Origin of the sequence: Hymenobacter sp. PAMC 26628 (assembly GCF_001562275.1) — a bacterium.
Classification (GTDB): Bacteria; Bacteroidota; Bacteroidia; order Cytophagales; family Hymenobacteraceae; genus Hymenobacter.
This window is the reverse complement of sequence record NZ_CP014304.1, coordinates 1,991,982-2,902,106: the sequence shown is the minus strand read 5'-3', so window position 1 is coordinate 2,902,106 and position 910,125 is coordinate 1,991,982. Positions and strand designations below refer to the sequence as shown.

Here is a 910,125-nt window from a genome sequence, read left to right as displayed (position 1 = left end):
CTTGGTGTTGAAGCCCGCCAGTGACTTGGTTTGCACGCTCAGGGCGGTGAGCTGCGGCACGGCGCCGCCAAACAGGCGCTGGTCCACGTACAGGCCCAGCTCGGGGTTCGAGAGGTAGTTGTCCGTGATGGCGTCCTCGTTGTAGGGCGTCAGCGCGTTCCAGCGGTCCTTGCTGCCGATGGGGTTAATCACTTCGTTGGTGAGCGGCATGCCCAGGCGCGACACCTGCACGTAGGTGCCGCTGGCGCTGTTGTCGGCGCTAGCGCTCAGGGTTTGCATGGCCGGGCGGCTGGCCGAGGCCCACACCCCAATCACGTAGTCGGGGTCGAGGATGCTGCTGGCGGCCGTCACCGGCTTTTTGCCCTTCTGCAGCGTGGCCACCGGGATGCTCAGCGCAATGGAGTGGCAGTTTTTGCGGGCCAGGCCGTCGGTGGCGCCGGCGGGCCGCAGGTTGGCCAAGTCAAAAATGGCGCCCAGGTCGGCGAAGAACGGGTCGTCGGCCGGCCCGCAGAACACCTGCTCGCCGCCGTCGCCGGTGGCGGGGGTCACCGTGCTCTGGCGCAGGTCGGTGTAAGAAGGGACATTCAGGCCCACCGCCGAGTTGATGGAGCGGGGCCCGATGTTGTTGGGGGCCACCACGCCGTTGGTCACGATGGGCGAGAAGCTGGCGCCGCCGTCCGTGCTCTTCTCGCAGGTATAGGTGGTTTTGAGGTTCTGCTTGTTCAGCCGGATGTTGAAAAACGTGCTGGGGTCCTCGTTCATCCGCTTGAACGTGAAGCGGTAGGTAATGTCGTCGCCGGCCGTGGCGCCGTTGTTTTTCACGTGCACTTCGTAGCGCACGTTCTCGCCAAACGTCGAGTAATTAGGGCCCCCGTGGGGCAGCTCGAACGGGATGTAGTTGGCAATGACCACCACGCGGCTGGCGTCGTTGGGGTCTTTAAAGGCGTAGAGGTCGGTGTTGTCGGCCACCGGGTCGTCGGCGATGAGGGGCGCTTCGCGGTGGCTACTGGCTTCGAGGGGGGTGTGGGCCGTGCTCCACACCGAGAGCCCCACGGCCGCCGTCACTGCCACGGCGGGCAGCAGCAGGAACTTGGGTATAAATTTAGAATTCATCAGGTTCGGACGAGTCAAGGTTGAGAAAATGCGTTAGCGGCGGATGCGGTAGCCCTGCCACGGCGTCTGCACGTAAGGGAAGGCCACGCGGAAAGTGGTGTCGTTCTTCTCCACGCCCGTGGCGAAATTCAGGACCCCCTTCAGCTGGGGCGTCACCGGTGAGGCGCTGGTGGGCGTGTAGTCGTCGTACCACAGGCCAATGGCGGCCAGGGCCGCGCCGCTGACGGCTTGCAACTCAATCTTCACTACTTCGTCTTCCAGGCGGCGCCCGTTGGGGAAACCGTCCATGTTGGGGATGTTCTGGATGGCGGTGCTGCCATTAAAACGACTGTCGGTCAGGCCCAGCACGGCGGCGGCCAGCAGGCCCTGGTTGCTGAAGTCGGGCGAGTTGCGCGGGGTGGCGGGCACGGCCATGTTCAAGCGCAGCATGTCGCCGCCTGGGTTGCCGCTGGCGTTGGCGCTCAGCAGCAAGAAGTTGTTTACGAACGGCTTGCCCGGGGCCAGGGGGTTGCCGCCCTTGCCCGTGGCCAGCTGGTACGGGGGGAAGTTGGGCACACCCGTGTGGAAAATGGGCTTGATGTCCACCGAGCGCGGCTTGCCGGCCACCAGCAGGTAGTTGCCGTAAGCGGCGTCGGCCAGGGCCGTGCCGTTCAAGACCGGGTTGCCCTTCAGCGGGTAGAGGCCCGGCTTGGTATTGCCAAAATCAAAGCCCGCAAAGGAGGCCCCGCCCAACAGGGCCTGGCCTGCCAGCGACTTGGTTTGGATGCGCAGCGCTGCCAGGGCCGGCACGGCGCCGCCAAACAGGCGGTCATCCATGTACAGGCCCAGCTCGGGGTTGGAGAGGTAGTCGTCGGTGATGGCCGCCTCGGCGTAGGGCGTGGTGCGGTTCCAGGCGTCTTTGTTGCCGACGGGGTTGATGGCTTCGTTGGTGAGCGGCATGCCCAGGCGCGACACCTGCACGTAGTCGCCGGCGGTGGCGGTGGGGCCCCCGGCGGCGCTCAGCGTCCGCATCGAGGGGCGGCTGGCCGAGGCCCACACGCCAATCACGTAGTCGCCATCGAGGATGTTGGCGGCGGCCGAAACCGGCTTTTTGTCCTTCTGGAGCGTGGCAATTGGGATGCTCAGCGCGATGGAGTGTACGTTGTACTGGGCCAGCCCGTCGCGGGCTCCCTTGTTGATGCGCAGGCCGGCTAGGTCAAACACGGCCCCGAGGTCTACAAAGAATGGGTCGTCAGAAGAGCCGCAGAATACCTGCTCGCCACCGCCGCCAGTGGCTGTGGTCACGGCGCTTTGCCGCAGCGTGGTGTAGGAGGGTTGGTTCAAGCCCACGGCCGTGCTGATGGAACGTGGCCCAATGTTATAAGGCGGCACCACGCCGTTGGTAACGATTGCGGCAAAGGCCCCGCCGTTCACGCTTTTCTCGCAGGTGTAGGTGGTCTTCAGGTTTTGCTTGTTCAGGCGCACGTTGAAAAACGTGCTGGGGTCCTCGTTCATCCGCGTGAACGTGAAGCGGTAGGTAATGTCGTCGCCGGCGGTGGCGCCGTTATTTTTCACGTGCACCTCGTAGCGAATGTTCTCGCCAAACGTCGAGTAGTTGGGGCCCCCCTGCGGCAACTGAAACGGGATGTAGTCGGCAATCAGCACCACCCGGTCCTTATCGTTGGGGTCCACGAAGGCGTACACGTCGGTGTTGTCGGCCAGCGGGTCGTCGGCAATGAGTGGCGCTTCGCGGTGGCTGCTGGCTTCCAGGGGCGTGTGCCGCACGGTGCTCCACACGGAGAGCGCCGTAACGGCCCCGACCCCAACCAACCACTGGAGAGGTTTAGTAAAACTTTTCATAGGGAAACGAAGGGTGGAAAAAAGTGAGAAATTAGCAAACAGCAAAAAATTAACTTATTGTTTAACAATAAGTTAACGACAAATATGCTCATAGCTGGGCCGGCACTGGTTTTTGCCAGTGGGCGAAGCGCAAAGGGGTTTGGGTAGGAAAAACTGCCGGGTTGAGGCCGGCAACGGGATTGATTGCAACGAAACAGCAGCGGCGGCACCGGAAAACCGGCACTGGGGCCCCTGCCCAGGGAAGCGAGAAACCAAGCAAAACGGCAGTTGCCGTAGCTTAGCCTAGAGAACTAATAAAAGCCCGTGGCTCAATAGCATGCAATAAATAATATCCTCATGGGAAGATACGAGAATGGGCTCAGCTTGGACTTAGCAAAAGGAACTTTTTCTAAAAAAAATTATTGCCATTGCCGAATAAGTGCTTTTTCGCTGTTCTAAGCCCTTCCCCGGGGGCCCCACGCGGCAACCGGGCACAAAAAAACCGGCCCTAGCAGGCCGGTTTTTTCGCTGCGGGGCCCCAGGGCCCTGGGCAACTGTCAAAAGAACACGCTGGCGTTCAGCTTCAAGTTGAAGGGGGTACCAGGCGTAAATGTGCGGTCGATAACTGGGGCCATTTCGCCGCGTAGCTGGGTTTCAGTGGCGTACTGGGCCTCGTTCCAGTCCACGTTGAGCAGGTTTTGCACCGTGAGGCCGAACTGGTAGCGCGGCCGGGTGTAGGCCAGCACGGCATCGACCACGAAGTAGGGCAGGGCCCGCACGGTATTGTCCTCGTTGGCCGGGCGGCCGCCGAGGTAGCGGTAGCGCAAGCTGCCGCTCAGGCCATTGGCTTGCCGGTACGTAAGACCGGCGGTACTGGTGAGGATGGGCCCCAGCGGCACAAAGTTCTCGCCGGCCGGGGCGTCGAGCAAGCGGGCGTGGCTGTAGTTGCCGTCAAAATCCAGGAACAAACGGCTCGTGAGTTGGTAGCGGGCCGACAGGTCGAAGCCGAAGCGCTGGGTGGCCCCCACGCTCGTGGTGGTGCCCTCGTCGCCGGAGTACACCAGCTCGTCCTGCAAGTGCAGGTACCAAAAGGCCGCGTTCACCACCAGGTCCGGCAGCGGCTTGAAGGTGCTGCCCGCCTCGGCCCCCGTGGCGCGGGGCAGCGCCTGGGCGGGGTTGGTGCCGCGCACTACGCCCCGCGCGTCGTTGGAGTGGAAGCCCAGCCCCGAGCGCAGAAAGAGCTGCACGGCCGGCGAGGCCTGGTAGTAGAAATTGAGCTTTGGCGACACGCGGGCCGCTTTTACGCGCCCCCGCAACGGGCCGAACGCCCCGGTAGAATCGGCAATCTGCCCCCGGAAATCGAACACAAACAGGTCCGCCCGCACAGCGGCGTTCACGCTCAGGCGGTCGGTCAGCGCCAAGGTTTCGTCCAGGTAAGCATTCACGTTCTGCTCGTGCAGGCGGCCTAGGTCGACGGTGTCCGTGATTGTGCGCTGGGTAGCATGGCGCAGCCCCAGGCCCGAGTCGTCAATGCGGGTGCCCACGCCCAGGGTAGTGTGCAGGTTGCGGGCCCCGAGGCGGTTGTCGCGCTCGTAAGTGCCCGTGTAGCCGTAAAGGTTGCGGCCGGTGTCGGTCTGGTTGATTTCGTCGCCGCCCACTGGATGGTCCTTGTAGAACGTGAAGTTGGAGAACAGGCTGAAGTTGTAGCGGGTGTAGTACACTTGCTGGCGCAGCACCGCGTCGTGGGGCAGGGCAGTGGTCAGGATAGCGTAGGCGTTGGCGCGGTTGGTGCGGCCCCCCTCGCTGGGGTCGATGCTGCCGAAGCGCGAGATGAAGCCTTCGTTTACGGCCCGGGTAGGAATCTCGCCGCTGGCGTTCCAGTTCGAGGTGAAGTACGAGCCGAACAGCGTGAGCGACGTTTTGTCGGTGAGCTGGCCCGTGTACTTGCCCATGCCATTGAAGCGCTTGAACCGTTGGTTGTTCACGAACGGCGAAGCGCTATAATAGTACTCGCTGGCCACGTACGCATTTTCCGGCTTTTTGCTCAGCAAGTGGTGGCCGCCCAGCAGGTCGAGCATCACCAGGGCCCGGTAGGTATTGTAGGCGCCGGCCTCCACCTTCACTTGGTTGTGGGCGAGGCCGGTTTTGGTGAGGAACTCGCCCGCGCCGGCCGTGGCAAAATCGCCGAAGCGGGCCGTGTAGGGCCCCTTGTATACCTTCAGCGCTTCCACCGTTTCGGGGATGACAAAGTGAAAGTCGGCGTAGCCCTGGCCGTGGGCTTGGCTTACCATGTTCACGGGCAGCCCGTCCACGCTGATGGCGAAGTCGGTGCCGTGGTCGGCGTCGAAGCCGCGCAAGAAGATCTGCTCGGCCTTGCCGCCGCCCGCGTGCTGAGCGATGAACAGGCCCGGCACGAGACGCAGCAGGTCCTGGCCCGAGTTGACGGGCCGCAGCGTCTGGTCGATGTGGGTAATGGCGGCCAGGTTCTGGTTGAGGTCGCGCGGCTGGTTCACGGTTACCTCTGCTAGGCTCAGCGAAGCAGCCGCCAGCGCCACTGCCACGCCCCGCGTTTCGCCGGCCACCAGCGTTACCGGTTGGTTAGCGGCCCGGCAGCCCAGGGCCCCCACCCGCAAGTTATAAGTGCCGGCTGGCAGCCCCGCCAGACGGAATTGGCCCAGCGCATCGGTGGCCGTACCGCCGGGCTGGCCCACCAGGCCTACGCTGGCCCCCGCCAGCGGTTGCCCCGAAAGTGAATCGGTGACGGTGCCGCGCAACGCCGCTGGGCGCTGGGCGGCCACCGGGCCCGCCCACAGCAGCATCCATAGCAGTACCAGGGGCCCGCCGGCCGCAAAAAATTTCCGTAAATAACAAGGGAACATAATGCCGGAGAAATGACGCCGGCTGGGCGCAAACGGCCCGTAGGCAGCGTCGGATTGGAAAATAAATTAGCGGGGCCCCAGCCAGTTAGCCTGGTCCCGGTATCCCCGCGCGGGGGATTCCCAACTTATTTCCAACAAGGCGGCGGGTAGTCCAGGCGCTCGAAGCCGGCCGCCTCCGTCCCGGGGCCCCCAACGGCTACCCGCGCCGGATAGGCCCCCGGGGCCCGCTCGCCACCGGCCAGCGCTTCGCCCAGTGCGCAGTGGGCGTCGAGCCCTTTGAGCTGGGCCAGGAAGTGCAGGCCCGTGCCGTCGGGCCACTTCATTTTGGCGGCCGCCTGCTCGCCGTTGCAGCGCTCGAAGCAGTCGAGGCGCAAGTAGTTGTGCTGCTGGCAATCCAGGCTGTGCACATAGGGATGGGCCGCCGAAAAGCGCGGCACCTCCGGCCGGCTCGCCACCAGCCCCGCGCCCACCACCAGCAGGTAGTTGGCCAGAAGCAGAAAGGCGAGGAGGGAGCGGAGCACGGGGGTTTGGTTAAGTTATGAGTCGTTAATCGTCTGTCACGCTGACGCAGGAAGCATCTTTTCACGCTGGAACGGGCCGCCCAGCGGTGATGCGCAACAGTTATAAGCTGCTTCCTACGTCAGCATGACAGACGATTGATATAAACTTTCAAGTAAAAAATACCCGCTGCACCGTCCAAAACGCCGCCACCAGGCCGATGGCGGCCGACACCGGCACCACCACCCGGGCGTGGTACCAGGGCTTGCCGGCGGCCCAGCGCCCGATGAGGGCCCAGGCCAGCAAAATGACCGTTACCTGGCCCAGCTCCACGCCCACGTTGAAGGAAATGAGCGAGCCGAAGTAGGCGTTGCGCGGCAGCCCCAGCCCGGTGAGGGCGCTGGCAAAGCCCAGCCCGTGCACCAGCCCAAACCCAAACACCACCGCCAGCCGCCACGGATTCAGCCGGCGGCTGACGATGTTTTCGATGGCCACGAACAGGATGGACAGCGCGATGACCGGCTCCACAATGCTCGACGGCGGCCGCACGAAGCCGTACATGGCCAGCCCCAGCGTGATGGAGTGCGCCACCGTGAAGGCCGTGGCCTGCCAGAGCACCGGCCGCAGCCGCGGCTCCAGAATGTAGAGGCTGAGCACGAACAAGATGTGGTCGAGCCCGAGCGGCAAAATATGGGTGTAGCCCAGCTGCAAATACGTCCAGAACACCTCCGTGCGCGAGAGCTTGCTCAAGTCGGCGTCTATGACGTGGGCCGCGGCCGGCAGGGCCCCCAGCACCAGCAGCGGCACGGCGGCAACTAGCAGCAGCAGGCGGGTGGGCGGGCGGCGCATGGTGCGGGGCCCTAACGCTGGGCCAACAGTTTTTCGCCCTCGGCGCTTACCTCGGGGTTGAGGTAGGGCGCGGTTTTGAGGGATTTTTCGAGCAGTGTCTGGCCCTCAGCGGCCCGGCCGGTTTTTAGCAGGATGAGGCCGGCGCGGGCCAGTAGCACGGGGTTTTGGGAGCCGGTGCGGCGGGCCACCTGCATGTACTTGGCCGCCTCGGCGTAGGCCCCGCGCTTGTAGTACACCCAGGCCAGGGTTTCGTTCACGTCGATGTTGTCGGGCCGGCGCTTGTACTCAATCTGGGCGTGCGCCAGGGCCTTGTCCAACTCGTTGGTTTTGAGGTAGGCGTAGGCCAACTCGCGGTCGGCGTAGTGGCCCATGGCCTCGTTGTCGTTGGCCTGCTGGGCCGCGCTGGCCAGCATGTCGATGGATTCGCGGGCCATCTTATCGGCCTCGGCCGGCTGGTGGTTCTGGCGGTACAAGTCCACCAGCTCGTCGGTGAAAGCGTAGTCCTTCACCTCGGCCCGCGCCTGGCGGAACTGCTGGATGGCGGTGGCGTAGTCGTGGTGGGCGGCTGCTACCCGGCCCAGGCCGGCCAGGGCGTAGGCGTAGCCGGGCCGGTCGGCCAGGGCGTGCTGGTAGCAGGCCGCGGCGCGGGGCAGGTCACCGCTCACCTCGTACAAGTGGCCCAGCGCCACGCGGGTCCACTCGGTTTGCTCCAGGCCGTCGAGGCCCGCCTTCACGGCCATGTCCATCGCCTGGATGGCCCCGGGCACGTCGCCCCGAATCTCGCGCAGGTAGCTCACCCGGGCGTAGGCTCCCAGGTCGGGGCGCACCTGGTTCATGCGGTCGGCGGTTTTTATCGCCTCGTCGTAGCGGCCCAGCTCCACGTTGGCATCGGTCAGCAGGCCGTACACGAAGCCGCTGTTGGGGTTAATTTCCTGCGCCTGCTGGGCCAGCGCCAGGCCCTGCGAAAAGTGGTGCTGCGTAAGGCTGATGGACGCCTTGCAGGCCAGGGCCTCAAAGTTGTCGGGCTCGGCGGCCAGCACGTCGTCGAGCAGCTGCACGGCGGCGGCGTCGTAATAAGGATGGTCGCCGGTCACGCGGCCTTCTTGCATGTAGGCCTGGGCCAGCAGCAGGCGGCTTTTCTGGTCCTTGGGGTCTTGGCGCAGCTTGGCCAGCAGGCCCTGAATGGCGTTTTTCGTGTTCACCCACTCGCCGCCCAGCGCCAAGCTGCCGTGGCGCTCCCGCAGCTCGGGGGCGTGCAAATCGGGCTTTTTGAATACGTAGATGGCCGCTACGAGCGCGCCAAATACCAGCAGTAATACGGGGTAGAGGTATTTTCTCAAGGCGCAAAAAGTAAAGGGTGGGAGGCGAAGTAGCGGCTGGGGCCCCCGGGGACTCGGTGCGGTTGGGGCGCTGGGGCCCCGGGGCTAAAGCCATAAGGCTTCAAAAGGCTAGCAATGTACGGGGCAACTCCCTGATTGGCTTTGGGTTTTATCAGTATTTTTTTGTGCATTAAAACACGGGTTTTCAAGGTTGCCGGGGCGGGGTACAACAGCGATGCCCCGCCCCGGGGCCCTACTGCCGGTGCAAATAGGGCCCCAGGAGCGGGGCAGGGGTAGTGGGCTGGTGGGCGGCCTACATCTTGGTTTTCATCTTGCCCTTGCCCGCCATCTTGTTTTGCTTTTTCGCAGCGCGCTTGGCCTGCGCGTTGCTAGCAGATGGCGCGCCCTTGGTGAACACTTCGCCGGCCGATACCGCGCCGTCGGTGTTGCTGGGCACCGGGGCCGTGCCGCTAGGCACTGCGCTGGGCGCGGCGGTGCCGGTGCCGGTGCCGGGCGCGGTTTGGGCGGGGGTGGTTTGGGCGGTGGCTACCCCGAAGCTGCACAAGCCGGCAGCCAAAAGCGAGAGGAAGGTTTTCATGAAAAAGGCCGTTAAGATTGTTGGTGGCTCTTTTACCTGGAACGAGGCCGCAAGGTCATGCCCGCTGGGGCCCCAAGGGGCTCGCACCGCCAGCCGGAACTTCTCGGATGTGCACGCTGCCAGCGCCCTCCACCACGCTCACTTTCTGGCCACTACCGAGCCGTACGATTACGACCGCTAAGCCGCAGTATGTACCCACGTGCTCAGGGCCCGTGCTTCCCCATTATCGGGGCCCAGGAGCAAACGCGCATCCCAGCGTATGGTGCCCCGCACGAGAGCTGGCTATTTGGCGCCACCGATGCCGCTGAATTTAAGCCCCATGGCTGCAAGAAATGCGCCCGCTTGTTACGAGCCTCAACCTTTCGCCTCGCCAATTAGCAGCCACACCACGCCCTTCCGCCCTTCGGGTGTCACTGGCCTGAGCTGCGAGCAATGCGGGTACCTTGGGCATATCTTCTCGTGTAGGCTCGCAACAAGTTGCTTGACGAGGAGTAAGAGGCGTGTTTTCGCCATCAGTAGCTGAGCTTTCAGCCATTTTCCGCGGAATTCTTACAGCTAGCTGCTTGACCCCAATGCCCCATGCTTATTGATGCGCTCGTTCACAACGGTGGCCCATATAAGCTTCTGCGGATGCCCATTTCCAGGCCGCGCAACTCGGCTAAGCCCCGCAGGCGACCAATGGCGGAGTAGCCGGGATTCGTTTTTTTGTGCAGGTCATCAAGCAGCTGGTGGCCGTGGTCGGGGCGCATGGGGATGCTGACTTTTAGCCGGTCCATAATGGCTATCAACTCGCTCATCACGGCGTACATGTCCACATCGCCCTCCAGGTGGTTGGCTTCGTAGAAATTGCCTTCTTTATCGCGCTCCGTGCTGCGCAGGTGCACGAAATGAATGCGGTCGGCAAAAGAGGTTATAATCTGCCGCAGGTGGTTGTCGGGGCGCACGCCCAGCGAGCCGGTGCAAAAGCACAGCCCGTTGTGCAACGAGGGTACCGCGTCAACCAGCGCCTGCAGGTCGGTGGCCGTGCTCACGACCCGCGGCAGTCCCAGGATGGGGTACGGGGGGTCGTCGGGATGAATAGCCAGCTTGACGCCGACCTCCTCGGCCACCGGCACGATTCTCCGCAGCAAGTGAATCAAGTTGGCCCGCAGCTGGTCTGCGTCAATGTCTCGGTACGTGTCCAGGGCCTGCTGAAACTGTTCCAGTGTAAAGCTTGCCTCACTGCCCGGCAGCCCGGCAATGATGTTACGTTGCAATTGCCGTTTATCTGCCTCGCTCATCCCAGCGAAGCGGCGCTGCACGGCGGCCAGCTGCTCGGGAGAGTAGTCGTGCTCGGCACCCGGTCGCTGCAACAGCAGGGTGTCGAAAGCGACGAAGGCAGCCTGCTCAAAGCGCAGGGCCCGCGAGCCATCGGGCAGTCCGTATGCCAGGTCGGTTCGGGTCCAGTCGAGTACCGGCATGAAGTTGTACGTCACCGTCTGAATGCCGCAGGCCGCTAGGTTCCGCAGGCTTAGCTGGTAGTTTGCAATGAGTAGCTCAAAGCCGGGAGTCTGGGTTTTGATGGCTTCGTGCACGGGCACGCTTTCCACTACGCTCCACCGCAAGCCCGCTTGTTCAATCTCGGCTTTGCGCTGCACGATTTGCTGCAAGGGCCACACCTCCCCGTTCGGAATGTGGTGCAAGGCCGTAACGACCCCCGCGCAGCCGGCCTGCCGGATATCCGCGAGGGTTACGGGGTCGGAAGGCCCAAACCAGCGCATGGTTTGCTCCAGGCAGTAGGATTCTGTCGTTGCCATAGGTAAGTGCGGCCAAAACTAATGAAAAGGCCGAGCAGTAAAAAAGGACGTGCGCAAGAGGGTGGAAGAAAAGTGCAGTCTGAGCAAGAAGTGACTTAAGAAGTTGCGCGCGACTTGCGCTTTGTTTTATAGCCAGGCGGTATATCCCAGCCGTAGCTCCTGCGCATAAGCGGTCTAATCGGTAATTAGAGCCGTTTCGGAGTGAGTGTATGGGTTTTCAGGGTAGCTTGCGCTATGCAAGTCCATTCGGATGATTTGCGCCAGCGCGTAGCGGCCGCTTACGCAACTGGGCAATTTACGATTGGCCAGGTGGCCAGTCGCTTTGCCGTTTCTACCTCGTTCGTGGAAAAGCTGCTTCAACGCCAGCGCATCAGCGGCTCAGTGGCCGCCCTAACCCACCGCGGTGGCCCCAGGCCCCGCCTGCAAGCGGCTGACCGCCACCGCCTCGCGGCCTGCGTGGCGGCCCAGCCCGACGCGACGCTGGCCGAACTGCGCCAGCAACTGGTGGCCGCCGGCAGCCCCGCCGCGGGGCAGACCGTGCTGTGGCAGACGCTGCAAGCAATGGACTTACAGCATAAAAAAAGGGCCTGCACGCCGCCGAGCGCGGCACCGCGCGCGTGAGGGGCCTGCGCCGGGACCTTATCGAAGCCCTCCCGTACAAAGACGTGACCCGTTTCAAGTTCGTGGATGAGACGGGCGTGACCCTGGCCTACACCCGTCGTTACGGCCGCGCCCCGGGCGGGCGGCGGGTGGACGCGGCCGTGCCGCTGCACAAAGGGCCCAACGTGACGGTGGTGGCCGCCCGCTCGGCCTAGGGCATGGAGGCGGTTAGGGAACGGGACGGCGCCGTGAACACGGCCAGTTTCGCCGTGTCCCTGGAGCAGGTGCTTGGGCCGGGCTTGCAGCCGGGCGACGCGGTCGTCTTGGATAACTTGCGGGTCCACCAGGCGGCCGGCCTGGCAGAACCGGTGGCAGCCCGCGGCGCCCGGCTGCTGTACCTGCCGCCCTACTCACCGGATTTTACGCCTATTGAACGGGCCTTCAGCAAGCTCAAAACCCACCTGCGCACCGCGGCCGCCCGCACCCGCGAGGCCCTGGCAACCGCCTTGCAAGCGGTGCTGGCCTGGATAACGGCCGAGGATGCCCAAAACTGGTTTGACCACTGTGGTTGCCACGTACACTGACTGCGAATTCGCTCTAATAAGTCGCTTAACCAGCGATACAGACGATAATGTGGCAACCGCTCTGACAGGCAAAAGTCCGTGACGGCTTTGTTGGTGACCTGCTCATGCCGCTGCATCCGCCTTCTACAGATAGCCTAGCGGGTAGGTGCTTTTTCAACAGCAACTGCGTCTTTCTGGGCCCAGCCATAAATTGGTTAGCATAAGTTTCGCTCCCGTTGCTAGTAAGAAGGCCTAACTACTATTTGGACAGAAGTTAGGTAATTCGGATTTCTGCCTCAGCTGGTTAGTAATCGTCGCACCAAGCTGTTAACCCCCGGCTGAAGGCTTAATTACATCTTTGATTCGTGTAGGCATCCACGGAATCCTTAACCCTGCCCGTGCTTTGCAGCTGCTGTTTGTAGCTGTTGAAAGGGACCATAACCTCTCGCCAACGTTATTTGGTGGCCCATTGGTTGCGTATATTTATGAGTTATCATATATGATAGACTTATTGATTATTTATATTTAGCAGAAATAGCATGGGCATCCGCGCCGACTTCCGCCTGTTGGCGAACATCCTCGACCACGCACCGGCCCTCATTTGCGCCGTTGACCCGCACGGGCAGTTACAGCGCGTGAGCGGGGCTTGCCGGCACGTGCTGGGCCGGGAGTGCGACGAGTTGGTGGGCCAGCCCTTTGCCGACATCCTGCACTCCGAAGACCGTACCGCTGCCTTGGCTGCCTGCGCGCGGGCGCTGAAGCAGGAGGGCCCCGTGCATTTCGAAAGCCGCTGCCTGGGCCCGGCCGGAGAGGAAGTGGTCGTGGAATGGTCGGCCTCCTGGTCGCCGGCCGATGAGCGGCTGCTTTGCATGGGGCGCGACGTGACGCAGCAGCGCCAGGCGGCCCGCCACGCCCAGGAGCAAGAGGCGTATCACCGGGCCGTGACCGAGCACGGGTTCGATATGATGGGCGTGGTCAACGAGGAAGGCCGCTACCTCTACGTGGCCAGCTCCATTACACGGGCATTGGGCTACCAGCCCGAGGAGATGATAGGCCATAGCGCTTTCGATTTTATGCATCCCGATGACATGGCGGCGGCGAAGGCCAGCTGGGTTGAGCTGGGCAGCCAGCCACTTTTTACCGTCACCGACTTTCGCTTCCGCACAGCCAGCGGCGAGTGGCGCTGGATGGAATCCTCCATTAGCAACCAGCTGCTGAACCCCGAAATTCGGGCTTACACGGTGGTTTCGCGCGATGTGACGGAGCAGTACGAGGCAACCCGCCACGCTCACAAGCAACAAGAGTTCTACCGGGCCGTGGCCGAGCACGGCTTCGATATTATGGCGCTGCTGAGCGGCGAGGGAGTGTATACCTACGTGGGCGGCTCGGTGCAGAATACGCTGGGCTATTTGCCCGACCAACTATTGGGGCACAGCCCCTTCGAGTTCATTCATCCCGATGACGTGGCCGCGGCCGAGGCGGCCTGGGCTGAGCTGGGCACGCAGCCCGTCTTTGCCGTGCCAGATTGCCGGTTCCGCGCCGCTAATGGCGCGTGGCGCTGGATGGAAACCACCGTCGGCAACCAGCTACTCAACCCGGATATTCAAGCGTTTACGCTGTGCTCGCGCGATGTCACCGACAAGAAAAATCACGCCTTCGAGTTGGCTGCTAGTGAGCAGCGCTTTCGGCTGCTGTTTGAGCACAACCGCGACCCGGCCATTTTTCAGGATATCGACGGACGGGTGCTCGACGTGAACCCCGCTTACCTGGACTTGATGCAGCTGCCCAAGGAGCAGGTGTTACAGCAGCAGCAACTACCCGCAACGTTTTCCCGGCTTTCTGATGAGCAGTTTCAGGTGGCCTTGAGCGGGCAGGAGGCCGGGTACGAAGCCCGCATCACGCGGGAAGGCGTGGAGCGAGCGGTGGCCGTGACCAAGATTCCGCTGATGGTGGAAGACAAGATTGTGGGGGTGTACTCCACGGGCAAGGACATTACGGACATGGCCACCGCGCAGCGCCTCCTCCAGCAGCAGACTGCCCGGCTCCACCTGGTGCTGGAAAGCATCAATGATGCCTTTCTTTCGGTAGACCGGGACTGGAACCTGACCTACCTCAATAGCGAAGGCGAGCGCCTGCTCCGCCTGAAGCAGGCCGACACGCTGGACAAAAACATCTGGGAGCTGCTGGGCGATGAAGGCGGCAGCATCTCCCGTCAAAAATGCGAGGAAGCTCTCGATACTGGCAAAACAGTGCGGTTTGAAGCCTTCCACGAGCGCAAAATGCGCTGGCTCGAGTTGCGGGTTTACCCGTTTGCGGAGGGCGTCTCCGTCTTCTTCTCCGACATCACCAAGCGCGTGAAGTCTGACCGGCAGCTGAAATTGCTGGCCCTGGTGGCCAAGGGCACCGTCAACAGCGTCGTCATCACCGATGGGCAAGGACGCACCGAGTGGGTAAACGAGGCTTTCACCCGCGACACGGGCTACACCCTGGCCGAGATGCGGGGCAAAAAGCCGGGGGCCGTGCTGCAAGGCCCCGAAACCGACTTGGCCGCCATCCGGCGCTTTCAGGAGCGGCTGCCGCTGCACAAGCCGTTTCCGGTTACCATCCTCAATTACAAGAAGTCGGGGCAGAAACTGTGGTTTGCGATGGACGTGACCCCCATTTTCAACGATGCGGGCGAACTGGTGCAGTACATCGCTATTCAGCAGAACATCAACTTCCGCAAAGAGGTGGAAGCCAGCCAGGCCAAGATGACCGAGGAGCTATACCGGCACAACCGCGACCTGCAGCAGTTTGCCTACATCATTTCGCACAACCTGCGCGCGCCCCTGGCCAACGCCCTGGGCCTCGCCGCGCTCCTGCCCAAGCTAGACCGCCAAAACCCGGTGTTCGACGCCTCCCTGGCGCACCTGTGCGAAAGCCTGGGCCAAGCCGATAACGTGCTTCAGGACCTGAACCAGGTGCTCTCCCTCCGCGACCAGCAGCACGGGCAGCCGGACCGGGTGGCGCTGGCGGAGGTGTGCCGGCAGTCCGTTGTGGACCTGGAAGCGTCCGTGCAGCAATGCGGGGGCCGGGTGAGCGTCAACGTGCCCGATGACTTGGCCGTGCGCGGCAACCGGGCCTACGTCTACAGTATTTTTTACAATTTGCTGTCGAACTCCAGCAAGTACCGCGCCGAGCGGCGCCCGCTGCGGGTCGAAATCGCCTGCTTGCGCAACGAGGGGGGCGGGCTCAGCCTTAGCTTCACCGACAACGGCTCCGGGTTTGACCTAGTCAAGGCCGGGTCCGAGGTGTTTCAACTCTACAAGCGCTTTCACGTGAAGCCGCGGGGCCGGGGCATTGGTTTGTACCTGGTCAAAACCCACGTCGAGGCCATGGGTGGCCAGATTGAGGTCACGAGCGAGGTCGACGGTGGTACCCGCTTCCTGATTCAACTTGACTCCTTTTAAAGTATTTTTTAACTCGTCCCTTGCCTAATGCTGACCTATCTGATCGACGACGATCCCATCAGCTTGTTCTTGGCCGAGCAAGTGCTGCGTCAGGAAGGCGTTACCTCCCCCATCCGCCCGTTTGCCACGGCCGAAGAGGCGCTGCACTTTCTCTCGTCCCACCTGCCAACGGAGGTGCCGGCCGTCATTTTGCTCGACCTGAACATGCCGGTAATGAACGGATGGGAATTTCTAGAGGCCCTGCGGCCGTACGCGGCGGCGCTGGCCGGCCGCTGCCACATCTATATCCTGACGTCTTCCCTGGCGCTGGCCGACACGTCCCGGGCGAAAGATTTTGCCTTGGTGAGCGGCATTATCCACAAGCCCCTCAATGAGGACGGGGTTCAGGGCATCCGGCACGCCGCCGGGCAGCTGTGCCCCAGCCCCGAGTAAGGAAAAGGGCGGGCTACTGCAGCAGGTGTAGGACAAGTTCCCGAAGGAGGAACGGGAGCGAACCGGAGTTAACGCTTTCCGCTAAATTTACTAGCTGCTGCCCTGCTTTTAGCATATTGTGCTTCTATTAGATTGCTGATATTAGATTGCTGATATCCTTATGGACGCATTGAAACGTCACCACGTCAGGGTGTCTGGCACGGGGCCCCAGGCAATCGTATTTGTGCACGGTTTTGGCTGCGACCAGCACATGTGGCGGTTGGTAGCGCCAGCCTTTGAAGCGGCGTACCGTGTGGTGCTGCTCGACCTGGTAGGGGCCGGTAATTCTGACCTGGCGGCCTATGACCCGGCACGATACAGCACCCTGGCCGCGCACGCCGAAGACGTGCGCGAGGTACTTCAGGCGCTGGATTTGCACGCCGTAGTGTACGTGGGCCATTCGGTGAGTGCCATGATTGGCGTGCTGGCGGCTATTCAGGAGCCCGCACGGTTTGCCCGGCTCGTGCTCGTGGCGCCCTCGCCGCGCTACATCAATGAGGGTGACTATGTAGGCGGCTTCGAGCCGGCTGACATTGACGAACTGCTGGAAGCCATGGACAGCAACTACCTGGGCTGGTCGGCGGCGTTTGCGCCCGTCATCATGGCCCATCCCGACCAGCCGGAGCTGGCCGCCGAGCTGGCCAATAGCTTTTGCCGCACCGACCCGGCCATTGCCCGGCATTTCGCCGGGGTCACGTTCCGGGGCGACGAACGGGCCGACCTGCGCCGGGTGCGCACCCCGACCCTGATTTTGCAGAGCGCCCGTGACCTGATTGCGCCGCTGTCCGTGGGCACCTACCTGCACGAGCAGCTGGCCGGCAGCCAGTTAGTGGTCATGGATACCGCCGGCCACTGCCCGCACATGAGCGCGCCGCAGGCCACTATTGCAGCCATACGGACCTACCTCCAATCGCAGGGCCCCCTTCCCGCATGACGGCCGCTAACGGTGATAAGCCGGGCCTTGGCCTGAGCTCGACGCAGGAAAGCGCGTAGGAATTGTACGAGCAATCTCCGTGCGGCTATTGCTCCTGCCTGCCCGACGGCACGCTGGTGAAACTCAACCACACCCTGCTCCATTGGCCGGGGTACGCCCGCGAAGAGCTGGTAGCCCGCCGCCGCCTTTAACAGCTGCTGACCATAGGCGGAGCGCTGCGCCTTGAGATGCACGGCGAACCGCTGCTGCAAGGCCACGTGCGGGAGCTGAGCTACCAGCTGCGCCACCAGGATGGCACCACGCAGCCCCTGCTGCCGAATATTTTGACTACTACAATCACAAACGCCGACACTCCAGCACCGGTTATTTAAAACCTTATCTCTCTCATCAACAAAAACTTGCCAATATCACCTAATTTTCTCCTGCTTAACTAGACTATCCCAAGTCCCCCTTTCCGATCCTTAGCCCGTTCTCTATGAAACTTTATCAAGCGCTAACGGCCCTACTCTTCGCGGCTGGTGTAGCCGGCGGCGGGTGTAATTCCCGGCCCAACAGTGCCGAACACGAAAAAATGGGTCCATCGGCTACGCGAACGCCAGATGAGCATGACCGCTTTATTAACTCAAACAGCTTCTCAGGGGCAAGATTCGACCCTGCGTGCCCTGGCCCAGGGGGTGCTACGGGAGAAATGCTTCGGCTGCGCGGACGCCAGATGAGCATGACCGCCGTAAGAGCATCTTAGTTAATTCAAACAGCTGCTTAGAATCCCGTGGCCCCGAAACGCCAGTTCAGCGAGAGGTTGGCCACCCGCCCCTCGACCGGGGCCCACAGCTGGCGAAAAACCGGGTTGCCGTAGGGCGGCAGCACCACCCGTTCGTGGCGGGTTTGGCGGTAATCCAGCAGGTTTTCGCCGTTGAGCACCAGCGTCCACGGACCGATGCGATAGCGCAGCAAGGCCGCGAAAATAGGGTAGCCGGGCGTGGTCGAACCATCGGAGCGGTACTGCTGGCCGGTGTAGGATGCCTCCAGGCCCGCACCAAAGCTATCAGTCACTTCCACCGTGCCTACGGCGGCGAACTTGTGCCGCGCGGCCAGCTCAACGTGCGGGTTCACTGGGTCGTACGTGCGCCGGGCGTCGGTAAAAACATAGCCCAGGTATAGTTCCGTCTCGTCTAAACGCAGGCGCAGGTACGTTTCCAGGCCCTGGGCTACGACCGGCGCGGCGGCATTTTGCCAGCTCAGCGGGCCGCTACCGGGCAGGTAAGCCCCGCTGCCGGCCGAGCCATCGGGCAGTACGAGGGGGTGTTGCAGGCGCGTGTAGAAAAACGACTGGTTGAGGCTGATGATGAGCGGGGCGCCGTCGTCGTCAAACCCCGGAATGATGCGCTGGTAGTTCAGATCCCCGTTGAGGCCCTGCGAGGTCTCGGCCCGCAGGCCTAGCAAGGGCTGAATCTGCGGGTATTCGCGCTCGTCGAGGCTATTGACGTAGGGCACCGGCACCCGGTAGCCCAGGCCCCCATTTAGGCGGGCCGTGAAGGCAGTACTCAGCTTGTAAAGCAGGGCCAAGCGTGGCAGCGGAAAAGCGCCGTAGGCATTGTGGTGGTCCAGCCGAAACCCGGCCTGCACGTCCAGGCGCGGGCCGGGGTGCCAGTTATCCTGGGCAAACGCGCCGAGGGTGTAGTAGGCGTAGGGGCCCCGCAAGGGAGTCGCGCTGCCCACTGCCGGGCGCAACTGCTCGCCGTTGGCGTTCAGCCCCACCACGAGCGTATGCTGCTTGCCCAGCGGCTGCAGGTAGCTGGCCTCGGTGTAGTAGGCCATCTGGCCGGCCTGAAACGCCACGGTGTTGGTGCGCACATCGCGTGAAAAACTGGTAAAGGCGCCCTTCAGCGTTAGCCGGCCGGTGCCCACGCTGTCGTTGGTATATAAGGCGTCGAGGGTATGGCGCTGGCTGGCATTGGTAACGAAGTAGGCCGGGCCGCCGACCACGTCTGTTCTTCCCTGGAGCACGGTCTGGTCACCGCCGCGCCGCTCATCGAAGGTGCCGGTGTAGCCCACCGCTAGCTGGCTGTGCGGGGTGGGGTAGTAAAACAGCCGGGGGTGTACCGTCAGGCTGCGCACGCGCGGCACGTCTACGAAGCCGTCGCCGTCCACGTCTACGTCCTGCTGCCGGGTCAGGCCCCCAAAAAAGGAGTAGCCCCACCGGGGCCCACGCTGGGCGGCGAAGGCGGTCAGGTTGGTTTCCTTCAGGGTGCTCTGGTTGAGCGTGGCCGCGAACTGGGGGGTGCCCAGGGTCGGCGTTCGGCTCACCAGGTTCACCAGGCCCGCAATGGCCCCGCCCCCGTAGAGCGTGGAGTTGGAACCCTTGAGCAACTCCACCTGGCGCAGGTCGAGCGGCGGGATAGCCAGCAGGCCGAAGCTGCCGGCAAAGCCCCCGTAGAGTGGCAGCCCGTCGCGTAAAATCTGAGAATATTGCCCCTGTAGGCCCTGAATGCGCAGGTCGGCGTTGCCCGTGGTGGGCGAGGTGGGCTGCACCTGGGTGCCAGCCACGTCGCCCAGCAGGCTGGCGATGTTGCCGGGCTTGATGCCGCCTTCTTCCCGCATTTCTTCCTCGCCCAGCACCTCAATGCGCTCGGGCTGGTCCTCGATGCGGGAGTTGGTGCGGGTGGCGGTCACCACCACTTCCTCCATTTGAGCGGCACTGGGCGTTAGCTCCACCAGCACGGGCGATTCCGTTCGGGGCAGGGTCAGGGTTAAGGTTTGCGACGCATAGCCTAGGCTCGAAACCACCACCCGGTAGGGCCCCACCGCCAAACCGGGCAGTACGGCGAGGCCCGCCGCGTCGGTAGCGGAACCGAGATGATTCGCGGGCACCGTGACGGTTGCGCCGGGCACAGGGGTATGGGTATGGGCGTCGCGCACGAGCACGCGCAGCGGACTTTGGGCCACTGCCGCGCAGGCGTTGCCAAGCAGCAACGCCAATAAAACCAGTAATTTCATGAAGAGGAGGGACGCCTCGCGTCCGGGAGGGGTAAACAAACGGTACTACCGGCTAGGCCATGCCTGCCGCGCCGGCTTCGGGGGGTAGTACCTGGTTCACACGCGTATCACTCGCCAGCGCAGCCAGCGCCGGGCCAGCACCGGAACCGCGCTGGCTTCCCAAACCTGGCGCTGCGGGCGTTGATGCGCCCATTGCCGGCGGGTACCCGACCGACGGTAATCGCCCGCTGGGGCCTTTGATTGCGCCACCGGGGCCGCCACCAGAATTTTAGCCGGCCCCGCCACATATTCCTGAATCCCGCGGGCATAATAAGCTCGGGCATCCTCCGCATCGGTCTGGCATACGGTGTCGAGGTAGAAGATACCCAGCAGCAGCGTAAGTACTCGGAGCAGGGAACGGAGGGGCACAGTCAACGAATAATATACGGGGCAAAAATAGCCCTTTTAACTTCTAGAAAGGGTTTGCCTATCAGGCAGCGCCTTTCCAAAACCCCTCGATAACCAGAAACCGGGGGATACCCTAAATCAGCGAATCCAAACTCCGCCGGGCGTGGCTGGCGGGCCCCAGGCGCTGAAACTCAGTCGGGGTGAGGCCCGTCACTTGCCGGAATTGCCGCGAGAGGTGCGCCGGGCTGCTGTAGCCCAGCAGCTCGGCCACGCCGGCAATGGGCAGCTCGTCGTAGCCAATCAACTCCTTGGCGCGCTCCACCTTCTGGCGGATGATGAACTTCTCAATCGTCAGGCCTTCGGAAGCGGAGAACAAGTGGGAAAGGTAGTGGTAGTCCTTCCCCAGGTGCTCGACCAGATAATCGGAGTAGTTGAGCAGGCGCGGGCCGGGCGGGGGGTAGTGAATCAGGGCCACCAGCAAGGTTTTGATGCGGTCCACCAACTGGTCGCGGGGGTCTTCCAGCAACTCAAACCCCGCGTCGTGCAAGCGAGTACGGATGGCGGCCCAGTCGGGGGCCGCTCCGTCGGGCGTCGATACGTCGGCCTCGCCCAGCGCCACGCGGTGCACCTGCAGGCCCAGGGCCCCGAGGTCTTCGCCCACCACCCGGATGCACTGGGGGCAGACCATGTTCTTAATCAGCAGCCGGTGGGAGCCCGGCGGCGGCAGAACGTGGGCAATGCTGACGTCGGCTTTCATGGGATGCATCATTATTTCACCACCAAACTGCCGCGCAGCATGCCCATGCCGCAGGTGAACGGGAACGTGCCGGCCTGCTGGGGCAGCAGCTCCACCAGCGTCGTTTTAAAGGCCGGCAGGTCGCGGCGGATGCTGAAATCGGGCATCAACAACTCCTCTGAGCAGCTGTTTTCCTCGTCCCGGTAAAAGCTCAGTTGCACGGGCTTGCCACGTTCCACTTCAATGATGTCGGGCGAGTAACCGCCTTTCACGGTGATGTCTACTTCCTGCACCCCACTCGACGAGGAAACGGCGCTGGTTGTCTGGCGGGCTGAGAAGAAGAAATACCACAGCACAAAGGCCGCTAAACCCAGACCGACGATGGTGACGATGATTGCGGAGGTATCCATTTTGTTGAATTAAAAATTGAAAATCGGCCCACGAATAGAACGGCGCTAATGCGGGCAAACCGCTCATTTTTAACGTATCAATTTTGGTTTTTACTTGGTATAAAGCTCCTTAGGCGCAATGAGTTAGTGAGTACCGAGACGGAGCTGAGGGCCATGGCCCCGGCCGCCAGCATAGGAGAGAGGAGGACACCGAAGAAGGGGTAGAGCAGCCCGGCCGCGATGGGAATGCCCAGCGTGTTGTAGATGAAGGCGAAAAATAGGTTTTGCTTGATGGTGCGGATGGTTTGGCGGCTCAGTTCAATGGCCGTCACCACGCCATTCAGGTCGGAGCGCATGAGCGTGATGCCGGCCGCTTCCATCGCCACGTCCGTACCCGAGCCGACGGCCAGGCCGATGTCGGCTTGGGCCAGCGCGGGCGCGTCGTTAATACCGTCGCCGACCATGGCTACGATGCGGCCCTCGCCCTGCAGCTCCTTCACTTTGCCGGCCTTGTCGGCCGGTAGCACTTCGGCGAAGTAGCGCGTGATGCCCACCTGACCCGCCACCTGGGCGGCCGTCTGCGGGTTGTCACCCGTCATCATCACCACCTCAATACCCAGGGCTTGAAGCTTCTTGATGGCGGCGGCTGAGGTATCGCGCACTGTGTCAGCTACACCCACTAAACCCACGCCCTGCCCGGCCACGGCCACGTAGAGCACCGTTTTGGCCTGGCTCAGCAGCTGCTCGGCCTGTGCCTTCAGCTCGGGCGAAAGGGCAATGCCCTCGTCCGTGAGCAGGCGGCGGTTGCCGATGAGTACGCCTTGGCCGTCCACGGTAGCCGCCGCCCCTTTGCCCTCCACGGCCCGGAAGCCGGTTGCGGCCAAGCTGCCGCTTCCCTGGGCCTCGGCGTGGCGCACCACGGCCTCGGCCAGCGGGTGCTCGCTCTGCCGCTCTACGGCGGCCACCAACTGCAACAGGCGCGGGCCGTTCTGACCGGGGGCCACGAAGTCCGTCACGGCCGGCTCGCCGCGGGTGATGGTGCCGGTTTTGTCGAGCAGCACGGTGTTTACCTGGTAGGCTTTTTCCAGCGCTTCGGCGTTGCGAATTAAAACGCCGTGCTCCGCGCCTTTGCCAGTACTGACCATAATGGCCGTGGGCGTGGCCAGCCCCAACGCGCAGGGACAGGCAATGATGAGCACGGCCACGAAGTTGACCAAAGCCAGCGGCAGGCGCGTAGCCTCCGGGGCCAGGTCAAACCAGAGCACGAAGGTCAGAATGGAGATAATTACCACCGTGGGCACGAAGATGGCGCTGACTTTATCGGCCAGGCGCTGAATGGGGGCCCGGCTGCCCTGGGCGTCTTCCACCAGCTTCACAATCTGGGAAAGCATGGTGTCGGCACCAACTTTGGTTACCTCAAAACGGAAAGAGCCGGTTTTATTGAGCGTGGCCCCGAATACTAGGTCGCCGGTTTGCTTTTCCACGGGCAGGCTTTCGCCGGTGAGCATGGCTTCGTCGAGCGAGGAAGAGCCTTCGGTGATGCGGCCATCGGTGGCCACCTTTTCGCCGGGGCGCACTACCACAATGTCACCGAGCTGCACCCGCTCAATGGGCACATCCACTTCCGCGCCACCGGACCGCACCACACGGGCCGTTTTGGCCTGCAGGCCGATGAGGCTGCGCATGGCGGCCGAGGTCTGCGTTTTGGCGCGCAGCTCCATCACCTTGCCCAGCAAAATCAGGGCAATGATGGTAGCCGTAGTATCGTAGTACACCTCGGGCATCAGGCCCCGGCTGGTAAAAAAGCCGGGCACTACGGTTGCCGCCAGGCTATACAGAAAAGCCGCGCCGGTGCCCACGGCGATGAGCGTGTCCATGTTGGCCGACCGGTGTTTGAAGCCGTTCCAGGCCGATACGTAGAACTCCCGGCCGCTGTAGCCCAGCACGGGCAGCGTGAACAGCAGCAGCAGGTAGTTGAGCCACTGCACATTCACGCGCTGCATCATCGCGGGCCAGAGCATCAGCATACTCAGCGGCATGATGACCACGACCAGGCCCACTGCCACCCAGAAGCGGCGCTTGAGCTTCTGGTAAGCCAAGGCTTTCTGGCGGTCAATTTCGGCGCTGCGCTCGGCGGCGCTGGTATCGGGGACACGCTCCATTACCCCGTAGCCGGCGTTGACGACGGCTTCCTTTAAGGTGGCCGGGCTGGCTTGGCCGGGCACGTACTGCACGGTGGCTTTTTCAGTGGCGAAATTGACCAACGCGCTCTGCACGCCGGGGGCCCGGCTCAGCGACTTTTCCACGGCCGCCGCGCACGAGGCGCAGGTCATGCCTTCGATGTCGAGGGTTTCGATTTTGGTAGTTGGTTCCATAACAGCAGGTTACTACGTGGGTGCTGGGCACAGCTACTCAGAAGAGAAAGCCCACAACCACACTACAAAGGAACGGCGCTCCCCCAGCGAAGTTGGTACTGAATACGGCCGCAGAATTGCATAATTTGACGGGCGGCATCGCCGTTCGAGGCCAATTAGATTCCGGTTTGTTTACCGTTGCCCGCGCCTGCGAGCTTATAAAATCCGGCTTCGTACTTACACAATCCCGACAACGATTGGTGTTTGGTAATAGCCCACTACGCTTACAGAATGGCCCGAAACACTGGCTGGTGCCGTATTTCCCTTCGATTTATTGCCCCTGCCTGGTGGCAGGGCGCGAAACCCTTTGCCGGCTTTGCAGTTAACCAACCAGTCCAGCTCCTTACCGGGGATAAGCCTGTTTTCGCGGTTGCTCGGTGCCCGTTATGTTCCGTAGTCTGTTCCCCTTTCGCCGTTTGCTGGCGACGAGCTTCCTGCTCGTCTTCGCCAACGTGTTCGTGGGGCAGTGCTGGTGCGCTACGGTAAACCCGGTGGCGACGGTCCCGCATGTGGGGGCCCCAACGCACCACGAACCCGCCGAAAGGCCCGCGCATCCGGGCTGCCACGGTCATGGGGCCCAGGCGGAACACCACGGCAAGCATAAGGGGCATTCGTCGAATTCGGCCACCAGCCACGACTGCTGCAAGGACAAGTCGGCTTCTTTGCTTTCGTCGCTGACTTCGCCGGTGCAAAAGCAATTTCCTATACCCGCTCCGGCCTTGTTGCCGGCGGCCATTGGGTTTCATTTTCTGTCCCAGGCCGGCCAGTGGGACCGCACCCAGGCGGTTACGCTGGTGCCACCCCGGCAGTTAAAGCCCAAAATACCCGACATCCGCATTTTTATCCAGTCGCTGACTGTCTGATTCTTCCGACGCGCCAAGGCTCGCGCCGGCATAGCTACGCTATGTCCGGGGCGGGCCTTTTCGTTTGCTCGTTGGTGTGGCCTGGCCGCGCCTCTCCCTCTATTTTCCTGGTTTTGCCGGCCCGACAATGAAGTGTCGTTGTCAGGAATCTGGGCGCCGTCCCTGCGTGGGCCCCGTTGCCGCTGGCCGTACCCGCACTACGCCGCGTTGGCTGCTGCACTGGGCTTGGTGCTCGGGCAACAATGGTCGGCGTAGTCTTTACCGCCCAATGCCCGCGTGGCTGCGTTGAGGTCGGCCTCGATGCCCCGCCGTCCGGAATCTGGTGCTGCCTTCTCCCTAAAAATTACTCATGCCTCTCGACCATTCCCTCACGCCCGACAGTGGCCGCTGTGTGCTCTACATCAAGCACATGGTTTGCTCGCGCGGCATTCGCGTCGTGCGGCGTGAATTAGAAAGCCTGGGGTTACGGGTACTCGCCGTACGCCTGGGGGCGGCTACGGTGGCCGGCCCAACTCAGGAGCTGGACTGGGTGCGCATTCGGGCCGCGCTGGTGGCGGCCGGGTTTGCCCTGCTGGAAAACACGCAGCACGTGCTGGCCGCACAGGTAAAGCAGCTGGTAAACGAGTTGCTGCGCCGTCCCGATACGCTCCGGCACTGCGACGTCATTCCCACGCTGGCGCAGGAGGTGGGCGTAAGTGTGCGCCAGTTGCACAGCCTGTTTGCCCGGTTGCCCGGCCACGAGAGCCTGCTCAGTTACATTACGCATCAGCGGCTGACTTACGCGCAGGAGCTGCTGGGAGCTTCCCAGCTGGGCATCGGCCGCCTTGCCCGGCTACTGGGCTACGGCAGCCTGGCGCACTTCTCCGGGCAGTTTCGGCGGTTCGCGCACTGCGCCCCGTCATTTTACCGGCAGCTGCTGCTTTCCACCGCTGAAGCGGCCGCCCGACATCCAGATGCGCCAAATAGTGCAAGCCGACAGGCAAATAACGTAAAACCGGGTGGATAGGGGTCGGGTATACCAAAGGGCAATTACCAACCACTAACTACTTTTCCCATGCCTACCCAAAACCAATCCCTGCTCGATGCTCTCAACGCTTGCGTTGCCGCCTGCGAACATTGCGCCTCGGCCTGCTTGCAAGAAGCTGATGTGAAAATGATGGTTGGCTGCATCAGCCTCGACCGGGACTGCGCCGACATTTGTGCCCTCACGGCCCGCTTCGTGGCCCGCGGCTCAGCGCACGCCCAGCACCTGCTGCGGGAGTGCGCCGAAGTCTGCAAAGCCTGCGGCGACGAGTGCGAGAAGCACGGGGCCCACATGCAGCACTGTAGGGAATGCGCCGAGGCGTGCCGCCGTTGCGAAGAAGCCTGCCGCGCGGGCGTGGGTGCTTAGTCAAGGGGCGTGTGTACGCTTCCCCGTTCGGTAAGCCAGTAGTTAGCAGAGGCTAAGCGGCTTGTTTAAATTCGATGGGGGTCATAAAATTCAAGGCCTGGTGCGGCCGTTGGGTGTTGTAATCGAGCATCCACTCCTCGACGAGTTGGCGCACGTGGGCCAGCGAACGAAACAGGTGCGCATCAAGCAGCTCGCGGCGAAACGAGCCGTTGAAGCGCTCGATGTAGGCGTTTTGAGTCGGCTTGCCGGGCTGAATCCAGTGCAAGGCGATGCCCTGCGCCTCGCACCATTCGGTCAACCGGGCGCTGATAAACTCCGGCCCGTTGTCGGTGCGCAGCTGCGCCGGCCGGCCGTGGTACGCAACCAAGCGCGTCAGCACCTGCACCACGCGGGCGGCGGGCAAGGGAAAGTCGATTTCAACGCCCAGCAGTTCCCGGTTGTAATCGTCAAGCACGTTCAGGGTCCGAAACCGACGGCCGGCCGTCAGCACGTCACTGGTGAAGTCGAGCGACCAGCACACATTGGCTGCCCCGGGCACCGCCAACGGCTGCTTGACGCGGGCAGGCACCCGCTTTTTGAGGCGCCGGGGTAGGTTCAGGGCCAGGGCCCGATAAATGCGCAACGTGCGTTTGTGGTTGATGACCAAGCCGTTTTTGCGCAACCGGGGGTGCAGTTTCCAGAAGCCCCAGCCCGGGTGCCGCCCGGTTAATGCCCGAAGGGCGGCTTGGACGGGCTCGTCATGGCGCCCTTGTCCTACCGGGTGGTAGCTGCCACGGGAGAGCCCCACGAGCGCACACGCTCGCCGCTGGCTCCAGCCTTTACTCACTAAGCCCTGCGCTGCCTGGCGCCGCGCCGCAGGGCTGGCTACTTTTTTCGCAATATCTCCTTGATGGCCTGGTTCTCTAAGCTTAGGTCGGCAAACATTTGTTTGAGGCGCTTATTCTCGTCTTCCAAGTGCTTGAGCCGCGTCAGTTCGGCGACACTGGCCCCGGCGTACTTGCTCTTCCAGGTGTAAAACGTGGCCTCGCTCAGGCCGTGCTCGCGCACGATTTGCGCGACGGTCTGCCCACTGGCTTGTTGTGGCAGAATGGCCACCATCTGGGCTTCGCTGAATCTTCCTTTTTTCATCTCGCAGGTGTCAGGTAGTGAAAATACGCTTTTCTCTACTCACAACTGGCTCTCCATTTAGGGAAGCGTACAGCCAAGGCATCAGGCAATTGGCGGCTTTTTTCGCCGTTCGCTACGCCACCGTCCACGAGTGGCTGCGCGCCTGGCAGGGGCAAGGGCTGGCCGGCTTACTGGAGGGCAAACGGACCGGGCGGCCCCCCAAACTGCCTGCGGTCGCCTAAAAAAAGTAGTCACCTGGCTCGGCCAGGCCACCCAACAGTTGCGGGACTGGCTTGGCAAGGTCCGCCGCGCTTGTGGCATCAAGCTTTCCAGCAGCACCTGGCGCCGCCTGGCGCGGGCCGCCGGCTATTCCTGGAAACGGTGCCGACGCAGCCGGCGGCCCCAACGCGACCCGGAGGCCTTCGGGGCCTGCCAAGCCCACTGGCATGCCTTGCACCGCGCCGAGGCCGCTGGCGAAGCAGCCGTGGTGTATGTCGACGAATGCCGCTTCTCGCGCCAGGCCCCGGTGCCCTACGCCTGGCCGCGCCGCGGCCAGCCCCCGGTCGAACTGCCGGCCGTGCGCGGCCACGGCGGCCACTCGGTACTTGGGTTCTGGCAGGCCCATGCCCCGGACCAGCCGGGGCAAGCCTACGTACGCGAAGGGGCCATCACCGCCGACTTATTCGTCCTGGCCGTCAACAACTTTCTCGATGCCGTAGACCGCCCCACCGTGCTGGTGCTTGACAATGCCTCTATTCACAAGGCCCACCTCGTGCGGGCCTGCCACGCGCAGTGGGCTGCCCGGGGCCTGACACTCCTGTTTCTGCTCCCTTACAGTCCCGAACTAAACCGCATCGAACTGCTCTGGCACCGCTGCACGCATTACTGGGTCCGGCCCGAAGATTATCAGTCCAACCGCACGCTACTCCAACGAATTGAATACGTGCTCAAAAGAGTCGGGTCTGAGCATACGGTTACTTTTGCGTGACTACTTAGGTTTTAGTTGCCCGGCGCTTATCGGGCGCGGGCCGGCACGAAAACAATCGGGCAGTTGACGATGATGCCGGTGGCGTTGAGCCCGCCCAGCGAGGCGTTGCGCGGGCCGGTTGGGGCCCCGGCCGCCACGAAGCCATCGGCATAGAGCTCGATGATGTTGAGGGGGGCAATGACTTCGTGCTTGTCGGTTTTGACGAGCGTGCGGGCCCCTACGGCAATGGCCGCGTCGGTCCACATCACCGGGTGCACGTCCCAAAGCGGGCTGTGGGCAGCCGCGTCGCAGAACGCGCCGGGGGCGTCGGCGTCCTCGCAGCCGGCCTGCTCCTGAAAATATTGAGCGGGTCGCCTTCGCCCGCTACTGCTGAGCGCAGTCCCTGCCGGTTGGGGTTGGTGGCACCCATGGGGCCGTTAATCACCGGAATCAGCTCCTCGCGGGCCGAGCGGAACGATTTATCGTCGCCGGCATTAAGCGCGGCGTGCATGTTGGGGGCAAACGTGTTGTCTTCTAATGCCGCCAGGTCGTTAGATTAGAATGGACGCTGGGTGCACGGGCTGGGCCGCGGGGCACGTAGCTGACGCAGCGCAAAGGGCTACGAAGCGTTTTTACGCTAAATTGAGGACACTTTCGTGATAAAAGCAGCAGCAAACCGGTACCCGGCGGGTTTGAATAAGGCGCGGCACTTGGATGTGGGCGTAATGCTCGCTGTGAATTGCGAAGCCCCGGCAAAGCAAAATAGAATTCGGCTACTCCAAAAGCGAATTTTAAACTGAATTTTTAACCCACGCCACGCCAAGGGCATCTAATACGGCCGGTTAGTAACTACTTTCTTTTTGCGCGGGCGTTGCGGCCGGTTGCGCCTGCGGGCAGGCCACAAATTATGCAAGGTTCCCAGCCGAATTCTGTAAATCCCACCCCGGCCTGCCGCCGTATCTTTGCACGGGAAATTTATTCCGCTAACTCGCTGTTCTGCTGTCTTGAAACGCTTCCTCAGTCTGTTCCTACTTGTAAGCTACTTGCTAGCCAGCCCTGGGTTGGTGTACAGCATGCACTTCTGTGGGTCAACGGTGACCGGGGTTTCGATGGCCGTCCAGGAACATCCGTGCTGCTGCCCGCTGCCCAAAAAGCCCGCTGGCTGCTGCCACGACCAAAAGCTGAGCAGCACCCTCAAGGACGTGAAACTCACCACCGCGCAGCTCAAGCTGCCGGTGCTTGTAGCGGTGCCTGCGCCGCCCGCGCTGCGGCTAGCCTACCGTTTGCCTACTCCCACCTACCCGGCCGATGAGCCGGCTGCGCTGCTGTGGGCTACTACTGCCCCGCCGCCCACTTGCCCCGCCTACGTGCGGGGCCATGCCTTCCTGATTTAGCTTTTGGGTGTTGCCTGGTGCCCCCGGCCGTTTGGTCGTGGGGCTTTCGTGCGTGTAGTTTTTTGAGCAACTGGCTGCCGGCTGGTAACGCTTGAGAAAGCACGCAATGTTCCCGCTGGGATACCGCGTCTGCTAGCTGTTAATCAAATGATTGAACGACTTATTTCCTTCTCCCTGCGCAACCGGGGCGTGGTGCTGCTGCTGGCGACCGGGCTGCTGGTGTGGGGCATCTTCTCCATCCAGGCCAGCAAGATTGACGCGATTCCCGACCTGTCGGAAAACCAGGTGATTGTATTCACCGAGTGGGCGGGGCGCGGGCCGCAGATTATCGAGGACCAGGTGACTTACCCCCTCGTCACCAACCTGCAAGGGCTGGCCCAGGTGCGGGCTGTGCGGGCGGCCTCCATGTTCGGGATGAGCTTCGTGTACGTTATTTTCAACGACAATACCGATATCTACTGGGCCCGCGAACGGGTGCTCGAGCGCCTCAACTACGCTCAGCGCCTGCTGCCCGCCGGCCTCACGCCCACCCTGGGGCCCGACGGCACGGGCGTGGGCCACGTGCTCTGGTACACGCTGCACGCGCCCAAGCTGGACCTGGGTGAGCAGCGCGCCCTGCAGGACTGGTACGTGAAATTCGGTCTCCAGATTGTGCCCGGCGTGAGCGAGGTGGCCAGCTTCGGCGGCTTTCAGCCCGAGTACCAAGTGACGGTGGACCCCACCAAGCTCACCTATTATAACGTGAGCCTGCCGCAGGTGCTGGCCGCCGTGCGCAGCAACAACAACGAGGCCGGCGGCCGCAAATTCGAGCAGGGCGGCACCGGCTACATCATCAAAACCAGCGGCTACATCCAGGATGTGGCTACCCTCGAAAACGTGCCGGTGCTCACCCGCCCCAACGGCGTGCCGTTGCGCCTGCGCGACCTGGGCACGGTGCAGATGACGGGCGAGAGCCGCCTGGGCATCTTCGACCACAACGGGCAGGGCGAGGCCGTGGGGGGCATTGTGGTGATGCGCTACGGCGAGAATGCCGACGACGTGATAACCCGCGTGAAGGCCAAGATGACCGAAGTGGCCAAGGGCCTGCCGGCGGGCGTGTCGTTCGACATCGTGTACGACCGCAGCGGGCTCATCGAGGAATCGGTGGCCAACATCAAGCACACGCTGCTCGAAGAAATGGCCGTGGTATCGCTGGTCGTACTGGTGTTCCTCTTCCACTGGCGCAGCGCCCTTAGCATCCTGCTCCAGATTCCGATTACCATCGCCGCCAGCTTCATTCTGCTCAATGCCTTTGGCATCTCGTCCAACATCATGTCGCTGACCGGCATTGCCCTGGCCATCGGGGTGATTGTGGACAATGGCATCGTGATGGCGGAGAATGCCTACCGCAACCTGGCCCTGCACCAAGCGGCCGAAGAAGCAACTGGTTCAATTCAAGAGCCAAAACGCCGTCATGCTGAGCCTGTCGAAGCATCTCTCCCGCAGCACTAACCCAATCGGCCCAACGAAGCGGTAGAGATGCTTCGGCCGCGGCTCTGCCTTCGCTCAGCATGACGTTCTGATTGCCCTTCAATACCCAAAAACATGACTAACGACGAGCGCCTCGCCATCATCGAGAAATCCAGCCAGCAGGTGTCGCGGGGCATTTTCTTCTCCACGATTATCATCGTGGCCTCGTTTCTGCCAGTTTTTCTGCTCACCGGGCAGGAGGGCAAGCTGTTTCACCCGCTGGCCTATACCAAGTCCTTTATCCTGCTCATTGATGCCGTGCTGGCCGTAACGCTGGCCCCAGTGCTGCTGTCCTTTTTTATGAAGGGCAAGTTTAAAACCGAGGAGCAAAATCCCATAAACCGAGGCTTGGAACGGGTGTACGCGCCGCTCATCAACTGGTGCCTTACGTGGCGCAAAACCACTATTGCCATCAACCTGGCCCTGCTGGCCATCAGCATTCCGCTGCTGCTGAGTTTGGGCACCGAGTTCATGCCGCCGCTCGACGAGGGCTCGATTCTGTTCATGCCCATCACCCAGCCCGACGTGTCGAACACAGAGGTGAAGCGCATTTTGCAGGTGCAGGACAAAATCATCATGCAGGTGCCCGAGGTGAAGGGCGTGCTGGGCAAGGCCGGCCGGGCCAGCACCGCCACCGACAACGCCCCGCTGAGCATGATTGAAACCATCATCCAGCTCAAGCCCCGCGCCGAGTGGCGGGCGGGCATGACCAAGGCCAAACTGATTGAGGAGCTGAACGGCAAGCTGCAAATACCGGGGGTAGTAAACGGCTGGACCCAGCCCATCATCAACCGCATCAACATGCTCAGCACCGGCATTCGCACCGACGTGGGCGTGAAAGTGTATGGCCAGCAGCTCGATACGATTTACAACGTGTCGCAGCGGGTACGGGCGGCCCTGACCGGCGTGCCCGGCGTGCAGGACCTCTACGTGGACCCTATCACGGGCGGTAAGTACTTGCAAATCGACCTCAAGCGCGACCAGCTGGCCCGCTACGGCCTCACCGTGGACCAGGTGAACGAGGTGGTGGAAATGGCCATCGGTGGGGCCCCGGTGGCCAGCACTGTGGAGGGCCGGCGGCGTTTCGCCATCGGCGTGCGCCTGGCCGAAGACTACCGCAACAGCCTGCCCGCGCTGGGCCGCATCCCGATTCAGACCACCGCCTACGGGCCGGTGCCGCTCTCGGCCGTGGCCACCCTGCGTTTCGAAAACGGCCCGCCCATGATTAACTCCGAAAATGCTCAGTTGCGTGGCGCAGTGCTCTTTAACGTGCGGGGCCGCGACCTGGGCGGCACCGTGAGCGAGGCCATGAAAAAGGTGCAGGCAATGCAGGGCAAGCTGCCCGCCGGCTACTACCTGGAGTGGAGCGGGCAGTACGAAAACCTGATTAGCTCGCAGCGCACGCTGCTCTTTATTCTGCCCATCGTGCTGCTCGTGATTTTCGGCTGCCTGTACTTCGCCTTCCACTCGGTGCGCGAGGCGCTGCTGAGTCTGGTTACCATCCCGTTCGCGCTCATCGGCGGGGCCTACATGGTGTATTTCTACGGGGTGCATTTGTCGGTGGCGGTGGCCGTGGGCTTCATCGCCCTGTTCGGGCTGGCCGTGGAAACGGGCGTCATCATGGTCATCTACCTCAACGACGCCATGCAGCAGTTGGTGGCCGCCAAGGGCAACTCGAGCAACACTATTTCGAAACAGGACCTGCGCGACGCCGTGTTTCACGGTGCGGCCAAGCGCCTGCGTCCCAAGCTGATGACGGTTTCGGTGGCGCTGTTCGGGCTGGTGCCGGTGCTGTGGGCCACGGGTACGGGCTCCGACGTGATGCTGCCCATCGTGCTGCCCATGATTGGCGGCGTGTTCACGTCTTCGACCCACATTTTGCTGGTCACGCCGCTGATTTTCCTGATGACCAAGGAATACGAGTTGCGCAAGTTTGGCAAGCTCGACGTGCTGGCAGTAAAACATTAAGCGCTTAAAACGATGTCGTATTTGCTGAAAATACCTTTCCTGATAGGGCTGCTCGGGCTACTGGCCCTCCCGGCCCGTGCCCAGCAGCCTATGCTCCCGCTCGATTCCGTGCTGCGCAACGTGCGGCAGGCCAACCCCACCCTGCGCCAGTACGACGCCCGGGCCCGCGCCAAAGACGCCGCCGTGGCCGGGGCCAGCACCTGGGAGCCGCCCAAAATCAGCGCCGGCTACTGGATGACGCCCTACAACCAGCGGCCCATCAAGGAGATGAACAACGGCCAGGGCATGGGCATGCAGATGGTCTCGGTGGAGCAGATGCTGCCCAACCCGGCCAAGCAGCGGGCCAAACGGGACTACCTGGCCAGCCAGGCCGCCGTGGAGCAGGCCGACCAGGCCGCCAGCTTCAACGAGCTGCGAGCCCGGGCCCGCACGCTGTATTACGGCCGCGTGGTGCTGGAAAAGAAGCTGAAAGTGCTGGACGAGAGCGAGGCACTGCTCGACTTCCTGCTGAAAATTGCCCAGGCCCGCTACCCCTATAACCAGACCACGCTGGCTAGCATCTACCAGGTGCAGGCGCGCGTAGCCCAGCACGCCAACGACCACGCCCGGCTCTACGGCCAGCTGCGCCAGTACACCATCGGCCTGAACACCCTGATGGCCCGCGACCCCGAAGCCGAGTTCGCCGTGGACACGCTGCTGCCCAGCAGCTTTGCCGGCCCGTACCCCGACACCGCCGCCCTGGTCGGCCGCCGCTCCGACGTGCGCCGCCTCGACCGCAGCTTGGCCGTTGTCCGCCTCAGCCAGCAGGTGGAAGCCAGCCGCCGCCGCCCCGATTTCGGGGTGCGCTACGACCACATGAACGGCATTGGCAATACCCCTAATCAGTTCACCGTCATGGGCATGGTAACGCTGCCTTTCGCGCCGTGGTCGGCCCGCGAGTACAAGGCCAACACCGCCGCCCTCGGCTACGAGGCCCGCGCTGTGCAGCAGCAGCGCGCCAGCTTGCTCAACGACGCGGCCGGCCGCATCATCACCCTGCAATCGGACCTGCGCGTGCAGCGCGAGCAGCTGCTCAACTACGAGCAGGGCGTACTACCCGCCCTGCGCAAAACCTACCAGGTCACGCTACTGACCTATCAGCAGAACACCGCCCAACTGCCTGCCGTGGTCGAAGCCCTCGATGCCTGGCTGATGGCCCGGCTGCAATATCTCGATGCCCAGTACGAATTGATGACCCTCCACGTGCGCTATGACCAGGAACTTGAGCAATAGTCCCCGCCGCTATTTGCCCGCCCGGCTGCTGGCCCGGCTGCTGGCGCTAACGCTACTGGCCAGCTGCCACGGCCAGTCCCACGGCCCTGAGTCGCAGGCCCCCGCCCAGCCGGTGGCCAGCTCGGCGGCCATGCAGTACACCTGCCCCATGCACCCCCAGATTGTGCGCGACGCCCCCGGCCAGTGTCCCATCTGCGGCATGGACCTGGTGCCCAAAGTGATGAATAATGATGCCGCCGCTGCGGCTACTCCTGCCGACCTAAACCAAGTGAGCCAGGCCCCCAACGCGGCCGTGCTGGCGGCCGTGGCCACGGTGCGCCCCGTAGCCGAGGGCGCGGCGGCCGATACGCTCACTCTGCCGGGCGTGGTGGACTACGACCCGCGCCGCAGCCGGGCGGTAGCGGCGCGCTTCGGCGGGCGCATCGAGCGGCTGGCGGTACGCTTCAACTACCAGCCGGTGCGGCGGGGACAGAAGCTGCTCGAACTCTACAGCCCCGAGCTGGTGACCGCCGAGCAGGAGTTGATTTTTGTGCTGGAGAACGATGCCGACAACGCGCCGCTGGTGGGCGGTGCCCGCCAGAAACTGCGCCTGTTGGGCCTCACCGACCAGCAGTTGCGCGACCTGGCCCGCACCCGCCGGCCCAACTATCGGGTGGCCATTTTTAGCCCCTACAATGGCTACGTGGTGGAAACCTTGGCGGCTGCCGCATCAATTCCTGCCGCCGCCACCGGAGGTGTGAGCACCCCCCCCGAGCCGGGCATGAGTGCCGGCGCACCAAATGGGCCGGCGGGCAATTCGGCGGCCGGCCCAGCGCAGCCCCAGGCGCTAATCCTAACGGAAGGAGATTACGTGAGCACCGGCCAGACGCTGTTTCAGGTGGTGAATACCGACCAAGTGTGGGGTATTTTTCAGCCCACGTCGGCCGAGCTAGGCCGGCTGCGGCCCGGCCAGCAATTGCGCGTGGTGGCCGAAGGCACCGGCCTGCCGCCCCGTACGGCTCGCCTCGATTTGGTGGAGCCCGAGTTCCGTTCCGGGGCCAGTGTGGCGGCTGTGCGGGTGTACTTGCCCAATTCGCAGGGCCGGCTGCGGCGCGGCCAGCGCCTGACCGGGCAGCTGGTGCCCTCGGCTGCCACGGCCGGGGCCGGGAGCTTATGGCTGCCCCGCGCCGCCGTGGTGGACCTCGGTACCCGGCAGGTGACCTTCGTGCGGCGCGGTACCACGTTTGTGCCGGTGGCCGTGCAGGTCGGCCAGCGCACCGCCACCCAAGCGCAGGTGCTGCGCGGCCTCACCGGCTCCGAAGAAGTGGCTGTCAATGGCCAGTATCTCATCGATAGCGAAGGGTTCATTCAAACCTCAGCTAACACCGTCAACCCGCCCGTCCATGATTAAGCTACTCCAGAAAAAGCTTCGGCAAACCCGCTGGCGGCCGTGGCTGACGCTGCTGCTGGCCGGACTGCTGCTCAGTGCGGCGGCCTGTCAGCAGGCTGACCCTGACCAAACTGCCAAGTCAGTGGCTTACTATACTTGCCCGATGCACCCGCAAATCCATGTCGATGCGCCGGGAGACTGCCCTATCTGCCACATGCACCTGGTGGCGGTGCAGCCACCTGCCGCCCAAAAGCCGGCGTCGGCCTCAGCCGTATATACCTGCCCCATGCACCCGCAGGTGCGCGAAAAGCAGCCTGGCAGCTGCCCCATTTGCGGTATGGACCTGGTAAAAATGTCGAGCCGCCCGGCCATCAGCCAGCTGCCGGACACCAATTTAGCTACCAACGACCTCATCCTCAGTGCCCAGCAACTGGCACTGGGCAACATACAGGTCCAGACCCTGGGCGCTGGTCCAGCTTCCACCGTCGGCATTCTCCAAACCGATATGCCCGCGCCCCAGGCCGTGCTGACCGGCACCGTGACGGCCAATGCCCGGCGCACCGAAAGCATTAGCAGCCGGGTGGCGGGCCGGGTCGAGAAGCTCTACGTACGCCAGACCGGGCAGCAGCTGCGGCGGGGCGAGCCGCTGTTTGCGGTGTATAGCGAGGAGCTGCAAACCCTGCAGCGCGAGTACCTGCTGGCCTTGGCGCAGGACCTGCAGGTGGCCGAGCCTACCTACCGCTACTTTGCCGAAGCCACTGCTCAGAAGCTGCGGCTGCTCGGCGTGTCGGGGGCGCAGCTGCGGCAGTTGGCCCAAAGCGGCAAGCCCAGCTCCCTGGTAACTTACTATAGCCTCCGCTCGGGCACGGTGCAAACCCTTGGTGTCGTGCAGGGCCAGTACGTGGCCGAAGGTTTCTCCATTCTCACCCTCACGGACTTAAGTAGCGTGTGGGTGGAAGCGCAGCTCTACCCAGCCGAAGCCAACCGGTTGCCCCTCGGCCAGACGGTAGCCGTGCAGGTGGCGGGCCAGGCCAAGGCGGTGCGGGGCAAAGTCGTGTTTCTGAGCCCCGAACTGAGCGGCAGCAGCCAACTGACGCTGGCCCGCATCGAGGTGCCTAACCCCAACGGCCGCCTCCTGCCCGGTGCCCAGGCCAACGTGCTACTCGATGCCCTTCCAGTGGCCCCCGATACCCGCCCCGATGCTTTAGTTACTGCTGCTGCTGCTAAGAAGACGCTTCTTGTGCCACCAGCCGCTATTATTCACAACGGGACCATGAGCTACGTATGGAAGCAAACCGGCGAGCGGCAGTTTCGGCGGGTGCGGGTGCGCCTGGGCGAAGTCACCGCCATAGCGGTGCCGGTGCTCGTGGGCCTACAAGCCGGCGATACGGTGGTGACCACCGGGGCCTATCTGCTGGAAAGCGAGTTCACCTTGCGCCAGGGAGCCGACGACGACCACATGAGCGGCATGGCCATGTAGTGCCTCAACCAATTATTTCAACCCCGTTTCGGGCTGCGGCTCAGCCTTACTCTTTTTTCATTTTTCTCAATCCCATGAACAAGTTTCTCACCTACACCCTGGCCCTGGCCAGCCTCACCTTCGCCACCAGCTGCTCCGATAACAAGCGCATCAACGAAACCACCACGACTGCCCCCGCCACCACGGCAGCCGCTTCCGACAGCACTGCCGCCCCCGCTGGCATGGCTACCCAGTACACTTGCCCCATGCACCCCGAAGTAGTGGCCGACCAGCCCGGTAAATGCCCGAAGTGCGGCATGGATTTGGTGGTAAAAAAGTAGCCGCAGGGCCGAATTATACCAGTAGGGCGCGCGAATGGGCAAAACAGCCTGCTTGCGCTGTAGTGTACTATTCTACTGCCTTGCTGCTTAACTCAACTGTTTTCGGCCCCAACCAGCGCCCTGTTATGCACTGTTGGCGTTTCTGGCGAGTATGATACAGGCGAAGACAACGAGATGGAGCTGCTGCAAGGTGGTGCTGAGCCGTTCGTGGTCGCGGGCCAGCCGGCGAAAGCGGCTGCACCAGGCGAAGCTGCGTTCGACCGCCCAGCGCCGGGGCAGCGACACGAAGCCGGTCTGGTCTTCTGGTTTTTTAATGACTTGTAAGTCAATGTTGTGCACAGCAGCAGCATATTCCGTCTCTTCGCCCGTGTAGCCCTGGTCGACGTCAAAACTTGGCAGCAAAACCTGCACGTGAACCTGAACCTGCGCGACACGCAGGCCGGCCTCGACGAGAACAAGCAGGTGCGCCAGAACTCGGCCATCCGCAGCCGCCGGGCGGTCAGTTGAGGCCTCCAAAAAACGGTGTAGAAAAACGGCCCGGAAAACCTGCGTTTCCGAGCCGTTTGCGTGGGGTCGGTTCCCCTCCAAAATACGACCGTATATTGGATGGTCTATATTGTGTTCGCGGATAGCCTTTCGGTATCTGGACTAAATACTTTTAACCCTTCTACTCATGTCATTGATAGACCCCAAGGAGCTGATTGTCGCTAGTGCAACTTTTTTTAATGACTTCGATATGACCTACACTGAATCTTTCATGGGCCTTAAGCAGCATGCGAACTTCGGAATGGTCTCCTTCGACAACCGCGACTTCTTGCCAACCGGTCAGTCAATAGTCTGGACTGTACCAGGCGAAGCCATATCGCCTGAGGTAGTGTATATGTACATTCATGTACGAAATCTAATAGTTAATCTTGTTAGCAATGCTGAGTATATCAACAGCCAATTTCTTAAAATTAATAAAACTGTATTAGGTAAGACTGAAGAAGAATTGAATGTGCCAGGTGCCAAAGACTTTATGACTCTAAAAAATAATGTTGTGAGTTATGTAAAAAGGGACCAAGAGACAAATCATTTGCTTAGTCGAGCACTTCGTACTAGTCTAGAGTGCTTTGTGAGCTATCGTAATATATTTACTCACGGAAAATTACGTTTATTATGTGTCGCTCCAGAGGGTTTTGTGAATAGTAAAGTTGTATATCCTAACGAGTTAGGTAAAAGGCGCCTTACCCCTAAGCCTGGACGTCTTTCTACTTATGAGTGGTACATAACCTATTTAGATACATCGAAGGGATTAGTTTCCATAAAAATAACCAAAGAACTACTAGAAGATTACGGGAAAATATACGAAGAAACAATCGCGTTCCTTCACGCTTTCAATACCGTAAAACCTGTATTTGACCCAATAATTGCTTCGCTTAAGGAATACTACTTAGGACAAAAGCCTAGCTAAAAACAGTTAGATATGCGAGTCGCCATCTACGCTCGCGTGTCAACGAAGACCAAGGGCCAGGACACCGAGAACCAACTGCACCAGCTGCGGGCTTTCGCTGAGCAGCACGGCACCCTCTATAAAGTGTTTACCGACGAAGAGTCTGGGGGCAGCGCCGACCGCGCCGAGTTCAAGGCCCTGTTGCTCGAAGCCTACCAGAAGAAGTTCGACTTGGTGGTGTTCTGGCGCCTGGACCGCTTCAGCCGCGAGGGGGCCCTGGCCACGCTGAAGTACCTGAAGGAGCTGGCCAGCCACGGCGTGGCTTATAAATCCTTCACCGAGCCGTACCTCGATTCGCTGGGGCCCTTCGGCGACGTCATCGTCTCGATGCTGGCCACCATTGCTGCCCAGGACCTGATCAAGATTCGGGAGAACACCAAAGCAGCACTAGATAAGAAGCGGGCAGCCGGCGTGAAGCTTGGGGCCCCCACCAAGGGCCAGGAGGTAATCGACCAACTACATCGACTCAAGGCCGACGGGGCCTCGAATCAGGCCATCAGCCGGGCCCTGAAGATGTCGCCCAGCACCGTGGCCAAGTACCTGGTCGGCTAAAAACTGACACGGAAACTGACACGGAGATAATAAAAAAGGCCCTCACATTGCTGTGAGGGCCTTTTTTGTAGTCCGTAGGGGAATCGAACCCCTGTTGGTAGAATGAAAATCTACTGTCCTAACCCCTAGACGAACGGACCGTTTTTTGTTTTGGTGGTGCAAAGATACGGGCGTCATTTTGCTGGGCAAGGGGAGGGCGCAAAAAAAATGCTGGCTAAGACGTAACTGGCTTGTTTTTCAGACCGAAAAATTGCGAACTCGGGGGTGGGACGGGAGCGGAGTAGCCCCCGGGAGTTCGGTTTTGTAAAAGCTGGTGGCTGGGCGCCGGGCTTCCTGCTATCTTCGCCCCGCGTTTTACCAAGCCGCCGAAGGGGCGGCTTGCCACCTTTTTTTTTCTTGCTACCAATGGCAAAAATCAAAGTCGCCATCAACGGCTTCGGCCGCATCGGCCGCCTCACGTTTAAGGCCCTGTTGGGCCGCGACAACGTGGAAATCGTCGCTATCAACGACCTCACCGATAACAAAACCCTCGCCCACCTGCTCAAGTACGACTCGGTGCACGGCCGTTTCGACGGAACGGTGAGCTACGACGACAACAGCTTGACCGTGAACGGCCAGCACATTGTGGCCCTCGCCGAGCGCGACCCCAAGCTGTTGCCCTGGGGCAAAATGGGCGTGGACATCGTGCTTGAAAGCACGGGCCGCTTTGTGGACGAGGCCGGCGCAGGCCAGCACATCACGGCTGGCGCCAAGAAAGTGGTGATTTCGGCGCCTGCTACCGGAAACATCCCGACGGTGGTGCTTGGCGTGAACGAAGACACCCTGACCGGCAACGAAACCATTATCTCGAACGCTAGCTGCACGACCAACTGCTTGGCGCCCATGGCTAAGGTGCTGAACGACACGTTTGGCATCGAGAAGGGCTACATCACGACGGTACACGCTTACACCTCGGACCAGAACCTGCAGGACGCGCCTCACAAGGACCTGCGCCGCGCCCGCGCCGCTGCCTACAGCATCATCCCCACCAGCACTGGCGCCGCCAAAGCGGTGGGTTTGGTGCTGCCCGAGCTGAAAGGCAAACTGGATGGCTTGGCCATGCGCGTGCCCGTGCCGGACGGTTCGATGACCGACCTGACCGTGATTCTGAAGCGCGAGGTGACCAAGCAGGAAATCAACGACGCGCTGAAAGCCGCCGCGGAGGGCCCCCTGAAAGGCATCATCGAGTACGTGACCGACCCAATCGTAAGCATCGACATCGTGGGCAACCCGCACTCGTGCATCTTCGACTCGGAGCTGACCTCGGCCAACGGCACGCTGGCCAAGGTAATTGGCTGGTACGACAACGAAACCGGCTACTCGACCCGCACCGCGGACCTGATCCAGCAGCTGGGTGAGAAAATGAACGGCTAACGTTTCGCGCCGTAATAATTCGGGCCGCCCGCTTCCTTTGGGGAGGCGGGCGGTTTTTTTGTCGCGCGGGGCCCGGGGCCCCGCTTGGTTTGCTCGCATGTCCAACACCTGCTTTATTCTGAACCCCACCGCGGGGCCCAACCGCCGCCGCGACGTGCCCGCGCTCATCGCCCGGCACTTCGGGGGCGCTAACCCCGCCGCTGCGTACGTGGTGCGGCACACCGAGGGCCCCGGCCACGCCGTGGAGCTGGCCCGTGCCGCGGCTGCTGAAGGCTTTGCCGTAGTGGCGGCTGTGGGCGGCGATGGCACCGTGAACGAAGTGGGCCGTGGCTTGCTGGGCACGGCCGCCGCGCTGGGCATCGTGCCCCAGGGCTCGGGCAACGGCCTAGCGCGCCACTTAAAGGTGCCCCTGGGGTTGCCCGGGGCCCTGCGCCGGCTGGCCGCGCCCACCCTTAGCCGCATCGACGTGGGGCGCCTCAACGGGCACCCGTTTTTCTGCACGGCGGGGCTGGGCTTCGATGCGCACGTGGCCCAGCACTTCGCGCGGGCCGGCTCGCGGGGCCTGAGCACCTACCTGCGCGTGACGCTGCGCGAATACCGCCGCTACCGGCCCGTGCCCGTGGAAGTGGAGATGAACGGCCAGCGCCGGGCCACCGACTGCTACGTGCTGGCCTTCGCCAACGCCTCGCAGTACGGCAACGACGTGTTCATCGCGCCCCGCGCCGACCTGCGCGACGGCCTGCTCGACGTGTGCCTGATTGATGCCCTGCCCGTGGTGCGCGCCGTCCGCGTGAGCCTGGCCATGGCGCTGGGCAACCTGCCCGAAACCCGCGCCGCTGAATACTTCCACACCGCCCACGCGCACGTGCGCGCCGGGGCCCCGCTGGGCTTCCACGTCGATGGCGACTACCTGGGCCACGCCACCGAATTTGCCGTAGAGCTGCTGCCGCTGGCGCTGGCCGTGGCCGTGTAGGGCCCCCGGCGGCTCTTTGCAAGCGTTGATTATAAGTCCTTTGCCATGAAGAAAGACAACCGCGCCGGGGTGGTGTACTCCACCAACCCCGACTTCTCGTACCAGTCGGCCGACCTGAACGCGGCGGCTGCCACGCTGCCGCCCCAACAGCAGCAGCTGCGCGTGCAGCTCGACAAAAAGCAGCGCGGCGGCAAGCAGGTCACGCTCATCACCGGCTTTGTGGGCACCGACGATGACCTGCAGGCGCTGGCTAAGCTCCTAAAAACCAAGTGCGGCGGCGGCGGCAGTGCCAAAGACGGCGAAATTTTGGTGCAGGGCGACTTCCGCGAGAAAATCCTGGCCCTGCTGGTGCAAACTGGCTACAAAGCCAAGAAAATCGGTGGCTGATGCCCCGCCCACCGGCCCGCTGCCGGGGCCCCCAGTGCCGGCGCCGCTGGGGCCCCTAGGCGGCCGCCCGCGCCTGGCCGGGCGCGCCGAGCTGCTGCTGGCCTTGCTGCCCACCGCCACCGTGCTGCTTTTACTGTGGCTGCTGAAGCTGCTCAGCAACCAGCAGCTGCTGTTCGCCTCGCTGGCGTCCAGCGCGTTTCTGATTTACCTCGACCCCCGCCACCGCACCAACAGCGTACGTAACCTGGCCATCAGCCAGTTGGGGGCGGCGGCGCTGGGGCCCGCCTACGCAGCTGCGGCCGGGGCCCTGGTGCTCACCATCGGGCTGATGGTGACTGCCGACGCCATGCACCCGCCGGCGGTGGCCACGGCGCTCAACTTCGCGTTTCGGGCCGGCACGGGCGAGGGCAACTTGCTGCTGTTCGGGCCGGCCGTGGGCTTGGTGGCAGTGCTGGTGCTGCTGCAACGCGGCTCGGTGTGGCTGCTGGCGCGGGTAGCGCGGCCGGCTGCCGCGTAGCTGGCGCCTGGGCGGCCGCTGGCCATTCTCAAATTTTTACGCTGAAATCTCCCTTCCTATGCTCTCCGAAAACGCTAACCTGTTTGGCCAGGCCGAGGCCCACGTCATCAGCGCGGTGCAATGGCTGAAATTGGGCGTGGAGCTGGTGGGGGCCCTCATCATCGCGCTGGGCATTGCCGTGGCCGGGCGGCTGCTGGTGCGGGCGCTATGGGCGCGGCGCACGGCCGATTTTACAGCTATCCGGCTCACCCTCTCGCGCTACTTGGCCCTGGCGCTCGAATTCCAGCTCGGGGCCGACATCCTCTCCACATCCATTGCGCCAAGCTGGGACCAGATTGGCCGGCTCGGGGCCATTGCCGTCATCCGCACGGCCCTGAACTTCTTCCTGTCTAGGGAGATGGAGCAGGAGCGCCGCCAAACCAGCAAGGAGGACGACACCGTGGCCCGCGCCAAGGACCAGGCCTAGCTCGCTGGGGGCCCTTTCAGGGCCCTAAGTGCCAGCGGCCAGCCGCTGCCGGGCGCGGGCCACGTCTTCGGGCGTGTCGATGCCGAAGGCGTCCAATTCGGTTTCGGCGCAGCGGATGGCGTAGCCGGCTTCCAGCCAGCGCAGCTGCTCCAGGCTCTCGGCCGCTTCGAGGGCCGACACGGGCAGCTGGGTGAGACGGGCCAGCACGGCGGGCCGGTAGGCGTACAGGCCCAAGTGGCGCAGGTAGCGGTGGTGGGCCAGCCACTCGGCGGGCGCACGCCCGCGCTGGTAGGGGAGGGGGTGGCGGCTGAAGTACAGGGCCTCCTGGCGCTGGTTGAGCACTACTTTGGGCAAGTGCGGGCTGAACAATTCCTCGTCGCTGCGCACGGGCGTCACCAGCGTGGCGATGTCGGGCGCGGTGCGTTCATCAGCAAAAAAATCGACCAGCGCGTTGATTTGGGCTGGGTGAACGAACGGCTCGTCGCCCTGGATGTTGACGATGGCGCGCACCTCGGCCGGGCTACCCAATTGCTGGAACGCCTCGTAGAGGCGGTCGGTGCCGCTGGGGTGGTCGGGCCGCGTGAGCACGGCCTCGCCCCCGAAGCCGCGCACGTGGGCCAAAATCCGGGCGTCGTCGGTGGCCACCACCACGCGGTCGAGGCGTGCCTGCTGGGCCTGGCGCACCACGCGCTCGATCATGGTGACGCCTCCCAAATCGACCAAAGGCTTGCCGGGCAGGCGGGTGGAGGCGTAGCGGGCGGGAATCAGGCCGAGGACCATGCGGGGCGGGGAGAAGGGCGGGCGATAAGGGGACGGGTGGGCCAAAGAACGCACTTTTGGCCCGCGCTGGGGCCCCGGGGCCCCAGCCGGCGGGCGGGATAGGCGTATTCTTTCGTTATTTTGCCCACGCCGGCCAAGGCGCCGGCCCCCACGGCGGGGTTTGGCAAGACTTTCGCAACGCCGACTTTTTGTATGACTGGATTCTTTTTGCTGCTCGCAGCTACTTTGTACGGGCCCGGGGCCCCTAACCCCAGGCCGGCCTTGGCTCCGGCCGATTCTATTGGCGTGGAAATGCGCGGCGGCCAACGCTTTGTGCGCCACCGTGTAGGGGCTGGCGAAACCCTCTCCGCCCTTTCGCGCCGCTACCACGTGAGCGTGGCTCAGCTCGCCGCGGCCAACCCGCAGGTGGCCAACGGCCTGGGCATTGGGCAGGTGGTGTTGGTGCCGCGGCCGCTGGGGCCCGGCGATGCAACTGCCAGCGCGGCACTGGTGGCTGGCGCGGCCAAAACGGGGGGTACGGCCGCCGTGCCCGCGTCGGGCCGCTACACCGTGGCCCGGGGCGAAACGCTGTTTGCCATCGCCCGCCGCTTTCAACTTACGCCCGACGAGCTGATCAAGCTCAACAGCCTGCCCGCCAACGGCCGGGTGCGCGTGGGCCAGCAGCTGCTGCTGGGGGCCCCGGCCGTAGCCGCCGCCGCGCCCGCCCTGGCCGCGCCGCCCCTTAAAACGCCTGCGCCCACCGTGGCCCCCGTGCCCGACAAGCCCGCCCAGGTAGCTACCGTAACGCCCGCCACGCTAGCCGATAAGGAAGCGCCCAAAGAAATTGACCGCCCCACCGAGCGGGCCCCCACCCGGGCCAGCGAGTTGGCGGGCCGCGTAACGGACAGCGGCATGGCCGCCGGCATCGACAACAACGGCACCGACAAGTACTTGGCCCTGCATAAAACAGCCCCCGTCGGCACCATCATGCAGGTAAAAAACAGCATGAACGGGCAGTCGGTATACGTGCGTGTTATCGGCAAGCTGCCCGACACCGGCGAGAACAACAACATTCTGGTGCGCCTTTCGCCCCGGGCCGTGCAGAAGCTGGGCACTACCGACCAGCGCTTCCGTGTGGAAACCAGCTACGTTCCGTAGGGCCCCGGGGTGAGCAACCAAGCCTTTCCTGCGCAAGTATCCGGCGTCCTGGCTTCGGCCGATGAGTATGTGGCCGTGAACCTGCGGCTGTGGTGGCACTCGCCCGCCACCCGGCGCAACCATTGGCTACTAGGCGTGGCGCTGGCGCTGCTGGCCGTCAGCGTGGGGGGCCAGCTGCTGGGCCGGGCCCCCGACGGGGCCTTCGCGTGGTCGTCGCCGGTGCTGCTGGCCGTGGGCCTGGCCTACGGCGCGGCGCGGCCGCTGCTGGTGCGGCGCCTGCTGCGGCGCACTTATAATGGCAGCGAGGCCATGCACACGCCCATCGACTACGAGTTGACCGCTGCCGCGCTGTGCGGCCGTAGCGCGTTGGGGCACTTCGAAGTGCCGTGGGCCAGCCTGCGCCGCGCCGTGTGGGTGCGGCCCGATTGGCTGCTGCTGTACCCCACCGAGGCCGCCTGCTACTACCTCGACCTGCGCCGCCTGCCCGCCGCCACCCCGCCCACCGCCGTAGCCGCCCTGCTCACCCAGCACCAAGTGCCGCAGGCCGAAGCCTGAGCGGCCAGGGCCCCGGGCTGGGCGGCTGGCTTTTCGCCGACTACCCGGTGCACGGATCAGGAGGCCGATAGAGTGCCTTGGGGCCCTGCCGGCTTCCTGGTCCGTGCATCGGCGTGACTCATTATTCCTTTCTTTTCAATTACCCACCCCGCTGGGGCCCCTGCTTTGAAAAACCTGGCCCACTTGCGGCACCAACTCGATGCCCAATACGACCGTTACAACCGGCCGGAATTCATCCAGAACGATCCGATTCAGATCCCGCACCGCTTCACCCAGCGGCAGGACGTGGAAATCGCGGCCCTATTTGCCGCGCTGCTGGCCTGGGGGCAGCGGCCCACCATCATCAACAAGTGCAACGAGCTGCTGCGCCGCATGGACGACGCGCCGTACCAGTTCGTGACGCAGCACCACGACGAGGACCTGAAGAAGCTGCTCGGCTTCTGCCACCGCACGTTTTGCGACACCGACTTGCTGTACTTCGTGCACTTCCTGCGCGATTGGTACGGCCAGCACGACACGCTGGAAACGGCGTTTCTCATCGGAGCCACCCAGCGCGAGCGGCTGATGAACTTCCACAACCGCTTCTTCAGCCTGCCCGATGCGCCGGCCCGCACCCGCAAGCACGTAGCCACGCCGGCCCGCAAGTCGGCCTGCAAGCGCGTGAACATGTACCTGCGCTGGCTGGTTCGCCGCGACGACCGCGGCGTCGATTTCGGCCTCTGGACGCGCCTCTCGCCCGCCGACCTCATCATGCCCATCGACCTGCACGTCGAGCGCCAGGCCCGCCCCCTGGGCCTGCTCACCCGCAAGCTCGTGGACTGGGAAGCCGCCGAAGAACTCACCGCGAACCTGCGCGAATTGGACCCGCTGGACCCGGTGAAGTACGACTTTGCGCTGTTTGGGGCCGGGGTGGATAAATAGCTTTTGAGCAACCGAAATGGAAGAGCAATTCGAGTTGAAATTAAGTAATCGCACCAAGTCTGGCTGGTTGATTATTTTAGGAGCGTTTCTACTTACAGTGGCTATCGATTTCGTCGGTACAAATTTGATTCATGGCGATGAATGGCAGTTTTTGTGGTGCTTGGCCGTGGCGTTTGGGAGTGGTTATAGTGCGTTTCGATTGTTGAAAAAACGGATGGTATACCCAGCACTTGTTTCGGTAGAATCCGACCAATTGACAGTGCAAAATCTGGCTAATACGGAAGCGAATGCTGTTTTATTTACCAAAGTGGCATCTTACCGTTATATGGTAACAAAAGGTGTTCATTGGCTGATTTTTAAAATGTTTGATGGTACTAAGCTGAAAATTTCGGCCAACACCAATTTTGGCGAAATAGGAAATTTTACTGGGATGGTAAAGTCTTTAGAACAATCTGCTGCGCAGTTTCGAATGCAGAATTCTACAGCTATGCTACCGGATAGAAGCTTCTTTTAAAGTACTACATCAACCGTTTCTGTGCTCTCAGCATGTTCGTTACAACATCGTCGGCTAGACAAGGATGATGAGTCCCATCATGACCGGCCGACAATATTTGCGGCTATTCAAAACCGCTAGCTCGCGAAATCTTTCGCCCCGCCCTGCGGTTTATCTTCGTAGCTATATACCAACGCCTGCTTACTTGCTACTTCCCCAAAACTTCGAACACAAAATCGGTTTCGCCGCGCTGCGCCAGCGGCTCGAAGCCAACTGCTTATCGGCCCTGGGCCGCCAGTACGTGGCCAAGCTGGAGTTCCAGACCAAAGCCGAGCCGCTGCTGAAGCTGCTGCAACAAACCAACGAATTTGCCTTTTTGCTGCGTTCGGGCGCTGACTTTCCGGCCTCGCACTACTACGACCCGCAGGTACACTTCAAGCGGGCCGCTTTGCCCGGAGCCTTTCTGGACGTGCCCGCGTTTTTTGAGGTGAAGATGAGCCTGCGTACGATTCGGCAGGCGCTCACCTTCTTCACGCAGGCCCCCGAGGAGCAGTACCCCACGCTGCGCCTGCTGGGCATCGGCGTGCAGGTGGACCGCAACCTGATGGCCGCGCTCGACAAAGTGGTGGACGACGAGGGCTTGGTGCGCGACGATGCCTCGCCGCTGCTGCGCCAGTTGCGCCAGGAACTCATTGTGCGCCAGGGCCAGTTGCGCCGCCAGCTGGCGGGCATCCTGCGCCACGCCATCACCGAGGGTTGGGTGCCGGCTGGGGCCGAGCCGACGATTCGTGGTGGAAGATTGGTGCTGCCGGTGATTGCCGAGCACAAGCGCCGGGTGAAGGGCCTGATCCACGACGAGTCGGCCACGGGCCAGACGGTGTACATCGAGCCGGCCGCCGTATTCGAGCTGAACAACGACATCAAGGACCTCGAAAATGCTTACCAGCGCGAGCTGATCCGCATCCTCACGGCCCTCACCGACCAGTTGCGGCCCCACCTGCCCGACTTGCGCCGCGCTTATCAGTACCTGGGTTTGCTCGACTTTATCCGCGCCAAGGCCCGCCTGGCGGTGGAGCTGGACGGCCAGTTGCCGCGCCTCGACCCCAAGCCGCTGCTGCGCTGGAAGCGCGTGCGCCACCCGCTGCTCACCCTGGCCTACGCCGAGCACAAGCGCCTAACCGGCGAAGTGCGCGAGGTGGTGCCGCTCGACCTGGAACTGAACCACGAGCAGCGGATGCTGGTGATTTCGGGCCCCAACGCCGGTGGTAAGTCGGTGACCTTGAAGACGGTGGGCCTCGTGCAGTACATGCTGCAGCTGGGCCTGCTCATCCCGTGCGGCGATGAGTCGGAGGCCGGCGTGTTCGAGGACATCTTCCTCGACATCGGCGACGAGCAGAGCCTGGAAAATGACCTCTCGACGTACTCCTCGCACCTGTTGGCCATGAAGCAGTTCCTGCTACTGGCGGGCAAAAAGAGCCTCGTGCTGATTGACGAATTTGGCACCGGCACCGAGCCCAGCTTGGGCGGCGCCATTGCCGAGGCCGTGCTGGAGCAGTTCAGCCGGGCCCGCACTTTTGGCGTTATCACCACGCATTACACCAACCTCAAGAACTTCGCCGAGCGCACGCCGGGCTTCGTGAACGGGGCCATGCGTTACGACCCCGAGCGGCTCCAGCCCCTGTACCGCCTCGAAGTGGGCAAGCCGGGCTCCAGCTTCGCCATCGAAATTGCCCGCAAAATTGGCCTGCCCAAAGACCTGGTGGAGCGCGCTTCGCAGCTCGTGGGCAAGGATAAAATCCGGTACGACCAGCTGCTGGAGGGCCTGGAGCAGGAGAAAACCGAGCTGGAGCGCCACACTGCCGAGGCCGCCAAGCAGGAGCGCCGCCTCAAAAAGGCCGCCCAGGAATACGCCGACCTCAAGCAGCACATCGAGGACACGCGCCTCGAAACCCTGCGCGCCGCCAAACAGGAGGCCAAGGCCCTGCTGCGCGACACCAACCAGCAGATTGAGGCCACGATTGGCGAAATCCGCCGCGGCCAAGCCGACAAGGAAATCAACAAGCTGGCCCGCGAAAAGCTGGATACGTTTGTGCGGAAGGAGCTGCACATCGAGCCGCCCAAGGCCCGCGCCACCCGCGAGCTGGCCACCGCCGGCGGCCTGCAGCCCGGCGATAAAGTGGCCCTGCTGGGCCAGGACGGCTACGGCGAGCTGGTGGGCGTGAAGGGCAAAACCGCCGAGGTGATGTTTGGGGGCCTCAAAACGCTGGTGAAGGTGAGCCAGCTCGAGAAGCTGGGCCGCGCCGAAATCCGCGACCGGGAGCAGGCCGCCAAGGCCAAAACCTCGCGCCTGGGCGCCGGGGGCCCCAGTGGTAATGGCGTGAACATCACCGACCGCATGGCCGGCTTCAGCCCCACCCTCGACCTGCGCGGCGAGCGGGCCGAAGACGCCCTGACCAAAACCATGAGCTTCGTGGACGACGCCGTGATGCTGGGCATGCCGGAAGTGAAATTCGTGCACGGCCGCGGTAACGGCGTGCTCCGTCAAGTGGTGCGCGACTACCTGCGCTCCGTCAAAGCCGTGGCCAGCGTGGCCGACGAGCACGCCGACCGCGGCGGCGACGGCGTGACGCTGGCGGTGTTGAAGTAAATATTCGTATTCAAACTACTAGGTAGAATGGATAATAAATCTATAAGTGATATGCAGGCAATGAAAAATGCCAGTATGAATAAGAAAAGGATATGTATGTATTCTGGGTGTAATGAATTAGCTATTAAATCATATGTATTGCAAAAGAATGGTATTCTGAGACAAATATCAGAAGATAATCATTTGATAGAATTAAAAACAACTAGTCTTAATGAAGTAGAAAAGAAAGGCATGTTTGCGTTTAAAAAAATAGGTGTAAACGATGCGTATACTTTTAGTGGGTTTTGTGCCCGCCATGATAGTTTAATATTCAAACCCATAGAAGATGAAAATCTTGTGGATTTTTATAACCCTCTTCATCAATCTTTATTCGCTTATCGTGGTCTTTGTCAAGAAATAAGGAGGAAGGAAATATCTATAGAATGGATAGACGATGCTAGTATGAAATTGGATCCTTTTTCAAGAATTCAATTTATTTCATTGCAAGATGGATATAAACTAGGTGTGAAAAATTTAAGCTTTTTTAAATTACGAATAGAAAAAACAATTGAGACAGAAGATTTCGGCGAATTTATATTCAATACTATTGAAATGGATAAGATAGATTTGTGCGTATCAGTTCCTCTTAATATAGATGAAGAAGAAGACTCTAATCCGCTGAATCTATCATACGAAGAGTGGAAGGATAATTTAAAATTTCCTTTCTCAACATCCTTCATAAATATATTTCCATATAAACAGAAGTCATACTTTATAGGTGGTTATCATAAAGATTATCCTTGTAAATGGACCAAGAATAAAATTAATAAACTAAATTATCTAAAGAATAAGAAGTTAAGAAAAGAATTGAGTGACTTTATTGTTCTCAGATTAGAGTTTTGGGTTATGTCACCTGGTTTATTTAAGAAAATACCTCCGCGTGTAATGGAAAAGTATATGCAAACATTCTCTAAAAATATTATGAGTCATAAAGCAAAATTAAAAACAGATATCAATTTATTTGAAAGCATTTAAGAAATCAATTACTCGCTACAAAATGTTCACCTCCGGGTGTAGCTCGATGCCGAACTGGGCGCGGACGGACTGAATAATCTCCTCGGCCAGCAGGCGCAGCTCGTGGCCGGTGGCTTCGCCGTGATTTACCAGCACCAGGGCTTGGCGGTCGTGCACGCCGTGGGTGCCGCTGCCGGGGCCCCGGCGCAGGCCTTTCCAGCCGGCTTGCTCGATGAGCCAGCCGGCGGGCACTTTCACGCCGCCGGGAACGGGGTAGCCGGGGATGGCCGGGTGCTGGGCACGCAGTTCGTCGAACTTGCGCTGCGAGATTTCGGGGTTTTTGAAGAACGAGCCCGCGTTGCCGATTTCGGCCGGGTCGGGCAGCTTGGAGCGGCGGATGTGCACCACGGCGCGGCTCACGTCGTGCGGCGTTGGCTCGCCCTCGATGCCGAAGCTGGCTAGCGTTTCCTGGAGGGCCCCGTACTGCACGTTGGGGCGGGCTTGGCGGTGCAGGCGCAGCACCACGGCCGTGACCACGAACTGGTTTTTGAGCGGGCCCTTAAATACGCTTTCGCGGTAGCCAAAGCCGCACTCGGCCGCGCCAAACGTGCGCAGGGCCCCGGTAACTACTTCCACGGCTTCGAGCCGCTCGAAGGTGTCGCGCAGCTCGGCGCCGTAGGCCCCGATGTTTTGCAGCGGCGCGGCCCCCACGGTGCCGGGGATGAGCGAGAGGTTTTCGAGGCCGCTCAGCTGCTGGCCCAGCGCGTACTCGACCAGGCCGTGCCAGCTTTCGCCGGCCCCGGCGCGCACCAGGGCGGTGGTGGCGTCGTCGGCGTTTTCGGTGAGAATTTCCAGGCCCCTAATCTCATTTTTTAGCACCACGCCGGCAAAATCCTGCGTGAAGAGCAAGTTGGAGCCGCCGCCCAGAATGAGCTTTTCGGCGGCCTGTACCTCGGGCAGGGCCAGCAAGGCCCGCAACTCATCGGCGCTGCCGAAGCGGGCGAAGTAGCGGGCCCGCACGGCGAGGCCAAAGGTGTTGTAGGGGCGGAGGGAGACGTTTTCTTCGAGGTGCGGCATGGGGCGGCAAAGGTAGCGCCGGGGCCGGGGCCCTACTCGGGCAGGGTGGCCGTCACGTTGAAGCGGGTATCGGCGCGGATGGTGGTGTTCTGGCGTAGGGCCTGGGCCACGGTCACCGTGGTGAATAAGGTGTAGGAATTGCCCCGCAGGTACATGTCAAGCTTGGTGCCGGTCGGTTGCAGGGTGATGGCGGTTTGGCCGGCGGGCACGGCGTCGAGCTTGGCCAGCAGCGTTTTGTTGGTGCCCGCCGCGTCGGAGGCGATGGAAATGCTCACGCTCTTCAGGAAGTCGAAGTTTTGGGTGGACGGGCTGGTGGTGGTCAGCGTCAGCTGGTCGAGGGTGACGTCCTGCACGTAGTCCGACGAGGTTTTGTTGTTGGTATAGGTGCTCGACGAGGTAGAGGACACCGTGAGGCCTGGCAACATCACCACCGCGCCTGTGGCCGTGGCTGCCGCCGGTACCGTGAAGCTGCTGGAATCGCCAACGGTAAAATGCAGCAGGTTGAGCAGCTTCTTGCAGCCGCCAGCCCCAAGCGCCAAGGCCAACAAAACGATAAAAAGGGAAGATTTTTTAACTGTAATAAGATGGGGTTTCATAATAAAAAGAAGTAGGGTTAAGGACAGTGCCAAGCTACTAGCGCCGCCGCAAACTCACCACTACTTGGGGCCCCCTTCTTGAATTTTACCGCACCCGGTAGCCGCTCAGCGCATAAAACAGCAGGTACAGGTAGCACAGCGCGGGCACCGCAAAGGCTACCCGTAGCCCGCCGCCGTGCGTGGCGATGAAGCCCATAAGCGGCGGGATGAGGGCCCCGCCCACGATAGCCATAATCAAGTACGACGAGCCCTGCTTGGTGAAGGGCCCCAGCCCGGTGATGGCCAGCGGGAAAATTACCGGCCACATGATGGCGTTCATCAGCCCGCAGAGCACCACCAGCCACAGCGCCGTTTCGCCGCTGCTCAGGATGCTAGCTACCACCAGTGCCGCGCCGGCCGCGCACACTGCCACCAGCAGTGCCCGGTTGGGGAAGCGCAGCAGCAGCGGGATGCCCACCACCCGCCCCACCAGCGAGCCGAACCAGTACGACGACACCAGCACTGCGCCCACCGCTTTGGTGAAGCCGATGGACGTGTCGATGGCCGCCGGCGCTTGCCCAAATAGGGCCCCCGCCCAGCCCGTGGCCGTGTTCAGGCCGCGCACCAGGCTTTGGGTGAAGCCGGAGAGCTGCGCAATGCCCTGGCTCTCGCCGTACCGAATCAGCAGCGAGCCGAGCCCAACTTCCACGCCCACGTACACAAAAATGGCCCCGATGCCCAGCACGAGGTGCGGAAAATCGAGGGCCGACGTGCGCCCGGCGGCCACGGGCCGCGCCTCCAGGGCCTCTTCCTCGGGGATGCTCTCGATATCGGGCAGCTGCACGGCGAAGAAAAACACGCCGGCCAGCAGCACCAGAAACGCCGCCAGCCCCAGGTAGGGCCCCTTCACGAGCTGCGCCTCGCGGCCCAGGCGCTCGGCCAGGGGAAGGGCGGCCAGCTTGGCCTTCAGAGCCACCGAGCCGCCAAACAGCACCAGCCCACCCACCAGCGGCGAGAGGGCCCCGCCGAAGTTGTTAGCCACCCCTACCACGCTCACCCGGGCCGCCGCGCCGCGCGCGGGCCCCAGCACACTCACGTAGGGGTTGGCCGCCACTTGCAGCAGCGTGATGCCCGCGCCCAGCACGCCCAACGCCGTGAGGAACAGCCCAAACGTGCGCGAATTGGCCGCCGGCACAAAGAGCAGGGCCCCGGCTGCCATCACCAGCAGCCCCGCCACGATGCCGCGCTGATAGCCCAGCTTCTTCAGCACAAACCCGGCGGGCAGCGACATCAGAAAGTAGGCCCCGAAAAAGGCAAACTGCACGGCCGTGGACTGAAAATCGGTCAACTGGCAGACGTCCTTGAGGTAGGGCATCAGCACGTCGTTAAAGTTGGTGACGGCCCCGAACAGGAAGAATAAGCTCGTCATGAGCACCATGGGCCCGGCGTAGGAGCGGGCCGGCGCCGCAGCCGTCGAAGCCGCCGAAGCAGTAGTAACAGGAGTAGCCATACGGCGCGGAAGGTACAAAAAAGCCGGCCACGCGGGCCGGCTGGGGAATAACTGCGCTAGTATTACATTCTTTTAAATCAGGCTATCTACTGTAACGGCTTATAGTAGATTGTCCTAATACTAGGGTGTTGAATCGCGAAGTGGTTGTGTTATTAAGATTGTAAAGCTTTGTCTAAAAACTGTTTGTGTTGATCAACAGCAAACCACGTTGAGATATCTAACTCATCTGGATAATCTGCACTTTGTTTAACAGTATTCGTCGCAATGAGAAAGTGGAAATAAATCCTTTCTCCTAGTTTTAAATGTGGTACAATGGTTCTGAAGCCATAATCAATGAACTCAGTAAACGAGTAGGAGAGATTTAATTTGTTTTTAAATCTCTCCGGCATCCAGTCAGATATTTCTGCTCTAGCTCGCATGAGCTCACTGTCTTCAGTGCCAATATGTATTACATCAGTTGCATTCTCTATTTCAATTGCATCTAAAAATTCCCCGGTAGCACTGCCGAATGAAGTGTCTTTGGTTGGATTAATAAGTTTGCAATAAATATGCAGATTTTCAACTGCTTCGCTAATCTTTTCAATGTGGTATCTATAACCCCGCGAAGTTTCAATTTTCATTGTCTTATTATTCAACCATTCATTTTTAATTTCAAAGACTTGAAAATGTATTTTGTGCCCTAGTGTTTTTGTATAGCCACCCTCACGCATCACGGCGTCACTGTAATCACTTTCGACGCTGGTTTGAATGACACCAAGTTTAGTCTCAAAATCGTCCTTTAGAATAGGTGTCATAAACTGGTGGCAAAAATTGTGGGTATTATAATTGTCATGAGCTATTCCAACATAAAGTGAGATAGCAAGGTGAAGCGTAATAGTTACGGTTTAATCCGTACAATTTTTCCTTCCCGCATCACCACCACCTCGCTATTTTTCTGGCGCTTGAATTCTAGCATCCGTTCATAGGCGATTTTTAGGCCTGCCATGATTTTCTCTTGGCGTTCAAGTTGTTCTTCCCGATTCGTAGTCATAGCAATTTTTTATCGTTGGTACAAAGTGCCGTTCATTACTTAAAACTCAGAGCTGCAAGATAGCGGCCGGGGCAATTTCGGGCGGTTGGGGGCCCCAACGCATTCCTGCCCGACCTTTGCGGCCATGCACCTCACCGCCACCACCCAGTTTGGATTAGAAGAATTGCTCGCCGACGAGCTGTACGCCTTCGGGGCCGACATCACGCACGTGGGCAGCCGCGCCGTCGAATTCATTGGCGACCAGCGGCTTCTCTACGAAACCGTGCTCTGGAGCCGCCTCTCCATGCGCCTGCTGTGTCCGCTGGCCGGCTTCTACGCCCCCGACGAGCGGGCCCTGTACCGCGAGGTGGGCCGCGTGGATTGGAGCGAGTACATCGGCCCGGGCCAAACCTTCGCCATCACGGCGGTGGTCAACAAGTCCACGTTTGAGCACTCGCTGTTCGTGGCCCAGCTGATGAAGGACGCCATCGTGGACCAGTTCCGCGACCGCACCGGCCAGCGGCCCGACGTGGACACGCGCCACCCCGACATCCGCCTGCACCTGCGCATGCTGGAAAACGAGGTGATCATCAGCCGCGACGCCGCCGGCGACTCGCTGCACCGCCGCGGCTACCGCCAGGCCACCAACGACGCGCCCCTGAACGAGGTGCTGGCCGCCGGCTTGGTGCTGCTCGCCGGTTGGGACGGCAAACAGCCGCTCATCGACCCCATGTGCGGCTCGGCCACCATCCTCACCGAGGCGGGCCTCATCGCGCAGCGCATCGCCCCGGGCCTGTTCCACCAGGGCAAGTTCGGGTTTGAGAACTGGGCCGATTTCGACGCCGAGCTCTGGCAGCAGGTGCGCGCCGAAGCCGAAGCCCAGCACCTGGAAGAGCCCCAGGCCTACCTGGCCGGCTCCGACATCGACCCGAAAGTCATCGACCAGGCGGCCCAGAACATCACCGCCGCCGGCCTCGAAGACTGTATCCGCCTGTCGGTGCGCGACGTGAAGGACGCCGCCGCGCCCGCCAGCCAGGGCCCCGGCCTCGTCGTCACGAACCCGCCCTACGGCGAGCGAATCGGGGAAGAGGCTGAAATGGCCGCCTTCTACAAAACCATCGGCGACGCGCTGAAAACCAACTTCCAGGGCTACGAGGCGTACGTGCTGACCGGCAACCTGGACGCGGCCAAAACCATCGGGCTGAAGGCCACCCGGCGCATCCCGCTCTTCAACGGGCCGATTGACTGCCGGTTGCTGAAGTATGAGCTGTACCGGGGGAGCCGGCGGGCCCCGGCGAATCCGCAGCCGTAGCGCGGCCGCTGGGGCCCCGTTGGAACTTCGCGGGCCCCGCCGTTCCTTTATAGTAGGTTACCCTTGCCCCGTTATGCCCGATACCCTGACTGCCGCCGCCGACCTCCTCCCCGCCGCCCGCCGGGCCCTGAAACGCTACTACGGCTACGATAATTTCCGGCCCATGCAGGCCGACATCATCCAGAGTGTGCTGGCGGGGCAGGATACCGTGGTGCTGATGCCCACCGGCGGGGGCAAGTCGGTGTGCTTCCAGGTGCCGGCCGTGGTCAGCGAGGGTACCTGCGTGGTGGTGTCGCCGCTCATTGCGCTCATGAAGGACCAGGTGGAGGCCCTGAAAGGCAACGGCATCGCCGCGGCTTTCATCAACTCCAGCGTGGGCCAGACGGAGGCCAATGACATTGCCCGGGCAGCCGTCAGCGGGCACCTCAAGCTGCTGTACGTCAGCCCTGAGAAGCTGCTTTCGGACGGGTTTATGCAGTTTTTGGGGCGGGTGAACATCAGCCTGTTCGCCATCGACGAGGCGCACTGTATTTCGAGCTGGGGCCACGATTTCCGGCCCGAGTACACCAAGCTGGGGGCCCTGCGCACGCACTTCCCGAGCACGCCCATCGTGGCCCTGACGGCCACCGCCGACCGCCTCACGAAGCGCGACATCATCACCCAGCTCAACCTGCACGAGCCCAAGGTGTTCCTCTCCAGCTTCGATAGGCCCAACATCAACCTTATTGTGCGCCCGGGGCAGGACCGCGTGGGCTCGGTGGTGGACTACATCACGCGCCACCCGCAGGACCCCGGCATCATCTACTGCCTCTCGCGCAAAACCTGCGAAACCATTTCCCAGAAGCTTCAGCAGAAGGGCATCAAGGCGGCGCACTACCACGCCGGCCTCACGCCCAACCAGCGCAGCAAGGCCCAGGAGGCCTTTTTGCAGGACGACGTGCAGGTGATTGTGGCCACCATCGCCTTCGGCATGGGCATCGACAAGAGCAACGTGCGCTGGGTGATGCACTACAACCTGCCCAAAAACATCGAGGGCTACTACCAGGAGATTGGCCGCGCCGGGCGCGACGGGGCCCCCAGCACGGCCATCCTGTTCTACAGCTTCGCCGACGTGATGCAGATGCGCGAGATGGTGACCAAGGACGTGCCCGCGCGCCAGGCCCAGCTCAACACGGCCAAGCTCGAGCGCATGCAGCAGTTTGCCGAAGCCGCCAGCTGCCGCCGCAAAATCCTGCTTCACTACTTCTCTGAAACCCTGGGCGAGGACTGCGGCAACTGCGACATTTGCCGCAACCCGCCCACCACGTTCGACGGCACGCTGCTGGCCCAGAAGGCGCTGTCGGCGGTGGCGCGGGCCCGCGAGCGGCTCAGCGTCACGCTGCTCATCGACGTGCTGCGCGGCATGCGCAACCAGGCCGTCATCGGCGGGGGCTACGACCAGATCAAAACCTACGGCGCCGGTGCCGACCTGCCGTACCTCGATTGGTACAGCTACGTGCACCAGATGCTGAACGACGGCCTGTTCTACATCGCCTACGAAGAAGGCTACGCGCTGAAAATTACGCCCCGCGGCCACCAGGTGCTCAAAGGTGAGTTGCCTCTGCCGCTCAAGAAGTTCCAGCCTTCCGAGAAGGCCGAAAAGCCCAGCCGCGCCAGCAAAAAAGCTGCCGCCGAAACCGCCGCCACCGGCTCGCCCGAGGCGCGGCTGTTCGAGCACCTGCGCCAGCTCCGCAAGCAGCTGGCCGACGAGCAGGGCGTGCCGCCCTACGTGGTGTTCAGCGACGCCACCTTGCAGGAAATGGCCCAGGAGCAGCCCACCAGCCGCATGGCCATGCTGGCCGTGTCGGGCGTGGGCATGAAGAAATTCGAAACCTACGGCGAGGTGTTCATCCAGGCCATTGTGCAGCACGGGCCCCCGCGCAACGTGCCCGCCGGCGACGACGAGCTGGCTCTTGGGGCCCCCACAGCGCGCGCCAAGGCCGACAAGCCTGCCCCCAAGCCCACCAAAGCGCCCGCCGACCCCGCCGCCGTCAACGATTCGGAAGACGCCACGTTCCAGCTGCACCGCCAGGGCCTCAACCCTTTGCAGATTGCCGAGCAGCGCGGCTTAGCCGAGAGCACCGTGAAGGCCCACTTGGAGCGCGCCTACACCAAGGGCCTGGCCCTGCGCCTGGAAGAATTCGTGACCGATACCCAGCTGGCCGAAATCGCCGCCGCCCGCACCCAGCTTGGCGGGGCCCCGGCGCTGCGCGACTTGTTCGACCACCTGCGCGAGAAGTACGACTACTTCCAGCTGCGTTTGGCGGGCATCCGGCTGAGAAGATAGGGCCGCTGCTACCCCAGGAAGGCCAGTTGCTGCCCAGCGGCTGGCCTTTTTTTGTTTCCTGGGGCCCCAGCCGTCGGCCAGGGATTATCGCCGCTTAAGCACCTGGGGCCCTTGGGAGGCTTGCGCACTGCGGCCCAGCTTATCGATTGCCCGGCTGGGCGCAAAGTTATTTTTCGGGAAGTAAAAATTTAAGCTAACGGAATTAGTAACTTCGCTGCGGCGTTGCCAACTTTGTCAGCCCCGGCACTGCGCCCGGTGTCCTTTTCCGGCTGCACCCTTTCCCAATGATAAACACGAACTTAAAGTTTTGGCGGCGCGAGCTAGCCCTCACCCAGGCCCAAATTGCGGAGAAGCTGGGCATCAAACGCTCCCTGGTGGGTGCCTACGAAGAAGGCCGCGCCGAGCCGCGCATGGCCACGCTCGTGAACATGGCCCGCCTGTTCGGCATCTCGCTCGACCAGCTGGTAACCACCGACTTTAGCAAACGCAAAAATGCCAAAGCGGCCGCCACCATGCGCCAGCTGGAGCCTGCCCCGGCCGGTGGCGACGACGACGACCCCGAGCCACCGGCTGGCGGCCAGCTCCGCATCCTGGCCCTGACCGTGGACAAGGACCAGAACGAAAACATCGAGTTGGTGCCCCACAAAGCCGCCGCCGGCTACCTCAACGGCTACGCCGACCCCGAGTACCTGGGCGAGCTGCCCCGGTTCCGGCTGCCCATGCTGCCGGCCACGGGCAGCTACCGCGCCTTCGAAATTTCGGGCGATTCGATGCTGCCCCTGGTGAGCGGCACCGTGGTGGTGGGCCGCTACGTGGAGGAAATGGCCAACCTGAAGGACGGCACGCCTTGCGTGGTGGTGAGCCCGCGCGACGGCATTGTGTTCAAGCGCGTGTTCCGCAAAGCGCGGCCCGCCGGGGCTCTGGCCCTGCACTCCGACAACCCCCGCTACCAGCCCTACGACTTGCCCGGGGGCGAAGCGCTCGAAATATGGGAAGCCAAGTGCTACATCAGCAGCCACTTCCCCGCTGCTGAGCTTTCGCTCGAACGCCTGGCCAGCGTAGTGGCTGACCTGCAACAGCAAGTAGCCGAGCTGCGCAACGCCTAGCGGCCCCGGCTGGGCTAGCGGCCCGTTACCCAAAAAAGCCCCGGCAGTGCCGGGGCTTTTTACGTTTCTGCGCGGTTTGGATGAAGGGAAATTCGCCTATTTCCGGTCGTTGGCGCGGTTGAACAGCTCGGTTGTGTGGGCTGCGTGCTCGCGCAGCTTGGGCAAGGTTTCGGCCGCGTAGGCGCGCAGCTCCGGGGTGCTGGCCTTCTCGGCTGCTTCGCTGAAGCGTTGGATGGCGCGCTCGTGCAGCGCGCCCAAATCGCGGAGGTATTTTTTGTCGAAGCCCAGGTACTTGCGGTCGTCCACGTCGTCGTAGATTTTTCGGTCGTCGTGGCTCATCATCTTGGGCAGCGCCAAGCCCGTGCGGTCGGCAATGGCTTGCAGCTGGCTTTGCAGCTCGGTGTGGTCGGCGTCGGTTTGCTTGCCGAAGTCTTTCACTTCCAGCGCCGTTGCTTTTTGTGCAGCCAGCGCGCTCAGGGCCGAGGCCAGCAGGTTGTCGCTGGTAGCGGCCGTGGCAAATTCTGAGTCGTATTTAAGCTGCGCCTTGGTGAGTGACGGGTTGACGACGCCCGCCTTGATGCGCTTCTTATTGAGTTTGTTGGCTTCCTTGACCGGCTTGTCTTGGGCCAGGGCAGGGGCCCCGGCAGCGGTGCTGAGCAGGGCAGCCAGGGCGAATAACTGCAAACGGTGGGGCATGGCGTGGGGGAGGGAGGAGGCAAAAAAGGTAACGCCCCGGGGCCCTGCGCGAGGGGCCCCGGGGCGTTGCGGCTGTGCGTTAGAAATATTACTTGCTGCCCAGCAAGTAGCCAATCGAGGCTTGGAATACCGAGTTGCGGGCATTGCGCAGGTCTTGGTTCGAGCCGTTGTAGCCGTCCTTAGCAAAGTCGGTGAACGAGCCGTTGTAGCGCAAGTCAACCAGGAAGCCGTTGGATGCCTCGTAGCCCAGGCCCGCTGCGTAGCCGATTTCATTGCGGCGCACGTTGTCCAGGTTCTGGTTGGCGGCGGTATTGTACACCGTGCTGCCATTGACGGTGTAAGTGGTGTTGTCGCGCACGTTCAGCAGGTAGCTGTACTGGGGGCCCGCCTCGAAGAACAAGCCCGCAGCCCGTACTTTCAGCAGCACCGGCACGTCGATGTAGTTGTAGGTGCTGCTGCCAGTGTAGCGGTTGGTGTTGCCCAACACCGTAAACGTGTTGTCGCCGTATTTAAAGCCTTTCTGCGAGAACAATACTTCGGGCTGCAACGAGAGCACCTTGTCAATCAGGCCCACGTTCAGCATTGCGCCGCCCACGAAGCCGAACTTGTTTTTGTAGTTGTCCTGGTTGTTCAAATTGCCCGACAGGTTGGACAGGTTAGCGCCGGCTTTCAGGCCAAAGCGGATGCCTTGGGCTTGGGCCGACGACGCAAGGCCGACGCTGGCGACAGCTGCCAGCGCGAGTGCTAATTTTTTCATAAAACAGGGGGGGGGGAGGAATAAGGGGATAAGCTGGGAATAGCATCTGGGCCAGCTATACGTAAACGGCGCCGTGGCAGTTGATAGATTTTGTTGCTTTGCTGCTAAGCCTGCTCAATTCCAAGCTGAGTTGGGGCCCCACCAACTTCGCCCTTGGCTGCCGCGTATGCGGCCTAGTCCTTCACCCTATCCTGCCCGCTATGCTCCAGCACCTGCCCGCCGCCGACCGCCACCACGCCGCCCCGGCCCCGTGGCTGAGCAGCTACTTCCTGTTCTCATTCGCCGATTACCACGACCGCCACAACGTGCACTTTGGGCCCCTGCGGGTGTTCAACGACGACCACGTGGCCCCGCAAAACGGCTTTCCGCAGCACCCGCATTCGGAAATGGAAATTGTGACGCTGGTGCTCGACGGCGAGGTAACGCACGAAGACACGCTGGGCAACCGCACCGCCATTACGGCCGGCGAGGTGCAGCGCATGACCGCCGGCACCGGCGTGGCCCACTCCGAAATGAACCGCCAGGAAAAGCCGCTGCACCTCTACCAGCTGTGGTTTTTGCCGGCGCAGCGCGGCCTGGCCCCCAGCTACGAGCAGAAGGAGCTGAACTTTCTCAGCGGCAATAGCAACGAGCTGGTGCCACTCGTGACGGGCCAAAAGGTGCTCGAAGACGTAGTGTACATGAATTCTAACAGCACTGTGTACTGGGCCAACCTGGGCGCAGGCAAGGAAATTGACTTCAAAACCTTCCCCATTCGCCTGGTTTTCATCTACGTAAAAGAAGGCAGCCTCGTGGTGAACGGCGTGGCCCTGGGGCCCAACGACCAGGCCCGCATCGGCGACGAAAACGCCGTGCGCATCATAGCCGAAAAAGACGCCCAGTTCATTCTGATTGACCTGCCCGCCAGCGAGGCAAATTATTAGTTGCCCTTGCGTTGTTGGCCAGCATTTGCCCTGATTCGCTGATTTCTGGCCCCTCCGCTGCGCGCCCGCGGCGGCAGCGGAGGGGCCCCTGGGGCCCTACGCCGCCAGCTGGTGGCAATTTTTGTACAGCTTTCCGCTGCCGCAGGGGCAGGGCAAATTGGGGCCAAACTTGCCGGGGCCCCGTAGCTTCTGCAGCCATTGGCGCGGGCCGGCCGTAGGGCCCCGGCGGGCGCTGGGGCCCTGGTGGAAAAGCTCGGTGAGCAGGGCGTACAGCTCGGGGTGGTGGGCTTGTAGCTGGTCAGGCTTCTCGAAAAAGTATTCCGTGACGACGGCAAAAAACTCGGCCTCGTTGGTGCCCGCGTAGGGGTTGATTTCCGACTTGCCGGCCCGCAGGGCTTCCAATTCGCGGTGCACCACGGCCGCCCAGGGCCCCAACAAGTGGGCAGGCAGTGCCACTTGGGGCACGCCGTCAATTACCCCATCGGCCTCGTCGAGCAAGTGCGCAAACTCGTGGATGCCCACGTTTTGGCGGTCTTGTGGGTTGGCAAAGCCCTGAAGTAGCGCGGCCTTGGAGAGGCGCATGTAGTGCTGATTTTGGAAGGGCTGCACTGAGCCCAGCAGCGTGCCTTGCAGTGGCGGTACACCCTGGGCGGGGTCGGGGCCCAGCACCCAGGCGTCGGGCACTATCAGCACCTCGCCCAGGTGGGCGTACGTCCACTCCGGAAACCCAAACGTGGGGATGACGGCCGCCGCTGCCACCAGCAAGCGCGTTAGCTCATCTACCTCGGTTTGTACGCCGGTGATGCGCGCATCGGCCAGAAATAGCAGCACGCGCTGCTCAAAACGCTCTTTTTCGGCGTTACTCAGGGCCCTATAAAAGGCTGCGTGTTCGGCCAGTAGGGCCCGCCCCGTGGCCGAAAAGCCCGTAGCCAAGGCCGCGGCGCGGCGTCGGCCGTCGGCTGTAACATAGCGGTAAAACCCAAAGACCACGGCAGCCAGCACGGCCAAGCTTAAGAAGTACGACATGCCCGGTTGAACGCAGCTAGCCGGGTGGGGTTACCGACGCCCCGGCTAGGGCCCCGGCACCACAATCGTTTGATGCTACCCGCATTCCGTTGCCCATTGCGTGTACCTAACCGCGTAATCCGCAAATTAAATGTAGAAATCTCATTACTTAAACCACGATTTAGTGCTTGTCTTATATGAGTTAAATCGCCACTTTTCAGTGTCAAAATCAAACTCACTCTAATAATTAAAATTCTTTAAATCAGTATGATATACATTTTATTGCTAATTATTAATTATAATTTTAAGAATATGAAATGCTATAATAGTATTAACGCAATCGTATGCAAGCAGATACTTTTGTTGTCATCATTTCACTAATTCAAGCTAGCTTATGAAATCCGTTTTACTTGCGGTGCTCGTGGTGTTTGCGCTGGTACTGCGGCCCTTTGGCGCAGCCGCCCAAGCGCAAACAATCCAAGGAATAATTAAGGACAGCAAGGGCGAGGCCCTGCCGGGCGTTACGGTCCTCGTAAAGGGCACCACCAACGGCGCCAGCACGGGGGCCGACGGCCGCTTCACGCTGCAGGCCCCCGCCAACAGCGTACTGGTCATTAGCTCGGTTGGATTTACGCGCCAAGAAATTCCCGTGGCGGGCACCAATGGCAACGTGAACGTGACGCTCGCCGACAACGCGCAGGCCCTGAACGACGTCGTGGTCATCGGCTACGGCACGGCCCGCAAGAGCGACCTCACCGGCTCGGTGGCTTCCGTAAGCGGGGCCCAGCTGACGCAGGTGGCCACTTCTGACCCCGTGCAGGCCTTGCAAGGCCGCGTGGCGGGGGTAGACGTTACTTCCAACAGCGGCCAGCCCGGCTCCGGTACCCGCATCCGGATCCGTGGCGTGGGCACCATCAACAACGCCGACCCGCTGTACGTGGTGGACGGCATCCAGACGGGCGACATCAGCTTCTTGCTGCCCACCGACATTGAGTCGACGGAAATCCTGAAGGACGCTTCGGCCACGGCCATTTACGGCTCGCGGGGCGCCAACGGCGTGGTGCTCATCACCACCAAGCACGGCAAAGCCGGCAGAACGCAGTTCAACCTGTTCGGCTACACGGGCTTCCAGCAAATCCGTAAAAAGCTGGACCTGACCAATGCCCAGCAGTACGCTACGCTGGTGACCGAGGCGTACGCCAACGGCGGCGGTGTGGTGCCCTCCGACTACTCGGCCCTGCTGAACAGCGCGTTGCAAGGCAGCGTGCCCGGCTTCAACTACCAGGATTTTGTGACCCAGAAGGGCCTGATCACCAACTACTCGCTGTCGGCCTCGGGCGGCACTGAGCAGAACCGCTACCTCATCAGCGGCAACTACTTCCAGCAGGACGGTATCATCCAGGCAACGGGCCTGAAGAAGTACGTCATCCGTGTGAACGACGACGCCAAGCTAACTGAGCGGGTGAAAGTGGGCGTCTCGGCCACGTTCTCCAACGCCAACCAGACCGGTGCCGGCGACGGCCAGGGCGGTGCTTTCTACAGCACGGTGCTCCAGAACGCCATCCAGGCCAACCCCATCTCGTCGCCCTACAACGCCGACGGGACCTTCTCCTACAATAACATCACGAGCTTCACGCCCAACCTAGGCCGCTACCTCCAGGAGCAGACGTTTAACAAAACATACAGCACCAACCTGTTCACCAACGGCTACCTCGACGTGTCGCTGGCCAAGGACCTGACGTTCCGCTCCACGTTCGGCATCAACTATAACAACTACCACCCCAAGGTGTACCAGCCCCAGTACTACCTGGGTCCCAACGACCAACGCTCGCAGAGCGCCCTGGTTGAAACCCGCGGCGACAACGTCTCGTGGGTGTGGTCGAATTACGTGAACTACAACAAGGACTTGGGTAACAACAGCTCGTTTTCGGCCACGCTGGGCCAAGAAGCCCAGCGGGCCTACGGCAACAGTATTTCCATCACGGGCTACGATGTGCCCGCCGACGTGTCGTTGCAGTACATTTCGGCCTCCCGGGCCGCCAACTCAACGGTGCGCAGCGGCCAGTACGACAGCGGCTTGCTTTCGTACTTCGGCCGGGCCAACTATAACTTCCGCGACCGGTACTTGGTGACGGCCACCTTGCGCTTCGACCAGACGTCGCGCTTCCTGGGCTCGCAGCGCACGGGTACGTTTCCGTCCGTGGGCGTGGCCTGGAACCTGTCCAACGAGGAATTCATGAAGGGCATTACTGCAATTTCAGTGCTGAAGCTGCGCGGCAGCTACGGCGCCGTGGGTAACCAAAACGCGGCTCCCAACTACGGGTACGCCTCGGTGGCCACCAACAACCAGAACTACGTGTTCGGGCCCAATAAAGCCAAGAGCCCCGGCTTAGCCATTGCCACGCTGAACAACCCCGACCTGCGCTGGGAAACGGCCCTTACGACTGACTTCGGCATCGACGCGGCGTTCCTCGACAACAAGCTGACCTTCACCGGTGATTACTTCGAGCGGAAAACCGAGCACATGATTGCCCTGCTGCCGGTGCCCAACTTTGTGGGCCAGGCCCCCGCCAGCGCCAACGTGGCCTCGCTGCGCAACCGCGGCGTGGAACTGGCTTTGAACTACCGAAACGAGATTGGTAAGCTCCAATACAACTTTGGGGTGAACTTCACGAAGGTCAACAACTTAATCACCGACCTGGGCGGTGCCAACCCCATTGCCAGCGGCAACGTGCTCTCGCAAATCGGCAACACCACCCGCACGGACGTGGGTCACGAAATTGCTTATTTCTACGGCCTCCAGGCCGATGGCATTTTCCACTCGCAGGCCGAAGCCGACAGCTACTTGCAGCCCGGCGCCAAAGCTGGCGACGTGAAGTACCGCGACATCAACGGCGACGGGAAGATTGACGCCAACGACAACACCTACCTGGGCAGTGCCACGCCCCGCTTCAGCTACGGCGCATCGCTGAACCTGTCGTACAGCAACTTCGATTTCAAGGTTCTGCTCTATGGTGTGCAAGGCGCCGAAGCCATCAACGCAGCGGCCTTCAACTTGTCGAAGTCCAGCAACTTCGCTGGCCTGTGGAACAACTTCTACGCCGACCGCATGGACCGCTGGACGCCCACCAACACCGGCTCCGACCAGCCCCGCGTGACCTCGAACGACACCAACAACGGCGGTGGCTACAACGACAAGTTCAGCAGCCGCTACGTGGAAGACGCCAGCTACCTGCGCGCCCGCAACATGGAGCTAGGCTATTCGCTGCCCAAAGCCGTGCTCACCAAGTTCCAGATCAACGGCTTCCGGGTGTTTGCTTCGGTTGACAACGTGTTCACCATCACTAAGTACCGCGGCCTCGACCCCGAAATTTCCGCTACCGGCTACTACAACAACCCCCTGGCCTACGGCGTGGATTTTGGCAACTACCCCCAGCCCCGCACCTACCGCCTGGGCCTCAACGTGCAGTTCTAACCCAACGATATTATACAACCGCGCAATATGAAAACCGCCCACGCAGTTCGATTGCTGGCCTTTACGGCGCTGGCATCGCTTTCGCAAGGATGCCAGAAGTTCCTTGACAAAGAGCCCCTCGGGGCCACCACCCAGAGCAATCTGTTCAACGACCCCGTGAACGCCGTGCAGGCCGTGAACGCCATTTACGATGTGGCCTCCTGGGACCAGGGCCCCAAGTTTGGGGTGGGCGACTACGTGGGGCAGACCTACGAGTGGATGTTCGGGGACGTGATGAGCGACGACGCCGCGAAGGGCAGCACGCCCAGCGACTTCTCTGCCCTCATCGATCTGAAAAACTGGACCGTGAACCCCTCCAACGTGCCGGTTACTACGTTGTGGGTGCACAGCTTCACGGGCATTGCCCGAGCCAACACGGTGATTAACAACATCGACGGCGGCACCATCGACGCCACGTTGAAGGCACGCCTGAAGGGCGAGGCCCTGTTTCTGCGAGCGTACTTCTACTTCAACTTGGTGAAGACATTCGGCGGCATGCCGCTGTTTGAAAAAGCGGTGCTGCCCACCGAAGTCGCCAGCGTGACGCGCAGCAGCATTGCCGAAACCTACGCGTTTGTCGAGAAAGACCTGAAAGCCGCCGTGGCCCTGCTGCCCGAAAAAACCGGCTACGCCAGCGCCGACCTCGGCCGCGCCACCAAAGGCGCCGCCAACGGCTACCTGGCCCGCGCCATCATGTACCAGTTGGGTACCGACAACACCAACAAGCATACCTGGCAGGAAGTGTACGACCTGACCAGCACTGTCATCACCTCGGGCCAGTACAGCCTGCTGGCTAACTACGCTGCCATCCACCAAACGATTGGCGAAAACAGTAGCGAATCGGTGTTCGAAATTCAGTTTGCCACCTCTAACGACACGTACGGCCCTATCATGACGGGCACGACCAATAACGTGTTCCAGAACAACCGCGTGGCGACCAAGGTCTCGAGCGACCCTGCCAGTGCCAACGTGCCGGGTACCGGCTGGGGGTACGGCTTCAACAACCCCACCCAGAACTTGGTCAACGAGTTTGAGGCCAACGACCCGCGCCTGGAAGCTACCGTTTACAAGAACAACGACATCGTGCTCGGCTTGCGCGAAACCATTGATTTATCGCAGAACGATACGGGTTACCTGAGCCGGAAGGTGGCCATCCTGGTGCCCACTGCCAACCAGGCAGGGCCCCAGAACATCCGCAAGATGCGCTACGCCGACATTCTGCTGATGAAGGCCGAAGCCGCCGCCCAAACCAGCAAAAACGCCGAAGCCGTGGCCCTGGTGAACCAAGTGCGGGCCCGGGCGCGTACCTCTACCCGTCCGCCCGGCGCTACTGCGGTGGGCACGGCCGACAACTACGCACCCGCTAATACGCCCGCCGGCACCCTGCCCGACCTGACCGCCGGCCTCGCGGGCCAGCCCTTGCTGACCGCCATTTGGCACGAGCGCCGCGTAGAGTTGGCCGAGGAGTCGCTGCGCTTCTGGGACTTGATCCGCACGGGCCGCTACTTCGGGGTGCTGCCCAGCGCGGTGGCCGCCCGGGCCATGACGCACAGCATCACGACCGGGGTGGTGAACCCCATTCCGCTGTTGCCTATCGACCTCAACGATGCACAGGTGTGGAAGCTGCCCCAGAACCCCGGCTACAACTAAGCCAACCTGGTATAGCGCAAAAAAGGCGGCCCGCTACTCGGTTGAGTAGCGGGCCGCCTTTTTTGTGCTATACCAGCCGAATCTATTCTTGGGGCCCCGGCAAGTATTCCGCCAGTTTCTCCCGCAGCAGCGCCACCAGGGCCGCGTCTTGAAAAGGGTAGTTATCGGGGATGCGCAGGTTGACGAGGCGCTTGCCGGCCAGAGCCCCGGGAAACTTCTCGCGCAGCCGGTCGGCGTGGCGCTTTTCCATCACGAACACCACATCGGCCCAGCCCAGGTGGCCGGCCGTAACGCGCACCCGGGCCCCCGCCTCGGTGCCGGCCGAGCGGGCCAGGGCCCCCGGGTAGCCGTCGAAGAGCCGCTCGGCGGTCAGGCTGCGCCAGCGGTTCTGGCTGCAAATGAACAGGAGCTTGTCGATAATATTAAACGGTTGGTTAGCGCCGGATGCCCAGTCGTTTCAGCACGCTTTGGGCGGCGTGGTAGCCGCACATGCCGTGCACGCCCCCGCCCGGCGGCGTAGATGCCGAGCAGATGAAAAGGTCGGGGTTGGGCGTGCGGTAGGGGTCGAGCCGCGCCACCGGCCGGGTAAATAGCTGCGCCAAATTCACGGCACCGCCCGTGATGGCCCCGCCCACGTAGTTGGGGTTGTAGGCCTGCACGGCGTGCGTGTTCATGGTGTGCCGGGCCAGCACGAGGTCCTGGAAGCCCGGGGCAAAGCGCTCAATTTGGCGGTCGATGTGCGCACTCATGTCCTGGGTCGAGCCGGCGGGCACGTGGCAATAGGCCCAGCCGGTGTGCTGGCCCGCTGGGGCCCGGGTAGCGTCAAACAGGCTTTGCTGGCAGAGCAGCACGTAGGGGCTTGCGGCGTGGCGGCCTTGCCAAGCGTCTTTTTCGCCGCGGGCAATTTCCCCGATGGGGCCCCCCAGGTGCACCGTGGAGGCGCGCAGGCAGCGCGGGTCTTGCCACGGGATGGGGCCGCTCAAGGCGTAATCCACCTTGAAAATGCCAGGACCGTACCGGAAGCTTTCCAGCCGCCGCCGGTAGGCCGCCGGCAGGTGCAGCCGGGCAATGCGGGCCAGCTGGCCGGCATCGGTGTCGAACAAATACGTGCGGGCCGGGGGCAGGTCCTCGAACCGGAAAATAGGGGTAGCGAGCCGAATTTCGCCGCCCAAGCTTTGAAAGTAAGCCGCCAGGGCGTCGGTGAGGCTTTGCGCGCCGCCCCGGGGGAACGCCCAGTTCTCGGCGTGCCCCGTTACCAAAAACAGCAGGCCGATGGCGGCAGTAAACAGCTTATCGAACGGTAGCACGCTGTGAGCTGCGCACCCCGCAAATAAGGCCCGCGCCCGGGGCCCTTGGAAGAAATGCTTGGCAAAGAAGTTGGCCGGCAGCAGGGCTTTCAGACCGAAACGGGCCAGCAGCAACGGGCTGTGCGGCACGCCCAGCGGCTTCAGCACGTCGCGCAGCAGCTCGCCGGTGCGCCCCAAAAAAGGCTCGATCAGGGCCCGGTAAGCGTCCGCGTCAATGCCCAAGTTCTGAGCCGTTTCCGCGATGGATTTGGAGAGGATGACTGCCTCCTGCCCGTCCAGCGGGTGCGCCACCGAGGCGGGCGGCACCACCCATTCCAGGCCAAACTTCGCCAAAGGCAAGGTTTGGAAGTAGGGCGAGAGGTAGCCCAGCGGGTGCACCGCCGAGCCCAGGTCGTGCCGAAAACCGGGCAGGGTGATTTCCTGGGTGCGGGTGCCGGCGCTCAGCGAATCGGCCCCTTCCACGATGAGCACGCGCAGGCCGCGAGCAGCCAGCACGGTGCCCGCGCTCAGCCCGTTGGGCCCCGAGCCAATGATTACCGCGTCCCAGGGTTTGCTGCTCATGCGGCTTCGTTTGAAAGGGTTGTCAGTTTTGTTGTCGGTTGTTCGTTGTCGGTTGCCAGGGCCCGGGTGTGATTCTGGGGGTAGACAAACGGTCATGCAGAGCGCAGCGAAGCATCTTTCCCGCAGCAGTGAACCCAATCGATTGGATTACTTACGCGGTAAAGATGCTTCGCTGCGCTCTGCATGACGGCCTGATTGGCGCACTGACAACCGACAACGAACAACTAAGATTAGCGCACGATGGCCACCTTCACTTTTTTGCCTTTCACCTTGGCGTTCTGCATTTTGGCCAGCACCGCTTCGGCCTGGGCCTCGGGCACGGCCACGAAGCTGTAGTGCTCGTGCACCTCGATGCGGCCCACGGCCTCGCGCTCCAGGCCGCCCACGCTCACGAAGGCCCCCACGAGGTCGCCGGCGCTGATTTTTTCGCGCTTGCCGGCCGAAATGTGCAGCGATACCGTGCTGGGGCGCGGGGCCTTGGGCGCGGCGGCGGGCAGGGCGGGGGGCACCAGGCGGGCCCACTGCACGGTGGCCGCGGCGGGCCAGTTTTGCAGTTTGGCCTGCTCGGGGGGCGTCACGAGGAGGTGGGCAGTACCCACGGCCCCGGCGCGGGCCGTGCGCCCGGCCCGGTGCTGGAAGGTGTCGGCCTGCTCGGGGGCGTCGTACTGCACCACCGTGTCCAGCTCGTCCACGTCGAGGCCGCGGGCTGCTACGTCAGTGGCCACCAAGGCGGTAGCCGAGCCGTTGCGCAGCTTCATCAGGGCTTTGTCGCGCTCGGGCTGCATCATTTTGCCGTGCAGGGCCTCGACGGCCACGCCCCGGCCGCGCAAAAAGCGCGTCAGCTCCTCCACCCGGTCGCGGGTGTTGGCGAAAATGAGCGAGCGGCCCGCGCCGGGCTGGCTGATGACGTGGTACAGGGCGGCGGGCTTCTGGTCAGCGGCGCTTACCACATGGCCGCGCAGCACCAGGTTTTCGGGCAGGGTGGCGGCCCCGGCCGTGCCGGCCGCCCCGCCGCCGTCCACGTTCACCACCTTGGGCCGGGCCAGGTGCGAGCGCACGAGGGCCAGCACTTTGTCGGGCATGGTGGCCGAAAACAGCAGCGTCTGGCGGCGCTGGGGCAGGCGGCTCACAATGGTGGCCATTTCTTCCTGGAAGCCCAAGTCGAGCAGCTTGTCGGCCTCGTCCAACACCAATACCTTCAGTTGGTTAGGAATGAACGTGCGCTGCTCCAGGTGGTCAAGCAGGCGGCCGGGCGTGGCCACGATGACGTGGGGCAGCTGGTTTTCCATCGCCTTGCGCTCGTCGCGCATGGGGTGGCCGCCGTAGTAGGAGGCAATGCGCAGGTTGGGGGTGGTTTTGCCGAGCTGGCGCAGGGCGTCGCGCACTTGCAGGGCCAACTCGCGGGCGGGCACCAGCACAATCACCTGCACGGCGTTTTCGGCTGGGTCGAGGCGCTGGAGCAGGCCCAGGCCGTAGGCGGCGGTTTTGCCCGAGCCGGTGGGGGCCTGGCCGGCCACGTCGTGCCCGCCCAGCACGAAGGGCAGCACGGCGGCCTGCACGGGCGTAGGCGCGGCCCAGCCCAGCTCCACCAGGGCGGCTTGCAGGGCGGGGGTTAAGTCGAAATCGGTGAAAGCGGCGGCGCGGGGCGCGGCGGGTTGGGCAGGCGTATCAGAGGTTTGCACCGGGCAAAGGTACGGCCGGGGCTACGGCAACACCTCGAAGGCCAGGAACTGGTTGGTTTCGCGGGCGCTGAAGTTATTAGTCGACCACGACGACCAGCGTGCGGTGGCCGTTGGGCAGCGGGCCCCAAAGGCCAGCCCTTCGAGGTTGTCGGGGCGTGGGGCCCCCGGGTCGGCCACGAGGCGCTTGTGCACCGGCCGGTAGGGGCCCCGGCCGGGCGTGCTATCGAAGTGAAACAGCGGCCGCGCGGGCCACGTGCGGCAGAAGGCCCCGGTGATGTCCATCTCGTGCACAAACGGGTAGGGGTGCCGGGTCGCCCTCGCTGGTCCAGTACAGGCCGGCGGCGTGGTCGTAGCGAATGGCCTCGGGATCCACGCAGGAAGGGGGCGGGCGCCGTGGGCCCTCCCGGGGCGGGCTGTATAAAGTGCACGCCCGTCACGTCAAATCAATGGGGCGTCCTACCACAGAACGTCGTGCTGAGCCTGTCGAAGCATCTTCACTGCTTCAATAATCAATGATTACTGCTGTGGGCGAGATGCTTCGGCTGCGCTCAGCATGACGGCCTACTTTTTCTAAGCCAAAAATTCTAATCCAAAAGTCCTAATGGTCGTCTTCGTCGACATTGACCAGCCGGTAGCGCACCGCTGACTTTTTGGGCCGGATGGACAGACCCAGGCGCATGGCGTACACCTTGGTGAAGGCCGCGCCGAAGTAAAAGATCATGGCGCAGTAAAATACGAACAGCAGTACCAGCACCAGCCCTGCCGCCGGGCCGTACACGGGCCCCAGGTCCTGGCTTACGAGCAATTTGCCGAGCACGGTTTCGCCCAGGCTGATGAGCACGGCCGTGACCAAAGCCCCGCGCCGCACGGCCTGCCAAGGCACTTTGGCCAAACTCAAGGTGCGGAACGTGAGCCCGAACCACACGGCCAGGATGGTGAAGGCGGCCAGCGAATTCAGGCCCCGTACCACGTAGTATACCAGGGTGGTGTCGAAGTCGCGGATGCTGTCGGCAAACAAGCCCAGTGCCGCGTCGGTGCTGAAAGCGAGCACCGCCAGGGCCCCCGTGGCCAGCAGCACGCCGCCCGAGCGCAGCCGCTCGCGCAGGGCCACCGCCAACGGCGCGCTGTGGCGCCGGGGCCGAATTTGCCACAGTTGGTTCAGCGAGTGCTGGATGATGGTGAAGAGCGTGGTGGCGATGAACACGAGAAAAACGAAGCCCGCCCACGTCACGAGCCGGGTGCGGCGCGGGTCGGCCACGTTGCTGAGAATCTGCTCGATGAGGCCCGTGGCCGACCGCCCCAGCACGTTGCTGAGCTTGCCCAGCAGCATGGTGCGCACCAGCGACGAGGGGTAGAGGGCCCGCAGCAGCTGGATGAGGATGATGAGGATGGGCGGCAGGGCAAACGTGGTGAAGAACGCCGTGGCGGCCCCCAGGCGCAGGGGGTCGTTGGCGGCCAGCTCGCGGGCGGCGTGGCGCAGCAGCAGCGGCAGCTCGCGGTACCAGGGGCCCGGCCGGTGGACGGACAAAAAAGTGTGTGGCATGGGGCCCGGACGGCGAAAAAAGGGCTCCGCCCGTAAGCGTACGCGGGGCCCCGGCGAAGATACGCGCCGCCGGCCCGCCTTGGTTTCGTTAAAATTCAGCTTTGGATATGACCGTTGCTTCTTCCTCGCCTGCCCCGGTCCCACCGGAGGGCCCCGCGGCCCGGCCCAACTGGCTGCGCCGGGTGCTGCTCGACCCGCTGGTGAATCTACTGAAGGCGGGGCTCTCGCCCGGCCAGCTGGCCCTCACGGTGGGGCTGGGCGCGGCCCTGGGGGTGGCCCCCACGTTTGGCCTCACCACCCTTATTGCCACCGGCGTGGCCCTGCGCCTGCGCCTGAACGTGGCCGCCTTGCAACTTGTCTGCCACCTGCTTACGCCGGTGCAGCTGCTGCTGCTGCTGCCGTTTCTGCGCTACGGCGGCGAACTGCTGGGCCAGGGCAACATCATGGCACACTTCACGCTGGCGCAGCTTCAACGCCAGGTGCGCCACGAGCCAATGGCCCTGCTGCGCCTGCTGTGGCGGGCCGAGCTGGGGGCCCTGCTCATTTGGGCAGTGGCGGCGGTGCCGGTGGTGGCGCTGCTGTACTTTGGCTTGCGCCCGGTGTTCCGGCGGGTGGTGCGCAAGCATGAAGAATCGGAGGCGCTGGCAGCTACGCCGGTTGCTGAACAATAACGCACACTTGCGAGGCATCGAGCAGCGCAAATTCCAGCAGGCCCCACGGCTTCTGCGTCACGCGGTTGCCGTTGGGATGGAGCAGGCCCGGCGCGGCGCGCTGCACCTCGGCGAAAAGTGCGTGGATGTCATCGGTTTCGAGGCGAATTTGGGGCCGGTCGAGTGCGGCAAGGGTGGCGTTTTGCACCAGGTGAATTTCTACCGCGTCTTTTCCCAAGATGCAGAAAGGCTGCGGGCCGCCCAGTTCTTCGTAGCGCAACGCAAGGCCGAGCCCCCGCTCAAATAGCTCTCGGCCAACCGCCAAATCGGCGTAGAAGATGCTCGGGATGAGCTTGGTCAGTGCCATGGCGACGAAGAAAACGGTGAAAATACATGGGGCCCCGGGCCGCTCAGGCCGGCACCAATTGCCGGTCGCCGTGCGCGTGGGGCTCGGAGATTACCAAAAAATCCAGCGCTTCCGCCGCCTCATTTTGGATGCGGTGCGCCTGCCCAGGTTGCACGTGCACGCCTTCGCCGGGCCCCAGCACCAGCTGTTTGCCGGCCAGCTCAAAAGTAGCCGTACCGTTCAATATATAGAAAAACTGCTGGGCCACCGCGTGCCGGTGGCAAACCTCAGCCGTGCCCGGCGGCATCCGTTCCTGGATGACGCCGAGCTGAGGGGTTTGCACCAAGTGCCAGCCCGTGCAAGCGTCGCCCCACGGGTAGCTGGGGGCCGTGGCAATGGCTATTTTCATGGCGATTGGTGCGGGGGCCTGCTTAGCCCATCGTGTGGTACACGGCCTGCACGTCCTCGTCTTCCTCGAACTTCTCGATGAGCTTTTCTACTTCCTCGGCCTGCTCGTCGCTCAGGGCCACGGTGGTGTTGGGCACGCGCTGGAGGGTGGCGCTCATCACGTTCAGGCCCTTGGCTTCGAGGGCTTTCTGCATCTGGCCGAAGTCGGTGAAGGCGGTTTCGACCACCATGTAGGCGTGCTCGGCGCCGTGTTCGTCCTCCTCGTGGGTTTCGTACACGTCCTCGGCGCCCACGTCAATCAGGTCCAGCTCCAGCTCGTCGCGGTCGAGGCCGGCGGCGGCCAGCTTGAATACGCCCTTGCGGGTGAAGGTGTAGTCGGAGCTGCCCGCCGTGCCCAGGGCCCCGCTGTTGCGGTTGAAGTAGAGGCGCACGTTGCTCACGGTGCGGGTGGGGTTGTCGGTGGCGGTTTCCACCACGATGGCGATGCCGTGGGGTCCGTAGCCTTCGTACACAACCTCTTGGTAGTCTTTTTCTTCGCGGCTGCTGGCGCGCTTAATGGCGGCGTCCACGCGGTCCTTGGGCATGTTCACGCCCTTGCCGTTTTGGATGGCGGTGCGCAGGCGGGCGTTGCTGTCGGGGTTGGGGCCCCCTTCTTTCACGGCCATCACGATTTCCTTGCCGATGCGGGTGAAGTCTTTCGACATCCGGTCCCAGCGCTTCATTTTGCGGCCTTTCCGAAATTCAAATGCGCGTCCCATTCTATAGTAGCAGTTAACAGTTAACAATGAGCCGTTCGGGCCGAGGGTGGGAGTGGGGCTCCGAACGGGAGCGCAAGGTACACCGCCCGGGCGCGGGCCGACAAGCCCCGTTAGGGCCCCGGGCCACTACCGCCGCTTCGAAGCCGGCCGGGGCCCTGGCGCGACGTCGGCCACCAGCTCGTACACGCCCCGGTTGCCGGGCGGGTAGCCGGCAATGGCAATGGTGAGGCGGCGCGCCCGGGCGTCGTAGCGGTAAGTGCCGCGCTGCACATCGAAGCCTTGGGCATCGGTGAAGGCAAAGCGGATGCTGTCGCCGCGCACCGTGCACTGGCCGTGCTGCACAAAATCGCGGGCTCCGTTGGGCCCCATGATGCGCAGCCGCTTGTCGTAGGCCCCGGTCGGAAACAAGGTGAGGGTGCCGCCTACCCCGGCCACGTGGGTGGGTGGGTCGCCGTCGGTGTGGTCGTACACCGTGTAGGCTACGTAACGGTAGGTGGCGTAGAGGGCTGCCGGGGGCCGGGCCGGGCGCGTGGGCTGGGCCTGCCCGGCGCCAGGCCGCAGCAGGGCCCCCAGCAGCAGGGCCGCGCCCCAGCCGCGGGGCCCCCACGGCCTGCTCCTCAAAAACGCGCAGCCCAACCAAGTCTGGTTTCCCGTGGAAGGAGTGGCCCGGCCGGCACAAATACGCGGGTTGGTTTCCGGCGGCGTCAAGCAAAAAATGCGCGGTGGCGGGTAGCTATTCACGCCGGCAAGGTACGGGCCCCGCAGCCGCCCCAGACAGGACAGGGCCCATACCACGGCGGCGCTTAGCGGCGGCGCAGCAGCAGCCAGGCCGCCACGCCCAGCAGCACGCCCGCAGCCAGCGCGGCGGCCTGGCGGGGCAAGTGGTCGGGCACGGGCGGGGGCAGGTGCTCCACGCCGTTGCCGTCGGTGCGGGCGGCCTCGTGCACGTAGCGGCCGTGGGCAGGCACCGGGTAGTGGGCCGCCAGGTGGGCCAGCCCTTCCGCAGCCTGGGGCCCCGTGATGACCGGCCCGTGGCCGCAGCCAATTGCGGCCGGGCTCAGCGCCGCCAGCGCCTGCACCGAGCGCTCTGCCGCAACCCAGTCGTAATTGAAGGGCGCGCCGGCGCGGCTGATTTTGGGCCACCCCAGCAGCACCGCCGACACGGAATCGTGGACGGTGGTGGCGAAGGCGTCGGCGCCCAGCAGCGTGCGGTCGGCGTCGCGGAACAGCGCAATCTGGCCCGGGGCGTGGCCCGGCACGTGCAGCCAGCGCCAACCCAGCAGGAAGGGCACGGCGTCGCCGTCCAGCGGCAGCTCCTGCACCACGTCGCGCAGGTCGGGCAGCTGCGTCGGGAAAAACCGGCTCATGAACCCCAGCGAGCCGCCCACGGTGGGGTCGCGCGGCGGGTACAGGGCCTGGGCCGTCACGTAGGGCCGCTCCAGGGGGTGCACCAGCACTGGCACGTTCCAGCCAGTGGCCAGCTCCAGGGCCGAGCCCAGGTGGTCGAGGTGGCCGTGGGTGAGCACAATGGCCTGGGGCCCCACCCCGGGCCCGTACAGTTCGGCGGCGGCGGCGCGGATGGTTTTTTCACTGCCGGGCAAGCCGGTGTCCACTAGTACCCAGTCGCCGGGCGTGCCGGCGTCTACAAAATATACGTTTACAAAGCGCTGAATGCGCAGCTGGGTTACGCCGGCGGCTACCGTGTCCATGGCAAAGGGAGGAGGGATGAGTGGAGGAAGTGCTCAGGCATACGGCGAGCCCGCCAATCAGGGTTCGGCAGAAATGGCCGGGGACCAGCGGGGCGTGTGGGGCCCCAACCGTAGCATAGGGTAGGAATACGCCTCAGCTTTGCTAAAACGATTGAGCATTGCCCCTACTTGCCAGTGAAGCTGAACGTTGGAATGTGCCACGAAAACCCAGTTTTGTGCCGTAGGCCTCGGCAGAAGTTAGAAATCCTCATTACATTGCCAGTGCTAAACCGGCACAATGGTTTGCGGTAAATTAGCTGAACGATCTTAACTGCTTGATTACTTAGCAAAAGATTGGCCACCTTGTGTTTCCGCGTTGGCTTCGCAAAGTCTTTATAAATTCAACCCCACCCATTATTCAGGAGCAGCTTCATGGAAAAAAACACGTATGATGCCATCGTCATCGGATCGGGAATTTCGGGCGGTTGGGCAGCCAAGGAGCTAACCGAAAAAGGGCTAAAGACCATTATGCTCGAGCGCGGCGAAAACATCGAGCACATCAAGGACTACGTCAACGCCAACAAGGCGCCCTGGGAATTCCCGCACCGCGGCGGCAAAACCCAGAAGATGATTGCCGAGTACCCGGTGCTGGGCCGCGACTACACCCTGAACGAGGCCAACCTGAACTACTGGGTCAACGAGCAGGAAAGCCCCTACGTGGAGGTGAAGCCCTTCGACTGGTTCCGGGGCTACCACGTGGGCGGCCGCTCGCTGATGTGGGGCCGCCAATCATACCGCCTGAGCGACTACGACTTCTCGGCAAATGCAAACGATGGCATCGCCGTTGATTGGCCCATTCGCTACAAAGATTTGGCGTCCTGGTACTCGTACGTGGAGAAATTTGCCGGCATCAGCGGCAACCGCGATGGGCTGCCGCAACTACCCGACGGCGACTTCATGCCCCCCATGGACATGAACATTGTGGAGAAGGACGTGGCGGCCCGCATCAAAAAGAACTACGAGCACCGCCGCATGGTCATCGGCCGCACGGCCAACATTACGCGGCCGCACCACAACCGCACCAACTGCCAGTACCGCAACAAGTGCTGGCTGGGCTGCCCGTTTGGGGCTTACTTCAGCACGCAGTCGGCCACGCTGCCCGCCGCGGTTGCCACCGGCAACCTCACGCTGCGCCCGTTCTCCATCGTCACCAAGATTCTTTACGACAAGGACACCAAGCGCGCCAAAGGCGTGGAGGTGCTCGATGCCGAAACCAACCAGACCTACGAGTACTACGCTAAGGTCGTTTTCCTGAACGCCTCGGCGCTGAACTCGGCGTGGGTGCTGATGAACTCGGCCACCGACGTGTGGCCCGAGGGCCTGGGCAGCAGCAGCGGCGAGCTGGGCCACAACCTGATGGACCACCACTTCCGGGCGGGGGCCCACGGCGACGCCGACGGCTACGAAGACAAGTACGTGTACGGGCGGCGGGCCAACGGCATTTACGTGCCCCGCTACCGCAACCTGTTCGGCGACAAGCGCGACTACATCCGCGGGTTTGGCTACCAGGGCAGCGCCAGCCGTGAGGGCTGGAGCCGCGAAATTCCGGAAATGAACATCGGCGGCGAATTCAAGGACGCCCTCACCGAGCCAGGTAAGTGGACGATGGGCCTGACGGGCTTCGGCGAAACTTTGCCTTACCACGACAACCGCGCGTTCCTCGACAAAACCAAGAAGGACAAGTGGGGCCTGCCGGTGCTGGCCATCGACGCCCATACCCGCGAAAACGAGAAAAAGATGCGCGTCGACATGATGGCCGACGCGAAGGAGATGCTGGAAATGGCGGGCCTGAAAAACGTGAAAACCTACGACAACGGTTACGTGCTGGGCGGCGGCATCCACGAGATGGGTACGGCGCGCATGGGCCGCGACCCCAAAACGTCGGTGCTCAACCAGCACAACCAGGTGTGGGATGCGCCCAACGTGTACGTGACCGACGGCGCGGCCATGACTTCGGCGGCCTGCCAAAACCCCTCGCTGACTTACATGGCCCTCACGGCCCGCGCCGTGGACCACGCCGTGAGCGAACTCAAGAAACAAAACGTTTAAGCTCCGTTTTTATGGACCGCAGAAATGCAATTGCCCGCGTAGCCCTGTTGATGGGTGGCACCGTTATTGGTGCCGATATGTTTCTGAGCAGCTGCTCCTCGCCCGGCAAGCCGGCCGCGGAGGCCGGCGCCGGCGCTGGGGCCCCCTTGGCCAAAATGCCCGACCTGGATATGGACCAGATACGCCTGCTCGATGAGGTAGGCGACACCATTTTGCCCACCACCGCCGCTTCGCCGGGGGCCAAAGAGGCCCGCATCGGCCGCTTCATGAACGTGATGGTGCGTGACTGCTACACCGCCGCCGACCAGAAGATTTTCACGGAGGGCATTGTGAAGCTCAGCGAGGCGTGCAACAAGCAGTACAGCAAGGGCTTCCTGGCTTGCGACCCCGCCGAGCGCACCGCCCTGCTGGTGGCCTTGGACAAAGAGCAGAAGGAGTACGCCGCTGCCCACGCCGAGAAAGGGGCCCCCAGCCACTACTTCCGCATGATGAAGCAACTGACGTTGCTCGGCTACTTCACGTCCGAAGTGGGCGCCACCAAGGCCCTGCGCTACCTGCCCGTCCCTGGCCGCTACGACGGTAATGTGCCTTACAAAAAAGGCGACAAGGCCTGGGCCACGTCCTGATTCCGGCCCGGCCCACCGGGGCCCCATTACTTTTTGCCTTACCCTCTTTTCTGGCTTATGACCGCTACCATCCGCTTTAAGCTGTCGCTGATGATGTTCCTGGAGTTTTTCATCTGGGGGGCTTGGTTTGTGACGCTGGGGACTTACTTGCAGAGCAACCTGCATACCACAGGGGTTCAGGTAGGAGTGGCCGTGCTCACCCAATCCATAGGCGCGATTGTTGCGCCTTTCATTATCGGGTTAATTGCGGATCGTTTTTTTTCAGCCCAGAAGATACTGGGGGTGCTGCACTTGGCGGGGGCCGTGCTGCTGTGGCAAGCGGCCGCCGCTCCCGATTTCGGCGCTTTCTACCCCTATATCCTCATCTACATGATTTTGTACATGCCTACGTTGGCGTTGGTTAATTCCATCTCTTTCCGGCAGCTGCAGAATCCAGAGAAGGAATTCGCCTCCATCCGAGTATTGGGTACGCTCGGCTGGATCATTGCCGGCCTTACCATTGGCTGGCTACATTGGGAAAACAAGGACGTTAACGGCTTTACCTCGTTAGTTCTTACTTTTAAGATGGCGGCTGGCGCGTCGGCGTTGCTCGGGCTGTTTAGCTTTACACTGCCGGCCACACCTCCAATTAAGAAGGCAGGTCCGACCACCGTGGGCGACCTGCTGGGCCTGGACGCCATTCGGCTCCTGAAGAACCGTTCTTACTTGGTGTTTTTCCTGGCTTCGGTAGCCATTTGCGTGCCCCTGTCCTTTTATTACGGCTTCACCAACCCGTTCCTGAACGAAGTGGGCATGAAATCAGCTGCTGGCGTGCAAAGCCTGGGCCAGGTGTCGGAAGTGCTGTTCATGCTGCTGATTCCGGTGTTTTTTGTCCGACTGGGCGTGAAGAAAATGCTGGCCATCGGCATGTTGGCTTGGGTGATACGCTACGGGTTTTTTGCCTACGGCAACGGCGGGAGCAACTATTGGATGCTGATTGCGGGCATTGTGCTGCACGGAATCTGCTACGATTTCTTTTTCGTAACGGGCCAAATTTACACCGACAACTTAGCTGGCGAGCAATCGAAAAGCGCTGCTCAGGGCTTCATCACGCTGGCTACTTACGGCGTGGGTATGCTGATTGGCTCGTTACTGTCGGGCCAGATTGTGGACGCCCACCAAATCAGCGCCAGCTTACACGATTGGCGTACCATCTGGTTAATTCCGGCCGCCATCGCGGCGGGCGTGCTGGTAGTATTCCTTCTGTTATTTAAGGACCGCAACGCCCCCGTGACTGCCGAAGAAATCAGCTACGCCGAAGCTAACGCGCGCTTGGAAGTATAAGACTGAACCGTTGGCTAACAGCTGCTAGCTGTCAGTTTCCATTCGAAAGAAGGCTAACAGCTGCTAGCCAGCAAGCTAGTGGCCCAAGACGATACCGCATGAAATTACGATTAGGCATGATTGGCGGCGGGCAAGGGGCCTTCATTGGGGCCGTCCACCGCATCGCCGCTTCCCTCGACGGCTTATACGAGCTCACGGCCGGCGCTTTCAGCAGCGACGCGGCTAAATCGCAGGCCACCGGTGTGCTGCTGGGCCTGGCTCCCGACCGGGTGTACGGCTCGTACGAAGAGCTGATAACCCAGGAAAAGCAACGGCCCGCAGCCGAGCGCGTGCAGGTCATTTCCATCGTCACGCCCAACTACCTGCACTTCGCGCCGGCCAAAATGGCCTTGGAAAATGGCTTCGACGTCGTCCTCGACAAGCCGATGACGTTTTCGCTGGCCGAGGCCAAGCAGTTACAAGCCGTGGCCGAAGCCAGCGGCCGGCTGCTGTGCCTCACCCACACCTACACCGGCTACCCCATGGTAAAGGAGGCCCGGCAATTACTGGCCGCCGGCGCCCTGGGGCCCATCCGCAAAGCCTACGTAGAATACCCGCAAGGGTGGCTCAGCAGCTTTGAAGAGGGCGGCGCCAACAAACAAGCCGCTTGGCGCACCGACCCCGCCCGCAGCGGCGTGGCCGGGGCCATGGGCGACATCGGCACCCACGCCTTCAATCTGCTGGAATACGTGACGGGCCTGCAAGTGACGCGCCTGTGCGCCGACATCAATACGGTGGTGCCCGGCCGGCAGCTCGACGACGACGGCGCCGTACTGCTGAAGTTATCCAACGGCGCCAGCGCCGTGCTCACGGCCTCGCAAATTGCGGCTGGCGAGGAAAATAACGTCCGCATCCGCGTCTACGGTGATAAAGGGGGCCTGGAATGGCAGCAAGTAGACGCTAACACGCTGCAAGTGAAGTGGCTGGACCGGCCCACCGAAATCCGGCGCACCGGCACTGGCTACGTCGGCTCCTTTGCCCAGCACAATGCCCGCGTGCCGGCTGGCCACCCCGAAGGCTACCTGGAGGCCTTCGCCAACCTCTACCGCAACTTCGCCCTGAGCCTGCGAGCGCGTGACGCCGGCGAAACTGCCCCTCCCGAAGTCCTCGACTACCCGAGTATTGCCGACGGCGTACGCGGCATGGCATTCATTGAGAACGTCATTGCCTCGGGCCAGTCGGATAAAAAATGGACCGAATTCACCGTTTGACCTGCTTATGACTACCCTCCAGGGCCCCGCCATTTTCCTGGCCCAATTCATCGGCGACGAAGCCCCGTTCAACAGCCTGGAAGCCATCTGCGGCTGGGCCGCCGGCTTGGGCTACAAGGGCATCCAAATGCCCACGCTCGACGCACGCTTCATTGACTTGCAAAAGGCGGCCGAAAGCAAAACCTACGCCGACGAAATCAAGGGCATCGTGAACGCGGCGGGCCTGGAAATTACCGAGCTTTCTACGCACTTACAGGGCCAGTTGGTGGCCGTGAACCCGGCCTACGACAAGCTGTTCGACGGCTTCGCACCCGAAGCGTACCGCAATAACCCCGCCGCGCGGCAGCAGTGGGCTGTGCAGCAGGTGAAGTACGCCGCGCAGGCCTCGCAAAACCTGGGCCTCAAGGCGCACGCTACGTTCAGCGGGGCCCTGCTCTGGCCGATGGTATACCCCTGGCCTCAGCGCCCGGCCGGCTTGGTCGACGAAGGTTTCACTGAATTAGCCCGCCGCTGGACGCCCATTTTGGACGAGTTTGACCGCTGCGGCGTGGACCTGTGCTACGAGGTGCACGCCGGTGAGGACCTGCACGACGGCATCACCTACGAGATGTTCCTCGACAAAGTGCACCACCACCCGCGCGCTTGCCTGCTCTACGACCCCTCGCACTTCGTGCTGCAATGCCTCGATTACCTGGAGTACATCGACATCTACCACGAGCGGATTAAGATGTTCCACGTCAAGGACGCCGAGTTTAACCCAACCGGCCGCCAGGGCGTGTACGGCGGCTACCAGAGTTGGCTCGACCGGGCCGGCCGCTTTCGCTCGCTGGGCGACGGGCAGGTGGACTTTAAGGCCATTTTCAGCAAAATGGCCCAGTACGACTTCGCCGGCTGGGCCGTGCTGGAGTGGGAGTGCGCCCTCAAAAACTCGGAAGATGGGGCTCGTGAAGGGGCCCAATTCATCCGCGACCACATCATCCGGGTCACCGACAAGGCTTTTGACGACTTCGCCAATACCGCTACCGACCCGGAATTTAATAAAACCCTGTTAGGCCTGTAACTTCCTGCCTCCGATGAAAAAAATTGCCCTGCTGCTCAGCAGCTGCGCCCTGCTAGTCGCTTGCGAATCAGCGCCCAAAACCAGCGAAACTGCTGCCACTGAGCCAGCCGCCGGTAGCGGGGCCCCCACCGCCGTGCCGGCCACCGGCGACGCGCCCGGGGCCCCCGGTGCTGACCTGGCCAGTGCTATGCCAGGTGCTAAATTAATTGCGGCCTCCGACTGTACTGGCTGCCACAAGGAGCACGACAAAGTAGTGGGGCCGGCCTACGCTGCCATTGCTGAAAAGTACAAGCCCACCGAGGCCAACATTGCCATGCTGGCGAACAAAATAATTACGGGCGGCAAAGGCAATTGGGGCGAAATCCCGATGACGGCGCACCCCGGCCTACCGGTGGCTGACGCGCGGGAAATGACCAAGTATATTTTGAGCATAAAATAATTATTTGGTACAATTGCTGAATACTTGGCCGAAGGTCCGCGGCGTGTGGGGCTGGCCGAGCAATTAATTAATTGACCTGTATCCGCTATGGCTGCTCAACCAAACCGCCGCGCGGTAATCAAAAACATTGTTGCGGGCACGGCTTCCCTGGGTGCCGTGGGCGCGCTGGGGGCCTTTGCGCCGGCCGAAAACCTCGTGAACGACGCTGCTTTGAAAAACAACATCAACCACTCGGTTTGCCGCTGGTGCTACAACGATATATCGCTCGACCAACTATGTGCCGCCGCCAAAAGCATTGGCATCAAAGGTATTGATTTGGTGGGGCCCCAGGAATGGCCCACGCTAAAAAAATACGGCTTGGATTCGCCCATGTGCAACGGCGCGGAAATTAACCTGACCGATGGCTTCAACGACCCGAAGTTTCACGCGACGCTGCTGAAGAACTACTCGGCCATGATTCCCCTGGTGGCGAAAGCTGGGTACCGGAACCTGATTTGCTTCAGTGGCAGCCGGCGCGGCCTGGACGACGCGACCGGCATCACCAATTGCGTACAGGGCTTGCAACCGCTGATGGCCCTGGCCGAGAAGCACAACGTAGTGCTGGTGATGGAATTGCTGAACAGCAAAGTGAACCACCCCGATTACCAGTGCGACCATACAGCCTGGGGCGTGGCATTGGCCAAGAAGCTGGGCTCGGAGCACTTCAAGCTGCTTTACGACATCTACCACATGCAGATTGACGAGGGCGATGTCATCCGAACCCTCACCGATAACCACGCCTACATTGCGCACTACCACACTGGCGGTGTGCCTGGCCGCAACGAGATTGACGACACCCAAGAGCTATACTACCCGGCCATCATGCGCGCCATCAAGGCAACGGGTTTTAAAGGGTACGTGGCCCAGGAATTTATTCCGAAGCAACCCGATAAACTGGCGTCGCTTCGCAAGGCGGTGCAGCTGTGCGACATCTAGCGCAATTAATTAAATCCTTCCTTACTCCTCTCCAGGGCCCCATGACGCAACGCAGAGATTTTCTGAAACAGGCCGGCATCCTATCGGCCCTTTCCTTGGTGAACCCCGGGGCCCTGCTGGCGGCCCCGTCCACGCTGAAGGCAGGGTTGCAGCTGTACACGCTACGCGACTACATTGGCAAAGACGCGAAAGGCGTGCTGGCCAAGGTAGGCAAGGCGGGCTACAAGGAAGTGGAAACTTACGGCTACAGCCCGGAAACGCACTATTGGGGCTTAGCACCGAAAGAATTTAAGGCGGTACTGGCGGCCAATGGCCTCACCACGCCGAGCGGCCACTACGACATGGGCGCCTACCTGCGCGACGGCAACCAGGAGGTATTTAAAGCCTACATGGCGGCGGCCAATGCCTGTGGCCAGCAGTACATCGTGGTACCGTATTTGGACGCTGCGCTGCGCAAAACGACGGACGATTTTAAAATGATTTCCGAGAAATTGAATAAGGCTGGGGAGCTGTGCAAAGCGGCCGGCCTGCGCCTGGGCTACCACAACCACGACTTCGAATTTCAGCCCGTGAACGGAGTGGCGCTGTACGACGTGATGCTGAAGGAAACTGACGCGCGCCTGGTAGATTTTGAGATGGACATTTATTGGGTAGTACGCGCTGGCCGCGACCCCATTAAATTAATCGAAGCCAATCCCAAGCGCTTCCCGATGTGGCACATAAAGGACATGGAAAAGGCCCAGCCCGAACACAACACAGAAATTGGGTCGGGTACCATCGACTTCAAAAAGATTATTAAATACGCGAAAACGGCGGGCTTGCAACACCCTTTCATGGAGCAGGAATACTTCGCTATGGATGCTTACCAAAGCATTACCCAGAGCGCGGCGTACATGAAGAAAAACCTGCTTTCGTAGCTGGGTAACGCCTTGCCGGAGCCTTTTGTAATCAATTAAAATAAATAGCCGCATGAAAAACTACCTGGTCGCCACCGCATTATTGGTTGGCAGCGTGGGGGCCGCCGTGGCCCAAACGGCGCCGCCCGCTGGCAAACCCGAGGAGACGGAAGTGTACACCCCCGTGCCCCCCGTGGTGATGCCGGGCAAAACCAGCAGCGACGCACCTTCGGATGCGCTGGTGCTGTTTGACGGCAAAAACCTCGACCAATGGACTTCGACCGAAAACCCCGGCGCGGTGGCCCCCTGGGCGGTGAAGGGCGACGTGCTGACCGTGAGCAAAGGCACGGGCAACATCCAAACCAAGCGCAGCTTCGGTAATTACCAGCTGCACCTGGAGTGGCGTGTGCCGGCCAACATTACGGGAACGGGCCAAGCGCGCGGCAACAGCGGCCTGTTCCTGGCGTCGCTGGGCAAGGGCGACGAAGGCTACGAACTGCAGGTGCTGGACTCGTACAACAACAAAACCTACACCAACGGCATGGCCGGTAGCGTGTACAAGCAAATTGTGCCGCTGGCCAACCCGACCCGCAAGCCTGGCGAGTGGCAGACTTACGACATCATCTGGACGGCCCCCACGTTCGCGCCCGGCGGCACGGTAGCTACGCCGGCCCGCGTCACGGTGCTGTTCAACGGCGTGCTGGTGGAGAACAACGTGGCGCTGCTGGGCCCCACGCGCTACATCGGCAAGGCCAGCTACGGCGCGCCCCACGGCCCGGCGCCCATCAAACTCCAAGCGCACGGCGACAAGAGCGAGCCGCTTAGCTTTCGCAATATTTGGATTCGGGAATTGCCAGCCGTGGGCCAGTAATAAATAGGTTTCGCTCGAACTAATTAATAGTAGTAGGGGCCCCGGCGAAATTACCGCCGGGGCCCCTACTGCTATTAATTAGTTCGAAATACGGTTTTGCCTGTGGCTACACCAGGTTTTTCTTGATGTAAGAAATGCTTTTGGTCACGCTGTCAAAGGGCGAGCCGGGGGTGGTGTCTTGCTCTACGAAGAAGTATTGCAGGCCGGCTTCGTCGGCGTGGGCGAAGATCTTTTTGAAGTCAATACTGCCGTTGCCCACCTCGGTGAAGGCTTTTTGCGGCGTCCGGTCCATGTCCTTCACGTGCCAGAGTGGGAAGCGGCCGGGGTGCTGCTTGAATAGGGCGAGTGGATCATGGCCGGCCTTATTTACCCAATATAGGTCCAACTCCATCTTCACTAGCTTCTTATCGGTGCCGTTTAGCAGCAAATCGAAAGGAATCTTGCCATCTTGGGCCGCAAATTCAAAGTCGTGGTTGTGGTAGCAGAGCTGAATGCCGGCTTTTTTGCACCGCTCGCCGGCTTTGTTGAGTTGCTCGGCCACGTACTTGTAGTGGTCCAGGTTGCCCCGCTCGGCTTCGGAAAGGTAGGCGCACACCATGTACTTCACGCCGGCCGCCGCCGCGTCGTCCACTGCCCGGTCCCAGTCGTGCAGCATGGTGCCGGCCACCGGCGCGCCGTTCATTTGTTCTTCGCCCAACCGGTAGTGCGCGCTGGGCATGATGAGGCCGCTTTGCTTGAGCACGGCGGCAAAGGCCTGGGGCGTCATGCCGTAGAACATCTGGGTGCCGGTGTAGGTGGCGCCTTCCACTGAGTTGTAGCCGATTTTGGCCAACTGGGCCAGGGTGCCGGCGGGGTCCTTCGCCATGGCGTCGCGCACGGTGTAGAGCTGCAGGCCGATGTAGCGCTTGTTGTAGGCAAACACGGACGGCGACATTAATACCCCCGCAGAGAGCAGGGCGGCCGACGAGAGAAAGTTTCTGCGGGAAATCATGGGCGGGAAGGGGTTGGGTGGGGGAATACTTGCCGGCGGGTGAAAGCATAAAACGTGCGGCAAGATAGGGCTTCGTGCAAGTTCGGTACCTAAAAAGCCCAACAATTAGCAACAAGCGTTGGGAAATAAAATTAACGCCGGGGCCCCTGGGTTCGGTTGCCAGTTTCTGGCGCTGGATTGGTTAGATTCGATGAGCTTTTACGCCTTAATTAATTACTGCGGCACCCATGAAAAAAATGATTTTTGCGCCGCTCGGGGCTGCGTTGCTGTTGGGCGGGCCCCAAGGAGCCCCGGGGCTGGACGCCGCTGCTCAATAAGAAGCTGAGCCAGTGGCAAACCTGCCAGAGCTACCGGTACCAACTAGGCTATACGGGCAAGGTGCCTACCGATGCCCAGGGCCGCGTGGTGCCGCCCATCGGCTACGATAAAAACGAGGCCAACGTCTTCTCCGTCGTGATGCAGGGCGGTGAGCCCGTGCTGCGCATCAGCGGAGAAATCTACGGCTGCGTGTTCACCAAGCAGGATTTTGCGAATTACGACCTAAAATTGAAGGTGAAATGGGGCGCTAAAAAGTGGCCGCCCCGCCTCGACGAGCCCCTCGACAGCGGCGTGCTTTACACCAGCCAAGGAGAGTGCGGCGTGGACTACTGGCACAGCTGGATGCTGGGCCAGGAATTCCAGGTATCGGAGTGCCAAAAAGGCAACGCCATGGGCGACTATTGGTGCATTGCCAACTCGGCGGCCGACATCGCGGCGGCCCGCAACCGCACTCAAAACACGCTAAAGTTTAGCCCCGGCGCTGCCCCGGTGCCCATGGGCAACGGGGGGGCCTATTTCTGCCAGGCGGCCGCCAACTACGAATTGCCCAATGGCCAGTGGAACGAGCTGGAATTAATTAACGTGAACGGCCCAAGCGTGCACCTCGTGAACGGCCACGTGGTGCTGGCCGTGCGCAACTCGTCAGCCATCGTCAATGGCCAGCGCCAGCCGCTCACGCAAGGCAAAATTCAGCTGCAAAGCGAGGCCGCCGAGGTATTCTACAAGGCCATCCTGATCAAGCCCCTCGAAGCCATGCCCGCCCAGTACGCCCGCTACTTCGGCGGCCGCTGACGCGCGGGGCCCCGCGCCGGGGCTAGAATTTATCGTCGTTCACTTCCAGCCAGAAATTATCGGGGTCTTGCAAATATACTTGCTTGATGCCGTCGGGGCGGAGCGTGGTTATTTTCTCTTCGCCCTTCCAGGCGCCGTAGCGCACCTTGGTTTGGTCGAGGTGCGCCATGAAAGCGGGCAAGTCCTTTACCCGGTACGCCATGTGGGTATTGATGTCGTGGGCTTCGACCCGCGCCGCCCCCTGGATGATGTGCAGCTGGCTGTGGGGCCCCGTGCGGAACCACACGTGCTTGCCGTCCTTGAACGGCTCCGGGATTTCCTGCAGGTTCATCACATCACGGTAAAACGCCGTGCTTTTGCGCAGGTCGTACACGTACAGGGCCGTATGGTTCACGGCCACGGGCACTTCCTGGGCCCGGGCCGGGGCGGCGGCCAAGCCGAGCGCGCCACAGGCCAACTGGCCGCAAAATAATATCTTCCTGCTCGTGGTTAAAAAACGCATCGTCGTTGGGTTAGGCGGGTGGGTTTCGTTGTTAAGCTATTGGTTTTCAGGGCTACTTGTGTTGCTGATGAATGCTAGGCGTTTGCTGTCGGGCGACCACGACGGCGTGTTCATGGTGCCTTGGCCGCCATACAAGTAGGCAATTACTTTGGGCTCGCCGCCGGCCACGGGCACCATGCGCAGGTACACGTGCTTGTAGAACGGGTGGTCGCCGGGGCCCACTTCGTCCTTCAAAAACGATACAAAGGCCAGCCACTTGCCGTCCGGCGACATGTGCGGAAACCAGTCCTGGCACTCGCCGTTGGTGACAGCTTCCTGCTGGCTGCCGTCGGCCTTCATGCGCCAAATCTGCATGGTGCCGGTGCGGTTGGAATTGAAGTAAATATAGCGGCCGTCGGGCGTGTACTCGGGGCCATCGTCGAGGCCCGTGGCGGTAGTGAGGCGCACTTCCTTGCCGCCGCCCGCGGGAATGCGGTAAATGTCGAACTCGTTGTGGCGCTGCCCGGTGAAGAGCAGGTACCGGCCGTCGGGCGACCAGCCGTGCAGGTAGGAGGGGCCCCGGGGCGTCACTTGCCGGGGCGTGCCCCCGGTCGCGGCCACGGTGTAGGCAATCGAGCCGCCCAGCCGCTCCACCCCGCTACTCAGGCCCAGCATTTGGCCGTCGAAGGACAGCACGTGGTCGTTGTTGTTATTAATGACGGTGCCGGTGGGAATTGGCGCGGGTTGCCGCGCGGCGAGGTCGAAGTTGTACATGCGCCCTTCGCTGTTGTAAACCAGGCTTTTGCCGTCAGGCCGCCAGTTGGGGGCCTGGAGCGATTTGGGCGAAGTGTAAATAATCTCCCGGCCGCCAGTGGCCACGTCGAGCAGTTCGAGGCGGCTGCCCAGGTATTCCTGGTACTGCACCAGGCCGTCGTGGGCCGGCACCGCGATGCGCACGTCGCGGAAAACGCCCGTTTCGGTCACGTCCGCGTTGTGCGACCCCACAAATAGGCCCACGTACACGTCGTCGCCCAGGTCCACGTCGGTCACCTGTTGGGTTTCAAACGGCTGCCCAAACGCCGCGGCGCGCAGCGTGTAAGTGGTGCCCTTGCGTTCGAGCTGGATGATGTTGGCGTGGGTGACCTTGGCGCGGGTTTCTTCGGTGGGGGCCCCCGCCGTGCGGCGGTACTGCAGGGAGGTGAGCCCGTCGCCGTGCTCGACGGCGTTCACCTGGGGCGAGTTGCCGCCGAGGCTCTTGCGCACCATCCAGCCCACTTTGCGGTGCGGGTCCACGCCGTTCCAACCCACAAATTCGGCCCGGGCGTAGAGGATAAAATCGCCCTTAATTTTCTTGTAGGCGTAGTGCAATTCGTCGTGGTCCAACCAAATGTTGTAGCCCGCCCCGGAGATAATGTATTGCTGCGTGGCGGGCACGTAGGTGGCCACGCCGGGCCGCACGTTGGTGCCAATGTCCTGGCTACCTTCGAATATGCCCAGCGGCTGAGCCAGCGCCGCCACGCTCGGCAGCAGAAAACCTAAGGCGAGAATAGCCTTTCGCGCAAAATTTTTCATGGACAAAGGATGGAAAGGGTCGCGCCGAAAAAACGATTGCGTAATAATACATACTGCGCCCAGCCGTGGAGCCCTGGGCCCCGATAATGGCGGAAATGCGCCCCCGCAAAGCTGCTGCTTTATCGGCGGAATGCTAGAAAAAATGGCAGTGGCGCACTTCGTCTGTCTCTTGCTGGTTGAAGAAAAAAATATCCACTGGCCTTAGCCCCTGCGCCGCGCCGCCACAAGTGCCTGAAAACTCTCATTTGTTGATGCAAAACGAACGGGTGCCGCCGGTACGGACGAGTGAATGGCAGGAAATTTATAATTTGCGGGGCTTCCTACCGCCAAATGCCTCTGCCATGAACCGGCGCACCGCCCTCAAAAACTTTGCCCTCGTGGCCGGCGCTGCGGCGCTGCTGCCCGCCTGCTCGCACCCCCCGGCCGAGCTGCCGGCCTCTATCGCGCTGCGGCACCTGGCCGTGAACGCCCGCCAGGAAAAGACGCTGGCCGAGGTCTGCGAAACCATCCTGCCCAAAACCGACACGCCCGGCGCCAAAGACCTGGGCGTGCACCTGTACGTGCTGAAAATGCTGGACGACTGCGCCGGCCCGGACGAGCAACGGGTGTTTGAGGCCGGCCTGGGCCAGCTCGACGAGGCGGCCCAGCAGCGCCATGCGCAGCCGTTTCTGGGGTGTAGCCCCGCCCAGCGGCTGGCCCTGCTGCAAGGCATCGAGCAAGGGAAGGACTTTCCGGCCGACCTGGTGAGCTTTTATAAAACGGCCAAGCGGCTGACGGTTTCGGGCTACACCGGCAGTAAGTATTTCCTGACCCAACAGATTGTGTACGAGCTCGTGCCGAGCCGCTACAACGGTTATTTCCCCATCAAAGACGTCAACCTGTCCAAATCCCGCCATGGCCAATCTTAACATCGACAGCGTGAAGGCGCAGACCTACGACGCCATCGTCATCGGCTCGGGCATGGCGGGCGGTTGGGCAGCCAAGGAGCTGACCGGCAAAGGATTGAAGACGCTGGTGGTGGAGCGCGGCCGCGACGTGCAGCACCTGAAAGATTATCCCACCACCAATCTGATGCCTTGGGAATTTCCGCACGGCGGGGCCGTGCCTTTCGACGTGAAGGAGGCCAACCCGGTCGTCAGCCGCTGCTACGCCTTCCGCGAGGACGCCATGCACTTCTTCGTGAAGGACGCCGAGCACCCCTACGTGCAGGAAAAGCCGTTCGATTGGATTCGGGGCTACCAAGTGGGTGGCAAGTCGCTGATGTGGGCCCGGCAAACCCAGCGCTGGAGCGACTTTGACTTTGAGGGCCCCGCGCGCGACGGCTTCGCCGTGGATTGGCCCATTCGCTATAAGGATGTGGCCCCGTGGTACAGCTACGTGGAGAAGTTTGCCGGCATCAGCGGGCACGCCGACGGCCTGGCCGAGCTGCCCGACGGCGAGTTTTTGCCCGCCTACCCGCTAAACGCGGTGGAGGACTACTTCCGCCAGCAAGTGAAGCAGAAGTACCCTAGCCGCCACGTCATTAGCGCCCGTTGCGCGCACCTCTCCAAGCCCAACCCGGTGCACTTTGAGCAGGGCCGCGTGCAGTGCCAGAACCGGGTGCTGTGCCAGCGCGGCTGCCCGTTCGGCGGCTACTTCAGCAGCAACTCCACCACGCTGCCCTGGGCCCAGAAATCGGGCCTGCTCACGCTCAAGCCCAACCAGGTGGTGCAGAGCATTTTGTACGACGAGCAGAAGCAGCGCGCCACCGGCATCCGCGTGGTGGACACGCACACCAAGGCCACGACCGAGTATTACGCCCGCATCGTGTTCGTGAACGCCGGGGCCCTGAATACCAACTTGTTGCTGCTGAACTCGACTTCGCACCGCTTCCCGCAGGGGCTGGGCAACGACAACGGGCTGCTGGGCAAGTACGTCGCCTTCCACAACTACAGCGCCCACATCTCCGCCCAGTACGACGGCGCCCAGGACCTGACCACCGACGGCCGCAACCCGGCGGGCGGCGGCTACATCCCGCGCTTCCGCAACGTATTCAAGCAGGAAACCAACTTCCTGCGCGGCTACGCCGCCGGCCTGGGGGCCCACCGCGGCCTCGACCACACGGAGCACGCCATCGGCAACGGATTCAAGGACAGCATCCTGCACCCGAAGTTTGGGCCCTGGACCGTGGGCTCGCACATGATGGGCGAAACCATCCCGAAGGAAACCAACCACGTGCGCTTCGACCCCACCCGCAAGGACGAATGGGGCATGCCGCTGCTGAACATTTCGGTGGCCTACGACGACAACGACGCCAAAATGAAGCAGGACTATTTCGAGCAGCTGAGCGAAATGTTCACCCAGGCGGGCTTCACCAACATCAAAACCGAGGATTCGGGCCAGGCCCCGGGCCTCGACATCCACGAGATGGGCGGCGTGCGCATGGGCCGCGACCCCAAAACGTCGCTCCTCAACGAGTGGAACCAGCTGCACGCCTGCCCCAACGTGTTCGTGACCGACGGCGCCTGCATGACGTCGACCTCCACCCAAAACCCCTCGCTGACCTACATGGCCCTCACCGCCCGCGCCGTGGACTATGCGGTGAAGGCCGCGGCCCGCGGCGGCGTGGTGTAGGGCCCCGGCTGACTAGCCGCTTGAAGTGAGGGACGGAATAATAAATTTTATATATTTATTATTCCGTCCCTCACTTTCCGTTTGATAGCATGGCTCCCAACGCTTACCCCGCCCCGCCACCGCCCGCCACCGCCTTCCGGGGCCCCGTGGCCCAGGCCGACCGCCTCCAGAACCTCGACATGCTGCGCGGTGTGGCCCTGCTGGGGATTTTGATGATGAACATCCCGTATTTCGCGCTGCCCGAGCAGTTCGCCGAAGGCTTCCGGCGGGATGTGCACAGCGCCAATTTTTGGACGTACGCCGTCATCGAGGTGCTGTTTGAAGGCAAGATGCGGGCGCTGTTTTCGATGATTTTTGGGGCCGGCATCGTACTGTTTGCCCTGCGAAAGGAGCGGGCCGGCCTGCCCGTGGCGGGGCTGTTTTACCGGCGCATGGGCTGGCTGGTGCTGTTCGGGCTCCTCCACGCGCACCTGCTGCTGTGGGAGGGCGACATTCTGTACTTCTACGGCATTGGCGGCATGCTGGCCTTTTTGTTCCGCAAGCTCCCGGCGAAGTACCTGGCGCTGGGTGTGCCGCTGGTGGCGGTGCTGGGCTTTGCGGCCAGCACGTTGTTTTTCCAGCATGTGCGCGCCGTGCGGTTTGGCTACGTGGCCGCACAGGCGGCCCAGCGTCGGCACCAGCCCCTCACGGCCGCCCAAAAAGAACAAGTGGCCGAGTGGCAGACGATGGAAAAAGACCACCTGCCCAACCCCCGGCTGGTGGCCGAGCACAAGCGCCAGATGAAGTCGGGATATGCAAGCGTGGCCGGGCGCATCCGCCGCCCCACCTGGGACTCGCAAACGAAGTACTTGTTTTTCACCATCCCCGACGTGCTCACGCTGATGCTGCTCGGCATTGCCTTGTTCAAATGGGGCTTCTTTACGGGGCAATGGTCGCGGGCGCAGTACTGGCGCACGGCCGTCTGGGGCTACGCCGTGGGCCTGCCGCTGGTGCTGCTCAGCTTCTACCTGCAATACCAGCGCGGCACGGGGGCGGCGGCCCAAATTGCCTACATCGAAACGCACGCCGTCGCTTGGGCAGGCCTCATTTATCCGGTGCAGCGCGTTGCGCTGGTGCTGGCGCACAGCAGCGTGCTGCTACTGCTGCACCAAGCCGGGGCGTGGCTGGGCCTAACGCGCCGGCTGGCCGCCGTGGGCCAGATGGCCTTCACCAACTACATCATGCAAACGGTGTTTTGCACGCTGATTTTCTTCGGCTACGGCCTCAATTATTACGCCGACTTGCAGTACTACCAGCTCTATTTCGTGGTGGCCGGCATTTGGCTGGTGCAACTCATTATCAGTCCCATCTGGCTGAAATACTTCCTCTTCGGTCCGCTTGAGTGGCTCTGGCGCAGCCTCACGTACTGGCAAGTGCAGCCCATGCGGCGCGCCCCGGGCGCGGCTAGCGCGCCCGTGCCAGCGGCTGGGGCCCTTGCGGTCGAGCCGGCTATGTAGCCTTCTCCGGTACTACCGCTTTCTCCAGCACCACCAGCGCCAGCGGCTGGCGGGGGCGGCCGAAGCGCGTGGTGGCGGGGAAGGGCTCCGTGGCGCCGGTGCGCACGTAGCCGCGGCGCTCGTACCAGGCCAGTAGCTCGGCGCGGGCTGATACGACGGTGATTTTCAGGTGGGTGCAGCCTTGCTGGCGCGCCTGAGCTTCGGCGGCTTCGAGCGGGCGGCGGCCCAGGCCGTGCGCCTGCGCCGCGGGGGCCACGGCTAGCGTGCCGAGGTAGAGGCAAGGGCCCTGCGCCTGCAAGTACACGCCGCCCATGAGCTGCCCGCTGGGCCCCACGGCTAGCAAAAAACCGCCGCCCGGGGCCCCCAGTAGCTCGTGCAGCGCGGCCTCGTCAATGCGCGGGCCGTCGAGCAGGTGCGCTTCGGTGGTCCAGGCCTGGCGGGAGGCCTCGCCCCGGTAGGCGTTGTTGACTAAGGCGGCCAGCGCGGGCACGTCGGCGGCGGCGGCGGGGCGAAGGGTGGGAGTGGGCAGCACGGCGCAAAAGTAGCCGGCCGGCGCAACCCCCGGGGCCCCGGGGGCCGTTTAGCCCACAGCCACCGCCCCGACCTACGAGCCCCGACCTATGAGCCCCGACGAATCCCATGCCCTTCCGCCCGAAGCCTTCCGCCGCCAGGACGAAACCCCCGACGCGCAGTTTTACCAGGCCCCGCGCTTCGTCACGCACATCGACGACGGGGCCATTGCGGCCGTCACGCAGCTCTACCGCGAGTACTTTCCGGCCGGTGGGGCCCTGCTCGATTTGATGAGCAGCTGGGTGAGCCACCTGCCCGCCGACGTGCCCTACCGCCGCGTGGCGGGCCTGGGCATGAACGCCGCCGAGCTGCGCGCCAACCCCCGTCTGGCCGAGCGCGTGGTGCAGGACCTCAACCAGGTGCCCACGCTCGAATTCGCGGATAACGAGTTCGATGGCGCCGCCATTTGCGTGTCCATCGACTACCTCACCCAGCCCGTGGCGGTGCTGCGCGAGCTGGCCCGCGTGCTGCGGCCCGGGGCCCCGCTGGTCATCACCTTCTCCAACCGCTGCTTTCCGAGCAAGGCCATTGCCGCCTGGCACGCCCTCGACGACCGTGGCCACCTGGCGCTGGTGCGGCGCTTTTTGCTGGCCGCCGGCGGTTGGGATAATATCGAACTGCTCGACCGCAGCCCCCGCGTGGGCGACCCGCTGCTGGCGGTGGTGGCGCGAGCGGCGGGGGCCCCGGCGGCGTAGCGCGGCGGGCCTTTGGGGGCCCTACGCGCGGTGGGTACTGGTAAATAATTTGGAGAAATATCGTCGCAAACGATCCTCATCGAAACCGATAGGTAGGGCAAAAAACAGGCCTGTACCTTGCGCCAACAACGATTTCGTCCACCTTCATGCTTCGCAATTTATTCACGCTTCGCCGCCCGGCCTTACTGCTCGCGCTGCTGGCCGCTTGCCAAAGCCAACCCGCCCAGCAACAAGCCGCCGCTACCGATGCCGCCGCGCCCGCGGCGAAAGCTGACTCGGCCGGCAAAAAATACCTGGCCCAGCCGCTGGTGCGCGACATTTACACCGCCGATCCGTCGGCGCACGTCTTCAACAGCAAAATCTACATTTATCCTTCGCACGACATTGAGGCGGGCATCCCGGAGAACGACAACGGCGACCACTTCGCCATGCGCGACTACCACATCCTGTCGCTCGACAATGTGGGCGGCAAGGTGACCGACCACGGCGTGGCCCTCGATACCAAGGATATTTCGTGGACCGGCCGCCAGCTGTGGGCCCCGACGTGGCCTTCAAAAACGGCACTTATTACCTGTATTTCCCGCTGAAGGACAAGCAGAACGTGTTCCGCATCGGCGTGGCCACCAGCCCGTCGCCCACCAGACCGTTCAAGGCCGAGGCTACGCCCATCGCCGGCAGCTTCAGTATTGACCCCGCCGTGTTTGCCGACGCCGACGGCAAGACGTACATGTACTTCGGGGGCCTGTGGGGCGGGTAGCTCCAGCACTGGGCCACCGGCAAGTACAACGCCGCTGCGCCCGACAAAAAGCCCGACGGCAACGAGCCCGCCGTGGGGGCCCGGGTGGCCGCCCGCAGCCCCGATATGAAGCACTTTGCCGGCCCGGTACAGGAAATCACTATCCTCGACTCGCTCGGCAAGCCCCTGCTGGCCAGCGACGCCAAGCACCGCTTCTTCGAGGGCGGCTGGCTGCACAAGTACCAGGGCAAGTACTACTTCTCGTACTCGACCGGCGACACGCACCTGCTGGTGTACGCCGTGGGCACCTCGCCCTACGGTCCTTTTGCCTACAAAGGCGTGATTATGAAGCCCGTGGAGGGCTGGACGACGCACCACTCCATCGTGGCGCTCAAGGGCAAGTGGTACATCTTCTACCACGACACCCAGCTGAGCGGCAAAACCTGGCTGCGCAACGTGAAGGTGACCGAGCTGAAGCGCAATCCCGACGGCAGCATCGTCACCATCACCCCGTAGTAAGGTTATCAATAACTAACAGACGGTCATGCAGAGCGCAGCGAAGCATCTTTCCCGCGTAAGTAAATAATTGCTGGCGCGGGAAAGATGCTTCGCTGCGCTCTGCATGACCGTTTTTGGCGAGAACGCGCTGTCAACAACAGTTTGCGTTCAGGGCTCGCGCAAGCCGGCGTGGCTGGTTTGCACCAGGGCCCCTAATTCGAGTAAATCCTGCTTTGCGGCCTGCCAACCGTCGGCCGAAATAGCGCGGGTAGCGTCCTCCAGCACCACGGCTTCAAAGCCCTCGGCCAGCGCGTCTTTGGCGGTGAAGTACACGCAGTAATCGGCCGCCAAGCCGGCCACGTACACCCGCGTGACGCCGCGGCTGCGCAGGTAGGCCCCCAGGCCGGTGGTTTTGAGGTGGCCATTGTCGAAGAAGGCGCTGTACGAATCGATGTCCGGGTCGGTGCCTTTGCGGAAGATGGCCTCCACACGGTCCGTGTTCAGGGCGGCGTGCAAGTCGGCGCCGGGCGTGCCTTGTACGCAGTGGTCGGGCCACAACATTTGGGGGCGGCCCTGCCACTCGATTTCGGTGAAGGCCGCGTGGCCCGGGTGGGCCGTGGCGAAGCTGCGGTGCCCGGCCGGGTGCCAGTCCTGCGACGCCACCACCAACTCGAATTTGGGTTGCAAGGCGTTGAGCTGCGCGATGATGGCGTCGCCCTCGGGCACGGCCAGCGTGCCGCCGGGCACGAAATCGTTTTGCACGTCAATCAGCAGCAGGGCGTTCATGGGCGGGGGAGGGGCGAAAGGTTCGCGGCCCGAAAAGTAGGGCCCCGGCGCCAAAACCCGGCCGTGGGGCCCGTTGTTGGGGCCCCAACCGAGCGGAGCATCCGCTCCATCCTTTCCGTATGAACCTTTCCAACAACACCGTTCTGATTACTGGCGGCGCCTCCGGCATCGGTCTGGCCCTGGCCGTGCGCTTCTTGCACGCCGGTAGCACCGTCATCGTATGCGGCCGGCGGGCCGACAAATTAGCCGAAGCCCAGCGGCAATATCCCGGCCTGCACACCCGCGTGGCCGACGTGGCCGATGCCGCCGACCGCGCCGCCCTGGCCGCCTGGGCCACCGCCGAATTCCCGGCCCTCAACGTGCTGGTAAACAACGCCGGCATTCAGAACCGCCTGTCCCTCACCGATGAAACCGTGGCCTGGGAAACCCGGCGCCAGGAAATCGCCATCAACTTCGACGCGCCCATTCACCTGGCCACGCTGCTCGTGCCGCACCTGCGCCAGCAGCCCGGCGCGGCAGTTATCAACGTTACCTCGGGCCTGGCCTTCGCGCCGATGGCCATGATGCCGATTTACTGCGCTACCAAGGCGGCGCTGCACTCGCTCACCCTCACGCTGCGGCACGAGCTGGCGGCCGTGGGCGTGCAGGTGCTCGAAATCATCCCCCCGGCCGTGAACACCGACCTCGGGGGCCCCGGCCTGCACACCTTCGGCGAGCCCCTCGACGCCTTTGCCGATGCCGTGATGGCCCGCCTCGCCGCTGGCGAGCAGGAGGTGGGCCATGGCTCTTCGGAACAGTCGCGCCTGGCCTCGCGGTCCGAGTTGGACGCCGCCTTTCAGCGCATGAATAACCGGTAAACCCCGGGGCCCTAAAAAGCAGAAAAGGCCGCCTGGAATACTCCAGGCGGCCTTTTCTGCGTTGGGGCGCAAGAAAACTGCTTACGCTTTCCTAGCCACTTTGGCGTTGGCGAACTTCGTTTTCAGATACGCCAGGGCGAGCTTATGGGCATCGGCGGCGTCGTCCTGCTTGTACTTGGGGTTCGAGGGGTTAGCGAAGGCGTGGTCAGCGTCGTAGCTCTTGATGGTCACCTTCTTGCCGGCGGCGGCCATGTCCTTCTGGAACTGGGCCACCACCTCGGGGTTGATCCACTTGTCTTGGGTGGCGAAGATGCCCAACACGTCGGTGTTCAGCGACTTGAGGCGGGCGACGTTCTTCTCGGGCATGCCGTAGTACATCACGCAGCCCACCGTTTGGTTGCCGCCCAGCAGGGCTTCCTGCAAGCTCCAGCCGCCGCCGAAGCACCAGCCGATGGAGGCAAACGCGGCCTTGGGGCCCGCGTAGGCCTCGGCGCCCTTGAGGATGGCGGTGGCGCGCTCGGTTTTCACGGCGGCCATGTACTGGCCGGCTTCGGCCTGGGTGGTGGCTACTTTGCCGTCGTACAAATCCACGGCGATAACGTTGACGCCGGGCAGCTCCTGGGCGTACTGGGCGGCTTCCTTCTTGATGTAATCGTTTAGGCCCCAGTACTCGTGAATGACAAACAGGTATTTGTTGCTGGGCGTGGCGCTCTTGATTTCGAAGCCGTGGCCATCGGTGCCGTCCGAGGTTTTAAACGCAATGGTTTCGCCCGCGCCTTGGTAGGTGTAGGGCAAGGGCGTGTCGTGGCTGTTCACGAATTCTTCGCTGGAAGCCAGCATGGCGAAGGTTTCGGTCGCGGCCACGGGCTTGACGCAGCAGCTGGCCATGGGAGCCATCGGGGCGAGCTTTTGAGCTTTTTGGGCTGAGGCCGGGGTGGCCAGTAGGGCCAGGGCGGCCCCGGCGGCGAGGAAAAACTGTTTCATTGGTGTTGAATTGGATTTAGAATTATTTGGAGTGGCTCGTTAAGCGGAGTAGAACCCCAATTGTTTGGCTGTAATGCGGACTTTAGCTACGCTGACCTTCGGTTGTAGTCCGCGGCTTTCGCTTCGTCCTGCCAATTACCGTTAGGTACCGTGCAGCGACGCGGACTCGCAGAGTACGCGTTATGGCCCCTGGGTTTGGTAATTTAAAAACCGCGCTTACCTTTGCCCCGTCGCCGGCAACTGCTGGGGGCCCTAATTTGACCATGACCGCACAATTTTCCGCTCAAGCTTGGTGGTGGCCGCTCCGTACTTCCGGACCGGACAGCCAGTGCGCGCGGTAAAATCAGTGCTTGATTTTACTATATCTCACGAAGAGCCCGGCCGCCCAGCCGGGCTTTTTGCATATCCGGCCGGGGCCCCCGCTCACCCGCCTTTGCTTCCCCTCATGCCCGCCCAATCCCACCAGCTCCGCACCCGCCACCGCCGCCTGCTCGCCGATACCGTGACGCCGGTGGGCCTGTACCTGCGCCTGCGCGACCACTATTCCAACTGCCTGCTGCTGGAAAGCGCTGACTACCACGGCCAGCAAAACGCCTTCAGCTACCTCGTGTGCGAGCCGCTGGCCACCTTCGAGCTGCGCCGCGGCGGCGTGCTGCACCAAACGGGGCCCCACGGCCACGCCGCCACTGAGCAGGTGGCCGAGCCCCGCGAAGCCCTGGCCCGGCTGCACGCCTTCGCCGCCGGCTTCGTGCCCGACGCCGGGGCCCCCGCGTTCCCGTTCATCAGCACCGGCCTGTTCGGCTACCTGGGCTACGAGGCCGTGCAGGCCTTCGAGGACGTGACGCTGAACCCCGCCAAGGTGCCGGCCGGCGACATCCCGCCGATGCGCTACGGCGTGTACCGTTACGTCATCGCCTTCAACCACTTCCGCCAGGAGCTGCACATTTTCGAGCACACCGCTGACGGCGCCGAAGCGGCCCCCGACGGGCTCGACCGCCTCGAAAACCTGGTGCGCAACCCCGGCGTGCCGGCCTTCGATTTTGCCCTGCGCGGCGAGGAAAGCACTAACCAAACCGACGCCGAATTCCTGACCCGGCTGGCCCAGGGCCAGGGCCATTGCCACCGCGGCGACGTATTCCAGATTGTGCTGTCGCGCCGTTTCCAGCAGGGGTTTACCGGCGACGAGTTCAACGTGTACCGGGCGCTGCGCTCCATCAACCCCTCGCCGTACCTGTTCTATTTCGACTACGGCGACTACAAAATCTTCGGCTCGTCGCCCGAGGCGCAGCTGCGCGTGCAGGGCCCCGAGGCCAGCCTGTACCCCATTGCCGGCACCTACCGCCGCACGGGAGACGACGCCGCCGACACCGCCGCCGCCCAGCGCCTAGCCGCCGACCCCAAGGAAAACGCCGAGCACGTGATGCTCGTGGACCTGGCCCGCAACGACCTGGCCCGCCACGGCACCGACGTGCAGGTGCGCACGCTGCGCGAAATCCAGTTCTACTCGCACGTCATCCACCTCGTCAGCCACGTCACGGCCCAGCTGCTGCCCGGCACCGACACGCTGCAAGTGGTGGCCGACACCTTCCCGGCCGGCACGCTCTCCGGGGCCCCCAAGCACCGCGCCGTGCAGCTCATCGACGGCCTGGAGCCCACCGCCCGCGGCTACTACGGCGGGGCTCTGGGCCACCTCGGCTTCGACGGCAGCTTCAACCACGCCATCATGATCCGCTCCTTCCTCAGCCACGCCAACCAGCTCTACTTCCAGGCCGGCGCCGGCGTGGTGGCCGCCTCAGATATTAATTCTGAATTACAGGAAGTGCACCACAAACTGGGGGCCCTGCGCCAGGCGCTGAAGGCGGCGGCCGACGTGCGGTAATTGATTGAACGTCATGCTGAGCGCAGTGAAGCATCTCTCCCGCAGTAGTAAACCTGATTAGTTCAGCAGTAGAGATGCTTCACTGCGTTCAACATGACGGCCTTTATTACAAGCCTTGATTTTTTAGATTTCGACCGATAGTTAACATGAAAATCCTCGTTCTCGACAACTACGACTCCTTCACCTACAACCTCGTGCAGCTGCTGCGCGAGCTGGGCCACGGGGCCGATACCACCGTTATCCGCAACGACAAGCTGGCCCTCGAAGCCGTGGACGCCTACGACGCGCTGCTGCTCTCGCCGGGCCCTGGCCTGCCGGCGGAGGCGGGGCTGATGCCACGCATCATTGCCAAATACGCGCCCACCAAGCGCATCCTGGGCGTGTGCCTGGGCCACCAGGGTCTGGCCGAAAGCTTCGGCGCGGCCCTCTACAACCTGCCCGCTGTGGTGCACGGCGTGGCCACCGATGCCGACGTGAAAGTGGCCGACGAGAAGCTGTTCCGGGGCCTGCCGCCGCGGTTTCGGGTGGGGCGCTACCACTCGTGGGCCGTGCGTCCCGAAACCATGCCCGCCGAGCTGGAAGTAACCGCCCGCGACGCCGGCGGCGAGGTAATGGCCCTGCGCCACCGCCGCTACGACGTGCGCGGCGTGCAGTTCCACCCCGAAAGCATCCTCACCGAGCACGGCCCCGCCATGCTGCGCAATTGGCTGAGTTAAGGCCGTAGCGTGGACTCTGCGAGTCCGCGCGTTTGCACGGTGCCGACGCCAAGAAACCCCCCGCAATGACCACCACGCGCGGACTCACAGAGTCCACGCTACAATCCGCAGTTGTGAAACAGATTCTCACTAAACTATTTGACCAGCAGCCCCTGACGCAGGCCGAGGCCCACGCCGCTATGCACCAGTTGGGCGAGGGCGGGGCCAACCCGGCCGAAACGGCGGCCTTCCTGGCCGTGTACCGCATGCGGCCCATCACGGTGGCCGAGCTGGGTGGCTTCCGCCAGGCGCTGCTGGAGCTGTGCCGCGACCCCGAGCTGGGCACTCATGAGCTGGTGGACATTGTGGGCACCGGCGGCGACGGCAAAAACACGTTCAACATTTCCACGCTGGCCTGCTTCGTGGTGGCCGGGGCGGGGGTGCGGGTGGCCAAGCACGGCAACTTCGGCGTGTCGTCGGTCAGCGGCTCGTCGAACGTGCTGGCGCATTTCGGGGTCGATTTTGAGGACCGGCCCGGCCGGCTGCGGCGGCAATTGGACGAGGCTGGCATCTGCTTCCTGCACGCCCAAACCTACCACCCGGCCATGCGCCACGCCGGCCCGGTGCGCCGCGAGCTGGGCCTGCGCACGTTCTTCAACATCCTGGGGCCCCTGGTGAACCCGGCCCGGCCCAACGCGCAAGTACTGGGCGTGTTCAGCCTCGAATTGCAGCGCGTGTACCACTACCTGCTGCAACCCACCGGCACCCGCTACGCCGTAGTGCACGCCTTGGACGGCTACGACGAGCTTTCGCTCACCGACGTGGCTAAGGTCGTGACCGGCTACGAGGGCGAGCAGCTGCTGACGCCCGCCGGCCTGGGCCTGCACGCCGCCACCCTGGCCGACCTGGCCGGGGGCCCCACGGTGGCCGCCGCCGCCGCCGTGTTTGAGAACATCCTGGCTGGCCAGGCCACGTCCGTGCAGCGCGACGTGGTGACGGCCAACGCTGCCCTGGCCCTGCGCTGCGCCCGCCCCGGCCTGGCCTGGCCCGAGGCCCTGGCCCAAGCCCGCGAATCGCTTGACTCGGGGGCTGCCCGCGGTGCGTTCCAGCGGATGCTGGCGGCGCAATAGGCAACAACTTTCGGGCCCCGGGCTTGTCTTAGCCACTGATTCCGGTCAATAACCGTTTAATACGTTGCGAGCCCCGGTTCGCGTAAGCCATCCTTATATGAGTGCATCCACCCCCACCATCCTCGAGCGCATCGTGGCCCACAAGCGCCGCGAAGTGGCCGAGCGCCGCGAGTTGCGCCCGCTGAAGTTTCTTGAAACCAGCCTCTACACCCAGGCGCAGCCGCTTTCGCTGCGGCACTACTTGCAGCGCCCGGGCAGCAGCGGCCTCATCGCCGAGTTCAAGCGCAAGTCGCCTTCGCAGGGCTGGATCAACCGCTACGCGCCGGTGGAGCGCACCACGCTGGGCTACATGCAGGCCGGCGCGGCGGGCCTGTCGGTGCTGACGGATGGCGAGTTTTTCGGCGGCAGCAACGAGGACCTGACCACGGCCCGGCGCTTCAATTTTTGCCCCATTTTGCGCAAAGATTTTGTAGTGAACGAGTACCAGATCTACGAAGCCCGCAGCGTGGGGGCCGATGTGGTGCTGCTCATCGCCGCCGTGCTCGCGCCTGCCGAAATCCTGACGCTGGGCCGCCTCGCCAAAAGCCTGGGCCTGGAAGTGTTGCTCGAAGTACACGACGGCGACGAGCTAGCCCGCGCCCTGCACCCCGACGCCGTGGACCTGGTGGGCGTCAACAACCGCAACCTGCACGATTTCACCCTAAATTTAGAGACTTCGCTGGGCCTGGCCGACGCCATTCCGGCTGAGTTCGTGAAGGTATCCGAAAGCGGCATCAGCCAGGCGGCATCCATTATTCAGCTGCGTGGGGCAGGCTACCAGGGCTTTTTGCTCGGCGAAACTTTCATGCGCCACAGCCGGCCCGAGCGCGCCTGCGCTGCCCTGGTGCAGGAATTGGCCGCGTTGGCCGGGGCCCCTGCACCGGCATTAGTCTAACCCCTTATATATCAGGCCATGCAAAATCCTGCTGCTCCGCTGCCCACCGCGGCGCCGTTTCCCAAAGACTCGCCTTCACGCCTGTTGGTGAAGGTGTGCGGCATGCGCGAAGCGGCTAGCTTGGTAGCCGTGGCGGGCCTAGCGCCTGACTTTTTGGGGTTTATCTTTTCGCCAGCGTCGCCCCGCTACGTAGGCGACGTGCTCACGCCCGACTTGGTGCAGGGCCTGCCCGACCGCGTGCAGCGCGTGGGCGTTTTTGTGAACGAGTCCACCGCGCAGGTACTGGCCACGGCGTGCCGCTTCAGCCTACACTTTGCGCAGCTGCACGGCCAGGAAACCCCGGCCCAATGCGCCGAGTTGCAAGCGGCCGGCCTGCGGGTCATCAAGGCATTTGGAGTGGGGGAGGGTTTCGATTTTGGGGCCCTGGGGCCCTACGTGCCGCACTGCGATTACTTTCTCTTCGATGCCCAGGGCCCCGCGCCGGGCGGCAACGGCCAGGTGTTCGACTGGCGCGTGCTGGAGCAATACTCCTGGCCGGTGCCCTACCTGCTGGCCGGCGGCCTGCGGCCCGAGCACGCGGCCGTCGTCCGCAACCTGCAGCTGCCCGGCCTGGTGGGCATCGACCTGAACAGCGGCCTCGAAGTTGCCCCCGGTGTGAAAGACCCCGCCCGGGTGGCTGCGTTTCTGGAGGGGCTGGGCCGGCCGGAGGCCGCGTAGCGTTTTTGTGTAATTGTAACTAAATGAGCGGGTTGCCGCTTTCTCTGCCATGATTCCTTCTGCCATCACTTCTTACCAAACCCCCACGGCCCGCGGCTACTACGGCGAATTCGGCGGGGCCTTCGTGCCCGAAATGCTGTTTCCAAACGTGGAAGAGCTGCGCACGCAGTACGAGGAAATTCTGGCCTCCGACAGCTTTCGTACCGAGTACGAGCAACTGCTGCGCGACTACGTGGGCCGGCCCACGCCGCTGTTCGAAGCCCAGCGCCTGTCCGAGAAATACAACACCCGCGTCTTCCTCAAGCGCGAAGACTTGTGCCACACCGGGGCCCACAAAATCAACAACACCGTGGGCCAGATTTTGCTGGCCAAGCGCCTGGGCAAAACGCGCATCATCGCCGAAACCGGGGCTGGCCAGCACGGCGTGGCCACCGCCACCGTGTGCGCCCTGATGGGCCTGCCCTGCGTGGTGTACATGGGCTCGGTCGACATTGAACGCCAGGCCCCTAACGTGGCCCGCATGCGCCTGCTGGGGGCCGAAGTGCGCGCCGCCATCAGCGGCAGCCGCACCCTGAAAGACGCTACGAACGAGGCCATCCGCGACTGGATTGCCAACCCCATCGACACGCACTACATCATCGGCTCGGTGGTGGGGCCCCACCCGTACCCCGACCTGGTGGCGCGCCTGCAAGCCGTCATCAGCGAGGAGATGCGCAAGCAGCTGCTGGAAAAAACCGGTTCCGAACTGCCTGATTACGTGGTGGCTTGCGTGGGCGGCGGCTCCAACGCGGCCGGGGCGTTCTACCACTTCCTCGACGAGCCCAGCGTGCAGCTGGTGGCGGTGGAAGCGGCTGGCCACGGCATTCACTCGGGGCACTCGGCGGCCACGTCGGTGCTGGGTACGCCGGGCATCATCCACGGCAGCCGCACGCTGCTGATGCAGGACGCCGACGGCCAAATCACGGAGCCCTACTCGCTGAGCGCGGGCCTCGACTACCCCGGCATTGGGCCCCTGCACGCTTGGCTGGGCGCCAGCGGCCGCGCCCGTTTCATTGCCATCACCGACGATGAAGCCCTGGCCGGCGTGCGCGAGTGCGCCCGCCTCGAAGGCATCATCCCGGCCTTGGAAACGGCCCACGCCCTGGCCGCCCTCGGCCAGCTCGGCGCCGGCCCCAACGACGTAGTGGTGGTCAACCTCTCGGGCCGCGGCGACAAGGACCTTGACACGTACATGAAAAATTTCGACAAGTTGACCTAGCCCCGCTGCGCAGAGGGCCGCGAAGTTTGAAAGTTAAGTTTCGCAAAGGCTTGTCAACCAGTAGGGTCAGGAATAACACTTGTCGAACCCTAATTCTAAATTTAGCGAAACTTCGCGCGTCATGAACCGCATCCAAACCGCTTTTGAGCAGAAGCAAAACCTGCTCAACATTTACTTCACCGCCGGCTACCCGGCCCTCGCCGATACGTTGCCGCTGGCCCAGGCCCTGGTAGCCGCGGGGGCCGACATGCTGGAAATCGGGATGCCGTTTTCCGACCCGTTAGCCGACGGGCCCGTGATTCAGCACAGCAGTACGCTGGCCCTGGCCAACGGGATGAACATTAAGACGCTGTTTGGCCAGCTGGGGCCCCTGCGCGCCGCCCTGCCCGATACGCCGGTGCTGCTCATGGGCTACCTCAACCCGGTACTGCAATTTGGGATGGAGAACTTTTGCCGCGAGGCCGCCGCGGCGGGCGTCGACGGCGTGATTCTGCCCGACCTGCCGGTGGCCGAATACGAGGAAGAGTACGCCGAGACGTTTCGGCGCCATGGCCTGCGGCCGGTGTTCCTCGTTACGCCCCAAACCAGCGAAGCCCGCATCCGCCACCTCGACGGCATCAGCGAAGCGTTTCTGTACCTAGTGTCGGGCCCCGGCATCACCGGCAACGTCGGCCCGGCCGATACCACCGTGCAGGACGACTACTTCCGGCGCATCGAGGCCATGGGCCTGAAAACGCCGCGCCTCATCGGCTTCGGCATTGCCGACAAAGCGTCGTACCAGCGCGCCTGCCGCCACGCCGACGGTGCCATTATCGGCTCGGCCCTAATCAAGGCCCTCGAAGGGGCCCCGGATGCGCCGGCCGCGGCCGCGGCGTTTGTGGCCGGCATTAAGAATTAAGCTCCCAACCCACCCGTATGATTCTCCAACTCGAACCCCAGGCCTCTGTGCCCGCCCTGGCGGCGCACTTGGCCGAGCAGGGCTACAAAACCACCGACGTTACCACCCAGCACGCGCACTACCTCATTGCCATCGGCAAGCGCGAGGTGGACTTGCGTACCATCGGCCAGCTGCCGGGCGTGCGCGATGTGCACCAGGTATCGGACGACTACCAGCTGGTGAGCCGCAAGTGGCGCGTGCAGCCCACCGTCATCGACTTGGGCGACGGCGTGACCATTGGCGAGGGCAGCCTGGCGCTGTGCGCCGGTCCGTGCAGCATCGAGAGCGAGGCCCAGATGGAAAAGGTAATGGACCACCTGCTCGAAAACGGCGTGCGCCTGATGCGCGGCGGCGTGTTCAAGCCCCGGTCGTCGCCCTACGCGTTTCGTGGTTTAGGGATGGATGGTCTTCGATTATTCCATCAATTGGCCCGGGCCCGGGGCATCAAAATCGTGACCGAAGTGATGCAGGTGTCGCAAGTCGAGGAGATGCACGACTACGTGGACGTGTTTCAGGTGGGGGCCCGCAACACGCAGAACTACAACCTGCTCGACGCGTTGGGCGGCGTGGACAAGCCGGTGCTCATCAAGCGTGGTATTTCGGGCTCGATTGAAGAGCTGCTCTCGTCGGCCGAGTACGTGTTTTCGGGCGGCAACGAGAAGCTGATTCTCTGCGAGCGGGGCATCCGCACGTTCGAAACAGCTAGCCGCAACACCTTGGATTTGAACGCGGTGCCCATTCTGAAAGAAAAGACCCACCTGCCCGTGGTGGTCGACCCCAGCCACGGCATCGGCCTGCGCGACTACGTGCCCGCCATGGCCCTGGCCGCCGTGCTGGCCGGCGCCGACGGCATCCTTTATGAAGCCCACGAGACGCCCGAAACCGCCGCGTCCGATGGCCAGCAGACGCTGAACTTTGCCGAATCGGCCCGCTTGATCCGCAACCTGCGCCGGGTGTATGCCCTGCGCGGCGAGTTGGAATAGGGCCCCCTGGGGCCCAAAAAAAGTTTGATTAAGAAAATTGAATACTCTGAGATTGTTTCTATCTTCGTCCCAGTTATGAATTTCCAAACCGCGAAACACGTCCGCCTAATGATTAATTGCTTCAAGCGAGGTAAAATCGGTCTACGCGCGGTACTATTGGAATACGAAGTATGAACCTACTTCTTCCTGAAAAACCTACCAAAGCCCGATTCCGCCAGGAACTCGGGCTTTTTTTCGCCCCACCCACCAAGTGTTCAGCTATGTTAACGCAATCCCGCGCTCCCCGCTATTCTCCCCAGGACCAGCTGGTTTGGAAGGTATTGTTTGACCGCCAGACGGCCTTGCTGCACCGGCGCGCCGTGCCCGCGTTCAGCGCCGCCGTGGCCCAGCTTGGCCTGTGCCGTACTGCTATTCCCGATTTGCCCATGCTGAGCGCCCAAGTGTTCCAGCTCAGCGGCTGGCAACTGGTGCCGGTGGGGCAAGCGCTGAGCCCCGAGACGTTATTTAAGCTGTTGGCCGAGCGGCAGTTCCCAGTGATGACGCGCCTCCGGCCGATGCGGGACTTCGATTTCAGCCCCGAGCCCGACCTATTCCACGACCTGTTTGGGCACGTGCCCATGCTGCTCGACGCGCACTTTGCCGATTTCTTGCACACGCTGGGCCAAGCCGCCCAGGCCCTGTGCCCGGACGATGCAGTGGCCCGCCGCGAACTGTGGGCCCTTTACTTCTTCACGGCCGAATTTGGGTTGGTACTGCACAACGGCAAGCCGCACTTGTACGGCGCCGGGCTGCTATCGTCGGCTGGCGAAATCCACCACTGCGTGAACGAAGCCACGCCGCGTCCCGCCTTCAGCGTGGAAACGGTGCGGCACACGCCAGTGCTCGGCACCCGTTTCCAGGACCAGTACTTTGTGCTGCCCACCTGGGAAGAGCTGGCCGACTGCGCCGCTGAACTGGCCGGCGTGCTGATGCCCGTGCCGCACCGCAACGCTGCTTAGGGCCCCAGGTCAAAATCAACACAACTGCATTGAGCCGTCCCAAACCATGGTTTGGGACGGCTCAATGCATGAAATGGTGCGCAGGTTAAACGGCCAACCACGACTTTTGGAGCATCGTTTCACCAACCCCAACCCCTTAGCCATGAAGCGCTTCCTCCGTTTTGTAGCATCTAGGCACCTGTATGCCTTGGCTTGTTTGTTGTTGCCATTGCTGGCCCTGGCCGGTACTATTCATTCTAATTTGTTTATCGAGTCGGGCAAGCAATTTATTTTGGGCGGCGACCAACGCGGCGCGTTTAAAGTAGCTGCCAAAAACATCGGTACGGTACCCGTCGAAATCCGCGAGCGGCCCAAGGGTGGCGGCACGTTTGGCAAAGTCACCCTGAGCCCCAGCCAGTCGGGCGTGCTGCAGTTCGCGGCTGGCTCCACGGCTGTACTGCTGAACCCCAGCGCTACCACGGCCAACCTGAACCTCACCATCACCGGCGATACCAAATTGGGTATGACCTACGAGCCCGTACAAGCATACGGCAAGCCAGCGCCAAAGCAATAGTTACCGCGGAATGAAAGACTGTGCGGCCCCGTTTCCGCGCCGATAAGCCAGTATTTTGGGCATGGCGATGTTTTTTGGGGCAATCCATACGTCATCGCATCACCTAAGAGTTGGGCATGGGCGTGCAACAGCGCCGCTTTGTGGGAGCTGATTGATGGAAAATCTGCTACTCCCGTCCGGTTTCTACCTTGGCCCCTAACTCCGTGAGCAGGGCAAACAGACCAACGTAGGTGCGGTTGAGGTAGATGAAGTGAGCCGAGCCACGGGGCTCACGCTGCTGCCGCAGCTCGGGGTCAGCCATCAGGTCGTCGCCCAGCGCGTAGAGCGCGGCCATGTAAGCCGGGTCGCCGAAGTCGAACACCGGCTGGCGGAAGGGGCGGCCCACCAGCTCCAGCGAGGCGCGCAGTGTACGCAAGTATAGGGCCTGCATGGGGGCAGGGTCGCTGGCGCGCAGCACGTTGGCTTCGGTGAGCAGGGCGCGTAGGCGGGCTTCGTCGGCGAAAGTTTCGGGGGCCAGCAGGGCGGTGAATTGGTGGTATACGTCAGCGGGTACTTCCTTTACGCAGCCGAAGTCGAGCACGCCCAGCGTGCCGCCGTCCTCGGCACGCATTAAAAAATTGCCCGGGTGCGGATCGGCGTGCACTTGGCGCAATTCGTTAAGCTGGAACTGGTAAAAATCCCACAAGGCTTGGCCGAGTTGGTTGCGTACGGCCTGGCTGGGGCCTGTAGCCAGGAATTCCTTGAGGTGCTGGCCGGGCAGCCAGTCCATGGTGAGGATGCGCGGGCTCGACAGCTCGGGGTAGTAGCACGGGAATTGCAGGTGCGCCAGGTGCGCGCAGCGGGCCGCAATTTCCTGGCCGCGGCGCAGCTCCAAGGCATAGTCGGTTTCCTCGATTAGGCGCGCCTCTACCTCTTCCAGGTACGGGCGCACCTGGGTTTCGCTCAGGCCCATTACGCGCAAGGCGATGGGCTTCACCAGGTTGATATCGGACTTGATGCTGGCGGCCACACCGGGGTACTGCACTTTCACGGCCAGGTCGCGGCCTTCTTTGTGGGCAAAGTGCACTTGGCCAATACTGGCCGCCTGCCGCGCCGCCGGCTCAAATTCGTCGAACACCTGGAACGGTGACTGACCAAAAGCGTCGCGGAATGCTTTGATGACCAGGGGCCCCGAGAGGGGAGGCGTCTGGTACTGGGCCTGGGCAAACTGGTCTGAATAGGCCGTGGGCAGCATGTTTTTCTCCATTGCCAGCATCTGCGCCACTTTCAGCACGGAGCCCTTCATTTCGCTCAGGGCCCCGTACAGCTCGGCGGCGTTGGCGGTGTGCAAGTCTTCCATCGACGACGCAGCGCCGACGGCTTTCTTGGCGTAGTGCTTCACGTAGTTAGCTCCCACGTTCAGGCCGGTGCGGGCAAAACGGGCGGCGCGCGCCACCTTGGTAGTGGGCAACGAGGTAAGCGGTTGATCGGCAGACATTGATTTTATTAATTAATAATCGAAACAATAATTAAAAAGGCCAAAAGGCCGTCATGCTGAGCGTCGTCGAGGCATCTCTACTGCGCAAGTAAATAATTACTGCTATGGAGAGATGCTTCGACTGCGCTCAGCATGACGGCCTTTTAATTAACTATTCGCCAAATAATAAATGAGTCAATTAATTAGCGCCGCACCAGGAAACGCACGAAATCGAAGGCTGAATCCAGGGTGTTGCGACCCACGAGGTCGAAGCTGAGCGTGACTGCTTTTTCCACGGCGGCGTCGGTACGCTCGAAGTTCACGGTGTCGTCTTTAGCGAAAAAGCCGAGCACGAACAACACTTGCTGCCAGAAGAAACGCGGGTAGCCGTCCTGCACCAGTGGGCGGTTGGCGATTTCGCCGCTCACGCGCCCATCGGTCAGCAAATCGGCTACGAAGCGCTCGAAATCCTGGCGAAAATCGTCGAGCACGCGGGGCGAGAGGCCCGGCATGCGGTGCAGCGAGCGGCGCAGGCTCATGAGGGCGTAGGAACGGTTTTGCTTAAGAATTTCAAGCAGCGTGTAGTAGAACGCCAGTAGCTTCTCGCGGCTGCCGTAGCCCTCCCACACCGGCTCGCTGGCAGCAGCAGTGCGAGCTTGCTTGCCAAAGTCGGCCCATATTTCGCGGTCGATGGCCTCAAAATTGGGGTAGTGCTGGTAGAATTCCGCCTCGGAGCCGCCCAGTTGCTGGGTGAGCTTGAACACCGACGCGGGGGGGTGGCCCTCGTTGAGCACGAAGTCCAGATAGGCTTGTTTGATGCGGTCCTTTTCCATGGTGTAATAACCCGTTGGGGCCCCGAACGGTTCGGGTTTTTGGTAATTAACGCCAGCGCTACCCGGCTTCTTGGCGGGCTTTGCGCAGGGCTTCCACGGCGCGGTCACGGCCAAATTTGTGCTCCACAATGGGGGCGGGGTAGGCTGGGGTGTCCAGTTCAGGAATCCAGCGGCGCACGTACTCGCGGTGGGGGTCCACTTGCTCAATTTGGCTGGCGGGGCTGTACACCCGGAACCAGGGGGCCGAGACGGCCCCGGTGCCCGCCATCCACTGCCAGTTGCCGACGTTGTTGGCCAGCTCGTAGTCGAGCAGCTTGTCGGCGAAATATTTTTCGCCCCAACGCCAGTCGATGAACAACTGCTTAACCAGAAAGCCGGCTACGGTCATGCGCACGCGGTTGGGCAGGTAGCCCGTGGCGTTCAGCTCGCGCATGCCCGCGTCCACGAGCGGGTAGCCGGTGCGGCCCTCGCACCAGGCACTGAACTCGTCTTCGTGGTTGCGGTAAGGCACGGCCCGCATCTTGGGGTCGTAGGCTTCGGTGGCGGTATTGGGGTAGTGCCAGAGCAGCATCATAAAGAAGTCGCGCCAGCTGATTTCAGCCAGCAGCTTTGGGTTCAGTGCTTTGGCCTGGCGCATCGCCTGGCGCACGCTGACGGTGCCGAAGCGCAGCTGCACCGAAAGGCGCGTGGTGCCGTCTTGCAAGGCGGGCGTGTTGCGGGTTTTGTGGTATTGGCGCACCACGTCTTCGGCCGGCAGGTCGGCAGTGGGCACGTACTGCTCTTTGCGCTCGAAGCCCATGCTGGCCAGTGTGGGGCGCGGGCCGGCGGCCGGCGGCAAAGCGTGCAAGCGGGCTTGCGTAAAAGCCTCCCGCGAGCCGTAGGGCAACAGCATCTCGTCGGTGAGCCGGGCCAAGAAGGTTTTGTGGTAGGCCCCGAACACCTTGGGCACAGTGCCCGATTTGGTCATAATCTCGTCTTTGGCGAAGATTACCTGGTCTTTGTAAAGTTGGAAGTCCACGCCGTGGCGGCCTAGTAGGGCCCCCACTTCGGCGTCGCGCCGCGTGGCGTAGGGCTCGTAATCTTCGTTGGTGTACACGGTGGCCACGTCGAATTCCTGCACCAGCGCTTCCAGCACGGCGGCTGGCTTGCCATAGCGGGCCAGAAAGGTGCCCCCGGCCGCTTCGGTCTCCTGCGCCAGCCGCTCCACTTGGTCGAAGATGTAGGTAAGCCGGGCATCGGCCGGGTCAGGCAAATGGTCGAGAATGTCAGAATCGTAGATGAACAGCGGCACCACCGGCAGGCCGCTGGCCAGGGCCGCCGCCAGGCCCGCATTGTCGTGAATGCGCAAATCGCGCCGGTGCCAGAACAAGCAGATTTTCATGCAGTTATTTGTCGATTGTCAGTTGTTCGTTGCCAGTTGTCGGTTTTTCGTTGCAGCTCTCAGCAAAGCCACCAACAACTGACAACCAAAAACTGACAACTAAAAAGCTACTTCAGTTTGCCCATGCCGCCGTCCACGGCCAGCACTTGGCCGGTGACGAAGCTGCTGTGGTCGGACAGTAAAAACGAGGCGGTGTAGGCCAGGTCCTCGGGCTGGCCGATGCGCTGCAAGGGGTGGCGCTTGGCCCCGGCCTCGGCCTTTTCGGGCGTGCTAAGCAGGGGGGCGGCCAGCGGCGTGTTGGTGAGCGAGGGTGCGATGCAATTCACGCGCACATTGCTGGCCGCATACTCGGCCGCCAGGGCCCGGGTGAGGCCCTCCACGGCGGCCTTGGCGGTGGCGATGCTGGCGTGGAAGCTCATGCCCGTGTCGGCCGCCACGGTGCTGAACAGCACCACCGAGGCGCCGCCCTCCGCCTTTTTCAGGCGCTTCATGGTGGCTTGCAGCACGCGCACGGCCCCGAGTACGTTCAGGTCGAAATCGGCCTGAAAGTCTTCGGCCGGAATGCGCTCGAACGGACGCAGCTTGATGCTGCCGGGGCAGTACACCACGCCGTGCAGAGTATCGGGCAGGTGGTCGAAGGCCGTGCCCACGGGCTGGGTGGCGTCGTAGCTGAAGTAGTTGGTGTTCAGGGCAGCCAGCTCGGGCGACTCGTGGCGGGAAGCTGTGTGCACGTGGGCCCCCAGGCCACTGAGCAACTTGGCCGTGGCCAGGCCGATGCCGGAGGAGGCGCCGACGATGAGGAGGTGTTTCTGGTCGAAATTCATGCGGGGCTAACTGCTGAAATTGGGGAAGGTTTCGCAAAACCGGCTCGGCAACTTCCAGCGGTCAGTAATTCGGGGAGGCACTGCCCGCAACGGCGGCCCCGGTTCACTTCAGCAATTGCGCTATTTTCTCCCCTAGCGCTTTCCCCCGTAGGTTCTTCGCCACAATCTTGCCGTCGGGGTCCAATAAGAAGTTTTGCGGAATGGCCTGCACCCCGTACAGTACGGCCGCTTCGTTGTCAAAACCCTTTAAGCCCGATACTTGCGGCCAGGATAATCAGTCTTTTTCGATGGCCGCCACCCAGGCAGTCCGGCTTTTTTCCTGGTCGAGCGAAACCCCTAAGACGGTGAATTTTGGTTCTTAAACTGATTATACACGCCGGCGACGTTAGGATTTTCTCCGCGGCAGGGACCACACCACGAAGCCCAAAAATCTATCAGCACGTACCTGCCCCTCAGGTCGGATAATTTTAGAATTTTGCCGGTCGGGGTGCGTTGCGCAAATTCCGGCGCGACGGTGCCCAGCGCGGTCTTTTTTATGCGCTTCAGCAGGACAGCATACGCCTGGCCAGCCGGGCTGGCCCGCATTCTGGGCGAAATCGCCGCGTACAACGGTGCCACATCAGCGTATTCGGGCACCGAGCCTCCGAATTGCTGCAAGATATCGAAACCAATTGGAGCGTCCGGGTTGGTTTTAATAAAAGTGGTCAGCAACTGCCTCTGTTGCTGCGCAACTGCCTCGTAGCGGGCCATCACTTGCGCTTGGTACACTTCTTTGGTCGGGCCAGCCGAAGCAGGTAGATTGTAACTCTTTTCCAGTTGCTCAATTTGCCGCTGGCCCGGCCGCAAGGTCTGACGCAGCTTATCATAATCATTGTTGTAGGAGCCACCCGTCAACTGAGATTTGAATATAGAATCCGGGCTACTGAGGGTTGTAACGCCTGGTTCTAAATAAATTTCCAATCGGTCGGCTACCCGGCGAAGCATCTTCATGCCCTGGCCCGTGTGGTCGAGCACAAGCATTGCCCTCATTGGGTTGGCCACTACGCCGGTGAACTGAAATTGGCCGCCCCTTACAAGTGCCGAATCAGTTACATCGCCCGTAGCACTTGGATGAAATAAATACGCTTTAGCTTTAGTCGATGCAGCGCCGGGTTGGGCTACCTTACTATTCAGCGTATAAGCACCGCCCTGTGCAAAGACTGCGGCCGGGGCCAGAAACAGATTAATTAAAAGCGCTTTTTTAATGGGCGACAGGGCGTTGATTATTAAACCTTATTCGGATTGATTGGGGATTTTCACGGGTGGGTGCGCGAGATAGGCGCGGTGCGGACTGGTGACGCGCAGGTTGTGCAGGCCGCAGGCCACGACGATCACCGTATCGCGCACCCACTCGCCGCGTAGGCGCAAAGTATCCTGGGCCATGCGGAGGCGCTTACTGCCGCAGTGGGCGTACGCGATGACTACGCGCAAGGGGCTGATCAGCTGATTGTAAAGCTTTTGTGAAAACGTCCATTCGCGCTTCGGCGGTTTCTTGTGGGGCATCTCCACCAAGACCCCAACCGGCGTGTGGCCTGGCAGCCCCAGGTCCTGCCGTAGGACGCTACCAGCCGGTAGGTGGAGGGCGTACTCGTCAGCTAGTTTCTTGTCGTGCAGGCAGCCGGCTTCTGTGGCGTAGAGAAAATGCACGTACTGCGTGTCGTCGCATGAAGGTCATGTTTTTGAGGCGGTGCGCTTTTTTTAGCCCTGTATTCTTCTGCCTGCCCGTCGCGGTCGGCGTTGCGGGGAATGCCGCGCCCGACCCCGTCACAGGGAAAGACCTTCGCCGGGTGGGTCGCCAGGTGCTGGGCTGGTTCGGCCCCGTCACGCACGGGCAGCAGCCCGCGCCGGGCCAGCACGCGATTGAGCACGGCCAGCAAGCTGGTGGCCAAACGGCTAACGCGGGTCTGCGACACGCCAAAGCTGGCCGCCTGGTGCTGCTGTAACGCATTGCTTTTGGGATAGGTGAGCAGAAAAAACAGCGTGGTGTCCGTGCCCGCCAGCACCGCATTGGCGCGTTCCTGATGGGCGGGCCGCCGCCGCACGCCGTCCAGGGTGTGGTAGCGGTGGTAGCGCTCCCAGGCCGGGCCAAAATCGGTGAGCAGGTCGTCAAATTCGGCCACGTGCAGGCTGGTCAGGGCCAGAAACTGCGTAGGCCGCTCGCGTAGCGCGGAATAATTCAGGCCCCAATTTACGACCTCACCTCGCGGGGTATAATAACCATACTTTCCGCATTAGGTCTATTGTATAACAACGGTTCCAAAGGGCGAAGGTTCGGCTAGCCGAGTGGGCCCGCGGCCGGCCTGGAAGCGAAGATTCACTACCAGCGTCCAATAGAAAATTGAATAATTAGCATTGACCGGGCCCCGGCCGTAGCTTAGCCGCTGGCTAGTAAACCGCTGTTCCGTATGAAAATTACCAAGCTACTCGTCGCCAACCGGGGCGAAATCGCCATCCGTGTGCTGCGCGCCGCCACCGAGCTCAACATCCCCACGGTGGCCGTGTACACCCACGAAGACCGCTACTCGCAGCACCGCTACAAGGCCGACGAGGCCTACCAGATCGGCGGCGACGACGAGCCGCTGAAGCCCTACCTCGACATCGAAGGGCTGCTGCGGGTGGCCCAGGCCAACGGGGCCAACGCCATCCACCCCGGCTACGGCTTCCTGAGCGAAAACGCCACCCTGGCCCGCCGCTGCCGCGAGGAGGGCATCATCTTCGTGGGGCCCCGGCCCGAGGCCATGGAGGCCCTCGGCGATAAGGTGCGCGCCAAGGCCGTGGCCGTGGAGTGCCAGGTTCCCCAGATTGAGAGCAGCGAAAAAGAGCTGAACGACTTCGAAACCGCGAAGAGCGAGGCCCAGCGCATCGGCTACCCCGTGATGCTGAAGGCGGCCAGCGGCGGCGGTGGCCGCGGCATGCGCGTCATCCGCGACGACGAGCAGCTGGAGAAAGGCTTTTTTGAGGCCCGCAACGAGGCCCTGAACGCCTTCGGCGACGACACGGTGTTCCTGGAGAAGTTCGTGGAGCGGCCCAAGCACATCGAAGTGCAGCTCGTGGGCGACCAGCACGGCCACCTCGTGCACTTGTACGAGCGCGACTGCTCGGTGCAGCGCCGCTTCCAGAAAGTGGTGGAGGTGGCTCCCGCCCTCGACTTGCCCGAGCACCAGCGCCACCTCTTGTACGAGTACGCGCTGCGCATCGGGCGCGCCGTGGGCTACGACAACGTGGGCACGGTGGAGTTCCTGGTGAACCCCGAGCAGGACCGGATTTACTTCATCGAAGTAAACCCCCGCATTCAGGTGGAGCACACGGTGACCGAGATGATTACGGGCATCGACCTGATCAAAACCCAGCTCTTCATCGCCGCCGGCTACCCGCTCGAATCGCCCGAAATTGGGCTGGGCGAGGGCGTGGCGGTGCCGCGCATGGGCTGTGCCATCCAGTGCCGCGTGACCACCGAGGACCCGGCCAACGACTTCAAGCCCGACTACGGCACCATCGTGGCGTACCGCTCGGCGGGCGGCTTCGGCGTGCGCCTCGACGAGGGCTCGGTGTACCCGGGGGCCGTGGTGTCGCCGTTTTTCGACTCGCTGCTGGTGAAGGTGTCCACGCACTCGGCCACGCTGGCCGGGGCGGCCCTGAAGATGCTGCGCACGCTGGAAGAGTTCCGGGTGCGCGGGGTGCGCACCAACATTCAGTTTTTGCAAAACATCGTGGCCGACCCCGACTTCCAGGCCGGCCGCGCCACCGTCGATTTCATCAAGGACCACCCCGGCCTGTTCAAGTTTGAGACGCGCCTCGACCGGGCCACGCGCCTGCTGCACTTCATCGGCGACGTGGTGGTCAACGGCAACGCCGACGTGCCCGCCGCCGTGCGCGAGGCTCCGCGCCCCGCGCTGCGCCGTCCGCGCCTGCCGCACTTCGACGCCGACGCCACCCCCGCGCCCGGTACCAAGCAGAAGCTCGACGAACTGGGCCCCGAGAAATTCGCCGAATGGCTGCGCGCCGAGCCCCGGGTGCACTACACCGACACCACCCTGCGCGACGCCCACCAGAGCCTGCTGGCCACCCGCCTGCGCACCTACGACATGCTGAAAGTGGCCCGCGCCTACGCCCAGCGCCACCCCCAAACCTTCTCACTGGAGGTGTGGGGCGGCGCCACGTTTGACGTAGCCCTGCGCTTCCTGCACGAAGACCCGTGGGCCCGCCTGGCCCGCCTGCGCGAGGCCGTGCCCAACATCCTGCTGCAAATGCTGATCCGCGGGGCCAACGGCGTGGGCTACAAGGCCTACCCGGACAACCTGACCGAGAAATTCGTGCAGGTGGCGGCCGAAACGGGCGTGGACGTGTTCCGCATTTTCGACTCGCTGAACTGGATGAAAGGCATGGAATCGTGCATCAACTTCGTGCGCAAAACCGACCGCCTGGCCGAGGCCGCCATCTGCTACACCGGCGATATTATGGATCCGAAGCGGACCAAGTACTCGCTCGCTTACTACCTCAAGCTGGCCAAGCAGTTGGAAGATGCCGGGGCCCACATCCTCTGCATCAAGGACATGGCCGGGCTGCTGAAGCCCTACGCCGCCGGTGAGCTCATTGCCGGCCTGCGCGACACCGTGAAGCTGCCCATTCACCTGCACACCCACGACACCAGCAGCCTGCAAGCCGCCACCTACCTCAAGGCCGTGGAGGCGGGCGTGAACGTGATTGACGTGGCGCTGGGGGCCCTGTCGGGCCTCACCTCGCAGCCCAACTTCAACTCGGCGGTGGAAATGCTGCGCCACACGCCCCGCCACCGCGAGTTCGACCAAGCCTCGCTCAACGAGTTCAGTAACTACTGGGAGGCCGTGCGCGAGCACTATTACCCCTTCGAGTCCGGCCTGAAGGCGGGCACGTCGGAGGTGTTCCAGCACGAGATTCCGGGCGGGCAGTACTCCAACCTGCGGCCCCAGGCGGCGTCGCTGGGCTTGGCCGATAAGTTCGAGGAAGTGAAGCAGCGCTTTGCCGACGTGAACCAGATGTTTGGCGACATTGTGAAGGTGACGCCCAGCAGCAAAGTGGTGGGCGACATGGCCTTGTTCATGGTGAGCAACAACCTGAGCCCGGCCGACGTGATGGAAAAAGGGGAGACGCTGAGCTTCCCCGAATCGGTGCACGAGCTGTTCCGCGGCGACATTGGGCAGCCCGAGGGCGGCTGGCCCGCCCAGCTGCAAAAGCTGGTGCTGCGCAACGAAACGCCCTTTACCGACCGGCCCAACGACCACTTGGCGCCCATCGATTTTGACAAGGAGTGGGCCGCATTTCAGGAAACGCACCCCGGCGGCAAGTTCACCCACCTGCTCTCCAGCTTGCTCTATCCCAAGGTGTTCGAGGAATACTGGGCCCACCGCGAGCAATACGGCGACGTGAGCCGGGTGCCCACGCCGGTGTTTTTCTACGGCCTGGAGCTGGGCGAGGAAACCATCGTCGAAATTGCCCGCGGCAAGTCGGTGCTCGTGAGCGTGCAGTCCGTGGGGCCCGTGAACGAGGAGGGCTGCCGCACGCTGTTTTTCATCCTCAACGGCCAAACCCGCAACCTGGAAGTGCGCGACCGCGCCGTGGCCGTCACCAAAGTGAGCAACCCGAAGGCCGACAAAAACAACCCGCACCAGATTGCCGCGCCGCTGCAAGGCATGCTCAGCAAGGTGCTGGTGGAGGCCGGGGCGGCCGTGCCGCGCAACACGCCGCTGTTCGTCATCGAAGCCATGAAGATGGAAACCACCATCACCGCCCCCCACGACCTCACCGTAGCCAGCCTGGACTTGGCCGTGGGCACCCGCGTGGCCGCCGACGACCTGGTGCTGACGGTGGCGTAGCCGGCAGGCGTTAGGGCCCCGGGGCCCTAATGCCTGCCGGCATTAGTGCACGTAAATCATTTGTTGTCAACCTCATTTCGCTCATGCATTACCGTTTGCTGCTTCCGCTGCTGGCCGGGCCCGCGCTCGGCTTTGGGCAGTCCACGGGCACGGTGGGCAACAACTACACCGACGTGCTCGACAAGGGCAACAGCATCGTGGCGTTCAGCCCGCCCGACGACGGCGTGCAGGGCAGCCCGCTGCTGCTGCGTGCCTGGACGCCGGCCGCGGTGCTGCTGCGTGGCAACGCCGCGCCCAAACTGGTGCCGGTGAAGTACGACGTGGTGCACCAACAGCTACGGGTGCGCCGGGCCCAGGGCGACTCGGTGGTGGTGCCGCTCGGCCAGCTCCAAGAATTCACGCTGACGCCCGGCCCGGCCGCCCGGCGCTTCGTGCCCCTGGGCGCGTCCGGGGCCCCGGATGGCTTTGCCGAAGTGCTGACGCCCGGCCTCCACCTACAATTGCTGAAATATTGGGACAAAGCGGTGGAGCAGGCGCCGGCCTCTACTTCGAGCTACGCCGCCCCCGCTAGCGTCAGCGCCTACGCCGACCGCCCCAAGTACTACCTCCGGGGCCCCAACGGCCGCCTGGCCGAGGTGCGCCCCAAGCGTGCCAGCCTGCAAGAGGTGCTGGCTGCTTACCCCGCCGCCGAACAAGCCCTGAAAGCCCGCAAAGGCAGCCTCAGCACCGAAGCTGAGCTGTGCGCCACCGTGGCCGCCCTCGATCCGCTAGTGCCGTAGGGCCCCGGCGTGGTTGTTGAGCTTGTAAGCTGCTTTTTAAGCCTGATTACCAAGCCAATGCACCGATAATACTGTAGCGTAATCTACAAAGTCCGCGCTACAGCTACCACCTTAAAAACTGTTTTAATCATGCACAAAATACTCCGTGCCTGCGCGTTGCTTAGCCTCGCGCTGCCCGCCGCGGCTCAAACTAAGGAGAGTGTTTCGGGCACTACCGTGGCGCGGGTGCTGAATACACTGGCCGCCGACGATATGCAGGGGCGCGGCACCGGCCAGCCCGGCGGCGACGCCAAGGCCGCGCAGTTTCTGGCCGGCGAGTTTGCCCGCATCGGCTTGCAGCCGCTGCCGGGCCTGGCGGGCTTCGAGCAGGCCTTCACCGCCTACCAGAGCAAGCCCGGCCCGGTGAACGCCATCCTGAACGGCCGGCCGCTGGTGCCGGGCCAGGTGCTGGTCGTGTCGGGGCAGCCCGGCCTGACCTGGCTGAGCGAGGATGCGCAGCCCACTAAGGTGGTGGTGGTAGGACCGGAGACGTCCGAGCGGCGCAAAATGTATGAGCTGCTCAATCCCAAGGCCAACACGCTTGTGTTCGTCGATACGGCGCATACCAAGGCCTTCAACCAACTGGCCGGCCATATTGAGGGCGGCCTCATGAGCGCCGAGCGCCCCGGACCGTACTCGACGGTGTTTGTGCTGACTACGGCCCCGGCCACGTCCACCTACCGCATCAGCGCCAGCACCACGGTGCAGCCCGTGGCGCTGCGCAACCTCGTGGGGGTACTGCCCGGCCGCAACCCGAAGCGGGCCCAGGAGTTTGTGGTCTTTTCAGGCCATTACGACCACCTTGGCATCCTAAAGGCTGTGGCGGGCGACTCCATTGCCAACGGCGCCGACGACGATGCTAGCGGCACTACCGCCGTGGTGGCCCTGGCCGAATACTTTAAGCAGAAGAAAGACAACGCCCGGCCGCTGCTCTTCGTGGCGTTCGCGGCCGAGGAAAAGGGCGGTTTTGGCTCCCAGTATTTCTCGAAGCAGCTCGACCCGCAGCAAGTGGTGGCCATGTTCAACATCGAAATGATTGGCAAGGAGGCCAAGTTTGGTCCCAAAACAGCGTTCATCACCGGTTACGATAAGTCGAATTTTGGCCCGCTGTTACAGGAAAACCTGAAGGGCACCGAATTTAAGTTTGAGCCCGACCCGTACCCCGCGCAAAACCTGTTTTACCGCTCCGACAACGCCACGCTGGCCCGCCTAGGCGTGCCGGCCCACACCATCAGCACCGACCAGATTCCAACCGATAAGCTGTACCACAGCGTGGACGACGAGGTGAGTAGCCTGGACGTGAAGAACATGACGGCCGTGATTTCGGCCATTGCGCGCAGCGCCCGCGGCATCGTGGCGGGCACGCAAACCCCCACCCGCGTGGCCCCCGAGAAGTAACCGCGGGGCCCCAGCCGGTGCGGCGGGAACGGGCCGGGAGCCGGTTTGCGTTGCCGTGGTAGCTTTAGGCGCTTTCCTCCAATCTTTATTCCTGCGTAATGAAACAGTTGACGTTGCTGCTGCCGCTGCTGGGCCTGCCGCTGCTGGGCGCCGCCCAAACCGACGACCAGACGCGCTACATGACCAACGTGTTCAACAGCGGCTTTGGGCCCGTGGCCCGCTCGGGCTTCGAAGTGCAGGGCAGCCCGCTGCTGCTGGCCGCCTGGACGCCGGCCGAACTGCTACTGCCCGGCAACACCAAGCCGGTATCGGCCCGGGTAAAGTACGACGTGGTGCGCCAGGAACTGCGGGTGCTGCGCCCCGCTGGCGATTCGGTGGCCGTGTCGGCCGCGCAGGTGAAGTCGTTCACGCTGGCCGGCGGCGGGGCGCCCCGGCACTTCGTGCCTTTCAGCAGCCCCGGGGCCCCCAACGGCTTTGCCGAAGTGCTGAGCCCCGGCACCAACCTGCAGCTGCTGAAGTACTGGGACAAAATAGTGGAAAAATCGGCGGGCGGTGGCTCCGGCTACGCCAGCACCGCCGTGACGAGCACCTACGCCGACCACGCCCGCTACTACCTGCTGGCCCCCGGTGGCCGCTTAGCTGAGGTGCGCCCCAAGCGCGCCAGCCTGCAAGAGGCCCTGGCCGCCTATCCCGCCGCCCAGCAGGCCCTCAAGGCCCGCAAGGGCAATATCAACTCCGAAGCCGAGTTGCGCGACGCTGTGGCTGCCCTCGACGCTGTGGCGACCAAGGCGCCGTAGGACCCCGTCTGCTTAGAGCCAGTGGGGCCCTGAAAACAGAAGTTGTCATGCTAAACGTAGTGAAGCATCTCTATCGCGCAAGTAAATGAATTACTGCTGCGGGGGAGATGCTTCACTGCGTTCAGCATGACGACCTATTTAAGCCAAACCGCGGCCATTTAACAACTGCCTACTTTCGGTGTAAATACACCGCCTCCAGCCGGGCCAGCGAGGCCTGGTTGGCACCGAGCAGGCGCAGCGTGTCGCCGCTGATTTGGTAGGTGCGGGTTTGCGCCAGCGCCTTCAGGAACGCGGTTTCGGTGGGCAGGGCGGGGCAGGCCATGCGGGTGCTTAGCAGGGGCCCGAAGGTGAGCTGGCCGGGCCCCGGCGCCGTGTAGGGGCCCCGGAAGCGGTTGCAGGCCCCGTTACCTTCGGCCGCACTGTCGGCGCGCAGCAGCAAATACGGTTCGCCGTCGGTGGGCGGGGCCACGGGATGGCCAGCCAGGGTGCGCGGCACCCAGCGCGTGTTGCGCAGCGCCGCATCGGGCGCAGTGCGGGGGAGCGGCGCGGCAGCCTAGGGCTAGGCGGTTATGGCAGGCCCCCAGCAGCAGAACAGGGACCAGGATGAGCGTCATTAATCAGCGGGGAGAGCGCATGGCCGGGTCGGAAAGGTTAATGACTCACTTTTACGCAAAACCACGCTTTGCAGCGAAGAAGCACGCCGCCGCGCTACCGCCCCAGCCGCACGGCCACGCCAGCCCCGGCGGTGGCGGTGCCCGCGGCGGGGCCCCCCAGCACGCGGCCGGTATTCAGGTCGAGGCGCAGCAGGGGCTGGGGGCGCCAGTAGAGGCCGGCCGTGGCACCGGTGTTCCAGTCGGCGCGGCCGGCGGTGTAAGCTTCCACAAAAAAGCCGGCGCGGTTGCCCAGCGGCCCGTTCAGGGCCAGCGTGCCCAGGAACTGGCCGGCCTCCACGTCGGCCAGGGTGAGGCCCTGCTGGCCGAAGCCCAGGTTGGCCTCCAGGCCGAAGCGCGGGCCGAGCTGCTCGCTCACCAGCAGGCGGGCCGCCGGGGCCCAGTGGGTTTGCTTGAGGGTGGGGGCCCCAGTGCCGGGCACGGCGGTTTCGGCCAGCAGCGCCACTTGGGTGCGGGTGTCGTAGTTGGGCGAAAGCATCAGCTTGGTGCCCACCACCAGCGGGGCCCAGCCGCCGCGGGCCGCTGCTGTCAGGGGCGCGTCGTCGGTGGCCGCTGGGGCCCCGGGCGCCAGGCTTTGGTAGGGCTGGCTCACGCGCAACTCCATGCCGTTGAAAAAGCCGATGCGCAGCGTGGGGGCCACCAGCCAGTTGGCGGCGCCGGCGCGGGGCAGCTGGCGCAGGGCCCCGGCTTCGAGCTGGAACTGGCCAGCGCGCAGCACCTGGGCCGTGATGGTTTGGCCGGGCCGGTCGGCGCGCAGGTTGCGCACGAAGGGCGCGTCTAGGTTGGGGTTGTTTTCTTCCGGCGTGTTTTGGGCCAGGGCGGGGGCGGCGGCGCCCAGCAGGGCGGCCGCGGCCCACAGAGTGGTCGTGCGCATGGGCTGGTTAAGCCCGCCGGGGCCCTAAATGGTTCCGGGGCGGCAACCCGGCCCGGGCCCGCTACGTAGCCGCCCCAACCTTTTGACTGTTCTGCTCCCATGAAAATTAAATCCTGGTTATCCGCCTTTTTCCTCATGAGTTTACCCCTGGCCCCAGTGCTGGCCCAGCCCGTGCTGCCGCTCTACACCGGCAACATTCCCAACTCCATTCCGAGTAGCGCGCAGGAAAAATCGAACACCGAAGCCAATGGCAGCGTGCACGTTACCAGTGTAGTGCAGCCTTCGCTGACGGTGTACGTGCCGCCGGCGGGCACGGCCAACGGCACGTCCATCATCGTGTGTCCCGGCGGCGGCTACGGCTTCCTATCGATGACTAACGAGGGCACCGAAATCGCCCAGCGCTTCACCGGCATGGGCATCACGGTGTTCATCCTGAAATACCGCCTGCCCAACGACGCGCTTCAGCCCGATAAAAGCATTGCCCCGCTGCTCGACGCCCAGCAGGCCCTGCGCCTGGTGCGCGAAGTGGCCCCCAAGTACAACCTCAACCCCGAGCGCATCGGCCTGATGGGCTTCTCGGCCGGTGGCCACCTGGCGGCCACGGCCGGCACCCAGTTTGCCAAGCCCGTGGGCCCCAAGCCCGGCCCGGCGTCGGTGCGGCCCGCGTTTTTGATGCTGATTTACCCGGTCATCAGCTTCAGCGACAGCCTGGCTCACGGCGGCTCGCGCACCAACTTGCTGGGCCAAAACCCGGCGCCAGCGCAGCTGGTGCAGTACTCAGCCGACCGCCAGGTGACGGCCCAAACGCCTCCTACGTTCATCGTGCACGCCCAAGACGATAAAACGGTGAAAGTGCAAAATAGCTTGGCTTTTTACGAGGCCTGCGTACACCACGGCGTGCCCGCCGAAATGCACCTGTTTGCCAAGGGCGGCCACGGCTTTGGCCTGCACAACGGCACCACCACCGACGACTGGTCGGAGCGCCTGCGCGAGTGGCTGGCTGCCAATGGGTGGATGGCCCGCTAAACGCGGCCGCCCCTGCGGCTAAATTTCTGAGCAGAAACGGCGGTTCATCTGTTTTCTTTGCAGAGCTTTTTGCTGCCCGTGCCTATGCGCCTAGTTTTTTACGCAATACTTAGCGGCTTGGGGCTGGCCGGCTGTGAGCAGCACCTGTATCATAAGGAGGAACGCCGTTCGCTGTCGGTGCCTACCGCCGTGGGGTCCCCACCGGCCCCGGGTACGCTGCTGCCCGCTCCGGCGGCGGTGCCGGGCACCGCCTTCAGCGTCAACGGTAAAGTACACTACTTGGTGGCGCAGGCCCGGCCCGATTCGGCCCACCCGCTGACGGCACTGGCGTATTTCTCCGACGACGACCGGGCCCGGCAGCACCTGACGAAAGTGCACGGCTACGACGGGCGCTTCACCTTCACGCTGCGCGACGCGGCCGGGGCCCCGGTGTTTCGGCGCGAGCTGCGCAAGGCCGACTTTGCCAAGATGGGCGCGCCCGACGTGGTGGTGGAAAGCGCCGTGAACAAGCCCGTGTTTCTGGGCTACGCAGCGGCGCTGCGGGCGCTGGTGTTCACCGTTGATTTTGGGACCCCGGACAGCGACGTGGGCTTCCAGGTGGTGCTGCTGCTCGACCTCGGCGGCCAGGTGCTGCGCCTAAGCGAAGGCCGCGCCCTGAGCGGGGGCCCCGACGCCGACCCGGCCCTGGCCGGCAACGGCCGCGCCGTGCTTACGGCCACCGAAGTTTTGCGCCCCGGCCTGCCGCCCCTGCGCCTGGCCCGCCCCGGGGCCGACCTGGCCGGTGCCTTTTTCTTGACCGACACCACGGTGCTGGCCATTTACGACCCGGGCAAGAACCGCCCCGTGCGCCTGCCCGACGGCCTCGTGAACTACGAGCGCCGCGTGACGCCCCAGCAAGAGCAGGCGCCCAATGCGTTTGTGCTGCGCGTGCGCAATGGCCAAGCTGTCAGCAGCTTCCGGTATCGCGGCTACTACGAAGGCATGGGCTACAGCGTGCCCCACTTCCGCTTACCCGCGGCCCACGCCTGCTACCTGCTCGACGAAAAGCGCGGCCTGTACCTGGTGCCGCTGGCCCCCGGGGCCCCCGCTGTGCTGAAATTCGCCGAGATGCCCCAGTTCGTGCCCCCGCAAATAGCGCAGGAAGTGCGGTTTGAGTTACAAGGCGAAGACGCGCAATTCGCCTTTTACGCCGATACGCTCAACCCGCGCCGCGTGCGCTACCAGCGGCTGCAAGATTAGCTCGGGGCCCAACGCCAGCGCTGAAGCAAGTTTAGGCAAGACATTTAGTAATGTCAATATTTCTAGGCTACATTCGACCGGAAAAATAATTGCCTTGGCTAGCTACTCTACCCCGATTCACTACTTATGATACGGCCTATTTTTCCACTCGCTCAGCGTTGGGCATTCTGCGCCAGCGTGCTGCTGCTGATGCAGTGCAGCAAAGGCAAACCGAATGACCCCGCCCCCGTCGACCAATTGCCGCCGGCCACGCAGACCGGGGCCGGCACGTTCGGCTGCCTGGTCAACGGCCAAGTGTACATGCCCAAGGGCAACGTCGGTATGACCAACTTCGCGGTGCTCTACGAGCCGGGGCCCCAAGGGGCTAACCTCAACATCATTACCTACCGTCTTGACGGCCGCTATCAAGACCTGAACCTGTACTGTGGGCTGATTACGCTCCAAAAGCGGACGTTCATTATTGGTTTACCAGCCACCGAGGCCTCAGGGGTATATACTGGACCAGTTGGGGACTACCGCAACGAAAATGACCTAACCTACCGCCGCGGGCGAATCGTCCTCACCCGGGTGGACGAGCAGGCGGGCGTCCTAGCTGGCACGTTCGAATTCACCAGCGTCAATACCAAAGGGGACACGCTGAAGATCACGCAGGGCCGCTTCGACAGCAAATTGTAACCGTTCACTCTTGCTCACCTTCCTTTCCAATTTTGCGCATGAAAAAACACTACTTATTGCTCGCGTTGCTCTGGTTTAGCACCGCTTGGCACGCGTCCGCACAACAGCGAGTCGCGGCCGTGGCCCCGGCCCCCGTGGACTCCCTACGCCAGTACTTGGGCAACATGTTCGCCAACGTGGACAAAACGCAGGTGCCCGCCCCCTATCTGGAGGAATACGGCTACCGCTTCCTGCCCTTACGCCTCTTCAACGGGGCCCTGGTGGATTCCAACCGCACCACCCTGACGCTGTGGCGCCAGTTGTACGCCACCGTGGTGAGCGGCAACATCAACGGCCCGGACAACCTGCCCGTCCTCTCGGACCTCAACGCCCAAATCCGCACCCAAACGGCCGCTTCCAACGCCATCCCGCTTATCGTCCAGCGCCTCGACTACGCCACCCTGCGGTCCGATGCCATCCAGGCGGGCCTGTTGCGGGGCCAGAACGACCAATTGTTCGACGTGCCCGGCCGTCCGGCTTCGCCTTACCTGTTGAAGACCTTATTCGCCGCTGCCCCGGCCCGCAACGTGGCCTCGATGGGCACCGTGTCGTTTGTCTTCCCCCAAGCCCTGCACGTGCAAAGCGGCGGCGGGACTGTGCTGTCCCTTGCCATCGACTTCGGCGACGGCCGTGGCTACGTTACGGCCACCTGGGGACAGCCCATCGCGGCTACTTACACCGTCGCCGGCGTTAAGCGCGTCAAGATCAAGCTGGCTTATAGCGAGGTGTTTGCCCCCAGTCTGACCAAGAATGCTTCTACAGCCCGCCCATCGGCTGTGCCGGGCAGCCCCATCGCCAGTGTTAGCTAACCCAAGTTGCGGGCTAGTGAGGTCATAAAAAAGTCTGTTCGGCGTGAACAGACTAGGTTTGGGTCTCTGACCTCCCAATCCCCTGCTGACCATGCGCGAACAGACCGTTGCAATGTACTGCGTACTCGATGATTTAATCCGCTACACCCGCCCGGCCAGCACGCCCCCCCCGGCGACCAGCCGGCGCTTGACCGATGCGCAGGTACTGACCACGGCGCTGGTGGCCGCTCGCTTTTTTGGCGGTAACCTGGTGGTGGCCAAGCACTACCTGGAACAGCATTGGGGACAGAATCCGTTGGATAAGAGCGGTTTCACGCGCCGCCTGCATGCCCTTGCTGATACCCTGTACACCCTGTTTGCCACCGTAGGCGACGTGCTCAAGCAGTTGCACGACGAGGCGCGGTACGTGCTCGATTCCTTCCCCGTGGCCGTGTGCCACAATACCCGCATTCCGCGTTGTAAGCTCTTGAGGGGCAAGGCGTATCACGGCCGCTGCGCCAGTAAACGCAGTTGGTTTTATGGGCTCAAGGTGCAGGTGGTGGCCACCAGCGACGGCATCCCCGTCGAGTTTTACCTGCATGCCGGAGCCGAGTCGGAGCAAACCGGCCAGCGCGGGCTACCCCTTGACCTGCCCGCCGGCAGCGTGCTCTATACCGATGCCGGCTACACGGACTACGCGGCGGCGGATATGTTCAACGAAGCCAGCGGCAGCCAGCAGCAAACGGCCCGCCGCAAAAATAGCAAACGGCCGCATCGTCCGGCGCAAGTATTTCTGCTACAGTATTTTCGCAAAGGCATCGAAACGTGTTTTAGTCAGCTTACGGCCCGCTTTCCCAAGCAGATTCACGCCGTGACGGCTGCTGGGTTTGCCCTGAAAATTGCCCTCTTCATTTTTGCCCACACTTTAAGCCAAGCCGGCCTATAGCCTGCAACTTGAGTTAGCTACGAAAGCCAGTTCGACCTGCAATTGCTGGACCCCGCCGCCGACGCAGGAACGGCTTCGGTCACTCAGTCCGGGGCCGGCACGAGGGGCACTGCCGGTACGCAAGGGGCGGGCGGAACTGCCGGGTACGTATACCACGGCGGCACGGACTCATTATATTTCGCTCCCACCGCGAACCATTCGGGCGGCTGGGTCTACTTTGTGTACGGAGGCCTGAACCGCCGCTACCTCAGCAAACCCTTGATCGTGGCTGAAGGCTACGACGTTTCGCGCATCGCCCCAAATATACAATCGAACTATAGTGTCAGAGATTTTTTGAGAAATATATTTATATATAATAATAATGGAAGTCTTTTTAATTTTTTTACGGCGCTGGGCAATGATAACCCGGCCACGAACACCACGGCCTACGACCTCGTTTTCATTGACTACAACAACGGCACGGACGACATCCGGCGCAACGCAGCCCTCTTCGAGCAGGTTGTGCAGTACGTGAACGCCAACAAACAGGGCGGCACGGCCACCGGCCAGCGCAACGTGGTGCTGGGCATTTCCATGGGCGGCCTTGTGGCCCGCTACGGCTTGGCCGAAATGGAAAAAGCGCAACCCGGCAGTACCTATACCCGGCTGCTCGTCACCCAGGACAGCCCCCACCGCGGAGCCAACACCCCGTTGGGCCTCCAGGCCCTGGTGCGCCAGGCCGCCTCCACCTACCTAGGCGTGTACATCAGCTCGCTCAACTCCAGCGGCATCCTTCATTCAATAAACTTAGGCGATGTTTTTCCCGAGTTACAATAAGGCGACCTCCTGCTCGACGAGCCCGCCACGAAACAACTGCTACTGGTGCGCGCCACCGTGCAGCGCTACGCGCCCTTCGCTTGGGCCTCGACCTACGGGGTCGAATTTAATTCGTTCGTGGACGGTGATTACCGGGCCATGATTGCCCCGCCCGCCGGCGGTTTTCCGTACCGCTTCGTCGCGACCAGCCTCGGGTCCCAATGCGGCAAAGGCCCCCTGGCCCCGTACGACGAGCTGGTGCGCATCGAAGCTGGGGGCTACCTCAACTTGGTGATGGTAAGCACCAGTATCCACACCCAGGTGGTCGTAAACGCCCTGCCCAACCCTGGGCAAGTGCAGCGCCTGAGCGGCTTGCAGGTCTGGAACCAAGTGCGCGTGCTCTTATTTACCCGCAAGTTTTACCTTTCCAAGCTGGCCTACCAGTCCCCAGCGGCCAACCGCATTGCCTGGGACGGCTTGCCCGGCGGGGTGCAGTACGTCAACGGTCAGCTTTCCCTGACGCCGGGCACCAACAGCGGCACGAAGCTGTGGGGCATCGTCGGCTATTATAAAAACGTGGCTCTGGGCAACGCATTCTGCTTTGTGCCCTCGGCCAGCGCCCTGGACGTGCCCATGCTGGACAACAACACGGCGCGGGCCAGCTTCGTCAATGGGTACACGTCGAGCACCAGCCCGCCCCTGGCCGAGACGTATATCGCCGAAGTACCCCATTACGACCGAACAACGGGCACAACGGCGTACAACTCCCCCCATCCTTTTTTTACTGGGCGACAAAGTCAGTGGATTTACAACGAGATGGAACGGCCTTTCAACGGCAACACCAACCCTACCGCGTGCGACCCGAACCCGGAGTGCAACCCGGCGCCGCCGCGCTTCATCAACGGCCCCCAAAACGTGTGCGGCACCGCGACTTATTCCGCATCCGCCATTGCCGGGGCCGTCTACAACTGGACGACCTCGCCGGCCGGGGCCTTCTCGCCGGCCACCGGCTCCGGCCCCACCTTCACGACCACCGGGACGGGCCCCAACAGCGGCCAGGTGGCCGTGGCCGTCGTTAGCCCCTGCCCCAGCAACAGCTTTACCGCCGCCTTGGCCGTGGCCGTCTGCCAACAGTTCAGCGTGGCTATTACGTCGTTGGTCTACAACAGCAGTTGTGTTTCTAGCACGGGCAAGCCCAACTACGCGCTCTGGACCGCCGCCGCCACCGGCGGGAACGGCCCCACCACCTACGCCTGGTACGTAGACTACAGCGGCACGGGCAACAGCTTCACCGGACCGGTGAGTAACGGCACAACCTTCGGCACCTGCCTGAACGGCTACACGCGCATCGTGCAGGTCAAGGTCGTGGCCACCAACAACGGCCAGCAGGCCACGGCCCTCTACTATGCTCAACCCCAGACCATGATGGCCATGTACCCGAACCCGGCCGACAGCTACGTAGACGTGGCCAACGACGCGGCGATTCCCAGCAACGCAAATGCAGCCAACGTAATGCCGCAAGTGGCCGCAGCCTCCGCCGCCCCGGCCGGGACAGCCCCGATGCAAGTCGCGGTGTATAACGGACAGGGCCAAACCGTATTCACGGCCACCGACGTCACGGCTCCCTCGGTACGGTTGAACACCCAAAACTGGCCCGATGGATTGTACCAGGTGAACACGCAACGCGGGCTAACCGTCACGCGGCGACAGCTGAGTGTGCAGCACAACCATTAAGAGTCGCCACGAGAAGCTGAACGGCAAAACCCCGTCCAAATTTTGGACGGGGTTTTGCCGTTCAGCTTCTCGTCAACCAAGCCCCCACCGGAGCTGACTTATGAAAGGGCGCGGCTACGGTTAGCCAGCGGGCGGCGTGGGGGTATGTAGGGCGAAAACAGTTGCTGCGTCGTCTGACGCATCGCTTTAGCGGTGCCCACGCACTCGTGGAAGTTCTAATGTTATTGAGTCCTTCTGGAGCTTTGCCAACACCAGGACCCCTACACCGTCACGATTTCCTCGGTTTGGAAATAATAAATGAGGCCCCGCACCTGCTCATAGCCCAACTGCTCGAACAGCGTGGCGTAGTTGCGCAGGGCCTGGCGGTGGGCGTACTGCGGCGGGGGCAGCCGGAAATCGAGCAGCGTCACGCGGCGGCCCGTGCGGTCGAGCACCACCCGGTCGGGCCGGTAGGGGCGCACCTGCACGCCGCCGAGCAGGATTTCGCGCTCCGTTTCTACGCTCAGGTGTTCGGCGAAGTAGGGCGCCAGGCGCGGGTCGGCCACGATGCGGCCCAGGCGGGCGGCCAGCTCGTCGCGCTCCTTGGCGCTGATGATGCCCTCGGCCACCAGTTGCCCAGCCACGCGGGGCACGTCGGCCGCGGCGACGAGGCGGCGCAGGCCGTAGTGCAGCTTGCGGTTCCACTCGCTCAGGCGCTGCTGCTCGTCAAAATCGAACACCGTGGTGGCGTGGCGGCGCAGTTGCAGGCGCTCCTCCCAGGGCGCCGCCCCCAGGTTGGTGAGGGCGTAGGTGCGGGCGGCCGGCGCGGGGCCCCCGGGCAGCAGGGGGGCATCGCTGCCTTGGGATAACACAAACGCTACTTGCTCGTCCTGCCACTGGCCCAAGCCCTGCAAGTAGCCGTGCAGCAGGTCGGCCACGGTGCGGGCCGTGGCCAGGGGCCCCGTCGGCTCCTCGGTTTCCAGGGTGGCCTTGGCGGCTTTCTTGGCCTCGGGCCGCTTGCTGAGCACGTACAGCCGGTGGCGGGGCCGGGTGAAAGCCACGTACAGCGTATTTAGCCCTTCGAGGAAGGTTTTTTCGCGCTCTTCGGCGTACTGGCCGCCCAGCGCGGTTTGCTGCAAAGTGGCGTTTAGGCCCACCACGGCCACTTCGGGCAGGCCGGGCAGTGGCTTCTCGTCGGCCGCCAGGTGGCCCCAGAGTAAAGTGTTGCGGTGCGGCTCCAGGCTCCAGTCGGCAAAAGGCACGATGACCACGCCGTAGGCCAAACCCTTGGCCTTGTGCACGGTGGTGATGGTGATGGCCGCCCGCCCGCCCGGCGCGTTGATGCTCACGCGGCCCTTGCGCCCCTCCCAATCGGCCAGGAAGTTGCCCAGGTTGTTGCCGTGGCGCAGGCTGAATTCCAGCGTCAGGTCGAGGAAGCGAAACAGATAGTCGCTCTCGCCGTTGCGCCCCAGCAGGCCAAACAGGTCGATGAGCCGCTCGGCCAGCTCATACAGGCCCAGGTTGCCGGTTTCGTCCTCCTGCACGTCGTAGCCCAGAGCCCGCAGCTCGTCGAAAAACGGCTTGGCGTGCGCTTGGTTGGCAATGTCGGCCAGGTGGCGCACGCGGGCCGGCGTGGGGGCCTCCTGCCGCACCACTTTGTCGACGAGCAGCAGCGCCTCGGCCCGGGCCAAGGTATCGGCCGGCTGGTGCAGTACCCGGAAAATGCTAATGAGTAAATTCACCACCTCGGCAAATTCCAGCGCCAGCGAGTCGGCCGAAATGATGGCGTAGCCTCGCTCTTTCAGGAACTTGGCCATGATCTTGCTGGCTTGGCGCGTGCGGCACAGCACCGCCACGTCGGCCAGCGCGTAGCCGTTGGCCAGGGCCTGCTCCACCAGGGCCAGGGCCAGGTAGCAGGTGCTTTCCTCGTAGGTGAGCGTGGCGCCGGGGGCATGGCCGGGCAGCGGCGCGCCGGTGTGGGCCCCCGCCGCGGCGTCGTACTGCTGGGCGGGCGCGTCCTTCTGGGTAAATAATAATTCGACGTGCCCCGGCCGGCCGCTGGGGGCCCCAGCGGGCACCTGCTGCCCAAAGTACGCGTCATAAATGCCCTGCACCAGCGGCAAGTCGGCGTGGCGCGCGCTTACCGCGGCGAAAAAGGAATTATTAAACTCAATGATTTCGCGGGCCGAGCGGTAATTAATTTGCAGGGCTTCGGCCTTTAGCGCGGGTCCCACGGTTTCGTAGCGCAGGCGCAGCAGCTCGCGCATTTCGGGCTCGCGGGCACGCTCGGCTAGGGGCCCCGTGTTGCCCTGGTGCAGGCGCAGAATCTGCTCCATCTCGCCGCCGCGCCAGCGGTAGATGGATTGCTTGGCGTCGCCCACGGCCAGGCTGTCGAAGCCGTTGGCGAGCGTGTTTTCCACCAGCGGCAGCAGGTTGTTCCACTGCAAAACCGACGTGTCCTGGAATTCGTCAATTAATAAGTGCTCGTATTTCTCACCCAGCCGCTCGTACAAAAAAGGCACCGGCTCGGTGAGCACAATGGCGGCAATGCGGCGGTTGAATTCGGAAATTAATACCACGTTGCGCTCGCGGCTGATTTGCTCCACCAATTTATTTAATTCGCTCAGCAGCGAGGCGTGGAATAAATACGGCTGCATGGCCGTGAGCAAAATATAATTCGGCAAATAATTAGCCCGCAGCGTGTCGAGCGCCGCGACTAATTGGCGCAGCGGCTCCTTCACGGCGTCGACGCGGGCGCGGTCGGTGGCGGTTTTTATTTTGCCGCTGTACCACTTGTCCTCGGCCAGCGTGGCCTGCACGTAGCTGTTGGGGCCCGCGCCGGGGGCTAGCAGTTCGGTGCCTTTTTGCACGTAGCCAAAAATGCCGCGCTTGCCCTGGTAAAAGTCCCCCTCCAGGGCCCCGGCCTCGTCGAGCACGGCCACGGCGGCCTCCTGGGCCTGGGTGAAAGCGGCCTCGATTTCGAGCCGCCGGGCCCGCAATTCTTTGTCGATGCGCCGGAAATCAGCCAAATCCAGCTTGCCCAGCTCCGTCACGGCCTCCTGCACGGTTTCGTTGAACAGGGCGCGGCCAAAGGTGGCCAGCTCCTCGGGCAGGCGGCTCCAACTCTTGCCCTCGTCGGCGCGGCCCAGGGCGTAGTCGGCCAGCGTGGCCGAGAGCAGCCGGGTGTCGGCGTTGCGGTTCACCTTGTCGAGCAGGGCCGCCACGGCGCTTTGCAGCACGCTGTCGGTGTCGAGTTCCACCTCGAAGCTGGCCGGCAAATCCAACTCGCGGGTGAAGGCCGTGACGATGCGCTGCACAAAGGCATCGATGGTGCTCACCGCAAAATCGGCGTAGTGGTAGAGCACGAGCCGGAAAGTGGCCGCCGCCCGGCGCCGCACCGCGTCGGGCCCCAAGCCCAGGGCGGCGGCCACGTCGGTGAGCAGCGCGTCGGGCTTGCCGCCGGCTTCGGGGTAGGCGAAGCGGCGCAGGGCCCCCACAATGCGCTCCTTCATTTCGCCGGCCGCGTCGCGGGTGAAGGTGATGGCCAGCACACGCTTGAAGTACGCGGGGTCTTCGGAACTGAGGGCGAGGGTGAGGTATTCTTTGGTAAGCTGGTAGGTTTTGCCCGAGCCGGCCGAGGAAGAATAAATGCGGAAGGAGGGGGACGCTGCCGGTGTGCTCACTTAAAAATTATTTAAATTAATAAAAACGGTCATGCAGAGCGCAGCGAAGCAGCTCTACTGCTTAACTAATTATTTACTGCTGCGGGAGAGATGCTCCGCTGCCGCTCTGCATGACGTTCTGAATAATAACGGCCTAAATAAATTCCGAAACCGCAGCTATTAAAACTTTACGTCGGCGCTCAGTTGTACGGCCTCGAATTTGAATTCGGTGACGGCCGAGCGCTGGCCCAGGCCGACGTGGTTAAGGCCGTGCACGTAACGGGCCGTGAGGCTTAGGCGGGGCCCCAAGAAGTATTCGAGGCCCGCCGTAGCCCCAACGCTCCGCTCCTCGGTGTCGTGCGTAATGTCGGTGCTGGTGCCGCTAATCTGCTGGCTGGCTTGGATTAACAAATCGGCCTGGGGCCCCGCCAGCACCGCCAGGCGCCGCGAAACGCCGTACTTAAGCAGCAGCGGCAGCGACAAGTAGCGCAGCGTGTAGGTAGTGCCCGTAGCCGATACCCGGCCGCCGAGTTGCGAGAACAGGTACTCCTGCTGCACCGAAAAGCCCCGCTGCCCCACCGGTACCTGCAACGTAAAACCGGCCGCAACCCCGGGCCGCCAATTGGTTTCAACCGGCACAACTGGCGCCGGGAAGCCGCGGTTGAAATCGGTGTTCGACAGGTTCAGCCCCACCTTCGCCCCGAACCGGACCTTGGCCGGGCGGGCGTAGTAGGCGGACGGGTCGGGGGCGCGCTGGGCGGTGGCCGCCGACGCCTCACCGCCGAAAAAAGCAATTAGTAACAGGTGTTTCATGCTACAAAGAACGGCCGCACGCCGCCAGTGGGGCCCCTAAACGAACGGGCCGGCGCTATAAATAGCGCCGGCCCGTTCGTTATAAGTCAACCAATTTTTTCGCCGGGGCCCTAGGCCAGCAGCTGCGGCTTTTCCTGGTACACTTTCCAGAGGAACTCGCCGAAAATGGTGTTGGCCCAGGCAAACCAGGCGCGGGTAAATTTCTTGGGGTCGTCTTTGTGGAACGACTCGTGCATGTAGCCCGTGCCGGCGTGGGTGGCCTTGAGGCTTTGCACGCAGGCGCGGATTTCGGCGTCGTCGGTGCTGGTGAGGCCGCGGGTGGTGATGGCGATGGGCCAAATCATGTCCTGTCCCACGTGGGGGCCCCCGATGCCCTCGGCCGCGGTGCCCTTGAAGAAGAACGGGTTGGCGGTGGAGAGCAGGAACTTGCGCGTGTTCTGGTACACAGGGTCGGTGGCGGGTAGGGCCCCCAGGTAGGGCAGGGCCACGAGGCTGGGCACGTTGGCGTCGTCCATCAGCACCTGGCTGCCGAAGCCGTCCACTTCGTAAGCGTAAATCTTGCCGTGCTGGGGGTGGTCCACCACCGCGTGCTGGCGCAGGGCGGCTTCCACCTCGTCGGCCAAGGCCGCCAGCTCGCCGGCGGTTTTGGCGTCCTTGGCCAGGGCCGTCATCATCTCGGCGGCCTGTCGCAAGCTGGTGACGGCGAAGAAGTTGCTGGGCACCAGGAAGGAGTAGAGCGTGGCGTCGTCGCTGGGCCGAAACGCCGAGCAGATGAGCCCCACCGGCCGCACCGGGTAGCCGAAACCGGCCATGGGCTGGGTGTCGGTAGAGTTGGTGGTGTTGCGCTGGAAGTGGTAGGGCCCCAGGCCGTCTTTGCGCTGCTGGGCGCGGAAGGTTTGCAGCGTGGCCTGCACGGCCCGCTGCCACTGCGCATCGAAGGGCGCGGCGTCGTTGGTTTTTTTCCAGTAGTGGTAGGCCAGGCGGATAGGGTAGCAAAGCGAGTCGACTTCCCACTTGCGCTCGTGCACGCCCGGCTGCATGGCGGTTTTATCGGTTTTCCACTCCCCCACCTTGGTATCGTCGCCGTAAAATGCGTTGGCGTAAGGATCCTTTAAAATGCAGCGCGTCTGGCGGTTAATCACGCCGGCCACCAGCTGGCGCAGCTCGGCGTCGCGGCCGATGAGCTGCAAGTAGGGCCACACCTGGGCCGAGCTGTCGCGCAGCCACATGGCGTCGATGTCGCCGGTGATGACATAGGTATCGGGCCGGCCGTCGCGCACGGCGTAGGTCACGGTGGTGTCGAGCGTACTCGGGAAGCAGTTTTCAAACAGCCAGCCCAACTCCGGGTCCTTCACCTTCTTCTTAAATTCAGTGATGGCCGCTTCCACCGCCCGGCTCTTGAACCGGCGCTGGGCCGCCGCTGGCCGCACCACCGGAAACGCCGGGGCCCCCGCAGCAAAGGAATACTGCGTGAGAAAAGCGCCGCCGGTCAGCAGCGAGGAAGCTTGTAAAAAGGCTCTGCGGTTCATAAAATGGTATTGAATGTAGCGTGGACGCTGCGAGTCCGCGCGTTGGCGTCGTAGAACGGTAATCGTTGATTAACAACCGTTCACGCGCGCGGACTCGCAGCGTCCACGCTATAGCCGCTACTTGGCTTTAGAAAAAGAATACGGCGCGGCGTCGGGGGCGGTGCCGCGCTGCTTGTTGGGCGTGGCGCTCATGTCGAAGTCGAGCACGGCGCCTTTTAGTAGCTCTTCGTGGCTGAGCCAGGTCTTGTCGTAGGGCTTACCGTTCACGGTCAGCGCGTTCACGTAGCGGTTGGCGGCCGAGTTTTTGGGCGCGTTCAGCACAATGTCCTTGCCCGAGGGCAGGTGCAGGGTGGTTTTGGGGAAGAGCGGGGCCCCCAGCACGTACTGGTCGGTGGCGGGGCACACGGGGTAGAAGCCCATGGCCGAAAACACGTACCAGGCCGAGGTTTGGCCGTTGTCCTCGTCGCCGCAGTAGCCGTCGGGCGTGGGCAGGTAGAGGCGGTTCATTACTTCGCGCAGCCAGTACTGGGTTTTCCAGGGCTGGCCGGCGTAGTTATACAGGTAAATCATGTGCTGGATGGGCTGGTTGCCGTGGGCGTAGTTGCCCATGCCCGCAATCTGCATCTCCCTGATTTCGTGGATGGTGCCGCCGTAGTACGAATCGTCGAACACCGGCGGCAGGGTAAACACCGTGTCCAAGGTGGCCACGAACTTCTGCCGGCCGCCCATCAAGTCCACCAGGCCCTGGATGTCGTGAAACACCGACCAGGTGTAGTGCAAGCTGTTGCCCTCGGTGAAAGCGTCGCCCCATTTAAAGGGGCTGAAGGGCTTTTGGAAGGTGCCGTCCTGGTTTTTGCCGCGCATCAGGCCGCTTTCCTTGTCGAAGAGCTTGCGGTAGTTCTGGCTGCGCTGGGCGTACAGGGCAATTTCCTTCTTGGGCCGCTTCAGGGCCTTGGCCAGCTGGTAGATGGCGAAGTCGTCGTAAGCATACTCCAGCGTGCGGGCCGCGTTTTCCTTGATTTTCACGTCGTAGGGCACGTAGCCCAGCTTGTTGTAATAGGCCACGCCGCGGCGGCCCACCGCGTCCAGGGGCCCCTCGTTGTTGGCCCCGTGCACGAGGGCCTGGTAGAGCACGTCCATGTCTTGCCCGCGGATGCCTTTTAGGTAGGCGTCGGCCACCACCGAGGCCGAGTTGTTGCCCACCATCACGCTGCGCAGGCCCGGGCTGGCCCACTCGGGCAGCCAGCCGCTCTCGCGGAAATCGTTGGCCAGGCCCTGCTGAATCTCGGCGTTCACGTCGGGGTACAGCAGGTTCAGGAACGGGAACAGGGCCCGGAACGTGTCCCAAAACCCGGTGTCGGTGTACATATAGCCCGGCAGCGTCTGGCCGTTAAACGGGCTGTAGTGCACGGTTTTGCCCGCGGCATCCACCTCGTAGAGCTTGCGCGGAAACAGCAGCGCCCGGTACAGGCACGAGTAGAACGTGCGGCGCTGGTCGTCGGTGCCGCCCTCGGCCTCGATGCGGCCCAGGGCCTGGTTCCAGGCCGCGCGGCCTTCCTGGCGCACCGCTTCCAGGTCGTGGTCGCCAATCTCTTTCAGGTTCAACTCGGCCTGCTCGGCGCTGATGAACGAGGAGGCCACGCGGGCGTTCACCCGCTCGCCCTTGCGGGTTTTGAAGCCCACCACGGCCCCCGCGTGGCTGGCCTGGGCTTCCAAAGCCCCGGCGTCGAGGGCGTTGTCTTTGTAAATGGCCGTGTTGGCGAAGTCGTGGTCGAACTCCACCACGAAGTAGTTCTTGAAGTTCTGGGGCACGCCGCCGCTGTTGCGCGTGGTGTAGCCGATGACCTTGCGCTGCCCGGGCAGCACCTTCACGTAGGAGCCCTTGTCGAGGGCGTCAATTACGACGTAGGCGCTGTCAGTTTTCGGGAACGTGAAGCGGAAGCGGGCGGCGCGCTCGGTGGGCGCAATTTCCGTCGTCACGTCGAAGTCGGCCAGGTACACGCGGTAGTAGTTGGGCTCGGCCACCTCGGCCTTGTGCGAGTACCAGCTGGCGCGCGCGTTTTCCTCAAACACGCGCTTGCCGGTGGTGGGCATGAGGGCAAACTGGCCGTAGTCGTTCATCCACGGCGAAGGCTGGTGCGTCTGCTTGAAGCCGCGGAGCTTGTCGGCTGCGTACTGGTAGGCCCAGCCGTCGCCCATTTTGCCGGTCTGCGGCATCCAGAAGTTCATGCCCCAGGGCCGGCAGATGGCCGGGTACGTGTTGCCGTTCGACAGGCTCGGCTTCGAGTCAGTGCCGATGAGCGGGTTCACCCACTGGGCGGGGTCGGCGTTGGCGGCGGTGGGGCCCTGCGCCAGGGCGGGGGCGGCCGCCCACAGCAGGGCCGCCAGCGCGGGAAAGGGATTACGCATTCGGTACGGTAGGGGAAAGCAAGGGGCGCGGGGCCCCAAGGTTACAAAAAAAGAGCGCCGGGGCCCCAGGCCCCGGCGCTCAGGCACCCGGTTGGCTAGTAGCCCGGGTTCTGGGTTAGCTTGTTGTTGCGGCCAATCTCGGCCGATGGAATGCCCCACAGCAGGTATTTCTCCAGGAAGGCCGCGCCCGCTTCGCTCTTGAAGCCAATCACGTTCACAAATTTGTTGTTCACCACGTCGTAGGTCTGGCGGGTGCGCTGGATGTCGAAGTACGCCTTGGCCTCGTAGGCCAGTTCGTGGTAGCGCTCCTTCCACACGGCGGTGCGGAAGTCGGCCTGGTTCAGGCCGCTCAGCGCGGGTAGCTTGGCGCGGCTGCGGATGGCGTTAAGCTGCGCGTAGGCTTTGGCCGTGGGGGCCCCCGCTTCGTTGCTGGCCTCGGCGTAAATCAGCATCACTTCGGGCAGCCGCAGCAGCGTCCAGTTCTCGTCCGACGAGCCGTTGCCGAGCGCGCTCGACACCTGAAAGTACTTGTAGAGGGCGTGCACCTTGAAGTCCACAGTCTTCGTGGGGTCGCTGATAGATGGGTACTTCGAGAAGTAAAATTGCTGCTCCTGGGTGCGCAGGTCGCCGGCCTCGTAGCTGTTGAAAAACTCGTTGGTCGGGATGATGGCCCCGAACTCGTCGCTGTACTTCGAGATGCCCACGAAGTACGGGATGACCAGCGGGCTGATGGCGTTGCTGGCAATGCCGAAGGAGTACTGCGCCTGCAAGATGAACTCGCCCTGGTTTTTGTGGGCGTTGTCGTGCAAAAAGGCGTAGTCAGTGAACAACGAATAAGAGCCGGCGTCAATCACCTCGGCGGCCTTGGTGGCGGCCAGGGCGTAGTTGGCCTTGAGTTGCAGCGGGTAGCCGGCCGTGGTCAGGTACACGTTGGCCAGCAGCGACTTCACGGCTCCCGTCGAGATGCGCCCGTTTAGGTCCACAGCGGGCAGGCCGGCAGCCTCCGCAGTTTGCAGGTCGCTGATGATTAGCTTGTACACGTCGGCCTGGGGCGAGCGGGTCGGGTACAGGTCCGGGCTAGCGCCGTCGATGGGAGTGGTGAGCAGGGGCACGTCGCCGTAAAGGCGCACCAAGTTGTAGTACAAAAAGGCCCGCATGAAGTACGCCTGGCCCAGCAGGGACTTCTTCAGGGTTTCGTCCATCGAAATGTCCGGAATCCGGGCAATGGCCAGGTTAGCCGACCCGATGCCGTTGTAGGAGTTGTTCCAGACGTTGGAAAAGTACGGGTTGGCCGGGTCGATGGTCTGGTTGATGAGCTGGTTGTTGAACTGGCTCTGGCCCAGCGAAGTGGCGTGGCCGGGCAGCAGGTCCAGGCCCACCCAGATGCTTTCGCCGTAGCCCGTATCGCCGTTGAAGATGCGCAGGCTGTTGTACAGGCCGTCAACCGCGGCCTGGGCCTGGCTGGCCGTGGTGAAGTACGCGCCCTGGGAAATGGTCGAGCGGTTGTCTTCCACCAGGTAGTCCTTGCAGCCCGCCGCCGCCAGCAGCAGGCCCGCGCACAGGGCCGTTTGGGTGAGTGATTTAAAGTTCAGTGACATATCGGGAGCGCTGGAAGTTAGAAGGAAACGTTGAGCCCGGCCGTGAACACGTGGGCCTTGGGGTAGTCGAAGAACTGAATGCCCTGGGCGAAGGGGTTACCACGAGGCGTGCCTTGAGCGTAGGAGTTGTCGCCAAACGTGCTCGTTTCGGGGTCGTAACCTTTGTATTTGCTGGCCAGGAAGAAGTTTTGCGCCGACAGGTACACCCGCAGGCGGGAGAGCTTCAGCGACTCGGTGAGGGCGGTGGGGAAGTTGTAGCCCAGCACCAGGTTGCGGCCCCGGATGAAGGAGGCATCCTTCACTTTGTAGGAGTCAATACCCGTGTCGTAGCGCACGTACGACGGCCGCACCTGGGCGATGTAGGTATCCTGGTGCTCGGGCGTCCAAGCGTCGTTCAGGGCAATGCTGTAGCTGTTGGCCTGCCCGGTGCGGTCGAGGGCCGAGTGCTCGGTCAGGTTCATCACGCTGTTGCCGTAGGTGAACTGGATGTCCACCAGCAAGTCAAAACCCTTATAGCGCAGCGTGTTGCTGAAGGTGCCGAAGCCGGTCGGGATGTTCTTGCCCAGAATCACCCGGTCCTGGTCGTTGATCAGTCCGTCGTTGTTCTGGTCCTTAAACTTTAGGTCGCCTGGCAGGCGGCCGTACTTGAGGGCTTGGTCGGCCTCGGCCGTGCTCCAGGTGCCCAGCCGCTCCCGGCCGAAGAACGAGCCCACCGGCTGCCCCACGCGCAGCACGTTGGTTTCGTTGAGGAAGTTGGGGCCCGGGAAAATGTCGTCCCCGGCGTCGCCCAGTGCTAGCACGCGGTTCTGGAGGAAGGAGATGTTGAACGTGGTCGACCAGGTGAAGTCCGTGGTCTGCACGTTCACCGTGTTCAGGCTCAACTCCAAGCCTTGGTTGCGAATACTACCGATGTTTTTCGTGATGCTGGGGTAACCGCTCGACCGCGGCACGGGGGCGTTCAGCAGCAGGTCAGTGGTGGTGCGGCGGTACAGGTCAGCTTCGAAGGTGATGCGGTTCTGCAAAAAGCCCACGTTCAGACCCAAATCGTATTGCCCAGCCCGTTCCCATTGCAACCCCGGATTGCCCAGTGTGCCGATGGTTTGGCCCGATACTCGGGTGCTGTTGATAATGTAGGAGTTGCCACCCAGCCGAGGTTGGGACTGGTAGTTGTCAAAGTTGCTGTTGCCCGTTTGGCCGTAGCCGAAGCGCAGCTTCAAATCAGAGATCAGCGAGTTGTCGCGCAGAAACTCTTCCTGCGAAATCCGCCAAGCCAGGGCCGCTGATGGGAAGAAGCCGTACTTGTTGTTGTCGCCGAAACGCGACGAGCCGTCGCGCCGCCCGGTCACGGTCAGCAAGTAGCAGTCCTTGTAGCCGTAGTTGGCCCGGGCAAAAAACGAGAGAAACCGGTTGGAGTTAAAATTCGAGGTAGGAGGCTGGGGCGTGGCGCTTTGGCCCAAGTTGTAGTAGCCGTAGAAGTTGTCGGTCAGGTCTTGCGTCTCAGCGTAGTTGGCCAACTCCTGGAACCGCTGGGCGTCCACGCCCACCACTACGTTCAGTGAGTGGTCGGTACCAAACTGCTTGACGTAGGTCAAGTAGTTCTGCCACTGGATGCTGCTGTTGTTGTAGTTGCCGATGCTGGCCAGGTTACGGCCCCCGTTACGGAGTTGAATCAGGTTGGAGGCAAAGGACGGGTTAAGTTCCGAGCGGATGTTGGCGCCCAATACGGTACGGAAGTCCAGCCCCGGCAGGAAGTTGACGTTGGCGTACACGTTGCCCGAAAACACCTGGGCCCGGGTCCGTTCGTCGTCCTCGCGGGCAATGGCCACCGGGTTGTCGCCGCCTTCCATGTCGGGGTAGTCCTGGCGCTTGCCATACACACCGTTGGGGTACTGAATGGGCACGATGGGAATCATCTCAATTAGCATCCGCGGGATGTTGTTGCCCCCTGTGAAGTAGTTGCCGATGCGGTTTTCGATGTTGGTGTAGCTGAGGGTGGTCCCGATTTTCAGGTACTTCTTCACCTGGTTGTCCACCACCAAGCGGGCCGAGTAGCGCTTCTGGAAGGTATTGTCGATGATGCCGTTGGCGCCCACGTAGTTCAGAAACAGGCCGTAAGTCATCTGGTCGCTGCCGCCCGAAAACGACAGGTTGTGGCTTTGCGCCACGGCCGTCCGGGTAGTTTCGTTCTGCCAATCCACGTCGTAGAGCGGGTTGAGCTGGTCGTCGAACAAGCGCTTGGGGTCGTTGGGGTTGGCCAGGGCCCGCCGCTTGATGCGCGGGTCCTTGTTGGCGTATTTGCCGGCGGCCCAGCCCGCGGGGTCGTACTTCTGTACGTTCTGGTAGGCCAGGTCCTCGGTAGCTAAAAACTCGCGGGCGTTCAGCACGCTCTGCTTGCGCGCCAGCGTGTTAATGCTCGCGTAGGTATCGTAGCTGATCGTGCTGCCCTTGCGGCCGCGCTTGGTCGTAACCAGCACCACGCCGGCGCTGCCCTGGGCCCCGTAAATGGCCGTGGCCGACGCATCCTTGAGCACCTCAATGCTCTCGATGTCGTTGGGGTTGAGCGTGGTAATGCCCGCCGTCCAGAACACGCCGTCCACCACGTAGAGCGGGTCGTTGCCGGCCAGAATGGACGAGTAGCCCCGCACGCGAATCACTGGTGCGCTGCCCGGCTGCCCCGAGTTCAGCGATACGTCAACGCCCGCCACCTTGCCTTGCAGGCTCTGCGCGATGTTTACCACGGGGCGCTCCACTATCTCGCTGGCCTTCACGCTGCCCACGGCTCCGGTAATGTCAGAGCGCTTCTGGGTGCCGTAGCCCACCACCACCACTTCGTCCAACGCCTTGGTGTCCGTCACCAATTGGATGTTGAGCGTGGTGCGGCCCGCCAGGGTAATTTCCTGGGCCACATAGCCCACGGAGGAAACCACGAGCGTCTCGTTGCCGGTGGGCAGCGTCAGCGAAAACCGGCCGTTGGCGTCGGCGCTGACGCCCACTCCGGAGGACCCCTTCACCACGATGGTGGCCCCGGGCAACGGGCTGCCTTTCTCGTCGGTGACGGTTCCCTGCACCGTTACCGCGGCGAGGTGCAGGCCTAGCAATCGATTGCTATCCCGGGCCAGCGTGGGCAGCGGGGCCAAGGCCACCACGGGCCCCAGCAGCAGCAGTGGAATACCACGCCAGTTTTTAACGGATAAAAAAGTACGCATAGGAAAGGGGGTGTGGGTGGAAAAAATAGCCCGTGACAGGCAAATAGCAGAGAGGCAAAGAGTTGTATTATCTGAGTAGAGGGAAAGCGTAACAATCAGAAATTCGGTTAAACGTTTTAGCAAAAATCATGCGTAAACGTGCTGCCAAAGCTGTTGTGGACGAAAGAGGAATGGCGGCTGGGCTAATTCAGGGGCCCCAAGGGCGCGAACTGGAAGGAAAAAGACGGGTAAATGTTTTTCTAGCAGTGGGTTGAGCAGAAGTTTTTTAACTTAGACCGATGAATATATTTGCAATCGATTGTTTGCGTAGGCTGATTACCTAAGCGGAGAAACCCAGCCCATGCGTCATTACCTAGATCGGTACTTAGCAGTGGATTAATGTTATTTTGAGCAATGATACATGAAATTTACATAATATTTAAAAAAATGCTTAAACATTTTAGCAAAAACAACGACTTAAAATCGCACATTTGTGCCTGGCAGGCCCAGCCTGGGGCCCCTTGCCAATTCTTGCTCTTTATTTTCTACCCATCCTAAGCTCAACCATTCATGGCCCAGCGCTTTGCTTTCCTACCTACCCCCGCCGCTCCTTGGTTAAAGGCCGTGCTTGGCGCTTGCCTCGCTTTGGGCACGGCCCCCGCCCCGGCCCAAAGCCTCACTTCCTTCGTTGACCCGATGATCGGTACGGGTGGGCACGGCCACGTTTTCCTCGGGGCCAACGTACCGTTTGGAGCCGTGCAGCTGGGGCCCCAGAACATCATCAAGGGCTGGGACTGGTGCTCGGGCTACCATTACTCGGACAGCCTAATGGTCGGGTTTTCGCACACGCACCTCAGCGGCACGGGCGCCTCCGACCTGGGCGACGTGCTGATCATGCCCTACACGGGGCCCCTCAAGACCGACAAGGGCCAGCAGAAGGTGCCGCACCAAGGCTACCTCTCGCGCTACTCGCACAAAACCGAAACGGCCCGGCCCGGCTACTACGCCGTGACCCTGGCCGACTACGGCATCCGCGCCGAACTGACGGCTACCGCCCGGGTCGGCTTTCACCGCTACACGTTCCCGGCCGGGGGCAAGGAGGCGCACGTCATCATCGACCTCAAGGAGGGCATCGACGACAAGGCCACCGACACCTACATCGAGCAGGTGGACCCGCAAACCTTTGTGGGCTACCGCTTTTCCAAGGGCTGGGCCAAAGACCAACGGCTCTACTTTGCCATCAAAACCTCGGCGCCCATCTCGCAATTTGCCGTGTACAACGAGGCGCAGGCGCTGAAGGGCAAAAAAGGCCAGGGCGTGGCCATCAAGGGCGTGTTCAGCTTCGCGAAGGCTCCGGCCGCGTTGCAGCTGAAGGTGGGGATTTCGCCAGTTAGCTCGCAGAACGCGCTGGCCAACATCGCGGCTGAGGCCCCCGGTTGGGACTTTGCGCAGGTGCAAAAAGCGGCCGATGCGCAGTGGAGCAAGGAGCTGAATAAAATCGCCGTCGAGACGACCGACCCGGTGGCCAAGCGCATCTTCTACACGGCGATGTACCACGCCTGGTTCGCGCCGGCGCTGTTCAACGATGCCAACGGCGACTACCGGGGCACCGACAAAAAGGTGTACCCCAAGGCGGCCTTTGCCAACTATACTACGTTCTCACTCTGGGACACGTACCGCACGGAGCAGTCGCTGTTTACCCTGGCCCAGCCCGAACGGTTGGGTGACATGGCGCAGTCGATGCTGGCCATCGGCCGGCAGCAGGGCAAATTGCCCATCTGGCCTTTGATGGGCAGCGAAACCGACTGCATGGTGGGCTACAGCGCCGTGCCGGCCCTGGCCGAAGCCTACCTCAAGGGTACGCCGGGCATCGACGCCAACGAGATGCTGGCGCAGATGAAGGCCTCCAGTACCCGCGACGATATGGGCTCGCAGTACGTGAAGTCGCTGGGCTTCATTCCGGCCGATAAGGAGCCCGAGTCGGTGGCCAAGGCCCTGGAGTACGCCATCGACGACTGGAGCATTGCGCAGGTGGCCAAGAAGATGGGCCGCCTGGACGATTACAAAACATACAGCGCCCGGGCCCTGTACTACAAGAAATACTTCGACCCGCGCACCCGCTTCATGCGCGGCCTCACCACCGACGGCAAGTTCCAGCTGCCCTTCAATCCCATCCAGTCCATCCACCGCCAGAACAACTACACCGAGGGCAACGCCTGGCAGTACACTTGGCTGGTGCCCCACGACGTGCCGGGCCTCATCGGCCTGTTCGGCAGCGACGCGGCGTTTGTGCAGAAGCTCGACAGCTTGTTTGTGGTGCAGGGCAGCCTGGGCGAAAGCGCCTCGCCCGACATTTCGGGCCTGATTGGCATGTACGCCCACGGCAACGAGCCCAGCCACGCCACCACCTACCTTTACGCCTACGCCGGCCAGCAGTGGAAAACCGCCGAGAAGGTGCGCCAGGTGCTGCGCGAAATGTACAAGGACCAACCCGACGGTATCAGCGGCAACGAAGACTGCGGGCAGATGTCGGCCTGGTACATCATGTCGGCCCTTGGTTTTTATCCCGTCAGCCCCAGCAGCGGGGCCTATGTGCTGGGCAGCCCCCTCATGGACCGCGCCACCATCCGGCTGCCGCAGGGCAAAACGTTCGTCATCAACGCCAAAAACAATGGGCCCCAGAATCCGTACATCCAGTCGGTGGCCCTGAACGGCAAGCCGTATGCCAACAGCTACGTGCTGCACCGCGACATCGTGGCCGGCGGTACGCTGGAGCTGACGATGGGGCCCCGGCCGAACACGGCGTTCGGCGCCGCGGCGGCCAACCGGCCCCAGGAAATTTACCAATAGAAACTTACGAACAAAGGACGTGGCCGCCCGGGCCCCTGGGCGGCCTTTTTACTGCGCATTGAAAAAGAAACTCCTCATCCACGACATCGCCAGGCACCTCGACGTGTCCATCGCCACGGTGTCGCTTGTGCTCAACGGCAAGGCCAAGGAGAAGCGCATCAGCGACGGGCTGGCCGAAAAGGTGCTCCGGTACGTGGAGGAAGTGGGCTACAAGCCCAACCAGCTGGCCAAGAGCCTGCGCACGGGCAAAACGCACGTCATCGGGCTGGTCGTAGAAGACATTACCAACCCGTTCTTTACCGCCGTGGCCGGCCTTATCGAGCAAAAAGCGCTGGCGCGCGGCTACCACATCATTTATTGCAGCACCAACGACGACGCGGCCAAAACGCGCGACCTGCTCGCCGTGTTCCAGGCGCGGCACGTCGACGGTTACATCCTGGCCCTGCCCGCCGGGGTAGAGGAGGAGGTGCGCGCGCTCGTGCGCGGTGGCAAGCCCCTGGTGCTTTTCGACCGCCTGCTGCCCGGCCTGCTCACCAACGCCGTGGTGGTGGACGGCGCCAGCGGCATGTACGAGGCCACCCGCCACCTGCTGGGGCAGGGCTTCACCAACATTGCCCTGGTCACGGCCCGGGTGAGCCAGCTGCAAATGGCTGTCCGCCGGCAGGGTTACGCCCAGGCCCTGCGCGAGCGCGGCCTGCCCGAGCTGGTGCAGGAAATTACCTTCCCGCAAACACGGGGGCAGATCCTGCAGGAAATGGAGGCGTTCTTCGTCGCCCACCCGGCCTGCCACGCCGTCATCTTTGCCACCAACTACCTGGGCGTGTACGGCCTGGAAGCCCTCGGCCGCCTGGGCCGGCGCATCCCCGCCGAAATGGCCGTCGTTTCCTTCGACGACAACGACTTGTTCCGGCTTTATTCCCCGCCCATCACCGTGGTGGCGCAGCCCATGGAGGCCTTGGCCGAGGAAAGCATCAGCATTTTGCTGGCCGCCCTGGAGGACCCCGGTGCCGGGGCCCCCGGCCGCCTGGTGCAGCTCCAGCTCGCCCCGCAGCTGGTAGTGCGCGGCTCTTCCCTGCGCCCCGCCAGCTAATTTTTCCGCCCAAACGGGTTCCTAAACGAGAAGCTCCCCGGGGCCCCTGCCAACGCGGTAGGGGCCCGGGGAGCTTCTCGTTTGGAATAAAAGCGGCCGGTTAGGCCGGCACCACCGGGCGGCTGCCGCGCAGCCCGTACCACATGATGTACACGTAGCACACGATGGGCAGCAGCAAGGCCAAGCGCAGGCTGCTGTGGTCGGCGATGAAGCCAAACAGCAGCGGCACCAGCGCGCCGCCCACAATGGCGGTGCACAGCAGCCCCGAGCCTTCCTCGGTGAGGCGACCTAGGCCCACCAGCGCCAGCGTGAAGATAGTCGGGTACATTAAGGAGTTCATGAGGCCCACGGCCAGCAGGCTCCACATGGCCACCGGCCCGGTGGTGCTGATGGAAATCAGGATGAACACTACGGCAATAATAGCGTTGAAGGCTAGTAGCTTAGACGGGGAAAATTTGTTGAGTAGATACGCTCCAGCGAAGCGCCCGACCATCGCCGCCCCCCAATAAAAGGATACCATCATACCTGCGGCAGCTTCGGTGTTATCTATGCTGAAGCCAAATAATTTTTGTGCCTCCGAGATTACTAGCATGCTCCTAACATAAATGAGCAAGTCTGACATAACACTGCTTAGGCTGAGGTAGCTCACAATATGCGAGCCAATGGCCACCTCGGCGCCTACGTAAGCAAAAATGCCGACCACGCCGAACGCCAAGTGCCGGTAGCTCCAGGCCCCGCGGTGCTCGGCGGGGCTACCTGCCTCCTCGGCGGCCGCGTGCTCAATTACAGGCAAGTGCACCCGGCTCAGCAGCAGGCTGATAAGCAGCAGCACGCCGCCAATAACGAGGTAGGGCAGCTGCACGGCCCGCACATCAATCGTGGCGGCCGAAGTGGCCGTGTTCAGCTTGGGCAGGTGGCTCAAAATCAAGGCGCTGCCCAGTAGCGGGGCCAGCGTAGTGCCCAGCGAGTTGAAGGCTTGCGTAAGCGTGAGCCGCGCCGACGCCGACGCTGGGGGGCCCAGGATGGCCACGTAGGGGTTGGCCGCCACTTGCAGCAGCGTAATGCCCGAGGCCAGCACGAACAGGGCCCCCAGGAACAGCCCGTAGGCCCGCGCCGCCGCCGCCGGATAGAACAAAAACGCGCCCACCGCGGCCACCACGAAGCCCAGCAGCATCCCGCGCTTGTAGCCCACCCGCGCCACTACCTTGCCCGCCGGAATGCTCATCAGGAAATACGCCCCAAAAAAGCACAGGTTAATTAAGTTCGCCTGGGCGTACGAAAGCTGAAAAATTGCCTTTAGGTACGGAATCAGAATGTCGTTGAGGCAGGTAATGAAGCCCCACAAAAAGAACAGGGTTGTCACGGCACTCAGCGCCGACGTGTAGCGCGGCGCCGGGCCGGCCGCCGCATCGGCAGCTGGGCGGTTGAGAATAATGGGAGCAGGAGCAGCCATAGGAAACAGCGGGGTAGGGAGGGAGAAGAATGAAAAAATGCAATTGACACTATAAATACTGCCTCCTGGCAAGCAGCCCGCCTGGGCGCAACGCCTTAGACAATCGTTGGACTAAGGTAGAAGCCCGACGTCTCTCGTGCTAACCTCTGCGGGCTGTTGCCGCCGTCGCCCTAGCTCCAACATGGGATCCGTGCTGCCGATAAGCTGGAATCACAACGCATCACACAGCGAGCTGATGTAGCCAGCAGTACAGCAAATACTGCTCAAAAAGCAAAGGAAGGAATTTTATAATGCTTTTACGCTTTGTAATTACTAAAAATAAAAGGTTTGAGCAAGCCAGGTTTATCAACTTGGCTTCAGCACTAAAACAAACGATTTCGCTGTAAAAAGAAAGGCAGTAGCCACCCTTTTGCAAGTGCGTAAAAACCTAAACCGGGCCCCATGCTGGTACCAAGCAGCGGCAAGCCAGCGCAAAAAAAGAACCTCGGTCATCTTTCAGCATCCCGGAATAATCAACCCCGGCACTAACCAGCACGCGCTTGCCAGGCGGCGGCAAGCCCTTAAGAATATACAGCTGAAAGGAGTGGCTCAGCCTTTCAGCCAACCCAGCACTTCGGCGTCAACGCGCACCGGCCGGCCACTTTTGGGGTCGAGCAGCACCCACGTAGTTTCCGCTTCGCACAGCAGCGCATCGTCGGCCGCACGGGTGAGGTGGGTGTGGCGTACCGAGGTAGCCCCGCCGGTATTACCTACCCACGTAGTGGCGCGCAGCACGTCGCCAGCAAAAGCGGGCTGCCGGTAGCGGACGCGGTGTTCGCGCACCACCCAAACGTACGCCTCCTGTCGCTCGGGCGGGCAAATGGCCAGCCAGTGGGCCCCCGCCACGTCCTGTACCCAGCGCACGTATTCCACGTTATTGGCGTGGCCAAGGGCGTCGATGGCGGTTTCGGGCACCACAAATTCGTGGGCGAAGCGGAAGGCGGAGGCGTCGGGAAGGAGCGGGGCGGTCATGCAGGAGAGAAAAAGAACGAGCGCAAAGGTCGGGGGGCTAGAAAATTCCGGCGGGCTTGCGCAATTGAAAAGTATGCTTATCTTTGGCCCAACCTAAGACATCAAGCCACGGTGGCCCAAACGCTTAGCGAAACTCCACAACCCACCACCATGCCCACCGGAACGGTAAAATTCTTTAATGACACCAAAGGCTTTGGTTTCATCAAAAACGACGAAACTGGCGAAGACATCTTCGTTCACATCAGCGACCTCCAAGTTAGCTCGATCCGCGAAAACGACAAAGTGCAATACGAAGTAGCTCAGGGCAAAAAAGGCCCTAACGCTGTTAAAGTGTCGCTGGTTTAGTTTCCAGCTTTTGCTTTGTGATAAAAAAGCTCGCCGCCGGCGGGCTTTTTTTGTGCCCGTTGCCCCCAAGTTTTAAGGCCCCAGGCCAGTAGCGCGGCGGCTGGCCCGGGGCCCTAAAACTTACCTACCGCACGGGGTAGATGCGAGCGGCCCAGCCGCCGCCGCCACTCAACTTGATGCGGAGCTTATCCGTTGCTGACACCCGCACCACCTCTCGCCGGTAGTCGGTCGCGTCGCGGCCAGCGTTGAGGCCGTCGTGAAAAATTACGGCTTCGTAGGCCCCGGGGCCCAAAAATGAGCAGTCCAGGGTCAGCTCGCGGGGCTCCCAGTTGCCCAGGGCCCCGGCGTACCAGGTGTCGCCTTTGCGGCGGGCCACGTACTCGCCGACTTTGCCGTCCAGGGCCACGGTTTGGTCGAAAGTGGTGGGTGCCTGGGCAATGAAATCGGTGCTCTTGGGCTCCTTTTCGTAGGCGCTGGGGCTGTCGGCCAGCATCTGGAGGGGGCCTCAAACACCACGTACATCGCCAGCTGGTGGCAGCGCGTGCCCTGGCTCATGGGCAGGGAGTGGCTGGGGTGAAACTCGGCCTTAGTGGCGTTGCGCAGGGCCCCGGGGTGTAGTCCATCGGCCCGGCCACCATGCGGACGAACGGCAGCGTGGCATCGTAGCGCGGCACGTCGTCCTGGGGCGTCCACTTGCTGTTTTCCAGGCCTTTCACGCCCTCGTAGTTCACCACGTTGGGGTAAGTACGCATCGGGCCGTCGGGCTTGTGCATGCCGTGGAAATCGACCAGCAAGTGGTAGTCGGCCGCTTTTTTGGCCAGCGCGCACGACGAGACAATCATTTTCTGGTCGTCGCGGTCGAGGAAGTCAATCTTGAAGCCTTTCACGCCCATCGCGGCGTACTGCGCGTAGGCCCCTTCCATCTTCTCGCTGATTGCCCGCCAGTTGGCCCACAGAATAATGCCCACGTTTTTTTGCTTGCCGTAGGCCAGCAAGGCCCCCAAATCGACGGCTGGCGACACCTTCAAAATGTCGGTTTCGTCGGACCAGCCCTCGTCCAGAATCACGTATTCGAGCTTGTTGGCCGCGGCAAAGTCGATGTAGTACTTATTAAGTAGGCGTGTTGATGCCGGCCTGAAAATCGACGTGCGTGAGGTTCCAGTCGTTCCACCAGTCCCAGGCCACTTTGCCGGGCTTTGGTTTGGGCAATAAAGGCTTCTCGGCGCGGCACCACCAGCTGCATGTTGTGGAAGCCGCCCGCCTGCTCGGCCGCTGGGTACCGGGCAAAGTCGCCGCGCAAGCTGGGGCCCCTGGGGGCCCCGCTTTTCAGCAGCATGCCCGGGTAGTCTTCCACGTCGGATTCCACCAGCACCGCTTTCTTGCCATCGCCCAAGGCTACTAGCGCGGGCAAAAAGGCCAGCGTTTCACCCTTCACCTGCGCCATGTCTGCTAGCTTTAGCGGCGTGTATAGGCTCTCAAACGACGACATGTATAGGTCCGTCGGCACTTGTAGGTCGCGCACAAAGGGCAGCAGAGCCGGGGCCCCAGGCGCAAAGTTGAAGGCAGCTTCCTCGCTTTGCACCGTGAGGCGGCCCTTGCGCTGCGTAAAAAACCGGTACGCTACCCCATCGTCGTAGGCACGCACCACCAAGCCGTAACGACCTTTGAGATAGATAGTCAGCTGGTTGTAGCGGTCTACCACCTGACTCTTTCTGTATACCGGTGCCGCGATGGTCGTGTTGACAGCCGCCGTTTTGGCGCTTTCTACCGTAGTCCCCGGGCCGAGCACTTCGCCGCCCGCCAGTGCCAGGGACAGGGGAGAAGGCGCCAATACTGGGGTGGCCTCGTGCTGCACGGCCCAGGTAAGCACCGGGCCGGTTGCCACCGTCAGGTCGAGTTTGCCGTCCGGCGATTTTACGTGATACGTCCGGGGGCTTGGGCGTGAGCGGCCGGACCCCCGGCGAGCAAGCAGCCCAGAAAAAATAACGAATGCTTCATGGCGTAGGTGGAATTGGGAACTGCCGGCTCCGTAAAGGCAACCGGAACAGTGGCAAGGGCAAACAACTTACTCAATTGGCGCCGCTAGGCCCACTGGCCTGGCCCTAATGCCCAGAAAAAGCTAGCAATGCACCACTGTGCTGAGCCCCCGTGCTTAATAAAACATGGCTTGCCGGACATCTTGGACAATAATAATAGGCATTGCTGCAAATTTTGCGTATCTTTGCACCCGCATTTGAGAATGGCCTCATGTCCGCATCCGCCAGGAGTTGGCGTTAACGCGTTGGCCGCGTAGTTTTTCCGCTAGTTTTTTCCCGCCTGTTTGTCGAAGGTAGAAGGAGGGGAAACGTCGCTGTATCGGCTGTTTTCAGAGCGTAGTCTCTTTCCCCATTCTATTTCCAACTTATGGAACCCGAAAAAACCCAAGACAAAACTGCGGAGAAGATCGTAGTGAAATTTGAAGACCTGAACCTCTCGGCCGAGGTGCAGCGCGCCATCACCGAGATGGGCTATGAGGAAGCTTCGGCCATCCAGGCCGCCGCCATCCCCGTGCTACTCGCCGGCAAAGACGTTATCGGCCAGGCCCAAACAGGCACTGGCAAAACCGCCGCTTTCTCGATTCCCGCTATTGAGGGCGTGGATGGCGATTCGCGCGATGTGCAGGTGCTCGTGCTTTGCCCCACCCGCGAACTCGCGGTGCAGGTATCGGGCGAAATCCAGAAACTGGGCAAATACAAGCGCGGCCTGGCCGTGGTGCCGATTTACGGCGGCAGCAGCTACGACCGCCAGTTCCGGGCCCTGGAGCGCGGCGTGCAAATCGTCATCGGCACCCCCGGCCGCGTAATGGACCACATCGAGCGCGGCACGCTGAAGCTCGACAAGACCACAAAAATCATCCTCGACGAAGCCGACGAGATGCTCGACATGGGCTTCCGCGAGGACATCGAGTTCGTGTTAAGCAAGATGCCAGCTGACCGCCAGACGGTGTTCTTCTCGGCCACGATGAGTAAGCCCATCATGGAGTTGACCAAGAAATACCAGCGCGACCCGCAGGTAGTGAAGGTGAACCACCAGACGATGACGGTGACCAACATCGAGCAGAGCTACTTCGAGGTGCGGGGCCCCCAGAAAAAGGACGTGCTCACGCGCGTCCTCGACATGTACAACCTGAAATCAACCATCGTATTCGCTAACACGAAGCGCATGGTGGACGAGATTGTGGCCGACCTGCAAGCCAAAGGCTACTTTGCCGAAGGCCTGCACGGCGACATGGGCCAGCAGCAGCGCCAGAACACACTCGATAAATTCCGCAAAAACACGCTGGAAGTACTAGTGGCTACCGACGTAGCCGCCCGCGGCATTGATGTGGATAACGTGGAGGCCGTGTTCAACTACGACCTGCCCGCCGACGAAGAATACTACGTGCACCGCATCGGCCGCACGGGCCGTGCTGGCAAGTCGGGCAAGGCCTTCACCTTCGTGAGTGGCCGCGACATCTACAAGCTGCGCGACATCATGCGCTTCACCAAAGCCCAGATCAAACTGGAGCAAGTGCCGTCGTTTGCTGACGTGTCGGAAGTGAAAACCACGCTGTTCCTGAACCAGATCAAGGAGATTGTGGAGAAGGGCAACCTGGAGAAATACGTGGGCCGCGTGCAGCGCCTGCTCGATCAGAGCGAGGAAATGACCTCGCTAGACATCGCTGCCGCGCTGCTGAAGATGACCATGAAGGAAGACAAGCGGGCCGAGCAAAGCCTCGACGCCAGCCGTACAGCTGGGGTGGTGCGCACGGGCTTCACCCGCCTGTTCATCTCGATGGGCAAGAAAGACCGGATTCACCCCCGCGACATCGTGGACCTGATTTCGGAGAGCACCAACCTGCAAGGCGGCAAAGTGGGCGACATCGCCCTCTACGACAAGTTCAGCTTCGTAGAAGTACCCAGCGAGTTTGCCGACGAGATTGTGGGCCAACTGGGCCGCAGCAGCATCCAAGGCCAGCCAGTGAGCTTCAGCATCGCCACGCCCGTGCAGGACGCGGCGGCTAAGGAAGAGGGCAACACCCGGGGCCCCGGCAGCTTCGGCGGCGGCGAGCGCCGCGGCGGCTTTGGTGGTGGCGAGCGCCGCGAAGGTGGCTTCGGTGGCAACCGCGGCGGCAGCAGCTTCGGCGGCAACCGCGGTGGTGGCAGCTACGGCGAGCGCCGCGAAGGCGGTTCGGGCGGTGGCTACAAAGGCAACCGCGACGGCGGCAGCAGCTACGGCAACCGCGCTGGCACCGGCGACCGGCCTGCTTACGGTGACCGTCCGGCCTACGGCGACCGCCCCAAGCCCTACGGCAACCGCGCTGGTGCCGGCGACCGCCCAGCCTACGGCAGCAAGCCCTACGGTAACAAAGGCGGCGCCCGTGACAACGACGCCCGCCCGCCCCGCACCGAAAGTTTCGACGAGTAGGCAATCCAGAAGACCTTGGCGGCCCGTAGATTAGACGGGTTGGCTGAGGCCTCCTGCTGGTTCTTATTAGTGTGAAATATTAAGTAGAATTAATTATAGGCCAATAAAAAAGCCGCTCAATTGAGCGGCTTTTTTATTGGCCTATAATTAGCGTTGCTGCCTCTGCGGCATTAGACTATGTATATGTAATAGATCCTTCGTTATCGAAGGCAACAAGCAGCTTATTTTGACGAATCGCGCAACGACTTGATCTTGTCGTGGGCCTCGTTAATGCCCTGCGACTGCTTCTCAAGCACTGATTTTAGCGCGCTGGGCAAATCCTGGGCTTTCAGGGCCGTTGCGTAGGCTTTTTTGGCGTAGTCTTCGCCGCGCTCACACTCGGCCAGTACGGCGTGGTTATCCTTGCTGGTCAGGGCCGACTTCAGGTCAATCCAAGCGCGGTGCACAGTACTGGTGATGGACGAACCTTCGTCGGTTTTGGGGTGCAGATCCAGCTTGAACATCTGGTCCTCAATCTCGGTGATATAACCGGCGCGCTGCACGGCCAAGTGCTTGAAAGTGTCTTTCAGCGACGACTCTTCCACGTCGGTCATGGCGTCGGCGTAGCCTTTTTGGCCATCTTTCAGGGTTTCAACCAGTTCGTTGAGCAGGGCTTGGGTGGCTTTGGCTTCCATGGGGAAAGTAAATACTAGGGTGAGAAACTATGCCCTTATTTACTACCGGAGCCCGGGGAAGGTTACAGCCGACCTTTTATTGGAGTTGTTGGCAGGTGAAGGGCAAATTAATTAGTGCCCCAGGCCCACGCTATGGTCCCTCAAGCGTCCGCCACGGCCACCGGAGCTGCGGCAATATTGCCAAGTTTCGCCATGGCCAGTCCGGCCAGAAAGCCAGTTGTCCAGGCCGCTTGAAAATTAAATCCTCCCGTAATGCCGTCGATGTCTAGCACTTCGCCGGCGAAATAGAGGCCGGGTACGCAGCGGCTTTGCATGGTTTGCAAGTCAACGTCGGCCAAGGAGATGCCGCCGCAAGTCACGAATTCTTCTTTGTACGTGGTTTTACCGCGCACGGCCAGTGGAGTGCGCAACAGCAGCTCCAGCAAGCGGTTTTGGGATTTGGCGGGCAGGTCGCTCCAGCGCAGGTCCGGGCCGATACCGGCCTGCTCGGCCAAAGTGCGCCACAGGCGCTGGGGCAGGCCCAGCTGGGGGTTGGTGGTAATGCCCTTGCGGCCGTTTTCTTGCCGGAACTTGTGCAGCCAGGGCCGCAGCGTGTCCTCGGTGTGGTCGGGCAGCCAATTGATGAGGGCCGTGCCCGTGTAGTTTAGCTCGCTCAGGCGCCGGGCCCCCCAGGCCGAGAGTTTGAGCACGGCCGGGCCACTCACGCCCCAGTGCGTAACGAGCAGAGGCCCCTCGTAGTGCAGCTTTTCGCCGGCCAGCGTCACGCGGGCGCAGGGCACACTCACGCCGGGCAGCTCGCGCAGCGGCGATTCGGGCACGTTAAAAGTGAAAAGTGACGGCACGGGCTCGGCCACAGCGTGGCCCAGGGGGCGCAGCCAGTCGTATTGAGCGCTTTTGGGCTGGCCACCGGTGGCCACCAGCAGGCGCGCCACGGCCAGCGTGGGGCCCGGCCGGCCGGTGCCGGCCAGCTGCAACTGAAAGCCGCCGCCGGGCAACGGCGTGATTTCTTCCACGGCCGTATTGGTGAAAACCTGTACGCCGGCGCGGCGGGCGGCGTCTTCTAGGGCCCGGGCGATGGTTTCGCTGCTGTCGGTGGTGGGGAACATGCGGCCGTCGGCTTCGGCCTTGAGGGCTACGCCGCGCTGGGCAAACCAGGCCACGGTATCGGCCACCCCAAAGCGCTGGAACGCCGCCTTCAAGGCCTTGCCGCCGCGCGGGTAGTGGGCCACAAGCTGGGCAGCCGAGTCGCAGGCGTGCGTCACGTTGCAGCGGCCGCCGCCGGAGGCGCGCACTTTGCCCAGCAGCTTGCCAGTTTTTTCGAGCAGCAGCACGGGCTGGCCGGGGTTGGCCTCGGCGCAGGCAATGGCTCCGAAGAAACCGGCTGCCCCGCCGCCCAGCACGGCCACCACGGGGGCGTTGGAAGGAAAACTATTCACGCCGCAAATTTACGCACGGGCGCGGGGCCCCGTGCCTTAGCAGTAGGGTAGGGCTGCCAGCACGTCGTCGTGTTGAAACGTGTATGAAAGCATCTCGCGTACCAGGCTGCTGTCGATGGTTTTGCCAGTGGGGCCATTTTCGGGACGGAAGGTGGGGGGCACGAGGCCTAGGTAGTTGGCTGCGGCGGGATAAAAATCGCGCCGTAGCGGGTGCTCGGCGGCTGCTACGTTGAAGGTGTGGCCCCAAACTTGGTGCTCGATGATGGCGGCCAACACGCCCACCGCGTCGGTGAGGTGCAACAGGTTAACAGGGGCGTTGCCCTGGGCCAGTTCCTGGCGGCCGGCCAGAAACCGCCCCGGGGCCCGGCCCGGCCCAATGAGGCCCCCCAAGCGCACCACCGTACTGCGCCACTGCCCGTAGCGCGGCACGAAGTGGCCCTCGGCCCGCAGCACATCCGAAGCAGCGTCACGGTTGCTGTAGGCGTCGGCCTCGCGCATGAGCCGCGGCTCGTCGGGGTACACGCTGGTGGAGCTCACGAACAACACGTGGCCGATGCCGGCCGCCGCCACGGCCCGGTGCACAGGCCGCAGCAGGGCGGGGTAGCCCCCCGCGGCGGCGGTGCGGGGCGGCACGTTCAGCACGAGCACGTCGGCGGACCGCAGCAAGTCCGTCAGCCGGTCGTAATCGGCTGGGCCAAATTCGGCGCCGAGCTGCAACAGGTGTGGCTGCACGCCCATTTCGGTCAGCACTGGCAAGTGCGCGGGGGTAGTGGTAGTGCCCACCACGGGGTGCCCGGCGGCCAGCAAGTGCCGGGCTAAGGCTGTGCCCAGCCAGCCGCACCCCAGCAAAACCACGGTAGGCAACTTGGGCAAAGGGGTAGGAAAAGCCGGATTCATGGGCACAAGGTAATGGCGAAGCTCAACTATAAACAGCAAAACTGCGAAGGAAACCAGCAGTAATATATACTTCTGCTAATAAAACTTTTACTGTTGGGCCCCGGCCCGGGGCCCACCGTACCTTCGGCCGGTCAATCTCCCACCTCTTTCCCTGTGCATTTTATATGACCACGCCCTTTGCCCAACCCATGCTGCGCGACAACGCCTTAGCTGGTAAAACCATCATTGTGACCGGCGGCGGCACTGGCCTGGGCCGCGCCATGACCACGTATTTTCTGCAATTGGGGGCCCAGGTCACGATCACCAGCCGCAAGCTGGACGTGCTCGAAGCCACTGCCGCCGAGCTGCGCGCGCAAACTGGCGGCCGGGTGCTGGCCGTGGCCTGCGACGTGCGCAAGTACGACGAAGTGGAAGCCATGCTCGACGCCACTATGGCCGAATTTGGGGGCGTAGACGTGCTGCTGAACAATGCCGCTGGCAACTTTATCTCGCCTACCGAGCGGCTGAGCCACAAGGCGTTCGACGTGATTGTGGACATTGTACTGCGCGGCTCCTACAACTGCACCCTGGCCGTGGGCAAGCGCTGGATTGCCGATAAAAAGCCCGGCACTATTCTCAACATCGTCACCACCTACGCCTCGGTGGGCTCGGCGTTTGTGGTGCCCTCGGCCGCGGCTAAGGCCGGCGTGCTGGCCATGACCCGCTCGCTGGCCGTGGAGTGGGCCAAGTACGGCATCCGCAGCAACGCCATCGCGCCGGGGCCCTTCCCAACGGAGGGGGCCTGGAGCCGCCTCTTCCCCGAACCGCTGGCCAGCCAGCTTGATCCCGCCGCCAGCGTGCCCCTCAAACGCGTGGGCCAGCACCAGGAATTGGCCAACCTCGCGGCGTACCTCGTGTCTGATTTTTCGGCTTACGTCAACGGCGAAGTGGTGACCATCGACGGCGGCGAGTGGCTCAATGGCGCCGGCGAATTCAACAAGCTGGAGGTTCTCACGCCCGAAATGTGGGACCAAATCGAGAAAACCATGCGCCGCTAAAGCCATTGATTAAACGAACAGGGACTAATTTTTGGGGGTTCCGCCGCGCTTCATCTAACGCGAAGCGCGGCGGAACCCCCAAAAATTAGTCCCTGTTCGTTCTCAGCTGTTTAGCTGATAGTTAAAGCTTGTATCCTTGGTAATTCTTGGTGAATTCTTCGGCTGCAATAGGCTGGTTTACCACGAGGTTGTAAAACTCAAATTTCTCGAACAGGCCCCGGTCGTCGCGCACGTCTACCACGATAGGGAGGTAATTTTGGGGATCGATGCACAAGGTGACGCGGCGGCCGTAGCCGTTGGGTACTTGCAGCTGCTGTCCCTCGGTTAGTGCTGCGCCAGGGCTCAGGTTGTTGCGTTCCAAAACGCGGTACTCGCCGCAGCCGAACCGCTCGGCCACGGTGGCAATAGTTTCTTTTTTACCAACGCGGTAGGCCACGTAACGAAACTGCGGGAAATCCGACCGTAACACGTGGCATGAACGGCCCAGCACCACCGTGTCGCCGGTGTAGCGAAACGTACGGCTGTACGTAGGGTCTTGGCGCAGGGCCGTGGTGCGCAGCAGATCGGCAATGGTGCCAAAACCGGCTTGCAATACGGTGTGGTGCTGGCCCTTGCGCATCAGGGCCCCCAGCGGGTCAAGGCTAAGCGTGACGTACGGAAAACTGGCCGGATACACCCAGGCATCGCCGCTGTTTTGGCCCGTTACCCACAGTACTTCCACGTTCTTGTTGTCCTTTAAGTAAACCCGAAAGGGCTTGAACGACAGCTTCATGAGGCTGCTGGATGGCTTGACTTCCCGGCCGAGCCGCTCCTGGGCCTTGGCCGTGCAGCGCAAGTAGCGCAGGTTTTCGATGGCGCCAGTCATCCGTTCCACCAGTTGCCCGGTGGTAACGACTGGGGCAGGCCGGGCAGCCGTCAGCACGCCGCCCAGGGTCATTAACAAAACCGCTAAAAAAACAAAACGGCGGATAAGCAAAACAGTCATTAACAAAAATAAATAAAAATGGTCGCCGGGGCCCCGTCCTAATTCAGGCTGATGACGGGGAAGCGGGTAGCCACCGAGTCGAAAATAAACAACTCGTCAATTTCAATGCCACGGAAATAGCGGTACAGCGGAAACTGCTCCACGACGGTGCGCACCGCCGCCGCGTCGTCGCCGTTAATGGTAATCCAGCCTTGGCGGCGGTCGGCGCTGATGGCGTACGTTTCAATAACCTTCTCCGACAGCAGGCGATTAATTACTGCACGATGCCGCGGAATGAGCGCCAAGAAGTCATCCTCATAAGTCTCAGGCAGTAAAACGGTAACGACGAACGTGGGCATAGTAGACAGAGACAACCCCAAGGAAATACTAAGCTGGATGTAGGTGCACGAAACTACGAATGGCCTAATTCGGCTACGGCGGGCAGCGTAACATCGCCTCGGGCAGGCTCTGCGCCCGTGTCGGGCGCATCAGTTAGGTCACCTTCCTGGGCCTTTTCCCATTCCTGAAACTTAATAATTTCGCCCTGGAACTTGCCCACAAACCAACTCACCAAGCTTAGATCGTCAAGAAAACCGACGACGGGAATAAAGTCGGGAATTAAATCAATGGGCGACAACACGTATAATAGTACCGCCAAGCCCGACACGATGGTGGCGTTCGAAACCTGGCGATAATCGCCGTTGGCGTAGCGGCGCACCAGTCGCACCACCGTTAGGGCTACGTTAAGCAACTGCTTGAACTTGTTGTCCTTGCTTTCCTCGTTGGATAGCTTGGTAGCTACCTCGTTCAGGACGGTAACCACTTTGAACGGGCGCCCGAGGAGCTTGGTGGCCCGCTCGAGAAACAAGTTGAAAACGGCGTTTTTAGAAATACGAAGGCCTTTTTCGGCGAGGCTGGACATGGAGTGCGGTCGGTGAAGTACTAAGCCGGATACGCACAACCGCAGCCGGATGTTCCTAGGCCGGCACCGACGCGGGGGCCGCCCGTTCAAAGAGCGGCGTGGTGCCGCCCACCCAGTCCTTGTCTTTGTTAAAATCAACGCCAATCATGGCGCCGCGGCTCAGGCGGGCCAGGCCGGTGAGCAGGCGCGGGCGCGCATCATCGCGCTGCCACACGTACAATAAGCGAATTTCGCACTTTACCAGCCCATCAGGGGCCTGTACCACGGGAGCGTAAGTAACTTTGCGCTGCAATAAATAATGCGCCTTGTTAGGCAAGGCGTCGAGGTCGGCGGCGGTAAAATCCAGCTTCACCCCGGCCCCGGCAAACGAGTAGAGCGGCTTCAATACGTAGTTTTCCAAGTCAGCCGGGTACTCTGTCAAATCGCTCACGTAGTGGCTCGGCGGCACGAAGGGGCCCCTTAGCAGCGGCATGGTAAACTTGCTGATGCGGAAAAACCAGCTGGGATGGCCAACCCATTCCACGTCCACATCGTCAGTTAAATTAAACTCGGTTTTTAATTCTGGATAACGCGCCAATTCATCGAAAATAATTCGATTATAAATACGCTTAATCTGGATTTCGCGCCCATCTTTTTCGTAGAATAATTGTCGCCCTTTTTTGCGTATGTCGCCCAAATGCACCGCTTCGATACCCCACGCTTTTTTAGATAAGGCAAAGTCAATTCGGGTCTTTTGCAATGCAGGAAATAATTCTAACAGCACCACATTTTCGGCCGCTTCGTCGCCCAGAATTAATTGGCGCATTTGCGCGTGGTACGCTTCCGCATCGGATACGCCCAAAAACGGCGACACGCCATCGGCAACGGGGTAGTGCTGGCGGAAGATACTGGGCAACCAAGCCTGGAAAGCATATAGCGACGGAAATCCTTGTAGCTCAATCAATTGGGGTTCTAGCTCGCCCTGTGCGTCGCGGCACACAGCAAAATCAAATGTCAGGAATTCTGGCCGCTCGTCTTCGTTGGGTACGCGCTGGTGGGGCGGAATCGCGGCATCGGTGCGCGCCTTAAAATTGGGCTGCGCGATGACGTCGATCAGGTCCTCGCCGGCGGCAATCAATTTATCCCGCAGAACGGCAGGCACAAACACCGGTGTTTCGGCCACACGGAAATCCAACTGACCAGGCACTTGCCGGTTTATGTCGGCCATCATTTCCCGGTACGTATCCGGTGAAAACGCAGCGTTGAAAACCTGGCGATAAGCAGGGATCATAAGCGAGCAGTGCTGAAATAGATTGAACGGGTAATTAATTATTAACAGTTAATTAATCAGCAGCAAATAAATTAATCCGCCACGACCAGCTCGGGGGTGAGTTGGGCTACGGCCAAACGCAAAAACGTAGGCACTACAATTCCCTCGGTGAACTCGATGGTGGTAGGATCAGCAAGTAGGCGCACCATCTCGTCGTACTTGTCTTCGCCGTAAGCGGTGATAACCTGCTGCTTGCGCTCATCGGTGAGCATGTAGCGCAGCATGCCTTCGCCGTCGGCTTCGGGATGGAACTGGGTGCCGAGCACCTCGGGCGAAAAACGAATGGCCATTACGGCGCGGGCCAGCGCCACGTGGGGGCGTTCTTTTTCGAGGCACAGAATTTCGGCCCCTAGGGCCCCCAGCCGTTCCAGGTTGGGGTGCGTGAGCTGGTAGTCACGCGAGTCGACGGCGAAAAACGGCTCTGGCAACGCGTGTAGCACTGGGTCGGTGTGGCCGGCGGCGGTGAGGTGCACGGGCATTACCCCAAACGAGGTGGATTTGCGCTGGCTCAGCTCGCCCAACCCCAGGTGGCGGCTCACGAGCTGGAACGAGTGGCAAATCAGCAGCAGGTGCTTGCGGGGCCCCGGTGTTTGGTTGTGGGCAAATAGTTCGTCAATGAATTGGAAATAATTGCGTTCCCACGCTTCATCGGTATCCAGGGGGCTGCCGGGGCCCCCGGAAGAAATAAAAATGTCAAAATCGGCGAGGCGAGGTATTAAGCCTTGGCTGCGCACGTCGAAGGTTTCGGTGGCGAAACGAACTCCGTGGTCGGCCTCGGCGCGTCGGATAAGCTGGCGAATACAGCGCATGCCCTCGTTGGCCATGCCCATGTACATATCTAGAATAGCTAAACGAATGGTAGTCATAAAAACAAAAAAAATTTGGCAATCAAAATAACGCGCGAGGCGGAACAAATAGAAACGCCAACCAAGTGGCTGGCGTTCTGGTTTAGCAAAGAATAAAATTACAAGCCGTGGGTGGTTTCGGCCAGAATGTAGTCGACAACTTTGGTTAAGTCGCCGGTTTCGCGGAACACGGCCAGCTGGCGGTCGGCGCCAGTGCCCATCTCCAGCATCTTCAATACGTATTCTACCTCGTGGCGGCTGCCTAATTCGTCGAGCACGTCGTCCACAAAGTCGAGCAGCTCCAGAATTAGGGCCCGGGTGGGCACTTCCTGCTGCTTGCCGAAGTCAATCATGGTGCCGTCGATGCCGTAGCGGGCAGCGCGCCACTTGTTCTCCTTAATCAGGGCGCTGCGGTAGAGCCGGAAGTTGAGGTTTTGGCGCTTGAGCTTGTAAATTTTCGCCACCAGGGCCTGCATAATGGCGGCCACGGCGATGGTTTCGTCGGGGCGCATCATCATGTCGCAGATGCGGTACTCAATGGTATCGAAGAACGGGTGCAGGCGCAAATCCCACCAAATCTTTTTGCCGTTGTCGATGCAGCCGGTTTTAATCAGCAGCTGGATGAACTCGTCGTAGTCGCTGGCGCTCGTGAAATAGCTCGGAATACCGGTGCGCGGAAACCGCTCGAACACCTTGGTGCGGAATGACTTGTAGCCTGTTTCGCGCCCTTCCCAAAACGGCGAGTTGGTACTCAGCGCGAATAAGTGGGGCAGGAAGTAGCGCAGCGCGTTCATCATGTACACGCCGATGTCGCGGTTTTCGATGCCCACGTGCACGTGCATTCCAAACACAAGGTTGGAGCGGGCGGCCTCCTGCAATTCCTCCACAATTTTGTCGTAGCGGGCGTCGGGCGTAATGGGCTGGTCCTGCCAGCGCGAAAACGGGTGGGTGCCCGCCGCGCCAATGCGCAGCCCCACGTTGCCGGCCAGCTCGATGACCTGGCGGCGCAGGTGCAGCACCTCGGCGCGGGCCTCGTGGATGTTTTGGCAGATGTTGGTGCCGACCTCCACCACGGATTCGTGCATTTCGGCCTTCACTTGCTCAAGGAGCGTGATTTTGCCGTTCTCCACGATCTTGGACATGTGCGAGCGCAGCTCCCGCGTGTCGGGGTCGATGGTCTGGAATTCTTCCTCGATGCCGAGGGTAAACGTGGGCAGCGGCATGGCGGACTAAGTAAAAAGGAGGGAGGAAGAAAGTGCTAATACGGGGCCCCCGCCAGCACGGCCGGGGCCCTACAGGCAGCCTGGCTATTCAGCTTTCTTAGGTGCCGGTTTTTTAGCGGCGGGTTTCTTCGGCGCAGCCGGTTTGGGGGGGGCACCGGCTTTGGGAACCGCCGCAGGTTTGGGAGTTGCCGCAGCTTTGGGTGCCGCGGGATTCTTAGCGGCGGCCGGCTTTTTGGGCGTGGGGGCAGGGGCATCGGCCACCGTGAAGGTGGTGGGGGCCCCGGCGCGGCGCGGGTGCACGAAGGTGCCCCAGGTGAGGTTGTCCTGGCCGGGCTTCTGGGCCTGGGCCCGGGCAATGGCCATGTTGGCGGCGGCCTCCACTACCCACTCGAAGTTCTTCTCGCCCACCGAGTTGATGTCGGCGTCGGGGGCCGGGTTGCCGAAGTCGATGGCCAGCGGAATGCCGTCGCGCACGGCAAATTCCACGGTGTTGAAGTCGTAGCCCAGGCCTTCGTTTAGCTTCAGCACGTACTCCTTCATGGTGGCCAGCAGCTTCTCGCCGGCCTCGCCCGTCGTTTTCATCTCGGTGGCGTAGCGCAGGTGCGGCTCGTTGCGGGGCTCGTAGGGCATAATGAGCACCTCGGTGCCGCCAATGCAGTAGCAGCGGAAATAATCGGTGAAGTCCACCGATTCCTGGAACAGCATCACCAACTGGCCGGTCTCGGCGTAGGCCCGAAAAAAATCATCGGGCGAGTGCAGCTTGTACACGCTTTTCCAGCCGCCGCCCGAGTGGGGCTTCATGTAGGCCGGGAAGCCGATGTGGGCAAACGCCTTCTCCCAATCCATCATGTTCAGGTTGCGGAACGAGCCTTCGCTCGTGTCGCTGGGGCGCTCCTTGCTGGGCAGCAGCAGGGTTTTGGGCACCGGCACGCCCAAGCGCACGGCCAAGGCGTTGTTGAAGAATTTCTCGTCGGCCGACCACCAGAACGGGTTGTTGATCACCGCCGTGCCCATCAGGGCCGCATTCTTGAGGTAGGCGCGGTAAAACGGTACGTCTTGCGAAATGCGGTCGATGATGACGGCGTAGTCGGGGGCCACGTGCTGCTCCACCTCGTCGATTTTCACAAATTCGGCGCGGATGTCGGCCGGGGCCTTGGCGTTTACGCGGTCGATGAAGGCCTGCGGAAACGTGTTTTCCTGGCCAAAAAGGATGCCAATTTTTTTCATGGGAAGAAGCGTTTAATGGTATTGAGAGGAGGAGGAGCTAAAGCTAAATCGTGTTCAGGTACTGCGGAAACATTTCGCGCCACACTGGCCAGTCGTGGGCGCCGTAGGGGTTCACGTCGAGGCGGTACGGGATGCCTTTTTGGCCCAGCAAGGCGGCCATCTGGTAGTTGGATTCCTTACAAAAATCGTGTTCGGCCGTGCCCATGATGATGTTCATCCACTGGAAATGCTCGCTGTGGGCCCCGGGCATGAACTCGGGCGGGTTGTTGTAGTACACGTTCTCGTCGTGGTAGCCGCCGAGAAACTGGCGGATGTCAAACGCCGCGCCCATCGTGAAAAGGTGCGCCACCTGGTCGGGGTGCCGAAAGGCGAAGTTGAGCGCATGGTAGCCGCCAAAGCTGCACCCGGCCACCGCAATCTTGTCCACGTGGCACTCCTGCTGGAGCTGCGGCACCAACTCTTCGCAAAGGAACAGGTCGTAAAAAATATGGTTCTGCACCCGCACGGCGGGCTCTAAGTGCTTGGCGTACCACGAGTAGCGGTCGATGCTGTCGATGCAGTACAGCTTCACGCGGCCGGCTTCCACCAGCGGGCGGGCGGCCTCGATGAGGTTGAAGTCGCGGGCTTCGTAGTGGCGGCCGCCCGACGTCGGGAAAATAACCACGGGGTAACCCCAAGTGCCAAACACGAGCATGTCGATGTCCTGGCCCAGGTGGTGCGAATAAAAGCGGCGGTGCTGTTCGTGCAAAATCAGGGGGCGGGGGAAGAAGGGTGGAAGGGCGGGCCGGCCGGTGCGGTATGGCAAACTAGTAAGAAAATTATTGGCCGTAGAAATAAAGAGGGAAATAATGTGGTGACCGGGGCCCCGGGCCGCGGTCCCTGGCCGGGGTTTGTACGGCAAGTGCCGGGTCCGCCGTTACTTTGCTGCATGGTTGTGGTGAATGCAGACGCGGCGTTGCTGGCCGTGCGGCAGCGCGAAGAAGTGCTGGCGTCGAAGTTTTTGGGCCGCCCGGTGGCGGTGAGCGTGCTGCTGCCCCCCGGCCACGACGCGGCCTGCCCCGTGCCCTACCCCGTGCTGTACCTCAACGACGGCCAGGACCTGGAACGCCTGCACCTGCGCGCCACCCTGGCCGCGTTGTGGGCGCAGGGGGCCCTGGGGCCCTTCGTGGTGGTGGCCCCCCACGCCAACGAACAGCGCCTGCACGAGTACGGCATCGCCGGCCGGCCCGACTACAACGGCCGCGGCGGCCGCGCCGACGCCTACACCGCCTTTGTGCTGCGCGAGCTGCTGCCCTGGGCCCAGGCCCAGCACCGTGCCACCGACGACCCGGCCGAAGCCGTGTTTGCTGGGTTTTCGCTCGGTGGGCTGATGGCCTTCGACGCCGTGTGGCACCACCCCGAGGCGTTTGCGCGGGCGGGGGCCTTCTCGGGCTCGTTTTGGTGGCGCGAGCGGGCCCTGGGCGACGGCTACACGCCCGCCGACCGCCTTATGCACCAGCAGGTGCAGGCGCGGGCGGCGCATCCTGCCCACGCCTTCTGGCTGCAAACCGGCACGCTCGATGAGCGCAACGACCGCAACGAAAACGGCGTCATCGACGCCATCGAAGACTCCCTAGACCTGGTGGAGGCCCTGCGCACCCAGGGCCTCGACGTGGCCCGGCAGCTGCGCTACGTGCAGGTAGAGGGGGGGCACCACCACCCCGACACCTGGGGCCGGGTGCTGCCCGATTTCCTGGCCTGGGCCTTTGGGCCCCCCGCCGCGATGGCGGCGCTGCCGCTGCCGCTGCCCGTAGTACGCCTGCACCTCGACCCGCACCTGGCCCCCGCGCTGACCTTATCAGCGGCCGTAGCCGCGGTGCCGGCCAGCATCAACCTGGTGCCGCCGGCCCACCACGCCGCAGGGCCCCCGCCCGTTTTGTTCGCACCAACCCCCGCCGCCCCCATGCGCACCACCCGCCCCGAAGCCGGCGATTTCGCCCCGTTTTACGAAAACTACGTGGCCCTGGTGCCCGCCGGCCAAGACCCCCTGGCCACTCTGCATGCCCAAACTGCTGAGGTACAGGCTACGTTCGGGGCCCTCACCGATGCCCAGGCCCTCACCGCCTACGCTCCCGGCAAGTGGACGCCCAAACAGATGCTGCTGCACCTAGCCGACGCCGAGCGCGTATTTGCCTACCGGGCCCTGCGCTTTGCCCGCGCTGACGCTCAGCCCCTGGCCGGCTTCGATGAAAACGCCTACGCCGATACCGGCGAAGCCAACGCCCGCTCGACGAGCGACTTGCTGGCTGAATACGCCGCCGTGCGCGCCGCTACGCTGGCCCTTTTCGAGGGCTTAACGGACGCGCAGCTCGACCAGCGCGGCACCGCCAACGGGGCGGCCGTCACGGTGCGGGCCTTGCTGTTCATCTTGCCCGGCCACGAGCGCCACCACTTGCACGTATTCCGCGAGCGGTACGCGCCGGTGCTGCACCCGTAAATAAATTCCGAAGATTTTTTACCTTCGCCCCGCACAACACGCGGCACCCGGCCGCGTTTTCCACCCGCTTCCACCCCTAACCCTGCTTTTCAACTATGGCCAAGAGCACCGACGCCCGCAAAGAGAAAAAGAAAGAGCCCGCTAAAACCACCAAGGAAAAAAAAGCGGAGAAAGACGAGAAGAAGCGCCAAAAAGACATGCGCCAGGACTAATCCTGAACCACGGATTTATCGGATTGGCTGGATTCATCGAATTTTGAGGACGAATGCTTTGCTGCATACTTTCTTAGCCAACGCAAAAAAGCCCGCTAAAGCGGGCTTTTTTTGTTAAATAGAGCCGTCCAGCACGAATCGTCCCCGAAATCCGATGAATCCAGCCAACCCGATAAATCCGTGGTTCAGATGGTGTAGTAGGGCTCCTTCTCCTTGTCGTGGTAGCGTAGGTAACCGTGCAGCACCAGCTTGATCAACGTTTGGTAAGCGCGGCGCTTACCGAAATTCACCAGCTTCATAAACTGCGGCAGCGTGAGGCGTGGGTGGGTTTTGGCGTACTCAATGGCCGCTAACTCATGCCGGTCTAGGGGAATGCGCTCGAAGAGTGGTTCGGCAGCAGGGGCCTGGCGCTCGAGCACTTGCTCGGTGAGGCGGCTGGTTTGGACGCTTTGGTCGCGTACCCGCACGTAGCCGCGCCAATCGCCGGGGGCTACCTGGGCACGGTGGGGCTTGTTGAGGCTTTCGGGCACTGTCACCACCAGCACCGTGCGCCCGTCGGCCTCTACCTCGCGGAAGCGCAAGTCCGTCAGCGGCGGCTCCACGTGGTGCGTGGCGGCGTCGCGCAGCACAAACAATTCCTCTTCCGCGTCGCGCACGCCCACCACCCGGCCCGCATCGTCGACGCCCACCAGCACGTGGCCTCCGCGCGTGTTGGCCAGCGAAGCCAGCGTGCGCGAAATGCGGTGTACGTGCGTGGTTTTCTGCTTAAATTCCAGCGTTTCGCCCTCGCCGCGGGCAATCATTTCGGCTAAATTCATGCGGCCTTATACGCGGACCGAAAACAAAACGTGCCGCCCCGGCAAAACCGGAACGGCACGTAAAAATGCAAAATATCAGTGGCAGGGCCCCGCGCTGCCAGGCAAAAAGCCAACAGCTAGCGGCCACAAGCCAACAGCCTAGAAGGGCAGGTCGTTGTCGTCGTCGCTGGCGATGGGAGCCGCCGAAGGCTGGGCCCGCAAGGTCGGGTTTTGATTTTGAGCGGCGGGGCGCGGGGCAGCCTGCTGCTGGGGCTGGCCGCCATAGTTGGCCGCCCCGCCACCGCCTTGGGCGGCACTGGCTGGCTCAATGCGCCAAGCTTCCAGGTTGGTGAAGTACATCATCTGGCCGTTTTTGTTGTAGCCACGGCCGCGCAGGTTGAAGGCGATTTTCACCTCGTCGCCCACTTTGAATTGATCCACTAGGCTGGTTTTGTCCATCACCAGTTGGAACTTGATTTGCTCGGGGTACTGGCCGTCTTGTACTTCCAGTACAAACTCGCGCTTGCGGAATTTCTCGCTGATTTGCTGCTCGTCGAAAATCTCAATCAGGCGGCCGGTTACGTCGTAAGCCATAAAACTTGGTCTTTGGGTAGGGTTGAAACTAGAACACCAAACCTACGAAAAAAATCCGTGTTTTGCCCGATTTTGGCTGGAGCTGGGCCCCCGCAGTTGGCCCGCTACCTTTGCCACCGCCTGCCTTTTCATTTTATAAAAGCCTCCTTATGCTCGCCCTGGCCATCCACGGCGGCGCCGGCACCATTGCCCGCGCCGCCCTCACGCCTGCCGCCGAAACCCAGTACCGCGCCGCCCTGCAAGCGGCCCTGGCCACCGGCTACGCCGTGCTGGCCAATGAGGGCCCCGCCCTCGACGCCGTCGAGGCCGCCGTGCGCAGCCTCGAAGACTGCCCGCTCTTCAACGCCGGGCGCGGGGCCGTATTCACCCACGAAGGCCACCACGAGATGGACGCCGCCCTGGCCTGCGGCCGCACCGGTCGCGCTGGGGCTGTGGCCGGTGTGCGCCAGGTGCAAAACCCCATCCGCGCCGCCCGCCTCGTGATGGAAGCCACCGAGCACGTGCTGCTGGCCTATCCTGGCGCCGATGAACTGGCCTTGGAGCACGGCCTGCCCGTGCAGCCGCCCGCGTACTTCTTCACCCAGCAGCGCTACGACCAGCTCCGGGAGGCCATCGCCGCCGGCCGCATGCAGCTCGACCACGCCGCTGCGCCCGCCACCGACCCCAATTGGAAAAAAGGTACTGTGGGGGCCGTGGCCTGCGACGCCCGTGGCCACCTCGCCGCCGCCACCAGCACCGGCGGCATGACCAACAAGCGCTACGCCCGCATCGGCGATACGCCCCTGATTGGGGCGGGCACCTGGGCCGACGCCCGTTGTGCCATTAGCTGCACTGGGCACGGCGAGTACTTCATCCGGGCCGTGGCCGCCCACGACGTGGCCTGCCTGATGGAATACCGGGGCCTGACCTTGGCCGAAGCCACCCGCGTGGTAGTGCACGACAAGCTGGCCCCGGCCGGCGGCGAGGGTGGCCTCATCGCCGTTGACGCCTTGGGTAATTTAGCCTTGCCTTTTAATTCAGAGGGCATGTACCGCGCCAGCCGCAACGAACGGGGTGAAGAATTGGTGGCTATTTATTAAATCTTTAGCACGCAATTATTAAATAATAAATCCCGCAAAGGCATAATTGCCTTGCGGGATTTATTGTGTAGAAAAATGATTGATTACAGATAATTAAAGCAATTGGCTAGTCGTAGCTGTTCAATACGTTTTGCAAAATATGCGCAATTTCAACGTCGTGTGGCGGGGCAAATAATAAATTATGCTCGCCGGGAATTTCACTGATGTTGACGCCGCCTAACGCAAGGTTTTTCCAGCCCATGTAGCGGGCGTCGTGCATATAATAAAATGTCTCTTTTACGCTTAATAAATCAAGTTTTATATTTTGAGGTTTAATAACATAACGGCGGGCTGCCTGGTTGATCATGGCATCTACCTTGAGCGGCTGTTGGAAAAATAATTCGTGCTGCCTTGCCTTATCGTTGCGAAATCGGAGATAATATTTATCAAAGGTTGACTTAGCGGTAACAAGCCGGTGTTTAATAATACCGCGTGGGTTTTTACCTAACAAAATAACGTTGTGAAACACCATGCCAACGTTGTATTTAATGCGAAGTAAGCGCTTTTTCAAATTGCTTTTCGCATGATATTCCTCGCTGGCGTAAGTGTCAAAGGCAATAACCGCTTTGATTTTTTTCCCTGCTGCCGTTAGCTGCCGGGCCATTTCGTAGGCAATAATTCCTCCGAATGAATAACCGGCCAGGGCATAGGGCCCCACGGCGTCATTGGCCACGATGGCGGCCACGTAGTGCGCGGCTATTTCCTCGACTGTACCCAAAGGCTCGTCGATGCCATTGAGCCCCTTCGCCTGCAAGCCGTAAACAGGCTGCTCAGGGTCCATGTTTTTAGCCAAGGCATTAAATATCAATACGTTTAATCCAGCTCCGTGTACGATGTAGAGTGGAGTTTTGTTGCCGCCGGGCTTGATGGGTACCAACGAATCCCAGGTGATGAACTTGCTGTCCAGCTGTAGCATCGACGCAATTTTTTCCACCGTCGGGTGCTCGAACAGCGCCGCCAGGGGCAGGCGCTTACCGGTTTCCTGGGCCAGTTGCGCCATGGCTTGCACGGCAATCAATGAGTGCCCGCCCAAGTCAAAGAAGTCGTCGTAAACCCCTACTTTTTCCAGGCCCAGCAGTGGGGCCCAGATAGCGGCCACCATTTTCTCGACGTCGGTGCGCGGGCCGATGTAACCAATTTTGGCGGGTGTAGCTTCTGGGTTGCTGGTGCCAGTTGTGGGGGTGTCCGGGCCGGGGCCGGCCAGGCCCGCCAGGGCCAGGCGGTCAATCTTGCCGTTGGCAGTGAGCGGGAAAGCGGGCTGGATGGTAAACCGGGCCGGTACCATGTAAGCCGGCAATTGCTTGTGTAATACCTTCTTCCAGGCGTTGAGCCGAGTGTCCAAGTCGCTGGGTAGCCAGTTGTCGTCGGCGAGGACGTGGGCGTGCAGGTGGGCCTGGGGGGTGTTGGGGGCCCCCGCCACTACCACGGCGGCCTTGATGCCGTCGATGGTGGCCAGGGCGTGCTCTATTTCGCCCAATTCGATGCGGTAGCCCCGCAGCTTCACCTGTTGGTCCAGCCGGCCCAGGCACTGCAACTCACCGTTGGGCAGGAGCTTGCCCAAGTCGCCGGTGCGGTAGAGCAGGGCCCCGGGCGTGGCCCCGAACGGGTTGGCAATGAACCGTTCCCGCGTCAGCGCGCGCTTGTGCAGGTAGCCGTTGGTCACTCCGTCGCCTCCAATGAGGAGCTCGCCGACCGTCCCAGGTTTCACAGCGCGCAGGTTTTCGTCAACGACGTAGAACTGGGTGTTGGCAATGGGGTGGCCGATGGTGATGGATTCGGCCGGGGCAGTAATCTGTTTGACCGTCGACCAAATGGTTGTTTCAGTAGGGCCGTACAAATTCCACAGCGACTGGCACCGGGGCACCAGCTGGCGGGCCAACTCGGCTGGTAAGGCTTCGCCGCCGCACAGAGCCTTGAGGGGCAACTTGCGGGCCCAACCAGCGTCCAGCAGCATCTGCCAAGTGGCCGGGGTGGCCTGCATGGCGGTGATGTGAGCGGTTTCGAGCAATTGCAGCAGGAGGTGGCCGTCGCGGGCCTCGGCGGCCCCCGCCAACACCACCGTGGCGCCGGTAACGAGCGGTAGGAAGAGCTCCAGGCCGGCAATATCAAACGATATAGTAGTGACCGCTAATAGTTTATCCGACGCGTTGAGGCCTGGTGCCTGCTGCATGCTGCACAGGAAATTAACCACGTTGCGGTGCGTGACTTGCACGCCCTTGGGCTGGCCCGTCGAGCCCGACGTGTACAGCACGTAGGCCAGCTGGTCGCTCGCCACGGGCACCGCTGGGGCTTGATCGGGGCAATCGGCCATGGCAGCCAGGATTTCTTCTAACACAAGCACCTGTGCTGGGGCCCCGAAATCGTGGTGAAGACGGGCCGAGGCGATGAGTACCCGTGTCTGCGAATCGGCCAGCATGTAGGTGATGCGGTCCGGCGGGTACACTGGGTCGAGGGGCAGGTAAGCGGCCCCGCACTTCACGACGGCCAGCAGGGCCACCAGCAGGGCAGGCGAGCGGTCGGCCACCAGCGCCACGACGTCGCCCGACCGCACACCCTGCGCCAGTAGATAGTGGGCAAAACGGTTGGCTTGGCTATCAAGCTGCTGGTAAGAGACTTCATCGTTGCCAAACTGCACCGCGGTTTTGGCGGGCGTGGCCCGGGCCTGGGCGGCCACCAGTTGGTGCAGGGTTTGGGTGGCGGGGTAAGGTTGAGCTGTGGCGTTCAGCGCAGCGTAGGCCGGCGCCAGAGGCACGCGCAGGTCTTGGAGCTTGACGCCCGGGTTTTCGGCTATTTCACTGAGCAAATGCTCGAAGCGGGCCATAAATTGGGCGATGGTGTCCGGCTCAAACAAGGCCGCGTTATACGACCATTCCACAGTCATTGCCGTTTCCGAACCGCTGGCGTTGACGAACAGCTCGAAGTTTTCGTAGGCGCGCGGCAAGCTGGCGAGCTTGTAGGTGAGACCGTAGAAGGCCACCGCGTTGTCCAAACCCAGGTCGATGTTGAATACTACCGGCACCAGCGGTAGCCGGCCCCCGCCCCGGGCCACCGGCAGTTTTTTGAGCAGGCTGCCAAACGTCAGGTTTTGATGGTCGTAGGCGTCGAAAAGGGCCGTTTTGCGCTGTTTTAAGTAATCCACGAACCGCAGTTCGCCGGTGGGACGGCTGCGCAGTGGCAGCAAGTTCACGCAGTGGCCCACAAGGCGGGCCGCGCCGAGGGGGGCTTGCCCCGCCGCTGGCAGCCCCACCACTAGGTCGGTTTGGCCGGTGAGCTGGTGCAGTAATACCTCAAAACCAGCGAGTAGCGTGGTCACGAAGCTGCACCCGGCCTGCTGGCCCATCTTTTTGAGGGCCCCCAGCAGCTGAGGCGGTAGTGGGTAGTCTTGGCGGCGGCTGGCGTAAGTGCGGGTGGCGGGCCGGGGGAAATCCGTGGGCACGTCGAGCACCGGCACGGGGCCCCGGTACTGCTCCAGCCAAAACTGCTCAATGGGGTAGTACTCCGCGCTGTGGTAGAACGCAGCTTGCTCATCAGCGTAGGTGCTGAAAGCGGGTGGGGCGGGCAAAAACGGCAGCTGATGCTGGGCGTACGCCGAGTACAGCTGGCCCAAGTCCTGGAGGATCACGCCAATGGACCACCCGTCGCACACGATATGGTGCGCCGTGAGCGTGAGGCAGTGGTCGGTGGCAGCGCGTGCGGCCAGGCTTACCCGCAGCAGGGGCCCCTCGGTGAGGTTGAACACGTGTTCCACTTCCTGGCGCGCGTGCGCGGCCATCCACCGGCCCTGCTCGGCGGGCGCGTACGGGGTGAGGTCGTGGTAGGCGAGCGGCATCGGCTCGGGGGCCAGGATGCAGAGGTGCCGGCCGTCGGCGCTTAGTGTGGTGCGCAGGGCTTCGTGCTGCGCTACCAGCGCATCCAGGGCACTTTGCAGGGCTGCGCGGTCCAAGGGCCCGGCCAGGTGCAGGGCTACCGCTTCGTTGTAGGCCCGGTTGGCATCATCGCCACCTACCAAGCACGCGGCCCAGATTTCGGCCTGGGGCTCGGTCAGCGGCGCGAGCCGCAAGATTTCCGGTCCGGCAAAGGGGTCAAAATCAAGGACGTTGCTGGTATCGATTACTTCCATAAATGCGGGCGTATAATATGTGCTGTCCAGCGATTAATTGTAATAAATATAATAGCGGCTTCGGTGAAGATTTGATTAAAAGTACTCAGTAAAAAATAGTTATATAAATACTTACTCAATACACCCGCAACTACACTCAGGTCCTGGTGTTCGGGCACAGCTTGGCTAACTACGTAGCCTCCGCGGCAAAAACTCAAACGCTGGGCCCCAGCGCACGGCCAGTTCTAAGTCAGCACACCTTCGACTGCCGACGCATCCAAAAGCGCATCCCAACATTAAATATACTTAAGTATTTATTAATTTATTTAAACCTTCACATAATCTCCGGTGGAGCCGTTGGCCACGAACCACCCGGGGTTGCCGTTGCGGTCGCGGCCGAGGCGGGCCCCCGGCACCGGGGGCTGGTTGAGGGCCGGGGCGGGGCTGAGCGCTGCCGGCACTACGTGTCCCGCCACTGGGGCGGCCTGGAAGAACCCAGCTTCCAGCATTTCGCGCACGCCTGCCAGCAGCAGGTCGGCAATGAGGTCCACGTCGGCGTCGGTGTGGGCTTCCGTCATGAAGCACGGGAACCCATCCCAAATGTGCAGACCTTTTTCGCGCAATAGCGTGAACATAAGTTCACTGTAGGGGATTTCTTCGCGGAACTTGATTTTCCAGAGCGAGCCGAACTGGGCTACGAAGAAGGGCAGCTGCTGCTGCGCAAAGGACTGGTTCAGCAGGCCCGCCAGGCGCTCGGTTTTGGCTGTGAGGCCTTGCTGGAAAGCGGGGCCCTGGGCCTTCAGGTGCAGCAGCGAGGCCCGGGCCGCGGCCAGGGCCAGCGGGTGCCGCACGAAGGTGCCGGCGAAGTACGTCACCCCAATTTCGGGCACCGAGTCGTCGCCGAACTGCCAGGCTCCGCCGTCGAGGGCGTCCATGAGCGCACGCTTGCCGGCAATGACGCCGATGGGCAGCCCGCCGCCCACCACCTTGCCGTAGGTGGCCAGGTCGGCCTGGACGCCGAACAGGGCTTGGGCCCCACCGGGGTGCAGGCGGAACCCGGTGATGACTTCGTCGAAAATGAGCACCGTGCCCGCCGCCGCCGTCACGGTGCGCAGCTGGTGCAGGAACTCCACGGGCTGGAATTCGGGCCGGCGGCTCTGCACGGGTTCTACCAGCACGGCGGCCAGCTCGGACGCCCGCTCGGTGATGATGCGCAGGCTCTCGTCGGTGCCGTAGTCGAGGATGAGCATGTTTTGCACGGATTCCGGCATGATGCCCGCCGCGGCCGGGAACGACTTCAGGGCCTTGGTGCCACGCACCAGCACTTCGTCGACAATGCCGTGGTAAGAGCCCGAAAACGCCACAATTAGCGAGCGGCCCGTGACGGTGCGGGCAATGCGCATGCCCCCGAGCACGGCTTCCGAGCCGGTGCTGCACAGGGCCACGCGGTCGGTGCCGGTGAATTCGCACAGCAAGTCGCATACTTCGCCGGCCAGCGCGTGCTGGGGCCCCACCTCGTAGCCGCGCTCGATTTGCGCGTGCAACGCCTCGGCAATGAAGGGCGGCTGGTGGCCGAAGATGCACGAGCCGAACCCGTTCAGCACGTCGAGGTACTCGTTGCCGTCGAGGTCCCACAGCTTGCTGGCCTTCGAGCGGTCCACCACCAGCGGGTACACCAGCTCCTTGGTGAGGGGCCGGAAGCCCGATACCACGCGCGGATCGGCCATGCGCGAGCGGTGCTGCTGCGTGTAGGCCTTGCTGGCCTTGGTCTTCTGCGTGTAGCGCGCCGTCAAATCCCGCAGGAAGGCCTGCTGCCGTTCGGTGAGCTGGCTGGCGTGCTTTTCGATGCGCGGCGAGGCCCCAAAAGGCTTCTTGATTTCAACGGCTTCCTCGGCCGTGATTTGCGGCGCGGCGGCCGGGGCCCCTGCGGTGGGCGCACTGCCGTGCGCACTGGCCGGGGCGAGGGCCGGGGCCGCCAGAGCGGGCGCGGGCAGCGGGGCCAACGCCGTTGCGGGAGCGGCGCCTTGCAGCAGGGCCATCTGCTTGGCCAAAATTTGCAGCTGCTGGGCTATGAGGCCCAAGGCCGAATCGTTGCCTGGCCCGGCCAGCGGGGCAAAGGCCACCGGGGCCGGAGCCACCGGCACTGGCTGGGGAGCAGGCGCTTCGTACGCGGTGGGCGCGGGGGCCGGCGTAGGTGTCGCGGCCGTGGGCTGGTACGCCGCGGGGGGCAGGGCCTGGTCGAGGTAATCTGCCAGCTGGTTGGGAGTGGCGTAGTTTTCGTTAAGCTGCCGGAAAGTGATGGGCAGGCCGAATTGCTTTTTGAGGGCCAAGGCCAGCTGGGTAATCAGGAGCGAGTCGAAGCCAATTTCCAGAAACGTCAGGTCGGGCGATACGCCGGCCATTTCAATTCCCGAGGCATTTTCCAGCACTTCGCTTAGGGTGGTGAGTAGTACAGATTTTCGCATAGGAATAACTGGGGGCGTGAAAGGAACAGGGGCCCCGGCCGCCGAAGCCGCGGGCGGCGCGGGGGCAGGGGGCGGGAGAATGGAGGCGGGCACCGCCGCCGCGGGCGCCAGCCAGCAGGGCTTGCGGTCGAACGCATAAGTGGGGAGCAGCACGCGGCGCGGGCGCCGCTCGGCGTGCAAGGCGGCCCAGTCAGGGGCCACGCCACGGAGCCACAGCTGGCCCAGCGCCCCCAGCAGCGCGCGGTACTCGGGGTGGGGCCCCGGGCCTTTTTTCAGGCTGGCGAGTACGGTGGCGGGCCGGCCGGCCAGCTGCTGCTGGGCCAGGGCAGCTAGTACATGGCCGGGCCCTACTTCTAATAAAATGGGCTGCGATTCAGTAAGTAAGGTGTCAAGAGCGGGGGCAAACTGCACGGTTTGCCGCAGGTGGGCGGCCCAGTAGTCAGGGTCGGTGGCCTGGGCGTCGGTCAGCCAAGTGCCGCTCACGGTTGACACCACCGGCTTTTGGGGGTGGTGCAGTGACACGTTAGCCACGGCCTGCCGGAACGCGTCCACCGCGGGGTCCATCATGGCCGAGTGGAAGGCGTGGCTAGTAGCCAATGCCCGGTTCGGAACATCTTGGGCGTCAAGCGTTCGAGCAAAGGCCGCCACGTCTTCGGCGGGGCCCGCCACCACGGCCGCGGCCGGCCCGTTGACGGCGGCTACCGACAAGCCCGCGGGCAACAGGTCAGCGAGCTGGCCGGCCGCCAGCCGCACCGACAGCATGCTGCCCCCGGGCAACTCGCCCACCAGCCGGCCCCGGGTAGCTACCAGCGCCAGCGCGTCGACCAGCGAAAACACGCCGGCCAGGTGGGCGGCTACAAACTCGCCCACGCTGTGGCCGCAGTAGCCGGTTGGCACCACGCCCCAGCTGGCCCATAGCCGGGCTAGGGCGTATTCGGTCACGAACAGTGCAGGCTGGGCATAGCGGGTGTCGCGCAGGCGGGCGTCCGCAGCTGCATCGCCGGGCCCAGCAAACAGCACTGCGCGCAAGTCGGTGGGCAAATGGGGCCCCAGCAGGGAGGCGCATTCGTCCACCGCCGCGCGGTAGGCGGGTTCGTGGTCGTACAACTCGCGGCCCATGCCCACGTACTGCGCGCCTTGGCCCGGAAACAGGAAAAATAAGTCGCCTGGGGCCCCTGCCAGCGCACCAGCGGTGCCGGCGGCGGCTGGCGCTTGCAGCTGCGCCCGCAGCTCGGGCCCGTCGGCGGCGATGGCAAACCGGCGGTGCGCGAACGGGGCCCGGGTAGTGGGCAGCGTGAACGCTACGTCGGCCAGGGCCGGTGCGTCGGGGGCGTTCAGGGCGTCGGCTAAGCGCTGGGCGTAGGCCTCGCGGCTGGCGGCCGATTTGGCCGACCACACCACTAGTTCGGCCGGGCGCGCCGGGGCTGGGGCCCCGGGGGCACCAGCCGGGGCCCCCGCTTCTTCTACTATTACGTGCACGTTGGTGCCGCCCACGCCAAACGAGCTGACGCCCGCCCGCCGGGGCCCCCCGCCCGCGGGCCAGTCGGCCAACGCAGTATTTACAAAAAACGGACTGTTGACAAAGTCAATGAGCGGGTTGGGCGCGGCGTAGCCCAGCGAGGCCGGAATTTGCCGGTGGTGCAGGGCCAGGGCAGTTTTGATGAAGCCCGCCACGCCAGCGGCAGCCGTGAGGTGGCCCATGTTGCTTTTGATGGAGCCCAGGGCACAAAACTGCCGCTCGGCCTGCGCGCCAAACGCACTGAGCAAGCCCTCCATTTCGATGGGGTCGCCCACCGGGGTGGCCGTGCCGTGGGCCTCCACGTAGCTGAGGGTGGCCGGGGCCACGCCCGCGTCGGCCAGGGCCATGCGGATGGCACCGGCCTGCCCGTCGGCATTGGGGGCCGTGAAGCTGCCCTTGCCGCCGCCGTCGTTATTTACGCCAACGCCCTTGATGACGGCGTAAATCGTGTCGCCGTCGCGGCGGGCGGCGGCGGCGTCCTTCAGCACCACCACCCCGGCCCCGTCGCTAAACACTGTGCCCCGGGCGTCGGCGTCGAACGGGCGGCAGTGGCCATCGGCGCTCATCATGGAGCCTTCCTGGTACACGTGGCCGCTGCGCACCGGCGCCGTAATGCTGGCTCCGCCTGCCAGCGCTACCTCGCACTGCCCGCTGCGGATGCTTTGCACCGCTTGGGCAATGGCCAGCAGCGACGTGGAGCAGGCCGAATGCACGCTCACCGCCGGCCCCTTCAGGTCGAGCTGGTAGGCGGTGCGGGTGGCGATGTAGTCCTTCTCGTTGGCCAGCATCACCTGAAAGCTGCCCACCTGGCTGGCGGCTGGGTTGCCCAGCACATTATGTAGGAAGTACGTGTTGTGCCCGCAGCCGGCAAACACCCCCACGCGGCCGGCGTAATGCGCGGGCAGGTGGCCGGTTTGCTCCAGGGCTTCCCAAGCTATTTCCAGAAAGAGGCGCTGCTGCGGGTCCATGGCTTCGGCCAGCTTGGGCGTAAGGCCAAAAAAGCCGGCGTCGAACTGGTCGGCGCCCGCAATGATGCCGCGGGCCGGCACGTACAGCGGGTCGTTTTTAACGGCCGCTGGAATGCTGGCGTCCAACTCGTCGGGGCTGAAAAAGCTGGTAGTTTCCCGGCCCTCGCGCAGTACGTCCCACAGCGCGCCCACGGTGGGGGCCCCCGGAAAGCGCCCGGCTAGGCCTACTACAGCCACGTCACCCGTCGCTGCTTTGGGGCCCAAAATTGGGGCGGCCGGCCTGGGAGTGGTGGCCGGTGGGGCGAGGTAGCGCGCCGTTCCGCCCACGGTGGGGAACTGGTAGAGTTTGGTAATGGGCAGCCGGTGGGCGCAGCGGTGCTCCAGCAGCGCCACGGTTTTTTGCGCCAGCAGCGAGTTGCCGCCCAATTCGAAAAAATTATCGTCCAGGCCCACCCGGTCCAAGCCTAGCACTTCGGCCCAGACGCCGGCCACGGCTTTTTCGAGGGCCGTGCCGGCCCGGTGGTACACGGTGGCCAGGGCCGGCCGGTGCGTTGCGGGCGCGGGCAAAGCCCGCTTGTCTACTTTTCCGCTGGTGGTTTTGGGGAGGTCGTCGAGCCAGACGAAGGCCGCGGGCAGCATGTAGTCCGGCAGGGTTTTCCCCAAAATCTGGTATAACTCGGTCACGTCGGGGGGAGCGCTTCCGGCCACCAAGTAGGCCACCAGCCGCCGGGAGCCAGTGTCGGCATCGCGGGCCACCACCACGGCCTGCTTCACGCCGGGCACGGCATTGAGGGCGGCTTCCACTTCGCCCAACTCCACCCGGTGGCCCCTGATTTTTACCTGGTCGTCGCGGCGGCCCAAAAACTCCACGTTTCCGTCGGGCAGCCAGCGGGCCAAGTCACCGGTGCGGTAGAGGCGGGCCGGATCGCCCGTCGGCGCGTGCCACTGCACAAATTTTTCGTCGGTTAGCGTCGGTTGGTGCAAGTAACCGGCGGCAAGGCAGGCCCCGCTGATGCACAGCTCGCCCACCGCGCCGGCGGGCACCAGGGCCAGGGCTTCGTCGACGATGAACACGTCGACGTTGTCGATGGGCCGCCCGATGGTGGGCAGCGCGGGCCAGGCGGCGGGGTCACCGGTCAGGGCCAGCTCCGTCACCACGTGGCTCTCCGTGGGGCCGTACTGGTTGAACAGCACACAGCCCGGCAGGGCCGCGAAGAAAGCGGCGATTTGGGGCGTAATTTTTAATTGTTCGCCGGCCGTCATCACCTCGGCCAAACCGGCCGGAAACTGCTGGGTGTTAACAGCCACTTCTGCCAGGTATTGCAGGGCCACAAACGGCAGGAATAAACGATTAATGGCCTGCTGCGCGATGAACGCCAACAGCCGGGCAAAGTCCAGCCGCAGGTTGTCGGCCACCAGCACCAGCGTGCCGCCGGTGCTCAGGGTGGCCATTATTTCCTGAAACGACACATCGAAGCCCAGGGGCGCAAATTGCAGGGTGCGCGTGCCGGCGGTGGCGGCCGAGCGCCGTTGCTGCCACTGCAACAAGTTCACCAGCGGCCGGTGGCCCATGCACACGCCCTTGGGGGTGCCGGTCGAGCCGGAGGTGAACAGCACGTAGGCTAGCTCGCCGGCCGGTGAGGGGGGCCTACTGGACGGTGGGGCCCCTTCACCGGCCAACATGCGCAAGCCGAGCCCTGCGAAAAGTGTCGTTTCGGCCGCGGGGGCCAAGCATATTTCCAGGCGGGCACTGCCGACAAGCTGCTGCAGGCGCTGCTCCGGGTACGTGGGGTCGAGCGGCAAATAGGCCTTGCCCGCTTTTAGTATGGCCAACACGCCCACCACCATGTCCAGGCCGCGGGTGGTGCTGATGCCCACAAACTCGGCCGCGGGCGCGTGGTGCAGCACGGATTGACAGAGGCGGTCGGCCCGGTCGTTCAGTTGCTGATACGTGAGGGAATCGGCCCCGAAAACGACGGCCGTGCGGCCGGCGTGGGCGCTAGCAGCTTGCTCAAACAAGTGGTGCACCAGCCGCGGAGTATGCACCAACGCGCCCATTTTGGGGCTGTCAATATCAATAACGTCCATGCTCGATAAGCGCTGATTAAAGTAAAAACGACGAAAATATTCAGAAAAAATAATAATTTCGATATAAATAGGATTATAACATTAATTGCTAAGCTCTATGAGGACTGTTTAGCGCCTAAATATAGCCTTTATTTCTTTTTGTTTTCTATCGCAAGTACGTGGCCAATCGTTTGTGGATTACGCGCAAGCATTTGCACAAGCGCTGCACAAAGTCGGCACGGGCCCCGCGCTGGGGAGTAAGGGGGCGAAATGAAAATACGCCCCTTATTAAACCTTAACGCAATAATCCCCGACGCAAAACTACTAGTTCAGTCCTCCTTTACTGCCTGTTGAGGCGCTGTGCAATGAGGCCGTAGCAATGAAGGGACGGTGCATCAATGATAACTGTTACTAAAAATGACTTCAGCATTAGCCGTATGATGGCTGCTGGCAAGGCTTGAGGTTATATGATTTAAAAAAATAATATATAATAATTATAATTAAAATAAATCAAAGTAAAAATATTGGTAAACTGGGCCTCTTATCAGGAGACTTGACTGGGGTAGAATTTCCGCTCTTCCATGTGGTACACGTTGCCCTTGGCCAGCACGTGCATGGTGAGGTTTTCGATGGAGAGGGCCGTGCCTTTTTTGGCAGCGGCGGCGTTGTTGTGCACCACGTTGTGGCCGTCGAGGATGATAACGAGGTTGGAACCGATGGTCTCGACCACGTTGCCGCCGGTGATGAGCACGCCAGTATCTTCGCCCAGGCCGATGCCAATGAGCTTGGGGTAGAGGCTCACGGCCTCAATGAGGCGGCCGAAGCGGCCGCGTTTTACAAAGTGCGAATCGATGATGGCGGTGGGGAGCAAACCCAGGCCGGGGCCCATCTTCACGGCGCCCTTGAGCAGGGCGTCGGGCACGGAACCGCCCCGGATCATGTGCTGCGACATGGCCATGGCCCCAGCGCTGGTGCCGGCAATCACGAAGTGGGTTTCGGCGCGGTAGCGGCGCAGCATGGCGTCGAGGAAATCCGTTTCGCCAAACATTTCACGCAGGCGGCCTTGGTTGCCGCCCGAAAACATTACCACGTCGGCGGCCAGCAAGCGGTCGAGGTATTCAGGCTGGCGGGCGTCCTCCGGGGTGCGGATGTCCATGATGCCCACGTTGTGGCAGTTGAGCATGGCGAAGGAGGCCGTGTAGATGGGCCCCACTTCCTGCGGAATCATGGAGGCGGTGGTGATGACCTCGATGCGCGGGTCATCTTTGCCCGACTCGGACACGACGCGCTTGAGGATGCCCAGCTCAAAAAAATTCAGGTAGTACTTGCGGCGGGTGCGGGGGTTGGGGTAGGTGCCCTTGTCTTCGTTGCCGCCGATGGCGATGAGCTTTCCCAGGGGATGAGTGGTTTTCAACGGAAATCTAAAATCTAAACTGCGGGAAAATAAAACAACTGCGGGAAAATAAAACAACTGGGGCCGGGGCCCCCGGGTTGGGCGGGGCCCCGGCAAAGGTCGGGCCACGGCGGGGCTCGGCCGCCGTTGCGGGCGCGGGTCCGCCGCGGCTACCTATATATAAGGTATCATAAGGTATCGCCCGGCGGGCCCGCGCCCGCCTACGGCCCCTCGGCCAGGAGCGCGTCGAGGGTGGTGGTGGCCACGGCGTGGTAGTTGGGGCGGGCGGCGGCGTACAGCCGGCGGGCGCGGGCGGGGCCCCCAGCCGTGGCCAGCAGCGCCTGGTACAGGGGCACGATGAACTTGCGCCGCCCCACGCGGAGCAGGAATTTTTCCAGCGCCGCGTCGGCGGCGCCGTAGCCGGCCCGCACGGTGTGCGGCAACCAGGCGGCCAGAATTTCGGCGTTGCCCGACGCCGTGAAGTGGAAGGCGTCGTCGAGGGCCCCGAGGCTGCTCGCCACTAGGGTGGGCGGGAGGCCGCCCAGGAAGTGCACCCACTCGTGGCTGCTCCACCCGGCGGCGGCGGGGGCCAGGGCGGCCGGCGCGGCGCCGCCGGCGAGTTGGGCCAGGGCCCCGTCCACGGCGGCGAAGCGGGCGGCGGCCACGGGCACCGCCGCCGCGGGCAGGCCGGGGCCGTCGACCCAAGCGGCCAACTGTATCTCGGCTTCGAGGCCGGGCGTGGCGTCGAGCAGGGCGGTGCGCAAGTACGCAACGAAGGCGTCGGTGTCCATCGCCTGGAAGCTGAAGTGGGCGAAGTACTCCTTGATAAAAGCGTCGAGGCGGGGGCGGCCCACCCGCGCTTCGAGGGCCAGCAGCAGGGCACACCCTTTCTCGTAGGCGATGTCGGTGAGGCCGTCGTCGGGGTCGCGGCCGGCCAGGTGCAGGCGCAAGTGGGTGTCGGGACTGGTGGGGCCCAGCTCGGCAATGGTGTGGGCGAGTGCCGCGCGGCCCAGTACCTGGAGCATGTCGGCGTAGGGCCGGCCGTACAATTGTTCCATGATGCGGCGCTCGAAATACACTGTGAAGCCTTCGTTCAGCCAGAAATCATTCCATGTTCCATTTGTAACCAAGTTGCCGCTCCATGAGTGCGCCAGCTCGTGGGCCACCAGGCTCGTTAGGCTACGGTCGCCGGCCAAAATTGTGGGTGTTACAAATGTTAACCTCGGGTTTTCCATGCCCCCGAACGGAAAGCTGGGCGGCAGCACCAACAAATCGTAGCGCTCCCAGCTGTAGGGCCCGTAGAGGTGCTCGGCCGTGGCCACCATCCGCTCCAGGTCGGCAAACTCGTAGGTGGCTGTTGCCAGCGTGGCCGGCTCGGCGTACACGCCGGTGCGTTCGCTGAGCGGGGCGAAGGCGAGGTCGCCCACGGCCAGCGCCATCAGGTAGGCCGGGATGGGCTGGGCCATACGGAAGCAGTAGGTACCGCTGGGGTCGAGGCGCTGCGGGTTCTCGGCGCTCATCAGCGCCAGCAGGTGGGGCGGCACGCGCACGGTGGCCTCGTAGGTGAAGCGGATGCCGGGCGAGTCTTGGCACGGCAGCCAACTGCGCGCCAGGATGGCCTGCGACTGCGTGAAGAGGAACGGCTCGGTGCCGGCCGTTTGCCCCGGCGCCAGCCACTGCAAGGCCGCCGCGCCGGGCCCCGTGCGGTAGCGGGTGGTGATGGCCGCAGTGCCCGGCGGCAGGGCAATGCGCAGGGCCTGGCCGAGCACAGGGTCGTCGGGGCCCAGGCCCCACGCTAGGGCGGGCCCCTCGATATGGGTCCCCGCGGCCACGGCCTCAAAGGTCAGGCCGCGAGCGTCGAGCACCAGCACATCGGCTGCTCCGGCGGGCGCGGCCAAGTGCCAGGTGGCGGTGCCGGCTAGGGTGCGGGCGGTGAAGTCAACGGCGAGGTCGAGGGCTAGGTGGCGCACTCGGGCCGGGCCGGTGCCGGCGTGGCTATGGGGGTCGGGGGAGGACGGGGGCAAGGAGGCGGGAGGCATGGCGGCAGAAGGATAGCACCCGGGTCCCGGGGCTTCCCCGGCCAGGCCCCGCAAAAGTACACGGCCTGCCCAGCCATTTTGGCCCCAAACGTGCAAGGCTGCCCGGCATACCGTAACTTGCGCTGGCACGTGGTGGAGTGGGGACCCCGTAACCCCGCCGCGTGCCGGCCAGTACAACGGCCCATCTGTCGTTTTTCCCCGACGGGCCCCGCGCCTCGTCTTCCCGTTTCATGCCTTTCGTTCGCCGTTCCCTTTTTACATATTTTCTGGTGGTGCTGCTCGGCAGCTGGCTGGGCGCGGCGCTGCTGAGCGGCTGCGGCTCCGACAAGCCCGGGCAAACCGCTGGCACCACCGCGCCGGCCGCCGGCGTGAGCGGCCCCCAGCCGCTACTCGACAGCGCCTACGTGGCGCGGTCCCTGGGGGCCGTGCCCCAGTTCCGGGCCGAGCTGCCGTGGGCGAAGAAGTTCTACCGCGAGCGGCAGTACCGCCTGGGGTGGTTCAAAGACCACCAGCTGGTGCCGCAAGCCACGCAGTTGCTGCAAACCATCGCCAAAGCTGGCGCCGAGGGCCTGGACCCCCGCAAGTACCAGGTGAAAGACTTGGCTAAGTTGTTCAGTGCGTTGAAGGTAGCGCCCGATGAGGCCCACCGCGACGCGCTGGAACAAGAGATTGACGTGGCGTTATCGGGCACTTACTTCGTGTGGGCGTCCGATTTCTACCGCGGTGTGGCCAATCCGCACGACGCCAAGAACACGGCTTGGCAGGTGAAGCCCAACAAAATCAAGCTGCACAAAGCCCTGCTGACTTACCTTGGCGACCGCAAAAGCAAGTACGGCTACTACCAGTTTGCGCCCCTGCACCCCGAGTACAACAACCTGAAAAAAGCCCTGGCCGCCTACCGCACCCGCGAGGCCGCGGGGGGCTGGCCGGCGCTGCCCGCGGGCCTGGCCCTGCGCCCGGGGCAGTCCTCGCCGGCGGTATCGGCGTTGCGCCAGCGGCTGCTGGGGGCCCCGGCCGACACCGCTGCCCACGCCTCGCCGGTGTACGACAAGGCGCTGATGAACGCCGTGAAAGCCTTCCAGAATGACGCCGGCCTGCGGCCCGACGGCGTAGTGAGCGGGGCCACGCTGCGCGAGCTGAACGTGCCCATCGGCCAGCGCATCGACCAGGTTTTGCTGAACATGGAGCGTTGGCGCTGGCTCCCCAAAAAATTTGAGCCCGATTATTTACTGGTCAACATTCCGGAGTACCGGCTGCGCGTGGTAGAGAACGGCCAGGAGGCGCTGACCATGCGCGTCATCGTGGGCAAGACCCTTACGGCCACCCCGATTTTCAGCGACAAGATGGAGTACGTGGTGCTGGCCCCCTACTGGAACGTGCCCTTCAGCATCATCGACAAGGAGCTAAAAAATAAGCTGGCCGCTAACCCTGGGTACCTCGACCGCCTCAACATGGAGGTGGTGAAGGGCTACGGCCGCAAGGCCATTGTCATCGACCCCGCCACCATCGACTGGGCCAACGTGACGCAAGACAATTTTAAGTACACGGTGCGCCGCCGCCCGGGGCCCCAAAACGACTTGGGTAACGCTAAGTTCATCTTTCCCAACTCGAACGATGTGTACCTGCACGATACGCCCCACGGCGAGTTGTTTTCGCAGGTCAGCCGCAACTTTAGCCACGGCTGCGTGAGGGTAGAGGAGCCCATAAAACTTGCCGCGTACCTGCTGCGCGACAAGCCCGAGTGGGACGAGCAAACCATCCTCGACACCGTGGCCACCCACCGCGAGAAGTACATCACGCTCACCAAAAAGCTGCCCGTGTACCTCGTCTACCTCACGGCCTGGGCCGACGCCGACGGCCACGCCCACTTCCGCGACGACATCTACGGCCACGACAAAGCCCTGGCGCGGGAGTTGCTTGACAAACCCGCCGAGGCCGCCCCGGCGCGGGTCGCCACCCGCCCACAGCTAGCCAAAACGGCTGCCCTAGCCGTCAGCCCTAAGCGCGATTAGTGCCCGTGCAAAGCCGACAAAAAATTCGCATTGCCCAAAAAAGGCCCAGCTGCTTCGGCAAGCCGGGCCTTTTTTGTAGGCAATGAAATCCAGCCAACTAAGCACTAAGGGCCCCAGCGGAGCGTAAAGACATGTTTACACTTGTAATTATAAGTGTAAACATGTGAGATGATAGCCACTATTGTGTATAATTGTAAACTAAGGAAAGTGGGTAGACTCCGGACCAAGACAATGATTTATTTGTCGCACATTTGTAAATAAATCACAAGCTTTCATGGTCGACCGGATTCGGGCGCTGCTATTGGCCCGGCAGCTGAGCCCCACGCAATTTGCGGATGCCATTGGCGTGGCCCGGCCCATTGTGAGCCACATTTTATCGGGCCGTAACAAGCCCAGTCTCGAAGTAGTCCAAAAGGTGCTAGCCGCCTTCCCCGACCTTGCGATGCCCTGGCTGCTGAGCGGCATGGGCCCCATGCTGGCCACCGCCGCAGTGCCCGCCGCCCCCGAAATAGCCCCCGAAATAGCCCCCGAAACTGTTCCTGCAACGCCCCGCGTGCCCGCGCCGCGCCGCGCCGTTGCTCCCGCGCCGGTGGCTGCGGCGCCCGCTGTGCCAGAATCGGGGACCCAGGCACCCACGCTTCCCGCGCTAACAGCCGTGCCCGCTACGGCCCCTGCGCCTGCTGTCCATTCCCCCGGCGCTACCGACTTGGGGGCCCCAGCCCCCGCGCCAGTCAGTGCCCCGGCTGCGCTGCTGGCCGCCGCTCCGGCAGGGAGTACCCCCCCTGAACTGGCGCTGTTTGCTGAGCCAGGGAAGGCTATCCGGCGGATCGTCATCTTCTACCGCGACGGTACGTTTGCGGACTATCAGCCGGAGTAAGCAGCGGCTGTGCGGGGCTTTACAGTACCAATGCACTACGCAGTTTGGGCGCCAACCCGCGCAGTTCCCTGTGCGTACAACCTCATAAACAAGGAATAAAAATCTCTGCCGAAAATGCAATTTGTCAGTAGTTGCTGGGCTGCCGGTTAAGTGGTGAATAACCAGTCGTTTTGGGTTAGTATAAAACGATTCGCCCTTGCGCTGTGTCGTCCTGCACCAAGGGGTACTGCTAGGATGCTTAGCGGTATCGAATTAAGAATAAATGCGTTTCATAAATCGTTATGAATCAGTTTAAAATAAGATGCTAATAGAACTGTTAGGTGAGGAAAATTTCGCTGTCTTTGCCAACTGAATATAGCGTTTCCATTCTTGCCTTTTGGTTAATGGCTGAAAAACGGTTCTATTTTTTGTACCTGGAACCATGCTAAGCATTTTGTCTGAGAGGATAACTTTGAAAAAGTCATTTTTTGGCTTTTCGCTTGCAGCACTGCTGCTAAGCAAATGTGCCTTGGGGGCCTGGTTTTTTCGTGGTGCGGAGCCTCTGGTAGCCTTGCGGTGGCTACGGCAATGGAAGTAGAATTGCATTTGCTTAAGCCGTGAGCTACCGTGGCCCGCCGCCCCGGCAGACCGGGCCCTGTTGCCAAATGTTATCGGCTGGATAGGCGATTTTTCGTGCGGTACTTAGGGGCGCACGGCACGGCCCAGGTTGGCGGTTTGGTGCCCCTTGGCTACCTTCGTGCCATGAAATCGACCCGAGCCATTGCCTTGCTGGCCACCAGCGCAGTTCTGTTCCTGACCGCCTCCTGCTCCCAGGCCCCCGATGCGGAGAAAGACCCCAACGCCGACGCTACGTACAAGCGGGCCAACCGGGCCGAGATGTACCGCAAGGCCCAGGAGAGCGACGTGACCCGTAACTAAGCTGTCGGCACCAACTGCCCATTGTCCATAATCCAGCAATGAGTTGCGGAACTACGGGTAGCCTCCTCACTTTTTGAGCGCAAAAAAGCCCCCACCGATTTTAATCGGCGGGGGCTTTTTGTAGGTGGTAGCGTGCGGGCCCCGTTAGCTGGCCAGCACCGGCTGCGGGGCCGTGGCGAAGCTGGGTAGGGTGATGCCGGCCAATAGCTGCTGCTCCAGCAGGTCGGCCCAGGTGCGGAGGTACAGTACCACATCGTCGCGCTGGTTGTGGCGCAGCAGGTCGCGGCGCTCGAACGGGATGGCCCCCCGGATGGCCGGGTCGGCGAGGCGCTCGAGGTGGGTGAGGTCGGTGCGGGTGAAGCCTAGGGCCAGCATCTCGTCGATGGTGGTATCGATGGGCAGGCCGCTGGTGGGGCAGTAGTCGATGAGCTGGCGCTCCCAGTCACCGTAGCGCTGCATGGCCCGGGCGTGGATCTCGCCCTTGGTCAGCTTCGTGACGGTTTGGGCCAGGTGGCCGCAGTTGCAGCTGCCCATGTGCCCCCACTGGTAGGGGGCCTGGGTGGCGAGGCGCTGGGCCGTGCTGCGCAGGGCCTGAATAATGGGAAGCGAGGTAGTGGCCATAACGGGTGCGAATGACGTGGTGTTGGCCTGAAAAAGCAAAACGGGCCGGAAAAAGTTTTCCGGCCCGTTCAGGGAAATTAATATTTAGCCGCTGAGCCAGCGGCGGCCCGCCTTAGTACGAGCTGCGGCGCGAGCCACCGCCTTCGCGGCGGCCGCCGTCGCGCCCGCCGCTGCCGCCGGCCTGCACGCGCTGGCCACCGCTGCCGAAGCGGCGGTTGGTGTCGCCGCTGCCGCTGCCGGCCTCTGGTGCGGCCGCCCGGCCGCCGCCCGCGGGCCGGTTGCTGTTGGCCGACGACGACCGTTCGCCGCCGGACCGCTCGCCGCTGGGGCGGCCACCGCCGCCGTGGCTACCGCCGGAGCGGCCGCCGCCGCTGCTACCGTCGCGGCTGGGGCGCTGGGGCCGGCCCGCGGGGCCCTTGGGCCGGATGATGCGTTCGCGGCCGTTCAGCTCCACGGGGCGCACATGCGCCGTGGCAAAGGGGTGGTCGGTATTCAGGTCAATCTGGCGGTTGATGAGCTTCTGGATGTCCTGCAAGTAGGCGCGCTCCTCGTCTTCCACAAACGAAAACGCCGTGCCGAAGGCCCCGGCGCGGCCCGTGCGGCCGATGCGGTGCACGTAGGTTTCGGGCTCGTTGGGAATTTCGTAGTTGACGACGTGGGTCAACTCGTCCACGTCGATGCCGCGGGCGGCAATGTCGGTGGCCACCAGCACGCGGGTGCTGCCGGCCTTGAAGTTCGACAGGGCCCGCTGGCGGTGGTTCTGGCTCTTGTTACCGTGGATGGCCTCGGCCATAATCTCGTACTGGGCCAGGGCCTTCACTACTTTGTCGGCCCCGTGCTTGGTGCGGGTGAAGACGAGCACGCGGCGAATGTTCTTGTCGGTGAGCACATGGCGGAGCAGGGCCGGCTTGTTGTTGCCCTCCACCAGAAACACCGACTGCGTCACCGTTTCGGCGGTGCTGCTCACCGGCGTCACGGCTACGCGCACCGGGTTGGGGCGCAGGATGGTGCTGGCCAGCTCCTGGATTTGGCCCGGCATGGTGGCCGAGAAAAACAGCGTTTGGCGCTTGGTGGGCAGCTTGGGCAGGATGCGCTTGATGTCGTTAATGAAGCCCATGTCGAGCATGCGGTCGGCCTCGTCAAGCACAAAAATCTCCACTCCGCGCAGGTCCACGAAGCCCTGGTTCATGAGGTCGAGCAGGCGGCCGGGGGTGGCGATGAGCACCTCCACGCCGCGCTGCAGCTGCGCCACCTGCGGGTTTTGGCCCACGCCGCCGAAGATGACGGTGTGGCGAATCTGGCTCAAATGGCGGCCGTAGGCCCCGAACGATTCGTTGATTTGGATGGCCAGCTCGCGCGTCGGCGTCAGCACGAGGCAGCGGATGCGGCGGGGGGCCTGTTTTTCGAGCTGCGCCGAGCGGTGCAGCAGTTGCAGGATGGGCACGGTGAAGGCCGCGGTTTTGCCGGTGCCGGTCTGGGCCACGCCGAGTAAGTCGTGGCCTTCGAGCACCTGCGGGATGGCCTGCGCTTGAATAGGAGTGGGGGTGGTGTAGCCTTCCTCGGTCAGGGCCTTGAGGATGGGGTCTATCAGGTTTAATTCGCTAAACGTCATAAAGGGGGTTGGGTACGCGAAACTAGGTATCGGGTTGAGGGGCAGCGGCTCAGGGGGAGCCGCCGGCGGGGCCTGGCGGGGCAGCACAGGCGGGCATGGCCGCGCTGGAGGGCCAGGCGCGGGCGGGGGTGGCGGCTCGTCGGAGGCCGCCGCATTCCCTGAAACAGGAGAAGTTGGGGTGAGGTGCGCTTACTTGCGGAGGCAGCCGAGGCGCGGGGCTTTGCCCGGCACAGCCGGGCGGCGGGCTGCTCCGACGGCGGCCCTGGTTTCCACAAAGGTACAACACAGCTTCCCCCCATGCAGATTACCGACCGCAAGCGCGTCTTTAACGGCCACTACAAGATTGATGAGCTGGCCGTGCGGGCCCCCAACGGCCAGGAATTCACCCGCGAGCAATTCATCTTCGGCAACGCCGTGGCGGCGCTGGTTTTCGACACCCAGCGCCAGCTCTACGTGCTCACCCGGCAGTTTCGCTACGGCCCCGAGCGCGAGGTGCTCGAAATCGCGGCCGGCATGATTGACCACGACGACACGCCCGACGCCACCGTGCGCCGCGAAATACACGAGGAACTGGGCTACGAGGTCGATGCGCTCACCCCCATCGCCACCGTGTACTCCACGCCCGGCGCCAGCACCGAAACCATCGCCATCTACTACGCCGAGGTGAGCCGCCAGACGGGCCCCGGCGGCGGCGTGGCCGGCGAAAACGAAACCATCGAAATCGTCACTATGGACTGGGATGCCCTCCTCGCCGAGTCCTTCCAGGACGCTAAAACCTTGGTGGCCGTGCAGTGGGCCCGGCTGCGGCGGTAGCGCGCGCTACTGAGGGGCCCCTGGATAGTGGGCTGGATGCGCTGGTCTCGAACGGCCTACGGAATTGGAAAGTAGACAGCTTCCCCCAGTTTTGACCGGCCTACTTTTAAAGGAAGTTTACAGTGTATTTTTTAGCGCCATAAAAATGCAGTGAGTAGCTTGCCAATGTTTCATCTCTAAATCATTATTAAGAAAAATGAGAATTACGACGATTTTGCTGTCGAGCATCCTGTGCATGTCTGTGTTAAGTTGTTCGTCTAGTCCAGAAAGTACCAATACTGAGGCAAAGGAACCAAACACTAAAAACGCTTCAATACAGAACGTTTCAAATGAAGATACACCTGATAAGAAGATAGTCGGTTCCTGGAAATTGGACCTTTCGGCAGTCGAAGGCGGGAGTACCGTAAAATCTATTCAGAAATATGCCGCTGACAAAACCTTCCTCTTCATACTGGAAAGCTCTGTGGAAGGCGTAAAGGGTTCGACACAAACTGGCACATGGCGTGTCGAGGATAAGAAGATAATATTGAGTCCCATAGATGAATCAGGCAGGACAGAGACTGACGCAGGACATTACGATATCATCCAAATAGGCGAAAATTCCATGACTTTGAAGAATGGAAAAGACCTACTGGTGCTTATCAAGGTCGTATGAGCCGGGTCCACATCCACAGGGAGGTTAAACTGAATGCTCCTAACCAGCCCCCAGATTGGAACCTCTGCTTTCAATGGGTTACCTACGATTATGATGATGGGGAACCGTCTCAAAATGGGTATAGATTTATCTGGAGGCGGCCTGACGAAAGCCTCCAACCAGCCCGTGGCCAAGCGCGCATTCCATCGGGAGCCGACTTATTGAGCCTGCTAACCAAAGCAACTGATGCTGGATGGTTTATCAAAATTGAATAGCCTTTCCTGGTCTTTTCGTACTAATGGGGAATAAAATCACTCGAAGCCGGTGGGACTATTTTGCAGTTGCAAAATAATGGAGCCTTTTCCGGCTCAGGCCTACCGCTTTTGATGCACCTGGTTCGTATTCGCTACCGTCTGGGCCTGCTCGTCTCCCATTGTGTGTACCACTCAAGATAAGAGCAATTATTGCAGTTCAGGTTTAGAGTGACCAGCTAGATCGGGAAGCCGACAATGGCTTGTGAAATACTTGCTCGGCTTCAAGATTCCAAATTGAAAGCAACAGTTGCGCAAGCCCCAACCGAGGTAGGCTGGCAAAAACCGGCCGCTAACGCAAGAAGGGCCCGCCGCAACTCAAAGTGACGGCGGGCCCTCGGTTTTGGGCCATTGTAAAGTACCAGCCCGCCGGGGCCCTACTGCACCGGGGGCACTGTTATCGCGTGCTCGAACGTCAGGTAGAGTTTGGTGCCGCCCAGATTCACTAGACATCAGGCGTGTTCCAAAATAAGCTCGGCAGAAATGCCCAGTTTTTGGTGTAGCCGCTTGGCTAGGTCCAGGTTGATGGCGCGTTTGCCGTTCAGCACTTCGCTCAGGCGGCTGTTGGCCACGCCGAGCAGGGCCGCCAATTCTTGTTTCTTCAGGTGCCGCGCCACCATTTCCCGCTCCAGGATGCCCACCAGCGAGGTGGGCGCGACGGGGCGGTGGCCGTGGCTGTTCTCGTATTCGTTGGCGGCGTGGCCCAGGGCTTTGATTTCGTCCAGGCTGCCGGGCTCGTGGTCGATGAGGTATTCCAGCCGCGTCATTGCCGCTTGGTATTCCTTTTCGGTGTGCAGGGTGCGCGTCATGGAGCGTGTGCGTTAAGTTGCTGGTCTTGGCCTTACACCACTTTTACGTCGGGGATGCGGTCGTATTCGGCATGGGTGCCCAGGAAGCGGACGTACACTTGATAGGCGGGAAAAAAGATGCGGACGATGAGGCGGAAGCGGTTGCCCATGATGTTGAATACGTAGCGATTATTGCCCACGTAGCGGGCCGGTACCTCGGCGGCGGTTTGCCATTCAGCTGCTTCCGTCATCTCAAACCACTCCAATAATGCTTCGGCTACATCGGGATGCTGGGTATTGGCATAATCCCGCAGCACTTTCTTAGTCAGAATCTGCACAGGGGACAAGGAAAGGAAGTTGTTATTATACTAAGATAAGAAAAATTTCCGAATAGTGTAAAAACATTTACACTATTCGGAAATACGTTTTTAATTTTTCTGGTAACACTGGTTGCAGTAGCGCCTGCCTTCCAGCCCCAATTACCAGCCCGCCGGAGCCCTATTGCACCGGCGGCACCGTCACGAGGTACTCGAACGCCAGGTACAGCTTGGCATCGCCCACGCGCAGCTTCAGGTCCTGGGGCTCCACTTTGGGCAGGGGCAGCAGGCCCTGGGCCTGGTAGAGGTCGCGGCCGAAGAAGCGGCCGGGGGTGGGGGGCGGCACCAACTTGAACACTTCCTGGCCAGCCTTGTCGGTGGCCACGATGACGAGGTTGCCCAGGTTGGCGCTGCCGGGGCCCTTGCGGCGGATGGTGACCTGGAGCGTGCCGCCGGGGGGCAGGGCGGCCAGGCGGCGCTGGTAGGTGGTGTCGGCCCAGGTGTGCAGCCGGCGCAGCTCGTCGATTTCCGCCCGCATCTGGGCGTAGGGGCGGTAGGCGACGCGGGTGTAGGTGCCGTTCACGTCGGCTTCCTCGTCGGTGTTTTTGGTCACGTTTTGCACGGCCGGCGATTCGGCGTCGCGCTGCGGAAACATGTAGTGGCGCTTGTTGGTGATGAACTTGCTGGCATCGGGGGCCTGGGCGCGGGCGGCCCCGGCGGTGCCCAGCCCCAGGCCGGCAATGAATAATAGGCCGCGCAGGGACCGGGTGGTAGCGTTGTGCATTGGATAAAGATAAAATAGGGTAGAAGCCAGAGGTTATTCTCTGGTGGATAAAAAAGACCAAAATCAGCCCGTTTCAGCCCGTAAAGAAACAATCGCCGCCGCAAATCACCCAGCTGGGGCCCCGCATGGTCCTTGTTTTTTTACCAAAACGTAACCCGCCCGTAACCGCCGCGTCACATGGCCGGCCGAAATTTGAGGATAGGTATTATTCCTTTCCTTACATCGTTCGTGCCATGCATTTCCCGGCTTTGGTTTCGTGGGGGCGCCGCCTGGGGCGCTGGGTTTTATACGAGCTGTTTCAGCTGGCCCTGGGCGTGGCTTTTGGGCTGCGGCTGCTGGGCAGCCTGCGCTCGGCGCTGGGCGGCGGGGGGCGCACCAACGGGGCCCCCCGCTGGGCCGGCCCCGCCGTGCGGCCCCGCCGGCCCGAAGCCCGGCGGGGCCGCACGGCCTTTCCCCAGCCCGCCGCCGCATGAGCGAACCTGCTGCTATTTCATTTGAAGAAACCGGCCCCGCCGGACCGGGGCCCCAGCTGCCCAAGGCCGGCCGCGGCAAGCGCCGCCGCGTGCACGTGGCGGTGGTATCGGATATCCATTTGGGCACGTACGGCTGCCACGCCCGCGAGCTGCTGCGCTACCTCAAAAGCATCCGGCCGCAGGTGCTGGTGCTGAACGGCGACATCGTAGACATCTGGCAGTTCAGTAAGAATTACTGGCCGCCCGCCCACATGCGGGTGGTGCGCTACCTGGCCGGCCTGGCCGCCAAGGGCACCAAAATTTACTACCTCACCGGCAACCACGACGAGCTGCTGCGCAAGTTCGCGGGCCTCAAAATTGGGCAGTTTCATTTGGATAACAAGCTGGTGCTCGACTTGCCCCACGGCCGCACCTGGCTTTTCCACGGCGACGTGTTCGACGTGACCATGCGGCATTCGCGCTGGCTGGCCAAGCTCGGCGGGCAGGGCTACGACTTGCTGATTCTCATCAACCGGTTCGCCAATTTCCTGCTCGACAAGCTGGGGCGGCCCCGGGTGGCGCTGTCCAAGCTGGTGAAGGAGCGGGTGAAAACGGCCGTGGCCGCCGTCAACAACTTTGAGGAAACGGCGGCCGCCATTGCCGCCGACGAGGGCTACCGCTACGTGGCCTGCGGCCACATCCACCAGCCCGAAATCAAGGACATTGCCACCGCCCGGGGCCCCATCACCTACCTCAACTCCGGCGACTGGGTCGAGAACCTGACGGCCCTGGAGTACACCGCGGCCGCCGGCTGGGTGCTGTACCGCTACGCCGACGACCCCCGCATGCAGGGCCTGGCCGAGCCCGACGACGCCACCGACACCGCCGCCGACGCCCACCCCGCCCAGCTGCTGGAAGGGCTGCTGGCCGAATTCAAGATCAAATAACTTTGGGGCTTTGCTATTAACTTTTAGTCTTAGAACGTCATGCTGAGCGCAGCCGAAGCATCTCTCCCGCGCCACTAATTAAGATTACTGCCGCGGGAGAGATGCTTCGGCTGCGCTCAGCATGACGTTCTAAGAGTGAGGGCCCCAAAACCAAGCACCAGACACCAAAAAATGCGCATTCTTTACGCCATTCAGGGCACCGGCAACGGCCACCTGGCCCGGGCCCTCGATGTGGTGCCGCTGCTGCAAGCCCGCTGCGACCACCTGGATCTGTTAATCAGCGGCCCGCCGGCCGATTTGTCGCTGCCGTTCGACGTGCGCTACCGGGCCCAGGGCATGGGGTTTCTATTCGGTAAAAAGGGTGGCATCAACTTCGTGAAAACTTTCTGGCAGTTCAACTCGGCCAAGTTCCTGCGCGAGGTGCGCGCGCTGCCCGTGGAAAGCTACGACTTGGTCATCAGCGACTTCGAGCCCGTGGCCAGCTGGGCGTGCCGGCTGCGCGAGGTGCCCTGCGTGGCCCTCAGCCACCAGTGCGCCGTGCTGCACCCCGCCGCCCCGCGCCCCGAAGCTGAGGACCCCGCCGGCCGGGCCGTGCTGCGCCACTACGCCCCGAGCACGGCGCAGTACGGGTTCCACTTCCAGGAATACGCGCCGGGTATTGCCACGCCCGTCATCCGGCAGCAGGTGCGGGCCCTGGCGCCCACCAACGAGGGCCACTACACGGTGTACCTGCCCGCGTTTGAGGAAAAACTGCTCGTGGAGCGCCTGCGCTACCTGAGCCGGGACACGCGCTGGGAGGTGTTCAGCAAGCACAGCGCCGAGCCCGCCACCTACGGCAACGTGCGGGTGTGGCCGGTGAGCGGCGGGGCTTTCCTCGACAGCCTGGCGCGCGCGGCCGGGGTGCTGTGCGGGGCCGGCTTCGAGACGCCCGCCGAGGCCCTGTACCTGGGCAAAAAGCTGCTCGTGGTGCCCATGAAGCAGCAGTACGAGCAGCAATGCAACGCCGCCGCGCTTGCCCAAATGGATATACCCGTTATTAAGAACCTCAAAGACAAGCACCTGGCCGTGGTGGACGAGTGGTTGCACCAAGGCCGGGTGATTCCCGTTGATTACCCCGACCGCACGGCTGCCGTGCTCGACCAGCTGCTGGCCGAGCAGCGGCCGGGGCCCCGGCCCCCTGTTTCTTCGCCTACCGCTTCCGCCTCCGCGCCCCGCGCATGATTGACAATTCTTCTGCTTTGCCCGCGGCGTTCTTCCCGCCGTCGGGGCCCCCGGCGTTCACCCGCGCCGATTTTGGGCCCGATTTTCACTGGGGGGCCGCCGCGGCCGCCTACCAAACCGAGGGCGCCTGGCAGCTGCAAGGCAAGGGCCCCAGCATCTGGGACGATTTCACGCGGCGCAAGGGGGCCGTGCGGCGCGGCGAGCACGGGCGCGTGGCCACCGATTTCTACCACCGCCACGCCACCGACCTCGACCTGGCCCAGGCCATGGGGCTGACGGATTTCCGGTTCTCGGCGGCTTGGCCGCGCGTACTGCCCGCCGGCACGGGGGCCGTGAACCGGCGCGGCCTCGACTTCTACGACCGCCTCGTGGACGCCTGCCTGGAGCGCGACCTGCGCCCTTGGCTTACCGTCTACCACTGGGACCTGCCCAGCGCCCTGCAAGCCCAGGGCGGCTGGGCCAACCGCAGTGTGGTGGGCTGGCTGGCCGACTACGCTCAGGTGCTGGCCCGCCGTCTCGGCGACCGGGTGCAGCACTGGATGGTGCTCAACGAGCCGATGGTGTTCGTGGGGGCGGGGCACCTGCTGGGCGTGCACGCGCCGGGGCGGCGGCACCTGGGGGCGTTTCTGGCGGCGGCCCACCACGCCACGCTGGCCCAGGCCGAGGGCGGCCGGGCGCTGCGGGCCGCCCTGCCGGCCACGGCCCGCATCGGCACCACGTTTTCGTGCTCGTACCTCACGCCGCACCGCCCGGGCAACGCCCGCGACGAGGCCGCCACCCGCCGCGCCGACGCCCTGCTGAACCGCTTTTTCGTGGAGCCCGCCCTGGGCCTGGGCTACCCCGTGGCCGAGCTGCCCGCCCTGCGCTGGCTGCTCGAGCGCTACCACAAGCCCGGCGACGACCAGCGGCTTGTCTTCGATTTTGATTTCTGGGGCATCCAGAACTACACCCGCGAGGTGGTGAAGTTTTCGCCCTGGCTGCCGCTGCAATGGGCCACGCTGGTGCCCGCCAAGCAGCGCGGCGTGCCCCACACCGATATGGGCTGGGAGGTGTACCCGGAGAGTATTTACCAAATGTTAAAGCAATACAGCGCTTATTCAAATGCGCCACAATTGCTGATAACTGAAAGTGGGTCAGCGTTCCCAGATGTGAAAATAGGCGGTGGCGTGCCCGATGCCCAGCGCCGCGCCTATCTGCAAGCCGCCCTGGGCCAAGTGCTGCGCGCCCAGCGCGAGGGCATCGACGTGGCCGGCTACTTCGCCTGGACGCTCACCGACAACTTCGAGTGGGCCGAGGGCTACGGGCCCCGTTTCGGCCTGGTGCACGTCGACTACGAAACCCAGGCGCGCACCGTGAAGGACTCGGGCCTGTGGTACCGCGACTTCCTGCGCGGGGCCCCGGCCGGGGCCCCCGCTGCCACTGCGCTGCGGCAAGCCGCGGGCGGGGCGGCCGACTGATAGCCCCCTATTCAGATGGCCTCTAAGCACAAGCCGCGGCTGTTGGCTGGGGCCCCCGGTCATCCCCGCCGCGCTGTGGCTGGTTGCGTATGCCTTTAATTAGCGCTATTCTCTTCTCTCCTTAACACCCCATTCCATGAGTACTTCCCAAACCCTCTCCCTGTCGGTCGGCGATGGCACCACGATGCAGGCCTACGCGGCCCAGCCCGCGGCGGCCAACGGCGCGGTGCCCGGCATCATTCTGTTGCAGGAAGCCTTCGGTGTGAACCACCACATCCGCAGCGTGGCCGACCGGCTGGCGCAGGCCGGCTACGCCGTGGTGGCCCCCGAGCTGTTTCACCGCACGGCTGCGCCGGGCCTGGAAATTGCCTACAGCGACTTCCCCAGCGCCATGCCGCACTACTTCGCCATCAACAACGAGGGCCTGACGGCTGACTTGCAGGCGGCCCACGCCTGGCTCACCAGCCAGCCCGGCGTGGTGGCCGACAAAATTGGTAGCATCGGGTTTTGCCTGGGCGGGCGCGTGTCGTTTCTGGCCAACGCCGTGCTGCCGCTGGCGGCCGGCGTGTCGTACTACGGCGGCGGCACCGAGCAAATCAAGGACCGCGCCGCCGACCTGCACGCCCCGCACCTGTTCTTCTGGGGCGGGCTCGATGCGCACATCTCCAAGGAGAACATTGCGGAGGTTATCGAGGCAGTAGCTGCGGCCAAAAAGCCCTACGTCAATACCGTCATCTCCGACGCTGACCACGGGTTCCACTGCGACGAGCGCTCCAGCTACAACCCCGCCGCCGCTCACGAGGCCTGGGCCCTCACGCTGGCGTTTTTCGCCGACAAATTCAAGGCGACCAAGTAAGGAGCCGGCTGGTGTTTCAATGGCGCGTTTTTAAAAACGTTGCCGACAGAACGTTGCCGACAGAACACTCACAACAGAACGATTCCATAAGAACGTCATGCAGCGCGCAGCCGAAGCACCTCTCCCGCTGAGTAATTATTTACTCAGCGGGAGAGGTGCTTCGGCTGCGCGGACGCCAGATGAGCATGACGTTCTTATGTTTTAGCGCGAAGCCCGCGCCCGCTACAGGGGCCCCAGCAGGGGCTTGGCCGCGATGAACCGGTCAATGAGCCGCTCCGGGTGCTGCTCGTCGAACTCGGCGAAGCCCAGCACGAACGCCGGCTGGGGCTGCACAAACCGTAGGGCTTCGTTCACGGCGTCGCGGTAGGCGCGGAAGCGTTCGGGCTCGGCGGTGGCAGCGGCGGCTTCGGTGTCCCAGCGCAGGGCCCCGGGGCCCTTGCGCACCAGCAGCGGCAGCACAAACGGGATGTAGCGGCTGAACACCGGGTTGGCGGCGCTGGTCAGCCGCGCGTCGGGCCACACGTGGAAATCAGCAAACGAGGCCGGCGGGGCCACCACGTAGCGCGCCTGCTCCTCGGCCAGGGCCCCAAACAGCGCCGCCCGGCCCGGCTGGGCGTAGAGCTGCGCGAAGGCCGCGTACCACACCGTGACGCCGGCCGGGCGCACGAGCTGGTAGGGGTGGAAGGTGCTGCCGACGCCCACGCCGCCGTGGGGCCCCACCACCAGGTCGTAGAGTCGGCCGAACCGGGCCACGTCGGCCGCTTGGCGGTAGGGGTTGTCGGTGAGGCCGTAGAGGCCGAAGCAGGCGAAATCGGCAAGGGACGGCGGGGCGGCGGGGGCGGTTGGGTCGGACACGGCGGGGCAAAGGAAAAATGCACGGGGCCACGGCCCAGCGGGGGCCGCAAATTTCGGCGCTGGCCGGCTTTCCCCGCGCGGCCGGTGCTACATTTCGGACGCACAATTTGCATGATTCCCACCCCAACCATGAAAAAACTTCTGTTTCTGCCGTTTGCCGCCTTGCTCTGCGGCCAATTAACCGGCGCCCACGCCGCGCCCCGGCCTGCGGGCGCGCGCCCGGCTTACTTCGCCCTTAAAGTGTACCACCTCAAAACCAGCCGGCAGGAGGCGCTCGTCGACAGCTTCTTGCAGCACCAGTACCTGCCGGCGCTGCACGCGGCGGGCATTCCCGCCATTGGGGTGTTCAAGCCGGTGGGCAACGACACCGCCGCCGACCGGCGCGTGTACGTGTTCACGCCCTACGCCTCCGCGAAGCAGTGGGAGCAGGTAGACAAGGGCGTGGCACCTAAGCTGGTGGCGGCGGGCGGCGGCTACGAAAACGCGGCCTACACCAGCCCGGCCTACGGCCGCCAGGAAAACATTTTCATCAAAGCCTTCGACGAAATGCCCGGCCTGGGGGCCCCCCGCCTCGACGCGCCCAAGAGCGAGCGGGTGTATGAGCTGCGGAGCTACGAAGGCGCCAGCGAAAAAATCTTCGGCAGCAAGGTGCGGATGTTCAACGCCGGCGGCGAAATCAAGCTCTTCGACCGGCTCGGCTTCAACGGCATTTTCTACGGCCAAGTCCTGTTCGGGCCGAAAATGCCGAACCTGATGTACATGACCTCGTTCAAAAACATGCCCGACCGCGACGCGCACTGGAAAGCCTTCAGCGCCGACCCCGAGTGGAAGCGGCTGTCCGGCCTGCCCGAGTACCAAAACACCGTGTCGCACATGGACATCACGTTTTTGCGCCCGGTGAATTACTCGGATTTGTAAGTAACCAATTGGGGAGAACGTCATGCTTCGGCTGCGTGGACGCCAGATGAGCATGACGTTCTTAATTTTTCCGCCTTTCCCTTCCAGCCCTGCACTATGTCCGCTTCCCGTCGTGACTTCTTGAAAAACGCCGCGGCCCTGATAGGCGCCGCCGCCGTGGCACCGCAAGCATTAGTGGCCCGGGAGCTGCCGGCCAAGACTTTTTTTGAAATTTCTCTGGCCGAGTGGTCGTTTCACAAAGCGCTGTTCAGCAACAAAATCAGCAACCTCGACTTTCCGGTCATCGCCAAAAAGCAGTACGGTATCGGGGTGGTGGAGTACGTGAACCAGTTTTTCAAAGACAAGGCCGAGGACTCGAAATACCTAGCCGAGCTGCTGCTGCGCTGCCACGACAACGGGGTGAAAAACCACCTGATTATGATCGACGGCGAGGGCGACCTGGGGGCCCCCACCGAGGCCGAGCGCATCAAGGCGGTCGAAAACCACTACAAATGGGTGGATGCGGCCAAATACCTGGGCTGCCTCACCGTGCGGGTGAACGCCTTCGGTAAGGGCTCGGCCACGGAGGTGCAGAAAGCCGCCGCCGACGGCCTGGCCCGGCTGGCCGAGTACGCCCAAAAAGCGGGCATCAACGTGATAGTTGAAAACCACGGCAGCTACACTTCCAACGGCGAGTGGCTGCTGGCCACCATTCGGCAAGTGGGCAAGCCCAACGTGGGCATCCTGCCCGACTTTGGCAATTTCTGCATCCGGCGCGACACCGGCGACCTATACAAGGGCAAGTGCATCGAGGAGTACGACAAGTACAAGGCCGTGCGCGAGTGGATGCCGGTGGCCAAAGGCGTGAGCGCCAAAACCTTCGATTTTGACGCCAACGACAACTGCGTGGAAACCGACTACTACAAGATGTTCAAAATTATCAAAGACTCGGGTTTCCGCGGCTACGTGGGCATTGAGTACGAAGGCGAAGTCACCAGCGAAGAAGAAGGCGTGCGCAAAACCAAAGCCCTGCTGGAAAAGGTGTTAAAAACGCTGGGATAAGCGCGAAGCGGTGAGGATTTACCGCTTCGCCTGCTCCCGAATCCCCTTGAATTCCGAACCGGCGCGCCACTTTGGGAACGTGGTTTCGGCGGCCAGGCGCTGGCCCACGCGGAAGTAAAGCTGCGCGTCTTCGGCCACGCCGGCGAGGTCCCAGGCGGGGTCGAACTGGTCGGCGGGCTTGTGGTACATGCCGGTGGTGTAGGCTTGGCGCTTTTGGGCGATGTAGGCCTTGCCCTGGGCGCGGCTCTCGAAACCACCGCTGGCGTAGAGCGAGGGCACGCCCACGTGGGCAAAGCTGAAATGGTCGGAGCGGTAGAACATGCCGGTTTCGGGCGTCTGGTCGGGGAGGAGGTAGCGGCCCTGCTCCCGGGCGGCGGCGCGGGCGTAGTCTTCCAGCTCCGACTGCCCCGCGCCGATGACGGTGAGGTCCTTCATGCGGCCGTAGGGCCAGAGCATGTCCATGTTGAGGTCGGCGGCGGTTTTGGCCAGCGGGAACGGCGGGTGCTGGGCGTAGTAGGCTGAGCCCAGCAGGCCCTGCTCTTCGCCCGTCACAGCCAGGAACACGAGGCTACGCGCGGGCTTGGTGGGCGCTTTTTTAAAGGCTTGGGCGATGCTTAGCAGCGCGGCCAGGCCGGTGCCGTCGTCCACGGCCCCGTTGTAGATGGAGTCGCCGGCAATGGCCTTGCCCACGCCGAAGTGGTCCCAGTGGGCTGAATAGATGATGTATTCGCCGGCGTTGGTGGTGCCGGGCAGCACGGCCAGCACGTTTTTGGACGTCTGGCGGCGCAGCTTGTTGCGGAGGCTGGTGCTTAGGGTAAGGCCCAGGGCGCGGGGCCGGAAGCCGCGCTGGTTGGCGGCAGTATACAGCGCGTCGTAGTTCTGGCCGGCGGCCGTAAACAGGCGCTGGGCGGCGTCGAGCGTCAGCCAGCCTTCGAGGGCGCACTTGCTGGCGCCGCGGTCGGGCGTCTGGGGACGCAGCTTGGGCCCCAGGGCCCCGCTTTGCACTACGCTCCAGGGGTAAGCAGCGGGCTTGGTGTCGTGCACGATGAGCACGCCGGCGGCGCCGTGGCGGGCGGCTTCCTCATATTTGTAGGTCCAGCGGCCGTAGTAGGTCATGGCGCGGCCTTTGAAGAGGGTAGAATCCTGGCCCGCGTTGCCGGGATCGTTCACGAGCACCACCACGGTCTTGCCCTTCACGTCGAGGCCCGCGTAGTCGTCCCAGCCGTACTCGGGGGCCACCACGCCGTAACCGGCAAACACGAGCGGTGAGTTTTTGACCTCAACCACCGGCTGCTCGCGCTGGGTAAACAGCACGTAATCGGTCTTGTACTGTAAATTCAGGCTCTGGCCGGGGCGCCGAATTTGCATGGTAGGCGCCGCCATGGCGGTAATTTCCACCATCGGCACCGGCTGAAAATAACTGCCGTTGGGGCCCCCAGGCTGCAGCCCCAGTTCCTTGAACTGCGCTGCTAGGTAGGCGGTTATGCGCTCCTCGCCGGCCGTGAACGGCTTGCGGCCCAGCATCTCGTCGGCCGCCACCGTTTTCAGGTAGCCGCTAATGTCGGCCGCCGTGATGGCAGCGGGCGGAGCCGCCGGGGCGCCCGGAGCGGCTGCGGTAGGGGCCCCGGCGGCCGTGGCCTGGCCGGCCGCGTCGGGTTTGGATTGGCAGCCCGTGGCAAAAGCGAGGGCAAACAGCAGGGCCGGCAACGGCCGGGCGGCGAGAAGTTTCGAGGGCATCGGCGGGGTGCGGGGCCCCAGAAATGGGAGCCTCGGCGGGGTTAAGGTACTGGATGGCCGCGGTATCCCCGGAGTGGGGCCCCAGCTGGGCATTTAGTCCGGGTTTTCGTGGGCCAGCGCGCGCTCGATGCGCCGGTCGGGCACCAGCCACATCAGTGCCACGGCCACATAAATTGCGCCCGAAAGCCAGGGCAGCACAAAGCTGCTGGCAATCCCCACCAGGTAGAGCACCGGCGAGAGTTTGCCCTTCCAATCGTGCCCCACGGCCCGAGCCAGTGGCGCCGCCGGCCCGCCATTAACGGCAATGAGGCAGTTTTGCAGGATAAAGTACGCCACCGCCGAGCCGAGCAGTACACCGCCGTACACAGCCAGCGTGGCCGGCGCAAAGTGGTTTTCGCCCATCCAGCCCGTGGCAAACGGCGTGAGCGAGAGCCAAAACAGCAGGTGCAAATTGGCCCACAACACGCCGCCGCTCACCTGCCGGACGCCGCTGAGCAGGTGGTGGTGGTTGTTCCAATAAATGCCCACGTAAACGAAACTCAGCGCATAACTCAGAAACACGGGCAGCAACAGCCGCAGCGCTGCGAAGTCGGCCCCGTGCGGCACCTTCAGCTCCAACACCATGATGGTGAGGATAATGGCGAGTACGCCGTCGCTAAACGCTTCGAGGCGGCCTTTTTGCATAGCGGAAAAAAAGCGTGGCTGGGGCCCCTAATGTAGCAGCAGCGCACAAAAAAACGCCGCCCCGTTGCCAGGGCGGCGTTTTTTCAACATGATTAGCAAGGGATTCCTCGCCGGTCCAACCTTATGCTTTCGCCAGGTCGAAGCGGTCGGCGTCCATCACTTTGGCCCAGGCGGCTACGAAGTCGCGCACGAATTTCGGGCCGGCATTATTGGTGCCGTACACTTCGGAGATGGCGCGCAACTCCGAGTTCGAGCCGAAAATCAGGTCGACGCGGGTGCCGGTCCACTTCACCAAATTGGTTTTGCGGTCGCGGCCTTCGAACAGCTGGTCGGCCTCAGAAGTGGCTTTCCAAGTGGTGCCCATGTCGAGCAGGTTCACGAAGTAGTCGTTGGTGAGCGTGCCCGGCCGGTCAGTAAATACGCCATGGTTCGAGTGGTCGTAGTTGGTGTCCAGCACCCGCAGGCCGCCCACCAGCACCGTCATTTCGGGGGCCGAGAGGGTCAGGAGCTGCGCCCGGTCGATGAGCATCGCCTCGGGAGATGCTTCGTGGTTGGCGCGGAGGTAGTTGCGGAAACCATCGGCGTGCGGCTCCAGCGCCTCGAACGACTGCACGTCGGTTTGCTCATGCGTGGCGTCGGTGCGGCCGGGGTGGAAGGGCACCTGCACGTCGTAGCCACCTTCCTTGGCAGCCTGCTCGATGCCGGCGGCACCGCCCAGCACAATCAGGTCGGCCAGCGACACGCGCTTGCCGCCCGCTCGCGCGGCGTTGAACTCGGTCTGGATGCCGGTCAGCGTGTCGAGCACTTTGGCCAGCTCGGCCGGGTTGTTGGCATCCCAGTATTTCTGGGGCGCCAGGCGGAGGCGGGCGCCGTTGGCGCCGCCGCGCTTGTCAGAGCCGCGGAACGTGGAGGCCGAAGCCCAGGCCGTGCGGATAAGCTGCGCGCCTGTGAGGCCACAGGCCAACAGCCGGTCTTTCAGGGCGTTGATATCCTGCTCGTCAATCGGCGTGTAGTCGGCGGCGGGCAGCGGGTCTTGCCAAATGAGCACTTCGGCGGGCACCTCGGGGCCTACGTAACGCGACAGGGGGCCCATGTCGCGGTGCGTGAGCTTGAACCAAGCGCGGCTGAAGGCATCGGCAAACTCCTCGGGGTTTTCGTGGAAGCGGCGCGAAATTTTCTCGTAAATCGGGTCTTCGCGCAGGGCGATGTCCGACGTCAGCATAAACGGCTGGTGCGACTTGTTGGGGTCGTGGGCATCGGGAACCATGCCTGCGCCGGCATCGCCTTTGGGCTTCCACTGGTGGGCCCCGGCGGGGCTCTTGGTCAGCTCCCACTCAAAGCCAAACAGGTTGTTGAAGTAGCCGTCGCCCCATTTAGCCGGGGTGGCGGTCCAAGCGCCTTCGAGGCCGCTGGTGATGGTGTCGCCGGCGTTGCCGGTGCCGTACGTGTTCAGCCAGCCTTTGCCCTGCTGCTCGATGCCTGCCGCGGCGGGCTCGTGCGCAATGTATTGGGCGGGGTCGGCCGCGCCGTGGGTTTTGCCGAAGGTGTGGCCACCGGCAATCAGCGCCACCGTTTCCTCGTCGTTCATGGCCATGCGGCCGAAGGTTTCGCGGATGTCGCGGGCCGAGCCCAGCGGGTTGGGGTTGCCGTTGGGGCCCTCCGGGTTCACGTAAATCAGGCCCATCTGCACAGCCGCCAGCGGATTTTCGAGCTGCCGGTCGCCGGTGTAGCGCTTGTCGCCCAGCCACTCTTTTTCAGAGCCCCAGTAGATTTCATCCATCGGCTCCCACACGTCGGCGCGGCCTCCCGAGTAGCCGAACGGCTTCAGGCCCATCGACTCCAGGGCGCAGTTGCCGGCCAGAATCATAAGGTCGGCCCAGGAAATCTGCTCGCCGTATTTCTGCTTGATGGGCCACAGCAGCAGGCGGGCTTTGTCGAGGTTGGCGTTGTCGGGCCAGCTGTTGAGCGGTGCAAACCGCTGCATACCAGCGCCCGCGCCCCCACGGCCGTCGGTGATGCGGTAGGTGCCGGCGCTGTGCCAGGCCATGCGAATAAAGAACGGTCCGTAGTGGCCGTAGTCGGCTGGCCACCAGTCCTGCGAGGTGGTCATCAGCTCAAACAGGTCCTGCTTTACGGCATTGAGGTCAAGCTTCTTGAACTCCTCGGCGTAGTTAAAGTCTGCGCCCATGGGGTTGGCCTTGGGCGAGTGCTGGCGCAGGATGTTGAGGCGCAGCATGTTGGGCCACCAGTCGCGGTCGCGGGTGCCGCCGCCGGCCGTCTGTTGCGCCTGTCCCGCCAAAAAGGGGCATTTCGCCGCCGAGGGGTCGTTCATGAAATGCTCCGTGGTGTTGGAGGCAGGCGCGTGCTTGTTGTGTTCTTCAGCCATCATTAAAAAATTTGATTGAAATTCGAATCTCAGAGGTCTGTCTCTGTCATTTGTGCTGGTTTTCTGCACATTGTTGGTATTGCGTTTTTCGTCAACCACTGCGACCACCGGGGTTTTTGGCAGGGCCCAGAACAAGCCAGGTAGTTGCGAGCCATCGGCGACGGTGCATAATTTACTGGAAAAGCCACCCCAGCGTTGGTCACAACCGAACGAGGAAAACCCAGGCACCAGCCGGATTCTGCACCGCCTAGAAGGCCCTTGGCATCAGTCCCGCGTCTGCGCGCGGGCAGGGTGAGCAAAGCACCGGTAACTACCGCATAGGTTCGTAGGCCATGCCCGCGCCGTAACCGGCCGAATGGCCGTTTTGGGCTGCTGCCATAGCTGAAAAGGGAGGTTGGTGGTACATGATAACTACCACAAAGGACGCCCCAGGTTTGCAGAAGCAAAAATAACATTATGTTATGGCCGCATAGGCGGCAGCCTAATAGCTGCGCCCCGCCCGATGGGCCCCGAGGAATTTCTGCCCGGCGGCTTAAGCCTTACGCCCACGAAATGCGGGCCCGTCCCCGGTACCCGGTACAGATTTCGCGTGCCCCAGGGCCCCGGATGTATCAACTACAAACAGCGAGAAACTGCAAGCTATTTCCCGCGCGTCGTCCCGGGCCTACGTCCAGTTCACGAAGTCCGCCGCCGAGGGACGGGGCGCGAATTCGGGCGGGGGCGAAAAGGCAAACGCTTGGGGCGCGGCCGCCGGGGCTCCGTTGGCCGCGGTGCTCCGCCGCAGGGCGGTGTATAGTACCGCGGCCAACTCCTGCTTAAGCACTGGCGCGGCGGGTACGGGGCCCTGCGCCGCCCGCCGCGCCAGCACGTGCAAGGCGGCCAGCAGGGCGGGCGCATTGGGGTGCGCCGCGCCCGGTAGCTGGCTCGCCTGCCCCAACACGAGGTGAACAAGCGCCCGCACGTGCGCCTCGCCGTTGGGTGCCCAGGCGTCGGCCAGGTGCACTTGGTGCAGCCACACTTGCAAATACTCGGCTAATAATAAATCGTAGAAATGGGCCATAGAATATGTTTTTTTCAAGGTTTGGCTAATAATAATGTATAAGGGTAGCAGGCTAATTTACAAGATTACTGCCGCTGACGACTATATAGTAGGAAGGGCGGTAATAATTAGTTCAAGGGCTCAAATTACTCGACGAAAGGCGCGGTGCGCTCGCCCAAACGCCAAGCCTGTTTTTGAACCCCTTCCATTTGCTACTGGCTGACCACGGCCGCTAAGCCTTCGTTCGGGAAGACGGCGGCAGCGCGCAAAGGACACTATACGTATTAATTACCGGGAATTTAAGTATTTTTTGGGTTTCTGGGACCGTTGCTGGCGCGGCCCTTGCCGTAGGTACGATTATGGAAGACCTGCCGACCGAAGCTGCCCGCCGCCATGCCATTGCCTGGGCCACGTCCCTTGTGGCGGGCACGCCCCTGGCCCCGCAACCCTACGAAGCCGAACTGCTGGAGCGCTACGCCCGCGGCGAGCTGACGCTGAACCAAGTGCTAGCGCACCTCGACGTGCGCGTGCACCACGTGCTGTACCGCAGCCGGGCCGTGCACCCCTTTTCCGAAGCCCAGCTCCTGGACTTGCTGGAGCAGTCGCGGGCGTACAACGAGCAGCACGACCTGACGGGGTTGCTGTGCTACAGCCGCGACGGCCACTTTGTGCAGGTGCTGGAGGGCGAGGCGGCGGCCGTGCACGCGGTGTTTGCCCGCATCCAGCGCGACGGGCGCCACCAGCAGGTAAAGGTGCTCAGCGACGCGGCCGGCCCCGCCCGGATGTTTGGCGACTGGCGCATGGCCTTTGCCCGGGTTGAGGCGGCGGAATTTCACTGGCTGATTGGCTACCTGGAGGCGCACCGCCGGCACCTGGTGCTCCCGCAGGTGCCCATCAACGACCCGCACTTGGGGACCCTGCTGGCCGCTTTTGGGGCGCTGTGAGCAGCGCCGGCCCGAGTGGTCCTTAGGCGCTATTAATGCGGGCGGGCAGGAATGGCCTGGGCGCGAAAGAACTCGTCGGCGGTGCGGTTGAACTCGTCGGCGTGCTCGATGAGGGTGCCGTGGCCGCTGTTGGGTACCACCCAGAGCCGGGCGCGCGGCAAGTGGCGGTAAATGGCCACCGTGTGCTCCAGGGTAATTACGTCGCCGTCGCCGGCCACGATGAGCGCCGGGGCCCCAACCCGGCGCAGCGCCGCCAGCGGAATGTTGGGCTGGAATACGTCGAGCAAAAACACTTTCCAGTCGTTTTTTTGCGCCGGGGTGGTGCGCGCGCGGCCCTGGTTTTCGCGGTAGCTGCGCTGCTGCTGTAGCCAGAGGGCGGGCGTGAGGGCCGTGGAATCGGGCGCGAGGTTGGCCCCCGTGGCCACCAGGCGGCGCACCTTGGCCGGGTGGCGCAGGGCCAGCGCCAGGGCGCTGATGCCGCCGTCGCTCCAGCCGATGACGTTGGCCGAGTCAATGCGCAGGCTGGTGAGCAGGGCCGCGAAGTCGTCGGCCATCATCTCGAAGCTCAGCGAGTCGCCCGCGTCCACCGAGCGGCCGTGGGCGCGGCTGTCCACGGCAATCACCCGGTAGCGCCGGGCGAAGTAGGCGATGTTGTGCTGGAAGGAAGCGATGCTGCCGCCGTTGCCGTGCAGCAGCAGCAGGGGCGGGCCCGCGCCGTACGTTTCATAATACAGCTTAATGCCGCGCACGGTTTGGTAGTGGCCGGCGGCGGGGTTGTGGCCGTAGGGCACAGGCTGCCCCGCGGCCAGCAATCGGGCCAGGAACAAGAGCAAAACCAAAGCGCTGCGTTTCATGGGGCCGGGGCGCGGGCGTAGGGCCCCGCGCCGCCAAAGCTACGGGGCCGGCGCCGCGGGCCCGCCGGGGCCCCGGGGCGCAAAATGCGCTATGTTTGCCCGCTCCACTTTTTTACTTTTTGCGCCATGCTGTTCGCCATCCTGCTGCCCGGCATTTCAATGATGTTCCGGGGCCACTTCCTCAAAGGCCTCCTCTGCGGGGTGCTGCACGTCACGCTCATCGGCTGGATTCCGGCCGCCATCTGGGCCGTGGCGTCGTACAACCAGGACTTGGCCGAAAAGCGCCACCACGAAACGCTAGCCGCCCTGGCCCGGGGCCCCCGCTAGCCCGCCCGCAGAGCCGCGCCGCCAGCGGAATGTTGCGCCAGGGTGGTGCGCGCGGGTTCCAAGCCGCGGCTCTATTATATGCCGCCACTTGGGGTTCGGCAATGGCGACTAGCACGCGCAGTGCCACGGGCCGCACCCGCCTAGGCTTGCACGGCCGGCCCGCACCGGCCGTGGGCGGTGCAGGCGCGCAAGTCTTTGCTGCCGGCGTGGGCGGCCACGGCCAGCCGCTTAGGGAGCCGGTGGGGGGCAAGGTGCTGGCGCAAAACCTGGCGGGCCCGCGCCGAAACCAAGCGGGGCGCGTCCGCTTGGTGCCTCAGGGGTTGGCCACGGCGGCGGGGCCGGTGGCGGTGGAGCGCCACTTGATGACGTGGTACACCACCGGGGTTTGGCCCACGTTCTGGATGCTGTGCAGGCGGTTGGGGGCCTGAAAAATGGCCGAGCCGGGGCCCACGCGCTTCAATTCGCCGTTCACCAGGGCTATCACCGTGCCTTCCCGCACAATCATCAGTTCTTCCTCCGGGTGCTGGTGGGCCGGGTGCGCAAACTCGCTGGGCCGCAGGGTGGTGGCGTGAATTTCCAGGTTTTGCAGCGTTTCGGTGGGCGAATCGCAGAATTGCCGCTTCGCGCCCACTTTGGTGGGCGTCTCCTTAAATAGTGTTCCACTCGAAGGCTGAGGAAGGCAGCGTGCCGGCCGTTTTGTTGGCGTGCGCCACCATGGCCAGCGGGAGGCACATCGCCAAAACGGTGCCGCCAATCAGTTTCAATTCTCGGGTCGTCATGCTTATTGAAGGCTGAAGGAAAAAGAGAAATTAAATAACTCCAACGCTGACCCAGAACCGGCGGCGAACGGCCAAGTAAAATCGCAGGAGCCGCCCTCGCTGCGCGCGGTGGGAGCCCGCCGCGGATCGTGCTGGCAAGGTGCAGGAATCTGCTGGCCAACTGCCCGAACCGTCGGAAATGCGCCGCGGTGGGCCCGGCTTTCGCCCGGCAAGTTGGTGGCCTCGCGGTTGAATCCGTTGGGCTGCCGGGCACGAGGTAAGTGGTCGCGTCGGATGCCGCGCACGGTTTAGCAGTGGCCCACCGCGCGCCGGGCCGAAGGCTATGGGGCCCCGAAGTGCCCGGGGCCTTCGGGCGCCCTTCGCGTACCCAAGGCTTGGGTAAGCTTGCTTAAAACCCGCCGGCTCGTGGATGGAACCCAGTTTCTGCCCTTTATTGCGCCTGCTGGATGGGATTTTTAACTTCGCCATGAAACTGCTGCCGCTGCTTTTCGCCGTTTTGGGCCCCCTGGGCTTGTTGGGGCAGGCCGTGGCGCCGCCCGCGGGGGGCCCAGCCCAAGCCGCCGCCGGGCGGGCCGCGCGCATTGCCGCCGTATTTCCGGTGCTCGACAAGATTTATGCCGACTACGCGGCCCGGCAGCACCTGCCCGGCCTGGCCTACGGCCTGGTGGTGGACGGCCAACTGGTGCATACCGGGGCCGTGGGCTACGCCAACGTGGCCGCCCACACGCCCGCCGGGCCGCAGGCCGTGTTCCGTATTGCCAGCATGACCAAGAGCTTCGTGGCGCTGGCCGTGCTGCGCCTGCGCGACGCCTGCCGCCTACGCCTCGACGACCCCGCCGAAAAGTACCTGCCCGAGCTGAAAGCGCACCCGCCGCGGCTGGCCGGGGCCCCCGCCGACGCGCCACCCATCACCATCCGCCAATTGCTGAGCCACAGCGCCGGCCTGCCCGAAGACAACCCCTGGGGCGACCGCCAAATGGGCCGCCCCGACGCCGATTTGCGGGCATTGCTGACCCGGGGCGTGTCGGTGGCCAACGCGCCGGGCGTGGCCTACGAGTACAGCAACCTGGCGTTTGCGCTGCTGGGCCGCCTCGTGAGCACGGTGGCCGGCCAGCCGTTCCAGGCCTACATCACGGCCAACATTTTGCGGCCGCTGGGTATGGCGCACACCTACTGGGACTACCGCCAGGTGCCCGGGGCCCTGCTCGCCCACGGCTACCGCCGGGCGGGCGATGCCTGGCAGGACGAGCCGCTGCTGCCCAACGGCGAGTCGTTTGCGGCGCTGGGCGGGCTACTCACGTCGGTTGAGGATTTTGCGAAGTACCTGGCGTTTCAGGCGGCAGCCTGGCCGGCGCGCCCGGGGCCCGAAACCGGCCCCGTGCGGCGCAGCTCGGTGCGCGAGGCCCAGCAGGCCTGGACGCCGGCTGGCCTGAACGCGGCCTTCCGCTACCCCAGCGGCCGCGCCTGCCCCGTGGCCAACGGCTACGGCTACGGCCTGCGCGTGGCCCAGGACTGCAGTGGGCGCCGCTACGTGGGCCACAGCGGCGGGCTGCCCGGCTTCGGCTCGCACTGGTGGCTGCTGCCCGACTACGGCATCGCCGTGGTGGCCTTCGCCAACCAAACCTACGCCGTGCCCACTAGCGCCAACTACGGGGCCCTGGACACGCTGGTGGCGCTGGCCGGGCTGCGCCCGCGCCCGGTGGCCGCCTCGCCCATTTTGGCGCAGCGCAAAGCCGAGCTGGCCCACCTGCTGCCCGATTTTGGGTTCGACTCGGCCGCGGGCAACGCCGTCTTCGCCGAGAACTTCTTCCTGGACCAAGACGTGGCCACGCGCCGGCAGGCCGCGCAGGCGCTGGTGGCGCAGGCCGGAAAAATAACCGCGGTGGGGCCCCTGGTGCCGGAAAACCAGCTGCGCGGCCGCTTCCAGCTGGTGGGCGAGCACGGCACCATCGACGTATTTTTCACGCTCTCGCCCGAAAACCCGGCCCGCGTGCAGCAGCTCGACCTGACGCTGGCGGGCCAGTAGGGCCCCGGCCGCGCAGCCCCGGCCGGCCCGGCTTGTCTTTGGCCCGGCGGCGTTTAAAATAAATAGTTGTCAGTTGCTAATTGTCAGTCAGCAGACTTATTCCTAAAATTAGAAAAGAATAGAACGTCATGCAGCGCGCAGCGAAGCATCTTTCCCGCGTAACTAATTCCAATTACTGGCGCGGGAAAGATGCTTCGCTGCGCGCTGCATGACGGCCTTTTTGGCGCAGCAGCAACTAACACCTAACAACGAGCAACTAATAACTCTCCGCCCGCATGCTTAAACCCCTTCTCCTTGTGCTCGTTTGCCTGGCTGGCCCCGGGGCCCTGCACGCGCAGCCTACGCCCAAAAAGCCGCTCGACCACACCGTGTACGACCAGTGGCAAAGCGTGGCCCATCCGCGCATTAGCAACAACGGCAAGTACGTGCTCTTCGAGGTGAAGCCCCAGCAGGGCGACGGCACGCTGTACCTGAAAACGGCCGCCGGCCGGGCCCTGCGCCAGGTGAGCCGCGGCGATTCGGCCCTGTTCACGGCCGACGCCAAGTTCGCGGTGTTCGCCATCAAGCCGCGCTACCAGGACGTGCGGCAGGCCAAAATCAAGAAGAAAAAGCCCGACCAAATGCCCAAGGACTCGCTGGGCGTATTTGCCCTGGGCACGGGCCAGCTCACGAAGTACGCCGACGTGAAGTCGTTTCGGCTGGCCGAGGAGGCGTCGGTGCTGGCCTTTTTGGCCAGCAAGCCGGCGGTAAAGGACTCGCTGAAAAAAGCGCCGGCCGATACCGTTAAAAAAATCACCGACCGGCTGCTGCAAACCAACAAGGAAGGCGCCCAGCTGACGGTGCTGAACCTGCTGACGGGCCGCCGCCGCACCTTCGCGGCCGTGACCGATTACCAGGTGAGCAAGCCGGGCAACAAGGTGGCGTTTGCCGTGGCCGCGCCCAAGGGCAACCAGGACCCGGCCATCCAGTCGGGCCTGTTCGTGTACGACCTGGTCGCCGACCGCGTGCGCCGGCTGAGCGCGGGCAAGGGCGTGTACAAAAACCTGGCCTTCGACGAGGCGGGCCAGCAGCTGGCCTTCACGGCCGAAAAGCACCCCGAAAAAGCCCTGGTCAAGCCCTTCAGCTTGTACTATTCCGACTTCACCGGCGACAGCGCCCGGCTGGTGCTGGCCCCCGGCAGCGCGGGCCTGAAAACGGGCTGGTCGCCGAGCGGCTTCGGCAAGGTGCTGTTCAGCGACAACGGCGAGAAGCTGTTTTTCGGCACCGCGCCCGACCCCATTCCGCAGGACACGACGCTGGTGGACTTTGAAACGGCCAAGCTCGACGTGTGGAACTACAAGGACGACTACTTGCAGCCCATGCAGCTGAAAACGCTCAAGAAAGACTTGCAGCGCAACTACTTGGCCGTGGCCTACCCGCGGCAGGGCAACAAGTTTGTGCAGCTGGAGGACGAGTACCTGCGCGACTCGTTCACGGCCGAAAAGAACAACGCCGAGTACGTGCTGGCCGTGACCGACACCGCCAAGCGCGTGTCGATGCAGTGGGAGGGCACCACGCTCAAGCAGGCCTACCTGGTTTCGACGCGCACCGGCGAGCGGGTGGGCATCAACCCCAAGGCGGCCAAGAGCCGGTTCCAGCTCTCGCCGCTGGGCCGCTACGTGGTGTGGTACGACTACGCCAGCAAAAACTGGTTCTCGTTTGCCGTGGCCACCCGCAAAACCACCAACCTGACCGCCACCACCGGCGTGGCCATGGCCGACGAGGAGAACGACTCGCCCGATGACCCCCAGCCCTACGGCATCGCGGCCTGGGCCAAAGACGACGCCGCCCTGCTGGTGCACGACCGCTACGACCTCTGGAAAATCGACCCCCAAACCGGCGCGGCCACCAATTTCACGGGCGGCCTGGGGCGGCGCGGTAAGCTCATTTTCCGCTACCGCATGGCGGTGGAAAAGCAGAAATTTGTGGGGCCCAAGGACGAGCTGATGCTGCTGGTGCAGGACGAAACCACCAAGCAGTGGGGCTACTATAAAAAGAACCTGGCCGGCATCGGGGCCCCGGTGCGCCTGGCCCTGGGGCCCTACGGCTACGCGCCGCTGGTGCAGGCCAAAAACGCCGCCGTGTACATTTACACCAAGGCCAACGTGGCCCAGCCGGCCGACCTCTACGCCAGCCGCGACTTCCAAAAGGAAACCAAGCTGAGCAGCATCAACGCCCAGCAGAAGGACTACAACTGGTTCACGGCCGAGCTCACGCACTGGACCACGCCCAAGGGCTACGCCGCCACCGGCGTGCTCTACAAGCCCGAGAACTTCGACCCCGCCAAGCAGTACCCCATGGTGGTGTACTTCTACGAAAAGCTCTCGGACGGCCTGTACAAGTACACCGCGCCGGCGCCCACGCCCTCGCGGCTCGACATTGCCCTGTTTGCCAGCAACGGCTACCTTGTTTTCACGCCCGACATCAGCTACACCATCGGCGAGCCGGGGCCCTCGGCCGTCGAGTTCGTGAACTCGGGCGTGGAGGCCCTCAAGAAAAACAGCTGGGTCGACGGGGCCCACATCGGCCTCCAGGGCCAGAGCTGGGGCGGCTACCAGGTGGCCTACCTCATCACCCAAACCACCATGTACGCCGCCGCCTGGGCCGGGGCCCCGGTCGTGAACATGACCTCGGCCTACGGCGGCATCCGCTGGGAATCGGGCCAGAGCCGCCAGTTCCAGTACGAGCACACCCAGAGCCGCATCGGCGGCACGCTCTGGGAAAAGCCGGAGCTCTACCTCCGCAACTCGCCCCTGTTTGCCCTGCCCAAGGTGCAAACGCCGGTCGTCATCATGTCGAACGACGCCGACGGGGCCGTGCCGTGGTACCAGGGCATCGAAATGTTTACGGACCTGCGCCGCCTGGGCAAGCCCGTGTGGCTGCTGCAATACAACGGCGAGGCCCACAACTTGGTCAAGCGCGAAAACCGCAAGGATATTTCCGTGCGCGAGCTGCAATTCTTCGACCACTACCTCAAAGGGGCCCCCGCCCCCGTGTGGCTGGAGCGCGGCGTGCCCGCCGTTGAGAAAGGCCGCAATTGGGGACTGGAAGCCGCGACTAAGTAGCGCCCTTACGCCTTACCTCCCCGGCTACCTAGCCCTGCGCCTTCCAGCGCGGGGCTTTTTTTTGGTGAAGTTCGGCAGCGCCGGGGCAGCTACCGCGTTGGGCTGCCTGCGCTTGCCGCAGCCGGGCGGTGCGCGGCGCGAAGGGCTAGTGCTGCTCTATGTTCGGCCGGTAATGGCCGCAGGGCTTGGCAGAAAAGGGTGCCCACCGCCGCCCGCTGCCACCGTACATTGCCCCGCCGGGGGCCTTGCGCGCCGCCGGGCCCGTACTTATTCCTCCGCCTTCTCCGCCCCATGACCACGCCCGCCCCCTCCGAAGTCTTCGTGCACCACGTCTTGTTCTACACCCACGCCGCGGCCAGCGCCGCTGACCGCGCGCAACTCCTGGAAGGGTTGCAGCAGCTCCAGCGCATCCCCGGGATCCAGCTGGCGCACATCGGCACGCCCGCCGCCACCGACCGGACCGTCATTGACCGCACGTACACTTACTCGTGGCTGTGTCTCTTCGCCAGCGCCGCCGATGAGCTCCACTACCAGCAGCACCCGCTACACGACGACTTTCGGAGCCGGTACGCGCGCTATTGGGAGAAGGTCGTGATCTACGACGCGGTGGGGCCAACGTCCTGAAACCGGCATTTCCCCGCCGCATGGGAAGCTGGCCGGGTGCCGCTTTTGCGGCACCCGCAAGGTTAAAAAAAAGAGCCTTTTTCAACCTTGCGGGTGCTTATTCGCTATTCACCAACCGACAGGCCGTTTGGGTTCCACAAGGCGTACGCCTCAGGGCCCTATTAGCAAAAAGCGAAATGCCGGAGTGCCTCCAGGCCTCGACCCGGCAGGGGGTTGCACTGGCGCACGGAATGCCCGATTATGTAGCTGCGGAGCAGGAAGATACTAAAATAGCCGATGCAAAATCTGCTATTTTACAGTTCCACAATGCCCGGCAGGTACTGCTTCGGGAGCGGCTAGAAACGGTACTGCTTGGGCCGCATTTAGCACGACAACCCACATCCATTTGCAGCGTCAGCTGGCCGTGAACTACGATAACCGGGGCCCTAAAAAAAGGCAGCCTCCCGGGGATAAACGTCCGGTCGGCTGCCTTTTTTCTGCTGTCTTTTTATTGGGGTGTGCTGTCCAGAAACTGCTCCACTACCGTGCGGTACTTGGCGGGCTCCTCGAACCAGGGGAAGTGCCCGCTCTGCTCAAAAAACACAATCTTGGCCCCCGGAATCGCCTGTTGCAGGCGCCAAGCGGTAAGGGGCGCCACGTTCATGTCGTAGCGCCCGGTGAGCACCAGCGTGGGAAACGCGAAGCCGGCCAGCTTCGGCGTGAAATCGGCCTTGCCGGCATCGTCTCCCACGGCTTGCCCTACCGCCGGTTCCAGGCCCACGTTGTGGATGGGGCCCAGCTTCTTGAAGTACCGGTCGCGCTGCGCCGCCGAATAGAAGAGCAGGTTGAAGTGGGTGCGCATGCTGGCCTCGGCCGCCGCCTGGGTCACGACCGGCGGCTGCTTTTGCTGCTTCTCGGCGGCCATCGTCTCCGGAAACACCTCGTCGAACAGGTGCACGAGGGTGTTGAGGTTGCTGCCCGCCGCGTCCGAGAGGATGAGCTTGGCCACGTGCTGGGGGTAGGCGCTGGCGTAGGCAATGCTGAGCAGCCCCCCGTAGGAATCGCCCAGCAGCAGCACTTGCGGCAGGTTCAGTCCCTGGCGCAGGGCCTCCAGGTCGGCGACCTGCGCCGCCAGGGTCTGGGGCGCGCCCGCCTGCACGGGCTTCGACGCGCCCGTGCCCCGCTGGTCGTAAAAAATCACCCGGCGCTTCTGCGCCAGTTGCCGCCACACGTCTGTGGGCAGCAGGTAGGCATGCGACAGGCCGGGCCCGCCGTTCACGACCAGCAGCGGCAGCGCCGTGGTATTGGCCCCGAAAATCTCGTAGGCCAGCGCCACCGGCGCCGTGGAAATTTTGCCCGCCTGGTGGGGGAGGGCCTGCCCGGCGGCCAGCGCGGGCCCGGCCAGCAGCAGGGCGCGCACCGCCGCCCAGTAGCCGGCGCGCCAGCTCGTTCGAAACAACTTCATGGGCTACGCGGGGAGAGTTTGGGGGAAAGATGTGCAGGGGAGAAAGGTTCGCGCCAGCACGCCAGCCAGGTGCAGGCTCGTCGGGGCAAGGTAGGCAGGCGGCTCCAGAAAGGGCATGGGCGGGCCCCAAAAGCCACGGCAGCGGGCCGCAGCGCGGCTGCCTAAAAGGCACCGGTGGGCAAGCTGGCGGCGCCTCGGCGCAGCCGCAATCTCGGCCTTGCGTCGCCGGCGCACGTACCACCTTGCAGCCGTTCTAGTCCTTTCCCATGCCCAGCTCTCCCCTTGCCGAACTCGCCGCCGTCCTGGCCGCTACCCCGCCCGCCGAGGCGCTGCAACACGCCCTCGACCTGGTGGGCCCCCATTTGCGCGCCGACCGCTGCTTTCTTTACGTGCGCGACCCGGCTCAGGGCCGCGGTCGCATTGCCTTCGTCTGGCGGCTCGACGAGGCCGTACCCGACCCGCGCCACGACTGGCAGGACGACGCCGGCGACTTGCCCAAGCAGGACCCCTTGTTCCGCGCCGCGCTGGCCGCCCGGCCCTCCGTGTTCGTCGACGATGTGCACGCGGCGGGCCCCGAGGTACTCAACCAGGAATTTGAACGCACCACTTTCGGCCACCGGGCCCTGGTGCACGCCCACATTACCGACCACGGCCAGCTCTGGGGCATCTTGCAGCCCTGCGTGTTTGGCCACCCGCGCCACTGGACCGCCGCCGACCGCGACTACCTCGACGCCGCCGTGCCGCTTTTCCTACCCGTAGTGCAGGCCTACATGCGCGGGCTCGGGAAGATTTGAGGGCCCTCGGCGGGGGGGCTAAACGGCGGCGCTGCGGACCCTGGGCGCATTTGGTGCCATATTGCCGCGGCTCCGGTGCTAATCCCCGTCGCCCTATTCCTGCTCATGCGTAAAAGCTACTTTTTGCTGCTCCTGGCTCTTTTTTCGGTGGGGCCACCCCTGGATTCGCACGCGCAAGTCAAGGCCCTGCGCTTTGGCAAAGTCGTGGACGGCCGGGGCCACGTGTTCACCGACGCCGTCGTGCTCGTCCGCGCCGACCGCATCGTGGCCGTCGGCGCGGCCAAGGACGTGGCCATTCCCGCCGATGCCGAAGCCATCGACTTGCGGGCGTACACGGCCATCCCCGGCCTCATCGACGCGCACACGCACATGAGCTTCTACTGGGACCGGGCCCCGGGCACCACCCCCTGGGCGCAGCTGGGTACCCTGGGGCCGGCCGTGACGGTGTTCCTGGCCCAGGAAAACGCCCGCAAGGCCCTGGAAACGGGCGTGACCACCGTGCGCGACCTGGGCTCGTTCGACAACATAGACTTCGCCCTGCGCGAGCTCATCAACCGGGGCGCCGTCGTGGGCCCCCGCATGTTTGTGGCCGGCAACGGCCTGCACATCAGCAGCTCGCCCTATAAGGTGAGGCTGTGCCCGATGCCGGGCAGTGCGACGGCGTGGAGGCCGTGCAACGCGTGGCCCGCCAGCAAATCGCCGCTGGGGCCGACTGGATCAAGATGTACGGCTCCACCGGCAGCGACAAGGACGTGACCGGCTTCCAGACGTTCACCTACGCGGAGATGCAGGCCGCCGCCGACGTGGCCCATTTTGCCGGCAAACGCATTGCCATCCACTCCTACGGCCCCGACGGGGCCCGCGACGCGGTGCGGGCCGGCACCAACACCGTGGAGCACGCCATCGACATCGACGACGCGACCCTGGCCACCATGGCCAAAAAGGGCATCATCTACGTGCCCACCGTCGAGCACAACAAGTACTACATTGCCCACCGGGCCGAATTTGGCTACGATACCACCGTGGTCCGGGCGCTGAACGGCTACGTGGCGCAGAACTTCGCAACCCTGAAGCGCGCCGTCAAGGCCCGGGTAAAAATCGCCATGGGCTCCGATGCCGTCTTCACGGGCTTCGGGGAGAATACGCGTGAGCTGGCCTGGTTTGTCAAGGCCGGCATGACGCCCGCGCAGGCCCTGCAAACCGCCACCACCACCGGGGCCGAGATGCTGGGCCAGGAAAAAAACCTGGGCGCCATTGCCCCCGGCTACCTGGCCGACCTGGTGGCCGTAGAAGGCGACCCGCTCCGCGACATCAGCGCGGTGATAGACCACGTGAAATGGGTGATGAAAGCCGGCAAAGTCGGAGTCGACAAGACCCAAAACGCGGCCCCCGGCCTGCGCTGAACCCGGACGAAGGCCCGCGGGCCCGAGCGAAAAGAACTGCGGAAGACCAGTATCCGGCCGCCAGAGAAAATTTAAAAGAGCTGCCAACAGAGGTGTTGACAGCCAATTTGGCACCAATTGAAACCGGCCGGCAGCCGGGGCCAACCCAGCGGATTAGCCCCCGGTAAAAGGCAGGCTAGAGTTACCCTTGTTCTACGCTGCCGCTCCTTCGCACAGCCACTGACCGGCGCTGCTAGCATCAACCAGTAGCGGCGAAGTAAGCAGTAGAGTTGTTCCTGAATAAAAACCGCACAAAAAGAACGTCATGCGGCGCGCAGCGAAGTATCTTTTCCACGTAACCAATCCTGATTACTGGCGCAGAACGTCATGCAGCGCGCAGCAAAGCATGAGATTCTGCTTTTCTTTAATTTAAGAACAAGTCTAGTAAGTACAACGGTTGGGTTTGCCGCAATTCGCTCTCTGCTGATTCCCATGACGGATTCCACCTCATCCCTCGCCGCGGCCACCACGGCCGTTCGTGCCCACCTGTTGGAGCTTTTGGAGGGCCGCCAGGCTCACCTTTCCTTCGACGCCGCCGTTGAAGGCTTGCCCGCCGCGCTGCGGGGCGTGCAGCCCGCGCACGTGCCCTACAGCATCTGGCAGCTGGTCGACCACATCCGCACCGCGCAGTGGGACATCCTCGAGTTCTCCCGCGACGCGGCCCACCAGTCGCCGCCCTGGCCCGCCGGCTACTGGACCCTGGACGCTGCCCCCGCCACCGACGCCGCCTGGGACGGGGCCCTGGCCCAAATCGCCCGCTACCGCGCCGCGTTCGAGGCCTTGCTCCACGACCCCGCCCGCGACTTGTACGCGCCCCTGGCCCACGGCGACGGCCAAACGCTGCTGCGCGAAGCCCTGCTCATCGCCGACCACACGGCCTACCACGTGGGCCAAATCGTGCTGTTGCGCCGGCTGCTGGGGGCCCCGGCTGGCTAGGGGTGGGGCCCCTTCTGTGTCCTTCCGGGCCCCCGGGGCGGATAGCTCCTCATTATTGCTCCCCGCCAAAGCCTTTGCCGATGCCCCCTGCCGTGCCCGCCCCCTTCGACGTTGACGAACGCCTGCGCTGGGTCGAGCGCGTCGCCCGCCTCATGGACAGCCAGTTTCGGCTGCCCGGCACCCGTTTCCGCTTTGGCCTCGATCCACTGCTGGGCCTCATTCCCATCGTGGGCGACCTCTCCACTACCGCCGTCTCGGTCGCCTTGCTGCTGACTATGCTGCGCCACGGGGCCAGTGGTGCCGTCGTCGTGCGCATGGCCCTCAATATTTTAATCGATACCGTCGTCGGGGCCGTTCCCATTCTCGGCAACGTGTTCGACTTCGCCTACAAAAGCAACGAGCGCAACGTGGCCCTGCTGCGCCGCCACTACGCCGAGGGCCGGCACGCGGGCAGCGGCAAAGGCCTAGTAGCCTTGCTGCTGCTGGCCTTTCTGGCCGTCGCGGGCCTAGTGGCTTGGGGCAGCGTGGTGCTGATTGGGTGGGTGTGGCACTACTTTAGCGCCCACCCCATCCTAAGCACCTAGCCCCTAGCATGCGCGGCCGCCCGCAAAAAAGCCCGGTACGGTGCCAACCATCGCCAGGCTTTTCACTTGCTGCGCCCGCCGCGCTTACGCCGCCGCTTCAATTACGCAAACCGGGTTAGCGGCGTCCGGGGCCCCGCCCGGCATGGCCGCCCCCCAAACTCCCAAATCCGGCGCATTTCGTGGGGCTAAAAGTCTTCCACCACCTCGGCGTAGAGCATCATGGTTTGAATCTTGGCGTGTCCCAACACCTTCATTGGCATGGCCACCGGCAGCCCGCGCATCAGCGAGAGCACCGCGAACGAGTGCCGCATCGTGTGCATCCTCCCCAGCGCATGCTTGAGCAGTGGCCGCTTCACCACCTTGCCTTCCGCGGCGGTGGCTACTTCCACCAAGTACCGCAACCCTGCCAGCTGCGCAATGCGCTTTAGGTTGCGGTTCATCGCCTAATTCGACGTGGACGGCAGCAGTTACGCCCGCGTCCATTCGCTTTTAATTAGCCCCCTAGCCGCCAACACCGGTACGCGGCCGCTCACGTATAGCTGGCAAACCCTCCTTCTCCTGGTCTTGGTGCTCTCGCTATGAAGCGTACGGTTCAGCAATTTCCACCCGTGTATTTTGCTCTGGTGATGTCGACGGGTATTATTTCGCTGGCAGCGCAGGCCCAGCAGCTGGCCGGGCTGGCCACTGGCCTTTTCTACGTCAATCTGGTGGCCTACCCAGTGCTGCTGACGCTGTTGGTGTTGCGGCTGGTGCTTTTCCCCAAGGAATTCTGGGTGGCCCTGACCTCGCACAAAGAGGGCCCAACCTTTCTGGCTTTGGTGCCGGCCACGGCGCTGCTGGGCAGCCAGTTTGTGCAGCTGGCCAACAATCACTTTATGGGCAACATGCTGTGGCTGGCGGCACTAATCAATTGGCTACTAATTAGCTACTAGACTTGTTCCCAAATAGTATTTTTGGGAATGCTTGCCGTGAATACGATAGCCGATGACCGGCAAATGCGGGCCTTAACCGGGTTGGACAGGGCCGCGTTTTGTGCGCTGGCTGAGCCGTTTGCGGTCGGCTGTCAACAAGAAGCCGCGGCGCGCTTTACTGACCAGCGGCCCCGCAAGCGGAAAGCCGGCGGTGGGCGTAAAGGCGTGCTAGTCAGGTCGGAGCAAAAACTATTATTTGTCCTCTACTGCCTCAAAACGTATCCCGCCTTTGACGTGCTGGCCGCTACGTTTGGCCTGCCACGCTCCAAAGCTTGCGAACACGCGCTCCGCTTAGCCAAGGCCCTGGAACGTGCCCTGCGCACGCAAGGCGTGCTGCCGGCCCGCGCCATTGACTCGCTGGCCCAGGCCCAGGTGCAAGCGGTCTTTGCCGAGGTGCCCGTGCCGCTGCTCGATGCCCCCGAGCGCCCCCCACACCGGCCGCGCGCCGTCGTGGACCGGGCGGCCGGCTACTCGGGCAAAAAAAAGACTGCCCCGTAAAAAGGCGCTTGTCGCCGCCCCCGCCCGGTGTGTTCACTACCTGGGACCCACCACCTGCGGATCCACGCACGACGACCAACTGCTTAAAAACGAGTTCGCGGCCAACCGGGGCTTACGCGACCCCTTCGCCTTGCCGGCCGATTGGGGCTACCTGGGCCTGGTCACCGACTACGGCCTGCCGCCCCAAAGCCTGCCGCCCCAAAGCCTGCCGCCCCAAAGCCTGCCGCAGCGCAAGCCCCGGCACCGCAAAAAAACGCCCCGACGCGGCCCTGACCGATGCCCAACGAACCGAAAATGCGGCCCACGCCCGCCGCCGTGCCACGGGCGAACACGCCATCGGCGGGGCCAAACGCCTGGGCTGCGTGGCCCAAACCGGCCGCAATAAGTCCGCTGCATTTAACGACCGGCTCCTCGCCCTAGCTTGTGGAATCTGGAATTGGCATCTCAAAAAACGAAAAGAAGCTATTTAGGAACAAGTCTACTCAATACAATACCCCCGCAATGTCTTTACCACCCGGCCACCCTGTAGGTTTTTCCCTACTTGAACGTTCTTTCTCCTGAACGCCTCGTCTACCTTGGGACCGTTTTCTTGAACGATGCGGCCCCGGTGAATTCTACGGGGTTGCTTGCTGTCCGCCGCGCGGCGAGCCCCACACGGATGCGCCTTCGCTCGGCCCGCGGCGCCGCTAACGATCCGTTTTTTTTGGGGCGCGCTGCAGGGTTTGCCGGGCCCAACCTTTTGGGCGGCGTCCCGGTTGCGTAGGCGCTGTGGGCCAACGGATTGGCGGCGCCCAATGCACGCTTGACCGGGGCCGTCCAGGGGCCGGGTAGCTGTTTTCGTCGCCCGTCCGTCGTTCCCTCCCCTGCGCACCCATGGCCCTCCCCCGAAAATTCGCGGCACTGCACCGCGGCCTGCTGTCGAAAGAAACCAAAAAACGCGCCGAACGCGCCGTGTTAGGGGTCGCCATCGCCGGCTTTCTCGTCCACCTGGCCCTCATCGGCGCGGTGGAGGCGGGCCTGCTGGTGGTGCCCGCGCCCGCGGAGCTGCTCCGCAACCCCATCGCCGCCATTTACACGCCCTTTTCGTTCATCTTGGTGTACGAAGTGTACTTGCTGGTGTACTACCTGCCCCGGTCGCTCAGCACCTACGTGGGCAAGCAGTACGAAATCATTACCCTGATCCTGATCCGCCGCTCGTTTAAAGACCTGGCCGGCCTCTCGCTGACGGCCGACTGGTTCGCCAGCGCGCACGACCGGCAGTTCACCTACGACTTGGCGGCGTCCGCCCTCTTATTTTTCCTGATCTACGTGTTTTACCGGCAAGACCGGCCCCGACGCCCCGCGCCCCGCGTGCGCCCCGCGGGGGTGGCGCGGTTCGTGGCCGTCAAAAAAGCGCTGGCCACGGCGCTCGTGCCCGTGCTGCTGGCCCTGGCCGGCTACTCGTTTGCCCACTGGCTGGCCGGCGCGCTGCGCCCCGCCGCGGCCGCGCACGCCTCGTTCCAGGACATTAACAACGTCTTCTTTGAGCAGTTTTTCGCCGTGCTCATCGTCGCCGACGTCCTGCTGCTGCTGCTCTCGTTTTTTCACACCGACGCGTTCCACGCCGTCGTCCGCAACTCGGGCTTCGTCATTTCCACCATCCTGATCCGGCTGTCGTTTTCCGTGGGCGGGTTCCTCAACCCGGCGTTGGTCGTGGCGGCGGTGGTGTTCGGCCTGGTCATCCGCGTGGTCCACGACCGGTTCGAGCGCCACCTCGGGCCCACCGCCGCCCGTGTCCCCCCGCGGGGAGGCGCGCCCACGGGCTTCGCCGACGAAAGATGATGGGGATGGCCCCTGTCTGATTCCCACCGCATCTCGGCTCACATTTAAAAGCTCGTTTGCCTGAACCGCGGCGCCTGAACGCGAGGCTACTGCTCGGCTGGAGTTTACGAAGCATTCTTCGCGTGATGGCGTGTTGAGGCTTCTTTCCACGCGTTTTGTTTCTAAAAGATGTTATTTTTAACAACTTTTAGAAATGAACTACCTCGCCCTCCGTTCCCGCTTCGCCGCCCAGGGCCTGGTTTCCAGCCACGAGCTGCGCCTGGCCTTCCCCGATTTCGACAAGCGCCGGCTGGTCGAGTGGCAGGCCCGCGGCTACCTCCAGCGCGTCGTCAACCGCTGGTACCGCTTCACCGAAACGCCCCTCGACGAAGCCCTGCTCTGGTTCACCGCCAACCGCATCTACGCGCCCGCCTACCTCTCCCTCGAAACCGCCCTGTCCTACCACGGCCTCATCCCCGAAGGCGTGTATACGCTCACCTCCGTGAGCCCGCGCAAAACCCAGGAGTACCACACCCCCCTGGGCACCTTCCGCTACCAGCACCTGCTGCCGCGCCTCTACTTCGGCTACGAGGTGCTGCGCCCCGCCGGCAACCGCCCCGTGCTCATGGCCGACCTCGAGAAGGCCCTGCTCGACTACTGCTACCTGCACCCCGAGCTGCGCACTGCTGCCGACTTTGCCGCCCTGCGCCTCAACCCCGCCGTGCTGCACGCCCGGCTCAACCCCGCCCGCCTCGCCGCCTACCAGACCCTTTTCGCTCACCCGCGCCTCAACCGGCGCGTCGCGGCGCTGCTTTCCCTGCTCCCGGCCTATGCTTAGCCTCGCCCAAATTCAGGCCCAGTACCCGGCCGCCCTCCGGCCCTTCAGCCGCTTCATCCTGCGCGAATACCTCCAGCACAAGCTGCTTCAGCTCATCTATGACGGCCCCCTGGCCGACCGCTTCGTCTTCCTCGGCGGCACCTGCCTGCGCATCGTCCACGGCAACCAGCGCTTCTCCGAAGACCTCGACTTCGACAACACCGGCGTCACGGCCGCCGAGTTCGGCGAGCTGGCCGCCGTGGTCGTCCGCGGCCTGGAGCTGGAAGGCTACGAGGTTGAAATGCGGCTGGTGCTCAAAGACGCCTATCACTGCCACGTCCGCTTTCCCGAGCTGCTGTTCAACGAAGGCCTCAGCGGCTACCGCGAAGAGAAGATTCTCATCCAGCTCGACACCGAGCCCCAGCACTTCGCCTTCGCCCCAGTGCCCTACCTGCTCAATCGCTTCGACGTCTTCACCCAAATCCAGACCACGCCCCCCGACCTGCTCCTGGCCCAGAAGTGCTACGCCATCCTCAACCGCGTCCGCAACAAGGGCCGTGACTTTTACGACGCCGCCTTCCTGCTCGGCCGCCAAATCACCCCCAACTACGCCTATCTCGCCCAGAAGCGCGGCATCGAAGCCCCCGCCGACCTCAAGGCCCAGCTGCTCGCCCACTGCCAAACCCTCGACATGGCCGCCATGGCCGCCGACGTGCGTCCCTTCCTCTTCAACCCCCGCGAAGACCGCCTGGTCACCCTCTTCCCCCAGTACATTCAGCAAGTATTAAGCTGAAGCTTGCTACCCGCAAAAAATGGAACGAGCGGACCAGCGGGCCCGCTCGTTCCATTTCCACCCGACACCTCAAAATGCGGCCGGTCCTTAAAGCCCGGCCAGCCACCGGGGCCCCTCCGGGGCTAGTGCGCCCGCGCGTCAGCCGCCTTCAGCAGATAATCTCATAACCTCACTCGCGCGCATCGGCCCGGCTGCGTTCCCTGGTTTGCCGCTGACGCCCGCCCCAATAAGGGCGGCCCCAAGAAATGGCTACAACAAGCAAAGATTTGGCTACAGGTGCCGGCAACGGCCGGCCGACCTTTGCGCAGCAATCAAAAAGGACAGCCACCGGTTGACTGCCCTGATGGGGCAGGCAAAGGCACAACGCCTCCCGTTGGGGTTCTTCCGTTTCACAAGTCGTCGGTGCCCATGAAAACAGCGCAACCCCACCCCGTCGACACTCTCTCCGCCTTTCACCAGCTGATGGGGCTCCCCAAACCGGCGCACCCGCTCATCAGCCTCGTCCCGTTCGAAGAAATCCAGTACCCGGCGAAGGCCGCGCCCACCGCGCTGCGCAACAACTTTTATTCCATCGCCCTGAAGCGAAACTTCACTGGCAAGCTCCGCTACGGCCAGCAGGCCTACGATTTCGACGAAGGGGTGATGGTGTTCATGGCCCCCGGCCAGGTGTTGAGCTACGAAACGGAGGCCCCCCTGCGCCACGCGGGTTGGCTGCTGATGATTCACCCCGATTTCCTGTGGCATGCGCCGCTGGCCAAAAGCATCCGGCAGTACCCGTTTTTCAGCTACGCCGTCCACGAGGCGCTGCACCTCTCGGAAAAAGAAGAGCGCCAGATGACCGGCATCATGCAGCACATCGCCCAGGAGTACCACGCCAACCTGGACGCCTTCAGCCAGCGCGTGATCCTGGCCCAGCTGGAGCTGCTGCTCACCTATTCCGAGCGCTTCTACCAGCGGCAGTTCCTCACCCGCCGCATCGCCCACCACCGGCTGCTCGAACGGCTGGAAGACCTGTTGACGACCTACTTCGCCAGCGAAGCGCTGGCCCGGCAAGGCCCGCCCACCGTCCAGTACATCGCCGACCGGCTGCACGTGTCGCCCAATTACCTGAGCGTGCTGCTCAAAACCCTCACGGGCCAAAGCACCCAGCAGCACGTCCAGGCCAAGCTTATCGAACAGGCCAAGCAGCAGCTGTCCACCACGGAGCTGTCGGTCAGCGAAATCGCCTACGCCCTGGGCTTCGAGCATTCGCAGTCGTTCAGCAAGCTGTTCAAAACCAAAACGGCCCTTTCCCCTGGTGCCTTTCGCAACGCCTTCAATTAACGCCCCGTCCCCTGCGCATGAAACTCGAAGAAAAAGGCCCCATCCAACCCCCGCCCGTGCTCACCGGTCCGGGCCAGCAAACCGCCGCGGCCGTGCGGTCCTGGCCGGCCGTCATCGCCGCCACCCATTGGGATTTGTTCGACCGCGCCCGCGTCGACGGCGCCGATTTTTACGTCGGGGAAGCCGAGCTGGGCCACATCCACTTGAACGGGGAAGTGCACTTGGCCGCCACCCGCGCGCTCGGCGTCCCGCTGGTGCAGCAGGGCCTGGCCAGCCCGCTGCCCTACGGCGCGCAACGCGGCGATTGGGTTTCGTTCCGGATTCGCACCGACGCCGACGCTGCGCACGCCACTTGGCTGTTCCAGTTGAACTACGACCGCCTACGGGGCGTGCCCCTGGAGGCGCTGACCGCGCAACTGCAAGCCGGCCGCCGGCGGTAGCTGCGGAGGGCCCTGCCAATGGTGCCCTTCGCCCATTTTTCTCAACGCCACCAACTTTCCCACCTTATGCTTGTCATTACCGGAGCCAACGGCCAGTTAGGGGCCGCCATCATTGACCACCTCTTGCGCACCGTACCACCCGACCAGGTAGTTGCCAGCGTGCGCGACCCCGGCCAAGCCTCGGCCCTGGCCGCGCGGGGCGTGGCGGTGCGGGCGGGGGATTTTGCCCGGCCCGACACGTTGCGCACGGCCTTCGCGGGGGCCGACCAGGTCTTGATTGTCTCCGCCAATAAGCTCGGGGAAGAGGCCCGGCGGCTGCACCAGGCCGCCATCGGGGCCGCCCGCGCCGCCGGGGCCCGCCGCATTCTCTACACCAGCCACATGGGCGCGCGGCCCGACTCGTTTTTTGAGCCGGCCCTCAACCACGCCGCGAGCGAGGCCCTGCTGGCCGCGCAGGGCGTGGCCTACACCGCGCTGCGCCACGGCTTCTACGCTGAGAGCGCGCTGCACATGGTGGGGCGGGGCCTGCGGGAAGGCCTGCTGCGTACCCCCGAAGACGGCCCCGTGAGCTGGACCACCCGCGCCGACCTGGCCGAAGCCGACGCGCGGCTCTTAACCCAGCCCGGCCGCTTCGAAGGCCTCACCCCGCCGCTCACCGCCGCCGAAGCCGTGACGATGGCTGACCTGGCGGCGCTGGCTTCGGAAGTGACGGGGCGCGAGGTCAGGCACGAAACCATTACGGACGACGAATGGCTGCGGGCCCAGGTGGCGCACGGCGTGCCCGCGCCGGTGGCCGAGCTGCTGCTGGGCTCGTTTCGGGCTTCGCGGCGCGGCGACTTCGCGGCCGTGGACCCCACCCTGGAAACGCTGTTGGGCCGGCGCCCGCAAACGATGCGCGACGTCCTGGCCCGCGCCCTGAAGCCAACGGAAGCCTAAAGCAGTACGTGGGCAGGCCTGTGTAGGAAAAGGCAGCCTAGCCTTTCGTTCAAACCGAAACGAGCGGACCACCCGGCCCGCTCGTTTCATTTTCACCCTACCCCTTGTATGATTGTACTGCCCTATCTTGAGGGGAGCCGGAAAAGGAAACGGGGTCACCGCCTATCCCTAAATGCGGCGCTTTGGCGTCGACGTTGCGAGTGAGAGTTTGTGCCCCGTTTCCCGTTTTTGCCTGAAGACTGAACAGTATGGAGGGAGCCCGGCCCTGGCGCTGGTGGCATCCCGCATTTGTACAAGGAGAGTTGCGGTGAAAACCAGACCGGCTGGTTGCTTTCCACCTTTTTTACCCCGTGCCCATGCCCACTGTTCCTTCCCCCACCGCCCCGCTCAAGTACGTCGTGGGCATCGACATTGCCAAAGACACGTTCGTGGCCTGCTTCGGCCGCATCGAAGCCAGCCAGCAGCTGCGCTTCGGCCAAGAAGCCACGTTTGCCAACACGCTGGCCGGCTTCACGGCCCTGCTGGCCTGGTCGGCTCGGCAGCAAGTAGCCCCGGCCCCGCGCTGGTTCGTGGTCGAGGCCACGGGCGTCTATTACGAAGCGCTGGCCTATTTTCTGGCCGATAACGCGCAGGCCCTGAGCGTGCTGCTGCCCAACAAAGTCAAACACTTTGCCCAGCGCACCGAACTCAAGCGCAAGACCGACCAACTCGACGCCCGCCTGCTCTGCCGCCTGGGCCTGGAGCGGGCCTTGCCCGCCTGGCAGCCGCCCACGCCCGCCCTGCGCCAGCTGCGGGCCTTGGCCCGCGAGCGCCAACGCCTGAGCGACCAAGGCGGCCGGCTCAAAACCCGGTGCCACGCCTACCAGCACAGCTACCAACCCGACACCCGCACCCTGGAACGCCTGGCGGCTCAACAACAACGCATTGTCCAGCAACTAAAAGCCGTGGACCAGGACCTGGCCGCACTGCTCGAAGCCGAGCCGGAACTGGCCCGCAAGCTGGCCCACCTGACCAGCATTCCGGGCATCGGCCTGACCACGGCCATCGTCGCGGTGGCCGAAACCAACGGCTTTGTCCTGGTGGAAAACGAGCGCCAGCTCGCCTCCTACGCCGGGCTGGACGTGGTCCAGCGACAGCGTGGCCTCTCGGCGCTGGCCACGCGCATTTCCCGGCGAGGAAACGTGCGCCTGCGCACGGCCCTCTACTTGCCGGCCGTGAGCAGTCTACGCTACAATCCCCAGCAAAAAGCCTTCTACGCCCGCTTGCGGGCCCGTCAGCCCAGCGGCAAGCCCGGCGTGATTGCCGTCATGCGCAAGCTCTTGCTGCTCTGCTACTCGCTCTGGAAAAACGACCGGCCTTACGACCCCCAGTATCACCCGGCCCGTGCTGCTGTAAAAGAAGTAGCCCCGGCCACGTAAACGGGCCGAGGCTACACAGGATGAACCCGAAGGTCCTCCTTTAGGAGTTCCAAAGGTAAAAAACTTGTCCGATTTCTTGCTTTTTATCACAGTATCTCGCTAAGCATATGGCTACCACCAAAGACGCGCAGTTTTACCGCACGCGCAAAATGGCCACCTTCATTCCCGTGGTCGGCGTGCCGTTCCTGGCCGTACTATTCTGGCTCGGCGATGGTGGCAAGGGTGCCACGGCCGGCGCGGCCCCGGCAACCGCGGGCATCAACACTGACCTGCCCCAGGCGGGCACCTCGACCATTACGGCCAGCAAGCTGGAAGCCTACGCCGCCCCGGTCGATTCGCTGCGTAACCGCGACTTGGTCAGCGCCCGGCCGGATACCGGCCGGGCCGGCGGCCTGACGTCTGGCGTGGGCGCCAATAGCCAGCCCGGCAAGGTTCCGGCCGACCAGGCCGTGGTCGCCGCGCAGCAGCAGCTCGCCGCGGCTCAGGCCGCGCAACGAAGCAGCGGGCCGGTGGCCACCGGCGGCACCGCCTCCCTGAGCCCGGAACAGCAGATGGAGTTGATGCGCTCTCAGCACCAGCGCGAACTGGACGAAGCCCGCACCCAGGCGGCCCTCGAACGCATTAATGCCCAGGCCATGACTGGCAGTGGGGGAGGAGTGCCCGCCGCCCGACCGCTGGCAGCCGTGGCTGTCAAGAAGCAGCCCGCCACCCGCGCCCGGATGGTCGACGAGGATGCCGTGGTGTCGCGCCTGGGCTCCAACGGCTCGGGCCGCAAGCGCACGGCTTCGTTTCAGGGGTTAGCTTCTGAGGGCGCCGGCGCAGATGCTAACACGTTGCCAGCCGTTATCCATGAGTCGCAGGAAGTAGTTTCCGGCTCGCTGGTGAAGATGCGGCTCACCGAGTCGGCGGTTGTGAATGGCCACCAGCTGGCGGCCAACACCTTCATCTACGGCAAGTGCAGCCTGGCCGGCGAGCGGCTGAATATCAACATCGCAACCCTCAAATCGGGCAGCAGCATCTTCCCGGCCGCGCTGGAAGTGTACGATGTGGACGGGCTGGAAGGCCTGCACATTCCCGGCGCCATCACCCGCGACGCTTCCAAGCAAGCTGGGGCTGATGCCCTCGGCGCAGCCGATATGATGACCATGAGCGCCGACCCCGCTACGGCCGCCGCCGGCGTGGCCGTCAATGCGGTCAAGGGCCTCGGGCAGAAGAAAATTCGGCTCGTGAAGGTGCGCCTGAAAGCGGGCTACAACCTCATGCTCAAAGTTGACAAAGACCAATAATCCCACCCCCTATGAACCGTATTACCCTTTCCACCGGCGCACTATTGGTAAGCCTGCTCGGCGCCGCGCCCGCGCGGGCCCAGACCAGCGCCGCCCGGATGCTGAACTACTCAGAGGCCAACAAGCTACCAACTTATCCGCCCTACATCAGTGAGCAGAAAACCACCCACTTAGTCTTTCCATTTCCGGTCACCTACGTCGACCTGGGCAGCTCGGGCCTCGTCGCGGCCAAGGCCACCGGCGCCGAAAACATCGTGCGCGTGAAGGCGGCTGGCGCGGGCTTCCCCGAAACCAATATGACGGTACTAACCTCCGATGGCAAGCTGTACTCGTTCGTGGTCAACTACCAGCGCGACCCCAAAGTGCTGAGCCTGGACCTGGGCGCGGCGGGCGGCACAGCGGCCTCGGGCGAGGCCATTCTGTCGAACTCGCCCATCCCGCAGGGCAACCTCGATGCCTACTCCAAGCAGGCATTGGAGGCTAGCGGCACGGCCGCCAGCGAAAGCGCCAACCAGCTTAGCCTGCGGGCGGGCGCGGTGGGCTACCGGCAGGAAACGTTGTTCTTCCCCCTGCACCTAGCCAACCGCTCGAACGTTACCTACGATGTAGACTTCGTCAAATTCTACATCCAGGACAAGTAACTGGCCAAGCGCACCGCTGAGCAGGCCATCGAGATAACTCCCATCTACGTCTACAACGGGGCTCTGAAAAAGATTGAAGCCAAGGGCAAGCTGGAGCGGGTGTACATCTTTAAGAAATTCACTATTCCCGAGCAGAAGCAACTCATTGTGGAGCTGTACGAGAAGGGCGGCGGGCGCAACATCAAACTCAAGCTCGCCAACTCCGACTTGCTCAAAGCCCGTACCTTCAAGTAGCAGCTGGTGGCATGTAGGGGCTAGCCGGGCATATCCGCAGTTCATTTTGCACCTGGCAACTCCTAGCTTAGTACCTGCGTTCACAAAGTATACTTGTGAAAAATACCAAAATCTATCGTTATGCGCAAGCTCCTGTTTTTTGCCGCCGTTATTGCTTTTCTCTATTCCTCGTGGGGGCCTAGCTGGGGCCCCAGCTTAGCCATCTGGCTGCTGATTATCGGCGCATTTCTGCTGGTCGGCCCGACCGTGGCCAAGCTAAACAAGCCTGACCGTCGTCACTCGGACGATTACTAAGTCTGCGTCACTCATTGCTACAATTTCGGCCCCCGGCGCTTCGGCACGGGGGCTTTTTGTTGCTGCGCAGGTTCTTTCGAGACGTCGGGTAGCGTCGGTCCCGAATGCGCTTCTGCCTTCAGAACGGGACCAGCCACGAGCAGTACGACTGTTACCATGGGCAAAGCACGCAGTAGCCGCCCCAGGCGCTGAGCCAGGCGCGGCTCCTCCATTTTGACGGGCATCTGTTGCAGGATTTCTGCTCCACTACGCAGCGTAGTTAGGCGAGCCGGCTGCTCATCGCTGGGGTGCACGATGCCCCGCATGCCCTGCATTATCTGCCGCGCCAGCATAGTGTGCTTACCGCCAAGTAGATTCCACGCAATTGCTTCCTGAGCCTGCTGAACTTCTCGCATGGCTTCGACCCGCTGCAGGAAAGCTGGTACTACTACCGCATTTGGAGGCGTCAGCACCAAGCCCGGTAGCGGGGTCGTAATCTGGGCAAAAAAGGCTCTTAGCGGCTGCAGGTCCGTTTCAGCATTGCCCGTTGGCCGCAGAATGGCGTGGTCCCGCGCCTGATTGTACTGCTTCGGGTTTGACTGCGCTACCAGATTCACATCGTAGCCGGCACTTTCGCCAAGCACTTGAAAAGCTAGCCCTAGGGTGCGCCCATTGCCTTCCCGGAAGGGATGGGCATAGTTGTACTGGTCAAAATAGTAAGCCGCCCGCGCCACAAACTGCTCTTTATCCAGCCCCTTCAGGTAGCGCTCGGCGGCTAGCTGCTGGCCGATGGTATCCAGATGCTCCGGCAACTGCTGGTAGCTACCGAAGAACATGGTCTGCTGGCCTACGGCGTCGGCGTCGGCCGAACTCGATTTCGTGGTTTGGAATTGCCCCCAGCCGCGTAGCTGCCCGGCCCACGCGTACACATCCTGAAAAAGGTGTCGGTGCAGAGCCTGCAAGCCCTGCGCATTATACGGCTCGACTTCTACCCGACCCGTGAGCACCTCCAGCATGCGAAAGTGAAAGCAGTTGCCTTCAACCTCCGCCAGCTTATCTTCGTCCGTGATGTGGAGCCGGTTGCTAAGAATACCGGTGTAGGGGTCGGTAAAACCGTCAGTCATAAATGTATTCGCGGCCGGGCCGACGTAGAAAAGCAAAACGCCCAACCAGTTGGCCGAGCGCTGTTCTCTGGGAGTATGCGGCTAGCTAGTGAGAGAGTGACCGGGTTTTGGCCACTACGGGTACTGGCCGAGGCGGTGCTGCCGCGACGGTTTCGCGGGTCGGCACGGCAGCCTGGCTCTGGGACCGGTAGTAGCTATCCAGCTGCGCGTTAACTTCAGCCAAGCTTAACTCGCCCTCGATGTAGCGCTGGTTAAGCTGCTCCGCGAAAGGGCTCAGCTTGCGGTCCTGTGTGGCATTCAGCGCGGCGGCCCGGTCCGAAAGGGCCTGCCGCTGCTCGCGGGTAGCTTCCTTGGGGCCAAATTTCGCGGTGATGTCCATGGTATATCGCCTTAGTGGGTCTACTACTACAAACGAAAGTTACGGGAAAATGTGCCAAAGCAGGCTATTCGCCCAACTGAGCAGCTCGCATACCATCCGGCACCATTTGCCCTGATGGGGCAGCAAGAAGAAACCTTGCTGCCCCACCGATTCTGGCGGCCTAGGCCGCTAGCCGTAGCTGCATTTGCGTGCCGGGCGCGGCCAGCGTCTCCGCATCCGGCGCCAGTGGGGGCGATTGCGGGGCGCTTGCCTTGGCTTGGCGGGCGCGGTAGGCGGCCATTTCGGGGCCGGGCAGCCACTGCTTACCCGCACAGGCGCGGAGGTTGAATTCCTGCTAGAGAAATTCCTCGCGGAAAATCAGGTGCACAGTGCCTTTTTTGAAGGCCCGGATTTCGAAAAACCGGCTGTACACCGTGTGCACGCCGTTTGGGTTGGAATTCTGGTTGCCGTAGCGGTCCAGAGCCGTGTCGATGCCCACGCAGGTATCGTAATTCTCACCCGTTAGGTAGCACATCACCCGGTCGATGTCGGCGTAGTCGTCGCGCCGGCTCCAGTTCACGCAGAAGACTTTGCCCGAGAAGCCCTCTTCTACCGCGTAGGGGAGAATCACTTTGCGGTTCACCTTCCACTGCGAGTTGGTTACCCAGCCTTCCACGTGCAGGCGGTTGTCCTTGTGGTACTTGGTGAAGGTATCGAACACCGACTCCACGGCTTGCTCCATGATAGTTTCGCGGTTGTCGAGCACCAACGCTACCAGCTCGGCCACGGCCTCGTGGGTGAATTCCTGGTAGCCCTGTGCTTTGCTGAATGCCGCGAAGTTGCGGCGCACGTCGACCGTCATCAGCTTCTGAATGTTCACCTTGTCGAGTACCAGCCCCCAGATTTGCTGGTTCATCTCGTCGGCAAAGTTATTGTAGCTCGTGCGCAGGCTGCCACGCTCCAAGCTGGCCTCTGCCAACTTTAGCACGTCCTGGTAATCGTTGCGCAACAGGCTTTTGGCGTAGAACTTCATGCCCTCGCGGGCTTGCAGGTAGGCGGCGTACTGCGCCTTCAAGCCCTCGTATTCAGCGGCCATGTTGCCGATGACATCACGGGTGGCCACGGCGTTAGCGAAGAGGTTTTAGTCCAGCTCCGGCCCCCGGCGGCCCCGGCTGGTAAACTTGAAGGTGAGGCGGTCGGCCTTGGCCGGCTTGTGCAGGCGCACCAGGCTTACCCCTACATTGGTGGAGCGCTCAGCCTCGGCAAAAACGGCCCCCAGCGCTTCGCTCGTGCCGTGGTCCTCGATGAGGCGGGCCAGCAACTGCCGGGTTTCGGTGTAGGGGTTGGCCAGCGTTTCGGTGTTGAGCAGGCACACCACGTCGCCGCCGGCGGCTACTACGTCCCAGGCCTTGAGCAAATGCCGGTCGCCATTGGAGAAGGGCGGGTTCATCACGATTAAGTCGAAGAAATGGTCGCCCCGGTAATTCAGAAAGTCATTGGCGATGACCTTGTAGCCCTTGTCGTGCAGCACGGCGCGCAGCTCGGGGTCGGCTGAGGTGGTCGGGTCCAAATGGACAGGGAGCTAAGGTAGGTTAAAGCGCTAGTAGGTCAAATCTAGCCGGTTGTCGGGTACAACCGTTTGAGTTTGATGCGGGCCTTCTCGGTTGTAAACTGCCAGTTGGTGGGTGCCCCCAGTTGGTTGCGCGCTAGTTGCCAAGCGTAGCAGTGCGCTTCCAGCGTCGGCCGGTCGGGCACGCGCTGCGGCAGGCCGTGGGTGAGCAGGGCGGCAAACTCGATTTCAGCCATGTTGAGCCACGAGCCATGCTTGGGGGTGAACACAAATTCCACGCGCTGCAACAGGGCGTGCGCCCGTACCGGGTCAAAAATCTCGTAAAAAGCGGCGGGCTGGTGCGCCGACAAATTGTCGAGCACCAGCGTCACGCGCGTCGCTTGGGCGTAGTCCTCCTCCAGCAGGCGGGCTACCGCCCGGGCAAACGTGAGTCGGTCATGGCGGTCTTCGACCTGCACCCGGCGGCGACCGGCCAGCGGCTCGTGCAGCATATACACCTGGGCCACGCCCTGGCGGTGGTACTCGCAGTCGTAGCGGGTGCTGCCATCGGGCAGCGGGAGTGGCACGCGGCTTTCGCGTAGTAATTGCTTGGGCGACTCATCCAGGCACACGACTGGCTGGGCTGGGTCGTACGGGCGTTGGTAGACGTCAAGCACCCGTTCCATGGCGCAGACGAAGGCCGCGTTCTGAGCGGGTGGAATCACCCACATCTGTCGCTTCCAGGGCTGTAACGCATTTTTTTTAGTACCCGCCCCACCATCGCCGGGCTGGCCTCGGGCAGCACCTGCAGCGTGACCAGGTGAGCGGCCAACAAGCGCAATGTCCAGTGGGCGTACCCTTCGGGCGGGGTGGAGCAGGCCGCCGCGGCCAGGTGCGCCTCCACCTCCCCGGTGTACTTACTGGCCGGCCACTGCTGGCGGGGCTGCCCCAGCAGGGCGGCCTCCACGCCCGCCTCGCAGGCGCGTTGGCGCAGGCGCTCCAGGGTGCGCGTACTCACGCCGTAGGCTTGGCTAGTCTGGGTGTCGCTCCAGTTCAAGCCGTTTGTAGCTACGGCCAACAGGCACTGAGCCCGCACAAGCCGGGCGCTGGCCACGCGCCGCTGCTGCACGAGTTCCGTTAGCGAGGCCTGTTCTTCGGCCCTCAGCGCTAAGACATAATACTTCGCCATTTGTCAGGTCATTTTACCCGACAAGATACTAGATTTATCCTACTAGTGGAGTTCGATTTTGAGCGGGGTGCAGTAGCCCAGGGCCGAGTGCAGGCGCTGGGTGTTGTCGTAGTGGTCGAGGTATTCGGCTAGTTCGAGACGGGCTTCCTCCCGGTCGGCAAAGCAGGCCCCGCGGGGCAGCAGTTCGGTTTTGAGCGTGCTCCAGCCGCTCTCAGCCAAGGCGTTGTCGTAGGGATTGCCGGGCCGGCTCAGGCTGGCAATGGCCTGCGTGCGGTTCAGCAGCTGAGTAAAGGCGTCGCTGGTGTACTGGCTACCGCGGTCGGCGTGCACAAGCAGGCCCGGTGGGGGCTGGCAGACAGCTACGGCCCGGTTAAAAGTAGTCAAAATCAGGTCCGTGTGCAGCGACTCGCTCACGTGCCAGCCCACCACGCGCCGGGAAAAGGCATCGCGCCAGCAGGCCAGGTACGCCCACTGCCCCGTGGCCAGGGCCAGGTAGGTGATGTCGCCGACCCAGATTTGATTCGGGGCCGTGGCGGCGGGCCAGGTAGCTAGCTTGTTAGCAGCAGCTACGGCTTGCGGGTCGGCCTGGGTAGTGCGTGGGGGCCGCGTGCTGGTGCGAGTACTGAGCGCGCGTAAGCCGCTGGCGCTGAGCCAACCGCGCAGCCGCTGCCGGCCTACTTCATGGCCTTCGCGGCGCAGCTGGGCCCGTAGTCGGCGCTGACCGTAGCGGCCGGCGTGGGTGGTAAACACGCGCTGGGCCGCCACTTGCCAAGCAGGAAGCGCTTGCTCGGCCGCCGACGCGGGTGCCCGCTTGCACCGCGCGTGGTACCCGCTGGGACTAACGCCTAGCAGCTGGCACTGCTGCCGTACGGGCCAGCAATGGACATGTAAGGCAATGAAGGTGAAGCGTTTCATCGGCCCGTCGGTTGCGAAAAGATGGTCAGCGCTTTTTTTAAAATGTCGCGCTCCATTTCGGCGCGCGCCAGTTGGGCCCGCAACTGCTTGTTTTCTTGCTCCAGCGCTTCGCTACCCACTGGACGAACGGCTTGCGCGCGGGCCGCCCGCACCCACTTGCCCAACACGGCCTCGCTCATGCCCAACGCCTGGGCGACCCGCGCCGCCATCTGCCCATCTTGGTTCACGCGGCGGACCGCCTCGCTCCGAAACGCTGCATCATACTTGGTTCGTGGCCGTTTACCGGCTGATTTTTCTGCTTCCATGACAGGGGAAAGTTACTTTCTCCGTGTCCATTCCTACCCGACCACCTCAATAAGAAGGCCTAAAACACTCATTTGCTAACAATCAGGTTCGTCTGGCCCCGTAAAAGCCCCTAGCCAAGTACTGGCCAGGGGCTTTTACGAATCATTGAAACCGCCTACGCCAGCCGCCCGGCTAGGCCGGGGAACAGCCCCAGGGCGTTGTCGTGCGCTACCAGCGGCAGGTCGGCATCGGCGAAGCCCGACCAGTTTTCTACGTCATGGCGGGTGGGAGCAAAGGACCAGTCCGGCATGAACGGCAGGTCGAAGCCCATGAGCAGGCGCGCGGGCGGCACCAGCTGCGCCAGGGCGTAGAGCTGGGCCGGAGAAGTGGCGGCCGTCAGGTCGTAGTAGAACGAGGCGAAGCCGGCGCGCAGCTGCTCGGGCGTCAGCGGCACCTGCCCTTCGCCCGTGCCGAAGGCCTGGGTCAAGGTTTGCAGGCGGGTGAGCAGGAAGGGCAGCGTGCCGCCCGCGTGGGTCGTGATGATGTTGATGGCCGAGAATCTTTCCTTCGTGCCGGTCAGCACCAGGTTGGTCAGCATCCGGGTACTGTCAAACATGAACTCCAGCAGGGACGGGTTCAGGCCCAGGCTGAGCGGCTCGGAGGCCCGTGCGAAAGCCGGATGCGCGAAAAGGGTGGTGCCTCGCCGGTTCATTTCCTCGAACCAGGGGGTGTAGCGGGCATCGCCCAGGTACACGTCGTTGATGCTCGTTTCGGTCGAGACGCCGTCCAGGCCCAGCGTGTCGAGGGCGTAGCTCATCTCGGCCAGGGTGCCGTCGATGTCGCGGCCCGGCACCGTGGCCAGGGCCGTGAAGCGGGTCGGGTATTTCTGCACCACGGCGGCCAGCTGCTCGTTCACGCGGCGGGCAATGTCGCGGGCCGCGGCACCTTCGGCCTTGTTGGCGGCGTAGGGTAAGGTCAGCACCGTGGCGGCTACCTCGTTGGCGTCCATCATGGCCAGGGCCAGCTCCGCCGTCCATTTGGGCTGGTTCAGCCGCGGGGGGCCCGCGCCAATGTCGAAGGTGGCGTGCGAGTGCACGTCGATGATGCCGGTCAGCCGGCGGCCGGTCGCCGGGGGGGCCGGGGTAGCTTGGGTTTGGTCAGACATAAGAAGTTGATTATGTGGGGAAAATCAGGGTGGCGCGGACCCGGCGAGTCCGCGAACGGCGGGAAAAGGGGCACCACTCAGCAGGCGCGGACTCGTAGCGTCCGCACCAAGGCCTACTTCAGCTTGAGCAGGCGCTCGGCGTTGAGGTGGCCGATTTTGGCCTTGTCATCAAACGAAATCGGGGCTTGCTCCAGGAAGCTGCGGGCCGTGCCGTCGGGGAAATACCGGAAGGGATAATCCGAGGAAAACATGACCCGGTCGGCCCCCATCACGTTCAGCGCGCGCTGCAAGTAGGGCGTGACGAAGAGGCCGCTGCTGGTGAGGTAGAAGTTCTGGCGGAAATACTCGGCCACCGATTTTTTCCGGCCCGCCTGGGCCAGCCGGGCGCTCATGTCGTTGGCCCGGTCGAGGTAGAAGGTCACCATCTCACCCCAGTGCCCCAGGATGAACTGCAAACTGGGCAGCTCGTCGAACACGCCGGACAGAATCAGGCGCAACGCCCCGATGCCCGCGTCGAGGTGCCAGCCCCAACCGCTGCTGGCGAAGGCGATGCTCAGCTCGGGGTCGAAGCCGTCGTAGTAGAGGGCGCGCACCGGCTTGGGCGCGATTTGCGGGTGCAGGTAGATGGGCACGTCCAACTCGGCGGCCTTGGCCAGCAGGGGCCGAAAGTCGGGGTGGTCGAGGTACTTGTCGCCGGTGCGCCCGTTTATCAGGGCCCCCTTGAAGCCCAGCTCTTGCACGGCGCGCTCCAGCTCCCGCACGGCGGCGGCCGGGTCAGGCGTGGGCAGCGTGGCGAAGCCGGCGAAACGGTCGGGGTGGGCCTTGACGGCGGCGGCCAGGCGGTCGTTGGCCTGCCGGGCCAGCGCCACCGCCTGGGCGGGGGGTAGGCCCTGCGCCCCCGGCGACGACACCGAGAGCACCATCATGTCGAGCCCGATGAGGTCCATGTGCCGCAGCCGGCCCTCTCCCAGGTCGGCCAGCTTGTCTTTGAAGTCCTGCGGATAGCCCTTTAGCACGTCGTCCTGCTGCTCGGGCGGCAGGCTGGTGAGGGCGTCGGCCAGCTCAGGCGTCCAGAAATGTTCTTCTAAACCAATGATTTTCATGCTTGTGGAAAGAGGGTTAGGGTAAGATAGTCGGGTTAGGAGGTGGGCAGCAGGTAAAAACGCCCGTCATGCTGAGCGCAGTAAAGCATCCCTACCACATTACTAATCAAGGCCGTTGCAACGAAGCGGTGGAGATGCTTCACTGCGTTCCGCATGACGGTCTACTGGTACGACGCGCTTACATTATTTTCTTACCCCCGCTCACCTCCCTGCCCATGCGCCTCAGCATTCAACAGCTGGTCGAGGCGCATGGGCAGGGAGGTGAGCCGCTGGCCTGCGTGCTCGTGAGGGCCACGGCCAGGTCGGGGCCAGCCTCGCGGCGGCTCAGGTCGCCGGCGTAGCGCACCTGGCCCAGTACCTTGGCTGGGCCTTCGAGGCGGCGCAGCGTGGTGGCCGGGGCCAGGGGAGCGGAGGCGTTGCCCATAGTCGGTTGGTTAATAATGAGCAAGACCGTCCTGCTTCGACAGGCGGACGCCAGATGAGCATGACGTTCCTTTACATTCCTCTTACTCAAAAATAATCCTACTAGCCAATCATTTAGGCAGTAAAAAGGTTGCCTGCCGCCGCCCCGCCGCCTGCCGGGTAGCCACCTGCTGCTTGAGGTTCTCCAGGTCGGCGTGGGCGTAGTAGCGGCCGGCGCGCACTACGGCGCAGATGCGGTGCAGGTTCTGCACGTCGGCCAGCGGGTTGGCGTCGAGCAGCACGAGGTTGGCGTTTTTGCCCGGCTCCACGCTGCCCGTGTCGGCGGTGCGGTTCAGAAATTTGGCCCCGTTTAAGGTGGTCATTTGCAGCACGGTGAGCGGGGCCAGCCCGGCTTTTTGCAGCTCGTCAAACTCCTGGTGCAGTGAAAAGCCCGGCACCAGCCAGCCCCCGCCAAAGTCGCTCCCGGCCAGCATCGGCACGTGGGTTTCCTCGAAGAGCTTGGCCAGCCGCAATTGCAGGGCGTACAAGTTGCGGTAAGTGGCCTTGAAGGCCGGCGTCAGCTTTTGGGTGAAATCCTGGCCCACCTCGTGCCACTTCTTAGCCGTAACGGCCGGGATGTAGCGCTGGTTGGGGTCGTTGACGTACTCGGGGGCGTCGCCCAGCTCCATCGTTCGCAGGCGGATGAGGGTGGGCACCTGCCAGGTGCCGTCGGCCACGAGCTGCGCGGCGAGTTGCCGATCTTTCGCGTCGCTGTAGGTATCGATGGCGCGTTGCAGCCGGGCAAAGTCGGCCGGCGGGGTGGGCACGAGCGGGTTGATGATGATGCGCTCCAGCTTGTCGGCCAGTAGCTTATCGGCGAAGGGAATTTTCACCGGTGGGCCCTTCACCGGGGGTAGGCGGGCAATTTCCTGTTCCAGCCGGCCCTCTTCGGTGGAGCATGCCACCAGCAGGCCGTCGTTGGGGCCCAAGTGTTCGATGGACTTCATACCGCCCCGCGAGGCCTGCTGTACCGGCACGCCCTCGGGCAGGTGGCCCACAAAGGGCAGCCCCAGGCGCTTGGCCTCGGCCTGCGCCGTGAAGAACGTGGGCACGCTCACCGTCACTACTTTAATAAAATCGGCCCCCTCGGCTTTCTGCTTCCGCACTTCCTGCACTACCGCCTCGGGCGAGCCCGCGTTGAGCGGGTTCAGCACTTCGCCCGGCATGGCCAGCAGCTCGGGCGCGTCGGGGCCCAGGCGCAGCGTGCCGTTCCGCCGCTTTTCGAGCAGCTCGGGCGTGCCGTTCATCTGCCGGAAGCCGGTGATGCCGTTGGCCAAAAACAGCGCCAGGCTGCCCGGCACGTCGCGCGAGATGAGCGGATGGGCGTGCATTTCGAGGTAGCCCGGCACCACGAACTTGCCGCGCGCGTCAATCACCTTGGCCGCGCCCGCGCCCGCCGGGGGGGTAGGGCCGGTGGGCGTGAGGCTGATAATCTTGCCGCCGCCCAGCAGCACGCTCATGTTGGGGCTGAGGTGGCCGTCGTGGGTATCCACGACCGTGACGCCGGTGAGCAGGAGCTGCCCGCCCGTCACCGTGGGTGGGTCCACTATTCTGGTTTCGGCGTTTTGACTGCCGCAGCCGTTCAGCAGGGTGCCTATGCCCACGGCTAGCACTAGTTGGCAAAAGCGGTTACTAAGGAAATAACGCATTTTGGAAGGAGGGGTAGTCGGTTATTGAACGCTTGGATGCGTCGTGAAATCCTATTGGCGCCGTTCAGGCGGAGCGCTTAATACACACTAAACCCAGCGCAGCAGGCCATTACCGATTATTTATCTGCTTGAACGCCGCCTCCGCCTCCGCCCGCGAGGCCAGGCGGCCCTTTTCCGAAGAAGCGTAGCTCACTTCCAGCTCGCCGGCCGCCACGCGGGCCATCACGGCATCGGCGAAGGCATCGAGGGGCACCCCGTGGGTGTGCAGGCCGGGCCCGCCGAGGTCGGTATCCACGGCCGGGAGAACGATTTCGACCACCTGCACGCCCGTCGGCAACAGCTGCTGGCGCAGTGAAAGCGTGACCGAGTGCATGGCCGCCTTGGTGGCGCAGTAGATGGGCAGCCCCGCCACCGGCACGAAGGCCAGCCCCGAGGTCACGTTGACGATGGCCGCGCCGGGCTGCTGGCCCAGGTGCGGCGCGAGCAAGGCGCTCAGGTGCAGGGGCGCTTCGAGGTTGATGGCGATTTCCTGGCGGCGGCTGTCCCAGTCGGCGGCCAGGTCGGCGAAGGATACCCGGTTTTGCACGCCGGCGTTGTTCACCAGCACGTTGAGGCCCGGAAACTCGGCCATGACCCAGGCGGCCAGGGCCACGCGGTCGGCGGCCGTGGCCACGTCGGCCACGTGCGTGTGCAGGCCGGGGTGCTGCTGCGCGGCCTTGGCGAGCTTGTCGGCGCGGCGGCCCACGACGATGACCGTGCCGCCGGCCTGCTGGAAGCGCACGGCCAGGGCCAGCCCAATGCCCGACGCGCCCCCCGTGATGAGCACGGTGTTGTTGGAAAGATTCATGGAAAAAAAGAGGCTGGTTGCCTGCCTATCCGGCAGTGCTGATTGTACGGCCCGGCGCGCCGGGCGACTAGCCGCGGGCTGGTATATGCCAATTCATTTCTTGTAAAAATCAACCTATTCGCCCGCCCGCCGGCAAGCCACGGGCGAAAAGGACGTTTGCCGCTTGAAGGCGCTGGAAAATGCGCCCCGTCGGTGAAGCCCGGGCCGGCGGCGATTTCGGAGATAATCCAGCTGGTTTGCCGCAGCAACACCTTGGCCTCTTGCGTGAGGCGGTTGGCCCCGTACCACCGTCGCCGACCCAACCGCCACCGTGGCCGAAAACCGCTTGCTGGGCCAGCCTGCGCCCACCGCCCCGAACCAAGTCTGGGTCGGGAACAACATCACGTACTTGCCCCTGGTGGGCGGGCACTGGGGCTACGGGGCCACGTGGCGCGATGCCTGCTTGAGGCGCGTGGTGGGCTGGCACCTGGCCGCCCAGATGCCCACCGAGTTGGTGCTCCACGCCCTGGAACACGCCCTGACGCTACGCCAACCCGCGCCGGGCCTGATTGTCCACGCCGACCGGGGCAGCCAGTACACCAGCGCCGCTTGCCGCGCCCGCATCGCGCAAGCCGGGGCCGTGCCCAGCTTCAGCCGGCCGGGCAACCCCTACGACAACGCCCAGGCCGAGGCGGGCTGGAGCACGCTCAACACCGAATTGTTGCCGCCGGGCACCCCCTTTGCCTCCCCCGAAGAAGCCCGCCTGGAAGTGGCCCATTATTTCGACCCCTACTTCAACTTCGACCGCCGCCACTCCGCCTTGGATTACCGCTCGCCCCACCAATTTGAACGCGACCTGAAAATCAACCTACCTTAGCTCCGTGTCCACTGGCACCCGACCACCCCAGTTACAAGGCTATTTTGGAAAAATAATTTTCATCTTGCGGTTAGTAGAGTCCTCTACGCCCGTTATGAGGTGAGCATCATATTGTACTGTTTCCCTTGGTATTTCACGCGCAGTTACCAAATCTGTACGCGCTCAGATGCAGGGAGGTAAAGCTGCTGACCGGCTTGCACGCTAAATGCCTTATACCAATCGCTGCGGTTTCGAACTTCGGCCACGCGTTGCTGCCCTGGCGGATGGGGGTCACTAAGCAACTGTGCGCGCAAGGCCGACTCCCGGTACTTAACCCGCCATATCTGCGCCCAGCCGAGGTAGAAGCGCTGCTCGCCCGTAAAGCCATCTAGTAGGGGTGCCGCTTTGCCGCCCAGCGCCATCCTATAGGCTTGGTGGCCAACGGTGATGCCGGCCAGGTCGGCCATGTTCTCACCCAGGGTGAGCCCTCCCTGAATGTGTTGGCCTGTGATGGGCTCATAGGCATCGTACTGCTTAATAAGCTGGTCGGTGAGCACCGTAAAACGTGCTACGTCCGCTGGGGTCCACCAATCAGTAAGTTTGCCGGCAGGGTCGTACTTGCGGCCTTGGTCATCAAATAAATGGCTAATCTCATGGCCAATGAAGGCCCCGATGCCACCATAATTAACCGCCAAATCAGCCTTGGGGTCAAAATAGGGCGGCTGCAGAATGGCGGCCGGAATGGTGATAATATTTCTGACGGGGTCTTCCTCCGCATCAACCCGCATCGGTGTCATATCCCAATCGTCCCGGTTAGTGGGGGCAGTGAGTTTGCTAAGCTGATACTGAAACTCAAAGGCATAGGCACGCTGCACATTGCCGACCAAGTCGCCGCGCACAACCCGAAGGGTTGCATAGTTACGCCAATGGCTGGTGTAGCCAACCAGCGGTAGCATGGCGGCCAACTTCGCCCGCGCCTTCTCGCGCGTAGCGGGAGACATCCAAGCTATTGACTTCAGTCGTTCGCGCCAAGCGGCAACAACAGTGCGTATTATTCGGTCGGCCACAGCCTTGGTTTCGGGTGGGAAAAATTTCGCCACGTAGCGTTGGCCCACCGCATCCCGCATCTGCAGCGTCACGAGGTCAACGCCGCGTTCCCAGCGCGCCTGGTTTTGGAGAGTGCCAGTCAGGGCGGTCCCCCGGAACGCAAAGTGCGCGTCGACGAAGGGTTTGGAAAGGTAAGGCGCGTATTTATCGAGCAGGTGGAGAAGCAGATGGTCTTGGAGGACGGCCAGCGATGCCGCTGTCCAGGCCCGCGCCTCACCCGTAAACGCGCTGGGCTGCCCAACAATAAACATTGCTTGCTTGCTTAAGCCCAGCCCCGCGAGGTAGCTGGGCCAGTCGAATCCAGGAGCCTTGGCAACAAAATCTGCTGAAGTCCAGCGATTATACGACTTGTTCACGTCGCGGGAATCAACCCCGGTCCAGTGTACTTGGGCAATTTTCTGCTCAAATGCCAGGACTGCCTGCGCGCGCGTCGCGGCATTCGCCTGACCAGCCAGCTCCAGCAACCGCGTCAGATACGTGACGTAGGCGCTACGGGCTAGCACTAGCGCCGCATCATTCTTAAGGTAGTAATCACGACTGGGAAGCCCGAGGCCGCCTTGAAGCAAATGAAACACCTCCACTTGCGGCTGCTTATCGTCGGGTGAAACTGGTTGTTGTAGCGGGCCAGGCAGGTCGAAAATGGTTCTAATTCCTTGGCGCTGGAGTGCGGCAGTGGTAGCCGCCAGCGCCGATTTGTCCTTAGCAGCCGCAATCTGCTCCATCCATGGCTTAAGGGGGGCTAGCCCCTTGCGGTCGGTGGTGGCCTCATCCAGAAAGCTTGCGTAAAAATCACCCAATTGGGAGCCGGCGTGTGTTTCGGCATCCTCTAAAATGCTGCGGATACGGCTGAACGAGAGCTCTTGAAGCTTATTGAACATCCCGTAGCTACCGTGAGTAGCCGGAATCTCCGTATTCTTCTGCCAGGTGCCATTGGCAAAAGCATAGAAGTCGTCGCCGGGCTTCACACTTCTATCCATCCCGGATGTATCAAAGCCAAAACTGCCATAAGTTGGTGGAGTAGTGGGTGCTAGCAGCTTACTATTAGTCTGGTGCTGCCGACTGCTTGTTTTGCTACGAGCACTTTTATTCGTTCGCTTAGCATGAGCAACGGCCGATTTTTGCGCGGTCTTAGCCCGAAAAACACTATTACTGTAAGTTGTCCGGGAGCTTTTGAAGTAAGTGTTTTGTACACTTGGAGTTGATTTCAGTGGTACAGTTACTAAAAAAAACAGAAAAATGCTTTTCATATTTGTTTATTAGTTGGGCTGGCCGGGTAGAAATTGACACGGCGAAAGTAATGTTTCCTTGTCATGGAAGCAGAGAAATCAGCCGGCAAACGGCTTAGAACCAAGTATGATGCGGGCCTTCTGAGCCGAGGAGGTCCGCCGCGTCACCCAGGATGGGCAAGCGGCTAGGCGCGTCGCGCAGGCGCTGGGCACTCGGGCCCCGCAGCACCCTTTTTTTAAACATCCGTGTTCTTATGCTGGAAGTGAAAGTACAGGAAGTAAAAGACTTAAAGCAGTTTTTTAAACACGTGGGCGGCCCGCAGCCGCTGGAAGACGACCTGGATATTCGGCGAAAAGAGGCGGATGGTGAGGAACACTGCTTTCAGACTTTTCGGCACCGGATATATTTGATATCGGTGTACACGTCGGTGCATCTCAACCCGGTAGCCACGTCGTCGGTGCTTAATTTGGCGAAGCCCATCTTGTTCTTTAAGCTGCTTTATCAGATATTATCTGCCGGGGGCACGCCCCGTGGCGCAACCTGCTTCTACGTGGCGTTTACCGAAGCCTTCCTGGCCAAGTGCTCATTTCTGGCCGCCTTAATTGCTGATATGCCCTTTCTGCGGCTCGACCGGGCCACGCCCTTTGAGTTGGAGCCCGAAGAGACTGCGGTCTTGAAAAGCACTTTTGACCAACTGCTCGCCGAATACCAGGGCAGTAAACGCGGCCGTTTGGGCCTGATTAGCACGTACTTGCAATTATATCTTTTGCAGATACGGCGCATCTACGAGCGGCACCACTGCGGCACGCCGTCCCCGGCGAATGCGGGCACACCGAACGACTTGGCCATTGCCGGGGAATTCAAGCGGTTGCTGGATGCCTTCTTCAAGGCACCGGACACCGGCACCAACCGCAGCGTGGCTTTCTATGCCGATAAGCTCGCCCTTCACCCCAACTACCTGAACGCCGCCGTGAAGCGCGCGACCGGCAAAACTGCCCACGAGCTGCTGCACGAGCACCTTATCGCGCTAGCCAAAATGCTGCTCTCCCAAACCCGACTCACGGTCAAGGAAATCACCTACCGGCTTTCCTTTAGAGAGCCTGCCCATTTTGCGAATTTCTTCAAGCGGCACACCGCCACCACGCCGCGGCAGTTTCGCCAACTGGCCGATACCCGTGCTTAGCGTGCAAGTATTGCGTTGAAATTTGCAAGCATCCGTTTGGATGACTGCCGGAAATTTGTGGGACAACCCACTACCGTACTGTTCTCCGATGGAAACGCAAGTGAAACAGAGTGCCCAGCGTGAGGCGCAAATTCAGCAAACACTTAAAGACATCGCCAAGAGCGTCGGCTATCCGATGCGCTCACCTATTCTGGAAACCCCGGCCGATTACGACTTCGACTTTGAAAGCGTCTCGTTTCCGGCCTTGGATGGGGTGTCAATCGAAGCGTGGTTTATCCCCTGTGAAGGGTCACGTAAACTCCTCATCGTCAATCATCCGATGGGATTCAACCGCTACGGACTCGCGTCACATTTAGAGCCGTGAAAATCACTCTTTGCCGCGACGGGCAACGACTTCGAAGTGAAGTTCCTCCCGGACTATCAAATTCTGCACGATGCCGGATACAATGTGCTGACGTACGACCTGCGCAATTTTGGGCATAGCAATGTTGGCAATGGCCTGGGCAGTGCCGGCATCGTGAACGCTCGTGAGGTCATCGGTTCGCTGCTATATGTGAAGAGCCGGCCGGAATTGAGTGGAATGACGGTGGGCCTGTTCAGTCGCTGCCTGGGCTGCAATGCTACCCTATTCGCCATGCAACAGTACCCCGACTACTTCAAAGGGATGCGGTGCCTCGTAGGCGTGCAGCCGCTGTCGGTGCGGGCAACCTTGGAAAGAGACCTCGAAAGGCTTGGCATCCCGGAGCGTATCGATGAGCTAGACCACGAAATTAAGCTTATCACCAGTTTCAAGCTGGACGATTTATCGCCGGTTGAGGCGGCTAAGTTCATCCAGATTCCCACGTTCCTGTACCAAGTGCACGACGATTTAATGACGACCCCCAGCGACGTGCAAGCGATGTTCGACAACATTCCGGGCGATGCAAAAAAGCTGTTCTGGATTCAAGGGACGACCCGACGCTGGGACGGGTACACGTACTTCCAACGGGAGCCAGCGCAGATACTGGACTGGTTTGCCACCTATATGGGCTAGGCCGCGAAGAGCTGGCATGCCGTGGCCTGCGCCGCCGCTACCTAACTTACAACCAAGTTCATGCCCTACGTACAATATGGCAAACTACTGGACGCACCCGCCGCGAAGGTCTGGGCGCGGGTGCGTCCAGTAGTTTGCCATATTGTACGTAGGGGCATTCCGGGTTTTATCGCCTGCGAGTTGAAGGACGGGGCCCGGCCCGACCAAGTGGGCGCGGTACGGGTGCACTCGGCCCAGTACCGCGAAGCTGCGTCCTTCGCCGGCCAGCGGGTGCTGGTGGTGGGCGGCGGGAACTCCGGCGCGCAGGTACTAGCCGAAGTTTCGCGGGTGGCCCGCACCACGTGGGTCACGGAAAGAGCACCTCGCTTGCTGCCCGATGACGTGGATGGCCGCGTACTGTTACGCAGCGCTACCACGCGCAGGGGAGCGAAGCACCAGCCCCGCCGCCGTCATTGGGAAATGTGGTGATGGTAGACTCGGTGAAGGAGGCCCGCGACCGGGGCGTGCTGGGCAGCGTGCGGCCCTTTGCCGGGTTTACCCGCACGGGCGTGGTCTGGGCCGATGGGCACGAAGAAGCCGTGGACGCGGTAATCTGGTGCACGGGCTTCCGGCCGGCCCTCTCGTTGCTGGCGGGCCTGGGCGTAGTGCAGCCCGATGGCCGGGTAACCACGGCGGGCACCCGGGCGACGGCCCTGCCGGGCCTGTGGCTGGTGGGCTACGGCAGCTGGACGGGCTTTGCCTCCGCGACGCTGATTGGCTTGGGCCGCTCGGCGAAGGCTACTGTGCATGATATCCAAGCCTTCCTGGTCCCTGCCCAAGCTGGCCAAGCGTAAGCCTTATTTATGGGCTTGGCAGTTGCCGGGCTTAAGCTATAGACTTGTTCCCCAATAAGAAATCGAATGTTTTCCAAGCCGTATTTGGAGCCAGAAACGGTAGCTGCTCCAAGAACCTGAGGATACTGGCTTGGCCAAGCCAAATAGCCCACCCAGTTGCCCAAAGGGACGCAAATTTTCAGCCATTTCTTATTCGGGAACAAGTCTATTCTCCTACTAGTTAATTTAGAGCCTATCCGGAAAATAAGGAAGTTGTAGCCAGACGCGAGAATTTTGGGGTTACCACACCTTGCAAGCTTCCCGTTGCGTCCGACTACAACCGACTACAACCGACTACGAAGCTACGATTCACGCTGATTTTTTGCCCTCGCCAGCCGTGTGGTCCGCCGTCGAGCCGTTGCTGCCGGACGCCCCCAGTGGCCCTGGCCGGCGGGGCCGGCCCCGGGCCTGTGACCGCCAGATGTTTTTCGCCAGGTACTATGTTTTGGGTACGGGGATGCAGTGGAAAGCCTTGCCCCGGTGCCTGGGGGCGGCCGCCACCGTTCACGACCGGTTCCAGGAGTGGACGCTGGCCGGCGTGTTCAAGCAGCGCTGGACCAGCGGCTTGGTTCAGTTGCAAGCCGAAGGCCGCCTGGACTGGGACGGGCAGTGCCTCGACGCCTGCCAGACCAAGGCCCCGCTGGGCGGCGAGGCCGTCGGCCCCCACCCGACCGACCGGGGCAAGGGTGGCGTCAAGCGCCACGTGCTGGCCGAGGCCCAGGGCCTGCCCATCGGCGTGGCCGTCACCGGGGCCAACGCGCACGAAGTCACCCAGGTGCACGCCGTGCCCGACGCGATACCCGTGCTGCCGCCGCCGGCCGAAGGCGATTTTGCCCCCGGCTGCTGCGCCGACAAGGGCTACGCCGCCGAAGCCATCCGCCGCCTGCTCGCGCAATGGGGCTACCGGGTCCACCTCCTGGGCCGGGGCGAAGAAGCCGACAAATGCCGCCCGCCCGGCTACCGCGCCCGCCGCTGGGTCGTCGAACGCACCCGGGCCAGGTTCCACCGCTTCCGTCGCTTGCTCATCCGCTGGGAAAAGAAAGTGGCCAATTACGAAGCTTTCCTGCACCTGGCCTGCGCCAATACTGTCTGGCGACACTCCCTCTTATTTTTAGGATAGCCTCTAAGAGGCTATCCAAATAGGGGATTAACTTTGGCTAATGGCGACAGTTCAAGAATTCACGATTTCAGACACGCTTTGGGCGCGGTTAGCGCCCCTGCTGCCCGCGCATGTGGGCAAGGCCCACCCGCTGGGCTGCCATCGGCCGCGCATCCCGGACCGGGACGCGCGGAGCGCCATCTTCTTCGTTTTGCGCACGGGCTGCCAGTGGAAAGCGCTGGATGCAACCGGTTTGTGCCAAAGCAGTACCGCCCACAGCCGGTTCCAGCAGTGGGTGCAAGCCGGCGTATTTGCCCGCCGCTGGGACGAGGCCCTGGGCGACTACGACGAGCTGCTTGGGTTGAATTTTGCGTGGATGGCGCTCGACGGCTCGCTGCACAAAGCGCCGCTGGGCGGAAAAAAAAACCGGCCCCAACCCCACGGACCGCGGCAACGGCGGCGTCAAGCGCAGCCTGTTGACGGAGGCCCGGGGCATCCCGGTGGGGCTGGTGCTCGACGGGGCCAACCGCCACGACGGGAAGCTGGTGGAGAGCACCTGGGCCAGCGTGCCGCCCCAGGCCGAAGCGGCCCGGCAAGCCCACCGGGCAGCGGGCAGCAGGGGCTGTGCCTGGCTGCCGGCTACGCCTCGAAACAGGTGCGCGAACTGCTGGCCGGCTTGGGCTACACGGCCCACATCCGCCCGCGTGGGGAAGAAGTCCAGGCTAAAAAAGCCGGCCAGAAAGCCCGGCGCTGGGCCGTGGAGCGGACCCACTCCTGGCGCAACCGCTTCCGCCACCTGCTCACCCGCTGGGCCAAAAAGCCCGAAAACTACCTCGCCGTGCTCCGTTTTGCCTGCGCCCGAATAACGTGGTACAATTGCCTATTTGGATAGCCTCTTAGTCTACCGCCTTACCAGCGCAGCTCGGAAGACACTTCCGTAAAGGCATTCTGACCTTCCAGCTGCGCTTTCACCGCCTCGTAAGAGTCCGGCTTTAAGTCGGCTACAAACTGCTGAGCACCACTCAGCATGCGGATATATAGGCTGGGGTCGCTTTGCCGACTCAGCCGGCGCAGGGCATCGAGGTAACCTTCGCGGGCGTGAGTGGTGACAATAATGCGGCACTGGCCGGCACTGACTAGCTCGGCATTCATCATCAGCCGGGCCAGGCGGCCGTTGCCGTCATCAAACGGGTGCACCTCGCTGATAAGAAACATCATGAACATGGCCCGCGCCAATGGCTCGCTCAGGCTGCGGTAGAGCTTGAAGCCCTCGTGCAGGGTGCCGCGCACCAGGCCGGGGTCCACAAAGCTGGTCAGGCCGGCCTGATTGGCGTATTCTTTCCACTGACCGGGGCGCTTGTCGGGGCGGGCGCGCATCAGCTGGGCGTGCCGCCGCTGCAAAATGGCCAGCAGGTCCTCGGCCGACTGCGGGACCACGCGCATCTCAGCCCCGTTGCTGCACAGCTGGTAGGTGCTCAGCACGTCGTGCGAGTCGGCGTGCCGCCCGCCCACCAGCTGGCCGGTTTCTACGATGCGGTGCGCTTCGTCCACCTGAAACTCGGTGCCTTCGATGAAGTTGGAGAAGTAGGCTTCAAAGAATGCCACCGTGTAAAAGGGCGGCGCTACGGGCGCGGGGTCGGGCCGCCGTGGTAGCACGGCCGCGTGCAGCGCACTGAGCAGCGTGGTAAAAAGATCCACCCGGCCGGCATCGAAGGGTAGCCCCAGCGCGCGCGCGCGGGCCACGGGCGAAGTCAGGATTTTGCTGGATTGGGTACTGAGCAGCGCGCCGGCAATGCGTTGCAGCACCGCCAGCTCCGTGGGCCAGTCCAGGGCCGCCGCCACTTCGCGGGCCTGGTCGCGCAGGGCATTCAGGCCTTCTTCGCCCCGGATGCGCAGCACCATTTCCAAGCGCTCCTCCACGTTCTCCAGCGGTAATGCTTTGCTCACCCCGCCTTGGCGGACGCGGGCTGGTTGCAGGTTTTCCAGCAGGCCCCGGGCCTCCGACGCGAACAGCAGGCTACCATCCCCAAACGGCGCATCGCCCGGCAACGGGTCCGGCCCTTCCAGCAGATGCACTACTAGCCCCGGCAGGGTCACGTTGCGGGTGTACTTATACGTCAGAAATAGGTGCCCATCGGCCGTGGGCTGACCCTCCAGCTGCGAGCGGTGGCTGATGAGCGCACCCGGAAACAGGTGCTGTACCACCGGCAGCCAGTTCTTGCGAATCAGCATTTCCGGTGCAGTGGTTAAGTCTGCGGAGTAGATGCGGGAGGCTACCTCCCGCAGTTCCCCCCGCTGCCGGGCACCCCGAATCTGCCGGTTCAGCGCCGGGTCGGAAGTGCTGAATACCAACAGGGGCCAACGCACATTTTTTTCCATTAAGGCGTACTAAAAGGGCCTAATTGTTAAATTTATTTTATTAAGAGAGACTTTTTACGCTTTTCTTTAGATTAAGAACAGCCTAGCGCGCCTAATAGTTATCGAACACTCGTGGCAAAGAAGCCTTACGCCACGATGCCCAATTCAGCGTTCGCTATCCTTACCCCGATGCGCCTGTTTGCCCTGCTGTTTTCCTTGTACCTCACCTGCCTGCTTTGCGTCGACGACGTGCAAGTACGCGCGGAGCAGACACAAGCTACCGGCAGCGCCGCTTCGCACTCTAGCCGTATTATAGGCGACTAGTGCTCGCCGCTATGCCACTGCCACTGCTGCGCCGAGGCGGTGGTAACGCTCTTGGGAAATCGCTTTCCCCCCAGTGGGCCGCCGGGCTGCGTTATGCCCCGCTCGTGGTGGTCGCTCCGACAAGTGCTGCGCCTGGCCCGTGCGGTGCACCGCCGCAAAAATCTCTACGAGGCCCTGGCCCGCCGCATCCGGCAAGGCCTCGAAAAAAGGGCCGGCCAATGACCTCGACCGGGGGCCGCGCCCAGAGCACACCCATGGCAGCGTTGGCCAGCTCGACTACAAAATCAGGGCCCTGAAAGGTGATAATGGCCACGGGCGCCAACTCGAACACGCGCTGCACCTCAGCCTCGGCCCGGCTGACCCGCCCGTGAGCCTAGCAGTTGCGCCACGCCCGCTCGCCGGCCGTGAGCGTAAAGCCGGCGGTGGTGCTAAAGCTGACTAATAACCGGGAGCCGCTGCGCCGGGCACTCTAGTATACGCGCCTAGGTAGGGGGCCGTGAGCCAGGTGCCTGCTTCGCTGGTCTCGAATAAGCCAACTACTCCGCCGGCAGCACTAGCACTGGTATCGGGCTGTGCAGCAGCACGTGCGCCGTCACGCTGCGGTGAAACAGCTCGCCCAGGAAGCTGCGCGGCCGCGCCACCAGCACCACTGCATCAAACTCGCCAGTGGCGGCCACCTCCAGGATGCCGCCGGCCGGCGTGGCGTGGACCAGGCTGCGGGTGGGCAGTCCGCCACTCAGGTCGAGGACCAGCCCGGTGCGCTCAATGGCTTCGACGGCGGCGGCCGTGCCCGTGGTGGCTTCGTCCCGGTCGGCGCCCACGTGCAGGACGGTAAGCTCGGCGGGCAGGGCGTCGAAGAGGTGCCGCACCAGGCCCGTGTGGCCGCCCAGGCTGAAAGGCTCGGCATCGAGGGCCAGCAGCAGGCGGCGCGGCACGGTGGACGCGGCCCCCACGGGCACCACCAGCATGGGCTGCGGGGCGGTGCGCAGGATATTCAGCGCGGCGGTCGATACCAGCTCGTCGGCCATGCCGTCGGTGTTGCGGTGGCCCAGCACCACCAGCGCGGGCTGGTGGCGGGCCAGGGCGGCGGCTACCACTTCGGCTACCCGGCCGTGGCCTACTTCGGCCACGGTGGGGGCGGTTACGTCGCGGGTCAGGCTGGCCAGGGCCAGGTCTATCGCCTCCTGGCTCAGGTTATCGACCCGGCCGGTGAGGTATTCGGGGTCGAGCACCGCGTCGCGGCGCACGTGCAGCAGCACCAATTGCGCGCCAATGGCCCCGGCCAGCGCGTCGGCGTAGGCCAGAGCGTGGTCGGCGGGCTGGAAGAAATCGGTGAGCACGAGCAGCGAGAGCGCCATGAGCTGGGGTAGGGGAGGTGAAACCTGCCCGCAAAGAACCGGGCGCTGGCCGCCGCCGGGCCTGCCAAACGTCAGCTTCCCACCTGATTTTTATCATGGGGCCGGCCGGGCCGGGGCCGGAACCTTGCAGGCGTTTTTCTGAAGTTGCTAGTTGTTGATTTTCAATTTACTAAAGCCTATTAGCTCATGAACGTTATGGTCTTCAGCGCGCTGGCCTTTGAGCGGCCCTTTCTGGAACAGGCCAATGCCGGCCAGCACCAGGTGCAGTATTATGAGCAGCGCCTGACTGACCAGACCGTGCCGCTAGCGCAGGGTGCGCTGGCCGTCAGCGTGTTTGGGAGCGACGATTTGTCGGCCCCGGTGCTGGCGCAGCTCTGGGCGCACGGCGTGCGCTACGTGCTGGTGCGCGCCACCGGCACAGACAACGTGGACCTACCCGCCGCCCACCGCCTGGGCCTACGCGTGGCCAACGTGCCCGACTACTCGCCCCACGCCATTGCCGAGCACGCCGTGGCCCTGCTGCTGGCCCTGGCCCGCCACCTGCGCCGGGCCGACCAGCAGGTGCGGGCCAACGACTTTTGCCTCGACAAGCTCGTCGGCTTCGAACTGTGCGGTAAAACGGTGGGCATCGTGGGCGTGGGGCACATCGGGGCCGTACTGGCCGGCATCCTGCACGGCTTCGGCTGCCGGCTGCTGGGCGAAGACCTCCTTCCCAACAACGAGCTGCGCCAGCGCTACGGCCTCGAGTACGTGGACCTGCCCACCCTCTGCGCCCAGGCCGACATCATCAGCCTGCACACGCCACTCACCGCCCAAACCCGGCACCTGTTCGATGACCAGGTGCTGGGCAGGATGAAGCCCGGCGCGGTGCTCCTCAACACCGGCCGGGGCGGCGTGCTCGACACCGCCGCCGCCCTGCGCGCGCTGGCCAGCGGCCAGCTCGGCTACCTGGGCCTCGACGTGTACGAGGGCGAGGCGGGCCTGTTTTTCGCTGACCACACCCGCGACCCGCTGCGCGACGCCACGTTTGCGGAGCTGCTCACTTATGATAACGTGCTCCTTACCGCGCACCAGGGCTTTCTCACCCGCGAGGCCCTGGCCAGCATTGCCACCGCCGCCGTGGCTGCCTTCGACGCCTGGGGCCAGGCCCAGTCGGCCCCGCACGAATTGTAGCCTGCCCCACCTTTCTCATCTGCCTTTAGTCCCTGTGAACCCGTACCAACTAATTTACCAGAGCCAGGCGATGGGCGATTTCGGCGCGCCCGAGTTGGCCGCCCTATTGCACCGGGGCCGGACCCACAACCAGGCGCACAACATTTCGGGGGTGCTGTTGCACACGGCCGACGGGCGGTTTTTGCAGGTACTGGAAGGCCCTAAAACGGCCGTGCGGCACCTCTACTACCACGTTATCTTGTCTGATACGCGGCACTTTCACTGCCAGGTACTGGGCGAGGGGCCCTGTGCCGCCCGCAGCTTTGCCGGCTGGGCGATGGGCTGCCGCATGGCCCACCCCGACGACCTGCGCGCCCTGCTGGGCGAGGCCCCGCCCGACGGCCTGGGCCTGGCGCACCGGCCTTACCCCCGCCCCCAGCTGATGGCCCTGCTGGCAGCCTTTGTGGCCCAGGGGGCTGTCGAAACCGGCCCGGCCCATCCGCTGGACAGCCTCCCCACCCGCCACCTTTAGCCCGCTTCCCCCGTGGTTTTTCTCCCTGCTATCCGGCTCCTTGGCACCGGCGTGGGCCTGCTGCTGGCCGCGCAGTGCGGCTCGGCACCTACGGCATCGCGGCTACTACCTACGCAGCCATTGGTAACTGAAAATCAGAAGAATATGCCAGTGGACTCGCTCGTCCGGGCGTTACTGGATACGACTGTGGCCGGCAGCGCTCGCCGCCTGGATGCGCAGCTGGGCTTGCAGGCCGGGGCCGAGGTGCGGGCTTTTTACGGCGCTACCCCCGCGCCCGCCTGGCTGGCCGCTGGCCGCCCTGGAGGTGCTGGCCCAGGCCCCCGCGCACGGCCTGCGCCCGGCGGATTACGGTAGCGCCCGCCTGGGGGCCCTGCGCGACTCGCTTGCCCAGCCTGGCACGCCGGCCCAGCGTGCGCATCAGCTCGCCCGCTTCGACGTGTATCTCAGCGATGCGGGGCTGCGCTTCCTGCGCGACCTCAGCCGCGGGCGGCTGCGGCGCTACACCGCATCGGCGCGGGAGCGGCTGGCGGGACCGGCCGGACAGCCGGCGGCGCGGCTACGGGCGGGACTGGCGAGCCACGCGGTGGGCACCGCCCTGCTCGCTGGGCAGCCGACCAACCGCGAATATCGCCAGTTGCAGCAGGCGCTGGCCAGCTGGCTTAGGCTGCCCACGGTCCCGGATTCGGCGGTGCAGCACCAAGCCCGCTACGAGCAAGTGTCCGTCAACCTGGAGCGCTGGCGCTGGGAGGCGCTGCCCGCGGCCGACTCCGCCTACGTGCTGGTGAACCTGCCCGCTTGCGAGCTGCTGTTGGTCGCCCATGACTCGGTGCTGCGCCGCCACCGGGTGGTGGTGGGCAAGCCCGACACGCCCACGCCGACGCTCAGCAGCACCATCGACCACTTCACGCTGGCCCCCGACTGGCACGTGCCCCGCTCCATCGCGGTGAAGGAAATGTTGCCCCACCTCCAGCGCGACCCCGGCTACCTGGCCCGCAACAACTATGCCCTCTACGACGGCCGGGGCCGGCTACTCGACCCGAGCGGCATCAATTGGGCGCTTGTAAGCGCCCAGCATTTCGCTTACACCGTGCGGCAGTCGGCGGGCTGTGAGAACGCGCTGGGCAACATCGTATTCCGCTTCGCCAACCCCTACTCGGTGTACGTGCACGACACGCCCCTGCGCCAGGTTTTTGCCCAACCCTATCGGGCGCTGAGCCACGGCTGCATCCGCCTGGAGCAGCCCCTGGCGCTGGCCGCCTACCTGCTGCGGCGCGGCGGCCAGCCGGTGCAGCTGCCCAGCGAGGCCGAGTGCGCCCGCCAGCCCCGCCCCCGAGACGTGCCGCTGCGCCGGTCCATCGCGCTGTTTGTGCGCTACGCCACCTGCACGGCCGAGGGCGGCCACCTGCGCTTCCTGCCCGACCTCTACCAGCGCGACGAGGTAATCCGCCGGGGGTTGTTTGGCCCCAAGTCGTAGTCCGTGCCCTACGCGCCGGGCGCCTTTGTGACGGGTCACTGCGGCGGGTACCAGGGCATCTTTTGCTAAGCGTCATCCAGTCGGATAACTTTCATCATGGCGGTGGCACTGGCTAGGGCGTACTTTTACAAAAGACTACTGAGCCTCTTGGCTGCTCAAAACGGGCCCCGTCCGACTTAATCCTACAAGCGCTATTTGCTTGGCAGTAGCATAGCTATGGCCGCGCACTCCCCACAAAAAGCTCAAGTATACCCGCGGGACATCGTCGTTATTGGGGCTTCGGCGGGGGGTGTTTCTGCCTTGCTGCAACCGGTTAAAACCCTGCCCGCTGATTTTCCAGCCTCCATTTTGGTGGTGCTGCACGTGGCGCCCAATTCGCCTACTATGCTGCCGCAGCTGCTCGACTCCGTATCGATGCTGAAGGTCAAGCACCCGCAAGACGGAGAGCTTATTGAGGCAGGAGTTATGTACATAGCCCCGCCCGACCACGATTTGCTGCTGAACGGCAACCAGGTGCTGGTGACGCGTGGGCCGAAGGAAAATCGGTTCCGGCCATCCATCGACGCTTTGTTTCGCTCGGTCGCTTATGCCTATGGCCCGCACGTGATTGGCGTCGTGCTTACGGGCTACCTGAACGATGGTTCCGCGGGGCTCTGGTGGGTGCAACAGTTGGGGGGCTTGGTCATCGTGCAAGACCCGCGCGATGCCGAGCAGCCAACTATGCCCGCGCACGCGCTAACGGTTGTAGCAGCTGATTATATCGTGCCGCTAGCCCAACTGGGGCCCCTGCTAGTGTACCTGACTACGCCCGATGAATCCCTGTGACGCCCGGCAGCGCTCACTACAGAAGCCACTTGCTGAAGCAATTACTTGCCAGCGAGCTCAAGCTAAGCCTGCCAGGCGCACCTTGGCCGGGCAGCTAACGCGGTACTCCAGATAGCAGACATTCCGGGCGTTCATGCCGTGGATTAGTTAGAAAATCGCGTTAAATAAACCCCTTCTTAACTAAGTGCCTCAAGCCTAGCTACAACCTGCAAAAGTTTCTGGCCGATGCCCAGCCCGTCAGCACCCCGAGCTACAGCGGTGGCGATACTTAACAAAGCTCACCTCTTTCGGATGAGTTTTGTCATGAGAGGCGGGGGTAGGCGCATCTACTTTTGGGCGGCTTATTCTTCTTGCTCTTGATACTTTGCTCCCTTTAAATGGTCCCCACTACATTGTTTGCTCGGCTGCCGTGGGCCCCCGCTGCCCCACTTTTGAGGATAGCGCCTGCGCAAATTTACCAGCCGTGCTAGGGCCGGCACCAGAAGTGGTACCACCGCGCCAACTGGCAGCCCGCAGTACCGAAAAGGCCCGTAGCTGCGTCCTCCTGGAACTCCTTTGGTTGCTTTTAGTGGCCTTGCTGCCGGGCCCGGCGGCCCACGCGCAGGCCATGGCGGCCGCCGACGTGCCGCCGCTAGCCTTCGGGGCGATGTTTCAGCAGTACCCGCAGGCCCGGCAAGTGACGTGGCGCCGGTTTCATGACTGGTACCAGGCCAGCTACACCCAAAACCAGACCCGCCGGCTGGTGAGGTTCAGCATGGAGGGCGATGTGGAAGCCACGGGTCAGGATATGGCGCTCACCGCCCTGTCACTCTCTATAAAGCACACCCTGACTACGTACTACCCCACCCGCGCGTTCTGCCGCGCTATTGAGGTAACCAATGCCCGCACCGGGGGCCTCACCTACGAAATGGCCACCTGCGAAACTGCCCTCAGCCGCACCATCACGCTCACGGCCAACGGCCGGAAAATACCCCGCCCCCAGTAGCTATAGTGCCCCTTTTCATGAAGCGTTTTCTCGTGCGCTGGCGCGCCGCCGGCTGGGGCCTGCGGCTAAGCCGGGTACTGTAGCGGCCGGCCGGAGCCGAGTAGCGCCTCCTGGTGGGGCAACCTGACAAAGGTCAAGCAATAAGGCGATAATCGTCAGGACACTGCCAGCATGCGGGGCGGAAGTTTGTGGCCGGTTCACATCTTCCGTTTTTTCCTTTTCCCACGCCCATGCAAACCCTGGAAACCTTCGCCCCACCGACCGCTACCGAGCACCTGTCGGATGCCGACATTACGGCCGCCATCGAGCTGTTTTTTCTTACCAAAAAGGGGGTGCCCGCGCACCTGATTGACGTGGCCACCCACGAGGGCATTGTGAAGCTGACCGGCATCACCGACAACCTGCTGGCCAGCGAGCGGGCCGAGGAAATTGTCCTGGCCGTGCGCGGCGTGCGGGGGGTAGTCAACGAGTTACTCATCAGCACGCCCGATGTACCCAACGACGAGCTATACCACGCCGTGACCCAAGCCCTGAGCGCCGACCCCGCCACTACCGATTACAACGTGGCCTGCACCGTAGCCGACGGCGTGGTGGCACCCACCGGCGTGGTGCAGTCGTGGGCCGAGCAGCAGTTGGTGCTGCGCGTACTGCGGGGCGTGCACGGCGTGCGCCGCCTCGTCACCGACGAGTTGACTATTCGCTGGGGCGAAATCCAGAACTCGGATGCCGAAATCAGTATCCAAATCCGCGAGCTGCTGGCCTGGGATATTCGGGTGAATAGCGCCCTGGTCGAAGTGCGCACCAACGACCGGGTAGTACACCTGAGCGGCACCGTGGGCACCGCCGCCGAGCGGGCGCAGGTGGTAGCCGTGGCCTACCAGGCCGGGGCCAGCCGTGTCGATGCTCTGGACCTATTTGTGGCCTATTGGGCACTGAGTGCCGATATGCGGCGCGAAAAGTTCGCCCAGCGCAGCAATGAAGACATTGCCCAGGCCGTGCTCGCTACCTTCCGCTACGACCCGCGCGTGCTCTCGTATCAGCCAATAGTAGCGGTCCACAATGCCGTGGTGACGCTGACCGGCGAGGTGAGCAGCCTGCGTGCCAAGCAAAGCGCCGAGTACGACGCCCGCCACGTGGTGGGCGTCTGGAACGTGCATAATCTGCTGAAGGTGCGCACCCACTGGTTCACGCCCGATGTGGTGGTGCACCAGTCCATTCTGGATGCGCTGGCCCGTGACCCCTACGTGAGCTTTTTTGACTTTAACCTGCGCGTGACCAACGGCAAGGTGCACCTTTACGGGCAGGTCAACAGCCACTTCGAGCAGGCCCAGGCCTCAGAGGTCGTCGCTGGCGTGAACGGCGTGGCCGAGGTCGAGAACAACGTGCGCGTACTGGGCAGCACCGGCTTTGCCGGCTCGCCCGCCGCCTGGTATCCCGGCGCACTGCGGCCCGCCGCCCATCCGAATTCGGATTTTGCGCTGGCCGAGCGCATCCGCACGCTGTACTTCTGGTCGGCCAGCCTGCACAACCAGGCCATCGAAGTGCTGGTCGAAAACGGCCGCGCCACCCTCACCGGTACCGTCGATACCTGGCTCGACCGCGAGCAGGCGGCCTACGATGCCCACGAGGCCGGCGCGCAGGACGTGGACAACTGCCTGCTGATTGCTGCCTCCAAACTGCTTTAAACCAAGGCTATGCGCTCGCTCCCCCGCCCCGGCTCCATCGGCCCATCGCACACGGCGAGCTACTACGAGGCGGGCGCCGTGAGCCCGGCCACCCTGCGCATTACTCGGGAAGCCGACGCCACCATGACGCCCGATGGCTGGGAAGCGGACTATTCCGCACCGGACTTTGTGGACGAGACCCCAGTAGTTAGTCCGGTTTTTCCCCTCGCTGGGACGTTGCCCACCGAATAGGCTACGCTGAGCGCAACCCCCTGTTTTACTACTAGTTGTTATGAACTCCTCCATTCTCCTGCTGGCGAATCTGCCCGAGGCGGCGGCCCACACGGCACGGTACGCCGCTGCCTTAGGCCGCCCACTGGGCCTACGCCTGGTCCTGCTGCATTGCTACCTCTACCCGGTGCTGAGCGAGCCCGAACTGCTGACGGCGGCCACGGAAGAACTGGACCTCAACGAGGCCGAAACCATGACGGCGCTGCGGGCCCTGGCCCGCAGCCTGCCGGAGACAACTGAGGTGCTGGAAGCCAGCGGCATTGTGCTGGATGACGTGGCGGCGGCCATCCGCCGCTACCAGCCGCTACTGCTGGCCATGGGCCTAGGCCCCGACCAAGGCCTGCTCGATGAGCTGCTGCGTAGCCAGGTGCTGCCCGTGCTGCGGGATACGCACCGGCCGGTGCTGCTGGTACCCGCTGCTGCCACCGCCGCCGGTCCGCCGCGCCGCGTACTGGTGGCCGTCGACGGGGAGCCATTTACGCCCAACGCGGCGGGCCTGGCCGTGGCGCCGCTGCTGGCTTCCTGGGCGGCGGCTTACACGGTGGCCCACATTCTGCCTGGCCCCGGCGAGGCGGCGCGGTCGAGCCACCTGGCGCTAGCCGACGTGCAGGCCAGTGGCCTGCTACCGCCCGAGGCGCCGCTCCGGCTCTGTCAGGAAATCTATTCGTCGCCGGTGGCTGGCATTTTGCAGGCCCTGGCCGAGACCCAAGCCGATTTGCTGGTGCTCATCGCCCGGCCGCGCAGCTTTTTAGGCGGGTTGTTTCACCGCAGCGTCACGGCCGCCGTGCTGCGCCACTGCCAGGTGCCGGTGCTATTGGTGCCGGAGGTGGAATAGGGGGTAGGGCTCTGCTACCTGCTTAACTACCAATACATTCACCTCCCAATCCGCAAAGCTGCTTCAGGCCCTGGTTTCCAGCAATGGAAGCCGGGGCCTTTTTATTGGGCTTGTCCCCGGCTTCATTGGCAGCCTGACAAAAATCAGTTAATCAGAAAATTATCGTCAGGATATGGAAATGACCCGGCGCGGACCTTTATGCCCGGCTTTCTTCCCACCCCTAGCCGGACCGGGCGGCGTTGCCACGCGCTTTCGGGGCAAAAAACACATATTTTATGGATAAGGACTTGCAAGGAAAAACCGCCCTGGTTACCGGGGCCGCTTCGGGTATAGGCCGGGCCGTGGCGCTGCTCTACGGGCAGCACGGGGCCAAAGTCATGGTGTCGGACATCGACGAAGCGCAGGGCCAGCAGGTGGTGGCCAAGCTAACGGCCGCCGGGGCCGAGGCCCAGTTCTACAAGGCCGACGTGGGCGACCCCGCCCAGTGCCGCCAGCTGGTGCAAGCCACCGTGGCCGCCTTCGGCACCCTCGACGTGGCCTGCAACAACGCCGGCATCACCGGCGAGCTGAGCCTGACGGCCGACTACTCGCTCGAAGGCTGGCAAAAGATTATCAATGTGAACCTGAACAGCGTTTTCTTCTGCCTCAAATACGAGCTGGAAGTGATGCTGAAGCAGGGCGCTGGCTCGATTATCAACATGTCGTCCATCCTGGGGCAGGTGGGCACGCCCACGCTGGCGGGCTACGTCACGGCCAAGCACGGCGTCATCGGCCTCACCCAAACAGCCGCCCAGGAATACGCCGCCCAGGGCATCCGCATCAACGCGGTGGGGCCGGGCTACATCGATACGCCGCTGCTGGGCGCGTTTTCGGCCGAAACCAAGGCTGGGCTGGTGGCGCTACACCCCATTGGCCGCTTAGGCAAGTCGGAGGAAGTGGCCGAGCTGGTCATCTGGCTCAGTTCTGAAAAAGCCTCCTTCGTGACCGGGGCCTACTACCCCGTCGATGGCGGCTACCTGGCCAAATAAGCACCCCCATCCATTCTCAGCCCTTCCCTCTGATGAAAAAATCCGAATCCCAGTTGCAGGCGGCTCTGGCCGAAAGTATGCAAGCCAACCTGACCGGCCTCAGTGAAAAGCACGCCAAAAAGCTGCAAAAAACCGTGGCCAACGCCGCCAAAAAACTCGCTCGGAAGTTCGCTAAGCTGCTGGCCAAAGAGCACAAAGCCGGTAAAGCAACCGCTGCCAAAGCCGTTCAGCCCGTGCTCCGCAAAGCCGCTGCCCGCCGCGTAGGCAAGCACGCGCCCCGGCTGGCCACCCACAAAAAAGCGGAGGCCGTCAGCCGCTAGCCCGCGCGCTTTCCAATGACGGAACCTTCGCCCCCGGCCCGTGCGCTCCCCATCACCACGCTGTTTGTGGACATCGGGGGCGTGCTGCTCAGCAACGGCTGGGGCCTGGCCTCGCGCCAGTTGGCGGCCACTACTTTCGGCCTGGACGGTGCGGAAGTGGAACGGCGGCACCAGTTGGTTTTCAGCACCTACGAGCTGGGCCACCTCAGCCTGGCCGACTACCTGCGGCAGGTAGTATTCTACCGGTCCCGGTCGTTTAGCGCGGCGGCATTTCAGGAGTTTATGTTTGCCCAATCGCAGCCCTACCCCCCGATGTTGGCGCTGGTGCGGCAATTAAAGGCAAACTACCATCTCAAGATAGCCGTGGTCAGCAACGAGGCCCGCGAGTTGAATGCCCACCGGATTCACACGTTCGGGCTGGCCGACTTCGTGGATTTTTTCGTGTCCTCCTGCTTCGTCCACCTCAGCAAGCCCGACGTAGCCATCTTCCGCCTGGCGCTCGACCTGGCCCAAACGCCGGCCAAGCAAGTGCTGTACTTGGAAGACCAGCCGCTATTCGTAGGCGTGGCGGCTGGCCTGGGCATCCAGGGCATTTGCCACGAAAGCTACGCCTCGACCTGCGCCCAATTAGCCGCTTTTGGCTTGTCCGTTTAATCTTCCCTACCCCCGTATGCCCGCCGTAGTTGACCTTATTCTAGTCCTCAACGGCGGCTCGTCCAGCATCAAGTTTGCGGTGTACGGGCCGGGCGACGCGCCGACGCGCCAACTGCACGGCCACCTCGACCGCATTGGCCAGCCCGGCACCCGGCTCACGTTCAGCGAGGCGGCGGATACCAGCCCCACCACGTGCCCAGCCACCGCCGCCGACCCGGTGGCGGCGGCTAGCTTCCTAGTGGACTGGCTGGCCCGGCACGCGGTTTTTGCCCGCGTGGCGGCCGTGGGGCACCGGGTGGTGTATGGTGGTCCGACGCACCAGGCCCCCGAACTCATTACGCCGGCCTTGCTGACTGACTTGCAGCAGCTGACCGCCTACGACCCCGACCACCTGCCCGGCGAGCTAGCGCTTATGCTGGCCCTGCACGAGCGTTACCCCCAGCTACGGCAGGTGGCGTGCTTCGACACCGCCTTCCACCAGCATATGCCCCGCGTGGCGCAGCAGCTGCCGTTGCCTCGCCGCTTTGAAGCGCGGGGGCTGCGTCGCTATGGCTTCCACGGGCTTTCCTATGCCTACCTGCTCGAAGAGCTGGCCCGGCAGGCGGGGCCGGCGGCGTCACGGGGCAAGGTTATCCTGGCGCACCTGGGCAGTGGGGCCAGCCTGGCGGCCGTGCTGGATGGCCAGAGCCAGGACACGAGCATGGGCTTCACGCCCGCCGCCGGCCTGGTGATGGGCACCCGCCCTGGTGACCTTGACCCCGGCGTGGCCGCCTACCTTCTGCAAGTCGAGCAGCTTACGGCCAAGGAGTTCAACCACCTCATCAACCACGAATCGGGTTTGCTGGGCGTATCCGAAACCAGCGCTGACATGCAGGATTTGCTGGCCGCCCAGGCCACCGACGCACGGGCGGCCGAAGCCGTGGCACTCTTCTGCTACCAGGCCCGCAAGTGGGTCGGAGCCTATGCAGCCGTGCTCGGCGGATTGGATACACTGGTGTTTTCGGGCGGCATCGGCGCGCACGCGGCTGAGGTGCGCGCCCGCATCTGCGCCGGGCTGGCGTTTTTGGGCCTCGAACTCGACGCGGCGTACAATGCGACGCACGCGAGCGTGATTTCCAGTGCGGCCAGTCGGGTAGTGGTGCGCGTGATTCCGACCGACGAGGAGCGCCTGATTGCGCAGCTCGTGGCCGGGTACCTCACCCCCTAACTAGTAAATACTAAAATTCAGTACTTTATGGCTCCTGTTAGTTCACAAACGGCCCTGGTCACCGGGGCCACCGGCGGCATCGGCTACGAGCTGGCCAAGCTCTTCGCCCGCGATGGCATCAACCTGGTGCTGGTGGCCCGTCGCCAGGCGCAGCTCGATGAAATCAAAGCGGACTTCGAACGCCAGTACGGCATCCGGGTCACCTGCCTGGCGGCCGACCTGGGCGAAGCCGGCCAGGCGGCCGCCGTGTATCAGCAGTGCCAGGCCCAGGGCATCGCGCTGGATTACCTGGTCAATAACGCCGGTTTCGGCTCCTACAAAGACGTAGTGCAGGAAGACCTGGCGGCCTACGAAAGTATGCTGACCCTCAACGTGCTGGCTGTCACTCTACTTTCGGCCCTGGCGGCCCAGGATATGGTGCGCCGCCGGGCGGGCCGCATCCTGAACGTAGGCTCGACCTCCGCCTTTCAGCCGGTGCCGCACATGGCGGTCTACGGCGCGTCGAAGAGCTACGTGATGCACTTCACCGAGGCCCTGCACGCCGAACTGCAAGGCACCGGGGTGACGGCCACGGTGCTGAGCCCCGGCGTCACGGCCACCGGGTTCGTGGCGCGGGCGGGCATGGGCCAGTGGTCCCAGGCGCAGGGCAAGCTGCTGAGTGCCGCTACCGTAGCGAAATTAGGCTACCAGGCCATGCAGCAGGGCAAGCTAAACGTGGTAACGGGCTGGAAAAACAAGCTGCTTGCCCTGGGCATCAGCTTGGTGCCGTTTCGCGGGCTGAAACTGGCCATGTCAAGTCGCTTCATGCAAGAAAGCCACTAGTGCCCCCGCCAGCCTTAGCTGCCCCTTGCCGCAAGAATAAGAACCAGCATTTATACTTCAAAACCACCAAATTAAATGGAAGCTACCACCCTCACGCCCCCCATTGCCCGCCCCGCTACGAAGCCACTCGCGCCCGAAGTGGTGCAGCGCCTCGATGCCTACTGGCGGGCGGCCAACTACCTCTCGGTGGGCCAGATATACTTGTGCGACAACCCTTTGCTACGCGAGCCGCTCCAATTGGGGCACATCAAGAAGATGCTGCTGGGGCACTGGGGCACCACGCCGGGCCAGAACTTCATCTACACTCACCTCAACTGCATCATCAAGCGGCGCGATTTGAACATGATTTACCTCTCCGGGCCGGGGCACGGCGGGCCGGCGGTGGTGGCGGGCACCTACCTAGAGGGCACGTACAGCGAGGTGTACCCGGATATTAGCCAGGACGAAATCGGCCTGAAACGGCTGTTTACGCAGTTTTCGTACCCCGGCGGGATTTCCAGCCATGCCTCGCCCCAAACGCCGGGCTCCATCCACGAGGGCGGCGAATTGGGCTACTCGCTCAGCCACGCTTTTGGGGCGGTGTTCGATAACCCGGAGCTGATTGTGGCCTGCGTAATTGGCGACGGCGAGGCCGAAACCGGGCCCCTGGCCACCGCCTGGCACTCCAACAAGTTCCTCAACCCGGCCACCGACGGCGCGGTGCTGCCCATTCTGCACCTCAACGGCTACAAGATTTCCAACCCCACAGTGCTGGCCCGCATCACCCATGAGGAGCTGGACCAATTATTACGCGGCTACGGCTGGACGCCCTACTACGTGGAAGGCCACGAGCCGGAGCTGATGCACCAGGCCATGGCGGCGACACTGGAAGAGGTGGTCTGCGACATCCACCAGATTCAGCAGCAGGCCCGCGAGCACGGCGACCTCACCCGGCCGCGCTGGCCGCTGATTGTGCTGCGCTCGCCCAAGGGATGGACGGGCCCGAAAGAGGTTGATGGCCGGCCCAATGAGGGTACCTTCCGCGCCCACCAGGTGCCGCTGGCCGTGTCGGCCAGCGCGCCGCCCGAGCACCTGGCGCAGCTAGAAGCCTGGCTCAGAAGCTACAAGCCCGAAGAATTGTTTGATGAAGCCGGCCGCCTGCGCCCCGAGCTGGCCGAGCTGGCCCCGCACGGCGACCATCGCATGGGGGCCAATCCCAACGCCAACGGTGGCCTGCTGCTCCACGATTTGCACCTGCCCGACTACTGCGACTACGCCGTGGCTGTGCCCGCGCCGGGGGCCGTGGAGGCCAGTGATACGGGTACGGTAGGCAAGTTTCTGCGCGACGTGCTCAAGCTGAACGCCGCTCCGCGCAACTTCCGCATCTTCGGCCCCGACGAAACGCTGTCGAACAAGCTCGACGCCGTGTTTGAGGTGACCAACCGGCAGTGGGACGCGGCCGTGGAAGCCAACGACGAGTTTCTGGCCCTCGCCGGCGGGGTGATGGAAATGCTGAGCGAGCACCAGTGCGAAGGTTGGCTCGAAGGATATCTGCTGACCGGCCGCCACGGCTTGTTCAACAGCTACGAGGCGTTCGTGCACATCGTGGACTCGATGTTCAATCAGCACGCCAAGTGGCTGAAAATGACGCTTGAAATCCCCTGGCGGCGCAACATTGCCTCGCTGAATTACCTGCTGACTTCCACCGTATGGCGGCAGGACCACAACGGCTTCACGCACCAGGACCCCGGCTTTATCGACCACGTTATCAACAAGAAAGCCAGCATCGTGCGCGTGTATTTGCCGCCCGATGCCAACTGCCTGCTCTCGGTGATGGACCACTGCCTGCGCAGCCGCCACTACGTGAACGTCATCGTGGCCGGCAAACACCCCGCCCCGCAGTGGCTGAGTATGGACGCCGCCCGCACGCACTGCGCCGAAGGCATCGGCCTCTGGCCCTGGGCCAGCACCGACGCCGGCCAAGAGCCCGACGCCGTGCTCGCCTGCTGCGGCGACGTGCCCACGCTGGAAATCCTGGCCGCCGCCAGCATCCTGCGCGAGCACCTGCCCGAGTTAAAAATCCGGGTCGTGAACGTAGTCGATTTATTGAAGCTGGAGCGCCACACTGAGCACCCCCACGGCCTGCCCGACGCCGACTACGATGCCCTGTTTACCCGCGACAAGCCGGTGATTTTTGCCTTTCACGGCTACCCCTGGCTGGTGCACCGCCTCACCTACAACCGCGCCAACAACCAGCACATGCACGTGCGCGGCTACAAAGAGGAAGGCACCATCACCACGGCCTTCGACATGACGGTGCTCAACGACATGGACCGCTTTCACCTGGCCATGGATGTGCTCGACCGCGTGCCCCAGCTCGGCAACAAAGGCGCGTACCTCAAACAGCATCTCAAGGATAAGCTGGTGGAGCACCGCCAGTACATCACCACCCACGGCGAGGACATGCCCGAGGTGCGCAACTGGCAGTGGAAAGCATAACACCATGAATATAAATTCCTTAATCGCCACCGCCCAGGCGCTGGTAGCCCCCGGCAAGGGCCTGCTGGCGATGGACGAAAGCACCGGCACCTGCAACGCCCGCTTCGCCGCTCTCGGCATTCCCGAAACGGTGGAAGCCCGCCGCGCCTACCGCGAACTGTTGGTGACCACGCCGGGGTTGGGCGAGGGCATCAGCGGGGCCATTCTATTTGACGAAACCATCCGGCAGCGCACGGCGGTGGGCGTTCCCTTCGTGGAAATCTTGCAGCAGGCGGGCATCATGCCGGGCATCAAGGTGGATGTGGGCGCGCACGAGTTGGCCGGCTTTCCGGGCGAGCAGGTGACCGAAGGGCTCGACGACCTACGCGCCCGCCTGGCCGAATATGCCGGGCTAGGTGCCCGATTCGCCAAGTGGCGGGCGGTGCTGGCCATCGGCACCGACCGGCCCAGCCGGGCCTGCATAGAAGCTAATGCCCACGCGCTGGCCCGCTACGCCGCCCTGTGCCAGGCGGCTGGCCTGGTGCCCATCGTGGAGCCCGAAGTGCTGCTCACCGGCCCGCACTCGCTGGCCCAGTGCGCGGCCGTGACGGAGGACGTGCTGCACGAAGTATTTGCGCAGCTGCGCACCCAGGGCGTGGCCCTGGAAGGGATGCTTCTGAAGCCCAGCATGGTACTGGCCGGGAACGAGTGTCCCAAGCAGCCTACCACCTCGCACGTCGCCGACGCGACCCTGGCCTCTCTATTGCGCACGGTGCCGGCGGCCGTGCCGGGCGTGGCGTTTTTGTCGGGTGGGCAGTCGCCCGAGCAGGCCACGCGCCACCTGGCGGCCATGCACGAACGCCGTGGGCGGCTGCCGTGGGCGCTCACGTTTTCCTTTGGCCGGGCGCTGCACCAGCCGGCGCTGGAGGCCTGGGGCAGCCAGCCCGCCAACGTGGCCGCTGCCCAGCAAGCGCTGCTGAGCCGGGTGGCAAGCAACCGGGCGGCGGTGGGGGTAGGGGAGGCCGCAGCAGCCCACGCATGAGCAACGCCCGGAAGCTGTTGCTAATCAAACTCCTGCACACGGCAATCTGGGCCTTTTTTGTCACCGCCATTTTTTACATCCTGTACAGCGGCCTGGCCGACCGGCTAACCACCTATACCTGGGTCGCCATCGGCCTGGTAGTGGGGGAGGGCCTCGTGCTGGCGCGCTTCGACCGGCACTGCCCTTTGACGGTGCTGGCCCGGCAGTACTCCGATTCCAGGAAAGACAACTTCGATATTTTTCTGCCCAATGGCCTGGCGCGGCATAACAAACTGATTTTCACCTGGCTCTACGCCGTGGGCATTGGGCTGGTGGCCTACCGCCTGGCCACGTAAGCGGCGCTCGCCACCGACCCGCGCACGGGATAACTGCGCTTTTTTCTACCTCCTATTCTCGGCTCATCATGGAAATTACCAAAGGGAATGCCCAAACCGACCACGTGTTACGCGCGGCGTTGGCAGGCGCGGCCCCCGTGCCGATGGACCACAGCAAAATGGCCGGGCACGACCACGGGGCCATGATTACCGACTTCCTGCGCCGGTTCTGGGTGTGCCTGGCCCTGTTGGTGCCCCTCGTGGCCGGGTCGATGATGTTCCAGAATCTGGTGGGCTACCACTTCACTTCCCTCTACAGCACGCCGGTGCTGCTGGGGCTGGCGACAGTCATTTATGGCTACGGTGGCTGGCCGTTTCTCAGCGGCACGGCGGGGGAACTGCGCAGCCAGCAGCCGGGCATGATGACGCTGGTAACCGTGGCCATCAGCGTCGCCTACGGCTACAGTGTGGCCGTGGCCATGGGCTGGCTGCGGGGCATGGACCTGTTTCTGGAGCTGGCCACTCTCATTGATATTATGCTGCTGGGCCACTACCTGGAAATGAAATCGGTGGCCGGGGCCTCGCGCGCGCTGGAGCTGCTGGTGCAGCTGCTGCCTGCTGAGGCCCACAAAAATGATGGCGATAAAATCAGTGATGTAAAAGTCATGAGCCTGGCGGTCGGCGACGTAGTCTTGGTGCGGCCGGGCGAGCGGATTCCCACCGATGGCGAAGTGACTGAAGGCAGCAGTGCAGTCAACGAAAGTATGCTGACGGGCGAAAGCGTGCCGGTGCAAAAGTCGGCGGGCGGCAAGGTCATCGCCGGAGCGGTCAACGGCGAGGGCGCGCTCAGCGTCCGGGTCACGCACCAGGGCGCGGACAGCTACTTAAGCAAGGTGGTCAAGATGGTGGGTGAGGCCCAGGACACCAAGTCGCAAACCCAGACTCTGGCCGACCGCGCCGCCGGCTGGCTCACGGCCGTGTCGCTAGTGGGGGGCCTGGGCACGCTGGCCGTATGGCTGTGGTTGGGCAAGGGTGCGGCGTTTGCCATCGAGCGCATGATCACGGTGATGGTCACGGCCTGCCCCCACGCGCTGGGGGTAGCCATTCCGCTGGTGGTGGCCATTTCCACGGCCATTTCGGCTCGCAAGGGCCTGCTGATTTGCAACCGCACGGCCTTCGAGGAAGCTCGTAAAATCACGACCATGGTGTTCGACAAAACCGGCACGCTGACGGAAGGCGCGTTCGGCGTGACCCGCGTGCAGGTGCTGGCCCCAGGCCTCGACGAGGCCGGTCTGCTAGGCACGGCGGCCGCCCTGGAGCGGCAGTCGCAGCACCCCATTGCCCAGGGCATCGTGCGCGAAGCCCATAAGCGCGGCCTTTCCCTACCCCCAGTGCAGGACTTCAAGTCATTGACCGGCCAGGGGGTAGCTGCCGCGGTAGCTAGCCAGGCGGTGGTAGTAGCAAGCCCCGGCTACCTCCAGGAACAACACACTGCCCTACCCCCGGATGCCAGAGGCAACGCGGCCGAAACGGTGGTATTCGTGCTGCTCGATGGGAAGCTGGCCGGCTACGTAGCCCTGTCCGACCGCCTCCGCGCTGACTCGAAAGAGGCCGTGCAGCGCCTCAAGACCCAGGGCATCAAGGTGTAGCTACCGGCGACAACCAGCAAGTGGCCGATGCGGTGGCGAAAGAACTAGGCCTCGACGGGGCATACGCCCAGGTGCTGCCCGACCAGAAAGTGAAAATTATCCAGGACTTGCAGGCTCAGGGCCAGTTTGTAGCCATGACCGGCGATGGGGTGAACGACGCCCCGGCCCTGGCGCAGGCCAACGTAGGCGTCGCCGTGGGCTCGGGCACCGACATCGCGGCCGAAACCGCCGACATCATCCTCGTCAACAGCCGACCCACCGACATCACCAACCTCGTGGAGTTCGGCAAAGCCACTTATAGTAAGATGCGCCAGAACCTGTGGTGGGCCACGGGCTACAACGTCATCGCCCTGCCGCTGGCCGCCGGGGTGCTTTACCCGCACTTCGTGCTGAGCCCGGCCCTGGGCGCGGTGCTCATGAGCGCCAGCACCGTCATCGTGGCCCTGAACGCGCAGCTCTTGCGCCGGTCGCTGAAGTAACGAGCTATACGCCGAGCAACAAATCCAGTTGGGGCTGGCATTACCACTCGGTACGAAGCTAGCGCTGCTCGGGCGTGAGCCGAAGCAGGTGCTCCGGGTCTTGGGCCACTTGCTGGAGCAGCAGGCTGGGCGTCACCCCCGCAAACTGCCGGAAGTCCTTCGCCAGGTGCTGGTAGTCGCTGTAGCCGTGGTGCAGGGCCAGGCTCAGCCAGTCGATGGCCGAGTCGCTTTCCTTGTGCTTAATGGCCATCCAGAAGCGGCAGATGCGGGCAAAATATTTGGGCGTGACGCCCACCTGCTGCTCGAAGCGCCGCTCGAAAGCCCGCGGACTCAGGCAGGCCGTTGCGGCCAGCTGGCTAAGCTCAAAGCTGCCCGGCTGGGCCAGCAGCCGTTGCCCGATGTGGTCGAGCGGATGGTCTTCGCGCACCAGCTGCCGGGCCTTCTGCCAGAAAAACTGGTCCAGGATGCGCGGCAATTCGGCGTAGCTGGCGGTGTTAGCCAACTGTTCGGTCAGGGAGCGTATTTCACTGCCCCACACCGCCTCGGCGTCAATGGCCTGGTGCAGCAGCTCTGGCATCGGAATGCGCAGAAATTTGAACAAGGCCCCCGGCTGAAACCAGGCGTGCAGCAGCATAAAATCGTCGGGCACGCGGAAATTCTGCCGGTAGTCGGGCAGGCCAAAAATAGCGGCGCGGGCGCAGGTTTCCGTGGTGCCCAGCTCGGGGCATTCGGTTTGGAGGCGGCCGCGCAGAAAGAAAGAAAAACCTTCTTCGGGGCAGGCCGGATACGATTTGACGGGAATGGGCGCGTGCCGGTCGAACGTGAAATGAAACAGCTGGTACTGGCGAATGTAGGGCCGCAGGGCGGGGGCGGGCTGAATGAATTGGTAAATCATACGACGCAGGAGCAGATGGTTATCCGGCCGGGGCGACTACCAAGTTAATGGCGGCCCCACGATTTTCATGCCGTGGCTGACAAACAGGCCCGCCATCTGGTCCAGCGAGGGCTGGCCGATGGACTTCACCTTGCCCAGCGCCCGAAAAAAGTCCTCCATCTGGCTCGCCGGCGTGAAGAAAAACAGGTACTTGCTCTTGTCCGAAACTTGGGCCGGCGCGTGGGGCACGTTGCGCGGGATGAAGATGGTATCGCCCGCCGTGAGGCGGTGGCGCAAGTCGCCAACCTGAAACAAATGCTCACCTTCGATCACGATGAACACCTCGTCCTGGTCTGGATGGATGTGCAGCGGCGGCCCGCCTTTGTCGAAGCCCGTGTACTCGCCGATGGTCAGGGCCCCGTCGGTGTCCGAGGTCGATACTTTAAAATCGACCGGGCTCAGCCCCCCGAGGCGGATGTGCTCGTGGAATCGGCTGGCCCCGGCTTTCACCACGAAGCCCTGGGTGGTGCGGCGCAGGGGCCGGGCCTGCGCATTCAGGGCGAGGCTAGGTGTATGGTCCCGGAGGATAATGGTTTAGCTTTAGGGTCTGCTTTCAAAGCGTGTTTATGGGCAAAATACCACATGGCTGCGCCCGCACAACGCCGGCAACTCGGCTGCTTATCCAGCAAAGTACAGAAAGCTTACAAACGCTAGCTACACGCTTTGGCCTCGACCCCAAAACGGTGGCCAAGTGGCGTAGCCGGACGACGACGGAAGAGGCTGTGCGGGGGCCTAAACCCGCCTCCACCGTGCTCACGCCCGCCGAAGAAGCAGCCATCGTTCTATTTCGCCAACAGACGCTCTTGCCCCTGGATGATTGCCTCTATGCCCTACCAGAGGCCATTCCTGCGCTGAGTCGCTCGTCCCTGCACCGCTGTTTTCAACGGCACGGCATCAGCCGCTTGCCGCTGGACGAAGCGGGGACGCCAGGCAAAAAAGCGCTGTTCAAGGACTAGCCGCTGGGCTGTCTGCACCTGGATTGTGCCGAGGTCCAGACCGAAGAAGGCAAGCTTTATTTGTTTGTCGCCATTGACCGCACCGCTAAGTTGGCCTTTGCGGAGCTGCACCCGCAGGCCACGCAGGCGATTGCCGTCGACTTTCTACGGCAGGTCTTAACGCGGATTCCCTACCAGGTGCACAAGCTGCTAACCGACAATGGGGTTCAGTTCCGCCACTTACCTCATCACCTCCATGCAGGTCGCCATCCCGTCGGGCAGCTCTGTGACGCGTGGGGCATCGAGCAGCGCTTTACCAAACCAGCCCACCCCTGGACCAACGGCCAAGTGGAACGGATGAATCGCACCCTCAAAGAGGCCACCATTAAGCGCTTCCATTACGAAACAACTGCCCAGCTCAACACCCACTTGCAGGCCTTTTTACAAGCGTATAATTTTGCCAAACGCCTCAAGCGCCTGAAAGGGCTGACACCCTACGAATTTATATGCGCCGAATGGCGAAAAAATCCTACGCTCTTTCACCGAGACCCGGCCGACCTTACTCCGGGACCATACAGCTAGTACTAGCCAGCAAGCTAGCGGAAAGGAACTTACGGCGCTGCATAGAAAGTTGCCTAAAGGGTTAAAGAAGATGATGCTACAAACCTAGCGGGAGGCCACCGCCCGCTACTGGTATAAAATCGTCATTCTTGCTTTAGTGCGCTGGTGCGCAATCGCTGGTTCGCTCTAAAGCGAAGGTGCCCAGCCGCTGTAACAGCGGCTGGGCACCGGCGGCAAATGGCTGGTGGCGCGGCAAGCCGCTCCCTACAGGGCGTTCAACAGCTTCACAATTTGGCGCTTGCGCTTGGCTTGCAGGCGGCTCACTAGCTCGTGGCCTTTGCCTTCTACGTAGGTCAGGTCCTCGTCCGTGAGCTGGATGTAGGCTTGTTGCAGCTTGCCCTTGAGCTGGTTCCAGTCGCCGCGCAGGCGCAGGCGGTGGTCGACGCGCAGGTTGCGGAATTTGCGGCGGCGCTCGATGCCTTTCTGCGAGTACAGCAGGATTCCGGCGAGGGCTCCTACGCCAGCTCCGGCTAGGGTGGTGAGCAATACTTTACCAGTCTTGTTTTTGGGCGTGTCTTTGGTCATGGAGAGCAAGCTAAAAAGTGGGGAAGAGGCCGCCGGCCGGCTTTGGCGCTGAGCGGTTGAGGTTAACAAATGTTCCCTCACCGCTCACCGTGCTAGGACGTGTTCTCAATTTAGCCAGAGGATAATGGCGCGTAGTTGGACGAACGCAGCGTACGAATCGGCCAGTTTATCGTAGCGGGTGGCGATGCGTCGAAACTGTTTGAGGCGGTTGATGAGCCGCTCGACTTGGTTTCGGTCACGATAAGTGAGCGGGTCGAGGCGGGGCGGCTGCAAGCGGTTGGGTCGGGGCGGAATCACGGCCACCGCACCGGTTTCGGCTATTTGGGCCCGCAAGGCATCCGAATCGTAGGCCGTGTCGGCCAGCACCTGCCGGGCCGGGGCCAACAACGGGGCGAGCAGCTCGGCCGCCTGCGGGGCATCGCCGGCCTGGCCCGCCGTCAGGGCAAAGGCCAACAGGCCGCCGGCCCCGTCCCCGGCCACGTGCAGCTTGGTGGAAAAGCCGCCCCGGCTACGCCCGAGCGCCTGCGGGCCTTTTTTTACGGGCGCCGGCCGCGTGCTGGTGGGCCCGCACGGTGGTCGAATCGAGTTGCACCTGCCGCTGCCGCGGACTGGGCACCGCTTGGCCGGCGGCTTGCCGCGTGGCCAGGACCTGGGCCCACACGCCCCGGGTGCGCCAGCGGCTGAAGCGCACGAACACCCGGTGCCACTGCCCCAGGTGCGGCGGCAGGTCCCGCCAGGGCAGGCCCGTGCGGCCCACCCACAGCACGGCCTCGACAAAGCCCCGGTTGTCTTTGGCGACTACCCCGCGCCGGCCCGCCCGGCCGGGCAGCAAGGGCGCAAGCAGCGCCCAATGAACATCAGTGAGCAACGTGCGGTCGGCGTTCATCTTGAAAATAAGCCCAATACGCTTTTGGCCTCCCCCACGTTCTTGAGAACACGCCCTAGTCTGACAATAGTCAGTACAACCAATGATTTTCGTCATGGGTCGAATAGGGTACTTACCGGAACATTGCAGGATACTTGCTTTGCCAAAGCACTTGTAATCAACGGTATTATTTTAAAAAGGACGGGTTCTTGTTCCGCGTTCTGCGGTTTCCTACGGCGACAACTAGTCACTTTCACTTTTCATGGAGTATTACCTGGCGTCCGTTGCGGAAGTAGCCCACGTGCTGCGCACCACGCCGGCCGGTCTTGACGCCGCCACGGCCCGCCAGCGCCTAGCCGAATACGGCCCCAACCAACTGCCCGACCCCCAGCAAAAAGCCTGGTGGCAGCTGCTGCGCCAGTTCACCGACGTGATGATACTGGTATTACTGGCGGCGGCGGGCATCGCGGCCGTAGTGGGCGATGCCCAATCGACTTACGTCATTCTGGCCATCGTGGGGCTCAATGCCCTCATGGGCTTCGGGCAGGAATACCGGGCCGGCAAGGCCATGAGCGCCTTGCAACAGCTGGCGGTGCAGCCCGCCCAGGTGCTGCGAGGGGGCCAGCCCCGGACCGTGAACGCCACCGACCTAGTGCCCGGCGACACAGTGCTCCTCGAAGCCGGCGACGTCATTTCAGCCGACGTGCGCTTTCTCGAAGTCCACGCCCTCCAGGTCGATGAGTCGTCGCTCACCGGCGAGTCGGCCAACGTGGCGAAAAACACCGCCCCGCTGCCCGCCGGGGAGTACCCGCTCGGCGACCGCCTCAACCTCAGCTATAAGGGTACGTCCGTCACCAACGGCCGGGCCACCGCCTACGTAGTGGCCACCGGGCCCCAGACCGAGCTGGGTAAAATTGCCGCCCTCCTCCAAACCGCCGAAACACTGACGCCGCTGCAACAGCGGCTGGCCACGCTCAGCAAGGCGCTGTCGGCGGCGATACTCGTCATTTGCGTGCTATTTTTCGGCACGGGCTGGCTGCGAGGCGAGCCGCTGCTGCCCTGGCTGCTGGTGTCCGTTTCGCTGGCGGTGGCCGCCATTCCCGAGGCCCTGCCCGCGCTGGTCAGCATCACACTGGCGCTGGGAGCCCGGTGGCTAAGCCAAAACCACGCCCTGGTGCGCAAGCTGCCCGCCGTTGAAACGCTGGGCTCGGTCACCTACATCTGCACCGACAAAACGGGAACGCTGACGCTCAATAAGATGACCACGCAGCAAGTGTACGCTAACCCGGCGTTTACCTTACCCGCCCTGGGCGACGCCGACGCGCTGCTGACCGCCATGGCCCTTAATACCGACGCCAGCCACGGCCCCGATGACCAGTGGCTGGGCGACTCGACCGAAGTAGCCCTAGCCCGCTACGCCGCAGAAAAAGCCTACCCTCGCCCGGTCCTCGAAGCCCGGTTTCCGCGCCTGGCCGAACTGCCCTTCGACGCCGAACGCAAGTGCATGACTACCCTGCACCAAACCCCGCAGGGCATCCTCGTGCTCACCAAAGGCGCGCCCGGCGTGCTCTTTGCGCAGCTCGCCGCCGACCAGAAAGGCCAGCTGCCCGACCTCGAACAGCACGCCAATGCCCAGGCCGCGCTGGGCTTCCGCGTGCTGGCGTATGCTGCTAAGCTGCTGCCCGCCCTGCCCACGCAGCTCGACGCGGCCAGGCTCGAAACCGGCCTGGCTTGCATTGGCCTGGCTAGCCTTATCGACCCGCCCCGCCCCGAGGCCACTCAGGCGGTGGCCGAGTGCCGGGCCGCCGGCATTATTCCCGTGATGATAACCGGCGACCACGCCCTGACCGCCCAGGCCGTGGCCCGACAGCTGGGCATTCTGGCGGCGGCCGACGAGCTGGTGCTAACTGGTCCCGAGCTAGCCAAGCTCACCGAACCTGCTTTCGGGGCCTTGGTGGAAAAGGTGCGGGTGTACGCCCGCATGGACCCGGCCCAGAAGGTGCGCATCGTCCGCGCCCTGCAAGCCCGGCACCAGTGCGTGGCCATGACGGGCGACGGCGTGAACGACGCTCCGGCCCTGAAGCAGGCCGATATCGGCATCGCGATGGGCCGCAGCGGTACGGAGGTGGCCAAAGAAGCTGCCGATATGCTACTGCTCGACGACGACTTTGCCACCATTGTGCAAGCCGTGCAGCGAGGCCGCCGGGTGTACGACAACATCCTGAAATTCATTCGCTACATCCTCTCCGGGAGCGTGGGCGAAATCGGGGCCGTCTTCCTGGCCCCGTATCTGGGGTTGCCCCTGCCGGTGCTGGCCATCCAGATTCTGTGGATTAACCTCGTGACGGACGGCCTGAGCCTGGCGCTGGCCTACGAGCCGGCCGAAGCCAATAGTATGCGCCGCCCACCCCTCAACCCCCAGCAATCCATCTTCGCCGCTGGCCTGGGCTGGTTTATTCTGGGAGCAGGCCTGCTGCTTGGCAGCCTCACCTTAGGCCTGCAAGCCTGGGCCATGCGTAGCGGCCTGGCGCACTGGCAATCCATGGTTTTTACCATGCTGCTCTTCAGCCAGCTGGGCCTGGGGTTGGCCGTTCGCTCGCGCTGGGTTTCGCTGTTTAGCCTCGGGCTGCTGTCCAACAAGCCGTTGTTGGGAGCCTTGCTGCTCAGCGTGGGTCTCCAATTGCTGCTGCTCTACGTGCCCTTTTTCAACCATTTATTCCACACCCAGCCCCTTTCGTGGGGCGAAATGGGCATTACCGTGGCCGTGTCGAGCCTAGTGTTCTGGGCAGTAGAAGGCCAGAAACTCTTCAGCCGCTGGCGGGCCGTCCCGCTGCCGGTGCCCGCGTTGCAGTTCATGCCCGCCGCGCTGGCCTCAACTTAGCTGTTTTTTGGTGCTCACTCCCCATATTTTACTTGATTAATTATGCCGCTCAACCTCGTTGTCCTCACCGATTTCTCGCCCGCCGGGGCGCGGGCCTGCGCCTATGCCGCCGCGCTGGCCGCCCCGCTGGGGGCCGCCCTGCACCTGGTGCATGTGTTTTCGCCGGTGCCTATGACCCTGCACCTGGAAGAAGAAGTGCGCCCCATTATTACCCGTCATATCCAGGAAGCCGACCGCCTGCTCCGGCTAACGGTTCAGGCGCTGCCCATGCCGGCCACGGCCGAGGTTGTCGAGGCCGACTGGGAGGGGGCCGTGGCGCAGGTACTGGCGCACTACCAGCCTTTGCTGCTGCTGGCCGGCCTCAACGCCACCGATGGCTCCCTGGCAGAATGGCTGAGTAACGGCCCGCTCCCCCTGGCCCACCTCACGGGCTACCCCCTGCTGCTGGTACCCGAATACCTGCCCATCGCGCAGCTGCGCCCGCCCACCCAGCTGGTGCTGGCGGTGGAAGACCACCCCTTCCGACTCACGCCCCAAGGGCAGGCGCTGGCCCCGGTGCTGGCGAAGCTGCACTGCGCCGTGGTGCCCGTTACCGTGCTGCCCCCCGACCGCGCCCACAAGGGCGGCGCCGGCCTGCGGGCGGTGCAGCACTCTGGCCTGGCTAACAACCTGCTTTACTGTGAGCTGCACCGGGTGCTGGACAACCGGCCCGCCTCGGGCATCTGGCAGGCCACCGATGAGCTGGAAGCCGACATGGTGGCCCTGCTCGACCAGGGCCACGGCTGGGTCCACAAGCTGTTCAGCGGCAGCGTCATTGCCGACGTGCTGCGCTACTCGCAGATACCCGTGCTTTTGCTGCCACTGGCGGCTGATTAACGGGTTTATTCCGCTGCTAAATACGCGTGAGCCACACCACTAAAACGACTGCCAGAATACCGCCCAAACCACCCTCTTTTCCTCTCTCGCTATGTCCCTCACGTTCGTAATTTTCGCCAGCTTTTACCCCGAAGCTCGCCACGCGGTGGCCTACGCCGATGCGCTGGCCTACGCCGTGGGCGGACGGCTGGTGCTACTGCACATCAACCGCGCCTCGCTGTTTGACCCCTACGACCTGATAGCCGAGGGCTACCACCGCCAGGAGCTGAGCCGCCAATCTGACACGGCGACGCTGCTGGGCCAGCTGGCGGCCGGCCTGCACGCCCCCGCTACCGTGGAAGTCGCCACCGACCTGCTGCCCAGCGTAGCCTACGACCTGGTGGCGCGGTACCGCCCGGTGCTGTTCGTGCTCGGCCAGCCCGACCCTTCCCACTCCGCCCCCGCTAGCCTGGCCGAGGCGTGCGCCGAGCTGCTGCGTACCGGGGGCTACCCGCTGCTGGTGCTACCCCCGGCCAGCCCCACCGAGGCCGGGCAGCTGCCGCGCCGCATTCTACTAGCGGCCGACCGGGAAGAATTTGCGCTAACGCCGGCAGCCCAGGCGCTGGGGCCTCTGCTGACGCTACCCGGTACGCAGCACTTCGTGTCCCACATATCTAGTGGAGGAGAAGACGACGAAGGCTGTGCGCTGGCCATGCGCGCCGTGCAGGCCAGCGGCCTACTGACCGGGGCTGCCGCGCCCGAGTTGCGCGGCTACGAAAACCACAACTACGGCGCGGGCCTGCTAGCTGCCGTGGCCGACACTCAGGCCGACTTGGTAATAGTCATTGCCCGGCCGCGCAGCTACCTCGGCGACCTGTTTCACCACAGCGTAACAGCCCGCTTGTTGGACCATTGCCCCGTGCCGATACTCGTGTTGCCCACCGTCACCGAAGCGCCCGCTACCGACCCGACCGGCCGCACTGCCACCGCCGCCCAATACGCCAGCTTGGTGCTCAATGGGTTGAGTCCGGCTTCTTGAAGGAACCAGGCTTTTTGCTACCCTTCCATTTGCTCCCTTGCCTTTCCCCCTTTGGTCATGAAAAAGAAGCCTGCCCCCCTTGCCACCCCACCCGCTACCCCTGAGCTGGCTACCAAAGCCCACGAGGGCACGCCCGAGTACGGCGACTACGGCCACCCGCCCACCGCCCCCACGCCGCCCGCGCCCGACCACCGCGCCGACGGCGGCGATATCTACGACCTGAGCCACGAGCAAACCGCGCTGTAAGCCACCCCCTGAAAATGAACCGTCGCCACTTTTTACCAGTAGCCGCTACGGCAGCTGCTGGCACCGGCCTGCTGGGCTATTACGCCTGGGACCAGGCCGCCGCCCGCACGGCCCAGCGTCAGGCAGATGCGCCCGCTAGTCCGCTCTCCTCGGCCCAGCTGCCCGCCGATGCGCGCCGGATGTTATACCTGGCTTCGCTGGCGCCTAGCGGCCACAACACCCAGCCCTGGACGGTGCGCCTGCTGGGCCCCTACCACTGGATTATCGGCAACGACCCGCGCGGCTGGCTACCCGTGGTAGATTCTACTCAGCGCGAAACCATGCTCTCGCTGGGCGCTTTTGCTCAAAGCCTGGAATATGCCGCCGCCCACTTTGGCTACCAGTGCCGCTGGCAGATACTCGCCACCACCTGCCAGTCCCCTGAGGTGCTGGACGTCGTACTCGAACGCCGGCCCGGCCCGGCCTACCCCGACCTCACGGCGCTGCTGGGCCGGCGCACCCTGCGCACGGGTTTTTCGTCGGTACCCATCCGGCCCGCCGATGTGCAGCAGCTGACCAGCGAGGAAGCCGCGCACTGCCACTTCCTACCCCCTGCCTCCGAGCCGGGCACTTACCTCACGGCTGCCACGCTGGCCGCCAACCGGGACCAGACTGCCCATGACCCCGCCCAGCATGAACTGGCCCACTGGATGCGCTGGGGCAGCGCGGCCGTGCAGCGCCACCGCGACGGGCTCACCGCCAGCGGCATGGGCATCACAGGGCCGGCCGGCTGGCTGGTGCGGCACTTCTACGACAGCGCCCGCGTGCTCACGCCCGCTTTCCGGGCGCAGGGCCTGGCGATGGCGGCCGACCAACTGGCCACGCACGGCGGCTGGCTCGTGCTCACCAGCCCCGACGAGTCGGTGCCCGCGCTGCTGGAAACCGGCCGGCGCCTGGCACGCATCTGGCTGCGGGCTAGGGGGTTGAATATCGCTATTCACCCCATGACACAAGTGTTGGAGGAAGCGCCCGGCCCCGCCGGCTTGGGTCAGCGCCTGGGCTTGGGCGCGCCCGTGCAGTTCGTGCTGCGCCTGGGCTACGTCGAAAGCTACGCCGCGCCCGTGACCCCGCGCCGGCCGGTTGAGTGGTTTGTGCGGGCCTAGGGTGGGGGAGGAGTGCGGCTTGACAAACGTCATCTTTTCCAAAGATTATCGTCAGGATAAGGGCGGGAGGCACCGGTGAATTTTGCTGGCACCTTCCCGCTGGTTGCGGGCGGCGTCAAGCCCCTGAATTTCTCTTCCCTTCCAGTTAGCACCATGCAAACCCTCGAAACTTTCGAACAGACCATTGAGCACGTGGCCGATGCCGACATCACGGCCGCCATCGAGCTGTTCTTCCTGACCAAAAAAGGGGTGGCCGCGCACCTGATTGACGTGGTGACCCTCGAGGGCATCGTGCTGCTGACCGGCATTACCGATAACCTACTCTCGCGGGAGCGGGCCGAGGAAATTGCCCTGAACCTGCGCGGCGTGCGCGGGGTAGTCAATGAGCTGCTCATCAGCACGCCCGACGTGCCCGACGAGGAGCTGCAGCGTCTCGTAACGCAGGCCCTGGCCGACGACCCCGCCACCACTTACTACCCGGTGCAGGCCGCCGCCGCGGATGGGGTGCTTACCCTTACCGGCACCGTGCAAACGTGGGCCGAGAAAGAGCTGGTGCTGCGCGTGGGCCGGGGCGTGCGCGGGGTGCGCCGCCTGGTGTTCGACAACTTACTGGTGCAGTGGGGTAAAATTGAGAATTCGGACGAAGAAATCAGCACCCAAATCCGCGAGCTGCTGGCCTGGGACATTCGGGTGAACAGCGCCCTGGTCGAAGTGCGCACCACCGACCGCGTGGTGCACCTGAGCGGCACGGTGGGCACGGCGGCCGAAAAAACTCACGTAGAAGCCACGGCCTACCAGGCCGGCGCCACCCGCGTCGACGCCCGCGACTTGGAGGTAGCCTACTGGGCCCTAGGCCACGAGCTGCGGCGCGACAAGCTGGCCGCCCGCTCCGATGCCGACATTGCGCAGGCCGTGCGCGATGCCTTCCGCTACGACCCGCGGGTGCTATCATACTAGCCGCTGGTGGCGGTTCGCAACGGCGTGGTCACGCTGAGCGGCGCGGTATCCAACCTGCGCGCCAAGCAGGAGGCTGAGCGCGACGCCCGCCAAATCGTGGGCGTGTGGGACGTGCACAACCTGCTGAAAGTGCGCACCAATCGCTTTATTCCCGACCTGCACATCGGCCAGACCATCCGCGAGGCGCTGGCCCGCGACCCTTACGTGGGCCTGTGCGACTTCAGCGTGTATGTGCGCAACGGCAAGGCCCAGCTCTACGGGCAGGTGAGCAGCCACTTCGAGCAGATGCAGGCCGGCAACGTGGCCGCCAGCGTCAATGGCATGGCCGAGCTGGACAACTGGGTGAGCGTGCCCGGCAGCCCCGATTTTGAGGCTTACCAAACCTCCGCCCGGCCGCGCCCCAACCCCGACTTTGCCCTGGCCGCGCGCATCCGCAACCGCTATTTCTGGTCGGCTAGTCTGCACAACCAAAACATAGAAGTGCTGGTTGAAAAAGGCCGCGCCATCCTCACCGGCACCGTCGCTACCTGGCTCGACCGCGACACGGCTGGCTACGACGCCTACGACGCCGGGGCGCGCTTCGTGGACAACGACCTGCTCATCGATTTCGACCACGGGCTGTAGGCGGGTAGTCAGGTTGTGCTTCGGGCGGATAATCCGCCCGAAGAATCTATCGAAACACCATAAAAATATGAACGTGCTAGTCATCGGAGCCGCCGGCAAAACCGGGCGCGCAGTAGTGGAGCAAGCAGTGGCCGCGGGTCAACAGGTCACGGCCTTTGTGCGCCACGCAGCTGAATACCAAGGTCCTGCGAACGTGCGCGTCGTCGAAGGGGACGCGGCCAATAGCGCCGCAATGGACGCCGCCGTACTGGGCCAGGACGCGGTGCTGGACACGATTGGTGGCAAAACGCCCTACAAGGCCACGACCCTTGAATCGAGCGCCGCCCACACCATTATCGCGGCCATGCAGCGCCACGGGGTGCGCCGGCTCGTGGTCACGTCCATGCTGGGCGTGGGCGAGAGCTCGGCGAACGCGCCCATTTATGAGCGCTTGCTGGTCGCGACTTTTTTGCGCGGCGCCGACCAGGACAAAACGGCGATGGAAGACGCGGTCGAAACGAGCGGGCTGGACTGGGTGATTTTGCGTCCCGCCATTCTCACCGACGCCCCCGCCACGGGTCAGGTGCGGGTCTTTGAGGCCGAGACGGGGGAAAATGCCCATCAGATTACCCGCGCCGACCTGGCGGCCTTCATGGTGGCCCAGCTGACCACGGACGAGCACCTCCACCGAGCCGTCACCATCGCCAATAGCTAAGCCAACACTGGCTGTACGCTTTCTCGCAGCTGTATTCTTTGCCTCTCCGAAAGCTTTGCCAAAAAAGGCACTTCGCACAGGGTAAGCCGCTAGCAAACCACCCAAATTTTTATGGCCATTCAAACCATCAACTCCGCCACCAACCAGGTCGTCTGCTCATTTGAGGAAATGACGGACCCGGCTATCGATGCTGCCGTGGCCCAGGCGGCCACGGCCTTCGACGCCTGGAAAACAACCGCCTACCCCCACCGGGCCGCCCTGCTGCACCGGGTAGCCGACGGGCTGCGAGCGCAAAAACGGGCTTTGGCCACCCTCATCACTCTGGAAATGGGCAAGCTGCTGGCGCAGGCGGAAGGCGAAATCAGTCTGAGCGCTGATATTTTTGACTACTATGCCAGCCACGGGGCCGAGTTTCTGGCCGACGAAACACTGAGCCCCGCGTTTGGCTCAGCGGTGGTGCGGCCCAGCCCGGTGGGCGTGCTGCTAGGGGTCGAGCCCTGGAATTTTCCCTTTTACCAGGTGGCCCGCTTCGCCGCGCCTAACCTCATGATTGGCAACGTGGTGCTGGTGAAGCACGCTTCTAACGTGCCGCAGTGCGCCATTGCCATCGAGCGGATATTCCACGAAGCCGGCGGGGCGGCGGGCCTTTACACCAACCTGCTGCTGAGCGGGGCGCGGGCCTCGGCGCTGGTCGGCGACCCGCGCATCAAGGGCGTTTCGCTCACGGGCAGCGAGGCCGCCGGGGCCAGCGTGGCCGCCGAGGCCGGCAAAAACCTGAAAAAATCGGTGCTGGAGCTGGGCGGCAGCGACGCCTTTATCGTGCTCGAAGATGCCGATATTGACCAGGCGGTGCGCTGGGCCGTGGTGGGCCGCACCAACAACAACGGCGAGTGCTGCGTGGCCGCCAAGCGCTTCATCGTGGTGGAAGCGGTGGCCGACGAGTTCCTGCAAAAATTCAAAGTCCAGCTCGGCCAGCTGAAGGTGGGCGACCCCATGGACCCGGCCACCGAACTGGGACCGATGAGCAGCGAAGTCGCCGCCGCGCAGCTGGCCGAGCAGGTGCAGCGCGCCGTGCACGACGGCGCGCAGGTGCTGCTGGGCGGCCACCGGGTGGCCGGGCCGGGCGCCTTCATTGAGCCTACTATTCTGGGCGGGCTCACGTCGGCCATGCCCGTGTACTATGAAGAGCTGTTTGGGCCGGTGGCGGCTTTCTGCCGGGTGGCCGACGAGGCAGCGGCCATCGTACTGGCCAATGACTCACCGTTTGGGCTGGGCGGCTCGGTCTTCACCCAAGACGTGTCGCGCGGCCAGCGTGTGGCCGACCAGCTCGACACGGGCATGGTCTTCATCAACCACCCCACCTGGACGCAGGCCGACCTGCCGTTTGGCGGCACCAAGGGCTCAGGCTACGGCCGCGAGCTGGCGGCGCTTGGCATCGAGGAGTTTGTGAATAAAAAGCTCATCCGCGTGAGCGCCCTCACCGACCCGTTTTAGCCGGTGCGCCTACCCTCGCTGCTGGGGCTACTGCACTAACAATCAGCTTGCCGGCTAGCCATCTGGCTAGCCGGTTTTCCCGTTTTTCTTATGCACCACCGGATTTTATCCGAATCTGCCGCGCTCGTTCTGGACTACGATGTGGTGGACGATATCCTGCACGCCCGCTGGGGCCCCGCCCAAACCCTGGCCACCACCCAGGCCGGCTACGAGCAAATCCTGCTGGAACTGCCGCCCCTGCACTGCCACCGCCTGCTCGACGACCGCCGCGAATCGCACCTGATGTGGGACGAGCTGGCCACCTGGATGGCCACCGACTGGTACCCGCGCGCTCACCAGGCCGGGCTGCTGCGGCACGCCGTCGTGTTTGCGGAAGACTTCTTCGGCCACCTGGCCACCGAGCTCGTGCTGGCGCGGGTGCACGACGGCCAGCTGATGGGCTTCGACTCCGAGGCCGCCGCCCGCCAGATGCTGCTGGCCGCTTAGGCCAGCTTTTGCCGTTTTCGCCTACCCCCCTCATGCTGCTCGATACCAAGTTGCCCGCCCACTACATCTTCCGGGGCATCTGGCCCGATGTAGTGCGGGTACTGCTGATTTCCAGCTTCTTCCACTTTCTGAAGCTGGCCCTGGGGGCCTACCTGCCGCCCGTGCCGTTGCAGCTGCCCACCATTTTGGGCAGCCTGATTTCGCTGCTGCTGGCCTTCAAAACCAACCAATCCTACGAGCGCTGATGGGAAGCCCGCAAAATCTGGGGCGCCATCGTCAACGACTCGCGCACGCTGGTGCTCCAGGCCGCCGGCTTCGTGCCGGAAGAGGTGCTAGCCGCCCCGGCCGCGCCCCTGCGGGCGCTCGCCTACCGCCAGATAGCCTGGTGCTACTGCCTGGGCGAAACGCTGCGTGGCCTCGACCCCGCCGCTACGCTAGCCAGCTACCTACCTGAAAAAGAACTGCTTTATACCCACTCGCAAGCCAATAAGCCACTTGCCCTGCTAGCGCTGCACACCGCCCAGGTTAAAGAACTGTACCAGCGAGGCGCGCTCAATTCCTTCCAGCAAGTGCAGCTCGATGCCACGCTGGTGCGCCTCTGCGATGCCCTGGGCCAAGCCGAACGAATCAAAAGTACGGTGTTTCCGGCCAGCTACCGGCGACTGATACACTTCTTCATCTACCTCTTCTTACTTATCCTCTCGCTGGGCCTGGTCCAAACCATCGGCCTCTGGGAAATCCCGGTGCTGTTGACCACGGCATCCACCTTCTTTCTGCTGGAGCGCACCGCCCGCGAGCTGCAAGACCCCTTCCGCCACGCGCCCACCGACACGCCCGTCACGGCCCTGGCCCGCACCGTCGAAATCAACCTGCGGCAATTGTTGGGCGAGGTGCAGGTGCCCGCGCCGCTCGCGGCCGAAGCTTTCTATCTGATGTGAAGCGACGGACTACGCCGCCCGCTGCTTTTCTTTTTCTACCGCCCATGCCTACCAGTACCCTACCCGCCCCAAGCGCCTTGCCCGAAGCAATAGCTATTCCCGCGCCCGGCCTCACCACTGCCGCCGTGGCCGCCGCCCGCGCCGCGCACGGCCGCAACGTGCTGCCCGACAACGCTCCCACCGGCCTGCTGGCCACCCTGAAAGATGTCGTGACCGAGCCCATGTTTCTGTTGCTGCTCGTGGCCTGCGGGGTGTACGTAGCGCTGAGCGAGGGGGCGGAGGCCCTCACGCTGGGCGCAGCGCTACTGGTGGTGGCCGGCATTTCGGTGTACCAGGCGCGGCGCAGCGACGCGGCCCTCGGGGCCCTGCGCGACCTCACCCAGCCCCAGGCCCAGGTGCGGCGCAACGGGGCCCCAGCCACCGTGCCGGTCGCGGACCTGGTGGTGGGTGACACCGTGCGCGTGGCCGAAGGCAGCCGCCTGCCTGCCGATGGCATCGTAGCCGAGGCCAACGACTTTTCGGCCGACGAGGCCATCCTCACCGGCGAGGCCGTGCCGGTGGCCAAGACCGTGGGCGACGCCGTGTTTGGCGGCACCAGCACGGCCTCGGGCAGCGCCTGGCTCACGCTCACGGCCGTGGGTGGGCAAACCAAGCTGGGTTTGATTGGGCAGCGCATGGCGGCCATTGCCACCGAAAAAACGCCCTTGCAGCGCCAGGTGACGCAGTTTGTGGCCCGCATGGCCTGGGTGGGACTCGGGGCATTTGCGCTGGTGTGGGGGGTGAATTATGCCAAGTCGGGCGACTGGGTCACGGCCCTGCTCTTTGGCCTCACACTGGCCATGTCGATTTTGCCCGAGGAAATTCCGGTGGCGTTCAGCTCCTTCATGGCCCTGGGCGCGGCCCGGCTGAGCCGGCTGGGCGTGCTCACCAAGCAGCCCCAAACTGTGGAAAGCCTGGGCTCGGCCACCGTCATCTGCACCGACAAAACCGGCACCCTCACCGAGGAAGGTATGGTGGTCCGGCAGCTCTACGATGGGGCCACGGCCGCCCTCGTGGCCGTGCCCGGCCCGCTGTCGGCCACCGCTGCCCCGGTGCTGGCCTACGCCCGCTACGCCAGCGAAACCGAGCCCTTCGACCCCATGGAAAAGGCCATCGTGGCCGCCTTCGCGGCCGCCGACCAGGTCGCCGCGCCCGCTCCCATGCTGCACGAGTACCCCCTGGCCGGCACCCCGCCCATGATGACGCACGTGCGCCAGGTAGCCGGCCAGCCGCTCATTGCCGCTAAGGGCGCGGTCGAGCACGTGCTGGCTGTGTGCCGCCCTACCCCCCCAGTGGTTGCCGAAATCAGGCGCGTGGCGCAGGAATTATCCGCGCAGGGCTACCGGGTGCTGGGCGTGGCGCGCGGCACCCAGCCGGGCCCCGATTTCCCGGCCGCGCAGGACGATTTTGCCTGGGAATTTCTGGGCTTAATTGCCCTCGAAAACCCGCCCAAGGCCAACGCGGCGGCCGTCATCCGGGCCTTCACCGAGGCGGGCATTCAGGTGAAGATGATAACCGGCGACTTCCCCGAAACGGCCCAGGCCATTGCCCGCCAGGTGGGCCTGCCGGGGGCCGACACGCTGCTCACCGGCCAGCGGGTCATGGACTTGCCCGCCGCTGCGCTCCGGCAGCAGGTGGCCCGCACGGCGGTATTCGCCCGCATGTTTCCCGAGGCCAAGCTGAAAGTGGTGGAGGCATTGAAAGCCATCGGCGAGGTGGTGGCCATGACCGGCGACGGCGTGAACGACGGCCCCGCCCTTAAGGCCGCGCATATCGGCATAGCTATGGGCCGGCGCGGCACTGAAGTGGCCCGCCAGGCTGCCTCCCTGGTGCTCGTGGACGACGACCTGGGTGGCATGGTCACGGCCATCGCCCAGGGCCGACGCATCTACCAGAACTTCAAAAAAGCGGTGTTCTACGTCGTCTCCATCCACATCCCAATTGTGCTCACGGTGGCCGTGCCGCTGCTGGCCAATTGGAAGTGGGAGAACCTGTTTACGCCCGTGCACATCATTTTCCTGGAGCTGGTGATGGGGCCCACCTGCTCCATCGCTTTCGAAAACGAGCCCGCCGAGGCCGGTCAGATGCGCCAGCCCCCGCGCCCGCTCACCAGCACTTTTTTGGCCGGGGCCGAGCTGGGCCGCAGCCTGGCGCAGGGGCTGGGCATCGCGGCGGCCGTGCTGGGCGTGTACTACTACTTTATGCAGCAGGGCGAGGCCATGCCGGTGGTCCGCACACTAACCTTCGCCACGCTGGTGCTTAGCAACATCGGCCTCACGCTGGTCAACCGCTCGTTCACGCAGTCGATATTCCAGACCCTGCGCGTGCCCAATCGCCTGCTCTGGCTGATGCTCGGCCTCACGCTGGCCCTGCTGCTGGTCACGCAGTTCGTGCCGGCGGCGCAGCGGCTGTTTGGTTTTGCTCCCGTGCCGCTGGGGGCCCTGGGCTGGTGCGCGCTGGCCGCCCTGGTGGGGGTAGGGTGGGTGGAGGTGTATAAAGCCGTGCGCGCAAAGCTGGCCGGTAAGGGCTAGCCGAAGTGGTGACGCGGTTTGACGCGTCACGCATGAGCTGGCGCCGCGTAGCGCCCGGTTCATTCATAATGCAACGCATCAATTGGGTTCATGTTGGCCGCCTTGCGGGCCGGTTACCAGCCGAAAAACACCCTGATGGCCGGGCTGAACGAAAACGCTCACATTACCGACGATGGCGACACCGTAAGGGGCCAGTGCAGTACCTGGGCCGCCCGGTGGTGAAGGTATTCAACAGCAGCTACGCCGACCACCTCGAAAAAAAGGGTCAGCCTACCGGTACGCCCGACCGCATTTCGCTGCCCGCAACCGGCGACGAGGCCGCCACCAAGCGACAAGTGAGGGCCCTGGTCGAGGAAATGGGCTTCGACGCCGTGGACGACGGCACCCTGCACCAGTCGTGGCGCCAGCAGCCCGGCACCCCGTGCTACGGCGCCGGCTTCCCGGCCGACAAGCTGCGCGAGAACTTGGCCAGCCTGGGCACCGAGCGCACGGAGGCCCCGCACCAGCAATTCCTGGGCAACCACGCCGAGCAGGAAAAGCAAATGGCGTCCTAGAGCGTGAGGACATTTAGCGCAACCAATCCAAAGCTGCGGCTATATACCAGAACCCTAGGAAAGACCCGGCTGTTTTTTCGTAGCGGGTGGCCAGGCGGCGGTAGCGTTTCATTCGATTGAAGAACCGTTCGATTTTATTGCGGTCCTCATGCTGTTCTTCGTCAAAGGGGGCAGGGTCGGTGCGATTCGGTCGGTTCGGAATGACGACCTCAATATTGTTTTTGGCGCAATAGGCCCGGTTTTCGTCGCTATCGTAGCTCGTGTCGGCGATAACCTGGCCCGGCGAGAGGCCGTCGAGCAAGCCAATGGCCTGCGGGCAGCCGCCGGCTTGCCCACCCGTCGCCACGCGCCGTATGGCGTTGCCCAACGCATCGGTGCAGGCGTGGATTTTGGTGCTCATGCCGCCCCGGCTGCGGCCCAGGCACTCGGTTTCAGGGTCGCTTTTTTTTGGCCCGCCGCGTGTTGGTGGGCCCGCAGGATGGTCGAATCGAGCATGACCCAGTCCAGGTCCGGTTCTTTCAGCGCCTCAAACACGGCCTCCCACACGCCTTTTTGGGCCAGACGTCGGAAACGCCGGCAGACAGAATTGAACTTGCCGAAGCGTTCGGGCAAATCGGCCCACGGTGCGCCAGTACGCAAAATCCACAGCACTGCGTTGAAAAACCCCCGATTGTCCTGTGCTGTCACGCCCCGGTCTGTTTCCTTGCCCGACAGTAGGGGCGCAATGACCGCCCACTGCCGGTCCGTGACAGCATAGCGATGGGCAAATTTTTTCATCCTTTTCAGCAAAGATAAATGTCCTCACGCTCTAGGTCGTCAAGCTGAAATAGGTGCTGCTGTAGTGGCTTAGCCACTAGCTAGTAGAGTTTTAAACCAAAAGAGCCGCGGTAACTCCCGCGGCTCTTTTGGTTTGGGTGCTTGGCCGTGCTAACGGCCAAGCTCTACCGATTAATCGCCTGCTGCATCTGCGCGCTATAGCGCTCGCCCTGAATCGCTACTTGGCTGATGGCTTGCTCCAGCTGCCGCAAATCATCGGGCGTGAGCGCGACCTTGGCCGCGCCCACGTTTTCTTGCAGGCGGTCCAGCTTAGTGGTGCCGGGGATGGGCGCAATCCAAGGCTTTTGGGCCAGCAGCCAGGCCAGGGCAATCTGGGCCGGGGTGGCCTGCTTGCGCTCGGCCAGCTGCTTGATGAAGTCGAGCAGAGCCAGGTTGGCCTGGCGGGCTTCGGCCTCGAAGCAGGGTAGGGAGCTGCGAATGTCGCCGCTGCCAAAGGTCGAGTCGGCGGTGATGGCTCCGGTGAGGAAGCCCCGGCCCAGCGGGCTGAACGGCACAAAACCAATGCCGAGCGCCTTGAGCGTGGGCAACATGCTTTGCTCGGGCTCGCGCCACCACAGCGAGTACTCGCTTTGCAAAGCCGATACCGGTTGCACGGCGTGCGCCCGGCGAATGGCGTCCGGCCCGGCCCCCGAGAGGCCGAAGTATTTCACTTTGCCCTCTCGAATCAGGTCCCGCACCGCGCCGGCCACGTCCTCCATCGGCACGCTGGGGTCTACCCGGTGCTGGTAAAACAGGTCGATGCGGTCGGTGCCCAGGCGCCGGAGCGACTGCTCGGCCACCAGCCGGATGCGCGCCGGTCGGCTGTCGAGGCCCTGCGCCGGAGCGCCTTCCTTGAAGCCGAACTTGGTGGCGATGACCACCTGGTCGCGGACTGGGGCCAGGGCCGTACCCACCAGCCGCTCGTTGGCCTCGCCGTAGGCCTCGGCGGTGTCAAAAAAGGTGACGCCCAAATCTACGGCCGCCCGGATGAGCCGGGTGGCCTCGGCCACGTCGGTGGCCGGGCCGTAGCCGTGGCTCAGGCCCATGCAGCCCAGCCCCGGGGCCGATACTTCGAGGCCGGCGGGCCCCAGTTTGCGTTTTTTCACATTGGTTGTTCGTAAAGACCAGCACCCCGCCAAGGACAGGCCGAGGGCTGGTCTTTTACGAGGAGCAACGCAGATAAAGCTAGGGGCAGGGTAGAGGCATAAGACGACCTAAACTTGCCACATCAAAAAGGCCGCAATGGCTCATAGTCCAGCTCTTGCACGACAAAGTGCGCGTAGGGCTGGCGCTGCCCGTCGACCACGTAGCTGGCTTCGCAATCGGTGGGGATAAGCATGCCATGCCACCGCCGGTACTGCGCGTAGCTGCACACCCAGGGCACCCGCGTGGTTTCGTCAATATAGCGCTGGGTTTCGGACGTGGCTATTTCATCCTGCTCGTTGAAGCCCATGAGGCAAGCCACCGACTGCCCCCCTTGGCTGAACGTAAGCCGGGCGGAACGGTCGTCTACAGCCGTCCAGGCAACGCGCGAACTTGGCAGCAGGTTGGTAGGCAGCCAGGGGCTTTCGACCAGCCAGCGCAGTAACTCGCCCTCATCGTAGTGCGGCCCGCTGCCACTTACAACCTGCACGGCCCCGAGCAGCCGCACCAATAGGCTCCCGCGCCCGGCTACGTACTCATCGCGGACGCGGAACCAACGCGTGGTGCCCTGCCAAATGAAGCCCGCCGGGTCGGCCGTCACGTACTGCTGGCCTTCGATGGCTAGCCAGTCCTTTTTCAGGTCCGTTTTAAACTGGCCGCCGTGCCGCAGCCGCAGCCCACGCAAGTAGGGCTGCCCCTCGCGTAGTACGTGGCGAAAGTAACGCTGCACCGGTGCAGGCAGCCCGGCCAGCTGTGCTTCGTGGTACGTCTGGCCCGGCGCATCGGCGGCCTGGGCGAACAGCCAGGTTGCATCGCGGCGCAAGCGGCGGGCGGCCCGCTGCCGCAGGGGGTAGAGCAAGCCCAACGCCACCCCGCCGCCCGCCGTCGCTATCAGTGGCCAAGCTAATTTTTTATTCAACATGGTAGGCAGGTTAGGGGAATGGCAAGCAGTGAAATTAATTAAAAGCCACCGGCCTGGGCATGACAAAAGTCACGCAAGGAGAGGGCTGTTTGTCATGGGTTTGGCAAGGCAGCAGCCCGAATTTTGGCTTGCTTTTGATGGGACGCCCTATCTACTAGCACTTTTTACCCCTATTCCGGGACCTAATTTCCTTACCCCTTAAAACCATGAAAAAGACCCTCCTATTGGCCGCATTGGCTCTACTCACGTTCGGAGCCCAAGCCCAGATGCTGAAAGCCGCGCAGGTGCCCGCCGTCGTCAAGGCGACGTTTAAGGCCCAATATCCCACGGTAACCACCAACACTTGGGAAAAAGAACATGGCAACTACGAAGCCGCCTTCACGATGAAGGGTGCCACGATGTCGGCGCTGATAAACCCGGCCGGGGAACTGGTCGAAAAGGAAACCGACATGGCGGCCACTAGGCTGCCCGCGGCCGTGCGGGCCACGCTAGCCCGTGACTACAAAACCTACAAGGTGACGGAAGCCGCCACGATTGTTTCGGCCACCGGGGCGACCACTTACGAAGCTGAATTGTCGAAGGCCGGTAAAAAGCACGACGTGCTGTTTAATGAAAACGGTACGCTGGCCAAAAAATAGTGCTGCAATATCTTGTAGGAAGGGCCAGGCGTACCAACGTCCGGCCCTTTTTACTTTTTAGCGCAGAACCTTGCGCCTGACGATGAGGGCCGGCTGGAGACCAGTGCGAGAAGCTGGGTTAGGGGAGCCGGCAGGGAGCGCTGGCTGGTAATTACCTGGTCCACACTACCTGCCTTCGCCGGCAAGAACAACTTGCTTCTACCCACCCGCTACCTGCTCGGCCTTATCGGCACCCGCGCAAATCTCATAACAGTAAAGCCTGTTGGAAGCGTAACTTCTACTGAGGATAAGCCCGGTAAAACCAGCGCTTCAAGCCCTCGGCCGCCAGCACATAGCCGCTCACGATGCCCAGGATAGCCGCGTAGAGCGCCAGCGGCAGGGGCACAAAGCCAAATACCCGCCCCAGCGGCGTGGCCGGCAGCGCCAGCACCAGCCCGGCCACCAGGGCCGTGGCCGCCACCAACCCCCGGCCCGGCCGGCTGCGGTAGAAGGGCCGCCGGGTGCGCACCACCAGCACAATAACCGTGGCCGAGAGCACCGACTCCACGAACCAGCCCGTTTGAAACAGCGCCGCCGGGGCCCCGAAGCCCCAGCGCAGCAGCCCGAAGCTGAGGTAGTCGAATACCGAGCTGAGCAGCCCGAACGTGAGCATGAACCGGCGCAGGAAAGGCAAGTCCCAGCGGGTGGGATGGGCCAGGGCGGCGGGCTCCACGTTGTCGGCGGCGAGGGCCGTGGCTGGCAGGTCGGTTAGCAGGTTGGTGAGCAGAATCTGCACCGGCAGCAGGGGCAGGAAGGGCAAAAACAGCGAAGCCCCGGCCATGCTGAACATGTTGCCGAAGTTGGCGCTGGTAGCCATGAAAATGTATTTCAGGGTGTTGGTAAACGTGCGCCGGCCCTCGCGCACCCCGTCGAGGAGCACGTTCAAATCCTGCTTGAGCAGCACGATGTCGGCCGATTCCTTGGCCACGTTCACGGCCGACTCCACCGAGATGCCCACATCGGCCGCGTGGAGGGCGCTGGCGTCGTTGATGCCGTCGCCGAGGTAGCCCACCACGAAGCCGCGCCGCTTGAGGGCCAGCACAATACCTTCCTTTTGGTTGGGCTCGATTTCGGCGAAGACGTGGGCCGTGCTCACCTTGCTGCGCAGGGCCTCGGCGCTGAGCTCGCGCAGGGCCGCGCCCGTGAGCACCTCCGGCGTGTCGATGCCCACGGCTTTGGCCACCGCAGTAGCCACCAGCACGTTGTCGCCGGTTATCATCTTGAGCTGAGTACCCAGGCCCCGCAACTCGGCCAGCGTGGCCTGGATGCCCGCCTTGGGCGTGTCGGCCAGGCAGATAAAGCCCAGAAACGTCATCCCCACCTCGTCGGCCTTGGTGATGTCCCGCCGGCCGCCGGCGTCCTTCGTGGCCAGCCCCAGCGTGCGCAGGCCCTGGGCGCTCAGCGCCTCGTAGGTCTGCTGAATAGCGGCCCGGTAGTCGGCCAGCGGCGCGGGGGCAGGGCCGCCCGCATCCACCAGGGTGCAGACTTCCAGGATGTTTTGCAGCGCGCCCTTGGTCACGAGCAGGGGCTGGCCAGCCTCCTCGGTCAGGAGCGTGAGGCGCTTGCGTAGGAAATCGTAGGGAATCTCGTCCACGCGGGGGTAGGCCGCCACGTCATCGGGCACGGCCGACCCGATGGCCACGTCGATGGGGTTGCGGAAACCCTGCTGCAAGGTAGCATTGACCTTGGCCAGCCGCCCGGCCCGCGCCGAGGGCTGCCCGTGCACGTCGATAATGCGGTCGAGGCGCACGGTACCGTCGGTGAGGGTGCCGGTTTTGTCGGCGCACAGCACGTTCATGGTGCCGAAGTTCTCAATCGACGCGAGCCGTTTTACCAGCACTTGTTTTGCCGCCATGCGGCGGGCGCCCCGCGCCAGGTTGAGGCTGATGATGGCCGGCAGCAGCTGCGGCGTGAGGCCCACGGCAATGGCCAGCGAAAACAGCAGCGAGTTGAGCACTGGCTTGTGCAGCAGCACGTTGGCGGCAAAAATGAGCAGCACCAGCACCAGCGTCAGCTGCATGAGCAGGTAGCCGAAGCGGCGGATGCCCTGCTCGAAGTCGGTTTCGGGCGGGGCCGTGCGCAGGCGCGCCGCGATGCGGCCCAGCTCGGTGCCGGGGCCCGTGCGCACCACCACGGCCGTGCCGCTGCCGCTCACTACGTTGGCCCCCATAAACAGGGTATTGCGGCGCTGGGCCAGCAGGGTAGTCGCCGCCAGGGCCCCCGGCGCTTTATCGACCGGAAAGGTTTCGCCGGTGAGGGTGGCCTCGTTGATGAACAACTCGTTGGCCGTGAGCAGGTAGCAGTCGGCGGGCACTACGTCACCGGCGCGCAGGGCCAGCGCGTCGCCAGGCACCAGCTGTTCGTCGGGCAGCTCCTGGGCGGTGCCGTCGCGCCAAGTGGTAGTGCGGGCCACCAGCAGCACCAGCAGCTGCTTCATGGCCTGCGAAGCGCCCCGCTCCTGCCAAAAACCCAGCAGCCCCCCGGCCAGGATAATGACCAGGATAATGAGTGCATCTGGCGCGTCGTGCAGGAAAAACGACAGCCCCGCCGCCCCCATCAGCAGCCACGAAATGGGGCTGCTGAACTGCCGCAGGAACAGCCCCGCGTCCGTGGTTTCTTCCTTGACCTTCAGCAGGTTGGACCCCGAAAGCGTCCGGCGCGCCGCCGCCTCGGCCGTGGTGAGGCCGGTGGCCGTGGTGCGTAGCCGGGCCAGCACTTCGGCCGCGGGCAGGGCCCAGTAGGTGGCCAGCGCATCGGCCGTCGGGCCGGGGATAGGGAGGGGTTTCATGAGGGAACGGCTAGCTGCGCGCGAGTGGCCGCTGCGGGGGTACAATTAGCTGGTCCACTTCCAGCCGGCCAATATGCAGCCGGCGAATGGTACTCCGGTTCAGGCGCAGCTGCCCGCCGGCCAGGGTGCCCAATGGCCAGCGCCCCGACTGCCAGGGCTCCCAGCACCGCCGCGCTTATAGCCAGCTTATTGAGCTTTACCTGTTGAGGTAGTTGGCCGGCGGTTGCCAGCACGGCCGGAGGGGCAGGGGCTTGCATAAAAAGGGGTCAATGGGGCTAGCTGCCCGTGAAAAAGCAAGTGCGAAAGGCGTGTAAACCAGCGCGGGTCATCTCAGCGCTGCCACAGAATCCGGTGGTCTTCCAGCGGCACAGCGATGTCCTCGTATTGGGGTAAGAGGCGGGCCGTGAAATCACCGGCGGGCCGGGTAGTCGTCACCAGGGCTTGGTAGTGGTAAGTGCCCTCGGCGCTGCCAGCCGCGTCCGGCACCAGCGGAATGCGCAGGGCCACTGCGCCGGCAAGGCCATTGGCGTACAGCTCCACCAGCACTTGGTCGGGGGCAAGCGCGCCCAGCCTCACCGGCACGTGAAACAGGTAGCCGTTGGCGACGACTTCCGTTTTTGCTTCGCCAAAACCTAGTTTATCCCATTCAGCACCAATTTTTTGGCGCAAATCCACAATGGCCGCGCCGGCCGCGCCCTGGTTGGCGGCGCGCTGGGCGTAGCGGGTGGCAGCGGGTAGGTAGTAGCTTTCGGTGTACTCGCGTACGGTGCGGTTGGCTGAGAACTGGGGGGTAAGGGTGGCCATGCTCTGGCGCATCCGCTCGACCCAGCGGGCGGGGATGCCGCGGGCGTCGCGCTGGTAGAACTCGGGCACCACCTGGGTTTCGAGCAGGGTGTAGAGGGCGTCGGCCTCGGCGGCGTCCCAGGCGGGGTCGTCGCCGTGCTCCTGCTCGTCGCCCAGCGCCTAGCCCACGGCGGGGGTGTAGGCCTCGGCCCACCAGCCATCCAGCTCTGAGAGATTGAGGCCGCCGTTCACCAGCACCTTCATGCCGCTGGTGCCGCAGGCTTCCCAGGGGCGGCGGGGGGTGTTCAGCCACACATCTACGCCCTGCACCAGGTGCTCGGCCAGTAGCAGGTCGTAGTCGCTCAGAAATACCACGTGCTGGTACAGGTTGTGCTGCGCGATGAACTGCATCCACTGCTGAATCAGGGCCTTGCCGCCTTCGTCGAAGGGCGGGGCCTTGCCAGCCAGCACCAGTTGCACGGGCTGCGCGCGGTTGGTAAGCAGGCGGATGAACCGCTCGGGGTCGCGCAGCAATAAGTTGGGCCGCTTGTAGGCCACGAAGCGGCGGGCGAAGCCGATAGTTAACGTATTCTCATCAAAGACTTTGCTGGCAATATCGACCAGCCCGGGCGGGTAGCCCGCCACGGTGAATTGCCGGGCCAGCCGGGCGCGGGTATAGGCCACCAGCGCCTGACGGCAGCTGGTGCGCAGCTGCCACAGGTTTTCGTCCGCTACCTGGAGAATGTTTTCGGCCAGCGCATCGAGGCCGCCGCGCCACCGGTCCTTGCCGCAGGCGGTGGTCCAGAGGGCGTCGGCGGCTTCGGCGTCCCAGCTGGGCATGTGCACGCCGTTGGTGACTTGGCCCACGGGCACCTCCTCGGTAGGCCAGCGCGGAAACAGGGTTCCGAACAACTGCCGGCTCACCGCGCCGTGCAGGCGGCTCACGCCGTTCACGGCCCCGCCGCCCCGGATGGCCAGAAACGCCATGTTGAAGCTCTCGTTTGGGTTGCTGGGGCTTTGCCGGCCCAGGGCCATCAGCGCCTCAAACTCAATACCCAACTCCTGCCGGGCGTAGTCGCCCAGGAACTGGCCCATCAGCGCCGGGCTGAAGTGGTCGAAGCCCGCCGCCACGGCCGTGTGGGTGGTGAACAGGTTGCCGGGGCGCGTCACGGCCAGCGCGGCCTCGAAGGAAAGGCCAGTTTCCTGCCTCAGCGCGCGGGCCCGCTCCAGCACCACGAAGGCCGCGTGGCCCTCGTTGAGGTGGCACACGTCGGGCTGAATATGGAGGGCTTGCAGCAATTTCCAGCCGCCGATGCCGAGGATGATTTCCTGCTGAATGCGCAGCTCCATGCCCCCGCCGTACAGCTCGGCCGTGATGCCCCGGTGCACCGGCAGGTTGGCCGCGTCGTTGCTGTCGAGCAAATACAGCGTCACGCTGCCCACCCGCACCTGCCAGGTGCGCAGCCACACCGGGAAGCCCGAAAGGGTAATCGGTAGCCGCAGCCACTTGCCGTTGGGCAGCCGCAGCGGCGTGATGGGCAGCTGGCCGGGGTCATTATACGGAAACAGGGCCTGCTGGGCCCCCTGGCGGTCAATCTCCTGCCGGAAATAGCCCTGCTGATAGAGCAGGCCAACCGCCACCACGGGTACGCCCAGGTCGCTGGCCGCTTCGAGCTGGTCGCCCGCCACGTTGCCCAGCCCGCCCACATAAATCGGCAGCGCCTCGCTCAGCATGTACTCCATGCTGAAATACGCCACGCAGGTGAGCGGCGACGCCGGGTACTGGGCCTGAAACCACTTGGGGCCGGCGGCATCCTCTTGCTTATGGGCCAGCAGGCCGGCCATCTGGGCCTGAAAAGCCGGGTCGGCGAGGTGCTGCTCCAGGATTTCGCGCGAGGCCGTTTGCAGCACCACCCAGGGGTTGTGGGTGCGGTCCCACAGCTCCGCGTCGAGCTGCTGCCAGAGCGTGTCGGCGGCGTGGTTCCACGACCATTGCAGGTCCAGGGCCAGCTCCGTTAGCGTGTCGAGGCCGGCGATTTCGGCGGGCAGAAAGCCGTGGTAGCGGGTGTAGTTCAGGTCGTCGGTATTCATGCGGCCGGGGGCTTAGGAGGAGGGGTAGGAGAAGCCAGGGCGGTGTCCACCATTTCCTGGGCCTGCGCGAGAATTTTGGCGAGGTGTTCCTGCCCCAGAAAGCTCTCGGCGTAAATCTTATAGATGGCCTCCGTGCCCGAAGGCCGGGCGGCAAACCAGCCGTTTTGGGTCGTCACTTTCAGCCCGCCGATGGGCGCGTGGTTGCCGGGTGCCTCGGTCAGGATGGCGGTTATCGGCTCGCCGGCCAGGTCGGTGCCCGTTACCTGCTGGGCGGTCAGGGCGGCCAGCTGTTTTTGCTGCGCGGGCGTGGCCGGGGCTTCCACGCGGTCGGCCACTGGCTCGCCCAGCTCGCGGGTCAGGCGCTGGTAGAGTTCGCCAGGGTCCTGGCCCAGGCGGGCCGTGATTTCGGCGGCCAGCAGCGCGGGAATGAACCCGTCCTTGTCGGTGGTCCAGACCCGGCCGTTGCGCCGCAGAAAGCTGGCCCCGGCGCTTTCCTCGCCGGCAAAACCCACCGAGCCGGCGAGCAAGCCCTCGGCAAACCACTTGAAACCCACCGGCGTTTCGAACAGCGGCTGGCCCCGGCGGGCCGCCACCCGGTCGAGCAGTTGGGTGGTGACCACCGATTTGCCCACCGCCGCCGCGGGGCCCCATTCGGGCCGGTGCTGCGAGAGGTAGTCGGCGGCTACAGCCAGGTAGTGGTTGGGCGGCAGCAGGCCGTGGCCGGGCGTCACGATGCCGTGCCGGTCGTGGTCGGTATCGCAGGCAAAGGCGAGGTCGAAGTCGTCCTTGCGCCCCAGCAGCCCCTGCATGGCGTAGGCCGAGGATGGGTCCATCCGAATCTGCCCGTCCCAGTCCACGGGCACGAACCGAAAGGTGGGGTCCACCGCCGTATTCACCACCGTGAGGTTGAGCTTATAGAGCTCCGCAATAGGTTCCCAATAGTGCACCCCCGCCCCGCCCAGCGGGTCCACCCCGAGGCGCAGGTTGCTACTGCGGATGAGGTCCATATCCAGCACGTTGCCCAGGTCGGCCACATAGGTGTGGAGGTAGTCGTGCCGCCGCGTGGTGGCCGCCCGCCGGGCTTTTTCCAGGGTCACGCGCTTCACGTCGTGCAGGCCGTTAGTTAGCAATTCGTTGGCTTTGGCCTCAATCCACTGCGTGACGGCCGTGGCGGCCCCGCCGCCCTGGGGCGGGTTGTACTTGAAGCCGCCGTCGTGGGGCGGATTGTGCGAGGGCGTTATCACAATGCCATCGGCCCGGCCGCTTTTCCTGCCCTGATTATACCCCACGATGGCGTGCGAAATCACCGGCGTGGGCGTGTACTCGTCGGCGGCAGCCAGCATGACCGTCACCCCGTTGGCGGCCAGCACCTCCAGGGCGGTATCCAGCGCCGGCTCCGACAGGGCGTGGGTGTCCTTGCCCATAAACAGCGGCCCGTCAATGTGATGCGCCTGCCGGTACAGGCAAATGCTCTGGGTAATGGCCAGGATGTGGGCCTCATTAAACGAGCGGGTCAGCGACGAGCCCCGGTGGCCCGACGTGCCAAAAACCACCCGCTGGGCCGCCACGGCGGGGTCGGGCGCGTCGGTGTAGTAGGCCGCGACGAGTTGGGGCACGTTGACCAGGATTTCGGGCGGGGCCGGCCTGCCGGCCAAAGGACTGATTTTCATGAATGTGACAGGTGATTTTACCCGCATTCTACGGCTAGCGGGTGGCCCCAATGGCATCGGCCTGGGCCGCCGTCCGTTGCGCCGCCCGCACCAGGGCCAGGAATTCGGGCGCGTGCAGCGAAGCACCGCCAATCAGGCCGCCATCTATATCAGGTTTGCGGAAAAGCGCCGCCGCGTTCTGGGGCTTGACGCTCCCGCCGTACAGCAGCGAAATGCCCTGCGCGATGCGCATACTATAGTGGTCAGCAATATGTTGGCGCAAGGAGGCGTGCATGGCCTGGGCCTGCGCCGCCGAGGCCGCTACCCCCGTGCCGATGGCCCACAGCGGCTCGTAGGCAATGAGCAGGCGGCTAAAAGCCTCGACCGGTAAACAAAAAAGACTCTCGCTCAGCTGGTTTTTAACAAAGCCGAGGTAGTCGCCCCCGGCGCGCAGCTCAGCCGATTCGCCGCAACAAAAAATGGGGCGCAGGCCGCTGGCGAGGGAGCTGGTTACCTTGGCCGCCACTACCTCATTGGTTTCGCCGAAGTAGCGCCGCCGCTCGCTGTGCCCCACCACCACGTACGCTACCCCTGCGGAGTGCAGCATCGAAGCCGAAATCTCGCCCGTGTAGGCCCCCGCCGCCTCCGAGGCGCAATTTTGCGCCCCCACCCACACCCCGCTGCCGGGCGGCAGGTAGGCCCGCGCCGTGGTCAGGTACAGCGCGGGCGGGCACACCACCACCGTTACGTGCGGGGCCGCGTCCGCTGGCAGGCCCTGGGCGATGGCCGCCAGCAGGGCCGTGGCTTCCGGCAGCGTGGTGTTCATCTTCCAGTTGCCGGCAATTGATTTTCTTACGCATAACGCAGGGGTGCTAAGAAGCTGTTTGAGTTAATTTAGCTTGGTGAAACAAGCAGGGGAAAATGCCGCCCGGAAGCGGTACAGTTCGGATTTATCGGCGCGGGACTGGCAACAATTGGAGCCGTTGCTGGTGATGCGTCGCCGCGGCAAGTGGCCGCTGGTGGAGGTGGTGAACGCCATTTTGTACGTGCTCAAAAACGGGTGCGTGTGGCGGGATTTGCCGGGAGATTTACCGCCCTGGGGCACGGTGTACTGGTATTGTCATCCTCGACTCGCAGCGCGTGAAAAACGCGGCCACGGCCACGGGCCAGCCGGTGGGCTTCGACGCGGGCAAGCTCGTCAAGGGCCGCAAGCGTCTGGTGCTGACCGACACGCTGGGCAACCTCCTGGCCAACCGCGTGTTGCCCGCCAACGCGGCCGATGGCCCGGCCGCCATCGCCTTCTGGGACGAGGTGGCCGCCGCCCACGACTTGCTGGGCCAGGTGCAGGTCGTGTTCGTCGACAGCTCGTTTAACGGCGTTTTTCGCGAGCACCTGGCCCAGCGCTACGGCATCCGCGTCGAGAAACCGGCGCATGTGCTGGTGGAGAAAACGAATTTCTGCATGCATGCCTGGCGTTGGATTGTCGAGCGCACCTTTGCCTGGCTCAGCGCTAATCGTAGATTATCAACGGAATACGACCGAAGTTTACGCCATGCCAACGCCTGGATTTGCTTGGCCAATATCAGGCGGGTGCTCAAATTCTGCTAACTCAAACAGCTTCTGAGCCATGACGGCCGGGCCGTAAAAGCGCGGGCCAGGCGAACTTCACCTGGCCCGCGCCTGCCAATGGATTGGGTTACCGGGCTATGCCGACGCGAGTTCGCCTACGCCCAGGATTTCGCGGGCACGGGCCACCTCGGCGGCCTTGCCGTGGGCGATGAGCAGGTATTTGCCGGCCTTGATTTGCGTCTCGTAGTCGAGCACGCTGTTTTCGGGGATGCCGGTGCTGGCCAGCGCTCCGGCCAGCGCGCTGAGGGTGCCACCGGCCACGGCCCCTTCGAGGGCTAGCAGCAGCGCAGCTACTATCGGCCCGGCCAGTAGCACCGGCCCTACCCCCGGCACCAGGAAGAAGGCGGAACCAAACAACAGGCTCCAGATGCTGCCCCAAAACGCGCCGGTGCCGCCCCAGTTCAGCATCCGGTCGCCCATGTTGTAGTAGCCCACCACCTTTTCTTCGGTGTGCGAGCCCTGGCCCACGATGGAGAGCTGCTTGAGGGGGTAGCCGCTTACCTGCAGGTCTTCCACAGCCTGCTCGGCTTGCTCGTGCGTATCGTAGAGAATGGAAAGGACGGGTTCGTTCTTCATCAGAGAGGGGGGTATACTTGGTGAATGCTGCCCGCCCGGGCTGGCGGGCGCGGTGCGGGAGTAGCCAGACAAGATTACGCCCCCTCCGGAGCGGGTAGCATGACGGAAATCAGGCCCGGAGGTGACAATTCGCAGCTTCGGGTTATGTAGCTAACTGCCTGTTGTTTATGGCCCGCCGGTTGGCGGCTATAAGTAACCATCGGGCTCGAATTCGTGGTTGGCCACGAAGTTCAGCAGCACCTGCAAGAGCTCGGGGCGCACGCGGGGCTGCGGGGCGAATAACACGCGTTCGGCAGGAGCAGCGGCCGCCAGCAGCGCGTGCAGCTCCGTGGCGTTGGCTATGCGGAAGCCCATGTTCCAGTCGGCAAAGCTGCGCTCGGCGCAGGCCCCGGCCCCCAGCAAGCGGCAGCGGTGGTGGCGCGGGTCGGCCACGATGTGGTTGTAATATAAGGTCCGCACCACATCCTCCTCTCCCTCCAGAATCTGCAAAAACCGCCCATCGGGCGTGTGCAGCAGCAGGCCCGAAAGGTGATGCTCGCGGTTGAAAGCGCGGGCCTGGTGCAGCAGGGTGGTGAGCGCCGCCGTATCAAACGGCTGCCGCGCCTGGCTGAGGTAAAGAAGGTGGTAAAGGCCCATAACGGCAGCAGCGTGAAGTAGAGCCCACCCGAGGTAGCCGGGTAGTGTCCCGGCCAACGCAATGCTTAGCGGTAGGGAAGCTACGCCGATAAGTTGGGTATCAGCTAATAGTATCTGTAAAAAGTACCGGCCACCTGCCTAGCCCGCCGCCGGCTCCGCCGCGCCGGGCGGCGCGAGCTTGCTCAGTAGCTCCGCCACGATAAACTCGCCTTCGGGCAGGCCCTGCTGGCGCCACAGCTCCACGCCGCGCCGCACCAGCACGAAGGCCGGCAAATCGACGGGGGCAAAGCTGCGCACCACCACCGGGTAGCTGCCCTCGTCCACGGTCAGCACCCGGATGACGCTTCCCAGCCGCTGCTGCAAGGCCTGGAGTGCCGCCAGCGTGGCTGCCCGCACCGGCTGGGCCGTGCCCACGGGCGGCAGCAGCACCAGCAGCACCGTGGCTTCGGCGGCCGGGGAAGAATCAGGTAGGACGGTAGTTAAAGGCATAGTAGTCGGGCGGCTTGCAGCAGAGAAAGTACTTGGCGGTAAAACTACCGCTTTTCCGTACCCTCCGATATGACTATTCAGGCGCAAGTGGTTGATATGTATCATACTAATCGACCTAAGGTTAACCGTAGCTTTCGTTTAACCAGCTTCCTGCTACCGCCCTGGGTGAGCCGCTGAGTCGGCGGCCGCCCGGGCTTTTTGCTTGGCCTGCTTCTTAAAATAGCCGCGCAGCAGGAAGTTGTGCTGCAAGGCCGTCATGCTCTGGTCGAGCTTCTGAGTGCTCTGCTGCACGTTGCGTAGGCTCTGGCGCACCTGCCGGGCGGCGGCCGTGTCGGCCAGCAGCGTGTGGGCGGGGCCGCGGCCGGCCAGTAGCTGGTGCCGCAGGCTCCCCACAGTGGCGGCCAGTGTATCGGTGGTGCGGGCCAGCTGCCGGCCGGCGTGCCCCAGCTGGGTCGGCAATGCGTTATCGGTCAAGAGGTAACCCAGGGGCCCCCGGCCCTGGCGCACGCCCTGTGTGAGCTGCGCGGCATCGGTGGCGGCGTGGTGCAGCTGGGCGCTGGCGGCCACGATGTGGCCCAAGCTTTGTCGCACGTTGGCGGGCAATTGCTGGTCGTTCAGCAATTGCCAGAGGGTGCTGGTGTCAAGCTTGGTGGTCATCCGGCGCAGACTTTGGGTGATGACGACCAGGTTCTTATTCGAGATGTCGAGCGTGCCAAGCATGGCGTCGATACTGGCCGGGGTTTTGGTGCGCAGCACGTCGCCCGCCCGCACGGCCGGGGCGGGGGCAGTCTGGGCCGTGAGGTTGATAATGGTGTTGCCCACCAGCCCGTCGGTACCGATGGTGGCCACCGCGTTTTGGCGCACAAAGCCCTGGGCATCTTTGCTCAGGCTCATGGCCACGCGCACGGTGCTGTCGTTCAGCAAATCAATGGCCTTGACGCTGCCTACGTTGATGCCGCCCAGGCGTACGCTGTTGCCCGTAAGCAGGCCCGACACGTTGCGAAAATCGGCCTGCACCACCAGGTTGTGGCCAAACAGGCTCTGCTGGCGGCCCATCAGGTACAGCAGCGCCAGCAGGAATCCCACCCCCAGTACTGTAAATAAGCCGAGGCGCACTGCATTACCGGGGGAGTTTTGGGGCATGATGGGGGAGGCGAAAAGGTAATTCTATAGGGCTTTTTAGTGGCTAATCCTGGCTGGCAATCAGACAAAAAAGTCGTGTACTTTCGGGTCGGCATTTGCGCTCACTTCGGCGTAGGTGCCCTCGGCGTAGCAGCGGCCCTCGGCGAGCAGCGCCACGCGGTCGGCGGTGAGGCGCACGCAGGCCAGGTCGTGTGAAATGATGAGAGCGGAGGTGTTGTACTTGGATTGTACGGCCCGGATGAGGTGGTCAATTTCGCGGGCCGTGATGGGGTCGAGGCCGGTGGTGGGCTCGTCGTAGAGAATAATGGCGGGCCGCAGAATGAGCGTGCGGGCCAGTGCGATGCGCTTGCGCATGCCGCCCGAAAGGGCGGCGGGCAGCAGCTCGGCGGTATCGGCCAGGCCCACGTCGTCGAGGGCCTGCTTGACCAGGTCGGCTTCCTGGGCCGGGGTGTGGGCCAGCCACTGGCGGCGCAGCGGGAAAAGCAAGTTTTCGCGCACCGTCATGGAGTCGTAGAGGGCATTGCTCTGGAAGAGGAAGCCCAGCTTGGTGCGCAGCCGGTCGAGGCCGGCGTGGTCGAGGGCCCCCACGTCCTGGCCCAGCACCGTGATGGTGCCCGCATCGGGCCGCAGCAGCCCGATGATGCACTTGATGAGCACCGACTTGCCGGCACCCGACTTGCCCATTACCACCACGTTTTCGCCCCGGTTCAGCGTCAGCGAAAAGTCTTGCAGCACGTGGTTGTCACCAAACGCCAGGCTAACCCCGGCTACCGTCAGCGCAGCCCCGGGCCCGGCGAGTGGGGTAGCAACGGCGGCGGCTGGAGAAGGGGTAGACAGCATAAAAAATGCAATTATTTGCTTTGTAGTTAAATAAGTCCCAGCGCCGTGCTCACCAGCACCGCCACCAGGTCGAGCAGGAAAACCGCCAGCGAGCCGGCCACCACGGCCGAGTTGGCGGCGCGGCCCACACCGGCGGTGTCGTTGCTGGCGTAGTAGCCCTTGTAGCAGCTGATGAGGCCGATGGCAAAGCCGAAAAAGAAGGTTTTGACTACCGCCGGCAGCACCTGGCCGAAGGTGAGGCGGCCCACGATATGGTTAATAAATAGCGTCATCGTGGTCGAGCCCTGCATATTGACGCCCACGAAGGCCGCGAACAGCCCGATGGCATCGGAGAGCAGCGTGAGCACCGGCACCATGAGCGTAGTGGCCAACACCCGCGTGACGACCAGGTACTTAAACGGGTTGGTGCCCGACACGTCCATGGCGTCAATCTGCTCGGTCACGCGCATCGAGCTCAACTCGGCCCCGATGTTGGAGCCGACCTTGCCGGCCACCATCAGGCCCGTGATGATGGGGCTCAGCTCCTGAATGATGGTGAGGCCCACCATCACCGGAATCCACGACGCGGCCCCGAACTGCACCATCGTGGGCCGCAACCGCAGCGTGAGCACCAGCCCCATGATGAAGCCCGTGATGCCCACCAGCGGCAGCGACTGGTAGCCCACTACGTAGCACTGGTACAGAAACTCCTGCACCTCGTAGCGCGGCCGAAACCCCTCGCGGAAAAACCGCCCCGCAAACTGGGCGATGGTGCCGGTTTCGGCAAGCAGGGAGGTAACGGACACGGCAGGGGAGTAGGAGAGCACGCAAAAGTATCGGCCCCGGCTACCCGGCCGGCATGACGTTCCTTACCACAACCACCTGATTTTTATCAGGTTTTGCTGCCTCATTAAGGTCGACCTTTGTCTGGTACCCTGCCCTCGCCGCGCCCCGCCTGCCCATGCTGCCCGTTCCCTACACCCCCGTGCTCGCCAACCTGCTCTACACGCACTCGCGCGAGTTTGTGGGCATCTATGACGTGGCCCTCGGGTGGTTTACGCAGGTGAATCCTGCGGCGGTGCAACTACTGGGCTACGCCTCGGAGGCCGAGTTTCTGGCCGACCCCGACCACTCGCTGCGCTCCCCACCCTGGACCACCGACGAGTGGCGTACCCTCTGCGAACTGACCCAGCGTGAGGGCCACCACGAGCAGGAGGCCGCCATCCGGCGCCACACCGGCGAGCCGGTGCAGGCCTACCTGCGGCTCACCTATTTTGAGGCAGGGGGCCAGCACGCGCTGCTGGTGTGCATGGCTGCGCAGAGTCCCATCCAGCGGGCCGAGCGGGCGCTGGCCCACAGCGTGCGCCGCTTTGAGGCCGTGTTTACCAACGCCACCATCGGCATCATCGTCTGCGACCAGGCCGGTAGCATGGTGTCGGCCAACGGCTTGGCTGGCGAGCTGTTTGGCTACGCGCCGGCCGAGCTGCTGGGCCAGCGCATCGAGGTGCTGGTGCCCGATGCCGCTGGTTTCCACCACGAGCAGCTGCGCGCCTCCTTCAACCACGACCCGCAGGTGCGCAGCATGGGCGCGCACCGCGCCTTGGATGGCCAACGCCAGGACGGCTCGGTTTTTCCGGTCGAGGTGAGCCTGAGCTACTTCTACCTCGATGAGGAGCTCTACGTGGTGGCCTACATTCTGGATACGACGGTGAAGCACGCTGCTGAGCAGGAGCTGCTTACCCAGCAGCAGCACGTTACCCGCCTCAACGCCGACCTGGAGCAGAAAGTGGCCGACCGCACCCACGCCCTGCTCAACACCCTGGAGCAGCTCGAAAAGCGGGGCCAGGAGCTGGCCCAGGCCCTGGCCGCCGAGCAGGAGTTGGGCGAGCTCAAGTCGCGCTTCGTGAGCATGGCCTCGCACGAGTTTCGCACGCCCCTCACGGCGGTGCTCACCTCGGCCACGCTCATCGGCAAGTACCCCGGCGGCGACCAGCAGCCCCAGCGCGTGCGGCACCTCGACCGCATCCACACCTCCGTCAACCACCTGAATGCCATTCTGGAAGAGTTTCTGTCCGTGGGCCGCATTGAGGAGGGTAAGGTTGAAACTCACTCCGCCACCTTCGACCTGAATACGCTGCTCACCGAAACCCTGGCCGATGTGCAGAGCCTGCGCAAGCCCGGCCAAACCATCGTGCACCAAGTGGCCTGCCCCGACCCGTTTCGGCTCGACTCGTCGCTGCTGCGCAAGATTTTGGTGAATCTGCTCTCGAATGCCCTCAAGTATTCGGGCGAAAACTCGGTGGTCACGGTGCAGGCCGCTTGCCGTGATAACCAGCTAGTGGTCAGTGTGGCCGACCAGGGCGTGGGCATTTCGCCCGAAGACCAGGCCCACCTGTTCGAACGCTTTTTTCGGGCGCGCAACGTGAGCACCGTGCCCGGCACCGGGCTGGGGCTCTACATCATCGCCCGCTATCTGGAGCTGATGGGCGGCACGATTGATTTGCAAAGCACGCTGGGCCAGGGCACTACCGTCACCGTCACCATTCCCTATGAAAACGATTCTGCTGATTGAGGACGATGCGTTTATCCGCGAAAACACCGCCGAGCTGCTCACCCTGGCCGGCTACGCCGTGCAAGCCGCCGAAAACGGCAAGCTCGGGGTCGAACAAGCGCTGGCCGACAAGCCCGACCTAGTGGTCTGCGACATCATGATGCCGTTACTCGACGGCTACGGCGTGCTCCAGATTTTCAACCAGAACGCGCAGCTGGCGGGCGTGCCCTTCATCTTCCTGACGGCCAAAACCGAGCGCACCGACCAGCGCCGCGGCATGGAGCTGGGTGCCGACGACTACCTCACAAAGCCCTTCAGCGAGACGGAATTGCTGAGCGCCATCAGCGGCCGGCTGGCCCGGTTTCAGCACCTCAAGCCCGACTACGACCTGCGCACCGGCGGCCTGGGCGAGTTTCTGGACGATGCCCGCGCCGTGGGCCAGCTCGAAGGCCTTTCGGCCGACCGCCGCGCCCACGCCGTGCGCCGCAAGCAGGACATTTATAACGAGGGCGACGAGCCGGCGCGCGTCTACTTCGTGCAAGCCGGCCGGGTAAAAACCGTAAAAACCACTGACGGCGGCAAGGAGCTGATAACCGGCCTCTACGGCCCCGGCGAGTTTTTTGGCTACCTGGCCCTGCTGGAGCACACCACCCACGGCGACTCGGCCGTGGCCCTGGACGATGCGGAGCTGGTGTACATCCCGGCCGATGACTTTCGGCAATTATTGCTGCGCAATGCGGCCGTGGGCCAGCAGTTTATCCGCCTGCTAGCGGGCCGGGTGCGCGAGCGCGAGCAGCAGCTGCTGGCGATGGCCTATAACTCCATCCGCCGCCGCGTGGCCGACACCCTGCTGCACCTGCACGCCCAAACCAGCGCCGACCCCACCGCCAGCATCCAGCTCGCCCGCGACGACATGGCCGCCATGGTGGGCACGGCCCCCGAGTCGCTTATCCGCACCCTGAGCGAGTTCAACCAAAACGGTTTGATTGAGCTGACGCCTAAGAACATCCGGGTGTTGCAGCCCGAGAAGCTGCGCCGGGCGCATTGGTAGGTGGCTGGACCATTGGGACCACCTTATTCTAATTACCACTGTGTCGAATCTGTCAGGGCGGCCAATCTTTTCTCTATCAGATACTTCCGCTCATCACCCGACCCGTAGGGCAGGTGACAGTCAATGGCTTCCAGCATTTCTGGGTGCCGGAGCAGCTGCCCAACTTCAGTGGCAATATAGGCCCGCACCGCCTCAGAAGCGGTAGCAACCTCCGTGGCTAGTTCGGGGCGGTTGTCAACCAGGTACACGATGTCTTCCAAGGCATTGCTAAGGCGAATGTCCTGCATGCCCCGACTGCGCAAAGCCGCTAGCTTCGTGGCTACGAAGTAAACGGCAGGCATAATCTGAATAATCATCTTATCGGGCAGCTTGTAAGGGAGTGCGTGCGCGAAGCCTTCCGGGTACCAGGGATTCGAGAAGCCCAGAATATTATCCTCATTAAGGGGCATTATATCCACCACCAGACTGCCTACCCGCCAGCGGCAGATAACTTTTGCCGCCTGGTCATTGACAAAGCCCAAGGCACGCAGTTCTTCCTCCAGGTCATAATAGGCCATGCGTGGGACGACTTCGATGATGCAGTCCACATCATTCGTAAAGCGGGATTCGGGCGCTTTCGGAACGGTGTTGTACAAACCAGCGGTGCTGCCGCCCACGAATACCACCCGGCTCAGCACTGGCCCCAAGGCACGCGCTACCGCTTGCAAGGCCGCCAGATTTACTTGATTAGACATGATTCAAAAGGGTAATCTCACTGAGCATATCACTAGCTAGCCGACGCTCACGCGGGCGACCGACCCGCAAGGCATCGGTGAGGGCCAGCAACTCATAGAGTTGCGCATCTTCCCGGGCCGCCTGCGGTACCTTGGGGTAGAGCGGGGTGATGGCGGCTCCCCAAACCTCACCCTCGGCATCGGGCCAGACGTAGGCTTGTTCGGCCACAATCTGCGCTAGCAAGGGCGGCGCGCTATGGGCCGTGGGCAGGCCCCGGACCTGGGCACCTGGCTGGGTAGGAAATACCACCGGCAGGCCATAGAGGACAAATTCGGTAAAGGTGCGGCGGGCCACCCGGTGCCCGGTACTATCCAGCAGCCGAGCATACTGGCAGCGCTTAATGCCAAAGGATACTTCTGTCGGGCTCAGAAACAAGGAGCGAGCTAAATTCTTGCTGAGCCAGATAGAATCTTCTAGCAGCATAATCTTGAAGAGGATGACCACGTCTTGGGGCCGCATTCCGTTGTGATGGCGCATGAGCAGTTGGTTTTTTCAATTTACAATTTGCAAACTGAAAACCATTATAACAAGTTTCAGCCCTGGCAGGGTTGAGTGATTAAGCTCAACTTAATTAAAGCATCCTGTAAATTGTAGAAGAAGATGAGCACGAAATACCCCTTTTGGTATCGTACGGAAGAAGAAGATGAGAATGGAGGAAGAAGTTGGTAGGACTTACATTGCAAAACGGTAGAAGTACGTGAGCAGAGTTGCATCGAAGCAGTAAAAAACCGACATTGAATTGCCAATGGGTTTAGTAATAACTGCCTTGCCTATTCATCTCATGGCCTCACAAGCCAAGGACATTCCCAGCGCTTTTTTTTACTTCCGAGGTTAAGCCGGTGTAACGAGCTGAGAAGGACTCCGTCTTGTGGTTGGTCTGATTCATAATAAAGTAATTATTCTGCCCCGCGAGCTTAGCCGTCATAATAAAAGAAACCCGCAAGGATTGCGCCGTATAGGGCACGTTCTCGGCGAATTCACCCAAGTGTTTACGCACGACGTTGTTCATACTCTTTTCCGATAAGCGCTTGAGCGTGGGCCGGCCTGTGCCCGGTGTGCGGCCGCGTTGAATGGAGACGAAGACCGGTCCCTCTAGTCGACCGTCGAGTCGTTCGAGCCATTGTCGATAAGCGGTAATGGGGCAAAAAAGGGGGTTTTCTGCGTAGAAAAGGACTTTTGCTTCAGCAGCCCCGTTTTGGACGGTTTTGCTGCGGTTAATGCGAACCAGTAGGTGCTCATCGCCAAACATGAAATCTTCAATGTTAAGAGCCATGAGTTCCGACCGGCGACAAGCGCTGGCAAAGCCTATCAGCAAAATGGCCCGGTCGCGCAGGCCGGTGGCGGTGGCCAGGTCGAGTTGCGCAATGCAACGCTTGAGGTGCTCAACTGTAAAAGCGGGGACCTGCCGTAGGGTCTTGTCCGCTTTCTTCGCGATGGCGCGCAGCACCTTATTCAGCGCGGGGGTGCCAACGACTGACGGAAGCTGGCGCAAGTGGTGGCGTTGCTGGATGGCCGTTACGTGATGCCGAATGGTGGATAGCTTTTTTTGCTGGTCCGCGAGGTGCGTCAGGTAGCCCGTCAGGGTGGCCAAATCAGCGGGGTAAGGGGTGAAATGGTGCTGCTCACAAAATGCCTCGTAGCTGCGCAAATCAGCGCCATAGGCCCGCTGCGTGTTTGCGGAACGCGGGACCCCTAAGTCGCTGTACCGTTGGGCGGCCGCGCCTAGCGGGTTGCCTGAACCGCGCAACTCCGTTCGATAGGACCGCTGCGCATTAGCGGCACTCTGTCTCCCTAACTCTTGGTACCGTTGAGCCGCCGGGCCTAGCTGGTTGTCGGGCGCTTGGTGGAGGTGCGCGGGTGCCCCGGCTGGAGGTACTGCCTTGATGCCGGTTTTGGCGGGTCTGGTTGCGGACATACTTTTCATTCAAGGTTAAAACCAGCCCAATCAGGCCAAACGGCAGCAGGTGCTGAGCCGGAATGGCCCAAGAACCTTACGGTACACGTGTGTTCATCCGCGACTAGGAGCTTGGTCGAAGTTATCGCTTACGCAATGAAAGTAAGCTATTTCGGCCCCAGTTCCTCTGTCGCGAAGCGTACGGCTACATTACCGGTTCCCCCGCAACGGGTGGTTGGCGCGCTCGCAAGAGCCAAACTGCTGGGGCTCTTCCACCGCGTTGCCCGCTGAGCGCGCGTCGAATCGGCGCGAAACCACTCCGCCAGAGCTTGGCTATTGTCACGCGGGTAGCGAAGCCGTTCAAATCGTGCTTGGCCTGGCGTACCCGCCCCCCCCTATACTGGCCGTTCGTTCTCCGAAGCCCGTCCCCACTCTCGCCAGGCAACTGGTGCCGGCGGGCCAACCGGTTTTGTAGCGGTCAGTTCCCTAGCTGGCGCGCTCGCTGCCAATAATGAATTGGGTAGCATCGGGCAACCTCGGGTGGGCTCCGCTGCGGTTCGCACCCCGCTCATTGTCTGCTACAGCAAAACATTGACCATCAGAATAAAGGAATTCTTGTGGCAGTGCGTATCCAGTGAAATTTCCTGAATAACTTCCCATTGCTAATCAGTTCGGCTCGTTTCATCCCCATTGCTTGGATGGGGAGCAAGAAGTGCACGGGCGTATTTCTTCGCCCGGTCAACCGTTGGTGCTTATTCAGAAGCACAACGGTTGACCGCAGTTGCCGTCCTGAATAGCAGGAGTACGTGATTGTTACGATGCCACCCCAGCCGGTGCCAACACCAAGTTGCCCTCGGGGGAACTAACGACCTTCAGTCTTCTCGCTGCATGAAATTGTGTCACCCACTTGCTGAACACTTCCGTGGAACCCGTCAACATCGTTCAAGGCACCCGCTGCCTTTACCAAGAAAAAATCGTTCGTATCCAGAGCCACGTTGACTTTCAAACCGTGGTGGGAGAATATGAGGCCACTGGGGCAACGGTTGTTATGCCTGTCAAGGACTTGTATCCGCTCACGGCTTCTGCGGAAGCGCCGCACGACGTCTTCCTAAGCGTGCCCGCCGACGCTTATGCAGAAGCGCAACGCAGGCTCGAAATTATCCAGCCGCTTTTACACGTCGTTGCCTCGGCGGCTCTAGTAGCCCAAGTGGCCGAATCTCATGGGGTTGGCCGTTCAACCATCCGGCGTTGGTTGGGGCGCTACAAAAAGGGCGGCACCGTCGTAGCATTAGTGAATAAGGAACGCACGGGCGGACGCGGCGTTTCCCGGTTGGCACCCGCCGTGGAAGCGGTCCTCCAGCAAGTGATTCTAACCCATTACCCGACCTTGCAGGCAAAGGCTGCAGCACATGTTTTTGAGGAGTTGCAACGAAAATTCCACGGCTCCCCGCTACGGCTGCCGTCAGATAAAACGTTACGGGCCCGATTGAATCAAATGGACCTGCAAACCCAAGAAGCGAAACGCTTCGGGGCGCGGGCCGCGAAGGAGCGCTTTGCGCCAACGCGGCCCACTACCCTGCAAGCGAATTACCCGCTGGCGGTCGTGCAACTCGACCACGCCCTGCTGAACATCGTGCTGGTGCACGAAGAGACCCGCCAACAAATGTGCCGCCCCTGGTTAACCATTGCGACGGATGTATACTCCCGTATGGTCGTCGGTTTTTACCTCGCTTTTGAAGAGCCCGGCGCGGGGGGCACCGGCTTGTGCTTGGCTCATGCCATTCTGCCCAAGGAAACGTGGTTAAGCGAACGGGACGTAATCGGGGAGTGGCCCTGCTGGGGCCTGATGGAGGCCTTACATCTCGACAACGCCAAAGAATTTCACGGCACCATGCTGCAACGGGCCAGCGAACACTACGGCATCAAACTGCTGTATCGTCCCCCCAGACGCCCCGAATACGGTGGAAACGTCGAGCGCTTAATCAAAACCATTAAATTTCACGTGCGTCGCTTACCCGGGGCCTTGGTTATCCCCCCCGCGGGCGTCGCCGGCCGGTCATGCCCCAACGCGCGGTCTTCTCCCTGCCCGAGATGGAGCAATGGCTGGCCACATACTTCGTGAACGTCTACCACCACCGCACCCACAAAGCGTTGGGAATGAGTCCGTACGAACGGTACACCCAAGGCATTCTGGGAAGCCCCGGCAAGCCCGGCATTGGGCTTCGCCCCCGCCACCAAGATGGTAGGCAAATCTACCTGGACTTTATGCCAATGGAAGAGCGAACGATTCAGCGGGAGGGCGTGGTCATTAACCATTTTCACTATTATGCGCCAGAACTCAGGCCTTTCATCGGCAGCCGTAGCGACGGTCCTGGGAACCCGCCCCGGCGTTTCATTTTCAAACGGGACCCCCGCGACTTGCGGTCTATATATTTTCTGCACCCAACGACTCAAATATATCACCAAGTGCCCTTGGCCAAAATGGAGCGACCCGCGATTTCGCTGTGGGAGCAACGCGAAATCATACGGCAACTGTTAGCAATGAATCCGGAGCGCACTCGCCTCACGGAGGATGTGATTTTCAAAGGCTTGGATAGGCTAGAGGCCATTCAGCTAAAAGCTATCCGCACGACGGGAAAAGTAACCAAAGCGGCCCGCCGCTTGCTAGGCGGCGCTTCGAAAACCGTTCGTGCACTGGACGTACTGCCCGCACCAACGAATAACCCGGCTGCTGGTTTACCCGCCTTCCCGCCCGCGCCGGAGGAAACCTATGCGGTGGAAGTAGAGGACCCGGCTCCACTGGCGCTGTTCTTTTCCGATGTCACCCCTTTTGATGAGTTGGACAATGGAACATCTCACGCCTGACACGGCCAGTTTGCTCGACAAGTCAACCGATGAGCGCATTCAGGACCTTGCCAAAGAGAAATGGATTGGCCACACGCAAGCTCAAATAATTTTACAGCATTTGGCCCACCTGCATCATGGTCCGCCCGTGGACCAGGACGCCATGAACCTGCTCATCATCGGCGAGCCGGGGAGCGGAAAAACATCCGTTCTGCGGCACTATGCCAGTGCTCACAAGCCATCTGGTAATGGCTTCCCCGTCCTTTTCATAAAACTCGCCGATGGGCCCAAGGAAAGTGCGCTGTACGAAACCCTCTTGGATGTCCTGCACTCCTCTTATCCGCCCAGAGCGAGTGTGAAAGACAAGCGGTCTCAACTGCTTAGCGTATTGAAAACCAGTCAGGTGCAAATGATATTCATTGACGAAATCCACCATATGCTCCTGGGAAGCGCGATGCAGCAACGGAATTTTTTAGCCGGGCTGAAAACGTTGGTAAATGAGTTGAGTATCCCCCTGGTGTGTGCCGGGGTCGAGTCGGCCCACAATGCTATTTGCCTGGACGAACAGGTGGGGCGGCGATTTGAAGTTGCCCGCCTTCCGGGGTGGTCAATGGACCGGGACTACCTGCGGTTGTTGGCGAGCTTCGAGCGCATATTGGCCTTACGGAAACCGTCTAACTTGGTAGACCAGGCGTTGGCCTTCAAACTGTTGGAGCTGAGCAGAGGCAGCATTGGTCGCTTGGGGCGCATCCTAAAGCTAGCCGCCATTCACGCCGTGAAAACGGGCGTTGAATGCATTACCATAAAAGGCCTAAAGGACATGAACGCCTTTCCGCTGGCGGATGATGCACAGCAACGTAGCCATGTCAGATAGTCTCGTTCAGATAAACGGGGCAATCGGGTTGTGGCTACGGGACTATTTTTCCCAGGGTCAACCGGGCGAGCAGTGGCCTAAAACGGCTGGCGCCGCTTACCCGGGTGCGTTCATCTACCGGTGAAAGGGTCAGGCTTCAAGCAGCCTTGTTCGCACCTAGGTTGGCTTCTACCCGCCGAAGCAAGTCCGATGCCTCTACCTGCAAGGCGGCGGCCAGGCGAAAAATGGTGGTGAGCGAAGGCTGCTTGGTCCCCGTCTCCAATTGAGAGACGAAGGAGCGGTCCAAGCTTGCCTCATCCGCCAGCGCTTCCTGGGAGAGCCCAAGTTCCTTGCGCATCTGACTGATAACCAAGCCAAACGCTTTGATTGGTTCGCCGCTCATTGTGGCGGCAAGCTACTGGAGCCCAATAGGCCCTTGTTGTTGTCTATAGTCTACAAAAAAGGTGTAAATTGCCCTCCCAACCGAGTATAGGGTGAGATAACACACACCATCTTACCCTCTGTGCAAACCGAAACCCATCTTCTCGCTCACCTCGTCACTAAGGTGATAGGCATTTACGGCGGCCAAGCGCCTATTGAGATAGAAGTTTTTATTCGCCGGGGAACAGACGCCAAGGCCAGTGTTCACGAAGAACAGTTACCACCTGCTTCCCGCAAGGGCTTTCCTTACGTGCATCCCTTCCCCACCAACCTCAGCGAGGCCAATAAAGTAAGATTGGACAACCTAGCCTATTGGAGCACTGGCCGCAGGAGGTCAAAGAATTATCTCATCAATCAAGCACTGGGCCACTACTTGGTCCTATCCAAAGAATCCCAAAACTCCACGAGATGGCCTCGATAAAGCGGACACATATGGGACGCGGTTTGAAATTACATCACGGAGTGATTTGGCAATTGGTAGCTGATTTTAACTCTCCTCTCCCTTATGTATACAGACCAAGACAACGAAGAAGATGCCTTCATGAAGCTGACCACACCCCAGAAGGCCGCGATGAAAAAGGAGGGCACGGAGAAAAAGCATATGTTCACGTCCACGATAACGAGCGACAACAAGCGCCGCCTCACTAACTATCAGGCCAACAAGCCCGGCGGGGCACAGACCACCGATGTGTTAAATCAGGCCCTCAAACGCTTCTTTGACACCAACAAGCAGTATGCGGACGTAGACCCGGTAGACCCTGGTTGGGGATAAATCAAATTTAGCAGTCAGTGGAAGAGCACAGAAACACCCTTCAGCTCATGTGCCTCAACACAATCTGCGTAATATCCACCACTTCGGAATCGCGGTGGTTTTCACTCCAATTACCTTCGGCCTCTTTTAAGCACCCCACCGCCACGGCCGCGACCCTCGATAACTTCTGGCTGACGGGAGCCTCTCGCATCACGTCTTTCGAAGAAGGGACTTTTTTACAACGCCTGCAAGCTAATCAGTTGCCCGTTTCGACCCGCAGCTAGGAACTGACCAGAGCGCTATTGGTACTGAAGCGGGGACCGGACTGGGGCCTGCGCGCTAAGGGAGGCTGATTGGTCACCCCAAACATAACAATGGCTGGTGGGTGAGGTGGATAAAAAAAGAGGGGCATGCGTACTTCTTCGCTCTCAACAGGCAGCCCCGCGCCCATGCCCCCGCTAGGGCTAACTTTGCCCGAAACCGACAGTTGATTGCCGAACAAATCCTGCGAGAGGAGTTTCAACTGCTGCCCTAATTTACCGCTCGCCTGATGTCCCGATTGATAACGCTGGCAGCGCTGGGCCTGCTATCAAGCAGTTGCCTAGGTCCGCACTATCCGACGCCCCCGGTAACGGCGCAGTCACTCGCCAACCTTCCGCTGCACATAACCGCGTTTGAGTTGGTTGATTCTAGCCGGCACCGCCATATTCCCGTGGTCACTTACTCGGCGGCCCCAGCTGGCCAGCCACCACGGGAGCGTAAGCTGGCCTTGCTAAACCATGGCTACGGCGGGCAAAACACGGGCTACCAGTTCGTGGCCCGTAACTTGGTGGCGCATGGCTACTACGTGGTTAGCATCCAGCAAGACCTGCCCACCGATGAGCCGATGCCCCTAACGGGCGACATCTACCAATCCCGCTACCCCTTCTGGGAGCGGGGCGTTCAAACGATGCTCTTCACCTGCCAGGCCATCTACCGCCGTAATCCGGCGTTGAAGCGGGGGCACTTGCTGCTGGCGGGGCATTCAAATGGGGGCGATATGGTCATGCTCTTTGCCCAGGAACATCCCAAGCTGGTCGAAAAAATCATTTCGCTTGACAACCGACGGGTGCCCTTTCCGCGCCAGCGCTGGCCACGGGTGCTCTCGTTGCGCTCAAGCGACCAAGTGGCCGACCCCGGGGTAATCCCTATTCCCGAGGAGCAAGCAAGATTCGGCACGTTGGTTATTGCCCTACCCGCTACCATTCACAATGATATGTGGGACGGCGCAACCGAATTACAAAAGCAAGAGATGGGCAAGTGGATTTCTCAATTCCTAGAGCAGTAACCTGAATTTCAAAGCCCTTGACGTGCGGTATTTTCAGTTTTCTGAGAGAACCTCCAGTAACTGCTCATTCTGCACCGTCGGCACAATTCAATTAATGGTGCTATAAGGGGGCATCTAGATACGCTGCCTAGCAACCGAGCAGGTCGCCGGCTTTGAGCTCCACCTCAACGGTACCGTAGGTGCGCTCGTACTCATTGCCAACTGCATTTGCTAGCGGCGCCCGGCTGTGCCTAAGTGTACGCTTCCCCGTTTAGTAAGCCAGTAGTTAGTAGAGGTTGAGCCGCTTTGACTTCCTCCCATTTACTGGGCCGGTTGAAAGTAGAGCATCAGGCGTTCTGAAGCTCGACAGTAGTGGCGGCAGCCACTACCTCATCGGGCGTTAAATTCTGTAGCGAGCTGTGGGGCCGAAAGCCATTATATTCCTGGCGCCAGTGCTCGATTTTCTCCTGCGCATCGGTCAACGATAGAAACCAATGCACGTTCAAGCACTCGTCGCGGAAGCTGCCGTTAAACGATTCAATGTACGGATTATCTGTCGGTTTGCCAGGCCGGGAGAAATCGAGCGTGACGTGCTGGTCGTAGGCCCAACGGTCGAGCGCTTTGCTGATAAACTCACTGCCATTATCGACCTGAATGCGCTCAGGTACCACGCCCAACTGCTGGTGTAAGCGCTGCATTACGGCCACGACGTCTTCGCCTTTGAGCGACTGGCCGACGTGAATAGCCAGGCACTGGCGACTAAAATTATCGACTATCGTTAAGGCGCGGATTTTGCGGCCATCGAAGAGGTTATCGGCCACGAAGTCCATGCGCCAGCTCTGGTGCAGCCGACCCAGTCGCAGACGTTCTAGCCGGTGGGCAGCGGCGCGATTACGGCGCGGGCGCTTGCTACGTAAGTTTAAGCCCTCCAGGCAGTAAAGGCGGTGCACGCGCTTGTGATTGTCCGGCCAGCCCTCTCGGCGCAGCAGGATATAAAGGCGCTGACTGCCGTAGCGCACCCGCACTTGGGCTAGTTCGCGCAGGCGCTGGCGTAGGACCATATCATCCCGCCGGTGTGGCTGATAAGCGAAGCGGGCACGTTGTAAGCGGAGCACTCGGCAGGCTCGGCGAGCCGAGATGCGGTAGGCAATAAGGTGTTGAGCCGCGTGGCGACGCTGCACGGGCTTCAGAACGTTGTTTGAGCACATCCTGCAGCATCTGCTTGTCGAGGCTCAGGTCCGCCACGAGTTGTTTGAGATGCTGATTTTCTTCCTCCAACTGCTTGAGCCGCCGCAGTTCGGGCACGCCCAAACCACCGTACTTTTTCTTCCAGTTGTAGTAGGTGGCCTCGCTGATGCCCATCTTGCGGCACACCTCCGCGACGGTCACGCCCGTATCCGCTTGGCGCAGGGCAAACACGATTTGAGCCTCGGCAAACTTGGTTTTTTTCAGGGCATTGTCTGAGGTTTTAAGGTACGACAAGTGCCCGATTTCCGCTACTTTACAGCGGCCTAGTTTACTGGGAGGAGGTCACCACGCCAAAGCATATAGCGGGTAGAGTAGGCAGGAAATTGCCAGCCCTACCACCCAGCGCCGAGCTGGATGGGCCGCGCGCGGCGTTACGCAGGGTATTTTTATATTGTTTCATCCTCGTTGAATCGCTGGGATTGCTCTCTAGCGGCCAGTGGGGCAGCTTGCTGTTCGTAGAGGTGTACGAACTGACGCAAGCGGTCCAGCGCGGCCGGCGCAACGCTTACATGGTGAGCCCCGCCTGGGTATTCTGTCAGTGGTTCTGGTCCTAGTATTTGACGGGCGAGAGTATAGAGTTTTGGGCCAAATAATTTCGTTAGTAAAGCGGTGGTTTCGTGCGAAATATTTTCTTGAAAGAAAGCCCCTCCGTTGACAGAGACAGAGTTTGCGCACGCTGCCAAAAACACCAGTAAATCGGTGGGAGACTTGTCTAAAAATCCGAATACATAGTCGGCCACGTCGGGTTGAAAACCGGAGTTGGGCCATGTATACTTCAGAATGTCGCCGGCGAGACGAGGCATGGCTTTATAAAGCGGCTCGTTGCCGGCCTCCCGCAAAGCCCGCTGCAGTAGCGTCAGCGAATTCTGTTTTAAGACTTCTGTCCATTCCGCCTCGGAAAAAAGCTGCGGGCGTGCTCGGCCGCGGCCAGCTGTCGCGTCCATTTCGCTGCCGTATCGGTAGATGAGCTGTTTGTTCAGTTCAAAGGCGAGGTCAAACGACTCACAATCCTGCAGCAGCGACTGCATCAACTCCATGCGTCGGGCGGTCGTCGCCAAGGGTGCGAGTAGGCCAATTAGTACCCAACTGGCTTGCGTCGGTTCACTGGTGCCCATGATGCCGTGCCGGTTGGTGGGATTCAGCAAATCGCCGGCCTGGCCAATGGCGTGGGCTACGCTCCAGGCTTGGTCAATGGTCAAGTCGGGTATGCGGGACTCCAGCTTTTGCAGGAACGGAGTAACACCGAGGTAGGTAATCAGTGCGCGAGTCCGCGTGAGCTGCTCGGCGCCCGAGAGGGAAAGGAAGGCGGCGTATTCGCCGTCGGCGACATCGCTGCTGAGGACTGTGTAGGCGAAGTAGCGGGCAAAGTGCGTGGGGGAAGCCACGCACTGCTGCCGGGTCAGGTCTTCGCTGGTGAGCTGGCTATGGCCATTTTGCGGCGAATACCAAGTAGAAGCGAGCCGGTCGACGCGTGGAAATAGCGCCCCCAGCAAATGACGAGCAGCGGTCTGCTCCTCACTTGAAAACGACTCCACTGCCTGTTTAATCATCGTCTCCTCCTGTTTGCGCCGTTCGCTGGAGAGGCCGCCTGAATCCTCTCGAATGCTGCCGACCAGTTCTTTCTCGTGCCGGGCCACGAACGCATACAGCGCTGGGTAGAAAATACTCATGGCTTCCATGAGCAACAAATCGACGGGATTTACTTCGTTCTGCAGCAACGGTAGGCTGAACACAATGGCGTTTGCGTAGCGCACGGCCAGGCGCGGGGTACGCAGACGAGGCAGCACAGCATCGCGCAGGGTGATGCTGAGTCGCCGAGCCTCCTCTGTTGTTAGATTGGTGCTGGTGTCGGTCAGCACTTCGTTCACCCGCGCATAGCAGAAGTTCAGCAGGTCGTCCGGCCGGGCCAGGGGCAAACGCAACGGCACCTGAATAATCTTTTCGAGGAAGTTTTGCCCGGCTTGCAACGCGCCCGTGTCGGATTCCGCCTCCGCGCCGGCTTCAAACATTTCACCGATAGCCCGCGAGACCATCACGTCATCGAAGGCCAACAGGTAGGCTGTTTGCTTGAAGTCGGCCGTGAGCTTTACCAGCCGGAACACGGCCTGCACCTGCTTCTTTTCCAACCGGTCAATGTCATCGATGATGACGACCACGCGCCGGCCCGACTCGACAATAAGTTTCTCAATGCGGTCGCGTAACTCCTCGACATCCGGCAAAGCCCCTTTCAGCAGGGCCTCCACCCCTTTGCCTACGTCGGCCGATGCCGGGCCGAGCGACAGAGAAGGGATGAGCGGGACGAGGTAAGTTGTAAGGGCCTTTGCCGCTCGCTCACCACCTTTTTCTAGTTTTTGACCAATAGTGCGCGCCAACTCACTGAAGAAATTCAGCAGTAGTTGCGACTCATCGGGGAAGCGCCAGGGATTGAAGTTGAGCACGACCACCTGGTCGGCTGCTTCAGCAAGCGCTTGCCGAATGAAATTCAGAACCGTGCTCTTGCCTTCGCCCCATTTACCGTATAAGCCCACTACGATGCTATCAGGGCTTTTCCGAGCAACCAATGTTTCAGCAATGCGGATTGCAAACGGGGCTCGTTGAAAATCATCGTTATCAGTGCTGACAACCGGTCGGTCTGATGCACGAGTGTCGCGTGTGATAGTAGACAGCATGAAATAAAGGGTCCGTTTAGCGAGATTTTTTACTAGATTTTTCGATTTGATGCTGCATTTTCGTCAGCTCGGCAAAGATTTTTTCCTCTATGGTTTTTGCTTCCGGCGCATGTTCTTCCATGCGGCGCACATCGCCCTGTATCAAGGCAATTAATTCCTTATGCTTTGTGGCCTGCCTCCCAAAAAGCTGTTTAATGTCTTTATCGGTTGGGAAATGCCCCAATAGTTTGATCAATTTTCTAATCGACTTGATACGGCTAGCTGTAGTTCTACCCTTCTTCTTGGTGCGCACATTGGCACCTTCCGTTGCAACATTCAGTAAGTAGGACGACCACTCGATAAGGGCAGGCTGGCTACTTGTCGCGCTTGATGAGGTTTGGTCACCAAAGGATTTTTTTTGCAGCTTGCCGATGAATTGAACAAGGGCGTATTCTTGTTCGGACGTCAACTCAATGTCTACGAAAGGGGTATTCATGTGGTATTTAAATAAGTATTGCGCAACTTAACTCCGCTTTAATAAGCTGCGGCGTTATATCTTATCGGGGGCAGTCAGGGGAATTGCTGGAAATCTCAGTATGTTGCACGTCTAGCACTGGCGGCTACGGAGCCGGTATAACCGCCTTTCTTCGTTCTTCGCAACAGTCCAATTCAATGACCGCTACCCTCTATTGGCCACAACAGCCGCCGCAATCAGTCCCCGTTTACGGCTTGAGCTTTCCCGAATCAGCCGCCGGATTCGCGGGAGTACTTGAGCAGGTTCCGTCCTTGTTGGACTGTGCGCCGGGGCTGGTTGATGTCTTGTTCAGCAATCCTCGCTGCATAATTTACGCTGTTTTCGACAGCGAGGGGGAAATTAATGGTACGGCCATGGATGTGGCCGCCGCCGCGTCGGGGGTTCCGTTTGACCGGGACGACGAGGACGCGATTTTGCGGGGACCAATACTTGTGGTGTCGCGCTGAACGGCAGGCGATACTCGCTTCATTAACGAGGTTACGGGCGCAAACAACTGCACTAACGAGAGGTAAAAATGGTTTGCAAAACGTGTTGAAGCGTCAGACCAACAGAAACGAGCTATATGAAGCGTGCCCTCACGGCTGAACAGCGGAGTGTTATCATGTCCAGCGTTCGGAGCAAGGACACTAAACCCGAACTGCTTGTGCGCAAGTATCTGCATGGGCTTGGCCTTAGATACCGGTTGCATAACGCCAAACTACCGGGTAAGCCGGATTTATCGTTTCCGAAGTACCGCACCGCCATTTTTGTTCATGGTTGCTTTTGGCATCAGCACGGGTGCGGCAAAAACGTTACCCCGATGGACAATACAGATTATTGGGGTGCCAAGCTCCTGCGCAATATCAGCCGGGATGCTGAGGCAAAGCAGGCGCTGGAAAAGCTTGGGTGGCGGGTGCTTGTGGTTTGGGAGTGCGAGTTGAAAATTGCGGCGCGGGGCGCAACGCTGGCCCATCTAACGGCGAATATTTTGGGAAATGAATGTTGGATTAGTTGATGAGAAATTGTTCCACATCTTTGGAGCGGCGCTTGGTAGCTTGGCTCTTCAAGCTTACTGCCTCGGACAGTGCGGCTATGGCTTAGAGAATTATATGGCGTACAATTGACAGGGAGCGGGTTTACTTACTGGCTGCAAAATGAGGAGTTGTTTGACGATTGGTTGAGCTAATTCACAGCCAACTGGCTACGTCGTAGCGAGCCTGTGTCTTCCCACGCCAAACAATCCAGATTTTGCATGAGCAAACTGGCCGTGACGTACTCATCGCGGTTCAGAAACTCATTATACTGCGCCCAATGGCGCTGCCGCATCACCTCGACTGACTCAGCCAGCGTATCGTCGCTATTGAGAAAGTGAACCAGGGCGGTGTTTTCGCAGGTGATGAAAAGCTGCTGGTCCTGCTCATTTTCGGGCACTATTACTTTATCATCGTAGCCAACATAGGCGAAACAATTGGCTTCAATCAGCTTACCCTTCAATTCCACTGCCGAAGAGCAGCTCGTAGTGTAGAACAAGCTGGTGCCGAAATGATGTGCATTGTTTACGCTTACATATCCGTTTTGAGCAACAGTTGAAATCAGCGCACTTTTATTACCATGCGAGTACCCAACAAAAACAAATGGCTGTTGGTCGAAGGCGATAATAGCATCTACTACAGCATCGGAATGGCAATTTTCGCCAGTGATTAGTTGCAGATTTAAATCGGCACTACCAATTTCTTGGCTTAGATGCCCATATGATAACCGGCAGTTCTCGCCGATAATATCGTCAAGGTCGTCGGCAACGACAATAATATTCACCATTGCTTAATTACCTATACGCGACTTATCACGACTCAAAATATCAATAGCTGTACTGGTAATACTCTTAACCAATTTTTTAGCTACTTCATCGTCCTCAGTACGAATGGCACGCAGAATATCAAGCAGCGAGTAAGTTTTCCCTTCTTTACTCGTTATGAAAGGCTTCTTTTGGTCTTCCGCATTCTGACGTAACACCCACTCTTCTAGAGCACCATCAACCCGCATTGAAAGGTGGTCTTCTGCATCTTTAATTAATTTCAAAATGCTTTTAGCTGACTCATCGCGGCCGACCAAATACCAAGCGTGGCCGTTTATCAACTTCTGTAAATCGGTGCTTTTGGTAGACTCAAGGCTACCCGTCATCACAATAATGCAGACGAGCACGCTTTCCTCGATAATCTGGTCGAATACGTCGAAGCCAATTGCTTGGCCGTCAAACATAATATCAAGCACTACAATAATGCGTTCGGACAGGTGCGCTTTCACAAAGTCAACACCGTCTTTGGGTTCCTCGAATAGTTTGACCCGCTCCTCACCATAAGCCCTCTCAATAAAATCTATCAACGGATAATCCTCCTTATGCACATCGTCGTCAATAACCACGATATATGGTTTGTTAGCGGGTTTCATAAGCTATTTTTTAAGCGGTAACGATAAGCAAAAGCTAGCGCCCTTAGGAGCAAACACGCTCTTAACCAATTCAATCGTGCCATTCAGGGCAGTCATCCGCGATTTAGCAATGAAAAGGCCAAGACCAGCGCCTCCCTCTTCGGCAGTAGTGGTCTTGAACATTTCAAACATCTTACTGGCGATTTTTGGATCAACGCCTATGCCGTTGTCGGAGAAGATTATATGTAATTTATCTTCGTCAGCATAACTCTCGCATAAAATCCTCTTATCCTTTTCCTTTTTTAGCGCTTTAATAGAATTTGAAGCGAGGTTTTGGATTACATCTTCTAGAAACTTACGCTTTCCCGTGAGTTGAATATTATCCTTGATGTTTATTTCTGATTTAATTCCTTCGCGCTCAAATGTGAGCGAATAAGCTCCGCCCAGCACACCATCTAGCAGGTCTTTGACAAAAAATTCGCTGTCCTGTAAGTCAACTTGAGCGTAGCTTAACATGAAGTTCACTAGTGCGCTTACCTTTTCAGTCTGCTTATAAATAAGCTCAGCATAGTGCAGCACCTTTTTATCATAGGTAGGATTGGGATAGAATTCTATCATATATTCAGCGGCATGCTTGATGGGCGCAATCGTAAAGCGAATGCCGTGAGCCAACTCACTTGCAAAGTCCTGCATGGACATAAGGCTTAGGTACAAAGCCTCCTTGCGCTGAAATTCCTTTTCAGAATCCTCAGACACTTTCACCCCCTCATTGACCGTTGCGGTTACTAGCCGGGCCTTTTCAATGGTGGGGGCCAATACGGCCTTAAGTTCGGGCCGCGCGCGCACAATCTGGTTTAGAGTGCGTCCGATGTCTTTAACGTCAGCAGTAGCACGTCGCAGATTATTTTGCACCCGCTCCTTATTATCGGCACGTTTCGACAATCGATACTGACCAAATTCATCAAGTTGCTCAATAAGAAACTCCTTAAAAAGTCGGTACTCCTGATTATCTACAAAATCCTGGCGGTTAGTAGCATCATTGATATTCGGGTTATCGTCTTTAGTAATATGAACAATACCGATGAATTCTCGGGTGTTCAGCTTATTGAAAGCATCCGCGTAACGGCGTTTGTCCACTCCTAATATATCCCGGCGTTTATCCAACACTGTTTCGTATTCGGCAAAGGGCGTGCAAATGACGCCATCGCGGTATATTTTGAAGCCCTCGACGTAGTTTTCAGTGTTTTTATAAATGCTCTTAAATTGTTTCTGAGCCTCTACGTCAAAGTAGTAAAAGTCTATGGCAATCGGGCCAAAACTCTTAGCTTCCTCATACGTCACTTCGAATTCCTCAGTGTCTTTGTTGAAGTGCAATACGCCCTGTTTTTTTTGCTTCGTGTCGCAGGGAACAGCAGCGTGTTTCGTGGCTAGTTTTTCAACGGGCCTCGCTTTAATCAGCTGTTCGGGATAATCTAGCTCGGGCGCACTGAGCGAAATATTGAAATCGACACTAGTGACAGGCACTGGAGGCAGGATTCGTCCAAGCTGGTTATCGAGTCGGAGTAGCATATCCCGTTCCCATGCCTCGTGCAGCATAGTAATAGTTAGCTCCGTGCCGTGGCCTTTTTTAAATGTTTTATCGCGGTCGAGGAAAGCGTATTCGTTTTCTAGCTCAGTAAATAAAACGAGTTGCTCGTTTCCAGCAATTTCCTTTTCGTAATTTCCCCAGTTAATTATTACTGACAGAGATTGCGTATCCTCTTGACGACGCGTCTTAATACGTAGATGTTCTCCAAGCTTATCGGTAGCAAAACGGCCTACACCTTTTTCACCAATGTAGCGACGGTTGAATGGAGCTGGAGAAAACGCCGTTTTCCGTTTACTGGAAGTACCAACTACCAACCACTTGTCACGAATATCCGCTAAACTCATGCCCGTACCATCGTCCCGAATGACGATTCTGCTACGGGAACCTCGCTTCTGGGCGTGGAAAAACTCTACTTCCACCGTGGTAGCGTTGGCGTCGTAACAGTTCTTAACTAGCTCGTAAATAGCGGTGATACGGTCGGTAATGAGGCCGCGTCCAAGCAATTTAAAGGTGCTTGCGTCAAAACGCCATTTTAGTTTGCCGGCCATCTGTGTTCGCTGGGATTGGGTTAGCTAGGTGCTTCAAGATGCTCTGGGCTATAGCCTCTCCAAGCTTGGGTGGAACGGCGTTGCCAATGTGGCGGGCAAGGTTGGATATTATAGTAGGCTTGCCTTCCTCCACGAATTGGTAGCCTGTAGGAAAGGATTGAAGCAGGGCTGCCTCGCGTAGTGAAATAGCTCGGTTTTGCTTGGGGTGGCCGTAGCGGCCGTTGCTCAAGCCCATGCAGTGAGTGGTTAGCGTTGGAGCGGGGTCTTTCCAGCTCATACGGCCGTAGGCACTAGTAAACTTTTTACCTTCCTCTGTTTCGCGGCATTTGAGGTCGGCAGAAAGCTCCGCGGGCCAATCTGTCCAATTTCCGCCTTCCCGAGTTGCCTGAATGCGACGCATGTTGATGGGGCTTAAGCTACGGGCGCGGTGCAGGGGGTCATCCCTATCTGCCTGGCCAGCCTCAATGGGAGGCAGTTTCTCGATAGCATGAGCAACACTAACCAGCTCCTTGCCGACATGCGTTTTGGAAACAAGCTTGATTTTACCTCGTTTTGAGGCAAATAGAATCAAGCGGTACCGGCGCTGAGGCACCCCATAATTCGCTGCATTAACCACGAATTTAGACACGTAGTAGCCCAGCCCTTCTAGCTTATCAATGAAATCGTTTAGCACCTTACCCTTATCATAGCTGGCAAGTAGGGTGACATTTTCCATAGAAACGACCTCTGGTTCGACCTTTTCTATCAGCTTCCCAAACGAATATAGAAGCTTCCATTTCTCATCCTTATCCGGTCGGTCGCCGCGCATCCGCGAAAACGGCTGGCAGGGGGCGCAACCCACTAAAATTTTTACCGCGTCCTGCGGATATAGTGCTGCAACTTCCTCGGCCGTGACTTTAGTAATGTCTTGGTGAAGGAAGGTAGCCTTGTTGTTTTTTTCGTAAGCAAATTTGCAACTTTCGTCGAAATCAATGCCTGCCACCACACGCAGGCCAGCAGTATTAAATCCGTTGGTAAGTCCCCCGACGCCGCAGAAAACGTCAACCGCCACGGGTTGTTTTGTTTCTGCTAATAGAGGGGCCAAGGCATCAGGTTGGTCCATAATCAATTAGTTACTCAGCTTGTCACAAAGCATTCGTGTGAGCTGCTACGCGTCCAGCATTAGAGAACGCATGGTCAATGGTTGCACCGGACAAATATAAGGAAACCCTTGCCACGCACCTAACAGCAATATTTTACGCGCGTAGCTCGACCAAAATTGCACAAAATCAAGTTATGTCAATGAATCTTTAGTCCATGGCGTTACTGTAACGTCACTTCGATGAGAGCCAACACGCATTTCGTCAATGTAGTGATAATAGTTAGCTAAGCCTGTTGACAGCGGGGTACCTACTGCGTCTCGCCCCTGCCCTATGAACACTTGCAATCCTTGTTGCCAACCGTGTTTGTGTTGCAGCGTGTGCAGCAGCTCAGCAAGCTCGAATTCGTCGGCAGGCTGAAAGCCGGTTATTTCAACGTGGCGTCGGTGACCGACCGAAACAATCCGATATTGGTAAATATAATCTTCCATGATACTGTGATGCTAAAGCATAAATTAATTTCTGCTGATTGGCTTCTCAAGCGGGACTGATGATTATTCAACGTCACGCAGCCGCTCCGCCTCGTGTCTTCGCTCACCTTGTGCTCAAGCATCTTCGCAGAGCTTTGGGTGATAAGTAGGTTGCGGTGGCCCAGCATCGAACTAACAGTTTCGATGGGCACGCCGTTGGTAAGGATTATGGTATTGAAGCTGTTTAGGAAGTAGGCGGGCGGCCAATTCTACGTAGTAGAAGGACGGAAAAAGCCAGCCAATGAAAGGCAAGCCACGTGTGCAAGCAAGTTTCGAAGCGGACCAACAGGGCCTTGAAACTATCAAGCCAGGCGTTCAGCTGCTCAATGACGAGGCGACGGCGGTAAAGTTCGGGGTCGAGTAGCGGGGTATCGTCATCGGTCTGCCAGTCGGTCGCGCGGCAATTACGCGGGATGTTCACCTGGATGTCATGGCGGGCGCATGCCTGGCGCAAGCTGCTCACATCGAAGGCCTTATCAGCATTCAGAAACAACCCGTCCAGACCCAGGCCTGCCTCCTTAAGCCGGGCGCAGAGTTCGGCAAAGACCTCCGCCAACTGGAACGGGTCGTGGTGCTGCCCGGCCTGAGGCGTGGCCACGCCCAGCGGCTGGCCCTGGTTGTCAGCCACGAACAAGGCGTTGGTGGTGCGGGCCGCCTTGCGGCCCTGGTAGCCGACAGCCGTCCCGCCGTTCTTGGCGGGCGTATGGCGGCCGTCGAGTTGGGTGCCGGAGAGGTCGAGCAGGCGACGATGCAGGCGCAGTAGTGTGAGCCACAGCTTTTGCCAGGCTCCCTGTTTGCTCCAGGTATGGAAGTGGCAGTACACGCCCTGCCAACTTAGGGGTTCGCCGCTGAATAAGGCGGCCACCGGTAGCCAGCGCCATTGGCAGCCAGTTTTGAGTTTGTAGAGAATGGCTCCCACCACCTCGGCCGGTGCAACCCGGCGGCGGCGGCCGGTAGCAGGAAAAGGTAGGTGGGGCAAGAGCCAGGTCACGATAATAGCTTTGGGCAGGACTTCCATGGCAATGGGCAGGAGTGAGGTAGGTCGCACCCCAAATTTCTCCCCGCCGTGGGAGTTTTTTTGTTTACACCCTACTTCCTAAACAGCTTCATTAGCTAACGTGTAGCGGGCAATGTGGAGTGTCAAAGGCTTATTGATACTGCTGGGATTGCCCAAGGTCAGGTGTTCGGGAAACGGCGCGAAAATTGCCAAAACGCTCACCGCCGGGATGCTGCGCGTCGCCCTGGTTTTCGACACGAAGTTGGACAGCTGGTTAATATAGGGTTTGCGAATTTTGTCTCCGGGTTATGGCAGGCATATAACCCCTAAAAAACCAAGGGCAATGAGGCGCTGGCCTTCGAGGCCGAGGCCACTCTGACCTTGGCCTTGAAGGCCGCGGTAGAGAATGTAGTCCATGTATATTGTATATAAGGAGTGCCAACGCGAAAATGCAGAATATTGGTTAAAGTTACGTGCTAAGAACGGTCGTTCTAAGAACGTAACCTGCGTACTTTTGTACTGGAATTTATACCCATGCCCTCCTGCCGATGAATTATGTACTATACCTGCGGGCCTCGACCTTGCGCCAGGGCCAGAGCGGCCTCGGCCTCGAAGGCCAGCGCCTCATCGCCCACCGTTTCCTGCAGCCCGGCGACCGGATTGTGTCCGAATACATCGAGGTCGAGAGCGGACGCAAGAACAACCGGCCGGAGATGGCGAAAGCCATCGTGGAGACCCGGACCGCCGGGGCCACGCTACTCGTGGCCGAGATGTCGCGCCTGGCTCGCAGTGTCTACTTCACCTCGAAGCTGATGGAAGAGCGGGTCCGCTTCAAGGCCTGCGACATCCCCAACGCCGACGAATTCACCATCAACATCCTGGCCGCCGTGGCCCAGAAAGGGGCCAAGGATATTTCCGACTCCACCAAACGGGGCCTATCCGCTAAAAAGGCCCGGGGCTTTACGCTGGGCAAGCCCGAAAACTTTACCCCCGAATCGCGTGCCCTGGGCCGGGCGGTAGTGCAGCGCAACGCACAGGAGGCCGTACCCAACAAGCAGGCCCGCCGGCTGGCCACGTTGCTGCGCCGGGACGGGCTCACGTTGGAGGGGATTGCGGGCGAATTAAACGCGCACGGCTACCGCACGCGTCGGGGCAAAGAATTCCACAAGACCACAGTTCGGCGCTTGCTTCAGGGGACGGTCCCGTCAGAGCCAGCCGATGAAACGAAGCCGCATATTCACCCTGTCTGAAGGGGAGGCAGGGCATAAAAACTCATTCTAGTCGGATAGATGGCTCACCAATTTGGTTACCCGGGTATTGTATTTTACCGGTGCTATGCCGTACGCCATCAATCAATTTTAATTGCTCGGCGTCGGACGTAGCCTCGGTTAAATTTAAATTTTCTATCTGCCTGAAAAACTCAACTGCCTGATTGTAGTACGCTACCGCATGCTTCAACACCACATGAATTGATTCCGAAAGCCAAGCGATGCCCAATTCCAGTTCGAAAACAATCACCTCGTGACTGTCGCGGTACTGCGGGCGGCGCGTGAGGCGGTTCCATTGAACGTTTAACTTGACGGCGGCCAGCAGCAAGGCCGTCAATGCTTTGGAGGATGCCCGGGTTAGATTTTTTTGATAACACAAGACAAACTCCGGGCTGTCCAAGACGTTGAGCAAGTAAAAATGTCCGCCACCCCATTGAACGTGGGCGATGCTCAAGGGCCGGTATCGCCCATCCGGCAAGTGGGTCATCCGATTTGGCGCGCAGGCGTAGGGGAAAAGCGAGCGGCCCGGCCCCAAGTGACGGCCGGGATTATTGATTTCAAGGACGTTTACCAAGCAGCCACGTTGCTGCAAGTGCGTGCACGCTTGCTGAAATAACAGATTCGCGGGCAACGGGTCGGCTTCCCCTACCAGTGCGTAACCGGGTCGCGCCCACAAAGTGTCGACTACTTTCGGGTCCGCAAAAACGGGTGGACGCGATATCAAAAGCCGCGCGGCCCATGGAAAATCCTGGGTGACGGGAATATAAGCAGCCGGCAGCAACGGGTCGTGACCGCCGCGGCCGAACTGCCGAAAACCTTCCGGTACCCCCGCCGCTGGCAACGTCTTCGGGGTAGGCCTGCGCCCTTGCAACATGTCCCGAAACGCGGGGTGTGGCAGCGCAGAAAAAGGGCTCGCGTTCCTCGAGCCAGCCCCCAGCGGGTGGTACACTACCGCTTTAAACGAGTGCCAGGCCGGCGATGGAAGAAGCCGGCTAACCCAGAAATAATGCTGTTTGCCAACCGCAAAGGATACCCCCCAAGCACTCGCTTTGACGTTCCGGCCCAATTGTAAATAAACCTTGGCAAAAGCTTGTGCGATTTCGCGGTTGGCCTCGCACGCATGCCACGTGGTTGCGAGGTAGCGATGGGCCTGCTCAATGCTGGCACGGTACGGCGAATTAAACAAAAGTTCCGCTAAAACGATGGCTTCCTGCCCGCCCAGGGAGGCCGCTGCGACGCACAGGTGAGCGGTAAAAGCAGTGCTTGTGGAAGGTGCCGCAATGGGCCAACACAGGGCGTCGAGGGGTAACCGAGAAAACAGGAAGTTGCTCAATCCCCCGGCCCCTTGGTAACAGAAGGCGCGCAGTAATTCGAAGCACGGAACCAGTAGCTGCTCCTTATGCCCCTTTATAATAGCGTACCAAGCGTCGGGGCAAGCCGCCTGGAGAAACCCGGGGCGACTGTTTTCCAAAGGGAACAAGTCCGCCAAACGGCCCACATCGGGTGCTTGCTTTCCCAGCACCAACTGACGGCGCCCGGTATAGGTATCACTCCCTTCATCTAGCAGCTCGCCGCTCGCCGACCAGACCGTCCCGGGAACGAGCAGTGTCGCCAACTGCATCGGAATGGGTTGTTGAATGCGCTCCGCCTCATGGGTCGCGCGCGCCCCGTGCTGGAGTGGGCTAAAGTACACTAGGGCCTCGGGCTCGAGGTGGTTGGCTTGCTGTGCGCGGACAGGACCTACTTCTACTAACTGATACTGGGTGGTTGCGAGACCCGGCGAAACCGGGGACGGCAAACCTCCGAAGAACCCACTTCCAGCCATGTTAACGGTTCGCTATTCCTATTAGATTAATGAATGTATTGAAGTGACTAAATGTAAGGTATATTAGCAATTACTCGTGCTCATTTACTTCTACTCGTGCTCATCTTCTTCTACCTATGCTCATTTACTTCTACAATTTACACATCCCTAAATAATTGACACTAGTTTTCCAAACTTAGGTACCATAACTGTTCATTATCGGACCTAAGTTTTGCCTACCTTTGAGCTGCTCTTGCGACCCTCAGCTTTTGCCTCAACTTTTGTAAGTGCCCCAAAGAACATGGCTTCAACGGGAAAAAAGAACCTGCTGGCCGTGACCGGCGACCTGCCGGCTCTGGCGCTGGCCAACGACCTGGCCGGCCAGGTCGCGCCGAACGTCGGTCGTTACTTAACCTTGGGTCTTGAAGGCGCCGAGAATACTCGACTCGCGTACTCGGCCGACTTGCGGAGCTACGAGGCTTTCTGTGCCGCGCACGAGTTCACGCCCTGGCCGGCGGCCGTGGCTACGCTCGCCAGCTACGTCGCCCACCTAGCCGACATCCCCCGCAAGCTGGCCACCATCAACCGGCACCTGGCCGCCATCGAGAAAAACCACCAGTTGCGGGGGCTGCCCTCGGCCATCAGCGCGCCGGCGCTCGACGTGCTGCGCAAGGGCGTCGCGCGTGTGGTGGGCAAAAAGCAGAAGCAGGCCCCGGCGTTTTCGGTAGCCCACCTCAAAAAATGCATTGCCGAGCTTGACTTGAATAGGCCCGAGGGTGTACGCGCGCGCGCAATCCTTCTTAATAGGCTTCACGCTTAATAGGCTTCACGGGGGCCTTCCGCCGCTCCGAGTTGGTGGGCCTGAACCTGGAGCACGTCGAGCTGACCGATGCGGCCCTGGTGCTGAGCTTGCCCAAAAGCAAGACCAACCAGGCGGGAGAATTGGAGCAAAAAGCGGTTTTCTACGCTTCCAATCCGCTGTTTTGCCCCATTCGGGCTTACAAGGCGTGGGTGGAATTGCTGAGCGGCCGCACCGAAGGGCCAGTATTCGTCTCGCTCGCGCGGGGTAAGACTGGTGAGGCGGGCACCCCATCGCGCCGGCGGCTGTCGGACCGCCGTGTGAACTTGCTAGTGAAGGAGCATTTGGGAGCAAAGTACTCGGCCCACTCCCTACGCGCTTCCTTCATCACCACAGCCAAGCTCAACGGCCAGTCCAACGAGTTCATCAAAAACCAGACGAAGCAGAAAACCGACGCCATGATTAGCCGCTACTCGCGGCTCGATGACATCATTGCTTATAATGCGGCCCACTCGCTGGGTCTGTAACGTCAGCCAGGCTTCGGCAATTGATATTCTTTGAGTGAGCATTACTTGGCAAGGACTACAATCTGCCGAGTGTTTAGGTAGCAGCATGAGCGTGACGCATAACGTTTTTGACAATGAAAGAGCTACTAAATCCGCAGCATCCGCACGCCAAGTACCACGCTCAGCAACTACAAACGCTGCGCGAGCTTCCCGAGGCCCAGCGTGAAGAAACGGCGCGGCTTTTCCGCATAGGCAATGCGTCTTATCGCTACCACCAACTGGCAGCCGCAGCCAAACCCACGGAAACGGATTTTGAGGAATGGCTGGTGGGTTTGCCAGACGGGATGCGGCGGGCAATGCAACAGGAAGGATTCGAGCAGTGCCGTATCACCCAATCCTTCACGCGCTACGTCTTGGAAAAGCGTGACGTAGGCTACGATGATTTTCTAAAATCTATTCTGTCTCCCGCCGGCTGGGCTTATCAGCGGCAATTTGCTTAGTCACAAGAGGCCTTCTTATTTCACTTTAGTGCAAGCAGCCTCACTAGGAAAGAGCCACTTTCACAATTCATGATTGTTGCTGTGCTTGCTTCACTTTCTCGATTAGGAAGGTGAAAATTTCCTGCTCGATGTCAGCGGTTGTGTAAAATGTTTTATCCGCTTTCCAGCGAGGCTGCTCGCCCGGCCCAATGTCGAACGAGTAGGCTTTCTCCCTGATTGGTTGCTTAGGGCGCTGACTAGGAGGCATCTTGCCCAGGTTGAACGGAACGATACCTGGCAGGTACAGTGAGGTGGTCGGGTTAATCAGGAGAGAATTGGGTGGTAATTTCCCAATTCCATGGAAAAAGCCTCTTCCTCCAAACGGCCGCGCTATGATGCGGCCTTTCGGGCCGAAGCCCTGCGGCTGGCCAGCGAAAGCCGCTCGACGCTAGCAGTCGCGCCCTGAACCTCAACGCCAAATTGCTCTGTCAATGGCAAAAAGCGGCTCAGCAGCCCTTGCCCGCTGACCCGGCCGAGGCCGCTGAAGTGCGGGCCCTGCGCCTGGCCAACAAACGGCTGGCGCAGGAGCTGGAGATTTTAAAAAAAGCCATCGCTATCTTCTCGCATCCCCCGACCCCGTGAGCCAGTTGCAGTTTATTGACCAGCAACGCGTTCACTATTCGGTGCACCTGCTCTGCCAGGTCTTACACGTCGTGCCCAGCCGCTACTACGCTTGGTGCCAGCGCGCTGTGCCGAAAACGGAGCCAGCCTGGGAAACGGTGATGGTCGACGTGTTTGACGACCACCAGCGGCGCTACGGCACGCGCCGGCTGCAGGTCGAGCTGCGCGAATTGGGCCACCGCGTGGGCCGGCAGGCGCTGCGGACAGCCCTGCGCCGCCATGGACGTAAGGCCTTACAGCCCAAAGCTTTCACGCCCCGTACGACCGATTCGACCCATGGCAAGCGCTGCGCCCCCAATTTGCTGCTCGACCAGCCCAAGCCCAGCCAGGCCAATCGGGTGTGGGTCAGCGATATCACCTACCTGCCCCTGGCTAACGGCAACTGGGTTTACTGCTGCGCCTTCCAAGACGTGTGCACCAAGCAGGTCGTGGGCTGGCAGGTGCGGGCCGACATGCCCGAAGCCCTGGTGACCACGGCCTTGCAGCGGGCCCTGCTCGCGCAACGGCCCGCTCCCGGCCTCATCGTCCACTCCGACCGGGGCGGCCAATATGTAGGCAATGCCTACAAAACCCTCCTGCGCGATGCCAAGGCCCAACGCTCGCATAGCCGCCGCGGCGAGTGCTACGACAATGCCCAGGCCGAGAGTCTCTGGTCGCGCCTCAAAACCGAACTGCTCGAACTTCGCGAGTGGCCCGTTTTTAGGGACTTGGCCGATGCGCAAGCCAGCGTGGCCGCGTATTTTGACTACTACAATCACAAGCGCCGCCACTCCAGCATTGGCTATTTAAAGCCTTATCTCTTTCATCAACAACAACTTGCCAATATCACCTAATTCTCTCCTGCTCAACTAGACCACCTCAGTCTAGTAGCATTGGCACCCAGCGAATTAATTGTAGACGGCCAGTTTGCTTATACCCTAAACGACACGAGCGGACCACCCTGGCCCGCTCGTATCATTTCCGCCCTACACCTCAAAATGCGGCCGGTCCTTACATCTTTTCGGGAGTATTTAGGCAGCTGCATTCAAGAAGCCTCGTTCGTTACTGCGTGTCAAGAGTTCGGTCTTGAACGGTAAGCGCACCGGTTTGGATTTAAGAACCTATTGCTTTTGGTGGCATTTCCTTCGCTTCACTTCCAGTCTGAACCACCGGTTTCGGCTTGGATTTAGGCGGGGGCATTTTATCAAACATCAAGTGTTTTGCCCGGCCTGCATTCATTTCTAATTGCGTTATTTTTTGATGTTTGTCCCTTTTGAATTTAATAAATACCCCATACAACGCAAAGAGCTCCTTGTCCAAGTATTCGAGCGGTTCATCTTTAGTCTTGCTGTCGGCAAGCACAAGTTTTTGGTCTTTCACGAAGAGAGTGTACATGTATTCCAGTTCTGGGCTATAGTACGTGCCCGCGTACGCTTGCAGCAGCTTCGCGTGAGCGGCCGCGTCCAATACCACGGGGTTGATTTTTTGAAGTATTCGCTCGTTATCCGGCCAGGTTTGCACCACTTGTACCGAACCATCGGCCTGTTTGGTAAAAACAAATTTGCTATTAACCCCGACCCTTAAAGACGAGAAGGTATTTTTTTCAACATTCGCCAGCAGGTACTCCGCCACGGGTGACTTCCAGTAGAACTTGCCGTTTTTCAGGCTGTAGCTGAACCGCGCGCCATCGGCGGCATAATAGTCTCCGGTGAAGTCCTGAAACGCGGCCGCATTGGCCAGCTTGGCCTTACTGCTGTCCGCGAGGGCCTGGGCGACCGCTGGCTTCTTCACGCCCTTGTCCTTCAGCAACAGGTCAATCATTTCGTACGCCCGGGCCGACGGGTTGCCCTCGGCAAGGTTGCTGAACACAATGACCCCCATTTTCGCTTCGGGAAAAACCGACACAAATGTTCGGAACCCGGCGTCCGCGCCGCCGTGGGAGTACTGCTTCCAGCCACGGTACTCGTCCACATTAAGGCCCGAGGCGTAGGGAATCTGCTTGCCGTTGTTTAGCACGCCGTTGCGGGTGAGTTCGGCCAGCACCTGCGGGCTCCTAATTTTGGGGGCGTAAAAATTCATCACCCACTTGGCCATGTCCGGCACGTTGGTAAACAAACTGGTGGCCCCAGAATTGGCGTAGCTCAATACGGAATTCTTGTACGTGGTTTTGTTTACGGTTTGGTAGGAGTAAGCCCGATTCGGCACCATTTCCTCATGATCATCATGGATATGGGTGTGGCGCATTCCCAGGGGCTTGAAAATGGTCGAGTCCGCGAACTTTCGTAAGCTCTGGCCCGAGGCGCTTTTCACGATTTCGGACAGCATGGTGAAGCCGCTGTTGGAGTAGCTGTACTGTTCGCCGGGGGTGAAATCCAGTGCCTGCTGCCGGCTGAGGAGCTTGATGATGTGTTCTTGGGTTATCACATCGTCCGACCGCGTGCCGCTTAATTCCAGTAGCGTCCATTGGTCGCGCACGCCGCTGGTGTGGTTGAGCAGGTGGCGGATGGTAACTGTCTGCTTCAAATCCGGAAACCAGGGCAGGTACTTGCGCACGTCGTCGTTGAGGTTCAGCTTCCCTTCTTTCGCCAACAATAAAATGCAGTACGCCGTGAACTGCTTGGAGATCGAAGCCATGTGGTAGATGGTTTCGGGCGAGTTAGGAATGCTGTATTCGAGGTTGGCCGACCCGTACCCCTTCGAATAAATCAGCGAGTCATTTCGGACAATGCCAATGGTAAACCCCGGGCTGCTGGCAGCATTCCACTTGCTAAACAAATTGTCTATCTGCTTCTTGGTGGCTTCCGGCAGTGCCTGTGCTTGTATTTTATCCTGTGCTTGTGTGCTACAAGGAGAAACAACCAGCATCAGCAGCGCCACTGCCGTTTTAAGTAGAAAATTATTCATGCACTGCTAATTTTTGGAATGGTAGGGATTGCGCCGCAATATATATGAATTAAACTTTTCTTAGTAAAAGTAGTGCTTTGTAAAGCGGCACCTTCCCCAATCAATTAATTTACCAGTGAAGCTCCATTACGCTTATCGCGCACCAGTTGGAGAGTAAGCAACCATTCCCGCTTTCTCAGCTTTGGGTATCCTCGTGATTTCAACCACTAACTCAAGCACCGCACGGCACCACATCCCTACGTTTCATCAAGCAACGTAAAATCAAAAAAAACCATTTCAGCAGGATGTCACGAAACGAGCGGACCAGCTGGCCCGCTCGTTTCGTGACATCCTACACCTCAAAGTGCGGCCGGTCCTTAAACCCCGGCCAGTCCCCGCTCCAATGCACCCGCGCATCCGCCGCCTTCATCAGCTGCGCAAACTTGCTCAGCAGCAGCCCCGACCACGACACCTTGAGGTGGTCGGGTGAAGCAGGACAGAACTGGGCCTTACCTTTCTTTTCTGATGGCCACCCCTCCCAAACCGACCAAGCGGCGCACCTATGACGCGGCCTTTCGCGCCGAAGCCCTGCGTCTAGCCAGCGAAAGCCGCTCGACGCGGGCCGCCGCTCGGGCCTTGAATAGCAATCCCAAGCTGCGCTACCAGTGGCAGCAAGTCGCGCAAACACCGGTGGCGGCCGCCGCTGGGGCCAGCCTGGACCCGGCTACCGCCGCCGAATGGCGCCAGTGGCGGGCCCTGGCCCGACGGCAGGCGCAGGCGCTGGAAATTTTAAAAAAAGCCGTCGCCATCTCCTCCGTGACCAGCGACCCATGAGCCGCTACCGTTTCATCGACCGGCACCGCTCCAGCTACCCAGTGCGTCGCCTCTGTCAGGTGCTAAGCGCAGCGCCCAGCCGCTACTACGCGTGGCAGCAGCGCCAGCAGCGGACGGGCGAGCCGCAAGCGCCGGCATGGGAAAGCGCGCTGGACCAGCCGTTTGCCGTGCATAAAAAGCGCTACGGCACCCGTCGGTTACGGGTGGCTTTACGCCCGCAGGGCCACCGGGTGGGTCGCCGGGCCCTGTGCACAGCCATGCGCCGCCGGGGTCGCCGGGCCTTGCCGCCCAAGGCCTACACGCCCCGCACCACCGATTCCACGCCTGGGCTGCGCTGTGCGCCCAACCGCTTGCGCGACTAGCCGCCCATCGCACAAGCCAACCGCGTGTGGGTGAGCGACAGCACGTACTGGCCGCCGGCCAGTGGCACGTGGGCCTATTGGTGTGCTTTCCAGGACGTGGCCAGCAAGCAGGTCGTCGGCTGGCACGCGATGGCCACCAGGCCCGAAGAGCTGATTACCACGGCCTGGCAGCGGGCGCTGCTCGCCCAGCCGCCTGCTGCTGGCGTAATCGCCCATTCCGACCGCGGCGGCCAGTACTGCGGCAACGCCCACCGGGCCCTGCTACACCGGCATTAAGCGCTGCGCTCGCAGCGCCGCCGCGGCGCGTGCTACGATAATGCCCAGGCCGAAAACCGATTAAAGGTTTTGGGAGCCGCTGGTCCCGCTTTAAGACCGAGGAGCTGGAACGCCGCGAGTGGCCCGTGTTCACCGACCTGGCCGATGCCCAAGCCAGCGCGGCTACTTATATTGACTACTGCAATCACGAGCGCCTGCACGCCAGCCTCGATTATCAGTTCCCCTATCTCGCTCATCAACAGCTTCTTTCTTCAACTGCCCTAAACTGTCCCGCTTAATCGGACCACCTCATTTGTACCCGCCCAGCACCCCAATTACCACGTCGTCCGCTGTCGGCGCCACGGCCAACGAGGCCTTCAGTGTCTGGTCAACCAGCACCGGCCCGTTGAGCGGCAAGCTGCCCAGCGGCACCGCAACGGCCCCTTGCGCAATGGCACCCGTCTCGAAATTGATGGCCGCCGAGCCGAGCATCAGCTCGAAGTGCGTTGCGCCCTGCGGAGCGGCCACGTCGGTCAAGCCGTTAAGGCTGGACAAGCTGATGGTCAAGTCCGCGCCGGCCGCGTCCGTCGTGTACGAGCCGAAGAACACTTGGCTCAGCGAGGCCGAAGCGTTGAAGTCGAAGCCCACCAGCTCCAGGGCGTTGTCCTTGTCCATCACCCGGGCCCCGCGGTCGTTGGTCTCGTCCATCCCGATGATGGCGCGGGTCTTTTGCGTCAAGCGCGAAACCATCAACGAGTCGCTGGCCGTGCTGATGAGCGTGCGCAAGGCCGTGCGAATGAGCTTGCCCGCCGTGCCGGCGCGGCCAAACTCGCTGGCGTTTTCGCGGGTGCGGGCCAGGCTGGCCGCGCTGTTGAATGCCGCCTTGTTCGACGCCTGTTTCTGGCGGACCGTGCCGTTGCGGGCGAACACCAGGCCCCCCACGGTGCCCTGCAAGCCTAAAATACCATTTTGTGAAGCCATAACTGAAAAGAATAAAAGGGTGAAAAATAGGTTTGGCTGCTCTTGTGAGCGGCTCAGTTACCAGGAGCAGCCCGCCCCGTAACGCCGCTTGTTTTTATAGTCCAGCCCCCGCCACACCTTGGGCGGCACGGCCCCTACGGCCCCGCATTTCCACAGGCCGCGCCCCGCCGCCTGGGCTTGCGCTTGCTGCGCCGCCCGCCCGGCCACCGTGTGCGCGGGGTCGTAGGCCCACGCCCAGCCGCGTACCACCAGCAGCGAGTCCAGGGCCCCGGCCCCGCGGCCCCGGGCTCCCGCCGCCGGCAGGGTCAAGCTGCCCAGCGTGCGCCCGTACAGGTCCAGGCCGTGCCGCCGCAGCTGCACCGGCCGGCCCACCGGCAGCAAGGCCGCCACCGAGTCGGTAGCCTGCGCGCCGAACGCCTGGTCGTGCTCCGGCGCGTCCGCGCCCAGCAGCCGGACCCGGACCCGCTGCCCGCCCGCCACCACGTCGTAGGTGTCGGCGTCCACCACCCGCGCTACGCGGGCTGCTTCCGCCAGCGGCACCGGTTTTAGGGCCCCGCTGGCCCCGCCCAGGGCCGCCAACAAGGCCAGGCCGCTGCCCACTAAAAAGTGCTGTTTCGCGTTCATGGGCCGAACCTAGCGCGCCGTTTCGCCGGTTGTATCTTCGCTGACCACCTTGACCCCAATCGGCCCCGTTATGCCCCAGGTTTGCATCTACCCCAAGGACGCGGCCCGCCTCACCGGCACCCAGTACACTACCGGCAAGTGCCTGCTCCAGCGCATCCGCACCAAGCTCGGCAAGCCCGTGCGCGCCTACGTCTCGGTCGCCGAGTTCTGCGCCTTCACCGGCCTGCCCGTGGCCGAAGTCAGCGCCGCCCTGAACGGCCCAACGGGCGGGCCCGACCCGGCGCGTTAGCCCCCAGCAAAAGGTAGGCTAGAGCTAGGCTAGAGTTACCCTCGCCCTACGCTGCCGCTGCCTCGGTAGGCCCTAACTCGACATGGATTGAGCGCGGATTTTCGTGCCGTAGTCTCAAGCTTCGCTACCTGCTGCCCGAACCATCATGCGGTTTTTTTGCTGCTATTTACCCCCTATGCTAAATAATGAATAGCCGCACGCTTCTGCTGATTTTGTTGCTGTCCAGCTGCTTCCGGCCGCTGGTAGCCCAAACCCGAAAGCCGGATGACAAGGCCCTCATCATGGCCATGCGCACGGCCTCGAACGCGGCCATTGCCCGGCACGAGGTTGACGGCATCGCCCGGTATTGGCTGCCCGATTTCGTGCAGGTGGGGGGCAACGGCGGCTACAAAACCGGCAAAGACTCGGTCGTGGCCGGGTGGCAGAAAGCGTTCCGGCTGCATCCCGACGTGGTGTACGTGCGCAGCCCCCAACGCATTGCCGTGAACCCCAACGGCCTGCTGGCCTGGGAAACCGGGACCTGGGTCGGCTCCTGGAGCCAGGGCGGCTCCTTTAAGGGAGGCGGCAACTACTCGGCGATGTGGCGTAAAAAGGACAAGGAGTGGCAGTTGCAGGCCGAGCTCTACGTTACCTTACAGTAAGGGCCTGCGGCGCGATGGCTCAGGCCGCTGGGCTAGGAATATAGGAAGGCAGTACCTCGTCCGTCAGTGACGCCCAAAAAAAGGTCCGGCTTGGGCTATACCGAGGCCAGATCTTTTTCGTGTTCCTGCCCACCAGCGCCTACGCCACCGCCATTTCAATTATGCAAGCCGAGTTGGCCACTGCGCAGGTTCGTGCGCCGGCCCTACTCGCCGAGCCAGCTGGGCGCGTGCGGGGCCGGCTGTGGGGGCAGGGGCACGGTAACGGCGGCCTCGGCCGCCGACTCGGCCTGCATCTGGCCTTTATCTAGTCAGCGGCTGGCCGGCAGCGCGTCGTGGGCGGCCGCGGTGGCCGCGTCAGCGTAGTAGTTGAGCACCGTAATCACGTCGTAGAGGTAGGTGCCGGGCTTGGCCTTCACCCGCTGCTGCTTCTCGTTCCAGTCCGCCGGCTGGCACTTCTGGCCGCTGCTCAGGCGCAGGCGCTGCCCGTCCCAGCAAAAGGTGAGCTGAATGCGGGCCAGGCCCTTTTTACTTAGGCGCTCGGCGAGCAGCTGGCGGGTGACTTCCATAGGCCCGCAAGGTAGGTTGGGAGCCCATAAATCATGTATTTACGGGCTCCCAACTTATCATTCTATCGCGAACCAAGAATGCAGCCGCCAGCTCCTAAAATAGCCGCATCGCCAGTCAATGTTTGCAGCTCTTGGCTGCCTAACACACCCAAAGCACAATAATTTAAGCTGAGCGCTTCTGCAATCAGGTACATGGAAGCAATGAGGGCTCCTACGTCGCGCCAGATTAAGCTAAGCTCATGGGTGTATTTCGCACTGACCTTCTCTGGCCGGGCCGCGAACCAAATCAACGTACCAGAGCCAGCGTTCAGAACTTCCTGGCTGTAGGTTAGAAAAGCAGCTATGTTTTCTTCTGCTGCATCCAATTTGCACAAAGCATGAGCAATAGGATCGTATACACTAACTGACTCTTCGTGTACGTCAATTACGATCAGATCAATTGGGTATAGCCCGCCAGCCGAAGGAACATAGCGGTGCTGGCAAAAAAGGTTGTGCGGTCCCTGGTTAAGCGACAATGCCTTGGCACTGTACCATAGAAAAGCGGCTAGCTTCTCGTCTGGCACGTGTGCAAAACTGCGTCTGGAGGCCCGCGCAGCCAGCACCTTGAAAAAGGATTTATTTGCTTTGATCTCCGGCTTGGGTAAGTAATACTTGCCAGCTGTTTTGTAGAGGATGCTACTAGTAGGATAAATCTAGTATCTTGTCGGGTAAAATGACCTGACAAATGGCGAAGTATTATGTCTTAGCGCTGAGGGCCGAAGAACAGGCCTCGCTAACGGAACTCGTGCAGCAGCGGCGCGTGGCCAGCGCCCGGCTTGTGCGGGCTCAGTGCCTGTTGGCCGTAGCTACAAACGGCTTGAACTGGAGCGACACCCAGACTAGCCAAGCCTACGGCGTGAGTACGCGCACCCTGGAGCGCCTGCGCCAACGCGCCTGCGAGGCGGGCGTGGAGGCCGCCCTGCTGGGGCAGCCCCGCCAGCAGTGGCCGGCCAGTAAGTACACCGGGGAGGTGGAGGCGCACCTGGCCGCGGCGGCCTGCTCCACCCCGCCCGAAGGGTACGCCCACTGGACATTGCGCTTGTTGGCCGCTCACCTGGTCACGCTGCAGGTGCTGCCCGAGGCCAGCCCGGCGATGGTGGGGCGGGTACTAAAAAAAATGCGTTACAGCCCTGGAAGCGACAGATGTGGGTGATTCCACCCGCTCAGAACGCGGCCTTCGTCTGCGCCATGGAACGGGTGCTTGACGTCTACCAACGCCCGTACGACCCAGCCCAGCCAGTCGTGTGCCTGGATGAGTCGCCCAAGCAATTACTACGCGAAAGCCGCGTGCCACTCCCGCTGCCCGATGGCAGCACCCGCTACGACTGCGAGTACCACCGCCAGGGCGTGGCCCAGGTGTATATGCTGCACGAGCCGCTGGCCGGTCGCCGCCGGGTGCAGGTCGAAGACCGCCATGACCGACTCACGTTTGCCCGGGCGGTAGCCCGCCTGCTGGAGGAGGACTACGCCCAAGCGACGCGCGTGACGCTGGTGCTCGACAATTTGTCGGCGCACCAGCCCGCCGCTTTTTACGAGATTTTTGACCCGGTACGGGCGCACGCCCTGTTGCAGCGCGTGGAATTTGTGTTCACCCCCAAGCATGGCTCGTGGCTCAACATGGCTGAAATCGAGTTTGCCGCCCTGCTCACCCACGGCCTGCCGCAGCGCGTGCCCGACCGGCCGACGCTGGAAGCGCACTGCTACGCTTGGCAACTAGCGCGCAACCAACTGGGGGCACCCACCAACTGGCAGTTTACAACCGAGAAGGCCCGCATCAAACTCAAACGGTTGTACCCGACAACCGGCTAGATTTGACCTACTAGTAACTGGTTTGGGTATTACTCGCAGCCGTGGATCAGCCGGTAGTGAAAGAAGTCCCATAGAGTTCGTGCATGACGTTTCGGTACTTGTTGCACCCCCGGCAATTGCCGCAAGCATAGTCGGCTTTGTGGCAAGAGTGCGCCCAAAATAACAACTCCTCCGGAATTTGCGACGCTCTTACCAACTCAGCAGAGGTCATGGTGATGGCTGGCGCACTTATTTGCAAGTTGCCTTCTTGGTAGGAGAAAGCCTCGTTCATCAGCTCTATAAAGCGCGGCGTGCCGTCTTTGTGAAAGCCGTCGCTAGCGACTGTGCCAATCATAATTTCTGTGGCGCCCATCGTAATGGCTTTTGACGCACAGATTGTGAGTAGCAACTGATTGCGGTATGGCCACCACTCCGAAGCCGGCGCCTGTGGGTCTGGTGCTTTGCCCGATAGGTCCCCGGAGCCGATAGCCCCACAATCTACCTTCAGTAGTTCGTGCGTTATCTCGAGGTGCTTGGCAATCTGCTCAGCCGCCCGTACTTCTCCTTGATAGGGCAGCTGGCCGTAGTCGATGGTAAACGCCAGGTCTGGTCGTAGCCAGTAAGATAAGGCAATGGAATCAATGCCTCCCGACAGCAGTATGGCGCGCTTCATGGCAGCCAGTTGATGGTATAAACGGCCGTCGAGAAGTCATCGCGGATAATGCAGTCTGAACCCGCGAGCATTTTTAAGTTTTCAGGAACTTCGTTTTGCACGAAAGCCACGACCGGCTTGCCTTTGGCGCGCGCATAACCAACCTCGAATAGGGTTCCCGAGTCGAGGCCATCGACAATAGCAAAAACAACGTCGCAATCGTCCAGGGCTTTTAAATCCAGCGGAACCACCTCATCGGCCATCCCGTGCCCTACGTCGTGCAAGGGAGAGAAAACATCGTTGCCCGTCTGGCGTAACGCTTGCCGACTTTCATTGATTAGCCACCTCTCAGCCATCGTGAAAAAGGGGCCAGCCAGATAGATGTTTTTGCGGATATGGCCTGTCGTGGGTAATGGATTTAAGCCTAGAGCCTGAATATCTCCCGCGTTTTTGGGGATGGGTAGTGCCTGGGTTTGACAGTAGAAGGCCGTAGCTAATGAGGCGTTGTTGGCCGCTTCTGCCGGGCTGCTCTTCCGCTCGATCCAATAATGGGCAAAGACGGCGGAGAAGATGTCGCCTGAACCAATTGGCCAGACGCTGCTGGTTTGGTAAGCTGGCACGTGGGTCCGGCCACTGGCAGTAAAAACGGTGGCCCCCGCTGAACCTTGCTTAATGACCACCACTTCGACGCCATGGGCCAGTAAGTATTCGCCTATGTCATCAACGTGCTGAAGCTTCGTCAGCTGGCGGCCCTCCCAACTGTTCAAAATGAGAGCCAAATGCTTCGCCGTTGACCCGTTATGGTTGAATGGTAAGGGGTTGTTAGGCGACTGCGGGTCGTAGACCACGTAATCGCCGTGGACCACACTATCGCCCTCTAGTATCCCGTAAACCAAGATGTTTTCGTCCGTTATCCTAAGCGTAGGCTTGTGGGTAAAAAGCTTCTCAATGGAGGGGTAGATATTGGGCACGGCCAGTGGGTGGTTATACACGAAGCGCACGGTGGCGGTGATGGCCGTCGCCATCACCGCCACCCCCGATGCACCCGCTTTTGCTTCCAGCTCGCGCCGTTCGTCCTGGCCAATGAAGGTGTGGTATTGGATACCATCGGATAGCGCGGGACAGCGCTACTGCCGCCCGCAATCCTGAGCCGTATAGCTCGTTCCAGGCCGGCTCGTGGCAGATCTCCCGGTAAGTGCCTCCTACGATTGTGAGCATGAGGTGGGGGATTATTGATGGCGAATGTCAACGGTGCACTTGCCCGCGCTGATGCTTTTAACCACTGCTACATAGCTGAAGCCCTGGTTGATGCAATCAATGACGCTTACCACATCCGAGATAATGGTGCCACAAACCGCGCCGGCAGCAGTTTGAATCTCCAAGGCACTGCCCCGGGCAATTACCAGTAGTTCGTCGTTGACCAATAAAGTTGCGATAACAGCAGGGTTGGGAGAGTTCAGTGATTTGGTCAAGTAAATCAAGACGCAGGCATTTGCATCGCCACCGCCGCCACCGCCGCCACCGCCGCCACCGCCGCCACCGCCGCCACCACCACCGCCATCGTTGCCACTTCCGCTATAATTAGGACTGCTAAACATTGTACTTAGATTGAGATGTATTAAAACAGTCCCACCAGTTGGTGCCAGTGGGAGTGCTGCCTGGGAATTAGTGGGTGTTGAGGTACTGGCGCACCTTATCTGCCATCACGCCAACGGCTTTTACCGCTGCGCGAAGCTGGGCTTCGGTGCAGCCGAATTCCTTGCACCAATAGCGGACTTCGTAGTCCTCGTTGACATTTATCCGGCTTCTATCGGCGGGTCCCCGATTGGTGCGATCATCTGACATAAAAAATGGAAAGGAAGAAATGGTCGCGAAGTGCGTGTCGCAACCTCACACGTGTTGAGTACAGCGTTTTAGCGAGCGGTAGAAGAGTGCATAGTGAGACGCCCCAACGTCTCTAATAGTCCGAATGCGCAGACATAGGCTGACCACTAGCCAAAACGGCAGGGCATGAAATCCCAAGCGGCAGTTGCAGTTGGCGCGCAGTGGAGCGCACAGACTATCAATAGCTTATTATAGCCATGGAGTACAATGGGTGGGAAAGGATGTAGCAGCGGTCAGTGCCAGGGGTGACTGGCAGGCAGCAATATACTTGTTTCGTATATACGAGCATCTTTTTTTATGCACGGTCGCTAATAGTGCTGTACCAAATCTGTTGTTACACAGGATTTTATATTTATAGCATTCGGTTAAAAAACAATAAAAAAGCGCCCCTATCGGTACCGGTAGGGGCGCTTTTTTATTATGGAGTATTGCATTTAGTTATCCTTCACTTGCATGTCGATAATAGTTTTAAACTCCTCCGTAATATCATTGGAGTAGATAAGCTTGGCTATCTCCCTATTTGTTAAAAATATTATCTTAAATGCCTTGTTAGAATAGCGTATCATTTCATCCAAAGAGGTTCTCTTGAATGAACTTGCCGTAATAACAATACCTAAGTTGCAAAGGCCGGCAGCATGTTCCACCTTAGAGACAAACTGAATGATTTGATTTTTGTCAATAGGGCCTGCAGTATTTTTGCATTCAACTAAAATATATTGCTTAAATTTTGAAAAAAAGTTGTCTTGAATTTCGTTGCGAATCATTAAATCCACCTCATTCTGACTTCTATCTATAAACCTTTTAGTTATGTGTGGAAATCCAATTTGAGAAAATAGCAGAGATACGAAGTGCTCAAATTTTATTCCTTTTGCATAAGCGTCACTTTCGTTTTTTGCTTCTGCATACAAATCATTTAATGTCTTCTGTGTCAACGAAGGATTAGATTCATAATCTTGAACCGCTTTATCCGTCGTTGCAAGAATACGCTTTTTAAAGGTATCGAACGCTCCTTTTGGAATAACGTCAATCACGCGACCCGAAGCAAATATTTGTGCTACTTCACTTGAGAATTCAGGCAGGAAAGCACTCATAATAATGACTTTTGCAAACGGATTACTTTCTATAATCTGTTTGATAAAGTCGATGCCGTTTCGATTGAAATTATCCATTCGCAAATCGACAATGGCCACCGTGAAATAGAAGTTCTCTATTTGGTATTCGATGTCCTTTTCAGTGGACGCAGTAACAACCTTGAAGCTGGGGCGTTCTGTTTCGAAAGCTTTGGCTAGGTTTTTTGCGCCTATCGCTTCGTCGTCGATGACTAAGATGGAGTGTCGCATTTTAAGGGGAAATTTAACTTGACGGTTGTAGTAAAACCAGCTTCTTCGGTTAATTCAACCTTGCCGTTGATTTGCTTCATGACGTTTGCTACGTGAGCTAATCCTATCCCGCTACCACCTGTGGTAGTAAAGTAAGCTGTAAATACTTTTGGCTTATTCTCGGGAGGTATTCCAATGCCATTATCGCTAATCAGAATAGTTACCGAATTGTCATCGCAAGATAGTGTAATCTGAATCTTTTTGTCTTGGGTGTTGCGTAGAGCAATCTTAGAATTAATAACTATGTTATTAAGAGACTGCACAAGCCAATGGAAATTCTGGCTAATTACGGTCGATTTATCAAGCAAGTACACTACTTTGTAGTGTATGTTTTCGTATTTCAGGTCATGTCTGTGTAAAATACTTATCGAAGACATGAGCCGGACAATTTCAAAAGGCTCAATAACATTGGTGTCTTGCGGAAGACCAATGTTGGTAAACTCATCCAATGAATCTCTCAGCCGGTTGGCACATTCTCTTATGAGTAATATTTCATCCTCAGTGATGGTGTCAACACTTAATTGCGATACTACACCGTCCATGTTGTGGATGGCATTTTTAATGTCGTGACTCGCAAAAGCCGTGAGCAAGGTTGTGAAATTCTCTAATAAGGTTTTTATTAACTGTTTATCAATATTTTGCGTATAAAATAAATGCCTAGTATTTATCATCACACTCGCACAGACCGTCAATATAAAGCAACTACTGGGTTAACGCTTTCCGAATTCGAAAAACTTGCTGTTGCGTTCGAGTTATATTATACCCCTAAAAAGACCTTGTTGCACGCGGGCAAGAAGCCGGTGCTTACGGATAAAAAAGAGGCTTTATTTTTTATTCTGCACTATTTAAAAGCGTATCCAACTTTGTTAAATATGGGCGTTTATTTTAACATCTCTGAGTATGCGGTGAGTCAGTATTTGGAGCTACTTAAACCCTGTTTAAAAGCTGCTTTGCACCAAGTAATGCCGGCTAGTCAAGCAATTTTTGCCAATCAGCGGGCATTCGACGAGTATTTCGCGGGCATAGAAGACTTAGTGATTGATGTGACCGAAATACCAATTGAACGAGCTGCTAATCAAGAAATTCAACGAGAGCACTATAGCGGTAAAAAAAACTTCACACCCTAAAGTTTCTGCTACTTAGCACCCTAGACCGACAAATAAAATTAATCAGTAAGGGCTATAGCGGCAGGCAACAGGATTTTGCCATTTTAAAAGATATGCTAGCCGGTATTTGCTTAAAAAACTATACACTTCATGTTGACCTAGGCTTTCAGGGAATTAAGAATCTGGGCATAAGTGAACGCATTTTCATTCCGTTTAAGGCTAGCAAAAATAACCCGATTAACGCTTGGCAGCGAGCGATAAATCGCCTACTTGCTCGTGAACGGGTAGCCGTAGAAAATGCACTTGCGAAGATGAAATCCTTTTTTATCCTGCGCCAGGAGAACAGAATGAGAAAAAAAGTGAAATTGGAAGAGGTTTTTCAATTGTGTGCAGGCTTAGCTAATTTTAAAAGCCTTAACAACGCATTGATAATCAAACAATAAAAATTCTAATGATTTGTATTTTATATCGTTAGCTAATCTATTCTTCTCGATGGTTTCGCCAAGCCGCTGAATTTTTACACTCAGCTGAGCAATAGTAAGCGGTTTTTTAGTGGGGAGGGAAGGTTTTCGAGCCATTAATTCGCACGGTTATAATTACTGTGCTTGCGCAATTAGTTCTACCACGCTTGCGTAATCCAAATTTGCTACAACAAAGCTGGATTCGGAACCTTGATTTAACCGAATGTGTGTAGTGCCGTCTTCCCTGGTACGCACTTGCACAATGGCATTTGTATTTATCAGTCGTTTTCCATCTGAAGTAGGAACTTCGATAAAATTCTTCATGGTCTGGTCTATAAACGTGAAAAGTAGACGGATGCCCACGATATTGTTTATCATGGGCGTAGCTTCTCATTTAGTAACTAGAAAATAGCTAAGAGCTCCGGCAAGAAATTCTATTCCTTGCCGGAGCTCTTAGCTATTTTCTCAATAAGCTGCTCAATCATTTCAAAAGCTGTTTCGGTAGGTGATTCTTCCACGCGCTTTTTTAGTTCGGCGCTAGGCACGGGCGGAGCTTTTTGTTCTACAAACTTTTTGATAGTGAAGCCAGAACCGTGAATTTGAGCCAAGATGCCCACTACACAATTAATAAAAATATGCTTCGGTTCAGCTTTATTAGGCTCATATAGATGGCCCTTTAGATTATCAATCCTAGCCTTGAATTCAGGAGTATTAAAACTTATTGGCTTATGCTTATGCCCAAATTCATTTCTTATCTTTCTAATAATCTCTAAATCATGCAATGCCAGTTCGCTGATAAGGCCTAGGGCGAAGCACATTTTAATTCTTGCGGAGAAAGAGCCGAGTGGGCCATTGAACTCGAATAGTTGATCGAGCGACTTTTTAGAGCCTACTAATTTAATAGCAAGTAGATCACGAAGTTCTTCATCAAGAAAAGCTGCTGCCATTAAACAGCAGCCCCTATCTGATTCTTTATTCAGCTCGTCCCTAGTGCTGAATACAATAGTCATTTTATCTATTAATGCTTCTGATAGGGGCTTTTTCATAGAATTAATTTGATCGGCCTGCTTTCTCCTTAAGCAAATCGATGGTCTGGTCTTTAGCTGCTATCACGGTATCCTTCATGGCCAGCTGCTCGCGCAGTAGCTCTACTTCCTTCTTATAGCTCTCGACGCTGGCTTTGTATGTATCGCGTTCCTTCTCGCAGTCCGCGATGCTGTAGCTGATGACCCCATGGTTGGTCTGGATGAAGTTCCCCTGGCTGCCCTTTTGGCTTTGCCGATTTTTTTTCTGGGTTTGAGTGAGCGTACCTGGTGCTGGGGCCCCAGGTAGGAAAGGCTCGCCATCACCTGTGATCAGCCACGCCGAATTGACGGTCTCAAATCGGCGCATGATCTTCTCCAGATAGTCTGCTCCTGGCTTTGAGCCTCTATCAAGATAGTTGCGGGTATTAGTGTCTCCTGAGCCTATTGCTGCGCTGAATGCTCTAGCACTCATGCCGAGAGCTTCAATCAGAAATTTTAGTCTCTCATTAATATTGGTTTGCGCCATTTTGTGTTTACAAACTCATTTTTTAAGCACAATTATGATAGCTCAATAGAGCTTATACTTGTATGTTTGTACGACCACTGCGGCAAGTAACGAAGCCTGCCGCGAAGTCACGCAAACACGATGGAAGCTTCTGCTCCCTACGGCTTACCGGCGGATTGCCGGGACCTGGTGGTCCCCGTAGCCGCCTGGCTGGCCCGCACCGGCTTTCAGCAGGTAGAATGCGGCCCGGCCGGGGCCGCGGGCGCCACGGTAGAGGCCCGCTGGGCCGGGGCCGCTGGGCCGGGGCCGCTGGGCCGGGGCCGGGGGGCCGGGGCCGGGGGGCAGGTGTTTCAGCTGCTACTGCACGCCACGGCGGCCGAGGCCCGCTGCCACTTCTGGAGCCGCACCCAGGGTATGGCCTTCACCTGGATGCGGGTGAGCAGCCTAGCTCAGGTGCAGCAGCTGGCCAAAAACGCCTGGTTTCGGCAAGCGCTTCTTCTTGGACCGGGCCGCCCCGCGCGAGCTCGCGCTCGTCAGCACGCAGGCCACGGCCACGGGCGTGCTCCTGAACACCTACCGGCACGTGGGGGCCCTGCGCGCCTAAGGCGGTCGAGCTGCGTGGACAGTAGGTAGCCAGAACGTCCTTGCCCGCCCCTGCCTCAACGACTAGTTGGCCAAGAAGCCTATTTTACCCCGCAATGCTGGCCCCATTCCGCAAGAATCTTCCTCACCTTCTGACAACATGCCCTCACAACCCCTTTCTATCCGTCCCTTTATCGGAGCCAAAGACTTCGCCGTTTCGCGCCGTTTTTACCGCGCTTTCGGTTTCACCGAAGTGGTTCTTTCACCAGTTATGTCGTACTTCTCGCTACTGAGCGTAGGCTTTTACCTGCAGGATGCCTACGTGCAAGACTGGGTTGACAACACCATGCTGTTTTTGGAAGTTGCGGACGTGGAGCAGCATTGGGCGGAACTAGCGGCGCTGGACTTGCCCAGTAAGTACGAGGGCGTACGAATTATGCCTATTCGGCAGGAGGCCTGGGGCAAGGAGGGTTTCGTCATCGACCCCTCTGGCATCTTGTGGCACATCGGCGAGTTTAACAAAGGATAGTCGGCCAAATTCCGTTTGATGTACTCAGCGGTGCCGACTTGGTTCGGAAATTCTCGGGTGTCGCCGCTGTGCTTGCAGTCCCTTAAAAAAGGTACAGTGCTTCGATTCGGTCTTGTAAGTCGCGGTGCTGCTCAAGTCCACGTCCAGGTGTCGCGCCCTGGTTCCATGCGCTATTCCTTTGCCTTCTGCCTGAGTGTTCATTATTCTTGAGCGTTCACTATTTATGAACACTCAAGAATAATGAACACTTTAACTGTCCAGCGCGCCGCGACCAGTACCGTTGGCCGAGCCGCTTACGCGCTCGAGCATTTGATTGGGCAAGTGGTGCGCTTAGATTCCTGGAACGGGTGAATAGCTTCGAATTGGTAGTGCCCGATGGCCATCTTCAGCAGCGGGTGCAGCGGATAGGCCTCGTCGTCGTTGAGGAACGCCACCAAGTTGTCGAGCTTGGCTTCCGCCACGCCCGCGCCCCGGGCGGCGTGTAGATGGCCTTGCCCGCGCGGGGGCCGCTGCCGCCCTGGCGAATAACCACGGCATTGGCATCAAAACAAGTCGAATTAAAGGTTAGCTCCCCAACCTGGCCTCAAAATTACCCCCAAATAACGTCCTACCTTCAAAACAAGGCTGATTCAAGGGTAGCTGCTTTAAGGTTGGCTGCGACTTGGGCCCCAAAGGGCCGGCCCAACCTGTGCCGGCCGACCTCCTGCGTGGGGTACCCAAGTAAAAAGCCCGGCGTTGGCCGTTGCCAAGCCGAGCCTTTCCGTTTTGGGTGCGTGTTTACGCCACCGCTGCCTCAATTACGCAAACCGGGTTGGCCGCCGGGGCCCCACCCGGCGCCGCCGCGCCCCCAAACTCCCAAATCCGCCGCATCTCCTGGTGCTGAAAATCCTCCACTATCTTGGCGTAGAGCATCGTGGTTTGAATCTTGGCGTGGCCCAGCACCTTCTGCAGCACCGCCACCGGCAGCCCCCGCATCAGCGAGAGCACCGCGAACGTGTGCCGCGCCGTGTGCATGCTCACCAGCTCGTGCTTGGGCTGCTGCCGCTTCACCACCTTGCCTTCCTCAATGGTCACCACTTCCACCAGGTCCCGCAGCCCGGCCAGTTGCGCGATGCGCTTCAGGTTGCGGTTCATCACCTGGTTCGACGTCGCCGGCAGCAAGTGGGCCCGCGTCCCGTCGTACTTGTCCAGCAAAGCCGCCGCCGGGGGCGTGAGGTAAATGCTGACCGCCGTGCGCGTTTTGGTCTGCGTTAGCCGCAGGATGCGGCTGCCGTCCCAGGTTTGCACGTTGGCTTGGCTGAGCTCCGTCAAGTCCGAGTGCCGCAGCCCGGTGTAGCAGCAGAACAGGAACGCGTCCCGAGTCGCCACCAGTGCAGAGGGCAGCAGGGCTTTTTCCAGCAAAGCCAGTTCGGCGGCGCTCAGGTACACCTTCTCCACCTCGGCCCAGCGGATCTTCATCTCCCGTGCTTCTACGGCCACTGGCATGCGTCGGTCTTCGCGCACGTAGCGCAGAAAGGCCTTCAAGTGCTTCACCGTTTTGCACACCGTGTTCTGCCCCAGCTTCTTTTTTTCGCGCAGGTAGGCCAAAAACTTGTCGTGCAGGGCCAGGTCGTAATCGCTGAGCAGCAGCTGGCGCCTGAGCACCTTTTCAAACCCGTTCAGGTGGGTGAGGGTGGTGGCCACCGACACCAGCGACTGCGCCAGGTTGCCCCGCGCCTTCAGGGCCGCCTGGTAGTCAGCGTAAAGGTCCGTCAGCATAATTGGGGCCGGCTCCTCCGCTTTGGGCGCCGCCGCTGCCGGCGGAGCGAGTGCCGCTTTTAGCGCCTCAACCGTTACCGCCGCCCCCGCCGAACGCAACTGCCGGTACCGCGCCTGCATCCTTTCGGTCAGCATTTCCAGGTACTCGTTGGCCTCGGTCAAGCCCGGAAAGGGCTTCTTGAATTTGCCTTTCTCGGCGTTCCACTCGGTGCTAAGGCACTTTTCCCGGGTGGCCACGCGCAGCCGCAGCCCGTCGAAGTACGCCCGTAAATGGATGGGGCAGCGCCCCGCGGCATCCGGGCGGTCGGCCCGGCGGTCAAACTGAATGGTCAGCATAAAACGGTTGGTTTGGGGGGTGCAATTGGGAGCGCAATTGGGAGCCAAATCCAGCCAAATCGGGGTACAAATGCCAAATCGTCCAAAAGCAAAAAACCCCTAAAAACCGCTTCTGTTACCAGGGGAGCGACTTTTAGGGGTTTCCGTTACGAACGGTTGCGGTCTGGACGGGACTCGAACCCGCGACCTCCGCCGTGACAGGGCGGCATTCTAACCAACTGAACTACCAAACCGTTTACCGAACTGAAAAACCGTGTGTTTTTCCGTTTTGGTGATACAAAGGTAGGGTAAGAAAATGGGCGTTTGCAAGATGGGAGGCATTTTTTCTCCTTACGGCACCTGGTTTTGGAGCTTGTCTGTTGTTTTTCAGGCTCATTGTTTTTTGGTGGGCGCGCCAACGGCGGATGATTTACCTTTGCCAACCGCTTTTTTGGCGGAGTTGGATGGGCCCCGGGGCCGTCTGCCAACGTATCAACTCGCTTCTTCCACCAGCCGTGCCCGCAATGCTACTCGATTTTGAACAACCCATCGCTGCCCTTGAGGGCAAGCTCCAGGAAATGCAGCGTCTGGCCGCCGATAGCGACGTGGACGTGACCAATGCCGTGACGGCATTGGAGGCCAAAATCAAAAACCTCAAGAAAGAAACTTACGCTAACCTCACGCGTTGGCAGCGGGTGCAGCTCTCGCGCCACCCCGAGCGGCCCTACACCCTAGACTACATAGATGGGATGGCCCAGAAATTTGTGGAGCTGCACGGCGACCGCACTGTGGCCGACGACAAGGCCATGGTGGGCGGCTTCGGCGAAATAGATGGGCAGCCGGTGATGTTCATCGGGCAGCAAAAGGGCCACAATACCAAGCAGCGCCAGTTTCGCAACTTCGGCATGCCCAACCCCGAGGGCTACCGCAAGGCCCTGCGCCTGATGAAGCTGGCCGAAAAATTCAACGTGCCCATCGTGACGCTGATTGACACGCCCGGCGCCTTTCCGGGCCTGGAGGCCGAGGAGCGGGGGCAGGGCGAGGCCATTGCCCGCAACCTCAAGGAGATGTTCATGCTGAAGGTGCCGGTTATCTGCGTCATTATTGGCGAGGGGGCCAGCGGTGGGGCCCTGGGCATTGCCATCGGCGACCGGGTGCTGATGCTGGAAAACACCTGGTACTCGGTGATTTCACCCGAGTCGTGCAGCAGCATTTTGTGGCGCTCGTGGGACTACAAGGAGCAGGCCGCCGAGGCGCTCAAGCTCACGGCGACCGATATGCAGAAGGCCGGCTTGGTGGACGGCATCGTGAAGGAGCCGCTGGGTGGGGCCCACACCGACCCGGACGCCATGATTGCGACGCTGAAAAAGACGTTGCTCAAAACGATCAAGGAACTGGCCGCCGTGCCCGCGGCCGAGCGCATTTCGCAGCGCATCGACAAGTTTTCGGCCATGGGCGTGGTGGTGGAATAAATAATTGGCGAGTACCAAAAGGCCCGTTTGGGAGCAGTTGCGGCTTCCAAACGGGCTCTTTCGTTTCTTGCCGTGCGTTCCCACCCACTACTTCGCTTTTTACCATGCAGATTCACGCAGTTGATACCGGTTTGTTCAAGCTCGATGGCGGCGCCATGTTCGGGGTGGTGCCCAAGTCGATGTGGCAGAAAGTTTACCCCGCCGATGCCAACAACCTGTGCACCTGGGCCATGCGCTCGTTGCTTATCGAAGAAGGGAACCGCCTGACGCTCATCGACACGGGCCTGGGCGACAAGCAGGACGCGAAGTTTTTCAGCCGCGTCGATTACCAGCCTGCCGGCGTGCTCGACCAGTCGCTGGGGGCCTTGGGCTTTGCGCGGGCCGACATCACGGACGTGTTTCTAACGCATTTGCACTTCGACCACGTGGGCGGGGCGGTGGTGCGCCGGCCCGACGGGGCCCTGGCGCCGGCCTTCCCCAACGCCACGTACTGGAGCAACCAGGCGCATTGGGACTGGGCCACCCACCCCAACCCGCGCGAAAAAGCCAGCTTCCTGGCCGAAAACATCCTGCCGCTCCAGGAAAGCGGCCAGCTGCGCTTTATCGACCCCGCCACCGGGGTGCCCCCCGGGCTGCCGTTCCGCGAGCTGCTGTTTGCCGACGGGCACACCGAGAAATTGATGGTGCCCGTGGTGGAATACAAGGGGCGCACGCTGGCGTTTATGTCCGATTTGCTGCCCAGCGCGGCCCATTTGCCGCTGCCCTACGTAATGGGCTACGACATGCGCCCGCTGGTGACGCTGGCCGAAAAAGAAGCCGTGCTGGCCCGTGCCGCCGCCGAAAACTGGGTGCTGCTGCTCCAGCACGACCACCTCACCGAGGCCTGCACCGTGCAGGCCACCGACCGCGGCGTGGGCCTGGCCGAGCGCCTGCGGGTGGCCGATTTGGGGTAAGCAGGGCCCCCGTGCCGGCCCGCCGGGGCCCTGATTTTTACCGGTTTCTCTTTGCTTCGTTAGCGCCCGCCATGCCGTACCCCGCCGCCGCCGCTTCTCCAACCCCCGCGCTGGCCCTGGCCCTGTCGGGCGGCGGGGCGCGGGGAATTGCGCACCTGGGCGTACTGGCCGCCCTCGACGAGCTGGGCCTGCCGGTGGGGCGGCTGGCGGGCGTCAGCTCGGGGGGCATTGCGGGGGCGTTTTACGCGGCCGGCTTTCCGCCGCGCGAGATTTTGCGGCTGCTGCTCGGCACCAACGTGGCCCGGCTCACGCGGCCGGTGTTCAGCCGGCTGGGGCTGCTGGGGCTCGATGCGGTGGAAGCCCTGATGGCCAGCCATTTGGGGCCCCACGTGCAGTTCGAGGAGTTGCGGCTGCCCCTCACGCTGGTCGCCACCGACTTGATGGCGGGCGAGTCGGTCTACTTCAGCGCGGGGCCGCTGCTGCCGGCGCTGCTGGCCTCGTCGGCGGTGCCCATCGTGTACCGGGCCGTGGAGTACCAGGGCCGCCAGCTCGTGGATGGGGGCCTGCTCAACAATTTGCCCGTCGAGCCGCTGCTCTCCGGCGGGGCCCCGGTGGTGGGCGTGCACTGTAACCCCCTCAACCGGGCGGCCCACATTCCTACGCTGCGCCGGCTGGTGGAGCGCACGTTGCAGCTGGCCATCAACGCCAATACCAGCGCCCGCAAGGCCCAGTGCGCCCTGCTGCTCGAGCCGCCCGAGCTGCGCCACTACCGCCCGCTCGATTACCGCAAGGGCGCCGAGCTGTTTGAGGTGGGCCACCGCTACACCCTGGGCCGGGCGGCCGAGCTGCGCGCCCTGCTGGCCTGAGGGGGCCCGCGCTTTACCTTTGCGTTCCCACCCACCCCCTTGTTTTAGCCAATGCCCGCCCGCAAAACCTCTACCGTCTGGTTCTACATCGCCAAATTCGTGTTCTGGGTATCGGGCTGGAAACTGGGCCAGCTGGCCAACCCCGACATCAAGAAAAGCATGATGATTGCGGCGCCCCACACCAGCAACTGGGACCTGATTTACGCCCGCGCTGCGTTTTACCTGATGGACGTGGACGTGCGCTTCACCGTGAAAAAGGAGTGGACCGACCACTGGCTGCTCGGGGGACTGGTGCGCTCGGTGGGTGGCCTGGCCGTGGACCGCACCAAGAACAACAGCCTCGTGGAGGGCATGGCCGAGCTCTTCAACGCCCACGACGAGCTGGTGATTCTTATCACCCCCGAGGGCACCCGCAAGTACCAGCCGCGCTGGCGCAAAGGCTATTACTTCGCCGCTTCGGCCGCGCACGTGCCCATCCGGCTGGGCTATTTGGACTACAAAAACAAGGAAGCCGGCATTGGCCCGGCCGTGTACCCGAGCGGTGATTACGCCGCCGACGAGGAAAAAATCAAGGCCTTCTACCGCACCAAAACCGGCCGCTTCCCTGCCCAGGGCGTGCGCTGATTAATTCGGGGCCCCGCCGCTACCTTTAGCGCATGGAAAAGGCGCAAACGCTGCTCTGGATTGCGCTGGGCCTCGGGGCCTTCGTGTACCGCATGGTGCAGAAAATGCGCGCCACCGCCGCCCAGGAGTCCCGCGAGCGGCCCCGCACGCCAGCCGTGCCCGCCTTGCCCACCGCCTCGTTTCAGGAGCTGCTGAAGCAGATGCAGGCCCGCAACGCCGCTGACCCCGGGGCCCCCGCGGCTCCCGCCACCGGCCAGTTTCTGCCCGCGCCCGCCGGCCCAGCGGCCCGCCCCAGTACGCTGGGCAGCCGGCCCATGCCCGTAGCCCGCCCGCAGGAGCGCCACCCGCGCCGCCCGCTGCGCCGCCTCACCTCGCTGGAAGCGCCGGCCACGGCCCGGCCCCTCAGCCCGGCCACGCCCGTGGTGCAACGCGGGGCCAACCTGCCCCGCGCCGTGGTGACGGCCCAGCCCGATGCTACCTACCGGCCGTTTGCGCCCGCGCCGGCTGCCGAAAGCACTGGCACCGCCGTGCGCCGCCTCCTGGCTCAGCCCGCCAACGTGCGCGCGGCCTTCGTGCTCAGCGAAATTCTGAACCGGCGGATTTGGTGAACCGGGGCCCTAATTAGTCCTGCGTGAGGGCGTAGCTCACCAGGTTGGCGCCCATGCGCAGGGCCGCGTCGTGCACGGCGGGCGGGTCTTCGGGGTAGGTGCCCACGTCTTCCCAGCCGTTGCCCAGGTCGCACTCGAAGCTGTAGAAGCACACCAGACGGCCTTTGTACACGAGGCCAAAGCCCTGGGCGCGTTTGCCATCGTGCTCGTGCACCTTGGGCAGGCCGTGCGGAAACGGGTATTTCTGGTGGTAAATGGGGTGGGAGTAGGGCAGCTCCACGAATTCCAGTTCGGGAAAGACTTTCTTCATCTCGGGCCGGATGAACTTGTCGAGTCCGTAGTTGTCGTCGATGTGCAGGAAGCCGCCGCCGATGAGGTAGCGCCGCAGGTTCTGGGCCTCGGCGGCCGTAAAGCTCACGTTGCCGTGGCCCGTCATATGCACAAACGGGTAGTCGAGCAGCTCCGGCGAATCCAGCTCCACGGTGGCCTCGTCGGGCGCGATGTTGGTGTGCAGCGCCTGGTTGCAGAAGCTGATGAGGTTCGGCAGGCTGGTTTTGTTGGCGTACCAGTCGCCCCCGCCGCCGTAGTGCAGCTTGGCGATGCGGAAGCTGGGGGCCCCCGGCGCCGGCGCGGCGGCCGTGGCGGTGAGGAGCAGGGCAGCAGCGAGGAGCAGGTGTTTCAGCATAGTAGCGCAGGAAGGAAAGCGGGCCCGAATGGATTGCAAAGGCGGCACCGGGCCCGAAAGTTCGGGGAAATGGCCAGAATCGCTGGTGCAGGGCCCTGGGGTCCCGCGCCGCCGCGCGGCGGTATTTTGCGCCCGGGGTTTCTTCCCGCCCCGGCCAGCAGTGGACCCGACCAACGCCAACCTACTCTCCTTCTTGCAAAGCACGGGCACAATCGCGCCTCCGCAAGCTGTGGAAATCGCGGCGCACTTCACGCCCAGAACGCTGGAAAAGCACCAGTTTCTGCTGCAAGCCGGCCGCATCAGCGACGATTATCTTTTCCTCGACCACGGGCTGCTGCGGGCCTTTGTGCACGACCCGGACGGCAACGACGTCACGACCGGGTTTTACACTGGCGGGCAGGTTGTGTTCGAGGTGGCGTCGTTTTTTAACCGCCCGCCCGCCCGCGAGTCCATCCAGGCCCTGACCGATTGCGCGGGCTGGGGCCTGAGCTTCCAGCAGCTGAACGCCCTTTTTCACGCGCGCAGCGAGTTCCGGGAGTTTGGGCGGGGCGTGCTCGTGGGCGGCTTTGCGGCCCTCAAAGACCGGATGCTGGCCGCCATTACCGAGCCGGCTGCCGCCCGCTACGAGCACCTGATCCGCGCCCACCCCGAAATTGCGCAGCACGCGCCGCTCAAGCACATCGCCTCCTACCTGAGCACCACCGACACCTCGCTGAGCCGCATCCGCAAGGGCCCCGCCAAGAAATAACCAGGGCCCTTCTTTTCTTGCCATTTGGCAAGCGGGGGCCCCGGGCCGCCCGGTTCCTTTGCAGCGTCATTCTCCTACCCAACCGCTGCAATGGAAAACGTGCCTTCTCCCTCGGCGTGGCCTTTGGCCTGACTACCGGCCTCGCGGTCTGGCTGTTTTACCGGGCCACGCGCCGTTCCCAGCGGTCGTTGCTGGTGGTGCTGGCGTGGCTGCTGCTGCTGCAAGGCGCGGTGGCGCGCAGCGGCTTTTATGCCAACACCGCGGCCGGGCAGCCGCGGCTGGCCCTGCTGCTGGGGCCCCCGCTGCTGGCCATTGCCGGGCTGTTTGCCACCGCCGGCGGCCGGCGGTTCCTCGACGGGCTGCGCCTCGAAACGCTCACGCTGCTGCACGTGGTGCGCGTGCCCGTGGAGCTGGTGCTGCCGGGCCTGTTTCTGCACAAAGCCGTGCCGCAGCTGATGACGTTTGAGGGGCCCAACTGGGACGTGCTGGCGGGCCTGACGGCGCCCATTGTGTACTACCTCGCCTTCGTGGCCAAGCGCCTGGGGCCCCGGGGGCTTCTGGCGTGGAACGTCGTTTGCCTCGGCTCGCTCCTCAACATTGTGGTAACCGCCGTGCTGTCGGCACCTTCGCCCATCCAACGGTTTGCCTTCGAGCAGCCTAATGTGGCCATTCTGCACTTCCCGTTCGTGTTCCTGCCCGGGTGCGCGGTGCCCTTGGTGCTGCTGGCGCATTTGGCTACCATCCGGCAGTTGGTAGCGCCGAAGTCCCTGATTACCGCTGCTTTCTGAGCACCATCACCTGCCCGCCGCCGGCCGCCAGGTTCAGCTCCACCACGTCGCTGCGGCGCACCCGGCGGGTTTGCTTCACCAGGTGGTTGGGGTCGGTGGCCACGTCCGGCGCGTCGCCAAATAAAGTAGCCTCGTACTCGCCAGCGGGTAGGAAATCCAGCTTGAGGGCCAGGGTGCGGGCTTCGCTGCTGTTGATGGTGCCCACGTACCAGTCGGGGCCCCGGCGGCGGGCGAAGCAGGCGTACTGGCCCACGGCGGCTTGCGGCACGCGGGTTTCGTCCCACACCGTGGGCAGGGCCGTGATGAACTCGAAACCGGGCTGGTTTTCGTAGGCCGCGGGGTAGTCGCACACCAGGCCCAGCGGGCTTTCCAGCACCACGTACATGGCCAGCATGTGGCAGCGGGTGCCCACCATCAGGGGCCGGGTTTGCTGGGGCTTGAACTGGGCCAAGGGCACGGCCCGGAAGCCGCCGAGGTGGTAGTCGGTGGGCCCGGCCAGGCCCCGGGTGAAGGGCATGTTCAGGTCGTGGTCGGGCAGCATGGGCCCCGCCCACTTGTTGTTTTCGTAGTTGAGGGTGCCCTCGCGGGTGAACTCGTTGGGGTAGGTGCGGGCCAGGCCGGTGGGCTTGGCGGCCCCGTGGAACTGGATGTGCAGGTGGTGCTGGGCCGCCTTGCGCAGCATTTCCTCCTGCATGTTCACCATCTGCTGGTCGTCGCGGTCCATGAAATCGACCATCATGCCCTGCACGCCCCAGGCCTCAAACTGCGCCAGGGCCTTGTCGAGCTGCGCGTAGAACGGCTGCCAGTGCACCCACACGCGAATGCCCACGCCCTTGCTCTTGGCGTAGTCGCAAACCTGCTGCATGTCGAGGCTCGGCACCGGGCGCGTTACGTCGGAATGGGGCCCCGGGGCGTAGCTGATGCCGTCGTTCACGTACCAAGCCACACCGCCGTAGCCGATGACGCTGTGGTAGGCCAGCCCGTGGCGGGCGCAGAAGTCAATGTAGTACTTGTTGGTCTCAAAGTTCAGGCCCGGGCTGAAGGTGGTGTCGGGCACCACGTCGCCGTTCCACCAGTGAAAGGTGCTGAGGCCCGGCCGGAGCCAGCTAAAGTCCTGAATGGCCGGGGGCTCGTTGAGGCTGGCAACGATGTTCGATTCCAGCAGCGTTTCTACCCGGCGGCCCAGCAGCAGCACGCGCCACGGGCTGCGGTGCGGCAGCGCGGCCACGACCTTTACGTCGGTTTGGCCCGGCAGCGGCGAGAGGCGGCTCGTGAGTACGCCGTCGTGCTTGGCCAAATACAGGGTGGCGTAGTCGCGCACGGCCGCTTCGGTAATGGCCAGGTAGGCGCGGCCCGGCAGCTCGAACAGCGTCGGCAGGTCCATCAGCGTGTCTGCCTGGATTTTAGCCAGCGGCAGGCGGCTGTACAGGCCCTCGTGCGAGGTGGTGTAATTTTCCCGGAACAGCGTGAGCACCGTGGGGTTGCCGGCCAGGTTGAAGGTTGAGTTTTCCTCGGTGAGGACGTAGGACGCCCAGTTTTTCTGCGCCGGAAATTCGTAGCGGAACGCCAAGCCGTCGTCGAACGCCCGCACCACCACGTTCACTTGCCGCCGGGCCCCGGCTTTTTCTTGCAAGGCCAGCACCACCTGGCGGTAGTGGTTGCGCACCCGGCTGTTCTTGCCCACGGGCAGCGCGTAGGTTTCGTCGGTTTGGGAGGGCCTAGCGCTCAGCAGTTTGAGGCCCGCCGAAAAGGGCCCGCCTTCCTTGAATACCAAGCCCAGCGCCGATTCGGCCACGACCGGCTGGCCCGCCAGGCTGACTTGATACACCGGGGCCCGGGGCGTGAGGCGAAAGGTAAAAACCAGCTGCCCATCGGGCGATTTTAGCCGGACGGCGCGTTGCGCCTGGGCGGCCCCGCTGCACAGCAGCCAGCCAATTAAAAAGCTTGTTATCAGACGCATGGGCGGGATACGGGGACCGGGTGGCAGCACGGAGCCGGGGCACGGCCCCGGCGCGGCGCAGGCCGTTGCAGGCCCTAAGTTCGGCTTAAATTCCGGCGAATGGGGCGGTTAGATTTCCCGGGCGATGTGCGCCGTGAAAACCGCTGCCAGCGCCGCCGTTTCGGTGCGCAGCCGGGAGGCCCCCAGCGTCACGGGCCGAATGCCGCGGCCGAGCGCCAGCGCAATTTCCTCCGGGGTAAAGTCGCCTTCCGGCCCAATGAGCACGCAGCAGCCGGTGCCCGCGGCGGCCACCTGCGCCAGGGCCGTGCGCTCGCCTGCTTCCAGGTGCGCAATGAAGGTGGTGGCGGCCTCGGCGGCGGCCACAAAAGGCGCAAAATCCGTCAGTTCGTCAAGCTGCGGCAGCCACGCTTGGCCCGACTGCTTGAGGGCGCTGACGGCGATTTTTTCGAGGCGCTCCAGCTTCAGCTCGCGGCGCTCGGAGCGGGCGCAGCGCAGGAAGGAAATGCGGTCCACGCCCACCTCCACGGCCTTTTCGACGAACCACTCCAGGCGGTCGAGGTTTTTGGTGGGGGCCACGGCCACGTGGGTGAGGTAGGGGCGGGGCGGCACGGCTTCGTGGGCAGTGAGGCGCAGCTGGCAGCGCTTGGGGTTGGCGTCGGCCACCACCGCTTGGTAGCGGCCCCCGCGGCCGTCCACGAGGGCCACGGGGGCACCGGGGCCCAGGCGCAGCACGCGCACGGCGTGCTTGCTTTCTTCTTCGGAGAGGGTATAGGCCGGTTGGCCGGGGCGCAGGTCGGGGGCGTAGCAGGTCAGCATGGGGCGCAAAGGTCGGCCAAACCGGGGGCCCCGGCGCGCTATTTCAACGCCTCGTTCAGCACGGCGGCTAGGCGCAGGCCGGCTTGCTGGATGCGCCGCTGCACCTGAGGCCCGTGCTCGGGGTAGTAGCGGTAGTCGAAGCCAGTGGGGTTTTGGGCGGCTTCGGCGTAAATCTGCTCGCTGAGCTGGTACGATTCCCACAGCCACTGGGCCACGTCGTCGCGCTGCCATTGGCGCTGCTGGGCCTTGGGCACGTCGTCGTACTGCTGGCCCATTTCGGAGTAGCTCAGGCCCTGGTAATCCAGCAGGCCGCTGTCCCAGAGGCTGTGCAGGTTGGTTTCCTTGCCGTGGTAGGTCAGCTTGATGGCGTTGCCGCCCTTGTCTTCGAGGCGGCCGGCGTGCAGGGGCTGGTGCACGTCGCCCACGAGGTGGATGACGAACTTCAGGGCCACCGCCCGGTCGGCCTTGGGCTTGGACTTGTCCTTCAGGATGGCCAGGTTGTCGAGCAGCGCGCGGTAGGCGTTGGGGGTGGTTTGGGCCTTCAGGTCCTGCACGTACTGGTCGTGGCCGAGGCCAGCGGGGCTGTTCACGTAGTGCCACGCATTGGTGCCCTTGAACTCGGGCACGGACGGGTACAGGATTTCGTCGGCCCAGGTGCTCACCAGCGTCACGGTTTCGGTGCCCAGCAACTCGTGCACCGCGCGGCGCGCTTGGCTGGTAAGGTGGTGCTCGGCCAAACGGCCCACGGCGCGGTGGCCTTCCACGCCCCAGGCCCAAAGGCGGGCGGGTGCGAGGGTTAAAAGGAGAAGCGGTAGGAGACGAAAACGAATCATAAGAAGCGAAAAGCCCAAAATTAGCGCAGCCGGGGCCCCGGCGCACGCCCATAGACCGCGCCCGCGGCCAGGGGTTGCGCCACTCACGAAAAAGCCCCGGCTGCGCGGGCAGCCAGGGCTTTTTTTTGAGTGGCTAATAGCCAAGGATTTACACCGTCACCGCCGCCCGGGGGGCCCCAGCCAGAATTTCTTCCTTGGCAAAATCGGCGTACTTCTCGAAGTTGGCCACAAACTTGTCGGCCAGGGCGTTGGCGGTGCGGTCGTAGGCATCCTTATCGGCCCAGGTGCGGCGCGGGTCCAGGATTTCGCTCGGCACGCCGGGCACGGCCCCGGGCACCATCACCCCGAACACGGGGTGGGGGTTGAATTTTACCGTGTCGAGCTGGCCGGTGAGGGCGGCCGTGATCATGGCGCGGGTGTAGCCCAGCTTCATGCGGTGGCCAGTGCCGTAGGCGCCGCCAGTCCAGCCAGTGTTGATGAGCCACACGTTCACGTCGGGGTTTTCGTCCATTTTCTGGCCCAGCATCTCGGCGTACTTGGTGGGGTGCAGCGGCAGGAACACCGCCCCGAAGCAAGCCGAGAACGTGGTTTGCGGCTCGGTGATGCCCATTTCGGTGCCCGCCACCTTGGCCGTGTAGCCCGACATGAACAGGTACATGGCGTGGCTTTTGTCGAGCTTGCTGATGGGCGGCAGCACCCCGAAGGCGTCGGCGGTGAGGAAGAAAATGTTCTGCGGGGCCCCGGCCACGCCTGGCTCCACGGCGTTGGCAATGAAGTCGATGGGGTAGGCGGTGCGCGTGTTTTCGGTCACCGATTTGTTGGCGTAGTCCACGGTGTGGGTGCCGAGCACGAAGCGCGTGTTCTCCACGATGGCGCCGTAGCGGATGGCGTTCCAGATTTCGGGTTCCTTCTCGCGGCTCAAGTCAATGACTTTGGCGTAGCAGCCACCCTCGAAGTTGAACACCTCGCCCCCGGGCGTCCAGCCGTGCTCGTCGTCGCCGATGAGGCCGCGGTTGGGGTCGGCCGAGAGGGTGGTTTTTCCCGTGCCCGAAAGGCCGAAGAAGATGGCCGTGTCGCCCTGGGGCCCCACGTTGGCCGAGCAGTGCATGGGCAGCGTGGCGTGCGCGTGGGGCAGCAAGTAGTTCAGCACCCCAAAAATGCCCTTTTTCATCTCCCCGGCGTAGGCCGTGCCCCCGATCAGAATCATCTTCTTGGTGAAGTTGATGACGGCGAAGTTGGCCTGGCGGGTGCCGTCCACGGCTGGGTCGGCGAGGAAGCCCGGGGCGCAGATGATGCTAAAATTGGGCAGCCAGGCAGTGTCGGCGCCGGCCTCGGGGCGCAGGAACAGGTTGTAGCAGAACAGGTTGTGCCAGGCCAGCTCGTTCACCACGCGCAGCCGCAGCTGGTAGGAGGGGTGGGCCCCGGCGTAGGCGTCGCGCACGAACACTTCCTTGTCGGCCAGGTAAGCCACCATTTTCTGGTGCAGCTGGTCGAATTTTTCCGGCGCAAACGGGATGTTGATGTCGCCCCACCACACGCTGCTTTCCGTGCCGGCGTCCCGCACGATGAAGCGGTCCTTGGGCGAGCGGCCCGTGAACTGGCCGGTGTCGCACATCAGGGCCCCGGTGTCGGTGAGTTCGCCTTCGCCCCGGCGCAGGGCGTGGTCAACCAGCGCAGCGGGCGGCAGGTTGAGGTGTACGGCCCCGGTGGTGGCACCAAAGCCCAGGGGCTTCAGGCGGTCGGCGGTGGGCGAGGAGGTGGGCGTTGGCATAGGAACAACGAGAAAATGGGTGGGATGGAATGGATGCTGGAAGGCAGGCACAAAATGTTCCGGGCCTGGGGGCCTTAGGGGAAGTATTTCGGCGGAAGGGCCCTGGCGGCCGGCCGGCCGGAAATATAAGCGGATAGGAATAAAGTGCTTGTAAGCAAGTACTTTATAGATAAGGTCAATAGTTCTGACGGGCCGTTGCAGGGTACTTTTGGAACATGACAAAGGTAGCCGATGCCCTCGGCAGCGCACTGAAACAATTGGCAACATTACCAGGACAAATCATACCTTGTGCCGGAATTTCATCGGTTTGCGGTAAAAAATCACCCGTTTTATTCCCCGTCCGGCCATGCCTCAGGAAATTGCGCGCTACAACGGCATCTACGGCGACCGCCAAGCTGGCGTCAGCTACGATTACCTCCAGAGCCAGCTCATTGCCCCCCGCCAGCGCCTCACCGATTGGGGCCTGAAGCCGCACCTGCACGGCAATTTGTTCCAAGTATTTTTCCTCGAAGCCGGCCGCGCCGCTTTTGAGGCCCCCGCACGGGCGGCGCTCATCACGCCCTGCCTGGTGGTCATTCCGGCGGGCACGGTGCACGGCTTTACCTTTAGCCCGCAGGTGCGGGGGCGTACGCTCACGCTGGCCGAGGGCTTGCTCGACACCATTTTGCAAGCCACGCCCGACGTGCTGGTGGAGCTGAACGCGGTGCACGTGCTGGCCGAGTTCAGCGCCGAAGTGCCCTTTGCCGACCTGCTGGCCCTGGCCCAGCAAATCCACGCCGAAACCCACGCCGACCTGCCCGGTAAGCAGCTGGCCCTGAACGGTCTCTTCAAGCTGCTGTTCGTGAAGGTGTTCCGGCTGCTGCACCACAACCGCCGCAAGGCCGCCAGCCCGAACAGGGCCCTGCACTACTTCCGCGAGTTCCAGAAGGCCATTGCCCGGGCCGCGCCCTTTGAGAAGAAAATCGCCGACTTCGCCCAGGAGCTGAAGATTACGCCCGTGCACCTCAACCGCATTTGCCAGGCCGTGAAGGGGCGCACGGCCCTGCAAATTGTGCAGGCCCACACCCTGCGCCGGGCCCACAACTACCTGGTCTACACGTCGCTCTCGGTATCGGAAATCGCCTACGAGCTGCAATTCGTCGATCCCGGCTACTTCACCCGCTTTTTTCGCAAGCAAACCGGCCTCTCGCCGGGGGCCTACCGCGCCCGGGCCTACCAGGCCGCGGGGGGCCCGGCCGCCGTCCAGCCCTAGTGCCGGGGGCCCCGCGGCCCGACTGCCGAAACTTGCCTAGCTTTACCCATCCCGTACTGCCGGCCATTTGCGCCGGCCGGCCGCACGGCTTCTTTTCACTCCTACACCTACTCTATGCAACCTGCTGCTGCCCAGCGCGAGCAATCCATTCCGGCCTCCACCAGCCACCCCAAGGGGCTGTATCTGCTGTTTGCCACCGAAATGTGGGAGCGGTTCAGCTACTACGGCATGCGGGCCGTGCTGGTGCTGTTCCTCACCAAGGCCATGCTGATGGACAAGGCGTTTGCCTCGAAGTTCTACGGCGGCTACACCAGCTTGATTTACCTCACGCCGCTCATCGGCGGCTTCATCGCCGACCGCTACTGGGGCAACCGGCGCTCCATCCTAACCGGCGGGGCCCTGATGGCGCTGGGGCAGTTCACGCTCTTCGCGGCCGCCTCCAACTACGGCCCGGCCGCCACCCACGGCCTTAGCCACCAGTTATTGTACCTGGGCCTGGGCCTGATGATTCTGGGCAACGGCTTCTTCAAGCCCAACATTTCGTCGATGGTGGGCTCGCTCTACAGCGCCACCGACAAGCGCAAGGACGCGGCCTACACCATCTTCTACATGGGCATCAACCTGGGCTCGTTCTTCGGCAACACCGTCACCAGCCTGGTGGGCGACACCGGGCGCTCCGAGGATTTTCGCTGGGCGTTCCTGGCCTGTGGCATCGCCATGGTGCTGGGCACAATCTTCTTCCAGTGGGGCAAAACCCGCTACCTGCACACGCCCGAAGGCGAGCAGGTAGGCGAAACCCCGGTGAACTCCGGCGGCATCAAGGGCGTGTTTGCCCTGCTGCCGGTGCTGCTGGCGGTCATGATCGGCATCTTGTGGCTCGATTCGGCCAAGTTTGCCACCATCGCCCCGCTACTGGGCATCGCCGTGGTCGTTATTGCGTTCATGATTTTCAGCGATAAGTCGCTGAGCGGGGCCGACATCCAGGGTATCCTGGTCATTTTCATTGTGTCGTTCTTCGTGGTGTTTTTCTGGGCCGCATTCGAGCAAGCCCCGGCCTCGCTCACCTTCTTCGCTGATGAGCAGATGGACCGCCACCTCTTCGGCTACGAGCTGCCCGCCAGCCTGTTCCAAAACCTGAACGGCTTCTTCGTAGTGGCCGGGGCCCCCGTCATGGCCTTGCTCTGGACGGCCCTGGGCCGCCGCGGCGCCGAGCCGCCGTCCCCCGTCAAAATGGCGATGGGCCTGGCGCTGCTGGCCCTGGGCTACCTCGTGATGTGCTTCGGTGTGCACAACGTACAGCCGGGCGTGAAGGTGAGCATGTTCTTCCTGGTGGCCCTGTACTTCTTCCACTCCATCGGCGAGCTGTGTTTGTCGCCCATCGGCCTCTCGCTGGTCAACAAACTGGCCCCCGCCAAATTCAGCTCCCTGCTGATGGCCGTGTGGTTTCTGGCCAACGCGGCCGCCAACTACCTGGCCGGCTACATGAGCAGCCTCTACCCCGACCCCAAATCCACGAAGCCTGCCCCGGTGCTGCTCGGCTACCACATCGAAAACCTCTATGATTTCTTCCTGGTCTTCGTCGTATCGGCCGCCGTGGCCGCCGTGCTGCTGTTCGTCATCAGCGGCAAGCTGGCCAAAATGATGGACGCCCGCAACCACGCCCCCGCCGCCGTTTAGGGCCCCGGGCGTTACACACACGAAGCCCCCGCTGGCCTGGCCAGCGGGGGTTTTTCTTTACTTTCGGAGCAAATAATTATTCTCTAATGCCCCCTAAATTCCATCGTTGCTTACAGGTATTAGCAGGGCTCACCTTTCTGTTTTGTGGGTTGGGCATTATCAGCACAATAGTTAGCCTCAAGTATGAAACGGAAGCCAATAAGTGCATCTCAACAGTAGATGGCCGCGATTTATGCCAAGCTCTTCACTATAACTGGATATTATTAGGAGGAGCTTTTGCCTTCATTGTGGCGCTTTCGCTGCTGGAAATCAAAATCGCCAAACCAAAACATTAGCGGGGTTACTTGGTCAGCGTGCGTGTATCATAAGCTACCCAGGCCCACCAGCGGCGCGGGTGGAAGGAGTAGGGCCCTCAGCATCCCACCTGCGAAACCGCTAGACCATATCCCACAAAAAAAGCCCCGCCGGACAGCGTCCAGCGGGGCCTTTTTTGTGGGCTAAGCAAATCTAACGGAATCCGTTCCTATCCGTTAAATCCACTTAATCTGCGGTCTACATCATGCCGCCCATGCCACCCATACCGCCCATGCCGCCGTCGCTATGGCCACCGGCCGACTCCTTAGGCTCGGGCTCGTCCGAAATCACGGCTTCGGTCGTCAGCAGCAAGCCGGCAATCGAGGCAGCGTTTTCCAGCGCGAGGCGGGTTACTTTGGTCGGGTCGATGATGCCCGCGGCCACGAGGTTCTCGTAGCGGTCTTCGCGGGCGTTGTACCCGAAATCACCGCTGCCTTCGCGCACTTTCTGCACCACCACCGAACCTTCGCCGCCGGCGTTCTGCACAATGCAGCGCAGGGGGGCCTCCAGGGCGGTGCGGATGATGTTCACGCCGGTGCGCTCGTCGCTGTTGTGGGTGTCCACTGCGGCCAGGGCCTCAATGGCACGCACCAGGGCTACGCCGCCGCCGGGTACCACGCCTTCCTCAACGGCGGCGCGGGTGGCGTGCAGGGCATCGTCCACGCGGTCTTTCTTCTCCTTCATTTCCACTTCGGTGCTGGCGCCGATGTAGAGAATGGCCACGCCTCCCGACAGCTTGGCAAGGCGCTCCTGGAGCTTCTCCTTGTCGTAGTCCGACGTGGTGGTTTCCATCTGGGCTTTGATTTGGGCGATGCGGCCGCTGATGGCCTCTTTCTCCCCTTTGCCGTTCACGATGGTCGTGTTGTCCTTGTCGATGATGATTTTCTCAGCCGTGCCCAGGTATTCCAGGGTGGCGTTTTCGAGCTTGTAGCCCTGCTCTTCGCTGATGACGGTACCGCCCGTGAGGGTGGCAATGTCTTCCAGCATGGCCTTGCGGCGGTCGCCGAAGCCCGGAGCTTTCACGGCGGCAATTTTCAGCGAGCCGCGCAGCTTGTTCACTACGAGCGTGGCCAGGGCCTCACCGTCCACATCTTCCGAAATGATAACCAAAGGCTTACCAGTGCCGAGTACTTGCTCCAACACGGGCAGCAGCTCTTTCATGGTGCTCACTTTCTTGTCGTAAATGAGCACGTAAGGGGAGTCGAACTCCACTTCCATCTTCTCCGGGTTGGTCACGAAGTAAGGGGAGAGGTAGCCGCGGTCGAACTGCATGCCTTCCACCGTTTTCACTTCGGTTTCGGTGCCGCGGGCTTCTTCCACGGTTATCACGCCTTCCTTGCCCACTTTGTCCATGGCATCGGCAATCATCTTGCCGATTTCCGCGTCGTTGTTGGCCGAAATCGTGCCCACTTGGGCAATTTCCGAGTTGTTTTCAATCTTCTTCGACTGGGTCTTCAGGTTGGCTACCACGGCGATAACCGCCTTGTCGATGCCGCGCTTCAGGTCCATCGGGTTGGCCCCGGCGGCCACGTTCTTCGAGCCGGCCATGTAGATGGCCTGGGCCAACACGGTGGCCGTGGTGGTGCCGTCGCCGGCCTGGTCGGCCGTTTTCGAAGCCACTTCCTTCACGAGCTGGGCGCCCATGTTCTCGATGGGGTCGCGCAACTCAATTTCCTTGGCCACGGTCACGCCGTCCTTGGTAATGGTGGGGGCCCCAAATTTCTTGTCGATGATGACGTTGCGGCCTTTGGGCCCCAGGGTCACCTTCACGGCGTTGGCCAGTTTGTTCACGCCGGCCTGCAAGCGGGCGCGGCCTTCGGTATCGAATTGGATGTTCTTAGCCATGTTGAATGGTAAAACGGGTGGTTTAGTTAAAAGATGGGCAGCTGCGCGCTGGCTTACAACACCGCGAAGATGTCCGACTCGCGCATGATGAGCAGGTCTTCACCGTCGACAGTGATTTCCGTGCCAGCGTACTTGCCGTACAACACTTGGTCGCCCACAGCTACCTGAGGCTTGATGAGCGAGCCGCTATCGGCGGTTTTGCCTTCGCCTACGGCCACTACTTCGCCGCGCTGGGGTTTTTCCTTGGCCGTGTCGGGGATGATGATGCCGGATTTGGTTTTCTCCTCGGCGGCGGCGGCGCGGACGATGACGCGGTCAGCCAGCGGTTTCATGCTAAGTGCCATTCTGGGTTTGTTAAGGTTAAAAGGATGGGGAATCAGGATAAGCGGCACCCCGTCATTTCCCGTGCCAGGGCCCCAAACCCTGACAAAATGCGCCAATTTGGCCCCGCTACCTGGCAAAAATGGCAAAGCCCGGCCACAAAAAACGGCGGCCCCGCTTGTTGCGGAGCCGCCGGCAAGGCGGAGCTTAAGCAAGGCGCCAGGGCCCCACCACCATTTACTTGGCAGACTGGGGAGCCGGGGCGGACGCGGCCGGGGCCGTAGTGCCAGGGGTAGCGGCGCCCGACGGAGCCGGGGCGGGCAGCGACCGGGTAGCGGGCAGCTTGGTTTCGAGGGCGCGTTGCTGGTTCACGCTGCGGGCGGGGCCGGCAACGCCCTGGCCCAGCATGTGGGTGCCGAGCGAGAGCACCACCAGGGTTATGGCGAAGCCCCAGGTGAGTTTTTCGAGCAGGTCGCCGCTGCGCTTCACGCCAATCATGCTGGCCGCGCCACCGGCGCTGAACTGGCCAGACAGGCCGCCGCCCTTGGGGTTTTGAGCCAGCACCACCAGTGCCAGCAGGAAACACACGAATAGAATCAGGATCAGTAAGGCAGTGTACATCAGAAGAAAAGAAACAGAGCGCCGCTTAGCGGGCCGGGGGTTACAATTGTTGAATTTGGGCCGCAAAGTACGCCATTTTTTCCGGCTGCTTCACCATTAGCCGCTCGTAAATCTCGATGGCCCGGGCCGTTTTGCCCTGCCGCGCCAAGATTTGCGCCAGGCCTTCAGATGCCAGCTCGGTTTCGGGGCGGGTGCTGCGGGCGCTTAAGTCGGCTTGCGCGCCAGTAGCCGGTGGCAGCATGGCCGGGCGCGTAAGGCGCGGCTGCCGGCGCAAAAAGGTGTTGATGAGGTCGATGGACGAAGGGGCTTCCGGGAGGCGATGGACGGTCCAGTGGTCGAGCAGGAGCACGTCGGGGGCAAAAAACTCGCCCGTGGGTGGCAGCGCGGCGGTGGGCCCCGCGGCGGCCTGGTCGTCAGCCTCCCACGAATTCAGTAGCTGCACGGCAAAGCCCAGCCGGCTGCTGCCGCCCAGGCCGTAGCCCAGCTCCGCATCGCCGGTGAAATCGGCGGCCGTCAGCGGCCGCGCGCTGGCCACGGCCGGCAAAGCAGCCGCAGCTAGCGGGGCCAGAGCCAGCGTGGAGGCGGCCGCAGCCCATTCGTCTACCAAGCCCGGCAGCTCGTATACGGGCGCCGCCTCCGCGGGCTCCTCCAGCAAATCGAATTCTACCCGGGCCGCGCTGGCCGCTTCCGGCGGGTGGATGGGGGGCGCCACGGCTGGCAGCTCGGGCTCGTCGGGGCCCCCAGGTGGCAGCTTTAGGAGTAGTTCGGAAGCCAGCCCATCCGGTGCGCTTGTCAGTGCTTCAGCCGGTTCGGTGTCAGTTTCAGCTTGGGAAACATCAGCCACAGCGGTAGCTGCTGCCTCATCGGCAGGGAGTTGCGCTTCCTCAACTGCCGGAGCTGGGGCCCCATCGGGCTGCGCGTCTTCGCTCGAATCAGCTTCGTTCAACGCAACTTCCGGCGCTGGGGCCCTGGTTACTGCTTCTACAGCAGCTGCCTCCGGTGCGTGCTCCTCCAGGGCCAGCGCTTCCGTCGTTTGCTCCTCCAACCCCGACGTTCCTACGGCTGAAGCCTCTGGCACCGGAATTTCGGGCGCTGGGGTAACCGTCGGGCTGTCAACCGAATCCGCCGGTGCCGCTTCCGTTGCGGCCGCGGCTGTTTCGAGAGCGGCTTCGACATTTGATGCTGCCAGGGAAGCGGACGGGGCCCCGGCAACGACCGATGGCGCTGGGGACGCGGCTTTCAGAGGAGCCAGTTCCGGTTCGGCGGTGGGGGCCCCGGCGGGGACCACTTGCTCGATGAGGCGGCGCAACAGCTCGCGGTCGGCGGCATAGGTGGCGGCGCGGCGCAGGCGCTGGCCGGCCAGCATGGTGCCTTGGTCGTGGGCGGCTTTGGCCAGCAGCAGGTGAGCCGTCTGGCAGTATGGGAACGCCTGGGCCAGCTGCTCCAGCTCGCGCACCTCCGCCGGCGCAATGGCCGTGGGGTGGTCGAGAACGTGCAGAAGGGCGGCGCGGGTCATGCGTTTGTGGTTAGGGATTGTAAATTGTAAATTAACAAGCTGCGGCTTAAAAGCTATTTAGGAAGCCTAGAGGTTCAAAATTGACCATCATGCTGAGCTTGTCGAAGCATCCCTACTGCTTCGTTAGGACCGTTCAATGAAGCGGTAGAGATACTTCGACAAGCTCAGCATGACGACCTTCTAAACAGATCCATTTGGCGCTCAACTACCAGTTAGCCACCGATTTATTAAAGATATCGGTGATGACGTTGTTGGTGATTTTGCGCACCGCCGTTTGGTCGTTGTTCACGGCCGCCACGTCTTGGGTCGAGGGGAAATCGCCGAAGCTTTGAAATACTTGGTCGAAGCTCGCCTTTTCGTCCTTGCTGTTCACAAAGCGCACCTTCACCTGGATGGTGAGGCGGCTAGAGCCGGCCAGGTCCACGTTGTCTACTTTTTGGATGGCGGCGGGGGCGTAGTCGTAGGCCACAATGCTGCCGTCGAACTGGATGTCGCCGTCGCGCGGCACCAACTTCAGGCTGGTGTTGCGCTGGAAATAATCCTTCAAATCCTCCGTAAATCGCTGCGTCAAAAAAGCCGGCGCGTTGGGGGCCGTGGTCTGGATGGTTTGGATGGAAAACGTGCGGATGGCCGGGTCGATGTTGGTGCCGTTGAACGAGTACACCCCGCAGCCCGACAGGCTCAGCACCAGGCCAATGGCCATCAGTTGATACGTAACGGCTTGCCTAAACTTGCTCCAGGTCATATTGCTTGAGTTTGCGGTACAAGGTGCGCTCGGAAATGCCCAGGTCGTGGGCGGCGTACTTGCGCTTGTTGTGGTGCTTGCGCAGGGCCTTGAGGATCATCTCCTTCTCCTTAACGTCGAGTGAGAGGGTTTCTTCTTCGGTTTCGTGCGAAATGTCTTCCACCGGCTGCACCTCGTCGTCGTAGTCGTCGGCCTCGGCGTGTAAAACCGGGCTGGCCGGGGCCCCCAGGAAGTACTCGGCCGCCGGGGCTCCGTCGAACCCGTTGGCGGCCCCGGGGGCCCCCGGGGCAAACAGGTGGCTGTTCTGGCGCAGCAGCTCCTGGGTTTCGTGGGGGCGCTGGCCGGCAGCCAGTTCCAGCACCAGCTTCTTAAGGTCGGTCATGTCGCGGCGCATGTCGAACAGAATCTTGTACATCAGGTCGCGCTCCGAGTAGCCGCCGGGGCCCTCCGCCGCGCCGCCGGCGCCCAGCAGCATGGGCAGCTGGCTGGTTTGGGCGGTGGGCAGGTACTTGGCCAGCTGGCGGGCATCAAGCTCACGCTCCATTTCCAGCACCGAGATTTGCTCGGCGATGTTCTTGAGCTGGCGGATGTTGCCCGGAAACCGGAACCGCGTGAGCAGCTGCACCGCGTCGGGCGTCAGCGAAATCGGCTTCACCCGATGCTTTTCCGAAAAGTCGGCCGTGAACTTGCGGAACAGCAGGTAGATGTCCTCGCCCCGCTCGCGCAGCGGCGGCACCGTAATCGGCACCGTGCTCAGGCGGTAGTACAAGTCCTCGCGGAAGCGGCCGTTGCGCACGTTTTCCAGCAAGTTCAGGTTCGTGGCGGCCACCACGCGCACGTCGGTTTTCTGCACCTTGCTGCTGCCCACGCGGATGAACTCGCCGTTTTCGAGCACGCGCAGCAGGCGGGCCTGGGTGCCGAGCGGCATCTCCCCAATCTCGTCCAGGAAAATAGTGCCGCCGTTGGTCACCTCGAAGTAGCCCTTGCGCGCTTCGTTGGCCCCCGTAAACGAGCCCTTTTCGTGCCCAAACAGCTCCGAGTCAATCGTGCCTTCGGGGATGGCCCCGCAGTTGATGGCGATGAACTGCCCGTGCTTGCGCGGCGACAGCGCGTGGATGATCTTCGAAAACGACTCCTTGCCCGACCCGCTTTCGCCGGTGATGAGTACCGTCATGTCGGTAGGGGCCACCTGCGTGGCCACCTGAATGGCGTAGTTCAGCGCCGGCGCGTTGCCGATGATGCCGAACCGCTGCTTGATGGATTGGATTTCTTGTGAAGTCAAGGGTAGAAGATTTGGGGCCCTAGGCCGCTATTTGCAAACGTTCGCGCGGGGCCGGAATTTCGCGCCCCAGTTCTCGGGCAAAATCCATCCATTCCTGGATGATGACCACCGCGTTGGCCAAGGCCGCTTCCTGCGTGGCACCATCGGCCATACAACCGGGCAAATCCGGTACCTCCACAATGAAAGCTTGGTCTTCAGCGCTCCAGTACAATACGACCGGATAAAGGTGAGGGTCAAACATAGTCGATGGAAAGAGGGAAGAATTACAGAATGTCTAATTCAAATACCGAACGGTATTTCAACAAAATAGCACGTACTTGCTTGGCCTGGTAGGGCTTCACAACGTTGCCGTTTGCCGGCTGAATATTAATTAATTCGGGAATGCCCGCCCGGCCGAATACATGGTGGCTGCCGCGTATCCTTTATTCAAACTTCAGCGTTCCAAGCAATAAACAAAGCGCATTAAAATCTAAATCCTGGTCATGTTGGGCCGATAGCAATAACGCCAGAAACTTCTGCCGCCGGCTCATACTGCCTCGCCCAGTAGCGTGCTGGCGCTGCTGCTGTGCACCAACACATCCACGTAGTCGCCTTTCACGAAGTTTTGTCTTGGGAAGATGACGACTTGGTTCTGGCTGTTGCGGCCGCTGAGGTGCTCTTTCGAGCGTTTGGAGAAGTTCTCGACCAGTACCTTATGCACGCGGCCGATGCCGCGCTTGTTGCGCTCGGCGCTGTGAAGCTGCTGCAAATCAATGATTTCCTGGAGACGGCGCTTCTTGGTTTCGAGCGGAATGTCGTCGGCCAGCTTGCGGGCGGCGAGTGTGCCGGGGCGCTCCGAGTAAAAGAACTGGTAGGCCATGTCGTAGCGCACGAACTCCATCAGGCTCTTGGTATCCTCGTGCTCTTCCTCGGTTTCGGAGCAGAAGCCGGCAATCATGTCGGTGCTGATGGCGCAATCGTCGCCCAGGATTTCGCGGATTTTCCGCACCCGGTCCTCGTACCAGGGCCGGTCGTAGGTACGGTTCATCAGGCTGAGGACGCGTGAGTTGCCGCTTTGGGCGGGCAAGTGGATGTACTTGCAGATGTTCTCGTGGCGCGCCATCGTGTGCAGCACCTCGTCGGTAATGTCTTTGGGGTGGGAGGTGGAGAAGCGCACCCGCAACGCGGGGCTGAGCAAGGCCACGCTTTCGAGCAGCTGGGCGAAGTTCACGAACTCAGTGCCGTCGGCGCTGGTCCACTTATAGGAATCCACGTTCTGGCCCAACAGGGTCACTTCTTTGTAGCCGGCAGCCACCAAGTCGCTGGCTTCCTGGAGGATGCTGTGGGCATCGCGGCTGCGCTCGCGCCCGCGGGTGAAGGGCACCACGCAGAACGAGCACATGTTGTCGCAGCCGCGCATGATGCTGATGAAGGCCGAGACGCCGTTGGAGTTCAGGCGCACGGGCGTGATGTCGGCGTAGGTTTCCTCGCGGCTGAGCAGCACGTTCACGCCTTTTTGGCCGCCGTCGACCTGGCTGATGAGCTGGGGCAGGTCGCGGTAGGCGTCGGGGCCCACCACGAGGTCCACAATTTTTTCTTCCTCCAAGAACTTGCTTTTCAGGCGCTCGGCCATGCAGCCGAGCACGCCCACGAGCATCCCGGGCCGGCGCTTCTTGTGCGAGTTGATTTGCTTGAGGCGCATGCGCACCGTCTGCTCGGCCTTCTCGCGGATGGAGCAGGTGTTGAGCAGCACGAGGTCGGCGGTGGCCAGGTCCTCGGTTAGGTCAAAGCCCTCGTCGTAGAGGATGCTCGACACGATTTCGGAGTCCGAGAAGTTCATCTGGCAGCCGTAGCTCTCGATGTAGAGCGAGCGGGGGCGGCCCGTGCGGGTAGCGGCGCTCACGCGCACCTCGCCGCTGGGGGCGTGCTCGGCGGCCGCGGCTTTGTCTAAAAAATCGAGGGTCAGCAGGGGTTGGGACATGGGAAAGGCCGCTTTTCGGCGGGCCGCAAAGATACGGCTTCCCATTGGAAAATGACAGAATGGCAGGGGCTGCGCATTGCTTTACCCGGCCGCGACACTTGTCCCCAGCGCTTCCAGCAGGCCCTGGGCCTTGAGCAGGCACTCGGCGTACTCCTGCTCCGCGTCGGAATCGTAGGTGATGGCTGAGCCGACCTGGAAGCTGAGGTAGCCGGTGTCGGCGCGGTACTGGAGGCTGCGAATCACCACGTTAAAGTCGAAGTCGCCGCCGGGGCCCACCCAGCCGATGCTGCCGCTGTAGAGGCCGCGCCGGCTGCGCTCGTAGCCCTCGATGAGCTGCAGGGCGCGCACCTTGGGGGCTCCGGTCATAGAGCCCATCGGGAAGGTGGCGCGCAGGATTTCGGGCAATTCCACGCCTGGTCGCAGGGTGGCCTCCACGGTCGAAATCATCTGCCACACGTGGCGAAAGGGGTAAAGGCCAAAGAGTTCGGGCACGCGCACCGAGCCGGTTTCGGCCACGCGGGCCAAGTCGTTGCGCACCAGGTCCACGATCATCAAATTTTCGGCGCGTTCTTTTTCGTCGGCCAGCAAGGCTTGGCGCTGCTGCGCGTCGTCGGCCGGCGTGGAGCCCCGGCGGCGGGTGCCTTTGATGGGTTGGGAGAGGACGGTGGGGCCCCGGCGCGCCAAAAACCGCTCGGGCGACGCGCAGAGTAAGTAATGGTCGTGCCAGCGTAGGAAGCTCGCGAATGGTGCCGGCGAGGCCTCGTTGAGCCGCCAGAAAAGCGCCGTAGGGTTCAGCTGCACGTTTTCGGCGTAAAACTCCTGGCACAGGTTCAACTCGTACACCTCACCGTTGAGGATGTCTTCGCGCACGGCCGCCACGGCGCGCAGGTAATCAGCCTTGGGCAGGCGCGGACGCAGGACCGGTACCCGCGGCGGGGCCCCGGCCGGTAGCGCCGTGGCCAGAATTTCGGCCAGTATTCCTGCCCTAATGCCGTGAATCTCCACGGTTTCGGCCTGCCAAACGAGCCAGGTGGCGGGCGTGAAGAAGTGCAGCAGCGGCCACTCCAGGGCCGCGTGGTTTTCGCTGGACAACGCCTCAATCTCGTTTTTAAGGTCGTAGGTAAGGAAGCCGCAGCGCGGGGCCCCCGCCGCCGGCTGGGACAAATAATCTTCCAGCCCGGCCAACGAGCCCGGGGCCATCGGCGCCGCGTCGGCCACGGCCAGCAGCCGGCCGAAGGGCCCCCGAGGGTAAGCTAGCTGGTCGTTGTGCTCAAAATAGGCGCAGTGCCGAAACTGCGCCGCCCACTGCAAGGCCCGCCGCCGGAACTCATCGGGCTCGATGGACAGATTGGCTAGTGGAACGACAAGGAACTGACTCACAGTAATTTATCGAGAAGATATGTTCCTGAATTGGAAAAAAAGTAAAATGTTATGCAGCGCGCAGCGAAGCATTTTTGTCGCGTAACGCGTCCAGATTACTGGCGCTGAAAAGATGCTTTGCTGCGCGCTGCATGACGTCTTTTTTTGTGCGGCCTTGATTCAGGAATAAGTCCAGAAGCTACAACCCGCGCAGGGCCAGCTTGGCCTTGGCATCGGTGCTGTTTTTGTACTCGTGTGCGGGCGAGCGCAGGGCTTGCTCGAAGTACGCCTTGGCCTGGGGGCGTTGGCCGGCGGCGCGGGCCAAGTAGCCCAACTCCAGCGCGGCTTGGGGCCCGAAATAGTAGGTGTTTTCGCCCGCTTGGGTGGAAATGGCCAGGGTTTGGGCGTAGGCCAGGCGGGCCGAATCGGGGCGGCCCAGGCCTTGGTAGGCGCGGGCGTAGCGGTAGGGCCCCTCCAGCCGGTCGCGCAGGAGCGTAGCGGCCGTGGGCCGGAAGGCGCGCAGGGTGGCCAGCGCCAGCCGGTAGTAGCCGCCGTCGAGCTGCAAGCGGGCGCGGGTCAGGACGGGGCTGAGGTTCTGGGCGTTGTGGTAAAAGCGCTGGGCGTAGGCGTCTTCCTCCACCGTGGTGGGGCCCGCTAGGTTGATTTGCTGGCGGTAGCGCGCTACCGCCGCTGCCGGCTGCCCCCCCAGCCACGCCGCCAGGTAGAGCTTAAAGGCAGCGTCCTTGCGGTAATTTTGGCCCCGGTATTCGCGCAAGAATTGCAGGTTTTCGCGCTCCGAACCGGCATAATCGGCTTGGTAGAGCAGCAAATCGCCGGCCAGGTGGTGCAGGTAGGCGAAGGGCAGGTAGGCCGGGCCGGTGGGCCGGGTGCGGTAGGCGGCCAGGGCGGCGGCCGTCTGGTGCTGGCGCTTGAGCACGGCGGTGGCCACGTAGGCAAAGAGCAGGTTATCGGGCTGTTGGGCGGGCAACAGGGCCGCCAGGCGCAGGGCCTCGGCGGGCTGCTTGAAGTACGTTTCGCGGATGAGGGCCCGGAACAGCTGGCTCTCGGCCTGGAAGGCGTGGGGCTGGTCGGCGGCCTGGTTAAGGTTGGCGAGGCCGGCGTCCACGTCGCCGGGCAGGCCCAGCAGGCGCAGCAGCAAGTGGTAGCCCTGGGGCAGCGTGCCGATGGCGAACTGCCCCAGGCCCAACGTAGTGCGGGCGGGCACAAAGCCCGGGTACTGCCGCGCCAGGGCCTGCGCCTGCTGGTAGGCCCGGCGCAACTGCCAAGCCCCCTTCACTTCGTGCCCGAAGCCCACGTGCTCCAGCCCCAAATGCAGCCGGATCTCGGCCCGGGTGTAGTCGCGCCAGGGCCCCGCGGGGGCCTCGTCCAGGGCGTCGAGCCGGGCCTGCTGGCCGGGCACCAGCTGCGTGTAGCGGGCGGCGTCCTGGGTGGCCAGCAGCTCCACAAAGTCGGCGCAGTCGGCCACCAGCAGGGGGGCGGGGGCCCCGGGCGCGCGGGCCAGCTCGGGAGCCAGCAGCTGCCGGGCGGCGCCCAGGCGCAGCTTCAGCACCTCGGCGTAGGCGCGCTGGCTGCTGGGTGGCAGCTGGTTATCGGCCGCCGGTGCGGCCGTCGCTATAGGGGTGGGACCCGCCGCTTCGCCGGTGGTGGGGCCCTGCGGCGCCAAGGCCAGCGGTAGCCACAGGCCCAGCAGGGCCCCCCGCCACTGGGGAGCCGGCCAAAAAGTGCGGAGAATGTGCCTGCGGGGTAAACGGAACATGGAATGGCCAATCAACAAAAAAGGAACGGCGCGGGGCCGTTCCTTTTCCTTCTTTCTTCCGAGCGGGCCCCCCAGGGCCCGGTTCAGACAAACTAAACGTTGGCGGTAGCGCGGCCTTCCACGTCGGCCAGAATGCGGCCGCAGTGCTCGCACACGATGATTTTCTTGTGCGAAATGATGTCGGCTTGGCGCTGGGGCGGCACCGTGTTGAAGCAGCCGCCGCAGGCGTCGCGGCGCACCAGCACCACGGCCAAGCCGTTGCGCACGTTGCCGCGGATGCGGGTGTAGGCCGTCAGCAGGCGGGGCTCCACCGGGGCGGTGGCTTCCTCGCGCTGGGCCAGAATGCCGCGCTCTTCCTCTTCGTTTTCGGCGATGATGGTGTCCAGCTCGCCCTTTTTGGTGTCAAGGTCCTTGCGGCGCTCGTCGAGCTTGCTCTTGGTACCGGAGATTTCGGCGTTTTTCACGTCGATCTGGTACTGCGATTCCTTGATTTTCTTGTCTGAAATCTGGATTTCGAGGCGTTGCAGCTCCATTTCCTTGGCAATGGCTTCGAACTCGCGGTTGTTACGCACGTTCTGCTGCTGCTCGTCGTACTTCTTGATGAGCGTTTCGGCGTCTTTGCTGGCTTGTTTGCGGCTCTTGATGAAGTCGTTGAGTCCTTGGATGTCCTCGTCGAATTTCTTCACGCGCACTTCGTAGCCGGCAATCTCGTCTTCGAGGTCGCGCACTTCCTCGGGCAGGTCGCCGCGCACGCGCCGGATTTCATCCAGCTGGGAATCAAGGCGCTGCAAAGCGAGCAGGGCTTCCAGCTTGGTGGCTACGGGAACATCGGCGTGGGCCAGGGCGGCAGCTTTAGCAGTCATAGTGAACGGGATTCGTAGGAGTCTCAGCGAATAAGACCGCAAAAGTACGCCCAAAACCGGCCAGGAGCAAATCGCGGAACACCTCGCCCGTGAACTGCTCGCTCTCGAAATGGCCCACGTCGCAGAGCATGAGCCGTCCCTCGGCCCCAAAAAACTCGTGGTACTTCACGTCGCCGGTCACGTAGGCGTCGGCCCCCGCCGCCCGCGCCGCCCCGATGAGGAACGCGCCCGCCCCGCCGCACAGCGCCACGGTTTTTATCTCCCGCTCGAACGCCGTGAAGCGCACCACCGGCACGCGCAGCTGCTCCTTGAGCAGGGCCCGAAAGGCAGCCGGCGCCAGGGGCCCCGGTAGCTCGCCCACCAGGCCAGCGCCCACGTCCTGGTGCGTGTTTTCGAGTTTAACTACCTCGTAAGCAACTTCTTCGTAGGGGTGGGCCTGGCGCAGGGCCCCCAGCACGGCGGCCTGGCGGTGCAGCGGCAGCAGCACTTCGAGGCGGGTTTCGGGCACGGTTTCGGGACGGTTTTCCTGGCCGATGGCCGGCTGGGTGCCCGCGCCGGGCGTGAAGGTGCCCAGGCCATCGGCGCGGAAGCTGCACGCCGCGTACTGGCCCACCTGGCCCGCGCCGGCGGCGTACAGGGCCCCCAGCACGCGGCTGGCTAGGTCGGCGGCCTGGTCTTCGGGCCGGTTGGGCACGTAGGTGGTGAGGCGGGCCAGCCGGCCGTTCTGCGGGGCCAGGGTGCGGGGGTGCGTGAGGCCGAGCTTCTCGGCCAGCTTGTCGTTCACGCCGCCGCGCACGTTGTCGAGGTTGGTGTGGGCGGCGTAGATGGCCACGTCGTTTTTCAGCGCGGCCATGATGGTTTGCTCTACCTCGTTGGCCCCGGTGAGGCGCTGGAGGGGGCGGAAAATGACCGGGTGGTGGGCCACCACCACGTTGCAGCCGCGGCGCACGGCCTCGGCCACCACGGCGGGCGTGCAGTCGAGCGTGATGAGCACGCCCGTAATCTCAGCCTGCGGGTCGCCGCACTGCAGGCCGGCGTTGTCGTAGCTTTCCTGGTAGGCGAGGGGCGCGGCGGCTTCGAGCAGTTGGGCCAGGGCTTGAACGGTGGGCATCGAGGTCAGTTATCAGTTGGTAGTTAATCAGTTGTCGACTGCTTGGGGTTGGCTGGACTTAAGCACTCGCCCAGCGCCTCCACGTAGCGGGCCACGTTGGCAGCCAGGTCGCGGCGGTGGTACTGCATGAGGTAGCGCGGATGGTCGAGGACGATGATCTTCTCGAACAAGCCCAAATCGTCGTTCAACCGGTTGAAGAAGATGGCGTTGCGCTTGCCCAAGCTCACGGCCACGTCGGTGCGCAGGCCGAGGCCGGCCACCTGCTGGCGCAACGATAGCTGCATGTCGGGCCACAGGGACTTGGTGAGGGCGGGCGCGTCGTAATAGTTGTAGTTCAAGCCGTTGCGCAGCAATACTAGTGGATACACAGAGCCTAGGTAGAAGTGCTGGTAGAATGCTGCGGGGCCCCCGAGTGCCGCTACTACTTGGTACACAAACTGGCTAGAGATTTCGGGCCGCTGCCGGGGCAGGCCGTGGGCAATGCCGCAAAACTCGGCCAGGGCCCCCGGGTCGGTGAAGGCCACGCCGGTGCGGCCCATGCCCAGCCGGCCGGGGTTGATGCCCAGCACGGCCACCCGGGGCTGGTTGTCGGCGTAAAACTTGTGCGCAAACTGGCTGAGCAAATCGTACACCGCCGGCTCGCGGAACGGGCTCAGGGCCTCCACGCCGGCGGGCAACTCCGCAGGCAGGGGAAACGTGCGCAGGAAGTGCAGCAGGCGGCTAGCGAAAGTGGGCATGGGGCAAAATACGGGCGAAATCAGCGCAGCGGCAGCACCACGGCCACCGCGCCGGGGCCCAGGCGCACGCGGCTCAGCAGCGGGTACAGGGCCTGGCCGTGCCGGTGGTGGGTGGCGAATTGGAACCCGTCGAACAGCAGCAAAAAGCCACCTTGCAGGAGCAGCGACTGCCCGTAGCCACGCCAGCGGTTGGGGTTGTCGGTGGCGGGGTTGCGGCTCTTTTCCAGGAAGTACGCGCCGGTGGCCAAGTAGGCCACGTCGAGGCCGGCGTTGAAGAGGTAGAGGTTTTCGGTGCGCAGCTGGGCACGCACGGCGCCGGGGCGGTTGGTGGGGGCCCCGGGGGCGCGGGCCGCGCGGCGGGCGTCCAGCAAGCCGGCCCCGGCCAGCGCCAGGTTCACGGCGCCCCAACCGAGGTTCATTTGGTGGAAGTAGTGGGCCGAGCCGTCGGTTTGGCCCGTGGCAATGCCGCCGACCAGCAAGTTGCCCGCCGCCCAGCCGCCCAGCACGAGTAAGCCGCGCTGATCGAGGCGGCGGCGCTCGGCGTCAAACTCGTGCAGGGGCCCCGCCGGGGGCGGCAGGGCAGCGGGTCGCAGCGGGTCGGCGGCGGTTGTTTGGGCGGCGGCGGGCCGGGCGGCCAGGGGCCCCAGCAGGGCCAGTAAGTACAAGGGGAAACGCATGGTGAGGGCCCACGGTGGGCAAAGGCGCTGCAAGCAACCACGCGGCCGCCAATTTGTGCGGGCGGGCCGGCGGCGGCCGTACTTTTGCGGGCCGTTGCTTTGGCACATTGCCCCCGTATGCCCGCTGGATTCGCTTTTCTGTTGCTGCCGTTTTCCTGGCTCTACGCGGGCGTGCTGGCCGTTCGCAACTGGCTGTACGACCGGGGCTGGAAGCATTCGGCGGCCTTTGCCGTGCCGCTGGTGGGCGTGGGCAACCTGCGGGTGGGCGGCACTGGCAAAACGCCCCACGTCATCTGGCTACTCGAGGAGCTGTTGCGCCAGGGCCACCGCCCGGCCGTGCTCAGCCGCGGCTACGGCCGCCGCACCCGGGGGCCCCGCCTGGCCGGGCCCCTCGATTCGGCGGCCACGGTGGGCGACGAGCCGTGGCAGTACTTTGAGCAGTTTGGGCCCCGGGGCGTGCCCGTGGCCGTGGCCGAAGCCCGCCGCCTGGGCGTGGCGCTGCTGCTGCAAACGCACCCGGAAACCACCGTCGTCGTGCTCGACGATGCCTACCAGCACCGCGCCGTGCGCCCCGCCCTGAACGTGCTGCTCACTGAGTGGGCCCGCCCGTTCTACGCTGACCACGTGCTGCCCGCCGGCCGCCTGCGCGAAAGCCGCGCCGGGGCCCGCCGCGCCGACGTCATCATCGCCACCAAGTGCCCGCCCAGGGCCCCCGTGGCCGCCCGTGCCGCCGTGGCCCGGTGCATCGGGCGCTACGCCCGGCCCGGGGCCCCGGTGTTGTTTTCGAGCTACGAATACGGCCCGCCGCAGGCCCTGGCGGAAGCCGCTGGGCCGCCCGCACTGGGCGGTTCGGCGCTGCTGCTCACCGGCATTGCGCAGCCGGGGCCCCTGCGCCAGCACCTCGAAGGCCTGGGCTACGAAATAGCCTTCCACGCCAATTTTCCCGACCACCACGCCTTCGTGTCCGCCGACCTGGCAGCGCTGCGGGCGCACTGGCGGCCCGGCTGGCCTATTTTTACCACCACCAAGGACGCCGCCCGGCTGGCCGACCCCGCGCTGGCGGCCGCGCTGGCCGGCTTGCCCCTCTATACCATGGCGGTGCGGGCGGCGTTGGGGCCCCACGACGCGGCCTTGCTGCGTGCGCGGCTGCCCGCGCCGCCGGGGCCCCGCGCCGCCTGAAGCCCCGCGCCGTCACTCGTTTTTTCGCCCTGCCCGGCCTTGCGCCGCTTAGCTTTTGCCCGTTTGCGCTACTTCCTTTTCTTTCTGCATTTGCTGAGCCGCGGCCGGCGCGGCTGGCCCGCCGGGGCCCTGGTGCTGGCCGGGATGCTGCTGGGGGCCCCAGCGGCCCACGCTCAAGTCGTCGACGACTCGACCACGGTGCTGTACGGGCCCAAAACCACCCGCGTCATCTACGAAGCTGAGGTGCTGCACGACTCCACGGCCGGCACGCCCGTCGACACCAGCCTGGTGAAGCTGCCGCAAATTCGGTTTTGGATGCACGATTCCACGTTTCAGCAGGACTTGGGCACGGTGGGCTCGGCCTCGCGGCCGCTGCTCTACCAGCCCAACTACCAGCTGGGGGCCCGGCTGGGGCGCAACGTGTTCGACAAGTACGCCCGCGAAAGCAGCGACATTCCGTACTACGACAGCCGCTCGCCGTACTCGTTTTTCCGGATTTTGCAGTCCACCTCGGGCGAGCAGGTGTTTGAAATCAGCTACAGCCGCAGCCTGAAAAAGAACTTCAGCGTGGGGGCCGCCTACGAGCGCATCGCGTCGAATAAAATCCTCGGCACCACGTCGGGGGCCGTGGGTGGGGTGGGCCTGGTGGAGCACAGCAACCTGCTTTTTTTACCCGCTACCAGTCCGAAAACGGCCGCTACCGCCTGCTGGCCAACATAAGCACCAGCCGCCACCGCGCCGTGGAGCAGGGCGGCGTGTGGCCGCGCGACACGGAAACCAAAACCGATGCGGCGAACTACCCCGGCAACCTGTTCAACTACTCCAGTGAGCGAGTGTACCTCACGCAGGCCCAAAACACCGAGAACCGCGACCAGCTGCACGCCTTTCAGAGCTACCGGCTGCTGGGCCGGGGCCTGACGGCCTACCACGTGCTCGACTTTAAGCACCAGTACAACAACTATTCCGACGGGGCCATTCCGTACGATGCTAGCGGCAAGCTGCTATTTTACCCTGGCGTTGGCCTCGGCGCGGCCGATACTACTTACCGAACTCGTACCGTTACTCTCGACCGGGTTGATTATAAGCAAGTGGAGAACACTTTCGGGTTGCTAGGTCACACCAACGCGCTGGGTAACACCGCCGTGGAATACCGGGTGTATGGGCGGCTGCGCAACGCCTCACTGGTAGCATTTTCCGACAAGCCTTACATCATTCAACCCACCACGCCGAGCGGGATTCCCACGGCCGCTACCACGTTGCAGCAGGTGCAAAACCGTACCTACAACGAAGGATTCGTGGGGGGGACGGCCGCCTTCAACTACCGCACTGTCTACGCGGTGGAAGTGGCCGGCGAACTCAAATTCCCTAAGTTAAGCCTACTCACTGATAAGCCCCTGACGGCCATCCGAAACAGCGAATACTGGCTACGCGGCACGGTGCGCACGGGGCCCCTGTCGGGCGAGGTATTGCTTGCCTCGTACTCGCCCACGCTCACTCAGCGCGAGTTTAGTGGCAACCATTATAAGTGGAAAAACGTGGACGGCAACGGCGACTATGAGTTTAAAAACACGTCGACCCAGCAGTTTACGGGTCGGCTGCGGCAGGCGCTGCCGGGCTTCGCCGACCACCTGTTCGAGGCCAGCGTGTCGTTGGTGAACTTAGTCAATTACGTGTACTACGATACGACTGGGGTACCCAGGCAGCTCTCCACCACCAAGCAACTGCTCATTGGCTCGGCGCGGCACCGGGTGCGCTTCGGGCGGTTCGGGTTTGACAACCAAGGCACGTACACCAAAGGGGCGGGGAACGAAGGCGCTGGACTGCGCATTCCGGCCCTCGTCACCGAGTCGCGGGTGTACTACCAGAGCTACATTTTTGGCAAAGCCATGTTCACGCAAGTGGGCCTGGAGTTCTACTATCAATCCCGGTTTAAGGGCTACAATTACAGCCCCAGCACGCAGCAGTTCTACTTGCAGGACGATTTTACCATCCGCAACTACGGCGTGGCCAGCGCCTTCTTCGCGGCCGACATCAAAACGGTATCGGTATTTTTGAAAGTGCCGTACCTCAACCAAGGCATCGATGGGCACGCCGGCTATTTCGCCTCGCCGTTTTACCCCGCATACCCGCGCCGCCTCCAGTTTGGGCTGAACTGGAAGTTCTTTAATTAAATCGCTGATTAAACTGATTAACCGTGATTTCGCTAATTATAAATTCCTGCTGTCAGCGAATTAAACTAACGGTTAATCAATTAGAGTTAATCAACAAAAAAAATCAGCGAAATCACGGTTAATCAGTTTAATCAGCGATGAAGACAATATTAAAACTTAAGCTGAACACCGACCCGCGGTGGGTGGACATTGCCAGCAAAAACATTGAGGACATCCTCGTCGACCACGCCTGGTGCGAGCAGAAAGCCGCCAGCACTGGCATCAGCATGATCATCCACTACCCCGAAAAAACCCGGCTGGTGGACGAGCTGACGCTGCTCGTGGCCGAGGAGTGGGGCCACTTCGAGCGCGTGCTCGACGAGCTGCGCAAGCGCGGCTTCGCCCTGGGCCGCCCGCGCCGCGACGAGTACGTGGTGCAACTGCTGGCCCACGTGCGCAAGGGTGGGGCCCGCGAGCGCCAGCTCCTGGACCAGCTCCTCGTGTCGGCCCTCATCGAGGCGCGCAGCTGCGAGCGGTTCAAGCTACTCTGGAAGCACATTCCCGACCCTGACCTGAGCCAGTTCTACTACGAGCTAATGGTGTCGGAAGCCGGCCATTTCGTGAGCTACGTTGACCTGGCCAAAGAATACTGCGCCGACTACGACGTGGACGCCCGCTTGCAGGAACTGCTCAAGATTGAGGGCGACATCGTGACAAACCTGCCCGTGCGCAACGACCGCATGCATTAAGCGCCGGGTTTCGCCGAGTTTAAAAAGTAAGTCTCGCCAAGTAGTGCACGTACACTACTTGGCGAGACTTACTTTTTAAACTCGGCGAAACCCGGCGCGCCGACTATTCCGCGGCGGGCAGAATCGTGCCGCTCACCTCACCGAAGCCGATGCGCACGCCGTCGGCCTCGGCGTAGGCGCGCAGCGTTACGGTGTCGCCGTCGAGCAGGAAAGCGCGGGTGGTGCCGTCGGCCAGGGGCACGGGTTGGGTGCCACGGGCGGCGAGCTCCAGCAGCGAGCCAAAGGCGCCGGGGTCGGAAATGGTGCCCGAGGCGCACACGTCGCCCACTTCCAGGTTGCAGCCGTTGGAGGTGTGGTGGGCCAGCTGCTGGGCCATGCTCCAGTACAGGCCCTGGAAAGTGGGGCGGGCCAGCACCGTTTCGGGGCCCCCGGCGGGCGCCAGGGCGGCCTCTAGCTGAATGGCAAAGTGGTGGTCGCCCGTGGTTTGCAGGTAGGGCAGGGGCGTGGGCTCCTGCGCCGGCCCGGCGGTGCGGAAAGGCTCCAGCGCGTCGAGCGTGACCACCCAGGGCCCCAGGCTGCTGCCGAAGTTCTTGCCCAGAAAGGGCCCTAGCGGCGCGTATTCCCAGCTCTGCACGTCGCGGGCGCTCCAGTCGTTGAATAGGCACAGACCAAAAATGTGGCTCTCGGCCTGCTCAGCGGGTACGGGCGTGCCCAGGGTCGAAGCGGTGCCCACGATAAAGGCCATTTCCAACTCGAAATCGAGCTGCTGGCTGGGACCGAAAGTGGGCGCGTCGGCGCCGGGTGCCAGCACCTGGCCCTGGGGCCGCCGGATGGGTGTGCCGCTGGCCACAATGCTGCTGGCGCGGCCGTGGTAGGCCACCGGCAGGTGCCGCCAGTTGGGCAGCAAGGGGTTTTCGGGGCCCCGGAATAGGGTGCCCACGTTGACGGCGTGCGTCAGGCTGCTGTAAAAATCAGTGTAGTTGGCGGGCTTCACGGGGCGCAGCATCGCCACGTCGCGCTGGCGCACCAAGGCGGCGCGGGCGGCCTCGGGGTGGTCGCGCAGGTCGGCGTTGTCGTGGCGCAGCAGCTCGCTCACGCGCTGGCGCACGGCTCGCCACGCCGGCCGGCCCAGGCGCAAAAAGCCGTTCAGCGAGCGGCGGCGAAACACTCGCGGTTGGGCGGCGCCCAGTTCGGTGAGGTCGTCGAAAAAGCCGAAGGTGCTGAGCACGTACAAGTCCAGCACGTAGTCGCCGATGGCCACGGCCAGCCGGGGGCCCCGCTCGTCGGTTTCGAACACGCCGAACGGCAGGTTTTGGATGGGAAAATCGTGCTGGAACGGAATGTCAATCCAGGCACGCAGGCCGGGGGCGTTCAGGGCGGAAGCGGACATGCAAAGGGGGTAAGCCCCTACAAACGAATACCCCGAGTTCGGGTTGCGGAAGCCGCGCGCTTGGCGTGGCGTCTGCAACCCGAACTCGGGAGATTCGTTTGATAGATAGGGTTTTACTTGGCCTCTACGGACGTGATTTCGGGGACGGCTTTGCGCACGGAATCTTCGAGGCCGGCGCGCGTCATCGGCGACATAGGGCAGGCCCCGCAGGCCCCTTCCCATTCGAGTTGGAGCACGCCTTCAGCAGTGATGTTGGCCACGCGCACGTTGCCGCCGTCGGTGGCCAGGTAAGGGCGCAAATCGTCCAGGGCGGCTTCGATGCGGGGCAGCAGGGGATGGTCGAGGAGCATTTTCTTGGGGTTAAATCGGACTACCGCTGCATTTCTACAACGGTGGTTTTGGGTGCAATGTTATTGCGAATGCTTACTTGCCGGGCCACGGCTTCGGCCAGGTTGGCAAAGGCCTGGCCCACGGCCGACGTGGGGTCGAGCACGGCGGGGCGGCCCTGGTCGCCGTCCTCGCGGATGCTTTGCACCAGCGGCAGCTGGCCCAGCAGGGGCACGTCGTGCAGCTTGGCCAGGCGCTGGCCGCCGTTTTCGCCGAAGATAAAGTATTTATTGTTGGGTAGCTCGTCCGGCGTGAACCAAGCCATGTTTTCGACGATGCCCAGCACGGGCACGTTGATTTGGGGCTGGCGGAACATCTGGAGGCCCTTCTGGGCGTCGGCCAGGGCCACGCGCTGCGGCGTAGTCACGATGACGGCCCCGGTCACGGGCACCGACTGCACCAGCGTGAGGTGAATGTCGGAGGTGCCGGGCGGCAGATCGAGCAGCAGGTAGTCCAGCTCGCCCCACTCCACTTCCGTGATGAACTGCTTGAGCGCCGATGAGGCCATGGGGCCCCGCCACACGATGGCGCTTTCGGCCGGGGCCAGGAAGCCGATGCTCATGAGCTTCACGTCGTAGCGCTCGATGGGTTGGATGAGGTTCTTGCCGTTGGGGCCCTGGAACACGTGGGGCTTGGAATCTTCCACCCCGAACATCAGCGGCATGCTGGGGCCCGAAATGTCGGCGTCAATCAAGCCCACCTTGGCACCCGAGGCGGCCAGCGCCACCGCCAAGTTGGCCGTGACGGTGCTTTTGCCCACGCCGCCCTTGCCCGAGGCAATGGCGATGATGTTCTTCACGCCGGGCAGCAGCTCGTTGTTGTTGCGCAGCGTGGTCACGCGCGAGGTCATGGTAATCACCACGTTGGCGTCCTTGTCCACCATCGTGTGGATGGCCCGCTCGCAGGCGTCGTGGATGAGCTGCTTGAGGGGGCAGGCCGGCGTGGTCAGCACCACGGTAAAGGCTACGGTGAGGCCGTCAATGTGCACGTCCTCAATCATTTTGAGGGTCACCAGGTCCTGGCCCAGGTCGGGCTCCTCCACGTAGCTCAGGGCCTTAAAAACGGCTTCTTCGGTTATCGGCATCTTGGGTGCGGCGCCCGTTGGGGGCGCACTGCAAAGATAACCCGTGGGCGGGGCCGTGGGTTCGGCCCCGCCCGGTTAGTTACGCGCCCTGGGGCCCCGCCACCGGCACCTCAACCTGAGAGGCCAGCACGCCGGCCGGCACTTCCAGGGCCCCGGTGTGGAAGTTGATGAGGCCGTTGCGCTCGTCTTCGATGTTGGTGGCCTGGGTGTACACGTCGCCGGCGATGGAGCGCTGGCGCAGCTCGTGCTTGAAGGCGCGGATGCTGTTGGTGCGGGCCTCGGCGTCGGCGGGCCCCCCGTAGTCGGAGAAGCCGAAGCCGCCCCACTCGCTCACAATCAGTGGTTTCTGGCAGCGGTAGAAGAACGGGTCGCCCACCACGAGCGGGAAGGCGGCGGTGCCGTCGAGCTCGCCGCGCACGAGGCGGTCGAGCAGCTCCTGCCAGCGGCCCAGGTCGGGGGTGTAGAGGTGGGCCGTGAGCAGGTCGGACTGCAGGCGGCCGCGGTCGGAAATGTGGTGCCAGCCGTCGTTGTCGACCACCAAAAACTGCGGGTGGTTGATTTGCATGTAGTGGTACATGTCCACGATGTAGGCCCGGGTTTCGGGGTTCGTGGCGATGTCCTGGCAGCCCCAGTCTTCGTTGTAGAGGCTCCAGATGACCACCGAGGGGTGCGACTGCATCAGGGCCAGCATGCGCAGCAGCTCGGCGCGGTGGTTTTGGCGGCTGCGCGGCGTGGAACTGTGCGGGCTGGGCACCTCTACCCACAGCAGCAGGCCCAGCTCGTCGGCCAGGGCGTAGAGGCGCGGGTCGATGCCGGCAATGTGCACCCGCACCAGGTTGCAGCCCAGCTCCTGCATGGCGTAGAAGTGGCGGCGGATTTCCTCGTAGGTGGCCGTGCCGGGCTGGTACAGGATGCCGTCGAGGTACACCGGCACGTTGTTGAGGTACACGCGGCTGCCGCGGCTCTCAATTTTGCGCAGGCCAAAGTCCGTTTCAATCTGGGCCGCGTAGCCGTCCTGGTCGATGAGCTGGGCTACGAGGCGGTACAGGTTGGGGGCCCCGGGCTGCCACAGGCGGGCCCCGGGCAGCTCCAGCACCACGCGCTGCTCGCGCTGCCCGGCGGCGAGGCGCAGCGGGAAATCGGCGGTGGCCAGCGGGCCGGGCGCTTCGTCGGCGTTGCCAAACACCTGGAGGCGCAGCGTGTAGGGCCCCGGGTCCTGAATGCGCGTGCTGAGGTTGAAGCGCACGAGGTTGTCTTCGATGATGCTGTCGACGCCCACGCGCGAGCGCAGGCGGTTGCGCTCCACCATTTCCAGCCACACGCTGCGCACGGCCCCGGTCTGGGTTTGGTACCAGATGCCGCCGCGCTTGTACACGTGCGATTCCTGCTTGCCACGGGGCGTTTCGGCGTCCATCGTGTCGGCAATGCGCACCGTGAGGCGGTTCACGGGCTGAAGCAGGCCAGGCCGCAGCTCAAACGAGAACGAGGTGTACTCGCCGTAGTGCACGTCCTCGCCCTCGATGGTGCGCAGCAAGTGGCCGTTCAGCCACACGCGGGTTTCGTAGCCGCAGGCCCCAAAGGTGAGTTGAAACAGCGAGTGCTTGTCGGCGGTGTCGCGGGCGGGCAGGTTGAATTCGCGCTCGTACCAAGCCACTACCTGGTCTTGCCACACCGCGGGATGGGTTTGGTCCTTGGCGGCGGCCATGTGCTCTTCCACCGAGCCGGGCCAACTAGCAATGCCGTCGTAGGCGTGGCCCAGGGCCCAGTCGTCGTTCAATCCTACGTCTTGGTAGTCAACGGCGAAGCGCCATTCGCCGTCGAGGAGCAGGTAGTTGTTGTCGCGCACCACGGCGCGGGGTAGGGGGTTGGCCAGGTGCGGGTCGTGGCTCAGGGTTGAGAACCCGTAGTTGGGAACGAGGGGAAGCATGGATAAAAAATAAGGCTTAGCAATAAATTAGGACCGCAAGGTGGGCAGAAACCACGAAACGAACTAGGAAAAATTATAGTATATAGTAGTAAGAGTAGGATGGGGCCCCAGTCGATAAAGCCCTCAACAGCACGTCGTATTGCCTAAAGAAGCAGCTCCACCGCAATATTTACCCAATCAAATTAAATCAGTCAGCGGAAAAGCTGCTTCTTTCGTCAGTATGACGTGCTGTTTAAACTTCTAAAAATCCTCAATTACTTTGTAGTTGGTTGACTTATTTTTTTGGCTTTAGAAACGGGGAAGAGAAGCATCCCTGCGTCTCAGAACTGAACGATGGCCGAACAAGTCGTTCAATTCTGAGACGCAGGGATGCTTCTCTTCCCCGTTCCAACATTCCCAAACCGGCTAGGTTTTCTGCTTCTTCTTTTTGGCCGCCGGAAACAGCACGTTGTTGAGAATCAGGCGGTAGCCGGGCGAGTTGGGGTGCAGGGCCAGGTCGGTGGGCTCCTCGCCCACCAGGTGCTGGTAGTCCTCGGGGTCGTGGCCGCCGTAAAAGGTCCAGGTGCCCTTGCCCAGCGTGCCGTGCAGGTAGCGCACCTCGCCGTCCTGCTTGGTGTCGCCCATCACCACCACGTCGGACTTCACCAGGCTCTTGCGGAAGGCCGTGGTTTGGCCCATAAAGCCCTTGATAACCTTTTCGTGGTTTTGGGTGAGCATGGTGGGCACGGGGTCGTACTTGGCCGAAAAAGTGAAGAGCTGGAAGTAGTCGTTCTGCTCGCCCAGGCCCCGCTCGAAGGGCTCCATGTCGATGTTGGAATACTCGTACCGGTAGGGGTCGCGCACGAGCTGGAAGTTTTGAAAGGCCAGGCAGCGGTTGAAGTTGAGCTTGCTCTGGGCCTGCGGGTCGGCGGGGTCGCCGTCGTACATGCTCTCCACCATGTCCACGCCCAGGCCGGCCAGGGCAATGTCGTAGCTATCCGTGGCCGAGCACATGGCGAACAAAAAGCCGCCCCCAGCAATGAATTCCTGCATTTTCACGGCCACCGTGGCCTTCATCTGGCTCACCTTGCCGAAGTTGTTGCGCTTGGCGGCGGCCTCGGCGTCGCGCACCTGCTGCTGGTACCAGGGGTAGTTGCGGTAGGTGGCGTAAAACTTGCCGTACTGGCCCGTGAAGTCTTCGTGGTGCAGGTGCAGCCAGTCGTACTTGGGCAGCACGCCGCCCAGTATTTCGTCGTCGTAAATCTTGTCGTACGGAATCTCGGCGTATTCCAGCACCAGCGTCACGGCGTCGTCCCAGGGCTGCTTGCCTTTGGGCGTGTACACCGCAATTTTGGGCACCTTCTCCAGCTTCATCACGTCCATGTTGGCGTTGGCGTCGGCGATTTCGGCCAGGATGCCGCTGTACTGCGCCTCGCTGATGACTGAGTAGCTCACGCCGCGGGCGGCCAGCTCGGTTTCGGCCCCCGGCGTCACGTCGAAGGCAAACGAGCCGCCGCGGTAGTTCAGGAGCCAGTCCACGGGCACTTCGCGCTGCAACAGCCAGAAGGCCAGGCCGTAGGCCTTCAGGGCTTCCTTCTGGGTGTTGTCCATCGGGATGAGTACGTGGTTGGCGCGGGCCGCCAGGGGCCCCAGCAGGCCGGCCAGCAGCAGCCAAAACGAAAACAGAAAACGCGGGTGCCGCATAAGTTTTTTCGGAAAATGACGCACCCGCCCAACGAGGCGGCTGCAACGGTGGTTCAAGTTAGGCGCCGGCCGCCGAACTTTGGCGCGGCCCGGGGCCCCCCGCCGGGGCCCCAACGCCCGCCCCCGCCGCCATGAACCTGCTCGAAAACATCCGCGAAGCCTTCCGCTCCATCCGCAGCAACCTGCTGCGCACGGTGCTCACGGCCCTCATCGTCAGCATCGGCCTGTTTGCCCTGGTGGGCATCCTCACCAGCATCGACGCCATGAAGAACTCGCTGAACGCGACCTTCGCCAGCCTGGGCAGCAACTCGTTCGAAATCCGGGCCAAGGGCTACAACAACCGCTCGCGCCGCGGCGGCGTGTCGGGCAAGCAGTACCCGGCCCTCACGCTGCTCCAGGCCCGCCAGTACAAGGCCCAGCTGGGCGCCGAGGCCGAGGTGGGCGTGTCGGCTTTCATCTCCGGGGCCACCGAGATCAAGGCCAACGGCGAAAAGACCAACCCCAACATGCAGGTGGTGGCCGGCGACGAAAACTACCTGCGCATCCAGGGCTACAACCTGGCCCAGGGCCGCAGCTTCTCGCAGGGCGAGCTGACGCGCGGGGCCAACGTGGCCATTGTGGGCGACGAAATCCGCGAGAAGTTGTTTCCGCGCCAACCCCCGGTGGGGAAATACGTCACGGCCCTGGGCCGTCGCTTCCTCATCGTGGGCCTGCTGGCGCCCAGCGGCAGCACCATGGGCGGGGGCGGGGCCGACCGCATCGCCCTGCTGCCGCTCGAAACCGGCAACCAGCTGCCCCGCTCCGGGGCCCTCACCTACTCGTTGAAAACGGCCAGTACCCGCCCGGAGCTGTTGCCCTACTTGCTCGACCAAGCCACCGGCATCATGCGCAACGTGCGCCACGACCGCCTGGGCCAAGCCGATTCGTTCGAGATTGAAAGCAGCGACTCGCTGGCCAACAAGCTCGACGACCTCTCGGGAAAAATGCGGGTCGGGGGCGGCATCATCGCCTTTATTACGCTGCTCGGGGCCAGCATTGCCCTGATGAACATCATGCTGGTGTCCGTTACCGAGCGCACCCGCGAAATTGGGGTGCGCAAGGCCCTGGGGGCCACGGCCATCCAAATCCGGCAGCAGTTTCTTATCGAAGCCATCGTGATTTGCGTGCTCGGCGGGGCCCTGGGCATCGGGTTGGGCGTGATTGGGGGCAACGGCGTGGCGCTGCTCATCGGCAGCGGCTCGTTCTACGTGCCCTGGTTTTGGATGCTGGTGGGCCTGGTCATTTGCGTGAGCGTGGGCCTGCTCTCGGGCTCGTACCCGGCCGGCAAGGCCGCCGCGCTGGACCCCATCGAAAGCCTGCGCTACGAGTAAGGACCGCAGATTAAACGGATTTCAGCGGATGAAACGGATTTTTTGGGGTTCCGTCCGGGCGCTTTGCGGGCTTGGGATTTGGGCGGGGTCGGTACTGCTGGGGGCCCCGGCGCGGGCGCAGGCTGTGGCGGCTGGCCGGGCGCAGGTATACGCCGTGACCGCGGCCGACTTTAAGGTGCCGCAGGTGAAGCTGGCGGACGCCGCCGTAGCCCGGCGCATCAACCGGGCGCTGCTCCGGCTCATCGTCGGGGCCAACGCCGACGGCATCGATTTGCTGGCCACGCCCCAGCAGCAATTGCGCCAGGCCGACCGGGAAAGCCGGTACGACACCGACCAGAAGGTTTTGCGCCGCTACGGCCAGGGGTTCGTGGGCGCCGACTACAACGTGCTGCTGAACCAAAATTATCTGCTCTCCTTCGCGTTCCACCTGGAATACATGGGGGCGTACCCCTCGCAAGCGGACCAGCACGCCACCTTCGACCTGCGCACCGGCCGCGGCCTGCGCCTGGTCGACGTGGTGGCCGACCCGCCCGAACAGCTGCAGCGCCGGATGCAGGGCGCCATCAGCCGGCGCGTCGGCGAGCACCTGGGCCAAATTGCCGCCGACCCCGCCGACAAGGCAGAGGTGGCCGACTTAGCCGAGCGCTTCCACTGGAACGCGGCCACCCGGCAGGTCGTGTTCGAAATGGCCAGCCGCCCCGAGGCCGCGGCGGCCGTTGGCCTCAACGAGTTTGCCCTCACGCCCCGGGCGCTGCTGCTGTTCTACCGGTTCGAGCTGCCCCACGTCATCCAAAACTTCGAGCCCGACGACACCTACCGCTTTCCCTACGCGCGGGTGCATCCCCGGGGCCCGCTGGTGCCGCTGGCTGACGCGGCCGGGGCCCCAAAAAAGCCGTAGCCGCCGGTTGTTATACATTTGCGCAACTTCTCATTTGTGCAAATCCTCATGCTGGCCCCCGTCAACCTCCGCTTCGCCGAACTCATCCAAGAAGTTGGCCTGACCAAAAACGCCTTTGCGCAGTCGCTGGGCAAAACCGCCAGCGTAGTGCAGCACCTCATCGACGGGCGCAACAAGCCCGGCTACGACCTGTTATGCAAGGTTTTCGAGGTTTACCCAAATGTATCGAAGGACTGGCTGATGGAGGGCCAGGGCCCCATGCTGCTTACTGGGGTCCCCAGGGCCACCCCCGCCGCCACCGCGCCACCTGTGACGCCTGCACCGGCCGTAGCCCTGAAAAAGACTCCCGAGTCCCCCTCGCTCTTCGCCGCCCAAGTGGTCGAGGATGCCCCCGAAGCGCCCGCCGCTAGTGCGACGCAGCCGGCGGCTAGCTCGGTGGCGCCGCCAGCCGCGCCGCCGCTAGCAGCGGTTGAGGCTGCTCCGATAGTGGCAGCGCCGCCAGCAGTGGCGCTGCCGATATCCGCCCCACTCGTGGGGGCCCCGGCGCCGGCGCCAGCGCCCGCAGCCGACGTGGCCATTGGTGCCGCGCTCCAAACCCAGCACCTGTTGCACCAATTGGCGTTGGCCGAAATGCGTAACCAACACTTGCTAGAGCAGCAGCAGCTGCTGCGCCAAATGTTGGACATGGCCCAGGGGCGGTAATAGCGGTTTGGGCGGGCCCTTGGGTGCTTTAGGTTGGGGGCATTTGCACGGGGCCCAGGCCGGACGCGACGAATAACGTCTGGGGCCCTAAAAGGCGCCGCAGTGTTGGGTCGAAGATCGGGCGGTCCGCTTTCTAAAGCCCGGGGCGGCCGCGTATCTTTGCCGTCCCCCAACCCTAGCCTTCGTCTTATGAAATTCATCGTCTCGTCCTCCGCCCTGCTCAAGCAGCTGCAGAGCATCAACGGCGTGGTTACAAACAACCCCGTGGTGCCCATTCTCGAGAATTTCCTCTTCGAGATTGAAGCCGGCAAGCTCACCATTACGGCTTCCGATTTGGAAACCAGCATGATTACCGAGCTGCCCGTGGAGGCCCGCGACGGGGGCCGCATCGCCGCGCCCGCCCGCATCCTGCTCGATACGCTCAAGAACCTGCCCGACCAGCCCGTCACCTTCACCATCGACGAGGAAACCTACACCATCGAAATCGGCTCGGCCAACGGGCGCTACAAGCTGGCCGGCGAGAATGCCGCCGACTTCCCCCGCGTGCCGGTGGTGAAGGGCTCGGCCCCGGTCGAAATCCCGTCGTCGTCGCTGGCCCGGGCCATCAACAAAACCATCTTCGCGGTGAGCACCGACGAGCTGCGCCCCGCCATGACCGGTATTCTGGTGCAGCTGGCCGACGCGCAAATCACCTTCGTGGCCACCGACGGCCACCGCCTGCTGCGCTACCGCCGCCAGGACGTGGGCGCCGGCCAAACCGCCAACCTCATTATCCCGCGCAAGGCCTTCAACCTGCTCAAGGGCGTGCTGCCCTCCGAGGCGGCCCCGGTGCGCATTGAGTTCAACCAGAGCAACGCCTTTTTCTCGTTTAACCAGATGCGCCTCGTGTGCCGCTTGATCGACGAGCGCTACCCCGACTACGAGAACGTGATTCCGGTGAGCAACCCCAACAAGCTCACCATCAACCGCCAGGAGCTGCTGAACTCGGTGCGCCGCATCAGCATCTATTCCAACAAAACCACCCACCAGGTGCGCCTGCGCCTGGCCGGCTCCGAGCTGACGGTTTCGGCCGAAGACCTCGACTTCAGCAACGAGGCCAACGAGCGCCTGGCCTGCCAGTACGACGGCGAGGACATGGAAATCGGCTTCAACGCCCGCTTCCTGCAGGAAATGCTCTCCAACATCGACTCCGAGGAAATCACCCTGGAGCTGAGCACCCCCAACCGCGCCGGCCTGCTAATGCCCGCCGCCGCCGACGACAACGAGAGCATCCTGATGCTGGTGATGCCGGTGATGCTCAACAACTACGTTTAAATCACTGATTAATAATGATTAACCGTGATTTCGCTGATTAGCAACAGCCAGCGAAATCACGGTTAATCATTATTAATCAGTACCAATGGTTAAAATTATAAGTCAAAGATTAATCAGTGAAATCACGGTTAATCACGAATAATCAGTGATGAAAAAATCCGAAATCCGCTTCAGCATTGCCCTCGACGACCAGAAAGTGCCCGAAGCCATCAGCTGGTCGGCCACCGATGCGGGGCCCGATATTCACTTTGCCAAGGCCATCAACATTGCCTTGTGGGACCGCGAGCAGGTGGGCACGATGAAAATCGACCTCTGGACCAAGGACATGCCGACCGACGAAATGAAGCGCTTTTGCGTGGACAATATGGGCTCGATGGCCGAAAACATCGTGTCGGCCACCAACGACGTGGAGATGGCCAAGAAAATCCGGGCCCTCTGCAAGGAGCTGTCCGACTACCTCGACCAGCAGGAGCAGGGCCTGAGCTAGGGCCCCCAGTTGCAACAGGCCCACAAAAAAGCCCCGCTGGCAGTGCCAGCGGGGCTTTTTTGTGGGCCTGTTGCAACTGGGGCTAGCGGGCGTTGCGGCCCAGGTTGCCGGCGGGGCGGGTGGTGGCTTTGGGGTTGGCCGGGCCGATGGTGGCGTTGTTGGCGCGGGCCGGGGTGGGGTCCTGTACCGACTTGACGAGGGCCTGGGTGGCCGCTTGGCTGGCGGTGCTGGCGTAGTCGCGGTCGGCCTTGTTGTAGCGGCCGCGGGCATCGTAGTAGTTGGAGTACTGGTCGGTGCTGAGCACGGCTTTCAGCTCCTGGTCGCGCTCGTGCAGGATGCCGGTGCGCTGCTGGTCGAGGGCGGCCGTATTCTTGGCGTTGCGGCGCTCAGCGTCCTCTAGCTTGGTGGTTTTGTCGGCGTTGATGGCGCGCAGGCGCGCGGCCTGGTAGCCGTTAAGGTGCAGGTCGCGCACCATGTAGTCGCTCAGGCGCTCGGCGCGGTTGGTGGCTTCGGGGTTGAGGCGGGGGCTGGGCTGGGTTTTATCCTGCACGGCCACCGGCGGCAGGGCCACTTGCTGGGCCCAGGCGGCGGGGGCCGCCAGGGCCAACAGGCAGGCCAGGGCCCCGGAGGAAAGGCGGTTGTTCATGGTCGGGAGGGGGTTGTGGAAAACCAAAACGAACGCAAGGACCGCGCCGCGTCCGCGCGGCCCTTGCCCGTGGTTAACGGCAAACCCGCCCGCCCGGTTGGCTTAAAAAGTGTTTTGCCACATCATTGACTCCACCGGCCGGTCGGTGCGGTGGTTGTACTTGGCGCTGGGCTTGCGGTTGTAGAGGGTGGCCACTTCGCCCTGCACCAGGAAGTAGATGAGCTGCCCAATGGGCATGCCGGGGTACACACGCACGGGCACCGACACGCTGATTTCCAGCGTCCAGTGGTTGCAAAAGCCCACGTCGCCCTTGCCCGCTGTGGCGTGGATGTCGATGCCCAGGCGGCCCACGCTGCTCTTGCCCTCGAGGAAAGGCACGGTGGCGTGGGTTTCGGTATACTCGGCCGTCACGCCCAAGTATAGTTGGCCCGGCTGAAGCACGAAGCCCTCGGTGGCGTCCATCTCGAAGGTGTCGATTTCGTTGTGGCGGCGCGCGTCCAGCACCGCGTCGCGGTAGGTGGCCAGGTAGCGGCCCAGGTGCACGTCGTACGAATTGGTGCCGAGGCAGCTGCGGTCGAAGGGCTCGATGACGATGGTGCCTTTCTCAATTTCGGCAAGGATTTGCTGGTCGGTCAGGATCAAAACGGGGCAGGAAAAAAGGTGGGTGGACGGCGTAGGGCCCCGCCGCAGGATGGAATCAGAAGGTAAAAAGCGCGGCTACTCGTGGCCGGGCCGCTGGGGGCCCACGTCGCTGTCGGGCGCTTCGTCCTCGTCGTCATCGCCGTAGTGGTCGTCGCGCAGGGGCTTGGGGCGGGCGTCGCGCAGGCGGCTGAGCAGGCTGCGCCCCGGGGCGGGCGGGGCCACGTCGGGCTCGGGCTCGCCCTCCGGGGCTAAGTAGTCGATGCGGCGCTGGAGGCCCGGGATGACGTTGAGCACCAGGTGCAGCAGCAGCAGGAAGCTGCTCAGGCTGAGCAGAAACGTGAGGTAGTCGAGCCAGTTGTGGCGCGGAGCGGGGCCCTCGGGCTGGGGCGTAGCCACGGCCGAATCGTCGCCGGTGGCGGCCGGGGCCCCAGTGGTGGTTTCGGCGGTTTCGGCGGTAGGGGCGGCTCGGGCGTCGTCGTTGGTGGTGAGGGGAGCGGCCATGGGACCCTCGGCGTCGGGGGCCACGGCGGCTGCGTCGGCGGGGGCCCCGGCGGCGTTGAACTGGGCGTCGGCCTGCTTGATGAGGCGCTCTTCGGCCCGCACCAGGGCCACCCGCTCGTCGCGGGGCAGGCCGTGGATGAAGAACTCAAAGTTGCGGTCGCGCAGGATGCTGTTGAGCTGCTTGTTGAACTCGGCCAGCGACATAGGGCCGGTGCCGAAGCGGTTTTTGTAGTGCTCGGCGCTGGCGTTGTAGTTCTGGAACAGCTTCTTGAGCGCGGCGTTGTCGCCGAACTGGTCGAACTGCCGGCGGGCGGCGGCGGTGCGCAGCGTCACCGGGAACTTGCCGCGGGTGAAGGACTTGTCGTACACCGTTTCGAAGGTGCGGAAGTTCAACTCGTCCACCGTCTTGTCGAACAGCGCCTTGTTGGCCTGGGCGGGCGTCTGGGCCTGGGCCAGCGGAGCGAGCAGCAGGAGCAGCGCGAGGAATTTAATTTTCAGCATAAGCAAAGGGCAACGCGCAAGAATTCGTGGCGCAAAGTTCGCACACTTTAAATGGGAAAGGTTCGCAAACGCCGCCGGTAGGAAGCATTTGCGAACCTTTCTCGGGCGCGGGGCCCCGGACGGGGCCTCGTTTCGGCGGTGCGGCGCGCTACAAGCCGTGGGCTATTATCAGCGATTCGCGGCAGGCGCTAAGGTACTTGTCCACCAACTCTTCGGTGATGGCCGTGGAGATGAACAGGGCCTCGAACTGCGAGGGCGCCAGGTAGATGCCGCGCTCCAGCATGGCGTGGAAGTAGCGGCCGAAGGCGGGCAGGTCGCACTGCTTGGCGTCTTCGAGGTTGTGCACCGGGGCTGCCGTGAAGAACAGACTGAACATGGAGCCCACCCGGTTTACGGTGTAGTGGAGGCCTAATTCCTGAGCGATTTGGCGGGTGCCGTCGGCCAGGCGGGCGGTGGTGGCGTCGAGCTGGGCGTACAGTTCGGGGTTTTCGTGCAGGTGGCGCAACTGGGCCAGGCCGGCGGCGGTGGCCAGCGGGTTGCCCGAGAGCGTGCCGGCCTGGTACACCTTGCCGGCCGGGGCCACCTGGTTCATGATGTCGGCGCGGCCGCCGTAGGCCCCCACCGGCAGGCCCCCGCCGATGATTTTGCCCAGCGTCGTCAGGTCCGGCACGATGCCAAACAGCTCCTGGGCCCCGCCGGGCGCCAGGCGGAAGCCGGTCATCACTTCGTCAAAAATCAGTACGATGCCATGCGCGGTGCACAGGGCGCGCAGGGCCGGCAAATACCCTTCCTGCGGGGCCACCAGGCCCATGTTGCCCACCACGGGCTCCAGGATAATGGCGGCGATTTGGCCGGGGTTGGCGGCCACGGCGGCTTGCAGGGCGGGCAGGTCGTTGTAGGGCACCGTGAGGGTGTCCTGGGCCACGCCGGCCGTGACGCCGGCCGAGTCGGGCGTGCCCAGGGTGAGGGCCCCCGAGCCGGCCGCAATAAGGAAAGCGTCGGCGTGGCCGTGGTAGCAGCCCTCAAACTTGAGGATTTTGGCCCGCCCCGTGTAGCCCCGCGCCACCCGGATGGCCGACATGCAGGCCTCGGTGCCGGAGTTCACGAGCCGCACTTTTTCAATGCTGGGCACCATTTCGGTGATGAGCTGGGCCAGCTCGCTTTCGCGGCGCGTGGGGGCCCCAAAGCTGAGCGAGTGGGGCAGGGCGGCGCGCACGGCGTCGAGCACCACGGCCGGGGCGTGGCCCAAAATCATGGGGCCCCAGGAGTTGATAAAATCGACGTAGCGGTTGCCGTCCACGTCGGTGAGCCAGGCGCCGGCGGCGCTCTGCATGAACACCGGCGTGCCGCCCACCGAGCGGAAGGCCCGCACCGGCGAGTTGACGCCCCCCGGAATCAGGTCTTTGGCCTGGGCAAAAAGGGCGTCGGAAGTCGTTTGGTTTAGCATGGAATTCGGTTGGCAGTTTATTTAATAAGCCACGGGATGCCGTTTGGGTTCGAGGTTTCTACTTGCTTTAGGCGGTCATGCTGAGCCTGTCGAAGCATCTCTCCCGCAGCAGTAATGAGTTACTTAGCGGGAGAGATGCTTCGACAGGCTCAGCATGACTGCTTAATGACCGCGCGGTGCTACTTTACCACGTGCATCTCCAGGCCGTCGAGTTTGGTGATGGGCACCACTTGGTTGTCGCGGAAGCCGCTGGGGTAGGCGTAGCCCTGGAACACGGCCCCCGGGGCGGGCGCGTCGGTGGCCAGGCCGGGCTGAAACGCGGGGCCAAATTCGGCCAGCGCGTTGCCAAAAAACAGGAGCATGTCGAAGCCCTGGCCGGCGTAGGCGGTGGGCGGCAGGTGCTGGCGCTGCAAGTACAGCTGCCGGAAACGCCGGTAGCCCAGGGCCCCCTCGTCGATGTACTTGGGCTGCACGAAGTAAATGCCCGGCCCGTTGAGCTGGCTGGGGTCGAGGCGCGGGTTGTCGAGCCAGGCACCCGAGGCCAGCAGTGGCGGGCGGGTGGCGGCCGGCGCGGCGCGCTGCACACCCAGGAAATAGGGCCCCGCCTTGCGGTCGTCGGACGCCACCACGAGGTGGCCGGTGCCGGCCAGGTCGAGGCCGGCGCTGGCGGCGGCCAGGCTCTCGTCCACGTCGGGGTTGAAGCGGCGGCGGGCGCTGACCTTGCCGCCCAGGGCCTCAAACGTGGCTTGGTAGGCGTCGGCGAAAATGGTTTCGTCGTGGCTGTCTTCGTGCAGCAGCACGGCCGGGCGGCCAATGCCAAAGGCATCGGCGGCGAACTGCGCCGCCAGCCGGCCCTGGGTAGCTGCGCCGGGGCTGTTGAGGTAGTGCCAGGGGTTGTCGAGCACCAGGTCGCCGTCCTGCGAGAGCGGGTTCACGCACACAATCTGGTGGTCCTGGGCGTAGCGGGCCAGCAGCTTAGCGCCCGACTTGTACACCGGCCCAATCAGCAAATCCATACCGGCCAGCTCGGGCAGGGCCAGCACCTGCTTCAGCCCCAGGGTGTCGGCCCCCGTGTCGTAGGCAAAGAGCTGCACCGGGTGGCCGGCCCGCTGGAGCGAGTCCTGGGCCAGGCGCAGGCCGGCGTAGAGGTCGGTCACGAACTGGTTTTTGCGCTGCTTCTGCCAGCTCGGGTCGTCGAGCTCGAAGGGCAGCAGCACGGCCACGTTGTAGCTGGTTTTGCGGGCCGTGGCGCGGGCCACCACCCGGGGCCCCAGGGGCCCGGCGTAGCGGGCCGCGTCGAGGCCAAACTTGGCGACGAGCTCGTCGAGCTGGGGCCGGTCGGCCTCCGTGCCGAAGCCGTTGGGCACGGCCAGGCGGTCGGCGTAGGCGCGGGCCAGGGCGGCGTCGTCGGGGGTGCGGCGCAGCAGGCGCTGCCAGGTGCCGCGGTCGTTGAGGCGGGGCAGGTAGCTGGCCTTCAGCGCGTCGCGGGCAGGGCCGAAGTCGGCGGGTAGGGCCCCCAGCGTTTTCAGGGCCGTGTCGTAGTCGCCCTGCTCCAATGATACCTGGCCTTGCAGCAGCAGCGCCTCGTTGAGGTTAGGGTAGGCGGGGTACTCGGCGCGCAGCAGGTTGAGGAGCTGCTCGGCGTCGGCCCACTGCCGCAAGCGGGCATTGGCCACGGCGGTGAGGTAGGCCGCATCGGCGGCGTGCGCGAAGCGGGCCCCGGGCTGGGCCAGGGGTTCTAACTCAAGCAGCGCCGCGGCGTACTGGCCCTGGTCGAGCTGCACTTTGCCAGCCCGGTAGTGCGCGTCCGGGCTACCCGTCCGGCCGGCGGGCTTGGCAGTAGCAGGCTTAGCGGCGGTGGGCTTGGCAACGGTAGGTTTGGCCGCGGCACTAGCGCCGGCGGTGGGCTTGGCAGTGGCGGCGCTGCCGGTAGCAGGCTTAGCAACAGTAGAATTGCCGGCGGACGGTTTGGCAGCAGTGGAAGTGGCGGCAGTAGGCTTGGTAATAGCGGAAGTACCGGCGGTGGGCTTAGCTGCGGTGGAAGCACCGGGGACCAGCCTGGCCGTGGCCGCCGTGCCAACGGCCGTCTTGACCGCGGTTTTAGCGGCCGGCTTTGCCGCGCCAGCCTTTACAGTCGTTGCAGTCGTGGGCGTTTGGGCAGCCACGGCCAGCGGCAACAGGGCCCCCAGCAGCAGGCGTGGCAGCCGAAACCGGCGGGTAAAAGCAAAGGGCATGGGCAGCGCGGGGTGAGTGGGCCCACAAAAGTACGCAGGGCCCGGGGGCCGTTATTGCCGCAGGGTGCCGCAGGGGCCTCGTGAGGTTCCCGTTAACCCTTTGCCGCCGCCGCCGTGGCCTCCACAAAAATGCGCGTGAACTCGGGGTGCTTGGCCCGGATGGCGTGCTCCAGCCGGGCGGTGGCGGCCACGGTTTCCTCGGCCGACAGCTCGGGCCGGAAGCGCACGTCGAGGGCCAAAATGGCTTCCTGGGGCCCCAGGTACATTGAGAGCGGCGGGTGCAGGCGCGCCACCGCGGGCTCGGCGGCGGCCAGGGCGCGCAGGCTGGCCAGGGTGGCTGCGTCCACGCCCTCGCCCACCAGCAGGCCGCGGGTTTCCGTCAGCATGAACACGGCCATGCCAATCAGCAGCACCCCGATGGCCAGCGACGCGCTGCCGTCGAGGTACGGGTTGTTGAGCAAATGCCCGAAAAACACGCCCGCCAGCGCAATCAGCAGGCCCACGAGCGCGGCCAAGTCTTCGAGCAAAATGGCGTACACGGCCGGGTCGCGGCTGGCGCGCAGGGCCTGCCAGAAACCGGCGTCGCCGCGCGTTTTGTTGAACTCGCGGTAGGCCAGGGTGAAGGCCACGCCCTCGAACACCACGGCCAGGCCCAGCACCCAGTAGTTCCAGGTGGGGTCGGAGAGGGGCGCGGGCTTTTGGATGTGAATCCAGCCCTCGTAGAGCGAGATGCCGCCGCCCACCGCGAAGATGAGCACGGCCACGATCATCGTCCAGAAATACAGCTCCTTGCCGTGCCCAAACGGGTGCTCGTCGTCGGCCGGCCGAGCGCTGCGGGCCAGGCCCAGCAAAATCAGCAGCCCGTTGCCGCTGTCCACCAGCGAGTGGATGCTCTCGGAGAGCATGGCCGCGCTGCCGGTGAAAAACGCCGCCACAAACTTGGCCACGGCAATGGCCACGTTGGCCCCAATGGCCCCGTACACCACGGTTTTGGAGGAAGAGCTACCCGCCATAAAATGAAGATTGAATGAACGCCTGGTACGCGCGCCTGCTGCGGGGGTTGGGAGCCGGGTAGAGAAACCCCCATGAACTGTCATGCTGAGCGGAACGAAGTGGAGTCGAAGCATCTCCACTGCGGCAGTAAATAATTACTTGCGCAAGAGAGATGCTTCGGCTGCGCGGACGCCAGATGGGCATGATGTTCAACGGGTTTCTTTGGTACTCCTGGGGGCCCCGGGCAACGGAGAAGGGCGTCTCACGCAGCCGCTTAGAAAAGTTTCCTTGATACCCCTGGGGGCCCCGGGCCGTACTTTTGCCGGCATGGAGCCCACCTTGCCCTTCACCCGCACGCGGGTCACGCTGCTGTTTGTGCTGGCCGCTTCGGTGGGCCTGAGCCTGTTCCTGATTGCCGGGCGCGTCGTCGTCACGCACCAAATCCGGTTCCTGTTCCTGGCCTGGAACCTCTTCCTGGCCCTTATCCCGTACGCGCTGAGCACGCTGCTCGGGCTGGCCCAGGGGCCCCTGCGGGCGCGCCTGCTGCTGCCGGTGGGCGCGGCGTGGCTGCTGTTTTTCCCCAACGCGCCCTACCTCGTCACCGACCTCTTCCACCTCGACGAGCGCCCCGACGCCCCGCTCTGGTTCGACCTGGCTCTCATCCTCTCCTGCGCCTGGAACGGCCTGATGCTGGCCTACGCCTCGCTGGCCGACATGCAAACCCTAGTGCGCCTGCGCCTGGGGCCCCTGGCCGGCTGGGCCTTCGCCACGGTGGCGCTGCTGCTCAGCAGCTTCGGCATCTACCTGGGCCGCTACCTGCGCTACAATTCCTGGGACGTCCTGGCTAATCCGCTCACCCTCTTCTACGACATCCTCAACCGCCTCCTGCACCCCTTCGCCTACCCCCGCACCTGGGGCGTAACGATGGTATTCGGCGCATTCCTGCTGCTGGGCTACGGGACCGTGCGCGTGCTGGGCCGGGCCCAGGCAGAGTAGGGAAATCAGGCCAGTGAAGTAATAATTGGCCCAATTGGCAATGAATCCTGCGATAGTTTTTGCCTCACTTTACCCGAAAGATTGGTCAGAACGGCGTAGGTATTTATGGGTGCGTTCAGAACGAACACGGTCAACGTGTACTTCTTAAAGTTCTGCTGGTGCTGCAAATTTTTGTCGAACGTCAGTAATGCCTGAAACTCATCGGCTACCATAAGTTTTAGCAGTTCGCCGTTTTTAACACCGTTCCATCCCTTGTCACGCACTGTAAATACTTCGTGTCCGGGAAAATCCTGCTTCAGTCGCTTCGGCAGGTTCTCGTCAAGCAGCAGCTTCATACAATTGCGCGACGTTTGTAGAAGTCAGAAATTTATTAGCCGTTTCTAATACCGCCACCGCTTGCGCCTTGGCTACCGTTGGAAAGTCGTCTAAAAATTCGTCGAGCGAAACGCCAGCTTCCAGATGGTCAAACAGCGACCCTACCGGGACTCTAGTGCCGGCAAATACTGGCTGCCCGCCCAGTATGTCGTGGTCGGTAGTGATTAGGGTTTTGAGGTCCATATTCTAATACTTAGAAAAATTGCGTACTTAATTTTCTGATTTAACAATGAAATCATACGCATGTTCTGTGAAATAAATCGGAATATTTGCCCAAGCAAAATTATTCTGTTTGGCTATCAAATGAGTAGTTTGCATTAATTCCATAAAATGCACAATTATTAGCTGTTCACACCAGTCTCGCGCATTTTGTAAATTGTCGGTGTCAAGCGTAATGTTCTCAAAGGCATTTTGCAAGTCTTCGTAGCCAGTCAAAACAAATTCACTTTTCGTCATTGTTTCTTCTGTTACATCGCAAAGCCATTCCATATCGTTTAAATCAAGTCCTCCGTCCTTGTCAAACGCAAATCCATCTATGCTCCAAATATCTGTATTAATATCAAACTCAATCATTTCAAAATACATAGCTTTTATATTTATACTCTTAGACGTCGATTTGTAAAATTTTTCTATCCAAGCTGCTAATTCCTTGGCTTGAACATTCATTGATTTTTCCAGAATGGTATGAAAATCTGTTGATGGTATTATTTCTAACTCCGACTCAGCAACGCGAGATGCTTCATTAAAATGAAATTTTTCGAGTTCGTTATTTATTTGTTCTGCAAATTCGAAATTCATGTTTACTATTTTTTATTTCAAGTAGAAAACCTTATTCATTGTGCTATTTACAGTGAAAATGCCGTCGCTATCGATAGATGCTCTAAATAACCCAGAAACTTTTAATGTTCGAATATAAGGTAAGCTACTTAGAAAGGCATGGGCTATTGTTATTATTATCCAGCATACAACTGCATAGCGGTAATATTTGTAAGGATAGCCCGAGCCCTTCCTATACGTCGCCGCTGCTCCTACCTTCGCGGATATGCCCCAAATGACCTGGCCGCGCCTGCTCTCGCAGCGCCGCTTCCCCGACCAACAGCTGCCGCCCACCAGCGCGGCGCCCGTGCGCGGGGCCTTCGTGCAAGACTACGACCGGGTGGTGTTCTCGTCGGCCTTCCGGCGCTTGCAGCGCAAAACCCAGGTGATGCCACTGCCCGAAACCGACTTCGTGCACACCCGCCTCACGCACTCGCTCGAAACGGCCGTGGTGGGCCGCTCGCTGGGCCGCCTCGCCGCCCGCCACCTGCTGGAAGCCGACGGGCCCCTGGCCGCGCAGCTGCCCAACCTCGACCAGGACTGTGGCGACATTGTGGCCGCCGCCTGCCTGGCCCACGACATCGGCAACCCGCCCTTCGGCCACTCCGGCGAAGACGCCATCAGCAGCTACTTTGCCAGCGCCGCGGCCGCCCCGTACCTGGCCGGCTTGTCGGCCGCCGAAGTGGCCGATTTGCAGCACTTTGAGGGTAACGCGGCTGGCTTCCGCATCCTCACCCACACCTACGCGGCGCACAGCACCGGCACCGCCGGCCTGGGCCTCACCTACGCCACGCTGGGGGCCTTCACGAAGTACCCCAAGCCGAGCGAGGTGGCCGCCGGGGCCCTAATTGGCGGCGCGTCGGAGAAGAAATACGGCCATTTCCAGGCCGAAAATGCCCGGTTCCGCCACGTGGCCGCCGAGCTGGGTTTGCTGCCCAAAGACGCGGCGGCCGGCTTCTACCACCGCCACCCGCTGGCGTTTCTGGTGGAGGCCGCCGACGACCTCTGCTACCGCATCATCGACTTCGAGGACGGCCTCAAGCTGGGCCTCATCGCCCCGGAAACTGGCCTGCCGCTGCTCAAAGCCATGCTCGGCGACCCGGCCGGGCGCGTGGGCAGCGTGCAGTGGCACGACTGGCGCGAGGAGCTGGGCTACGTCCGGGCCCGCCTCATCGGCAAGCTGGTGGGGGAGGTGGCCACGATTTTTGCCCGCCACGCGCCCGCCATTTTGCGCGGCGAATACGACCAGCCGCTCATCAAGGAGCTGGGCTGCTGGCCAGATTTGCAGCAGGTGCAGCGCCTCAGCGTCGCGCGCCTCTACCGCAGCCGCCCGGTGCTCGAAATCGAGGCCGCCGGCTTCGAGGTGCTCGGGGGCCTGCTCGACGCGTTTCTCGCCGCCACCTTCGACGCTGGGGCCGGCCACCGCGCCCGCAAATTGCTCGACCTCGTGCCCGACCAGTTCCGCGCCGTGGGGCCCCAGGCCGGGGCCCCAGCCTACGAGAAAATCCTGCTCCTCACCGACTACGTGGCCGGCATGACCGACCAGAACGCGCTGAGCCTCTACAAAACCATCAAGGGCATTGAGCTGCCCAAGGGATTTTAGCAGGCCACCTTCCTTAATCAGAGTAGTGATAAAAAGGCCGTCATGCTTCGCTGCGCTCTGCATGACGGCCTTTTGTCTTTTTGGAACAAGCCTTATTACCAAAGTCCGCGCTACATCCGAGTTGATAATGAAGGAATTATGAGGGTGGCTGGCTCGCTGCTGGCATAACCCCGGGGTTTGTTCCGCCGTTACTAACGCCCGGTTTGTACCCTAATTCCCCGCAATGGCCGCTCCCCAATTCTTCTTTGCCACCGGCATCGAAAATAGCAACCCCACCATCCAAAACGGCAAAGTCCGCGTCGACGAGCTAGAAAAATGCGGCCACTACCAGCACTGGCAGAAGGATTTTGACTTGGTGCAGGAGCTGGGCATCGAGTTCCTACGCTACGGGCCCCCGCTGCACACTACTTGGCAGGGCCCCGGCAAGTACGATTGGTCGTTTGCCGATGCCACGTTCCAGGACCTGCACCGGCGCAACATTGTGCCCATCGTGGATTTGTGCCACTTCGGCGTACCCGACTGGCTGGGCAACTTTCAAAACCCCGATTTCCCCAAGCTGTTTGCCGACTACGCGAGGGCGTTTGCCACCCGTTTCCCGTGGGTGCAGCTCTACACGCCGGTGAACGAGATGTACGTCTGCGCCGAGTTTTCGGCCCTCTACGGCTGGTGGAACGAGCAGCTGGCCAGCGACAAAGCATTCGTCACGGCGCTCAAGTACATCGTGAAGGCCAATGTGCTGGCCATGCACGCCATTTCGGCGGTGCGGCCCGACGCGCTGTTTATCCAAAGCGAATCATCAGAGTATTTCCACGCCGAAAACCCGGCCGCCATCAAGCCCGCCGAGCTGCTGAACGCCAAGCGGTTCCTGTCGCTGGACCTAAACTACGGCCGCCGCGTGGACTCCGACATGTACGAGTACCTGCTCGACAACGGCATGACGCGCGACGAGTACCACTTCTTTCTGAAGAATAATCGCAAGCACCAGTGCATCATGGGCAACGATTATTACCAGACCAACGAACACCGCGTGCGCGCCGATGGCAGCACTACGGCGGCGGGCGAAATATTTGGCTACCACACCATTACAACGCAATACTACGACCGCTACCGCCTGCCCGTGATGCACACCGAAACCAACCTCTGGCAGGGCCCCAAGGGCGACGAGGCCGTGAACTGGCTCTGGAAGGAGTGGGCCAACGTGCTGCGCGTGCGCAACGACGGCGTGCCCGTGCTAGGTTTCACGTGGTATTCGCTCGTCGACCAAGTGGACTGGGACACGGCCCTGCGCGAAAACAACGGCACCGTGAACCCGCTGGGCCTCTTCGACTTGCAGCGCAACATCCGGCCCGTGGGGGAGGCCTACAAGAAGCTCATCAGCCAGTGGAAGCGGGTGCTGCCCGCCCAAAGCCTGGCCCTGCAGCTGCCCATCGTCATGCCCAACCAAAGCAACCAGGCCTGGGCCCAGCAAAAACAAGCCGATGCCCAAGCGGCCGAGAAAGACCCGGCCATCGCCGCCGGCGATTCCCCGCTGCAAGGTGCCCACTAATTCCGCCCCATCCCATGCGTTTTCAAGATAAAGTAGTGATTATCACGGGCGGGGCCAGCGGCATTGGCCTGGCCACTGCCAAGCGCCTGGCCTCCGAAGGGGCCCGCATCGTACTGGCTGATCTCAACCAGGCCAATCTCGACGCGGCCGTGCCCGAGGTGCACACCGCCGGGGCCCCCGACGTACTCGCCAGCCTCTGCAACGTGGCCGACGAAGCGCAGGTAATAGCCACCGTGCAGGCCACGCTGGCCAAATTCAGCCGCCTCGACGTGGTAGTGAACAACGCGGGTTTGATGCAATTTAAGGCCCTCGAAGAGCTGACCGGCGACGACTGGCTGCGGGTGCTGAGCGTGGATTTGCTGGGCGCGTTCTACTTCACTAAGCAAGCGTTTTTACACATGAAGCCCGGCGGCGCGGTCGTGAACGTGGCCAGCATCCACGCCATTGCCACCGAGGCACTGGTGGCGCCCTACGCGGCGGCCAAGGCGGCTGTGCTCTCGCTCACGCGCTCGTCGGCTATTGAAGGGGCCCCCAAGGGCCTGCGCATCAACGCCGTACTGCCCGGCGCCATCGACACGCCCATGCTCTGGAACAACCCGAACGTAAAAAGCGGCGTCGAAAAAATCAACCCCAGCGACGTGGGCAAGCCCGAAAACGTGGCCGCCGCCATCGCCTTCCTGGCTTCCGACGACGCCGAATTCGTGCAGGGCTCTGAACTGCTGGTTGACGGCGGCCGGCTCGACCATTTGTAGGGCCCCGGGGCCCTAATTATTCACCCAAACAAAAGCCGTTGCGAATAGCTCGCAGCGGCTTTTGTTTAAGCGTGTCTAAGTGTATTTAATTAATTAAATAATTAGTCTCTTCCTCGTGCAGCGCCACCATGTTGGCGAGCAGTTGCTCAATTAATTTACGGCCTTTCCAAACCGATTTTAGCTTGGCCCGAATCTGCTCGGCCGTTTGCACGAATTCTTGTTCTTCGGCGGTTTCGTGGCCTTCGAAGGCCATTAATTGTTCAACCATCGGCGCGGTCATTTCGGGGTGAAATTGCAAGCCCACAATGCCGTCGCCCCACACGAAGCCCTGCGTGGTGCACCCCGCCGACATGCCCACCCGCAGGGCCCCCGGCGGCACCGTAAAGGCGTCGAGGTGCCAGTGCAGCACGGCGGCTTTCTCGGGCCAGCCGCGCAGCAGTGGGTGCTCCAGTGATTTAGCTGAAAACCGCACCGTCCAAAACCCAATTTCCGGCTCGGCATTCGGCCGTACCTCGGCGCCGAGTGCCTGGGCTACTAACTGGGCCCCCAGGCAAATGGCCAGCGTAATTTTCCCCGCCCGCAGCACCTGCTGAATAAACGCCTTCTCGTCGCGCAACCACGGAAATTGGGCTTCGTCGTGCACGCTCATGGCGCCACCCAGGATTAACAATCCGTCAAAATCGGCCAGCGCCGGAAACACCGGACTGGGCTCGAACAAGCGCGTGTACGCCAGCGAATGGCCGTGCGCCGCCAGCCAATCGGCCGCGTGCCCAGGGCCTTCGTCGGGCAGGTGTTGGAGGCAATGCCAGCGCATTTTAGTTAGGAATTACAATTAACGGATTATTAAAGCACCTTCTCTGCATGGGTGAACATGATTAGAACTAGCGCGGCTATTGCTACACTGCAAAAGCCCATCAAGAAAAGAATCCAGAACGCAATACCCGTCAAGAGGAGCCTTTTGGTGCTAATAAATTTTCTGCGGCTGATTGCGCGATAAGCCCAAACACTCACAAGGAGATAGATTATTTCGAAAGTGTAAAACTCCCAGTAGCACAGTAGAAAACTTATTAATTCCATCGCTATCTATAAAGGAAAGTCGCTTCGGTAACCCGAAGCGACTTTCCTTTATAGATAGCGATTAGGTACAAAGCGCAAATCTACTCCCACTCAATCGTGGCCGGGGGCTTGCTGCTGATGTCGTACACCACGCGGTTGATGCCGCGTACCTGGTTGATAATCTTGTTGCTAACCTCGGCCAGGAACTCGTAGGGGAGGTGGGCCCAGTCGGCGGTCATGCCGTCTACGCTGGTTACGGCGCGCAGGGCCACCACGCGCTCGTAGGTGCGTTCGTCGCCCATCACGCCTACGCTTTGCACGGGCAGCAGCATCACGCCGGCCTGCCAAACCTTGTCATAGAGGCCGTGCTCTTTTAGCAGGTTAATAAATACGCCGTCGGCGCGCTGGAGCAAGTCCACCTTCTCGGGCGTGATGTCGCCGAGGATGCGGATGCCCAGGCCGGGGCCCGGGAAGGGGTGGCGGTTCAGGATTTCGCCGGGCAGGCCCAGCGTGGCGCCCACCTCGCGCACCTCGTCCTTGAAGAGCATGCGCAGCGGCTCCACAATCTTGAGGTTCATCTTCTCGGGTAGGCCGCCCACGTTATGGTGGCTTTTGATGGTGACGGCGGGGCCCTTCACCGATACCGACTCGATTACGTCGGGGTAAATAGTGCCCTGGGCCAGCCAGCGGGCCCCTTCCACCTTCTGCGCCTCGCGGTCGAACACCTCGATGAAGGTGCGGCCGATGGCCTTGCGCTTCTGCTCGGGGTCCGTGAGGCCGGCCAGGGCGGTGTAGAACTCGGCCCCGGCTTCCACGCCGGTCACGTTCAGGCCCAGGCCCTCGTAGGCCTTCAGCACCGAGGCAAACTCGTCCTGCCGCAGCAGGCCGTTGTCCACGAAAATGCCGTGCAGCCGGGGCCCGATGGCGCGGTGTAGCAGCAGTGCCGCCACGCTGCTGTCCACGCCGCCCGAGAGGCCCAGAATCACCTGGTCGTCGGGGCCGATGGTGCTTTGCAGCGCCGCCACGGCCGAGTCCACGAAGTGCTCGGGCGTCCAGCTCTGGGCGCAGCCGCAGATGTCGACGACGAAGTTTTTCACCAGCTGCTTGCCCTCGGTCGAGTGCGTCACTTCGGGGTGGAACTGGATGCCGTAGGTAGCCTGGCCCTCGATTTCGTAAGCCGCCACCTGTACATCGGGTGTGCCAGCAATGGCCAGGAAGCCTTGCGGGAGCGTTTTAATGGTATCGCCGTGCGACATCCAAACCTGCGAGCCGGGCGTGAGGCCATGCAGCAGCGGGTGGTGCTGGTTGAGGTGCGACAGGCGGGCGCGGCCATACTCGCGGATGGTGGCGGGCAGCACCTCGCCGCCGCCCTGCTGGGCTAGCAGCTGGGCCCCGTAGCACACGCCCAGCACCGGCACGTGGCCCAGCAGGTGGCGCAGGTCGGGGTTGGGGGCGTCGGCGTCGCGCACCGAGCAGGGCGAGCCGGATAGCACAACGCCCCGAATGTCATCGCTCAGGGCGAGGGTCGGGGCGTGGGTGTAGGGGTGAATTTCGCAGAAGACGTGCAGCTCGCGGATGCGCCGGGCAATGAGCTGGGTGTACTGCGAGCCAAAATCCAAAATGACGATACGTTCCATGCCGCAAAGGTAGGGCCGGGGCCCCCGCAGGCCCAATGCCCAAAAGAATCTTGCGCAGGCGCCATTTTTTTGCTTACCTTTGCAGCGGCAAGTCAGAACGACCAGCTCCTGCTGAACTCCCCCAGGACCGGAAGGTAGCAAGGGTAGGCGGTCGATGCGGTGCGATTTTGGCTTGCTTTTTTTTGTCCTTTCCCGTCGGCCCCGGCGCTGCTCCGTTTCGCTTTCTGGCGAAGCAGCGAGTAGCTTTGGGGCCGATTCTTTTTTACTTAGTTCGCCGCATGAAGTTCTTCCTTGACACCGCCAACATTGCCGAAATCCGCGAAGCCGTAGAGCTGGGCGTGCTCGACGGCGTGACCACCAACCCCTCGCTCATGGCCAAAGAAGGTGTGCGCGGCGTCGACAGCGTGCTGGGACACTACCGCCACATCTGCGAGCTGGTGGACGGCGACGTGTCGGCCGAAGTGATTGCCACCGACTACAACGGCATCATCCGCGAGGGCGAGGTGCTGGCCGACCTGCACCCCAACATCGTGGTGAAGGTTCCCATGATCCGCGACGGCGTGAAAGCCATCCGCTACTTCTCTGATAAGGGCATCAAAACCAACTGCACCCTGGTATTCTCGGCCGGGCAGGCCCTGTTGGCCGCCAAGGCCGGCGCTACCTACGTGTCGCCCTTCGTGGGCCGCCTCGACGACATTGGGGCCGACGGCCTCCAGCTCATCGAGCAGATTGTGCAGATTTACGGCAACTACGGCTACGAAACCCAGGTGCTGGCCGCCTCCGTGCGCCACGTGCCGCACCTCATCCAGTGCGCCGAAATTGGGGCCGATGTGGTTACCTGCCCGCTCAGCGTCATCCTGGGCCTGCTCAACCACCCCCTCACCGAAAAAGGCCTGGCCACCTTCCTGGCCGACCACGCCAAGGTGAATGCATAATTAAATGTGAAAATGTGGCGGATGTGGAAAAGTGAAAATGCGTTCGATTCAAGCTCGAATTAATAATTCTCACCATTTTTTACATCTCCGCATCCCGCACATTTTCACATTAATTAATATGTACATCATCAAAGTCAAGGGCAAAGCTAAAATTCCGGATTATATCCAGCTCCGCGACGAGCAGTTTGTGCTCATTGCCTATTTCCGGGCCGACCGGCCGCTGAAGGACTTGCACCGCTACGGCCTCGAAGGCAAGGAAACGGCGCTGGCCGCCGTCATTTCGGAGCTGGAGTTTGGCAAGCTTCGCCCGCTCACGATTTAACGCTGCGCGATGTCCGAATTAATCGTTGAGCTGCGCGACGCCACCGTGATGCAGGAAACGCAGGCGGTGTTGCAAGGCGTGTCGTTTACGTTGGAAAAGAGCGACTTCGCGTACCTGGTGGGCCGCACCGGCTCGGGCAAGTCGTCGCTGCTCAAAACCCTGTACGCCGACCTGCCGCTGCTGGTGGGCACCGGCACCGTGGCGGGCTTTGCGCTGCCGCGGCTGCCGGTGGGCAAGGTGCCGTACTTGCGCCGCCGCTTGGGCATCGTATTTCAGGATTTTCAGCTGCTGCCCGACCGCACGGTGGCCGAAAACCTGCTGTTCGTGCTCAACGCCACCGGCTGGCGCGGCAAGGCCCGCAAGCAGCAGCGCATCGCCGATGTGCTGGGCCGCGTGGGCCTGAGCAGTGCCGCCAATCGGATGCCGCACCGTCTTTCGGGCGGCGAGCAGCAGCGCGTAGTCATCGCCCGGGCCCTGCTGAACGAGCCCATGCTGCTGCTGGCCGACGAGCCCACCGGCAACCTCGACCCGGAAGTGGCCGACAGCATCATGCAATTATTCACGGAAATTAATTACGCCGGCACCGCCATTCTCATGGCCACGCACAATTTCCAGGTGATTGAGAAATACCCGCACCGCGTGCTCACGTGCCAGGATGGGGCCCTGCTGGACTCGGCCCGCAATTAATTAGCGCCCGCCATGCCCGGCCTGTCGGTACTCATTCCGGTGTACAACCGACCAGTGGCGGAACTAACGAATGCGCTGCTGGCGCAGGCGCCGCAGTGGCCGGGGCCCGTCGAAATTTATTTATTGGATGATGGCTCGGAAGGGAATTGTCGCTGCCAGAACCGGCCCCTGGGGGCCCTGCCCGGCGTGCGCTACCAGGAGCTGCCGCGCAACGTGGGCCGCGCCGCTGTGCGCAACCTCCTTGCCGCCGGGGCCCAACACGCGTGGCTGCTGCTGCTCGATAACACCGGCCAGCTGCCCGACGGCCAGTTCCTGGCCCGTTACGCCGCTGCCTTGGGCGCCGCCCCGGTGCTGGCCGGCGGCGTGTGCTACGCCCCGGGGCCCCCGGCCGACCCGGCGCTGCGCCTGCGCTGGCTGTACGGGCAGCAGCGCGAGGTGCGCCCGGTGGCGGCGCGTCAAGCCGCGCCGTATGGTCAGTTGCTGATAAACAATCTTTTGATTAGTAAAGAATTGCTACTTCGGTTTCCGTTGGATGAAAGCCTGCGCGGCTACGGCCACGAGGATACCCAGCTGGGATGGCAGCTGGCCGCCGCCGCCGTGCCCGTGCAGCACCTCGACAACCCCGTGCACCACGCGGGGCTGGAAACAGCCGCGGCGTTCCTTGAAAAATCGGAGCAGGCGGTGCGCAACCTGGCCCAGTTGCTGCGCGAACACCGCGTGGAATCCGGCGCCCAGCTGGTGCAAGTGGCCCAGCGGCTGCGCCGCGCTGGCCTAGCACCGGCGGCCCGGGTAGCCCTGAGCGCGGCGGCCCCGGCCCTGCGCCGCCACCTGCTGGGGCCCCGGCCCACCCTGGCGGCCCTCGATGCGCTGAAGCTGCTGTGGCTGCTGCGGGCGCTGGCCGCCTGAATGGGCCCCTGCCCGGCTACCTTTGCCCGCCCCGCTTACCCACCCATTTCGCGCTTGCTTCGTCCTTCTACCCCCATTCGCCTGCTCGACCTGGCCGCCGAGCACGCGGCCCTGCAACCGGCCCTTGATGCGGCCGTGCGCGAAGTGCTGGCCGAGGCGGCGTTCATCCAGGGGCCCGCCGTGGGGCAGTTTGCGGCCGAGCTGGGGGCCTACCTCGGCGGGGCCCACGTGGTGCCCTGCGCCAACGGCACCGATGCCCTCACGCTGGCTTTGCTGAGCCTAGATTTGCCGGCGGGGGCGGAGGTCATCGTGCCGGCCTTCACCTACGTGGCCACGCTGGAGGCCGCCGCGCTGCTGGGCCTGCGCCCCGTGCTGGCCGACGTGCGCCCCGACACGTTCAACCTCGACCCGGTGGCCGTGGCGGCGGCCCTCACCCCACGCACCGGGGCCATCATCGCCGTGCATTTATTTGGGCAATGCGCTGATTTGGAGGCGCTAGGGGCCCTGGCCGCCGCCCACGGCGTGGCCTTAATAGAAGACAATGCCCAGGCGCTGGGGGCCACGTTTCAATCCGCTAGCGGCGTTACGGCCCACGCCGGCACGGTGGGCGCGGTCGGCACCACGTCGTTTTTCCCGTCGAAAAACCTGGGGGCCCTCGGTGATGGCGGGGCCCTACTCACCCGCGACCCGGCCCGCGCCGCGTTGCTTCAGCAACTGGCCAACCACGGCCAAAGCCGGAAATACCACCACCAGCGCATCGGCCTCAACTCGCGCCTCGACACGCTGCAAGCCGCCCTGCTGCGCGTGAAGTTGCGCCAGCTACCAGCCAATACCGCCGCCCGCCAGGCCGCGGCCGCCCGCTACGATGGGGCCCTAGATGACATTTCGGGTTTAAAAATTCCGGTCCGCGACGCGCGCAGCAGCCACGTGTTTCATCAGTATACCGTGCAAGTGGAGGGCCCCGGCCGCCGCGACGCACTGCGTGAGCACTTGCACCAGTGCGGCGTGCCCACGTCGGTGTATTACCCGGTGCCGGCGCATCAGCAGCCCGCGTATGCGTACCTGGGCTACCGGACCGGCCAGTTTCCGGTGGCCGAGCGGCTGTGCGAAACGGTGCTTTCGCTGCCCATGCACCCGCTGCTGACGGTGGCGCAGGCGGCGTATGTGGGGGAGGCGATGGGTTACTTTTTCGCCGGTTGGGAATAAGCTGGCATGGAAATCAGCAAGCCTCCGTACACTTGGCGCAACATCATTTGCGCCGCTTTGTTGGGCGTTATCGCCGCCGGTTATTGGGTGTGGATAGCGCCGCTGAGTGCTGAAATCACAGCGGCCGAACTCCAAGGCAATAGGGGCGAAGCTGGGAGCATGTTTATCTGCTTGTTGGTGATGTTAGGGCTCTATACCCTGCTATTTTTCCTCGGAGCACTTTCATCGGCCCTGCAACGAGGCAGCAAGCCCATGCAAATGTGGCTGCTGCTGGGGCTTTTGCCAACCCTAGTACTGGGAGTGCTTACGGTGGTGGTGATGTGGCACCATGCGCACCGGGTAGTGTAGTGAAATGTAAAGACTTGCTACCGCCTTTACCTTGTTTTTTAACCCTGAGCCTTTGACCCCACTAGCCCCCATTCTTTTTGCTATTTGCGGCGTGGGCCACATCGGCCGCCGCCACGCGGCGCTGGTGGCCCGCCGCGCCGGGGCCCAGCTGGTGGCCCTGGTCGACGTAGACGCGGAGCTGCGCCCAGGCTTGGCCGCGGAGTTTCCCGGCGTGCCGTTTTTCGCGTCGCTCGACGAATACCTCGCCCGGGGCCCCCAGGCCGACGTGCTCACGGTGGCGACGCCCAACGGGTTGCACGCCCAGCAGGCGGTGACCGGCCTGCGCCACGGCCTGCACGTGGTGGTTGAAAAACCCTTGGCCCTGACCGCGGCCGATGCCCGCGCCATCCTGGACGCGGCCCAGCAAGCTGGCCGCCTGGTATTCGGCGTGATGCAAAACCGCTACTCGCCGCCCGCCGCCTGGCTCAAGGAGCTGGTGGACGCGGGCCGGCTGGGCGACGTGTACCTGGTGCAGCTCAGCTGCTTCTGGAACCGCGACGCCCGCTATTACCGGCCCGGCGGCTGGCGCGGCACCGGGGCCCTCGACGGCGGCCCGCTCTTCACCCAGTTCAGCCATTTCGTGGATTTGCTGTATTGGGTGTTCGGCGACGTGGCCAACCTGTCGGCCCGCTTCCGCAACTTCAACCACCAGGCCACCACCGAGTTCGAGGACAGCGGCCTCGTCACGTTCGACCTCGCGCGCGGCGGCAGCGGCACGCTCAGCTACAGCACCGCCGTGTGGGACCGCAACCTCGAAAGCGCCCTCACCGTGGTGGCCGCCCGCGGGGCCCTGAAAATCGGGGGCCAGTACCTCGACAAAATCGAGTACTGCCACGTGCAGGACTACGCCCGGCCCGCGCTGCCCCCCACCAATCCCGCCAACGACTACGGCCCCTACCAGGGCTCGGCCGCCAACCACGGCCACGTCATCGACGACGTGGTGGACACGCTGCAACGGGGCAGCGCCGCCACCAACGCCGCGGACGGCCTGAAAGTGGTGGAAATCATTGAGCGGATTTACGCGCTGCGGTAGTTTTAACTTACTTTTAGGTTTCCCCTCAAGTGACTTGCTTGCCATGAATACCATCAACAGCGACCCAGACATTCTGGGCGGTACGCCGGTTTTTAACGGCACGCGGGTACCCATTAAAAACCTGTTCGATTACTTAGAAACGGGGGAAACGATTGAGGCGTTTCTCGATGATTTTCCTTCCGTTGGCCGCGAGCAGGTGTTGAGCGTACTGGCTTTTTCGCAACAGATTCTCAACGCTTCGACGCAACTGATGCATGAAAATTCTGTTGGATGAATGCGTGACCCGCAAGCTCAAAAGCCGTTTGCCGCAACACGAAGTTTATACTGTATCCGAAATGCAGTGGAACGGACTTAAAAACGGCAACTTGATGCACGCCGCTATTGGGCAGGGATTTGAATTGCTGCTGACAATTGACAAGAACCTGGCGTTTCAGCAAAATATGAACCGGTACGCCATCATTGTCGCCGTCTTGAACGTCGAGAAAAGTAAGATTTCCTTTCTAGAAGAATTGCTGCCAGCTTTTTCCCGCTTACTCCCCACGTTTGTAAAAGGCACTGCTTATTTAATCGAGAAATAACACCGCCAATGAGGGCCCCCATATCTTTGGCTATGCTCCACCCGCACTTCGCCCGCACCTTCGCCCGCAGCTACCGGCCCTGCTGGCGCTTTGCCAATGGCTGGGCGTGCAGCAGTTGCACCTGTTCGGCTCGGTCGTCACCGACCAGTTGGACCCGGCGCGCAGCGACGTGGACGCGGTGGTGAGCTTCCCGCCCGGCCTCGACCTGCTGACCGCGGCCAACGCCTGCTCGACGTGTGGGACGCCCCGGAAGAACTCTTCGGCCGGCGCGTGGACTTGGTGACGCCGGAGTCGTTGCGCAACTCCATCTTCAAGCGGGAGCTGGACGAAACCAAATCATTGATTTATGACGCGGCGTATTTACAGATTGCTGTATGATGTGTGGCTGGCCGTGGGGCAAATCAATGCATTCGTCGCCAATACGCCCACCTTTGCGGCTAACTAACAGTAAAAAACCTTATAATTAATTAATATGGCACAGTCAGGACGCCCAAGAAAATGTGACCCGAAGGTTGACAATATTAGAAGTAACATTGCTTTAAATAAATACGATACTGCAAAGGAAACATTGCAAGAGTTCGGCATAGACGCAACAGACGGATATGGTAGGACGGCATTAATAAATGCTGTAATTGAAAATAAAGCCAATTTTATTTGTTGGCTAGTTGATAACGGGGCGAATATTAATCATCAAGATAGAATTGGTTATTCTGCCTTGCATTTTATAGGCCAAAATAAAATCGTTGACCTTGCAAAATACTTTCTTCAGAAAGGAGCAGACCCAAATCTCCAAGATATTCATGGTAATACCGCTTTATGGACAACAATACTCAATGCTAAATTTTCGACCGAGGGACATGAAATTATAGCATTGCTATTAAAATTCGGGTCCGATCCAAATAAAATAAACAATTACGGTAAGACTCCGAAATTTATATATGAAACTATTCGTGGTGCAGATATTTCTATGGTTGACACATCAGGTTAAGTAAGTAACAATGGGGCGCATAATATATATTTAGTGTTGTAGGAAGTATTGCCGTGCGTGGTAACTAATGTTTTAATCACGTTTTTTATAAAACCCAAAAAGCGCCGGAACCCACGGGCCCCGGCGCTTCTTCAGCTGCTACAGTTGCGGGCCCTGGGGGCCCTTACTTAGCTGGGGGCACCACGGGCGCGGCCGAATGCACAGCGGGGGCCACCACGTAGTCGTCGTACTTGCTCACGTCGGACTGCTTGAAGAGGCCCTGGCCGATGTTGCAGAGGGCGGATAGCTCGTCGTAGTGGGCGTTGAGGGCGATTTGGCGGGTTTGGGTGGTGGCGCTGCGGCCCGAGACGGCCAGCCGCTGGGCCTTAAGGGCGGCGAGGTATTGCTCATTGGCGGCGGCCAGGGCCTGGAGCTGCGCCGGGGTGAGGCCCTGGGCTTGGTAGTCGGCCACGTGGGCGGTGGCCCAGTCGAGGAGGTGGCCCATGTTCACGTAGAAATCGCCCTCGCTGGCGTTGTAGAGGCCGGCGCTGCCGAAGGCTTTGTAGGCGGGGCTACGGGCGTCGTGCACGATGGTGACCTGGCTCATCACCGTGGCCATGCCGCTTTCCACGGCCTGGCGCTGAGCGAGGGCGGCGGCGGTGAGGGCCTGCTTCTCAAAATCAAGCTGCGCGTCGCTGGGCAGTTGGGCCACCGCGTCGGTTTGGGCCCTGAAGGCGTCGATGCGCGCCTGGGCTACGCCGCGCGTGGCGAAAGCGGCCGCGTCGCGGTCTATAAAATCGGCCTTCGTGTGGCAGGTGAGAATCAGGTCGCCCTGCGACATAGAATAGTTGGCTACGGTTTGTATTTGTTTCATGCTATTAAATGGAACTAATGTGCCGAAAAGCCCGGCAAACACGACTAGAGTGGCCGGCCGCAGGGCAAGCTCCGCAATTAATCCGGCATTGCGGGCCAGCCGTTGGCGGTTCCGGCGGTGCGCAGCGCCCGCCACCGCCCGCGTAGGCGCCGCCCCGGTGCTCGTAGCGGCACCCGCTGAACCCGTAGGCCCGTTCGCTGCTTCCGTAGGAGCGCCCTCCACGCCGGTAGGCCCGCGCCGCTAACCCGTAGGTCCGGAAACCGTTCCCGTACACGCAGCAACAGCAATTATCTGGCCTACCGTTGCATTATTCTTGGCTACGCGGGCGTTGGGGCCCCCAGCCGATGCCTAAGCTCGCCGCCCGCGCAGTCGGCCCAGGGCTTTGGCCCACAGCGCGTTCACTTCCGGCGCGGCGCCGGTGAGCAGCAGGCCGGCCCCGTAGAGCGCCGTGAGCGTGCCGCCGCGCAGCAACAGCGCCAGCCAGATGCTGGGTGGTACCGGCAGCAGCCACGCCGCCAGCCCGGCCGCCGCCGCCAGGGCCCCGATGAGCGGAATGCGCCGGTCGAAGGGCTGGAGGCCGTAGGTGCGCCACACAAACCAGGTGCGCAATAGGTTGATGCCCACCAGCGCCAGGCAGTTGGACAGGGCCGCGCCGGCCAGGCCCAGGCGCGGGATGAGCAGCGCGTTCAACCCCACGATGGCCACGGCCAGGCCGGCGTTGAACACCAGATCAAAGCGGTAGCGAGGCGAGGTGAGCACGATGATGCCGTTGACGCCCGTGATGCCGTCGACCAGGCGGCCCCCCAGCAGCAGCAGCACGGCCGTGCTGCCGGCGGTGTAGGCGGGGCGGTGGATGAGGCCGTACACGAAGTCCAGGTTCAGGCCCAGGCCCAGGGCTAAGTAGCAGCCGAGCACGGTGTTGAGGCGGGTGGTGCGGGCGTAGAAATCGGCCATCTTTTCCAGCGCGCCTTCCTTCCAGTACTCGGCAATGAGCGGAAACGCCGTTTTGTAGAGGGCCCGGAACGGCAGCGTGAGAGCCGTGCTGATGTTAAAGGCAATGGCGTAGATGCCGGCCGCCGCCAGGCTGAGCTTGGCGCCCACCATCAGCGCGTCGATGGTGACCATGATGGTGCCCGAGAGGTTGCCCAGCAGCGCGAAGCCCCCGAAGGCCAGCAGCTCGCGCAGGGGCCGCACCCGCAGCACGGCCCGCGTGGGCCGCAGGTGCAGCTCGCCGATGGCCAGCAGGTAGGCCGCCAGCAGCACGTCCACCAGCGCGTAGCCGCCCACGTAGGCCAGCACGAAGCCGTCGAACGACAGCACCCCGCGCCAAAACAGCCCCGCCGCCCCTACGATGTACAGCCGCAGGAAAATCTCCTGCAGAAACGACGAAAACCCGGTGTGGAACAGCGACTTGAGGTAGGCGTCTTGCAGCGAGAGCAGCAGCACGGCCAGCGTGAGCAGGAGCACGGCCGGGTAGTTGGGCCCCAGCAGCGCCGCATCGGCCGAGAAGCGGCCCAGCACGAAGCTTTTGCCGGCCCACAGCGCCGCCGCCACCGCCGCGAAGCCCAGCAGCGGCACGCCCAGCAGCAGCGGCAAAAAGCCCGAGTGGCCCTTCGCCGGATCGCGGAAGTAGGGGAAGTAGCGCAGCGCCGTGCTGGCAAACCCGAAGGCCGCCAGCTGCGCCGCCAGCGTGGCCAGCGACACCAGCACTGAGGTGAGGCCGAGCTGCGCCGGCGTGAGCAAGCGCGTGAGCACCAGCGTGCTACTCATGAACCCAATGCCCAGGCCAATGTAAGAAATCAGGGTGTTGCGGAGGCCCTGGCGTTGAACAATGCCCAAGTGGAGAGGAGAAAAATAGAAATCCGGGGCCCTACGCCGCCGGAAACTGGGCCCAAATTTCGGTGCCCGTGAGGAATGCCGCGCCGCGCCCGCGCAGCCAGCCCATGATTTCGTGGAATTGCCGGGGCCCGTTGGTGGTGTTGGCCGGGTCGAAGTTCTGGTTGTGCCACAGCACCGACGCCACCCCGCCAAACTTTTCCACCTCGGCGAGCATGGGCACCAAGGCCGGCAAAACTTCGTCGGGCCCCAACTGCAAATAATTGGGGTGATGCAGCGTCGCGTCCATTACGTTCAGCGGAATTTCGAGAAACTCGTGCGCGGTACTGTTCCTGAAATCGAACGGATAGAAGGGGTGGCAGTAGGAATTTCGAAACCCGAAATGCTCGGCAAAGCCGAGTGTCGAGTCGAAAGCAATGTCTGCCTGGTCTACTATACTGGTGGTCAGGCGCGGCTCCCAGCGCAGGTAGTGGAAGCGGTTGCCACCTGCTTCTGCATCGAGTACCTCCTGCCGCTCAGTATCAAAATGAATAAAATTATCGGCCGTTCCGATGCTGGCGTGTAGGGCTACCGCGTGGCCTTGCTTCGCTAGTTTGGCCAGCCGTTGCCACAGCCGGGCCGTGAGCCGATAATCCGCGTTGGGCGTGCCATCGGCCCCGGGCCGGTGCGCGGGCAGCACGAAAAACGTGGACCGGGCCCCGTACTGCGCCGTGGCGGCGGCCACGGCTTCGAGGTTATCCCAGACGTCGGGCTGCGTCCAGTGCTGCCACAGCATCTGCCCAAAATCCATCAGCCGGCCGGCCCGGAGCGCCGCTTTGGCCGGGGTTTTCCAGGCGCTGCGCAGGTTGTCGAGGTCGTGGCTGACGAAGGCAGCGAATGGGGCCCCGGGGCCCCAGGTACGCGGGCGCAGCGGCCGGCCGGTGGCGTGCTCCACGGCCACGCGCAGCACGTCAAAATAATAATTCACCACCGGCAGCGCCACGAAGCCGTACCGCGCCTGCACGCTGGCCGCGTAGGGAAACCGCCCGTGCCGGTCGCGTTTGTTGGAGAAATATTCTTGCCAGCCGCTGAGTAGGTAAAATGCAGCTGAAACCACGTCGGCCGCGATGCGGGCCCGGCCCGGGGCCAGCTCCAGCAGCGGCCGTGCCCCGTCGTAAAAGAAAAACGGCACGCGCTGGCCCCGCCATTCGCGCCAGCTGGGCGCGGGCGGGCAGGGGTGGGCCCGGTCGAAAAAGCCTTCCGCCCTGTTGGCCACCGCCACCGCTGCCGGGCCCCCGGCGTAGCCAATGGCCCCTGCGGGCACCCGTTCATAAACCCGCCGGAAGTGGGCCAGCACGTATGCCAGCCGCACCTCGGCCGTGACCGGGGCCGTCGGCGGCAGGGCGGGGGGCGGGGCGGTATGCAAGGAAATTAGGGAAAAGAGCCGGCCGCGTTAGCGCACTACTTCCACCCAGCCTTTGTAGCGGTAACCGGTGGTGGGACGTTGCAACAAGACGTAGTATAAGCCCGGTGCGGCGTCGGCACCCCAATCGTTAGCGTAGTTGTTTGTGTGCAGCACGGCCTTGCCCCAGCGGGTGTAAACATCGAGTTGCCAACCTAGCCCAACCAAACCACTGATTTTGAACAAGTCGTTGCGTGCATCGGCGTTGGCGGTAATGATGTTAGGGATTATTAAGCATGATTGCACTGCCACTACGCGGGTCGCGCTGCGGTTGTCGCAGTTCGTGGATACGCGGAGGGTGTAGCTTCCGGCCTCCCGGACTTGTAAGTCCCGGTTCGAACTGCCGTCGGACCATTGGTAGCGTAGGCCCTGGCCCACCGGACCGCGCAGCAGCGCCGCCTCGCCTTCGCAAATGGTGGTATCGGCCCCCAACGTGAAAGATGGGCTGGCTAGTTCGGAACGCACAGTTCGGCGGGCCGCCGGGGTGGTGCAGCCCGCGCCGTACGTGAGCACGGCGGAATAAAGGCCGGGCGCGCTGACGAGCAGCGTGGGGGTGGTTGCGCCCGTGTTCCACAGCACGCCGGTGGCCCCCGCCCCGGCCGCGGTTAGCGTCGTGCTGCGGCCCGGGCATAGCAACGAATCCCCGGTGATGGCCACCGCCGGAACCGGCAATACTTGCACGGTGCGGCGGGCGCTGCTGCTGCACCCGCCGGTGAAGAAGGTCGTAACGGTGTAGGTACCGGGTTGCGTTACGTCCAGCGTGGGCGTGGTGGCCCCCGTGTTCCACTGGTAAGTTGCCGCGCCGGCAGTGGTGGCGTTCAGCAGTGTCTGGCCATTGGCACAAATCAGCGAGTCGCCGCTGATAACGATGCGGGGCGCAAGGCCGCCCGGTAGGCTAATGTATTCGCCCCGATAGGTAGCATTGGTGCGCACGAGCGAGGTAGCCGTAGTGGTGGTAACAGCGGCTTGCCAGTTCAATTCATTGCTTGTGCGCTCCGCCAAATGCTTGCAGTTGGGCCCGTCGTGTGGCCGGACGCGCACGGTGTAGGTAGCCCCAGCCCCGGTCGTGAACACGCCAGTGTAGGCGGCAGCGGCCCCCGCGCCGGGCGAAATTATGGGCGCGCTATTTACGACGTAGAGCTGCACCCCGCGGGTAGCCGAAGCGGTAGCCGTCGCAACTGCCGAGTCGCCGGTCGCCGTCACTAGTTTTGCCTGTGGCGCGGTGCTGCCGCCGACTTGGTAAGCGTAGGCGCTGTTGTCGCCAATGGGCGCGCCCGAGACCCGCCAGGTATCGCTGCCCGAAAAATTTATCAAGGAGCTGCTGGCTGGCGCACTGCCTTGGTCGAGGGCAGTATTGCCGTTGGTCTGGTCGAAGCGGTAGTAAGCAACGAGGTCGGCCGGGGCCAGTGGAAACTTGCGGCACATGTTGTCCCGGATATCGGTTTCGGTCCGGGACGTGCGCCACACACGCACTTCGTCGAGTTCGCCATTAAAGTATTGGTCGTTGTTGTAGAGGTAATTCCCCAGGGTAAGGGCCGTGGAATTTACTAAATTGGGGTTGCTGGCCGGATAGGATTTTGAATTCTCCAGAATCCCATCCACGTAGATTTTCCAGGTGTTGTCGCCGTACACGCCCGCCAAGTGGTGCCAGCGTCCGTCGTTCACGACGGCGGTGGAATACCCCGAGGTCATGTACTGTCCGGCCCCCACGCGGCCGTCAAAGCCGGCCTGGCCCCCGATTACGTAAAGAAAGAACCCCTTTTCTTCTGAGTTGGAGTTCAGGTACTTGCCCGTTACCCACATGTAGCTGGCACTGGTGGTTTTCACCCAGGCCTCGGCCGTTACCCGGTTAGTAATGCCCCGGCTGCTGGTGCCGGCGTTGATGTAGTTGGAGCCGCCCCGAAAGAAAAGGCTATTGCCCGGGCCCGTGATGGATTGGGCGCTTACGGGTGTGGCCGCCCAAACCGTAAGTAGAAAAACAAAAATCGATAGTAAACGTGTTTTCATAGAAGGTCGAAAATGCGGTGGAAATTAATCAGCGGCTCATAAAATTCAAGGCAAGTTAGCGGCCAAGGAGCCATTCATCGAGTACTTGCAAGCACAACGCTTGGCTGTGGCCCTCGTCCGAAGTGCCGATAGTGGCATTATAATAGGCCGCGCGGCGGTAGAGGTCGAACGGTTTGTGCTGCGCGTAGCGGCGTAGCAAGGCGGCCAACTCGGACAGGGTCCCGGCGCGGTCCACGAGGCCCTGGGCCGCGTAGCCGTAATAATCTTCTATCATGGCGTTCGAGCCAAGCCGGAAGTACAAGCTGGCCAAGTTTAAAAGCGTGGCCTCCAAGTGGGTAGAAGTGTCGGCGGCAACCAGCGCGTCCTGGCGGCCCAGGAAATCAAATATTTTTTCCTGGCGGGCGTCCGACCATTGCAGCGCCGGCAATTCGGCCTGGAGGGGGGCGTAGTCGCGGGTGTCCACCGGGTGGGGCCGCAGGGTGAAAGTGAGGCCCGGTAGCTCGGCAATGAGGTACACCAGCGCGTCGCGCAGCGCCGGCAGCGGGTCGTGGAGGTTGGTCGTCAGCCCGACGCGCCGCACGGCCGGGGCCCGGTTGCGCTGGCCCAAGAATTCATCGGCCTTGGGCATCCCCACCAGCGCCACTTGGCCCAGGATTGGCCCGCACTGGCGGTACTTGTCCAAGGCATCCTGCCCTTCGAGCAGGTTCAGGCCAAAGCCCAGCGGCGGGAAGTAGGTGCTGACGCTGGCGTGCTGCACGTAAACCGTGGGGATACCCTCGGCCCGGCAGGCCAGGAGCAGCGCCCGGGTGTCGTCGTTGTGGTCGTTGGCGAACACGACGGCCTTGGGCCGGTCGCGGCGCAGCGCCCGGCGGTACACTTCGTAGTAGCCGACGGCGTAGAAAATCAAATCAAAAAAACGCCGGGCCCGCCGGCCTTCCATTCGCGCAAGGCCCCACAGCACCAGCGGGTACTGCCCGTAATACAGCAGCTTGCGGCGCAGCGAAAGCCGGTTGACCAATCCGTTGTAGCGGCCAATTTGCTTGCCCTGGCCGGCCACGAGCACGGCATCGGGCCGGGCCTGCTGAATAAAATGCAGTGAATCGTAATTGTTGGGGCTCACCACGTACAGCCAGACTTTGCCGGGCAGGGCCTCCCGGTTGCGCACGGGCCGGAACACGTGCCCCACCAGCCGCAGGGCCGTGTACGCCAGCACGCGCGCCAGCCGTTTCAACGGGTTGGCCGGGGAAATGGTGGCCAGCACGGCCGGCGGAAAGTTGGCAAATAAAGGGGTGAAGCGCAGCTGCAAGATGTCGCGCAGGCGGGCCACCCGGCCGGGGGGCAGGGGCGGCATCACAGCAGCTCCCAGGTCAGGGGCGTGCCGGCGGCCAGGGCCTGCCGGGCCGGTTTGCCCAGCACCTGCTCGTAGTAGCGCGGGGGCAGGCCGTTGCCGGGGCGTACCACGCGCAGGTTTTCCTTGGTGAAAACCTCGCCCGCGGCCACGTCGCGGGCCACGTACAACGAGCGTTTGTAGAGGCGGCTGGGCTCTTCGGCCCGCTGAATGCCGTACTGAATCTGGCCCAGGGCCTGCCAGGCGCGGCGGGTTTCGGTCACCAGGCTCGCTACTTCCTCGGGCTCCAGCGAAAACGCGGCGTCCACCCCGCCGTCGGAGCGGCGCAGCGTCACGTGCTTTTCCACTACGCAGGCCCCCAGGGCCACGGCGGCCACGGCCGCGCCCACGCCCGCCGTGTGGTCGGAGAGGCCCACCAAGCACTCCGGGAACAGCTGCTGAAAATGGGGGAGGGTGCGCAGGTTGGTGTTTTCGGGCGATGCCGGGTACGTGCTGGTGCACTTAAGCAGCACCAAGTCCCGGCAGCCGGCTTCGCGGAGCACGGCCACGGCTTCGGCCACTTCGGCCAGGGTGCTGGCACCGGTGCTCATAATCACGGGCTTGCCGGTGGCAGCCACCCGGCGCAGGAGGGGCCAGTCAGTGTTTTCAAAGGAAGCAATTTTGTAGGCCGGTACTTCCAGCGTTTCCAAAAAATCCACCGCTGATTCGTCAAACGGGGAGCTGAATGCCAGCATTCCGTGCTGCTGGGCCCGTGCAAACAGCGGCTGGTGCCACTCCCAGGGCGTGTGGGCCTGCTGGTACAGCTCGTGCAATTCCCGCCCGAACCACAGCGACTTGGGGTCGTCGATGCGGTGGGCCCCGGGCAGCGTCATGGTGTCGGCCGTGTAAGTTTGGAGCTTAATGGCGTGGGCCCCGGCGGCGGCCACGGCGTCGACGATGGCAAGGCCGCGGCCGAGGTCCTGGTTGTGGTTGCCGGAAAGCTCGGCGATGATGAACGGCGGCTGGTTGGGGCCGAGGTGGTACGAACCGATTTGCATAGGAGGAAGAATGCCGGCGAATGAGCTGACCAACGGGTCCGCCTTCAAGCAATCCAAACAAAAGTAAGGGAGCCGGCCGGGGCGTCGGCCGCTGGGGCCTCCGCCGCAAACCCGGCGCGCTCAAAAGCCCGCACCGAAGCTGGGTTGGTGGCCCGCACGTGGCCCTGCACCCGGCGCAGCCCGGCAAAGTGCGCCTGCGCCGCTTCGGTGCCGGCAACCAGCAGCGGGGCCGATAGCCCACGCCCGCGCCATTCGGCCGCCAACTGGTAGCTTAAGGTGGCCACGGCCCCGTCCAACTGAAACCGAATGAGGCCTAACGGTGCCGCCGTGGCGCCGTCCTCAGCTAGCAGCAGCAGCGCATTGGGGTCGGCTAAGCGAGTTTGTAACCAGTCGGTGTGGGTGGCCGGTGAAATGGCCCCCTCGCTGAACGACTGCCGACGAACGGCAGCATCGTTGGCCCAGGCCAACAACAACGCTAAATCGGCGGTCTGAACGGGGCGCAGACGAAAACCAGGCAGCGGCAGTTGCAGCGCGGCGAACGCCTGCCGCAACCGCACCGGGGCGTTCCCGTCGAAGTACTGGTGCTGGGCTGCCCGGAGTTGATTGCTGATGCGAATCATGTCTGGGCTAGCCAGTACATTGGCTGCGCTGGGGTAGGGCAACGCTAAACCCGCGCCGCGCAGAAAGTGGTCGAGGTCGTGTTGATTATCAGCTGTTGGCAAAGTAAATAACAGGCCGCCGCCAACGGCGCAGTACTCGTAGCTGACGGTGCTGGGGGAAAGCACGGCGGCCCCGCAACGGCGCATCAACGCTGCTAGGCCGGCGGCCGGCAGGGCCCGGTGCAGCACCAGGCGGCCCTGGAGCGCCGCCCAGGCGCACAGGGCGTTCCAGCCCTGGTAGGCCGAACCAACGACCACGTGCAACTGCCCCATCGCTGCCGGCGGCAAGGCCAGCAAGTCGGCCGCCACCTGTTGGGTGCGACGGTGCGGGTCGGTGCCGCCCAGGCAGAGCAATACCATCGGCGAACCAGGCGCTTCATCTGCTGCCGTTGCGAGAGAAGTTGCTTGCGGCGCAAGCGCCTCCGATTGCCAGAAACCGGCCCGCAGCGGGGTAAATGCTGGCCCCGCCAACAGCCGGGCCCCCGGCTGGCGCAGTACGTAGCTGCTGCTGAAAACCCCGCCGGCGGGGTTCAGCACCGCATCCGCCGCGAAGGGAAAAGCGTGCAAATCGTCCAAGCAAACCAAGCGCCGCGCTTTAGATCGCACGGCCTGCTGGTAAGCAAAGTCAAAGCCGTAACCATCGAGTACCACCACATCGTCGGGCCGCAGGAAGTGCTGTCGCAACCATTCGGCCTCGGCCGTAAGCGGTTGCTCGGGCAATTCCTCTACCCGCAATTCCAACCCAGCTAGCAATTCTTGCAGTAAACCGATGGGCCCCCGAACGGCGTAAACCGTTTCAACAAATTGGCTGCGCAAAATATCAGCCAGCGCCAACAGCCGCACCACGTGGCCCAGCCCAATGGCCGGACTACCGTCGGCGCGTAACACCAGCCGGGGGCCCAGCCGGCCGGGGGCGCCGGCTGGTGTTACGGGCACGGCGGGGAGCAGCACGGTCATGGCTCAGATTTTCTTTTGTTCCACCGTTGCATTCAGTGCGACCAGTTCTGGATGGGTAGACAGTAGCTCGATTAGTGCCTCGCCGCTGAGCTGGCCCGCGGCGTGGTCGGCCAGTAGCACCCGAACCAAAGCAAAATCTTCGGGCGTATCCACGGTAAGGCGGTACCGGCTGGCATCGGCGGCCCGGGTAAGATGGGTCAGGTGCACGGTACCGGCGCGGTTCTGGTTGATATAGGGCGTCACGTGCTCCCGCTCGGCGGGCAGCGTGGCCCGTTGCGCGGCTTCGTCCAGTAGCTCCCGTGAAAAAATCTCGAAATCAAAGCCGCGCGGGTACGTGCGCCGCAGCACGTTCGACAAATAGAGCCGGGGGTCGGCGGCGGCCCGGTAGCGGGCCACCCCTTCCACAATCAGTTCTGGAGCGATGAAGGGGCAATCGCTGGTAACCCTCACCACGGCCTCTAGGTCGTTTTCCTGGGCGCAGAGCTGGAAGCGGCCGAGCACATCGTGTTCGTCGCCCCGCGTGACGGGCACGTCGTGGGATTTGCCGAAGGCCGCCAGTACGTCGTCGGTGGCGTTGGTGGTGGTGGCCAGCAGCACCGGCAGCCCGGTTTGGCGCAGGCGGCGCAGATGGCAGCCCAGCAGCGAGTCGCCGCCGGCCCGGAGCAGCACCTTGCCGGGCAGGCGGGTACTGGTCATCCGGGCCTGCGAAACAATGCCGATGCGCAAGGCCCGGCCCATTAAGCTCCTATTTTTTCCAGCAGGTACATGCAATCCGTGTTGCCCTTTTCGGCCGGGTTCACGTACGGGAAAAACTCCTGCTGCACCAAGCGCAACTGCCCTGGAAACTGCTCCTGAAACAAGCGGGCGTAGTCACCTTTCCAGGCGTAGCCCACGTTGTCGCGGTACTTAATGGTAGTGATGTCGGGGGTGTAATACTCAAAGCCCCAGATGTAGCGGCTGGAGGTGCGCATCATTTCGGCCATTACTTTCGGCAGGTCGTCGGGCGAGATGTGGATCAGCACGCCGTTGGTGCCCACCACATCAAAAAAGCCGTCCTTGAAAGGTAAGTCCAGACCGCTGCCCTGCACAATGTTCACGTGCCGGGTGTACTCCTTGGCTTTCTCGACGGCGTAGGGCTGAATTTCAACACCGTACAGGTGTTGGAATCCGTTTTCTTGCAGGCCCATCAGCTGCATACCGGTGTTGCAGCCAACTTCCAAGATGCGGGCGTCGCGGTCGAGATGGCCCAGAAACCGCTCGTTCATAGCCAGTTTAGTTTGCCCCCAGTTGTCGAGGTAAAATTGGTTCCAGTCCTCCAGGTGCCGCGAGTTGCGGTCGGTGTAGTGGCGGCCGAAGTCGCTGGTCCAGAAATGCTCTTGCTTGGTATTGGGGTTCGGGGTGGAGGTCATGAAAACGGAGGAATCAAAAGAAGAATTTTGCTTCAAAAGCAATTCGCAATAGTACGACGCGGCCGCCAGGGCCTTGGCCAGTACTCATCATTTACCAATCGAACCGGCCCATTTAAGCAAGTGGGAGAAGCCCAATAATCTAAAAAGCATGGTCGCCGCCCACGGCCCCGCTTTCGTTAAAATCAAAGTACCAAGAAGTTACGAAAGGGTTATCGGCTTGGATGGTGACCCACCCCGGATGCCCGCCCAAAAACTCCTTCAACTCGACGTCTTGGTTAACTTCAATGCGAAGCTGCCCGAAAGGCGGTAATAAGGCCGCCCGCTCCAGGGTCTGGTTGTCGGCTTCGCGGTAAAAGGACAGCTGCAAGTTGGCAGGTGTGGCGTACTCTTTCAAAGGCGACCCGTTGAGGATGACCACCACCGAATGGTCGCCGTCGAGTATGGGACTCCACTTGAATGTGCCAGGCTTGGTGAGTACTTTAGCGTTGGCAATCTGGGAGTTGAAGCATACATTGGTGGGCAGATTCATGGCTCGCCCCGTCCGGCCGATATTGAGGCCAAATTTAAGGCGAGTCGGAATCTGCTCTCGGTTGGGCCAGTGCTTGACGATATTTACGCCGCGCAACTGTTTGGCCTGCTCGGGCGTGAAGTGCTGGGCAATTACTTCATTGAAGCTCAAGGTGAAAAACTGGTCGGGGGTGGCGTGCAGGTCCAGATGGCGCCAATCGCGCACGGTGCCCACGCGCCGGCCGCCTTCGTCGTAAAATTCCAGGCTGATGCCGAAAGCCGAGGGCGAATAGATGGGGTAAAACACCAACTGGGTGTACTCGCCCTCGCCCATGAACAGGGGCGCAAACACGGCGCTGTCGTGGAACCGCTCGTCCGCATTGCCCCAGTAGGCCCCCGCATCCGTCACGGCCGACGAGTCGTAGTACGTGTGGGTGATGCTCAGGGCGTGGCGGTGCTGCTCGAAGTTGCCGGCTACAAAGCGCGGGAAAAACCCCCGAAACTGGTGGTGGAGCTTGATGGTGCCCTTGCCGCCCCGCAGCACGGCCCCGAGGTCGATATAGTCGCGCAGCTTCACGAAGCGGGTGGCGTAGGCCGGCACAGGGGGCAACACAAATTCGCCATGGTGGGCCCAGTCGTGCTCGTCAACAATGGTCCACTTAATCAGTGGATTGTCATAAGTATAAACGCCGTTAACGAATGCAAAAAATGGGGCATACTCCTCCGCCGAAAGGATGTCAAATCCGCATTCGGGAACGATTTTATCCTCGTTTTCCTGCAAGTCTTCGATGTCGTTGTACACCCGCCCCGTGGTGTGGACGCTGGCCATAAACTCGTCGCCGTAGTAATTGAGGACGAAAGCCGGGTAGGGATAAACCAAGTCGCGGGTGGCAAAAATCTCCAGCTCCAGCGAGCCCGTGAAATTAGCTCCTGTGCTGCCCAGCGCGGTTTCGGCCAACAGGTCGCCCACCCGCAAAGCAAACGCTTTGGGCTCGGTAATGAGCAGGCTTTTGCGTAGCAGGACGGGGCCCTCTTCGCCGCGCAGCGTCACTAGCATTTGCACTTCTGGGATGCGGCGCTTGAGGAGCCAGTAGCCCATGAACAGCACCCGGCTGGAGTAGTGCGCCGAATGCAGCACCGGAAAGATGGCGGAAGAACGGAACACGGGCCGCCGGGTCAAGCTCACCGTTTCGCCCGCCGCCATCGTCGATTCAAGGTGCTTGTGGTAGCTTTTCATGGGAGTAAGGCGGAAGGGTGGGGAGCAAAGGCTACGGCCGGGGCCCGGGTTTCACCACGAAACTGGGCGTGTGGGTATAAGACAGTTTTTGCAGCCGTAGGTTGTGGCGGGCCACTAGTTCGTCCACGGCACGGGTTTCGCCGGCTACGGTGCCGTAGTCATCAAAAATAAGCAAGCCGCTGGGAACCACCAGGTCGTAAAGCGTATCCAAGGCCACTTGGCTGGGCTTGTACACGTCCACGTCGATGTGCAACAAGGCAATGCGCAGCTCCGGGTGAGCCGCGGCGTAAGCCGGAATGGTGCTCACCACGTCGCCAGGCACCAGCTCCACGTTGCGCAGGCCTTTATGGGCCAGCACCGCTTGCACTTGTGCCACGCTCAGGCCCTGGCCGGCCACGTCGTCGTGGCGGGCGGCAAAGGCGTTGTCGGTTTCGTCTGCGTGCCGCGGAAACGCCCCAAAAATATCAAACCCGAGGATGCGCCGCGAATACGGGCTTTCCAGCAGTTCGCGAAAAGTAGCCCACCGCACGAGCGAGGTAGCCTTGAAAACGCCGCATTCGACCACTGCGCCCGGCAGGCCGGTTATCATTTTGTACAACTCGAAGTGGCCCATGGCCTTAGCCAGCCGGGTTACGTCGCTGGTAAGGTAGAAGCCGTTTTCGTAATGAATGGCCTGGTTAGAATCAAAATCATGGATGGTCATGCAGGCGAAAGGGAATTGTGTCGAAACAAAATAATCATTTAAAACCTGCTTCAGTATTGGTCTTTAATATTTTGCCGCTACTGTTTTGGCAGAAATTCTGCCACGCAGGCCACCACGTAGTCCTGCTCGTCGTCGGTCAGGGTGGGGTAGAGGGGCAGGCTCAGGCAGCGGGCGTAGTAGGCCTCGGCCTGCGGGAAGTCGCCCTTTTTCCAGCCCAGCCGCTCGTAATACGGCATGCGGTGGACCGGAATGTAGTGCACCTGGGCAAAGATTTGCCGGGCTTTGAGGAAGTCGTACAGCCCGCGTCGGTCGGCCACTTGCACTACGTAAAGGTGGTAGGCGTGGCCGGGGCGGCCGGGGGCCAGCACGTCTACGCCCGGCAGGGCGGCAAAGGCAGCGTCGTAGCGGGCGGCCAGCTGGCGGCGGCGGGCCAGGGCAGCGTCGGCACGGGCCAGCTGGCTGAGGCCCAGCGCGCAGTTGATGTCTGAAATGCGGTAGTTGTAGCCCAGCTCCTGCATTTCCATGTACCAGCCGCCCTCGCCGGGGTTCACAAACGAGGCCTCGTCGCGGGTGATGCCGTGGGTGCGCAGGCGCAGCAGGCGGTGGTAGAGGCGCTCGTCGTTGGTGGTGACCATGCCGCCCTCGCCGGTGGCAATGTGCTTGACGGGGTGGAAGCTGAAGATGGCCAAATCGGCCAGCTGCCCGCTGCCGCAGCGCCGTTCCCGACCTTCAGAATCAACAAAAAAGCCGCCCGGCGCGTGGCAGGCGTCCTCAATAAGCCAGAGGCTAAACTCGTCGGCCAGAGCCCGGGCCTGCTCCAAATCCGCGCCCAGCCCGGCAAAATCCACCGGAATCAAGCCCTGGAAATAGCCCTTCGGGTGGGCCCTCAGCAGGGCCCGCACCTGGGCCAAATCAATCAGGCCGGTGGCGGGGTCAATGTCGGCAAAGTGCACCTCGCCACCGCAGTACAGCACGCAGTTGGCCGAAGCCGCGAAGGTGAGGGGCGTGGTGATGACGCGCTGCCCAGGCCCCACGCCCAGGGCCAGCGCGCACAGGTGCAGCGCGGCCGTGCCGTTGCTCACGGCCACGGCGTATCGGGCCCCGATGTACTCTGCAAACCGGGCCTCGAATTCCGCCACCCGAGGGCCCTGGGTCAGGAAGTCGGCGCGTAGCGCGTCGGCCACGGCGGCCACGTCGGCATCGGTGATGTGCTGGCGGCCGTAGGGCAGGGGGTGGGCGGGGTAGAAAGCGGGGTCGGGCATGGGGCCCCAAAGGTAAAGGAAGGCGCGCTTTGGGGCCCCTAACCCCAGCACTTATGCCACAAAATCAGCGTCCACGTGCCGCCGGATTTCTTCCTGAATCTGGGCCGCGTCGAGCCACTCGTAGTTGTTGGCCGAGTCGTAGTGGAAGCCCAGCGGCACGCGCCGGCCGTGGAAGTGGGCCACAAACTTGTCCACGTCCCAGTTGGGCGTGTTGGGCAAAATCACGTAGTAGCGGGGCAGTTCCACCGTGCTTAGGGCGTCGGTTTCGGTAATCATTTCCTCGTGCAGCTTCTCGCCGGGGCGAATGCCCACGATGCGTTGCTCGCAGTCGGGCCCGATGGCGCGGGCCACTTCGGTGATCTTATAGGAAGGAATTTTCGGCACGAAAATCTCGCCGCCCCAGGCGTGCTCTAGTGCGTAGAGCACTAGGTCCACGCCTTCTTCGAGCGAGATGTTGAAGCGCGTCATGTCGGGGTGGGTGATGGGCAGCACGCCGGTGCGGCGCTCCTTTAAAAAAAAAGGCATCACCGACCCGCGCGAGCCAATCACGTTGCCGTAGCGCACCACCGAAAAGCGCAAATCGCGCGCGCCCTTCATGTTGTTGGCGGCCACAAACAGCTTATCGGAGCACAGTTTGGTGGCTCCGTACAGGTTGATGGGCGCGGCGGCTTTGTCGGTGCTCAGGGCTACCACGTCCTTCACGCCGCAGTCAAGGGCGGCATTAATCACGTTTTCGGCCCCGAAAATGTTGGTTTTGATGCACTCCATCGGGTTGTATTCAGCGGCGGGCACCTGCTTGAGGGCGGCGGCGTGAATCACAATGTCGATGCCCTCGCAGGCGCGTTGCAAGCGCTGCGGGTCGCGCACGTCGCCGATGAAGTAGCGGATGGCCGGGTACCGGGCCGGGCTGAATTCCTGGCTCATCTCGTACTGCTTCAGCTCGTCGCGCGAGAACACCACCAGCCGCTTCACCTGCGGGAATTTTGCGAAAACGGTGCGCACGAACTGCTTACCGAACGAGCCGGTGCCGCCCGTGACGAGGATGGACTTGTGGTTGAGGTCGAGGGCCATGAAAAGTGAAAGAGAGAAAGGGCAAAAGTACGCACCCGGGCCGGGCGGCGTAAATTTGCGGCATGGCCGAGCCCGTAAAACTCCTCATTTGGGACCTGGATGATACCTTCTGGCGGGGTACGCTCTCGGAGGGCCCCGTGGCGCCCATCGCCGAAAACCTGGCCCTGGTGCGCGCCACCGCCGCCCGGGGCCTGGTGCACACCGTCGTCAGCAAGAACGACCCCGCCGCCGCCGAAGCCGAATTGGAAGCCCTGGGCATCCGCGACTTGTTCGTGTTTCTGCGCATCGGCTGGCAGCCCAAGGGCCCGGTCATCAAGGAGTTGCTAGAGGCCATGCAGCTTAGGGCCCCCAACGCGCTTTTCCTCGACGACAACCCCGTGAACCTGCGCGAGGCCGCCTTCTACAACCCCGGCCTGCAAACCGCCGACCCCGCCGACCTGCCCGCCCTGGCCGGGGCCCTGCGGGCCAGCGGCAAGCCCGACCCCGGCTTTTCGCGCCTCAAGCAGTACCAGCTATTGGAGCGCCAGCAGCAGGCTCGCGCCCAGTATGAGGGCGACAACCTGGCTTTTCTGCGCGCCGCCGGTGTGCAAATAGAGTTCCGCGAGGGCCCCGAAGTAGTGCCCGATTTGGCCCGCATCGAGGAGCTCATCAACCGCTCCAACCAGCTCAATTTCACCAAGCAGCGCGTCACGACCGAAGAGCTAGCGGCCAGCTTCGCCGACCCGGCTCGCCGCTGGGGCACGGTGCGCGTGCGCGACCAGTTCGGCGACTACGGCTTGGTGGGCGTGTTTTGCCTGAACGTGGGCGAGAACCGGCTGGAGCAACTCGTGTTTTCGTGCCGGATTCTGCACCTCGGCGTTGAGCAGTTCACCTACGCCTGGCTGGATTTCCCGGCGCTGGAAGTGCAGGGCGAAGTGGCTACGGAATTAAACAATACCGACCGGCCCGACTGGCTGACGGTTGCCGCCGGGGCACCCGCCGCGCCGCCCGCGTCCGCCGCTGGGGCCCCCAAGCTGCGCGTGTTGCTGAAGGGGGGCTGCGACTTGGGCCAACTCACGCCCTTCCTACAAGCCTTCGACCTGAAAGTGACGGAAGAATTCAACTTTCTCAACGAGAACCAGATAACGGCGCATTTGGAGCACACCGTGCTGCTGCGCCAAACCCAGGAGCTGCCCGCTGCTGAGCAACAGCGCCTGGCCCGGCGTCTGCCGTTTCTGGGCGCTGACGCCTATGATACGGCCCTGTGGCGCGGTGACTACGACGTACTGGTGTTCAGTCCGCTGATGGACTATACTCAGGACCTGTACCGCGAACGGGCTACGGGCATCGCCGTGCCTTTCGGTGGCTACCGCGACCTGACGGCTGAGCCGCCGGGGGCCCTGGCGGCCCGCTACGCCCAGCGCAAGTTCCGGGGAATGGACGAAGCTTTTTTACGGCAGTTTGCGCAGGATTTTCATTTTGAGGGCCCCATTAGCCCCGCCGAGTTCCGCGAAAACCTGGCCTGGCTGCGCCAGCAGGTGCCGGCGCCCGTGCCCATTTTCTTCCTCAACGGCACCGAAATCGACGTGCCTAACTCGGGCGAGCCCGGGGCCCCCCAGCGCCACGTGGCGCTGAACGCCGTGTTGGATGATTTCGTGAGAACGGCTCCCAACTGCTTCGTGGTCGACGCCCGCCCCTTCATCAACCAGCGCGCCGACGTCACCAACAACCTGCGCCACTACCAGCCCCGCCACTACCGCACCCTGGCGCAGCACCTGGCCGCGGCCATCGGCGAGTGGCGGGGCCGGCAGCTAACGCACTCGGCCTGGGCCGATTGGCGCGCGCGCCTCTGGAACCGGGTGCCCGCCAAGCTGCGCGGCGCCGTGGCGCGGCTCACCTAGCCTAGCCGTGCGCCGGGGCCCCCACAATGGCGGCCAGCTGCCCTGTGAGGGCCCGGCGGGCGTAGCGGGCGTGGGCGGCGGCGGGCAGGTCCAGGTTGGGGTTGATGGCCCACTGGTGCAGCAGCGCGTCGAGGGTTTCCTGCATCAGGGCCGCGTCGGCATAGGGCAGGGCCTGGCCGGCGCCGCATTCTTGCAGCAAATTATCAGCGTCGGAGTCGGCGGGTCCCACGCACAGCACGGGCTTGTTGGCGGCCAGGTACTCAAAGATTTTGCCCGGCAAAATGCCCCGGTTGCGCGGTACGTCGGGAATGGCCATCAGCAGCACGGTGGCGCGCAGCAGCTCGGCCACCGATTCGGCGTGGGGCACAAACGGTTGGTATTCCGTGATGCTGCCCAGGCCAGCGGCGCTCACCTGGGCTCGGAGCGCGGCGCTCACTTGGCCCACGAAGCGCAGCTGCACGGGCACGGCGGGGTGGCGCGCCCGGGCCCCGGCTAGGGCCCCCAGCAAGCCGTCAATGTGGTACAACTCGGTGATGGTGCCGGTGTGGGTGATGCGAAAGCAGTCGGCTGGCGGGCGCGAGGACTGGCCAAAATCGGGCGCGTCGTAGCCGTTGGGTAACACGTGGATTTTGCCGTCCCCCAGCCCCGGCACCTTGGCGCGGAACAGGCGCTCGGTCTCGGGCGAGGTCACGAGCACGGCGTCGGCCTGCGTCAGCATCTGGCGCTCGTAGCGGGCGTCGAGCCAGGCGGCCAGGGGCGTGTGGTGCAGGTCCTTATAGTAGTAGATGTCCGTCCACGGGTCGCGCATATCGGCCAGCCAGCGCAGGCCGTGGCGCTTCTTTAGCTCCAGGCCGATGAGTTGGGTGGAGTGCGGCGGCGAGCTGGTGAGCACGGCGTCGAAGGTTTCGCCGGCGGCCAGCAGTCGTTCCACGGCTCGCAGCGCGTGCTTGTTCCAGCCCCGGCGCGGGTCCGGAATGAACAGGTTGCCGCGCACGAAGCGCAGGGCCTGCTGCACCAGCCCGGGCTTGCCCTCATTGGCAAAGCCGCCGTAGGGCACGGCGCGGCCCGTCAGCTTCTTATAGCTTTCGAACGGCTCGGACGTGGGCGTACGGATGACGCGCACACCGGGCGGTACGTCGGCGGCCAGGCTTTCGTCCAGCACGGGGTAGGTGGCCTGGGCGGCGTCCACGGTCACCACGGTGGCTTCCACGCCAAAATCGCCCAGGTATTTCACCCATTTCAGGCAGCGCTGCACGCCAGCTCCGCCCGAGGGCGGCCAGTAGTAGGTGAGGACGAGCAGGCGCAACGGGTGGGTTTGGGGCACGGGAACGGGGCTGAGCAGAACGGGCGAAGGTACGGCCCGGACCGTTTTTCGCCCGTTTGTGGTTACTTTTGAAGGTGATTTCCGGCCCAGTTTCCGCCCGGGGCCCCACCGCGGGCCCCGCGAAATCCCTCCCTCCGCCAACCCCATTGCTTCATGTTCGATAACCTCTCCACCAAGCTCGACCGGGCCATCAAAACCCTAAAGGGCCAGGGCAGCATCTCCGAAATCAACGTCGCGGCCACCATCAAGGAAATCCGCCGGGCCCTGGTCGATGCCGACGTCAACTACAAGGTTGCCAAAGACGTAACCGATAAAATCAAGGACGAGGCCATGGGCCGCGACGTGCTCACGGCCGTCTCGCCGGGCCAACTCATGGTCAAAATTGTGTACGATGAGCTGACCGCGCTTATGGGCGGCGAGAAGCAGGACATCGTCATCAAGGGCGACCCGGCCGTGGTGCTGCTCTCGGGACTGCAGGGCTCGGGCAAAACCACGTTTGCCGGCAAGTTGGCCAGCTTCATCAAGAAGCAGAACCGCACCGTGCTGCTGGTGGCCTGCGACGTATACCGCCCCGCCGCCATCGAGCAGCTGAAGGTGCTCGGCGAGCAAATTGGGGTGGAAGTGTACAGCGAAATCGACAACAAGAACCCGGTCGAGATTTCGCGCAACGCCATCGACTACGCCAAGAAAAACAACAAGAAGGTGGTCATCATCGACACCGCCGGCCGCCTGGCCGTCGATGAGCAGATGATGCGCGAGATTGAGGCTGTCAAAAGCGCCATCAACCCCAGCGAAACCCTGTTTGTGGTGGACGCCATGACTGGGCAGGACGCCGTGAACACCGCCAAAACCTTCAACGACCGCCTGAATTTCGATGGCGTGGTGCTCACCAAGCTCGACGGCGACAGCCGCGGCGGCGCGGCCCTCAGCATCCGGGCCGTGGTAGAAAAGCCCATCAAGTTCATCTCGACGGGCGAGAAGATGGAGGCGCTTGACCTTTTCTACCCCGACCGGATGGCTCAGCGCATCTTGGGCATGGGCGACGTGATTTCGCTCGTGGAGCGGGCCCAGCAGCAGTTCGACGAGGACGAGGCCAAGCGCATCAACGCCAAAATCCGCAAGAACCAGTTCAACTTCGACGACTTCCTCTCGCAGCTGGACCAGATCAAGAAGATGGGCAACATCAAGGACTTGATGGGAATGATTCCGGGCATGAGTAAGGCCATGAAGGACGTCGAAATCGACGACGACGCCTTCAAGCCCGTGGAGGCCATCATCAAGAGCATGACCAAGCAGGAGCGGGCCAACCCCGACCTCATTAACGGCTCGCGCAAGCGCCGCCTGGCCAAGGGCTCGGGGACTGACATTCAGCAGGTAAACGCCCTGATGAAGCAGTTTGAGGACATGCGCAAAATGATGCGCACCATGAACAAGATGAGCCAGACCAAGGGCGGCATGGCCCAGATGGCCAAAATGATGGGCGGCCTAAAAGGGGGCCCCGGCGGTATGATGCGCTAGCTCAACCGTAAACGGATTTGCAACAAAAACGAAACGGCCGGGAATTTTTTCCCGGCCGTTTCGTTATCCCATTGTGAAAGAATAGTTTTTTAAGGTGTTTTGGTTTAAAAAGGGACGGGGCCATGCCTCGTCCTTTTTTCATGCCCAACACCGAAGGAAGCGACCGGTGGCTTGGCTAGTGCACGATGCGCAACTCGTAGCCGGCCGGTGGGCCGGGCACGGCCCAGGCCCCTACGCGGCTGGGCCCGTAGCCCAGGTTCACCTTCACCCAGGCATCGCGGGTGGGCAGCAGTTCCATTATTTCGTGGCGGAGGCGGGCGAGGTCGTCGTGCAGGGCTTGGTGCTGCTGCTGGCGTTCGTCGGTGGCCTGGTCGTAGCTGCCGGTGGCGGGGCGCTGCTCAAATTCTTCAGCCGACTGGGCGCGGTTGGCGGCTTGGCGGGGCGCGTCGGCGCGGGCCAGGCGGGCTTTGCGCAGGGATTCTTCGGCTTGCAAGTAGGCCTTTACTTTCTCTTCGAGCGGTTCGAGGGCGGGGGCGAGGTAATCTAGGTTGGAAGCCATGGGGAGAGGAAATGAATGCTAAACATACGCCGCACCGGGCGTGGCCGTTGGCACAGTAGGCAGGGAGGGACACGTGTTTCGGGGCATGCTCAGGTAAGTGGGCAAGGCTGTCGGTATGCCCGGTCCAAGTATTGGCCCCTAACGGGGGACACTGATTTAAATCATAATAATGCAAATGCAAATAAAGCGTGGTGTTATACCCGGATGGGTTATAATAGATTTTATTTTATTGGGATAGAGGTTAAAAATATGGAAGTAATTATTTGTAACAAATACCAAATTAGTATTCTTAAGTGTAGGTTAATTACAACTATGCTAATTCAGTAATCAACAGCAGGTTGATTCGTGTATAAAATTAAAATAATGAAAATCAACAAAATGCATGATAGATTATAGACTATTTTATCTGTTCTAAGTTATTTTAGGGAATAGATAAGATGGATTTGCGCCTTTGGTGGAGGGCAACAATAGTTTATTGGTCGGGTATATTTATTTGTTTTCTGTGCGTTTACTTTGTGATAAGAAAGACGGTTTTACGGGATAAATAATATCATGCTAAAGTGCTACTATTAACGTAGCATTTTTGATTTTTTTTGTTGCGACAGGTCGCATATTTGGTCGTTTAAATTTGGTGCTTGATGGAACTACAACTACTCCACGAAACCCCTAACCTTGCTGTTTTTTTCGACCCGGCCAACCAGTGGTTGTTCGTGGACTGGCGCGGCGACCTAACCTTGGCCCTGGTGCAGGATAACTGCGTGGCGGTAGCGCAGTACCTGATGGACGCGCGCTACGCGCGCATCCTCAACAGCAACGTGGGCGTGACTAGTATGGCCCCCAACGTGCCGGCGTGGCTGGCCCGCGAGTTTCTGCCCTACCTGCGGCTGGTGGACGTGCAGCAGGTGGCTTGGGTGCACTCGCCCAACCTGCGCGTGAAGTGCTACACCGACACGGTCCTGCACGGCTCGGATGCCCCGTCGGTGCACGTGTTCGACGACCTGGAATCGGCTGTGACCTGGCTGCGCACCACGTACCGCCTGCCCGTCTTTTCGGTGGGGGCCATGGCGGCCTAAGCGCCAGCGGGCCCGGGCTTAGGCTTGCTGCGCTGGCACTTTTCGCCGCAGTACTTTACCTCGTCCCAGCAGTTGCGCCACTTTTTGCGGTATTCGAAGGGGCGGCCGCACGTGGCGCAGATTTTGGTGGGCAACTGGCCTTTGCGGAGCTTATCGGGGAGCATGAGCGGGGAATAATGGACGGGCGAGCAGGTGCAACGCGCGGCGGGGCCCCGAAGTTTTGGTTACTTTTCGGGCCTGATGACTACCCTCACCGCCCCCGACCTGCTGGGCCAGGCCCTGCTCGACTACCACGGCGGCCGCACCACGGCCGCCCTTACTGTGCATTGCAATGCGGCCGACGACGAGCCGCTGCCCGCCGCCTATTTCTTTCGCACCCTGCTGCAAATGCCCGCCCTGGAGCGCCGCGCCCTCGACGAGTGCCGCGGCCGGGTGCTCGATGTGGGCGCTGGCGCCGGCTGCCACGCCCTGGAGCTGCAAAGCCGCGGTTTCGAGGTGAAGGCCGTGGACGTGTCGGCTGGGGCCGTGCAGGTGATGGGGGCCCGCGGCGTGCGCGCCGCGGCCCGCCACGACCTGTTTGCCCCGCTGCCGGCCGGCGAGCGGCCCTACGACACCATTTTGCTGCTCATGAACGGCCTGGGGCTGGCCGGCACGCTCGACGGGCTCGACCGCTTCCTGGCCCACGCCCGCACGCTGCTGGCCCCCGATGGCCAGATCCTGGCCACATCGTCTGATGTGAGCTACCTCTACGAGGACGAAGACGGGGCTCTGGTGCTCAACCTGAACGGGCCTTACTATGGCGAAGTGGAGTACAGCTGGACGTATAAGAAGCAGACCGGCGAGCCGTTTCCATGGCTGTTTATCGACGCGGCGCTGCTAAACGACGCCGCTGCCACCGCTGGCTACCAGGCCGATTTTCTCGACGAAGAAGAAGATGGGCAGTACCTGGTGCGGCTCGTGCCCGTGGGTTTGGCCGAGGCCGCCAATCAAGCCATTTGAATCCTTGCCGCGCCCGCACTAGAGCCTGTGGGCTCTAGTGCGGGCGCAGTACTACCTCTTTATTGCCCCGCTATGCCCACTGAAAACCTCGCCGACAACGCCGCTACTTACCGCACCCGCTGGGCCGACATGGACCCCAACGGCCACATGCGCCACTCGGCTTACGCCGATTACGCCGCCGACCAGCGCGTGGCGGTGCTGGCCGGCTGGGGCTTCGACGTGGCCCGCTTCGCGCAGCTGCGCCTGGGGCCCATCCTGTTCCGCGAAGAAACCAAGTACCTGAAAGAAATCAGCATCGGCGAGGAAATTCGCGTCGACGGCCGGCTGGCCGCGGCCACGGCCGACGGCGGGCGTTGGACCATCGTGCACACCATTTACAAAGCCGACGGCCGGGTAGCCGCCACCGTAACCGTGGACGGCGCCTGGATTGACCTCGACCGCCGCAAGCTGGCCCTGCCGCCGCCCGAGCTGGCGGCAGCTTTCGCCGCCCTGCCGCCCTACGTAGCGCCGGGGCCCCACGCCAACTAGCGGCGGGCCGCGGCGGATGGGGCCGCTTTGAGGGCCTGGGTGATGCGGTCGATTTGCTGCTGGTGGTGCAACAGGTGGTCAACCAAGTGGTCGAGCACTTGGTAAATGCTGAGCCGGCCCGCGCGCGGGTGCGGGTAAATGGCGCGGTCGAGCAGGCGGCTGGGGTACTCGTTCAGCAACAGCTCGAGGCGGCGGCGCGTGGTGGCCCACTCGGCTTGGATGGCCGGCAGCGCGGGCACTGATGCTGCGTGGGTGAGCTCGGCCACCCCGCGCGGGGCCCGAAACCGCAGACCGGGCAAGCGCAAGAGCAAGTTCACCAGCAAGATCCGGGCCCGCGTAAACAGACTGGGCTTGGCCAGCTGCTCGGCGGCGAGCAATTTTTTCTGCACGTAGCCGGCAATGCTATTTTCAACCAGTAGCAGGTGGTGCACGACCTGCGTAGCGGCCCACTTCCCGGGGGCGGGGGGCCGGGTGGCGTCGGGGCCCAGGGCCTCGGTGGCGGCCAGCAGGCGCTGGGTGGCCCGCTCAAGTTGTTCAAATTTGAGGTGCAGGCGGTGGTTCATGAAGGGGGCGGGGCGCGGAGGGGACAGCCAGGGCCCCGGGTTCCGCAATTTTAGGGCCGCAACCGGTAGCTTTGGCCGCTGTGAGCCCCGTATTTTTTCGCCGTTTGCCGGCCGCCGCGGCGCGGGCGCTGGCGCACCCGTGGCCGTGGCCGCGGCGGTGCGCCGTGGTGCTGGCCCTCTACGCTGCCTACTTGCCGCTGAGCGGGGCCAACCGGTTGCCGTTCGACGCGGGCGAGTATTGGGGCTTGGCCGCTACTTTTTTCGGGCCGGGCCTGCGCTTTTCGCTGCTGCACTACGCTGTAATGCTGCGCGGCTACCTGGGGCCCCTGCTGCTAGTGCCAGTGCGGGCGCTGTGCTACGCCACGGGCTGGCCGGCCATTGCCGGGGCCCAGTTCATGGGGTTGGGCTGGGCCGTGCTGCTGTTTGGGGTGGCGGGGCCGGCGGTGTGGGCAGCGGCCACGGGCCGGGCGCTGCGCGGCGGGGCCTGGCTGCTGGCCGTGGCGCTGGGGTTCGCGTTTTGGCGCGGCCATTTCAATTATTCATTGCAAGACGCGCCCGCGCTAACGCTGCTGCTGCTGGCGCTGGCCGCCGGTGCCCGGCCCGGGTGGCGTTGGGCGGCGCTGAGCGGCGTGCTGCTGGCGGCGGCCCTCAACCTGCGGCCCGTGTACATAGCCTGCGCGCCGGGCACCGCGGGGTGGCTGTGGTGGCACGCCCGCGGCCTGGGCCGGGGCCCCGCGGCACGGCGCTGGGCCGCGGCGGTGGCCGGGGCCGCGCTGGTGCTGGCGCCCCAGGTGGCCATCAATTACCGCCATTTTAGGAAGCTGACGCCCCTGGTACTGGCCACCGACGACGGCCGCTTGCCCCTCTACCTCAAGCAGCTGAACTGGGGCACGGCTTTCCAGCGCTACGAATCGAGCCTCGACCCCGCGCACTACGGAGGCGTGGCATTTGCCGACGCCGCGGGGGCCCAGCAGCTGCGGGCGGTGCCGGGCGGCGCGTTTGGCAGCTACGGGCAGTACCTAGGGTTTGCCGCGCGCCACCCGCTGGCCGTGGCCGGCCGCTGTGCCCGCCATTTGTTCAACGGGCTCGATGTGTGGTACCCCACGCCCTACCCGACTCAGCTGCGCCCCCTGGGGCCCGGCCCCGGGCAGTTGCTGAACTACGCCGTGCTGGCCCTGGGGCTAGCGCACCTGTTGCGCCGCCGGGCCGGAGGCCCCGCGGGGCCCCGGGGCCTTGGGTCGGGCTGGGTGCTGCTGGCTCTGGGGTTCCCGGTGGTATTGGCGCTGCCCACGTTGGTAGAGTGCCGCTACCTGCTGCCGCTGCACCTGCTGCTACTCACAGCGGCGGCCGAGGCAGCCTGGTCACGGCGGTGGTGGGCCGCGCCCCGGTGGCGGCAGGCGCTGGCCCTGGCCGCGCTAGCCGCCGTGCTATGGGGCGGGTGGCGTTTGGCAGCGGCCACGGCCGCGCAATTGCAGGCCGGCGACGTGCCGACGTATTGATTGTTGCACGACATACCACGCCAGGGAAAATAGGGACTCCGGGGCAACAGGTTGCCCAACAGCAGAGAAAATCTTTTCCCATGAAGCGTCGCGCTTCGTCGTCATACGCGCGTGCGGCTACCCCGCGCAAAGGGCCCCGTTGGAATCTCCAACGGGGCCCTTTGCGCGGGGTAGCCGCACGAATCAAACCAGCACTCGGAGTGTGGCAGCCAGTGGCTATTTTATTGGCTGATGGTCACCTTTTGCCCTTGGCGCTGGCCGTCGGCTCCGACCAGCGTGAGCCGGTAGATGCCCTGGGCTGCGACCGAAGCCTGGTACGCAAGTCGGTTGAGGCCCGCTTGGACCTGCACTTGTTGCTGCTGCACCGTCCGGCCAAGCGCATCGGTTAGGGTGAGCGTAGCCATTTGCGCCGTGGGCATTGAGAACTCAACAGTGAAGGCCCCCGTGCTCGGGTTCGGATAAACGCTTAGCGCGGTGGCGGCAACGTCCGGGGTGGCAACGTCTATCAGGCCCGTCCGGCCTTTGGCTGCTGCTGTGCCACTGGCCACTGCGCGGCGCAGCGATGCAGCCGATATGGCTTGCTTGGCCAAGTTGGGGCCCTGGTAGCTCACAGCCAAGCCCTGGCCCCCGGCTCCCTGGAAGTAGGTGACGGTGATGGCGTGGGTGCCGGCTTTCAGGCCGATGGTGCCGGCGCGCTCGAGGTAGCCGTGCAGGCCGTCGTTGTCCACCACCAGCGCCGAGCCGATGAACAGCTGCGAGCCGTCGTCCGAGCCGGTGGTGAAGGTGTACTGGCCGTCGGTGGGCACCGTGACGTAGCCCGTGTACTGCATCGCGTAGCCCACGTCGCGCTGGCGCTGGCCCAGGTCAAAGGCCGTGGCCGTGCCGGCCTTTGCCGGGTTCAAAGAACCAAAAGCGGGGAGGGTATTCCAGTAGCCTTCGTAGTACTTGTAGTCCAGGCCGGAAGTGGTATTGGCCGGGTTTTCGGGTGTGCGTAGCCCACTGGCAGCGGCCGCCGTGGCTGAGCGGTACCACGCAGTAGCCGGTATGGCTTGCTTGGCCAAGTTGGGGCCCTGGTAGCTCACAGCCAAGCTCTGGCCGCCACCGTTTTGTAGGTAGGTAATGGTGATGGCGTGGGTGCCGGCCTGCAGGCCGATGGTGCCGGCGCGCTCGAGGTAGCCGTGCAGGCCGTCGTTGTCCACCACCAGCGCCGAGCCGATGAACAGCTGCGAGCCGTCGTCCGAGCCGGTGGTGAAGGTGTACTGGCCGTCGGTGGGCACCGTGACGTAGCCCGTGTACTGCATCGCGTAGCCCACGTCGCGCTGGCGGCCGTCCAAGTTAGGCAGGGCCACTACGCCATTGGCCACTGCACCCAAGGAGCCAAAACTGGGCAGCACGTTCCAGTAGCCTTCATAGTACTTATAGCTAAGGCCGGAGGTGGTATTGGCCGGGTTTTCCGGCACGCGCAGCCCGGCGGCGGGGGTTGGCGTGGTAGGGGTCGTCGTCCGTTGCAGCGATGCAGCCGGTATGGCTTGCTTGGCCAAGTTGGGGCCCTGGTAGCTCACAGCCAAGCCCTGGCCCCCGGCTCCCTGGAAGTAGGTGACGGTGATGGCGTGGGTGCCGGCTTTCAGGCCGATGGTGCCGGCGCGCTCGAGGTAGCCGTGCAGGCCGTCGTTGTCCACCACCAGCGCCGAGCCGATGAACAGCTGCGAGCCGTCGTCCGAGCCGGTGGTGAAGGTGTACTGGCCGTCGGTGGGCACCGTGACGTAGCCCGTGTACTGCATCGCGTAGCCCACGTCGCGCTGGCGCTGGCCCAGGTCAAAGGCCGTGGCCGTACCCGCTTTAGTAGGCGTTACGGTGGTGAAGTCCGGGAGCGTGCTCCAGTAGCCCTCCACGTACTTGTAGTCCAAACCGGCCGTGGTATTGGCCGGGTTTTCGGGCGTGCGCAGGCCGGCGGCCGAAGTCGTACCGCCCCGGCGTAGCACGGCGCTCGTGATGGGCTGCTTAGGTATGCCCGGCCCGAGGTAGCTTACTTCCAGCACTTGGCCAGCGGCCCCTTGGAAGTAGGTAATGGTGATGGCGTGGGTGCCAGCCTTCAGGCCGATGGTGCCCGATATCTCCCGTACTTCGTGCGGGCCGTCGTTGTCCACCACCAGCGTCGAGCCGATGTAGAGGCGGGAGCCATCGTCCGAGTTGGTAGAGAACGTGTACTGGCCGTCGGCGGGTACCGTAATGTAGCCCGTGTATTGCAGGGCATAGCCGTACTCGCGTTGCCGTACGCCCAGGTCGAAGGCGGTGGCAACGTTGGACTTGATGGCGGTGAGGCCGCTGAAATTCGGAAGCGAACCCCAGTTGCCCTCAAAGTATTGGTAGTTTAGGCCCGCATCGGTGTTATCCGGGTTTTCTGGCGTGCGCAGCGCTGATACCGTCGAGCCCAGGCAAGACGCAGTACCCACGGAAGTGTGCGACAGGCCGATAACGCGGTTGTCTCGGAGCAGGTTGGGGGTATTGACCAAGCTCGTGTTGCAGACCAGCGTGCCGTACGAACCGGAGTTCACGTATAGTGAATTGTCGCAATTAATGGCCGTGTTGTTCTGAAAAATAGAACCTAGCAGCGCCGGGATTTTCTCGTCTACATAGGTGCCGCCATTCTGCTGGAATACTAAGTAATTCAGGTAGCCTTCCGGGAAGTTGTCGTCCACAACGGCGGGCACGTTGGGGGAGTGCGCCGTCAAGGTGTTGTTGCGAACGTCCAGGTTAATCATCGAAGTGCCGAAGGTGTTGGTTTGCTGCGACTGCGTGGTGTGGGCCCCAATGAACACGCCGTTCGAGCCGTCGGTATCGGCCACGTTATTACCCGTAATCTGGTTGTTGTACATGGGGGTAAACATCTGGTAGCCGTTGCTGCCCTGGTAAGGCATAAAATCAATCGACCCACTGTTGGTGAGCGTATTGCCTACGACGGCGACTTGTAGCGTGGCGTTTTGGTAGAAGGTGATGCCGCGCCGGTTGCCCAGCAGCGTATTCCCCTTCACCAGCCAGTTGCGGGCCCCCCAGTTAAAAATGGCGTAGTGGCTGCCAGCGCTGGGCGTCACGTCCCAGGCCCGGTCCAGGGTGAGCTGGTTGCCGCTGTGGCCCGTGATGGTGCGCCACTGGCCCATGCCGTTGCCGCTGACGATGGCTACGACGGGCTGCTGTCGGAAGGTCCCCCAATTCTTGTTGTTGTCCTGCAACGTATTGCCTCCGGCCGCACTTACGGTGCCGGCGTCTTCGTCGATGCGGGCGCCGCCGCTGCCGCCGCCCTCGGCAATGATGGTTTCGCCGTCGTTGGAGTTTTGGGCCGGGCCATTGACGACGCTAAACTGGTTGCCGAGCAATGCAACGTTCTGGGCAAAGTCGAGAATCAGCACGTGGTTGGTCAGCGAGGTGGGGTAGCGGGCGCTGCCGTCGCGGTACACGTGGTTGTTTTCAAATACGCCTTCGTGGACGCTGCCCATGTTCAGGCCATACACGGCGTACGTAATATTGTTATTGGCCAGCACAAAGTTTTTGCAACCGCTCAGCTGGATCGGGCCGTGGTAGCCCGCTTTGTCGTCCACGCCCTGAGTAATGTCGGAGTTGGCAATGACCAGCTTGTTGGAGTTCCCCAACCACAGCCAGTCGCCGGTGTTCAAATCGAAGCGCACGCGTTGCATGAACACTTCCGTGCCCGAGCCTGTCATATTTTGGATGTACTGGCCCGAGTCATTCACGTTGATGATGGTCAGGTCGGCTAGGCCCCCTTGCTGGGTACCGTCCCAAATAACGCCCCACCGGTCGGGGCTTACGTTCCCGTAGCCGAATTTAATGACTGTCTGGTCTTTGCCAGCTCCGCGCAGTACCACGCGGTTGCGCATTAGTAAGCCCGCTCCGCCGTCATGGGCAAGTTTGTAGGTGCCAGCAGGCAAGTACACCACCCCACCACCGTCGGCGGCGGCCTGGTCCATGGCGGCTTGAATGGCCGGCTGGTCGTTTGCGCCGCCGTTACCCTTGGCCTTCTTGCCCAATCGGCCATCCGTCTGCACGTTGTACACGTTGGCGTAGAAATTGATTTTGCCGGCCCAGCCTACTCCCAGGTTGAAGTAGTCGGTGCCGCCGTCCACGGCTTTTATCGGTTGGTCCACGGCCGTTTCTCCACCGTAGCCGTTGCTAACCATCACTTGGTACGTGGTGCCCGACTGCAAAGAATTAGGCGCTGTAAAGCTCAACGTGTAAGCATCGCTCTGGCCGGCGTCGGCTGGGACGCTGGCCCCGCCAGCCCCCACGAAGCGAACCTGGGCCCCGCCTCCCAGAAACAGATTCCGGCCAAATAGGCGCAAATGCCCCCCGGCTGCCACCTCAGGCGAATCAAAATGCTGCCCGCGTGCTTGGTTGAGGTACACGCTCGGGCTCCGCTGGCCATTGTCTTCTACCCATACCTGGTATAAGTTTGGTGCTAGGTTAGCGGGCACCTGCCCCGTGGCCTGGCCGGCCATTTGGGTCATGACGGGCACGGCCACCGGGGTAGTTGAGCTGCCAGCCGTAAGAAAAATTTTTGCGCCGGCCCCGAAGCTGCCCTGAAGGCTGAACGCAGCGCCCGGCTGCGCTGTAGGGCTGGCGTTGAAGATAATAGTCTGGGCCAAAGCCATTGGCGAATAACCGCTGAATAGCATCAGCCAAAGCACAAAAAGAGAGGCGTGGTACTTCATGCAACTAAGTCAAGAGCAGAGAAAATCTGTATTAAAAGCAAAATGGACAGACGGGTCAGAAATTTCCATAATAGGATTATTCGATTCAAATCTCGAAATAGATTTTTTTATTAACTAAGTTTGAATTTTAAATTTATTGGTTATAGATAAGCTGAATTTCAAAAAATATTTATACTGTTTATAGTTAAAATCATGATATTAATTTTTCGCACACTGTGTTTGAAATGCGAAACTTACTGCTTATAAGGGCTTGATCAATAAACAAATGTATAATATAGTAATTGTTTATTATCGTTTGTATTTAACAGATTGGTTCTTAATATGCAGCTATTATAGAATTTCTGAATATGCAATCGTTTGATAAATTTCCACTATGCGCTAGAATAATTAATAGACTGGTGGTGCGCTGTGCATGCGAAATTCATTTTCTGCGGTAAAACGATTTTGCATTTTACTAATAAGTCTAAAATTTGTGTTATTGTGCCATTACGAGAGCACAGCAGCACTTTAGAAATGCCTCAAGCACTTTTAAGTAATGGCGAAGACGTACGTATGCCGCAATCCTATTCACTGCTTCGTTGGTGCGGTATTAGGCCTATACAATCGATGGGTTAGGCCAGCAGCCACATAAGAGCAACGTTTCTCTGCTAGCCTGCGCTTCCTTATGAACAAACTGCCTTGTCACGCGCCGTTGCCTTGCGCAGCGAGCTAGGGCAAACGAAAAACGGCCCCACTGGCATTTGCCAGCAGGGCCGTTCCGTTATTCTTTCGCTCGTAACCGAAGGCAGAAAGCTGAGCCCGTTGCTGGGCGTTGCTTACCTAGGCCTTGGCGTAGGTCACTTCTTTCACCGCCTTCACCACGCGGGCCACGTTGGGCAGCGAGGCTTCGATAAGGGTAGGGGCGTAGGGCAGGGGCACGTCGGCGCAGGTGATGCGCACCACGGGCGCGTCGAGGTGGTCGAAGGCGCGGCGCTGCACCACGTAGGCAATTTCGCCCGAGAGGCTGGCCAGGGGCCAGGCTTCTTCGACGACCACCAGGCGGTTGGTTTTCTTGACGGAGGCAATGACGGTGTCGTAGTCAATCGGCCGCACCGAGCGCAGGTCGATGACTTCGGCCTGTATGCCTTCCTTGGCCAGTTCGTCGGCCGCGGTGTGGGCTATTTTCATCATTTTGCCGAACGAAACCAACGTTACGTTGGTGCCTGGGCGGGTAACGTTGGCCTTGCCGATTTCCAGGATGTATTCTTCCTCCGGTACCTCACCTTTGTCGCCGTACATCAACTCCGACTCCATAAAAATCACCGGGTCAGGGTCGCGGATGGAGGCTTTCAGCAGGCCCTTGGCGTCGTAGGGGGTGCTGGGCACCACCACTTTGAGGCCGGGGCAGTTGGCGTACCAGTTCTCGAAGTTTTGCGAGTGCTGGCTGCTGAGCATGCCGGCGTTGCCGGTGGGGCCCCGGAAGACGATGGGGCACGAAAACTGCCCCCCGGACATGGAGTGCAACTTGGCAGCCGAGTTAATCACCTGGTCGATGGCCACCAGCGAAAAGTTGAAGGTCATAAACTCGATGATGGGCAGCAGCCCGTTCATGGCCGCGCCCACGCCGATGCCAGCAAAGCCCAGCTCGGCAATCGGCGTGTCGATAACGCGCCCGGCGCCGAACTCGTCGAGCATGCCCTGGCTCACCTTGTAAGCGCCGTTGTACTCGGCTACTTCTTCGCCCATGAGGAAAATGCGGGGGTCGCGGCGCATTTCCTCGTTCATGGCCTCGCGCAGGGCCTCCCGGAATTGTATCTGACGCATGAAATGCTGGCTTAAAAAACGGCTTGGAACTGTTTAGCAAAGCTACGACAGCGCTTGGGATGGGCAACTGGGCGGTTGCCAAGCTCCTACAAGGGAAACGTCACCCCGCCGGCTCGGCGCTAAAACTGCGGATGTTTTCTTCGGCGGCCACCCTAAAGTGTGAGGTCAATTATTGCCCGAGCCAATTGAGGATAACAAGGATATGCTAAAAAGCGAGGAAGCAAATAATGGTGTTGTCATAATCAGGTGGCCAGTTGCTGGCACTGCTTCATACGGCCGAAAAAGCGCTTTATTCTGTTGCGGTCGCGGTAATATTCTTCGTCTAGCGGAACCAGCTCGGTACGGTTGGGCCGGTTGGGAATGACGACAGCAATACCCTTTTCGGTGCAATAGGCCAAGTTGGCATCACTGTCATAGCTCGTGTCGGGAATAGCCATGCGCGTGTCTAGGTCCTGGAGTAAGCCCAACGCCTGCGGACAGAGGCTGGCTTGGCCGGCGGTGGCCACCAAGCGCCCGGCGTTGTTTAGTGCGGCGATGCAGGCGTGGATTTTGGTGCTCATCCCGCCCCGGGTACGGCCCAAGCACTCGCGCACAGGGATACTTTCTTTTTGGCCTATGGAGTGATAGTGGGGCCCCAGGACGGTCGAATCGAGCATGACCCAATCCAGTCCCAGCGTTTTTAAGGCCTCAAACACCGTTGCCCACACGTCGTTTTGGGCCGGCCGTTGGAAACGGCGGCAGACGGAACTGGGCTTGCCGAAGCGCTTGGGCAGGCAGGCCCACGCCGCTCCCCTGCGCAAGAGCTACCCACGACATTGAAAAATAGCCGATGGTTGCGGGCCGTCACGCCACGGACCGTGGCTTTGCCCTAGAGCAGCGGCGCAGCCAATACCACCGATGGCGCAAGCAGGAGGAAGCCAGCAGCAGCACCTGCCTAGCAGCTGGCACCAACCAGTTGGCCACTCGGTGATGTGCGGGCGCTAGGCTGAGGGGCGGGCTCCCAGTCCGGGCGAAGAGTGGCATCGGTTGCGGTAGACGAGCTTGGAAACGTTTGCGTTTATACATTTAAGCCCCCGAAGCCACTGCGCTGTCTAACCCGGGGCCCCGTAACTATGAAAAAAATTCTGTTTAATATCATGGCCTTGGCTGCCGTTGGCCAGGCCGCTGTGGCCCAGGTGCAACCTGCGAAAGCAAAATCTCAACCGCTATTCGACGGCAAAACCACCGCCGGCTGGCACACTTACCTGAAAACCACGGCCGAGCCGGCCTGGGAAGTGGTGGACGGGGCCCTGCAGCTGAACCCCAAAGCGCCCGGGCAGGGGGACCTGGTGACGGACGGTGAATACGAAAACTTCGAGCTGAACCTGGAGTGGAAGATATCTCCGACGGGCAACAGCGGCATCATCTTCGGAGTGCACGAGGACCCGGCCTTCCACGCCACCTACGAAACGGGCATCGAAATGCAGGTGCTCGACAACAAAGGCGCCGAAGACAACAAGAAAGCCAACCACTTAGCCGGCTCGCTCTACGACATGCAGGCCCCCGCCAAAGACGTGGCCAAACCCGCCGGCGAGTGGAACCGGGTGAAGCTGCGCAAGCAGAACGGCCACCTCACCTTCTTTCTGAATGCCGTGAAAATAGTGGACGTGCAAATGGGCAGCCCCGAGTGGAGAAACCTGCTGGAGAACAGCAAGTTTAAGACGTGGAAAAACTTTGGGGCCTACCCCAAGGGCCACATCGCCTTGCAAGACCACGGCCACGAGGTTGCCTTCCGGGCCATCACCATCGAGCAGCTTTAACGCGGCACGGCAGGTATGAGTAATTTTCAAATCAAGGAATCGCCCACCGTGTACGACGCGGTGGTAGTGGGCTCGGGGGCTGGGGGCGGCATGGCAGGCTACGTGCTGGCCCACGCCGGCCTGAAGGTGCTGATGCTGGAAGCTGGCCCGTTTTTCGACCCCGTTAAGGACGCGCAGCAGTTGAAGTTCTCCTACGAGTCGCCGCGCCGGGGCGCGTCCACCACCCGGCCCTTCGGCGAGTTTGACGCCGCATACGGCGGCTGGGAGCTGGAAGGCGAGCCGTACACGACCAAGGACAAAACCGAGTTCAACTGGTTCCGCTCGCGCATGCTGGGCGGCCGCACCAACCACTGGGGGCGCATTTCGCTGCGCATGGGGCCCCTGGACTTCAAAAGCCACCAGCTTGACGGCCTGACCGACGACTGGCCTATTACCTACGACGAGGTGAAGCCGTTCTACGACAAGGTGGATCGCCTGATTGGGGTGTACGGCACGGTAGAAGGGCTGCCCAACGAGCCCGACGGCATTTTCCTGCCGCCGCCCAAGCCCCGCCTCAACGAGCTGTTCATCAAGCAGGGCGCGGCCAAAGCGGGCGTGAAGGTGATACCGGGCCGGGGCTCGGTGCTGACGGAGGCCCTGCCCGGCAACAAGGACCGCGGCGCGTGCTTCTTTTGCGGGCAGTGTGGGCGCAGCTGCAAGGTGTACGGCGACTTTTCGTCCTCGTCGTGCCTGGTGATTCCGGCCATGAAAACCGGCAACCTCAAGGTCATCACCAACGCCATGGTGCGCGAGGTGCTGACCGGGGCCAACGGCCTGGCCACCGGCGTGTCGTACGTGGACAAAAACGACTTGCAGGAATACCAGGTAAAGGCTAAAATCGTCATTCTGGGAGCCAGCGCCGGCGAATCGGCGCGGCTGCTGCTCAACTCGAAATCCGTGAACCATCCCAACGGCCTGGCCAACAGCAGCGGGGTGGTGGGCAAGTACCTGCACGACTCGACCGGCGCCAGCCTGGGCGGCTTCCTGCCCCAGCTCATGGACCGCAAGCGCTACAACGAGGACGGGGTGGGCAGCGTGCACATCTACACGCCGTGGTGGCTGGACAACAAGAAGCTGGACTTTCCGCGCGGCTACCACATCGAGTACGGCGGCGGCATGCACATGCCGGCCTACGGCTTTGGCAAGGGCATCCAAAACCTGAACGGCCTGGTGCCCGGCCGCGACGGCAAATTGCAGGAAGCCGGCGGCTTCGGGGCCTCGCTGAAGGACGATTACCGCCGCTTCTATGGCACGCAGGTGGGCATGGCGGGCCGCGGCACGGCCATTGCGCGCGAGGACAACTACTGCGAAATTGACCCCGATGTGGTGGACAAATACGGCATTCCGGTCCTAAAATTCCATTACAAGTGGACCGACGCCGAGGTCAAGCAGGCCAAGCACATGCAGGAAACCTTCCAGTCCATCATGCACGAAATGGGGGGCATCATCACCTCCAAAATTCCGGGCGCCGACACGAACTACGGCCTGGAGGCCCCCGGCCGCATCATCCACGAAGTGGGCACGGTGCGCATGGGCGACGACCCCAAGAAGTCGGCCCTCAACAAGTGGTGCCAGGCCCACGACTGCCGCAACCTGTTCGTGGTGGACGCCTCGCCGTTTGTGCAGCAGGGCGACAAAAACGCCACCTGGACCATCCTGGCCCTGTCCATGCGCACCAGCGAGTACATTTTGGACCAGCGCCAGCGCGCCAGCCTGTAGCTTTTTCCCTCACTCCGATGAAAAGACGCGAATCCTTAAAGGCCATCGGCCTGGCCACCCTCGCCACCGGCCTGCTGCTGGACAGCGGCTGCCGCCCCGATACGGCCCAGGCCCCGCCGCCCGGGGCCCCCAAGCCGACCGATGCGGCCGCCGACGAAGCCGGCCGCCAGCCCTTCGAAATAGCCCGCGACCAAAAGCTGCACGCCGAAACGTTCTTCACCCCGCACGAAATGGCCACGATTACGGTCCTGGCGGACATCATCATTCCCAAGGACGCGAAGTCGGGGAGTGCGTCCGACGCCAAAGTGCCGGAATTTATCGAGTTCATCGCCAAGGACATTCCCGAGCACCAGCTACCCCTGCGCGGCGGGCTGCGCTGGCTGGACTTGCAGTGCGCCACGCGCTACGGCCAGCCGTTTGTGGGGTGTGCCGCGCCGCAGCAGCTGGAAATGGTGACCAAAATCGCCTACCCCAAGCGGGCCACCCGCGACCTGCTGCCGGGCGTGACGTTCTTCAACCGCATGCGCGACCTTACCGCCACGGGCTTCTTCACCAGCAAAATGGGCATGGCCGACATCGGCTACGTCGGCAACGCGCCCAACCGCTGGACCGGCGTGCCCGCCGATGTGCTGAAGCAGTACGGCATGGTGCCCGAAGCCTGACGCCGGCCGCTACGAGTGCCGCAGCGGCGGGCTTAAACTATTTAAGCGCGGTTTGAGCATGATGCGGCGCTGGTTTCGGCATCCATTGCACATGCCCTGAGCCCAGGCGGGCAGGTTAAAAAAACCAGCGGGCTGGCCCGTGCTTACACCAGAAAAAAGCTATAGCACGGGTGATGGGCCAGTGCAAAGTGGCCCGTGCCCGGGGCCCAGCGGGTCAGGCTCACGGCCGTTGCTCCGCTGGGGCCCTGGCGCCGCCTACTTCAGCGCCTCGCGGAAGGCCTCGCCCTGAACATAATCCTGGAATTCTAAATCCTCGACGGCTTGGGCGGCCAGGGTGTGGTCGGCGGCCACGGCCTGGTGCAGGCAGGTGGCCAGCTGGGCCTCGTCGTGGCGGCGGGCGGCCACCACGGCCAGGCCGTAGAGGGCCGCCGGGGCCCCGGGGCGCCGCGCCAGGGCCTGGCGGTACTGGGCCTCGGCGAGGTCGTAGCCGCCTTTTTGGACGTACACCAAGGCCGTGTTCAGGTCGTTTTGGTACGAGGGCCCCGCGAAGCGCAGCGTGCGCAGGGCCTCGTCGGGCTGCCCAATTTCAATTTCCAGGGCCCCCTTGTCGGAAATGATTTTGCGCAGCAGGGCCCGGTCGCCGCCCAGCTTGATGGCGTAGTCGTAGTTCTGGAGGGCTTCGAGGCGGTCGCCGGCGCGATGGTAGGCCGTGGCGGCGTGATAAAACAGTTCGGCCGTGGGGTTGCGGTGCGCGGCCAGGGTGAAGTTGGTGGCTGCCCGGCGCTGGTAGGCGCGGGCCACCTTGGGGTTTTCTTCCTTTTCGGAGCGCAGCAGCAGCACCACGCCCAGGTTGTGGTAGGCTTCCCAGCGGCCCTCGGCGGCACTGGCCACTTCGTAGATGCGCTGCTTTTCGGCCAGCAACGGCGTAAGGGTGGCCGAGTAACGCAGCTCCTCGGGCGTGAGGGCGTCAATCTCGGCCTGCTTGGCCACAATTTTCTTCGACAATAAATAAACCTCCGAGTTGTAGCGCGCCGGGGCCGTGAACGTGACGGCCACCGTGCCCACGCGCAACACCGGGTAGATGTACTGCTCTACATATTCAAAGGATTGCAGCCGGTGCAGGGCCTTTTCTTTGGCCACGTAGCCACCCTTGGTGTCGTTGATGATGGCGATAATCGAGTCCTGGTCGGCGGGCTTGAGGGCCGACTGCGTGACCTTGTTCAGGAACAAGTCCCAACGGCGGCGGTAGGCCAGGGTGTCGAATTTGATGTCGGCCACCTTGTTGAGGTACGAAAACCCCTCGACGCGCTTCTTGTAGTAGTAGAGCAGCATTTTGACGCGCTTGCTGGCCAGGGCCGGGTTGTGGGCGTCGAGCGAGTCGGGCGAGTGGCCGGCGGTGATGAGCACCCGCTGGGTGCGCTGGTTGGCGTCAATCAGGTCCTCCAGGGCCGCCACGTTGGTGCCCAAGAATGAGCGAATGAACCAAGCCCCGTCGTCGAAGAAAAATGGCAGAATGCGCGTGCCGCCAACCTGGTTGGAAATGCTCTCGGGCAGCAGAGCCAGGGCGGTATCTTCGCGCACCACGCGGCGGGCGGGGTCAGTAATGCCGCGGGCTAGGCGCACGTCGGCGGGGCCCCGCAACACCTGGCCGCCGCGCTTCAGCACGCGTACCTGGGGGCGGGCCAGCAGCTCGCCGGGGCTGCGGCCGGGCGTGTTGGGCAGGCTGAACGCCTTGTGGGCCACCAGCAGGCCCTTGTGCTCGTCGTCGTACACGTAGTCGCCCACCACGAACGAGACGCGGCCCAGCGTGTCGTCGCGCAGGCCGTGGTCGTAGCGGTAGCGCAGCAGCAGCTCGTAAGCCACACCCTTGTGCAGGTGAGCGGCGGGCACGCGGGCCGTTACTTCAAAGGGCACGGTTTCGCCCACGGCCGTGAGCGGGGCAGGCGTGGCCGTGGCCTGGCGGCCGGCCTCGGCGGCGCGCAGCACCTTGGGCAGCGGCGAGCAGCTCACCAGCAGGGCCCCAGCGGCCAGCAATGCGGCCGGACGGGGCCCCGAAATTAATTTTGAAAGAATACGCAACAGATTGTGGCTTTAGCGAGCGCCCTAAACGTACAAGAGCCCAAAAAGGTGGGGCCCGGGCGCGCAAAGCTACCCGGTTCGGTTGGGCCGGCCCCGTTTGCGTTGTATCTTAGCCCAGTCCGGAGCGCTTTTCAGCCCACACTTTCCGCCATGAAAACCCTCACCGATTACCTCGAAGCGCAGTCGTTTGGCTTGTGTTCGGCCGTGGGCCAGCGGTGGGGCTTCAGCACCCGCAGCATCCGGCTCTCGTTCGTCTACGTCTCGTTTTTCACGTTTGGCTCGCCCATTGTGCTCTACTTCGCAGGCGTATTTTGGATGAACGTGCGCCGCGCCTGGCGCCAGCAGCGCAGCACCGTGTGGGACCTCTAGGGCCCCAACGGGCGTAGCTTTGGGGCCTTTGCTGCCACTCCGCTCCCTTTTCGTGCATGTTTAAGCGCCTCAACCTGGGCCGCCTGCGGCTGGCCTTCGTGCTCACGCTCGTCAGCCTGAGCACGGGGTTGACTGGATTCCGCACCATTGAACACCTGGGCTGGGCCGATGCTTGGTACATGACCATCACCACCGTTTCCACGGTGGGCTATGGCGAGGTGCACCCGTTTTCGGAAGCGGGGCGCATTTTTGTGTCGTTTTACATCCTTTTCAACCTCGTGGTGGTGGCCTACCTGGTGTCGGTGTTCACCACGTTCCTGTTTGCCGGCGAGCTGCGCAACCTGTTTAAAATGTACCGGACCGACCAACAAATCCAGCGCTTCAGCGGGCACCTCATTCTCTGCGGCTTCGGGGCCAACGGCCGCCGCGCCTACCAGGAGCTGCGCGCCAACGGCGTGCGCGTGGTGGTGGTGGAGCAGGACGAGCAGCTGATGAAGGACATCAGCGACGGCAAAAGCGGCGAAGACTACGACGGTGACGGCCAACCGGGCGGCAGCATCATCACTGTGTTCGGCGATGCCACTACCGACGTGGTGCTGCAACAGGCCGGCGTGGCCCGCGCCTCAGCCCTGATTACGGCCCTGGCTAAAGACGCCGACAACGTGTTCGTGGCCCTCTCGGCCCGGGCCCTCAACCCGCGCCTCAAAATCATTGCCCGCGCCAAGCTCAAAACCTCCGAGAGCAAGCTGCTCTCGGCCGGGGCCGATGCCGTGGTGATGCCCGACGAAATCGGCGGCTCGCACATGGCCAAGCTGGTGGTGCGTCCCGAAGTCATTCGCTTCCTGGACCTTATTTCGGGCCTCACCGCCGACAAGCTGCGCCTAGAGGAGCTGAGCTACGAGCAGCTGCGCGAGGACATGCGTGGCCAGAGCATCCGCGAGCTCGACGTGCGTTCGCGCACCGGGGCCACCATCATCGGCCTGCGCCTGGCCGATGGCACGTTCACGGTGAGCCCGTCGGCCGACCACCGCCCGGCCCCCGGCGATGTGCTGCTGATGCTGGGCTCGGAGCAGCAGATTGAGAGCCTGGAGGTGAATTTTCGCCAGCTGGGGCTGTAGGGGCCCCATGGGCAGGGCATTCGCTTACCTGCCCATGAGCTGGGTTTCCCAGTACTGGAGCATGTCGCGCAGGGTCTGTTCGAAAGGAATAAGCGGCTGCCAGCCGCAATGGGCTTTAATTTTGGCGTTGCTGCCCACGATGACGGGGTTGTCGGCGGGCCGAATCAGCTGGTCGTTGCTCGTGTAGGGGTGGTCGATGCCTGCCAGCTGCATCAGGCTGGCCAGCACCTCTTCCAGCGAGCGGCCCTGGTTGCTGCAAATGTTGTACACCTCGCCCGTGGCGCCGCTGGCAATCAGCGTGGTGTAGGCCTTAACGACGTCGCGCACGTCGAGAAAATCCCGGATAATGCTCACGTTGCCCACTTCGATGGTGCTGGCCAGGCCTAGCTTGTACTGCACGATTTGCTTGGCAAACGAGGAGATAACAAAGTTGCCTTTTTGGTTGGGGCCGATGTGGTTGAACGAACGGGTCATCACGATGTCCACCCCAAAGCCCTGCACGTAAACCTTGCTCAATAGCTCTTGCGACACCCGGGCCACCGCGTACGGGCTGATGGGGTTAAAGGCCGATTCTTCGGTCAGGGGCAGGTTTTTGGCTTCCACCATGCCGTATTCTTCCGACGAGCCCACGGACAAAATGCGGCATTTCAGGCCCAGCAGGCGCACGCTCTCGGCCAGGTTTAGAAAGATGTTCGTGTTGTTTTGGAAGCTCTCGATGGGCTTGAGCCAGCTGTAGGAAACGCTGCTGTCGGAGGCCAAGTGGTAGATGTGATCGGGCCGGAACTGCTCCAGAATGCTTTGCAGTTCGGCTTGGTTGGTCAAGTCAATTTTCTTGACGCTGATGGTGAGGTTTTTGATGGAAAAGGCTTCGAAATACTGGCTCCGCGACAGCCCCAGAATGGTGAATTCGTCGGGAGAATCGGCCAAATGGTCCAGTAAGTATTTGCTAACAAATCCAGTAAAGCCAGTTATCAGTACTTTTTTCATCTTTTTCGGGGGGTGGGTCCGCCGGGGTTGGCGGGGCCGGCGGGAAGCCGGCACGTGCGGGGCGGGGGCCGCAAGGTAGCCAGCCGGGCTGCTCAGGGCCCCGGGGGGCGGGGCGCGCGGGGCGGCCAAATCTGCTTCCTTCGCGGCGCGGCGCGTTGCCGCCGGTGCTTATTTCGTTGTTTTTCTTTCATGCACATCGCCGTCACCACGCGCTTTCTGCTGCCCGGCAACCAGCTGGAGGGCCTGGGCCGCTACACGTTCGAAACGCTGCGCTGCCTGGTGCGCCAGCATCCGGAGTGCACGTTCCACTTCCTCTTCGACCGGCCCTACGACCCGCGCTACGTACTGGGGCCCAACGTGGTGCCCCACGTGCTGCTGCCCCCGGCGCGCCACCCCCTGCTGATGCTGGCCTGGTACGAGGGCGCGGTGGCCTGGTGGCTGCGGCGGCACCGCCCAGCGGCCTTGCTCTCGCCCGAGGCCTTCACGGTGCTGGGCACGCGCGTGCCCCGCGTGTTGGTGCTGCACGACCTGGCGTACCTGCACCGCCCCCACGACGTGGGCCGCCTCATGCAGCGCTACTACGCGTACTTCGTGCCGCGCTTTGCCCGCGCCGCCACGCAGCTGGTAGCCGTTTCGGAATCCACCCGGCGCGACGTGGCCGAACAGTTTGGGCTGCCGGCGGAACGCATTATGGTGGCCTACAACGCGCCAGCCGCGCATTTCCAGCCGCAGCCGCCGGCGCAGCAAGTGGCCGTGCGGGCGCAGTTCAGCGGGGGGCAGCCGTATTTTCTGTTCGTGGGGGCCCTGCAGCCGCGCAAAAACCTGGAGAATTTGCTGCGGGCGTTTGGCCTATTTAAGGCGGCGGCGGCAGGGGAGGGCCCCCAGGGCCCCGCGGCCACCGTGCAGCTGCTGGTGGTAGGCCGCGAGGCTTGGCTGGCCGGGCCCATTTTTGAGGCTTACCACCAGCTGCCGCCGGCCGTGCAGGGCGCCGTGCGCTTCACGGGCCGTGTGAGCGAGGAAGAGCTGACGGGCCTGTACGCGGCCGCGCTGGCTACGGTGTACGTGCCTTTCTTTGAGGGATTTGGCTTGCCCGTGGTGGAGGCTCAGGCCAGCGGTTGCCCGGTCATCACCTCCAACCTGTCGTCGCTGCCCGAGGTGGCGGGCGGCCCCGCCGGGGCCCTGCTCTGCGACCCGCACCAGCCGGCGGCCATTGCCGGGGCCCTGGCCCAGCTGAGCCACGACGAGCCGCTACGGCTGCGCTTGCGGGCCGCGGGCTTGGCCAACGCCGCCCGCTTTTCGTGGGCGCGCAGCGCCGAGGTGCTGTGGCAAGCCGTGCAAGCTGCCCTGGCAACTGGCCCGGCGTAGGGAGGGCCCCGGCTTATCTTCGCCGCCCATGCACATCCTTCAAGTTTGCTTTCGCGTTCCGTATCCCCCGCACGACGGCGGGGCCATTGCCATGTACGAAACGGTGCGCGGCCTGGCCGAGGCGGGCCACACCGTGACGGTGCTGGCCGTGAACACCCCCAAGCACCACCAGCCCGCCGATGCCCTAGCGCACCTGGGCCCCAACGTGCGCATGGTGGCGGTGGACGTCGACACGCGCCTCTCGCCGCTGAAGGCCCTGCGCAACCTGCTGTTCAGCGCGCAGCCCTACAACCTGGAGCGGTTCATCAGCCTGCCGCTGGCCGAAACCTTTAAAGACCTGCTGCTTACGCAGTCCGTCGACGTGGTGCATGTTGAGGGCACGTTCGTGGCTTGGTACGTGGCCGTGTTCGTGGCCCAGGAAATTGCGGCGGGCCGGCTGCCGGCCCGGGCGCAGCTGCCGCTGTTTGCGCTGCGGTCGCAGAACGTAGAGTACACCATTTGGGAGATGCTGGCCCACCGCACCGGCAACCCCGTGAAAAGGTGGTACTTGCGCAAGTTGGCGCGGCGGCTTCAGGCGTTTGAGCACTGGATGCTGCCGCACTTCGACGCCATCGTTGCCATCACGGAAGAAGACGCCGTGCGGTTCCGGCGCATGTGCGCCAGCGCGGCCGCGGCCCACGCAGCGCCCCGCCCCGCGCCCGTTGTGGCCGTGATGCCGGCCAGCTTCGACCTGCGCCGCCTGCGGCCCGCCACTACGGCCCCGGAGCCGCGCACGGTGTTTATGCTGGGCTCGCTCAACTGGCTGCCCAACCTGGAGGGCATCGACTGGTTTTTGCGCGAGGTGTGGCCCCAGGCCCACGCCGAGCTGCCCGGGCTGGCGCTGCACCTGGCCGGTTCGCATCCGCCCGAAGCCCTCACCAGCCGCCCCGCCGGCCAGGACAACGTATTTGTGCACGGCTTCGTGGAGTCGTCTACGGCCTTCATGGCCCAGTACGAGCTGATGCTGGTGCCGCTGCTGAGCGGCGGTGGCATGCGGGTGAAGGTGGTGGAAGGCCTGGCCGTGGGCAAGGCCATCCTGAGCACCAGCATCGGCGCCGAAGGCATTGCGGCCCGCGACGGCGAAAATATTCTGCTGCGCGACGGGGCGGCGGCTTGGTTGCAAGCACTGCGCGACTACTACCACGGCCGCCTGCCGCTGGCCGCCATTAGCCAGGCGGCGGCCCGCACGGCCCAGCAGGAATACGACACCCGCCAAGTAACGCAGCGCCTGGTGGAGCTGTACGAGGAACTGCTGGCGCTGCGGCCCCGCCCAGTGCCCGCCCACGCGCAGCCCTAGCCCCATGCGCCTGCTCGTGCTGCTTTCGCGCTTTCCGCACCCCCTCGACAAGGGGGACAAGCTGCGCGCCTACTACCAGCTGCGCTACCTGGCCGGGCAGGGCCACGAAATTTGCCTGCTCGCCCTGAGCGACGAGCCCGTGGGCGCCGGGGCCCTGGCCGCCGTGCGCCCGCTGTGCCGGGGCGGGCTGCACGTGTACCGGCTGCGGCTGCTGGCGCGCGGGCGCGGGCTGGCCGGGGCCCTGGCCACCGGCGGCCGGCCGTTGCAGGTGGGCTACTTTTACAACGCCGGGGCCCAGCGGCTGGTCGATGCGTTGGTGGCCGGGTTTCGGCCCGACCACATTTACTGCCAGCTCATTCGCATGGCCGAGTACCTGCGGGCCTACGCCGGCCAATGGCCCATGACGCTGGACTACATGGACGTGTTTTCGGCCGGCATGGCGCGGCGGGCGGCCACCGCGCCGGCCTGGCAGCAACCGGTGCTGGCGCTGGAGGCCCGCCGCCTGGCCGCCTACGAAACCGAGGCCTTTGCCTGGTTCGCCCACCACACCGTCATCAGCGACCAGGACCGGCAGCTGCTGGCGCACCCGCAGCGCGCGCGGGTGCACCTCGTGCCCAACGGCATTGCCCTCGACGTGTTCCGGCCCCAGCCGGGGGCCCCCAAAACCTACGACCTGTTGTTTTGCGGCAACATGGGCTACCACCCCAACGTGGACGCCGCCTGCTGGCTGGCCGAACACATCTTGCCGCTGGTGCAGCGCCACCACCCGGGCGCTCGGCTGCTGGTGGCCGGCACCACACCCGCCGCGCGGGTGCGGGCGCTGGCCCAGCGCCCGGGCGTGGCCGTGAGCGGCTGGCTGCCCGACATCCGCAGTGCCTACGCCCAGGCGCGGGTGTTTGTGGCCCCCATGCGGGTGGGCACGGGCCTCCAAAACAAGCTGCTGGAGGCCATGGCCATGGGCCTGCCCTGCGTGACTACACCATTAGCTAACAACGCTTTGAACGGTACGCCCGCCCTGCACCTGCTGGTGGCGGCCGATGCCGAGGGCCTCGCCGACGCCGTGGGGCAGCTACTGGCCGATTCCGCCGCCGCCGACCAATTGGGCGCGCGCGGCCTCACCTTTGTGCAGCAGCACTACGACTGGGCCGCCACCACGGCGCGCCTGGAGAACTTATTGCTTCTGAATTGTTAGCTACCATTGGCCCGGCGGCTCCCGGCGGGCCATCTTTTTGTGCGTATCTTTTTTAGCCCGCCAGCCGCCCCCGGGGCCCTGGCCTCTTCCCCGCGAACTGCCCGATTGACCATGTTAGACACCATTGAATCCGCCATTGAGGACCTGCGCGCCGGCAAAGTCGTTGTCGTAGTGGACGACGAGGACCGCGAAAACGAGGGCGACTTCATTTGTGCCGCCGAAGCCGCCACGCCCGAAATTATCAACTTCATGGCCACCCACGGCCGCGGCCTGGTCTGCGCGCCCCTCACCGAAGAGCGCTGCAACGAGCTGGGCCTCGAGCTGATGGTGGGCCGCAACACGGCCCTGCACGCCACGCCCTTCACCGTATCGGTGGACCTGCTGACCAACGGCGTGACCACCGGCATTTCGGCCTCCGACCGCAGCAAAACCATCCAGGCCCTGGTGGACCCCGCCACCAAGCCCGAAGACCTGGGCAAGCCCGGCCACATCTTCCCCCTCAAGGCCCGCCGCGAAGGCGTGCTGCGCCGCGCCGGCCACACCGAGGCGGCCGTGGACCTGGCCCGCCTAGCGGGCTTCGCGCCAGCCGGTGTGCTGGTCGAGATTTTGAAGGAAGACGGTGAGATGGCCCGCCTGCCCGACCTCGAAAAAGTGGCCAAGCAGTGGGACTTGAAGCTGATTTCGGTGCAGGACCTCATCAAGTACCGCCTGGCGCAGGAGAGCCTGATTCACCGCGAGATTTCGGTTCAACTACCCACCGCCTGGGGCGATTTTGACCTTTACGCCTACACCCAGCGCTCGAACGGGGCCCAGCACCTGGCCCTGGTCAAAGGCGACCTCAGCGACCCGGCGCCCATGCTGACGCGGGTGCACAGCTCGTGCATCACGGGCGACATTTTCGGCTCGTGCCGCTGCGACTGCGGGCCCCAGCTCCACCAGGCCATGCAGCAAATTGAGCGCGAGGGCCGCGGCGTGGTGGTGTACATGAACCAGGAAGGCCGCGGCATTGGCCTCATCAACAAGCTGAAAGCCTACAAGCTGCAGGAGCAGGGCCGCGACACGGTGCAGGCCAACGAGGACCTGGGCTTCAAGGGCGACGAGCGCGACTACGGCGTGGGCGCCGCCATCCTGCGCGACCTCGGCATCCGCCAGATGCGCCTGCTCACCAACAACCCCAAGAAGCGCACCGGCCTGGCCGGCTACGGCCTGGAAGTGGTGGAAACCGTGCCCATCGAAATCGCCTCCAACCCGCACAACGCCACCTACCTGGCCACCAAGCGCGACAAAATGGGCCATGACATCCTGCGCGACGCCGAGGCGGCGCTGGCCACCAGCGCCGGGGCCCCCGCGGCTTAAAAGCCGCACCGCTAAGCTTGTGTTCGGTAATACAGCTTCTAAGCCCCGGTAAGGGAATATTTCTCCAGCAAGACGGTGTTTGCCGCCCGCTGGTACCAGTCGTTGAATACCAGCTCTACTTCGTCCACTTCGAACGTGCCGATGAAGTGGTGCTGGTATTTTTCGATGTTGGCCAGCAGTGTTTTGGTGTCCAGTATTTTGCTTCGGAAGCGAATGACGGTGGAATGAGCCGTTTGGATGCTGTAGCGCTGGTCGATGGACTGCTGCAAGGCCGCGTGCTGGAAATAGGCGCGGGTGCGGTCGCGCAGTTCGGCCAGGCCGGGGCCGAGGGGAGTGCCCTGCACGATGATGCCGCCCGGCGAGGCCGTGAGGCCCGAAAACGTGACCCCGAACGGCCGCACGGGCCCCGCAATTTCGCGCACGGCCGCCCGGTACGCCGCGGCGTCAACCATGGGCAGCGCAAACCCGCGGTAGCAGGAAATGATGGATAGCACGGTGAGGTGCACGTCGGCGGCCGGGTAGTAGTACTGCCGGGGCTCGGTGCGGCGGAAATCGTCCAGAATTGTTTCGAGGGCGGCGGTGATGCGGGCCGGGAACCGCGCCAGCAGCGTGATGCCGCGGCGGTCGTCGTCCGGTGCGTCAAGCAGCGGGTCCAGCTCGGCCCGGCCCTGCGCCAGCTGGTGAACGGCCGCGGCGCGCATGGCGTCGTAGTGCGCTTGGAGGTTCATGAGGAGCGGCAGAAACGGTGCGTAGGCGGGGCCCCCGGGGCCCTGGAAATGCCGCAGAGCTGCCGCGCCCGGTGCCGGTGCTTTGCGCGACGGTCGGCAAAAAGCCCGCCGCTGCCGTAGAATGTGCGGCAGCGGCGGACTTTTTGCCGACCCAAAGCGACAATTATTTGCTTAGGAGCGGTAGAATCACGCATCAATTCCTCTTTCGGTCGCACCGATTCGACTAAAACACGAATTAATGCGGGTTTGAGTCGAACTGCTGCGGATTTAAGCCGAATCGATTCGTGCTTTGGTCGAATTGGTACGGGTTTTAACCGCATCGATGCGGCAATTGGTCGAACCTAAACTTTGGCTGGTTTGGGAATTCTGGCGGGGCCGTTGGTGGCGTAGCGGGCGGCCATCTTCTGCTCCAGGTCGCGCAGGCCGGGGGTGCGGCCGTTATCGTCCTGCACGTTTTTGTAGACGAGGCGAGCCACTTCCATCACGCCCGCGCCGGCCACCAGGCCCAGCTTGGCGAGCAAATCGGCGATGGCCTGGGCGGTGGTTTGCAGCTCGCTGGCCTCGTCGAAGGTGGCGAGCTGCGCGGGGTACTGCGCAATCACCTCGTCGGTGATGGAGCGGCTGAGCACCTGCGTGAAGCCGGTCAGCACCTGGCCGGCCTGCTGGGCGAAAGGAATGCTGTCGCGCCCCATGCCCTTCGAGGCCAGGCTCTTCTGGTCTTCCTTGGTGAGGTCGGGCTGGTAGGGCTGCAACAGCGCCAGGGCCGCCAGCAGGTGCTGGGCCACGTCGGCTTTTACTTTGGGGTCAATCGGACCGGGAACGGGTATCATGCAAAATAATAAAAAATGGAAAAGAATAGAACCGGCCGCGGCGGGCGTACCGGCCCGGCAAGATAGCGGCCCGGCCGGGCTTTTCTCAACTTCTCAGCCAGCAAGGGAAACGGCCCGGGGCGCAAATGGCGCGGGGCTTGGCCCCGTGCCGCGGTGCTGCGGGCCTCCGGCCCGCTTCCCGGAACGATGCCAGCGCCCGCCGTTCGCTAACGCCCACCGTTTAACGGTTGCGGGCCAGAGGCCCGCGGCACCGCGGCACGGGGCCGAGCCCCGCGCCAGGGCAGGCTACTCCTTGGTCGGCAAAGAGCCCTGCCCCAGCCACCGCGCCACGGGGTAGCGGTTGTGGGTGGGCTCGTAGTAGGCCGAGTGCTGGTACACCCATTCGAGCTGGGCGGGGCCGCTGGCGGCCAGCTGGGCGTCGGCCTGGCGGGCGGCTTCGAGCTGCTGGCGCAGGGCCGGGTCGCGGCGCAGCAGGTCGGCGGCGAGGTCCTCGAACACGTAGTCGGAGTAGTGCTCTTTCTGCTGCAAAATGCTGTCGAAGAAGCCCCAGGCGAAGAACGAGTCGGTGGCCCGGGGCTCCAGGGTTTCCACCAGGTAGCGGGCGGCGGGCTGGGCCACGCGGGCCACGTAGTCGCCGGCGCGGCAGGCCACGGGGCCCTGCACGGGGCGCAGCCGCACCTGGCTGTGCAGGTAGTGGCCCTCGTAGGCGCGGGGCACGGTCTGGAAATCCTCCACGTAGTACGTCTCGGCGGGCACGGTCACGTCCTGTGCCAGGCGCTCCAGCCGCACGCCGTTGCGGCGCAGGTTGTCCACCACCTCGCCCCAGGCCTGCGGGATGAGGTAGGCCGTGGGGGCCCCCGCGGTGGCCGTGGCATGGGCCGTGTTGGTGTAGGGCACGGGCCGGGTGTAGGGCCGGGCGCGGTCGTAGTACAGGCGCGGCTGGCCGCTGACTTCGCTGGGCCGGTGGCCGGCCTCGTAGCCGCGGAACTGCACGGTTTCGCTCGGCTTGTCGTCCAGGGCCCAGGCCAGGGGGAAGGTGGTTTGGGTGGCCTGCGCGGCCAGGGCCCCGGCGCGGGCGGCCAGCAGGGCAGGGGCCTGGCGCTGCACGGTTTCGAGCATCGTCAGCAGCAGGTCGTAGGTGGCCTGCACGCGGGGCCCGAAGGCCTTCAGCATGTGGGTTTCGGGCATGAAGCCGATGGTGTGGAACAGGGCCGCGTAGCCGGTGGAGTAGCGCGGGCTCTCCAAAAACGCCTGCATCCCGCTCTCCGGCGTTTCGCCGTTAAAGTCCACGTACGGCGTCATGGGCCACTTTTTCTGGTCCATGCCGTGGTACAGCGCGGGCAGCATTTCCTTTTGCAAGTAGGCCCCCAGGGCTGGCGCCAGCTTGCTGTGCTGGGTCGGGATGAGCGTCATCGTGTACTGGTAGTCGGCGCCGTTGGAGGTGTGCGTTTCCACAAATACCTCGGGCTGCCACTTCTGAAACAGCGCCGCAAACGAGCGGGCATTGCGCGAGTCCTGCTTCACGTAGTCGCGGTTCAGGTCGAAATTGCGGGCGTTGCCGCGGAAGCCGTAGCTGGCCGGGCCGTTCTGGTTGGCGCGGGTGGTACTGTTGCGGTTCAGGGCCCCGCCCACGTTGTAGATGGGCACGATGACGACCGTGACGCCCGCCAGCAGCTTGCCCAGCCGGGGCTGCTGCACCAGGTCGCGCGCCAGCATCATGCTCGCGTCGATGCCCTCGGGCTCGCCCGGGTGAATGCCGTTCTGGATGAACAGCACCGGCCGGTGCAGGGCCCGCAGGTGCACGGGGTCGGTGTCGCCGTCGGCCGACAGCACGACTTCGTGCAGCGGCAGGCCGCAGTCGGTGGGCCCCGCCTCGCGCAGGCTGATGTGGCCCGGGTAAGCGGCGGCCAGCTTTTGGTAGTAGGCCACGCACTCGGCGTGGGTGGCGGTGGTGTTGTGGGCCGGGTCGTTCTCAAAGGGGGTGCGCCAGGCGGGGGCGGGCGCGGGGGCTGAAGCGGAAGGAGTGGCGGTCATCAGCGCGGCGAAGAGGAAAGCGAACATGGCTGCAAATTCCACCAAAAAGCCGAACCGCGCCCGGGGCCCCCGCGTACCTGTGCCCAGTACCGTTGCTTTCCCCATGTCCGACTCGCCCCTCGCTTCCGCCGCCCCTCGTCCGCTCGTCCTCGTGTCCAACGACGACGGCATCACCGCCCCCGGCATCGGGCACTTGGTGCGCATCGTGCAGGCCCTGGGGGCCGAAGTGGTGGTGGTGGCGCCCGACTCGCCGCAGTCGGGCATGGGCCACGCCATCACCATCGGCCAGCCGCTGCGCCTGACGGAAAACCGCGTATTTGGGCCCGACGTGGCCGCCTACCAGTGCTCGGGCACGCCGGCCGACTGCGTAAAAATTGCCAAGCACCACGTGCTGAAGGACCGCACGCCCGACCTCGTGGTGTCGGGCATCAACCACGGCTCCAACGCCTCGGTGAACGTGCTGTACTCGGGCACCATGTCGGCGGCCATCGAGGCGGCCATCGAGGGGCTGCCGGCCATCGGCTTTTCGCTGTGCGAATACGGCGACGACGCCGACTTCTCGCACGTGGGGCCCTGGGTAACCCAGATTTGCCAGCACGCCCTGGCCCACGGCGTGCCCCCCGGCACGGCCCTGAACGTGAACATTCCCAAGAAGTCAGCCGGGCCCGTGGCCGGCCTGCGCCTGAGCCGCCAGGCCCGCGCCAAGTGGCAGGAAGAGTTCGACGAGCGCCACGACCCCTACCAGCGCCCGTATTTCTGGCTCATCGGCTCGTTCGTGAACCTCGACCCCGGCACCGACACCGACGAGTGGGCCCTGGCCCACCAGTACGTGTCCATTGTGCCCTGCCAGTTTGATTTAACGGCTTACCGCGGCCTGGAATTCCTCAGCCAGCAGTGGCAGCTGCCGCTGCCCGCCGTCGGCGCCGCCGTTGCGCCGCCGCAGCCCATCCCGGCCGAAGACTACGGCATTGCCGCGGACGAGCCGGGTGCCTGGGCGGCGGACTAAAGCTGCGGCCGGGGCCCCGGCGGCACCGCCCGCACGGTTTTGGGGCGGCCGGTGGCCCAGGCCGACTTGCGCACCACCACCGGCGCGGCCCGGGCCGCGCGGTGCACGCGGGCCCAGTGCCGGCCCGACGCCACCACGCCGAGCACCAGCGCCAGCGCCAAAAAAAGCACGTATTTCATAACCCGGAGGGCAAGGGCAGCAACCACAGTAGTAAGCTAGCACCCAGTGGGTGAAGCCGCCGTGAACTGCCGCGCCCGCAACCTAGTCCGCCGCCGGCCCAAACCCCAACACGAAGGCTGTGCCCTGGCCCAGCACCGACTCGGCCCGCAGCGTCGCCCCGTGGAAAGCGGCAATGGTTTGGGCAATGGGCAGGCCCAGGCCGTAGCCCTCCGGGGCCCCCGGGCCAGGCGCGGAAAACCGCCGGAACCGGTCGAATAAGTGGGGCAGGTGCTCGGCGGCAATGCCGGGGCCCTTGTCCTCCACCCGCAGGGCGTAGCCACCGGCCGGCGTGGGCCGCCCCACAATGCGGATGACGCCGCCCGCGTGGTTGTACTTGATGGCGTTGGCCAGCAGGTTGCGCAGCAGCGTGTGCAGCAGCGTGGCGTTGGCGCGGGGCAGCACGTGGTCGGGCTGGAGGTCAACGGTCAGCGAGAGGTCGCGCTGCTGGCGGCGGTCGTCGAGCTCCTCGGCCACGTCGCGCGCGGTTTGGCTCAGGCTCACTACTTCGTCGCGCAGGTACTGCTCGTTCTCGATGTTGGCGATGAGCAGCAGCGTGCGCACCGTGTTGCGCAGGCGGTAAAGCGTGCGCTGCGACTCCACTACCTGGCGGGCGTGCTGCTCGGGCAGGGTGTGGTCTTGCAGCATGTTTTCGAAGCGCGACTGCAAAATGCTCACCGGCGTGAGCAGCTCGTGGCTTACGTTGCTCATGAACTCGCGCTCCTTCTCGAAGGCCGACTGAATCTGGCGCATCAGCGCGTTCAGGCCGTCGTCGAGGCGCCGGAAATCGGTGGTGCCGGTGGCGATGGGCGCAAACGAAAACTCCGACGGCTGCCGGATGCCGCGCAGCTTGCGCACCGTCAGCTCGCGCAGGGGCCCCAGCAGGTAGTGGGCAAAGGCCACGTCGGAGAGCACCGTGAGCAGCGCCACGGCCACCAGCACCCACAGCGCGAGCTGCCGCAGCGTTTGGGTAAGCAGTTCCAACGTGCCCAGCGACGAGCCAATTTCGAGCCGAAACGCCCGCCCGCCCGGCCCACTCGCCGGCACGACGCAGCTCAGGATGCGGAAGTCCTCCACCTCGTTGTCCACCTGCCGCCGCTCCTCAAACACGCGCTCGGTGGGGGCCCCGGGGCCCCGCCGCAGCGGCGTGATGCTGATGTATTCCTGCTTGAGCAGGTTGTAGTCGGCGTAGGTTTCGCTGCGCTCGGCGCGCACAAAGGCGGCCAGACCGTCGCGCTGCACAAGGGCCAACACTTCCAGCTTCTTTTCGTGCAGGCGCTGGTCGGTGTGGGCCACCGCCACCCGCTGCACAATGGGCGTGATGAGCAGCACCCCCAGCAGCACCAGTAGCAGCTTCGACAGCGCATTGAACAGGGCCAGCTTGGTTTCTAAGCGCATTCGCTTCAATTAAAAATGACGAATTAAAAATTAAAAATTAGATGTTGCGGAGCAGTGAAAAACGCTTGCCTAATAAGCCGACCCTGACCGGAAGGTTACCCCGCAGGAAAGGATAGCCGCGCATTTTTAATTTTTAATTCATCATTTTTAATTCCCTTCCGAGGCCCGGTAGCCGATGCCGCGCACGGTTTCGAGGAAGTCGGCGGGGGCGAACTGGGCCAGCTTTTTGCGCACGTTTTTGATGTGCACGTCGATGTAGTTCGAGTCGGAATCGTCTTCCAACACGTTGCCCCACAGGTGCTCGCCAAGCTGCAAGCGCGTGAGCACCCGGCCGCGGTGCAGCAGCAAGTAGTGCAGCAGGTCGAACTCTTTTTTGGTGAGGGGCACCTCCTGGCCGCCCTGGCGCACAATGCGCGCCGTGGAGTCGAGGCTGAAGCCGTCGCCGAAGGTGATTTCCGAGCGCTTCAGCCCAAACTTGCGGCGCGTGATGGCCTGCATCCGGCTAGTCAACTCCAAGAGGGAAAAGGGCTTAGGTAGGTAATCGTCGGCCCCGAGGTCGAGGCCGCGGATGCGGTCGTCGAGGGCCCCGCGGGCGGTGAGCACGATGAACGACGCCTCCTGGCCCTCGCGGGGGCGGGCCTCGCGCAGCAAGTCGAGGCCGTCGCCATCGGGCAAGCCCAGGTCGAGCAGCACGAAATCGTAGCTGTTGACGAACAGCTTTTCCGACGCTTCGGAGTAGGTAAACGCCGAATCGACGAGGTACTGGGCCTGCCGCAGGAACTGCCGCATTTCCTGGTGGAGGCTTTTTTCGTCTTCGACAAGCAGAACGTGCATGGCTGGGGGGAAGGGGAGTGGAAGGAGAGCCGCAATGGCGACACAACATTCGGTACGTAATGGTTAGATAAAGATGAAGATTTGCTGTCGATTTGATGAAGAAATTTTTTAATGTGTGCAGCGGGGCTCCGGTGTCCCTTTCTTTGGGGCCCTATTATTAATCTCTCTTGTTTGCCATGAAGCCTTGGACGTTGCGCGCCGTGTGGGCGCTATTGGTGCTGTTGGTTGCGGGGCTGGGCGTGGCCGCCGTGCCCGCCGCGCCGCCCGCCCTCACCGTGTACGTGGTGCGCCACGCCGAAAAAGACCTCACCCCTGGCCTGCCCGACCCGCCCCTGACGGCCGCCGGCCAAGCCCGTGCCCAGGCCCTGGCGGGGGCCCTGCGCCGGGCGCACCCGGCGGCCCTGTTCACCACCAACACCCGGCGCACCCGCGCCACTTTGGCCCCGCTAGCTGCCGCCACCGGCCTGGCCCCGCGCCTCTACGACGCCAAGCAGCCGGGGGCCCTAGCCGATACGCTGCGCCGCGCCTATGCTGGCCGGGCCGTGGTGGTGGTGGGCCATTCCAACACGCTGCTGCCGCTGCTGGCCGCGCTGGGGGCCCCCGCGCCGGTAGCCGAAATCAGTGACGACGAGTACAGCTACCTGTTTGAGGTGCGCGTGCCGGCCCAGGGCCCCGCTACGGTGCGCGTGCGGCACTACGGCGCCCGCTGATTGCGAAAACGACGTTGGGCCATACTTTTGGCCGATTGACTGGCTTTTTACTGTTTAGATCGATGCGCTACTTCTCTGCTTTGTTCCTGGCCGGCCTGCTGGCCGGCGGCCCCACCGCCCGCGCCCAAACCGCGCCCGCGGGGCCCACAACCGACTCGCTCAACATCCGCCGCATTTTCGACGAGGCCCTGCTGCGCGGGCAGTGCTACGAAAACCTGCGCTACCTCACCGGCACCATCGGCGGGCGGCTCTCGGGCTCGCCCCAGGCCCAGTTGGCCGTGGAGTGGGGCCAGCGCACGATGGAAAAAGCGGGCTTCGACAAGGTGTACTTGCAGGAAGTGATGGTGCCGCACTGGGTGCGGGGCCCCAAGGAGCGCGGCGAAATCATTGGCAACAAAGGCAAGAGCGTGCCCGTGGCCGTGTGCGCCCTGGGCAACTCAGTGGGCACCAGCGGCAAACTGCGCGCCGGTGTAGTGGAGGTGCACAGCCTCGACGAGCTGAAAAAGCTGCCCGATGCCGCTGTAAAAGGCAAGTTCGTGTTCTTCAACCGGCCCTTCGACGACGCCCTCATCGAGCCTGGCCAGGCCTACGGCGCCGCCGGCGACCAGCGCCGCAGCGGCCCCGCCGAGGCCGGCCGCCGCGGGGCCGTGGGGGCCCTGGTGCGCTCCCTCACCAGCGCCCGCGACGACAACCCCCACACCGGCACCACCCGCTACGAAACCGGGGTGGCGCAGGTGCCTGGCGCGGCCCTCAGCACCCTGGCCGCCGACCGCCTCAGCCTGCTGCTAAAGGCCGACCCGAGCCTGAAATTTGAACTGGAAATGGGCTGCCTGATGCTGCCCGACGAGAAAAGCTACAACGTGGTGGGCGAAATCCGGGGCTCGAAATTCCCGCAGGAAATCATCACCGTCGGCGGCCACCTCGACTCGTGGGACCTCGCCCAGGGGGCCCACGACGACGGCACCGGCGTGACGCAGAGCATGGAGGCCCTGCGCCTGCTGCGCGCTGCCGGCCTCAAGCCCGAGCGCACCGTGCGCGCCGTGCTCTTCATGAACGAGGAGAACGGCACCCGCGGCGGCAACGAGTACGCCCGCCTGGCCCAGGTGAACAGGGAAACGCACCTGGCGGCCATCGAAAGCGACGGCGGCGGCTTCACGCCCCGCGGCTTTGCCGTGCAAGGCAACCCCGAGGCGCAGCGCAAAATCGCCGCCTGGGGGCCCTTGCTGCGCCCCTACCACGCCGCCGACATCGTGCCCGGCCACTCGGGCACCGACATCGAGCCCCTCGAGGCCGCCGTGCACCCCAAGGCCCTCATCGGCTACGATTGCGACTCGCAGCGCTACTTTGATCTGCACCACACCTCCGCCGACACGTTCGACAAGGTGAACAAGCGGGAGCTGGAGCTGGGCGCCGGCAGCATGGCCGCCCTTATTTATTTGCTGGCGAAATATTCGTTGTAGTAATGCGTAGGAAATACTATCAATTAACGGGTTTAATCATGAGAAAAAACATTTTATTGGTCCCATTAATTACTGCCACTTCGTTCATACTGGAAGGGTGCGAATCTGTTCCGAAAAAACTGATAACGGGATGGTGGAGTGTTGATAAAGTAATATTCGATAAAAGGAACATAATTCCTTGCTTCACTTTAAATATATTAGAGTTCAAACCTGATAATACTTGTTTGGTACCGTCAACTTTGCCAACGTATTGCTCCTCTTTAGAAGCTTTTGCTAAGTATGGTGATTGGAACTTTGACGAGGCGCATATGATTTTAGTTATAAACTCCAAAAATAAATTTTTTGATAAGAAATATCATATTAAATTTATAGATGATACTATTAGAAACATGCTTGTCATGAAGCTTATTTCTTCTACTGATACAATTATTTGCAGGAAAGGAATGTATTTTTATAATGCTCAAGAAATGAAGAAAATAATTAATTACAATAGATTTTAGTAAATCACATCAATTAATTTGGAATTAGAATAGAAAATATTTTGTCGAGCTTCGGTATAAAAAATGATGTCGTTGCGGCAATTGAGGGCCTTGTTTTGAGGCGTGCAATTGCTGGCTAGAACCGCTCTTGTCCAGTTTATTTTGCCCCTAGTGCTGCTCCATGTAGCGCTGGCCCAGCACGAGGTTGCCGCCGAAGAAGCGTGCGGCGACCAGCGCCGTGGTCAGCACCTGGGCGTTGTTCAGGCGGCGACGCGGGTCGGCCCGGCGCGCCCAACTGGGGCGGGTCAGCGTGAGCAAATCATCGAGAAAGCTGTACATGGCAACGGTCTGTTCGCGCATGGATGGCAGGACTTGAAGGGGGCGAATACTTCAAACCTAGCCTGTTCCAGTTCCTGCCGAACAGACTTTTTTTATGCCCCCCGCTACTCCGCAACTTGGGTTAATTAATACCATTCAGAGCATCGTGGGCGTGGACATCGACTGCTTCGCCTCGTACCCGGTGGTGGACGGCCAGGGCACCAACGGCGGCTACTGCGGCCTGGCCGTGAAGCCCATTGCCCCGAACATGCTCAAGAACTGCGCCCAGCACCCAGGCGTGCGCCTGCCCATATCGGGCATCGGCGGCATCGAGAACTGGCGCGACGCCGTGGAACACATCTTGTTGGGGGCCAGTTCGGTGCAGATTTGCACGGCGGCTATGCAGTTCGGCTTCGGCATTATCCGCGAGCTGCTGAGCGGGCTGGAAGAGTACATGGTGGAGAAAAATTTCCACACCATTTATGACTCTGTGGGCAAGGCCCTGCCCAACGTGCGCCACTGGGAAGACCTGAACATGAAGTACCAGGTGAAGGCCCACATCCACGAGGGAAAGTACATTGGCTGCCAGCTCTGCTACACGGCCTGCGAGGACGGGGCCCACCAGGCCATCCGGCTGCAACCCGGTAGTCGCGTGCCGGCCATCATCGAGGACAACTGCGTGGGGTGCAACATTTGCTCGCTGGTGTGCCCGGTGGAAAACTGCATCACGGTGGACCGCCGCGACGACGGCACCCAGCACCAGACCTGGAAGGAGCGCACCGCCGCGGGCACCATCCCCACCGAGTTCAACGACGAACGCGCCGGCGGCCGCCACCACTGGGTGCCCGCGCCCGCCGCCCTGGGCAAGGAGCGCCACAAAACGCTGCCCGGCACCGCGTGGGCCCTGGGGCCCCTGTAGTGCTTTCCGCTAAAAAAAAGGGGCCCCGCTGCTAGCAGCGGGGCCCCTTTTGGCATTTGCCCAAACGGTGTTAGTTGGGGTTCAAAATCGAGAACAGCTCGTCGAGCTTCGGCGTGAGGATGATGTCGGTGCGGCGGTTGAGGGCCTTGTTGGCGGGCGTGTCGTTGGCCGCTACGGGCAGGTTTTGGCCGCGGCCGGACGGTGTCACTTGGGCAGGGTCCATGCCGGCGGAGGTGAGCAAGCGCGTGATTTCGGTGGCGCGCAGCACGCTTAGGTCCCAGTTGTCCTTGGCGCCGTTCACCACGCCTTTGATGGGCACGTTGTCGGTGTGGCCTTCCACGAGCACGTTCACGTCCTTGTTGTCTCTCAGGGCGTTGGCGAGCTTAATTAGCGCGTCCTGGCCCTTGGGGTCTACTTTCGTCGAGCCCGATTTAAAGAGCAATTGCTCGGAAAGTGACACGTACACTTTGCCATTTTTCACATTCACTTGCAGGTCCTGGGCGTTGAAGCCGAGCAGGGCGTCGCTCACGCGCTGGCGCAGGGCCTTGGTGGCGGCGTCCTTCTCGTCGAGTACGCGCTGCAACTCGGCGATGCGGGCATTTTTGCCGGCCAGGTCCTGCTCGGTGGTACCGAGGGCCGAATTGAGCTGGTTCACCTGGTTGTTTTTATTGAGCAGGGTGCCGCGCAAGCTTTCCTCGCTGCGATTTTTCTCGGAGGCGAGGGCCGTTTTTTCGAGCTGTAACTGGTCGCGCGATTTGGTCAGGTCGCTGTTCTGCTGTTGCAAAGCCGCAATTTCTTTCTGGTTGCAGCCGGGCAAGGCCAGTGCGGCAACCACGAGCAGGGCGGGGGCGAAGGAACGCATCATGGGGTGTGGAGCGGGAAGGGTGAAGAAAAAACGGGGCCCGGCGGGCCGGCGTAGCGTTGGGCTTGAAACGGGCACGGCCGGCCAGGGTTACCTTTGGCCTTTCCGCTGTTGCCGTGCGCCGTTTCCTTTTCGTTGCTTGCCTGGGGGCCCTGGCCGGGGCCCCCGCCGCCCAGGCCCAATCGGCCGCGCCCGCGGCCCGCTACTGGGTAACCTTGGCCGATAAAAACGGAGTGGCCTTCGATCCCCGGGCCTACTTCTCGGCCCCGGCCCGGGCCCGCCGCGCCCGCCAGCACTTACCTGCGTTCGAGGAGTCGGACCGGCCTGTGCGCGCCGATTACGTGGCCTGCATCCGCGTCGCCGTGGACACCGTGACGCTCGTCAGCCGCTGGTTCAACGCCGTGGCCGTGCGCGCCACCCCGGCCCAGGCCGCCGCGCTGGGGGCCCTGCCGGGCGTACGCGCCGTGGCCGTGTGGCCGCAGCAATCGGCCCAGCCCGCGGCGGCTCGTCGTCGGATTTTTAGGGCCCCAGCGCCTCCAAAATCCGACGACGAGCCGCCCTACGTTTCGCCCGAAGACTACCTGTTGGCCCGTCGCCAAACCGCCGTGCTGGGGGCCCCCGCCTGGCAGCGCGCCGGCCTCGACGGCCGCGGGCTGCGCATTGCGCTGTTCGACGTAGGGTTCCGGGGGGTGGACGAGCACCCGGCGTTTGCGGCGCTGCGGGCGCGCCACGGCATTGTGGCCACCCACGATTTCCTGGCCAACCGCCCCGACGTGTACCGCGGCGGCAGCCACGGCACCGAGGTGCTGGGCTGCCTGGCCGGCCGCCTGCCTGGGGGCCCCAGCGCGGCCCTGGCCGCCGGGCCCGCCCTGGGCCTGGCCCCCGCCGCCGACTACCTGCTGGCCCGCACTGAGCGGGCGCTGCGCGAAACCCTGAGCGAGGAAGAAGCCTGGCTGGCCGCTGCCGAGTGGGCCGACCGCGCGGGTGCTGACATCATCAACTCTTCGCTGGCCTACACCGAGCAGCGCTACTTCCCCGAGGAAATGAACGGCCGCCGCAGCCTGGTGGGGCGCGCCGCCGCCCTGGCCGCCCACAAGGGCATGCTGGTGGTGTGCGCCGCCGGCAACGACGGCGACACCGACTGGGTGCGCATCGGCACGCCGGCCGACGCTGACTCGGTGCTGGCCGTGGGCGGGCTCGACCCCGATACGGGCCTGCACCTGGCCTTCAGCTCGGTGGGCCCCAGCGCCGACCGCCGGGTGAAGCCCGACGTGTCGGCCTTCGGCATTGTGCTGAGCACCACGCCCGGCGGCAACTACGAGCGGCTGGAAGGCACCTCGTTCGCGTCGCCGCTGGTGGCGGGTTTTGCGGCCTGCGCCTGGCAGCAGCAGCGCGGCCTCACGGCGGCCCAGCTCTACGGACGGCTGCGGGCGGCGGGCGACCTCTACCCGTACTTTGACTACGCCAACGGCTACGGCCTGCCCCGGGCGGCTTCTTTCCTGGAAAAAGGCCCCGCGCGCCCCGTGGGGCCCACCTTCGATTTTATGCCTAACGACTCGCTGGTGGCCGTGGTGCTGCGGCCCGCGGCGGCCACGCGCCCGGCCCAGGAGCTGCCCCTGGTGGCCGAGCTGCCCGACGCGCCGGGGCCCCCGCTACCCGGTGGCCCAGCGCCAAGCCCTGGCCCGGCGGCCGAGTTTCCACCTTACCTCTACTGGCACCTGGCTGACCGCCGCGGCGTGCTGCGCCGCTACGAAGTGCGCGCGGTGACGCAGCGCCTGGTGCTGCAAGTGCCGCGCCGGCTGCTACGCGGCGGCGACGCGCTACGGGTAGAATTCAAAGGCTACACGGCCACGTACTCGGAATGAGCCTACTACTTATGGAACGGCGCTTCCGCGAATTTTGGACGAACCCGGGGCCCGCCGCCCGCGCCCTGGCGGCGGGAGCCCTGCTGCTGCCGGGCGTGGCCCGTGCCCAGCAAGTGCTGCTGCGCGCCAACGTGGCCGACGACACCCTGCTGAACCGCACGGGCCCCAACCGCCGCTACTTCGGCCACCTCTACGCGGGGGCGGGGCTGGTGGCGGGCGCCGGGGCCCCCGATGCGCCGCTGCGCCACGGGCTGGCGTCGGCCGAGCTCCAGCTGGGGGGGCGGCTCAAGCGGCGCTTCACCCAAAACGTGGCCGTGGTGGCCGACCTGCGCTACGCCTACCTGCGCTACGGCTTCGACCAAACGGCCGCCAAAACCTTCCCCAGCGCCGGCCTGCACCGGTCCGAATTCCTGGGCCTGCACCAACTCCAGGCCGAGGGCGGGCTGCGCCTCAACGCCGGTCGCCGGGGCAACACCGTGGGCTCGTACCTCGACCTGCTGGCCTGGGGGGGCTGGGTGGCCGGCACCTCCCGTACGGCCGCCGACGACCCCGCCCCCGGGGGCCCCACCAGCACCACTACCACCGACACCGGCCTGCCTTACCTGCGCCGCTGGACTGGCGGAGCAGGGGCCCGCCTGGGCTTCGACCGCTATGCCCTGGTGGCCCGCCGCCGCTTCAGCGCCGCGCGCGGCCCCGGCAGCGCCCCTGGCGAAGGCCCCGACCTGCCGGCCTGGGTGCTGGGGTTCGAGATTGGGTTGTTTTGAGGCGCTACGGTGGCGGTTAGCGGCATCTTTTATGGGGGTTTTTTCGTATATTCAGAAACCATTATGGGGCGGCCCCGCCGATCCGGCATTACTTTTGAGTTACTTTCCAAGTATCATTATTTTATATGAAATCAATTCTCCGCTACTTCGTAACGGCGGCTTTGCTGCCCGCCGCTTTTTCATGTGCCACTACCGAGCGCGAAGCCGCTAACACCAACAAGGACCCCCGCACCACTTATATGCCGCCGGCCCCCGGGGCCCGCAACCGCCTCAACAGCCAAACCGTGCTGAACACGGTGCGCGCCACCCACGCGTTTTCCAACCCCAAAACCCGCGACAACTTCACGCTGCAACTGCGCGGCGCGCGCATCCTCACCGGCCAGGTGCACCTCATCGTAACCAGCTCCGCCGGTGATACCCTGCGCCACGAGGTGATGCCCGCCCGCGCCCTGCTCGACGGCCAGGCCGATGCTCGCCCCACCACCACCCGCGACCAGGAAATTGCCATTCTGCGTGGCATGAATACCTTCTTTTCCGCCAGCCACTTCTCGCAGCCCGCCGTGCCTACCCAAGAGCCCCAGCCCGCCGAAGTGGACGCGGCCGTGTGGCAGGCCTTGCGCGCCGACCCTACCGCCGTGGCCTTCGATTTCCCGGGCCCCGACGGCTCGGAACGCCGCCTGGCCTACGTGCGCAAAATGCGCAAAGCTGTGGTGTTGAGCCAGTAAAGGCCCTATTTGTTCCGGTTTTAATACGTTTACCTGCTTTTTTGCCCGATGAAATTCTTCCTGTCGTTTGTGGCCGTTCTGGTGGCCATCCTGCTGTTTGAGCGGTTCTTTCCCTCGGCAGCCCCCATCAATCCCGTGTTGCCCATAGGCCCGCAGGTGGAAGTAAGCGGCCACGGCGCCGACGTTCCGACGGGCCCCAGCGCCCCTGTGGGCCCGGGCCCGGCCGCGCCGGTAGCACCACCTCAGTAGCACAGTATTGTTGTTAAAAAGGCCGCCCTTGGGCGGCCTTTTTTGTGCGTTGGCCGGACGGGGGTGCGTTACTTTGCCGGGCCGAGGGCCCCGCGGGGCCCCAACGCCCCGTTGTTGCCGTGGCCCGCGCCGCAGCTTATTTTACCCGTATGTCCGACGCCATTCAGATCCAGATGCAGGCCCTCACCGAGCGGCTCCACCACCTCAACTACCAATACTACCAGCGCGATACGTCCGAAGTGTCGGACCAGGAGTTTGATCAGCTGCTGGCCGAATTGCAGGCGCTGGAAGTCGCGTACCCCGCGCTGGCCCTACCCAACTCGCCGACCCAGCGCGTGGGCGGCACCGTCACGAAGCAGTTTGCCACGTCCACACACCGCTTCCCTATGCTCAGCCTGGGCAACACGTATTCGGAAGACGACCTGCGCGAGTTCGACGAGCGGGTGCAGAAGGGCCTGGAAGGGGCCCCGTACCGCTACGTGTGCGAGCTGAAATTTGACGGCGTGGCCATGAGCCTGGCCTACCAAAACGGCGAGCTGCACCAGGGCGTGACGCGCGGCGACGGCACCCGCGGCGACGTGGTGACGGCCAACGTGCGCACCATTCGCACGCTGCCGCTGCACCTGCGCCCGGCCCCCGGCCAGCCCACCGACTTTGAGGTGCGCGGCGAAATATTCATGCCCCTGTCCGTGTTTGCCGAGCTGAACGCCGAGCGCGAGCAGAACGGCGAGGCCCTGCTGGCCAACCCCCGCAACGCCGCCAGCGGCACCCTCAAGCTGCAAGATTCGGCCCAAGTAGCGGCCCGCAAGCTGCGGTTTTTTGCCTACTCGCTGCTCACGCCGGGCCGCCACTTCGCCTCGCACAGCGAGGCGCTGGGGGCCCTGGCTGCCTACGGCCTGCCGGTATCGGACACGTGGCGGGTGTGTGCGTCATTAAATGAGGTACTGAATTTTATCCACCAGTGGGAGAAGCAGCGCTTTACCCTACCGGTGGCCACGGACGGTATCGTGATTAAGGTCGACGACCTGCGCCAGCAGGACCAGCTGGGCCTCACGGCCAAGAGCCCGCGCTGGGCCATTGCCTACAAGTACCCGGCCGAAGCGGCCCGCACCCAGTTGCGCGAGGTGCAGTACAACGTGGGCCGCACCGGCGCCGTGACGCCCGTGGCCCTGCTGGCCCCCGTACCCCTGGCCGGCACCGTCGTCAAGCGCGCCACGCTGCACAACGCCAACCAGATAGCCGCCCTCGACCTGCGCCTCGGCGACACGGTGCTGGTGGAGAAGGGCGGCGAAATCATCCCCAAAATCACCGGCGTGGTGCTCGACGCCCGGCCCGCTGGGGCCCTGCCCATCGTGTACCCCACCGCGTGCCCGGCCTGCGGCACGCCGCTGGTGCGGCCCGAGGGCGAGGCCCACTTCCGCTGCCCCAACGAGCGCGGCTGCCCGCCCCAGCTCAAGGCCCGGCTGGAGCACTACGTGAGCCGCAAGGCGCTGAACATCGACGGGTTGGGCGCCGAAACGGTGTGCCGCCTCTTCGATTTGGGATTAGTGAACACGCCCGCCGACATCTACGACCTGCCCGCGCGCCGCGCCGAGCTGGTGACGCTGGAGCGGCTGGGCGAGAAGTCCATCGACAACCTCATCGCCGGCATCGAGGCCAGCAAGCAAGTGCCATTTCCGCGGGTATTGTTCGGCCTGGGCATCCGCTACGTGGGCGAAACCGTGGCCCAGAAACTGGCCCAGCACTACCGCGACATCGACGCCCTAACCGCCGCCACGGCCGAAGAAATGGCCGCCGTGCCCGAAGTGGGCGGCGTGATTGCCGTGGCCGCCGCCGCTTGGCTGCAAGAGCCCCAAAACCGCGAATTGCTGGAGCGCCTGCGCCAAGCCGGCGTGCAGCTAGCCCTTACCGGCGAGGCCCCCGTGCCGGCATCCGCCCGCCTGGTGGGCCTCACGTTCGTGCTCTCGGGCGTGTTTGCCGAACACAGCCGCGACGAGCTGCAACACATTATCGTTTCGAACGGCGGCAAAATCACTGGCTCCATCTCCAAGAAGCTCAGCTACTTGGTGGCCGGTGAAAACATGGGCCCTGCTAAGCGCGAAAAAGCCACGGGCTTCAAAGTGCCCATCATCTCCGAAGCCGACCTAATGGCCCTGCTGCCCGCCGCCGGCGAAGCCGCAGAGGCCCCGGAAGTGCCAGCCGACGGGGCTCCGGGCGAGCTTTTTGGGTAGGGCGTTCCCATCAATGGCTGTTATGCCGCCGCTATCTATTGGTATGGTCTGCAATTTGTTTCGTAATAGGGCGATTCTGTACCCCTATTACTTATTTAATATATCAAATAACTGACCATCACGAATCCAGTACACCTTGAACCCATTGTATCCGTAATTTCCAATAGTATTTATCAAAAATAGATGTTGTATAAATACACAATTATTTGTTATTGCTAGTGTGTTTGGTTCGCCGACGTAAGCCCACGATTCATTATCAACAATAGAGAGGATGGGGTCTCCTTTGTTAACACCTATGTAAGATAACGTAAACTCATCGGTGATATAATTTTTAAGGCCTCTATATTCTTCTGGTTTAAAATATTTAAAATAACATCTATCATCACTAGTATAATTAATAGTTGGGTTATTGAAAGGTATTTCAGTGGGTATCTTACCATATAAATAGGTTGTTGCACTAATTTGCTGTTGGATAGCGTAGCTATGTGAGCCTCTAGCTATTGTGAGGTCACCATTAAGAATTTTTCTCGCTAAAAGCTCATGAACATCTACATCTTTTCCATCATCTCCTTTAACTTGAAATGGTATAATCATATCATTACCAGCCATACCTTCTATTGCTAAAAATTCTCCAGTTAAACTCGAATTGACAGTAATTTTTCTTTTAATTACTGGAATTTCAATTTCTGCCTTCCAATTCATTTTAGAAGCATCATGTGCTGAGCATAATTCTATCTTATGATTTTTGGCATAATTTTTAGCGGTTTTAGTGAATCCAGAGCTACAAATTAGGATGCCCTTTGATGCCCTTACATCTTTTATAACAGAATTGAATTCGCCAATTATTTTTATATCGGCTTTTTTTAAATGATCTTTCGCTTGGATGATAATTAATACCTCATGAGTAACAGCAACTTTATACTTTATTGAAATATCAATTTCTCTTTCTATACCGCTCTCAACACCCATAATTTTATCATTTAATCGGGTTTCAGCATAAGGTTCTAATTCTTTATATATTTTATATATAAGTTCTTCATAAGGCTTTCCCGTTTTCTGTGATTGTGCTTTATTCATGAATTCAGAGTTGGTTATTATTTGTATAATAATCTGAACGCAAATAGCGGCTTTACTTTTTGGGCCATAGCGTCCAGCTGCTACTTAGTGAAATCAGGCACGACTTCCACAAACATGGGGGAAGGCACGTCCACGTGCTGGCCGGTGGGCGTGAGCTTACCGGTCTGTTTATCAACTTGGTAGGTAAATACGTTGTTGGAATTCTGGTTGGCCACGAGCAGCACGCGGCCACTGGCGTCGAGGGCGAAGTTGCGGGGTGTTTTGCCCTGTGTGTCCACGTCTTGTATCGGCGCGAGCTGCCCATCGGCGGCAATGGCGAACACGGCGATGCTGTTGCGGCCCCGGTTGGAGGTGTACAAGAACTTACCGTTGGGCCCCACGTGCACGTCGGCCACGGAATTGTTCTCGGTGAAGCCGGTGGGTAACGTGGTCAGCGTTTGCAGTTCGCGAAAAGTGCCAGCGGCCGCGTCGTAGGCCAGGGCCGTCACCGTCGAGTTCAGCTCGTTGGCCAGGTAGGCGTAGCGGCCGTTGGGGTGGAAGGTGAGGTGGCGGGGCCCCGCGCCGGGCTTCGCCGCGAAGGCCGGAGTCGGCATGGCCTGCCAGGTGTGCTGTGCCGCGTCGAGGCGGTAGCCGTACACCTTATCGGTGCCCAGGTCGGCCGAAAAGGCGAAGCGGTTGGCCGGGTCGGGCAGCAGCGAGTGGGCGTGGGGCGTGGTCTGGTTGGCGTGGGGCCCCACGGGCGGCTGGTGCTGGTCGGTGGCGGTGGCGGCGGCTAGTTGGCCATCGGGTTGTACCGGTAGCATGGCCACGTTGCCGCCCGTAGCGCTGCCCATGTAGTTGGCCACCAAAGCGTTTTTGCCGGTGTGGTCGAGGCTGATGTAGCACGGCGACGCCCCCGTGGAGGGCTGCTGGCCGAGCAGCGTGAGGGCCCCCGTGCGCCCGTCGATGGCCAGCGTACTTACCCCACCGCTGTGGTCCTGGCCCTTGAAGCTGCCCGTTTCGCTCACCGCGTAGAGGTGGCGGTGGCCGGCGTCCATGGTAAGGTACGTGGGCTGGGCGCCGCCTTTGTAGGCGCTCACCGGCGCCAGGGCCCCCGTGGTGGGGTTGAGGCGGTAGAGGTAAATGGTGTTCTCCTGCTCCGAGGCCACGTTGGTGCCGATGTACACCAGCTCGTCGGCGCCGCTGCTGGCGGGGGCCGTGCGGGCGCAGCCCAGCAAGCCGGGGCCGGCGGCTAACGAGATGATGGCAAGGAAAAAGCGGTGGTGCGAAGCGAAAGCAGGAGCCATGAGCGAGTGGAATGAAGAACGGTAAAGGTGTAAAAAAACCGGCCAACGGGGCCGGTTTTTATTATCGCGCCTAACAAAATCGTGCTAAAAGCTCTGCACGATGCTGTTGTGCAGCGTGCGCGGGCTCCAGTAGCCGCTGGCGATGATGCGACGGATGGTGAAGAGGGGGTCCTGCTGGTCGCGCTTTTCGGCCAAGCTGAAGGCGGCCACAAAACCGCGCTGCTTCAGCTCGGGGAAGGCCTGCGTATTCCAGAGGCCGAAGGGGTAGGCGAAGTAATTTATTTTCTTGCCCGTAATTTCTTCCAGCGTTTTGGTGGGCTTGTCGATTTGCGTCACCCAGTCCTGGCCCTGGTATTTTTTCACGTTGTGGTGGTCCCAGGTGTGCGAGCCGATGACGTTGCCCTCGTCGGAGAGCTGCTTCACCTGCGCCTTGCTCATGTAGTGGGGGCGGCCCAGGCTCACGGTCATCACGAAGTACATGGCCTTGAAGCCGTACTGCGCCAGGGTGGGCCGGGCAACGGTGAACTGGTCCAGGTCCGTGTCGTCGAACGTGAGCATAATGGGCTTGGCCGGCAGCCGGGCCCCGGTGGTGAGGTAGGCGTAGAGCTGGTCGGGCGAGACGGTGTGGTAGCCCGAATCGGCCAGCATTTTGATGTGCGCTTTGAAGGCCGCCACCGGAACGATGTAGTCCTTAGCGCCTTTCGAGTCGCGGCCGGTCCAGTCCCGGATCTGGTGGTAGCACAGAATGGGCACCTGGGGCCGGGCGTAAATGGCGGCCGCGTCGGCGGCTTTGGCGGCCGGGATGGTGCCGGGCGCGGGGGCCGGGGCGGCGTTGGCCTCGTCGGTGGCGGTGGCAGCCGCGCCCGAAGTGGGGGCGTCGGCGGGGGCTTCGCCCGCGGCGTTGGTGGCGGCAATGGTGGCCGACTTGGCGGCCACGTTGGCCTCGCCGGTGGTGGCGGTTTTCGATTCGCAGGCCGAGGCCAGGGCCAGGGTAGCCAGTAGGAAGTAAGCGGAAGAATGCAAGGAACGGAAGCGCTGGGCGCGAAAGGCGTGTATTTTTGCCTGTAAAGCTACCTCATTTTTACCCTCCCATGGATATTTTGCACGGCACCGGCGTGGCGCTGGTCACGCCCTTTGCCGCGGACTTTTCAATTGATTACGCCGCTTGGCACCGCTTGCTCGACCACTGCCTCGAAGGCGGCGTGGAGTACCTCGTCATCAACGGCACCACCGGCGAGTCGCCCACCGTGACGGCCCCCGAGCGGGCCGAGCTGCTGCGCACGGCCAAGGCCCACGTGGCGGGCCGCGTGCCGATTATGTACGGCATCGGGGGCAACGACACGGCTGCCGTCGCCGAGCAGTTCCGCACCGTCGATTTGCAGGGCGTGTTTGCCGTGCTCTCGGCCAGCCCCGCCTACAACAAGCCCAGCCCGGCTGGCTTAGTAGCGCATTACCAGCACTTGGCCGATGCCAGCCCGGTGCCCCTGGTGCTCTACAATGTGCCCGGCCGCACCAGCTCCAACCTCAGCGCCGACACCACCCTGCGCCTGGCCCGCCACCACAACATCGTGGGCATCAAGGAGGCCAGCGGCAATTTGGAGCAATGCCTAGCCATCGGGGCCCTGAAGCCGGCGGGCTTTGCCCTGCTGAGCGGCGACGACATGATGACGCCCGCGCTCATTGCCACAGCCGGGGCCGTGGGTGCCATTTCGGTGATGGCCAACGCCTGGCCGCGCCGCTTTTCCGACATGACCCGCGCCGCCCTGGCCAGCGACTTTGCCCTGGCCCGCCGCCTGCTGTTCCAACTGCTGCCCCTCAACCCGCTGATGTACGAGGAGAGCAACCCCGTGGGCGTGAAGGCCGCCTTGGCCGCCCTGGGCGTGTGCGAGCCCACCGTGCGCCTGCCCCTCGTAGAAGCCACCCCCGGCCTGCAAGACCGCATCCAGAAGCTGCTGTAGAGGCAGTTATCTGATAACTGTTATCAGTGAGCAGTTAGGCCGTCATGATTATCTAGCGTCCGCGTAGTCGAGGCAGCTCTACCGCTGACTAAACTAATCGATTGAATTAGTGCCGCAGTAGAGATGCTTCAACTCCGCTTCGTTACGCTCAGCATGACGGCCTAACTGATAACTGTTATCTGATAACTGTCAACTGAATCCCAGTGCCGCTGCTCACTGGCCTCAACCTGGCCCAGGGCCTGGCCAGCGTTGGGCGCTGGTGGGTCCCAGCGGGGCGGGCAAAAGCGCCCTGCTGGCCACGCTGGCGGGCACGCTCACGGCCAACCCCGGGCGGGTGGTGCCCACCGGCTTGGCTGCCCGTTGGCGGGCCCCGACGCCGCAACCCATTCAACCACGCGGACTCGTGGCCTCTGCGTTACAAATTACCAGCCGCTGGCCAGCACATCGGCGATGTGCAGGCACTTGAGGGGCAACTTTTCCTTCTTGATGTAGGCTTCGAGGTGCATGAGGCAGCTCACGTCGGTGCTGATGATGTAGTCGGCGCCAGTGTCGAGGGCGTGCTCGACTTTCTGCTGGGCCATGGCCACCGAAATGGCCTGGAACTTGACGGCGAACGTGCCGCCGAAGCCGCAGCAGGTACTGGTTTCGGCCATTTCGCGGCGCGTGAGGCCCGTCACACCGTCGAGCAGCTGCCGGGGCCCCGGGCCGATGCCGCACTCCCGCAGCCCCGAGCACGAATCGTGGTAGGTGTAGGCGCCCGCCAGCTGGGCCCCCGGAATGGCCGTGACGCCCAGCACGTCCACCAAAAACTCGGTCAGCTCGTAGGCGCGGGCCTGCACGGGGCGGCAGGCGGCGGCCTCGGGCTGGCCGGCAAATAGCTCGGTGAAGCTGTTGCGCACCATGCCGATGCACGAGGCCGAGGGGCTGACCACGTAGCGGGGCCCCGGGGCGGCGGGCGCGGGCGTGAAATCTTCGATAAACTTGGCGGCCACGGCGCGAGCGGGGCCCAGGTGGCCGGCGTTGTAGGCAGGCTGGCCGCAGCAAGTCTGGGCCGGGTTGTAGTGCACCTGGCAGCCCACGGCCTCCAGGATTTTGACCATGCTCAGGGCCGTAGCCGGGTAGAGCTGGTCAACAAAACAGGGCACGAAAATATCGACAATGGGCGCAGGCGTGGGCATAAAGCAAAAGTAAGCGGGCCCGGCCAGCCGCCCATTCAGCGGGCCGTTACTTTGGTTAGCTCCAGGTAATAATACGTCCGGCCGGCGGGGCCCGCCTGGGGCGCGTTGCCGTAGTCGCGGTACGTGCCGCTGAAACGCACCGGCGCGTTGGCCACTTGCAAATCGGCGGGCAGCGTGCTGCACACCACGCCGATGTCCATCGAGTCGTAGGTGCCCGGCACGGCCCGGTAGATGACGTATTGCTGCACCGCAGTGTCGAATTGGACAGTGCCCTCGACGTCAGTTGCGGACTTCACGGATTGGGTTTGCGGGGCGCAGGTGCCATAGGGCCCCTGGGCGTCCTGGTCCTTTTTGCAGCCGCTGGCGGCCAGTAGCAAAGCGCTTAATAAGCAGTGAGCGGCGACGGTTCTCATGCGGCAAAAGTGAAGGTCCGGTGAGTAGAGCCGCGGCTAGCCGGCTTGGTTGCAATCATGCAACGCGCAGACCCGCAGCGCCCACGCCACTGCCAATGCTTCGGAAGAAAGACCGAATTAATGACCCCCAAACACCGCCGTGCTCAGCGCCTGCGCTTCTTGCAGGGCCCCCAGGTCTAACCCCAGCGGCTCGCCTTGCTCCGTCAAAAAGCCAATGAGGTGCTCCGTGGCCACGTTGCCTGTCAGGTCGTCGGCGGCCATGGGGCAGCCACCAAAGCCGCCCAGGGCCCCGTCGAAGCGGCGGCAGCCTGCCTGGTAGGCGGCGGCCACGTTGGCGCGCCAGGCGGTGGGCAGCGTGTGCAGGTGGGCCCCAAACTCGATGCCCGGGAAGGCCGGAATCAGCTCCGCGAACAGGGCCCCCACGGTGGCCGCCGTGCCCACGCCCACCGTGTCGGACGGCGCCACGATGCGCACGCCCAGCGCCGCCAGCTGCGCCGTGAAATCCACCACCAGCGCCGGGCTCCACGCGTCGCCGTAGGGGTTGCCGAAGCCCATCGACAGGTATACAACCAGCGTTTTGCCGGCCTGCGTGCACAACTCCTGCATCGCGGCCACGTCGGCCAGGGCCCCGGCGCGGGTTTGGTTGGTGTTGCGCTGCTGAAAGGTTTCCGACACCGAGAGCGGGAAGCCCAAGTAGTGGATTTCGGGGTGCTGGACGGCGGTTTCGGCCCCGCGGCGGTTGGCCACGATGGCCAGTAGCTTGGTTTTCGTGGCGCCCAAATCCAGCCCGGCCAGCACTTCGGCCGTGTCGCGCAGCTGCGGAATGGCCTTCGGCGAGACAAACGAGCCGAAGTCGAGCGTGTCGAAGCCCACGCGCAGCAGGGCGTTGAGGTAAGCGGTTTTGGTGGCGGTGGGGACGAAAGTTGGGAGGCCCTGCATGGCGTCGCGGGGGCATTCGATGAGCTTCATAAACGGCAAAGAAGAGCGGGTAGGTGGGGCCCCAAAGGTAGCGGCCCGCGGCCGGGGCCCCGGCGAACTTGCCCGGTGCGGGCGGCGTTGCGGGGGATGCTTTTTTGGACGAACTACCCCGCTGCCCGGCCCCGTCGCCAGTTGTTTTCCCGCCCCCTTTTCCTTCTTATTTGGCTGCCCGCGCTGCTGTTGGGCGCGTGCAGCAAGCAGCAAACTTTGCAGGCGCTGTTCCAGCAGCGCACCCCGCACGAGGCCTACGCCCACCGCTTGCGCCAGGCCGGCCTCGACCGGGGCCCCGCCGGCCGGGCCTGGCTGGCCGCCGCCGACCGCGCCCTGCGCGACTCGCTGGTGGTGGCGCTGCCCTTCACCGAAACCGGGTATTTCCTGCCCGGCCAGCCCGCGGCGGCCGGCTACCGCTTTGCTGTGCAGGCCGGCGAGCAGGTGCGCGTGCGCCTGGAGCTGGCCCCCGGCAGCACGGCCCGCGTGTTTGTCGATGCTTTTGAGGTGGGCCCCGGCGGGGCCCCCGCGCCGCTGGCCAGCGCCGACACCGCCGCCCTCGACTTCCGCTACCGCGCCGACGCCAGCGGCCAGCACCTGCTGCGCGTGCAGCCCGAGCTGCTGGCCGCCGGCCGCTACACCCTGCGCCTCACCCGCGAGCCCAGCCTGGGCACCTTCCCGGTGCGGGGCCGGGCCGACGCGGCCATCGGCAGCTTCTGGGGCGTGGCCCGCGACGGCGGGGCCCGCCGCCACGAGGGCATCGACATTTTTGCGCCCCGCGGCACGCCCGCCGTGGCCGCCGCGGCCGGCACCGTCACGCGCCTGGGCAATACCCGCCTGGGCGGCAATGTAGTGTGGCTGAGCGCCGACGGCACCGACGAGCACCTCTACTACGCCCACCTCGACCGCCAGCTGGTGACGCCCGGCCAGCACGTGCGCCCCGGCGATACCCTGGGCTTGGTGGGCAACACCGGCAACGCCCGCACCACGGCCCCGCACCTGCACTTTGGCATCTACCGCGCCGGCCGCGGCGCCGTCGATCCGCTCCCCTTTGTGCGCCGCGCCAGCCCTGCTGCTGCCCCGCCCACCGGCCCCGACCTGCGCGGCGCTTGGGTGCGCCTGCGCGCCGCCGGGCCCCTGGCCGCCACGGCCGGCGCCACAGCCAGGGGCCCGCGCCTGCCTGCCCAAACGCCGCTTTTGGTGCTGGGCCAGCAGGGGGGCCTGCTACGGGTGCGCACCGCCGCCGGCCGGCCGGGCTACGTGCCCGCCGCCGCCGTGCGCCCGGCCGAGGCCGCGCCACTGCGCCGCCTGCTGCTGCCCGGCGCCACCGAAGTAGCCGCACAGCCCGCCGCGGTGCCCGTGGCTGCCTGGCCGGCCCGCACCCCGGTGGCCGTGCTGGGGGAAGCGGACGGCTTTAGCCTGCTGCGGGGCCCCGCCGGGGCCCTGGGCTGGGCCCGGATTTGAGCAGTAGCAACCGGAAGAGGGCTAAGTCAGCCGACTTTATTGCCGTAAACTTGGGTTCAGTAATGGCCCTGGCGCATGGAATTCAAAGTGCTCGAAACACAGCAGTTCGAGGAGGTACTTCTGGTTATTTATAACTGGATGGAGTTTTCTCGCGAGGTGCCAACCCTTAATCTCTACGCTTACGGGCTAGATGGTGGGCGCTTATGGATAGCGGAAGAGCGGCATTCAGGAGATTTTTTTACTGGCTTTGTGGGAGGTCGTAAAATGATTCGGGTTTCTACTTGGGACTGCTTTCTCTGTACACTCGACCCCGCGACTGGAAAGATTGTTGGTTCCGAATTTGCCAAATAGCCTACTTTGTGGTTCCCTTATTAAACCGGGCAACCTCACCCAATAGCTTGCGTTTGGCTGCGAAGCGCGGTACTTTGCGCTCACCTTCTACTCCTTAACTCTCCCCCAAACCATGGCTGATTCCCCTTCCTGGGCCGACACGGCGGCATCGCTGCTGTCCAAACTTTCCGGCGGCGTCGAGCTGAACCTGGCCTTCGACCAAGTGGAGCTGCAAGTGCCCCACCCCAACGGCACGGCCGGCACCTACCGCCTCAACGGCTCGCTGCGCATCCGCACCAAGGGCGAGGCCGCTCCCGCTCCCCAGCCGGCCCCCACCTTGCGCATCGACCCGCCCGCGCCCAGCGGCCACCCCCAGCCCCTTGGCTAGTGGCCTCGAAGTAGAGGCCCAATTGGTCCTCACCTGGAATGGCCAGCCCCTGCAGCTGGCCGGCTCCGGTACGTACCTGATTTTGAACGTGCCCAGCCAGCAGGTGCTCGACGAGCTAACGGCGGGCCCCCCGCGCCCGCCCGGGGCCCCCAAGCCGCCCAAAGGCAGCGGCCCCGACCCCTTGCAGCAGCTCCACGACCTGGGCCGGCAACTGGGCTTGGTGCTCGACCTGCGGGTGGGGGGTAAAACATACGTCACCTTTGGCTTGCCTGACCGCAACGGTCCAAAAATTACGCTTAGCGCGGTGCTGGGGAAGTTGGGCTCATTTTTTCGCTAGCCCCGGCCGGGGTGAAACCAAAGGGCCCCAAATTGGTTTTACTGCTGACGCTGTGCCGTTTCGCTCGTCTCCGTTCATGAGGAATTCCGACAATACTTCCAACAACCAGGTGCGGGCCGGGGCCCCCGTTTCAGCGTTTGCCCGCATCGAGCGGCTGCCGCCGCTGCTCGTGGCCCTGTACCTGGGGCTGGTGGCCATCACCGTGATGTTTGCCATCCTGGCGGCGCTCTACATCAGCGCCCGCCTCGCCAATGGGGCCCCCACGAGCCCGCACCCGTTCCCGCGCTTTTTCTCCCTGAGCACCATCGTGCTGCTGGTGAGCAGCTACGTGGTGGCGCAGGCCCCGCGCCTCTACGCCCGCGACGATTTGGCCACCCTCGGCCGGTGCCTGCTGGCCACGCTGCTGCTGGGCAGCATTTTCACCGGCTTGCAGGTGCTGGGCTGGCGCGAGCTGCTGCCGTTCTTGCCGTTCAAGGGCGAGTCCAGCGGCACGTTTATCTACTTTATCTCGGCCCTGCACGTGGCCCACTTGCTCGGCGGCATGCTGTACCTGCTGTCGTTGGCGCTGCGCGTGCTGCACGCCGACCGCGACGCCGTGCGCCACCTCGTGTTCATCCGCAACCCCTACTACCGCCGCCAGCTGCGGGCCCTGTGCACCTACTGGCACTTCATCGACGTGCTATGGGTGGCGCTGTTCGGCATCTTCCTGATGTTTTACTAAGTTGGTTATACCTTGCTTTAAGTAACTGATTAGGAATTAATTGTCACAAAAAAAGCTTCCTGCCAGCAGGGAGCTTTTTTTGTGGCCGAAGTCAGGCGAGCAAGGCAGGCGCAAGTGCCGGCCGCAACCGTAAACCGGCATTGCCATTGCGGTGGCCGGCTGCGCTAAACTGTAAAAAAGGCGGTCCCATTGCGGAACCGCCTCTCTTGTAAGACGGAGTGGTACTCCGTTTCGGCACGACTAAGAACGGCGTGAGGGGCTTTAGAAAGTGACTTTGCCGATGGTGAATGTGGCCGGCGGCACGGCCATCGCGCCCAGGTTGGCGTACAGCACGTAGCTGTCGGCGCCGCTGCGGCGGGTGATGGTGGTGGGGCCTTGGCCCGTGGTGGCGAAGGTGCCCGAGAGCGTGGCCGAGGTTCAGTTATTGCTGCTGGTGAGGCGGTACACGCGGCTCTGGCTACCTGCCACCACTTGCAGCGTATTGTCGTCTTGGAGCAGCATGCCGTCGGCGCCCACCAAGTTGAGGCCGGTGGTGGCGACGGTGGTGAAGGTGGCCGGCGCGCTGATGGGCACCTTGAATAACGTGCCGTTGTCAGTTTTGGCCACTAGATAGGTATCCACTGCCCGCACCGGCATGAAACACGATGCCGTTTAGGCCAAACGCGCCCGTAGCACCCGCTAGCTGCGCGTTGTCCAGAAACACGGTGGCCACGCCCTGGGCGTCCACTTTGTAGATGACCGGCGCGAAGCTGTCCGTCACGTAGGCGTTCCCCTGGCCGTCCACGGCCACGTCGTTGGCGAAGTGGTTGGGCGAACTGCGCAGGGCGCCCAAGTCCACGTTGAAATTGACCGTGCCGTTGTCGCGGTTGAGGCTCACGAGTTTCGCCCGGTCGCGGGCCATGCTGTTGGACGAGGCGACCAGCACGCGGTTGCGGCTGTCGTCGAGGTTGAGGCCCACCGCCGATACGATGCCCGCGGTGCTGCCCTGGGCCAGCACCGTGCAAGTACCATCGTCCTTCACCCGCCCGATGTTGCCAGTGCTGAGGGAGCTGACCAGGAAGGCGCTGTTTTTGGCGTCGTACTGCACGCCCTCGGGGAAGAGGCCGGCGGCAGAAAACGTGACGGCGGCCGGCGCGAACGGGGCCGCGTCGTTGTCGTCTTTGGAGCAGGAAACCGCCAGCAGGCCGCCCAGCACAAGGGCAGTGGCACCTGCCGGCGGTTGGGGCCCCAAGCGGGAGCAAGCGTCGAAATAAACGTGAAGGATTGATGAGCTTAATGATGTGCCAACCCGAATACGTGCAACTTGTTTTGGTAGCCGTACAGAATTATGACTCTCGTGCCAGCTGGATCAGCCGGATCCAAAAAAGCCCCGCTGGAGCTGCCAGCGGGGCTTTTCAGTGAGCAGCAGCCCGAAGTCTGTAGTTCGCGTCGCTGCACGGTAGTCGGTAGGACGGAGCGAGCGATGCGGACTACGAAGGCCGCGCCACGGCCTATGAGTTTTCTCCGAATAAAGATCCGTCCAAAAAAAGAACGTCAGGCAGCGCGTAGCGAAGTACCTGTTCTGCGCTAGTAATCAGGATTGGTTACTTGGGAAAGATGCTTCGCTACGCGCTGCCTGACGTTCTTTTTCTAATTCAGGAACAAGTATGTTGGTTACTTGGCTTGGTTCAGGTCCAGCTTCCACAGGGCGTAGGGCTGGGTGCGGGTGCTTTTGCCGCCGTGGTACTTGTCCTGGGTCTGGATTTGCGAGGTGGTGAAGTACAGCGTGTTGTTGGGGCCGTAGCCGAACGTGTCGGGCCACGAGATTTCGGGGCCCTGGGCAATGGTGGAGACCTGGCCATTGGGCGTCACGCGGTGGATGCTGTTGTTCTCGATGCCCGAGGTGTAGAGGTTGCCGGCCGCGTCGCGGCCGTAGCCGTCGGAAGCGCTGGGTACGGCAAATTTCTCGACGTGTGTGGCCAATTGGGCCGGGCTTAGGGCGGCGTTGCGCAGGAACTCGGTGCCAATGCGGTACATGGTGCGGCCCATCAGCGCGGTGTAGTACAGCGTGTTGCCGTCGGCGCTCAGCTCGATGCCGTCGGCTTGGAAGTTGGGCCTTTTGCCGTCGGGCTCGCGCAGCACGTAGCCGTTCACGGCCAAGTCAAAGCCCGGCTCGGGGTGCACCGAGGGGTGGTTTTCGAGCACGCGGCGGGCCTTGCCGGTTTTCAAATCGAGCACCACCAGGGCCCCGGTGCCCGAGTCGGTGATGTAAGCAAAGTTGCGCTTGGTATCAAAACGCACGTCGTTGAGGTAGCTCTTCGATGGCGCCACGTTGTCGGGGAACAGGATGGTGCGCACGGGCTTGTTGGTGGCCAGGTCGAACTGCACCAGCTTGGCCCCGCCGGGCACCACGCCCGTGAACTTGGGCGAGGCCGGGTCGAGCACCCACAGCCGGTCCTGGTCGTCCACCACCACGCTCTGCACGCACACGAAACGCTCAGCGGGCGAGGCGGAGGCCTTGGGATCGGTCACGGCGGCATTCCAGGCGGCGTCGGGGTAGGGGCGCGGGGCCTGGCCGGGCACAATTTCGGCCACTGACTCGCGGTGCCCGTCTTCCCAAAGGGGGAAGTTGACGAAGATGCGGCCCTGGCGCGACACCGTGACGCCGGTCACGCGCTGGTCGGGAAACGCCGCCACTTGCACCGGCTTAATGCCTTGGCGAGTGGTTTCGATGGCTCCGAGGGGCCGGGTGCGGGCGGGGGGAACTTCTTGTTGGGCAAAGGCTGCGGTGGCGGGCAGGAGAGCCGCCAGCAATGCGGCGCGGGTAAGGGAGAAGGGCATGAGGAAGCGGAAAAAATAAGCGAATGTTCCATTTCAACGGCCCGCCGCGCGCGGCGTTGCCCCGCTGGGGCCCCAATCTCGGCTTTGCACCCAACTAAATAATTAGAATACAAGGCATTTAAAAGGGATTATTTTGCGCCTTTGCCCAAGCCGCCACGCGGGTTTCCGCTCGCCCTTGCCGGCGGTCATTTGCTGGGCCCCCGGCCGTATCTTTCCAGCACCTCTCACGCGGGCCGCACGGCCTGCTCCCTACCCATTTTAAGACCATGAACATGCTGCGCTGGCGCTGGTTACTCATTCTTGCTGGCTGGCTGGGGGCCCCAGCTGCCTGGGCGCAACCCGGCCCCAGCCCGGCCGACGGCGGGCGGGCCTGCGCCGCGGCGCGCTTGCGCACGGGCCTGGGCACGCTGGCGGTTACGGCCTCGGCGGGCCACCGCGCCCAACTGGCCCGCTACGACGTAACATACTACAAGCTCGACCTGGCCCTGGAGCCCACCTCGCGCGACGTGGCCGGCATGGCTTGGCTGCGCGTGCGCGTGGGGCCCCGGGCGCTCGACTCATTGGCCTTCGACCTGTACCAGGCGCCGGCCGGGGCCCCCGCCGGCGCGGCCACGCTGCGCATCGATTCGGTAGTGGTGAACGGCCGCCGGGCCCCGGCGGTGCGCCGCGCCGGCCCGGAGGCCACCGCCGCCCTGGCCGCACCCGCCCCGGCCGGGGCCCTGGCCGACGCCCGCATCTACTACCACGGCACGGCCCCGCACGACGCCGGCGGGGGTTCGGCCGCCATCGGCAACGGCCTCGACCGCGCCGACGCCGTGACTTACGCCGGGGCCCGGCACCCCTACCAGGTGCTGTGGTCGCTCTCGGAGCCGTTTGCGGCCCCCGAGTGGTTTCCGTGCAAGCCGGTGCTGACGGACAAGGCCGACTCGTCGGACGTGTGGGTGACGACCACGCTGCCCAACAAAGTGGGCTCGAACGGCGTGCTGGCCCGCACCGTGCCGCTGCCCGGCAACCGGGCGCGCTACGAGTGGAAATCGCGCCAACCCATTGCCTACTACCTCATTTCGGTGGCCGTGGCCCCGTACCTCGAATACGTGAACTACGCCAGCCCCGCCGGGGGGCCCCGCGTGCCCATCGTGAACTACGTGTACGACCAGGCGGCCCTCAACTTCTACCGCGCCGAAATCGACCGCACGCCGGGCTTTATCGAAAACTACGCCCGGCTGGTGGGGCCCTACCCGTTTGCCACCGAGAAGTACGGGCACAGCATGGCCCCCCTTGGCGGCGGCATGGAGCACCAAACGATGACCACCCAGGACGGCTTCGACTTCGTGCTGACGGCCCACGAGCTGTTCCACCAGTGGTTTGGCGACAACGTGACCTGCGCCAGCTGGGCCGATATCTGGCTCAACGAGGGCTTTGCGTCGTACGGCGAATACCTTTCCTACCAAGCCTTTGGCCAGCCCGCCGACCCCGCCAACTGGCTCAACCAGGCCCGGGGCTACGCCCTGCGCAACCCCGGCAGCGTGCTGGTGCCCGACACCACCGACGTGGCCCGCATCTTCAGCTACGACCTGAGCTACAAGAAGGGGGCCCTGGTCATTCATATGCTGCGCAACCTGCTGAACGACGACGCCAAGTTCTTCCGGGCCCTGCAAACCTACCAGCGGCGCTTTGCCGGCGGCACGGCCCGCACCGCCGATTTGCAGGCCGTGTTCGAGGCCGAGGCGGGGCGGCCACTGGGCTACTTTTTCCAGCAGTGGGTGCGGGGCCAGGGCTACCCCTCGCTGGCCGTGCGCTGGTACCAGCTGGGCAGCACCGCCACCGTGCGCACCCGCGAAACCGTGTCGCAGCCCGCCGCCACGCCGTTCTTCGACCTTGACGTGGACTACTTGCTCGTCTTCACCGACGGCACCTCGCAGCGCCTGCGCCGCCGCCTGTCGCAAGCCGACGACGCCTTCGACGTGCCCGTGGGCGCCCGCCAAGTGGTGAGCATCGCTGCCAATCCCGACGGGGCCCTGTTGCTGCTGGCCAATTCTAGTGGCACCGACGCTTCGTTGGTGTTGAGCGCCAGGGCCCCGGCCGGGCCCACGCTCGGCGCCTTCCCCAACCCGTGCCACGAGGTGCTGCACTTGCCCGCCCTGCCGGGCCCCGCCACGGCCGAGGTATTCGATGCCACCGGCCGCCGCGTGGCGGTGCAGGCCGTGCCGGCCACCGGGGCCCAGGTAGTCACCCAAGCCCTGGCGCCGGGCCTGTACCTGCTGCGCCTCACCGGTAGCAGCGGCGCAGTACTAGGCCAGGCACGCTTCGCCCGCGAGTAGGTTCGCCCGGGGCCCCAGTGAGTTACAAGGTTATGTACGCCAGGCGTTTTTCCCGCTCTTCGGGGGTCGGCAGTGGCGCGTCGAACACTGTGCGCAGCAAGTCCTCAAACGGCGTGGCGGGTGTAAAGTCGGGCCCCAACACGGGGTTGGTGGCCACGCGAATGAACAAGGGCTGGCCGTTGAGGCTCACTAAATCGAGCGTGACCAGGCCGTAGCGCTGGTTGCATTGCCCGCTGTCGGGGCAGTCGGTGGGCGGCGGCTTAAACAGCTGCTTAAAGGTGTGCTCGCGCAGGCTTTCGTGGCGGCGGGTGCACTCGTCGGCGCAGGCGCGGTGGTAGCCCAGGGCCACCATCTGCTCGCCCAAGTACTCGTAAAAGTGCCGGAAGTTGCCGGGCCCCCCGAAGTCCTCGTCGTCGTAAAACAGCATGGTGCCTTGGCGGCCTGCCTCGCGCAGCGGCTCGGCCCGCAAGCCGTGGCGCCGGCCGGCGCCGCCGCGGTGCAGGTGGTAGGCCTTGAAGTAGGGCCCCAACCAGTTGCGGTAGATGCGGCCATCTACCCACTGCGCGTGCCGGGCGGCCTGCGCGGCCGTGAGGGCAAACGGCTGCCACTCGCCGGTAGCGGCAGACGGGGCAGACGAAAACAAAGAGCGCAAGAAAGACCGCACGGACGGGTATAATATATAATATAAGAAGGTACAGTGGAGTGCAACCCCCAGCGTTTTCAAATAGTTTTAATATTTTTCTGGCTTTTGGGCGCCGCGGCGGGCATAAAAAAGCCAGCTTCCGGGCAGAAGCTGGCTTTTTTATGGGAAATAGCTTACTTCACGCGCGTCCAGGCTTGCGATTTTCCAATGAGCGAAAAGCCGATGTAGCCCTTCACCTCCATGGCATTGGCGTTCTCCATTTTCATGTAGCACGAATAGGTTTTGCCGGTTTCCGGGTCGTAAATCTTGCCGTCGTCCCACTTGTTATCGTCGTCGTATTTGAAGCCCTGCATGAACACCAAACCCAGGCGCGGGCGGCTGCGGAGCTTAGGGTCAGGGTTTTGTGAATCGGTCTTGGGCTTGCCCGTGGCCGGGTCGTTGGGGATGGTCAGGGTCACGATTTTGCCGCACAGCTTGTCGCCGCACTTGTAAATCTCAAACGTGGCTTTTTTCTCGGCGTTGGTCCACACGCCCAGCGGGCTCATGGTTTGGGCCGAGGCGAAGCGGCTGCCAGCCAGCGCCAGCACAACCAACAGGAAGAGCAGTTTTTTCATGGGTGGGGAAAGGAAAATTTGATGAAGTAGTAGTGAATTGTAAAAAGCCGGGGAAAAGGTAAGCCAAATACTTGGGCCCGCCGAATGCTGGCCTCCAGGCCCGCCAACGCAAGTTTGCAGCCAAAGTGAGTGGCCAGTGCCCAACCGAAAACTTTGTCCCACCCAGGCAAAATTAATGAGACTGAAAATCAGCCTGCCACCTCCCAAATTCGCCCTTTTCCGATAAAAAGGCCCCAATAATTTTGAACCTTACTTTAGGCTTCTAACTTTGACACCCAGTAGCGAGTGCTACGACCCCGCCCAAGCAACCCTAATGTGCTGGGCCGCGCAGGCGGGGCTATGTGGAACGTAAAGAAAGGAGGTACAAAATGTCTAGTAGTCCCAACCAAATCCTGCCAAGCCTGTCCAATGTCGTACGCATCACCGCCGTGCGCGCTTAGATAACAGCTATGCGGGGCCACGCTAACCTTTAGCGCGGACCTACGTTGGCCCAGGTCTTACTGTTAAAGACGCCGGAGCTGTACCCCAGCTGCGCCGTTTGGTAAGATTTGAAGGATTAGATGCCCGGTTTGCCACTCGTTGGCGAACCGGGCATCGCTTTTTTAGGGCCCCAGCAAAAGGCCGCGGGGGCGTTAGTCCAGCACCCGCCGCACCTGCAAAAACCGGGTTTCGTAGCCCGTGCCCTCGATGGCGCTGACCTTCACCCCCGACTCGCGCCGCGCCGAGGAAGCGTGCACGAAGCGCACCGGCACCGCGCCCGCCGCCGATACCACGATGCCCGCGTGGCCGGCCGTGGTGCTGCCCGGCGCCGTGCCGGCAAATACTACCAAGTCGCCGGGGCGCGCAGTGGCGCGGGGCACCGGCCGTCCCGCGCTGATGAGCAAAGCCGTGGCGTGGGGCACGTCTACGCCGAAGTGCCCGTACACGTACTGCACGAAGCCCGAGCAGTCGAAGCCCGTGGTGGGGCTCGTGCCGGCGTAGCGGTACGGGGCCCCCAGCTGCCGCAGGGCGAAGGCCACCACGCTGTTGGCCTGGCTTGTGGGGGCCCCGGCGGGAGGCACTGGTGCGGGCGCAACTGGGGCTACGGCCGGGGTGGGCCGCGCCGGAGCCCCAGGTTCGGGCCGGGCTAATAGCCCGACAATGGCCATGGCCAGCCCAATAAAAATCAACCAGATAATACGCATGGGCAAAAGGGGCGGGGCAGTTGGGGGCCCTGGCGGGCTAAACGCAGCCGGGGGTTGCTAGGTTGGTGGCGCGCCGGGGGGCTTACTTTGCGGTTTGGCTTTTTACCCCCTTTTCTTTTGATGATGCCCAATTTCTTCTGCCTGCTGGGTGGCCTGGCCGCCGGGGCCCTGCTGGCCGCGCCCGCCGGTGCCCGTCCGCTGGCCGCTGCGCCCACGCTGCGCTACACGCTGGCCATGCCCGCGCCCCAAACCCACTACTTTGAAGTGGGCGTGGCCCTGAGCGGCTTCGCCCAGGACTACACCGACGTGAAAATGCCGGTGTGGGCCCCGGGCTCGTACCTGGTGCGCGAATACGCCAAAAACGTGGAGGGCTTCCGGGCCACCGGCGCCAACGGCCAGGCGCTGGCGGTGGAGAAAATCGACAAGAACACCTGGCGCGTGCGCCACCCCAAGCAGGCCGATTTCAAGGTGGCGTACCGCGTGTACGCCTTCGAGCTGAGCGTGCGCACGAGCTTCCTCGACGCCGACCACGGCTACCTCAACGGCAGCAGCGTGTTCGTGTACCCGGCCCTGAATAAGGGCTTGGCGAGCACCGTGACGGTGCAGCCGGCCGCCGGCTGGGCCCAGGTGAGCACGGCCTTGCGCGCGGCCCCGGGCAGCGCCAAGTTCACCTACAAAGCCGCTAGCTACGACGAGCTGGCCGATTCGCCGATTGAGATTGGCAACCAGAAACTGCTGCAATTCACGGCCAACGGTACGGTGCACCAAGTGGCCATGTACGGCACCTACCAGGTGGACGAGAACCGCCTGCTGGCCGACATGCAAAAGATTTGCGAGGGCGCGCAGGCCGTGGTGGGCCAGAACCCCTTGGACCATTACCTCTTCATCGTGCATAACCTGGAGCGCGGCGGTGGGGGCCTGGAGCACCTGTACTCCACCACTTTGGAGGTGAGCCGCACGGCCTACAACACGGAGGCCGGCTACAAGGGCTTTCTGCGGCTGGCGGCCCACGAGTACTTCCACCTCTGGAACGTGAAGCGCATCCGGCCGGTGGCCCTGGGGCCCTTCGACTACGACAAGGAAAACTACACGCACATGCTGTGGGTGAGCGAAGGCATGACCGAGTACTTCGCCAACCTCATCAACGAGCGCACCGGCTACTACGACCAGCAAGGCTACCTCGACCACCTGGCCAGCACCATCGGCACCGTCGAAAACACGCCCGGCAACAAGGTCCAATCGGCGTCCGAGGCCAGCTTCGACGCCTGGATCAAGTACTACCGGCCCAACGAAAACTCGCCCAACACGGGCATCAGCTACTACGACAAGGGCGAAACCATCGGCCTGGTGCTCGACCTGATGATCATCAACGCCACCCAGGGCCAGAAGCACCTCGACGACGTTTTCCGGCTGCTTTACGACACGTACTACAAAAAGCTGGGCCGCGGCTTCACCGACCAGGAGTATCAGGACGCGGTGGCCACGGTGGCGGGCCGGCGCTTCGACGATTTCTTTAAGCAGAGCGTGTACGGCACCAAAACCGTGGACTACGCCACGGCTTTCGGCTACGCGGGCCTGGGCTTTAGCAGCGCGCCGGCCAACCCCAACGGCTCGGCGGGCGCCACGTTCTCGAACCGCACCGGCCGCCTGCTCGTCACGGGCGTGGAGCGCGACGGCGCGGCCTGGACCGACGGCCTGAACGTGAACGATGAGGTATTGCTCATCAACGGCACCGCGCCCGGCGAAGAGTCGGCCAAGGCCCTGCAAGGCGGGGCCGTGGGGGCCCCCCTCAAGCTGCAAGTGCGCCGCGACGGCCTCCCGCGCGAACTCACCCTGACCTACCGCACCGACCCCGACCAGCGCTTCAAAATCGAGCCGCTGCCCAGCCCCACCGCCACCCAGCAAAAGGTGCTGGCCAAGTGGTTGGGCAAGTAGCAAGCTGGATTACAAGCTTGAGATAAACGAAACAGGGCCCCGGCGCAATTGCGCCGGGGCCCTGTTTCGTTTATCTCAAGCTTGGTCAGCGGATGCGCGTCAGGGCTACTTCGCGGGGCGGGGCGATGACGAGGGGCACTTTTTCAACCTTTACTGAGGAAGTGTCGAGGCCGAAGTACTGGTCTTCGGAGGCGATGAACTGCTTGATGTAGAAGTAGGCCTGCATGACGAGCTTTTCCTGGGTGGGGAAGTCGTTTTCCACGCTCAGGAATTTCTCCAGCACCACGAAGCGGAAGTCGCCGGTGATGTGGCGCTGGCTCAGCGATTCGTAGCGGGAGGTGATGTCCACTTCCTTGTTGCGCACGAGGTCTTCCACCACCTTGCGGAAGTACAGGTTGATGCGCTGCTGCACCCGGAAGCCCAGGCGGAAGTTGATGCGGAACACGTCGTCGGGCGCAACTTCGGTCACCTTGTACTCCATCGTGTACGGCTCATCGGTCGTCTCCACGTGGATGAACCAGTAAATGTCGGCCCGCTTGGGGCGCTTCTGGAAGATGGAATAAATAATCTTCTGCTCGATTTCCGAGCTGCGCTCGGCCCCGGTCAGGAATACTAAGTGGGTGGAGTATTTTGGGATGCTCTCATCATCGCTCAGGCGCTTGAGGCCCTCCACATACGGCTCCAGTTTCACAAAGTCGGTGAGGCGGCGCTTGATGTAATAGGCCTTGAGCCACACGTACATCACGCCCATGAGCGTGGCCCCGATGGCCAGTGACACCCAGCCGCCGTGCGGAAACTTCACCAGGTTGGCCACCAAAAACGAGCCCTCGATGAGGCCGTATACCAGGGCAAATAGCACAATCATGGGCTTGGCCACGCGCTTCATCCGCAGCCACATGGTCAGCAGCACCGTCGTCATCAGCATGGTAAGGGTGATGGCCAGGCCGTAGGCGGCCTCCATGTTCGAGCTTTCGCGGAAGAAGAGCACCACCCCAATGCAGCCGATTAGTAACAGCCGGTTCATGCTGGGCACGAAGAGCTGGCCCTTTACATCGGTGGGGTAGTTGAGCTTCACCTTGGGCCACATGTTGAGGCGAATGGCCTCGGCCACGAGCGTGAACGAACCCGTGATGAGGGCCTGGGAAGCAATAATGGCCGCCACTGTGGCAATGCCGATGCCGATAAGCAGAAACCACGGCGGCATCAGCTCATAGAAAGGGTTGCGGCCGCCGAGTTGCTGGCCCTGGTGCGAAAGCAGCCAGGCCCCCTGGCCCAAATAGTTGAGCAGCAAGGTAGATTTTACAAACGTCCAGCTGATGCGGATGTTGCCCTTGCCGCAGTGGCCCAGGTCCGAGTACAATGCCTCGGCCCCGGTGGTGCACAAAAACACGGCCCCCAGCAGCCAAAACCCGCCGGGGTAATTCACCAGCAGGTCGTAGGCGTAGTAGGGGTTGATGGCCTTCAGGATGGCCGGGTCCTGCACAATCCAGCTGGCGCCGAGCACGCCCAGCATCGTGAACCACAAGAACATGATGGGCCCGAAAGCCTTGCCTACAATTTGGGTACCAAAGCTTTGCAAGAGAAACAGCCCCGCGATGATGCCGATGACGATGTACACAATCACGCTCTGCGTCAGGCCAGGGTACACTTGCTTGAGGCCCTCAATGGCCGAAGCCACCGAAATGGGCGGCGTAATCACGCCGTCGGCCAGTAGGGCCGAGCCCCCGATGATGGCCACCGCCGAGAGCCAGGCCCCGCGCCGGCGCACCAGCGCGTACAGTGAGAAAATGCCCCCCTCGCCGTTGTTGTCTGCGTTCAGCGTGAGCAGCACGTACTTGATGGTAGTTTGGAGCGTAAGCGTCCAGATAACGCACGAAATGCCGCCCAGCACCAGGCGCGGCTCGATCAGGGCCGGCACGATGGCCTTCATCACGTACAGCGGCGAGGTACCGATGTCGCCGTAGATGATGCCCAGCGCAATGAGCAGCCCCGCCCCGGAAATGGCGGTGTGCGAGTGTTTGGAGTCCATAAAAACGGGTAGAAGTCTCGGAATGCGAAGGATGTAAAGCGACAACCGTGGGCCTGGCCGGGGGCCCCGCCCGCGGTATTACGTTCGCAAGTATAAGTTGGACGCCGGCGGGAACGGTCCAAATCCGGGCCCGCCCCCCAGCTCCGGGGCCCCCGGCTCGGTTGCGGCCTCGGCTGCCTCAGTTGCAGCTGCTGCCGCCAGGGCCGCTGCGGCTTCGGCCGCCGCCCGGTCGTGGGCGTGGCCGATGCGGCGGTTCAGCTCGGCCGTGAGGCGCTGCCAGGGCGGCGTTTCGCCCGGCAGGGCAAAGTGGGCGGCCTCGCGGCCCAAGCGGAACAGCCGCAGGCGGTTGGTGCCGCGCTGCCCGTAGGCCAGCAGCAGCGCCGCCCCGGCCATGCCCGCCATGGCGGGCACGGTGCGCAGCCCATTTTGCAAATACACAATCATGACGCCGGCCAGCCCCAGGGCCCCCAGCAAGTACCACAGCAGCCAGCGCACGCGTAGCACGTCGGCCCGCTCCAGCTCGCGCAGGGCGTAGGCCTGGCCCCGCACGGTGAGGGCGGTGGCCGTCAGCACGAAGTGGCCATCGGCGCTGCGCAGCGTGGGGGCCCCGGCGGCGGGGTCGGGCGGCAGGGGCGGGGCCGCAAAAGCCGCTGCGGAGGGCTCCGCAGCGGCTTCGGGGTGAGGGCCGGCGATGGGCCCTCAGTTGTTCACTTTCAGCAGCTCCACGTCGAACACCAGGGCCGCGTCGGGGCCGATGTCGCGCCCGGCGCCGCGCTTGCCGTAGGCCAGGTCGGAGGGAATGTACAGGCGCCACTTCGAGCCCTCGGGCATCAATTGCAGGGCCTCGGTCCAGCCAGCAATCACGCCGTTTACGGGGAAGGTGGCGGGCTGGCCGCGCTGGTAGCTGCTGTCGAACACGGTGCCGTTGGGCAGCGTGCCGTGGTAGTGGGTCGTCACCGATGATTTCAGCGTCGGCTTCTTGCCGCTGCCCTCGGTGATGATTTCGTACTGCAAGCCGCTGGGCAGCGTGGTGACGCCGGCTTTCTGGGCGTTTTCGGCGAGGAAGGCTTCGCCTTCAGCTTTGTTGTTGGCCATGGTAGTGGGGTCTAAATCGTTGTCGTCGTCGTCTTCGCCGGGGGCCCCGCCGAGCTGCTCTTGCAATTGCTGCATGGCGGCCTGCATTTGCTCGGGGGTAAGCTGGCTGGGCAGGCCCTGCATCCCTTCCTTAAGGGCAGCGGCCAGGGTATCGAGGTCCAGCTCCAGCCCTTGCTGGGCAAAATTACGGGCCAGGTCGCGGCCGATGATGTAGCTCACCTGCTGCTGGTTGGTGTCAAGCGTCATGTAAAAGGGTGGTTGAGATAGGAGAAAAACCGGCCACAAAGGTCGGCACCACGCCGCGAACGGCCCACAAAAAAGCCCTGCCGCCGGGCAGGGCTATTCCCAGTACGGGCCGCCGCGCGAAAAGGCTGCCGCTTAACCGTAGTGGGCGGCGTCTTCGCCGTGCAGGCTGAAGTGTAGGTTGAGCGAGCGCAAGCGGGCGGCCAGCAGGCCAAAGCCGCCGAGCAGCAGCAGCGAAGAAATGGTGGTGGTCTTTTTCATAACAGCGCAGTTGATAAGGCAGTGGAGCAGTGAGGCAAAGGTACGACAGTCCAAACAATTTGTTATGCATGCAGCATAAGTTAAACGATTGCGTTGGCGCTATTGCCTAAAAATGGCCGGTCGGAAGCGAATGGCTGGACCTTGCCCCCGCCTCGCAAAGAAAAAAATTGGCCCGGGCCGCCGAGGCGACTGCCGGGGCCCCTGGTACTTTCAGGACTGCCGCTGCAACGACGACTCGCGTACGAACAGCTCGGGCTGGAGCACTACCTGGCGCTGGGCAAACGGCGCGTGCGGGGCCGCGGCCAGCTCCAGGAACAGGCGCACGGCTGCCTCGCCCATTTCCTCGCACCGCTGATCGACGGAGGTGAGCCGCGGCTCGGTGATGGCCGTGAAGCCCTCGTTGCTGAAGCCCGCCAGGGCAATGTCGCGCGGAATACTAATGCCCTGGGCTTTGAGCACTTGCAGGGCCCCCAGGATGGCCGAGTCGCCGGCCCCAAACACGCCGTCGACCGGGTTGGGCTGTGCCAGTAGGCGGCGCATGGCCGCGGCCCCGTCCTCGAGGGTCATGTCGGAGTAGTCGATCAGGGCCTCGTCGGCGGCGATGCCGAAGGCAGCCAGCGCGTCGAGGTAGCCCTGGCGGCGGCGGCGGTAGATGTTGAGGTGCTGGGGCCCCGCCAGGTGGGCCACGCGCCGGCAGCCCTGTTCCAGCAGGTGGCGCGTGGCTTGCAGGGCCCCCTCGTGGTCGTTGAGCACCACCGAGTTCACCTGCTCGCCGGCCGGAATCCGGTCAAAAAACACCAGGGGAATGCCCCGGCCCCGCACCTTGTCGAAGTGGTGGAACTCCTGGGTATTGCGCGCCAGCGACACCAACACGCCCGCCACTTGGGCGTTGAGCAGCGTCTCCACGTTGCGCCGCTCGAGCTGCACGTCCTCGTGCGACTGGCACACGATGACGCTGAACCCGGCCTTGGTGGCCGCCTGCTCGATGCCTTGAATAACCGAGGGGAAAAACTTGCCTTCGATGTAGGGCACCACCACGCCCAGCAGCTTGCTTTGGCCCCGGCGCAGGGCGGCGGCCAAGTGGTTGGGCTGGTAGTTGAGCTTTTTGGCCAGCTTCAGCACCCGCTGCTTGGTAGCGGCCCCAATGCTGTGGTGGTCGCTCAGGGCCCGCGATATCGTCGTCATCGACACCCCCAACTCGCGGGCCAGGTCGGCCATCGAAACCGCAGCGGGGGAAGTGGGAGACGTTTTCTTTTTGGGGAGGGCCATGCGTGGGGCGGTACCTGGGGGCGACAAAAAGGCCCGGCGCTGCCGCAAATCTAGCGCAATTTCAATGCAATATCGGCGCGCTGCCTACCGATGCTACGGCTCAGGTTATAGCTAAAGTACCTGCCAAATTGGGCTGATTTAACGAAATGCAGAACGGCATAACTATCGAATTCTTCACAAACGCTTGTGAATAGAATTGTGGAAGCTGCAAAACAAAAAATTATTCCTGTATAAATCTATTGATCAATAAATAATAATGGATTTTACCGCGCCCGACACGATAATATAAAAGTTGTTTAACAAATTTTAATACACACTTACACAATCGATTATGTTCCTCTCAGGCTATGAAAAAATTGTTGCTTGCTGCCTTGCTGTTGGTGGGCCGCGGGGCTGTGGCCCAAATGGCCCCGCTGGCTATTCCCATTCACGACCCGGTGCTGGCCCGGCAAAATGGCACGTACTACCTGTTCGGCACGGGCAACGGCATTACGGTGTGGTCGTCGAAGGACCGGCAGCACTGGACGGCCGAGGCGCCCGTGTTTGCGGCGCCGCCGGCGTGGGCAGTGCGGGCGGTGCTAGGCTTCAAAGGACACATTTGGGCCCCCGACATTTCGCTGGCCAACGGGCAGTACAGCTTGTTCTACTCCGTCTCCACGTTTGTCAAAAACCGCTCGGCCATCGGGCTGGCCACCAACAAAACGCTGGACCCGAAATCGCCCGATTTTAAGTGGGTGGACCACGGCGAGGTGGTCGCCTCGGTGCCCGGCCGCGACCTGTGGAACGCCATCGACCCCATCCTCGTGCGCGATGAACAAGGCACGCCGTGGCTGGCCTTCGGCTCGTTTTGGAACGGCATCAAGCTGGTGCAGCTGCGGCCCGACCTGGGCGGGCCGGCCGTGCCCGCGCAGTAGCGCACGCTGGCCCGCCGCCCCCGCGCCGCCACCCTGGCCGATTCGCTGCCCGGCGACGGAGCCATCGAGGGGCCGTTCGTGTTCCGGCACGGCGGCTACTACTACCTGTTTGCCTCGTTCGATTACTGCTGCCGGGGCCCTCAGAGCACCTACAAGATGGTGGTGGGCCGCGCCAAGGCCGTCACGGGCCCCTACCTCAACCAGGCCGGCACGCCCATGGAGCAGGGCGGCGGCACGCTCGTGCTGCAAGGCGACGCCAATTGGTTTGGGGTGGGCCACAACGCGGTGGTGAGCTTCGACAACGCCGATTACCTGGTGTTCCACGGCTACGACGGCCACGGTAACGGCCGTCCCAAGCTGCGCATCGAGCCCCTGGCCTGGGGCCCCGAGGGCTGGCTCACGGTGGCCCCAGCCGCTAAATAAGTCTAGTTATCAGTTGCTCGTTGTCAATTGTTGTAGAAGGCAGTTCGCGCTACAGCCCAACTGCCTTCTACAACAACTGATAACTGGCAACGAGCAACTGACAACTCCAGTCATCCTTCATAATCTCATGCAGAACAATACGTTAAGCAAATCTGCGCTGGCGTTGGCCGGGGCCCTGGTCCTGCTGCTGGCGGCCCCGGCGCAGGCCCAGGGCCCCGCCGCGGCGCCGGCCGCCGGCGGCAACCCCGTCATCAAAACCAAGTACACCGCCGACCCCGCCGCCATGGTGCAGGGCGGCACGGTGTACCTCTACACCGGCCACGACGAGGCCCCGAACGACCAGGAGCGCTACGTGATGCACGAGTGGCTGTGCTTCTCCTCGACCGACCTGGTGCAGTGGACCGAGCACCCGGTACCGCTGAAAGTCAGCGACTTTGCCTGGGCCAAGGACGACGCCTGGGCCTCGCAGGTGATTGCCCGCAACGGCAAGTTTTACTGGTACGCGGCCGTGGAACACGGCACCGTGCGCGGCAAAGCCATCGGGGTGGCGGTGGCCGACAACCCGGCGGGGCCCTTTAAGGATGCCCGCAGCTCGGCGCTGATTACCAACGACATGACGGAGAGCAAGATCATCTGGGACGACATCGACCCCACGGTCGTCATCGACGCCAAGGGCTAAGCCTACCTGTTTTGGGGCAACACTAATTGCCACTACGCCAAGCTCAAGGCCAACATGACGGAGCTCGACGGCCCCATTATGACCGTGACTGGGCTGCCGCGCTTCACGGAGGCGCCCTGGGTGCACCAGCACAACGGCTGGTACTACCTGAGCTACGCCACCGAATTCCCCGAAAAAATCGCCTACGCCATGAGCCGCAGCGTGGAGGGCCCCTGGCAGTACAAGGGCATTTTGAACGAGTTGGTCGGCAACAGCAACACCAACCACCAGGCCATCATCGACTTCAAGGGCAAGTCGTACTTCATCTACCACAACGGCGGCATGGACGTGCACGGCGGCAGCTTCCGCCGCTCGGTGTGCATCGATTACCTCAACTACAACGCCGACGGCCCCATCAAGCGCGTGCAAATGACGACCGAGGGCGCGCCGCCGGCCAAGTAAATTAGGGCCCCCGCATGGCCAGTGCAGAGACAGTGCAGAGCCAGTAATGAATAAGGCCGTCATGCCGAGCGCAGCGAAGCATCTTTTCCGCAGCAGTAACCATAATTAGTTACGCGGGAAAGATGCTTCGCTGCGCTCGGCATGACGGCCTTTTCTGGCCTTTTTAGGCATACAAGCACGCAGGCATATAAGTAATTGTAAGCCCGCTGTTTAGGCCCTAATTCGCTGAAAGCCGGAAGGCGGCCGGGGTGCGGCCGGTTTTGCTTTTGAACAGGCGGCTGAAGTACTGCGGGTACTCGAAGCCCAGCCGGAAGGCCGTTTCGTTGACGGTGAGCGAGGTGCTGAGCAGTAGCTGTTTGGCCCGCTCGATGAGGGCCTGGTGGATGTGCTGCTGCGTATTTTGGCCGGTGAGGGAGCGCAGCAAGTCGCTGAGGTAGGCCGGCGACACGTGCAGGGCGTTGGCGAAGTGCTGCACGGTGGGCAGCGCCTGCTCGCCGCCTTGGGTGAAATAGGCGGCCAGCAGCGCCTCGAAGCTGCTGAGCAGGTCGTGCTCGGCGGGCCGGCGCGTGAGGAACTGCCGGTGGTAGAAGCGGTTGGCGTAGTTAAGCAGCACGTCGAGCTGCGACACCAGCACGTCCTGGCTGAAGCCGTCGGTGGGCTGGTTGTACTCCAGCCGGATGCTGTGCAGTACGCCATCGATCATGGTTTCCTCGCGGGCCGAGAGGTGCAGCGCCTCGTGCACCTGGTAGGAAAAAAAGCCGTAGCCGGCAATTTTCTGGGCCAGCGGGTACTTGTGCAGCAGGTCGGGGTGAAACACCAGCATCCAGCCGCTGAGCTCCGACGTGTCCACGGCCTCGGTGGCCTCGCACACCTGGCCGGGCGCGTAAAACGCCAGCACGCCCTCGCTGAAATCGTAGGCGCGGTGGCCGTATTGCAGGCTGCCTTTCAGGTTTTTCTTCAGCGCGATGATGTAGAGCTGCCGAAACGCCGGCCCGGCCGGCGGCGCCGGGGCCCCGCGGTGCTGGGCCAGGTCGATGACGGTGAACAGCGGGTGCGCCGGGCTCGGAAACCCAAAGTGCTGGGTGAAATCCGATACCGTAGCCAGCTGGCGGAAGTCTTTGGCAGTGTGTTTCATAAGACGAATTTAGGGTTAAACGTGCCGCGCCAGAAAAGACGATATTTCCGCGTCCAGCTCCCCGTGAAAACGGGCCCGGTCGAAGCCCGGCGGGCCTTGCGAGGGCGGGAAATCGGGGCTGACCCGCGCCGTCGGAAATGGACTTAGGAAGGAAAAATGGCCGGCGTTGGCTACTACCCGGTGCGTGAGCCGGGCCGGGTTGGGCACCCCGTCTCGCACCAGCTGCGCGTATTCGGGGGGCGTGTGGGCGTCGTGCTCGGCCGAGAGCAGCAGGATGGGCGCTTGCACCTGGCGCAGGGCCCCCGGGTGACTGAACCACCCCGTGGCCGGCGCCAGCAGCACCAGGGCCCGCACGCGCCCATCGGCTACGGTAGCCACCGGCTCTGGGGCCCCGGCCGGCGACTCCCGGGGCCCCGTCATCGGCTGGCCGCCCGCCAGGGCGAGAGCCGCGTACCCGCCCATCGAGTGGCCGACAATTGCCACGGCGTTAGGCTTCAATACAGCTGCGAATTGCGGGTGGTGGAGCAACGCATCAGCGGCCAGTTGGAGGTGGTGGGGGCGGGCCACCAGGTTTTGGGCGGTGTACTCCCAGGTATTGTTGCCGCGGTGGTTGAAGGGGTGTTCCGGCAGGCCCACCACGAACCCGTGGCGGGCCAGGTAATGGGCCAGCGTGCGGTACACCAGCGGCGTACTGCCGCCGCCGTGCGACACCAGCACCAGCGGCCACGGGCCGGCTTTGGGCGGGGCCCTTAGCGCGACGTTCAGCTCGTAGGGCCCCAGGATTTCCGGCCGGCCCGGGGTGTTGCTGGGGTATAGCACCGTCAGTGGGAAGCTCAGGTTCATCGTCTTATCCTCGACGGCCAGCACGTCGTAGCCTACGTAATCGTTCATCTTGGCTGTTTTAACGGCAAGTACGCCCCGCGCAACGGCACTTCCCAGCCGGGCCGCCGCGCGGGGCCCTAAAACCCGGCCGGGTACGCGGCGCCGGCCGCGCTGCCCACCGGCATAATGGCGTCGAGGGCCCCCAGCTCGGCCGCGGTAAGTACGATGCTGGTGGCGTCGACATTGGCCTCCAGGTACTTGCGGCGCTTGGTGCCGGGGATGACTACTACGTCCTGCGCCAATACCCAGGCCAGGGCCAGTTGCGCGGCCGTCACGCCCTTGGCGGCGGCCAGCGTTTGCAGCTTCTCCACCAGGGCCAGGTTTTGGTAGAAATTTTCGCCCTGGTAGCGGGGGAAGAAGCGGCGCGAATCGTTGGCTTCGAAGTCGTCGGGGGTCTTGATTTCGCCCGACAAAAAGCCCCGGCCCAGCGGCGAGTAGGCCACGAAGCCGATGCCCAGGTCGCGCGTGGCCTGCACGATGCCTTCGTCCTCCACGCGGCGGTCGAAGAGCGAATATTCCGATTCGAGAGCCGAGATGGGGTGCACGGCGTGGGCCCGGCGCAGCACATCGGCCGGCACTTCGCTCAGGCCCAGGTAGCGCACCTTGCCCGCTTCCACGAGGCGGCCCATAGCGCCCACGGTTTCCTCGATGGGGGTGGCGGGGTCCACGCGGTGCAGGTAGTAGAGGTCCACGTAATCGGTGCCGAGGTTGCGCAGCGAGCGTTCGATGGACTTGCGCACGTACTCGGGGCGGCCGTTGTAGCCGCCGGTCCAGTTTTCGGCGTCGTCTACTTCAAAGCCAAACTTGGTGGCGATGGTGAACCGGTCGCGCCGGCCGGCGATGGCGCGGCCCACCAGGCGCTCGTTCGACATAGGGCCGTAGAGGTCGGCCGTGTCGAGCATGGTCACGCCTAGCTCCAGGGCCCGGTCGAGGGTGGCGAGGCTCTCGGCTTCGTCGGCCGCGCCGTACACGCTCATGCCGTTCACGCCGCCCGTCATGCCCATGCAGCCCAGGCCTTCGACGGATACTTGCAGTCCTTGGCTGCCCAAGGCTACTTGCTTGATGAGATTCATAATGCGTAGGATGTGATGCTTGATAAAGCGGGTTGCTCTACTATGCAAAGGTCTGGGCGCGTCCCGGTGCCCCGGCTACACAAACCGCGGTTTGTGGTATACAAAACGCCGCTCTGGGGCCCCCGTTGTGGGATTGCCGAGGTCCTTGGAGGCTAGTCTAATGGGTAACCCAGGCTGCGCTTTGCATGACGGCCTAAGCGGACCAACCCTTAGTGCCTATACAGCTAGGAGGTTGTCATTCCGACGAAGGAGGAATCTGGGTAAAGCCGGTGACAATCCTCAGATCCCTTCTTCGTCGGAATGACAACCTCCTATTCACGCTGGGGCCCTACTGCCAGCCCGCCACGGGGTGGCCGCCGAAGATGCCGCGGTTCACGGCCGGCCCGAAAATAGGGTAGGGGAAGGTGGGCTCGGGCGCGCTGGCCTCGGTTAGGGCCCCCAGCTGCGCGGGCGTGAGGCGTAGGTCGAGCGCGGCCACGTTGTCGGCCAGCTGCGCCGTTTGGCTGGCGCCGATGATGAGCGAACTTACGCCCGGCTGCGCCGCGGCCCAGGCCAGCGCCACCTGCGCCAGCGGCTGGCCGGCCTCGGCTGCCACCGTCCGCAGCGCATCGAGTACGGCCCAGTTGCGGTCGGTGAACTTGCTGTTGCCAAACGGGTTGGGGCCGGTGAGGCGGCCTTCGCCGGTGGCCCCGGCGCCATCGCGCTGGTACTTGCCGGCCAGAAAACCCGCCGCCAGTGGGCTCCACGGCACGATGCCCAGGCCCAGGGCGCGGGCGGCGGGCACGTACTCGCGCTCGATGGTGCGCTCCACGAGCGAATATTCGAGCTGCATGGCCACGGGGCCCGGCACGGCGTGCGTGGCGGCCAGCGTAGCCAGTTGGGTGGCGTACCAGGCGGGCATGTCGGAGAGGCCGAAGTAGCGGATTTTGCCGGCCCGCACCAGGTCGCCGAGGGTTTGCAGCACCTCGTCGGCGGGCGTCACCGCGTCCCAGGCGTGCAGGTAGTAAAGGTCCAGGTAGTCGGTTTTCAGCCGGCGCAGGCTGCCTTCCAGGGCCCTATAAATGTTTTTGCGGCCGTTGCCGCCGCCGTGGGGGTTGCCGGCCTGGTCGTTGAAGCCAAACTTGGTGGCCAGCACCAGCCGGTCGCGCAGGCCGCGCGCGGCCACGTAGCCGCCCAGCAGCTCCTCGCTGCGCCCGCCGGCGTACACGTCGGCGGTATCGATAAAATTGCCGCCGCCGTCGACGTACCCGTCAAAAATGGCCTGCGAAACGTCGTCGGCCGAGCCCCAGCGCTGGGTGCCAAACGTCATGGTGCCCAGGGCAAGCGGGCTGACTACCAGGCCAGAGCGGCCCAGGGTTCGGAAATTGGTAAGGGACATAAAACGCGGTTGGCAAAGGGTGGAGGAAGGGCCCCGGCCGCAGCCGCCGGGGCCCCGCAAAGGTGCGGGCGCAACCCGAGGAACCGGCTACACAAACCGCGGTTTATCGAATACAAAACGCGGCGGGCCCCCGTTGTTCAGCTTGCCCGACGAGCAAGCTGAACAACGGGGGCCCAACGGGCGCCTGGTTTGCGCAGGGGCGGCAATTTGCCGGTTGCTTTTACTCCGCCGTAAGCTCCAGCACGTGGCTGGTGAGGGCTTTGGCTTCGGGGTCGCTCACGAGCACGCCTACTTTCAGCAGGTAGTCGCCGGAGTAGGTCCGGCCGTTGGCGGGCAGCGCCGACTTTTGGCCGGGCATCAGGTTGATTTCGGTGAGGCGGTAGCGGCGGGCGGGGTCGAGGCCCTGGAGCTGCACGGGCAACACCGTTTCGTGGAAGCGCGTGCGCAAGTTGTAGCTGAACAGCACGGCTTTCTGCTGGTTGTCGCCCACGTACATCAGCGCGGCCTGGTTGCCCTCGTAGGGCGAGCGCAGCTTATACAGGTCGCCCTGGCCCACCACGGGCCCCAGGCGCCGGTTGTCCTTCACGGCCTGCTGGCTGAATTGCAGCTCGGCGGGCGTCATTTTGGCCACCTCAATGTCGTAGCCCAGCTTGCCCATCATGGCCACGTCGGTGCGGAACTTCAGGGTTTGCTGCTGGTTCCAGTTCGTGACGTGGCTGGCCAACGCGTTGGACGGGAAGAAGTTGAGGAAGCCCCACTGGATGTATACCCGCTCCAGGGCGTCGGTGTCGTCGCTGGGCCAAAACTCGGTAAAGTACTTCAGTCCGCCGTAGTCGGCCCGGGCCCCGCCGCCCGAGCACAGCATCATGGGCACGTGCGGGTACTTCTGGCGCACGCGCTCCAGCACGCGGTACAGGCCCCGCACGTAGTCCACGTATAGGTGCGACTGATCCTTGCCTAAGTACTGCGAGTACCCGTTGGTAATCATGCGGTTGCAGTCCCACTTGAGGTAGGCCGCGCCCTGGCCCAGCTGCGCGTCCACGATGCCGTACACGAAATCCTGCACCTTGGGATTGGCCAGGTCCAGCACCAGCTGGTTGCGGTAGTAGTCCTCGGGGCGGCCGGGCAGCTTCAGCACCCAGTCGGGGTGTTTCTCATAAAGCTCGCTCTTGGGGTTCACCATTTCGGGCTCGATCCAGATGCCGAACTTGATGCCTTCCTTGGCGGCGGTTTGCACCAGGTGGCCCACGCCGTGGGACAATTTGGTAGTGGTGGGCTGCCAGTCGCCGAGGCCCTGGCCGTCGTCTTTGCGCGGGTACTTGTTGCCAAACCAGCCGTCGTCGAGCAAAAACAAGTCCACGCCCAGCTTGGCCGCGTCGCCCATCAGGGCGTCCAGCTTGGGCTCGTCGAAGTTGAAAAACGTGGCCTCCCAGTTGTTGAGCAGCGTGAGGCGGGGCAGGGTGCCGTCGAGCACACCGCCCTGCTGGCGGGCCCAGCGGTGCAGGTTGCGCGCGGCCAGGCCCTTGCCCTGGGTGCTGTAGGTGAAGATGAACTCGGGCGTGACGAACGGCTGCCCGGCCGGCAGCGTGTACTCGGAGGCGTAGGGGTTAATGCCGGCCGACACGCGCAGGGCCTGCTCATTATCCAGCTCAAAGGCCAGGCGGAAATTGCCCGTCCAGGCCAGGGTGCCGGCCAGTACGTCGCCGGTGGTTTCGGTGGCCAGCCGGTCGAGCGAGAGGAAAAACGAGGGCGTCTGGTACATGCCGGCGCGGGTGCCGAGCTTGGTATCCAGCACTTTCACGCCGCTGGTGAGCTGGCTTTCTTGCTGCTGGCCCTCCTCGGCCCAGTCGCCGTGCAGCTGCGTCAGCCAGTAGTGCGGGGCCTCGAAGTGCAGCATGGCCGAGGCGTAGTTGGTGAGCACTACGGGTTTTTTCTCGCGGTGCACAATCTCGGTCCAGGTCTTGATGACGTCCTCGCGCTGGTAAGCCACGAAGTGCAGCTGCACCTCCACGGGGTACTTGGGGTCGCGCAGGCGCACGGTGGTCGTGGTGGCCTCGTCGCTGGTTTTGGCGGTTTCCACGCCCGCGAAGGCCAGGGCCAGGCCGGGGTTGCCGTCGGCATGCACCACGCGCAGGGCGGGCTCAAACAGGTTGTCGGTGCCGGCGGGCGGGTAGGCCTCGTGGCGCTGGGGCAGCGCCTGGTACTCGGCGGCCGCGGCCAGCCGGGGCCCCAGGTAGGTTTGGTAAAGCTTCTGGTTTTTGCCCACGGCCAGCACCAGGCTCACGTGCGCGGTTTCGACGACGATGGGCGGGGGGGCGTCCTGGGCCCGGGCGGCAAGGGGCATGGCGATTAGCAACCAGTAAAAAACGCGGCGAACTCTCATCAACGGGTAGTTAAACGAATAATTGGACGGGCCCCGGCGGGTTTACTTGCCCGCCTTGGGCCGGGAAATCCGGTAGAAACCCGCCCCGTGCCGCCGAATGTAAGGCGCAAAGCTGCCGCTCAGGGCCCCAGGGTGCGGCCGCTCCACAGGTCCTGCACGGTGCAGCCGGCGGGCAGGCCCAGCTCGGCTAGCGCCACGGGCACCTGCGCCGAGTCGGTGGGCGCGGGCCGAAACGGTCTTTTGGTGAACACTAGCGCCTGGAACGTGCCGCCGGTGTTCTGCCCCGCGGCGGCCTGGTCGAGCCCCACGGTGGCCGTGAAGCGCGCGTAGCCGGCCGGCACGTCGTATTCAATAATGGAGTTGGCGTGGGTGCCGATGCCGGCCGCGTAGGTTTTGCCGGCCACCCGCAGGGGCCCCCGCTCACGCTTTTATCCACCGTGGCCTGGCCCCAGCCGGCGGTGGCCGTGCGCCAGGGCAGCGTATTAAGGGCCAGGGTTTTGCCCGCGGCGTCAGTCAGTACAGGGTTCAACCAGTCGGCGTGGTCCCAGGCGGTGCCGTCGCCGCCGTCGCGCACGTTCAGGTAAAGCTTTTGGGCCCCGGTGATGTCCACGTCGAGCTTGGCCTGGGGCCCCTGGCGGTTGAGGAGCGGGCTGCTGGCCGCGGCTTCGGCGGCGGGGGCCAGGTCCTGGTCCTGGGCATTGAAGAGGGCCAGGAACTTGTCGCCGGTTTTGGGGTCGTCGGCCACCCAGCCCACCAGGTTGCCGCGCCGGAACAGCTGGCGGTTGTGGGTGCTCAGCTTGTTCACGGCCAGCACGCGCGGGTTGGTGAGGAGCGCCAGCGTGGCCGGCGTGTTGCTGGGCAGGTCGCCGCCGAACATCAGCGGCGAGCGGAAAATGCTCCACAGCGTCAGCAACGTGCGCTGCTCGTCCGTCGTGAAGCGGGTTTGGCGGTCGTCGCCGCGCTCGGCCCGGATGCCCAGGCGGCCCAGGGGCAGCATGTCGGCGTCGGACCAGGCCCCGGGCGTGATGTAGGGGGCCCCGCGGGCGCACACCGCGAAGTGCTCCTTGAGCTGCTCCCAGCTGTCCCAAAAGTCGCCCACGGTGCGCCACAAGTTGGCGTGTTGCTGGGCGTGCCGGGCGTCGGCAATCGGGGTTTCGCCGGGCGACATGCTGAACACGATTCGGCGGCCCGTGCGGTCGATGGCCTTGCGAATCAGCTCGATTTCGCCCGTGTGGTAGGGCTCCGAGAAGTCGTCGATTTTCACGAAATCCACGCCCCAGGCGGCGTACAGCTCAAACAGCGAGTTGTAGTATTCCTGGGCCCCGGGCCGGGTGGGCACCACTGTGTACACGTCGTGCAGCCAGGCAGCCTGGCCGTCGGTGCTGTAGATGTCGGCCGCCGTCAGCTTGGTGCCCTTGATGGGCAGCTTGCGCTGCACCGCAATAACGGGCACGCCGCGCATGAGGTGAATGCCGAATTTCAGGCCCCTGGCGTGCAGGTAATCGGCCAGCGGCTTGAAGCCTTTGCCGCCCGCCGCGGACGGAAACCGATTGGGCGCGGGCACGAAGCGGCCGTAGGCGTCAATGTTCCAGTCCGGGTCTTTCTCGTTGTAGCCGTGGGCCGTGTCGTTGCCCACGTACCACCGGATGTCCACCACCACGTACTCCTAGCCGCTGCTTTTCAGGTACTTGGCCATGTAGTCGGCGTTGGCCTTGGTTTCGGCCTCCGTCACGGTGGGGCCGTAGCAGTCCCAACTGTTCCAGCCCATGGGCGGCGTGGGGGCCCACTGGTGGAAGTCGGCTTTGGGGGCTGCCTTTTGGGCCAGCGCGGGGGCAGCGCTGCCCAGGGCCCAAACGCCGCCGAGCAAGAGGTTACGCAGTCGGTTCATTCGCTAAAAAAAAGGCGGCGGGCCGCGCCGTAGCGCAGCGGCCCGCCGCCGTGAAAGTATGCAGGCTCGTGCGGGGCCCTATTTCTTCTTGCCCCAAATGGCCGTGCCGTTGTTGTCGAGGCCGGTGAAAATGATGCTGGCTTTCTTGTTCTCCCAGTCGCGGCCCTTTTGCACGTACACCGGGGCGCTGGTGCCGTTGCCGAAGCGCAGCGTGAGCCAGGGCGCGGTGTAGGTCCAGGTGCCGGTGCTGGCGCCGCCAAACGTGCCGTCGGCGGCCAGCGTGAGGGCGGTGCTGTACTGGAAGTTGGGCGTGAGCTGCTCGTTGCCGTAGCCGGGAATGACGATGTAGTTGAGCGTGATTTGCTCCCAAGTGCCTGCTAAGTCGGCCGGGGCCACGGCGCTGTTGTCTTCGCCGGCGTAGCGCTCGGGCGAGACAACCGGCCAGCCCAAAGGCGTCCAGAAAATCTTGCGCACGTGCAGGTCCATGTAGTACGAGTCGATGCCCGGCCGGCCCTGGTGGGCCATGTAGTACCGCCCGTTGCCGTCGCTGAACACGCCGCAGTGGCCCGTGCCCTGCCAGCCGCTGTGGCCCTCAAACTGGTAAGGCGCCAGAATCATCGGCCCGTGGTCCTCCGCCAGGTTGAGGTCGCGGCCCCGGAAATCAAGGAAAGGACCGGTGGGCGAATCGGACCGGCCCACGCGCACGTTGTACTTGGTCTGGAGCCAATCGTAGGAAATAAACAAGTAATACTTGCCCTGTTCCTTGTTGTAGATAATTTCGGGGCCCTCGATGTTGCCGTTGATGGCCGTGCCGGTGAAGCCGCGCTGGGCAATGCGGGGGCCCCGGTCGCCGGTCACGGCGTTCAGGCCGGTGGCGGCGTCGAGTTTCACCACGTGGATGCCGTCGAAAGCCGAGCCGTAGTACAGGCGGTGCTGCCCTTGCTGGTCGATAATCACCGTGGGGTCGATGCCGTTGGTGATGCCGGCTGACGAGTTGTCGGTGGTCACCACCAGGCCCTTCTCCGTCCAGGGCCCCGTGGGCGAGCTGGCCGTGGCCAGGCCGATGGTGCTCAGCTTGAACACGTTGGACGCCAGCGAGTAGTACAGGCGGTATTCGCTGCCCACCTTCAGCACGTAGGGGCCCACAGCAGTTTGTTGGGCACGCCGCCGCGCTGCGTGATGTAGGCCACGCCCAGCGGCGGGAGGCCCTTGAGCGCCCAGCCCACGAACTCCCACTGCACCAGGTCCTTCGAGCGGCGTATCTGCAAGCCGGGCGTCAGCGCGGCGTCCGAAATGCCGTAGCCCACGTCGGTGCTGTACATATAGTAGTAGCCGTCGTCGTCCTTGATGACGGCCGGGTCGTGCACGTTGTAGGGCCCCCACTGCGCCGACGATCCCAGCGCCGCCACGTTGGCGTAGGTGTCGGTGATGTTGTTGATGTCGAACGCGGCTGGCGTGGGGGTGGGCACCGTGGGCGTGGGCAGCGCGGGCGTAGCGGCGGTTTCCTCCTTTTTGCAAGAAGACACGCCGAGCAGCAACCCAACCAGCAGGCCGCTCCAGCGCAGCGGAGTAGAAACGGGCTTCTCCATGGGAATTTTTCGGGTAGGAAAGGAAGGTGACGAAGCTATTTAGGGATTGGTGAGGCGTTGTATCAGCGCGTCAAGTATCACGTCATTAAAGCATTATACCATTAGCCCGTCATGCTGAGCGCAGCCGAAGCATCTCTACCGCTGACTAACCATTGATTACTGCTGCGGGAGAGATGCTTCGGCTGCGCTCAGAATGACGGGCTTTTTCCAATCAGCCATTACCAGCCGGGGCCCTATTTCTTGCCCGCCACCCGCAGCACCGTGAAGGAGTTGGGGGCCAGCGTATAGCTGAGCGTGGTTCCGCTCACGGCGAAGGTCGATTCCTGCGGGGCGAGCTTTTTGGGCTCTTTGAGGCTGTTCTGGGTTTGCAGGTCGGCGCTGGCCATGGTTTGGGCGCGGCCGGTTTTGCCCAAGCCCTTGGCGCCGGCCAGGTTGATTTTCACCGCGCGTGGGCTGGTCGAGTAGTTCACCAGCTTCACCACCACGTCGCCGGCCGCGGCGTCGGCCACGGCGCTGGCGAAGAGGTTATCGGTGCCGTTTTTGGCGCCGCCGGGCATGGTTACGGGCAGCACGTTGGTGCCCTTGTTGAGGGCGTACATCTTCTGCACGTAGTAGCTCGGCGAGCCGTATGCGTTCAGGTTGTCGAACCAAATCATGTCCGGCGTCCACTGCCAGGCGTCCACGTTGGCGAAGAGCGGGGCGTAGCTGGCCATGCCCACCACGTCGGCGTTGCGCTCCAGGCCGGTCATAAAGGCGGCCTCGGAAATGGCGCAATCCCAGGTGTTTTTGTTGTCGGGGCTGCCGATGGCGACGCTCTGGGCGGCGTACTCGCCGGCGAAGATTTTGGGCCCCGTGCGGGCGTACTTGTCGTAGCGGCCCACGTTCTGGCGGAACCAGTCGGCCTTGGCGTAGTAGTGCTCGTCTACGTACTCGGCCTTCAGCTCGCCCAGGCGCTTGCTGGCCTTGTCGAACAGCTCGCCGTCGGGTGCGGGGCCCGCGCTGCTCACGATTTTCATGTTGGGGTACTTGGCCTTCAAGGCTTTGGCAAACGGCTCGTAGCGCTCCAGGTACTGGGGGCCCCACTGCTCGTTGCCGATGCCGAGCATCTTCAGGTTGAAGGGCGTGGGGTGGCCCATGGCCGCGCGCTTGGCGCCCCAGGGGCTGCTGGCCGGGCCGTTGGCAAATTCCACCAGGTCCAGCGCGTCCTGAATAAACACGTCCAGCGACGGGTCGCCAGTGCCGGCCGCTGGGGCCCCGGTACCCTCGGCGTTGGGGCCGCCCTTGGTGCTGGCGGTGCCCATCGGGGCCAGTTCGCCCGAGTTGAACTGGCAGGCCATGCCCACGTTCAGAATCGGCAGCGGCTCGGCCCCAATGTCTTCCGACAGCTGGAAATACTCGTAGAAGCCCAGCCCGAACGACTGGTAGTAGTCGGGCGTCGAGCGGTGCTTGAACTCCATGTTCCAGCGGTTGACGAGCGGCGTGCGCGCGGCCACGTCGCCGATGGTTTCCTTCCACTGGTAGCGTTCCGACAGGGTGCGTCCCTCCACAATGCAGCCGCCGGGGAAGCGTAGGAAGCCGGGCTTCATGTCCTTGAGCAGCTGCACGAGGTCGGGGCGCAGGCCGTTTTCGCGCTTCATCCAAGTGTCTTTCGGGTAGAGCGAGGCCACATCGAGGTCCACGGTGCCGGTGCCGTTCAGCACCAGCTTCAGATGCGCTTTGTTGAGGGTGGCGCTGGGCTTCAGCACCACCGTGTAGCGCTGCCACTGGCCGGTGAAGCCCGTGACGGGCGCGGTGGCCAGCGGCTGGTTTTTCTCGCCCACAATCACCGCCGTGAGGCCCGTGATGCTGCCGGGGCCCCGCCGGGCGTAGAAGGAAAGCGTGTACTCGCCGCCCGCCTTCACGCCCATGCCGCGGAAGCCTTCGTTCTCGATGCCGGCCTCGCCGGGGGCCCCGGCGCGGGTGGTCAGGCGCACGTAGTGCGGGTTGGCGGCGCTCACGCCCTGCTCGTTGCGCACGGCGTAGGCGTCGAGGTTGGCCGCGCCCTGTATTGGCCCGCCAGCCGATGAGCGGGGCGTCAATTTCGAACGACTTGTTCTTCACCAGCTCGGGGTAGAGGCCCCCGTCGGCGGCGAAGTTGATGTCCTCGAAAAACAGGCCGTACATGTTCTTGTTGACGGCTGCGCCGGGCTTGTTCACCTGCACGGTGAGGGCCACGGGCGCGGCGGTTTGGGCCCCGGCGGGGCTCCCGGTGAGGGCCCCGAGCAGGGCCAGGGAAGGGGCAAGTACGGCGGTTTTAGCGGTGGGAATACGCATGGTAGGGAGGAATGTCAGGGTTCAGATGTGAGAAAAAAGGCTGTCATTCTCGTCTAGCGTCCGCAGTTAGCCCCGGAAGGCCACTTCGTTGTAGCGCAGCTCATTTTTAAACGTGCGCAGCTTGGTGTCCTCGTCGATAATCAAAAACTCGATGCCGGCCATCTCGGCAAAATCTTCCAGGTACTCCGCGGTCAGGTTTTGGCTGAAGCCGGTGTGGTGGGCGCCGCCGGCTAGTATCCAGGCGGCGAGGCCGGTTTTCATGTCGGGGTGCACCTTCCAGAGCACGCGGGCCACGGGCAGGTGGGGCAGGTCGTGCGCGGGCGCCACGGCCTCCACGGTGTTCACAATCATGCGGAAGCGGTTGCCCAGGTCGATGATCGTGGCGTTGAGGGCCGGGCCGGCGGGGCAGTTGAACACCAGGCGCACGGGGTCTTCCTTGCCGCCAATGCCCAGCGGGTGCACCTCGGCGCGCACCTGGCCCTCGGCGATGCTGGGGCAGATTTCGAGCATGTGCGAGCCCAGCACCAGGTTGTTTTCGGGCGCGAAGTGGTAGGTGTAGTCCTCCATAAACGAGTTGCCGCCGGGCAGGCCGGCGCCCATCACCTTCATGGCGCGCACCAGGGCCGAGGTTTTCCAATCGCCCTCGCCGCCGAAGCCGTAGCCGTCGGCCATCAGGCGCTGCGTGGCGATGCCGGGCAGCTGCTTCATGCCGTGCAGGTCCTCAAACGTGTCGGTGAAGCCCTTGGCGTTGCGCGCTTCCAAGAACTGGCGCATCCCGGCCTCGATGCGGGCGGCGTCGCGCAGGCTCGCGCGCTGGGGCCCCCCGGGCTTCAGGCCGTCGGCCAGCTCGTACTCCGTTTCGTAGGTCGCCACTAGCTCGTCCACCTGCGCCTCGGTCACGGCGTCTACCACCGCCACCAAATCGCCGATGCCGTAGGTGTTCACCTCGTAGCCGAACTTGATTTCGGCCTCCACTTTGTCGCCTTCCGTCACGGCCACGTAGCGCATGTTGTCGCCGAAGCGCACGAAGTGGGCCCCCTGCCAGTCGGCCCAGGCGCAGGCCACGCGGCTCCAGATGCTGAGGCGCTCGTGCACGTCGGCGCTCTGCCAGTGGCCCACAATCACCTTGCGGTTCAGGCGCATGCGGGTGCCGATGAAGCCAAACTCCCGGTCGCCGTGCGCCGATTGGTTGGTGTTCATGAAGTCCATATCGATGTCGGCCCACGGAATGTCGCGGTTGAACTGCGTGTGCAGGTGCGCCAGCGGCTTCTGCAATATTTTCAGGCCGTTGATCCACATTTTGGCCGGCGAGAAGGTGTGCATCCAGGCAATGAGGCCCACGCAGTTCTCCGTGGTGTTGGCCTCCTGCATCAGCTTGTAAATCTCGGCGGGGCCCGTCAGCACGGGCTTGTACACGATTTTGATGGGCAGCTGGGTGCCAAACTCCGCGGCAATTTGCTGCGAGTGCTGGGCGACTTGCTCCAGGGTTTCGGGCCCGTAGAGGTGCTGGCTCCCGGTGATGAACCAGGCTTCGTAGTGCGAAATGTCAACCATGAGTACTAAAAAACTAGGCGGTCATGCTGAGCGCAGCCGAAGCATCTCTACTGCTCAACTAATCAGAATTACTGCCGCAGTAGAGATGCTTCGGCTGCGCTCAGCATGACGTTCAATAAGGAAAAGTTAGGACTGCCCGTAGTAAGAATTCGCGCCGTGCTTGCGCTCGTAGTGCTTCTTAATCAGCGCGTCTTTGAGCCGCGGTACGCCGGGGCGCAGGGTGCTGCTGAGGTAGGCCATGCGGGCCACTTCCTCCAGCACCGCGCTGTTGTACACGGCTTTCTCCACGGTGGGGCCCCAGGTAAAGGGCGCGTGGTTGGCGAGCAGCACCATTTCCACCTCGTCGGGCGCAAGGCCGCGGCGGGTGAACTCATTCATGATTTGCCAGCCGGTTTCGTGCTCGTAGTCGCCGGCAATCATGTCGTCGGCCATGGGCGGGGCGCAGGGCACGTCGGCCGTGAGGTGGTCGGCGTGGGTGGTGCCCAGCACCGGAATGTCGAGCTGCGCCTGGGCCCACGCGGTGGCGTAGGTGCTGTGCGTGTGCACGATGCCCCCAATGTGCGCCCAGTGTTTGTAGAGCACGGCGTGGGTTTTGGTGTCCGACGACGGCCGCTTGGTGCCTTCCACAATGCGGTTGTCGAAGTCCACAATCACGATGTCCTCGGGCCGGAGCGCGACGTAGGGCACGCCGCTGGGCTTGATGGCGAACACGCGGTTTTCGCGGTCCACCACGCTGGCGTTGCCAAAAGTGAAGAGCACCAGCCCGAGGGCCGGCAGCTGCATGTTGGCGTCGTAGCAGGTCTGCTTCAGGGCTTGGTACTGGCTCATGCGGTGGTCACGGCTTGGGTTTCGGTTTCCGCCACGGGCGCGGCGGGGCCGGCCGTGGTGCTTTCCACGAAATGGCCCAGGGCCTGGTACTGGGCGTAGCGGGCGGCGTAGTCGGCCACGCGGGCGGGGTTGGGGGCGTAGGTTTCGGCAAAGCCGCTGCCCAGCGCCTTTTGGGCGGCCAGCACGTCGGGGTAAATACCGGCGGCCACGGCCGCGTACATGGCCGCGCCCAACGCCGGCGCCTGCTCCGAGACGGCAATTTTGATGGGCCGGTCGAGCACGTCGGCCAGCGTCTGCATCACGAAGGCCGACTTCTTGGCCACGCCACCGATGCCGATGACTTGCTTGATTGGAATGCCTTCCTGCTCAAACCGCTCCACAATCTGCTTCGAGCCGTAGCAAATGGCTTCCACCAGGGCCCTAAAAATCTGGGGCGCCGAGGTGCCCATCGTCAGGTTCGTCAGGGCCCCCTTCAAAGCTTGGTTAGCGTCGGGGGTACGACGGCCGTTCACCCAGTCCAGGGCCAGCACGCTGCTCTCGGCGGGGTCCACTTCGGCCGCGGCTTGGGTGAGGCGGCGCAGCAGGTTGTCGCTCAGCTCCTGGCGCAGGGCCCCCAGCTGGTCGGCGCTGAGCACCTTCGATTCCGTGAGGCCGGCCTGCAGCGGCCACTCCAGCATGTTGCGGAACCAGGCCAGCAGGTCGCCAAAGGCCGATTGGCCGGCTTCCAGGCCCAGCATGCCGGGGATGACCGAGCCGTCGACCTGCCCGCAGATGCCCTGCACGAGGTGGTCGCCCACTTCGGCGGTGGGGGCCACCACAATGTCGCAGGTGCTGGTGCCCATCACCTTTACCATGGAGTAGGACTCTATCTCGCCCGCCACGGCTCCGGCGTGGGCATCGAACGAGCCTACGGCTACTACGGTGTTGGTGGTCAGCCCCAAACGAGCGGCCCACTCTTCGGAAAGGTGGCCGGCTACTTCGTCGGCGGTGTACGTTTCCGTGAATAATCGATTGTGCAGTCCGGCCAGCTTCGGCTCCAGGAAATCGAGGAACTGCTGCGGGGGCAGGCCGCCCCAGCTCGCGTGCCACATGGCCTTGTGGCCCGCGGCGCAGCGGCTGCGCTTGAAGCTGGCCAGCTCGCCGCCGGTCAGCAGCAGCGTTACCCAGTCGCAGTGCTCCATCCAAGAGTGCGCGGCCTGGGCCACGGCGTCGTCTTCGCGCACGATGTGCATAATTTTCGCCCAGAACCACTCCGAGGAGTAGATGCCGCCTTCGAACTTGGTGTAGTCCTCGCCGCCCCAGGTGCGGGCTTTGTGGTTGATTTCAGCGGCTTCGGCCAGGGCGGTGTGGTCTTTCCAAAGCACAAACAGCGCGTTGGGGTTCTCGGCAAACTCGGGCAGCAGGCCCAGGGCCACGCCGTCGGCGTTCACGGGGCCCGGCGTCGAGCCAGTAGTGTCCACGGCCAGGCCCACCACTTCGGTAGGGTCGGCCACATGGGCCAGTACCTGCTTGATGGTGGTTTCCAGGCCCTCGATGTAGTCGAGCGGGTGCTGGCGGAAGCGGTTCTTGGTGGCGTTGCAGTAGGCGCCGCGCTGCCAGCGCGGGTAGTAGTGCACGGCCTGCGCGACTTCGGCGCCGGTGTGGGCATTTACCAGCAGGGCGCGCACCGAGTCGGTGCCGTAGTCGAGGCCAATGACGTAGGCCGGCGAGGCGGTTTGTTCTGGCACGAGGGTATTAATTATGAATTAAAAATTATGAATTATGAATTAAAAATTATGATTGTCCGGTTGAAAAAGAGCCATTCGACTATCGTTGCCGATCTACCTATTTTCAATTCACAATTCATAATTTTTAATTCATAATTATCCCTTATTTCCGCACCCCAAACGTGTAGGTGGTGGTGGTGTGGTAGGTTTCGCCCGGCTTCAATTCCGTAGTTGGGAACTTGGGCTGGTTGGGCGAGTCGGGGAAGTGCTGGGTTTCGAGGCAGAAGCCAGCGTGCTTGCCGTACACGGTGCCGTTGTGGCCCGTCAGGGTGCCGTCGAGGAAGTTGCCGGTGTAGAACTGCACGCCGGGCTGGTCGGTGCTCACTTCCAGGGTGCGGCCCGAGGCGGGGTCGTACACGGTGGCGGCGCTGTGCTGGCCGGTGGTTTTGTTTAGCACCCAGTTGTGGTCGTAGCCGCCGGGCACCTGCGCAATTCGCTCGCCGATGGCGTGGGGCGCGGTGAAGTCAAACGGCGTGCCCTTAACGGGGCGCAGCTCGCCGGTCGGAATCAGGGTGGCGTCGACCACGGTGTAGCGGTCGGCGGGCAGGGTTACCTCGTGGGCCAGCACGTCCTTGCTCTGGCCCAGGCTCAGGTTGAAGTAGGCGTGGTTGGTGAGGTTGAGCACCGTGGCCTTGTCGGTGGTGGCGGTGTAATCGAGGCGCAGGCCGTTGTCGTCGGTGAGGGTGTACACCACCGTCACGTCGAGGGCCCCGGGGTAGCCTTCCTCGCCGTCCTTGCTCAGGTACTTGAGCGTCAGGCTCTGGCCGTCGGTCGAGCGGGCGGGCGTGGCCGTCCAGATTTTCTGGTTGAAGCCCGACTTGCCGCCGTGCAGCGAGTTGGGGCCATTGTTGGTGGCCAAGGAGTACGTCTTGCCCCCCAAGGTGAATTTACCGCCCTTGATACGGTTGCCGTAGCGCCCAATCAGGGCCCCGAAGTAGGGGTTCGACTTCACGAAGGCGGGGCTCTGGTAGCCGCCTACTTCGTCGAAGCCCAGCACCACGTCGCCGGTTTTGCCGTTCTTGTCCGGCACCTGGATGCGGGTGATGGTACCGCCGTAGCTACTGATGGTCACCGTCATGCCGTGGGCGTTGGTGAGGGTGAACAGACGGGCTTCGGTGCCGTCGGTGGTTTTGCCGAAGGAAGCGGACGTGGGCATGGCAGCGGAAGGGGTGCGAACGGAATCGGTGGCGGCAGTGGGGGCCCCAGCAGTGTTTTGCTGGGCGGAAGGCTGCGAGTTGCAGGCGGCTAGCAGCAGCAAGCTGCCGAGGCTGCCCGCCCCGAGGCGACGGAAGTGGGTCATGGGAAACGGAAACGTGAAGGTGAGAAACCACGGCGGGTCCGCCGCAGAACCCAAAACAACGGCTTTTTTTCTATTAAACGGTGGGCTCCTTCGCCCGCACGCCACCAGTGCCAAGCCCGCAAAGGGCCCGCCCGGAGCACGGGCGGGCCCCTGCGGCCGGGTGGCTAGTAACCGGGGTTCTGCTTGACGCCCGGATCAATGTCGATGTCGTTCTGGGGAATCGGCATATACTTGGAAACGCCCAGCCGGAAGTTAGTAAAGTCGGAGTCGCGGGTAATCAGGTCATTGAGGCCGGCTTGGTTATCCAGCAGGCCCCAGCGGTTGATGTCGAACCAGCGCTGGCCCTCGCCAGCCAGCTCGCGGCCGCGCTCGGTGCGCATGTACAGGCGCAGGCTGGTTTGGTTGTAGTTGGCGGCGCTGATGGGGGCCAGGCCCATGCGCTGGCGCACCTGGTTCACGAGGGGCACGGCGGTGGCCGTTTGGCCCAGCTCGTTCAGGGCTTCGGCTTGCAGCAGCACGTCGGCGTAGCGAATCACGCGTAAGTTGATGCCCGAGGTGAAGTTTTCGGGCGTTGTGCGGGTGCGGTCGTTCAGGTTCAGGCCGTATTGCAGCTTGGGGTAGGGGGTACCGGTGTATACCCGGTCTTTGCTGTCAATCACGCCGTCGTCGTTGGTGTCGGCATACTTCACATCGCCAGCCGAGGCGTAGGGCTGGATGATCTTACCCGCGGTGTTTTTGTAGGCATTGACTTCGTCCTTCGACTGAAAAATGCCAGAAAACGGAATCAGAAAAACTCGCCCACGGGTTAGCCCACCGTCGTGCTCGTAATGCCGGCGCCGTCGGGCAGGGCTTGGCCGGCAATGGGCAGCGCCGTGACCCGGTTTTTTAAGGTCGTCAGCGTGAAGTCGGCCTCGTAGGTGAAGGCATTCTTTGTTTCGTGGTAGCCCAGGGCCAGTTCAAAGCCCCGGGTTTCGAGGTTGCCGGCGTTCTGCACCGGGTTACCGCCGAAGTTGCCCAAGTACACTGGCAGCACCAAGGGGGCCAGGGCATTGCGCGTTTCGGAGATGTAGTCGGCCGATAAGCTCAGGCGGTTGTCGAGGAAGGCCACGTCCAGGCCGACGTCCTTGGTGCGGCGCTCCTCCCATCGAATGTCGGGGCTGGGCAGGCGCAGCAGCGTCGAGCCGTTGACGATGGTCTGGTTCGTGCCCAGCACGTAGTTCACACTCTGGGCAATGGTGGGCGCGGTCAGGTAAGCGCCGTTGTAAGCCCCGGTTAGCTGCTCGTTGCCAATGATGCCAAAGCTGGCCCGCAGCTTCAGGTTGCTCACCGCCGGCAGGGCGTTTTTGAAAAACTCCTCTTCGCTGATGCGGTAGCCCAGCGAGGCCGCTCCGAAGTTAGCGTAGCGGTTTTGCGGCGTAAAGCGCGACGAGCCGTCGCGCCGGAAGCTGCCCGGCACCGGGTAGCGGTTCTTGTAATCGTAGGTGACTTGCGAGAAGTATGAGCGCCGGGTGATTTCGCTTTCGGTGCCCGTCACCACGCCCGTGGTTTGGCCGGAGCTAAGCTGGAAGTAATACTGCGGCACCGACGTGAACCCCTGGGTTTGGGCGCTGGTGTTGTGGTATTTAGTGTCCTGCTCCGAGTAGCCAATCAGCGCATTTACGTGATGTTCGCCGATGCTTTTGTTAAAGTTCAGCGTGTTCTCAGCCATCAAAAACACGTCGTAGCCTTGGAATTCACTCAGCGACGAGGCGTTGATGGGCGTATTTTGACGCAGGATACCGGCCTGTTGGGCGTCGGCGTTATTGTACGTGTGCCCATCGATGGCCAGGTTCAGGCGGTACGTCAGAAAATCGAAGATGGAGTAGTCAACGGTGAAGTTGCCGGCCAAGCGATTGTCCGACTGCGTGCGGCGCAGCAGCGACTGGGCCCCCACCGGGTTGGTAGCGAACGTGTTTTGCGTGGTGCTGCCGGTACCAAAGCCGCCCTGGTTGGGTTATACACCGGAATGCTGGGCAGGAACAGCAGCACGTCAATGAATGGGCCCCCCGTTGAGCAGCGTCGTGCCGAAGTGGGTCAGTTGCGCGTTTTCCTGGAAGCGGAAACGGCCCTTGGTCAGGCCCGATTTCAGGCGCAGGCTGTACCGCTTAAAATCGGGGCCCCGCACAATGCCTTCCTGGTGGAAGTACTCGCCGGAAACCAAGTAGTTGCTGGCATTTTTGCCTTCCCCTGAGCCGCCCGAGAGATTGAGGTTGTAGTCCTCCGTGCGGCCGGTGCGAAAAAACTCCTTTTGCCAGTCGGTGTCCGTGTTGGGGTCGAACTTACCGCCTGCGCCTTTTACGGCCCCGGCCAAGCTGTTCTGGCCAAGCTGTTCTGGCCACTGTTGAGTAGTCGAGGCCCGCATTACTGTAAGCCGTCACGGCCCGGTCGGCCCACTGGCTGGCGTTGGTCAAGTTGTAGCGCTTATAGAGCTGGTCGATGCCAGCGTAGGCGTTGATGCCGATGGTGGGGGCACCCCGGCCTTGCCGCGCTTGGTGGTTATCTGCACCACGCCGTTCGCCCCACGGGAGCCGTAGATAGCCGTCGACGAGGCATTTTTAGGATGTTGAGCGTGGCAATGTCGTTCGGGTTCAGGGCGCGGATGTTATCCGTCCAAAGCCCGTCAATCACGTACAGCGGCGATTTGTTGCTCAAGCCTGTGCTGCCCGACCCCCGAATGGCAATGACCGGCGTGTCGCCGGGCCCGCCCGAGCCCTGCGCCTGCACCCCGGCCACCCGGCCCTGGATGCCCTGCACCACCGTAGCCACGGGGGTTTTGGTGGCTTCCTTCACATCGAGGCTGCTCACGGCGCTGCTCACGTTCTGGCGGTCCTGGGCCAGGTAGCCCATCACCACGTCCGCCAGCGCATTGCTGTCGACCACCAGGGCGGCGTCTACCGTGGTGCGGCTGCCCACCACCACTTCCTGGCTGGCGTAGCCTACGTACGAAAACACCAGCGTGGCCCCATCCGGCACCTCCAGGGTGTAGCGGCCGTCGGCGTTGGTCTGGGTGCCGAGGCTGGGGCCTTTCACGATAACGTTGACGCCGGGCAGGCCACCGCCTTTTTCGTCCACCACGCGCCCGCTAATGGGCCCCGCGGCCCAGGTAGGGCCCCGCAGCTCATCCGGGGCAATGCGGTGGGCCAGTAGCGGCTGCAAGGGCAGCTCAGCGCAGCAGGCAAAGCCAGGCGCCACATTTTTGGTACGGACTTTCGGAGAGGTTGGGTAAGTAAGGAAAACATTTACGAATGCACAATCGATTGTGCATTTGTCTCAAAAAAACGCCACCAGATTGCCGTTGGCGCCGTGCAGGTGCCGCCGAAAAGGGACGAATTGGAAACAATAAGACAGTAAATAAGACAGTAATAGTTACTTTATCAGCAGCAGCAAAATGATATACGCCCATTTGATATACGCCCATTTCAAGCGCAAAAATTATCAACGAGGCGGTAAAAATCTGTAAAAAATGCATTTTTTCGATTAACAGCCACTATCAAGCGACGAAAAATATTTTTGTCATTTAGCTGATACATCTTTTTTGCATTAACGATTGTATAAGCTTCGCCGAACTTCAGCTTAAAATGATGCTGGCCAGCAAAGGCATTGATAAGGGGCATTATGCTCCGCTGGGGGAGGCGCCCGGCTTGGATTTGCTAGCAGTGGGGCCCGTCAGACCCAGTGAGGGCCTCTGCCAAAGACGTGCCGGGCGAGTAGTTGGCTTGTCCGCTGCCGTAGCGGCCCCAGCACTGGCTGGCAAATCAGCGCCGCTGTAGCAACGGACCTGGTTTACCGGCCAGTGCTGGGGCCCCACCCAGCCTTTCAGGGAAAACGTTGGGCGGGCAGCGATTGGGTAGTGCTACGTGGCTACCCGGCGGCGGCGCGTTACTTCTGCTTTTTCTTTAGCGCCTCGGCCACGGCTTGTTGCAGCAGGGGCTCCATTACGCGGTAGCCGGCCAGGGTGGGGTGCACGCCGTCGCGGGCCAGGCCCGGCTTCATGCCCATGTGGTCGTCGACCAGCGCCGCGTGGTAATCTAAGTACACGAAGTGGTGCTGCTGGGCGTAGGCCTTCATTTGTGCGTTGAGGGCCACTATTTTGGGCCCCGGGCCGAGCCCGGGCCGCCAGGGAAATTCGGCGGCGGGCATCACCGAGCACAGGATGACCCGCAGGCCGTGCGCGTGGGCCAGCTCGGCCATCGACGCAATGTTGTTCAGGGTGGCTTGGGGCTGGTAGGGCCCCGTATTTTCGGCGATGTCGTTGATGCCGGCCAAGATGGCCACCGCGGCGGGGCGCAGGTCCAGCACGTCTTGCCGGAAGCGCAGCAGCATCTGGGGCGAGGTTTGCCCGCTAATGCCGCGGCCCACGTACTCGTAGGGCTTGCCGGCGAAAAAGGTCGGGTCGGCCCCGGGCCACCCGTCGGTGATGGAGTTGCCCATCAGCACCACGCGCGGCGTGCCGGCTGTTGGCGCCGGCAGCTGCTGGTTGGCGGGGGCGTAGCGGGCCAGGTTGGCCCAGTCGGTGCGCAAGGGGGCGGGCGCCGGGGCGGGGCTGGGGCCCTGCTGGGCCAGGAGCGGCGTAGCCAGTAGGGTGAAGGCCAGCAGGTTGAGGGCCAGCGCAGGAAGCAAATGTTTATTCACAACGGCAGGTAGATTGAGGAGCGGATGGGAGAAATAGGTGGCACGGCCAATGCATGACGGGCAGCGGTGGCCGCGGGCGGGTTTGGTGGGAAATATAAGGCGCCGCTAGGGCACTTCTTCCACTTCCACGCGCCGGTTGCGGGCATCGGGCGATGGGTACAGGGGGCGCGCGTCGCCGTAGCCGGCGGTGGCGATGCGCTCGGCCGCGACGCCGGCCCGCACCAGGTAATCCTTCACGGCGGCGGCCCGCTGCTCCGACAGCACCTGGTTTTTGTTGGGTTCGCCCACGCGGTCGGTGTGGCCCAGCACGCGGACGCGCCGGGCCGGCTGCGCCTTCAGGCCGGTGGCCAGCTGGTCGAGCGCCGGGCGGGCCGCGGGCAGCAGCTTGGCCTTGCCCACTTGGAACAGCACCGTGGGCAGCACCACCGGCGCGGGCGGCGCCGGTACGGGCACCGTGGGCGCGGGGCGCAACGTGTCGGGCGGCGCTGGGGCGGGCAGGGCCGGCGTGGGCAGCGGGGCAACCGGCGGGGTGGGCGCGGGGGCCAGCGGCGCCGGGCCGGGCAGCGCGGCGGCCGCCGCCGGGGCCCCGGCCACGCCAACGGTGATGGGCACCACGGCGCTTTGCTCGGTGGGGTAGTAGCCCTGCTTTAGGTAAAAGGTGGTGGGTTTGCTGAGCCGGGTGCGGTACGTGTTGCCGGTGGCCAGGGGCTGCTGGAGGCCGGCGTCGGCAAACCACTGCACGTCGCGGCCCGACACGCGCACCGCGCTTAGGGCCCCGGCGCGCACCGTGGCCGCCGATTTCAGCTTGATGCGGTAGAACGTATAGGTGCCCGTATTGCAGTTGCCGATGGGCTCGTAGGTGGCGTGGCCGGTCAGCTTCTCCTCACTTTCGTCGTAGGTAAACGCGATGGTGCCGTAGCACCAGTAGCTGAGAAACGAGCGCCCGGTTTCGCTGAGCTTGCGCCCGTGCGCCAGCCGCATGCCGTTCCCGGTGGCTGCGCGCGCGCCGCGCATTTGGAACGTGACCGAGGCCCCGGGGTTGCCGCCTTCCTCCTGGTAGAGCACCCCAAACAGGCCGTCGCCCGCGCTTTTTTGCACCCGCAATTCCGTGGGCCAGTGCGCGCCCCGGCGGTGGGTGTCGGTTTCGACGCCCTGCCAGCTGCCGGCCAGGGATTGCGCGCGCAGGGGCCCCACCAGTACCCAAGCGCCGAGGCCAAACCAAAAGCTGCGTTTCATGGGCCTAAAATAAATACCAGCCGGCTTAGGACCCCGGAGCGCAGCGCCTGCTACCCCAGGTAAGCCATGTCGTCCGCGCTCAGCTGGATGCCGGCGGCGGCCAGGTTTTCGCGCAGGTGGGCCAGCGACGACGTGCCCGGAATGGGCAGCAGCAGGGGCGACTTGTGCAGCAGCCAGGCAATGTTGAGCTGGGCTTCGGTCACGCCGCGCTGCTTGGCCAGGGTGGCCAGCTTGTCGCCGGCCTTGGGCAGGCCGTGCACCAGCGAGAAGAACGGCACCAGCGGAATGCTGTGCTGCTCGCACAGGGCCAGTACTTCTTCGCCGCCGCGGGTTTCGCCGTGGGCCTCGCGCAGCGTGGTGCGCTGGGCGTAGCCGTACATGTTCTCCACGGTGGCAATTTCGCCCATTTTGAGGCCGGCGGCCAGCTCCTCGGGGCCCACGTTGCTCAGGCCCACGTGCTGGATTTTGCCTTCCTTTTGCAGCTCAAACATGGCGCCCAGCTGCTCAGCCAGCGGCACTCCGCCGTGGCCCATCAGGCGCAAATGCACCAGCTGCACTTGCTCTTGGCGCAGGGTGCGCAGGTTGTTTTCGATGCTGGTGCGCAGGTTGGCGGGCGTGTTGAAGGGCACCCAGCTGGCATCGGGCCGGCGGGTGGCGCCCACTTTGGTGCAAATCACCAAGTTCTGGGGGTAGGGGTGCAAGGCCTCCACAATCAGGCGGTTGGTTACGTCCTCGCCGTAGTAGTCGGCCGTGTCGATGAAGTTGACGCCGTGGGCCACGGCCGTTTTCAGGATTTCCAGCGCCTGGGGCCGGTCGGCCGGCTCGCCCCATATCTGGGGCCCCGTGAGGCGCATGGTGCCGTAGCCCAGGCGGTTCACGGTGAGGGGGTGGGCGGAGTTGGGGGCAATGATGAGCGTCATGGCAGGGGCCTGAAGTGAAAAAGTAGTGTGGCCCAAACAGACGTTTCCGGCGCAGGTTTGCTTTACGGGGCCCCTTTATTTGCGCGCCGCGCCGCTTTTCTGGTACGACTGGATGCTTTCGGCCACTTCCACCAGCGGCGCAATGTCGATTTCCCGCTCGTACGCCTCGAGGTAGCGCAGCAGCTGGCGGTGCGCGGCCAGGTCCACGTTCAGCGGGTGGCCGCCGCCCACCCCGTGGAACAGGAACACCAGCAGCGTGTGCGCCTGCTGCGCCTGCTTCACCAAGTCAATCAGGTGGCCGTTGATGCCGTAGCAGTCCACGTTGGTCAGGTCCACCTGACCGGGCGTTTGGAGGCCGGGCGCCACGCCGCGGGCGGCCACAAAATCGGGTTTCAGCTGGTCGTAGAAGTTCACGCCGCCAATCTGCCGGTCGCCGCAGGGATAGGCGAAGGTGCGGGCCGTTTTGCCATCGATGGCCTGGAGCAACGCGTTGGTGGCCCTGATTTCGGCCACGGCGCGGCTCACGGTGTACTTGCTCAGGTCGTTGTCGGGCGTCACGAAGCCGCGGCCCGGCAGGCTGCCGTCGCAGGGGTGGAACAGGGCGTGGTTGCCGAGCTCGTGCCCGCGCTGGGCCGCCCGCCGCCACTCGGGCAGCCGCTTGGCCACGGCCGGCGACGAGCCGATGAGGTAAAACGTGCTCCGCAGCTTCAGCGAGTCGAGGGCAGGAATGGCGTTGTCGAGGTCGGCGTCGATGGCGTCGTCGTAGGTCAGCACCACGGCGCAGGGCTTGCCGTGCTCAGGCATCGGGGGCGGGTTGGGCGGTGGCGGCGTGGCCTGCCAGCAGCAGGGCCGCCGCGGCCGGCAGCGACAGAATTCTGGGGAAGTGCATTCCCAAACTTAAGAAGGAGAGCGGGTCATTTGTGCGCAAGCTAGACTCGTTACGAAGTATAATGCGAAAATTGACCGGCTGCTGTAGAGACGCGACACTTCGCATCGCCTCGTTGAACGACGGTTAGACGGCGCGAACGCCGAGACGTGAAGTGTCGCGTCTCTATCCCATGCTCTCGCAAATTGCTTCGCGTCGGGTATGAGTCAACTCAAGCCCGCTGCGCAACCTGGTCGGGCGCGAGCCGCTGCTGCAAACGGCTCGGCGCAGCCCGGCAACTTTGCGTGGGTGCTCATAAACAGGGCCCCAGCGGATATGCGGCAGCTATTTCACTGGGGCCCCTAATGATTGGCCAACGGTCCTAGTTTCCCAGCCGGAAGTCCGATACGCTGTTCTGCGTCAGGCGGATGTCCTCGAAGTGGCTGGTAGCGCCCGTGTCGATGGGGCACTGCGCGCTCACGCCTGCCCACAGCTCGGCGGGGTAGTCGTTTTTGTAGAGGCGCACCAGCTGCCAGGTTTTCTGGTCGAGCGAGTAGTAGCTGCCCACGGTGCGCGTATCCGACGAGATTTTCAGATAGGCCGTGGGGCCCTGCACCACGTCGTGGTTGTTGTCGTCGGACGTGCCGATGGTGCGCACCGACACGATGCGGTGGCGGCCGCGCTCGTCCTGCTCGAAGCAGGGCTTGTGCCAGCGCCGGTCGTTCACGTAGAGGTACAGCACGCCGGCGTTGTAGAGCCCCTTGGCCGTGAAGCCGGGGGTCACCCTCGCCGCCAGCGTAAAGGGCTTGGTGTTATCGACTTTAGCCAGCAGGATGGGGGCTGTGTTGTTGGAAAGCTTGTTGTCGTTCGGGTCGCAGAAAAAGTCCTTTTTCGCGCCCACCCGAAACGCCGTCCGGCCCTGGGCATCGGTGGTGGCCAGGGTATCGGCCCCGTTCACGGCCTTGGTGAAGTGGATGCCCGCCAGCTGGATGTCGCAGGGCTTGCCGCTCACGCGGGCCGTATCCTGGGCGGCCGTAGAGCCGGGTGCGGGCGGGGCCCCCGGCGCAGCGGTGGCCGCCGCAGCGGGGGCTTAGTGGTCGGCGCAGCTCCCCAGCAGGAGCAGCCCCAGCAGGGCTGGGAACGTAGAAATATGTTGCTTCATAAGAAGTGCTGACGGGGAAATGGAGCGGGGGGCTTGGACACGGGCAAACGTAAGAACGAATCCCGCAGCGCCGGCAAATGCGCCGCCCGCCCCAAAAACCAGTTGGCCCGGGGCCCTGGGGCCCCAGGGCGCGTAGCGTTTCCCCAGCCGTGCGCCCAGTCCCCACGGGCCCTGCTGGTGTGCCTTCGGCGCAACTCGTGGTTGCCGCGCGGGAAAGCCGGGCTCTCCGCAGAACGACCCGGCGCGCTGGCGTGAGCTTACCGGCCCGGCATTGGCTTTTGGGCCACCAATCGCACGAGGCGCAGCGTTTCCTTGGTAAAATCGGCTGGGGCCAGCGGCTCTTCGTAGCGCACAATCTTCAACCCCGCCCCGCCGTATAGCTTGGGCAACTCGTTGGTATTGAAGAATACGCGGTAGTCGCCGTCCACGACTTGCAAGCGCTTGGTAGCATCCATGTGGAACGCCTCCAGCACCACCAGCCCGCCGGGCTTGAGGGCCCGGGCCACGCGGGGCGCGTAGTCGCGCCCGCCGGCGTAGCTCAGCACAATTAGGTCCCACTTATTGGTGCCCCACTCGTAGGTGGCCATGTCGTGCACTTCGGTGGCGAGCGGCACGCCCAGGGTGTGCGCCCGCTGCTGCGCAAACGCAAGCGCCTTTTCTGCCACGTCGACGCCCGTGACCTGCCACCCCAATTGGGCCAAATACAAAGCGTTGCGCCCCTCGCCCATGTCGGCGTCGAGGGCCGTGCCAGGGGCCAGCCCTTTCACCGCCTGCACCAGCAAGGCATTCGGCGCCGTGTTGAGGACCTTCGTGCGGGCCACCGAATCGGTGAGCAGGTAGTTCCAGCGCTGGCGGGTGCGTTCGGCCATCTGGCGGGCGTACGCTTCTTTCTGGGCCGGTGTGGCTTGGGCCGGCAGCACGGGCGGGGGCCCCAACCCCGGAATGGGCGGCAGGCTCCGCTGGCCGGTTGGCGCCTGCTGCTGGGCGTGCACCGGCGCGGGGGCAAGCAGACTGGCCCCCGCCAGCAAACAGGCCCCCAGCGTGGCAACGGACAGGGCGAACGACATAGCAAGCATGATTAAAAGTGAATAGATAATTACAAATTAATCATAGCTACTGAAATAATTATTGAAATAATATATATTAAAAATAGAATTAATTTAGTGGGCCCCACTGGCGCGAGTTTAGCGAAGCGTAACTCGTGCCTGTCCTTTGGGGGAGGCTGTGCCTCCCACAGGACGACCCCATAGCACGACCCCACAGGACGAGGCAGTAAGCGCGGCCGCCGCTTGCCGCCAGTGCAGTTCCGCCTTGCCGCTGGCGCGGCAGTGGAGGTACAACCTCCACGTCATGGTGAGGCACGAGTTACGGCTGCGCCTAAACTCGCGCCAGCGGTGCTTATTTCGGGGCATGAGTGAGAAGTACAAGATTCGGGATTCGCAGCATTTGTACTTCGTCAGCTTTGCTACGGTCAACTGGATTGACGTTTTCACCCGCCGGCTTTACAACGATATTTTCGTGGACAGCCTGCGGTACTGCCAGGAGCACAAAGGCTTGGAAATCTACGCGTGGTGCCTCATGACCAACCACGCCCATCTCATCGTCAGCACTGAAGCCGAGCACCTCTCCGGCATCCTGCGCGACCTGAAGCGGCACACGGCCAAAGCCGTGCTCCGCGCCATCGAGGACAAGCAGCAGGAAAGCCGCCGCAGCTGGGTGCTGTGGATGTTTGAGGGGGCCGGCCAGCGCAACGCCCACAACACGAAATACCAGTTCTGGCAGCACGACAGCCACCCCATCGAGTTGCACTCCATCGAGCTGCAACAGCAGCGGCTCCATTACCTGCACCAAAACCCCGTCGTGGCCGGCTTTGTGGATGCGCCGGAAGATTTTCTCTACAGTAGCGCCCGCAATTACGCCGGCCGCCCCGGCCTGGTCGAGGTACTGCTAATCGGCTAACCCTGCACCCTTAGCCCCAAATAGCTGGCGCGAGTTTAGCGACCAACGGGAGCGCAACTCGTGCCTTCCTTCCGGGGGAGGCTGTGCCTCCCACAGAACGAGCCGTTACCACATTGCCACCAGCACAGCCGCCCCCCACCACCAGCGCAGCAGTGGAAGCGCACCCCCACAGCACAGCTGGTCATGCGCCACAGCTGCACCTAAACGCGCACCAATCCAGGGGCCCCACCCCCGCGCCCCCGCCGCCGCTGCCGAAGCGGGCCGCGTCTTGCAGTAGTGCCCGGCTCAACTTAGGCTATAGTTGAGGCCGGGGCCGCTGCCGTGCCGCGCAATCAGGCCCCGGTCAACCAAAATGGCTAGTATTTTTTTGACTGTAGGAGCCGGAATGTCCAGCCGGCTGGCAATAACCCCGGACCGGCAGCCTGGATTATTTTCAATGAACAGTAGGATGGATTTTTCGCGGGGCTGCAGTTGGCTTTCCGCGCCTTCGGCCGTCAGCTTCTGCAACAATTGCTGCTGCACGTTGCCCAGGGCACTGAAAAAGAAAGTCAGCCACGACGAAATATTCTCGCCCGGTCGCTGCGACTGGCACCGCTGCAGTTCGCGGTAATACTCGGTTTTGCGGCTCTCTATCTCGTGCTCCAGGCTCACGTACTGAATCCAGACGTAGCCCTGCCGCAGCAAAAGCAAGGTGGCCAGCAACCGGCTAAGCCGCCCGTTGCCGTCCTGAAACGGATGAATGCTCAAAAACTCGTAGCAGAACAAGGCGCATTTCACCAGCGGGTGCGTGGCCGCGTCCTGCGCATACCAGGCCAGCAGTGCCCGCATGGCATCCTCGGTCGCGATGCCCGGCGCGGTGGTCGCAAACACCAGCCGCTTCGTGCCATCGGGCAGGCTGGCCTCCACGGAATTGGGATGCTGTTTGTAGTTGCCCCGGTGCAACTCGTCCTTGCGGCTGAACCGCAGCAATTGGCTATGCAGTCCTTTCAAGCTATTTTCAGTGATGTCAATGTCGGCGTAGGACTCGGTAATCAAGTCCAGTGCCTGAAAGTAGCCCACCACTTCCTGCGAATCCCGGTCCTCCAGCTTCATAATGTCGGTGTTGCGCAGCAGTACGTCCACTTCCGCGTCGCTCATCCGCGAGCCCTCAATGCGCGTCGAAGCCCCCACGCTCCGCACCGTGGCAATGGCCTTGAGTTGCTTGAGGCTCTGGCCTTCCCGTCGCTCAATGGCCGACCACGACGCATCAAACCTGTCCAGCTTGCTCACCGCCGCCAGTAATCCCCAATCCAGCGTCACCGCCACCGTGTGTACCTGCGTTTCCATGCCGCAAAAGTACGCGCCGCCCACCGCGCCAGATACGGTACGATACGATAGGAGCTAGTAGCGATACGATAGGCTCGCCCGCCCCACTGCCGCTGCCGAAGCGGGCCGCGTCGCGCCGCCGCGCCCGGCGGGCCCGCGTGGGCGGGGCCCCGTTACGCACAACACCCTGCCCTCCCGAGGTTGGGAAGGCAGGGTGTGGGGAATCAATTTTTTTCATAAAGAATTACAGCACTTTCAACAGTTTTATTCTGTCTAAATACTTTACCTGATAGTCAAGTAATTCATCGTAGGTCAATAGGTTTATATGTAAAGCTCCCATTTGTCGCATTCTTTTATTTAAGTTATATATGTTGCTGGCTTTATCCGCTGACCTTCCAATTAGTAGATTGTATTCAACCTTCGTTGGAATAAATCCAAAGACTTGGTTTAGTTTTTTTTGATACTCTTCACTTTCGATATAGTCTTTATAGTCATTTACCTGAAATATATAACTCATCAATGAGCTATAAGGGTCTGGATGAAATTTTGTCTTCTTAATAAATCTTTCATTAGGAAGCTTTACTTCTAATATACTTAGGTCTGTAAGGTGGCTAAAGTTTGGACTTAAAGAATAGTCAGGTTCGTAGAAATTCTTTTTGTTGTAATGAAGTTTGGCTTCATACCAGTGGTTATTATAATTGTCTCTCTTGATTAAAAATGAATTGTCATTGAAAATATTGTGGAATTCCTTTTCTTCTTTGTCCTTCTTGTCTAACCTTGTTGCCCTTTTTAATTCTTTGATGTACCTGTCTATGCCTAACTCAATTTGTTTTTCATTCAATATTAGCCAATCGTAATTTAACTTACGAGGAAAAGATTTGAAATTTTTTGTTAAAATATTGGTATCAACTTTCGACTTTCGGTCAGAAGAAAAATAGTAGCTATAGTCAATATTGCCCGAATTAAATTTAACACCAAGGTTGTCTAGCTCATCAAGAACTTGTTTGCGCCATGTTTTTGCAGAACTAATAAAGTGCTTTAGGTAAGTGCCAAAATTTTCAATAGTGGTATCTTCTAAAACATCTGAAAACTTGTATTTAGAATAAGCATCAGTATGGTCGCCTTGATCAATGATTAGGATAATGGGTATATTGTAAAAATTAAAATCGAGGTTAGAATATGTTCTCGAAGTGTCTCTCGTAATGCGCTGTAGAAAGTCTGTTGCCTTCTCCTTATCAATGTTATCTTCTGTTATTACCAAATCCAATGGCAAGTTATTTCTCACCACATTATTAGTTAAAAATTCTTCTGCTTTGTCGTAAGAATAGAAAAATAGTAAACTATCTTTCTCGCTCAAGGTTGAGAGATGGTTTCTTACTGCCTCTGTATAATAGTTGTTCTTAAGAATAAAAACGATATTCATTTCTTGCTGAGTCGTAGTTATAAGAACAAAAAAACGTACTACTTAATAATGTAGCACGTTTTTCAAAGTTAGTATAAAATTAATTGCTACATATTGCGCCGGTACTGCCCGCCGACTTCAAACAGCGCGTTCGTAATCTGGCCGAGCGAGCAGTACTTCACCGTTTCCATCAGCTCGGCGAAGAGGTTGCCGTTGGCCACGGCGATTTGCTGGAGCTGCTGGAGCCGCGCCGGGGCCTGGTCGGCGTGGCGCTGGTGCTGTTAATTAAAATGAATCTGTTGCCGGGAGACTTCCACAATTTGTTGCAAAACACCCAGTAGCGTATCCAATTCGTTGACGAGGTAACGCTTGTTGTCCAGGGTGACATCATTGTTTTCGTATTTGAGAAAGCGCCACTCAATTCCAGTAGTTGAACAGCCATATAAGGTAACGGGATGGTTGCCCTCCAAATCGTTGAATTTGCGGGCTGCAATCAATTGAGCCGAGCATTGGATGGTCCCTTGCTCAACGTCTTGCTTTTTGGCTTCGGTGATGCAAAAAATAGGAGCCGTTACGAAGTCCTGGATTCGGCTAAAGGAAAAGATGAAATCACACTCCCCGTTCAAACCCTGGCTGCCATCCACATCCAGGTTCATACCGGAATAAATTGAAAATTGGTTGGTATTCAAGCTGCTCAGCTCCATCAGAATCGGAGAAACCAACCGTTCCGAACGCGATTTTTCGCTGCTGAATCCCATTCCCATTCCTTTATCCAACGACTCGCGCAACCAAGCCGAAGGGGCGACAGGCACCACGTCCGGAAACAAGTTTTCGGAACCGTAACGGATGCCAAACCGAGCCACGATCTCCTTCGCTGAAAAATCACTGTAAGCCATATAATGGAAGTATTGAGGTACAAAAGGTACGTTACATATTGCGCCGGTACTGCCCGCCGACTTCAAACAGCGCATTGGTAATCTGGCCGAGCGAGCAGTATTTCACCGTTTCCATCAGCTCGGCGAAGAGGTTGCCGTTGGCCACGGCGATTTGCTGGAGCTGCTGGAGGCGCGCCGGGGCCTGGTCGGCGTTGCGCTGGTGCAGCAGGTGCAGCATGTCGATTTGGTACTGCTTTTCCTCCTCCGTGGCGCGGATGACTTCGGCCGGCACCACCGTGGGCGAGCCCTTCGACGAGAGGAAGGTATTCACCCCGATGATGGGGTACTCGCCGGTGTGCTTCAGCATCTCGTAGTGCATGCTTTCCTCCTGGATTTTGCCGCGCTGGTACATGGTTTCCATGGCCCCGAGCACGCCGCCGCGCTCCGTGATGCGGTCGAATTCGAGCAGCACCGCCTCTTCCACCAGCTCCGTCAGCTCCTCGATGATGAAGGAGCCTTGCAGCGGGTTTTCGTTTTTGGCCAGCCCCAGCTCGCGGTTGATGATGAGCTGAATAGCCATGGCCCGGCGCACCGATTCCTCGGTGGGCGTGGTGATGGCCTCGTCGTAGGCGTTGGTGTGCAACGAGTTGCAGTTGTCGTAGATGGCGTACAGGGCCTGCAGCGTGGTGCGGATGTCGTTGAAGTCGATTTCCTGGGCGTGCAGGCTGCGGCCCGACGTCTGGATGTGGTACTTCAGCATCTGGCTGCGGGCGTCGGCGCCGTACTTCAGCTTCATGGCCTTGGCCCAGATGCGGCGCGCCACCCGCCCAATCACGGCGTACTCCGGGTCGATGCCGTTGGAGAAGAAGAAGCTCAGGTTCGGCGCGAAGTCGTTCACGCTCATGCCCCGGCTCACGTAGTATTCCACGAACGTGAAGCCGTTGCTCAGCGTGAGGGCCAGTTGGGTGATGGGGTTGGCCCCCGCCTCGGCAATGTGGTAGCCGGAAATCGACACAGAGTAGAAATTCCGCACCTTCTCGGTGATGAAATACTCCTGCACGTCACCCATTAGGCGCAGGGCAAACTCGGTGCTGAAAATGCAGGTGTTCTGGGCCTGGTCTTCCTTCAGAATGTCGGCCTGCACGGTGCCGCGCACCTGCGTCAGCGTCCGGGCCTTGATGGCAGCGTACACGTCGGCGGGCAACACGTCCTCGCCCGTCACGCCGAGCAGGAGCAGGCCGAGGCCGTCGTTGCCGGCCGGCAGCTCGCCCTGGTAGCGGGGCCGGGGCTGGTTTTTGGCCGCGTAAATCTGGTCAACTTTGGCATCGACTTCAGCCGTCAGCTCGTGCTCTTTAATGTAAAGCTCGCACTGCTGGTCGATGGCCGCGTTCATGAAAAACGCCGCCAGCGTAGCCGCCGGGCCGTTTATCGTCATCGAAACCGACGTGCTGGGGTTGGCCAGGTTGAAGCCCGAGTAGAGCTTCTTGGCATCGTCGAGGCAGGCGATGCTCACGCCCGCGTTGCCGATTTTGCCGTAGATGTCGGGCCGCAAGTCCGGGTCTTCGCCGTAGAGTGTTACCGAGTCGAAGGCCGTGCTCAGGCGCTTGGCGGGCAGGCCCATGCTCACGTAGTGGAAGCGGCGGTTGGTGCGCTCGGGGCCCCCTTCGCCGGCAAACATGCGGGTCGGGTCCTCGCCCTCGCGCTTGAAGGGGAACACGCCGGCCGTGTAAGGGAATTCGCCGGGGAAGTTTTCCTGCATGGCCCAGCGCAGGCGGTCGCCCCACCCAGTATAGCGCGGCACCGACACTTTCGGAATCATGTTGCCCGAGAGCGACTTGGTGTGCGTCTGCACCCGAATTTCCTTGCCGCGCACCGAGTACACGTACTCTGGGTTGCGGTAGTTCTGCAAGGTATTTTCCCAGTTTTCCAGAATGGCTTGGCTGTCGGCATCGAGGCGCCGGAGCTGGGTTTGCTTGTTCTTGCCGAACTCCTCCACGGTGCCTTCCGGGCTCTTTTTCTCGGCGCGGTAGTGTTCTTCGAGTTTGGCAAACGCGCCGGCTACTTCGGCAATGTTGGCCTGCTCGCGCACGCGCTGGTCGTAGGCGCGGTTGCTTTCGGCAATCTCGGAGAGGTAGCGCGTGCGGTGCGGCGGGATGATGTAAATCTTCTCCGAATCCTCCACCGTGGTTTCCAGCTTCGAAGCGAAGGTGGCCCCGGTTTTGGCCTCCAGCATCTTCAGCACCGCCCGGTACAGCCGGTTCATGCCGGGGTCGTTGAACTGCGAGGCAATCGTGCCGAACACCGGCATCTGGTCGGTGGGCGTGTCCCAGAGGTTGTGGTTGCGCTGGTACTGCTTGCGCACGTCGCGCAGCGCATCCAGGGCCCCGCGCTTGTCGAACTTGTTCAGCGCAATGACGTCGGCGAAGTCGAGCATGTCGATTTTTTCCAGCTGCGTGGCCGCGCCGTACTCGGGCGTCATCACATACAGGCTGGCGTCGGAGTGCTCAATGATTTCCGTATCGGACTGCCCGATGCCGCTGGTTTCGAGGATAATCAGGTCGTAGTTAGCAGCCTTCACTACATCCACCGCATCCTGCACGTAGCGGCTCAAAGCCAGGTTGCTTTGGCGCGTGGCCAGGCTGCGCATGTACACCCGCGGCGAGTTGATGGCGTTCATCCGAATCCGGTCGCCGAGCAGGGCCCCGCCGGTCTTGCGCTTGCTGGGGTCGACGGAAATAATGGCGATAGTCTTGCCGGGGAAGTCCATCAAGAAGCGCCGCACCAACTCATCCACCAGCGACGACTTGCCCGCGCCGCCCGTGCCGGTGATGCCGAGAATGGGGGCTTTGGTTGTCAGTTGTTCGTTGTCAGTTGTCGGGTCGTTCAGAGAACCGTCTTGCTCACTGACAACCGACAACTGATAACCAGCAACTAACTGGCTACGAACCCGCTCGAATTCCTCGGGGAAGTTCTCGGCGGCCGAAATCAGCCGGCCGATGCTGCGGGCATCTTTCTCTTTGACATGGCCCGCTTCGCCGTTCAGGTGCTGGCCCGTTGGGAAATCCGCCTGCTCCAGTAGGTTGTTAATCATGCCTTGCAAACCCATCGCCCGGCCATCATCCGGCGAGTAGATGCGGGTGATGCCGTAGTCTTGCAAGTCCGCAATCTCCGTGGGCAGAATCACGCCGCCGCCGCCGCCAAAGATTTTGATGTGGCCCGCGCCGCGCTCTTTCAGCAGGTCGAATATGTACTTGAAGTACTCGTTGTGCCCGCCCTGGTAGCTGGTAATGGCAATGGCCTGGGCATCTTCCTGAATGGCGCAATCCACGATTTCCTGTGCCGAGCGGTTGTGCCCAAGGTGAATCACCTCCGCGCCGCTGCTCTGAATGATGCGGCGCATGATGTTGATGGCCGCGTCGTGCCCGTCGAACAAAGCGGCGGCGGTGACGATGCGGACGTGGTTTTTGGGCTTGTAGGGCGCGGTGGGAGCGGGGTGCATAAGAGAGGGGATAGACGGGGAATGACGCCGTTTTTGGCCGGCCGGGGCCCCAAAAACGGCGCGTTTTTTAGGCAACGAAGGTACGGAAAAGCCTCGGCGGGGGCGGCCCGGCGCGCTGGGGGCCCCTGCAAAACCAAAACAGCCGGGCCGCCCATTGGGCCACCCGGCTGGATTAGCAGATTTGAAACAGGGTTAAGCCACCGCCGTTTCCTTAGCGGCTTTGGCCTTTTTCACGTCCGGAATCAGGTTGTGCGGGTTGATGACGAACTTCCGGGCCACGCCCTTGTCGAACTCGGCGTATCCTTTGGGAGCGTCGTCGAGGCTGATGATTTCCACGTTCACCGCCTTGGCAATCTGCACTTTGTCGTACAAGATGGCCTGCATGAGCTGGCGGTTATAGCTCATCACCGGCGTTTGGCCGGTGTGGAAGGAGTGGCTCTTGGCCCAGCCCAGGCCGAAGCGGATGGACAGGTTGCCCGTTTTGGCGGCTTTATCCGTTGCGCCGGGGTCGTCGGTCACGTACAGGCCGGGGATGCCGATGGCGCCGCCCGCCCGGGTGATTTCCATGAGCGAGTTGAGCACCGCGGCGGGCACTTCGGTTTTGGCTTGCGCGCCGTGGCCGCTGGCCTCGAAACCCACGCAGTCGATGGCGCAGTCAATTTCGGGCACGCCTAGGATGTCCGCAATCTGGTCGGCCAGGTTGGCGTCCTCGTTCAGGTCCACCGTTTCGCAGCCGAAAGAGCGGGCGTGCGCCAGGCGCGCCTTGTTCATGTCGCCCACAATCACCACGGCCGCGCCCAGCAGCTGGGCCGAAGCGGCGGCGGCCAGGCCCACGGGGCCCGCGCCGGCCACGTACACCGTAGTGCCGGGGCCCACGCCGGCCTTCACAGCGCCGTGAAAACCGGTCGGAAAAATGTCGCTCAGCATGGTCAGGTCGCGGATTTTCTCCATCGCCTGGTCCTTATTCGGGAACTTGAGCAGGTTGAAATCGGCGTACGGCACCAGCACGTATTCTGCTTGGCCGCCTACCCAGCCGCCCATGTCCACGTAGCCGTAGGCGCCACCGGCGCGGCCCTCGTTCACGGTCAGGCAGATGCCGGTTTTCATCTCCTTGCAGGTGCGGCAGCGGCCGCAGGCCACGTTGAAGGGCACCGACACCAAATCCCCTTTTTTCAGGAACTCCACGTCTTCGCCGGTTTCCACCACTTCGCCCGTGATTTCGTGGCCCAACACCAGCCCCGCCGGGGCCGTGGTGCGGCCGCGCACCATGTGCTGGTCGGAGCCGCAGATGTTGGTGGACACTACTTTGAGGATGACCCCGTGGGTGATTTTCTTGCCCTTGGGATTTTTTAATTCCGGAAAATCAATGCTTTGCACCTCGACTTTGCCGGGGCCCAAATAAACGACGCCTCTGTTGGTGGCCATGTTGTTGGGAGTTGGGTGGGAAAGACTGCCGGGCGCTGGGCCCCACGACTAGCGGTCGGCCACGGCTACACGGCCGGCTTCGGCCACGGTGTGGTCGTTCTCGACCGAGTCGCCCGACACGCCGATGGCCCCGACGACTTTCCCGCTGCCATCCTTAATGGGCAGGCCGCCGGGGAAGGTGATGAGGCCCCCGTTGGAGACTTCGATGTTGAAAAGCGGGCCCCCGGGCTGCGACGCCTTGCCCAGGTCGCCGGTCGGCATGTCGAAGAAGCGGGCCGTTTTAGCTTTCTTGATGGCGATGTCGAGCGAACCGAGCCAGGCATCGTCCATGCGGGCGAAGGCCACGAGGTTGGCCCCGGCGTCAACCACGGCAATGTTCATTTTGACGCCCAGCTCGAGCGATTTTTGGTGCGCTGCTTGAATGGCGGCCTGCGCTTGTTCGAGGGTGATACCCATAAGGTTAGGAAAAAATAAGGTGGAGTGGAACGGACAGAAACAGCATCTGTCCGCTATCCTAACCGGTTTTTCGTGGCCCGGGTTGGCCCAGGGGCCCCTAAATGCGACAATGCCAAAATATTTTGCGACAATAGCACAGGGCCAGGGGCCCCACGCAAGCGCCGCCCGCGGCCAGCAAAAAGCCCCGGCGGGTTGGCCGGGGCGGTTTGGGTTGAGCGCGCGGGCCGCCAGGGCCCCGGCGCGGGCTACTTGCCGGCGAAGGCCTTGGCGTCGGCTTCCGTCACGGTGTCGTCGCTCATGATGACGAGGCGCTCGACTACGTTGCGCAGCTCGCGGATGTTGCCGCGCCAGTCCAGCCCTTGCAGGTATTTTAGGGCCCCGGCGTCAATTTTCTTGGCTTTGTTGCCGTAGTCGGCGGCGATGTCGGCCAGGAATTTCTGGATGAGGTCGGGAATGTCCTCGCGGCGGTCGTTGAGGGCCGGCACCTGAATGAGAATGACCGAGAGGCGGTGGTAGAGGTCTTCGCGGAAGTTGCGGTCGGCAATTTCCTGGAGCAGGTCCTTGTTGGTGGCGGCCAGCACGCGCACGTTCACCGAAATCTCTTTTTCGCCGCCCACGCGGGTGATTTTACTTTCCTGCAAGGCGCGCAGCACCTTGGCTTGGGCCGAGAGGCTCATGTCGCCGATTTCGTCGAGGAACAGCGTGCCGCCGTCGGCCTGCTCGAACTTGCCGATGCGCTGCTTCACGGCCGAGGTGAACGAGCCTTTCTCGTGGCCAAACAGCTCGCTCTCAATGAGCTCCGATGGGATGGCGGCGCAGTTCACCTCCACCATGGGGCCCTGGGCGCGGGGGCTGAGCTCGTGCAGCTGGCGGGCCACCATCTCCTTGCCCGCCCCGTTGGGCCCCGTGATGAGCACGCGGGCGTCGGTGGGCGCTACCTTCTCAATGGCCTTGCGCACGGCCCCCAGCGCCGCCGACGAGCCGATCATAGCCGAGCCTTTGGTGACGGAGAGCTTCTTTTTCAGGGTTTTAGTTTCCGTCACCAGCTTGGTGCGGTCCAGGGCGTTGCGCACCGTGATGAGGAGGCGGTTGAGGTCGGGCGGCTTGGGCAGGAAGTCGTAGGCACCTTTCTTGGTGGCTTCCACGGCGGTTTCGATGTTGCCGTGGGCCGACACCATGATGAAGGCCGTGTCGGGGGCCAGCGTCTGGGCGCGGCTGAGCACCTCCAGGCCGTCCATTTTAGGCATCTTGATGTCGCAGAGCACCAGGTCGTACTTGTGCTGGATGAGCAAGTCGAGGCCCGCGGGGCCGTCCTCGGCCTGGTCCACGGTGTAGCTTTCAAACTCCAAAATCTCCTTCAGCGTGTTGCGGATGGCTTTTTCGTCGTCGATGATGAGGATGCGCGGCATGGGCAGGCGGATGGCAGGAAAGGGTAAGCAGCAAGAACGAAGACTTACGCGCTTTGCATGCGGCGGGGTCTTAAGTTCCGCTTAAATAAAAAAACGGCCGCCCCCGCCGAAGCAGGAGCGGCCGCCAAAACTAGGCAATGCGCCGGTAAGCCGGGTTCTGTCCGGGGCCCGGGGGCCCCGTCTCCACCATTTATCTAGGCCAGTCCTCGCGGAAAGGCTCCATCGACCTACCCGCGGACCCGGGCGGGCCGCCCGTTGCCCGCCGGCCGAAGCCAGCGCGCGTGTCCGCTTATTTGGTCTTTCAACCCCTGAGGTTTACCCAGCCGGGTCGGTTACCCGCCCGCTGGTGCGCTCTTACCGCACCTTTTCACCCTTACCCTTGCGGGCGGTTATTTTCTGTGGCACTGGCTGTCCCGGCCCGATTGGCCGGTCCTTCCCGTTAGGAAGCAGGGTGCCCTGCGTTGCCCGGACTTTCCTCGCCGGGTTGCCCCGCCGCGGTGGAGTGGCGCACTGCTTGCGGCAAAGGTAGAATCAATCCGTACTCTCTTCGCCCCCTTCACTAGACGGATGGTATTGGGTTATCTTAATGCCTGCATTAATTTTTGCACAGAGCGCGAGTAATTCAACTGGCAAAAAATCTATTTGCACACCGACGTTGAACATGCGGGTTTCTATTCCAAAGTCAAACCACAAGCTGGGTTCCCTTGACTTTTCCATCAGGCCTTTGACTTTTTGAAGGTCATCTTGATGAACCGTTGCAAAGGCAATGACGTCGGTAATTTGTTGCTGAAAAAAATTGAAATCTGTTTCGCTAGCGGCAACTAAAAATCCAGAATCAGGAAATATTTTGTTGGTTCTCCCATTGGCTATTTCGCCTTGTCGCCAAATACGGTAAGGTTTAAAATGAAGCATCGCAACCGCGTCATCGATGTCAAAGTCCTTGGCTGAAAATCTAAGATCACACAGCATTAGAAATGACTTTTTACTTGGCGAATTAAACACCAGCAGCTACTTCAGCCGCACCAGCGTGGCGCCGTAGCCGAACTTCTCTTTGCGCGAGTCTTCGAAGAACTTGATGTCCTTGTTGCGGCTGAGCTGGCGGTGGATTTCCTTGCGGAGCGTGCCGTTGCCCATGCCGTGGATGAACACGATTTCGTGCATGTTGGTGGCCAGGGCCCGCACCAGGGCGTCCTCGAAGGCGTCGAGCTGGATGCGCAAGATGGCGGTGTTGCTCAGTTCCTCGGCGTTGTCGGGGCGCAGGGCTTCGAAGTGCAGGTCGAACTCGTGGGGCGGGGCCACCACGGGCGCGGCGGGCTTGGGGGCCGCGGCAGCCACAATGGCGGCCGGTTTGGCGGGCGCGTCGCCGGTGAGTTGGGCGCGCAGGGCCGCCGCGTCGATGCCGGCCGGGGCCTTGGCGGCTTCGGGCGCGGGCGTGGCGGGGGCCTCCTGGGCGAGCTGCTCGGGGGCGATGGCGGCGGCGGCTTTCTCGTCGAGCTGGAACAGGTACGCATCGGCGCCGATGACCGGGGCCGGGCGGCGGCTCGAGTAAAACGTGCTGGCCTTGAAGCCCTGGCGCTTGTTGATGAGCTCGTAGGCCGCGTCGCCGTTGTGGCGGTGGGGCAGGAACTGCACCACGGCGGCGGGCCAGGTCTCAAAGTCCTTCAGGTGCAGAAACGCCAGGGGCTTGGTGCTGGCTTTGGGGCCCAGCTGGCCGGCGGCCAGGGCCCGGTAGGGGCGGGCCGAGGTTTCCTCGCCGTAGGTGTACAGCACGTCGCCTTCGGTGTTGTTGATAAGCGTGACGCCCAGCAGCTCGGGCGACTGGTTCACCAAGGCCAGGAACAGGCCCTTGGCGGCCGGGGCCGCGCCGGCCGACGGCACCTTGCCGCCGGGGGCCTTGGCCGCGGCGGGGCCGCTGCTGGCCACGGCGGCCAGGGCCTCGGCCAGGGTGGGGGTGGCCTTGGCGGCGTTGGCCGCCGTGGGCTTGGGTACCTGGCTGCGGTCTTTCTTGCTGGCGTTGGCGTTGCGGCCGGGCTGCTGGCCGGGGCCGTAGGTGGGGGCGGCGCGGTTGAAGTTTTTGCTTTCGTCGGCGGCCACCACCACCACTTCGCGGCGCAGCACGGGAATGGTGAAATCGTTGTCGATGGCCACTTCCACCAGCTCGCTGTCGAGCAGGCGGGTTACGATGCCTTCTTCGGTGCCGGTAAGCAGGCGTACTCTATCTCCTACGTTCATAGTATTCGGGGCAGAAATTGGGAGCGGAGCGGCGGCGCTGGGGAAAGTCCGGGCGCGCCCCGCAAAGGGTTGAATCGGTAAAAATACGCGGCACGGGGGGCGAACGGGTTGCGCCCGGCCAGCCGGGGCCCCTAATTGGGCTAAACGGCTATACGCATAAATCGCCGCCAAGCGCCAGATACCGGGGCCATTACCGCGCGAAAAAGCATCGCTAAGCCTGCGTAAAGGGCAAATAAATCGTCGGCTAGTTCTGCAGAGCGCCTACCTTTGCATAAAGATGCAATCGTTACCAATAATGAAATTATTGCTTTTAGTCTTCTTAATTCAACATTCATGAAAATACTTCGACTCTTTGGAGGGTTACTACTGAGCTTGACGGTGCTAGCCACCCGGGCGCAAGTAGTCACGGTGCAGCCCACGTTCTTTACCGCTGACACGCCCGTTACCCTGACCTTCGACGCCACGCAGGGCAACGCTGGCCTGGCGGGCTTTACTGGGCCGGTGTACATCTGGACCGGGGCCGTAACCGACAAAAGCGTCAACCAGGGCGACTGGAAAGGGGGCCCCCGGGTTAACTTCAACCAGCCCGACCCGGCCGCGCTGATGACGGCGTTGGGTGGCGACAAGTACACCATCACCTTCACACCGCGGGCGTTCTACGGCCTAGCCGCCACCGACCAGCTCCTGAAGCTGGCCATGCTCTTCCGCAGCGGCGACGGCACAAAATCGGGGCGCGCCACCGGCGGGGCCGATATTTTCGTGGACGCGCAAGTGGCCGCCCTGGCCGTGCGCATCACGCAGCCGGTGCCCGCCACCGCCGGCAACCCGCAGTTTGTGGCCCTGAACCAGCAAGTGGCCGTGGCCGGCACGGCCTCGGCCGCCGCCACGCTCACGCTGTACCTCAACGGCACGCAGGTGGCCCAGCAGGCCAACGCCACGGCCCTGAGCGCCACCGTGACCATCACCCAAACCGGCGCCAACGTGCTGCGCCTGACGGCCACCGACGGCGGCCAAACCGTGGAAGACACCCAGACGCTGGTGGTGCGCCCGGCCGCGCCGGCCACAGCCGCGCTGCCCGCCGGGGCCCGCCCCGATGGCATCACCTATATCAACGGCGGCGCATCGGCCATCCTGAGCCTGAGCGCGCCGGGTAAGCAGTTCGTGTACGTGCTGGGCGAGTTCAACAACTGGCAGCCGACCACGGCGGGCTTCATGAACCAGACGGCCGACAACCTGAGCGCCACGCCTGCCACGGTGGCCGCCACTGGCCGCTGGTGGGTGCAAATTGACGGCCTCACACCGGGCCAGGAATACGCCTACCAGTTTCTGGTGGACGGGCAGCTGCGCGTGGCTGACCCGTACTGCGAGAAAATCCTGGACTCGAACGACGACCAGTACATTCCGGCCGCCACGTACCCCAGCCTGAAGGCCTACCCGACCGGCAAAACCACGGGCATCGTGTCGGTGCTGCAAAGCAACCAGGCCGCCTACGCGTGGCAAACCACCAACTTCCAGCGCCCCGCCCGCACCAATCTGGTAACCTACGAGCTGCTGGTGCGCGACTTCGTAGGGGCCCACAACTACCAAACCCTGCGCGACACGCTGGGCTACTTGCAGCGCCTGGGCGTGAATGCCATCGAGCTGATGCCCATCAACGAGTTCGACGGCAACGACAACTGGGGCTACAGCCCCGATTTTTACTTCGCCCCCGACAAATACTACGGCACCAAAACGGCCCTCAAGCAATTCATCGACGAGTGCCACCGCCGCGGCATTGCCGTGGTGCTCGACATGGTGCTGAACCACTCCACGGGCCAGAGCCCCATGTTCCAGCTCTACGCCAACGGCAACAACCCCGCCGCCAACAACCCGTGGTTCAACGTGACGGCCCCGCACCCCTACAGCGTGTACAACGACCTGAACCACGAGAGCCCCTACACCAGGTACTTCAGCAAGAAGGTAATGCAGTTCTGGCTCCAGGAATACCACGTCGACGGCTACCGCTTCGATTTAGCCAAGGGCTTTACCCAGAAAAACTCGGGCACCGACGTGGCCGCGTGGGGGCACTACGACCAGTCGCGCATCGACATCTGGAAAGACTACTACAACACGCTGGTAGCCACCGACCCCACCCTGTACCCCATTCTGGAGCATTTTGCCGACGACGACGAAGAAACCGTGCTCTCAAATACCGGCTTTATGCTGTGGGGCAACATGAACTACAGCTACACCGAGGCCACGATGGGCTACGTGAGTACCTCGGACCTGAGCCGCGGCTACTACAAAACCCGCGGCTTCAACAACCCGAACCTGGTGACCTACATGGAAAGCCACGACGAGGAGCGCCTGGCCTTTAAGAACGCGGCCTACGGCAAAGCCTCGGGCACGTACAGCACCAAGGATTTTGCGACCTCCATGGCCCGCATCGGCGAGGCGGCGGCGTTCTTCTTCACCGTGCCGGGGCCCAAGCTGGTGTGGCAGTTTGGCGAAGTTGGGTACGACTTTACTATCAACCGCTGCCCTGACGGCACGGTGACCAACGACTGCCGCACGGCCGGCAAGCCCATCCGCTGGGACTACGAGAACGTAGCCGAGCGCCGCAACCTGTTCAACGTGTACCGCAGCCTGATTGCGCTGAAGAAAACGCAGCCCGTGTTCGCCAACCCCACCGCTTATGACCAGCAGATGACCGGCGCCACCAAGCTCGTGCACCTTTCCGACGCCAACCTGAGCGTGACCGTGGTGGGCAACTTCGACGTGGTAACCCAGACCGTGGTGCCCGCTTTCCAGAGCGCCGGCACGTGGTACAACTACCTCACCGGCACCAGCCGCGCCGTGACGGACGTGAACGCGCCCCTGACGCTCCAGCCCGGCGAGTACGCCGTGTACACCTCGAAGCCCATCAATTCCAGCACCGGCACCGTACTTGCTGCCCGGCCCCAAACCACCGCCGCGTTCCGCCTAGCGGCCTTCCCGAGCCCCGCCGCTGGCGCAGCCACGCTGCACTACGAGCTGCCCGCCGCGGCGGCCGTCAGCCTTACCATCTGCAACGTGCTTGGCGCCGCGGTGGCTACCGTGCCCACCGCCGGCCGCCAGGCCGCGGGGCCCCACGACCTGGCCGTGCCCACCGCCAACCTGGCCAACGGCGTGTACCTGGTGCGCCTCCAAGCCGCTGGCCAGCAGCAAACTGCCCGCCTGCTGGTGCAGCACTAAACGTCGCGTTAGAAAACCAAGGAAATCATAGGAACGGTCATGCTGAGCGCAGCCGAAGCATCTCTCCCACAGCAGTAACCCTGATTAGTTGGGCAGCAGAGGTGCTTCGGCTGCGCTCAGCATGACCGTTGATAATTCGTTGTTCTGGACTTAACAATCATTCGGAACAGCACAAAAAAGGCGACCCGCAGGGGCCGCCTTTTTTGTGTGCGGGGCCCCGGGGCCCTAGTCTTTGGTGACGTGGTACTCCACCAGGTCGTCGATGGGGGAGCGGATGATTTTGCCCACCTCCATGCCGTGGCTGTTGGCCACCTGGGTAAGGGCGTCGCGGAAGTTGTAGGCCACCGAGCCAATGCAGTTGAACGTATAGTCCTGGAAGCGCGGGTAGTGGAGCACGATGTTCTGAAAGAACGCCTCGAAGCTTTGCAGCACGATTTCGCGGCAGTAGCTCACGTTGTTGTGGTCGTAGGTGAACTTGGCGAAGCTGGCCAGGAAGCGGTTGGGCAGCGGCTGGTTGTAAAGGCGGTCGAGGATGTCGTTGCGCTCGCCCAGCTGGTAGGCCTCGCGGAAGGCGCCCTGCAAGCCGTCGGGCAGCAGGCCGCGCAGGTAGTCGCGCATCAGGCGCTTGCCAATGAACGAGCCCGACCCTTCGTCGCCCAGAAAGTACCCGAGCGAATCCACGTTGTAAGTAATCTTCTTGCCGTCGTAGAGGCACGAGTTGGTGCCCGTGCCCAGGATGGCAGCGAAGCCGGGGCCCCGGCCCAGCAGGGCGCGGGCCGCCGCCAGCAGGTCCTCGGTCACCTCTACCGTGCGCACGTTCGGAAACAGCTGCCTGAGGGCGTTGCTGATGATGGCGGCCTTGGCCGGCGACGATACCCCGGCGCCGTAGAAGTGGATTTCGCGCACCTCGCCGCGGGGCAGCGTGTCGGGCAGGTTCTGGTCGAGCGAGCGCACGATGCCGGGCGTGTCGATGAAATCGGGGTTGTAGCCCTCCGTGTTGAAGTAGACGCGCTGGTTGGCGTCGTCGAGCTGGCACCAGCTGCACTTGGTAGAGCCGCCGTCGGCAATGAGAATCATGCGAGAAAATAAAAGTGTGGGACCGCGAAAGTAAGGAATTTGGGGCAAGCCGCCGCGGGCCCAGTTCGCTAGGGCCCCAACCACAAAAAAAGGCCGCTCGATGGAGCGGCCTTTTGTGCGGGAGTAAAACCAAACAGGAATTATTTGGTGATGGTGTATTTCTGGTTGGCAATGTCGAGCTTGATGGTGTAGGTACCAGCCGTGGTGACGGCGCTGCTACCGGGGCCCTATCTCTTATCTAAAGCATTTCAGAAGAAAGGCCCGATGAATTAAAAACGACTACTGGACGCTATACTTTGGCTTGGTTATATCGTTCAGATCCAGCATGATGGTATACTTGCCCGCGCCCGGGGATTGCAGGTTGTCGCCGTCTGGCGCCAAATAACCGTTCACTGGCTTGGCATTGCCCAGGTTCACACTCCAGGCGCCATTTGCGCGGAACTTGAATTGGTCATTCGTGAGGGTGGTGGTCACCGTCCACACTTTTTTGGCGGCGTCGTAGGTCATCGGCGTGTCCCCGTCCCAGCCCTTCGGCGTTGCCGCCCCAATGACTGCCCACGTGGTGGGGGTGGCCGACCACGTCATGTTGCTCAAATTAATCTGTACCAAATAAAAACCCGGGGCCACCGAAAAGCTACTGCCCGGCGAGGCCAAGCTGCCGGTAGCAGCCGTGCCAGCCGGCTGCGCCGCAATGGCGGCCGTGCCGGTGTTGCCGTACACGGTACCGTTGGCTGCCCGCGTGTTCGTCACTTTGAAGGTAGACGCCGAAGTACCGCCGAAGTAAACGTAGCCCTGGTACTGCCGGGGCTTACCGTCAATTTCTAACAACTTGGGGGCCATTGCCAGGTCGTTGCTCAAGCTGCTCGATATGTACAGCTCGGTTGAATACGGCGTCGCGTTGAGGGCCAGCGTCGGCGAGTACAGGGGCGCGACGTTGCTGGCGTAGGTAGCCTTCAGCCGCACTTCCACATCGGTTGCCGCTTCGGGCGCTAAGCCGAGGCTGATGAGGCTGCTGTTCAAGCTGGCAACGGTAAACGTTTTGGTGGGACCGCTCCCGGCATCGACGGACACGGGCGAAGCAAAGTTGTTGCCCTTTTTGTCGAACTGCAACGAATAGGTGAGGGCCGGGGAGTAAGCCGTTGATTCGGTGCCGCCCCAGGTGAACGTAATGGGCGACCACGTGTACGTCACCGCAGTTTGCGTACCGTTAACGCTTTTCAGCACCACGTTCGCGGTAGAAGCGGTCAGCGTGGCCGCGTTAGCGGGGGCAATAGTGGCCTGCGTCTCATCCTTTTTACAGGATGCCAAGCCAAGTAGTGCGATGGTCCCTAAACCAACTGCTTGGGTAAACCAGTTTTTCATGGAAGTAAATGTGTGGGAGTGGGAATGATAAAAAATGTTTCCCCGGCCCCGCCCGGGGCCCCAAAGAGGGCCGGGCGAAGGCCGGGAAAACTAAAAGCAATTAGTACCCGGGGTTCTGCACCAGGTTGGGGTTCACGCTCAGGTCCGACGACGGAATTGGGAACAGGTTGCGGGTGTCGGGCACACTAGTGCCAGCGGCCACACCCCCTTTCCAGGGCCAGAGGTAGGCCGCGGTGGTAAAGCGGCCGTAGCGGATGAGGTCGGTGCGGCGGGTGCCTTCCCAGTACAGCTCGCGCGAGCGCTCGTTCAGGATGAAATCCGTGGTGAGGGCGCTGGCGGTGATGTTGCCGGCTGTGGTGTTTCTGTAGGCCCGGCTGCGGATCAGGTTCACGTAGGTGAGGGCCTGGGGCAGGTTGGCGTTCGAGCGCACGGCAGCTTCGGCGTACATCAGGTACACGTCGGCCAAGCGGAACATGGGGTAATCGGTGTCCACAAACGTGGCATCGGCCCCGGCGGCTCCGGTCGAGCTGACGTTCTTGAACTTGATGGGCACGTAGCCGTTGTAAAAGTTCGTCTGCGAAATCACGTCCATCGTCTGGCCACCGGTCACGAACTTGCCGCGGGTGTCCGACGCCGTGTCCGTAAATTGCTGGTAGAGCTTGGGCGTGGTGCGGATGCCGCCCCAGCCCCCGCCGATGCCGTACTTCACCGGGTTCCAGTTGGTGTCGGCCGTGCCGGCCACCGCCGCGTGGGTCAGGAAGGTGGTGCCGCCGTAGCTCTGGGTGCGCTTGCCGTCGAACACAATTGGGAAGATGATTTCCGGCGACGTGTTGTTATCGATGAGGAAGTTGCGTGAGTAGGCCGTGGCCTTGCTCGTGGCCGTGGTTTGCAGCGAGTAGCCGCCGGTGTCAATCACCTTGGCGGCGTAGGTCAGGCAGTCGGCGTAGCGGGCCGTGCCCGTGTACACCTGGGCGTTCAGGTACATTTTGGCCAGCAGCGTCCAGGCGGCGGCTTTGTTGGCGCGGCCGTACTGGTTGGCGTTTTGGCTGGGGGCCAGCAAGTCGGCGTCAATGGCTTTCAGCTCCGACTCGAGGTAGGTGAAGAGCGCGGCGCGCGTGGTTTGCTTGGGCGGCGTGGTGCCCCCGATGGGGTCAGCTTCGGTAGCGAAGGGCGGGTTGCCGTACAGGTCCATGGCGTGGTAGTACGCCAGGGCCCGCAGGAAGCGCACCTCAGCCCGGTAGGCCTTGATGTCGGTCAGGTCGGCGCCGGTGATGCCGCGGGCGCTGAGCTTGTCGTCGGTGGCCTCGGCCAGGAAGCCGTTGCACACCGTGATTTCGTACAGGATGCGGCTGTACAGGCCCTGCACCAGTACGCCGCTCGACGTCCAATTCAGGTTGTGCCAGTCCTGTACCCCAGGGTCGCCCCACTGAATAACGGCCTCGTCGGTCGTCAGCTCCTGGGCGCTCCACAGCTGGCGCACATAGTCCGACGTGCCCTGGTCGATGCCCAGGATGTCGCCGGACGACGCGTCGGGGCCGCCGGGGCCCGTCACGGCAAAGCCGCTGTACGCCTTGGCGGCCACTGTGCGGTAGCCGGCCGCGTCCTTGAACACGGCGTCCGTGCTCAGGTCGTAGGTGGGGGTGCGGTCCAGGTCCTTGTTGCACGACGAGGCCACCAGCAGCAGCGACGAGGTGAAACCTAGGACGGCCGCGTTCCGAAAAATAATATTTTTCATATCGTACGGGGGTGGGAAATTAAATGCTCAGGTTCAGGCCAAACGTGTAGGTGCGGGGGCGCGGGTACACGTTGTTGTCCACGCCGTTCGGAATCTCGGGGTCGAGGCCGGTGTACTTCGTGGCCACGAACACGTTTTGCACAGCGGCGCTCAAGCGCAGGCTGCCTTTGCCGTTCAACACTTTACCGGCGTTGTAGCCGAGGGTTACGTTGTCCATACGCAAGAAAGAGGCGTTTTGGATGTAGTAATCTGACGAGTACCGGGCCTGGCTGGAGTTGAGGAAACCGGTATTGTTGGCGTCGCGCGTCACGTTGGCCACATAGGTGTTTTGGCCCACAATGCCCTGGTAGTTGCCCAAGTTAGCGTTTACGTTGTTGTACACGTAGTTGCCCAGGTTGGCACGCAGTGAGAAGGCCAGGCTGAGGCGGCTGTAGCTCAGGTTCGAACCGAAGCCGAGCAGCACTTTCGGGGCCGACTGCTGGAAGATGCGGCGGTCGTTGGAGTCGATTTTGCCGTCGCCGTTGGTGTCCACATACACGCCATCCACGGGCTTGCCGTTGGCGCCGTACGCTTGCTGGTACACGTAGAAGGCCGACGAGGGCGAGCCCACGCGGTAGTTGCCGATGTTGGTGCCCGTGCCGCCCGAAATGCCGGTGTTCTCAATGCCCTGGAAGTCGGCGGCCTGGGGCCCCAGCGAGAGGATGCGGTTCACGTTGTAGGTAGCGTTGGCGTTCACACTCCAGTTGATGCGCTCGCTCTGCACCACGTTGCCGTTCAGGTTCAGCTCAATGCCTTTGTTCTCCAGCGAGCCCACGTTCGATACCAGCCGGTTGGTGAAGTTCACCAAGCCCGGGATGGGGATAACGGCCAGCAAGTCGGTGGTTTTGCGGTAGTAAGCGTCGGCGCTCAGGGTGAGGCGGTTATCGAAGAAGCCAAAGTCCAGGCCGGCGTTGTAGGTGCTGGTTTGCTCCCACTTCAGGTTGCTGTTGTAGCCCAGGGGCGAGTAGGGGGTGTAGTACACGCCGCCGAGCTGGTACTGGGCCGAGGGCACGTTCTGCTGGAAGCGCTGGATGTAGGGGTAGTCGCTGCCGGCGGCGGCCACCACATCCTGCTGGCCGGTGATGCCGTAGCCCACGCGCAGCTTCAGGTCCGAGAAGGCTTTGCTATCCTTCAGGAAGCTCTCTTCCTTGAGGCGCCAGGCGAACGAGGCGGCTGGGAACAGGGCGTTGCGGTTGCTGGGCGAGAAGCGCGACGAGGCGTCGTTACGCAGCGTGCCGGTGAAGATGTAACGGTTATTGAGTGTCAGGTTGGCCCGGCCGTAGTACGAGAGGATGGTGTACTGGGTGCGGAACGGGTTGTTGGCGGCCAGCGTACGCACCGTGGTGGCGTCGCCTAGATAGTTGGCGTAGGCCGGGGCCGTCGTCACGAAGTCCTGGTACGAGTAGCCGGCCAGCAGCTCCAGGCGGCTGGTTTCGGTGAACTGCTTAGTATAATTCAGGTAGGCTTCGAGCAGCTTGTTGTTGCGCTGCTGCGAGTAGTAGTTGAACGAACCGCCGCGGGCCGTGGTGTTAGCAGGGTCGAGCGGGTTGTTGAAGTACGAGCCGGCCGAGCTGGCAGCCACCAGGTTGGTGCCGGTGGCGCGGGTCACGTCGTAGCCCAGGTTCACGTTGGCGTGCAGGTCGGGCAGGAAGTGCAGCTTATAGTCGAGCTGAATGTTGCCGATGCTGCGCTTCACGGTGCTGCGGTTGCGCTGGAGCATGAGCGTGGCCACCGGGTTGGTGGGCACGTTCTGCTGGGGCGTGCCGTTGCCTTGCAAGTATTGGAAGTAGTTGCTGTAAGTGGCGTTGTCGCTGAATACGTTCTGCGTCGGGTCGAAGGCCAGCGCCGAGCCGATGGCCCCGGCGTCGGCGAAGTTGTTGTCTATCCAGGTGCCTTTCACGTTCACGTTCACCCGCAGGTGGTTATCGAGCAGAACAGGGCTCAGGCTCAGCGAGCCCGAGTTGCGGATGAGGCTGTTGGTGATGAGGATGCCGCGTTGCTCCAGGTTGCCGATAGAGGCGCGAAAGGGCAGCTTGCCCACCGAGCCGGCCAGGCTCACGTTGTTGTCGTAGGTCATGGCCGTGCGGAAAATCTGCTTTTGCCAGTCGGTGTTGCCCGTACCGAGCAAAGCCACTTGCTGGGGCGCTACCGCCTGCACCGTGGCCCGGAACTCGTCGGCCGAAAGCACCGCTACCGAGTTATAGCGGGCCGCCAGCGACGTGTTGGACACCAGGTTGACGGTCAGCTTGTCGCCCGTGTTGCCTTTTTTGGTGGTGATGAGGATTACCCCGTTCGACGCCCGCGAGCCGTAGATGGCCGTCGCCGAGGCGTCTTTCAGCACCGTGTAGGTCTCGATGTCGTTGGGGTTGATGAGGCTCAGCGGGTTCGACACGCCGGCCACAGCGAAGTTGCCCGTGCCGTTGGGGGTGTCCACCGGTACGCCGTCAATCACGATGAGCGGGTTGTTGTTGGCGTTCAGCGACGAACCCCCGCGGATGCGGATGGTGGTGCCGGCGCCCGGGGCCCCGCCGTCGGTCGTGATCTGCACGCCGGCTACCTTGCCCTGAATCAGCTGCTCGGGGTTGGTAACTTGGCCTTGCACGAAGTCCTTAGCGTTCACTGTCGTAATGGCGCCGGTCACGTCCTGCTTGCGCTGGGTGCCGTAGCCAATCACCACGGCCTCGCCCAGCTCGGTGGCGTTCACGGAGAGAGCCGCACTGATCGTTACGTCCTGGCCAGCCACGATGGTCACCGGCCGGCGTACTTCGTTGTAACCCACGAAGGTGAGTACAATCGTTTGCGGGCCGGCCGGAATATTAGCGATGCGGAAGTTGCCGTCCACGTCGCTGGAAACGCCCAGCGACGTACCTGCCACCAGCACAGTAGCGCCGGGAATACCTGTGTTTTTCTCGTCGAGCACGCGCCCGCTCACCGAGCCGGTTTGTGCCTGGGCCTCAGCACTAAAGCCCAGCAGCGCAAATAAAAGCAAAACCCAGAGTTTTGCTAAGTAAGGTTGTTTCATGGAAACAGGAGTTGGTAAAAAAATGAAGAACTAGTGTTGAAGAAATAGTAGGCAAGCAGCGTTTTTGGGGTGACAAATTTACCTATTTTTCAGTAGTAAAGTGCGATATAGTACGCTTTATTGGTTTTATCCTATCGGTCATCGATGGTTTTTTAACCCTATGTCATCCAACCCAGGTTCCCAGTTATGCAAACGTTAGCAATAGGTGGCCGCTGGGGCCCCGGGAGCGGGGAGCGGCCACGGGTTTTGGTAATGCGGGGCGGTGCCTACCTTTGACGGCTCACTGCGTAAGTTCTTTGCTGCATGAAATCGTTGCTACTCTTCGCTTTGGGTTTGCTGCCCGTCGTTGGCGCGGCCCAGTCGTCGCCCCGCGCCCGGGCTGGCCGCGCCGCCACGGGCGAGGTGCAGCCCTACGTGAGCCGCGTGCGGCTGGCGGAGCCGGTGCTGGTTTTTTACCGGGCCCCGGGTGCCGGACAGGCCACCCAGCAGCTGGTGATGGACAAGCAGCAGCTGCCCCTGCTGCTCACCCTCACGCTGGAAGAGCTGGCCCAGCGCCGCGGCATCTTTGTCGATGGCCTTAGCAACCCGGCCCTGCCCGGCACCGACGCCCAGAAGTTCCGTCTCTCGGGCCCCAGCCTGCTGGCGGGCCCCGAGCGCCGCCCCGCCGGTGACGGCCGCAGCACCTACGCCCGCCTGAAGGTGCCCGCCCCCGGCGAGCTGTACGTGGTGCGCGAGCCAGCCGAAGAGTACCGCCACTTCGTAGTGGCCCCCGGCCAGGGCTACCGCATCGATTTTCAAACCAACGGCCTGCCGGGGATTGACTCGGTGCGGGCCATCTATACGCTGCGCAAAATTGACGCCTCGGAGCGCGGGGCCGGCGCCGGGGCTACCCTGCGCTAGCGCGGCGCGGCAAACCGTTTCACCATGTCCATCATCAGTTCTCCGCCGCCCGGGGCCCCGGTGGCCCACTGCGCCGTGCTGGGGGCCCGGGGCGCCGGCCATCCCGCCGCCAAGGGCCCCAGCACGGCCAGCCCCCAGGTGCAGGTGCTCGACACCGCGTTTTTCATGCCGCAGCTGGGCCGCCACCGGCGCGTGTGGCTGTACCTGCCCGCCGACTACGCGCGCCAGCCCCAGCGCCGCTACCCGGTGCTGTACCTGCACGACGGCCAAAACGTATTCGATGCCGCCACGGCCTTCGCCGGTGAGTGGGGCGTAGATGAAGCCCTGGACCGCCTCCGCGTCAGCGGCCAGGACCCCACCGGCTGCATCGTGGTGGCCGTGGACAACGGCAGCCGCTACCGGGGCGACGAGTACATTCCGTGGCACAATCCCAAAATCAAGACCGGGGGCCAGGGCGCGGCCTACGTCGATTTCCTGGCCCTCACCCTCAAGCCTTACATCGACGGCCACTACCGCACTCGCCCCGACGCGGCCCATACCGGCATCGCCGGCTCCAGCCTGGGGGGGCTCATTTCGGTGTACGCCGCCCTGCGCTACCCGGCCGTGTTCGGGCGCGTGGGGGCCTTCTCGCCCGCCTTTTGGGTTTGCAACGATTCGCTGCGGGCCTACGCGCGGCAGCACCCGCCGGCAGCCACTGCCAAGTTTTACCTAGTGGCCGGGGCCAAGGAAGACAGCTCGATGCTGCCCCTGATGGCGCAGTGGCGCGACGTGCTGCACGCCGCGGGCGTGCCTACCGCCCACGTGGCCTACCACGCCGCCCCCGACGGCGAGCACCGCGAATGGTTCTGGCAGCGCGAGTTCGCTGCCGCCTACGAATGGCTGTTCGACCGGCCACCGGCCCACCGCTAACGGTTAGGGCCCCACGCAAAGGAGCGCGCCACTGCTGGCGCGCTCCTTTGCGTGGGGCCCTAACCGTTAGCGGAAGGGTTGTTTTACTAACAGCTTGCGCACGGTTATTTGGTTGCCGCAGGCCAGGCGTACCAAATAGGCGCCGGCCGGCAGCGCGGCCCCAGTGCCCAGTGCCAGCACGTGCGGGCCGGCGGGTACTTGGGCGGCGTCGCTCAGCACACGCACTACCTGGCCGGTGAGGGTGAGCAACGTCGCGCGCACCAGGCTCGCCTGGGTCAGGCTGAACGCGAGGGCGAAAGTGCCCGCGGTGGGGTTGGGGTACAGCTGCACCGCGGCCGCCACCGTGGCGCTGGGCGCGGTAGCCAGCGCTTGGGCGGGCGCGAAGGTCACGTCGTCGAGGCTGCAATAGTTGCCGGCGTTGGCGTCGGTGCGCAGGCCGGTTTCGCACTGCCCATTCGTCACCACGATGCCGGGCACTTGGACTTGGACGGAGCCGGCGCTGGTGGGCACGGCCACGGTCTGCTCGGGGCCCCCAAAGCTGTTGGCGTAGAGTTGGCAGGAGTTTTGGCCGCCGCTGCTCGTTACCCAGCCGCTGAGGTTGTAGGTGCCGTTGGGTAAGTTACTGAGCAGTTGGTAGGTGCGCACCCGGTAGGCCGTGGTCTTGTAGTGCGTGAGGCGCAGCTGGCCGCCGTGCACGGTGCCTTCTTCGGTGAAATCGGCGTCCACGCCGGCCGTCGAGGCCGTGCTTCAGCCCAGGGGCGTGGCCGTGCCGCCGGTGAACTCAAACCCCGCGTTGTACACGAGGCCGGCCGCGGGCGGCACGTCGCGGAAGGCTTCGAGGGCCGCGACGGGGCCCGCCAGGACCCACGCCAGGGGCCCCAGCGCTACTAAACGAGTAAAAATTCTCATGGGAATTTGGGTAGGTTTGAGAAACAAAGGATTGCTTGATAATAGCACTTGGGGGAGGCCGTCATGCTGAGCGCAGTCGAAGCATCTCCTCCGCGGCAGTATTATTTACTCAGCGGGAGAGATGCTCCGGCTACGCTCGGCATGATGGCCTTGGTTATTCGGTGAGACTTCTCCCAACCTATTGCAGCGACACTGATTCCAGGTCCACCGTCAGCGGCGCGGGGCCGGCCGGGGCGGCGCCCAGCACCACTTGCAGCACGTCGGCGTCGGCCAGCTTTAGGGCCCCCGGGGCCCCGGGGGCAGTGTAGTCGAGCGGCAAAAAGCCCGGGTAGGGGCGTGGCACCAGCAGCAGCGGCGCCGGCCGGAACGCCGCTAGCGGTACGCGCACTTCCTGCCAATCGGGGCCACTCACGGGCACCTCGGCGGTGTAGGCCACGGCGTCGCGCGTGGCCAGGCTGAGGCGCAGGGCCCCCGCGCCCGCGCCGAGCCGCACCCGCACCACCACCGTGCGGAAGCCCGCCAGCTCGGCGGCCGGGCGGCTGGCCAGCCGCTCGCCCAAGTAGGCGCGCAGGGCCGCTACCGGGGCCCCGGCGGCCGGCGCGGGGTTTTTGGCCGAGGCGGGGCCCTGCACCAGGCGCAGCGCCAGGGCCCCGGCGGGCGTGGTCACGTAGTCGGTCCAGCCCTGGTTGTCCACGCCGTGGGCCTCCGTCAGGTCCTTGTCCGCCCCGGCGCTGAAGAGCGGCAGCGGGGCTCCGGCGGCTACTATGGGCACTTCCCAGTGCTCGGGATGGGCGTAGTCCCAGTCGCCGGGCTGGCCCGCAAAGGCCCCCGGAAACGTGAGGCGTTTCCCAGCGTGGCGCAATACCAGCCAGTACCGCACCAGGCCGGGGTACACCAGTGCGGCGGGCACGGTGGCGGCGTAGGTGGCGTAGGTGGTGGCCGTCATCGGCAGCGTTTGGGTGCGGCCGTAGTAGTGCTGGGCCACAAGCAGTACACTGTCCTGGGGCCCCACGCCGGTGAGGGTGGCTTCGAGGCGCAGCGGCTGGCCGGCCCCGGCCTGGGCCGGCGGCGTGTGCCGCACCTGGGGCCCCAGGTCGGTGGGGGCGGGGGCGGCGTACTCGCCCAGCTGGCCGGCGCCAAACGACGTTTGGGCCCCGTAGGCAGCGGTGTTTTGCCCCGCGGCGGCCACCAAGTACACGCCGGGGCGCACGGTGATGTGGCCCCCGGTGGCAGTGGTCTGGGCGGTGTTGCCTTCGTTAACGCCGCGCAAGGTGTAGTTCTCGCCCAGGCCGGGCAGGGCGAGCTGCAATGGCTGGTCGTTCCACAAAATCTGCGTTACGGGCTGCGCCAGCGAGGTTTTAGCAAACGGGTCGCGGATGGGCACGGCGTCGGGCAGCACCTCTAGCCGCCACACCCCCGGGGCCAGCCAATCGAGGAAATACGCCCCCAGGCCACCGTAGCGCACCACCGCCGACGAGCCCGTGCCCGCCACGTGCCGCAGCTGGGCCGGGGCCGCCGGCCGCGTGGCCGTACTATTGGTGTAGTAGAAGGCCTCGGGCGTGTTCATCTCGCTTAGCTGTTCGCGGTAGCTCACCCGGAACGTGTCGAACGTCGAGTCGGCCGGGTAGCCCTTGAAGGTTTTTCCCCGCTTCACGCGCCGGAACACCTGCCCCGCAATGAGCAGGCTAATAGCCTTGGCCGGCGTGTAGGCCAGGTTCAGGTAGTGGGTCTGGTACTCGGTGTTGGCGTAGGCCAGGGCCAGCGGGTCGTAGGCAAACATGGTGGCCCACTGCAAGCCCGCCGTGCGGAAGCTGCGGGCCATAAAAGGGTACATCACCGGCTGCACCACGTCGGCCGACTCAAACTCATACGCCATCTTGGCCTTGCTTTTAAAGCGCAGGTCGCCAGCGTACGGAATCGGGTAGCGGTCCACGTAGGGCAGGAAGTTGCCGCGCAGCGTGTGCCCGCCCACCAGCCCCTCGGGGTACCACTGAAACGTGAGCCCATCCACCTTGGCGTTCAGAATGGCGTTGTATACCTGCGGGCTCTCAGCAATGTTGTAGAACACCGGCTTGCGGCAGCCCGTCGCCCGGATGGCCCCGGCCATGCGGTCGGCAAAAGCCGTCACGGGGCCCTCGGGCTGGTGGTAGTGCGGCTCGTTGCACACCTCGAAGGCAATAATGCCCGGGTCTTGCCGGATCAGCTGCTTGGTGTAGGGGTTGCGGTGGTTGAGGAACTGCGTAAGGTAGCGCTCCTGCGCCGCCACCGCGCGTGGGTTGGTGTAGGCCTCGCCCTTGCCGTAAATGCTCGAAAAGCCCGTCCCGGTGTCCTTTTCCGGGTAGCCGTTGTTCCAATAGGCAATGGGAGTGAGGATGATTTTAATGCCGCGCCGTTCCAGCTGGTCCACCAGGTAGTCGAGCAGCCGCAGGTGGTCGTTTTCCTTGAGGTTGCCCAGCGTGTCGCTGATTTCCACGTCCCACACGTGGAGGCGGAACGCGTCCACGCCCAGCCGCGCCAGGTGGTACACGTCCTGCCGAATGGCCTGCTCCCGGTCCACGCCCAGCTTGCCCAGGGCCCGGTAGGAGTAGGCAAACGGCGCGGTGTAATTCACCCCAAACAGGGCCACTTCCTGCTTACCTTGCGTCCAGCGCAGCACCCCAGCCTTGTCCACGAATACGCCGCCGGTGTGCGCGTCTTGGCCCACAGCCAGTTGGGGAAGCAGTAGGCCCGCTAGGGCCCCCAGCAACAGAATAACAACCCGTGAAAACATGAAGAGCGCAATAAAGAGCCTGGCGTAACGGAGCCATTGGGGCTCTCTACTGCTGAAACGGATCGTAGACAGTCAGGGAAGGAATCGAGGCAAAATCAGCAACGTTCCGCGTGGCCAGCATCAAGTCAAACTCCAGGGCCGTAGCGGCAATCAGCGAGTCGCCTAAACTCATGCGCCGCTGTTGTCGCAGTTGTATTGCTGATTCAATGATGTTAGGTGTAACTGGCAGTAGCGTAATAATAGCAAAAAGCGAATTGAAATAAATTGCGTCTGCCGCTTCTAGTCGGTGAAAACCCAACGTTTCAACCTTGGAAATAAAAGAGGCAAAGTTCTGCCTACTTAATGCCAAGGGCCGCAAAAACTTATGCGTTTCTGCGGCCGAATAAATTAGCAGGTTGCTGTCAAGTAAGTAGGCAATTAGTCGCGGCCCGGCAGCGGGCGGTCTGCACGAATTTCCCGTTGCCACGCCGTTGGGTCGGGTATGCTCAGACCGCTGCCGCCCTTAGCGACGATGGCCAAGTGGTGCTGGCGCTCTTCCTCCGCCATAGTTGTCGCCGGTTTTTTCGAGACTGTACCATCAGTGGTTACCTATAAGCCCAATGCTGCGGCTACTCGCAGCAACTGGTGGTAATCGGCATCATCGGGGATGGTGAGGTGGTGCGGGGTCATGAAAGTAAGATAGGACTTGTTATCCAATCAATTTTTTGGCTGACAGTTCGCTCCACTATTTCAATTGCAGAATTCAACGTCAACCCGCCAACAGTGAAGGAACCAGAATTCTCTGCAAAGTCTTGTCTGGGCCATCGAATTAAATAAGACTCACCCTGCTCGTTTAAGTCAGGAGTATCGTCCGACATATCTAAACCTTCATCTTTTTCAATCTCGTAATACACGTCATAATTGATTCTGAAAATCATTACGGTTTTGCGCAATACGCCATCATAAAGCCAAAATCCACGCTTTACTTCTATTTCGATGAGCTGCGAATTTTGTGACATGGCTTTATCAAATTTGCTTACACCACCGAGAAATCAAACGTCTCTAAAAAAGCCGTGGTGAAATAACCTTCCTTGAACTGCTCGTTGTCCATCAGGGCGAGGTGGAAGGGGATGGTCGTTTTCACGCCTTCCACCACAAATTCGCTCAGGGCCCGCTTCATCTTCACGATGCACTCCTCGCGGGTTTGGGCCACGGTGATGAGCTTGGCAATCATCGAGTCGTAGTTGGGCGGAATTTGGTAGCCGGCGTACACGTGCGTGTCCACGCGCACGCCGTGTCCGCCGGGGATGTGCAGCGTGGTGATGCGGCCCGGGGCCGGCCGGAAGCCGTTGCGCGAGTCCTCGGCATTGATGCGGCACTCCATGGCGTGCATCTTGGGGTAATAGTTTTTGCCCGAAATCGGGATGCCCGCCGCCACCTTGATTTGTTCTTTGATGAGGTCGTAGTTGATGATTTCCTCCGTCACCGGGTGCTCCACCTGGATGCGGGTGTTCATCTCCATGAAGTAGAAATCCCGGTTTTTGTCCACCAGGAACTCAATTGTGCCCACGCCCTCGTAGCCGATGGCCGAGGCCCCGGCGATGGCCGCCGCGCCCATCCGCTCGCGCAAATCGTTGGTCATGAACGGGGAGGGGGCCTCCTCCACCAACTTCTGGTGGCGGCGCTGGATGGAGCAGTCGCGCTCCGAGAGGTGGCACACGTGGCCGAACTGGTCGCCCACGAGCTGCACCTCGATGTGGTGGGGCTCCACCACGTACTTCTCCAGGTACATGCCGTCGTTGCCAAACGCGGCCTTCGACTCGGTGCGGGCGTCGTCCCAGGCTTTCTGAAACTCGTCGTCGCCGTGGATGATGCGCATGCCGCGCCCGCCGCCGCCGGCCGTGGCCTTGAGGATGACGGGGTACTTGATTTTGGCCGCGATTTTCTTGCCCTGCTCCACCGAGTCGAGCAGGCCCACCGAGCCCGGAATGCACGGCACGCCGGCCTTGATCATCGTGGCCTTGGCCGTGGCCTTGTCGCCCATCTGGTTGATCATCTCGGGCGTGGCCCCGATGAACTTGATGCCGTTTTCCTGGCAAATGCGCGAGAATTCCGCGTTTTCACTCAAAAAGCCGTAGCCCGGGTGAATAGCGTCGGCGTTGGTGATTTCGGCTGCCGCAATCAAGTTTGGCATGCTCAAGTACGAGAGTGCCGAGGCCGGGGGCCCAATGCACACCGCCTCGTCGGCAAACTTCACGTGCAGGCTTTCCTTGTCAGCGGTCGAGTACACGGCCACCGTTTTGATGCCCATTTCCTTGCAGGTGCGGATGATGCGCAAGGCAATTTCGCCCCGGTTGGCAATGAGGATTTTCTTGAACATGGGTCGTTGGGAGATTCGGGTGGGGGTAAAAAACTGTCATCCTGCGCGCCGCGAAAAACCTTGGCGGAAGGAGCAATTTGCAGCATCAATTACCACAAGTCGCTTCAAAGCCCTCAGGTCCTTCGCGGCGCGCAGGATGACAAAAACTCGTGTAAGAACTACTCAATCAGAAACAGCGGCTGGTCGTACTCCACCGGGGTGGCGTTTTCCACCAGCGCCTTCACGATGCGGCCGCTCTGTTCGGCTTCAATCTCGTTGAACAGCTTCATGGCTTCGATGATGCAAATCACCTGGCCTTTTTCTACCATGTCGCCCACTTGTACGAAGGCCGGCGAATCGGGCCCGTTGCTGCGGTAGAACGTGCCGATCATGGGGGCTTTCAGGGCGATTTGGCTGGCGGCCTGGGCCGCTGGTGCCGCCGCTGGGGCCCCAGCGGCGGGGGCCACGGCAGCAGCCGGAGCCGGAGCCGGAGCCGGGGCGGCCGCGGGGGCTGGGGCGGCCACGCTAACCACCTGTTTGGTGCTGGGGTCACGCTGCACCGAAATCTTGAATTCGTCGGTTTCGATGTTCACTTTGTTCAGGCCTGACTTGGCGATGAAATCGAGCAGTTCCTGTAGTTCTTTGGCTTTCATAGGGGCGTCCTTTTTGGGCGATGGGTCTTTACTTGACTCTTTCGACATAGGAATAGGTGCGGGTATCGACCCGAATTTTAGTGTCCTGGTCAATGAACAGCGGCACCTGCACCCGGGCGCCGGTTTCCATAATGGCGGGCTTGAGCGTGTTGGTGGCCGTGTCGCCGCGTAGGCCGGGCTCGGTGTAGGTCACCATCAGCTCCACGGTGGTGGGCAGCTCAGCGGTGAGCGGCTGCTCGGTTTCGGCGTGCATGAGGATGGTCACGGCCTGGCCTTCCTTCATTAGGTCGGCGAAGGGCAGCATGGCCTCGGGCAGCACAATCTGCTCGAAGGTATCGGTGTCCATGAACGTGTAGCCGTAATCGTCCTTGAACAAGTACTGGTGCGGGCGCTGCTCCACGCGGGCCGTTTCCACTTTCACGCCGGCGTTGAAGGTGTTGTCAATCACGCGGCCGGTTTTGATGTTGCGCATTTTGGTGCGCACAAACGCGGGGCCCTTGCCGGGCTTGACGTGCTGGAATTCGGTGATGACGTGCAACTCCCCGTTGTAGTTGAGCACGAGCCCGTTGCGAAAATCGGCGGTACTGGCCATAAAAATTAAGCTGTTGGCTGATAGCGGCTGGCTATAAGCGGCGGTGTAGATGGAAAATCAATTTCTGAAAAGCAAAAACAAAGCTAACGGCCAGTGGCTGTTAGCTAACCGCTTTATAATCATAGGCCCACTTCAGGTACACTGAGCCCCAGGTGAAGCCCCCGCCAAAAGCGGCCAGGATGAGGTTGTCGCCGCGGCGCAGCTGGCTTTCGTAGTCAGCCAGGCACAGCGGAATGGTGCCGTTGGTGGTGTTGCCATAGCGCTGGATATTGAGCATCACCTTCTCGGGGCCTACGCCCATGCGGTGGGCCGTGGCGTCGATGATGCGTTTGTTGGCTTGGTGGGGCACCAGCCAGGCCACGTCGTCGTTGCCGAGGTGGTTGCGCTCCATCACCTGGGCGGCTACGTCGGCCATGCTTTTCACGGCAAACTTGAACACGGTGGCCCCTTCCTGGTAAATGTAGTGCTCGCGCCGCTCCACGGTTTCGTGCGTGGGCGGGCGGCGGCTGCCGCCCGCTTTCTGATGCAGGTAGGCCTCGCCGCTGCCATCGGTGCGCAGCACTTGGTCGAGCAGGCCGTAGCCCTCGGTGTTGGGTTCAAGCAGCACAGCCCCGGCCCCGTCGCCAAACAAGATGCAGTTGGCGCGGTCGGTGTAGTCGACAATGGACGACATCTTGTCGGCGCCCACCACAACCACTTTCTTGTAAGTACCGGCTTGGATGAACTGGGCCCCGGTGGCCAGCGCGAACAAAAAACTAGAGCAGGCCGCGTTCATGTCGTAGCTGAAGGCCTTGGTGATGCCCACCGCGTTGGAAATGATGTTGGCCGTGGCCGGGAACAGCACGTCGGGCGTGGTGGTGGCGCAAATCAGCAGCTCTATTTCGTCGGGGCGGGTACCAGTTTTTTCCAGCAGTTGCTGCACCGCCTTGGTCCCCAGCACCGAGGTGCCCTGGTCCTCGCCCTTCAAAATGCGTCGCTCCTTAATGCCCGTACGCGAGGTAATCCACTCGTCGGTGGTGTCCACCATTTTTTCGAGTTCCTGGTTAGTTAACACGTAATCGGGTACGTAGGAACCTATCCCGGTAATGGCAGCGGTAATCTTCATACGGGCAAAAGTAGGGGCGGGACGGGAGAAACGAGGGCTAAGGGCTAGGCCGGGGTGCCCAACGCGGCCCTAACCGGCTTATTACCAAAAAATCCGGCCGGGGCCGGATTTTTCAGCAGGGGGCCGTAGCCCCCGGTCAGGATTTAAAAGTAGCTTTAATTTGGTCGACAATACCGGAGGCGGCCATGTTGTAGCCCTGCACCAGCATGTTGCCGATAGCCGTGGGCGTACTGAGCCCGTGGCCGATGATGGCGTTGTCGTTGACGCCCAAGATGGGCGAGCCCCCAATGGCCTCGTAATTAAAGCGGTCGAAGAACGGGTCGTGCATGTTTTTCTCGGCTAGGATTTCATACACCGACTCGGCCATTTTCAGGAGGATATTGCCTGTAAAACCGTCGCAGACTACTACGTGAGCCTTGTCGTTGAACAGGTCACGGCCTTCGAGGTTGCCCACAAAATTGATGTGGGGGTTTATTTTCAGTAGCTGGTGAGCTGCTTGGGTGAGGGCCGTACCCTTGCCTTCTTCCTCGCCGAGGTTCATCAGGCCCACCCGGGGGTGGGCAACGCCCAGTACGTACTGGGCGTAAAGCGAGCCAAGCTCGCCAAACTGCTCCAGCATTTCGGGCTTGCACTCGGCGTTGGCCCCCACGTCGAGCAGGATGCCAAACTCGCCGTTGAGCTTGGGAACGAAGTTGGCGATGGCCGGCCGCAACACACCCGGCACTGTTTTCACCGTGAACATAGCGCCCACGAGCATGGCCCCCGTGCTACCGGCCGAGCAAAACGCTTCGACTTCGCCGCTGTGCAGCAGGCGGTAGCCCACGGCAATGCTGGAATCCTGCTTTTGCTGGTAGGCCTTGGTGGGGTGCTCGCCCATCTCGATGACCTGCGAGGCGGGCACGAATTCGAACGCGTCCGGCGCGAAACCGGTGGTGGGCAGCAAGTGCCGCACCGCGTCTTCCTGGCCAATTAGAACGATGGTGGCTTTGCCGGCGAGCCGTTCGGCGGCCAGCAGCGCCCCCGCGACGGCAGCCTGGGGGGCGAAATCGCCGCCCATGGCGTCCAGGGCAATTTTCATGAACAAGTAATTAGGAATTCAGCGGATAGGGTTCCCACAAAAAAGCATTCCGAACCGGCCCCCGTCCGGGGAGGGGGCCGGCCCGGAATGCCTCCGGTGCCGCGAAGTAACGACTTCGCGGGCTATTCCTCGTCGGTATCGGGCGCGGCCGCGGCGGCCACTTTGCTGAAGTTCTTGATGGCTACTTTGCCGTGCAGGTACAGGTCGCCGTCCACCACGTAGGCCTTGTGGCGCAGGTGCAGCTCGCCGGTGTTTGAGCACAGGGTCACGGCCTTAGGGGTCAGTTTGTGGTGGCTGCGGCGTTTGTCGCGAACGGAAGAGGAGGTGCGGCGCTTAGGATGGGCCATGAGTCAGGGAGCGTTGAAAGTGGAGATGTTGAATGAATGGCGCGGCCGACGGAGGCCGCATGGGGAACAAATTGATAACGCGCCGGCGCCAGCTGGCGGACTGACCTCCCCGGGCCAGCCTATGAAATCAACGGGTTTAGTTTAAGTTGCGGAGGGCGGCCCAGCGCGGGTCGGCCGGCTCGTCGTCATCAGAATCGTCCTGGTCGCGGCTGGTCGAAAAAATGTGTTTGGTGGGCGCGTCGGGGTATTCGTCGGGCTCGTTTTGGAAGCGCGGGTGCAGCCGTTTCATGGGCAGCGCCAGGCCAATGTAGTCGTAGAGGTGCTGGGCAAGGGGCAACACCTGGGTGTCGGGCGTAATCTGCAACACGTTGTCGTCCAGCTCTTTGTTTTCGTCGCCGAAGCGCACCAGCAGCGTCTCTTCGATGTCCAGCGGCTGGTCGTACTCGTCGAGGCTGCGGTCGCAGGCCAGTCCCACGGTGCCCGTGATGTGGAAGTTGAGCGTGAGCAGGCGCTCGGTGCGCGTAGCATCTACTTCGGCGTGCAGCTGGCCCTGCTCCACGAGCGGGGTTTCGAAGAGGGCGAAGAAATCGGGCCCCAGCTCGTAGTCAAAGCGAACCGTTTTGGGGCCCAGCTTCACCAGATTCAAGTCGTATTGGCTTTCTTTTTTCACGGGGGTACGCACTAGCAGGGTGCAAAAGTACGAAAATTCGGTGATTGGGCAAGCATGCGGCCTCATTTTGGGCCCCAACGCTTTGCCCGCAAGCGGCTTACCGGGCGCTGCGCGGCTCGGCTGCCGCTTGGCGCTGCCGCCAGATGTCGGCGGCCATAAACACGGCCGCTCGGAACGACGACGCATCGGCCCGGTACTGGCCGGCAATGCCGTAGGCCGTGCCGTGGTCGGGCGAGGTGCGCACCACGGGCAGGCCGGCCGTGAAATTGACGCCCCGCTCGAAGGCCAGTAGCTTGAACGGAATCAGGCCCTGGTCGTGGTAAAGCGACAGGGTGGCGTCGAACTGCCGGAACTGCCCGGTGCCGAAATAGCCATCGGCCGGGTAGGGCCCGAACACGAGGTGGCCGTCGTGCAAAAATTGCTTGAGCACGGGCTCCACTACGGCAGTTTCCTCGCCGCCAAGCAGGCCGTTTTCGCCGGCGTGGGGGTTGAGGCCCAGCACGGCCACGCGGGGCTTGTCGATGCCAAAATCGGTCTTCAACGACTTGAGCAGCAGCTGAATCTTCTTGCGCAGCAGGTCGGGCGTGAGGCGGGAGGGCACGTCGCGCAAGGCCACGTGGCCGGTGGCGGTGGCCACGCGCAGGCCCGATTCGTCGTCGGCCAGCAGCATCAGGCTCTCGGGGGCTCCAAAGTAGGCCGTCAGAAATTCAGTGTGGCCGGGGTAGCGGAAGTCGGGGCCCTGGGTGTTTTCCTTGCTGATGGGGGCCGTCACGAGGCCGTCGAGCAGGCCGGCCTTGAGGTCGCGGCTGGCGGCAAGCAGGCTCTCGCGGGCCGCTTGGCCGGTCGCGGCCGAGGGTTGGCCGGGGGCCAGGTGAAAGTCTTCGTCCCAGCAGGTCACGGCGTTCAGGCGGCCGGGGGCAATGTCGGCGGAGTCGCGCAACTGCCGGAAAGCCAGTGGCTCGGCGTCTTTGGGGACCGGGAATTCGTCGAACAGGGCCGTGGCCGTGCCGTAAACTACCGGGGTACACAACTTGAGAACCCGCTCGTCGAGGAGCGTTTTATAAATGACTTCGGGGCCGATACCGGCGAGGTCGCCCACGGAAAAACCGAGGCGGGGGAGGGTTTTAGGCATAACGTTTACAAGGTGTCATGCTGACGAAGGAAGCATCTTTTCACGCCAGCGGCAATAATTCTAGCCTGAGAAGATGCTTCCTTCGTCAGCATGACCAATCTTGGCAACTTAAGCTAGCTGCTTGGTTAAGAACTCATAAAGCAGGCGTACGCCGATGCCGGTGCCACCTTTGCCTCGGTAGTTGTCGGAGGCCGTTAGGAAGGCGGGGCCGGCAATGTCGAGGTGCAGCCAGGGGTAGCCCTCGGCGAAGCGCTCCAGGAACTTAGCGGCCGAAATGTGGCCGGCCTCGCCCTTGCCCAGGTTGCTGAGGTCGGCAATGTCGGACTTGATGTGGTCGGCGTACTCGTCCCAGAGCGGGAATTCGACCAGGCGCTCGTGCGTGCGGTGGCCGGCGGCGTGCAGCTGCTGCACCGTGGGGGCCCCAGCGGTACCCAGTACGGCGCTGCCCTCGGTACCAATGGCGCGCACGGCGGCCCCGGTGAGGGTGGCTAGGTCGATGACTAGCTCCGGGTCGTACTTCTTGGCGAAGCTGAGGGCGTCGGCCAGCAGCAGGCGGCCTTCGGCGTCGGTGTTTTTTACCTCTACCGTCAGGCCGCTGTGCATGGTGATGACGTCGCCGGGCACGAAAGCCAGGCCCCCGGGGCGGTTGTCGGTGGCGGGCACCAGGCCGATGACGTGCAGCGGCACCTGGTTTTTGGCCAGCGCGTAGAGCGTGCCGGCCACGGCCGCGCCGCCGGCCATATCGCACTTCATCAGGTCCATGCTATTGGGCGTGGGCTTGAGGCTGAGGCCCCCGGTGTCGAACACCACTCCCTTGCCCACCAGTACGTAGGGCTTAGCGTTCTGTGCGTTGGCTGGCTTCCACTCCAAAATGCTGAACGTGGGCGGCTCGGGCGAGCCCAGATTCACGGCTAACAGGCCGCCCATGCGCAGGGCCTCGATGCGGGCTAGGTCGAGGATATCGGTGGTGTAACCGGCCTCGTCACCTGCGGCGGCCATGCGCTCCGCGAATTGCTCGGCGTTGAGCTTGTTGACGGGCGCATTCACCAGGTCGCGGGCCAGGGCCACGCCTTGCAGCACGTGCGCCAGCGCGCGCACATCTGCCTCGGTGGCCGCATCTCCCACTAGCGTAATAGTGGTCAGCGCTGGCGCCTTGCGCGATTTCTCGTCGGTTTTGTAGCCTTCAAACTGGTAGGCCGTCAGGGCCAGGCCTTCGGCTAAAGCCAGGGCCCCAGCGGGTTCATCGGCGAGGTTCTGGATAAAAACCTCGGTTACTTTCTCCGTCTTTAGCAGGCCGTGGAGCTGGTGGCCGCTGCGGCGCAGGGCTTCCAGTACCTGGTCAGCGGTGGGCTTGTCGGCCAACACCACGTAGTAGTGTTGATGGCTAAAGTGGTTGAGGTGAACGGATTTCTGGTGATTAGCTAAAGCCGCTTCGACGTAGGCGCGGGCGGCGGCAGGCAGGTCGCCGGCTGCCGCCATGGGTAGCACAGTCGTGCCGTGGGACAGTAAAAAAACTTGAGTGGCCTGGGCTGGCGCTGTGGCCGCGTGGGCAAGTTGGGGAAGCATAAATTAGGGGGAGAAGGCAGGATCGGAGAGAACCACAAACTTAGCAAAAAGGCCCGCCGTGCGGTGCGCGGCGGGCCTTTTCAGGGCATTGGCGGCTAGGCCTGGGCGTCGAAAGCCGTCTGGATGGCCTGTACGCCTTGTAGCGCGTCCGCGCCGAGATGCACGTGCAGGGCCCGGCGCTCGTACTTCTGCAGGGCCTCCAGGTCGCCCTGTGCCTGGGCGTTTTCGAGGGTGCCGAAGGTGTAGGAGCGGCCCGGCAGCGGCAGGTCGGGGTTGTGGTCGGCGGTGAGCTGCAAGAACAGGCCGGTGTTGGGGCCCCCCTTGTGGTACTGGCCGGTGGAGTGCAGGAAGCGCGGCCCGTAGCCGAACGTGGTGGCCGTGTGCAGGCGCACCATCAGGCTGGTGCGCAGCTTGTCGAAGGCCGCGTTCAACGCTGGCGATTCGGTGAGGTAGGCTTGGATGGACACAAAATCACCCGCCTTGGCTTGCTTGAAGAAATTGGCAATCAAGTGCGCGGCGTCGGTTGCTTTCGGCACGCCGTAGTAGTCGAGGCCGCCGGCCGACAGCGCTTTTTCCTGCTCGGGCAAGTGGCCTTCTTCGGCCACTACTTTCATCAGGCGGTCGGTGGCCGTTTTGCTTTCCTGCACGTTGGGCTGGTCGAAGGGGTTGATGCGCAGCACGGCGCCCACCACCGAAATAGCCATTTCCCAACGGAAAAACTCCTGGCCCAGGTCCAGCGCATCCTTCAAGCGAATGGTGATTACTGGATGGCCAGCGTGAAGCAGAGCATCAAGTGCATGTTGATTAGAAAGGTCAGCGTCGCCCTCATAGCCCACGTACACAAACACCCGGTCGTGGCCGTACGTGTCCGGGGCCCCCACGGGCTCGCCAGCTACGGGCAAAATGCCCTTGCCGTGCTTGCCGGTGCTCTCGGCCGTGAGTTGCTCCAGCCACAGGCCCAGGTCGCTCAGCGAGGGGGGCGTGACGAGCGTCAGCTTGTCGCGGCCCTGCGTGGCCAGCACGCCTAAGGCCGTGCCCAGGGCTAGGCCGGGGTTTTGGTCCACAGGGCCGTAGGCACCGCAGGCGCGCATCATACGGATCGCGCGCTCCAGAATTTCGCCCACGTTCAGGCCGTACAGCGCGGCCGGCACCAAGCCGAAGTAGGTGAGGGCCGAGAAGCGGCCGCCCACCGAGTCAAAGTTGAGGAACACGTGGCGGTAGCCCAGGCCGTTGGCCGTGGCGATGAATTTCGAGCCCGGGTCGGTAATGGCCACGAAGTTCTCGCCGGCCTTGTCGCCTTTGATGGCTTTTACTTTGTCGTAGAAGTAGTCGCCGAAGGCCAGGGGCTCGGCCGTGGTGCCCGACTTGCTGGCCACAATGAACAGCGTGTCGGCCAGCGGCAGCGTCTCTTCGAAGTGGCGCACCGTGCCGGGGTCGGTGGTGTCGAGGATGGAAATGGGCAGGCCACCTTCGCCTTGCGGGAAGGATTTCTGGAACACGATGGGGGCCATCGAGCTACCGCCCATGCCCATCACGAGCACGTGCTTGAAGCCGGCGGCTTTCACTTCGTTCACGAAGGTTTCGAGGGCCGGCACGACCGACACCATCGTTTCGGCTACCCGTAGCCAGCCCGTGAAGTCGCGGATGCTCTGCTGGGCCTCCGCGTCGTCGGTCCACAGCGCAGCGTCCGTGTTCCAGAAGCCTTGGGTGAACTGGGCGGCGTTAAATTCTTGCAGCTTAGCGTCTACTGCGCCCTGGTGCTGGCCCAGTTGCAGGGTGGCGGAGGCGGTGGTTTCGGCTAGTGCGGCCACGCGCTTCTTGTCCAGCGAGTCCATCAGCTTGCCGAAGGGCTCGTTGAATTTCTTGGCGCCGTCCACTTCCAGCTCGTGGGCCAGGCCCTCCAGGTCGAGGCCCACGGTGGGCAGCGCCTTTAGCACGGCGGCCACCTGGTTGAGGTCGTCCTCGAGGCGCACGGCGGGCTGGCCCTTCTCGCGGAACAGGTTCAGGGTTTCCAGCGGAATGGTGTTCACGGTGTGGGGCCCAATGAGGCCGTCGACGTACTTGAGGTCGTCGTACTTCGGGTTTTTGTTGCCGGTGCTGGCCCACAACAGGCGCTGCGACTCGGCGCCCTTGGCCTTCAGCGCGTCCCAACGGGGCCCGGCGAAAATCTTCTTGTAGTCCTGATACGCCTGCTTAGCGCTGGCCACGGCCACCTGGCCCACCAGGGGCCCGGCAATTTGGGCCTGGTCGCCGCCGCCGGCCACCAGTTGATCCAGCTGCGGGTCAATCAGCACGTCGATGCGGCTGAGGAAGAAGCTGGCCACCGAGTCGATGCGCGCGATGGGCTGGCCGGCTTGCAGACGGTCTTCGAGGCCGGCGAGGAAGGCTTCGGCCACGGCCTTATAGCGCTCCACGCTGAAAATCAGCGTCACGTTCACGTTCACGCCTTCTGAAATCAGCTTGCGAATGGCGGGCAGGCCCTCCAGCGTGGCGGGCACTTTGATCATCACGTTGGGCCGGTCCACGGCCTTCCAGAAGCGCAGGCCCTCAGCAATGGTGCCGGCGGTGTCGTGCACCAGCTTGGGCGATACTTCGAGGCTCACGTAGCCGTCGCCGGCGTTGCCCGCGCCGTCGTACAGCGGGCGGAATAGGTCGCAGGCGGCCTGCACGTCGGCAATGGCCAGCGCTTCGTAGATGTCGTTGGTCGACTTGCCTTGCAGGGCCAGGGCCTTAATGGCGTTGTCGTAGTCGTCGCTGCCGCCGATGGCTTTCTCAAAAATGGCGGGGTTGGACGTGACGCCACGGAGCTGGTCGTCGGTGATGAGCTTCTGCAACTCGCCGTTGATGAGAATTTTGCGGCGGATGAAGTCGAGCCAGATGCTTTGGTCGAGGGGGCGGATGGCAACCAGTGGGTTCATATCGGAGGGGAATGAGCAGAGATGCGGGTGCGAAGGTGGGCTTTCTTTGCGAAACCACCGCCTTGTTTACGCAAGAAGCCGCGCAAGTGGGGGCCCCGCGCCCAAGTTTTGCTCGCCGGGGCCCCTAGCTTTGCGCCATTCGCTCCCCATTTTCGCCCGCCCTGCCCGGTGCAAGACTACTTGCTCTTCGTCGACACCGAAACCACCGGCCTGCCCGCCGGCTGGCGGCGGCCCTACGCCGACGACGCGGCCTGGCCCCACCTGGCCCAGCTGGCCTGGGTGGTGTACACCCGCGCCGGGGCCCTGGTGAAGGCCGAAAACTACTACCTGCGCGTGCCCGCCGGCACCATGCAGCCCACGGCCCAGGCCATCCACGGCCTCAGTACCGAGTTTCTGGCAGCCGAAGGGCAGGACCTAGGCCCCGTGCTTACCAGCCTGGCCGCCGACCTGGCGCAGTATAAGCCGCTGGTGGTGGGCCACTTCGTGCAACTCGATTTCCACATGCTGGGCGTGGGCTTCCACCGGGCGGGGCTGCCCAACCCGCTGCCGGGGCTGCCCACGTTTTGCACCATGCTGCCCACGGGGCCCCTGGCGCGCGCGCTGGGGCCCCCGCCCGGCCGCCAGCTGCTGCGCCTGAACGAGCTCTACGAACACTTGTTCCACGAGCCGCTGGACCGCCACCACGACGCCCAAACCGACGCCGAAGCCACGGCCGAGTGCTTTTTCGAGCTTTGGCGCACCGGCTACCTCACCGAGGCCAGCCTGGCCCAGCAGGTGCCGCTGGCCGAGCCCGTGGCCGCGGGGCCCTTCGCGTGGCTTGGGCCCCAGGGGCGGCGGTGGGCGGCCGGGGCATCGGGCGCGCTGGTGTTGCTCTTTCTTATTTGGCTATACTATTACTATGGATAATCGCCTCGCTTTTTTGCAAACCGTGCAGCCTTTTAGTGAGCTGCCCACCGAGGTGCTGGCCGGCGTGGCCGACCTGCTCCAGGCGGTGGAATACGCCAAGGAAACCCTGATTTATAAGCAGGACGTGACCAAGCTGCGCGGCGTGGACCTGCTGGTGGCCGGCAGCTACGAAACGTTTTTCTACGACAGCGAGCAGCACAAGCGCCTGCCCGAGGAGTACGGCCCGGGGGCCTGCTACGGCGGCATGTCCATTTTGTTGAATAAGAAGCGCTCCATCCGCACGGTGGTGGCGCGCAAAGGCACGCGGCTGTACTTCCTGCACCGGCGCGATTTTAGGGCCCTGTGCCTGGCCTACAAGGACTTCTTCCACTACTTCACCACCCGCTACGGCGAGCGGATGCTGAACGAGGAGTACGCCCACTTCATCCGCCCCACGTCCGCCCCGGAGGAAAACTTCATCGCCGCCGACCAGATTTATTCGCGCAAAATCGAAACCCTCGAAACCCGCGACCTGGTGGAGTGTACCGGCGACACGCCCATCTTCGAAGCGGCCCAGCGCATGGCCCGCGGCAAGGTGAGCTGCCTGTTTGTGCGCGACGCCGGGGGCCCCATCGTGGGCTACGTGACCGATATTGTGCTGCGTGACGCCGTAGTGGCCAAGTGCCTGGACGCCCGGCGCCCGGTGGCCGACATCCTGGCCACGCCCATCGTGTCCATCGCCAGCGACGCCTTCGTGCACGAGGCCATCCTGCTGATGTTCCAGACCAAAACGCGCTACCTGCTCATCGAGAAAGGCGGCGCGTTTGTGGGCTTCCTCAGCCGCAACAAGCTGCTGAGCGACCTGGCGCAGTCGCCGTTCATGTTCATCCAGGCCGTGAAGCTGGCGCAGTCGCCGCGCGAGCTGCGGCTGCGCTGGCGCAAGGTGCCCGAAATCGTGAACCAGCTGCTGAGCCGCGGCGTGAAGGCCGAATTGGTGAACCAAGTCATCACGACCGTGGCCGACACCATCGCCCTGAAAGTAATTGAGGGCGTGCTGGCCGAAATGGGCCCCGCGCCGGCCAAGTTCGTGTTCATGGTGCTCGGCAGCGAAGGGCGACAGGAGCAAACCCTGCTCACCGACCAGGACAACGCCATCGTGTACGAGGACAAGGCCAACGAGCAGCGCGAGCTGGTGCGCGAGTACTTCCTGCGCTTCGCCAGCACCGTGTCCGACCGCCTCGACCAGATCGGGCTGAGCCTATGCACAGGCGGCTTCATTGCCCAAAACCCGCGCTGGACGCACTCGCTCTCGCACTGGAAGCGCAACTACCACGAGTGGATCGACGACTCGAACCCGGAGGCGGCCATGCAGTTTTCGACGTTTTTCGACTGCCGCCTGCTCTACGGCGAGCCCGAAATCATGGACGAGCTGCGCGACTTCATCCGCACCGAGCTGGACCGGCCCTTGGACCGCTTCCTGCACTACATGGCCACCAACGCGTTGCAGTACGAGCCGCCGCTCACGTTTTTCCGCAACTTCCGCACCTTCACGCAGGGCGACCAAAAGGTGTTCGATCTGAAGAAAACCATGACGCCCATCGTGGATTTGGTGCGCGTGTACGCCCTGCGCCACCAGGTGTTCCAAACCAACACCGGGGCCCGCCTGGCCCAGCTGCGGGCGCGCGGCGTGTTCACCGAGAAGGAGTACCAGGAGCTGCTGCAAGCCTACTACTACCTGATGGGCATGCGCTTAAAAAAGCAGGCCCGCCAGCTCATCGACGACCTGATGCCCGCCACCAACTACCTAGACCCCAAGGAGCTAACCCAAGTAGAACAGGTGACGCTGAAAGAAATTTTCAAAGTCATCGCCGACTTTCAGGTGAAAATCAAGGTCAGCTTTACCAAGGCCTTGTAAAGGAAAGAAGCCGCCGTGGGGCCCCACGGCGGCTTCTCTTATTCAAGCCTAGTAGAACGTCATGCAGAGCGCAGCGAAGCCTCTTTGTCGCGCCAGTAATTAATTAGTTGCGTAGGAAAGGTGCTTCGCTGCGCTCTGCATGACGTTCTGGGCCCCTAGTGATTTGCCCGGGGCCCCGGGGCCCTAAAACTCCCGCTGAATCACCGGGGCTTCCTGGCCGAACAGCGACGACTCGCGCAGCATGAGCTGGGGCTTGAGCATGATGCGGGGGGGCGAGTAGTTGGGGGTGCGCTTGAGGATTTGCAGGAGCAGGTTCACGGCGGTTTCGCCCATTTGCTCGCCGCGCTGGTCCACGGCCGTCAGGCGCGGGTGCGTCATGGTGGTGAAGGGCTCGTTGCTGAAGCAGGCAATGGCGAAGTCCTTCGGCACGCGCAGGCCGTGGCTTTCGAGCACTTCCAGGGCCCCTACGGCGGGGAAGGCGTAGGCGGCAAACACGGCGTCGGGCCGGTCGGCCAGGCCCATGAGGTAGTCCATGCCGTCGCGGCCCGACTCCTGGTTCGAGCGCGGCAGCGAATACACCAGGCGCTCGTCGAAGGGCAGGCCGTGGGCCTCCAAGGCGGCCTGGTACCCCAGCAGGCGGTTGCGGCTAGTGTTGAGGTGCTGGGGCCCTGCGAAGTGGGCAATGCGTCGGCAGCCCTGCCGGATGAGGTGCGTCACGGCGTCGTAGGCCCCGAGGTGGTCGTCGAGCACCACGGCCGTGCTGCCGGGCAGGTCGGGCATGCGGTCGAAGAAAATGAGCGGTGTGCCCTGCTGCTGCACCTGCCGGAAGTGGTTGAGGTCCTGATCGGTGCCTTTTGATACCGACACGAGGATGCCTTCCACTTGCGAGGCCAGCAAAGCCTCCACGTTCTGGCGTTCGCGTCGGATGTCTTCGTTCGACTGGCACATCATCACGTTGAAGCCGGCGCGGCTGGCAATTTTCTCGATGCCGTTCATCACGGCCGGGAAAAAGTAGCCGTTGATGTGCGGCACAATTACGCCCACCGTGTTACTGCGCCCCTTGCGTAGAGCGGCGGCGAGGCTGTTGGGCAAGTAATTCAGCTCCTGGGCCAGCTGGCGCACGCGCGCCTTGGTGGCCTCGCTGATGCTGGGGTGGTCGCTGAGGCCGCGCGAAACGGTGGACGTGGACAAGCCCAACTGCGCGGCGAGTTCGGCGATGGATATCCGCTTGTTAGTGTTGGGCAAAGCTCAAGATCTAATGAATCCGACGGGAAGGACCGGGTAGGCCGGCGGGGGGTGCGCCCCCACCGGCCTGTACAGGGCCCCAAGGTAGGAATGAATGCGCGTTTCGCGGGCCCCGGGGCGCCGCCGCGGGGCCCCGGGGGCTACCTTTGCGGCTCCGCCGCGCCCTTCCGCCGCGCCGGGGCCCCGCATGCACTCCCCCGTCAAACCCAAGAAACACCTCGGCCAGCACTTCCTGGCCGATCCCAACATTGCCCGCCGCATCGTGGGGGCCCTGCGCCGGCCCGACGGCGTGCACCAAGTGCTCGAAATAGGCCCCGGTACGGGCGTGCTCACGCAATTTTTGCTGCAAGACCCGGCATTCACGACCAGCGTGGTGGAAATTGACCGCGAGTCGGTGGTGTACCTGGAGGCTACCTACCCGGCCCTGGCGCCGCGCATCTTCGCCACCGATTTCCTGAAGCAAGACATCGGCGCCCTGTTTCCGGGCCAGCCGCTGGCCATCATCGGCAACTTCCCTTACAACATCAGCAGCCAGATTTTTTTCCAGGTGCTGGCCCACCGGCAGCAGGTACGCGAGGTGGTGGGCATGATCCAAAAAGAAGTGGCCGAGCGCCTGGCCGAGCCGCCCGGCTCGAAAACCTACGGCATCCTGAGCGTGCTGCTGCAAGCGTTCTACACCATCGAGTACCTGTTCACGGTGCCGCCCCACGTGTTCATCCCGCCGCCCAAGGTCGAGTCGGCTGTGGTGCGCCTCACCCGCAACGCCACCGAGCACTTGGGCTGCGACGAAAAGCTGTTTTTCCGCGTCGTGAAGCAAGCCTTTTCCACCCGTCGCAAAACCTTGCGCAACGCCTTGAAGCCGCTGGGCTTGTCGGCCGAGGCGATGGCCGGGGAGATTTTCGACAAGCGCGCCGAGCAGCTGGGCGTGGCCGAGTTTGTGGGATTGACCAAGCTGGTGGAAGCGCACAATGCAATTTAAAGCCAGAATGAAAAGTGCAAAACCTATTAAAAACCTGGCTTGCCTATTTCTATTGCCGCTGCTTTTAACGGGCTGTTCTTGGGGTGACGAGTACGACACACATCAATTGACAGGACGTTATTATTTGAGCAAGATTGAGCCCAGCCTGGACGAATGGGACTTGTATTTTGACCAAGAAACACGCGGAAGCGGCTTGGGTGAATCTCTTTTAAAGCGTCCAATAGTGGAAGTCGGCTTCAACGAGAAATGCATCATTCTGCGGGTAGCAAGCGCGTCGCCTCAATTTTATATCGCACTCATGACCGATGCGGTAGATCAAGTAGAAGCCCAAGCTAATGTCAGGGGCCCTATGACTAAACATGAGTTCCAGAACTTTAAACAAGAAATAAACGGCGACACTTTACTCCAATTTAATCCCAGTTTAACAAAAAGCGGATGGTAAGTACCTGCCTGATAATCGATGAAATGCACCCCTCGCTGCTGCCGATGCTGGCCGGCATCGGCGTGGTGGCCGATTACCGGCCCGAACTCACTGCGGCCGAGGTGCCCGGGGCCCTGGCGGCCAAGCCCTACGATGGGCTGGTGGTGCGCAGCAAGCTGCGCGTAACGGCCGAACTGCTGGCCCGGGGGCCCCAGTTGCGCTACGTGGCCCGGGCCGGCGCGGGCGTCGATAATATTGACGAGGCGGCGATGGCAGCGGCGGGCGTGACGCTGCTCAACGCCCCTGAAGGCAACCGCGACGCGGTGGGCGAGTTTGCCACCGGGCTGCTGCTGGCGCTGTTTCGGCACGTGGTGCGGGCCGACGGCGAGGTGCGCCGCGGCGAATGGCGGCGCGAGGCCAACCGGGGCGAGGAAATTGGGGGCAAGACCATCGGCATGCTTGGCTACGGGCACATGGGCCGGGCGTTTGCGCGGCGGCTGGGGGCCTTTGGGTGCACCGTGCTGGCGCATGACCACGACCCGGCGGTGGCCGCCGACGCCCATGCCGCGCTGGTGCCGCTGGCCGAGCTGCAGGCCCGGGCCGATGTGTTCAGTCTGCACATTCCGTACTCGGCGGCAAACCACCATTTTGTGAACCACGCGTTGCTGGCCGGTTTCCAGCGGCCGCTGTGGCTGCTGAACACGGCCCGCGGCGAGGTGCTCGACCACGCCGCCTTGGTAGAAGGCTTGCAGGCCGGGCGCGTGTACGGAGCGGCGCTCGACGTGCTCGAAAACGAGCGGCTGGCCACCCTCACGCCCGCCCAGGCGGCGCGCTACGAATACCTGAAAAGCGCTGATAACGTGCTGCTCACGCCCCACATCGGGGGCTGGACGCACCAGAGCTACCAGCGCATCAACGAGGTGCTGGTGGGCAAGCTGGCAGCATTTTTAGCCGCCGCCCACGGCGGAGGTAAGGAGTAATTGGGTTTGTCGTATCTTTGCCCCGAACCTAATGCAGGGAGAACGGTTGGCCGCGCGCCAGCCGTTCTCCTTGCTTTTTAGCCAACCCGCAACCCTCCCCGTTATCCCATGGCCACCATCAATTATTATTCCCCCGAAGGCCTGCAAAAACTGAAAGACGAACTGCAGGACCTGAAAGTGAAGGGCCGCGCCAAGGCCGCCGAAGACCTGCGCGAGGCCCGCGACAAAGGCGACCTGAGCGAGAACGCCGAGTACGACGCCGCCAAGGACGCCCAGGGCCTGCTGGAACTGAAAATATCGAAGCTGGAGGAAGTCGTGGGCAACGCCCGCGAGCTGGACGAAACCAACATGGACCTCAGCAAAGTGCTCATCATGAGCAAGGTGAAACTGAAAAATACTAAGAACAACGCCGTGCTGAACTACACCCTCGTGGCGGAGGAAGAGGCCAACCTGGCCACCGGCAAAATCTCCGTAAAATCGCCCATCGGCAAGGGCCTGCTGGGCAAATCGGTGGGCGACGTGGCCGAAATCACGGTGCCGGCCGGCAAGCTACAATTCGAGGTGCTGGAAATCAGCCGGTAGGCTTTTCGTTGTCAGTTGTTCGTTGTCAGTTAGCAGGGTGGTGCCGGAAGGTGCCATCCTTTTTGCGTTCGGGGCCCCGCGCTGGCCCGCGCGGTTGTTATTTGCACAAGCAACGAATAACTGACAACCAACACCTAATAACTAACGCAATGCCTTCCATTTTCTCCCGCATCGTTTCGGGCGAGCTGCCCGCCTACAAAGTGGCCGAGGACGGCCAGCACCTGGCATTCCTCGACATCACGCCCCTGGTAGAAGGCCACACGCTGGTAATTCCCAAGCAGGAAATCGACTATATTTTTGACCTGACGCCCGACGCGTTGGCGGCCTTGCACATGTTTGCGCAGCGCGTGGCCAAGGGCGTGGCGGCGGCCGTGCCGTGCAAGCGCATCGGCGTGGCCGTCATTGGGTTGGAGGTGCCCCACGCGCACATTCACCTGATTCCGATGAACAAGGTGGCGGACATGAACTTCGCCAATCCTAAAATTTCGGTGGCCGCTGCCCGCATGGCCGAGCTGGCCGCCGCCATTGCCGCGAAAGTAGCCGGCGGCAGCGGCCTGGCCGAAGCCGAAGCGGCCCGGGCCCCCGCGGCCCCTGCCGACGACCCCACGGTGCAGCAGTTGCAAAAAATGTGCACCGGCCTGCGCTTCGTATCCGAGTCGGATGCGCCGCTGGAGCCCGTGAGCTACGCTGCCCCGGCCGGGACCTTAGCCCCCGCCGCGCTGCTGAAAGTGCTGGGCGAGCCGGCCGGTACTGAGTTGATTAACAAGGAATTGACTGATTTTCTGAGCCAGCATACCGCCGACAACGGCGTGCTGCACGACCCGGCCCAGGCCAACCGCTACAAGGCGTTGCAGTTTTTCCTGAAGCAAGAGCTGGACGGCACGCAGGTGTACTTGGTGGGGGAGGAGCCTCAAATTCGCGCTTATGCGTTGGGCCGCGACGCCAACGGCCGCCTGGCCGGCTTCAAGACGGTGCTCACGCAAACCTAGCGCAGAGGAATCGCTGCTAATTGATTGTGCCAGAACAGTGTAGAGGCACGTCTTTGCAGCCAAGGCTTGAGCGGTACTGGACTGGTCGTTCAACTCGGAAACGCAAGGATCAGTCTCTACACCGCGAGGGAGGCTGAAAATCCACCCGAATAGCCCTTAACAAATTCATCGTGCGAACCCTCTGCAAGATTATTTTAGCCGGGGCCCTGGCCACGCCCGCGGTGGCCCAAACCCCGGCCGTGCCCGCGCCGGTGGCAGCGTCTTTACAGAAAATCAGCGCCGCCGATTTCAAAGCGCACGTGCAGTACCTGGCCGACGACCGCCTGCGTGGCCGCCTGCCCGGCACGCCCGGCTACCAAATGGCTGTGGACTACACGACGGCGCAGTTCCAGAAAATGGGCGTGCGGCCGGCTGGCGAGAACGGGGGCTTCACCCAAAAAGTGCGGCTGCGGCGCGCCTTCGTCGAGCCGGGCGCAACGCTGAGTATCCAGGCCGCCGGGGGCCCTACAGCTCCGCTCGCCTACGGCACCGATTTCACGTTTTACCCCAACCCGGGCGCTCCGCAGGTGAAAGCGGACGCGGCGCTGGTATTCGCCGGCTACGGCATTTCGGCGCCGGAATTGGGCTACGACGACTACGCGGGCCTCGACGCCACAGGCAAAATCGTGGTGCTGACGCGCCAGCCCCTACGGCAGTTTGGCGACAACGAGCAGCAATATTTTGGCGACGTGCGCACCCTGCTCGAAACCGCCGCCCGCCACGGCGCCGTGGGCGTGCTGCTGGCCGCCGGCAAGGCCGGGGCCCCGCTGCCCAACGCCCCAAAGGGCGTGGTGAGCGTGCTGGGCCCCACGGGCCAGGTGGCGGTGTCGCGCAGCTACGCGCCGGGCTCGGTGCAGCTGGTGGGCTCCCTCAGCGCGGCGGCGCTGCAAAAGCTTTTTGCCGGCGCGGCGGCCGACACCACCCAGGCGCTGGCGGCGCTGCGCGCCGGCAAGCCCGCCTCGCAGGCGCTGCCGGGCCGCCTGAGCGCCGCCTACCGCAGCCGCTACCAAGACGTGGACAGCTACAACGTGGTGGGCAAAATTGAAGGCTCGGACGCCCGGCTGAAAAACGAGTACGTGGTGCACAGTGCCCACCTCGACCACCTGGGCGTGGGCCCCGCCGTCAACGGGGACTCGATTTATAACGGCGCCCACGACAACGCCACCGGCGTGGCCTCGGTGCTGGAGATTGCGCGGGCCTACAGCCGGCTCAAGCCCGCGCCCAAGCGCTCGGTTCTGTTCGTGCTGGTGACGGGTGAAGAAATGGGGCTGCTGGGCTCGTCTTATTTTGCCAAATTCCCAACGGTGCCCAAGGCCGCGCTGGTGGCCGACGTGAACACGGACATGCCCACCATCATCGCGCCGCTGCTCTCGGTGGTGCCGCTGGGGGCCCTGCATTCGTCGCTGCTGCAGCCTGTGGATGCGGCCGCCGCCTACCTGGGGCTGACGGTCGAAGCCGACCCCGAGCCGGCGCAGCACCGTTTCATCCGCAGCGACCAGTACAGCTTTGTGGTACAAGGCGTTCCGGCCCTGCACCTCAAGTACGGCAATAAGACGGCCGACGGTAAAAACAACCTCAGCGAGCAGGTGCAGAAATGGCGCGCCGTCACGTACCACAAGCCCCAGGACAACTTCGATGGAGGTACTTTCGACTGGGAAGCGGGCCGTAAATACGCGCAGCTCAACTTCCTCGTCGGCTACCAGGTGGCCCAGGCCGCCGCCCGCCCCACCTGGAACCAGGGCGACTTTTTCGGGGCCCGGTTTGGGAAATAGTTGCGCCGCGTGTCGGGCCCGTTGCAACGCTGTGGCCGGCCAATGGTCTATGAAAAGTCCGCGCATGGTGCGCGGGTTTTTCACGTCTTAACGCCCGTCAAAATGCTTCGCCTGCTACTACTCGGCTGCCTGTTGCTGCAAACCCTATCAGCCTGGGCCCTCAAGCCCTCGCCAACTTGGTGGGCCACGCCCGATACCCTGGGCCTGAAGTACCAAAGTATGACCCTGACCACGCCCGACCACGTGCGGCTGGCTGCGTGGCTGGTGGCGCCCGTGGCCGGGGCCCCCGACCAGCACACCACCATGGTGCTGGCCGGCAACGACTCGGGCAACATGGCGTCCTTCCTCTTCCAGGCGCGGGCGCTGGCGGCGGCGGGCTACCAGGTTTTGCTGTTCGACTACCGCGGGTTTGGCCACAGCCAAGCCTTTGCCATCGACCCAAACCGGCTGTACTACGAGGAATTTGCCACCGACTTGGGCGCCGCACTGGCCGAAGCCCGGCGGCGCGCCCCCCGCCAACGGGTGGGTATTATCAGCTTTTCGATGGGCACTTTGATTGCAGCTAAAGTAGCGGCGGCCCACCGCTGCGACTTCCTTGTCACCGACAGCTATGTGGCCAATCCGCAGGGCTTGGTGGCCTATTATCAGCGCGTGCGGCCCGAGCGGCCCGTGACACTCCCCGCCGAGGCCGCTTCATACAACCAAGTGGCCCCGCGGGTGAAGTGCCCGTGGCTGCTCATCGTGGGCACCACCGACCCTGTAACCACGTTGGCCGACTCAACTGCCACGGCGCAAGCGGCCCGCCAGGGCCAGCGGCGGCAGGTGTTTTCAGTGCCCTGTGGCCACCAAGGCGCCATGGAAGAAATGGCAAAAGCTGAGCCTGCTCAAGACTACGGCAATGCCTACGTGCGGGTGGTGAGCCGCTTTTTAGGCGGCAAAGTGCTGGCTGAGAAAGGATAAATGAATCGTATTGGTAATTAATTGGCCCGGCCGCTGTCCACCACTTTTTGCAGTTGGGCCTGGGCGGCGGGGGGCAGGGCGCTGAGTAAATCGAGGCCCGAGGCGGCCTCAACTTTATCGACGGAGGTGAGGTACTGCTTCCAGTCGGGGGCGATGCTGTTGTCGTTGGGCGTGTCGACGGCGAGGATGCGGGCCTGGCCGGCGGCGATGCGGCGGAGGTCGTCGGTGCCTTCGGGCAGAATCACCACTACTTTCCAGATGCGGGCGGGCACCGTCACGCGGCCCTGGTCGAGGGCGGTGGCGAAGCCGTTTTTGCCGGTGCCGCCGCGGCCGTAGCTGCCCATCAGCACGTAGGCTTCGAGGCCGCGCTGCACTTGGGCGCGGGTGTATTCTTCGAGGTGGGCCCAGGTTTGCTGGTTGTTCTGGGGGGCCTGGGGCACCATGTTGCTCATCAGGAAAGTGGCCGAATTGTCGTCGAGGGTAGCCGTGCGGTCGCCGCTGGGGCAGTTGTGGCCCTTGTCGAAGCCCGAGCCCGAATAGCTCTGGGGCGTTACCTGGAAGAACTGCCGGGGCAGGGCGGGGTCGGGGCGGAAGTCGTTCTGGCGCGGCGACTGGCCCAAATCGCCCCGGCCGACGTGCCAGCTCGTCCAGGTCGGAATGCCGCGCGTGGCGTTGTAGCCGCTCGTGAACTGCGGGCGCACCAGCAGGTAGTTGGTGGCGTTGGCCGGGTCGGAGGTGGCGCCGCTGGGGTTGCCCAGCAGCAGGTTGTCGCCGGGGTTGGTGGCCGGGCCGGGGGCCCCGGTGGGGCCCTGGGCGGTGGGCGCTGGCGTGGGGCGGGTGGGGGCCCCGGGCGCGGGCAGGGCGGTGCCCGTGCCGCCCACGGCCACGGCCACGGCGGGCCCGGTGGCGGTGGTCAGCACCACGTCGTCGAAGTTGAGGCGGGTTTTGGGCCCGCTGGTTTTGCGAATTTCCAGGCGCAACGGCTCGCTGGCGGCCCCGGCGAAGGTGTGGGGCACCAGCCGGGGCCCCTGGGTGGTGACCGGGGCCCCGGCCCGCTGCCAGTGGCCGCCGCCGTCGCGGCTCAGCCACAGCTCCCAGGTGCTGGGTCCGTCGGTGCCGTAGGCGGCGGCGCTGACGGTGATTTGGCGCACGCCGGCCGCCGCGTCGAACTGCATGGTGAGGCGGCCCAGCCCGCGCAGGCGCGCCGCGTGCTGGCCGTCCTTGTGGTCTTGCGCGGTGCTGCCGATGAGGCCGTCCTGGAAGTGCCAGGGCCCCGTAGCCAGCGCCTCGTCGGCCTCGGTGTAGGCGCCCTTGGTGCCGGCCTCGAAGGTTTCGGGGAAGGCGACGGCCGGCGTTTGGCGCAGGTCGGAAGGGGAGCGGCGGTCAGGGTTGGAGGAGCAGGCCAGCAGGGCCAGGGCCCCGAGCAGGAGGGAAGGACGCATGGCGGCGAAAATACGGCGCTGGTCGCGGCCGGAAGAAACGAGCAAAAATTGAGTGCTACTTACCTAGGAATAGTGGAATGATTTGGTGGAGTAGGAGTATAAAAAAGCTCAGTTCCTAGCAGAGCTTTTTTCTATTGGATAGAAATCGTCAAATTACTGGCGAACAACGCCTAATACTTTCAGGACGGTATAATGTGCGGAAGGATTGCCGAAGCTACCGCGGAAGGTGGTCTCGGTATGCAGCTTGATGCGTAAGTAATCACTGGGGCGAAAATCTACCCGGCCTTCGTGGAAATCCTCTAGCCAGCCAGTATCTGCCATTTTTGCTGTGATGGTGTGGCCTTTCAATACTAATTCCCACATAGATTCACCCATGAAGTCAGGCCGTTTTGCTTTGACGAGATATTCGCTCTCGCTATTTTGAGTTTCGGTAACAAGTAGGGCTTGCAGATTAGCAGTGTTGAAGTGGGGATTGAAGCGAGCATTGCCAGCAGATGAGCGGTATTCGATGTACTCTTTTTCGCGTAGCGAAGAAACTGCGCGTGTTAGTTCCTCTATGAACACAACAAGCTTATCAAGTGGAATTTGACCCGGCACCAATAGCGGATTGATGGAGGCCGCGGCTGCATCACCTTCGAGTGCGGTCTGAAGATTTTTTAATTCATCGGCACTATAAAGGCCAGGCTTGTCTTCCAGAAACTTGATAAAGCGTTGTAAGCCTTTGTTAAGGAAATGCCCAATTACTTTTCTCCAGTCGAAACTCTTAACGGCTTCTTCGGGAATGCCGCGCAGAAAGACTGCCAATTTGGCCCGTATAGAGCCAGTCTCGATGTCTTCCAGTACTAATTCAGCCCGAAGTTCTGGAGCGGCCGTTTGCGCCAATAAGCTGTCAAGCTTACCCAGTACGACCAGAAGATCAGCAATAGTTTTAAAGACCCTCTGGGGAAGCTGGCTCTGCTTTTCGAAGTCGAAATACAACTCAAACTCAGCTACTACTATATCCATTGGTTAGTGGTCGATTTGGTAGTGTTTGGAAGTATGTTCTATTCACTTAAGCCCCCGGCCGCAGGGGCGACTGGGCGGCTAGCGCATCCACGATTTGCATAGTTTCGACGCTGACGGTGCAGACGCGGGCCAGTAGGTCGGCCACGGCCTCGGCGTGGTCGGCGAAGCGGTATGTGTCGAAGTGGGCGCGGATGGTGGGGTCCTTGGGCGTGCGCTCCTTGTACTGGTCGAGCACCCATTCCAAGGCCGAGCGGTTGCCGAGGCGGTAGCGCCAGGCATCGGTCGGAATACCGCTGAGCAATACCTCCTCGTTGTAAAAAATAATGCCGGCCTCGGCGTCGGCTTTGAGGCGGGTTTTGGCCGCGCGCTCTGCGGGGGTGCGGGGGTGCGGGGGTGTACGTTCCTAAACCGGGTAAAAGCTGAATTTTCTCATAATTCAGGTGCAGGGCCAGAAGCTGCCGGCCCGCCGTGGCCCAGGCCCCAAAATCGGGATAGAAGGGCAGGCGCGGGAAGTCCTGCTTCAGGTTTTGGGCGTAGGCGGCGCGGTAGTGCGGGTCGTATAGCACGGCGTAGGCGTAGTGGAAAATGTCCTCCCCACTGATGCTCGCTGCGCCATAGTGCTTGCGGAATTGGGCCAGGCCCCAGGCCGTGATGTTGGGCTGTTTGTCGCCGTTTTTATTGTAGTAATGAACTGGGATACATTGGGTTTTCTCTAAACAATCGTAGCTCATCATTGAAACCGAAGCCAACGTTTGGAATGGCTTAGAGGAACCGATACCAGAAAACCCAATGTATGCTGGCCCAATTCCAAACATATTGAAGGCACCAATCCGGTCTATCAGTATTTCAGAATTGTGTAGAAAACTACTGACATAAGGACGGTACAAAGTCCGAATTTTCTGCTCCTCTACGTGAATCATTTTGTCGCCGCTAGCCAGTTTGGACTTTAGCGTTTCTGACCATTTAATTTCGGTGTCAAACTCCTTTGAGCCTGAAGTGTGTTCATGGTAAACCTTTGCAAATAGCTTGGCTTTCTCAGTAAGCTGTGCGTTATTAAAATCAACAACCCACTCATCCCGACCTGACATATAGCCTGGAGCAAATTGCTTAAACAAAGCATCTTCACCCGCCATGTTTTTAGTAGCCTTTGTTACTTTAGAAACAAGAGGTATAAGGTTCTTCCAATCGTTATCGGTTTGCCCAAGCCAGTTTCCTTTGGCGTCGGGCTTAATGCGGTCAAAATCGACGTTTTTGAATTTAGTTTCGTGGAGGAAGGTGAGCTTGTCAGTAGCTACCTCTATGGGCGGGCGGCTGGCATAATGAATGCGGGCTTGTTGCCCCTTGCGCTGGGGCTGTTTCACAAAAAAGGCAATAGCTACTCCAGCTTGGATGCCAAACACATTGTGCTTGGTACCTGACAATTTAGGATTGGCTCGCACATCGCCACCCAAATCAACGAGGTAGATGTCCGAAAACTCGTCGGCAACAACTTTGCGGAAACCTCTAAAATTGTCTTTGTGAATAAAGGAGCTGTTTGTGATAAAGCAAAGAATTCCTTTGTCTGCTAATCGGTCGGTAGCCCAGCGAATAAATCGCACATATGGGTCATATATCGCTGTCTTCTGAGACTTATTGACGCTGAGATAAGTGTCTTTTATACGTCTGTCTACGTCGGGATATTTTCGGTTTTTATTGTTGTCATTTTCGTTCTTTTGTTTGGCGTTGTAGGGCGGGTTGCCGATGATGACCGAGATTTCGCGCTCGTTCTGACGCTGGATGCGCTGGGCGTTTTCAAAGCCTAATCCGAAATTGAAACCGAGTTGATTGCGCCGCGTTTTCTGGAAGCCCACGTTGTCGAGCGTGTCCACGAAGCAGATGTTGTGGAACTCGGCGTAGGCCCCCATTTTCTGCTTGTAAGTGTACTCGATGTTGAGGTTGGCGATGTAGTAGGGCAGGATGGCCACCTCGTTGGCGTACAGCTCGTGCTGGTACTTGTGGGCAGGTTCTTCTTGGGTAGGTACTCCAGCAGCTCCGTGATGAATGTGCCCGTGCCGGTGGCCGGGTCGAGGATTTCCACGCCTTTGTCGCCAAGCGTCTTGCTGAAATGCTCGTAGGTCAGGTAGTCGGTGCTCTCAATCATGAAGCGCACCACCTCGTTGGGCGTGTACACGATGCCCAGGCGGTCGGCGCCCTTGGGGTTGTAGGCGCGGTAGAAGTTCTCGTACACCACCTTCAGAAACTTCTGCTTCTCTTTGTGGCTGGCAATGCCCGAGGCTTGGGCGTTGATGACGTCGAAAAACGGCCGGATGCGCTCCAGCGTGTCGCGCCGGGTGGGCCCCGTAAAGAAGGTGTTGATGACCTGCTCCAGCTCGTGGGCGATGTTGTTTTCGCGGTGGAACTGTGTCTCGTCGAATACCTTATTGAAGATGTCCTCCGTGAGGATGTGCTGAATCATCATCTCCCGCGCCTCGGGGGCCCCAAAGTCGGGGTTGATGCTGGCCTGGCCCAGCCCCACAAAATCAGCCAGCCGCGCCTTGAACGTGGGGTTGTCGCCTTCGGCCTTCTCAATGGCTTCGCGCAGGCTTTTGACCACCCCCGGCAGGTCGTGCCGAAACTGCTCGATGGCCCGCCGAAACGTGCGCACCTCGGGCCGTTCGTAGTGAAGAAACTGCGTGAGCAGACGGTCGGTGGCCGCGTCGTCGTCCAGGGCCACACGCCCGGCCTCGCTACCCGCCTGGATGAGCACCAGCGTGATGGAATCCTCGAACAGAATGTTATCCTGCGGGTAGCCCTTGGCAAACTTCTTCTGGATTTCCTCGTCCAGGTCGTCCTGGCTGTCCTTGCTTTCCCAGTAGCCCCAACTTAGGCGCAGGGCGTCCTTCACGGTGCCGTCGGGGTACACGGTGTTGCCCTTGGGGGCCCGGTAGTCCAGCTCCGGTATCAGCAGGAAGTCCTTCTGGCAGCAGTAGTCGTTGAGCAGGTTCTGAAACGCGCCGCGGATGGCCGTTTCCTTCGAGCTGCCGCCGTATTGGATAAGCTGAGCGATTTCGTTCTGGTAGCGTTGAACGGCTTGGCGGGACATGGATAAGAGCGGAAGGAGAAAAGGAATCGAAATAGGCGCGGTAAGGTAGCGCCGATTTAAGGGTAAGGAATGGCCCCCGCCCCGCAACTACGCCGCCCCGGCCGTTCCTTTGGGGCCCCACTAGCCCCCACCGCCCCGCCCATGAAACTCCGCTACCTGCTGCTGCCCCTGCTGGGGGCCCTGCCCGCCTGCCACTCCGCCGACAAGCCCGCCCGGGCCCCGGCTTCGGCCGACGTACGCTTTGAGGGGTTCAAAACCCGGTTTATTGCCAATTTATGGCGTGAAGACCCTGGTTTTGCCTCCAGCAAGGGCTACCACAAGTACGACTCGCTGCTGGTCATTCCCGACTCGCTGCAACGGCGGCGGGCGGCGGCGTTCGGCGAAAAGAACCTGAAGGCGCTGGCCGCGTTCCCGCTCGACAGCCTGGGGCCCGCCAACCAGATTGACCACCACCTGCTGGCCAACTACCTGCGCGCCAGCCGCTGGCAGGACGATACGCTGCGCAGCTGGCAGTGGAACCCGGCCGCCTACAACCTCGGCGCGGGCATCGGCGACTTGCTCAACGGCCGCTACTACCCGCTCGACCGCCGCCTGCGCAACATTTCCGACCAGCTGGCCCCGGCCCCGGCCTACTACGCCGCCGCCGAAAACAACCTGCGCCGCCCCACCCAGGAGCACACCCGCCTGGCCATCAAGCAGAACGAGGGCGGCCTCGCAGTACTGGGCCCCGCCCTCACCGACTCGGTGCGCGGCTCGGGCCTGAGCGCGCGGGAGAAAAAGGTGTTTGCCGACCGCCTAGCCACGGCGCGCCTGGCCATCCAGAGCTACCTGGCCTACCTGAAAACCGACGTGCTGGGGGCCCACCAGTTCCGCTCGTTCCGCATCGGCAAGGCCCTGTTCGACCGCAAGTTTGCCTACAATATTCAGTCGCGCTACTCGGCCACGGAGGTGTACCGGCAGGCGCTGGCCCACAAAACCGAGCTGCTGCACGACATGGGCCGCCGCGCCGCTCGCCTCTACCCCAAGTACCTGCCCGGCCAGCCCGCGCCCGCCGATACGCTCCAGCTCATCCGCGCCGTCGTCAACCAGCTCACGCTAAAGCATGCCCCGCGCAACGGCTTCGTGGCCGCCGTGAAGCAGCAGATTCCGACGCTGGTGGCCTTCGTCAACGCGCACCACTTGCTGACCCAGGACCCCAGCAAGCCGCTGGTGGTGCGCGAAACGCCGCTCTACATGCGCGGCAGCGGGGCGGGGGCCAGCGTGAGCGCCCCGGGGCCCTACGACAAGGGCGCCAACACCTATTACAACGTGGAGCCCATTCCGAGCACCTGGACGGCGGCCCAGGCCGAGAGCTACCTGCGCGAGTACAACGACTACACCCTGCAAATCCTCAACATCCACGAGGCCATTCCCGGGCACTACACCCAGCTCGTGTACGCCAACCGCTCGCCCTCGCTGGTGAAGAGCATCTTTGGCAACGGCGCCATGGTGGAGGGCTGGGCCGTGTACGCCGAGCGCATGATGCTGGAGCAGGGCTACGGCCAGAACAGCGACGAAATGTGGCTGCTCTGGGATAAGTGGAACCTGCGCGTGACGCTCAACACCGTCCTCGACCACGCCGTGCAGGTGGACAACATGGCCGAAAAAGACGCCGTGGCGCTGCTCGAGCGCGAGGGCTTCCAGGAGCAGGCCGAGGCCGAGGGCAAGTGGCTGCGCGCCACCCTCAGCCAGGTGCAGCTCAGCAGCTACTTCGCCGGCTACACCGAGATTTACGCCCTGCGGGAAGAGCTCAAGCAGCAGCGCGGCAAGGCGTTCGACCTCAAGAAGTTCCACGAGCAGTTTTTGAGCTACGGCAGCGCGCCGGTGCGCTACATCCGCGAACTTATGCTGCGCCAGTAGGGTATAGGGGGTGGCGCACCGCGGGGGCCCGCCGCCGCCGCGCCTTTAGCACCCCAAAACTCTTCGCAAACGCCCGGTCGCAGCCCTGCGGCCGGGCGTTTGCGTGCCGGGCCCCGGGCCCGTTCATCTTAACGAATCCACTTGTTTTTCCTGCTTTCTAAAATCCTGGACGCCGCCCTGCTGCCCACTGTGTGGCTGGCGGCCCTGTTGCTGGGGGCCCTGGTGGCGCGGCAGCCCCACCGGCAGCGGCAGTGGCTGCGCGCCGCCGCCCTGCTGGCCCTGGTGGGCACCAACCCGGGCCTGGCCAACGAGGCCCTGCGCGCCTGGGAGCGCCCCGCCGTGCCGCTGGCTGCCCTGCCGCCCCGCGCCGATGCGGCCGTGCTGCTCGGGGGCATCACCGACGAGGGCCGGCTGCCCGCCGACCGCGTGTACCTGCACGCCGGGGCCGACCGCCTCACCAACGCCCTGTGGCTGTACCGCGCCGGGCGGGTGCGGCGCATCATCGTGTCGGGCGGTTCGGGGGCGGTGGGGCCCCAGGCCAGCAGCGAGGCCCGCCACCTGGCCGCGCTGCTGCGCCTGGCCGCCGTGCCGACGGCCGATATCTGGCTGGAGGAGCGCAGCCGCAACACCCGCGAAAATGCCCAGTTCACCAAGCAGCTGCTGGCCCGCCACCCGGACGTGGACACCTTGGTGCTCGTCACGTCGGCGTTCCACATGCGCCGGGCCGAAGGTTGCTTTGCCAAAGCGGGGCTGCCCATCATTGCCTTCCCGGCCGGCTTCCAAGCCAGCAGCCGCGCTCTCACGCCCGATTACTGGCTGCTGCCCACCCCCGGGGCCCTGGAGCAGTGGAGCCTGCTGCTGCACGAAGTGGCCGGCTGGGCCGTGTACGAGGCCCGCGGCTGGTGCTAGCGTTGCTAACGTTAGCAATAAACATTAGTAATAAAGGCTGTCATGCTGAGCGCAGCCGAAGCACCTCTACTACTGAACTGATCCAATCTGTTGGAATGGTTACGCAGGAGAGATGCTTCGGCTGTGCTCAGCATGACAGCCTTGTATTTTGCTAACAACTGCTACATTTCCTCACTCCGTTTTAGCCCCAGCCGGCGCGGCGGCTTTGCCAATCCATACCGATTTCTGATTCACGAACTCGCGGATGCCCAGGCGCGAGAGCTCGCGGCCGTAGCCCGATTTTTTAATGCCGCCGAAGGGCAGCTCGGGCATCGACTTCACCAGGCTGTTCACGAACACGGCCCCGGCCTCAATTTGCCGGGCCAGGGCCTCGCCCGTGGCCAAGTCCTGCGTCCACACCGAAGCCCCCAGGCCGAAGCGCGAATCGTTGGCCAGGCGCACGGCATCGGCGGCATCTTTGGCTTCGAGCACGATGGCCACGGGCCCAAAAAACTCCTCGTGGTAGGCGCGCTGGCCGGGCCGCACGTGGGTGAGTACTGCCGGCCGGAACAGGGCGGTGCCGGGCCGCTCCTGGCCGCCGGCCAGGGCCAGGCGGGCCCCCTGGGCCACCGAGTCGGCCACTTGCTGGGCCAGCTCGTCGGCCAGGTCGGGGCGGGCCAGGGGGCCGTATTGGGTGTCTTCGGCCAGCGGGTCGCCGGTGCGCAGGGCCAGCAGGTGGGTGATGAGCTGGGCCACAAATTCCTTTAGTACCGGTTTCTCCACGATGAAGCGCTTGGCGGCGATGCAGCTCTGGCCGGCGTTGATCATGCGGGCCTGGGCGGCCGTTTTGGCGGCCAGGGCCAGGTCGGCGTCGGCCAGCACCACGAACGGGTCGGAGCCGCCCAGCTCCAGCACGGTTTTTTTGATGTGGCGGCCCGCGGCGGCGGCCACCGCGGCCCCGGCCGGCTCCGAGCCCGTCAGCGTCACGGCCCGCACCCGGTCGTCGGCAATCAGCGCCTCCACCAGGTCCGACCCAATGAGCAGCGTGCGGAAGCAGGCCGGCGGCAGGCCCGCGTCGTGGAATATTTTTTCCAGCGCCAGCGCGCACTGCGGCACGTTGGAGGCGTGCTTGAGCAGGCCCACGTTGCCGGCCATGAGGGCCGGGGCGGCGAAGCGCACCACCTGCCAAAACGGAAAGTTCCAGGGCATCACGGCCAGCACCACGCCCAGCGGCTGGTGGCTGACGTAGCTGCGCCCGGCGTCGGTGGCCACCGGCTCGTCGGCCAAAAAGGCCTCGGCGTGCTCGGCGTAGTAGTCGCAGCAGGTGGCGCACTTCAGGGCCTCGGCGCGGCCGTCGGCCACGGGCTTGCCCATTTCCAGGGCCATAAGGCGGGCCAGCTCGGGCGCGCGCTCGCGCAGCAGGGCCCCGGCGCGGCGCAGCACGGCGGCGCGGTGGGCAAAGGTGGTGGCGGGCCAGGTGGCGGCCGCGGCGTGGGCTTGGCCGAGGATGCGCACGGTTTTGGCCCACGAAAACGGGCGGAACCGCTTGAGTACGCGGCCAGTGTGGGGATTATAAGATTCGATGGGCATGGCGCAAAGAAAATAGGGCCCGGCAACAGACTGGGCCGTTAGCCGTTACAACCTCTTCGGGGCCATCCGGGTTGTCGGCTGGTCGCGGAAGGCCCAGCCAGGCCCCGGGCTTACTTTCGCACACCTAAATTTGCGGTTCGCCGCTTCGCAAGGTCACTTTTCTTCTACTCGTGTCCGATACCCTACCCATTTCCCTGCCCACCGCATCAGAGGAAGACCTCGTGCGCCGGCTCAAAGGCCGCGACGAATCGGCCCTGACGCTGTTTTACGACCGCTACGCGGCGGCCCTGTTCGGCGTCATCTCCCGCATCGTGAAAGACGACGACACGGCCGAAGACGTACTACAAGAGGCATTGGTTAAAATCTGGAACGCTTTCCCGGCCTACGACGCCGAGAAGGGCCGCCTGTTCACCTGGGTGCTGAACATCTGCCGAAATTTGGCCATCGACAAAATCCGCTCGCGCCAGCACCGCGTAGGTACTCGCACCCAGGGCCTCGACGACAGTCTGGCCGCCCAGCGAATGCCCGCCGCCGACAGCTTTCGGCCGGAACACATTGGACTGCAAGAAATTGTGCGAACCCTGGTGCCAGAACAGCGGCAAATAATTGACCTCCTTTACTTTGGTGGGTACACCCAAAGCGAAGTGGCCGAGGAACTGAAGCTGCCCCTGGGCACCGTCAAAACTCGGGCCCGCACGGCCATCAAACTCCTTGGTAAACTGATACGCTAACCTAGTCGTGGAAGATCCTCAAGCTTATATAGAATCCGGTATTCTGGAGCAATACGCCCTCGGCCTGCTCACGCCCGCTGAGCGCGCCGCCGTTGAAGCCGAAGCCGCCCGCCACCCCCTCGTGGCCCAAGAGCTGGCCGCCGACCAGCGCGCCCTCGAATACTACGCCCAAGCCCACTCCCGCGAATTGCCCGCCGCCATGCGCGACCGGGTGCTGAGCAAAGTCCTGGCCCAAATTGCCCCCGCCGAAACGGTGGCTCCCGCGGCCACTGCGCCGGCCAATGGGGCCCCGGGGCCCTCCGCCAGCCTGCGCGCCGATGTGGACGCCCTGGCCCGCCCGCAGCCCACCGCTGCTGAGCCGGGCGTGCGCCCGATAATCAGCGCTGCGGCGCCCGCTGCGCCGCGCCGGGGCCTGACCATCGCCGCCTCGGTGGCCCTGCTGCTGAGCCTGCTCGGCAACGCCTACCTCTACCAGCAATGGCAGGGGGCCGACAATGCCCTTGTGGCCTTGCAGGATACTCAGAACCGCGTGGCCGCCAACACTTTGGTAACGGAAAAGAAGCTTGGTGAAGTAAGTGCGCAGAACGCTGTGCTGCGCGACGCCGAGTTCCACTTCGTGGCCCTGGCCGGCACCCCCGATGCGCCCAAGGACCGCGCCCGGGTGCTGTTCAACGCCAAAACCCGCCGCGTGTACGTGGACGTGCAAAACCTGCCCGCTGCGCCCGCCGGCCGCCAGTACCAGCTTTGGGCCCTCAACAACGGCAAGCCCGTGGACGCGGGCGTGCTGACGCCCGCCGCCGCCGCTGGCGACCGCCTCGAACGCATGAAGGACATCGCCAGCGCCCAAGCCTTCGCCGTGACGCTGGAACCCCTGGGCGGCAGCGCCACGCCCACCATGCCCATTCAGGCCATGGGCACCATTTAGGGCCCCGGCCTTGCGTAATAAAACGGCTCCCGCGATAACTTCGCGGGAGCCGTTTTGCTGCGGTCCCAAACGAATGAGCGCCGGTCTTGTTTGACTGCGCAGAACGAGCGACAGCGGCCACTTCATCGTTTTTACCTTTTAGCCGCCATGCACGGGACCATCCTCCTCCTCCTGAAACGCTACGTTCAAACCCAGTACGACCACAGCACGTGGGTCAACCTGCTGGAGTTGGCTGGCCTCAGCGGCGCCAGCTTCGACCACAAAACCGTATACCCCGACGAAAACCTGTACGCGCTGGTGGCCCAAGCCGCCGCCGCCGCCGGCGTGTCGGCCGGCGAGCTGCACGAGCGGTTCGGCGAGTACCTGGTGCCCGACCTCATGTACATGTACCAAAAGCTGGTGGACCCCGCTTGGCGCACGCTGGACATGCTGGAGCACACCGAGTACACTATGCACCACCAGGTACGGCGCGAGCACGCCGAAAACGCACCGCCTGTGCTGTCCGTCAAGCGCTTGAGCAAAAACGAGGTGCAGATTGACTACGTGTCGGCCCGGCGCATGGGGGGGCTGGCGGTGGGCATTGTGCGCGGCCTGGCCGCGTACTACGACGAAGCCGACCGCATCGTCGTGACGCCCACCACCAGCGCCGACGGCCAGCAAGTCAGCATCTACGTGCGGCGCAACTAATTCTTCACCAATCGCTCGGAACCATGCTGCACGTAGGCCAAACCGCCCCCGATTTTACGCTTAACACCACCGACGGCACCCCGTTTCATCTGGCCGACCGCCGCGGGCGGCACCTCGTGCTGTACTTCTACCCGAAGGACGACACGCCCGGCTGCACGGCCGAGGCCTGCTCGTTCCGCGACCAGTACGAGGACTTCCAGGACCTGGGGGCCGACGTGGTGGGCATCAGCTCCGACAGCGAGGCCTCGCACCAGAAGTTTGCCCAGAAGCACCGCCTGCCGTTTCCGCTGCTGGCCGACGCCGGCGGGGCCGTGCGCAAGCTCTACGAAGTGCCCCGGGCCCTGCTGGGCCTGTTGCCCGGCCGCGTCACGTTTGTGATTGACAAAGAAGGCGTTATTCAGTACATCTTTAACTCTTTGAGTGGGGCCACCGACCACGTGCGCCATGCCAAAGACGTGCTGGCCAAGCTGCCGGCCTAGGGCCTTCGGTACTTACCGGCAAGCAACAGAACGTCACTGGCCGCCGGCCCGCCGCTTTTCCTCTTCCGCGCCGTCCGCGCGGCGGCTGGCGGCCGCTTGGCTGCGCCCCAGGCGGTAGCTGAACGTGAGGGCCGCGACCCGGGAATCCCGGCTTTGCGTGAAGGCATCCACGTAGTTGTCGTAGGTGGAAGTGGCGATGTTCCGGTTGGTGTACAGGACATCGGTGACGTTGAATTTGAGGGTGCCTTGGCCCTTCAGCAGGCTTTTTTGGGCCCCGATGGTCAGGTCGCCGTTGGCGCGGGAGGTGATGAAGCCGTAGACTTCGGGCGATTGGTAGGTGGCGCTCAGGTCGGCGCTCCAGCCGCGGCCCAGCGCGAGGGTGTGCGTGCTGCTCAGATTGACGGACGGCTGGGCCCGGTTGAGCGTCGTGCCGGCCAGTTCCCCCGTAAAACGGCTGTAGTAGAAGACGGCGCTGTTGTACACCGACCAGGCTTTGCCAAGCGTCAGCGGCACCGTCAGGGTGAGGGCGGCGTAGTGCTGGGGCCCCAGGTTGACGGGGCGGGCCAGCACGAAGCGGCTCGTGGCAGTGGCGGGCTGCACCACAATCAGGATGGGGTCTTGCGTGCGGCTGTAGCTCAGGCCGACGGTATATTTCTGCCGGAACGTGTGCGTCACTTCGGCGTTGTAGCTGGTTTGGGGGAGCAGGGCGGGGTTGCCCGAGCGGTAGGTGGTGGCGTTGAGGTAGATGCGAAAGGGGTTGAGCTGGTCGTAGCCGGGGCGGTCGAGGCGGCGGCTCAGCGCCAGCGTCAGCTCGTGCTGGGGCGAAAACGTGTACTTGAGCGAGGCACTGGGAAACAGTTGAACGTACTGGCGGTCAAAGCGCTGGTTGCCCACTGCCTGCACGCCCTGGGCAGTGGTCTGCTCGCCCCGCAGGCCCGCTTGCCAGGTGGCCCGGGCCCCGGTTTGCTGCCAGTTGAGGTAGGCCGCCCGGATGGTTTCGGTGTAGCGGAACTGGTTGGTTTGCACCGTATCCAGGGTGGTCAGCCCGTTGGTGGTCTGCTGAAACACGGCGTCGTTGCGGGACTGCACCCGGCTGATTTTGAGTCCCCCGGACAGAAGCCGGCGGCGGGCTAGGGGCTGCGTGTAGTCGAACTGACCCGTTAGCAAGGTGAGGCGGCCCGCTTGGTCGCTGGTTAGCACGGTGGGGGCCCCACGGCCAGCATCGGGCAGGGCCGACAGGCCTTGCTGCCGGCCGAGGCGGTACGCGGCGTAGTTGGCGTCGGCCGTCAGGGCGCGGCTGTTGCTGGAGTCCGCGAAGGCGTGCCGTAGGTTCAGGTTGGCGGCCAGGTTGGGGGTAGCTGCGTTGCGGTAAGAGCCCGATACCATCGCGCGGCTGGCGGTCCCGTTGGCGTCCAGCAGCGCCACCGCATTTGTTCCTTGGCCGGTGCTTTGGGCCGCCTGGCCGGTGAGGACCGCGCCCAGCGTGGTGCGGCGCGTGAAGGAGTAGTCCACCCCGGCTTTCCAGTTGTGGGCCAGGGTGCGGGTGGCGGTGTAATCTTCTTGGTCGCTGCCCGCGGTGGGCTGGCCTTGGTCGTAAAAAACCCGGTGGCTGGTTAGGCGCAGGTACGTGGTCCGGTCGGCATAGGTGTAAGCGCCATACGCATTGGTTTTTCCCCGCCGGTAATTCAGCGTCGCCCCCGCGGTCAGGCGCCCGTACACCCCGCGCCCATAGCCCAGGGTGGCGCTGCCGTTCGCGCCCTGGCGCTGGTCTTTCTTGAGGATGATGGCGATGACGCCGGCCGTGCCCTGGGCGTCGTAGCTGGCCGGCGGGTTGGTAATCAGCTCGATGCTTTTGAGCTGTTCGGCTGGCAGCGTGCGCAGGTAGTCGGCTAGCTCGGTGCCCGTCATGGGCTGGCGCTTGCCGTCGATGAGCACCAGTAGCCCCTGCCGGCCGCGCAGCGCCAGGTTGTCGCTGCCGTCCACGGTCACGCCGGGGGCCCGCGCGAGCACGTCGAGCGCCGTATTGCCAGCCGCCAGCAGCGAATTTTCCACATTAACGACGGTGCGGTCGGCAAGGTGCTCGAACAACGGTTTCTGGCCCACTACTACCACCTCCTGGAGGGCCGTGGCAGCACTGGTACGCAGGGCCACCGCGGGCAGCACCAGCCCCGCGGCGGGCAGCTCAAACGGGGCGCTCCAGTAGCGCTCGTAGCCGACCTGCGCCGCCGATGCCAGGTAGCGCCCCCCGGCCGGTGCCCGCAGCGCAAAGGCCCCCTTGGCATCGGTGAACTCCGACTTCACCACGGCGGAATCCGTCGCCCGGTGCAGGGTGATGGTGGCAAACTCCACGGGGGCCCCGGCGGGGTCGCGCACCGCGCCGGTGATGGGCGCCGCGCTTTGGCCAAAAGCCGGCAACGCGCCGGCCAGCCACCCGCACAGCAGTATACCCGCTCGCCACCGCCGGCGCGGGGGGAGAGTGAAAGCCGCCAGGCAAAGCACCTGGGCCGAAATGACCGGGCCGGGCCCCCGCTCACCGGGGCTGTGGGGGCCCCTGGCAGCTCCTAGCGGGCCTGGGCAAACGCTATTACAAGGGCGAAAAAAGGGGAGGGGGAAGCAGGAGCGCACGGCAGGCAGCGGGCTAGTGAAACGATGCCGCAAAACTCCCGCCGCCCCCGCGTTCCCCTGCCCCAGTGCATGCGTTGGCCTGCCCCAATCTATGATTTGGGGCGGCTCAGCTCGCTGGGTGCCTGGCCCACCACTTTCTTGAATACCCGGTTAAACGTTGAGCGTGAGTTGAATCCGCTTTCCAGGGCCACGCCCACCAGCGAGTAGTGCGCGAAGCGGGGGTCGGCGAGCAGGCGCTGGGCCTCCCGCACCCGGTACGCATTCACGAAGTCGTTGAAGTTCTGGCCGCAGCCGGAATTGATGACTTTGGACAGCAGCCCGGGCGTAATGCGTAGCCGCTTCGCCACCTCGGTCAGGGTCAGCTCGGGTTCGAGCCAGGGCTGCTCCTCGGCCATCAGCGCCAGCAGCTTATCGCGCCAGGCCAGCAGCTCCGGGGCCAGTTCCGGCGCCAGCCGCTCGGCCGCGGGCGCCGCTGGGGCCCCAGGGGGTTCGGCCACCAGGGCCGGGCTCAGCGCGGCCGTGGGTTCGGGCACAAGGGCCGGGCCGGGGTCGGTGCCGAAGCGCAGCGGGGTAGTGGCGGCGGCGTAGTTGGCTTGCAGGCCCACGGCAACCAGCCAATAAACCAGCAGGCCGCGCAGGAAAAAGTAATTCCAGGAAGCCGCGTCGCTCAGGCCAAATTTCCAGTCCACCAGCGTGAAAAGCTGGCTCAACACCAGGGCCAGCACCTGCACCAGCAGCAGCTGCCGCAGCCCGGCAAAGCGCAGGCGCTCGGTGTCCGAAAAGTTGTCCTGGAGGTAGCGGGTGTAGCGCCGGTAGTCGGCCAGCACCCGCCAGCAATAGGCTGGCAGCAGCACGTATTGCAAATAGCCGAGGTAGTGGCGGAGGGCTTCCACCGCGCCCAGCGCCGGCCCCTTGGTGCCCGCCTGGGGCAGGTGCTGGCCGCGCCCGCCGGATAGCCACAGCAGGTCGTAGCCCAGGGCCCCGGCCATCAGCCCGAGTTGCAGCAGGCCCGGCAGCAGGTGCCACCAGGCCCGGGGCCGCAGCCGGAATTCCTGGTTGGTGAGGCTCCGAAAATAGAGGTAGTAGGCCGGCCCCAAAAACAAGTTGAGCTGCCAGGGCACATAAAGCATTGCCGTCGCGTACCCCTTGGGGCCGTCGTACCAGCCGGCGTAACCCAGCATCTGTTGCGCGATGCTCAGCGTGGGCACCAACAGCAGCAAGGCCAGGAGCGCATCGGCCAGGGTGCGGCGCCGCAGGGCGCGCAGCAGCAGCCAGCCCGTGGCAATGAGGCCCGTTGCCACGGCGGGTAGGAGCAGCGAGCTGTGCGCACCGAAATTAAATAACATAGCTACTAGACTTGTTCTTAAACACGAAAAAGCGTGCGCATTATGGTGTGCCTTCTCCGGTCCTGCTGCGCCTGTCGAAGCACTTCGGCCGCTTCGTTGCCGGCGGTACTGGTCGCGGGCGTGGTAGCGATGCTTCGACAAGCTCCCGCATAACCACCTCTTTTATTCCTGGTCAATTCAAAAACAAGTCTACTTTATTTTGCTGAATGGGTGGCCGTGTGCCAAGCCGCTTGCCGCTGAGTTGAACACTGCGCGCTGGGGCCCCGGCGCCGCAGCCCGGGCCCCGCGCCTAGCCGCGCGTGCGTGGGCTGCGTATGCAAGCCATGCAATCCTTCGCGCACCTTTTCAATGGAATCGGCCTGCTGGCCGCCGCCCTGTCGGGCCTCACGTTTTTTCCGCAGGTGGTGCACACTTGGCAGAAGCGCTCGGCGCAGGGCCTCTCGGGCTCAATGCTGGCGGTGGGCGGGGCCAGCATGGCGCTGTGGCTGGCCTACGGGGCCTATACCCACAGCGTGCCCATCTTATTGGGCAACGGCTGCAACCTGTTTTTTACCCTGGTACTGGTGTTTTTTAAGTGGCGCTACCGGGCGGCTCCGCCCGTGGCCCCGGCCGTATCCGCAGCCTAGCGGCGGCTAGTGAAAGGTGCCGTTGTGCCCGTGGCCGTCGTCATCACCCTCGTGGTCATGGCCATGGCCGTCGTGGTGGTGATGGCCAGCGTTGGGCTTGCCGAAGTAGTTGAGCAGCGCGCCGCCGGCGTAAAATACCAGCCAGCACACGTACAGCCAACTGAAGCCCGCGGGCACGCGCCCCACAAACACCGCCAGGATGAAGTGGGCCCCGGCACTCATCAGCAGCCCGGTCACGGCCACGAACTGGAAGCTGTTGAGGGCAGAAGGGCGGTAAAGTTTGGAGAAGTCCATGGCGGGCACAAGCAAAAACGACCGGGTTTGTTTGGCGGCCCGGGGCCCCGGCGGGGGCTAGGCGTGCAAAAATAGGGCCCCCAGCGCCGCGCGCTGGCCGGGCGGCAACGCAACCGCGCCGGGGGCGTACACCCCGTAGATTCTCTTCATCCTAATCCGCCCTTTCGTATGATACTTGACAGCCTCTTTGGCAACGACGACCAGAAAGACCCGCAATCGGACCGCGACACGCCGCAGGACGAGCAGCAGCAGAAAGAAAAAGAGTACAAAGCCGACCAGAGCAACGGCAAGGAGATTAACGATGCCTCGGCCGCCCGCTACACCGGCGCCCATGGCTACACCCAGCGCTCGGGCCAGAAAGACCAGCTCGAAAACCTGCACATCGGCGGCTCGGAAAGCACGCCCCAGGGCGGCACCGAGCACGACGCGGCCAACGAGCAGCAGCAGGGCCCCGGCTTCGAAGTAGAGGGCAGCTACGAGCTTGACCACGACGTGCGCACCAAGGAGCAAAAGTTTGGCGAAAGCGCCCCCAGCGGCCCCGCCAGCACGCCCCAGGACATGTAATTCCCAATACTGAAGTAACACAAACGGCCTTTCCCACGCGGGAAAGGCCGTTTGTGTTACCCTAATCGTCGTGTTGAGCGCAGCTGTAGCATCTTCCCTGCTGCCTAAATTGATTACTGCTGCGGCAGAGATGCTTCGGCAAGCTCAGCATGACGTATTAGCGCATCTGAAACAATAAAAAACCGCCGCTACTCCGCCGCCGTGGGGCCCCCGAAGCGGCGGCCGAACAGGAAGAACACCGGCAGCCCCAGCGCTACCAGGCCCAAGCCGCGGCGCGAGTACTCGGCCGTGTCGGGGGCCACAAGCAGCACCACGCAGAAGGCCGCGGCCAGTACGATGTAGAGGAGCGGCACCACGGGGTAGCCCCAGGCGCGGTAGGGGCGGGGCGCGGCGGGCCGGGTGCGGCGCAGCACAAAAATGCCCACGATGGTGACCACGTAAAACAGAATCACGGCGAACATCACGTAGTTGAGCAGTTGGCCGTAGCTGCCGCTTAGGCACAGCAGGCTGGCCCACAGGCACTGGGCCCACAGCGCCCGGCTGGGCACCCCAGCGGGGTTGAGGCGGGCCAGGCCGGGAAAAAACAAGCCGTCCTTGGCCATGGCGAAGTAGGCCCGGGCCCCGCTCAGGATGATGCCGTTGTTGGCCCCGAACGTGCTGAGCATGATGAGGATGGCCATCACGTAGGCCCCCGGGGCCCCCAGCACCGACTCGGCCACGGCGGTGGCCACGCGGTCGTCCTTGGCGTACATGATGCCGCGCCCGGCCACGGTGGCCGCGTCGGGCGAGCCGGCCAGCGGCAGCACCAGCAGGTACACGATGTTCAGCAAGATGTAGAGCGCCGTGACGATGCCCGTGCCGATGACCATGCTGCGCACCAGCGTGCGCTCGGGGTTCTGGATTTCCTCGCCCGCGAAGCCGATGTTGTTCCACGAATCGGACGAAAACAGCGAGCCCGACATGGCCATGCCGATGGCGATGACCAGGGCCCCCGCGCCCAGCGGCAGGGCGGGGCCCCCGGTGGCGGGGTGGCGCGCGGCGGCCCACACGTCGTGGAAGTTGGCCTGCACGGCGGCGTGGTCGAGGCCCAGCGCCACCCCGAACACGATGAGCAGCGCCAGCGCCACCAGCTTGGTGCTGCCCAGCACGTTCTGGATGAGCTTGCCCGTGCGCACGCCCTGCGCGTTCAGGGCCGTGATGCCCACGATGAGGGCAATGGCCACCAGCTGCGCGCTGCTGACCGCCAGGGGCCCCACTTGAAACAATACGTTCGTCACGCTCGACCACGGCCAGAGCACGCCCAGGAACTTGGCGAAGGCCACGGCCACGGCGGCAATCACGCCGGTTTGGATGACGAGGAACAGCGTCCAGCCGTAGAGGAACGCCACCAGCCGCCCGAAGGCCTCGCGCAGGTACACGTACTGCCCGCCTACCTTGGGAAACATGGCCGCCAGCTCGCCGTAGCTCACGGCCCCGGCCGTGGTGATGAGGCCCGTGAGGAGCCAGACCACCAGCAGCCAGCCGGCGGTGCCCACCTGCCGGGCAATGTCGGCCGAAACGATGAAAATGCCCGAGCCAATCATGCTGCCCGTGACGAGCATGATGGCGTCGAACAGCGTGAGGGCCCGCTGGAAATGGGGCGGGGAAGGGGGCGTAGCGTCGGCCATAGAAAAACGGAAACGGAATTAAGCCCGCAAGCTACGCGCTGGCGGCGGCAAAGCCCGGGGCCCCAGCGCGGCACCGGGTACCAAAAGTGGGCCCCGGTGCCGCGCTGGCCGGCCGGAGGTTTTTTCGGGCTTTGCCAGCAAAGCCCGGGGGCCCGGCGCCGACAGAATGCGCTGGCGGATTTCCAATTACTTTCACCGCCGGGTTTTGGGTAATCCAAAGCTCCTCATCCACTTGCTGCTGGCTGCTTATGCTTCGCTGGACCAAAGCCCTGCTCGCCCTGTGTCTCGCCGTTGCGCTGACCTGGGGACTGAACACCAAGCACGGCGACTTGCCGCCGTTCGGGAAGCTGCTGAGCCCGTTCCGGGGGTTCTGGCAAAACGGCGAAACCGCCGATGCCCAACCCGGCCCGCAGACGCTGCGCCTGCCGGGCCTGCACCAGCCCGTGCAAGTGCGCTTCGACGACCAGCGGGTGCCGCACATTTTCGCCCAGAACGACCACGACCTGTACTACGCCCAGGGCTACTTCACGGCGCGGGACCGGCTCTGGCAGATGGACTTCATTGCCCATGTAGCGGGTGGGCGGCTCGCGGAAATTGTGGGGCCCGCCCGCCTGGAAACCGACCGGTTTTTCCGGCGCATGGGCTTGCCGTTCGGGGCCCGCAAGTCCTTGGATTCGGCCATGACCAACCCGGTAACGCGTCTCGTGCTGACGTCGTACTCCGACGGGGTGAATGCCTACATTAGCACGCTCACCCCGCAAACGCTGCCCTTCGAGTACAAGCTGCTCGACTACGCGCCCGAGCCCTGGGAGCCGCTGAAAAGCTGCCTGATTCTGAAGTACATGGCCTTCGACCTGAGCGGCCGCTCCGACGACCTGCGCATGAGCAACGCGCTGGCCCGGTACGGCCCGGCCGTCATCAAAGACTTGTTTCCCGATTACCCGGTGCAGGAAGAACCCATTGTGCCGGTGGGCACGCCGCTGGATTTTCAGCCGCTGCCGGTACCGGCCACGCCGCCGGGCTTCGCGGCGGCGCTGTCGGGCAAGGTGCCCCAGAACGAGCCGGACCCGGAGCTGGGCTCCAACAACTTCGCCGTGAGCGGGGCCAAATCGGCCACGGGCTTTCCGCTGCTGGCCAACGACCCGCACTTGCAGCTGGACCTGCCCAGCATCTGGTACCAGGTGCAGCTGGCCGCGCCCGGCGTGAACGTGTACGGGGTGAGCATTCCGGGCACGCCGACGGCCATCATTGGCTTCAACGAGCACGTGGCCTGGGGCGTCACCAACGTGGCCGCCGACGTGCTGGACTGGTACCAGCTTAAGTTCAAAGACAACACGCGGCGCGCGTACTGGCACGATGGCCGCTGGAAGCCGGTGCGCCGGGTGGTGGAGCGCATCAAGGTGCGCGGCCAGCCCGACCGGCTCGATACGGTGCTCTACACCCACCACGGCCCCATAGTCTATGATAAGCCGGAGAAGCCCTTCCTGGCCGGCCAAACGCCCATTGCCCACGCCATGCGCTGGACGGCCCACGACGCGGCCAACGAGTTCCAGACCTTCTACCGCCTCAACCGGGCCCGGACTTACCAGGACTACACCACGGCCCTGAGCACCTACGGCGCGCCCGCCCAGAACTTCATTTTTGCCAGCGATGCGCAGGACATTGCCCTCTGGCCCAACGGCCGCTTCCCGCTGAAGTGGCGCGACCAGGGCAAGTTCATCCTCGACGGCACCGACCCGGCCTATGACTGGCAGGGCTGGATTCCGGCCGCCCAGAACCCCCACGTGAAGAACCCGCCGCGCCAGTTTGTGGCCTCGGCCAACCAGTTTTCGACGGGCCCCGACTACCCGTATTACCTGAACTGGGACTACGGCAACGGCACCTACGACCGCTCGCACCGCCTCAACGAGCGGCTGGCCCGCATGACCCGGGCCACGCCCGACAGCCTGCGCATGCTCCAGAACGACAACCTCAACGTCACGGCCCGGCTCTTGCTGCCCCAGCTGCTGGCGCTGGCGGCGGGCCCCGCCAACGGCGACACGCTGGTGGCGGCCACCGCGCCCGAGGCCCGCGTGCTAGCCGAGCTGCGCCGCTGGAATTATATGTACGACGCCAACGCGCTGGCTCCCAGCGTGTACGATTTGTGGTTCGGCAACCTGGTGCAGCGGATTTGGGGCGACGACTTCGGGCTGCAAGCCACCGGCCTGGAGATGCGCTTCCCCGCCCGCGACCGCACCAAAACGCTGCTTTTGCACGAAGCAAACAGCCCCTGGGTGGATGACCGCCGCACGCCGCAGCGCGAAACGCTGCCGCAGCTGGTGCGCCGCAGCCTGCGCTTCGCCACTGACTCGCTCACCCGCAAGTACGGCCCCCTGGGCCCCAAGTGGGCCTGGAAAAACCAGAAGAGCACCGACATCCTGCACATGCTCCAGCTGCCCGGCTTCGGGCACCTGGACCTGGACTGCGGCGGCGGCGCGGGCATCGTGAACGCCACCACCGGGCGCACGGGGCCCTCGTGGCGCATGGTGGTGGCGCTGGGGCCCCAAGTGCGGGCCTACGGCGTGTTTCCGGGCGGCCAGAGCGGCAACCCCGGCTCGGCGGCCTACGACAATATGCTGGAAACCTGGCGCGTGGGCCAACTCAACGAGCTGGTGTTTCTGCGCTCGGCCGGCGAAGCGAACCCCCGCGTGCAGGCCACCTGGACCCTGGCAAACTAATTTTTCCCGGCCGTATGCGACTATTTCTCTCGATTTTCATCCTGGCTCTGCTGGCGCAGCTTTTCCTGCCCTGGTGGACGATTGCGCCGCTGTGCTTTGGGCTGGCGGCGGGCCTGGGGGCCCCGGGCGGCCGCGCGTTCGGGGCGGGCTTTGCCGGCATTGGCCTGGGCTGGCTGCTGGCCGCGGCCTGGCTGAACGTGCGCAGCGCCAGCATCCTGAGCCACCGGATGGCTCAGCTGCTCCCGCTGGGGGGCAGCGGCTGGGCGCTGGTGCTGGCCACGGCCCTGGTGGGCGGGCTGGTGGGCAGCGTGGCGGCGCTGGCCGGCGCTTGGGCGCGGCAGGCGGCGCGCAGCCCGGTTCCAGTTGCAGGCAGGTAAATGGGTTGTTAGTTGCTTGTTGTTAGTTGTCAGTTGTCAGTTGTTAGTCAATCGATTACTGACAACTAACAACAAGCAACTAACAACTTAAACGCCTCACCGCAGCCATCTTTGCAGGTGGGGTGCCGCTGCCCCGCTTTTGCCCGCCGCGTATGTCGTTTACCTGCTCACCGAAGCGCTTGGCCCGGCCCGCGCTGGGGGCCCTGTGGCTGCTGGCCGCGCCCGCCGGGGCCCAAACGCAGCCCGCGCCCCGCGCTGCCATCGCCCAGGTGCTGGCCACCCAAACCGCCGCCTGGAACCGCGGCGACATCCCCGGCTTCATGCAGGGCTACTGGCAGTCCGACTCGCTGGTGTTCATCGGCAAAAAGGGCCTCACCTATGGCTGGCGCCCCACGCTGGCCAACTACCAGAAAAGCTACCCCGACGCCGCCGCCATGGGCCGCCTCGGCTTCGGGGCCCTGCGCATCACCCCGCTGGGCCCCGACGCGGCCGAGGTCGTCGGCGCCTGGCACCTGGCCCGCCCCGCCGCCCTAGGCGACCTGGGCGGCCACTTCCTGCTGGTGTTCCGGTGCATCCAGGGCCGCTGGGTCATCGTGGCCGACCACACGTCGTAGCGGCGGGCGGCGGGGAGCGTTTTTGAAAAAAAAGCGCTTTCAAGCTCATCTGTGCAGTATTTATAGGCAACGGTGGGGTGGGTGGGCACGTTTAGGGGCCCGTACCCATTCCACTTTACTTCGCCGAAAGGCGAGCGCCTACCGCATCATGGAAGACAAGCAGAACATCAGCCGCCGCAAAGTTTTGGGCGGCTTGGGCGTGGGCCTGGCCACCGCCGCCCTGGGCCCCGTGCTGGCCGCCGACGCCACGCCGGCCCCGGCCGGAGCGCCCGCCGCGCCCTTGCAGGACCCGACCACCAAGTATCCCAAGCCCCCGTTCAAGGGGCAGTCGCAGCCTTGGCCCGGGCTGGCCAGCCAAATGGATCCGCGCCCCGACCATGGCGAAACCAGCTACAAAGGCTCGGGCCGCCTGAAGGGCCGCAAGGCCCTGATTACGGGCGGCGACTCGGGCATGGGCCGGGCCGCGGCCATCGCCTACGCCCGCGAGGGGGCCGACGTGGCCATCAACTACCTGCCCGCTGAGGAGCCCGATGCCAAAGAGGTCATCGCCCTCATCAAGGCGGCGGGTTGCAAGGCCGTGGCCATTCCGGGCGACTTACGCGACGAAGCTTTTTGCCAGCGGCTGGTGGCCGAGGCCGTGCGTCAGCTCGGCGGGCTCGACATCGTGGTGAGCAACGCGGGGCGGCAGCAAGCGCACGAATCGATTTTGGACATCTCCACCGAGCAGTTCGATTGGACGATGAAAACCAACATCTACGCGCCCTTCTGGATCATCAAGGCTGCCCTGCCGCACCTGCCGCCCGGGGCCGCCATCATCGCCACCACCTCGGAGCAGGCCTACGACCCCTCGGCCAATCTCTACGATTATGCCCAGACGAAGGCCGCGACCATGAACTTTGTGAAGTCGTTGGCCAAGCAGCTGGGCCCCAAGGGCATTCGTGTGAACGGCGTGGCCCCGGGGCCCATCTGGACGCCGCTGCAAGTGAGCGGCGGGGCCACCCCGGATAAAATCAAAACCTTCGGCGCCGACACGCCCCTGGGCCGGGCCGGGCAGCCCGCCGAGCTGGGCTCGATTTACGTGCAGCTGGCCGCCAGCGACGCCAGCTACGCCACGGGCCAGGTGTACGGCTCGGCCGGCGGCAAAGGGCAGCCGTAGCGGCCAGTAGCTTCCGGGAAGCCTGCCAGGGGGCGGGTGGTCGGCTGAAGACGTATTCAAGGCGTTTTCAGCCGCTCACCCGCCCCTTTCGTGCATTTTTGTAACTCCCCAAACGGCGCCTACTTCTCGGCGGCCAACCGCTTCAACCGTTCCAGGAGCTGGTCCAGGCCCTGCCGCGACAGGTAGCGGCCGTCGGCCACCACGGCGGCGATGCGCCGGGTGTTGGCGATGTCGGCCAGCGGGTTGGCGCAGCATATTAGCGGCTCCCCGCCCTTGCCTGTTGGGGCCCCCGTTACAGCGCGGGCACTTGCGCAGTTACTTTTCGGCAAAAGTCCTGAAACGCTTTTTCCACCTTGGCCTGGGTGGCGGGTGGGCGGAGCGGGGTGCCTCCCGTGGCGTGCTCCGGGCGGGAGTGCTGTAGCCAGGTCACGGCGGCGTCCGTGTCATCGAAGCTGGTAACGGCGGGCCCTGGCAGCCAGTTCAGCACCGTTTGCACCAGGAATCGGCCCTGGAGCGATGATGAGGTTACCCACGCGACATGCGTGATACCGGCTAAGGTTACGTGCGGCAAAAATTCGGTGGCCAGCCAAGCCGCCACGCTCCAGCTTACACCCGTTATCTGCGCGTTGCTGTTGAGCACCCGCGGGTACGGCCGGATCAAGAAGCAGTTAGCTACTTCCAGGCAGGCGGTTTGCACGTCCAGCAGCGTCAATTCGCCTTCCCAGTCCAGGAATAGCCACTCGTTCAGCGAATCGTAGTAAATCGAAACACAGACCGTTTTGCGCATTAAATGCAAACGCATAATATTATAAGAATAAATTAACTGAATACGCTACACCCGCTCCGCGCAAAGTATTTATATAACAGACTTGTTCCCGAATAAGAAATGGCTGAAAATTTGCGTCCCTTTGGGCAACTGGGTGGGCTATTTGGCTTGGCCAAGCCAGTATCCTCAGGTTCTTGGAGCAGCTACCGTTTCTGGCTCCAAATACGGCTTGGAAAACATCCTATTTCTTATTGGGGAACAAGTCTAACCTGTACAAGGTACTTGATAATAAACTAAATAACTAATTAGCAGATAAATACAATGAACTCGCTAGCATCGGCTGGGGCCTGCGATAAGTGGAGCCAATGGCCTATTTCTCAGCGGCTACCCGCTTCAACTGTTCCAGTAGCTGGTCCAAATCCTGCCGCGACAGGTAGCGGCCGTCGGCTACCACGGCGGCGATGCGCCGGGTGTTGGCAATGTCGGCCAGCGGGTTGGCGCTCAGCAGCACGAGGTCGGCGAGGCGGCCGGGTGCGACGCTGCCGAAGTCCTGGAGGCGGTTATAGAACCGGGCGGGGTTCAGGGTGGCCGTTTGCAGGGCCTCCAGGGGCGTGAAGCCGGCCGCCACGAAGCGCTGCAACTCCAGGTGCAGGCTGGGGCCCGGCAGCACGTCCACGCCGGCCGGCGCGTCGGTTCCGGCCAGGAAGCCCACCCCGGCCGCGTGCAGCTTGCGCACCAGGTAGAGCTCGTGGGTGACGAAGCGGGCGCGCACCGGCCGCGGCTCGGTATCCATGGTTTGCGCGATGCTGGCCTGGGCTTTGGGCCACCGCTGCGCCACCCAGCTGCGGCCGGCGTAGGCCAGGTCGGGGTCTTGCCGCCACGCGATGGAATCGACGAGCCACTGGCCCCGTTCCCAAAACAGGGTTGGGCACTGCCACACCTGGTGCGCCGCCAGCAGCCGCACGGCGGCGGCTTCGCGGGCGGCGTCGTAGGTGGCCAGGAAGCGGCCCGGCGACTTTTCGCCGCCCGCCACGTACTTAGCTTCGTCGGTCGAGCTGGCCTCAAAAATGCCGATTAAGTGCTCGAAGGTGCGCTGGCCGGCGGCCACGGCTTCGGTGGCACTCACGGCGTCGGGCACGTGCCCTTCGAAGGGCAGGCCCACGGCCTTGGCTTCGGCCGCAATGGCGAAATACGCCGCCCGGGGCACGTACGACTGGATTTTAATAAAATCGACGCCCCGCGCCTTGAGCATATCCACGGCCCGGCGGCCCTCCTCGGCGGTAGCCACGGGAATGGCCGCTTTGTAGGGCGACTTGGGCCCGTCGAGCATCGGCCCACTCACCACCAGCCGGGGCCCCAGCCGGCGGTGCGCCGCCACGGCCGCCCGGGCCTGGAGGATGGAATCCAGTTGGCTGCCCATGTCGCGGATGCCGGTGACGCCGTTGGCCAGCAGCAGCGGCAGAATCAGGTCGGTGCCAGCGGCGGCCGTCCCGTCGAAGTACACGTGGGTGTGCATGTCCCACAGCCCCGGGATGAGGTACTGCCCGCGCGCGTCCACCACCCGGCCCGCTTTCGGGTTGGCCTTGGCCGAGGGCCCCACCCGCACGATGCGCGAACCGCTGATAACCACCGTCATATCGGGCCGAATGGCGCCGGTGGCCACGTCAATTATTTTGGCGTGCACGATGGCGAGCTGCTGCGCCTGCGCCGCCGAAACGCTCAGGCAAAGGGTGAGAAACAAGTGCTGGAAAAGGCGCATCAACCAAGGGCAGGAGCAGGTGGAGGGAAGTAGTCGGCTAGCGAATGTAGTGTACATTTCGGGGCCCCGCTCATTGCGAAAAAGTGGCTGGACGCGGCCCCGCCCGAAGCGGCCAGCGACTGTTTATCTCTTATTCCCCGCCGCGGCGGCCGTTTCGACTAAAAGCATGGAAACCTACGTCATAGGAGATATTCACGGCGCGGTGCGGGCGCTGGACCAGGTGCTGGAGCGCAGCCCGTTTCGCCCGGGCATCGACCGCCTCGTGCAGCTCGGCGACGTGGCCGACGGCTGGCCCGACACCCCGGCCTGCGTCGAGCGGCTGCTGGGCATCCCCAACAGCATCTGGCTGCAAGGCAACCACGATTGGTGGGCGGTGGAGTGGCTGAGCACCCAGCTCCCGCTCGAATACGTGGAGCGGGACTGGTACCGGCAGGGCGGTCAGGCCACGTACGAGGCCTACCTGCAACTGCCTTCCGATGAGCGGTACCGGCACTTTCACCAGTTTTTCGGCGAGCAACTGCCGTATTTCGAGGACGAAGCCAACAACCTGTACGTGCACGCCGGCTACGACCCAACCCGGCCCATTGCCCACCAAGACCCGTTCGACCTCATCTGGACGCGCGACTTGTGGGACGGCAACCAGGCCGCCACGGGCTACCACGAATGCTTCATCGGCCACACCTCCACCTGGAACTACAAAAAAGTGCCCTGCCAAACCCACAACGTGTGGAACGTGGACCAGGGCGCCGCCTACAACGGGCGCCTAAGCATGCTCAATGTGCGCACCAAAGAATTTGTGCAAAGCGACCTGGTGCGGGAGCTGTACCCTGGCGTACAGGGCCGTTAGCTGTTGATCAGCTGGCAGTTGGCATAAAGTAGTAGCTTACGAGCTCGTGCGCTCGACGGGTACCAGCCCGCCTGCAATCAGCCCCCTTTCAGCGGCGTGGCGCATGGCGGTGGTGTAGTCGGGCACGAGGAGCATTTCCACGTTTTCGGCGTGCAGCTCGGCCACCAGCTGCGGGATGCGCACGGCCCGCTTGGGCACCTGCACGTCGCGGATGTACACGGCGCGGATGCGGCCGGGGTAGCGGCGCACCACCTCGCGGTAGATGCGGGCGTCTTCCTGGCCGCTGTCGCCGAGCAGCACGAAGGGCAGGTGGGGGTAGGCGCGCAGCACGTTCTCAATTTCGTGCAGCTTGTGGCCGAAGTGCGCCGCCGCGGCCAGGCCCTCGGCGGTGGCGGGCGCGGGGTTGCGCGGGCGCAGGCCCACGTCGCGTAGCAGCAGGGCCCCCTTCGGAATGCGGTGCAGGGTGAGGAACTCGTCGAGCGCGTCGTACAAATTCCAGGGGCTGCTGCTGATGTAGAAGAACGGGTTGTCGGGCCGCCCGGTGCAGCCCAGCTGCAGGGCCCGGTAGAACTCGCCCACGCCCGCAAAGGGCTGGTGCGAGAGGGCGTTGCGCAGCAGCACCGTGAACCCCATGCGCAGGAAATTGGTGGCCCCCGACTCAAACACCGTGTCGTCGAGGTCGGAAATCACCCCGAATTCGGCCCCGGCGGGCGGCACCAGCACCTCGGCCACGGCCTGCACGGGCCGGGCAGGCAGCGGCGGGCCGCCGGGCAGCTGGGCCAGGCGCACGGCCACCGGCTGCCACAGCAGGGCCCCGGGCGGCGGCTGGGGCGGGGGCTCCAGCACGAGGGTAAAGTAGCCCTCGTTGTCGGTCGTGACGGGCTGCGGGGCCCCGCCGGCGCGCTCGGCCACCAGCCCGGCCCCGGCAATTTCGTAGCTGAGGAAGCGCCGGGCCATGTTGCGGAAGTTGCGCCAGCGCGAATCGCCCGCCGTGGCGGGGGCCAGGCCGGGGTCGGTGAGCAAGCGGCCCTTCACGTAAAAGCGCTCGGCGGTGCCGTAGGTGCGGTAGGTGAGGAGCTGCAGCGGCCGCGCCCAGCCCAGGCGGGCCAGGCGGTGGTTGTCGAGGTGGAGCAGGCGGGAAAGCAGTTCGCGCAAAAAAGGCATAAGGGCAAACCTACAGCCGGGCGCGCCGGTGCGCCAAGCGCAGGCCGCTAATTTTTACAATTTCCAACGAACCGGGGCCCTATCTTCCGGCCGGATTTTTACCCGTTCCGCTTTTATGCCAACTAAATTGCGCCCCGCGGCTATGCTGGGCCTGTTGCTGCTAGGCGCTACTTCGGCCCGGGCCCAGGCCCCTTCCAACGCGCCCCGCCCCCCCCCCGCCGAAGCTGCCGCCTTGCCGCTCGCCCCGCTCTACGCCGCCGCCCACGACTCGCTGATGCGCGGCGTGGCGCAGGTTTACGCACAAGCGGAGGCTCGCGCCGGCTACTTCGCCGCATCGCACGGCTCATTTGGGGGGCTGCACCGGCGGGTGCGGACCTACGCCCGCGCTTCCGGGCCCCTGGTGAAGCGCGAAGTTGTGAAACACAAATTCGGCGTCGAGCTGCAAAAAGTGAGCTACTACGACGCCACCGGCCGCCAGGTGCTGGCCGAGCGCTACGAGGGGCGCCAACTCACCCGGTTGGAACTGTGGGAGTACCCGTCGCCGCGCACGCAACCCAGCCCGCCCGCCGCTAAGTGGCTGCTGGTGCGGGGCGACTACCTGCGGCACCAATTCATGTCGACGCCTACGCATTTCACCACCCATTACTACCATAACCTGCGCCCATCCGGCGAGGGGTTGTAGAACGGTGGGAAAAGGCTATGGTTCGCGCTCCGGCCAACGGTCCGGTAACCGCGTCAGGTTAGTAAGTAGGCGCTTTTGGGCCTCCAATAGGGTGCGTAGCGCGAAACGGTGGGGCCCGGTTGGCAATGAAAAATGTCGGTTGCTCATCCTGGGGCGGGTTTTTGCGTACACAAGGGCTCCATCTACTTTCCCACCCCATGCCCGCCGCCGCTGCGCCCACCGCCCGTCCTAAAACCCGCAAGAAGCACCTCGTGCCCACTGCCCACGAGCTCTACAAAGACCCCGCCCAGCAGGCCGCCCAAGCCGGGCTGCACTACGCCACCGACGCGGCGCCCGGCTACGCCCGCAAGGCTGGCCGGGGCGGTAAATTCAGCTACTACGACGCCCAGGGCCACAAAGTGACCGACGTCGCGGTGCTTGAGCGCATCGCCGGCTTCGTCATTCCGCCGGCCTGGACGGACGTGTGGGTGGCCCAGGACGCCCGGGCCCACTTGCAGGTGACGGGCCACGACACGGTGGGCCGCAAGCAGTACCGCTACCACCCGGCCTGGGACGAAATCCGCAGCCTGACCAAGTTTTCGCGCCTGCACGCCTTTGGTGAGAAGCTGCCCGCCCTGCGCCAGCAGCTCAAGCACGATTTGGCCCGCCCGGCGCTGAGCCGCGAGCAGGTGGTGGCCCTGGTAATTTCCCTCATCGACCAGTCGTTCATCCGGGTGGGCAACGAGGAGTATGCGAAGAAGAACAAGAGCTACGGCCTTACCACGCTGCACGACGAGCACGTGAGCTTCAAGGGCGACGCCGTGCGCTTTGCCTTCGTGGGCAAAAAGGGCGTGGCCCACGACGTGACGCTGCGCGACCGCCGCCTGGCCCGCCTGGTGCGCAAGTGCCAGGAAATCCCCGGCCAGCACCTGTTCCAGTACTACACCGCCGATGGCCACCGCCACGCCCTGGAGTCGGGCGACGTGAATGGCTACTTGCACGAGCACACTGGCCTGGCCCTCTCCGCCAAGGACTTCCGCACCTGGGGCGGAACCGTGAAAATGGTGGAATGCCTAGAAAACATGCTGACCGAAGAGCCCGACTTGGCCCCTGAAAAAGTAATCCGCAAGGCCGTGAAGGACGTGGCCAGCGGCCTGGGCAACACGCCCACCGTGTGCTCGAAGTACTACATCCATCCGCAGGTGGTTACGCTCTTTAAATCGGGCGAACTCATTGACTACCTGCGCACCCACGACGCTACCCCCGCGCCTCAGGATCCGCTTTCTCCTACTGAGCGCTTGGTGCTGAAAATGCTGGCCGCCACCGCGTAAGGCACGATTTGGGGCCCCGGGGGGCTTTACACTGGGGCAAAGGGGTAATCCTTTGCGGAATTAAAACCAGACAACCAGATTAAGGTGGTCAGCATAACCGTTTTGATAAACTCAAACGGTTCCATGAACCTGCTCTTATTCCTCGGCTGGGTGGCTGTAAGCGTGGGCGCCGCGGCGTGGCACCGTGAAGTAGCGCATTCCCCGGCCGGGTGCGGGCGGGCGGGCCGCGGGGTTGCCGTAAATGGCCAGGTGGGGGCCCCGCGTTGCCCGGGACCCCACTTCGGTTACCTCGAACACGTCGGCGCCTTCCAGTCCTTCCAACGTCACCACCTTGGTTTCGCGGGCGGAAAACGTGCGGGCCAGCAGCAGCGAATCGGGCCCCAGGGCGGGGGCGTACACGGCCACGGTGGTCGAGTCGGCGAAGCGGCGCACCACAAACCGCTCGGCCTGGGCCGTGCCGCCCACCGTGGGCCGGCGGCTGAGGCGGCGGTAGAGCACCGCCGCTACGTGGGGCAAATCGGCCCGCCGCTGCCGCAGGGCCCCGGCCAGGTAGGGGCCCTCCAGGGCGTAGGCCGCGGGTGGCAGCCGGTGCAGCGCCGAGTCGATGGCGGCGTCGGTCAGCTGGCCTTGCATGGCCGCGGCAGCTGCCTGGAACTGCCCGGCGGTGAGGGAAATCAGGCCGTGCTCGTCGAGGTAGTGGCCCTGCTGCAACAGGCCCTTTAGGTCGTAGTAAGTGGGCCGGAACGTGTTCCACTTTCGCATGGCGAAGCGCCGCGTGAACAGCCAGGGAAACACACCGTCGGCGGCGCGGTAGAACACCATGTCGCGGTCTTTGGGCACGGGTTGGTAAAAGAAGCGGCCGGTGGGGGCCCCGGGCGTGGGCACTTGGGCCCAGGTCCACTGCCCCGCGTGGCGGTCCCAGTCGCCCAGCCAAGCGTCGAGTAGGCGGGCGCGCAGCAGCGCGGCGGGATCGGGCCGGTGGCGCGGGTCGGCAAACAGGCGCTTGTAGAAGGCCTCGCTGCCCACCAGGGCGGTCGCGGTGGGTACGGCGTCGGTGGGCCGCGCGTCGGCGCTGAATTTTTCTTCCAACCAGACCAGCTGGCCGCGCAGCTTAGCGAGCGAATCGCCGGCCAGGGCCGGGTCGGCGGGCCGCGCGTAAAACAGCCGCGGGTTGGTGTGGGGCACGCCCACGGCCCGCGCCAGGGGCGGCACCGCCAGCGCGCCGTAGGGGTGGGTAGCCGATACGTTGTCGCGCAGGTACCAGGCGAGCGGCGAGTTTTTGAGCCACCCGCGCAGCGCCCGGCGCGGGTCTTTGTCCACGGTGCGCAGCACGTAGGGGCGGCCGTCGGCGGCCACCACACCCAGGCTGGTGCTGTTGAAGCCTCCGCCGAGCTTGACCCGGCGCAGGGCCCCGCCAGGCGCAGCGGTGGCCACGTCGAACACCGGGGCGGCCACGGGCGCGGCCCAGGTGCTGCGGTGGTGCTTCCCAAAAAATACCCGGTGCAGCACCCCGGGCCGCGCGTACTGCCGCCCGGCGGTGTAGCGCGCCGGGGCCCCAGCGGCGGTTTCGGCGGGGGCCCCCAGGCGGGCGTCGGACTGGAAGTATTGTGCCGGTGCGCACCCCGCGGCGGCCAGCAGGCAGGGCCCCCACCAGCGCAGCGCCTGCGCCGCGGCGCCGCGCGGCGATAAAAAAGAAAAACGGTGGGGCAGGGCGGGACGCGGCACGGCAACAAAAAAAACTGAACGCAGGCGGAGCCAGATGGTTGGCGGAGTAATATTAACGCAGGAGCGCGGCAGCCACGCGGTACGTCAGCCGCCGCCGGGGCCCCTCGGTGGCCAGCCGGGCGGGCCCCGGGCCGGGCACAATGGTCAGCCGCAAGCGGGCCACCCGGCCGGGCGCCGTGTGCACCTCAAACACATCGGCCCCGCCCCGCCCGCGCAGCGTGAGGGCCCGCGTCTCGGCGGGCGCAAACGTGCGGCGGTAGCGCGGCGGGGCCCCCGGCGCACCGGCCGCGTACACGGCCACGGCCACCGAATCGAAGTAGCGGCGCACCACAAACCGCTCGGCCTGGGCGGTGCCATCCACGGCCGGGCGGCGGGCCAGCGTGCGGTAGTAGGCGGCCGCGGCCGCGGGCAGGGCGGCGCGCCGCGCCTGCAACGCGGCCAGCGTGCGGGGCCCCTCCAGGGCAAACACGGCGGGCGGCAGGCGGTGCAGGGCGCGCACGAGCAGCGAGTCGGGCAGGGCGGCTTGCAGGGCGGCGGCGGCGCGGGCAAAATCGGCGGCGGTGGCCCGGGCCAGTACCCGCCGGTCGAGGAAGCGGCCCTGGCGCACCAGGCCGGGCACGCTGCCGTAGCGGGGCCCGAAGGTCTGGAACTTGGGCACCAGCCGGCTCACGGCCCAGGGCAGGGCCCCGTCGTCGAAGCGAAAGAACACCTGGTCGCGGTCTTTGGGCAGGGGCGCGAAGCGGGTGCCGCCCCCGGGCGCGGGGCGCGCCGCCCAGTTCCACTGCTTCTCGTGGCGGTCCCAGTCGCCGAGCCACACGTCGAGCAGGCGCGCGCGCAAAAAGGCGGGCCCGTCGGCGGTGGCGGTGGGGGCGGCGGCGCACTGGGCCAGCATGTCCGCGGTGTTGAGCACGTCGGCCGCCTCGCCGCCTGCTTTGGCTTCGAGCAGCGCCAAGTGGCCCCGGAGGCGGGCCAAGCTTTCGCCCAGCCTGGCTTCGTCGGGCCGCACGTACACGAGGCGGGGGGCGGTGTGGGCCACGCCCGCGGCCTGGGCCAGGGGCGGCACCACCAGCGCGGCGTAGGGGTTGGCGGCGCTGGTGGCGTCGCGCACGGCGTTCAGCAAAAACGTGCGGCGCAGCAGCGGCGGCAGCGTTTTGCGCGGGTCTTTGTCGAGGGCCCGCAGCGCGTACTCGCGGCCGCCGGGCCCTTGCAGGCTCAGGCTGATGGTTTGGAAGCCGCCACCGGCCTTGCGCGGCCGCAGCGGCCCACCGCCCGGGGCCCCGTGGGCGGGGTCGAGCACCGCCGCTGCCACCGGGGCGGCCCACACCCGGCGGTAGTGCCGCCCAAAAATGGCTTGGTAAAAACTGCCGTGCTGGGCGTAGCGGGAGTTAGCGGCCGCCCCGCGCACCGAGTCGGTGCCCGCGGGCAGAGGCAAGGCGGCCTGCGCGGGCGCCCGGGCGTCGGACGGGCCGTAGGGCTCGCGGGCGCAACCCGCGAGAGTCCCTGCTGCGCCCAGGGCCCCTGCCAAAGCGGCTAGATAAAAAGCGTAGCGAAGCAACAAGCGGCCGGAGGCGAGGGAGGCGTAAGCAGTGCACCCCGGCTCGGCGGCCGGCCCGGGGTCTACTGCTTACGCAAGCGCTTTAAAAAAGGCGGCCCTGCCGGGCCACAACCGCGCCCGGCCTTTGCAGTATAAGAGCCGGCGGATCGTTATTTTGCCCAGTTTGATCCGGCCTTGTTCAATTGTAATTGCTATGCGCCACGGGCTGAAGATTTTGGGGAGGGTGTTGGGCGGGGCGGCGCTGGGGCCGCTAGCACTGGTGGCGGGGCTGCTGCTGTCGGCGGCCAGCCACCGCGGGGCGGGTGCGGCCGGGGCCCCGGCTGCCCGCTGGGCCCCCGATTCGGCTACCGTGCAGGTGGCGGCCGGGCCCGAGTACGCCGCTGGGCCGCTGTGGCGGGCTTTGTGGGGCGCCCACCACCGGGCCTTGTGGGCCACGCCCGTGTCGGCGCCGGTGCTGTGGCTGGGGGCTGCCGGCCCGGGCGGCCTGCGCCCGTTGCGGGCCGGCGGCAGCTACCAAACCCATAGCTTGCGCTTGCGCGCCGCCGACGGCCGCGCATTTGTGCTGCGCTCCGTCGACAAAGACGCCCGGGTGGCGCTGCCCGCCGGCTGGGTGCGCCGCCTGCTGGGGCCCCTCATGCGCGACCAAACCAGCGCCGGCCACCCCTACGGCGCCTACGTGGCCGCCCGGCTGGCCCAGGCCGCTGGGGTGCTGCACACCAACCCGCGCCTGGTGTACCTGCCCGACGACCCCGCCTTGGGGCCCTTCCGCGCGGCCTACGGCCGGGCCCTGTACCTGCTGGAAGAGCGCCCCGCCGGCGACCAGCGCCGCGCCCCCACACTGGGGGCCTCGGCGCGGGTAGTGGGCTCGGCGGAGTTGCTGGCGGCGGTGGGCCAGGGGCCGGCCGCGCCGGCCACGGCCCAGGCTTTTTTGCGGGCCCGCCTGCTCGATATGTGGCTCGGCGACTGGAGCCGCCGTCCCGACCAGTGGCGCTGGGCCACGCTGCCCACCGCCGGGGCGGGCCCCGAGTTTCGGCCCATTCCGCGCGACCGCGACCAAGCGTTTTTTCAGATGGACGACGGCTTGTACCCGTGGCTCATCGGGAAGTGCCGCGCCCGCTACCAAAGCTTTGGGCCCCGCCTCACCGCGGCCAACGTGGCTGCCCTCGCCGTCACGGCCCGCCCACTCGATACGCTGCTGCTGCGCGGTTTGCCGGCCGCCGCCTTCCAGCAAGAAGCCGTGCGGCTACGCCAGCGCCTCACCGACGCGGCCATCGATTCGGCCCTGCAAGCCGTCCCGCCCGAAACCCGGGCCGTGGTAGCGGCTGGGCTGGGGCCCGCTTTGCGGGCCCGCCGCGCGCAGCTGCCCGCGGTGGCCGGGTGGTTTTACGAGGCGGTGAACGAGCGGAAGTGAGAACGCTGGGTGAGGTTTCCAGCGGACGAAATTAGGCCGTCATGCTGAGCGCAGCCGAAGCATCTCTACTGCGCAAGTAATCCAACCGATTGGGCCACTTGCGCGGGAGAGGTGCTTCGGCTGCGCTCAGCATGACGGCCTAATTGGCTCTGCAAAGCCAGGAAATTTGTATAATTCACAAGCAGCGTCATAAACTATCCGTCCGCAAATAGTCCGGCCAGTGGGTCGCGGCCGTCCACGGTGCCGGCGCTGGATAGCACCTGGAAGCGGGCAAACATCTCTTCGGCGTACCAATTTTCCTGGCGGGTGAGGCGCATGGCTTCGCGGTGGCGGGCGTCGTGGTAGGCGTACTGCTGCATGGCCGCGGCCGAGCGCCACACACTGAACGTGGCCTGGCGCACCACCGGCAATTCGCCCAGCCCGATGGCCAGGGCCACGCCGGGGGCCCCCGCCAGGGCCGCGCTGGTCGGAGCCACGTAGCGCCAGAAGCGGGGCGTTTTCCACCACCGGATGCTGGCGCGGGTGAGCACGGCCACGGGGGCCCCAACAGCCGGCGGGGTATCGGCCACGTAGTCAAACGGGGCGGCGCCGTCCCATAGCCCGTGCGCTTTGAGGGGCCCCAGGTGAGCCGTCCAGGTTTCGGCAGCGCGGGTTTGGTAAGCTTGCCAGAGCGGGTGCTGGGCGAAGAACGCAGTGGCCGCCGCGGCATCGTCCCACACGGCCATCAGGCCGTAGCGGCGCAGGTTGGGCAGGGCCCCGAAGCCGCCCGCCCCGCTGCCCAGCAGCTTGGCGAAGCGCAGGCCCGCCACGCGCCGCAGCTGCGGCGGGGCGGTGCCCATCTGGGCCAGGGCCCAACGGGCGTGGCCGGGCTGCAACGTGATGAGGGAAAGCGTGGTAAGGGGCAAAATGAAAGGAGTAAGCCGAAGGAAACCCGGCGGAAAAAAGGCACAAAAAAGGGCCGGAATTGCTTCCGGCCCTTCCTAAACAATCGGGGGCCCAGGAGTTCCGGGACCGCCGTTATTTTACCACCACTTGGGCGTGCTGGTTCACGTCGTCGTCTTTGCTGGCCTCGCCGGTTACCACGGCGCGGGCGTAGCCGAAAGCCTGGCTGAGCACGCTGCTGGGCGTATCCCAGTACTCACCCTGGGTGATGGTCACCTTCAGAATCATGATGTTCGGGTCGTCTTTGCCTTTCGGAAACCAAGCGCGCATGGGCTCGGTGTACAGCTCGGCGGCCTTGGCCGCGTCGCGGTAAGCATTGGCCGTGCCCGACACCGACACGTATACGTTGGCCGACGGGTCGGCGTAGCTCAGGTTCACTTTGCTGTCTTTGTTCAGCTCGTACACCTTGGCCGAGTGGGCGTCGGTGAGGAACAGGAGCGAGCCGTCGGCCTCGGGGCGGATAGTGGCCATGGGGCGGCTGTGCAGGTTGTTTTGCTCATCGAAGGTGGTGAGCATGGCCATGCGCACGTCCTTGATTTTATCAAACAGCTTGTTCAGGTCGTTGGTGACGGGCGTTTTCGTATCGGACATGGGAGGAAACGGTTAGGAGGGAAACCGGCCGGTGGGGCCGGGCTTCTCTGTACGGCCGGCGGCGGGCGGGGGTTGGGCCGGGGCCCGCGCGGGGCCCGTATCTTCCGCCCCCGATGAATTTTCTGGCCCACCTGTTCCTCGCCGGCCCGCCCCACGCCGCCGCCTACGCCGACCGCCTCGTGGGCCAGTTCGTGGCCGATGCCGTACCCGGCCGCCGGCTCGAAGCCTACGCCCACGCGCCCGGCGTGCAGGCCGGCATCCGCCAGCACCGGGCCATCGACGCCTTCACCGACCAGCACCCGGTGGTGCGGCGCGCCACGGCCCGCTTGCGCCTGGCCGGCCACGGCAAGTACGCGGGCGTGGTGAGCGACGTGTTTTTTGACCATTTCCTGGCCCGCGGCTTCGCCGTGTTTTCGGCCGAGCCACTGGCCGATTTCACCCGCCGTGTATACGCCCAGCTAGGGGCCCGGCAGGCCGAGTTTCCGGCCCGGGTGCAGCAGTTTTTTCCGCACCTGGTGCAACACGATTGGCTGGGCCACTACGCCGAAGTGGCGGGCGTGGCCCGGGCCCTGGCCGGCCTCAGCCGCCGCGCCGCGCCCGGCTCGGGCCTGGAGCGGGGCGGCGCCGAGCTGCTGGCCAACTACGCCGCCTACGAAGCCGACTTCCAGGCATTCTTTCCGGAATTACAGGCGTTTGCCGCGGCTGGCTACCCGGGGCCCTAGGGGCACCCAGCGGCCCGTAAAAAAAGGAGCGGCCCGCCATTGGCGAGCCGCTCCTTGCGCAGGGGTGGGGCCCCGGGCCCCGGGTGCAACTAGTGCTGGTGGCCGCCTTCGCCGTGCACGTGGCCGTGGGCCAGCTCCTCGGGGGTGGCGGGGCGCACGTCGGCCACTTTGCCGTCGAAATGCATCACCATGCCGGCCAGGGGGTGGTTGAAGTCCATCTGCACGGCCGTGTCGCCGATGCTGATTACTTTGGCCTGCATGTGGTTGCCTTCGTTGTCGGCCATGGGCAGGAAGTTGCCCTCTTGCAGCATTTCCTCGTCGAGCTTGCCGTCGATCATGAACACGTCCTTCGGGATTTCGACCAGCGCCTGCTCGTCGTACTCGCCGTAGGCCTGCTCGGGGGTGAGGCTGAACTGGAAGGTGTCGCCAGCGTTCTTGCCGTCGAGCTGGCGCTCAAACTCCTCGGGCAAGCCGCTCTGGCCATAGATGAAAACCATGGGCGCGTCGGCCTCGGCCGATTCAACAAGGACTTTTTCCTGGTTTTCGTCGGTCACGCTCAGGTCGTAGGTGATGGTGACGACTTGGTTGGGGGAGATGGCAGCCATGAAACTAGAAACTAAAGAGGGGGTGGGGGATGGGTACCGGGCAAAGGTAGGGGCGGGCCGGCACGTACTCCGTGCGCAGCGTGCCCGTGAACTGGGTTTTCGCCGCTGCTGCCCAGAAAACAAAAAGAAGATTCCCCCGCCTCAACTAGTGTGCGACGGGGGAATCAAGTTCGCTAAGCATGGGCTGCTTACGCGGGCATCGACTTCAGCTCACGGCTCCAGAAACGGTGGTAGCCAATGGCTTTGATGAACTCCTGGGCCAAGCCGGCCACCTTATTGTCGGCGCTGGTTATTACACCATCCGCCCCGAGAATGTCGGTGGCGCCGGGGTAGGAGGCTGCTTTCAGCAGGTCCACGCCCTCGGCCGAAGCCGCGATGGGTTTGCAGTGGCGGAAGGCCTCGTTTACAAAGCGCACGGCGTCGGCATCCTGGGTTAGTTTTTGCACGCTGCTCGCCCCACCGGCCACGTACACGGCATCAAACAGCACCGACGACGTGGCCTGGAACGTCCAGTTAATCAGAACTTCCTGCCCATCCGTGCCTTTCAGCTTGCCGAGGTGGGTGGCTACGATGGCCGTTTGTGCCCCTTCCGCCATCAAGGTCGTCATCAGCTCGCCAATAGCGCCCACGTCGGCCCCATCGGTGGCCAGAATGGCAATATGGCGGGTTTTGATACTGGTCTTGCCCGCATTGATGGGGCTGTTTACCGATATGCTCAGCGCCGCCGAGTTAGCGTCGTCCTGCTTGGCCGGGGCCGATTGGTAATAGGCTGCGTCACCGTCGGCTGGTACCGCCAGGTTGAGTTGTACACCCTCGGCCGAGGGCACTGCCATGCCCAGCCCTTCGGCTACGCGGCTAACCAAGTCGTGGTCTATCTGGGCCAGCTGCACAAGGGTACGGGCCTGCACTTCAACCTTCTGAACGTGGCTAAGCTCAAAGCGCAAAGCCTTCACGATGTGCATTTTCTCCGCGGCGGTTTGGCTGTTCCAAAACAACTTGGCCTGGCTGTAGTGGTCCACAAAGCTTTTGCTGCGCAGCCGGATTTTGTGGCCTTCCACCCGCTCATACGTCGAGGTGAAGCCGCCTTGGCTCTGCTTGGCCTGGCGGGGGTAGTTGTCGTTGAGCAGGTTAACCCCGTAAGCAACGTTGCCCTTGTTGATGGTCTGGCGCATGTGGCCGTCGCGCTGCCCGTTGTGGATGGGCGCCAGCGAGCGGTTAATCGGAATCTCGTGAAAGTTTGGACCGCCCAAGCGCTTGAGTTGCGTGTCGAGGTACGAAAACAACCGGCCTTGCAGCAGCGGATCGTTGGAGAAATCGATGCCCGGCACGATGTGGCTAAGGCAAAAAGCAACCTGCTCGGTTTCGGCGAAGTAGTTGTCTACGTTGCGGTTGAGCACCATTTTGCCCAGCTTGATGACGGGCACTAGCTCTTCCGGAATCAGCTTGGTCGAGTCGAGAATATCGAAGTCGAACTTGCGCTCGTCCTCTTCTTCTACTACCTGCACGCCCAACTCCCACTCGGGGTAGGCGCCGCCCTCGATGCTATTCCACAGGTCGCGGCGGTGGAAGTCCGGGTCTTTGCCCGAAATCTGCTGCGCCTCTTCCCAAGCCACCGAGTGCGTGCCGAGCGTTGGCTTCCAGTGAAATTTCACGAAGCGCGCTTTGCCCTCGGCGTTCACCAAGCGGAAGGCGTGAATGCCGAAGCCTTCCATCATGCGCAGACTGCGCGGCAGGCCCCGGTCCGACATCACCCACAGCAGCATGTGGGACGTTTCGGGGTTGGTCGAAATGAAGTCGTAAAACGTGTCGTGGGCCGACGCAGCCTGCGGAATCTCGTTGTGCGGTTCCGGCTTCACGGCATGAATGAAGTCGGGGAACTTGGTGGCATCCTGGATAAAAAACACCGGGATGTTGTTGCCCACCAAGTCAAAAATACCTTCTTCGGTGTAGAATTTTACAGCAAAGCCGCGCACGTCGCGCGCCATGTCGGAAGAGCCACGCGAGCCGGCTACGGTCGAAAAACGCGTGAAAACCGGCGTTACCGCGCCGGGCTGTAAGAAAGCCGCCCGGCTCAGGTTGGCGTTGTCGTCGTAGGCCTGGAAGTAGCCGTGGGCGGCCACGCCGCGGGCGTGCACCACGCGCTCGGGAATGCGCTCGTGGTCGAAGTGAGTAATTTTCTCGCGCAGGATGAAGTCTTCCAGCAGCGTGGGGCCCCGTTCGCCGGCCTTTAGCGAGTTCTGGTCGTCGTTGATGCGCAGGCCTTGGTTAGTAGTCAGAAATTCGCCGTAGCCGTCTTCACGGTTTTTTGCCAGCTCATCGGTTTTGGGGTTGCCAACTACGTCTTCGTGGGTTTGCTTGGCAAGTGGTTTATCGCTCATATAAGGTTGTGGTGGGTAGCGGTGAAGGGGAAAGGAGTGGTCCTGCCATGATTATACTCTACGGCGATACGGCAAGTGAGTGGGCACCTACCAGCGTATTTGCTTAAAATATTCTTAAAAAAATACACGTTGCCCTTGCTAACCCCAACCATAAAAATAGCAGGGCCCTGAATCACTAAGTGCTAGCAATAGGGCCCTCATTAGCTCAGCAATAAGGTTTGCAGCAGGGTTGGCCGAGCACCGCCCCGGATTCAAAAACTTTCCACAAAGGAGGACCGTATCGGCAACGTATTATTTAATACGGTTTTAATTCCCTTTCTCTTTGCTTCCCTGCCTAAATCAGTACGGTGCTGGGCCGCCGCCTCTTTGCTAGGCAGCGTTTTGCTGGCGAGTTGGGGCCCCAGCAGTAGGCCTCAGAACCGTGCGTACCGATGCCTCACACTTAATGAAGACCGAACCAATACCTTACCCACTCTTTTCGATGTCTAAACCAACCCGCAACTCGCTGGCGACCCTGCTGCTTAGCGGCGCGCTGCTGTCCGCCTGCCAGTCCAACCCACCCAAAACCCAGGACGCCGCCGTGAACCGGGAAGCCGTGGTAAAAACCGATTCGACGGCCCTGAAAACGGCTTCGGCCGACACCATGGGCGTGCCCGCCGGCTCGATTCCCACCGTCGGCAACCCGCAGCTGCTCTTCACGTTGCCAGATTCGCACAATACGCCCGACGGCCTCGCCCTGGGCCCCGGCGGCCGCCTCCTGCTCTCGGTGCCCAACCTGGCCGACAACAGCAAGCCCGCGGCCATTGTCGAGATTGTGGGCAACACCTACAAGCCTTTCGCCGCCAACCTGCCCGTGGAGCCCACCACCAAAAAAGCCGCGCCGATGGACCTGGCTTTCGGTCCCGATGGTAACGTGTACTACGCGGAAAACCAGTACGAAAACAGCAAGAAATACGCGTCACGCCTCATGCGCATCAACCTGAAAAATGGCAAGCCCGGCACTATTGAAACCGTGGTAGACAGCTTCGCGCTGGCCAACGGCGTGGTGTGGAAGGGCAATACCCTGTACGTGACCGACAGCCAGTGGGATATGCCCGGCAACACCAAGGGCAGCGCCATCATGCGCTTCACCCTCGACGAGCTGAAAAAGCCCGGTGGCCCGCTGCACCTCAAGCCCAAAACCAAGGACCCGCACGTACTGGCCATGTTCACGACCACCGTGAACGAAACCGGCGTGGACAACGGGGCCGACGGCATCGACTACGACAGCCAGGGCAACCTCTACACCGGCTCGTTCGGCGATGGCACCTTCTACAAGGTCAGCCTCAAGCCCGACGGCACCTTCGCCAAGCAGGAAGCCGTGGCCCTGACCGGCGACAAAATCACCTGCATCGACGGCTTCGTAATTGACCGCGCCACCGACAAAGCCTACGTGACCGGGGCCCGCCAAAACGCCATCTTCGTCATCAACCTGAAGGACAACAGCGTGAGCACGCTGGCCCAAAACCCCGACACTGACGGGACCGGCGGCAAACTCGACCAGCCCGCCGAGGTGCTGCTCAAAGGCAAGCGCCTGTACATCTCCAACTACGACAACCCGGTGAAACACTTCGTGAATGTGAAGTCGGACGCGCCGCACACGGAGTCCTTTATTGACTTAAAGTAGGGCCCCCAGCCAAAACAAAAAGGCCCGCTGCACTAAGTGCAGCGGGCCTTTTTTTGTATGTTTACTAACCTTTTAATCCTGCATTTCCCAGGCCGTGCGGTAGCCGCCGATGCTTTCGATGTAGGCCAGCAGGCGCTTGAAGAACGGGTTGGCGCTGAGCGTGCTGGAGTCGCCCACGAGCAGCAGCTTGCGGCGGGCGCGGGTCATGCCCACGTTCATGCGGCGCACGTCGCTCAGGAAGCCGATTTCGCCCTGCGAGTTGCTGCGCGTGAGGCTAATGGCGATGATGTCGCGCTCCTGGCCCTGGAACGAATCGACGGTGCCGATGCTCAGCATCCGGTGGGCCATGAGGCCGTTCAGCTCGTCGTTTTCCTCCACCGCGTCCTTTAAATAGTTAATTTGGGCGCGGTACGGAGCAATCACGCCGATGCTGAGCAGGTCCTCCTCGTGGTCGGCGGGGTCGTAGGGCTCCAGCAGCTGGGCCAGGCGCTTGAGCAGCAAGTCGGCCTCCTCGGGGTTGGCCGTGGAGCGGCTCTCGGGGATGGTGATTTCGGTGAAGCCGAAGCCGGCCGTGTCGAGGAATTCCACCGGCAGGTCGGGGGCGAAGCGCAGGTCGTAGTCCTCCAGGCCGGCGTGGCGCACGGTATTGTGGGCCGTCAGCTTGCCGTCGTAAAACTCGTCGGAGCTGAACTGCATGATTTGTTCGTGCATGCGGTACTGCACCGTCAGCATGCGGGCGGCATCGGGCTGGCGCTTGATGGCCTTTTCGAACAGCGTTTCGCGCAGGGCCCCGGCCTTTTCGCTCTTCACGGTGGGCGGCAGCTGGTGGTGGTCGCCGGCCAGCACCACGCGCTGGGCCTTGCTGATGGGAATCCAGCAGCCCGGCTCCAGGGCCTGGGCCGCCTCGTCGATGAACACCGTTTCGTAGGTGAGGTGGCGGATGTTGCGGTTGGAAGCGCCTACCAGCGTGCACGTTATCACCTGCACCTGCTCCAGCAAGTCCTCGGTGATGTAGCGCTCTAAGTCGTCGGCCTGCTGGTGCAGCATTTTGGCTTCCTCCTTCAGCATCCGGCGCTGCTGCATCTCCTCGTAGCCGAAGTTGCGCACGTACTTGCTGGCCGTTTCGCGGTACTGCTCGGCGGTTTGGCGCATGCTGCGCAGCTCGTTGTAGCTCTTGTGGGCCATCACCTGCGCATCAAGCGTGTGCTCGAGCAGCAGGTCCGACACCCGCGAGGGGTTGCCCATGCGGATGACATTGACACCGCGCTCGGCCAGCTTTTCGGTCAGCAAGTCTACCGCCGTGTTGCTGGGCGCGCAGACAAGCACCCGCCGCTCGCGCCGGATGGTTTCCAAAATGGCCTGCACCAGCGTGGTGGTTTTGCCCGTGCCGGGGGGGCCATGCACAATGGCCACGTCGTGGGCCGCCAGCACGTGGCGCACGGCCGCCTGCTGTGAGTCGTTGAGCGGGCTGGGGTAGAAAATGTCGTCGGGCTTTTCGGCGCGGAAGCGGGCGGGCTTGGCTCCGAGCAGGATGTCGCGCAGCTCGGCCAGGCGGTCGCCGTAGGCGCCCATCACCTTGCCCAGGGCGTAGTCCATCTCGCGGTAGCTCACCTCGTCAAAGGTGAGGTCGATGCCGAGCTTGTGGCCCTCGGTCACCCAGTCGGGCAGGTCTTCCTTGGTGGTGGCCAGCAGCAGCTTGTTGCGCCGCACGCTGGTAATCACGCCGTTCAGGGTGGGGCGGTCGGTAGCCGCGCGCCCGGGCACGTTGCCAAACAGCGAGGCGTTTTTGCCCACCTGAAACAAGTGCAGGCCCTGCTGCCCGGCGGGGCGCTCCAGCTCCAGCACCACCTTGCCGCCGAAGCCAATGTCTTCCTGGGTGATGGTGACCGGGTACCAGGTGAGGCCCCGCTGCTGGCGCTCCTGGATGCTGGCCTTGGCGTTTTTGAGCTTGAATTGCACCAGGTCTTCCTGCTGCTCCAGCTTCATCAGGGCCTGCACCTGGCGGAGCTCTTTCTCGATGGCGTAGGGGTCGGTGGGGGGGAGGGTAGTTTCGGTCAAAAGAAAGCGGATTGATTTCGTTGGGTGGTAACAACGAAAAGAGGAAATGAGTGGCGAGGATTTCTATCGGCCAGTTTCAACTAATGTTTTGAAGCGGGTTAGCAGAAACGCCAGTTTGGAAGGGTCGCCGGAACCGATGAACATTCCATTCTCAACCAGAATGCCATGCCAGTCATCATTTGAATTTTTTGTCAGTATAGGTGAAATAGAAATTTCTTCGGCTATTGTTCCCTCTAAATTTATTTCTACACTCCAACCTGGGTTACTGGTGGAAAAGATCTTAATTCCCTCACGAAATTCCCATTCGTCGTCGCACATACTGGAATACCAAGCATGTAGCCAATTTAAAATACTATCAAGTTGTTTCCTTGGATATATAATAGGCTCATGATGTGATTCATACGCCTCAATTAACGTAGTCAGAACATCTAATTCGTCAAATTCCGGGTCGCCGGGTTGGGCCAGAAATATGGCTTCCACGCGGGCCAATGCGGTGCGGTAATTGGCCGCGGTGCGTATGGGCTTGATAACCATAACTTATTCGCCTTTCGCCACGAACTGGCTCACGGCCTGGCTTACCAATTGGTTCAGGCTGATGCCGCGGCCCGTCGACACTAGCGCGGCTTTGCGGTGCAGTTCGGGCCCCAGGCGCACGTTGAAGCTGCCGGTAAAGGTTTTGTCGGGTGCTTTGCCCACGGCGGCGCACAGGGCCAGGTAGTCGTCCACGGCCTGCTCAAACTCGGGGCGGAGCTGCTTGGCAGCATCGGCCTCGAATGTAACTAAGTCGGCGATGGCCTCGATTTTACCGTGAAATACTTCATCGGCCGCGTTGTATTGCACCGAGCCCAAGTAGCCTTTGTAGAGGAGTCCGTTTTCCATGACTTTGTGAAACAAGTAATAATCAGCAGATTCCGAGCAGCGCGATAATTTCTTTCAGTTGGTATTCTTTGAGAATATTGTCAGGGTGCGGCTTGTGCAAGCTGATGGCAATTTGCGTAGTCGAATTAAAAAACTGCCGCCGGCTGCCCGCCGTTTTGCCTTTTGTTAGCGCCTCGAACCCGTAGGCGGTTAGCAGTTTTACCAATTCGTCCCAGGTAAAATCTTTGGGCTTAGCACAAATGCGGGCTTTGAGCTTGTCAAGCTGGGACATAACTGCTGTAACTGAAATTTAGTTGCTAAAGATACGCGCCAAGCACCGCAGTAGGCTTTTGGAATAAGAATTCCGCAACCCCGGGCCCGACCGGCCGCGTAAGCAGGGCCCCACCCAACGCCTTTCCCGATGCGCCACCTCCCGTCCATCCTATCCGCCGCCGCTTTGCTGTCGCTGGCCGCGTGCAGCACCGATTCCAAGCCCGACAAGCCGCAGAAGGTGGCCACGGCCGCGCCGCCCGCCGTGCCCACCTCCGAAAGCGCGAAAAGCCTGGTGTTGGTGGCTACGTCCGACACGATTTGGAACGGCGTGGCGGTGTCGGACGACGACCGGAAATTTGTGCTTTTCCCGCACAATGAGGGCGACCGGGGCACGCGCATCGGCGAGCTGCAGGCCGACGGCACGGTGCAGGCCTTTCCCAACCGCGCTTGGAACAGCTGGGGCCCCAAGGACCCCGCGGCAGCCAGCAAGTTTGTGCGGGCCAACTCGCTACGCTTCGGGCCCGACGGCAACCTGTGGATTGTGGACACGGGCACGCCCAAGTCGGACGCCGCGCCGGTGGCGCACGGCCCCAAGCTGCTGGCGTTCGACATCAAAACCAACCAGTTGCTGCACTCGATTCCGCTGGATAAGTACGTCAAAAAGAAGAGCTTCGTGGACGACCTGCGCTTCCACGGCGATATGATTTACGTGACTGATGCCGGGGCCCCGGGGCTAATTGTGCTCAACCAGAAAACCGGCCAGGGCCGTCGCTTGCTCGACGATGACACGACCACCACCGCCCGCCGCCCGATGCTGGGCGAGGGCAAGAAAATGGTGAAGCCCAACGGCGACGACGTGGCCCTGCACGCCGACCAGATGGAAGTGTCGCCCGATGGAAAATACTACTATTTCCAGAGTGCCGCGGGCCCCATGTACCGCGTCGAAACCCAGTACCTGGACGACCCGAATATCAAGTCGGCGGACTTGGCCAAGAAGGTGACGTACTTCTTCAACTCGCCCACCTGCGGCGGCACCACCATCGACGCCGCCGGGAACCTTTACGTGGCCGATGCCAACGAGAAGCGCATCCTGAAAGTGACGCCCGCCGGCCAAAGCAGCGTGCTGGTGCAGGACCCACGCCTCGTTTGGGCCGATGCCCTGTGGATTGACCACGCCGGCAACCTCTGGATTCCGGTGCCGCAAATGAACCGCACCGCCGGCTTCCAGAAGGGCGTGCAGACGGTGGCCTTCCCGGTGCAGCTTTTCAAAATGCCCATTGGGGCCAAGGCGTTTCGGGACTAGGAAGCAAGCCAAATAGAGGATTGTCATTCCGACGAAGGAAGAATCTGGGTCAAATAAGGCAAGGGCAGCCCTCAGATTCCTCCTTCGTCGGAATGACAACTCCTATTTAAACGGCTTCCAGGGCCCCGGGGCCCTACTGGAAAAAATCTTCCGGGTCGGTTTGCTGGAAGTACTTTTCCAGCTTGGCTAGGTCGCCGAAATAGGGCTGCACGCACGCCAGGAATTCGCGTACCGCCGCCGCGCTGTCGGCGTAGGCTAAAAAAGTGTCGCCGGTTTCATCGAATTCCAGGTGGTCGAGTAGCTCGGGCTGAAACTCTTCGACGATGGTTTCGAGGTGCTCGCGCCACGACGCGCCGCTCCCCACAAAGCCGAAGTCCTCGAACAGGTCGTGGTAGTCTTCGAGCTTGCCAGCGTGGGCCACGATGGCAAACTGGCGGGCAGGGTTGGCGGTCGTTTTGGCGGCGGCGACTTCAAAGGGAAACGTGCTGGTCATCAAAAAATAAGAGGGCGGGTGGAGCCCCACCGTCCGGGCGGGCGGGGCTATTTGGTCAGGGGCAGCAGCACCACGTCGTGGCCCGCCACTGGGGCCCGGAACGGCTTGGCGGCGGTGCCCTGGGTCTGGCCGGTGGCCAGGTTACGGATTTTGTAGCGGGTGCGGTCGGCGCTCGGGTTGCGCTTGGCCACTTCGTCGGGTGCGGGCTGCGTTTTCCAGTCGAAGGTAGCGGCCCGGGGCCCAAGCCATCAGGCCCTGGCCAAAGCCGCTTCCGGGCCCCCAAAAAAGCGGTTCTCCGGGGCCCAGGGCGGCATTTCATTTGAAAATACGGCCCCGCTTGCCGCTGTTCAGCCCGCCGGTGTAGCTTTAGGCCCCGCCGCCGGCCCTGTCCCACGCCTTCGCTCCATGTTCCCGGACCAGTTTTCGACCCCCTCCCTGCACACCGCGCACCGCCCCGACCTGGGCCAGCTTACCGGCCGCTGGCTGCGCTCGGTAACGGAGGCCGAGCTGCACGCCGACTACGGGGCCCTGCGCCAGGCCGCGCTGCACCACGGCTGTGGCCACTGGCTCATCGACGCGCGCCGCCGCACCAACCGCAGCCTCAACGGCCCCGAGTGAGTCACGACCGAGTTGTTGCCCGGGGTGCAGCGGGCACTGGGGGCCCCGCTGCACGTGTGCTTCCTGGTGCTGCCCGCCTACCTCCAGGGCTTACCGGCGGCCATGGCGGGCCCTGGGCCGGGCAGCCTCGTGCAGTTCGCCCGCTTCGTAGACGAGGGCGCAGCCAACGCCTGGCTGGCCGCGCGGGCGTGAGCCAAGAAGCTGGTTGGCTTGATTTTTTGGCTCTTGGAACGGGGGTGAAGACGCATCCTTGCGCCTGAGAATTGGACGATTTTTTGGACAAGTCGTTCCAATCGGAGCCGCAAGGAGGCGTCTCTGCGTCGTGCTGATCTTGATGCAAACCGCTGCTAAAGGCCGGGCCAGAAAACGGCGTACGGCCGCCCGGGCCGGGTGCGGAAGCCGGAAATTTAACGTGCACCGTAGGGCCGCGTTTGCGCCTTATACACTGAAATATAGGGGATAAGGCGAAAGAAATTGGCGCTTTTGCTCGCTTTTTCGCTGCAACTTGGGCCCAAACCGCGCCGTTTAGGGGCTTGCACGTGTAGCATTCGGGCGTAGGTTTTATGAAAAAGGAAGACATTGTTTTCAGCGACTGGCACCGCTGGGTGTTTGGCATGGCCCCGCCGTCGTTCACGGGAGAGGTGGCCCTCCGGGCGCTGGTGCTGTTCCTGGTCATGCTGGTAATCATCCGGCTGCTGGGCCGGCGCATGAAGGGCCAAATGTCGGTTAGCGAGCTGGCCGTGGTGCTGACCCTGGGGGCCATCATCGCGGGGCCCATGCAGATCCCGACCGCCGGGCTGCTGCCCAGCGTGGCGGTGCTGGTGGCGGTGCTCAGCATGCACCGCCTCAGCAACTGGCTGGCGTTCAAGTACCGGGCGGTGGAGCTGGCGCAGCAGGGCGACCTGGCCCTGCTGGTGCGCGACGGCTGCCTGGACCTGGCCGCGCTGCAACGCCAGGCCCTCTCGCAGGAGCAGTTGTTTGGCCAGCTGCGCAACAAAAACATTGTGCAGCTGGGCGAATTGCGCCGCGTGTACTTCGAATCCAACGGCCGCCTCAGCATCTACAAGCTGCCCGCGCCCCAGCCCGGCCTGAGCGTGCTGCCCCGCGCCGATGCGCCGCCGCCCGCCGCCGAAGGGCCCGCCCAGGGCCAGCGGGCCTGCGCCACCTGCGGCCACGTGCCCGCCCCCGCCGACCACGCCGGCACCCACTGCCTGCGCTGCGGCGCCGAAAACTGGGTGCCCGCCGTGCTCGCTTAAAGCCTGCCCGGGGCGGCCGCGCCCACGGCCGGCGCGTTGCGCGGGCGGGCCCCCGGCCGCTTGCGCAACGCGCCGGCCGCTTGTTGTTTAAACCGCATTTTTAGTTAGACCGAAATGCCGCCGCCTCCCCCGCCCCATATTACCGATTACCTGCGCATCCTGATGGGCGACGTGCCCTGGAGCTTTCTGCTGGAAGCAGCCATTCGCTTGGCGCTGATGTACTTGGTGCTGCTGGCGGGCCTGCGCCTGATGGGCAAGCGCATGGCCGGGCAGGTCAGCCGCACCGAACTGGCGGGGTTGGTGGCGCTGGCCGTCAGCATCGGCATTCCGCTGCTGTCGGCCGACCGGGGGCTGCTGGCCCCGGTGGTCATTGCGGCCGTGGTGGTGGTGGCCCACCGGCTCGTGACGCACTGGGCCGCCCGCCGCCCCACCGCCGAGTACCTGCTGCAAGGCACCGTAACCACGGTGGTGGCCGACGGGGTACTGCAATTGCCCACCATGGAGCAGGTGGTGCTGTCGCAGGAACGGCTGTTTGCTCAGCTGCGGGGCGAAAGCCTGGAGCACCTGGGCCAGGTGCGCCGCCTGTACATGGAAGCCAACGGCACGTTCAGCTTGGTCGAAGCCGACGAGCCCGCGCCCGGCTTGTCGCTGGTGCCGGGCTGGGACGAAGACTTCCGGGGGGCGCAGCCCTTGGCCCCGGACACGTTTGCCTGCCTACGGTGCGGGCAAACGGCGGCAGCGGCGCAAGCCCCCGCTACGGGTTGCCCGCACTGCGGGGCCCAGCAGTGGGAGCCCGCCGTAACGGTCTGCGAATAAGCTGGTCGTGCCGCACGGGGCCCCCGGCGCTGAGCGGACGGCAGTTAGGCCGGCACCACCGCCGGGCTTAAGCAACGGTTGAAGACATTAGCATACCGTGTTGGTAACCTGTTTGTTATTTTTTAGTATATGGGAGGAAAAATGCGGCCAACGCTACAACGTCGGCAGCTTAAACCCAACGCAAACCGGATGAACCAACCAGCAGCTGTAGAAATTTGGGGTGGGGTGGAATGCACGTGCCGGCGCGTCGGCGAGGCGTATTCCGACCAGCTCGTGCGTAATGGCCACCGCGACCGGCTCGACGATCTCGACCGCTTTGCTGCCCTGGGCCTGTGCACCCTGCGCTACCCCGTGCTCTGGGAAACGGTGGCCCCCGAGAGCCTCGACCGCCCCGACTGGCAGTGGCCCGACGAGCGGCTGGCGCGCTTGCAGGCGCTGGGCATCGCGCCCATTGTGGGCCTGGTGCACCACGGCAGCGGCCCCCGCTACACCGCCCTCGACCAGCCCACGTTTGCCCCCGGCCTGGCCCGCTACGCCCGCATGGTGGCCGAGCGCTACCCCTGGGTGCAGTACTATACCCCCGTGAACGAGCCCCTGACCACGGCCCGCTTCAGCGGCCTCTACGGGCTCTGGTTTCCGCACGGGCGGAGCGACGCCGCGTTTGTGCGCATTCTCATCAACGAGCTGCAAGCCACGCGCCTGGCCATGCTGGCCATCCGGGAAGTGAACCCCAGGGCCCAGCTCGTGCAAACCGAGGACCTGGGCCAGGCCCACGGCACCCCGGCGCTGGCGGCGCAGGTCGAGTTTGAAAACCACCGCCGCTGGCTGACGTTTGACGTGCTGGCCGGGGCCCTCACGCCGGCCCACCCGCTGTGGGACTACCTGCGCGGCCACGGCATTGCGGCGGCCGAATTGCAGGAATTCATCGACCACCCGCTGCCGCCCGACGTGCTGGGCCTCAACCACTACGTTACCAGCGAGCGGTACCTCGACGAGCGCCTGGACCTGTACCCCGGCCAGCCCGCCATCCGCGGCCTCCACCACCCGGCCTACGTCGATTTGCAGGCCCTGCGCGTGGCCGGCGTGGCCACGGCCGGCCCCGAAGCGCTGCTGCGCACGGCCTGGGAACGCTACGGCCGGCCCCTGGCCATCACCGAGGCGCACCTGGGCTGCACCCGCGAGGAGCAGCTGCGCTGGCTGTACCAGCTGTGGGAGGTGGCCGGCCGCCTGCGCGCGCACGGCGTCGACCTGCGCGCCCTCACCGTGTGGTCGCTGCTGGGGGCCTTCGACTGGGACAACCTGCTGACCCAGGACGGGGCCTCGTACGAGCCCGGCGTGTTCGACGTGCGTGGTGGGCAGCCCCGGCCCACGGCCCTGTACCCGCTGGTGCACAGCCTCATCCGGCGCGGCGACTACGCGCACCCCGTGCTGGACGGCCCCGGCTGGTGGGAACGCAACATCCGCTTCGACTGGCCGGTACAGGCCGCCTAACTCGTTTGCTGCTTAAGTGCCTGGCCTGAATTGGTTATGCATTAATTCGAGCGCAATAAGCTATTTATCAATAAGAAAGCAAAAGGCTCAATACTTATGGCTGATTCCCAACCCCTTCTCATCACCGGGGCCCACGGCACGTTGGGCCAGGCATTTCGGCGCGTGTGCCGCATCCGGGGCCTGCACGCGATGGCCCTCGACCGGGCCGCGCTGGACGTGGCCGACGCGGCGTCTGTGGAAAGCGCCGTGCGCCAGCACCGGCCCTGGGCCGTGGTGAACGCCGCCGGCTACGTCCGCGTCGACGAGGCCGAGGCCGACGACGCCCGCTGCTACCGCGAAAACACGGTGGGGCCCCGGCGGCTGGCCGCCGCCTGCGCCGCGCACGGCGCGCAGCTGCTCACCTTTTCCTCCGATTTGGTATTCGATGGCCAGCAGGCCGAACCCTACCGCGAAGGCGACCCCGCGCGCCCCCTGAACGTGTACGGCCACAGCAAGCTGCTGGCCGAGCAGGCCGTGCTGGCCCGCCTGCCCGCCGCGCTGGTGGTGCGCACCAGTGCTTTTTTCAGCGCCTGGGACGAGCACAACTTCGTGCACCACGCGCTGGCCGCTGCCCGCGCCGGCCGGCCCTTTGCAGCGGCCGACGACCTGGTCATGTCGCCCACTTACGTGCCCGACCTGGTCAACACGGCCCTGGACCTGCTGCTCGACGGGGCCCGCGGCCGGTGGCACCTCGCCAACCAGGGCCCCTGCACCTGGGCCGAGCTGGCCCGCCTGGCCCTGCGCACGGCTGGCCTCGACGAGGCGTGCGTGCAGCCGCGCCCCGCCGCCGCTTTCGGCTGGGCCGCCCAGCGCCCCCGCTACAGCGTGCTGGGCAGTGCGCACGGGGCCCTGTTGCCCAGCGTCGAGAGTGGCCTCCAGCGCCATTTGAAAGACGAGCGCCTGCTACAGTCGGCCAACCCGCCGGCTGTTTTGGTAGGGTAGCGGGGAAGGAGCGTACCGGCCGTTCAGTTGATTACATAACGGCACAACGACCGGTGCGCTTAGCGCCTGTCCAACTGGGCTGTCATGCCGTGCGCCGCCGCGGTCTCTCGCCCGCTTTGTGGTGGTGGCCGCTGTTTACTGCTACACGCGGGATGCCTCGGCTGCGCTCGGCATGACCGTTTCTCGGTTGCTTTTTCGGATAGCTTCTTAGCGCCGTCGCCGCCAAAAGAACAGGCCGACGCAGGCCAGCCCCAGCCCGAGGATGGTCCAGTCGCGCCACTGGCGGGCCTGTTGGGCGGCGTCGAGGTCGTCTTCGAGGGTGAGCTGGCGGGCCATGGCGCGCCGCTCGCGCTCCTGCACGTTCAGCTGGTGGTTTTGGATTTCGGCCAGGCGGTCGGACGTGAGGTTGCGGTCGTCGCGGCTGGTGATTTGCAGCGTGGCGGCCGTGTTTTGGGCCGCTTGGGCCGTTTGGTTGAGCACGGCCACGATTTGCTCGTCCTTGTTCACAATGCCTTGCAGGGCGTCCACCACGGCCTGCAAGTCTTTCTTCGACGGCTTATCGCTGAGGCCAAATAGGCTGTTGCGCTGGGCCCGGGCGGCGGCGTAGCGGCGCGTAAGTACCTGGCGCTCCGCCAGCAGGCGGGGCAAGGGCGAAGCAGCAGGCGGCGCCTGGGCGGCCAGCAGGGGCCCCAGCATGAAGGTGGAAAGTAAGCGAGCGGAAAAGGTCATTGGGTGGGAAAGCAGCCGGCAGCCCGAGGCCCCGGCGGCGGGGTAATAGGAATAGGTACGAGCAACAGTACGCACCGGCCACTTTTTCGTCCATAGCCTGCCCCGCGGCGCTACCTTTAAGGTATCTATCCGCCGCCCGTTTTGCCCAAATCTTACTACGCCCGCCTTGCCGCGCTGGCCACGGCCCCTGCCGCCACGCCCGCCGACCAACTGCCCAAGCTGCGCCAGCTCCTCGAACAAGTGCTGCGCGACGAGTGCCGCCGCCGCGAATCGCCCTTCGCCGACCTCAGCCAGGCCATCGGCCTCGTGGCCTACGACCACCGCCTGCCGCCGCTGCTGCGCCGCCAGCTCCAGAACCTGCGCCTCACCGCCAACCTGGTGCTGCACGAAAGCTACCCCGGCACCCCCGCTGAAGCCGCGGCCGGCTTTAGGGCCCTGGCCCAACTGGTGCAGCACCTCACCGGCGCGGTGTATGAGGGGCCGGTGCCAGCCGGCGGCTTGCAAGATGCTGAGGATGAGCAAGCGGTGAACCGCGGCGAAGCCCTCGCGGCGCAGCCCCTGGCCGCCGCGCCCGCCTGGCGGGTGCAGGTGCTGCACGCCGACCTGGCCACCGGGCAGCTCACCGCCGAAATGTGCGCGCCCGCCGACGGCTGCCCCGCGGGGCCCTTCGACGTGGACCTGCCCGCCGCCTACGAAAACCTGCTGCCCCTGGCCGCCGCCCTGCACCCCGTGCTGCACCTGGTGGGCCCCGTGGCCCAGCCCGACGGCCGCATCCGTCCGCGCCGGGTAGTGCTGGAGCCCGACTACCTGGTGAACGTGACCACCATCGCCGAGTGCGCCCAGGCCAGCGGCACCATCCCCGAATGGGCCCTGCTGAACGCCTTTTTGCCCGACGAAACCTCACGCCCGCTAGTAGTCGGCAACCTGGTGAACATGCTGCTGGACGAGGAGGTGAGCCACGCCGCCCGGCAAGACGAATGGGTGGCTGGTAATCAGTTATTAGTTGCTGGTTGTCAGTTGTCAGTAAATGCAGGCCAGGAAAATACTGGCAACCAGCAACCAGCAACCAGCAACGAACAACCAACAACTGCCAGCGAACAACTGCCAACTAGCCATCAGCAACTGACAACTGACAACGAACAACCAGCAACTGAATTCGACCTCGAAGGCTTCTTCAAGCGGCGGCTGTTTCGCTCGAACCCACTGACCATTAGCGCGCTGCCCGATTTCCAGACGCGTACTGGCGTGCCCGAGCTACTTGGCGACCTGCGCCGCCACTACCGCACGTTGCGCGCCAGCCGGGCCCAGGGCTTCATTGCCGGCAGCCGTACGGGCTACCAGCAGCAGCCGCTGTGCGTGGCCGACTGCTTCCTGGAACCGTCCTTTTTATCGGCTACCTACGGCTTGCAGGGGCGCCTCGACTTACTGCACGAAAGCCCCACCGGCTACGACATCATCGAGTTGAAAAGCTCGACCAAAGTGCCCCACGGCGAGCCCTGGAGCAACCACGCCGCCCAGGCCCAGCTCTACCGCCTGCTGCTGGAGTCGGTGTTTGGGGCCGACGGGGCCACCGCCGGCCGGGGCCGCACCAGCATCCTGTATTCCAACGCTGCCCCCGACCAGGCCCCCGTGCGCCGCGTGGACCAGGACGCCGAACTGGTGGACCGGCTGCTCTCGGCCCGCAACCAGCTCGTGGGCACCGAGCTGCTGCTGGCCCGCGCCGCGGGCCCCGGGGCCGTGGCCCAGCTGCTGGCCCCCGTGCTGCACCCCAACCTGGCCGCCCTGCCGCCCTTCGGCAAGGCCAAGGCCGAGAAAATGGCCCAGGCCTGGGCCGCCGCCGACCCCGTAGAGCGCGCCTACTGCCTGGAAATGACCCGCTTCGTGGCCCGCGAAATGCGCCTGACCCTGCTCGGCGACGACGCGCGCCCCGGCGACGCCGGCGGCCAGGCCGGCCTGTGGCGGCTGCCCGCCGCCCGCAAGCACCAGAACTTCAGCTTGCTCGACGGCCTCGAACTGCGCGAAGACCACAGCAACGCCCCCGACACCGCCCGCGGCGGCCTGGGGCCCCACCTCATCTTCCGCCGCCCGGCCGGGGGCCGCGAAGTCAACTTCCGGGCCGGCGACACGCTCATCCTCTACCCGCGCCGCAAGGCTGCGGGCGCAGATCCGTTGGCTGACAACTCGCCTTCGGATGAAAAATTCCCCGGCCCCCAGCCACTAGCTAATAGCCAGGCATTGAGCGTGCTTGACGCGCAGGTGGTGAAGGTGGTGCTGGCCGAAGACCTCACCGCCGACGGCCCGGTGGTGCTGAGCGTGCGCAACCGCCGGCTGGCCCCGCGCTACCTGGCCGGCCACTCGCACTGGGCCCTGGAGCCAGACACCTACGACACGTTTCGGCGCGAATGGGCGGGCCTCTCTTCCTTTCTGAACCTGGCCCCCGAACGCCGCCAGCGCCTGCTGGCCCGCCTCGGCCCGCGCCGGCCCGACGGCTGGGACGCCGCCGCGCCGCCCGCCACCGCCGCCCCCGAGGTGGTGGCCCGCGCCCTGGCCGCGCCCGACTGGTTTGTGCTCTGCGGACCGCCCGGCACGGGCAAGACGCGCGCCGTGCTCAAGGAGCTGGCCGTGCAGCTATACCAGGACGATAAGCAGGCGCTGCTGGCCGCCTACACTAACCGCGCAGTGGACGAGATTTGCGAGCAGCTGGTGGCGGCCGGGCTGCCGTTTATTCGGGTTGGCTCGCGGCTGGGCACGGCCCCGGCGTACCGGCCGTATTTGCTCGATAACATGATTCGGGACTGCCCCAGCCGGCAGACGGTGCGAGCGCGCCTCACGGGCTGCCCATTCTACGTGGGCACCGTGGCCAGCCTGCTGGGCAAGCCGGAGCTGTTCTTGCTCAAGCAGTTCGACCTGGCGGTGGTGGACGAGGCCAGCCAGGTGCTGGAGGGCCCCATGCTGGCGCTGCTGGCCAAGGTGCCCAAATTTGTGCTCATCGGCGACCACCGCCAGCTGCCCGCCGTGGTAGCCCAGGGCCCCGAAACCAGCGCCATTGCCCCGGAAGTGGCCGGCCTGCTCCGCGACGAGCTCGGCCTCACCAACCTGCGCAACTCCTACTTCGAGCGCCTGTTCCGCCGCGCCGAGGCCCACTGGCCCCACGCCCACGGCACCCTGGCCGACCAGTACCGCATGCACGCCGACCTGGCCGCGCTGGTGAACGACGACTTCTACGACGGCCAATTGCGTTGCCCGCTGCCCTGGCAGCACGCGCCCCTCAGCCGCCCCGGCTGGCCCGCGTCGGCCGACGCTTTCCTGGCGCGGGTGCGCAACGAGCGGCTGGTGTTCGTGCCCACCCGCCGCCAGCCCGAGGATTTGTCGATGAAGGAATCGGCGCAGGAAGCCGAGCTGGCCGCCCGCGCCGCCGCCGCTGTGGCCCAGGGCTACGGGGCCGATTTCAACGCCGAAACCACGCTGGGCATCATCGCCAGCTACCGTAACCAGGCGGCCCGCATCCGCGCCCGCCTGGCCCAACTGGCGGTCGAGCTGAACCTGCCCAACTTGCTGCACGTCAGCGTTGATACCGTGGAGCGCTACCAGGGCTCGCAGCGCGACGTCATCATTGTCAGCTTCTGCTGCCACCACGAGCACCAGCTGGAATTGATGGCCTCGCCCGACGAAACCGGTCAGGTGGACCGCAAGCTGAACGTAGCTGTGACGCGGGCCCGGCAGCAGCTCATTTTGCTGGGCAACGAAGAGGTGCTGCGTCGGGCCCCGCACCACGCCGCCCTGCTGGCCCGCATGGAAGCCGCCGCGGTGGCTGGCCAGTAGCTTGGACTCTGCGAGTCCGAGCGCGAGCACAGCGAGTAGGCGGTACTAAACGATTCCTTGCGCCATATGCTCGCTGCGCTCACGCTCGGACTACAAAGTCCAAGCTACAGGCCGAGTAACAGTCCTTGGTTAAACAGGTATAAAGCCTATTGAACAGCGCTGCCATTTTCGGTCGGCTGCGCAATGGCCGCTGCGCACGCCGCACCGATGGCTTGGTCTTGCTCAAAATTGCCCCCGGCGATGCCTACCCCGCCAATTACCGCATTTTGCCAGACCAACGGAAACCCGCCGGGCAGGCCCGAAATGGCCGGATTGGTCGCGAACGAGGCCTGCAAGGCCGGAAATTTCTGACCCAGCTCGCCCACCACGTGGCTGGGCAGGCGGAGCTGCGACGCGGTGACGGCTTTGAGCCGGCTGCTTTCCAAGGCGAAGTAGCTGCACCCTTCGTGTCGCACCAGGGCGCGCACGTGCCCCCCGGTGTCAACGACGGTGACGGTAATGGACAACTGCTGGCGCTGGGCTTCTTGCTGCGCGGCAAATAAAACGGCTTCAAGGAGGGCCTGGGTCATGGGGTGGGGGTTAGCGGGTGCCGGGGAAAAACTTTTCGTCTTCCAGGACGAATGTGTCGCGGGTGCGGGCGTAGCGCGAACCCGCCATGCGGCCGATGGCGCGCAGCTGCGTAAAATCAACCCGGAAGCGTTCATCGACCAGGGCGTCGTCGAGGTGCAGGAACACGATTTCGCCGATGACCAGGCGCGAGCGGCCCACCTCGACCACGTGCAGCGTCCGGCACTCGAAGGACACCGAGGCTTCGCCGATGCGTGGGGCCCCCACCACGGCGCTGGCTACCGGCGTCAGGCCCGCAAAGTCAAACTCTGACACGCCGGCCGCCAACGGCGCGGCCGTGCGCGCCATCTGCTCGGCGTAGTCCTCCGTGGCCATGTTGATGACGAATTCGCCCGTGCCGCCCTGGGCGGGCAGCTGCGCGTTGCGCAGCGTGTCTTTCCACGTGCCATCGGGCTTGGGGCCGGCCACGGCAAAGGATACCGCCATTGGGGCGTGGCCCACGATGTTGAAATACGAGAACGGGGCCGCGTTGAACACCCCCGCGGGCGAGACGGTGGACACGACGGCGATGGGCCGGGGAATGATGGCGCCGGTGAGCAGCTTATAGCGGGCTTCAATTGGCAATAGGTCGGCGGATAGCTGCATGAAGTGGGGAATGGGATTAGCGGATACAATAGTAAGCACTACTAACCAAATAGTAACCCGTGCTGACTACTTTTGGTTATGAAAGCACACGCCGACTTAACCCGCCAGATAACCGAAAAGAACCTGGCGGGCCACGTGCACCATTTCTCGCGGCTGCTGGCGCAGCTCAGCGAGCACCGCTGGGCCGCCGATGGCTACCCCGAGCTGCGCAGCGGCCACGTGCAGCTGCTGCGCAACCTCGACCCAGCCGGCACCCGGGCCACGGTGTTGGCGCAACGGGCCCAGGTAACCAAGCAAACGATGGGGCGCGTAGTGAAGGAGTTGGTCCGCACTGGCTACTTGGCCCTAGGGCCCGACGCGGCCGACAGCCGCGCCCAGCTCGTGCAGCTGACGCCCCGCGGAGCCACGTTTTTAGCGTACCTGGCCACCACGTTGGTGGACCTGGAGCACGCCTTCGGGCGGGTGCTGGGAATGCCCCGGTTGGCCGAGTTCCAGGCCGCCCTGCACGAGCTGACCGCCTTTGCCGAAGCCCGGCGGCAACAACTACCCTGACAGCTTCGGCCGGCCGTTGGCGAAACAGCTTGCTGGTTGGTTAAAGCGGTTTCGGAATCGGTGTACAGTTTCGTTCAACGGTGCGCCTCGCGGGCCCCCTTTGGGGCCGGCCCCAAAGGGGGCCCGCGAGGCGCATCGTAAGGTCAGAACTTAAAAGTGCGCCCTAGGTTGGAAGCCGCGCCCCGCGGCGGCTACGGCCGGCTGGCCAGGCCCGCGGCCGCCGCCGGGGCCCGCTGCGCAAACTTGCGAAATTGCTTGGCCGTGAGCACCGTTACCTCGTCGGCGCTGGCCAGCCACACTCGTTGCTGGGCATCGACTTGCACCAGCACGGGTGGGGCAGAGGTGGTGGCGCCGGGCAGAGCGGGCAGCGGCACCAGCAGGCGCTGGGGCGCTACTTCGTCGGTGGCCGGGGCGGCGGCAAGGGGCCCGGGGGCGGCGGCGGGCAGCAGCAGCAGGCCCATGGCCGTGGCGAACACGCGGCCCGCGCCGGGCACGCTGGCCACGCCGAACACCTCGTTGCCCGGCTGGCCGAGAAACTTGACGGTGGGCACTTCGGCTTCGCCGGCGGCCTGGGGGGCGGGGTTGAGCACACTGATGGCGTCGGACATGATGACCCACAGGGCCCCGGTGTTGTCGGGCAGCAGCTTCTCCACGAGGTTGTCGGGGATTTCGCGGTTGGCCACGCCTTCCTCGTTGTAGCGCGTCCACTCGGGGCCCTGCTTGCGGCTGAGGCCCACGTTGGTGCCCAGCCACACCGAGCCGTCGGCCGTGGCCGCGCCGGCGGTGATGGCCGGCGTGTTCAGCTCGGCCACGAAGGTGCCGCCCGGGGCCCGGCGGAACGCGCCGTAGCCGTCGGCCCCCGCCCACAGGGCCCCCTGCGCGTCCTGAAACAGCGTGGTGATGCGGGCCGTGGCCGCCGCCCCGGGGAGGGCCAGTGGGTGCGGGCGGAAGCCGGCCGGGCCCAGCCCCAGGCCCAGGGCCCCCTGCTGGGTGCCCAGCCACAGCACCGTATCGGCCGCGGCGGCGCACTGGATTACGTTGGGTGACTGGTACTTGCGCACGAACTGCGTGCCTTCGAGCCGAAACACGCTGCGCTGCGTGACGAGGTACGTGGCCCGGCCGGCGCGCAGCAGCGCCACGGGCGCCTCGTGGCCCGCCACGGCGTAGGGTGGCCGGGGGCGGGCCGCGGCCGCCCGCGGGGCCCCCGGCAGCAGCAGGCCCAGCAGGGCCCCCAGCAAAAGGTGGCGGCGAAGCAGGGGGCGGGACAGGGGCATGGGCGCTGAGAAAAATGGCAGCAGTCTAAAGCGGGGTGGTCCGGCAACAGAGAAAGTCGCCGGACCACCCCGCTTTAGGCCACCACCGAAAAATGGGTTTTGCAAAGATAAAAAAGGGCACTGGGCGGCGGGTTATGGTAATATTAAGTTAAGGGCTGGTACTTTTTTAATTAATAATGAAGGCTTGATGAACAGGTAACGCCGGCCTCACGGGGGGCGGGGACTTTTGCGGGCGGCAAACGCTTACTCATTCCCTCCACCTTTTTTCGGTTTTTATGAAGGTCAGATTTTTACTCGCTGGGGGCCTGCTGCTGGCCGCCGGGGCCCGGCACGAGGCCCGCGCGCAGGCGGCGTCCACCAACCAAAACGTCATCCTCTACATCGGCGACGGCTTCGGGCTGGCCCCCAAAACCGCTACCCGCATGGCCCTGGGCCAGGGGCGCGACGGCAAGCGGTTTGCCACCGACGCCGGCTTCCAGGTGCTGAACCTGGACAAGATGAAGTACAACGCCACCGCCACCACGCACTCGCTCAACTCGTGGATCACGGACTCGGCCCCGGGGGCCTCGGTGTACGCCTGCGGCAAGCCCGGCAAGCAAGACAACGAGGTGATTTCGCTGAATGCCTCCAGCGGCGCGGCCATCGAAACGATCCTAGAGGCGGCCAAGAAGCAGGGCTACGCGGTGGGCCTGGTGAGCACGGCCCGCATCACGCACGCCACGCCGGCCGCGTTTGCCAGCCACATCTGGTACCGCGACCTGGAGGATTACATTGCTGCCCAGTACATTGCCTCGACCCAGGCGCAGTACGAGGCCATCTATAATAGCAGCCCCACGGCCGCCTACCGCTACACCGCCACCCGCGACTGGGTGCTGCCCACCACCAAAGTGGGCGTGGAGTTGGATGTGGTGCTTGGCGGCGGCGCCCGCCACTTTTTGCCCCGCACCCGCGGCGCGGCCAGCCCCTACGAAGCCGTGGTGGACCGCACCGGGGCCCCCATCCTCAACGCGGCCGGCGCCCCCGTGACCCTCAAAGGCAACCGCGCCGACGACGTGGACCTGGTGAAGTACGCCGTGGAGCAGCGCAACTACCAGTACGTGAACAGCCGCGACGCCTTGCTGAACATCGACCTGGCGCAGTACGGCCCGGGCGGCAAGAAGCTGCTCGGCCTCTTCAACGCCTCGCACGTCAACTACGAGCAGGACCGCCAGACCAGCGCCGCCTGGGAGCCCTCGCTGGCTGACATGACGGCCTTGGCCATCAAGGTGTTGCAGGCCAAAAGCAACGGCAAGGGCTTCTTCCTGATGGTGGAAGCTGGCCGCATCGACCACCTGGAGCACTCCAACACGGGCGGCATTTCGGTGGTGGCCGGCTCGGGCACCACTAACCAGTACGTGGTGGACGCCGACCGGCCGGTGTACGCCGGCGGCGGCGACGCCGGCGTGACGGCCACGCCCACCACGGCGCGCACCGCCGACGTGTACGGGTCCGATTACATGATCAAGGAAGTGCTGGCCTTCGACTACGCCGTGGCCGAGGGCCGGGCCCTGATGGCCACGCCCACCAGCGGCAAAACCCTGATTTTTAGCACCTCCGACCACGAGTGCGGCGGCTTTGCCGTGACGGGCCTGCACGACGAGGACAACGCCAACAAGAATGGCACCAAAATCCGCACCTACGCCGGCCAGATCGGCAAGTCGGTGGCCGCCGAGGCCGGCTACGCCACCCCCACCAACCTGGTGCGCGGCGACGGCGGGGCCAACGGCTGGTTTCCCGACTACACGCTGGCCACCTTCCAGGGCAAAACCTACCCGCAGCCCACCTCGGCCACGGCCAAGCGCATCGTGGTGGCCTACGCCTCCAACCCGCTCACCAACGGCAACGGCGCCGCCCAAACCGGGGCGGTGGGCAACCACACGCCCCAGGACATTTGGGTGGCCGCGGAGGACAACACCAACACCCACGCCCAGCAAATCACCGGCCGCGGCCTGCTCGACAACACGGCCATCACGCCCATCCTGGCCGATTTCATGCAGCTCACGCTGTTCGCCACCACCCTCAGCACCCGCGGCAACACCACGGGGCCCCTGGCCACGTCTAGCGTGCAGCTGAGCCCGGTACCGTTTGCCGACCGCTTCCAGGTGGCCTTCAACCTGGCCACGGCCGGGGCCGTGACGGTGGAGTTGTTCAACGAAATCGGCCAGAAAGTGCAAACCGTGGTGACCGGCCAGTCCTACGGCCCCGGCGCCCACACCGTGGCCGTGGACGGCACCCGCCTGCGCACCGGCCTCTACGTGGCCGCCGTGACGGTGAACGGCCAGGTGGTGTCCCAGAAAACCATCAAGCTGTAACGCCGCGCCTCACCAGCGCCAGGTAGAAAAGAGGAGCGGCTTGCCGCTCCTCTTTTTTGCATTTTGGGGCCCCGGCGCACCGAAGAGTACAGGAGGGTTGGGCGGTAACCGCGGGGCTTCTTGCGGGCCGTTGGCTGGGGGCCCCGGCCGTTGGCCCGCGCTGGGTTTTACCGCCGGTTTACTATAGGAATGCGGCGCGGTGGACGGGTTAAATGGCTTCAACTCTTTGCCGATTTAGTTAATATAAACACGCCAATGGAAGAAATTGCCTTCACCATGCAGCTGCGGCCCGGGGTGGCCGCCGAGTACCAGCGCCGCCACGACGACCTCTGGCCCGAGCTGGCCGGGGCCCTGAGCGCGGCTGGCATCCGCGACTATTCCATCTTCCTGGACGCGGCCAGCGGGCGGCTGTTTGGGGTGCAAAAACGGGTGGCCGGCCATACCGCCGACGCTTTGCCGGGCTTGCCCGTAATGCGGCGCTGGTGGGCCCACATGGCCGATTTGATGGAAACCAACCCCGACCAGTCGCCGGTGGTGACGGTACTGGCGCGGGTGTTTCACCAGGACTGACCCGCGGCGGCCGGCGGGCCCGGGTTAGATTTCAATTCGGTGGGTTCCTAGCGCAACGGCGCGCTGTACCGCCAAGCCGCGCTGGCACCGCAGGGGCCTTGCCCTAGGGCCCCCAGGTAGCGTAGGCAAGGCCCCTGCGCCCTGCGGTGCCAGCGCGGCTTGGCGGTACAGCGCGCGCCCATCAGCTGGGGCCCGGGTTGGATTTAAGCCCGAATTTCTGGCAGTTTCCGGGCTTACTTGCGGGCATGAAGAAACCTTACCTGCTGGGGGGCCTGCTGGCCGCGGCGGCCGCCGGGCTGCTCGCCGCCGGGGCCCCGCCCGTGCCCGCGCTGGCCAAAGTGCGGCAGTACCGCCAGCGCCACGAGCGCGAATTGCTGGCCGATTTCACCCGGCTGCTGGCCATCCCGAACGTGGCGGCCGATTCGGCGGGGCTGCACCGCACGGCCGGCGCCATCGCCGAGCTGATGCGCCAGCGCGGCATCGGCGGCGTGCAGCTGCTGGGGGCGGCCACGCCGGGCGTGCCGCCGGCCGTGTTTGGGGAGGTGCGCGTGCCCGGGGCCACCCGCACGCTCATCTTTTATGCCCACTACGACGGCCAGCCCGTGAACCCCGCCCAGTGGGCCCCGGGCCTGAGCCCGTTCGGGCCCGTGCTGGCCACGGGGGCCCTCAGCGCCGGCGGCCAGGTGGTGCCGCTGCCGCCGGCGGGCACGCCGCTCAGCCCCGATTGGCGCCTCTACGCCCGCGGCAGTTCCGACGACAAGGGCGGGGTGATGGCCATCCTGGCCGCCTACCAGGCCCTGGCCGAAAGCGGCGTGCAGCCCACGGCCAACCTCAAGTTTTTCTTCGAGGGCGAGGAGGAGCGGGGCTCGCCGCACCTGGCCGAGCTGCTGGGCCGCCACAAGGCGCTGCTCGCGTCCGATTTGTGGATCATCTGCGACGGGCCGGTGCACCAGTCGGGACGCAAGCAGGTGGTGTACGGGGCCCGGGGCGACGTGAACGTGGCCCTGACCGTGTACGGGCCCACGCGCCCGCTGCACAGCGGCCACTACGGCAACTGGGCCCCCAACCCCGCCATGGCCCTGGCCCGGCTGCTGGGCTCGATGCAGGACAGCACGGGCCGCGTCACCATCGCCGGCTTCTACGACGACGTGGTGCCGCTGACCGCCGCCGAGCAGGAGGCCGTGCGCCAGATTCCGAACAACGACGCCGCCATCCGGCAGGGGCTGGGCTTTGCCCGGGCCGACGGCCGGGGGCAGTCATTGAGCGAGCTCATCAACCAGCCCTCGCTGAACATCAACGGGCTGCGCAGCGCCAACGTGGGGCCCCAGGCGGCCAACGTCATCCCCACCACCGCCGAGGCCGTGCTGGATTTGCGCCTCGTGCTGGGCAACGACTACCAGCGGCAGGTGGCCAAGGTCGTCCACCACATCGAGCGCCAGGGCTACTTCGTGACGCGCGCCGCGCCCACCGCTGCCGAGCGCGCCCAGCACCCGCGCCTGGCGCAGGTGACGCCCGCCGCCGGCTACAACGCCCAGCGCACGCCCCTGGACCTGCCCCTGGCCCGCCGCGTGGTGGCGGCCGTGCAAAGCACCGTGGCCGAGCCGGTGGTGCGCCTGCCCACCTCGGGCGGCAGCCTGCCGCTCTTCGCGTTCAAGGAAGCGCTGGGGGCCACCACCCTCACCGTGCCCATCGCCAACTACGACAACAACCAGCACGCCGAAAACGAAAACCTGCGCCTCGGCAACCTCTGGGACGGCATGGAAACCATGGCCGCCGTGATGACCATGCCGTAAGCAATGGATGTTTTTTAAGTAGGCCCACCCCCAAATAATTGATAGACGGATCGAGGCTGTTATTTATATGGGCCGTTACTTTAGCTGCGTATCTTTCGAGTAATGGAATTCTACTTCATAGACGCCCACTTAAAATGTAGTTTACGGTTTTTGCTGTGGGTTCTAACACTTATTGGTAGTGCCACGATGGCCCTACAACTGTGCGCGCAGTCCAATGGCCCCGCACCGCATAACTCAGCAGTACTGTTTGAGAATGCTGATGAAGTCGTTATTTACACCAAAGACAGCACAGACATTGCTCTCCGAAATATTGCTCAAGCACTGCGAGCGAAGGGATTCGTCATTGATACTATCATTCCATCATTGATTCACGCACAGGTCACGAAAGTTCCGAGCATCTATGGCTCGACAGAGGCATCAGACGCATCTGTGACTGCTTATTTACGGACCCGAGGCAGTGAAACGCTCATTTTCCTGCAAGGATATACTGTCAAGCAGTCGAAGCTTACTACTACCCGCAAAGTGAGCATGGAGTGCACTCAATACCATGGCCCACGCCGCGGGTATTTGAAAGCCTCCTTTCGGCAGTTGGAAGCTGTCGCTCTTTCCTACCCAAATGGAAGAGTAGTGTATCAGGTAGGTATGTGGGAAAATAGATTGCGATAAAATCCATTTTCTCACCGCCATATTTTATACATTGATCGTGCAGGTCCTAACGACGGCAATCCACATTTAGCATAACGAGCGCGCCCGCCGGGGCCCCTAGCCTATAGCCCGGGCGGCCTGGTTACGCTCCACGCCGGCCACGAGCAGGGCCCCCAGGGTGTAGGCCAGCACGTCGCCCCACTCGAACTGGCTGCCCAACACGAGCCGCGCCGCCGCCGAGTGCGCCAGGCCCAGGCGCGCCAGCAGGTGGGCGTATTGGGCCGCCTCGATGAGGTACGATAGGAGCAGCGCTGCCCACACGGCGGGCACGGTCGGCGCCGCCCAAAAGCTGCGTAGCAGGCAATAGAGCAGTACGGTGGCCAGCACATCGCCCCCGTAGGGCCGCAGCAGGGCATCGTGGGCGAAGGCGGCAATGCCGGCCTCGGCGCCGAATAACAGCGTGGCGAGCAGAAAATACCCGCGGCGGAAAGTAAGCACCTCAGCGGGTGGGGGCGCGGTGGGGGCCCACCGGGCACCGCGCGGTGGTGGGCTGGGGCAGCGCCGCGTCGGCCGCCGGGGCCCCATCGAGCGCGTGGATGCGGGCCCGGTACGCCGCCGGCAGCAGGGTGCTTTTAGCCCACTGGCTGACGGCCAGCTGCCGGGTGTGCCGGTACACGGCCAGGGCCGGGCGCACCGCCGCGCCGCGGCCCAGGTGCAGCAGCGCGCGCACGGCGGGCGGCACCACCAGGCCCTGCACGGCGCGCAGCAGCGGGTAGCGCAGGGGCCCCAGGTGGCGGCGGTACTGCCGGTACAGGTCGGCGGTGTAAGGGCTGGGCACGAGGTGCGCGGCCAGGTGCTGGGCGCGGGCGGCCTGCCAGTCGGCGTAGCCCGTGGGCAGCCCGGGGATGCCCATGCGCTGGCCCACGCGGCAAAACACGGCCACGATTTCCTCGCGCTCGGGGCCCGTGAGGGGCCGCTCCAGCACCTCGAAGGCCCCAATGGAGTAGGCGATGAGCAGGAATAGCACGTCGCGGTAGGCCCCGGCGGGGATGGGCCGGCCGCGCTTGGCCTCCACCGCCGCGTGGATGGCGGCCATGGCGTCGATGGCCCGCTCGGCCCCGGCGCGGTCGGCAAACACGATGCGGCGGGCGTAGTCCACCGTCGAAAACAAGCGGCCCAGCGGGTCGGCCGGCAGCCGCCCGGTGAAGTAGAGCCAGTCCACGGCCTTGTTGAGGGCAAACTCGGCCGCGGCCCCGGCGAAGATGAACAGCACCGTATCGGCCGTGCCCCAGATGCGGCGCACAATGGACCCGGGAGCCACAAAATAAGTCATAAATAGAAGAAGCAAAAGCGAAAAAATAGCATCAGCCGCGGCTCAACGGCCCGCGTTAAATACGTATTAAAAGAACTTTGAAATACAAAGTTAATCTCGTTCCATTCTTTACAAACCATTCAGCCGAAGATTTATATCCCGGGTAGGCACTGAGGGGCGTCTTTTTGGGTAGCCCGCACCGGCAAAGGAGTGGGGGGCCGCCGCCCGGGGGCCCCTGCGGGCAACCGGGGCCCCGTGGCCGCGAAATACTGCTAACTTTCCGCACCATTATCCACACCCGAAACCCATGCTCCGTCTCCTCGCCGCGTTTTTTTCCCTGCTGCTGTTGCTCACAACAAGCCCGCCCGCCGGGGCCCAAGCCAAAGCGGGGGCCCCCGTGCGGGTGGGTGTGGCGGGCCTCACGCACACCCACGTGCACGGGATTCTGGGCCGCGCCAAGCGGGGCGACATCGAAATTGTGGGTATTGCCGAGCCCAACCGGGCGCTGGCCGAGCGCTACGCCAAGCAGTACGGCCTGCCCATGTCGCTGGTTTACAGCTCGCTGGACGAGATGCTGAAGAAAACCAAGCCCGAGGCGGTTACGGCGTTCGGCAGCATCTACGAGCACCTGGCCGTGGTGCAGGCCTGCGCGCCGCGCGGCATCCACGTGATGGTGGAGAAGCCGCTGGCCGTGAGCGTCGACCACGCCCGCCAGATGGCGGCGCTGGCCACGAAGCACCACATCCACCTGCTCACCAACTACGAAACCACCTGGTACGCCTCCAACCGCCAAGCCTACCAGCTGGTGGACCAGGAAAAGGCCATTGGTGACATCCGCAAGGTGGTGGTGCACGACGGCCACCAGGGCCCCAAAGAAATTGGGGTGAACAAAGAATTTCTGGACTGGCTGACCGACCCGGTGCAAAACGGCGGCGGGGCCCTCGTCGATTTCGGCTGCTACGGCGCCGACCTGCTGACGTGGCTCATGCACGGCGCCCGGCCCCTGTCGGTCACGGCCGTGACGCGGCAGCTCAAGCCCGAGGTGTACCCCAAAGTAGACGACGACGCGACCATCCTGGTGAATTACCCCAGGGCCGAGGGCGTCATCCAGGCGTCGTGGAACTGGCCGTACGCGCGCAAGGACATGGAGATTTACGGCCAAACGGGCTCCGTTATGACCGTGGACGGCAGCCACATGCGCGTGCGGCTCAGCGAAAAACAGCCGGCCCAGGACCAGACCGCCCCCGCGCCCCCGGCGCCCTACGACGAGCCGTTTGCCTACCTGGCGGCCGTGGTGCGCGGCACCGCGCCGGAGGACGTGCTGTCCGCGCTGCCCACCAACCTGATCGTAGTGGAGATTCTGGAAGCCGCCAAGCAGTCGGCCAAAGAGGGCAAAACGGTGTACTTCTCGAAATAATTAGGGCCCCCGGGGCCCTAATTCAGCACCTTTTCGATGGCCACCGGCTTGCGCTTGTAGAAGAACAAAATCAGCAGTGGCAGCAGCGTCAGCTCGGCTACCACGCCGAAGAGCAGCGTAAGGCCGATGAGGAAGCCGACGTAGAACGTGCCGTCGAACGAGGAAAACAGCAGCGTGGAGAAGCCGCCGACCAGAATCAGCGACGTGACGATGACGGCCTTGCCGGCCAGCAGGTAGGTGTGGCGCACGGCCCGGAACACGGACGTTTCGTGGGCCAGGGTGAGGCGCAACTTGCTGATGAAGTGGATGGTATCGTCCACCGCGATGCCGAAGGCGATGGTGAAGATGATGCTCGTGCTCACCTTCATGCTCACGCCGGCCAGGCCCATCACGCCGGCCACGATGAGGATGGGCACCAGGTTGGGGATGAGCACGATGATGGTCATTTTGAATGACTTGAACAGCGCCAGCACGATGAGCGTGACCATGAGAATGTCGATGCTCATGCCGGTTATCATGTTGAGCGTCAGGTTCTCGTTGTTCTTGTCAATCAAATTGGACGAGCCCGTGAGCCGCGTGCGCAGCACCGTGGAATCAATGCGGGTGCGCAGGAACCGGCGCAGCCCGGCGTTCAGCGCATCGGCCCGGATGCTGCCCACGTCGGCCATGCGGCCGGTGAGGCGGCCGGCGCTGCCGTCGGGCAGCGCCAGGGCCCTAAACTCGGGCTTTTTGCGGAACAGGCGCAGCTTGCTTTGCAGGCCGCGCAGCTCGGCCGAATCGGCGGGGAGGCGGTACGCTTCCAGCCCGCCGCCGTGCAGGGCCTTGCGCACCGACTTGACGAGCGTGACGGGCGAGGCGGCGAAGCGCAGGCCGTAGGGCCCCCGCAGGTAGTCCTCGATGCGGGCGGTTTCGCGCAGCACCGCCAGGTCGTACACGGTGCGGCCGGGGGCCGGCTTCAGCTCCAGCTCGAAGGGCCGCACGCCAGCAAATTGCTTCTCAAAAAAGAAAAAATCCTGCCGCACGGGGTCGCTCTTCGACAAATCATCGAGCAGCATGGAGTTGATGTGCACCCGCGTGGCCAGCCCAATGGAAGCCGCCACCACCAGCCCGCTGACCGTGAAAATGAGCCGCCGCCGCGCCAGCACCTGCCGGAACAGGCGGCTCAGCACGCCGTCCCAGCTGTGGCCCTGGGTGCGCGCCACCCGCAGCTGCGGCTTCTTGAGGAGCGTGAGCAGCGCCGGCAACAGCGTGAAGCTGAGCACGAACGCCAGCAGCACGGCGATGCCCGTGAACAGCCCAAAGTTGTAGATGGGCCGGATGGAGCTGGTCATCAGCGTGAAAAAGCCCAGGCTAGTCGTCACGGCCGACAGCGCCGAACCGAACCCCGATTCCTTGATGGTAACGCGCAGGGCGTCTTTTTTGCTGGCCCCGTAGCCTAGCTCGGCCACGTAGCGGGTGATGATGTGCACCGTGTCGGAGGTGCCCACCACGAACATCATCACCGGCAGCAGGGCCGTCATCAGGTCGATGCGCACCCCGCAGGCCCCCATCACGCCCAGGCCCCACAAAATGGCCCCCAGCACCACCACCAGCGGCAGCGCCACGCCCCACCACGTGCGAAACGTGAACCACAGCAGCCCCGTCACGAGCAGCACCGAGAGGCTCATGAACACCACCAGCTCGCGCTGGAGCCGGTCGACGAACACCGACTGGGCCACGGCGCGGCCCGCCAGGTGGTAGCTGCTTTCGGGGAAGCCGTATTGCTTGAGGCCCCCGCGCAGCACGGCCAGCAGCGAGTCGCCGGGCGGCTTTTTGAGGTCGGGCGTGGTTTGGATGACCAGGGCCACGGCCCGGGCGTTGGGGCTGAACACGTTGCCCACCAGGCCCGGCGTGCGGTAAATCAGGGTGGAGTCGCGGGCCCGCTGGGCGGGGTCGGCGCGGTAGGCGGCCGGGCGCAGGTAGGGCAGGTTGAAGAAGCCCAGGCCCTCCACCACGGGGTTGGTGAGGGTGGTGGGGGAGGTGACGGCCACCACGTGCCGCTGCCCCCGGGCCAGGCGCGTGAGCGAATCGACGCGGCCCAGGAAATCGGCGTCGAACACCGTCCGGCCCTTGGGGGCCTCCAGGCCCAGCAGCAGGTAGTCGTTGTCGTTGCCGAAGCGCTGGGTGTAGCCCTGGTAGTAGTCCAGGTCGGGGTCGCCGGCGGGGTAGAAGTCGTTGAAATTGTAATTGAACCGCAGCTGGGCCACATAAAAGGCGCTGAGGGCGGAGAGCAGCCCCAGCACGAGCAGGGCGAAGTAAGCAGAACGGCGGAGGGACATAAACGGAAGGGGCGCAAAACCAGGTTTTGCGGAAAAAGCGGGGCCCCGGCCGGCCGCGCCACAGTGTCGGCCGCGTGTGCTATCTTGCGTAGCGGCGGGTCGAAAACGCCCGCTTTCGTCCTTTTGTTTCTCTCAACTCAATTCCTTCTCCTGCCATGAAAAATACCCTGCTCGCCCTCGCCCTGTTTGCCACCGGCGCCACTGCCTTCGCCCACACGGGCCCCGGCAAGCCCGCCGCCAAAAAAGACAACTGCCCCGCCATGGCCGCCGCCCAGTGCACCCGCGGCATGGCCACCGGCAATATGGCCGGCATGCCCGCCTGCTGCCGCGCCAAAATGGCCGCCGCCAAAACCGCCGGGGCCCCCGCCGCCACCAAGCCGATGGCCAAAACGATGTAAGGACTGGCTTGCCGGTTTAACAAAAAGGGCCGCTCCGGTAAGGAGCGGCCCTTTTTTATTTTCTACCTAAATGTCGCATCACGGGTTAGTACAGTTGGATCAAGGGCTAATCTATCGGCAAATAGAGACTTTAACTGTTTGGCTATTTCGGTTCGATTTACGGTGATTGGGTTACGCCGCGATTTTAAGTAGTGCTCCCGCGTCATCTTTTCTACCCATTCTCTCACTGTAGCTACTCGCCAGGTATTGCCAGTGTATTGGGCAACCATCGCCGCAATAACAGAAATTGTGAGCCCGGTGCAGCCGGCGGTGCTGCTGAAGAAAAACGAGGTGAATGAAGCGAGAAACATAATTATAAGCCCCATTACTACAGATTCTGAAGCACCGTGAATATCCAGTGTAATGCCTGTTCTGGCTTCTACTGAATTCAGGATTTTTCGGCGTTTATACCGGCTACCAGGTAGAATGTCCTTGAGGCGAGAAGCTGGTGTGATTGCCAAACCAGGGACGTGCGGCGCCAAGGCTTGGCGTAGCTTGTAAAATGCTTGTTGGGCGGTACAATCTGGCGCGTCGGTCAAATGAATTTTTGATACGGTAATGTCGCAGAATTCCCCGAATGTGGTCACGTGTTCTAACTCGCCCTGACTGAATTTAATACCAAGGGAGGTTTCTATCACTGGGATTAAATCCTCAATGTCTTCTGTGCAAGTGTTTTCAAGCCGGTCGATGTCCATCGGGGTTGAGTCTTTTGTGAGTTAATCAAAGATTAGGATTCCTGCGTGTAGTTACGGAGAATATTGGTCAAACTCGTCACGTGCACTAACAAGCAGCTTCGAGGTTTGAACTGTTGGCGGGGCCCGTAGGCGTTTTACCTTTGGTTTGTTATGCGCCAATACCAAGCCCTCCTCCGCCAAATCCTCGACCACGGCACCGCCAAAACCGACCGAACCGGCACGGGCACCAAGTCAATTTTTGGGCCCCAGATGCGGTTCGATTTGGCCGAGGGCTTCCCGCTCGTCACCACCAAAAAAGTGCATTTGAAGAGCATCATCTACGAATTGCTGTGGTTCTTGCAGGGCGACACCAACGTCGCCTACCTGCAGGCCAACGGGGTGAAAATTTGGGACGAGTGGGCCGACGCCGACGGCGAACTGGGCCCCGTGTACGGCCACCAGTGGCGCTCGTGGCCCGACGGCCGCGGCGGCCACATCGACCAGATCAGCCAGATCATCCAGCAGCTCCGCACCCAGCCCGACTCGCGCCGCATGGTGGTGAGCGCCTGGAACGTGGCCGACCTGCCGGCCATGAAGCTGCCCGCCTGCCACGCCCTGTTCCAGTTTTACGTGGCCGACGGCCGGCTCTCGTGCCAGCTCTACCAGCGCTCGGCCGACGTGTTCCTGGGCGTGCCGTTCAACATTGCCTCCTACGCGCTGCTCACGCTGATGGTGGCCCAAGTGACGGGCCTGCAGCCCGGCGAGTTCATCTGGACCGGCGGCGACACGCATTTGTACAGCAACCACCTGGAACAGGCCGAGTTGCAGCTCACCCGCGCGCCGCGCCCGCTGCCCCACATGCGCCTCAACCCGGCCGTGGCGGACATCTTCGGTTTCCAGTACGACGATTTTAAGCTGGAGAATTACGACCCATGGCCGGCCATCAAGGCCCCGGTGGCCGTATAACGGAGCGAATGAAAAACTGGATAATTGGGTTGCTGTTGGCGGGGAGCGGGCTACTGGCCGCCCGGCCCGCCCGCGCCCAAACCGGCGAGTACGCCGCCCCCGGCTTCCCGATGCTGCCGCAGCGCCGCGAGCCGCCGCCCGCGCCGGGGCCCCCCAAGCTGGCCTCGCCGGTGCTGCCCCGCTTCTGGCACGAGCCCGACCCGGAGCGGCAGTCGGCGGGCCGCAACAAGTTTTTTGACTTCGTGTCGGCGCAGGCCAAGTTCCCGGAGGGGGCCCGGCCCACGGCGGCCCAGCCCAACGCCCTGCTGCCCACCGGCCGCCTGCTGGTGAGCGTGCAGGTGCGGCCCGACGGCTCGGTGCGCCAGCCCCCGCGCGTGACCAAGCGCGAGCTGGCCCAGCCCGAAACCGCCTACACCCCCGCCGCCCTCCGCGCCCTCGACGCCGAGGCCCAGCGGGTGCTGGGGGCCCTGCGCTTCGTGCGCTCCAAGGCCGCGCAGGATTCGCTGCTCGTGCCCATCCGCTTCATCGCGGAGTAGCTTTGCTTGCAAAACTGTTCTGCTCAACAACATGACTTTTCTTGCGATAGCCGAAGCCGTTTTAAAAGATTCATCACCTCTAAACGCTCAACAGATATGGGATAAGGCATTGATTTCCGGTCTGGCTGCGCAAGTGAAAACAACAGGAAAAACGCCTTGGGCTACGCTCGGGGCCCAATTGTACGTTGACTTAAAAAACAACGCAGCCACTAAATTTTGCAAAGTTGGTAAAGGAAAATTTGCGCTTGCAGAAATGCAGCAGACAGTAGATACTTCGATTGTGGCTGCTGTATTACCTGAATCTATTAATATCGAAGCTGCAGGTAACCAGAAGAAAGTAGAAAAATTGTTACAATCGGTTAAACAAGAAGAATATTATTTAGAAAAACATTTGCACCCTTTTTTAGCTCACTTTGCTTTCTATAAATTGAAAGCATATGCAAAAACGCTAAATCATAGTAAATCGGCGAAAAGCAGTTATGGCGAATGGGTACATCCTGACATGGTTTCTTGTGCTTTTCCATTTCTTCAAGATGGGTGGCATAGCGAAGTTTCCAGCTTGAGTCGCTCCATTGGCAACGCTTCAATCCGGTTGTGTTCTTTTGAATTAAAACGCAAGCTTGATATGACTAATTTGCGCGAAGTGTTTTTTCAGGCAGTCTCGAACTCTTCATGGGCAAACGAAAGCTATTTGGTAGCAGCTAAAATATCTGATTCACAAGATTTTTTAAGCGAACTAAAGCGTTTGTCCTCTTCTTTCAACATCGGTGTTATTCGTCTCAATACCGAACATCCCGATAAAGCAGAAATAATACTTCCAGCTCGGTTTAAAGAAAATCTGGATTGGGATACTATGAATAAATTAGCAATGAATAAAGATTTTAAAGATTTTTTGTCGAGAGTTCAGAAGGATTTAAAAAGTAACGAAGTTTATAAAGAACAATATGATAAAGTGTTCTCACAATCAGAGTTATTGAAATCTATCGAAACAATTCAATTCGGTTGATTTTTGAATTGTGCATCAATATGATGCGATTTAAAAATTGTCAGATCAATCCGTTTCACCGCCCGCACCGCCGCCACATTGGCCGTGAAAACCGCGTCGGCCGCTAACAATTCTTCCGGTGGGAAAAGCCCTTCGCGGCACGCCAGGCCCTGCGCCTTGGCCGCCCGCAGTACCTGGGCCCGCCGCACGCCCGCCACGCAGCCGCTGGCCAGCGACGGCGTGAATAGGGCCCCGTCCTTCAGCCAGAAAATGGCCGCGGCGCCGGCTTCGGCCACGTGCCCGGCCGCGTCGCAGAGGATGATTTCGTCCCAGCCGCGCTGCTGGCGCTCGTGGGCGGCGCGCACGTAGAGCCACGCCTGGGGTCCCTTGCAGAAGCTGAGCGGCGAAAACAGCGAATGTGTTTCCTGGGCAAAACCGGCTTGCGCAATGGGCGCTTCGTCGGGCGCGAAGGGTTCGGCGGTGGCCAGCCACTCGGCGGTGGCGGTGGGCGGGGCGTAGCGGCCGCCGCCGGCGCGCCACAGCTGCAGGCGCAGGCGGGCGGCGGGCAGGCCGTTGGCGGCGGCCAGGGCCCCCAGGGTGGCGGCCAGGGCCCCGGGCGTGGCCAGGGTAGCTGGCAGCGTCAGGTACAGGGCGGTGGCGGCCTGCTGCATCCGGGCGAGGTGGTCGGCGGTGTAGCGCAGGCGGTTTTCGGCGAACACCAGGGTTTCAAAGAAGCCGTCGCCGAAGGCTAGGCCGCGGTTGGGCAGGGGCAGGGCAAAGGCATCGGCGGCCACCAACTGGCCGTTGTGAAGCAGGAACATAGCGGCGGCGGGTACGATGAAACGGGTGTGGTAGACGGTCGGTGGGGCCCCAGTGATGAGAAGCGGATGCGGCAAATGGCTTTCAGGGCCCCAGCGATTACCGGGCAGCCGGCGAAAAAGCCGGTAGCCCGGGCTATAGGCCACAAGTAAAGCCGGTTAGCCGGCCAGCGTGAATCGTCCCCCAAATCCGACCAATCCGAATAATCCGATAAATCCGTGGTTCAGACAAGCGCGAATTTCTTGCCCGGCAGGGCCCGCACCACGCCCCGAAACTCCAGGCCCAGCAGCAGCGCGGCCACGGCGTGGATGGCCAGCTGGGCCTTCCAGGCGAGGTCGTCCATCTGGGCCTCGCGGCCGGCGGCGGCGGAGAGTACGGCGATGAGCGCAAATTCGTCGGCCGTGAAATCGTCGGGCGAGTAGGCGGGGGCGGGCTTGAACTTGCCCGAGTGCAGGGCCGCGTCCCAATTCAGAATAACCTCCAGGTCGCGGGGCTCGGTGTAGATGGCGGCCTTGTTATTTTTAATCAGGGCGTTGCAGCCCTCGGAGGCCAGCGAGCCCAGGTTGCCGGGCACGGCCAGCACGTCGCGGTCGTAGCTCAGGGCTAGCTCGGCGGTGATGAGGGCCCCGCCCTTAATGGCCGCTTCCACCACCACGGTGCCGTCGGCGAGCCCGGCGATGATGCGGTTGCGCTGCGGAAAATTGTACCGGTCGGGCCCCGTGCCGAAGGGGAATTCGGTGAGCAGGCCGCCCACTTCGCGCATTTTTTCGGCCGTTTTGCGGTGCGCGGCGGGGTAGATGACGTCGAGGCCGGTGGCCATCACGCCCACCGTGGGCAGGCCTTCCTGCAAAGCCGCGCGGTGGGCCAGAATATCAATGCCGTAGGCTAAGCCGCTGACCACCAGCGGCCGGTGCGGCACCAGCCCCCGCACGATGCGCTCGGTTTGCTCGCGCCCGTACTCCGTGGATTGCCGGGTGCCGACGAGGGCCACGATTTTGAGCGCATTGAGGTCGGCGGGGCCCTGGTAGTAGAGGATGACCGGCGCGTCGGGGATGAGTTTGAGGCGGTGCGGGTAGCGCTTGCTAGTGTAAAATAGGATTTCGACGCCCTCTTTCTCTGCCTGCCGCAGGTCCTTTTCGGCGCGGCTGAGGGCCGTGGCGCGCTCGGGGCCCGTAAGGCTGGCCACCGCTTTGGGCCCCACGCCGGGAATGCGCCGCAGCTTGCCCGGCGGCATCAGCAGCACGTTTTTGGCCGAGCCACCGTAGCTCATCAGCTGCCGCGTAATCTGCGGGCCAATGCCGGGGATGAGCGTGAGGGCCAGTTCGTGGAATAAATCGTCAGTAATCGTTTGGGGCATCGATAGGGGATAGGTATAGATATAAAATATTGATAGAGGAGCGTAATTATCAGAACGTCATGCAGAGCGCAGCGAAGCATCTTTCCTGCGTAACTAATCCTGATTATTGGCGCGACAAAGATGCTTCACTGCGCTTTGCATGACGGCTTGGAGGCCAGCGCAGCAAAACGTTCTGGGGCCCAAATACTAACCGCCGCCCTACTCCGGCCGGGCCACGTCCAGCTCCTTCTTTAGGCTCACCAAAAAGGCCCGGACGCGCTCGATGGCCTGCACGGCGTCGATTTTATCCTTGAGCTGGGGGCCCTTCTGCTTGAGCATTTCGCGGGCCCCCGGGATGGTGTAGCCGCGCTCCTTGACAAGGTGGAAAATGGTGCGGAACGTGTCGATGTCCTGCGGCGTGTAGAGGCGGTTGCCCTTCTTGCTGCGGCGCGGTTTCAGCTCGTCGAACTCGGTTTCCCAGAAGCGCACCAGCGACTCGGCCACCTTGAACTGGGCGGCCACTTCGCCGATGGTAAAGTACTGTTTTTCGATGGTGCGCTCTTTATAGGGCATGGGGTTACCTTTGCGATTCAGCCGAAAAGTACCCAAAAATCCCCGTTCGGCCGTTTTTCTATGTCGCTCCCCACCGCCGCGCACGTCCGCCAGCAATTCCTCGATTTCTTCGCCTCCAAAGGCCACCACATCGTGCCCTCGGCCCCGCTCGTGGTGAAAGACGACCCCACGCTGCTGTTTATCAACAGCGGCATGGCCCCGTTCAAAGACTACTTCCTGGGCAACCGCCCCGCGCCCTTCAAGCGCATCGCCGACACCCAGAAGTGCCTGCGCGTCAGCGGTAAGCACAACGATTTGGAGGAGGTGGGCTATGACACCTACCACCACACGATGTTCGAAATGCTGGGCAACTGGTCGTTCGGCGATTACTTCAAGAAGGACGCCATTGCCTGGGCCTGGGAGCTGCTCACCGACGTATTCAAGCTCGAAAAAGACCGGCTCTACGTGACGTATTTCGAGGGCGATAAGGGCGACGGCCTGGGCCCCGACGCCGAAACGCAGGCCCTGTGGCGCCAGTACACCACCGACGACCGCATCCTGCCCGGCAACAAGAAGGACAACTTCTGGGAGATGGGCGACACGGGGCCCTGCGGCCCCTGCACCGAAATCCACGTGGACCTGCGCACCGCCGAGGAGCGCGCCCAAACGCCTGGCCACCAGCTCGTCAACGCCGACCACCCGCAGGTGGTGGAGGTGTGGAACAACGTGTTCATGGAGTTCCAGCGCCTGGCCGACAAGTCGCTCGTCAAGCTGCCGGCCCAGAGCGTGGACACCGGCATGGGCTTCGAGCGCCTGATGATGGCCGTGTCGGGCGTGCGCTCGAACTACGACACCGACGTGTTCCAGCCGCTCATCCAGTTCATTGCCAAGGAAGTAGGCATCGAGTACCACGGCACCTCGCCGGCCACGGTGAACGACCAGCCGGCCACCGAAAACGAGAAAACCGACATCGCCATCCGGGTGCTGGCCGACCACATCCGCGCCATCGCCTTCACCATCGCCGACGGCCAGCTGCCGAGCAACGTGAAGGCCGGCTACGTCATCCGCCGCATCCTGCGCCGGGCCGTGCGCTACGCCTTTTCGAGCTTGAACCAGAAGCAGCCCTTCCTCTACAAGCTCGTGCCCGTGCTGGCCGACCAGATGGCCGGCATTTTCCCCGAGCTGAAGGCCCAGCAGGCCTTCGTGACGCGGGTGATTGAGGAAGAGGAAATTGCGTTCCTGAAAACGCTGGAAACCGGCCTGCGCCGTCTGGACGCGCTGGAGGAAGCCGCCCGCCAGAACGGCGGCGTCATCGACGGCGCCACGGCCTTCGAGCTGAGCGACACATTCGGCTTCCCGCTGGATTTGACGGCCCTCATCGCCCGCGAAAAAGGGCTGACGGTGGACGAGGCCGGCTTCCAGCAAGCGCTGGCGCAGCAGAAAAACCGCAGCCGCAACGCCCAGGAAACCGAGCAGAGCGACTGGGTGACGGTGGCCGAAGCCGAGGGGCCCAACGTGTTCGTGGGCTACGACCAGGACGAGGCCACTGCCCGCCTGCTGCGCTACCGCAAAATTGACAAGAAGGGCAAGACGGAATACCAATTGGTGCTCGACCAAACGCCGTTCTACGCCGAAAGTGGCGGCCAGATTGGCGACACCGGCTACCTGGAAAGCGACGTGGACCGGCTGCGCGTGCTGGACACGAAGCGCGAGAACGACCTCATCATCCACACGGTGCTGGAGCTGCCGCAGGAGCTGACGGCCGAGTTCTGGGCCCGGCCCGACGCGGCGCGGCGCACGCTCGTGCGCAACAACCACACGGCTACGCACTTGCTGCAAGCCGCCCTGCGCCGCGTGCTCGGCGAGCACGTGCAGCAAAAAGGCTCGCTGGTGAACGACAAGCTGCTGCGCTTCGACTTCTCGCACTTCACGAAGGTGACCAACGGGCAGCTGCGCGAGATTGAGCAGCTGGTGAACGAGCAGATTCGGCGGCAAATCCCGCTCGATGAGCGCCGCAACGTGCCCATTGCCGAGGCCAAAACGCTGGGCGCCATGGCCTTGTTCGGCGAGAAGTACGGCGAGTTCGTGCGCGTCATCACCTTCGACAAAGACTATTCGGTGGAGTTGTGCGGTGGCCTGCACGTGGCCAACACGGGCAGCATCGGCTACTTCAAAATCGTGGCCGAAAGCGCCGTGGGGGCTGGCGTGCGCCGCCTCGAAGCCGTGACGGCCGGCCCCGCCGAAGTCTACGTGGACCAGCAGCTTGACCTGCTCGCCCAGGTGCGCGAGGCCCTCGGCAACCCCCAGCACTTGCTGACGTCGCTCGAAAAGCAAACCGAGGAAATTGGGGCCCTGCGCAAGCAAATGGAGCAGTTTGCCCAGCAAAGCATCAACCAGCAGAAAGACCAATTGGCCGGCCAGGTGAAGCCGCTGAACGGCGTGAACTTCCTCGCCGCCCAGGTGCAGGCCACCAGCGCCGAGGGCCTCAAAACCCTGGCCTTCAACCTGCGCCAGGCCGTGCCGAACCTCGTGCTGGTATTGGGCGCCGAAATCGACGGCAAGCCCCAGCTAGCCGTGATGCTCGACGACGAGCTGGCCAAAGCCGGTAAGCTCAACGCCACGGCGCTGGTGCGCGAACTGGCCAAGGAAATCCAGGGCGGCGGCGGCGGGCAGCCGTTCTTCGCCACGGCCGGCGGCAAAAACCTGGCGGGCCTGGGCGCGGCCATCGCCAAGGCCGAGGCTGCGGTTTCGACAGCACTATAGCTCGTTGGTAACTTAGACTGAAGAGAAAAGCGGCGGCTCTACCTGGTAGGGCCGCCGCTTTTCTCTTCAGCAAGAAATCGACCGCTATTTTGCGCTCCGTTGTCCTTCATTTCCTTTCCACAAGATTGTCTTTGCTTTGCATGCGTCGAATTTATAGCGCTTGTGTGGCGCTGAGCCTGCTAACGACTAAAGTGGCCATCGCGCAGCAGCTTATTCCGCCGCATAAGCAGGCGTTTCTAGATTCAACGCACCAGGTGCTGCTCAACGAAGTTGGTGCTCGCTACCGCCGCGAAACCGAATTTTCTGATAGCATAACGGCCACGGTAAGTACCTATTATCTGGCCACGGGCAAGCTGGCCAGCCGGCAAGCATTTGCCAATCTGCGGAAGGGAGTGCCCGATGGAATATCGGAACAGTGGTACCCCAACGGCCAACTCCGAATGCACGCAGATTACCGGCAGGGCCGGAGGACAGGGGAGTTACGCACTTATTATTCCACAGGTCAGCTGAAACGGCGCGAAGTGTATAATCTGAAAGACGACTTTACTTCTACCGGCGAATGCTTCGCTGAAAATGGCCAACTCGTTCCGTTTTACAAGTTCGAGCAGATGCCCGTGTACCCGGAGGGCGACGGTAGTGCCCGCGTAATAGTCAGGGCGGTGCAGCGTGGAATTAAGTATCCGCGGCTCGCGGCCAAAGACCACTGTGCCGGACAGGTCATCGTGGCGTTTAACGTGAATGCTTTGGGGGACGTGGCCGATATCCGCCTAGTGCAAAGCCTGTGTCCGCTGGCCGATGAAGCCGTGCTGGAATCGATACGGCGGCTGAAACGATTCAAACCCGGCTTGCAGGATGGAAATCCGGTGGCCATTGCCTTTACCATACCGGTCACCTTTTAACCTGGTTCTGATGGCGGCAATGCGGCGCGATTAGTTAAGCCCGCCCTCCCGCTCTGGGCGCTCCCAAGAAGCAGCCACTAGGCCACCTTATCGGGTTGGTGAAAAGGACGTTGGCGCTTACATTTGGTGCATTGGGGCCCCGGGCCGGGGCCCCAATGCCCTTTCTGTTGGCCGCACCCTACCCGGACCGTCCGATGCCTACTTTTCGCTTGTTGCTGCCGTTGCTAGTGGCCTGGGGGCTGGGGGGCGCGGCGCGTGCCCAAACCACGCCCGCCCCCGCGTTTCCGCAGACGACGGTGGCCTACCTGGATGCCGACGAGCGCCCACTGCCGGGCCCCGACAGCGCTGCCTACCGCGTCGAAACCCTGCGCACCGACAGTAGCAGCCGCGCCGTGGTGCGGCGCTACTACGCCACCGGGGCCCTGCAAGCCTACACGCCCTACCTCGACCTGGGCCGGGGCGTAGTGCACGGCACCCGCACCACGTGGTACGAAGACGGCCGCCCGTGCACCAAGGAGGAATACCTCGGAGGCCGCCGCCAGGGCGAGCTGCTGGCCTACTACCCCGACGGCACCCTGAAGCGGCGCGACCAGTTCGTGGCCGATCAAAACATGCTGGGGGCCTGCTACGGCCCCGACGGCCGCCCCGTGCCATATTTTCCCTACGAGCAGCCGCCGCTGTACCCGGGCGGGGCCCTGCTGCTGTACCACGACGTGACGCGGCGCGTGCGCCCCACCGCCACCGAAATGCACCGCTTTGATACGTCGGGCTCGCTGATGTGGGAAGGTGCCTTCGGGGGGGCGCGCCGCGAAACCCGGCCCGCCGTTGTACCGGGGGCCACCCGCTGGCCGGTGGGCCAAATCGACGTCGTGTTCACCATCACCGAGCAGGGCGAGGTGGCTGACCCGTACGTGGCCCGGTCGTCGGCCCCGTGGTTGAACGAGAAGGTGCTGGCCGCGGTGCGCGGCCTGACCAAACGGTTCCGCCCCGGGCAGCGCGACGGCCAAACGGTGCGCGCCACTTGCCAAGTGCCGGTGGTGTTCTACGTCAGGCCGGCTTCCAGCCCGGGAAGGCGGCTGTAAGGCCGGCCGGGGCCCCGTTGCGGCCCATTAGTAACCAAAAATCACACGCCCGGGGGCACGGCAGGGCTCCAGGCGATGCCCCCGGGCGTGTGATTTTTTGGTTACTAATGCGAATTACTTAAACTTCCTTCCGGTGCGTTGCGTACCTCAGCACTGCTACGCAGCATGTGCGCTGTAAATTTGCGCTTTGCTAACACGCTTACCAACGGGGAAATTCCCCATTTTTACCCAAATTTTTTTATGAAACACCTGTTATCTACAACAACTCTACTGGGCTTGGGCCTGCTGGCCGCGGCTCCACGCAGCCAGGCCCAATCGGCCGATAGAAAGTTTGGTATCAGCGGGTACGCCACCACGCTCCAGTACATGGGCGACATGGGCAATACCTACTTTAAAGCCAAGAACAACACGTACGGCGGCGGCCTCACCCTGAGCCGCTACATCAGCAAGGGCTTCGACATTAACCTGTCGGCCAACCAGTCCACGCTGCGCTTCCCGTCGCCGACGGGCGCGTTCGCCAACAACGGCACCCGTTTCTACGCCAACATCAGCACATACGGTCTGGGCTTCAAGTTCAAACTGCCCCTGAAAGACGAGGCAGTTATCCGGCCTTACTTTCTGATTCAGCCTGGTGTGGCCCGCGTCAACTCCGACCGGTACGCCTCGCCGACCGCTGCCGCCAACCACCTCGATTTCACTTCCTTTGACGCCCAAGGCGCCATCGGTTTGGATTTTCGTATTACGCCGGGCTTCAGCCTGTTTGCCCAGGCGGGCGAGCACATGCTCGTCACCGGCGACGACAAGCTCGACGGTTCGGCCAGCAACGCCACCGGATTTTATTACGACCACGACCGCTACCTGCAATTCTCGGCCGGCTTAACCGCCAACATCGGCAAGGCCAAGGACACCGACGGCGACGGCGTATCCGACCGCAAAGACAAGTGCCCTGATACGCCCGCCGGCGTGAAAGTGGACGTGAACGGCTGCCCGCTTGACACCGACGGTGACGGCGTGCCCGACTACCAAGACAAGTGCCCCGACGTGAAAGGCCTGGCTGCCCTGCAAGGTTGCCCCGATGCCGACGGTGACGGCGTGGCCGACAACGACGACAAGTGCCCCAACACCCCGGCCGGTACCAAAGTGGACGCCAGCGGCTGCCCGCTTGACACGGACGGCGACGGCGTGGCCGATTACCTCGACAAGTGCCCCAACACCCCCGCTGGGGTGAAAGTGGACGCTACCGGCTGCCCGGTGGACACGGACGGCGACGGCGTGCCCGACTACCAGGACAAGTGCCCCGACCGTGCCGGCCCCGCCAGCAACAAGGGCTGCCCCGAGATGAAGGCCGAAACCAAGAAGGTGCTCAACGAAGCCACGAAGTACATCAACTTCGACTTCAACAAGGCCACGCTGAAGCCCAGCTCGTTCCCCAAGCTGGAGCAGATGGTGCAGATCATGAACGAGTACCCCGACTACTCGCTCAGCATCGCGGGCCACACCGACAGCAAGGGCGACGACAACTACAACCTGCGCCTGAGCTACGAGCGCGCCGCCGCCGCCCGTAAGTACATGCTGAGCAAGGGCATTACCGCCGAGCGCATCGAGGCCCGTGGCTACGGCGAAACCAAGCCGATTGCGGACAACAAAACCGCCGCTGGCCAAGCCAAGAACCGCCGCGTGGACTTCGACCCCTACCTCACCGGCGAAACCAACGCCGCCGAGGCGAAGTACGGCGCCGCCCCAACCATCAGCGAGCTGAAAGCCGAAGGCAAGAAGCTGCCGGGCAAGAAAACGACTGGTACCGGCTCGCCCCGCAGCCGCAAGGCCCCAGTAAAGAAGGCCGCCGCCAAAAAGGCCCCGGTGAAGAAGTAAGGCCGCGGGGGCCCCGGCCCCGGCTACCTTGGTTAATGCAGCCCGCTCGTTTTGAGCGGGCTGCTTTTTTTTGGCCCTGCGCGTAACAAATGCTCCCGATGCTGTGTGAAAAAGCGGGGCCCCGGGGCCCCAAACCCGCGCCGGGGCCCCGCCCGAACAAAACCGGGGCCCGAATCGGTTTTAACTTGCGGGCGGGTTGCGGCGGCATTGGCCGCGGCCCGCTCATCAGCTGTATTATATGGACGACGCCCTGCTTGCCAAGTACCAGCCCGTGATTGGGCTGGAAGTACACGCCCAGCTGCTCACGCGCAGCAAAATGTATTCGTCCGACGAGAACGAGTACGGCGTGGCCCCCAACACCAACCTCTCGGTCATCACCCTCGGCCACCCCGGCACCCTGCCCAAGGTGAACCGCACGGCCGTGGACTTCGCCATGAAAATGGGCCTGGCCACCAACTGCCACATCCGGCGCGACAACCTGTTTGCCCGCAAAAACTACTTCTACCCCGACCTGCCCAAGGGCTACCAGATTACGCAGGACAAAACCCCGATTTGCTACGACGGCCACCTCGACGTGCGCGTGGGCGACGAAGTGAAGCGCATCGGCGTCACGCGCATTCATATGGAGGAGGACGCGGGCAAGAGCATGCACCTGGCCGGCGAAACCGAAACCCTCGTGGACCTGAACCGCGCCGGCGTGCCGCTGATTGAGATTGTGAGCGAACCCGACATCCGCACCGGCGAGGAAGCCTACGCCTACCTCACCGAAATCAAGAAGCTGGTGGAGTACCTGGGCATCTGCGACGGCAACATGGAAGAAGGCTCGCTGCGCTGCGACGCCAACATCTCGGTGATGCTGCACGGGGCCCCTGAGTTCGGCATGAAGGTGGAGGTGAAGAACATGAACTCCTTCCGCAACGTGCAGCGCGCCATCGCCTACGAGATTGAGCGCCAGATTGCCCTCGTGGAGGCCGGCGAGGAAGTGGCCAGCGAAACCCGCGGCTTCGACGCCGTGACCGGCACCACCAACGGCCAGCGCAGCAAGGAGACGTTGAACGACTACCGTTACTTCCCCGAGCCCGACCTGCCGCCGCTTGTCATCGACGACGCCTGGCTGCACCGCATCCAGGCCGAGCTGCCGGCGCTGCCGCAGCAGCTCTACGCCCGCTTCACCGGCGAGCTGGGGCTGAGCGACTACGACGCCTCGGTGCTGATCGACCAGAAGGAAGTGGCCCAGTACTTTGATGGCCTGGCCCGCCTCACGCCCAACGCCAAGGCCGCCGCCAACTGGGTGATGGGCCCCGTGAAGTCGTACCTCAACGAGCGGGCCCTGGCAATGGAAGACTTCCCGCTCGACCCCGCCCAGCTCGCCGGCATCATTGAACTGATTGATGCGGCCAAGATTAATTACTCGGTGGCCAGCAAGCAGTTATTTCCGTACTTGCTGGAGCACCCCACGGCCAACGCCACCGGCGCGGCCGAAGCTTTGGGCCTGCTGAGCAAAACCGACGGCGACGAGCTGGGGGCCCTGGTAGCGCAGGTGCTGGCCGCCAACCCGGCCAAAGTAGCCGAGTACCGGGCCGGCAAAAAGTCGCTCACCGGCATGTTCATGGGCGAGCTCATGAAGCTCACCGGCGGCAAGGCCGACCCCAAGCAGGCCAACCAGCTGCTGCGCGCCGCCCTAGAAGAATAGGTTTCTAGTTACCCGTCAGCGGCTAAGCCTGTACCGCCAAACTGTGCTTGGCCTTGCCCCAGGGCCCCCGAGGCAAGGCCAAGCTGGCGGCACGGGCCCTGCCGGAACCAACCCCAGCGGGGCCCCGTTGGCGTTTTTGCACCCGTTCAAATTCATGCGTTACCTAATGATCAAAACCACGTTGCTGGCCGCCGCCGTACTGGGCGGAGCCAATGCCTGCCAGCCCGCCTCGGCGGCAGCGGGCTACGAAATCACTGGCCAGTTGAAAAACGCCCCGGCCGGCACCGAGCTGCACCTGGCCGAGCTGCAATCGAACCAGTTTGTGGAGCGCGCCTCGGCCAAAACCGACGCAACGGGCAAGTTCACCTTCAAGGGCGCGGCCCCCACGGCGGGCTTGTACCAGTTGAAAATCAACGACGCCAACCAAGTGCTGCTGTTGCTCGACGATAAAACCCGCGTGGCCCTGGCCGGCGACGCCCAGCGCCTGCCCGCTACCTACACCGTGCAGGGCAGCCCCGACGCCGAGGTGCTGCGCGAGCTGACGCAGGTGATGGAAGGTACCAAAACGCAGATGGACGACCTCAAGGCCCGCTACACGGCAGCGGCTGGGGCTCGCAACACCGCCGCCACCCAAGCCATTGAGGCCGAGGCCGCCACGGTGCAGGAGCGCACGGCCGCCCGCGTGAAGGGCGTGCTGCGCCGCCACCCAGCGGCCGTGGCCACGGGCTTCGCGGTCGGTGCTTTCTTGAACCCCGAGGATAACTTCCAGTTTGCCGATTCCATTGCCGCTGTGCAGCGCAAGGCCAACCCCAACTCGCCCTTCACCAAGGAGCTGACGGCCCGGCTGGAGCCCATGCGCGCCACCGCCGCCGGCGCCAAGGCCCCCGACATCAACCTGCCCACACCTGAGGGCCCCAAGCTAGCTCTCAGTAGCCTGCGCGGCAAGTACGTGCTGGTTGACTTCTGGGCCAGCTGGTGCGGGCCCTGCCGCCAGGAAAATCCCAACGTGGTGAAGGCTTACAATACCTTCAAGGACAAGGGCAAAGGCTTTACGGTATTCTCCGTGTCGCTCGACCAGGAGAAAGGCCGCTGGACCAAGGCCATTGCCGCCGACGGCCTGCTCTGGCCCAACCACGTGTCGGACCTAGCCGGCTGGCAGAGCGTAGCCGGGGCCGCCTACGGCGTCGTGGCCATCCCGCAGTCGTTTCTGCTCGACCCCAACGGCGTCATCATCGCCAAAAACCTGCGCGGCCCCGCCCTGGAAGCCAAGCTGGCCGACGTGCTGAAGTAGCACCGCAGCTAAAATCAAAAAAGGCCCGTCTGCTACCAGACGGGCCTTTTTTATTTGAGCCGAGGGCCCAGGAGCCTGAAAGGCTACCTCAAAAACATGCGCTGCAGGCCCGGCCAGAGGCGCTTCTTCAGGCTGACGTCGTACTCCACCATCTCAATCTCGGCGGCGGCGAGGTAGGAGAGGTTTTGCCCGGCGAACTGCACAGGCTCGTAAATCTGGGTGTTGCGCACGGTCACGTCGAGCAGGTTGCGGCCGAAGGCCACGACCTGCGTAGCGGCCAGCTCGCGGCGCAGGCTGCTGAGTGCCACCGGCAGGTGCGACTCCACATTCACCAGCACCACGTCGGCCATCACCAGCCCCAGGGCTTGCAACATCTTGTTGAGGAACACGTTGCGGTGCAGCTTGTGGAACTGGTCGGGCGGCAGGCGCACCAGCAGCACCACGCCATCGGCCCGGCTGCCCAGCGTGGCGAAGGGCGTGAGCTGGGCCGGTGGCACCGCTGGCCCAGCGGGTAATGGGGCCCCGGCGGCCGGTGCCGGCCGCGGGTTTTCCACGTTCGCGGGCACCGACGTAGGCCCGGGTACGGGTGGTGCGGGCACGGCTGCTACCGGTACGGAAGGCGCGGAGGCCGCTGCTGCTGGCGGGGCCACGGGCGCAGTGGCGGCAGCAGGTTCCTCAGCAGAGGGGGGCGTTGCAATGGCCAATGCCGCGGCTACCGCGGCCCCGGGCAGCCGCGCCGGTGGCACCGGGACCACGGGCTTGGCGGGGGCGGTAGGTGCCGCCGGCGCGGCCAGGTTTTCGGACGCGATGCCCGGAGCTGCGGTGCCCGGCTCGGCCGGCACGTAGAGCGTGACGTCAGTGTAGAAATTCTGGAGAAAAGCCAGGGTTTCGGCGGACATGGGCGGGGGGTGTTAGGAGTTGTCAGTTACTGGTTGTCAGTAGTTAGTCAATAAGTTAACAGGCTTACTAAAGACTGATAACCAGCAACTCACAACTAAAAACTATTATAGTTCGAACAGGGCTTTGAGCTCCTGGGCTTCGGCGGGCTTCATGCGGCCGGCCAGCACCAGGCGCAACTGGCGGCGGCGCAGCGCCCCATCGAAGAAGGCAATTTCCTCGGGGGTTTCGGGCACGGCCTCGGGCACGTCGATGGGCCGGCCCGACTGGTCGACGGCCACGAAGGTGAAGAACGCCTCGTTGGTTTTGATCTTGGTGCCGTTGGGGATGTCTTCGGCCCACACGTCGATGTGCACCTCCATGCTGGAGGCGAAAGCCCGCGTGACCTGGGCCTGGAGCGTGACCACGTTGCCGAGCCGGATAGCGTCGCGGAACGAAACGTTGTCGACCGAGGCCGTGACCACGATGCGGTTGGAGTGCTTTTGGGCGGCGATGGCGGCGGCGATGTCCATCAGGTGCATCATGCGGCCGCCCATTAGGTTGTTGAGCGTGTTGGTATCGTTGGGCAGCACCAACTCGGTCATGATGACGAACGAGTCGGCGACGGGCTTTTGCTTGCGCATCAGGCGGCGGGGTAAAGGGCGGAGTGAAGCCGCAAATATCGGGCAGCCGCGCTGGGCGTTCCCGCCGGGGCCCGGCGGCGTGCCTTCACGGGGCTTGTACCAGCCCATAGGCTAAGCCCCAAAACACCCTCAGCCGGGGCCCCAGCCGGTGCTTTACTGCCAGCCGCCGGCCCCCAGCAAGGGCACGAAGCGGGCGGGGGCCAGGTCTTCGCGGGCGAAGGCGTCGGGGCCCTCGCGCACCACGCGCACCATGCGCTGTGCCTGCGCCGGGCCCACCGGAATGACGAGTTGCCCGCCCACGGCCAGCTGGCGCAGCAGGGCCGGCGGCAGCCCCGGGGCCCCGGCCGTGACGAGGATGCGGTCGAAAGGCGCGGCCTCGGGCCAGCCCAGCGAGCCATCGCCGCAGCGCAGCTGCGGGGTGGCGCCCCCGGGCGGTAGCAGGGCCCCCAGCCGCCGCTGGGTGGCGGCAAACAGCGTGGCGTTCAGCTCGATGCTGTGTACGTGGGGCGTGAGGCGCAGCAGCACGGCGCACTGGTAGCCCGAGCCGGTGCCCACCTCCAGCACCCGGTGGTGGGGCCCCAGGGCGAGCAGTTCCGACTGGTAGGCCACGGTGTAGGGCTGCGAGATGGTTTGGCCCTCGCCGATGGGAAAGGCCTTGTCGTGGTAGGCGTGGGCCTCGAAGGCGGGGGCAAAAAACAGGTGGCGCGGCACGGTCCCCAGCGCAGCTAGCACCCGCTCGTCGCGGATGCCGCGCCCGCGCAGGGTGGCCACCAGGGCCCGGCGCTGGCCGCGGTGGCGGTAGGTGTCGGGAGGGGCAGAAGCGGAATCAGGGGCGGGAAGCGGCACGGAAAAAACGCAAGAGAACCGGTGGCCCCGGCCGGGGCCGCGGCCGGCCGGTGGGCCCCGCTGGCGCTACCTTTGGGGCCCCGCGGGGCTTTGAGCCCGCAAAAATACATCCGTTACCCACTCTGTGCTTCTTCGCCGCCTTCAATACGCCAAGCTCGTGGCCGCCGATTTTTTGGCGGCGCTGCTGGCCTGGGCGGCGTTCTTCGGGCTGCGCAAGTACCTGCTGAACGAGCTGGTAGGCTACCGCTTCACGCAGGAGGCGGCCGCGGCGCTGGCGCTGGCTGCCCTGGCCATTGGCCTGGCCTGGACGGGCCTCTACGCCCTGGCCGGGCAGTACCGCAACGTGTTCCGTAAGTCGCGCTTAGCCGAGGTGCTGCGCCTGCTGCGGGTGTCGGCGCTGGGGGTGGGGGTGCTCTTTTTCGCGCTGCTGCTCGACGACGCGGGCGTGAGCAACTACCGCCTCTACTACCGCACGTTGGCGGCCTACTTTCTGCTGCATTTTTCATTTTCGGCCGTGCTGCGCGTGGCCGCCGTGCGCAGCGTGCAGCGGCTGGTGCGGCGGGGTGCCATTTATTTCCCCACGCTGCTGGTAGGAGGCAGCGCGCTGGTGCTCGATACGGCCCGCGACCTAGCCCGCACCGGCCGCTACCTGGGCCTGCGCGTGGAGGGCTTCGTGGCCCCCGAGGATGGGCCCGTGGACGAAGCCCTGGCCGCGGCGCTGCCCGCGCGTGGCACCTACGGCCAGCTGCCGGCCCTGGTGGGGGCCCTGCGCATCGAGGAAGTCATCATCGCCATCGAGCCCAGCGAGCACCGCCGCATTCAGGAAATTCTTAACCTACTGGAAGGCAGTCCAGTGCGCATTAGTATTTTGCCCGATTTGTACCAAATTTTACTCGGTTCGGTGAAGGTAAACCACTCGTTCGGCACGCCGCTCATCGAAATCAAGCACGATTTGCTGCCGCCCTGGCAGGCGCTCACCAAGCGCTTGTTCGACATTGTGGCGGCCCTGGTGTTCATGGCGTTGGCTTGGTGGGCGTATGCCTTCACGGCTTGCATGGTGTGGCTTTCGTCGCCGGGGCCCGTGTTTTACCGACAGGAGCGCATCGGCAAAAATGGCGTGCCGTTCGCCATCATCAAATTCCGCTCGATGTACCTCGGGGCTGAGCGCCTGGGGCCCGCGCTCAGCTCCGACCACGACCCGCGCGTGACGACCTGGGGCCGCTTCATGCGCCGGGTGCGCCTCGACGAGCTGCCCCAGTTCTGGAACGTGCTGCGCGGCGACATGAGCGTGGTGGGGCCCCGACCCGAGCGCCAGTTTTTCATCGACCAAATTGTGCGGGCCGCGCCCCATTACCGCCACCTGCACCGCGTGCGCCCCGGCCTCACCAGCCTCGGCCAGGTGAAGTACGGCTACGCCGAAACCGTGCCCCAAATGGTGGAACGCCTCAAGTACGACGTGCTCTACATCGAAAACATGAGCCTGGCCATGGACTTTCGGGTGATGCTCTACACGCTGAAAATCATCCTCGAAGGCCGGGGTAAATAACGCCTTGCCGATTGCGAGGACTAGAGGATAAAAAGCTATTTAATAAGCGTTTGCCTGCTAAGGCCAAACGAAGACTTGAATTAACTGTTACCCGGGCACGTTCCCTATCAAAAGCAACCATGTTTACCGGAATCATCGAAGCCCTGGGCACCGTCGTGGCCGTAGCCGCCGACGGCACCAACCGCCAGTTTACCGTGCAGTCGCCGTTTGCGGGCGAGTTGAAAATTGACCAAAGCGTGGCCCACGACGGCGTGTGCCTGACGGTGGTGGCCACCGACGAAGCCGCCGGCACCCACGTGGTCACGGCCATCGCCGAAACCCTGCGCGTGACCAATTTGGGCCAGTGGGCCCCGGGCCGCAAAATCAACCTGGAGCGCTGCCTGGCCGCCAACGGCCGCTTCGACGGCCACATCGTGCAGGGCCACGTCGACGCCACGGCCGAGTGCGTGGGCATTGAGGACCAAAACGGCTCCTGGATTTTCCGGTTCCGGCACGCCCCGGGCCCCGGCCGCGTCACCGTTGAGAAGGGCTCCATCTGCATCAACGGCACCAGCCTCACCTGCTTCGAGAGCACCGACGATACGTTCGCCGTGGCCATCATCCCGTACACCTACGAGAACACCGGTTTCCACCAGCTGCAAGTGGGCGAGGTGGTAAACCTGGAGTTCGACATTGTGGGTAAGTACGTGGCCAAGCTGCTGGGCCGCTAGCCCCGCGACACGCCGGCCCCAAGTGCCCGTAGGAGCCTAAAGATGGGCCTTTTGCGGGAAAATAACCGCGCAGGTGTGGCGGCGCAGGGTGCAACGGCCGCGGGCGCTGTACTGCGGGGCCCGTTCACCGAATCCACACGTGCGAATGGGCCACTTGATGGCACAGCAGGTATTTTTTTGTGCCCCCGGCGTGGCGCGGCGCGCCGGGGGCTGGTGGGCGGGGCCGCCGTGGGGGCCCTGCTGGGCCGCCCGGCGGCTGCCCAGCAGGGCCCCACGGCCGATTCGGCGGCGGTGGCCGCGGCGGTAGCGGCGGCGGGCCGCACCTACCGCGCCGCCTTGCACACCGGAACGGTGCTCTACGACGGGCCCGAGTACGTGGATTACACTACCCCCGGTACCCGGGGGCACCAGTTTTTTGGGGGCCCCGAGCCGCAGGCTGGCACGGTGCAGTACCGCAGCGGCGCGTTCAACGACGTGCTGCTGCGCTACGATTTGCTGCGCGACCAGCCCGTGCTGCTCTACCCCGGCGAGGGGGCAGCGGTGGCGCTGGTGGCGGGCAAGGTGGACGGCTTCACGCTGGGGGCCCACCGTTTCGTGCGCGTGGCGGGCGGCGATACGCTGGCCGCCGGGGCTCTGCCCGCGGGCTTCTACGAGCTGCTCGTGGACGGCCCCGTGCGCCTGCTGGCCCGCCACCACAAGCAGGTGCAGCGCGTCACCATCAGCCAAAACCTGGCCCAGGAATACCAGCAAACCGACCAGGTGTTTGCCCGCACGGCCACCGCCACCGCCTAGCTCACGAGCCTAAAAAAGCTGCTCGCCCTGCTGCCCGCCCACCAGGCCGAGGTGCAGCGCTACGCCCGCCAGCAGGGCCTTAAGTTTTCGGCCGCCGAGCGGGCCGCCTCCGCCGCGCGCGCTGCGCTACTACTATTCGCTGCGGTCGTAGCCGCGGTTCCGTCCGGTCCTTTCCTGCTTTATGAACAAACGCTACCCGTTTTTTTTGTGCTGCTGCCTGTGGCTGCTCGGCCCCGTGGCCTGGGCCCAGGCCACGGGGCCCCAGCCGGACCCGCCGGTGGTGAGCGGCGACTTCCGTGGCCTGCCCTTCGAGCAGTTCGCCCAGCGCATCGAAGCCCAAACGCCCTACCGCTTCTTTTTCAACCCCGCCACTACCGACACGGTGGTGGTGCGTCTGCAAGCCGACCGGCTGCCGCTGGTGGCCGCCCTCACGCAGGTGCTGGGGCGGGCGCGCCTGCACTTCGCCCTCGACGAGGCCACCCAGCGCGTGTTCGTGACGGCTGGCCCACCGCTGCAAACGCAGCTGCTAGCCGGCGACGCACCGGTCCTGCCAGTTGAGGAACCCGACGATGCCCCGGCCCGACGGGGCCCCCGCGCCCGGCGTGGCGGCGTACCTGTCGCTGCCCGGCCGCGCGTTTTGGTTCGACAACGCGCTGAGCCAGGCCGGAGGCCGGATGCAGTTTGAGGTGCCCAATTTCTACGGCGTGCGCAAGCTGGTGCTCCAAACCAACCCGCTGCGCGACAGCCTGTACCGCGTCGAGCTGCTGAGCCCGTTCACGGCCGGCGGTGGGGCCCCCGTGCCGGGGCTGCCGCCGCTGCCCGCCCGCTGGGCCCCGGGGCTGGCCGAGCGCCACCTGCAAGGGCAGGTGCGGCAGGTGTTTGAGGCGGCCGCGCCGCAGTTCCGGCCCGTGCCGGGCGACACGGTGGCGTTCTACGGCCGGCCCGACGAGCACTACCGGCTCGACGACTACACCCGCTTCCCCACGGTGGAGGAGGTCATGCGCGAGTACGTGCCCGGCGTGCTGGTGCGCAAGCGCAAGGACGGCTTCCACTTTCTGGTCGTCGACCGGCCCCACCACGCGGTGCTGCGCGAGAACCCGCTCACGCTCCTCGACGGCCTGCCCATCTTCGACATCAACCAGGTGATGGCCTTCGACCCGCTGAAAATCAAGGACCTCGACGTGATGGCCAGCCGCTACTTCCTGGGGCCCGCCGTGTACGACGGCGTGGTGAGCTACACCACCTACCAGGGCGACTTGGGCGGCTTCCCGCTCAACCCGCGCGCCCTGATCGAAGAGTACGAGGGCCTGCAAGTGCCGCGCGAGTTCTACGCCCCGCGCTACGACACCGAGGCCCAGCAGCGCAGCCGCTTGCCCGATTTGCGCAACCTGCTTTACTGGAACCCCGACGTGCGCCTGGCGGCCCGCCAGCCGCAGGAACTGAAGTTTTTCACCTCCGACCAAGCCGGCCGCTACCTGGTGGTGGTGCAGGCCCTGGCTCCCAACGGCCAAACCGGCAGCACCACCTTCACCTTCGAGGTGAAGCCCGCGCTCTAGCTTTAGCTCGGCAGTAACTTATTGCGGGCCATTGCGTTGCAAGAAAAATTCTTTTTTTACTTTTCCCCGCCCGCCATGTCCAGCAAACGCGAAGAAATCGAACCAACCCCCGGCGATAAGCGCTACATCCGGCGCAACAAAGACGGCGAAATCGACACGTCCGTCGATTTGAATCATTCGCTGTCGTGCGACGACAAGCACGACGCCAAAAAGACCAGCAAGCCCGGCCAGGGCGACCACGGCGACGGCCACACCGGCAGCCGCAAAAAGTAACACCGGGGGCCCCGCAGCATCAGTCGCGGGGCCCCCGGTGTTAGCAGTTATGCCAAAAGTAACTGTCAGCCATTCGTTGTCAGTGGTTAGTCAGAGCATTACTCTCTTGCTGACAACCGACAACGAATAACCGACAACTATAAACTCAGGCGCGCCCCAGGGATGCCCAGCGGCCCCGGGGCCCGGTATGCCGGCGGAAGAGTGCCGCGGCCCCCCAGCCCAGACCGGCGCCGATGAGGGCCCCGCCCAGCACGTCGGTGGGGAAGTGGGCCCCCAGGTAGATGCGGCTGTAGGAGAGGAGGATGGCCCACAGAAACACCCCCGTTTTCAGGGCCCGGTAGCGGCCGGCGGGCAGCGCGAGGAGCAGGAACACGGCCAGTGCAAAGCCGTTAGCCGCGTGCGACGACATGAAGCCGTACTGCCCGCCGCAGCCGTCGGGCAGGTACAGCTGGGCCTCCAGGGCGGGGTTGTGGCAAGGCCGCAGGCGGGCAAAAAACGGCTTGAAGAAGCGGCTCGTGATGCTGTCGGCCAGGGCCACGGCCGTCACCACCAGCGGCAGCAGCAGCAGGGCGCGCCGCCGAAAATGCCAGACCAGCCACCCGATGAGCAGGGCGTAAAACGGAAACCACACCAGGCGGTTCGAGGCGAAGGTCATCACCGCGTCGAGGGCGGGGCCCCGGGCGTGGTTCACGGCCAGCAGCAGCTGGTCGTCGAGGGAAGAGAGCGCCCTAAACATGGTCAATCCAATCGACGCCCTTGCGCAGCCAGGCCTGGGTGGTGGCCTCCGGGGTGCCGGGGGCGGGCGGGTGGGGCTGGTAGCTCCAGCCGGTGCGCGGGGGCAGGCTCATGAGAATGGACTCGGTGCGGCCCCCGGTTTCGAGGCCGAAGCGGGTGCCGCGGTCGAAGGCCAAATTAAATTCGGCGTAGCGGGCGCGGCGGATGGTTTGCCAGGCCTCTTCGGCGGGGCCGAAGGGGAGGGCGTAGTTTTCAGCCATGATTTCGGTGTAAAAAGGCCCAAACAGCTCGGCCACGTCCTTCATCAGTTGGAATAATTCCTCGGCCGTGCCGTCGGGGCCCACCGTGAGGCGGTCGAAGAAAATGCCGCCCACGCCGCGGGTTTCCTGGCGGTGGGGCAGGTAGAAGTAATCGTCGGCCCAGCGCGTGAAGCGCGGGTAGTACGCCGGGTTGTGCTGGTCGCACACCGCCTTGAGGCGCTGATGGAAGCGTTGGGCCTGGGCTTCGTCCACGTAAATGGGCGTCAAATCGATGCCGCCGCCGAACCAGGCCTCGCCGTTGCCAGCCTCGAAGTAGCGCACGTTCATGTGGACGATGGGCACGCGCGGGCTGCGCGGGTGCAGCACCAGGCTCACGCCGGTGGCGTAGAAGTGCGGGTCGGGCATGTGCAGTTGGCGGGCGGCGGCCTCGCTCATGGCGCCCCACACGGCCGAGAAGCCCACGCCGCCTTTTTCGAGGATGGCACCGTTTTCGAGCACTTTGCTGCGGCCGCCGCCGCCGCCGGGGCGCTCCCAGGCGTCGGTGCCGAAGCGGGCGGGCCCGGCGTCGGCGGCTTCGAGGTGGGCGCAGAGGCGGAGCTGGAAATCGGCCAGCCAGGCTTCAATTTCGGGGCGAACGGTGGGGGAGGTGGGCACGAGCAGGACCGGCGTGGGGCCGGGCGGGTGAAGGGGCAAAAAGTAGGGCCCCCAAAAGTACGGCCCCATCCGGTCCGGCCCCGCCGCCCGTACCTTTGGGGGGCCCACCCGCCCACCCCTGTATGCTGTCTCACCCCGCCCCGCTGGCCGTTGCCGCCGAGGACCTCACCCCCGCGATGCTGCGCCGCGCCTACGCCCTGATGCACACCGCTGCCGCCATGGCGGCGCTCTACGAAGACCAGAAAGCCGTGGCCGCCCGCTACGTGCACGCCACCGCGCGCGGCCACGAAGCCGTGCAGCTCGCCGCCGCGTTTCTGCTCTCGGAAACCGATTACGCCGCCCCGTACTACCGCGACGACGCCTTTCTGCTGGGCCTGGGCCTGCGGCCCTACGAGCTGATGCTTCAGCTGTTGGCCAAAGGCGACGACCCATTCAGCGGCGGGCGCACCTACTACGCGCACCCCTCGCTGCGGCGGCCGGGCGTGCCGGTCATGCCGCACCAAAGCTCGGCCACGGGCATGCAGGCCATTCCGGCCACCGGCATGGCCCACGCCCTGGCCTACCTGGAAGGGCAGGGCCTGCGCCCGGCCCCCGCCCTGGCCGACGCCGGGGGCCCCAACGGCGCCTGGCTGCAAGAGGCCCTGCGCCCGCTGCTGGGCACCCGCGCCGACCCCGACGAGGCCCCCGCACCGCTGCCGCCGCTGGTGCTGTGCTCCATCGGCGACGGGGCCATGACCGAGGGCGAGGTGAGCGAGGCCCTGCAAATGGCCGTGCTGCACCAGCTGCCCATCGTGTACCTGGTGCAGGACAACGACTGGGGCATCTCGGCGACCGGGCCGGAAATGCGGGCCATGGACGCCTACGAATTTGCCGCCGGCTTTCCCGGCCTGCACCGCGTGCGGGTAGACGGGGCCGACCTTATTTCCTCTTACAAAGGGCTAGCCGAGGCCTACGCCCACGTGCGCCAGCGCCGGGGCCCCGCCCTGGTGCACGCCAAGTGCCCGCTGCTGGGCCACCACACCAGCGGCGTGCGCCGCGAGTGGTACCGCGGCGACGACCTGGCCCAGCACCAAACCCAGGACCCGCTGCCCCGCCTGCACCGCCGCCTGCTGGCCGCCGGCGCCACCGAGGCCGAGCTGGCTGCCCTCGCCGCCCAGGCCCGGGTCACCGTGGCCGCCGACTGGGCCCTGGCCCTGGCCGCCCCCAACCCCGACCCGGCCACCTTCGCCGACCACGAGTTTGCCCCGCCCGCCGTGACCCAAGAGGCCGGCGAGCGGGCCCCCGCCGGCGCCGAAAAAGTGCTGATGGTGGACGCCGCCCTGCACGCCGTGGACGATATTCTGGCCGAGTTTCCCGAGGCCCTGTTTTACGGGCAGGACGTGGGCGGCGAGCTGGGCGGCGTGTTCCGCGAGGCCGCGCTGCTGGCTAAAAAGTACGGCGACAAGCGCGTCTTCAACACGCCCATTCAGGAGGCGTACATCGTGGGCAGCACGGCCGGCATGGCCGCCGTGGGGGCCCGGCCCATCGTCGAAATCCAGTTTGCCGACTACATCTGGCCTGCGCTGAACCAGCTGGTGGAGGAACTGTCGAAGTCGTGCTACCTAAGCATGGGCAAGTTCCCGGTGCCGGCGCTGATTCGGGTGCCCATCGGGGCCTACGGCGGCGGCGGTCCCTACCACTCGGGCTCCATCGAAAGCACGCTGCTCACCATCCGCGGCATCAAGGTGGTGTACCCCAGCAACGCGGCGGACATGAAAGGGCTGATGCGGGCAGCGTTTCTGGACCCGAACCCGGTCATCATGCTCGAGCACAAGGGGCTGTACTGGAGCAAGGTGCCGGGCACCGAGGAGGCCAAAACCCTGGAGCCCGCCGCCGGCTACGTCGTTCCGTTGGGCCAGGCCGCCGTGGCCCAGGCCGCCGACCCGGCGCACCTGCGCCGCGGCGACACGGCCCTGGTCATTGCCTACGGCATGGGCGTGCACTGGGCCCGCACGGCCAGCCGCGACTTCCCCGGCCGCGTCGAAATCCTCGACCTGCGCACCCTCAACCCGCTCGACTTTGCGGGGGTGCAGGCCGCCGTAGCTCGCCACGGCAAAGTGCTGGTCCTCACCGAAGAGCCGCTGATGAACTCTTTCGCCGAAAGCCTGGCCGGCCGCATCCAGCGCCACTGCTTCATGGCCCTCGACGCGCCCGTGTTCACCCTCGGGGCTGCCAACCTGCCCGCCATCCCCCTCAACGCCGAGCTGGAAAAGATGATGCTGCCCAGCGCCGCCAAAGTAGCCGAAGCGCTGGCCGAGCTGCTGGCGTTTTAGGTAGTTATCGGTGAGCGGTGGGGAGTGCGCCAAAAAGGCCGTCATGCCGAGCTTGTCGAAGCATCTCTACTGCGGCAGCATACCCAATCGATTGGATTACTTGCGCGGGAGAGATGCTTCGACAAGCTCGGCATGACGGCCTTTTTGGCGCACTCCCCACCGCTCACCGATAACTGTCAATTGCTCACCGTCAGCTGCTCACGGTGGCGGCCCGTCGGCGGGCCTCGCTTGGGGCGTAGCCGAAGTGGCGCGAGAAGCTGGTGGAGAAGTTGGCGGGGTTGCCGTAGCCTACCTGGTAGGCGGCTTCGGCCACGGTGGCCGCGCCGCTGGCCAGCAGGGCGTGGGCCCGGGTGAGGCGCACGAGGCGGATGAAGTCGCCGGGGGCCTGGCCGGTGAGGGCCTTGAGCTTGCGGTGCAGCTGGGTGCGGCTCAGGGCCAGCGTGCCAGCCAGCGTTTCCACGTCGAGGGTTTCGTCGTCGAGGGCCTGCTCCACGGCGTGCCGCACGCGCGCTAGAAACACTTCTTCCATCGTCGGCGGGTCGGGCGGGAGCGGGCTGGCCAGGCCGCGGCGGTACGCTTCCTGGAGCTGCTGGCGCCCGTGGATGAGGTTGCGCAGCTGGGCCAGCAATTCCTCGCGCTGGAAGGGCTTGGTGAGGTAGGCGTCGGCCCCGGTGTCGAGGCCCTGGAGCCGGCTGGGAAGGTCGGCCTTGGCCGTGAGCATGACGATGGGGATGTGGCTGGTGCGCTCGTCGTGCTTTAGGGCCCGGCACACACCGTAGCCGTCGAGGCGGGGCATCATAGCGTCGGTGAGCACGAGGTCGGGGAGGTGCTCGCGGGCCAGGGCCACGCCGGCTTCGCCGTTTTCGGCTTCGAGCAAGTGGTATTCGAGGGTCAATACGGCGCGCAGGTAGGCGCGCACGTCGGCGTTGTCTTCGATGAGCAGTACCAGCGGCGCTTCGGCGGGGAGGGCTGGGTCGGGGACCGGGGCCTCGGCTTCGGGCAAGGCGATGGCGGGCAACGCCGGCCCGGCCGGGGCCCCAACCCGGGCAAGTGGCACCGACTGGGCCTCGGCGGGCAGCAGCGGCAGGCGCACGGTGGCGGTGGTGCCGCGGCCCGGCGCGCTGGCCAGCGCGATGGTGCCGCCGTGCAGCTCCACCAACTCCTTGGTCAGGGCCAGGCCGATGCCGGTGCCTTCGTGCGCGCGGGTGTCGGAGGCATCGGCCTGGTAAAAGCGGTCGAACACGTGCGGCAAGTGTTCCGGGGCAATGCCGCGGCCGGTGTCGCGCACCGTCAGCTCCAGCCAGGCGGGGGTATCGGGGGGGCTGGCCACGCGCAGGCCCACCGCTACCGCGCCGGCGCTGGGCGTGAACTTGAAGGCGTTGGAAAGCAGGTTGACCAGGATTTTTTCCAGCTTATCGGCATCGAACACGGTGGGCAGCGCGGCCCGGTCGGCTTCGAACGAGTACCCGATGCCGCGCTGCTCGGCCAGCGACTCAAACGCGCCCACCAGCCCGCGCACGAAGGCCACCGCGTCGCCCGGGGCGAGGCACAGGGCATGCTGGCCGGCTTCGAGGCGGCTCAGGTCGAGCAGTTGGTTGATGAGGTGCAGCAGGCGCTGGGCATTGCGCTGCACCAGGGCGGCCTGCTGGCGGGTGGCCGGCTCGCGGGTGTCGGCCGCGATTTGGGCGGCGGGCCCCAGCATGAGCGTGAGCGGGGTGCGGAACTCGTGGGTGATGTTGGTGAAGAAGCGCGTCTTCTCCTGGTTCATCGCCCGGAGGCGGTCGGCCTGGCCGGTTATCTCGTCTTTCTGGGCGGCCAGCGCGTGGTTTTGCCGGCTGATTTCCTCGGTGCGGGCCTGCACGGTGGCTTCGAGGCGCTCGTTCTGGGCGCTGATGAGCCGGCGGCGCTCGGTTTCCTGGGCCAGGGCTTGGGCCGAAAGCCGCTCTACTTGCTGCAATTGCACCTCTAGGCTGCGGCGGGTGGCGGCAAACTCGCGGGCCAGGTACACCGACATGCACACTGGCAGCAGCAAAAAGCCGAATTGCATAGTGAGCGCATGAGCCAGCGAAGAGCCGGGAGGCCAGAGCTTAAACACGTCGTAGGTCGCCAACACCTGCACCAAGATGGTGGCCGCCACGCCCACCGCCACCAGCCCAATGCCCGGCTGCCGCCGCCGCAGGGCGCGGCCCAGCACCCGCAGCATGTCGGCCCACGGCAACACAAAAATGGCCAGCAACAACGGTTGCCGGGGCCACTCCTGGGCCTGGCTGGCGGGGTGCCAGAGCCACAAGCCCACCTGCACCGCGCGCAGCCCCAGCACCAGTGCCAGCCAGCGCCAGGGCAGGTAGCCCTCGCACACCGAGTAGAGGAAGGCCAGCAGCAAAGCGGTGTTGAGCAGGGTCGCGACCTCGAAGCCCAGCTGGAGCCCCATCAGCAAGGCCACGTCCATCTCCGTGGCGCGGAAATACACGAGCAGGCTGGTAGCCGTGAGCATGCCCGCGTAGAGGCTGAAGTAGAGGTTGGCCCGCCGGGGCCGGTAAAACAGGAACAAGAAGAAGTGCAGCAGCGCCAGCACGCCGGTTCCCGTGAGGTTTACCAGGTGCAGCGAGCGCAGGCGCATGACGCGCAGCTGCTTGGCCTGCAGGGGCCCGGCCGGGGCTACGCGCAGGGAAAAGCCGCCGTAAGGCGGCGGCCACGCCCCAAAGCGGGCGTAGCGCACGGCCAGTAGGTGCGGCCCCGCCGTGCGCAGCATAAACGGCAGCATGCGGTAGCGCGGCTCCAGGCCCCGCGTAGTCCGGGCCGTAGTGCCTACGGTGCCGAAGCTGCCCAGCCGCTGGCCGTCAAGGTATATTTCCGAAGCCCCCTGCTGCAACACGGCTAGGCCCAGCGCCTGGCCCAGCAGGGCCGGGTCGAGGGTGAAGCGCAGGCGGAAGCAGCCCGTGCCGCGCCAGCCGGGCGGCTCCTGGCCCACCAGGAAATCGGGGTTGGCCGGCCGCCAGTCCCGGTCGCTGGTGGCCGGGCTGGCCCAGCCCGGCGGCCGGCCCGGCCGGTAGCGCCAGCGCCCGGTATCGTCCAGGCGCTGCGTGGCGGCGGAGTTCACCTGCGCCGCCGTCAGGCGCAGCAGGGTGTCGGCCGCCGGGGCCCCCAGGGGCGGGGCCGCGCGGGCTGCCGGCCCTCCCAGCAGGCCGGTTCCGAAGAGCAAGACGAGGACAAGTAGGCGGTGGATTTTCATGGGCAACGGCCCCGCTGGGGCCCGGCGTGGGGAGTTGCACCAAGGAGCAGAGGGCCCCGGGATTATCCAAGTTACAAGCGGCAGAAGAATATTTAATGAAAATATATATAACAATTTAAAACAGGTTCGGCAGCGGGTAAATAAACTGGTTTTTCTGCCCCGAAAACCACAAATCCGGGCCGCGCAACTTCCCCAAACGCATTTGCAACCTGCGCAAATGCCGCCGCTCCGGGCGCACACGCTTTTGCCCTTTCCGCAAATGCCGCCCGGGGCGGGGCCCCCCTCCTTTGCAGTCGTTCAAATCGCCCACTTTTCCCGCCCCCACCGCCATGCAAGCCCGCCCGCCGCCCGGCCCCCGGCCCGTTTTTGCGCACTTTTCCCCACCCTCATATTTCCCCCAACCATGAAAACATACGCCTGCCGCTTGGCCCTTGGGCTGCTATTGCTCCTCGGTGCGCTGGCGGGCCCCGCCCGGGCCCAGGCCCCGGCGGCCCGCCCGGGCTACTGGAACGTCGAAACCAACCTTACGACCCGCGACTACACCGTCGTGCGCTTCTACGACGGCCACGACCGGCTCGTGTACGAAGAGCGGCTGGCGGGCCTCTGCCTCGACCTGGCCCGTCCCGGCCGCCGCCGCCGCCGCACCGCCCGCCAGCTCAACCACGTCTTGGCGGGCGTGCTGCGCGACCCCGCCGCCGCCGGGGCCCCCACGCTGCTGGCCCAGCAGCTCGGCCACGACCGCCGCCTGCAACGCCTGTACGCCAGCCGCTAAGCCCCTTGCCCCAACCCACTGCATTCGCCGCGCTTGTCCCCGTACGCTTCCATTTTTCTGCTTCAACCCCTCTTTCCAAAGCCATGAAAATTTTCCCGTTGCCCAACCCTGCTTCCTTGCCCGTTGCCGCCCGGTGGGGCCAGCGGCGCGCCGTGCTGCTGCTGAGCGCGCTGCTGGCCCTCCCGGGGGCCCGCGCCGCCCACGCTCAGGATACCCCGTGGCCGGGGTGTACCAGGCCCACGACCTGACCTACCGGGTCTGGGGCTGTAACCCCGCCCGCCGGCCCGGCCGGGTCGAGGTGATCGGGGCCAACGGCCGGGTCTTGTTCGAGCAGCTCACAGCTCGGCCACCAGCATCGGGGGGCTGCTCAACGTGAGCGACTTGCCGGACGGCCGCTACGCTTTTCTGGTGAGAATCGGCCGCGAGGAGCACCGTTTCGCCGTGCAGCTGCGCACCACCGAGCAGCGCCTGGCGGAGGTGAGCGGCGACCAAATGCCGGCCGGCCCGCGCCTACTCACCGCCGCCCGCCCCGCCCGCGCCGACCATTGACCAAGTGGGGGCCCCGTTCGGGCCCGGCCGCACGCCGGGCCCGAACGGGGGAAGCCCCAGCCGCCCAGGCCCGCCGCCCCGGCGCGGCAACCCCCACGTTTCTAACCACCTCTTCCAGTTGATTTTTTTATGAAAAACCTGCTTTTACTTTCCTCCATCCTGCCGTTGGCGGCGGGCATCGTGCTGGCCACGTCCTGCCAGAAAGACGTGACCGATACCCCCCCCGCCGCGGTGGCCCCCACCGCCGTGCTGGCCTGGAACCAGGCCGCCACCGTGGCTGTCACGCGCCTGACCAACCCGGCCACCGGCTTCTTTTTGCTGCCCCACCTCGAAGCGCGGGCGTACGCCATCGTGAACCTGGCCATGTACGACGCGCTGAACAACATTCAGCAAAAAAATGCCCCCTACGCTTTGCAGGGCCCCCTGGTGCCCACCGCCGCGCCCGACGCCGCGGTGGCTGCCGCCGCCCACGACGCCCTGGTGGTGCTGGTGCCCGACGAAAAAGCCTACGCCGATTCGCTCTACACGGCCACACTGGCGAAAATCGGCGACGGCACTGCCAAAACGCAGGGCGTGGCCCTGGGCCAGGCGGCGGCCAAGGCCGTGCTGGCCAAGCGGGCGAACGACGGCGCGGATGCCGCCCAAACGCCGTTCCCGATTGGCACCAACCCCGGCGACTACCAGTACACTCCCCCCTTCGACGGGCCCCCGTTCAACGGCTACTACGCCCTGGCGGGGTGGAAAGACGTGACGCCCTTCGTGCTGACGGCCGCCAACCAGTTTCGCCCCGGGCCCCCGCCGGCGCTGACGTCGGACGCCTACACCGCCGATTTTAACGAGGTGAAGGCGGTGGGCGGGGCCACCAGCGCCACCCGCACGGCCGACCAGGCCGCCAGCGCCCTGTTCTGGCTCGACAACTCGCCCCTGGCCTGGTTCCGCGTGGCCCGCGCCGCCCTGGCCACCAAGCCCGCCGATGCCTACGCCACCGTGCGGCTGCTGGCCCAGCTGCAAATGGCCGAAACCGATTCCTACATCGCCATGTGCGACGCCAAGTACGCCTACCGACGCTGGCGGCCCATCACGGCCGTGCGCCTGGCCGCCACCGACGGCAACCCCAACACCGCCCCCGACGCCGCCTGGCTGCCGCTGGCCTTCCCCAACCCGCCCGATGCCGACTACCCCTCGGGCCACGGCTCGGCGGGCGGGGCCGCCGCCGCCGTGCTGCAAAGCTTCTTCGGCACCGACGCCGTAGCGTTTGCCCTCACCAGCAACGCCGGCAAAACCCGCAGCTACACCGGCTTCGGCCAGGCGGCCGCCGAAAATTCCCTCTCGCGGATGTACGCCGGCTACCACTTCCGCACCTCCACGGCGCAGGGCCAAGCCATGGGCACCCAGGTAGGGGCCTTCGTGGTGGCCAACGCGCTGAAATAAAGCCGTTTTTCAGCGGTGCGTAGCCAAGGCCACGCGAATTTCAGGTCGTCTTTTGATCAATTTAATAAAGGTTTCTTAACTAAAAAACCGTTCAAAACAGCCCGTTATGCTGCGCTGCGCGCTGCACGACGGGCTGTTTTTATCTAATTCAGCAACAAGTCTATTTAATGAAAAGAAGCCCTGAATTCCAGCGGCGACAGGTTCGTTTTGGTTTTGAACAGCTTGCTGAACGAGGGCAAGTGCTCGAAACCCAGCCCGTACGCAATTTCGCTCACGGTTAGGGCAGTGGTCGATAATTTCTCCTTGGCCTTGGCTATCAGCTGCGCATGGATGTGCTGCTGGGTGTTTTGCCCCGTTACTACGCGCAGTAAGTTGCTTAAGTACTTGGGCGACAGGTGCAGGTGTTCGGCCACGTAGCGCACGGTGAGCAGCCCCTGTTCGGCCAAATCGGGGCGGTTGAAATACTCGTGCAGCAAGGTTTCCAGCAGTTCCAGCACCTCGTGGTTTGCTTTTTCACGGGTAATGAACTGCCGGTGATAAAACCGGTCTGCGTAATTTAATAAACTCTCCAGTTGCGAGATAATGATTTGCTTGCTAAACCGGTCAATGTTAGCGCTGTACTCCTGCTCGATTGCCAGCAGGATGGTGAGGATGGTCGCTTCTTCCTTGGCCGAAAGAAACAGGCCTTCGTAGAGCGAGTAATCCCAAAAATCGTAGCGCTCGATGGTTTTGGCCAGGGTCGTATTCCAGATAAAATCGGGGTGGATGTAGACCACCCACCCCGATTTTTTTACGGCTTCGCCTTTGTTGGCCACCGCCATGCTAAATACCTGGCTGGGCGCCATAAAAGACAGCACGCCTTCGTTGAAATCGAACGAATGCTGCCCGTATCTTGAGTAGACGTTATGCATTCGTTTAACCGAAATAGCATAAAAATCCAGCAGCATCGTCAGGGGCTCCTCGTCGTGCCAGGGCGGCACGGTGCCGATGTCGAGCACGCTGATAAGCGGATGTTGCGGTTTGGGCAACTTCATAAATTCGTGGAATTCGCTGATCGTTTTGAGGTGCTTCATGCCGGCTCGTCTTCTTTCCTTATTTCCAAGATAAGCTTGCCGCGCACGTGCCAAGTGGCGCTTTCGCGGTGGGCGGCCGCCACTTGCTCCAGCGGAAACACCTGGCTGACAAAAACGGTTACCTGGCCCGCTTCAATGAGCTGGGTAATTTCGGCTAGCCAATCCTGCCGGGGCTGGTTGGCCGAGAGCTCGCCGGTGGCGCGTTTCCGGGCCAGGGCGGCCAGCACTTCCTCGTTAAACGGGAAATCCAGGTTGACGCTGACGAGAACGCCGCCTTCCTTCAATACGGTCACCGCTTTCAGGCGCTCGGCGTTGTCGCGCTGGGGCGAGGCCTCCAGCACCACGTCCACGTCGTGCACCAGCTCTTCAAACCGCTGGCTGCGGTAGTCAAGCACTTCGTCGGCCCCCAACTGCTTGAGGTACTCCAGGTTGCCGGCCGACGCGAGGCCAATCACGTAGGCCCCTTTGGCTTTGGCAAACTGCACGGCGAAGCTGCCCACGCCCCCCGAAGCGCCTTGGATGAGCACGCGCTGGCCGGGCCGCAGCTTCCCGTGCTCGAAGAGGGCCGTCCAGGCCGTGAGGCCCGCCAGCGGCACCCCAGCCGCTTCGGTGAAGCGCATGTTCCGGGGCTTGGGGGCAAACTGGCTGGCTTTGGCAGCGCAATACTCCGCGTAGCTGCCGTCGCCGGGGAAATTGGGTTGCCCGTACACGGCGTCGCCTTTCTGAAAGCCGGTTACCGCGCTGCCGATTTCCTCGACTGTGCCGGCTGCGTCCCAGCCCGGGGTCATCGGCAGGGTGAGGAAGGAGCGCAGCGCCTCGTTGCCACCTTCCCGCACCACCCAGTCCACCGGGTTTACGCCGCTGGCGTACAGCTTAATTAAAATCTCGTCTGCCGCCGGCACCGGGCGCGCGACGTCTTCCAGTTGCAGGACCTCCGGGCCCCCAAAGGCGTGAATTCTGATTGCTTTCATAAGGAGTTTTTTCGTTTTGTTGACAACACAAAGGTCATCCCCGCCCGAAAGGCCGGCTTAACCAAAACGCCCTTTGTCTTAGCCAAAAAGACCGCGCGCCGGGGCCCTATCCGCTTACCCAGCCCCGCCACTGGGGCCCCAAAAGAATGCGCCACGGCGCACCGGCAGCACCCCGAAGCCCGCGGCGCCGCGGCCAACCGGGCGGTGCTTAAAACGGGTAGCCGATGCCCAGGTTGAAGGCCGGCTCGTGCTCGCTGTCCTTGTAGAAGCGCTTGATGGCCCAGCGCGCGTCGGCCGGGGCGCTGGGGTCGTACACCTTGGCGGCCACGTCGAGGCGCAGGATGAGGAAGGTGAAATCGAGGCGCACGCCCACGCCCGAGCCCACGGCAAACTGCTTCAGGAAGGAATTGAACGCGAACTGGGCCCCCGGCCGTTGGGGGTCAGCCGTCACGGTCCATGTGTTGCCGTAATCAGTGAATATGGCTCCCTTCACGAACGAGTACACCGGGAAGCGGTACTCGACGCTGCCTTCGAGCAGCAGCTCGCCGGGCTGCTCCGAGTTGTAGTCGCGCACCACGCTGCCATCGGGGTTCGTGGTGGTGGGCGAGAAGCCGCCGATGCCCAGGCGCCGCGGCTTCCAGGCGCGCACGCTGTTGCTGCCCCCGGCAAACAGGTACTTGTCGTAGGCCACGGTGTAGCGCCCGGCGGTGGGGGTGAGGGCATGCACCAGGCCCCCGTTGAAGCGGTACACCAGGAACGTGTTGGGCGAGAGCTTGTGGTAGCGGCGGTAGTCGGCCGTGATTTTGGCGAAGTTGTACACCGCCACCGCCGTGTCGTACCAGGCCGCGTGGCGGTAAAGGTCGCGGGTGAGGCCCCCCACCTCCACGAACAGGCGGAAGTAGCGCGCGTCGCGGGTTTCGTTGAAGTCGTTGGAGTTGAAGAGCGACGAGGCCGCCATGCTCGGCTCGTAGATGCGCCGAAACGACTGGTACAGCGGCGAGCCGTCGCGGATGCGCAGCGTGTCGAGCCGCTGCTGAAAATCCTGGCTGATGGACGTGGTGTTCACCACGTTCTGCACCACCGGCGAAATCACGAACTGGTGAAACGCCGAGCGCTGCCAGATGTAGTCGTAGGTCAGCTCCACGTTGGTGCGCGTGTACTCGGGCCGGCTCACGTAGGTGTCGGACAGCGAGAAGCGCGTGCGCGGGCTGTAGCGCGAGAAGTCGCGGCTGATGCGGAACGGCACCAGAAACTGGGGCAGCACCAGCGCCGCCGTGGCCCCAAACAAGGCTGTGTATTCGGGCCGGGCCGTGGCGCGGTTGTACTGGCCCTCGAAGCCCACGCGCGTGCTCAGCTCCAGCACCTCGGCCCCGCCGAAGGGGTTGCGCGTTTTGAAGCGCACGTTCACGAAGGGCCCCACGAGGTTGGCCACGTAGGTGCCGCCAAACTCGGTGCTTTCCTGGAACTTGGGGGCCGGCGTGGCCGTCACCACCGCGTCGAGCAGGCCGGTGGCCGTGCTGTCGGCCCCGGCGGCGCCCTCCACGTTGCGGTAGGTCACGGGGTTGAAGCGGAACATGTCGAGGTTGGCGAACTGGCGCTGCGTGAGCTGGGTGCGCGGCAGGCTGTAGAGCTGGCCCGGGCGCACGGCCACCTTGCCCGCCAGCAGCCGCGGGCTGTAGCGCTGCTGAAACGCGGCGAAGTGCACCGAGTCCACCACCGTCGTGTCGAGGCGGGGCCCCCGCTGGGGGCGGGCCCGCTGCCCAGTGCCGGCCCGGCGCAGGGTGTCGGCCACGGCCACGCGCAGCGAGCGGCCCACCCCGGCGTCGGTGATGACCGTGACTTGGCGCAGCGTGTACACGCGGTGGCTCAGGCCGGGGCCCGGGTTGGCGATGTTGGTGCGCAGGCGCACGGTGAAGGCCTGGTAGCTGGTGTCGGCCTCCAGGGTGATGTAGGCCTGGCGGAAATCGTAGTAGCCGTTGCTCTTGAGCAGCGTTTCGAGGCGGGTGCGCTCCTGGCCGATGGCGTCCTCGTTGTAGCGGTCGCCCACGTGCAGCAGGCTGGCGCCCTGGCCGCGCGCCACCACGGCCGCCACCCCCGAGTCGGGAATGCTGGCCGTGAGCTGACTCACCACGAACGGGGCCCCCTGGCGCACGCGGTAGCGCACCGTCACGCGGCGGTAGAGCTTGGCGCGGTCGGCTGAATCGGCGGCGGCGCGGCGGCCGGCCAGCAGCCGCAGCAGCAGGTTGTGGCGGTAGCGGGCCGTGTCGGTGGCCAGCACCCGGGCCCGGAAGTAGCCCTGGCTGCGCAGGTAGGTCGTCATCTGCTCCACCGAGCGGCGGGTGCTGGCCGAGTCGTAAATGACCGGGGCCTCGCCCAGGCGCATGATGGCGTTGCCCTTGTCGAGCACCAGCTGCTTGCGGTTGAGCTTGCGCTCGCGGCGGTTGAGTAACTGGCCCAGCTTGGCCGAGTCGTCGCCGGCAGCCAGGCGGCGCTTTTCAAAGTCCTGGCGGATGGCCGCCAGTTGCCGGCGGGTGCGCACCGAGTCGTAAAAGCGGTTTCCTAGCAGGTAGATGGCTAACTTGGGCAGCGGAAAGCGGGTGTTGGGCTTTTGCTGGGCCAAGGCCACGAGGCGGTCCTGGTCGGCGCGGTCGGCGCCCACCACCTCCATTTTGCTGAGCAGGCGCTGGCCGGGGCGCAGCAGCTTCAGCGGCGAGCACGCCGCCAGGGCGGCCGCGGCGGCCAGCAGCAGCGCTGCCCCGGCCCGCCAGGGCCCCCGGCCGCCAAGTTTCGTTACGAAGAACAATGATTTCAAAAGCCCAAGCCAAATACGTGCAGTCGCTGCACCAAAAAAAGTACCGCCAGCGCCACGGTGCCTTCCTCGTCGAGGGGGGCAAAAGCGTGCTGGAGCTGCTAAGTTCCGGGGTAGAAACCGAAACCGTGTTCTGCACCCCCGAATTTGCCGACCAAAACCGCGCCAAATTGGCCCCCGGCCCGCTCCCCGTGCTCGTCAGCGAAGCTGAATTGGCCCAGGTGAGCACCCTGGCCACCAACACCACGGCCCTGGCCGTGGCCCGCCGCCCGCCCGAGGCCCCGCTGCCGCCCACCCTGCCGCTGGGGGCCCTGGTGCTGGCCCTCGACGAAGTGCGCGACCCCGGCAACCTGGGCACGCTCATCCGGCTGGCCGACTGGTACGGCCTGCCGGGCCTGGTGCTCAGCGACACCTGCGCCGACCCCTGGGCCCCCAAAACCGTGGCCGCCACCATGGGCAGCTTCGCCCGGGTCCGCATCTGGCCGCGCCCGCTGGCCGCGTGGCTGGGGGCCCTGCCCGCCGGCACCGCCATCTACGGGGCCGACCTGCACGGCGCCAACGTGCACCGCGCCGCCCTGGCCCCGGCCGGCGTGCTCGTCATGGGCTCTGAGTCGCACGGCCTCACGCCGGCCGTGGCCGCCTGCCTCACCCAACGCCTGCACATCCCGCGGGGCCCCAGCGGCGGCGCCGAAAGCCTGAACGTGGCCGTGTCGGCCGCCATTTTGCTGGATAATTTTTTCCGGGGAGAATAGGGATCGGAAGACTGTACCTTGCCGCTAATTCACCCGAGACAGCTCATCGTGGTCTGGTAAATGCGCAAGTTTCATTTTGCTTAATCTCTTCTCAACCGGACCATCGTAAGCCTCAATATGGCCTCCCTCATCCAAGCTTGGCAGAATTTTTCTCCCTCTCATTTTCCACGCCTCCTTGCCGGTGACGAAGCACTGGATGCCGACGAAGAGCGGATAGCCAAACACCGTAATTACAAGGATTTTATTGAGTCCCTCGACTTTGGCAGCCAGTCGACTAAATTTCATTTGAATCTACTGCCACAGCCGTTTGTGGGTAATTTGTCTCAAGCTTCAATTTTTATTTTAATGCTGAATCCCGGATTTAGTCCGGGAGATTATTACGCTTTGGAAAAGGAGCCTGAGTATGCCGCCGCTATCGAGCGTAACCTAGCGCAGCAAAATGCAGCGGACTCATATCCTTTCTTCTTCTTGAATCCTCAATTTGCATGGACAGCCGGTGGGCAATGGTGGAGGTCAAAGTTTCGTGCTATCGCCGAAGAACTTGCGAGACGCACTAATATTCCCTTGCAGCAGGCGTTCCAGCGCATCAGCCGGCACGTTGCCTGCTTGGAAATGTATCCTTATCATTCGCAAGGCTTTAAAAAACCTGGATTCAAACTCAAATCAAAAGAGCTGATGTGCCAATACGTAAAAGACGTAATCGTTCCGCGGGCACAGTCAAAAGAAGCATTAATCATTGCAATGCGCCAGGCGAAGGCATGGGCGTTGCCAAAAGACTCAAAAAACATCATCTCCTTCGGTGCTGTGCAAGCGCGGGGTGCTCATCTGACGTTGAATGAACAAGGCGGAGGCCTTGCAATCGTTGAACGACTGCAAGGCCTCTCCTAAAAACTAATTCCCGAACAGGCGCAGGCCGAAGCTGACGACTTGCGTGTCGGGGCCCTGGCCGGCTTTGAAGAGCGGGTTCAGGTTGTACTTGGCGAACAGGGTGAGGTCGCCGTAGCCGATGGTGCCTTGCAGGCCGTACTGGAAGTCTTCGAGGTTGTAGCTGCTGTGGTCCTTGTCCTTGTAGGTGGTGCCGTCGGTGGTGTACTTAAGCTTGGTCCAGGAGCCGAGGCGGTAGCCCACGAAGCCCCCGGCGGCGAGGGCAAACGTGGGCCGGTAGTGGGCGTCGTGCAGCTTGAGCTGGAGCATGAGCGGCAGGTTCACGGTGGCGGTGGCCAGCTTGGTTTTGTCGTACTGGCGGGTGGGGTTGGTTTCGTTCACCACGCTGGTGATGTTGTTCTGGTTCACCCACTTGTTGTTGCCGTTCAGCATGTAGTTGTTGAAGGCAAACTCGGGGCCCAGTACCAAATACATCGGGCTGCGCTTGCCGCCCAGGCGCTGGGAATAGTCAAAGCCCAAGTTGACGTAGCGCGAGCCGCCGGGGCGCAGGTCCACAGCCGACTGGCCGGCGCCGGGGTGCTGGTTGGCCAGCGCGTTCAGGCCCAGGTCGAGTATAAAGTTGGCGTCGTGGTTGTTGTTGCGCTCGTAGTTCTTGGCGCGCGAGGAGTCGCGGTGGGCTTCGCGCTCGGCGCGGTTAGCGCCGGGCGTGGGGTTGATTTTTACGCTCCGGTTACCGTCGGCGTCGGTATCGACCTTGATTTTGAAGGCCTTGTTCAGGGCCACGTCCACGCGCTTGGCGTTGGGGTTTTGCTTGTGGGTAGTGATGCGGATCTGCTCGGGCAGGCGCTGGCCGGGGGTGTCCTTGTCGGGATAAAACTCCAGCGTCACCTGCTCGGTTTTGGCCGTTTTGGCCGCCGCTTCGGCCTGGGCAATGTAGCCGGCCAGGCGCACCGTGAGCGAGTCGAGGTGGTACTGGGGCAGCTCGCGCAACTGGGCCGCGTCGCGCACCAGCAGCGTGAGGGTGGCCTGGTTGGGCAGACGCACCACAATGGTGTCGGCGGGGGCCGGGGCCCCGGGCAGCCGGGCGGCGCGGGCAGTAGCAGGCGCGGCGGCGCAGGCAGCGGCGAAGAGGAGCAGGGTGAAGAAGGAGCGTTTCATGGCGTAGGATGGCAATAGCAAGGTTAGAGTCGAATGGTGCGGGATAGGGTGCGGCCGCCCAGGTTGGCTTGGAGCGTGAGGTTTTCGGGCAGGCCGGTGGCCTCGGCCAGGCTCACCCGCTCGCCCCGCACCACGTGGCGGGCTTGGCGGAGCAAGCCCCCCAACACGCGGCGGCCAACGGGCCGGTCGTCGTCATCAGAAAAGGTTTCGGCCGAGGCCACCGCCGCCACGGGGGCCGGGGCGGCGCTGCCGCGGTGCACTTCAACCTCAATCACCGCTGCTGCGCTGGCCGGCGCAGTTGCGGGGGTGGGGGCCACGGCCAGGGCCCCCGCGTCCGGGAGCTTGGCGCCGCGCGGCGCCGGGGCAAGCGCGTCCGGGGCCCCGGACCGCGCCGGCCCCGGTTGGGCCGCTACTGAAGTGGAATTCGCCGCCCGTTTGGTGGCCGATGAACCGCTAGATGCCAGCACCGCGGACCGGGTTGCCCGGCGTGAAAAATTATTTTTAGCAGCGGCCAACGCAGCCGTTTTCGTGGCCTGCACCCGGCCGGGGCCCGGTTGGCCCGTGGCCGCCCGCGCAACCCGTGGCGCGGTGGTCGCCGGTGCAGCCGCAGTAGCCAGGGCATCTTTGGGGCCCCCAGTAGCGGTGGCTACGGCGTTTTGCTTGCCGCTTTCGGTGGGGCGCAGGGGCACGGCTGCCGGGCGGGTGGCCGAGGCCGGGCGCGTGCCGGGGGCCCCGGAGCGGGCTACCAATGCGGTACCGAGGCGCAGGCCCGCGGCGTAGCGCCACAGCAGCCCGGCGCCGCCGGCTACCAGCAGCAGGGCCACCACTGCGGCCAGGGCCTGGGGCCACCAGGCGGTCGCGCGCCGCCGGTGCGGTAGGCGCAGGTGCTCGTCCTCCAGCCGCTCCCAGAGGTGGCGGCCGGGCGGGGTGGCGTGGGCGGCCAACCCGGCGCGGAAAAGCTCGTCGAGGCGAGCGTCATCGGCGGCGGGTGGGGCCCCGGCGGCATCGGCCGCGTCGGCCAGGCGGGCCCACAGCGCCGGGTCGGGCGGGGTGGCGTGCCCGTCGAGGCCGTCGCGGAATAAATCGTCAATATTTTCGGGAAGCATATAGCGGAATGTTAAAAAGCGGATTAGTAGGCCACGGCGGCGGCCTGGCCCACGCGGCGCTGCAACAGGGCCCGGGCCTTGCTGAGCTGCGACTTGCTGGTGCCCTCCGAAATGCCCAGGAGCTCGGCGATTTCCTGGTGGCCGTAGCCCTCCAGGGCGTAGAGGTTGAACACGGTGCGGTAGCCGGCGGGCAGCTCGGCCAGCAGGGCCAGCAGGTCGTCGGCCTGGAGTTGGGTGTCGGCCGTGGCGGGGGTGCTGGCCAGGTTTTCGGGCTGCGCGAAGTCGTCGAACGAGAGCGTGAGCGGCTCGCGGCGGCGCAGCTCCATCAGGGCCCGGTTCACCATGATGCGGCGCACCCAGCCCTCGAAGCTGCCCTCGCCGCGGTAAGTGGGCAGGGCCCTAAACATTTGGGCAAAGCCCAGCAGCAGGGCTTCTTCGGCGTCTTCGCGGCGGCGCAGGTAGCGGCGGCACACCGTCAGCATGAGGCCCGCCAGGCGCTCGTAGAGCAGGCGCTGGGCGCGGGGCTCGCCCCGCTGGCAGGCGGCAATCAGGTCAGCTTCGGTCACGGCAGAAAGGTAGAGAAGGGCAGCGGCAAGGGGGGGTGGGCGCGGTAGATGCGGAAAAGACGCCGGGGGTTGCCCAGCGAAAAAAATAATTTTTCGACCCCCAGGTTCGCTGGGTAGGGCCCGAAAACCAACGGACGTCCGACCCAAAGTCGGCTAAATATTAAAATATATGAATTTAATTTATAACTTACCCAATGTAATCAACCCCTGCCTTCGCCGGCGGGGCCCCGAGCGTCCTCGTTCTGGCCGCCCGGGGCCCCGCCTGGTCCTTATTTTTTTCGCCCGCGCCCATGGCCGATTCCCCGCAAAAGAAGCCGGAAAAAAAGCTGTTCGACCCGGCGAACCTGGCCCAAACCGTCATCGCCGTGCCGCTGCTCCAGCAGATAGCGGCCCAGCGCCCGGCTTCCCCCGGCCGCAAGCGCGGGGCCCCGCCCGCCGCGCCCCGGCCGCTGGCCGTCATCATCGACCTGAACCTGGAGTACCCGGGGGGCCGCGCCGAAGCGCTGAAGTGGGTGCTGGCCGCCCTCGACGACCTCGGGCCGCCCGCCGGCCCCGGGCAAGCGCCGGCCGGCCAGGCCGCCGGCCGGCACCCCAAGAACCAGTACAGCCAGCAATACCTGTTCGTGCGCCTCGACGCCGCCGTGATCGAGGCGCTGGTGGCCCGCGACCGGGACCGCAACAGCGGCGGGCCCCTGCAAACGGACACTACCCGCGTGGGGCCCAAGGCCATTTACCGCATCTGGCCCGACTTCCCCATCCGGGGCCTGCTCAATCGCTCGCTCTCGACGGTGAAGGGCGACGCGGCCCACGCCTCGTACGCGGCCTTCGGGGCCGGCATTGTGTGGGCCGTGCTCGACTCGGGCATCGACGGCGCGCACCCGCACTTCGCCACCTACCACAACCTCGACCTGCCGCTGCCGCTCCGGCACATTGACTTCACCGGCGACGGCGACGGCAGCGCGGACGCCGCCCTGCGCGACGGCAAGGGCCACGGCACCCACGTGGCGGGCATCATCGCCGGCGCGTGGCCCCCGGACGGGGCCCCGCTGCAGGCCTTCAACCGGCGGCGCGACGAGCAGGGCGAAATCGACTACGTGCCGGTGGACGCCAAGCGCATCACCGGCATCGCGCCCCAGTGCAAGCTCGTGAGCCTGAAGGTGATGGACGACCAGGGCGCGGGCGAGGCCAGCAACCTCATCGCCGCCATCGGCCTGATCCAGGAAATCAACGGCTACGGCCGCCGGCTGCTCATCCACGGCGCGAACCTGAGCGTGGGCTACGAATTCGACCCCGAGTGGTTTGCCTGCGGCCAAAGCCCGCTGTGCGTGGAGGTGAACCGCCTGGTGCGCTCGGGGGTGGCGGTGGTGGTGGCGGCCGGCAACACCGGCTACGGGGCCGAGCAAAGCCAGTTCAACGGCACCGTATCGGCGGGCATGGGCCTGACCATCAACGACCCCGGCAACGCCGACCTGGCCCTCACCGTGGGGTCCACGCACCGCGACATGCCCCACGTGTACGGCGTGTCGTACTTCTCCTCGAAGGGCCCCACCGGCGACGGCCGCGTCAAGCCCGACCTGGTGGCCCCGGGCGAAAAAATCCTGTCCTGCGCCGCCGGCACCGCCCTGGCGGAGATGCAAGCCAAGGGCCGCCCCTGCGACTACGTGGAGGACAGCGGCACGAGCATGGCGGCCCCCCACGTGTCGGGGGCCATCGCGGCCTTCCTGTCCATCCGGCGCGAGTTCGTGGGCGAGCCCGAGAAAGTGAAGGACCTGTTCACCGCCTCGGCCACCGACCTCAAGCGCGAGCGCCACTTCCAGGGCGCCGGCCTCGTGGACCTGATGCGGGCCATCCAATCCGTCTGACACCCCCACCACCCCTTGTTTTTCAGCTTTCAGCTTATGGAAACCGTGCAAGGCTTTGCCTTCTTCCCGATGGAATTCACCAAGGACGGGCTGGTGTTCGACCCGGCCCAGGTGCAGGCCCTGCTCGCCGGGCTCCGGGCGCAGCCGTTTACCGACCTGCTGGTGCTTGCGCACGGCTGGAACAACGACCTGGACGACGCCCGGTCGCTGTACGGCCGGCTGCTGGCCCAGCTCCGGCAGGCCCTCGACGCCCGCGCCGTGCCCGGCCTCGGCCCGCGCACTTTTGCCGTGGTGGGGGTGCTGTGGCCGTCGAAGAAGTTCGCCGACGCCGACGTGATTGCCAGCGGGGCCGCCGGGGCCAATTCGCCCATTACCACCGCGCTGCTGGCCACCGCCCTCGCCCGCCTCCGCGGCGCCTTCGACGCCCCCGACGCCGACCAGAAGCTGGACCAGGCCCAGGCCCTGCTGGCCCGGCTGGAAGACAGCCCCGCCGCCCAGGACGCCTTTGCCGAGCTGCTGCGGGCCCTGGTGCCCGGGGCCGAGGCCTCGCCCGACGTCGACGCGAGCGGCGCCTACCACGCGCTGCCGGGCCGCGACCTCATCGGCCACCTGGCCAAGCCGCTGCCGGCGGCGGTGCTGCCCCCGGGCCCCCGGGCGGGCGCGCCCGCTGCGGGCCACGTGGCGGGGCTGGGGCAGTTCTTCGGCGGCATCAAGGCCGGGGCCCTGAACCTGCTCAACTACACCACCTACTACCAGATGAAGGAGCGGGCCGGCCGGGTGGGCCGCGACGGCCTGCGTCCGGTGCTGCAAGCGGTGCGCCAGCAGCAGCCCGGCCTCAAGCTGCACCTGGCCGGCCACAGCTTCGGGGGGCGCGTGGTAACGGCCGCCGCCGCGGGCCCCGACGGCCAGCCCGTGCTCCCGGTCGATACGCTCACGCTGCTCCAGGCCGCTTTTTCGCACTACGGCTTCTCCGATAATTACGACGGCACCCACCCCGGCTTCTTCCGCTCGGTGCTGGCCCAGCGCGCCGTGCGGGGCCCCGTGCTCATCACCCATTCGGCCCACGACTCGGCCGTGGGCACCATGTACCCGCTGGCCTCGATGCTGGCCCACCAGGTGGCGTCGGGTTTGGGCGACGCGAACGACAAGTACGGCGGCATGGGCCGCAACGGGGCCCAGAAAACCCCCGAAGCCGCCGAGGGGCCCCTGCTGGGCGTGGGCGCGGGCTACGCCTTCGCGCCGGGCAAAGTGTTCAACCTCAACGCCGACGCCGTCATCCAGGAGCACTCCGACATCTGCCACCCCGAGGTAGCCTACGCCCTGCTCCAGGCCATTGCCACCACGTAGGGCCCCCGCCTGCCCCGAACCCCTCACTTTAACGCTGCGTGCCGATGACAGCCCGTACTTGTACTTGGTGGAAATGGCTGGCCGCCGTGCGGGCGGCCGGGGCAGCCGCGCTGCTGCTGGCCGCCAGTGCCGGCCCGGGGCGGGCGCAGCCCGCGGCCCGGCCGCGCATCCAGGCGGCGACGCCCGTTACCGGGCAGCTGCTCATCCGGGGACACGTGGCCGGCCAGGATGCCCGCGCCGTGGCGGGGGCCGCCGTGGTGCTCGTGGGCACGGCCCTGAGCACCACCACCAGCGCCAGCGGCGATTTCGCGCTGGCCGTGCCCGCGGCCGTGGTGGGCAAGCTGCCCGCCGACGCGCCCGTGCGCCTGCTGCTGACGTACCCGGGCTACGCGGCCCGCGGGGTGGAGCTGGCCCCGCGCCCGGTTGATTTGGTGGGCATCGCGCAGCTAACGGTGACGGTTGGGCCCGGGGCAGTGCAGGTAATGCGCACACCTACCAAGCGGCCCCCGCTCGCGGGGGTGATTCTGCCGTTCCCGCCGCCGCCGTCCCCGCCGCCGCCGTCCCCGCCGCCGCCGTCCCCGCCGCCGCCGTCCCCGCCGCCGCCGTCCCCGCCGCCGCCGTCCCCGCCGCCGCCGCCTCCTGCGCCACCTCCTGCGCCGCCGCCACCAACGTCTCCGGCGGCGGAAGTACTCCCAGTGCCTGCGTTTCCCTGGCCGCCGCCCCACCCGTCGGCGTTCTGCGTGCTGCCCGGACGGTTTACGGCGGGCGTGCGGCAGCTCAGCGGAATAGATGCCCGCCTGCGCCGGGCCCTGGCCAAGGCCCGGTTTCACGACCCGGCCTACTACAGCATTCCGGAGGGCTTTGCCATGGTGACGCGCATCGAGCAGCTCGACGGAAAAGACGACCCCTTGCCCGAGCCCAACCGCTGGGCCCCCGACGAAGTGGCCGGCAGCAGCCTGGCCGACTTCTTGAGCCACTTGGTGCGCGCCCACACCGGGCGGTTCCGGGTAGTGGTGTTTGCCGTGACGGCCCGCGCATTTGCCCCCGCCGCCGATACGGCCAGCAAGGCGCAAGCCATGGCGTGGCTCCGGTACGGCATGGCCTACCTGCCGGCCGCCCTCGGCCGCCTGCCCTGGACCGCCGACTCGCACTGCACGGCCCTGGTGTACGAATTTGAGAAACCAGAAAACCGCGCCGCCGCGCTGGTCGAAACCAGCCGGTTCAGCGGGCAGCAGCACCTGGCCAAGGCCGGCATCGTCCTCGTGCCTTGAGGCCATTGGCTCTTAACCCCTTCTCCTCATGTCCGATACCCTCCCCAAAACCCAGGCGCGGCGCCGGTTGGCCGCCCTCTGGTTCGGCATGGCCGCGTTGCCCACGCTGCTGCTCGGCTACAACACCTTACAGGGCCGTTTCGACGACCCAGCGGCCATTTGGCAGTGGTACAGCCCGTTTCTGTTTCCCACGCTGCTGCTCATCATCGGCACGCTGCGCGCGTCCGAAACCGCCGAGGCGCCGGCCGTTAGCAGCACCTTTTACTTCCGGGTGTGCTGGGGCTTGTCGTTTTTCTACGGCCTGTGCCTGTGGGGGGCCCTGGCGCTGGGCCTGCAAAACCAGGCCGACAGCACCCGCCAGCTGCTCGACAGCCTGAAGCTGGCGGGCCTCCTGCTCACCGCCGTTCAAAGCCTGGTGAGCCTGGTGAGCCTGGCGCTGGCCGGCTTCTTCGTGGCCGCGTCGCCCGCCGTGGCCCCGGTGCGCAAAGCAGCGTAGGAAAGTAGGGGTGATAGATGCGGAGAAGGCACGCCGGGTGGCCCGGGGCAGGGAAGATATTTCCTCCTTGGACAAGGCCCATTTTCTGGCCAAATTGACACAAATGCTCCCGGTGGTAGTCTATTATAGGATGAAAAGCGTATACTTAGTCGAGGGTTTACACGCAGCATTTTTGCGCCAAATGTGGCAGCGACCAAATTCGGCGCAACGGGCACAGTTAGGGCCACGCCCGCTACCAATGCAAGGTCTGCCGCTAGCAGGCGCGGTTCGAGCCGGCCGCCGCCGCCAAAGCGGGGCAGTATGAGCAAGTGGTCAAGCTATTGGGCGAGCGTAATTCGCAGCGTAGTATCGTGCGGGCCACCGGGGTAGCGCGCATGACGGTGGCCAAATTAGTAAAAAAAAGCCCAGACCAGCAGCCCACCATTGCCGCGGTTACGTCCGAAAAAAGCCCAGAAAAAGCGGTGGGAAGTCCTGGAACTGGATGAGATGTGGCCATTTGTAGGCCGCAAAAAGCGCAAAGTCTGGCTGTGGCTCGCCGTGGAGCGGGCCAGTCGCCGTATCGTCGCCTGGACCCCGGGCTGCCGGGGCGAAACCACCGCCCGCCGGCTCTGGCAGGCGCTGCCTACCCGCTGTCACCGGCATTGCTGGTACTTTACGGACGAGTGGAAAGCCTATGCCCAGGTGTTGCCCCGTTGGCAGCACCGACCCTGCCCCAAAGGCGAAGGCCAGACCAGTAGCGTGGAAGCCATCAACTGCTCCTTACGCCAGCGCGGCGGCGTACTCGTGCGCAAGTCCTGTTCGTTCAGCAAATGCCTAAAAATGCACACCGCCCGAATCAAGATTATCATCGATAATCATAATCGAAATATCATCCTTCAATAGACCATCGCCAAAAAACAGCCCCGGCAATTTTGCTGGGGCTGTTTAGGTAACCTGCGCGGACCCGTCGGGCGGGGCTAGCGGGGCGTGTTGCCCGTCGTCATTGCCGCGCCCGGGGTTGTCGTCGAAGCGCCCGGGATGGTCGCGCCCTTGGTAGTGGGGCTGCCCACTGGGGTGCTGCCCCGCCGCGCGCCGCGGGCGCCCGCGGCCGTGCCCGGGCTGCCGGTGGTGCTGGTGCCGCCCGTCGGCAGCCCCGTGGCGGTGCCGGTGGTCGACAGGCCCGTGGTGGAGGTGCCCACCGTGCCGAGTCCCGTGCCGGAAGTAGTACCCAGCACGCCCCCGGGCGTGGTGGGGGCGCTGGGGGTGGTGCCCACCACGGGGGCAATGGTGGTGCCCGCCGTAGGGGCCGCGGTGGCGCCCGGGGCCGTCATGCCCGGCATAGTTTGGGCCTGGGCGGCGGCGGCGGCGAAGAACAGGGCGGCAAAAACAAGTGACTTTTTCATGATGCGATGGGATGAAGGGGAGAGGAAACGGCCCGGAGGTAGCGGGCTGCGGCGGGTAGTCATACGGCCAGCGGGGGTGGCTTTGTTGTGGTCAGGGATGAAATGCGTCGCGTGCGGGGCGGGGCCCCGTGCCAAAAAAAGCCCGTGGCGGGCGCTGGGTGCGCATACGGCCCGCCGGGTGGACGAACCTTAACTTTTTTCTTTAGCCCCGCAGAAGCCGTTCGGCAGGTGCCCGCCCGGCGCGGGGCCCCGGCGCATAAAAAAAGCCCCGACGGGGCGGCCGGGGCTTCTCTAAAAGGCACAGTTTCCAAACGAATTCTCCCCTAATACTGCCCAATCGAAAGCAGCACCAGCGTGCAGGCCTCCTCGGTTTCGATGCCTTGCTTTTGCGCTAATTCTTCGAGTTCAGGGTTTTCGGTGCCGGGGTTGAAGAGGATGCGGCGGGGCTTGAGGCCCAGGATGTAATCATACCAGCCGGGCTGGTTTTGGGGCCCCACGTACAGCGTCACGGTGTCGATGCCAGTTTCTTGGGGGCGGTCGGTGTGGATGGGCAGGCCGCCGACGGCGCCCTTGCGGATGCCGACGGGCACCACCTCGTGGCCGTGGGTTTGGAGGGCGTGCACGGCGCGGTAGGCGTAGCGGTCGGGGTTATCGGTGGCTCCTAAAACGAGGGTTTTCATGCGAATCAGAATTTCGGGGAATAAAAACAGCGGCTGGGGCCCCGGGGGCTCGCCGCCCACAAAGTACGGGAAACCGTCCCTGGCCGGTTGGTTTGGCGCGGGCCGGGCACGTTACCTTTGCCCGCATGATGCACCCGCGCCGGGCCCCTTTGCTGGCCCCCTCGTTCCTGGCCGCCGATTTGGCCAACCTACAAGCCGAAACCGAACGCCTGGCCACCAGCGCCGCCGACTGGCTGCACTTCGACGTGATGGACGGCCGCTTCGTGCCCAACATCTCCTTCGGCCTGCCCGTGCTGCAAGCCGTGGCCCGCTACGCCCGGCAGCCCCTCGACGTGCATTTGATGATTGAGGACCCGCAAAACTACCTGGCCGCGTTCCGCGACGCGGGGGCCGCCGGCCTCACCGTGCACCACGAGGCCTGCCCGCACCTGCACCGCGTGGTGCAGCAAATCAAGCAGCTGGGCTGCCGCGCCGGGGTGGCCCTGAACCCGGCCACGCCCGTATCGGTGCTCGTGGACATTGCCGCCGACCTCGACGTGGTGCTGGTGATGTCCGTCAACCCCGGCTTCGGCGGGCAGGCATTCATCCCGCACACGCTGGCCAAAATTGCCGCCCTCAAGGAGCTGCTGCTCGACACCGGCTCCGACGCCCTGATTGAGGTGGACGGCGGCGTGAATGCCGACAACGCCGGGGCCCTGGTGCAAGCCGGCGCCGACGTGCTGGTGGCCGGCAACTTCGTTTTTTCGTCGCCCGGGGGCCCCGTGGCCACGCTGGCTGCCCTGCGCGCCCAGCTCGACGCGGCCGACGACGTCCCCGCTGGCCGCGGCCGGCAATAGCCGGGCCCCCGCGCCGTTAGTGCCCCACTGCTTCCTGCCCTGCTTTTCCGCCCGCCCTTGCCGCACCCTTACTTGCTTGTGTTTGTGAACTGCGGCGGCCGGCCGCTGCTGGCCGGGCTGGCGCTGGCCGCCGCGCTGCTGGGCCCCGGGGCCCCGGCCGCCCGCGCCCAAACGGCCCCCGCCGGGGCCCCAGCGCCGGGCACGCGGGTGCTCAGCGGCACGGTGCGCGACGCGGCCGGCCAGCCCCTGGAGCTGGCCACGGTGGGCGTGCTGGGCCAGGCCGGGGGCACGACCACCGCGGCCGACGGCACGTTTGCGCTCCCCATCCGGGCCACCGGAAGGGGCGAGGCCGCCGTGCTGGTAGTGCGCCGCCTGGGCTACCTGCCGCTGCGCCGGGCCCTGGTGCTGCCCGCCGACGCGGCCCGCCCGCTGGCCTTCGTGCTGCGCCCCGACCCGCAGGCGCTGGGCGACGTGACGGTGCGCGCCCGCCGCGACGCGGCCGACCCGCGCGAGGAGGTCAGCCTCACCCAAATCAACCCGCGCGACGTGAAAACGCTGCCCTCGGCGTTCGGCGATTTCAACATGATTTTGAAGACCCTCCCCGGCGTGGTGGGCAACAACGAGCTGAGCAGCACCTACAACGTGCGCGGCGGCAACTACGACGAGAACCTGGTGTACGTCAACGGCTTCGAGGTGTACCGGCCGTTCCTCGTCACGGCGGCGCAGCAGGAGGGGCTCAGCTTCATCAACCCCGACTTGGTGCGCAGCGTCGATTTCAGCGCCGGCGGCTGGCAGCCCAAGTACGGCGACAAGCTCTCGTCGGTGCTCGACGTGACCTACAAGGAGCCCGAGCAGTTTGCCGCCTCCGCCACCGGCAGCCTGGTGGGCGGTGCGGTGCACACCGAGGCGCGCTCCAAAAACGGCCGCGTGAGCTACCTGGCCGGCGTGCGCTACAAAAACGCCCGCTACGTACTCTCGTCTTTGCGCGAGGCGCAGGGCGGCTACAACCCCACGTTTTTCGACGGCCAGGCCTTCGTGAACATCGGGCTGGGGCCCCGGGGCGACGTGCAGCGCACCACCCTGGGCCTGCTGGGCGTGGTGGCCCACAACGACTACCGCTTCACGCCCGAAACCGGGCAGGCCACGTTCTCGACCAACCCCAACCAGGTCACGCGGGTGTTCATCGATTACCAGGGGCGCGAGCGGATGCAGTACGATACCTACCAGGGCGGCCTCAGCCTGAAGCACCGCTTCGCCCCCAACTGGCAGGGCGAGCTGCTGGGCTCGGCGTTGGTCTCGCGCGAGTTCGAGTACCGCGACGTGGAGGCGGCCTACCGGCTGGCCGACGTGAACCGCGACCCCACCTCGCCCGATTTCAACCAGGCCATCCGGCAGCGCGACATCGGGGCCCAGTACCAGCACGCGCGCAACTCGCTCACGGCCAAAGTATTCACCGCCGAGGCCCGCACCCGCTGGACGCCCGGCCTGCACCACACCGTGCGGGCGGGGGCCAAAATCGGCCGTGAGAAAATCAGCGACACCTTGGACGAGTACACCTTCGCCGACTCGGCCGATTACGTGCCCGACGCCCGCCGTACCCGCCTGCGCACCGACCTGACGCTGCAAAGCACCCGCGCTCAGGGCTACGTGCAGGACACCTGGCGGCCCGACAGCCTGCGCACGCTCACCTACGGCCTGCGCGCCCACTACTGGACCACCAACGGCCAGCTCGTGTGGAGCCCGCGCGTGCAGTACGCCCAAACCAGCGCCCGCCACCCGCGCCGCACCTACAAGGTGGGGCTGGGGGCCTACGCCCAGCCGCCCTTTTACCGCGAGCTGCGCAACCAGCAGGGCGTGCTCAACCCCGAGCTGCGGGCCCAGCGCTCGTACCACCTCATCGTGGGGCGCGAGGAAACCTACACCTGGGGCGGCCGCCCGTTCAAGCTCACCACCGAGGCCTACTATAAGTACCTCACCGACGTGGTGCCCTACGACGTGGACAACGTGCGCCTGCGCTACTTCGCCCAGAACAACGCCCGCGCCTACGCCGCTGGCTTCGACGCCCGCCTCAGCGGCGAGTTTGTGCGCGGGGCCGAGTCGTGGTTCAGCCTGGGCGTGCTCACGACCCGCGAAAACGTGGACGGCGACTCGGTGAACCGGGTGACGGGCACCACGGCCGCCGGGGCCCCCATCGTCACCCGCGAGGCCAAGGGCTACATCCGCCGGCCCCAGGATCAGCGCGTGACGCTGGGCATCTTCTTCCAGGACCACCTGCCCGACAACCCCTCGGTGCGCGGCTACGTGAACGCCGTGTTCGGCACCGGGCTGCCTTTCAGCCCGCCCAACCTGCCCGACCTGCGCGGCCTCAGCGTACTGGAGCGCAACTACCTGCGCGTCGATTTGGGCTTCTCGAAGGTCGTTTCCATGCGCAGCGGCCCGGCCCCGAGCCGCTACGCGCTGCAAAGCCTGTGGCTGGGCCTGGAAGTGCTCAACGTGCTGGGCGCCAACAACGTGTCGGGCTATAGCTACTTGCAGGACGTGAACGGCCGCACCTACGCCGTGCCCAACTTCCTCTCGCAGCGCCTGGTGAACCTGCGCGCCATCGCCCGTTTTTAGGGCCCCGGGGCCCCGGGGGCTCCTGGGCCCCGCGGGCTTGGCCCGGTAGCTACCGCCAAACTTGACGCCGGGCCCTAGCGCGCCAAACTGCGCCCCGCCCCGTGTGTTCGGTACCTGCGGCCGAATAACAAACCTGGCTTTGGTTAAAAGTTTGGTACAGAAGTTAAGTGAGCAGCCGTCAAACAGGGCAGCCACCCGATAAAATTGGTTCTTTGGTCGGAGAGTCAAATTTGGGCTTACTGCCTGCTTACTTTTAGCGCCTGCCTACTCCACGGCAAGTAAATGATAGACCAGGGCCATGGTGAAGCTCGCTCCTTTGCAACCGGAACACGTTGCGCATTTTTACACGTGGCTCCGCGACCCCGAAGTCATCGAGTATTCGCTCTCGGCTTTCCAACGCCTGAAGACCACGGAGCAGATTGACCAGTGGTTTGCGGCCACCTTGCAGCAGGCGAACACCCTGAACTTCGGTATCTATTGGGAGGACACCAACGCATTAATTGGCTATGCCGGCCTCTCGGGTATTTCCGCCACGAATCAATCGGGCGAATACTTCATCTTTATCGGCGAAAAAGCCTTGTGGGGTAAAGGCGTGGGTACGGCCGTAACGAAGCAAATCGTCCACCTCGGCTTCACCCGCCACCACCTCAATCGGATCATGCTCACGGTTTTCGAACCGAATACGGGCGGTTTGAAAGCCTACACGAAAGCGGGCTTTGTCGTGGAAGGGCGGCTACGACAGGCGGCTTGTCGGCACGGCGTGTTTCACGACAAACTGGTGATGTCCGTGTTAAAAGCAGAATGGCAGCCGCAAGGCGCAGCAGGTTATTAGCCCAGCCGAGACGTTAGTGGGAGGACGTTCTGCGCATTTAAGTGCGCTATTCGCCGACCGAGGGGGAGCTGTTCTACCTGCGGTTTTTGGACTACAATTTTAACCAAGACGAAATGCTGCATTCAGCGGGTAATCAGGGCTACTTGTTCAGTGAAAGCGCCGTTTTCCTGAACAACTATGTCATTCAGCTGGTACTGGGCTCATCGGCTGGAAAACAAGCCAATTTGGTACAGAAAATTTGTTCAGCAATCAAAGTACTATAAATCAGGACTTTACTCTAAAATCACCTTGTTAATCTGGGGGAATGAGGCTGCTGCTAAGCGCACCGATTAACCTTTGGACCAAACTTTTAACCAAGGCCAACCCCATTGCCAATTGAAAATGCCCGTTCAAAACCCGCTCTTCCCCGTCTTCCTCAAGCTTGAAAACCTGCGCGTGCTGCTGGTGGGCGGCGGCAACGTGGGCCTCGAAAAGCTTGCCGCCATCCTGCGCAGCAGCCCGGCCACGGCCGTTACGGTGGTCAGCCTCACGTTTTTACCGGCGCTGCGGGCCCTGACGGCGCGCTACCCGGCGGTGCGCTTGCACGTGGGGCCCTACGCCGATTCATTTCTGGAAGAAGCCGACATCGTATTTTGCGCCACCGACGACCCGGCTTTGCACCGGCGCATCGTGGCCGCCGCCCACGCCGCCCGGCTGCTGGTGAACGTGGCCGACACGCCGCCGCTCTGCGATTTCTACCTCTCGTCGGTGGTGCAGAAGGGGGCCCTGAAGGTGGCCGTGTCCACCAACGGGCAGTCGCCGACGGTGGCCAAGCGCCTGCGCGCCGTGCTGGAGCAGGCTCTGCCCGACGAGCTGGACGCGGTGCTGCAAAACATGCCCGCCATCCGCAAGCAGCTGGCCGGCGACTTCGCCGCCAAGGTGAAAGCCCTCGACGCCGTGACGGCCGGCCTGGCCGGGGGCCCCGGCTACGTGGCCCCCGCCACCCGGCGCTGGCGGGCGCTGGCCGTGGGCGCGGCGCTGGCCGCCGGGGCCCTGGCCGTGGCCCGCTGGGGCCCCCAGGCACCCGAAGATTCAGTTAAAAGTTGAAAGTTAAAGGTTAAGTCTTTGTTTACGTGGGCTTTTGCCTTTAATTCTCAACTTTTAACTTTAAGCTGGCATGGCGGATATAATTCCCGAGCTGTTCGTGGTGGGCGCGGGCCCCGGCGACCCGGAGTTGCTCACCCTGAAGGCCTACAAGGTGCTGCAAACGGCGGCCGTCGTGCTTTACGACAACCTCGCCAACCAGGACCTGCTGGCCCTTGCGCCCGTGGCCTGCGAGTGCATCTACGTCGGCAAAAAACCCTACGGCGAGTACACGCCCCAGGAAGTCATCCACGAGCTCATCCGCGAAAAAGCGCTGGCGCACGGCCGCGTGGTGCGGCTGAAGGGCGGCGACCCGTTCATCTTCGGGCGGGGGTTTGAGGAGATGCTGTTTGCCCGCAGCCACGGCATCGCGGCGCACTACGTGCCGGGCATTTCGAGCATGCAGGCCGTGGGCTTCGAGGACATCCCCCTCACGCACCGCGTGGTGAGCGAGGGCATCTGGATTCTGACGGGCACCAAAAAGGACGGCCAGCTCGCGGCCGACCTGCGCCTGGCCATGCAAAGCAACTCGACGCTGGTGATTTACATGGGCATGAAAAAGCTGCCCGCCATCGCCGCCACCTACGTGCAGGAGGGCCGGGGCCACACGCCCGCCGCCGTGGTGCAGCACGCCTCGCTGCCGCACCGCAAATTGGCCATCGGCCGCGTGCAGGACCTGCCGGCGCTGGTCGCGGCCCAGGAAATCACCTATCCGGCCATCATTTTCATTGGCGATGTGGTGGGCGTGGGCCGCGAAATACCGGGCCTGTAGCGTGGCTGTAGCGCGGACTTTGTAGTCCGCGGCGCTCGCTTCGTCCTGCCGATAATCGTCTAACGATTACCGTGCAGAGCCGCGGACTACAAAGTCTGCGCTACAGCGCCAAGGCCCGGCTAACCAGGGCCAGCGCCTCGGGCGAGAAGGGTAGTTGCAAGGCCAGGGCGTGGCCGCGGGCCGTCATTTTGGGCCAGGTTTTCTGCACGATTTCGATGACTTTCTCTTCGGGGTGCTGGGCGGCGAAGGGCAGGAAATAGTACTCCAAAAAAACCAGGCAAATCACGTCTTCGAGTAATTGCACGTCGGGGTCGTCCTTGAGGCGCAGCTTTTGCACCAGTTGCTGCACGCGGGCGATGGTTGCCGCGTCGTAGCCGACTTCGGCCAGGAGTTGGCCGGCCAGCTCGGCGTGGTACTTTTTGAGGGAGTTGCGCCACTGGTGGTAGCCGGGGCGGTCCATGGGAAAATCGTGGCGCGGGATGGCCCAGCGGCGGATGTGCTGGCAGCGGGCAGCCAGCTGCACGGCCTCGGGCGCGTCGGGGGCCACGCGGTTTAGGCAGGCGCTCATGCGGCTGGCGTAGAGCACTTCCTTGGGCCAGGCGCGGCCAGTGGCGTCGGCGTCCTGGTTGGGGTCGGCGGCGTTGGCCGCGTCGAAGGCGGCGAGGGCGGCGGCGAAGCGGGCGGGGTCGGAGAGGGGGCTCATGGGAAAAGGGGGCCTGGGGGCGCGGGTGCAAATTAGGGCCCCGGCGGCAGGCCCGTGCCAAACGACTGGTGGCGGCGGCAGCGTATTTTAGCGGGTTGTTACCCGATTTAATTTATTGATTTTCAAAAACTACCGCGGCCGGTGCGGCGAAGTTTTTTCAAGTTCCGGCGCGGGTATTAAACTTCTTGCGCTTTCAAGCGCTCCAAGCGGGCATTTTCCCTTTTAATGCCCCCGCATGACCCCGCGTTTTCTTGCCGCCGTCCTGGCCGCGGCTGCCCTGGTGAGCTGCCAAAAAGATGACCCCGGCGCCGTGGGCCCGGCCGTGGCCACGGCCCTGGGGCCGGGCCCGCACCTGGTGCTGGCGCCGGGGGCCGTGGTGCTCAACCCGACGGGGTTCGCGCCGCTGGCGGCGCAGGTTACGTTCACGTACCCGCTGGCCGCCGTGACCAAGCTGGTGGTGCACGGCCGGCACGGGGCCGATTCGGACGTGGTGCAGCAGTTCGACGACCGGGGCACGGCGCATACCGTGCCGGTGCTGGGCCTGTACGCCGACTACGCCAACCGCGTGGAGCTGCAGCAGCTCGACCCCGCCGGCCGGGTACTGGCCGATACCACGCTGACCATCGCCACGGGGCCCCTGCCGCCGGGCATGCCCACGAGCATCAGCGTAACGGAACGCTCGGGGGCCCCGCTGGGCGGCAACTTCACGCTGGTGAGCAACTTCAGCGCCTCCAACCCGCAGATTCCCCTGATCGTGGACAACTACGGCGACGTGCGCTGGCTGCTGAACTACGCGTCCAACACCGCCAACCCCGAGTTGCAGTCGCTCTCCTACGACTGCGGCATCAAGCGGCTGCGCAACGGCAACTTTTACTTCGGCGACCTGGGCTCCAGCAAGCTTTTCGAGGTGGACGCCTTCGGCGCGGTGGTGAACCGCTGGGACCTGCCGGGCTACGCCTTTCAGCACGAAGTGTACGAGAAGCCGGACGGCAACTTCCTGGTGTCGGTGAGCAAAACCGGCAGCACCCACCCCGGCGGCGGGCCCACGGTGGAGGACTACGTGGTGGAGGTGGACCGCCGCGCCAACCGCGTGGTGCACGAGTGGGACCTGAAGGAGTCGCTGGACGAAAACCGCACCGCCCTCGAAGCCGACCCGGTGGACTGGCTGCACATCAACGCCGTGCTCTACGACCCGTCCGACAACACGATTATCGTGTCGGGGCGCTTCCAGGGCGTGGTCAAGCTCAGCTACGCCAACCGCGTGCAGTGGCTGCTGGCCCCGCACAAGGGTTGGGGCACCAACCGGCGGGGCGAGGACCTGAACCAGTTTCTGCTGGCGCCCCTCGACGCGGCTGGCCGGCCCCAGGCCGACCCCGCCGTGGCGCTGGGCACCGCCGACGCCCCGGACTTCGAGTGGAACTGGTACCAGCACTCGGTGGCGCTCATGCCCAACGGTGACTTGCTGCTCTTCGACAACGGCACCAACCGCAACTTCGTGCGCGGGGCCCCCAGCCACTACAGCCGGGCCGTGGTGTACCGCCTGGCCCCGGGGGCCCGCACGGTGCAGCAAATCTGGGAGTACGGCAAGGAGCGCGGCGACGCCACGTACTCAGCCATCGTTTCGCGGGTGCAGTACCTGCCCGCCACCAACCACCTCATGTTCTGCCCCGGCTACAACGTGTCCAACGCCTTGGGCAATGGCGGCAAAATCATCGAAGTGGACTACGCTAGCCGGCAGGTGCTGCTGGAGATGGAAATGAGCGCCGCCAACAACTGGGCCTTCCACCGGGCCGAGCGCGCCGGCCTCTACCCGTAGCGGGGCCCTGCTTGCGTTACGCGGCTTCGCGGGCCGGGCGCTGCTCCCGGCGGTACTGCCAGTAGAAAAAGAACCCCCAGGCCAGGCTCACCAGGTGGATGAGCTGGTAGCCGGCCGAGCGAACCTGGTCCTCGTAGGCCAGCCCCGTGCCCGATTTGAGCATGATCAGCTCTGCGAGCGAAGGTGTGCAGCCGAGCAGCGTCAGCACTTTGAGCCAGCGCGGAAACGGCTGGTAAAGCACAATCAGCAACAGCGAGGGCAGCAAGAAATAGAAAGCCGAGGCAAAAATGTCGTTACCTACTTCCTGCCGCCGAAAATCTTTGGCTAGAGGCTGTTCTGTACTGAGGGTTAAATTTGGGGTATGGCGACAACGCGGTGTTACCCCAGTGATATTTCGGACGATGAATGGGCATTTGTGTGCCCCTACCTGTGCTTGATGCGTGAAGATGCGCCCCAACGGGAACACCCGTTGCGCGCCCTCTTTAATGGCTTGCGCTATCTGGCCCACACAGGTTGCCCCTGGCGTTACCTGCCCCACGACCTGCCGCCCTGGGCGGCCGTGTACCAGCAATGGGAGCGCTGGCGGGACGCCCGCGTATTCGAACGTATCGTACACGACTTGAATGAGTTGCAGCGAATGTTACTGGGCCGGGCAGCTACACCCACGGCCGTCATTTTTGACGGGCGCACGCTGCAAAGCACGCCTGAGAGTGGACACCGGGCGGGCTATGACGGAGCCAAACGGCGCAAGGGAAGTAAAGCGCACATCGCCGTGGATACGCTGGGCCACCTGCTGAGCGTGGTCGTCACCCCGGCTAATGAGCAGGAGCGGGCGCAGGTGGGCGAGCTATGTCGGCAGGTGCAGGAAGTGACGGGTCAAACGGTCGAGGTCAGCTTCGGCGACCAGGGGTATACGGGGGAGGACCCGGAGTACGAAGCGGCGGTGCATGACATTGACTTGCAAGTAATTATGAAACCAGAAGGGCAGACTGGTTTTGTATTATTGCCCCGCCGGTGGGTGGTCGAACGCAGCTTTGCCTGGTGCAGCCGCTTTCGGCGGCTGGCCCGCGACCACGAGCGCTTGAGTCAGACCTTACAGCAGCTTCATTTTGTCGTTTTTGCCTGTATTATGCTCGCCCGACACGCTTCAAGTACATAACAGGCTCTAGCCGTGCCGGTAGCAAGCAGGGCCGGTTAGGGGCCCCAACGGGGCCCGTTTTGGGCCGGGCGACGTTGCCTTCCGCCTCCCAGGGCCCGCGGCCCATGCGCGAAAGGCGTAACTTGCGCCTGCTTTGCGCTCATCGCGGGCACTAGTTATGCTTCACATCACCCTTCCCGATGGCTCGCCCCGCGAGCTGCCCGACCACGCCACCGGCTACGACCTGGCCGCTTCCATCTCCGAGGGCCTGGCCCGCAACGCTTTGGCCGTCACCGTGAATGGCGAAGTGCGCGACCTGCACCGCGCCCTGCCCGACAACGCCAGCGTGGCCATCCTCACCTGGAACGACGCCGCCGGCAAGGCCACCTATTGGCACTCCTCGGCCCACCTCATGGCCGAGGCCCTGGAGGCCCTATACCCCGGTGTGAAGCTGGCCATTGGCCCGGCCGTTGAAAATGGCTTTTACTACGACGTGGACCTCGGCGAGGGCCGCACCATCAGCAGCACCGATTTCCCCGAAATCGAGAAGAAGATGGTGGAGCTGGCCAAGGCCAAAAGCCAATACGTGCGCCGCGAAGTGCCCAAGGCCGAGGCCATCGCCTACTTCACCGAGAAGCAAGATCCCTACAAACTGGAGCTAATCGACGGGCTCGAAGACGGCCAGATTACGTTCTACACCCAGGGCAATTTCACCGACCTCTGCCGGGGCCCCCACATCCCCGACACCAGCACCATCAAGGCGGCCAAGCTGATGAACGTGGCCGGGGCCTATTGGCGCGGCGACGAAAAAAACAAGCAGCTTACGCGCCTCTACGGCATCACTTTTCCCAAGGCCAAGGAGCTCACCGAGTACCTCGAACGCCTCGAAGAAGCCAAGCGCCGCGACCACCGCAAGCTGGGCAAAGAGCTGAAGCTCTTCGCATTCTCGGAAAGGGTAGGAGCCGGCTTGCCGCTGTGGCTGCCCAAGGGCACGGCCCTGCGCGAGCGCCTCGAGCAGTTCCTGCGCAAGGCCCAGGTGAAGGCCGGCTACCAGCCGGTCGTCACGCCCCACATCGGGGCCAAGGAGTTGTACGTGACCAGCGGCCACTACGAAAAGTATGGCGCCGACTCGTTCCAGCCCATCCGCACGCCCAACCCCGGCGAGGAATTCTTTCTCAAGCCGATGAACTGCCCCCACCACTGCGAAATCTACAAAACCGAGCCCCGCAGCTACCGCGACCTGCCGGTACGCTACGCCGAGTTCGGCACCGTGTACCGCTACGAGCAGTCAGGCGAGTTGCACGGCCTGACGCGCGTGCGCGGCTTCACCCAGGACGACGCCCACATCTTTTGCCGTCCCGACCAAGTGAAGGACGAGTTTAAGAAGGTGATTGACTTGGTGTTGTACGTCTTCAAGGCCCTGGGCTTCGAAGACTATACCGCCCAAATCAGCCTGCGCGACCCCGAGAACAAAACCAAGTACATCGGCTCCGACGAGAACTGGGCCCTGGCCGAAAGCGCCATCCAGGAAGCTGCCGCCGAGAAAGGTCTCATCACCGTCACGGAGCTGGGCGAGGCGGCCTTCTACGGCCCCAAGCTCGACTTCATGGTGCGCGACGCGCTGGGCCGCCGCTGGCAGCTGGGCACCATTCAAGTAGACTACAACCTGCCCGAGCGCTTTGACCTGGAATACGTGGCGCCCGACAACACCAAGCAGCGCCCCGTGATGCTGCACCGGGCCCCCTTCGGCTCGCTGGAGCGCTTCGTGGCCGTGCTCATCGAGCACTGCGCCGGCAATTTCCCGCTCTGGCTCACCCCCGAGCAGTTCATCGTGCTGCCCATTTCCGACAAGTTCATCGACTACGCCCATGAGGTGAAAGCCCAGTTGGAAGCCGCCGACCTGCGCGGCACCGTGGACGCCCGCGACGAGCGCATCGGCCGCAAAATCCGCGACGCCGAATTGGCCAAAACGCCCTACCTGCTGGTGGTAGGGGAGAAGGAGGCCGAAGCCGGCGCCGTTGGCGTGCGCCGCCACGGCGAAGGCGACCTGGGGGCCATGTCAGTGGCCGAGTTCATTGCCAGTGTGCAAAGCCAGGTGGCCGCGGCCATCTAAAGCCACCCGCGCCAGTGTGCTGGTTATCACAAGCTAAGCCGCCGGGAGCCCGCTATTTGGGCCCCCGGCGGCTTTGTTTATGGAAAGATGTCCGCGATGGTTTGCCTTTACGAATAAAAATAACGATATTTGCCCCCTGATTGCCAGGGGTTACCCGGGCCTATCAGCCCTAGAATCTATTCTCAGCCACTTTTTTTCGCAGGAGGACCAAACCATAGCAACCCCGAATCGTCGGTACGTGCCCCGCCAGCAGGTGGAGGAGCCGTTCAAAATCAACCAGAAGATCCTGGCCCGCGAAGTCCGCTTAGTTGGCGACAACGTGCCTCAGGGTGTGTACACCACGGACCAGGCCCGCAAAATGGCCCAGGAGCAGAACCTCGACCTCGTTGAGATTTCGCCTACGGCCACGCCGCCCGTATGCCGCGTCATCGACTACTCGAAATTTAAGTACGAGCAGAAGAAGAAAACCCGTGAGCTCAAAGCCAAGCAGACCAAAGTTGTCCTCAAGGAAATTCGTTTCGGACCCAATACCGACGAACATGACTTTGCCTTTAAGGTAAAGCACGCCCAGGAGTTTTTGCGCGAAGGTGCAAAAATCAAGAGCTACGTGCACTTCGTCGGCCGGAGCATCGTGTTCAAGGAGCGGGGCGAAATCCTGCTGCTCAAGTTTGCCCAAGCCCTCGAAGACTTGGCCAAGGTAGAGCAGCTGCCTAAGCTCGAAGGCAAGCGCATGTTCCTTTACCTCGCGCCCAAAGCCGCTATCGTAGCCAAGCCCACGGCGAAACCCGCCGTTGCCGGCGATAAGCCGGATAAAAAGGCCCCCAAGCCAGCCGTTGCCCAAGAGGCTGCACCGCAGGAAGTCGAAGCTCCGGCCACCGCGGCGGCCGATACCGAATAGCATATCCGGTTGCGGATGGCTTCCCGGCCCACGGTCGGTCAGCAATCAACAAACAATCAACAACCACCCCAAACCCCAATACAATGCCGAAAGTAAAGACGAAATCCGGTGCTAAGAAGCGGTTCACGCTCACCGGCTCGGGCAAGGTGAAGCGGAAGCACGCCTACAAATCGCACATTCTGACCAAGAAGAGCACTAAGCGCAAGCGTAACCTCACCCAAGCCGGCCTCGTGAGCAGCGCCGACATGAACCGGGTGCAGCAGATGCTGAATATCTAATTTAACAGTCGAAGTGTTGTAAAATAAATCGCTGCTGTTCAGTATAATCAGCTCATAGAATTTGTCTGACAATAATTAACTAGTTAAGTTATTTAACAATTTAATTCTCCACCAGGCTTCCGGCCGCAATTTCAAGCCACTGCTGCTACGTAGTGACGCCGGCTGCCAAAAACAATCTAGGTTATGCCAAGAAGTGTCAACCATGTGGCCTCGCGCCACCGCCGCAAAAAAATTATGCGTTTGGCGAAAGGCTATTACGGCCGTCGCAAAAACGTGTGGACCGTTGCCAAAAACGCCGTCGAAAAAGGCCTTCTCTACGCCTACCGCGACCGCAAAGTAAAGAAGCGCGAATTCCGGGCCCTCTGGATTCAGCGTATCAACGCCGGTGCTCGTCAGCACGGCTTGTCTTATTCACAGCTGATGGGTGGCTTGAAAAAAGCTGGCATCGAACTGAACCGCAAAGTACTAGCTGACCTTGCTTTGAACCATCCCGTTGCCTTCGCAGGCATTGTGGAAAAAGCAAAGTAAAGCGCTGGTCCCATAGGATTTAGTTAAAGCTCACAAAAAGCGCCTGCTTCTTAATAGAAAGAAGCAGGCGCTTTTTGCGCTAAAAGCTACTTAGCAGCGCTGGCCGTTATTAGCGCCTGACTAGCTTGGTTCACCGATTACCACCAATACGAACAGGCTGACTAAGGTAGTAAGACTGGCGAATGCGGCCATACCTTTTTACCGTCTCGGATGCGTACGCCGTTTGCAGTACATTATCACATGACCAAGCCCGCGGGCAGATTATTCACCATGTTGTAAAGCAGTGTCACGTCTCGACGGCCAGCCAAAGGGGCTTCGGCGATTGTGGCATTTGGTCAAACTGCCAAGTTCCGTATTGTGTTGGTTTGCATTTAAAGGCGTTGGCACGCTGGCAATGCGCCGCGCGATGGCCATTACCCGATATGGTGCCGGGTGGCCGTTATCACTTATGTTGCTTGGCGAACGTAAAAAGTTGAGTCAGCTGTTGCGTTTTGTTTCCAATACTTACCTGTTTGGCAAGTAGCCTTGGCGCAGGATAGCGAACGCTGGCCATTAAGGTCAACAATATAGCGGGGATCTTAATTGTGATCAAGCAGTTGATCTTCCCAAGGCTACGTTTGCTGTGGGCTACTACGTTGGTAGCAAACTGTTGCATAATGGCGTTAGCAAAGGTGGGGAAATGCGTACATTTGCACCCTAAATCCCAATCTTATCTAGATGATAGATAGTTGCCTTAGCAATAAAAAAGCACTTGCGCAACTGAGTGCGCAAGTGCTTGACTTACAAGTAGCGGGAGGCGGGTACGATCCGCCGACCTCAGGGTTATGAATCCTGTGCTCTAACCAACTGAGCTACCCCGCCGGGGTTTGTGGGTGCAAAGGTAACGCAATAAATAGCGTCTGTGCAAGCTGCAAGCCCAAAAACAAGGTTTATTCTGCCCCGCTGGCCTTTGGCTACCGTGGCCCTCCGTTCTTAAATTAATTAAGTCCATGGCATTGCCTGATACCCAAGTTAAAACGCCGTTTGTGGTAGATTATCCCATTAATGCGTCGCCTAAAATACTGTTTCCGTACCTAGCCACGGCTGCGGGTCTGGCCCAGTGGTTTTGCGACGACGCGAACCACGTGGCGGGTGGGCGGTTGAACTTCGTGTGGGACCGCGAGAACCACTACGCCGAAGTGGGGCCCCAGCGCCTCAATCGCGCGGCTCGTTACGTTTTTTCGGGGCCCGAGCATGCCGCCGTTGCCGACCCTAGCTACGTGGAGTTTACGCTGCATTCTTCGGCAGTGACGGACGAGGTGTTTTTACACATCTTAGACTATTCCTCAGCCCAAGCCGCTGAGCAGCGCGAGCTCTGGGACGGGCTCGTGGCCAAGTTGCGCGAGCAAGTAGGGGGCTAGGGGGCCCCACGCACGATTTGACCACCTGCTCCGTTACTGGGGCGTGGCCGCGTTATTGTTTGGCCCTGCGCATGATCAAGAAACTAGACAAGTTAATTTTGAAGGCCTTTGCCGGGCCGTTTTTACTCACGTTCGCGGTGGTGCAGTTCATTCTGCTCACCCAAACGCTTCTAAAGTACCTCGACGATATTATCGGCAAAGACTTAGGCCTGCCGGTGATCGGCAAACTGCTGTTCTACTTGAGCGTGCTGATTGTGCCCACCTCGCTGCCGCTGGCCGTACTCCTCTCATCACTGATGACTTACGGCAGCATGGGCGAGCACCACGAGCTGACGGCTATTAAGGCCTCGGGTATTGCCCTCACGCGTATTCTGCGGCCGGTGCTGGTGGTGAGCGTGGGGCTGCTGCTGGCCTCGTTTTGGTTCAATAAAACGATAGTACCTAAGGCTAATCTTCAAGCGTACAGCCTGCTGTGGGATGTACGCCAGCAAAAATTGGCCCTTGACATCCGTGAAGGTGTATTCTACGGCGGTATCCCAGGCTACACCATCAAGGTGGACCACAAGACGGGCCCCAAAAAGGACCGCCTGCACGGGGTGATGATTTACGACCATACCCAGCGCAGCGGCAACGCCACTGTGATGCTGGCCGACTCAGGCCGCATGTTCACCCGTTTCAACGGGGCCTACCTGGGCCTGGAGCTTTTCCACGGCCACAATTATGTGGAGCAGCCCGACGCCCAGAACCGCGCCGGGGCCAGCTTCATCCGTCAGGGATTCGACCATAACGTGGTGACGTTCTCGCTGGCCTCGTTCGACCTCAACCGCACGAAAGTAGAGCTGTTCCAGACCAATCGGATGATGCTCACCATCCCACAGCTCCGCGCTGGCACCGATTCCATCCAGCGCAGCCTGGGCTTGGCGCGCCAACAGATGCCCCGCCAACTCGACGCTTACTATACCTACCTGCGTTTTGATACGCTGGGGGCGGCGGCCAGCCGCCGGGTAGCCCATTGGCAGGTACCAGCGAAGCGTTTGCCCAAGCTAACGGCTCCCATGGTGGAGCAGGCGGCCAACCGTGCCCGCAACCTGCGCGAGTCGTTCAAAGTCACCGCCGATAAGCTCGACAACCTGGCCCGCGACTCGGCTCAGTACCGGGTCGAGATTTATAACAAGTACGCCCAGTCGGTGGCCGTGCTGCTCATGTTCCTAATTGGGGCCCCGTTGGGCTCCATCATTAAGAAGGGTGGCTTGGGCGTGCCTATTCTGGTGTCCATTCTGTTCTTCATAGTTTACTACGTGCTCACCATCACGGGCACCAAATATGCCAAGGAGTTTGTGCTGCCCGTGGGCGTGGGGGTGTGGATGGCAAACCTGGTGCTGTTGCCCGTAGGGCTGTTTTTGCTCTTTCAGGCCTACAACGATTCGGGCTTGCTGGAAGTGGACTTTTGGCGGCGGTTGCCCCGGCGCCTGGGTCTGCCGGGCCTGCGCCCGCTAACGAAGCCTGAAGGTGAAGAATAGGGCCTCAGCCAACTTTTATTGCTGGTTAGTTAATTAAACGTCGTACCTTTGCGGAACCCCGAGATGCGGGGTGCATTTTTTCATTTTTTTAATCCAAGACGGGGCTTGGCCCTATCCGCCGATGAAACTGACCACCGAAGCAAAACAGGAGATTTTCGAAAAGAATAGCCTCCAACACGTTAAAACTGATACTGGCTCGGCCGAGGCTCAGATTGGCCTCTTCACCCACCGCATCAACCACCTGACGGAGCACCTGAAGGTCAACAAAAAAGACCACAGCACCCGTTTGGGCCTGCTGAAACTGGTCGGTAAGCGCCGCCGCATGCTGGACTACCTCCAGCACCGCGAAATCAACCGCTACCGCGCCATCATCAAAGAGCTGGGCATCCGCAAGTAAGCCCAATGCTTGAGAGTAGGGAGCCTTCCAGTGGAAGGTTCCCTACTCTTTTTTATGCCTGTTGCGAGAAGTGAGCCGGGAGCGATAAGCTGTGCTTTTGCGTTCAGTGTTTACAAAACGCCCCCACCCTGCGGTTCTCACTTCTCCTGTCCCTTATCCTCTCTTCTCCAACTGAATGCCCGCCCCTCACGCCATTACTAAAACCCTGGCCCTGCCCGACGGCCGCCAGATTTCCATTGAAACTGGCAAGCTGGCCAAGTTTGCCGATGGGGCCGTAGTGGTCCGTCTCGGCGATACCATGCTGCTGGCCACCGTAGTGTCGGCCCCCAGCCAGCGCGACGGCGTTGACTTCCTGCCCCTGTCGGTTGACTACCAAGAAAAATTCGGCTCGGCCGGCAAAATCCCCGGTTCTTTTCAGCGCCGCGAAGGCCGCCTGTCGGACTACGAAATCCTGATTTGCCGCCTCGTTGACCGCATCCTGCGGCCGATGTTCCCCAAGGACTACCACTACGAGGTACAGGTGATGATCACCCTCATCTCGGCTGATAAAGAGGTGCAGCCGGATGCGCTGGCGGCCCTGGCGGCCTCGGCCGCGCTCTCAATTTCGGACATTCCGTTTGCCGGCCCTATTTCGGAAGTGCGCGTGGCCCGCATCGATGGCCAGTTCCAGATCAATCCCAAAACCAGCGACCTTAAACGCGCCGACATGGACCTCATCGTGGGCGCGACCGCGGACTCGGTCGCCATGGTGGAAGGCGAGATGCACGAGGTGAGCGAAGAGGAAATGGTGGCTGCCATTGCTTTCGGGCACGAGGCCATAAAGGCCCAGGTGCAACTGCAAAACGACCTAGCAGAGGCCGTGGGTCGCACGCCCGAGTCGCAGCCCCGCGAGTACCCAAAATACGAGGAAAACGACGCGCTGAAGCAGCTTATCCACCAAGGCATTTACCAAGGTGCCTACGACGTTGCCCGGGGGGGCAATACCAGCAAGGCCGGCCGCAAGGAAGGCTTTACCGGGGTTAAGAAAGCGTTTTTAGACAAGCTTGTGGCTGAGCAGCCCGAGTTGGACATGAAAATGTTCAGCCGCTACTACTCGTCGGCCGAGAAGAAGGCCATCCGCGACATGATGGTGAAGGATCGGGTGCGCCTTGACGGCCGCCAGCTGACGGAAATCCGCCCCATCTGGTCGGAAATCAACTACCTGCCGGGAGCCCACGGTTCGGCCATCTTCACCCGCGGCGAAACTCAGAGCCTGACTACGGCCACGCTCGGTACCAAGCTCGATGAGCAGATTGTGGACCAGCCGCTGACCAAGGGCTACTCGAAGTTCATGCTACACTATAACTTCCCCGGTTTCTCGACCGGTGAAGTGAAGCCTAACCGTGGTGCCGGCCGCCGCGAAATTGGCCACGGTAACCTAGCCATGCGCAGCCTCAAGCAAGTGTTGCCCCCTGACGACGAAAACCCCTACACTATCCGCATCGTGTCGGATATTCTGGAGTCGAACGGCTCCAGCTCAATGGCCACGGTGTGCGCCGGCTCGCTGGCCCTGATGGACGCCGGTGTGAAAGTGCGCGCCGCCGTGGCGGGCATTGCCATGGGCCTCGTGCAGGACAAGGAGACCGGTGAATACGCCGTGCTTTCAGACATCTTGGGCGATGAGGACCACCTCGGCGACATGGACTTTAAAGTAACTGGCACCGAGAAAGGCATTTGCGCTTGCCAGATGGACATCAAAATCCAGGGGCTGAGCAACGAGATTCTGACGGCTGCCCTGCACCAAGCCCGCGAAGGCCGCCTGCACATCCTGCGCGAGATGGCCAAAACCATTGACGCGCCCGCTGCTGAGTTGAAGGCGCATACGCCCCGCTCGCACAAAATGCTGATTGACAAAGAGTTTATTGGTGCCATCATCGGGCCGGGCGGCAAGGTTATCCAACAAATCCAGAAGGACACCAACGCCACGGTCATCATCGAGGAGAAGGACGAGAAAGGCCACGTGAGCATTTACGCGGCCAACCAGACGGACATGCAGGGTGCCATCGACCGCATCCGGGCCATTGCGGCGCAGCCGGAAATCGGTGAAACCTACAAAGGCAAGGTACGCAGCATCCAACCTTATGGCGCGTTCGTGGAAATTATGCCCGGTAAGGACGGGTTGCTTCACATCTCGGAAGTGACGCACGAGCGCATCCAAAGCTTGGAAGGCTTGCTGGAAGTGGGCCAGGAAATTGACGTGAAACTGGTGGACATTGATAAGAAAACCGGCAAGTACCGCCTCTCGCGGAAGGTGCTGCTGCCGAAGCCCGAGGGCGCGGCCGTGGACAACGGCCAAGCGTAACACTACGGCCCGAACTTTCGTCAAAGAAAGCCTGTTGGTTTCCTTTGACTCTCGCTCTCGGCCTATCGTTAGCTGTTATTCTTTGTCAACTATTAACTCTAGTTATCGCCTTTACCTCTTTCCATGAGACAGTTAAAAATCAGCAAGCAGATTACCAACCGCGAAAGCCAGTCGCTGGATAAGTACCTCCAGGAGATTGGCCGGGTGGATTTGCTCACCCCCGACGAGGAGGTGACCCTGGCTCAGCGCATCCGCGACGGGGACCAGCAGGCGCTGGAAAAGCTTACCAAAGCCAACCTGCGCTTCGTAGTGTCGGTGGCAAAACAGTATCAGAATCAAGGGCTTAGCCTTGGTGACCTCATCAATGAGGGCAACCTGGGCCTGATCAAGGCAGCCAAGCGTTTCGACGAAACCCGCGGTTTTAAATTCATTTCGTACGCCGTGTGGTGGATTCGCCAATCCATTCTGCAGGCCTTGGCCGAGCAGAGCCGCATCGTTCGCCTGCCCCTGAATCGAGTGGGTTCGCTGAACAAAATCAGCAAGTCGTTCTCGGAGTTGGAGCAAAAGTTTGAACGCGAGCCCTCGCCTGAGGAAATCGCCGAAGTACTGGAACTGACCACCTCGGAAGTAGTGGACACACTCAAAATTTCGGGCCGCCACGTGTCGGTGGACGCGCCGTTTGTCCAAGGTGAAGAAAACCGCCTGCTCGACGTGCTCGAAAACGAGGACGAGGAGTCGCCCGATATGGCCCTGATGAACGACTCGCTTCGCAAAGAAGTGCAGCGGGCCCTGAGCACGCTCACCAAGCGCGAGGCTGATGTTATTACCCTGTACTTCGGGTTGAACGGCGAGGCCGCTCTGACGCTGGAAGAAATTGGCGAGAAATTCAACCTAACCCGCGAACGGGTACGCCAGATAAAGGAGAAGGCCATTCGTCGCCTACGCCACACCTCACGTTCGAAAGCACTGAAGCCTTATTTGGGTTAATTCTACCTAATTTTGCAATGCACAAAACCCCGGCTGTAAGGTTGGGGTTTTTTGCTAGCGGTGGGGCTACCGGCGCCGCTTTGTTCATTACCAGTTTCGGGGGCTCCATGCCCCGCGCTATGGCCCGAGGGGCCCTTTTTATAACATGTCTGAACACCACAAGTGCCTGATCATTGGTTCGGGCCCCGCGGGCTACACCGCAGCTATTTACGCGGCCCGGGCCAACATGGCCCCCGTCATGTATATGGGCCTGCAGCCCGGTGGGCAGCTTACCATCACGAATGACGTGGAGAATTTCCCTGGCTACCCCGACGGCGTGATGGGCCCCGAGATGATGGAGGACCTGAAGAAACAGGCCACCCGCTTCGGGACCGATATTCGCTACGGCATTGCTACCAAGGTGGATTTTTCGGGGCATCCGCACAAAATCACCATCGACGAAACGACGGAGCTGACGGCCGACGCCGTAATTATTGCCACGGGGGCCTCGGCTAAGTGGCTGGGTTTGCCGTCGGAAGCCAAGCTGAACGGCTCAGGCGTGTCGGCCTGTGCTGTGTGCGATGGTTTCTTCTACCGCGGCCAAGAAGTGGCCATTGTCGGAGCCGGCGACACGGCCGCAGAGGAAGCCACCTACCTGGCCAACCTGGCCAGCAAGGTGACCATGATTGTGCGCAAAAGCGAGATGAAAGCCTCAAAAATTATGCAAAAGCGTGTGCTCGACAACCCCAAGATTGAGGTGCTGTTTGACACGGCAACCGATGAGATTTTGGGCGAGCACGCCGTGGAAGGCGTGCGGGTGAAAAACCTGCTGACCCACGAAACCCGCGAAATTGCCCTCACGGGCTTCTTCGTTGCCATTGGGCACGAGCCGAATTCTAAGATTTTTCAGCCCTACCTGCACCACGATGAGCAAGGCTACCTGAAAACGCTGCCCGGCACGAGCAAAACCAACGTGGATGGCATATTTGCCTGCGGCGATGTGCAGGATTTTACCTACCGCCAAGCCGTGACGGCGGCCGGCACCGGGTGCATGGCTGCCCTCGACGCCGAGCGATACCTGGCAACTATGGGCCTGCATTAATTCTGGTTTTTGCTTTGCTTTCCTGCTTTTGCTGAGTTTTCATTTAAAATTTTTGCGCCCCGTAGCGCTGCTTGTGCTGTTGCTGGCTGGCCTGGGCACCGCTCCGGTAGGGGCCCAGGGCCGGCGGCCGGCGCACCCCAAAAACGAGCGTACGGGCCGGCAGTCGGAATTCTTCCGGGTGAAAACCCCGCGCATGAAGTATGTGCGGCCCGACACCACGACCATCATTAAAACCGAGGAAATACACGACGATAACTCCGACGCGGCCAAGTCGTTGCGCTTCAACCCGGCCAAGAAGCTGAGCATCGTGAGCGAGGACACCACTACGCTCAACGAGGGCGGGCAGGAGATTGTGGAAATGTCGGAGGAAGTGCTTATCGATTCGTCGTGGGTGAAAGTGGCGGGCTACTATTCCATCTGGGACACGCAAAGCATCAACCCCTACCACGTGGACGGCCGCCGCTTCCGCGACTCGGTGAACCTCAAGTTGACGGACGCCAGCCGCGAGCGGTTCAGCCAGATGCCGATGGCGGCGACGCCCATCACGTCGGGGTTTGGCTTCCGGGGCTACCGCTGGCACTTTGGGGTGGACCTGGACCTGGAGACTGGCGACTCGGTGAAGGCGGTGTTCGACGGCGTGGTGCGCATCAGCAAGTGGGACGGCTCGGGTTACGGCAATTACCTGTTGGTGCGCCACTACAATGGCCTCGAAACACTGTACGGCCACCTCAGCAAGGCTCTGGTGCCGGTGGGCACCTTCGTAAAGGCCGGCCAGCTCATTGCCTACGGCGGCAGCACGGGCCACAGCTCGGGCTCACACCTGCACTTTGAGGTACGCTACCAAGGCAACCCCATCAATCCCATTCAGCTCTACGATTTTCCCGAAAACAAGCTGCGCAAGGACAACTTCACCATCACCTCGGCGCTGTTCAATTACTACAGCCGGGCCTTGCACCGCGGCGGCGGTAGCCTCACGGGCGGCCGGCGCAGCAGCGGGGGTAGTAGCCGCCGCAGCGAGCCCCGGGCCGCCCGCGTGGTGGTTACGCACCGCGTACGCGCTGGCGATACGCTCTCGGAAGTAGCCGAAAAATACGGCGTCGGCCTGAGCACGTTGAAGCGCCTGAACCCAGGCGTCAAGAAGCTGCAACCCGGCAAGAAGCTGCGCATCAAGTAGGGCCCCGGCCGGCTGCCTACGGCAGGCAGGGCACTGCCGTTTTTGGTAGGGCTCGTTGATTTCCCCGTGCTGTATATGCGCTGCTCAATGGGCGTGTAATGGTAAGTACGGCAACCTTTAACTCCGCATTACCCATGACTAAACTGGATATCCTGGCCTTGGGGGCCCACCCGGACGACGTGGAAATGTCGTGCGCCGGCACGCTGCTGGCGGCCCGCGCCGCGGGCAAAACCGTTGGCGTGGTTGATTTCACCCGCGGCGAGCTGGGCACCCGCGGTAGCGTCGAAATTCGGGCCGCCGAAGCCGCCGCGGCCAGCCAAATCCTGGGCCTGAGCGTGCGCGAAAATTTAGGCTTGCCCGACGGCTTTTTTCGCAACGACCGGGAACACCAGCTGCCGCTCATTGCCGCGCTGCGCCGCTACCAGCCCGATGTGGTGCTTTGCAACGCCGTGGCCGACCGCCACCCCGACCACGGCAAGGGGGCCCAGCTGGCCATTGATGCGTGCTTCCTGAGCGGCCTGCGCATGATCGAAACGTTGGACGAGCACGGCCAGCCGCAGGCCCCCTGGCGGCCCCGCAAGGTGTACCACTACATCCAGGACCAGCCGCTGGTGCCGGCTTTCGTGGTGGACATCACGCCTTACTGGCCGGGCAAGTGGGCCGCCATCCACGCCTTCGGCAGCCAGTTCTTCAACCCCCACGCCGCCCCCGGGGCCCCCGCCACGTACCTGTCGGGCCAGCCGTTCGAGCGCTTCATGGAGGCGCGGGCCCGCGAGTTCGGCCACATCATCGGGGTGGAGTTCGGGGAGGGCTTCACCGCCGCCCGCCCGGTGGGCGTGCGCGAGGTAACAGAGCTGGTGTAGCTACAAAAGCACCAGTACTCTTTGTATAATTCCCCGTTCGGTAAGCCAGTAGAGGGTAAGCTTGCAGTTGACCCCACACTTTAGTCCGGCGCCAATATTACCTACGCGACCACGCAATTCTCGGTGTCCCCCCGGCTACTCCACAATCATGTTGCACACGTTGGTGCCGGTCCGGCCGTCGGCGCTCATGTAGGCCCAAAACAGGCCTTCGGTGCTGTGGGGCATGGCCACGTGGCCGCGCGCGTCGAGGGCGATGACGCCGCCCTTGCCGCCCGCCGGCGCCACTTTCTCGTGGATGACCCGGTGCGCGGCCGCCTCTACGCTTAGGCCCCGGTACTCCATCAGCGCGGCGATGTCGTGGGCCACCGCGTGGCGAATGAAAAACTCGCCGTGCCCGGTGCCCGACACGGCGCACACGTGGTTGGCGTAGGTGCCGGCCCCGATGATCGGCGAGTCGCCCACCCGGCCGTACTGCTTGTTCAGCATGCCGCCGGTGGACGTGCCGGCCGCTAGGTGCCCGGCCTGGTCGAGGGCCACAGCGCCCACGGTGCCGTATTTAGTGGGCGGGGCCGCGGGGTGGGCTGCGGCCGCTTGCAGGGCCTGAAACTGCTGCCAGCGCTCCTCCGTTCGAAACCACTCTGGCGGGGCCGTTTCCAGGCCCATTTCGGCGGCAAACTGGTCGGCGCCGGCGCCCGTGAGCAGCACGTGAGCCGAACGCTCGAGCACGGCCCGGGCGGCCGAAATTGGGTTGCGCACGGTGCGCACGCCCGCCACCGCGCCGGCCCGCAGTGTGGCGCCGTCCATCAGGGCCGCGTCCATCTCGTTCAGCCCGGCGTGCGAAAACACCGAGCCGCGCCCGGCGTTGAATAGGGGCGAGTCTTCGAGCAGGCGTAGACTGGTTTCTACCGCCGCTAGGCTGCTGCCGCCCCCGGCCAGCACCGCGAAGCCGGCCTGCGCGGCGGCCGCCAGCGTACGTCCGTAGGCAGCTTCCTGCGGAAACGGCGTGCCGGCCGGGTGTAGGCGGCCCGAGCCGCCGTGCAGGAGCAGCGTGAAATTGGCGGGAGGCATGGGAAGCATGACGTTACGATTTCAGGGCCCCCAGCACGCGTTTTATCAACTCGTTGGGGCTGCCGTTGTGCCAGCGCCACACAATCACCAGGTTGTGCTCGGGGTCGACCCAAATGGTGTTGGAGCCCGCGCCCAGGGCGGCGTAGCTGGTGGCCGGGGCATCGGGCCAGGCTTTCTTTTCGGTGTTGAGCCACCAGAGGTAGCCGTAGTCGGGCCCCACGGGGCCGCGCGTGGTGGCCTGCCGCACCCAATCAGACGATACGATTTGGCGGCCGCCCCAGCGGCCCTGGCGCAGCAGCAGGTAACCGAAGCGGGCCTCGTCGCGGGCGCTGATGCGCAGCCCGCCGCCCCAGCGCGTGCCGCCGCTCACCGAGGGCAGGGCTTGGCCGTTCACCGTGGCTACGGCGTTGGGGTAGGTCACCCACTGCCAGGAGGCCGACGCGCCGATGGGGTCCATCACTTCCTGCTTGAATACGGCTGGCAGCGGCTTTTGCCACAGGCGCAGCAGCGAGAGGGCGAAGCGGTTGATGCGCACGTCGTTGTATTCGAAGTACGTGCCCGGCGCCTGTAGCGCACGGGGCTTCCGCTCGCCCTTGCCAAAGGCTTCGGAGCCGATAAAATCGGCATTTTTGCCCCACAGCTCGCCTTCCCACTCGCTGGTTTGGCGGGCGTGGTGCTCCCAAGTGATGAGGCGGTTGTGCGGGGAATCGTAGCCGCCGTCGTGCACATACTGGGCCACGGGGTCGTGAATGTCTTTGATGAGGTCGCGGTCGAGGGTAATGCCCAGCAGGGTGGACAGCACGCTTTTGGCCACGCTGTAGGTGGGGTCGGCCCGCTCGGTGTCGCCCCATTCGGCCACAATGTAGCCGTGCCGGAGCACGAGGCCGTTGGTGGCGGCCCGGCTGGTGGGCATGGGCCCGAGCAGCTTGCCAAAAATCTCCTCCTGGGTGGAGAAGTTGGGCGTCATCTGGGTGGTTTCCTGGGTTTGGGCGAAGGCCACGGCCTCGGCCAGGCGGGCCCCGTCGAAGCCGGCGGCGGCCGGGGCCTGGTGCTGCCAGGCGTTGCCGGCCGCCGGGAAATAGGCGGCGGCGGCGCCGTTAGCGCCGGGTGCGGCCGGGCGGGTGCAGGCAACCGTTGCCGGCAAGGCCAGCCAGAAAAGTAGTTTTCGAAGCATAAGAAGCAGAAAAAACCCGGAGCCAGCAGTCAAAACTGCCATGCGGTCTGGGATTAAAAGTGCGGCCAAGTTAGTGCAGTGTGCTTGGCCACGCGGCCGCTGCTTTCTAAGCGGCTTGCGCATGATCGAAACGCTGGACGAGCACGGCCAGCCGCAGGCCCCCTGGCGGCCCCGCAAGGTGTACCACTACATCCAGGACCAGCCGCTGGTGCCGGCTTTCGTGGTGGACATCACGCCTTACTGGCCGGGCAAGTGGGCCGCCATCCACGCCTTCGGCAGCCAGTTCTTCAACCCCCACGCCGCCCCCGGGGCCCCCGCCACGTACCTGTCGGGCCAGCCGTTCGAGCGCTTCATGGAGGCGCGGGCCCGCGAGTTCGGCCACATCATCGGGGTGGAGTTCGGGGAGGGCTTCACCGCCGCCCGCCCGGTGGGCGTGCGCGAGGTGACAGAGCAATTTTAGAAACGTATAGTAGTACTGAACCCTTTCATAGCTTATTTAGCGTCTTCTTTTAACTCAATTTTTACTATGGAAACGACGGTCGAAAAACTTCAAATTGATCTAGAAAAGCTTTACCATTATTCTACGCCAAGCGGGTTCAATGGAATATTACAAAGCAAATCTTTATGGATGACTAATGTTCAGTATCAAAATGATATTGAAGAGTATAAATACGCAACAAAACTAGCTTTTGAGATAATTGGTGAAGATTACCCAGGTATTAATTACACAGGGCTTTTTATAGATCCTGAGATAGTACATATTTATACATTCTCTTTAACAGAACAGGATGATTTATTATCTCAATGGAGAGGATATAGCCCTAATGGTGGTTTTTCTTTTTCCTTTGATAAAGAATTGTTGGGAGGAATTATTGAAAATAATAACTTGGAGCTTGTTCAATGTATTTATGATAAAAATAAACAAAAGGAATATATTCGTTCTGAAGTAATACGTATGCAGCCTGCTCATTTTTTAGAATTGCAAGAAAAATCCGCTCGGGTATCACATGATAATAACACGGTCGAAGGCTATCAATATAATATGTTTATTCGTGGGTTGCGAGCACTGGGAGGAACTTTATCGTATCATGCAGCACGTCTCAAGCATCCAAAGTTTGCGGAAGAGAGAGAATGGAGGTTGATAAAAAAGCTTTCTGCATCCGATGTAGGTAATGTGAAATTGAGAGAAGGGAAAGATATACTTATTCCTTACATAAAAATCCCATTAGTAAATGAAAACGAACAACTTAAGTTCTCATCCATAGTAGTTGGTCCAGGGCCACGACAAGATTTAGCAAGGCAAGCATGCAAATTGCTTCCATGTAGTAATGTAACAGCTTCAGATATTCCTTATAGGAATTGGTAGAACTAAAAATCCCTACACAAAAAACCAGAGTTAAATAACACTCTTTCTTGGGTAGCCAACCCAACAAGGCTAGCCGTTAGGGCCCCCGCCAAATCTGGCGGGGGCCCTAATCATTTATACCAATTTCAAAACCCTGTCCGCGTTCCCGTAGGCCAGCTTTTCTAAGTCGATTGGGGCCATTTGCAGGCCGTCGAGGAAGGCTTTGCCGGGGGCGTTGGGGGCGAAGGGGTAGTCGATGGAAAACAGCACGCGGTCGATGCCGAAGGTGGCCAGGGCGGCTTCGAGCGGCGGGCGGGTGAAGATGCCGCTGGTGGTGAGGTACACTTGGTCGCGCAGGGTTTGGGACACGGTGCGCGGCAATTGAGTGATTTTGGGGGCCAGGATTTGGTCGCAGCGGGCCACCATCACGGGCAGCATTTCGCCCATGTGGCCGATGATGAGCTGCAGGCGGGGGTAGCGTTCCAGGGTGCCCGCAAGCACGAGGCGCAGCACGTGGATGGCCGTTTCGGCGTGCCAGCCGAAACCGGCGATGCTCAGGTTGAAGCCCAGCCCGTGGGGCAAATTGCTGTAGTACGCGTCGCGCACCGGGGCGGGTGGAATGCCGGGGTGCAGGTACAGCGGTACGCCCAGCGCCTCGGCCCGGGCCAGCAGCGGGGCAAACCGCGGGTCGTCGAGGAACAGGCCGTCGGTGGTGCCGTTCAGCAGGGCCCCCGCGAAACCGTGGGTTTCCACGGTGCGGGCCAGCTCGTCGGCGGCGGCTTCGGGGTTGGTGACGGGCAGGTGCGCGAAGCCGGCGAAGCGGTTGGGGTGCGCGGCAATGGCCTGCGCCAGGCGGTCGTTGTACTCGCGCGCGAAGGCGGGGCCCTCGGTAGGTGGTAACAGCTCGGCCCCGGGGCCCGCCACGGACAGCACCTGCACCATAACGCCCACCTCGTCCATCAGCCGGAGGCGTTCGGCCCCAATTTCGGCCAGCTGCGCCCGGTGCTGCTGCTCCGGCGAGTTGGGGGCATCCGACGGCGGCCAGCCAGCCTGCGCCCGCACGGCGGGCCGGATGCGCTCGACCATGTCGGGAAAGGAAAAATGCTCTTCGAGGGCAACGATGCGCATGGCCGGTAGGGGTTGGAAGACGAAAGGATTCGACGGTTCAACGGTTCGGTGGGGCAGTGGGTTGGGGAAACATTAGGGCCCCCGGCGGGCCGTGCTGGGGCCCCGGCTTCATCGAAGCCAACGGTTGGGCCGAGTACCTTTCGGCCTTCACTTTAATTCACGTCCCGCATGGAAAAACTCGTGTTGCTGCGCCACGGCGAAAGCGTCTGGAACCAGGAAAACCGCTTCACCGGCTGGACCGACGTGGACCTGACGGAAGCCGGCCGCCAACAGGCCGTGCACGCCGGCCACCTCCTGAAAGCCAACGGCTACGCCTTTGATCTGGGCTTCACGTCGGTGCTGAAGCGCGCCATCAAAACGCTCGACCTCGCGCTGGAGGAAATGGACCAGCTCTGGATTCCGGTGCAGAAGTCGTGGCGCCTGAACGAGCGGTTCTACGGGGCCCTGCAAGGCCTCAACAAGGCCGAAACCGCTACTCAGTACGGCGCCGACCAGGTGCAGCAGTGGCGCCGCGACCCCCACGCGCACCCGCCGGCCATCACCCCCGACGACCCGCGCTTCCCCGGCCACGACCTGCGCTACCAGCACCTCACCGACCGCGAGCTGCCCCTCACCGAGAACCTGACCGAGACCATGGCCCGCGTCATGCCGTTCTGGACCGAGAAAATAATGGGGGCCCTGCGCCGCAACCAGAAGGTGATTGTGTGCGCCCACGGCAACAGCCTGCGCGCCCTGGTGCAGTACATCGACCACCTTTCGGACGAGGAGGTAACGAACCTGGACATCCCCACCGGCGTGCCGCTCGTGTACGAGCTAGATGATAATTTAGACAGGATAAGACATTATTATTTGGAGTAAAGGGCAAAGCAAACGCCCCGGGCTGAATCAGCCCGGGGCGTTTGCTTTGGTGAGAGCCGCGGGCCGCGCTTACCGCACGCCCAGCCGGTTGCGCCGCCAGCCCGAGGCGGCTGGGGCCCCCGCGGCATCGGCGGCGGCCGGGGCCTGGGGCTGCTTTGTTTCGAGCAGCAGGGCCACCAGGGCGGCGGCTACCTGGGCGGTGGCCTCGTCGGGGGCGGGCGGCGTGAGGGCCCCGGCGGGGAAATGGTCGCGGATGAAGTTGGTGTCGAAGTGGCCGCTCACGAAGGCCGGGTGGCGCAGCACGTAGGCCCCAAAGGCCAGCGTGGTTTCGATGCCCGTAATCTGGTACTCCTCAATAGCGCGCAGCATGCGGGCAATGGCCTCGGCGCGGTCGGCCCCAAAGGTGACCAGCTTGGCAATCATCGGGTCGTAGTAAATCGGGATTTCCATGCCCTGTTCAAAGCCGTCGTCGACGCGCACGCCGGGGCCCTGGGGGCGCACGTAGGTGGTGAGGGTGCCGATGTCGGGCAGGAAGTTATTCTGCGGGTCTTCGGCGTACACGCGCAGCTCCAGGGCGTGGCCCTGGATGGTCAGGTCCTCCTGGCGGAAGGGCAGGGGCTGGCCCTCGGCGATGCGGATTTGCTCCTTCACCAGGTCCAGGCCCGTGATTTGCTCCGTCACGGGGTGCTCCACCTGGAGGCGGGTGTTCATCTCCAGGAAGTAAAACTTGTGGTTTTCGTCGAGTAGAAACTCCACCGTGCCGGCCCCCGTGTAGTTGCAGGCGCGGGCCACGTCCACGGCCGCGCGGCCCATTTGGGCGCGCAATTCGGGCGTGAGCACGGAGGAAGGCGCCTCCTCAATCACCTTCTGGTGGCGGCGCTGGATGCTGCACTCGCGCTCGAACAGGTGCACGATGTGGCCGTGCTCGTCGCCAAGCACCTGGATTTCGATGTGGCGCGGCGAACCGATGTATTTCTCAATGAACACCGCCCCGTCGCCGAACGCCGAGGTGGCCTCCGACACGGCCAACTGCATTTGTTCCACAAATTCGGCCGCGTGCGTCACGATGCGCATGCCCTTGCCGCCGCCGCCGGCCGAGGCCTTGATGAGGATGGGGAAGCCCACCTGCTCGGCAATGGCCTGGGCGGCGGGCACGTCGGTGATGGCCTCCTCGGTGCCCGGCACCAGCGGAATATCAAAGTCGGCCACGGCGGCCTTGGCGGCCAGCTTGCTGCCCATCAGCTCCATGGCCTCGGGCGAGGGCCCCACGAAGATGAGGCCCGCCGCGCGCACGGCACGGGCAAAGCCGGCGTTTTCCGAGAGGAAGCCGTAGCCGGGGTGGATGGCGTCGACGCCCAGCGCTAGGCAGATTTCAATAATTTTATCGCCGCGCAGGTAGCTGTCCTTGGAGGGTGGGGGGCCCACGCACACGGCCTCGTCGGCGTAGCGCACGTGCAGGGCCTGGCGGTCGGCTTCCGAGTAGATGGCGACCGTTTGGAGGCCCATTTCCTTGGCCGAGCGCAACACGCGCAGGGCAATTTCGCCGCGGTTGGCGACGAGCAGTTTGGTAATTTTTTTCATGCAGCGGGTGGGAGAACGGGCAGATTGGGCGCAAAGAAAGCGGCAAACCGCGCGGCCTCCGCAAACCTCGCTGGGCCGGGCGGGTTGTTAAGCCTAAATTATGTACATCCCGGGCCCGGGGGTATCTTTGTCATTGGCCTTATTATAAGACAACGTTTCAAGTTGGCCCGCTGGGTCTTCCCGTCCTTTACTCTCCATTTTACCACTCCGTTTCTTCCGTGGATATTTTTGACCGCATCGCCGCCAACCGGGGCCCGCTGGGCTCGCACTCGCATTACGCCCACGGGTACTTCACGTTTCCCAAGCTAGAGGGCGAAATTCAGCCCCGGATGCAGTTTCGCGGCAAGCAAGTGCTTACCTGGAGCCTGAACAACTACCTGGGCCTGGCCAACCACCCCGAAGTGCGGCAGGCCGACATCGACGGCGCCACCGCCTTCGGCATGGCCTACCCGATGGGGGCCCGCATCATGAGTGGCAACTCCAACCTGCACGAGCAGCTCGAAAACGAGCTGGCCGACTTCGTGCAGAAACCCGCCGCCCTGTTGCTCAACTTCGGCTACCAGGGCGTGGTGAGTATCATCGACGCGCTGGTGAGCCGCCACGACGCCATCGTGTACGACGCCGAGTCGCATGCCTGCATCATCGACGGCGTGCGCCTGCACCAGGGCAAGCGGTTCGTGTTTAACCACAACGATATGGCCAGCCTCGAGAAGCAGCTTGAGCGCGCCAAGCGCCTGACCGACGAAACCGGCGGCGGCATTCTGGTGATTACCGAGGGCATGTTCGGCATGTCGGGCAACTTGGGCAAGCTGCCCGAAATCGTGGCCCTGAAGGCCAAGTTCGACTTCCGCATCTTCGTCGACGACGCCCACGGCTTCGGCACGTTGGGGCCCACCGGGGCCGGCACGGCCGAGCATTTGGCCTGCGCCGAGGGCGTGGACGTAATCTTTTACACCTTCGCCAAGAGCATGGCCAGCATCGGCGCGTTCGTGTCGGGGCCCGAAACCGTTATTGAATATTTGCGATACAACATGCGCAGCCAGATTTTCGCCAAATCGCTGCCCATGCCCCTCGTAATAGGGGCCCTGAAGCGCCTGGAGCTGATTCGCGCCCACCCCGAGTACCGCGAAAACCTCTGGACCGTCGTGCGGGCCCTGCAAAGCGGCTTGCGCGAAAAAGGCTTCAACATCGGCACCACCGAATCGCCGGTGACGCCGGTGTTCCTGAACGGCGAAATCCCTGACGCAACGGCCCTTACCTTCGATTTGCGCGAGAATCACGGCATTTTTTGCTCCATTGTGGTGTACCCCGTGGTGCCCAAAGGCGTCATCATGCTGCGCCTTATCCCCACCGCCGTGCACACGCTGGCCGACGTAGAGGAAACCATCCGTGCCTTCGAAACCGTAGCCGCCAAGCTCGACAAGGGCCTGTATAGCAAAACTGCTCAGCCGGCTTAGTCAGCCGCTGCCCTGCGTTGCGCGCCGGCTACCTGAGGGGTGGCCGGCGCCTTTGTTTTAGCACTATGCCAAGATAAGCGGGCACGTGAGAATTCGCAGCATTGGCAGTTTTTCAACTAAAAACTGCTTTCCTGCGTACTGTGGGGACATTACAAAAATAAGGAAAAGTTGCTTGCATTTGAAATCCCTGTATATTAGGGCCGTCTAAATGCTTCAACCTTTTTCTTTTCCCCATCCCAACCCCCCAAACCTCCATGAACAACTTTGCTAAACTGAAAGACCTGGTACTCTCGCTGGAAGGCGATTTCGACAAGTTTTACGACAAGCACAACGCTGCCGCTGGCACCCGCGTCCGCAAGGGCATGCAGGAGTTGAAGACGATGGCCCAGGAGTTCCGCACCGAGGTGCAGAACATGAAGAACACCACCGAAGCCCCGGCCGCGGCACCCAAAGCCGCCACTAAAAAGGCTGCTCCGGCCGCCGCCAAGAAGGCTGCACCCGCTGCTGCCAAGAAAGCCGCGCCGGCCAAGAAGAAGTAAGTAAAGGGCCCCCGGGCCACAAAAAAGGCCCCGCCATCCGGCGGGGCCTTTTTTGTGCGGCCGAAAACGGGTATTACGTCAGCTCGACGAGGTAGTAGTTTTTCTTGCCGCGCTGCACCACCAAGTACTTGCCGTGCAGTAAGGGCAGCTCGGCCACCGAAGCGTCGGGCGAAGTGGCTTTCTGGCCGTTTAGGCTCAGGCCGTTGGCCTGGATGAGCTTGCGTACCTCACCGCGCGACGGGAAGATTTGCTGGCCGGTGGCTTCGCTCAGCAGCACGGCTACGTTTAGGGCCCCAGCTTCGGCGCGGGGCACGCGCAGGTGGGGCACGCCGGCAAACACGTCGCGCAGGGTAGCTTCGTCGAGGGCCCCCAGGTCGCCGCCGCCGAAGAGTACCTGCGAGGCGGCCAGCGCCGCTTCGTAGGCGGACTCGGAGTGCACGCGGATGGTGACGTCCTGGGCCAGGGCTTTTTGCAGCGTTTTGGCGCCGGGGTTTTGGGCGTGCTGGGCCTCCAGGGCCTCAATTTCGGCCTGGCCCAGCAGCGTGAACACGCGGATGAGGCGGGGCGCGTCGGCGTCGTCGGCCCGCAGGAAAAACTGGTAGAACTGGTAGGGCGAGGTCAGGGCCGGGTCGAGGAACACGGCCCCGCTTTCGGACTTGCCGTACTTGGTGCCGTCGGCCTTGGTGATGAGCTGGCCGGTGAGGGCGTAGGCCTTGGCCTCGGGGCCCCCGAGGCGGCGGATGAGCTCGGTACCGGTGGTGATGTTGCCCCACTGGTCGCTGCCGCCCATTTGCAGCGTGCAGTTCAGCGACTGGTACAAGTGAAAGAAATCGTAGCCCTGCAGCAGCTGGTAGCTGAACTCGGTGTAGCTGATGCCCTCGCTGCCCCCAGCAGTGGCACCGTCCTCGGGGCCCCCGATGCGGCGCTTCACCGAATCCTTGGCCATCATGTAGTTCACGGTGAGGTGCTTGCCCACGTCACGCAGAAAATCCAGGAAGCTGAACGCCTTGAACCAGTCGTAGTTGTTGACCACCAGGGCCCCGGTGGGCGAGTCGTTGAAGTCCAGGAACTTCTCCAGCTGGGCCCGGATGCCGGCCTGGTTGGCGCGCAGCGTGGCCTCGTCGAGCAGGTTGCGCTCGGCCGACTTGCCGCTGGGGTCGCCGATCATGCCGGTGGCGCCGCCCACCAGGGCCACGGGGCGGTGGCCGGCGCGCTGCAAGTGCATGAGCAGCATGATGCTGGCCAGGTTACCGATGTGCAGCGAAGCGGCCGTGGGGTCGAAGCCGATGTAGCCCGACACGGGCGCGGCGCCGGCCAGGTGCTCGGCGGTGCCGGGCATGGCGTCGTGCAGCATGCCGCGCCAGGTCAGTTCTTCAATTAGGTCCAATGGGTGAATGGGTGAATGGGTGAATGGGTGAATGGGTGAATGGAAACTTGGTACACCCGCAAAACGTGGCTCTAAAGGTACTAGGCGGCTTTACCTTTGCCAGCAGGGAATGAGCGGGCCGCCTGTTCATTCACCCATTCACTCCTTCGCCCGTTCACTCCTTGGTACAAGACGCCGACGCCATTTTCAAGCAGCTGCGGCAGCGGCAGTTCCAGCCCGTGTACTTTTTGCAGGGCGAGGAGCCGTACTACATCGACGTGGTGGCCGACCTGATCGAGAAAATGGCCCTGCCTGAAGCCGACCGCAGCTTCAACCAGGCCGTGATTTACGGCAAGGACGTGGACGTGGCCGGCGTGCTGGGCCAGGCCAAGCGCTTCCCCATGATGGCCGAGCGCACGGTCGTCATCGTGAAGGAAGCCCAAACCATCGCCGATTTGGAGCAGGAGCGGAGCTGGCCCTTCCTGGAAGCCTACCTCAAAAACCCGCTCGCCAGCACCGTGCTCGTGCTCTGCTACAAGCACAAAACCCTCGACAGCCGCAAGAAGCTTGGCAAGCTGCTGGCCAGCAAAGACGCCCCCGGCGCGGTGCTGATGACGAGCAAGAAGCTATATGACAGCCAGGTGCCGGCTTGGCTCACGGCCCACGTGCGGGGCCTGGGCCAGCAGATTACCGGGCAAGCCACGGCGCTGCTGGCCGAGTACATCGGGGCCGACCTGAGCCGGCTGGCCAACGAAATTGACAAGCTGGTGCTTAACCTCAAGCCCGGCCAGGCCATCGATGAGGAGCTGGTGCAGCGGCTGGTGGGCATCAGCAAGGAATACAACATTTTTGAGCTGCAAAAGGCCCTCGTACAGTGCGACGTGTTGAAGGCCAACCGCATCCTGGGCTACTTCGCCGCCAACCCCAAAGCCAACCCGCTCATTCCTAACCTCACGCTGCTCTTCGGTTTCTTCAGCAAGCTGCTGGTTCTGCACCAAGCGGGCCCCAACCCCCCGGATGGTGTGTTTAAAAGCCTGGGCATCGTCAACAGCTTCGCCCAGAAGGAGTACCAGCACGCCCTGAAAGCCTACCCCGCGGCGCGGGTGGTCGATATCATCCACCTCATCCGCCGGGCCGACGCCCAGAGCAAGGGCATCGAAAGCGGCAGCATGGACGAGGGCGAAATCCTGCGCGAGCTGGTATGGCTGATTTTGCACGCCGTGCCGGCCGGCGTGGTAAGTTAACGCGGGGCCCCCACGCCGGCCAGCAAAGCTTTGGATATACAAAAAGTGCCCCTGGATTATTTCCAGGGGCACTTTTGGGTTTTGCTGCGAACCGGTGGCCGTTACTCGTGCGTTAGCAGCAGCGACTGGCTGGCGCCGCTGCCGCCGTGCACGCGCACCAGGTAGGTTCCTACGGCCAGGGCGCGCAAATCCAGCGGGTGCTGGGCCCCTCCCGGCAGAGAATACGTGGCCACGACGCGCCCGGTTAGGTCAAGTACTTGCACTTGGTAGGAGCCGGCGGGCAGGTTGCTCAGGTCGAGGGTGGCCGTGGGGCCGGCTGGGTTGGGGTACAGGCCCGCGGTGCCGCCGGTCCCAAACGCCACGGTGCGCACCGGCGAGTAGCTGGTTTCCCCGTTGAAATCGACCTGGCGCAGGCGGTAGTAGAGGCGCTGGCCGGCCAACGCGTGGCGGGCAGCCCCCGCGTCCGAGAAGGTATAGTCGAAGGCCCGGCTGCTGTTGCCCTGGCCGCGCACGGTACCCACGGCTTCAAACGCGGTGCCGTTGGCGCTGCGCTCCACCACGAACCGGTCGTTGTTGTGTTCGCTGGCGGTGGTCCAGCGCAGCTGGGCGTCGAGGCGCACGGCCACGGCCGTGAAGCGGGACAGCGACACCGGTAGCGGCGTTTGAATGGTCACGTCCTCGGCTGTGCTGGAGTTGCTGCCGTAGTTGCTGCCGCCGGCCGTGCCCAGGCCTGCGTCGCTGGTGCCGGAGTAGTTCTGGCCGGGCTGGGCGGTGGCGTTGGTCGCGGAAGTGCGCAGCGGGTTGTCGTAGCTGGCCACGGCCGACGCCTGATATGCCACACCGTTCTGCGCCGACGCGTCGATGGTGGCCCGGAAAGTGATGGCAAGCGAAGCCCCGGCCGGGAGGACAAAGCCTGTGAACATGGGCTGGCTGACGCCATTGGCGGGCAGGCCGTAGCCGGTGGGCGTGGTGGTGCTGCCGTCGGGCAGGGTAAGCGTCGCGACGGGCGTATACGTGCCGTCGTACTTGAACAAGTTAGGGGCCATGCTGCCCAGGGCACTGACGCCGGTGGCCGTGCCGCCCGTGTTGGCGATGGTGAGCGTGTAGAGGGCCGGGTCTACCGGGCCCGTGCTGCCCTCGGCGCGCGTGACGCCGGGCGTGGAGGTGCTCAGCGCCACCGTGAGGGCTGGCAGGCAGGCCGCCGTGCCCGAGCCGCTGGCCGGGGCGTCGGTGGCAATATTCCCGGCAGTGCCAGCGGTAGCTCCGAAGGCCAGGGCCCCCGTAGTGGTGGTGCCGTTTGCCCCGCCGGCCGCCGACGAAGCCGCCGCCACTGCGCCGTTGGCGAATACGATGCCGCCGCCGCCGCCGCCGCCGGGCCCGTACGCCGCGCCAGGCTGAGCGCCGTTCGTATTGGCATTGCCGCCCTGGCCGCCGTGGGTCGTCACGGTGAGGTTTCCGAGGGTGCTGGTGTTAGCGGCCAGGACCAGTACCGCGCCGCCAGCCCCACCGCCGCCGCCGCCGTCGTTGGCGGCAGGACTGGCGTTGAGGCCGTTGGCTAGCACTTGGCCGGTGCCGGCCACGGCCCCCGTGCGCAGTAGCACAATGCCGCCGCCCGCCGCGCCACTGCTGGCCAGGCTACCGTCGTTGGCCGAACCTGCGCCGCCGCCACCGCCGAGGGCCAACCGGCCCGCAGAAGCGCCAAACGCAGCCCCGCCGATGCCCTGGGCGTTGTCGGTTATGTTGCCGGTGTAGCTGTAGCCGTAGCCCCCGAAACCGCCCTGGCCGCCGTTGGCGCCGCCGCCGCCGCCGGTGTTGCGCGAGTTGTCGGTTGGCGACTCGTCGGTGCCGCCGCCGCCGGCGTTGCCGGGGCCCCCACGGCCGTTGCTGCCGTTGCGGTAGCCTTCCTGGCCGGTATCAACCAGGGCCCCGCTGGGGCCGTCGTAGAGGTAGGCGGGCGTGCCGCCCGTGCCTTCGCCTTTGGCCCCGCCCGTGCCCGTGGTGGTGGCGCTGCTCAGCTGCCGAAAATCGGTGCTGCTGTAGGCCGTCGCACCCGCGCCCACGCCAGTGTACTGCTTGCCGCCGCCGCCGCGGAAGCCCCGGCCGGTCATGGTGAGGCGGGCGCCGGTGCCAAACGTAGTCGAACCGGCCACATCCAGGGCCAGCACGCCGCCGGCCGTGCCGTTCCAGGGGGCCCCGGCCACTGAGTCGGCCACGGCCAGGGCCGAGTACTGGGGCACGCGCACCACCTGGAAGCGCCGCTGCCCAGTGGGGTTGGCGGCGTCGTTGTAGTCGAGGTTATCGTAGGTGTTGGCCAGCACCCGGTCCAGCACGAGGGTGCCGCCGCCAGTGGCCACGGCATTGGTGGCCACGGCGTATTCGTAAAGGCCGGCCGTGAACTGGTCTTGGGTGCCGCTCAGGTTGCCGTTGCCGTTGCCGTTGCTGCTGCCGTAAGCGGCGGAGTTGTCGGTATTGAGACGCGCGCCTTGCATCTGCATCACCAGTACCAGGTCGCCGGCCGCGATGGGGGCGGTGCTTGCGCCCACGCCCGTCAGGGCTGGGCTCAGTTCGATGCTGGCTGCGTTGCCGCTCGTCGTCACGCGCTGGCCCGCGAAGTAGGTGTTGGGGGCGGAGGCGGCTCCCAGGCTGCCCACGCCGTCTTTGCCTGGCGTGGCGCACACGCTGGCCACATTGGCCAGCCCGCTGATGAGGGTCGTGATGGAAGCGACATTGTTGGGGCCCACCGGGTCGGGCTCGGTGGCCGTGTTAGCGGTAGTGCCCGTCACCGAGCCGCTCGCGGGGGCGGTAAAGCGGACCGTGTTCGTGGCCGGGGTGCCGCCCGCGGCCAGGTTGCTGGTGGCAAAGGTGACGAGGCCGGAGCCGATGTCGTACGCGCCGCCGTTGCCTACGACTACGCCGCTTAGGCCGGCTGGCAATTGCAGCGTCGGCACCACGTTGGTGGCCGGCAGCGGGCCCAGGTTAGATGTGGTGACAGTATACTGCACCTGCGCGCCGGGGAAGGCAGCCGTGGGGCCGCTGACGCTGTTGGCCACGTCGGCCCCCCGCACAACGACGGTGATGTTGGCCGGCGATGCCGTTTGGTCCAGCATATCGCCGGCCGTGTACGGTACCGTCACCACCCCCGCGAACGTGCCGCTGGGCGTAAACGTGACGGTGCCCTCCGGCGTCACCGAAAACGTGCCCTGGGCCAGTGCCAGCGAGCTTTGCACGCCCGGTGTGTTGAGGTCCAAATCGACGGTGCCCGACTTGTAAGTTGCGTAAGAAAATATGTCGTTGTTGAGCACGTTGATCGAAACGGGCTGGTTGTACGCGGTACCGGCCACGTCATCGCTCAAAAAAGGTAGCTGCTGAACGGCCAGCTTTCGGATTTCGTGCACGTTGGTATTGCCTCCCGTCGAGCCCGAAAAGCCCACCCGCAAATTGGCAGGGGGGGCGGGTACCACGAAGTTGCGCACGGCCGTTGCCAGGGCTCCCCCGTGCTGGATGCGGACCGTGATGCGGTAGGTGCCGTTGGTGGGCACCACGTCGATGTACACCCGGCGGTAGTCAAGCGAGCCCGCCAGAGCCCGGATTGTGGGCACGTCGAGGCTGAAAGGCAGCGTGGGGCTGCCGGCCAGGTAGGGGTAGTCGCTGGTACTACGGCCGTTGCCGGCCCCGCGGATGGCCACCGCGTCGGGCGTTAGGTCGGGGGTGTTGATACCGCCTACCCGGCCTTCGGTGGCGTTGGAGTAGTTGCCGAATTCATCGATGCCGATGCCGATGTAGCCGAACGGCACCCCGTTGCTGACGGGGGCGGTGGTTTTTTGGGCGTAGCCCAGCGAGCCGCCCGAAGCCCCCGGTGTAAATGACGCCGCCGATGTCTGGTCGGCGTCCACCAGAAAGACCGAAAACCCATCGGCTCCATCGCCACCGTAGGCAAAAAATTCGAACGAGATGCTAAAGCCTTGTGGGGCCGGGAACGAAGTCTGGTCAATCGCAAAGCCCGATTGATTGATAATTGCCGAAGTCAGGCGCAGGTAGCCTGCGCCGTTGGGGTCGCTGCCCGTGGCCGCCGTCAGCGTGGCGCTGCCGCCCAGCACGAAGCCCCCCGCCGTACTGTTTTGAAACGATTCTGCGCGCGGAAACTGGGCTTGGGCCTGGTAGGGCTGGCCCCACAGCAGGCCCAGGAGCAGGCAGCCTACAGGCCCAGTAACAGTTGGCAGCAGCCTTCTGGTGGTAAGGATTTTGGTCATATAGAAGGGGAAAGTATATTTAGAAAATTGCACTAAATCAACATATAATTTACTGAAATCATTAATTTGATCTAATTAATTGCAATATAACTGGTTTATTGAAAATTTGCCGTCGCGCATTCATTCCCTTAGATTAAATAATTAGTCACCCGGACGAGCGGCCTGGAATAGGCCGGCTCAATTTTCTGTTTTCGTGGGGCAATGAACCCGTCGGCCCCGCTGGGCTCATTGCCCCATGAAAATAAAAAAAACGCCGTCCGCACCGGACGGCGTTTGAGGGCCTGAAACCTGGTTTTACCACTGCAGCTGGCATTGGGCATGAGCCGCTTTTAGCCAATGCCCGTTCCCGACTGCTACGGCCAGGCTGATGAGCGCGACTTACGGCGCGGGGTGGGCAGGAGCTTTTGGCCCCGCCAGCAGCGCCAGCGGATAGGCAAACATGACTGGCAACGGCGACGAGAGCACGTCGAGCACCCGGTGGCCGGTAAGCGAGGCAATGGGTAGGCCTGCCCGCTGCCCCAGCCACAGCAGGCCCGCGCCGGCCACGTAGCCCACCGCATAGGCTACCACAGCGGCCACGGTGTAGCGGCCGTGCAGCAGCAGGTGCAGCAGGGCCACGTTCAGCATGGCGTAGAGCAGGCGGTAGCTAATGGCCACGGGCAGGCCGTGGGTAGTGATGCCGGGCACGGCCGCCGGGGCCCCACCGGGGTGCCAGAGGTGGCCCAAGGCGGCAAAAACCTCTGCTTCAAACAGGCCCAGGCCCAGCAGCAACGCCACTAGTGCGGCCACCAATAGGCGGCGGGGCCACAGCGAGCGGGCGGCACTAGCGGGCACCGTGCAGCACGGGCGCGGCCACAAAAGGGTCGGCGCCGCCGCGCCGCGCCCACAGCACCCACAGGGCCCCGATGGCCCCGTACACCACGAAGGTGAAGGTGTAGTGGTGGTTGAAATCGACGGAGTGGTACCAATAGGCATGGTTGAGGGCCAGCAGCGCTACCCGCCCCACGTTGAGGGCGTAGATGGCCAGGATGCCCGCCGGCACGAACCACAATTTGTGCCGCCAGGGCCCCGGAAACGCCACCACGAAGCCCGCAAACAACGCGTACATCAGCAGCCCGTTGCACGGGTCGCCAACGGATACGACCGGCTGGCCATTGAGCACTACCAGGATGGGGTTGGCCGGGGCGGTACCGGCGGCGAAGCCCATCCCCCGCAGCAGGGCCCCAGCGGTGGCCGCCAGGTTGGCCGAAAGCGCTTGGTCGAAACGGCCGTCGGGGCCCACTAAACCGTCGTAGCCTAGCGTCCACAAGGCGTAAAGGGCGGCAAATACCAGCAAAAAGCGCAGCGCAGGCCGGGCTGGCTGCGCACGGGAGGGTAGCGGAAGCTTCATAAGCGCGCAAGCATAAAAGGAAACAATGGCCGAAAGCACCAAGGCCCGGCGGGGCCTCACCACTCGTGGTGGGGCCCCGCCGGGCCCGTTTCAACGCGGTGCAGCTACTTGCGGCGGCGGCGCAGCATCCGCACGCCATAGGCCACGCCGCTGGCCAGCAGCAGCGAGGCGCCCCCGTCGAGGGGCACGGCCGTAGGCGGGGGAACGGGCGGGGGAACGGGCGGGGTAACGGGCGGGTCCATTGGGTCAGTAGGCGTGGGGCCGGTGGAACCCTGGGCCTGGGCTTGCATGGAAGCGCCGGCGGTCAGCGCCAGCACGGCGCCAACAGCGAAGGTGCGGAACGAAACGGTGAATAAGTTTTTCACAATCAGAAATAAAGCGAGTGGGGAAAAGGGTGGCTACGCGCCCGGGCCCCTGGAGGCCCGGGCGCGTGGCCAGCGGCAATTATTCGACGATGAGGCGCTTGCTCACCGTGCCTTCGGCCGTGAGCAGGCGCAGCGTGTACACGCCGCGGGCCACGCTGGGCAGCGCCAGTTGCGACGTGGCGCCAGCAGGCAGCGTGGCGCGAAGCACCGTCTGGCCCAAAGCATTTACCAAGGTGGCGTCGATGTTTTGACGGGACAAGGAAGCGGGCAGGCCCACCGACACCGTGCCACGGGCCGGGTTCGGGAAAACGTTCACTTGCTTGCTGAGGGCCGCGGGGGCCGTGGCCAGCACGGCCTGCGTGGTGAGCAGCAGGCTGAAGCGGCCGGTGGCCGAAGCGCCGGCCACCACCGCAAATGGGTAGCTGGGCTGCTGGGCCAGGTCGGTCACGCTGCCCGTGAGGGCGTCGCGCAGGAATGCCTTGGTGCCGGCGGGCAGGCGCAGCAGCTCGGCGGCGGCGAGGGAGTAGCTGCCGGCTTCGGCCTGCACCGACAGCGGCACCAGCACGTCGGCGGTGCCGAGGGCGGGGCGGGCGTCGATGGACAGCGGCTCGGCGCCGGCGGTGGCCAGGGCCATCGTGGCCCCGGCGGGGTTCAGCTTGTAGGCGTCGAGGGCGGCGTCGAAGCCGGCGGTGGCGGCGGCGTCAAAGTACACCACGGCCTCATCGGCGCGGCCGGCGGCGTTGCGCAGCGCCAGGCGCACGAGCGGGGCCGTGGTGGCGTTGCCGCGCTGGAAGGCGGGGCTGGCGTAGGTAGTCAGGCGGCCGCTGTTTTTGAAGGTGAGGGCCCCGGGCGTGCCGGCGGCGGCCACCCGCACGAAGAAGCCCTGGCCGGTGGCAATCTGGTCGGTGCCGCCGTTTACCCCCACGCCGTTCACGTAGCTGGCGTAGCCGCCGGCGTACTGGCCGGTCGATTTCACCACGTACACGGCGTTGTTCAGGCCCGCGGCGCCGTCGTTATAGGTCGTGGTCCAGCTAATGGGCGAGGGGTAGGGGTTACCCAGCAACTGCCAGCCCGACTCGGTTTGGCCGCCGCAGGTGAGGCCAGTGCGGGCCACGTCGCCGTTGTTGAGCGTGCCCACGAAGTCCACCGTTTCCGAGGCGGGAATGTTTACTACGTAGCCTTGGCCGGGCGTGAGGGCATCGGACAGGGCCCCGGGCGAGAAGAAGCCCTTGTCAAAATCCTGCGGCGTGGGGTTGCCGCTGGTGTTAATGCGGGTTTCATCGAAGCCGAACACCGTGGGGAAAGCCCGCACCTGGCTGGGAATAGGGGCTGAGTTGTACGCTGGGTTCACCACGGGCGTGAAGCCGCCGGTGGCCAGGTCGGCCACCGTGGAGCCCGTCACTGGTGCGGCGTAGTGGCGGTAGCCCGCGCCGCTGTTGATGCTACCATCAATGTAGCGCTGCACCGTGACGGGGCCCGTGACGGCGCCAGCGGCGTTCACCACGTGGGCCGAGTTGGCGGCGTTGGAGAGCAGCGTGAGCGACTGGCCGGTGGTGGTCAAGTCGCCGTTGAGCAGCAATACGCGCTGCACAGCGGCGGGGCCCGCCAGGCTGACGGGGGCCGTGCCCACGGTCAGGTTCTGGAAGGCCGAGGTGCCGGTGCCGCCGATGACCTGGGCGGCCGTGCCAGCCAGGGCAATGGTGCCGGAGCCCGTACCCGCCAGGGTGCCGCCGTTGTTGGTGAAGTTGCCGCCCACGGTCAGGGTCGAGCCGTCGTTGGACGTCAGCGAAGCGCCGCTGGCCAGCACCACGTAGCGGGCCGCTTGGCTGCCGCTCACGGCGGGCTGGTTGGGCGTGCCGCTGGGGATGGTCACGTCGTCCACGCTGGTGGGCACGCGGTTGGGCGTCCAGTTGGCGGCCGTGCCCCAGTCGGTGCTGGCCGAGCCGTTCCAGGTGAGGGCCGTGCCGACGGCGATGAAGGCCGTGAGGCCGCTCACGTTGCTGCCCAGGCCGATGCGGCCCGCCGAGGCCGTGGTGCCGGCGGTCAGGTCCACGGTGTAGAGGTTGTCGTAATTGGGGGACCCGGCCACGCCGCCGGGTGCCACGGCCAGGAAGGCCGCGTTGGTGGTGGTGCCGCGGGTGTTGAAGATGTCAAAATCGGCGCCGTCGGCGCTGGTGGGGCCCCCGGCGCCGCCCACGGCCACGAGGGTGCCGTTGTTGGGCGGGCTCTGGAGGTAGAGCTGGCCAGCCACGGCGTCGTAGTCGTAGAGGGCCGTGCTGTTGGCGGCGCTGCTGCTGTTGGTGTAGGCGGCGGCGCTTATCACGGTTCCGGCCGTTAAGTTGCCGTCCTGGAGGACGAGGGCCCCGTCGTTGGGGTTGAGGCGGTAGTTATTGCCGTTGGTGGCCACCACGCGGATGCGGTCCACGGTGGGGTTAAAGTCAAAGCCCACGCGGTCGGTGGCCGCGCCCAGGGCCAGTGGAATAGCTGCGCCCGCGGCCGTGAGGGCCCCCGTGGTTAGGTTCACGGCGTACACCGTGCCGGTGCCGGCCGCCGCGTTGTAGCCCAGCGCGTAGAGCTGGCCCGTGGCGGGGCGGAAGTCCACGCCCACCACGGCCTCACCGGCGGTGAGGCCGCCGCCGAAGTTCACGGCCGAGCGGATGGTGCCGGGGGCCCCCGAATCGAACGAAATCAAGTTGCCGCCGGCCACCGCGTACAACAACTGCCCCACCAGGGCGGGCTGGGTAGGCGCTGCAATGGCCACCGCAATGTCGCGAACGTCGAACGGCGTAAAGCTACTGGCCGGCGCGGTGTTGCCAAGCTTAATAGCTGCGCCGGTGGCTAGGTCCAGGGAGTAAAAATTGCTGCTCGATAAGCCGCTACCATTGGGGCTCGTTACCTCGGTTAGGTAGGCTTGGTTTGTGTTCGCATTGGCATTGTAGTACACGTCCACGCCCACCGCCGCCGGGTCGCCGAAAGGGTTGGTGCCGAGCTTTACCATCTGCCCGGTAGTTAGAGTGCCGTTGTTGGGCGGGGTTTGCAGCGAGAGTAAGCCGTTGTTGGCCACGCTGTTATCGGATAAGCCTGTGCCGTTGCCCGGCGCGTCGAGGGCGTAGAGGGCCGTGCTGGTGCTGCCGATGTACGAGTTGGTGTAGGCCACGGCCCCCACAATTGGGGTGGCGCTCAAAGCGGCGTAGTTCAGGTTGCCATCCTGCAAGACGATGGCCCCGTTGTTGGGGTCGAGGCGGTAGTTGGCTCCAGTGGTGCCGCCTTCTACCCGGATGCGGTCCACGGTGGGGTTGAAGTCGAAACCGATGCGCGTGACCCGGGTGCCCAGGTTCAGCGAGCTGGCCGTACCTACCGCCGTGGCCACCCCCGACAGAGGGTCGAGGGTGTAGAGCTGGGCGTTGCCAGTGGTTTGGCTGGCGTCGTAGCCCAGAGCGTACAGCACGCCGGTATTGGGGCGGTAGTCCATGCCCACCAAGACTTGGCCCACATTTACGCCGGTAATCAGCGTCGCTACCCGCTGCGGACTGCCGTATTGCATGGGCCCCCCGGTGGCCGGATCAATGCTGATGATGCCCTGCGCGCCCGCCGGGGCCCCCGCTTGAAACAGGGGGTTGCCCGACGCCACGTCATGGCTCAGCGTGCCCAGGCCGTAGATGGTGGGAGTTTGGGCGAGGGCGGGAGTGGCGGCCAGCAGGCCTAGTCCGAGGCCAAGGGTTGCCAGCCAGGGCCGACCCGAAAAACTGTGCGCCGGTGAAAACGGTACAAATGCTTTCATGAAAAAAAGTTTGGGTGGGGAAATTAACAACTGCCGCTACGGACAAAATCCTCTTTGATAAATCCTGGATGCAACTGTATCAAGGATTTCATTGAGCTAAAGGCGTACAACTGTACGAGGTGCAGCAATATACGGATCTGCTGTTAGGCAGCTATCCCTATCTTTTTCCCATTAAATTTTCATTAAAATAGATAATCCCACCCGGCACTGCGCAGGCTAGCTGGGGCCCTAATTTCTCCCCGCTTTGTACAACTTAGCGCCGTATAAAAATACTACCGCGTAGCAGATAATGGGCAGGTAGTAGGCATGGGCCACGCTGGTGTTGGCCACCGGGCCCATCACGAAGCGCGGAAAGAGCGCTGCTCCTACCACGCCCATCACGATAAACGACGAAGCTAATTGCTTGTGCCGGCCCAAATCCTTGAGTCCCAGGCTATAAATAATCGGGAACATGACGCTGAAGAAGAAGTTGAGCCCGATGAGGGCCCCAAACGATACCCAGCCCCAATGCTGCGCCACGATGAGGCACATGCCGATGTTGGCCGCCGCCGCGAAGGCCAGCAGGCGGTTGGGGGCAATGTACTGCATGAGGTAGGTGCCCAAGAAGCGCCCCAGCATCATGCCCACCAGGCTGAGGGAGAAGAAGTAGGCCGCTACGTCGTTGGCCAGGTGCGGCAGGCCGGGCACCAGGCCCACGGTGCGGCTCAGGAGCGTGCCCACCTGCCAAAAGCCATGAATTTCCGGCCCGGGCTTCAGGGCCATGTAGTCGGTGCCGTAGTTGATGAAAAACGCCCAGGTGCCGCCCTGCGCCGCCGTGTTGAAGAGCTGCGCTACGCAGGCCCACACGAAGTGCTTGTGCTGAAACAGGCTTTTGTCGGCCACCAGGTCGGTAGGCGTTTCGTTGGGGGCCCCCGGGCGCGTTTCGGGCGTGTGCTCGGCGTTGAGCGGGGGCACTTTTACGAAGGCAAACAACAGCCCGATGCTGCCCACCACCGCCCCGATGATGGTGTAGAGCACCTTTACCGAGGACAAGTCGCCGGCCGCGTGGGTGCCGCGCAGCACAAAGTAGCCGCCAATGAGGGGCCCCGATACTGCCCCGATGCCGTTGATGGCGTGCGAGAACGTGATGCGCCGGTCGGAGCTGGCCGGGTCGCCCAGGCCGTCCAGAAACGGGTGCGCTACGGCTTCGAGCGTGCCCAGGCCGCAGGCCAGCACAAACAGGGCCATGAGCAGCAGCGTGAACGAGGCCGCGTTGGCGGCCGGCACCATCAGGAAGGCCCCGGCGGCGTACAGGCCCAGGCCCAGGATGACGCCTTTCTGGTAGCCAAAGCGCTTCATGAACCAGCCCGCGGGCAGGCCCATCACGAAGTAGGCCCCAAATGTGGCGGCCTGCACGTAGGCCGAGTTGGCCTTGCTCACGTGCAGCACCTGCTGGAAGTGCTTGTTGAGAATATCGGCCATTGTGACGCCCAGGCCCCAGAGCATGAACAGCGACACGACGAAAATGAGCGTGACGATGTAGCGCCGCTCGGTGAACGGCGGCGGCGCCAGGGTAGGAGTAGCAGTAGGAAGCGCCATAGAAGCGGGAAAGGAAGCAAAAAATGGAATGAGGCCCCGGTGAAGCCCTGGGCCGGCGGAACAAGCCGCAACGTCCCAAATGGTTTTGGGGCCGCCCCGCGCCGGGGCCCCGCCCCCGGCCGGCCCCGCGCAACCGGCAGCAAAAAGCCCCGGCCCACTTAAGGGCCGAGGCTTCGGGAAGCAACGCTGGGCGGGGCCCCTGGGGCCCCCGGCTAGCCGATGGGCGCGAGCCGCTTTTCCAGCTGCGGGCGCAGGTGCTCGTGCTTGGTGGGCAGCATGAGGTGCGTGCCGAGCTCGGCCAGTGGCTCGTCCACGGTGAAGCCGGGGTTTTCGGTGGCAATTTCGAAGAGCACGCCGCCCGGCTCGCGGAAGTACACCGAGTGGAAGTAGTCGCGGTCAATCTGCGGGGTGGGCTGCAAGCCGCGGTCCAGCAGCTTCTTGCGGATGTAGAGCTCGGCCTCGTCGTCCTTCACCCGGAAGGCGATGTGGTGCACCGAGCCGCCGGCCGTGGCGCTGCGTGCCTCGCCGGGGGCCTCCACCAGGTCGATGAACGCAGCGCCCGGCACCGTGTCGGTCACGTAGCGGCTGCGGTTGACGTGCTTTTCCAGCAGCGTGTAGCCAAACACGTCGGTCAGGATTTCGGCCGTGGCCGCGGCGCTGGCCAGCGTAAGCGTGACGGTGTGGAAGCCGCGGGTGGCCACGTCGGCGCCCACTTCGGGCGTGGTCCAGGGCGTGCGCGCGTCGGGCGTTTTCGACGCAATCAGCTCGAATTTCAGGCCGTCGGGGTCGAGGAAGGTGAGGTATTTCTCGCCGAATTTTTCGCTCGGCTTGTTGTAGGTGATGCCGTTGGCCTCAAAGCGTTTCATCCAGAAATCGAAGCTGCCGGCCGGCACCGAGTAGCCAATTTCGGTGGCCTGGCCGGTGCCGCGCCGCCCGGGCGTGACGTGGTCCCAGGGAAAGAACGTGAGGATGGTGCCCGCCGAGCCGGTTTCGTCGCCGAAGTAGAAGTGGTAAGTGCCAGGGTCGTCGAAGTTGACGGTTTTCTTCAAGAAGCGCAGGCCCATTACCCGCGTGTAAAAGTCGTAGTTGCGCTGCGCGTTGCCAGCAATAGCTGTGACGTGGTGCAGGCCCAAAATGCGCGGTTCCATGAGGAGGGAATGTTGAAAGTGGAAGGTTGTTGGATAGGGAAACCCAGGCTGTTCGGGAAGTTTATTGAACGTCATGCAGAGCGCAGCGAAGCATCTTTTCTGCTGACTAAAGCAATTGATTACTGCTGCGGGAGAGATGCTTCGACAAGCGGACGCCAGATGAGCATGACGGCCTTTCTTAGTTTCGGTAATAACTCTAGTAGGATAAATCTAGTATCTTGTCGGGTAAAATGACCTGACAAATGGCGAAGTATTATGTCTTAGCGCTGAGGGCCGAAGAACAGGCCTCGCTAACGGAACTCGTGCAGCAGCGGCGCGTGGCCAGCGCCCGGCTTGTGCGGGCTCAGTGCCTGTTGGCCGTAGCTACAAACGGCTTGAACTGGAGCGACACCCAGACTAGCCAAGCCTACGGCGTGAGTACGCGCACCCTGGAGCGCCTGCGCCAACGCGCCTGCGAGGCGGGCGTGGAGGCCGCCCTGCTGGGGCAGCCCCGCCAGCAGTGGCCGGCCAGTAAGTACACCGGGGAGGTGGAGGCGCACCTGGCCGCGGCGGCCTGCTCCACCCCGCCCGAAGGGTACGCCCACTGGACATTGCGCTTGTTGGCCGCTCACCTGGTCACGCTGCAGGTGCTGCCCGAGGCCAGCCCGGCGATGGTGGGGCGGGTACTAAAAAAAATGCGTTACAGCCCTGGAAGCGACAGATGTGGGTGATTCCACCCGCTCAGAACGCGGCCTTCGTCTGCGCCATGGAACGGGTGCTTGACGTCTACCAACGCCCGTACGACCCAGCCCAGCCAGTCGTGTGCCTGGATGAGTCGCCCAAGCAATTACTACGCGAAAGCCGCGTGCCACTCCCGCTGCCCGATGGCAGCACCCGCTACGACTGCGAGTACCACCGCCAGGGCGTGGCCCAGGTGTATATGCTGCACGAGCCGCTGGCCGGTCGCCGCCGGGTGCAGGTCGAAGACCGCCATGACCGACTCACGTTTGCCCGGGCGGTAGCCCGCCTGCTGGAGGAGGACTACGCCCAAGCGACGCGCGTGACGCTGGTGCTCGACAATTTGTCGGCGCACCAGCCCGCCGCTTTTTACGAGATTTTTGACCCGGTACGGGCGCACGCCCTGTTGCAGCGCGTGGAATTTGTGTTCACCCCCAAGCATGGCTCGTGGCTCAACATGGCTGAAATCGAGTTTGCCGCCCTGCTCACCCACGGCCTGCCGCAGCGCGTGCCCGACCGGCCGACGCTGGAAGCGCACTGCTACGCTTGGCAACTAGCGCGCAACCAACTGGGGGCACCCACCAACTGGCAGTTTACAACCGAGAAGGCCCGCATCAAACTCAAACGGTTGTACCCGACAACCGGCTAGATTTGACCTACTAGTGGCCAAGCCAGCTACTACTTGAAAACAAGCTCGTTGGCCAGGTCGATTTCGGCTTGCGAAATGGTGTGGCCCAGGTTGGGGTAAATCTTCTCCGTGACCTGGGCCCCCAGGCGGCCGAGCAGCACCGTGGAGGCGCGCACCCGCTCGACGGGCACGTGGAAGTCGGGGTCGCTGGTGCCGATGAAAATGGGCGTGCCCGCGAAGTCGCCAGCGTAGTTTTCTGCCCGCACCCGGTCGCCTATCAAGCCCCCCGTGAAAGCAACCACGCCGCCGTAGCGCGCCGCGTGCCGGGCCACGTACTCGAGGGTGAGGCAGGCGCCCTGCGAAAAGCCCAGGAAGTAGAGGTTGGCCGGCGCAATGCCCGCGCCCGCGGCGGCGGCCACGGCGCGGCCCACAGCAGCCAGCGCATCCGACAGGCCGGGCTCGTTTTGGGCGGGCGGGGCCAGGAAGGAGTGGGGATACCAGGTGCCCTGGGTGGCCTGGGGGGCCAGCAGCGCAAAGCCCGGCACGTGCAAGTGAGAGGCCAGCGTGAGGATGTCGGCGGCGCTGGCGCCCCGGCCGTGCAGCATAATAAGGGCCTTGGCCGCCGTGGCCAGGGGCGCGCCGGCGGTACGAAACGGTTCTTGGTGCATAAAACGGGATGTTTTGAGCGGGGGCAATCCGGGCGCGGCGCCAGGGCCCCCGATAGTAATTGCCGCGGCAAAGTACGCGTCGGCTCCGACGCGGCGCCAGGGCCAGAGCCAGCAATTACAGATATGCATCCTGCGTTGGGGGCCGTCCACCGGGGCCCCGGGAGGGCTACTTTTCGGAGGCCGCGGCCAGCGGTTTTAGCTCGCCGAATACCGTCGGAATCAACTCGGCCACGGTGGGGTGGATGAAGACGTTGCGGCGCATGAAGGCGGCGGTTTGCCGGGCGTACATGGCCGTGACGATGCAGTGGATGGCCTCGTCGCCGCCCACGCCCACAATGCTGGCCCCCAAAATCTGGTCGGTTTCGGCGTGCACCAGCACTTTGATAAAGCCCTGGGTTTCGCCTTTTTCCACGGCCCGGCCCACCTTGGTCATAGGGCGCTTGCCCACCAGGGCGGGCGTACCGGCGGCGCGCACTTCGGCTTCCGTGAGGCCGACCTTGGCGAAGGGCGGGTCGACGTAGATGGCCGACGCGGGCAGCCGGTCGCTCACGCGGCGCGGGTCGTGGTCGAGTAGGTTGGCGGCCACAATTTCGAAGTCGTTGTAGGCCGTGTGCGTGAAGGCGCCGCGGCCGTTGCAGTCGCCCAGGGCCCAAATGCCGGGCACGGCCGTTTGCAGCTGCTCATCGACCGGAATGAAGCCGCGGGCGTCGGCGCGCAGGCCGGCTTTCTCCAGGCCCAGGTCGTCGGTGTTGGGCTGGCGGCCCATGGCCAGCAGCAGGTGCGAGCCCCGGGCCGGAGAGGCGTCGTTTTCGCAATTCACCTGCACCACGGGCTGCCCGTCTTCCTGGCCCAAGCTGATGCACTCGGCCCCGAGGCGCAGCGTAATGCCTTCATTGGCAAGGATGTCGTGCACGGCGGTGGCCACGTCCTCGTCGTCGTGCGGGAGCAGGCGCGGGTTGCGCTCCACGATGGTGACCTGCGCGCCCAGCCGCCGGAACAGCTGCCCAAATTCCAGCCCCACGGCCCCCGCGCCCACAATGATGAGGTGCGTCGGCAGTTCCTTCAGCGCCAAAATAGTGCTGCTGGTGAGGTGCGGCACCTGCCCGATGCCGGGCAGCGGCGGGCTGACCGGCCGGCCCCCCACGTTCAAAAAAATGTGTTTGGCCTCCAGCACGTCGTCGCCCACCTGCATGGCGGTGGCCGACGCAAACCGCGCGGTGCCCCGGAACACCGTGCAGCCGGGCAGGTGCGTCAGCCAGTTCTCGATTCCATCACGCGAGGCCGCCACAATGGCGTCTTTGCGGGCCTGCACCGGGCCCAGGTCCACGGCGAAGTCGCCCACCGGCGGCAGGCCGTAGGCCGCGGCCTGGCGCCGGGTGTGCGCAGCCTTGGCACTGGCAATGAGGGCCTTGGTGGGCGTGCACCCGGTATTGACGCAGGTGCCGCCGAAGTCCTGGCGCTCCACGAGGGCCACCGTCCAGCCCGCGGCCGTGAGCCGGCCAGCCAGCGACGGGCCCGCCTGGCCGGCCCCAATAATCAGCGCATCGAAGGAATGATTCATGAGCAACGTGCTTGGATGAGCAAGGACAACAGACGGCCCGCGGGTTCGGGCCGACGGGCTTCGCAAGGTAGAAAATTGCGCGCCGGGGCCCCAGCCGCGCCGGGGCCCCACAAAAAAGCCCACCCGGTTGTACCGGGCGGGCTTTTTCAACAAAAAACGAACGGGCTATTTGGCCAGCTTCGCTTGCAGGTTCTCGTTCAGCGCTTCCAGGAATTCCTCGGTGTAGAGGTAGTCGCGGCCGTGCTGCACCTTGTTGCCGTGGATGCAAACGGCGAGGTCCTTGGTCATTTTGCCGCTTTCCACGGTCTCCACGCACACGGCCTCCAGGGCTTTGCAGAAGTCGATGAGCTCCTGGTTGCCGTCCAGGATACCGCGGAACTCCAGGCCGCGCGTCCAGGCGAAGATGCTGGCAATGGGGTTCGTGGAGGTCGGTTTGCCGTGCTGGTGGTCGCGGAAGTGGCGCGTCACGGTGCCGTGGGCGGCCTCGGCCTCCATGGTTTTGCCGTCGGGCGTCACCAGCACCGAGGTCATCAGGCCCAGCGAGCCGAAGCCCTGGGCCACGGTGTCGCTCTGCACGTCGCCGTCGTAGTTTTTGCAGGCCCACACAAAGTTGCCGTGCCACTTCAGGGCCGAGGCCACCATGTCGTCGATCAGCCGGTGCTCGTAGGTGATGCCGGCGGCCTGGAACTTGGCGGTGTAGTCCTGCGCGTAAATCTCCTGGAAGATGTCCTTGAAGCGGCCGTCGTACTTCTTGAGAATCGTGTTTTTGGTGCTCAGGTACAGCGGCCAGCCCTTCATCAGGGCCTGGTTGAAGCAGGCGTGGGCAAAGCCCCGGATGCTCTCGTCGGTGTTGTACATGGCCAGGGCCACGCCGTCGCTCTTGAAGTTAAACACCTCGAACGACTGGGTTTCGCCGCCGTCTTCGGGCTCGAAGGTGATGGTGAGCTTGCCCTTGCCCTTGGTGAGGAAGTCGGTGGCGCGGTACTGGTCGCCGAAGGCGTGGCGGCCGATGCAGATGGGGGCCGTCCAGTTGGGCACCAGGCGGGGCACGTTGCCCATCACGATGGGCTCGCGGAACACGGTGCCGTCGAGGATGTTGCGGATGGTGCCGTTCGGCGACTTCCACATCTGCTTGAGGTTGAACTCCTTCACCCGGTCCTCGTCGGGCGTGATGGTGGCGCACTTGATGCCCACGCCGTACTGCTTGATGGCGTGGGCCGCGTCGATGGTCACCTGGTCATTGGTCTCGTCGCGGTACTCGATGCCCAGGTCGTAGTACTTGATGTCCAGGTCCAGGTACGGGGTAATGAGCTTGTCCTTAATGAATTTCCAGATGATGCGCGTCATCTCGTCGCCGTCAAGCTCGACGACGGGGTTGGCTACTTTAATTTTGGTCATTGCCTTGGGAATGGGGCTGTAGAGGTGGGAGAATGGGGCCCCAGACGGGCCCCGGCAGCGCGGGAAACCGCGCCGCTGGCAAGTGTCGGCTAGGTTCCCCGCGCCAATATTAACCAAGGTTCGGCGCCAACAAATAACCGCGGCCATCGGCTACTGCCCCACCAGGGGGCCCCAGAGCAGTTTTTAGAACAGCGTGCAGCGTGCGGAAGGTGCGTAAAACGGAGTAGTACTCCGTTCGGCGGTCGCACGGCAACGGAGTGCCACTCCGTTTTACAGCGCGAGGTTCACCAGCTCAAAAACTGCCCTACCGCCGCAGGTAGCCGCCCAAATCCGAGATGCTGGCGATGCCCAGGGCCCCGGCCTGCTGCTGGCGCATCAGCAGGCAGTAGGCGTTGTTGAAGCCCAGCGGGGCGCGCCACTCCAGCCCGTAGCGGCGCTGAAATTCGGCCTGCACGTACTGGAACACCGCCGCCGGCCGGCCGCCCAGCGAATCGAGGGCCCGGGGCGAGGGCTGGAGCAGCACTTGCAGGCCGGTGCCGGTGTACTCGGGGTAAAGGTCGATTTCGCCCCCGCGCAGCGCCTCGAAGCAGATGGTGGTGCCGCCCAGGCCGGTTTTGGTAGCCACCCCCAGGTCGGTGTTGCCGCGGATGAGGGCGGCGTACATCTCCACCAAAATGTACTGCTCGGCGAAAATCTTCGAGCCCAGGCGCACCACCGGGGCCCCGGGCGGCAGCGGGCGCGGCGTTTTCCAGAGGCCCTGGCGGCGCAGCCAGGCCAGGGCCACGGCCTGCGGCTCGCGGTGCAGAAAATCGACCTGGTAGTTCAGGTTCGTCATGGCCGAGTCGGAAAGCTGGCCGCTGAGCTGGTCGAGCACGGGGCCCAGCTCGGGGTGCGCGCGCAGCAGGGCGGGGCGCACCACGGGCGCGGCGAAGTAGGGCGGCAGGGCGTGGCGGTCGTCGCGCAGCACGCGCAGGCCGTAGGCCCGGATGCGCCCGTCGGTCGAGTAGCCGTCGATGACGTCCACGTTCGCGGCGCGGGCGGCCTCGTACACCAGCGCCGGGGCCAGCACCACGTTGGGCAGGCGCACCAGGCCGTAGGCGTGGGTGAGGCCCGGCAGGCAGTCGGCCCGCCCGATGAACTCCGGGCTGAAGCCCGCCCGCAGCCGGCCCGCGGCCTGGGGCAGCCAGTAGCCGGCGGCCAGCACCGGCAGGGCCAGCAGCAGGGCCCCGCCCACCGCCCGCAGCCGCCGCGCCGAAAGCTTCTCCAGGGCCCCCAGGCCGGCGTCGAAGGCCAGGGCCAGGGCAGCAGCCGGAATGGCGCCGGCCAAAATCATGGCCGGGTTGTTCAGGGCAATGCCGCCGAAGATGAACTCGCCCAGGCCGCCGGCCGCCACGTAGGCCGCCAGCGTGGCCACCCCCACGTTGATGACGGTGGCCGTGCGGATGCCGGCCATCAGCACGGGCAGGGCCAGGGGCAGTTCCACGCGCCGCAGAATCTGGCCATCGGTAAAGCCCAGGCCCCGGGCGGCCTCCACCACGGCCGGGGGCACGCCCTGCACCCCGGCCACCGTGTTGCGGATGATGGGCAGCAGCGAGTACAGCAGCAGCGCCAGGATGGCCGGAGCCGCCCCGATGCCCATCAGCGGAATCAGGAAGCCGAGCAGGGCGATGCTGGGCACGGTTTGGAGCACGCCGGCCGCGCCCAGCACTGCCGGGGCCCAGCGCGGCCGCCGCGTGAGCCACAGGCCCACGGGCACCCCCACGGCCACGCCCAGCAGCAGCGCCGCCGCCGTGAGGGCCACGTGCTGCAAGGTTTGCTGGCCCAGCTTGCCGGCTTGTTCGTGCCAGAAAGCGAAGAGTTCAGTGAGGGTGTGCATGGGCGGGGGTGGATGGGTGAATGGGGTTGTTTAAGGGACTGTCAGGCCGTCATGCTGAGCGCAGCCGAAGCATCTCTCCCGCTCACTACTCCTGATTACTGCTGCGGGAGAGATGCTTCGGCTGCGCTCAGCATGACGTTCAATTATTTCTCCCCACTCACCCACCGCCCAGCCGCTGCTGGAAGGCATCCAGAAACTGCCCCACGTGGTAGCCGTCGGCCAGGGCGTGGTGCACGTTCACGGCCACGGCCATGCGCAGGCCAGCGCCGTGCGCGTAGGCCTGGCCGAAGGAAAGCTTCGGGCAGCTGTCGGGGTGCTGGAAGCTGCGGGCGTGGGTGAGGCCCGTGAAGCGCGCCCACGGCACGGCCGAGCAGTGCAGCACGTCGGGCCGGCCGGTGCGCTCGGTCAGGTTGAGGCCGCGGGTGGCCTGCACGGCCGCAATTTCAAGCTGGGCCCCGGCCACGAAATCGGCCAGGCCCGGCTGCTGCTCGATGAAGGAAAAGCCGAACGTGTGGTCGGGCCGGCCGATGGTGGCCGAGGCGTGCACCCGGTCGTAGGCCACCACCTGGCCCGGCTCGATGCGGTGCCGAAACTCGGGCACCGCGTTGGCGGCCTCCACGGCGTGGTAGAGGTAGTAGAGGAAAAACGACACGCCGAGGCGCTTGGCTTCGGCGCGGGCGGCGGTGACGTCCACGTCGGCCACCAGCCCAAAAAACGGCTCGTCAAACCTCGAAAAGAACTCAAAATGCTCGCGGCGGGGCCAGGTGGCCAGGTCAATCGGCTGCTTCATGGGGCGCAAGTTCGGTACTTTTGGGCCCTGGCTGGCCCGTGGGGGCCGGTTTGCTTGCTCACGCTCCTGCTATATGCCCCGGCCCCAGCTCATTGCCTTCGATGCCGACGACACGCTCTGGCCCAACCAGCCGCACTTCGACCACGTGGAATCCCAGCTGGCGGCGATATTGGTCCGGTGCGGCGCGGCCGACGCCATCGGGGCCCAGCTCTACGCCGTGCAACGCGCCAACATGCACCTGTTCGGCTACGGCGCCAAGTCGTTGATGCTGACCATGATTGAAACGGCTATCCAGCTCACCGACGGGGCCGTGACGGGGCGCGAGATTCAGCAGCTGCTCGACCTTGGCAAGCGCCTGCTCGACTTTCCCATCGAGCCGCTGCCCGGCGTGCTAGAAGTATTGGGCGAGCTACGGCGGCGTGGCGAGCGGCTGATGGTGCTCACCAAGGGCGACTTGTTCGACCAGGAAAGCAAGCTGGCGCGCTCGGGCCTGGGCGATTTTTTCGACCACGTGGAGATTGTGAGCGAGAAGGACGAGGCCACCTACCGGCGCATTTTGGCGCGGCACGGCGTGGCCCCGGCCGATTTCCTGATGATTGGCAACTCCCTCAAGTCCGATATTCTGCCGGTGCTGGCCCTGGGGGCCCCCGCCATCCACGTGCCCTACCACACCACCTGGATCCACGAGGAAGTGCCCGCCGAGCGCCTGGCCGGCCTCAACTTCCACCGCGCCGAGGACCTAACGGACGTGCTGGCTTACTTGGCCTAGCTGTTTAGGAAGTCAAAAGAACGTCATGCTGAGCGCAGCCGAAGCATCTCTCCCGCAGCAGTAATCAGGATTTGTGAAGCAGTAGAGATGCTTCGACTCCGCTCCGCTGCGCTCAGCATGACCGTTTTAGCAATTTAACGGCCTTTTTAGCCGCAAAAGCCTGCTGCCCGCCGCCCGCCCGGGCTACCCCAAGGCCCGCCCGAAGGCGGCCAGCAGCTGCCCCAGCGTGAGGGGCTGCGGGGCCCCGGCGATGCCCAGGTGGCCAGTACCGGTGTCGCCGAGCAGCGCCACAGCGGCCTGCACGCTGGCGGTACCGGGCAGGGTAGGGGCCCCGGCGGGCGCCGCCTGGCCGTCATATTCCACGAAGGGTAGCACCTCGCCTAGTGTCGTCACGCGCATTTGCAGGGCCAGGCGCTCGGCCTGGAAGAAGCTGCGCACGAAGTCGTTGGCCGGATGGAATAGCAACTCGCGTGGGGGCCCCAGCTGCTGAATTTTGCCGTGGTTGAGCAGCATGATGCGGTCGGCCAGCTCGAAGGCCTCGGTTACGTCGTGGGTCACGAGCACCACGGTTTTGCGGCGCAGCTCGTCCAGCTCGCGGAAGTCGCGGCGCACGGCGGCGCGGGTGATGGGGTCGAGGGCCCCGAAGGGCTCGTCGAGCAGAATCACCGGCGGGTCGGCGGCCAGGGCCCGGGCCAGGCCCACGCGCTGCTGCTGCCCGCCCGAGAGCTGCGCCGGCAGCATGGCGGCAAACCGGGCGGCGGGCAGGTGCAGGCGCTCGAGCAGCGCGGTGGTGCGGGCGGCGGTTTCGGCGGGCGGGCGGCCCAGCAGGCCGGGCACCACGCCAACGTTCTGGGCCACGGTATAATGCGGCAGCAGCCCCACCTGCTGAATGACGTAGCCAATGCCGCGCCGCAGCGCCTCGGGGGCCTGCTGGCGCACGTCGCGCCCGTTGATTTCGATGGTGCCGCCGTCGGGCTCGATCAGGCGGTTGAGGGTTTTGAGGAGCGTGGTTTTGCCGCAGCCGCTGGGGCCCAGTAGCACCAGCGTTTCGCCCGCGGCCACCTCAAACGAAAGATCAACCACCACCACCTGGGCCCCGAAGCGCTTGGTGAGGTGCGAGACGCGGATGACGGGCAGGGACGGGATATCGGGCATGAGCAGGCGGCAAGATACGGCGGCCCGGTGGGGCCCCGGCCCGCATCGGCCGGGCTCATACCGCGCCACCCAAAAAAAGCCCCTGCCAGCGAGGGCAGGGGCGTAGCAAATGCGCAACCGGCTAGGTCGTTATTCTACCACCAGGCGCTGGGTACGGGTGGTGCCGCCGGCCGTGGCTTGCAGCAGGTAGAGGCCGGGGGCGAGGCCATCGAGCGCCACGGCGGGCCCGGCGGCAGTGCGCACCAGCCGGCCCTGCGCGTCAAATAACTGCACGGCGGCTTTACCGCTTAAGCCCCGCAGCAGCACTTGGCCGTGGGCGGGGTTGGGGGCCAGGTGCCAGCCGGCGGCGGCGCTGGCGGGCGCCGTGGCCAGGGCCGTGCCGGCGAACGGAATGTAAATGGGCAAAGGGTTGGCCACGGTGCCGTTGCCGAGCTGGCCGTAGTCGTTGCTGCCCCACGTCCAGAGCGTGCCGTCGGCGCGCAGGGCGGCGGTTTGGCTGCCGCCGGCCGCGGCGCTTTGCCAGCTGGCCCCGCCGATGACGGCTTCGGGCAAGCCGCTGGCCGCAGTGGTGCCGTTGCCAAGCTGCCCTTCGTAATTGTAGCCCCAGGCCCAGAGGGAGCCGTCGGCGCGCACCGCCAGCGAGAGCAAAGCGGCGGCGCTTGTGCTGCGCCAGTTGGCGTCGGGCCCCACTTGCACGGGCGCCAACTGGTCGCCGTAGAAGAAGCTCCCGAGTTGGTTGTAGTCGTTGTTGCCCCAGGCCCAGAGCGTGCCGTCGGCGCGCACGGCTAGGCTGTGGTACTGGCCCGCCGCTGCACTCTGCCAAGCGGCGGTGCCCACCTGCACGGGGACGCGTTGAGTAGTGGCGGTGCCATTGCCGAGTTGGCCATTGTCATTGTTGCCCCAGGCCCACAAGGTGCCGTCGGTGCGCAGAGCCAGGCTATGCAACGAGCCGGCCGCCACGCTCTGCCAGTTCGTGGCGGTGCCCACTTGCGTGGGAGTGGGCGCGGAGGCCGCCGTACCGTTGCCGAGTTGGCCGTCGAAGTTGGAGCCCCAGGCCCACAGGGTACCGTCGGCGCGCACGGCCACCGTGTGGAACTGGCCGGCAGCTACGCTTAGCCAGGCGGCGGTGCCCACTTGCACCGGGGCGCTCTGGCTGGTGGTAGTGCCCAGGCCCAGTTCATTGTCGAAGTTGGCGCCCCAGGCCCACAAGGTGCCGTTGGTGCGCAGGGCCAGCGTGTGGTGGTCGCCGGCTACTACGCGCTGCCAATCCGTGGCCGTGCCAATTTGGCCGGGGGTAGCGCGGTCCACGGTCGTGCCCAGGCCCAGTTCGCCGTTGTAGTTGTAGCCCCAGCTCCAGAGGGTGCCGTCGGCGCGCACGGCCGCCGTGTGGTAGTAGCCGGCGGCAACGCTGCGCCACGTGCTGGGCAGGGCCACCGGCGCCGGCGCGTAGTGGAGCTCCGCCCCGTTGCCGAGCCGGCCAGCGCCGTTGTTGCCCCAGGTCCAGAGGGTGCCGTCGGCGCGCAGGGCCACCGCGTGGGTGTAGCCGGCGGCCACGGCTTGCCACGCCGCGCCGCGGCCCACCTGCACGGGCAGCGGCTGGGCGGTGGTGTTGCCGGTGCCGAGCTGGCCGTAATAATTTTGGCCCCAGGCCCAGAGGGTGCCGTCCGTACGCACCGCGGTGGCGTAGTTCTGGCCCAAGGCCGCGCTTTGCCAGTTAGTGGCGGTGCCCACTTGCGTGGGCGCAACCACGGGCGTCCCGGGCGTGGTGCCGGTGCCGAGCTGGCCCGAGTAATTATTGCCCCAGGCCCAGAGGGTGCCGTCGGTGCGCACGGCCAGGATGTTGTTTGTGCCGGCGCTGGCCTGCTTCCACGTGGCCGTGCCCACCTGTACGGGGGCGAGCAAGTTGACGCTCGTGCCGTCGGTGTTGCTGCCCCAAGTCCAGAGGGTGCCGTCGGTGCGGATGGCCACCGCGAGCCGGTAGCCGGCCGCCACGCTCTGCCAAGTGGTGGCGGTGCCCACCTGCACCGGGGCGCTTTGGTCGGTGGTATTGCCAGTTCCCAACTGGCCGTTGGTATTGAGGCCCCAGGCCCAGAGGGTGCCGTCGGTGCGCACGGCCAGGACGTAAAACGAGCCCGCGCTGACGCTTTTCCAGTTCGTGTCGGAGCCCACCTGCACCGGGGCGGGCTGGTTGCCCAAGTTGTTCCGGCCGAGCTGGCCGTAGTAATCTTCGCCCCAGGCCCAGAGCGTGCCGTCGGGCTGGATGGAATAGGTGTTGTTGCTGCCAGCGGCGATGCGCTGGGCGTGGGCCGGGTCCCCCCAACGCAGCAGCAAAAACAAAAGCAAAGCGAGCAAAGCCCCCGGACGCGCGGAAAAAACAACCATAAAATCAACGTAATAGATGCGACAGAAATAGCAGTAAGAAGCGCCCCCGCGGCAAAGAGGGCCTACTTCGGGCATAAGATAAAGTAGTTCGGCGGCGCCCCAATGCCAGCTAATGCCCGCCGGGCCCCGAAGCGCTTGCGGAGGCGGGCAACGCGGCAGACGGACAAGGACGGGGGGCGGGCACCAAGAATCGAACGGCAGCGGCCAAAGTACGTTAACGGGGCCACACGCGGGGCCCCAGTCCGGGCCGCGCGGCTTTCACACTGCCATTTTCCTTCCTCCTTTCCCTTTCCTTATGCACCACCGCACCCTCGGCAAAACCGGCTTCTCTGTTTCTGAAATCAGCCTCGGCACCTGGCAGGTAGGCGGCAAGTGGGGCGAACCCTTTTCCGACGCCACCGCCGACGCCATCCTCGACGCCGCAGCCGATGCTGGTGTTAATTTCATCGACACGGCCGACGTGTACGGCGACGGGGCCAGCGAGGCCGCCGTGGGCCGGCTGGTGCGCCGCCGGTCCGAGCGCATTTTCGTGGCCACCAAGTGCGGCCGCCGCCTCCAGCCCCATACCAACGAAGCCTACCAGCCCGCCGCCCTGCGCGGCTTCGTGGAGGACAGCCTGCGCAACACCGGCCTCGACGCCCTCGACCTGGTGCAGCTGCACTGCCCGCCCACCGACGTGTTCTACCGCCCCGAAATCTTCGAGCTGTTCGATAAGCTGCGCGAAGAAGGCAAAGTGCAAAACCTGGGCGTGAGCGTGGAGCGGGTGGAGGAAGGCCTCAAGGCCCTGGAATACCCCAACGTGGCCACGCTGCAAGTCATCTTCAACCTGTTTCGCCAGCGCCCGGCCGAGCTGCTCTTTCCGGAAGCCAAGCGCCGCGACGTGGGCATCATCGTGCGGGTGCCGCTGGCCAGCGGCTTGCTCACGGGCAAGTTTGGGCCCCAGACCGAGTTTGCCCCCGACGACCACCGCCATTTCAACCGCGACGGCGCGGCCTTCGACAAGGGCGAAACCTTCGCCGGCGTGGACTACGCCACCGGCCTGGCCGCCGTGGAGGAGCTGAAGGCCGTGTTTCCCGGCGAGGGGGCCTTGGCCGCGGCGGCCTTGCGCTGGGTGCTGATGTTCGACGAAGTGAGCTGCGTGATTCCGGGGGCCTCGCGCCCCGCCCAGCTCGAAAGCAACCTGCGCGCCGCCGACCTGCCACCCCTGGAAATCGGCCAAATGGCCGCCGTGCGCGACGTGTACCAGCGCCGCATCCGGCCGCTGGTGCACCAGCTGTGGTAGGGCATTGGAATAATTATGAATTAAAAATTATGAATTAGAAATTAGGCGGTGGCCTAAAGTGGGGTGGTTCGGCGAATTTTTCCGTCGTCGGACCACGCTAGTGAGGTCTTAAAACCGCTATTTTTTAGTGCGAGTGATCCGACGAAGCCTTGCGGGCAATTCGCCGGACCACCTCATTTTAAACCACCGCTCAACTATGAATTAGAAATTAAAAGGGCAGGAGAACCTACTGCTGCGCTTTTAATTCATAATTTCTAATTCATAATTTTTAATTATTCCCGGCGTTGGCCTGGGGCCCGAAAAGGCCCGCCGGGGCCTTGCGCACCATTTTTGTCTACTTTTGATGCCTCCCGGGCCCCTCGCGGCCCCTTCACGCTACCATTTCCCGATGAAGCTATTTCCCCGGCTGGCGCTGGCCGCCACGCTCACGGCGGCGGCCCCGGCGGCCGCCCTGGCCCAGCAAACCCAGGTGTTTGCCAGCGACGAGCGGTTTTTCCAGGAAGGGCTCGAGCTGTTCGACCGCCAGCAGTACGGGGCCGCCCAGGTGGCCTTCCAGCAGTACCTGGACGTGGAGCCGCGCCGCACCGGCCGCCAGGAGCCCCTGGCCCGCGACCGCACCGCCGACGCCGAGTACTACTACGCCGTGAGCGGCCTCTACCTGCTGCACCCCGACGCCGAGGGCCTCGTGCTGGCCTTCGTGGCCGCCCACCCGGCCCACCCGCGCGCCGCGGTGGCCTACTTCGAGCTGGGCAAGTTCTACTTCGACCAGCAGAACTACCCGCAGGCCATTGCCTACTTCCAGAAGGTGGCCCCCGCCAACCTCAGCGATGGGCAGCGGGCCGAGTCCGATTTTAAGCTGGCCTACAGCCACTTCCAGCAGAAGGACTACGACCAGGCCCGTCTGCTGTTCGACCGCAGCAAGCAGGCCCAGGGGCCCTACCGCTACGCCAGCGCCTACTACGCCGGCTACCTCGGCTACCGCGCCGGGGCCTACGCCGCCGCCCGCGCCGACCTGGCCGTGGCCGAGCAAAACGACGATTACAAGCCCGTGGTGCCGGCCATCATGACGCAGATTTACTACAAGGAAGGCGACTACGACGGCCTGATTGCCTACGCCGCGCCCCGCCTGCGCCAAACCCCGCCGCCTCAGAACGCCAACGAAATCCAGCTGCTGGTGGGCGACGCCTACTACCAGAAAACGGACTACAAGCAGGCCGTGGGCTACTACGACCAGTACGCGGCCGCCCGCAAAAACAAGATTGAGCCGGCACTGCAATACAAAATCGGCTTCGCCAACTACAAAACCGGCGACTACAAAGGCGCCATCACCAACCTGCGCGCCGTGGCCGCCCACCGCGACACGCTGGGCCAGAACGCCGCCTACCACTTGGGCCTGAGCTACCTGCAAGCCGGCCAGAAGCCCCAGGCCGTCACGGCCTTCGAGGCCGCCCGCCAGGGCCCCGTGCAGAAGGACGTGGCCGAAAACGCCACCCTCAAGCTCGCCCAGGTGCAGGCCGAGCTGGGCAACCAGGCCGAAGTGGTGGCCGTGCTCCGGGACTTCCGCCGCAAGTTCCCGCGCTCGGCCAACCAGGCCACCGTGGACGACTTGCTGAGCAGCGGCTTTCTGGCCTCCACCGACTACGCTGCGGCCATCGACTACCTCGAAGGCCTCGACGACCGGGGCCCCAAACTGAACGCCACCTACCAGCGCGTGACCTACGCCCAGGCCGCCACGCTTTACAACGCCGGGCAGTACGACCCGGCGCTGGCACTGCTGGACAAGTCGCTCAAGTACCCGTCGGACGATGCGCTGCGGGCCGCCGCGCAGGTGCTGCGGGGCGAGGTTTACAGCGTGGGCCAGCGCTACCCCGAGGCCGCCACGGCCTACGCCGCTGCGGCCCGCACCGTGCGCCAGGGCGGCGTGTCGCCCGACGAAGTGGCCTTCGAGCAGCGCGCCCGCTACGGCCTCGGCTACGCCTACTATAATACGAAGCAGTACGCCCAGGCCCGGCCCCAGTTCCAGGCCTACCTGGCGGCCGACGACGCCAGCAAAACCCGCGACGCCAATTACTACGACGCCACCCTGCGCCTGGCCGACCTCAGCTACGTGGCCAAAAGCTACGCGCCCGCGCTGGCCGGCTACGACAAGGTGATTCAGGCCAACGCCTCCGACAAAGACTACGCCTACTACCAAAAGGGCGTGACGCTGGGCCAGATGGGCCGCCGCGCCGAGGCCGACCAAACCTTGGCCACGCTGCTGCGCACGAGCCCTAACTCGCGCTACGCCGAGCAGGCCGCCTTCCAGCAGGCGCAGCTGGCGTTTGAGGCCGGCGACTACCAGCCGGCGGTGGACGGCTTCACGAAGCTCATCACCGGCCGGCCCAGCAGCCCGCTCGTGCCCCAGGCCCTGCAAAAGCGCGGCGTGGCCTACGCCAACCTGCAAAAGCAGGACGCCGCCGTGGCCGATTTCCGCCGCGTGCTGACAGACTTCCCGCGCTCGGATGCCGCTAACCAGGCCATCTACAGCTTGCAGGAAAGCCTGGCCGCGCAGGGCAAAACGGAGGACTTCGATGGGGCCTTGGCCGCCTTTAAGGCCCAGAACCCCGACAGCAAGGCCACCGAAAGCGTGGAGCTGGAGGCGGCCAAGTCGCTGTACCTGGCCGAGAAGTACCCCCAGGCCATCCAGCGCCTGGAAGGCTTCCTCAAGCAGTACCCCGACAATGCCCTGGGCGCCAACGCCCGCTACTACCTGGCCGACTCGTACCTGAAAACCGGCAACAAGGCCGAGGCCCTGCCGCGCCTGCGCGCCGTGGTGACGGAGAACAAGAGCGAGTTCGTGAACCGGGCCCTGGGCCGCGCCGCCGACCTCGACCTCGAAACCCAGAACTACCCCGAGGCCATCGAGTACTACACCCGGCTGCGCACGGCCAGCACCAACCGCCGCGAGGTGGCCAACGCCACCCTGGGCCTGCTGAAGGCCGAGTACGAAAGCGCCGACTACCCCGCCACCCGCCGCGTGGCCGAGGAGCTGCGCACCCAGGCCGGGGCCCCCGCCAGCGCCACCAACGCCGCGCTGCTCTACCTGGGCAAGGCCAGCTACCGCACCGGGGCCCTCGACCAGGCTGCCACCGAGCTGGCCGCCACCGTGGCCGCCGCGCCGGGCGACGCGGTCGGGGCCGAGGCCAACTACCTGCTGGCCGACACCCAGTTCAAGCAAAAGCAGTACGACGAGGCCCTGAAAACGGCCCTGCGCAACAACAGCGACTTCGGCAACTTCGAGCTGTGGCAGGGCCGGGCCTTCCTGCTGGTGGCCGACGTGTACGCCGCCCAGGGCGACAACTTCCAGGCCCGCGGCACGCTCAATTCCATCATCGACAACAAATTCCCGGTGCCCGAAATCGTGGCCGGCGCCCGCGAAAAGCTAGCCGCCCTGGGCCCCGACGATGCCGCCGCCCCGATCAAAGCCACTCCCGCCCGGCCCACCAAAGCCGCGCCCGCCAAGCCCGCGCCGGCCCCCGCCAAGGGCGCTGCGACGGCCCCGCGCAGCCAGCCGACCGCGCCCCGCAGCGGCTTGGCGCCGGCCACGACCCCGGCCGCCGGGGCCCCCGCCGACACGTTGCGCCGCGCCGCGCCAGCCCCCGACAGCACCAAGTCAATTAAAAATTAAGAATTATAAATTAAAAACCAGGACCGTCACGCCAGCACTCACCCAGCAATTCTGCTCTGTGAAACTCCGTGAACTCTGTGCGAAACCGGCCGCTGGGGCCCTAAAAACGCAAATCGGGACCGCTCAATTTTTAATTTTTAATTCATCATTTTTAATTGAAAACTCTCTGCTTATCTCCTTACTAATGAAGTATATTATAACCCAGCATTCACGCCGCACAATAGGAGCGGGGCTGCTGCTGGCCGGGGCCCTGCCCGCTTTGGCCCAGGCCCAGCCCACTAAGCCCCGCAAGGGCGGCACCATTCAGGAGGCGGAGATTGAGATTGTGAAGGACCGCGTGAACGAGCTGGGCACGGCCCCCCGCAACTTCGACAAAATTGCGGTGCCTGCCTCGCCCAAAACCACGGCGGCCCCGGCCTACACTTTCCCCGATTTCCGGCTGCCGCCCGACCGCCTCGTTCCCTCGGTGCAGGTGCTCACCATCAAGCAGGAGGAGCTGGCGCCGCTCACCGGCAACTACCTCAAGGCGGGCATCGGCAACTACGGCACCTTCTACGGCCGGGCCTACCTGCACAGCGCCCGCAGCACCGACCACAGCTACGGCCTCGACCTCAAGCACATCAACTCGCTGACCGGGCCCATAGACGGCAAGAACTCGGGCGTGTCGCAAACCAGCGCCGCTCTAACCGGCGAGATTTACCGCGGCAACGCGGCCTTCGGCGGGGCCCTGGACGTGAGCCGCGAGCGGTACAACTTCTATGGCTATACCGGCCCGGCCACCTCGCCGGTGCCCCAGCCCACGCCCGATGTCGGCGACCTCAAGCAGGTGTTTACGCGCTTCGGGGCCCGGGCCTACGCCCGCAACCAGGCCCCCAGCGCCCCGCTGCAATACGAACTGGGCGTGGGCTACAAGTACTGGAACGACCACTTCTCGGCCTCTGAAAGTAACGTGCTGCTGAACGCCAAGCTGGGCTATGCCCTGAGCGAGACAAGCCGCTTCGTGCTGAACGGCGACGCCTCGTTCATCACCGATAAGGACTCGGCCACCCGCTCGCGCAACTTCGTGCAGGTGACGCCGGCCTACGAGGTGAAGCGCGACCGCCTGAACCTGGCCCTGGGCCTCACCCTGGGCTACTCCTCCGACCTGCTCAACGGCGTGAGCCGCGGGGCCGTGTACCCGGCCATCCGGGTGGGCTACGCCGTGGTGCCCGAGCAGTTCACCGTGTATGGGGGCCTGGGCGGGGCCATCCAGCGCGTGACGCGCAACGACATCACCGCCGAAAACCCCTGGCTGAACCGCAACGTGTACGTAGCCGACACCCGCCGGGGCCCCACCGTGTACGCGGGCTTCACCGCCGCCCCGGCGCGTGGCCTGGAGCTGAACGGCCGCCTGACCTTCAGCCGCGACAAGAACCTGTACTTCTACCTCAGCGACCCGTTGCACCAGGACAAGTTCAACCTGGTGTACGACGACGAGGGCACCACCAACGTAAACCTGCACGCCGAGGCGCTGTACGGCACGGGCGAAAAGTACCGCGTGGGGGCCCGGGCCGACTACAACCACTACGGCACCCGGGCGCTGGCCCAGCCCTACGGCCGGCCCGAGTTCCAGGCCACCGTGTTCGGCACCTACAACGTGTCGGACAAGCTGCTGCTGGGCGTCGAAACCTACTTCTACTCGGCCAGCTACAGCGTCAGCTACGTCAACCAGGTGCCCGATTTTTACCGCGCCACGTCGCCGATTTACGACCTCAACCTGCGCGCCGATTACCGCGTTACGTCAAATTTATCCATCTTTGCAATGGGTAATAACCTCGCCAACCGTCAATACCAGCGGTTTTACCGCTACCCCGTCAAGGGGATTAACATCATCGGCGGGGTGACTTACACGTTTTAAAGATTTAATTGTTGCTGGTTGAATTGTTGATTGTTAAGCGCTTACTTGCCGGGTTAATACCCCGCGCCGGGAAGCTCCATTGAACAGCCAACCCTTGCACCAGCCGCAATCCAACGCCACTCTCTATGCACCTCGCCGACCACATCCGCCCCCTGCTCCGCGACCACGACTGCGTGATTATTCCGGATTTTGGGGGACTGGTGGCCGATGCCGTACCGGCCCGGGTGCAGGCCAACCGCCATGCCGTGAGCCCGCCGGCCCGCCTGGTGGCCTTCAACCAAGCCCTGACCCGCAACGATGGCCTGCTCGTGGACGCCCTGGCCCAGCACCTGGGCGTGCCCGCCGCGCAGGCCCGGGAGGCCCTGCGCACCGCCGTGGCCGGCTTGCAGCACGACCTGGACGCCACCAGCCGCACCGAGCTGCCGGGCATCGGCGTGTTTCGCCGCGCCGCCGGCCGCGGCCTCTCGTTCGAGTACACCGGCACCGATACGCTGCTGCCGGCCGCCTACGGCTTGCCCGAGCTGGCGGCCCGGCCCGTGCGCGCCGCGGCCCGCACCGGGGCCCGCGCCCCGCAGGCGCTGCCCGCGCCGCGGCTGCACCCGGCCCGGCCCACCCGCCGCCGCGTATTCAGCTACGCGGCCATCGGCTTGGTGGCTGGGCTCTTGGTGTCGGCCAACTACTTGTTTGCCCTGCACAGCGGCTACATGCCCGTGGCCTGGCAGAGCCGCCTGCCACTGTGGGCCGATGCCCGCCCCGCCACGCCGGGGCCCCAGCAGGCCGGCCTGGCCCGCCAAACCTGGAACCCGGTGCCCGTAGCTACGGCTCCCGTGGCTACTGCACCCACTGAGGAGGACCCCAGCTTAATGGCCGAAGCCAATGAACTGGCCTCGACCCCTGCGAACCCAGTGCTGGCGCCCGCCGCAAAGACGGTGGCCAAGCCCGCGACCATTACCAAAACCGCCACGCCCGTGGCCAAGCCAACAGCAGCCATTGCCAAGCCGGCTGCGAGGGGAGCAACCAAAGCTGCCCCCGCCGCCGCAGTGTTCAGCCCCACAATTAATGCGCCTACGGGCCGTTATTACATCGTGGGCGGCAGCTTCCGCACGCTGGCGGCGGCGCAGGTGCAGCGGCAGGTGCTGGCCAAACTGGGCCACCGCTCGCGCGTGGTGCTGCCCCGGTTCAGCGGCCATAAAATCAAAGTTTCCATCGACGACTACGCCGACAAGCGGACGGCCGAGCGCGAGGCGCAGCGCATGCGCACCCAAACCCACCTGGGGAAAGACCTCTGGGTGCTGGCTAATTAAAGCTACTTCCTACGAATGTCCATTCTCCTGTTACAGGTTACCAACGCGGCGGTTTCGGCCGCCCCCGATTCCGTAAACGCAGCCGTGAATGCCGCCAACCAAGCCGGCGGTGGGCTCTCGCTCATCGATTTGATTCTGAAGGGCGGCTGGATCATGCTGCCCTTGTTCATTTTGCTGTTCGTTTCGGTCTACATCATCTTGGAGCGCTACCTCACCATCCGCAAGGCCGGGGGGCAGCCCGAGTCGTTCATGAACGGCATCCGGGCCCTAATGGTGAAGAGCGACGTCCAGGGCGCCAAGCTGCTGTGCGCCCAAAACCCCTCGCCGCTGGCCCGCATGGTCGAGAAAGGCCTGCGCCGCCTGGGCCTGCCGCTCACCGAAATCGAAGCCAGCGTGGAAAACGTGGGCAAGATTGAAATTGCCCGCCTCGAAAAGAACATCAACATCCTGGGCATCATTGCCGGCATTGCGCCCATGCTGGGCTTCGTAGGCACAATCATCGGCGTGATCAAGATTTTCTACGCCATCAACGCCACCGGTGACTTCGGCATCGCCCAGATTGCCGGGGGCCTCTACACCAAGATGGTAACCTCGGCCGCGGGCCTCATCGTGGGCATCATCGCCCACGCCGGCTACCACTGGCTTAGCATCCTGGTCGAGCGCATGGTGTTCCGCATGGAGAACTCAGCCATCGAGTTCATGGATATTTTGCAGGATAACTAATTTTAAATGTGGAAATTCAAGAATGTGAAAATGTGATGAATGGCAGTTGATTCTAGTTAGAAAAAGCGGCCATTCCGATTAGGGTATTTTTTCATTTCCACATCATCATTTTTCCACATTTACCTTGAACCTTTCCCGCCGCCATCGCCTGACCTCACACGTCGAAACGGGGTCGATGAACGACATCATGTTTTTCCTGATGCTGTTCTTCCTCATCGTTAGCACGATGGTGAACCCGAACGTTATCAAGCTGCTGCTGCCCAACGCCAAAAGCAGCAAGCAGGTGATGAAGCAGCCCATTACCGTGTCCGTAGATGCCGCGGGGGCCTACTTCGTCAACAAAAAGCCTGTGCAGCCCACCGAGTTGGAAACGGAGCTGACGGCCCTCATCGGCAAGAACAACCTCGACACGCCCACGGTGGTACTGCGCGTCGATGCCTCGCAAAACGTGCAGAAGCTGGTGGATATTCTTGAAATCGGGAACCGTTTGAAGATCAAAATGGTGATGGCCACCCAGGCCCAGCAGGCCGCTGGGAAATAGCTTGGCTTTAGCTGTTTGCTAACAGCTTTTAGCACTTAGCTTTCGTTTCAAGAACAGTAACCTTCTCGGTAAACCACAAAAGCTAACAGCTGACAGCTAGTAGCTAACAGCTCAAATGCAATGGCCCTCGACTATCCCGAACAGCACCGCCGCGAGGCTCTGATTGGTACCGTGGCCATCCACGTGGCCCTAGTCCTGTTTTGCCTGTTCACCGTATTTAGGGGCCCCAACCCGCCGCTCGACGAGATTGCCACGCCCGGCGGGGGCGGCGTTGAGCTGAACTACGGCGTGGACGCGGCTGGCAGCGGCGACGTGCAAACCACGGCCACCGCCAACGCCTCGCCCAACCGCCAGGACAGCCGCCCGCCCGCCGCCGCGCCCGAACCCCGGCCCGTAACGGCCGTGGCCCAAGCCACGCCCACGCCCCCGGCCGCCGAAAAAATCATCACCAGCGACGCCGAGGAGAGCCCCGTGACGGCCCCCGTGGTGGCCACGCCCGCGCCGCCTAAGGAGGAAGTGAAGGAAGTGCCCAAGCCGGCCCGTAAGGTGGCCGTTACGTTCTCGCCCAAGGGCACGGCCACGGGCGGCGGCAACGGTGTGAACGGCAGCAGCACCGCGCCCACCGGCAACAACAACGGCGACCGCCCCGGCACCGTGGGGGACCAAGGCGACCCGCGTGGCTCGCTGAACGCCAAGGCGCTGTACGGCGGCGGCGATGGTGACGGCGGCGGCTCGGGCGGCGGCAGTGGCCGGGGCCGTGGCAACGGCAGCGGCGACGGCCTGGAAATGAGCGGCTGGGCCGCGGCGGCGGTGCCCAAGGTGGCCGCCGTGGACGATAACTCGGGCATCGTGCGTTTCAAGATTAAGATTGACGAGAATGGGGAGGTGGAAGGCGTCACCAAGGTGTCGGGCAACGTGTCGCCGGCCCAGGAAAAGCTGTGCCGCGACGCCCTGCAAAACGCCAGCTTCCGGCGCACCAACAACGGCACCGGCGGGGCCACGGGCTTCTACACGTTCAAGATTTCAGTTCAATAAATAGCTGGGGCCCCGGGCGCAATTGCTTTGGCTGCTCGCCAGCCGCGCTGCCTGACGCCTTGGTAGTAACCCCCATGAACTACGACGAAACACTGACTTTTCTCTACGCACAACTGCCCATGTACCAGCGGGTAGGGGCGGCGGGCTTCAAGAAAGGCTTGGGTAACACCGAAGCCATAATGGCAGCCATGGGCCACCCGGAGCGGCGCTTCCGCAGCGTGCACGTGGCGGGCACCAACGGCAAGGGCAGCAGCTCGCACTTGGTGGCGGCGGTGCTGCAAAGCGCCGGCTACAAGGTGGGCCTCTACACCTCGCCGCACCTGCGCGCCTTCACCGAGCGGGTGCGCCTGAACGGGCAGGAGCTGTCTCCCGATTACCTGGTGGCCTGGGTGGAAAAGTGGCGCGGCCTGTTTGCTGATGTGCAGCCCTCGTTTTTTGAAATGTGTGTGGCCCTGGCCTTCTGCTACTTCGCCGACGAAGCCGTGGACGTGGCCATGGTGGAGGTGGGCCTGGGCGGCCGGCTCGATTCCACGAACGTCATCACGCCGCTCGTGTCGCTCATCACCAACATCAGCTACGACCACCAAGCGATGCTGGGCAACACACTGCCCGAAATTGCGGGCGAGAAAGCGGGCATCATCAAGCCCGGCGTGCCGGTGGTCGTCAGCCAAACGCAGCCCGAAGTAGCGGCCGTGTTCGCGGCCAAAGCCGCTGCCGAAGCCGCGCCCCTCACCTGGGCTGACCAGCGCTACCGGGCCCACCCGGTGCCTACCACGGAAGCCGACGCCCCCGCCGGCACCCAGCTGTTCGACGTGGAACGCGCCGGGGCCCCATTCCTGCTCGATGCCGCCGTGGGTCTGCTCGGCGACTACCAGGCCCTGAACCTGCCCGGCGTGCTAGCCGTGCTCGACGAGCTGCGGGCCCAGGGCTTTGTGCTGCCCGAGGCCGCCGTGCGCCGGGGCCTGCGCGACGTGGGGCCCCTCACTGGCCTGCGCGGGCGGTGGAGCATTCTGGGCCACGCGCCGCTGGCGGTGGCCGACACGGGCCACAACGAGGCCGGCCTGCGCCTGGTGATGCAGCAGCTGCTGCGCGTGCCGCACGAGCGGCTGCACCTAGTCATCGGCACGGTGAACGACAAGGACGTGGGGCCCGTGCTGGCGCTGTTGCCGCCCGACGCCACATATTATTTTTGCCAAGCCGACATCCCCCGGGCTCTGCCGGCCGATGAGCTGGCGGCCCGTGCCGCGGCCGTGGGGCTGGCCGGCCAAGCCTACGGTCCGGTGGCCGCCGCGGTAGCCGCCGCCCGCGCTGCCGCGGGCCCCGCCGATGTGGTGTTCATTGGCGGCAGCACCTTCGTAGTGGCGGAGGTGCCGGAACTGTACCACTAGCCAACTGAACAACTGTAGCGTGGACTTCAACCAAAGGTCAGCGAAGCTAAAGTCCACGCTACAGTTGTTCAGTTGGCTCTATAACTTTCATTCGTTCCTTCGCTTACTTCCCTGCTTTGCCCCGCGTCAAACTCCACCGCTTTGCTGATAACGCTACCCGCCCCGACGTCATAGAGCCGGGCAAGCCCGAATTCGAAACCCTGGGGGGCCGCTGGCGGGCCGATTTTTTCCATAACGACCACCCGCTGACCCTGGAAATGGGCTGCGGCAAGGGCGAGTACACGGTAGGCTTGGCGCAGCGCCATCCGCAGCGCAATTTCCTGGGCCTCGACATCAAGGGCGAGCGGCTGTGGTCGGGCAGCACGCGGGCCGCTGCCCTGGGCCTGGCCAACGTGGGCTTCGTGCGGGCCCGGGCCGAAGCCCTAACGGCGCAGTTCAGTACCGGCGAGCTGAGCGAAATCTGGATTACGTTTCCGGACCCGCGGCCGCGCGACCGCGACATCAAGCGCCGCCTCACTTCGCCGCGCTTCCTGAACCAGTACCACGAGCTGCTGGCCCCTGGGGCCCCACTGCACCTCAAAACCGACAACGACGGCCTGTTTGACTACACCTTGGAAATCCTAGCCGCCCGGCCGGGCGCGGCGGTGGACGTGCAAACCCGCGACTTGTACGCCGAAGAGGGCCCCGGCTTTGCCGAAGCCCAGGCCATCCAAACCAACTTTGAGGGCAAGTACCGGGCGGTGGGCGTGCCCATTAAGTACCTGCGGTTCCGGCTGAGCTAGGGCCCCGGGCGGTCTGGCCTGCGGCCCTAGCTCAGCCGGCTGCTCACCAGGTTTAAGATGTACGCTGCCACTGCTCGGACCCCGGGGCCCCAACGCCGGGGCCCCAACGCCGGCGCTCCGGCGCGCTGCTCACCAGCCGGAGCGCTGGCCAAAGCCACCCTACAAGTTTTGAAGGATGGCTTTGGCGTTGACTACGTGGTCGGTGGCGTCGGTAAGCGAATTGAACACGTAGCGCACGCGCCCTTCGCCGTCGAGCACGTAGGTGACGCGGCCCGGGAGCAGGCCCAACGCGGCGCGGGGCACGGCATACTTGCGGCGCAGCTGCCCGCCGTTGTCGCTGAGGAGCGGAAACGGCAGGTCGTACTTGGCCGTGAACTGGCGGTGCGAGCGTTCGGAATCCGAGCTGATGCCGATGACCTCCGCACCCAGCGCCGCAAAGTCCTCGTACTGGTCGCGGAACGAGCAGGCCTCTTTGGTGCAGCCCGACGAGCCGTCTTTGGGGTAGAAGTACAGCACCACGGGGTGGCCGCGGTGCTCGCTGAGCTTGAAGGTGGTGCCGGCGGTGGTCGGCAAGTCGAAGTCCGGCGCCAAGTCGCCCACGCGCAGGGCCCGGTCGAGGCCGTCGGCCAAAATCGGCCGCAGGTGCACGTTGAGCTGGGGCTGGTTGGGGCCCAGCGGCAGGGTAAGGTCTTCGCAGCCGCCGTAGCCCGCCACCAGGGTATTGGGGGTGCGGGCGGGCAGCTCTAATGTAAAGTTGCCCGCCGCGTCGGTGCTGACCACTTGGTTCGTGCCCTTTACCAGCAACGTGGCCCCCGGCAAGGGGTTGCCCTCGGGGTCGAACACCCGGCCGGCCAGGCGGTAGGTCTGGGCCTGGACCGGCGCGGGAGAGTACGCGTTTCCCTGCATGGCGAGCAAGGCGGCGGACGGGCGGGTTTTGACGGTTTGCGCCTGCCCGGCGAGGACGGTGCCAAGGACGAGGGCGAAAGTGAGCGAGTGGTTCATGGGGAGCGGAGAGTTGGGCCACCTACGCCCCCGGTGCCGCGGCCAGTTTGCCGCCCCGCCCGCCAGCTCGCCGAACGCCTACTTATTCCCCGCAAAATACTCGAATTACCGGGCGAAGGACGCTCCGCCTTCGGCCAGAAGTAGCGCCCTGCCGGGGGCCGGGGTGCGCAATTTGCCGGCGCAGCTTGGGGCCCCGGGCCCCAGCCGGGGCCCTATTCCACTTCCTCCAGGGCCTCAAAAATCTCTTCCAGGCCGGTGAAATCACGCAGGCCGGGCTTGAGCTCGTCGCCGCCTTGCAGCACCAGGCCGGCCGGGCGCACGCCGTTGAGCAGGCCGGGCAGGTCGGCGGCGGTGAAGTCGCCGCCCAGCCACAGCGGAAACTGCCGGGCCAGGGCCCCCAACTGCTCCTGCCAGCCCACGAGGTCGGCCCCGCTGGGCAGCGTAATCAACACGGCCCCGCCAGTGGGGGCGAAGTCGGCGCTGCGCAGGTCGTGGGCCAGGTCGGGGTCGATGAGGGCCTGGAGGGCGGTGAGCAGGTCGGTTTCGCGCAGCACCGGGAAGGGCAGGGGCTCGTGCAGGCCGGGAATGAAAAAAGGTGCTTCGTGCAGCAGCACCCGGTCGAGGCCGCAGGCGGCGGCCACGGCCACAAGCTGCGCGGGGTCGGCGTCGCCGAATTCACCGATGAGTTCCACACCGGCCACCCAGCCGGCCAGCTCCCGGGCCGTGGCGGGGTCGATGGCGCCGGGCAGCTCGGGGTCGAGGGTGAAGATGAGGCCGTCGGCGCCCATGCCGGCGCAGTAGCGCGCGTCGGATAAATTGTTGATGCCGCGGACGAGGACGGGGATGCGAAGGGCCATGGTTTGGATGTGGGGATGCGGAGGAATGTGGCACATGTGGGAAATGATGCCGGGGCAAAGGTCGCACGGACAAGTTTTCATTTGCCTACACCCTGCACATCTGCCGCATTTCCCCACATTCTTCACGTCGGCTGCACGCACTTACATTCTTCACATTCCCACATTCACCCACATTCTTCACATCTTACTATCCGCCGTACCTTTGCGTTTCGGACGGCAGCCAAACCATTCACCTTTCGGGTGCTGTTCAGAACCAAATGGAAAACAACCCCAAAGGCCGCGTTCTCGTGGCCATGAGCGGTGGCATCGACTCGTCGGTGGCCGCCGTGCTCCTGCACGAGCAGGGCTACGAAGTGGTCGGCATGACCATGAAAACCTGGGACTACGCCTCGGCGGGCGGGTCGAAAAAAGAAACCGGCTGCTGCTCGCTCGACAGCATCAACGACGCCCGGCAGATTGCCGTGGACCTGGGCTTCCCGCACTACATCATCGACATCCGCGACGAGTTCGGCGATTTTGTCATCAACAACTTCACCGACGAGTACCTGGCCGGGCGCACGCCCAACCCCTGCGTGCTTTGCAACACCCACATCAAGTGGGACGCGCTGCTGCGCCGGGCCGACCAGCTCGGTTGCCAGTTCATCGCCACCGGCCACTACGCCCAGGTGCGGCAAGATGCCGACACTGGTCGCTTCGTGGTGAGCAAAGGCCTCGACGACCACAAGGACCAGAGCTACGCGCTGTGGGGCGTGAGCCAGGCCAGCCTGAGCCGCACGCTGTTTCCGCTGGGCCAGATGCGCAAAACCGCGATTTACGACGAGGCCCGCCGCCGCGGCTTCACCGCCCTGGTAAACAAGCCCGAGAGCTACGAAATCTGCTTCATCCCCGACAACGACTACCGGGGCTTCCTGCGCCGGCGCGTGCCGGGCCTGGAGGCGCGCGTGGCCGGTGGCCGCTTCGTGGACAAAAACGGCGCCGAACTGGGCCGCCACGAGGGCTACCCGTTCTACACCATTGGGCAGCGCAAGGGGCTGGGCATCGCGCTGGGCTTCCCGGCCTACGTAACGGAAATCCGGCCCGATACCAACGAAGTGGTGCTGGGCAACTACGACGATTTGGCCAGCACGGCCACCGTGGTGGGCCAGCTCAACCCCGGCAAGTACGCCACCCTGGAGGGGCGCGGCCTGGTGCCGGCCGTGGTGAAAGTGCGCTACAACCACGACGGGGCCCCGGCGTTTTTGGAGGAAGTGGGCGGCAAAATCCACGTCTATTTTGAGGAGCCTGTGCACGCCGTCACCCCGGGCCAGGCGGCCGTGTTCTACGAAGGCGACGACGTGCTGGGCGGCGGCTGGATCGAGCGCCACGTTATTGGCGAGGCGCCCCTGCCGTTTGCCCGGATGGAAGTGCCGGTGGCGTAGGGCCCCCAGCGGGCTACTGGCGGGCATGCTTTAAGATGATGCCAGGATAAAATAAGATTATTGGCGGGTTGCGGAAGAATTCTACGGGTCTTCGGCGGCCCGCCAATAACTTGCCGGTTGTTCCCGTTTATTCGTTGTTCTGTTGCCTATTCTACCGATTGCTATGCGTTTACGCTACCCGCTCCTGAGCGCCGCCGGGGCCCTGCTGGCCCTGGCCGGGTGCCGCACCCAAGACTCGCCCGCGCCCGATTACGGCAACGCCTACTACCCCGTGGCCGTGGGCACCTACCGCGCCTACCAGGTGGTGGACACGACCTGGAACAACTACGTGCGCACGGTGGGCACGCCCTACCAGCTGCGCGAGGCCATCACGGGCACCTACGCCGATGCCGCCGGCCAGCTGGCCTACCGCGTGGAGCGCGCCCGCCGCGCCACCACCGCCGACGCCTGGGTGGCCGATAGCGTGTTTGCCCTGAGCGTGAGCACCAACGCCGTGGTGCTGAACCGCGGCAACAAGCGCACCGTGGAGGCCGTGTTCCCGGCGCGCACCGGCCGCATCTGGAACTTCAACGCCTTCAACAACAACTCGGCCGACACGGTGAGCGCCACTACCCGCAGCTACCGCCGCGTGGGGGCCCCCTACACCACGGCGGTGCTCGGCGGCACGGCCCGGGCCTACCCCACGACGGCCACCGCCGTGGACACGGCCCTGAACAATACCAACGTGTACGAAGACAACCTCTACTACCTGCGCACCTACCAGCAGGTGCTGGCCCAGGGCGTGGGGCCCGTGCTGCGGCGGCGGCGGCGCTTCGAGTACACCGGCGGCACGAGTGGCGCGCTGCCGGTGCCGGGCCAGGTATTTAAAGGCTACATCCACCGCGAGACGCTGATTGATGCTGGTAGCCTATAAGTTGCACTTTTGCTAAATTTATCTTTCTGCTTGATTCTGTGAAGTATATGCGTGTGTATTGGGTGCGGGCCCTGGCCCTGGTAGCGGCGGTGCTGATTGGTGAAACGGCCCCCGCCCGGGCCCAGGGCACGGTACGCCGCCACCTGGTGTACTTCCGCGACAAGGCCGGCACGCCCTACCGCGTGGACCAGCCCGAGGCCTTTTTGTCCGCCCGCGCCGTAGCGCGGCGGCAGCGTCAGGGCATTGCCGTGGCCGCCCGCGACCTGCCCGTGAGCCCCGCCTACCTGGCCCAGGTCCGGGCCGTGCCCGGGGCCCAAATCGTGTACCCCTCGCGCTGGCTGAACGCCGTGCTGGTGGCCTGCGACTCAGCAGTGCTGGCGCAAGTGCAGGCGCTGCCCGCCGTGCGCCAGGCCACCACCCTCAGCCGAGGGCCCCGCCCGGCGGCTCCGGTGTGGGCCCCCGCCCCGGCCCAAACCAGCCAGCAAACCTACGAGGTGGGCACCCGCCCCGACTACGGCCGCACCTTCGCCCAGGACCAGCTCATCGGGGCCGTGGCGATGCACGACGCCGGCTACAAGGGCGAGGGCATGCAGATTGCCGTGTTCGACGCGGGCTTTCCGGGGGTTAACGCGGCGGGGCCATTCCAGCCGCTCTTTGCCGAGCAGCGCGTGCTGGGCACCCGCAACTTTGTGGACGGTGGCCGGCAGGTGTACCTGCGCGGCAGCCACGGCACCAGCTGCTTGTCGCTGCTGGGCGCCGAGCAGGCCGGCGTGTTCGTGGGTACGGCGCCGCGCGCGTCCTACCACCTGTGCATTACGGAAGACACGGGCTCGGAGCGGCCGGTGGAGGAAGCCAACTGGCTGGCCGCCGCCGAGTACGCCGATTCAGCGGGCGTCGACGTCATCAGCTCGTCGCTGGGTTACACGTCCTTCGACCCGCCTGCTGAGTCCCACACCTACGCCGACCTCGACGGACGCACGGCCCTCGGGTCGCGGGCCGCGGCGCTGGCCGCCCGGGCGGGCATGCTCGTGGTAAGCGCCGCCGGCAACGAGGGCGCCAACGGCTGGCGCTACGTGGCAGTGCCGGCCGATGCTGACTCCATCATCTCGGTAGGGGCCGTCGACTCGCTGCGCCGCCACGCCAGCTTCAGCTCGTACGGGCCCACGGCCGACGGGCGCATCAAGCCCACGCTGGCGGCCATGGGCGTGGCCAGCGCCGTGGTGACGGCCAGCGGGGCCGTGGTGCGCGGCAACGGCACCTCCTATGCCTGCCCCGAGTTGGCCGGGCTGGCGGCGGGCCTCTGGCAGGCCCACCCGCGGCTCTCGGCCCAGCAAATCATCCTGGCCCTCACGCGCACGGCCTCGCAGAGCGGGGCCCCCGACAACGTGCTCGGCTACGGCATCCCCGATTTTGCGGCCGCCGATGCCTACGCCGCTACCTTGGTGCCGCCCGTGCCGCTGGGCCCCGTGCCCGCCCGCGTGCAGCTCTACCCCAACCCCACGCACACCGGCCAGCTGCTGCTGGTGCTGCCCAAAGAGATGCAGGACAAGGCGTTGGAGGTGCGCATTATCGACGCGCGCGGGGCCGTGGTGCGCCGCGTGGCCCTGGCGCCCGCCGGAACCCAGGAAGTGGCCCTCGACGCCGGGACCTTGGCCAAGGGCACGTACCTGTGCGAGGTGCGCGGCGGTGGCCAACAGCAAACCGTGCGCTTCGTGCAGCAGTAGCTGGGCAGGATGAACGGGAATAGGACTAAATAATAGTAACATAGTCCAATATCGTGGGCGCGGAGTGGTGCGTACTGTCGGCTTGCAGCACATTCCGCCCGCCCCATGCAAGATTACTTTCAGCATTTCCAGCGCCTGGCCCGGGCCGGTGCCTACGCCGGGCTGGCCCAGTGGCCGGTGCCCAAGCCGGAGTTTTTCAACTGGACCGCCGAGATTTTTGAAGGTTTGCACGTGGCCGCCCACCCCGGCAAGGCCGCCCTCGTGCTGGTGGGCGACGAGGCGGGGGCCCCGGCCCAAAGCTTTAGCTACGGCGAGCTGAGCGGCCGCGCCAACCGGCTGCTCAACCACTGGCGCGCCGGGGGCGTGGGCCCCGGCCAGGCCGTGCTGCTGATGGTGCCGGCGGTGGCCGAGCTGTGGCTCACGTACCTGGCCGGCATCAAGGGCGGGCTGGTGCTGGTGCCGGTGGCCACCCTCCTCACGGTGCCCGACCTGGTCTACCGCTTCGGCCACCTGCTGCCCGCCGTGGTGGTGGCCGACGCCGAGAACGCCGAAAAAATTGACCGCGCCGAGCAACTGCTGGGCCAGCGCATTGGACTGAAAATGCTGGTGGGCCCCGCGGTGCGGCCCGGCTGGGTGGGCTTCGGGGCCACCGACGACCAGCCCGCGGAGGCCGCCGCCGCCGCCACCCGCACCGACGACCCGCTGTTTATGTTCTTCACCTCGGGCACCACAGGCCTACCCAAGGTGGTGGTGCACACCCACTTCTCGTACCCGGTGGGCCACCTGAGCACGGCCGCCTGGATTGGCCTGCGGCCCGACGACGTGCACTGCAACGTGGCCCAGGCCGGGTGGGCTAAGTTTGCGTGGAGCAGCTTTTTTGCGCCCCTGAGCGTGGGGGCTACGCTGCTGGTGCACCGGCCGGCCGGCAAGTTTGCGGCCGGGGCCCTGCTGCGGGTGCTGGCCCAGCAGGGCGCCACCACGTTTTGCGCGCCGCCCACGGTGCTGCGCCTGCTGATTCTGGAAGACCTGACGCAGTACGCGTTCGGTTTCCGCGAGTGCGTGAGCGCGGGCGAACCGCTTAACCCCGAAGTCATCGATGCCTGGCAACGGGGCACTGGCGTGCTCCTGCGCGACGGCTACGGCCAAACCGAGAGTACCGCCATGGTCTACAACCTGCCCGGGAGTACGGTGCGGCTGGGCTCAATGGGCCTGCCCTCGTTCCTGTACGACGTGGTGGTGGCCAACGACGAAGGAGTGGAATTACCGGCGCTGGCCGAGGGCCACATCGCCGTGCGGATGCACCCCGAACGGCCCAACGGCATCTTCAAGGAGTATTTCGGCGAGCCCGAGCGGGCGGCCACCGTGTTTCGCCACGGCCTGTACTACACCGGCGACAAGGCCTACCGTGACGCCGACGGCTACGTGTGGTTCGTGGGCCGCGACGACGACGTCATCAAGTCCAGCGACTACCGCGTGGGGCCCTTCGAGGTGGAAAGCGCCCTCGTTGAGCACCCGGCCGTGGTGGAAGCCGCGGCCGTGGGCTCGCCGCACGCCATCAAGGGCTACGAAATCAAAGCATTTCTGCTTCTGCGCCCCGGCGTGGAGGGCTCGCCGGCCCTGGCGGCCGAGCTGTTCGCTTTTTGCCGCGAACACCTAGCCCCCTACAAAATGCCGCGCATCCTGGAGTTCGTGCCCGAGCTGCCCAAAACCACCAGCGGCAAAATCCGCCGCGTCGAGCTGCGCGCCCAGGAGGCGCAGCACCGCCGCCTGGGGGCCGCGCGCCTGCACGAGCACTTCTATGGCAAACTGGCCCCCGAAAGCAGTCCAAGCTAAGGCCGGCCAGGCGACGCCGGGGCCGGTAGCTGCGTCAATTTTATCGGTTCTAACCCCTTTTGGACATGATTCCTTACGAAACGCTCTTCGAAAACAACCGCCAGTGGATTGCGCAAAAAACCGCCGGTAACCCAGCTTATTTCGCGGAATTAGCCAAAGCGCAAACCCCGGATTACCTCTACATCGGCTGCAGCGACAGCCGGGTGACGGCCGAAGAACTCATGGGGGTGGGCCCCGGCGAAGTGTTTGTGCACCGCAACATCGCCAACCTGGTGAACAACATCGACTTCAACGTGATGTCCGTCATCGAATACGCGGTCAAGCAGTTGCGGGTGAAGCACATCATTGTGTGCGGGCACTACAACTGCGGCGGCGTGCAAGCGGCCATGGTGCCGGAAGACCTGGGCATCCTCAACCCGTGGCTGCGCAACATCCGCGACGTGCACCGGCAGCACGCCCCGGAGCTGAGCGCCATTGCCGACCCGCAGGAGCGCTACAACCGGCTGGTGGAGCTGAACGTGCGCGAACAGTGCGTCAACGTCATCAAAACCGCCGTGGTGCAGCTGGCTTACTTGGCCGACGGGTACCCGGTGGTGCACGGGTGGGTGTTCGACCTCCACACGGGGGCCCTCATCGATTTGAACATCGACTTTGACGGCATTTTGAAGGGCATCCGGGACGTTTACAACCTGGAGAACCCTTCGCCCGGGGCCCCACCTACTGCATAAACACGGGCCGGATCAGGTTCTCGAACGTGAAAATCTCGTCCCACTTGGCCTGGGTGAGCAGCTGGCGCTCGGTCACGGCAATGTCGTGTACCGACTTGCCGGTGGCCAGGGCCTCCTTGGCGATGCTGGCGCTGGCCTCGTAGCCCAGCACGGGGTTGAGCTGCGTGACGATGCCAATGCTGTTGTGGACCAGGGCCGCGGCGTGCGCGGCGTTGGCCGTGATGCCCACCACGCACTTCTCGCGCAGCGCGTCGCAGGCGTTGGTGAGGTAGGAAATGGCGGTGAACAGGGCGAAGGAAATGACCGGCTCCATCACGTTGAGCTGCAGCTGGCCCGCCTCGGCGGCCATCGTCACCGTGAGGTCGGCGCCGATGACGTAAAACGCCGTTTGGTTCACCACCTCGGGCACCACCGGGTTCACCTTGCCCGGCATGATGCTGGAGCCCGGCTGCAAGGCCGGCAGGTTAATCTCGTTGATGCCGCACCGGGGCCCCGAGCTGAGCAGGCGCAAGTCGTTGCAAATCTTGCTGAGCTTCACTGCCGTGCGCTTGAGCACGCCCGAGAGCTGCACGTAGGCCCCCGTGTCGTAGGTGGCCTCGATGAGGTCGCCGGCCAAGCTCAAATCCAGGCCTGTGACGGCGCGCAGGTGCTGCGTGACGAGGCCCGCGTAGCCGGGCGGCGTGTTCACGCCGGTGCCGATGGCGGTGGCCCCCATGTTGATTTCCGAGATGAGCCGGCGCGAGTCGTCGATGCGCAGCAGCTCCTCGCGCAGGTTGGTGGCGAAGGCGTGGAATTCGTCGCCCATGCTCATCGGCACGGCGTCTTGCAGCTGGGTGCGGCCCATTTTCAGCACGTTGTGGAACTCCGCGCCCTTGGCGGCGAAGGCCTCGGCCAGGGCCCCCAAGGCCTCGCGGTAGCCCACCAGCTTGTTGTTGAGGGCGATGCGGAAGGCGGTGGGGTAGGCGTCGTTGGTGCTCTGCGAGCAGTTCACGTGGTTGTTGGGGTGGCAGTACTGGTACGCGCCCTTGGCGTGGCCCAGCGCCTCCAGGGCCACGTTGGCAATCACCTCGTTGGCGTTCATGTTCACCGACGTGCCCGCCCCGCCCTGAATCATGTCGGTCAGAAACTGGTCGTCGAACTCGCCCGCCGCCACCCGGTCGCAGGCCGCCACAATAGCGTCGGCAGTGGCTGGGTCCAGCACGCCCAACTCCTTGTTGGCCAGCGCAGCGCCTTTTTTCACGTAGGCCAGCGCCTGCACGAACAGCGGCTCGGAGCGAATGGGAATGCCCGTGATGCGGAAGTTTTCCAGCGCCCGCAGCGTCTGGATGCCGTAGTACACGTCGTCGGAGAGGGCGCGCTCGCCCAGGAAATCATGCTCAATGCGGGAAGTGCTCATGCTAAAAGGGGAAGGGTAGGAGGAAAGATTACCGGTAGTACTCCTACGCAAAACCGCTCCCGGCTACCCAATTATTAGCTGGTTATTAGCTGGGCCGCGCGGCGGGTAGCGGGCCGTTGGGCCCCGGGGGCTTAATGAGGAGTGGCTAAGCCAATAGGGGCTTGTTTTACTAAAATAATTAGCCATTAATTTTTGCATTACTAATATTATTATGAAAATAATCTGCTAAATTAGCGTTCCCGCGCACGAAATTCGGGGCAATCTGGTTAGCAAACCGTACTACTAATTCTGCGCGTTATGCTGCAAATGATGATTACCAAGCGCATCGGGCGCCGCCAGTTTCACTTCACGGTGCAAGGCAGCAACTTCCACGAAACCGTGGCCGAGTACGACCGCTTGAGCTTCCCCGACGTGGCCGCCTGCGGCCTGTGCGGCTCCGACAACCTCGACCTGACGAGCCGCGTGGCCCAGGGCAAGTTCAAGTACACCTCGGTAAAGTGCTTAAGCTGCCGCGGCGACCTGACCTTCGGCAAGATGGAGCGCGACGACCAAACCGTGTTCCTGCGCAAGAAAGACAGCGGCGAACTGGACTGGCGCGCCTACGAAAAAGCGGAGAAATAGGGCCCCGCGGCCGGGGACCCTAGGGGTTTCCCTTGGGGCCCCGGCCGCGGGGCCGCGCCTACCATTGGGCAGCAATGGCCTCGGCCACCCGCTCGCCGTCCATGGCGGCGCTCACGATGCCGCCGGCGTAGCCCGCGCCCTCGCCGCACGGAAACAGGCCCTGCACCACCGGGTGCTGCAAGGTGTGCTGGTCGCGCGGGATGCGCACCGGGGCCGAGGTGCGGCTTTCCACGCCCACGATTTGGGCGGCGTTGGTGGCGTAGCCGGGTATTTTGCGGCCGAAGCTGGCGAAGCCCTGGCGCAGGCGCTCGGCCAGCTGGGGCCCCAGCACGTCGTCCATGCGCACCGCTACCAGGCCGGGCTGGTACGAAGTTTCGAGCAGCTGGGCGGAAGGTTTTTTCTTTAGGAAATCGCCGAGCAGTTGGGCGGGGGCCCGCTGGGTGCCGCCGGCCGCCTGGCAGGCGCGCTGCTCCAGCGCCTGCTGGAAGCGCAGGCCGGCCAGGGCCCCGTGCTGGGTTACGTCAAGGTCCTCCAGCTCCACGGCCGCCACGATGCCCGAGTTGGCGAAGCGCGAGTCGCGGCGGCTGGGGCTCATGCCGTTCACCACCACCTCGCCGGGGGCCGTGGCCGCGGGCACAATGAAGCCGCCCGGGCACATGCAAAACGAAAACACGCCCCGCTGGCGCCCCTGCACCTCGGTTTGCTGCACCAGGGCGTAGGAGGCGGCCGGCAGCAGCCCGCGCTCGGGCCGGCGGTACTGGGCGCGGTCAATCAGCTCCTGCGGGTGCTCCACGCGCACGCCCAGGGCAAACGGCTTGGCCTCGATGAGCACCCCGCGCTGGTGCAGCAGCTCGTAGATGTCGCGGGCCGAGTGGCCGGTGGCCAGCACCGTGGCGTCGGCGGTCAGGGCTGCGCCATCGGCCAGCACCACGCCGCGCAGCTGGTTGTTTTCCAAGATAAAATCCGTCACCCGGGCCCCAAAGCGCACCTCGCCGCCGGCTTCGGTAATGGCCTCGCGCAGGGCCCGCACTACGTCGGGCAGCTTGTTGGTACCGATGTGGGGGTGGGCATCGACCAGGATATCGGGCGTGGCGCCGTGCTGCACCAGGCGGCGCAGCACGCGGCCCACGTCGCCGCGCTTGGTGGCGCGGGTGTAGAGCTTGCCGTCGGAATACGTGCCCGCACCGCCCTCGCCGAAGCAGTAGTTCGAGTCGGAGTCCACGGTCTGCTCCTTGTTGATGGCCGCCAGGTCACGGCGGCGGGCGCGCACGTCCTTGCCGCGCTCCAGCACGATGGGCCGCAGGCCCAGCTCGATGCAGCGCAGGGCGGCAAACAGCCCCGCCGGCCCGGCCCCCACAATCAGCACCGTGCGCCGGGCGCCGGCCACGCCCGGGTACTGAAACCAGGGCCCGAACAACTCGCGCGGCGGGGCCCCGGTGTACACTTCGGCCCGCAGGCGCACCAGCGGCTGCCGGCCGCGCGCGTCGATGGAGCGGCGCAGCAGGTGCACGAAATCGGCCTCGCCGGGCCGCAGGCCGGCTTGGCGCAGAATAGCTTCGTAGCGGGCAAATTCATCAAAGGCCACCTCGGGCGGCAGCAATATTTCCAGTTCTTGTTTCACGGGGCGGGGCGGAAGGTGGTTATCCTTCTAACGGGTGAATGCAGGCGCAAAGGTCGGCACCCGCGGCGGAAGTTGGGGCCCCGGGCGCGGCCGGTTTCAAACCCGCGCCCGCGCCCGTACCTTGGGGCCCTATTCGTTCCACCTACTTTTTTGTTCGTTTTATGCAAACCCGTTTTTTCGCGCCGACCCTGGGGGCCCTGCTCTTCGTTGTGGCCGCCGCCCAGGCCCAGGACGCCAAGCCGCCGGAGGATAAGTCCAAGCGCCCCAGCCCGCCGGCCACCGCTACGGCCGTCGTGAACGGCACCACCGTCACCATCGACTACAGCCGCCCCTCACTGAAGGGCCGCAAGGCGTTCGGGGAGCTGGAGCCATACGGCAAGGTGTGGCGCACGGGCGCCAACGAGGCCACCACCTTCACGGTGGACAAGCCGGTGAAAATTGAGGGCAAAACGCTGCCCGCTGGCAAGTACGGCCTCTTCACCATTCCCACCGCCACCACCTGGACGGTCATTTTCAACAAAGTGCCCAACCAGTGGGGCGCCTTCAAGTACAAGGACGCCGACGACGCACTGCGCGTAACCGTGCCGGCCAAGAAGCTCGCTGCCCCGGTCGAGGTGTTTGACATCACGGTCGACAAAGCCGGCAAAGTGGCCATGAAGTGGGACACAACTGAGGTGGACTTCACCGTAAAATAGGGCCCCGGGCGTTCTTTTTGACGCAAGAAAAAAGCGCCGGCCCGCAGTGGGTCGGCGCTTTTTTTGGGACTTCGGCGAAGCTATTTCACGGTCACCGTGTCGGTCAGGAACAGGGTACCGTCGGTGGTGCGCGTGAATTGCACCAGATACTTGCCGGCCTGCTTGGCCGTGAAGTAGTACGAAAGGGCCCGGGGCGCGGCCGTTTCGCCGGTGCAGGCGCACTTGGCGTAGTAGCCCACCGGCCGCACAAACAGTGTGGTACTGCCCGTGCCCGCTGGCGTCTCCTGAAATTGCCGCAACTCGATGCAACTGGGCGTACCCAGGTCCACCATGGTCTTGATTTCGAACGGCACGCCCACCTTGGCCGTGCCAGTGGTAGGAGCCGTAACGACAGCGGCAAAAAACTCGGTTTCAGCGCAGGCGTCGTCGCTTTTTTTGCAGCCGGCCAGTTGCCCGGCCGCTGCCAAAGCGAGGAGGAATCGGGCCCTAAGGGTAAAATTTATTCGCATAACGAAAAACGAAGTAATAACTATATATAAAAAAATAGCCTGGTGACGTTTGCGCCGCTGCAAGGTTAACGCCCTGTGCACCCAAAACTGTTCTCCCCAGCCTGTGCCGGCACAGGCTGGGGAGAACAGTTTTGGGTGCCAAACAGTGACTGAGCTACCTGAACAGAATAAGGTAGTTTAGCATAATCTCTTAATTCACTGGGTAAGTAAAAACTCCCCGTAATTCTGGTGCGTGTCTTCGTTGGTTAATAGCACCCGCAAAGCATCTTTCTTGTAATCATAGCGCCCCGTAGGCAAGGTAGAATAATTAATCTGCTGCGCCCCGTGGGGAGGAAGTAAGGTCGTGTGATCATTGGCGATTAGCACGTAACGGGCCCCCGTGTAGCGCCTGATTTGAAACCGGTAACGCACTTTCATGGTGTCCGGGTTATGAAACACGATGGCTACCAGGTCCTGGGCGGGGCCGTACTTAGAAGGGACAACCAAGTGCAGGCGTGTTGTTGGGCTATGCCACCCGTCATCGGCACCGGCCTGGCGGGCGTCCAGGTCGGTTTTTGACTTGGCACACCCGCTGAGCAGCAGCCACCCAATTGTAATGGCAAACCGTACATTCATCGGCTATAAGAGAACAGAATATACCGGTCGCGGCTACAGTTTCAGCGTAGTCCTGATTCGTGCCGGATTAATTAGTGAGTAGAAAATCCCCGTAAAACTCCTGGGTGTCCGAGTTAGTGAGTACTACGTGAATAGCATCTTTCCCGTAAACGAATTGTCCAGTGGGCAAGGTAGAGTAATTAACTTGTTGGGTTTCGCTAGGTTTTAACAGCCGCGTTTGGGCATCAGCAATCTGCACGTAGGTTGCCCCAGTGTAGCGCCGTATCTGGAAATGGTACTGTGTTTTGCCCACGTCGGGGTTGCGAAAAATGACCGCCACCGAATCCTGCGATGGGCCGTATTTGGACGGTACAACCAGTTGGAGCCGGGTGGAGGGACTGGGGTACCAAGTCGGGTCTACCCTGTAAGGATTGTTATCGGTTGACGATTTTGAACAGGAAGCGAGGGCAAGCAGACCTAGCAATAATACGTATGAGGGTTTCATGAGGACTACAGACAATATTTGTGAATAGTGGATTAATAAAGCAGCACGGAGCGCCAACGCGTGGGTAGCAAAATCCGTGCAAACCGGCTAACGAAAAACAACCGTAAGGGTTTGGGCGGTGTGCTGGGGGAGCGAAAGCCGTGTATAGCAGAAGGTAAAGCGGGCGCGGTTTTAATTGGCAGCGCTCCACGAGTCTCAGCGTTTTATTTGTTTTGCTCTGGCAAATTTACTCGTTCGTTTCCGCCAGCGCGGTTTCCACCCAGCCTTTGCCCCAGTCTTCCAGCTCCTGGGTGCTCCAGAGGGCGGGGTAGAAAATGCGGCGCTGGAACTTGGGTGGCAGGTAGCTACGCCAGTTGGTGCCGCCGGTGGCGGCTACGTCGGTGGGGTCGCGCTGGAGGTAGCGCACCGCCGACTTGAAGTGCATCAGGGGCCAGTTCACGTTCACGCTCACGTCGAGCTGGCGCAGGGCCCGCACCAGGCGCGGGTGGCGCTGCTCGGCGGCGGGCAGGCGCTGCACCACGGCCCACACGTTGCGCTGCTCGTAGGCCTGGGCGTGGGCCACGAGCTGGGCCGTGTACTTGCGCTCGAACTCCACCAGCGTCAGGGCCTTGGCGCCGGTTTCTTCCACCGTGGCGCCGGCTTTCCAGTAGATGCAGCCGAAGAGTTGCTGGTGGTCGGGGCTTTGGCCCAAGGCCAGGCGCTGCTCCTCGTCGGTGAGGTTTTCGAGGGCCGTGCTGGCGATTTCGATCAGGCGGTACTGCACGCTCTGGAAGCCCGAGGCCGGCAGCAGGGCCATGCGGAACGCCAGGAACTGCGGCTTGTCCATGCCGTCCACCATCACGTCGAACGAGTCGATTAGGTTCTCAAAGTAGCGGTTGATGCGGCCCACGCGCAGCACCACTTCGCCCAGCGTGGGCGCGGCCAGGGCCCCCAGCTGCTCGTACTCGCAGAGGCAGAGCTTGAAGTACAGCTCCGTGATTTGGTGGTACATGATGAAGATGCGCTCGTCGGGCAGCTTCGTGAGCGGGCGCTGGAGCGAGAGCAGGGTGTCGAGCTCGATGTAGTCCCAGTAGTTGACGTAATCGGCGCGGTACAGGCCTTCGAGGTAGGCGGCCAGGTCCTGGCCGTCGGCGGCGTACTTGCTTTGCAAGCGGCGCAGCTGGGCCAGCACGGCGGGCGAAAATTCGTCGGAAGCAAGCGGGTCGGTGGCCATGGCAAGGGAGAAAGGGGCCCCAAAAATACCCCGCGCCCGGCGGCCGGCCGACCCGCCGTAGCCGCGCCGATTACATCCGGTATTTGCTATATATACGCGGAGCATCAAATGACCCGGTGCCCGTCCGGCCGCTGGGCCCTACTTTTGGCGTTGCTATGGCAGAGAAATCCAGTATTTTCGACATGATTGGGCCGGTGATGATCGGGCCCAGCTCGTCGCACACGGCCGGGGTCGTGCGCATCGCGCGGGCCGCCATCCGCATCCTGGGGGCCGTGCCCACCGAGGCGGTGGTCACGTTCTACAACTCGTTTGCCCGCACCTACGAGGGCCACGGCTCCGACCGCGCCATTGTGGCCGGGCTGCTGGGCTACCCGCCCGACGACGTGCGCATCCGCACGGCCTTCGACCACGCCGCCGAAGCCGGCCTGCACTACACGTTCCAGAGCGTGGGCAACGCCTCCACCATGCACCCCAACACCATCAAGCTCAACCTGCTCGACGGGGCCACCGGCCGCCGGGTGGAGGTGGTGGGCCAGAGCCGCGGGGGCGGCGTGGTCCGCATCGTGGAGGTCGACGGCTTCCCGGCCGACTTCTCCGGGGCCCTGCATACGCTCATCGTCGACGCCCGCGACGAGCCGGGCTCCATCGCCTTTATTGCGTCGGTGATTGCGCACGACGAGTGCAACATCGCCACCATGTTTGTGAGCCGCAAGGGCAAAAACGACGCCGCCCGCCAGTTCATCGAGATGGACAGCCCGGTGAAAGACCTGACCCTGGCCTACTTGCGGGCCTTGGGCTGGGTGCAGCACATCACTTATATCCCCACGCTGGAATAGCCAACGCGGGTGCTCCGCACTGTTTATATACTCTGCTGAATTACAAGTAGATAAGTTATTCAAGCATTCGTCCCGGTAATACGTTCTCCCTGGGTTTCGATTACCGGCCCGTTGCGGGTTATTCTCCACCGACCAGCTTTAGTACCGTTTGCAATGAAAACTACACATCCGCTCCCGGGGCCCCGTTGGGTACCGGGCCTACTGGCGCTGCTGGGCGTGGCGCTGCTGCCGGCCGGGCCGGCACGGGCCCAAACGCCCGTTGCCCCGCCGGCCTTGGGCACGGGAACCCCAGCCGCGCCGGTGCCCACCGGGCCCTGGACGCTGCAAGCCGCCGTGGACTACGCCCTGGCGCACAACCTGACCGTGCGCCTCAACCAGCTCCAGGCCCAGGGCAACGGCCAGGTGCTGCGCCAGAGCAAAGCCGCCCTGCTGCCGACCGTCAACCTGAATGCCACCCAAGGCTGGAACTACGGCACCTACGTGAACCCGGTGACCTCGCAGTTCCAAAACGCCACCACCCGCTCCAATAATTTCGCGGGGCAGGCACAGCTGGTGCTGTTCCAGGGGTTTCAGCTGCGCAACACCATCAAGCGCAACGGGCTCGACTACGAGGCCAGCCTGCAGGATACCGAAAAGTCCCGCAACGACCTAAGCCTCAACGTGGCCTCGCAATTTTTGCAGCTGGTGCTGGCCCAGGAGCTGGTGCTCGCCAACCAAACGCGCGTGGCCAGCGATCAGGCGCAGATTGACCGCGCCAATATCCTGCTCAAGGCCGGCAGCATTCCCGAAAGCACGCTGCTCGACAGCCGCTCGCAACTCGCCACCGACGAGCTGAACGTGATTACGGCCCAAAACCAGGCCGACCTGGCCCGCCTGGCCCTGCTGCAGCTGATGAACATCGACCCGGCCACGGCCCAAGGCTTTGCGATTGAAGTGCCCGCGCTGCCCGACCCCGATCAGGAGGCGCCCTACGTGGTGGACCTCAACCAAACGTTCCAGATTGCCGCCGGGAGCAAGCCCGAAATCCGGGCGGCCGACCTGCGCGTGCAAAGCGCCCGCCGCAGCACCGACATTGCCCGGGGGGGGTACTACCCCCGGCTTTTTCTCAGCGGCTCGCTGTCCACGGTCTTCTCCTCGTCGCAGTCGACGCGCATCTTCACGGGCGACTCCACCAGCACCCAATCGATTCCGGTGTTTCAAAATACGCCCCTTGGGCTTGTTCCTACGTCTTTTCAGGTAGTTACCGGCAAGCAGCCCAACTTCCAAACGCTGCCGACGCGCTTCTTCGATCAGTTGAACAACAACTACGGCAAGGCCATCCAGTTCGGCCTGCAAATTCCGGTGCTGAACGGCTTGCAGGTGCGCACGGGTGTGCAGCGGGCCCTCATCAACGAGCAGTCGGCCGCCGTGCGCGCCGAGCAGGCCCGCCTCACGCTGCGCCAGAGCATCGAGCAGGCCTACGCCGACGCCCGCGCCGCCCAGCTCCAATACGCCGCCGCCACGCGCCAGGTGGCGGCCCTCACGCTCACCCAGCGCAATTCGGAAATCCGCTTCAACAACGGCCTGCTCAACGGCACCGAATTCAACATTGCCAAAAACAACCTCACCTTCGCCGTTTCCAACCAGCTACAGGCCAAGTACACCTTCATCTTCCGCCGCAAGGTGCTCGACTTTTACCAAGGCAAGCCGCTCGCGTTGTGATATTTAACATTTGTCAATTAATATTTAGCAATGGCCAAGCCAGTGGCAGCGGTTGCGGATGTTAGGGGTTGAATGCGAAGTGTTAAATATCAAATGATAATTGTTAAATGAAAAATAACCGTTTACTCTACTCGTTGCTGGCCCTGGTGGTCGTGCTGATTGTGGGCTTCGCCGTAGCCAAAAAGCAGGGCTGGGTGGGCAAGCCTGTGGGCACCGAAGTGCTCGTGGAAAACGCCGGCCCGGCCAACATCACCGAAAAGGTGAGCGCCTCGGGCAAGGTGCAGCCCGAAACGGAGGTGAAAATCTCGCCCGACGTGTCGGGCGAAATCATTGCGCTGTACGTGCAGGAGGGCGATTCCGTAAAGAAGGGCCAGCTGCTGCTGCGCATTCGCCCCGACAACTACCAAGCCCAGGTGAACTTGCAAAGCGCCCAGGTGGGCACCCAGCGCGCCAACGTGGGCCAGGCCGACGCCCGCCTGCAACAGCTAATGGCCACCGCCAAGCAAACTGAGTTCACGTACCGCCGCAATGCCTCGCTCTACAAACAAAAGGTGATTTCGCAGTCAGATTACGAGGCCAGCCAGGCCGCCTACAACGCTTCGCAGGAGGAAATCAACTCCGCCCGCCAGTCCATCCGCGCCGCCCAAAGCACCGTTACGGCCGCCTCGGCCTCGCTGGAGGAAGCGCGCAAGAACCTGAACAAGACCACCATCTACGCCCCGGTGAGCGGCACGGTGAGCAAGCTGAACGTGAAGAAAGGCGAGCGGGTGGTGGGCACCACCCAGATGGCGGGCACCGAAATTATGCGCATCGCCAACCTCAACAACATGGAGGTGCGCGTGAGCGTGAACGAGAACGAGGTGACCAACGTGAACCTGGGCGACTCGGCCGAGGTGGAGGTGGACGCCTACGCCAGCCGCAACGAGAAGTTCCGCGGCATCGTCACCAACATCGCCAACACGGCCAAGGATGCGCTGACGGCCGAGGCCGTGACCGAATTTGAGGTGCGCATCCGGCTGCTGCCCGAGAGCTACCGCCACCTCGTGCGCGTGGTGAAGGGCCAGACCATCGTGCCCTTCCGCCCGGGCATGACGGCCTCGGTTGACGTCATCACCGAGCGCAAGCCCCACGTGCTCAGCGTGCCGCTATTCGCCGTGACGACCCGCTCCGATTCGGCCGTGGCCACGGCCGGGGGCCCCGGCGGCGGCGGCCCCCCCGGCATGGGCCGGGCCGGCGGCACCGCCACCCTGGTGGGCCCCAAAACCAGCACCGACAAGCCCGCCATCCAGGAAGTGGTGTTCGTGGTGAAGGACGGCCGGGCGGTGCTCACGCCGGTGAAAACGGGCATCACTGATTCCAAGAACATCGAAATTCTGGGCGGCGTAACCGCCGGTACGCCCGTCGTTACGGGGCCCTTCCGGGCCGTGGCCAAGGAGCTGAAGGACGGCGGCCGGGTGGTTATCAAAGACGCCAAAACCCTGAGCAAGGAAGCCCTGGCCGAGCCCAAGCCGTAAATAAGTTGGTTGTTCGTTTTTAGTTGTCCGTTGTCAGTTGGCCGTATGTAGTTGTCCGGCCCTGGCAGCTGGGGCCCCCGCAATACGAACAACTGCCAACTAAAAACGAACAACTAAAAAAGCCATCCTTCTTTCCCCACCCACCCCCGTTGGAAAAAATTGCCATGCTCGGCGGCGGCTCCTGGGCCACTGCCCTCACCAAAATTCTGAGCGAAAACGGCGCCCGTATCGACTGGTGGCTGCGCGCCAAAGACGACGTGCAGCACCTGCTGCGCACCCGCCACAACCCGCGCTACCTCTCGGCGGTGCAGTTCGACCTGAACCTGGTGTACCCCGCCACCGACTTGGCCGACGTGGTGGAGGAGGCCGACTGGGTGGTGCTGGCCGTGCCCGCCGCCTTCGTGCAGCCCGTGCTCGACAAACTCGACCGCGACGCGCTAAAGCACAAGCGGGTTGTGTCGGCCATCAAGGGCATGATTCCCGGCAAAAACCAGCTCGTGACCGACTACGTGGCTGAGCGCTTCCGGCTGCCGCGCACCCAGCTGGGCGTCATCGCGGGGCCCTGCCACGCCGAGGAAGTGGCCTTGGAAAAGCAGAGCTACCTCACCATCGGCTCGCCCGACGCGGCGCTGGCCCAGGGCTTCTGCGAGCTGCTGCGCAACCGCTACGTACGCGCCCACCCGGCCCTGGACCTCGACGGCATCGAGTACTGCGCCGTGATGAAAAACATCATTGCCCTCACCGGCGGCATCGCCCACGGCGTGGGCTACGGCGACAACTTCCTGGCCGTGCTGGTGAGCAACGCGGTGCAGGAAATCCGGCGCTTTCTGCAGGCCATCAGCCCCTTGCAGCGTGACCTCTCGGCCTCCGCCTACCTCGGCGACCTGCTGGTGACGGCCTACTCGCAGTTCTCGCGCAACCGCACCTTCGGCGGCATGGTGGGCCGCGGCTACTCCGTCAAGTCCGCGCAATTGGAGATGAACATGGTGGCCGAAGGCTACTACGCCGTCAAGTCCATCCACGAAATCAACCTCAAGCTCAAAGTCCACATGCCCATCACCACGGCCGCCTACCGCGTGCTCTACGAAAAGGTGTCGCCGCAAGTGGAAATGGAGCTGCTGAAGGAGCAGCTGCGGTGATGCGCCTTAATACCTTAAACATGCTACTGCTGGTCGCCTCGTGGCTGTTCAGTGTATTGGGTATTTATGCCAGTTTGATAACAGGGATGAATCCGTTTCTCGCCTTTGTGATTCTTTTTTTCTGGACTGCGCTAACGTGGACAGTTTACCGCTTAGCAGCCTTCACGGCGAAGCAAACACGCTGGCGTCAAGCTCTTCCAGGTTTATGGTTGGTCTTGAGTATTGTTTGCTTTCACTATGTTTTTGCCTTCTTCCAGCAGCAGTATAGTGGCGAGCACGGATTTCCGCGCCGGTATTATTCATCGGATGTGAAGGACTGACGCAGCTAAAGCACGTGAAACCATCCCTGCCATCCACCCGTTGTATTCACAATAACAAAAAAATAAGGGGCCGGGCCACTGGCCCAACCCCTTACCCAACTACCGGAGTAAGTAGGTGACGAGCAGCACGGCCAAGGCCTTCGCTACGCCACTTGCAAACCCCACCAGCACAGCTTTTCCAACTGCCTGTAGTAGCTTTGTCGCGTTGTCCCGTTTCATTGGTCTGAAGTAAGGGTTCCGCATAAACCCCCGCTTCTGAAACCCCGTCTGTTCTAGCAGCCGGGGTTTCCCTTTTTCAAGGGCTACCGTGGCCGGGGGACATACCAACGCGCTTGCGGCAAAGGTAGGCGCGGGCCCCCCGCCGGTGCAGCCGGTTTCCTCAAAAATTCATCATGTCCAACTGGCTCCCCCTGGCGCTGCTCACGGCTCTGTGCCTGGCCAGCTACAACTTTTTCCTCAAGCTAGCCGCCGAGCACCTGCCGCCGGCCGTGGGGGCCGTGGTACTGCAACTGGTGGCCGCGGCCCTGGGCGGCGCGTGGCTGCTGCGCCTCAAGCTGCAAGGGCAGCCGCTGCCCGTGAGCGGCAAGGGCCTGGGGCTGGCGGCGCTGGCCGGCCTGGGCGTGGGGCTGGCCGAAATCCTGGCGTTCGTGGTGTTCCGGCGCGGGGTGCCGGCCTCCGTGGGCACGCCCGTGATTGTGGGCGGCTCGGTGCTGTTCACGGCCGTGCTGGGGCTGGTGGCGCTGCGCGAGGGCCTGAGCTGGCCGCAGGCGGGCGGTTTGGTGCTGGTGGTGGCGGGCATTGCGCTGCTGGCGCGCGGGCACTGAGTTTTTAGTTGTCAGTTATTTGTTGTTCGTTGCCAGGGAATTGATTATGAATTGACTAGCAACTAACAACGAATAACTGACAACTACCTTAATCGAACAGCGGGTCGTGGCCGATGGGCTGGCCCGGGGCGGGCAGCGCGTAGATTTCGTCGACCCCGTCGTGGTAAGCGGGGCGGGCCGGCAGGGGCGGGCGGTAGGGGCCCTGGTAGTCGGGCGGCACCACCACGTAGCGGTAGCGCACGCCGGGCTGGGCGCTGGTGTCGAACTGCCAGCGGCGGCCGGGCGTGCGGTAGTGGGCCAGGAACAAAAAGTGCAGCGACGACTCGTTGACGCCCACCAGCACCCGGCCCGGCGGCTGGGTGGCCAGCCAATCAAACGCCCGCCAGATGGCCTCGATGTACTGGCGGTTGCCGTTCACCAAGAACTGCATGGTGTACGCCTGGTAGCCCACGAACAGCGCCATGCCCAGCCCCGCCAGCCGGGGGCCCCAGGGCCCCGGGTACGCCCGTAGCACCGCATCGACCACGAGCCCCACCAATACAAAGAAATACAGCGCTTTGTAGAGCAGCACCCGCTCGGGGGGCAGCACCCGCTGCACCATTAGCAAGGCGTAGGGCAAGAGCACAAACCACAGCGCCGGCAGGCCCAGGCGGCGCACCGCCGCCCGCAGGTCGGGCGCCAAGGCGGCCCGCCCCTCGGCCCGCAGCAGCCACCCAAAGGCCCCGAGCCCAGCCAGGAACGCCAGGGCCCCCACCGTGCGCTGCCCGGCCAGCGTGCCCTCCGTGAACCACGCGAAGGCTGGAAATGCCCGCACAAAATCTGCCCACGGCAGCGACGCTACGTAGCCGTTGGCCAGCAGCAGGCGCCAGCCCGAGAGCAGCAGCAGCGGCGCGTACAGCAGCGCCGCCCCGGCCACGGTGGCGGCGCCCACGGCCACCGCGTGCCCCAGCCGCGCCCAGTCGCGCCGCCCCAGAAACACCAGCCCCAGGTAGCTGCTGGCCGAGGCCACCACGTAGGCAAAGGAGGGCACCGTGTAGCAGCCCAAAATGCCGCTGGCCAGCAGCGCGGCCCATGCCACCCGCGGGGCCCCAGGCCGGGCCAGCAGCGCCACCAGCGCAAAAAAATGGACGCCCGCCAGCGTCATCAGCAGCCAGTAGCCGCGCCCGGCCACGGCATTGTACATGCTGAGCTGGAGCCACGCGAAGAGCGTGAGGGCCACCAGCGCCGCCCGAAACGTGCCAAACCGCACCAGCCCCGCAAACAGCGCCACCGTGCCCACCGTGGTCGTAATCAGTACCGGCAGCCGCAGCGTGAACCACACGTTGGGATTTACCTGGAAAAACAACCAGCTCAGCGTGTTGGGTAGCACGTGGTTGTTGGGGATGGGGTAGTAGCTGCTCACCGCCAGCAGCCCCTGGCGGATAAAAAAATCGTAGGTCGCTACTTCTTCCGAATGGTAAGATTTTGTGATTCCGAAGAAGAGGCGCGCCCCCAGGAGCAGCGCCAGGCTCAGCCCCGCCGCCCGGCGCTGGGCCGGTGGCAAGGCGGCGAGTACCCGCCACGCACCCGCCAGGGCTGCGCGGGTTTCGGTGCCCAGGGCCCCCAGTTGCTGCCGCCCGGCCCGGCCCGCCCCCGCCACGGCGGCGGCCAGCAATAGGGCCCCCGCCCCGGCCAAGGCGACGTGCTGGGCCAGCGCAAATTCGACTGCCGTTACCCGCACGGGCAGGTAGTCGTAAAACCCGTTGTGAAACGTGATGCGGCCCAGGGCCAGCACGTCGGCGTAGGTGGCTTGGTTGAGCACCAGGGCCGCATAGGCGGCGCACAGGGCCAGGGCGCCCAGCAGGAGCAGTGCAAAGAAACGGGCGTTGCCGGGTGCGGTGGAAGGAGTGGAGGCCAATGGCAAAGTCAACGTAAAAAACGAGCAGAAAAAACGTGCCGTCCCGCCCCCGGGCCCGCAAAGCCGGCTTTACTGCGTCGGCGGCAGGGCGTAAATAACGACGAGCGCGTCGTGGTACGCCGCCCGGTAGGGCAGGGCCGCGGCCCAGGCCGGGCGGGGGGTGGGGCCCTGGGGCCACACCAGGTAGGGGTAGCGCACGCCCGGGACGGGCCGGGGGTGCAGCAGGCGGGGGGCGCCGTTCAGCAGGGCATAGTGGTCAAACATGAGTTCGTGGTAGGGCGCGCCCACCACCGCGGGCCCCGGGGGCTGGGTCCGCAGCCAGCGGTAGGCGCGGGTCACGGCCCGGTCGTCGGCGCGGCTGGTGCGCAGCGTGGGCACCTGGTCGTAAATCTCCCACCCCCGAAACGCGAGCAAGCCCACCAGCAGCGCCAGTGGGGCCCACGCTGCCCAGCGGCCCCGCCATTGGGTGGCGGCCCAGTCGGCCCCCAGCGCGGCCAGCAGGTACAGAAAAAAGGTGGCGTACATCAGCGCCCGGGCGGGCACGAACACGCGCTGCACCAGGGCCAGTGCCACCGGCCCCACCAGCAGCGCCCAGCTGGCCCACGCCAGCCACCGGGCCCGGGCCGGCCATCGCGCCGGGCCCCCGCGCCACAAAGCTAGCGGCACCAGCGCCACCAGCGCCGCGCTCAGCAGCAGCCCCGCCCGTACCGGGCCCAGCAGCATGCCCGCGGTTTCGTATAGGATGGCGGGCCCCAGGGCCCAAAACGTGGCCAGCGGCTGTGCCACGACGTAGCGGTTGGCCAGTAACAGGCCCCAGCCCGACACGCACCCCACCGGCGCGTAAAGCACCGCCACGGTAGCCGCCACCGCTGCGCCGGCGGCCACGAGCTGCCCCCAAAACCGGTAGCGCCGGGCCGGCGGGCGGCCCAAGGCCGCCCCGGCCAGCACCGCCCCCAACACGACCAGTGGGGCGGCGAAGGTGGGGATGGTATAAAGCCCCGCCACGCTGCTGCCCACAAACACCGCCCACCCCAGCCGCCGGTAGCGGGGCCTGCTGGCCAGGCCCACCGCGGCAAAAAAAGCCAGCTGCACGCACCCCAGCTGCACGTAATACCCGCGGCCAGCGGCGGCGTAGATGATGGCCACTTTGGTGAAGCCGAACAAGGCCACGGCCAGCGTGGCAGTGCGGAAGTTGCGAAAATGCGTGAGCAGCGCGTAGCTCAGCGCCGTGCCGGCCAGGGCTGCCAGCAGCGATGGCAGCCGCATCACGAGCCGCGCCTGACCGGGCATTATCTGCTCCAGGGCCCAGGCCAGCAGGTTGTAGCCCACGTGGTTGTTGGGCATTGGGTAGAAGCTGGTAACGGCCACCACGCCCTCGTGCGCGAACGAATCGTAGGACGCAATTTCGTCGGGGCTGGGCGGGTCGAGCAGCAGCCACGCCCCCCAGGTCAGCCCCAGCCCCAGCAACAGGGCCCCGGCCCCGGCCCGCTCGGCGCCCGAGAGCCGGGCCACCGTGCGCCGCAGCGCGGCCCCAGCCCGGCGAGCTTCGTGGCCCAGGCGGCGCAGCTCGCGGCGGTAGGCGGCCTGCCGCAGCAGCGCCAGGGCCCCCAGCAGGGCGCCGCCCGCCAGCGCCCACCCGCCGGCGCGGTAGGCGGCGTAGCGGCCGGGCGTGAGGGCCAGTACCAAGCGGATGGGGCCGTCGGGCACCACCTCGTAGTACGGCACCTGGCTCAGCCGGGCCACGGCGGCGTAGGGCATGGCCCCATAAATGGCCATCAGCAAGGCGCTGGCCACCAGCAAGCACCCGGTGCCCAGAAGTATAAAAAAGCGCATGAGGCGAGAAGTGCTCAGTAAAAGGCCGCTACGCGCCGGGCAGGCCAGCCGGTAGGGCCCCCAGCCGCGCCAGCTCGGCCCACACCCGGTGCACAGGCAGGCCCATTACGTTGAAGTAAGAGCCTTCGAGGCGCGTTACGCCCACCATCCCCACCCAGTCCTGGGCCCCGTAGGCGCCAGCTTTGTCAAAGGGCTGGTAGTGGGCGATGTAGAACGCTATTTCGGCCGGGCTCAGGGGGCGGAAGTGCACCGTGGTCTGGTCCGAAAACACCACTTGCCGGCCGTCGCCGGCCCGCAGGCACACGCCCGTGAACACGTCGTGGGCCCGGCCTTGCAGGCGCGTGAGCATGGCGGTGGCCTCGGCCGCATCAGCGGGCTTGTTCAGCACGTCGTCCCCCAGGCACACGATGGTGTCGGCGGTAATCACCAGCTCGTCGGGGGCCAGGTCGGCGGCGTAAGCGGCGGCTTTGTGAGCGGCCAGGTACTCGGCTACCGCGGCCCGGCGCAGGTGGGGCGGAAAGTCCTCGTCCACGTCGCGCAGGCGGATTTCGTAGGCCAGGCCCAGGTCGGTCAGCAATTGGCGGCGGCGGGGCGAGTTGGAGGCTAAAATCAGTTTCACGGTGCGGGAGGCGGGGGCAAAGCCGGAGCAGGGCCCTGGAAATAGTGGTCGAACACGTTGCCGGCCTCCTCGTCGGCGATGCTGCTGAAGAGGAAGCCGGCCAGGGTTTTGGGGTAGAAGAAGGTGGACTTGGCCGGCATCACGGCCCCGGAGTGGCACACGGCCTCCACCTCGGCCATCGTCACCTCGTTCACGATCAGCGCGGCGCGGGCCTCGCCGCGGTCCACCCGCTGCAAGCACTCGGCGAAGCTGCGCACGTAGGCCACGCCCGGCCAGGCGCGCTGCGCGTCGGGGCCCCGCAGGCCCAGGGCTTTTTCCAACACGAAGAAGTGCAGTACCGTGAGGTCCAGGTTTTTTACTTCGTCGGTTGTGACCCAGTCGAGCAGCGCGTGCGCTTCCGGCCGCAGGCGGATTTTGTAGGCCTGCCCGCCCAAATACAGCCCAAAGGCCCAGCGCTTGCCGGCAATCACCTCGGGCAAGTCCGTGGCTTCCTCCAGCGGGAGCACCGTGAAGTAGGGCCCCAGGTGGGCCAGGAATTCGGCGTCGCTCAGCGCGCGGCCGCCGGGGCCCCCGGGCAGCTCCAGCAGCAGGCGGTGCGTGGGCAGGATGCGCAAGTCGTCGCTGGCCGCGTTGGTGAGGTACATGAGGTGGTAGTGCCAGGGCTCGCGGCCGGTGGCGGCGGGCCCGGCCTGCGCCTGGCGGGCGTGGCGGTGCGCTAAGGAGCCCTCGTAGCGGTGGTGGCCGTCGGCCAGAATCACCTCGCGCCCGGCCAGCACTTCCTGGAAGCGCCGAATCACGGCCGCGTCCTGCACCACGGCCAGCACGTCGCGGGCCCCCTGGTAGTCGTCCTCGGTTTGGTACAGGGGCGATTGCATGGCCTCGTCGAGGTAGGTTTCCAGCTTAAAGGCGTCGTCGCGGTACAGCCCGTGGGTGGCGCTGGTCTGGAACTCGGTGCGGGCCAGCAGGGCGGCGCGGTCGTGCACGCTGGCGGGCAGCGTGTTTTCGTGGCGCAGCACCACGCCCTCGGCCCAGTCGTAGGCCCGGATGTGGCACATGAAGCCCTTGCGGCAGTATTCGCGGGCGCTGCCCGGCAGCCGGAAGTATTGGTAATAGGCGTAGATGCCGGGCAGCGCGTCCTGCCGGAGTACGCCCTCGGTCTCCCAGCGCCGCAGCGTGGCCAGGGCCGCGCCGGCCGGGTCGTCGCCCTGCGGCACAGCCAAGTGAATAGAGTTGAGCGGGTTGCGATAAAGCGCGGCCCGCTGCCGCGTCGATACGACGTCGAACAACGGCGACACGTAGGCGTCGATGTCGGCGCCCAAGGCCGGAGCGTAGCGCCAGCCGCGCAAGGGTTGGATTTCAGCCAAAGGAATTCATTTCATTTAACAGGTAACATTTATCATTTGACACGCAACGTTTATCATTTAGCAGCCACCGGGGCAACGGCTTCGGGAAGCAAAGCCGGGTTAATCAACACGGGCCCAGCCGTAAACACCGATGCTTGTCAAGCGCCTGTTCAATGATAAATGTTAGTTATTAAATGACCTCACGGGGCTAGGCGCGCAATCTTCCAGGCCCCGTTCACCAGGTCGTACACCAGGCGGTCGTGCAGGCGGCTGGGGCGGCCCTGCCAAAACTCGATGCGGTGTGGACGCAGGATGTAGCCGCCCCAGTGCGGCGGGCGCGGCAGCGGGTCTTGGCCAATAAATTCGGCCTCCACGGCTTGTTCGCGGGCTTCCAGCGCCTCGCGGCTGCCAATAACCTGGCTTTGGGGCGAGGCCCAGGCGCCGAGCTGGCTGCTGCGCGGGCGGCTCTGGAAGTAGGCGGTCGAGAGTGCTTCCGGCGCTTTTTCCACCCGGCCTTCCACGCGCACTTGGCGCTCGAGGCCAGGCCAGAAGAAGCTGATGGCGGCCAGTGGCTGGCCGGCCAGTTCGCGGCCTTTGCGCGAGTCGTAGTTCGTGTAAAATAAAAAGCCAGCGTCGTCGGGCAGGCCCTTGAGCAGCACCACGCGGGAACTGGGCTGGCCGGTGGCCGCGTCCACGGTGCTCAAGGTGAGGGCGCTGGGCTCGTCGAGCCGGGCGGCCACGGCCTCGTCGAGCCAAGTGCGGAACTGGCGCACGGCGTCGAGCTGCGCGTCGGCTTCGGCCAGGGTGCGCTGGGTGTACGATTGGCGCAGGTCGGCAAGCTGTTGGTCGGTCATGGGTTAGAAGGGCGCAGCAATGGGTAATTTGGGACGATGGAAGGCTTTTCGGCGGCCCGTGTGCTGCTCGGCAGCGGGCAGCGGGTGCCGAAAACCGGGGCGAGCGGAACATTTTGGGGCCCTGGCCGGCTTATCAATTTGTTAATACAGGCCCCGCTCCGGCGTTGGCCGCGCAAGGTACTACCGCCAACAGGCCCGCCCCGGGGCCCCCACCCGGTTCTTTTCCCCGCAGCCCCATGACGCCCGGCACGCTCCTCATCTCGCAGCCCTTCCTGGGCGACCCCAATTTCGAGCGCAGCGTGGTGCTGGTGTGCCGCGACGAGCGCGCCAGTGGCACCTTCGGCCTCGTGCTCAACCACCGCACCGAGCTGACGCTCAGCGACGTGCTGAAATTGCCGCTGGGCCCGGCCTCGCCCGCCGCCGCGCTGCCGCTTTACCTCGGGGGGCCCGTGGAGCCCGATACGCTGCACTACCTGCACCGCCGCCCCGACGTGCCCGGGGCCACCGCGCTGGGCCAGGACGTGTACTGGGGCGGCGATTTTCCGGTGCTGCTGGATTTGCTCACCACCGGGGCCCTGGACGCAGCCGACGTGCGCTTGTTTGTGGGCTACGCGGGCTGGGGCCCCGGGCAGCTGGCCGCCGAGCGGCAGGCCCGCAGCTGGGTCACGCACCCGGCAAGCGCCGGGAAAGTGTTTACTTTGGCAACGGATGCGTTCTGGCGGGCGATTTTGCGGGAGAAGGGCGGACGCTTCCAGGCCTGGGCCAACTACCCGGTTGACCCGCGCTTAAACTGAGCCGCCGTACTTTCGCGCCCCGTACCACCCGCTTTCATCAGCTCCCATTAGCTCTCCCCACCCGGCCCCGCGTTGTGGGCCGGTCATTCCGCCGTTGCGTATGTCAACCGAACAAACCCCCCAGGCCCCGCAGTCGGGCGGCCCCCAGCCCGGGGGCGAGGACCGCATGAGTATTCTCGAACGCCGCTTGGCTGAAATTCAGGCCCAAAACGCCGCCCCGGCCCCGGAGCCCGCCCCCAGCGCCGCCCCGGAGCCCGGCACGCCCGAAGCCGCCGCCGCTGCCGAAACCGCCCACCACGTGCCCGACGCCGTGACGGTGGACGGCGCCGACGTGTCGGCCCCGCAGGCCCGCGCCACGGCCCACTACGGCGACGCCGCGCCCGACGCTGCCGCCCTGCCCGCTGTAGAGGCGGTGGAGGAAGCGGCCCCCGTGGCTGAGGCCCCAGTTGTTGAAGCTGAGGCCCCAGTGGCTGAGGCCCCCCACGGCCACACCGTGGAGGAAGCCGCCCCGCTGCCCACCGTGGCGTTGCACAGCGCCGAGGAGTTGCTCGACGCCCCTGAAGGCGTGGCTACGCTGCCCACCTCGTCGGAAACGCCCCTGGACGACGCCCCCGCCGACCCTGCCGCGCTGGCGCTGCCGGAAGTGCCCGCTGTGGGCGCGCAGCCCGAAGCCAACGCCGCCGAGGCCGAAGAAGCCCACGCATTATCGGCGGCCGAAGGGGCCCCCGCGGCTCCGGTCGCTGAGGCGCCCGCCGCGCCGGTGGCCCTGGAATCTCCCGACTTCACGGCCCTCGATTTGCCCGCCCAGGCCCAGTACCTGGTGCAGGAGCTGCGGGGCCCCAACGCCCAGCGGAACCGTAAAACCGTGCTCGACCTCGTGCGCCAGTACGAGGCCAACGTGGGCCACGCCCGCTCTGCTGCCCGCCAGAAATTTGCCGAAGGCGGGGCCGATGCCGAAGCCTTTGCCTTCCAGCAGCCCGAGGGCCAGTTGGAGCTGAACAAAGCACTGCAAGAGTTCCGCGAGGGCCGCGCCAAAAACGCCAAGGCCGAAGACGCCAGCCGCGGCGATAACCTGGCCAAGAAGCAGCAGCTGCTCGACCAGCTCCGCCAGTTGGTGGAAGCCGCCGAAACCAAGGACAGCTCGGCCAAACTCAAGGCCTTGCAAGGCGAGTGGAAGTCCACCGGTCCGGTGCCGCAAACCGACAGCCAGCCCATCTGGGACACCTACCACGGCCTGCTCGACATCTATTACAGCAAGCAGGGCCGCTTCCTGGAAATGAAGGACCTGGACCGCCGCCGCAACCAGGAGGCTAAGGAAAACCTTATCAAGCGGGCTGAGGGCCTGATGGCCCTCACCGGCATCAACAAGGCCCTCGACGAGCTGACCAAGCTGCACGAGGACTGGAAAAACATCGGGCCCGTGCCCAACGATCAGCGCGAGTCGCTGTGGCAGCGCTTCATCGCTGCCTCCGACGCCCTGCACCAGCGCCGCAAGGAGTTTTCCGACGGCCGCTCGGTGCAGGAAAAAGCCAACCTAGTGGTGAAAAAAGCCCTGCTCGAGCGCATTCAGCCCTTCGCCGAGTTCGACACGGACCGCGTAAACCTGTGGCGCTCGAAAACCGACGAGCTCCAGGAAATCAAGGCTGAATGGGAAGCCGCCGGCCTCGTGCCCCGCGCCCAGGCCGATGCCCTCAACAAGCAGTACTGGGCCGCCTACAAGGCGTTCTTCAACCGCAAAAACGATTTCTTTAAGTCGCTCGACAACGAGAAATCGGCCAACGTGAAAGCCAAGCAGGCCCTTATCGACCAGGCCGAGGAAGCCCAGAACAACCCCGACGCCGAGGCCGCCCGTGCCGTCGTCATGCGCATTCAGAAGGAGTGGAAGGACGTGGGCCGCGTGCCCGACAAGCTGGCCGACAAGCTCTGGCACCGCTTCCGCAACGCCTGCGACGCCGTGTTTGACCGGCCCAAGCACGAGGCCCGGCAGCGCGAAGAGAAGGCCACGGCTTCCTCGGGTGAGCAGCTGGCCTACCTCGAGCAAGTGGCCCAGCAAGTGGGGGCCCTCGGCGACGAGAATCCCGCCACGCTGGAAGGCTTCCGCGCCGTGCTGGCCGACTGGTCGGAGGCGTTCGACGCCGCCGGTACCGGCGACCGCAGCGAAGAGCAGCTGCTCGGGCTGCTGGGCCAGTACCTAGCCGCGGTGCCCGGCCTGAGCTACGCCGAGCGCGCCGAGTTGTTGTTCCAGGCCGAAGTCGCCCGCCTTAAGGCGCGGCCCCAGGCTCAGCAGCAGCTCACGCGCAAGGAAATGGCCCTGCGCAAGGAAATTAACGAGCTGGAAAACGACCACGCCACGCTGCAAACTAACCTGGCGTTCTTCGCCCGTTCCAAAAACGCGGCCCAGCTGCGCGAGGAGTACGAGGGCCGCATGGCCGAAGGCCAAAAGCGCATCGACGTACTCAAAAAACAGCTGAAAACGGTGCGCGCTTAAGCGACCACCCCTCTGCAATGACTACGCCGCCGGCGGGCGCACCCCGGTGCCGCCCGCCGGCGGCGTAGTCATTGCAGAGGGGTGGTCGCGCACGTGCTGCATTTTAGGGGCCCCGCAATGCCCTCCGTGGCTATTTCCCTCGCATCCGCATGGTAGCACCTGTTTTTCGCATCCTCAATTACGCCCAGGGCCCGTTTTTTTACGCCGCTTGGCTGGGCTTTCGCATCGGCTGTGCCGACCGACCTATTGGGGCCTCTGTCTCCCTGCAAGTGGCGCGAGCCGATGTGGTGCTGCACCTCAGCGGTAATTCCACCGACGGGGCCCCGGGTAACCGCACTTATTTGCCGCCCCCGTCCTGTCCAGGGCCGAGTGGAACGAGCGGGTGCTGGAAATGGCTGTAACCTACCCGTTTGGCAACCGCATCATTCTCTGCGAGCCGGCCGGCCTGTACCCGTAGCCATTTTTAGATACTTTCATAGGCTGCCACGTTTGGCATACTGGCGCAGCAACCGTACTTTTGTCCCACCATCTCGCCTCCTTAGCTCAGTTGGTAGAGCTTCTGACTTGTAATCAGAGGGTCGTTGGTTCGAGTCCGACAGGAGGCTCATACTTGGATTGCCGGAACACCCGGAAAACCGCTTCTCGCGTCGCAGAAGCAGTTTTTCGGGTTTTTTGCGTTCGGGCCTTTCGGTGGTTGCGACGCGAGATGTGGGAAATACTACGCCAGTAGCGTCCCCTTTTTTGTCCCCCTTTCCGGTTATGACAACTCAGTACGTATTTTGGCTACGCCCTTGAGCGTGCGGGTGGGCGCGGCACCAAAGTGGGGCGCTAAAGCAGCGGCCAGCAGGTCGGCTTTGGGTTGGATGGGCGAGCTCATGGAATGAAGCGAAAAAGTGAGAAAAGTGGGAATTAGGTTGGGGCAAAGCGTTGGCGGGCGGCGAAAGGCGGCTGCCCGGGTCGGAAAGTGGTCTTGCTGCTTTTCGCAGGCGTACGCCAAGAGCAAACGGCGCGCTGAGAAGGAGCCAGTTGCAGCGCACGAATTTGGTAGCTAAGCGCCCTTGCCTGCTATGACGTTCGGCATCGGCGCGTTTAATACGCATTAGCCTACTTATGCGCTGAACCAGCAAACCCAGCAGCCTGCTAAAGCTAATAAAAAGGGGGCATAATACCAATGACGCCCCAGGCTTAACCGGCACTGTAGATTGCCGGTAGGCATCCGGCAACCTTTGAACGATAACTACCTTACTCTTCCTGGCCAGCCCCAATTCTGATGGCCGAAGAGGGCGCGGCTGTTTGCGAAGCATCCTTTTGGCATGGTCGCCTGCCGGCTGAGTGCCATGCCAGCGCCATTGGTGCGCCGGATACATTTGCCGCGCTGCCCTTAATTGGCTCCGCCAAGTTAGCAGGCCGGGCTAAGTGGGCAAGGCGAGCGGACTTTACTTGCTGCTCAAAAAAACGAGTTGCGGCCTCACCGCCAGCAGCACGGGTGCCGGGGGGCAGTGAACGCCGCGTTCGTGGCCCGGACGGAGGACGTGTTGGCGGTGTACGAGCCACTAGTTCTGCTTCCTAAGCCCCTAACAAATTGTCTGCATGGGTTGGCCAGGAGAAAAGCCCGCCGCTGCTTTTGTGCCCGCCCGACGCCCCGTGCGCCGGTTGCCGGGGCCCCCGGCCGGGCTAGCTTTGCGGGGCGGTCGTTGTTTTCCGCCGCCTGCCATGGATTTAAAAAGAATAAACCGCCGCGCCGCCGCGGCGCTGGCCGGGGCCGGTCTGCTGCTGGCCGCCGCACCCCGCCCGGGGCCCCCGGCCGTGCTGCGCAAGGACCTGAAAAAGGACTTCGGGGCGGTGGGAGACGGCCGCACCAACGACCAGGCGGCGTTTGGGCGGGCGGCGGCGTTCTTCAACGCCCGCGCCCTTACGCCGGACGGGGCCGCCCCGGCGGTGCTGTTCGTGCCCCGGGGCGTGTACGTGGTGGGGGCGCAGGCGGCGGGCCCCAACGGCTACCGCTGGGGCGCCGACGTGCTGCCGCTGGTGGGCTGCCGCAACCTCACGGTGGCGGGCGTCGACAGCGGCCGCACGGAAATTCACTACGCCGCCGGCCTGCCCTACGGCTCGTTTGACCCCGCCACCGGCCGGGCGTTTCAGCCGCCGGGCTACTTCACCGACCGGGCCTACGCGGCCAGCGGCGGCACGTGCGTGCGGCTCGAGCGCTGCGAAAACGTGGTGGTGGCCGACTTGGCCCTTAATGGCAACAGCCCGCAGCTAGCGGTGGGGGGCGCCTGGGGCGACACGGGCATTCAGTTGCCTTTCGACGGGGTGTTCGTGGCCGACTCGCGCGGGGTGACGCTGCGCCGGGTGGCCGTGCACCACTTCGGCCGCGACGGCGCGCAGGTGCTCAACCACCTGGCCACGGGCCTGGCCGATCCGGCGCGGGAAAACATCCGGTTCGAAAATTCCACCTTCGACTACAACGGCCGCCAGGGCCTCTCGCTGACGGGGGTGCACGGCTTCCGGGCCGAAAACTGCAGCTTCAGCCACACGGCCCGGGCCCACAACGCCGGGCTGGGCCGGGCCGTGTTCTCGAACCCCGCCGCGGGCGTCGACGTCGAGCCCGAGGGCGGCACCGTGGCCCACCTGGCTTTCGTGGGCTGCCGCTTCGTCGACAACGGCGGCCAGGGCCTGGTGTCGGACCGGCCGGCCGGCCCGCACCCCCCCGCCACGGCCGACGTGCGGCTGGTGGACTGCACGCTCTGGGGCACCACCAACTGGTCGGCGTGGGTGACGCAGCCAGGCTTCGCATTCGAAAATTGCCGGGTGTACGGGGCCTTTGTGCACGGCTGCGCCGCGGCCACGGCCGCCGAGGCCACGCGCTTCACTGGCTGCACTTTTGAGGACCGGCCTTACGCGGGCCGCCCAGCCCTGGGGCCCGGCCTGCTGCTTTCCGACCGCCACGCCCGTGGCCTGCGCTTTGCCGGCTGCCGCTTCGTTGCGGCCCGCGGGGCTTTGCTGCGCGCCGTGCCGCTGGCCGTGGATGCGGCCGATTCGGCCGCCGCGTTCCACTTCCGCGCGTGCGTGTTCGAATGGAACGCGTCCGGGGCCGTGGGCCCGGCGGCCCTGCTGGCGGGACCGGTGTTCAGCGGCACCACCGTGTTCCGTAACGGCCCGGAGCCGGCCGCCCGGCTGGCCGGGGCCCCGGCCAGCCGGGCGGCCGCGTTTGTCTTCGGTGATGCGCGGGCGCCCTTGCCGGCGGTGCTGCAAGCCCCGGGCCGGCTGGAGCTGCGGGTGCGCCGCGCGGGTACCCTCGTGCGGGGCCACTTTGACGTGGGCCGGGGCCCCGGCCGGGCCACCGATTCGGCCCAGGTGGCGGTGGGGGCGGGGCACACCCTAGCCCTAGCTGCTGCCGAAGCCGGTGACACGGCCACGCTTTACCTCGGGCCCACGGCCCGGCTGGTCGTCGAGCGGGGCGGGGCCCTGGAGTTGCGGCGCTACGCTCGCGTGGTGGTGGCTGGCGAGCTGGTGGTGGAAGCCGGAGCCTACTACGCCCGCGACCCGCTGGCCACCGTGCGCACCGTAGGCCGGGGGCAACTTCGGGTGTCGTCCGCGGCCGTGCTGGCCCTGCCGCCTGCGGCCCAGCGGTAGGGGAGCCGGCCACTGCTTGCACCTGGGGTACCGGAACGGGGGCAGCGGTGCAACTAAATTGGTTAGTTTATTGCCGAATGTATAATAATGTTGTTCTGCTGATGTTTAAACATTTGAGTAAGGTCTTGAAAATTATTGCGAATTCTTAAGGAAGTGCCTTTGTGGTAACCTTCCATTATCTGCGGTGCAAAGCGCGTATTTTTCGCTGATACGATTAATAACTGATGTTACGCACGGAGCAGTACGAGTTGCTGGTACATGGCTTTGAGGCCAACGGTATAGAGTTGGGCTTTGAGGCGAAAATGGCCGATGCCGCCTTTGAGCTTGAGCACTTCGAGCTTGGTGTAAGCCAACACGGCGGCAAAGAAATGGGTGGCCTGCGTGGCCAGGGTTTTGGTGGGCGATTTGCCCATGGAGGCATTCTGTTTGAGCGACTTATGGTATTCTTCCACTTTCCACCGTCTCTGGTAAATCGTGGTCAGTTGGGCCTGGTCCAGGTCGGTGTCGCTGCTGACCAGATACAGCATACCTTGGCTACCGTCTCGGTTTGTGAAGACTTGTCTGGTCACGAGCACCGCCTGCTGGACGGCCCGCAAATAGACGCGCAAGGGCTGCGTATCGGGGAACACCAGCGCCTGCACGGCCTGGAACTGGCCGGCGGCCCGCGCCTCGGCGCTCAGGGCCACGGTGCGGCTGCTTTCGAGGGCAAATACAAAGTGATGGCCCAGGGCCCGCACCAAGGCCATGTTCTCGGCCGAGGCGTACCAGCTGTCGGCCAGCAGGTAGCGGTAGGCCACCTGCTGCTGGGCCACGCGCAGCATCTGTTGCAGGTATTCGTTTTTAGTGAACGGGCTTTGGTAGCTGGTCTGCTGGGTCTTGGGGTGGTAGACCGGCACGGTTTTGCGCACCAGCTCGACGGCGATGGGCAGGGCCAAGTCGCCGGCCTGATAAAGCAGACTCACGAAGTTCAGGCCCTTGACGTAGCGCTGCTGGCTGTGGTCCCAATGGGTGCAAATCAACTCATTGGCATCGGTGTGGGCCTTTTCCAGGACCGAATCGTCCACGATGAGCACGGCGAAGTCCGCCGCCCCGCGTTGGGCTTCGGCCTGGCGAATCAACGGCTTGGCCTGCCGCCAAACCTGCGCTGACCCGCACGGCGTACTGCTCAACCAGCGCGTGATGTGGTCGTGGCTCAGCGCCCCGTCCAGCAGCCGCGACAAGCCCGTGGCCGTCGTCGGACCCGTCGAGCTCAGCAAATAATCCGTGTACAGGTCCAGCGTGCAACTCATCATCAATCGATTAAACGGACAACCTAAGCCAACGACTGCGTAACATCAGTTAATAAACTGTTGACCACTGACAATACGGCCCGTATCGTCTTGCCGCTTAATATTTACACATATGGATTACGTTGCCCCAACCGCTGCATTCATTGAAGAGAAATTTCGCCACGAAGGCAGCGGCCACGACTGGGCCCACATCCACCGGGTGTGGGCGCTGGCCCGCCGCCTGGCGGCGGACTCGCCCGGGGCCGACCCGGAGCTGACCGAGCTGGGGGCCCTGCTGCATGACGTGGCCGACTGGAAGGCCCACGGCGGCGACTACGAGGCCGGGCCCCGCGCCGCGCGCGCCTGGCTGGCCGGCCTGGGGGCCCCCGACGCCCTGATTGGCCGGGTGGAAACCCTTATCCGCGAGGTGTCCTTCAAGGGGCTGGGCGTGCCCACGCCGGTGTCGTCGGTGGAGGCTGCCCTGGTGCAGGACGCCGACCGGCTCGACGCCATCGGGGCCGTGGGCATTGCCCGGGCTTTCGCTTACGGCGGCCACAAGGGCCGCCTGCTGCACGACCCCGCCGTGCCGCCGGTGGCCCACGCCTCGTTCGAAAGCTATAAGCAGAGCACCGCGCCCACGCTCAACCACTTCTACGAAAAGCTGCTGCACCTGCGGGACCGGTTGCACACGCCCGCCGCCCGGGCCCTGGCCGCCGGGCGCCAGGCCTACATGGAAGCCTTCGTGGCGCAGTTCCTGGCCGAGTGGGACGGGGAGGCGTAGGGCTTGGCCGCGGGCCCCGTTGGCCGGCGGCCGGGTAGGAGCGGGGCGGCTACCTTTGCTGCGTTCCGGCTTCCACTTATTGTTATCGCTATGGCTATTTCTACCGTTACTTACCGCCTGCGGGCCCTGGCCCTGGGCGGGCTGCTGGCGCTGGCCGCCGCCGGCTGCCGCACCTGCCCCATCGAGTCGTGCCACGTGCGCAAGAAGCACCTGCACAACGGCACCACCTACCGCGGCCAGCCGCTGTGGAAGAAGCAAAACCCGGCCGTGGGCGAGAAAATTCGAATCTCGGGGCCCTCGGGGGCCAAGCCCCTGAACAACCACGCCAAGCCCCTGAAGTAAGCTCGTGCGTGGGGCCCCCGGGGCCCCTCCCAAAAGGCCCGCCTGGCTTGCCAGAGCGGGCTTTTCGGCGTACCTTCGCGGGCGTAACGACACGACGGCGTTCACTTCACCCCGCGGCCGGCGCGGGCCCCGGTGGGGCCCTGCGGGCCGCTCTTTTTTCAGGTATGGCAGACGGCGAAAAAATCATTCCGATCAACATCGAAGACGAGATGCGCGGGGCCTACATCGACTATTCGATGTCGGTCATCATTTCGCGGGCGCTGCCCGACGTGCGCGACGGCCTCAAGCCCGTGCACCGGCGCGTGCTCTACGGCATGAGCGAGCTGGGCGTATCCTACACCAAAGCCCACAAGAAATCGGCCCGCATCGTGGGCGAGGTGCTGGGCAAGTACCACCCGCACGGCGACAGCAGCGTGTACGACACCATGGTGCGCATGGCCCAGGACTGGAGCCTGCGCTACCCGCTGGTGGACGGCCAGGGCAACTTTGGCAGCATCGACGGCGACTCGCCGGCCGCCATGCGCTACACCGAGGCCCGCCTCAAGCGCATCGCCGATGAGCTGCTCGGCGACCTCGACAAGGACACGGTGGACTTCCAGCCCAACTTCGACGACTCGCTGGAGGAGCCGAGCGTGCTGCCGGCCAAGCTGCCGAACCTGCTGCTCAACGGCACCACCGGCATCGCCGTGGGCATGGCCACCAACATGGCCCCCCACAACCTCACGGAGGTCGTGAGCGGCATCATCGCCTACTTGGATAACCCCGACATCACCGTGGCCGGGCTCATGGAGCACGTCACGGCCCCGGATTTTCCCACCGGCGGCACCATCTACGGCTACGAGGGCGTGCGCCAGGCTTTTGAAACCGGCCGCGGCCGGGTGGTGATGCGGGCCAAGGCCCGCTTCGAAACCAGCAAAACCGGCAAGGAGCAAATCATCGTCACCGAGATTCCCTACATGGTGAACAAGGCGTCGATGATTGAGAAAACGGCCGCGCTCATCAACGAGAAGAAAATTGAGGGCATTGCCGACCTGCGCGACGAGAGCGACCGCGACGGCATGCGCATCGTGTACGACCTCAAGCGCGACGCCGTGCCGGGCGTGGTGCTTAACAACCTCTACAAGTACACCCAGCTGCAAAGCTCGTTCGGCGTGAACAACGTGTGCCTGGTGAAAGGGCGCCCGATGACGCTGAACCTGCGCGAGCTGATTCACTACTTCGTCGAGCACCGCGGCGAAGTGGTGGTGCGCCGCACCCGCTTCGAGCTGGCCGAGGCCCAGAAGCGGGCCCACATCCTCGAAGGCCTGCTGATTGCCTTGGACCACCTCGACGAGGTGATTGCCCTCATCCGCAGCTCGCGCGATGGCGACTTGGCCCGGGCCCAGCTCATTGCCCGCTTCGCCCTGAGCGAAGTGCAGGCCCGCGCCATTCTCGATTTGCGCCTGCAGCGCCTTACGGGTTTGGAGCGCGACAAAATTGTGGCCGAGTACGAGGGCCTGATGCGCGAGATTGACCACTTCCAGGCCGTGCTGGCCTCGGAGGAGCTGCAGCGCGGCATCATCAAAACCGAGCTGCTCGAGCTGCGCGACCGCTACGGCGACGCCCGCCGCACGGACATCAACTACGCCGGCGGCGACTTCTCGACCGAGGACATGATTGCCGACGAGGCCATGGTCATCACCGTAAGCCGCGAGGGCTACGTCAAGCGCACCAACCTGGACGAGTACCGGGCCCAGGCCCGCGGCGGCCTGGGGGCCCGCGGGGCCCTGAGCAAGAAGGACGACTTCACGGAGCACATGTTCGTGGCCACCACCCACGAGTACTTGCTCTTCTTCACGGAGCTGGGCCGCGTGTTCTGGCTGAAGGTGTACGAGGTGCCGGAAGGCGGGAAGGCCACCAAGGGCTTGCCCATCCAGAACCTGATTGAGATTCCGCGCGAGGACAAGATCCGCTCGGTGCTCAACGTGCGGGGCCTCAAGGACCCGGACTACCTGGAGAACACCTTCCTCATGTTCTGCACCGAGCAGGGCACGGTGAAGAAAACCCCGCTGGAGGCCTATTCGCGCCCCCGCACGGCGGGCATCAACGCCATCACCATCAACGAAGGCGACCGCATCCTCGACGTGCAGCTGCTGGCCCCCAACGCCGAAGTGGTGCTGGCCCTGCGCTCGGGCCGCACCGTGCGCTTCAACGAAGCCAAGGTGCGGGCCATGGGCCGGGCGGCGGCCGGCGTGCGTGGCATCACCTTGTCCGAGGCCCCCGGCGACCGGGTGGTGGGCATGGTCTGCATCGCCGACCCCACCCAGGAGTTGCTGGTGGTGAGCGAGAACGGCTACGGCAAGCGCAGCGCCCTCGACGAATACCGCATCACCAACCGCGGCGGCAAGGGCGTGCGGGCCATGAACATCACCGACAAAACCGGTCCGCTGGTGACCATCAAGGACGTGAACGACACGGACGACTTGATGATCATCAACAAATCGGGTATCACCATCCGTTTGCGGATGAGTGACTTGCGCACCATCGGCCGGGCTACCCAGGGCGTGCGCCTGCTGAAAATCGGGACCAACGACGCCATCTCGTCGGTGGCCAAGGTCACGGCCGACGACGCCGAAGCCGTGGAACTGGTGGACGGGCTGCCCTTGGAGGGCCCCGACGACGCGGTGGGGGCCCCCGTGGCCGCCCCGCGGGCGCCCGATGCCACCCTGGATGCGTTGGGTACCGATGCGGGGGAATAGGGCCCGGTAGGTTTTTGCGCATGAAAAGTAGGAGGGGAGCGGGGCATTTGCCGCGCTCCCTTTACTTTTGGGCAGCCAACGGCGCGCTTTTTGCGTTTTAGGTAGCCCCGGTCCCGTGGGCGCCGGGCGTTGCTTCTTTTCTTTCACCCCGCCGGGCGCGCCGCGCCCGGAGTCACCGCGCTTCGGCGCGCAACTGTTTTTCTTTATGAAGAAAATTCTTTCGACCCTGGCCGTGGCCGCTGCTTTGGCCGCTGCGGCGCCCCACGCGGCGCAGGCCCAGAACTCGGCCGTGACCAACGCGCTGCTGAACCAGAAAACCGGCCTGCTCGACAAGGCCCGCACTGACATCGACAAGGCGGTGCTCGACCCCAAAACCAGTGGCAAGGCCAAAACCTGGTACACCCGCGGCGACATTTACGTCCAGATGCTGACCAGTCCCATCTACAGCAAGCAGCTGCAGCCGGGTGAGGGCCTGCAAAAGGCATCCGAGTCGTTCAATAAAACCATTGAGCTGGACACCAAAACCGGCGAGTACGGCAAGCTGGCCGTGCCTCAGCTCCAGAACCTCTACGGCCAGGCCTTCAACGCCGGCGTGGAGGCCTACAACGCCAAGGACTACGACAAGGCCATTACCAATTACCAGCTGGCCTCGAAGCTTAACCCGACTGATACCACCGCCGTGCTGTACTCGGCCTACGCGCAGGAGGCCAAGCAGGATTTCACCGGCGCCAAAGCAACTTACAACCAGCTGCTGGGCATGGAGGCTTACAAGGCCAAGCCGGCCCCGGTGCAGGTCTACAACCGCCTGATCCAAATTGCCCGCCAGGACAAGAACGAGGCCGAGGCCAACAAGGTGCTGCAGCAGGCCTTGGCGGCGTACCCCAATAACAAAAACTTCATGCTCGAAGAGTTGAACGTGTACTTAAGCACGGGCCGCGGCAAGGAGGCGATTGACAAGATCAATAAGGCCATTGCTGCCGACCCAGCCAACGCGTCGAACCTGTACGCGGTGCTCGGTTCGGTGTACGACTCGAACAAGCAGCCCGCCGAAGCCCTGGCTGCGTACCAGAAAGCCGTGGCCGCCGACCCCAACAACTTCGACGCGCAGTACAACTTGGGGGTATACAACTACAACAAGGCAGCCGAAGCTTACACCAAGGCCAGCAAAATGGACTTGAAAACCTACCAAGTGTCGGGCAAAAAATACGAAGCCCAAGGCAAGAAGTACTTTGAGGATAGCGTGCCGTACTTCGAGAAGGCGTTGCAAATCAAGCCCGACGACACGGCTACCATGCAAACCTTGCAAAAAGTATACTTCCGCCTCGGCCGCACTGCCGATTCGGAGCGTCTCAGCGCCAAGCTGAAAAAGTAGTCCATTTCCATTTGCGGTCTGCGTAAAAAAGGCCCGGCCGTCGCTTCACGGCCGGGCCTTTTTATGTTGGCGCCCTAGGTGGAATCGGGAAGAGAGGGTTCAGTGGTTAACGCGTAGCACGGAGCGTTAAAGGCGTGTCAATTTAACATAATATAAATTATAAGACAAATACTGGTTTTGCCGTTCCGCTCGCTGATCGTCCGTTGTCGCCGCTCTGTCGCCGCTCTGTCGCCGCTTTTTCTACTGTGCCGATAACGCGTCTTTTGGCTGGGGCTGACCAGATTCCACGGCGTGGTCACCTTGCTGGTATGGCCCTCAAATCTGTTCCCCGGCGTAGAAACCTGTGCCACATCCACAACTTAAACCTGCGAATCCGTACTTTTAAAATGCCCGAAGCTCCCGTGCTTGCCCTCGGTTTCGCGGCTAGCGAGCTTATTGTGCCTTAAGCTTGGTATTTTCTGTGCGATTGTAATACATCTGGGTAATATCGTTTGTTTGTGGTATAACACTAATATGGCTTTAACCTAATCCGTATGATGTCTTGGTGCTTAGTTATAGCATCGGGTGCTGCTTTTACGGCTTTGCATCTAAAGCTTCTTGAGCTGCTTCAGTAACGGGGTCGCCTTGATTTTCTAAATGGGTGTCCCCTGCCGGATGTTAAAAAGCCTGTAGCTTGAGCATTGACGGTTTATAGGTGAAGATCTACGCCAATCGCTCTGCGCTCACCTTGGGTAACGGTAAAAGAGTGCTGTGCCCTATACGCGAAGTTATCCGCGCAACGGGGCGTTTATATTCATAGGTTGTGGATTTGGTATAAGATAGAGCACAAGGTAATAAGTCTGGTAAGGGATTACGCAACAAAAAAGTGATTACTAGGGTAAAAGTCTAAAAAAGTATAAAATATATACGATATTTTATACTTTTTTAGACTTTATATAAATACTAACTTTTTTTTTCTTTGACTGTATAATATACACGTACTTTATACTCTCCAACCTTAATACCATGCCTAAGCTTATAGACTATCCTCGCACGACTTATGCCAGTGCCTGGGAAGTGGCAGAAGTAGTAGACGACACCGGCGGCAAGTGTGCCCTTGAAACCTGTGCTCGCAAGCTTGACCGCAAGGTTAGCGGCTCATTTAAAGCTATTGTTGGATCAGCCGTTAAGTTTGGCCTGCTCACAAGCAAACGGGAATTGCTGAGCACCACCACCCTGTTCCGCCGTATTAAGCACGCCTACGACAAACAGGAGGAACTACTGTTCCACCGGGAAGCCTTCCTAACGCCGCCCTTGTTTACGCAGCTGTGCCGCAAGTTCCGCCAGCGGGAATTACCCGTGCAGATGCTGGACGTGATGCTCATCCGCGAATTCGACGTGGAAGAGATCAACGCCGCGGCCGTGGCCAAGGCTTTTGCGGAAGGCGCCCGCGCCGTTGGCCTGCTCGATGAGCACAACACCGTAGCCGACATCGACCAATTGGCCGCACAAGCCCCGCCCCGCCGTGAACTGGCCTCCCCTGCACCGGCGACCAATTCCTTTCGCGCAGCCACCACAACCAGCGGCAATGAGTCTGAGGGGGGAACAGAAGAAATAGAAGAAGCAATCGTTCCAATGCAGGCCCCACCGCATTCGTCCCGTAGCACCCCAGCACCGGGGACAGCCTCTACTACAGATGCTGTAGCAAGCTTATTTGGACTGGGGGGAGCGGAACCCGAAGCACCCCGCGTAGCGCCAGTGCCAGCCGCAACTGCCGCACCACGCCCGGCACCTACTCCCGTGCCAGTACAATCGGCTGCTACCCGGCCTGCCCCGCCCGCAGCCCGGCCTTTGACGCTATCAGCGGCGCTGCCTACCCCGCCGGCGCCAGCCGGTACACAGTTTACGGTTCGGATCACCGGGCCGGGTATCGATACGCAGCTAGAGATTACTCACGAGGACGACTTACTGCTTGTACAAGGGTTTCTGGAGAAAATACGGCGTCAGTTAAGGGGGTAAATTGATTATTTTAAAATTATGTTAAACAGGATTAACCTGAATAGCCAGCAATACAGTGACCAAAAAGGCCCGGCTGCATTCATGCGACCGGGCCTTTTTATTCTTAACACCTAAAGCCGCTAGCCTTCGCCCCGGCGGGGCCCCAGGTGCCGGGCCTGTAACGTGGCCAACACCTCCGCCAACGGCACACCGGTGGCCACCAGCAACACCAAGAGGTGAAACAGCAAGTCGGCTACCTCGCCGGGCAGCGTGTCGCGGTGGCCGGCCACCGCGTCGATGACGGTTTCCACGGCCTCCTCCCCTACTTTCTGGGCGATTTTGGGCAGGCCTTTGGTGAACAGCGACACGGTGTAGGAGCCCGGCGCGGCCCCCGGGTTGGTGCGGCGGTCCACAATCAGGCGCTCCAGGCCGGCCAGGAAGCCCACCGGGGCCACGGGAGCCACGGCCTCTAGGCCCGGCTGCTCGAAGCAGCTGGTGAAGCCCCGGTGGCAGGTGGGGCCCGCCGGCCGGGCGCGCACCAGCACGGTATCAGCGTCGCAGTCGATGTGCAGGCTCACGACTTCCAAGAAGTTGCCGCTGCTTTCGCCCTTGGTCCACAACCGGTTTTTGGAACGGGAAAAGAACGTGACGCGCTGCTCACGCCGGGTTTGGGCCCAGGCGTCGGCGTTGACGTAGCCCAGCATGAGCACCTGCCCGGTGTCGGCGTCTTGCACCACGGCGGGCGCTAGGCCGGTGGCGGCGTCGAAGCGCAGCGCATCGAGCGGAACAAGGGTATTGGAAGCAAAGCCAGTGGCCATGGTACAAACAGTAGTAATAAGAACGGTGCGTTCAGCAAGTCCGCGCCGCAGGACGGCGGGGCCCCAAAGCACCAGAAAGCAGCAAAGTTCGTCCTGCGGCGCCACTTGGGCCGCCGGAACCCCAGCGGCAGGGCCCCTACCCGACCGGGCGCATGGCCACGCCTTCACCCAGCAGGTAGGTTTTGAGGCGGGCTACCGACAAGTCGCCGAAGTGGAACACGCTGGCGGCCAGGGCCGCATCGGCCCCGCCAGGGGCCAGCACGTCGCGGAAGTGCGGGGCCGCCCCCGCCCCGCCCGAGGCCACTACCGGCACGCCCACGGCCGCCGCCACGGCCCGGGTCAGGCCCAAGGCGTAGCCGTCGCGGGTGCCGTCGTGGCTCATGGAGGTGAGCAGCAGCTCGCCGGCGCCGCGGTCGGCGGCCTCGCGGCACCAAGCCACGGCCTCGCGCCCGGCGGCCTGGCGGCCACCGTGGGTGTACACCTCCCAGGCCTCGTCGGCAGGGCCCGCAGCGGCGGCGTTGGTTTGGCGGGCGTCCACGGCCACCACGATGCACTGGCTGCCGAAGCGCCGGGCCAGCGCGTCGATCAACCCCGGCTCGCGCAATACCGAGGAATTCAGGCTCACCTTGTCGGCCCCGCTCAGCAGCAGGGCCTCCACGTCGGCCACCGCCCCGATGCCCCCGCCCACGGTGAAAGGAATGTTGACCTCGCGGGCCACGTTGCGCACCAGCTCAATCAGGGTGCGGCGCTTTTCCACGGTGGCCGTGATGTCGAGCAACACCAGCTCGTCAATGCCCTCCTGGGCGTAGCGGGCGGCCAGGGCCACGGGGTCACCGGCGTCGCGCAGGTTCACGAAGTTCGTGCCCTTGACGGTGCGGCCGTTCTGCACGTCGAGGCAGGCAATGAGGCGTTTAGTGAGCATCGAACAGGATAAAAACAGGTAAACGAAAGAAAAGGAAACTACACCGCCGGGGCCCCCACCGCGGCGGACCGGCTGGTGATGGTTTGCAAAACAGCTGGCAGTGACGCCAGGTCCGTGATTTCGGGCACGTGGGCCAACGGCCGGGGGGCCCCGGTGCGGTTGAGCCACACAGGTCGGATGCCCACCCCCAGTGCCCCCAGCACGTCGGCCGTCCAGTTGTCGCCCACCAGCACCGTTTCCGCCGGCCGGGCCCCCAACCGCGCCAGGGCCACTTGGAAAATGCGCGGGTCGGGTTTCAGCACGCCCACGTCTTCGGAGGTAATCAAAGCATCGACCAACTGAGTCATGCCCAAATGGCGCAATTTATCCACTTGTTCCGCCGTGCGGTTGTTGGTGACGATGCCAATGCGGTAGTGCGGCTTCAAGGCTTCGAGCAGGGCCCGGGCCCCGGGCAGCGGCCGACGCAGTTGCTGGTAGCGCCCGTAATGGGCTTGCGCAATGGCCGGCACCTCCGCCGCCCCCACCCCGTAGGGCCCCAGCAAGCGCTCGAACCGGAGTTGGCGCGCCTCCTCGTACGTGTAGCGACCGGCCAGCAACTGCGCGTGAATCACTTCCAGCAATTCGCTGTAGTGCTGGTAGAGGGCCTCCGAATCGGCCGCCTGCAACCGCGCATCCGCCGCAGCCGTGGCGGCCAGCGCCGCCCGGGCCGTGCCGATGTGGTCAAACAGCGTGTCGTCCAGGTCGAAGAGCACGGTGGTTAGGGACACGGGCGCAGACGAAGGGAGCGACGGCGGCAACATGGCAGCGGAAACGTGAAGCAAGACAGAATTACAAACTCAACCGACTTGCCGAACCGCTTGTTGCAGTTGTTTCACCAGCCGGGCCCCAACGTATTGCCGGAAGGGCGTGCCGCCGCGGTGACGGCCCCGGTAATAAACATCCCAATAGCTAGCAACCCGCCCTTGGGTACGCTGCCAAAAACGCGGATTCTCCCGGATGAGTCCGACGTAGCCATTTAATAATTCAAGAGTTAAGTTGGCTTCCAACACCTCTAGAATTTCCTTTACGTAGTCGCCTAACAAACTGAATACAAAGGGCATGGCAAGCGCCTCAACCGGCCCAGCCAAGAGCAGCTCCAACCTGCGCTGGCGCACAAACCCGTTGTGGTGCCGCAGGTAGATGCAGTGGAGGATGCTACGCTGCCGGTGCGTCAGGGCTTCCTCTGTTGCAAATGTTGCCAACGACGGCTCAGCAAAATAGACGCGGTAAGGTACCCGCACCTGGTAGCCGTTAACAAACAGGATTTCCGCTTCCTTCGTGACGAGCCGCGCTACAGCATCGCTGTTATTGTCATGCAACTGTTCTTGGTTGGCAAGCGGCAGGGCTTGAAAAACAAGGTCCAGTTCCGTCCGCGCTACTGTAGGAAACGCGGCGTACAACAGGCTGGTCATCAGTTGCTGAGCAAATAAACTCACCGTGCCAACTCCCCCCGCAATTCTTCCTCCGTAATCGTGCCCTCGTACAGGGCCTTGCCGATGATGGCCCCGGCCATGCCCACCGCCCGCAACGCGGCCACGTCGGCCACGGTCGTGACGCCGCCGCTGGCCACGAGCTGCGCCGCGGGGTACTGCTGCCGCAGCGTGGTATAGGTGGCGGTGGCGGGGCCCTGGAGCTGGCCGTCGCGGCTCACGTCGGTGCAAATGAAGGTGGTGGCCCCGGCCACCAGGTAGGCGGCGATGAAGGCGGGCAGCGTTTGGGTGGACTGCTCCGTCCAGGCGCTCACGGCGATGTAGTCGCCCTTAAAATCGGCCCCGATGATGATCCGCTCGGACCCAAACCGGGCCAGCCACTCCCCGACCAGCGCCGGGTCGCGGGCGGCGATGCTGCCGGCCGTGAGCTGGGCCGCGCCCGCCGCAAAGGCCTGCTCGGCCGCCGCCGTGGTCTGGATGCCCCCGCCAAAGTCGATGCGCAGGCCGGTGTGCCGGGCCAGGCGCTCGAGCACCGCCAGCTGGCGCGGCTCCCGGGCCCGGGCCCCGTCGAGGTCGACCAGGTGCAGGCGGGTGGCCCCCAGCTGCTCGAAGTGCTGGGCCTGGGCCAGGGGGTCGGCGGAATACGTGGTCTGGCGGGCGAAGTCGCCGCCCGTCAGGCGCACGCACGCGCCGTTAATTAGGTCGATGGCGGGGATGAGGTCCATGGGAATCGGGGGCCCCGGCGGGCGGTGGCCGGCGGCGTTGGTTAATAAGGAATCAAGGAGGGCTACCTGGGCGGAGTTGGCCGGCCACCCGGCGGCGAACGGACAGCGGCTTGGCCGGCCTATAAGTCGCCGTGCAGGAAATTGCGCAGGATTTGCTCGCCCACGGGGCCGCTCTTCTCGACGTGGAACTGCAGCCCGTAGAAGTTGCGGTGGCGCACGCCGGCGCTGAACGGCACCCCGGCCGGGTAGCTGGCCTGGGCAATGGTGTAGTCGCCCACCGGGGCATAGTAGCTGTGCACGAAATACACGTAGTCGGCCGCGCTGGGGGCCCCAGTGCCTGCCACCGGGGGCCCCGCCAAGCCCGCAAACAGCGGCCCTTGCAGGTCGTGGAGGTTGTTCCAGCCCATGTGGGGCACCTTGTGGGCCGCGTCCGGGGGCGTGAAGCGCGCTACCTCGAAGGGCAGCATGCCCAGCAGCTCGGTGCCGCCGGCGGGGCCCTCGGCGCTGCGGCGGCCCAGCAGCTGCATGCCCAGGCAGATGCCCAGGAACGGCTGCGTGAGCGTGGGCAGCACCTCGTGCAGGCCGGTGGCGCGCAGCGCCGCCATGGCCGACGAGGCCTCCCCTTCGCCCGGGAACAGCACTTTATCGGCCGCCCGCAACACGTCCACCTCGTCGGTCAGCACGGCCTCCACGCCCAGCCGCTCCAGGGCAAACAACACGGACTGGACGTTACCGCCCTGATAATTCACAACCGCTACCATAACCAAATGCGTAAATAAACAAAGCACAGCCATACACAAATGGGATTAATTCATTTGTATATAATCGGGCCCAATGCTACAGAATACCCTTTGTGCTCGGGATGGCCGAGCTGGCGTCGCGGGCCACCGCCATTTTGATGGCCTTGGCCACGGCCTTGAAGACGGCTTCGATCTTGTGGTGCTCGTTGTCGCCCCGGCAGGAAATGTTGAGTGTGGCCCGGCTGGCGTCGGTGAAGCTCTTGAAAAAGTGAAAGAACAGCTCCGTGGGCAAATCACCCACTTTCTCGCGCTTGAACTCCGCGTCCCACACCAGCCACGGGCGGCCCGAAAAGTCGATGGCCGCCTGGGCCAGGGCCTCGTCCATGGGCAACAAAAAGCCGTAGCGGGCCAGCCCGCGCTTGTCGCCCAGGGCCTTGTCGAAGGCCTGGCCCAGGGCCAGGGCCGTGTCCTCCACGGTGTGGTGCTCGTCGATGTGCAAATCCCCTTTTACCCTTATGAATAAATCCGAGCCGCTGTGTTTACCCAATTGTTCCAACATGTGATCAAAGAACCCCAGCCCAGTATGGATGTCGGTCTGGCCCGTACCGTCAAGGTTGAGCCGGATTTCAATCTGGGTTTCGTTGGTGTCGCGCTGCACCACGGCTACCCGCGCCGGGTAGCGCAGGAAGCGGTAGATTTCGTCCCAGTCCGTGGTGCTCAGCGCGGCTTCTGCGTCGGGCTCCGCGTTCACTAGGATGGCCCGCGCCCCCAGGTTGTGGGCCAGCTGCACGTCGGTGCGGCGGTCGCCGATGACGAAGGAGCCCGCCAAGTCGTAGCCGCTGGCCGCGCCCAGGTACTGGCCCAGCATCCCGGTGCCGGGCTTGCGAGTGGGCAGGTTATCGGCAGGGAAACTGCGGTCGACGTGCTCGGCGGCGAAGCGCACGCCCTCCCCTGCCAGGATGTCCAGCATGAGTTGGTGCGCGGGCCAGAACGTGTCCTCCGGGAAGCTGGCCGTGCCCAGGCCGTCCTGGTTGCTCACCAGCACCAGCTCGTAGCTGGGCAGCTCGCGGGCAATGCGCGCCAGGCCGCTGATGGCGCCGGGCACAAACTGGAACTTATCCGGCGTGAGGCCGTCAATTTGCTGGCTGGGCTGCGGCTCAATCAAAATGGTGCCGTCGCGGTCGATGAACAGGGCCTTCTTCAAATCAATTACTATTTAACAGGTAGCGGTTAACAAGTACAACGGGCCCGGGGGCCCCGGCGTCAGGCGTTGCCCACCAGGGCCCCCAGCCCAGCGTCGGCCGTGGCGGGGTGCTCCTCCCCGATGGCGCGCAGGGCGTCGGCGAGCTGCTCGTTTTCGGCGGGCGTGCCCACGGTCAGGCGCAGGCACCCCGCGCAACCCGGTTGCGTGGTGCGGTTGCGCACCACGATGCCGCGGGCCCGCAGCGCGTCGTACACCGCCGTGGCGTCGGGGCGGAAACGGACCAGCAGGAAGTTGGCGTCCGAGGGGAACACGTGTTCGACCACGGGCAAGTCGTGCAGTTCTTCCGTCAGCCAGGTGCGGCCGGCCAAAATTTGCTGGCGCAGGGCCGGCAGGCGGGCGGCGGCGCCCAGGGCGGCCAGGGCCAGCTGCTGGGTGTTTTCGGAGAGGTTGTAGGGGGGCTTGATTTTGTTCAGGTAGCCGACGATGTCCGGCGAGGCGTAGGCCACGCCCAGGCGCAGGCCAGCCAGGCCCCAGGCCTTGGAGAACGTCTGGAGCACCACCAGGTTGGGGAATTCGGCCAGGCGCGTGGTCCAGCTCGGGGCTCCGGCGAAGTCGCCGTAGGCCTCGTCCACTACCACCAGGCCCCGGGACCGGCGCAGCACCTGCTCCACGGCGGCCGGGTCCAGCAGGTTGCCGGTGGGGTTGTTGGGCGAGCAGAGGAAGGCGATTTTGGCCGATGAGCGGGCCAGCTGCTCGACGGTTTCGGGCGCAAGCTGGAAGTCGGCCGTGAGCGGCAGGCGCTCCACGCGCACGTCGTTGAGGTTGGCGGCCACCTCGTACATGCCGTAGGTGGGCGGCAGCACGGCGATGGCGTCCTGGCCCGGCACGCAGGTGAGGCGCACGAGCAAGTCGATGGGCTCGTCGGAGCCGTTGCCGAGGAAAATCTGAGCCGGGGCCACGCCCTTGAGCGGGGCCAGCGCCGCCTTCACGGCCCGCTGCTGCGGGTCGGGGTAGCGGTTGAACACCCGGTCGCCGACCGAGCCGAAGCTGTTTTCGTTGGCGTCGAGCATCACCGCGGCCGCGCCTTCAAACTCGTCGCGGGCCGACGAGTACGGCTGCATCCGGCGGATGCTGGGCCGCACCAGGGCCCCCAGGTCAAAGGCCGGGGCCACTTCAGGTTCTGCGGTAGCTTGCTGCGGCTGCTCCAGGCTTTCGCGGCGCAGGGCCACGGCGCGGGCGTGGGCGTGCAGGCCCTCGGCTTCGGCCATCGTTTCCACCACCGGGGCCAGGGCTTGCACCCCGGCAGCGGTGAGGCGCTGGTAGGTGATTTTCTTCACGAACGAGTCGAGCGACACGCCGCTGTACTGCCGGGCGTAGCCGCCGGTGGGCAGCGTGTGGTTGGTGCCAGAGGCGTAGTCGCCCACGGCCTCGGGCGTGAGGTGGCCCAAAAACACGGAGCCGGCGTTGGTGACGCCCGCGGCCAGCGCCTCGGGGTCGGCCACGGCCAAAATCAGGTGCTCGGGGGCGTACCGGTTGGAGAACTCCAGCATCGCGGCGGGGCCCGCCAGCAGCACGGCGCGGCTTTCGGCCAGGGCCCGGGCGGCCACGTCGCGGCGCGGCAGGGCGGCCAGTTGGGTTTCTACTTCCGCCTGTACCTTATATAAGGTGTCCTCCGAATCGGTGAGCAGCACGACTTGCGAGTCGGGGCCGTGCTCGGCTTGTGAGAGCAAGTCGGCGGCCACGAAGGCGGGGTTGGCGCTGGCGTCGGCGATGACGAGCACTTCCGATGGCCCTGCCGGCATGTCGATGGCCACGCCGTAGCGGGCGGCGGCCAGCTGCTTGGCGGCCGTCACGTAGCGGTTGCCGGGCCCGAAAATCTTGTCCACCGCCGGCACCGACGCCGTGCCCAGCGCCAGCGCGGCCACGGCCTGGGCCCCGCCGGCCTTCACCACGGTGGTGATGCCCAATAGCTGGGCCACGAACAGAATGACCGGGCTCACGGTGCCGTCGGCCTGCGGCGGGGTGCACACCACCACCTCGGGGCAGCCGGCCAGGCGGGCCGGCACGCCCAGCATCAGCAGCGTGCTGAAGAGCGGGGCCGAGCCGCCCGGCACGTACAGGCCCACCCGCTGCACGGGCACCGACCGGCGCCAGCACGTCACGCCCGGCTGGGTTTCGACGGGGGCTTCCACCGCCCGCTGGGCGGCGTGGAAGGTTTCGATGTTGGCCTTGGCCTGGCGGATGGCGGCTTGCAGCGCGGCCGGCACCAGGGCCCCGGCGGCGGCAAATTCGGCGGCGCTCACGCGCAAATCCGTCACGGCGGCGCGGTCCAGCTCCTGGGCCAGCTGGCGCAGGGCGTCGTCGCCACCGGCGGCTACTTGGGCAAAGATTTCTTGCACGCGGGCGGCCACGGCGGTGCTTTCGGCCGCGGCGGGGCGGGCCAGCAGGGGGCCCCAGGCGGCGGGTGCGGGGGTGCGGTAGGTTTGCATGAGACAGTGAACAGTTTTCAGTTAACAGTTAGCAGTCAAATTCGGGCAGCCTTGCAACTGCTCGTTGTTCACTGATAACTGTTCACTGAAATGCTTAGGCAATCATTTTCTCAATGGGCAACACCAGGATGCCTTCGGCCCCGACGGCCTTGAGCTGGCTGGTGATGTGCCAGAAGTCGTCTTCCTGCACCACCGACTGCACCGACACCCAGCCGGCCTCGGCCAGCGGCGTTACCGTGGGCGACTTGATGCCCGGCAGCAAGCGGCGCACCTCGTCGAGGGCCCCCACCGGGGCGTTGAGGATGATGTACTTGCTGCGCTTGGCCCGGCGCACGGCCTGCATCCGGAACTGGAGCTGATCAAGTAGGTCTTTTTGCTCAGCGCTCAGGTTGGGCTGGGCGATGAGCACGGCCTCGGAGCGGAACACGGTTTCGACCTCGCGCAGGCCGTTGCCGAGCAGCGTCGAGCCGCTGCTCACGATGTCGCAGATGGCCTCGGCCAGCCCGATGCTGGGCGCAATCTCCACCGAGCCGCTGATGGTGTGCAGCTGGGCCTGCACGCCGTGGGCGGCCAGGTAGCGGCCCAGCAGGTGGGGGTACGAGGTGGCGATGCTCTTGCCCTGCAAGGTGGCCACCGAGTCGTAGGCGTCGCCGCGGGGCACGGCCAGGCTCAGGCGGCACTTGCTAAAGCCCAGGGCCTCCACCTGCAAGTGGGCGCCGTCGGCTTCTTCGAGCACGTTCTGGCCCACGATGCCCAGGTCGGCCACGCCGTCCTGCACGTAGCCGGGGATGTCGTCGTCGCGCAAAAACAGGATTTCGAGCGGGAAGTTGGTGGCCTCGGTCTTGAGCTTGTACGAGCTGCTGAGGAAGCTGATGCCGCACTCGCGGATGAGCTGGAGCGAGTCCTCGCTCAGGCGGCCGGACTTCTGAATGGCTAAACGGAGCATAGAAAACTTGGTAAGCGGCGGCCACTTAGGGCCCCTGCGGCGGCGAGCCGGCGGCGTGGAGGCCCGGCCAGTACCGGCCGGCGGCGCCCCGCGCGCATCCCACAAAATGAAAACGAAACAAGAAACCCGGCGCAACGGCGCGGCACGGGCGCGGCGGCGGAGGCGCGGGCTACCGGCGCTGCATCAGCCCCCGGCACGCCGCCCGGCCCCCTACCGATGGTGGTGGGGATGGCCGTGGCCCACGGCGGCGTTCCCGGCCAAAACGGCCGTTGCAGCGAAGCAAAAAGGGAAAGCGGGGGTGGTCATTCTGGCCGCAAAGGTAGTTCGGTTTCCCAAACGGGCAAGGCCGGGGAAAGGTTTTGCGGGTGGGGCAGGATGGCCACCGTTTTATTCGGCAAGTAAAGCGTGCTTAAAAAGCAATAAACTTTTATTAGATTTGCCTTGTACAACACTTGCACTGCAACTGTACTACAGATGTAGTGCAATAACAAAACAGGGGGCCGCACCTTTCGGTCCAGCCCCCTGCCCTACTTAATCCAATGAGCGGCTGCCGATAGGGCGCTGCCACTCACCAGAAACCCTACGAGCCACTTGACTAGCTCCGGGGGTATCCGAAGTTTGAGTCTTAGCTCAAACCCCGGTTTCGCACGTTCCTTTTTCATTCCAGGAAGAAGTTTAGGTGCTTGACCCACCTACTTCTTGAAGCCCCGACTGTTCCACCAGCCGGGGCTTCGCTTTTTAGGGCGACCGTGTGGTGAGGCGGATTAACCGTGCGATGCGCCGAAGATGCTAAGCCAAGTAGCAGGACCCATACCGATGAAAATGCCTAGTACAATTCTGGGCATAGCACTATAGCCACAACCGATTTACTGTAAGCACTTTGCACCACAATTCAGGTAGCAACGTGCTAAAAATGGTAACCGGCGATTGTGGATAATTAGCTAATTATTTGGCTATCCCGCCGCCTCTTCGCCTTTAATGCGCGGGTCGAATGCGAAATCCTCCCGGGCCACGAGGCGCACGCGGGCAAAATCGGGGTGTTGCGTGTTGAAGACGTAGTTGAACTCGTGGGCGATGACCGACGAGGGCACCCGCAGCACGGCCGCGGCCCGGCGCGCGTACCAGGCCGCGCCCAGGGGCTGGCAGCGGGCGTAGTGCGCCGGCGACTGCCAGTCGGCGGGCAGGTCAGCCAGCGTGAGTTCTTCCACCGCCAGGTCGTCGGGGAAGTCGATGACCACCACCTTGAACAGGTCGCTGAGGCCCTCGCCGCTGCGGTGCACCACGTTTTCGAGGCAGGCCAGGGCCCGGCTGCCGGCGGCGTAGAGCACGAACTGGCCGCGCAGGTTCCAGCGGCCGGGGTTGCCGGAGGCCACCAGGGCGTCGGCGTACTTGGCCAGGCAAATGCGGTAGACTTCCACAACGGTGCTACTGGGGGGCCCGGTTAGGCCAGGTCGCCGTAGGCAATGCGGTCGATTTCCTCCGTCACCAGGTCGATGCCGCCGCTGGTTTCGAGCAGCGCCAGCGGCACCTGGGCCCCCAGGCCGTAGGCGGGCTTGCTGAGCCAGCGCCGGAACGCGGCCGGGGCCCCAAATACTTCTTCGCCGCGGCGGGCCAGGGCCAGCAGCTTGAGCACCTGCTCGCTGGCGGCGGGGCTCAGGCGCTTTTTGGCCTCGCGGTAGGTGCGCAGGGTTTTGGTGGTGGTGTGCAGCAGGTCGGCCAGCTCGTCGGCGCGGAGCTGAAGCACGCCGGCCACGTCGAACGCCGTTTTGGCCGGCACGCCGGCGCGCGCCGCCATCACCAGCGCGTAGGGGTCGGCCACGGCGGTGGCCAGGCTCAGCAGGGCGGCGGAATAAACGGCGGTGCGGGGGTGAATAGCGGCGGCGGGCATGGCGACGGCGGGAAATATTTCCCCAAAGATGGGAACATTTTCCCTAACAACGGGAAAATGTTCCGTTTTGGTTCGGGGCCCCTGCCCTGGCACGCTGCGGGCGGGCCGCGGGCGAAAAAAAGGCGGGGCCCGCCAGGAAAATAAAAAAGCGCCCCGCGTAGGGGTGCGGGCCGGGCCGGGTATCTTCCCACCGCGGGGCCCCAGCGGCGCCGCTGCACCCACCTTCCCACACCGCCCGATGCCCCCAGCCCCGTTGCCCCCTGGCCGCCCCGCCCGCCTGAAGTGGGCGGAACATTTTTTTAAGAACCTGGCGCTCGACGCGTTTCTAGCCCTGCGCCGGGGCCGGGTGGGGGCCGGGCCGGTTCACCTCACCGCCGCCGACACCGTGGTGTTTCTGCGGCTCAACGGCATCGGCGACGCGCTGGTCAGCACGCCTTGCATCCAGGCCATCAAGGAGCGTTTTGGCTGCCGAACGGTCGTCGTCGCCGACGTTCAGAACCACTTTATTTTTGCCAATAATCCCAGCGTGGACCACGTCGTCGTGTACCGCAAGGGGCCCCTGGGCTTGTGGCGCGCGCGCCGGGCGGCCCAGGCGTTCCGGCCCGTAGCGGTCGTCGACTTGCACGAGCAGCTCTCCACCACCGTCAGCCTGCTGGCCGGGGTGCTGCGCGCGCCCTACAAGGTGGCCCTGCGCAAGCGCAACGCCGCCCTGTTTACGCACCCGGTGCCCGACCTGGACCCGGCCCGCCACCACGTGGTGGAGCGCTTGGCCCACCTGGGGGCCGCTTTTGGGCCGGCGGGGTGCCCCGGGCCGCTGCGCCTGGCCTACCGGGCCCCGGCGGCGGCCACGCGGAAAGCGCAGGATTTTTTGCGCACGGCCTTTCCGGGCGCGCACCGCTTCGTCGGCCTCAACACGTCCGCGGGCGGCGACTCACGGTTTTGGGGCGTCGACAACTACCGCCGCCTGGCCGACGCGCTGCGGGCCGACGGCTGGACGCCCGTGGTGCTGGCGTCTCCGGCCGACCAGGAGCGGGTGGCCCAGGCCCTGGCCCCGGCGCCCGTGTTCTGCTCCGCGTCCTTCGACGAGTTTGCGGCGGTCATCGGCGAGCTGGCCGTGCTGGTGTCGCCGGACACGGCGGCGGTGCACGTGGCGGCGGCCTACGGCATTCCCGTCTTTGGGCTGTACGTGGCCGAGCGCGTGGGCCACCTCAACTGGTACCCCTACGGCAGCCGCTACGAGTGGATCATTGCCCCCAGCACCATCAAAAATATCCCGTTTGCCGACGCCTGGGCGCAGCTACACCCCTTTTTGCGGGCGCTGGCCCTCCCCCCGCCCGCCCCCGCGTGACCGGCCGGCGCCGCCCGGGGCCCTAGCCGGCCGCCAGGGCCGCCTGCTGGGCGCGCCACTCGGGCCCGAGAATGCTCATTTCCACCAGGCTCCAGTAGGCGTCGCCGTGGCGGGCCACGTCGCGCAGGGTGCCGTCGGTGTGGAAGCCGCAGGCGCGGTAGCAGCGGATGGCGCCGTGGTTAAAGTCGTACACGCCCAGGCCGATGCGGTGCAGGCCCAACGCTTCGAAGCCGATGCGCAGCAGCGCCCGCACCATGGCCCCGCAGTAGCCGCGCCCGCGCGCCGCGCCGGGCCCCACCAGCACCCGCGTGATGCGCCCCGACCGGTCGCGCGCGCTGATGCTGCCCAGCGAGATGTGGCCCACCGTCTGCCCGGTGGCGGCTTCTACGGCCTTGTAAATGAACACGTCGGGCGCGGCGAAGTCGTTGGCGCCGCGGATGTACCAGGCCAAATCGTCGGGGGTGAGCGGGAAGGCGAAGAGCGAGCCGCACCACTCGCTGAGCAGCTGCTCGGTGTCGATCCAGGCGATGAGCTGGGCAAAATCGGCGGGGCCGAAGGGTTCTAGCGTAATCATAACAAGCAAAAGCCGCGTAAAACCCCAAAGTAACTGCCCCGCGGCCGGGGGCCCTAATCCGGGGCGGCGGCGGCCCCGGACGCGGCGCTCGGCGCGGGGCCCTGGAACTGCTCCTCGGGGCCCACCACGGCGCGGGTTTTGAATAGACTTGTTCTTGAATCAGAAACGCCGTAAAAAGAACGTCATGCTGAGCTTGTCGAAGCAGCTCTCCCGCTGACTAAACATGATTTACTGCCGCGGGAGCGATGCTTCGACAAGCTCAGCATGACGTTGAAGATTTCCAGTATTTGGAAATAAGCCTACTAACGCTTCCCCGCTTGTACTAAGCCCGGCCTTACGCGCCCAACCGGCCCGACTCGTCCTTCAGCGCCACGCCGGACAGGCCCCGGCGCAGGGCCTCGCGCAGCAGAAACAACAGCGTATCGGCCGCCGCGGCGTAGCCCAGGCCTTCGGGCCGAATGTTCGAGACGCAGTTGCGGGCCGCGTCCGTGAGGCCCGGCCGGGGCGCGTGGGTGAGGTAGGCCCCCAGGCTGTCGGGTGCGCTCAGCCCCGGCCGCTCGCCGATGAGCACCAGCACCAGCCGGGCCCCCAGCAGCTGGCCGGTTTCGTCGCCGAGCGCCACGCGGGCCTGCGCAGCCAGCACCAGGGGCCCCACCCGCAGGGCGGCGGCTTGCAGCGGCGGCAGCAGCAACGCCAGCAGCGGGGCGGCGTGGGCGTTCACGGCCGTGGCCGAGAGGCCGTCGGCCAGCACCACGGCCACGTCGCAGGGGCCCGGCCCCAGGGCCCCCAGCGCCTGCCGCGACGCCTCGTTGAGCTGGCGGCCCCAGTCGGGGCGGTGCAGGTAGGCCGGGCGGTCGGGGGCGCGGCTGTGCACCGGGCACACGGGCAGGCCCAGGGGCCCCAGCGCGGCCGTCAGCCCGTCGGCGTCCAGGGCCGAGTACACCGCGTCGCGGGCGTGGGCGTGGGCCAGCCGGAAGGCCAGCGCCGCGCGCAGCGGCTCGCTGGTGCCCGTGCGCCCCAGGGCGATGCGGGCGGCGGTGAAGGCTTGCAGCCCGGCCCAGGGGTCGGGCGCGGGGCCGTCGGCGGCGGGTAGCAGAGAAGCGGGCGTTTCGGGCATGGGCGGCGGGGAAGGCGTTGGGGCAGGGCGCGGCGGTTATTCGCCGTGGTTAACGCCGATTACCAGGCTGTCCTTCCCGGCTGAAAAGGAAATAAGATCCGCGGCCAGCGGCGGCGGGTCGTAGAAATACGCCACTTAGCCCGAGCCGGGGTAGACGGACTGGCGGCCCCCGGGGCCCATAATGGCCCGGGCCTCGCGCACGGGCATTCCGGCGCGGGCCCGGTACGAGTTTTTCCAATTCCGCCGCCTGTCCCAAGCACCGGGGCCCCAAAACAGCACGTACGTAGCCAGCAGTGCCAGCAGCAGGCAAAAACCCAGGCCGTAAGAAAGCACTTTTAACATGGGCAGTGACATGGGCAGTGACATGCCTTGGCCGGCGCGCGTTGGGTTGCTGTTTTGCCCCAAGGTAGGAACAAAGCCATTCTCAGGGCAAGGGGTAGCACGAGCGCAGGAATAGAGTATTGGGCAAGAAAAGGCGCGCCGGTTGGGGGCCCCACATACGTTCGCGTGCAACATCTTCCCGATTAATCGGTCTCATCCGCAGATGAGCCACTCGCCCACCCCTCCGGTAACCGACCAGCAGCTGGTGGCGCAGGTGCTGGGGGGCCATACCGCGGCCTTTGGGCAGCTCGTGCGGCGCACGGAGGGCCTGGTGACGCAGCTGGTGTTCAAGATGATTCGCCACCCCGCCGACCGCCCGGACATCGCGCAGGAAGTGTACCTGAAGGTTTTCAAGAACCTGGCCGGGTTTAAGTTTCAGGCCAAGCTCTCAACCTGGGTGGGTCAGATTGCCTACAATACGTGCCTGCACTACCTGGAAAAGAAGCAGCTGGTGCTGGTGGACTTGGCGGAGCCCACGCCGGACGACGCGGCGGAAGCAGGCCGCCGGGGCCCCCCAACCCCGGTGGCCGGGCCGGGCTACGACCCGGAAACGGCCCTTTTCGACCAAGACCTGGCCGGCATTTTAAGCGCGGCCATCGAGCAGCTGCCCCCGCTCTACCGCACCCTGGTTGCCCTCTACCACCAACAAGAATTGAGCTACGAGGAAATCGCCCAGGTAACGTCCCTGCCGGACGGGACGGTGAAAAACTACCTATTCCGGGCGCGCAAACTCTTGAAGCAACGCCTGCTGGCCACCTACCACCGCGACGACCTATGACCCAGCCCCACCTTTCCGACGACAACCTGCAACTTGCCGCGGCCGCCGCCCCGCTCCCAGCGGCGGCGGCCACCCACCTGCCCGCTTGCCGCCTTTGCCAGGCCCGGGTAGCCACGTACCGGCAGCTGTTTGCCGCCGCGGCCCACCTGCCGCCACCCGCTTTTAATTTTGATCTCGCGGCGGCGGTACTGGCCCAGCTGCCCCGGCCGAAGCCAGCTTTCCCCTGGGTGCTCGTGCTGGTGGCCGTGCCGGTGTTGGGGGTAGTGGTCGCGTTTGTGGCGCTGTTTGGCGGCGCGCTGGGGCAGGTGTTTCAGAACTGGTCAACTGGGCTGGGCGCCGGGCTAGTGGCGGTGGCCGGCTTCGTCGTGGCCGGGCAGGGCCTGGAGTTGCTGGTCCGGCACCGCCGGCACATGCGCCTGCTCACTTTTTCGTAATTTTTTGCAACCCGACCGGCGCTGGCCGGTCTCATGCGGTACTACCCCCCGGCCCACCCCATGAAACGCACCTGGCTGCTTCTGCTTTTTTGCCTGACTGCCTGGGGGGCCCCGGCGCAGAGTATCCCGGGGCTGACCCTTGATAACAACGCGTTGGAATTCGCCCGACGGGTCCTTTTTCCCGCATTCGCGCTTTTTCTGCTCGGTTACTTCGTGTTGGCCGCTATCAGGCTGGTCTTGAATTACCTACTGAAGCGGCAGATAATTACGTCGGCTACCTCGGAGAGCATTGTCGAACGCCTCCTACCCGGCCCGCAGGACGAGCAGAACAAGGTCGTGAAGTGGGTCGCACTGCTGTTGAGCAGCGGTGGGGGGCTCCTGCTGTGCAGCCGGTACCTGCCCCTGGGCCTTCACTCCGTTATTATTCTGCTTTTCAGCACCGCGCTGGGCTTTTTGGCCTACTACCTCTACTTACGCCGCCAGGCAAAGTAGGCCCACGCAACGCTTTTTCTGCCCCGCCTTTCAGAGCCGTCAACTTCAGTCGGGCCGGCGTGAACCTCACGAGACCTGCCTGAAGTTAACTGCCCTGCCCCGTGGGGCCTGTTCGCCCGATGGCCTCTAAAGCCCCCAGCGCCCGGGAGCGACTGCGACCAACGACGCTACGTTTTCATCTCGCTTAACCTTCAAATCTCTCATGAATTCGTCCCACTACTCAACTCAACCTACTAGGTATTGCCTGGTATCTTGCATTGCAAGCAAATTTATTAACCAAGCACTTACCTCAAATATCAGGCTTTTAGCAGCTTGGTTACGGCATCATGCTCGCGGCCGTTTGGCACTTGTAAACTCGGGAAAGGTCATGGCTTTCTTGCTGGCGGTGGTTAGCTTGTTGCCCCAACTTGCGGCGGCCCAGGGCCCCGGGCAAATAGCTGGTACGCTGCTGGACCAGCGCACGCGCCAGCCGCTGCCCTTTGCCAACGTCTTGCTATTGCGGCTGCCCGACTCCACCCTGGCGGGCAACGCCCAAACGGCTGAAAACGGCACGTTTGCGCTGGCTGGCTTCGCGCCGAACACGTACCTGCTCCGGGCCGAGGCCCTGGGGTACCAGTCCGCGCGCCGGCTCGTTGTGCTGCGCGCCGGGGCCCCGGCGGTTCGCCTGGGCGAGTGGCTGCTGGCACCGGCGGCCGTGCAGCTCGGCGGCGTGGTGGTGCAGGGCGAAAAGGCGGCGGTGGTCAACGAGCTGGGCAAAACCATTGTCAACGTAGCGAAGGACCTGAACAGCGCGGGCGGCACGGCGGCGGATGTGCTCCAGAAAGTGCCCGCCGTGGCCGTGGACGACAACGGGCAGGTGAGCCTGCGGGGCAGCTCCAGCGTCACGCTTTACCTCGACGGCAAGCCCGCGCCCAGCAGCCTGCGCCTCGACCAGCTGCCCGCCAGCCGCCTCGAAACCATCGAGGTCATCACCAACCCGGGGGCCCAGTATTCGGCCCAGGGCACGGGCGGCATCATCAACCTGGTGCAGAAAAAGCAAACCCAGCCCGGCTGGAACGGCGACGTGCTGGCCACGGTGGGCACCCGCGATAAGTACAGCGCGTCGCTCAACCTCAACCGGCAGGTCGGCAAATTCAACTTTTTTGGGGGAGCTGATGGACTGAACAATCAGTTTCACGGTAGCTCGGCCTTGCAGCAAGTGGCCACGGTGGACGGCCGCACCACCCGCACCGACCAGACGGGCTCCAACATGCGCCACCAAACCAACTATAACCTGCGCCTGGGCGTTGAATACGCCCTCAACGACGAACAACATTTTACGCTGACGGCCCAGTGCAATAAACAGGATTTCCGGACCACGCAGAACTTTACTACCCTGCTTACCCACGATAGCGACCCTACCATTACCCTGCAAAACCAAAACCTGGAAGTCGACAATCTCTACGACGGCCGCGTCTCGGGCAATTACCGGCGCACCTGGGCCGCCCACCCCGGCCGCGAGCTAACCGCCAGCGCCACCTATACCCTGGACGGCGGCACGGTGACGACCCAGCAGCGCGTGCTGGACGGCCCCGCCAGCTACTCGCGCCAGGCCCGCCAGCAGCTGCTCGACGTAGTTATTCAGATGCCCTCGGCGCAGGTCGACTACGTGCACCCGCTGGACGAAAAGCGCCGCTGGGGGGCGGGGGTCAAGGCGGACGTGATGGTGACGCCCGGCACGGCCGATTATGCGGTGCAGCCAACGGCCGAAGCCGAATTTGTTCGGCAGGAAGCGGGCTCGTACCGCTACCGCTACCAGCAGGTTATCCCGCAAGCCTACGGCTCTTACCAGCAGAAAGCCGGGGCGTGGGACTACCAGGCCGGCCTGCGCGCCGAATTTACGGGGCTGCAAGCCCAGGTACTGCCCACGGGCTCGGCCAGCCAGCGCATTTTTAATGTATTCCCCTCGGCTACGGTGGCGCGCACGCTGCCCCACGAGCAGCGCCTCCAGCTCAGCTACTCCCGCCGGCTCAACCGGCCCAACTTTCTGCAAATCATTGCGTTGCCCATCTACTCCGATGCCCGCAACTACGTGGTGGGCAACCCCGACCTGCGCCCCGAGTACGTGCACGTGGCGGAGCTGGGCCACCAGGTGGCGTGGCAGGCCACCACGCTCAGCACCACCCTGTTCGGGCGCTTCGCCAGCCAATCCATCCAGAGCCTGCGCACGATTGATACCCTGGCGACCCGCCTCAGCGGGCAGCCCGATTTCATTGCCCGCACCAGCTACGCCAACTTCGGCCGCACGGCCAGCTACGGGCTGGAAATCTCGCTCACGCACCCGCTGGCGGCGTGGTGGAAGCTCACGGCCAACGGCTCGTTTTTCCGCAGCCAGGTGGCCAGCTACGCCGGCGACGGCACCCGCGCCAACTTCACCGGCACGGCGTACTTGCTGAATACTTTCAGCCCCACCAAGGCGCTGGCCCTGCAGCTTAGCGGCAACTACCGGGCCCCGCTGGTGGTGCCGCAGGGCCGCCTGCTGGCCGTGTACGGCGTGGACGTGGCCCTGCGCCAGCGGCTATTCCACGACCGCGCCGCGCTCACCCTGCGCGTCAGCGACCTGTTCAACACGCGCCGCCAGTACGCTCAGCTGGCCGCCGACGGCCTCAGCGCCGACCTGCAAACCAAGTACGAAACGCGCGTGGGCTACCTGGGCTTCACCTGGTTTCTGGGCAATAACAAGCCCGCAAGCTCCATCGAAAACCAGCCCAAAGGCGACACCGGCGGCTTCGGCGGCTAGCAGCGGGGCGGTGGTTAAGCAACCATCAACCAGCAGGAAACGGAGGAAACACTTAGTAGACTTGTTCTCGAATTAGAAAAAAGGCGGTCATGCAGCGCGCAGCGAAGCAACTTTCCCGCGTAACTAATCCCTGATTACTGGCGCAGTAGAAATGCTTCGCTGCGCGCTGCATGACCGTTCATTTTTGTGCAGTTTTTATTTGGGAATAACGCCACTCCCGGGGCCCTACCGCAGCGGCGCCGGCAGCTGGCCCAGCAGCGGGGCGGCAGCCGACGCGGGCAGCAGGGCCCCCTGGGCGTCGAAAATGCCCTGCTGCACCAGCCAGGCCTCGAACTCGGGGGCCGGGCGCAGGCCCAACACCCGGCGCAGGTACAGCGCGTCGTGGAAGGACGTGGACTGGTAGCCGAGCATGATGTCGTCGGCCCCGGGCACGCCCATGACGAAGTTGCAGCCCGCCACGCCCAGCAGCGTGAGCAGCGTGTCGGTGTCGTCCTGGTCGGCCTCGGCGTGGTTGGTGTAGCACACGTCCACGCCCATGGGCAGGCCCAGCAGCTTGCCGCAAAAGTGGTCTTCGAGCGCCGCCCGGATGATTTGCTTGCCATCGTAGAGGTACTCGGGGCCGATGAAGCCGACCACCGAATTTACCAGCAGCGGCCGGAAGCGCCGGGCCACGGCGTAGGCCCGGGCCTCGCAGGTTTGCTGGTCCAGCCCGTGGTGGGCATTGGCCGAGAGGGCGCTGCCCTGGCCGGTTTCGAAGTACATCACGTCCTGCCCCACCGTGCCGCGGTTCAGGCCCCGCGTGGCCTCCCAGGCTTCCTGCAACACGCTCAGGTTGAGGCCGAAGCTGGCGTTGGCGGCCTCGGTGCCGGCGATGGACTGAAACGTGAGGTCTACCGGGGCCCCCTGCTCAATCAATTGCAAAGCGGTGGTGACGTGGCACAGCACGCAGGCCTGGGTGGGAATGGCGTATTGCTCGCGCACGGCGTCCAGCATGTGCAGCAAGTTGCTCACGGCCTGCGTATTGTCAGTGGCCGGGTTGATGCCAATCACGGCGTCGCCGCTGCCGTAGCGCAGGCCGTCCACGAGGCTGGCGGCGATGCCGCGCAGGCCGTCGGTGGGGTGGTTGGGCTGCAGGCGGGTGGCCAGGCGCCCGCGCAGCCCCAGCGTGTTGCGGAAGCGCGTGACGACCTCCACGCGGCGGGCCACGGCAATCAGCTCCTGGTTGCGCAGCAGCTTGCTCACGGCGGCCACCATTTCGGGCGTCAGGCCCGGGGCCAGCGCGGCCAGGGCCCCCGCGTCAGCAGCGTCCGACACCAGCCAGTCGCGCAGCTGCCCCACCGTGGCGTGGCCCACGGGCGCAAACGCCGCCGCGTCGTGGGTGTCCATAATGAGCCGCGTCACCTCGTCCTGCTCGTAAGGCACCAGCGCCTCGCTGAGGAAATTGCGCAGCGGCACGTCAGCCAGTGCGTACTGGGCGGCCACGCGCTCCTCGTAGGTGGCGGCGGCCACGCCGGCCAGCGCGTCGCCGGCGCGCAGCGGCGAGGCCCGCGCCAGCAGCGCTTTCAGGTCGTTGAACACGTAGGTGTGCTGGCGGACGGTGTGGCGGTAGGGCATTGGTTTCGAATCGGTACGGCCAACGAATATTTGCGGTAGCCAGGAACAGATTTATAGTAAAATCGAGGACCTACAGCGCTAAATCTATCCGTTTTTCTTTGCTGAATATTTCGTGGGCATATAAAAGTGTGTCACCTTGCGCTGTTTTAGCGCGAATTTGTATGTAGCAAATTTTATCAAAAAATCCTTCAAACCGACCGTTTTCGTCCGTGGTAAGAATGCTGTCGACATACCCGTTATAGCTATCGTAGTCTCCCCCCTGATAGTACGCGGATTGCACCATCAATTTTTTTCCTTTCAACGGCTTCTGGGTGGTGTGGTCGACCAATGTTCCGAAAACATGAGCATTCTTAACGTCGTTATTACTGCACGAACACAACAGGGCTATGGCCAAAAGTTTGAGAGATTTTGTCATGAAATGAAAGTACCGCTTTTACACCCTTGCCCCATCCTTCGGCCCTAGCAATAACGCCAGCCTACGGAGCGTCCGCCTACCGCAGCCGCCGGGCCCCGCCCAGCCCGACAAACGCCCCGAGCAGCACCAGCCCCACCGCCGCGAACACGCCGCTCAGCCGCAGGTTGTAGTACACCAGGGCCCCCAGGCTCAGCAGGGCGAGGGCCAGGGCCAGCAGCGGCACCCACGGGTAGCCGGGCACGGCGAAGGGGCGCGCCAGCTCCGGCCGGCGGCGGCGCAGGGCGAAGAGGCTGAGCAGGCTGACGATGTACATCACCAGGGCCCCCAGCACGGCCAGCACGATGAGCTGGTCGGTGGTGCCGGTGAGCAGGGCCCCCACGCCCACCGCGGCGCCCGCCGCCAGGGCCCAGTGCGGCGCCTGGCGGCCGTTGAGGCGGGCCAGGAAACCGGGCAAATAGCCCGCCCGCGCCAGGGCAAATACCTGCCGCGAGTAGCCGATGATGGTGCCGTGGAACGAGGCCACCAGCCCAAACAAGCCGATGCTGGCAAAAAAGCTGGTCCAGCGGCTGCCCCGGCCCAGCACCAGGGCCAGGGCCTCGGGCAGCGGGTAGTCGAGGCGGGCCAGGCGGCGCCAGTCGCCCACGCCGCCGGTCAGCACCATCACGCCCAGGGCCAGCGCCACCAGCGTGCCCAGGCCGTAGCCGTAGCCCCGCGGGATGGCGCGGCGCGGGTCTTGCACCTCCTCGGCCACCAGCGCCACGCCCTCGATGGCCAGGTAAAACCAAATGGCGAACGGCAGCGCCGCCAGCACCCCGCCCGCCCGCAGCGGCACCGGGTGGGCCAGGAAGTTCTCTGCCCGAAAGTGCGGGGCCACCAGCCCCAGGTACAGCAGCAGCTCGGCCACCGCCAGCCCCGTGGCCACCAGCGAAAACGTGGCCGACTCCTTGATACCCAGCAGGTTTACCAAGGTAAACACCGCGTAGCAGCCCAGCGCCGTGCCCAGCACCGGCAGCGCGGGCACCAGAAAATGCCCGTAGCTGCCCAGCGCAAACGCAATGGCCGGCGGCGTGAACAAGAACTCGACCAGCGTGGCGTAGCCGGCCACCAGGCCCCCCAGGGGCCCAAACGCCGCCTGCGCGTACACAAACGGCCCGCCCGCGCTGGGCAAGGCCGTCGTCAGCTCCGTGAAGCTGAACACGAACGCCACGTAGAGCACCGTGACCAGCCCCGTGGCGACGAGAAAGCCCACCGGCCCGGCCACCGCCCAGCCGTAGTTCCAGCCGAAGTACTCGCCCGAGATGACCAGGCCCACGGCCAGGGCCCAGAGGTGCAGCGGCGTGAGGGCTTTTCGGAGGCCGGGGGCCCCGGTGGCGGGCGGGGCGGGCGGCTTCATGGTGGCGGGGTGGCGGGAAACGGCCGCCCCAAGGTAAGGGCAAAAAGCCCCGCGGCGGGGCCCGCCCCGGGCAGCGGGCGGTGGGCGTAGCCGCGTTCGGCGCGGCCCCGGCAACCAATCGGCCAACCGGGCATCTGTTGTAGATTTCGAGTGTAATCCCCTTTTCCTCGCGCCCACGAACCGCCACGACGTTGCCGACCAAGAAGTGGTCCCCGCCCAGCTTATAGCTTTTCTGCTGGCCTGCGCGCGGGGCTTAACCAGGGGCTTTTTTCCACCGGCCGCGGCCGTCATCGCCTATAAGTTTGCCGACGCGGTGTTCGTCACGGGCTGCGTGCTGGTGGCCATGAAGCTGGCCCGCAAGGGCTGGGACTTGCCGGCGGCCGGCTACGCGGTGCTCTCCATTGCCTGGGGCGTGTTTTTCCTAGAGCCTGTTATGTACTTGAAGCGTGTCGGGCGAGCATAATACAGGCAAAAACGACAAAATGAAGCTGCTGTAAGGTCTGACTCAAGCGCTCGTGGTCGCGGGCCAGCCGCCGAAAGCGGCTGCACCAGGCAAAGCTGCGTTCGACCACCCACCGGCGGGGCAATAATACAAAACCAGTCTGCCCTTCTGGTTTCATAATTACTTGCAAGTCAATGTCATGCACCGCCGCTTCGTACTCCGGGTCCTCCCCCGTATACCCCTGGTCGCCGAAGCTGACCTCGACCGTTTGACCCGTCACTTCCTGCACCTGCCGACATAGCTCGCCCACCTGCGCCCGCTCCTGCTCATTAGCCGGGGTGACGACCACGCTCAGCAGGTGGCCCAGCGTATCCACGGCGATGTGCGCTTTACTTCCCTTGCGCCGTTTGGCTCCGTCATAGCCCGCCCGGTGTCCACTCTCAGGCGTGCTTTGCAGCGTGCGCCCGTCAAAAATGACGGCCGTGGGTGTAGCTGCCCGGCCCAGTAACATTCGCTGCAACTCATTCAAGTCGTGTACGATACGTTCGAATACGCGGGCGTCCCGCCAGCGCTCCCATTGCTGGTACACGGCCGCCCAGGGCGGCAGGTCGTGGGGCAGGTAACGCCAGGGGCAACCTGTGTGGGCCAGATAGCGCAAGCCATTAAAGAGGGCGCGCAACGGGTGTTCCCGTTGGGGCGCATCTTCACGCATCAAGCACAGGTAGGGGCACACAAATGCCCATTCATCGTCCGAAATATCACTGGGGTAACACCGCGTTGTCGCCATACCCCAAATTTAACCCTCAGTACAGAACAGCCTCTAGTCAGCAAGGCGATGAAATCTCCTGTAAGCGCTTCCCACCGCCAGCTAGCGCCGCGGCAAGCCCCCCACCGGGGCCAGGGGCGCCACGGCCGAGGGCCGGGCCCGCGGGGGCCCCGGGTAGTAAAGCGGGGCCAGGCGCAGGCTGTCGGGCAGCAGCAGGCGGGCGCGGTTGCCCACCTTCCACACCTTGTAGGTCCAGTGCGTGTTACCGGGGTTTTCGGCCACCAGCAGGCGGTACTGGGCCAGAGCGGCGGGCAATTGATTATGTTCTTCAAGGGCCTCGGCCAGCAGGGCGCGGGCCTTGGGCAGGCGCGGGTTGCGGCGCAGGGCCCGGGCTAGGTGCGGGATGAGGGCGGCCGGGCGCTGGCCGTGGGCCCCAGCGGCCAGCGCCAGGCGGTAATCGGCCCGGTACTGCGTGGTATCGAGCACTAGGGCGCGGCGGTAAAACCAGGCGGCGCTGTCCGCCACGCCTTTCAGCTCCAGCTGGCGGCCGTAGTCATAGTGCAGGGCCCCGGAGGCAGTGTCGAGGCGCAGGCCGCGGGCGGCGTAGCCCACGGCCTGCTCGGGGTCGCGCAGGGCGTTGTAGAGGAAGGCCAGCTGATGCAAAATCTCGGGCTGGCGCGGCTCGCGGGCCAGGGCCGCCCGCAGGTAGTCGAGGGCCTGGGCCGTGTCAGCCGAGGCAGCGTAGGCCAATCCCTTGTAAAACAGCGCCGCCGGCTCGTTGGGGTCAAGGCGCAGGGCGCGGTCGAGGTTGTCGAGGGCGGCGGGGTAGTCGCGGGCCGCTAAGTGGGTTTCGCCCACCAGCAGCGGCAGTTCGGGCCCCGTGAAGCCGTTGTCGGCCGCCCGGCGGGCGGCGGCCAGGGCCTCGGGTAGGCGGCCGAGCATCCGCAGGGCCCGGGCTTGCAGAAAGTACAAGGGCCCATCGTCGTCGCCATCGGTTAGGTCGAGGGCAGCGGAGGCGTCGCGCAGGGCGGCCGTGGGCTGGCCGGCGGCCAAGCGCAGGGCGGCGCGGCGCGAGAGCAAGGCCACGTTGCCCGGCTGCTGGCGCAGGGCCCCGTCCAGCTCGTCGGCCTGCACGCGGGGCCCACTCTGCACGGTGGCCAGGTCCACGAGGGTATCGGGCCGCTCGGCGGGGGCCGGCTGGCAGCCCGGGAGCCCCAGTGCCGCGGCCAGCAGCCCGGCGAGCAATACAATCGGCGCGCAACGCATGCCCAAAAGTACGGCCTACCGCGCCCTCAGGGCACCGGCACCGCAGGTGGGGCTCCGGCAGCAGCGGCGGCCCGCTGCCGGATCCGCAGCTGCCGCTGGGCCCGGCGGGTGGTGGCCCGTTGCAGGGGCTCTAGCAGTTGCTGGCACAAGCGGTTGATAGTCAGGTCTTCGCTGGTATAGGTGGGCAGGCGGACGGCTTTTTGCAGCAGGGCCACAGCGCGGCGGCGGCGGCCTTGGTAGCGGTACATGCGGGCGAGGTCGTAATAAAACGACACCCGAGACGAATCCAGGCGGATGGCCGTTTCGAGGCTGCGCAGGGCATCGGCCACGCTGCCGCCGGGTGGCACCCCGCCCAGGAACACTTTGCTGTAAACACGCTCCAGCGCATTGTAGTGGCCCACGCGGTACTGCCAGCGGCCCAGCAATTGCCAGGCTTCGGGTAAATCAGGACGCTGGGCCACGGCCAGAAATACGTAGGAGCGCAGGTCGCGGAACGCTGCCAAGCGGTTTTCCGAACGGTACAAACTCGCTCGACTGAACAGGGCCAGGGCGGCGGCGTAGTTGCTCTCGCCGCCCTCGGGGCGCAGGGCCAGGGCCCGGTCGGCGTAGCGCGCGGCGGCGGTGAAGTAGGCCGCCTTGCGGGTTTCGTCGGAGTACCGGGCCCCTATTTTCACGCTCAGCACGGCCGCCTGCCACAAGGCCAAGTAGTGCGCCGGATTGATTTTTAGCACGTTCTGATACACGGCCAGGGCCTCCGAATCTTTGTAGCGGTTGACGAGCTGCACGGCGTCGAACAGCTTTTGGCGCACGGCCAGTGGGTCGCCTGCCACGGTATCGAGTGGCGTGGCCATGGCCGGCGCGGTGGGCGGGGCCCCAGGCGCGGCCGGCTGCTGGGCTGCCGCTGGGGCCCCCACCGCCAGGCCTGCCGCCAGCACGGCCAGCGCCAGCCACCTCCCCCACCGCCGGAGCCCGCCGCGCACAGTTGCTAAAACAGGCCCAGCTGCGCCTTGGAGCGGCTGGCCACTTCGCGGGCCTGGGCCACTTCCTCGGCCGTCACGGCCACGGCGCTTTCGTCGGGCGCAGCTTCGGCGGCGTCGGGTGCGGGGGCCCCGGCGGCGCGCTTGCGGGCGGCTTCGCGGCGCTGGGGCTCGGGGCCCTCGTCGGTGAGCAGGTCTAGGGCGTGGACTTTGTAGTAGTTCAGCTTGTTGCCCATGGCCTTCCAGCCCTTCACGTCGATGAACTCGTGCAGGCCGATTTGCTCGGTTTCCTTGTCGCCCTTCTTGTCTTTCTGCACTTTTGCTTCCACCACCGGCTCGGGGTGGGCCGTCACGGCCAGCAGCTTCGAGCCCTTGGTTTCGGTGATGAAGGTGAAGCGCTTGCCCAGCGTGCTGGTTTCGATGCGGAACCGCTTGACGTAGTGCACCTTCGTATCGCCGTCCATGTACACGGCGCTGAGCACAGTTTCGGGGTCGTACTTGCGCAGCAGCACGATGCTGGGCACGTCGTAGTGGTTGCCCGGGTCGGGCGTCGTCAACTCGTAACTGCCGTCCTTAAACACCACCAGCACCGTTTCGTCGGTGTCGAAGGCCCCCAGGTAGCGGCCGTGGCCGGCGGTGTTGAGGCGGCCCACCACGGCGTCGAAAAAGGTTTCGCGGCCGCCCAACGTGCTGTCGCCCCGGCTCTTCTGGGCGATTTTCTTAATGAGCTGCTTGGTCACGATGTTGCCCATCGAGCCCTTGCCCTTGATGGCCAGCTCGGCAAAGTCGAAGTCGAACTGCTTCACCCGGGCCGCGGCCTTGTCGCTTAGCTGGATGGTCACAATTTCGCTTTCCGAGTTCGGGTTGGCTGTGAGGTACAGGGTTTTGGTGCCCTTGGTGCCTTTGGTCAGGTCGTAGGCCTTGTCGCGGGTGATGCCCGACACCAGGAAGCGCTTGGCGAAGCTGATGCCCGAGGCCCCGTCCACGTACACCATGTTGTACACCAGCCGGTCGTCGTTCTTGTTGTACACGCCCACGTGCAGGATGTCCTTGCCCACGAAGGTCTTCTCCGCGATGCGGCTCACCACGAAAGTGCCGTCGCGCTTGATGGCGATGATGTCGTCGAGGTCCGAGCAGTCGCAGATGACGTCGGCCTTCTCGTCCTTCTTCAGCCCGTAGCCCACGAAGCCGTCCTGGTAGTTCACGTACAGCTTCTGGTTGGCCACGGCCACCTTTTGGGCCGTCACCACGTCGAAAGTGCGCAGCTGGGTTTTGCGCTCGCGGCCGGCGCCATACTTCTTCAATAAGCCCTCGAAGTAGGCCACGGCGTAGCGCGTCAGGTTGGCCAGGTGGTCGGCTACTTCCTCCAGCTCGGCGGTGAGCTTTTGCAGGTATTCGTCGGCCTTAAAGCCGTCGAACTTGCTGATGCGCTTGATGCGGATTTCGGTCAGGCGCGTCAGGTCTTCTTCCGTCACGAGGCGGCGCAGCACCACGCGCTGGTCGTTGGCCTTGGGCTTTTCACTGGCCACGCGCACAAATTTCTTCAGGCCCGCGTCGATGGTTTCCAGGATTTGCTCCCAGGTTTCGGCTTCCTCGATGCGGCGGTAGATGCGGTTTTCGATGAAAATCTTCTCCAGCGAGGCATTGTGCCACCGCTCCCACAGCTCCTGCTGGCGGATTTCCAACTCGCGCTCCAGCAAGCGCACGGTGGCCTTGGTGCTCAGGCGCAGCACGTCCTCCACGCCCACGAAGCGGGGCTTATCACCAATGATGACGCAGGTGTTGGGCGAGATGCTGATTTCGCAGTCGGTGAAGGCGTAGAGCGCATCCATTGTGAGGTCGGGCGACACACCGGTGGGCAGCTGCACCTGGATTTCGACCGCCGCGGCGGTGTTGTCCACCACCTTCTTGATCTTGATTTTATTGGCCTCGCTGGCCTTCACGATGCTCTCCATCAGCGCCGTAGTCGTGGTGCCGTACGGAATGTCGCGGATGATGAGCATCGTCTTGTCCACCTTCTCGATGGTGGCGCGCAGGCGGATTTTAGCCCCGCGCATCCCCGAGTTGTAGTTCGTCGCGTCGCACAGGCCCCCGGTCGAGAAGTCGGGCAGCAGCTGCACGTCCTTGCCTCTCAGCACCGCGATACTGGCCTGGCACAGCTCGCGGAAGTTGTGGGGCATAATCTTGGTGCTCAGGCCCACGGCGATGCCCTCCACGCCCTGGGCCAGCAGCAGCGGGAACTTGACGGGCAGCGTGGTGGGCTCGCGCTTGCGGCCGTCGTAGCTGAGCTGCCACTCGGTAGTATCGGGGTTGAACACCACGTCGAGGGCAAACTTGCTGAGGCGCGCCTCGATGTAGCGGGGGGCCGCGGCGCCGTCGCCGGTGCGCACGTCGCCCCAGTTGCCCTGGGTTTCGATGAGCAGGTCTTTCTGGCCCAGGTTCACCATGGCGTCGCCGATGGAGGCGTCGCCGTGGGGGTGGTACTGCATGGTTTGGCCAATCACGTTGGCCACCTTATTAAAGCGGCCGTCGTCCATTTCCTTCATGGCGTGCAGGATGCGGCGCTGCACGGGCTTGAGGCCGTCCTCGATGGCGGGCACGGCGCGCTCCAGAATCACGTAGGAGGCGTAGTCGAGGAAGTAGTTCTGGTACATGCCCCGCACCGTGGCCACGTCGTGGATGACCTCGCCAGGCGCGAATTTGGGGTTTTCCTCCTCCTGCGGCTCGGCGGCCAGGGGCTCGTTTTCGGCGGTGAGCTGGGCGGTGAGGGCCTCGTCGCCGGCGGCGAGCTCGGCGTCTTCTTCGGCGGCGGGCGAAAACGCGCCCAGGTCAAAATCGACCGGATCGCCGGCCTGGAGGTGGAGGTAGGGGTTGGGTTCCGACGCGTCGGAGGCGCGGGACTCGTCGGCGGGGAACAGCGAGGCGGGGCCGGGGGTAAGGGGTGTATCCACGAAGAGCAAACGGGTAAGCGGCAAGATGCGGTCAAATGTACCGGCGGCGGGGCGGCGGCGCAACTTCTGGCAAGGCCGGGGGGCACTGGAAAGTTCCGCCCGGGGCCCCCGGCCGCCCTTGCCGGGGCCCTGCGCTACCGCCGGGCTTGGGCAGCCGGGGCCTACCGCCAGCCGGGGCCCTGGCGCCATTGGCCGGACGAATCACGGCTTTTACTGTCGAGCATTTCGCAATAACACCTTCACAAGCAGGTGCTGCAACTGAATTCAGTTAGCGCATTCATCAACGGCATGCAATCAATAACCTCGTGCAGCGTGAAGGAGCCCAAGAAAACTCAGTTGCTCATCATCATCACCAGCTTGCAAAGCCAAGTAGTGGGGCAATAGGGCCCCGGCGGTACCTCACAAAAAAGCCCCCGCCCGGATGTACCGGGCGGGGGCTTTTGCGGCAATAAGAAAGATTAGTTAACCGTCATGTCGGCCCGAATTTCGCCGTTCGGGTAGGTCATCGTGTGCAAATTGGCGTATACCCCGTGGCTAAGCAGGGCCTTATCTTGGTCCGGGGTAAGCTGTTTAGTACCGGTGATGGGCGACACGTAGCCGTTGCCGGCTGCGTTATTGGGAGGGAAGGGATAAAATACGGAGCCGTTTACGCCCGGGGCCCCTATGTGCAAATGCCCCGCTACAGGCGTCAGGCCCGAAAATGTAACGGTGTACGTGAGTATCATCGCCGTTTTGTCGTAGGTGCCGGTGATGGTGCCGGTGGCGGCGGAAGTCACAGCGGGTACTTGCTGGCTGCCGCTGAAGGTGCCCAGCGTGGGCTGCACCGGCGCGTTGTTAGTATCGTCTTTTTTGCAAGCCGTGGCGGCCACCAGGCCAGCCAGCAGCAAAAGGGAGGAAAACAGATTTTTCATGCGTTGAAGGGAGGGAAGAAAAAGGTTAATAAAAGAATGATTATGCCCTCAACCCACGCACCCAGATAAAGTTATTAGGTGTTCATTTATAGCACAAAACAAAAATTTAGTACCCAAACACTTGGGGGCCCTAATCGGCTTCCACCACCTCGGCCACGGGCAACACGTCGCTGGTCACGAGGTCTTTTTCCAGGCGCAGGTTTTCGATGATGAACTGCTGGCGGTCGGGCGTGTTTTTGCCCATGTAGTAGGTGAGCACCTGCTGGATGCTGCGGTCGGATTGCAAAATGACGGGTTCGAGCTTGATGTTGTCGCCGATGAACTTGCCGAACTCTTCGGGGGAAATCTCGCCCAGGCCCTTGAAACGGGTAATTTCGGGGTTGCGGCCCAGCTTGCGCATGGCAGCCTGCTTCTCGGCCTCGTTGTAGCAGTAGATGGTTTCCTTCTTGTTGCGGACGCGGAACAGCGGCGTTTCGAGGATGAACACGTGGCCGTTGCGCACCAGGTCGGGGAAGAACTGGAGGAAGAAGGTGAGCAGCAGCAGCCGGATGTGCATGCCGTCCACGTCGGCGTCGGTGGCGACGACAACCCGGTTATACCGCAGGTTTTCAATGCCTTCCTCGATGTTCAGGGCGTGTTGCAAGAGGTTGAATTCCTCGTTCTCGTACACGATTTTCTTCTTCAGGCCGTAGCAGTTCAGCGGCTTGCCGCGCAGGCTGAACACGGCCTCCAGCTCCACGTTCCGGCTCTTGGTGATGCTGCCCGAAGCCGAGTCGCCCTCGGTGATGAAGAGCGTGGTGAGCCGTTCCTTTTCGGCGCCGTCCTTGGCGTTTTCGCCCAGGTGGAAGCGGCAGTCGCGCAGCTTGCGGTTGTGCAGGTTGGCTTTTTTGGCGCGCTGGTTGGCCAGCTTTTTCACGCCGGCCATGTCCTTGCGCTCCCGCTCGCTCTGCATGATGCGCTTGAGCAGGGCGTCGGCGGTGGCGGGGTTCTTGTGCAGGAAATTGTCCAGGTGCTCCTTCACGAAGTCCAGGATGAAGCCGCGCACCGTGGGGCCCTCGTCGCCCATGTTGAGGGAGCCGAGCTTGGTTTTGGTCTGGCTCTCGAACACGGGCTCTTGCACGCGCACTGAAATGGCCGCCACGATGGAGCCGCGGATGTCGGCCGCGTCGAACTCCTTCTTGTAAAACTCGCGCACCGTTTTCACCACCGCCTCGCGGAAAGCGGCCAAGTGGGTGCCGCCCTGGGTGGTGTACTGCCCGTTCACGAACGAGTAATACTCTTCGCCGTAGTCGTTGCCGTGGCTCAGGGCCAGCTCGATGTCGGGGCCCTTGAGGTGGACGATGGGGTAGCGCAGGTGCTCCACGTCGGCCTTGCGGCCGAGCAGGTCGCGCAGGCCGTTTTCGGAGAAGTACTTCTGGCCGTTGTAGTTGATGATGAGGCCCGCGTTGAGGTACACGTAGTTCCACATCTGGTTTTCGAGGTACTCCGGGATGAAGCGGTAGTTCTTGAAAATCGTGTCGTCGGGCTGAAACGTGACCAGCGTGCCGTTGCGCTGCGGCGTTTTCTGCGGCTTGGGGTCCTGCACGAGCTTGCCCTGGGCAAACTCGGCCGACTTCATCAGCCCTTCGCGCACGCTCTGCACCAGGAAGTAGCCGCTCAGGGCGTTCACGGCCTTGGTGCCCACGCCGTTGAGGCCCACCGATTTTTGGAACACCTTGGAGTCGTACTTGCCGCCGGTGTTGATTTTGCTCACCACGTCCACGACCTTGCCCAGCGGGATGCCGCGGCCGTAGTCGCGCACTTGCACGCGGCTGTCCGATATTTTGATGTCGATGGTGCGGCCGTGGCCCATCACGTGCTCGTCGATGCAGTTGTCGATGACCTCCTTCACCAGCACGTAAATCCCGTCGTCGTAGGCCGAGCCGTCGCCGAGCTTGCCGATGTACATGCCCGGCCGCAGGCGGATGTGCTCGCGCCAGTCGAGCGAGCGGATGCTGTCTTCGGTGTAGCCGTGGGCGGGGGCCGCGGGGGTGAGTTCGTCGCTCGTCATAAAAAATCCGTATGGGGCAATTACCAGGTAAAATAACGCACAAAACCCCGGCCGGCCGCCGGAAGGCCTGCCAGGCAGCTTAGCCGGCGCCGCCAACCTGGTTAGCCAATCCGTAACCCCGCCCGGGGGCCCCAGGTTCGCCGGGGGCCCCGGCTTCACCCTCCTCCCCCCCTCCCACTCTATGCTGCCCACCGTTACGCCTTCGGCCCCGCCGCGCGCACTGCCGCCGCCGAACAACTTCAACACGCCCCGCAACCTGCCCTCGCCGATGCAGCACCACGCGCCGGCCGAGGTGAAGCAGTCGGGGGCCGTGCACTACACCTTCGTGCTCATCGGCCTCACGCTGCTGGTGTACGTGCTGCACGCGCTCGACAGCATTTTGCTGCCCATCCTGTTCGCGGCGCTGCTCGCGGTGCTGCTGCTGCCCTTGGTCGTGCGCTTCGAGCGTTGGGGCCTGTCAAGCGTCTGGGCCATTATCCTCGCGCTGCTCATCGTGGTTGTTGCGGTGGCGGGCATCTTTTACTTGTTCGGCACGCAAATCATGAGCCTGCGCGACGAACTGCCCAAACTGCAGGCGCGGGCCGTGGAATACTTCGACCAGGTTCAGCAGTGGGCCAGCCACAAGTTTGGCTACCAGCCCATTAGCAAAGACCAGCTCATCGACTCCGGCATGGAGTCGTTCAAGTCGTCGGCCGGCGGCTACCTGGGCTCCACGCTCAGCACCACGGCCGGCGTGCTGAGCGTGACGACGCTCGTGCCGATTTATATTTTCTGCTTTCTCTACTACCGCGACCACATGCGGCAGTTCCTGTTCCGCTTCGTCAAGCCCGACAGGCGCACCAACGTGCTGCACACCATGGACAGCATCCAGGTGGTGGTGCAGGCCTACATTCAAGGCCTGCTCACGGTGATTGTGATTGTGTCGGTGCTGAACTCCATCGGCCTGCTGCTGCTGGGGGTAAAGTTTGCCGTGTTCTTCGCCATTTTCGCTTCGGTGCTGGCCATCATTCCCTACATCGGCATTTTGGTGGGTTCGGCCATTCCGGCCCTGGTTACGCTCGTCGACACGGGCTCGCTCACCAAAGCGCTGGGCGTCGTCGGGGTGTTCATGTTTGTGCAGTTTTTAGAAGGCAACTTCATCACGCCGACGGTGACGGGCTCCAAGGTGAGCATCAACCCCATGGCGGCCATCATTGCCCTCATTCTGGGGGGCGAGCTGTGGGGCACGCCGGGCATGATCCTCAGCATTCCGCTGGTGGCCGTACTCAAGGTGGTATTCGACGCTAACAAAGGCACCGAGCCGTGGGGCTTTTTGCTGGGCGACGTGAGCAACGGGACGGAGCTAAAGTCAGCCAAATCAACGGCCAAGGAAGGCTTTTTTATGCGCACCTGGCACAAATTACGGCCCGGCTAGGGCCCTGCGGCGCAACCCCGCGCCGGGGGCCCCGTACACCCCACCACAAGCCCAGCGCTTTTTCTCCACTCCTACTTTCAATTTAACCATACCATGGCTAGCACGCTCACCGACTCCACCGCCCGCGCCCTCACCGACCTGCTGAACCTCAACCGCACTTCAACCAAAGGCTACCAGGAAGCCGCCGAAGAAGTAAAGAGCGTCGACCTCAAATCCCAGCTCAGCCAGTATTCGCAGCAGCGCGCCGGCTTCGCGGCCGACCTGGAGCGCTACGCCCAGCAGTACGGCATCGACGCTTCGAACTCGAATACCGTTGAGAGCGTGGCCACCGACGCCGCCGCCGCTGTGCACCGCGGCTGGATCAACATCAAATCGGCCATTACCGGCCAGGACGACTCGGCTGTGCTGGAGGCCGCCGAAACCGGCGAAGCCACGGCCCTGAAAGGCTACGAAACTGCCCTGGCTGCCCAGGACCTGCCCGCCGATGTGAAAAGCGTGCTCCAGCAGCAGCACGGCAAGGTGCTGGAAGCCAAAAACTGGCTGACGGCTCACAAAGTAAACTAAGTTGGCGCGGCCCTCTTGGCCGCCACTTGCTCAAGTAATTCCTGAAAAAGAGCGGCCTCCGGGCCGCTCTTTTTTTTGTGGGGCCCCGGCCGGGGCGCGTTACAACCTTCCGGGCCGCTAAATTTGTTAGCCCAGTCTTCCGCCCGCCATTTTTTGCTGCCCTTTGTACGCCATTGTCGATTTAGAAACCACCGGCGGCCAGCCCGCCCAGGACCGCATCACCGAAATTGCCGTGTACATCCACGACGGCGAAAAAATCATCGATGAGTACGCCACCCTGCTCAACCCCGGGCGCAGCATTCCGCCGTTCATCACCCAGCTCACGGGCATCACCAACGACATGGTGCGCGACGCGCCCAAGTTCCACGAGGTGGCGCGCAAGGTGGTCGAAATCACCGAAGGCTGCGTGTTCGTGGCCCACAACGTGCGGTTCGACTATTCGTTTCTGAAGAAGGAATTTGCCGACCTCGGCTACAACTACTCCCGCAAAACGCTGTGCACCGTGCGCCTCTCGCGCAGCCTCATTCCGGGCCAGCCCAGCTACAGCCTCGGCAAGCTGTGCCAGAACATCGGCATCCCGCTGAACGGCCGCCACCGCGCCGCCGGCGACGCCCACGCCACGGCCCTGCTCTTCGGCCGCCTGCTCGGCATCACGCAGGAAAGCGACGCCGGGGCCCCGGGGGCCCCAACGGCCGACACGCTGGCCCAGGTCGACGCCCTGGCCCCCGCCGGGCGCCGGCCCGAGGGCGCCGGGGCCCCCACCAAGGTGCCCTCGGCCAAGCGCGTGGCTGCCGTGCAGCAGGCCATCAAAACGGCCCTGCTGCCGCCGCTCGTCAGCCCCGAAATGGTGGCCGCGCTGCCCCAGGCCACCGGCGTGTACTACTTCCACAACGAGGCCGGCGAGGTGATTTACGTGGGCAAGAGCATCAACATCTACAAGCGCATCCAGCAGCACTTCGCCGTTGATGTGAAGTCGCGCAAGAGCCTGGAATTCAAAAACTCCATCGCCGACATCACCTGGGAGCTGACCGGCTCGGAGCTGGTGGCGCTGCTCTACGAGTCGCACCTGATCAAGCAGCTCAAGCCGGCCTACAACCGGGCCCAGCGGCGCTCGGTGTTCCCGGCGGGCATCTACCTGCGCGTGGACGAGCAGGGCTACAAACGCCTGCTTTATGGCCGTGCCGACGCGCGGAATGCCGAAATTCCCATCATCGCCCTCGGTAATCAGTACAAGGCCCAGGGCTTCCTGTACCACAAAGTGGCCAAGTACAACCTCTGCCAGAAGCTGTGCGGCCTCTACAAAACGCCGGGCGCGTGCTTCGACTACCAAGTGCACCGCTGCCTGGGGGCCTGCGTGGGCGAGGAAGCCCCGGAGGCCTACAACGCCCGCGTGGACGAGGCCATCGACAGCATCACCTACGAGCACCAGTCGTTCGTGGTGATTGGCGCAGGCCGCACCGAGCTGGAAAAAACCATCGTGCTGGTCGAGAACGGCCGCTACCTGGGCTTCGCCTACGTGGACGAAACCTTTACGGCGCGCAAAATCGGGGACTTCCGCGACGTCATCAAGTCGTACACCGACAACAAGGACACCCAGCAGATCATCCGCCAGTACCTACGCACCAAGCACAAGGGCGAGAAGGTGAAGGTATTTGCGTGAACGACCCGGCAATCAGGGCCCTGCTCTACCCCCTACTGACCGGCGGCGTGTACGTGGACGAGCTGCCCACCGGCAGCACCCGCGCCGACGTGGTGCACATTACCGAGCACTTCATGCACGGCTACGAGGTGAAAGGTGACCGCGACACCTTGCAGCGCGTGCCCAACCAGCTGCGCTGCTACGCCGCGGCGTATGATTTCGTCACGTTCGTGGTGACGGAGAAGCACTTGCCCAAGCTGCTGCCGCTGCTGCCCGCGTGGGTGGGCATCCTGGTGGCGTCCGAGAACGGCCTGCGCCCGCACCGCCCGGCCGCTTACAACGCCACCGTGGAGCGGGCCCCCATCGCCGCCCTGCTCCTGCTCGAAGAGGTGAAGCAATTCCTGCTGGCCCTGGGCCTGACGGGCGTGAGCACGCTGCGGGGCCGCGACATTGCCCACCTGCTGCGCACCAACAACCGCATCCCGCTGGCGCGCCTGGCCCAGTACGTGCGCGACCGCCTGATGGCGCGCCTGCTCCAGCGCCTACTGGCCCGCGCCGAGCGCAAAACCGAACGCGACCGGCTGGCGGCTATCCGCAAGAAGCGACCGAAGCGCAAGGCCAAACTGGTCGCCAAGCCCACTAAAAAAGATGGGCCGGCGGATGGTAAGCGCGCCGCTGCGGGGTAGCGCTGGGGCCCCGGGCGCGGTGCAACTATAACCCATTCCTGAGTAAGTTACTTTTGCAGCTATGGTCCCAGAAACCGAACCCACCGCCAAGCGCGCCGAACTGCCCATGCGCTTGACCCGTTTGCGCGTCAAGAATTTCCGCAGCATCGCGGACATCGACATTCCCCTGTCGCCGCTCACGGTGCTGGTGGGCCCCAACGGCTCCGGCAAAAGCAACGTGGTAGATGCTTTGCGCTTCGTGCGCGACGTGTTTGCGCGTGGGCTGGACCAAGCCGTAATGGATAGGGAAGGAATGGGAGTTATTCAGCGTTGGGGGACGGAGGGGGAGGGAATTACAATTGGTATTAATTTTTTTTCCGAAGTAGTAGAATCTAAAGAAATGATTCTTCCGAGAGGAAACTACCTCATGCATGGGAAAGCAGCTGTTTCGATAGAATATATATTTTCTTTCAATGAAAATACTAAAAAGACGTTTACAATTAAGAGCGAGCAATTATCTATCAAAATTCATGAAAAATACGCTCCTATAGTGCAGATTATAAGAGAAAATTCATCTGTAAAAGTGCGTTTCGGAAAAGAAAAATGGATAAATATATTTGAAAAAGGAAAGCATTGGTGGGCGCCGCTAGGAGAGAGTCATTTGTCATTACCTGAGGCATTATTCGGATACAGCTATGACTTTTTCAAAGAGCAAACTGGTTCGATTTCCGATACTGATAATTATAATTTCCGCGAAGAAGTTGAACAGGAAATAGAAACTGTAGCAGAGCTTCTTTCTTCAAGCTTTTTTTACTCTCTCAATCCTATTGATTTACGACAACCACAACAGATGTTGAAGGAAACTCCCTTTAACGAAAAGGGGCGTAACCTAGCTGCGGTCTTGCGTCATCTTTCAACTAACATTGGTCCAAAATGGGAGGCATTACAATTCGCATTGCAACAAGCTATCATTGGGTTCGATACAGTGAAAATAGAAGCTGTTGGCGGTTATTTAGCTACTAAACTCATTTATCGAACGGGTGATAATAATCCCCGTACATCTTACCTTGGACAAGAATCCGATGGTACAATTCGAATGCTTGGATTATTAGCAGCCCTTCAGCAAGAACCCTCGCAACCATTCATCAGCATCGAAGAACCCGAGGCGAATATTCACCCTGGGGCCCTGGCGGTGCTGGCAGGCGTAATTGATGAGGCCAGTTTGCGCAGCCAAATATTGGTGACTACGCACAGCCCGGATATGCTGGACCACCTGCCGGTTGAATCATTCCTGGTGGTGGAAAAAGTGGGCGATACCACGCACGTGGGGCCCCTCGATGCCAGCCAGGTAGCGTCGGTGCGCAAGCGGCTGTTTACGCCTAGCGAGCTATTCCGCATGGAAGGCTTGCAGCGCCAGGCCGCACCCGAAGCGGCTTCGTAATGCGGGCACTGCATTTATTGGTGGAAGGTGCGGGCGATGAGCAGGCCGTACCGATACTGTTGCGGCGGCTGCTGCACGAGGAGCACCGGCGCCACGATTGGCTGGTGGACCCCAAGCACGTGATGAAAGTAGGCGGGCTGGCCAAGCTGCGGAGCCGGCTGGGCAATTACATCGAGCACCTGCGCGACAAGCCTTCCTGCGCCGGGGCCCTGATTTTGCTGGATTTGGACGACCAGTTGCCGTGCGAAGAAGCGCCCGCGCTGGCCGAGGAAATTGCCGCACTCCAGCAATTGCCGTTTCCCATTGCGGTGGTGTTTGCCTACAAGGAATACGAATCGTGGTTTCTGGCCAGCCTAGCCAGCATCGCGGCCGGCTCGCCCCATTTCCCCGATGGCCTCACGTACCCCAACGACCCCGAAGCCAAGCGCGGCGCGAAGGAAGAATTAGACAAGCGGATGCCGCCCCTCGTCAAGTACAAAGAAGTGCTGCACCAGGCCGAATTTACCAAGCTGCTGAGTTTCGCTGAGGCCCGGCGGGCACCATCGTTTCAGCGGTTGGAGCGGGCACTGGGCGAATTATTGACTGCCGTAGACATGGACGGTGGCGCAGGTATGGTTTCACCACGCAGGCGCTAAAACCCTACCGGCCTACGTCAAGCGCAGAGCCAAACCGGTCGCCAAGCCCACTGAAAAAGATGGGCCGGCGGATGGCAAGCGCGCTGCCACGTGGTAGCGCCGGGGCCCCACCCGCGGCGCGGCGGCAAAGCGGGAATTATAATTTTTAGTGGTAAACCTGAGCCTTATAGCTAGCAATCCGCTAGCATATAGGGCGTTCTTTTTATAAGAAACAACGTAGCTGACGCTGTTCCATTTGCGAAGGAAAAGACGTTGAAACCTTGAATAAATAGTTCAGTATTAATAGGCCAGTCAGCCACGCAAAGGACTTTTTGGGGGAGTAAAGCATGCGCGAGCATCCTTGAAACGCCTTGCGTGGTAGTAGCTGTCCTTCTTTCCTACCAGAAGATTTTTTATGCTAGCAATGGATTACCGGGGCCCCCGACGGGTCCGCGCGGCCCAGAAGCCCATGCCCGAAATCAAGCATCCGCAGGATGCCATCGTTCGGGTGACCCGCGCCTGCATTTGCGGCTCCGACCTGCACTTGTACAACGGCAACGTGCCCGACACCCGCGTGGGCACCACGTTCGGCCACGAATTCACGGGCATCGTGGAGGAAGTGGGGCCCGAGGTAACCAAGGTGAAGGTGGGCGACCACGTGCTGGTGCCCTTCAACGTGGCCTGCGGCGAATGCCACTTTTGCAAGCAGGGCATGTTCGGCAACTGCCACGAGAGCAACACCCAGGCCAGCGCCGTGGGCGGCATTTTTGGCTACTCGCACACCGCTGGCGGCTACAACGGCGGCCAGGCCGAATACGCCCGGGTGCCCTACGCCAACGTGGGCCCCACGGTGATTCCGGCCGGCATGGACCCCGACGACGCGGTGCTGCTGACCGACGTGGTGCCCACGGGTTATCAGGCCGCCGAGATGGCGGGCATTCAGCCCGGCGACACGGTGGTGGTGTTCGGCGCGGGGCCCATCGGCATCATGGCGGCGCGGTGCGCGTGGCTGTTCGGCGCCGGCCGCGTCATCGTCATCGACCAGGTGGACTACCGGCTGGAATTTGCGCGCAACTATGCCAAGTGCGAGGCCTACAACTTCAACGAGATGGCCGACCCGGTGGTGTTCATCAAGAAAACTACCGACTTCATGGGCGCCGACGTGTGCATCGACGCCGTGGGCGCCGAGGCCTCCGGCAACGCCATGCAGACCATCACCGGGCGCAAGCTGCTGCTGCAAGCCGGCTCGGCCACGGCCATCCACTGGGCCGTGAACTCGGTGAAGAAAGGCGGCGTGGTGTCCATCGTGGGCGTGTACGGGCCCACCGACAACCTCGTTCCGATAGGCAACGTGCTCAATAAGGGCCTCACCATCCGGGCCAACCAAACGTCGGTGAAGCGCTTGCTGCCCCGCCTGATCGAGCACGTGCAAAACGGCATCATTAACCCGAAGGCGCTGATTACGCACCGCATTCCGCTGGAGGAAGTGGCCGACGGTTACCGCATTTTCTCCGACAAGCTGGACAGCTGCATCAAAACTGTGCTCATCTCCCCGTCCGCCAAAATTTAACGCCGACCCATTATGGAAAACACTGCAAAAGACCCGGGGCTATTGCCCGGTTGGGGCATCGACGCGGACCCCAAAAACGACCCCACCTACCCCATGCGCCACCGCATGAACGTGGGCCAAGACCCCGATAGCAAGCACCGCCCCACGCTGCAACTGGTGGATGAAGAAGTACTTAAATCCATCGAGCGCCAAAACGTGTCGGCCGTTTTCGGCACGCCGCTGCCGCCGCACGGGCTCAGCGGGGCCATTCGGCGCTGGGCGTTCAAGTACAGCGAGTCGGTGTACCCGCACTGGCTCCCCCTGCTGCTGGCCGACCGGGTAGACATGGTGGAAGGCGTACTGGCCGACCTCGTGCACGGCCACGTGCCCAACATTTTTGCGGAGCGCGGCGCCAAAATGGATTGGAAGTACAATCGCTCGGGGTTCATCGCCAAGCTGGCCACCGTTTCTTTGCTAACGGCCGGGGCCATCGTGCTGCTTAGCTCCAAAGACGAGAAGAAGCCTTCCAAAAAGCACCGGCGCTGCCAAGCCTAGCACACTCACTCGCGGGCCCTCGTCCGCAAAAAGCCCGACGGATTGCTATCCTGGTCGGGCTTTTTGCGGGCGAGGGCTCGCCAATCGTTGTTCCCCATTGCACTGGCTCCAAGTTGGGGCCCAACAGGTCTTGCCAGCGGTAGTAGTAAGAGGTTTTGTTGTCGGATATGGCCACGAATAGGCCGTGGGGGAACTATTGGTTTAAGGGCACGTAGTTCACGTCTGCGCGGTCGCTGAAGTGGGCAGCTGCGGCCGGTGCGGCACAAGTACACCGTGGTTCCCATTGGTGGCTCGCCGGTGCGGGCACCACGCGGCCTTTTATGGTGCCGCCCAGCACCGCCAGTGGCAGCGTCAGCAAGCAAATCGGCAGGGCGTACAGTCGATTCATCAAACGCATGACGAGGGCACTTGATTTGCCGGGGCCAAATTTCCACCCGCTAACCCCCAGCGCTAAGAAACCTGTATTATCAAAAAGCTGACGCCAATTTATTTCCCCTAAACCAATTTATTTATCGGGCAATTAACCTATATAAAGTTCTAATACCTGTTACAATAACTAATTGATTCGAAAGTCACAAACTTCATATAAGGCTCACATCTCTCCGCATTATGTCACCGTTATGCCGCAGCCAAACCGAGGTTTTTTAGTCCCGGAATTGTTCGTATTCATTCAGGAAATTAGCCGGCCATTCGTTTCAGAAGCAGAGCGTTTGGGTGGGGCCGCGGCGGGGGCCCCGGCGCGGTTGCGAGCACAAAAACCTTTCTTTGCAACCTTACTTCCGTTGCCTCCCCAATAATTCCGCCTTGCCTAATCCTCCCGAAACGCCGGCCATCCTGCTGCGGCTGCGCCACGAAACCCGCCCCTACCACGACGCCCTGGAGCAGCAGGCCTTCAACCGGGCCCTGGCGGCGGGTGCGCCCACAGCGGCCGGCACGGCGCAGTTCCTGGCCAAGATGTACGGCTTTTTGCAGCCCTACGAAACGGCCCTGCGGGCCCACGCGGCCGATTTTTCGCCGGCCTGGGACCTGGCCGAGCGATTCCGCGCCCACCTCATCCTGGAAGATTTACCGGAAGTGCCCGGGGCCCCCACCCCGCCGCTGTGCCCGGCCATGCCGCCGCTGCGCACCCGCGCCCAGCTGCTGGGCACCATGTACGTAATGGAGGGCTCGACGCTGGGCGGGCAGGTCATTGCGCGGCAGCTGGCCAAGGCCGGCATTCCGCTGCGCCAGTACTTCACGGGCTATGGCGCGCGCACGGGGCCCCTGTGGAAAGCCTTTTGCCAGCAACTGGCCGAGGCCGCCCCCGCCGCGGGCCCCGACGACGTGGTGGCCGCCGCCAGCCGCGCCTTTCACCGCCTCGACGCTTGGCTGAACCAACCATGAGCCTGACCGACAACGACCTTATAACCGCCCCCATCACCCTCACCAACTGCGACCGGGAGCCGATTCACCTGCCCGGAGCCATCCAGCCCTACGGCTTTTTGCTGTGCCTCGACCCCAGCACCCACCGCGTGGTGCAGGCCAGCGCCAACACCGGGGCCCTGGTGGGCCGCGCGGCCGAAAGCCTACTGGGTGGCGGCCTCGGCCAGCTGCTGGGCCCCGCCCGGCTGGCCGAAGTGGAGGGCCGCCTGGCCACGCTTACCGAAACGACCCAGCTGCTGGGCGCCCGGCTGGAGGCGGTGGCCGGCCAGCCGTACTTCAAGCTCATTATGCATCGCTACGACGGGCTGCTGTGGGTGGAGTTTGAGCCAGTGGCCGAAACCGACGCCGCGCCCCTCGACCTGTCCATGCTAAACGCGGCCCTGGGCCAGATGCTGGCCGCGCCCACGGTGCTCAACTTTTGCCAGCACGCCGCGGAGCAGGTGCGCGCCATCACGGGCTTCGACCGGGTGGCCATTTACCGGTTTGCGCCCGACGAAAGCGGCGAAGTCGTTGCCGAGGCCATCCACCCCGACCTGGCCCCCTGGCTGGGCCTGCACTACCCGGCCTCCGACATTCCGCAGCAGGCGCGGGCCATGTACCTCAAAAACTGGCTCCGCTTCATCCCCGACGCGGCCTACGCGCCGGTGCCGCTGGTGCCCGGCCTCAGCCCCACCACCGGCCGCCCGCCCGACATGACCTACGCCGTGCTGCGCAGCGTGTCGCCCATTCACCTCGAATACCTGCACCACCTGGGCTCGGCGGCCACAATGACCATCTCGCTCATCGACGACGGCAAGCTGTGGGGCATGATAACGTGCCACCACCGCACGCCCCGGCTCGTGGGTTTCGAGCTGCGCGAGCTGTGCCAGTTCATCGGCAAAACGTTCTCGGCCCTGATTGCCAGCAAGGTGCGCGCCGACCAGTACGCCTACCACCTGCGCGTGCGCGAGCGGCTGGCGCAACTGCTGGAGCGCGTGACCCGCGCCGACGATTTTGTGGGGGCCCTGGCCCAGCCGGGCCCCAGCATCCAGGAGGTGTTCGATTGCGGCGGGGTGGCCGTGTGCTTCGGCGGCGAAGTGCAGCTGCTGGGCCACACGCCCACCGCGGCGCAGGTGCGCGAGCTGCTGGCCTGGCTGACCGAGCACGCCCCGGGGCCCCTGTTCCACACCGATTCGCTGGTTGCTCACTACCCGGCGGGGGCCCCGGCGCTGCGGGCCACGGCCAGCGGCCTCATCGCCGCGGCGCTGGCCGACGCGCCCGGCCACTACCTGCTCTGGTTCCGGCCCGAGGTGGTGCAAACCGTGACCTGGGCCGGCCGCAACGACAAGCCCCAGCTGCTGGCCGACGGGCAGATTTTCCTCTCCCCGCGCCAGTCGTTCGAGGCCTGGAAGCAGCTGGTGGAGCACACCGCCGCGCCCTGGCTGCCCCTGGAGCTGGCCGCGGCCCGCGAAATCCGCCAGCACGTGGCCGACTTGCAGCTCAAGGCCTTCAACGTGTTGCAGGCCCGCGCCCAGAGCCTGAGTGCGCTCAACACGGCCCTGGAGCGCAGCAACGACGAGCTGGACTCGTTTGCCTACGTGGCCTCGCACGACCTCAAGGAACCGCTGCGGGGCATTCACAACTACGCGCTGTTTTTGCTGGAAGACTACGCGGCCCAGCTCGACGCCGACGGCGTGCACAAGCTCCAGACACTAGTGCGCCTGAGCCAGCGCATGGAGGGCCTGATTGAGTCGCTGCTCCGTCTCTCGCAGGTAGGCCGCACCGATTTGGTAGCGGTCGACGTAGACCCCAACGAGGTGCTGGCCGAAACCGCCGACCTGCTGCGCCCGCGCCTCGAGCAAACCCATACCCAGCTGGTGGTGGCCGGGGCCCCGTGGCCCGCCGTGCGCGGCGACCGGTTGCGCCTGCTCGAGGTGTTCAGCAATCTACTGAGCAACGCCATGAAATACGACGACCAGCCCACCAAAACCGTGACCGTGGGCTGGGGCCCCGCCGCGCCCGGCGGGCCCGCGGCGGCCGTAAACCTCGACCATTATTATTTGTTCTACGTACGCGACAATGGCATTGGCATCGACGCCAAGCACCACAGTAGCATTTTCAAACTTTTCAAGCGCCTGCACGGCCAAGAAAAATACGGCGGCGGCTCGGGCGCGGGCTTGGCAATTGCCAAAAAGATGGTTGAAAAGCACGGCGGCCAACTGTGGGTGGAGTCGGCCCTGGGCCACGGCGCCACGTTCTACTTTACCCTTTCAAAAAGCCTATAAGTGACCTATACCCCGCTAAAACCGGTGCTCGTGGTGGAAGACAGCGCCGAGGATTACACAGCCCTGGGCCGGGCCTTCCGCAAGCACGCACTGCAAAACCCGGTGCTGCGCTGCGAAGACGGCGACCAGGCCCTGGACTACCTGCTGGGCTACGGCAAGGCTGTGGGCTGGCCCCAGGTGCTGCCCTCCATTGTGCTGCTCGACCTGAACATGCCCGGCACCGACGGCCGCGCCGTGTTGGAGGTACTCAAAAACGACCCGCGGCTGAGTTACATTCCGGTCATCGTGTTCAGCACGTCCAGCAGTGCGACCGATATCGACGCCTGTTACCAACTCGGGGCCAACAGCTACCTCGCCAAGCCCATCGACTACGCGGCCCTGGAGGAGAAAATTCGGGTCACCATCCAGTACTGGCTCGAAACCGCGGAGCTGCCGCGGTTATTATAACCATTGGTCGGGTGAAGAAAATCTTACTCGTTGACGACAATGAGCAGGACCGGGAATTATACAAACGGTACCTGGGCAAGCAATTAGGGACTGAGCGGCTGACGTTTAGCGAAGCTGCCACGGGCGCCGAGGCCCGGGCCCAGTTCCTGGTGCACCGCCCCGACTGCGTGCTGCTCGACTACAGCCTGCCGGACGCCGAAGGCCTTGACGTGCTGGCGGGGCTGCTACAGCTGGCCCCGCCCGAAAGCCTGTGCGTGGTGATGGTTACCGGCGGCGGCAACGAAGCGCTGGCCGTGCGCGCCCTCAACGCCGGGGCCCTCGACTACCTGGTGAAGCAGCAATTCGACCCCGCGCTGCTGGCCAAAACGGTACTCCACGCCATCGAGAAGAACGAGTGGCGCCAGTACGAGGCCCGCTACCACGGCGAGGTGCGCGCCGTGAACCAGCAGCTGCGCGATTCGCTGGACGCGCTGACGGAAACGCGGCAGGAAATCAACCTGAAAAATGCCCAGCTCGTGGCCGCCAACACCGAGCTGGCCGCCACCAACGCCAAGCTGGCCCGCACCAACCGCGACCTCGACAACTTCGTGTACGCGGCCTCGCACGACCTCAAGCAGCCGGTGAACAACCTGCGCGGGCTCTTTGACGAGCTGCGCCGCAGCGCCACCTTCCACGACCCCGAGGAGGCCCAGGTACTGCGCCTGGTCGATGGCTCGCTGCTCGACCTGAGCACCACCATCACCGCCCTGGCCGCTGCCGTGCAGGCCGAGCGCGGGCCCGGCGAGCTGGCCTCCGAGCCGGTGGCCCTGGCCGAGCTGGTAGCCGAGGTGGTGGCCGCCTTAGGGCCCCAGGTGCAGGCCATCCGGGCCCGGGTGCACACCGATTTTGGGGCCCTGCCCGCGCTGCCCTACGTGCGCAGCAACCTGCGCACCATCCTGCTCAACCTGCTGGCCAACGCCCTCAAGTACTGCCACCCCGGCCGGGCCCCGCAGGTATGGCTGCGCACGCTGTGGGCCGCGGGCCAGCCCGTGCTGGAGGTGCAGGACAACGGCCTGGGCATCAACCTAGAGCGTCACGGCAATGAGCTGTTTCAGCTGTTCCGCCGCTTCCACCCCCACTCGGCTTCCGGCACCGGCGTGGGCCTGTTCCTGGTCAACCGCTTGGTGCAGGCGCAGGGCGGCCGCATCGAGGTTACCAGCCAGGAGGGCCAGGGCACCACGTTCCGGCTGTACTTGCAGGGCGCAGCGTAGCCCACCAGGCCCCCAGCAGGCACACAAAAACGCCCTGCCGGCGCAAGGCCAGCAGGGCGTACTATATTAAGAGCAGATTGGGGAATATAAAACGGTTATGCCCATTTGGCATTAGCGCGGGGGCCCCACCTACTTGCGGCCGGCCAAAATTTCCTCCACCACCAGCGGGTCGAGCAGGGTGGTAACGTCGCCGAGGTTGGTGGTTTCGCCCTCGGCCACTTTGCGCAGGATGCGGCGCATGATTTTGCCGGAGCGGGTTTTGGGCAGGCCGCTCACGATCTGGATTTTGTCGGGCTTGGCGATGCGGCCAATTTCGGCCACCACGGCCTCGATGATGCTGGCCTCGGCCATTTGCAGCTCAAGGTCGGTGGTAGGGGGGCCGTTTTGGCAGATGACGTAGGCGTAGATGCCCTGGCCCTTCACGTCGTGCGGGTAGCCCACCACGGCGCTTTCCACCACGTAGTCGCTCTGGTTGATGGCGTTCTCGATTTCGGCGGTGCCGAAACGGTGCCCGCTCACGTTGATGACGTCATCGACGCGGCCGATGATGCGGTAGAGGCCCTTTTCGTCGCGCCGGGCCCCGTCGCCGGTGAAGTAGTAGCCAGGATACGGAGTGAAATAGGTCTGGCGGGCGCGTTCGTGGTCGCCCCAGGTGGTGCGGATCACGCCCGGCCAACTCCCTTTAATGGCCAGGTAGCCCTCCTGGTCGTTGCCTTCGATTTCGGAGCCGTCCTGGTTCAGCAGCACGGGCTGCACGCCGGGCAGCGGCAGGCCGGCACGGGCGGGCACGCTGGGCGTGATGCCGGCCAGGGCCGACACCATGATGCCGCCGGTTTCGGTCTGCCACCACGTGTCCACGATGGGGCAGCGGCCCTTGCCCACGTGCTGGTCGTACCAGTGCCAGGCCTCTTCGTTGATGGGTTCGCCCACCGAGCCCAGCACGCGCAGGCTGCTGAGCGAGTAGGCCAGCACGTGGTCGATGGACTGGGCCATGAGCGAGCGGATGGCCGTGGGCGCGGTGTAGAAAATGGTGACGTGGTGCTTGTCAATCACTTCCCAGAACCGACCCGGCGACGGGAACGTGGGCACGCCCTCGAACAGCACCGTGGTGCTGCCCGCCAGCAGGGGCCCGTACAGGGCGTAGGTGTGGCCCGTGACCCAGCCGATGTCGGCGGTGCACCAGCACACGTCGTTTTCCTCCACCTGAAACACGTTGCGGAACGTATAGTCGGCCCACACCATGTAGCCGGCCTGGGTGTGTACCACGCCCTTGGGCTTGCCAGTGCTGCCGCTGGTGTAGAGGATGAAGAGCGGGTCTTCGGCGGCCATGGGCTCGGCGGGGCAATCTTTTTCCACGTCCTGCACCTCGTCGTGGTACCACATGTCGCGGCCGGGCTGCATGTCCACGGGCCAGCCGGTGTGCTCCACCACGATGACGCGGCGCACGCCCGGGCAGTGCAGCAGGGCCTCGTCGACCACGCTTTTCACCGGAATTTGCTTGGCGCCGCGGTTCAGGCCGTCGGCCGTGAGCACCACCGTGGCCTGGGCGTCGTTGAGGCGGTCGGCGATGGCGGTGGCCGAGAAGCCGGCGAACACCACCGAGTGCACCGCCCCGATGCGGGCGCAGGCCAGCGTGGCCACGGCCAGCTGCGGAATCATGGGCAGGTAAATCACCACCCGGTCGCCCTTCTGCACGCCGTTCTTTTTCAGCACGTTGGCAAACTGGCACACCTGCTCGTGCAGCTCGCGGTAGGTGAGGCGCAGGTGGCGGGTTTTGGGGTCGTTGGGCTCGAAGATGACGGCCAGCTTGTTGCCGCGCTGGGCCAGGTGGCGGTCGAGGCAGTTCTCGGTGAGGTTGAGACTGGCCCCGGCGTACCAGGTGCTGGTACCGCCCGGCGAAAACTCGCCGCCGCGCACGGTGTCCCACTTTTTGTACCAGGTGAAGGGCTCAGCCGCCTCGGCCCAAAAGGCGTCGGGGTCTTCGATGGACTGCTTGTAATCGGCGTGGTATTCTTCGAGGGTGCGGATGCGGGTGTGCATGGGAGCGGTTGGGGAATAAGTAAGCAGCGTGAATGACAAAAGAACAACTACGGCGCGGCCCACCGCCGGGGCCCCGGGGGCAGCAAGCTAGGCCGGCGGGCCGGGTTCAAAGGCTTGGCCCACGCCGCGCCGCTGCAAGTCGGCGCGGATTTCGTCGAGGATGCGCGGGTCGTCGATGGTGGCAGGCAAGGCGAAATCTTCTCCGTCGGCGAGCTGGCGCAGGGTTTTGCGCAGGATTTTGCCCGAGCGGGTTTTGGGCAGGCGCTGCACCACCAGCACCTGCCGAAAGCAGGCCAGGGCCCCGATGCGGGCGCGCACGGCCGCCACCAGCTCACGCTCCAGGGGCCCCTCGCCCACCGTTTGGCCGTCCTTCAGCACCACCAGGCCCACCGGTACCTGGCCGCGCAAATGGTCGGCAATGCCCAGCACGGCGCACTCGGCCACGGCGGGGTGGGCGGCCAGGATTTCCTCCATCTCGCCGGTACTCAGGCGGTGGCCGGCCACGTTAATCACGTCGTCGGTGCGTCCCATGATGTAGCAGTAGCCGTCGGCGTCGCGGTAGCCGCTATCGCCGCTCAGATAGTAGCCCGGAAACACGTCGTGGTAGGCGCGGTAGCGGGCCTCGTCCTCCCACAGGGCCGGGAAGCAGCCCGGGGGCAGCGGCAGGCGTACGGCCACCAGGCCGGTGGTGCTGGCGGGCACCGGTTGGCCAGCCCCGTCGAGCACCTGCACGTCGTAGCCCGGCACCGGGAAGCCGGCGCTGCCGGCGCGCGGGGCCCCCATTTCGGCCAAGCCTACCAACGTGGCCAGCATGGGCCAGCCCGATTCGGTTTGCCACCAGTGGTCCACCACGGGCACGCCCAACACCTGCTGGGCCCAGGCAAAGGTGGCGGGGTCGCAGCGCTCGCCGGCCAGAAACAAGTGGCGCAGGCTACTCAGGTCATATTTTTTGGCCAGCTGGCCCTCGGGGTCTTCCTTCTTGATGGCCCGGATGGCCGTGGGGGCCGTGAAGAGGACGTTGACGCGGTGCTGCTCGACCAGGCGCCAGAACGTGCCGGCGTCGGGCGTACGCACCGGTTTGCCCTCGAACAGCACCGACGTGCAGCCCCGCAGCAGGGGCCCGTACACGATGTAGCTGCTGCCCACGGCCCAGCCAATGTCGGAACCGGTAAAAATAACGTCGCCAGGCGCCAGGCCGTAAATGGCTTCCATGCTGAAACGCAGGGCCACCGCGTGGCCGCCGTGGTCGCGCACCACGCCCTTGGGCCGCCCGGTGGTGCCGCTGGTGTAGAGGATGTAGAGCGGGTGGGTGGCCGGCACCGGCACCGCCGCCACGGCCGCGGCCCGCAGCAGCTCCTGGTAATCCACGTCGCGGCCAGGCTGCATGTCGGCCTGCACAAAATCGCGCTGGAGCACCACCACGTGGGCCGGCTGGTGGCGGGCTTCGGCCAAGGCCGCGTCCACCAGCGGCTTGTAGGGCACTACGCGGTCGAACTTCTTCCCACCAGCGGCGCACACGATGACTACTGGCCGGGCGTCGTCAATCCGCACCGCCAGCTCGTGGGGCGCGAAGCCCCCGAACACCACCGAATGCACGGCCCCCAGCCGGGCGCAGGCCAGCATGGCCACCACCGCCTCGGGCAGGTTGGGCATGTAAATAATCACCCGGTCGCCGAGCCCCACGCCCAGTTCGCGCAGCCCCCCGGCAAAGCGGGCCGTAAAGTCCAGCAGCTCATTATAGGAATAGGTGCGCACCACGCCGGCCACGGGCGAGTCGTACACGAGGGCGGCCTGGGGGCCCCGCCCCTGCGTCACATGGTGGTCGAGGCAGAGGTAGGCCGTATTCAGGGTGCCGTCGGCAAACCAGCGGTGGGCCCCGTTGGCTTCGTCCTGGCTCAGGGCCCTGGTGGGCGGGCGGTGCCAGGCCAGGCGGCGGGCCTGGGCCAGCCAAAACCCGGCGGGGTCGGCCAGGCTGGCGGCGTGGGTAGCGGCGTAAGAGCAGGCAGGTTTCATCGGCGGGTGGGAATTGGGAGAGGAGAAGGGGGGCAACACGGGGCAGGGCGCGGGGCCCCCAGTCGGCTATTCGCGGCGGACCAGCGCCAGCAACTCGCGCACTTTTTCCATCAGCTGGCGGGTACTGAAAGGTTTGGGTACGTACAAGTCCGCCCCCACGTCGTAGCCCTTCTGCACGTCGGCGTCGCGGCTTTTGGCCGAAAGGAACACGACCTTGGCGGCGGCGCGGTCGGGGCGCTGGCGCAGCTGCTGGCACACCTGGTAGCCGTCCACGTCGGGCATCATCACGTCGAGCAGCACCAGGTCGAAGGGCGTTTCGGCAATGGCGGCCAGGGCCTCGGTGCCGTTGCGGGCGATGCCCACTTGGTAGCCGTTTTTGCGCATTAAAAATTCGAGCGACATGACGATGTTGGGTTCATCGTCGACGATGAGGATGTGGGGCGTTTTCATAGGAAAAGAGTTGAGGGCATTGGGATGCGGGGGGACAGCGACGGGCAGGAAGCCCGCTAGCCGCTCCTCGCTTCCGACTTCTCGCTTCCCACTTTCCGAAAATCACTCCCCGCTTCCCGCTCCCCACTCCCCGAAAGCGGCAGCTCGACGAAGAAGCGGGCCCCGTGCTCCAGGGCACTCTCGACCCAGATGCGGCCCTGGTGCAGCTCCACGATGCGGCGGGTGATGGCCAGGCCCAGGCCCGAGCCCTCGGGCTTGCGCAGGGCCTGGTGCCGGGCCTGGAAAAACTTGTCGAAGATGAGGTGGTGCTCGGCCGGCGCAATGCCCTTGCCGTTGTCTTCCACGCACAGCAGCACGGCGTCGGCGGCGGGCCAGGCCAGTACCGCAATGCGGCCCCGGCCGCCGGGCGGGCAAGCCTTCACGGCGTTCGAGAGCAGGTTGATGAGCACCTGCATCAGCCGGTCGCGGTCGGCGGGCAGGGCGGGCAGGGCGGCGGGCACGTCCACGCGCAGCGCGATGCCCCGGGCGCGGGCCAGCGGGTCAACGGCGGCCACGGCGTCGGCCACCACCGCGGCCAGGGCCAGCGGGGCCCGCGCCAGGGTGGCTTGGCCGCTCTCGTACTGCTCCAGGTCGAGCACCAGGGAGATGAGCCGGGTGAGGCGCTCGGCCTCGCGGCCGATGGTAAGCTGGAAGTTCTCGCGCTCGGCCGCGTCGAGGTCGGGGTTGTCGGCCAGGATTTCGGCCAGGGCCCGAATGCTGGTGAGGGGCGTGCGCAGCTCGTGCGTCACGGTGTAGAGGAACTCGTCCTTCTGCTGGTCGAGGGCCTGGAGCTGGTCGTAGGCCTGGCGCAGCTCGTCGGTAAGGCGCTGGAGCTGGCGGCTTTGCTTCTGGAGCTGGCGGTTGGCCTCTAGCAGCAGCTGGCTTTCCCGGAGGATGCCCACCACGTTGTCGTAGCTGATTTTTTCGGCCCCCGCCACCGAGGCCAGCAGCAGGCGCGCCGAGGCCGGGCCCAGGGTGCCGGCCAGCAGCTTTTCGGCGTAGGTGAGCAGGCGCGGGTCGGCCGGGGTGAATGGGGGAATGGGGGAATGGGGGAATGACGAGGGGGCTTGTTCGGGCGCGGGCAGCGCGTCGGGGAAGCGGGTGGCGAAGGCGCCCAGGGCCTGGTTGGTGCGGCGCTTGCCCAAGAAGCCCAGCAGCAGGGCGCGCACGTCGGGCAGCGGGGTGCGGCCCTGCCAGCCGGCCACTTCCTCGGCCAGGCTGCGGCGCCGAAACACGTCCACGAACACGTCGGCCTGGCGCCGCTCCAGGGCCGTGGGCGCCGCCGCCAGCGAGAGGCCCACGTAGAGCCCGATGTTGAAAAACCAGCTCCAAAACAGCCCGTGCGAGAGCGGGTCGAGCCCTTCGAGGCCGAACAGGGCTTCGGGCCGCAGCCAGGCCACGCCGCCTACGCCCGCGCTCAGCACGCTGGCCGGCAGCCGCCCGGGGCCCACCAGCGTGGGCAGCACCAGGGTGAAGAACCACACCGCGAAGCCCGCCAGCAGTCCGCCGGTGGCCCCGCGCCGGGTACCGCCCTTCCAGTACAGGGCCCCCAGCACGGCGGGTACGAACTGCGCCACGGCGGCAAACGAGACCAGGCCGGTGTTCACCAGCGGCAGCTGGCGGCCCACCTCGGCGTAGTAGGCGTAGGCCAGCAGCAGCACCAGCACCACGGCCAGGCGGCGGCTTTCGAGGGCCACGCGGCCCAGGTAGGCAAACCAGCGGGCGGGGCGGGCGGGGCCGGCGGCCGGCACGCGCACCAGCAGCGGCATTAGCAAGTGGTTGCTAATCATCACGCTCAGGGCAATGGTTTCGACGATGATCATGCCGCTGGCCGCCGACAGCCCCCCCAGGTAGGTGAGCAGCGCCAGCCACGGGTGGCCGGTGGCCAGCGGCAGGGCCAGCACAAACGTGTCGGCGTCGAAGCCCCGCCCGCCCAGGTGCAGCATCCCGCCGAAGGCCACCGGCAGCACAAACAGGTTGATGACGATGAGGTAGAGCGGGAACAGCCACATGGCCTTGCGCAGGTGGTCCTCGTTCACGTTCTCCACCACCGCCACCTGGAACTGGCGCGGCAGCAGCAGCACCGCCGACATGCCCAGCACCAACAGCGTGGCCCACTCGGCGGGGCCCGTGCCGGCCCCGCGCAGCGTAAACAGCTGCCGCAGCGCCGGCACCGCGGCGGCCTGGTCGAACACGTCGCCAAAGCCGTGGAACAGCCCAAACGTGACGAAGGCGCCCATCAGCAAGAAGGCCAGCAGCTTGACGAGGCTTTCCACGGCCACGGCCAGCACCATGCCCTCGTGGCGCTCAGTGGCCTCCACCGAGCGCACCCCGAACAGGATGGTGAACACCGCCAGGGCCCCCGTGGTGTAGAGGGCCGTGGTAGCCGCCCCACCCGCCCCGCTCCCCGTCAGGACCACGAACGAGGTGGCAATACCCTTGATTTGCAGCGCGATGTAGGGCACCACGCCCAGCACGCACACCACGGTTACCAGGGCCCCCAGGGCGGCGTTTTTGCCGTAGCGGGCCGAGATGAAATCGGCAATGGAGGTAAGGCGCTGCTGCCGGCACACCCGGATGATTTTGCGCAGCACCAGCCACCACACCGGCGCCAGCAGCGTGGGCCCCACGTAAATGCCCACGAAGCCCAGTCCCGCGTGCGCCGCCCGCCCCACCGAGCCGTAGTACGTCCAGGCCGTGCAGTACACGGCCATGCTCAGTGCGTACACGTAGGGGTTGGCCACCAGGCTCTTGCGCGCCGCCGACCGGCGCTCCGCCGCGTAGGCCACCCCGAAGAGCAAGGCCAGGTAGCCGAACGAAAAGCCAATGACGAGCAGCTTGGACACGGAGGTTGCGGTGGGTAAGTGGGTGAGTAAGCGGACGAGGAATTTGGTGGCTGGGGCCCCAGGCTGTTAGACGATGCGCCTCCCAGGCCGCTGGGCGACGCAATCCCCAGGCCGTCATGCAGAGCGCAGCGAAGCATCTTTTCTGCTCAACTAATCATGATTACTGGCGCGGGAAAGATGCTTCGCTGCGCTCTGCATGACGGCCTAATTGATTACTTTCTGCTTATTTCTCACAACTTCCCCCTCCTATTTTTCACAACCTCCTCTCCTACTCCTTTTTCCTGACCAAAAACCCCGTCATCCCCACCACCAGCCCCCACATGAGCAGCACGTAGAGGTAGAGCACGGGCACGCCGGCCACGCGGCCGTCGTGGTCGAACACGGCCAGCAGGGGGAAATTCAGCAACGCGCCGAACAGTACGGCCACGAACAGCAGGCGCTGGCCGCGGCGCTGCTCGGCCTGTTCGCCGGGGGGCAATTGGGACATGGGGGGAACGAAGAGAAGGCATTTCTGGGGCCCCAGGGCAAACAAAAATCCGCCGGACGCGGGGCCCGGCGGATTCTGGATGACTACTGGCCAGGCAAACCGGGAATTACTTGTCCATCAGCTTCACGTCGCGCGTGTCCTTCATCAGGGCCATGCCCACAAAGAAGCAAATGAGGGCGATGATCACCGGGTACACCAGGCCAAGCAGGCTGCTATGCTCTTTGGCGAAAGTACCGGCCGGCTGGGCGGCCCCCCACACCCCAATGGCGGTGGCGATGAGTGGCACAAACCCTCCGAACACGCCGTTGCCGATGTGGTAGGGCACCGACAGTGAGGTGTAGCGCACGCTGGTTGGGAACAGCTCGACGAGGTAGGCGGCGATGGGGCCGTACACCATCGTCACGAACAGCACCAGGATGAAGGTGAGCACCGTCATCATGAACACGTTGGGGGCCAGCGCCTTCATCACGGCGGGCACGGCCTTGCCGGCGGCGTCCACGGTAGCGGGCGCGATTTCCGTCAGGGGCCCGGCGTAGGCCTTGATGCCGTAGAAAAGCGGAATAGTGAAAAGGGCCCCGCAAATCATGCCCGTCATGATGATGCGCTTGCGCCCGATGCGGTCGGAGAGCGAGCCGAAGTACACGAACAACGGGGTGGCCAGCAGCATGGCCACCACCAGCACGGTGCTCGAGTCCACGATGTCGAGCTTGAGCACGGCGTTCATGAAGGTATAGGCCTGAAACTGGCTGGTGTAGAAAATCACGCCCTGGCCCATCGTCACCCCAAACAGGGCAATCAGCACCAGGCGGCGGTTCACGGGGTTCACAAACGAGTCGCGCAGCGGGCTTTTGCTGGTGGTGCCGGTGGCTTTGGCTTTCATAAACAGCGGCGACTCGTGCAGCTTGCGGCGGATGTAGTACGAGGCAATGACCAGGAAGCCCGAGAGCAGGAACGGAATGCGCCAGCCCCACTCCTTGAAGGCGGCCTCGCCCATGGTTTTGCGGGTAATCACAATCACCAAAATACTGAGGATGAGGCCCCCGGTGGCCGTGATTTGGATGAAGCTGGTGTAGTAGCCACGCTTTTTGTCGGGGGCGTACTCGGCCACGTAAGTGGCAGCGCCGCCGTACTCGCCGCCCAGGGCCAGGCCCTGCAACAGGCGTAAAATCACGACGATGACGGGAGCCGCGACGCCGATGGAATCATAGCTCGGGATAAGGCCGGTGATGAACGTGGCCCCGCCCATGATGAGCAGGGTAACCAAGAAAGTGTACTTACGGCCGATCATGTCGCCGATGCGGCCAAAGAACACAGCCCCAAACGGACGCACCACGAAGCCCGCCCCAAACACGGCCAGGGCACCCAGCAGCGACTTGGTGATGTCGCCTGACTGCCCGAACAGCACCGGCCCGATGATGGCGGCCAGCGAGCCAAAGATGTAGAAATCGTACCACTCGATGACCGTGCCCACCGACGAGGCCGTGATGACCTGCCAGATGGTTTTCGAATCAACCTGGTTGTTGTCGTGCGCCGCCGGCGCGTCCAGGTCGGCGGCATAAGCGGGATTCAAGCTTTGGTCCATGGTGTTAAGGGTGGAAAGGTGAATGGTTCAAGCTTTCGGCGGCCCAGCAGGCCAGGGGCCCTATAGGAACACCTGCGTTTGCAGCGTGATTTCGGGGCGGTACTTCACGATGTTCACCAGCGCACCGTTGGGCACGGCCACCTGACCCGGGTAATCGGGCCGGGCGCGGTAGTTTAGCGTCACCTTGGCGTTGTGCCCGTCGAGGAGCACGTTTACACCGGCGTCGTACACGTTCACGTTCTGGCGTTCGCCGGCCGAGTTGCGCAGGCCCTCGTAGCCGCTGTAGAGGTAGGCCACGTAGGGCTGCAGGCGCGCTTTGGGCCCCAGCGTGTTCTTCGGCAGCAGAAAGCCCAGCTGGCCGTAGAACGAGCTGCCGGTGCCCGACTGTGGCACGGCGTTGCCGCGGGTGGCACTGGCCCCGTAGCCGGGGTTTTCGGCCCCCACGAAGCGCACGTAATTCGGGCCGAAGTTGTAGTTGTAGTACACTCCGTAGAAGGTGACGGCCGTGCGCGAGGCCGTGTCCAACGGCGCGTCGTAAAACACGTCGGCCCCGAAGAGTTTGATGTCGTGCTTCTCCGTGGGCACAGCGGCGTACAAGTCCGAGCCCGCTGCCAGGCCACTCAGGGGCACGGCGCTGCTGGTGGGCCGCGAGTACATGCCGTCCTTATTGAACAGGAAGCCGCCGCCGATGCTCAGCACGCGCTTGGTGCCCAGGTAAGTGCCTTGGGTATAGGGCAGCAGGTTGGCCTCCGGCTCCAGGAAGTTGTAGCTGAAGTAGCCCTGGTACACGTGGCTGGTGTTCTGCGGGTTGTACTGCGCCGTGTTGGAGCCCGTATTCACGCCGTTAGCGGTGAGGCCCAGCGCCAGCGGGTTGCCGGCCTGCACGCCGCCGGCCACGTAGTTGGGGTTGTTGGGCAGGTTCGTCAGAAATGGGTCGCTCATAGACACGCGGTAGTCGAACTTGCCGACGCGCCCCTTGGCGTATACCCCAATCCAGCGCGCGAATTGGTCCAGCGCGTCAATCGTGGGGAAGTTGGTCAACGGTACGTCCATCGTCATGATGCTCGTGGTGCTGGCGCTGCTCATGCGCGAGATGCCGTTGTAGTAGTGCAGGCCGGCTCCCAGGCTGAGGTACTTGTTCACCTTGTACTCCGTCACGGCTTCGTGGATGAAGAACTGGGGCTTTTTGCCGTCCACGGTGGGGTTCACGCCCCCGCTCACCCCGTTCTGGTTGTTGATGCCGAGGTGCGTATAGATGAGAAACCGCGGGTTGAGCTGGGCCAGGATCACCATCCGCGAGCGGCGGATGCCGAAGTCCAGCTGGCTCGACTTCGGCTGGTTGGGGCCGCGCAGGGTGCCCGCGTTGTTGTCGGTGTAGCGCGCGTACACCTGCGTCCAGAGCAGGAAGCGCAGGTACTTGGAGCCGTCGGGCGAGATGTTGATTTTCATGCCCGGCCCGTAGGGGGCCGACTTGGCGGGGGCCACCGGGGTGGGCGGCGGGGCAGGCGCGGCGGGCGGCGCGGCCGTGCCCGTGGCGGGCGGGGCCACCTGCCCGAAGGCCGGCCCGGCCCCCGCGAACAACATGCTGCCAAGAGCCAATGCGTAGCGATAATTTCGCATAACTTGGAAAAGAAGTGAGGGAGAAAGGAATGGGGAAGAAGGGATGCCGCACCCGCCGGCCGCCGCGGGTTTTGGTCCGACTAAGTAGCATTGCGGGACGGAACTCTGATACAATCGCGCCATCGTTTTGCTAACCCGCAATAGCTTGCGTCCACCCCGCGCCCGATTCGCTTAAAACGGCCCGCGAATGCCTCAATCAACCCAATTCCAAATAGCAATGCCTTCGGCGAAGGCGCCGGACGCGGGGCCCGCCGCCGCTACCGCCCGCCCACCAACCAAAAAGTCGACCAACGCGGCACGCACGTTTTCACCCCCTAGGGGACCGCGCAGCGCATTGACCCATGCTAGCCGGAACACGCGGAAGGCAACCATCGAAACGATAGTAATTGAGCAAACCTATACTAGTTTAGCGACAAATCCCTTCGGCGGGCCTTCCCTGGCCGACCCGCGTGGGTCATTCCTCCACGTAGTCGAGGTCTTTGGCGTAGGTTTCGGGCAGCGTGTGGGCACTGAAAAAAGCCAGCGCCAGCAGCACGGCCCCGATGAGGCCGGCGCTGCCCACCATGCCCAGCGCGGGCACGGCCTTTAGCCACTGGAACAGGGGCACGATGAACACGGTGGCCCCACGGGCGAAGTTGGGGATAGTGGTGGCCGCCGTCGCGCGCAGGTTGGTGCCGAACTGCTCGGCCGCCACCGTCACGAACAGGGCCCAGAACCCGCCGGCGTAGCCCACGAAAAAGCACACGGCATAGAACGCCGCGGTGCTGGCCCCGTGCAGGCCGAACAGGTACACGCCCACCATCGCGGCCGTGGCCAGGATGAAGACCTGCAGCGTGCGGTTGCGGCTGCGGAACAGCTGGCTTAGGCCGCCGCTGGTGAAGTCGCCCAGCGTGAGGCCGAAGTAGCACCAGAAGATGCTGAGCCCGCCCGTGACGGGCCCCCGCAGGCCGAAGCGCTTGCCGAACTCGGGCGCCAGCGTGATGAGAATGCCTACTAGGAACCAGAACGGCGTGCCCAGCAGCAGGCAGCGCAGGTACTTGTAGAACCGCGGGCCGTTGCTGAACAAGCTTAGGAGGTTGCCGCGCGCTACGTCGGTCTTCTTGGTGGTTTCGAACATGCCCGACTCGAACACGCCGGCCCGCAGCGCCAGCAGGCCCAGGCCCAGGGCCCCGCCAATAAAGTAGGCGTTGCGCCAGCCAAACTCCTGCCCTACCAGGTACGCCACCATGGCCCCCGACACGCCCACCGACGCCACGATCATGGTGCCGTAACCGCGCTTTTCTTTGGGCAGGCTTTCGCTCACCAGCGTGATGCCCGCCCCCAGCTCGCCGGCCAAGCCCACGCCAGCAATCAAGCGCAGCCAGGCGTACTGGTCCACGTTCTGCACAAAGCCGTTGGCGATGTTGGCCAGCGAATACAGCAGAATGGAGCCGAACAGCACCGAGAGCCGGCCCCGCTTGTCGCCGAGCACGCCCCACAAAATGCCGCCCAGCAGCATGCCCCACATCTGCATGCTCAGCAGGTGCAGGCCCTGGTCGGTGACGGCCGCCGCGTCGGTGATGCCGATGCCGTTTAAGCTCTTCACCCGGATGATGCTGAACAACACCAAGTCGTAGATGTCAACGAAATAGCCGAGCGCGGCCACCACAACAATGGCGCTGAACAAACCCGAGGGCGGTCGCTCAGAGGTGAGGATGGGCGATTCGGTGGGGCTCATGGGTGAGGAAAAAAGCGAGTTAAAGAACGAACATACAACGGCCGGGTAGGTCTCAGGGCCCTACCCGGCCCGGAACCGCTCCCAGCGGATCATCATATACTTGTCGCCCAGCTCGGTGACCACCAGGCCGGCACTTTTCAGGTTTTCGGGCTTCTGGAAGAAGTCGGCCAACTCCTTCTGGTTGAGAATTTTGTAGGTCGGGTGGTAGTCGGGCTGGCGGGGGGCCTTCACGCCGTATTTCTTCACCCAGTTCATCACGCTCACGTGGCTTACGCCCAGCAGGCGCTCGATTTCGCGGTAGCTCACGCCCTCAATGTAGAGCTGTAGTGCCTTCACCACGTAGTACGGGCTCACCTCGCGGCCTACCTTGGCCACGGTGTAGTGGTAGCCGCAGGCCCGGCACTTAAAGCGCTGCCGCTCATTCACCACGCCGCTCTTGGTGGCGTCCTTCGAGTCACACTTGGGGCAAACGGGCGTAGTCATGGACGGCAGAATCAGGGGCGGCGAAGCCCAAATCTATAGCTTTTTAGCAAATGAACAATCGTTTGTGACAAATTCGTACCAAGACCCGGGGCCCGACGGGCCAGCAGCGGGCCCCGCAGGCACTGCGGTAACTTTAGGGCTCCACTCTCTTATGCTTCGCTCCGTGCCCGCCCCCGCCCCTGCCGCCTTTCATTCCGTTTCGCCCGCCGACCTCACGCCTGCTCAGTGGATGCCGCTGCTCGGTGGCGCGGTGGCCCCGCGCCCCATCGCCTTCGTCAGCACCGTGGATGCCGATGGGCGCGTGAACCTGAGCCCCTACAGCTTCTTCAACATCTTCAGCTACACGCCGCCCATGCTCGTGTTTTCGCCCGTGAACCGCCTGCGCGACGGCTCTGAGAAGCACACGCTCCTAAACGTGCGCGCCGTGCCCGAGGTCGTCGTCAACATCTGCGACTACGCCATGGTGCAGCAGTTGTCGCTGGCTAGCGCTGAGTACCCGGCGGGCGTGAACGAGTTTGCCAAGGCGGGCTTTACCGAGCTGGCCAGCGAGCAAGTGCGCCCGCCACGCGTGGCCGAGGCCCCGGCCGCCTTCGAGTGCGTGGTGGAGCAAATCGTTGAGCTCAGCCAGGGCCCCGGAGCGGGCCACCTGGTGGTGTGCCGGGCGGTGCGGGCCCACTTCCGCCAAGATATTTTGCTGCCTGACGCTGCCGGCATCGACCCGTTCAAGCTCGACGCCGTGGCGCGCCTGGGCGGCGACTGGTACAGCCGCGCCAGCGGGGCCAGCCTCTTCGAAGTGGTGCGGCCCAACCGCCGCCTGGGCATTGGCATCGACGCGCTACCCGCGCACATCCGCGACTCCAAGCTATTGACCGGCAACGAACTGGGCCAACTTGCCAACGTCGAGCGCGAAGCCCTGCCCACGCCCGTCCAGGTCGAGGCTGCCAAAGCCGAGCCAATGGTGGCCTACTTACTCAACCAACACCCCGCCGGGGGCCCCGCGTTGCACACGCAACTGACGCGGCTCGGCCAACAGCTGCTGGCCGAAGGCCGCGTGGCCGAGGCGTGGCCGGTACTGCTGCTCGCCGCCGCGGGGGCTGCATAGGCGCCCAGGAAACGGGCGGGGCTATATTAATAATACATATAACTATTTTTAAGGAGTCAGGCAACCTTTTCGGTGGTTGTCCCGAGTTTGTCAGTAGCTAGCCGCCCGTCAATCAGCCGCTTTGGTCAACTCTACTCCCCCCTTGTTCAGCTCACCGAGCTGCTCGCCGGCTGCTGGCGGCACGACCGGCCCAGCCAGCGCCCTTGACCCGGAAAGGCCGGTTTTGCTGGCGCCGGGCCGGGGAGCCACCGCCGCACGCTGGCCCCTGGGCGCTGTGGGCTTTAGCCGCCCCGCCCAGCGGCGGGGCCCCACGGCCGGCCCATACGAGCAGGCCACTGGCGCGCGCCGCGCCCCCCAACGGCCTGACCCAAGCGAGGCGACCGACGCGCAGCTGCTCGCCCAGGGCCCCGCAACTGCCCCAGCGGTGGCGGCGGGCAGGAGTCCTTTTGGGACTCTTGCTCAGGCCTCAAGCACGTTTGCTTACGATTCGCTGACGTCGTGTTCGCCGACGCTGCTCTTAGGAACGATACTACGCCCGCCGGGCGCGTTGGCGCCGTGGGCCGGGGCCCGATTCAGGCCCCCGATTCAGCGTCGACGGCCGACGAGCGGCCCCGGGCGCGGGTGCCGTACCGGCTGGTGATGAGCGTGCTGGGGGCCCCGTCGGTCAGCGCGGTGCGCTCGGCCAGCACGGCCCGGTTGGGCGGCGACTACGGGCTGACGCTGGAGTACCGGCTGACGCCGCGGCTGCGGGCCGGCCTCATCAGCAGCCAGAAGCGGTACCGCGCGGCCAGCACCGACTACCAGGCCCCGGCGGCGTGGCAGTGGTTTCCGGGCACGTACGACTTGGATGCCAACTGCCGCATCACCGAAATCCCCCTCGACCTGCGCTACGACGTGCTGAGCCGGCCCACGTACACGGTCTTTGCCAACCTGGGCGTCAATTCGTTGCTCATGCGCGACGAGCGCTACAGCTACGATTAGATGAACAACGGGCAAACGATGACCGTCGCCGCGCACGTGGTCAACGGGTCGAACCACGTGCTGAGTGTGCTCAACTTTTCGGTGGGGCTGGAGCAGCCGCTCGGCGGCCGGTGGGCAGCGCAGGCCGAGCCGTTTTGGCAAGTGCTGCTGGGGCCCGTGGGGGCGGGGCGCGTGCGGCTTAACAGCGCAGGCGTGGCCTTTTCCCTCAAGTACGGGCTGTTTCGCTAGCGCCGCGGCGCGGTTTTGCTCCGCCTGCGGGCGCGGTTTTTAGCAGCTTTTTTTGGGCCTTGCACGCGACGGGGCCACCCTGCCGGCCCATGGCCGGCTGCGCACCCGCCGGGCCCGGCAGGGAGAATTGCGCAGCCCAGCCCGCGGCCAATAACCTTCTTCTTATCAACTCTTTACCAGCATTGTCATGTTAGGACACCCTCTCCATGCCCAGCCCGCCCGGCACGCCGGGGCCCCGCTGCTACTCGCCAGCATTGCGCTGGGGGCCGGCGGCTGCCAGAAAGCAAGCGACACGGCCCCCGCGCCGGCGCCCACCGTCAAGATGGCGACCGACGCCGTGGTGGGGCCCCATATGGGGACGCCCAGGGCAACACCGTGTACTACTTCACCCGCGACCTCTCGGGGGCCAACACCTGCACCGGGGGCTGCGCACCCGTGTGGCCCATTTTTTACGAAGCCAACCTGGTGGTGGGCGACGGCCTGAACGCGGCGGACTTCACGACCATCACTACGAGCGACGGCAAGCCGCAAACCGCCTACGAGGGCTGGCCGATGTACTACTACGCCCCCGACGGCGCCAAGCGCAACACGATTGAGGGCGACGGCATCGGCAACATCTGGGCCGTGGCTAACCCTTAGGGGCCCGGCCGGCGCGGGGCCCCTGGTGCCCCCCCTGCCAGCCCGCTTGTTTCACTTTTTCGGTGGCTATTACCATTCAGTGGCTATTACCATGATAATCAAACTCTTGCTTTGGGCCGGCGCAGCGTGCCTGCTGGGGCCTACGCCTCGGAAAACGGCGAAGACCTAGCCGTTACTAACCCCCTCCCCGTCTCCGCCTGCGACACTTCGGCCGTGACCTACACGCTCACGGTGGCCCCCTGCTTCAGCAAAACTGTAGCCGCTGCCACAACAGCGCCCTGGCCTCGGGCGGCATCAACCTGAGCACCTACGCCCAGGCCAAGGCCGTGGCCGCCGACGGCCGCCTGCTGGGCACCACCAGCCACGCCCCGGGCTTCCCGCCCATGCCCCAGGGCGCCCCCCAGCTCGCCACCTGCGACCTCGCCCAGCTGCGCGCCTGGGTGGCCGCGGGGGCCCCCAACAACTAACACACCACCAGCACCTTTGGCATAAAACACCTCCTCTTATTCGTTGGGCTGCTGGGCGGCTTTGCCCCGGCCCGGGCCCAGGCCCCAGCGCCCGCCCCCACCAAATTTTTCACGCGCACGGGCACCATCAGCTTCTTCTCAGCCACGCCCTTCGAGGACATTGCCGCCCGCAACCAGCAGGTGGGCGCGGCCGTGGACGTGCAGTCCGGCCAGGTCGTGTTCACGGTGCTCATGAAGGCGTTCGTGTTTCCGAAATTGTTGATGCAGACGCACTTCAACGAGAACTACGTGGAATCGGAAAAGTACCCCAAGGCTACGTTTTCGGGCCATTTGGTGGCGTTTGAGGCGGCGGTGCTGGCCGGGCCGGGGCCCCAGGCCGTGCCGGTGGAGGGCGACCTCACCATCCACGGCGTGACGCGGCGCGTGCGGGTGCCGGGCACCCTCGCCCGGCAGGGCAACTACTTGCTGGTCAACACCAAGTTTGCGGTGGCCCCGGCCGACTACAACATCGAAATACCGGCGCTGGTGCGCGGCCACGTGGCCAAATCCGTGGACGTGACCGTGGCCCTCACCTGCGCCCCCCTCGCGCCTTAATCTCTCTTCGGCATGGCTTTACCATTACCCCGGCAGCTACTGGCCCTGGCGCTGCTGCTGCTGGCCGCGGCCCCTGCCCGCGCCCAAGACCTGATGCACCAGCTATCGGCGCTAACCGCCGACAGCCTGCGCCGCGACTACGTAGTGGCCACCTTCAAGGGCACGCGCGTCATCAACGGGCACTCCGTCGAGACGCCCGGCCACGGCAGCCTCTTGTTCCTGATTTCGCACCGCTTCAGCCGGCTCAACAGCGGCTCCTACGAATTCTTTGGCCTCGACCAGGCCACCATCCGGCTGGGCCTGGAGTACGGCCTCACCGACCGGCTGGCCGCGGGCGTGGGCCGCAGCTCGCTGGAGAAAACCGTCGATGGCTTCGTGAAATACAAGCTGTTGCGCCAAAGCATCGGCGCAGGGGCCCTGCCCGTCTCGGTCACGCTGCTGGCCACGGCTGCCCTCACCACCCTAAATTTTGGGCCCCAGCCCGAGCGCTCCACCGCTTCGCGCGTCACCTACACCTTCCAGGCGCTGCTGGCCCGCAAGTTCAGCCCGGTCCTCTCGGTGCAGCTCATGCCCACGCTGCTGCACCGCAACTACGTGGACCTGCGCCGCGACCAAAACAATGTGCTGGCCTTGGGCGTCGCGGCCTGCCAAAAGCTCACCAAGCGCTTTGCCCTCACCGGCGAATACTACTACCTGCTGCCCGGCGCCACCGCCGGCGACTACCGCAACGCCCTGGCCATAGGCTTCGATATCGAAACCGGCGGCCACGTATTCCAGCTGTACTTCACCAACTCCCAGGGCATGATCGAGAAATTTTTCATCCCCCAAACTCAGGGCAATTTCTTCAAAGGCGACATCTTCTTTGGGTTCAACATTTTCCGGTCGTTCCAGCTGCACACCGTGCGTTAAGGGAGCGGCTGGGGCCCCACCGGCTTAGTTCCTAACCGCAATCAGCAGCCCCAACTCCTTGTACCGCATGTTGTACTTCTTCCCGATGGCCGCATTCGTGAGCGAGCCGCGGTAGATGTAGACGCCGGCGCGGAAGTGCTCGTTGGTGAAGAGCACTTCGTTGATGCCGCCGTGCTGGTGGATTTCCTGGAGAATGGGGGTAAAAATGTTGCTCAGGGCGTTGGTGGCGGTGCGGGGCACGCGCGAGGCGATGTTGGGCACGCAGTAGTGCACCACGTCGTACTTGCGGAAGATGGGCTGCGAGTGGCTGGTCATCTCGCTGGTTTCGAAGCAGCCGCCCTGGTCGATGCTTACGTCGATGACGATGGAGCCGGGGGCCATGCTGGCCACCATTTCCTCGGGCACCATGAACGGGATGCGGCCGTCCTCGATGCTCAGGGCCCCAATCACGACGTCGGCCCGGCGGATTTGCTGGCTCAAAGCAAACGTATCCAACGTGCTGGTGTAGAGCTGGGTGCCCAGGTTGTGCTTGAGGCGGCGCAGCTTGTAGAGGTGGTTGTCGAACACCTTCACCTCGGCCCCGAGGCCGATGGCGGCGCGGGCGGCGTACTCGGCCACCGTGCCGGCCCCCAGGATGACGACCTGCGAGGGCGGCACCCCCGTGATGCCGCCCAGGATGATGCCCTTCCCCTCGTTGGAGCGGGCCAGGTACTCGGCTGCCACCAGCATCACCGTCGAGCCGGCGATTTCGCTCATGGCGCGCACCACGGGCATGGCCCCCGAGGGGTCGCGGATGAACTCGAACCCGATGGCGTTCACCTTCTTGCGTTGCAGCGCGGCGATGTACTCGGCCGTGAGCGTACCCATTTGCAGGGCTGAAATCAGGGTTTGGCCCGGGCGCATGAACTCGATTTCGTCGCGCGTGGGCGGGGCCACCTTCAGCACGATGTCGGCCTGGAACACTTCCTGCGGCGAGTACACGACTTGGGCCCCGGCCTCGGAGTAGTTGTGGTCGGAGTACTTGCTGGGCTCGCCGGCCCCGGCCTCCAGCACTACCTCGTGGCCGGCCGTGACGAGGTGCTGCACGGCTTCGGGTGTGAGGCCCAGGCGGTTTTCCTGGAGCGTGGTTTCGCGCGGCAGGCCGATGAAGAGCTTGCGCTTGCGCGTTTCCACGGCCAGGGTCGACTCCTGCGTGAAGTAGGCGCGGCTGGCCGCGAGCGACTCGAAACCGGGGGGTAGTTGTTCGGGCATCGGAGGAAAAGGGATTAAAAATTATAAATTAAGAATTAAAAATGGAAAGGCAAAACCCTTATTTTCAATTTCTTGCTTACCATTTTTAATTCTTAATTTATAAGTTTTAATTCGATTTCCCGCGCTTCGGGGCCCGTGGGGATAAGGGTAAGTTCGAGCCGAGGCACGGGCAGCAATGCTGCCACGCGGTCGGGCCATTCTACCAAGCAAAGATACCCCGAATCGAAGTACTCGGTGGCCCCGATCCGAACGGCCTCGTCGACGGAATCGATACGATAAAAGTCGAAGTGGTACACTGGGGCCCCGCGCCCGTCGCGGTACTCGTGCACTAAGGCAAAGGTGGGGCTGCTGATGTCATCGGCGATGCCCAGCGCCGCGCCCAGGGCCCGCACGAGGGTGGTTTTGCCGGCGCCCATTTCGCCCACCAGGGCCACCACCGGGCAGCCGCTGGCGGCAATGGCGGCGGCGAGCTGCTGGGCAGCGGCGGGCAGGTCGGCGAGGGTCGCCACGGAAAGCTGAACGGGAAGCATCGGGCAAAAATACCAACCGCCCGGCGGCCGGCGCCGCCGCCGCCGCCGTGGTACCCGGCCCGCCAGGGCGAAAAGGGGTAAAAAACATTGGAAAATGGGCGCCTTTGCTTCTATCTTTCAATGCTTCCAAGGCTGCAACTCCCACATTATTTATAGATAATACGCTGATTATAAGCAACCCAGCTGGCCCCCAGCGGTAGCCCCGAACGCGCTCCAGCAGCCGAAAAGGCGGGAAAGCTTTTTTGCTGCGCCCCGCCCCGCTCCCCGGGCCCCGGCCGTCGCGCTATTTTTGGACGCTTATAAGGCCTATGCCCAATTTTTCCTCAACAAGGTTATATTTTATTTTCATGCGTTGCGTGGCCATAGCCAGCTTGGGGCTGGCTGTGCCGGTGGCTGGCGCAGCCCAGTCGGTTCCCGCCGTGCGCGGCACCGTGGCCGACAGCGCGGGCGGGGCCCCCGTGGTCTTTGCCACTATCACACTGCACCGCGCCGCCGACTCGGTGGCGGTGAAGGCGGAGTTCACCGGGGCCCAGGGCACGTTCCAGCTGGAGGCGGCGGCGGGCGGGCGCTACCTGGTGTCGGCGGCGCAGGTGGGCTACCGGCGCCGCTGGAGCCCGGTATTCGAGCTGCCGGCCGCGGGCCTGACACTGCCGCCGCTGCTACTGGCCCGCAGCGCCAGCACGGCCCTAAAGGAGGTGTCCGTAACGACTGCCCGGCCGCTGTACGAGCACCTGGCCGACCGCACCGTACTGAACGTGGAAAACAGCCCGCTGGCGGCCGGCGCCACCACCGTCCAACTGCTGGGCCGGGCCCCGGGCGTGACCCTCGACGCGGAGGGCAACCTGAGCCTGCGCGGCCGCCAGGGCCTGCTGGTGCTGCTCGACGGCAAGCGGCTGGCCCTGACCGGCGCCGAGCTGGCCGACTTGCTGCGGGCTCTACCGGCCGAGCAGGTGAGCACCATTGAGCTGATTACCAACCCGCCCGCCAGCTACGACGCCCAGGGCACGGCCGGCGTCATCGCCATTCACCTCAAAAAAGACCAGCGCCTGGGCACCAACGGCAGCGTGAACGCCGCCTACGGCCGCGGCGAGTACGGCAAGTTCACGGGCGGTGGGGCCCTGAATTACCGCCGCCAGCAGGTCAACGCCTTCGGCAACTACACCTACTCCGACCGGGGCGGCTTCGTGCGGGTCGATATTGAGCGGCAATTTGCGCCGACTGGGGGCCCCAGCAGCAGCAGCGCGCAGAACAACGACCTGACGAGCCACTTGCAGTCGCACGCCTTCAAGGCCGGGGTCGATTACAATCTATCGGCCCGTACCCTGGTGGGCGTAACCGCCAGTGGCCTTATTAGCGGGCTCACCAGCACCAACCAAAACCAGACGAGCCGGTACGACGGCGCGGGGGCCCTGGCCAGCCGCTACCACGCCACCATCGACCAAGACGTGCGCCGCCCCAGCGTGACGCTCAACGCCAACCTACGCCACGCCTTTGCCGATTCGGCCGGGGCCGCCACGCTCTCGGCCGACGCTGACTATGCCCGCTACGACGTCCGCCGGCTCACCGGCCTGGCCACGGCCTACGACCAGCCCAGCGGGGTCCCGGACTGGCTCGCTGGCAATCAAGAAAGTACCCTCTACATCGAATCGGTGAAGGCCGACTATGCCCGGCCCCTGCCCCACCGCGTGCGCCTAGAAGCTGGGGCCAAGGTCACAAGCGTGCGCTCAGACAATGACGTGGCGTTTGACCGCACCCAGAACGGCATCACGGCGCGGGACCTGGCCATTTCCAACGCGTTTCGCTACGACGAGAACGTGAACGCCGCCTACGGCATCCTGCGCCGCGCCGGGGCCCGCACGGGGCTGCAAGCTGGCTTGCGCGCCGAGCAAACCAACACGCTGGGCCAATCGGCGAGCGGGGCCGACAACTTCGAACGCCACTACTTCCAACTATTTCCGAGCCTATCGGTGGAGCACACGCTCAACGACCGGCACGCGCTGGCCCTGGCCCTGAGCCGCCGCATCGAGCGCCCCAACTACAGCCAGGTGAACCCGTTGCGCGTCTACATCGACCCCACCTCGTACGGCTCGGGCAACCCTGATCTGGTGCCCGCCACCAGCTACAACGTGGAGCTGACCCACACCTTCCGCCAGAAGTTCAGCACCGGCCTCAGCTACAGCCGCACCGACCGGCCCATTGCCATTCAAAGCCAGCCTTCGCCCGACGGCAACTTGCTGGTGGTAAGCCAAAGCGTGAACCTGGCCGTGCAGCACAATTACGCCCTCACCCTCACGGCGCCGCTTACGCTGGCCCCGTGGTGGACGTTCTACGGCAACGCTGTGCTCTACTACGCCCGCTTTGTGGGGGGGCCCGCGGGGGGCCCACCCGTCAACCACCGGCCGGCCCTCACCTTCACCGGCAGCAACACGTTTGCCCTGCCCGGCGGCTGGACGGGCGAGCTAAGCACGAACTTCGAAACCGGCGAAACCTTTGGCTACGAGCGGCTAAAATACCGCGGCCAGGTGGGGGCCGGCGTGCAGAAAAGCCTGTGGGCCCAGCAGGCCACGCTGCGCCTGAACGTGGCCGACGTGTTCTACACCACGCCCGTCCGCTCGACCCAGACATACGCCACCTTTTCGGAAACCTTCTACCAGCGGCAGGACACGCGGGTGGTCACGCTGGCCTTCACCTACCGCTTCGGTAGTACCAAGGTGGCGGGGGCCCGCAAGCGCGCCGCCGGGGCCGAGGATGAGCTGCGCCGCGCCGCTGGGCAGTAGCCGTGGGGCCCTGGGGCAACCTGGGCGGCAAGCCGGTTGTTGCGGGGGCAATACCTTTGCCTCGCCAACTGGACTTACTTTCCCCACCTATCCATGAAAATATCGCACCTGGCCGCGGGCCTCAGCGGCTCCGAAATCATCAAAATAGGCAACGAGGTGAGTGATATGGTGCGCCAGGGCGCGACCATCTGCAACCTCACCATCGGCGACTTCGACCCCGCCCTGTTCCCAATTCCCGAGGGCTTGCAGGAGGGCATTATCGCCGCTTACCAGCAGCACCAGACCAACTACCCGCCCGCGCCCGGCATTGCCGAGCTGCGCCAAGCGGCGGCCGATTTTGTGCACCAGCGGCAGGGCCTGACGTACACGCCGGCCGAATTTTTGGTGGCTGGGGGCTCGCGCCCGCTCATCTACGCCGCCTACCGGGCCCTGGTGGATGCCGGCGACCGGGTGGTGTTCCCGGTGCCGTCGTGGAACAACAACCACTACTGCCACCTCACCGGGGCCACGCCCGTGGCCGTGCCCACCCGCCCCGAAGCCGACTTCATGCCCACCGCCGCCGACCTGGCCCCCCACCTGGCCGGGGCCACGCTGCTGGCCCTGTGCTCGCCGCTGAACCCCACCGGCACGGTATTCACCAAGGCCGCGCTGGAAGAAATCTGCGACCTGGTGCTGCTCGAAAACCAGCGCCGGGGCCCCAACGAAAAGCCGCTCTACATCCTCTACGACCAGATTTACTGGCTGCTGACCTTCGGCGAAACCGAGCACTTCGACCCCGTAAGCCTGCGCCCCGCCCTGCGCGAGTACGTGCTCTACATCGACGGCCTCTCGAAGTGCTTCGCCGCCACCGGCGTGCGCGTGGGCTACGCCTTCGGGCCCGCCCTGGTAATTGACCAGATGAAGGCCATCCTGGGCCACGTGGGGGCCTGGGCCCCCAAAGCCGAGCAGGTGGCCGCCGCCAAGTTCCTGCCCCAAACTGGGCCTGTCGATGCCTTCCTCGACGGCATCAAAGCCGGCTTGCAGCGCAGCCTGCAAGCCCTCTACGACGGCCTGGGGGCCCTGGAGGCCCAGGGCTACCCGGTGGCCGCCATTGCGCCGGCCGGGGCCATCTACCTCACCGCCCGCATCGACGCGGTGGGCCGCACCACGCCCGCCGGCCAAGTGCTGGCCACCACCAAAGATGTGGCCTCCTACCTCATTCAGGCCGCCGGGTTGGCCGCGGTGCCGTTCAGCGCCTTCGGGGCCGACGCCACCGACCCGTGGTTCCGCCTCTCAGTCGGTGCCGAGTCCATGGCCTCCATCGATGCGGCGCTGCTGCGCCTACCGGCCGCGCTCGACGCGCTGGGCGTGCGCGAGCCCGTGAAGCTGTAGAGAGTTAAAAGTTGAGCGTTAAAAGTTAAAATCCGGACTTCTTTACGAGGTCCGGATTTTAACTTTTAACGCTCAACTTTTAACTCTCTACAGCTTCACGGTGCCCGTTTGGCGGATGTCGCGCGAGGAGCTACCTACCAGCAGGTTGAACTTACCCGGGGCCAGCACCCACTGCTTTTTGCTTTCGTTGTAGTACTTGAACGAGTCGGCGGGCAGCGCCAGGGTCACGGTTTTGGTTTCGCCGGGCTTGAGGAATACCTTCCCGAAGGCCTTCAGCTCCTTCTCGGGGCGCTTCACGGCGGTCTGGTTGTCGTGCACGTAGAGCTGCACCACTTCGGCGCCGGCCACGCGGCCGCTGTTGGTCACGCTCAGCTTCACGGTGGCGCTCTGCGGGCCGGGCGTCACCGTTAGGGCCCCGTACTTGAAAGTGGTGTAGCTCAGGCCGTAGCCGAAGGGGTACTGCGGGGCTACTTTGTAGGTGTCGTAGTAGCGGTAGCCCACGTAGATGTCGTCCTTGTACACCTCCTTCAGCGGGTCGCCGGGGCTGCTGGGGTACTCGCCCAGCTTGTACACGGGCGAGTCTTCGAGCTTGGCTGGGAAGGTGAAGGGCAGCTTGCCCGAGGGGTTCACGTCGCCGAACAGCACGTGGGCAATGGCGTTGCCGCCCTCCATGCCGGGGTACCAGGCCTCCACCACGGCCCGGGCCCGGCCGGCCCAGGCCGACACATCGATGGGGCCCCCACCGAGCAACACTACCACGGTGCGGGGGTTGGCGGCCAGCACGGCCTGCACCAGCTCGTCCTGGCCAAACGGCATTTTCATGTCGGGCTTGTCGGTGCCCTCGGCGTCATAGGCGTTGTCGCTCCACTTCGTGTAGTCGTAGCCGTGGGTGGAGCCGCCCACGAACACGACTTCGTCGGCGGTCTTGGCAGCGGCCACGGCCTGGGCAATGAGGGCAGGGTCGGCCTTCTGGTCGCGGGCAATGGTGTAGCCCGGCGCATACGTCACGGTCACGCCGGGGCCCAGCGCATTTTTGAGGCCCTGCAACGGCGTGATTTCGTACTTGGCCTTGAGCTGCGAGCTGCCGCCGCCCATCGAGTTGGCGCGCTCGGCGTTGGCCCCGATGACGGCCACGGTTTTCACCGACTTCTTGAGCGGCAGCAGGTTGCCGTCGTTCTTGAGCAGCACGATGCCTTCCTCGGCCACCTTGAGGGCGGTGGCCTGGTGCTCCTTGGTATTCAGGGCCCCCGGCTGGCGCTTGGCGCCGCCGAGCATGTGGGTGGCGTACATCACGCGCAGGATGCGGCGCACCTTGTCGTCGACCATGGGCACCAGCGACGGATCTTTTTTAATGGCCTCCAGGGCCGGGTCGGCCAGGAAAAACTGGTCGTAGTAGCTGCGGGCGGGCGCAGGGGCCCCGGCGCTGGCCGTGGCCGTGGCGGCGCTCTGGTCCACGCTCTTGTACATCAGGGCCAGGTCGGTGCCCATCTCCAGGTCGGTGCCGTTGCGCAGGGCCTCCTGGGTGTCGTGCACCGAGCCCCAGTCGCTCACCACCAAGCCTTTGAATCCCCACTCCCCTTTCAGGATGGTGTTCATCAGGTAGGCGTTTTCGGTGGCCCAGGTGCCCCGGAACTTGTTGTAGGAACCCATTAGCGAGAAGGCGCCGCCCTGCTGAATGGCGGCCTTAAAGCCCGGCAAGTAGATTTCGCGCAGGGCCCGCTCGCTCATGCTCACGTCCACGTCGTCGCGGTGGATTTCCTGGTTGTTGGCCGCGAAGTGCTTCACGCAGGCCGACACGCCCTGGCTCTGCACGCCTTTGATGTAGCCCACCACCATCTGCGAAATCAGGAACGGGTCTTCGCTGAGGTATTCGAAGTTGCGCCCGTTCAGCGGGGCCCGCACGATGTTGATGCCGGGGCCCAAAATGATGTCCTTGCCGCGGGCGTTGGCCTCGCTGCCCAGCACCGTGCCGTAGGCGTAGCCCAGGGCGGGGTTCCAGGTGGCGGCCAGCGTGTTGTTGGTGGGCAAGTACGAGCTGGCGTCGTTGGCGCCCACGGGCGGCTCCCAGTTGCGGCCCTGCTCGGGGCGCACGCCGTGGGGTCCATCCGAGGTCATGATTTCGGGAATGTTCAGGCGCGGCACGCCGCCGGCTGCGAAGGCCGAGTTGGCGTGGATCATGTGTACCTTTTCCTCCAGCGTCAGCTTTTGGAGCAGGGCGTCGATTTCGGCCTCGTGGCCCAGCAGGGCCTGCTGGGCGTTGGCCGTGGGCTTGGCGGCGGGGGCCCCGGGCTTTTTGGTTTGGGCCGAAGCCGCGCCGGCAGTGGCGCAAAACAGCGCAGCCGCCACCAGGGCTTGGGCGCGAATGGAGAAAAGGGGCATTTGAAAGTGGGGGTGAGGAAAAATTAACCGCGTGGGGTTTCCCGCGCGGCATTCTGCGGATTTCTAAGTCATTTTGACGGTTACGGCGCTGCCGGCGTATTGTACGGTTGGGGCCGCGTCGGCGTCGGGGCCCCAGGGGCCGGCTGGGCGTGGTCGGTACCGAACCGAGCGGGCTGCTGCGCACGTGCAAACATTATTGGCTACCACTTGCAGCCCAACGGCGGGCGACTGGGCCGCGGCGGGCAAGGCCAGGGGCGCGAAGAATCCTGGCCGGAGTTCGGCACAAAAATTAAGCACTTTTCTTGCAAACGTTTGTGTGTTGCAAATAAAGCACACCTGGGCCTGCACTCCCTATTTTGCCAATAAAGTATTAGGCGCGGCGTGGGCCCTGGGGCCCTTATCGCCAAGCATTTTGCGGGCCCTGTACCCGTCCTCCGCGGCGGAATAGAAGAGAGGCCGTGCAGAAGTTCAACAACCTACTCCCCATCCCGCAGTCCGAGCTCAACGTGAACGCCAACCTGACCCAGAACCCGGGCTACTAGCCGGTGCTATTTTTATCGAACGGCCGCATCCAACGGCCGTTCGTTTTTGGGGCCCCGCGGAGCCCCTTACCTCCATTTCCACCGCTTATGCTGCCAAAACTATTCGCCGGCGCCGCTCTCGCACTGGGGTCCCAGTGGGCCCGGGCCCAGCCCCAACCGGCCACGGCCTGGGTCACGACCACCGCCACGGCCCCCTGGCGCACCCAGCCCGCGCCGCGCGCCACCACCGCCCGGGGCCCCGCCGACGCCGAAATTGACCTGACGCACCCGGCGCAAACCATTACCGGCTTCGGCGCCTGCTTCAATGAGCTGGGCTGGACGTCGCTGGCCCTGCTGCCGGCGGCCGAGCGCGCCGGCGTGTTCCGGGAGCTGTTTGCGCCGGGCGTGGGGGCCAACTTCACCATTTGCCGGATGCCGGTGGGAGCCAACGACTTCTCGCGCGACTGGTACTCGTACGACGAGACGCCGGACGATTTCTCGATGGCCAACTTCAGCATTGCCAACGACCGGGAAACGCTGATTCCGTTCATCAAGCAGGCCCAGCGGCAGTACCCCGCCCTGCGCCTGTGGGCCTCGCCCTGGAGCCCGCCCACCTGGATGAAGGCCAACCGCCACTACGCCGCCGCGGCCGTGCGGCCCGAGTCCCGCAAGGCCTTCCCGACCCTGGCCGACAACGGCCTGCCCGTGGACCGCCAGGGCAAGGAGGGCCACAACCTGTTCATCCAGGACGATAAGTACTTCACGGCCTATGCTTTGTACTTCCGCAAGTTCATCGAAGCGTATAAGGCCGAGGGCATCACCATCGGCATGGTGATGCCGCAGAACGAGTTCAACTCGGCGCAGGTGTTCCCGAGCTGCCCCTGGACGGCCACCGGGCTGGCCCGCTTCATCGGCTACCTGGGGCCCCAAATGGCGCCCAGCAAAACCGATATTTTTTTCGGCACCATGGAGCGGCCCACCGAAGCGCTGGTGGACACCGTGCTGCGCGACCCGCGCAGCGCGCCCTACGTGCACGGCGTGGGCTTCCAATGGGCGGGCAAGGCGGCCATCCCGGGCATCCACCGCCGCTACCCCGACCTGGCCCTGTACCAGTCGGAGCAGGAATGCGGCGACGGCCAGAACGACTGGAAGTACTGCCGCTACACCTGGGACCTGATGAAGCAGTACCTCGGCAACGGCGCTAACGCCTACTTGTACTGGAACATTGCGCTCAAGCAAGGGGGCCTCAGCCGCTGGGGCTGGCGCCAAAACTCGCTGGTGGCCGTGGACGAAGCCGCCCAAACCTATCAGTGGACGCACGAATACTACCTGATGAAGCACCTCAGCCACTACGTGCGGCCGGGGGCCCGGCGCCTGCCCGCCCGGGGCCCCTACGCCAATTTGCTGGCGTTTCAAAACCTCGACCGTAGCATCGTGGTAGTACTCCAAAACCCTGACGCTGTGGCCCGCAGCGTGGCCATCCGGGTGGGTGCGCGCACGTTTGTCCCGCAGCTGC

Annotated in this window: 826 protein-coding genes, 4 tRNA genes, 2 other RNA genes and 17 pseudogenes (3 of these 849 only partly in view); 429 read left to right on the top strand and 420 right to left on the bottom strand. The window is 63.5% G+C overall.

What is annotated here, in order from left to right; all coding sequences use genetic code 11:
- The 7 genes from AXW84_RS23350 to AXW84_RS12760 all read right to left on the bottom strand — a co-directional run.
- On the bottom strand, window positions 1-1,113 hold the start of the coding sequence (locus tag AXW84_RS23350) for a T9SS type A sorting domain-containing protein (protein WP_071891292.1). It extends 2,703 nt beyond the left edge of the window; only the first 1,113 of its 3,816 coding nucleotides appear in the window; its start codon is at window positions 1,111-1,113; its stop codon lies beyond the left edge, outside the window.
- Window positions 1,114-1,146: 33 nt separating this feature from the next.
- Window positions 1,147-2,952, bottom strand: coding sequence for a DUF4331 domain-containing protein (locus AXW84_RS12785; RefSeq protein ID WP_082773872.1), 1,806 nt, complete (start codon window positions 2,950-2,952; stop codon window positions 1,147-1,149).
- Between the two features lie 536 nt (window positions 2,953-3,488).
- A complete protein-coding gene (locus AXW84_RS12780) occupies window positions 3,489-5,810 on the bottom strand; it encodes a TonB-dependent receptor (RefSeq protein WP_071891289.1) in 2,322 nt (773 codons plus the stop codon).
- Between the two features lie 125 nt (window positions 5,811-5,935).
- Entirely contained in the window at window positions 5,936-6,331 is a 396-nt protein-coding gene (locus AXW84_RS12775; RefSeq protein WP_068233725.1) for a hypothetical protein, read from the bottom strand.
- A 148-nt stretch (window positions 6,332-6,479) separates the two neighbouring features.
- Window positions 6,480-7,157, bottom strand: coding sequence for a HupE/UreJ family protein (locus AXW84_RS12770; RefSeq protein ID WP_068233722.1), 678 nt, complete (start codon window positions 7,155-7,157; stop codon window positions 6,480-6,482).
- Window positions 7,158-7,168: 11 nt separating this feature from the next.
- Window positions 7,169-8,497: a tetratricopeptide repeat protein gene (locus AXW84_RS12765; RefSeq protein ID WP_068233719.1), complete on the bottom strand. Its 1,329-nt coding sequence runs from the start codon at window positions 8,495-8,497 to the stop codon at window positions 7,169-7,171.
- 292 nt (window positions 8,498-8,789) lie between these two features.
- Window positions 8,790-9,074 (bottom strand): hypothetical protein, encoded by a 285-nt coding sequence (locus AXW84_RS12760; RefSeq protein WP_068233716.1) that lies wholly within the window; start codon window positions 9,072-9,074, stop codon window positions 8,790-8,792.
- Here AXW84_RS12760 and AXW84_RS12755 point away from each other — a divergent pair.
- A complete protein-coding gene (locus AXW84_RS12755; protein ID WP_068233714.1) occupies window positions 9,073-9,255 on the top strand; it encodes a hypothetical protein in 183 nt (60 codons plus the stop codon). The genes AXW84_RS12760 and AXW84_RS12755 overlap by 2 nt on opposite strands.
- A 418-nt stretch (window positions 9,256-9,673) precedes the next feature.
- On the opposite strand, the gene uxuA is transcribed toward AXW84_RS12755, so the two are convergent.
- Complete coding sequence (gene uxuA, locus AXW84_RS12750; protein WP_068233712.1) at window positions 9,674-10,870, bottom strand: mannonate dehydratase; 1,197 nt, start codon at window positions 10,868-10,870, stop codon at window positions 9,674-9,676.
- Window positions 10,871-11,104: 234 nt separating this feature from the next.
- On the opposite strand from uxuA, the gene AXW84_RS12745 reads away from it, so the two are divergent.
- The 8 genes and pseudogenes from AXW84_RS12745 to AXW84_RS24935 all read left to right on the top strand — a co-directional run bounded on the left by AXW84_RS12745 (window position 11,105) and on the right by AXW84_RS24935 (window position 17,258).
- Window positions 11,105-11,491 (top strand): hypothetical protein, encoded by a 387-nt coding sequence (locus AXW84_RS12745; protein WP_068233710.1) that lies wholly within the window; start codon window positions 11,105-11,107, stop codon window positions 11,489-11,491.
- A 44-nt stretch (window positions 11,492-11,535) separates the two neighbouring features.
- Window positions 11,536-11,685, top strand: a complete 150-nt coding sequence (locus AXW84_RS24945) for a hypothetical protein (RefSeq protein WP_157886996.1) — start codon at window positions 11,536-11,538, stop codon at window positions 11,683-11,685.
- A gap of 72 nt (window positions 11,686-11,757) precedes the next feature.
- Window positions 11,758-11,959: pseudogene (locus AXW84_RS26545) on the top strand (transposase); the annotation flags it as partial.
- A 613-nt stretch (window positions 11,960-12,572) separates the two neighbouring features.
- Window positions 12,573-15,482: a PAS domain-containing sensor histidine kinase gene (locus tag AXW84_RS12735; protein WP_068233704.1), complete on the top strand. Its 2,910-nt coding sequence runs from the start codon at window positions 12,573-12,575 to the stop codon at window positions 15,480-15,482.
- A gap of 27 nt (window positions 15,483-15,509) precedes the next feature.
- Window positions 15,510-15,914, top strand: a complete 405-nt coding sequence (locus tag AXW84_RS12730) for a response regulator (protein ID WP_068233702.1) — start codon at window positions 15,510-15,512, stop codon at window positions 15,912-15,914.
- A 160-nt stretch (window positions 15,915-16,074) separates the two neighbouring features.
- The gene (locus AXW84_RS12725) at window positions 16,075-16,887 is read left to right on the top strand and encodes an alpha/beta fold hydrolase (RefSeq protein WP_068233699.1); all 813 of its coding nucleotides are present in this window, start codon (window positions 16,075-16,077) and stop codon (window positions 16,885-16,887) included.
- Window positions 16,888-16,949: 62 nt separating this feature from the next.
- Window positions 16,950-17,078, top strand: a complete 129-nt coding sequence (locus tag AXW84_RS25890; RefSeq protein WP_236943118.1) for a PAS domain-containing protein — start codon at window positions 16,950-16,952, stop codon at window positions 17,076-17,078.
- A gap of 36 nt (window positions 17,079-17,114) precedes the next feature.
- On the top strand, window positions 17,115-17,258 hold the full coding sequence (locus tag AXW84_RS24935) for a hypothetical protein (protein WP_157886994.1): 144 nt from the start codon (window positions 17,115-17,117) through the stop codon (window positions 17,256-17,258).
- Window positions 17,259-17,646: 388 nt separating this feature from the next.
- On the opposite strand, the gene AXW84_RS12715 is transcribed toward AXW84_RS24935, so the two are convergent.
- The 5 genes from AXW84_RS12715 to AXW84_RS12695 all read right to left on the bottom strand — a co-directional run bounded on the left by AXW84_RS12715 (window position 17,647) and on the right by AXW84_RS12695 (window position 23,771).
- A complete protein-coding gene (locus AXW84_RS12715) occupies window positions 17,647-19,884 on the bottom strand; it encodes a TonB-dependent receptor (protein WP_068233697.1) in 2,238 nt (745 codons plus the stop codon).
- Between the two features lie 96 nt (window positions 19,885-19,980).
- Complete coding sequence (locus AXW84_RS12710) at window positions 19,981-20,292, bottom strand: hypothetical protein (protein WP_157886993.1); 312 nt, start codon at window positions 20,290-20,292, stop codon at window positions 19,981-19,983.
- A gap of 112 nt (window positions 20,293-20,404) precedes the next feature.
- Window positions 20,405-21,028: a helix-turn-helix domain-containing protein gene (locus AXW84_RS12705; RefSeq protein ID WP_068233692.1), complete on the bottom strand. Its 624-nt coding sequence runs from the start codon at window positions 21,026-21,028 to the stop codon at window positions 20,405-20,407.
- An 11-nt stretch (window positions 21,029-21,039) separates the two neighbouring features.
- A complete protein-coding gene (locus AXW84_RS12700; protein ID WP_068233690.1) occupies window positions 21,040-21,417 on the bottom strand; it encodes a cupredoxin domain-containing protein in 378 nt (125 codons plus the stop codon).
- Window positions 21,418-21,494: 77 nt separating this feature from the next.
- Window positions 21,495-23,771, bottom strand: coding sequence for a heavy metal translocating P-type ATPase (locus AXW84_RS12695; protein ID WP_068233687.1), 2,277 nt, complete (start codon window positions 23,769-23,771; stop codon window positions 21,495-21,497).
- A 455-nt stretch (window positions 23,772-24,226) separates the two neighbouring features.
- Here AXW84_RS12695 and AXW84_RS12690 point away from each other — a divergent pair, with 455 nt between their 5' ends.
- The 3 genes from AXW84_RS12690 to AXW84_RS12680 all read left to right on the top strand — a co-directional run bounded on the left by AXW84_RS12690 (window position 24,227) and on the right by AXW84_RS12680 (window position 26,063).
- Window positions 24,227-24,673, top strand: coding sequence for a hypothetical protein (locus tag AXW84_RS12690; RefSeq protein ID WP_157886992.1), 447 nt, complete (start codon window positions 24,227-24,229; stop codon window positions 24,671-24,673).
- A 349-nt stretch (window positions 24,674-25,022) separates the two neighbouring features.
- Window positions 25,023-25,679 (top strand): helix-turn-helix transcriptional regulator, encoded by a 657-nt coding sequence (locus tag AXW84_RS12685; protein WP_082773871.1) that lies wholly within the window; start codon window positions 25,023-25,025, stop codon window positions 25,677-25,679.
- 48 nt (window positions 25,680-25,727) lie between these two features.
- Entirely contained in the window at window positions 25,728-26,063 is a 336-nt protein-coding gene (locus AXW84_RS12680) for a four-helix bundle copper-binding protein (RefSeq protein WP_068233679.1), read from the top strand.
- Between the two features lie 52 nt (window positions 26,064-26,115).
- On the opposite strand, the gene AXW84_RS12675 is transcribed toward AXW84_RS12680, so the two are convergent.
- Window positions 26,116-27,191, bottom strand: a protein-coding gene (locus tag AXW84_RS12675) for an IS3 family transposase (RefSeq protein ID WP_157886991.1) whose coding sequence is annotated in 2 segments (ribosomal slippage) — window positions 26,116-26,939 and window positions 26,939-27,191 — 1,077 coding nt in all. Because the reading frame shifts where the segments join, the coding sequence is not laid out codon by codon here.
- A 17-nt stretch (window positions 27,192-27,208) separates the two neighbouring features.
- Between AXW84_RS12675 and AXW84_RS26540 the strand changes: the two genes are divergently transcribed.
- Together AXW84_RS26540 and AXW84_RS24015 are read left to right on the top strand one after the other, a co-directional pair.
- Entirely contained in the window at window positions 27,209-27,412 is a 204-nt protein-coding gene (locus AXW84_RS26540) for a helix-turn-helix domain-containing protein (RefSeq protein ID WP_071891286.1), read from the top strand.
- Between the two features lie 38 nt (window positions 27,413-27,450).
- Window positions 27,451-28,158, top strand: coding sequence for an IS630 family transposase (locus tag AXW84_RS24015; RefSeq protein ID WP_157886990.1), 708 nt, complete (start codon window positions 27,451-27,453; stop codon window positions 28,156-28,158).
- A gap of 26 nt (window positions 28,159-28,184) precedes the next feature.
- On the opposite strand, the gene AXW84_RS12660 is transcribed toward AXW84_RS24015, so the two are convergent.
- Window positions 28,185-28,406, bottom strand: coding sequence for a hypothetical protein (locus AXW84_RS12660; RefSeq protein WP_157886989.1), 222 nt, complete (start codon window positions 28,404-28,406; stop codon window positions 28,185-28,187).
- Window positions 28,407-29,141: 735 nt separating this feature from the next.
- On the opposite strand from AXW84_RS12660, the gene AXW84_RS12655 reads away from it, so the two are divergent.
- The 7 genes from AXW84_RS12655 to AXW84_RS12625 all read left to right on the top strand — a co-directional run bounded on the left by AXW84_RS12655 (window position 29,142) and on the right by AXW84_RS12625 (window position 37,449).
- Window positions 29,142-29,531 (top strand): HYC_CC_PP family protein, encoded by a 390-nt coding sequence (locus AXW84_RS12655; protein WP_157886988.1) that lies wholly within the window; start codon window positions 29,142-29,144, stop codon window positions 29,529-29,531.
- 147 nt (window positions 29,532-29,678) lie between these two features.
- On the top strand, window positions 29,679-31,022 hold the full coding sequence (locus AXW84_RS12650; protein WP_068233664.1) for an efflux RND transporter permease subunit: 1,344 nt from the start codon (window positions 29,679-29,681) through the stop codon (window positions 31,020-31,022).
- A gap of 93 nt (window positions 31,023-31,115) precedes the next feature.
- The gene (locus AXW84_RS12645) at window positions 31,116-33,008 is read left to right on the top strand and encodes an efflux RND transporter permease subunit (protein WP_068233662.1); all 1,893 of its coding nucleotides are present in this window, start codon (window positions 31,116-31,118) and stop codon (window positions 33,006-33,008) included.
- A gap of 12 nt (window positions 33,009-33,020) precedes the next feature.
- Window positions 33,021-34,280 (top strand): TolC family protein, encoded by a 1,260-nt coding sequence (locus AXW84_RS12640; RefSeq protein ID WP_068233659.1) that lies wholly within the window; start codon window positions 33,021-33,023, stop codon window positions 34,278-34,280.
- The gene (locus tag AXW84_RS12635) at window positions 34,258-35,670 is read left to right on the top strand and encodes an efflux RND transporter periplasmic adaptor subunit (RefSeq protein WP_071891284.1); all 1,413 of its coding nucleotides are present in this window, start codon (window positions 34,258-34,260) and stop codon (window positions 35,668-35,670) included. The genes AXW84_RS12640 and AXW84_RS12635 overlap by 23 nt, the downstream gene beginning before the upstream one ends.
- A complete protein-coding gene (locus AXW84_RS12630; protein WP_068233652.1) occupies window positions 35,663-37,129 on the top strand; it encodes an efflux RND transporter periplasmic adaptor subunit in 1,467 nt (488 codons plus the stop codon). Before AXW84_RS12635 ends, AXW84_RS12630 begins: the two co-directional genes overlap by 8 nt.
- Window positions 37,130-37,203: 74 nt before the next feature.
- A complete protein-coding gene (locus tag AXW84_RS12625; protein WP_068233650.1) occupies window positions 37,204-37,449 on the top strand; it encodes a heavy metal-binding domain-containing protein in 246 nt (81 codons plus the stop codon).
- Window positions 37,450-37,644: 195 nt separating this feature from the next.
- On the opposite strand, the pseudogene AXW84_RS24930 reads toward AXW84_RS12625, so the two are convergent.
- A pseudogene (locus tag AXW84_RS24930) lies at window positions 37,645-37,860 on the bottom strand (transposase); the annotation flags it as partial.
- Here AXW84_RS24930 and AXW84_RS25375 point away from each other — a divergent pair.
- The 3 genes from AXW84_RS25375 (at window position 37,783) to AXW84_RS12620 (ending at window position 39,493) form a co-directional block, all read left to right on the top strand.
- Window positions 37,783-37,956, top strand: a complete 174-nt coding sequence (locus tag AXW84_RS25375; RefSeq protein ID WP_162268234.1) for a hypothetical protein — start codon at window positions 37,783-37,785, stop codon at window positions 37,954-37,956. The pseudogene AXW84_RS24930 and the gene AXW84_RS25375 overlap by 78 nt on opposite strands.
- 166 nt (window positions 37,957-38,122) lie before the next feature.
- Entirely contained in the window at window positions 38,123-38,902 is a 780-nt protein-coding gene (locus AXW84_RS24925; RefSeq protein WP_157886987.1) for a hypothetical protein, read from the top strand.
- 12 nt (window positions 38,903-38,914) lie between these two features.
- Entirely contained in the window at window positions 38,915-39,493 is a 579-nt protein-coding gene (locus AXW84_RS12620; protein ID WP_068233648.1) for a recombinase family protein, read from the top strand.
- A gap of 68 nt (window positions 39,494-39,561) precedes the next feature.
- On the opposite strand, the gene AXW84_RS12615 is transcribed toward AXW84_RS12620, so the two are convergent.
- Window positions 39,562-39,633 (bottom strand) — tRNA-Glu (locus AXW84_RS12615).
- A 265-nt stretch (window positions 39,634-39,898) separates the two neighbouring features.
- On the opposite strand from AXW84_RS12615, the gene gap reads away from it, so the two are divergent.
- The 5 genes from gap (at window position 39,899) to AXW84_RS12590 (ending at window position 43,249) form a co-directional block, all read left to right on the top strand.
- Complete coding sequence (gap, locus tag AXW84_RS12610) at window positions 39,899-40,906, top strand: type I glyceraldehyde-3-phosphate dehydrogenase (protein ID WP_068233646.1); 1,008 nt, start codon at window positions 39,899-39,901, stop codon at window positions 40,904-40,906.
- A gap of 97 nt (window positions 40,907-41,003) precedes the next feature.
- Window positions 41,004-41,879, top strand: a complete 876-nt coding sequence (locus tag AXW84_RS12605; protein ID WP_068233644.1) for a diacylglycerol/lipid kinase family protein — start codon at window positions 41,004-41,006, stop codon at window positions 41,877-41,879.
- Between the two features lie 45 nt (window positions 41,880-41,924).
- Window positions 41,925-42,266 (top strand): translation initiation factor, encoded by a 342-nt coding sequence (locus AXW84_RS12600; RefSeq protein WP_068233641.1) that lies wholly within the window; start codon window positions 41,925-41,927, stop codon window positions 42,264-42,266.
- Window positions 42,259-42,783 (top strand): HPP family protein, encoded by a 525-nt coding sequence (locus AXW84_RS12595; protein WP_236943117.1) that lies wholly within the window; start codon window positions 42,259-42,261, stop codon window positions 42,781-42,783. The genes AXW84_RS12600 and AXW84_RS12595 overlap by 8 nt, the downstream gene beginning before the upstream one ends.
- A 58-nt stretch (window positions 42,784-42,841) precedes the next feature.
- Entirely contained in the window at window positions 42,842-43,249 is a 408-nt protein-coding gene (locus AXW84_RS12590) for a DUF1622 domain-containing protein (protein ID WP_068233637.1), read from the top strand.
- Window positions 43,250-43,273: 24 nt separating this feature from the next.
- Here the strand turns inward: AXW84_RS12590 and kdsB are convergent, their stop codons facing one another.
- Window positions 43,274-44,029, bottom strand: coding sequence for a 3-deoxy-manno-octulosonate cytidylyltransferase (gene kdsB, locus AXW84_RS12585; protein WP_068233635.1), 756 nt, complete (start codon window positions 44,027-44,029; stop codon window positions 43,274-43,276).
- Window positions 44,030-44,221: 192 nt separating this feature from the next.
- On the opposite strand from kdsB, the gene AXW84_RS12575 reads away from it, so the two are divergent.
- From AXW84_RS12575 to AXW84_RS24915, 6 genes are all read left to right on the top strand, one after another.
- A complete protein-coding gene (locus AXW84_RS12575) occupies window positions 44,222-45,166 on the top strand; it encodes a LysM peptidoglycan-binding domain-containing protein (protein WP_082773866.1) in 945 nt (314 codons plus the stop codon).
- A gap of 9 nt (window positions 45,167-45,175) precedes the next feature.
- Window positions 45,176-45,721, top strand: a complete 546-nt coding sequence (locus AXW84_RS12570) for a hypothetical protein (protein ID WP_068233628.1) — start codon at window positions 45,176-45,178, stop codon at window positions 45,719-45,721.
- A gap of 165 nt (window positions 45,722-45,886) precedes the next feature.
- Window positions 45,887-46,642 (top strand): TIGR02757 family protein, encoded by a 756-nt coding sequence (locus AXW84_RS12565; protein ID WP_068233620.1) that lies wholly within the window; start codon window positions 45,887-45,889, stop codon window positions 46,640-46,642.
- A gap of 16 nt (window positions 46,643-46,658) precedes the next feature.
- Entirely contained in the window at window positions 46,659-47,156 is a 498-nt protein-coding gene (locus AXW84_RS24920) for a hypothetical protein (RefSeq protein ID WP_157886985.1), read from the top strand.
- A 184-nt stretch (window positions 47,157-47,340) separates the two neighbouring features.
- Complete coding sequence (locus AXW84_RS12560) at window positions 47,341-49,782, top strand: endonuclease MutS2 (RefSeq protein WP_068233617.1); 2,442 nt, start codon at window positions 47,341-47,343, stop codon at window positions 49,780-49,782.
- A gap of 27 nt (window positions 49,783-49,809) precedes the next feature.
- Entirely contained in the window at window positions 49,810-50,796 is a 987-nt protein-coding gene (locus AXW84_RS24915; protein ID WP_157886984.1) for a hypothetical protein, read from the top strand.
- Window positions 50,797-50,811: 15 nt separating this feature from the next.
- On the opposite strand, the gene murB is transcribed toward AXW84_RS24915, so the two are convergent.
- The 5 genes from murB to AXW84_RS25540 form a co-directional block, all read right to left on the bottom strand.
- The gene (gene murB, locus AXW84_RS12555; RefSeq protein WP_068233610.1) at window positions 50,812-51,852 is read right to left on the bottom strand and encodes a UDP-N-acetylmuramate dehydrogenase; all 1,041 of its coding nucleotides are present in this window, start codon (window positions 51,850-51,852) and stop codon (window positions 50,812-50,814) included.
- Window positions 51,853-51,884: 32 nt separating this feature from the next.
- Window positions 51,885-52,397: a hypothetical protein gene (locus tag AXW84_RS12550; protein ID WP_157886983.1), complete on the bottom strand. Its 513-nt coding sequence runs from the start codon at window positions 52,395-52,397 to the stop codon at window positions 51,885-51,887.
- A 136-nt stretch (window positions 52,398-52,533) separates the two neighbouring features.
- Window positions 52,534-53,937: a sugar MFS transporter gene (locus tag AXW84_RS12545; protein WP_068233601.1), complete on the bottom strand. Its 1,404-nt coding sequence runs from the start codon at window positions 53,935-53,937 to the stop codon at window positions 52,534-52,536.
- A gap of 152 nt (window positions 53,938-54,089) precedes the next feature.
- Window positions 54,090-54,731, bottom strand: coding sequence for a hypothetical protein (locus AXW84_RS24910; protein WP_157886982.1), 642 nt, complete (start codon window positions 54,729-54,731; stop codon window positions 54,090-54,092).
- 83 nt (window positions 54,732-54,814) lie between these two features.
- On the bottom strand, window positions 54,815-54,967 hold the full coding sequence (locus AXW84_RS25540) for a hypothetical protein (RefSeq protein ID WP_204248374.1): 153 nt from the start codon (window positions 54,965-54,967) through the stop codon (window positions 54,815-54,817).
- A 124-nt stretch (window positions 54,968-55,091) separates the two neighbouring features.
- On the opposite strand from AXW84_RS25540, the gene AXW84_RS12540 reads away from it, so the two are divergent.
- From AXW84_RS12540 to AXW84_RS12530, 3 genes are all read left to right on the top strand, one after another.
- Complete coding sequence (locus AXW84_RS12540; protein ID WP_068233598.1) at window positions 55,092-56,258, top strand: THUMP domain-containing class I SAM-dependent RNA methyltransferase; 1,167 nt, start codon at window positions 55,092-55,094, stop codon at window positions 56,256-56,258.
- A 73-nt stretch (window positions 56,259-56,331) separates the two neighbouring features.
- A complete protein-coding gene (gene recQ / locus AXW84_RS12535) occupies window positions 56,332-58,584 on the top strand; it encodes a DNA helicase RecQ (RefSeq protein WP_068233595.1) in 2,253 nt (750 codons plus the stop codon).
- 284 nt (window positions 58,585-58,868) lie between these two features.
- Window positions 58,869-59,690, top strand: coding sequence for a LexA family transcriptional regulator (locus AXW84_RS12530; protein WP_068233592.1), 822 nt, complete (start codon window positions 58,869-58,871; stop codon window positions 59,688-59,690).
- A gap of 96 nt (window positions 59,691-59,786) precedes the next feature.
- On the opposite strand, the gene AXW84_RS12525 is transcribed toward AXW84_RS12530, so the two are convergent.
- Together AXW84_RS12525 and AXW84_RS12520 are read right to left on the bottom strand one after the other, a co-directional pair.
- A complete protein-coding gene (locus AXW84_RS12525) occupies window positions 59,787-60,386 on the bottom strand; it encodes a DUF4142 domain-containing protein (RefSeq protein WP_068233590.1) in 600 nt (199 codons plus the stop codon).
- A gap of 88 nt (window positions 60,387-60,474) precedes the next feature.
- Entirely contained in the window at window positions 60,475-61,143 is a 669-nt protein-coding gene (locus AXW84_RS12520) for a porin family protein (protein WP_068233588.1), read from the bottom strand.
- 200 nt (window positions 61,144-61,343) lie between these two features.
- Between AXW84_RS12520 and AXW84_RS12515 the strand changes: the two genes are divergently transcribed.
- The gene (locus tag AXW84_RS12515) at window positions 61,344-62,066 is read left to right on the top strand and encodes a pirin family protein (RefSeq protein WP_068239348.1); all 723 of its coding nucleotides are present in this window, start codon (window positions 61,344-61,346) and stop codon (window positions 62,064-62,066) included.
- A gap of 96 nt (window positions 62,067-62,162) precedes the next feature.
- Here the strand turns inward: AXW84_RS12515 and AXW84_RS12510 are convergent, their stop codons facing one another.
- A complete protein-coding gene (locus tag AXW84_RS12510; protein WP_068233586.1) occupies window positions 62,163-63,092 on the bottom strand; it encodes a zinc-dependent peptidase in 930 nt (309 codons plus the stop codon).
- A 373-nt stretch (window positions 63,093-63,465) separates the two neighbouring features.
- On the opposite strand from AXW84_RS12510, the gene AXW84_RS12505 reads away from it, so the two are divergent.
- Complete coding sequence (locus AXW84_RS12505; protein WP_068233584.1) at window positions 63,466-66,546, top strand: SusC/RagA family TonB-linked outer membrane protein; 3,081 nt, start codon at window positions 63,466-63,468, stop codon at window positions 66,544-66,546.
- Window positions 66,547-66,573: 27 nt separating this feature from the next.
- Entirely contained in the window at window positions 66,574-68,235 is a 1,662-nt protein-coding gene (locus AXW84_RS12500) for a RagB/SusD family nutrient uptake outer membrane protein (protein ID WP_068233581.1), read from the top strand.
- Window positions 68,236-68,317: 82 nt separating this feature from the next.
- Here the strand turns inward: AXW84_RS12500 and AXW84_RS25885 are convergent, their stop codons facing one another.
- The 5 genes from AXW84_RS25885 to AXW84_RS12475 form a co-directional block, all read right to left on the bottom strand.
- On the bottom strand, window positions 68,318-68,533 hold the full coding sequence (locus AXW84_RS25885; RefSeq protein ID WP_236943116.1) for a hypothetical protein: 216 nt from the start codon (window positions 68,531-68,533) through the stop codon (window positions 68,318-68,320).
- A 136-nt stretch (window positions 68,534-68,669) separates the two neighbouring features.
- A complete protein-coding gene (locus AXW84_RS12490; protein ID WP_068233575.1) occupies window positions 68,670-70,103 on the bottom strand; it encodes a phytoene desaturase family protein in 1,434 nt (477 codons plus the stop codon).
- 230 nt (window positions 70,104-70,333) lie between these two features.
- Window positions 70,334-71,785 (bottom strand): DEAD/DEAH box helicase, encoded by a 1,452-nt coding sequence (locus AXW84_RS12485; protein WP_068233573.1) that lies wholly within the window; start codon window positions 71,783-71,785, stop codon window positions 70,334-70,336.
- A gap of 21 nt (window positions 71,786-71,806) precedes the next feature.
- On the bottom strand, window positions 71,807-72,067 hold the full coding sequence (locus tag AXW84_RS12480; RefSeq protein ID WP_068233562.1) for a hypothetical protein: 261 nt from the start codon (window positions 72,065-72,067) through the stop codon (window positions 71,807-71,809).
- 316 nt (window positions 72,068-72,383) lie between these two features.
- On the bottom strand, window positions 72,384-73,328 hold the full coding sequence (locus tag AXW84_RS12475; protein WP_068233559.1) for a YihY/virulence factor BrkB family protein: 945 nt from the start codon (window positions 73,326-73,328) through the stop codon (window positions 72,384-72,386).
- A gap of 107 nt (window positions 73,329-73,435) precedes the next feature.
- Between AXW84_RS12475 and AXW84_RS12470 the strand changes: the two genes are divergently transcribed.
- A complete protein-coding gene (locus tag AXW84_RS12470) occupies window positions 73,436-73,999 on the top strand; it encodes a DUF2062 domain-containing protein (protein ID WP_068233556.1) in 564 nt (187 codons plus the stop codon).
- Here AXW84_RS12470 and AXW84_RS12465 read toward each other — a convergent pair.
- The 5 genes from AXW84_RS12465 to AXW84_RS12445 all read right to left on the bottom strand — a co-directional run bounded on the left by AXW84_RS12465 (window position 73,977) and on the right by AXW84_RS12445 (window position 77,199).
- Window positions 73,977-74,345: a hypothetical protein gene (locus tag AXW84_RS12465; RefSeq protein WP_068233550.1), complete on the bottom strand. Its 369-nt coding sequence runs from the start codon at window positions 74,343-74,345 to the stop codon at window positions 73,977-73,979. The two genes, AXW84_RS12470 and AXW84_RS12465, sit on opposite strands and share 23 nt — an antisense overlap.
- 43 nt (window positions 74,346-74,388) lie before the next feature.
- The gene (locus tag AXW84_RS12460) at window positions 74,389-74,733 is read right to left on the bottom strand and encodes a cupin domain-containing protein (protein WP_068233548.1); all 345 of its coding nucleotides are present in this window, start codon (window positions 74,731-74,733) and stop codon (window positions 74,389-74,391) included.
- A gap of 22 nt (window positions 74,734-74,755) precedes the next feature.
- On the bottom strand, window positions 74,756-75,490 hold the full coding sequence (locus AXW84_RS12455; RefSeq protein WP_068233545.1) for a YebC/PmpR family DNA-binding transcriptional regulator: 735 nt from the start codon (window positions 75,488-75,490) through the stop codon (window positions 74,756-74,758).
- Window positions 75,491-75,616: 126 nt separating this feature from the next.
- Complete coding sequence (locus tag AXW84_RS12450) at window positions 75,617-76,111, bottom strand: hypothetical protein (RefSeq protein ID WP_157886981.1); 495 nt, start codon at window positions 76,109-76,111, stop codon at window positions 75,617-75,619.
- A 182-nt stretch (window positions 76,112-76,293) separates the two neighbouring features.
- A complete protein-coding gene (locus AXW84_RS12445) occupies window positions 76,294-77,199 on the bottom strand; it encodes an MBL fold metallo-hydrolase (RefSeq protein ID WP_068233538.1) in 906 nt (301 codons plus the stop codon).
- Between the two features lie 411 nt (window positions 77,200-77,610).
- Between AXW84_RS12445 and AXW84_RS12440 the strand changes: the two genes are divergently transcribed.
- The 9 genes from AXW84_RS12440 (at window position 77,611) to AXW84_RS12400 (ending at window position 86,727) form a co-directional block, all read left to right on the top strand.
- Entirely contained in the window at window positions 77,611-79,287 is a 1,677-nt protein-coding gene (locus tag AXW84_RS12440; protein ID WP_068233536.1) for a GMC oxidoreductase, read from the top strand.
- Window positions 79,288-79,298: 11 nt separating this feature from the next.
- Window positions 79,299-79,913, top strand: coding sequence for a gluconate 2-dehydrogenase subunit 3 family protein (locus tag AXW84_RS12435; RefSeq protein WP_068233534.1), 615 nt, complete (start codon window positions 79,299-79,301; stop codon window positions 79,911-79,913).
- 57 nt (window positions 79,914-79,970) lie between these two features.
- Window positions 79,971-81,236, top strand: a complete 1,266-nt coding sequence (locus AXW84_RS12430; protein ID WP_068233531.1) for a nucleoside permease — start codon at window positions 79,971-79,973, stop codon at window positions 81,234-81,236.
- A 98-nt stretch (window positions 81,237-81,334) separates the two neighbouring features.
- Window positions 81,335-82,486 (top strand): Gfo/Idh/MocA family protein, encoded by a 1,152-nt coding sequence (locus tag AXW84_RS12425; RefSeq protein WP_204248373.1) that lies wholly within the window; start codon window positions 81,335-81,337, stop codon window positions 82,484-82,486.
- Window positions 82,487-82,493: 7 nt separating this feature from the next.
- Window positions 82,494-83,546: a sugar phosphate isomerase/epimerase family protein gene (locus AXW84_RS12420; protein ID WP_068233523.1), complete on the top strand. Its 1,053-nt coding sequence runs from the start codon at window positions 82,494-82,496 to the stop codon at window positions 83,544-83,546.
- Window positions 83,547-83,559: 13 nt separating this feature from the next.
- A complete protein-coding gene (locus tag AXW84_RS12415) occupies window positions 83,560-83,985 on the top strand; it encodes a c-type cytochrome (protein ID WP_068233522.1) in 426 nt (141 codons plus the stop codon).
- A gap of 87 nt (window positions 83,986-84,072) precedes the next feature.
- Complete coding sequence (locus AXW84_RS12410; RefSeq protein WP_068233520.1) at window positions 84,073-84,960, top strand: hydroxypyruvate isomerase family protein; 888 nt, start codon at window positions 84,073-84,075, stop codon at window positions 84,958-84,960.
- Between the two features lie 41 nt (window positions 84,961-85,001).
- Entirely contained in the window at window positions 85,002-85,877 is an 876-nt protein-coding gene (locus AXW84_RS12405) for a sugar phosphate isomerase/epimerase family protein (RefSeq protein ID WP_068233517.1), read from the top strand.
- 52 nt (window positions 85,878-85,929) lie between these two features.
- Window positions 85,930-86,727, top strand: a complete 798-nt coding sequence (locus AXW84_RS12400) for a 3-keto-disaccharide hydrolase (protein WP_068233511.1) — start codon at window positions 85,930-85,932, stop codon at window positions 86,725-86,727.
- Window positions 86,728-86,833: 106 nt separating this feature from the next.
- Here the strand turns inward: AXW84_RS12400 and AXW84_RS12395 are convergent, their stop codons facing one another.
- Window positions 86,834-87,718: a sugar phosphate isomerase/epimerase family protein gene (locus AXW84_RS12395; RefSeq protein WP_068233507.1), complete on the bottom strand. Its 885-nt coding sequence runs from the start codon at window positions 87,716-87,718 to the stop codon at window positions 86,834-86,836.
- A gap of 243 nt (window positions 87,719-87,961) precedes the next feature.
- Between AXW84_RS12395 and AXW84_RS12390 the strand changes: the two genes are divergently transcribed.
- Window positions 87,962-88,828 carry a 3-keto-disaccharide hydrolase gene (locus AXW84_RS12390; protein ID WP_068233498.1) on the top strand — a complete coding sequence of 289 codons (867 nt, stop codon included), beginning with the start codon at window positions 87,962-87,964 and terminating at the stop codon, window positions 88,826-88,828.
- Between the two features lie 22 nt (window positions 88,829-88,850).
- On the opposite strand, the gene AXW84_RS12385 is transcribed toward AXW84_RS12390, so the two are convergent.
- Window positions 88,851-89,330, bottom strand: a complete 480-nt coding sequence (locus AXW84_RS12385; RefSeq protein ID WP_082773863.1) for a VOC family protein — start codon at window positions 89,328-89,330, stop codon at window positions 88,851-88,853.
- Window positions 89,331-89,366: 36 nt separating this feature from the next.
- Entirely contained in the window at window positions 89,367-90,881 is a 1,515-nt protein-coding gene (locus tag AXW84_RS12380) for a TolB family protein (protein ID WP_068233495.1), read from the bottom strand.
- Between the two features lie 341 nt (window positions 90,882-91,222).
- On the opposite strand from AXW84_RS12380, the gene AXW84_RS12375 reads away from it, so the two are divergent.
- From AXW84_RS12375 to AXW84_RS12365, 3 genes are all read left to right on the top strand, one after another.
- Entirely contained in the window at window positions 91,223-91,789 is a 567-nt protein-coding gene (locus AXW84_RS12375; protein WP_068233483.1) for a gluconate 2-dehydrogenase subunit 3 family protein, read from the top strand.
- On the top strand, window positions 91,776-93,494 hold the full coding sequence (locus tag AXW84_RS12370) for a GMC oxidoreductase (protein ID WP_068233473.1): 1,719 nt from the start codon (window positions 91,776-91,778) through the stop codon (window positions 93,492-93,494). The genes AXW84_RS12375 and AXW84_RS12370 overlap by 14 nt, the downstream gene beginning before the upstream one ends.
- Window positions 93,495-93,583: 89 nt before the next feature.
- The gene (locus tag AXW84_RS12365; protein ID WP_071891271.1) at window positions 93,584-94,990 is read left to right on the top strand and encodes a DUF418 domain-containing protein; all 1,407 of its coding nucleotides are present in this window, start codon (window positions 93,584-93,586) and stop codon (window positions 94,988-94,990) included.
- Here the strand turns inward: AXW84_RS12365 and AXW84_RS12360 are convergent.
- On the bottom strand, window positions 94,983-95,522 hold the full coding sequence (locus AXW84_RS12360; protein WP_236943115.1) for a GNAT family N-acetyltransferase: 540 nt from the start codon (window positions 95,520-95,522) through the stop codon (window positions 94,983-94,985). The genes AXW84_RS12365 and AXW84_RS12360 overlap by 8 nt on opposite strands.
- A gap of 88 nt (window positions 95,523-95,610) precedes the next feature.
- Between AXW84_RS12360 and AXW84_RS12355 the strand changes: the two genes are divergently transcribed.
- Together AXW84_RS12355 and AXW84_RS12350 are read left to right on the top strand one after the other, a co-directional pair.
- Entirely contained in the window at window positions 95,611-96,255 is a 645-nt protein-coding gene (locus AXW84_RS12355) for a class I SAM-dependent methyltransferase (RefSeq protein WP_068233470.1), read from the top strand.
- A gap of 146 nt (window positions 96,256-96,401) precedes the next feature.
- A pseudogene (locus tag AXW84_RS12350) lies at window positions 96,402-97,507 on the top strand (glycoside hydrolase family 43 protein).
- A 150-nt stretch (window positions 97,508-97,657) separates the two neighbouring features.
- On the opposite strand, the gene pncA reads toward AXW84_RS12350, so the two are convergent.
- Complete coding sequence (gene pncA, locus AXW84_RS12345; RefSeq protein ID WP_068233467.1) at window positions 97,658-98,275, bottom strand: bifunctional nicotinamidase/pyrazinamidase; 618 nt, start codon at window positions 98,273-98,275, stop codon at window positions 97,658-97,660.
- A gap of 119 nt (window positions 98,276-98,394) precedes the next feature.
- Between pncA and AXW84_RS12340 the strand changes: the two genes are divergently transcribed.
- A complete protein-coding gene (locus tag AXW84_RS12340) occupies window positions 98,395-99,132 on the top strand; it encodes an SDR family oxidoreductase (RefSeq protein ID WP_068233464.1) in 738 nt (245 codons plus the stop codon).
- Window positions 99,133-99,213: 81 nt separating this feature from the next.
- Here AXW84_RS12340 and AXW84_RS12335 read toward each other — a convergent pair whose 3' ends face one another.
- Window positions 99,214-100,116: a dienelactone hydrolase family protein gene (locus AXW84_RS12335; protein ID WP_071891268.1), complete on the bottom strand. Its 903-nt coding sequence runs from the start codon at window positions 100,114-100,116 to the stop codon at window positions 99,214-99,216.
- 445 nt (window positions 100,117-100,561) lie between these two features.
- On the opposite strand from AXW84_RS12335, the gene AXW84_RS12330 reads away from it, so the two are divergent.
- The 10 genes from AXW84_RS12330 to AXW84_RS12285 all read left to right on the top strand — a co-directional run bounded on the left by AXW84_RS12330 (window position 100,562) and on the right by AXW84_RS12285 (window position 110,200).
- Complete coding sequence (locus AXW84_RS12330; protein ID WP_068233455.1) at window positions 100,562-101,995, top strand: anthranilate synthase component I family protein; 1,434 nt, start codon at window positions 100,562-100,564, stop codon at window positions 101,993-101,995.
- A gap of 146 nt (window positions 101,996-102,141) precedes the next feature.
- The gene (locus AXW84_RS12325; protein WP_068233451.1) at window positions 102,142-102,711 is read left to right on the top strand and encodes an anthranilate synthase component II; all 570 of its coding nucleotides are present in this window, start codon (window positions 102,142-102,144) and stop codon (window positions 102,709-102,711) included.
- A gap of 113 nt (window positions 102,712-102,824) precedes the next feature.
- Window positions 102,825-103,820: an anthranilate phosphoribosyltransferase gene (gene trpD / locus AXW84_RS12320; protein ID WP_068233448.1), complete on the top strand. Its 996-nt coding sequence runs from the start codon at window positions 102,825-102,827 to the stop codon at window positions 103,818-103,820.
- 97 nt (window positions 103,821-103,917) lie between these two features.
- Complete coding sequence (gene trpC, locus AXW84_RS12315) at window positions 103,918-104,754, top strand: indole-3-glycerol phosphate synthase TrpC (RefSeq protein WP_068233440.1); 837 nt, start codon at window positions 103,918-103,920, stop codon at window positions 104,752-104,754.
- Between the two features lie 18 nt (window positions 104,755-104,772).
- Complete coding sequence (locus AXW84_RS12310; RefSeq protein WP_068233438.1) at window positions 104,773-105,471, top strand: phosphoribosylanthranilate isomerase; 699 nt, start codon at window positions 104,773-104,775, stop codon at window positions 105,469-105,471.
- 49 nt (window positions 105,472-105,520) lie between these two features.
- Window positions 105,521-106,729, top strand: coding sequence for a tryptophan synthase subunit beta (trpB, locus tag AXW84_RS12305; RefSeq protein WP_068233436.1), 1,209 nt, complete (start codon window positions 105,521-105,523; stop codon window positions 106,727-106,729).
- 121 nt (window positions 106,730-106,850) lie between these two features.
- Window positions 106,851-107,627: a tryptophan synthase subunit alpha gene (gene trpA / locus AXW84_RS12300; protein ID WP_068233432.1), complete on the top strand. Its 777-nt coding sequence runs from the start codon at window positions 106,851-106,853 to the stop codon at window positions 107,625-107,627.
- Between the two features lie 17 nt (window positions 107,628-107,644).
- Complete coding sequence (gene aroF, locus AXW84_RS12295; RefSeq protein ID WP_068233430.1) at window positions 107,645-108,649, top strand: 3-deoxy-7-phosphoheptulonate synthase; 1,005 nt, start codon at window positions 107,645-107,647, stop codon at window positions 108,647-108,649.
- A 260-nt stretch (window positions 108,650-108,909) separates the two neighbouring features.
- Window positions 108,910-109,647, top strand: coding sequence for a hypothetical protein (locus tag AXW84_RS12290; protein WP_068233428.1), 738 nt, complete (start codon window positions 108,910-108,912; stop codon window positions 109,645-109,647).
- Between the two features lie 142 nt (window positions 109,648-109,789).
- Window positions 109,790-110,200 (top strand): hypothetical protein, encoded by a 411-nt coding sequence (locus tag AXW84_RS12285; protein ID WP_157886980.1) that lies wholly within the window; start codon window positions 109,790-109,792, stop codon window positions 110,198-110,200.
- A gap of 166 nt (window positions 110,201-110,366) precedes the next feature.
- Here AXW84_RS12285 and AXW84_RS12280 read toward each other — a convergent pair whose 3' ends face one another.
- The 7 genes from AXW84_RS12280 to AXW84_RS12250 form a co-directional block, all read right to left on the bottom strand.
- Window positions 110,367-111,677 carry an ABC1 kinase family protein gene (locus tag AXW84_RS12280; protein WP_068233419.1) on the bottom strand — a complete coding sequence of 437 codons (1,311 nt, stop codon included), beginning with the start codon at window positions 111,675-111,677 and terminating at the stop codon, window positions 110,367-110,369.
- A gap of 182 nt (window positions 111,678-111,859) precedes the next feature.
- On the bottom strand, window positions 111,860-112,489 hold the full coding sequence (locus AXW84_RS12275) for a TetR/AcrR family transcriptional regulator (protein ID WP_068233415.1): 630 nt from the start codon (window positions 112,487-112,489) through the stop codon (window positions 111,860-111,862).
- Between the two features lie 58 nt (window positions 112,490-112,547).
- Window positions 112,548-113,870, bottom strand: a complete 1,323-nt coding sequence (locus AXW84_RS12270; RefSeq protein ID WP_068233413.1) for a cryptochrome/photolyase family protein — start codon at window positions 113,868-113,870, stop codon at window positions 112,548-112,550.
- Between the two features lie 107 nt (window positions 113,871-113,977).
- Window positions 113,978-114,694, bottom strand: coding sequence for an SDR family NAD(P)-dependent oxidoreductase (locus AXW84_RS12265; RefSeq protein ID WP_068233411.1), 717 nt, complete (start codon window positions 114,692-114,694; stop codon window positions 113,978-113,980).
- A gap of 336 nt (window positions 114,695-115,030) precedes the next feature.
- Window positions 115,031-115,867 (bottom strand): TlpA disulfide reductase family protein, encoded by an 837-nt coding sequence (locus tag AXW84_RS24005; protein WP_236943340.1) that lies wholly within the window; start codon window positions 115,865-115,867, stop codon window positions 115,031-115,033.
- 99 nt (window positions 115,868-115,966) lie between these two features.
- The gene (locus tag AXW84_RS12255) at window positions 115,967-116,164 is read right to left on the bottom strand and encodes a hypothetical protein (protein WP_157886978.1); all 198 of its coding nucleotides are present in this window, start codon (window positions 116,162-116,164) and stop codon (window positions 115,967-115,969) included.
- Window positions 116,165-116,328: 164 nt separating this feature from the next.
- The gene (locus tag AXW84_RS12250; protein WP_068233403.1) at window positions 116,329-116,853 is read right to left on the bottom strand and encodes a DDE transposase family protein; all 525 of its coding nucleotides are present in this window, start codon (window positions 116,851-116,853) and stop codon (window positions 116,329-116,331) included.
- A 285-nt stretch (window positions 116,854-117,138) separates the two neighbouring features.
- On the opposite strand from AXW84_RS12250, the gene AXW84_RS12245 reads away from it, so the two are divergent.
- From AXW84_RS12245 to AXW84_RS12230, 4 genes are all read left to right on the top strand, one after another.
- On the top strand, window positions 117,139-120,585 hold the full coding sequence (locus AXW84_RS12245; RefSeq protein ID WP_068233400.1) for a pyruvate carboxylase: 3,447 nt from the start codon (window positions 117,139-117,141) through the stop codon (window positions 120,583-120,585).
- Between the two features lie 83 nt (window positions 120,586-120,668).
- Window positions 120,669-121,364, top strand: a complete 696-nt coding sequence (locus AXW84_RS12240; RefSeq protein ID WP_068233397.1) for a hypothetical protein — start codon at window positions 120,669-120,671, stop codon at window positions 121,362-121,364.
- A gap of 129 nt (window positions 121,365-121,493) precedes the next feature.
- On the top strand, window positions 121,494-122,801 hold the full coding sequence (locus AXW84_RS12235; RefSeq protein ID WP_071891263.1) for a M20/M25/M40 family metallo-hydrolase: 1,308 nt from the start codon (window positions 121,494-121,496) through the stop codon (window positions 122,799-122,801).
- Window positions 122,802-122,899: 98 nt separating this feature from the next.
- Window positions 122,900-123,598 (top strand): hypothetical protein, encoded by a 699-nt coding sequence (locus AXW84_RS12230; protein ID WP_068233391.1) that lies wholly within the window; start codon window positions 122,900-122,902, stop codon window positions 123,596-123,598.
- A gap of 169 nt (window positions 123,599-123,767) precedes the next feature.
- Here the strand turns inward: AXW84_RS12230 and AXW84_RS12225 are convergent, their stop codons facing one another.
- Together AXW84_RS12225 and AXW84_RS12220 are read right to left on the bottom strand one after the other, a co-directional pair.
- A complete protein-coding gene (locus AXW84_RS12225; protein WP_082773860.1) occupies window positions 123,768-124,112 on the bottom strand; it encodes an META domain-containing protein in 345 nt (114 codons plus the stop codon).
- Between the two features lie 194 nt (window positions 124,113-124,306).
- Window positions 124,307-125,143, bottom strand: coding sequence for a transporter (locus AXW84_RS12220; RefSeq protein ID WP_068233384.1), 837 nt, complete (start codon window positions 125,141-125,143; stop codon window positions 124,307-124,309).
- A 135-nt stretch (window positions 125,144-125,278) separates the two neighbouring features.
- Here AXW84_RS12220 and AXW84_RS12215 point away from each other — a divergent pair, with 135 nt between their 5' ends.
- The 7 genes from AXW84_RS12215 to AXW84_RS12185 all read left to right on the top strand — a co-directional run bounded on the left by AXW84_RS12215 (window position 125,279) and on the right by AXW84_RS12185 (window position 132,385).
- Entirely contained in the window at window positions 125,279-126,169 is an 891-nt protein-coding gene (locus tag AXW84_RS12215; protein WP_068239336.1) for an alpha/beta hydrolase, read from the top strand.
- 84 nt (window positions 126,170-126,253) lie between these two features.
- Window positions 126,254-127,408, top strand: coding sequence for a hypothetical protein (locus AXW84_RS12210; protein WP_157886977.1), 1,155 nt, complete (start codon window positions 126,254-126,256; stop codon window positions 127,406-127,408).
- A 126-nt stretch (window positions 127,409-127,534) separates the two neighbouring features.
- Entirely contained in the window at window positions 127,535-128,083 is a 549-nt protein-coding gene (locus AXW84_RS12205; RefSeq protein WP_157886976.1) for a hypothetical protein, read from the top strand.
- A 38-nt stretch (window positions 128,084-128,121) separates the two neighbouring features.
- On the top strand, window positions 128,122-128,931 hold the full coding sequence (locus AXW84_RS12200; RefSeq protein ID WP_068233375.1) for a hypothetical protein: 810 nt from the start codon (window positions 128,122-128,124) through the stop codon (window positions 128,929-128,931).
- A 91-nt stretch (window positions 128,932-129,022) separates the two neighbouring features.
- Window positions 129,023-129,856 carry an IS982 family transposase gene (locus AXW84_RS12195; RefSeq protein ID WP_068233372.1) on the top strand — a complete coding sequence of 278 codons (834 nt, stop codon included), beginning with the start codon at window positions 129,023-129,025 and terminating at the stop codon, window positions 129,854-129,856.
- A gap of 333 nt (window positions 129,857-130,189) precedes the next feature.
- The gene (locus AXW84_RS12190) at window positions 130,190-130,672 is read left to right on the top strand and encodes an esterase/lipase family protein (protein ID WP_157886975.1); all 483 of its coding nucleotides are present in this window, start codon (window positions 130,190-130,192) and stop codon (window positions 130,670-130,672) included.
- A gap of 45 nt (window positions 130,673-130,717) precedes the next feature.
- Window positions 130,718-132,385, top strand: coding sequence for a T9SS type A sorting domain-containing protein (locus AXW84_RS12185; RefSeq protein WP_068233364.1), 1,668 nt, complete (start codon window positions 130,718-130,720; stop codon window positions 132,383-132,385).
- A gap of 260 nt (window positions 132,386-132,645) precedes the next feature.
- On the opposite strand, the gene AXW84_RS12180 is transcribed toward AXW84_RS12185, so the two are convergent.
- The 6 genes from AXW84_RS12180 to AXW84_RS12155 form a co-directional block, all read right to left on the bottom strand.
- Window positions 132,646-136,047 carry a UvrD-helicase domain-containing protein gene (locus AXW84_RS12180; protein ID WP_068233361.1) on the bottom strand — a complete coding sequence of 1,134 codons (3,402 nt, stop codon included), beginning with the start codon at window positions 136,045-136,047 and terminating at the stop codon, window positions 132,646-132,648.
- Window positions 136,048-136,206: 159 nt separating this feature from the next.
- Window positions 136,207-136,839 (bottom strand): porin family protein, encoded by a 633-nt coding sequence (locus tag AXW84_RS12175; RefSeq protein WP_068233358.1) that lies wholly within the window; start codon window positions 136,837-136,839, stop codon window positions 136,207-136,209.
- 110 nt (window positions 136,840-136,949) lie between these two features.
- A complete protein-coding gene (locus tag AXW84_RS12170) occupies window positions 136,950-138,368 on the bottom strand; it encodes a glycoside hydrolase family 125 protein (protein ID WP_068233353.1) in 1,419 nt (472 codons plus the stop codon).
- Between the two features lie 117 nt (window positions 138,369-138,485).
- Window positions 138,486-140,777 carry a GH92 family glycosyl hydrolase gene (locus AXW84_RS12165; RefSeq protein WP_082773859.1) on the bottom strand — a complete coding sequence of 764 codons (2,292 nt, stop codon included), beginning with the start codon at window positions 140,775-140,777 and terminating at the stop codon, window positions 138,486-138,488.
- A gap of 95 nt (window positions 140,778-140,872) precedes the next feature.
- On the bottom strand, window positions 140,873-142,375 hold the full coding sequence (locus AXW84_RS12160) for a RagB/SusD family nutrient uptake outer membrane protein (RefSeq protein ID WP_068233347.1): 1,503 nt from the start codon (window positions 142,373-142,375) through the stop codon (window positions 140,873-140,875).
- A 17-nt stretch (window positions 142,376-142,392) separates the two neighbouring features.
- On the bottom strand, window positions 142,393-145,581 hold the full coding sequence (locus AXW84_RS12155) for a SusC/RagA family TonB-linked outer membrane protein (RefSeq protein WP_068233344.1): 3,189 nt from the start codon (window positions 145,579-145,581) through the stop codon (window positions 142,393-142,395).
- Between the two features lie 549 nt (window positions 145,582-146,130).
- On the opposite strand from AXW84_RS12155, the gene AXW84_RS12150 reads away from it, so the two are divergent.
- Window positions 146,131-148,410, top strand: a complete 2,280-nt coding sequence (locus AXW84_RS12150) for a GH92 family glycosyl hydrolase (RefSeq protein ID WP_068233341.1) — start codon at window positions 146,131-146,133, stop codon at window positions 148,408-148,410.
- A 58-nt stretch (window positions 148,411-148,468) separates the two neighbouring features.
- Window positions 148,469-149,500: a LacI family DNA-binding transcriptional regulator gene (locus tag AXW84_RS12145; protein ID WP_068233337.1), complete on the top strand. Its 1,032-nt coding sequence runs from the start codon at window positions 148,469-148,471 to the stop codon at window positions 149,498-149,500.
- 100 nt (window positions 149,501-149,600) lie between these two features.
- Here AXW84_RS12145 and AXW84_RS12140 read toward each other — a convergent pair whose 3' ends face one another.
- Both AXW84_RS12140 and AXW84_RS12135 read right to left on the bottom strand, forming a co-directional pair.
- Complete coding sequence (locus AXW84_RS12140; RefSeq protein WP_068233332.1) at window positions 149,601-150,953, bottom strand: sugar MFS transporter; 1,353 nt, start codon at window positions 150,951-150,953, stop codon at window positions 149,601-149,603.
- A gap of 588 nt (window positions 150,954-151,541) precedes the next feature.
- Window positions 151,542-151,964: an acyl-CoA thioesterase gene (locus AXW84_RS12135; protein WP_068233329.1), complete on the bottom strand. Its 423-nt coding sequence runs from the start codon at window positions 151,962-151,964 to the stop codon at window positions 151,542-151,544.
- A 150-nt stretch (window positions 151,965-152,114) separates the two neighbouring features.
- Here AXW84_RS12135 and AXW84_RS12130 point away from each other — a divergent pair, with 150 nt between their 5' ends.
- Window positions 152,115-152,309 carry a cold-shock protein gene (locus AXW84_RS12130; RefSeq protein ID WP_068239330.1) on the top strand — a complete coding sequence of 65 codons (195 nt, stop codon included), beginning with the start codon at window positions 152,115-152,117 and terminating at the stop codon, window positions 152,307-152,309.
- Window positions 152,310-152,433: 124 nt separating this feature from the next.
- Here AXW84_RS12130 and AXW84_RS25535 read toward each other — a convergent pair whose 3' ends face one another.
- From AXW84_RS25535 to AXW84_RS25525, 3 genes are read right to left on the bottom strand one after another with little or no spacing between them, the layout of a single operon-like run.
- Window positions 152,434-152,802, bottom strand: a complete 369-nt coding sequence (locus AXW84_RS25535) for a glycoside hydrolase family 97 C-terminal domain-containing protein (RefSeq protein WP_068233324.1) — start codon at window positions 152,800-152,802, stop codon at window positions 152,434-152,436.
- Between the two features lie 58 nt (window positions 152,803-152,860).
- Window positions 152,861-153,376 carry a glycoside hydrolase family 97 catalytic domain-containing protein gene (locus AXW84_RS25530; RefSeq protein ID WP_068233321.1) on the bottom strand — a complete coding sequence of 172 codons (516 nt, stop codon included), beginning with the start codon at window positions 153,374-153,376 and terminating at the stop codon, window positions 152,861-152,863.
- On the bottom strand, window positions 153,373-154,194 hold the full coding sequence (locus AXW84_RS25525; RefSeq protein WP_204248372.1) for a glycoside hydrolase family 97 N-terminal domain-containing protein: 822 nt from the start codon (window positions 154,192-154,194) through the stop codon (window positions 153,373-153,375). Before AXW84_RS25525 ends, AXW84_RS25530 begins: the two co-directional genes overlap by 4 nt.
- 518 nt (window positions 154,195-154,712) lie before the next feature.
- Here AXW84_RS25525 and AXW84_RS12110 point away from each other — a divergent pair.
- Window positions 154,713-156,755, top strand: coding sequence for a DEAD/DEAH box helicase (locus tag AXW84_RS12110; protein WP_068233315.1), 2,043 nt, complete (start codon window positions 154,713-154,715; stop codon window positions 156,753-156,755).
- Between the two features lie 221 nt (window positions 156,756-156,976).
- Here the strand turns inward: AXW84_RS12110 and AXW84_RS12105 are convergent, their stop codons facing one another.
- From AXW84_RS12105 to AXW84_RS12095, 3 genes are all read right to left on the bottom strand, one after another.
- The gene (locus AXW84_RS12105; protein ID WP_068233313.1) at window positions 156,977-157,429 is read right to left on the bottom strand and encodes a PA2169 family four-helix-bundle protein; all 453 of its coding nucleotides are present in this window, start codon (window positions 157,427-157,429) and stop codon (window positions 156,977-156,979) included.
- Between the two features lie 140 nt (window positions 157,430-157,569).
- The gene (locus AXW84_RS12100) at window positions 157,570-158,865 is read right to left on the bottom strand and encodes an NAD(P)/FAD-dependent oxidoreductase (RefSeq protein WP_068233310.1); all 1,296 of its coding nucleotides are present in this window, start codon (window positions 158,863-158,865) and stop codon (window positions 157,570-157,572) included.
- A 36-nt stretch (window positions 158,866-158,901) separates the two neighbouring features.
- Window positions 158,902-159,738, bottom strand: coding sequence for an NAD(P)H-binding protein (locus AXW84_RS12095; RefSeq protein ID WP_068233307.1), 837 nt, complete (start codon window positions 159,736-159,738; stop codon window positions 158,902-158,904).
- Window positions 159,739-159,926: 188 nt separating this feature from the next.
- On the opposite strand from AXW84_RS12095, the gene AXW84_RS12090 reads away from it, so the two are divergent.
- Complete coding sequence (locus tag AXW84_RS12090) at window positions 159,927-160,799, top strand: SDR family oxidoreductase (protein WP_068233304.1); 873 nt, start codon at window positions 159,927-159,929, stop codon at window positions 160,797-160,799.
- A 121-nt stretch (window positions 160,800-160,920) separates the two neighbouring features.
- Here the strand turns inward: AXW84_RS12090 and AXW84_RS12085 are convergent, their stop codons facing one another.
- The 8 genes and pseudogenes from AXW84_RS12085 to AXW84_RS12050 all read right to left on the bottom strand — a co-directional run bounded on the left by AXW84_RS12085 (window position 160,921) and on the right by AXW84_RS12050 (window position 168,037).
- Entirely contained in the window at window positions 160,921-161,736 is an 816-nt protein-coding gene (locus AXW84_RS12085; protein WP_068233302.1) for a LysM peptidoglycan-binding domain-containing protein, read from the bottom strand.
- A gap of 86 nt (window positions 161,737-161,822) precedes the next feature.
- Window positions 161,823-162,122, bottom strand: a complete 300-nt coding sequence (locus AXW84_RS12080; RefSeq protein WP_068233301.1) for a hypothetical protein — start codon at window positions 162,120-162,122, stop codon at window positions 161,823-161,825.
- Between the two features lie 209 nt (window positions 162,123-162,331).
- Window positions 162,332-162,406: pseudogene (locus AXW84_RS25880) on the bottom strand (YkvA family protein); the annotation flags it as partial.
- Window positions 162,407-162,740: 334 nt separating this feature from the next.
- The gene (locus AXW84_RS12070; RefSeq protein ID WP_068233296.1) at window positions 162,741-163,955 is read right to left on the bottom strand and encodes a hypothetical protein; all 1,215 of its coding nucleotides are present in this window, start codon (window positions 163,953-163,955) and stop codon (window positions 162,741-162,743) included.
- A 71-nt stretch (window positions 163,956-164,026) separates the two neighbouring features.
- Window positions 164,027-164,860 (bottom strand): type 1 glutamine amidotransferase, encoded by an 834-nt coding sequence (locus AXW84_RS12065; protein ID WP_068233293.1) that lies wholly within the window; start codon window positions 164,858-164,860, stop codon window positions 164,027-164,029.
- Window positions 164,861-164,958: 98 nt separating this feature from the next.
- Window positions 164,959-166,056, bottom strand: coding sequence for a carboxylate-amine ligase (locus AXW84_RS12060; protein ID WP_068239327.1), 1,098 nt, complete (start codon window positions 166,054-166,056; stop codon window positions 164,959-164,961).
- Window positions 166,057-166,146: 90 nt separating this feature from the next.
- Entirely contained in the window at window positions 166,147-167,289 is a 1,143-nt protein-coding gene (locus tag AXW84_RS12055; RefSeq protein ID WP_068233290.1) for an ATP-grasp domain-containing protein, read from the bottom strand.
- Between the two features lie 43 nt (window positions 167,290-167,332).
- The gene (locus tag AXW84_RS12050) at window positions 167,333-168,037 is read right to left on the bottom strand and encodes an esterase family protein (protein WP_068239324.1); all 705 of its coding nucleotides are present in this window, start codon (window positions 168,035-168,037) and stop codon (window positions 167,333-167,335) included.
- A gap of 180 nt (window positions 168,038-168,217) precedes the next feature.
- On the opposite strand from AXW84_RS12050, the gene AXW84_RS25875 reads away from it, so the two are divergent.
- Window positions 168,218-169,765, top strand: a complete 1,548-nt coding sequence (locus tag AXW84_RS25875) for an alpha/beta hydrolase-fold protein (protein WP_071891255.1) — start codon at window positions 168,218-168,220, stop codon at window positions 169,763-169,765.
- Between the two features lie 397 nt (window positions 169,766-170,162).
- Here the strand turns inward: AXW84_RS25875 and AXW84_RS12040 are convergent, their stop codons facing one another.
- Both AXW84_RS12040 and AXW84_RS12035 read right to left on the bottom strand, forming a co-directional pair.
- Window positions 170,163-170,795: an AlbA family DNA-binding domain-containing protein gene (locus tag AXW84_RS12040; RefSeq protein WP_068233285.1), complete on the bottom strand. Its 633-nt coding sequence runs from the start codon at window positions 170,793-170,795 to the stop codon at window positions 170,163-170,165.
- Between the two features lie 138 nt (window positions 170,796-170,933).
- A complete protein-coding gene (locus AXW84_RS12035; RefSeq protein WP_068233284.1) occupies window positions 170,934-171,368 on the bottom strand; it encodes a DUF3127 domain-containing protein in 435 nt (144 codons plus the stop codon).
- A gap of 149 nt (window positions 171,369-171,517) precedes the next feature.
- Between AXW84_RS12035 and AXW84_RS12030 the strand changes: the two genes are divergently transcribed.
- Complete coding sequence (locus AXW84_RS12030) at window positions 171,518-172,447, top strand: isoaspartyl peptidase/L-asparaginase family protein (RefSeq protein ID WP_068233282.1); 930 nt, start codon at window positions 171,518-171,520, stop codon at window positions 172,445-172,447.
- A 106-nt stretch (window positions 172,448-172,553) separates the two neighbouring features.
- Here AXW84_RS12030 and AXW84_RS12025 read toward each other — a convergent pair whose 3' ends face one another.
- From AXW84_RS12025 to AXW84_RS12010, 4 genes are all read right to left on the bottom strand, one after another.
- Window positions 172,554-176,606 carry a non-ribosomal peptide synthetase gene (locus AXW84_RS12025; RefSeq protein WP_068233280.1) on the bottom strand — a complete coding sequence of 1,351 codons (4,053 nt, stop codon included), beginning with the start codon at window positions 176,604-176,606 and terminating at the stop codon, window positions 172,554-172,556.
- 305 nt (window positions 176,607-176,911) lie between these two features.
- Window positions 176,912-183,625 carry a polyketide synthase gene (locus AXW84_RS12020; RefSeq protein ID WP_236943114.1) on the bottom strand — a complete coding sequence of 2,238 codons (6,714 nt, stop codon included), beginning with the start codon at window positions 183,623-183,625 and terminating at the stop codon, window positions 176,912-176,914.
- Window positions 183,626-184,148: 523 nt separating this feature from the next.
- Complete coding sequence (locus AXW84_RS12015; protein WP_068233276.1) at window positions 184,149-185,018, bottom strand: cyanophycinase; 870 nt, start codon at window positions 185,016-185,018, stop codon at window positions 184,149-184,151.
- 200 nt (window positions 185,019-185,218) lie between these two features.
- Entirely contained in the window at window positions 185,219-187,036 is a 1,818-nt protein-coding gene (locus tag AXW84_RS12010; RefSeq protein WP_068233274.1) for a M1 family metallopeptidase, read from the bottom strand.
- Window positions 187,037-187,266: 230 nt separating this feature from the next.
- On the opposite strand from AXW84_RS12010, the gene AXW84_RS12005 reads away from it, so the two are divergent.
- From AXW84_RS12005 to AXW84_RS24900, 3 genes are all read left to right on the top strand, one after another.
- The gene (locus tag AXW84_RS12005) at window positions 187,267-189,048 is read left to right on the top strand and encodes a L,D-transpeptidase family protein (protein WP_082773857.1); all 1,782 of its coding nucleotides are present in this window, start codon (window positions 187,267-187,269) and stop codon (window positions 189,046-189,048) included.
- 274 nt (window positions 189,049-189,322) lie between these two features.
- Window positions 189,323-189,925, top strand: a complete 603-nt coding sequence (locus AXW84_RS12000) for a helix-turn-helix domain-containing protein (RefSeq protein WP_068233266.1) — start codon at window positions 189,323-189,325, stop codon at window positions 189,923-189,925.
- Window positions 189,926-190,666: 741 nt separating this feature from the next.
- A complete protein-coding gene (locus tag AXW84_RS24900; protein WP_157886973.1) occupies window positions 190,667-190,843 on the top strand; it encodes a hypothetical protein in 177 nt (58 codons plus the stop codon).
- Between the two features lie 144 nt (window positions 190,844-190,987).
- Here AXW84_RS24900 and AXW84_RS11995 read toward each other — a convergent pair whose 3' ends face one another.
- Together AXW84_RS11995 and AXW84_RS11990 are read right to left on the bottom strand one after the other, a co-directional pair.
- On the bottom strand, window positions 190,988-191,464 hold the full coding sequence (locus tag AXW84_RS11995; protein ID WP_068233265.1) for a hypothetical protein: 477 nt from the start codon (window positions 191,462-191,464) through the stop codon (window positions 190,988-190,990).
- Between the two features lie 112 nt (window positions 191,465-191,576).
- Window positions 191,577-193,076: a DEAD/DEAH box helicase gene (locus AXW84_RS11990; protein WP_068233262.1), complete on the bottom strand. Its 1,500-nt coding sequence runs from the start codon at window positions 193,074-193,076 to the stop codon at window positions 191,577-191,579.
- Window positions 193,077-193,373: 297 nt separating this feature from the next.
- Between AXW84_RS11990 and AXW84_RS11985 the strand changes: the two genes are divergently transcribed.
- Both AXW84_RS11985 and AXW84_RS23320 read left to right on the top strand, forming a co-directional pair.
- Entirely contained in the window at window positions 193,374-193,889 is a 516-nt protein-coding gene (locus AXW84_RS11985; RefSeq protein ID WP_068233259.1) for an NUDIX domain-containing protein, read from the top strand.
- A 196-nt stretch (window positions 193,890-194,085) separates the two neighbouring features.
- Window positions 194,086-194,544 carry a hypothetical protein gene (locus tag AXW84_RS23320; protein WP_162268261.1) on the top strand — a complete coding sequence of 153 codons (459 nt, stop codon included), beginning with the start codon at window positions 194,086-194,088 and terminating at the stop codon, window positions 194,542-194,544.
- Window positions 194,545-195,286: 742 nt separating this feature from the next.
- Here the strand turns inward: AXW84_RS23320 and AXW84_RS11980 are convergent.
- The 3 genes from AXW84_RS11980 to AXW84_RS11970 all read right to left on the bottom strand — a co-directional run bounded on the left by AXW84_RS11980 (window position 195,287) and on the right by AXW84_RS11970 (window position 196,723).
- Window positions 195,287-195,643: a helix-turn-helix domain-containing protein gene (locus AXW84_RS11980; RefSeq protein WP_068233256.1), complete on the bottom strand. Its 357-nt coding sequence runs from the start codon at window positions 195,641-195,643 to the stop codon at window positions 195,287-195,289.
- Window positions 195,644-195,675: 32 nt separating this feature from the next.
- A complete protein-coding gene (locus AXW84_RS11975; protein ID WP_068233253.1) occupies window positions 195,676-195,960 on the bottom strand; it encodes a type II toxin-antitoxin system HigB family toxin in 285 nt (94 codons plus the stop codon).
- 160 nt (window positions 195,961-196,120) lie between these two features.
- Window positions 196,121-196,723, bottom strand: coding sequence for a hypothetical protein (locus AXW84_RS11970; protein WP_068233250.1), 603 nt, complete (start codon window positions 196,721-196,723; stop codon window positions 196,121-196,123).
- A 233-nt stretch (window positions 196,724-196,956) separates the two neighbouring features.
- Here AXW84_RS11970 and AXW84_RS11965 point away from each other — a divergent pair, with 233 nt between their 5' ends.
- The 5 genes from AXW84_RS11965 (at window position 196,957) to AXW84_RS11945 (ending at window position 201,656) form a co-directional block, all read left to right on the top strand.
- On the top strand, window positions 196,957-197,196 hold the full coding sequence (locus AXW84_RS11965) for a hypothetical protein (protein ID WP_068233247.1): 240 nt from the start codon (window positions 196,957-196,959) through the stop codon (window positions 197,194-197,196).
- On the top strand, window positions 197,193-198,122 hold the full coding sequence (locus tag AXW84_RS11960) for a UDP-2,3-diacylglucosamine diphosphatase (protein ID WP_082773856.1): 930 nt from the start codon (window positions 197,193-197,195) through the stop codon (window positions 198,120-198,122). Before AXW84_RS11965 ends, AXW84_RS11960 begins: the two co-directional genes overlap by 4 nt.
- 171 nt (window positions 198,123-198,293) lie before the next feature.
- The gene (locus AXW84_RS11955; protein ID WP_068233244.1) at window positions 198,294-199,343 is read left to right on the top strand and encodes a glycosyltransferase family protein; all 1,050 of its coding nucleotides are present in this window, start codon (window positions 198,294-198,296) and stop codon (window positions 199,341-199,343) included.
- On the top strand, window positions 199,340-200,800 hold the full coding sequence (locus AXW84_RS11950; protein ID WP_082773855.1) for a GH1 family beta-glucosidase: 1,461 nt from the start codon (window positions 199,340-199,342) through the stop codon (window positions 200,798-200,800). Before AXW84_RS11955 ends, AXW84_RS11950 begins: the two co-directional genes overlap by 4 nt.
- A gap of 136 nt (window positions 200,801-200,936) precedes the next feature.
- On the top strand, window positions 200,937-201,656 hold the full coding sequence (locus AXW84_RS11945) for a dienelactone hydrolase family protein (protein WP_068233240.1): 720 nt from the start codon (window positions 200,937-200,939) through the stop codon (window positions 201,654-201,656).
- 222 nt (window positions 201,657-201,878) lie between these two features.
- Here AXW84_RS11945 and AXW84_RS11940 read toward each other — a convergent pair whose 3' ends face one another.
- Window positions 201,879-202,511, bottom strand: a complete 633-nt coding sequence (locus AXW84_RS11940) for a hypothetical protein (protein ID WP_068233238.1) — start codon at window positions 202,509-202,511, stop codon at window positions 201,879-201,881.
- A 129-nt stretch (window positions 202,512-202,640) separates the two neighbouring features.
- Here AXW84_RS11940 and AXW84_RS11935 point away from each other — a divergent pair, with 129 nt between their 5' ends.
- Both AXW84_RS11935 and AXW84_RS11930 read left to right on the top strand, forming a co-directional pair.
- Window positions 202,641-203,429 (top strand): NIPSNAP family protein, encoded by a 789-nt coding sequence (locus tag AXW84_RS11935; RefSeq protein ID WP_068233235.1) that lies wholly within the window; start codon window positions 202,641-202,643, stop codon window positions 203,427-203,429.
- Between the two features lie 96 nt (window positions 203,430-203,525).
- Complete coding sequence (locus AXW84_RS11930; protein WP_068233232.1) at window positions 203,526-204,470, top strand: sugar phosphate isomerase/epimerase family protein; 945 nt, start codon at window positions 203,526-203,528, stop codon at window positions 204,468-204,470.
- Window positions 204,471-204,488: 18 nt separating this feature from the next.
- Here AXW84_RS11930 and AXW84_RS11925 read toward each other — a convergent pair whose 3' ends face one another.
- The 4 genes from AXW84_RS11925 to AXW84_RS11910 all read right to left on the bottom strand — a co-directional run bounded on the left by AXW84_RS11925 (window position 204,489) and on the right by AXW84_RS11910 (window position 210,337).
- A complete protein-coding gene (locus AXW84_RS11925) occupies window positions 204,489-206,207 on the bottom strand; it encodes a M28 family metallopeptidase (RefSeq protein ID WP_068233229.1) in 1,719 nt (572 codons plus the stop codon).
- Between the two features lie 93 nt (window positions 206,208-206,300).
- The gene (locus AXW84_RS11920; protein WP_068233224.1) at window positions 206,301-206,891 is read right to left on the bottom strand and encodes a TMEM175 family protein; all 591 of its coding nucleotides are present in this window, start codon (window positions 206,889-206,891) and stop codon (window positions 206,301-206,303) included.
- A 121-nt stretch (window positions 206,892-207,012) separates the two neighbouring features.
- Entirely contained in the window at window positions 207,013-209,223 is a 2,211-nt protein-coding gene (gene katG, locus AXW84_RS11915) for a catalase/peroxidase HPI (RefSeq protein WP_068239309.1), read from the bottom strand.
- 718 nt (window positions 209,224-209,941) lie between these two features.
- A complete protein-coding gene (locus AXW84_RS11910; RefSeq protein WP_068233222.1) occupies window positions 209,942-210,337 on the bottom strand; it encodes a hypothetical protein in 396 nt (131 codons plus the stop codon).
- 338 nt (window positions 210,338-210,675) lie between these two features.
- Here AXW84_RS11910 and AXW84_RS11905 point away from each other — a divergent pair, with 338 nt between their 5' ends.
- A complete protein-coding gene (locus AXW84_RS11905; protein ID WP_068233219.1) occupies window positions 210,676-211,260 on the top strand; it encodes a BLUF domain-containing protein in 585 nt (194 codons plus the stop codon).
- 32 nt (window positions 211,261-211,292) lie between these two features.
- On the opposite strand, the gene AXW84_RS11900 is transcribed toward AXW84_RS11905, so the two are convergent.
- Complete coding sequence (locus tag AXW84_RS11900) at window positions 211,293-212,114, bottom strand: alpha/beta fold hydrolase (RefSeq protein WP_068233216.1); 822 nt, start codon at window positions 212,112-212,114, stop codon at window positions 211,293-211,295.
- 126 nt (window positions 212,115-212,240) lie between these two features.
- On the opposite strand from AXW84_RS11900, the gene AXW84_RS11895 reads away from it, so the two are divergent.
- Window positions 212,241-212,441 (top strand): hypothetical protein, encoded by a 201-nt coding sequence (locus AXW84_RS11895; RefSeq protein ID WP_068233213.1) that lies wholly within the window; start codon window positions 212,241-212,243, stop codon window positions 212,439-212,441.
- A gap of 140 nt (window positions 212,442-212,581) precedes the next feature.
- Here AXW84_RS11895 and AXW84_RS26230 read toward each other — a convergent pair whose 3' ends face one another.
- From AXW84_RS26230 to AXW84_RS26225, 3 genes are read right to left on the bottom strand one after another with little or no spacing between them, the layout of a single operon-like run.
- Complete coding sequence (locus tag AXW84_RS26230; RefSeq protein WP_257722060.1) at window positions 212,582-212,704, bottom strand: hypothetical protein; 123 nt, start codon at window positions 212,702-212,704, stop codon at window positions 212,582-212,584.
- 50 nt (window positions 212,705-212,754) lie between these two features.
- A complete protein-coding gene (locus AXW84_RS11890; protein ID WP_204248371.1) occupies window positions 212,755-213,072 on the bottom strand; it encodes a cupin domain-containing protein in 318 nt (105 codons plus the stop codon).
- A gap of 16 nt (window positions 213,073-213,088) precedes the next feature.
- On the bottom strand, window positions 213,089-213,220 hold the full coding sequence (locus tag AXW84_RS26225; RefSeq protein ID WP_257722059.1) for a hypothetical protein: 132 nt from the start codon (window positions 213,218-213,220) through the stop codon (window positions 213,089-213,091).
- A 466-nt stretch (window positions 213,221-213,686) separates the two neighbouring features.
- Between AXW84_RS26225 and AXW84_RS11885 the strand changes: the two genes are divergently transcribed.
- From AXW84_RS11885 to AXW84_RS11875, 3 genes are all read left to right on the top strand, one after another.
- Window positions 213,687-215,246, top strand: a complete 1,560-nt coding sequence (locus AXW84_RS11885; protein ID WP_157886971.1) for a serine hydrolase domain-containing protein — start codon at window positions 213,687-213,689, stop codon at window positions 215,244-215,246.
- Between the two features lie 275 nt (window positions 215,247-215,521).
- Window positions 215,522-218,350 carry a S9 family peptidase gene (locus tag AXW84_RS11880; RefSeq protein ID WP_068233208.1) on the top strand — a complete coding sequence of 943 codons (2,829 nt, stop codon included), beginning with the start codon at window positions 215,522-215,524 and terminating at the stop codon, window positions 218,348-218,350.
- A gap of 291 nt (window positions 218,351-218,641) precedes the next feature.
- On the top strand, window positions 218,642-218,974 hold the full coding sequence (locus tag AXW84_RS11875; RefSeq protein ID WP_068233205.1) for a Dabb family protein: 333 nt from the start codon (window positions 218,642-218,644) through the stop codon (window positions 218,972-218,974).
- A 487-nt stretch (window positions 218,975-219,461) separates the two neighbouring features.
- Here AXW84_RS11875 and AXW84_RS11870 read toward each other — a convergent pair whose 3' ends face one another.
- Complete coding sequence (locus tag AXW84_RS11870) at window positions 219,462-220,418, bottom strand: alpha/beta fold hydrolase (protein ID WP_068233202.1); 957 nt, start codon at window positions 220,416-220,418, stop codon at window positions 219,462-219,464.
- A 266-nt stretch (window positions 220,419-220,684) separates the two neighbouring features.
- Between AXW84_RS11870 and AXW84_RS11865 the strand changes: the two genes are divergently transcribed.
- From AXW84_RS11865 to AXW84_RS11850, 5 genes are all read left to right on the top strand, one after another.
- Complete coding sequence (locus AXW84_RS11865; RefSeq protein WP_068233199.1) at window positions 220,685-221,212, top strand: GAF domain-containing protein; 528 nt, start codon at window positions 220,685-220,687, stop codon at window positions 221,210-221,212.
- A gap of 105 nt (window positions 221,213-221,317) precedes the next feature.
- The gene (locus AXW84_RS26160) at window positions 221,318-221,968 is read left to right on the top strand and encodes an amidohydrolase family protein (RefSeq protein ID WP_250636923.1); all 651 of its coding nucleotides are present in this window, start codon (window positions 221,318-221,320) and stop codon (window positions 221,966-221,968) included.
- Window positions 221,875-222,615, top strand: a complete 741-nt coding sequence (locus AXW84_RS11860) for an amidohydrolase family protein (protein WP_335339488.1) — start codon at window positions 221,875-221,877, stop codon at window positions 222,613-222,615. Before AXW84_RS26160 ends, AXW84_RS11860 begins: the two co-directional genes overlap by 94 nt.
- Window positions 222,616-223,086: 471 nt before the next feature.
- Window positions 223,087-223,590: a DinB family protein gene (locus AXW84_RS11855; RefSeq protein ID WP_068233196.1), complete on the top strand. Its 504-nt coding sequence runs from the start codon at window positions 223,087-223,089 to the stop codon at window positions 223,588-223,590.
- 80 nt (window positions 223,591-223,670) lie between these two features.
- The gene (locus AXW84_RS11850; RefSeq protein ID WP_068233192.1) at window positions 223,671-224,174 is read left to right on the top strand and encodes a DUF4112 domain-containing protein; all 504 of its coding nucleotides are present in this window, start codon (window positions 223,671-223,673) and stop codon (window positions 224,172-224,174) included.
- A 185-nt stretch (window positions 224,175-224,359) separates the two neighbouring features.
- Here the strand turns inward: AXW84_RS11850 and AXW84_RS11845 are convergent, their stop codons facing one another.
- Window positions 224,360-224,614 carry a tyrosine-type recombinase/integrase gene (locus AXW84_RS11845; protein ID WP_068233189.1) on the bottom strand — a complete coding sequence of 85 codons (255 nt, stop codon included), beginning with the start codon at window positions 224,612-224,614 and terminating at the stop codon, window positions 224,360-224,362.
- Between the two features lie 138 nt (window positions 224,615-224,752).
- Between AXW84_RS11845 and AXW84_RS11840 the strand changes: the two genes are divergently transcribed.
- From AXW84_RS11840 to AXW84_RS24890, 12 genes and pseudogenes are all read left to right on the top strand, one after another.
- Entirely contained in the window at window positions 224,753-225,106 is a 354-nt protein-coding gene (locus tag AXW84_RS11840) for a hypothetical protein (protein ID WP_082773853.1), read from the top strand.
- A 273-nt stretch (window positions 225,107-225,379) separates the two neighbouring features.
- Entirely contained in the window at window positions 225,380-225,643 is a 264-nt protein-coding gene (locus AXW84_RS24895; protein ID WP_157886970.1) for a hypothetical protein, read from the top strand.
- Window positions 225,644-226,516: 873 nt separating this feature from the next.
- Window positions 226,517-227,464 carry a hypothetical protein gene (locus AXW84_RS11830; protein ID WP_071891243.1) on the top strand — a complete coding sequence of 316 codons (948 nt, stop codon included), beginning with the start codon at window positions 226,517-226,519 and terminating at the stop codon, window positions 227,462-227,464.
- Between the two features lie 193 nt (window positions 227,465-227,657).
- Window positions 227,658-228,281: a type IV toxin-antitoxin system AbiEi family antitoxin domain-containing protein gene (locus AXW84_RS11825; protein ID WP_068233177.1), complete on the top strand. Its 624-nt coding sequence runs from the start codon at window positions 227,658-227,660 to the stop codon at window positions 228,279-228,281.
- On the top strand, window positions 228,274-229,053 hold the full coding sequence (locus tag AXW84_RS11820; RefSeq protein ID WP_068233174.1) for a nucleotidyl transferase AbiEii/AbiGii toxin family protein: 780 nt from the start codon (window positions 228,274-228,276) through the stop codon (window positions 229,051-229,053). Before AXW84_RS11825 ends, AXW84_RS11820 begins: the two co-directional genes overlap by 8 nt.
- Before the next feature lie 462 nt (window positions 229,054-229,515).
- On the top strand, window positions 229,516-230,376 hold the full coding sequence (locus AXW84_RS11815) for a helix-turn-helix domain-containing protein (RefSeq protein ID WP_236943113.1): 861 nt from the start codon (window positions 229,516-229,518) through the stop codon (window positions 230,374-230,376).
- Between the two features lie 17 nt (window positions 230,377-230,393).
- Window positions 230,394-230,816 carry a luciferase domain-containing protein gene (locus AXW84_RS11810; RefSeq protein WP_068233169.1) on the top strand — a complete coding sequence of 141 codons (423 nt, stop codon included), beginning with the start codon at window positions 230,394-230,396 and terminating at the stop codon, window positions 230,814-230,816.
- Window positions 230,817-230,882: 66 nt separating this feature from the next.
- The gene (locus AXW84_RS11805) at window positions 230,883-231,752 is read left to right on the top strand and encodes an NAD(P)H-binding protein (protein ID WP_068233166.1); all 870 of its coding nucleotides are present in this window, start codon (window positions 230,883-230,885) and stop codon (window positions 231,750-231,752) included.
- Window positions 231,753-232,108: 356 nt separating this feature from the next.
- Complete coding sequence (locus AXW84_RS11800; protein WP_068227612.1) at window positions 232,109-233,170, top strand: IS110 family transposase; 1,062 nt, start codon at window positions 232,109-232,111, stop codon at window positions 233,168-233,170.
- 107 nt (window positions 233,171-233,277) lie between these two features.
- Window positions 233,278-234,456 carry a conjugative transposon protein TraM gene (gene traM, locus AXW84_RS11795; RefSeq protein ID WP_068233163.1) on the top strand — a complete coding sequence of 393 codons (1,179 nt, stop codon included), beginning with the start codon at window positions 233,278-233,280 and terminating at the stop codon, window positions 234,454-234,456.
- Between the two features lie 11 nt (window positions 234,457-234,467).
- Window positions 234,468-235,331: pseudogene (gene traN / locus AXW84_RS25870) on the top strand (conjugative transposon protein TraN).
- A gap of 120 nt (window positions 235,332-235,451) precedes the next feature.
- Window positions 235,452-235,625, top strand: a complete 174-nt coding sequence (locus tag AXW84_RS24890; RefSeq protein WP_157886969.1) for a hypothetical protein — start codon at window positions 235,452-235,454, stop codon at window positions 235,623-235,625.
- 17 nt (window positions 235,626-235,642) lie between these two features.
- On the opposite strand, the gene AXW84_RS11785 is transcribed toward AXW84_RS24890, so the two are convergent.
- From AXW84_RS11785 to AXW84_RS11725, 13 genes are all read right to left on the bottom strand, one after another.
- Window positions 235,643-236,764, bottom strand: coding sequence for a Fic/DOC family protein (locus AXW84_RS11785; protein WP_157886968.1), 1,122 nt, complete (start codon window positions 236,762-236,764; stop codon window positions 235,643-235,645).
- A 49-nt stretch (window positions 236,765-236,813) separates the two neighbouring features.
- On the bottom strand, window positions 236,814-237,107 hold the full coding sequence (locus AXW84_RS11780) for an antitoxin VbhA family protein (protein WP_068233153.1): 294 nt from the start codon (window positions 237,105-237,107) through the stop codon (window positions 236,814-236,816).
- Window positions 237,108-237,441: 334 nt separating this feature from the next.
- Window positions 237,442-238,209, bottom strand: a complete 768-nt coding sequence (locus tag AXW84_RS11775) for a DUF4942 domain-containing protein (protein WP_068233150.1) — start codon at window positions 238,207-238,209, stop codon at window positions 237,442-237,444.
- An 18-nt stretch (window positions 238,210-238,227) separates the two neighbouring features.
- Window positions 238,228-238,656, bottom strand: a complete 429-nt coding sequence (locus tag AXW84_RS11770; protein ID WP_068233147.1) for a methyltransferase — start codon at window positions 238,654-238,656, stop codon at window positions 238,228-238,230.
- Window positions 238,657-238,700: 44 nt separating this feature from the next.
- Window positions 238,701-239,366, bottom strand: a complete 666-nt coding sequence (locus tag AXW84_RS11765; protein WP_082773621.1) for an IS630 family transposase — start codon at window positions 239,364-239,366, stop codon at window positions 238,701-238,703.
- The gene (locus tag AXW84_RS11760) at window positions 239,357-239,824 is read right to left on the bottom strand and encodes a helix-turn-helix domain-containing protein (protein WP_068227630.1); all 468 of its coding nucleotides are present in this window, start codon (window positions 239,822-239,824) and stop codon (window positions 239,357-239,359) included. The genes AXW84_RS11765 and AXW84_RS11760 overlap by 10 nt, the downstream gene beginning before the upstream one ends.
- A 42-nt stretch (window positions 239,825-239,866) precedes the next feature.
- Complete coding sequence (locus AXW84_RS11755; protein ID WP_071891241.1) at window positions 239,867-240,739, bottom strand: IS3 family transposase; 873 nt, start codon at window positions 240,737-240,739, stop codon at window positions 239,867-239,869.
- Window positions 240,736-241,044, bottom strand: a complete 309-nt coding sequence (locus AXW84_RS11750; protein WP_071891237.1) for a transposase — start codon at window positions 241,042-241,044, stop codon at window positions 240,736-240,738. Before AXW84_RS11750 ends, AXW84_RS11755 begins: the two co-directional genes overlap by 4 nt.
- Before the next feature lie 155 nt (window positions 241,045-241,199).
- A complete protein-coding gene (locus AXW84_RS11745; RefSeq protein ID WP_068233138.1) occupies window positions 241,200-242,189 on the bottom strand; it encodes an amidohydrolase family protein in 990 nt (329 codons plus the stop codon).
- A 113-nt stretch (window positions 242,190-242,302) separates the two neighbouring features.
- Entirely contained in the window at window positions 242,303-243,292 is a 990-nt protein-coding gene (locus tag AXW84_RS11740) for an amidohydrolase family protein (protein WP_068233135.1), read from the bottom strand.
- A gap of 229 nt (window positions 243,293-243,521) precedes the next feature.
- Window positions 243,522-243,716 carry a hypothetical protein gene (locus tag AXW84_RS11735; RefSeq protein WP_068233132.1) on the bottom strand — a complete coding sequence of 65 codons (195 nt, stop codon included), beginning with the start codon at window positions 243,714-243,716 and terminating at the stop codon, window positions 243,522-243,524.
- 109 nt (window positions 243,717-243,825) lie between these two features.
- On the bottom strand, window positions 243,826-245,403 hold the full coding sequence (locus AXW84_RS11730; protein ID WP_082773850.1) for an amidohydrolase family protein: 1,578 nt from the start codon (window positions 245,401-245,403) through the stop codon (window positions 243,826-243,828).
- Between the two features lie 109 nt (window positions 245,404-245,512).
- Window positions 245,513-246,250, bottom strand: coding sequence for an SDR family oxidoreductase (locus AXW84_RS11725; RefSeq protein ID WP_068233126.1), 738 nt, complete (start codon window positions 246,248-246,250; stop codon window positions 245,513-245,515).
- A gap of 310 nt (window positions 246,251-246,560) precedes the next feature.
- Here AXW84_RS11725 and AXW84_RS11720 point away from each other — a divergent pair, with 310 nt between their 5' ends.
- A complete protein-coding gene (locus tag AXW84_RS11720) occupies window positions 246,561-247,106 on the top strand; it encodes an IS3 family transposase (RefSeq protein WP_068233124.1) in 546 nt (181 codons plus the stop codon).
- A 143-nt stretch (window positions 247,107-247,249) separates the two neighbouring features.
- Here the strand turns inward: AXW84_RS11720 and AXW84_RS11715 are convergent, their stop codons facing one another.
- Window positions 247,250-249,439, bottom strand: coding sequence for a M13 family metallopeptidase (locus AXW84_RS11715; protein ID WP_082773849.1), 2,190 nt, complete (start codon window positions 249,437-249,439; stop codon window positions 247,250-247,252).
- A 152-nt stretch (window positions 249,440-249,591) separates the two neighbouring features.
- Between AXW84_RS11715 and AXW84_RS11710 the strand changes: the two genes are divergently transcribed.
- From AXW84_RS11710 to AXW84_RS23305, 7 genes are all read left to right on the top strand, one after another.
- Window positions 249,592-250,602, top strand: coding sequence for a helix-turn-helix domain-containing protein (locus AXW84_RS11710; RefSeq protein WP_082773848.1), 1,011 nt, complete (start codon window positions 249,592-249,594; stop codon window positions 250,600-250,602).
- Window positions 250,603-250,690: 88 nt separating this feature from the next.
- Window positions 250,691-250,966 (top strand): hypothetical protein, encoded by a 276-nt coding sequence (locus tag AXW84_RS25520; protein WP_204248370.1) that lies wholly within the window; start codon window positions 250,691-250,693, stop codon window positions 250,964-250,966.
- A gap of 36 nt (window positions 250,967-251,002) precedes the next feature.
- Window positions 251,003-251,635: an alpha/beta hydrolase family protein gene (locus tag AXW84_RS11705; protein WP_204248369.1), complete on the top strand. Its 633-nt coding sequence runs from the start codon at window positions 251,003-251,005 to the stop codon at window positions 251,633-251,635.
- Between the two features lie 60 nt (window positions 251,636-251,695).
- Window positions 251,696-252,103: a hypothetical protein gene (locus tag AXW84_RS25865; protein WP_068233115.1), complete on the top strand. Its 408-nt coding sequence runs from the start codon at window positions 251,696-251,698 to the stop codon at window positions 252,101-252,103.
- Window positions 252,100-252,468 (top strand): hypothetical protein, encoded by a 369-nt coding sequence (locus AXW84_RS25860; RefSeq protein ID WP_335339467.1) that lies wholly within the window; start codon window positions 252,100-252,102, stop codon window positions 252,466-252,468. The genes AXW84_RS25865 and AXW84_RS25860 overlap by 4 nt, the downstream gene beginning before the upstream one ends.
- A gap of 346 nt (window positions 252,469-252,814) precedes the next feature.
- Window positions 252,815-253,627: an IS5 family transposase gene (locus tag AXW84_RS11690; protein ID WP_071892679.1), complete on the top strand. Its 813-nt coding sequence runs from the start codon at window positions 252,815-252,817 to the stop codon at window positions 253,625-253,627.
- Between the two features lie 40 nt (window positions 253,628-253,667).
- A complete protein-coding gene (locus tag AXW84_RS23305; RefSeq protein ID WP_236943112.1) occupies window positions 253,668-254,498 on the top strand; it encodes an IS5 family transposase in 831 nt (276 codons plus the stop codon).
- 17 nt (window positions 254,499-254,515) lie between these two features.
- Here AXW84_RS23305 and AXW84_RS11675 read toward each other — a convergent pair whose 3' ends face one another.
- Complete coding sequence (locus tag AXW84_RS11675) at window positions 254,516-255,838, bottom strand: Fic family protein (RefSeq protein ID WP_157886966.1); 1,323 nt, start codon at window positions 255,836-255,838, stop codon at window positions 254,516-254,518.
- A 315-nt stretch (window positions 255,839-256,153) separates the two neighbouring features.
- On the opposite strand from AXW84_RS11675, the gene AXW84_RS26220 reads away from it, so the two are divergent.
- Together AXW84_RS26220 and AXW84_RS26215 are read left to right on the top strand one after the other, a co-directional pair.
- A complete protein-coding gene (locus tag AXW84_RS26220) occupies window positions 256,154-256,288 on the top strand; it encodes a hypothetical protein (RefSeq protein ID WP_257722058.1) in 135 nt (44 codons plus the stop codon).
- A 93-nt stretch (window positions 256,289-256,381) separates the two neighbouring features.
- Window positions 256,382-256,510: a hypothetical protein gene (locus AXW84_RS26215; RefSeq protein ID WP_257722057.1), complete on the top strand. Its 129-nt coding sequence runs from the start codon at window positions 256,382-256,384 to the stop codon at window positions 256,508-256,510.
- A 314-nt stretch (window positions 256,511-256,824) separates the two neighbouring features.
- On the opposite strand, the gene AXW84_RS11670 is transcribed toward AXW84_RS26215, so the two are convergent.
- Window positions 256,825-257,646: a universal stress protein gene (locus AXW84_RS11670; RefSeq protein ID WP_068233104.1), complete on the bottom strand. Its 822-nt coding sequence runs from the start codon at window positions 257,644-257,646 to the stop codon at window positions 256,825-256,827.
- A gap of 186 nt (window positions 257,647-257,832) precedes the next feature.
- On the opposite strand from AXW84_RS11670, the gene AXW84_RS11665 reads away from it, so the two are divergent.
- The 17 genes and pseudogenes from AXW84_RS11665 to AXW84_RS11585 all read left to right on the top strand — a co-directional run bounded on the left by AXW84_RS11665 (window position 257,833) and on the right by AXW84_RS11585 (window position 275,376).
- Window positions 257,833-258,819, top strand: a complete 987-nt coding sequence (locus AXW84_RS11665; RefSeq protein WP_068233100.1) for an NAD(P)-dependent oxidoreductase — start codon at window positions 257,833-257,835, stop codon at window positions 258,817-258,819.
- A 34-nt stretch (window positions 258,820-258,853) separates the two neighbouring features.
- Window positions 258,854-259,330 (top strand): BLUF domain-containing protein, encoded by a 477-nt coding sequence (locus tag AXW84_RS11660; protein WP_157886965.1) that lies wholly within the window; start codon window positions 258,854-258,856, stop codon window positions 259,328-259,330.
- 304 nt (window positions 259,331-259,634) lie between these two features.
- On the top strand, window positions 259,635-260,804 hold the full coding sequence (locus AXW84_RS11655; protein WP_068233093.1) for a L,D-transpeptidase family protein: 1,170 nt from the start codon (window positions 259,635-259,637) through the stop codon (window positions 260,802-260,804).
- Between the two features lie 300 nt (window positions 260,805-261,104).
- A complete protein-coding gene (locus AXW84_RS11650; RefSeq protein ID WP_236943111.1) occupies window positions 261,105-261,629 on the top strand; it encodes a chemotaxis protein CheB in 525 nt (174 codons plus the stop codon).
- A 568-nt stretch (window positions 261,630-262,197) separates the two neighbouring features.
- Complete coding sequence (locus AXW84_RS11645) at window positions 262,198-262,614, top strand: hypothetical protein (protein ID WP_157886964.1); 417 nt, start codon at window positions 262,198-262,200, stop codon at window positions 262,612-262,614.
- Between the two features lie 230 nt (window positions 262,615-262,844).
- On the top strand, window positions 262,845-264,299 hold the full coding sequence (locus tag AXW84_RS11640) for a BON domain-containing protein (RefSeq protein WP_068233084.1): 1,455 nt from the start codon (window positions 262,845-262,847) through the stop codon (window positions 264,297-264,299).
- 9 nt (window positions 264,300-264,308) lie between these two features.
- Window positions 264,309-264,530 carry a hypothetical protein gene (locus AXW84_RS11635; RefSeq protein ID WP_068233081.1) on the top strand — a complete coding sequence of 74 codons (222 nt, stop codon included), beginning with the start codon at window positions 264,309-264,311 and terminating at the stop codon, window positions 264,528-264,530.
- 40 nt (window positions 264,531-264,570) lie between these two features.
- Window positions 264,571-265,404, top strand: coding sequence for a universal stress protein (locus AXW84_RS11630; protein ID WP_068233078.1), 834 nt, complete (start codon window positions 264,571-264,573; stop codon window positions 265,402-265,404).
- A 275-nt stretch (window positions 265,405-265,679) separates the two neighbouring features.
- Window positions 265,680-266,432, top strand: coding sequence for an SDR family NAD(P)-dependent oxidoreductase (locus tag AXW84_RS11625; RefSeq protein ID WP_068233075.1), 753 nt, complete (start codon window positions 265,680-265,682; stop codon window positions 266,430-266,432).
- Between the two features lie 32 nt (window positions 266,433-266,464).
- Window positions 266,465-266,752, top strand: a complete 288-nt coding sequence (locus tag AXW84_RS11620) for a hypothetical protein (RefSeq protein ID WP_068233072.1) — start codon at window positions 266,465-266,467, stop codon at window positions 266,750-266,752.
- Window positions 266,753-266,767: 15 nt separating this feature from the next.
- Window positions 266,768-267,406, top strand: a complete 639-nt coding sequence (locus AXW84_RS11615; protein WP_068233069.1) for an HAD-IA family hydrolase — start codon at window positions 266,768-266,770, stop codon at window positions 267,404-267,406.
- A gap of 16 nt (window positions 267,407-267,422) precedes the next feature.
- On the top strand, window positions 267,423-268,613 hold the full coding sequence (locus AXW84_RS11610) for an acetate/propionate family kinase (protein ID WP_068233065.1): 1,191 nt from the start codon (window positions 267,423-267,425) through the stop codon (window positions 268,611-268,613).
- A gap of 27 nt (window positions 268,614-268,640) precedes the next feature.
- The gene (locus AXW84_RS11605; RefSeq protein ID WP_068233062.1) at window positions 268,641-269,435 is read left to right on the top strand and encodes an SDR family NAD(P)-dependent oxidoreductase; all 795 of its coding nucleotides are present in this window, start codon (window positions 268,641-268,643) and stop codon (window positions 269,433-269,435) included.
- Between the two features lie 75 nt (window positions 269,436-269,510).
- A complete protein-coding gene (locus AXW84_RS11600) occupies window positions 269,511-271,913 on the top strand; it encodes a phosphoketolase family protein (RefSeq protein WP_068233059.1) in 2,403 nt (800 codons plus the stop codon).
- 4 nt (window positions 271,914-271,917) lie between these two features.
- Window positions 271,918-272,934, top strand: a complete 1,017-nt coding sequence (locus AXW84_RS11595) for a class I fructose-bisphosphate aldolase (protein WP_068233056.1) — start codon at window positions 271,918-271,920, stop codon at window positions 272,932-272,934.
- A gap of 17 nt (window positions 272,935-272,951) precedes the next feature.
- A complete protein-coding gene (locus AXW84_RS11590; RefSeq protein WP_236943312.1) occupies window positions 272,952-273,269 on the top strand; it encodes a hypothetical protein in 318 nt (105 codons plus the stop codon).
- 182 nt (window positions 273,270-273,451) lie between these two features.
- A pseudogene (locus AXW84_RS11585) lies at window positions 273,452-275,376 on the top strand (heavy metal translocating P-type ATPase).
- A gap of 58 nt (window positions 275,377-275,434) precedes the next feature.
- On the opposite strand, the gene AXW84_RS11580 reads toward AXW84_RS11585, so the two are convergent.
- Both AXW84_RS11580 and AXW84_RS11575 read right to left on the bottom strand, forming a co-directional pair.
- Window positions 275,435-276,271: an AraC family transcriptional regulator gene (locus AXW84_RS11580; RefSeq protein WP_068233050.1), complete on the bottom strand. Its 837-nt coding sequence runs from the start codon at window positions 276,269-276,271 to the stop codon at window positions 275,435-275,437.
- Window positions 276,272-276,307: 36 nt separating this feature from the next.
- Entirely contained in the window at window positions 276,308-276,760 is a 453-nt protein-coding gene (locus AXW84_RS11575; protein ID WP_204248446.1) for a cupin domain-containing protein, read from the bottom strand.
- Window positions 276,761-276,876: 116 nt separating this feature from the next.
- On the opposite strand from AXW84_RS11575, the pseudogene AXW84_RS11570 reads away from it, so the two are divergent.
- Window positions 276,877-277,827, top strand: a pseudogene (locus AXW84_RS11570) (IS481 family transposase).
- A gap of 243 nt (window positions 277,828-278,070) precedes the next feature.
- Here AXW84_RS11570 and AXW84_RS25855 read toward each other — a convergent pair.
- Both AXW84_RS25855 and AXW84_RS23990 read right to left on the bottom strand, forming a co-directional pair.
- On the bottom strand, window positions 278,071-278,391 hold the full coding sequence (locus AXW84_RS25855; RefSeq protein WP_068233044.1) for a CsbD family protein: 321 nt from the start codon (window positions 278,389-278,391) through the stop codon (window positions 278,071-278,073).
- 105 nt (window positions 278,392-278,496) lie between these two features.
- A pseudogene (locus AXW84_RS23990) lies at window positions 278,497-279,277 on the bottom strand (IS5 family transposase).
- A 241-nt stretch (window positions 279,278-279,518) separates the two neighbouring features.
- Here AXW84_RS23990 and AXW84_RS11550 point away from each other — a divergent pair.
- From AXW84_RS11550 to AXW84_RS11485, 14 genes are all read left to right on the top strand, one after another.
- A complete protein-coding gene (locus AXW84_RS11550) occupies window positions 279,519-282,137 on the top strand; it encodes a cation-translocating P-type ATPase (protein ID WP_068233035.1) in 2,619 nt (872 codons plus the stop codon).
- A 42-nt stretch (window positions 282,138-282,179) separates the two neighbouring features.
- A complete protein-coding gene (locus AXW84_RS11545; protein ID WP_068233032.1) occupies window positions 282,180-283,013 on the top strand; it encodes a universal stress protein in 834 nt (277 codons plus the stop codon).
- Between the two features lie 91 nt (window positions 283,014-283,104).
- On the top strand, window positions 283,105-284,031 hold the full coding sequence (locus AXW84_RS11540) for a universal stress protein (protein WP_068233030.1): 927 nt from the start codon (window positions 283,105-283,107) through the stop codon (window positions 284,029-284,031).
- A gap of 57 nt (window positions 284,032-284,088) precedes the next feature.
- Window positions 284,089-284,277 (top strand): hypothetical protein, encoded by a 189-nt coding sequence (locus AXW84_RS24875; RefSeq protein ID WP_068233027.1) that lies wholly within the window; start codon window positions 284,089-284,091, stop codon window positions 284,275-284,277.
- Window positions 284,278-284,291: 14 nt separating this feature from the next.
- Complete coding sequence (locus tag AXW84_RS11530) at window positions 284,292-285,419, top strand: Acg family FMN-binding oxidoreductase (RefSeq protein WP_068233024.1); 1,128 nt, start codon at window positions 284,292-284,294, stop codon at window positions 285,417-285,419.
- A gap of 153 nt (window positions 285,420-285,572) precedes the next feature.
- Window positions 285,573-286,376 carry a BON domain-containing protein gene (locus tag AXW84_RS11525; RefSeq protein ID WP_068233021.1) on the top strand — a complete coding sequence of 268 codons (804 nt, stop codon included), beginning with the start codon at window positions 285,573-285,575 and terminating at the stop codon, window positions 286,374-286,376.
- Window positions 286,377-286,382: 6 nt separating this feature from the next.
- Window positions 286,383-287,000 carry a BON domain-containing protein gene (locus AXW84_RS11520; protein ID WP_068233018.1) on the top strand — a complete coding sequence of 206 codons (618 nt, stop codon included), beginning with the start codon at window positions 286,383-286,385 and terminating at the stop codon, window positions 286,998-287,000.
- A 67-nt stretch (window positions 287,001-287,067) separates the two neighbouring features.
- Window positions 287,068-287,694, top strand: coding sequence for an NAD(P)-dependent oxidoreductase (locus AXW84_RS11515; RefSeq protein ID WP_068233015.1), 627 nt, complete (start codon window positions 287,068-287,070; stop codon window positions 287,692-287,694).
- A gap of 111 nt (window positions 287,695-287,805) precedes the next feature.
- Entirely contained in the window at window positions 287,806-289,188 is a 1,383-nt protein-coding gene (locus AXW84_RS11510; protein ID WP_068233013.1) for an NAD-dependent succinate-semialdehyde dehydrogenase, read from the top strand.
- A 90-nt stretch (window positions 289,189-289,278) separates the two neighbouring features.
- Window positions 289,279-289,674 carry a hypothetical protein gene (locus AXW84_RS11505; RefSeq protein ID WP_068233010.1) on the top strand — a complete coding sequence of 132 codons (396 nt, stop codon included), beginning with the start codon at window positions 289,279-289,281 and terminating at the stop codon, window positions 289,672-289,674.
- Between the two features lie 32 nt (window positions 289,675-289,706).
- Window positions 289,707-289,919 carry a hypothetical protein gene (locus AXW84_RS23985; RefSeq protein WP_068233007.1) on the top strand — a complete coding sequence of 71 codons (213 nt, stop codon included), beginning with the start codon at window positions 289,707-289,709 and terminating at the stop codon, window positions 289,917-289,919.
- Between the two features lie 51 nt (window positions 289,920-289,970).
- Complete coding sequence (locus tag AXW84_RS11495) at window positions 289,971-290,612, top strand: bestrophin family ion channel (protein ID WP_068233003.1); 642 nt, start codon at window positions 289,971-289,973, stop codon at window positions 290,610-290,612.
- 44 nt (window positions 290,613-290,656) lie between these two features.
- Window positions 290,657-293,182, top strand: a complete 2,526-nt coding sequence (locus AXW84_RS11490) for a cation-translocating P-type ATPase (RefSeq protein ID WP_082773845.1) — start codon at window positions 290,657-290,659, stop codon at window positions 293,180-293,182.
- Between the two features lie 194 nt (window positions 293,183-293,376).
- The gene (locus AXW84_RS11485) at window positions 293,377-293,736 is read left to right on the top strand and encodes an NADPH-dependent F420 reductase (RefSeq protein WP_204248445.1); all 360 of its coding nucleotides are present in this window, start codon (window positions 293,377-293,379) and stop codon (window positions 293,734-293,736) included.
- A 13-nt stretch (window positions 293,737-293,749) separates the two neighbouring features.
- Here the strand turns inward: AXW84_RS11485 and AXW84_RS25850 are convergent.
- The 3 genes and pseudogenes from AXW84_RS25850 to AXW84_RS11465 all read right to left on the bottom strand — a co-directional run bounded on the left by AXW84_RS25850 (window position 293,750) and on the right by AXW84_RS11465 (window position 296,617).
- Window positions 293,750-294,513, bottom strand: a pseudogene (locus AXW84_RS25850) (IS5 family transposase).
- A 164-nt stretch (window positions 294,514-294,677) separates the two neighbouring features.
- Window positions 294,678-295,658, bottom strand: coding sequence for an aldo/keto reductase (locus tag AXW84_RS11470; RefSeq protein ID WP_068232997.1), 981 nt, complete (start codon window positions 295,656-295,658; stop codon window positions 294,678-294,680).
- A gap of 122 nt (window positions 295,659-295,780) precedes the next feature.
- A complete protein-coding gene (locus tag AXW84_RS11465; RefSeq protein ID WP_068232993.1) occupies window positions 295,781-296,617 on the bottom strand; it encodes a DUF6544 family protein in 837 nt (278 codons plus the stop codon).
- 206 nt (window positions 296,618-296,823) lie between these two features.
- Between AXW84_RS11465 and AXW84_RS11460 the strand changes: the two genes are divergently transcribed.
- Window positions 296,824-297,255 (top strand): PepSY-like domain-containing protein, encoded by a 432-nt coding sequence (locus tag AXW84_RS11460; protein WP_068232990.1) that lies wholly within the window; start codon window positions 296,824-296,826, stop codon window positions 297,253-297,255.
- A gap of 277 nt (window positions 297,256-297,532) precedes the next feature.
- On the opposite strand, the gene mgtA is transcribed toward AXW84_RS11460, so the two are convergent.
- The 5 genes from mgtA to tpiA all read right to left on the bottom strand — a co-directional run bounded on the left by mgtA (window position 297,533) and on the right by tpiA (window position 305,431).
- Window positions 297,533-300,082 carry a magnesium-translocating P-type ATPase gene (mgtA, locus tag AXW84_RS11455; protein ID WP_068232988.1) on the bottom strand — a complete coding sequence of 850 codons (2,550 nt, stop codon included), beginning with the start codon at window positions 300,080-300,082 and terminating at the stop codon, window positions 297,533-297,535.
- Window positions 300,083-300,412: 330 nt separating this feature from the next.
- On the bottom strand, window positions 300,413-300,955 hold the full coding sequence (locus AXW84_RS25845) for a hypothetical protein (protein WP_236943311.1): 543 nt from the start codon (window positions 300,953-300,955) through the stop codon (window positions 300,413-300,415).
- Window positions 300,956-301,045: 90 nt separating this feature from the next.
- Complete coding sequence (gene glgP / locus AXW84_RS11450; protein WP_236943310.1) at window positions 301,046-302,956, bottom strand: alpha-glucan family phosphorylase; 1,911 nt, start codon at window positions 302,954-302,956, stop codon at window positions 301,046-301,048.
- The gene (gene pgm, locus AXW84_RS11445; RefSeq protein WP_068232985.1) at window positions 302,953-304,626 is read right to left on the bottom strand and encodes a phosphoglucomutase (alpha-D-glucose-1,6-bisphosphate-dependent); all 1,674 of its coding nucleotides are present in this window, start codon (window positions 304,624-304,626) and stop codon (window positions 302,953-302,955) included. The genes glgP and pgm overlap by 4 nt, the downstream gene beginning before the upstream one ends.
- Window positions 304,627-304,660: 34 nt before the next feature.
- Window positions 304,661-305,431, bottom strand: coding sequence for a triose-phosphate isomerase (tpiA, locus tag AXW84_RS11440; protein WP_068232982.1), 771 nt, complete (start codon window positions 305,429-305,431; stop codon window positions 304,661-304,663).
- A 166-nt stretch (window positions 305,432-305,597) separates the two neighbouring features.
- Between tpiA and AXW84_RS26535 the strand changes: the two are divergent.
- Window positions 305,598-305,666, top strand: a pseudogene (locus AXW84_RS26535) (hypothetical protein); the annotation flags it as partial.
- Between the two features lie 79 nt (window positions 305,667-305,745).
- The gene (locus tag AXW84_RS11435) at window positions 305,746-306,213 is read left to right on the top strand and encodes a transposase (RefSeq protein ID WP_068232979.1); all 468 of its coding nucleotides are present in this window, start codon (window positions 305,746-305,748) and stop codon (window positions 306,211-306,213) included.
- Between the two features lie 96 nt (window positions 306,214-306,309).
- Here the strand turns inward: AXW84_RS11435 and AXW84_RS11430 are convergent, their stop codons facing one another.
- From AXW84_RS11430 to AXW84_RS11405, 6 genes are all read right to left on the bottom strand, one after another.
- The gene (locus AXW84_RS11430) at window positions 306,310-306,810 is read right to left on the bottom strand and encodes a general stress protein (RefSeq protein ID WP_068232977.1); all 501 of its coding nucleotides are present in this window, start codon (window positions 306,808-306,810) and stop codon (window positions 306,310-306,312) included.
- 186 nt (window positions 306,811-306,996) lie between these two features.
- Window positions 306,997-307,446, bottom strand: coding sequence for a BLUF domain-containing protein (locus AXW84_RS11425; RefSeq protein ID WP_068232974.1), 450 nt, complete (start codon window positions 307,444-307,446; stop codon window positions 306,997-306,999).
- 138 nt (window positions 307,447-307,584) lie between these two features.
- Window positions 307,585-307,935, bottom strand: a complete 351-nt coding sequence (locus AXW84_RS11420; RefSeq protein ID WP_068232971.1) for a hypothetical protein — start codon at window positions 307,933-307,935, stop codon at window positions 307,585-307,587.
- Window positions 307,936-308,088: 153 nt separating this feature from the next.
- A complete protein-coding gene (locus tag AXW84_RS11415; protein WP_068232968.1) occupies window positions 308,089-309,078 on the bottom strand; it encodes an MlaD family protein in 990 nt (329 codons plus the stop codon).
- A 60-nt stretch (window positions 309,079-309,138) separates the two neighbouring features.
- Window positions 309,139-309,918, bottom strand: a complete 780-nt coding sequence (locus AXW84_RS11410; protein ID WP_082773843.1) for an ABC transporter ATP-binding protein — start codon at window positions 309,916-309,918, stop codon at window positions 309,139-309,141.
- Between the two features lie 26 nt (window positions 309,919-309,944).
- Complete coding sequence (locus AXW84_RS11405) at window positions 309,945-310,703, bottom strand: MlaE family ABC transporter permease (RefSeq protein WP_157886962.1); 759 nt, start codon at window positions 310,701-310,703, stop codon at window positions 309,945-309,947.
- Window positions 310,704-310,858: 155 nt separating this feature from the next.
- Between AXW84_RS11405 and AXW84_RS11400 the strand changes: the two genes are divergently transcribed.
- Window positions 310,859-312,469, top strand: coding sequence for a sensor histidine kinase (locus tag AXW84_RS11400; protein ID WP_068232963.1), 1,611 nt, complete (start codon window positions 310,859-310,861; stop codon window positions 312,467-312,469).
- Window positions 312,447-313,499, top strand: coding sequence for a response regulator (locus AXW84_RS11395; protein WP_068232960.1), 1,053 nt, complete (start codon window positions 312,447-312,449; stop codon window positions 313,497-313,499). Before AXW84_RS11400 ends, AXW84_RS11395 begins: the two co-directional genes overlap by 23 nt.
- 32 nt (window positions 313,500-313,531) lie before the next feature.
- On the opposite strand, the gene AXW84_RS11390 is transcribed toward AXW84_RS11395, so the two are convergent.
- The 3 genes from AXW84_RS11390 to AXW84_RS11380 all read right to left on the bottom strand — a co-directional run bounded on the left by AXW84_RS11390 (window position 313,532) and on the right by AXW84_RS11380 (window position 315,864).
- Window positions 313,532-314,233: a hypothetical protein gene (locus AXW84_RS11390; protein WP_068232957.1), complete on the bottom strand. Its 702-nt coding sequence runs from the start codon at window positions 314,231-314,233 to the stop codon at window positions 313,532-313,534.
- Window positions 314,226-314,750 (bottom strand): hypothetical protein, encoded by a 525-nt coding sequence (locus tag AXW84_RS11385; protein WP_236943309.1) that lies wholly within the window; start codon window positions 314,748-314,750, stop codon window positions 314,226-314,228. The genes AXW84_RS11390 and AXW84_RS11385 overlap by 8 nt, the downstream gene beginning before the upstream one ends.
- A gap of 310 nt (window positions 314,751-315,060) precedes the next feature.
- The gene (locus tag AXW84_RS11380) at window positions 315,061-315,864 is read right to left on the bottom strand and encodes a tyrosine-type recombinase/integrase (protein WP_157886961.1); all 804 of its coding nucleotides are present in this window, start codon (window positions 315,862-315,864) and stop codon (window positions 315,061-315,063) included.
- A 1,225-nt stretch (window positions 315,865-317,089) separates the two neighbouring features.
- Between AXW84_RS11380 and AXW84_RS11375 the strand changes: the two genes are divergently transcribed.
- From AXW84_RS11375 to AXW84_RS11365, 3 genes are read left to right on the top strand one after another with little or no spacing between them, the layout of a single operon-like run.
- The gene (locus AXW84_RS11375) at window positions 317,090-318,289 is read left to right on the top strand and encodes a helix-turn-helix domain-containing protein (RefSeq protein ID WP_157886960.1); all 1,200 of its coding nucleotides are present in this window, start codon (window positions 317,090-317,092) and stop codon (window positions 318,287-318,289) included.
- Window positions 318,259-319,032 carry a Mu transposase C-terminal domain-containing protein gene (locus AXW84_RS11370; RefSeq protein WP_157886959.1) on the top strand — a complete coding sequence of 258 codons (774 nt, stop codon included), beginning with the start codon at window positions 318,259-318,261 and terminating at the stop codon, window positions 319,030-319,032. Before AXW84_RS11375 ends, AXW84_RS11370 begins: the two co-directional genes overlap by 31 nt.
- On the top strand, window positions 319,013-319,885 hold the full coding sequence (locus tag AXW84_RS11365; protein WP_068232943.1) for a TniB family NTP-binding protein: 873 nt from the start codon (window positions 319,013-319,015) through the stop codon (window positions 319,883-319,885). The genes AXW84_RS11370 and AXW84_RS11365 overlap by 20 nt, the downstream gene beginning before the upstream one ends.
- Window positions 319,886-320,021: 136 nt before the next feature.
- Here the strand turns inward: AXW84_RS11365 and AXW84_RS11360 are convergent, their stop codons facing one another.
- Window positions 320,022-320,267 carry a helix-turn-helix domain-containing protein gene (locus AXW84_RS11360; RefSeq protein ID WP_068232940.1) on the bottom strand — a complete coding sequence of 82 codons (246 nt, stop codon included), beginning with the start codon at window positions 320,265-320,267 and terminating at the stop codon, window positions 320,022-320,024.
- Window positions 320,268-320,387: 120 nt separating this feature from the next.
- On the opposite strand from AXW84_RS11360, the gene AXW84_RS24865 reads away from it, so the two are divergent.
- From AXW84_RS24865 to AXW84_RS11350, 3 genes are all read left to right on the top strand, one after another.
- Window positions 320,388-320,726, top strand: a complete 339-nt coding sequence (locus AXW84_RS24865; RefSeq protein WP_157886958.1) for a hypothetical protein — start codon at window positions 320,388-320,390, stop codon at window positions 320,724-320,726.
- Between the two features lie 84 nt (window positions 320,727-320,810).
- Window positions 320,811-321,077, top strand: a complete 267-nt coding sequence (locus tag AXW84_RS11355) for a hypothetical protein (RefSeq protein WP_068232937.1) — start codon at window positions 320,811-320,813, stop codon at window positions 321,075-321,077.
- Between the two features lie 691 nt (window positions 321,078-321,768).
- Window positions 321,769-322,383 carry an alpha/beta hydrolase gene (locus AXW84_RS11350; RefSeq protein ID WP_236943308.1) on the top strand — a complete coding sequence of 205 codons (615 nt, stop codon included), beginning with the start codon at window positions 321,769-321,771 and terminating at the stop codon, window positions 322,381-322,383.
- 326 nt (window positions 322,384-322,709) lie between these two features.
- Here the strand turns inward: AXW84_RS11350 and AXW84_RS11345 are convergent.
- The 3 genes from AXW84_RS11345 to AXW84_RS11330 form a co-directional block, all read right to left on the bottom strand.
- Window positions 322,710-323,814, bottom strand: a protein-coding gene (locus tag AXW84_RS11345; protein WP_442905612.1) for an IS3 family transposase whose coding sequence is annotated in 2 segments (ribosomal slippage) — window positions 322,710-323,556 and window positions 323,555-323,814 — 1,107 coding nt in all. Because the reading frame shifts where the segments join, the coding sequence is not laid out codon by codon here.
- Window positions 323,815-323,996: 182 nt separating this feature from the next.
- Complete coding sequence (locus tag AXW84_RS11335; protein ID WP_071891229.1) at window positions 323,997-326,279, bottom strand: KAP family P-loop NTPase fold protein; 2,283 nt, start codon at window positions 326,277-326,279, stop codon at window positions 323,997-323,999.
- 16 nt (window positions 326,280-326,295) lie between these two features.
- A complete protein-coding gene (locus AXW84_RS11330) occupies window positions 326,296-326,754 on the bottom strand; it encodes a hypothetical protein (protein ID WP_068232922.1) in 459 nt (152 codons plus the stop codon).
- A 176-nt stretch (window positions 326,755-326,930) separates the two neighbouring features.
- On the opposite strand from AXW84_RS11330, the gene AXW84_RS11325 reads away from it, so the two are divergent.
- Complete coding sequence (locus AXW84_RS11325; RefSeq protein WP_068232918.1) at window positions 326,931-327,239, top strand: hypothetical protein; 309 nt, start codon at window positions 326,931-326,933, stop codon at window positions 327,237-327,239.
- A 116-nt stretch (window positions 327,240-327,355) separates the two neighbouring features.
- Window positions 327,356-327,787, top strand: a complete 432-nt coding sequence (locus AXW84_RS23285) for a very short patch repair endonuclease (RefSeq protein ID WP_071891226.1) — start codon at window positions 327,356-327,358, stop codon at window positions 327,785-327,787.
- A gap of 167 nt (window positions 327,788-327,954) precedes the next feature.
- On the opposite strand, the gene AXW84_RS11320 is transcribed toward AXW84_RS23285, so the two are convergent.
- The 6 genes from AXW84_RS11320 to AXW84_RS11295 all read right to left on the bottom strand — a co-directional run bounded on the left by AXW84_RS11320 (window position 327,955) and on the right by AXW84_RS11295 (window position 333,962).
- Complete coding sequence (locus tag AXW84_RS11320) at window positions 327,955-328,590, bottom strand: hypothetical protein (protein WP_068232915.1); 636 nt, start codon at window positions 328,588-328,590, stop codon at window positions 327,955-327,957.
- A gap of 3 nt (window positions 328,591-328,593) precedes the next feature.
- The gene (locus AXW84_RS11315) at window positions 328,594-329,220 is read right to left on the bottom strand and encodes a hypothetical protein (protein ID WP_068232912.1); all 627 of its coding nucleotides are present in this window, start codon (window positions 329,218-329,220) and stop codon (window positions 328,594-328,596) included.
- A 3-nt stretch (window positions 329,221-329,223) separates the two neighbouring features.
- Window positions 329,224-331,335: a sensor histidine kinase gene (locus AXW84_RS11310; RefSeq protein ID WP_082773840.1), complete on the bottom strand. Its 2,112-nt coding sequence runs from the start codon at window positions 331,333-331,335 to the stop codon at window positions 329,224-329,226.
- Window positions 331,307-332,437, bottom strand: coding sequence for a DNA cytosine methyltransferase (locus AXW84_RS11305; protein WP_068232907.1), 1,131 nt, complete (start codon window positions 332,435-332,437; stop codon window positions 331,307-331,309). Before AXW84_RS11305 ends, AXW84_RS11310 begins: the two co-directional genes overlap by 29 nt.
- Window positions 332,438-332,608: 171 nt before the next feature.
- Window positions 332,609-332,905, bottom strand: a complete 297-nt coding sequence (locus AXW84_RS24860; protein WP_157886957.1) for a hypothetical protein — start codon at window positions 332,903-332,905, stop codon at window positions 332,609-332,611.
- 223 nt (window positions 332,906-333,128) lie between these two features.
- Window positions 333,129-333,962, bottom strand: coding sequence for an IS5 family transposase (locus tag AXW84_RS11295; RefSeq protein WP_068232900.1), 834 nt, complete (start codon window positions 333,960-333,962; stop codon window positions 333,129-333,131).
- 527 nt (window positions 333,963-334,489) lie between these two features.
- Between AXW84_RS11295 and AXW84_RS11290 the strand changes: the two genes are divergently transcribed.
- Entirely contained in the window at window positions 334,490-335,191 is a 702-nt protein-coding gene (locus AXW84_RS11290) for a recombinase family protein (RefSeq protein WP_068232896.1), read from the top strand.
- Between the two features lie 22 nt (window positions 335,192-335,213).
- On the opposite strand, the gene AXW84_RS11285 is transcribed toward AXW84_RS11290, so the two are convergent.
- Window positions 335,214-336,824: a hypothetical protein gene (locus AXW84_RS11285; protein ID WP_157886956.1), complete on the bottom strand. Its 1,611-nt coding sequence runs from the start codon at window positions 336,822-336,824 to the stop codon at window positions 335,214-335,216.
- 490 nt (window positions 336,825-337,314) lie between these two features.
- On the opposite strand from AXW84_RS11285, the gene AXW84_RS24855 reads away from it, so the two are divergent.
- From AXW84_RS24855 to AXW84_RS11260, 5 genes are all read left to right on the top strand, one after another.
- Window positions 337,315-337,833: a site-specific integrase gene (locus AXW84_RS24855; RefSeq protein ID WP_068232889.1), complete on the top strand. Its 519-nt coding sequence runs from the start codon at window positions 337,315-337,317 to the stop codon at window positions 337,831-337,833.
- A 35-nt stretch (window positions 337,834-337,868) separates the two neighbouring features.
- Window positions 337,869-338,339: a hypothetical protein gene (locus AXW84_RS24850; RefSeq protein WP_157886955.1), complete on the top strand. Its 471-nt coding sequence runs from the start codon at window positions 337,869-337,871 to the stop codon at window positions 338,337-338,339.
- 113 nt (window positions 338,340-338,452) lie between these two features.
- Complete coding sequence (locus AXW84_RS11270) at window positions 338,453-338,818, top strand: hypothetical protein (RefSeq protein WP_068232883.1); 366 nt, start codon at window positions 338,453-338,455, stop codon at window positions 338,816-338,818.
- A gap of 495 nt (window positions 338,819-339,313) precedes the next feature.
- The gene (locus AXW84_RS26210) at window positions 339,314-339,439 is read left to right on the top strand and encodes a hypothetical protein (protein ID WP_257722078.1); all 126 of its coding nucleotides are present in this window, start codon (window positions 339,314-339,316) and stop codon (window positions 339,437-339,439) included.
- Window positions 339,436-340,311, top strand: coding sequence for an IS3 family transposase (locus tag AXW84_RS11260; RefSeq protein WP_071891040.1), 876 nt, complete (start codon window positions 339,436-339,438; stop codon window positions 340,309-340,311). Before AXW84_RS26210 ends, AXW84_RS11260 begins: the two co-directional genes overlap by 4 nt.
- 259 nt (window positions 340,312-340,570) lie before the next feature.
- Here AXW84_RS11260 and AXW84_RS11255 read toward each other — a convergent pair whose 3' ends face one another.
- On the bottom strand, window positions 340,571-342,361 hold the full coding sequence (locus AXW84_RS11255; RefSeq protein WP_082773839.1) for a serine hydrolase domain-containing protein: 1,791 nt from the start codon (window positions 342,359-342,361) through the stop codon (window positions 340,571-340,573).
- A 331-nt stretch (window positions 342,362-342,692) separates the two neighbouring features.
- Window positions 342,693-342,812, bottom strand: a complete 120-nt coding sequence (locus AXW84_RS24845) for a M15 family metallopeptidase (protein ID WP_236943307.1) — start codon at window positions 342,810-342,812, stop codon at window positions 342,693-342,695.
- Between the two features lie 53 nt (window positions 342,813-342,865).
- Here AXW84_RS24845 and AXW84_RS11250 point away from each other — a divergent pair, with 53 nt between their 5' ends.
- The 4 genes from AXW84_RS11250 to AXW84_RS26530 all read left to right on the top strand — a co-directional run bounded on the left by AXW84_RS11250 (window position 342,866) and on the right by AXW84_RS26530 (window position 344,090).
- Complete coding sequence (locus AXW84_RS11250; protein ID WP_068232874.1) at window positions 342,866-343,174, top strand: hypothetical protein; 309 nt, start codon at window positions 342,866-342,868, stop codon at window positions 343,172-343,174.
- Window positions 343,171-343,536 (top strand): hypothetical protein, encoded by a 366-nt coding sequence (locus tag AXW84_RS11245; protein ID WP_157886954.1) that lies wholly within the window; start codon window positions 343,171-343,173, stop codon window positions 343,534-343,536. Before AXW84_RS11250 ends, AXW84_RS11245 begins: the two co-directional genes overlap by 4 nt.
- A 24-nt stretch (window positions 343,537-343,560) precedes the next feature.
- On the top strand, window positions 343,561-343,812 hold the full coding sequence (locus tag AXW84_RS11240) for a DDE-type integrase/transposase/recombinase (RefSeq protein WP_068232862.1): 252 nt from the start codon (window positions 343,561-343,563) through the stop codon (window positions 343,810-343,812).
- Window positions 343,813-343,937: 125 nt separating this feature from the next.
- Window positions 343,938-344,090, top strand: a complete 153-nt coding sequence (locus AXW84_RS26530; protein ID WP_442905605.1) for a hypothetical protein — start codon at window positions 343,938-343,940, stop codon at window positions 344,088-344,090.
- A 10-nt stretch (window positions 344,091-344,100) separates the two neighbouring features.
- Here AXW84_RS26530 and AXW84_RS11230 read toward each other — a convergent pair whose 3' ends face one another.
- Window positions 344,101-344,772 (bottom strand): hypothetical protein, encoded by a 672-nt coding sequence (locus AXW84_RS11230; RefSeq protein ID WP_157886953.1) that lies wholly within the window; start codon window positions 344,770-344,772, stop codon window positions 344,101-344,103.
- 57 nt (window positions 344,773-344,829) lie between these two features.
- Window positions 344,830-345,396 (bottom strand): thermonuclease family protein, encoded by a 567-nt coding sequence (locus AXW84_RS11225; protein WP_068232855.1) that lies wholly within the window; start codon window positions 345,394-345,396, stop codon window positions 344,830-344,832.
- 70 nt (window positions 345,397-345,466) lie between these two features.
- Here AXW84_RS11225 and AXW84_RS11220 point away from each other — a divergent pair, with 70 nt between their 5' ends.
- The 3 genes from AXW84_RS11220 to AXW84_RS11210 all read left to right on the top strand — a co-directional run bounded on the left by AXW84_RS11220 (window position 345,467) and on the right by AXW84_RS11210 (window position 346,634).
- Complete coding sequence (locus AXW84_RS11220) at window positions 345,467-345,685, top strand: hypothetical protein (RefSeq protein ID WP_068232852.1); 219 nt, start codon at window positions 345,467-345,469, stop codon at window positions 345,683-345,685.
- Window positions 345,686-345,870: 185 nt separating this feature from the next.
- Window positions 345,871-346,326, top strand: a complete 456-nt coding sequence (locus AXW84_RS11215) for a YybH family protein (protein ID WP_068232850.1) — start codon at window positions 345,871-345,873, stop codon at window positions 346,324-346,326.
- Window positions 346,327-346,445: 119 nt separating this feature from the next.
- Entirely contained in the window at window positions 346,446-346,634 is a 189-nt protein-coding gene (locus AXW84_RS11210) for a hypothetical protein (protein WP_068232847.1), read from the top strand.
- Here the strand turns inward: AXW84_RS11210 and AXW84_RS11205 are convergent, their stop codons facing one another.
- Both AXW84_RS11205 and AXW84_RS23270 read right to left on the bottom strand, forming a co-directional pair.
- On the bottom strand, window positions 346,635-346,892 hold the full coding sequence (locus AXW84_RS11205) for an Arm DNA-binding domain-containing protein (RefSeq protein ID WP_068232844.1): 258 nt from the start codon (window positions 346,890-346,892) through the stop codon (window positions 346,635-346,637).
- A 62-nt stretch (window positions 346,893-346,954) separates the two neighbouring features.
- A complete protein-coding gene (locus AXW84_RS23270; protein WP_071891223.1) occupies window positions 346,955-347,455 on the bottom strand; it encodes a nitroreductase family protein in 501 nt (166 codons plus the stop codon).
- Window positions 347,456-347,616: 161 nt separating this feature from the next.
- Between AXW84_RS23270 and AXW84_RS11200 the strand changes: the two genes are divergently transcribed.
- Together AXW84_RS11200 and AXW84_RS11195 are read left to right on the top strand one after the other, a co-directional pair.
- Window positions 347,617-348,084 (top strand): helix-turn-helix domain-containing protein, encoded by a 468-nt coding sequence (locus AXW84_RS11200; RefSeq protein ID WP_068227630.1) that lies wholly within the window; start codon window positions 347,617-347,619, stop codon window positions 348,082-348,084.
- Entirely contained in the window at window positions 348,075-348,740 is a 666-nt protein-coding gene (locus tag AXW84_RS11195; RefSeq protein ID WP_082773621.1) for an IS630 family transposase, read from the top strand. The genes AXW84_RS11200 and AXW84_RS11195 overlap by 10 nt, the downstream gene beginning before the upstream one ends.
- 46 nt (window positions 348,741-348,786) lie before the next feature.
- Here AXW84_RS11195 and AXW84_RS11190 read toward each other — a convergent pair whose 3' ends face one another.
- From AXW84_RS11190 to AXW84_RS23265, 6 genes are all read right to left on the bottom strand, one after another.
- Window positions 348,787-349,392: a 7-cyano-7-deazaguanine synthase gene (locus AXW84_RS11190; protein WP_068232841.1), complete on the bottom strand. Its 606-nt coding sequence runs from the start codon at window positions 349,390-349,392 to the stop codon at window positions 348,787-348,789.
- A complete protein-coding gene (locus AXW84_RS11185; RefSeq protein ID WP_068232838.1) occupies window positions 349,389-350,396 on the bottom strand; it encodes a PfkB family carbohydrate kinase in 1,008 nt (335 codons plus the stop codon). Before AXW84_RS11185 ends, AXW84_RS11190 begins: the two co-directional genes overlap by 4 nt.
- Window positions 350,397-350,600: 204 nt before the next feature.
- Window positions 350,601-350,969, bottom strand: coding sequence for a hypothetical protein (locus tag AXW84_RS24840; protein ID WP_157886952.1), 369 nt, complete (start codon window positions 350,967-350,969; stop codon window positions 350,601-350,603).
- A 67-nt stretch (window positions 350,970-351,036) separates the two neighbouring features.
- Window positions 351,037-351,216, bottom strand: coding sequence for a DUF3606 domain-containing protein (locus AXW84_RS11175; RefSeq protein WP_068232832.1), 180 nt, complete (start codon window positions 351,214-351,216; stop codon window positions 351,037-351,039).
- 473 nt (window positions 351,217-351,689) lie between these two features.
- Window positions 351,690-352,595 carry a response regulator gene (locus AXW84_RS11170; protein ID WP_068232830.1) on the bottom strand — a complete coding sequence of 302 codons (906 nt, stop codon included), beginning with the start codon at window positions 352,593-352,595 and terminating at the stop codon, window positions 351,690-351,692.
- On the bottom strand, window positions 352,577-353,305 hold the full coding sequence (locus tag AXW84_RS23265) for a sensor histidine kinase (RefSeq protein WP_071891221.1): 729 nt from the start codon (window positions 353,303-353,305) through the stop codon (window positions 352,577-352,579). Before AXW84_RS23265 ends, AXW84_RS11170 begins: the two co-directional genes overlap by 19 nt.
- Between AXW84_RS23265 and AXW84_RS11165 the strand changes: the two genes are divergently transcribed.
- Both AXW84_RS11165 and AXW84_RS11160 read left to right on the top strand, forming a co-directional pair.
- Window positions 353,288-353,761 (top strand): transposase family protein, encoded by a 474-nt coding sequence (locus AXW84_RS11165; RefSeq protein ID WP_068228700.1) that lies wholly within the window; start codon window positions 353,288-353,290, stop codon window positions 353,759-353,761. The genes AXW84_RS23265 and AXW84_RS11165 overlap by 18 nt on opposite strands.
- Window positions 353,762-353,766: 5 nt before the next feature.
- Window positions 353,767-354,183, top strand: a complete 417-nt coding sequence (locus tag AXW84_RS11160) for a transposase family protein (RefSeq protein WP_082773676.1) — start codon at window positions 353,767-353,769, stop codon at window positions 354,181-354,183.
- 153 nt (window positions 354,184-354,336) lie between these two features.
- Here AXW84_RS11160 and AXW84_RS24835 read toward each other — a convergent pair whose 3' ends face one another.
- The 3 genes from AXW84_RS24835 to AXW84_RS11150 form a co-directional block, all read right to left on the bottom strand.
- Window positions 354,337-354,525, bottom strand: coding sequence for a hypothetical protein (locus AXW84_RS24835; RefSeq protein WP_157886950.1), 189 nt, complete (start codon window positions 354,523-354,525; stop codon window positions 354,337-354,339).
- 110 nt (window positions 354,526-354,635) lie between these two features.
- Entirely contained in the window at window positions 354,636-355,247 is a 612-nt protein-coding gene (locus AXW84_RS23260; protein WP_082773835.1) for an MltR family transcriptional regulator, read from the bottom strand.
- Between the two features lie 4 nt (window positions 355,248-355,251).
- On the bottom strand, window positions 355,252-355,752 hold the full coding sequence (locus AXW84_RS11150) for a transcriptional regulator (protein ID WP_068232825.1): 501 nt from the start codon (window positions 355,750-355,752) through the stop codon (window positions 355,252-355,254).
- Between the two features lie 832 nt (window positions 355,753-356,584).
- Here AXW84_RS11150 and AXW84_RS11145 point away from each other — a divergent pair.
- Window positions 356,585-356,842, top strand: coding sequence for a hypothetical protein (locus AXW84_RS11145; RefSeq protein ID WP_236943306.1), 258 nt, complete (start codon window positions 356,585-356,587; stop codon window positions 356,840-356,842).
- 293 nt (window positions 356,843-357,135) lie between these two features.
- On the opposite strand, the gene AXW84_RS23255 is transcribed toward AXW84_RS11145, so the two are convergent.
- The 3 genes from AXW84_RS23255 to AXW84_RS11135 all read right to left on the bottom strand — a co-directional run bounded on the left by AXW84_RS23255 (window position 357,136) and on the right by AXW84_RS11135 (window position 359,169).
- Window positions 357,136-357,303 (bottom strand): Fic family protein, encoded by a 168-nt coding sequence (locus tag AXW84_RS23255; protein ID WP_236943305.1) that lies wholly within the window; start codon window positions 357,301-357,303, stop codon window positions 357,136-357,138.
- 316 nt (window positions 357,304-357,619) lie between these two features.
- Entirely contained in the window at window positions 357,620-358,936 is a 1,317-nt protein-coding gene (locus AXW84_RS11140) for a site-specific integrase (protein WP_068232819.1), read from the bottom strand.
- A 159-nt stretch (window positions 358,937-359,095) separates the two neighbouring features.
- A tRNA-Asp gene (locus AXW84_RS11135) sits at window positions 359,096-359,169 on the bottom strand.
- A gap of 270 nt (window positions 359,170-359,439) precedes the next feature.
- Between AXW84_RS11135 and AXW84_RS11130 the strand changes: the two genes are divergently transcribed.
- From AXW84_RS11130 to AXW84_RS11110, 5 genes are all read left to right on the top strand, one after another.
- The gene (locus AXW84_RS11130) at window positions 359,440-360,387 is read left to right on the top strand and encodes an acetyl-CoA carboxylase carboxyltransferase subunit alpha (protein ID WP_068232817.1); all 948 of its coding nucleotides are present in this window, start codon (window positions 359,440-359,442) and stop codon (window positions 360,385-360,387) included.
- A 104-nt stretch (window positions 360,388-360,491) separates the two neighbouring features.
- A complete protein-coding gene (locus AXW84_RS11125) occupies window positions 360,492-361,340 on the top strand; it encodes an MBL fold metallo-hydrolase (protein WP_068232815.1) in 849 nt (282 codons plus the stop codon).
- Between the two features lie 71 nt (window positions 361,341-361,411).
- The gene (locus tag AXW84_RS11120; protein WP_068239278.1) at window positions 361,412-362,206 is read left to right on the top strand and encodes a patatin-like phospholipase family protein; all 795 of its coding nucleotides are present in this window, start codon (window positions 361,412-361,414) and stop codon (window positions 362,204-362,206) included.
- A 51-nt stretch (window positions 362,207-362,257) separates the two neighbouring features.
- Window positions 362,258-362,830, top strand: a complete 573-nt coding sequence (locus AXW84_RS11115; protein ID WP_068232813.1) for a 1-acyl-sn-glycerol-3-phosphate acyltransferase — start codon at window positions 362,258-362,260, stop codon at window positions 362,828-362,830.
- A gap of 32 nt (window positions 362,831-362,862) precedes the next feature.
- On the top strand, window positions 362,863-363,438 hold the full coding sequence (locus AXW84_RS11110) for a hypothetical protein (RefSeq protein WP_068232811.1): 576 nt from the start codon (window positions 362,863-362,865) through the stop codon (window positions 363,436-363,438).
- A 13-nt stretch (window positions 363,439-363,451) separates the two neighbouring features.
- Here the strand turns inward: AXW84_RS11110 and AXW84_RS11105 are convergent, their stop codons facing one another.
- Window positions 363,452-364,123 carry a DUF4159 domain-containing protein gene (locus AXW84_RS11105; protein WP_082773834.1) on the bottom strand — a complete coding sequence of 224 codons (672 nt, stop codon included), beginning with the start codon at window positions 364,121-364,123 and terminating at the stop codon, window positions 363,452-363,454.
- A 160-nt stretch (window positions 364,124-364,283) separates the two neighbouring features.
- Here AXW84_RS11105 and AXW84_RS11100 point away from each other — a divergent pair, with 160 nt between their 5' ends.
- Window positions 364,284-364,871 carry a Crp/Fnr family transcriptional regulator gene (locus AXW84_RS11100; protein WP_068232801.1) on the top strand — a complete coding sequence of 196 codons (588 nt, stop codon included), beginning with the start codon at window positions 364,284-364,286 and terminating at the stop codon, window positions 364,869-364,871.
- Between the two features lie 116 nt (window positions 364,872-364,987).
- Window positions 364,988-365,659 (top strand): hypothetical protein, encoded by a 672-nt coding sequence (locus AXW84_RS11095; RefSeq protein WP_204248444.1) that lies wholly within the window; start codon window positions 364,988-364,990, stop codon window positions 365,657-365,659.
- On the opposite strand, the gene AXW84_RS11090 is transcribed toward AXW84_RS11095, so the two are convergent.
- From AXW84_RS11090 to pckA, 4 genes are all read right to left on the bottom strand, one after another.
- Window positions 365,643-367,619, bottom strand: a complete 1,977-nt coding sequence (locus AXW84_RS11090; protein ID WP_068232798.1) for a glycoside hydrolase family 97 protein — start codon at window positions 367,617-367,619, stop codon at window positions 365,643-365,645. The genes AXW84_RS11095 and AXW84_RS11090 overlap by 17 nt on opposite strands.
- Before the next feature lie 108 nt (window positions 367,620-367,727).
- Entirely contained in the window at window positions 367,728-368,435 is a 708-nt protein-coding gene (locus tag AXW84_RS11085; RefSeq protein WP_068232794.1) for an RsmE family RNA methyltransferase, read from the bottom strand.
- Window positions 368,436-368,473: 38 nt separating this feature from the next.
- Entirely contained in the window at window positions 368,474-369,268 is a 795-nt protein-coding gene (locus AXW84_RS11080) for a S1/P1 nuclease (protein ID WP_071891213.1), read from the bottom strand.
- Between the two features lie 148 nt (window positions 369,269-369,416).
- Complete coding sequence (gene pckA / locus AXW84_RS11075; protein ID WP_082773832.1) at window positions 369,417-371,039, bottom strand: phosphoenolpyruvate carboxykinase (ATP); 1,623 nt, start codon at window positions 371,037-371,039, stop codon at window positions 369,417-369,419.
- Window positions 371,040-371,385: 346 nt separating this feature from the next.
- On the opposite strand from pckA, the gene AXW84_RS11070 reads away from it, so the two are divergent.
- The 3 genes from AXW84_RS11070 (at window position 371,386) to AXW84_RS24825 (ending at window position 374,303) form a co-directional block, all read left to right on the top strand.
- Window positions 371,386-372,291, top strand: a complete 906-nt coding sequence (locus AXW84_RS11070) for an AraC family transcriptional regulator (protein WP_068232786.1) — start codon at window positions 371,386-371,388, stop codon at window positions 372,289-372,291.
- A gap of 114 nt (window positions 372,292-372,405) precedes the next feature.
- Window positions 372,406-373,968: a peptide MFS transporter gene (locus tag AXW84_RS11065; protein ID WP_068232783.1), complete on the top strand. Its 1,563-nt coding sequence runs from the start codon at window positions 372,406-372,408 to the stop codon at window positions 373,966-373,968.
- 86 nt (window positions 373,969-374,054) lie between these two features.
- Window positions 374,055-374,303, top strand: a complete 249-nt coding sequence (locus AXW84_RS24825; protein WP_157886949.1) for a hypothetical protein — start codon at window positions 374,055-374,057, stop codon at window positions 374,301-374,303.
- A gap of 217 nt (window positions 374,304-374,520) precedes the next feature.
- On the opposite strand, the gene groL is transcribed toward AXW84_RS24825, so the two are convergent.
- From groL to AXW84_RS10995, 14 genes are all read right to left on the bottom strand, one after another.
- Entirely contained in the window at window positions 374,521-376,167 is a 1,647-nt protein-coding gene (gene groL / locus AXW84_RS11060; RefSeq protein WP_068232780.1) for a chaperonin GroEL, read from the bottom strand.
- A 53-nt stretch (window positions 376,168-376,220) separates the two neighbouring features.
- Window positions 376,221-376,511, bottom strand: a complete 291-nt coding sequence (gene groES, locus AXW84_RS11055) for a co-chaperone GroES (protein WP_068232777.1) — start codon at window positions 376,509-376,511, stop codon at window positions 376,221-376,223.
- Between the two features lie 214 nt (window positions 376,512-376,725).
- Entirely contained in the window at window positions 376,726-377,109 is a 384-nt protein-coding gene (secG, locus tag AXW84_RS11050; RefSeq protein ID WP_068232772.1) for a preprotein translocase subunit SecG, read from the bottom strand.
- Between the two features lie 40 nt (window positions 377,110-377,149).
- Entirely contained in the window at window positions 377,150-378,625 is a 1,476-nt protein-coding gene (locus AXW84_RS11045) for a hypothetical protein (RefSeq protein ID WP_068232766.1), read from the bottom strand.
- Window positions 378,626-378,830: 205 nt separating this feature from the next.
- On the bottom strand, window positions 378,831-379,328 hold the full coding sequence (gene lptE, locus AXW84_RS11040; RefSeq protein ID WP_071891210.1) for an LPS assembly lipoprotein LptE: 498 nt from the start codon (window positions 379,326-379,328) through the stop codon (window positions 378,831-378,833).
- Window positions 379,329-379,350: 22 nt separating this feature from the next.
- Entirely contained in the window at window positions 379,351-380,652 is a 1,302-nt protein-coding gene (locus AXW84_RS11035; protein WP_068232760.1) for a sigma-54 interaction domain-containing protein, read from the bottom strand.
- A 19-nt stretch (window positions 380,653-380,671) separates the two neighbouring features.
- A complete protein-coding gene (locus AXW84_RS11030; protein ID WP_068232758.1) occupies window positions 380,672-380,893 on the bottom strand; it encodes a type II toxin-antitoxin system HicB family antitoxin in 222 nt (73 codons plus the stop codon).
- 285 nt (window positions 380,894-381,178) lie between these two features.
- Window positions 381,179-382,612, bottom strand: coding sequence for a tRNA (N6-isopentenyl adenosine(37)-C2)-methylthiotransferase MiaB (gene miaB / locus AXW84_RS11025; protein ID WP_068232754.1), 1,434 nt, complete (start codon window positions 382,610-382,612; stop codon window positions 381,179-381,181).
- An 81-nt stretch (window positions 382,613-382,693) separates the two neighbouring features.
- On the bottom strand, window positions 382,694-383,992 hold the full coding sequence (locus AXW84_RS11020; RefSeq protein WP_071891207.1) for an anthranilate synthase component I family protein: 1,299 nt from the start codon (window positions 383,990-383,992) through the stop codon (window positions 382,694-382,696).
- Window positions 383,993-384,170: 178 nt separating this feature from the next.
- Window positions 384,171-385,748 carry a tetratricopeptide repeat protein gene (locus AXW84_RS11015; protein ID WP_068232750.1) on the bottom strand — a complete coding sequence of 526 codons (1,578 nt, stop codon included), beginning with the start codon at window positions 385,746-385,748 and terminating at the stop codon, window positions 384,171-384,173.
- A 92-nt stretch (window positions 385,749-385,840) separates the two neighbouring features.
- Entirely contained in the window at window positions 385,841-386,611 is a 771-nt protein-coding gene (locus tag AXW84_RS11010) for a zinc ribbon domain-containing protein (protein WP_068232747.1), read from the bottom strand.
- Entirely contained in the window at window positions 386,601-387,722 is a 1,122-nt protein-coding gene (locus AXW84_RS11005) for a Nif3-like dinuclear metal center hexameric protein (RefSeq protein ID WP_068232744.1), read from the bottom strand. The genes AXW84_RS11010 and AXW84_RS11005 overlap by 11 nt, the downstream gene beginning before the upstream one ends.
- A gap of 23 nt (window positions 387,723-387,745) precedes the next feature.
- The gene (locus AXW84_RS11000) at window positions 387,746-388,459 is read right to left on the bottom strand and encodes a uracil-DNA glycosylase family protein (RefSeq protein ID WP_068232741.1); all 714 of its coding nucleotides are present in this window, start codon (window positions 388,457-388,459) and stop codon (window positions 387,746-387,748) included.
- A 20-nt stretch (window positions 388,460-388,479) separates the two neighbouring features.
- Window positions 388,480-389,136 (bottom strand): DUF6992 family protein, encoded by a 657-nt coding sequence (locus AXW84_RS10995; protein ID WP_068232737.1) that lies wholly within the window; start codon window positions 389,134-389,136, stop codon window positions 388,480-388,482.
- A 117-nt stretch (window positions 389,137-389,253) separates the two neighbouring features.
- Between AXW84_RS10995 and lpxK the strand changes: the two genes are divergently transcribed.
- From lpxK to AXW84_RS10975, 4 genes are all read left to right on the top strand, one after another.
- Entirely contained in the window at window positions 389,254-390,315 is a 1,062-nt protein-coding gene (gene lpxK / locus AXW84_RS10990) for a tetraacyldisaccharide 4'-kinase (protein WP_068232735.1), read from the top strand.
- A gap of 63 nt (window positions 390,316-390,378) precedes the next feature.
- Window positions 390,379-391,035, top strand: coding sequence for a putative porin (locus tag AXW84_RS26155; protein ID WP_157886948.1), 657 nt, complete (start codon window positions 390,379-390,381; stop codon window positions 391,033-391,035).
- A complete protein-coding gene (locus AXW84_RS10980) occupies window positions 391,020-392,486 on the top strand; it encodes a putative porin (RefSeq protein ID WP_082773831.1) in 1,467 nt (488 codons plus the stop codon). Before AXW84_RS26155 ends, AXW84_RS10980 begins: the two co-directional genes overlap by 16 nt.
- A gap of 137 nt (window positions 392,487-392,623) precedes the next feature.
- Window positions 392,624-393,214 (top strand): tRNA-(ms[2]io[6]A)-hydroxylase, encoded by a 591-nt coding sequence (locus tag AXW84_RS10975; RefSeq protein WP_068232725.1) that lies wholly within the window; start codon window positions 392,624-392,626, stop codon window positions 393,212-393,214.
- Window positions 393,215-393,317: 103 nt separating this feature from the next.
- Here AXW84_RS10975 and fahA read toward each other — a convergent pair whose 3' ends face one another.
- The 5 genes from fahA to AXW84_RS10950 form a co-directional block, all read right to left on the bottom strand.
- Entirely contained in the window at window positions 393,318-394,604 is a 1,287-nt protein-coding gene (gene fahA, locus AXW84_RS10970) for a fumarylacetoacetase (protein WP_068232720.1), read from the bottom strand.
- Window positions 394,605-394,717: 113 nt separating this feature from the next.
- Window positions 394,718-394,954, bottom strand: a complete 237-nt coding sequence (locus AXW84_RS10965) for a NifU family protein (RefSeq protein WP_068232718.1) — start codon at window positions 394,952-394,954, stop codon at window positions 394,718-394,720.
- A 20-nt stretch (window positions 394,955-394,974) separates the two neighbouring features.
- Window positions 394,975-396,075 (bottom strand): Mrp/NBP35 family ATP-binding protein, encoded by a 1,101-nt coding sequence (locus AXW84_RS10960; RefSeq protein WP_068232717.1) that lies wholly within the window; start codon window positions 396,073-396,075, stop codon window positions 394,975-394,977.
- 79 nt (window positions 396,076-396,154) lie between these two features.
- Window positions 396,155-398,002, bottom strand: a complete 1,848-nt coding sequence (locus AXW84_RS10955) for a glycoside hydrolase family 2 protein (protein ID WP_068232714.1) — start codon at window positions 398,000-398,002, stop codon at window positions 396,155-396,157.
- A gap of 405 nt (window positions 398,003-398,407) precedes the next feature.
- The gene (locus tag AXW84_RS10950) at window positions 398,408-399,685 is read right to left on the bottom strand and encodes an asparagine synthetase B (protein ID WP_068232711.1); all 1,278 of its coding nucleotides are present in this window, start codon (window positions 399,683-399,685) and stop codon (window positions 398,408-398,410) included.
- Window positions 399,686-399,816: 131 nt separating this feature from the next.
- Here AXW84_RS10950 and AXW84_RS10945 point away from each other — a divergent pair, with 131 nt between their 5' ends.
- The 5 genes from AXW84_RS10945 to gldC all read left to right on the top strand — a co-directional run bounded on the left by AXW84_RS10945 (window position 399,817) and on the right by gldC (window position 404,456).
- Entirely contained in the window at window positions 399,817-401,055 is a 1,239-nt protein-coding gene (locus AXW84_RS10945; protein WP_068232708.1) for an ABC transporter permease, read from the top strand.
- 28 nt (window positions 401,056-401,083) lie between these two features.
- Window positions 401,084-401,953 (top strand): hypothetical protein, encoded by an 870-nt coding sequence (locus AXW84_RS10940; protein ID WP_068232705.1) that lies wholly within the window; start codon window positions 401,084-401,086, stop codon window positions 401,951-401,953.
- A 36-nt stretch (window positions 401,954-401,989) separates the two neighbouring features.
- Window positions 401,990-402,655, top strand: coding sequence for a hypothetical protein (locus tag AXW84_RS10935; protein ID WP_157886947.1), 666 nt, complete (start codon window positions 401,990-401,992; stop codon window positions 402,653-402,655).
- Between the two features lie 189 nt (window positions 402,656-402,844).
- Window positions 402,845-403,969, top strand: a complete 1,125-nt coding sequence (dnaN, locus tag AXW84_RS10930; RefSeq protein WP_068232699.1) for a DNA polymerase III subunit beta — start codon at window positions 402,845-402,847, stop codon at window positions 403,967-403,969.
- A gap of 148 nt (window positions 403,970-404,117) precedes the next feature.
- Entirely contained in the window at window positions 404,118-404,456 is a 339-nt protein-coding gene (gldC, locus tag AXW84_RS10925; protein WP_068239261.1) for a gliding motility protein GldC, read from the top strand.
- A gap of 82 nt (window positions 404,457-404,538) precedes the next feature.
- On the opposite strand, the gene AXW84_RS10920 is transcribed toward gldC, so the two are convergent.
- The 6 genes from AXW84_RS10920 to AXW84_RS10895 all read right to left on the bottom strand — a co-directional run bounded on the left by AXW84_RS10920 (window position 404,539) and on the right by AXW84_RS10895 (window position 411,440).
- Window positions 404,539-405,102: a hypothetical protein gene (locus AXW84_RS10920; RefSeq protein ID WP_068232696.1), complete on the bottom strand. Its 564-nt coding sequence runs from the start codon at window positions 405,100-405,102 to the stop codon at window positions 404,539-404,541.
- Window positions 405,103-405,204: 102 nt separating this feature from the next.
- A complete protein-coding gene (gene dcd, locus AXW84_RS10915; protein WP_068232693.1) occupies window positions 405,205-405,744 on the bottom strand; it encodes a dCTP deaminase in 540 nt (179 codons plus the stop codon).
- Window positions 405,745-405,819: 75 nt separating this feature from the next.
- On the bottom strand, window positions 405,820-406,746 hold the full coding sequence (locus AXW84_RS10910) for a hypothetical protein (RefSeq protein ID WP_068232690.1): 927 nt from the start codon (window positions 406,744-406,746) through the stop codon (window positions 405,820-405,822).
- A gap of 148 nt (window positions 406,747-406,894) precedes the next feature.
- On the bottom strand, window positions 406,895-408,193 hold the full coding sequence (gene hemL, locus AXW84_RS10905) for a glutamate-1-semialdehyde 2,1-aminomutase (RefSeq protein WP_068232688.1): 1,299 nt from the start codon (window positions 408,191-408,193) through the stop codon (window positions 406,895-406,897).
- Window positions 408,194-408,372: 179 nt separating this feature from the next.
- Complete coding sequence (locus AXW84_RS10900; RefSeq protein ID WP_068232687.1) at window positions 408,373-410,427, bottom strand: tetratricopeptide repeat protein; 2,055 nt, start codon at window positions 410,425-410,427, stop codon at window positions 408,373-408,375.
- 92 nt (window positions 410,428-410,519) lie between these two features.
- Window positions 410,520-411,440, bottom strand: a complete 921-nt coding sequence (locus tag AXW84_RS10895) for a cation diffusion facilitator family transporter (protein WP_068232685.1) — start codon at window positions 411,438-411,440, stop codon at window positions 410,520-410,522.
- A gap of 307 nt (window positions 411,441-411,747) precedes the next feature.
- On the opposite strand from AXW84_RS10895, the gene AXW84_RS10890 reads away from it, so the two are divergent.
- A complete protein-coding gene (locus AXW84_RS10890) occupies window positions 411,748-412,416 on the top strand; it encodes a DUF1361 domain-containing protein (RefSeq protein ID WP_068232682.1) in 669 nt (222 codons plus the stop codon).
- Between the two features lie 5 nt (window positions 412,417-412,421).
- On the opposite strand, the gene AXW84_RS10885 is transcribed toward AXW84_RS10890, so the two are convergent.
- Genes AXW84_RS10885 through AXW84_RS10875 form a run of 3 tightly spaced genes read right to left on the bottom strand, consistent with a single transcriptional unit; the run spans window position 412,422 to window position 413,589 of the window.
- Window positions 412,422-412,751 (bottom strand): DUF5615 family PIN-like protein, encoded by a 330-nt coding sequence (locus AXW84_RS10885; RefSeq protein ID WP_068232676.1) that lies wholly within the window; start codon window positions 412,749-412,751, stop codon window positions 412,422-412,424.
- The gene (locus AXW84_RS10880) at window positions 412,735-412,974 is read right to left on the bottom strand and encodes a DUF433 domain-containing protein (RefSeq protein ID WP_068232672.1); all 240 of its coding nucleotides are present in this window, start codon (window positions 412,972-412,974) and stop codon (window positions 412,735-412,737) included. The genes AXW84_RS10885 and AXW84_RS10880 overlap by 17 nt, the downstream gene beginning before the upstream one ends.
- Window positions 412,975-413,001: 27 nt before the next feature.
- The gene (locus tag AXW84_RS10875; protein WP_068232669.1) at window positions 413,002-413,589 is read right to left on the bottom strand and encodes a hypothetical protein; all 588 of its coding nucleotides are present in this window, start codon (window positions 413,587-413,589) and stop codon (window positions 413,002-413,004) included.
- Between the two features lie 244 nt (window positions 413,590-413,833).
- Between AXW84_RS10875 and dgt the strand changes: the two genes are divergently transcribed.
- The 3 genes from dgt to AXW84_RS10860 all read left to right on the top strand — a co-directional run bounded on the left by dgt (window position 413,834) and on the right by AXW84_RS10860 (window position 417,508).
- On the top strand, window positions 413,834-415,210 hold the full coding sequence (gene dgt / locus AXW84_RS10870) for a dGTP triphosphohydrolase (protein ID WP_068232666.1): 1,377 nt from the start codon (window positions 413,834-413,836) through the stop codon (window positions 415,208-415,210).
- A gap of 223 nt (window positions 415,211-415,433) precedes the next feature.
- Complete coding sequence (locus AXW84_RS10865) at window positions 415,434-416,756, top strand: family 1 glycosylhydrolase (RefSeq protein ID WP_068232663.1); 1,323 nt, start codon at window positions 415,434-415,436, stop codon at window positions 416,754-416,756.
- Window positions 416,757-416,770: 14 nt separating this feature from the next.
- Window positions 416,771-417,508 carry an SDR family NAD(P)-dependent oxidoreductase gene (locus AXW84_RS10860; RefSeq protein ID WP_068232661.1) on the top strand — a complete coding sequence of 246 codons (738 nt, stop codon included), beginning with the start codon at window positions 416,771-416,773 and terminating at the stop codon, window positions 417,506-417,508.
- A gap of 85 nt (window positions 417,509-417,593) precedes the next feature.
- Here AXW84_RS10860 and AXW84_RS10855 read toward each other — a convergent pair whose 3' ends face one another.
- Window positions 417,594-418,322, bottom strand: a complete 729-nt coding sequence (locus AXW84_RS10855) for a type 1 glutamine amidotransferase (RefSeq protein ID WP_068232658.1) — start codon at window positions 418,320-418,322, stop codon at window positions 417,594-417,596.
- A gap of 343 nt (window positions 418,323-418,665) precedes the next feature.
- Window positions 418,666-420,201 carry a glutamine-hydrolyzing GMP synthase gene (gene guaA, locus AXW84_RS10845; protein WP_068232650.1) on the bottom strand — a complete coding sequence of 512 codons (1,536 nt, stop codon included), beginning with the start codon at window positions 420,199-420,201 and terminating at the stop codon, window positions 418,666-418,668.
- An 84-nt stretch (window positions 420,202-420,285) separates the two neighbouring features.
- Between guaA and ffs the strand changes: the two genes are divergently transcribed.
- The 13 genes from ffs to AXW84_RS23240 all read left to right on the top strand — a co-directional run bounded on the left by ffs (window position 420,286) and on the right by AXW84_RS23240 (window position 427,243).
- Window positions 420,286-420,383, top strand: an RNA gene (gene ffs / locus AXW84_RS10840) — signal recognition particle sRNA small type.
- Window positions 420,384-420,479: 96 nt separating this feature from the next.
- Window positions 420,480-421,136, top strand: a complete 657-nt coding sequence (gene fsa / locus AXW84_RS10835) for a fructose-6-phosphate aldolase (protein WP_068232647.1) — start codon at window positions 420,480-420,482, stop codon at window positions 421,134-421,136.
- A 118-nt stretch (window positions 421,137-421,254) separates the two neighbouring features.
- On the top strand, window positions 421,255-421,458 hold the full coding sequence (locus AXW84_RS10830; protein ID WP_068232643.1) for a fructose-6-phosphate aldolase: 204 nt from the start codon (window positions 421,255-421,257) through the stop codon (window positions 421,456-421,458).
- Window positions 421,459-421,467: 9 nt separating this feature from the next.
- Window positions 421,468-422,145 (top strand): cell division ATP-binding protein FtsE, encoded by a 678-nt coding sequence (locus tag AXW84_RS10825; RefSeq protein ID WP_068232639.1) that lies wholly within the window; start codon window positions 421,468-421,470, stop codon window positions 422,143-422,145.
- A gap of 12 nt (window positions 422,146-422,157) precedes the next feature.
- The gene (locus AXW84_RS10820) at window positions 422,158-423,051 is read left to right on the top strand and encodes a glycosyltransferase family 2 protein (protein ID WP_068232636.1); all 894 of its coding nucleotides are present in this window, start codon (window positions 422,158-422,160) and stop codon (window positions 423,049-423,051) included.
- A gap of 54 nt (window positions 423,052-423,105) precedes the next feature.
- The gene (locus AXW84_RS10815) at window positions 423,106-424,257 is read left to right on the top strand and encodes a DegT/DnrJ/EryC1/StrS family aminotransferase (protein WP_236943304.1); all 1,152 of its coding nucleotides are present in this window, start codon (window positions 423,106-423,108) and stop codon (window positions 424,255-424,257) included.
- 6 nt (window positions 424,258-424,263) lie between these two features.
- The gene (locus tag AXW84_RS10810) at window positions 424,264-424,605 is read left to right on the top strand and encodes a hypothetical protein (protein ID WP_068232630.1); all 342 of its coding nucleotides are present in this window, start codon (window positions 424,264-424,266) and stop codon (window positions 424,603-424,605) included.
- A 52-nt stretch (window positions 424,606-424,657) separates the two neighbouring features.
- On the top strand, window positions 424,658-425,677 hold the full coding sequence (locus AXW84_RS10805; protein WP_236943303.1) for a Gfo/Idh/MocA family protein: 1,020 nt from the start codon (window positions 424,658-424,660) through the stop codon (window positions 425,675-425,677).
- Between the two features lie 43 nt (window positions 425,678-425,720).
- The gene (locus tag AXW84_RS10800) at window positions 425,721-425,951 is read left to right on the top strand and encodes a DUF433 domain-containing protein (protein ID WP_068232627.1); all 231 of its coding nucleotides are present in this window, start codon (window positions 425,721-425,723) and stop codon (window positions 425,949-425,951) included.
- The gene (locus AXW84_RS10795; RefSeq protein ID WP_071891205.1) at window positions 425,932-426,255 is read left to right on the top strand and encodes a hypothetical protein; all 324 of its coding nucleotides are present in this window, start codon (window positions 425,932-425,934) and stop codon (window positions 426,253-426,255) included. The genes AXW84_RS10800 and AXW84_RS10795 overlap by 20 nt, the downstream gene beginning before the upstream one ends.
- 106 nt (window positions 426,256-426,361) lie before the next feature.
- Window positions 426,362-426,538 carry a nucleotidyltransferase domain-containing protein gene (locus AXW84_RS26525; protein ID WP_157886946.1) on the top strand — a complete coding sequence of 59 codons (177 nt, stop codon included), beginning with the start codon at window positions 426,362-426,364 and terminating at the stop codon, window positions 426,536-426,538.
- The gene (locus AXW84_RS24820; protein ID WP_157886945.1) at window positions 426,490-426,633 is read left to right on the top strand and encodes a hypothetical protein; all 144 of its coding nucleotides are present in this window, start codon (window positions 426,490-426,492) and stop codon (window positions 426,631-426,633) included. Before AXW84_RS26525 ends, AXW84_RS24820 begins: the two co-directional genes overlap by 49 nt.
- 94 nt (window positions 426,634-426,727) lie before the next feature.
- Window positions 426,728-427,243 carry an ankyrin repeat domain-containing protein gene (locus AXW84_RS23240; protein ID WP_071891202.1) on the top strand — a complete coding sequence of 172 codons (516 nt, stop codon included), beginning with the start codon at window positions 426,728-426,730 and terminating at the stop codon, window positions 427,241-427,243.
- 163 nt (window positions 427,244-427,406) lie between these two features.
- Here AXW84_RS23240 and AXW84_RS10790 read toward each other — a convergent pair whose 3' ends face one another.
- From AXW84_RS10790 to pseB, 13 genes are all read right to left on the bottom strand, one after another.
- Window positions 427,407-428,096: a hypothetical protein gene (locus tag AXW84_RS10790; protein WP_068232617.1), complete on the bottom strand. Its 690-nt coding sequence runs from the start codon at window positions 428,094-428,096 to the stop codon at window positions 427,407-427,409.
- Window positions 428,097-428,444: 348 nt separating this feature from the next.
- Window positions 428,445-429,935, bottom strand: coding sequence for an oligosaccharide flippase family protein (locus AXW84_RS10785; RefSeq protein ID WP_068232614.1), 1,491 nt, complete (start codon window positions 429,933-429,935; stop codon window positions 428,445-428,447).
- 31 nt (window positions 429,936-429,966) lie between these two features.
- Window positions 429,967-431,337 carry a DUF7033 domain-containing protein gene (locus tag AXW84_RS10780; RefSeq protein WP_068232610.1) on the bottom strand — a complete coding sequence of 457 codons (1,371 nt, stop codon included), beginning with the start codon at window positions 431,335-431,337 and terminating at the stop codon, window positions 429,967-429,969.
- A 27-nt stretch (window positions 431,338-431,364) separates the two neighbouring features.
- Complete coding sequence (locus AXW84_RS10775; RefSeq protein ID WP_068232609.1) at window positions 431,365-433,380, bottom strand: LamG-like jellyroll fold domain-containing protein; 2,016 nt, start codon at window positions 433,378-433,380, stop codon at window positions 431,365-431,367.
- 55 nt (window positions 433,381-433,435) lie between these two features.
- Window positions 433,436-434,731, bottom strand: a complete 1,296-nt coding sequence (locus tag AXW84_RS10770; RefSeq protein WP_236943302.1) for a hypothetical protein — start codon at window positions 434,729-434,731, stop codon at window positions 433,436-433,438.
- Window positions 434,731-435,765, bottom strand: coding sequence for a pseudaminic acid synthase (gene pseI, locus AXW84_RS10765; RefSeq protein ID WP_068232607.1), 1,035 nt, complete (start codon window positions 435,763-435,765; stop codon window positions 434,731-434,733). The genes AXW84_RS10770 and pseI overlap by 1 nt, the downstream gene beginning before the upstream one ends.
- Before the next feature lie 44 nt (window positions 435,766-435,809).
- Window positions 435,810-437,381, bottom strand: coding sequence for a bifunctional UDP-2,4-diacetamido-2,4,6-trideoxy-beta-L-altropyranose hydrolase/GNAT family N-acetyltransferase (locus AXW84_RS10760; protein WP_068232603.1), 1,572 nt, complete (start codon window positions 437,379-437,381; stop codon window positions 435,810-435,812).
- 3 nt (window positions 437,382-437,384) lie between these two features.
- Window positions 437,385-438,119, bottom strand: coding sequence for a cytidylyltransferase domain-containing protein (locus AXW84_RS10755; RefSeq protein WP_071891200.1), 735 nt, complete (start codon window positions 438,117-438,119; stop codon window positions 437,385-437,387).
- Window positions 438,119-438,790: a pseudaminic acid biosynthesis-associated methylase gene (locus AXW84_RS10750; protein WP_068232601.1), complete on the bottom strand. Its 672-nt coding sequence runs from the start codon at window positions 438,788-438,790 to the stop codon at window positions 438,119-438,121. The genes AXW84_RS10755 and AXW84_RS10750 overlap by 1 nt, the downstream gene beginning before the upstream one ends.
- Window positions 438,791-438,929: 139 nt before the next feature.
- Window positions 438,930-440,534, bottom strand: coding sequence for a hypothetical protein (locus AXW84_RS10745; RefSeq protein WP_068232599.1), 1,605 nt, complete (start codon window positions 440,532-440,534; stop codon window positions 438,930-438,932).
- Between the two features lie 31 nt (window positions 440,535-440,565).
- The gene (locus AXW84_RS10740; protein WP_068232595.1) at window positions 440,566-441,237 is read right to left on the bottom strand and encodes a TylF/MycF/NovP-related O-methyltransferase; all 672 of its coding nucleotides are present in this window, start codon (window positions 441,235-441,237) and stop codon (window positions 440,566-440,568) included.
- A 77-nt stretch (window positions 441,238-441,314) separates the two neighbouring features.
- A complete protein-coding gene (gene pseC / locus AXW84_RS10735) occupies window positions 441,315-442,499 on the bottom strand; it encodes a UDP-4-amino-4,6-dideoxy-N-acetyl-beta-L-altrosamine transaminase (RefSeq protein WP_068232592.1) in 1,185 nt (394 codons plus the stop codon).
- Between the two features lie 51 nt (window positions 442,500-442,550).
- The gene (pseB, locus tag AXW84_RS10730) at window positions 442,551-443,570 is read right to left on the bottom strand and encodes a UDP-N-acetylglucosamine 4,6-dehydratase (inverting) (RefSeq protein WP_068232589.1); all 1,020 of its coding nucleotides are present in this window, start codon (window positions 443,568-443,570) and stop codon (window positions 442,551-442,553) included.
- Between the two features lie 62 nt (window positions 443,571-443,632).
- Here pseB and AXW84_RS10725 point away from each other — a divergent pair, with 62 nt between their 5' ends.
- A complete protein-coding gene (locus AXW84_RS10725) occupies window positions 443,633-445,450 on the top strand; it encodes a hypothetical protein (protein ID WP_068232585.1) in 1,818 nt (605 codons plus the stop codon).
- A gap of 1 nt (window position 445,451) precedes the next feature.
- On the opposite strand, the gene AXW84_RS10720 is transcribed toward AXW84_RS10725, so the two are convergent.
- Window positions 445,452-446,774 carry a glycosyltransferase family 4 protein gene (locus AXW84_RS10720; RefSeq protein WP_236943301.1) on the bottom strand — a complete coding sequence of 441 codons (1,323 nt, stop codon included), beginning with the start codon at window positions 446,772-446,774 and terminating at the stop codon, window positions 445,452-445,454.
- Between the two features lie 153 nt (window positions 446,775-446,927).
- Here AXW84_RS10720 and ffh point away from each other — a divergent pair, with 153 nt between their 5' ends.
- On the top strand, window positions 446,928-448,292 hold the full coding sequence (ffh, locus tag AXW84_RS10715; RefSeq protein ID WP_068232582.1) for a signal recognition particle protein: 1,365 nt from the start codon (window positions 446,928-446,930) through the stop codon (window positions 448,290-448,292).
- Window positions 448,293-448,467: 175 nt separating this feature from the next.
- Here the strand turns inward: ffh and AXW84_RS10710 are convergent, their stop codons facing one another.
- Window positions 448,468-448,851: a hypothetical protein gene (locus AXW84_RS10710; RefSeq protein WP_068232579.1), complete on the bottom strand. Its 384-nt coding sequence runs from the start codon at window positions 448,849-448,851 to the stop codon at window positions 448,468-448,470.
- Between the two features lie 638 nt (window positions 448,852-449,489).
- On the opposite strand from AXW84_RS10710, the gene AXW84_RS10705 reads away from it, so the two are divergent.
- Complete coding sequence (locus tag AXW84_RS10705; RefSeq protein WP_068232575.1) at window positions 449,490-449,924, top strand: hypothetical protein; 435 nt, start codon at window positions 449,490-449,492, stop codon at window positions 449,922-449,924.
- On the opposite strand, the gene AXW84_RS23235 is transcribed toward AXW84_RS10705, so the two are convergent.
- Window positions 449,921-450,088 carry a DUF2256 domain-containing protein gene (locus AXW84_RS23235; protein WP_071891197.1) on the bottom strand — a complete coding sequence of 56 codons (168 nt, stop codon included), beginning with the start codon at window positions 450,086-450,088 and terminating at the stop codon, window positions 449,921-449,923. The genes AXW84_RS10705 and AXW84_RS23235 overlap by 4 nt on opposite strands.
- Before the next feature lie 76 nt (window positions 450,089-450,164).
- On the opposite strand from AXW84_RS23235, the gene AXW84_RS10700 reads away from it, so the two are divergent.
- Together AXW84_RS10700 and AXW84_RS10695 are read left to right on the top strand one after the other, a co-directional pair.
- Window positions 450,165-450,923 (top strand): class I SAM-dependent methyltransferase, encoded by a 759-nt coding sequence (locus AXW84_RS10700; protein ID WP_068232574.1) that lies wholly within the window; start codon window positions 450,165-450,167, stop codon window positions 450,921-450,923.
- A gap of 72 nt (window positions 450,924-450,995) precedes the next feature.
- Window positions 450,996-451,451 carry a thioesterase family protein gene (locus AXW84_RS10695; protein WP_068232573.1) on the top strand — a complete coding sequence of 152 codons (456 nt, stop codon included), beginning with the start codon at window positions 450,996-450,998 and terminating at the stop codon, window positions 451,449-451,451.
- Here AXW84_RS10695 and AXW84_RS10690 read toward each other — a convergent pair.
- Window positions 451,448-452,014: a DinB family protein gene (locus tag AXW84_RS10690; RefSeq protein ID WP_068232572.1), complete on the bottom strand. Its 567-nt coding sequence runs from the start codon at window positions 452,012-452,014 to the stop codon at window positions 451,448-451,450. The genes AXW84_RS10695 and AXW84_RS10690 overlap by 4 nt on opposite strands.
- Before the next feature lie 80 nt (window positions 452,015-452,094).
- Here AXW84_RS10690 and AXW84_RS10685 point away from each other — a divergent pair, with 80 nt between their 5' ends.
- Window positions 452,095-453,513 carry a hypothetical protein gene (locus AXW84_RS10685; RefSeq protein ID WP_157886944.1) on the top strand — a complete coding sequence of 473 codons (1,419 nt, stop codon included), beginning with the start codon at window positions 452,095-452,097 and terminating at the stop codon, window positions 453,511-453,513.
- Between the two features lie 221 nt (window positions 453,514-453,734).
- Here the strand turns inward: AXW84_RS10685 and AXW84_RS10680 are convergent, their stop codons facing one another.
- The 3 genes from AXW84_RS10680 to AXW84_RS10670 all read right to left on the bottom strand — a co-directional run bounded on the left by AXW84_RS10680 (window position 453,735) and on the right by AXW84_RS10670 (window position 460,840).
- The gene (locus AXW84_RS10680; RefSeq protein ID WP_162268259.1) at window positions 453,735-458,171 is read right to left on the bottom strand and encodes a PA14 domain-containing protein; all 4,437 of its coding nucleotides are present in this window, start codon (window positions 458,169-458,171) and stop codon (window positions 453,735-453,737) included.
- 885 nt (window positions 458,172-459,056) lie between these two features.
- Window positions 459,057-460,040 (bottom strand): pyruvate dehydrogenase complex E1 component subunit beta, encoded by a 984-nt coding sequence (locus tag AXW84_RS10675; protein WP_068232562.1) that lies wholly within the window; start codon window positions 460,038-460,040, stop codon window positions 459,057-459,059.
- Window positions 460,041-460,282: 242 nt separating this feature from the next.
- On the bottom strand, window positions 460,283-460,840 hold the full coding sequence (locus AXW84_RS10670) for an IS5 family transposase (RefSeq protein WP_068232554.1): 558 nt from the start codon (window positions 460,838-460,840) through the stop codon (window positions 460,283-460,285).
- A 312-nt stretch (window positions 460,841-461,152) separates the two neighbouring features.
- Here AXW84_RS10670 and AXW84_RS10665 point away from each other — a divergent pair, with 312 nt between their 5' ends.
- From AXW84_RS10665 to AXW84_RS10655, 3 genes are read left to right on the top strand one after another with little or no spacing between them, the layout of a single operon-like run.
- On the top strand, window positions 461,153-461,839 hold the full coding sequence (locus AXW84_RS10665) for a 3-keto-disaccharide hydrolase (RefSeq protein WP_068232548.1): 687 nt from the start codon (window positions 461,153-461,155) through the stop codon (window positions 461,837-461,839).
- Window positions 461,840-461,854: 15 nt separating this feature from the next.
- Window positions 461,855-463,597, top strand: a complete 1,743-nt coding sequence (locus AXW84_RS10660) for a GMC family oxidoreductase (RefSeq protein ID WP_068232546.1) — start codon at window positions 461,855-461,857, stop codon at window positions 463,595-463,597.
- A gap of 17 nt (window positions 463,598-463,614) precedes the next feature.
- The gene (locus tag AXW84_RS10655; protein WP_068232541.1) at window positions 463,615-464,259 is read left to right on the top strand and encodes a gluconate 2-dehydrogenase subunit 3 family protein; all 645 of its coding nucleotides are present in this window, start codon (window positions 463,615-463,617) and stop codon (window positions 464,257-464,259) included.
- A 255-nt stretch (window positions 464,260-464,514) separates the two neighbouring features.
- On the opposite strand, the gene AXW84_RS10650 is transcribed toward AXW84_RS10655, so the two are convergent.
- Window positions 464,515-466,338: a tetratricopeptide repeat protein gene (locus tag AXW84_RS10650; protein ID WP_157886943.1), complete on the bottom strand. Its 1,824-nt coding sequence runs from the start codon at window positions 466,336-466,338 to the stop codon at window positions 464,515-464,517.
- A 150-nt stretch (window positions 466,339-466,488) separates the two neighbouring features.
- Between AXW84_RS10650 and AXW84_RS10645 the strand changes: the two genes are divergently transcribed.
- Entirely contained in the window at window positions 466,489-466,707 is a 219-nt protein-coding gene (locus AXW84_RS10645) for a PspC family transcriptional regulator (RefSeq protein ID WP_068232535.1), read from the top strand.
- A 56-nt stretch (window positions 466,708-466,763) separates the two neighbouring features.
- Window positions 466,764-467,825, top strand: a complete 1,062-nt coding sequence (locus AXW84_RS10640; protein WP_068232531.1) for a potassium channel family protein — start codon at window positions 466,764-466,766, stop codon at window positions 467,823-467,825.
- Window positions 467,826-467,849: 24 nt separating this feature from the next.
- On the opposite strand, the gene AXW84_RS10635 is transcribed toward AXW84_RS10640, so the two are convergent.
- The gene (locus AXW84_RS10635; RefSeq protein ID WP_071892658.1) at window positions 467,850-468,812 is read right to left on the bottom strand and encodes a GDP-mannose 4,6-dehydratase; all 963 of its coding nucleotides are present in this window, start codon (window positions 468,810-468,812) and stop codon (window positions 467,850-467,852) included.
- A gap of 189 nt (window positions 468,813-469,001) precedes the next feature.
- Between AXW84_RS10635 and AXW84_RS10630 the strand changes: the two genes are divergently transcribed.
- The 4 genes from AXW84_RS10630 (at window position 469,002) to AXW84_RS10615 (ending at window position 474,061) form a co-directional block, all read left to right on the top strand.
- Window positions 469,002-470,177: a glycosyltransferase family 4 protein gene (locus AXW84_RS10630; protein WP_068232526.1), complete on the top strand. Its 1,176-nt coding sequence runs from the start codon at window positions 469,002-469,004 to the stop codon at window positions 470,175-470,177.
- A gap of 28 nt (window positions 470,178-470,205) precedes the next feature.
- Complete coding sequence (locus AXW84_RS10625; protein WP_068232522.1) at window positions 470,206-471,513, top strand: glycosyltransferase family 4 protein; 1,308 nt, start codon at window positions 470,206-470,208, stop codon at window positions 471,511-471,513.
- A 4-nt stretch (window positions 471,514-471,517) separates the two neighbouring features.
- Window positions 471,518-472,705 carry a glycosyltransferase gene (locus tag AXW84_RS10620; protein WP_068232518.1) on the top strand — a complete coding sequence of 396 codons (1,188 nt, stop codon included), beginning with the start codon at window positions 471,518-471,520 and terminating at the stop codon, window positions 472,703-472,705.
- Window positions 472,706-472,816: 111 nt separating this feature from the next.
- Window positions 472,817-474,061 (top strand): bifunctional 3,4-dihydroxy-2-butanone-4-phosphate synthase/GTP cyclohydrolase II, encoded by a 1,245-nt coding sequence (locus AXW84_RS10615; RefSeq protein WP_068232515.1) that lies wholly within the window; start codon window positions 472,817-472,819, stop codon window positions 474,059-474,061.
- A gap of 38 nt (window positions 474,062-474,099) precedes the next feature.
- Here AXW84_RS10615 and AXW84_RS10610 read toward each other — a convergent pair whose 3' ends face one another.
- From AXW84_RS10610 to AXW84_RS10600, 3 genes are all read right to left on the bottom strand, one after another.
- The gene (locus tag AXW84_RS10610; RefSeq protein WP_068232512.1) at window positions 474,100-474,789 is read right to left on the bottom strand and encodes a 2'-5' RNA ligase family protein; all 690 of its coding nucleotides are present in this window, start codon (window positions 474,787-474,789) and stop codon (window positions 474,100-474,102) included.
- A gap of 341 nt (window positions 474,790-475,130) precedes the next feature.
- Window positions 475,131-475,619, bottom strand: coding sequence for a hypothetical protein (locus AXW84_RS10605; RefSeq protein ID WP_068232509.1), 489 nt, complete (start codon window positions 475,617-475,619; stop codon window positions 475,131-475,133).
- A gap of 285 nt (window positions 475,620-475,904) precedes the next feature.
- Window positions 475,905-477,680, bottom strand: coding sequence for a M14 family metallopeptidase (locus AXW84_RS10600; protein ID WP_082773826.1), 1,776 nt, complete (start codon window positions 477,678-477,680; stop codon window positions 475,905-475,907).
- Between the two features lie 76 nt (window positions 477,681-477,756).
- On the opposite strand from AXW84_RS10600, the gene surE reads away from it, so the two are divergent.
- Window positions 477,757-478,659 (top strand): 5'/3'-nucleotidase SurE, encoded by a 903-nt coding sequence (surE, locus tag AXW84_RS10595; RefSeq protein WP_082773825.1) that lies wholly within the window; start codon window positions 477,757-477,759, stop codon window positions 478,657-478,659.
- Here surE and AXW84_RS10590 read toward each other — a convergent pair.
- From AXW84_RS10590 to AXW84_RS10580, 3 genes are all read right to left on the bottom strand, one after another.
- Window positions 478,656-478,838: a hypothetical protein gene (locus AXW84_RS10590; RefSeq protein ID WP_068232506.1), complete on the bottom strand. Its 183-nt coding sequence runs from the start codon at window positions 478,836-478,838 to the stop codon at window positions 478,656-478,658. The two genes, surE and AXW84_RS10590, sit on opposite strands and share 4 nt — an antisense overlap.
- A gap of 82 nt (window positions 478,839-478,920) precedes the next feature.
- A complete protein-coding gene (locus AXW84_RS10585) occupies window positions 478,921-480,273 on the bottom strand; it encodes a sensor histidine kinase (protein WP_068232503.1) in 1,353 nt (450 codons plus the stop codon).
- A 147-nt stretch (window positions 480,274-480,420) separates the two neighbouring features.
- Window positions 480,421-481,107 (bottom strand): response regulator transcription factor, encoded by a 687-nt coding sequence (locus AXW84_RS10580; RefSeq protein WP_068232500.1) that lies wholly within the window; start codon window positions 481,105-481,107, stop codon window positions 480,421-480,423.
- A gap of 176 nt (window positions 481,108-481,283) precedes the next feature.
- Here AXW84_RS10580 and AXW84_RS10575 point away from each other — a divergent pair, with 176 nt between their 5' ends.
- The 3 genes from AXW84_RS10575 (at window position 481,284) to AXW84_RS24815 (ending at window position 483,777) form a co-directional block, all read left to right on the top strand.
- The gene (locus AXW84_RS10575) at window positions 481,284-481,817 is read left to right on the top strand and encodes a histidine phosphatase family protein (RefSeq protein WP_071892655.1); all 534 of its coding nucleotides are present in this window, start codon (window positions 481,284-481,286) and stop codon (window positions 481,815-481,817) included.
- 62 nt (window positions 481,818-481,879) lie between these two features.
- Window positions 481,880-483,277: a M20/M25/M40 family metallo-hydrolase gene (locus tag AXW84_RS10570; protein WP_068232494.1), complete on the top strand. Its 1,398-nt coding sequence runs from the start codon at window positions 481,880-481,882 to the stop codon at window positions 483,275-483,277.
- 38 nt (window positions 483,278-483,315) lie between these two features.
- Window positions 483,316-483,777, top strand: coding sequence for a hypothetical protein (locus tag AXW84_RS24815; RefSeq protein WP_157886942.1), 462 nt, complete (start codon window positions 483,316-483,318; stop codon window positions 483,775-483,777).
- A 150-nt stretch (window positions 483,778-483,927) separates the two neighbouring features.
- Here the strand turns inward: AXW84_RS24815 and AXW84_RS25515 are convergent.
- Window positions 483,928-484,116, bottom strand: a pseudogene (locus AXW84_RS25515) (IS982 family transposase); the annotation flags it as partial.
- A 73-nt stretch (window positions 484,117-484,189) separates the two neighbouring features.
- On the opposite strand from AXW84_RS25515, the gene AXW84_RS10560 reads away from it, so the two are divergent.
- The gene (locus tag AXW84_RS10560) at window positions 484,190-484,993 is read left to right on the top strand and encodes a 4Fe-4S dicluster-binding protein (RefSeq protein WP_068232488.1); all 804 of its coding nucleotides are present in this window, start codon (window positions 484,190-484,192) and stop codon (window positions 484,991-484,993) included.
- Between the two features lie 70 nt (window positions 484,994-485,063).
- Here AXW84_RS10560 and AXW84_RS10555 read toward each other — a convergent pair whose 3' ends face one another.
- Entirely contained in the window at window positions 485,064-485,858 is a 795-nt protein-coding gene (locus tag AXW84_RS10555; RefSeq protein WP_071891194.1) for an OmpA family protein, read from the bottom strand.
- Between the two features lie 113 nt (window positions 485,859-485,971).
- On the opposite strand from AXW84_RS10555, the gene AXW84_RS10550 reads away from it, so the two are divergent.
- From AXW84_RS10550 to ligA, 5 genes are all read left to right on the top strand, one after another.
- Window positions 485,972-487,720, top strand: coding sequence for a S8 family serine peptidase (locus AXW84_RS10550; protein ID WP_068232486.1), 1,749 nt, complete (start codon window positions 485,972-485,974; stop codon window positions 487,718-487,720).
- Window positions 487,717-488,484 (top strand): hypothetical protein, encoded by a 768-nt coding sequence (locus AXW84_RS10545; RefSeq protein WP_162268258.1) that lies wholly within the window; start codon window positions 487,717-487,719, stop codon window positions 488,482-488,484. The genes AXW84_RS10550 and AXW84_RS10545 overlap by 4 nt, the downstream gene beginning before the upstream one ends.
- A gap of 125 nt (window positions 488,485-488,609) precedes the next feature.
- Window positions 488,610-489,209, top strand: a complete 600-nt coding sequence (locus AXW84_RS10540; protein WP_068232481.1) for a hypothetical protein — start codon at window positions 488,610-488,612, stop codon at window positions 489,207-489,209.
- Between the two features lie 48 nt (window positions 489,210-489,257).
- Window positions 489,258-489,458, top strand: coding sequence for a hypothetical protein (locus AXW84_RS10535; protein ID WP_068232478.1), 201 nt, complete (start codon window positions 489,258-489,260; stop codon window positions 489,456-489,458).
- Window positions 489,459-489,607: 149 nt separating this feature from the next.
- On the top strand, window positions 489,608-491,689 hold the full coding sequence (gene ligA / locus AXW84_RS10530) for an NAD-dependent DNA ligase LigA (protein WP_068232475.1): 2,082 nt from the start codon (window positions 489,608-489,610) through the stop codon (window positions 491,687-491,689).
- An 87-nt stretch (window positions 491,690-491,776) separates the two neighbouring features.
- Here ligA and AXW84_RS23230 read toward each other — a convergent pair whose 3' ends face one another.
- The 3 genes from AXW84_RS23230 to AXW84_RS10520 form a co-directional block, all read right to left on the bottom strand.
- The gene (locus AXW84_RS23230; protein ID WP_082773822.1) at window positions 491,777-492,766 is read right to left on the bottom strand and encodes a restriction endonuclease; all 990 of its coding nucleotides are present in this window, start codon (window positions 492,764-492,766) and stop codon (window positions 491,777-491,779) included.
- Window positions 492,767-492,846: 80 nt separating this feature from the next.
- Window positions 492,847-494,052 carry a lactonase family protein gene (locus tag AXW84_RS10525; RefSeq protein WP_068232473.1) on the bottom strand — a complete coding sequence of 402 codons (1,206 nt, stop codon included), beginning with the start codon at window positions 494,050-494,052 and terminating at the stop codon, window positions 492,847-492,849.
- Between the two features lie 84 nt (window positions 494,053-494,136).
- Complete coding sequence (locus AXW84_RS10520) at window positions 494,137-495,075, bottom strand: polysaccharide deacetylase family protein (RefSeq protein WP_082773821.1); 939 nt, start codon at window positions 495,073-495,075, stop codon at window positions 494,137-494,139.
- Between the two features lie 68 nt (window positions 495,076-495,143).
- Between AXW84_RS10520 and dapA the strand changes: the two genes are divergently transcribed.
- Entirely contained in the window at window positions 495,144-496,010 is an 867-nt protein-coding gene (dapA, locus tag AXW84_RS10515; RefSeq protein ID WP_068232467.1) for a 4-hydroxy-tetrahydrodipicolinate synthase, read from the top strand.
- A 259-nt stretch (window positions 496,011-496,269) separates the two neighbouring features.
- The gene (locus AXW84_RS26520; protein ID WP_071891188.1) at window positions 496,270-496,476 is read left to right on the top strand and encodes a hypothetical protein; all 207 of its coding nucleotides are present in this window, start codon (window positions 496,270-496,272) and stop codon (window positions 496,474-496,476) included.
- On the opposite strand, the gene AXW84_RS10510 is transcribed toward AXW84_RS26520, so the two are convergent.
- The 3 genes from AXW84_RS10510 to AXW84_RS10500 form a co-directional block, all read right to left on the bottom strand.
- Window positions 496,433-497,188, bottom strand: a complete 756-nt coding sequence (locus tag AXW84_RS10510) for a (Fe-S)-binding protein (RefSeq protein ID WP_068232464.1) — start codon at window positions 497,186-497,188, stop codon at window positions 496,433-496,435. The two genes, AXW84_RS26520 and AXW84_RS10510, sit on opposite strands and share 44 nt — an antisense overlap.
- A 35-nt stretch (window positions 497,189-497,223) precedes the next feature.
- Entirely contained in the window at window positions 497,224-497,601 is a 378-nt protein-coding gene (locus AXW84_RS10505; protein ID WP_157886940.1) for a hypothetical protein, read from the bottom strand.
- A 117-nt stretch (window positions 497,602-497,718) separates the two neighbouring features.
- Entirely contained in the window at window positions 497,719-498,570 is an 852-nt protein-coding gene (locus tag AXW84_RS10500) for a hydroxymethylglutaryl-CoA lyase (protein WP_068232458.1), read from the bottom strand.
- 141 nt (window positions 498,571-498,711) lie between these two features.
- Between AXW84_RS10500 and AXW84_RS10495 the strand changes: the two genes are divergently transcribed.
- The 5 genes from AXW84_RS10495 (at window position 498,712) to AXW84_RS10475 (ending at window position 501,807) form a co-directional block, all read left to right on the top strand.
- Window positions 498,712-500,031, top strand: coding sequence for a M23 family metallopeptidase (locus AXW84_RS10495; protein WP_157886939.1), 1,320 nt, complete (start codon window positions 498,712-498,714; stop codon window positions 500,029-500,031).
- 75 nt (window positions 500,032-500,106) lie between these two features.
- Window positions 500,107-500,382 carry a hypothetical protein gene (locus tag AXW84_RS10490; RefSeq protein WP_068232452.1) on the top strand — a complete coding sequence of 92 codons (276 nt, stop codon included), beginning with the start codon at window positions 500,107-500,109 and terminating at the stop codon, window positions 500,380-500,382.
- 112 nt (window positions 500,383-500,494) lie between these two features.
- Window positions 500,495-500,749: a hypothetical protein gene (locus tag AXW84_RS10485; protein ID WP_068232449.1), complete on the top strand. Its 255-nt coding sequence runs from the start codon at window positions 500,495-500,497 to the stop codon at window positions 500,747-500,749.
- On the top strand, window positions 500,742-501,086 hold the full coding sequence (locus AXW84_RS10480; protein ID WP_157886938.1) for a hypothetical protein: 345 nt from the start codon (window positions 500,742-500,744) through the stop codon (window positions 501,084-501,086). The genes AXW84_RS10485 and AXW84_RS10480 overlap by 8 nt, the downstream gene beginning before the upstream one ends.
- A gap of 76 nt (window positions 501,087-501,162) precedes the next feature.
- On the top strand, window positions 501,163-501,807 hold the full coding sequence (locus AXW84_RS10475; protein WP_068232444.1) for a cytochrome c oxidase subunit 3: 645 nt from the start codon (window positions 501,163-501,165) through the stop codon (window positions 501,805-501,807).
- A gap of 417 nt (window positions 501,808-502,224) precedes the next feature.
- Here AXW84_RS10475 and AXW84_RS10470 read toward each other — a convergent pair whose 3' ends face one another.
- From AXW84_RS10470 to AXW84_RS10460, 3 genes are all read right to left on the bottom strand, one after another.
- Window positions 502,225-502,428: a hypothetical protein gene (locus tag AXW84_RS10470; RefSeq protein WP_157886937.1), complete on the bottom strand. Its 204-nt coding sequence runs from the start codon at window positions 502,426-502,428 to the stop codon at window positions 502,225-502,227.
- Window positions 502,400-503,038, bottom strand: a complete 639-nt coding sequence (locus AXW84_RS10465; RefSeq protein ID WP_068232438.1) for an SMP-30/gluconolactonase/LRE family protein — start codon at window positions 503,036-503,038, stop codon at window positions 502,400-502,402. The genes AXW84_RS10470 and AXW84_RS10465 overlap by 29 nt, the downstream gene beginning before the upstream one ends.
- A gap of 422 nt (window positions 503,039-503,460) precedes the next feature.
- Window positions 503,461-504,627: an L-dopachrome tautomerase-related protein gene (locus AXW84_RS10460; protein ID WP_068232435.1), complete on the bottom strand. Its 1,167-nt coding sequence runs from the start codon at window positions 504,625-504,627 to the stop codon at window positions 503,461-503,463.
- 266 nt (window positions 504,628-504,893) lie between these two features.
- On the opposite strand from AXW84_RS10460, the gene AXW84_RS10455 reads away from it, so the two are divergent.
- On the top strand, window positions 504,894-506,948 hold the full coding sequence (locus AXW84_RS10455) for a M1 family aminopeptidase (RefSeq protein ID WP_068232432.1): 2,055 nt from the start codon (window positions 504,894-504,896) through the stop codon (window positions 506,946-506,948).
- Between the two features lie 22 nt (window positions 506,949-506,970).
- On the opposite strand, the gene AXW84_RS10450 is transcribed toward AXW84_RS10455, so the two are convergent.
- The 3 genes from AXW84_RS10450 to AXW84_RS10440 all read right to left on the bottom strand — a co-directional run bounded on the left by AXW84_RS10450 (window position 506,971) and on the right by AXW84_RS10440 (window position 509,389).
- Entirely contained in the window at window positions 506,971-507,591 is a 621-nt protein-coding gene (locus tag AXW84_RS10450; protein ID WP_068232430.1) for a hypothetical protein, read from the bottom strand.
- 173 nt (window positions 507,592-507,764) lie between these two features.
- Complete coding sequence (locus tag AXW84_RS10445) at window positions 507,765-508,205, bottom strand: DUF2147 domain-containing protein (RefSeq protein ID WP_068232427.1); 441 nt, start codon at window positions 508,203-508,205, stop codon at window positions 507,765-507,767.
- 632 nt (window positions 508,206-508,837) lie between these two features.
- On the bottom strand, window positions 508,838-509,389 hold the full coding sequence (locus tag AXW84_RS10440; RefSeq protein WP_068232424.1) for a C40 family peptidase: 552 nt from the start codon (window positions 509,387-509,389) through the stop codon (window positions 508,838-508,840).
- Window positions 509,390-509,509: 120 nt separating this feature from the next.
- On the opposite strand from AXW84_RS10440, the gene AXW84_RS10435 reads away from it, so the two are divergent.
- Window positions 509,510-511,324, top strand: a complete 1,815-nt coding sequence (locus AXW84_RS10435) for a M61 family metallopeptidase (RefSeq protein WP_236943300.1) — start codon at window positions 509,510-509,512, stop codon at window positions 511,322-511,324.
- An 85-nt stretch (window positions 511,325-511,409) separates the two neighbouring features.
- Here AXW84_RS10435 and AXW84_RS10430 read toward each other — a convergent pair whose 3' ends face one another.
- From AXW84_RS10430 to AXW84_RS10415, 5 genes are all read right to left on the bottom strand, one after another.
- Window positions 511,410-513,353, bottom strand: coding sequence for a KUP/HAK/KT family potassium transporter (locus AXW84_RS10430; RefSeq protein WP_068232421.1), 1,944 nt, complete (start codon window positions 513,351-513,353; stop codon window positions 511,410-511,412).
- Window positions 513,354-513,431: 78 nt separating this feature from the next.
- Window positions 513,432-513,926, bottom strand: coding sequence for a hypothetical protein (locus AXW84_RS10425; protein WP_068232418.1), 495 nt, complete (start codon window positions 513,924-513,926; stop codon window positions 513,432-513,434).
- Between the two features lie 126 nt (window positions 513,927-514,052).
- Window positions 514,053-514,694, bottom strand: coding sequence for an FKBP-type peptidyl-prolyl cis-trans isomerase (locus tag AXW84_RS10420; RefSeq protein WP_068232415.1), 642 nt, complete (start codon window positions 514,692-514,694; stop codon window positions 514,053-514,055).
- A 132-nt stretch (window positions 514,695-514,826) separates the two neighbouring features.
- Window positions 514,827-514,952: a hypothetical protein gene (locus tag AXW84_RS26205; protein WP_257722084.1), complete on the bottom strand. Its 126-nt coding sequence runs from the start codon at window positions 514,950-514,952 to the stop codon at window positions 514,827-514,829.
- 210 nt (window positions 514,953-515,162) lie between these two features.
- Complete coding sequence (locus AXW84_RS10415; protein ID WP_071891186.1) at window positions 515,163-516,221, bottom strand: LacI family DNA-binding transcriptional regulator; 1,059 nt, start codon at window positions 516,219-516,221, stop codon at window positions 515,163-515,165.
- 347 nt (window positions 516,222-516,568) lie between these two features.
- On the opposite strand from AXW84_RS10415, the pseudogene AXW84_RS10410 reads away from it, so the two are divergent.
- Together AXW84_RS10410 and AXW84_RS10405 are read left to right on the top strand one after the other, a co-directional pair.
- Window positions 516,569-517,558, top strand: a pseudogene (locus AXW84_RS10410) (arabinan endo-1,5-alpha-L-arabinosidase).
- A 127-nt stretch (window positions 517,559-517,685) separates the two neighbouring features.
- A pseudogene (locus tag AXW84_RS10405) lies at window positions 517,686-518,678 on the top strand (glycoside hydrolase family 43 protein).
- A gap of 217 nt (window positions 518,679-518,895) precedes the next feature.
- On the opposite strand, the gene AXW84_RS10400 reads toward AXW84_RS10405, so the two are convergent.
- From AXW84_RS10400 to AXW84_RS10285, 26 genes and pseudogenes are all read right to left on the bottom strand, one after another.
- Complete coding sequence (locus tag AXW84_RS10400) at window positions 518,896-519,813, bottom strand: helix-turn-helix domain-containing protein (RefSeq protein WP_068232410.1); 918 nt, start codon at window positions 519,811-519,813, stop codon at window positions 518,896-518,898.
- 15 nt (window positions 519,814-519,828) lie between these two features.
- Complete coding sequence (locus AXW84_RS10395; protein WP_068232407.1) at window positions 519,829-520,704, bottom strand: alpha/beta hydrolase family protein; 876 nt, start codon at window positions 520,702-520,704, stop codon at window positions 519,829-519,831.
- Between the two features lie 68 nt (window positions 520,705-520,772).
- Window positions 520,773-521,768: an aldo/keto reductase gene (locus AXW84_RS10390; protein ID WP_068232404.1), complete on the bottom strand. Its 996-nt coding sequence runs from the start codon at window positions 521,766-521,768 to the stop codon at window positions 520,773-520,775.
- Between the two features lie 328 nt (window positions 521,769-522,096).
- Window positions 522,097-523,146 (bottom strand): aldo/keto reductase, encoded by a 1,050-nt coding sequence (locus tag AXW84_RS10385; RefSeq protein WP_068232401.1) that lies wholly within the window; start codon window positions 523,144-523,146, stop codon window positions 522,097-522,099.
- A 220-nt stretch (window positions 523,147-523,366) separates the two neighbouring features.
- Entirely contained in the window at window positions 523,367-525,490 is a 2,124-nt protein-coding gene (locus tag AXW84_RS10380) for an alpha-galactosidase (RefSeq protein WP_204248442.1), read from the bottom strand.
- Between the two features lie 158 nt (window positions 525,491-525,648).
- On the bottom strand, window positions 525,649-525,885 hold the full coding sequence (locus AXW84_RS10375) for a hypothetical protein (RefSeq protein WP_442905611.1): 237 nt from the start codon (window positions 525,883-525,885) through the stop codon (window positions 525,649-525,651).
- Window positions 525,780-527,189, bottom strand: coding sequence for an NPCBM/NEW2 domain-containing protein (locus AXW84_RS10370; protein WP_068232390.1), 1,410 nt, complete (start codon window positions 527,187-527,189; stop codon window positions 525,780-525,782). The genes AXW84_RS10375 and AXW84_RS10370 overlap by 106 nt, the downstream gene beginning before the upstream one ends.
- A 6-nt stretch (window positions 527,190-527,195) precedes the next feature.
- The gene (locus AXW84_RS25510) at window positions 527,196-527,417 is read right to left on the bottom strand and encodes a hypothetical protein (protein ID WP_068232387.1); all 222 of its coding nucleotides are present in this window, start codon (window positions 527,415-527,417) and stop codon (window positions 527,196-527,198) included.
- A 78-nt stretch (window positions 527,418-527,495) separates the two neighbouring features.
- Window positions 527,496-527,903 carry a lipocalin-like domain-containing protein gene (locus AXW84_RS26515; RefSeq protein WP_442905610.1) on the bottom strand — a complete coding sequence of 136 codons (408 nt, stop codon included), beginning with the start codon at window positions 527,901-527,903 and terminating at the stop codon, window positions 527,496-527,498.
- A gap of 12 nt (window positions 527,904-527,915) precedes the next feature.
- Window positions 527,916-528,739: pseudogene (locus AXW84_RS26510) on the bottom strand (arabinan endo-1,5-alpha-L-arabinosidase); the annotation flags it as partial.
- A gap of 500 nt (window positions 528,740-529,239) precedes the next feature.
- Window positions 529,240-531,084: an alpha-L-arabinofuranosidase C-terminal domain-containing protein gene (locus AXW84_RS10355; RefSeq protein WP_068232384.1), complete on the bottom strand. Its 1,845-nt coding sequence runs from the start codon at window positions 531,082-531,084 to the stop codon at window positions 529,240-529,242.
- Window positions 531,085-531,385: 301 nt separating this feature from the next.
- Complete coding sequence (gene araA, locus AXW84_RS10350; protein WP_068232382.1) at window positions 531,386-532,873, bottom strand: L-arabinose isomerase; 1,488 nt, start codon at window positions 532,871-532,873, stop codon at window positions 531,386-531,388.
- A 126-nt stretch (window positions 532,874-532,999) separates the two neighbouring features.
- Entirely contained in the window at window positions 533,000-533,701 is a 702-nt protein-coding gene (locus AXW84_RS10345) for an L-ribulose-5-phosphate 4-epimerase (protein WP_068232379.1), read from the bottom strand.
- Window positions 533,698-535,428, bottom strand: a complete 1,731-nt coding sequence (locus AXW84_RS10340; RefSeq protein WP_068232376.1) for a ribulokinase — start codon at window positions 535,426-535,428, stop codon at window positions 533,698-533,700. Before AXW84_RS10340 ends, AXW84_RS10345 begins: the two co-directional genes overlap by 4 nt.
- A 142-nt stretch (window positions 535,429-535,570) precedes the next feature.
- Complete coding sequence (locus AXW84_RS10335; protein WP_068239221.1) at window positions 535,571-536,623, bottom strand: aldose epimerase family protein; 1,053 nt, start codon at window positions 536,621-536,623, stop codon at window positions 535,571-535,573.
- A 308-nt stretch (window positions 536,624-536,931) separates the two neighbouring features.
- Complete coding sequence (locus AXW84_RS10330; protein WP_068232373.1) at window positions 536,932-537,456, bottom strand: RagB/SusD family nutrient uptake outer membrane protein; 525 nt, start codon at window positions 537,454-537,456, stop codon at window positions 536,932-536,934.
- A gap of 116 nt (window positions 537,457-537,572) precedes the next feature.
- Window positions 537,573-538,727, bottom strand: a pseudogene (locus tag AXW84_RS10325) (TonB-dependent receptor domain-containing protein); the annotation flags it as partial.
- Between the two features lie 69 nt (window positions 538,728-538,796).
- A complete protein-coding gene (locus tag AXW84_RS10320) occupies window positions 538,797-539,168 on the bottom strand; it encodes a hypothetical protein (protein WP_157886934.1) in 372 nt (123 codons plus the stop codon).
- Between the two features lie 134 nt (window positions 539,169-539,302).
- Window positions 539,303-539,998 carry a carboxypeptidase-like regulatory domain-containing protein gene (locus AXW84_RS10315; protein WP_068232363.1) on the bottom strand — a complete coding sequence of 232 codons (696 nt, stop codon included), beginning with the start codon at window positions 539,996-539,998 and terminating at the stop codon, window positions 539,303-539,305.
- A 227-nt stretch (window positions 539,999-540,225) separates the two neighbouring features.
- Window positions 540,226-540,420, bottom strand: a complete 195-nt coding sequence (locus tag AXW84_RS24800; RefSeq protein WP_157886933.1) for a hypothetical protein — start codon at window positions 540,418-540,420, stop codon at window positions 540,226-540,228.
- A gap of 265 nt (window positions 540,421-540,685) precedes the next feature.
- On the bottom strand, window positions 540,686-541,438 hold the full coding sequence (locus AXW84_RS10310; RefSeq protein ID WP_068232361.1) for an SGNH/GDSL hydrolase family protein: 753 nt from the start codon (window positions 541,436-541,438) through the stop codon (window positions 540,686-540,688).
- Between the two features lie 105 nt (window positions 541,439-541,543).
- Window positions 541,544-542,674 (bottom strand): OmpA family protein, encoded by a 1,131-nt coding sequence (locus AXW84_RS10305; protein WP_068232358.1) that lies wholly within the window; start codon window positions 542,672-542,674, stop codon window positions 541,544-541,546.
- Window positions 542,675-542,724: 50 nt separating this feature from the next.
- Window positions 542,725-543,594: an aldo/keto reductase gene (locus tag AXW84_RS10300; protein WP_068232356.1), complete on the bottom strand. Its 870-nt coding sequence runs from the start codon at window positions 543,592-543,594 to the stop codon at window positions 542,725-542,727.
- A 75-nt stretch (window positions 543,595-543,669) separates the two neighbouring features.
- Window positions 543,670-544,398, bottom strand: coding sequence for a polysaccharide deacetylase family protein (locus tag AXW84_RS10295; protein ID WP_068232353.1), 729 nt, complete (start codon window positions 544,396-544,398; stop codon window positions 543,670-543,672).
- Between the two features lie 443 nt (window positions 544,399-544,841).
- A complete protein-coding gene (locus AXW84_RS10290; protein WP_082773816.1) occupies window positions 544,842-545,471 on the bottom strand; it encodes a DUF1349 domain-containing protein in 630 nt (209 codons plus the stop codon).
- 407 nt (window positions 545,472-545,878) lie between these two features.
- Complete coding sequence (locus tag AXW84_RS10285) at window positions 545,879-546,688, bottom strand: class I SAM-dependent methyltransferase (protein ID WP_068232351.1); 810 nt, start codon at window positions 546,686-546,688, stop codon at window positions 545,879-545,881.
- Between the two features lie 343 nt (window positions 546,689-547,031).
- Between AXW84_RS10285 and AXW84_RS10280 the strand changes: the two genes are divergently transcribed.
- A complete protein-coding gene (locus tag AXW84_RS10280; protein WP_068232348.1) occupies window positions 547,032-547,580 on the top strand; it encodes an REP-associated tyrosine transposase in 549 nt (182 codons plus the stop codon).
- Window positions 547,581-547,865: 285 nt separating this feature from the next.
- Here the strand turns inward: AXW84_RS10280 and AXW84_RS10275 are convergent, their stop codons facing one another.
- The 10 genes from AXW84_RS10275 to AXW84_RS25840 form a co-directional block, all read right to left on the bottom strand.
- Window positions 547,866-548,906, bottom strand: coding sequence for a Fic family protein (locus AXW84_RS10275; protein ID WP_068232345.1), 1,041 nt, complete (start codon window positions 548,904-548,906; stop codon window positions 547,866-547,868).
- A 223-nt stretch (window positions 548,907-549,129) separates the two neighbouring features.
- The gene (locus AXW84_RS23215) at window positions 549,130-550,308 is read right to left on the bottom strand and encodes a DUF4263 domain-containing protein (RefSeq protein WP_071891180.1); all 1,179 of its coding nucleotides are present in this window, start codon (window positions 550,306-550,308) and stop codon (window positions 549,130-549,132) included.
- A 260-nt stretch (window positions 550,309-550,568) separates the two neighbouring features.
- On the bottom strand, window positions 550,569-551,183 hold the full coding sequence (locus AXW84_RS10265) for a hypothetical protein (protein WP_068232339.1): 615 nt from the start codon (window positions 551,181-551,183) through the stop codon (window positions 550,569-550,571).
- 31 nt (window positions 551,184-551,214) lie between these two features.
- A complete protein-coding gene (locus AXW84_RS10260; protein WP_068232337.1) occupies window positions 551,215-554,661 on the bottom strand; it encodes a methylmalonyl-CoA mutase family protein in 3,447 nt (1,148 codons plus the stop codon).
- A gap of 192 nt (window positions 554,662-554,853) precedes the next feature.
- Window positions 554,854-556,086, bottom strand: a complete 1,233-nt coding sequence (gene fdhA / locus AXW84_RS10255; RefSeq protein ID WP_068232334.1) for a formaldehyde dehydrogenase, glutathione-independent — start codon at window positions 556,084-556,086, stop codon at window positions 554,854-554,856.
- 48 nt (window positions 556,087-556,134) lie between these two features.
- The gene (locus tag AXW84_RS10250) at window positions 556,135-556,542 is read right to left on the bottom strand and encodes a GlcG/HbpS family heme-binding protein (RefSeq protein ID WP_068232332.1); all 408 of its coding nucleotides are present in this window, start codon (window positions 556,540-556,542) and stop codon (window positions 556,135-556,137) included.
- A 245-nt stretch (window positions 556,543-556,787) separates the two neighbouring features.
- A complete protein-coding gene (locus AXW84_RS10245) occupies window positions 556,788-557,951 on the bottom strand; it encodes a sigma-54-dependent transcriptional regulator (protein ID WP_068232329.1) in 1,164 nt (387 codons plus the stop codon).
- Window positions 557,952-558,081: 130 nt separating this feature from the next.
- Window positions 558,082-558,465, bottom strand: an RNA gene (rnpB, locus tag AXW84_RS10240) — RNase P RNA component class A.
- Window positions 558,466-558,482: 17 nt separating this feature from the next.
- On the bottom strand, window positions 558,483-558,953 hold the full coding sequence (locus AXW84_RS10235) for a hypothetical protein (RefSeq protein ID WP_162268257.1): 471 nt from the start codon (window positions 558,951-558,953) through the stop codon (window positions 558,483-558,485).
- A 6-nt stretch (window positions 558,954-558,959) separates the two neighbouring features.
- A complete protein-coding gene (locus tag AXW84_RS25840; protein WP_068232324.1) occupies window positions 558,960-560,183 on the bottom strand; it encodes a Smr/MutS family protein in 1,224 nt (407 codons plus the stop codon).
- 333 nt (window positions 560,184-560,516) lie between these two features.
- Here AXW84_RS25840 and AXW84_RS10225 point away from each other — a divergent pair, with 333 nt between their 5' ends.
- Window positions 560,517-563,396: a DUF4961 domain-containing protein gene (locus AXW84_RS10225; protein ID WP_068232321.1), complete on the top strand. Its 2,880-nt coding sequence runs from the start codon at window positions 560,517-560,519 to the stop codon at window positions 563,394-563,396.
- A gap of 225 nt (window positions 563,397-563,621) precedes the next feature.
- On the opposite strand, the gene AXW84_RS10220 is transcribed toward AXW84_RS10225, so the two are convergent.
- The 4 genes from AXW84_RS10220 to AXW84_RS10205 all read right to left on the bottom strand — a co-directional run bounded on the left by AXW84_RS10220 (window position 563,622) and on the right by AXW84_RS10205 (window position 570,631).
- Window positions 563,622-564,473: an N-acetylglucosamine kinase gene (locus tag AXW84_RS10220; protein ID WP_068232318.1), complete on the bottom strand. Its 852-nt coding sequence runs from the start codon at window positions 564,471-564,473 to the stop codon at window positions 563,622-563,624.
- Window positions 564,474-564,752: 279 nt separating this feature from the next.
- Entirely contained in the window at window positions 564,753-565,781 is a 1,029-nt protein-coding gene (locus AXW84_RS10215) for a SusE domain-containing protein (protein WP_068232315.1), read from the bottom strand.
- Between the two features lie 154 nt (window positions 565,782-565,935).
- Window positions 565,936-567,570 carry a RagB/SusD family nutrient uptake outer membrane protein gene (locus tag AXW84_RS10210; protein ID WP_082773813.1) on the bottom strand — a complete coding sequence of 545 codons (1,635 nt, stop codon included), beginning with the start codon at window positions 567,568-567,570 and terminating at the stop codon, window positions 565,936-565,938.
- A gap of 19 nt (window positions 567,571-567,589) precedes the next feature.
- Window positions 567,590-570,631, bottom strand: a complete 3,042-nt coding sequence (locus AXW84_RS10205) for a SusC/RagA family TonB-linked outer membrane protein (protein ID WP_068232311.1) — start codon at window positions 570,629-570,631, stop codon at window positions 567,590-567,592.
- Window positions 570,632-570,934: 303 nt separating this feature from the next.
- Here AXW84_RS10205 and AXW84_RS10200 point away from each other — a divergent pair, with 303 nt between their 5' ends.
- Both AXW84_RS10200 and AXW84_RS10195 read left to right on the top strand, forming a co-directional pair.
- Window positions 570,935-571,531, top strand: coding sequence for a hypothetical protein (locus AXW84_RS10200; protein WP_068232308.1), 597 nt, complete (start codon window positions 570,935-570,937; stop codon window positions 571,529-571,531).
- Window positions 571,532-571,555: 24 nt separating this feature from the next.
- Window positions 571,556-572,440 (top strand): alpha/beta hydrolase, encoded by an 885-nt coding sequence (locus tag AXW84_RS10195; protein ID WP_082773812.1) that lies wholly within the window; start codon window positions 571,556-571,558, stop codon window positions 572,438-572,440.
- A 66-nt stretch (window positions 572,441-572,506) separates the two neighbouring features.
- Here AXW84_RS10195 and AXW84_RS10190 read toward each other — a convergent pair whose 3' ends face one another.
- From AXW84_RS10190 to AXW84_RS10135, 15 genes are all read right to left on the bottom strand, one after another.
- A complete protein-coding gene (locus tag AXW84_RS10190) occupies window positions 572,507-573,166 on the bottom strand; it encodes a T9SS type A sorting domain-containing protein (protein WP_068232305.1) in 660 nt (219 codons plus the stop codon).
- 21 nt (window positions 573,167-573,187) lie between these two features.
- Complete coding sequence (locus tag AXW84_RS24785; protein ID WP_157886932.1) at window positions 573,188-573,349, bottom strand: hypothetical protein; 162 nt, start codon at window positions 573,347-573,349, stop codon at window positions 573,188-573,190.
- Window positions 573,350-573,527: 178 nt separating this feature from the next.
- Window positions 573,528-576,119, bottom strand: a complete 2,592-nt coding sequence (locus tag AXW84_RS10185) for a cellulase family glycosylhydrolase (RefSeq protein ID WP_071891177.1) — start codon at window positions 576,117-576,119, stop codon at window positions 573,528-573,530.
- A 46-nt stretch (window positions 576,120-576,165) separates the two neighbouring features.
- On the bottom strand, window positions 576,166-576,585 hold the full coding sequence (locus tag AXW84_RS25370; RefSeq protein WP_162268256.1) for a type II toxin-antitoxin system VapC family toxin: 420 nt from the start codon (window positions 576,583-576,585) through the stop codon (window positions 576,166-576,168).
- A gap of 199 nt (window positions 576,586-576,784) precedes the next feature.
- Window positions 576,785-577,117: a hypothetical protein gene (locus AXW84_RS24780; protein ID WP_157886931.1), complete on the bottom strand. Its 333-nt coding sequence runs from the start codon at window positions 577,115-577,117 to the stop codon at window positions 576,785-576,787.
- 17 nt (window positions 577,118-577,134) lie between these two features.
- Window positions 577,135-578,478, bottom strand: a complete 1,344-nt coding sequence (accC, locus tag AXW84_RS10180) for an acetyl-CoA carboxylase biotin carboxylase subunit (RefSeq protein ID WP_068232300.1) — start codon at window positions 578,476-578,478, stop codon at window positions 577,135-577,137.
- A gap of 158 nt (window positions 578,479-578,636) precedes the next feature.
- Entirely contained in the window at window positions 578,637-579,110 is a 474-nt protein-coding gene (gene accB / locus AXW84_RS10175) for an acetyl-CoA carboxylase biotin carboxyl carrier protein (RefSeq protein ID WP_068232297.1), read from the bottom strand.
- A 28-nt stretch (window positions 579,111-579,138) separates the two neighbouring features.
- Window positions 579,139-579,702: an elongation factor P gene (gene efp, locus AXW84_RS10170; protein ID WP_068232294.1), complete on the bottom strand. Its 564-nt coding sequence runs from the start codon at window positions 579,700-579,702 to the stop codon at window positions 579,139-579,141.
- Window positions 579,703-579,802: 100 nt separating this feature from the next.
- Window positions 579,803-580,807, bottom strand: a complete 1,005-nt coding sequence (locus AXW84_RS10165) for a beta-ketoacyl-ACP synthase III (protein WP_068232291.1) — start codon at window positions 580,805-580,807, stop codon at window positions 579,803-579,805.
- Window positions 580,808-580,943: 136 nt separating this feature from the next.
- Complete coding sequence (gene plsX / locus AXW84_RS10160) at window positions 580,944-581,885, bottom strand: phosphate acyltransferase PlsX (RefSeq protein WP_068239213.1); 942 nt, start codon at window positions 581,883-581,885, stop codon at window positions 580,944-580,946.
- Between the two features lie 122 nt (window positions 581,886-582,007).
- Complete coding sequence (rpmF, locus tag AXW84_RS10155; RefSeq protein ID WP_068232288.1) at window positions 582,008-582,232, bottom strand: 50S ribosomal protein L32; 225 nt, start codon at window positions 582,230-582,232, stop codon at window positions 582,008-582,010.
- A 136-nt stretch (window positions 582,233-582,368) separates the two neighbouring features.
- A complete protein-coding gene (locus AXW84_RS10150) occupies window positions 582,369-582,902 on the bottom strand; it encodes a YceD family protein (RefSeq protein ID WP_068232285.1) in 534 nt (177 codons plus the stop codon).
- A 97-nt stretch (window positions 582,903-582,999) separates the two neighbouring features.
- On the bottom strand, window positions 583,000-584,034 hold the full coding sequence (gene pdxA, locus AXW84_RS10145) for a 4-hydroxythreonine-4-phosphate dehydrogenase PdxA (RefSeq protein ID WP_068232282.1): 1,035 nt from the start codon (window positions 584,032-584,034) through the stop codon (window positions 583,000-583,002).
- A 108-nt stretch (window positions 584,035-584,142) separates the two neighbouring features.
- Complete coding sequence (locus tag AXW84_RS10140; RefSeq protein ID WP_068232279.1) at window positions 584,143-585,600, bottom strand: leucyl aminopeptidase family protein; 1,458 nt, start codon at window positions 585,598-585,600, stop codon at window positions 584,143-584,145.
- A 95-nt stretch (window positions 585,601-585,695) separates the two neighbouring features.
- Complete coding sequence (locus AXW84_RS10135) at window positions 585,696-588,518, bottom strand: bifunctional transaldolase/phosoglucose isomerase (RefSeq protein WP_068232276.1); 2,823 nt, start codon at window positions 588,516-588,518, stop codon at window positions 585,696-585,698.
- Window positions 588,519-588,686: 168 nt separating this feature from the next.
- Between AXW84_RS10135 and AXW84_RS10130 the strand changes: the two genes are divergently transcribed.
- Together AXW84_RS10130 and AXW84_RS10125 are read left to right on the top strand one after the other, a co-directional pair.
- A complete protein-coding gene (locus AXW84_RS10130) occupies window positions 588,687-589,424 on the top strand; it encodes a 3'-5' exonuclease (protein ID WP_068232273.1) in 738 nt (245 codons plus the stop codon).
- Window positions 589,417-591,318: a DUF294 nucleotidyltransferase-like domain-containing protein gene (locus tag AXW84_RS10125; RefSeq protein ID WP_068232270.1), complete on the top strand. Its 1,902-nt coding sequence runs from the start codon at window positions 589,417-589,419 to the stop codon at window positions 591,316-591,318. Before AXW84_RS10130 ends, AXW84_RS10125 begins: the two co-directional genes overlap by 8 nt.
- Before the next feature lie 183 nt (window positions 591,319-591,501).
- On the opposite strand, the gene AXW84_RS10120 is transcribed toward AXW84_RS10125, so the two are convergent.
- Complete coding sequence (locus tag AXW84_RS10120; protein ID WP_068232267.1) at window positions 591,502-592,563, bottom strand: LacI family DNA-binding transcriptional regulator; 1,062 nt, start codon at window positions 592,561-592,563, stop codon at window positions 591,502-591,504.
- A 187-nt stretch (window positions 592,564-592,750) separates the two neighbouring features.
- Between AXW84_RS10120 and rsmA the strand changes: the two genes are divergently transcribed.
- From rsmA to AXW84_RS10090, 7 genes are all read left to right on the top strand, one after another.
- Window positions 592,751-593,542 (top strand): 16S rRNA (adenine(1518)-N(6)/adenine(1519)-N(6))-dimethyltransferase RsmA, encoded by a 792-nt coding sequence (gene rsmA, locus AXW84_RS10115; RefSeq protein WP_068232264.1) that lies wholly within the window; start codon window positions 592,751-592,753, stop codon window positions 593,540-593,542.
- Window positions 593,532-593,984 carry a hypothetical protein gene (locus AXW84_RS24775; protein ID WP_162268255.1) on the top strand — a complete coding sequence of 151 codons (453 nt, stop codon included), beginning with the start codon at window positions 593,532-593,534 and terminating at the stop codon, window positions 593,982-593,984. Before rsmA ends, AXW84_RS24775 begins: the two co-directional genes overlap by 11 nt.
- Window positions 593,985-594,007: 23 nt before the next feature.
- Window positions 594,008-594,943, top strand: coding sequence for an NAD(P)-dependent oxidoreductase (locus AXW84_RS10110; protein WP_236943299.1), 936 nt, complete (start codon window positions 594,008-594,010; stop codon window positions 594,941-594,943).
- 108 nt (window positions 594,944-595,051) lie between these two features.
- Complete coding sequence (greA, locus tag AXW84_RS10105; RefSeq protein ID WP_068232258.1) at window positions 595,052-595,525, top strand: transcription elongation factor GreA; 474 nt, start codon at window positions 595,052-595,054, stop codon at window positions 595,523-595,525.
- A gap of 149 nt (window positions 595,526-595,674) precedes the next feature.
- Window positions 595,675-596,514: a nuclease A inhibitor family protein gene (locus tag AXW84_RS26420; protein ID WP_071891175.1), complete on the top strand. Its 840-nt coding sequence runs from the start codon at window positions 595,675-595,677 to the stop codon at window positions 596,512-596,514.
- Window positions 596,515-596,684: 170 nt separating this feature from the next.
- Window positions 596,685-598,325, top strand: a complete 1,641-nt coding sequence (locus AXW84_RS10095; RefSeq protein WP_236943298.1) for a M28 family peptidase — start codon at window positions 596,685-596,687, stop codon at window positions 598,323-598,325.
- Window positions 598,326-598,427: 102 nt separating this feature from the next.
- Window positions 598,428-599,285: an alpha/beta hydrolase gene (locus tag AXW84_RS10090; protein ID WP_068232251.1), complete on the top strand. Its 858-nt coding sequence runs from the start codon at window positions 598,428-598,430 to the stop codon at window positions 599,283-599,285.
- 17 nt (window positions 599,286-599,302) lie between these two features.
- Here AXW84_RS10090 and AXW84_RS10085 read toward each other — a convergent pair whose 3' ends face one another.
- The 4 genes from AXW84_RS10085 to AXW84_RS25500 all read right to left on the bottom strand — a co-directional run bounded on the left by AXW84_RS10085 (window position 599,303) and on the right by AXW84_RS25500 (window position 604,814).
- The gene (locus AXW84_RS10085) at window positions 599,303-600,727 is read right to left on the bottom strand and encodes a DNA/RNA non-specific endonuclease (protein WP_071892645.1); all 1,425 of its coding nucleotides are present in this window, start codon (window positions 600,725-600,727) and stop codon (window positions 599,303-599,305) included.
- A gap of 153 nt (window positions 600,728-600,880) precedes the next feature.
- Complete coding sequence (locus tag AXW84_RS10080) at window positions 600,881-601,732, bottom strand: hypothetical protein (protein WP_068232245.1); 852 nt, start codon at window positions 601,730-601,732, stop codon at window positions 600,881-600,883.
- A gap of 38 nt (window positions 601,733-601,770) precedes the next feature.
- On the bottom strand, window positions 601,771-603,600 hold the full coding sequence (locus AXW84_RS25505) for a type ISP restriction/modification enzyme (protein WP_204248441.1): 1,830 nt from the start codon (window positions 603,598-603,600) through the stop codon (window positions 601,771-601,773).
- A complete protein-coding gene (locus AXW84_RS25500) occupies window positions 603,531-604,814 on the bottom strand; it encodes an N-6 DNA methylase (protein WP_204248440.1) in 1,284 nt (427 codons plus the stop codon). The genes AXW84_RS25505 and AXW84_RS25500 overlap by 70 nt, the downstream gene beginning before the upstream one ends.
- 141 nt (window positions 604,815-604,955) lie before the next feature.
- On the opposite strand from AXW84_RS25500, the gene AXW84_RS10070 reads away from it, so the two are divergent.
- Entirely contained in the window at window positions 604,956-606,713 is a 1,758-nt protein-coding gene (locus tag AXW84_RS10070) for a DUF885 domain-containing protein (RefSeq protein WP_068232242.1), read from the top strand.
- Window positions 606,714-606,854: 141 nt separating this feature from the next.
- Window positions 606,855-607,622 carry a YdcF family protein gene (locus AXW84_RS10065; protein ID WP_068232239.1) on the top strand — a complete coding sequence of 256 codons (768 nt, stop codon included), beginning with the start codon at window positions 606,855-606,857 and terminating at the stop codon, window positions 607,620-607,622.
- 171 nt (window positions 607,623-607,793) lie between these two features.
- Here AXW84_RS10065 and AXW84_RS10060 read toward each other — a convergent pair whose 3' ends face one another.
- Window positions 607,794-609,191 carry an NAD-dependent succinate-semialdehyde dehydrogenase gene (locus AXW84_RS10060; protein WP_068232236.1) on the bottom strand — a complete coding sequence of 466 codons (1,398 nt, stop codon included), beginning with the start codon at window positions 609,189-609,191 and terminating at the stop codon, window positions 607,794-607,796.
- A 170-nt stretch (window positions 609,192-609,361) separates the two neighbouring features.
- Between AXW84_RS10060 and AXW84_RS10055 the strand changes: the two genes are divergently transcribed.
- The 4 genes from AXW84_RS10055 (at window position 609,362) to AXW84_RS10040 (ending at window position 612,013) form a co-directional block, all read left to right on the top strand.
- Complete coding sequence (locus tag AXW84_RS10055; RefSeq protein WP_236943297.1) at window positions 609,362-609,922, top strand: RNA polymerase sigma factor; 561 nt, start codon at window positions 609,362-609,364, stop codon at window positions 609,920-609,922.
- A gap of 7 nt (window positions 609,923-609,929) precedes the next feature.
- Complete coding sequence (locus AXW84_RS10050; RefSeq protein ID WP_068232233.1) at window positions 609,930-610,847, top strand: anti-sigma factor; 918 nt, start codon at window positions 609,930-609,932, stop codon at window positions 610,845-610,847.
- 147 nt (window positions 610,848-610,994) lie between these two features.
- The gene (locus AXW84_RS10045) at window positions 610,995-611,534 is read left to right on the top strand and encodes a heme NO-binding domain-containing protein (RefSeq protein WP_068232230.1); all 540 of its coding nucleotides are present in this window, start codon (window positions 610,995-610,997) and stop codon (window positions 611,532-611,534) included.
- A gap of 23 nt (window positions 611,535-611,557) precedes the next feature.
- Window positions 611,558-612,013 (top strand): peroxiredoxin, encoded by a 456-nt coding sequence (locus AXW84_RS10040; protein WP_068232227.1) that lies wholly within the window; start codon window positions 611,558-611,560, stop codon window positions 612,011-612,013.
- 33 nt (window positions 612,014-612,046) lie between these two features.
- Here AXW84_RS10040 and AXW84_RS10035 read toward each other — a convergent pair whose 3' ends face one another.
- The gene (locus AXW84_RS10035) at window positions 612,047-614,386 is read right to left on the bottom strand and encodes a TonB-dependent receptor (RefSeq protein WP_236943296.1); all 2,340 of its coding nucleotides are present in this window, start codon (window positions 614,384-614,386) and stop codon (window positions 612,047-612,049) included.
- 341 nt (window positions 614,387-614,727) lie between these two features.
- Complete coding sequence (locus AXW84_RS10030; protein WP_068232224.1) at window positions 614,728-615,984, bottom strand: helix-turn-helix domain-containing protein; 1,257 nt, start codon at window positions 615,982-615,984, stop codon at window positions 614,728-614,730.
- Window positions 615,985-616,307: 323 nt separating this feature from the next.
- Between AXW84_RS10030 and AXW84_RS10025 the strand changes: the two genes are divergently transcribed.
- The gene (locus AXW84_RS10025) at window positions 616,308-616,610 is read left to right on the top strand and encodes a SemiSWEET family sugar transporter (protein WP_071892640.1); all 303 of its coding nucleotides are present in this window, start codon (window positions 616,308-616,310) and stop codon (window positions 616,608-616,610) included.
- Window positions 616,611-616,616: 6 nt separating this feature from the next.
- Here AXW84_RS10025 and AXW84_RS10020 read toward each other — a convergent pair whose 3' ends face one another.
- Window positions 616,617-616,904, bottom strand: a complete 288-nt coding sequence (locus tag AXW84_RS10020; RefSeq protein WP_068232218.1) for a hypothetical protein — start codon at window positions 616,902-616,904, stop codon at window positions 616,617-616,619.
- A 168-nt stretch (window positions 616,905-617,072) separates the two neighbouring features.
- On the opposite strand from AXW84_RS10020, the gene AXW84_RS10015 reads away from it, so the two are divergent.
- Window positions 617,073-617,468: a hypothetical protein gene (locus AXW84_RS10015; RefSeq protein WP_068232215.1), complete on the top strand. Its 396-nt coding sequence runs from the start codon at window positions 617,073-617,075 to the stop codon at window positions 617,466-617,468.
- 188 nt (window positions 617,469-617,656) lie between these two features.
- On the opposite strand, the gene AXW84_RS10010 is transcribed toward AXW84_RS10015, so the two are convergent.
- The gene (locus tag AXW84_RS10010) at window positions 617,657-619,135 is read right to left on the bottom strand and encodes an APC family permease (RefSeq protein ID WP_068232212.1); all 1,479 of its coding nucleotides are present in this window, start codon (window positions 619,133-619,135) and stop codon (window positions 617,657-617,659) included.
- 248 nt (window positions 619,136-619,383) lie between these two features.
- On the opposite strand from AXW84_RS10010, the gene AXW84_RS10005 reads away from it, so the two are divergent.
- The 4 genes from AXW84_RS10005 (at window position 619,384) to AXW84_RS09990 (ending at window position 623,999) form a co-directional block, all read left to right on the top strand.
- On the top strand, window positions 619,384-621,852 hold the full coding sequence (locus AXW84_RS10005) for a penicillin acylase family protein (RefSeq protein WP_068232208.1): 2,469 nt from the start codon (window positions 619,384-619,386) through the stop codon (window positions 621,850-621,852).
- Window positions 621,853-621,866: 14 nt separating this feature from the next.
- A complete protein-coding gene (locus AXW84_RS10000; protein ID WP_068232205.1) occupies window positions 621,867-622,229 on the top strand; it encodes a hypothetical protein in 363 nt (120 codons plus the stop codon).
- A 152-nt stretch (window positions 622,230-622,381) separates the two neighbouring features.
- Window positions 622,382-622,843 carry a YybH family protein gene (locus AXW84_RS09995; protein ID WP_068232202.1) on the top strand — a complete coding sequence of 154 codons (462 nt, stop codon included), beginning with the start codon at window positions 622,382-622,384 and terminating at the stop codon, window positions 622,841-622,843.
- A gap of 148 nt (window positions 622,844-622,991) precedes the next feature.
- Entirely contained in the window at window positions 622,992-623,999 is a 1,008-nt protein-coding gene (locus tag AXW84_RS09990) for an SDR family oxidoreductase (protein ID WP_068232199.1), read from the top strand.
- A gap of 119 nt (window positions 624,000-624,118) precedes the next feature.
- Here AXW84_RS09990 and AXW84_RS24770 read toward each other — a convergent pair whose 3' ends face one another.
- The 3 genes from AXW84_RS24770 to AXW84_RS09980 all read right to left on the bottom strand — a co-directional run bounded on the left by AXW84_RS24770 (window position 624,119) and on the right by AXW84_RS09980 (window position 626,524).
- Window positions 624,119-624,328, bottom strand: a complete 210-nt coding sequence (locus AXW84_RS24770; RefSeq protein WP_157886929.1) for a hypothetical protein — start codon at window positions 624,326-624,328, stop codon at window positions 624,119-624,121.
- Entirely contained in the window at window positions 624,292-624,801 is a 510-nt protein-coding gene (locus tag AXW84_RS09985; protein WP_157886928.1) for a hypothetical protein, read from the bottom strand. The genes AXW84_RS24770 and AXW84_RS09985 overlap by 37 nt, the downstream gene beginning before the upstream one ends.
- A gap of 334 nt (window positions 624,802-625,135) precedes the next feature.
- The gene (locus AXW84_RS09980; RefSeq protein ID WP_068232193.1) at window positions 625,136-626,524 is read right to left on the bottom strand and encodes an amidohydrolase family protein; all 1,389 of its coding nucleotides are present in this window, start codon (window positions 626,522-626,524) and stop codon (window positions 625,136-625,138) included.
- Between the two features lie 166 nt (window positions 626,525-626,690).
- Between AXW84_RS09980 and AXW84_RS09975 the strand changes: the two genes are divergently transcribed.
- Window positions 626,691-627,371, top strand: a complete 681-nt coding sequence (locus AXW84_RS09975; protein WP_068232189.1) for a metallophosphoesterase — start codon at window positions 626,691-626,693, stop codon at window positions 627,369-627,371.
- 36 nt (window positions 627,372-627,407) lie between these two features.
- Here AXW84_RS09975 and AXW84_RS09970 read toward each other — a convergent pair whose 3' ends face one another.
- Window positions 627,408-628,526 (bottom strand): App1 family protein, encoded by a 1,119-nt coding sequence (locus tag AXW84_RS09970; RefSeq protein WP_236943295.1) that lies wholly within the window; start codon window positions 628,524-628,526, stop codon window positions 627,408-627,410.
- Between the two features lie 124 nt (window positions 628,527-628,650).
- Here AXW84_RS09970 and AXW84_RS09965 point away from each other — a divergent pair, with 124 nt between their 5' ends.
- Together AXW84_RS09965 and AXW84_RS09960 are read left to right on the top strand one after the other, a co-directional pair.
- On the top strand, window positions 628,651-629,217 hold the full coding sequence (locus tag AXW84_RS09965; RefSeq protein WP_157886927.1) for a hypothetical protein: 567 nt from the start codon (window positions 628,651-628,653) through the stop codon (window positions 629,215-629,217).
- A gap of 197 nt (window positions 629,218-629,414) precedes the next feature.
- On the top strand, window positions 629,415-630,527 hold the full coding sequence (locus AXW84_RS09960) for a DNA topoisomerase IB (protein ID WP_068232178.1): 1,113 nt from the start codon (window positions 629,415-629,417) through the stop codon (window positions 630,525-630,527).
- Window positions 630,528-630,662: 135 nt separating this feature from the next.
- Here the strand turns inward: AXW84_RS09960 and AXW84_RS09955 are convergent, their stop codons facing one another.
- A complete protein-coding gene (locus tag AXW84_RS09955; protein WP_068232175.1) occupies window positions 630,663-632,252 on the bottom strand; it encodes a hypothetical protein in 1,590 nt (529 codons plus the stop codon).
- A 52-nt stretch (window positions 632,253-632,304) separates the two neighbouring features.
- Complete coding sequence (locus AXW84_RS09950; protein WP_157886926.1) at window positions 632,305-633,810, bottom strand: hypothetical protein; 1,506 nt, start codon at window positions 633,808-633,810, stop codon at window positions 632,305-632,307.
- A 190-nt stretch (window positions 633,811-634,000) separates the two neighbouring features.
- Here AXW84_RS09950 and AXW84_RS09945 point away from each other — a divergent pair, with 190 nt between their 5' ends.
- Complete coding sequence (locus AXW84_RS09945; protein ID WP_068232170.1) at window positions 634,001-635,218, top strand: hypothetical protein; 1,218 nt, start codon at window positions 634,001-634,003, stop codon at window positions 635,216-635,218.
- 194 nt (window positions 635,219-635,412) lie between these two features.
- Here AXW84_RS09945 and AXW84_RS09940 read toward each other — a convergent pair whose 3' ends face one another.
- Together AXW84_RS09940 and AXW84_RS09935 are read right to left on the bottom strand one after the other, a co-directional pair.
- Window positions 635,413-636,123 carry a spheroidene monooxygenase gene (locus AXW84_RS09940; RefSeq protein WP_236943294.1) on the bottom strand — a complete coding sequence of 237 codons (711 nt, stop codon included), beginning with the start codon at window positions 636,121-636,123 and terminating at the stop codon, window positions 635,413-635,415.
- A 112-nt stretch (window positions 636,124-636,235) separates the two neighbouring features.
- Window positions 636,236-636,751, bottom strand: a complete 516-nt coding sequence (locus tag AXW84_RS09935) for a pyridoxamine 5'-phosphate oxidase family protein (RefSeq protein ID WP_068232167.1) — start codon at window positions 636,749-636,751, stop codon at window positions 636,236-636,238.
- A gap of 113 nt (window positions 636,752-636,864) precedes the next feature.
- Between AXW84_RS09935 and AXW84_RS09930 the strand changes: the two genes are divergently transcribed.
- Window positions 636,865-637,473 (top strand): acyl carrier protein phosphodiesterase, encoded by a 609-nt coding sequence (locus AXW84_RS09930; protein WP_068232164.1) that lies wholly within the window; start codon window positions 636,865-636,867, stop codon window positions 637,471-637,473.
- Window positions 637,474-637,562: 89 nt separating this feature from the next.
- On the opposite strand, the gene AXW84_RS09925 is transcribed toward AXW84_RS09930, so the two are convergent.
- Window positions 637,563-638,078, bottom strand: a complete 516-nt coding sequence (locus AXW84_RS09925) for an FKBP-type peptidyl-prolyl cis-trans isomerase (RefSeq protein WP_068232162.1) — start codon at window positions 638,076-638,078, stop codon at window positions 637,563-637,565.
- A gap of 188 nt (window positions 638,079-638,266) precedes the next feature.
- On the bottom strand, window positions 638,267-640,456 hold the full coding sequence (locus tag AXW84_RS09920) for a catalase (RefSeq protein ID WP_068232160.1): 2,190 nt from the start codon (window positions 640,454-640,456) through the stop codon (window positions 638,267-638,269).
- Between the two features lie 481 nt (window positions 640,457-640,937).
- Here AXW84_RS09920 and AXW84_RS09915 point away from each other — a divergent pair, with 481 nt between their 5' ends.
- Window positions 640,938-642,122: an SMP-30/gluconolactonase/LRE family protein gene (locus tag AXW84_RS09915; protein ID WP_236943293.1), complete on the top strand. Its 1,185-nt coding sequence runs from the start codon at window positions 640,938-640,940 to the stop codon at window positions 642,120-642,122.
- Window positions 642,123-642,194: 72 nt separating this feature from the next.
- On the opposite strand, the gene AXW84_RS09910 is transcribed toward AXW84_RS09915, so the two are convergent.
- The 4 genes from AXW84_RS09910 to AXW84_RS09900 form a co-directional block, all read right to left on the bottom strand.
- A complete protein-coding gene (locus AXW84_RS09910; RefSeq protein WP_068232157.1) occupies window positions 642,195-644,180 on the bottom strand; it encodes an AAA domain-containing protein in 1,986 nt (661 codons plus the stop codon).
- A 63-nt stretch (window positions 644,181-644,243) separates the two neighbouring features.
- A complete protein-coding gene (locus tag AXW84_RS24765; protein ID WP_157886925.1) occupies window positions 644,244-644,714 on the bottom strand; it encodes an Imm53 family immunity protein in 471 nt (156 codons plus the stop codon).
- Between the two features lie 3 nt (window positions 644,715-644,717).
- A complete protein-coding gene (locus AXW84_RS09905; protein WP_068232154.1) occupies window positions 644,718-645,059 on the bottom strand; it encodes a type II toxin-antitoxin system HicB family antitoxin in 342 nt (113 codons plus the stop codon).
- A gap of 22 nt (window positions 645,060-645,081) precedes the next feature.
- Complete coding sequence (locus AXW84_RS09900; protein WP_068232151.1) at window positions 645,082-645,330, bottom strand: type II toxin-antitoxin system HicA family toxin; 249 nt, start codon at window positions 645,328-645,330, stop codon at window positions 645,082-645,084.
- A gap of 129 nt (window positions 645,331-645,459) precedes the next feature.
- On the opposite strand from AXW84_RS09900, the gene AXW84_RS09895 reads away from it, so the two are divergent.
- Complete coding sequence (locus AXW84_RS09895) at window positions 645,460-646,614, top strand: L-dopachrome tautomerase-related protein (RefSeq protein WP_068232147.1); 1,155 nt, start codon at window positions 645,460-645,462, stop codon at window positions 646,612-646,614.
- A gap of 133 nt (window positions 646,615-646,747) precedes the next feature.
- On the opposite strand, the gene AXW84_RS09890 is transcribed toward AXW84_RS09895, so the two are convergent.
- Together AXW84_RS09890 and AXW84_RS24760 are read right to left on the bottom strand one after the other, a co-directional pair.
- A complete protein-coding gene (locus AXW84_RS09890) occupies window positions 646,748-647,107 on the bottom strand; it encodes an Imm51 family immunity protein (RefSeq protein ID WP_068232144.1) in 360 nt (119 codons plus the stop codon).
- 47 nt (window positions 647,108-647,154) lie between these two features.
- On the bottom strand, window positions 647,155-647,298 hold the full coding sequence (locus AXW84_RS24760; protein ID WP_157886924.1) for a hypothetical protein: 144 nt from the start codon (window positions 647,296-647,298) through the stop codon (window positions 647,155-647,157).
- A 214-nt stretch (window positions 647,299-647,512) separates the two neighbouring features.
- Here AXW84_RS24760 and AXW84_RS09885 point away from each other — a divergent pair, with 214 nt between their 5' ends.
- The 6 genes from AXW84_RS09885 (at window position 647,513) to AXW84_RS25490 (ending at window position 652,269) form a co-directional block, all read left to right on the top strand.
- Window positions 647,513-647,725: a hypothetical protein gene (locus AXW84_RS09885; RefSeq protein WP_068232140.1), complete on the top strand. Its 213-nt coding sequence runs from the start codon at window positions 647,513-647,515 to the stop codon at window positions 647,723-647,725.
- Between the two features lie 15 nt (window positions 647,726-647,740).
- Window positions 647,741-647,917: a hypothetical protein gene (locus AXW84_RS24755; protein WP_157886923.1), complete on the top strand. Its 177-nt coding sequence runs from the start codon at window positions 647,741-647,743 to the stop codon at window positions 647,915-647,917.
- Window positions 647,918-648,288: 371 nt separating this feature from the next.
- Complete coding sequence (locus tag AXW84_RS09880) at window positions 648,289-648,981, top strand: DUF421 domain-containing protein (RefSeq protein ID WP_068232135.1); 693 nt, start codon at window positions 648,289-648,291, stop codon at window positions 648,979-648,981.
- Window positions 648,982-649,095: 114 nt separating this feature from the next.
- Window positions 649,096-649,797 carry a DUF421 domain-containing protein gene (locus AXW84_RS09875; RefSeq protein WP_068232133.1) on the top strand — a complete coding sequence of 234 codons (702 nt, stop codon included), beginning with the start codon at window positions 649,096-649,098 and terminating at the stop codon, window positions 649,795-649,797.
- Between the two features lie 189 nt (window positions 649,798-649,986).
- Window positions 649,987-651,288: a family 1 glycosylhydrolase gene (locus tag AXW84_RS25495; RefSeq protein WP_204248439.1), complete on the top strand. Its 1,302-nt coding sequence runs from the start codon at window positions 649,987-649,989 to the stop codon at window positions 651,286-651,288.
- Window positions 651,289-651,384: 96 nt separating this feature from the next.
- Window positions 651,385-652,269: an SDR family oxidoreductase gene (locus AXW84_RS25490; protein WP_204248438.1), complete on the top strand. Its 885-nt coding sequence runs from the start codon at window positions 651,385-651,387 to the stop codon at window positions 652,267-652,269.
- A gap of 207 nt (window positions 652,270-652,476) precedes the next feature.
- On the opposite strand, the gene AXW84_RS09865 is transcribed toward AXW84_RS25490, so the two are convergent.
- Window positions 652,477-652,998: a hypothetical protein gene (locus AXW84_RS09865; protein WP_157886922.1), complete on the bottom strand. Its 522-nt coding sequence runs from the start codon at window positions 652,996-652,998 to the stop codon at window positions 652,477-652,479.
- A 141-nt stretch (window positions 652,999-653,139) separates the two neighbouring features.
- Between AXW84_RS09865 and AXW84_RS09860 the strand changes: the two genes are divergently transcribed.
- Window positions 653,140-656,820 (top strand): AAA domain-containing protein, encoded by a 3,681-nt coding sequence (locus AXW84_RS09860; protein ID WP_068232127.1) that lies wholly within the window; start codon window positions 653,140-653,142, stop codon window positions 656,818-656,820.
- Window positions 656,821-656,966: 146 nt separating this feature from the next.
- Here the strand turns inward: AXW84_RS09860 and AXW84_RS09855 are convergent, their stop codons facing one another.
- Both AXW84_RS09855 and AXW84_RS09850 read right to left on the bottom strand, forming a co-directional pair.
- A complete protein-coding gene (locus AXW84_RS09855) occupies window positions 656,967-657,389 on the bottom strand; it encodes a GlcG/HbpS family heme-binding protein (protein ID WP_068232124.1) in 423 nt (140 codons plus the stop codon).
- A gap of 10 nt (window positions 657,390-657,399) precedes the next feature.
- Window positions 657,400-658,032, bottom strand: a complete 633-nt coding sequence (locus AXW84_RS09850) for a flavin reductase family protein (RefSeq protein ID WP_068232122.1) — start codon at window positions 658,030-658,032, stop codon at window positions 657,400-657,402.
- A gap of 78 nt (window positions 658,033-658,110) precedes the next feature.
- Here AXW84_RS09850 and AXW84_RS09845 point away from each other — a divergent pair, with 78 nt between their 5' ends.
- Window positions 658,111-658,584, top strand: coding sequence for a MarR family winged helix-turn-helix transcriptional regulator (locus AXW84_RS09845; protein WP_068232119.1), 474 nt, complete (start codon window positions 658,111-658,113; stop codon window positions 658,582-658,584).
- A 191-nt stretch (window positions 658,585-658,775) separates the two neighbouring features.
- On the opposite strand, the gene AXW84_RS09840 is transcribed toward AXW84_RS09845, so the two are convergent.
- The gene (locus AXW84_RS09840; protein ID WP_068232116.1) at window positions 658,776-659,858 is read right to left on the bottom strand and encodes a hypothetical protein; all 1,083 of its coding nucleotides are present in this window, start codon (window positions 659,856-659,858) and stop codon (window positions 658,776-658,778) included.
- Between the two features lie 275 nt (window positions 659,859-660,133).
- Between AXW84_RS09840 and AXW84_RS26335 the strand changes: the two genes are divergently transcribed.
- From AXW84_RS26335 to AXW84_RS24750, 4 genes are all read left to right on the top strand, one after another.
- Window positions 660,134-662,209 carry an alkaline phosphatase gene (locus tag AXW84_RS26335; protein ID WP_082773808.1) on the top strand — a complete coding sequence of 692 codons (2,076 nt, stop codon included), beginning with the start codon at window positions 660,134-660,136 and terminating at the stop codon, window positions 662,207-662,209.
- Window positions 662,210-662,464: 255 nt separating this feature from the next.
- Window positions 662,465-662,779, top strand: coding sequence for an L-rhamnose mutarotase (locus AXW84_RS09830; protein WP_068232112.1), 315 nt, complete (start codon window positions 662,465-662,467; stop codon window positions 662,777-662,779).
- Window positions 662,780-663,024: 245 nt separating this feature from the next.
- Window positions 663,025-664,572, top strand: coding sequence for a M20/M25/M40 family metallo-hydrolase (locus AXW84_RS09825; protein WP_068232109.1), 1,548 nt, complete (start codon window positions 663,025-663,027; stop codon window positions 664,570-664,572).
- Between the two features lie 102 nt (window positions 664,573-664,674).
- Window positions 664,675-665,238 carry a hypothetical protein gene (locus AXW84_RS24750; RefSeq protein ID WP_157886921.1) on the top strand — a complete coding sequence of 188 codons (564 nt, stop codon included), beginning with the start codon at window positions 664,675-664,677 and terminating at the stop codon, window positions 665,236-665,238.
- 96 nt (window positions 665,239-665,334) lie between these two features.
- Here the strand turns inward: AXW84_RS24750 and AXW84_RS09820 are convergent, their stop codons facing one another.
- Together AXW84_RS09820 and AXW84_RS09815 are read right to left on the bottom strand one after the other, a co-directional pair.
- Entirely contained in the window at window positions 665,335-665,715 is a 381-nt protein-coding gene (locus AXW84_RS09820) for a ribosomal maturation YjgA family protein (protein ID WP_068232106.1), read from the bottom strand.
- Between the two features lies 1 nt (window position 665,716).
- Entirely contained in the window at window positions 665,717-666,550 is an 834-nt protein-coding gene (locus AXW84_RS09815) for an oxygenase MpaB family protein (RefSeq protein WP_068232102.1), read from the bottom strand.
- A gap of 286 nt (window positions 666,551-666,836) precedes the next feature.
- Here AXW84_RS09815 and AXW84_RS09810 point away from each other — a divergent pair, with 286 nt between their 5' ends.
- Complete coding sequence (locus AXW84_RS09810) at window positions 666,837-667,946, top strand: Gfo/Idh/MocA family protein (RefSeq protein WP_068232099.1); 1,110 nt, start codon at window positions 666,837-666,839, stop codon at window positions 667,944-667,946.
- Window positions 667,947-667,963: 17 nt separating this feature from the next.
- Here AXW84_RS09810 and AXW84_RS09805 read toward each other — a convergent pair whose 3' ends face one another.
- Entirely contained in the window at window positions 667,964-670,264 is a 2,301-nt protein-coding gene (locus AXW84_RS09805; RefSeq protein WP_068232092.1) for an efflux RND transporter permease subunit, read from the bottom strand.
- A gap of 155 nt (window positions 670,265-670,419) precedes the next feature.
- On the opposite strand from AXW84_RS09805, the gene AXW84_RS09800 reads away from it, so the two are divergent.
- Complete coding sequence (locus AXW84_RS09800; protein WP_068232087.1) at window positions 670,420-670,662, top strand: hypothetical protein; 243 nt, start codon at window positions 670,420-670,422, stop codon at window positions 670,660-670,662.
- 62 nt (window positions 670,663-670,724) lie between these two features.
- Here AXW84_RS09800 and AXW84_RS24745 read toward each other — a convergent pair whose 3' ends face one another.
- The gene (locus AXW84_RS24745) at window positions 670,725-671,396 is read right to left on the bottom strand and encodes a hypothetical protein (protein ID WP_071891166.1); all 672 of its coding nucleotides are present in this window, start codon (window positions 671,394-671,396) and stop codon (window positions 670,725-670,727) included.
- A 150-nt stretch (window positions 671,397-671,546) separates the two neighbouring features.
- Between AXW84_RS24745 and AXW84_RS09795 the strand changes: the two genes are divergently transcribed.
- Genes AXW84_RS09795 through AXW84_RS23190 form a run of 3 tightly spaced genes read left to right on the top strand, consistent with a single transcriptional unit; the run spans window position 671,547 to window position 673,883 of the window.
- Window positions 671,547-672,341, top strand: a complete 795-nt coding sequence (locus AXW84_RS09795) for a thymidylate synthase (RefSeq protein WP_068232085.1) — start codon at window positions 671,547-671,549, stop codon at window positions 672,339-672,341.
- A gap of 8 nt (window positions 672,342-672,349) precedes the next feature.
- Entirely contained in the window at window positions 672,350-672,877 is a 528-nt protein-coding gene (locus AXW84_RS09790) for a hypothetical protein (RefSeq protein WP_157886920.1), read from the top strand.
- A 31-nt stretch (window positions 672,878-672,908) separates the two neighbouring features.
- Complete coding sequence (locus AXW84_RS23190) at window positions 672,909-673,883, top strand: HTH domain-containing protein (protein WP_071891163.1); 975 nt, start codon at window positions 672,909-672,911, stop codon at window positions 673,881-673,883.
- Here AXW84_RS23190 and AXW84_RS09785 read toward each other — a convergent pair.
- The 3 genes from AXW84_RS09785 to AXW84_RS09775 all read right to left on the bottom strand — a co-directional run bounded on the left by AXW84_RS09785 (window position 673,871) and on the right by AXW84_RS09775 (window position 676,590).
- Window positions 673,871-674,683 carry an aminotransferase class IV gene (locus AXW84_RS09785; protein WP_068232074.1) on the bottom strand — a complete coding sequence of 271 codons (813 nt, stop codon included), beginning with the start codon at window positions 674,681-674,683 and terminating at the stop codon, window positions 673,871-673,873. The two genes, AXW84_RS23190 and AXW84_RS09785, sit on opposite strands and share 13 nt — an antisense overlap.
- A 221-nt stretch (window positions 674,684-674,904) precedes the next feature.
- Window positions 674,905-676,038, bottom strand: coding sequence for a DNA-processing protein DprA (gene dprA, locus AXW84_RS09780; RefSeq protein ID WP_236943292.1), 1,134 nt, complete (start codon window positions 676,036-676,038; stop codon window positions 674,905-674,907).
- Window positions 676,039-676,236: 198 nt separating this feature from the next.
- The gene (locus tag AXW84_RS09775; protein WP_068232072.1) at window positions 676,237-676,590 is read right to left on the bottom strand and encodes a MerR family transcriptional regulator; all 354 of its coding nucleotides are present in this window, start codon (window positions 676,588-676,590) and stop codon (window positions 676,237-676,239) included.
- 60 nt (window positions 676,591-676,650) lie between these two features.
- On the opposite strand from AXW84_RS09775, the gene alaS reads away from it, so the two are divergent.
- The 6 genes from alaS (at window position 676,651) to AXW84_RS09745 (ending at window position 686,169) form a co-directional block, all read left to right on the top strand.
- Complete coding sequence (alaS, locus tag AXW84_RS09770; protein ID WP_068232070.1) at window positions 676,651-679,332, top strand: alanine--tRNA ligase; 2,682 nt, start codon at window positions 676,651-676,653, stop codon at window positions 679,330-679,332.
- Window positions 679,333-679,472: 140 nt separating this feature from the next.
- A complete protein-coding gene (locus tag AXW84_RS09765) occupies window positions 679,473-680,231 on the top strand; it encodes an energy transducer TonB (RefSeq protein ID WP_082773806.1) in 759 nt (252 codons plus the stop codon).
- Between the two features lie 194 nt (window positions 680,232-680,425).
- On the top strand, window positions 680,426-681,313 hold the full coding sequence (locus AXW84_RS09760) for an energy transducer TonB (protein ID WP_157886919.1): 888 nt from the start codon (window positions 680,426-680,428) through the stop codon (window positions 681,311-681,313).
- 240 nt (window positions 681,314-681,553) lie between these two features.
- Window positions 681,554-683,185, top strand: a complete 1,632-nt coding sequence (locus AXW84_RS26330; RefSeq protein WP_082773804.1) for an OmpA family protein — start codon at window positions 681,554-681,556, stop codon at window positions 683,183-683,185.
- Window positions 683,186-683,423: 238 nt separating this feature from the next.
- The gene (gatB, locus tag AXW84_RS09750) at window positions 683,424-684,878 is read left to right on the top strand and encodes an Asp-tRNA(Asn)/Glu-tRNA(Gln) amidotransferase subunit GatB (RefSeq protein ID WP_068232058.1); all 1,455 of its coding nucleotides are present in this window, start codon (window positions 683,424-683,426) and stop codon (window positions 684,876-684,878) included.
- A gap of 154 nt (window positions 684,879-685,032) precedes the next feature.
- Window positions 685,033-686,169, top strand: a complete 1,137-nt coding sequence (locus AXW84_RS09745; protein ID WP_071891161.1) for a TlpA disulfide reductase family protein — start codon at window positions 685,033-685,035, stop codon at window positions 686,167-686,169.
- A gap of 83 nt (window positions 686,170-686,252) precedes the next feature.
- On the opposite strand, the gene AXW84_RS09740 is transcribed toward AXW84_RS09745, so the two are convergent.
- The 3 genes from AXW84_RS09740 to AXW84_RS09730 all read right to left on the bottom strand — a co-directional run bounded on the left by AXW84_RS09740 (window position 686,253) and on the right by AXW84_RS09730 (window position 688,535).
- The gene (locus AXW84_RS09740; protein ID WP_068232054.1) at window positions 686,253-687,068 is read right to left on the bottom strand and encodes a hypothetical protein; all 816 of its coding nucleotides are present in this window, start codon (window positions 687,066-687,068) and stop codon (window positions 686,253-686,255) included.
- A 105-nt stretch (window positions 687,069-687,173) separates the two neighbouring features.
- Window positions 687,174-687,689: an acyl-CoA thioesterase gene (locus AXW84_RS09735; protein ID WP_068232053.1), complete on the bottom strand. Its 516-nt coding sequence runs from the start codon at window positions 687,687-687,689 to the stop codon at window positions 687,174-687,176.
- A 153-nt stretch (window positions 687,690-687,842) separates the two neighbouring features.
- Window positions 687,843-688,535 carry a protein-L-isoaspartate(D-aspartate) O-methyltransferase gene (locus AXW84_RS09730; RefSeq protein WP_068232050.1) on the bottom strand — a complete coding sequence of 231 codons (693 nt, stop codon included), beginning with the start codon at window positions 688,533-688,535 and terminating at the stop codon, window positions 687,843-687,845.
- A 124-nt stretch (window positions 688,536-688,659) separates the two neighbouring features.
- On the opposite strand from AXW84_RS09730, the gene AXW84_RS09725 reads away from it, so the two are divergent.
- The 6 genes from AXW84_RS09725 (at window position 688,660) to AXW84_RS09700 (ending at window position 693,412) form a co-directional block, all read left to right on the top strand.
- Entirely contained in the window at window positions 688,660-690,081 is a 1,422-nt protein-coding gene (locus tag AXW84_RS09725; RefSeq protein ID WP_068232047.1) for a sugar transferase, read from the top strand.
- A gap of 119 nt (window positions 690,082-690,200) precedes the next feature.
- On the top strand, window positions 690,201-690,791 hold the full coding sequence (locus AXW84_RS09720) for a riboflavin synthase (protein WP_068232045.1): 591 nt from the start codon (window positions 690,201-690,203) through the stop codon (window positions 690,789-690,791).
- A 177-nt stretch (window positions 690,792-690,968) separates the two neighbouring features.
- Window positions 690,969-691,583 carry a hypothetical protein gene (locus AXW84_RS09715; protein ID WP_157886918.1) on the top strand — a complete coding sequence of 205 codons (615 nt, stop codon included), beginning with the start codon at window positions 690,969-690,971 and terminating at the stop codon, window positions 691,581-691,583.
- A 181-nt stretch (window positions 691,584-691,764) separates the two neighbouring features.
- Entirely contained in the window at window positions 691,765-692,268 is a 504-nt protein-coding gene (locus AXW84_RS09710) for a hypothetical protein (protein ID WP_068232034.1), read from the top strand.
- Window positions 692,153-693,139, top strand: a complete 987-nt coding sequence (locus tag AXW84_RS09705; protein ID WP_157886917.1) for a hypothetical protein — start codon at window positions 692,153-692,155, stop codon at window positions 693,137-693,139. Before AXW84_RS09710 ends, AXW84_RS09705 begins: the two co-directional genes overlap by 116 nt.
- Window positions 693,140-693,214: 75 nt before the next feature.
- Entirely contained in the window at window positions 693,215-693,412 is a 198-nt protein-coding gene (locus tag AXW84_RS09700; protein ID WP_068239190.1) for a hypothetical protein, read from the top strand.
- Between the two features lie 145 nt (window positions 693,413-693,557).
- Here AXW84_RS09700 and AXW84_RS09695 read toward each other — a convergent pair whose 3' ends face one another.
- Both AXW84_RS09695 and hemF read right to left on the bottom strand, forming a co-directional pair.
- The gene (locus AXW84_RS09695) at window positions 693,558-694,148 is read right to left on the bottom strand and encodes a phosphatase PAP2 family protein (RefSeq protein WP_068232028.1); all 591 of its coding nucleotides are present in this window, start codon (window positions 694,146-694,148) and stop codon (window positions 693,558-693,560) included.
- The gene (hemF, locus tag AXW84_RS09690; RefSeq protein WP_236943291.1) at window positions 694,141-695,100 is read right to left on the bottom strand and encodes an oxygen-dependent coproporphyrinogen oxidase; all 960 of its coding nucleotides are present in this window, start codon (window positions 695,098-695,100) and stop codon (window positions 694,141-694,143) included. Before hemF ends, AXW84_RS09695 begins: the two co-directional genes overlap by 8 nt.
- A gap of 83 nt (window positions 695,101-695,183) precedes the next feature.
- Between hemF and AXW84_RS09685 the strand changes: the two genes are divergently transcribed.
- The gene (locus tag AXW84_RS09685) at window positions 695,184-697,373 is read left to right on the top strand and encodes an alpha-ketoacid dehydrogenase subunit alpha/beta (protein WP_082773802.1); all 2,190 of its coding nucleotides are present in this window, start codon (window positions 695,184-695,186) and stop codon (window positions 697,371-697,373) included.
- A 190-nt stretch (window positions 697,374-697,563) separates the two neighbouring features.
- Here AXW84_RS09685 and AXW84_RS09680 read toward each other — a convergent pair whose 3' ends face one another.
- Window positions 697,564-700,605, bottom strand: coding sequence for a hybrid sensor histidine kinase/response regulator transcription factor (locus AXW84_RS09680; protein ID WP_157886916.1), 3,042 nt, complete (start codon window positions 700,603-700,605; stop codon window positions 697,564-697,566).
- 403 nt (window positions 700,606-701,008) lie between these two features.
- On the opposite strand from AXW84_RS09680, the gene AXW84_RS09675 reads away from it, so the two are divergent.
- The 4 genes from AXW84_RS09675 to AXW84_RS26305 all read left to right on the top strand — a co-directional run bounded on the left by AXW84_RS09675 (window position 701,009) and on the right by AXW84_RS26305 (window position 703,357).
- On the top strand, window positions 701,009-701,377 hold the full coding sequence (locus tag AXW84_RS09675; RefSeq protein WP_068232022.1) for a hypothetical protein: 369 nt from the start codon (window positions 701,009-701,011) through the stop codon (window positions 701,375-701,377).
- Window positions 701,378-701,460: 83 nt separating this feature from the next.
- Window positions 701,461-701,625: a hypothetical protein gene (locus tag AXW84_RS24740; RefSeq protein WP_157886915.1), complete on the top strand. Its 165-nt coding sequence runs from the start codon at window positions 701,461-701,463 to the stop codon at window positions 701,623-701,625.
- Between the two features lie 124 nt (window positions 701,626-701,749).
- Window positions 701,750-701,926 (top strand): hypothetical protein, encoded by a 177-nt coding sequence (locus tag AXW84_RS24735; RefSeq protein ID WP_157886914.1) that lies wholly within the window; start codon window positions 701,750-701,752, stop codon window positions 701,924-701,926.
- A 129-nt stretch (window positions 701,927-702,055) separates the two neighbouring features.
- Window positions 702,056-703,357 (top strand): vanadium-dependent haloperoxidase, encoded by a 1,302-nt coding sequence (locus tag AXW84_RS26305; protein ID WP_068232021.1) that lies wholly within the window; start codon window positions 702,056-702,058, stop codon window positions 703,355-703,357.
- Window positions 703,358-703,521: 164 nt separating this feature from the next.
- Here the strand turns inward: AXW84_RS26305 and AXW84_RS09665 are convergent, their stop codons facing one another.
- The 3 genes from AXW84_RS09665 to tamL all read right to left on the bottom strand — a co-directional run bounded on the left by AXW84_RS09665 (window position 703,522) and on the right by tamL (window position 708,213).
- Window positions 703,522-704,391, bottom strand: a complete 870-nt coding sequence (locus tag AXW84_RS09665; RefSeq protein ID WP_236943290.1) for a helix-turn-helix domain-containing protein — start codon at window positions 704,389-704,391, stop codon at window positions 703,522-703,524.
- A gap of 35 nt (window positions 704,392-704,426) precedes the next feature.
- Window positions 704,427-705,401, bottom strand: coding sequence for an NADP-dependent oxidoreductase (locus AXW84_RS09660; RefSeq protein ID WP_068232015.1), 975 nt, complete (start codon window positions 705,399-705,401; stop codon window positions 704,427-704,429).
- Window positions 705,402-705,609: 208 nt separating this feature from the next.
- Window positions 705,610-708,213, bottom strand: coding sequence for a translocation and assembly module lipoprotein TamL (gene tamL, locus AXW84_RS09655; protein WP_157886913.1), 2,604 nt, complete (start codon window positions 708,211-708,213; stop codon window positions 705,610-705,612).
- Here tamL and AXW84_RS09650 point away from each other — a divergent pair.
- Together AXW84_RS09650 and AXW84_RS09640 are read left to right on the top strand one after the other, a co-directional pair.
- Window positions 708,204-708,962 carry a TrmH family RNA methyltransferase gene (locus tag AXW84_RS09650; RefSeq protein WP_068232010.1) on the top strand — a complete coding sequence of 253 codons (759 nt, stop codon included), beginning with the start codon at window positions 708,204-708,206 and terminating at the stop codon, window positions 708,960-708,962. The two genes, tamL and AXW84_RS09650, sit on opposite strands and share 10 nt — an antisense overlap.
- A gap of 117 nt (window positions 708,963-709,079) precedes the next feature.
- A complete protein-coding gene (locus AXW84_RS09640) occupies window positions 709,080-709,850 on the top strand; it encodes a hypothetical protein (protein ID WP_157886912.1) in 771 nt (256 codons plus the stop codon).
- A 3-nt stretch (window positions 709,851-709,853) separates the two neighbouring features.
- Here AXW84_RS09640 and AXW84_RS09635 read toward each other — a convergent pair whose 3' ends face one another.
- From AXW84_RS09635 to AXW84_RS09625, 3 genes are read right to left on the bottom strand one after another with little or no spacing between them, the layout of a single operon-like run.
- Complete coding sequence (locus tag AXW84_RS09635) at window positions 709,854-711,005, bottom strand: porin family protein (RefSeq protein ID WP_068231998.1); 1,152 nt, start codon at window positions 711,003-711,005, stop codon at window positions 709,854-709,856.
- Between the two features lie 23 nt (window positions 711,006-711,028).
- Window positions 711,029-712,111, bottom strand: a complete 1,083-nt coding sequence (locus AXW84_RS09630; protein WP_068231995.1) for a hypothetical protein — start codon at window positions 712,109-712,111, stop codon at window positions 711,029-711,031.
- Window positions 712,112-712,134: 23 nt separating this feature from the next.
- Window positions 712,135-712,677 carry an RNA polymerase sigma factor gene (locus AXW84_RS09625; RefSeq protein ID WP_068231992.1) on the bottom strand — a complete coding sequence of 181 codons (543 nt, stop codon included), beginning with the start codon at window positions 712,675-712,677 and terminating at the stop codon, window positions 712,135-712,137.
- A gap of 290 nt (window positions 712,678-712,967) precedes the next feature.
- Between AXW84_RS09625 and AXW84_RS09620 the strand changes: the two genes are divergently transcribed.
- The 5 genes from AXW84_RS09620 to AXW84_RS09600 all read left to right on the top strand — a co-directional run bounded on the left by AXW84_RS09620 (window position 712,968) and on the right by AXW84_RS09600 (window position 718,535).
- Complete coding sequence (locus AXW84_RS09620) at window positions 712,968-714,539, top strand: S8 family peptidase (protein ID WP_068231986.1); 1,572 nt, start codon at window positions 712,968-712,970, stop codon at window positions 714,537-714,539.
- Window positions 714,540-714,575: 36 nt separating this feature from the next.
- On the top strand, window positions 714,576-715,886 hold the full coding sequence (locus AXW84_RS09615; RefSeq protein ID WP_068231983.1) for a hypothetical protein: 1,311 nt from the start codon (window positions 714,576-714,578) through the stop codon (window positions 715,884-715,886).
- A gap of 44 nt (window positions 715,887-715,930) precedes the next feature.
- Window positions 715,931-717,157, top strand: coding sequence for a hypothetical protein (locus AXW84_RS25365; protein ID WP_068231980.1), 1,227 nt, complete (start codon window positions 715,931-715,933; stop codon window positions 717,155-717,157).
- A 28-nt stretch (window positions 717,158-717,185) separates the two neighbouring features.
- The gene (locus AXW84_RS09605; protein ID WP_068231977.1) at window positions 717,186-717,653 is read left to right on the top strand and encodes a hypothetical protein; all 468 of its coding nucleotides are present in this window, start codon (window positions 717,186-717,188) and stop codon (window positions 717,651-717,653) included.
- Between the two features lie 486 nt (window positions 717,654-718,139).
- On the top strand, window positions 718,140-718,535 hold the full coding sequence (locus tag AXW84_RS09600) for an IS1 family transposase (protein ID WP_071892632.1): 396 nt from the start codon (window positions 718,140-718,142) through the stop codon (window positions 718,533-718,535).
- Window positions 718,536-718,609: 74 nt separating this feature from the next.
- Here AXW84_RS09600 and AXW84_RS09595 read toward each other — a convergent pair whose 3' ends face one another.
- The gene (locus tag AXW84_RS09595; RefSeq protein WP_068231970.1) at window positions 718,610-719,035 is read right to left on the bottom strand and encodes a hypothetical protein; all 426 of its coding nucleotides are present in this window, start codon (window positions 719,033-719,035) and stop codon (window positions 718,610-718,612) included.
- A 323-nt stretch (window positions 719,036-719,358) separates the two neighbouring features.
- A complete protein-coding gene (locus tag AXW84_RS09590; RefSeq protein ID WP_068239176.1) occupies window positions 719,359-719,715 on the bottom strand; it encodes a CoA-binding protein in 357 nt (118 codons plus the stop codon).
- A gap of 128 nt (window positions 719,716-719,843) precedes the next feature.
- On the opposite strand from AXW84_RS09590, the gene rpe reads away from it, so the two are divergent.
- From rpe to cobA, 5 genes are all read left to right on the top strand, one after another.
- Entirely contained in the window at window positions 719,844-720,551 is a 708-nt protein-coding gene (rpe, locus tag AXW84_RS09585) for a ribulose-phosphate 3-epimerase (protein ID WP_068239174.1), read from the top strand.
- 57 nt (window positions 720,552-720,608) lie between these two features.
- Window positions 720,609-723,167 (top strand): carboxypeptidase regulatory-like domain-containing protein, encoded by a 2,559-nt coding sequence (locus AXW84_RS09580; protein ID WP_082773800.1) that lies wholly within the window; start codon window positions 720,609-720,611, stop codon window positions 723,165-723,167.
- Window positions 723,168-723,465: 298 nt separating this feature from the next.
- The gene (locus AXW84_RS09575; RefSeq protein WP_068231968.1) at window positions 723,466-723,999 is read left to right on the top strand and encodes a GNAT family N-acetyltransferase; all 534 of its coding nucleotides are present in this window, start codon (window positions 723,466-723,468) and stop codon (window positions 723,997-723,999) included.
- Window positions 724,000-724,380: 381 nt separating this feature from the next.
- Entirely contained in the window at window positions 724,381-725,085 is a 705-nt protein-coding gene (locus tag AXW84_RS09565; protein ID WP_082774109.1) for a precorrin-2 dehydrogenase/sirohydrochlorin ferrochelatase family protein, read from the top strand.
- A 70-nt stretch (window positions 725,086-725,155) separates the two neighbouring features.
- Window positions 725,156-725,893 carry a uroporphyrinogen-III C-methyltransferase gene (cobA, locus tag AXW84_RS09560; RefSeq protein ID WP_068231961.1) on the top strand — a complete coding sequence of 246 codons (738 nt, stop codon included), beginning with the start codon at window positions 725,156-725,158 and terminating at the stop codon, window positions 725,891-725,893.
- Window positions 725,894-725,993: 100 nt separating this feature from the next.
- Here the strand turns inward: cobA and AXW84_RS09555 are convergent, their stop codons facing one another.
- Window positions 725,994-726,596 carry a DUF4202 domain-containing protein gene (locus tag AXW84_RS09555; RefSeq protein WP_068231958.1) on the bottom strand — a complete coding sequence of 201 codons (603 nt, stop codon included), beginning with the start codon at window positions 726,594-726,596 and terminating at the stop codon, window positions 725,994-725,996.
- A gap of 235 nt (window positions 726,597-726,831) precedes the next feature.
- Between AXW84_RS09555 and AXW84_RS09550 the strand changes: the two genes are divergently transcribed.
- Window positions 726,832-728,412: an aryl-sulfate sulfotransferase gene (locus AXW84_RS09550; protein WP_068231953.1), complete on the top strand. Its 1,581-nt coding sequence runs from the start codon at window positions 726,832-726,834 to the stop codon at window positions 728,410-728,412.
- A 16-nt stretch (window positions 728,413-728,428) separates the two neighbouring features.
- Here the strand turns inward: AXW84_RS09550 and AXW84_RS09545 are convergent, their stop codons facing one another.
- The gene (locus AXW84_RS09545) at window positions 728,429-728,677 is read right to left on the bottom strand and encodes a hypothetical protein (protein WP_068231951.1); all 249 of its coding nucleotides are present in this window, start codon (window positions 728,675-728,677) and stop codon (window positions 728,429-728,431) included.
- A 96-nt stretch (window positions 728,678-728,773) separates the two neighbouring features.
- On the opposite strand from AXW84_RS09545, the gene AXW84_RS09540 reads away from it, so the two are divergent.
- The 6 genes and pseudogenes from AXW84_RS09540 (at window position 728,774) to AXW84_RS24715 (ending at window position 733,890) form a co-directional block, all read left to right on the top strand.
- Window positions 728,774-729,571, top strand: a complete 798-nt coding sequence (locus AXW84_RS09540; RefSeq protein WP_068230369.1) for an IS5 family transposase — start codon at window positions 728,774-728,776, stop codon at window positions 729,569-729,571.
- Between the two features lie 157 nt (window positions 729,572-729,728).
- Window positions 729,729-731,663 carry a threonine--tRNA ligase gene (gene thrS, locus AXW84_RS09535; RefSeq protein ID WP_068231948.1) on the top strand — a complete coding sequence of 645 codons (1,935 nt, stop codon included), beginning with the start codon at window positions 729,729-729,731 and terminating at the stop codon, window positions 731,661-731,663.
- A 214-nt stretch (window positions 731,664-731,877) separates the two neighbouring features.
- Window positions 731,878-732,435, top strand: a pseudogene (gene infC, locus AXW84_RS09530) (translation initiation factor IF-3); the annotation flags it as partial.
- 209 nt (window positions 732,436-732,644) lie between these two features.
- The gene (gene rpmI, locus AXW84_RS09525; RefSeq protein WP_068231945.1) at window positions 732,645-732,839 is read left to right on the top strand and encodes a 50S ribosomal protein L35; all 195 of its coding nucleotides are present in this window, start codon (window positions 732,645-732,647) and stop codon (window positions 732,837-732,839) included.
- A gap of 183 nt (window positions 732,840-733,022) precedes the next feature.
- Entirely contained in the window at window positions 733,023-733,367 is a 345-nt protein-coding gene (rplT, locus tag AXW84_RS09520) for a 50S ribosomal protein L20 (RefSeq protein WP_068231943.1), read from the top strand.
- 283 nt (window positions 733,368-733,650) lie between these two features.
- Window positions 733,651-733,890: a hypothetical protein gene (locus tag AXW84_RS24715; RefSeq protein WP_157886908.1), complete on the top strand. Its 240-nt coding sequence runs from the start codon at window positions 733,651-733,653 to the stop codon at window positions 733,888-733,890.
- A 264-nt stretch (window positions 733,891-734,154) separates the two neighbouring features.
- On the opposite strand, the gene AXW84_RS09510 is transcribed toward AXW84_RS24715, so the two are convergent.
- Window positions 734,155-734,228, bottom strand: a tRNA-Met gene (locus tag AXW84_RS09510).
- 128 nt (window positions 734,229-734,356) lie between these two features.
- Here AXW84_RS09510 and AXW84_RS09505 point away from each other — a divergent pair.
- The 8 genes from AXW84_RS09505 (at window position 734,357) to bshB1 (ending at window position 743,130) form a co-directional block, all read left to right on the top strand.
- Complete coding sequence (locus tag AXW84_RS09505; protein ID WP_068231938.1) at window positions 734,357-734,767, top strand: START-like domain-containing protein; 411 nt, start codon at window positions 734,357-734,359, stop codon at window positions 734,765-734,767.
- 71 nt (window positions 734,768-734,838) lie between these two features.
- Entirely contained in the window at window positions 734,839-736,287 is a 1,449-nt protein-coding gene (locus tag AXW84_RS09500; RefSeq protein WP_236943289.1) for an LptF/LptG family permease, read from the top strand.
- 121 nt (window positions 736,288-736,408) lie between these two features.
- The gene (rpsO, locus tag AXW84_RS09495; RefSeq protein WP_068231935.1) at window positions 736,409-736,684 is read left to right on the top strand and encodes a 30S ribosomal protein S15; all 276 of its coding nucleotides are present in this window, start codon (window positions 736,409-736,411) and stop codon (window positions 736,682-736,684) included.
- A 175-nt stretch (window positions 736,685-736,859) separates the two neighbouring features.
- Window positions 736,860-739,025 (top strand): polyribonucleotide nucleotidyltransferase, encoded by a 2,166-nt coding sequence (gene pnp / locus AXW84_RS09490; RefSeq protein WP_068231933.1) that lies wholly within the window; start codon window positions 736,860-736,862, stop codon window positions 739,023-739,025.
- A gap of 123 nt (window positions 739,026-739,148) precedes the next feature.
- Window positions 739,149-740,012 (top strand): sigma-70 family RNA polymerase sigma factor, encoded by an 864-nt coding sequence (locus AXW84_RS09485; RefSeq protein WP_068231931.1) that lies wholly within the window; start codon window positions 739,149-739,151, stop codon window positions 740,010-740,012.
- A gap of 145 nt (window positions 740,013-740,157) precedes the next feature.
- Complete coding sequence (trxB, locus tag AXW84_RS09480; protein WP_068231928.1) at window positions 740,158-741,093, top strand: thioredoxin-disulfide reductase; 936 nt, start codon at window positions 740,158-740,160, stop codon at window positions 741,091-741,093.
- 73 nt (window positions 741,094-741,166) lie between these two features.
- Window positions 741,167-742,267: a peptidoglycan DD-metalloendopeptidase family protein gene (locus tag AXW84_RS09475; protein ID WP_236943288.1), complete on the top strand. Its 1,101-nt coding sequence runs from the start codon at window positions 741,167-741,169 to the stop codon at window positions 742,265-742,267.
- 134 nt (window positions 742,268-742,401) lie between these two features.
- Window positions 742,402-743,130, top strand: a complete 729-nt coding sequence (gene bshB1, locus AXW84_RS09470) for a bacillithiol biosynthesis deacetylase BshB1 (RefSeq protein WP_068231925.1) — start codon at window positions 742,402-742,404, stop codon at window positions 743,128-743,130.
- A 135-nt stretch (window positions 743,131-743,265) separates the two neighbouring features.
- Here bshB1 and AXW84_RS09465 read toward each other — a convergent pair whose 3' ends face one another.
- Entirely contained in the window at window positions 743,266-744,198 is a 933-nt protein-coding gene (locus AXW84_RS09465; protein WP_068231923.1) for an isoaspartyl peptidase/L-asparaginase family protein, read from the bottom strand.
- A 13-nt stretch (window positions 744,199-744,211) separates the two neighbouring features.
- Window positions 744,212-745,372 carry a serine hydrolase domain-containing protein gene (locus AXW84_RS09460; RefSeq protein WP_068231920.1) on the bottom strand — a complete coding sequence of 387 codons (1,161 nt, stop codon included), beginning with the start codon at window positions 745,370-745,372 and terminating at the stop codon, window positions 744,212-744,214.
- 121 nt (window positions 745,373-745,493) lie between these two features.
- On the opposite strand from AXW84_RS09460, the gene AXW84_RS09455 reads away from it, so the two are divergent.
- Together AXW84_RS09455 and AXW84_RS23185 are read left to right on the top strand one after the other, a co-directional pair.
- Window positions 745,494-745,832: a hypothetical protein gene (locus tag AXW84_RS09455; protein ID WP_068231917.1), complete on the top strand. Its 339-nt coding sequence runs from the start codon at window positions 745,494-745,496 to the stop codon at window positions 745,830-745,832.
- Between the two features lie 66 nt (window positions 745,833-745,898).
- Complete coding sequence (locus AXW84_RS23185; RefSeq protein WP_082773799.1) at window positions 745,899-746,738, top strand: DUF2971 domain-containing protein; 840 nt, start codon at window positions 745,899-745,901, stop codon at window positions 746,736-746,738.
- 114 nt (window positions 746,739-746,852) lie between these two features.
- Here AXW84_RS23185 and AXW84_RS09450 read toward each other — a convergent pair whose 3' ends face one another.
- Window positions 746,853-747,845, bottom strand: coding sequence for an amidohydrolase family protein (locus tag AXW84_RS09450; protein WP_068231915.1), 993 nt, complete (start codon window positions 747,843-747,845; stop codon window positions 746,853-746,855).
- A gap of 168 nt (window positions 747,846-748,013) precedes the next feature.
- Between AXW84_RS09450 and gpmA the strand changes: the two genes are divergently transcribed.
- Window positions 748,014-748,703, top strand: a complete 690-nt coding sequence (gene gpmA, locus AXW84_RS09445; RefSeq protein WP_068231908.1) for a 2,3-diphosphoglycerate-dependent phosphoglycerate mutase — start codon at window positions 748,014-748,016, stop codon at window positions 748,701-748,703.
- A 69-nt stretch (window positions 748,704-748,772) separates the two neighbouring features.
- On the opposite strand, the gene accC (AXW84_RS09440) is transcribed toward gpmA, so the two are convergent.
- On the bottom strand, window positions 748,773-750,284 hold the full coding sequence (gene accC / locus AXW84_RS09440) for an acetyl-CoA carboxylase biotin carboxylase subunit (RefSeq protein ID WP_068231905.1): 1,512 nt from the start codon (window positions 750,282-750,284) through the stop codon (window positions 748,773-748,775).
- A 218-nt stretch (window positions 750,285-750,502) separates the two neighbouring features.
- On the opposite strand from accC (AXW84_RS09440), the gene AXW84_RS09435 reads away from it, so the two are divergent.
- Both AXW84_RS09435 and AXW84_RS26415 read left to right on the top strand, forming a co-directional pair.
- Entirely contained in the window at window positions 750,503-751,741 is a 1,239-nt protein-coding gene (locus AXW84_RS09435) for an aminotransferase class I/II-fold pyridoxal phosphate-dependent enzyme (RefSeq protein WP_068231901.1), read from the top strand.
- A gap of 254 nt (window positions 751,742-751,995) precedes the next feature.
- Window positions 751,996-752,169 (top strand): annotated as a pseudogene (locus tag AXW84_RS26415) (histone H1); the annotation flags it as partial.
- Window positions 752,170-752,353: 184 nt separating this feature from the next.
- On the opposite strand, the gene tyrS reads toward AXW84_RS26415, so the two are convergent.
- Window positions 752,354-753,667, bottom strand: coding sequence for a tyrosine--tRNA ligase (gene tyrS, locus AXW84_RS09425; RefSeq protein ID WP_068231898.1), 1,314 nt, complete (start codon window positions 753,665-753,667; stop codon window positions 752,354-752,356).
- A gap of 161 nt (window positions 753,668-753,828) precedes the next feature.
- Between tyrS and holA the strand changes: the two genes are divergently transcribed.
- Window positions 753,829-754,890 carry a DNA polymerase III subunit delta gene (gene holA / locus AXW84_RS09420; protein WP_068231895.1) on the top strand — a complete coding sequence of 354 codons (1,062 nt, stop codon included), beginning with the start codon at window positions 753,829-753,831 and terminating at the stop codon, window positions 754,888-754,890.
- 101 nt (window positions 754,891-754,991) lie between these two features.
- On the opposite strand, the gene AXW84_RS09415 is transcribed toward holA, so the two are convergent.
- From AXW84_RS09415 to AXW84_RS09385, 7 genes are all read right to left on the bottom strand, one after another.
- Window positions 754,992-759,140, bottom strand: coding sequence for a T9SS type A sorting domain-containing protein (locus tag AXW84_RS09415; protein ID WP_068231892.1), 4,149 nt, complete (start codon window positions 759,138-759,140; stop codon window positions 754,992-754,994).
- A 378-nt stretch (window positions 759,141-759,518) separates the two neighbouring features.
- Window positions 759,519-759,974: an XrtX-associated membrane protein gene (locus AXW84_RS09410; RefSeq protein ID WP_068231889.1), complete on the bottom strand. Its 456-nt coding sequence runs from the start codon at window positions 759,972-759,974 to the stop codon at window positions 759,519-759,521.
- Window positions 759,964-760,530: an exosortase X gene (xrtX, locus tag AXW84_RS09405; RefSeq protein WP_068231886.1), complete on the bottom strand. Its 567-nt coding sequence runs from the start codon at window positions 760,528-760,530 to the stop codon at window positions 759,964-759,966. The genes AXW84_RS09410 and xrtX overlap by 11 nt, the downstream gene beginning before the upstream one ends.
- A 104-nt stretch (window positions 760,531-760,634) precedes the next feature.
- A complete protein-coding gene (locus AXW84_RS09400; protein WP_068231882.1) occupies window positions 760,635-760,895 on the bottom strand; it encodes a PID-CTERM protein-sorting domain-containing protein in 261 nt (86 codons plus the stop codon).
- A gap of 79 nt (window positions 760,896-760,974) precedes the next feature.
- Window positions 760,975-764,676 carry a DUF4394 domain-containing protein gene (locus AXW84_RS09395; RefSeq protein WP_068231880.1) on the bottom strand — a complete coding sequence of 1,234 codons (3,702 nt, stop codon included), beginning with the start codon at window positions 764,674-764,676 and terminating at the stop codon, window positions 760,975-760,977.
- A gap of 228 nt (window positions 764,677-764,904) precedes the next feature.
- Entirely contained in the window at window positions 764,905-766,254 is a 1,350-nt protein-coding gene (locus AXW84_RS09390; RefSeq protein ID WP_068231877.1) for an MFS transporter, read from the bottom strand.
- A gap of 212 nt (window positions 766,255-766,466) precedes the next feature.
- Entirely contained in the window at window positions 766,467-767,402 is a 936-nt protein-coding gene (locus tag AXW84_RS09385; RefSeq protein WP_068231867.1) for a ring-cleaving dioxygenase, read from the bottom strand.
- A gap of 242 nt (window positions 767,403-767,644) precedes the next feature.
- Here AXW84_RS09385 and AXW84_RS09380 point away from each other — a divergent pair, with 242 nt between their 5' ends.
- The gene (locus tag AXW84_RS09380; protein WP_068227630.1) at window positions 767,645-768,112 is read left to right on the top strand and encodes a helix-turn-helix domain-containing protein; all 468 of its coding nucleotides are present in this window, start codon (window positions 767,645-767,647) and stop codon (window positions 768,110-768,112) included.
- The gene (locus tag AXW84_RS09375; RefSeq protein WP_082773621.1) at window positions 768,103-768,768 is read left to right on the top strand and encodes an IS630 family transposase; all 666 of its coding nucleotides are present in this window, start codon (window positions 768,103-768,105) and stop codon (window positions 768,766-768,768) included. The genes AXW84_RS09380 and AXW84_RS09375 overlap by 10 nt, the downstream gene beginning before the upstream one ends.
- 29 nt (window positions 768,769-768,797) lie before the next feature.
- On the opposite strand, the gene AXW84_RS09370 is transcribed toward AXW84_RS09375, so the two are convergent.
- From AXW84_RS09370 to AXW84_RS09350, 5 genes are all read right to left on the bottom strand, one after another.
- A complete protein-coding gene (locus tag AXW84_RS09370; RefSeq protein WP_068231865.1) occupies window positions 768,798-769,415 on the bottom strand; it encodes an alpha/beta hydrolase in 618 nt (205 codons plus the stop codon).
- Window positions 769,416-769,581: 166 nt separating this feature from the next.
- Complete coding sequence (locus AXW84_RS09365) at window positions 769,582-770,976, bottom strand: FAD-containing oxidoreductase (protein ID WP_068231862.1); 1,395 nt, start codon at window positions 770,974-770,976, stop codon at window positions 769,582-769,584.
- Between the two features lie 165 nt (window positions 770,977-771,141).
- Window positions 771,142-772,374, bottom strand: coding sequence for an isocitrate dehydrogenase (NADP(+)) (locus tag AXW84_RS09360; RefSeq protein WP_068231859.1), 1,233 nt, complete (start codon window positions 772,372-772,374; stop codon window positions 771,142-771,144).
- Window positions 772,375-772,678: 304 nt separating this feature from the next.
- Window positions 772,679-774,250: an ABC transporter permease/substrate-binding protein gene (locus AXW84_RS09355; RefSeq protein ID WP_068231856.1), complete on the bottom strand. Its 1,572-nt coding sequence runs from the start codon at window positions 774,248-774,250 to the stop codon at window positions 772,679-772,681.
- 157 nt (window positions 774,251-774,407) lie between these two features.
- Window positions 774,408-775,040 (bottom strand): chloramphenicol acetyltransferase, encoded by a 633-nt coding sequence (locus AXW84_RS09350; protein WP_068231851.1) that lies wholly within the window; start codon window positions 775,038-775,040, stop codon window positions 774,408-774,410.
- A 73-nt stretch (window positions 775,041-775,113) separates the two neighbouring features.
- On the opposite strand from AXW84_RS09350, the gene AXW84_RS09345 reads away from it, so the two are divergent.
- On the top strand, window positions 775,114-775,809 hold the full coding sequence (locus tag AXW84_RS09345) for an HAD family hydrolase (protein ID WP_068231848.1): 696 nt from the start codon (window positions 775,114-775,116) through the stop codon (window positions 775,807-775,809).
- Window positions 775,810-775,992: 183 nt separating this feature from the next.
- Here AXW84_RS09345 and AXW84_RS09340 read toward each other — a convergent pair whose 3' ends face one another.
- A complete protein-coding gene (locus AXW84_RS09340) occupies window positions 775,993-776,964 on the bottom strand; it encodes an ABC transporter ATP-binding protein (RefSeq protein WP_071891146.1) in 972 nt (323 codons plus the stop codon).
- Between the two features lie 129 nt (window positions 776,965-777,093).
- On the bottom strand, window positions 777,094-779,295 hold the full coding sequence (locus AXW84_RS09335) for an RCC1 domain-containing protein (protein ID WP_162268254.1): 2,202 nt from the start codon (window positions 779,293-779,295) through the stop codon (window positions 777,094-777,096).
- Between the two features lie 346 nt (window positions 779,296-779,641).
- Between AXW84_RS09335 and AXW84_RS09330 the strand changes: the two genes are divergently transcribed.
- The 9 genes from AXW84_RS09330 to trmB all read left to right on the top strand — a co-directional run bounded on the left by AXW84_RS09330 (window position 779,642) and on the right by trmB (window position 791,965).
- The gene (locus tag AXW84_RS09330) at window positions 779,642-780,628 is read left to right on the top strand and encodes an aldo/keto reductase (RefSeq protein WP_068231841.1); all 987 of its coding nucleotides are present in this window, start codon (window positions 779,642-779,644) and stop codon (window positions 780,626-780,628) included.
- 388 nt (window positions 780,629-781,016) lie between these two features.
- Window positions 781,017-784,295: a tetratricopeptide repeat protein gene (locus AXW84_RS09325; protein ID WP_071891143.1), complete on the top strand. Its 3,279-nt coding sequence runs from the start codon at window positions 781,017-781,019 to the stop codon at window positions 784,293-784,295.
- Between the two features lie 184 nt (window positions 784,296-784,479).
- The gene (locus AXW84_RS09320) at window positions 784,480-786,192 is read left to right on the top strand and encodes a TonB-dependent receptor (RefSeq protein WP_068231837.1); all 1,713 of its coding nucleotides are present in this window, start codon (window positions 784,480-784,482) and stop codon (window positions 786,190-786,192) included.
- Between the two features lie 125 nt (window positions 786,193-786,317).
- Window positions 786,318-787,496 (top strand): SPOR domain-containing protein, encoded by a 1,179-nt coding sequence (locus AXW84_RS09315; RefSeq protein WP_068231832.1) that lies wholly within the window; start codon window positions 786,318-786,320, stop codon window positions 787,494-787,496.
- Between the two features lie 15 nt (window positions 787,497-787,511).
- Window positions 787,512-788,219: a MotA/TolQ/ExbB proton channel family protein gene (locus AXW84_RS09310; RefSeq protein WP_068231829.1), complete on the top strand. Its 708-nt coding sequence runs from the start codon at window positions 787,512-787,514 to the stop codon at window positions 788,217-788,219.
- A 124-nt stretch (window positions 788,220-788,343) separates the two neighbouring features.
- Window positions 788,344-788,760, top strand: coding sequence for an ExbD/TolR family protein (locus AXW84_RS09305; protein WP_068231826.1), 417 nt, complete (start codon window positions 788,344-788,346; stop codon window positions 788,758-788,760).
- Window positions 788,761-788,880: 120 nt separating this feature from the next.
- Entirely contained in the window at window positions 788,881-789,795 is a 915-nt protein-coding gene (locus AXW84_RS09300) for a hypothetical protein (RefSeq protein WP_068231823.1), read from the top strand.
- Window positions 789,796-789,869: 74 nt separating this feature from the next.
- Window positions 789,870-791,183 (top strand): bifunctional folylpolyglutamate synthase/dihydrofolate synthase, encoded by a 1,314-nt coding sequence (locus AXW84_RS09295; RefSeq protein WP_068239157.1) that lies wholly within the window; start codon window positions 789,870-789,872, stop codon window positions 791,181-791,183.
- Window positions 791,184-791,299: 116 nt separating this feature from the next.
- Entirely contained in the window at window positions 791,300-791,965 is a 666-nt protein-coding gene (gene trmB / locus AXW84_RS09290) for a tRNA (guanosine(46)-N7)-methyltransferase TrmB (protein WP_068231820.1), read from the top strand.
- Between the two features lie 159 nt (window positions 791,966-792,124).
- Here the strand turns inward: trmB and AXW84_RS23965 are convergent, their stop codons facing one another.
- Together AXW84_RS23965 and AXW84_RS09280 are read right to left on the bottom strand one after the other, a co-directional pair.
- Window positions 792,125-792,967: a redoxin domain-containing protein gene (locus AXW84_RS23965; protein WP_082773797.1), complete on the bottom strand. Its 843-nt coding sequence runs from the start codon at window positions 792,965-792,967 to the stop codon at window positions 792,125-792,127.
- Window positions 792,968-793,179: 212 nt separating this feature from the next.
- Window positions 793,180-793,824: a hypothetical protein gene (locus AXW84_RS09280; protein ID WP_068231812.1), complete on the bottom strand. Its 645-nt coding sequence runs from the start codon at window positions 793,822-793,824 to the stop codon at window positions 793,180-793,182.
- Window positions 793,825-794,081: 257 nt separating this feature from the next.
- Between AXW84_RS09280 and mnmA the strand changes: the two genes are divergently transcribed.
- The 5 genes from mnmA to AXW84_RS09255 all read left to right on the top strand — a co-directional run bounded on the left by mnmA (window position 794,082) and on the right by AXW84_RS09255 (window position 800,440).
- Window positions 794,082-795,242 (top strand): tRNA 2-thiouridine(34) synthase MnmA, encoded by a 1,161-nt coding sequence (gene mnmA / locus AXW84_RS09275; RefSeq protein ID WP_071891141.1) that lies wholly within the window; start codon window positions 794,082-794,084, stop codon window positions 795,240-795,242.
- 163 nt (window positions 795,243-795,405) lie between these two features.
- Entirely contained in the window at window positions 795,406-796,155 is a 750-nt protein-coding gene (locus AXW84_RS09270) for a hypothetical protein (RefSeq protein WP_068231809.1), read from the top strand.
- Between the two features lie 47 nt (window positions 796,156-796,202).
- A complete protein-coding gene (locus AXW84_RS09265; RefSeq protein WP_068231806.1) occupies window positions 796,203-797,879 on the top strand; it encodes a S8 family peptidase in 1,677 nt (558 codons plus the stop codon).
- 105 nt (window positions 797,880-797,984) lie between these two features.
- The gene (locus tag AXW84_RS09260; RefSeq protein WP_068231803.1) at window positions 797,985-799,712 is read left to right on the top strand and encodes an acyl-CoA synthetase; all 1,728 of its coding nucleotides are present in this window, start codon (window positions 797,985-797,987) and stop codon (window positions 799,710-799,712) included.
- A gap of 65 nt (window positions 799,713-799,777) precedes the next feature.
- A complete protein-coding gene (locus tag AXW84_RS09255; protein ID WP_068231798.1) occupies window positions 799,778-800,440 on the top strand; it encodes a carbonic anhydrase in 663 nt (220 codons plus the stop codon).
- On the opposite strand, the gene aspA is transcribed toward AXW84_RS09255, so the two are convergent.
- Window positions 800,430-801,836, bottom strand: coding sequence for an aspartate ammonia-lyase (gene aspA / locus AXW84_RS09250; protein WP_068231795.1), 1,407 nt, complete (start codon window positions 801,834-801,836; stop codon window positions 800,430-800,432). The two genes, AXW84_RS09255 and aspA, sit on opposite strands and share 11 nt — an antisense overlap.
- A 297-nt stretch (window positions 801,837-802,133) precedes the next feature.
- On the opposite strand from aspA, the gene AXW84_RS09245 reads away from it, so the two are divergent.
- A complete protein-coding gene (locus AXW84_RS09245; protein ID WP_068231792.1) occupies window positions 802,134-802,457 on the top strand; it encodes a hypothetical protein in 324 nt (107 codons plus the stop codon).
- 58 nt (window positions 802,458-802,515) lie between these two features.
- On the opposite strand, the gene AXW84_RS09240 is transcribed toward AXW84_RS09245, so the two are convergent.
- Window positions 802,516-804,078 carry an NAD(P)/FAD-dependent oxidoreductase gene (locus tag AXW84_RS09240; RefSeq protein ID WP_068231788.1) on the bottom strand — a complete coding sequence of 521 codons (1,563 nt, stop codon included), beginning with the start codon at window positions 804,076-804,078 and terminating at the stop codon, window positions 802,516-802,518.
- A gap of 161 nt (window positions 804,079-804,239) precedes the next feature.
- Here AXW84_RS09240 and AXW84_RS09235 point away from each other — a divergent pair, with 161 nt between their 5' ends.
- Window positions 804,240-804,773, top strand: a complete 534-nt coding sequence (locus tag AXW84_RS09235; protein WP_068231785.1) for a DUF2911 domain-containing protein — start codon at window positions 804,240-804,242, stop codon at window positions 804,771-804,773.
- Window positions 804,774-804,853: 80 nt separating this feature from the next.
- Here AXW84_RS09235 and AXW84_RS09230 read toward each other — a convergent pair whose 3' ends face one another.
- From AXW84_RS09230 to AXW84_RS09215, 3 genes are all read right to left on the bottom strand, one after another.
- On the bottom strand, window positions 804,854-805,282 hold the full coding sequence (locus AXW84_RS09230) for a hypothetical protein (RefSeq protein ID WP_157886905.1): 429 nt from the start codon (window positions 805,280-805,282) through the stop codon (window positions 804,854-804,856).
- A gap of 195 nt (window positions 805,283-805,477) precedes the next feature.
- The gene (locus AXW84_RS09225; RefSeq protein ID WP_068231780.1) at window positions 805,478-805,897 is read right to left on the bottom strand and encodes a hypothetical protein; all 420 of its coding nucleotides are present in this window, start codon (window positions 805,895-805,897) and stop codon (window positions 805,478-805,480) included.
- Window positions 805,898-806,607: 710 nt separating this feature from the next.
- The gene (locus AXW84_RS09215; RefSeq protein ID WP_068231777.1) at window positions 806,608-807,594 is read right to left on the bottom strand and encodes a tryptophan 2,3-dioxygenase family protein; all 987 of its coding nucleotides are present in this window, start codon (window positions 807,592-807,594) and stop codon (window positions 806,608-806,610) included.
- Window positions 807,595-807,749: 155 nt separating this feature from the next.
- On the opposite strand from AXW84_RS09215, the gene sdaAB reads away from it, so the two are divergent.
- The 6 genes from sdaAB to AXW84_RS09185 all read left to right on the top strand — a co-directional run bounded on the left by sdaAB (window position 807,750) and on the right by AXW84_RS09185 (window position 813,928).
- A complete protein-coding gene (gene sdaAB / locus AXW84_RS09210) occupies window positions 807,750-808,430 on the top strand; it encodes an L-serine ammonia-lyase, iron-sulfur-dependent subunit beta (protein WP_068231774.1) in 681 nt (226 codons plus the stop codon).
- Between the two features lie 153 nt (window positions 808,431-808,583).
- Entirely contained in the window at window positions 808,584-810,131 is a 1,548-nt protein-coding gene (locus AXW84_RS09205; RefSeq protein ID WP_068231772.1) for a TolC family protein, read from the top strand.
- Window positions 810,132-810,238: 107 nt separating this feature from the next.
- Entirely contained in the window at window positions 810,239-811,645 is a 1,407-nt protein-coding gene (locus AXW84_RS09200; RefSeq protein WP_068231768.1) for an efflux RND transporter periplasmic adaptor subunit, read from the top strand.
- A 149-nt stretch (window positions 811,646-811,794) separates the two neighbouring features.
- Window positions 811,795-812,784 carry an NAD(P)H-dependent glycerol-3-phosphate dehydrogenase gene (locus AXW84_RS09195; protein ID WP_157886904.1) on the top strand — a complete coding sequence of 330 codons (990 nt, stop codon included), beginning with the start codon at window positions 811,795-811,797 and terminating at the stop codon, window positions 812,782-812,784.
- 20 nt (window positions 812,785-812,804) lie between these two features.
- Window positions 812,805-813,104 (top strand): hypothetical protein, encoded by a 300-nt coding sequence (locus AXW84_RS09190; protein WP_068231765.1) that lies wholly within the window; start codon window positions 812,805-812,807, stop codon window positions 813,102-813,104.
- 392 nt (window positions 813,105-813,496) lie between these two features.
- Window positions 813,497-813,928: an EamA family transporter gene (locus AXW84_RS09185; RefSeq protein ID WP_068231760.1), complete on the top strand. Its 432-nt coding sequence runs from the start codon at window positions 813,497-813,499 to the stop codon at window positions 813,926-813,928.
- 88 nt (window positions 813,929-814,016) lie between these two features.
- Here the strand turns inward: AXW84_RS09185 and AXW84_RS09180 are convergent, their stop codons facing one another.
- The 5 genes from AXW84_RS09180 to pdxH form a co-directional block, all read right to left on the bottom strand.
- Window positions 814,017-815,825, bottom strand: coding sequence for a hypothetical protein (locus tag AXW84_RS09180; RefSeq protein ID WP_068231758.1), 1,809 nt, complete (start codon window positions 815,823-815,825; stop codon window positions 814,017-814,019).
- A gap of 69 nt (window positions 815,826-815,894) precedes the next feature.
- A complete protein-coding gene (locus tag AXW84_RS09175) occupies window positions 815,895-817,658 on the bottom strand; it encodes a hypothetical protein (protein ID WP_068231755.1) in 1,764 nt (587 codons plus the stop codon).
- Window positions 817,659-817,686: 28 nt separating this feature from the next.
- Window positions 817,687-818,277 carry a Maf family nucleotide pyrophosphatase gene (locus AXW84_RS09170; protein WP_068231752.1) on the bottom strand — a complete coding sequence of 197 codons (591 nt, stop codon included), beginning with the start codon at window positions 818,275-818,277 and terminating at the stop codon, window positions 817,687-817,689.
- On the bottom strand, window positions 818,274-819,641 hold the full coding sequence (locus AXW84_RS09165) for a DUF1015 domain-containing protein (RefSeq protein ID WP_071891137.1): 1,368 nt from the start codon (window positions 819,639-819,641) through the stop codon (window positions 818,274-818,276). Before AXW84_RS09165 ends, AXW84_RS09170 begins: the two co-directional genes overlap by 4 nt.
- A 179-nt stretch (window positions 819,642-819,820) precedes the next feature.
- Window positions 819,821-820,474: a pyridoxamine 5'-phosphate oxidase gene (gene pdxH, locus AXW84_RS09160; protein WP_068231751.1), complete on the bottom strand. Its 654-nt coding sequence runs from the start codon at window positions 820,472-820,474 to the stop codon at window positions 819,821-819,823.
- A 236-nt stretch (window positions 820,475-820,710) separates the two neighbouring features.
- On the opposite strand from pdxH, the gene AXW84_RS09155 reads away from it, so the two are divergent.
- The 5 genes from AXW84_RS09155 (at window position 820,711) to AXW84_RS09135 (ending at window position 827,392) form a co-directional block, all read left to right on the top strand.
- Window positions 820,711-821,268: a YqgE/AlgH family protein gene (locus AXW84_RS09155; RefSeq protein WP_068231749.1), complete on the top strand. Its 558-nt coding sequence runs from the start codon at window positions 820,711-820,713 to the stop codon at window positions 821,266-821,268.
- A 100-nt stretch (window positions 821,269-821,368) separates the two neighbouring features.
- On the top strand, window positions 821,369-823,756 hold the full coding sequence (locus AXW84_RS09150; protein WP_068231746.1) for a DUF349 domain-containing protein: 2,388 nt from the start codon (window positions 821,369-821,371) through the stop codon (window positions 823,754-823,756).
- 149 nt (window positions 823,757-823,905) lie between these two features.
- Entirely contained in the window at window positions 823,906-824,157 is a 252-nt protein-coding gene (locus AXW84_RS24710) for a glyoxalase superfamily protein (protein WP_157886903.1), read from the top strand.
- A gap of 131 nt (window positions 824,158-824,288) precedes the next feature.
- A tRNA-Thr gene (locus AXW84_RS09145) sits at window positions 824,289-824,361 on the top strand.
- A gap of 1,108 nt (window positions 824,362-825,469) precedes the next feature.
- Window positions 825,470-827,392, top strand: coding sequence for a right-handed parallel beta-helix repeat-containing protein (locus tag AXW84_RS09135; protein ID WP_068231742.1), 1,923 nt, complete (start codon window positions 825,470-825,472; stop codon window positions 827,390-827,392).
- Between the two features lie 227 nt (window positions 827,393-827,619).
- On the opposite strand, the gene AXW84_RS09130 is transcribed toward AXW84_RS09135, so the two are convergent.
- Entirely contained in the window at window positions 827,620-828,684 is a 1,065-nt protein-coding gene (locus tag AXW84_RS09130; RefSeq protein ID WP_068230147.1) for an IS701 family transposase, read from the bottom strand.
- 109 nt (window positions 828,685-828,793) lie between these two features.
- On the opposite strand from AXW84_RS09130, the gene AXW84_RS09125 reads away from it, so the two are divergent.
- The 5 genes from AXW84_RS09125 (at window position 828,794) to AXW84_RS09105 (ending at window position 835,891) form a co-directional block, all read left to right on the top strand.
- Window positions 828,794-829,441 (top strand): HD domain-containing protein, encoded by a 648-nt coding sequence (locus AXW84_RS09125; protein WP_068231737.1) that lies wholly within the window; start codon window positions 828,794-828,796, stop codon window positions 829,439-829,441.
- A gap of 90 nt (window positions 829,442-829,531) precedes the next feature.
- A complete protein-coding gene (locus AXW84_RS09120) occupies window positions 829,532-829,783 on the top strand; it encodes a hypothetical protein (protein ID WP_068231735.1) in 252 nt (83 codons plus the stop codon).
- A 164-nt stretch (window positions 829,784-829,947) separates the two neighbouring features.
- Window positions 829,948-832,521, top strand: a complete 2,574-nt coding sequence (gene gyrA, locus AXW84_RS09115) for a DNA gyrase subunit A (protein ID WP_068231731.1) — start codon at window positions 829,948-829,950, stop codon at window positions 832,519-832,521.
- A 205-nt stretch (window positions 832,522-832,726) separates the two neighbouring features.
- Window positions 832,727-833,893 carry a tetratricopeptide repeat protein gene (locus AXW84_RS09110; protein WP_068231727.1) on the top strand — a complete coding sequence of 389 codons (1,167 nt, stop codon included), beginning with the start codon at window positions 832,727-832,729 and terminating at the stop codon, window positions 833,891-833,893.
- A 1,005-nt stretch (window positions 833,894-834,898) separates the two neighbouring features.
- The gene (locus AXW84_RS09105) at window positions 834,899-835,891 is read left to right on the top strand and encodes a hypothetical protein (RefSeq protein WP_068231726.1); all 993 of its coding nucleotides are present in this window, start codon (window positions 834,899-834,901) and stop codon (window positions 835,889-835,891) included.
- A 119-nt stretch (window positions 835,892-836,010) separates the two neighbouring features.
- Here AXW84_RS09105 and hisIE read toward each other — a convergent pair whose 3' ends face one another.
- The 11 genes from hisIE to parS form a co-directional block, all read right to left on the bottom strand.
- Entirely contained in the window at window positions 836,011-836,688 is a 678-nt protein-coding gene (hisIE, locus tag AXW84_RS09100) for a bifunctional phosphoribosyl-AMP cyclohydrolase/phosphoribosyl-ATP diphosphatase HisIE (RefSeq protein ID WP_068231725.1), read from the bottom strand.
- Window positions 836,689-836,824: 136 nt separating this feature from the next.
- Window positions 836,825-837,610, bottom strand: a complete 786-nt coding sequence (hisF, locus tag AXW84_RS09095) for an imidazole glycerol phosphate synthase subunit HisF (protein WP_068231724.1) — start codon at window positions 837,608-837,610, stop codon at window positions 836,825-836,827.
- Window positions 837,611-837,648: 38 nt separating this feature from the next.
- Window positions 837,649-838,377, bottom strand: coding sequence for an HAD family hydrolase (locus tag AXW84_RS09090; RefSeq protein ID WP_068231721.1), 729 nt, complete (start codon window positions 838,375-838,377; stop codon window positions 837,649-837,651).
- Between the two features lie 69 nt (window positions 838,378-838,446).
- Window positions 838,447-839,061 carry a hypothetical protein gene (locus tag AXW84_RS09085; protein ID WP_068231718.1) on the bottom strand — a complete coding sequence of 205 codons (615 nt, stop codon included), beginning with the start codon at window positions 839,059-839,061 and terminating at the stop codon, window positions 838,447-838,449.
- 20 nt (window positions 839,062-839,081) lie between these two features.
- Window positions 839,082-839,804: a 1-(5-phosphoribosyl)-5-[(5-phosphoribosylamino)methylideneamino]imidazole-4-carboxamide isomerase gene (locus AXW84_RS09080; protein ID WP_068231715.1), complete on the bottom strand. Its 723-nt coding sequence runs from the start codon at window positions 839,802-839,804 to the stop codon at window positions 839,082-839,084.
- A gap of 119 nt (window positions 839,805-839,923) precedes the next feature.
- Window positions 839,924-840,565 (bottom strand): imidazole glycerol phosphate synthase subunit HisH, encoded by a 642-nt coding sequence (gene hisH, locus AXW84_RS09075; RefSeq protein ID WP_082773795.1) that lies wholly within the window; start codon window positions 840,563-840,565, stop codon window positions 839,924-839,926.
- A gap of 76 nt (window positions 840,566-840,641) precedes the next feature.
- Window positions 840,642-841,748 carry a bifunctional histidinol-phosphatase/imidazoleglycerol-phosphate dehydratase HisB gene (gene hisB / locus AXW84_RS09070; RefSeq protein ID WP_068231709.1) on the bottom strand — a complete coding sequence of 369 codons (1,107 nt, stop codon included), beginning with the start codon at window positions 841,746-841,748 and terminating at the stop codon, window positions 840,642-840,644.
- Between the two features lie 59 nt (window positions 841,749-841,807).
- Window positions 841,808-844,237, bottom strand: coding sequence for a histidinol dehydrogenase (gene hisD, locus AXW84_RS26410; RefSeq protein WP_335339487.1), 2,430 nt, complete (start codon window positions 844,235-844,237; stop codon window positions 841,808-841,810).
- Between the two features lie 94 nt (window positions 844,238-844,331).
- Window positions 844,332-845,183, bottom strand: a complete 852-nt coding sequence (gene hisG, locus AXW84_RS09055; RefSeq protein ID WP_068231706.1) for an ATP phosphoribosyltransferase — start codon at window positions 845,181-845,183, stop codon at window positions 844,332-844,334.
- A 953-nt stretch (window positions 845,184-846,136) separates the two neighbouring features.
- Window positions 846,137-846,601, bottom strand: a complete 465-nt coding sequence (locus AXW84_RS09050; RefSeq protein WP_068231694.1) for an RES family NAD+ phosphorylase — start codon at window positions 846,599-846,601, stop codon at window positions 846,137-846,139.
- A gap of 23 nt (window positions 846,602-846,624) precedes the next feature.
- Window positions 846,625-847,071, bottom strand: coding sequence for a type II RES/Xre toxin-antitoxin system antitoxin (gene parS, locus AXW84_RS09045; RefSeq protein WP_082773794.1), 447 nt, complete (start codon window positions 847,069-847,071; stop codon window positions 846,625-846,627).
- A 238-nt stretch (window positions 847,072-847,309) separates the two neighbouring features.
- Between parS and AXW84_RS09040 the strand changes: the two genes are divergently transcribed.
- A complete protein-coding gene (locus AXW84_RS09040) occupies window positions 847,310-848,419 on the top strand; it encodes a glycosyltransferase family 9 protein (protein WP_068231691.1) in 1,110 nt (369 codons plus the stop codon).
- A 22-nt stretch (window positions 848,420-848,441) separates the two neighbouring features.
- Here AXW84_RS09040 and AXW84_RS09035 read toward each other — a convergent pair whose 3' ends face one another.
- From AXW84_RS09035 to AXW84_RS09025, 3 genes are all read right to left on the bottom strand, one after another.
- Window positions 848,442-848,993: a GNAT family N-acetyltransferase gene (locus AXW84_RS09035; protein ID WP_068231688.1), complete on the bottom strand. Its 552-nt coding sequence runs from the start codon at window positions 848,991-848,993 to the stop codon at window positions 848,442-848,444.
- Window positions 848,994-849,327: 334 nt separating this feature from the next.
- Window positions 849,328-850,110: an ethanolamine ammonia-lyase subunit EutC gene (gene eutC, locus AXW84_RS09030; protein WP_068231684.1), complete on the bottom strand. Its 783-nt coding sequence runs from the start codon at window positions 850,108-850,110 to the stop codon at window positions 849,328-849,330.
- A gap of 135 nt (window positions 850,111-850,245) precedes the next feature.
- Window positions 850,246-850,452, bottom strand: a complete 207-nt coding sequence (locus tag AXW84_RS09025) for a hypothetical protein (protein ID WP_157886901.1) — start codon at window positions 850,450-850,452, stop codon at window positions 850,246-850,248.
- A 202-nt stretch (window positions 850,453-850,654) separates the two neighbouring features.
- On the opposite strand from AXW84_RS09025, the gene AXW84_RS09020 reads away from it, so the two are divergent.
- The 4 genes from AXW84_RS09020 to AXW84_RS09005 all read left to right on the top strand — a co-directional run bounded on the left by AXW84_RS09020 (window position 850,655) and on the right by AXW84_RS09005 (window position 854,974).
- On the top strand, window positions 850,655-851,269 hold the full coding sequence (locus AXW84_RS09020) for an RNA polymerase sigma factor (protein WP_068231675.1): 615 nt from the start codon (window positions 850,655-850,657) through the stop codon (window positions 851,267-851,269).
- Window positions 851,266-851,703, top strand: a complete 438-nt coding sequence (locus AXW84_RS09015) for a hypothetical protein (RefSeq protein ID WP_068231672.1) — start codon at window positions 851,266-851,268, stop codon at window positions 851,701-851,703. The genes AXW84_RS09020 and AXW84_RS09015 overlap by 4 nt, the downstream gene beginning before the upstream one ends.
- A 60-nt stretch (window positions 851,704-851,763) precedes the next feature.
- The gene (locus AXW84_RS09010; protein ID WP_157886900.1) at window positions 851,764-852,195 is read left to right on the top strand and encodes a hypothetical protein; all 432 of its coding nucleotides are present in this window, start codon (window positions 851,764-851,766) and stop codon (window positions 852,193-852,195) included.
- 367 nt (window positions 852,196-852,562) lie between these two features.
- A complete protein-coding gene (locus AXW84_RS09005; protein WP_068231665.1) occupies window positions 852,563-854,974 on the top strand; it encodes an outer membrane beta-barrel protein in 2,412 nt (803 codons plus the stop codon).
- A gap of 225 nt (window positions 854,975-855,199) precedes the next feature.
- Here the strand turns inward: AXW84_RS09005 and AXW84_RS09000 are convergent, their stop codons facing one another.
- The 3 genes from AXW84_RS09000 to eat form a co-directional block, all read right to left on the bottom strand.
- Window positions 855,200-856,588, bottom strand: a complete 1,389-nt coding sequence (locus AXW84_RS09000) for an ethanolamine ammonia-lyase subunit EutB (RefSeq protein ID WP_068231664.1) — start codon at window positions 856,586-856,588, stop codon at window positions 855,200-855,202.
- 70 nt (window positions 856,589-856,658) lie between these two features.
- Window positions 856,659-857,003: a hypothetical protein gene (locus AXW84_RS08995; RefSeq protein WP_068231661.1), complete on the bottom strand. Its 345-nt coding sequence runs from the start codon at window positions 857,001-857,003 to the stop codon at window positions 856,659-856,661.
- Between the two features lie 76 nt (window positions 857,004-857,079).
- Window positions 857,080-858,396 (bottom strand): ethanolamine permease, encoded by a 1,317-nt coding sequence (gene eat / locus AXW84_RS08990; RefSeq protein WP_068231657.1) that lies wholly within the window; start codon window positions 858,394-858,396, stop codon window positions 857,080-857,082.
- A gap of 205 nt (window positions 858,397-858,601) precedes the next feature.
- On the opposite strand from eat, the gene AXW84_RS08985 reads away from it, so the two are divergent.
- Window positions 858,602-858,859, top strand: coding sequence for a hypothetical protein (locus AXW84_RS08985; RefSeq protein ID WP_068231654.1), 258 nt, complete (start codon window positions 858,602-858,604; stop codon window positions 858,857-858,859).
- On the opposite strand, the gene AXW84_RS08980 is transcribed toward AXW84_RS08985, so the two are convergent.
- The 6 genes from AXW84_RS08980 to AXW84_RS08955 all read right to left on the bottom strand — a co-directional run bounded on the left by AXW84_RS08980 (window position 858,828) and on the right by AXW84_RS08955 (window position 867,759).
- Window positions 858,828-859,625 carry an IS5 family transposase gene (locus AXW84_RS08980; RefSeq protein ID WP_068230369.1) on the bottom strand — a complete coding sequence of 266 codons (798 nt, stop codon included), beginning with the start codon at window positions 859,623-859,625 and terminating at the stop codon, window positions 858,828-858,830. The two genes, AXW84_RS08985 and AXW84_RS08980, sit on opposite strands and share 32 nt — an antisense overlap.
- An 81-nt stretch (window positions 859,626-859,706) precedes the next feature.
- The gene (locus tag AXW84_RS08975) at window positions 859,707-860,870 is read right to left on the bottom strand and encodes a tetratricopeptide repeat protein (RefSeq protein ID WP_082773791.1); all 1,164 of its coding nucleotides are present in this window, start codon (window positions 860,868-860,870) and stop codon (window positions 859,707-859,709) included.
- Between the two features lie 26 nt (window positions 860,871-860,896).
- Window positions 860,897-861,850, bottom strand: coding sequence for a hypothetical protein (locus tag AXW84_RS08970; protein ID WP_068231647.1), 954 nt, complete (start codon window positions 861,848-861,850; stop codon window positions 860,897-860,899).
- A 5-nt stretch (window positions 861,851-861,855) separates the two neighbouring features.
- Window positions 861,856-864,582 (bottom strand): DNA gyrase/topoisomerase IV subunit A, encoded by a 2,727-nt coding sequence (locus AXW84_RS08965; protein WP_068239136.1) that lies wholly within the window; start codon window positions 864,580-864,582, stop codon window positions 861,856-861,858.
- 674 nt (window positions 864,583-865,256) lie between these two features.
- Window positions 865,257-865,709, bottom strand: coding sequence for a CHRD domain-containing protein (locus AXW84_RS08960; protein ID WP_068231644.1), 453 nt, complete (start codon window positions 865,707-865,709; stop codon window positions 865,257-865,259).
- Between the two features lie 130 nt (window positions 865,710-865,839).
- Window positions 865,840-867,759 carry a DNA topoisomerase IV subunit B gene (locus AXW84_RS08955; RefSeq protein ID WP_068231640.1) on the bottom strand — a complete coding sequence of 640 codons (1,920 nt, stop codon included), beginning with the start codon at window positions 867,757-867,759 and terminating at the stop codon, window positions 865,840-865,842.
- Between the two features lie 181 nt (window positions 867,760-867,940).
- On the opposite strand from AXW84_RS08955, the gene AXW84_RS08950 reads away from it, so the two are divergent.
- From AXW84_RS08950 to AXW84_RS08910, 8 genes are all read left to right on the top strand, one after another.
- Window positions 867,941-869,173 carry an AI-2E family transporter gene (locus tag AXW84_RS08950; RefSeq protein WP_236943287.1) on the top strand — a complete coding sequence of 411 codons (1,233 nt, stop codon included), beginning with the start codon at window positions 867,941-867,943 and terminating at the stop codon, window positions 869,171-869,173.
- Window positions 869,174-869,266: 93 nt separating this feature from the next.
- Entirely contained in the window at window positions 869,267-869,737 is a 471-nt protein-coding gene (locus AXW84_RS08945) for a ferritin-like domain-containing protein (RefSeq protein WP_068231634.1), read from the top strand.
- A 163-nt stretch (window positions 869,738-869,900) separates the two neighbouring features.
- The gene (locus AXW84_RS08940) at window positions 869,901-871,397 is read left to right on the top strand and encodes an exonuclease domain-containing protein (RefSeq protein ID WP_068231630.1); all 1,497 of its coding nucleotides are present in this window, start codon (window positions 869,901-869,903) and stop codon (window positions 871,395-871,397) included.
- Window positions 871,394-872,062, top strand: coding sequence for a sce7726 family protein (locus tag AXW84_RS08935; protein ID WP_068231628.1), 669 nt, complete (start codon window positions 871,394-871,396; stop codon window positions 872,060-872,062). Before AXW84_RS08940 ends, AXW84_RS08935 begins: the two co-directional genes overlap by 4 nt.
- Before the next feature lie 61 nt (window positions 872,063-872,123).
- On the top strand, window positions 872,124-873,482 hold the full coding sequence (locus tag AXW84_RS23170; RefSeq protein WP_071891134.1) for an AAA family ATPase: 1,359 nt from the start codon (window positions 872,124-872,126) through the stop codon (window positions 873,480-873,482).
- A complete protein-coding gene (locus tag AXW84_RS08920; RefSeq protein WP_068231619.1) occupies window positions 873,482-874,117 on the top strand; it encodes a DUF4276 family protein in 636 nt (211 codons plus the stop codon). Before AXW84_RS23170 ends, AXW84_RS08920 begins: the two co-directional genes overlap by 1 nt.
- Window positions 874,118-874,511: 394 nt before the next feature.
- Window positions 874,512-875,666, top strand: coding sequence for a zinc-dependent alcohol dehydrogenase (locus AXW84_RS08915; protein ID WP_068231616.1), 1,155 nt, complete (start codon window positions 874,512-874,514; stop codon window positions 875,664-875,666).
- A 12-nt stretch (window positions 875,667-875,678) separates the two neighbouring features.
- Window positions 875,679-876,200: a hypothetical protein gene (locus tag AXW84_RS08910; RefSeq protein WP_068231613.1), complete on the top strand. Its 522-nt coding sequence runs from the start codon at window positions 875,679-875,681 to the stop codon at window positions 876,198-876,200.
- Window positions 876,201-876,393: 193 nt separating this feature from the next.
- On the opposite strand, the gene AXW84_RS25485 is transcribed toward AXW84_RS08910, so the two are convergent.
- Entirely contained in the window at window positions 876,394-876,588 is a 195-nt protein-coding gene (locus AXW84_RS25485) for a hypothetical protein (RefSeq protein WP_204248437.1), read from the bottom strand.
- A 416-nt stretch (window positions 876,589-877,004) separates the two neighbouring features.
- Between AXW84_RS25485 and AXW84_RS08905 the strand changes: the two genes are divergently transcribed.
- From AXW84_RS08905 to AXW84_RS08890, 4 genes are read left to right on the top strand one after another with little or no spacing between them, the layout of a single operon-like run.
- Entirely contained in the window at window positions 877,005-877,583 is a 579-nt protein-coding gene (locus AXW84_RS08905) for a biliverdin-producing heme oxygenase (protein WP_068231610.1), read from the top strand.
- Window positions 877,565-879,886, top strand: coding sequence for an ATP-binding protein (locus AXW84_RS08900; protein ID WP_157886899.1), 2,322 nt, complete (start codon window positions 877,565-877,567; stop codon window positions 879,884-879,886). The genes AXW84_RS08905 and AXW84_RS08900 overlap by 19 nt, the downstream gene beginning before the upstream one ends.
- Entirely contained in the window at window positions 879,887-880,333 is a 447-nt protein-coding gene (locus AXW84_RS25360) for a response regulator (protein WP_068231604.1), read from the top strand.
- An 11-nt stretch (window positions 880,334-880,344) separates the two neighbouring features.
- Window positions 880,345-881,583: a sensor histidine kinase gene (locus AXW84_RS08890; RefSeq protein WP_068231596.1), complete on the top strand. Its 1,239-nt coding sequence runs from the start codon at window positions 880,345-880,347 to the stop codon at window positions 881,581-881,583.
- 129 nt (window positions 881,584-881,712) lie between these two features.
- Here AXW84_RS08890 and acs read toward each other — a convergent pair whose 3' ends face one another.
- The 9 genes from acs to AXW84_RS08840 form a co-directional block, all read right to left on the bottom strand.
- On the bottom strand, window positions 881,713-883,623 hold the full coding sequence (gene acs / locus AXW84_RS08885; RefSeq protein ID WP_068231593.1) for an acetate--CoA ligase: 1,911 nt from the start codon (window positions 883,621-883,623) through the stop codon (window positions 881,713-881,715).
- Between the two features lie 87 nt (window positions 883,624-883,710).
- On the bottom strand, window positions 883,711-885,636 hold the full coding sequence (locus AXW84_RS08880; RefSeq protein WP_068231590.1) for an AMP-binding protein: 1,926 nt from the start codon (window positions 885,634-885,636) through the stop codon (window positions 883,711-883,713).
- Window positions 885,637-885,702: 66 nt separating this feature from the next.
- Window positions 885,703-886,086: a response regulator transcription factor gene (locus AXW84_RS08875; protein ID WP_068231587.1), complete on the bottom strand. Its 384-nt coding sequence runs from the start codon at window positions 886,084-886,086 to the stop codon at window positions 885,703-885,705.
- A gap of 56 nt (window positions 886,087-886,142) precedes the next feature.
- On the bottom strand, window positions 886,143-888,971 hold the full coding sequence (locus tag AXW84_RS08870) for an ATP-binding protein (RefSeq protein ID WP_068231582.1): 2,829 nt from the start codon (window positions 888,969-888,971) through the stop codon (window positions 886,143-886,145).
- Window positions 888,972-889,239: 268 nt separating this feature from the next.
- Complete coding sequence (locus AXW84_RS08865; RefSeq protein WP_068231579.1) at window positions 889,240-889,458, bottom strand: hypothetical protein; 219 nt, start codon at window positions 889,456-889,458, stop codon at window positions 889,240-889,242.
- Between the two features lie 106 nt (window positions 889,459-889,564).
- Window positions 889,565-891,040, bottom strand: a complete 1,476-nt coding sequence (locus AXW84_RS08860) for an MFS transporter (RefSeq protein ID WP_082773789.1) — start codon at window positions 891,038-891,040, stop codon at window positions 889,565-889,567.
- A 60-nt stretch (window positions 891,041-891,100) separates the two neighbouring features.
- Window positions 891,101-892,660, bottom strand: a complete 1,560-nt coding sequence (locus AXW84_RS08855) for a hypothetical protein (RefSeq protein ID WP_157886898.1) — start codon at window positions 892,658-892,660, stop codon at window positions 891,101-891,103.
- A gap of 454 nt (window positions 892,661-893,114) precedes the next feature.
- Window positions 893,115-894,377: an MFS transporter gene (locus AXW84_RS08845; RefSeq protein ID WP_068231569.1), complete on the bottom strand. Its 1,263-nt coding sequence runs from the start codon at window positions 894,375-894,377 to the stop codon at window positions 893,115-893,117.
- 60 nt (window positions 894,378-894,437) lie between these two features.
- Window positions 894,438-894,860: an IS1/IS1595 family N-terminal zinc-binding domain-containing protein gene (locus AXW84_RS08840; RefSeq protein WP_068231567.1), complete on the bottom strand. Its 423-nt coding sequence runs from the start codon at window positions 894,858-894,860 to the stop codon at window positions 894,438-894,440.
- A gap of 151 nt (window positions 894,861-895,011) precedes the next feature.
- Between AXW84_RS08840 and AXW84_RS08835 the strand changes: the two genes are divergently transcribed.
- The 7 genes from AXW84_RS08835 to AXW84_RS08810 all read left to right on the top strand — a co-directional run bounded on the left by AXW84_RS08835 (window position 895,012) and on the right by AXW84_RS08810 (window position 899,780).
- Window positions 895,012-895,962 carry a flavin reductase family protein gene (locus AXW84_RS08835; RefSeq protein ID WP_068231564.1) on the top strand — a complete coding sequence of 317 codons (951 nt, stop codon included), beginning with the start codon at window positions 895,012-895,014 and terminating at the stop codon, window positions 895,960-895,962.
- Between the two features lie 498 nt (window positions 895,963-896,460).
- A complete protein-coding gene (locus AXW84_RS08830) occupies window positions 896,461-896,943 on the top strand; it encodes a hypothetical protein (RefSeq protein ID WP_068231561.1) in 483 nt (160 codons plus the stop codon).
- Window positions 896,944-897,171 (top strand): hypothetical protein, encoded by a 228-nt coding sequence (locus AXW84_RS08825; protein WP_068231558.1) that lies wholly within the window; start codon window positions 896,944-896,946, stop codon window positions 897,169-897,171. It begins immediately after the preceding gene.
- A 375-nt stretch (window positions 897,172-897,546) separates the two neighbouring features.
- Window positions 897,547-897,810 carry a COG4315 family predicted lipoprotein gene (locus AXW84_RS24705; protein WP_068231555.1) on the top strand — a complete coding sequence of 88 codons (264 nt, stop codon included), beginning with the start codon at window positions 897,547-897,549 and terminating at the stop codon, window positions 897,808-897,810.
- A gap of 326 nt (window positions 897,811-898,136) precedes the next feature.
- A complete protein-coding gene (locus AXW84_RS24700) occupies window positions 898,137-898,277 on the top strand; it encodes a hypothetical protein (protein WP_157886897.1) in 141 nt (46 codons plus the stop codon).
- Window positions 898,278-898,457: 180 nt separating this feature from the next.
- Window positions 898,458-898,871, top strand: a complete 414-nt coding sequence (locus tag AXW84_RS08815) for a YceI family protein (protein WP_068231552.1) — start codon at window positions 898,458-898,460, stop codon at window positions 898,869-898,871.
- Between the two features lie 12 nt (window positions 898,872-898,883).
- A complete protein-coding gene (locus tag AXW84_RS08810; protein ID WP_068231549.1) occupies window positions 898,884-899,780 on the top strand; it encodes a DUF5777 family beta-barrel protein in 897 nt (298 codons plus the stop codon).
- A 24-nt stretch (window positions 899,781-899,804) separates the two neighbouring features.
- On the opposite strand, the gene AXW84_RS08805 is transcribed toward AXW84_RS08810, so the two are convergent.
- Both AXW84_RS08805 and tsaE read right to left on the bottom strand, forming a co-directional pair.
- Complete coding sequence (locus tag AXW84_RS08805; RefSeq protein ID WP_068231545.1) at window positions 899,805-901,031, bottom strand: alanine dehydrogenase; 1,227 nt, start codon at window positions 901,029-901,031, stop codon at window positions 899,805-899,807.
- 92 nt (window positions 901,032-901,123) lie between these two features.
- Window positions 901,124-901,540: a tRNA (adenosine(37)-N6)-threonylcarbamoyltransferase complex ATPase subunit type 1 TsaE gene (gene tsaE, locus AXW84_RS08800; RefSeq protein WP_236943286.1), complete on the bottom strand. Its 417-nt coding sequence runs from the start codon at window positions 901,538-901,540 to the stop codon at window positions 901,124-901,126.
- Window positions 901,541-901,908: 368 nt separating this feature from the next.
- Here tsaE and AXW84_RS08795 point away from each other — a divergent pair, with 368 nt between their 5' ends.
- Together AXW84_RS08795 and AXW84_RS08790 are read left to right on the top strand one after the other, a co-directional pair.
- On the top strand, window positions 901,909-904,338 hold the full coding sequence (locus tag AXW84_RS08795; protein WP_068231539.1) for an outer membrane beta-barrel protein: 2,430 nt from the start codon (window positions 901,909-901,911) through the stop codon (window positions 904,336-904,338).
- A 93-nt stretch (window positions 904,339-904,431) separates the two neighbouring features.
- The gene (locus AXW84_RS08790; RefSeq protein ID WP_068231536.1) at window positions 904,432-905,709 is read left to right on the top strand and encodes a pyridoxal phosphate-dependent aminotransferase; all 1,278 of its coding nucleotides are present in this window, start codon (window positions 904,432-904,434) and stop codon (window positions 905,707-905,709) included.
- Between the two features lie 87 nt (window positions 905,710-905,796).
- Here the strand turns inward: AXW84_RS08790 and AXW84_RS08785 are convergent, their stop codons facing one another.
- The gene (locus AXW84_RS08785; protein WP_082773785.1) at window positions 905,797-908,088 is read right to left on the bottom strand and encodes a glycoside hydrolase family 3 C-terminal domain-containing protein; all 2,292 of its coding nucleotides are present in this window, start codon (window positions 908,086-908,088) and stop codon (window positions 905,797-905,799) included.
- A gap of 458 nt (window positions 908,089-908,546) precedes the next feature.
- On the opposite strand from AXW84_RS08785, the gene AXW84_RS26505 reads away from it, so the two are divergent.
- Window positions 908,547-908,630: a RagB/SusD family nutrient uptake outer membrane protein gene (locus tag AXW84_RS26505; RefSeq protein ID WP_071891129.1), complete on the top strand. Its 84-nt coding sequence runs from the start codon at window positions 908,547-908,549 to the stop codon at window positions 908,628-908,630.
- Between the two features lie 87 nt (window positions 908,631-908,717).
- Window positions 908,718-910,125: the 5' portion of a glycoside hydrolase family 30 protein gene (locus AXW84_RS08780; protein WP_082773784.1), read on the top strand. Its footprint extends 35 nt past the window's final position; 1,408 of the gene's 1,443 nt are visible here — the first part of the coding sequence; its start codon is at window positions 908,718-908,720; its stop codon lies off the right edge, out of view.
- Window positions 910,111-910,125, top strand: the beginning of a protein-coding gene (locus tag AXW84_RS24690) for a hypothetical protein (RefSeq protein ID WP_157886896.1). It continues 393 nt past the right edge of the window; the window shows 15 of its 408 coding nt (coding positions 1-15); it begins with the start codon at window positions 910,111-910,113; its stop codon lies beyond the right edge, outside the window. Before AXW84_RS08780 ends, AXW84_RS24690 begins: the two co-directional genes overlap by 50 nt.

Bases quoted from the DNA above. Each gene is read 5' to 3' on its own strand.
- AXW84_RS12785 (WP_082773872.1), bottom strand. From the start codon at position 2,952: ATGAAAAGTTTTACTAAACCTCTCCAGTGGTTGGTTGGGGTCGGGGCC.
- AXW84_RS12780 (WP_071891289.1), bottom strand. From the start codon at position 5,810: ATGTTCCCTTGTTATTTACGGAAATTTTTTGCGGCCGGCGGGCCCCTG.
- AXW84_RS12770 (WP_068233722.1), bottom strand. From the start codon at position 7,157: ATGCGCCGCCCGCCCACCCGCCTGCTGCTGCTAGTTGCCGCCGTGCCG.
- AXW84_RS12755 (WP_068233714.1), top strand. From the start codon at position 9,073: ATGAAAAAGGCCGTTAAGATTGTTGGTGGCTCTTTTACCTGGAACGAG.
- AXW84_RS12760 (WP_068233716.1), bottom strand. From the start codon at position 9,074: ATGAAAACCTTCCTCTCGCTTTTGGCTGCCGGCTTGTGCAGCTTCGGG.
- uxuA (WP_068233712.1), bottom strand. From the start codon at position 10,870: ATGGCAACGACAGAATCCTACTGCCTGGAGCAAACCATGCGCTGGTTT.
- AXW84_RS12745 (WP_068233710.1), top strand. From the start codon at position 11,105: ATGCAAGTCCATTCGGATGATTTGCGCCAGCGCGTAGCGGCCGCTTAC.
- AXW84_RS12735 (WP_068233704.1), top strand. From the start codon at position 12,573: ATGGGCATCCGCGCCGACTTCCGCCTGTTGGCGAACATCCTCGACCAC.
- AXW84_RS12730 (WP_068233702.1), top strand. From the start codon at position 15,510: ATGCTGACCTATCTGATCGACGACGATCCCATCAGCTTGTTCTTGGCC.
- AXW84_RS12725 (WP_068233699.1), top strand. From the start codon at position 16,075: ATGGACGCATTGAAACGTCACCACGTCAGGGTGTCTGGCACGGGGCCC.
- AXW84_RS24935 (WP_157886994.1), top strand. From the start codon at position 17,115: ATGCACGGCGAACCGCTGCTGCAAGGCCACGTGCGGGAGCTGAGCTAC.
- AXW84_RS12715 (WP_068233697.1), bottom strand. From the start codon at position 19,884: ATGAAATTACTGGTTTTATTGGCGTTGCTGCTTGGCAACGCCTGCGCG.
- AXW84_RS12705 (WP_068233692.1), bottom strand. From the start codon at position 21,028: ATGAAAGCCGACGTCAGCATTGCCCACGTTCTGCCGCCGCCGGGCTCC.
- AXW84_RS12700 (WP_068233690.1), bottom strand. From the start codon at position 21,417: ATGGATACCTCCGCAATCATCGTCACCATCGTCGGTCTGGGTTTAGCG.
- AXW84_RS12695 (WP_068233687.1), bottom strand. From the start codon at position 23,771: ATGGAACCAACTACCAAAATCGAAACCCTCGACATCGAAGGCATGACC.
- AXW84_RS12685 (WP_082773871.1), top strand. From the start codon at position 25,023: ATGCCTCTCGACCATTCCCTCACGCCCGACAGTGGCCGCTGTGTGCTC.
- AXW84_RS12680 (WP_068233679.1), top strand. From the start codon at position 25,728: ATGCCTACCCAAAACCAATCCCTGCTCGATGCTCTCAACGCTTGCGTT.
- AXW84_RS12650 (WP_068233664.1), top strand. From the start codon at position 29,679: ATGATTGAACGACTTATTTCCTTCTCCCTGCGCAACCGGGGCGTGGTG.
- AXW84_RS12645 (WP_068233662.1), top strand. From the start codon at position 31,116: ATGACTAACGACGAGCGCCTCGCCATCATCGAGAAATCCAGCCAGCAG.
- AXW84_RS12640 (WP_068233659.1), top strand. From the start codon at position 33,021: ATGTCGTATTTGCTGAAAATACCTTTCCTGATAGGGCTGCTCGGGCTA.
- AXW84_RS12635 (WP_071891284.1), top strand. From the start codon at position 34,258: ATGACCAGGAACTTGAGCAATAGTCCCCGCCGCTATTTGCCCGCCCGG.
- AXW84_RS12630 (WP_068233652.1), top strand. From the start codon at position 35,663: ATGATTAAGCTACTCCAGAAAAAGCTTCGGCAAACCCGCTGGCGGCCG.
- AXW84_RS12625 (WP_068233650.1), top strand. From the start codon at position 37,204: ATGAACAAGTTTCTCACCTACACCCTGGCCCTGGCCAGCCTCACCTTC.
- AXW84_RS24925 (WP_157886987.1), top strand. From the start codon at position 38,123: ATGTCATTGATAGACCCCAAGGAGCTGATTGTCGCTAGTGCAACTTTT.
- AXW84_RS12620 (WP_068233648.1), top strand. From the start codon at position 38,915: ATGCGAGTCGCCATCTACGCTCGCGTGTCAACGAAGACCAAGGGCCAG.
- gap (WP_068233646.1), top strand. From the start codon at position 39,899: ATGGCAAAAATCAAAGTCGCCATCAACGGCTTCGGCCGCATCGGCCGC.
- AXW84_RS12605 (WP_068233644.1), top strand. From the start codon at position 41,004: ATGTCCAACACCTGCTTTATTCTGAACCCCACCGCGGGGCCCAACCGC.
- AXW84_RS12600 (WP_068233641.1), top strand. From the start codon at position 41,925: ATGAAGAAAGACAACCGCGCCGGGGTGGTGTACTCCACCAACCCCGAC.
- AXW84_RS12590 (WP_068233637.1), top strand. From the start codon at position 42,842: ATGCTCTCCGAAAACGCTAACCTGTTTGGCCAGGCCGAGGCCCACGTC.
- kdsB (WP_068233635.1), bottom strand. From the start codon at position 44,029: ATGGTCCTCGGCCTGATTCCCGCCCGCTACGCCTCCACCCGCCTGCCC.
- AXW84_RS12575 (WP_082773866.1), top strand. From the start codon at position 44,222: ATGACTGGATTCTTTTTGCTGCTCGCAGCTACTTTGTACGGGCCCGGG.
- AXW84_RS24920 (WP_157886985.1), top strand. From the start codon at position 46,659: ATGGAAGAGCAATTCGAGTTGAAATTAAGTAATCGCACCAAGTCTGGC.
- AXW84_RS24915 (WP_157886984.1), top strand. From the start codon at position 49,810: ATGGATAATAAATCTATAAGTGATATGCAGGCAATGAAAAATGCCAGT.
- murB (WP_068233610.1), bottom strand. From the start codon at position 51,852: ATGCCGCACCTCGAAGAAAACGTCTCCCTCCGCCCCTACAACACCTTT.
- AXW84_RS12545 (WP_068233601.1), bottom strand. From the start codon at position 53,937: ATGGCTACTCCTGTTACTACTGCTTCGGCGGCTTCGACGGCTGCGGCG.
- AXW84_RS24910 (WP_157886982.1), bottom strand. From the start codon at position 54,731: ATGACACCTATTCTAAAGGACGATTTTGAGACTAAACTTGGTGTCATT.
- AXW84_RS25540 (WP_204248374.1), bottom strand. From the start codon at position 54,967: ATGACTACGAATCGGGAAGAACAACTTGAACGCCAAGAGAAAATCATG.
- AXW84_RS12540 (WP_068233598.1), top strand. From the start codon at position 55,092: ATGCACCTCACCGCCACCACCCAGTTTGGATTAGAAGAATTGCTCGCC.
- recQ (WP_068233595.1), top strand. From the start codon at position 56,332: ATGCCCGATACCCTGACTGCCGCCGCCGACCTCCTCCCCGCCGCCCGC.
- AXW84_RS12530 (WP_068233592.1), top strand. From the start codon at position 58,869: ATGATAAACACGAACTTAAAGTTTTGGCGGCGCGAGCTAGCCCTCACC.
- AXW84_RS12525 (WP_068233590.1), bottom strand. From the start codon at position 60,386: ATGCCCCACCGTTTGCAGTTATTCGCCCTGGCTGCCCTGCTCAGCACC.
- AXW84_RS12520 (WP_068233588.1), bottom strand. From the start codon at position 61,143: ATGAAAAAATTAGCACTCGCGCTGGCAGCTGTCGCCAGCGTCGGCCTT.
- AXW84_RS12515 (WP_068239348.1), top strand. From the start codon at position 61,344: ATGCTCCAGCACCTGCCCGCCGCCGACCGCCACCACGCCGCCCCGGCC.
- AXW84_RS12510 (WP_068233586.1), bottom strand. From the start codon at position 63,092: ATGTCGTACTTCTTAAGCTTGGCCGTGCTGGCTGCCGTGGTCTTTGGG.
- AXW84_RS12505 (WP_068233584.1), top strand. From the start codon at position 63,466: ATGAAATCCGTTTTACTTGCGGTGCTCGTGGTGTTTGCGCTGGTACTG.
- AXW84_RS12500 (WP_068233581.1), top strand. From the start codon at position 66,574: ATGAAAACCGCCCACGCAGTTCGATTGCTGGCCTTTACGGCGCTGGCA.
- AXW84_RS12490 (WP_068233575.1), bottom strand. From the start codon at position 70,103: ATGAGCAGCAAACCCTGGGACGCGGTAATCATTGGCTCGGGGCCCAAC.
- AXW84_RS12480 (WP_068233562.1), bottom strand. From the start codon at position 72,067: ATGGACATCACCGGGGCCTTCTGCCGCACGTGGCCCGCGCGGCCGCTG.
- AXW84_RS12475 (WP_068233559.1), bottom strand. From the start codon at position 73,328: ATGCCACACACTTTTTTGTCCGTCCACCGGCCGGGCCCCTGGTACCGC.
- AXW84_RS12470 (WP_068233556.1), top strand. From the start codon at position 73,436: ATGACCGTTGCTTCTTCCTCGCCTGCCCCGGTCCCACCGGAGGGCCCC.
- AXW84_RS12465 (WP_068233550.1), bottom strand. From the start codon at position 74,345: ATGGCACTGACCAAGCTCATCCCGAGCATCTTCTACGCCGATTTGGCG.
- AXW84_RS12460 (WP_068233548.1), bottom strand. From the start codon at position 74,733: ATGAAAATAGCCATTGCCACGGCCCCCAGCTACCCGTGGGGCGACGCT.
- AXW84_RS12455 (WP_068233545.1), bottom strand. From the start codon at position 75,490: ATGGGACGCGCATTTGAATTTCGGAAAGGCCGCAAAATGAAGCGCTGG.
- AXW84_RS12445 (WP_068233538.1), bottom strand. From the start codon at position 77,199: ATGGACACGGTAGCCGCCGGCGTAACCCAGCTGCGCATTCAGCGCTTT.
- AXW84_RS12440 (WP_068233536.1), top strand. From the start codon at position 77,611: ATGGAAAAAAACACGTATGATGCCATCGTCATCGGATCGGGAATTTCG.
- AXW84_RS12435 (WP_068233534.1), top strand. From the start codon at position 79,299: ATGGACCGCAGAAATGCAATTGCCCGCGTAGCCCTGTTGATGGGTGGC.
- AXW84_RS12430 (WP_068233531.1), top strand. From the start codon at position 79,971: ATGACCGCTACCATCCGCTTTAAGCTGTCGCTGATGATGTTCCTGGAG.
- AXW84_RS12425 (WP_204248373.1), top strand. From the start codon at position 81,335: ATGAAATTACGATTAGGCATGATTGGCGGCGGGCAAGGGGCCTTCATT.
- AXW84_RS12420 (WP_068233523.1), top strand. From the start codon at position 82,494: ATGACTACCCTCCAGGGCCCCGCCATTTTCCTGGCCCAATTCATCGGC.
- AXW84_RS12415 (WP_068233522.1), top strand. From the start codon at position 83,560: ATGAAAAAAATTGCCCTGCTGCTCAGCAGCTGCGCCCTGCTAGTCGCT.
- AXW84_RS12410 (WP_068233520.1), top strand. From the start codon at position 84,073: ATGGCTGCTCAACCAAACCGCCGCGCGGTAATCAAAAACATTGTTGCG.
- AXW84_RS12405 (WP_068233517.1), top strand. From the start codon at position 85,002: ATGACGCAACGCAGAGATTTTCTGAAACAGGCCGGCATCCTATCGGCC.
- AXW84_RS12400 (WP_068233511.1), top strand. From the start codon at position 85,930: ATGAAAAACTACCTGGTCGCCACCGCATTATTGGTTGGCAGCGTGGGG.
- AXW84_RS12395 (WP_068233507.1), bottom strand. From the start codon at position 87,718: ATGATTTCCCGCAGAAACTTTCTCTCGTCGGCCGCCCTGCTCTCTGCG.
- AXW84_RS12385 (WP_082773863.1), bottom strand. From the start codon at position 89,330: ATGCGTTTTTTAACCACGAGCAGGAAGATATTATTTTGCGGCCAGTTG.
- AXW84_RS12380 (WP_068233495.1), bottom strand. From the start codon at position 90,881: ATGAAAAATTTTGCGCGAAAGGCTATTCTCGCCTTAGGTTTTCTGCTG.
- AXW84_RS12375 (WP_068233483.1), top strand. From the start codon at position 91,223: ATGAACCGGCGCACCGCCCTCAAAAACTTTGCCCTCGTGGCCGGCGCT.
- AXW84_RS12370 (WP_068233473.1), top strand. From the start codon at position 91,776: ATGGCCAATCTTAACATCGACAGCGTGAAGGCGCAGACCTACGACGCC.
- AXW84_RS12365 (WP_071891271.1), top strand. From the start codon at position 93,584: ATGGCTCCCAACGCTTACCCCGCCCCGCCACCGCCCGCCACCGCCTTC.
- AXW84_RS12355 (WP_068233470.1), top strand. From the start codon at position 95,611: ATGAGCCCCGACGAATCCCATGCCCTTCCGCCCGAAGCCTTCCGCCGC.
- pncA (WP_068233467.1), bottom strand. From the start codon at position 98,275: ATGAACGCCCTGCTGCTGATTGACGTGCAAAACGATTTCGTGCCCGGC.
- AXW84_RS12340 (WP_068233464.1), top strand. From the start codon at position 98,395: ATGAACCTTTCCAACAACACCGTTCTGATTACTGGCGGCGCCTCCGGC.
- AXW84_RS12335 (WP_071891268.1), bottom strand. From the start codon at position 100,116: ATGAAACAGTTTTTCCTCGCCGCCGGGGCCGCCCTGGCCCTACTGGCC.
- AXW84_RS12330 (WP_068233455.1), top strand. From the start codon at position 100,562: ATGCCCGCCCAATCCCACCAGCTCCGCACCCGCCACCGCCGCCTGCTC.
- AXW84_RS12325 (WP_068233451.1), top strand. From the start codon at position 102,142: ATGAAAATCCTCGTTCTCGACAACTACGACTCCTTCACCTACAACCTC.
- trpC (WP_068233440.1), top strand. From the start codon at position 103,918: ATGAGTGCATCCACCCCCACCATCCTCGAGCGCATCGTGGCCCACAAG.
- AXW84_RS12310 (WP_068233438.1), top strand. From the start codon at position 104,773: ATGCAAAATCCTGCTGCTCCGCTGCCCACCGCGGCGCCGTTTCCCAAA.
- trpB (WP_068233436.1), top strand. From the start codon at position 105,521: ATGATTCCTTCTGCCATCACTTCTTACCAAACCCCCACGGCCCGCGGC.
- trpA (WP_068233432.1), top strand. From the start codon at position 106,851: ATGAACCGCATCCAAACCGCTTTTGAGCAGAAGCAAAACCTGCTCAAC.
- aroF (WP_068233430.1), top strand. From the start codon at position 107,645: ATGATTCTCCAACTCGAACCCCAGGCCTCTGTGCCCGCCCTGGCGGCG.
- AXW84_RS12290 (WP_068233428.1), top strand. From the start codon at position 108,910: ATGTTAACGCAATCCCGCGCTCCCCGCTATTCTCCCCAGGACCAGCTG.
- AXW84_RS12285 (WP_157886980.1), top strand. From the start codon at position 109,790: ATGAAGCGCTTCCTCCGTTTTGTAGCATCTAGGCACCTGTATGCCTTG.
- AXW84_RS12280 (WP_068233419.1), bottom strand. From the start codon at position 111,677: ATGTCTGCCGATCAACCGCTTACCTCGTTGCCCACTACCAAGGTGGCG.
- AXW84_RS12275 (WP_068233415.1), bottom strand. From the start codon at position 112,489: ATGGAAAAGGACCGCATCAAACAAGCCTATCTGGACTTCGTGCTCAAC.
- AXW84_RS12270 (WP_068233413.1), bottom strand. From the start codon at position 113,870: ATGAAAATCTGCTTGTTCTGGCACCGGCGCGATTTGCGCATTCACGAC.
- AXW84_RS12265 (WP_068233411.1), bottom strand. From the start codon at position 114,694: ATGAATTTCGACCAGAAACACCTCCTCATCGTCGGCGCCTCCTCCGGC.
- AXW84_RS12245 (WP_068233400.1), top strand. From the start codon at position 117,139: ATGAAAATTACCAAGCTACTCGTCGCCAACCGGGGCGAAATCGCCATC.
- AXW84_RS12240 (WP_068233397.1), top strand. From the start codon at position 120,669: ATGCATTACCGTTTGCTGCTTCCGCTGCTGGCCGGGCCCGCGCTCGGC.
- AXW84_RS12235 (WP_071891263.1), top strand. From the start codon at position 121,494: ATGCACAAAATACTCCGTGCCTGCGCGTTGCTTAGCCTCGCGCTGCCC.
- AXW84_RS12230 (WP_068233391.1), top strand. From the start codon at position 122,900: ATGAAACAGTTGACGTTGCTGCTGCCGCTGCTGGGCCTGCCGCTGCTG.
- AXW84_RS12220 (WP_068233384.1), bottom strand. From the start codon at position 125,143: ATGCGCACGACCACTCTGTGGGCCGCGGCCGCCCTGCTGGGCGCCGCC.
- AXW84_RS12215 (WP_068239336.1), top strand. From the start codon at position 125,279: ATGAGTTTACCCCTGGCCCCAGTGCTGGCCCAGCCCGTGCTGCCGCTC.
- AXW84_RS12210 (WP_157886977.1), top strand. From the start codon at position 126,254: ATGCGCCTAGTTTTTTACGCAATACTTAGCGGCTTGGGGCTGGCCGGC.
- AXW84_RS12205 (WP_157886976.1), top strand. From the start codon at position 127,535: ATGATACGGCCTATTTTTCCACTCGCTCAGCGTTGGGCATTCTGCGCC.
- AXW84_RS12200 (WP_068233375.1), top strand. From the start codon at position 128,122: ATGAAAAAACACTACTTATTGCTCGCGTTGCTCTGGTTTAGCACCGCT.
- AXW84_RS12195 (WP_068233372.1), top strand. From the start codon at position 129,023: ATGCGCGAACAGACCGTTGCAATGTACTGCGTACTCGATGATTTAATC.
- AXW84_RS12175 (WP_068233358.1), bottom strand. From the start codon at position 136,839: ATGAAACACCTGTTACTAATTGCTTTTTTCGGCGGTGAGGCGTCGGCG.
- AXW84_RS12170 (WP_068233353.1), bottom strand. From the start codon at position 138,368: ATGAACCGCAGAGCCTTTTTACAAGCTTCCTCGCTGCTGACCGGCGGC.
- AXW84_RS12165 (WP_082773859.1), bottom strand. From the start codon at position 140,777: ATGCGTAATCCCTTTCCCGCGCTGGCGGCCCTGCTGTGGGCGGCCGCC.
- AXW84_RS12160 (WP_068233347.1), bottom strand. From the start codon at position 142,375: ATGTCACTGAACTTTAAATCACTCACCCAAACGGCCCTGTGCGCGGGC.
- AXW84_RS12155 (WP_068233344.1), bottom strand. From the start codon at position 145,581: ATGCGTACTTTTTTATCCGTTAAAAACTGGCGTGGTATTCCACTGCTG.
- AXW84_RS12150 (WP_068233341.1), top strand. From the start codon at position 146,131: ATGGCCCAGCGCTTTGCTTTCCTACCTACCCCCGCCGCTCCTTGGTTA.
- AXW84_RS12140 (WP_068233332.1), bottom strand. From the start codon at position 150,953: ATGGCTGCTCCTGCTCCCATTATTCTCAACCGCCCAGCTGCCGATGCG.
- AXW84_RS12135 (WP_068233329.1), bottom strand. From the start codon at position 151,964: ATGACCGCCCCGCTCCTTCCCGACGCCTCCGCCTTCCGCTTCGCCCAC.
- AXW84_RS12130 (WP_068239330.1), top strand. From the start codon at position 152,115: ATGCCCACCGGAACGGTAAAATTCTTTAATGACACCAAAGGCTTTGGT.
- AXW84_RS25535 (WP_068233324.1), bottom strand. From the start codon at position 152,802: ATGCTGGCCGACAGCCCCAGCGCCTACGAAAAGGAGCCCAAGAGCACC.
- AXW84_RS12110 (WP_068233315.1), top strand. From the start codon at position 154,713: ATGGAACCCGAAAAAACCCAAGACAAAACTGCGGAGAAGATCGTAGTG.
- AXW84_RS12105 (WP_068233313.1), bottom strand. From the start codon at position 157,429: ATGGAAGCCAAAGCCACCCAAGCCCTGCTCAACGAACTGGTTGAAACC.
- AXW84_RS12090 (WP_068233304.1), top strand. From the start codon at position 159,927: ATGACCACGCCCTTTGCCCAACCCATGCTGCGCGACAACGCCTTAGCT.
- AXW84_RS12085 (WP_068233302.1), bottom strand. From the start codon at position 161,736: ATGACCCTGGGCGGCGTGCTGACGGCTGCCCGGCCTGCCCCAGTCGTT.
- AXW84_RS12080 (WP_068233301.1), bottom strand. From the start codon at position 162,122: ATGCCCACGTTCGTCGTTACCGTTTTACTGCCTGAGACTTATGAGGAT.
- AXW84_RS12070 (WP_068233296.1), bottom strand. From the start codon at position 163,955: ATGATCCCTGCTTATCGCCAGGTTTTCAACGCTGCGTTTTCACCGGAT.
- AXW84_RS12065 (WP_068233293.1), bottom strand. From the start codon at position 164,860: ATGACTACCATTCGTTTAGCTATTCTAGATATGTACATGGGCATGGCC.
- AXW84_RS12055 (WP_068233290.1), bottom strand. From the start codon at position 167,289: ATGAAAAAAATTGGCATCCTTTTTGGCCAGGAAAACACGTTTCCGCAG.
- AXW84_RS25875 (WP_071891255.1), top strand. From the start codon at position 168,218: ATGGTTGTGGTGAATGCAGACGCGGCGTTGCTGGCCGTGCGGCAGCGC.
- AXW84_RS12040 (WP_068233285.1), bottom strand. From the start codon at position 170,795: ATGAATTTAGCCGAAATGATTGCCCGCGGCGAGGGCGAAACGCTGGAA.
- AXW84_RS12035 (WP_068233284.1), bottom strand. From the start codon at position 171,368: ATGGCTTACGACGTAACCGGCCGCCTGATTGAGATTTTCGACGAGCAG.
- AXW84_RS12030 (WP_068233282.1), top strand. From the start codon at position 171,518: ATGCTCGCCCTGGCCATCCACGGCGGCGCCGGCACCATTGCCCGCGCC.
- AXW84_RS12025 (WP_068233280.1), bottom strand. From the start codon at position 176,606: ATGGAAGTAATCGATACCAGCAACGTCCTTGATTTTGACCCCTTTGCC.
- AXW84_RS12020 (WP_236943114.1), bottom strand. From the start codon at position 183,625: ATGGACGTTATTGATATTGACAGCCCCAAAATGGGCGCGTTGGTGCAT.
- AXW84_RS12010 (WP_068233274.1), bottom strand. From the start codon at position 187,036: ATGCCTCCCGCCTCCTTGCCCCCGTCCTCCCCCGACCCCCATAGCCAC.
- AXW84_RS12005 (WP_082773857.1), top strand. From the start codon at position 187,267: ATGCCTTTCGTTCGCCGTTCCCTTTTTACATATTTTCTGGTGGTGCTG.
- AXW84_RS12000 (WP_068233266.1), top strand. From the start codon at position 189,323: ATGGTCGACCGGATTCGGGCGCTGCTATTGGCCCGGCAGCTGAGCCCC.
- AXW84_RS24900 (WP_157886973.1), top strand. From the start codon at position 190,667: ATGAAATCGACCCGAGCCATTGCCTTGCTGGCCACCAGCGCAGTTCTG.
- AXW84_RS11995 (WP_068233265.1), bottom strand. From the start codon at position 191,464: ATGGCCACTACCTCGCTTCCCATTATTCAGGCCCTGCGCAGCACGGCC.
- AXW84_RS11990 (WP_068233262.1), bottom strand. From the start codon at position 193,076: ATGACGTTTAGCGAATTAAACCTGATAGACCCCATCCTCAAGGCCCTG.
- AXW84_RS11985 (WP_068233259.1), top strand. From the start codon at position 193,374: ATGCAGATTACCGACCGCAAGCGCGTCTTTAACGGCCACTACAAGATT.
- AXW84_RS23320 (WP_162268261.1), top strand. From the start codon at position 194,086: ATGAGAATTACGACGATTTTGCTGTCGAGCATCCTGTGCATGTCTGTG.
- AXW84_RS11980 (WP_068233256.1), bottom strand. From the start codon at position 195,643: ATGACGCGCACCCTGCACACCGAAAAGGAATACCAAGCGGCAATGACG.
- AXW84_RS11970 (WP_068233250.1), bottom strand. From the start codon at position 196,723: ATGCACAACGCTACCACCCGGTCCCTGCGCGGCCTATTATTCATTGCC.
- AXW84_RS11965 (WP_068233247.1), top strand. From the start codon at position 196,957: ATGCATTTCCCGGCTTTGGTTTCGTGGGGGCGCCGCCTGGGGCGCTGG.
- AXW84_RS11960 (WP_082773856.1), top strand. From the start codon at position 197,193: ATGAGCGAACCTGCTGCTATTTCATTTGAAGAAACCGGCCCCGCCGGA.
- AXW84_RS11955 (WP_068233244.1), top strand. From the start codon at position 198,294: ATGCGCATTCTTTACGCCATTCAGGGCACCGGCAACGGCCACCTGGCC.
- AXW84_RS11950 (WP_082773855.1), top strand. From the start codon at position 199,340: ATGATTGACAATTCTTCTGCTTTGCCCGCGGCGTTCTTCCCGCCGTCG.
- AXW84_RS11945 (WP_068233240.1), top strand. From the start codon at position 200,937: ATGAGTACTTCCCAAACCCTCTCCCTGTCGGTCGGCGATGGCACCACG.
- AXW84_RS11935 (WP_068233235.1), top strand. From the start codon at position 202,641: ATGAAAAAACTTCTGTTTCTGCCGTTTGCCGCCTTGCTCTGCGGCCAA.
- AXW84_RS11930 (WP_068233232.1), top strand. From the start codon at position 203,526: ATGTCCGCTTCCCGTCGTGACTTCTTGAAAAACGCCGCGGCCCTGATA.
- AXW84_RS11925 (WP_068233229.1), bottom strand. From the start codon at position 206,207: ATGCCCTCGAAACTTCTCGCCGCCCGGCCGTTGCCGGCCCTGCTGTTT.
- AXW84_RS11920 (WP_068233224.1), bottom strand. From the start codon at position 206,891: ATGCAAAAAGGCCGCCTCGAAGCGTTTAGCGACGGCGTACTCGCCATT.
- katG (WP_068239309.1), bottom strand. From the start codon at position 209,223: ATGAACGACCCCTCGGCGGCGAAATGCCCCTTTTTGGCGGGACAGGCG.
- AXW84_RS11910 (WP_068233222.1), bottom strand. From the start codon at position 210,337: ATGGCCCATTTCTACGATTTATTATTAGCCGAGTATTTGCAAGTGTGG.
- AXW84_RS11905 (WP_068233219.1), top strand. From the start codon at position 210,676: ATGGAAGACCTGCCGACCGAAGCTGCCCGCCGCCATGCCATTGCCTGG.
- AXW84_RS11900 (WP_068233216.1), bottom strand. From the start codon at position 212,114: ATGAAACGCAGCGCTTTGGTTTTGCTCTTGTTCCTGGCCCGATTGCTG.
- AXW84_RS11895 (WP_068233213.1), top strand. From the start codon at position 212,241: ATGCTGTTCGCCATCCTGCTGCCCGGCATTTCAATGATGTTCCGGGGC.
- AXW84_RS26225 (WP_257722059.1), bottom strand. From the start codon at position 213,220: ATGACGACCCGAGAATTGAAACTGATTGGCGGCACCGTTTTGGCGATG.
- AXW84_RS11885 (WP_157886971.1), top strand. From the start codon at position 213,687: ATGAAACTGCTGCCGCTGCTTTTCGCCGTTTTGGGCCCCCTGGGCTTG.
- AXW84_RS11880 (WP_068233208.1), top strand. From the start codon at position 215,522: ATGCTTAAACCCCTTCTCCTTGTGCTCGTTTGCCTGGCTGGCCCCGGG.
- AXW84_RS11875 (WP_068233205.1), top strand. From the start codon at position 218,642: ATGACCACGCCCGCCCCCTCCGAAGTCTTCGTGCACCACGTCTTGTTC.
- AXW84_RS11870 (WP_068233202.1), bottom strand. From the start codon at position 220,418: ATGAAGTTGTTTCGAACGAGCTGGCGCGCCGGCTACTGGGCGGCGGTG.
- AXW84_RS11865 (WP_068233199.1), top strand. From the start codon at position 220,685: ATGCCCAGCTCTCCCCTTGCCGAACTCGCCGCCGTCCTGGCCGCTACC.
- AXW84_RS26160 (WP_250636923.1), top strand. From the start codon at position 221,318: ATGCGTAAAAGCTACTTTTTGCTGCTCCTGGCTCTTTTTTCGGTGGGG.
- AXW84_RS11855 (WP_068233196.1), top strand. From the start codon at position 223,087: ATGACGGATTCCACCTCATCCCTCGCCGCGGCCACCACGGCCGTTCGT.
- AXW84_RS11850 (WP_068233192.1), top strand. From the start codon at position 223,671: ATGCCCCCTGCCGTGCCCGCCCCCTTCGACGTTGACGAACGCCTGCGC.
- AXW84_RS11845 (WP_068233189.1), bottom strand. From the start codon at position 224,614: ATGAACCGCAACCTAAAGCGCATTGCGCAGCTGGCAGGGTTGCGGTAC.
- AXW84_RS11840 (WP_082773853.1), top strand. From the start codon at position 224,753: ATGAAGCGTACGGTTCAGCAATTTCCACCCGTGTATTTTGCTCTGGTG.
- AXW84_RS11830 (WP_071891243.1), top strand. From the start codon at position 226,517: ATGGCCCTCCCCCGAAAATTCGCGGCACTGCACCGCGGCCTGCTGTCG.
- AXW84_RS11825 (WP_068233177.1), top strand. From the start codon at position 227,658: ATGAACTACCTCGCCCTCCGTTCCCGCTTCGCCGCCCAGGGCCTGGTT.
- AXW84_RS11820 (WP_068233174.1), top strand. From the start codon at position 228,274: ATGCTTAGCCTCGCCCAAATTCAGGCCCAGTACCCGGCCGCCCTCCGG.
- AXW84_RS11815 (WP_236943113.1), top strand. From the start codon at position 229,516: ATGGGGCTCCCCAAACCGGCGCACCCGCTCATCAGCCTCGTCCCGTTC.
- AXW84_RS11810 (WP_068233169.1), top strand. From the start codon at position 230,394: ATGAAACTCGAAGAAAAAGGCCCCATCCAACCCCCGCCCGTGCTCACC.
- AXW84_RS11805 (WP_068233166.1), top strand. From the start codon at position 230,883: ATGCTTGTCATTACCGGAGCCAACGGCCAGTTAGGGGCCGCCATCATT.
- AXW84_RS11800 (WP_068227612.1), top strand. From the start codon at position 232,109: ATGCCCACTGTTCCTTCCCCCACCGCCCCGCTCAAGTACGTCGTGGGC.
- traM (WP_068233163.1), top strand. From the start codon at position 233,278: ATGGCTACCACCAAAGACGCGCAGTTTTACCGCACGCGCAAAATGGCC.
- AXW84_RS24890 (WP_157886969.1), top strand. From the start codon at position 235,452: ATGCGCAAGCTCCTGTTTTTTGCCGCCGTTATTGCTTTTCTCTATTCC.
- AXW84_RS11780 (WP_068233153.1), bottom strand. From the start codon at position 237,107: ATGGACATCACCGCGAAATTTGGCCCCAAGGAAGCTACCCGCGAGCAG.
- AXW84_RS11765 (WP_082773621.1), bottom strand. From the start codon at position 239,366: ATGTGGGTGATTCCACCCGCTCAGAACGCGGCCTTCGTCTGCGCCATG.
- AXW84_RS11760 (WP_068227630.1), bottom strand. From the start codon at position 239,824: ATGGCGAAGTATTATGTCTTAGCGCTGAGGGCCGAAGAACAGGCCTCG.
- AXW84_RS11755 (WP_071891241.1), bottom strand. From the start codon at position 240,739: ATGAAACGCTTCACCTTCATTGCCTTACATGTCCATTGCTGGCCCGTA.
- AXW84_RS11750 (WP_071891237.1), bottom strand. From the start codon at position 241,044: ATGGAAGCAGAAAAATCAGCCGGTAAACGGCCACGAACCAAGTATGAT.
- AXW84_RS11745 (WP_068233138.1), bottom strand. From the start codon at position 242,189: ATGTCTGACCAAACCCAAGCTACCCCGGCCCCCCCGGCGACCGGCCGC.
- AXW84_RS11740 (WP_068233135.1), bottom strand. From the start codon at position 243,292: ATGAAAATCATTGGTTTAGAAGAACATTTCTGGACGCCTGAGCTGGCC.
- AXW84_RS11735 (WP_068233132.1), bottom strand. From the start codon at position 243,716: ATGGGCAACGCCTCCGCTCCCCTGGCCCCGGCCACCACGCTGCGCCGC.
- AXW84_RS11730 (WP_082773850.1), bottom strand. From the start codon at position 245,403: ATGCGTTATTTCCTTAGTAACCGCTTTTGCCAACTAGTGCTAGCCGTG.
- AXW84_RS11725 (WP_068233126.1), bottom strand. From the start codon at position 246,250: ATGAATCTTTCCAACAACACCGTGCTCATCACGGGGGGCGCGTCGGGC.
- AXW84_RS11715 (WP_082773849.1), bottom strand. From the start codon at position 249,439: ATGAAAAGCATTTTTCTGTTTTTTTTAGTAACTGTACCACTGAAATCA.
- AXW84_RS11710 (WP_082773848.1), top strand. From the start codon at position 249,592: ATGGGCAAGCGGCTAGGCGCGTCGCGCAGGCGCTGGGCACTCGGGCCC.
- AXW84_RS25520 (WP_204248370.1), top strand. From the start codon at position 250,691: ATGGAAACGCAAGTGAAACAGAGTGCCCAGCGTGAGGCGCAAATTCAG.
- AXW84_RS25865 (WP_068233115.1), top strand. From the start codon at position 251,696: ATGCCCTACGTACAATATGGCAAACTACTGGACGCACCCGCCGCGAAG.
- AXW84_RS23305 (WP_236943112.1), top strand. From the start codon at position 253,668: ATGGCGACAGTTCAAGAATTCACGATTTCAGACACGCTTTGGGCGCGG.
- AXW84_RS11675 (WP_157886966.1), bottom strand. From the start codon at position 255,838: ATGCTGATTCGCAAGAACTGGCTGCCGGTGGTACAGCACCTGTTTCCG.
- AXW84_RS26220 (WP_257722058.1), top strand. From the start codon at position 256,154: ATGCGCCTGTTTGCCCTGCTGTTTTCCTTGTACCTCACCTGCCTGCTT.
- AXW84_RS26215 (WP_257722057.1), top strand. From the start codon at position 256,382: ATGCCCCGCTCGTGGTGGTCGCTCCGACAAGTGCTGCGCCTGGCCCGT.
- AXW84_RS11670 (WP_068233104.1), bottom strand. From the start codon at position 257,646: ATGGCGCTCTCGCTGCTCGTGCTCACCGATTTCTTCCAGCCCGCCGAC.
- AXW84_RS11665 (WP_068233100.1), top strand. From the start codon at position 257,833: ATGAACGTTATGGTCTTCAGCGCGCTGGCCTTTGAGCGGCCCTTTCTG.
- AXW84_RS11640 (WP_068233084.1), top strand. From the start codon at position 262,845: ATGCAAACCCTGGAAACCTTCGCCCCACCGACCGCTACCGAGCACCTG.
- AXW84_RS11635 (WP_068233081.1), top strand. From the start codon at position 264,309: ATGCGCTCGCTCCCCCGCCCCGGCTCCATCGGCCCATCGCACACGGCG.
- AXW84_RS11630 (WP_068233078.1), top strand. From the start codon at position 264,571: ATGAACTCCTCCATTCTCCTGCTGGCGAATCTGCCCGAGGCGGCGGCC.
- AXW84_RS11625 (WP_068233075.1), top strand. From the start codon at position 265,680: ATGGATAAGGACTTGCAAGGAAAAACCGCCCTGGTTACCGGGGCCGCT.
- AXW84_RS11620 (WP_068233072.1), top strand. From the start codon at position 266,465: ATGAAAAAATCCGAATCCCAGTTGCAGGCGGCTCTGGCCGAAAGTATG.
- AXW84_RS11615 (WP_068233069.1), top strand. From the start codon at position 266,768: ATGACGGAACCTTCGCCCCCGGCCCGTGCGCTCCCCATCACCACGCTG.
- AXW84_RS11610 (WP_068233065.1), top strand. From the start codon at position 267,423: ATGCCCGCCGTAGTTGACCTTATTCTAGTCCTCAACGGCGGCTCGTCC.
- AXW84_RS11605 (WP_068233062.1), top strand. From the start codon at position 268,641: ATGGCTCCTGTTAGTTCACAAACGGCCCTGGTCACCGGGGCCACCGGC.
- AXW84_RS11600 (WP_068233059.1), top strand. From the start codon at position 269,511: ATGGAAGCTACCACCCTCACGCCCCCCATTGCCCGCCCCGCTACGAAG.
- AXW84_RS11595 (WP_068233056.1), top strand. From the start codon at position 271,918: ATGAATATAAATTCCTTAATCGCCACCGCCCAGGCGCTGGTAGCCCCC.
- AXW84_RS11580 (WP_068233050.1), bottom strand. From the start codon at position 276,271: ATGATTTACCAATTCATTCAGCCCGCCCCCGCCCTGCGGCCCTACATT.
- AXW84_RS25855 (WP_068233044.1), bottom strand. From the start codon at position 278,391: ATGACCAAAGACACGCCCAAAAACAAGACTGGTAAAGTATTGCTCACC.
- AXW84_RS11550 (WP_068233035.1), top strand. From the start codon at position 279,519: ATGGAGTATTACCTGGCGTCCGTTGCGGAAGTAGCCCACGTGCTGCGC.
- AXW84_RS11545 (WP_068233032.1), top strand. From the start codon at position 282,180: ATGCCGCTCAACCTCGTTGTCCTCACCGATTTCTCGCCCGCCGGGGCG.
- AXW84_RS11540 (WP_068233030.1), top strand. From the start codon at position 283,105: ATGTCCCTCACGTTCGTAATTTTCGCCAGCTTTTACCCCGAAGCTCGC.
- AXW84_RS24875 (WP_068233027.1), top strand. From the start codon at position 284,089: ATGAAAAAGAAGCCTGCCCCCCTTGCCACCCCACCCGCTACCCCTGAG.
- AXW84_RS11530 (WP_068233024.1), top strand. From the start codon at position 284,292: ATGAACCGTCGCCACTTTTTACCAGTAGCCGCTACGGCAGCTGCTGGC.
- AXW84_RS11525 (WP_068233021.1), top strand. From the start codon at position 285,573: ATGCAAACCCTCGAAACTTTCGAACAGACCATTGAGCACGTGGCCGAT.
- AXW84_RS11515 (WP_068233015.1), top strand. From the start codon at position 287,068: ATGAACGTGCTAGTCATCGGAGCCGCCGGCAAAACCGGGCGCGCAGTA.
- AXW84_RS11510 (WP_068233013.1), top strand. From the start codon at position 287,806: ATGGCCATTCAAACCATCAACTCCGCCACCAACCAGGTCGTCTGCTCA.
- AXW84_RS11505 (WP_068233010.1), top strand. From the start codon at position 289,279: ATGCACCACCGGATTTTATCCGAATCTGCCGCGCTCGTTCTGGACTAC.
- AXW84_RS23985 (WP_068233007.1), top strand. From the start codon at position 289,707: ATGCTGCTCGATACCAAGTTGCCCGCCCACTACATCTTCCGGGGCATC.
- AXW84_RS11490 (WP_082773845.1), top strand. From the start codon at position 290,657: ATGCCTACCAGTACCCTACCCGCCCCAAGCGCCTTGCCCGAAGCAATA.
- AXW84_RS11465 (WP_068232993.1), bottom strand. From the start codon at position 296,617: ATGTTGAATAAAAAATTAGCTTGGCCACTGATAGCGACGGCGGGCGGC.
- AXW84_RS11460 (WP_068232990.1), top strand. From the start codon at position 296,824: ATGAAAAAGACCCTCCTATTGGCCGCATTGGCTCTACTCACGTTCGGA.
- mgtA (WP_068232988.1), bottom strand. From the start codon at position 300,082: ATGAAACCCCTCCCTATCCCCGGCCCGACGGCCGATGCGCTGGCCACC.
- glgP (WP_236943310.1), bottom strand. From the start codon at position 302,956: ATGAATACCGACGACCTGAACTACACCCGCTACCACGGCTTTCTGCCC.
- pgm (WP_068232985.1), bottom strand. From the start codon at position 304,626: ATGAAAATCAGTCCTTTGGCCGGCAGGCCGGCCCCGCCCGAAATCCTG.
- tpiA (WP_068232982.1), bottom strand. From the start codon at position 305,431: ATGAACACCACGCTGCCGGAAGCCACGGCCCTGCTGGCGGCCATCGCC.
- AXW84_RS11430 (WP_068232977.1), bottom strand. From the start codon at position 306,810: ATGAAGAACGAACCCGTCCTTTCCATTCTCTACGATACGCACGAGCAA.
- AXW84_RS11425 (WP_068232974.1), bottom strand. From the start codon at position 307,446: ATGGGCCTTTACCACCTTCTTTACCTCAGCCAGGCGCGGCAGCCGTTT.
- AXW84_RS11420 (WP_068232971.1), bottom strand. From the start codon at position 307,935: ATGCCTTTAACTACCGTCCTACCTGATTCTTCCCCGGCCGCCGAAGCC.
- AXW84_RS11415 (WP_068232968.1), bottom strand. From the start codon at position 309,078: ATGCCCCAAAACTCCCCCGGTAATGCAGTGCGCCTCGGCTTATTTACA.
- AXW84_RS11410 (WP_082773843.1), bottom strand. From the start codon at position 309,918: ATGCTGTCTACCCCTTCTCCAGCCGCCGCCGTTGCTACCCCACTCGCC.
- AXW84_RS11400 (WP_068232963.1), top strand. From the start codon at position 310,859: ATGCTGCCCGTTCCCTACACCCCCGTGCTCGCCAACCTGCTCTACACG.
- AXW84_RS11395 (WP_068232960.1), top strand. From the start codon at position 312,447: ATGAAAACGATTCTGCTGATTGAGGACGATGCGTTTATCCGCGAAAAC.
- AXW84_RS11390 (WP_068232957.1), bottom strand. From the start codon at position 314,233: ATGTCTAATCAAGTAAATCTGGCGGCCTTGCAAGCGGTAGCGCGTGCC.
- AXW84_RS11385 (WP_236943309.1), bottom strand. From the start codon at position 314,750: ATGCGCCATCACAACGGAATGCGGCCCCAAGACGTGGTCATCCTCTTC.
- AXW84_RS11370 (WP_157886959.1), top strand. From the start codon at position 318,259: ATGGAGCAATGGCTGGCCACATACTTCGTGAACGTCTACCACCACCGC.
- AXW84_RS11365 (WP_068232943.1), top strand. From the start codon at position 319,013: ATGGAACATCTCACGCCTGACACGGCCAGTTTGCTCGACAAGTCAACC.
- AXW84_RS11360 (WP_068232940.1), bottom strand. From the start codon at position 320,267: ATGAGCGGCGAACCAATCAAAGCGTTTGGCTTGGTTATCAGTCAGATG.
- AXW84_RS11355 (WP_068232937.1), top strand. From the start codon at position 320,811: ATGTATACAGACCAAGACAACGAAGAAGATGCCTTCATGAAGCTGACC.
- AXW84_RS11335 (WP_071891229.1), bottom strand. From the start codon at position 326,279: ATGCTGTCTACTATCACACGCGACACTCGTGCATCAGACCGACCGGTT.
- AXW84_RS11330 (WP_068232922.1), bottom strand. From the start codon at position 326,754: ATGAATACCCCTTTCGTAGACATTGAGTTGACGTCCGAACAAGAATAC.
- AXW84_RS11325 (WP_068232918.1), top strand. From the start codon at position 326,931: ATGACCGCTACCCTCTATTGGCCACAACAGCCGCCGCAATCAGTCCCC.
- AXW84_RS23285 (WP_071891226.1), top strand. From the start codon at position 327,356: ATGAAGCGTGCCCTCACGGCTGAACAGCGGAGTGTTATCATGTCCAGC.
- AXW84_RS11320 (WP_068232915.1), bottom strand. From the start codon at position 328,590: ATGGTGAATATTATTGTCGTTGCCGACGACCTTGACGATATTATCGGC.
- AXW84_RS11315 (WP_068232912.1), bottom strand. From the start codon at position 329,220: ATGAAACCCGCTAACAAACCATATATCGTGGTTATTGACGACGATGTG.
- AXW84_RS11310 (WP_082773840.1), bottom strand. From the start codon at position 331,335: ATGGCCGGCAAACTAAAATGGCGTTTTGACGCAAGCACCTTTAAATTG.
- AXW84_RS11305 (WP_068232907.1), bottom strand. From the start codon at position 332,437: ATGGACCAACCTGATGCCTTGGCCCCTCTATTAGCAGAAACAAAACAA.
- AXW84_RS24860 (WP_157886957.1), bottom strand. From the start codon at position 332,905: ATGGAAGATTATATTTACCAATATCGGATTGTTTCGGTCGGTCACCGA.
- AXW84_RS11295 (WP_068232900.1), bottom strand. From the start codon at position 333,962: ATGGAAGTCCTGCCCAAAGCTATTATCGTGACCTGGCTCTTGCCCCAC.
- AXW84_RS11290 (WP_068232896.1), top strand. From the start codon at position 334,490: ATGAATTATGTACTATACCTGCGGGCCTCGACCTTGCGCCAGGGCCAG.
- AXW84_RS24855 (WP_068232889.1), top strand. From the start codon at position 337,315: ATGGCTTCAACGGGAAAAAAGAACCTGCTGGCCGTGACCGGCGACCTG.
- AXW84_RS11270 (WP_068232883.1), top strand. From the start codon at position 338,453: ATGAAAGAGCTACTAAATCCGCAGCATCCGCACGCCAAGTACCACGCT.
- AXW84_RS11255 (WP_082773839.1), bottom strand. From the start codon at position 342,361: ATGAATAATTTTCTACTTAAAACGGCAGTGGCGCTGCTGATGCTGGTT.
- AXW84_RS11250 (WP_068232874.1), top strand. From the start codon at position 342,866: ATGGCCACCCCTCCCAAACCGACCAAGCGGCGCACCTATGACGCGGCC.
- AXW84_RS11245 (WP_157886954.1), top strand. From the start codon at position 343,171: ATGAGCCGCTACCGTTTCATCGACCGGCACCGCTCCAGCTACCCAGTG.
- AXW84_RS11230 (WP_157886953.1), bottom strand. From the start codon at position 344,772: ATGGCTTCACAAAATGGTATTTTAGGCTTGCAGGGCACCGTGGGGGGC.
- AXW84_RS11225 (WP_068232855.1), bottom strand. From the start codon at position 345,396: ATGAACGCGAAACAGCACTTTTTAGTGGGCAGCGGCCTGGCCTTGTTG.
- AXW84_RS11220 (WP_068232852.1), top strand. From the start codon at position 345,467: ATGCCCCAGGTTTGCATCTACCCCAAGGACGCGGCCCGCCTCACCGGC.
- AXW84_RS11215 (WP_068232850.1), top strand. From the start codon at position 345,871: ATGAATAGCCGCACGCTTCTGCTGATTTTGTTGCTGTCCAGCTGCTTC.
- AXW84_RS11205 (WP_068232844.1), bottom strand. From the start codon at position 346,892: ATGGAAGTCACCCGCCAGCTGCTCGCCGAGCGCCTAAGTAAAAAGGGC.
- AXW84_RS11200 (WP_068227630.1), top strand. From the start codon at position 347,617: ATGGCGAAGTATTATGTCTTAGCGCTGAGGGCCGAAGAACAGGCCTCG.
- AXW84_RS11195 (WP_082773621.1), top strand. From the start codon at position 348,075: ATGTGGGTGATTCCACCCGCTCAGAACGCGGCCTTCGTCTGCGCCATG.
- AXW84_RS11190 (WP_068232841.1), bottom strand. From the start codon at position 349,392: ATGAAGCGCGCCATACTGCTGTCGGGAGGCATTGATTCCATTGCCTTA.
- AXW84_RS11185 (WP_068232838.1), bottom strand. From the start codon at position 350,396: ATGGCGACGGCCATCACCGCCACCGTGCGCTTCGTGTATAACCACCCA.
- AXW84_RS24840 (WP_157886952.1), bottom strand. From the start codon at position 350,969: ATGTTTAGCAGTCCTAATTATAGCGGAAGTGGCAACGATGGCGGTGGT.
- AXW84_RS11175 (WP_068232832.1), bottom strand. From the start codon at position 351,216: ATGTCAGATGATCGCACCAATCGGGGACCCGCCGATAGAAGCCGGATA.
- AXW84_RS11170 (WP_068232830.1), bottom strand. From the start codon at position 352,595: ATGCGACACTCCATCTTAGTCATCGACGACGAAGCGATAGGCGCAAAA.
- AXW84_RS11165 (WP_068228700.1), top strand. From the start codon at position 353,288: ATGCCTAGTATTTATCATCACACTCGCACAGACCGTCAATATAAAGCA.
- AXW84_RS23265 (WP_071891221.1), bottom strand. From the start codon at position 353,305: ATGATAAATACTAGGCATTTATTTTATACGCAAAATATTGATAAACAG.
- AXW84_RS24835 (WP_157886950.1), bottom strand. From the start codon at position 354,525: ATGAAGAATTTTATCGAAGTTCCTACTTCAGATGGAAAACGACTGATA.
- AXW84_RS23260 (WP_082773835.1), bottom strand. From the start codon at position 355,247: ATGAAAAAGCCCCTATCAGAAGCATTAATAGATAAAATGACTATTGTA.
- AXW84_RS11150 (WP_068232825.1), bottom strand. From the start codon at position 355,752: ATGGCGCAAACCAATATTAATGAGAGACTAAAATTTCTGATTGAAGCT.
- AXW84_RS11145 (WP_236943306.1), top strand. From the start codon at position 356,585: ATGTCGTACTTCTCGCTACTGAGCGTAGGCTTTTACCTGCAGGATGCC.
- AXW84_RS11140 (WP_068232819.1), bottom strand. From the start codon at position 358,936: ATGCTGACCATTCAGTTTGACCGCCGGGCCGACCGCCCGGATGCCGCG.
- AXW84_RS11130 (WP_068232817.1), top strand. From the start codon at position 359,440: ATGCTACTCGATTTTGAACAACCCATCGCTGCCCTTGAGGGCAAGCTC.
- AXW84_RS11125 (WP_068232815.1), top strand. From the start codon at position 360,492: ATGCAGATTCACGCAGTTGATACCGGTTTGTTCAAGCTCGATGGCGGC.
- AXW84_RS11120 (WP_068239278.1), top strand. From the start codon at position 361,412: ATGCCGTACCCCGCCGCCGCCGCTTCTCCAACCCCCGCGCTGGCCCTG.
- AXW84_RS11115 (WP_068232813.1), top strand. From the start codon at position 362,258: ATGCCCGCCCGCAAAACCTCTACCGTCTGGTTCTACATCGCCAAATTC.
- AXW84_RS11110 (WP_068232811.1), top strand. From the start codon at position 362,863: ATGGAAAAGGCGCAAACGCTGCTCTGGATTGCGCTGGGCCTCGGGGCC.
- AXW84_RS11105 (WP_082773834.1), bottom strand. From the start codon at position 364,123: ATGCTGAAACACCTGCTCCTCGCTGCTGCCCTGCTCCTCACCGCCACG.
- AXW84_RS11090 (WP_068232798.1), bottom strand. From the start codon at position 367,619: ATGCGTCTGATAACAAGCTTTTTAATTGGCTGGCTGCTGTGCAGCGGG.
- AXW84_RS11085 (WP_068232794.1), bottom strand. From the start codon at position 368,435: ATGCTGACCTGCTACGCCCCCGACCTGCGCCCCGGCCAACCGGCCTAT.
- AXW84_RS11080 (WP_071891213.1), bottom strand. From the start codon at position 369,268: ATGATTCGTTTTCGTCTCCTACCGCTTCTCCTTTTAACCCTCGCACCC.
- pckA (WP_082773832.1), bottom strand. From the start codon at position 371,039: ATGCCAACGCCCACCTCCTCGCCCACCGCCGACCGCCTGAAGCCCCTG.
- AXW84_RS11070 (WP_068232786.1), top strand. From the start codon at position 371,386: ATGCCTCAGGAAATTGCGCGCTACAACGGCATCTACGGCGACCGCCAA.
- AXW84_RS11065 (WP_068232783.1), top strand. From the start codon at position 372,406: ATGCAACCTGCTGCTGCCCAGCGCGAGCAATCCATTCCGGCCTCCACC.
- AXW84_RS24825 (WP_157886949.1), top strand. From the start codon at position 374,055: ATGCCCCCTAAATTCCATCGTTGCTTACAGGTATTAGCAGGGCTCACC.
- groL (WP_068232780.1), bottom strand. From the start codon at position 376,167: ATGGCTAAGAACATCCAATTCGATACCGAAGGCCGCGCCCGCTTGCAG.
- groES (WP_068232777.1), bottom strand. From the start codon at position 376,511: ATGGCACTTAGCATGAAACCGCTGGCTGACCGCGTCATCGTCCGCGCC.
- secG (WP_068232772.1), bottom strand. From the start codon at position 377,109: ATGTACACTGCCTTACTGATCCTGATTCTATTCGTGTGTTTCCTGCTG.
- AXW84_RS11045 (WP_068232766.1), bottom strand. From the start codon at position 378,625: ATGACCCGCGCCGCCCTTCTGCACGTTCTCGACCACCCCACGGCCATT.
- lptE (WP_071891210.1), bottom strand. From the start codon at position 379,328: ATGGCCATTGGCCTGGTGCTGAGCCTGTCGGGCTGCGGGGTGTACTCG.
- AXW84_RS11030 (WP_068232758.1), bottom strand. From the start codon at position 380,893: ATGTTTGACCCTCACCTTTATCCGGTCGTATTGTACTGGAGCGCTGAA.
- miaB (WP_068232754.1), bottom strand. From the start codon at position 382,612: ATGTCCCAACCCCTGCTGACCCTCGATTTTTTAGACAAAGCCGCGGCC.
- AXW84_RS11015 (WP_068232750.1), bottom strand. From the start codon at position 385,748: ATGTTCCGTTTACCCCGCAGGCACATTCTCCGCACTTTTTGGCCGGCT.
- AXW84_RS11010 (WP_068232747.1), bottom strand. From the start codon at position 386,611: ATGACTGCTAAAGCTGCCGCCCTGGCCCACGCCGATGTTCCCGTAGCC.
- AXW84_RS11005 (WP_068232744.1), bottom strand. From the start codon at position 387,722: ATGCCCACCGTTCAAGCCCTGGCCCAACTGCTCGAAGCCGCCGCGCCC.
- AXW84_RS11000 (WP_068232741.1), bottom strand. From the start codon at position 388,459: ATGCCCACTTTCGCTAGCCGCCTGCTGCACTTCCTGCGCACGTTTCCC.
- AXW84_RS10995 (WP_068232737.1), bottom strand. From the start codon at position 389,136: ATGCGTTTCCCCTTGTACTTACTGGCCCTGCTGGGGCCCCTGGCCGCC.
- lpxK (WP_068232735.1), top strand. From the start codon at position 389,254: ATGCCCGCTGGATTCGCTTTTCTGTTGCTGCCGTTTTCCTGGCTCTAC.
- AXW84_RS10975 (WP_068232725.1), top strand. From the start codon at position 392,624: ATGAAGACAATATTAAAACTTAAGCTGAACACCGACCCGCGGTGGGTG.
- fahA (WP_068232720.1), bottom strand. From the start codon at position 394,604: ATGTCCGCTTCCGCCCTGAACGCCCCCGGCCTGCGTGCCTGGATTGAC.
- AXW84_RS10965 (WP_068232718.1), bottom strand. From the start codon at position 394,954: ATGCTCCTCGACCATCCCCTGCTGCCCCGCATCGAAGCCGCCCTGGAC.
- AXW84_RS10960 (WP_068232717.1), bottom strand. From the start codon at position 396,075: ATGCCGATAACCGAAGAAGCCGTTTTTAAGGCCCTGAGCTACGTGGAG.
- AXW84_RS10955 (WP_068232714.1), bottom strand. From the start codon at position 398,002: ATGCTTCCCCTCGTTCCCAACTACGGGTTCTCAACCCTGAGCCACGAC.
- AXW84_RS10950 (WP_068232711.1), bottom strand. From the start codon at position 399,685: ATGCGGCACCCGCGTTTTCTGTTTTCGTTTTGGCTGCTGCTGGCCGGC.
- AXW84_RS10945 (WP_068232708.1), top strand. From the start codon at position 399,817: ATGAACCTGCTCGAAAACATCCGCGAAGCCTTCCGCTCCATCCGCAGC.
- AXW84_RS10940 (WP_068232705.1), top strand. From the start codon at position 401,084: ATGAAACGGATTTTTTGGGGTTCCGTCCGGGCGCTTTGCGGGCTTGGG.
- dnaN (WP_068232699.1), top strand. From the start codon at position 402,845: ATGAAATTCATCGTCTCGTCCTCCGCCCTGCTCAAGCAGCTGCAGAGC.
- gldC (WP_068239261.1), top strand. From the start codon at position 404,118: ATGAAAAAATCCGAAATCCGCTTCAGCATTGCCCTCGACGACCAGAAA.
- AXW84_RS10920 (WP_068232696.1), bottom strand. From the start codon at position 405,102: ATGAACAACCGCCTTTCCTCCGGGGCCCTGGCCTGCCTGTTGGCCCTG.
- AXW84_RS10910 (WP_068232690.1), bottom strand. From the start codon at position 406,746: ATGCTGAAAATTAAATTCCTCGCGCTGCTCCTGCTGCTCGCTCCGCTG.
- hemL (WP_068232688.1), bottom strand. From the start codon at position 408,193: ATGCTAAACCAAACGACTTCCGACGCCCTTTTTGCCCAGGCCAAAGAC.
- AXW84_RS10900 (WP_068232687.1), bottom strand. From the start codon at position 410,427: ATGCCCTTTGCTTTTACCCGCCGGTTTCGGCTGCCACGCCTGCTGCTG.
- AXW84_RS10895 (WP_068232685.1), bottom strand. From the start codon at position 411,440: ATGGCGGGTAGCTCTTCCTCCAAAACCGTGGTGTACGGGGCCATTGGG.
- AXW84_RS10890 (WP_068232682.1), top strand. From the start codon at position 411,748: ATGGAGCCCACCTTGCCCTTCACCCGCACGCGGGTCACGCTGCTGTTT.
- AXW84_RS10885 (WP_068232676.1), bottom strand. From the start codon at position 412,751: ATGAAGCTGCTGCTTGACGAGAACCTGCCGAAGCGACTGAAGCAGGAT.
- AXW84_RS10880 (WP_068232672.1), bottom strand. From the start codon at position 412,974: ATGGACCTCAAAACCCTAATCACTACCGACCACGACATACTGGGCGGG.
- AXW84_RS10875 (WP_068232669.1), bottom strand. From the start codon at position 413,589: ATGAATTTCGAATTTGCAGAACAAATAAATAACGAACTCGAAAAATTT.
- dgt (WP_068232666.1), top strand. From the start codon at position 413,834: ATGCCCCAAATGACCTGGCCGCGCCTGCTCTCGCAGCGCCGCTTCCCC.
- AXW84_RS10865 (WP_068232663.1), top strand. From the start codon at position 415,434: ATGGCCGCTCCCCAATTCTTCTTTGCCACCGGCATCGAAAATAGCAAC.
- AXW84_RS10860 (WP_068232661.1), top strand. From the start codon at position 416,771: ATGCGTTTTCAAGATAAAGTAGTGATTATCACGGGCGGGGCCAGCGGC.
- AXW84_RS10855 (WP_068232658.1), bottom strand. From the start codon at position 418,322: ATGCGCTGGCATTGCCTCCAACACCTGCCCGACGAAGGCCCTGGGCAC.
- guaA (WP_068232650.1), bottom strand. From the start codon at position 420,201: ATGGAACGTATCGTCATTTTGGATTTTGGCTCGCAGTACACCCAGCTC.
- fsa (WP_068232647.1), top strand. From the start codon at position 420,480: ATGAAGTTCTTCCTTGACACCGCCAACATTGCCGAAATCCGCGAAGCC.
- AXW84_RS10830 (WP_068232643.1), top strand. From the start codon at position 421,255: ATGTACATCATCAAAGTCAAGGGCAAAGCTAAAATTCCGGATTATATC.
- AXW84_RS10825 (WP_068232639.1), top strand. From the start codon at position 421,468: ATGTCCGAATTAATCGTTGAGCTGCGCGACGCCACCGTGATGCAGGAA.
- AXW84_RS10820 (WP_068232636.1), top strand. From the start codon at position 422,158: ATGCCCGGCCTGTCGGTACTCATTCCGGTGTACAACCGACCAGTGGCG.
- AXW84_RS10810 (WP_068232630.1), top strand. From the start codon at position 424,264: ATGGAAATCAGCAAGCCTCCGTACACTTGGCGCAACATCATTTGCGCC.
- AXW84_RS10800 (WP_068232627.1), top strand. From the start codon at position 425,721: ATGAATACCATCAACAGCGACCCAGACATTCTGGGCGGTACGCCGGTT.
- AXW84_RS10795 (WP_071891205.1), top strand. From the start codon at position 425,932: ATGAAAATTCTGTTGGATGAATGCGTGACCCGCAAGCTCAAAAGCCGT.
- AXW84_RS23240 (WP_071891202.1), top strand. From the start codon at position 426,728: ATGGCACAGTCAGGACGCCCAAGAAAATGTGACCCGAAGGTTGACAAT.
- AXW84_RS10790 (WP_068232617.1), bottom strand. From the start codon at position 428,096: ATGAAACAAATACAAACCGTAGCCAACTATTCTATGTCGCAGGGCGAC.
- AXW84_RS10775 (WP_068232609.1), bottom strand. From the start codon at position 433,380: ATGAAAACACGTTTACTATCGATTTTTGTTTTTCTACTTACGGTTTGG.
- AXW84_RS10770 (WP_236943302.1), bottom strand. From the start codon at position 434,731: ATGCCGCCCCTGCCCCCCGGCCGGGTGGCCCGCCTGCGCGACATCTTG.
- pseI (WP_068232607.1), bottom strand. From the start codon at position 435,765: ATGCAAATCGGTTCGTACCACCTCGGCCCCAACCAGCCGCCGTTCATC.
- AXW84_RS10760 (WP_068232603.1), bottom strand. From the start codon at position 437,381: ATGACCGTGCTGCTCCCCGCCGTGCCCGTAACACCAGCCGGCGCCCCC.
- AXW84_RS10755 (WP_071891200.1), bottom strand. From the start codon at position 438,119: ATGGGCCGGGCCTTGCGCATCGGCATTGTTTCGCAGGCCCGGATGACC.
- AXW84_RS10750 (WP_068232601.1), bottom strand. From the start codon at position 438,790: ATGACCTCCACCCCGAACCCCAATACCAAGCAAGAGCATTTCTGGACC.
- AXW84_RS10745 (WP_068232599.1), bottom strand. From the start codon at position 440,534: ATGAAAAGCTACCACAAGCACCTTGAATCGACGATGGCGGCGGGCGAA.
- AXW84_RS10740 (WP_068232595.1), bottom strand. From the start codon at position 441,237: ATGACCATCCATGATTTTGATTCTAACCAGGCCATTCATTACGAAAAC.
- pseC (WP_068232592.1), bottom strand. From the start codon at position 442,499: ATGCCCGACCCCGCTTTCTACCCCGCCCACCCCCTGCCCTACGGCCGC.
- pseB (WP_068232589.1), bottom strand. From the start codon at position 443,570: ATGGCCCTCGACCTCAACCACAAGTCCATCCTCGTCACGGGCGGCACC.
- AXW84_RS10725 (WP_068232585.1), top strand. From the start codon at position 443,633: ATGGCCGAGCCCGTAAAACTCCTCATTTGGGACCTGGATGATACCTTC.
- ffh (WP_068232582.1), top strand. From the start codon at position 446,928: ATGTTCGATAACCTCTCCACCAAGCTCGACCGGGCCATCAAAACCCTA.
- AXW84_RS10710 (WP_068232579.1), bottom strand. From the start codon at position 448,851: ATGGCTTCCAACCTAGATTACCTCGCCCCCGCCCTCGAACCGCTCGAA.
- AXW84_RS10705 (WP_068232575.1), top strand. From the start codon at position 449,490: ATGGAACTACAACTACTCCACGAAACCCCTAACCTTGCTGTTTTTTTC.
- AXW84_RS23235 (WP_071891197.1), bottom strand. From the start codon at position 450,088: ATGCTCCCCGATAAGCTCCGCAAAGGCCAGTTGCCCACCAAAATCTGC.
- AXW84_RS10700 (WP_068232574.1), top strand. From the start codon at position 450,165: ATGACTACCCTCACCGCCCCCGACCTGCTGGGCCAGGCCCTGCTCGAC.
- AXW84_RS10695 (WP_068232573.1), top strand. From the start codon at position 450,996: ATGCCCACTGAAAACCTCGCCGACAACGCCGCTACTTACCGCACCCGC.
- AXW84_RS10690 (WP_068232572.1), bottom strand. From the start codon at position 452,014: ATGAACCACCGCCTGCACCTCAAATTTGAACAACTTGAGCGGGCCACC.
- AXW84_RS10675 (WP_068232562.1), bottom strand. From the start codon at position 460,040: ATGCGTCAGATACAATTCCGGGAGGCCCTGCGCGAGGCCATGAACGAG.
- AXW84_RS10665 (WP_068232548.1), top strand. From the start codon at position 461,153: ATGAAAAAAATTCTGTTTAATATCATGGCCTTGGCTGCCGTTGGCCAG.
- AXW84_RS10660 (WP_068232546.1), top strand. From the start codon at position 461,855: ATGAGTAATTTTCAAATCAAGGAATCGCCCACCGTGTACGACGCGGTG.
- AXW84_RS10655 (WP_068232541.1), top strand. From the start codon at position 463,615: ATGAAAAGACGCGAATCCTTAAAGGCCATCGGCCTGGCCACCCTCGCC.
- AXW84_RS10645 (WP_068232535.1), top strand. From the start codon at position 466,489: ATGAAAACCCTCACCGATTACCTCGAAGCGCAGTCGTTTGGCTTGTGT.
- AXW84_RS10640 (WP_068232531.1), top strand. From the start codon at position 466,764: ATGTTTAAGCGCCTCAACCTGGGCCGCCTGCGGCTGGCCTTCGTGCTC.
- AXW84_RS10635 (WP_071892658.1), bottom strand. From the start codon at position 468,812: ATGAAAAAAGTACTGATAACTGGCTTTACTGGATTTGTTAGCAAATAC.
- AXW84_RS10630 (WP_068232526.1), top strand. From the start codon at position 469,002: ATGCACATCGCCGTCACCACGCGCTTTCTGCTGCCCGGCAACCAGCTG.
- AXW84_RS10625 (WP_068232522.1), top strand. From the start codon at position 470,206: ATGCACATCCTTCAAGTTTGCTTTCGCGTTCCGTATCCCCCGCACGAC.
- AXW84_RS10620 (WP_068232518.1), top strand. From the start codon at position 471,518: ATGCGCCTGCTCGTGCTGCTTTCGCGCTTTCCGCACCCCCTCGACAAG.
- AXW84_RS10615 (WP_068232515.1), top strand. From the start codon at position 472,817: ATGTTAGACACCATTGAATCCGCCATTGAGGACCTGCGCGCCGGCAAA.
- AXW84_RS10610 (WP_068232512.1), bottom strand. From the start codon at position 474,789: ATGAACCTCCAAGCGCACTACGACGCCATGCGCGCCGCGGCCGTTCAC.
- AXW84_RS10605 (WP_068232509.1), bottom strand. From the start codon at position 475,619: ATGATACCCGTTCCCGGTCCGATTGACCCCAAAGTAAAAGCCGACGTG.
- AXW84_RS10600 (WP_082773826.1), bottom strand. From the start codon at position 477,680: ATGTTCGCTTTCCTCTTCGCCGCGCTGATGACCGCCACTCCTTCCGCT.
- surE (WP_082773825.1), top strand. From the start codon at position 477,757: ATGTCCGACTCGCCCCTCGCTTCCGCCGCCCCTCGTCCGCTCGTCCTC.
- AXW84_RS10590 (WP_068232506.1), bottom strand. From the start codon at position 478,838: ATGAAATACGTGCTTTTTTTGGCGCTGGCGCTGGTGCTCGGCGTGGTG.
- AXW84_RS10585 (WP_068232503.1), bottom strand. From the start codon at position 480,273: ATGCGCTTAGAAACCAAGCTGGCCCTGTTCAATGCGCTGTCGAAGCTG.
- AXW84_RS10580 (WP_068232500.1), bottom strand. From the start codon at position 481,107: ATGCACGTTCTGCTTGTCGAAGACGAAAAAAGCCTCCACCAGGAAATG.
- AXW84_RS10575 (WP_071892655.1), top strand. From the start codon at position 481,284: ATGAAGCCTTGGACGTTGCGCGCCGTGTGGGCGCTATTGGTGCTGTTG.
- AXW84_RS10570 (WP_068232494.1), top strand. From the start codon at position 481,880: ATGCGCTACTTCTCTGCTTTGTTCCTGGCCGGCCTGCTGGCCGGCGGC.
- AXW84_RS24815 (WP_157886942.1), top strand. From the start codon at position 483,316: ATGAGAAAAAACATTTTATTGGTCCCATTAATTACTGCCACTTCGTTC.
- AXW84_RS10560 (WP_068232488.1), top strand. From the start codon at position 484,190: ATGCCCCCCGCTACTCCGCAACTTGGGTTAATTAATACCATTCAGAGC.
- AXW84_RS10555 (WP_071891194.1), bottom strand. From the start codon at position 485,858: ATGATGCGTTCCTTCGCCCCCGCCCTGCTCGTGGTTGCCGCACTGGCC.
- AXW84_RS10545 (WP_162268258.1), top strand. From the start codon at position 487,717: ATGAGCCTACTACTTATGGAACGGCGCTTCCGCGAATTTTGGACGAAC.
- AXW84_RS10540 (WP_068232481.1), top strand. From the start codon at position 488,610: ATGAAATCAATTCTCCGCTACTTCGTAACGGCGGCTTTGCTGCCCGCC.
- AXW84_RS10535 (WP_068232478.1), top strand. From the start codon at position 489,258: ATGAAATTCTTCCTGTCGTTTGTGGCCGTTCTGGTGGCCATCCTGCTG.
- ligA (WP_068232475.1), top strand. From the start codon at position 489,608: ATGTCCGACGCCATTCAGATCCAGATGCAGGCCCTCACCGAGCGGCTC.
- AXW84_RS23230 (WP_082773822.1), bottom strand. From the start codon at position 492,766: ATGAATAAAGCACAATCACAGAAAACGGGAAAGCCTTATGAAGAACTT.
- AXW84_RS10525 (WP_068232473.1), bottom strand. From the start codon at position 494,052: ATGGCTCCTGCTTTCGCTTCGCACCACCGCTTTTTCCTTGCCATCATC.
- dapA (WP_068232467.1), top strand. From the start codon at position 495,144: ATGGATATTTTGCACGGCACCGGCGTGGCGCTGGTCACGCCCTTTGCC.
- AXW84_RS10510 (WP_068232464.1), bottom strand. From the start codon at position 497,188: ATGCCCACGCCTGCGCCCATTGTCGATATTTTCGTGCCCTGTTTTGTT.
- AXW84_RS10505 (WP_157886940.1), bottom strand. From the start codon at position 497,601: ATGAGAACCGTCGCCGCTCACTGCTTATTAAGCGCTTTGCTACTGGCC.
- AXW84_RS10500 (WP_068232458.1), bottom strand. From the start codon at position 498,570: ATGAAGCTCATCGAATGCCCCCGCGACGCCATGCAGGGCCTCCCAACT.
- AXW84_RS10490 (WP_068232452.1), top strand. From the start codon at position 500,107: ATGGAATTCAAAGTGCTCGAAACACAGCAGTTCGAGGAGGTACTTCTG.
- AXW84_RS10485 (WP_068232449.1), top strand. From the start codon at position 500,495: ATGGCTGATTCCCCTTCCTGGGCCGACACGGCGGCATCGCTGCTGTCC.
- AXW84_RS10475 (WP_068232444.1), top strand. From the start codon at position 501,163: ATGAGGAATTCCGACAATACTTCCAACAACCAGGTGCGGGCCGGGGCC.
- AXW84_RS10460 (WP_068232435.1), bottom strand. From the start codon at position 504,627: ATGCCCTTCTCCCTTACCCGCGCCGCATTGCTGGCGGCTCTCCTGCCC.
- AXW84_RS10455 (WP_068232432.1), top strand. From the start codon at position 504,894: ATGAACATGCTGCGCTGGCGCTGGTTACTCATTCTTGCTGGCTGGCTG.
- AXW84_RS10445 (WP_068232427.1), bottom strand. From the start codon at position 508,205: ATGAAAAAACTGCTCTTCCTGTTGGTTGTGCTGGCGCTGGCTGGCAGC.
- AXW84_RS10440 (WP_068232424.1), bottom strand. From the start codon at position 509,389: ATGCGTATTATCTGGTTGATTTTTATTGGGCTGGCCATGGCCATTGTC.
- AXW84_RS10435 (WP_236943300.1), top strand. From the start codon at position 509,510: ATGATGCCCAATTTCTTCTGCCTGCTGGGTGGCCTGGCCGCCGGGGCC.
- AXW84_RS10430 (WP_068232421.1), bottom strand. From the start codon at position 513,353: ATGGACTCCAAACACTCGCACACCGCCATTTCCGGGGCGGGGCTGCTC.
- AXW84_RS10420 (WP_068232415.1), bottom strand. From the start codon at position 514,694: ATGACGCTTGACACCAACCAGCAGCAGGTGAGCTACATCATCGGCCGC.
- AXW84_RS26205 (WP_257722084.1), bottom strand. From the start codon at position 514,952: ATGAAAAAGACCACCACCATTTCTTCGCTGCTGCTGCTCGGCGGCTTT.
- AXW84_RS10415 (WP_071891186.1), bottom strand. From the start codon at position 516,221: ATGGCCCTCCCCAAAAAGAAAACGTCTCCCACTTCCCCCGCTGCGGTT.
- AXW84_RS10400 (WP_068232410.1), bottom strand. From the start codon at position 519,813: ATGAAACACACTGCCAAAGACTTCCGCCAGCTGGCTACGGTATCGGAT.
- AXW84_RS10395 (WP_068232407.1), bottom strand. From the start codon at position 520,704: ATGAACGATTACGTAGGCTACGACGTGCTGGCCGTCGAGGATAAGACG.
- AXW84_RS10390 (WP_068232404.1), bottom strand. From the start codon at position 521,768: ATGAATCTCATCAAGCAAGTAGCCTTGGGCAGCCAAGGACTGCAAGTA.
- AXW84_RS10385 (WP_068232401.1), bottom strand. From the start codon at position 523,146: ATGTCCCTTACCAATTTCCGAACCCTGGGCCGCTCTGGCCTGGTAGTC.
- AXW84_RS10380 (WP_204248442.1), bottom strand. From the start codon at position 525,490: ATGCCCCTTGCCGCCCGGGCCCAGGACGCCCCCCCGCCCATCGTCGTC.
- AXW84_RS25510 (WP_068232387.1), bottom strand. From the start codon at position 527,417: ATGAACCGACTGCGTAACCTCTTGCTCGGCGGCGTTTGGGCCCTGGGC.
- AXW84_RS26515 (WP_442905610.1), bottom strand. From the start codon at position 527,903: ATGGACCTGCACGTGCGCAAGATTTTCTGGACGCCTTTGGGCTGGCCG.
- araA (WP_068232382.1), bottom strand. From the start codon at position 532,873: ATGGTTGACATTTCGCACTACGAAGCCTGGTTCATCACCGGGAGCCAG.
- AXW84_RS10345 (WP_068232379.1), bottom strand. From the start codon at position 533,701: ATGAGCCAGTACCAAGCCCTGAAGCAGACCTGCTACGACGCCAACATG.
- AXW84_RS10335 (WP_068239221.1), bottom strand. From the start codon at position 536,623: ATGCCCACGTCCGCTTCCTTCGGCAAAACCACCGACGGCACCGAAGCC.
- AXW84_RS10320 (WP_157886934.1), bottom strand. From the start codon at position 539,168: ATGCGGGCCTCGACTACTCAACAGTGGCCAGAACAGCTTGGCCAGAAC.
- AXW84_RS24800 (WP_157886933.1), bottom strand. From the start codon at position 540,420: ATGCCCCTTATCAATGCCTTTGCTGGCCAGCATCATTTTAAGCTGAAG.
- AXW84_RS10305 (WP_068232358.1), bottom strand. From the start codon at position 542,674: ATGAAACGCAGCTTTTGGTTTGGCCTCGGCGCTTGGGTACTGGTGGGG.
- AXW84_RS10300 (WP_068232356.1), bottom strand. From the start codon at position 543,594: ATGACGCTCATCATTGCCCCCAACTCCGCCCACCCCCTCACCGTGAAC.
- AXW84_RS10295 (WP_068232353.1), bottom strand. From the start codon at position 544,398: ATGCCTGAGCACGGCAAGCCCTGCGCCGTGGTGCTGACCTACGACGAC.
- AXW84_RS10285 (WP_068232351.1), bottom strand. From the start codon at position 546,688: ATGTCGTTCGCCCTGTCCGTTGCCACGCTGGGGGCCTGTTTGCTGGCG.
- AXW84_RS10280 (WP_068232348.1), top strand. From the start codon at position 547,032: ATGAGTGAGAAGTACAAGATTCGGGATTCGCAGCATTTGTACTTCGTC.
- AXW84_RS10275 (WP_068232345.1), bottom strand. From the start codon at position 548,906: ATGGAAACGCAGGTACACACGGTGGCGGTGACGCTGGATTGGGGATTA.
- AXW84_RS23215 (WP_071891180.1), bottom strand. From the start codon at position 550,308: ATGAATATCGTTTTTATTCTTAAGAACAACTATTATACAGAGGCAGTA.
- AXW84_RS10265 (WP_068232339.1), bottom strand. From the start codon at position 551,183: ATGGCTTACAGTGATTTTTCAGCGAAGGAGATCGTGGCTCGGTTTGGC.
- AXW84_RS10260 (WP_068232337.1), bottom strand. From the start codon at position 554,661: ATGCACCCCGCTCCCACCGCGCCCTACAAGCCCAAAAACCACGTCCGC.
- fdhA (WP_068232334.1), bottom strand. From the start codon at position 556,086: ATGGCCACCAACAGAGGCGTCGTTTATTTGGGCCCCGGCAAAGTCGAG.
- AXW84_RS10250 (WP_068232332.1), bottom strand. From the start codon at position 556,542: ATGGGTATCACCCTCGAACAAGCGCAGGCCGCCATTCAAGCAGCGCAC.
- AXW84_RS10245 (WP_068232329.1), bottom strand. From the start codon at position 557,951: ATGCCGCGCATCCTCATCATCGACGACGAAAAAGCCATCCGCAACACG.
- AXW84_RS25840 (WP_068232324.1), bottom strand. From the start codon at position 560,183: ATGAACGTAGGAGATAGAGTACGCCTGCTTACCGGCACCGAAGAAGGC.
- AXW84_RS10225 (WP_068232321.1), top strand. From the start codon at position 560,517: ATGAAAATACTTCGACTCTTTGGAGGGTTACTACTGAGCTTGACGGTG.
- AXW84_RS10220 (WP_068232318.1), bottom strand. From the start codon at position 564,473: ATGATTCTCATTGCCGACGGCGGCTCTACCAAGTGCAGCTGGTGCCAG.
- AXW84_RS10210 (WP_082773813.1), bottom strand. From the start codon at position 567,570: ATGAAAAATATTATTTTTCGGAACGCGGCCGTCCTAGGTTTCACCTCG.
- AXW84_RS10205 (WP_068232311.1), bottom strand. From the start codon at position 570,631: ATGAAACAACCTTACTTAGCAAAACTCTGGGTTTTGCTTTTATTTGCG.
- AXW84_RS10200 (WP_068232308.1), top strand. From the start codon at position 570,935: ATGAAATCGTTGCTACTCTTCGCTTTGGGTTTGCTGCCCGTCGTTGGC.
- AXW84_RS10195 (WP_082773812.1), top strand. From the start codon at position 571,556: ATGTCCATCATCAGTTCTCCGCCGCCCGGGGCCCCGGTGGCCCACTGC.
- AXW84_RS24785 (WP_157886932.1), bottom strand. From the start codon at position 573,349: ATGAGAATTTTTACTCGTTTAGTAGCGCTGGGGCCCCTGGCGTGGGTC.
- AXW84_RS10185 (WP_071891177.1), bottom strand. From the start codon at position 576,119: ATGTTTTCACGGGTTGTTATTCTGTTGCTGGGGGCCCTAGCGGGCCTA.
- AXW84_RS24780 (WP_157886931.1), bottom strand. From the start codon at position 577,117: ATGTCACAAAATTCGCAGCTCATCGAAATAGAAGTAAAGCGTGGATTT.
- accC (WP_068232300.1), bottom strand. From the start codon at position 578,478: ATGTTCAAGAAAATCCTCATTGCCAACCGGGGCGAAATTGCCTTGCGC.
- accB (WP_068232297.1), bottom strand. From the start codon at position 579,110: ATGAAAGCCAAAGAACTACAGGAACTGCTCGATTTCATCGCCAAGTCA.
- efp (WP_068232294.1), bottom strand. From the start codon at position 579,702: ATGGCCAGTACCGCCGATTTTCGCAACGGGCTCGTGCTCAACTACAAC.
- AXW84_RS10165 (WP_068232291.1), bottom strand. From the start codon at position 580,807: ATGAAGATTACCGCTGCCATTACCGGGATAGGTTCCTACGTACCCGAT.
- plsX (WP_068239213.1), bottom strand. From the start codon at position 581,885: ATGAAAATTGCCCTGGACGCCATGGGCGGCGATTTCGCCCCCCAGGCT.
- rpmF (WP_068232288.1), bottom strand. From the start codon at position 582,232: ATGGCCCATCCTAAGCGCCGCACCTCCTCTTCCGTTCGCGACAAACGC.
- pdxA (WP_068232282.1), bottom strand. From the start codon at position 584,034: ATGCCTAAAACCCTCCCCCGCCTCGGTTTTTCCGTGGGCGACCTCGCC.
- AXW84_RS10140 (WP_068232279.1), bottom strand. From the start codon at position 585,600: ATGCTTCCCCAACTTGCCCACGCGGCCACAGCGCCAGCCCAGGCCACT.
- AXW84_RS10135 (WP_068232276.1), bottom strand. From the start codon at position 588,518: ATGAACCCACTGGTTGCCATCCGCCCCCTCGACCAAAGCATCTGGCTC.
- AXW84_RS10125 (WP_068232270.1), top strand. From the start codon at position 589,417: ATGGATAATCGCCTCGCTTTTTTGCAAACCGTGCAGCCTTTTAGTGAG.
- rsmA (WP_068232264.1), top strand. From the start codon at position 592,751: ATGCACTCCCCCGTCAAACCCAAGAAACACCTCGGCCAGCACTTCCTG.
- AXW84_RS24775 (WP_162268255.1), top strand. From the start codon at position 593,532: ATGCAATTTAAAGCCAGAATGAAAAGTGCAAAACCTATTAAAAACCTG.
- AXW84_RS10110 (WP_236943299.1), top strand. From the start codon at position 594,008: ATGCACCCCTCGCTGCTGCCGATGCTGGCCGGCATCGGCGTGGTGGCC.
- greA (WP_068232258.1), top strand. From the start codon at position 595,052: ATGGCCACCATCAATTATTATTCCCCCGAAGGCCTGCAAAAACTGAAA.
- AXW84_RS26420 (WP_071891175.1), top strand. From the start codon at position 595,675: ATGCCTTCCATTTTCTCCCGCATCGTTTCGGGCGAGCTGCCCGCCTAC.
- AXW84_RS10090 (WP_068232251.1), top strand. From the start codon at position 598,428: ATGCTTCGCCTGCTACTACTCGGCTGCCTGTTGCTGCAAACCCTATCA.
- AXW84_RS10085 (WP_071892645.1), bottom strand. From the start codon at position 600,727: ATGCGTCCTTCCCTCCTGCTCGGGGCCCTGGCCCTGCTGGCCTGCTCC.
- AXW84_RS10080 (WP_068232245.1), bottom strand. From the start codon at position 601,732: ATGGATATAGTAGTAGCTGAGTTTGAGTTGTATTTCGACTTCGAAAAG.
- AXW84_RS25500 (WP_204248440.1), bottom strand. From the start codon at position 604,814: ATGTCCCGCCAAGCCGTTCAACGCTACCAGAACGAAATCGCTCAGCTT.
- AXW84_RS10070 (WP_068232242.1), top strand. From the start codon at position 604,956: ATGAAACTCCGCTACCTGCTGCTGCCCCTGCTGGGGGCCCTGCCCGCC.
- AXW84_RS10060 (WP_068232236.1), bottom strand. From the start codon at position 609,191: ATGCCCATCGAATCTTATAATCCCCACACTGGCCGCGTACTCAAGCGG.
- AXW84_RS10045 (WP_068232230.1), top strand. From the start codon at position 610,995: ATGCACGGGACCATCCTCCTCCTCCTGAAACGCTACGTTCAAACCCAG.
- AXW84_RS10040 (WP_068232227.1), top strand. From the start codon at position 611,558: ATGCTGCACGTAGGCCAAACCGCCCCCGATTTTACGCTTAACACCACC.
- AXW84_RS10030 (WP_068232224.1), bottom strand. From the start codon at position 615,984: ATGTTATTTAATTTCGGTGCGCACAGCTCGCTGCTCCTACCCGCCGTG.
- AXW84_RS10025 (WP_071892640.1), top strand. From the start codon at position 616,308: ATGCAATCCTTCGCGCACCTTTTCAATGGAATCGGCCTGCTGGCCGCC.
- AXW84_RS10020 (WP_068232218.1), bottom strand. From the start codon at position 616,904: ATGGACTTCTCCAAACTTTACCGCCCTTCTGCCCTCAACAGCTTCCAG.
- AXW84_RS10015 (WP_068232215.1), top strand. From the start codon at position 617,073: ATGATACTTGACAGCCTCTTTGGCAACGACGACCAGAAAGACCCGCAA.
- AXW84_RS10010 (WP_068232212.1), bottom strand. From the start codon at position 619,135: ATGGCCGACGCTACGCCCCCTTCCCCGCCCCATTTCCAGCGGGCCCTC.
- AXW84_RS10005 (WP_068232208.1), top strand. From the start codon at position 619,384: ATGCTTCGCTGGACCAAAGCCCTGCTCGCCCTGTGTCTCGCCGTTGCG.
- AXW84_RS10000 (WP_068232205.1), top strand. From the start codon at position 621,867: ATGCGACTATTTCTCTCGATTTTCATCCTGGCTCTGCTGGCGCAGCTT.
- AXW84_RS09995 (WP_068232202.1), top strand. From the start codon at position 622,382: ATGTCGTTTACCTGCTCACCGAAGCGCTTGGCCCGGCCCGCGCTGGGG.
- AXW84_RS09990 (WP_068232199.1), top strand. From the start codon at position 622,992: ATGGAAGACAAGCAGAACATCAGCCGCCGCAAAGTTTTGGGCGGCTTG.
- AXW84_RS09985 (WP_157886928.1), bottom strand. From the start codon at position 624,801: ATGCGTTTGCATTTAATGCGCAAAACGGTCTGTGTTTCGATTTACTAC.
- AXW84_RS09980 (WP_068232193.1), bottom strand. From the start codon at position 626,524: ATGCGCCTTTTCCAGCACTTGTTTCTCACCCTTTGCCTGAGCGTTTCG.
- AXW84_RS09975 (WP_068232189.1), top strand. From the start codon at position 626,691: ATGGAAACCTACGTCATAGGAGATATTCACGGCGCGGTGCGGGCGCTG.
- AXW84_RS09965 (WP_157886927.1), top strand. From the start codon at position 628,651: ATGCCAACTAAATTGCGCCCCGCGGCTATGCTGGGCCTGTTGCTGCTA.
- AXW84_RS09960 (WP_068232178.1), top strand. From the start codon at position 629,415: ATGCCCGCCGCCGCTGCGCCCACCGCCCGTCCTAAAACCCGCAAGAAG.
- AXW84_RS09945 (WP_068232170.1), top strand. From the start codon at position 634,001: ATGCGCCACGGGCTGAAGATTTTGGGGAGGGTGTTGGGCGGGGCGGCG.
- AXW84_RS09935 (WP_068232167.1), bottom strand. From the start codon at position 636,751: ATGTCCGATACGAAAACGCCCGTCACCAACGACCTGAACAAGCTGTTT.
- AXW84_RS09930 (WP_068232164.1), top strand. From the start codon at position 636,865: ATGAATTTTCTGGCCCACCTGTTCCTCGCCGGCCCGCCCCACGCCGCC.
- AXW84_RS09925 (WP_068232162.1), bottom strand. From the start codon at position 638,078: ATGGCTGCCATCTCCCCCAACCAAGTCGTCACCATCACCTACGACCTG.
- AXW84_RS09920 (WP_068232160.1), bottom strand. From the start codon at position 640,456: ATGAGCGATAAACCACTTGCCAAGCAAACCCACGAAGACGTAGTTGGC.
- AXW84_RS09915 (WP_236943293.1), top strand. From the start codon at position 640,938: ATGTCTAAACCAACCCGCAACTCGCTGGCGACCCTGCTGCTTAGCGGC.
- AXW84_RS24765 (WP_157886925.1), bottom strand. From the start codon at position 644,714: ATGGTTATCAAGCCCATACGCACCGCGGCCAATTACCGCACCGCATTG.
- AXW84_RS09905 (WP_068232154.1), bottom strand. From the start codon at position 645,059: ATGGAAAACGGACTCCTCTACAAAGGCTACTTGGGCTCGGTGCAATAC.
- AXW84_RS09900 (WP_068232151.1), bottom strand. From the start codon at position 645,330: ATGTCCCAGCTTGACAAGCTCAAAGCCCGCATTTGTGCTAAGCCCAAA.
- AXW84_RS09895 (WP_068232147.1), top strand. From the start codon at position 645,460: ATGCGCCACCTCCCGTCCATCCTATCCGCCGCCGCTTTGCTGTCGCTG.
- AXW84_RS09890 (WP_068232144.1), bottom strand. From the start codon at position 647,107: ATGACCAGCACGTTTCCCTTTGAAGTCGCCGCCGCCAAAACGACCGCC.
- AXW84_RS09885 (WP_068232140.1), top strand. From the start codon at position 647,513: ATGTTCCCGGACCAGTTTTCGACCCCCTCCCTGCACACCGCGCACCGC.
- AXW84_RS09880 (WP_068232135.1), top strand. From the start codon at position 648,289: ATGAAAAAGGAAGACATTGTTTTCAGCGACTGGCACCGCTGGGTGTTT.
- AXW84_RS09875 (WP_068232133.1), top strand. From the start codon at position 649,096: ATGCCGCCGCCTCCCCCGCCCCATATTACCGATTACCTGCGCATCCTG.
- AXW84_RS25495 (WP_204248439.1), top strand. From the start codon at position 649,987: ATGAACCAACCAGCAGCTGTAGAAATTTGGGGTGGGGTGGAATGCACG.
- AXW84_RS25490 (WP_204248438.1), top strand. From the start codon at position 651,385: ATGGCTGATTCCCAACCCCTTCTCATCACCGGGGCCCACGGCACGTTG.
- AXW84_RS09865 (WP_157886922.1), bottom strand. From the start codon at position 652,998: ATGACCTTTTCCGCTCGCTTACTTTCCACCTTCATGCTGGGGCCCCTG.
- AXW84_RS09855 (WP_068232124.1), bottom strand. From the start codon at position 657,389: ATGACCCAGGCCCTCCTTGAAGCCGTTTTATTTGCCGCGCAGCAAGAA.
- AXW84_RS09850 (WP_068232122.1), bottom strand. From the start codon at position 658,032: ATGCAGCTATCCGCCGACCTATTGCCAATTGAAGCCCGCTATAAGCTG.
- AXW84_RS09845 (WP_068232119.1), top strand. From the start codon at position 658,111: ATGAAAGCACACGCCGACTTAACCCGCCAGATAACCGAAAAGAACCTG.
- AXW84_RS09840 (WP_068232116.1), bottom strand. From the start codon at position 659,858: ATGCCCCTGTCCCGCCCCCTGCTTCGCCGCCACCTTTTGCTGGGGGCC.
- AXW84_RS26335 (WP_082773808.1), top strand. From the start codon at position 660,134: ATGAAGGTCAGATTTTTACTCGCTGGGGGCCTGCTGCTGGCCGCCGGG.
- AXW84_RS09830 (WP_068232112.1), top strand. From the start codon at position 662,465: ATGGAAGAAATTGCCTTCACCATGCAGCTGCGGCCCGGGGTGGCCGCC.
- AXW84_RS09825 (WP_068232109.1), top strand. From the start codon at position 663,025: ATGAAGAAACCTTACCTGCTGGGGGGCCTGCTGGCCGCGGCGGCCGCC.
- AXW84_RS24750 (WP_157886921.1), top strand. From the start codon at position 664,675: ATGGAATTCTACTTCATAGACGCCCACTTAAAATGTAGTTTACGGTTT.
- AXW84_RS09815 (WP_068232102.1), bottom strand. From the start codon at position 666,550: ATGACTTATTTTGTGGCTCCCGGGTCCATTGTGCGCCGCATCTGGGGC.
- AXW84_RS09810 (WP_068232099.1), top strand. From the start codon at position 666,837: ATGCTCCGTCTCCTCGCCGCGTTTTTTTCCCTGCTGCTGTTGCTCACA.
- AXW84_RS09805 (WP_068232092.1), bottom strand. From the start codon at position 670,264: ATGTCCCTCCGCCGTTCTGCTTACTTCGCCCTGCTCGTGCTGGGGCTG.
- AXW84_RS09800 (WP_068232087.1), top strand. From the start codon at position 670,420: ATGAAAAATACCCTGCTCGCCCTCGCCCTGTTTGCCACCGGCGCCACT.
- AXW84_RS24745 (WP_071891166.1), bottom strand. From the start codon at position 671,396: ATGGACATCGACCGGCTTGAAAACACTTGCACAGAAGACATTGAGGAT.
- AXW84_RS09795 (WP_068232085.1), top strand. From the start codon at position 671,547: ATGCGCCAATACCAAGCCCTCCTCCGCCAAATCCTCGACCACGGCACC.
- AXW84_RS09790 (WP_157886920.1), top strand. From the start codon at position 672,350: ATGAAAAACTGGATAATTGGGTTGCTGTTGGCGGGGAGCGGGCTACTG.
- AXW84_RS23190 (WP_071891163.1), top strand. From the start codon at position 672,909: ATGACTTTTCTTGCGATAGCCGAAGCCGTTTTAAAAGATTCATCACCT.
- AXW84_RS09785 (WP_068232074.1), bottom strand. From the start codon at position 674,683: ATGTTCCTGCTTCACAACGGCCAGTTGGTGGCCGCCGATGCCTTTGCC.
- dprA (WP_236943292.1), bottom strand. From the start codon at position 676,038: ATGCCCCAAACGATTACTGACGATTTATTCCACGAACTGGCCCTCACG.
- AXW84_RS09775 (WP_068232072.1), bottom strand. From the start codon at position 676,590: ATGCCCTATAAAGAGCGCACCATCGAAAAACAGTACTTTACCATCGGC.
- alaS (WP_068232070.1), top strand. From the start codon at position 676,651: ATGTCGCTCCCCACCGCCGCGCACGTCCGCCAGCAATTCCTCGATTTC.
- AXW84_RS09765 (WP_082773806.1), top strand. From the start codon at position 679,473: ATGCGTCGAATTTATAGCGCTTGTGTGGCGCTGAGCCTGCTAACGACT.
- AXW84_RS09760 (WP_157886919.1), top strand. From the start codon at position 680,426: ATGCCTACTTTTCGCTTGTTGCTGCCGTTGCTAGTGGCCTGGGGGCTG.
- AXW84_RS26330 (WP_082773804.1), top strand. From the start codon at position 681,554: ATGAAACACCTGTTATCTACAACAACTCTACTGGGCTTGGGCCTGCTG.
- gatB (WP_068232058.1), top strand. From the start codon at position 683,424: ATGGACGACGCCCTGCTTGCCAAGTACCAGCCCGTGATTGGGCTGGAA.
- AXW84_RS09745 (WP_071891161.1), top strand. From the start codon at position 685,033: ATGCGTTACCTAATGATCAAAACCACGTTGCTGGCCGCCGCCGTACTG.
- AXW84_RS09740 (WP_068232054.1), bottom strand. From the start codon at position 687,068: ATGTCCGCCGAAACCCTGGCTTTTCTCCAGAATTTCTACACTGACGTC.
- AXW84_RS09735 (WP_068232053.1), bottom strand. From the start codon at position 687,689: ATGCGCAAGCAAAAGCCCGTCGCCGACTCGTTCGTCATCATGACCGAG.
- AXW84_RS09720 (WP_068232045.1), top strand. From the start codon at position 690,201: ATGTTTACCGGAATCATCGAAGCCCTGGGCACCGTCGTGGCCGTAGCC.
- AXW84_RS09710 (WP_068232034.1), top strand. From the start codon at position 691,765: ATGAACAAACGCTACCCGTTTTTTTTGTGCTGCTGCCTGTGGCTGCTC.
- AXW84_RS09705 (WP_157886917.1), top strand. From the start codon at position 692,153: ATGCCCCGGCCCGACGGGGCCCCCGCGCCCGGCGTGGCGGCGTACCTG.
- AXW84_RS09700 (WP_068239190.1), top strand. From the start codon at position 693,215: ATGTCCAGCAAACGCGAAGAAATCGAACCAACCCCCGGCGATAAGCGC.
- AXW84_RS09695 (WP_068232028.1), bottom strand. From the start codon at position 694,148: ATGTTTAGGGCGCTCTCTTCCCTCGACGACCAGCTGCTGCTGGCCGTG.
- AXW84_RS09685 (WP_082773802.1), top strand. From the start codon at position 695,184: ATGCTGTCTCACCCCGCCCCGCTGGCCGTTGCCGCCGAGGACCTCACC.
- AXW84_RS09680 (WP_157886916.1), bottom strand. From the start codon at position 700,605: ATGAAAATCCACCGCCTACTTGTCCTCGTCTTGCTCTTCGGAACCGGC.
- AXW84_RS09675 (WP_068232022.1), top strand. From the start codon at position 701,009: ATGAAAACATACGCCTGCCGCTTGGCCCTTGGGCTGCTATTGCTCCTC.
- AXW84_RS24740 (WP_157886915.1), top strand. From the start codon at position 701,461: ATGAAAATTTTCCCGTTGCCCAACCCTGCTTCCTTGCCCGTTGCCGCC.
- AXW84_RS26305 (WP_068232021.1), top strand. From the start codon at position 702,056: ATGAAAAACCTGCTTTTACTTTCCTCCATCCTGCCGTTGGCGGCGGGC.
- AXW84_RS09665 (WP_236943290.1), bottom strand. From the start codon at position 704,391: ATGAAGTTGCCCAAACCGCAACATCCGCTTATCAGCGTGCTCGACATC.
- AXW84_RS09660 (WP_068232015.1), bottom strand. From the start codon at position 705,401: ATGAAAGCAATCAGAATTCACGCCTTTGGGGGCCCGGAGGTCCTGCAA.
- AXW84_RS09650 (WP_068232010.1), top strand. From the start codon at position 708,204: ATGATTTCAAAAGCCCAAGCCAAATACGTGCAGTCGCTGCACCAAAAA.
- AXW84_RS09640 (WP_157886912.1), top strand. From the start codon at position 709,080: ATGGCCTCCCTCATCCAAGCTTGGCAGAATTTTTCTCCCTCTCATTTT.
- AXW84_RS09635 (WP_068231998.1), bottom strand. From the start codon at position 711,005: ATGAAACGCTCCTTCTTCACCCTGCTCCTCTTCGCCGCTGCCTGCGCC.
- AXW84_RS09630 (WP_068231995.1), bottom strand. From the start codon at position 712,111: ATGCTTCCCGAAAATATTGACGATTTATTCCGCGACGGCCTCGACGGG.
- AXW84_RS09620 (WP_068231986.1), top strand. From the start codon at position 712,968: ATGGCCGATTCCCCGCAAAAGAAGCCGGAAAAAAAGCTGTTCGACCCG.
- AXW84_RS09615 (WP_068231983.1), top strand. From the start codon at position 714,576: ATGGAAACCGTGCAAGGCTTTGCCTTCTTCCCGATGGAATTCACCAAG.
- AXW84_RS25365 (WP_068231980.1), top strand. From the start codon at position 715,931: ATGACAGCCCGTACTTGTACTTGGTGGAAATGGCTGGCCGCCGTGCGG.
- AXW84_RS09605 (WP_068231977.1), top strand. From the start codon at position 717,186: ATGTCCGATACCCTCCCCAAAACCCAGGCGCGGCGCCGGTTGGCCGCC.
- AXW84_RS09600 (WP_071892632.1), top strand. From the start codon at position 718,140: ATGTGGCCATTTGTAGGCCGCAAAAAGCGCAAAGTCTGGCTGTGGCTC.
- AXW84_RS09595 (WP_068231970.1), bottom strand. From the start codon at position 719,035: ATGAAAAAGTCACTTGTTTTTGCCGCCCTGTTCTTCGCCGCCGCCGCC.
- AXW84_RS09590 (WP_068239176.1), bottom strand. From the start codon at position 719,715: ATGAAAACCCTCGTTTTAGGAGCCACCGATAACCCCGACCGCTACGCC.
- rpe (WP_068239174.1), top strand. From the start codon at position 719,844: ATGCACCCGCGCCGGGCCCCTTTGCTGGCCCCCTCGTTCCTGGCCGCC.
- AXW84_RS09575 (WP_068231968.1), top strand. From the start codon at position 723,466: ATGGTGAAGCTCGCTCCTTTGCAACCGGAACACGTTGCGCATTTTTAC.
- AXW84_RS09565 (WP_082774109.1), top strand. From the start codon at position 724,381: ATGCCCGTTCAAAACCCGCTCTTCCCCGTCTTCCTCAAGCTTGAAAAC.
- cobA (WP_068231961.1), top strand. From the start codon at position 725,156: ATGGCGGATATAATTCCCGAGCTGTTCGTGGTGGGCGCGGGCCCCGGC.
- AXW84_RS09555 (WP_068231958.1), bottom strand. From the start codon at position 726,596: ATGAGCCCCCTCTCCGACCCCGCCCGCTTCGCCGCCGCCCTCGCCGCC.
- AXW84_RS09550 (WP_068231953.1), top strand. From the start codon at position 726,832: ATGACCCCGCGTTTTCTTGCCGCCGTCCTGGCCGCGGCTGCCCTGGTG.
- AXW84_RS09540 (WP_068230369.1), top strand. From the start codon at position 728,774: ATGGCGACAACGCGGTGTTACCCCAGTGATATTTCGGACGATGAATGG.
- thrS (WP_068231948.1), top strand. From the start codon at position 729,729: ATGCTTCACATCACCCTTCCCGATGGCTCGCCCCGCGAGCTGCCCGAC.
- rpmI (WP_068231945.1), top strand. From the start codon at position 732,645: ATGCCGAAAGTAAAGACGAAATCCGGTGCTAAGAAGCGGTTCACGCTC.
- rplT (WP_068231943.1), top strand. From the start codon at position 733,023: ATGCCAAGAAGTGTCAACCATGTGGCCTCGCGCCACCGCCGCAAAAAA.
- AXW84_RS09505 (WP_068231938.1), top strand. From the start codon at position 734,357: ATGGCATTGCCTGATACCCAAGTTAAAACGCCGTTTGTGGTAGATTAT.
- AXW84_RS09500 (WP_236943289.1), top strand. From the start codon at position 734,839: ATGATCAAGAAACTAGACAAGTTAATTTTGAAGGCCTTTGCCGGGCCG.
- rpsO (WP_068231935.1), top strand. From the start codon at position 736,409: ATGAAACTGACCACCGAAGCAAAACAGGAGATTTTCGAAAAGAATAGC.
- pnp (WP_068231933.1), top strand. From the start codon at position 736,860: ATGCCCGCCCCTCACGCCATTACTAAAACCCTGGCCCTGCCCGACGGC.
- AXW84_RS09485 (WP_068231931.1), top strand. From the start codon at position 739,149: ATGAGACAGTTAAAAATCAGCAAGCAGATTACCAACCGCGAAAGCCAG.
- trxB (WP_068231928.1), top strand. From the start codon at position 740,158: ATGTCTGAACACCACAAGTGCCTGATCATTGGTTCGGGCCCCGCGGGC.
- bshB1 (WP_068231925.1), top strand. From the start codon at position 742,402: ATGACTAAACTGGATATCCTGGCCTTGGGGGCCCACCCGGACGACGTG.
- AXW84_RS09465 (WP_068231923.1), bottom strand. From the start codon at position 744,198: ATGCCTCCCGCCAATTTCACGCTGCTCCTGCACGGCGGCTCGGGCCGC.
- AXW84_RS09460 (WP_068231920.1), bottom strand. From the start codon at position 745,372: ATGCTTCGAAAACTACTTTTCTGGCTGGCCTTGCCGGCAACGGTTGCC.
- AXW84_RS09455 (WP_068231917.1), top strand. From the start codon at position 745,494: ATGATCGAAACGCTGGACGAGCACGGCCAGCCGCAGGCCCCCTGGCGG.
- AXW84_RS23185 (WP_082773799.1), top strand. From the start codon at position 745,899: ATGGAAACGACGGTCGAAAAACTTCAAATTGATCTAGAAAAGCTTTAC.
- AXW84_RS09450 (WP_068231915.1), bottom strand. From the start codon at position 747,845: ATGCGCATCGTTGCCCTCGAAGAGCATTTTTCCTTTCCCGACATGGTC.
- gpmA (WP_068231908.1), top strand. From the start codon at position 748,014: ATGGAAAAACTCGTGTTGCTGCGCCACGGCGAAAGCGTCTGGAACCAG.
- accC (WP_068231905.1), bottom strand. From the start codon at position 750,284: ATGAAAAAAATTACCAAACTGCTCGTCGCCAACCGCGGCGAAATTGCC.
- AXW84_RS09415 (WP_068231892.1), bottom strand. From the start codon at position 759,140: ATGACCAAAATCCTTACCACCAGAAGGCTGCTGCCAACTGTTACTGGG.
- xrtX (WP_068231886.1), bottom strand. From the start codon at position 760,530: ATGAAGCTTCCGCTACCCTCCCGTGCGCAGCCAGCCCGGCCTGCGCTG.
- AXW84_RS09395 (WP_068231880.1), bottom strand. From the start codon at position 764,676: ATGAAAGCATTTGTACCGTTTTCACCGGCGCACAGTTTTTCGGGTCGG.
- AXW84_RS09390 (WP_068231877.1), bottom strand. From the start codon at position 766,254: ATGGCGCTTCCTACTGCTACTCCTACCCTGGCGCCGCCGCCGTTCACC.
- AXW84_RS09385 (WP_068231867.1), bottom strand. From the start codon at position 767,402: ATGGAACCGCGCATTTTGGGCCTGCACCACGTCACAGCTATTGCTGGC.
- AXW84_RS09380 (WP_068227630.1), top strand. From the start codon at position 767,645: ATGGCGAAGTATTATGTCTTAGCGCTGAGGGCCGAAGAACAGGCCTCG.
- AXW84_RS09375 (WP_082773621.1), top strand. From the start codon at position 768,103: ATGTGGGTGATTCCACCCGCTCAGAACGCGGCCTTCGTCTGCGCCATG.
- AXW84_RS09370 (WP_068231865.1), bottom strand. From the start codon at position 769,415: ATGCACCAAGAACCGTTTCGTACCGCCGGCGCGCCCCTGGCCACGGCG.
- AXW84_RS09365 (WP_068231862.1), bottom strand. From the start codon at position 770,976: ATGAATCATTCCTTCGATGCGCTGATTATTGGGGCCGGCCAGGCGGGC.
- AXW84_RS09360 (WP_068231859.1), bottom strand. From the start codon at position 772,374: ATGACCAAAATTAAAGTAGCCAACCCCGTCGTCGAGCTTGACGGCGAC.
- AXW84_RS09355 (WP_068231856.1), bottom strand. From the start codon at position 774,250: ATGCACACCCTCACTGAACTCTTCGCTTTCTGGCACGAACAAGCCGGC.
- AXW84_RS09350 (WP_068231851.1), bottom strand. From the start codon at position 775,040: ATGAAGCAGCCGATTGACCTGGCCACCTGGCCCCGCCGCGAGCATTTT.
- AXW84_RS09345 (WP_068231848.1), top strand. From the start codon at position 775,114: ATGCCCCGGCCCCAGCTCATTGCCTTCGATGCCGACGACACGCTCTGG.
- AXW84_RS09340 (WP_071891146.1), bottom strand. From the start codon at position 776,964: ATGCCCGATATCCCGTCCCTGCCCGTCATCCGCGTCTCGCACCTCACC.
- AXW84_RS09330 (WP_068231841.1), top strand. From the start codon at position 779,642: ATGCACCACCGCACCCTCGGCAAAACCGGCTTCTCTGTTTCTGAAATC.
- AXW84_RS09325 (WP_071891143.1), top strand. From the start codon at position 781,017: ATGAAGCTATTTCCCCGGCTGGCGCTGGCCGCCACGCTCACGGCGGCG.
- AXW84_RS09320 (WP_068231837.1), top strand. From the start codon at position 784,480: ATGAAGTATATTATAACCCAGCATTCACGCCGCACAATAGGAGCGGGG.
- AXW84_RS09315 (WP_068231832.1), top strand. From the start codon at position 786,318: ATGCACCTCGCCGACCACATCCGCCCCCTGCTCCGCGACCACGACTGC.
- AXW84_RS09310 (WP_068231829.1), top strand. From the start codon at position 787,512: ATGTCCATTCTCCTGTTACAGGTTACCAACGCGGCGGTTTCGGCCGCC.
- AXW84_RS09300 (WP_068231823.1), top strand. From the start codon at position 788,881: ATGGCCCTCGACTATCCCGAACAGCACCGCCGCGAGGCTCTGATTGGT.
- AXW84_RS09295 (WP_068239157.1), top strand. From the start codon at position 789,870: ATGAACTACGACGAAACACTGACTTTTCTCTACGCACAACTGCCCATG.
- AXW84_RS23965 (WP_082773797.1), bottom strand. From the start codon at position 792,967: ATGAACCACTCGCTCACTTTCGCCCTCGTCCTTGGCACCGTCCTCGCC.
- AXW84_RS09280 (WP_068231812.1), bottom strand. From the start codon at position 793,824: ATGGCCCTTCGCATCCCCGTCCTCGTCCGCGGCATCAACAATTTATCC.
- mnmA (WP_071891141.1), top strand. From the start codon at position 794,082: ATGGAAAACAACCCCAAAGGCCGCGTTCTCGTGGCCATGAGCGGTGGC.
- AXW84_RS09270 (WP_068231809.1), top strand. From the start codon at position 795,406: ATGCGTTTACGCTACCCGCTCCTGAGCGCCGCCGGGGCCCTGCTGGCC.
- AXW84_RS09265 (WP_068231806.1), top strand. From the start codon at position 796,203: ATGCGTGTGTATTGGGTGCGGGCCCTGGCCCTGGTAGCGGCGGTGCTG.
- AXW84_RS09260 (WP_068231803.1), top strand. From the start codon at position 797,985: ATGCAAGATTACTTTCAGCATTTCCAGCGCCTGGCCCGGGCCGGTGCC.
- AXW84_RS09255 (WP_068231798.1), top strand. From the start codon at position 799,778: ATGATTCCTTACGAAACGCTCTTCGAAAACAACCGCCAGTGGATTGCG.
- aspA (WP_068231795.1), bottom strand. From the start codon at position 801,836: ATGAGCACTTCCCGCATTGAGCATGATTTCCTGGGCGAGCGCGCCCTC.
- AXW84_RS09245 (WP_068231792.1), top strand. From the start codon at position 802,134: ATGCTGCAAATGATGATTACCAAGCGCATCGGGCGCCGCCAGTTTCAC.
- AXW84_RS09235 (WP_068231785.1), top strand. From the start codon at position 804,240: ATGCAAACCCGTTTTTTCGCGCCGACCCTGGGGGCCCTGCTCTTCGTT.
- AXW84_RS09230 (WP_157886905.1), bottom strand. From the start codon at position 805,282: ATGCGAATAAATTTTACCCTTAGGGCCCGATTCCTCCTCGCTTTGGCA.
- AXW84_RS09225 (WP_068231780.1), bottom strand. From the start codon at position 805,897: ATGAATGTACGGTTTGCCATTACAATTGGGTGGCTGCTGCTCAGCGGG.
- AXW84_RS09215 (WP_068231777.1), bottom strand. From the start codon at position 807,594: ATGGCCACCGACCCGCTTGCTTCCGACGAATTTTCGCCCGCCGTGCTG.
- sdaAB (WP_068231774.1), top strand. From the start codon at position 807,750: ATGGCAGAGAAATCCAGTATTTTCGACATGATTGGGCCGGTGATGATC.
- AXW84_RS09205 (WP_068231772.1), top strand. From the start codon at position 808,584: ATGAAAACTACACATCCGCTCCCGGGGCCCCGTTGGGTACCGGGCCTA.
- AXW84_RS09200 (WP_068231768.1), top strand. From the start codon at position 810,239: ATGAAAAATAACCGTTTACTCTACTCGTTGCTGGCCCTGGTGGTCGTG.
- AXW84_RS09190 (WP_068231765.1), top strand. From the start codon at position 812,805: ATGCTACTGCTGGTCGCCTCGTGGCTGTTCAGTGTATTGGGTATTTAT.
- AXW84_RS09185 (WP_068231760.1), top strand. From the start codon at position 813,497: ATGTCCAACTGGCTCCCCCTGGCGCTGCTCACGGCTCTGTGCCTGGCC.
- AXW84_RS09175 (WP_068231755.1), bottom strand. From the start codon at position 817,658: ATGCGCTTTTTTATACTTCTGGGCACCGGGTGCTTGCTGGTGGCCAGC.
- pdxH (WP_068231751.1), bottom strand. From the start codon at position 820,474: ATGACCGACCAACAGCTTGCCGACCTGCGCCAATCGTACACCCAGCGC.
- AXW84_RS09155 (WP_068231749.1), top strand. From the start codon at position 820,711: ATGACGCCCGGCACGCTCCTCATCTCGCAGCCCTTCCTGGGCGACCCC.
- AXW84_RS09150 (WP_068231746.1), top strand. From the start codon at position 821,369: ATGTCAACCGAACAAACCCCCCAGGCCCCGCAGTCGGGCGGCCCCCAG.
- AXW84_RS24710 (WP_157886903.1), top strand. From the start codon at position 823,906: ATGGTAGCACCTGTTTTTCGCATCCTCAATTACGCCCAGGGCCCGTTT.
- AXW84_RS09135 (WP_068231742.1), top strand. From the start codon at position 825,470: ATGGATTTAAAAAGAATAAACCGCCGCGCCGCCGCGGCGCTGGCCGGG.
- AXW84_RS09130 (WP_068230147.1), bottom strand. From the start codon at position 828,684: ATGATGAGTTGCACGCTGGACCTGTACACGGATTATTTGCTGAGCTCG.
- AXW84_RS09125 (WP_068231737.1), top strand. From the start codon at position 828,794: ATGGATTACGTTGCCCCAACCGCTGCATTCATTGAAGAGAAATTTCGC.
- AXW84_RS09120 (WP_068231735.1), top strand. From the start codon at position 829,532: ATGGCTATTTCTACCGTTACTTACCGCCTGCGGGCCCTGGCCCTGGGC.
- gyrA (WP_068231731.1), top strand. From the start codon at position 829,948: ATGGCAGACGGCGAAAAAATCATTCCGATCAACATCGAAGACGAGATG.
- AXW84_RS09110 (WP_068231727.1), top strand. From the start codon at position 832,727: ATGAAGAAAATTCTTTCGACCCTGGCCGTGGCCGCTGCTTTGGCCGCT.
- AXW84_RS09105 (WP_068231726.1), top strand. From the start codon at position 834,899: ATGCCTAAGCTTATAGACTATCCTCGCACGACTTATGCCAGTGCCTGG.
- hisIE (WP_068231725.1), bottom strand. From the start codon at position 836,688: ATGGCCACTGGCTTTGCTTCCAATACCCTTGTTCCGCTCGATGCGCTG.
- hisF (WP_068231724.1), bottom strand. From the start codon at position 837,610: ATGCTCACTAAACGCCTCATTGCCTGCCTCGACGTGCAGAACGGCCGC.
- AXW84_RS09085 (WP_068231718.1), bottom strand. From the start codon at position 839,061: ATGACCAGCCTGTTGTACGCCGCGTTTCCTACAGTAGCGCGGACGGAA.
- AXW84_RS09080 (WP_068231715.1), bottom strand. From the start codon at position 839,804: ATGGACCTCATCCCCGCCATCGACCTAATTAACGGCGCGTGCGTGCGC.
- hisH (WP_082773795.1), bottom strand. From the start codon at position 840,565: ATGGTAGCGGTTGTGAATTATCAGGGCGGTAACGTCCAGTCCGTGTTG.
- hisD (WP_335339487.1), bottom strand. From the start codon at position 844,237: ATGCAAACCTACCGCACCCCCGCACCCGCCGCCTGGGGCCCCCTGCTG.
- hisG (WP_068231706.1), bottom strand. From the start codon at position 845,183: ATGCTCCGTTTAGCCATTCAGAAGTCCGGCCGCCTGAGCGAGGACTCG.
- parS (WP_082773794.1), bottom strand. From the start codon at position 847,071: ATGCCCGCCGCCGCTATTCACCCCCGCACCGCCGTTTATTCCGCCGCC.
- AXW84_RS09040 (WP_068231691.1), top strand. From the start codon at position 847,310: ATGCCCCCAGCCCCGTTGCCCCCTGGCCGCCCCGCCCGCCTGAAGTGG.
- AXW84_RS09035 (WP_068231688.1), bottom strand. From the start codon at position 848,993: ATGATTACGCTAGAACCCTTCGGCCCCGCCGATTTTGCCCAGCTCATC.
- eutC (WP_068231684.1), bottom strand. From the start codon at position 850,110: ATGCCCGAAACGCCCGCTTCTCTGCTACCCGCCGCCGACGGCCCCGCG.
- AXW84_RS09025 (WP_157886901.1), bottom strand. From the start codon at position 850,452: ATGTTAAAAGTGCTTTCTTACGGCCTGGGTTTTTGCCTGCTGCTGGCA.
- AXW84_RS09020 (WP_068231675.1), top strand. From the start codon at position 850,655: ATGAGCCACTCGCCCACCCCTCCGGTAACCGACCAGCAGCTGGTGGCG.
- AXW84_RS09015 (WP_068231672.1), top strand. From the start codon at position 851,266: ATGACCCAGCCCCACCTTTCCGACGACAACCTGCAACTTGCCGCGGCC.
- AXW84_RS09010 (WP_157886900.1), top strand. From the start codon at position 851,764: ATGAAACGCACCTGGCTGCTTCTGCTTTTTTGCCTGACTGCCTGGGGG.
- AXW84_RS09005 (WP_068231665.1), top strand. From the start codon at position 852,563: ATGGCTTTCTTGCTGGCGGTGGTTAGCTTGTTGCCCCAACTTGCGGCG.
- AXW84_RS09000 (WP_068231664.1), bottom strand. From the start codon at position 856,588: ATGCCCTACCGCCACACCGTCCGCCAGCACACCTACGTGTTCAACGAC.
- AXW84_RS08995 (WP_068231661.1), bottom strand. From the start codon at position 857,003: ATGACAAAATCTCTCAAACTTTTGGCCATAGCCCTGTTGTGTTCGTGC.
- eat (WP_068231657.1), bottom strand. From the start codon at position 858,396: ATGAAGCCGCCCGCCCCGCCCGCCACCGGGGCCCCCGGCCTCCGAAAA.
- AXW84_RS08980 (WP_068230369.1), bottom strand. From the start codon at position 859,625: ATGGCGACAACGCGGTGTTACCCCAGTGATATTTCGGACGATGAATGG.
- AXW84_RS08975 (WP_082773791.1), bottom strand. From the start codon at position 860,870: ATGCGTTGCGCGCCGATTGTATTGCTCGCCGGGCTGCTGGCCGCGGCA.
- AXW84_RS08960 (WP_068231644.1), bottom strand. From the start codon at position 865,709: ATGAAAAATCTGTTTTCCTCCCTTTTGCTGCTGGCTGGCCTGGTGGCC.
- AXW84_RS08955 (WP_068231640.1), bottom strand. From the start codon at position 867,759: ATGACGAGCGACGAACTCACCCCCGCGGCCCCCGCCCACGGCTACACC.
- AXW84_RS08950 (WP_236943287.1), top strand. From the start codon at position 867,941: ATGCTGCCCACCGTTACGCCTTCGGCCCCGCCGCGCGCACTGCCGCCG.
- AXW84_RS08945 (WP_068231634.1), top strand. From the start codon at position 869,267: ATGGCTAGCACGCTCACCGACTCCACCGCCCGCGCCCTCACCGACCTG.
- AXW84_RS23170 (WP_071891134.1), top strand. From the start codon at position 872,124: ATGGTCCCAGAAACCGAACCCACCGCCAAGCGCGCCGAACTGCCCATG.
- AXW84_RS08920 (WP_068231619.1), top strand. From the start codon at position 873,482: ATGCGGGCACTGCATTTATTGGTGGAAGGTGCGGGCGATGAGCAGGCC.
- AXW84_RS08915 (WP_068231616.1), top strand. From the start codon at position 874,512: ATGCTAGCAATGGATTACCGGGGCCCCCGACGGGTCCGCGCGGCCCAG.
- AXW84_RS08910 (WP_068231613.1), top strand. From the start codon at position 875,679: ATGGAAAACACTGCAAAAGACCCGGGGCTATTGCCCGGTTGGGGCATC.
- AXW84_RS25485 (WP_204248437.1), bottom strand. From the start codon at position 876,588: ATGAATCGACTGTACGCCCTGCCGATTTGCTTGCTGACGCTGCCACTG.
- acs (WP_068231593.1), bottom strand. From the start codon at position 883,623: ATGCACACCCGCATCCGCACCCTCGAAGAATACCACGCCGATTACAAG.
- AXW84_RS08880 (WP_068231590.1), bottom strand. From the start codon at position 885,636: ATGAAACCTGCCTGCTCTTACGCCGCTACCCACGCCGCCAGCCTGGCC.
- AXW84_RS08875 (WP_068231587.1), bottom strand. From the start codon at position 886,086: ATGAAAACGCCCCACATCCTCATCGTCGACGATGAACCCAACATCGTC.
- AXW84_RS08865 (WP_068231579.1), bottom strand. From the start codon at position 889,458: ATGTCCCAATTGCCCCCCGGCGAACAGGCCGAGCAGCGCCGCGGCCAG.
- AXW84_RS08860 (WP_082773789.1), bottom strand. From the start codon at position 891,040: ATGGACCAAAGCTTGAATCCCGCTTATGCCGCCGACCTGGACGCGCCG.
- AXW84_RS08855 (WP_157886898.1), bottom strand. From the start codon at position 892,660: ATGCGAAATTATCGCTACGCATTGGCTCTTGGCAGCATGTTGTTCGCG.
- AXW84_RS08845 (WP_068231569.1), bottom strand. From the start codon at position 894,377: ATGAGCCCCACCGAATCGCCCATCCTCACCTCTGAGCGACCGCCCTCG.
- AXW84_RS08840 (WP_068231567.1), bottom strand. From the start codon at position 894,860: ATGACTACGCCCGTTTGCCCCAAGTGTGACTCGAAGGACGCCACCAAG.
- AXW84_RS08835 (WP_068231564.1), top strand. From the start codon at position 895,012: ATGCTTCGCTCCGTGCCCGCCCCCGCCCCTGCCGCCTTTCATTCCGTT.
- AXW84_RS08825 (WP_068231558.1), top strand. From the start codon at position 896,944: ATGAACAACGGGCAAACGATGACCGTCGCCGCGCACGTGGTCAACGGG.
- AXW84_RS08810 (WP_068231549.1), top strand. From the start codon at position 898,884: ATGGCTTTACCATTACCCCGGCAGCTACTGGCCCTGGCGCTGCTGCTG.
- AXW84_RS08805 (WP_068231545.1), bottom strand. From the start codon at position 901,031: ATGCCCGAACAACTACCCCCCGGTTTCGAGTCGCTCGCGGCCAGCCGC.
- AXW84_RS08795 (WP_068231539.1), top strand. From the start codon at position 901,909: ATGCGTTGCGTGGCCATAGCCAGCTTGGGGCTGGCTGTGCCGGTGGCT.
- AXW84_RS08790 (WP_068231536.1), top strand. From the start codon at position 904,432: ATGAAAATATCGCACCTGGCCGCGGGCCTCAGCGGCTCCGAAATCATC.
- AXW84_RS08785 (WP_082773785.1), bottom strand. From the start codon at position 908,088: ATGCCCCTTTTCTCCATTCGCGCCCAAGCCCTGGTGGCGGCTGCGCTG.